This is a genomic window from Micromonospora sp. KLBMP9576 (assembly GCF_050941805.1).
Classification (GTDB): Bacteria; Actinomycetota; Actinomycetes; order Mycobacteriales; family Micromonosporaceae; genus Micromonospora.
Genome location: NZ_CP194567.1, coordinates 225353 through 1148098, shown reverse-complemented (window position 1 = coordinate 1148098; position 922746 = coordinate 225353). Strand labels below are relative to the sequence as shown.

Below are 922746 nucleotides of genomic sequence, written 5' to 3'. Positions count from 1 at the left end.
TCGCGTGCGAAGAAGACCGCGGCTTTTTTCAAGATCTCTTTTTCCAGCTCCAGCTGGGCGACCTGCCGCCGCAAGCGGAGCAGCTCGGCCCGCTCGTCAGCGGCCAGGTCGCTGGGCCGGCCGCCGTCGCGTTCCTGCCGCATCCGGTCGACCCAGTTGCGCAGCGTCTCGTGATTGACGCCCAACTCCCGGCCCACGTCCCGCAGCGTGCGACCGGAGTCGAGCACCAACGCCGCGGCCTGGCGCCGGAACTCCTCGGGGTACTTGCTCTGTCGAGCCACAGCGGTTTCCTCCTCCTCGGCAGGATGCCAAGTCAGGAGGTGTCCGGTCTCAGGGGGTCACTTCAGCTGGCCCGCCTTGATGAGCTGGACAATCTCTTGGCCGCGACTCTCGACGTTGACGACCACATCGATTTCCGGCGTCTGCGAAAGTCCGCCCAGCACCCTCCGTTCAATCCCGGCACCCTCGGCACGCCCCTGCCGCCGCCCGACTGGCGGCAGTTCGAGCCCTCCGCACCGACCGGTCTGGGCAAGGTGTTCGGCGGCCAGGCGAAGTACCAGCAGCAGCTCGCCGCTGCCCAGCAGGCATTCGCCCAGGCCCAAGCGCAGCATGCCGCAGCCGAGGCCGACCGGCAGCGGCGTTTGTCCGCGGCCCACCAGCGGTATCAGGAGAAATGTGCCCAGGTCGACACACAGATCCGCGCGCACAATGCCGAGGTCGACCGGTTCGAGACCGCCTTCGCGGCCTCCGAGCCGGCCGCCGTGATCGAATACTTCGGCATGGTGCTTGGCAACTCCGTTTACCCCGACGACTTCCCACAGCACTACCGACTCGCCTACGTGCCGGAGTCCCGGCAACTGGTGGTCGAATACCACCTGCCGACGCTGGAAGTGATCCCCGCCGTGCGGGAGTACCGCTACATCAAGGCACGTGACGAGATCAGCACCGCCGCGCGACCCGCAAAGGATATCAAGGAGCGGTACGCCAACCTCGTCGCACAGGTCACGCTGCGGACCGTGCACGAACTGTTCGAGGCGGACCGGTCGAAGCTCGTGGACACGGTGGTCTTCAACGGCATCGTCGATACCACTGACCCTCGGACCGGCGTGTCCGTGCAGCCGTGCCTGGTCACGTTACGGACGACCCGTGATGTATTCGCCGGGCTCAACCTTCGCCTGGTGGAGCCGCTCGCCTGCCTGGCGCACCTCAACGCGTCAGTGTCGAAGCGGCCCGCTGAACTGGCGCCGGTCCGACCCGTCCTGGAGTTCGACATGGTCGACAAGCGGTTCGTCGATGAGGTTGACGTCCTCGCCGACCTCGACCAACGGCCCAATCTCCTCAAACTCAGTCCGACCGAATTCGAGAGCCTGATTCAAAATCTCTTCGCCAAGATGGGCTTGGACACTAAACAGACGCGCCCGTCCCGGGACGGCGGGGTCGATTGCGTCGCCTTCGATCCGCGGCCGGTCTTCGGCGGCAAGGTCGTCATTCAAGCCAAGCGCTACCGCAACACGGTCGACGTCTCTGCCGTGCGCGACCTGTTCGGCACGCTTCAGAACGAGGGGGCGTCCAAAGGAATCCTTGTCACCACCAGCGGCTACGGGCCGGCCTCGTACGAGTTCGCCTCCGGCAAGCCGATGGAGCTGATCGACGGATCCAATTTGCTGTACCTGCTCGCCGAGCACGCAAAGGTACAGGCCCGGATCGACCCGGGCGAACTGGACTGAGATGGTCGCGCAGGGTCCACCCGAGCAAGCATCGATCATGCACTTCACCCACATCGACAATCTGCCGGCGATCCTGACGGCCGGGCGGCTTACCGCGGACAACCTGGTGCGGGGACGCCTGGTGACGGACGTGGGTTCGGCAGCCATCAAGGCAAGCCGTCGCACCAGGCGGGTGACCTGCCCGCCCGGCGGGGTCGTCGCCGACTACGTGCCCTTCTACTTCGCGCCCCGCTCGCCGATGATGTACCGCATCGCCAAGGAACACGAAAACGGCAGGGCCGGTTGCTATCCCGGAGGGGACGACCCGCTGGTCTACCTCGTCAGTTCGATAGACCGCGTGCACGACGCAGGTCTCCTGTGGGTGGCCAGTGACGGCAACTGCGCGGCTTCCCTCACCTGCTTCTCCCGGGATCTGGGTGACCTGGCCCACCTGGTGGACTGGCCGTTGATGCGGGAGCGAGTCTGGAAGGACGTGCCGGAAGACCAGGACCGGATGCGGCGGCGCATGGCCGAACTGCTCGTGCACCAGGAGTTTCCGCTGGGCCTGGTCGCCTACTACGCCGTTCGGACGCCAGCGCGGGAGACGCAGCTGAGGCATGTTCTGCGGTCTGCTGGCATCATCGACGCGTACGTTGTTGTCAGGGACAACTGGTACTACGGGTTCACCAGGAGGGAGGTGCGCGAATGATCGTCATCAGCCACGGCAACCTGCTTACCGCCGACGCGGAGGCCTTGGTCAACACGGTCAACACGGTAGGTGTGATGGGTAAGGGCATCGCCCTCCAGTTCAAGCGCGCCTACCCCGCCAACTACACGGCCTACCGAGTCGCCTGCGCGGCCAAAGAGGTCGAGCTGGGCCGCATGTTCGTATTCGATTCCGGTCTGATCGGCTGCCGCCGCTACGTGATCAACTTTCCGACCAAGGGCCACTGGCGGGCAGACTCGAAGTTGGCCGACATCCGTGCGGGCCTCACCGATCTCGTCCGGGTCGTCCGTGAACGGCACATCGGGTCGGTCGCGATGCCGGCCCTCGGCTGCGGTAACGGCGGACTCGGCTGGGACGAGGTCCGGCCAGTGATCGAGCAGGCTTTCGCCGATCTGCCCGAAGTCCAGGTGCTGCTGTTCCCGCCGGAAGGCGCCCCCGAGCCGTCGGAAATGCCTGTCGGTACGCGGAAGCCCGCACTGACGCCCGGGCGGGCCACCTTGCTGCGTGCCGTCGAACGATATCTGGAACAAGCCCGGGAACTGGAGCCGCGGGACGGCATCACGACCCTGGAGATCCAGAAAATCGCCTACTTCCTCCAGGTGTTCGGCGAGCCCCTAAGGCTTTCGTTCACCCGGGGGCGATACGGGCCTTATGCCGACAATCTGAACCACGTTCTTGATCGCCTTGAGGGTCACTACCTGGTTGGTTTCGGCGACCGGTCCTCACGCGTCGAGGAGTTGCGCCCCATCCATCTGACCTCCGGCACGAGCGAGGCGGTCTCTGCCTGGTTCGATTCCCCTGGTCGGAGGAATCCCGACGCACTGGTGCGGCTCGCTGAACTGGTTGACGGGTTCGAGGCTCCGTACAGCCTCGAGCTGCTCGCCACCGTGCACTACGCCGCGCAGACGCAACCGCCAACGAGCGATATCGACGAGTTGACCAAGCGCGTCCAGGCATGGAGCGGACGCAAGGCCCGGCTCTTCACCACGGCTCACATCACGACGGCGTACGAGCGATTGCAATCCGCCGGCCTGCTGCCCAACCTGGTGACGACATCGGGTTGAGCAGCCCGCCTCGGGCTGGTCGACAAACCGGCAGGGCTGACCGCTCGTTGCTGGGTCGGCGTGTGGCGTAGGAGCGTCACGGCATCTCGGCTATCGCTCGGCAGTGGGCGCGCAGCGCGGCGGTGCCCGACCGGCCCGCTGCGCGGACCGGCGGGCGCAGTGCCTCGCCGCGCCAGCTCGCATAGCGCACGGCCGTCGCCTTGACCCGGACGCGAAGCTGCTCGTCGACCCAGATCAGGCCACGGTCGAAAAGGTTGTGCACGTCGGCCTAGAGCAGCAGACCGTTGCTCACCCGGTTGGCGGCGGGTCCGTCGTACGGCGAAATGTGGGATGGCCGCCCGCCAACGGGCGATGCACGACGATCCCCGGCCTTGGGCTCTAATCCACCCGGCGAACCTGAACTTGGGCTACGGATGAGAGCTGGCCTACGCGGCTGGCCAGATCTCAACTACAGCCGGCTGCTTCAACGCTGAAGCGTCCGCCCCAACCGTCCGAGGGGCGACAGAACCATGGATAGCGGGGACAACATCATGCCGGCAGCCGCGATGATCAGGGCGGTGCGTATCGACCAATGCCCGGCGAGGAGGCCACCGGTCAACGCGCCGAGGGGAGTCAGCCCCATGCCGGCGAACGTGATCGTCGCAGCGACGCGGCCCTGCATGAAATCGGGGGTGGCGGCCTGCCGGACGGCCATGATGGTGACGTTGACCAACTGGCCGCACGCGCCGAACACGAAATTGGCCACCATCAGCGCGCAGACGGTGATCAGGGAGTTGCCGCGAAGCGCGGACAGGCCCAGCAACATGCTGTTACCGACTGTCGCCGCCGCGACAAGCACAGGGCCGTAGCCGAGGCGGCGTGGTAGGCGCCCAGCGAGCAGCGCACCCACGAGCGCGCCCGGTCCCGTGGCAGCAAGCGCCAGTCCGATGACAGCGCCGGACAGGTGCAGCTCCCGCGGCAGAAACAGCAGGTAGGCAGTCATCAATGCGGCGAAGAAGAATTGAAACGCCGCCGAAGCGAGGCACACCGCACGGAGAACAGGGTCGCCCCCCACGAACCGCACTCCGTCGTGGATTCGCCGCCACATCCGCTGAGCACCGCCCAGCTGCTGAGGAATCGACTCATTGCGGCGAATCCCAGAGATGGCCAGGAAAGACACCACGAACAAAAAGACGCCGGACGCGACAGCGAGCGGCGCAGCCAGCAGAGAACTCATCGTCCCGGCAAGGGCAGGTCCGCCCATCTCGGCCGCGGACCGGCTTGCCTCGATCGCGCTGTTGCCCTGCAGCAGCTGGTCGCGCTTGACCAGGCGTACCAAAGACGCTTGGTAGGCCACGTCGAAGAACACCGACAGCGCCCCGACAGCGAACACGACGACCATGAGCATCCACACGCTGAGACCGCCCCTGAGGGCGACCACGGCCAACACACCCAGCACCAGCGCCCGGCCGGCATCGGACAAAACCATGACGGTACGGGTACGCCACCTGTCCACCCACACGCCGACCAGCAGCGCGAGCAGCAGTTGTGGCGCCTGCCCCACCGCGCGCAGGACCCCCAGTTGCTCAGCGTCGATGTGCAGAGTCAAGACGGCGATCAGCGGGAGGAGCACCAGACTGGTCTGCTCACCCAATTGCGAGGCAGTCTGACCTATCCAAAGGCTGCGGAAGTCGGGATTACGCCACAGGCCAGGCGTAACGGATTGAGCGGAACCGGTGGAAGACAAACTGGACGACACAGAGTTTCCTTGGATTGCTGCGGACGAGGACCAGGACCACCTGACAAAAACGCCAGACGGTGTCGGTGGGGACATCTCGCTGTGCCGCAATTCAAGGGCAGCACGCGATGACAGGCCAACTACGGCCTAAGACGGTCAACGCGCGCTCGAGCGACCGGTCATCTCGACCCCTTGTGGGTCACTCGCCGTGTCGCACGACAGCCGATGGCGGACGTCCGGAGAGTAGTCAGCTCATCACGACACCGCCAGCGGATTTGGCGTCGATGACGTGGGTGAGCAGTCACCGGACGACGTGGCCGTAGCGCTCCTCGGCCCGGTCCGGGCGCTGCTGAGGGCGGGGAGCAACGGTCAGACGACCGGCAGCACGCCTCGGTCAGCAACTCGGAATTGTGGACGGGTCCAGGCCCAGGCCGGCGTCGCGCGGTGGGCCGAGCCAGACCAGCTCGCCGGGGCGTACGTCGTGGACGAGGCTGTGGGCGACGGCACCGGCGGCGATGGCGCGGACGTGCAGCTCGACGGTGCCGTCGGGGCGCGGGGCGTTGGCCGGGGAGAGCCAACGCCAGCGGCCGGGCCGGCGTGGCGTGCTGACCGGGACCGCCTGGCCGGGCCGGTGGGGCAGGCGCTGCCGGGGGCGTACGGTCAGGATCGCGATCGTGTCGCACGGCCGGTCATGCGCGATCACCTCGGCGGGCCACCAGGCCGGCCCGTCCCCGGCGCAGGCGGTGGCGCGCCGCACGGCCTCGGCGGCGCGGCGGCCGGCGCGCTCCCAGGCGTCGGTGAGCTGCGACGTCCACATTGGACGGGCGTACCGGGCGACGGCGGCGAGCAGCGCGTCACCGATCGTGTCGGCGTGCGTCAGCAGGCCAAGCTGGCGGTACGCGCAGCCGAGCACCGCCAGCAGCGCCGCCCGCCCGGCCGGGTCGTCGCCGCCGACCGTGAGGCGGCCGAGCGCGGCGAAGAGCAGCGGCGCGACCCGCTCGGGAAGCAGGCCGGGACGGCGGTCCTCCAGCGTGCACCAGAAGTCGTCCGTGCCCTTCTCGACGGCCTTGTCGACGGCCGCCTCCCAGGCGGCGACGATGCTCACGCGCCCACCTCGCCGGCGAAGGTCCGGCGGGCGCGGACGATCCGGTCGTCGGGCACGTCGAGCGCCCAGAGCACCCCCGCCAGGTAGTCGACGATGCGCCGGTGCTGCTCCTCCGACAGGCCGAACCCGCGCCACGGGTCGGTCACCGGCTGGCCTTCGACGGCCGCGGCGAGGACCGCCGTCAGGTGCGCGGCGAGGCGTTCCAGGTCGACCCCGATGAGGTACGGCGACAGCTCCGCGTCCGCCACCACGAGGCGCAGCCACTGGCCGACCGCCTCCTGCGCGGTCACGCCCAGCCGCCCTGCTCGGCTCGGGCTTCGGCTTCCTCTGCGGTGGTGATGGTCAGGACCGGGATGGCGTCGATCAGGGTGGTCACGTTCTTCTGCCCCCTCGCGTTACGGCTGGTGGAGTGGCGCCGGGGCGGGCGGGAGCGGAGCTGCGTCGTTCGGGGATCGACGCAGTTCCGGAGCCAGCACCCGCCCCGGGCCATGCGTCGACCTTCGGCTCGGGCCGGGACTCCCGGTATGCCCCGATGATCGTGATGGCGATGCACGCTGTGTATCCGGTCGACCACTCCCTGCCTGAGGCTTCGGGTCGCTTGCCTCCTACGCGTTCGGCCCTGTCGAGCTGCCCCGTCCATGAGGGCATGTTCTTTGCCGAGCGACGAGCGGCGTGGATGACCGCGCGAATATGCGCGCTGCGTATACCGAGCCTGCACGGAGTGGCTTGAATGGATAGGCTCGACGAGGCGAGATGGACGGAGCCACCTGCGCATGGCGAGGTTGCCGGTGACACACGCGAACTGCCCCCGGTGCGGCGGACGACTGGCCCGCGACAATGACAGCGGGCGCTGCGCGCCGTGCCAGGCCGCCGAGCGGGACAGGCTGAGCGCGCCGCCGATGGTGCCGGCGAGCTTCTGGGAGCACGAGCCGGTGCGGCGGGCGCTGGCGGAGCGGCACCTCGGGCGGGTGATCCGGGCGTACCGGTGCCACCCGTACCACGGGCGGGCCGCGCTGCCGCAAACCGTGGTGGCTGGGTGGCTGGGAATCACGCAGGCGCAACTGAGCCGGGTGGAGAACGGCCCGCCGCTGGTGCACCTGGACCGGCTCATCCACTGGTCGCAGATGCTCCGGATCCCGCCCCGCTTCCTGTGGTTCAGCCTCCCCGCCCAGTTGACCAAGGTTGCGAAGCACCAGCCCGAACCCGTCAGAGAAGCCGGACCGACAGAGGCGCCGGCACGGACTGATGCCTACCTCGCGGCATCGAGCCAAGGAGGTGGCACTACGGACCGCCGACAGTTCCATGCGCTCGCCGCACTCGCGGGCATTGCCGCGACCGGCTCCCTCGACTTGCTCGCCGCACCCCACGACGCGGCCCGAAGCATCAGCATGGAGCAAGTCCGTGCCGTCGGATCGCTGGTGGACGAACTTCGCCGCACTGACGCGGCGGTCGGTGCCAACCAGCTCTGCGGCCTCGCTGTCCGGGTGCACGCCCAGTTGTCGGAGTGGGCGGCGAAGGCCACCTACAGCCGGGACGTCGGCGAAGCCCTCCAGGCCACCCTCGCCGACCTGGCCATCGAGACCGCCTGGCTCACCATCGACGCGAATCGCCGCCCGGAAGCCAGGGCCTACCTGAACGAAGCGATTACCAGAGCCCGCTTCTCCGACGATCCCAGGATGGAGGTACGCGCATTCGCCTACCTCGCGCTGCTGACCCGCGAGGACCGCCCTGGTGAGTCGCTGCACGCCGTCGAAGCGGCACTCCGTTCCTCCGCCGGGTGGGGAACCCCACGACTGGCCACGCTGCTCCACTTACGCGCCGCGAGAACCTGCGCCACCCTGAACGACATGAGCGGCTTCCACCGTTCGATGTGCAGGGCTCAACGCGAGTTCGAACGCGGCACCAGTGAGGAAGACATGCCGTTCCTCCACTTCGTCACCGCGCAGGAAATCAAGGGCATCGAGGGACTCGCCTACCTTGCCCTGGACAGGCCCGAACGCGCCGCCGGTGCCTTCCGAACCATCACGGAAAACCCCTCCCCCGTTCTTCGGCGCAACCACATCTACTACTCGGTCCAACTCGCCGACGCCGCCTATCGGCAGGGCAACCTCGACGAGGCGGCGTACACGGCGATGAACCTGCTGCCCGAGGTCGGTCAGGTGAGTTCGGGACGGGTGAGTCTTCACCTCGCGCAGCTCCGGGCCAGCCTGGGGCAGCCTCAGCGGGCGACCGCCGCGACGCGGAAGTTCGTTGAGGCGTACGACCAGGCGGTGCACCCATGATCGAGGGTTTGGAGCTGCGGCACCACACCGCCGAACAGGCCGCCGGGCTCATCGACCGGCTCGTCGAGCTCTACCTGACGGTGTACGCGGACGGCGGCGAGTTCCACAGCGAGGACCGGTACCGCCGCCAGCTGGCCGGCCACATGCAGCGCGACGGCTGGGACCTCGTCACCGCCACGATCGACGGCGAGCTGGTCGGATACATCTACGGGTTCCCGCTGCCAGCCGGGACCAGATGGTGGGGTGGCATCCACGAGCCCATCCCGGCCGGCTTCACCGATGAGGACGGCAAGCGGACGTTCGCCATCAGCGAGCTGTTGGTGGCCCCTGACTGGCGCCGTAGAGGAATCGCCAAGTCGCTGTACGACGGGCTACTCGCGGGGCGCACGGAGGAACGGGCCACGCTCCTGGCTGAGCCGGACAACGCCTCCGCCCAGGCCGCGTATCGAAGCTGGGGCTGGCAAAAGATCACCGCGCTCCGTCCTGGTTGGGAGCACGCACCTACGTATGACGTCATGGTGAAGCAGATTTCGCCGAACCGTTGGCCATCCGCTTGCGTATGACGAGGAGCCGGAAGACACACGCGGACTGCCTCCGGTGTAGCGGAGACCGGGCCGGGCCGGTGGCAGTGGACGCTGCGCGCTGTGCCAGGCGCCGAACGGGACAGGCTGAGCGCACCGACGGCGGTGCCGGCAAGCTTCTGGAGCACCAGCCCAGTCCGGCGGATGTTGGCGAAGGCGAAGCGGCACCTCAGAAGCTTCCAAGACGCAATGGCTCGTTCAGCTCTCGAGTTTCCTCGAAAGTAGAGATCCTAGCTGCTGAGAGCGAATTCGGCGCGACCCCAAATCGGACGAGTTCCGGATGCCCGACATATAAAATTCAATGGCTTTGTCGACTTCCCCTGGCGCCATTTTCAGAACCGCCGCAAGAAATGCATTGAGATTGGCACTCTCACCGTTCTCGCCGTTTCGCTTCCTGGCCGAGACCGCACGCTGGAACAGGTCCAGAATATCTCGGATTTGCTCCACCTGAACCGGGTCGGCATTGCCGAGCTTATTCCGCAGGCCCCAAGAAACTTAGGGACCGAATTTTTGCTGGTCAGCCAGACGTAGCGCGATGCAGCGTCTACCAATGACACCGGCCTCCCATCACGTCGAGGAAGGCCGAAATTGTCATGGATCCGACACCGCTTAGGGACAGGCACAGCTACCTTGCTGAGGTGACGGATCTTGAGCGGGGCATTTACGAGCACCTCATCACCCGTGAGCTGGCCACCCGCCTTCAACGCGTCGATCCCGCACTCATCCAGCACCACAAGCTCGACCCAGCCGACGCCCCCGATGCCCTTGCCCGTCACATCGCCGCCCTGGCCCACCGCGCCCTGCACGCCGTCCCCAACGGCGATGACAAGCTCCACCGCCAGATCGAACTCGCCAACCGCATCGCCGACGCCATCGCCGCCGAGAGCCCGCAGGCGTCAACGCCACACGACCAGGTCACCGACGCCAGGCACCTCCTGCACGCCATCGCCGCCCCACCCACCCCGCCCGCGCAACCAGCCTTCCCACAGCGCCCCACCACCCCGCTCTCCACCGGCGCCCTGCTGGTCAACGGCCGCCACCAGCCCCGCATCGGCCACGAGGTCACCCACGAGATGGCGTCGGCGGAGCAGGTCGACCTGCTCTGCGCGTTCATCAAGTGGTACGGCCTGCGCATCGTCGAGCCGGCCATCCGCGAGCTGATCGCCCGGGGCGGCAAGCTGCGCGTCATCACCACGACCTACCTGGGCGCGACGGATCAGCGGGCCCTCGACCGGCTCGCCGAGCTGGGCGCCGAGATCAAGGTGTCCTACGAGACGAGGACCACCCGGCTGCACGCCAAGGCGTGGCTGTTCCGCCGCCACAACGGCATGAGCACCGCGTACGTCGGATCGTCGAACCTGTCGAAGACCGCGCTGATCGACGGCGTGGAGTGGAACGTGCGCGTCTCCAACGTCGAGCAGCCGCATGTCATCGACACGTTCACCGCCACGTTCGAGGACTACTGGAACGACCCGGCTTTCGAGGACTACGACGTCAGCAGGGACGCCGAGCGGCTGCGGAACGCCCTCGGCGGGGAGCGGCGCGAGGACTCGCCGACGCAGATCGCCAACCTGGACGTGCGGCCGTACCCGTACCAGGCGGAGATCCTCGCTGACCTGGACGCCGAGCGGCAGGTGCACGGCCGGCACCGGAACCTGGTGGTGATGGCGACCGGCACCGGCAAGACGGTCGTCGCGGCGCTGGACTTCCGGCGCCTGCACCGCAACGGCCAGGTCGACTCGCTGCTCTTCGTCGCCCACCAGGAGCAGATCCTCACCCAGAGCCTGGCGACGTTCCGGCAGGTGATGCTCGACGGCGGCTTCGGCGAAACCCTGGTCGGGGGCAGAACCCCGACCGGGTGGCGGCACGTCTTCGCCTCCATCCAGTCGCTGTCCCGGCGGGAGATCGACCCCGAGGCGTACGACATGGTGATCGTCGACGAGTTCCACCACGCGGAGGCACCGACGTACGCCGGTCTGTTGGAGCGGCTTCGGCCGCGCGTACTGCTGGGGCTGACGGCGACCCCCGACCGGGCCGACGGTCGCGACGTGCGGCGGTGGTTCGACGGCCGCGTGGCGGTGGAGCTGCACCTGTGGGAGGCGTTGGAGCGGCAGTTGCTCGCGCCGTTCCAGTATTTCGGGCTGCACGACGACGTGGACCTGTCACGGCTGCGCTGGAAGCGCGGGCAGGGGTACGACCTCGGCGAGCTTGACGGCCTCTACACCGGCAACGACGCGCGGGCGCGGCTGGTGCTGAAGGCGGTACGCGACACGGTCGACTCCCAGCGGATGCGGGCGCTGGGCTTCTGCGTGAGCATCGCCCACGCCCGCTTCATGGCGGAGTGGTTCACCCGGCACGGCGTGCCGTCGGCGGCGGTGACCTCCCAGGTCGACCGGCCCGTGCAGCATGACCTACTGCGGGAGTTCAAGGCCGGCAAGCTGCGGGTGCTCTTCACCGTGGCCTGTTCAACGAGGGCGTCGACCTGCCGATGGTCGACACGATCCTGATGCTGCGGCCCACCGAGAGCGCCACGATCTTCCTTCAGCAGCTCGGCCGCGGGCTGCGCCTGGACGACGACAAGCCCTGCCTGACGGTGCTCGACTTCATCGGCGGGCAGCACGCCAACTTCCGCTTCGACCTGCGCTGGCGCGCCCTGACCGGCGTCAGCCGACGGGAGATCAAAGAGGCCGTCGAGCAGGGCTTCCCGTCGCTGCCCAGCGGTTGCCACATCCAGCTCGACCCGATTGCCCGCCGGGTGGTGCTCGACAACCTGCGCACCGTCATGCCGACGTCGAAGAACGGCCTGCTGGCGGAGCTGCGGCACCTCGGGGATGTCACCCTCGCCACGTTCCTGCGGGAGACCGGCGTGGAAGTCGAGGACGTGTACCGGTCGGCGAGCTTCGGCGGGTGGACGGGGCTGCGCCGGCTCGCCGGGCTGGAAGCCCCGACGCCGGGGCCGGACGACCGGGAGTTGGGCCGGGCCATCGGGCGAATGCTGCACCTCGACGACCCGGACCGCCTGGACCTGCTGGCCCGGGTGGCGGCGGGCGGGCGGCCGGACGCCGGGCGGCTGTGGGACATGCTGCACTTCGACCTGTGGGGGCCGAACGCGCCGCTGGCCTCCCGCGACGAGCGGCTGGCGCGGCTCTGGGCGGAACCGGCCCGCTGCGCCGAGCTGCGGCAGGTGGCCGAGGTGCTGCGGGAACGCATTCACCGGGTCACGCCGCAGCCGCTGTCGGCGGCGGTGCCGCTGCGGGTGCACGCCCGCTACAGCCGCAACGAGGCGTGCGCCGCCTTCGGCATGTCGAACCCCGGTTCGCTGCGCGAGGGCGTGAAGTGGCTGCCCGACGCCCAGGCCGACCTCTTCTTCGTCACCCTGGTCAAGTCGGAGCAGCACTACTCCCCCACCACCATGTACGCCGACCGGGCCATCACCGACCGCCTGTTCCAGTGGGAGTCACAGAGCACCACGTCGTCGATCTCGGCGACCGGCCAGCGCTACATCCACCACGCCTCGCGCGGCTCGACCGTGCACCTGTTCGTGCGGGAGACCCGGGTCGCGGACCGGGACCTGGGCGCGCCGGCCTACCTCTACGCCGGCCCGATGACCTACCAGGAGCACACCGGCGACCGGCCCATGCGCATCATCTGGCGACTCGCGCACGCCCTCCCCGCCGACGTGTACGCCACCGCCCGAACCATCGCCGCCTAACGTGTCGCCTCCGATCGATAGCATCGCGCGATGCAACCGACCTATGTGACCTTCGCCGGGAAGCCGGCGACCGAGAACGCCGTCCTGCGCATCGACCGCGGCACCAGGGCCGGGGGGCATCTCGCGCTCGACGCCGACGGCTGCGTGGAGGTGACCTTCGACGTTCCGGCGGCGGACGCCGGCGGGGAGGCCACCCTGGGGATCGTGGCGCTCGTGTCCAGGTTGGGCGGTGCCCCCGGGTTAGCGCCACTCGACATCACCGTCAACGACCGGTGCCTGGTGCACGGCTGGCGCATCCCCGGCGGCGGCGACCTCTTCCAGCAGATGGACTTCGTCGTGCCCGCCGGCTGGCTGCGGCCGGGCGCCAACAGGCTCCGGCTCGCCACTGCCGTCGACGCCCGCAGCACGCTCCGGCTCAACCGGATCACCATCGACGCGGTGTTCGACCGGGGCCGGTCCGCGCGGGCCATGGACCAGCGCGAGGCCGAGGAACCGGTGCTCCGGTACTCGACCCGACTCCTGCCGGCCAAGGGCCGCCGGTGGCAGCCCGGCCCGGACATCACCGTGTACGTGGACCGGGGCGAGCAGAGCCTGCTGGCCGACCTCGCCTGGGCGGACGCCTCCGGCGCGGAGTACGCGGTCACCCTCACCTCCGAGCTGGACGGCTTCTACGGCTGGTGCCGACCGGCTGGCGGTGAGTCTCCGCGTGAGATCCGGGGCTCGCTGACCGGGCGGTGGCGCGCCGATCACCCCGACGCCGCCGTGGCGAGGCGCTCGTTCGAGACGGAGGAGGGGTGGGGCGGCGGCTGGCACCGCTCGAGCGAGATCACCTTCGCGGTCGGCGCCGACTCGTTGCCGCTGACCAGGGCCAGTTGGCGGGACAAGCGCGGCAACACCGGAACCGTCGCGTTCACCGGCCCCGGCGACGCCTTCGTCGGCACGTACCAGCGGGTGGGCGAGGGTGCCATCGGCTACCGTGGCCGCTCGCCCCAGGTGACCAAGGGCGAATAGCGCCACGTCTCCTCCCGAGCCGTCCGCCCCGGGCACATGTTCGTGGTCGCGCCTCGCCGGCACTGAAGATCACCTGACCTGCCCGGCTGACAGTGCCTTTCTCGGCGAGCACCCCCGGTGGACGGGGGTGGCCGTGAAAGTGCGTGGCGGGCCATGGGCCGTGCGACGCTTTCGAGCTGAGTCGTTTGTGACATCAGGGCCACCGGGGCCGTTGAATCGTCTACGACATCAGCTCGAAAGCGTGGCCCCAGAGCACCCGCAGGGCGATGGCGGCGGTCCGGGGTGCGGGTCCCTCCATCGGCCACCAGGGGGCGGTCCTCCGCCTGCACTCCGCCTGCACTCCGCCCGCGCACGTCGGGTGCGCCCGCTGCTACCGGGCCGGAATCCCGGAAACGGTCGCGGCCTGGGCGAGCGCCCGCTCAAGGTAGGTGTCGACGTCCGTCGCGTGGTAGACCCGCTCGCTGGCCTCGATGCCGTCGAGGATCATCGCGTACACCGCGGCCAGCCGCAGCGACGCGACCGGCCGCAGCAGCGCCACGGCCCGTTCCGGGTCGCACCCGGGCGCCTCGGCCCGCCACCGCGCGCCCCACTCGGCGAGCACCGGGGCGACGGCGGCATCAGGGAGCCCTTCGACCAGCCGCAGCACGTCGAACGCCGGGTGCCCCACGAACGCGTCCCCCCAGTCGATCACCACGTGCCGGCCGGCGTCGGCGCGCACGTTGCCGGGGTGCAGGTCGCCATGCACGATCGTGTCCGGCAGCCCGCACCCGCGCACCTCGTCGAGCCGCGCCGCCAGGCCCGCCAGTAGCGGCTCCACCGGGGCGGTGTCGTAGCCGGCCAGCCGGGCGCGCATCCAGCCCGGCAGGGCGTCAGCGCGCAGGTCGGGCACGCCGGCCGCGACCAGTTCCGCCACGTCCGCGACGGAGCGCACCTGCACCGGGTGGTAGTCGGCAGCCATCGCCAGCCGCTCCTCGACGGGCGCGCCGTAGCGGTCCTCCCCTGGCACGTGGTCGATCAGCATCCGGCCGTCGCCGTCCTCGGCGAGCAGCGTCGGCGTCCCTTCCGGCGCGGCCCGGCCGAGCCAGCGCAGCACGGCGGCCTCGTGCCGGAAGAACGCCGGTACCTGCTTCAGCCAGGCCGTGCCGCCCGGACCGTCGAGCCGCCAGATCGCCGACAGGTTCCAGGTGCGCTGCTGGGTGACGGTCCGCGCCGGGCGGTCGAGCCGCCGCAGTTCCCCGGTCGCCCAGGTGAGGCTGCGCGCCGGCCCACCGGGTTCTGCGTAGGGGGCGCGCAGCGGGTCCGCCGACAGGTCGACCCGCGCCGGGAGGAGCGGCGTGCTGGGCGGCTCGTCGACCTGCCCGAGGTACGTGACCGCGCCGCCCATCGGCTGCGGAGCGTCGCCGGTCAGCAGGCGGAGCACGGTCACCTCGACGCCGTACCGCCGGCGGGCCTCGGCCACGATCGGGGCGACCTCCTGCCACCAGGGCGACGGCAGGTCGAACGGCGGCAGCGCGCCCAGCGGCGTGCCGGCGGCATCGACGAGGGCGAGGGTCACGGCACGGGACACGCCGGTACGCTACCGCCGCCCTGCCGGCCCCGGCGAGGGGTTATCCGCCGCCCGGCAGGCCGCACCGGCGGGGCGATCGCCGACCGCCGGCGCGGCCGTCAGGACCGACGGCTGCGGGCCAGGGTGCCGACCACCACAAGGGACCCGACAGCCGCGCCCACCACCACCACGGCCATCGGGACGGCACTGCCCTCGCCGCCCAGCCCGACCAGCGGCGCGGCCATCGCGCCCACAAGCGACTGGACGGTGCCGAGCAGGGCGGCGGCCGTGCCGGCGTGGGCGGGGTGCCGGTCCAGGGCGAGCGCGGTGCCGTTGGGCATCACCATGCCGAGCGAGCCGACGAAGACGAACAGCGCCACGGCCACCAGCGGCAGGCTGCCGAGCAGCGCGCCCGCGAGCACGACGGCGGCGGCCAGCACCCCGATGCCCAGCGGCCACAGCAGCAGTCGGCGGGGCTCGAAGCGGTCCAGCAGGCGGGCGTTGAGCTGGCCGGCGGCGACCAGGGCGAGCGCGTTGACGCCGAAGATGAGGCTGAACGTGCCGGCAGAGACGTCGAAGACGTCCTGGAAGACGAAGGACGATCCGGAGATGTAGGCGAACAGGGCGGCGAAGGCGAGGCCCTGCGCCAGCGCGTACCCGAGGAAGATCCGGTCGGTGAGGAGCGAGCGGCCGGCGGCGGCCGTGGCGGCGAGGCCGCCGGTGCTGCGCCGTGCGGCGGGCAGCGTCTCCGGCAGCCGCCACGCGGCGGCGGCGGCGAGCAGCGCGCCGATCACCGCGAGGGCGACGAAGACGGTACGCCAGTCGCCGAAGCGCAGCACGAGGCTGCCGAAGGCGGGCGCGGCCATCGGGGCGATGCCGAAGACGAGGGTGAGCCGGGAGAAGTACTTCGCGGCCTCGCGGCCCGAGTAGAGGTCACGCACGACGGCGCGGGCGACGACCACCCCCATGCCGCCGGCGAAGCCCTGCGCGAGCCGCGCGGCGGCCAGGGTCTCCGCCGACGGCACGGCCGCGCAGAGCAACGACAGCAGGGTGTACGCGCACACGCCCACCAGCACGGGCCGTCGCCGGCCGAACCGGTCGCTGAGTGGGCCGGTGACGAACTGACCGAGGGCCATGCCGATCAGGCAGGTGGTGAGCGAGAGCTGGATCTGCGCCTGGCTGGCGGAGAGGTCGCGGGTCATCTCCGGGAACGCCGGCAGGTAGGTGTCCAGGGAGAGCGGCCCGAACGCGGTGAGCGTGCCGAGCAGCGCCAGCAGCACGAGAGCGGCCCGCCCCGTGGGCGCGGCGACGCGGTCGTCCGGTCGGACGGGCGGCGCGGTGGCGTGCGGCATGGCGGTCCCCTCGATGGCGGCTGAGCCCGCATACGATAGCTCTGACAACAGAGCTGTTGAAGTGTGAAGGGCATGGTTGTGACGGACGAGACGGTCGAGCAGCTCAGCGGCGCGCTCGGCGACCTGCACCGGGTGCTGCGCCGCGCCGCCAGCCAGCGGGCCGCCCGCACCGCCCTGCCCGACGCCCAGGTGGAGGTGCTGCGGCTCGTGCGGCGGTGGCCCGGCATCGGCGTACGCGAGGCAGCCGAACGGCTCGGCACCGCACCCAACACGGTCAGCACCCTCGTCGGCGAGCTGACCGCCGCCGGGCTGCTGCACCGGGAACGGGACCAGGCCGACCGGCGCACCGTCCGGCTGGAGCTGACCGACGCGGCGCGGGAGCGGATGGCCGCGTACGGGCGGCACCGGCGCGACCTGCTCGCCGCCGCCCTGGCCGAACTGGACGACCCCGACCGCGCGGCGCTGCTCGCCGCCGCCCCGGCGCTGCGCCGCCTCACCGACCGGATGACGGGGCAGCCCTGAGTACGGCGACGCTGCAACGGATCGGCTCTGGAGGCCGCCCCACGTCTGGGAGACCGCCTGGCGACGCCCGCATCGCCCAGCTCGGGCAGCGCCGGGTCAGGCGACCGCGCGACGGGGGTACGCGTCGGCCTCCCGCGCCCACTGCCGGGCCGCCGCGGCGAGGGCGTCGGCGGAGACGGCGAGCGTCAGCGGGTAGACCGCGTTCAGCGGTCGGCGCGGCAGCCACGGAGGCAGCGACCCGGACGAGAACTCGACTGTCAACGCCAGCCGGCGCCGGCGCAGCAGCCGGGCGCGGAAGGCCAGGTTGGGTTCGGTGAAGCGCACCACCGCCTCGGGTTCCGCCGGGCCGGCCGTCCCGGCCCACCCGCGCAGCCAGCCGGCCAGCGCGTACGCCTCGACCACCGTCAGGCAGGGGTCGAGATGCGACCAGGCCTGCCCGTCGGCGGTACGGGCGTCGGTCTCGACGAGCAGCCAGTCGTCCCACTCCGCCGCGTCGTCCGGGTCGTCGGGCGGCCCGACCCCGGGCTGGTAGCCCACCGGGCGGATCCTCACCCGGGCACCGTCGTCGGAGCGGATCTCCATGCCCTCATCATGGCCGTACTGTGCGCGCGGGCGGGCGGAAAATCCCGCAGCCCGGGGGCGACCCCGGTCAGCGCACCGGGTCGTGGGTGCCGCGCGGCACGTCCGGTCGGCAGCGGCGCAGCCGGTCGGCGGCCAGCCGTCCGCCGACGGCCAGCCCGTGCCGCTCCACGGCGGCCAGCCCGTACGCGCTGCACGTCGGGGTGTAGCGGCACTGCCCGGGCCAGCGGTGCGACAGCCAGCGCCGGTAGCCGAGGATCGCGGCCCGCCCGGCCCGGTCCACCAGCGGAGCCCGCCCGGCGGCGGCACTCAGCGGCGTCGACGCCCGGCTGGTGCGGCGGTGGCTGCGACCGCCGGTGCGACCGGGCGCCACGAGCCGGGCGAGCAGCGCGCCGAGAGTGAGCAGCGCCGAAAAGAGCCCCAGGTCGCAGCAGGGCACGTCGCAGTTGCACGCGTCGCAGTTGTCGAAGCGGCTCTTCTTCTTGCGACGGCGGTCGCCCCTCAGATTGATCACGGGAGACATCATGCGACAGCCGCGCCACCCCCGACGGCCCGGGAAGCGGTGGTGCCTGGCGTGCGGCACGGACCAGGCCCGTGGCCGCCGCGAGCCCGCCGCCGGCGGGTCAGCCCCAGACGGTGCGGCGCACCCCGTCGTGCGCCGCGCAGGCGTCCCGCCGCCCGCCGGTCAGGCTCACGGAGCCGTCGCGGCACTGCACCAGGTGGCCCCGGCCGGCCCAGAACCCGGGCGCGCAGTCGAACCAGTCGCAGACCTCCGCGACCGGCCTGCGGATGCGTTCCCCGCCGCAGAAGTCGTACCCCAGGGGGTTCGCGGGCGCGCCGCAGAGCCCCCCGCCGGTGGGCGTCGGCGCGGCCGGGCGGGGCTTCGACGCGATCGGCTCCGCCCGCGCCGGCCCGGCCGGGAGGGCGGCCGGCGCGGGACCCGGCGCACCGGGGGCGGGGGTGGCGGCGACGGCGACCTCGGAACCGGTGCGGTCGGTCGGATCGGTGTCCAGCAGCGCGGCGGGCACCAGCAGGGCGATGCCGGCGGCGACGGCCACGGTGCGCCGGCCGCCGGGCACGGACGCGAAGCGCCGGGCCTGGGCCGGGGTGACGATCTGCGGCCGGAACGGCTTGAGCTGCGCGTGTTCGGCGATCGCCTCGTCGAGCTGGTCGAGCACCGCGTCGCGCTGCTCGATGGCGTCGGCGAAGGCGAGGGTCAGCTTGAACCGGAAGTCGGCGGCGACGTCGGCGGGAAGCATCAGCCCGCAGGTGCCCCGCCGGTCCAGCACCTGCATCAGGGTGACCGGCGCGTGCGGGTCGTGGGCCAGGCCGGTCATCCTCCCGTACGACCAGTCGCGCCGGCCGCCGCCGCCGAGCAGCACCAACCGGCGGTTGGTGATCACGGCGACGCCGGCGTCGGCGACCCGGACGCCGTCGGGCCGGCGGGGCCGCAGCGGCGCGGCCGTCAGGGTCACCGTCAGGTCGGGCGCCGGGAGCACGGCGGTGTGCCGGACCTGCACCAGTTGCGCGGCCGGCAACACCCAGAACGCCACCTCGCCGGGGGCGAGTTCCAGGGGCAGGCCGGCGCCCGCCGCCGCCGAGCCGTGGAACATCTCGGCGAGGGTACGCAGGCGGCGCAGTTCGTCGTCGCGCCGCCGCCATGCCTGTTCGGCGCCGCGGAACTCCCGCCGCTGCCGTTCGTTCTGCCGGTGCACCCACCGGTACCGCCACGTGGAACCCGTCGAATCAGTCCTTGCCACGCCGACTCCTCCGCCGCGCAGGCCACCAACCGGGGTGTCACCGGGGTCAACTGCGGCGGCGCGTGGTGGGACACGTCGGAGCGGGCAAATAGCCGATCGACGGACCAATTCGGACTAAAAGTGGATTTCATCCGGGTCGGTCAGCGTCCCCGGGGCCCTCCCCCACCCGGTAGGTGCGCAGGTTGGGGTCGGCCTCGATCTGCGCCTCCGTGTACTTGATCGTGTCCCAGCCCTTGCCGGAGTAGAGCCGGGTCTGGTCGCCGTACCAGGGCGAGTTCGGGTTGGCCGACTGCGAATAGGTGAGGATCTGCCGCCCCGACGGACCCGTGCGACCCAACTCCACCGCCATCACGAAGGACGAGCCGTGCACGACCTTCCGATAGCCGTCGCCGGGCGTCAACGGGTTGACGATCATGTTGAACACGCCGGCCTCGGCCCGCCCGCCGTGGATCGGGACACGCCGGTCACCGCGCGGCTCGGTCTGGACGTCACCCAGCCGCGCGTCGAGCGGGATGCCGGCGAGCCCGCGCACCGCGTCGGCGAGCGCGGTGAGCACGCGCGGGTCGGCGGTGTCCAGCCGACTCGGGGTGCGCACCGGATCGGCCGCGTCGAACGCGTCGGCGAACCGGATCCCGCCGGCCAGGACGAACTCGGTGAACAGGTGCGCGCCCCGGCTGCCCACGTCGACGCGCAGGTCCCAACCCCGCAGCGCCCGGCAGGCGGGGCGCAGGTCGACGGTGGACCCGTCCGAGGCCGTCGCGGTGGGATTCGCCACGCAGAGCGCGACCAGGTCGTCGCGGAACAGCTCGCCACCGTACGCGCGGTTGCCGAAGACCGTCTGCCACAACCGGGACGCGGTGTAGCCCCGCCCGGGCAGCCCGTCGGTGCCGGCGAGCCGCTGCCGCACCTGCTCCACGCCCAGGCGCGTACGCAGGCTGCGCTCGGTGCGCTCCGGGCCGATGATGCGCGGGTAGCCCTCGAGCGGGGCCTGCGGGTTGGCCAGCCAGTGGCTGTCGTTGGAATTGGTCACGTAGTCCGCCCGGAACCGGATCGGCAGGTTGGCCGGGCCGAGGATGCCGGGCACCACCGCGTCCGGGTCCCGCCCCAGCGCGCAGGCCGACCGGGAACCGTCGAGAACCGCCTGCCCACTGGCCGCGTAGAGCGGCCGGAACGGCGCGGGAATGCAGGCGGCGGCCAGTTCGTCGGTCACCCGGGGCACCACCGAGTGGTCGGCGTAGAGCGCCTCACCGCGCGAGTCGGCGGCGATCACGTTCACCCACGGCAGGAACTGGTGCCGGTCGAGCACCCGCTTCAGCTCGCGGACCGTCTTCGCCCGGCCCATCTCGAGCCAGCCGTCGAAGGCGCGGTTGTTGCCCGCGTTGACGTCGGTGATCGCGTACGCGGCGGTGTCGCTCCAGTCGAAGGTGCCGGGGACGACGACCACCGGGCCGAAGTGGGTGTCGTGGAAGGTGCGGCTGACCGGCACGGTGCCGCCGCCCGGGGCGGGCACCCGCACGCTCACCGTGCGGGTGGTCATCTTCCGTGCCCGGCCGTCCAGGTAGTAGGAGGTGGGGTCGCCGGGAACCAGCGCGAGGCGGTGCCAGACGAAGCGGCGGGCCGTCGACACGGTGTGGCTCCAGGCCACCTTGCCGTTGTGCCCGATCTCGATGATCGGGTCGCCGATCAGCGCCGCGCCCTCCACGTCGTAGCGGCCGGGGACCTTCAGGTGCATCCGGTAGAAGCGGTCCTCCCCCTCCCACGGGAAGTGCGGGTTGGCCAGCACCATCCCGCCGCCGTGCGTGGTGGCCCGCGCACCCAGCCCGTACGCGTTGCTGCCGACGCCCGCGGGCGCGCCGTCGCTCGCGGCGACGACCGCCGCGGCGCCGGGCGCGTCCAGCACGGCCGCCGGGCCGGTGGCCGTGGGCGGGGCGGCGGCGACGATCCCGTCGAGCACCGCCCTCGATCCGGCCCGCACCATGCTGTCCCAGCTCATCCGCCACATGTCCAGCTCGGTCAGCGGGCGCACCCACGGCTTGCCCCGGCAGGCCGGGTCGGTGAGGTTCGCGGCGCCGGTGCGGCGCAGGTAGTGGTTGTAGCCGGCCACGAAGCCACGGATCTGGTCGCGTACCTCGTTCGAGGGGGAGCGCACACCGTCGCGGGGCCCGCGCAGCAGCCGCTGGGCGGTGCCGTCGTCGATGGCCTTGCGGAAGAACAGGTCGCTGCGCACGTTCGGGTCCGTCGGGCCCGCCGCCCCGAAGTGCCGGGACCGTTCCGCGTTGACCGTGACGGCCCGCTCCGCGATGACGCAGATGTTGTCCTCGGCCTGGACGTGGCCGACGCCGAAGCCGAGGCTGGCGAAGGAACGCGCGGTGATGTGCGGAACGCCGTACGACGCCCGGCGGATCTCCGCCGAGTAGCCGCCGTCGCGGTGCCGCGCGGTAGCCGACGGTACGCCGACGGCCAGTGTGGAGACGGCGGTGGCGAGGGCGGTGAGCAACGCGCAGACCGGCTTCGGCCTCATCGTGACTTCCTCCCGGTCGGGGGACCTGTGGGACGTTCACATCGACGGCCATTCTCGCCGTCGCGGGCTCGCGGAGGAAGACCCGAGCGGGAAACGGGTTGTTCCCCCTACGGGCCGCCCGGACGCTGGGTAACGTCGGCGGCACCCGAGGCCAGCGAGGGGGTGGACCGGTGGGCGATCCGCTGCGCCCGGTGGTGATCGGCGTCGACATCGGCACCACCAGTACCAAGGCCGTCGCGTACGACGTGGACGGTGCCCAGCTCGCCCACCACGCGGTCGGCTACCCGCTGGACGAGCCCCACCCCGGCTACGCCGAACAGGACGCCCGGCACATCCACGCGGCGGTGCTGGAGTCGGTCCGCACCGTCGTCGCGGAGCTGAACCGGCCGGTGGCCGGCCTCTCCTTCGCCTCGGCGATGCACAGCCTGATCGGGTTGGACTCCGACGGCACGCCGCTCACCCCGTCGCTGACCTGGGCGGATTCGCGGGCCAGCCGGCAGGCGGAACGGCTGCGGGCCGTCCCGTCCGGGCTCGCGCTGCACCGCCGCACCGGCACCCCGGTGCACCCGATGGCGCCGCTGGCCAAGCTGCTCTGGTACGCCGAGCAGGAGCCGGTGCTGTTCGGGCGGGTCGCGTACTGGGTGGGCATCAAGGACTGGGTGCTGCTGCGGTTGTGCGACGCGCTGGTGATCGACCACTCGGTCGCCTCCGCCACGGGGCTGATGGATCTCGCCCAGCTCTCCTGGGACGCCGAGGCCCTCGGCCTCGCCGGGATCACCGCCGAGCAGTTGCCGCAGTTGGTGCCGACCACCACCGTGCTGCCCGGCCTCACCGCCGAGGCCGCCACGGCGACGGGGTTGCCCCAGGAGACGAGGGTGGTCGTCGGCGCCGGGGACGGCCCGCTGGCCAACCTGGGGCTCGGCGCGGTCGCCCCCGGCGTGATGGCCTGCTCCGTCGGCACCAGCGGCGCGATGCGGGTGGTGGTGGAACGTCCCGGCGTCGACCCGCTCGGCGGGGTGTTCTGCTACGCGCTGACCGAGCACCGCTGGGTGGTCGGCGGGGCGATCAACAACGGCGGCATCGTGCTGGACTGGGCCGGCGAGGCGCTCGCCCCGGAGCTGGGCGAGGACGCGGAGGAGGAGTTGCTGGCGCTGGCCGCCCGGGCGCCGGTCGGATCGGGCGGTCTGATCATGCTGCCGTACCTGCTCAGCGAGCGCGCCCCGCACTGGAGCGCGCTGCCGCGCGGCGCGTACGTGGGGCTGACCCACCAGCACCGCCGCGCGCACCTGGTGCGGGCCGCCATGGAGGGCGTCTGCCAGCAGTTGGCGCTGGTGCTGGCCTCGGTGCGGGCCGCCGGCAACGAGGTCCGGGAGATCCGCGCCGGCGGCGGCTTCTCCCGCAGCCCGCTGTGGCGGCAGATGCTCGCCGACGTGCTGGGCACGCCGGTGCGCTTCCCCGCCGGGCACGAGGGTTCCGCTTTCGGCGCGGCGCTGCTCGGCATGCAGGCGTTGGGGCTGGTGCCCTCCGTCGACGTCGCCGCCGACCTGGTGCGTATCGCGCAGACGGCCCGCCCCGACCCGGCCGCCGCCGCCACGTACGCCGCCCTGCTGCCGCTCTTCGCCGGGCTGTACGACGCGCTGGTCCCCACGTTCGCCGCCCTGCGCCGCCTCGCCCCGGCCCTGCCGCCCGGATGACCCCCGCCATCCGGGCGGTCGACGCGGCGCGGGACGGGCGGCGGGCGCTCAGGCGCGGGTGATCGCGTTGGCGTGGATGGCCTCGCTCAGGTACGCGGCCAGCCCCGGCCTGATCTTCTCGTAGTACGCGGTGAACCGCTCGTCCGCCACGTACATGTCGGCGAGCCCGGTGTGGATCTCATACGTGCACTCGTAGAACCAGCGGCTGATCAGTTGCCGGTGTTCCTCGGCCAGGTCCATGGCCGCCGGGCTGTCCGCCGGCACGCCGGAGGACATCACCTCGGCGAGCCGCCGCCCCCAGTCCTCGTTCTCCGTCCTGTTCCGCAGCCAGTCGTCCCTGCCGTAGCGCGACGTGCGCCGGTTCGACTCCCGGTATGCCTCGCTGCCGCCCCAGCGCTGCTCGGCCTCGTCGGCGTGCGCGTCCGGATCGAAGTCGCCGAAGACCTCGAACCGCTCCCGTGGCGTGAGTGGAATGTTCAACTTGCTCGCCTCCATTGCGAACTCGATAGCCGTGACCATCTCCTGGAGCCTCCTGACACGGACCGTCAGCAGTTCGTGCTGGCGGCGCAGGTGCGCCACCGGGTCACTCGCCGGGTCGTCGAGGATCGCGGCGATCTCCTCGAGCGGGAACCCCAACTCCCGGTAGTAGCGGATGTATTGCAGCCGCTCCAGGTCCGTGTCGTCGTAGCGCCGGTAGCCGGCGCTGCTGCGACCACCGGGCGAGAGCAGGCCGATCTCGTCGTAGTGATGCAGCGTCCGCACTGTCACTCCGGCCGCCTTCGCCACCTGCCCCACCGTGTAGGCCATGGTCCCTCCCTGTCGAAGACCAGGCTGCCCCCTGCCGTTACGTGAGGGTCAAGCCCGGTCCGGCCGCTCCGGTACGGCCTCCACCACGGTCCACCCGCCGGCCTTCACTCGGAGTAACTCCGCTCGACCGTCACGTAGCGTCACTTGGCGCGGGGCGTCTCACGTCCGCCCGCCTCCCTTTGCTCTGCATCCCCCACCGCACCACCGCTCTGGCCTGCCATTGTCCGCCGCGGAGGCCCATCGTCACACTTACGCAGCGTGCCTGGTGCGTCGATGGATGCAGAGCAAAGGGGGAAACGGATCAGTTCCGGCAGCGAAGGAACATCACCCGGCGTAGCAAGGAAGGGCCGCCACGCGTGGCGGCCGAGACGGTGTCGGTTCGGCACCGGCGTTCCGCGTGGACAGGCGACCGGCACCCACCAAAGCCGTGTGGGCCGCCCGACCGGGCGGCCCACACGGGCACTGCTCAGATCGCCGCTCTCACCAGCGGCGGATGCTGTCCGGCCACGAGTCGTACGGCACGGCCGACAGGATCGGGTCCCACCCGGTGCTGGTGCCGGCCGTCGGCACGTAGGCACTCACGTCGGTGCCGCTGCCGTTGAACGGGCTCAGGTCCAGATAGCCGGTGAGCCCACCGGCGGCGTCCAGCCGGTAGTAGTGGCCTCCGCCCGGGGTGACGAGCGACTTCATGTCGCTCCAGCCGGTGGCCGCCAGGTCCGTCCGGTGCCACACGTTGTCGGCGTCGACGTCGTACGCCACCAACTTGCTGCCGGCGGTGGCGATCAGTCGGTTCCTGCCGGTGGCGCCCAGCGTCGGCAGGCTGAATCCGGTGGCCGGGTCGCCGTTGCCGTCGTAGACCGGCCAGGCGGGGAAGTCGCCGTTGCCCGGCTTGGCCTTGGTCAGCCTGTAGCGGCGCAGGAAGCCGGCGGCCGTGCCGTAGAGGCCGCCGTTGCCGTCGTAGACCAGCCGCTCGTGGGTCCACCCGCTGGTGGCGATCGGCGCGGACACGGTGAAGGCCAACGGCTCGTGGCTGGTGATGTCCACCCGGTAGAGGTGCGCGTTGGTGCCGGTCATCACGATGGTGTCCGAGTTGAGGGTGGCCATCGCCCTCGGGGTGAAGCCGAGCGTCTGCGTCGAGACGGTGCTGACCGTCTTCGTCCCCGTCACCGGATCGAGCGCCGTGTAGGACAGGCGGCCGTCGGCCCTGGTGCCGAAGACCGGGACGAGCCCGGCCCAGGGGCGGGCGGAGAGCAGCGTCTGGCTCCAGCCGGACGTGCTGACCGGGTCGGCGGGGAAGCTCTGGATGTCGGTGCCGCTGCCGTCGACGGGGTTGGCGTCGCGATAGCGGTCCAGCCTGCCGGTGGAACTGCGGGCGTAGTAGTGCCCACCGCCGGGCGAGACGAGGTGCGTCGGACCGGCCCAGCCCGTGGCGGCCAGGGTGCTGACCGCCCACCCACCCGGGCCGTCGCCGTAGATGCGGTAGGAGAGCAGCCGGCCGTCGGGGTGCGTGCCGAGGATGCGCCCGGGAGCCGGCGAGGTGATCGTCTTCTGGCCGAAGCCCGTGGAGACCGCAACCAACCCGGTGAGGTCGCTGATGCCCGGCTTGGCGCGGGTGATCGTGCGCCGGTAGAGCTGGTTGGTGACCCCGTTGATGTAGTAGAGCGAGCCGTAACCGTCGTAGGTAAGCCGGTCGTACGCCGACCAACCGGTGCCGAGGTTCGCCTTGGTGAAGGTCAGCGGGTCGTGCCCGGTGACGTCCACCCGGTACAGGGTGCCGCCGGTGTCGGTGATCAGGATCGTGTTCTCGTTAAGCGTCGCCATCGCCTTGGGCGTGAAGCCGAGGGTCGCGGTCGACTGCCGGTTGGCCCGCAGGTCGCCCGTGGCGGAGTCGATGGCGCTGTAGGTGAGCTGCCCACCGGCGAGGACGCCGAAGATCTGCACGTCGGCGAGCTGCTCGCGGACCCAGGCGCCGAGGTCGTCGACGCGGGTGGCGGTGGCGCCCTCGCGGGTCTCGCTCTCGCCCAGGCAGCCCTTCTGCCAGGACGTGCCGGCGATCGCCACCAGCTCGACGGCGCCCGCGCCGACGCGGAACGCGGGGGCGCCGGCGTCGCCCTTGCAGAGGGTGGCGCCGGCCGATGCCCCGGCCAACCCGACGGACCCGGCGGTCACGTCCTGGACGGTGAAGGAGCCCTGGTGCAACCTGTTCGGCACCCACTCCGTGGCCGTGCGGCCGTAGCCGGTGACCAGCAGGGTCTCGGTCGCCGCCGGCGCGGCGGCGGCGAGCGCGACCGTGGGCACGCCGGTCGCCGGGGCGGAGAGCCGCGCCAGGGCCAGGTTGCGGTCCGGGTGGGGCACGATGTGGGTGACGCGGCGCTGAACGCCGGCCGCGGTCGTGAGATCGGTGCGGCCGACGAGCGCGGTGGTCGTCTCGGCGGGCGCGCCGGTGGCTGCGGCGGCGGCGCCGTCGGCGAAGCAGGACTTCGCCGTCACCACCCAGTTCGGGTCGATGAGCGCGCCGGAACAGGCGCGGACGTCACCGAAGGTGATTTTCGCGTTGAAGAGGTATGTGCCGTCCGGGACCGGCTCGGCGGCGGCGAGCGCCGAAGCGGAGCCGCCGCCCAGCAGCCCGGCCGCGAGAGTGGCGCCCAGCAGGGCGGCGCCCCACCGGCGTGCGCGACGAATTGACAATGCTGCCCCCGTGTCTCGTGGTGTCGCCAGGGCCGGATCAAGGGCCCTGGTGACGAATGCTATCGACCCGGGTGCATGGATAGCGGTCCCCGATCGCAAAGCTTCCACGGCGGGACAACCACCTTCAATCAGCAGTTGTCGGGGCCAGTCCGAACGTATCAGCCTCAGGACCATTCCTCGGTCGGGCCGCCGTCCGGACCCGGCTCGGCCGGGCCGGGCGCGTCGGCCGGTGCGGCGGAAACCGGCGGTCCGCCATGGGTCCACGGCGTCTCCTCGGCGGCCGGGAAGGAGCCCGCCGGCATGAACCCGTCCGACAGGGTGGTGTAGCAGAGCCGCTCCCCCACCTCGGGCACGCTGCCCGGCGGCGCGGTCAGCCCCCGGCCCATCGCGCCCGACAGCTCCAGCACCACCTCGGTCTTGCCGTCCGCCACCGGGGTCACGAAGACCACCCGGGCCTTCTGCGCCGGGCGGGTCGGCGAGTACAGCGTCGCGCCGAGCGGCATCGGCACCGCCTCGGTGGTGACGACCTGGACGCGGGGGCGCAGCACCGGCCGCTTGCCGGTGTCGTCGACCCGCTTCGGGTCCGCCAGGGTCACCTCGCCGACGAACGCCTCCCCGCTGAGCCGGTGCTCCGCCATCACCAGCGGGTCGTCGTAGGCGCGCTGCACCGCGTAGGAGGTCAGGGCCCGTTCCAGCCGGTGCAGCCGCTGGGCGGCGGCCACCGCACCGTCCCGGCGCGGCTGGGGCGCGCCCCCCGCGTCGACGTGTTCGGCGTAGCCGGTGAAGGCGTCCTTGTCGCCGTCCCACCGGCCCGCCACCCGGGCGCCCGGGGGCAGGCCGCGCAGCAGCCCCACGCCGCGCCACATCAGCTCCCAGGTGGGCGCGAGCTGGTCGCGCAGCAGCCGCTCCAGCTCCGCGTACGCCCCGGCGCGCGCCACCGGGTCGCCCTCGGCGTCGGTGTACGCGGCGATGGCCGGGGCGAGCCGCTGGTTGTCGAATTCGGGATCCGTGGCCGGGCCGGCGGGCGGGCAGACCGCCGGGTCCTCCGCCCGGGCCGCCGCCTCGGCGCCGGTGAGCCCGGCCGGCGGGTCGATCCAGCCGAGCAGCGCCGGCAGGTGCAGGTCCTCCACCATGCTCTGCCCGGTGGCCCAGTGCAGGGCCAGCGCGTCGGTCATCGCCAGCAGCGCCGACGACCCCGGGTGCTCGGCCCGCTCGGCGAAGAAGGTCAGCCAGCGCCCGAGCACCGGCACCGCCGGGTGCACGGGGTAGTCGCCGTCGGGGCGGCGGAAGCGGGTGGAGCGGCCCAGCAGCCGCAGGAAGGTGATCCCGGCCGGGTTCGGCACCAGTAGCTGCGGGGCGTCGACGTAGCGGTACCGCACGTCCCGTCCCCGGTCCACCGGCACCGCCTCGGCGACGCCCCGGAACCCGTCCAGATAGGGCAGCACGATGCCGGCCAGCTCGGCGGCGAACGCGAACCGCTGGTCGCGGTTGCGGGGCTGCGGGACGATCAGCAGCCGCGCCGCGTCGGGGGCGTCACCGACCAGTGCCGCCAGTGGCGCGTTCGCCTCGCCGGCCATCGCCAGCGGCACCAGCACCAACGGCCGCCCGGCCAGGTGCAGGTGCCGGACCGTCGCCACCGGCTGGGCCACCCCGGCGGCGAGCGCCTGGGCCCGGGCGAGCGCGCGCAGCGTACTCATGCGGGGTTTCCGGCGAGGGCGTCGGCGCGCAGCCGGGCGGCGGCCCGCAGCAGCGCGGCGGCCTCCTCCTGCCCCGGCTCCGGCGTGCGCTCGCCGGCCGCCAGCGCCAGCGCCTCGTCGACCGCCGCGACCCCGCCGAGCGCCTCGCGGACCGGCCGGCCCAGCGCCCCGGTGTCGCCGCGCGCCTCGTGCCGGCAGAAGTACGACAGCTCGCAGGTCGCCAGGCAGTCGGGCGCGTACCGGGCCGGCACCGTCGACAACGTGGCGAGCAGGGTCGCGGGGTCGGTGGTCAGGTCGGCGGTGAAGTCCGCCGGCACGGCGGCCAGCAGCGTGTCGAGCCGGGCCATCCGGTCGAGTTGGCGGCGCAGCACCAGTAGCTGCTTGCGCACGTCGACCAGGCTGGCCACCGGCTGGTTGGCGAAGTCGCGCGGGCAGACCAGCACCGCGTCGTGCGACACCAGCTCCGGGTCGTGGCCGGCGGCGGCCAGCAGCTCGCGCAGGGCCAGCACGTAGACGGCGGCCTGGATCGCGGCGGCGGACACCTTCGCCGGGTCGGCCTGACCGTCGACCACCGGGAAAGACTTGATCTCCACGACGTGGAACCGGCCGGCGAGCCGGGCCGCGACCAGATCCGGCTCCAGGTGCACCCGGCGGCCGGCGACGTCCAGGCCCAGCAGCGGGTGGTCGAAGAGCGCGGCGGTGTCCGGCGTCCCGTCCGGCACGGCACCCGTCAGCAGCTCGGCGGAGCGACGGCGCCGGGCCGCCAGGTCGTCCTGCGCGCCGTCGCCGAGATCCGTCCAGCTCGCCGCCGCGGGCACCGCTACGCCCAACCGCTCGGCGACCAGTCGCAGCAACTCCGCCCCGCCGTCGGCCTTGACCTGCGCCTCGAACACGTTGCCCCGGGTGATGGCGAACCGGGACTGCCCGAAGCGGGCGGGAAACCCGATCCGCTCGGCCAGCTTCGGCTTGTCCACGCCGGCGCCGTCCAGCACGGCCCGCCGCGTGCAGCCCGGGTTGCCGGTCAGGGCGGCGATGGTGCGGGCGTTGTGCCGCCTGGGCGGTACGCCGCCGCGGATCGCGGCCAGTCGCTCCTCGGTGCTCGTCACGATCCGCCACGATATGCGGTCACCGCCGCCCCCGCCGGGCGCCGCCCCGACCGGCGGGGTTTCCGCCACGTCCCGCCGGCCGGGGGGACCGGGCCCGGCGGGACCCGGTCAGAGCAGGCCGAAGAGACCGCAGCAGACCAGCAGGAACACGGCGAGCACGATCAGACTCATGCTGTAGTTCGACCACAGCCCGAACTTCGTCACGTCGGTGCCCTGCCCGTCGTGCACGCGGTTGCGCCAGCCACCGAAGCGGAACGACAGGTGCTGCGCCGTGCCGGGGTGGATGACGAGCGTGGTGGTGATCAGTGGGACGCCCATGAAGTCGGTGTAGCGGACGTCGTGCTGCCCCGGTGGGACGGCCAGGTGCCAGGTGCCCTCGCCGGGGATGGCCACCGGCTGCCCGGCGACCTTGAATCTGCTGCTCACCGGGGCGGGTATGAGGTATGGGCCACGGTTCACCGTGACGACGAGCACCGCGTAGCCCGGCGGGGGGGTGATCGGGTGGGGGTAGGCGATCAGCGGGTGCACCGGACCGGGCATCGGCGGGTACGACGCGTAAGGGGGGTACGTCACCGCCACATCCTGGCACGGCCCGGCGAGCCGACGGACCCCTGGCGCATCGGGGGCCGTCAACGCCCGGCGGAGCGGTTCCAGGGCGAGCGGGGCAGGGCGGTGCCCGCCAGCGGCCGGCGGTCGCGGCGCCGGCGGCGACGCCCGGGGGTGCAGGGCGGCCGGGGCGCGGTGTGCAGGGGCGCGGGAGGCGGCAGCTCGGGCTGCCGGCCGATCAGCCAGCAGAGGAAACGGGCCATCGGGGGCTCAGCCGGCGGGGAGGCGCTCGGCCTCGGCCCGCGAGATGTCGTACTGGGCTCCGCAGAAGGTGCACTGCTGCACGTAGCGGGTGCGGATCGGGATGATCGGTACGAAGAACAGGCTGAACTTCGTCGCCCGGCGCGTGATCACCTGTGCGGCGTGGTTGTGGCAGTTGCGGCAGACCTGCTGCACCACGCCGGACTGGCTGACCTTGGTGCGGAGCCCGAAGATGAAGAACATCGCCCGTCAGTACCCACCCGGAGCCCGACTATCACCTCGACTTCCTCGCTCCTTCGCGGTGACGAGGCCCGCGAGTGGACGGACCGGGGCGTCAGCCCGTCGCCTGCGCGGACTCGGGTGCCAGGCCCGGCACGTCGGCGGGGAGCCAGATGGGATGCCAGTCCTTCATCTCGTGGAAGCGGCGCAGCTCGAACAGCCCGGAGACCGACCCGGCCCAGGCCCCGTACGGCGGGTTCTGCTCGTCGAAGCCGGACTGCACGAAGATCAGCTTCGTCTTCCCCTGCGACTCGGCCAGTTCCCAGGTGCTGACGCCCGTCGGCCCCCAGTCCACCGACAGCTTCCGGTCGGGCTCCAGGTCGACGATCTTGGCCGCGTAGCCGGACTCGAAGCCGCCCATGGCGTAGCGACCGCCGACCCACGGCTCGATGCCGATCGGGTAGCCGAACCAGGCGCTGGCCTGCGCGGAGTCGGTCAGCGACTCGAACACCTTCGCCACCGGCGCGTCGATCAGCAGCTCGCCGCGCAGCTCGGCGGAGGTGAAGTCGACCTTCGGCAGCAACGGCTGCCCTTCCAGGTGGGCGGCCAGGTTGGCCAGCGACAGGCTCCAGAACGTCTGGAGCACGCCCCGGATGGTGCTGCCGCTCATCGCCTCGGCGAAGTCGAAGTGGCTCTGGGTCAGCGTCAGCACGGTCGTGTCGGGGGCCTCGGCGCGCAGCGCGAACTCGGTCGTGGTCTCCACCCCGTCGAGCAGCCAGGTGAAGCGCAGCGTGTCGTCGTCGGCGTGCAGCAGCCGCTGGTGCGGAGCGTCGCCCTCGGGGGTGTGCCGCCCCCAGAACTCGTAGCGTCGCGGTAGCTCGACCTCGGCGTGCTCGGCGAGCCAGAGGCGCAGCTCGGCCGGGTCGGTCAGGGCCCGGCGGACAGCTTCGGCCGGCGCGGCGAGACGGACGGGCAACCTCATCGGTTCAGTCACGTTCTTTTCCCTTCGGATAGCAGGCCACGGCGAGCTTGAAGGCGTCTCCCTCGGCACCCCCGTAGCGCGTGAACAGGTCCTGCAGAGCGGTCTGCAGGTCGTGCAGGAACTGCGGGCGAAGCTCCGCCGGCACCCGGATCTCGCCGGCGACCCCGATCGAGGGGAGTTCGGGGGCGGCGCGGTCCAGCGCGGCGACGTCCGCCTGCACCTCCTCCATCAGGTCCAGCAGGTGGCCGAGGCTCAGCTCGTCGCGGGCCCGGCGCAGGCCGATGCGGCCGACCAGCCGCGGCGAGAGCCAGTAGGACCGGGCGGCGGCCTGGTAGCTGCCCTCCGTGATGCCCCGGACCTTGCGTTCGCTGACCAGCTCCACCAGCCCGGCGGTGACGAGCTGCTTGACGTGGTAATAGACGCGCTGCGGCGTCTGCTCCAGCCGGGTGGCGACCTCGGTGCAGGTGCGCGGTTCGGCCAGTTGCCGCAGCACGGCGACGCGGTGCGGCTTGAGCAGGATCTCGGCCTGCTCGATCTGTTCCAGGTACAGGACGTCTCTCATGGCAAAATCAGTTTGTACGTACAAAATTTGTTTGTCAACGGATTCGGCGACAGCCGCGCCGATCGGGCGGCGCGGCTGTCGGACGCGGATCAGGGCAGCCAGTCGGGGCGCAGCGGGAAGCCACTCGCCCCGTCCGGGCCGTTGCGGGTGGCCAGCACCTGGTGCAGTTGGATGCCGTTGCGCTCGAACGCCAACCGCGACCCGGCCATGTAGAGGCCCCACACCCGGGCCGTGCCCGCACCCACCTCGGCCACGCAGGCGTCCCAGTGCTCCGCGAGGTTGCGGCACCAGGCGGCCAGGGTCAGCGCGTAGTGCCGGCGCAGGTTCTCCTCGTGCTGCACCTCCAGCCCCACGTCGTGGATCTCGCCGATCACCCGACCCGGGCCGGCCAGCTCACCGTCGGGGAAGACGTACCTGTCGATGAACGCGCCCGAGCGGTGCGGCGCGCGGTTGTCGGCCCGCGTGATGCAGTGGTTGAACAGCCGGCCGCCCGGCCGCAGCCGGTCGGACAGGGCGCCGAAGTAGGCCGGGTAGTTGCGCACCCCGATGTGCTCGGTCAGGCCGATGGACGAGACCGCGTCGAACTGCTCGCGCGGCGCGTCCCGGTAGTCGAGGTGGCGGACCTCGGCCAGCCCGGCCAGCCCCTCCCGCTCGATCGCCGCCCGCGCCCAGTCGGCCTGCTCCTTCGACAGGGTCACCCCGAGCGCCCGCACGCCGTACTCGCGGGCCGCGTGCCGGACCATCCCGCCCCACCCGCAGCCCACGTCGAGCAGCCGCATCCCCGCCGTGAGCGCCAGCTTCCGCGCCACCAGGTCGTACTTGGCCGCCTGCGCCTGCTCCAGCGTGTCGTCGGGCGAGCGGAAGAGCGCGCAGGTGTACGTCATCGACGGGCCGAGCACCCTCTCGTAGAAGGCGTTCGAGACGTCGTAGTGGTGCGAGATCGCGGTGCTGTCCCGGTTGCGGGAGTGCCGCAGCCCGTTGACCACGCGTTTCCAGCGCGGCAGCGCCTCCTGCGGCGGGGGCGTCGGCGGCACCAGCCGCTCCCAGCCCAGCCCGCGGGCCAGGGCCAGCCCCTCGGTCAGCGACGGCGTACGCAGCCGCAGCTCGTCCTTGAGCAGCCGCAACGCCTCGTACGGGTCGCCCGGGTGCACCCCCTGCAACGCCAGGTCACCGCCGACGTACGCCCGGGCCAGGCCCAGGTCTCCCGGCGCGGTGAGCAGGTAGGTCAGCCCCCGCTCGGAACGGATCGACAGGGTGATCCCCGCGTCGGCGGGGCCGACCGCGCTGCCGTCGTACCCGGTCACCCGCACCGGGAGGGGCCCGGCGGTCAACGCGCGGACGACGTCCACCACTGTCGGACCCGGGCGCCGGCTTCCCCTCGGCGGGCTGGTGGGAGCGCTCGCCGCCCCCTGGTCTCGCTCGGTCAGGCTCATGCGCGTGCCACCGCCTTCTCGTACAGTCCGGTGAGCCGATGCTCCGGGTCGTAGCGGTCCCGCACCGCGCGCCACGTCACTCCGCCGTAGAGCCGGTCGAAGGATTCCCGGTCGTAGTACGCGTCGGAGTAGAGCGACTTGTGGCCGCCCAACTCCGACACCGTGCGCTCGATCGCCCGGTTGACGTCGCCGTCGGCGGCGCCCGCCGCGACCGGCACGCTGCCCCAGAACCCGATGTTCACATAGTCCTGCCCGGCCCGGAGCGGATACAGCGGCCAGGCCCGACCCGATCCGGGGCCGGACGGCTCGCGCAGCCGCAGCGGGCAGAGCCAGACGGGGGCCATCCCGACGGCGCCGGCGAACCAGCGCAGGAACTCCGCCGTCCGCTCCAGCGGAACCTCCACGTCCTGCACGACGCGTTCGCGGGCCGGCTGGCCGCGCAGCCGGTCGATGCGGGCCGCCACGCCGTGCCGGTGCTCGAACCGGACCAGCCGGTGGTAGACGTCGCTGCGCCGCCACCGCGCCGGCCAGACCCGCCGGATGACCGGATGCTGCACCCCGAACGCCGCCGAACACCAGAACCAGTCGGTGTCCCAGCGCCAGAGATAGTCGTACGCGGTGAGGGCGTCGTGGGTGCGCCGGCGCAACGACCGGTAGTAGATGTCGCGGCCCGTGTAGTCGCTGACCGGCGGCGCGTCGTCCGTGAAGGTGCCGAGCACCAGGTATGCCTCGCCGGGGCTGAACATCACCCCGTCCATGGCGTCCACCGCCGTGCCGGCCCACGAGCGGGTCGCGGTGACCTCGGCGAGCGCGTCGGCGAGGGCCTCCAGGCGGGTGAACCGGACGTTGCGCAGGGCCACGAACCGGCGTACCGGCGCCAGTTCGATGCGCAGCCGGGTGGCGTAGCCGAGGCTGCCCAGCGAGTTGGGGAACGCCGCGAACAGGTCGGCGTGCTCCCCCTCCGGCCGGGCGGTGACGATCTCGCCCGCCCCGGTGAGCACGTCCATCTCGAGCACCGACTCGTGCGGCAGGCCGTTGCGGAACGACGTGGACTCGATGCCCAGCCCGGTGACCGCCCCACCGAGGGTGATGGTGCGCAACTGCGGCACGACCAGCGGCATCAGCCCGTGCGGCAGGGTCGCGTCAACCAGGTCCTCGTAGGCGCACATGCCCTGCACGTCGGCCGTGCGGGCCGCCGGGTCCACGGCGAGCACCCCGGTCAGCCCCCTGACGTCCAGGCCCGGCGCGCGGGGGGCCGACCGGGGACGGAACAGGTTGGAGGTGCGTTTGGCGAGCCGCACCGGCGCGTGCGCGGGCACCGCCGCGTACGACCGTCGCAGCCGGGCCACCGCGTCGTCGTGGTCGACCGGATGGTGATCCACACGGACCGCACACATGCGGTCACTGTACGCGTCGCAGTGCCCACAACGTGGGACGTCCACGCTCCCGGGTGCGCCCCCGCCCGGGCGACTGGCTGCCGCCCAGCGGGCGGCATAACGTGGGAGCCATGCCGAAAGCCGTCTGGAACGACCTGGTCGTGGCCGAGAGCGACGACACCGTGCTGGTCGAGGGAAACCACTACTTCCCGCGCGCCGCCCTGCGCGACGACCTGATTCGCGACTCCGACACGCACACCGTCTGCCCGTGGAAGGGCACCGCGTCCTACTACACGCTGGAACACGACGGCCGCACCAGCGCCGACGCGGTCTGGTACTACCCGCAGCCGAAGTCGGAGGCCGCGATGGTCCGCGACCGGGTCGCCTTCTGGAAGGACGTCCGGGTCGTCGACTGACGCGCCCACGCCGCACCCCATGGGCGCCCACCTCAGCCGGCGCGCAGCGTCCGCAGCTGGGCCAGGTGCTTCGGCAGGTGGACGCGGGCGTGCAGGTCGAGGGTGCGCCCCCAGGGCAACGGCTCGTCGACGATCAGGTCGAAACCCTCCCGTAGGTGGGTCTCGACCGGGGTCTGCGCCGCCGCACTGAGCCCGTCGACCAGCCCACAGAGCCGCTCACTGGTGCCCCGCAGCAGGGTGGTCAGCCCGGCCAGCCCACCGTACTCGGCGACCAGCGCGTCCACCTGCGGGCGGTGGACCGCCTCCAGGTCGTAGTACGCGAACGGGGAACCGGCGACGACCGCCTCGGTCGCCTCGATCATCAACTCGTCGTTGACGGCGAGGTGGGCGACGATCTGCTCGGCGCTGAGCCGCCCGGCCGGCGGCGCCCCGAACCCACCCGCGTCGACCTCCGCGAGCACCTCCGCGTACGCCCTGCGCAACGCCCCGCCGTCCATGCCCCCCAGTGAATCCCGGCGCCCGCCGCCGGACCGGGCGTTCCCCCGCCCGGTTCACCCGGAAGGGGCGGGGCGCAACGCGCGGGGCCACCGGCAGCCGGCGTCGCCGATCGGCGAGGTCAGCGCCGGCGGGGCTGCCGGGTGCGGAGGTAGTCGGAGACCACGTACTCGCCGAGGTCCTCCAGGTCGGGGGTGAACATGCGGCCCTTCGAGCGGCGGGCCACCGCGTCGACGAAGCGACGCAGGCCGGGATCGTCACCGAGCATGAACAGGTTGAGGGTGGCGCCGTGGCGGGTGAGGCGGTCCACCTCGCGTACCGTCGCGTCGATCGTCTCCGGCAGCGGCGGCCAGTGGAACAGCGCCTCGCCGTCGTCCGGGTCCAGGTGGGCGGTCGGCTCCCCGTCGGTGACCACCAGCACCACCGGCTCGGCGTCCGGATGCCGCCGCAGATGCCGGGCCGCCAGCCGCAGCGCGTGCTGGAGGTTCGTGCCCTGCCGCAGGTCGGGCTCGGCGGCGGCCAGCTCCCGCTGGGTCAGCGGCAGCGCCTCCAGGCCAAAACCGACGATCTGCAACGCGTCCTGGGGAAACCGGGTGGCCATCAGGTGCGCCAACGCCAACGCCGTCTGCTTCATCGGGCCCCACCGGCCCTGCGAGATCATCGAGTAGGAGAGGTCGACGCAGAGCGCCACCGCCGCCGAGGCCCGCCGCTCGGTCTCCACCACCTCGAAGTCCTCGACGGCCAGCCGCACCGGCACGCCCGACCCGGCGCGGCGGACGGCCCGGGTCAGCGTCCGCACCACGTCGAGGGGTTGCTCGTCGCCGTACTCCCACCGCCGGGAGCCGCCGCTGACCTCGCCGGCGGCCCCCGCCGAACGCAGGTCGTGCGCGCCGCGCGGCCCGGCGGTCAGGTCGGCGAAGACCTGCCGCAGCGCCGTGCCGCCGAGCCGGCGCAGCGCCTTCGGGCTCAACGTCAACCCCTCGGCGTCGCGGCTCACCCAGCCCTGCCGGCGCAGCTCCCGCTCCAGCTCCCGCAGCCGGCGTACGTCGTCGGCGGCGTCGCGGCCCAGCGTCCGGGCCACCGCGTCGACGTCCACGTCGTCCAGGGTGGCGCCCGGATGTTCCTGGTCGAGCTGGTCCAGCAGGTCGTCCAGCTCGGCGATCTCGCCGAGCGCGCCGGCGGCCTCGCCGTAGCCGAGCGACCGCTCGCCGCGCACCCGCTCACCCGGCCCGCGGTGCAGGTCGGGACGGAGCCCGCGAAGGTTGGCGTCCAACGCGGACAGCTCGCCCGCGAGCCGCTCGCCGAGCGACTGCCGCATCAGGTCGGCCAGTTCGTCGCGCTGCCGGTCGGAGAGCGACCGCATCAGCCGCTCACCGGCGGCCGACCGGCGGGCCAGCACGTCGATCAGCTCGTCGACGTCGGCCGGCTGCTCCGGGAAGAACTCGCCGTGCCGGCGCATGAACTCCGCGAAGGCGTCCGTGGTGTCCTCGGACCGGGCATGCCGGCCGAGCAGGTCGTTCAGGTCCCGCATCATCTCGGCCAGCCGCTGCTGCGCGCCCGGGTCCGCCGAGGCGCGTACCGCCTCGCGCAGCCCGGCGAAGCGCTGGCCGAGCACGTCGTCGCGCAGCCCGTCGAGGATCCGCTGGTACGTCCGGCGGGCCTCGTCGCTGCTCCACCGGTAACCGGCCAGTTCCTCCACCGCCCGGGCGGTCGAGCGGGGCAGGTTGTCCAGCACCGCCTCGGCGAACCGCGCGTCGTCGTCGGCGCGCCCGCGCAACTCGTCCCGCTCGGCGGCGAGCGTCTGGTCGAGCAGGGCCCGGGCCCGGGTGAGCGCCCCGTCCAGGTCGCCCCGGCGCAACGCCTCGCGGCGCAGCCGCCTGGCCCGGGCGGCGAGGTCGTCCAGGCCGCCGCGCCCCCGGGGGCCCTGCCGCAGCAGGTCCCGCAGCGCCTCCCGGAGGCTGCCGCCGGCGAGCACCTCGGCACCGACGGCGTCCACGGCCGCCCGCACGTCGTACGGGGGCGCGAGCGGGTCGGGGCCGCCGCGCCACTGCCCGTACCGGAACCGGTTGCCGGCCATGCTCAGGCCCGGCCGCCGTAGCGGGTCCGGCCGGAGTCGGTGACGTCCTTGCCGAGCCGGCGGGTCAGGTGCAGCCCCTCCAGGACGAACTCCACGCCGGCTGCGGCCTGCCCGGGGCTGGGAGCGTCGCCCAGCCCGAGCCGGTCCAGCGCCTTGGCCAGCCCGGGGACGGTGCCCACCTGGCGCAGCAGCTCGGCGGAGCCGACCAGCTCCCCCGTCTCGACCACCGCGTCGGCGTCCACCAGGGCGGTGAAGCCGGACAGGTCCAGCCCGGACAGCCGGGACCGGAACGTCTCGGCGGTCGCGGTCCGCAGGAGGTGACCGAGGATCTCGGCCTCCCGCCCCTCCTCCCCGCTCTCGAACTCCACCTTCCCGCGCAGCGTCGAGGTCACCGACACCGCGTCCCCCACCCGCGCCACCGGTGCCTCCGGGGTCGGGACGGGCGCCCGCCCGTCGCCCTGCGGCGTGGCGGGCGCGCTCCCGCCGGCGAGCAGGCCGGCGCGGCGCAGCGCGGCGGCGGCGACCGTCTCGGCGGCGGCGATGGCGAAGCGGGCCGAGACCCCGGAGCGCTGGTCCACCGACGGCGAGTCGCGCACGGCCCGGGCGAACCGGGCGAGCACCTCCAGCACGTGTTCCGGCACCTCGGCGACCAGGTCGGCCTCCTGCCGGATCAGGGCCAGCTCCAGGTCGAGGTCGACCGGGTAGTGGGTGCGGACCTCGGCGCCGAACCGGTCCTTGAGCGGGGAGATGATCCGACCCCGGTTGGTGTAGTCCTCCGGGTTGGCGCTGGCCACCAGGAAGAGGTCCAGCGGCAGCCGAAGCTGGTAGCCGCGGACCTGGATGTCCCGCTCCTCCAGCACGTTGAGCAGCGCCACCTGGATCCGCTCGGCCAGGTCGGGCAGCTCGTTCACGGCGAAGATGCCCCGGTTGGTGCGCGGGACGAGGCCGAAGTGGATGGTCTCCGGGTCGCCGAGGGTGCGCCCCTGGGCGATCCGGATCGGGTCGACGTCGCCGATCAGGTCGCCGACGCTCGTGTCGGGGGTGGCCAGCTTCTCGCCGTACCGCATCGAGCGGTGCAGCCACGCCACCGGCAGCGCGTCGCCGACCTCGGCGACCAGCGCCCGCGAGCCCGGGGTGAGCGGGTGCAGCGGGTGCTCGTTGAGCACGGAACCGGCGATCACCGGGGTCCACTCGTCGAGCAGGCCCACGAGCGAGCGGATGAGCCGGGTCTTGCCCTGCCCCCGCTCACCGAGCAGCACCATGTCGTGCCCGGCGAGCAGGGCCCGCTCGACCTCGGGCAGCACCGTGTCGTCGTAGCCGACGATGCCGGGGAAGCGGTCGGCGCCGGACCGCATCCGGGCCAGGAGGTTCTCGCGGAGTTCCTGCTTGACCGTGCGGTACGCGTAACCGGCCGACCGCAGCTCGCCGAGCGTGCCGGGCAGGTCGGCCGGAGGGTCCGGGGTAACCGGGGAAGGCGCAGTCACCCGACCCACGCTAGCTCACGGAAGCGGGGGCGCCCGGTCCGTCGACCGGGCACCCCCGCCGGGGTACGGGTCAGCCGCGCCCGCAACGCCGGCAGGCGCCCCGGCGGCGCAGGTGGTACGCGTACGTGGCGGCGCCGAGCGCGACGCCCCAGACCGGCCAGAGCAGCATCGGCGCGGTGGCCAGGCTGAGCCCGTCGGAGAAGTCCCAGAAGCCGGGGGCGGAGAGCAGGCCGAGGCTCGCCGCGGTGACCGCCACCGCGACCAGCGTCGCCGGGACGACGGCCAGCCGGACCGGCACCGGCCGCCCGGCCAGGCCCACCATCCAGCGCGGGAACCGTTCCCCCCACCGCTGCACCAGCCCGAGGGTGAGGACGGCGCCCACCAGGGCGAAGCCGCCCAGCCCGGCGCCCGCCCAGACCAGCCCGGACTCGCGCATCTCGTCGAGGAACGACCGGTCGATGCCGAGCGGGACGCCGACCGCCCAGGCGAGCCGGGTGACCGCGTACAGGGCGGGGATGGTGGCCGCCGTCCAGGCCGCCACGCGCCCCCAGCGGGCCGCCGAGGCGGGCGTGGTCCGGCCGTGGTCGGTGCCGTCGCGCCCGCACGCCGGGCAGGCGTCGGCGGTGCGCCGCTGCCAACGCAGCACCGCCCCGGCCAGCAGCACCCCGCCGACCACGGCCGCGAACCGGGCGAACAGCGCCCAGGTGAACACGTCGGCGTGGTCCACCGGCGGCCAGCCGAACGGCGCGCCGACGATCAGGATCGGGGTGTAGCCGAGGATGGTCAGCACCTCCACGTCCGGCACGACGACGCCGAGCAGGAAGGCGACCGTCCAGGCGTACGCCAGCAGCAGGCTGCGCAGCGGCCGGGCCGGGCGGCGGGCCGGCCCGGTCATGGCGAGCGCGGCCACCGCGGCGCCGAGCAGCAGCGCGGCGAACAGGGGTGGTCCGACGTCGGTCGGGACCAGCCGGAGCAGGTTGGCCTCGCCGCCGCGCGGATCGTTCGTCCCGAACGGGTAGCCGGCGCCGGTGCCGGCGCAGAGCAGGGCGAGCAGGCCCCAGAGGCCGAGCCAGCCGGCGGCCAGCGGGGCGAGCCGGTCCGGCCGGCCCGGGGCCGTGCGGTGGGTGGGAGCGGTGGTAGTCGTCATGCTTCCCAGCCTCGGTCGACGGGCCGCGTACGCCCTCCCGTGCGGCGGTGAACCGGCTCCCCCGCGGGAGGGAACGTTCAGCCCGACGGGGTGACGAACCCCGACTCGTACGCCGCGATCACCGCCTGGGTGCGGTCGCGGACGCCGAGCTTGGCCAGTACGTTGCCGACGTGGGTCTTCACGGTCTCCACCCCGACCACGAGGTGCGCGGCGATCTCCGGGTTGGACAGTCCGGTGGTCATCAGCCGGAGCACCTCGGCCTCCCGGTCGGTGAGCCGGGCGGCCACCAGCCGGTCGGCGCCCCGCCCCCCGTACGCCCCGGCGAGGCGGCGGATGGCGGCGGGGAAGAGCAGCGACTCGCCCCGCGCGACCACCCGGACCGCCTCCACCACCTCGGCGGGCCGGGCCCGTTTGAGCAGGAATCCGCTGGCCCCGGCGCGGAGCGCGTCGTAGACGTACTCGTCGTTCTCGAAGGTGGTGACCACCAGCACCCGGGGCGGGTCGGCGGAGGTGGCGAGCAGCCGCCGGGTGGCCTGGATGCCGTCGATGCGGGGCATCCGCACGTCCATCAGCACCACGCGGGGGCGCAGCCGGGCGACCAGCGGCGGCACCTCCGCGCCGTCGGTGGCCTCGCCGAGCACCCGCAGGTCGGGCTGGGCGTCGAGGATGGCCCGCAGCCCGATCCGGATCAGCTCGTCGTCGTCGACGATCAGCACCCCCGTCGTCGTCGCGGTGCCTGTCGTCATGGGGTCCTCCCGAACGGCAGTCGCACCCGGATACACCAGCGGTCACCGGCCGGCCCGACGGTCAGCCGGCCGCCGAGCAGCAGCACCCGCTCCCGCATCCCGTCGAGGCCCCGGCCGCCCCGTCCCGGGTCGGCGCGGCGGCGCCGGCCCACCGCGTTCACCAGTTCCAGCTCCAGCGCGTCGGCGTGCACGTCGAGGCGCAGCGTGACCGGTCCCCGGCCGTACCGGGTCGCGTTGGTCAGCCCCTCCTGGACGATCCGGTAGCCCTCCCGGGAGACCGCCGCCGGCAGGTCGGCCGGGTCGCCGGTGCGCCGGGCGTCGACCGGCAGGCCGGCCGCGCGGGTGTCGGCCACCAGCCGGTCCAGGTCGGCGAGCGTACGCTGCGGCGCCGGCGCGGCCCGCCGGGCGTCGGGCTCGCGGAGCAGGCCCAGCACGTGGTCCAGGTCATCCATCGCGGTCCGCCCGGCCTCCTCGATCGCGCCCAGCGCGCGCCGGACGAACTCCGGGTCCCGGTCGAGCAGCTCGCGGGCGGCCCCGGCCTGGAGGGTGGCGACGGTGAGGGCGTGACCCACCGAGTCGTGCAGCTCCCGGGCCAGCCGGTTGCGTGCGGCGAGCCGGGTGGTGCGCGCCTCCAGGGCCGCGATCCGTTCCGCCTGGGCCGGGCCGAGCAGCACCGGGGCCATCGACACCGCCAGCGCACCCAGCCCGGCCACGGCGTAGCCGAGTGCCACCAGCACGACGACGCCGGCGAGGGTCAGCCAGCCGGTGTCCCGCCCGTCGAATGGCCCGCGCCGGTCGCCGCCGGTCATTCCGGTGTCGAGGCCGAACTGCTGCCCGATGAGGGCCAGCGCCATCGGCACGGCGCTGAACAGGGCGGCCACCACCAGTCCGCCGCTGACCAGGTGCAGCCCGATCCAGAGCGCCGAGCGCAGCCGGGTCTCCCGGTCGACGGCGTGCCCGGGCGCCGGGTCCGGCAGGTCGACGCCGAGCAGAGCCCGCGCGGCGGCGATCTCCAACGCGCGGGGGCCGTCGAGGAAGATCGGTGCCGCCGCGATGGTCGCCGCGACGCCGAGCAGGGCCAGCACCAGTGGCCGGGGCACCGCCGACCGGGTCAGCATCTGGGCGAAGGCCACCGCCAGCAGCACGTACGGCAGCACGAGCACCCCGCCGAGCAGCAGGAACACGCCGCGCCGCCAGGTGCTGCCGGCCACCAGCGGCGCGAGGACCGTGCGGGGCTTCACCCGTCCATTCTGTCCCGGTCACACCCCGCGCCGACTCCCCCGCGTCGGGGAGATCGGCGCCTCCGCCGGAGTGCCGCGACGACGCCCGGTGCCCGGCGTCCGGCTCGGCGGTGGCGCGGCTCCCCCGCCGCCGCTCAGGTCAGCTCCGGACCCGGGCCCGGAGCAGCCGGGGCGCCGCCGCGAGCCCCGTGATCGGGCGGAACTCCCGGGCCGCGCCGGCGAGCGCGGCGTACTCGTCGTCGGTGAGGTCGATGTCGGCCGCCGCCGCGTTGCGTTCGACCTGCTCCACGCCGGAGGCACCGGGGATGGCCAGCACGTTCGGGTGGCGCAGCAGGTAGGCCAGCGCGATCTGGCTGCAGGTGGCGTCGTGCGCGTCGGCCACCTGCCGCAGCGTCTCGATGAGCGCCGCGCCGCGTTCCAGGTTCTCCGGCAGGAAGTACGGGTTGGCCCGGCGTACCGCCCCGCTCGGCGGGTTCTTCGCGTCGTATCGCCCGGAGAGGAAGCCCTGGGCGAGCGGGCTGTACGCGATGACAACCCGACCGGTCTGCTTCGCGTACGGCAGCAGGTCGTGTTCGGGCCCACGGTCGATCATGCTGTAGCGGACCTGGTTGCTCAGCACCCGCCGGCCGAGCGCCGCCTCGGCGACCTGCCAGCGGCGCAGGCTGTAGTTGCTGACGCCGACCTCGCCGACCAGCCCGACGTCCTGCAACGCGCGCATGCCGCGCATGGTGGTGTGGTCGGCGACCAGCGGGTTGGCCTGGTGCACCTGGTAGAGGTCGAGGTGGCCGACGCCGAGCCGGACGGCCGAGGCGACCGCCCGCTGCTGCACCACCGGGGCGATCGGCAGGATCGGGAGGATCTTCGTGGCGAGCACGACCTTCTGCCGGTCGCCGCCGAGCGCCTCGCCGAGGATGCGCTCGCTGCGGCCGAAGCCGTACAGCTCGGCGGTGTCGAAGACGGTGATGCCCAGGTCGACGGCGCGCCGGACGATGTCGGCGGCCCGGTGCTCGTACTCGGGGCCGTAGCCCCACTCCTTGGAGCCGAACTGCCAGGTGCCGAGGCCGATCTTGGACAGGGGCTTGGGGGTGTCGATCGGGACGAAACGCATCCCCCGAAACTACCCCGGTGCCCGTCGCGCCAGACCCGTTCGCGCCGGGACGCCGAGGAGCGACCCGGCCCGCCGCCACGCGCGCACCGGGCGCGGCCGGCGCGGCGCCGCTGGCGGTTGCTCCTACCGCGGCCGGCGCAGCTCGTCGGCCAACTCCGCCGCCACCTGCCCCGGCTCGGCCAGGGCACGCCAGGCCGGTACCCGACGGACAGGCTGGAGGCCGCCGACGACGTCGAGATGCGCGAGCACCTTGCGCAGCCGCCGGCCGTCGGGATCGCCCGCCGGGTCGTCGACGACGACGGCCAGCTCGACGTCCGCGTGCCGCACCACCATGTCGGCCCGCCGGCCGGCCAGGGCGACGTCACGCCGGACGGTGAGGCCGGCGTTCCGTAGGGCGCGGTGCAGCCGGTCGGCCGGCCCGGCAGCGGTCGCCGTCCCGGCGGCGGTGCCGCCGGGGCCGCGGGCCAGGGCGGTGAGCAGCCCGCGCTGACCCGACCACCACGAACGGTCGCCGACCACGACGAGCTGGGACCGGGCCCGGGTGATGGCGACGTTCCACAGGTTGGTCTGGTGCACGAGCCAACCCCGGGTGCGGTCCGGGATCCCGTGCGCGCCGACCGGCGAGACGACCATGATGTCCCGCTCGCTGCCCTGGAACCTGTGGATGGTGGCGCAGAGCAGATTCTCGGTGAGCCCGGCGGCGCGCAGGGCCGCGGCGAGGCGCCGCTGGTGCGCGGCGAGCGGCGTGACCACCCCGATGGACGCGTCGGGATGCGCCGCCCGCAGGTGCGCCACCTCGGCGACGACCTCGGCGGCCTCGACGTCGTTGCGGCCGGAACCGGTCTCCCCCGGGTCGAACCTGCCGGGTACGTCACGCCACCGCACCGCCGCCTCGGCCGGGGCGGCCAGCCGGGCCGGGTCCGTCAGCACGGTGAGCCGGCTCTGGTACACCTCCCGGTTCGGCACCTCGACGATGTCGGGGTGGCACCGGTAGTGCTCGTCGAGGAGGTGCGCCGCGCCGGCGGCGGCGGCGAACGCGTCGTACGCGGAGTGGCCCGTGTAGGTCAGCCGCCGGGTGGTCAGCCATCCGGTGCCCAGTTCGGCCCGGGCCCGCTCGGTGACGTCGTCGGCCTCGGGCAGGTCCACGACCGGCGCGAGCTGGCGCGGATCACCGATGATCAGCGCCCGCTTGGCCCGGTAGAGCATGGGCAGGATCGCGGGAATGGTGCACTGCGCCGCCTCGTCGATGACCACGAGGTCGTACAGCGCGGGGCTGCTGCGCAGCCGCCGGGCGGAGAGCGCGGTCACCGCCCAGCCCGGCAGCACCCGCAGCAGCTCGGGAAAGTAGGACCAGCTGTCCGCCTGCGGCTTCGCCATCTCGTCGGCCCGGTCCTGCAGGAGTCTCGCTCCCACCGCCACCCGGCGGGCGATCTGCGCCCGCAACAACTCGGCGCTGCGGGCGGGTCGCTCGGTGCCGATCAGGTCGACCAGCCGCCGCCAGCAGGTGTCGGCGTCGGGCAGGGCGGCGAGGCGCTGTCGTCGTTCCCGCCAGCGCAGTTCGAGTACGGCCCGCTCGGCGAGCGTCTCGACGGCCGCGCGGTCCACGACCCCGTACGACCGCAGCCGCCACCGGTACCACCACCCGAACCACGTGCTGCCGAGCGCCCGGTCGGTGAGGTGGACGAGCTGCGCGAGGGCCGTGTCGTCGGCCGGCAGCGGCGTCGCCCCGGCCTCCGGCTGGTCGTCGCGCGTGGCGGCCAGGTCGGCGAGGTCGCGTTCGAGCAGCCGCCGCTCGTCCAGCGCCGCCCGGAGTTGGGCGGCCTCCTCGGCCAGCAGCCGTAGCTCGTGCAGCGGGGTCCGGTCGTCCGGCGTCGTGGCGTGCCCGGTGGGCGGATAGGCGGCGAGGATGTCGGCGACGTGCTTCGGCTCCTGCAGCCGGTGTTCCTTGTTGCCCGTACGCACCAGCAGGCCCGGACCGATCAGGTCGGCGACCCGGTCGAGTACCGAGTCGACGGCCTGGTTGCTGGTGGAGCCGATCAGCACGCTCTGGCCGGCGGCGGTGGCGGTGGACAGCAGGGCGGTGACCAGTTGGCTCTTGCCGGTGCCCGGCGGCCCCTGGGCGACGGTCAACGGCTGCGACATCGCCGCCTGGATGATCTCCTCCTGCGCCTCGTTCGCCGCGCTCAGCGCCACCGTCACGACCGACGCCGGACCCGCCTCGTCGGGGCGCAGCGCCAGCGCGCCGAGGGCCGTGCGCTCGATGAGCCTCGGATTCCTGGCCATGCCCCGCAGGTCGTCGACGAGTTGCCGCTGCGGTGAGTCGCCCGCGTCGACGGTGTAGAGGACGGCCGCGTTCTGCACCCCGTTCACAGGTCCCGGCCGGATGGTGCCGACCAGCGCCGCCGGGTCGAGTTCGACGACCGGGTCGAGCCCGAGCGTCTTCATGAGCACGTCGACGGTGGCGACCAGGGCGGCGGGGTCACCGGGTGCGAAGGCCTGCTCGACGCGCTGCGCCAGTTCGTCGCCTTCGACCTGCGAGAGCTGGAACAGGTCGACGAGCGCGGGGCTGGGGCGCGGCGGGAAGGAGGCGTGCGGGACGTCGTCCGCGCCGACGGTGACGTCGCAGACCAGCAGCGGGGCGAGCCGCAGGGGCTGCTGCCGACCGGGCCGCACGGCGACGACCGGGTAGCCGTACTGCATCTCCCTGCCGTCGGCGCGCGCCCGCGCGGCGAGTCTCGCGGCCACCCCGTGCAGCCGGCCGGGCCGCTGCGCGGTGAAGACCGGCTCGGCGCCGGCCGACGCCGCGACGTACGTGCCGCCGGCGCGGGGATCGATGAGGGACTGCAGCGTCGTGGAGCGCCGCATGCAGTTGACGTAGTAGGTGATCAGGCGGCGCCACTGGTCGGCGTCGAAGGGCGCCTCGTCGGAGGGACCCGTCCGGACGGGCGCGACCTGACCGGCGGCGGCGGCCGCGGCGGAGCCCGGCACCGTCGCCAGCCGGATCGGCTCGGTGACCCCCTCACTGGACTCGACGGGATTGTGCTGACGGCGACGGGCCATCTCGGTCAGCACGTACCGGGAGAGGTCGTTGGTGGTGATCCAGCCGTCGTCGGCCGTCCCCTCGGCCGCGCCCCGCAGGCCGGCGAGGAGCACCTCCGTGAAGATCGACGGCTGGTCCGCGCCCTGCGCCTTCGAGGCCTTCATGTGGGTGCTGGAGGTCAGGATGAAGGTGCCGCGCTCACGCCTGGTGCGGCGCGGCTCCTCGCGCACCCCGCCACGGAAGCGGTGCCGGGCCGTGAACGCGCCGGAGAAGCAGCAGTCGAGGAGCACCACCTTCTGGCTGGCCTTGGTGTTGTTGAGCAGGTGACGCAGCGTGCCGTCGGTGTCGAAGGCGGTCGCGTGGAGCTGGCCGCAGACCGTGTCGGTGGTGGCCAGGAACAGCGACTGCCCGTCGTCGTGCAGCACCCCGTGGCCGGAGTAGTAGAGCAACGCCAGGTCGCCGTTGCGCCGGGCACCGTAGAACTCCTCGACCGTCTGCCGCAGGCGGGCCGCCGGCAGGTCCGGCTCCGCGCGTACGGAGTCGAACTCGCCCGCGCCGTCGAGCAGCGCCTTGAGCTGCGCCACGTCCTGTCGTACCGAGGGCAGGGGCTGAAGCTGGGGGTCGGCGTCACAGGTGGCCGTACCGAGCAGCAGGGCGTGCCGACCCATCAGTGGCGGGACCGTTCGACCGCGGCCTGCACCGTTCTGATCAGCTCGTCGGTCTGGCTGCGGGTGGGCCGGTCGATGGTCAGCTCGATGTCGCCGACCCGCAGGTGCACCCGCCGCCCGTTGTGGCGTTGCAGGAAGGCCAGCACCACGTCGACCAGGGCCTGCACGTGGCCGGGATCGGTGCCCGCCAGCACGGTCACCGCGCCGAGCACCAGCTCGCCGACGCCCTTGGCGACCGGGTCCGTGGCGGGACGTGCGACGCGCTCGACCTCGCCGACCTCGCGCAGGTCGTCCGCCAGGTCGTCGGTGAGCTGGCCGAGAACGAACTCGTCGTCGTCGTCGAGCGGCGTGACGTCGATCCGGATGTGGACGTGGGCCACCCGACCTCCTCGGTTTGCGGTGCTGACGAGGCTACGGAGGCGGCAGGGTGCGCGCCCATCTCTGTCGGCTTTCCGATCGCTCATCCAAAGAGGACTCGTGGCACCGAACGACGCCCGGAACGGGCCGGTCGTCGCGCGCTGGCGGGAACCTGTCGCGGGGGCCCCGCGCCGGCACCGTGTGGTGAGCAGCGGCCGATTCCTGGCAGCACGCGCTACGGGACCGGACCGATCGCAGCCCCGAGCCGCCACGCACGCGGCAGATCCGGACACCCGGTCAGAACCAACGAGGTGCGCCGAACCGGCCACCGGTCGACGGCGACTGCTCGGGTGTCAGACGGACAGGCTGCGGGTAGGACGAGCCGAGATGGAGCAGGCAACCTCGGAGAGATCGTGACCATGGCCCGAACCGCAGTCGTTACCGGCGCCGGCAACGGATTGGGGCGCGAGATTGCGCTTGGCCTCGCCGAAGCCGGTTACGCCATCGTCGTATCCGATACCGATGAGCGGGCCGCCGAGGAGTGTGGCCGCGCGATCGAGGCGAGCGGAATGCCGGCACGGGCCGTAGGTGGCGACGTACGAGAGCCGGCTGCCATGAACCGCATCCTGACGGCCGCACAAGCCCTCGGTGGACCCAGTGTGCTCATCAACAACGCTGGTGGCTGGACTCCGCACAGACAGTATCCGCAGGCCGAGCCCGCCGAGTGGGCCGCGACGATCAGTCTTAACCTGACCGCCCCGATGCTGCTCAGTCAGCTCGTTCTGGAGCCCATGCGGGAACAGGGCGGTGGTGCCATCATCAATATCGCATCCAGCGGTGGCATCGGGTTCGAGCCCTACGGCTCGCCGGAGTACGGGGCCGCGAAGGCTGGTCTGATCCGCTTCACCGCCAGTCTGGCAGGGTTGGCGAGCAGCCATGGGGTGCGGATGATGTGCGTAGCTCCAGACTGGATCGGTCTGAAACGAGCAGAGGCGCAGTGGGCGCGCATGAGCGCTGGCGAACGTGCAGCGTCCCGCCCGCTGATCCCGCCGGCCGAGGTCGTCGCCGTCGTCATGGACCTCATCCGGGAGGGAGCCGGCGGGTCGGTGGTGGAAATGTGGGGAGGCGATCAGCCCGTCGTGCATGCGCCGGGCACCACTGGGCCGCAGTCGTAGGCGCACGCGACGAGTTGTGCCCGGTCGCGGGCCGACAGTTTGACCAGCAACCGGCTCACATGGGTCTTCACGGTGTGGAGGCTAACGACGAAGTGATCAGCAATCTCCGCGTTCGACTATCCGCCGCAGCCCGCTCGGCCGTACGGTGATCTTCGCACCGCTCGGACGCCCGATCGCAAGCCGGATCAGAGCGACGTTCCGGTCCGACTTCGACCTTCTGAGTGTGCCGCGCTGCCTGGCTGTCGCCCTCCTCGTACTGCTGGAGGTGTTCATGGCCTGGCGCATCGGGCAGCAGGTCTTCGCCGGGCTGGACCCGAACTTCGTCCGCAACGCGTGGGGCGGTCCGTCATACCTCGGTGCGATGTTCTGCCACCACCTCGACGGGGCCCTGCTCTACCCGATCTGCCACGTCCTGCTCCGATGGATCACCGTTCCCGTCACGCCAGGACCGCCGCCGGCTGGTCGGATGGGGCTGACCTCGGCCTTTCACGAGCGAGCCCTTGCCAAGCCGATCGTGCAGCTCAGTGCGGGTGCGGCACCCTTCGGCATGACAGCCGTCACACAACCGGTCGGGCCGGGCCAGTAGGCCCCGTTCCGGTCGAACGGGGGGTCAAATGATCAAGGGCCTGCCCGCCACTAACGGCGGACAGGCCCTTGACCTGCTACTTCAGGGTGGAGCCGAGGGGACTCGAACCCCTGACCCCCACACTGCCAGTGTGGTGCGCTACCAGCTGCGCCACGGCCCCCTGCTGTCGTCCCCGGTCTCCCGGGCACGGAGAGAACTATACACAGCGCTCGCGGCATGGTCATCTCGCGGGGGTCCCGCCGCCAGCCGGCTCAGTTGAGCGCCACGTCCGGCGGAAAGTGCGCGACCGCCGCCATCATCCCGCCCTGACGGCGCAGCACCATCGGCCACAGGTCGTCCGGCCGGTCGACGAAGGCGTCGCCGGGCAGCGCGTCCAGCAGGAACCAGGAGCCGTCCTCGATCTCCTGCTCCAACTGCCCGGTGCCCCACCCCGAATAGCCGGCGAAGACCCGAATGCCGGTGATGCCCTCCCGCATCCGCCCCGGGTCGACGGAGAGGTCGAGGGTGCCGACCGCCCCGGAGACCTGGTGGAACCCTCTGATCCGCTGCACCGGGTGGCGCATCCGGGCCAGGCAGATCGCCGAGTCGGGCTGCACGGGCCCACCCTCGAAGAGCACGGCCGGGTCGCGGGCCAGGTCGCTCCAGTCGCCGAGCACGTCGGCGACCGGCACCTCGGTGGCCCGGTTCAGCACCACGCCGAGGGCGCCGCCGGGCTCGTGGGCCACCAGCAGCACCACCGTGCGGTCGAAGTTCGGGTCCTTCAGCGCCGGCGTCGCGACCAGCAGCCGTCCGGCCATCGACTCCGTCGCCCGCCCGCCGATCGCCCGCCCCTCTCCCTGCATGCCGGACACCCCGTCAGACCAACCGGATCGGGACGGCCTGGGACGTCGGGGTCATCCGCGCTGTCAACGCCATGCCTGGCACCATAGCCTGCCCCCCGGGCGGTGGCTAAGGTCTGACGGGCGGTTGATCGACGGACACGAGGGAGGATCGATGGGTCCCACGGCGGAACTCGCGGTGATCGGTGGCTCGGGGCTCTACGCGCTGCTGGACGGCGCCACCGAACACGAGGTGGAGACGCCGTACGGGCCGCCCTCCGACGCCGTCACCATCGCCGAGGTGGACGGCCGGCGGGTGGCGTTCCTGCCCCGCCACGGCCGCGACCACCGCCACCCGCCGCACCTGATCCCCTACCGGGCCAACCTCTGGGCGCTGCGTTCCCTCGGCGTACGCCAGGTGCTCGCCCCGTGCGCCGTGGGCGGCCTGCGGCCGGAGCTGGGTCCGGGCACCTTCGTGGTGCCGGACCAGCTGATCGACCGCACCAGCGGGCGGGCGCAGACCTACTACGACCGGGGCGCGGTGCACGTCTCCTTCGCCGACCCGTACTGCCCCGCCGGCCGGCGTACGCTGCTCGCCGCCGCGGCCCGCCGGGACGTGCCGGCGGTGGACGGCGGGACCATGGTGGTGGTCGAGGGCCCGCGCTTCTCCACCCGGGCCGAGTCACGCTGGTACGCCTCGATCGGCGGCACGGTGGTCAACATGACGGGTCATCCGGAGGCGGTGCTCGCCCGCGAGCTGGCCCTCTGCTATTCCTCGATCGCGCTGGTCACCGACCTGGACGCGGGCGTGGAGGGCGGCGAGGCGGTGACGCACGAGGAGGTGTTCCGGGTCTTCGGGGAGAACACCGACCGGCTGCGGGGCCTGCTGCTGGCGGCGGTCGCCGCGCTGCCGACCGAGCGGGACTGCCCCTGTGTACGCGCACTGGACGGCATCGCCCTGCCCTTCACCCTTCCCTGAGGCGCGAGGAGGGGCGCTCCCATCGCCCGGGGTGACGGAAGGGGCCCCGCCCCACTCGGGCGGCGCAAAAGGCCCGAGATGCCCGAGCCGCCCCGATAGGTTGGGAGCTGATGGCAACGGTCCGCGACACCACGTACGACCTGCTCCGTGCCCTCGGCCTGACCACCGTCTTCGGCAACCCGGGCTCCACCGAGGAGCCGTTCCTGCGGGACTTCCCGGACGACTTCCACTACGTGCTCGCCCTGCACGAGGCGTCGGCCGTCGGCATGGCGGACGGCTACGCGCAGGCCACGGGCCGGCCGGCGCACGTCAACCTGCACACCGCCCCCGGCACGGGAAACGGGATGGGCAACCTGGTCACCGCGTGGCACAACCGGACCCCGCTGATCGTCACGGCCGGTCAGCAGACCCGGGAGATGCTGCTGATGGAGCCCCGGCTGACCAGCCGGCGGGCCACCGAACTGCCCCAGCCGTACGTGAAGTGGAGCCACGAGCCGGTCCGCGCGCAGGACGTCCCGGCGGCGCTGATGCGGGCGTACGCGACGGCGGTCCAGCCCCCCGCCGGGCCGGTCTTCCTCTCCCTGCCCCTCGACGACTGGGCGCAGCCCGCCGACCCGCCGCCGCCGGTGCGGACGGTGGCCACCCGGTTCGCGCCCGACCCGGCCCGGCTACGCGAGTTCGCCGCCGTGCTGGCCGCCAGCCGCGCGCCCGCGCTGGTGCTCGGCGCGGCCGTGGACCGGGCCGACGGCTGGCCTGCGGCGGTGGCGTTGGCGCAGCGGCTCGCCGCGCCGGTCTGGTCGGCCCCCGCGCCCGAACGGGCCGTCTTCCCGGAGGACCACGCGCACTTCCGGGGGGTGCTCCCCTTCGCCATCGGGCCGCTCGCGGAGGCGCTGACCGGGCACGACACCGTGCTGGTCGTCGGGGCGCCGGTGTTCCGCTACTACCCGCACGTGCCGGGCGAGCACCTGCCCGCCGGCACCCGCCTGCTGCACGTCACCGACGACCCGGACGAGGCGGCCCGCGCTCCGGTGGGCGACAGCCTGCTCGGCGATGCTGGGCTGACCCTGGCCGCCCTCGTCGACCTGCTGCCGGCGGCGGACCGGCCGGCGCCACCGGCCCGCCCCGAGCCGCCGGCGCCGGCGGAGGGGCTGCCGCTGGCCCCGGACGCGCTCTTCGCGGCCCTGGCGCGGCACTGGCCCACCGACGGGATCCTGGTGCAGGAGTCGCCGTCCAACCTGCCGGCGCTACGCCGCCGGCTGCGCGCCACCCGCCCCGGCTCCTACTTCACGATGGCCAGCGGCGGTCTCGGGTACGGCCTGCCGGCGGCCGTCGGCATCGCGCTCGCGCAGCGCGACACCGGCCGCGGTCGGCCCGTGGTCGCGGTGATCGGGGACGGCTCGTTCCACTACTCGGTGCAGGCGCTGTGGACCGCCGCGCGGCTGCGCCTGCCGCTGGTCGTCGTGGTGCCGGTCAACCAGCAGTACGCAATCCTGAAGGCCTTCGCCGAGTTCAAGGAGACGCCGGGGGTGCCCGGGCTGGACCTGCCCGGGCTGGACATCACCGCCATCGCCCGCGGTTACGGCTGCGCCGCCACCGTCGCGCGGACCCCCGAGGAGTTCGGTGCTGCCCTGACCGCCGGGCTGCGCGCGGACGGCCCGACCGTGCTGCCGGTGCCGGTCAGCACCGAGGTGCCCCGCCTCCTCTGAGCCGCCGCCCGGTCAGCGCGCCGCGAGCCGCAGCGGCGCGCCGGTGAGCACGTCGAGGACCGGCCGGTCGCCCAGCGGCGCCTGCAGCGTGGCGCTGACCGGTTCGAGTTTCAGCATCGCGTTGCAGACGCCGGTGGCGGTGAGCACGCTGCCGCCGACCACCACCACATCGGCGAACTCCCGCACCAGCGGGGTGATGGCGGTGTCGCAGCTGCCCACGCCGAGCCGCCAGGTCAGCTCGGTGCCGTTCACGGACTGGACGTCCTGCGCGCCGACCATGCCCTCGGGCGCCGGGCCGGCCGGGGGCGTCGGCTCGGGCAGGTCGGTGACGGACTGCGGTGCCACGGCGATCCGAGCCACCGGCGCGGAGAGTTCCTCGACGGTGAACAGCCACGCCGGCACCGGGACCTCGCCCCGGCTGGTGCGCACCGGCGCGGTGCCCAGCTTCGCGGCCGTGACCGTCAGCGCGACGCAGGTGCTCTGCGGGGTGCTGCTCACCGGGCCGTCAGGCCCCGGCGCGATGGTGGGGCCACCGCCCGGCTTGGGACGGCCGGTGGGTCCCGGCAGGGCGGGGCCCGGCGGCCGGCCGGCGCAGGGCGGCGGGTCGCCCTGGTCGAGCTGCCCGTACGCGTCGGCGGCGCTGACCAGCGCGACGGTGAGCCGCGTACCGTCCGGGAACCGGATCGTGCCGTTGGCGGGTTTCGTGGCGGGCAGCTCGACCTGGTCGCGGTACCAGCCGCTGCGGAAGGCGGTCTCGGTCTCCCCGGTGAAACCCGGATTACCGAGGAGCACCGTGGCGTCCTGCAGCGGCACGTAGCCGGTGTTCCAGGTGGGCGCCGGAAGCCACGCCTCGGCCACCTCGGTGGCCCGCTGGGCGAAGGCGGCGTCGCGCGGGTCGGCGTTGCCCGGGCCGACGGCCGGGTCGCACCCCACGACGATCATCAACAGCGGAAGGCCCAGCAGGGCGGCGGTGCGGCGCATGCCGGTTGGACGCCAGCGCCCCCACGCCGGTTCCCGCGCTCAGGTCCTGCGCCCCGGATCCGTCTCGTGCTCCGGAGACGACGATGCGCCCCGGTCCGGTGGACCGGGGCGCATCGTCTGGTGGTGGAGGTGCCGGGAATCGAACCCGGGTCCTTCGCCGGTTTGTCAGGGCTTCTCCGAGCGCAGCTCGCTATGCCTCTACTCGGCCCCACCGCTCACGCGAGCAAGTTGGTGTGACGGGCCCAGTCGCTGATTAATCTCACCGCACGGACCCCGCGACCGGGTCCGGTTGGCCAGCCTTCTAACTGATGCCGGCTATTGGGACGAAGGCGTTCCCAGGCCGACAGACTCAGCTACTCGCCTCAGGCGGCGAGAGCGAAGTCAGCGCGATTGTTCTTGGCGCTTATAAGTTTCCGACGACCGATTCTCGAGACGACGTCGGCTTCCTCGGCTCGCTTCCCCTGTCGCTGCGTACGAAGTCGAAACCAGTCACCCCCTCGACAGGCCGCCGATGTGGCGGCACTGACAAGACTAACGCCTGCCGCAACGGGTTTCATCCCGAGGCCCGAGTCGGATGCGCCGACCCGGACATAAGCGGCATTTCAGTCATCCATCCCCTTGCCGCGCCGGCCGTGGGCCCGGGCGATCTCCCGGTCCGCGTCCCGCTTGGCGAGGTCCTGCCGCTTGTCGTACGACTTCTTGCCCTTGGCCAGGGCGATCTCCACCTTCGCCCAGCCGTCGGAGAAGTAGACCTGCAACGGCACCATGGTCAGGCCACCCTCGCGGGTCTTGCCGAGCAGCCGGTCGATCTCCGCCCGGTTGAGCAGCAGCTTGCGGGTCCGCCGGGGCTCGTGGTTGGTCCACGTGCCCTGCGTGTATTCCGGGATGTGCATCCCGTGCAGGTAGAGCTCGCCGCTGCGCTCCTGCGCGAACGCGTCGACAAGCGACGCGCGGCCGGCCCGCAACGACTTGACCTCGGTGCCGGTCAACGCCATGCCCGCCTCGTAGGTGTCGAGGATCGCGTAGTCGTGCCGGGCCTTCTTGTTGGAGGCGACGACCTTGCGTCCCTTTTCCCGTGGCATCGGCGCCACCCCCTTTCCGGTGATCCGCCCCCGACCGTCACCGGCCGTGGGCGGGGATCATGCTACCCGAACGACAAGGACCCTCCCGCACCGTTTGTTCCCGGCGCGGAAGGGCCCTGTCGTCGTCGCGTACGGGCGTCAGACCCGCAGGTAGAAACGGAGCGTGACCCAGGCGGTGGCGGCGCTGACCAGGCCACCGATGCCGGCCATCAGCGGGAACACCACCATGATGTCGCCCCAGCTGATCGGCGAGAGCAGACCCTGCAACGCCTGGAGCGACCCGTCGAACAGCAGGTACTTCGCCGCGACCAGGGCCACCAGGCCGAGCAGCGAGCCGATCAGGCCGGCGACCACGGCCTCCAGCACGAACGGCGCCTGGATGAACCAGTTCGAGGCGCCGACCAGCTTCATGACCGCGACCTCACGCCGCTTGCTGTACGCGGCCACCTGGATCGTGTTGGCGACCAGCAGCAGCGCCGCGATGGCCATCACGACGGCGGCGGCCAGGGCGATGTTCTGGATCGAGGTGAGGATGTCGAAGATCTTGTCGAGCAACCGGCTCTGGTCGACGATCTCGTCGACGCCCTCGACGTCCTTGTACTGGTCGTAGATGTTCTTGTACTGCTCCGGGTTGTTCAGCGTCAGCCGGAACGACTCGGGCAGGCTGTCCGCCTTGACCGCGCTGAGCAGGTCGGGGGCGTCCTGGAACATCTCCTGGAAGCGCTTGTACGCCTCCTCCTTGTCGACGTAGACGACCTCCTTGACCAGCGGGTCGCCCTCCAGCTGGGCGTTCAGGCCCTCACGCTGCGCCGGGGCGACCTCCTGGGTGAGGAAGATCGAAACCTCGATGTTCTTGTAGTAGAGGTCCTTCATGTCGTCGACCTGGCGGTACATGAGACCGCTGGCGCCGAGCATGGTCAGCGAGACCGCCATCGTGATGATCATCGCGATGGTCATGGTCACGTTGCGCCACAGTCCGACCAGTACCTCGGACAGGACGTATTTCACGCGCATCGGGATTTCCTCCGGATCTCCGGCATGAGGTGTTCGTCGTCAGGCTGCGCAGGGGTGGCGTCGGCTCAGCCGTAGACGCCGCGGGCCTGGTCGCGCACGATGCGACCGCTCTCGATCTCGATGACCCGACGGCGCATCTGGTTCACGATGTTGGAGTCGTGCGTGACCATCACGACGGTCGTGCCGGTGCGGTTGATCCGGTCCAGTAGGCGCATGATCTCGATCGAGGTGTCCGGGTCCAGGTTTCCGGTCGGCTCGTCCGCCAGCAGGATCAGCGGGCGATTCACGAACGCCCGGGCGACGGCGACCCGCTGCTGCTCACCACCGGAGAGCTCGTGCGGGTAGCGGTGCTCCTTGCCACCGAGCCCCACCAGCTCCAGAACCTCCGGCACGACCCGGCGGGCGACCGCCTTGGTCTTGCCGATCACCTCGAGGGCGAACGCGACGTTCTCGTAGGCGGTGCGGTTCGGCAGCAGCCGGAAGTCCTGGAACACGCAGCCGATGGAACGCCGGAAGTGGGGTCGCTTCCAGGAACGCATCGACGTGACGTCCTTGCTGTTCACGACGACCCGCCCCTTGTTGGGGGCGACCTCGTGCAGCAGCAACTTGATGATGGTGGACTTGCCGGAGCCGGATGGACCGATGAAGAAGACGAACTCGCCCTTCTCGATCGAGACGGACACGTTGTCGAGCGAAGGCCGGGACGCCTTCGGGTACGTCTTCGTCACTTGCTCAAGCTGAATCACGGGTGGTGAGTCTACGCGGTGTAACGGGGGAGCCAAGCCCCACGCCCCACCGTTGCGAGGCGAGTCATCGAAATCGGGCGTACCGGAAGATCGATGAAGCGCTCCGACCACAATCGATCACGCAGCGTCGCCGGCAAGCTGGCGCTGCTTGCGCCACCGGATACCCGCCTGGAGGAACTTGTCCAGGTCCCCATCGAAGACCGCCGTCGGGTTGCCCGTCTCCTGCTCGGTCCGAAGGTCCTTCACCATCTGGTACGGGTGCAGCACGTACGAGCGCATCTGGTCGCCCCACGAGCCGGCGGCGTCCGTCTTGAGGCCCTGCATCTTGGCCTGCTCCTCCTGCCGCTTGCGCTCCAGCAGCCGGGCCTGGAGCACCCGCAGGGCGGACGCCTTGTTCTGCAACTGCGACTTCTCGTTCTGGCAGGTCACCACGATGCCCGTCGGGATGTGCGTGAGCCGCACGGCCGAGTCGGTGGTGTTGACGCTCTGCCCACCCGGACCCGACGAGCGGTAGACGTCGACCCGCATCTCGTTCTCGGGGATCTCGATGCTGTCGGTCTGCTCCACCACCGGCAGGACCTCGACGCCGGCGAAGCTGGTCTGCCGCCGACCCTGGTTGTCGAAGGGGCTGATCCGGACCAGCCGGTGCGTGCCCGACTCGACACTGAGCGTGCCGTACGCGTAGGGCACCTTGACCGTGAAGGTCGCCGACTTGAGGCCCGCCTCCTCGGCGTAGGAGGTCTCGTAGACCTCCGTCGGGTAGCCGTGCCGCTCCGCCCACCGCAGGTACATCCGCAGCAGCATCTCGGCGAAGTCCGCCGCGTCCACACCGCCGGCGCCGGCCCGGATGGCGACAAGCGCCTCCCGGGAGTCGTACTCGCCGGAGAGCAGGGTGCGGACCTCCATCTCCTCGATGGCCTTGCCCAGACCGGCGATCTCCGTCTCGACCTCGGCGAGCACCCCCGGGTCGGACTCGGCCTCCGCCAGCTCCAGCAGCACCTTGGCGTCGTCGAGCCCCGAGCGGAGGCTGCCGAGCTTGCTGATCTCCCCGTTGACGTACGACAACTGCGAGGTCACCTGCTGCGCCTTCGCCTGGTCGTCCCACAGGTCGGGCGCGGAGGCCTCCTGCTCCAGGCGGTCCTTGTCCGCGTGCAGCCGGTCGATGTCGAGCACCGCCTCGATGTTGCGCAGGGTGGTGTCAAGGGCCTTGAGCTGTTCGGCGTAATCGGCAGCGGTCACGACAGACAAGGGTACTGCTCGTCCGGGACATGAGCTTGCGAGCCCCGCAGTCACGAGCCGAAAAGATGCCGCCCGCGCGAGGAGGGGGCGTCGCCGCCACGCGCGCAGCGGACGTGCGAGCGCCCCGAAGCCGGTACGGGGACGTGCCGACGGGCCCGCTGCCGACCGGCGGGAGGGCCCCGCTGAGCGGGCAGGGCAGCGCGCGGCGGGAGGGCAGCGTCAGGCGGGGAGGTCGGCGCTCAGCCGACCGGGGCGCTCTTCAGCCAGGACAGGGCGGCCTTGTGGTAGGCGACGGCGAACTCCAGCGCGCTGGCGTCGTACGTCTCGCCTTCCTTCTTGGCGTTCTTGACCTGCTCGCGGACCTTGGCCAGGGCCTCCGTGTGGTATTCGTTGGCGGAGGCCTGCAGGTTCTTGAGCTGGCTGGCCGAGTGCAGCTCGCCGAAGGCGATCCGCAGGGCGATCGGGTTACGGATGGTGTCCCGCCCCGGATCCTCCGCCAGCCAGCGCGAGAATGTCCGTTTTCCCGCCGCCGTGAGTGCGTACGGCTGACTGGAGCGCGGCCCGGGCTTGCCCATCCGGACGAAACCGCGCTCGGCCAGCACCGGTAGCTCCCGGTAGACCTGACTGCGGGTCATCGACCAGTACGGCGCCAGTCGGCGCTCGGCGGCGGCCATCAACTGGCCACCTGTCATGGGACCCTCGTGGAGCAGCCCGAGCAGGGCCGCCGCCGTGGGGTTCACTCCGGATTCCGCCATGCCCCTTACGCTGCCACTTTGCCGACCCGGCGTCCAGGATTTGGCGTTTTCGCCACCCGGTCGGCTTCCTATGTGCACTGTCGGCGCGAGACAGTGCGGCGCCGGACGGTCCGCCGAGGAGTCCCGACGGCCGGCGCGGCGGCCCGACCCCGACCGGAGGGGCCGCCCGATTCCGGCCGGCGCGGCTGCCCGCCCCCCGGCCGGCGCGGGCACGGGGAAGGGCCCCCGCCCATCGCCTTCGCCACGGGAAGAGGCCCTTCTCAGCGCTCAGCCCATGTGCGGGTAGGTGTGGTCGGTGGGCGGGACGAAGGTTTCCTTGATCGTCCGGGGCGACGTCCACCGGACGAGGTTGTGCCAGGAGCCCGCCTTGTCGTTGGTGCCGCTGGCCCGGGCGCCGCCGAAGGGCTGCTGCCCGACCACCGCACCGGTCGGCTTGTCGTTGATGTAGAAGTTGCCGGCGGCGTAGCGCATCCGCTCGGCCACCGCCTCGACCACCCGGCGGTCCGTCGCGAAGATCGCCCCGGTCAGGGCGTACGGCGCGATCGACTCGGCCTGGCCGACCACGTCGTCGAAGCGGCCGTCGTCGAAGACGTGCACGCCGAGGATCGGGCCGAAGTACTCCGTGGTGAACGTCTCGTGCGCCGCGTCGGTGCACTCGAAGAGCGTCGGCCGGACGAAGTACCCGACGGAGTCGTCGGCGGTGCCGCCCGCGAGGACCCGGCAGGTGTCGTCGCCGGCGATCAGCTCCAGCGCGGCCGTGTGCCGGTCGAACGCCCTGGCGTCGATGACCGCGCCGCCGAAGTTGCCGAAGTCGGTGACGTCGCCGTAGGTGAGGGACTCCGCGGTGGCGGCCAGCCGGTCGCGCAGCCCGCCATCCCAGAGCGAACGCGGGACGTACGCCCGGGACGCCGCCGAGCACTTCTGGCCCTGGTATTCGTAGGCACCACGGATCAGCGCGGTGTGCAGGGCGTCCACGTCGGCGCTGGGGTGCGCGACGACGAAGTCCTTACCGCCGGTCTCGCCGACCAGCCGGGGATATCCCCGGTAACGGGAGATGTTCTCGCCGACGGTGCGCCAGAGCTGCTGGAAGACCTTGGTGGAGCCGGTGAAGTGGATGCCGGCGAGGTCCGCGTCGGCGAGCACCACGTCGGAGACCTCCTCGCCCCGGCCGGTGACCATGTTGATCACACCGGGGGGCAGGCCGGCCGCCTCGAACAGGCGCATCGTGAAGTGCGCGGCGAACTGCTGGGTCGGCCCCGGCTTCCAGACCACGGTGTTGCCGAGCAGGGCCGGCGCCGAGGGCAGGTTGCCGGCGATGGCCGTGAAGTTGAACGGGGTGACCGCGTAGACGAAGCCCTCCAGCGGGCGGTGGTCGAGGCGGTTCCACACCCCGGGCGACGAGATCGGCTGCTCCTGCAGCAGGTTCCGTGCGAAGTGCACGTTGAACCGGAGGAAGTCAATGAACTCGCAGGCCGCGTCGATCTCGGCCTGGATCGCGGTCTTCGACTGGCCCAGCATGGTGGCGGCGTTCAGCGTGTCCCGCCAGGGGCCGGCGAGCAGTTCGGCGGCGCGCAGGAAGATCGCGGCCCGCTCCTCGAACGGCAGCGCCCGCCACATCGGAGCGGCGTCCTTGGCGGCCTTCACGGCGGCGCGGGCGTCGTCGTGGGTGGCGTGCGCCGTGACGCCGAGCACGTGCGCGTGCCGGTGCGGCTGCACCACGTCGATCGACTCGCCGCCGGCCATCCGCCGCTCGCCGGCAATGGTCATCGGCAGGTCGATCCGCTCGGCGGCCAACTCGGTCAGCCGCCGCTGGAGCCGATCCCGGTCGGCGCTACCCGGCTCGTAGTTGCGCACCGGCTCGTTGCGCGGCTCGGGTACGGAGAACACGGCGTCCATGAGGGCTCCTGGGCGATCTCGTCGGCGGTGGCGAAACCGGACCCGCAGGCACCAGCCGGACGACCGGACGCCGGACGCCACGCTGGGTTGACCGGTCGCGGCGGCGGGACCTGCCCCGATTCTTCCACGCCCCACCTGCGCCCACGCCGGCCCACACCCTCCCTCCGGACGAGACTCCCCGTCGGCCCGCTGGCTGCGCCGGTGCTGCCAGGCCGGCTGCGCCCGTGCTGCCGAGCCGACTTCGTCGGCCGAACCGCGCTCGGTGTGACCGGCGCGGCTCCCAGCCCGCACGGAAGCAGCACGGAAGCAGGCCCGTTGGCCGACAGGCCGGAGGGGTCGAAGTGCGCGGGGCAGGTAGCGGGGGTTCAGGTGACGGGGGGCCGGGTGGCGGACGCGTACCCTGGGTGGCCGGTGAACTGCCCGCCCACCGGGGCCGGGCGTCCCTCGGAGGGAAGACGATGACCAAGCAGCCCGGCAGCTCCGCAGCCGCCGAGTCGGACCGGTCGGCACCGGCCGCTGACGCGATCGCCGCCCGGGGGCAGGGCCCGGGTGGCGACACCGGTGCCGGGGCCGCGCACGCGGCCGGCCACCACGGGGCCACTCCGACACTCGCACCAGGGACGCAGGCGGCCACGAACGAGACCGACACGGCCTCGCACGAAACCGACACCGTCGCGGACGGGACCGACACCGTCGCGGACGAAATCGACACGGCCACTGACGGGACCGGCACCGTCGCGCCGGGGGCCTCGATGATCGCGCCCGGGACGCCGGTGCTCGCGTTCCTGGCGCTCGGGTGGCTGGTCGCGATGCTCTGGTCGACCCGCGAGGCGATCAGCTCGGCGGCGGCTGGGCTCACCGCCATCAGCCTCTCCGCGTTCGCCCTGCCGGGGGTGATCTCGGCCGCGCTGGTCGCTGGCGCCGCCTTCGCCCTCTTCGGCGTCGACCTGCTGGCCCGAGGGGGCAGCGAACGCCTCACCCTGCGCTTCGTGGCGGCGATCGGCAGCGGGCTGCTGATCGGGCTTGCCGCCGCCTTCGCGATCAATCTGACGTACGCCGACAACGCGACCACGAACGTGATCGCCGGCACCACCGCCGCCGCCGCGACGATCGGCGGGGCCATCGCCGGGGCCAGGCGGGGACCCGTGGTCGGGGCCGTGCTGGCCGCCGCCCTCGGCACGCTGATCTTCGTGGTGGCCTTCAGCCTGGCCCGCGACCCGCTCTTCGACCTGTTCGGCGGCGACGGTACGCAGGAGTCGCTGCTCAGCGCGGCGAAGTGGGTGTCGCGCACCGAGTCGCTGCTCGCCGGGCTGCTGGCCGGGCTACTCGCCTTCGGGTACCTGACCCTGGCCCGCCGTCGGGCCGTCCGGCAGGACGCGGCGGCGGCCACCCCGCGCTGGCCCGCCTACCTGCTGGCCGGGGCCGGGCCCGGCCTGCTGTTGCTGCTCGCCGAGGTGATCATCCGGGTCGGCGGGCGGTCCCTGCTCGACCTGGCCGGGGCACTGAGCGAGGCGGACGCGGTGGCACAGACGTCGCTGGGCACCTCGCGCATCGACAACGGCATCTGGGTGCTCTTCGTCGGCGCGCTGACCGCGATGATCGCCTTCGGCCGCACCCTGGGACCGGCCCACGCCGACGGCGGCGTCGAACCGGACGAGGTGGTCGCCGCCCGCTGACCCCGACCCGGGCCGGATCGCGGAAGCCGGGTCAGGAGGTGGCGCGCAGCAGCAGGTCCAGCTCGGTGGCGTCGTACCACTCCAGTTCGTGGTCCTCGGCACCGTCGACCGTGAACTGGGCGTCCGGGTCGCCGGCCAGCGCCTCGGTGACCACCCGCACGGCGGCGGCGACGTCGTCGACCGCGTCGGCGCCGTCGACGTGGACCGCCGCGACGGCCCCGATCGGAACGGGGTCGCTCAGCTCGACCACGGTGGAGCCCAGTTCCCCGTCGCCCCGGCCCACCGCCGAGGCGGGCAGGTCCACCGACACGACGACCCGGCGGCGGGGCGCGTCGGGGTCGGCCTCAAGCAGTTGCAACGCGTCCTGGGCGGCCCGGGTGAAGGCGACGTACTCGAGTTCCTCCTCGTCGCCCTCGGCGTACCACTCGCGCAGCGTAGGGGTCACCGCGTGGGCGGCGGCCACCGGCAGCCCGGGACCGCGCAGCAGGGTCAGCATCGGGACGGTCGCCGGCACGTACACCCGGACAGGCTCCTCGGTCACCGGTCGTCTCCCCCGCTCAGCTCCTGTGCCGGCCGACGCCGGTCCCGCAGATCATGCCCTACGTCGTGTTCGTACTGCCCCGCGCACCGGGTGGGGAGGGCGGGTTCCGCCGGGTGTTCCCCGGGCGGAAGGTTCCCGGGCGTGCTGCGGCGCCTGGGCGATGTCGGCGGTCGGTGGCAAACTAAGCCAAACGACGCCAACCCCGGGGGTTTTCGTGGAGCCGAGGTTCCTGCTGCTCTCCGACGTGGCCACCGAGCTGAACGTGTCGGATTCGCAGGTCTACCACATGGTACGCAGCGGCGAACTGCCCGCGATCAAGATCGGTGGACGCGGTCAGTGGCGCGTGGAGCGCGCCCGGCTGGAGGAGTACATCGCGCTCAAGTACGCCGAAACGGCCGAGTGGGTGCGGGGCAACCCGCTGGCCGACCGCGACCCGGAGTGACCGCACCGATCCGCACGGGCATTGACCGCGGGCTCTGTCGTCCCCAAGAATGGAGCAGTCGCAGGCAAACGAAAGCAAACGCAAGATCATGGGAGGTTCCCCGGATGACCGACCCCCGCCGCCCAGGGCCGGCTCGGCCTCCCGTCCGGCTGCGTCCCGCCCCCTCGTTCGAGCCGCCGTTCTCCGACGACGACGCCGCCCACTGGCCGGCCGCCGGCCACGCCCAACTCGTCCTGAACCTGTTCGAGCCGGCCCGGCGCGAGCCCGATCGCCCGCCCGCCCGACGGCAGCGACAGGCGTCGACCGGCCCCCGCCGTCGCCCCGCCGCCCCACTGCCCCCGGACGCGCTGGTGACGGCCACCCCCGAGGCGAGCAGAGCCGCGCACCGCTTCGTCTGCACCTGCCTGGAGGTGCTCAACGGCTACCGCCCGCCCGGGCAGCTCCGGCCGCTGCTCGACCCGCCCCGGGCGGCCGGGCTGCTACCCGAGCTGGCCCGCGCCACCGCCCGCTGCGCACCGGCCCGCCGCCGGTCACCCCGGCCGGTCGTACGGCTGCTCCGGCTGCGGGTCTGCGAGCCGCGCGCCGCCGCCGTCGAGGCGGCTGCCGTGCTGACCGGCGCGGGCGGGCGGACGTGGGCGATGGCGCTGCGCCTGGAACACCGCCGGGGCGGTTGGCTCTGCACCGCCCTCCAGGTGCTCTGAAACGGCAGCGAGCCGCGGTCGGTGAGGACCGCGGCTCGACTGCTCCGGCGGGCGGGCGCCCGCTCAACCACCTGTCACGCGTCGCCGTTGGGCGAGCCGTGACACCGCTTGTACTTCCGGCCGGACCCGCACGGGCACGGCGCGTTGCGGGACGGGCCGTTGCCGGCCTCCCCCTGGCCCTGCGGCGACCGCCGGGCGGTGCCGGCCGGGACGGTCGGGCCGCGCGAGCCCGTCGCCGGGCGCTGCGGTGACGCCGGGGCGGTCGTTCCCGGCGCGGCCGGGGCCGCCGGCGCGGGACGGCCGATGCCGAGCGCCGGCGCCTGCTCCTCGACGCGCTCGACGGCCACCGCGCCGGCACCCGCCTCACCGTCGATCGTCGGCGCGGAATATTGCAGCCCCTGCTGCTGTGGTGCCCGGCCCAGGCCCTTGGCCCTGATCTCGACCGGCTTGTCGAGCAGCTGAACCTCCTCGGCCTCGGGCTCCGGCTCGTTGACCTGAACCTCGAGGTTGAAGAGGAAGCCGACCGTCTCCTCCTTGATGCCGTCCATCATGGTGGCGAACATGTCGAAGCCCTCGCGCTGGTATTCCACCACCGGGTCGCGCTGGGCGTACGCCCGCAGGCTGATGCCCTCCTGGAGGTAGTCCATCTCGTAGAGGTGCTCGCGCCACTTGCGGTCGATGACCTGGAGCAGCACCATCCGCTCGAGCTGGCGGGTGCCCTCCTCGCCGAGCTGCTCCTCGCGCCGGTCGTACGCGGCGTTCGCGTCCTCCTTGAGACGGGAGAGCAGGAAGTCCGCGTCCATGCCGGAGCGGGAGCCGCCGGCCTCCTCCTCCAGCTCCTCGATGGTCACGCTCACCGGGAAGAGCTGCTTGAGGTTGGTCCAGAGCTGCTCCAGCTCCCAGTCCTCGCCGTAGCCGTCGGCCGTGGCACCCCGCACGTACGCCTCGACGACGTCGTCGATCATGTTGCGGACCTGGTCGGAGAGGTCCTCGCCGTTGAGCACCCGCAGGCGCTCGGCGTAGATCACCTGGCGCTGCTTGTTGAGCACCTCGTCGTACTTCAGGACGTTCTTACGGATCTCGGCGTTCTGGCCCTCGATCTGGGCCTGTGCGCCCTTGATCTGCCGGGTGACCATCTTCGACTCGATGGGCACGTCCTCCGGGATGTTGAAGCGGTCCATGACCGCCTCGACCGCGCCGGAGCGGAAACGCTTCATCAACTCGTCCTGCAGGGAGAGGTAGAAGCGGGACTCGCCCGGGTCACCCTGCCGGCCCGACCGACCGCGTAGCTGGTTGTCGATGCGGCGCGACTCGTGCCGCTCGGTGCCCAGCACGTAGAGGCCGCCGGCCTCGGCGACCTCCTCCGCCTCGGCGTCGCAGGCCTGCTTCCACTGGGGCAGGACCTCCTCCATCGCCTTGGCGTACTCTTCCTCGTTCTCGATCGGGTCGAGGCCGCGCTGCCGCAGCTCGTTGGCGGCGAGGAACTCGGGGTTTCCGCCGAGCAGGATGTCGGTGCCACGGCCGGCCATGTTGGTGGCGACGGTGACGGCGCCCTTGCGCCCGGCCTGGGCGACGATCTCTGCCTCGCGGGCGTGGAACTTGGCGTTCAGCACGGAGTGCGGGATGCCGCGCCGCCGCAGCAACTGGGAGATGATCTCGGAATTCTCCACCGAGACCGTGCCGACGAGCACCGGCTGGCCCAGCGCGTGCCGCTCGGCGATATCCTCCACCACGGCGTTGAACTTGGCCTTCTCGGTCTTGTAGATCACGTCCGGCCGGTCCTGCCGCACCATCGGGCGGTGGGTCGGGATGGTCACCACGCCGACCTTGTAGACCTTGTTGAACTCGCCCGCCTCGGTCTGGGCCGTGCCGGTCATGCCGGAGAGCTTCTCGTAGAGGCGGAAGTAGTTCTGCAGGGTGATGGTGGCCAGGGTCTGGTTCTCCTGCTTGATCTCCACCCCCTCCTTGGCCTCGATCGCCTGGTGCATGCCCTCGTTGTAGCGGCGGCCGTGCAGGATGCGGCCGGTGAACTCGTCGACGATGAGGACCTCGCCGTCACTGACGATGTAGTCCTTGTCGCGCTTGTAGAGCTCCTTGGCCTTGATGGCGTTGTTGAGGTAACCCACCAGCGGGGTGTTGACCGACTCGTAGAGGTTGTCGATGCCGAGCCGGTCCTCGACCTTGGCCACGCCGCGCTCGGTCACCGCGATGGTGCGCTTGGCGTAGTCGACCTCGTAGTCGCCCTCGCCGTCCTTGCCGGGCTGGAGCCGGGCCACCACGCCCGCGAACTCGCCGTACCAGCGGGCGGAGTGCTCGGCCGGGCCGGAGATGATCAGCGGCGTGCGGGCCTCGTCGATCAGGATCGAGTCGACCTCGTCGACCACGGCGAAGTTGTGGCCGCGCTGCACCAGCTCGTCCTTCGACCAGGCCATGTTGTCGCGCAGGTAGTCGAAGCCGAACTCGTTGTTGGTGCCGTAGGTGATGTCGCACTCGTAGGCCGCGCGGTGCTCGCTGGCCGGCCGGTTGGGCAGCACCACGCCGACGGTGAGGCCGAGGAAGTTGTGCACCTGGCCCATCCAGGCGGCGTCGCGCGGGGCCAGGTAGTCGTTGACCGTGATGACGTGCACGCCCTTGCCGGAGAGCGCGTTGAGATAGACCGGCATGACCGAGGTCAGGGTCTTGCCCTCACCGGTCTTCATCTCGGCGATGTTGCCGAAGTGCAGCGCCGCGCCGCCCATCACCTGCACGTCGTAGGGGCGCTGGCCGAGCACCCGGGCGGACGCCTCCCGGCACACCGCGAAGGCCTCCGGCAGCAGGTCGTCGAGGGTCTCCCCGTCGGCGAGCCGCTCCTTGAACTGGTCGGTCATCCCACGCAGCTCGTCGTCGGTGAGGTTGACGTAGTCGTCCTCGATCGAGTTGACGGCGGCCGCGATGGCCTTGAGCCGGCGCACCATACGGCCCTCGCCCGCGCGAAGGACCTTTTCCAGAATCGACACGGATCAACGCTCCCCTAGACAGTCTGGAACCATCGTAGGCGCTCCATCGGCGCGATGGTCACTGGTGGCGGCCCCCCGAGCCGGCGAAACCGACATAACGCGCTCGACTTGCTCCGCCGCGCCGAAATCCGGTTACGCCGTGCGCGAACGGTCCGGCACGATGGCTCGGGTGGAACCTGTGGAGATCAACGAGGACGGCCTGCTGCTACGGCCCTGGCGGGCGACCGACGCCGACGCGGTGCACCGGGCCTGCCAGGACCCGGACATCCAGCGCTGGACCACCGTACCGCGCCCGTACCTGGCCGAACACGCGCACCGCTTCGTCACCGCGACCGCCCCGGCCGACTGGGCGACGGGCGCCGGGACGCCCTTCGCCGTCTGTGACGCCGCCACGGGCGAGCTGCTCGGCTCCTGCGGGCTCGTCTCGATCGACGCGGGGCTGCGCTCCGGCGAGATCGGCTACTGGACCGCACCCTGGGCCCGGGGCGCGGGCGTGGCCGTCCGGGCCACCCGGGCCGTCGCACGCTGGGCGTTCGACGCGCTGGAGCTGCGCCGGCTGATCTGGCAGGCCGAGGTCGGCAACCACGCCTCCCGCCTGGTGGCGCTCCGGGCGGGCTTCCGCGTCGAGGGGCGGCTGCGCCTCGCCGACCCCGCCCCGGGCGGCAGCGCCGACGGCTGGATCGGCTCGCTGCTCCCCGGCGAGGTGCCCGACCCCGGGGCGGACGGGCCGGCCGGTCCGGGCACCCTGGAGGCGCTGCGCGCCGCCGTCTTCGGCCGCCCCCAACCCGTCCTCTTCGCCACCGCCGGCGCCACCGAGCTACGGCTGCGCCCGATGGAGGAGCGCGACCTCGACGCGATCGTCGACACCTGCCGGGAGGCGGAGACCATCCGCTGGACCACCGTGCCCGACCCGTACGAGCGCACGGACGCCGAGTCGTACCTGGACTACACCCGGGGCAACTGGGCCGGCGGCACCGCCGCCTGCTTCGTGATCGCCGACGCCGACGACCGGTACGTCGGGACGGTCGACCTGCGGCTCTGCGCCGCCGACCCGCTCCTCGGCGACGTGGGCTTCATGACCGCCCCGCACGCCCGGGGGCGCGGCTTCATGCCGGCCGCGCTGGCCGCGCTCAGCGCCTGGGGCTTCACGACGCTGGGCCTGGCCCGGGTCGAGTGGAAGGCCAACGCCGGCAACACCGCGTCCCGCCGGGTCGCCGAGAAGGCCGGCTTCACGGTCGAGGGCACCGCCCGGGGCGGGCTCACCCACCGGGGCGAGCGGGTGGACGTCTGGATCGGCGCGCTGCTCCCCGGGGACCTGGCGTGACGCCCGAGGTGATCGAGGCCCACGGGGTGCGGCTGCGGCAGGTCGCGCCCACCGACGTCGCGGACCTCACCGCCGGCTGCGGCGACCCGGTCAACCTGCGGTTCAACCCCGGCATGCCACAGCCGTACACCGAGGCCGACGCCCGCTGGTGGATCACCGAGGGCTCCCCGGCGGCCTGGGCTGCCGGCGGGGCCGCGTACACCATCGCCGACCCGACCACCGACCGGCTGATCGGCGGCGCGGGCATCGGCCAGGTCGTGGCCGCGCGCCGGCAGGCGGAGATGGGCTACTGGGTCGCGCCGTGGGCGCGGCGGCGCGGGGTCGCCACCGCCGCCCTGCGGGCCCTGGCCGACTCCGCGCTGCGCAACGGGATCCACCGGCTGGAACTGATGACCCACGCCGAGAACCCGGCCAGCCAGCGGGTGGCGCTCGCCGCCGGCTTCCGCCACGAGGGGGTACGCCGGCAGGCTGGCCAGCTCCGCGGCGGCGGCCGGGCCGACCTGCTGGCCTGGGTACGCCTCGCCGACGACCCGCCCGGCCCCGCTCCCCGGCTCCTGCCCGACCTGCCCGACGGCGGGCTCACCGACGGTGTGGTGACCCTGCGCCGGCTCGGCCCGGACGACGCCGAGGTGATGTACCGCCTGCACAGCCGGCCGGAGGTGGTGGCGAACCAGGCCCCGCCGGTGCCGCCGGCCCGGGCGGGCGTCGAAGAGCGCTGCCTGCTGGCGGAGAGCGCATGGCTGACCGGCACCATCGCCCGCCTGCTGATCCTCGACGCGGTCACCGGCGAGCCGGCGGGCAGCTGCGGGCTGAGCATCTCCGACGCGGCGGCCGGCGAGGGGTCGATCGGCTACGCGCTCCTGCCGCACCAGCGGGGACGCGGCCTGGCCACCCGGGCGGTACGGCTCCTCGCCGGCTGGGCGTTCGGCCCGGCCGGGCTCGCCCGGCTGGCCGCCGGCACCGTGCCCGCCAACACCGCCTCGCACGGGGTGCTGGAGCGGGTGGGCTTCCGCCGGGAGGGCCTGCTGCGGGGTCGGCTGCCGGGGCTGGCCGACGCCCGGCTCGACGACCTGGTCTTCGGGCTGCTCCCCGACGAACTCCGCTGACGGGGGCCGTGGTGGCGGGGTGGGCCGCCACCACGGCCCCGGCGGATCAGACGGCGAGGGAGATGATTCCGTAGTCGTAGGCGTGCCGCCGGTAGACGACGCTGGGGCGGCCGGACTCCTTGTCCTGGAACAGGTAGAAGTCGTGGCCGACGAGCTCCATCTGGAACAGTGCGTCGTCGACGGTCATCGGCGCGGCGGGGTGCACCTTCTCCCGCGCGATGTGCCAGGGCTGGTCGCTCTCCTCCTCCTCGACCCGCTCGGCGACGGCGGTGGCCGTGCCGGAGCGGGCACCGGCGGGGGACCCGCCCAGCGGCCCGTCGAGGTCGGCGACCGGCAGGCCGGCGGTGGCGGCGGCGACGGAGATCGGCGCGTGCCGGCCCCGGTGGACGCGGCGGCGGTCGGCCGCCCGGCGCAACCGGGTGTCCAGCTTGGCGATGGCCGCGTCGAGCGCGCTGTAGAAGTCGTTCGTGCATGCCTCCGCCCGGATCACCGGGCCCCGCGAGACGCAGGTGATCTCGACGCGCTGGCAGTGCTCCGCCTGGCGCGGATTGCGCTCGTGAAAAAGCTCTACATCGACACGGATAAGTTTATGGTCGTAGCGTTCGATCTTCGCGAGTTTGTCCGCCACGTGCGCCCGGTAATGATCCGGCACTTCGACGTTACGGCCCTTGACCACGATGTCCATGTGACCTCCCTAGTTCGGATGGTCGTTCGTTCCGGCATCCGGTCGCACCCCTGGGGAAGGTCCCGCTCGGCGTCGACCGGTCGATAAACGGCTACGCCTCCTCTCACCGCCGGGGGTGGGTGGGAAAGCTCCTACCCCCGACACCAAAACGCTAACTCCTGTGCGCACGACAGTCACCCCCGGCCGGCGGGACGGGCGACAATTTTTCACCGCCGACACCTGAACGGGTGACCCGGAAACACGAACCCGTTACCGGACGTGCCGTTTCTCCGTCGCGGCGAGCACCGCGGCGACCGCCGGTGGCAGCCCGCCCACGGTCAGTGCCCGGCCCACCGCCGAAAGCGTGGCCCCGGTGGTGAGGATGTCGTCGAGCACCACCACCGCCGTCGCCGGGTCGGGCGGGCCCGCGAGCCGCGGGCGGATCCGGAAGGCGGACTCGGCCGCCGCCGCCCGACCGGCGCTGTCCAGCGTCACCGAATCGGGGCGGGGCAGGGCCCGCAGCGGCCGACGGACCCGCACCTGCCAACCCGCCCGGCGCAGCCGGTCCGCGCAGTGCCGGGTCAGCCGGCCCAGATGGTCGCCGTAGCGGGCACGGGCCGCCGCCGCGGTGTCCGGCACCGGCACCAGCGTCACCGGACGGACCCCGCCCACCGCCGCCGCCACCACCTCGGCGAGCAGCGCCCCCAGCGGCCGGGCCAGGCCGTGCCGACCGTGGTCCTTGTACGCCAGCAGCGCCTCCCGCAACGGGCCGGCGTACGGGCCCAGTGCGACGCAGGGCGGCAGGCCGGGCGGGGCGGGAGTGGGGCGTACCGCCCGGGGCCGCAGCCCGCCCAGCGCCGCCACGCACTCCGGGCAGACGCCGTGCCGCAAACCCGGCCGCCGTTCCCGGCAGCCGGCACAGTCCACGGGCAGCACCAGGTCGGTGAGGTCCGCCCAGAGCCCGCCGAGGTCGCGCACGGGAATCAGTAGAGGAAGAACGGTGCGGTCGGGTTGCCGGCGCCGCCCCCGGCCGGCGGCGGGTTGACCTCCTGCACCCGTTCGGGCTGGATCCGCTCGAACGGGCCGCTGCGGTACGCCACCCCGTTCGCCTCGTACATCGCGGCGCCGAGGTGCCCCACCGCGTTCGCCGGGTACGCCACGAGGTGGGTCACCCGGGCGCCGATCTTGTCTTCCAGCCGGCTCTCCCGGGCGCCGTCCACGCTGACCTCGTAGACCGCCGGCCGGCCGGCAACGCCCGCGAGGATCAGCGTGTTCTCGCCGTACCAGTCGACGGCCGACAGGCTGGTCAGCCGGGTGTGCAGCCGCCGGGCCGGGCCGAGGGTGACCCCCGCGCCGTCGGGGCTGAGCGCCGCTACGTAGAGCGCGGCCCCGGCGATGACGGCGATCCGGTGGCCGTCCAGGGAGGCCGCCACCGCGGTCACCGCGCCCGGCACACCCAGCGACACCGGGGAGAGCTGCGCCTGGGCGTCGAAGCGGTACAGGCCCCCGTCGGCGACCACCAGCCCGGCCGGCTGCCCCCGGTACGTCGAGCGCAGCCAGACGGGCCGGCCGACGGCGGCGTAGCTCTTGGCGCTGCGGGTGAACACGCTCACCGGATCGGTGCCGGTGCCGACCGACAGCCGCTGGCGGCCGGCGTCGGTGACCACCAGCGCCGCCAGGATCTGCTGGTCGGCGCGACTGATGCCGGCGGACACGACGTTGCGGTTCATCTTGGCGTCGACGGGTGCCGGGCCGCTCGGCTCGCCAGCGTAGGCCAGCGGGTGGACGCTGCCCTCGTAGACGCAGAACCGCTGGAAGTTCTCCGGGATCTGGTGCACCGGGCTGTCCTGGCGGCGCCGGTTGAGGTCGGGGATGAACTCCTGGGACTGGTTGCGGATCTTGATGTCGAGAGGGCCGTCGAGATCCGACAGCGACCAGGCGAGCTGGGTGCCGAACTGCTCCAGCCGGGCCCTGTCCTCCGGCATCTCCAGGTCGACCTCCCAGCGGCCGTCCGTCCGGGTGGCGTTGTTGATCAGCCGGGTGCTGTCCGGCAGCAGGCTGACCCCGGGGCGCAGCCAGGCCGAGGGACCGGCGGTCAGCCACTTGACCACCTCGCTGACGCGCCGCTCGTCCGGCACGGCGAGGGGCAGGTAGCGCTGGTCGGGGACGAGCCTGGTCCGGTCGTTGTTCCAGAAGTAGATCGTCCGGCTCTGGTAGTACGTCTCCAGCGCCTCGACGCTGAGCAGCAGCGCCGTCGGCGGGCTGACCACGTACAGCCCGTCGTCCCGGCGGCCCTCCTGCCCGGGCTGGCTGCTCAGCTCGAAGGTGTACGTCGTCGTGCTCGTCTCCGGCGGGGCCAGCGTGCCGTCGGTGCGCAACTGCCCGACCTGCTGCACGTTGAGCGTGACCACCGTCCGGTCGGGGGCGTCCACGATCACCGGGTCCTCGGTGAGCCGGACGACGGCCAGCGTGACCTCGCTGCCCTGCTTCACCTGGAGGCGGTCGCGGTCGCCCGGCGCGATGAACTGCCGGACCCGGTGGTAGGCCCGGTCCGGCTCGCCGGCCGCGGCGGAGAGGAAGTTCCTGACGAACTGCTCGGCGTCGGCGTCGCCCGCCGTCCGGCTCGGCGGCTCGCCCCGGCTGCCGCTGGTCGAGCCGCCCTCCGCCGCCGGCCCCGGCCCCTCCACCCGGACCTCGGTGTTCTCCGGGATGCCGCAACCGGCCGCGCCGGCCAGCAGCAGCGCGCCGCCGAGCAGGCCGGAGATGAGCCGACGCCTCACGAGGTCACCTCCGGGTGCCCTCCGGCGCGCGGTCCCACCGCCACCGCGCCGTCGGCTCCCGGGCCGATCGCGAGCGCGCCCCCGCTGCCGGGGCCGATCGCGAGCAGCCCGCCGGCCCGGGGGCCGCCGAAGGGCAGCGCCGCGTCCGCCGGCACCAGCCGCAGCGGCGAGGTGGTCAGCCGGTCGCCGGACCGTGACGGCAGGGTGAGCCGGAACTGGGCGCCCTGCCCGGGGGCGCCCCACGCCTCCAGCCAACCGCCGTGCAGCCGGGCGTCCTCCAGGCTGATCGACAGCCCGAGCCCGGTGCCGCCGGTCTGCCGGGCCCGCGACGGGTCGGCCCGCCAGAAGCGGTTGAACACCAGTCTCTCCTCGCCCGGTTTGAGGCCCACCCCGTGGTCGCGCACGGTGATCGCCACCGCCGTGTCGTCCGCCCCGAGGGTGATCAGCACCGGCTTGGCCTCGCCGTGCTCGACGGCGTTGCCGACCAGGTTGCGCAGCACCCGCTCGACCCGCCGGGGATCCACCTCGGCGATCACCGGGGAGCCGGGGACGTCCAGCTCGATGGCCACCCCGACGCGCTCGGCCAGGCCGGCCAGCCGGTCGGCCACCCGGTGCACGACCGGCACCAGGTCGGTCGGCTCGGAGTCCAGCATGGCGAAGCCGGCGTCGAAGCGGCTGATCTCCAGCAGGTCGGTCAGCAGTTCCTCGAAGCGGTCCAGCTCGGCCTGGAGCAGCTCCGCGCTGCGCGCCACCGCCGGCTCGAACTCGTCGCGTTCGGCGAAGATCAGGTCGGCGGCCATCCGGACCGTGGTCAGCGGGGTGCGCAGCTCGTGGGAGACGTCGGAGGTGAAGCGGCGTTGCAGCCGGGACATCTCCTCCAACCGCAGGATCTGCCGCTGCAGGTTGGTCGCCATCTGGTTGAACGACGCGGCGAGCAGGGCGAGATCATCCTCGCCGTCGACCACCATCCGCTGGTCGAGCAGCCCGGCGGAGAGCCGTTGGGCGGTGCGGGCGGCCACCCGCACCGGGGTCACCACCAGCCGGGTGACCAGGCCGGCGAGCAGGGCGAGCAGCAGCACCAGGGCGGCCCCGGTGGCCGCCACGGTGGCCCGGGCGTCGGCGGCCGTGGCGTCCTGCCGGGTCAGCGGCACGAGATAATAGAGCTCCACCTGGCCGAAGCCGGTGGGCACGGGTGAGCCGTAGACGAGGTACTTGGTGCGTTCCTCGCCGAGCCGCCCGGTGCGGATCTGGCTCGCGACCCGGCCCCCGGCAACCGTGTCGCGCAGCTCCCCGCTGATCAGCGGCCGGACGTTGACCGCGGGCGAGGACCGGGGCTGGATGTCCCCGGTGTGGTTGTCGGCCGTGAGCGCCACGATCACGCCGGTGATCTGCTGCGGGTCGCCGCCGGCCAGATAGTTGACCGTGCCGTCGATGGTCTCCTGGAGCTGCGTCGCCTGCGGCTGGTTGTAGAGGGCGAACTGCTTCGTCGCGTATGCCACGCCGCTGTCCAGCCGCACCCGCACGTCGGTCTCGGCGTTGTCCACCAGGATGCCGGTGATCTTGTCGGCGATCAGGTAGGCGAAGCCGCCCACCAACAGGCTGGACGCGACCAGCGTGATGGTCACCACCCGGAGCTGGAGGGACCGCCGCCAGGTCTGACGCGCCCCGGCGAACAGGCGCGCGGCCCGGCCGCTCGCGCCACGCCACAGCTCCCGCACGGCGACGCCCCGGTGCGGAGCTGCCGGCGCGGGATCCGGTGTCGGGGAGGTGGCCACAGTGTGCCCAGGCTATCCGGTGCCCGCCTTGTAGCCCACGCCCCGCACGGTGAGGATGATTTCCGGCCGCTCCGGATCCGGCTCGATCTTGGCCCGCAGCCGCTGCACGTGCACGTTGACCAGCCGGGTGTCCGCCGCGTGCCGGTAGCCCCAGACCTGTTCCAGCAGCACCTCGCGGGTGAACACCTGCCGCGGCTTGCGGGCGAGGGCGACCAGCAGGTCGAACTCCAGCGGCGTCAGCTTCACCTCCTCGCCGTCGCGGCTGACGGTGTGCGCCGGCACGTCGATGGTGATCTGGTTGCCGGGCGGCCCGATGGTCAACATCTCGGGCGCGACGTCCTCGCCGCGGCGCAGCCGCGCCCGCATCCGGGCGACCAGCTCCTTGGGCTTGAACGGCTTGACCACGTAGTCGTCGGCCCCGGACTCCAGGCCAAGGACCACGTCGACGGTGTCGCTCTTGGCGGTCAGCATGACGATCGGCACGCCCGACTCGGTCCGGATCGACCGCGCCACGTCGATGCCGCTCATGCCGGGAAGCATGAGGTCGAGCAGGACTATGTCGGGACGGTTCTCACGGAACGCCGCCAGCGCCCGCTCCCCGTCCGCGACGAAGGAGGGTAGGAACCCCTCGCTGCGCAGGACGATGCCGAGCATCTCGGCGAGCGCAGGGTCGTCGTCGACAACCAGTACCCGGGCTCTCATGGAGTTAATGTTCCCATCCCCTTCAGTTCGGTGGGAACCGCGTCACCCGGCACGGTACTGCCGTGGGACGTCGCCGCCCAGCAACCGGTGCCCGGCGTCGCCCCCCACGTGCGGGTCCACCCGACCGGAGCGGGCGTGTCACCATGATCCCCGCGCGCGCCGTCCCGCGCCACCGCCGCCCGCCCCAGGAGTACGCGTGCCCGACGCCGGCCCGATCGCCGTGCTCCCGCGCCGCCCCCTGACGGTCGGCGAGCTGCTGGACTCCGCGGTCCTGCTGCTCCGCGGCCAGGCCCGGGTGCTGGTGCCGGTCGCCCTCGTGCTGGCCGTGGGCGAACAACTCCTGCTCTACCCGCTGCGCCTCGCCGCCTCGGCGGGGCCACCCGCCTGGCTGCCGGAGTTCGGGCGGTTCGGGGCGTACTGGCTGCTGCTGGCCGTGGGCGCGGCGACCGAGGCGATGATCATCCTGCTGCTCGGCAATCCGGCCGCCCGGGCCGCGGGGGCGGCGCTGTTCGGCCGCACGGCCGGCCCCCGGGAGGTGCTCCGCCCGGCCGGTGCCCGCTGGGGCGCCACCGCCCTGCTCGCCGTCCTGGTCGGCGTGACGATGTGCGGGTTCGCGCTGCTCGGGGCGGTGTGGTTCCTCGGCTTCGTGCTGCTCGGCGCCGTGGCGCCGGCACTGGTCGTCGACCGGGTGCACCCGATGCGCGCCCCGCTGCGTGCCGCCGCCGTGGCGCTGCGTGGCGTCGGCAGGGCCGGTGGGATCCGGCTCCTCGGCTACCTGGTCTGGTGGGTCGTCCGCCTCGGCATCGGCATCGGCGTCTATTTCGGCCTCGACTCGCTGGACCTGGTCCACGCCGCCTGGGCCGGCTGGTTGTCGCTGGCCGTGTGGGCGGGCGTGAACAGCGTCGCCTATCCGGCCCTGGCCTGCCTGGACGCGGTGCTGCACCTGGAGACCCGGATACGCACCGAGGGACTGGACATCCGGCTCTCCCGGGCGCGGCCGGGCACGCCGGAGAGCACCCTGCTGGCGGCCGCCCGATGACCTTCAGCCGGTGGTGGACCGAGACGACGGCGGCGCTCGGCGACCTGGTGCCGCTGCCCCTGCTCGCGCTGCTGCTGGTGCTCGGCGCGGTGCTCGTCGCCGCCGGCTGGTACACCTTCCCGGCCTGGGTTCCCCGGCGGCTGCCCCGGTTGCCCCGACGCCGCGGCGGCCCGGCGCGCGAGCGCACGCCGCCGCGCGTACCCGCCCCCCGCGCCCCGGAGCCGGAGCTGCCGGCCGCCGCGTACGTCTCCCTCGCGGACCGGTTCGCCGCCGAGGGCCGGTACGCCGAGGCTGTCCGGGAGCGGCTGCGCGCGATGGTCCGGGAGCTGACCGCCCGGAGGGTCGTACGGCCCGAGCCCGGCATGACGGTCGCCGAGCTGGTACGGGCCGCCACGGACGCCCGACCGCAGGTCGGCGCCCCGCTGGAGGCAGCCGGCGAGATCTTCTCCGAGCTCTGGTACGGCCAGCGCCCCGCCGCCGTGGAGCACGACCGCCGGATGCGCGAGCACGCCGCCGACCTGGACCGGGTGCTGACCGACCGACCCGAGGACGGGCCACGCCCATGAGCGCAGAGGCCACCGCCGTCCACCCGGCTCGCGGGGCGGACCCCGGCCCCCGGCGACGCCGTCGCCGCCACCGGCTGCTGATCCCGCTGGGCGTGGCCGCGCTGCTGCTGACCACCACCCTGGTCACCCACGCTCTCGACCAGCCCGACCCCGACGACGAAGGGTTCCTCTCGCCGGTGGCGACCGGTGACGACGGCGGCAGCCGGCTGGCCGACGCGTTGCGCGAGCGGGGCGTCACCGTACGGCGGGAGACGGACGCGCGGCGCGCGCTGCGGACCGCCCGCGCCGAGGCGGTCACCCTCTTCGTGCCCGCGCCGGCGCTGCTGCACCCGGCCACGGCCGGCGCGTTGCGTTCGCTGCCCTCGACCTCCCGGCTGGTGCTGGTGGACCCGCCCCGGCCGGTGCTGGAGGCCGTCCCGCTGCGCGTGGAGCCGGCCGGCCGCCGGTGGGCCGCGCAGGCGGTCGGGCCCGACGCGCAGGGCCTGCCCTGCCCGGTGCCCGAGCTGCGTCAGCTCGGGCGGGCGGCGGTCGGGCTGCAACGCTACGCGGTCGCCCCGGGTGACACGGCTTCCGTGCAGGTCTGTTTCGACGGCGGGCTCGTCCGGCTGCTCCGGGTCCCCGAGAGCGTGGTGGTGGTCGGGGCCAGCGACCCGTTCCGCAACGACCGGATCGACGAGTGGGACAACCGGGCGTTCGCCACGGCGCTGCTCGGCGGGTCCGGCCCGGTGGTCTGGCTCGACCTGGTGGGCCCCGAACCCCCGCCGGAGTCCGGTGGCAGCGGCGGCCCGGCCCGCCCGACCTGGCCGGGCGGCTCCACCGGTCCCGGCGACGGTGACGGCAGCGACGGTGACGACGACGGGGGGCCCGGCGACGGCACCGACGGGCGCCCCGCCGGACCGGGCGGCAGTCCCGGCGGCGACAGCCAGGGCGAACGCGACCGCGGGTCCGACCCACCGAATCCGCTCTGGTCGGCCTTCCCCGGCTGGCTGTGGGCGCTACTGGCCCAGCTCGCGGTGGCCGCCCTGCTGGCCGCCCTCTGGCGGGCCCGCCGGCTCGGCCCGCCGGCGCCGGAACCGCTGCCGGTCACGGTCCGCTCGGCCGAGACGGTGCTCGGCCGGGCCCGGCTCTACGAGAGGGCCGGCGCCCGGGACGCGGCGGCGCAGACGCTGCGGGCCGCCGCCCTGAACCGCCTGACGCCCCGGCTGCACCTGCCGCCGAGCGCGCCGACGGCCGACGTGGCCGCCGCCGTGGCCGCCCGCACCGGCGACGATCCCGGGTGGGCCGACGAGGTGCTGCACGGCCCCGCGCCGGAGACCGACCGGGACCTGCTGGACCTGGCCCGCGCGCTGGACCGGCTGACCCGCACGGTCGCCCCGCACCCCACCGACGAGCCACCGCCCGCTGGCGCACCACCGCCCACCGCACCGCAGCACACCGACGCGCCGCCGCCCGCCGGCGGGCCGCACCCGTACCAAGCCGAAGGAGACCCCCGGTGACCCGACCCGCCGGCACCGCCGAGCCGCCGACCATCGATCCCGTCGACCCGCGCGCCGCGCTGCACCGGCTGCGCGCCGAGGTCGCCAAGGCGGTCGTCGGGCAGGACGCGATCGTCACCGGCCTGGTGATCGCCCTGCTCTGTCGCGGGCACGTGCTGCTGGAGGGCGTGCCGGGGGTGGCCAAGACCCTGCTGGTCCGCACCGTGGCGGCCGCCCTCGACCTGGGATCCAAGCGGGTGCAGTTCACCCCGGACCTGATGCCGGGCGACGTCACCGGATCGCTGATCTTCGACCCGCACACCGCCGCCTTCACCTTCCGCGAAGGCCCGGTCTTCACCAACCTGCTGCTCGCCGACGAGATCAACCGGACTCCGCCGAAGACCCAGTCGGCGCTGCTGGAGGTGATGGAGGAGCGGCAGATCTCCGTGGAGGGCGAGCGGCGTCCGCTGCCCGACCCGTTCATCGTCGCGGCCACCCAGAACCCCATCGAGTACGAGGGCACCTACCCGCTGCCGGAGGCCCAGCTCGACCGGTTCCTGCTCAAGCTCACCGTGCCGCTGCCCAACCGGGACGAGGAACTGGGCGTGCTGCGCGCGCACCACGCCGGCTTCGACCCGCGCGACCTGGTCGCCGCGGGCGTACGGCCGGTGGCCAGCGCGGCCGACCTGGCGGCGGCCCGGGCGGCGGTCGGCCGGGTGCACGTGGCCGAGCCGCTCTTCGGCTACATCGTGGACCTCTGCCGGGCCACCCGCAACACCCCGGCGTTGGAGCTGGGCGCCTCGCCCCGGGGCGCCACCGCGCTGCTCAACACGGCCAAGGCGTGGGCCTGGCTGGCCGGTCGCGACCACGTCGTACCGGACGACGTGAAGGCCGTCGCCCGGCCGACGCTGCGGCACCGGCTGCGGCTGCGCCCCGAGGTGGAACTGGAGGGCGTCGGCGTCGAAGCGGTGCTGGACACGGTGCTCGCCACCGTGCCGACGCCGCGATGACCTGGCGGGCGGCGCTCCTGCTGGCGGTCGGCGCGCTGACCCTGCCGGCGTGGCCGTCGCCGTTCGCCGGCCTGCTGGTGATGACCGGGGCGGTGCTGCTGCTGGTGCTGCTCGACCGGGCGCTGGCCGCGCCGCCGGGCGCGCTCACCGCCGCCCGGCGGGGGGACCGCACGGTCCGGCTCGGGGGCACCGCGACCGTCACGCTGCTGCTGCACAACCCCTCCGGTCGTACGCTGCGCGCCCGGGTCCGCGACGCCTGGGTGCCCTCCGCCGGTGCCCGCCCCGACGTGCCCCCGTCCCGGCCGGTACGCGTCGAGCCGGGCGAAACCGTGGCGCTGCCCAGCCGGCTCACCCCACTGCGGCGGGGCGACCGGCCGGCGGTGGCGCTGACCGTACGCTCGTTCGGGCCGTTGGGTCTCGGGTTCCGGCAGCGCGCCGGCCGGCCGGCCACCCCAGGGTGGACCATGCGCGTGCTGCCCCGCTTCGACTCCCGCCGGCACCTGCCGGAGAAGCTGTCCCGGTTGCGGGTCATCGACGGCACCCAGGTCAGCCGGGGGCGGGGCCAGGGCACCGAGTTCGACACCCTCCGCGAGTACGTGGTCGGCGACGACGTGCGCTCGATCGACTGGCGGGCCAGCGCACGCCGGGCCGACGTGCTGGTGCGTACGTGGCGGCCGGAGCGGGACCGGCGGCTGATCTGCGTGCTGGACACCGGCCGCACGTCGGCGGTGCGGGTCGGCGACGAATCCCGGCTGGACACCGCGATCGACGCCGCACTGCTGCTCACCGCCCTCGCCACCCGCGCCGGTGACCGGGTCGACCTGCTCGCCGCCGACACGGCCGTCCGGGCCTCGGTCACCGGCACCGCCGGGCCGACCCTGCTGTCCCGGGTGGTGCACGCCCTCGCGCCGCTTGAGCCCACCCTCGTGGAGACGGACTTCGACCTGCTCGTCGGCGAACTGCTGCGCCGGCAACGCCAGCGCAGCCTGGTGGTGCTCTTCACCGCGTTGGAGGCCGGCGCCCTCGGCGAAGGACTGCTGCCGGTGCTCCCCCGGCTGACCGCCCGGCACCGGGTGGTGATCGCGGCCAGCCACGATCCGGTGCTGACCGCCCTCACGACCACCGTCGCCCAGCACCCGCGGGACGCCTACGCGGCGGCGGCGGCCTGGCGGACGATCGCCGAGCGCGACCGGGTCCGCGCAGTCCTGGCCCGCCAGGCGGTGACAGTGGTCGACGCCCCACCGGGCCGCCTGGCCCCCGCCCTGGCCGACACCTACCTACGCCTAAAGGCCCTCGGCCACCTCTAACCCCACCCCACCCCCACCCCCACCCGCACCCGCCAGCCCCGTTGATCATGAAGTTGTTGCCCGCCCGCCCGGCGTGTCATGGCAACAACTTCATGATCGACGAGGGTCGGAGCGGGTTGCACGGCGGCCCAGGACGAGCACGTAGGCCAGGAAGGCGAGCCAGGCGGTGGCGCCCACGGCTATGCGGAGCGGAATCGGCACGGGTGCGGGGGTCACGAACGCCTCGATGACGGCGGAGACCGCGAAGAGCACCACCAGCCCGAGCGCGACCAGGACACCGTCGCGTCCCGCCCGGGCCACCGCCTGGCCCCGGGTGAGCTGCGTGGGGGGCGCGATCCAGGCCCACCCCACGCGCAGGCCCACCCCGGCGGCCACGAACACGCCGGTAAGCTCCAACAGCCCGTGCGGGGTGATCAGGCCGAAGAAGACGTCCGCCCGACCGTACGCGACCATCACCCCGCCGACCACGCCGACGTTGAGCGCGTTCTGCCAGAGCAGGTAGAACACCGGCACGATCAGCACCCCGGCGGCGAGGCACTGGGCGGCGACCCAGGCGTTGTGCGTCCACAGGTGGAAGGCGAACGTCGGCGCGGCGAACTCGGTGTAGTAGCCCGCGAAACCGGAGTCGACCAGTTCGCCGGCCGCCTCGTCGCCGATGAAGGCAGCCGCCGTCTGCGGATTGTGCGCGACGAACCAGATCAGAAAGAGGCTGAGCACGCTGAACCCGGTCGCCACGCCGCACCACCAGGGCCAGGCGCGGTAGACGGCGGCCGGGAAGCCCGCCACGAAGAACCGCCCGACGGCCGCCCACGACGCGCGCGGGCGGCCGGTGAGCCGGGCCCGGGCGTGCAGCACCAACTGGGAGAGTTGGCTGATCAGCGCCGGGTCGGGCGCGCGGCTACGCAGCACCGACAGGTGGGTGGTGGTCCGCTGGTAGAGGGCGACCAGCTCGTCGACCTCGGCGGCGTCCAGCCGGCCGCGACGGGAGAGCTCCTCCAGCCGTCGCCACTTACCGCCGTGTTCCGCGACGTACGCGTCGAGATCCACCGTCACCCCCGTCCGGGGATCATAGTGTTCACTGTCGGGGTGAGCGCACAACCACGACCGCCGGACCGACCCGCCCCGTGGGGTGACGCCGGTCTGGTCAGCGGGGAGGCCGTGGAACTGGACGTCCGCGCCGCCCGGATCGGTTCCCGGGTCCTCGCGCTGCTGTTCGACGTCCTGGCCCAGGTGACACTCATGGTGGCGCTCTCCATCAGCGTCGGTCTCGCGCTGCTCGGCATGCCGGAGACGATGGTCGACGGCGCCCTGACGGGCGGGCTCACGACGGTGGGCCTGATCCTGGTGCTGGTCGGCTACCCGGTGCTGTGCGAGCGGTTCAACCACGGTCGCACGCTGGGCAAGGTGGTCGTCGGGTTGCGGGTCGTCAGTGCCGACGGCGCTCCGGTCGCGGCCCGGCAGTCGCTGATCCGGGCGCTGGTCGGCGTCGCGGTGGAGTGGCCCGGCCTCGTACTGCCGCTGTTGAGCTGGGTGGCCGGGGTGACGGTGATGGCGACCGATCGGCGTGGACGCCGACTGGGCGACCTCGTGGCGGGCACGATGGTGGTGCACACCCGGACGGCGAGCGGGTGGCGGCCGGTCCCCACCTCGGTGCCCGCGCTGGCCGGTTGGGCCAGCACGCTGGACCTGAGCCGGCTGGACGACGCCCTGGCGTTGGCCGCCCGGCAGTACCTCGGCCGGGTGCACCAGCTGGTGGAGCCCGCGCGCGGGCGGCTGGGGCACGGCCTGTGGACCGAGATCTCCGCGGCGATCGCGCCGCCCCCGCCGCCGGGCATGCCCGACTCGGTCTACCTGGCCGCGGTCGTCGGTGAGCGACACCGGCGGGCGAGGCACCGCCTGTGGCTCGGCCGGACGGCCGCCGCGACGCTCTGGCCCGAGCTGCCGGTCCCACCCGCGATCCCACCGGCCCCGGCCGCGATCCCACCGGTCCCGCCCGTCCCACCCGGGCCGACGGCCGTTATCCCGGCGATTCGCACGTCGGTGCCGACGGGTGACACGTCGGCTCAGGCGCACGGCAGCGCGACGCTCGCGGTGGTGGACGAGGCATCCCGGCCGCCGATGGCGCTCGAAGGTCGGCGGCCGTGAGGGCGTTCGTGCCCTGGCTGGCCGTCCTCGCCGTGGTGCTGCTGCTCGACGCGCTGCGGCTGCGGGCGCTGGCGGCCCTGGTCTCCGTGGCCTGGCTCGCCTGGTGCGTGTGGAGCTGGATCCGCCCCGCCCGCCGCCGCCCCTACCGGGACTGACCGCACCGCGACCACGGCCGCCGTCCCCCACCCGGATCGACCGCACGGCGACCACGGCCGCCGTCCCCCACCCGGATCGACCGCACGGCGACCAAGGCCGCCGTGCCCGCCGTCGCCCGACGATCCGCCCCGCGACGCCGACCGGGCCGGCCGCTCGAAAGGAGCGGCCGGCCCGGTCGGTGCGGGCGGGGGTCAGTACCGGTAGTGCTCCGGCTTGAACGGGCCCTCCACGGAGATGCCGAGGTAGTCGGCCTGCTCCTTGGTGAGCTTGCTCAGCTTGGCGCCGAGCGCTCCCAGGTGCAGCCGGGCGACCTTCTCGTCGAGGTGCTTGGGTAGCACGTAGACGCCGATCGGGTATTCCTCGGTCTTGGTGAACAGCTCGATCTGGGCGATCGTCTGGTTGGCGAACGAGTTCGACATCACGAAGCTCGGGTGGCCGGTGGCGTTGCCCAGGTTGAGCAGGCGGCCCTCCGACAGCACGATGATCGCGTGCCCGTCGGCGAACTTCCAGAGGTCGACCTGCGGCTTGATGTTGACCCGCTCGACGTCGGAGCGCTTCGCCAGGCCGGCCATGTCGATCTCGTTGTCGAAGTGGCCGATGTTGCCGACGATGGCCTGGTGTTTCATCCGGGCCATGTGCTCGTTGGTGATGACGTCGAAGCAGCCGGTGGCGGTGACGAAGATGTCCGCCTGCCCGACCACGTCGTCCAGGGTCGCGACCTGGTAGCCGTCCATCGCCGCCTGGAGCGCGCAGATCGGGTCGACCTCGGTCACCACGACCCGGGCGCCCTGGCCGCGCAGCGACTCGGCGCAGCCCTTGCCGACGTCGCCGTAGCCGAGCACGACCGCCATCTTGCCGCCGATCAGCACGTCGGTGGCGCGGTTGATGCCGTCGATCAGGGAGTGCCGGCAGCCGTACTTGTTGTCGAACTTGCTCTTCGTCACCGAGTCGTTGACGTTGATGGCGGGGAAGAGCAGGGTGCCGTTGCGGTGCATCTCGTAGAGCCGGTGCACGCCGGTGGTGGTCTCCTCGGTGACGCCCCTGATGTCGGCGGCGACCCGGGTCCAGCGCTGGCCGTCCTCGGCGAGCGTGCGGTGCAGCAGGCCGAGGATGACCGCGTACTCCTCGGATTCGGCGGACTCGACCGGCGGGACGACCCCGGCCTTCTCGAACTCGACGCCCCTGTGTACGAGCAGGGTGGCGTCACCGCCGTCGTCGAGGATCATGTTCGGGCCGGACCCGCCGGGCCAGGTCAGGGCCTGCTCGGTGCACCACCAGTATTCCTGGAGGCTCTCGCCCTTCCAGGCGTAGACCGGGACGCCGGCCGGGGCCTCGGGCGTGCCGTCGGGGCCGACCACCATCGCGGCGGCGGCGTGGTCCTGGGTGGAGAAGATGTTGCAGGACGCCCAGCGGACCTGCGCGCCGAGCGCGACGAGGGTCTCGATCAGGACGGCCGTCTGGATGGTCATGTGCAGCGACCCGGTGATCCGGGCGCCGGCGAGCGGCTGGGCCTCGGCGAACTCACGACGGATCGCCATCAGGCCGGGCATCTCGTGCTCGGCGAGCTGGATCTCCTTGCGCCCGAACTCGGCGAGCGACAGATCCGCCACCTTGTAGTCGCCCTCGGCGAGGGTGCCAGGCCGGGCCTCGGACGGGGTGCCGCCGGCGGACGCCGGGAGGGTGCTGGTCATGAAGTCTCCTGTCGGACGATGTGCTGCGCGACAATCCACCTTACGCTCGCGTGCCACCGTGGCGCGGACCGGCCGGTGGAGCGGGTGCGCGGACACATCAACGGACAGCGCACGGGGCGGTCGGTGGTGAACGGTTTCCCGTCCATCGGCCGCCCGCCCCGCGCATCCCCCCGGTTTGGTTTCCCCCGCGCGTTCTCGGACCGTCGTCGCGATAACGCTACGTACCAATAGCGTCACACTGCGCTAGCGCTGAGTCAAGCTAATCCGGGAAAGTCGGACTTGTGCCGCCCCGCGCCGGTCAGCTCAGGCCGCAGCTCGCGACGTACGCCTCGCCCGTACCGACCAGGCGCAGCGGCCCGCCGACGGCGCTGCCGACGGCGGCGCGCCCCGACTCCAGCGTCACCGCACCCGCCCCGTCGTCGACCGAGACCTGCCCGCCGCAACAGAGCACCACCCGGGGCCCGGGCACCACGAGCGTCACCTCCGGCCGCGCCGCGCCCACCGTCACCCGGTGCAGCGCGAAGTCCTCCACCGGCACCGGCCAGGTGACCACGCCCGGGGCGACCTCCAGCGGCGGCACCACCGGGTCGCGCAACACCTCGAAGCGCAGCACCCGCAGCAACTCCTCGACGTCCACCCGCTTGGGCGTCAGCCCGCCGCGCAGCACGTTGTCGCTGGCCGCCATGATCTCCACGCCGGTGCCGCGCAGGTAGGCGTGCAGGTTGCCGGCCGGCATCCAGATCGCCTCCCCGGGCAGCAACCGCACCCGGTTGAGCAGCATCGCCACCAGCACCCCCGGGTCGCCCGGGTAGGCGGCGGCCAGGTCCCGGGCAAGCTGCCCGTCGGGACCCGCCGCCGGACCCGACGCCACGGCCGCCACCAGCGCGTCGCGCCCGTCGGCGGGCCAGGTCAGCAGCAGTCGTACGGCCTCGCGGAGCCCCTGCGGGCCGGTACGCAACGCCGCCAGCACCGGCGCCAGCGCGGGTACGCCGAACCCGGCCAACGCCGTCGCCGAGGCGACCGGGTCCCGGAACCCGCAGAGCGCCTCCATCGGCGAGAGCGCGACCAGCAGTTCCGGCTTGTGGTACGGGTCGACGTAGTTGCGCTGCCCCTCGGGGCGGGCGGCGTCGGCGGCGTGCCCGGCACGGGCCTGCTCGGCGTCCGGGTGCGCCTGGAGACTGAGCGGGGCTTCCGCCGCGAGCACCTTGAGCAGGAACGGCAGCCGGATGCCGAACCGGCCGACGAGCCGCTCGCCGAGCCAGTGGTCCGGCTCGGCGAGCAGCAGTTCGGTCAGGCTCAGCCGGTCACCCTCGCGGTCGACCGCGGCCGGGCCGCCCGGGTGGGCGCCCAGCCACAGTTCGGCCTCCGGGCCGTCGCTCGGCGCCGGTCGCCCCTGCAACTCGGCGATGGCCGAGCGGGACCCCCACGCGTAGTCGCGGATCAGTCCGTGCAGCAGTTCCACAGGTCAGCTCCCGGGCCGCCCGACGCCCTCACGCGGCGCGGCTCCCGCCCCGGCGACGGACGACGCCGGCTCGGCCGTGGACGACGCCGCCCCGGTGCCCGCCCGCTCGGCGCTGACGCTGTAGATGTCCGGCTCAAGGTAGATCACCCGCGCGGTCGGCACGGCCGCCCGGATCCGGGCCTCGACGGCGTTGATGCCCCGGGCCAGGTCCTCGGCGCTCTCGCAGGCCGGCACGCCGACCTTCGCGGCCACCATCAGCTCCTCGGGACCGAGGTAGAGCGTCTTCATGTGGATGATCCGCTCGAACTCGGGGCCGTCGGCGACCGCCTTCTCGATCGCGGCGACCTCGTGCGACTCGGCGCCCTCACCCAGCAGCAGGCTCTTCGTCTCGATGGCGAGGATGATCGCGATGGCCACCAGCAGCACGCCGATCATCGCGGTGCCGAGGGCGTCCCACCGGCCGTTGCCGGTGATCAGGGTCATGCCGACCCCGAAGAGCGCGAACACCAGACCGACGAGCGCGCCCAGGTCCTCCAGCAGCACCACCGGCAGCTCGGGCGCCTTGGCCCGGCGGACGAACTTCACCCAGGACTGCTTGCCCCGGACGAGGTTGGACTCCTTGATGGCGGTACGGAAGGAGAACGTCTCCATGACGATCGCCGCGACCAGCACGACGACCGGCACCCAGTGCCACGAGGTGATGCCCTCCTTGTGCGACCACTTGTGGTACGCCTCGTAGAGAGCGAACAGGCCACCGACGCTGAACAGCACGATGGACACGATGAACGCGTAGATGTAGCGCTCCCGGCCGTAGCCGAAGGGGTGCTGCGGGGTGGCCGCCCGCTTGGCCCGCCGCCCGCCGAGCAGCAGCAGCGCCTGGTTGCCGGAGTCGGCGACCGAGTGGATCGACTCGGCCAGCATCGACGACGAGGCGGTCAGCAGGAACGCGATGAACTTGGTGACGGCGATGCCCGCGTTGGCCAGCAGGGCGGCGACGATCGCCTTCGTACCGCCGTTGGCGCTCACGCCGCCGCTCCGTCGCGTCGTACGGCACCACAGGGCAGCGACGCAACGCGCCGTACAACCCGTTCCCTGCTCTCGTTCACTGGTTTGCCAGCTCCTTCATCTCGGTGATGGCCGGCACGGCCATCGGGTCCAGTCCGTGGGCGAGCGCGAGGTAGATCGAGGCGAAGTCCGGCACGGCGATCAGCGAGGCGAGCCGCTCCAGCGCGGAGCCGCCCTCGGCGGTCACCACGTCGCAGCGCACGCCCCGCCGCTCGGCGAGGGTCTGCACGGCGTCCGCGCGGCGCTCCTCCACGTCCAGCGGCTCGTCGGAGTCGTCCTCCGGGTTGAGCCCGCCGTCGCGCAGCAGCACCAGCCGCAACCGGGTGCCCGTGGGCGCCTCGTCGTCGGTGTCGGCGAAGATGTCCCGCTGCCCCTCGGCCAGCCCACCGAAGACCCCGTCGAGCAGACCGACCCGCCCGCGTCCCGCCTCACCGAGCGCCCCGCTGACCACCGGGTAGCGGGCGTTGGCGGACAGGGTGTCGCCGAACCGGCGGGCCGCGACGGTGGCCAGCGGCGACGAACCCCAGACGATCGGCACCGAGCCGGCCAGGCCCAGCGCCAGCGACTTCGCCGGGTTGACGAAGGACTCGGCCGTGGCGCGACAGCGGTCGGCGTCCGCGTCCAGCCGGGCCGCGGTCTCCGCCAGGTCCGCCTCGTTGACCTTCACGAGGCCGAGCGTACGGGCGGCGAGCAGAACCGGCACGGTGAGCGCCCAGAGGCTGGCCCGGGCCGGGGCACGCCGGGGCACCGGGATGAACGGCGCCCGGGCCCGCTCGGCCACGGACTGCAACTGCGAGTCGGGTGCGCCGACGGCAACCAGCCGGGCACCGCGCCGGTGCGCGGCCTCGGCGGCGCCCAGCGCCTCGGGGCTACGACCGGAGGCGCTGACGGCGATGACCACGTCGGCGGAGCCCACCCAACCGGGCACCCCGGAGCTGCGGTGCGCGATGACCGGCACCGGGCAGCGCGGCCCGGCGACCGTGGCCAGCACGTCCCCCGTACGCCCGGCGGTGCCGATGCCGGCGATGACGACCGCCCGGGGGCGGCCCTCGTCGGCGAGCACCTGGAGGTTGGCCTCGGCGGCCAGGGCGGCCGTCTCGCGGACCTGCGCCCCGGCGGAGGCGGTGTGCCGCAGCATGCCGCCCGGGTCCTGCTCGCCGAGCGCGGCCGGGTCGTCGAGGAGGGCCTCGTCGGCCTCGCGGCGGCCGCTGACCCCGGCCGTGCCGTCGATCATGACTGCTCCGAAGGGCCGCCGCGCGCCTCGTCCAGCAGCAGTACCGGCACGTCGTCGCGGACCTCGAAGACCCGCCCGCACTCGGTGCAGGTCAGCGTCTGCGCCTGCGCGTCGTAGTCGAGCGGGGCGTGATGCGTGTCCGGGCAGGCGAGGATTTCCAGCAACTGCGGGTCCAGGGCCACGGTGCGGCTCCTTCCACGTATGCGGTCTCACCGATCGGCGGTGCCGACCGGCGCAGGCGATCCTATCGGCGAACCCGGTCGAGCACCTCGTCGCGGAGGGCCGCCATCCGCTCCCGCGTCGGGGCCTCCACGTTGAGCCGCAGCAACGGCTCCGTGTTGGAGGCGCGCAGATTGAACCACGCGCCGTCCGGGAAGCGCAGGGTGAGCCCGTCCAGCTCGTCGGTGTCCGCCTGCGGGTACGCGGCCCGCACCTCCGCCACCTTGGCGGCCTGGTCGGCCACCGTCGAGTTGATCTCGCCGGAGGCGGCGTACCGCTCGTACTCCCCGGCCAGCACGGACAGCGGCAGCGACTGCTCGCCCAGGGCGGCCAGGGTGTGCATGGCGGCGAGCATTCCCGTGTCGGCGAACCAGAAGTCGCGGAAGTAGTAGTGGGCGGAGTGCTCGCCGCCGAAGATCGCGTTCGTCCGGGCCATCTCCGCCTTGATGAACGAGTGCCCGACGCGCGCGACGACCGGTTCGCCACCCCGCTCGCGGATGATCTCCGGTACGGCGTTGGACGTGATCAGGTTGTGGATCACGATCGAGCCGGGGTGCTTGGCCAGCTCACGGGCCGCCACCAGGGCGGTGATCGCCGACGGCGAGACGGGCTCGCCGCGCTCGTCGATCACGAAGCAACGGTCGGCGTCGCCGTCGAACGCCAGCCCGATGTCGGCACCGTGCTCCAGCACCGCCCGCTGCAGGTCGACGAGGTTCGCCGGGTCCAGCGGGTTGGCCTCGTGGTTGGGGAAGGTGCCGTCGAGTTCGAAGTAGAGCGGCACGATCTCCAGCGGCAGCGCCGGCAGGGCGGCGTCGCCGAGCACGGTCGGGACGGTGTGACCGCCCATGCCGTTGCCCGCGTCGACGACCACCTTCAGCGGGCGGATGCCGGAGAGGTCCACCAACCGCCGCAGGTACGCCGCGTAGTCGACCAGCAGGTCACGGCGCTCGGCGGGCGCGGCCGGCTCACCCGCCGCGAGGGCCTCGCCCTTGTCCAGCAGGGCCTGGGCCCGCTCGCGGATCTCGGCCAGCCCGCTGTCCTGCCCGATGGGGCGGGCGCCGGAGCGGCACATCTTGATGCCGTTGTACTGCGCCGGGTTGTGGCTGGCGGTGAACATCGCGCCGGGCATCGCCAACGAGCCGGAGGCGTAGTAGAGCATGTCGGTCGAGGCGAGCCCCAGCTCGATCACCGCGCGCCCCTCCGCGCGGACACCGGCGGCGAAGGCGGCGGCCAGCCCCGGGCCGGTGGCGCGCATGTCGTGCGCGACGAGCACGGCGCCGTCATCCTCGCCGTAGCCGCGCAGCACCTGCGCGAAGGCGGCACCGAGGGCCTCGGCCGCGCGCTCGTCCCACTGGTCCGGCACCGTCCCACGGACGTCGTAGGCCTTCACGATCTGGGACAGATCAGACACCGGTCTCGCTCCTCGCGCCGCAGGTCGTCAACGGCCTGAGCGTATCGGAGGGACGCGGCGTGGCCCGGCTCAGCCGGGCAGCCGGGGCATCAGCGCGGCGTGGTCGCCGCCGGGGGCGGGCCACCGGGCCCGTCGGGGCCGGGCGGCGCGTGCTGCCCCGGCACCGGCGGGGCCGGCGGGGACGACACGGGCGGGAAGGCGGTCGCGTCGGGCACCGCCCGGCCGGCCTCCGGGGCCGCGCCCGGGCGGCTGCCGTACACGCTGCCGGTGGGACGCGGGGTGGACGGGCTGCCGGTGGGACGCGGGGTGGACGGGCTGCCGTAAACGCCGGGAGTGGGAGGCTGCTGCCCGAACGCCGGGCCGGGGCCGGGGATGGCCGGACCCTGCCCGGAGCGGTAGGTGGTGCCCCCAGGGTTGCGGGGCAGCGGGACGTGGGCCGGATCGGCGGCCTTCGGCTCCTTGTCGGCCCGTGAGCGACGGAACAGCAGGATGATGAGCAGGATCCCGACGACCACCATGCCGATGCCGAAGAACATGATCGTCGAACCGCCGGAGGACTCCTGCTCGGCGGCGGCGTTGCCGGCGGCCCCCTGGCCGCCGACGGGGACCAGACCCGGCGCCGCACCCGCAGCCCGCACCTCCGCGGCGACCGCGACGGGGGTGGGCGACGGCTCCTTCGAGGGCTTCGGTGTCGGCGAGGCCGTGGCCCGACCGCCCACCACCCGCGCCGCCGCGGCGTCCCGGCCCAGGGCCTTGCCCCGGGCACTGCTGGCCGCGCCGCTGATGGTCACCCTGCCGTTCGGTGCCCCCGCCTCGAACGCCACCCGGTAGCGCACGGTGACGCTCTTGCCCTCGCAGAGCCTCGGGTTCAGCGGCGAGGTGGCCGAGGTGGTGGCGCTGCCCTGGCCCCCGGTGACCGACACGGGGAACCAGGTCCCGCCGATGCCCACCCGCACGTCGACCTGATCGGCGCGCAGGCCGCCCAGGCGCAGCCCCAACGCCGTACGCAGCAGCACACAGCCGTCGCTGCGCTTGCGCACCACGATCGAGACACCCTCGGCGGAGCCACCGGCGGTGAAGCTGCCGGCCGAACGCACCCTCACCGAGTCGCCGTCGGCGAACGCCGGCGTCGCGCCGAACGCCACCAGGCCGCCCAGCAACGCGCAGACCGTCGCCAGCCGCGCCGCGTGCCGACGTACCGCCATGATCACCTCGCTGTCCTCCCCCGACGGGGGTACGCCGGTCAGGCTACTACCGCTGCCCGACAGGCCCCGGTCATTGAACGCTCCGGATGTGTGCCGGATTACCCCCGTGGCCAGCCCGGGCGCACCTGGTCGACGGCGCAACCGGCGCCTTCCCGGTCGTTCCGGGCGGCCGGCCCGGCGGCGGCCAGGGCTTCCCGGCAGAGCCGATCGGCCGTACGGGTCGTCTCCGGCAGCCGGTAGCGCGGCGTCAACGCCAACACCCGGGCGGTCGCGTTGTCGAGACCCATCCGGTGGCCGACGCTGACGAAGACCGGCTTCACGCCGTCCCGGGTACGCAGCACCCGACCCACGATCTCGTCCCCGTCGCGCAACGGCGTCCACGCCCCCCGCCGGTAGACCGGCGGCACCCACTGCCCGAGCAGCGGCGTCTTACCCACCCCGATCGCCGGCAGGCCAGTCAGCACGCCCAGATGACAGGCGAGCCCGAACCGGCGCGGGTGAGCCAGCCCGTGCCCGTCACAGACCAGCAACTCCGGGCGTACGGTCAGCCGATCGAGCGCGTCGAGCAGCGCGGGCAACTCGCGGAACGCGAACAGCCCCGGGACGTACGGGAACGCCGGCCGACCCACGCTCACCGCGGAGTCGACCACCGCGAGGGTCCGGGCGTCGAGCACGGTCACGGCCGCCGCCAGCCGGTCACCACTCTCGGCGTACGCCACGTCCAGCCCCGCCACCGTCGCCGGCCCGGCCGGCCCCGGCCCGACCAGGTCGGCCAGCGGCCGCAACCGCTCCTGGACAGCCAGCGCCTCCGCCACGTCGCCCGGCACGTCCATCGGGGTACGCGGTCCGTCGGACAGCCCGGCTTGCGGGATCTTCCGTTCAGAAGTCACGACGACCTGCCGATGTGCAGACCGTCGACGTCCTGTCGGGCAGCGGCCCGCTCCTCGATGCCCTGCCGCCCGACGGTCTCCGGGCCGGCCCCCTGCTGGGCATTCCACGCGTCGCCGGCCGGCCCGTTGTAGTCACGGGCCAACCCCCGGCACGGGACCGTCCACTGTCGGAGCCGGACGGCTTCCCATGAACGTCCGAGTCAGCCATCTCCCCATCGTATTGGGGTGCGCGCGGAGCGGCTCCTGGTCGCAGGCCGGGCGGGAGCGCGCCCCAGCCCGGCGGCTGACCGCCTGCAGGAATTCTCCCACCGCCAGGTAGGCATCAGGTGTCGCTTTCCTCAATCCCTAACGAAGGATCGGCGGCAGGATCCCCCGCCTCCTGAAGTTGCGTCTCGAAGAGGACGAAGGTCTTTCTGCGGATCCCGTCGACCAACGCCCCCTCGGTCGGGGTGAGCTGCCGCCGCTCCCTGTCCGCCTGCTCCACGATCGCGTCAACCGTTTCGTACAGGGCGAAGATGGGCCCGGTGCCCCGCAGGTACCGCGCCCGGTCTTGCTCGGTGTGCCCAATGAACTCTTCGCGGGTCAATTCCTCGATTTCGTCCCCGCCGACAAAGAGAATCTTCCGGACGACATCGTCAGCCCTCCTCCAGCCGCCAGTTTCCTTCGAAAGGCGCCATCCAGCAATATTTCCCGCCTCGTCGGCCACAAGCTTGACCGGCGTCTCGTAGTAGTTGAAGAATGCCGGAAGCGCCCCCGGAGCCCGAGAAGTCACCGATCCACCCCCACCGCACAGCCCTCCAAGGCCACCCGAAACGCCTCTTGCCCTCTGACGACGAGGCCGTCCCTGATCGCCAACTCCCTTGGCGTCAAGGAGCGTCCTTGCGATTCCGCCATGGCCTCAAGATCCCTCCGTACCTCGTAGAGCGCATGCTCCCACTCCGCGACCTCGTCCAAGGCAATGAGCTGCAGGCGAAGTTCCGCGACATGACCGTTCGACATTCGCAGACTCAATAGCACGTCCCGGTAGCCGCTCAACTGCGGCCTGAGGAAGCGGTCTTTCTTTGCGAGAACTTCAACGCCAGGATTATGACCAATTGCCGCCAGACACCCATACAGGTCGTCGAGACGATCGAATTGTATTCGAGCCCCGGCGAGGTCCTTTAGCGAAGACACATCATTTTCGTATTCGCTTATCTTGTCGAGCACCCGCTGATAGCCTTTGGGCTCCTTACGCCAACTCGCCGTGCCGCGACCATCTGCTAGCCGACCCGCCAGTTCGTTTAACTCCAACTGCGCCACCGATGCTTCCAGATGCAGATTATCAAGATAGGCCATCCGATAATCTTGGTCATCCTTCCGGGAATAATCGAAACCCGGCTGATAAACCTTATCACTTCTGACGCTGACCGATTCACTGATCGCCCTCAGTGTGCTGTTCAGAGACCCCTCAGGTGGCGAGACCTCCACGACAGCCGCCGCTGGACCACGCCTTTCGATGTCGTCGAGGACGGAGCCGAGGACATCGATGGCCTGCTGCTCGCTGGCGAGATGGTGCAGCGTCACGGGCCGCGCGGTCAGCGAGTCGGCCAACTCGGACGTAGCGATGATCATCCGCGCCAGGTCCGGTTGCTGCGACAACTGCCGGACGAGGGTCTCAGCGAGCATCGGCTCGCCCTTGGGCGGCGTCCGCCACGTCTCGTTCAGCATCCGCTGTACGCGTGGATCCGCGAACAGTCGCGCCACGTCGCCAGCGGCCGACTCCTCGAGCTGCGGCACGAGTCGCCGGAGTGTCGGCGGATCGAGCCCGGCCGCCGCCTCGACGGGGGTCACTCCGGCCGCGAACACCCGTTCCAGGTCAGGCTCGGCGGACAGGATCGCGCCGACGGGGATGCCGTTCGCCGCCCGCTCAGTCTGCGCGCGTTCTCGCTCCGCCCGCAGGTCCCCGGCGGGGGTATCGCTCTGTTCGGAAGTCGGCCCCGCCGCGCCGGGCGGTGGCGAGGACCCTACCGACGTCGGTCCGCCAGTTGGAGCCGGCCCCGGGCCGTCGAGCAGGTGCAGGCGGTTGAGGTGCGGTTCGTCGCCGTGCCCCTGGTCGGTCTCGACGGGCGGGTACTGCGGCAGGTCTGGTCGCGCGCTGAAGTTCCCGCGCGGCAACCCGCCCAGTGGCATCGGCCTACCTGCCGGATCGAGCACCAGGACCTCGGTGTCCACGGCGTTGTACGGGTGCGGGGTGCCCCCGTGCCGGTACAGGGGTGCGTCCGAGACGGCCCCCGTCTGCGGGTCTACGTAGAGGATCGTGCCGTTCTGGTTGAGGGCGACCCAGATGTGGGAACCGCCCTGTTCCCACGTGTTGACGACGAAGGCGAGACTGCCGTGCCCCCCGAGCCGCAGTTGGTGGTGCAGGTTGCGGTATCCGGTGTCGATGGCCCACCGCCGCTCGGCGCCCTGCACGTCCTCGGTCGGCTGGCAGAGCCGCTGGAAGCGGCCCCCGGTGACGTCCTCCACCCGCCCCGTGCCGTTCAACTCACCGTTGACAGGACGCGTGACGTCGCCGGCCAGGTAGGCGTCGAAGGTGCGCGGAGCGGCCACCCGGGGTCGCCCGTGCATCCAGGTGTCGAACAGCGACAGGGTGCAGTCGATGCAGTTGATGCCGCGGGTCGGGTCGGCCTGCGGTCCGCCGTCGTTGACCAATCCGAACCAGCCGCCGACCCGTGGATCGGCGTTTCGCTGGACGCTCCCGTCGGGCGCGCGGGGCACCTGCCGTTCGATGTCGGTCTGGTGCAGCGCCAACGGCGGGCGCAGGCCGCCGGGCAGCCCGTAGTTGCGTGACCGGTCGATCGGGGGCGGATAGTCGTCGCCCGTCAGCGCAGACCGGTCGGAGGTCTCCACCGCCCCGTACGAGAGGTCGCCGACATCGTCGTTGATCCGGCGGAAGTCGGCGGGATCGGCGACGGACACCACCGATGGCGCGACACCACCGGCAAGTACGGCTTCCGCGTAGTCCAGGCAATGCCCGTACGCCCGCATCTCGTCGTTTGCCGCCCACTGCCACCGGTCAGCCTGACGCGGCTGACCGCTCTGGTGCAGGTAGAGGGCATGGGCGGCGAAGTCACGAGCCGTCTGGTGGTGCTCGTCCGCACGGACCCTGAGTCGCACAGCCTCATCAGAGCGGCGCTTGTCCTCGAACCATGCCCGCTGCGCCTCGTAGTAGCCGCGGTAACGGCGTCTCTCGAAGGCATCACGATCGAGGGCCCACTTGGCCGCGTACCACTCAGGCGTCCTGAACCGGGGCTCTGCCGAATCATCCCCACCGGCCACCGCCGAGGTGTCCGCGTGGGCTCGTTGGTTCCTCCCGGTCTCCGGGGCGTCAGACGAGGACGGCGGCGTCGGCGGCGCCGGCTGCGGTGGTGTCGTGCCGGTGACGCCTCGTGCGGCGGCGGGATCGGGACTGACAGCAGGCGGGGTGTGACCCGGAACGGGGACGGAGGCCACCGTTCGCGGCTCGGGCAACGAGGCGAGGGGTGGCGCGGCCGTCGTGCTGACCGCTCCGGTGCCGAATCCGGCCGCCGAGGCTGCTGCTGGCGCATTCGACGGGCCGGCGGGGCTCGCGACGTTGACGGGACCGGCGCCACCCGGGACGTTTCCGGCCGCGATCGGCTGGGCGTCCAGACCGGTCGAGACACCCGTGAGGGCGGGCGCTGTCGCCGTGACCGACGAGAGAGTCGGACTGGGTGTCGAGTCCGGAGTCGGGGACGTGGCGACGCTGGTGCCGCTCGCTACTACCCCGGCGTCCGTCGGTGTGGTCGCGTCAGCGCCCCGGGGCGCGGGCGTCTCTGCAGAGCCGGTCGAATCTGTGCGGGTTTGCTGCGATGGCTGGTCCACCGACACCGTCTCGGTGCCGATCGTCACTCGTTGGCCTTTGTCTAGGGTCCCTGCCGGTTCCCCGGGCTCGGCGGTCGAGGGCTCCGCTCCTGTGCCGGACACAGCAACTGTCGACGCCGAGCCCTCGCCGGACGCAGCGGCGGAAGGCCCGGTTTCCGCGCCGGGCGCAGCGGCCGGAGGCCCCTCCGGCGTCGGCATTCCGGGAGGTGTCGAAAGTCCGCCAGCCTCCCTAGCCGGCATCGGCATTCCGGCCAGCGCGCTCATCTGGCCGTTGAGCCGTGCCTGCAAGGCCGCGTCGGCCTGGGCGGTGGCGGAGCCACGGACACCGGAGGCCGCCGCGCGGGCCGCATCCTCCACGGAGGTCAGCCCCTGGCCGGTGGCCAGGCTCGCGGCCTGGTCGGCCATCACCTCGCCGGCCATCTCGCGGCCGAGATGTTCTCCCATGCGGGCGCCCCGGCCGGTGGCGTGCCTGCCGAGACCGGCCAGCGGCGCCACCATCCCGCCGGCCATGCCACCGAGTGCCGTGGCACCCAACTCCGTCACGTCCAGGCCATGACGGCGGCCGGTCGAGTTCTGGTAGGCCTGGGTGGCGAGGTTGATGCCGCTCTCCTCCGCGGCCTCGGCGGCGCCGCTGAGCGCCGCCCGGCGGCTGAACCCCCGCACGCCGCCCTTGGTGACCTCCTTGGCCGCCCGCTCGCCGGCCTCCTTGAGCCCCTGCTTGAGCGACTTGCGGGCCAACTGCGCAATCAACCGTTTGAAGATCTGCTGCACGATCAGCCTGGTGGCCGTGATCGCCGCCCCGGCGGCGGGCGAGGCCGCGCCGGCGGTGAGTACGGTCGCGACGGCCAGCGACAGCAACTCGACCACCAGGATGCCCAGCTCGATCCAGACCTCGAGCTTGGCCCCCTCGATGTCGCAGCCGCACTCCTCCACCAGCCGCCCCAGCTCGGTGCTGACGGCGAACAGCACGGGCAGCGGCGCCTCGTCGCCCTCCGCCACGCGCCGCCAGGCGGTGTCGAAGGCGGCAGCCACCGCACCCACGCCGCCGTACCCGGCGCGCACCTCTCCGGCGGCGGCCACGGCGTCGGCCTGCGGCCCGCCGAGCGCGGTGGCCACCGCGTACCACTGGTCGGCGAGTTCCCAGACCGCGCGTTCGTTTCCCTCCGGCCACTCCACGCCGACGACCCAGTCGAGAGCCTCGTAAACCCAGCCCGGTAGCTGCCAGGGCGAGTAGTCGAGCGGATGCGGGATGGGACTCGGCAACAGACTCATCCGGGGCTCCTCAGCGGATCAGCGCTGCTGATGCCGGTCGTCGACACGGCCGAGCCGGCCCGCACTCGCGGCGTCCGCGCGCACGTTCGCGTCCACCGAACGGACCACGTCGGCGCCGAGGCCCTCCAGGTGCCGGCCCACGCCCTCCCACGCACGCAGGACCAGCTCCTCGAAACCGCGGTACTTCTGCTCGAAGGCGGCCCCGATGTCGTCCTTGCCCCAGGGTGACGGCGCGCTCGCCGCCGCGATCGCGCCGCCCACCTCGCGGCGGCGGGCCGTGATCGCCTCGCCGGACAGCGAGAGGTCGGTGCCCCCGCGCCGGGCGCGCTGCGGGTCCAGAAAGAGCTGACCGTCCATCACTCGCTCCGGCGCAGGACGGCGTCGGCCCGACCCAACAAGGAGTCGAAGTCGCCCGTGCGCAGGAAATCAGCCGTACCGGAGCCGGCGGGCAGGTAGCCGGCCACGAGTTCCTGGGTGGCGGCGACCGCCGCCGCGGCGGCCCGGTGGACCGTAGCGGTGATCTTCCGGCCCAACGCTCTCGCGTCCCGGTCACCGAAGACGGAGGGATGCAACTCCACCGAGGTCACCTCGCCCCGCGCGCCGGCCGTGACCGTCACCTGGCCGTCGTCGGATCGCTCGACCACCCGCAGCTCGACGAGCCGGCCGCGCAGCTCGTCCAGACCGGACCTCAGCCGCTGATAGTCCCCGTACACCTCGTCGAACCGCGCCCGCAGCGCCTGATTCGCGTCGCGGTCCACACTTCCGGCCAACGTCACCCTCCCCCGGTCACCGTCGGTAGGGCGAACCATACCGGCTGCCATCGATTCGCGGGGTCCGGTACTTTCACACCGTGATCGATCGCCAACAGGCCGAACAACTCGCCACCGTCTGGGCCCGCCGCGAGTCACAGCGCCTGGGACACGAATGCCGCCCGACGGTCGACGAGTTCGACCTCGGCTACGTCATCACCTCTGCCGTCCCCGTCGAGGCCAGCACGGTCCCCGGCGACCTGCCGACCACAGTCGTCGACAAACTCAGCGGGGAGGTCACCACCTGGCCGCGCGTGCCCGTCGACGTCGTGACACAGATGTACCGTCGCAGCCGGCCCCCGGGCCCACCCGTCCCTCGCACCGTCGACCCGGCGGGCCAGCTCCTCCGCGAACTGCACCGGCTGCCGACCCCCGACACGGCGGCACACCTCACCGTCGACGGACGGCTGTTTCGCGCACACGGGGCCAAGGGCGACATCGCACTGCACCACCACCCCCTCGTGCGCACCTTCCTCGACGAACTGCCGCCCGGACACCTCGTACGCGGTGGCGACAGACACGCCGAACTCATCGTCGTCTCCGACGTCCTGCACCACTACGACCACCGCCGCGCCGTCGAGGGGATCGCACCGCTCGGCATGGCCGACGCGAAGGACATCCTGCAGACCTGCCGATTCGAGGCCTACCGGGTGCGTGAGCCGGGCGATCCGAATGCCGGGCTCTCCGACCGGCCCTGCGACTCGTGTGTCGACATCCTCGTGGAGTTCAATGTCCTGCCCTGGTCCGACCGGGCCTTCACGATCCCGTGGTACCCGGACCCCCAGCCTGACCCCGCCCCGGGACGGTTTCCGCCGGACGTCGCCCAGGCCCTCGTCGCGGCTGGCTGGCGGATCCACTTCGGCAACGAGATCGTGGCCCTCTCGGCCATCAGGGACGTCAGCGCCGTCAAGGGTGCGATGTCCGCCCATGCGGACTTTCCGGCGGTCCTGTCGACTCTCACCGCCTATCCGAGCCTGGTGGGCGCTAGGCGCGGCCCGGGCGAACAGGTGTGGATTTCCCGCTTCGACATCCGCCCCCGGCAGGTCGCACACACCGCGGACACGCTGGCCGACTTCGCCGCGGTGCTCGGCGTACGGCTCTTTCCCATCGGCACCGAACGGCAGGAGAGCATCCTCGCCGTCGACGAGCGGGGTCGGGTCTTCGCGTTGGACCAGGCCGGTGAGTGGTTTCTCGGCGAGGACATCGACGCCGCGCTGACCACCCTGCTACTCGGCCGGGCCCCCGCCCGCGTCCACGACGACGGCACCTGGTGAGCACCGTGGGCCATGTCGGACGGTCACTGCGGCCGGCGGGCTTCCCGGCGGGCCCGTAGGGTGCCGGCCAGCACCAGCAGCAGCGCCGCCGCGAACATCGCGGTGCCGATGACGTTGACCTGCGGCGGAATGCCCCGCTGGGCGGCGCCCCAGACATACATGGGGAACGTGACGGTGGTGCCGGCGTTGAAGTTCGTGACGATGAAGTCGTCGAAGGACAGCGAGAACGCGAGCAGCGCGGCGGCCACGATGCCGGGCATCGCCAGCGGCAGGGTGATCCGCCGGAAGGTCTGCCACTCGCTCGCGTAGAGGTCCATCGCCGCCTCCTCCAGCCGGGGGTCCATCCCGGCCAGCCGCGCCCTGACGGTCACCACCACGAACGACACGCAGAACATCACGTGCGCGACGACGATGGTCCAGAAGCCCTGCGGCACCCCGGCGGAGACGAAGAGGGCGAGCAGCGAGGTGCCCAGCACCAGTTCGGGGGTGGCGATCGGCAGGAAGATCAGCACCTGGGCTCCGGCCCGGCCACGGAAGCGGTGCCGTGCCAGCGCGAACGCCATCAGGGTGCCGATCACCGTGGCGACCACGGTGGCGATGAAGCCGATCTGGACGCTGCGCACCACCGCGTCGCACATGTCCGAGGTGGCGCACGGGTTGCGCCAGTTGTCGAGGGTGAACTCGTCGAAGTCGTACGACAGGCGGTTGGCGGGGCGGTTGAACGACAGCGCGGCCACCACGCCGACCGGTAGGAGGAGGTAGCCGAGCACCAGCAGCGCCACACCCGTCACCCAGCGGTCGGCCAGCCAGCGCGCGATCCGTGCGGTCACGACGGCCCCGCGACCGGGACCGCGAGGTCGTGCCCCGCCGTCCCGCGCGCGCTCACCGGAGCACCTCCGCACTGCCGCTTCGGCGCAGGTAGCCGAAGACCACCGCGAGGATCGCCGCCATCAGCAGGAACGACAGTGCCGCACCCTGCGGGTAGTCCAGCCGGACCAGGAACGCCGAGTCGATGACGTTGCCGATCATGTATTCGTTGGGGGTGCCGAGCAGTTCGGCGTTGATGTAGTCGCCGCTGGCGGGGATGAAGAACAGCAGCGTGCCGGCGACCAGGCCGGGCGTCGACAGGGGCAGCGTGACCCGCCGGAACGCCCGCAGCGGGCTGGCGTAGAGGTCACCGGCCGCTTCCAGCAGCCGGGGGTCCAGCCGCTCCAGGCTCGCGTACAGGGGCAGCACCAGGAAGGGCAGGAAGTGGTACGTGAGGCCGAGCACCACCGCGACGGGGGTGGCCAGCAGCCGGCCGTCGGGGGCGAGCAGGTGCACGTCGCGCAGCAGCCCGACCAGCCAGCCGGTGTCCGACAGGATCGTCTTCCAGGCCAGCGTGCGCACCAGGAAGCTGGTGAACATCGGCGCGACCACGCAGACCAGCAGCAGGTTCTTCCACCGGCCGGCCTTGCGGGCGATGACGTACGCCAGCGGGTAGCCGGCCAGCAGCGCCAGCACCAGCGCGGTGCCCGCGTAGCCGAAGGACCGCACGAACTGCGGCCAGTACGCGGCGAGCGCGTCGGGGTAGTTGCCGAACGCCCAGCTCATCGTGTATCCGGTGGCGAGCGAGCCGGCGGGGTCGTAGAGGCTGACGGCGGCGAGTTGGAGCAGCGGCACCGCGAAGAAGAGGAGCAGCCAGGCCACCGCGGGCAGCAGCAGCAGGTACGGCAGGAGCCGGTGCCGCCCATTCACGACGTCGCGCGCGGCGGCTCGGCGCGTACCGGTGTGGTGCGGTCCGCTTCGGCGGGTTCGCGGGGCAGCAGGAAGGCGTGTCGCGGCTCCCAGTACGCCACCGCCGACGCGCCCACCGGCAGTGGCCCGCTCGCGCCGTTGTTGGCCACGAAGGCCGACAGTTCGCCGCCCCAGTCGGTGCGCAGCAGGTACTGGGTGCTCACCCCCACGTAGGAGGTGTCGGTGACGCTCGCCGTGACGTGCTGGCACCCGGCGGGCACCTGGTCGACGGAGTCGACCAGGTGCAGCTTCTCGGGGCGTACGCCCAGGTGGACGGGCCCCCGCTCGGCCCGGGACCGGCCGGCGGGCACCGAGAAACGACGGCCGTACGCGGTCACCGCCACCTCGTTGCCGCCCGTGCCGTGGGCTTCGGCGGCGAGCAGGTTGGACTGGCCGAGGAAGTTCGCCACGAACGCCGTCGCCGGATACTCGTAGAGGTCGGCGGGTGCGCCGAGTTGCTCGATGCGGCCGGCGTTCAGCACCGCGACGGTGTCGGCCATCGTCATGGCCTCCTCCTGGTCGTGGGTGACGTGCACGAAGGTGATGCCGACCTCGGTCTGGATGCGTTTGAGTTCGACCTGCATCCGGCGGCGCAGCGTCAGGTCCAGCGCGCCGAGCGGTTCGTCGAGCAGCAGCACCTGCGGGCGGTTGACCAGGGCACGGGCGAGGGCGACCCGCTGCTGTTGCCCGCCGGAGAGCTGGGCGGGTCGGCGGCGGCCGTAGCCGTCGAGCTGCACCAGCGCGAGCATTCCCGCGACCTCGTCGGCGACGGAGCGGATGCCGCGCCGGCGCAGGCCGAACGCCACGTTCTCGAAGACGTCCAGGTGCGGGAAGAGCGCGTAGCTCTGGAAGACGGTGTTGACCGGCCGCTGGTGCGGGCGCAGCCGGGTGACGTCCCGGTCGCCGAGCAGCACCCGCCCGCCGGTCGGCTCCTCGAGGCCGGCGATCATGCGCAGTGTGGTGGTCTTGCCGCAGCCGGACGCCCCGAGCAGGGCGAAGAAGGATCCCTGCGGGACGGTCAGGCTGATCTCGTGCACCGCGGTGACGCTGCCGAAGCGCTTGCTGAGGGCGACCAGCCGCAGGTCGCCGGCTGGTTCCGCGCGTACCGCGGTCGTCCCGCGCACTCCGTTCACGCCCCGATGACCTGCTGGAACTTGCCTTCGTACTCGCGTTCCTGCTTCTCGTCGAGCGTCATGAAGACAGTGGTCCTGGCGAGCAGGGCGTCGTCGGGAAAGATCAGCGGGTGGGCGGCCAGCGCCGGGTCGATCTTCTCCATCTCGGCTCTGGCGCCCTGTACGGGGCAGATGTAGTTGACGTAGGCGGCGAGCCGGGCGGCGACCGCCGGCTCGTAGTAGTAGTTGACGAGCTGCTCGGCGTTGCCCTTGTGGGTCGCCGCGTTCGGCACCACCACGTTGTCCGACCAGATCATGGCCCCGGATTCGGGCACCACAAATTTGATCTTGTCGTCGGAGAAGTCGAGCTGGATGGCGTCACCGGACCAGCCGATGCACGCGGCGATGTCGCCCCTGGCTAGCTCGGGTGCGTAGTCGTTGCCGGTGAACCTGCGGATCTGACCGGAGTCGACGGCCTTCCTCAGCTTGGCGAGGGCGTCGTCGAACTGGGCGGCCGTGAAGTTCGCCGGGTCATGGCCGTTGGACTGGAGCAGCAGGCCCATCGTGTCCCGCAGTTCGGCCAGGGCGGTCACCCGGCCCCTGAGGTCGGGGCGGGTCAGCAGCTCGTCGACGGTCCGGATCTCCCTGGTCACCCGGCCGTTGTAGGCGAGGCCGGCCAGGCCGGACTGCCACGGGATGGCGAGTTCGTTCGCCGGATCGAAGGAGCGCCGGCGCAGCGCGGGCAGCAGGTTGGCCTCGACGTGGGGCAGCTTGGCGGCGTCCAGTTGCTGGACCCAGCCGAGCCGGATCAACCGGGCCGACATCCAGTCGGAGAGGACCATGATGTCCCGTCCCGTCGACTGGCACTGCCGGAGCTGGTGCTGGACCTTGCCGAAGAACTCGTTGTTGTCGTTGATGTCCTCGGTGTAGGTGACCCGGATGCCGCTCCTGGCGACGAACGCGTCGAGCGTCGGCCGCTTGGCGGAGTCGGATTCGGCCACGTCCAGGTACTGCGGCCAGTTGGAGAACGTCAGCGTCTTCTCGGTGCCGGACAGGTCCTCGCTGACGCAGTCGCCCGCCGGGCGGGTGGCGGCAGGCGTGCCGCAGCCGGCCAGCGCGCCACCGGCGGCGAGCAGGGTGGCCGAGCCGAGGGCGCCGGTGAGCAGCCCGCGCCGGGTGAGGGGCCGTAGGGGAGCCCGCATGGGGACGACTCCTTCGGGCTCATCGTCGGCGGGCGGGCGGGGGTGGGCACGCCGACGGAAGATCAGGTATGGAGAACGCCTGATCCTGACATGAGCAGTTCATCCCGACAAGCCAGGGAAACCCGCCGCCGGAGCGGTGCAATCAGACCCACACCCCTGGGTACGGCCTCAGCCGGCGCTCCCGGGTCGACCGACCGACCCGACGAACGCCCGCCAGGCGTCCGGGCCGAAGGCGAGCGTGCCACCGACGCGGTCCTTGCTGTCCCGGACGAGCACCCGGCCGGGCAGGTTGTCGGCCACCTCGACGCAGTCGCCGCCGTTGTTGCTGCTGCGGGTCGCGGTGCGCCAGCGGGCGTCGGTCATGTCCATGTCGTCGCCACTTCCCTGATCAGCTCGATCGACCGGCGTCGCGGCAGCGCCTCGCCGGCGACGCTCTCCCATCTCGCGCCCAGGATAGCAATGTCGACACTCTCGGTCACCACCTGACCGCGAAGCTGGTTGTCCACATAGGCCGTCTCGGCGCCGTCGGGCAGCCGGACCAGGACGAACGGCCCGGCGAGCCCGGTGTGCCACGGCGTCTCGGCGGGGATCACCCGGACCTGCACGTGCTCCTGCGCGGTGACGGCAACCAGGTGGGACAACTGCCCGGCCATCACCGCCCGGTCACCGACCAGCCGGCGCAGCACCGCCTCGTCGATCACGGCGACGAGCTGCGGCGGGGCCTCCCGCGCCAGGATCGCCTGCCGGGCCAGCCGGCCGCGCACGATCTCGTCGACCTCGGCCGCCGGGAGCAGGCCGCCGGTGGCCAGCACCGCGCGGGCGTACCCTCGGTCTGGAGCAGGCCCGGCACGAGCAGCGGCTGGTACGACCGGATGGCGACGGCGTCCTGTTCCAGCTCGGCCCAGGGGCGGAACCACGGCAGGTCGCGTCGGCGGTACGGCTCGGGCCACAGCTCGGCGGCGTCCCGACCGAGCACCTCGGCGACCGCGAGCCGGGTCCGGCAGTGCGGGATGCGACCGCCGCTGAGCCAGCGGCCCGCCGTCTTCGGGTCGACGCCGACCTTCTCCGCCAGCGACTCGGCGGTCTCCCCCCGTTCGGCCATCGACACCCGCAGCACCTCGTTCACCGTCGGCCTCCTTCGTCCGCGCTCACGCTGCGGCGGACGATAGCCACGCTTCGTGCTCGCGTCTGCCGTTTGTCGGCGTGTCGGGGCCGGACCTGTTCGGGCATCTCAGGTGCGCCGAAAGGGCCCGAGGATGTCCCGCCTCCCCGCCCGCCCGGCTTGCGGGAGGCGGCGCGGCTCCGGAGCACCGCCGCCGACGCGCCCGGGGCGGTGACAGCACCGCCGGCTTCCGCGCGCCGGACCGGGGCCGCCCGGCAGCGCCGCCGACCTCGCAGGTCGACGGCGGGCGGGGCGCAGGGGGTCAGTGGTGGGGCGGGATGACGCGCAGGTGGCCCCGGCGGCCCGGCTGGGGGGCCTGGTTCAGCTTCGCGTCGCCGTCCGGCGGGCGGGGGGCCACCGGGCGGGCGGCCTCGCGGACCGCCTCGGCGAGGGCCACCAGGTCGTCGGTGGTGGGCGGCGGCGGCTCGAACTCGCCCTCGTGCCGGACCACGTCCCAGCCGCGCGGCGCCGTCAGGCTCCGGGCATGCGGCTCGCAGAGGTCGTACGTGTGCGGCTCGGCGAACGCCGCCAACGGGCCGACCACCGCTGTCGACTCGTTGTAGACATAGGTCAACGTGGCGACCGCTTGCCGGGGGCAGGCGTTACGGGAGCAGCGCCGTGGGGACCTCACGGCGGCAGGGTATCCCCATTACCGGGTCCGGCGCACTTCTTCGCGTTGCGACACGCCCGTCGCGGAGATCACAGTTCGGTCGGCGTGGCCGCGCCGCGCCGGATCGGTGGCGCTGCCGCAGGCCAGGTCGGTACGGGCGCTAACCTTTCCCTCATGACGAGCCCGGAACACCGCCGCCCCGGCCCCGGCCGGCGCGCGCACCGCGACAGGCACGGGCGCGGGCTGCGCGGGCGGCTGGTTCCGGCGACGGTGCCGTTGGCGCGTACGAAGGCGGAGGTCTTCGACGACCTGGTGCTGGACACGGTGGAGGCCCTCGAACGGCGGTTCGCCAAGGAGTTGGCCGGGGTCGAGTTCGCGGTGGAGGACGTCCCGCCGGACCTCAACGTCTACGACTCCGACGTGCTGGAGGACGGCGAGGTGCCGCTCGCCCGGCTGCTGCCCGGCCGGCCGGGCCGGCAGGAGGTGCCGCCGCGGATCGTGCTCTACCGCCGGCCGCTGGAGTTCCGTGCGATGGACCGCGAGGACCTCGCGGATCTCGTGCACGATGTGATCATCGAACAGGTGGCCAACCTGCTCGGGGTGGACCCCGACGAGTTGGCCTGAGCCGGGCGGCCCCCACCGCCCCGGCCCGGGACCGCTCAGGCGGCCCGCCGCTTGAGCTTGCGCCGTTCCCGCTCCGAGAGCCCACCCCAGATTCCGAACCGCTCGTCGTGGCCGAGAGCGTATTCGAGGCACTCCGTCTTCACCTCGCAGCGCGAGCAGATCCGCTTCGCCTCGCGGGTCGAGCCGCCCTTCTCGGGAAAGAACGCCTCCGGGTCGGTCTGGGAGCAGAGCGCCTGCTCCTGCCACTCCGGCGCGTTTCCGAGCAGGTCGGCCACCTCAAGCTGGCCGTCCATCAGATGCCTCCTTGTCGCGCACCGGCGTCACCGCCGCTGCAACCCCCCACGCGGAAGGCGTGCTTGTCCGTACGGTCCCGATTTGCTGCTTTCCGTGCGAACAACCCCATTCAAATTACACGCGTGTAATACGTGCGCCGTCAAGCCGGACTTGATAATGGAGTCGCCCTCCCGACAACACTCCGGACGGTCCTGCGACCACCCGGCCCTCGCAACCTGCCCTATCGATTCAGACCCCGGCCGAGTAACGCCCTCCCCGGCGAGTTGCCCGAGTTTTCTGCCGTGGCGCTCCCCGGCCGGCCGGCCGGGGAAGGCCGCCGGACGACCCCCGGCCCACACCCACCGAACCCGTTGATCTTGGTGGGCCACAGGGTAACGCGAGTCGGCGCGCACCGCCCGTCGAGCCGGAGACAGCGACGGATCTCTGTCCACGATGTGGATTGCGGGTGGCGAAGCGGCGGCGGCCCCGGCTCGTGCGACGGCGCCGCAACGCCGTTCACCGGCGCGAACCACGCCACCGCTCCGGTACGGACAAAACCCGCCGCGCGCCGCTCCACCGTCCCATCAGGCGGTACGCGGGACGGCGCCCGGGGCGGCCCGACCCGGCCGACCCGGGCCGGCATCCGGTGTGGAGACTCTGCACACGCGTCGATTCCCGCCCGGCCGCCCCGACCGGCGTCAGGCCCGACGCGACAGGCCGCAGATCCGAGCCGGGTCGCGGCCGGACCCGGCCTGGTTCAGTGCCGCGACGCCCGCGCCTCGGCGCGGTTCCGGGCAGCAGCGGCCCAGGACCTGATGATCGCGTGGGGGACGGCGCCGTCGGCGAGTTCAGGTTGACAGAGGACGCTCCGCCGGGAACCAGGCCGCGCCCTCACCCGCCCGCAGGCCGGCGATCGCGCGGCTCACCGGCGCATGGGCCGTGGTGTCGAGGTGTCGATCGCCCACCAGGGCGAGTCGGTGACGGAACTCATCCATCGATGATAGGCGCGCCGGGCGGTTGCGGGCTGCCGTACGCGGTCGTGCGCCTGCGGGCCGGTCGTCCGGCGGCCGACGCGATGGAGATCAACTGCTCCTCCGTACGCGCCGAGCCGTTGCCGGAACCGGCCATCCGGGAGATCGTCTCCTCCATCAGTGTGCCGCCCAGGTCGTTGCAGCCGCCCCGCAGCATCGCCGCCGTGCCCTCGTCGCCGAGCTTCACCCACGAGCACTGGATGTTGTCGATCCGGCCGTGCAGCAGCAGGCGGGCCATCGCGTGCACGACCCGGTTCTCCCGCCACGTCGGCCCCGGACGGGCGATGCCGGCCAGGTAGATCGGCGCGTTGGTGTGCACGAACGGCAGCGCCACGAACTCGGTGAACCCGCCGGTGCGGTCCTGCACCCCGGCCAGCACCCGGAAGTGCCCGAGCCACTGCCCCGGATGGTCCACGTGGCCGTACATCATTGTGGAGCTGGAGCGGATGCCCAGCTCGTGGGCCGTGGCGACCACGTCGACCCAGGCGGCGGCCGGCAGCTTGCCCTTCGTGAGCACCCAGCGCACGTCGTCGTCGAGGATCTCGGCGGCGGTGCCCGGGATGGTGTCCAGCCCGGCCTCGCGCAGCCCGGTCAGCCACTCCCGCACGGACACCCCGGCCTTCGCGGCGGCGGTGACGATCTCCATCGGAGAGAACGCGTGCACGTGCATCCCCGGCACCCGCGCCTTGATGCCCCGGACCAGGTCGGCGTAGACGGTCACCGGCAGGTTCGGGTCGATCCCGCCCTGGAGGCAGACCTCGCTGGCCCCGGCCGCCCACGCCTCCTCGGCCCGGTCGGCGACCTGCTCCACCGAGAGCCGGTACGCGTCGGCGTCGCGCTCCCGCTGGGCGAACGCGCAGAACCGGCAGCCGACATAGCAGACGTTACTGAAGTTGATGTTGCGGTTGACGACGTACGTCACGTCGTCGCCGACCGCCGCCCGGCGGACGTCGTCGGCGAGGCGGCACAACTCGTCCAGCGCCGGCCCGTCGGCGGCGAACAGCGCCAGCGCCGCCGCCTCGTGCCGCGCGTCGAGCAGCGCCGCCGGGTCGTCGGCCGCCAGCCGCAGCCCGGCCCGCAGGTCGGCGTCCGTGCCCGCGCCGCCGCCGGCGGTCACCTTGTCGGCCACCTCCGACCAGTCGCCGTAGACGTGGTCGAAGTCGCCGCGCCGGTCGCCGGTGCGCCCGACGGTGTCGATGGTGGCGTGCAGGTCGGTCCGGCCGCCGTACGCCTCGTCCGGCTCCTGCCAGGGGCGGCCCACCGGGCGGGCCTCCTCGACGGCCAGTCCCGTGGCCGGATCGGCCAGCGCGCCGACGTGCGGCAGCAGGCGCGGGTCCAGCCACGGGTCGCCGGCCCGCACGTACTCGGGGTAGATCGTCAGCCGCTCCCGCAGGGTGAAGCCGGACTTCTCCGTGTGCCGGGCCAACTCGTCGATCTGCGGCCAGGGGCGCTCGGGGTTGACGTGGTCCGGGGTCAGCGGGGAGACGCCGCCCCAGTCGTCGATGCCGGCGCGCAGCAACAGGTCGTACTCGCCGGCGATGAGGTTCGGCGGGGCCTGGATCCGGGCCTTCGGCCCGAGCAGCACCCGGGCCACCGCCACCGTGGCGGCCAGGTCGTGCAGCTCGGCGTCGGGCATCCCGCGCATCGCCGTGTCCGGCTTCGCGCGGAAGTTCTGCACGATCACCTCCTGGAGGTGGCCGTACTCGCGGTGCGCGCGGCGGATCGCGAAGATCGCGTCGACCCGCTCGGCGGGGGTCTCGCCGATGCCGATCAGGATGCCGGTGGTGAACGGCACGCCGACCCGGCCCGCGTCGTCGAGCACCCGCAGCCGGACCGCCGGCTCCTTGTCCGGGGAGCCGAAGTGCGGGCCGCCCGGCTCCGACCAGAGCCGCGTCGCCGTGGTCTCCAGCATCATCCCCATGCTGGGCGCGACCGGCTTGAGCCGCTGCAACTCCGACCAGGAGAGCACGCCCGGGTTGAGGTGCGGCAGCAGCCCGGTCTCCTCCAGCACCGCCACCGCGCAGGCGCGCAGGTAGTCCAGGGTGGAGTCGTAGCCGCGCTCGTCCAGCCACCGCCGGGCCGCCGGCCAGCGTTCCTCCGGCCGGTCGCCGAGGGTGAACAGCGCCTCCTTGCAGCCCTGGGCCGCCCCCGCCCGGGCGATGGCGAGGACCTCGTCCCGGTCGAGGAAGGCCGCCGGCAGCCGGTGCGGCACCGTGGCGAAGGTGCAGTAGTGGCACCGGTCCCGGCACAGCCGGGTCAGCGGGATGAAGACCTTCTTCGAGTACGTGACCACGCCCGGCCGCCCCGCCTCGCGCAGCCCGGCGTCGCGGACGGCACCCGCCACGTCGAGCAGCCCGTCCAGCGCGTCGCCCCGGGCGGCCAGCAGCGCGCCGGCCTCGTCGACGTCGAGTGCCCGTCCCGTCGCGGCCCGGTGCAGTGCCCGCCGCACGCTCGCGTCGCTGGGGCCGGGCACGGTGCGATCAACCATCCGCCCAGCCTAGGCGCTCAGCCGGCCGCGCCCACCCGCCCGGTCCACGCCGTGCACAACCGCACCCACCCGGCCACCCCCGTCCACCCGTGCGGTCGCGTGTTCAAGAGGTGTTGTTCCCCGTCGACCGGGCCCGCCGCCTACCGCGACGACGGCCGGGTGGGCGGGACAAGGCGAGCGCCCCGCACGGGGTGCGGGGCGCTCGGTGGATCGACGCGCGGTCAGCGCGGGGACCGGTGCGCGGTCAGCGCGGGGACCGGTGCGCGGTCAGCGCGGGGTGTCCGGGGTGTCGCCGAAGTTGATCCGCTGCGTGCGGTCGGTCTCGTCGGCGGCGGGGCCCGGGATCGCCTGGGTGGGGCCCGTGGGCTCCACCGGCTGACGCGGGATCGCCTGGGTGGGGTCGGCCGACGCCGGCTGGCCGAACGGCGGCGCGGACTGCGGCTGGCCGAACTGCGGCGCGGCGCCCGCCGGGGGCGCGGACTGCGGGGCCGGCGGCGCGGACTCCGGGGCCGGCGGTGCCGACTGCGGGGCCGGGGCCGGGGGCGCGGACTGCGGTGCCGGGCTGAACGGGGAACCCGCCTGCGGGCCGCCGGGGAACGGCGCGGCCTGCTGGCCGTACGGGGCGCCGTAGGGGCCCGGCGCCTGCCAGCCGCCCCCCTGGCCCGGGGCCTGCTGACCCTGGGTGGGCGCCTGCCAGCCGCCCTGCTGGCCGGGAACCTGCTGGCCCGGCGCGGGGTAGCCGCCCGGCTGCTGGGGCCAACCCGGCTGCGGCTGGCCGTACATGCCGGGCTGCGGCTTCGGCTTCGGCACGTGGTAGAGGGTGCGCCAGATCTTGAACACGACGTACGCGGCGACCGCGAACAACGCCAGCCAGGCCACCCGGCTGAGCAGGCCGAGGAAGGCGTCCAGGAACTCGCCCTCGGCCAGCCGGTCGACGGTCCAGAAGAGGAAGGTCAGCCCGCCGAACAGCAGGCTGACCGCGTACTCGCCCAGGGCGACCTGGGTGATCAGCTTCGCCTTCGGCGCCGGGGGGCGCACGTGCGTGGCGAGCAGGACGGCCAGCAGCGGCAGGAACACCGCCTCGATTCCGACGAACGCGAAGAAGGCGCTGCCCGCCCGCCCCCCGATCGTGGTGTACTCGGCCGGAGTCACCAGCCTGATCAGGCCGACGAAGAGGAACACGGCGTTCGCGCCGAGCAGCGCGAACGCGGCGAGTTCACGCAGCGGCTTGGTCAGCTGGCTGGCCTGCGTCGCGTCGTGGGACGCGGGCTCGGCGGGGCTGGTCACGGGTTCCCCCTCGGGGCGAATGCGGACGGTTGCCGACGTGAGCCTAGTCTCCCCGCCCACCGGCGGACCGGAGGCGGCCCGTGCGCGAGGATGGTCGACATGCGCATCGTGGTTCTGACGGGCGGCATCGGGGGCGCTCGCTTCCTGGTCGGCGTCCGGGCGTACGCCCGCGAGGTCGGCGCCGAGGTGACCGCCGTGGTCAACGTCGGTGACGATCTGCTCCTGCACGGGCTCAAGGTCTGCCCCGACCTGGACAGCGTGATGTACACGCTGGGTGGCGGAGCCGATCCCGAACGTGGCTGGGGGCGCACCGGCGAAAGCTGGGTGGTCAAGCAGGAACTGGCCGCGTACGGCGCCGAGCCGACCTGGTTCGGGCTCGGCGACAAGGACATCGCGACCCACCTCGTACGGACCACGATGGTCAACGCCGGCTACCCCCTGCACGCGGTCACCGAGGCGCTCGCCGCCCGCTGGCAGCCCGGCGTACGCCTGCTGCCGGCGACCGACGACCGGCTGGAGACCCACGTGGTGGTGAGCGGGCCGGCGGTCGCGGACGGCCCCGGCACCGACGGCGCGCAGCGGGCGATCCACTTCCAGGAGTGGTGGGTACGCCACCGCGGCGACATCCCCACCCACCGCTTCGTCTTCGTCGGCGCGGACACCGCCCGGCCGGCCCCCGGCGTGCTGGCGGCGATCGCCGGGGCCGACGTGGTGCTCGTCGCGCCGAGCAACCCGGTGGTGAGCATCGCCCCGATCCTGGCCGTGCCGGGGCTGCGCGAGGCGGTCGCCGGCGGTCCCGCCCCCGTGGTCGGCGTGGCCCCGATCATCGGCGGCGCCCCGGTTCGCGGCATGGCGGACCGCTGCCTGGACGTGCTGGGGGTGGAGTGCAGTGCGGCCGGGGTGGGCCGGATGTACGGCGGCCGGTCGGCCGGCGGGCTCCTCGACGGCTGGCTGGTCGCCGAGGAGGACGCCGACGCCGTGGTGCCGGGCGTGACGGTACGGGCGGCGCCGCTGCGGATGACCGACGAGGCGGCGACGGCGGCCATGGTCCGCGCCGCGCTGGAGCTGACATGAGACTGGAGATCCTGCCGGTGCCGGGCATCGGCCACGTGTCCGAGGGCGACGACCTGGCGGCCCTGATCGCCGGCGCCGCGCCCTGGCTGCGCGACGGCGACGTGCTGGTGGTGACCAGCAAGATCGTCTCGAAGGCGGAGGGTCGGCTGGTCGACGTCCCGGCCGACGGGCCGGAACGCCTCGCCGCGCGCGACGAGGTGCTGGCCGCCGAGACCGCGCGGGTGGTGGCGAGCCGCGGCGCGACCCGGATCGTGCAGACCCACCACGGCTTCGTGATGGCCTCGGCGGGCATCGACGCCTCGAACGTCGACAAGACCCGGCTCGTGCTGCTCCCCGAGGACCCGGACGCCTCCGCCCGGGCGCTGCGGGCCGCCCTGCGCGAACGCCACGGCGTGGACGTCGCGGTGATCGTCAGCGACACGATGGGCCGGCCCTGGCGCAACGGGCTCACCGACGTGGCGCTCGGCGTCGCCGGCATGGACGCGATCCGCGACCACCGGGGCGAGATCGACCCGTACGGCAACGAGCTCCAGCTCACCGAGATGGCGGTCGTGGACGAGCTGGCCGGCGCCGGTGAGCTGATCAAGGGCAAGTGCGACCAAGTGCCGGTCGCGGTGGTGCGCGGCTACCTCACCGCGCCCCGACCGGACGACGGCGTCGGCGCGGCGGCGCTGGTCCGCGACGCCACCATGGACCTCTTCTCGCTGGGCACCGCCGAGGCGAAGGCCGCCGGGCTGGCCGCCGCCGCCACCCTGCCGGACGGCCCCAACCCGAGCCCACCCGCCCCGGAGGCCGTACGCCGAGCGATCGGCACCGTCGCGGACGTGGTCGCTCCCGGCACGCTGTTCACCCTGGTCTGCGACGAGGAGGCGCGCGCCGGGCTGATGGCCCGGGTGCCGGGCTGGCCGGCGCGGGCGACGACGCTGCTGCTCGGCGCACCGGCCACCCCGGCCGGCCCGGCCGACCTGGTCCGCTTCGGTGCCGACCTGCAACGCCTCCGGACCGCCCTGGCGGCCGAGGGCGTCGCCTCCGTGCTGCTTCCCCCGCCCCCCGGCACCGCCGCGAGCGCCGCCCTGGCGCTGTGACGGCGGCGCTCAGGGGTTGAGCATCGCCCGCCCCAACGGGGTCAGGGTGTGCAGGACGGTGTTGCGGTCGCGCTGGCTGACCAGCAGGCCGGCGTTGCGCAGCACGGTGGTGTGCTGGCTCGCGGCGGCGGCCGAGATGTTCAACCGGCGGGCCACCTCGCCGGTGGTGCAGCCGTCGTCGCTGCTCGCCAGCACGGCGGCCCGGGTGCGGCCGACCAGCGCGGCCAGCGCCGCCCGCCCGGGATCCGGCGCGTCGGCGTCGCTGCGCTCGCCCGGGGACGGCAGCAGGCCGCCGAGCCGGTCCACCGGGTAGACCAGGACCGGGGGCAGCTCCGGGTCGAGCAGGGCCACGGGGTTGGGCGCGCAGAAGAACGACGGCACCAGCAGCAGCCCGCGCCCGCCCAGGTGCAGCTCCCGGCTGTGCGGGTAGTCGCGGATCTCCAGCACCCCGGAGTCCCACCGCATGGCGGGCCGCAGGCCGGCCATGAGCCCCTCCACCCCGCCGTCGAGCAGGGCCCGGGCGCGCAGGGCCCGGTCGGCCGTCACCGCCGCCTGGATCCGGGCCCAGTACGGGTCGATCGCCAGGCCGCGGTAACGCCTCATCGCGTCGGTCAGGCCGCGCAGCGCGTCCGACTCGCCCCGGGCCAGCGGCCGGGCGGCGGCGGGCAGGGCGCCGTCGGCGGCGAGCAGCACCAGGTCACGTTGCAGCCGCGTCAGGGAGGTGCTGCGGACCGCCTCCAGGCCCGACTCGAACCCCGACACGCTCTCGTAGGGGGTGAGGAAGTCGGGAAAGTAGCCACGGGGCGGGTTGAGCGCCAGCAGCAGCCGCAGCCCCGCCGAGTCCCGGCCCTCGCGCAGTCCCCGCGTCACGCTGCGCCGCCAGCCCGACAGCAGCGGGTCCCGGCCGCGGCCGGGCAGCAGGTGCAGGCTGAGAACCAGCTCCCACATGGGATCCGCCGCCGGCGCCACCCTGGTCCGGAGGATGTCCTCGGCGGAAAAGTAGATCTTCAGCATGGACGGCTCCCGCGTCGCCGGACAGCGGGGACACCCGGCGACCGTTCGCACTGTACCCGGCCGGCACTTATCTTCGTCTTTAAGCCTGAGCTGAAAGACCTCGACATCCCCGGGCCGCGCCCGGCATGCTTCCAGGGCCCGCGCACGGGTGGGCGCGTCACCGACGCGCCCGACCCGGGCGGTGAGGACCACGACCGGACGACACCACGAGGGTCCGCGGCCACGTTCCGTGGAGGTGTCGTCCGGTCGTCGGGCCGTCGACGTGCGGCGGGCACCCCGGCGCGTGCGGCGGCTCGTACCCTGTCCAGATGGCCGACTCCCCCACCGCCGCCCCCCGGCCGTCGCCGGACGCCGACGCGTACGCCACACTGCACGCCGACACCGTCGCGACGCTGCACCGGTGGGTGCCGACCAGCCCCGCCGCCGCCGAGGCCCGGGACCGCACCGTGGCGCTGCTCGCCGCCGGACCCGTGGCGATGAGCCGGACGCACCGCGGCGGGCACGTCACGGCGAGCGCACTGGTGCTCGACGCCACCGGGTCGCGGGCACTGCTCTGCCTGCACGGCAAGTTCCGGCGGTGGGTGCAGCTCGGTGGGCACTGCGAGCCGGCCGACCCGACCCTCGCCGCCGCCGCCCTGCGCGAGGCCGGCGAGGAGTCCGGCATCACCGGCCTGCGCATCGACCCGGTGCCGATCGACGTCGACATCCACCCGGTGGGCTGCCAGGGCGGCTCGCTGCACCACGACGTGCGCTTCGCGGTCCTCGCGCCGCCCGGCGCGGTCGCACAGGTCAGCGAGGAATCCGAGGCACTGGGCTGGTTCCCGCCGGACCAGCTGCCGGAGCCGCTGGCCGGCGGGACGGCACGCCTGCTCGCCCCGGCCCTGGCCGCGCTCAGACGAGCCCCTCTTCGCCCCGTTCCTTGAGCTCGTCGACGACCTTCTTGACCTCCTGCGCCCGGCTCCGGGGGCAGATCAGCAGCGCGTCCGGGGTGTCGACGATGATCAGATCGTGTACGCCGACGGCGGCCACCAGCCGCCCGGAGTGCGGCACCACCACCAGCCCGCCGCTGTCGCGCAGCAACACGCCCGGCTTCGCGTCGGTGCCGAGCACCACGTTGCCGTCCGCGTCGGCGGGCAGCACCTCACCGAGGGTGTGGAAGTCGCCGATGTCGTTCCACCCGAAGTCGCCCGGCACCGTCGCCACCCGGCCGGCGGTCGCCGCGCCCTCCATCACCGCATAGTCGACGGAGATCTTCGGCAGCGTGGGCCAGACCGTGCCGAGCACGTCGTCCTGGTCCTCCGTGCCCCACGCCCCGGCGATCGCGCTGATCCCGGCGTGCAGGGCGGGCTGCTGGCGGGCCAGCTCGGCGAGGAACACGTCGACCCGCCAGACGAACATGCTGGCGTTCCAGAGGTGCCGCCCGGAACGCAGGTACGCCTCGGCCACCTCCGCGCTGGGCTTCTCCTTGAACTCGGCCACCGGGCGCAGCGGCCCCCCGTCGACCGGGTCGCCGGTCTCCAGGTAGCCGTAGCCGGTCTCGGCCCGGGTCGGGGTGATGCCGACAGTCATCAGCAGGCCCCGCTCGGCGCCGCGTACCGCCTCCCGGACGACCTCCCGCCACCGCTGCGGGTCACCGATCAGGTGGTCGGCGGCGAAGGAGCCCATCACCGCCTCCGGGTCGCGCCGCGCGATGACCGCGGCGGCCAGGGCGATCGCCGCACACGAGTCCCGGGGCGAGGGCTCGACCAGGATGTTCTCCTCCGGCAGCCCGGTGAGCTGGCGCGCGACCGCCGTCACGTGGGCGGTCCCCGTGACCACGAGGGTGCGCTCGGCGGTGGCCAACGGGCCCAGCCGGTCCACCGTCGCCTGGAGCAGCGAGGCGGCGGAGCCGGTCAGCGGATGGAGGAACTTGGGGTGGCCGGCACGGGACAGCGGCCACAACCTCGTGCCACTGCCACCCGCCGGGATGACGGCGTAGATCACCCGCACATCATGCCCGATCCGGGCGAGCGGGGACGCACTCTCGGACCGCGCGGCGGGGCGGTCAGGACCGCACCCGGCTCCAGGCCGCGATGTGCACCTCGGCGCTGGACTCCCAGGTGAACTCCTTGGCCCGGTCGAAACCGGCCTTGGCCAGTGCCAGCCGCCGGGGCTCGTCGTCGAGCAGCGCGGCCAGGTCGGTGGCGATCTGGTCGGGTGCCTCGCTGGTGTACGCGACCGCGTCGCCGCCCACCTCGGGCAGCGACAGCCGGGGCGTGGTGAGCACCGGGGCGGCGCACGCCATCGCCTCCAGGATCGGCAGGCCGAAGCCCTCCCCGTAGGACGGATAGGCGGCCACCAGCGCCCCGCCGAGGAAACCGGGCAGGTCCGCGTAGCGGAGATAGCCGGGGCGCAGCAGCCGCAGGTGCGACGGGACCTCCGCCACCGCGCGGTCGATGTCGTCGTCGTGCCCCTGGCCGCCGGCGATCACCAGGGCCGGCGGATCCGCCCGCTCGGCCACCGCGCGGGCCCAGCCACGGATCAGGTTCGGCACGTTCTTGCGCGGCTCCTTGGCGCCCAGGAAGGCCACGTAGTTGGTGCCCCCGAGCCCCAGCCGGGCCCGCACGCGGGCCTTCTCCTCGTCGCTGGGCGCGTGGAAGGCGGAGTGGTCGACACCGTGGTAGGCGACGTCGATCCGGGTGGGGTCGGCGTCGAGAAGCCGGATCAGCTCGTCCCGGGTGGCCTTGCTCGGCACGATCACCCGGCTGGCGCGGCGCAGCGAGGTCTTGATCGCGCTGCGGAAGAAGGTGCGCCGCGACTTGTCGTAGTGCTCCGGCTCGGTGAAGAACGTCGCGTCGTGCACGGTCACCGTGACCGGACAGCCGGCGCGCAGCGGGCAGGTGTAGAAGGGCGAGTGCAGCACCTGCGCGCCCACCTGCTGGGCGAGCAGCGGCAGGCCGGTCTGTTCCCAGGCGAGCCGGGCGGGGCGGTGCGCGACGGCGGCCGGCGCGGGAATGATCTCCGCCCCGGGCAGCATCCGGGTGTAGCGCTCCAGGTCGGTACGGAGGCTGACGACGGCCAGATCCACCCCCGACCCGCACACCTTGCCGAGGGCACCGAGCAGGCCGTCGACGTATCGACCGACGCCGCCGCGGTCGACGGGGACGCTGGTGGCGTCGATGAGCACGCGGGGCGGGCGACCGGCGGTCACGGGGCGACTCCTTGCACTGACGGGCCTGTGGGGAACAACACTCCGGCAAGCCTACGCCGGAGCCCGGCGCCGACGCTGACTGCGACCCGACGGTACGCGGACTTGTCGCCGTCGTCGGGTCCGGCCACCGGGGCGTATCGTTCGCCCCGATGGCCGACAACATTGCCCGGGTCTTCGCCGACGTGATCGCGACCGACCCGACCCGACCGCTGCTGACCTGGTACGACGACGCCACGGGCGAACGGACCGAGCTTTCCGGCGCGACGCTGGCGAACTGGGTCGCCAAGACCGCCAACCTGCTCGTCGACGAGGTGGCCCTGGCCCCCGGTGACGTCGCCGGGGTGGCGCTGCCCCCACACTGGCAGACCGCCGCGGTGCTGCTCGGCTGCTGGTCGGCCGGGCTGACCGTGGCCGACACGCCGGGCGACGTGGACGTGCTCTTCGCCGCCGCCGCGCGGCTCGGCGAGGCGGACGCCTGGTCGGCGGGCGAGCGGTACGTCCTCGCGCTGGACCCGTTCGCCCTGCCGATGCGCGAGGTCCCGCCCGGCTACGCCGACTTCGTGTCGCACGTACGCACGCACGGCGACCACTTCGGCCCGTCCGGGCGGGGCGGCCCGGGCGACGCGGAGCTGCTGGCCCGCACGCGCGCCCGTGCGGCGGAGCTGGGCATCTCGCCCGGCGGCCGGGTCCTGGTCGACACGGCCGCGTACCCCGACCCGGTCGACTGGCTGCTCGCCCCGCTGACGGCGGGCGCGAGCGCGGTCCTCTGCGCCAACCTGGACCCGTCGGCGCTGCCCGCCCGCGCGAGCACGGAGAAGGTCACCCGCACCCTGCCCTGATCCGCCCCCGCGCACCGGCGGGCGGGGTGCCGTCAGCCGGGGGTGGGTCCGGTGTGGGGGGCGCGGCGGCGGGCGAGGGTGGCGAAGGCCGTGAGGGACTCCGGGTTGGCCAGGGCGCCCCGGGCCGCCGCCGAGTCCACCGGGGTGCCCGTGAGGATCTTCTTCACCGGCACCTCCAGCTTCTTCGCCGACAGGGTGCGCGGCACGGCCCGCACCTGGTGGATCTCGTCCGGTACGTGCCGGGGCGACAGCGCGGTACGCAGCTCGCGGCAGATCGTCCCGCGCATCGCGTCGTCCAGCTCCAGCCCCTCGGCGAGCACCACGAACAGCAGCAGTTCCCCCGCGCCGCCCTCGTCGTCCTCCAGGTGCACGACCACCGAGTCGACGACCTCGTCGAGCCCCTCGACCACCGAGTAGAACTCGGCGGTGCCGAGCCGCACCCCGCCCCGGTTGAGGGTGGCGTCGGAGCGGCCCGTGATCACGCAGCCGCCCCGGTCGTTGACGGTGATCCAGTCGCCGTGCCGCCAGACGCCCGGATACAGGTCGAAGTACGCCTCCCGGTAGCGGGTGCCGTCCGCGTCGTTCCAGAAACCCACCGGCATGCTCGGCATCGGCTCGGTGATCACCAGCTCGCCCAGCTCGCCGATGACGGGGGTGCCGTCGGCCGAACGGGCCTCCACCTTCGCGCCGAGCGCCCGGCAGGCGATCTCCCCGGCGTGCACCGGCAGCAGCGGGACCCCGCCGACGAAGCCGGTGCAGACGTCCGTGCCGCCGGAGAGCGACTGGAGCTGGAGGTCGTCGCCGACCGTCTCGTACACCCAGGTGTAGCCCTCGGCGGGCAGCGGCGCTCCGGTCGAGCCGACCCCGCGCAGCGCGGAGAGGTCGGCGACGTCCTTCGGCACCAGCCCCGCCTTGCGGCAGGCCAGCAGGAACGGCGCGGACGTGCCGAGGTAGGTCGTGCCGGTCTCCTCGGCCAGCCGCCACAGCGCCCCCAGGTCGGGGTGGGCCGGGTTGCCGTCGAAGAGCACGATCGCCGCGCCCACCGCCGGCCCGGAGACCAGGAAGTTCCACATCATCCAGCCGGTGGTGGTGAACCAGAAGAACCGGTCCGCCGGGCCCAGGTCGTGGTGCAGGGCCAGCATCTTCAGGTGTTCCAGCAGGATGCCGCCGTGGCCGTGCACGATGGGCTTGGGCAGGCCCGTGGTGCCGGAGGAGTAGAGCACGTACAGCGGGTGGTCGAAGGCGACCGGGGTGAAGGTCAGCGGCTCGTCGGTGGGCGCCGCCAGCTCCGACCAGGGCAGCGCGGCCATCGTCCGGTCCGCCGCGCCGCCGGGCGGCGCGGCGGCCGGACCGGGGCCGTCGGGGCCGGCCGGGTCCAGGTAGGCGATGGTGACGACGTGCTCCAGCGACGGCAGGGCGGCGGCGATCGCGGCCACCTCGCCGCGCCGGTCCACCGGCTTCTCGCCGTAGCGGTAGCCGTCCACCGCGACCAGGACCTTCGGCTCGATCTGCTGCCACCGGTCGGTGACGCTGCGGGTGCCGAACTCCGGCGCGCAGGAGGAGAAGATGGCACCCAGGCTGCTGGTGGCCAGCAGCAGCACGTACGTCTCGGGGATGTTCGGGGCGTAGGCGGCCACCCGGTCGCCGGCGGCGACGCCGAGCCGGCGCAACCCGGCCGCCACCCGACGGACCTGCTCGCGCAGCCCGGCGGCGGTGAGGGTGACCGGCGCGCGGGTCTGGCCGTGCGCGATCACCACCGGGTCGCCGTCGGCCCGGCCCGGCATCCGCAGCACGTTCTCCGCGTAGTTCAGGGTGGCCCCGGGGAACCAGCGGGCGCCGGGCATGCCCCGGTCGGTCAGGGTGGCGGTCGGCGGGGTGTGCGCGACGACCTCGAAGTGGTCCCAGATCGAGCGCCAGAACGCGTCGAGGTCCGAGACCGACCAGCGCCACAGCTCGTCGTAGTCGGCGAAGTCCAGCCCCCGGTGCTCCCGCAGCCAGCGCAGGTAGCTCCCGATCCGGGACCGCTCGCGTACGTCCGCCGGCGGCGTCCACAGCACGTCACCCACCGCTTCACCCTCCCCTGGCCCCGCACGACACTGTGCACCGGGCCGTCGCGCCATCTTCCCTCACCGCACGCCGCGGGCCGAGTGCAGGGAAGGGCACATTCCTCACCTGCCCGGCGCTCAGCCGGCGCGGTGGGCCTGGATGGCGCGCCGGCGGGCCAACCGGTGGGCGCGACGGATCTCCGCCTCCCGGTAGCGGCGCTCGTCCTGCGGGCTCTCCGGCAGCACCTGCCGGACCGGCCGCGGCGCGCCGCCGAGGTCGACGCCCACGAAGACGAGGTACGCGGTCGCCACCCGCACCGGCTCGTCCTCGGCCGAGTCCCACCGCTCGGCCACCACCCGCACGCCGACCTCCATCGACGTCTGCCCGGTCCAGTTCACCTGCGCGTGCGCGTGCAGCAGGTCCCCGACCCGGACCGCCTCCGTGAAGACGATCTCGTCGATGGCGGCGGTCACCGCCGTGCCGCCGCTGTGCCGGGCGGCGGCGGCCCCCGCCACGTCGTCGATGAACTTCATCAGCACCCCGCCGTGCACGGTGCCGTAGAGGTTGACGTCGACCGCGGTCATGATCCGGCTCAGGGTCACCCGGGAGTATGAGGTCGGCTTGCCGTTCGGCGCGGTGGTGGACTGCTCGGTCATGCCGAAAACGGTACGGTGCGCGGATGCGACATCTCTGGAGCTTCCTCGCGGGGTTGGTGGTGGCGCCCGTCACGTGGGTGCTGGTCACCCTCGGGCAGCACGGGTCGGCGGGCACCGTCGACCGCTGGGTCGAGATCGGCACGTTCAACTCGGCCAACCTCATCGAGCCCGCCGTCTACCTCGCCGTCGGCGGGGTCCTGCTCGGCCTGCTCGGCACGCTGCGCACCTCACCGCTCGGTCCCCTCGTGGCGGGGCTGCTGCTCGCCACCCCGTACGTGGCGATGTTCGCCGCGCCCTTCCAGGTCCGGGACCGCATCCCGGACGGCTGGAAGGTCTTCGGCGATCCCCTGCCGCTGCACGTTCCGGTGGAGAACGGCACGCTCTTCCTGATCGGCCTGCTGCTGGTCATGGCCACCTTCAGCGGGCAGCGGTGGCGACGGTGGCCGTGCCCGGTGGCCGCGCCCGCGCCAGCGCAGGCCGAGGGGCCGGAGCGCACCGACTACACGCTGACCGACTGGCCGCCGGCCGACCAGGCCGAGCGGGACACCCCGCCGGCGAGCCTCGGCTACCCGGATCCGACACCGACCGATCCGCTGCCCCGCCGCGGCGGCGGGGAGTCACCGTGGTCGGCGCCGCCCCGGGGCACCAGCCGGCCCGAGGAGACCACCACCGACCTCCGACAGGACCGGTCCTGACCAGGGGCCCCGGTTCCCCGGCCGAGACCGGGGAACCGGGGCCCACCCCCCGTACGGCCGCCCGCGCGCCCCGGGACGAATCGGGGCGCACGAGGCTGACCTACTGATCGGCGGGTCGGCCCAGGTCGCCCGACCCCGCCGTCAGCAGTGGCTGAATTTGCCGTTGTAGTACTTCGGCCAGGTCATCGCGGCCCGGGTGTTCGGCCCGTAGGTACCGTCCACGGTGATCCTGCGGAGCGTCTGCACGTACCGCACCGCCTTCTCGGTAGCCGCACCGAAATCGCCGTCCTGCGTGAGGTTCCGGCCATAGCAGCGGTTCAGCGCGTTCTGGAGCTTGTAGACGCCGTCGTTCTTGTGTCCCCGCACCAGGGTGCAGTTCGCCTCACCGCCGTCGCGGGTGATGCTGGGGATGGGGACGGTGTACCCGGTGCCGGTCACGAAGTCCGTCCAGCTCTGGCAGACGGCGGCGGCGGCCCCGACACCGCCGCCCTCGGCCGCGCCGGGCTGCGGGGCGACCGGCTCGGGGGCGGTCCGCTCGGCGGCCGGTCCGGCGTACGCCGCCGACGGGGCGAGCAGGGCGGCGAGGCCGGTGGTCGCCCCGGCCAGGGCGAGCAGGGTCCGGCGGCGGGAGTGTGGGTGCATGGTGGGGCTCCGATCTGTTGGCGGCTGGTGCCGGCTATGGGTGGTGCGGTGTTGCCGGTGAAACGGTCACGAATCCGGAGCGCCGGGTTCGTCCCGGTAGACGGCGCAGAGGTGCTGGTCCCAGTGGCGGCCCGCGTAGTAGTCGTGGTCGCGCAGCACGCCCTCCACCCGGAAGAACCGGTCCCGCCCGCTGCTCACCTGTGACCAGTTGAAGCCGGGGATCTCGAAATAGATCTTGTGCAGCGGGAACGTGTGGAAGAGGTAGCGCACGAACCGCTCGACCGACCGGGCGGCCAGCCCGACGCCCGCGTACCTCGGGTGGAAGACGGCGCCGACGTAGAGGTGCCGCATGGCCGGGTCGGCGGCGTAGGCGACCACCTGACCGATCGGCTGGCCGTCTGCGGCCCGGCGTACGACGAACTGCACGAGCACCTGCCGCCACAGGTCCTCCATGAACCGCTCGAACGACGGCGGCGCGCCCCGGTAACGCCAGCGGAAGCAGGTCTCCGGCATCGTCGCCAGCGAGTAGAGGAAGTCGATGTCGTCGGGTTCGACGGCGGCCAGCCGGACGGCCCGGTCAGCGAGCACCGGCACCAGCGGGTCGGCCACCGGCTGCGGGCGGGGCGGGCCGGGCGCGGTCACGCCGACGGCGTCGCCCGGCTGTCCGGTGACGACCTGGATCGACAGGCCGGGAAAGCCGGTGGCCCGCTCGGCCAGGCTGAGCACGTCCGCCACGCTGGCCGGCGGGTGCGCCGCGTCCAGTGCCACGCCGTGTTCGTCGAGCCACGCCAGCAGGCTCATCATGGCCAGGCTGTCGAGGTGCAGCTGGTCTGCCAGTCGGGCGCCGTCGGTGAGTTCCGCGACGTCGCGGGCGAGCAGTTCGGCGAGTTGCTCGCGGTACGCCTCCCGGCGGCTGGTGCCCAGGGTGTCGACCGTCATCCGGGTGTCCCTTCTCTCGACGTCCACCGCAACGTTGGTTCCCGTCGGTCATCGCCGCCTCAGCGCGGCGTCAGAGCCGGTTCTGATCCGCCTCTGACCGGTGGCGCGCAGCGTGCGGGGCATGAGGACTGTGGTCGACGCGATCCTGGACCGCCCCGGCGACGGTGCCCTGACCGTGCTCACCGGGAGCGGGGAGACGACGCGGGGCACCTGGGCGGAGGTGGACCTGCTCGCCCGCCGGATCGCCGGGGTGCTGCGTCGGGACGGGCTGGGTCCGGGCTGCCGGGTGGGGCTGCTCGCGGACACCGGGGTGGAGCTGATCGCCACGCTCCAGGGGGTCTGGCTGGTTGGCGGTGCGGTCACCGTCCTGCCGGTGCCGCCCCGCCGGGGCGGGGTCGACCGGCACGAGCTGACCCGCGCCGTGGCGGCGGACGCGGGGTTCCACCTCGTGGTGGCCGCCGATGAGGTGCCGGCGGGCGCCGTCCCGCCCGGTACGCCGCTGGTGTCGCTGGCGGCGCTGGTCCGCCGGGCGGCCGGCTCGACGCCGACGGTGGTGACCCGTCCGGACCCCACAGATCTGGCCGTGCTCCAGTACACGAGCGGGTCCACCCGGCGACCGCGCGGCGTCCCGGTCAGCCACGCGCACCTGGCGGCCAACCTGAGGGCCATCCGGGACGCCACGGACCACGAGCGGGACCATCCGGGGCCCCTGCTGAGCTGGTTGCCGCTCTATCACGACATGGGGTTGGTCGGCGCGTTGACGTTGACGATGACGTGCGGCTGCGCCGCGGTGCTGGTCTCGCCGGCGGCGTTCGTCCGCCAGCCGGCGGTGTGGTTGGCGGCTGTGCGGACCTACCGGCCGACCTGGTCCGGGGGACCGAACTTCGCGTTCGCGCTGCTGACGCGGCTGCTGCGCCGGTCACCGGAGGCGGATCTCAGCTCACTGCGGCACCTGGTGTCGGGAGGTGAGCCGGTCGACGCGTCGACCATGGCCGGCTTCCTCGACGAGGCCGCGCGCCACGGGCTCGATCCGCGCGTGTTCACACCGGCGTACGGGTTGGCCGAGTCCACCCTCGCCGTGACCTGTCCGCCCCGGGGGCGAGGGCTGCGGGTGGACCGGGTCGATCCGGACGTGCTGGCGGCGCGGGGGATCGCGATGCCCGCCACCGAGGGCGGCCGGCAGCGGGCGCTGGTACGCCTCGGCCGCCCGGTGCCGGGGGCATCGGTGCGGATCGTGGACCAGCACACGGGGGTCGCGCTCGGCGACCGGCGGGTGGGTCACATCGAGGTGGGCGGGCCGTCGGTGGTCGGACGGTACTGGGGCGAGCCGGCGGGGCCGCCCGCCGGTTGGCTGCGTACCGGCGATCTGGGCTACGTCGTCGACGGCGAGTTGGTGGTCTGCGGCCGGGAGAAGGATCTGGTCATCGTGGGGGGACGCAACGTCCATCCCGCCGACGTGGAGGCCGCGGCGGCGGTGGTACCGGGGGTCCGGGCCGGCGGGGTGGTGGCGTTCGGCGTGCCCTCTCCGGACGGCGAACGCCTGGTCGTGGCGGTGGAGACCACGGACATCCGGCCCGAGGTGGTCCGCCGCGCGGTGCGGGCCGCCGTCGTCGACCGCATCGGCGTCGCGCCGGCGGAGGTGCGCACGGTGCCGCCACGTCAGCTGCCGAAGACCACCTCGGGCAAGCTACGCCGCGCCGAGGCGCGGCGGCGTTACCAGCGCGGGGAGTGGGGTCGGACGACGGGGTGAGCCCGGAGCGCTAGTCTCCGGCGTCGGTGCCGGGGGTGTGATCGAGCACCGGGTCGCCGCGCAGGATGGCCCGTTCGAGCTGACGCAGTTGTGGTCCGAGGTCGAGCCCCAGCTCGCGCGCCAGTGTCGACCTGGCTCGGCGGTAGGTGGTCAGCGCCTCCGCCGTGAGCCCGGCACGGTGCTGGGCGATCATCAGTTGCGCCACGAAGCGCTGTCGGTACGGGTGCCGGGCGACCAGTTCCAGCAGCCCGCCCAACACCTGGATGTGCCGGCCCGCGTGCAGTTCCGCGTCCACGCGTTCCTCCTCGGCGGTCAGCCGTTCCTCGGTCAGCCCACGGATCAGCCCGTCGCGACTGCCCGGCGGCCCCGCTCCGGCCAACGCGGGCCCCCGCCACAGGGACAGGGCCCGGCGCAGGAGTTGGGCCCGGGTCTCGCCGCGCGGGGTGGCGTGTGCCTGCCGCACGAGGGACCGGAACAGGTGGGCGTCGACGTGGTGCGGATGCGTGGCGAGCAGGTACCCGTCCGCACGGCTCAGCACCTCGACCGAGCCGCCGGCCGGGGCCGCGCGCAGTGCCGCGCGTAGTCGGGAGACGCTCACCTGCACCGCGTGCCGGGCGGTTCGCGGTGGCCCGGCGGGCCAGGTGAGGTCGATCAACCGGTCCGTCGGGACCAGACGGTTCGCCTCGAGGGCGAGCACCGCCAGCAGGAATCGCTGTTGGCGTGGCCCGAGTTCGAGCCGGACGTCGCCGCACCGCACCTCCACGGGGCCGAGCAGCCGGATCTCCACCTGCGCCTCCGCTCACCGGGGATGAGTTCGTGTCATATCGACGATAATCGCTGACAGCAGTTCGCGTCAATGTGACGATTTCTTGTTAGGCTGCACCCATGGCAGCCGCCGGCCCGGACACCACCCACCGCGCCAACCGCCGTCGCGCGACCCTCCAGGTCACCGTCGATCTGGTGATCATGACCATCCGCGACGATGCCCTGCACGTCCTGCTGGTAGAGCGCGGCAACACACCGCACCAGGGCCGACTGGCGCTACCCGGCGGCTTCCTCCGCGACCGGGAGAGCCTGCCCGACGCGGCACGACGGGAGCTGATGGAGGAGACCAGCCTGGACGCGGGCCGCCTCCACCTCGAACAGCTCGGCACCTACAGCGAGCCGGACCGGGACCCGCGCGGTCGGGTGGTGACGGTCGCCTACCTGGCCATCGCGCCCAGCCTGCCGGCGCCGGTGGCCGGCACCGACGCCCGGCACGCCCGGTGGGAACCGGTCGACCTCGTCACGGCCACGCCAGCACAGCTCGCCTTCGACCACGACGAGATCCTCCGGGCCGGGCTCGAACGCGTACGCGGCAAGCTGGAGTACACGACCCTGGCCACGGCCCTGTGCGGGGAGACGTTCACCGTCGGCGAGCTGAGGCGGGTCTACGAGACGGTGTGGGCCACGACGCTCGACCCGCGCAACTTCAACCGGAAGGTCACCGGGACCGAGGGGTTCGTCGTACCGACCGGCCAGAAACGACAACCGGCGACAGGGCGGCCGGCGGCGGTGTACCGGCGGGGCCCGGCGACGGTCCTCTACCCTCCGATGCTGCGGACGAGGATCACCACGGGCAGCGACTAGCTTGTATCTTCGGGGTCATGCTGCCGCGCCCAGAAACTCCGCACGGGCACGGCGTGGACGTGGTGTTCCTCGTGGCTCTCGGTCTCGAACACGACGCGGTCCGCACCCACCTGACCGGCGCCCGGCCACACGTCGACTCCGCCGGCACGCACTACGTCCTCGGCGGGCTGCCCGCCCTGGACAGCCACCCGCCAGGCGCGATCGCGGCCCTCGCCCTGATCGGTGAGGGCAACCTGGCCGCGGCCACCCTCACCGGCCGGGCCATCCAAGAGTTCCGCCCGCGCGCACTCCTGCTCGTCGGCGTCGCCGGTGGGCTCACCGACGAGCCGGCACTCGGCGACGTGGTCGTCGCGACCCGGATCTACGCGTACCAGGGCGGCCGTGCGGAGACCGGGCGGTTCCGCCCCCGACCGCGGGGCTGGCCGACCGCACACGGCCTGGAGCAACTCGCCCGCGCCGTCGCCCGGGACGGCGGCTGGACCGGCAGCCGGCCCGTGCCCCGGGTGCACTTCAAGCCGATCGTCTCCGGCGACGTCGTGCTCGACTCACGGGATGCCCCGGTCGCCCGGCTGATCGCCCGGCACTACAGCGACGCGGCCGCCATCGACATGGAGAGCGCTGGCGTGGCCGAGGCCGCCCACCGCTCCGACTTTCACCAGGTCATCACGATCCGGGGCATCAGCGACGCCGCCGACGGCGGCAAGCGTCGCGCCGACACGGCGGGCTGGCAGCGCCGGGCCGCCGCACTCGCCGCCGACTTCGCCGTGGCACTGGGCCGGGCGGTCGGCGGTACGCCCCGAGGCGCCGACGGAGACCGGGACACGCCGACCGCCCCGCCGGCGTTTACCGCCCCGGCAATCACCACCCCGGCCCTGGCCACCGCCACGACCCCGCCCCCTGAGCCGACCCCGACCCCTGAGCCGGTCCCCGGTGGCGCGCGCACGGCCGCCACCCGGCTGGCAGTGCGCACCCGCCGACTCCCGCGGTCACTCTCCGCCACCGCCATGATCGCAGTGGGGGCCCTGCTCTACGCGGGCATCGACCTCGCGCTGCACCACGACGACAGGCCCGGCAGGCCCGACGACGCCACCACCGACACGTGGACGGAGGCCCACAGCGTGAGCGATATCGCGCTACCGGACTGGCGCACCCTCGACCTGGAGACCGGCGACACCGGCGACTACGACATCGACGACGTCGGCAACCTGCCGGGCATGGACATCGCCCTCTCCCATGACGCCAGCCGCCTGATCACGCTCGGTCCGGCCCGGGTGGCGGTGCTCGACACGACCGGCGACGCCACCGTCGACCGCTGCCTCGCGGCCGAGACGTATGTCGACGGCCTCTACAGCAACCTGCGAGAGCTACTCGATCAGGGCCGTGACGTGTGCGTACGCACCCAGGAGGGGAACCTGGCGATGCTCACCGTGCGGCGGCCCCCGTCAGCCGCCTCGGCCCGGGTCGAGTTCCGCTACACGCTGTGGCGGCTCCGCTAGGCCAGGCCCTTCAGGAGCTGCCGGGCCATCACAATGCGCTGCACCTGGTTGGTGCCCTCGTAGATCTGGGTGATCTTGGCGTCCCGCATCATCCGCTCGACCGGGTAGTCCCGGGTGTAGCCGTAGCCGCCGAGCAGCTGCACCGCGTCGGTCGTGATCTCCATGGCCGCGTCCGAGGCGAAGCACTTGGCCGCCGCGCCGAAGTACGTCAGGTCGGCGTCGCCGCGCTCGGACCTGCCGGCCGCGGCGTACGTCAACTGCCGGGCCGCCTCCAGCTTCATGCCCATGTCGGCGAGCATGAACTGCACGCCCTGGAACTCGGCGACCGCCTTGCCGAACTGCTTGCGCTCCTGGACGTACCCCTTGGCGTAGTCGAGCGCGCCCTGGGCGATGCCGACGGCCTGCGCGGCGATCGTGACCCGGGTGTGGTCCAGGGTCTGCATCGCGGTGCCGAAGCCGGTGCCCTCGGCGCCGATCATCCGGTCGGCCGGGATGCGCACGTTGTCCAGGTAGACCTCGCGGGTCGGCGAGCCCTTGATGCCCAGCTTCTTCTCCGGGGCGCCGAAGCTGACGCCCGCGTCGGACTTCTCGACCACGAAGGCGGAAATGCCCCGCGACCGGGCGGACGGGTCGGTGACCGCGAAGACGGTGTAGAACTGCGAGACCCCGGCGTTGGTGATCCAACGCTTCACGCCGTTGAGCACCCAGTGATCGCCGTCACGCACCGCGCGGGTGGTCATCGACGCGGCGTCGCTACCGGCCTCCGGCTCGGAGAGGCAGTACGAGAACATTCCCTCGCCCGCCGCCACCGGGGTCAGGTAGCGCCGCTTGAGCTCCTCGGAGCCGGCCAGCAGCAGCGGCATCGTGCCCAGCTTGTTGACCGCCGGGATCAGCGAGGACGAGGCGCAGGCCCGCGCCACCTCCTCGATCACGATGGCCGTGGCCAGGGCGTCCGCGCCCGCGCCGCCGTACTCCACGGGGATGTGCGGCGCGTGGAAGTCGGCGGCCCGCAGCGCGTCGTAGGACGCCTTCGGGAACTCGGCGGTCTCGTCCGCCTCGGCGGCGTGCGGCGCCACCTTCGCCGCACAGACCTCCCGTACCGCCTCCCGGATCGCCTCGTGCTCCTCGGGCAACCGGTAGACGTCAAACGACTGCTCTGCGGCCATGTCGGCCCCTCCCCTTCACCGCTATCATGCGCAGTCTGTGAGGTCACGTGACCGTCGACGGCGCAGACTGAAGGATAGCGACCCGGCTCAGCTGATGTTACTGCCGCGTAGCCTCGGACGTGGCGGAGCGCGACGCCGCCCGGCGATGATGGAACAGGCGGACGTTAGAGTCCCTCCCGGTGCCCGCCCAGGCGCCGCAGCAGAACGCGACGCGACGACGCGACGCCAGCGCGAGCGGAGAAGACAGGCGTGACGATCCCGTACCCGAACATCCAGCCGATGCCCGCCATCGCTGCGGTGACGCCCCCCTCCGGCGCGCAGCGCCCCCGGGTGACCTTCCTGGGCACCGGCTACCTCGGTGCGACCTACGCCATCTGCTACGCCGAGCTCGGCTACGAGGTGCTCGGCTACGACGTCGACACCGACAAGATCGCCATGCTCAACGACGGCGAGGTGCCGATCCACGAGCCCGGCCTGGACGAGCTGCTCAAGCGCAACCTGGCGGCCGGCCGGCTGCGGTTCAGCACCGACATCGCCGAGGTCGCCGAGTTCGGCGACGTGCACTTCATCTGCGTCGGCACGCCGCAGCGCGCCGACGGGATGGGCGCCGACCTGTCGTACGTCGAGGCGTCGGTCACCAGCCTGGCGCAGCAGTTGAGCCGCAAGGCCCTGATCGTCGGCAAGTCGACCGTACCGGTGGGCACCGCCGAGTGGGTGGAACAACTGGTCAGCAAGCACACCCCCGCCGACCTGGGGATCGAGGTGGCGTGGAGCCCCGAGTTCCTCCAGGAGGGCTTCGCCGTCGACGACGTGCTGCGCCCCAACCGGATCGTCGTCGGCGTCAAGAGCGAGTGGGCCAACGGCATGCTCTACGCCGCCCACAAGGGCGTCTTCGACCTGGCCGCCACGGAGGACCGCGAGGTGCCCCTGGTGGTCACCGACTTCGCCACCGCCGAACTGGTCAAGGTCGCCGCGAACGCCTTCCTCGCCACCAAGATCTCCTTCATCAACGCGATGGCCGAGGTCTGCGAGGCCTCCGGCGGTGACGTCACCCACCTCGCCCGGGCCATCGGCTTCGACCCGCGCATCGGCAACCGGTTCCTCCAGGCCGGGCTCGGCTTCGGCGGCGCCTGCCTGCCGAAGGACATCCGCGCGTTCCAGGCCCGCGCCCAGGAGCTGGGCGCCGGGGAGGCGCTGCGTTTCCTGCACGAGGTCGACCTGATCAACCTGCGCCGCCGCACCCGGGTGGTCCAGCTCGCCGCCGAACTGCTCGGCCGCCGGTCGGGACCCGCCGGGCCGGACCTCTCCGGCACCCGCGTCGCCGTGCTGGGCGCCACGTTCAAACCCAACACCGACGACGTACGCGACGCCCCGGCGCTCTCCGTCGCCTCGCTGCTGCGCAAGGCCGGCGCGGACGTGCACGTCTACGACCCGCAGGGCATGGAGCGGGCCCGCGCGGTGGCACCCGAACTGGTCTACGAGCCCGGCATCAACGAGGCCGTGACCGGCGCGGACCTGGTCTGCGTACTCACCGAGTGGGCCGACTTCCGCAACGCCGACCCGATGGCCCTCGGCGAGCTGGCCGCCGGCCGCAAGGTCGTCGACGGCCGCAACTGCCTCGATTCGGCACTGTGGACGCAGGCCGGCTGGGAGTACCGCGGCATGGGCCGCCCCTGACGATCGACAGCCGACGGCCGGTCACGGAGCACGCTCCGCGACCGGCCGTTTGCCGTCCGCTCCGACGATCTTTGCCCCGGACCCGCCGACAACTGTCGAAATCCGCGACCATATTGGGCATGCTGCCAAGGTGGAAGTCCACAGTGCGGGCGGAGGGGTGACGTGGCGACCTTTCAGTGCTCCTCGTGCGGCCGGGAGATCCAACCGGCCGCCAACTGCCCGCACTGCGGCGCGCACCAGCCACAGTGGGTCGAGCACCTGGCGGAGATCGAGCGGTCCATCGCGGAGATGAAGGCCCGCGAGGCAGCCATCGCCAGCGAGCAGCGGCAGATCGCGGCCAAGATGCAGGCCGCCCTCTTCCAGCGGGACATCCTCGCCCACGCCGGTGAGGAACGTCTCAAGCAGGCCACCCGCCCCCGCCGGGTGCTGCGCCGCAGGGCCGGTCGCCGCCCGCCCACGGCCGCCACCGGCGCCCCGCCCCGGGTGCCGCGGCAGGGCAGCCCGACCGGCCCGGACGACCTGCCGCCCCCGCCGCCGTCGAACGCCACCTGGCTCGACGCCGACAACCCGGAGCACCCGCCGGAGGCGTCCTCCCGGGAGGTGCAGAACATCCCCCTCGGGCTCGGCGCGCTGCTGCTCGGGGTCGCCGCCGTGGTCTTCGCCGCCGTGGCCACCAGCTCGATGGACGCGCTGGCCCGGCTCGGCGTCCTGCTGCTCGCGACAGTGCTGATGCTGCTCGCCCCGCCCGTGCTGGCCCGGCGCGGCCTCACCTCGACCGCCGAGACCATCGCCGCTGTCGGCCTGCTGCTCATGCCACTCGCCGGCTACGCGCTGTGGGCGGTCGACCGGATCGGCAACGGCGGCGCCTCGGGCGCGGTCTTCGCCGCGGTCATCTTCGCCGCCACCGCCGCCGTCTCCTTCGGCTACGCGGGCTGGACGGGGCTGCGCGCACCCCGCTTCGCCACCGTACTGGCCGCCCAGCCGGTGCTGCCGCTGCTGGCGTACGAGCGGATCACCGGCCCGGGAGGCTGGGCGCTGGTCCTGACCGCGGTGGCCGTGCTCGACCTCTGGCTGGCGCGTTCCGTGGTCACCGTGGAACGGCCGGTCCGCCGGGACCTGCCCGCGCCACCCGCCACGGAGACCCCGGCTCCGGGACCGGCCGCACCCCGGCAGCGCCGCGCCGACGGTCGGCCGGAGGGGGCACCGGAGGAGGCCGGCGAGGTGCTCGACGGCGGGCTGCCGGCACCCGACGGATCTGCGTCCACCCGCCCGGTGCCGTGGCTGCGTGAGCTGACCTGGCTGCTGCACGGCGTGGCGGTCGCCCTCGCCCTCGCGTACGCCGTGTCGGCACTGCTGCGCGCGGGCACCGTGCCGGCCGCGACCGGGGCGGGGCTGGCGCTGCTGCTGGCCGCCGCGGTGGCGCTGGCCGGGACGCTGGTGCTGCGCCGGCCGCCGCTGCCGGACCTCGGCGCCGGGATCTTCACCCTCGCCGTGATCGGCGCGCTGAGCCGGATCGCCTCGGTGGCGTTCCCGGGGCGGGCGCTGCTGCTGATCGCGGTGGTCATCACACTCACCGGGCTGGCCGTGCGGGCGGTGCCGGAGCGGGCACGACGCGGGCCGCAGTTCGCCTCGGCGGTGGCCCTCACGGTCAGCGGCGTGGTGGTCGCCGGTGGTGCCCTGCGCGCCGGGGTCGCCCCCGTCCAGGCCGCGCTGCCGGCCTGGGGCGCCGACCTGGGCCGCTACCCGGTCGAGCTGTCGGCCGCCGTGGGTCCGGCCGCCGGGCAGCTCGCCGCGAGCGCCTTCCTGCTGACCGTCGCCGCGGTGCTGGCCCTGCCGACCGAGATCCGCCGGGAGTTCGCGGTGGTCGGCGCGGCGATGACCGCGCTCGCCGTACCGGCGTCGTTCGGTCTCGGGTGGGCGGTGGCGCCGTGGCCGATGGTGCTGACGGCGGTCGGCATCGGGGTGGCAGGGCTCTCCGCGCGCACCGAACGCGCGGCCGTGGCGCACGCGGCGGCCGCCGCCGGCGTCGGCCTGTTCGGGGCGGGTGCCGCCCTGGCGCGCCCGGCGTTGACCGCCGCGGTCCTGCTCACCCTGTTCGCCGCCGGGGTGCTGGTCGCCGTGGCGCCCCGGATGCGGCTGGCCCCGGCCGCGGCCGACATCGTCTCGGCCTGGGCCGCCGGGGGCGCGGCGTTCGCGCTGCCGGGCGCGGTGGCCGCCTTCGTGGCCGCGACCGTGCCGGCCGGCCCGACGCTCACCCCCGCGAGCCTGCGCGAGGTCACCGTTCCGGTCCTCGCGGCCAGCTTCCTGGCGGTCTGCGTCACCCTCGGGTACGCCGCCGTCGTGCAGGTCTCCCAGCGGCGCATCCCGACGCCGCTGGCGGCCGGCACCGCCCTCGGCGCGCTCACCGTCACCGCCGCCGCCTTCGGGGCCCCGGGCGCCACGGCCGCCGACTCCTGGGTGGGCGGCCTGCTGCTCGTCGCCGCCGCGCTGGTGGTCTTCGCCGGTTCCATCGACGCCGGCCGGCGCTCCGACCTCACCCTGGACGGCTCCGATCTGGCCGCCGCGGCGGTGACCGTCGCCCTGATCGCCACCCTGGTCCGGATCGCGGCCGTGCTCGCTCCCGGCGGGCAGCTCGCCGTCGCCGCCGCGCTGGTGCTGGTGGTGGCCGTGGCCGCCCGGGCGATGCCGGAGGAGTGGCGACGCGGGCCGGTCGTCGGCATCGCCGTCGGCGGCATGCTGATCGGGCTGCTGGCCGGCTGGAGCGCGCTGCGGGGCGGGTTCGGGGTGCTCGCGACCCCCGGCCCGATCTGGGCCGGGGACCTCACCGGCTGGCCGGCCGGGCCGACCGGCGGGTCGACGTGGCAGGCCCCCGTCGCGCTGGCCCTGCTCGGTGTCGCCGCCGCGGTCCTGCTGCCACCGCCGTGGAAGTACGACGTTTCGGGCGCGGCTGCCGTGCTCGCCACGATCGGCGCCCCGGCCGCGTTCGACCTGGCGTGGTGGTCCCCCGTCCTGGTCGGCTGCATGGTCGCCGCCGTCTTCGGGACCGCCGCCGCGGCGGCCGTCGACCCCCGCGCCGGCCAGTCCCGGGCGGTGGTGGCCGGTGTCGTCGCCCTGCACGCCGCCGGGGCGGGCCTGGTCCGGCCGTGGACCACCGCGCTGGCACTGGGCAGCATCGCGCTGATCGGCGTCGTGGTGGCGGCGCTGGCCCGGTCGCTGGCCGCGCCGATGGTCAACGACATCGAGGCCGAGGGGATGCCGCCGCACCTGGCCCAGATCGGGGGTGCCGCGGCCGGTGCCGCCCTGCTCGCGTTCCCCGGTGCCGTCGCCGCGCTGGCGGCCGAGTACGAGCACTCACCGCAGGTGGTGCTCACCGCCGCGTTGGCGGCGTCGAGCCTGGGCCTGGCGGCGGTGGCCGCCGCCCGGCGGCGGATCCCGCAGTACCTGCCGTGGGCGAGCGCGGCGGTGGTGGGCGGTGCCACGGTGAGCGCCCTGGCCGCCGTGCCCGCCGGCCTGCCCGTCGGGGTCTTCGCCGCCGCCGCGGCCCTGCTGGGGGTGCTCGCCGAGCTGGTGCGCGCCGCGACCGAGCCGCCGGTCGGCGCGGCCCAGCCGGTACGGCGCTGGGCGGTGCTGCTCGACGGCGCGCTGCGGCGGCTCCCCGACGACGGGACGCAACGTCGCTGGCGGGTCAGCCCGGCCGCCGGCGCTCTCGCCGCCGCCGCGGCGCCCACCCTCCTGGCGCTGGTGTCGATCGCGCCGCCCCTGATCGTCGCCCTCGTCGACCCGCACCGCAGCCTCGGCCGGGTCTGGCAGGGGCCGCCACCGGAGCTGCTCGTCCCACCACCCGACGCGGTCGACCGGACCCACGTGCTGACCGCGCTGCTGCTCACCGCGACCGCCGCGCTCGCCGCCACCGGCTTCAGCGGCGGGCGGCGCTCCCGGGCGGTGCCGGTGGTGCTGCCCGGTGCCGCCGTCACCCTCCTGATCACGCCGGTGGCGCTCGGCAACGGCTGGCCGGCCAGCTCCCTGGCGGCGCTGGCGGTGTTCACCATCTCCATGCTGGGCCTGGCGCTCACGCCACCCCCCGCGCTGGCCGAGCAGGCCCGCTCGCTGCGGCTGGCCCGGGTGCTCGTCTTCGTCATCGGGCTGGTTGCCGGGAGCGCCGGCCTGGTGGGTGGCCTGGCGACCCGGGAGCTGACCCTGTTCACCCTCGGCGGCGCGGTCGGCGTCGGCACCGTGGCCGCGCTCTTCGGCGTCACCCAGCGGGCGCGCATCCTCGGTTGGCTCTTCGCCTCGCTGACGGCGCAGCTCTTCGTGCTCGCCGCCGGCCTGGTGGCCGGCCTCGCGGCCGTCTGGTCCGCGTTCGGCGTGCTGGCGGTCGGCGCGGCCCTACAGGTGTTCGCCGCGACCCTGCCGCGGCTGCGCCGCCCGGAGGCCCAGCGGGAGGCGGCCACGGTCGAGTGGAGCGGGTACGCCGCCGCCCTCATCGCCCTGGCGCTCGCCTTCGACTCGCCCCGGCACATCGCGGCGTTGCTGGCAGCCTGGGGCGCGGTCCTCGGCGTGGCGGCGACCCGGCCGGGCCGCCGGCCGGTGGAGCGGCGCATCCTGTTCTGGGCGGTGGTTCTCTGCGAGATCACCGCCTGGTGGATCCTGATGCGCTTCGCCGACGTGGCACTGCCGGAGGCCTACACGCTGCCCTTCGCGACCCTGGCCCTGCTGGTCGGGGTGCTGGAGCTGCGGCAGCGGGCCGATCTGAGCAGCTGGGTCGCGTACGGTCCCGCGCTGGTCGCCGCCTTCGTACCGACCCTGGCGATCGTCCTGGCCACCGAGTCCAGCACGCTGCGCCAGGTGCTGCTGCTGCTCGGCGCCGTCGTCGTGCTCGTCTTCGGCTCGATGAGCCAGCAGCAGGCACCGGTCATCGTGGGCGCCGCCGTCACCGCGATCACAGCGGTGCACGCCCTGTTCAGCCTGGGGCCGTGGCTGGCCCTGATCCCTGTCGGCGTACTGCTGCTGGTGCTCGGTGCCAGCAACGAGCGCCGACGCCGCGCGCAGGAACGCCTCCAGACGGCCCTACGCGGCATGCGGTGAACCCGGCGGTCTGCCCCCGCACCGCGCCCCGGCAAGGCCCGGAGGCAGCCCGAGGGCGGTCAGGCTGGCCAGGGCCCGGGGCCGGCCAGGCCGGCGCGGCCAGGGCTGCGGGCGGCCAGGGCTGCGGGCGGCCAGGGCTGCGGGCGGCCAGGGCTGCGGGCGGCCAGGCCGTGCCGATGCGAACATCGAGTCAACCGCAGACATCACGGAGGGTGACTGACCCGGGCGGACGACCACCACGACCTAGGCCCCCTTTGCTCTGCACCCACCCACGCACCAGTGACTGTATGTCACGCCCCGCCGCGACCCCGTCCATCAAGGTGAGCGGAAAACCCCAGCTCAACCGCCTGGTGCGTGGAGGGCAGCAGAGCAAAGGGGCCACCAGGGCGTCCCCTGCAACCGCCGACGCCATCACCCTGAGCGACATCGGCACCCATCACCGACAGTGACGAACTCTGGCATGTCGGCCAGGCGAAGGAGGGCCGGGGCGGGCGGAGGCAGGCGGGCGAGGGCCGGGGCGGGCGGAGGCAGGCGGGCGAGGGCCGGGCCGCGGTCAGGCGAGGGAGGCGCGCAGGGCGGCGTCCTTCTCCGCGACCTGCTGCTCCAGGTCGGCCTGGTAGGCCGACATGCGGTCGAGCAGGATCCGGTCCGCGGCGCCCAGAATCCGCACGGCGAGCAGGCCGGCGTTGCGGGCGTTGCCGATCGACACGGTGGCGACCGGCACGCCGGCCGGCATCTGCACGATGGACAGCAACGAGTCGATCCCGTCGAGGTGCTTCAGCGGCACCGGAACGCCGATCACGGGCAGCGGGGTGACCGAGGCGATCATGCCGGGCAGTGCGGCGGCGCCACCCGCCCCGGCAATGATGACCTTGAGGCCCCGGTCGGCTGCGGCGCGGCCGTAGTCGATCATCTTGATCGGGGTACGGTGCGCCGAGACGACCTCGACCTCGTACGGCACCTCGAACTCGGCCAGCACCTCGGCGGCGGCCTTCATCGTCGGCCAGTCCGAGTCGCTGCCCATGATCAGCCCGACGACGCTCACTGCGGTGTGCCTTTCGTCAGTGGCGGCGGGACTGGTCAGCCCGCTCACTCGTGTCCCTCGCGCAGCCAGCGGGCGGCCCGCGCGGCCCGCGCCCGTACGTCGTCCAGGTCGTCGCCGAGCACCGTCACGTGCCCGATCTTGCGGCCGGGTCGCACCTGCTTGCCGTAGAGGTGCACCCTGGCACCCGGCTCTGCCGCGAAGAGGTGGTGCAGCCGCTCGTCGATCGACATGCCGCCCGGCTCGCCACCGAGCACGTTCGCCATCACCACGACGGGAGCGGTCAGTGAGGCGTCCCCCATCGGATAGTCGAGCACCGCGCGCAGGTGCTGCTCGAACTGCGACGTGCGCGCGCCCTCGATGGTCCAGTGCCCGGAGTTGTGCGGTCGCATCGCCAGTTCGTTGACCACGAGCCGGCCGCCGCCGGGCGCGGCCGGGTCGGCGACCTCGAACAGCTCCACGGCGAGCAGGCCGACCACGCCGAGCGCGGTGGCCAGGTCGATGGCGAGCTGCTGGGCCGCGACCGCCAGCTCCTCCGGCAGGCCCGGGGCGGGGGCGAGCACCTCGACGCAGATGCCGTCGCGCTGCACCGTCTCGACCACCGGGTACGCGGCGACCTGACCGAACGGCGAACGGGCCACCTGCACCGCGAGTTCCCGGCGCAGCGGCACCCGCTCCTCGACGATCAGCCGGGTGCCGCCCGCCAGCAGCGTCACCGCCAGCTCGTGGGCCTGCGCCGCGTCGTCGACCAGCCAGACGCCCCGGCCGTCGTACCCGCCGCGGGCCGCCTTGAGCACCACCGGCCAGCCGGTCCCGTCGCCGAAGGCCACCAGGTCGGCGGGTTCGGCCACGGGCCGCCACGCCGGGTTCGGTGCGCCCAGCTCACCGAGCCGCTCCCGCATGACCCGCTTGTCCTGGGCGTGCAGCAGCGCATCCGCCGGCGGAAAGAGCTTCACCCCCTCGGCGGCGAGGGTCCGGATGTGCTCGGTCGGCACGTGCTCGTGGTCGAAGGTGACCACGTCGCAGGCCTTGGCGAAGGCGCGCAGGGCGGCGAGGTCGGTGTGGTCGCCGTACTGGACGTCGGCGGCGACCAGCGCGGCGCCGTCGTCGGGAGCGAGCGCCAACACGCGCAGCGACTGGCCGAGGGCGATCGCGGACTGGTGGGTCATCCGGGCGAGCTGGCCGCCGCCCACCATGCCGACAACGGGTAGTCCGGTACGGGAGTCCATAGCGGCGCCAGCCTACCGGGGCAGCCCGCCGGCCGCGCCGCCGGCGGGTGCGTCAGCGCCGGGCGAGCTGGGCGACCAGGTCGTCCACCGTCGTCACCGGGCGTTCGCAGACGAAACCCCGGCAGACGTACGCGGTGGGCCGCCCGTCGACCAGCGGTCGGTCGGCGAGCAGCGGCACCCCGGGCTGACCGGGGCGGCCCGCCACGATCACCGCACCGGGCGGGGCGTGCCGGTGTGCCGCCGCGACCAGCGGATCCGAGGTGGGGTCGTCGCTGACCACCGCGATCTCGTACGGCCCGGAGAGCAGCGCCTCCCCGACGGTCGCCGCATAGCCAGTGAACCGGGCGTGCCGGCCGACGATCGGCGCCACGGTCGACAGGGCCGCCTCAGCGGCCTCCCGGTAGCGGGTCTCACCGGTCAGCGCCGCGTACGCGACCAGCGCCGCGACGATCGCCGAACGCCCGGACGGGGTGGCGTTGTCGGTGGGGTCGGCGGGGCGGGTGACCAGCCGCTCGGCGTCGTCGGCGGTGTCGTAGAACCCGCCGCCGGGAGCGGCGAACCGGGCCAACGCGGTGTCCAGCAGTTGGCCGGCCAGCTCCAGCCAGCGGCCCTCGCCGGTGATCTGGTGCATGGCGCAGAACGCCTCGGCGACGCAGCCGTAGTCCTCCAGCACACCCGCGGGATCGCCGACCACCCCGTCGCGGGAGACGCGGCGCAGCCGGCCGTCGACGATGTGCACGTCCGCCAGGTACCTGGCGGCGTCCCGCATCGCGCCGTAGCTGCCGTCGGCGACGCTTTCCAGCGTCTGCGATTCGTCGTCCGGGCCGGCCGGGCCGAACGCGTCGGCCACCCGGTTGAACTCGGCGATGGCGGTGATCGCCAGCCCGTTCCAGGCGGCCACCACCTTGTCGTCCAGGGCCGGCTGCGGCCGTTCCCGGCGGGCCACCAGCAGCCGGCCGACGACGTCCTGCCAGCGCTGCCGCACCGCCGGGTCGGCGTCGTCCACGTCCCGGGCGAGCCGCAGCACGCTGCTGCCGTGTTCGAAGCTGCCGGCCTCGGTGACGGCGAAGAGGTCGGCGGCCCAGCGCCCGTCCTCCTCCCCCAGCGCCTCGACCAGCTGGGTCGGCGTCCAGACGTACGTGGACCCCTCCACGCCTTCGGTGTCGGCGTCCAGCGCCGAGGCGAACCCCCCGGACGGGGTACACAGCTCGTCGGCGAGGAACCAGGCGGTGTCCTGCGCGACCCGGCGGGCCAGCGGGTCCCCGGTCAACCGCCAGAGCTGGGTGTACGTCCGCAGCAGCAGGGCGTTGTCGTAGAGCATCTTCTCGAAGTGCGGCACCGTCCAGTGCCCGTCGACCGAGTAGCGGGCGAAGCCGCCGGCGAGCTGGTCGTAGATGCCGCCCCGGGCCATCGCCTCGCAGGTGTGCCGGGCGATCTCCAGGCTGCGCGGTGAGCCGGTGCGCTGGTGGTGGCGCAGCAGGAAGAGCAGGTTCATGTGCGGCGGGAACTTCGGGGCGCCGCCGAACCCGCCGTTCGCGGCGTCGTACTCCTTGGCGAGCTGGTCGGCCGCGGCGTCGAGCAGCGCGGCGTCCAGCGGCGCGGTGGGGCCGCCCACGGCCTGCGCGCCGCCGATCGCCTCGACCACGGCGGCGCCCTGGCTGATGACGGCGTCGCGCTGGTCCCGCCAGGCGGTGGCGACCGACTCGAGCAGCCGGACGAAGTTCTCCCGGGGAAAGTACGTGCCGCAGAAGAACGGGGTGCCGTCGGGCGTGGCGAAGACCGTCATCGGCCAGCCGCCCTGCCCGGTCATCGCCTGCGTGGCGGTCATGTAGACGGCGTCGACGTCGGGTCGCTCCTCGCGGTCCACCTTGATGGCGACGAAGTCGTCGTTGAGCAGGGCGCCGACCTGCTCGTGCTCGAACGACTCGTGGGCCATCACGTGGCACCAGTGGCAGGCCGCGTAGCCGACCGAGATGAGCACCGGCACGTCCCGGCGCTTCGCCTCGGCGAACGCCTCCCCACACCACGGCCACCAGTCGACCGGGTTGTCGGCGTGCTGGAGCAGGTACGGGCTCGTGGCGTCAGCGAGTCGGTTCACCCGACGACCATAACCACCCGCCGGCGCACCCGCCGGGCGGTCAGGAAGCGCCGTCGGCGCGCAGCGGCAGGACGTTGGGCCGGGCCTCGTCGAGCAGGGTGCCGAGCACCGCGCCGATCTTGTCGGCCGGCATCGGTTTGAAGAAGTGGTAGCCCTGGGCGGCCGTGCAGCCCAGCTCCGCCAGGGCCAGGCGCTGCTCGGCGGTCTCCACGCCCTCGGCGACCACCCGCAGCCCCAACTCGTGGGCGAGCCCGACGGTGGTCCGTACGATCGCCGCCGCCTCCGGGGAGTCGGCCATCCGGATCACGAAGGAACGGTCCACCTTCAGCTCGTCCACGGCGATGCGGGTGAGGAACGTCAGCGAGGAGAAGCCCGTGCCGAAGTCGTCGACCGCGAGCTGCACGCCCATCGACCGTAGCGTGGCGAGCACCTCGTCGATGACCTCCAGCTCGCTCATCACGACCGTCTCGGTGATCTCCAGGACCAGCCGGTCGGGCGGCACCTGGTGGCGGCGCAGGGCCTCGCCGATCTCGGCGGGCAGGCGGGGGTCGAGCAGGCTGCGTGCCGACAGGTTGACGGAGATCGGCACGTCGAGCCCGTCGCGGGCCCAGCCGGCGGCGACGGCGAGCGCCTTGTCCAGCACGTAGCGGGTGAAGGCGCCGAGCTGTTCGCTGTTCTCGACGGGGCGGATGAAGTCGTGCGGCCCGAGCCAGCCCCGGCGCGGGTGCCGCCAGCGGATCAGCGCCTCCACCCCGGTAGGTGCGCCGGTGGCCAGGTCGACCGCCGGCTGCAACGCCAGCACGAGCTGGTCGTCGGTCTTCAGCGCCTCGCGCAGCTCGGCCAGCAGGGCCAGTTGGTCGGTGCTCGCGGCGTCCCGGGCGGAGTCGTACGCGGCGACGCTGCCGCCGCCCTCCTTGGCCTGGTACATGGCGATGTCGGCCCGGCGCAGCAGCTCGGTCAGGTCGGCGGTGCCCGCGTCGGCGACCACCACCCCCACGGAGACCTCGACGGACATCCGCACCCCCGCCACCTCGGTCGGCACGGCGAGCCGCTCGGCGATCTCGCGCCCCTGGCGCAGCGCGTACGCCATCGGCACGGCCCGGTCGCCGATGACCGGGACCGACGTCAGCAGCAGCGCGAACTCGTCACCGCCGAGCCGGGCGAGCAGGTCACCGGGGCGGGCGAGGGTGCCGAGCCGGTTGGCGGTCAACCGCAGTAGCTGGTCACCGGCGGCGTGCCCGAGGGTGTCGTTGACCTCCTTGAACTGGTCGATGTCGAGCAGCAGCAGCGCGACCGGGTGGTCGTGGGCGAGTTGGCGCAGCGCCTGGTCGCCCTTGCCGAGCAGGGCCGCCCGGTTCACCAGCCCGGTGAGCTGGTCGTGCACGGCGTCGTACGACGAGCGGGCGGTGACCAGCCGCAGCTCCCGGTGGGTCGCGGCGTCGTGCAGTGCGGCGGCGAGCGCGTCGCCGAACGCGGCCACGGCGTCGCGTTCCCGGGCGTTCGGCGGCGCGCAGCGCGGGAAGCGGACCCGCAGCTCGCCCACCCGGGTGGCGCCCACGGTGAGGGTGCGTACCAGCTCGTGTTCCTCCGGCTCGCCCCGGCCGGGCGGGGCCAGCTCCCGGTCGACCAGTTGGCCGCTCGGGTCGCCCCGGTAGCGCCGCCACCGGCCGTCGCCCCGGGCCACGTCGACGTCGACGAGTTCGGCGCTGAAGAGGGTCAGTGCGCCGCTCACCGCGGCCGTGGCGACGCCCCGCTCGTCGAGTTGGTTGAGCGCGGCGGTCGCCTCGGCGAAGGCCCGCCAGGTGCGGCGTTCCTGGTCGGCGCGGAGCCGGTGCCGGTAGGTCTGCTGCAACAGCCAGAGCGGCGGCGGGAGCAGCAGCAACCAGCGCGCGTCGAGTTCCAGCAGGGCCACCACGAGCAGGCCGACGGCCACGTTCCCGACGAACATCAGCAGCTTGCCCCGCAGCGCGGCGAGCAGCGGGGACGTGACGGGGATGCCGTGGCGCAGTGCCAGGGTGGCGCTGCCGAGCCACGCGGTGGCGAGCAGGTAGGTGGCCGCCCCCACGAGCACGGCCAGGGCGAGCGCCGGGGTCGGCGTGGCCAGCAGCGGCTCGCCGAGCGCCGTGGTGACCGCGGCGGCCAGGGCGGTGGCGGCGGTCAGCGAGGCCGTGATCCGGACGACCTCCAGCAGCGGCTTCTGGTCGCCGAAGAGCGACATGGCCGACCAGGCGAGGGCGGTACCGAAGAGCGCGGCGGAGGGGATCCAGCCGGTGGGCGTCAGGTAGAGGCAGATGATCAGCGCCGCCTCGCCCCAGGTGATGCTCACCATTCCGGCGGCGGTGCGGAACCGCAGCCGGGCAAGTTGGGCAGCGGCGAACACGACGACGGCGAGACCGAACCGGGCGGGCCCGCCGACCGGGTCGTCGACGGGCAGGTGTGCCGGCGCGGTCCACCCCAGCCCGGCGGCGACCAGTGCGGTGAGCGCGACGGCGGCGGTGAGCAGGCGCAGCCGCGCGGGAGTGTCGCGCACTTCGAGCCGGTCGCTGGCCTGGCCGGCCCCGCCGGAGGTCACCGATCCGCTCCGGGCGCGGGTCGTCCGCCGGCCCGGCGGGCGAGCGCTGGTGTGGTGGTCATCGGCGCCCCCTCCCGCGCACGGCTCGGGAACTCTTGGTCCCCCGGCGAGAGGCTAAGGCAAACCCGGTGGTCGCAACAGGGGGCGATGGCCGGGTTCGACGTGAATCATGCGCGGACTAGCCGTTACGACGCTGCTGACGCCCGTTCGGAGCGGTGGAGGATGAATCCTGCCCGTGCGCGTCTTCTGTCGGATCGACGACTGTCGCCTCCGCCCGCTCGGCGGTCGACGCCGGGCCCTGCTGGGGGAACCGGTCGGGCAGCCGGCGCAGCCGGGAGTTCATGTTGCGGATCAGCAGGATGGTGGCGGCGGCCAGAACGAGGATGAGGAAGAGGCCCATCGGCCCCGCCAGGCCACCCGTGCGGGTGTCCCCGAAGTTGTTCTGGGCGAGCACCTGTGCGGCGGTCAGCATGGTGTTCCTCCGGTGTGCGGTTGGTGACCAGGGTAGCCCTCGGCCGGATCAGCGGGTGTGGACCGTCTCGCGCACCCCGGCGAAGAGGTCCGACTCGGGCAGCGGGCTGTCGACCAGCGAACGGGCCAGCTCGAAATCCTCCGTCGGCCACGCCTGCTTCTGCAGCTCCATCGGCACCTGGAACCAGAACCCGTCCGGGTCGATCTGGGTGGCGTGGGCGCGCAGCGCGTCGTCGCGGACCGGGAAGTAGTCGGCGCACTCGACCCGGGTCGTGATCCGGGGACCCTTGTCGGGGCGCTCCTCCCAGCGCTTGATCCAGTCGTCGTAGGGCGACGTCAGGCCGGCGGCGAGCAGCGTCTCGTGCAGCGCCATGATCTTGCCCTTGGAGAAGCCGATGTCGTAGTAGAGCTTGAGCGGCTGCCACGGCTCGCCCAGTTCCGGGTGGCGCTCCGGGTCGCCGGCGGCCTCGAACGCGGCCAGGCTGACCCGGTGGGTCATGATGTGGTCGGGGTGCGGGTAGCCGCCCTCCTCGTCGTACGTGGTGACGACGTGCGGTCGGAACTCGCGCATCAGGCGAACCAGCGGGCCGGCCGCCACCTCGACGTCCTGGAGGGCGAAGCAGCCCTCGGGCAGCGGTGGGAGCGGATCGCCCTCGGGCAGGCCCGAGTCGACGAAGCCGAGCCACGCCTGCTCGACGCCGAGGATCGCCCGTGCGGCGTCCATCTCGGCCCGCCGGACGTCACCGATGTTGGCCCAGACATCCGGGCGGTCCATCTTCGGGTTGAGCACGCTGCCGCGCTCGCCGCCGGTGCACGTGACCACCAGGACGTCCACGCCCTCGGCGACGTACTTCGCCATGGTCGCGGCACCCTTGCTCGACTCGTCGTCGGGATGCGCGTGGACGGCCATCAGTCGCAGTCGCTCTGCCAACGTCGGCGCTCCTCGTCTCTGTCCACCGGCGAACCCCCCGCGGGACCACCTGGCTGACCTGCCGGAATCCTCCACCCATGCCGGTACCGGCCGGCGCCGACCTGTCATATTTGATGACGGGACGGGCTGGGAAGATGGACTCTGCCATTCTTGCCGATGCCACCGACAACGACGCCAGGAGATACCCGCCGGTGACCGAGACGCACGCCACACTTCCGACGGGAGCGCCCGCCTTCCCGCCGGGCCGGTACGGGCGACGCCGAGCGGGCGGACGCCGCCGCCCGCTGCTGGTGGCGCTGCTGGTGATCGCCCTGACCGTGGTCATGACCCTGGTCGCGGTCCGGCTCTACCGGCAGTACGGGGACCCGAACTACGACGCCGAGGTGATCACCTACACCGGGATCACCGACAGTCAGGTGCTGCTCGACTTCCGGGTCAACGTGCCGACGGGCGGCTCGGCGGTCTGCCTGGTACGCGCCCGGGACCGCGCCGGGGCCGAGGTGGGCCGGGAAGAGGTGACGGTGACCGCCGGTCCCGGGCAGCGGCAGGCGAGCACGCAGCACCGGCTGGCCACCACTGCCCGGCCCTTCGTCGGCGAGGTGCTGCGCTGCCGGCCCCCGGCCTGAGCAGCCACGACACCGGCCGGCCGCACCGGCGCGACCGGCGGCGCAGCGACCGGCGGCGGGGACACCGCAGGTGTTCGAGCCCACCCGGTGTCGTACCGCACTGGTAGCTTTGAAGTTCACCTGTCAGCCAGCACGCACAAACGAGGAGACCGCCTGTGTCCACTGGCAACGAGGCGCCCGCCACCTGGCTGTCCCAGGACGCACACGACCGGCTCCAGGCCGAGCTCGACGAGCTGATCGCCAACCGGACGGTCATCGCCGCCGAGATCAACGCCCGGCGCGAGGAGGGCGACCTGCGGGAGAATGGTGGCTACCACGCCGCTCGCGAGGAGCAGGGCAAGGCCGAGGGGCGCATCCTCTACCTCAAGGAGCTGCTGCGCACCGCCAAGGTGGGCGGCACGCCGACCACCTCGGACGTGGTCTCGCCCGGCATGGTCGTGACGATCTACTTCGACGACGACAAGGACGACACCGAGACCTTCCTGCTCGGTTCCCGGGAGATCGCGTCCACCACCGAGCTGACGGTCTACAGCCCGGAGTCGGCGCTGGGCAAGTCGATCCTCGGTGGCCGCCCCGGCCAGACCTGCACCTACACGGCCCCCAGCGGGGCCGACATCAAGGTGACCGTGGTCAGCTTCGAGCCGTTCTCCGGCTGATCCCCCGGCCGGCCTGGGCTCCGGCGGGCGGCACGGCCGCTCGGGCACCGACCCGACCGGCGACGACGTACGACGCGGCGAGGCGTGACACCGGTCCCGGTGTCACGCCTCGCCCGCGAAGACCACCTGGTAGCCGCTGCCCCGCAGCGCGTTGATCAGGGTGTCGGAGTGCTCGACGCCGCGCGTCTCGACCGACAGGGCCACCTCCACCTCGCCGAGGCGCAGGTGCGGATTGGCCCGCTGGTGCTCCACGTCCACCACGTTCGCCCGGTGCCCGGCGATCTCGGCGAGCAGCGACGCGAGCTGCCCCGGCCGGTCCGAGCAGCGCACGGTCACCCGCAGGTAGCGCCCGGCGGCGGCCAGGCCGTGCTCGATCACCCGGAGCATCAGCAGCGGGTCGATGTTGCCCCCGGAGAGCACCGCCACGACCGGCGCCTCCACCTCCACGACGCCCGCCAGCAGTGCGGCCACGCCCACCGCACCGGCCGGCTCGACCACCTGCTTGCCGCGCTCCAGCAGCATCAGCAACGCCCGGGAGATGTCCTCCTCGGAGACCGTGACGATCTCGTCCACCAGCTTGCGGACGTGCGCGAAGGTCAGTTCCCCCGGCCGGCCGACGGCGATGCCGTCGGCGATCGTGCCGAACGCCGGGAGGCGTACCGGCTCGCCGGCCGCCAGGGAGAGCGGGAAGGCGGCGGCGCCGGCGGCCTGCACGCCGACGACCCGCACGTCGGGCCGCAATTCCTTCACCACCACCGCCAGGCCGGAGATCAGGCCGCCGCCGCCGACCCCCGTGATGATCGTCTTGACCTCGGGGCACTGTTCCAGGATCTCCAGGGCCACCGTGCCCTGACCGGCGATCACGTCCCGGTGGTCGAACGGGTGGATCAGCGTCGCCCCGGTCCGCTCGGCGAAGCCCTGCGCCGCGACCAGGGACTCGTCGACGGTGTTGCCGACCAGCTCGATCTGGGCGCCGTACCCCTTCGTGGCCGCCACCTTCGGCAGCGGCGCGTTCACCGGCATGAAGACTGTGGCGTGGGTACCGACGAGACCCGCCGCGAGGGCCACCCCCTGGGCGTGGTTGCCGGCGCTCGCCGCGACCACGCCGGCGGCCCGCTCCGCCTCCGACAGCCGGGAGATCCGCACGTACGCGCCGCGCACCTTGTACGAGCCGGCGCGTTGCAGGTTCTCGCACTTGAGCCACGTCGGCCCGCCGAGCGCCGCGCTGAGGGGCCGGGACGGCTCCATCGGGGTGGTGCGGACGACGCCGGCGAGCAGTTCCCGCGCGGCCCGTACGTCGGCGAGACCGACCAGTTCCGTCATGCCCTGATCGTGCCACCCGCCGCCCGCGCCGGCGCGGGCACGCCGCCGTTCACCGGGGGACGGGATCGCCGCCGCTCACCGGAGGGCGGGATCGCCGCCGCTCACCGGGGGGCGGGAACGCCGCCGCTCACCGGGGGGCGGGAACGCGCGGGTAGCCGGGGGCGTGGCGGGACCAGGGGGCCTGCATCTCGAACTGGCCGGCGACGCCGAGCAGCAGCAGTTCGGAGCCGGGCGGGCCGATCAGCTGCGCGGCGACCGGCAGGCCGTCCGGCCGGCGACCGACCGGCACCACGAGCGCGGGCAGGCCGGCGATGTTCCACGGTGCGGCGAACGGGGCGTACCGGACGCTGGTCAGCATGTTGGCCCGCCAGGACCGTCCCGACCAGCCCTCCGCCGCCGGGGGCGCGCTGGCCAGGGCCGGCGTGAGCAGCAGGTCGATCGAGTGGTCGGCGAAGAAACCGATCGAACGCTCGCGCCAGGCGGCCCGGTCCGCCTCCCGGACGTACCCGCGCCGTTGCGCCCACTCGCCGAGGGCGACGTGCCGGCGGCTGCGCCGTTGCAGGCGACGCCGGTCCAGCCCCGCGGCGCGCACGTCGGCGGCCGCCGCGGCGAACCAGGTGGCGATGCCCTGTAGGCCGAGGGCCGTCGGGTAGACCGGGTCGGCCGGCACGGTGTCGTGGCCGGCGCCCGCGAGCAGCCGGCCGGCGGCGGCGACGGCGTCCCGGTTGGGCGCGTCGGCGTGCACGCCCCGCACCGGCGAGCGGAGCGAGACACCCACCCGCAGCCGCTGCGGCGGCACCAGCTTCTCCGGCCGGCGACCGGCCAGCACCGAGAAGCCGACGGCCGCGTCGGCCACCGTGCTGGTCAGCATCCCGTGTTCGGTGAGGCCGAACCAGTCGTCCGCCCCGAGCTGGCACGGGACCACGCCCCGGCCGGGCTTGAGCCCGACCAGGCCGCAGCAGGCCGCCGGGATGCGGATCGAGCCGAGGCCGTCGTTGCCGTGGGCGATCGGCACCAGACCGGCGGCGACGGCAGCGGCCGCGCCACCGGAGGAGCCACCGGGGGTACGCCGGGTGTCCCACGGGTTGCGGGTGACCGCCGTCTCGTCGTCGGTGATGCCCCAGAGGCCGAGTTCCGGCATCCGGGTCGACCCGAGGATCACCGCGCCGGCGCCGCGCAGCCGGCGGACGACCTCGTGGTCGGCCTCGGCCACGCCGGTACGCACCGCGGCCGACCCGTTCCAGGTGGGCAGCCCGGCGACGGCGGTGTTCTCCTTGACCGCCACCGGCACCCCCGCCAGCGGCAGGTTCGCCAGGTCCTCCTGCTCGTCGACCTTCTCCGCCTCGGTGATCGCCTCACCGCCGCGTACCGTGCGGAACGCGGCGAGGTCGGCGTCGACCCGGGCGATGTGGTCCAGGTGGTCGGCGACGACCTGGGTGGCCGTGACGTCACCCCGGCGTACGCCCCGGGCGATCTGCTTGGCGGTCGTCCCCACCCAGGTCGGCATGATGTCCTGCACGGCCACCCTCCCTCACCAGCGGTCAGCCCAGCGCCTGCTCCAGATCGGCGAGCAGGTCGTCGACCGTCTCGATGCCGACAGACAGTCGCACGAGATCGCCGGGAACTTCAAGCGGCGAGCCGGCAGCACTTGCGTGTGTCATCCGGCCCGGGTGCTCGATCAGGGATTCCACGCCGCCGAGCGACTCGGCGAGGATGAAGAGCTTGCTCCGGTTGCAGATCTCGACGGCGTGTTCCTCGCCACCGGCGGCGCGGAACGAGATCATCCCGCCGTAGCGGCGCATCTGCTTCGCGGCGACCTCGTGACCCGGGTGCGTGGGCAGTCCCGGGTAGATGACCTGCCCGACCTTGGCGTGCGCGTCCAGGTAGGCCGCGATCCGCTCGGCGTTGTCGCAGTGCCGGTCCATGCGTACGCCCAGGGTCTTGATGCCACGCAGGGTGAGCCACGCGTCGAAGGGGCCGTTGATCGCGCCCATGGCGTTCTGGTGGTAGCGCAGTTCCTCGCCGAGCCCGGCGTCGGCGGCGACCAGCGCGCCACCGACCACGTCGGAGTGCCCGCCGATGTACTTGGTGGTGGAGTGCACCACCACGTCCGCGCCGTACGCGATCGGCTGCTGCAGGTAGGGCGAGGCGAACGTGTTGTCGACGACCAGCAGGGCGCCCGCGTCGTGTGCGACGCCGGCCAGCGCCGCGATGTCGGCGATGCCGAGCAGCGGGTTGGTGGGCGTCTCCACCCAGACGATCCGGGTGCGCCCCGGTACGACGGCGGCCCGGATCGCGTCGGGGTCGGAGACCTTCGCCGGCGTGAAGTCCAGGCCCCAGCGCTCCGCCACCCGGGCGAAGAGCCGGTACGTGCCGCCGTACGCGTCGTCGGGGATCACCACGTGGTCGCCCGGCTTGCAGACCGCACGCAGCAGGGTGTCCTCGGCGGCCAGCCCGCTGGCGAAGGCGAGACCGACCGGCCCACCCTCCAGCGCGGCGAGGCACTCCTGGAGGGCGTCGCGGGTCGGGTTTCCGGAGCGGCTGTACTCGTAGCCCAGCCGGGGTGCGCCGACGGCGTCCTGGGCGTACGTGCTGGTCTGGTAGATCGGTGGGATCACCGCGCCGGTGCGGGCCTCGGGGTCCTGGCCGGCGTGGATGGCGAGCGTCTCGAAGCCGTGACTCATCCCGTGAGGTTAATCCCCCGTCCCGGACGCTGGAACGCAAAGGTCCCGTACCCGCCGCGCCGGTGGCCGGGTCCCCCGCCGGAAGCCGCCGGCATAGCCTGGGCGGATGAGCGCGTGCGTGTTCTGCGGGATCGTGGCGGGCGGGGTTCCCGCCTTCCGCGTCGCCGACGGGCCCGACGGGGTGGCGTTCCTGGACACCCGTCCGGTCTTCAAGGGGCACGTGCTGGTGGTGCCGCGCACCCACCTGGTCACCCTGACCGACCTGCCCGCCGAGGCCCTGGCCGGCTACTTCGGCCTGGTGCGCCGGCTCGCGGCGGCCGTGGAGTCCGGTCTGGGGGCCGGTGGGACGTTCGTGGCGATGAACAACCGGGTGTCGCAGTCCGTCCCCCACCTGCACACGCACGTGGTGCCCCGGACCCGGGGCGACGGCCTGCGCGGCTTCTTCTGGCCCCGCACCCGCTACGTCGACGACGCCGAGGCCGAGGCCCACGCCGCCCGCATCACCGCGGCCCTCTGACCCGCCCACCCGGACCCGCCCACCCGGACCCGCCCACCCGGGCCCAGCCAAGGCGTCGCGGGGCGCCGTCACGGTCCGTGGCGACAGCAGTGCGGCGACGTTGGGTGACGGCTTCCGCCGACGCCGGCGATGCCCTCCCCGCGCTTTGCTCTGCATCCTTATCCGCACCACGGCGTTGACCAGGCCCGACGCGGAGCGGCAGCCGGCGACCGCCGCAACCATTCGTCACCCACCGTAATCGGTGCGGATATGGGTGCAGAGCAAAGGGGCCGGAGGCCCGCACCTGCGGACGGTGCGAACATCACGGAGAGTGCCCAGGCAGGTGACCGCAGAGTCACCCTCCCCCCGCTGGGCGGTCGGATCCGCCTGAGTGCGGGCGGAGCGGGTAAGGAAGGCGGATCCGGCGGTGTTGCACGCTGGGAGAGGTACGAGAGGAGTCCCACCGTGTTCCTGCGCCGTATGAAGCCCGAGCTGCCCACCCCCGACCAGGCCCTGCCGGGTCGCCTGATCGCGATGCCGATCGCGGACCGGCACGAGGTGCTGGGCACCCCGCTCAAGGGCCCCTTCCCGGCCGACTCCCAGGTGGCCGTGTTCGGCATGGGCTGTTTCTGGGGCGCCGAGCGGCTGTTCTGGGCGCTGCCGGGCGTGATCACCACGTCCGCCGGCTACGCGGGCGGCATCACGCCGAACCCGATGTACGACGAGGTGTGCTCGGGCATGACCGGGCACGCCGAGGTGGTCCAGGTGGTCTACGACCCCGCCAGGATCAGCTACGAGGACCTGCTGAAGGTCTTCTGGGAGAACCACGACCCGACCCAGGGCATGCGCCAGGGCAACGACGTGGGCACCCAGTACCGGTCGGTGATCTACGTGACCACGGACGAGCAGCTCGCCACCGCTCAGGCGTCGCGGGACGCGTTCGCGCCGATCGTGGCGCGGGCCGGCAAGGGCGAGATCACCACCCAGATCGAGCGACTCGGCGAGTACTACTTCGCCGAGGACCTCCACCAGCAGTACCTGGCGCCCACGAAAAACCCTGACGGATGGTGTGGTATTGGCCCGAACGGTATGACGTGCCCCGTGGGGGTTGCCCGCATGGGCGGCTGAGCAGCGAAAACACACCCCCGGTCGCCGCTGCGGGGAGCGGGCGGCCGGGGGTCACTCGGTCACGTAGACGCCGGACCCCGGCACCCCGACGACCAGGCCACGAGCCTTGAGCGCGTCCACCGCACGGGCGACGGTCCGGCGGGCACTGCCATATTCCTCGGCCAACGCGTCGTACGTCGGCAGGCGCGAGCCGGGTCGGAACTCTCCGGCCCCGATCCGCCGCGTTAGGTCGGCCTCGATCTCTCGGGCGGTGTGAGGGATCGGCACGCGCACAGGGTCGCGCGTTCCCACGCATGCCCTACTTACACCACTGGCACTGCTTGCCCTGATCGCATTGGTGGCACTAGATTGCCAGGTGGAGGCGCGATCAGCGGTAGCCGTGACGGCGGCGCGGGTCGCTGCACGCACGAGGGGCGTCCCGTCGCTTGGCAAGCGGCGGGGCGTCCCGTTCCGTTTCTGGAGGGGTGCCGATGCTGTCCGAAGAGAAACCGCTACGGGTGCCGGTCGACATCAACGGGTGGCGGTGGCCGTTGTGGGTCGGGCGGGTGGAGTGCGGCGAGTGCGGCAAGGCGGTCGCGGCCGAGCGATGTACGGCGCTCTCCGAACTGGCCGAGGCGATCGAGCTGCACGCGTCGAGGTGCCAGCGGGCCTGAAACGACGAAACCCCCGGTACCCATGTGGGCGCCGGGGATTTCGTGTGTCTGCGGTCAAGCAGACAGGAAGAGGCACGGCGTGAGGGCGGCGGCGTCCTGCGTCGGCTCGGCGGTGTCGCGGCGGCCGGGCCTCGTGACGGCGGTGCTCATGATCTCGTTCTTTCCTGGTCCGCAGGTCATCAGAGCTGCTCGTGGCCCCATGTACGGAGGCGACGGGGCTTCCTCAATACCCGTCAACTGCGCACATGGGTACGCCGGTCGCCTACCGTGGTCTACGACCGTCACCCTCGCGTCTCGGCCGTGCCGGTCGCTACCGGGGGCCAAGCGGGGCGAGCCATCACGGCGAGCGAGGCGGCCGGGCCGACGGGGTAGCGCGCTCAACTCCGCCATGAGCGCGCATCGCGGCAAATGAGGATGCCGTCGGGCCTGATGGCGACCTCCGCACCACGCTGGAAGACCCACGGCCGACTCATGTCTCGTAGGCGAGCGCCTTCTGGAGGTGGAAGTCCGCAACGTCGAGCATCCACTCCCGGTTCGGGAAGTCACCCTCGGCGATACGGAGCGGGCCGCCGACCAGATCTAGATGCATGACGTACTGGTAGTACTTGACACGCTGCGGGTCGAGGTCTGGGTTGCGGAGCGCCTCGTAGTGCGGGCCGAAGCGCATCCGCATCCAGCAGTGCTCTACTTCGATGTCGGTGTACATCAGGCCCTCGATGTCGATGATGACGGGCTCCCCGTCCGGCCCGACGAGCGTGTGTTCCGCGCAGAGTTCGCCGTGGACCACGCCGTGTTCTGCGCGCGGGCCGAGTGCGGCGTGCAGGGTGCGGAGTTTCCCCTCCAGCATTGCCTCACCTTCAGCCGCGCGGGCATCGCGGGGCACGGCGGTGGCAATGTTCACCAGCGCGCGTTCCAGGTAGGCCTGCTCGCAGGTCTTGTCCGGCGCTGCTCCTCCGCTGTCGATCCACGCGACCCGTCCGAACGCCGGCGCGCGGTAGGCATGCATGCGCCGAAGCATGTCCGAGAGCTGCGCGAGCGTTTGCCGGCCTGCGTCCGGGTCGCGTTCCAGCAGCGCCTCCAGCGTTCCGCCGCGGACGTCCTCAGCGACGGCGATGTCGGCCGGGTAGAAGTCCTTGCTGCGGTCGGCTAGCAACAGCCGCGGCGACCGAACTCCGACCGATTCCAGTCGACGGGTGGCACCCTCGAAGAAGTCGATACCCGAGGCGTGAGCGAACGGGTTCGACGGGTCGTCGTGGCCATCCGGGAGAAGCCCGTCCCAGTAGTCCTCGTCGGCGTTCCAGACGTAGACGATCACGCTCGTGGCGTCGTCCAGCATGATGCGGTAGACACCCTTCTTGGTGCCATTGAGTAGGCGTTCGACGGCGGCGATGCGGCGGTCAGTGCCGAAGACCTCCCGCATCACTGGGGTCAGGGTTTCGGCGTCGGCGAATTTTCGTTCAGCGGTCATTTCCGGTCCCCGTCTGGAGCGCCTGTATCGATCCTCCGCCAGTGGTCCTAGCCTCCGCAGATTCACCCGCCGGTTGAGCCAAGCCCATTAGCTGACGATCTCCAAATCGCCCAGCTTAAGGCATCGCGCGCGTGGATGCCTCTCACGGGTATGGTGACGCGCACTGATCTCGGCAGATGAGTGCATGGTCCGCCGGGCCTAGCAGACCGGCCGTGGTCCGGCCTCGGCACGCGGCAGAATGCATAGTGCCCGGCGTCGTCAGGGTCGACCGCGCCACCCTCGCACGCGCGCGCCAGCGGTGTACGTCTCCGGGACCCGGGCCAGCCCGGCGGCCGGCAGCGCGCGAATGGCGGTCATCATCTCGGCCACGATGGCGGGGCGCGGCGGTGCGCGCGTGACGGCGGGACGGTCGACGGATTCCGTTGACCGTGCGGGGCGGGTCGGCGGGCGCCTTCCTAGCTCGGCCGGGCGCCGCCGTGCCGAATGCGGGCTTGCCGGGCGGGCAGCCGGCGGCATGTCTTGCAGAGCGGTGCCATCCGTCCGCCGTGCGTCCGTCGCGGCCGAACGCGGCCGGCGGCAGCGTCCGATCACAGCCGGGGCAATGCCAGGCGACCGGCGTCGGGGCGGTCACTTGACCGGTCCAATCGGGCTGGGCCGATCTCGTGGGCGGGATCGTCCGGGCGGCTCATGCGGCGCGGTCCCGGCGGCTCAGGTTGCGCTTGATGGTGGTGTGGATGCGCCGATTCTCCGCGCGGCACGACCGGCACAGCCGGCGGAAGCCGTCGAGGGTGCGCCGGTCGGTGCCGAACGCCGACAGCGGCCGGGCGGTGTTGCACTGTGGGCAGTGCCTAGTGTCCACGCAGGGCCTTCCGTCGGTTGGGCGCGGCGCATCTCCACGGCTCGGGCAACAGTGGATGGGTTGCACGACGCTTGCCAGGCGACCGACCGGGCGGTCATTTCCTCGCGTAGCTCGCGCTCGGCAATTGCGGCCAATTTCTCGGGATCGTCACCATAATAGGCGGGCGGCCGGGCATAATGAGGCGGTGCGGACGATCAATCATGTGGTTGATGTCTTTATGGCTGCCAATCTTGGCGCTTTCTACAGCCCCCTGCCCCCATTCCACGGCGACCGAAGTGTTGCTCAGCGCGCTTATATCGAGCGTCGAAAGTTCCGCAGCATTACTCGGCCATTGACCAATTCGGCACCAATATTGGCCGGCGCCGGTGATGTGGCGCATTGCCAATCGAGAGCGGCGGCCGGCGAGCTGGGCGAGTCGGGTTGCGGTCGCGGGGGCGATGTGGCCCGGTTTTGAGCCTCCACGGTTATTCGCATTCACGCACATTCCTTTCAGGAGAATGATTTTTGGGTTTTTGGTAATGCCAGATGGATTCGGGCTAACAGCGACGCGCCATGCCTACCGGGAGAGCGCGAGGCGGGGGCGGGGAAGGCACCCCCCACCCCCTGCGCTGACCTGCGAGCGGTGCGGCGAACACACGCGCACGATTCCACAACGGAACAGTGCATTGCGTTCGCTCGCACATTCGTCAATCAACTAATTGCAACTCATCATCACTATCACACTTCATGCCAGAAAGCAGCGCACATCGGCTCGCCTATTGGAATAGGTCTGCGTCGACAGCGTAGACATAAACGCGTGCGTGTGTGTGCCTGTTCGTGGGCGACAGACACACGCGCGCTTGCGTCACTCATTCACTCTTCATTGTCCGGCGACACGGGGGGCAGACCGGCCAACCGTCGCGCCAATTCCGGGGGTGTTCCGGCAGCTACCTCGGCCCGGTAGAAATCCTCGTCGGACATGCCGGGCCGGCGGCCGGTACGGGATCGGCCGGACCGCTCTACGACGTAGAAGAAATTCGCCATTGCGTCATTCAGATTCATGCAATCCCCTCCCAGGGGGTCGAAACGGCGGGGGCCGGGGGATTCACTTGTCGGCCAGCAGGGTCCGATGCGGGCGGTCGCGGGTCGCTCCCTGCACGCGCGGCACCGTCGAGCGGGCGGCGGTGCGGCAGGCGTGCGAGCAGTAGCGCCACTGGCCCTCTCCCTGCACCGGGAACGGCTCGCCACAGTGGCGACAGTCCCGCGTGGGGGTTGCCGGCTGCGGCGCGGGCGTCGGGTCGGGCGCGGGGGACGGCTGCGGCTCGTCGGCCACCGGGACGCCAGCGGCGCGCGCGCACGCTCGCGGATGTGGAACTCTTCGTCATGCTCGGCGGCCAGCGTCGCGGCCTCCACACGGGCCAGCAGGGCAGCCGCGCGGGCGTCCTTGGCGTCGCGGCGGCGGTGGGCGGCGGCACGGCCTCGGGTCGGCGAACCCTCGCGGTTGGCCTTCTGCCAGCCGATGTCGTGGCGTTGCTGGCTCAACAGAACGGGCCTCGGATTCTCTTGGCGATGTCTTCGATGTGCTCGGGCGTCTGGCGCTCGTAACCCTTGATCTGGCGGGCGATACGGCCGATGTCCTCGGCGGACCGGCCCGCCGGGGGCTGCTCCTCGGCGGGCTGCTCGGCGGCCTCACGCTCGGCCCGAATGGCGGCGGTGGTCGCGGTCACCTCGGCATCCCAGGCGGCGGCCTCGGCGTCGGTCATCGGGTTGTTGTTGGCGTCGTATCGCTGGGTCACTTGAGCCGCCCCGTCGTGCGCACCGCTTCGCGGGCGGCGGCCGGACGCAGGTTGGTCGGGTCCATCGCGCGGGTCAGGATCTCGAACGCATCGACCACCCGTCCGAGGCGGACCGGGCCGGAATAAACAACCTCGTTCGGGCCTACCCACGGCGCACGCTCGGCCTGCGGGACAAGCGAGTTACGCAGGTTCGACACGGTGCCGTACCGGGAGAACGCCGCGCGGGCAGCGTCCAATGCAGACTCAAGCTGCGCGTAGGCGTCCATCGCCTGCTGCGCCAGCAGGTCGGCCAGGTGGTCGGCGTGCTCAGCGATGGCGAGGCCGTACGCGATGCGGGCTTCGCGCAGGCGGCCTTCGGCGGCCTTCCTCGCCGCGTGCGCTTCCTCAAGCTGCACCTCGTGCGTGATCGCGTCGAACGTCGGCGGCTTCTTGCCGGCCCGGATCGCGGCGCGCACCTCGGCCTTGTGCTCGGCCGGGAGCATGTCCACGTCGAGGTAGGTGTCTTCGGCGGCCCGGTAAGCCTGCTCGGCGGCGTCGACATCGGCCAGCGCGGCGACCAGGGCCGGCACGGCGGCCACGATGTCGGCCGGCAGCGGCAGATCGGCAAGCTTCTTCGCGTTGCGGCGCGAGGCGAGAACGGCGGGATCGGTGATGATCGGGGTGGTCACTGTTACTCCAGTGGTTGACCGACTGCCATCCAGCAGGCGGCGTGAGGGATGCCGGGGAGACCGCCCCGGCGGCGGGGGTATGGGGGGCGGCGCTGCGCCCCCGGTCGCATTCAGGAGTTACGACCGGGGGGCGCGCCATGTCCGCGCGCTACCTTCCTCAAGAGCGCGCGGGGGGTCTATCAGCGACGGCCGGGGTGCTAGCCGGCCACCCCGAGCGGAGCGTTGGGCGGGGTGGCGCAGACGCCACACGCGGTGCCGATCTCGCCGGTCGACAGGATCGCTACGTACGCGGCCCGGTGCCCGCATCCGTTGGCCTCACAGCGGAAGTCGGACGCCATCAGCAGCTCGTGTCGGCGCTCGGGCGAGACGTGAATGGCGGTCAGCGGGTTAGGCATCCGGGAGACTCCAAGCGGGTGTAGAGCGGCGCTCATCGGGGGCCGTCCACGTCTGCGGCGTCGAGCGGCCGAGCGGCGACGGTGCTACGCACGCGGCGGCCAGGCGGGCGAGCGTGTGCATGAGCCGCTGCATCACAGCCGCTCCCACAGCGGACGATCGCCGGGCCGGGTGTACGTGCGGTCGCGCATGATCAGGCGCTCGCGGCGGGTGTGGTCGGTGTAGAGCGGGGTACCGCGCCAGAGATGCACACCCATCCATCCACGCTTCCCGTGGACAACGGCGGACATCAAGTAGTCACGGGCGACGGCGGCGAACGTCTTGCGGCCGGCGGGCATGATCTCGCCTACGGCAGGGCCGCGCTTGACGGCCACGCGAGCGCCGATCATCTGCGTCTCGGCGAACATGCCGCCGGGAGCACCGGTCATCAGCACGGGATCGGCGTCGTAGTCGAGCGCGTCCAGGGTGGATAGGTAGGCGTCAAACAACGCCGGGCCGTCCGTGAACCGGCCGACCAGCCAGCGGGCCGTTTCAATGTCGGTAAGCCAGGTTTCGATGGCCCAGGCAGCGGAGCGCGCGGCCGGCGACATGTCGTCGCCGTAGCGGTATGCGTCCACGGGATCACCTCCAATCGGTTTGTGGGCAACGAAAAACGCCCCGGCGGCTGTGAGAGATGCGACCTCCCACAGCGCCGGGGCGCTGGTCTTTCGGTGTTGCTGTCCGCGCCGTGTGTGTCGCATACACGCGGTGCGAGGGCTGTCCTACCGGGACAGGCGGGCGGCGCGGCGCGCCAGGTAGTCGGACACGATCGCGCGGAACGCGGTGGTGGCTTCGTCAGTCAGCGGGCGGGGGCGGGTCGCGGTTGGGCGGCGGGTGATCGTCGGGGCGGTCATGGTTCCTCCACTCTGGCAGTGGCAGACGGCGAAACCGCCCGGACATGGGTGGGCCGATCTCCTGGCGGCAACCAAGATCGGCTCACCCATGACCGGGCGGGTCGGGGTGCGCGCGACGGGCTGCCGGTCGTCGCAATGCGCGGGGGTCCGCCCGTCTCGGGCGGTGGTCGTGCGGGGGGGGCTTCTACTGAGTACGTCCTACAGAGGTAAAACGCCATGGTCAGAGCCTTGCGGTGCTGCCGGGCGGGCCGGGGCGGCGGGCCGCACTTCTCCCGCACTATGTATGTCCCCGTCGGGGGGAAACCAGCGGCGGACTACCTCTGTTGTCACTCAATACGTCCTACAAGGGGGGAAACCTGATCTTGACGGGGGCGGGCGCAGCGGGGGCGGCCCGACTACCTGCCAGGTGGTAAGTCCTCAGCGATGTAAGGGCGGCGGGGGTCGGACGCGGGCGCAGCGGGGCGGCCCAAGAATTACCCCCCGGATGGCGCACCCGGGGCCGGCGAGTGTCGGCACCCTGCCGTCACTTACCCCCCTGATAACGCACCCATCACCGGGCGCGGGCGCAGCAGGGGATGCCCAGGGACTACAGAGAGCCCTATAAGTAACTACAGTTAGTTATAGTAGAGGGTTACAAGGGGGAGGAAATAGGACAGATTGAATGGGGAAGGAAAGCGGGCGAGGAAGCAACGAGAGCCCGAACTCCATTACCCCCCGAATGGCGCACCCGCGTCGGCACCCCCTCGGCGGCGCTGCCGACCAGCGGGCGGGGGCTGCGGCGGGATGGCATCGGAAGCGGGCTGTACGCCACGCTGCCGGCCGTGCGGGCTGTCCGGGGGCATCGGACGGCGGACGCACAGCGGCCCGCTACGGGGCACGTAGCGGGCCACTTGTTGACACCGGGCGGGACGGGGCGTGCGACCTATGTAGTGCCGGCCCAATCCAGCGTTACGCGGGCGTTCACGGTGCCCCATGGGTCGGCCTTGGTCGGGCGGCCACCCTTGCGGGTCGCTCGGCGGACCGTGATCCGGTCAACGAACAGGGTCACGAAGTCGCGGCGCTCCCCCACCGTGGCGGCGTCCCACCATGTCCGCTCGTCGCCGTACGCGCTCGATGTCCAGAGGTCAAGCGGCAGCTTGGCGGTGGCCTGCTCGTCCAGCTCGGCCAGCCGGGCGGTAAGGGCATCGACGCGCGCACCGGTCACCGTGACGGCGCGGGTAAGCGCTGCGGCGGCGGCACCCGAGGCGGTACCCAGGGCCTCGGACTGCTGATCGAGGGCGGCGGATGCGTCGGCCAGCTCGGCGGCCACTGCGGCGCGTTGTACGGCGGTCTCCGGGGTTGCCGTCGCTGCGCCGTAGCGGCGGGTCGCCTCGGCCAGGATCGACGCGGTGGTCTGGTCCTCGTCGGCCGGATCGATGGAGTTGAGCAGGCGGTCGATTCGCATGCGGACCCAGCCATCGAGCGCGGTCAAGCTGATGGTGTTAGAGTGCCGGCCCGCCGGGGCGGTGCACATGTAGGCGTCGCGATTCGCCAGGGTGGCGTTTGCGACGAATCGACGCGCCTTCATCCGGTACCCGCACTCGCACCACAGGATGCCCAGACCGGAGAGTAGGGCCGGCTCGTCGGCGGACTGGATCGACCGGGCGGTGCCGGTGAGGATGGCTTGCAGACGCCAGAACTCATCGGTGGTGATGATCGGCTGTTCCGGGGGCGGCAGCACGCGGGCGTCTTCCAGGTCGTACGCGGTGCGGTAGCCGGTGATGTTGCCCCGGTCATCGAGCACGGCGACGGCCGGCAGGCCAGCGATGCGGGGGTCTCGCAGCCGCTTGTTTAGGTTCCGGTCCGACCAGGCACCCGACGCGCGAGAGCGGCCGACCGTTGCGCCGCGCGTACGGATGCCCCGGCGGTCAAAGTAGCGGGCCACGGCGTGCACGGCGTGACCGAACAGCACGGCGCGGGCGGCCACCCGCAGCGCGCGGGCCTCGGTCGGCTCGATGACCAGGACGCGGATGGCGACCGGCTCGCCTGCGGGGGTCTGCGCCATGCGCTCGACGGTGCGGAATCCGAACGGCGGGTTTCCGAGATGTCCCCCGGCGGCGTGCGCAAGGGCCTTTGCGGCTTTGATCGCGGCCGACTTGTTTTTGCTTTCGTTGTGCGCCGCATCCATTCGCAAAAGAAGGTGGATCAGATCCATCGTGTTATCCGGGCCGAATGTGCCTTCGGTGATGCTGACGATGGTCAGGCCACCGGCGAGCAGCGGCAGCCATTCGGCAAGGGCGATACGCGGATCTTGGCGGGTGAGGCGGGAGACGTAGAAGACATAGAGGTGCGTGATTTCACCGGCCTTGATCGCCGCCACCATCTGGTCGTACGCCTCACGGACCACGCCGACCTGATAGCCGGATCGGTCGATGTCCTCGAACATGCGGACGGTTGCGCCGGGGTGGTCGTGGTTGGCGCGCTCGGTGGTGGCGATGCGCTGCGTTGCCGGGGATGCCTCGGACTTGTTCGCACGGGCGGACGACTGCCGCACGTAGGCGGCGGGGCGAGCGGTAATCATGGCTCCATAGTAGTGCACGGTCCGTCAGGTTCCAAGAACCCGAACGGATACTGCAACCACGGCCCGAACGGGCTGAGCTGCCCCGTCGGCGTGGCCCGCACCTCCGGCTGAGCCGGCCGGGATCCGCGGCCGAGACGCGCGCCCCTCGCCGGCCCGCCGAGGGGCGGGCGGCGGCGGACCGGGTCTGCGGTGTTTGTCACACCGCAGGCCCGGTTCTGATCCGGTCACCGGGTCAGGAGGGGCGGAAACCCGCTGCGGCCCGCCCGCAGGCGTGGGAGAGCGCGCATGATAGCAACACACAACCCCTGCCGGAATCAGCTCAACGGGCGGACCCCGCCCGCCTCTGGCAGCATTGCCACGCATGTGCGGACTTGCGGGAGAGTTCCGTCGTGACGGCTCGCGCGCCGACGTGGCGGCGGTGGAGCGCATGGCGGCCACCATGAACGACCGGGGGCCTGACGACAGCGGCGTCTGGGCGCAGGGGCCGACGGCCCTCGGGCATCGGCGGCTGAAGATCATCGACCTCTCCGCCGCAAGCGGGCAGCCGCTGGTCGACCCCGGCGCGGGACTGACCGGCGTCTTCAACGGGTGCGTCTACAACTATCGCGAGCTGCGCGAGGAACTCCAGGCCAAGGGCCACCGGTTCTTCTCCTCCGGCGACAGCGAGGTCGTGCTCAAGGCGTACGCCGAGTGGGGTCTCGACTTCGTCGACCACCTGGTCGGCATGTTCGCCGTGGCGATCAGCGAGCGCGACACCGGCCGGCTGGTGCTGGCCCGCGACCGGCTCGGCGTCAAGCCCCTCTACCTGGCCGAGTCGCCCGGCGTGGTGCGTTTCGCCAGCACCCTGCCCGCCCTGCTGGCCGGCGGCGGCGTCGACACGAACATCGACCCGGTCGCCCTGGCCCACTACCTGAGCTTCCACAGCATCGTGCCGCCACCGCGCACGATCCTGCGCGGCGTCACCAAGCTGCCCCCGGCGACCGTACGGGTCTACGAGGCGGACGGCCGCACCTCCGAGCGGGTCTACTGGGACCCGGCCTTCACCCGCCGCACCGAGCGGGCCGGCTGGTCCGAGAAGGACTGGCAGGACGCCCTGCTGGAGTCGCTCACCACCGCCGTACGGCGACGGATGGTCGCCGACGTTCCGGTCGGCGTGCTGCTCTCCGGCGGCCTGGACTCCAGCCTGGTGGTCGCCCTGCTGGCCGGGGAGGGCCAGCGCGGGCTCTCCACCTTCTCCATCGGCTTCGACGCCGTCGGCGGCCGGGAGGGCGACGAGTTCCGCTACTCCGACCTCGTCGCGAAGAGGTTCGGCACCGACCACCACCAGATCCGGGTGGCCGCCGCCGACCTGGTGTCGCCCCTGGAGTCGGCCGTCGCCGCGATGTCCGAACCGATGGTCAGCCACGACTGTGTGGCGTTCTACCTGCTCAGCGAGGTGGTGTCGCAGCACGTCAAGGTCGTCCAGTCCGGCCAGGGCGCCGACGAGATCCTCGGCGGTTACCACTGGTACCCGCCGCTCGCCCGCATCGGCCGCGACCAGGCGCTCGACACGTACGCCGGGGCCTTCTTCGACCGGGACGCGGCCGGGCTGGCCCGGGTGCTGAACCCGGCCTGGCTGACCGACGGCGACCCGGCGCGGGAGTTCGTGGCCGCGCACCTGGGCCGTGCCGGCGCCGAGACCGCCGTCGACGCCGGCCTGCGCATCGACACCCAGGTGATGCTGACCGACGACCCGGTCAAGCGGGTGGACAACATGACGATGGCGCACGGGCTGGAGGCCCGGGTGCCGTTCCTCGACCACGAGTTCGTCGAACTCGCCGCGAGCTGCCCGCCGGAACTCAAGCTGGCGCAGGGCGGCAAGGGGGTGCTCAAGGAGATCGGCCGCCGGGTGCTGCCGCACGAGGTCATCGACCGACCGAAGGGCTACTTCCCCGTGCCGGGCCTCACCCACCTGGAGGGCAAGCTCCTCGACCGGGTACGCGACGCGCTCAGCGCCCCCGAGGCCCGCCGCCGCGACCTGTTCCGCGCCGACTACGTCGACACGCTGCTCGCCGACCCGAACGCCGAACTGACCCCGTTGAACGGAAACAAGCTGTGGCAACTCGGACTCCTGGAAATGTGGCTCCAGAGCCACGGAATCGACTGACCGTGACCGACACCCTGGCGACCGGCGCGGCCCGGCCCGACCGGTTCCGTGGCGGCCGGCGACGGGAGCGCGTCGGCCCCGGCGGTGACCCGATCGCGTCGGAACCGGCGGAGGCCCCGACCCGTGAGGGCGACACCGACGTGGTGCTGGACTGCGGCTGGGGGCGTCTCGTCTTCGGGCAGACCTTCGTCGACCAGGCCGCCGTCGCCGACGTGCTGCGTTCCGAGGCCGCCGGTTCCCGGGACATCTGCATCTACCTGCGCGACCCGCACGTGCTGGTATCCCGGCTGCCCGACGAGCTGTTCATCGACCCGTCGCTGACCTACCGGCTGCCGCTCGACGACGGCCGGCCGGGCGACGACGACGTGCCGGGGCTGACCATCCGCCCACTGGCCGACGCCGCCGACGCGGAAGCGGTCAACCGCATCTACGCCTGCAACGGCATGGTCACCGCCGGAGTCGACGTGCTGGTCGCCAACGCGCGTACCGACCGGTTCCTGCACCTCGTCGCCGAGGACGCCACCGGCGAGATCGTCGGCACCATCACCGGCGTCGACCACGTCGCGGTCTTCGACGACCCGGACAACGGGGCCAGCCTGTGGTGCCTCACGGTCGACTTCAACACCGCGCCGCCCGGCACCGGCCAGGCGCTGATCACCGCGCTGGCCGCCCGCCTGGTCGAGCGGGGTCGCGCGTACGTGGACCTGTCGGTGCTCGCCGAGAACGCCGGTGCGATCCGGCTCTACGAGCGGCTCGGCTTCTACCGGACGTCGACGCTCTGCGTGAAGCGGAAGAACCCGATCAACGAGCGGCTCTTCCTGCCCGCCACGCCCGAGGGGTACGACCGGCTCAACCCGTACGCGCGGATCGTCGCCGACGAGGCGATGCGGCGCGGCATCCGGGTGGAGGTCACCGACCCCGACTGGGGCGAGCTGCGGCTGAGCAGCGGCGGGCGGACGATCCTGACCCGCGAGTCGCTGTCGGAGCTGACCTCGGCGGTGGCGATGAGCCGCTGCGACGACAAGCGGGTCACCCGCCGGATCCTCACCGAGGCGGGGCTGTCGGTGCCGCACGGGCGCACCGCCACCGGTGACGACGGCGACGCCGCCTTCCTCGCCGACGCCGGCCGGGTGGTGGTCAAGCCGGCGCGGGGCGAGCAGGGCAACGGGATCACGGTGGGCGTACGCACCCCGGAGGCGCTGGCCGCGGCCGTCGAGGTGGCCGCCCGGTTCTGTCCCGACGTGCTGATCGAACGGATGTGCGCCGGCGAGGACCTGCGGGTCATCGTCATCGACCACGAGGTGGTGGCCGCCGCCGTCCGGCGTCCTGCCTCGATCACCGGGGACGGGGTGCACGACATCGCGGAGCTGATCGAGCGGCAGAGCCGCCGCCGGGCCGCCGCCACCGGGGGCGAGTCGCGGATCCCGCTCGACGACATGACCCGCGACGTGCTCGCCGAGGCCGGTCACGAGCTGCACGACGTGCTGCCCGAGGGGCAGGTGCTGGCCGTACGCCGGACCGCGAACCTGCACACCGGCGGCACCATCCACGACGTCACGGGGGAACTGCACCCGGCGATCGCGGAGGCGTGCGTGGCGGCCAGCCGCGCCCTGGACATCCCGGTCACCGGGCTGGACCTGCTGGTCGACGCCCCGGACCGCCCCGGGCACGTCTTCATCGAGGCCAACGAGCGGCCCGGCCTGGCCAACCACGAGCCGCAGCCCACCGCCGAGCGCTTCGTGGACCTCCTCTTCCCGGGCACCCGCGCGCCCCGGCGGCTCTGGACCCCGGCCGGGCCGGGAGGTGCCGCGTGAGCCCGAGGCCCCTGGAGATCGACCTGGAGTATCTGCGCCAGGTGCTGCTGGAGCTGCTGGAGATCCCGAGCCCGTCGGGGCGTACGGACCACGTGCAGCAGTACGTCGGCGAGCGCCTCTCCGCGCTCGGTATCGGCTCCACCCTGACCCGGCGCGGCGCGTTGAGCGCCCACCTGCCCGGCCCCCGTGCCACCGGCGCGGACCGGGCGATCGTGGTGCACACCGACACCATCGGCACCATGGTGAAGCGGCTCAAGGAGAACGGCCGGCTGGAGCTGAAGACGATCGGTACGCACAGCGCCCGGTTCGCCGAGGGCGCGCACGTGCGGATCTTCACCGACGACCTGGAGCGGGTGATCACCGGTCAGGTGCTGCCGCTGAAGGCCAGCGGCCACCGCTACAACGACGACGTGGACCTCCAGGGCGTCGGCTGGCAGCACGTCGAGGTGCGGGTCGACGAGCCGGTCTCCGACGTCGCCGGGCTGCGCGCGCTCGGCATCGACGTGGGCGACTTCGTGGCGTTCCTGCCCAACCCGACGATCACCCCGTCGGGCTACGTCAAGTCCCGGCACCTGGACGACAAGGCCGGCGTGGCGGCCGTCCTCACCGCCCTCAAGGCGATGGTCGACGCCGGCGTACGCCCGGCGGTCACCGCGCATCTGCTGGTCACCGTGACCGAGGAGATCGGGCACGGGGCGTCGCACGGGCTCGACCCGGACGTGGCGGAGATCGTCTCGGTGGACGCGGCGGTGGTGGCGCCCGGCCAGCAGTCCCGCGAGGACGCGGCCACGCTGGCGATGGGCGACGGGGTCGGGCCGTTCGACTACCACCTGACCCGCAACCTGTCCTCGATCGCCACCGAGCACGGGGTGGGCCTGGTCCGGGACGTCTTCGAGTACTACCGCTCGGACGTGGCGGCGGCCGTGGAGGCCGGCGCGCACGCCCGGGTGGCGCTGCTCGGTTTCGGCGTGGACGCCACCCACGGGCACGAGCGCACCCACCTCGAGGGCCTGCGCCAGCTCACCCAACTGCTCTGCCTCTATCTCCAGAGCGACCTGGTCTTCCCCGAGTGGGACGCCGAGCCGGAGGGCGACCTGGCGGACTTCCCGTCGCTGGCCGTGCAGCCGGCCAGCCCGGAGGGCCCCCGCGAGGGGCCGATCGGCATCGCCGAGACCGCCTGACGGCGACGAGGATATTCCCCGGCGCCCTGTGATCGAAATCCGTTGCCCGGCCCGCGCCGGCTGGATAGCGTGGCGGTACACGGGAAAGGAGGTGGTCCAGACTTGTATAGCAATCGGACTCGTGAGGTGGCTGTCCGCTAGCCGCTGTCCTCGACAGTAGATCGCCCGCCGCGAGGCGGGCACAGGCACCATCGTCGAGACCGTGTGGCAGCGGTGCGGCGAATCCACGACAGCCACCCGACCCCCGGGGTGCCGGCCCAGTCCAGCCGGTCCGCGCCAGCGCGGAAGCCCCGGGGGTCGACCCTTTCCGCAGCAGGCCGGGTGGTCCAGGCAGCCGGGAGTCACCGTGTCGATGCGCGAACTGGTGGTGCTCGGGACCGCCAGCCAGGCCCCGACCCGGCGGCGCAACCACAACGGGTACGTGCTGCGCTGGGACGACGAGGTGATCCTCTTCGACCCGGGCGAGGGCAGCCAGCGGCAGCTCCTGCACACCACTGTCACCGCCTCGGACCTGACCCGGATCTGCGTCACCCACTTCCACGGCGACCACTGCCTCGGCCTGCCCGGCACCATCCAGCGGCTCTCCCTGGACCGGGTGCCGCACCCGGTGGCGGTGCACTTCCCGGCCGGCGGCGCGGAATACTTCGCGCGCCTGCGGCACGCCACCAGCTTCCACGAGACCGCCGAGCTGCGCGTCGAGCCGATCGAGGCCGACGGGCAGCGGATCGCCCTGGCGACCGGCACGCTGGAGGCCCGCCGGCTGCGCCACCCCATCGAGACGTACGGCTACCGGCTCGTCGAGCCGGACGGCTGCCGGATGCTGCCGGGGAGGCTGGCCGCGTACGGCATCGCCGGCCCGGCCGTCGGGGAGCTGCTCCGCGTCGGGCACCTCGACGTCGGCGGGCGCCGCGTGACCCGCGACGAGGTGAGCGTCCCCCGGCCCGGGCAGCGCTTCGCGTTCGTGATGGACACGGGCCTCTGCGACGGCGTGTACGCCCTCGCCGAGCACGCCGACCTGCTGGTCATCGAGTCGACGTTCCTCGACTCGGAGGCCGCGCTCGCCGCCGAGGTCGGCCACCTCACGGCGGGCCAGGCCGCGCGGGTGGCGGCCGAGTCGGGCGTACGCCGGCTCGTGCTCACCCACTTCTCCCAGCGCTACGCCGACCCGTCCCGCTTCGCCGACGAGGCCCGCGCGCACTTCGACGGTGACCTGGTGATCGCCGAGGATCTGACGACCGTGCAGGTCCCACCCCGGCGGGTAGCCTCGGCCGGGTGATGATCACCCTGCGCCCCGCCACCGACGCCGACCTGATGGCGGTGGGCGGGCTGCACCAGCGTTCGCGGGTCGCCGCCTACTCGGCCTTCCTGCCGGCCCGGGCGCTGGCCGACCCGACGCCCGAGGCGATGGGCGCCTACTGGGTCGAGCGCTGGACGTGGGAGCGCGACGAGCACCGGATGACCGTGGCCGAGCGCGGCGGTCGGCTGGTCGGTTTCAGCTACCTGGGCCCCGACGACGAGGGCGACCCGGCGACCGCCCTGCTCAACGCCATCCACCTCGAACCCGCCGAGCGCGGCCGGGGCACCGGCCGGGCCCTGATCCTCGACGCGCTGGACGCCATGCGGGCGCGCGGCGCCTCCCGCGCGGTGCTCTGGGTGCTGCGGGACAACGCGCACGCGCGCCGCTTCTACGAGCACGGCGGCTGGGCCCCCACCGGCACCGAACGCGACGAGCACATCGGCGCGACGGTCGTGCCCCAGCTCCGGTACGCCCGCCGCCTCTGAGCGCCGGCGTGCCCGCCGTCCGGCGCGGGCGCGTCGGCGACACGGGCCGGTGCACGTCGGCGAGCCGGATACGGCGAGGGCCCTTCCCCCGGCCGGGGGAAGGGCCCTCGCGCGGACGTCGTGCCTGTCAGCGGGCGCCGAGGTGGGCCAGCAGGTCCTGCCGGGTGAGGACGCCCTTCGGCTTGCCGTCGACCAGCACCAGGGCGGCGTCGGACTTCTCCAGCAGGCCGACCGCCTCGCTCACCGGCTGCCCGCCACCGATCATCGGCAGCGGCTCGGCCATGTGCCGCTCGATGGTGTCGTGCAGGTGCGCCTGCCCGGTGAAGAGCGCGTCGAGCAGGTCCTTCTCGGCGATCGAGCCGGCCACCTCGCCGGTGACCACCGGAGGCTCGGCCTTGAGCACCGGGAGCTGCGAGACGCCGTACTCGCGCATGTAGTCGATCGCGTCGCGGACCGTCTCGGTCGGGTGCACGTGCACCAGCTCGGGCAGGGCGCCCGGCTTGCTGGCGAGCGCGTCGGCGACCGTCGGCTCGGTGCCGGAGTTGTCCAGGAAGCCGTACCGGGCCATCCAGGTGTCGTTGAAGATCTTGGACAGGTAGCCCTTGCCGCTGTCGGGCAGCAGCACCACGACCACGTCGTCCGGGCCGGCCCTGCGGGCCACCTCCAGGGCGGCCACCACGGCCATCCCGCAGGAGCCGCCGACCAGCAGCCCCTCCTCGCGGGCCAGGCGTCGGGTCATCTCGAAGGACGCCTTGTCGGAGACCTCGATGATCTCGTCGGCGACACCCCGGTCGTAGGTCTCCGGCCAGAAGTCCTCGCCGACGCCCTCGACGAGGTAGGGCCGGCCGGTGCCGCCGGAGTAGACCGAGCCCTCGGGGTCGGCGCCGACGATCCGGACCCGTCCCTCCGACGCCTCCTTGAGGTAGCGCCCGATGCCGGAGATGGTGCCGCCGGTGCCGACGCCCGTCACGAAGTGGGTCAGCTCGCCCCCGGTCTGCTCCCACAGCTCGGGGCCGGTGGTCTCGTAGTGCGAGCGCGGGTTGGCCGGGTTGCTGTACTGGTTGGGCTTCCAGGCGCCGGGGATCTCCCGGGCCAGCCGGTCGGAGACGTTGTAGTAGGAGCGCGGGTCCTCCGGGGCCACGGCGGTCGGACAGACCACCACCTCCGCGCCGTACGCCCGCAGCACGTCCTGCTTGTCCTGGCTGACCTTGTCGGGGCAGACGAAGACGCACCGGTAGCCGCGCAACTGCGCCACCAGCGCCAGGCCGACGCCGGTGTTGCCGCTGGTCGGCTCGACGATCGTGCCGCCGGGCTGGAGGATGCCGGCCTTCTCCGCGTCCTCCACCATCCGCAGCGCGATCCGGTCCTTCACGGAACCGCCCGGGTTGAGGTACTCCACCTTCGCCAGCACGGTGGCCTGGATGCCGGCCGTGACGTTGCGCAGCCGTACCAGCGGGGTGTTGCCGATCAACTCGACGACGTTGTCGTAGTACCGCACCTGGTTGTGCCTCTCTCCTGCGGCGCCGCCGGCGGCGGCCGGGCAGACGGTGTTCTCGACGCCCCAGGGTACGTGGGTTCAGGGGGCCACGTGCCCGGGGATCACCGAGCTGCGTCGTGCCTCCCACTCCAGGAACCGCTCGGTCTCGGCCAGCACGCTGCCGGCCAGCCAGGTCACCATCACCGCGTCGTCGGCCAGCCCGAACACCGCCAGCGGGATCTCCGGCAGCAGGTCGACCGGCGAGACGATGTACGCCGTCGCCGCGGTCATCAGGGCCAGCCGCAGGCCGCCGTCGTACTCCCCGCGGGTGGTGGCCCGGATCATCCGGGGCAGCGCGGCGAGCCGCGCCCCGAGTGACGGCCCGCCCCGCGACCCGGCCGTGAGCGCCCGGGCCAGCGCGCTGAACGCCGCGCCACGCTTCAATGTCTTAGCCATGTCCGACCCCTCTCCACGTGTCAGGGTGACGCGCCCGCGCAAACCGTCTCCCCGTCACCCGGACAGATACCCAGGAACGTCGGCTTCCAGGCACCCGCCGGCCGACACGACGACAGCGGCGTGTCGTGCCGGCGCGATAATGTCGCTGTATGGGGGTCGTTGGTTCCGTCGTCCCGGTTGGCCCGCGCTGGCAGCGCGCCCGCCAGCTAGCCCGCCTCGCGGCCATCGGCACTGGTGCCGCCGCCACGGCGGCGGTGGCGACCGGCGGCGTGCTCCTGGGGCAGGCCCGGCAGGCCCGGCGCACGATCCCGATGGCCGAGGCGCCGCCGCCGCGCTGCGACGGGATCTACGGCGCGAAGCTGCCCGGCCCACCCGTCACCGTGGTCGTGCTGGGTGACTCGACGGCAGCCGGCTACGGCGTGCACCGTCGCCGGGAGACGCCCGGCGCCCTGCTGGCCACCGGCCTGTCCCGTCGCCTGCAACGCCCCGTCCGGCTGCACCGCTTCGCCGTGGTCGGCGCGATCTCGGCCGTGCTGGGTCACCAGGTGGAGGCCGCGCTGGAGTTCCACCCCGACGTCGCGGTGATCCTCATCGGCGGCAACGACGTGACCAACCGCGCGCCGTTCGCCCTGGCCGTGCGCCACCTGGTCGACGCGGTCCGGACGCTGCGCGCCGCCGGCTGCGAGGTGGTCGTCGGCACCTGCCCGGACCTGGGCGCGATCCAGCCGATCCAGCCGCCGCTGCGGTGGCTGGCCCGGCGGTGGAGCCGGCAGCTCGCCGCCGCCCAGACGGTGGCCGTGGTCGAGGCCGACGGCTGGACGGTCTCCCTCGCCGATCTCCTCGGGCCCCGGTTCACGGCCGAGCCGACCCGGATGTTCGCCTGGGACCGGTTCCACCCCTCGGCCGAGGGTTACGCGATGGCCGCCGCCGCGCTGCTGCCGACCGTGCTCTCCGCGCTCGGCGCGGGGCAGGACCGGCGGCCGGCCCTCGGCCGGGGTGCGGGCGTACGGTCGTTGCCGCGGGCCGCCCAGGAGGCGGCCCGCCACGCGGGCACCGAGGTCAGCGGCACCCGCGTACGGGGGCGCGAGCGCGGCCCCGCCGGCCGGTGGGCGCAACTGCGCCGACGGGCCTTCTTCGGTGTCGGCACGACGGGGCAACCAGGCCCCGTCACCGACTCACCCACACTGGAGGGACTGGCATGAGCGAGCGGTTCACCCCCTCGGGGCTCGCCAACCGGCTGGGCCGGGCTGCGACGCTCAGTCTCGTCGCCGGCACGGTCGGCGGCGCCGCCGTCCTGGCCGGTCAGGCCTTCGCCGCCCGGCACCGCCGGTACGCCCAGCCCGAGCTGGCGCTCGCCCTGCGCGCCACGATCGGGCGCGCCGGTGCCCCGCCGCTGCGGCTGGTGCTGCTCGGCGACTCGTCCGCCCTCGGCGTCGGGGTCGCCCGCCTCGACGAGACCATCGGCGGGCAACTGGCCAACCTGCTCGCCGAGGGCCCGACCGGCCGCCGGGTGCACCTGTCCAGCGTCGGCGTCTCCGGTTCCCGGTCGACGGACCTGGCCACCCAGGTGGCCCGGGCGCTGCTCGGCGAGCGGCCCGACGTGGCGGTGATCCTGATCGGGGCCAATGACGCGACCACCCTGCGCCGCCCGGTCGACGCCGCCGCGTACCTGGGCGCGGCCGTGCACCGGCTCCACGAGGCCGGCGTGGAGGTCGTCGTCGGCACCTGCCCCGACCTGGGCGCCGTACGTGCGATCGCGCCGCCGCTGCGGCACCTGGTCGGCTGGTCGGGGCGGCGGGTCGCCCGCGCCCAGACGGCGGCGGTGCTCGACGCCGGCGGCACGGTGGTCGAGCTGGGCGCCGAGACCGGCCCGGTGTTCCGGGCCGACGCCGGGACGCTCTGCCACGACGGCTACCACCCCTCCGCCGACGGTTACCGGGTCTGGGCGCACGCCCTGCTCCCGGCCGTCGCCGCCGCGGCGGCGGTCGCCACCCGGCGCTGACCGCCCGGCGCGGGCGTGACATTTCCCGGGCGGCGGGCAGCTTCCGCCTGAAGTTACCGACGGGTTAACGTTGGTTCATGCCGACCGAGTCGTCCCGCGACGCCGTCATCGTCGCCACCACCCGCTCCCCCATCGGCCGGGCGCACAAGGGGTCCCTGCGCGACGTCCGCCCGGACGACCTCGCCGCGACCATCGTGCGGGCCGCCCTGGACAAGGTCCCCCAACTCGACCCGACCGAGATCGACGACCTCTACCTGGGGTGCGGTCTGCCCGGCGGCGAGCAGGGCTTCAACATGGCCCGGGTGGTCGCCACCCTCATGGGCCTGGACACCCTGCCCGGCGCGACCCTGACCCGCTACTGCGCGTCCTCGTTGCAGACCACCCGGATGGCGATGCACGCGATCCGGGCCGGCGAGGGCGACGTGTTCGTCTCCGCCGGCGTCGAGACCGTCTCCCGGTACGCCCGCGGCAGCTCGGACGGGCTGCCGAAGGAGGCGCAGGCGCTGGTCGGCGGCGGCTGGGAGAACCCGCGCTTCGCCGCCGCCGCCGAACGGTCGACGGCCCGCGCGCAGGGCGGGGCTCCGGTCTGGACCGACCCGCGCGAGGCCGGCGAGCTGCCGGACATCTACCTCAGCATGGGTCAGACCGCCGAGAACCTGGCCCAGGTGTACGACGTGTCCCGCGCCGACATGGACGAGTTCGGCGTACGCAGCCAGAACCTCGCCGAGAAGGCGATCACCGACGGCTTCTGGGCCCGGGAGATCACCCCGGTCAACACGCCGGACGGCACGCTCGTGGGCACCGACGACGGCCCGCGCGCCGGGGTCACCCTGGAGGCGGTCTCCGGGCTGAAGCCGGTGTTCCGCCCGGACGGCCGGATCACCGCCGGCAACTGCTGCCCCCTCAACGACGGCGCCGCCGCCGTGGTGATCATGAGCGCCCAGCGGGCCAGGGACCTTGGGATCACCCCACTGGCCCGGATCGTCTCCACCGGCGTGACCGCCCTCTCGCCGGAGATCATGGGTCTCGGCCCGGTCGAGGCGACCCGGCAGGCGCTCGATCGGGCCGGGATGACCATCGACGACGTCGACCTGGTGGAGATGAACGAGGCGTTCGCCGCGCAGGTGATCCCCTCCTACCGCCAGCTCGGCATCCCGCTGGAGAAGCTCAACGTGATGGGCGGCTCGATCGCCATCGGGCACCCGTTCGGCATGACCGGCGCCCGGATCACCGGCACCCTGCTCAACGCCCTGGACTGGCACGACAAGACGATCGGCCTGGAGACCATGTGCGTCGGCGGCGGCCAGGGCATGGCCATGGTCGTCGAACGCCTGAGCTGAGCGGCCCGGCCCGAGGGGCGCGGTCCGAGCGGGTCTCGCCGCCGGGGCGGAGTTCCGGCGGCCCGCGCGGGCGGATTGCGCTAGAGGGTCTCGCGGGTCGCCGTCACCTCGGCGGCGGCCCGCGCCAGCACCTCCGGGGGCGGGGCCGCGGCGACCAGGTCGGCGGCCACCACCCGGAGCTGGTCGGGCAGCGCCAGGTCGTTGCCGAGCCGGGGCACGGCCCTTCGCGGCCCGCCCTCCGCGTCGGCGGCGAGGTTGGCGATCTCCTGCACCAACCGGTGGACGAGGTCGGCGCGGGAGACGTTCCCCCCGGCGGCCGTGGCCGCCCAGCGCGGCTGCTGCCAGTGCCTGACCTGACGGACCAGCAACTCCACCGTCCGCCCCAACTCCACCACGCTCACCCCGCGAGTCTACGGACCACCCACCCCGGACGCCCTCACCCGGCGCCCCGCCGGAGGGGCTGGACGCGACGGCGCCCGCCCCCGCAGAGCGGGGGCGGGCGCCGTCGCGAACGGGGACGACGGGTCAGTCGTCGCCCTGGAAGTAGCTCAGCAGGCGCAGGATCTCGATGTAGAGCCAGACCAGGCTGACCAGGATGCCGAAAGCGGCCACCCAGGAGTAGCGCCGGGGCAGGCCCATCCGGACGCCGTCCTCGACCTCCTTGAAGCTGAGCACGAAGCTCAGCGAGGCCACCACGATGCAGACCAGGCTGAAGCCGATCGCCAGCGGGCTGCCGTCACGCAGGCCGGTGTTGACGTTGAACAGCGCCAGCACCAAGTTGATCAGCATGACGGCGAAGAGGCCCGCCATCACCGCGATCATGCCCTTGACGAACTTCGGGGTCGCCCGGATGACCTTCGCCTTGTAGAGCATGGCCATCACGAAGAAGACACCGAAGGTGGCGGTCACCGCCTGGAGCACGATGCCGTCGTAGAGCGACTCGAAGAACTTGCTGACCATGCCGACGAAGACGCCCTCGACGACGGCGTACGCGACGACCAGCGCCGGGTTCGCCATCCGGGAGAACGAGATGACCAGGCCGAGGACCAGACCGACCACCGCCGCGCCGATCCAGGCCGCGCCGAGCAGGGAGTCGGGTACGAGCACCCAGGCCGCCCCGGCGGAGATGCCGAGGATGCCGAGGAGCGTGACGGTCTTGACCACCACGTCGTCGATCGACATGGTGTCGACGGCCGGCGGGGCCACCGGGTAGCCGGCCTCCGTCGGGTACTGCTGCGGGTAGCCGGGCTGTCCGTACGGCCCGGTCGGGGCGTACCCGGCGGAGCGCTCCCGCTCGGCCGCCTGGCCGAGCCGGGCGAGCACCGGGTTCGAAGTCTTCACTGTCAGGCCTCCCTCAGGGGGTCGTTGCACGTGAACGTGCACCCTCAAGAGTAAACGCCCGCGCAGTTTCGTGGAGATCGCCGAGCTGAGCGGTAGCTGAGAGTGCGGCGTGCCCGGGGCGGGGCTCGAACCCGCACGCCTTGCGGCAGCCGCTTTTAAGGCGGCCGTGTCTGCCGTTCCACCACCCGGGCGGGTGACACCCACGCGGCTCGGAACACGAGGTGCAGTGTCACGGTAGCGGGTCGGCGGCGACCGGGCGTACCCCCGCGCCCGGGTCGCACTAGGGTCGAGGCCGTGAGCAGCGCAGCCCCCACGGCCCCCAACGCCGCCCCTGAGCAGGCTGTCCACGTCGCCGACCGGCCGCCGGGCCGGCTCCGGCCGGCGCGCCTGCTGACCGCCGTCCGCCGCCGCCGGACGGATGTCGCCGTCACCCTGCTCTTCGTGGCCCTGGCCGGTTGGCTCACCCACGGGCTCTGGCCCGATCCGGCGGCCCGCGTCCTGGCACTCAACCCGGCGGACCAGGCCCTCTACGAGTGGTTCCTCGCCGTCGACTCGCGGGCGCTGCTCGGCGACTTCGGCCTGCTCACCGGGCGGCTCAACGCGCCGGACGGGGTCAACCTGATGGCCAACACCACGGTCATCGCGCTCGGGGTGCTCCTCGCCCCGGTCAGCCTGCTCTTCGGTGCCCCGGTCACCTTCGCCCTGCTGGCGGCGGCGAACCTGGCCGGCACCGCCATCGCCTGGTACCTGCTCTTCACCCGGGTGCTGCGCGCCCGCCCGCTCGCCGCCACGCTGGGGGCGGCGCTCTGCGGCTTCGGCCCCGGCATGGTCTCGCAGACCAACAGCCACCTGCACATGACCGCGCAGTGGCTGGTCCCGGTGATCGTCTGGCTGGTGGTCCGCCTGCTGCGGGCGGCCGACCCGGCGGGCACCGCCGGTGGTCCGGACCGCCGGCGGGTGGTCAGCTCGGCCGTCGGCCTGGCGGCGGCGGTCACGGCGCAGGTCTTCATCGGCGAGGAGGTGCTCTTCCTCTGCGCGGTCACGCTGCTGGTGATGGCGGTCACCTACGCGGTGGCCGACCGCGACCTGGCCCGCCGCGCCCTGCCCGGCTTCGCCGCCGGGATGGCCCTCGCCACCGTGCTGGCCCTCGCCGTGCTGGCCTGGCCGCTCCGCTTCCAGTTCGCCGGTCCGCAGGGCGTCGCCGACGGCATGTTCAGCCCGCACTACTTCTCGGCGGACCTGCGCAGCTGGTGGACGCTCTCACCGCTGTCGGTCGCGGGCGGCGACGGGGCGGCCAGGCTGACCACCGGGCCCGCCGAATACAACACCTTCCTCGGCCTGCCGCTGCTGCTGGTCGCCGCCGCCTGCGCGTTCTGGCTGGGCCGTCGCCCGCTGGTCGTCGCGTGCGTGGCCGGCACGCTCGTCACGGGCGCGCTGTCACTCGGCCCCCGGGTGGTCGTCGACGGCGTACGCACCGGCGTGCCCGGCCCGTACACCCTGCTCTCGGGGTTGCCCGTGGTGGACGGCGCGCTGCCGATGCGGTTCGCCCTCGCGGTGCTCCCGCTGATCGCCACGCTGCTGGTGCTCGCGGTCGACCGGGCGCTGCGCGGCACCGGGCGCGCCCGCCGCCTGGCACCGGCGGCGGTCGCTCTGGCGCTGCTACCGCTGCTGCCGACCCCGCTGCCCACCGCCGAACGCCCACCGCTGCCCGAGTTCATCACCGGCGGGCACTGGCGCCAGTGCGTCGAGCCGGGCGGGGTGCTGGTGCCGGTGCCGTTGGCCACGCCCAGGGAACCCTGGCCGATGCGCTGGGCGACGGCCGCCGACGCCGCGTTCGGGATGCCGGAGGGCTTCTTCATCGGGCCGTACGGTCGCGGCGGCACGGCGGCGATGGGCACCTTCCAGCAGCCCACCTCGGCCCTGCTGACCGAGGTCGGCCGGACCGGCGGGCAACCGGTCGTCGACGACGCCCAGCGCCGGCAGGCCGCTGAGGACGCCGACTTCTGGGGTGCCTCGTGCGTGGCGCTGGCCGTCGACACCCCGCACGCCGACAGCCTGCGCGGCACGCTGGAGCAGCTCTACGGCCCCGCCACCCGCGTCGCCGACGCCTGGACCTGGCGGGTCTGACCCGCGCAACGGCGAACGCCCCCGCGCCCAGAGGCGCGGGGGCGTTCGCGAGCGCTCGGGTCAGGCGGCCCGGCCGGCGCCGACCGGCTGGGACGCCTCGACGAACTCCTCACGCGGGTCGTGCAGCTGCCCCAGGGCGACCACCTCGCGCTTGAGGACGAACGCCAGCGTCCAGTCGACCACGACCCGGACCTTGCGGTTGAACGACGGGATCCGGCTCATGTGGTACGTCCGGTGCATGAACCAGGCCGGCCAGCCCGTCATCTTGAACCCGTACACCTGGGCCACGCCCTTGTGCAGGCCGAGGCTGGCGACGCTGCCGGAGTGCTTGTGCTTGTAGTCCACCGGCTCCCGGCCGCGCACCACGTTGGCGATGTTGTCGGCCATCCGGGCGGCCTGCCGGACCGCGTGCTGGGCGCTCGGCGAGCAGTAGTTGCCGGGCTCCTTCGTCAGGTCCGGCACCGCCGCGCAGTCCCCGGCGCTCCAGGCGCCCTCGACCACCCGGTCGCCGTCGACGACCTGCAACGTCGGCAGGCAGGTGACCCGCCGGCGCTCGTCGCGGGGGAAGTCCGTCGCGTCCAGCATCGGCGACGGCTTCACGCCGGCCGTCCAGACGATGGTGTCGGAGCTGAAGCTGTCACCGTCGGAGAGCTTCACGACCCCGTCGACGCAGGACTCCAGGCGGGTGTCCAGCCGGATGTCCATGTTCCGCTTCAGCAACTGCTGCACCGTGTAGGCGCCCATGTCCCGATCCACCTCGGGAAGCACCCGCTGGGTCGCCTCGACCAGCACCCAGCGCATCTCCTCCGGCTTGAGCTCCGGGTAGTACTTCAGGGCGTCGCGGGCCATGTCCTCCATCTCGGCGAGCGCCTCGATGCCGGCGTAACCGCCACCCACGAAGGTGAAGGTCAACGCCGAGCGGCGCACCGCCGGATCCGGCGTCACGGCGGCCACGTCGAGCCGGTCCAGCACGTGGTTGCGCAGGTAGATGGCCTCACCGATGGTCTTGAAGCCGATGCCGTGCTCGTGCAGGCCGGGGATCGGCAGCGTGCGGGAGACCGAACCCGGGGCGACGATGACGTGATCGTACGAAATCTCCCGGGTCGGGCCGCTGATCGGCTGCACCACGGCGGTCTTGCGGTGGTGGTCGATCCGGGTCACGGCGCCCGCGACCACCTTGCACCGGCGCAACTCCCGTCGCAGCGGCACCACGGAGTGCCGCGGCGAGATGTTGCCGGCCGCCGCCTCCGGCAGGAAGGGCTGGTAGGTCATGTGGGGCTGAGGGTCCACCACGACGACCTCGGCCTCACGGGAGCTGAGCTTCTTCGACAGGCGCAGGGCGGCATAGAGACCGACGTGCCCGGCACCCACCACAAGGATCCGCTTCGGATTCACATCATCTATCTTTCCCCGCGCGCTGCGGCTAATCCCGTCCGCGCCCCTTCTCTGTGACGGAGCACAAGCGTGTGACCTGCACAACGTCGCACCCCCGCCGCGTCACCTGCGCCGCAGCAGCCACCCCAGCAACGCCGCCACCGCCACCGCCCCGAGCAGGCCGAGCACCGTGGCCGCCTGGTGCCCGGCCGCGTCACCGAGCCCCGCGAGCTCCACCAGCAGCACCCCCAGCACGAAGCTGGCCAGCAGCACCGCGCCCGCCCGGGTCAGCCACCGCACGATCAGATCCGGGTCGACCACGGCGTCGTACGGCAACACGGCGGCGAGCGCGCAGAGGGTGTGCGCGAGATAGAGCGCCGCCGCCACGGCGAGCAGCCGCCACAGGGCGCTCGGCCGGCCGTACCCGTCGGTGGCGACCAGCCAACCGCCGACCGTGACCAGCGCCGCGAAGGTCGGCCAGACCCGGCGTGGCCCCACCGCGGGCAGCACCGCCACCACCACCAGGGCCAGCAGCGGCCGGCCGAGGAGCACCTCCGACGGGTACGCCAGCACGAGGCCGACCAGCACGGTGAGGAAGATGCCGGCGCGCACCAGCAGGGGCGTCAGGCTGATCCGGGCGACGGCGTACCGCAGCCCCCGCACCCTCTCGGTGACGGCGTTCACCGGTGCCGCCCTTCGTTCGCGACCGCGGGACCCCGCCGCGCCGCATTCCTCGCGTTCACCTGTTGTTCACCCTCGGGGCGGTCGCCATCCGGGCCACGTCCCGCAACACCTCATCGAGGCTGCCCGCACCGGCCCAGCGCACCACCGGCACGCCGTGCTCCCGCAACTGCCCGATCATCGTCTCCCGGTCCAGCCGCCACAGCCGGTACGCCACCTCGGCCCAGCCCCGGTCCTTCGGCGGGGCCAGGTCGGCCGGCAGGGTGTCCACCGCGACCACGAACCGCCCGGAGCGGGCCAGTCGGGCCAGCATCTGCGCCGACCGCTCGTCGAGCAGCGGGGTCAGGACCACCACCAGCGCGTCCGCCGACAGCAACTGCGGGCCGAACACCTGGTCGTACGGCTCGTGCGGGGAGGACTCCGCCCGCACCTCCAGCAGCCACTCCAGGACGGTCAGGTACTGCCGCCGGCCGGCGGCCGGGCGCAGCCGACGGGCGGCGGGGCCGTATTCGAGCATCGACACCCGGTCGCCGCGGTGCAGGTAGTGCTCGGCGATCGCGGCGGCAGCCCGCACCGTGGTGTCCAGCACGGAGGCCGCCCCGGACACGCCCCCCGACCGGCCCGCCTCGGCGAGCACGTCCAGCAGCACCACCACCTCGGCGTCCCGGTCGGAGAGGGTGGCCGCCACGTGCAGTTGCCGGGCGCGCAGCGACACCCGCCAGTCGATCCGGCGCAGCCGGTCCCCCGGGGCGAAGACCCGTACGCCGGCCAGTTCGCCGCCCTCGCCGGGCCGGCGCGAGTGGTGGGCGCCGACCAGGCCGGCGGCCCGGGGCATCGCCTCGACCGCGTCGAACGGCTCGGTCCGCGGGTAGACCCGCAACTGGAACGGCTCGGTGACCACCGCACGGGAGAGCAGCAGGCCCTGCGCGGCGGCGACCCGGGCGCCGGCCGGCCCGATCTGGTGCCGGCCCCAGCGCAGCGCGGTGCCGGTCAGCTCCAGATCCACGGCCTCGCCCGTCGGGACGGCGGTCACGAACGGCCGCTCGGCGACGGACGGGGCGACGCCCGAACCCGCCCCGGACGCGGTGGTCGCCCCGGCGATCGTCACCCGCTCCACCCGCAGCCACGGTGAGACCCGGCTACGGACCGCCGCCACGTCGTAGTCGACCAGGTCGGGGTTGCCGACGGTGACGGTGCCGGTCAGTCCGCTCCCCTCAACCAGGCGACCCTCGTCGGCGGAGATCCAGACCTGCGGCAGGGCGGTCGGCCGACGGCGCAGCGCGTACGCGGTGCCGAGCGCGAACGGGACGGCCAGCACGATCAGGTCGACCCGGCCGAGCAGCACCCCGGCGATCAGCAGCAGGCCGGTGAGCAGCACCGCCCGGCCGAGCGCCCAGGTGGGCACCCAACCGGTCGACGGCCCCGGCGGCGGGGTCGGCGCGGCGGCGGTCATCAGTGCCCGGGCCGGCCGGCGGCGTAGCTGGGCAGCGCGCCGCTGGCGGGCGCGGGGGTCGCCTCCAGCACCTCGCCGACCACGAAGGACGGGTCGACGCGGCGCAGCCACATCTCCGGGCGCAGCGTGATCCGGTGGGCCAGGGCGGGCGCCGCGACCTCCTTGACGTCCTCCGGCACCACGTAGTCGCGGCCGGCCATGACGGCCCGTACGCGCGACAGCAACAGCAGCGCCAGCGAGCCGCGCGGGGACGCACCCACCAGCACCGACGGGTGTTCCCGGGTGGCGGCGGTCAACGCCACGATGTAGCGGCCGACGGAGTCCTCCACGACCACGTGCTCCAGCGCGGCCTGCATGGCGCGCAGGGTCTCGGCGTCGACCACCGGCTTGATCTCGGCCTCCTCGCGGCGACGGGCCATCCGCCGGCGCAGCACCTCCCACTCCTCCTCCTGCTCGGGGTAGCCGAACGAGACCCGCAGCAGGAACCGGTCGAGCTGCGCCTCCGGCAGCGGGTAGGTCCCCTCGTACTCGATGGGGTTGGCGGTGGCCAGCACGTGGAACGGTTCGTCCAGCTTGTAGGTGACGCCCTCCACCGAGACCTGCTTCTCCTGCATCGCCTCCAGCAGGGCCGACTGGGTCTTCGGCGGGGTCCGGTTGATCTCGTCGGCGAGCAGCAGGTTGGTGAAGACCGGCCCGGCCCGGAACGCGAACTCGCCGCTGCGCTGGTCGTACAGGAACGAGCCGGTCACGTCGGCCGGCAGCAGGTCGGGGGTGAACTGGAGCCGACGGAAGTCCAGCCCGAGCGCCTGCGCGAAGCAGCGCGCGGTCAGCGTCTTGCCGAGCCCCGGCAGGTCCTCGAGCAGCACGTGCCCGCCGGCCAGGATCCCGGCGAGGACCAGCTCCAACGCGTCCCGCTTGCCGACCACGACCTGACCGACCGCCTCCAGCACCGACCGGGCGAGGCGGCCGACCTCGGCGGCGGGCATGCTGCGGTCCACGTCGTTCATATCTTCTCCAGTTCGGCGACGATCGCCGCGAGGTCGCGCGGCGACGGGGTGCGGCGGGGCCGGCTCTCCAGGAACGTCCACAGCCGGTCACTGAGCAGGGCGCGGGCCCGGGCCGGATCCGACTCGCGGGTCACGCCGTGCCGCTGACGCAGCCGCTCGTCGGCCAGCTCACCGAGCCGGGGCAGGATCACCTTGGTGAAGCGTTCGGGCCGGGTGGCCGACCAGTCCAACGGCGCTTCCCAGCCGTTGACCGCGGTCCGCAGCGCGTCGCGGGCACCCCAGTTCCAGGTGCCGTCGTCGTCACCGGCCGAAGCCCGGCCGCCGGAGTTGGGCGGGGGCGGGGGCGTGAGGGCGGCGACGACCCGGCGTACCAGGAACAGCGCGACCACCCCGACGACGAGGACCGGCAGGGAAACCCGCAGGCCCACCACGCGCAGGCCGGCGACCAGCACGACCACGACGGCCGCGAGGGCCGCGAGGGCGCGGATCACCTGGCCGGCCCGCCCGCCCCGGGTCCGCGCGGCGGGCGCCGGCCGCGCCTCCTCGAAGGTCAGCAGGTCGTCGATGCTGGTGCTGCTCACCGCGGCACCCCGCCACGTCGGGCGGGGCACCGCGGCACCCCGGTCACGCCGGCACCTCGGAGTCCGCGGCGGTCAACTCGCCGCGCAGCCGGCGTAGCGCCGCACGGGCCTGGTCGCGGGTGCGTTCGTCGACCGGCCGGGTGGCGTACCGGGCCTCGCGGTAGACGTGGGCGAACTCGGCCAGCACGTCGCCGCTGGCGATCGCCGGCACCCCCGCCGCCGGGTCGCCCCGCAACAGCCGGGTGACCAGGTCGGTGGGGGTGTCGCCGGCCAGCCGGGGCACGCCGGCCCCGGCCGCGGTCTCCTCCAGCCGCACCCAGCAGGCGATGACCGCCGTGCGGGGGTCGGTGTCCTGGTCGTCCAGTTCCTCCAGGCCGGCGTCGAGGGCGGCGGCCACCTCGCGGGCCGTGCCCGCGGCCGTCCGGCGGGCCCGCTGGGGCGGCAGCGCCCTCGTGGTCCGGCGCAGGGCACCCTGGACCAGCGTCCAGACGAGGTAGGCGATCGCGGCCAGCAGGGCCAACCCGAGCAGTACGACGACGGCCACGCCGACCCACCGCGGGATCCGCGCCTGGGTGGCCTCGCCGGCGTCCCGCGGCTCGACGGGGATCGAGGCGGCCGGCTCGGCGCTCGGATACTCCGGGACGTAGGGGATGTTCTCCGCGGTGGGCGGGACCCGGCTGGCGCCGATCGACGAGTGGGCGGACGCCAGCGCGGCGACGGCGAGCAGGAGCACCACCGCCGCCATCGGCCACCACCTGCGCAGGACGCTGAGTTCCATCGAGGGCTACCTCCGGGCCACCCGGTCGGGTCGCACGGGTCGGCGCGTGCCATCCGTCATCGCCACCGCCCCGCGCCTCAGTCCACCCCGGCCAGCTTCTTCGCCCGGGCGAACACATCGTCCAGCATCTCTGGTGTCAGCCGTCCCGTGAAGGTGTTCTGCTGACTTACGTGGTAACAGCCGAGCAGTTCCGGCGCGCCCGTGCCGCAACAGTGTGCCCCATGACCGAAGGCCGGTCGCGGGCTGGGCGGGCGCAGGCCGTACACCTGACGCCGCACCGGCCACCACGAGGCCCAGGCGAACGCGCCCAGCGCGACCACGACGCGCAGGGTGGGCCGGATCAGCGCCACCTCGCGGTGCAGCCAGGGCGCGCAGGTGTCCCGCTCGCCGGGGGTGGGCTTGTTGTCCGGGGGCGCGCAGCGCACGGCGGAGAAGACCCGCACGTCGCGCAGGGTCAACCCGTCGTCGGCGGCGACGCTGGTCGGCTGGTTGGCGAGGCCGGCCCGGTGCAGCGCGGCGAACAGGACGTCGCCGGAACGGTCGCCGGTGAAGATCCGGCCGGTACGGTTGCCGCCGTGCGCCGCGGGCGCCAGGCCGAGGATGGCGATGCGCGCGTCGGGGGCGCCGAAGCCGGGCACCGGCCGGCCCCGGTACTCCTGGTCCCGGAAGGCCGCCCGGCGCGTGCGGGCCACCTCCTCCCGCCAGCGCACCAGCCGGGGGCAGGCGAAGCAGTCGGTGACGGCGGCGTCGAGGTCGGCGAGGTCGGTCGCCCGCGCGGCGCGGGCGACCACCTCCTCGGGCGTACGGGTCTCAGCCAAGCTTGGCCCGGAAGAGTTCGAGGGTGCGGGCCCAGGCGGTGGCGGCGGCGCGCTGGTCGAAGTGTTCCGGCCGGTCCTCGTTGAAGAAGGCGTGCGAGGTGCCGGGGTAGTCGTAGGGCTGGCAGGTGCCGCCGGAGGTCTCGATGGCGCGGCAGACGGTCCGCACGCCCTCGGCGGCGGAGGTGCCGTCCTCTTCGGAGCAGTGGATGAGCGCCGCCTTGCCCGCGTAGTCGGGCCACTCGGGGCGCATCCCGTCCCAGGGAAGCTGGGGGTAGAAGGCGGCGGTGGCGACGATGCGCTCGGAGCGGGTCGCCGCCCAGAGGGCCAGGCTCGCGCCCGCGCAGAAGCCCGCGCAGCCCACCTTGCCGGTGACCTCGGGCCGCCCCGCGAGGTAGTCCGCCGCGCCGGCGATGTCGGCCGCCGCCTCGTCCATCTGCGGGCTGTTCAGCATCTGGCGGGGCTCGCTGGGCTTGCTGGCCGGGCCACCGTGCCGGAAGTCCGGGGCGAGGGCGACGAAGCCGGCCTCGGCGAAGCGGTCCACCACCGCCCGCACGTGCGGCACGAGGCCCCACCAGTCCTGGATCACGATGACCGCGGGGCTGGTCGCACCGCCGGAGGGTATCGCGAGATACCCCTCGCCCGTCCCCCCGTTGCCGCGGTAGCTCACCATTTCGCCCATCGGCTCTCTCCTAGCGGTCAGTCATTGTTGGCTGGTCGCCCAGTGGTCCTACCTGCCGGTAGCCTGCCACGCGGTGAGCGCCCCGGGGAAGACGGCGACGCAGTGGCATTCACCTCTGTCCGCCGGCCTCACGAGCGGACGCCGACGGCGGCCCGGACGATGTCCGGGCCGCCGTCGGCGTCCGCGTCCCGCTCGGGGTCAGGCCTTCTTGGTGAGGCAGAGCAGGTAGCCGGTCTTGCCCGGCTCGATGCTGGAGAAGACGTAGCCGTCCTGGTCCGCCTTGAGGTACTGCGCGCACGCCTCGCCGGAGCGGGCCTGCTCCGCGGTCTGCCCCTCGACGCGGCCGACGACGTTGTAGACGGCGTCGGTCGAGGTGCACTCGACGACCTTCGCCCCGTCGACCTTCTTCTGCTCGGTGCCGATCGCCTCGGGCAGCTCGGCGATGCAGTCGCCGACCTTGGCCTCGGCCGTCTCGTCCTTGTTGAAGAAGTTGCCGATCGCCGAGCCGATGCCGAACTTGAGGCCCGCGACCACCAGGAACACGACGACGGCGCCCACGATGCCGAGCAACTTCTTGGAGCCGGACTTCTGCGCCTCGGGCTTGGCCGGAGGCGGCGCCTGGACGGCCGCCGGGGGTGGCCCCTGCGCGGCCGGCGTCGACTGTGCGGCGTCCGGGACGGGGGGCGGTGCGACCTGCTCTGACACGCGTTTTCCTTCCGGGGGTGGATGAGCAGACGACACCGTAGCGGCCGGTGGTCGGCAGCCGCTGTCCCGTGCGCCTCCACCGTTCAGCTATTTCCCAGCCTCACGGCATGATTCGCTTCACGTCCGGCTCGGGACCGGCGTGCCCGACGGCGCGGGCACCGTGCTCGGGGTGCCGCCCGGGGCGGGCGTGGGCTCGGCCGGCACGCTCGGCGCCGCGGGCGTGGGCAGCGGCGGCACGCCCGTCGACGGCACGGCACCGCCCGGCGCCCGCGGCGCGAACGGCGCCTGCCGGGGGCAGTACGGGTACGTGCGCAGCAACGGGTTGGCGGGCTCGTCCGGCAACCGCAGGTCGAGGCAGTCCGGATGGCCGAGGCGGATCGGGTCGCCGTTCTGGTCGAAGAGCCGGGCGTTCTCCACCAGCCGGCCCTCCCGGTCGTAGACGAAGACGTCCCGGATGTGGTCGTACCGGTCGTCGATCGAGATCTGCTCGTAGCCGAAGTCACCGTTGCCCACCCGGCCGTTCATGTCCGCCAGGCCGATCATCCCGAAGATCACCAGCACCGCGGTGCCGACGTGCAGCATCCGCCGCTTGGGCCGGGTCAGGCCCGGTGTGTGGTGGCCGAGCCAGATCGAGGCGAGCACCGTGCCGGCGAGCAGCACCAGCCCGGCCGGCGTGCTGCCGTTGAGCTCGGGCAGCACACCGAACGCCTCCCCGGTGGTGACCACCGTGACGAGCATGGCGGCCAGGTAGCCGCGCAGCACCCACCAGGCCGGCCGGAGCAGCCGGAGGAACTCGCTCGCGGAGGCGTACCCGAGGGGTGGCCCGAGCTGGACGTCCCAGCGGTGCGCCCGCGCGCGGAGCCGGTCCACGGCGACGCCGACACGGCGGTGGCCCAGGCGACGACGGCCGCCGTCGGCCGTGCCGACTCCGGCGGCGGCGCGCAGCTCGGCCGCGTACGCCTCGGGCTCGCCGAGCCGCTCGACCAGCGTGCCGCCGGCCTCGGCGGCGACCTCGGCGAGGTGTTCCGGCAGGTCCTCGGTCAACTCGTCGCGGTGCGCCGGCGGCAGGTCGGCCAGCGCGGCCCGCACCCGTGCGGCGTAGTCCGCGATTTCCTGCTCCGTGACGGTCATGCCGCCATCCCCCGATCCTCGAGCAGTGCGTCCATGGTGGTGGCGAACGAGCGCCAGAGCTTGCCGGAGCGGGTGAGCTGGTCCCGGCCTGCGGCGTTGAGTGAGTAGTACTTGCGGTGTGGGCCGGCCTCGCTCGGCACGACGTAGGTGGTCAGCAGGCCGGCGGCGTAGAGCCGGCGCAGCGTGCCGTAGACCGAGGCGTCGCCCACCTCCTGCAACCCGGCGTCGCGCAGCCGGCGCAGGATGTCGTAGCCGTAGCCGTCCTCCTCGCGGAGCACGGCGAGGACGGCGAGATCCAGCACGCCCTTCAACAACTGTGTGGTGTCCACGCAATGCACACTAGTGCGCATTGCGTAATACCGTCAACGCCCCGCGCCCGCCGCCCACCCCTCGCCTCGCGGCGAGCCGGGAAACATCACCGTTCGCGACGAGCGTCTGGGTCACGCAGGGTAATGAAGCGCGCGGATGGCGGATCCCCCGCGTCGCCCCTTTGCTCTGCAGCCATCGGCGCACCAGGCGAATGAGCTGGCAGTTCTTGTGGACCTTGGCGTCTCGGCCGGCAGGCGGCCGGAACGCACGGTGACCGGTGCGTCGGTGGCTGCAGAGCAAAGGGAGGCTGCGGGGTGGCGGTCGCGGCAGCAATTCGTTACTCCCCGTTGCCCCTACGGCCGCGCCCCCGGGCACCAGCGGACCAGCGCCGCCACCCGCCGCCTCCTGACCAACTGTCGACACTGGTCCTGTCGCGGTAGGTGGCGCGAAGGCACCCGACCGCCCGGTCCCGGCCCCGGCCCCGGTCCCGCCGCACCGGCCTCACGACCGGCGCGACCCGCTGAAGCTGGCCGGCCGTGAGCGACAATCGGGCCATGCGTTTCTGCGTCCTGGGCCCGACCCAGGTGCTGCTGGCCGACGGGCGCGAGATCCCCGTGGGCGGTCCGCGGCTGCGCGCCCTGCTGGCGCTACTCCTGCTCGACGCGGGCCGCGTGGTGTCCCCGGATCGGTTGATCGACGGCCTGTACGGCGAGCACCCGCCCCGCGCCGCCGCCAACGCACTCCAGTCCCAGGTGTCCCGGCTGCGGCAGGCCCTACCTGCGGAACACACGGTCGAGTTCCACCCGGCCGGCTACCGCCTCGCCGTGGATCCGGCTGACGTCGACGCCTACCGGTTCGAGGCGCTCGCCGAGGCGGGACGCCACGCCCTCGCCAGCGGCGACTGGCCCCGCGCCACGGCCCTGCTGCGGGAGGCGCTGGCCCTGTGGCGCGGTCCGGCCCTGGCCGACGTCATCGACGTGGCCGGTACGCCCGCGCAGGCGGCCCGGCTGGACGAGGTGCGGCTGGCCGCCGCCGAAGACCGCATCGAGGCGGAGCTGGCGCTGGGTGGGCATGCCGCCCTGGTCGCGGAGCTGCGGGAGCTGGTCACCGCGCATCCGTTTCGGGAGCGCCCACGGGGCCAGCTCATGCTCGCCCTCGCCGCCGCCGGCCGGCCCGCCGAGGCGCTCGCCGAGTTCGAGGACGCCCGGCGCACGCTGGCCGAGCAACTCGGCGCCGACCCGTCGGCCGCGCTGGCCGCGATCCACGTGGGCGTACTGCGCGGCGAGGAACGCCCCGCCCCGCCCGAGGACCCCGGACCCGGACTGCCGGGCCAGCTCACCACCTTCGTCGGGCGCGACGAGGAGCTCGAGCGCGTGGGCGAGTTGCTCGACGAGCGAAGGCTGGTCACTCTCGTCGGCCCCGGGGGAGCGGGCAAGACCCGGCTGGCGATCGAGGCCGCGAGCCGCCTCGACAGCCAGGTCCGTCTCGTCGAGCTGGCCTGGTTGACCCACGGTTCGGACGTACCACAGGCGGTGCTGAGCGCGCTCGGCCTGCGCGACGCGGGCCTGCGGACCCCGGCCGAGCCCAGCCGGGACTCGACCGACCGGCTGGTCACGGCACTGGCCGAGCGGCGGCTACTGCTCGTGCTCGACAACTGCGAGCACGTCATCGCCGAGGCGGCCCGGTTGGTCGCCCGGCTGCTGAGCGCCTGTCCGTCGCTGCGCGTCCTGGCCACGAGCCGCGAGCCACTCGGACTGGCCGGCGAGGCGTTGTGCCCGGTGTCCGGGCTCACCCTGCCGCCGCCCGACGCGTCGGCGCTGGCGGCCTGCGACTACCCCGCGGTCAGGCTGTTCACCCAGCGGGCCACCGACGTCGCGCCCGACTTCACCGTCACGTCGGCCAACGTCCAGACGGTGCTGCGGATCTGCCATACCCTCGACGGCCTGCCGCTGGCGATCGAACTGGCCGCCGCGCGGCTGCGGGCGCTGCCCGTCGCCGAGGTGGCCGCCCGGCTCGACGACCGGTTCCGGCTGCTGTCGATGAGCAGCCGGACGGCGACGCCACGGCACCGGACGCTCCGCGCGGTGGTCGAGTGGAGCTGGGACCTGCTCGATGACGCCGAACGGAAGCTGGCCCGCCGACTGACCGTGTTCGTCGGTGGCACCACGTTGGAGGCGGCCGAGCGGATCTGTGGCCTGCCTCGCGCCGAGTTAGTCGACGTGCTGACCGGCCTGGCCGACAAGTCCCTCGTGGAGTTGGGTGCCGGCCGGTACCGGATGCTGGAGACCGTGCGCACCTTCTGCGCGGAGCGACTCGCCGAAGCCGGTGAGGTCGACGAGCTGCACCGCGCGCACGCCGCGTACTTCCTGGAGTTCGCCTGGACCGCCGACGTCCACCTCCGCCGGGCGGAGCAGCTGGAATGGCTGCTACGGCTCGACGCCGAGCGGGAGAACCTGCACTCGGCGCTGCACCGCGCCGCCGGATCCGGTGACGCGCCTGGCGCGGCCGGGCTGGTCGCGGCCCTGTCGTTCTACTGGTGGCTGCGCGGCATGCGCGGCGAAGGGGCCAGGCTGGCCGGCGAGGTCCTCGACCTGCTCGGCACCGCGGCGCCACCCGACCTGCGCGAGGAGTTCGCCCTGTGCGTCTACCACGCCTCGCTCGGTGGTTCCGGCCGCCTGCCGTCCCTCGGGACGCAGCGCTCCCTGATCCGCAGCCTCGACCGGCCGCCCCGACAGCCCTTCCTGCTGTATCTGTCGGGAATCTCGACCGGACCGCCGGCCGGGGACGTGGAGGACGTCGACGAATTGACGCGCGAGCTGCACCGGATGGTCGGCCCCGACGTGTGGATCAATGCCCTCGGCGCGATGGGCAACGGCTCGGCGCGGATGTGGAGTGGCGAGTGGGACCGGGCGAAGACCGCGCTGGTCACCGCGCTCGACGGGTTCCAGAGCATCGGCGACCGATGGGGTTCGATGATCACGCTGGGCGCGCTGGCCGAACTCGCCGCCTGGCAGGGTGACCCGGAAGCGGCGAGCACGGCCATGGAGCGGGCCATGGGATTGGCCGAAGAACTCGGCTCCGCCGTCGACCAGGCCGACATGCTGCGTACCCGGGGCGAGATAAGGCTGCGCGCCGGTGACCTCGCCGCGGCCCAGGACGACTTCGCCCGCGCACTGCTCCTCGCCCAGCGCGGCGGCGCGCCGGAGTTCGTGTCCGGCGCCCGCCTCGGCCTCGCCCAGACAGCGCGGCTGCGTGGGGATCTCGCCGAGGCCAGGCGGATGTGCGAGGCGGCGTTGGCCGGCGGGCTCACCGGCTGGTACGTCGGCGAGGCGACGCGTACGGAGATCATCCTCGCCCTCGATCAGATCACCGAGGCGGAGCAGGCCAGGGACCGGGCCGCACCGTGCGGCGCGCCGCCGTCAGCCGCCGGTGCGTGAGCCGTCAGCGCCCGCGCGCACCGTGGGGGCATGACGACATTCGAGGTGATCGCGGAGGGACTGGGCAAGCGGTACGGCCCGACCCGCGCGCTCGACGACTTTCACCTGGCCGTGCCGACCGGCACGGTGTACGGGCTGCTGGGACCGAACGGCGCCGGGAAGACCACAGCCGTGCGGATCCTCGCCACGCTGCTGCGCTTCGACGCCGGCCGGGCCACCGTGGCCGGCTTCGACGTGGCGCGTCAGCCCGACGAGGTGCGGGCCCGCATCGGGCTGACCGGGCAGTACGCCGCGGTCGACGAGACCCTCAGCGGCCGGCAGAACCTGGAGATGTTCGGCCGGCTGTGGAAACTCGGCCGCCGGGCGGCCCGCCAGCGCGCCGGTGAACTGCTGGAACGGTTCGGGCTCGACGAGGCGGCGAGCCGCTCCGCGGGTGAGTACTCCGGTGGGATGCGCCGCCGGCTGGACCTCGCCGCCAGCCTCATCCGCCCGCCGCGCGTGCTCTTCCTCGACGAGCCGACCACCGGCCTGGACCCGCGCAGCCGCAACCAGGTGTGGGACATCGTCCGCACGCTGGTGGCGGACGGGGCCACGGTGCTGCTCACCACGCAGTACCTGGAGGAGGCCGATCAGCTCGCCGGCCGGATCTCGGTGATCGACGCCGGTCGGGTGGCCGCCGAGGGCACCCCGGACGAGCTGAAGTCGATGACCGGCGGCGACCGGATCGAGGTGGTCGTGCGCGACGCGGCCGACCTGACCCGGGCCGGCGGGATCGTCGCCCGGATCTGCGCCGCGGAACCCGAGCGCGATCCGGAGTTCCGGCGACTCAGCGCACCGGTGACCGACCGGGTCGCCGGGTTGGTCGACGTGGTGCGGGCGCTCGACGACGCGGGGATCGCGGTCGAGGACATCGGTCTGCGCCGCGCGACGCTGGACGAGGCGTTCCTGCACCTGACCGGGCGACGTCCCGACGAGGCCGGCGAGACCGTCGGCGCCGGACGAAAGGCGGCGGCATGACGAGCGCAACCCGATCCCGTCAGGCGACGACCGTCCCCGCTCCCCCGGTGTCCACGCGGACACCGCTGGCGCGGTGGCGCTCCGCGATCGCCGACGCCTCGACGATGACCAGGCGGAACATGACCCACGTGGTCCGTGCGCCGGAGGAACTGATCCTCTACTTCTCGCTGCCGATCATGTTCGTGCTGGTCTTCGGGTACGTGTTCGGCAGCGGCATGCAGGTGCCGGATGGCGGCAACTACCGCGAGTTCCTGCTGCCCGGAATCTTCGTGATGACGATGCTGAACGGCCTCGGCGCCACCGCGACCGGAGTGGCGCTCGACCTCAGCAGGGGTGTCGTCGACCGGTTCAGGTCGATGCCGATGGCGCGTTCCGCCCTGCTGACCGGCCGCAGCGCCGCGGATCTGCTTCGCGCCCTGCTGGAGATGTCCACCCTGCTGCTCTGTGGCCTGCTTGTCGGCTGGCAGTGGCGCGACGGCGTGGGCCGGGCGTTGCTCGCCGTCGGGCTGCTCCTGCTGCTGCGGGTCGCGATCACCTGGATGGGGATCTACCTGGCGCTGCTCGTCCGCAACCCGGACATGGTCGGCGTGATCGTCTTCCCGGCGGTGTTCCCGCTCACCGCGGTCTCCAACGTCTTCGTGTCGCCCGAGCTGATGCCGCCGTGGATCGGTGCGATCTCGCAGTGGAACCCGCTCTCCGCGACCGTCGCCGCGATCCGTCACCTGTTCGGCAATCCGGGCGTGGGTGGCGACTCGTGGCCGGCAGAGCACGCGGTGCTGTTGGCGGTGGCGTGGCCGGTGCTCCTGATCGCGACGTTCGCTCCGCTGGCGGTCCGCCGCTACCAGCGGCTGAGTCGCTGACTGCGGTCTCCGGTGGCCTCGACGGCCACCGGAGACCGGCTACAGAACGCTGTAGGCGATGCCGTCGAGGATGTCGTGCTCGGAGGCGACCACCGAGTCCATCCCCGCCCGCTCCATGATCACTCGAAGCACCAGAGCGCCCGCGCCGATGACGTCGGCCCGGCCCGGGTGCATCGCCGGGATCGCCAGCCGCTGCTCCCGGCTCTTGCCGAGCAGGTCGGCGGTCACGTCGGCCACCGCGTCCCGGGACACCCGGGCGTGGTGGATGCGGTCCGGGTCGTACTCCGTCAGGCCCCGGGCGATCGCGACCACTGTGGTGACCGACCCGGCGAGCCCGACCAGCGTGGCGGCCTGCCGGCCCGGCACCGCCGCCAGCGCCCGGTCCACCGCGACCGCGATGTCGGCCTGCGCGGCGGCGATTTCGTCCAGCCCCGGCGGGTCGCCGTGCAGGTGCCGCTCGGTCATCCGGACGCAGCCGATGTCCATCGAGATGGCCGCCTCGACGCCGCCCGCGCGGGTGCCGACGACGAACTCCGTCGAGCCGCCGCCGATGTCGACGACCAGGTACGGCTCGCGCGCGTCGGCCGGCAGCCCACGCACCGCGCCGATGAAGGAGAGCCGGGCCTCCTCGTCGCCGGTCACCACCTCGGGCGCGACCCCGAGGGTCCGCTCGACCATCTCGCGGAACTCGGCGGCGTTGGAGGCGTCCCGGGACGCCGACGTGGCGCACATCCGGACCCGGTCCACGCCCAGCTTCTCGATCTCGGCGGCGTACGAGGCCAGCGCGACCCGGGTGCGTTCGATCGCCTCCGGGGCCAGCCGACCCGTCCGGTCGACACCCTGGCCGAGGCGGACGATCTCCATCCGCCGGCTCAGGTCGGTCAGCGGCGCCTGCGGACCCGCGGAGGCGTCGGGCAGGTCCGCTACCAGCAGTCGGAGCGAGTTCGTCCCGCAGTCGATGGCGGCCACACGCGTCGTCACGGCAGCAACCCTACGTCAGGCGCGGCCGTCGAGGACTACAGGCGCAGCAGCATCCGGGTGTTGCCGAGGGTGTTGGGCTTGACCCGTTCCAGGTCGAGGAACTCGGCGACACCCTCGTCGTAGGAGCGCAGCAGCTGCTCGTAGACCACCTGCGGCACGGGCGCGCCGTCGATCTCGGTGAACCCGAACGAGCCGAAGAACCGGGTCTCGAAGGTGAGCACGAAGATCCGGGACACCCCCAGCTCGCGGGCGCCGTCGATCAGCTCCGTGACGATCCGGTGGCCGAGCTTGCGTCCCCGGCAGGACGGGTCGACCGCCACCGTCCGGATCTCGGCCAGGTCCTCCCACATCACGTGCAGCGCACCACAGCCGACGACCGCGCCGTCGCCGGCACGGACCGCGACCCGGAACTCCTGCACGTGTTCGTAGAGGGTGACGGTGGCCTTGCTGAGCAGCCGCCGGTCGTCGGTGTAGGTGTCGATCAGCCGCCGGATGCCACGCACGTCCGAGGTGCGGGCGGGCCGTACCACGACCTCGTCGGCCCCCGCCACGTCGCCGCCCGCGCCCGCCATGCTCAGTCCCCCGCCGGCACGTCCACGCAGGGCCCGGCCGCCCACCACTTCTCCACCAGCTCCAGCGTCTCGTCGCCGAACGGGTTCACCCCCGGCCCGGCCCCGAGCGCGTGCCCGAGGTGCACGTGCAGGCACTTGACCCGGCCGGGCATCCCGCCGGCCGAGATGCCGGCGATCTCCGGCACGTCGCCGATCGCGGCCCGGCGGGCCAGGTAGTCCTCGTGCGCGGCGCGGTAGCGCGCGGCCAGCTCCGGGTCGGCGGCCAGCCGGTCGGCCATCTCCTTCATCAGCCCGGCCGACTCCAGCCGGCTGCAGGCCGCCGTCGCCCGTGGGCAGGTCAGGTAGAACAACGTCGGGAAGGGGGTGCCGTCGGCCAGGCGCGGGGTCGTCTCCACGACGTCCGGCAGGCCGCACGGGCACCGGTGGGCGACGGCCTGGGTGCCCCGGGGCGGGCGTCCGAGCTGCGCGGCCACCGCGGCCAGGTCGGCCGCCGTGGCCGGTTCCCGCCGGGGCGGGGGTACGGAGTCCGCCGCCGGCTCCTGCGGTGGTACGACAGTCACGGTGCCCAGCTCTCGTTCGACGTTCGGGGGTCGCTCACTTGTCGGCGTGCTCGCCGTTGGCGGCCCGCACGCTCGACCAGAGGGTGTCATACCAGGAATCGGGCGTGGGGGGCGTCGACGGGGCCGCCGACGAACCGGCGTCACGGGCGGCGCCCTGCGGGTCGGAGAGCACCACCAGCAGCGTCTCGCCCGGCGGGCCCATGAAGAACCGCTCCCTGGCCTGGATCTTGATGTATTCCGGGTCCTGCCACTTGGCCGCCCGCTCGGAGAGCTCCTCGATAGCCTGCCGCTGCGCGGCCTGGGCGGCCTCCATCCGTTCGATGTCGGCCTGCTGGTCGAGGTAGACCCGTACCGGGTAGGTGTAGGCGAGGGCGAGGGCGATCAGCACCGCGAAGAGCACGGTGGCCCGCCCGGTGAGGCCCCGGGAGTGGGGTGCGGAGAGCCGCTTGACGGTGCCGGCGGCCGTACGCCGGGCCGCGGCGGGCCGGTTCGCGGACCGTACGCCCTCCGAGCCCCGGCCACCACCCGGGGCACGACCGGCGCTCGCCCGCGACTCGGCGCGGACGCCGCCCTCGCGGACCGACGCCCGGGCGCCCCGGGCCCCGCCCGGCCGGCCGGTGGGCCGGCGGGCGGGACGCTGACCGCCCGGTGTGCGGCGCTGCTGCATCCTCACACCCCTCCCCCGAGACCTCGCGCTTCTCAGGCGGAACGGTAACGCGGGAAGGCGCCCGCACCGGCGTACCGCGCCGCGTCGGCCAACTCCTCCTCGATCCGCAGGAGCTGGTTGTACTTCGCGACCCGGTCCGAGCGGGCCGGGGCGCCGGTCTTGATCTGCCCGCAGCCCGTGGCCACGGCCAGGTCGGCGATGGTGGTGTCCTCGGTCTCGCCGGAACGGTGGCTCATCATGCACTTGAAGCCGGCCCGGTGGGCCAGGTCGACCGCGTCCAGGGTCTCGGTCAGCGAACCGATCTGGTTGACCTTGACGAGCACCGCGTTGGCGGCCTTCTCGGCGATGCCCCGGGCGATGCGCTGCGGGTTGGTCACGAACAGGTCGTCGCCGACGATCTGGACGCGGTCCCCGAGCGAGGCCGTGAGCGTCTGCCAGCCGGTCCAGTCGTCCTCGGCCAGCGGGTCCTCGATCGACACGATCGGGTAGTCGCCGGCGAGCTTGGTGTAGTAGCTGCTCATCTCCTCGGCGGTCTTCGCGGCGCCCTCGAAGGTGTAGGTGCCGTTGTCGAAGAACTCCGTGGCCGCCACGTCGAGCGCCAGGACGATGTCGGTGCCGAGCCGGTAGCCGGCCTTCTGCACCGCCTCCGCGATCAGGTCCAGGGCGGCGGCGTTGGTCGGCAGGTTGGGCGCGAAGCCGCCCTCGTCGCCGAGGCCCGTGGAGAGGCCCTTCTTCTTCAGCACCGACTTCAGCGCGTGGTAGACCTCCGCGCCGGAGCGCAGCGCCTCCCGGAAGCTGGGGGCGCCGATCGGCGCGATCATGAATTCCTGGACGTCGACGTTCGAGTCCGCGTGCGCGCCACCGTTGAGGATGTTCATCATCGGCACGGGCAGCAGGTGCGCGTTCGGGCCGCCCAGGTAGCGGAAGAGGCTCAGCTCGGCGCTGCCGGCCGCCGCCTTCGCCACCGCCAGGGAGACGCCGAGGATCGCGTTCGCGCCCAGCTCGGACTTGCTGTCGGTGCCGTCGACGTCGAGCATCTTCTGGTCGATCAGCCGCTGCTCGCTGGCCTCGTACCCGATCAGCTCGTCGACGATCTTGTCCTCGATGTTCGAGACCGCCTTCTCGACGCCCTTGCCCTGGTAGCGGTCGGCGTCACCGTCACGCAGTTCGATCGCCTCGAAGGCGCCCGTGGAGGCGCCGGAGGGCACCGCCGCCCGGGCGATCGTGCCGTCGTCGAGCCCGACCTCGACCTCGACGGTCGGGTTGCCCCGCGAGTCCAGGATCTCGCGCGCGACGATTCCCTCGATGGTTGCCACTGAGTCGCTCCTCGTATGTGTGTCCGGTGCGGTATGGGCCGCGACGGTGCGGCTGAGGCAGGTGTTGAACGCAGCGTATCGGGCGGCGCTCGGGCCCGGGCGGCGCGGGCGCACGCCGGCCGCTTCCGAAACCTCCCCCGGGCGGACACTCCATCCGGACATTCCCGGATTCTCGGGCCCCAACCGGCAACGGGTTTGCGCGCGGTCGACCCGATCGGCCACGCTGGTCGTCATGCCCGCCGCCTCGACCACCCTTCGCATGCTCGCCGTGTCGGTCATCGCGTCGCTCACCGTGACCGGCTGTCAGACCCTCGACGACGCCGGCCGGACCATCGGGCGGGCCGACCTGGTGAACGACCTGGCCACCCGGCTCGACGGAGCCCTGGAGCTGACCTACTCCGCCGACTACCAGCTCCCCGGCGGGCAGACCGCCACCATCGTCCAGGCGCAGGATCCGGCCCGCTCCGCGTACACCTGGCCCGGCGGCAAGCTCACCGTCACCCCGGAGGCGACGAGCCGCTGCGAGACCCCCGCCGGCCGCGCGACCTGCACCCTGGAGGCCCCGCCCGCGCCCAACGCGAAGCCCACGGTGGCCCTGTTCGCCGAGGCCAGGCAGCGGGGCCTGATCACACCGCCGATCGTCGTGGGGCTGCTCACCGCCGCCGCGCTGGACCCGGACGCGGTGGTCGCGCAGAGCGACACCACCCTCGCCGGACACCACGCCACCTGCGTCGACGTGGACCAGTCCGGCGGCGACTTCACCGCGTGCGTGACCACCCAGGGGGTGCTGGGCAGCTTCACCGGGCAGCTCGACGGCGAGCAGGTCGAGGTGGCGCTGACCGGTTACCGCGACACGGTCGACGGCGCGGCCTTCGACCTTCCGCCCGGCGCCGGCGTCGTGGACCGCCGCCCGGCCGGTTCGTGACCGCTCCCGGGCCCCCGCCCGGTGCCGGCGGATCCGTGCCCGGTGCCGGCGGATCCGCGCCCGGTGCCGGCGGATCCGTGCCCGCTGCCAGCGGATTCGTGCCCGGTGCCGGCTCCGGCGTCGCCCCGGCGCCCGGCGACCTCGCGCTCCCGGTGACCGGGAACCGGCTCCTGACCGGAGACGACGGCACGGTGCTGCGGGTCGCCGACCTGCCCGCCGACACCGGATGGGTGCCGCTGGGCACCCTCGACGGCGTACCCGCCTGGGCCGCCGAGCCGGCCGGTGTCCCTGACCTGCCGGGCCGCTGGCGCGGCTGGGCGTCGCTCGCCGCCGAGGTGGCCGAACCGCTCGCCACCCTGGCCGGCCGCGCCCTGACCGTCGTCACCTGGCGGCGTACCCACCGCTGGTGCGGGGCCTGCCGCACGGAACTGGCCGACGTGCCCGGGGAGTCGGCCCGCCGCTGTCCCGGCTGCGAGCTGTACGTGCCGCTGCGGCTCTCCGCCGCCGTGCTGGTGGCGATCATCCGCCCGAGCCCGGCCGGCCGGGCCGACGAGCTGCTGCTGGTGCGGCACTCCTACGGGCCGACGGGACTGTGGGCGCTGGTCGCCGGCTTCGTCGAGGGCGGCGAGACGCTGGAGGCCGCCGCCCGCCGCGAGGTCGGCGAGGAGGTCGGGCTCGCCCTCGACCGGCTGACCTACTTCGGCAGCCAGCCCTGGGCGCTCTCCGGCCCCGGCGTCCTGCTCACCGGCTTCACGGCCACCGCCGCCGACCCCGGCGCCGAACCGGTGGTGGACGGGCGGGAGCTGACCGAGGCCCGCTGGTTTCCGCTCGACGGGCTGCCGGCGGAGCTGCCGCCCGCGTACTCCCTCTCGCGCTGGCTGATCGAAGCGTCGCGGGCGCGCCGACCGGCCAGCGGTGGTGCTACGAGCTGAGCGTGTCGCCCGACATCCGGTGACCCTCGCTCGTCACACCCCGAGCAGGGTGCGCAGGTGGCGCGGGGGCGGGCAGTCGTGGGCGAGCATCGCGTCGTGCCAGTCGCGCACCGACACCCCGGCCGGACGGGCGGCGGCGATCGCGGCCACCTCGCTGTAGCCGACGAAGTACGTCGAGAGCTGCGTCGAGGTGAGCAGCGAGCGCCGCCACTTGCCGGCCGCCTCCCCCTCCTCCTGGAAGCCCCGCCCCGTCATCAGCGCCAGCGCCTCGGCCTCCGGCAGCTCCTCGCAGTGCACGAGCTGGTCGAGCAGGGCGTTGATGGTCATCCGGAGCTGCATCTTGAGCTGCTGCAACCGCACCGGCAGGCCGCCGAAGCCGAGGCCCGCCATCAGCTCCTCCGTGTAGACCGCCCAGCCCTCGATGAAGGGCCCCGACTCCGTCAGCGCCCGGACCCGGGTGGAGCCGACGTGCCGGCGGGCGTGCGCGAGCTGGAGGAAGTGCCCCGGCATCGCCTCGTGCACCGTCAGGTTGCGGATCATGTGGTCGTTGTACTCCCGGTAGAACGACTCGACGCGGTGCGCGGGCCAGTCCGCCGGGGTGGGCGCGATGCAGTAGAAGGTCGGCACGTCCGCCGTCTCCAGCGGGCCGGGCGAGTCGCAGTAGGCGACCGCCACCCCCCGGGCGAACTGGGGCATCTCCTGGATCACGCACGGGTCGTCGACGAGGGTCACCAGGTCGTGGGCGCGCACGAAGTCACTCGCCTCGTCCAGGGTCACCGAGGCCAGCTCCACGATGGTGTGGTCGTCGGGGTGCTCGGCGGCCAGCAGGTCCAGCGCCCGGCGTACCGTCTCGTCGTCGGCCGGGCCACCGACCAGCTCGACGGCCGCCGCGCGGATCTCCTCGCCGACCCGGTCCAGGTTGGCCCAGGCACGGCGCTGGATCTCGGCGGCGCCCAGCTCCGTGTCGAGGGTGTGCCAGAGCCGCGCCTCCCAGCGGCGGCGACCCAGCCTCGGGTCCCGCCCCGGGCCGGCGTCGGCGGCCAGACCCCGGCGCAGCCACGCGACGAACTCCTCCAGCGCCGCGATCGCCGCCGTGGCGGCCGGCTCCACCCGGTCGAACAGCGCGGGGGCCTGCGCGAGCAGCGCCGGCACCTCGTCGCGGATCAGCGCCGCCGCGCCGGTGAACTGCCCCACCGCCGTCTCGGCATGGACCCGCGGCATGTCTCGCAGCGTCGCGCGCGCGGTCGCCAACGCGTCCGGTACGGCGGCGAGCCGACCCGCCAGGCTGGTCAGCCGGACCTCGACCGGGGCGTACGGGCGGGCGACCAGCGCGTGCAGCAGCGGCCCCGGGTTGTGCCGCAGCGGGTCCCACTCCTGCGCCCGGATCTCGTCGGCCTCGAACAACTCCCGGTCCACCAGCGCGCTGAGCAGCGCGTGGTCGACCTGGTCGGCGGTGTCGAGGGCGTCCGGGTCCAGCTCGGAGAGCGCGTCGGCTGCCTCCCGGAGCATCACCCGGTCGGCGGCGACGGCGTCGGCCGACAGGTCCGGCAACCGGTCGTCGCACCGGTGGTCGCCCGCCGTCGAGGCGAGCCCGGGGCGGCTCTCCAGCAGGGCGTCGACGATCCGCTCCGCGAGCGGCACAAACGATTCCACCCGCCGACCCTACCGGCCCGCCCGCCTCCGCCCCGCCCCGCCGATCCCGGCCGGACCTCGTCCGCTGCCGGGAACTCCGTTCCGCCCTCCGGGCCGGTGCGGGAGCCTGCCGGGAACATGGCCCCTGAACGGGCCCCTCCCCACCACTGTCGCCCCTGCGCTCAGGCGGAAGTCGCGGGGCGTTCGGCGGCGCGGACGGCCTCCGCGTAGGCGAGGGCGGCACGGCGCAGGGCCGCCTCCGGGTCCAGGCCCGCCTCGCGGGCCGCCGCGACAGTGGCGAGCAGGCCCGCACCGAGCCGGGCCTCCGGATCCACCTGCGACTGCGCGAGCGGCGGCGGCACGGCCAGGCCGACCCGGCCGGCGCGCTCCAGGATCTTGGCGGCCAGGGCGAGGGCGGGCTGGCTCAGCGCGATGCCGTCCAGCACCGAGTCACGCGCCTTCTCGGCCCGCTTGATCCGCTCCCAGCTGGCCTCGATCTCCTCGATGCTGCCCACCTCGGCGCCGGCGAAGACGTGGGGGTTGCGCCGGACCATCTTGTCGACCAACCCACCGGCCACGTCGTCGACGCTCCACCGTTGGCCCTCCGGCAGTTCCTCGGCGAGGCGGGCGTGCAGCACCACCTGGAGCAGCACGTCGCCCAGCTCCTCGCGCAGCGCGTCGGTGTCCCCGGCGCTGATCGCGTCGTACGCCTCGTAGCACTCCTCCAGCAGGAAGCCGGCGAGGCTGCGGTGGGTCTGCGCCCGCTTCCACGGGTCGCCGCCCGGGGAGACCAGCCGGTCCAGCACCGCCACCGCGTCGAGCAGCCGGGCGCCCGGCGGATCCCAGGAGCCGTACATCAGCTCCAGCTCGGCGAGGCCGGGCTCGCGGGCCAGCCGCAGGCCCAACTGCCGGGCCAGCGACTCGTCGCCGGCCGGGCCGGCCAGCCACACCACGACACCGTGCGCCGCCACCGCGTCGAGCAGCGCCTGGGTCGCCGGGCCGGCGACCACCGTGACCTCGCCGCCCGCCACCCGGATCGCCGTCGTCAGCTCGCTCTCGGCGCCCGCCAGCACCGGATGCCCGCGTACGACATCCCAGGCGGCGGCGGTCAGCAGCCCGGCCGGCAGCCGGGGCGAGGTGACGAGCAGGACGATCCGCGCCGACATGCTCAGCTGTCGGTCCCGCCCGCCGCCGGCGAGGCGCTGGGCAGCGGGTCCGGCGTGGAGACGTCGGTGACCGCGTCGGAGCCGGCCTCGCCCAGCGGCACGCTGACCGCCGGCGCGTTGCCCGCGAAGCTCAGCACCGGGAACTGCAGCGGACGGTAGCGGGGGTTGACCGTCACGTCGTACGCGGCGACCGCCTCCGCCAGCGACTTGCGGGTGGCCAGCGCCATGCGCAGTTGCTCGCCGTCGAGCTGGCCGGCGGCGGCCTCGTCGGTCACGTCGGCCGGGATGGCACCCGCCGCACGGCCCGCCGCCACCACGTCCTTCAGATCCTGGGCGCTCGGCTCGGCCGGCGTACCGGCCGGCACCCCGGACAGGCAACCGTAGAGAGCCGCCGCCTCGCGCACGTATTCGGTGTCGGGCGACAGGCCGAGCTGCTGGGCCACCTGCTCCGGACGCACCTGCGCGGACGACTGGTAGTTCCGCTCGGCGGAGACCCGCTCGCAGACCTCGGCCAGCACCAGCACGCTCACGACCTCGCCGCGGCCGGGAAGCTGCGCCGGCTGCGCCGGGGGCTGCCCCTCGGCGGGCGCCGCGGGCTGCCCCGTCGGCGTCGGGTTCTTGGCCCGGAGGTCGTCGACGAGGGCGGTGACGGCGTCCTCGGTGATCCGCTGGTCGCCGACGTAGGCGGCGACACCGGGCTCGGCACGGCAACCGGAGAGGGCGACGAGGCCGAGCACCACGCTGGCGACGGCGGCAAGACGGCGAGCACGCATGTCGGTCACTCTCTCATGCCGCCCACCACGCCGATGACGCCGCCCACCGGTGCCCCCGCTCACCGGGCCACGGCTTCCGCCAGGGCCGGCTCACCCAACACGTCCTTCAGCAGTTGGGCGCACCACTGGAGCAGGGCCTGGTCGCGCAGCGGCTCGCCACCCATCCGGCGGGTGCTCGGGCGCGGCACGCTGACCTGGTCGAGGGCCTGCTTGTAGACCGAGTCCGGGTGGTAGCGCTTGAGCCGTAGCTGCTTCGAGTCGGGCAGCGGCAACGGGCCGAAGCGGATGTGCTTGCCCTGCATGGAGACGTCCGTCAGGCCGTAGCGGCGGGCCAGCAACCGGAACCGGGCCACCGCGACCAGGTTCTGCACCGGGGCGGGCGGCTCGCCGTAGCGGTCGGTCATCTCGGCGACCACCTCGTCGAGCCGCTCCACGTCGCGCACCTCGGCCAGCTTGCGGTACATCTCCAGACGCAGCCGCTCCACGCCGACGTAGTCGTGCGGCAGGTGCGCGTCGATCGGCAGATCGACCTTGACCTCGGTCTCCTCCTCCGGACGCTCGCCCTTGAACGCGGAGACCGCCTCGCCGACCATCCGCACGTACAGGTCGAAGCCGACGCCCTCGATGTGCCCGGACTGCTCGCCGCCGAGCAGGTTGCCGGCGCCCCGGATCTCCAGGTCCTTCATCGCCACGTACATGCCGGCACCCAGCTCGGTGTGCTGGGCGATGGTGGCCAACCGCTCGTGGGCGTGCTCGGTGAGCGGCTTCTCCGGCGGATAGAGGAAGTAGGCGTACGCCCGCTCCCGGCCCCGGCCCACCCGGCCGCGGATCTGGTGCAGCTGGGCCAGGCCCAGCAGGTCGGCCCGCTCCACGATCAGGGTGTTGGCGTTGGGGATGTCGATGCCGGACTCCACGATCGTGGTGCAGACCAGCACGTCGAACTCCTTCTCCCAGAAGCCGACCATGACCTTCTCCAGGGCCTCCTCGCCCAGCTGGCCGTGCGCCACCGCGACCCGGGCCTCGGGCACCAGCTCACGCAGCCTGCGGGCCGTCCGGTCGATCGACTCGACCCGGTTGTGCAGGTAGAAGACCTGCCCGTCGCGCAGCAGCTCCCGGTGGATGGACGCGGCCACCTGCCGCTCGTCGTACGCGCCGACGAAGGTGAGCACCGGGTGGCGCTCCTCCGGCGGGGTGGCGATGGTGGACATCTCCCGGATGCCGGTGATCGCCATCTCCAGGGTCCGCGGGATCGGGGTGGCCGACATGCTCAGCACGTCGACCGAGGCGCGCATCGACTTCAGGTGCTCCTTGTGCTCGACGCCGAAGCGCTGCTCCTCGTCGACGATGACCAGCCCGAGCGACTTGAACCGGGTGGCCGCCTGGAGCAGCCGGTGGGTGCCGATGACGATGTCGGCGCTGCCCCCGGCGGCCATCTCCAGGGTGCGCTCGGCCTCCTTCGGCGTCTGGAAGCGGGAGAGCTGCCGGATGGTCACCGGGAACTGGCTCATCCGCTCGGCGAACGTGTTGTAGTGCTGCTGCACGAGCAGCGTGGTGGGGACCAGCACCACGACCTGCTTACCGTCCTGCACCGCCTTGAACGCCGCCCGGACCGCGATCTCCGTCTTGCCGTAGCCGACGTCGCCGCAGATCAGCCGGTCCATCGGGACGGTCTGCTCCATGTCCCGCTTGACCTCCTCGATCGCGGCGAGCTGGTCCGGCGTCTCCTGCCAGGGGAACGCGTCCTCCAGCTCCCGCTGCCACGGGGTGTCGGGGCCGAAGTTGTGCCCCTTGGAGGCCTTGCGGGCGGCGTAGAGCTGGATGAGCTGGGCGGCGATCTCCTTGACCGCCTTGCGGGCGCGGGCCTTGGACTTCTGCCAGTCCGAGCCGCCCATCTTGTGCAGGGTGGGCTGCTCGCCGCCCACGTAGCGGGAGAGCTGGTCGAGCTGGTCGGTCGGCACGAAGAGCCGGTCGCCGGGCTGGCCGCGCTTGCTAGGGGCGTACTCGATGACCAGGTATTCCCGGGACGCGCCGTTCACGGTGCGCTGCACCAGCTCGACGTAGCGGCCGATGCCGTGCTGCTCGTGCACGACGTGGTCGCCGGCCTTCAGCTCCAGCGGGTCGATGGTGTTGCGCCGTCGGCTCGGCATCTTGCGCATGTCGCGGGTCGAGCTGCCCCGCCCACCGGTGACGTCGTTGCCGGTGAGCAGCACGAACCGGGACGCCTCGTCGACGAAGCCGCCGGTGAGGCTGCCGCAGGAGACCAGCACCTCGCCGGGGACGGGCGCCGTCGGGATCTCCTCGGTCAGCCGGGCGCCGAGGCCGGCGTCGCGGAGCACCTCGACGGCCCGCTGGGCGGGGCCGTGCCCCTCGAAGACCAGCGCCACCGACCAACCCTCGCCCGCCCAGCGCTTGAGGTCGTCGACCACCCGGGTGGTCTCGCCGTGGTAGAGCGGGGCCGGCTGCGCGGCCAGGGTCACCGCGATCGCGTCGTCGGGGGTGACGTCGTACGCCTCCGGCCCGTCCTCCCAGGGCTGCCGGGCCGGGGCGGCGTCCGCCTCCACCAGGCCGAACGGCGACAGCGTCCACCAGGGCTGACGCAGCTTCGCGGCGACGGCGCGTACGTCGGCCAGGGTCCGGAAGGCGGCGGCGCCGAGGTCGACGGGGGCCTGGCCGCCGACGCCCGCCGCCGCCCAGCTCGCCTGGAGGAACTCGTCGGAGGTACGCACCAGGTCGTGCGCCCGGGTGCGGATGCGCTCCGGGTCGCACAACAGCACGTGGGTGCCGGCCGGCATGGCGTCCAGCAGCAGCTCCATCGAGTCGGCACCGATGAGCGCCGGTGCGAGGGACTCCATCCCCTCCACCGGGATGCCCTCCGCCAACTTGTCGAGGATCTCCACCAGCTCCGGGTGCTCCTCGGCGAGGGCAGCGGCCCGCTTGCGCACCGACGGGGTGAGCAGCAGCTCCCGGCAGGGTGGCGCCCACAGCCGCGGCACCTGCTCGATGGTGCGCTGGTCGGCGACGGCGAAGGTGCGGATCTCCTCCACCTCGTCACCCCAGAACTCGACCCGCGACGGGTGCTCGTCGGTGGGCGGGAAGATGTCGAGGATGCCGCCGCGCACGGCGAACTCGCCCCGCTTGGTGACCAGGTCGACCCGCGCGTACGCCATGTCGGTCAGCCGGCGGGCGACGTCCTCCAGGTCGGCCTCCTGCCGGGTGGCGAGCTGCACCGGCTCCAGGTCACCGAGCCCCTTGAGCTGCGGTTGCAGCAGCGACCGGACGGGCGCCACGACCACCCGCAGCGGACCGGTGCGACCGTGCGCGTCGGCGGCGGCGGGGTGCGCCAGCCGGCGCAGCACGGCCAGCCGCCGGCCGACGGTGTCGGAGCGGGGCGACAGCCGCTCGTGCGGCAGCGTCTCCCAGGACGGGAAGACCGTCACCTGCTCGGGCGGGAGGAGGCTGCCCAGCGCGGCGGCCAGGTCGTCGGCCTCCCGGGTGGTGGCGGTCACGGCGAGCACCGGGCGCCCCGCGCCGCCGGCCGGCCCGCCGTCGCCGGCGGGGTCGGCCGCGACGGCGGCGACCGCGAACGGACGCAGCGCGGCCGGCGCGGTGACATCCAGGCCGTCGACCTGCGCGGCACCGGAGCGGGCCAGGTCACGCGCCCGGGCCAGCCCGGGGTCGGCCAGGGCGGCGGAGAACAGACCGGTGAGCATGTCAATCACTTCCCGTGGAGTCGCCGGCCCGGCACCTGGCAGCGCCGCAGCACGACAGAAGCCCCGCGTCCGTTGGGACGGGGGGTGCACGCCCGCCAGCCTATCTCGCGGCGGGGACAATCTGGTCGCGGAGCCGCCGACGGCGCCGGCAGGACGGATCTTGACCGGGGCGGCGGTGGCGTGATCGGCTTCGACCATGGGCGAACAGTGGCGGGCACAGTTCGACGCGGAGGTCACCTTCGCCAACAGCGGCGGGCTACGCACGGACGGGTTCCGGCTGGACGTTCCCGACCGGGACATCACCGACGACGAGTTGGCGGCGCTGTTCGTCCGGCACCTCGGGCTGCTGATGGTGGCCGACGTGCGGATCAGCGGCCGGACGATGGTCGAGGAACCGCACAGGGGCGGCCGCGGCGTGACCCCCGCCGCCGGCTCTGGTGGCTCAGACGGGTCGGACAACTCGGGTCAGTCAGGCGGATCGGGCGGGTCGGGCGGCCGACGGCTGGTCGAGCTGAGCCACGTGGTCACCGACGGCATGACGACCCTGCCTGGCTGGCCGGCGCCGCGGATCACACAGTGGCTGACCCGGGAGGCGTCCCGGGCAAGCTACGCCCCCGGCACCGAGTTCCAGGTGGGGCGGATCGACATGATCGCCAACACCGGCACGTACGTGGACACGCCCGCCCACCGTTTCGCCGAGGGCGCCGACCTCGCCGCCACCCCGCTGGACCGCCTCGCCGACCTGCCCGGCGTCGTGGTCCGGGTGCCGGCCGGCACGCGCGCGGTGGACCGGCTGCTGCTGGCGCCGTACGACGTGGCCGGGCGCGCGGTGCTGCTGCACACCGGCTGGTCGGCGCACTTCGGCACGGACCGGTACGGCGCGCCGGAGGCGCCGTACCTCACCGGGGACGGCGCCCGGGCCCTGATCGACGCGGGCGCCGCACTGGTAGGCATCGACTCGATCAACATCGACGACATGAGTCCCGCCTCGGCCGGCGAGCGACCGGCGCACAGCACGCTACTGGCGCACGGCGTACCGGTCGTGGAACACCTGACCGGGCTCGACGCACTGCCCCCGACGGGCTTCCGGTTCACGGCCGCCCCGCCGATGGTGGCCGGCATGGGCACTTTCCCGGTCCGGGCCTTCGCGGTACTCGACGCCGCCTGACCGGTCGCCGGCGGCCGCCAGCAGCCGACTCCCGGACGGTGCGGTTCCCCAGCGACCGGCCCTAGAAGGTGCGATTCCCCAGCGACCACCATGCCGCGACCACGGGAGTCGCCGCGAGTTTCGGGGCAGCGGGGAAGCCGCCCGTGACGGCAAGCTGTCGGAATGTCACGGGCACCACGCATCCCCAGCGGGCTGGCGTTCCTCCCGTTCTCCGGCAGTCGGGCCGTCGCCGCCGGCCTGCTCACCTGGCGGATGCTGCGGGGTCCGTCCTGGTGCCGGCTGCTGCCCGACATCTACGTCCACATCGACGGTTACCGCGAGGACGACCACCGGATGTGGTGCGACGCCGCGGCCCTTACCCTGCCGGCGGGAGCCGCCATCAGCGGTCTCAGCGCGGCGTTCCTCTGGGGCGTGGACCTCCTGCCACGCGCGAGTCCGGTCTCCGTCGCGCTTCCGTCGGCGGCCCGCCGACGCTCCACCCAACGGGTGTCGGTCAACCAACTGTCGCTCTCCGCCCGGGAGATCACCCGGTTCGCCGGCCTGCCGGTAACCACCGGCGTCCGCACGGCCTTCGACCTCGGGCGGCAGTTGTCCCGGACGGACGCGCTGGTGGCGGTGGACGCGTTGCTGCATCGGCGGGTGGTCAAACCACCCGCGTTGAGCGGCTACCTGGACACGCACAACGGTTGGCCCGGCACCGCCCAACTGCGCGAGGTGCTGGCGCTGGCCGAGCCGCTGAGCGAGTCGCCGATGGAGACCCGGGTCCGGCTCGTCCTGCACGACGCCGGCCTGCCACCCCTCACCGCGCAGCACGACGTGCACGGCATCCGTCCGCAGCCAGGACGCGTCCTCCTCGGCCGCGTCGACCTCGCCTATCCCCGGTGGCGGATCGCCATCGAGTACGAGGGTGACCACCACCGGGAACGCAGCCACTTCCAGCGGGATGTGGCTCGCCTGAACGCGCTACGCGCGGCGGGCTGGTTGGTGCTGCGCTTCACGGCGGACGACGTACTGCGACACCCCGACCGAATTGTCCGCCTGGTCGTGGACGCGATCCACGAACGCAGCAACTGATCGCGGCCCAGCCAATGCTGATCAGGACGCCCATGGACCCTAAACCCGCCGAATAACGCCCATGGCGTCCTGATCACCGGGGCGCTCACGCGAGCGCACTTCCACGCGGCGGCAAGGCCCGCCGCGTGGGAGCGCCAGCGGGGGGTCGGCGTGGAGCGCCCGGGTCGTGGGGTACTCCACCGGCTTCAGGTCGAGTTCCTCGCGCGAACTATCCCCAAAGCCACGTCCGGGAGACCGGGTCGCGGTCGTCTCACCCTCCGCCGGCCTGCCGGCCCTCTTCCCCACGTGTACGAGCTGGGGGTGCGCCGGCGGCGACGTCATGACCGGACGCCACCGGCCGGCGGACCGGGTTTCTCCGGTCGCCGACCCGCCGCCGCGCCGGCCCAGCCGGCGGGCTGACGGGCTGGCGGGCTGACGGGCTGACGGGCTGGCGGGCTGGCGGGCTGACGGGCTGGCGGGCTGGCGGGCTGTTCCTAGGCTGGGGCTCCCGAGGTTGTTCGAGAACCTGGAGTCCTCATGACCACCCCGGCCCAACCCTCGTCGCGGCCCGCCGACGGCGGCCCGCCGCCCGGCCACCCCGGGGGAGCGCCGGTGATCAGGCGGATCCCCGAGGACCAGCCCTACGTGGTACGCCCCCACCTCGCGAAGCGCGCGCTGGCGTCCGTGGGGATCCTGCTCGTCGTCGTCCTTCCGTTCGCCTTCGTCTACCTCAGGGTGGTCAGCGCGGCGGGCCCGGAGATGCGCTACGAGGATGCCCTCTACCTGTTCGACGTGGTGGCCTACCCGCTGGTCCTGGTCGGCACACCGCTGGGGTGCCAGCTCTGGCTGGTCCGCTCCGTCGGCCCGGTGCTGGCGCTCGGGCCAGCCGGGCTCTGGGTCCGCACCCGGCCGACCTGGGGCCAGGCGGTCTGGCTGCCGTGGGAAGGTGTCGCACGCGTCTCCCGCCGCCGCCGGTGGAGCCGGGGGAAGATGCTGGTGGTCACGCCGCACGACACAGAGGTGCTCCACCGGTTCGGGGTGTCCACCCGGGTGGACGGCGAGGCACTCAGGTCCCTCCGGGACTTCGAGCTGACCGCCACGCTCGACTTCGCCGACCGGCCGGAATCGGAGATCATGGCGGCGGTCGCCCGCTACAGCAAGGGCCGCTGCCAGCTCGGCTGACCGGCACGGCCGCCAGCTCGGCTGACCGGCACGGCCGCCAGCTCGGCTGACCGGCACGGCCGCCAGCTCAGCGGACCGGCACGGCGCGGCCCCCGCCAGCTCGGCGGACCGGCGCGGGTCCGGGCGCCGGCGCCCCCGCCACGGGCCGAGAAAGACCACATTCCGGACACAGCGCACCCTAGGCTGGCGGCGTGGACCAGGAGATGCGCGACAGGCTCCCGCGGACGGCCGCGCTGCTGCTCGGCACCCTGGTGCTCGCCACCGCGTTCATCACCGCGTACGTCGGCGCGCTGCACCGGCCCACGCCCCGCGACGTGCCGGTCGGGGTGGTACGCGGGGATCAGAAGGCGCAGGCCCTCCTCACGGCCGTACGGAACCAGACCGACCTCCTCGAAGCGGTGGAGTACGACGACCCGACCGCCGCCGGGGAGGGCCTGCTCACCCGCGAGGTGTACGGGGTGCTCGCCACCACCGCCGAGGGCGGGTTGGGGCTCACCATCGCCAGCGCCGCCGCGCCGGCCGCGACCGACGTCGTCGTCCAGGTGCTCGGCACCGCCGCCCAGCAGGCGGAACTGCCGCTGCGGGTCACCGACGAGGTGCCGGTGGCGTCGACCGACCCGCGCGGGCTCGTACCGTTCTACCTGGCCGTCGGGTACGTGCTGGGCGGATACCTGGCCGCCACCGTCCTCGGCCTGGGCACCGGCACGGCCCCGCGCGGTCTCCGCCGCGCCTGGCTGCGGATGGCCGCGCTCGCCGTATACAGCCTGGCGCTCGGCGTCACCGGCGCGGTCGTGGTCGGGCCCCTCCTGAACGTCTGGGACCACGACCTGGTGGGTGTCGCCGCGGCGGGGGCGCTGGCGGTCCTCGCGGCAGCCATGATCGCCTCGGCGGTGCAGGCCTGGCTGGGGCTGTTCGGCACCGGGTTGGTGATACTGCTGCTGGTGGTGCTCGGCAACCCCGGTTCCGGCGGGATCTACGCCCCCGAGTTCCTGCCCACCTGGCTGCGCGGCATGCACCTGTGGAACGTGCCGGGGCTCGCCACCGACCTGCTCGAATCCGTCGTCTACTTCGACCGCCGGTCGACCGGCTGGCCCATCACCGGGCTCACCATCTGGACGGCGCTGGGCGTGGCGGGTGTGCTCAGCGCCACGCTGTTCCACGCCCGCCGCCGCGGGTTCCGCCGCCGCGCACCGGCCCCCACCAGCGCAGACGCGCCCACCGACGGCTGAGGTGTCGGAGGGGACCCCGTTTCCGTGGGGCAGGCGATCGCAAGGGTCACCTGCTCACCGGCGGGGGACGCGGATACGATCCAGGGAAGTCGGACAGCGCTGTCCTTCGTACTCACGTAAGGAGCGCACAGTGACCGACCACGACGGCCCCGACGCCGCCCTGCGGGCCGACATCCGCCGCCTCGGCACCCTCCTCGGGCAGACCCTCGCCCGCCAGGAGGGCCGGCCGCTGCTCGACCTGGTCGAGGAGATCAGGGCGCAGGTCCGCTCCGACGCCCCCGCCGCCGCGCAGCGCCTCGCCGGCCTGGACGTCACGACCGGCACCAAGCTGGCCCGCGCCTTCTCCACCTACTTCCACCTGGCCAACATCACCGAGCAGGTGCACCGGGGCCGCGAGCTGCGGCGCCGGCGAGCCGTCCAGGGCGGCTGGCTGGACCAGGCCGCCAAGATGATCGCCGAGCGGGGGGTGCCGGCCGAGGAGATCGCCGCGGCGGCCCGGCGGCTGGCGGTACGGCCCGTCTTCACCGCCCACCCGACCGAGGCGGCCCGCCGCTCGATCCTGTCCAAGCTGCGCGCCATCGCCGACGAACTGGACACCGAGACCGCCAACGCGATCCTCTACGGCGCCAGCGACGAGGGCCCCGCCAACCGCCGCCTCGCCGAGCTGCTCGACCTGATGTGGCAGACCGACGAGCTGCGGCTGGACCGGCCGGACCCGACCGACGAGGCCCGCAACGCCATCTACTACCTGCGCGACCTCTACGCCGAGGCCGCCCCGCAGGTCCTCGACGATCTCGCCGACACGCTGCGCGCCCTCGGCGTGGAGACGTCCCCGACCGCCCGGCCGTTGTCCTTCGGCACCTGGATCGGCGGTGACCGGGACGGCAACCCGTTCGTCACCCCGGCCGTGACCCGCGAGGTGCTGACCATCCAGCACGAGCACGGCATCGCGGCCACCGAGAAGGCCATGGACCACCTGATCAACGAGGTGTCGGTGTCCCGGCGGCTGCGGGGGGTGTCGCTCGACCTCTCCGCCAGCCTCGCCGCCGACCTGGACGCCCTGCCCGAGGTGGCGGCCCGGTTCCGCCGGGTCAACGCCGAGGAGCCCTACCGGCTCAAGGCCCGCTGCGTGAAGGCGAAACTCGCCAACACCCGGCAGCGGCTGCGCCAGGGCACCGCGCACGTGCCCGGCCGCGACTACCTGGGCTCCGCCGGCCTGGTCGCCGACCTGGAGCTGCTGCGCGCCTCGCTGGCCCGCAACTCCGGCCAGCTCACGGCCGTGGGCCGGCTCGCCTCGACCATCCGCACGGTCTCCGCGTTCGGGCTGCACCTGGCGACGATGGACGTGCGGGAGCACGCCGAGGCGCACCACGCGGTGCTCGCCCAGCTCTACTCGGCCGTCGGCGAGACCTCCGACTACCCGTCGCTGACCCGGGCGGAGCGGACGAAGCTGCTCGCCGAGGAGCTGACCGGTCGCCGGCCACTCTCCACGCTCGACACCCCGCTGACCGAGCCGGCCCGCAAGACGTTCGACGTCTTCGGCACCATCCGGGAGGCGCAGGACCGGTTCGGCAACGAGGTCATCGAGTCGTACATCGTGTCGATGACGCTCGGGGTGGACGACGTGCTCGCCGCCGTGGTGCTGGCCCGCGAGGCCGGCCTGTGCGACGTGCACACCGGCCGGTCGCGCATCGGCTTCGTGCCGCTGCTGGAGACCCCGGCCGAGCTGAACGCGGGCGGCGAGCTGCTCGACGAGTTGCTCTCGCTGCCGGCGTACCGGGCGCTCGTGGCGGCGCGGGGCGACGTGCAGGAGGTGATGCTGGGCTACTCGGACTCCAACAAGGAGGCCGGCATCACCACCAGCCAGTGGTCGATCCACCGGGCGCAGCGCGCGCTGCGCGACGTGGCGGCCCGGCACGGCGTGCACCTGCGGCTCTTCCACGGACGGGGCGGCACGGTGGGACGCGGCGGCGGGCCGACGCACGAGGCGATCCTCGCCCAGCCGTACGGCACGCTGGACGGCGCGATCAAGGTGACCGAACAGGGTGAGGTCATCTCCGACAAGTACTCGTTGCCGTCGCTGGCCCGGGAGAACCTGGAACTGACCCTGGCGGCGGTGCTCCAGGCGACCCTGCTGCACACCACGCCCCGGCAACCCGCCGAGCTGCTGGAACGCTGGGACGCGACGATGGAGCTGGTCTCCGGCTCGGCCTTCCGGTCGTACCGGTCCCTGGTCGAGGACCCGGACCTGCCCGCGTACTTCTGGGCGTCGACGCCGACGGAGCTGCTCGGGGCGCTCAACATCGGTTCCCGGCCGGCGAAGCGGCCGAACACCGGGGCCGGGCTCGCCGGGCTGCGCGCCATCCCGTGGGTGTTCGGCTGGACCCAGACCCGGCAGATCGTGCCCGGCTGGTTCGGCGTCGGCACCGGCCTGGCCGCCGCCCGGGAGGCGGGGCTGGCGGACGTGCTCGCGGAGATGCACCGCAACTGGCACTTCTTCCGCACGTTCCTGTCGAACGTGGAGATGATGCTCACCAAGACCGACCTCAGCATCGCCCGCCGCTACGTCGAGACGCTGGTGCCGAAGAAGCTGCACCCGATCTTCCACACGATCGAGCAGGAGTACGAGCTGACCAGGCGGGAGGTGCTGGCGGTGACCTCCTCGCCGGCCCTGCTGGAGGGCTCCCCGGTGCTCCAACGCACCCTGGCCGTCCGCGACACCTACCTGGAGCCGCTGCACCATCTCCAGGTGGCCCTGCTGCGCCAGTACCGGGAGTCCGGGGCGGCGGGCCGGGCGGTGGCCACCGCGCCGGGCGGCCGGCGGGCGCCCAGCGACGGTACGGCGCTGGAGCGGGCGCTGCTGACCACGGTCAACGGCATCGCCGCCGGCATGCGCAACACGGGCTGAGACGCCGAAAAGGGCACCTTCCTGGCGTTTTCACCCAGGTAGGTGCCCTTTTCCGACCCGGCAACCGCCGGGTCGGGCCGGCGGCGCCCCGCACCGGTCACGCCCGAGGTCGGCCTCACCAGTCACCCCCGCCGAAGTCGCCGCCCCCGAAGTCACCACCACCGAAGCCACCGCCCCCGAAGTCACCACCGCCGGCTTCGCCACCACCGAAGTCACCGCCCTGCTCGCCGTAGCCGGTGGCGTCCCCGAAGCCCTCCTGGCCGGCGGCCTCGTAGCCGTAGCCCGGGTCGGCGAAGGCGGGCGAGAAGAGCGCGTCGGCGATCAGCATGCCGCCGAGGACACCCGCGCCGGCGCCCAGCGCGGTCTTCCACCACGGGGTGGAGTACCAGCCCGCCGGCACCGGCCGGCCCTGGTAACGCCCACCCGGGTAGTAGTAGGGGGTGTCCCGGCCGGGCTGTGGGCCCGCCCTGAAGGTCTGCCCCTGCACGTCGACCTGGCGCTCCCGGGTGAGCTGCCCCGCGCCCTGGGCCGCGGCCAGCGGGGGCAGCTCCGGGCCGGGGTCGATGCCCAGCGCCACCCGGGCCGCCCGCGCGTAGGTCAGCCCCTCCAGCGCGGTCTCCCGGGCGAGGCGGTACTGCTCGACGCTGCGGGCCTGCTCCAGCTGGCTGCCGGCGGCGTTGTAGCGCTCCCCGGCGTCGACCAGCGCCTGGCGCACCGCCGGCTGGTCGCCGTGCAGGTTCATCACCTGGCCACCGAGCCGCTCGTACCAGCGCTGCGCGTCGGCCCGCACGTCGGCGAGGCGACGGGCCTCCCGGGCGACGCTCTCCCGACGCCACCAGAGGAACGCACCCACAAGCAGCACGACCAGGACCGCCACCAGCAGAAGTTCCATGTTCCGACGGTACCCCCGCCGGGCGGGTCGTAAGCTTCCGCCGGCCCCTGCACCCGCGGCATCCGACCTGGCTCCCTGCGGCGGCGCGACCTGGTCGGGCAGCGGCGCGGAAGCGCCCGGCCACCCGGCGCGACGGCGCGCGCCGTACCCGTCTGGCAAGCTCGGGGGGTGGACTTCTCGACGCTGGCCGTGGTGATCGTCTGCCTCACCGCCGGGGGTGCGGCGGGCTGGTACGCCGCCCACGCCCGCTCGGCGGCCGCGATCGCCCGGCTGGAGGCGACGCTCGCCGCCACCCGGGAGGGCGAGGGGCGGCTGGAGCAGTCCATGCGGGCGCTGAGCTACGAGGCCACCGCGCAGTCCCAGGAGGCGGTGGCCCGCGCCGTCGCCCCGCTGCACGACACCCTGCGCCGCTACGAGCAGCGGGTCACCGAGCTGGAGCACGACCGCGTCGACGCGTACGCCGAGCTGCGGGAGCAGGTCCGCGCCATGAACATGGTCTCGGGCGAGCTGCGCACGGAGACGAAGCAGCTGGTGGCGGCCCTGCGGGCACCCCAGGTGCGGGGCCGCTGGGGTGAGCACCAGTTGCGCCGGGTCGTGGAGGCCGCCGGCATGCTGGAGCACTGCGACTTCTCCGAGCAGGTCACCGCCGCCACCGAACACCAGGGGGTACGCCCCGACCTGGTGGTCCGGCTGCACGGGGGCCGTTCGGTGGTGGTGGACGCCAAGGCGCCGTTCGACGCGTACCTGACGGCGATGGAGGCCCGCGACGAGCGGGGCCGCGACACGCACCTCGACGCGCACGCGAGGCACCTGCGGGCGCACGTGGACGCGCTGGCCGCCAAGACCTACTGGGCCGCGTTCGACAACACCCCGGAGTTCGTGGTGCTCTTCGTGCCGGCCGACCCGTTCCTCGACGTGGCGTTGCAGCGCGACCCGACGCTGCTGGAGCACGCGTTCGCCCGCAACGTGGTGCTGGCCACCCCGGCCACCCTGGTCGCGCTGCTACGCACTGTCGCGTACTCGTGGCGGCAGGAGGCGCTGGCGCGCAACGCGGTGGCGGTGCACTCGCTGGCCCGGGAGCTCTACGGGCGACTGTCGACGCTGGGCGACCACGTCGGCAAGCTCGGATCGTCCCTCGGCGCGGCGGTCACCGCGTACAACCGGGCCGTGGGGTCGCTGGAGGCGCGCGTGCTGGTCAGCGCCCGCAAGCTCGCCGAGCTGGGGGTCTCCGACCAGGAGTTGGCCGCGCCGGCGCAGGTCGAGCTGGCGCCCCGTCAGCCGCAGGCCCCGGAGCTGCTCGAAACCGTCGACGGCGGAGCACCGACCGGCCGGTCGACACTGGACTGACGACCGATACCCGTCCTCGCCGATGTGACAACGGACATCCACCGACGTCACGAAGTGGTCACAACGAACTCGCCGGTAGTGACAGTGCCCGGCAACAGCGCGAAGGATTCGCTCACGCGCGCCCTGCATCTGAGGGCCCTGTTCTCTGGAGGAAAGAGAACGTGAGCAAACCCCGAAACCTGGGCCGGCGGACATCCGCCGCGCTCTTCGCGTCGGTCATGGCGGCCAGCGCCGTGACCGTGACGGGCGGTGCCGCCACGGCGAGCGCCGCCCCCGCCCCCGCACCGGACATGTCCCAGGCCACCGCGGTGGACGCGCTGGGCTCGCACGACGCCAAGCTGCTCGGCGAGGCGGAGGCCCGCAAGGCCCCGACCGTCACGCTGATCGTGGCCACCGAGAAGGGCGAGGCGAAGGACGTCGCCGCCGACCTCAAGAATCTGGGCGCGACCGTCACCGAGCGCTACGACAGCATCGGCTACGTCCTGGCCAAGGTCCCCACCGCCAAGGTGGTCAAGGCGGCCACGCTGCCCGGCGTCTCCGCCGTGGACCTGGACGAGACCATCCAGCTGCCCGACCCGACGCCCGAGGTCACCCCCTCCGGCAAGCGGACGGCGAAGCAGGCCGCCACGCTGCCCGGCCCCGGGGCCGGCACCCGGGCCGACAACCCCTACATGCCGACGAACGAGATCGGCGCCGTCGACTTCGTGGCGGACAACCCCCGGTGGGACGGCCGCGGCGTCACGATCGGCATCATGGACTCCGGTGTGGACCTCGGTCACCCGGCGCTGCAGAAGACCACCACCGGCGAGCGGAAGATCGTCGACTGGGTCACCGCCACGGACCCGTTCGAGGACGCCACCTGGCGCCCGATGCTGACCGAGGTGACCGGCCCGACGTTCACCTCCGGCGGCGCGACCTGGACCGCCCCGGCCGGCACCTACCGGTTCAACCGGTTCAGCGAGTCGATCACGGCGGCCAGCGACCCGGCCGGTGACGTCAACCGCGACGGCGACCGGACCGACACGTTCGGCATCCTCTACGACCCGGCCACCCACAACGTCTGGGTCGACGCCAACCAGAACAACAACTTCACCGACGACGCCGTGATGCGGCCGTACAAGGAGAAGTTCGACGTCGGGCACTTCGGCACCGACAACCCGGCCACCCCGGTGATCGAGCGGATCCCGTTCGTGGTCGAGTACCGCGAGGACGTGGACACCGCGCCCATCGGCGGTCCCGGCCTGGTGGACTACGTCAACATCGGCATCGTCGAGAGCACCCACGGCACCCACGTCGCCGGCATCACCGCCGCCAACGACATGCTCGGCAACGGCGCCTTCGACGGTGCCGCGCCCGGCGCCAAGCTGGTCTCCGCCCGCGCCTGCTCGTGGGGTGGTGGCTGCACCGCCGCCGCCCTCACCACCGGCATGGCCGACCTGGTGATCAACCGCAAGGTCGACGTGGTCAACATGTCGATCGGTGGCCTGCCGGCGCTCAACGACGGCAACAACGCCCGCGCCGAGCTCTACAACAACCTGATCACCACCTACGGCGTGCAGATGTTCATCTCGGCCGGCAACTCCGGCCCGGGCCTGAACACCATCGGCGACCCGTCGGTGGCCGCCAACGTGGTCAGCGTCGCGGCGAGCATCAGCAAGGACACCTGGCTGGCCAACTACGGCTCCGCGGTGAAGAAGAAGAACGCGCTGTTCAACTTCTCCTCCCGTGGCCCGCGTGAGGACGGCGGTTTCAAGCCGAACATCGCCGCCCCCGGCTCGGCCATCTCCACCGCGCCGACCTGGCAGCCCGGCAACCCGGCCCCCGAGGCCGGCTACCCGCTGCCGCCGGGCTACGCGATGCTGAACGGCACCTCGATGGCCTCCCCGCAGGCCGCCGGCGCCGCCGCGCTGCTGCTGTCGGCCGCCAAGGCGACCGACAAGGGCGTCACCCCGGCCGCGCTGCGCCGGGCGATCTACACGTCCGCGAAGGCGATCAAGGACGTTCCGACGTACGCGCAGGGCTACGGCATGTTCAACGTGCCGGGCGCGTGGAAGCTGCTGCGCAAGGGCGTCGAGACCCGCTCCTACACCTCCGACGCTCCCGTCTGCACCGTCCTGTCCGGCCAGCTTGGTACCCCGAACCGGGGCACCGGCCTCTACAACCGTTGCGCCGCCACCGACGGTGGGCAGCGGGTCGGCCAGTCGAAGAGCTACCAGGTCAAGCTCACCCGCACCAGCGGGCCGGCCGGCACCGTGAAGCACAACGTGGGCCTGCGCGGCAACGACGGCACCTTCAAGGCGCCGAAGACCGTCTCGCTCCCGCTGAACAGGACCGTCACCGTCTCGGTCACCGCCAAGGCGACCACCGCCGGTGCGCACGGCGCGATCATGACGATCGACGACCCGGCCACCTCGGTGGTCGACTTCGAGGTCGCCACCGTGGTCGTGGCCTCGAACGAGGTGAAGAAGCCCAACTTCTCCTTCTCGGCCGAGGGCTCGGTCGACCGGAACGGCTTCACCTCGTACTTCGTGACGGTGCCGCCGGGCACGGGCGCGCTCCAGGTGAACCTCGCCGGCATCGCCACCGGTTCGCAGACCCGGTTCATCGCCTTCAACCCGTACGGCGTCCCGGTGGAGAGCACCTCCAGCCTCGCCTGCTACACCAACTTCTCCGACATCAACGCCTGCAAGCCGCAGGAGCGCGACTACCAGAACCCGATCGCCGGGGTCTGGGAGATCGAGGTGGAGTCCCGGCGGACCTCGCCGTCGCTGAACAACCCGTTCCAGCTCACGGCGCGGGTGCAGGGCGTCGCGGTCGAGCCGGCCGTGGTCGAGCTGCCGGCGGTCGAGGCCGGCGCGGCGACCCCGGTGACCTGGTCGCTCGCCAACACCTTCGGCCCGGTCGCGGTGACCGGCCAGGGTGGCCCGCTCTCCAGCGTCCACGCCGAGCGGCCCACCATCGCCGAGGGCGCGTCGCAGGAATACACCGTGGAGGTGCCTGCGGGCGCGACCCGCTTCACCGCCCGGATCGGCAACACGGCCAGCGCCGCGGCCGACCTCGACCTCTTCGTCTTCCGTGGCGCCACGGAGGTCGGTCGGGCCGCCGACGGCGACTCGGAAGAGGCCGTGACCATCAACAACCCGCCGGCGGGCACCTACCGGGTGGTCGTCGAGGGCTACTCGGTGGACGGGGCCGGTGGCAGCACCGCCTACGACTACCGGGACTCGTTCTCCGCGGCGGCGCTGGGCAACCTCTCGGCGTCCGCCACCCCGCTCAACCTGGCCCACGGCGCCACCGCCAGCCTCACCGGCACGGTGACCGCCCAGTCCACCCCGGGCGCCGGTCGTGCGCTCTACGGTGAGCTCTCCGTGGTGACCACCGAGGGCGCGGTCGTCGGCCGCGGTGCCGTCTCCATCGGCGCCGTGAACTGACCTGTCCCGCACCGGAACACCGGAGCCCGCCCCCGACCGGGGGCGGGCTCCACCCGTTGACACGGGCTCTCTCGCGGGGGCGGCGTCCGCGACGCCGGGCGGTCTCGACCGTTTGCGCGGGCTCTCTCGCCCGGGGCGGGGTCAGCGACGCCGGGCGGTCTCGACCAGGAAGGGCGTTCCCTGCTGGCAGGTCGTGAGCAGGTCGCGCTGGACCCGGCCGGTGACCGTGACCTTCGCGCCCGGCGTCAGCACGTCACGCGGGCCGCCGACCAGCAGGTAGTTGTCCAACAGCAGGCAGTTTGGTTCCACCCCGGCCGTGACCGTCCCGGTGAGCGTGGTGCCGCCGGCCGGCGGCGACGCACTCGGCGCACCGGGGCTCTTCGGGGGCGGGGGCAGCACCGGGCCGGTCGGGTCGGCGGGGTCGGTGGGGGTCGGCGGGATGCTCGGATCCGGGCTGGGCGGGCTGGTCACCGGCTGCGCTCCCGTCGGGGTCGGGGTGGGGGTGTCGCCGCCGGCACCCTCCTGGCCGCCGCAGGCGCTCAGCGCCACGCAGACGGCCAGCGCGCTGACGGCGAGCCGAAGGGTCCTCATATCCGTGTTCGACGCAGCGGGGCCGCGCGCCGTTCCCGCCGGTCAGCCACGAACCGCCGCGGCGGCCTTCATGTCCCGCTTGAGCTCCTGCGGCAGCGAGAAGGTCAGCCGCTCGTTGGCGGTCACCACCTCGTCGACGTCGGTGAAGCCGCGGGCGGCGAGATGGGCGAGCACCTCCTGGACGAGTTCGTCGGGGACGCTGGCGCCCGAGGTCAAACCGACGGTGCGCGCTCCGGCCAGCCACGCGTCGTCGATCTCGTGCGCGAAGTCGACGAGGTGACCGGCGCGCGCCCCGGCGTCCAGGGCGACCTCGACGAGGCGTACGGAGTTGGAGGAGTTGGTCGATCCCACGACGATCATCACGTCGCACTCGGGTGCGATCTCCTTGACCACGTGCTGGCGGTTGGAGGTGGCGTAGCAGATGTCGTCGCTGGGCGGCGACTGGAGCATCGGCAGCCGCTTCTTGAGCCGGGCCACCGTCTCCAGCGTCTCGTCGACCGAGAGGGTGGTCTGGGAGAGCCAGACGACCTTCTCGGGGTCGCGGACGACGATGTTGTCGGCGTCCTCGGGGCCGTCCACGAGCTGGATGTGCTCGGGGGCCTCGCCGGAGGTGCCGACGACCTCCTCGTGCCCCTCGTGGCCGATCAGCAGGATGTCGTAGTCCTCGGCGGCGAACCGCTTCGCCTCCTGGTGCACCTTGGTGACCAGCGGGCAGGTCGCGTCGATCGCCCGCAGCGAGCGGGTGCGGGCCTGCTCGTAGACCTCCGGGGCCACCCCGTGCGCGGAGAAGACGACTGTGGCGCCCTCCGGCACCTCCTCGTTCTCCTCCACGAAGACTGCGCCCTGGGCCTCCAGGGTCTGCACGACGTGCTTGTTGTGCACGATCTGCTTGCGGACGTAGATCGGGGCACCGTAGAGCTTGAGCGCCTCCTCCACGGTCTGCACCGCGCGGTCCACGCCCGCGCAGTAGCCGCGGGGCTTGGCCAGGATCACGCGCTTGCCGGTCCGGGACGTCGCTTCAGCCTGAGTCACCCCCCCATCGTACGTCCCGCCCTCCGCCCCACCACCCCACGGCGCCCCCGCCCGGGGCGAGTTGATCATGAAGTTGTTGCCCGCGACACGCCGTCGGCGGCACAACAACTTCATGATCGACCCAGTGGGGGCGGGGGGTCGTAGGGTGGGCGGGTGAGTGTGGGTGAGGTGGGGCGGAGCACCGCTGAGGAACCGTGGCCGGTCCGGGTGGTCAGCCAGAAGGTGAGCGCCTGGATCGCCCGGCTGGGCTGGGTGTGGGTGGACGGGCAGGTGGCGCAGATCAGCCGGCGGCCGGGTGCCAGCACGGTCTTCCTCACCCTGCGGGACCCGTCGGCCGACCTGAGCCTGACCGTCACGACCAACCGCGACGTCCTCGACGCCGGCGCCCCCGAACTACGCGAGGGCGCCCGGGTGGTGCTGCACGCCAAGCCGGAGTTCTACGCCGCCCGGGGCACGTTGAGCCTGCGCGCCGACGAGGTCCGGCAGGTCGGCCTCGGCGAGCTGCTGGCCCGACTCGAGAAGCTCAAGAAGCTGCTCGCGGCCGAGGGCCTGTTCGACCGGGCCCGCAAGCGCCGGCCGCCGTTCCTGCCCAACCGGGTCGGGTTGATCACCGGCCGCGCCTCGGCCGCCGAGCGGGACGTGCTTACCAACGCGCGCCGGCGCTGGCCGGCGGTGGAGTTCCGCACGGTCAACGTGGCCGTGCAGGGGGCCGGCGCGGTCACGCAGATCGTCGACGCGCTCAAGGTGCTGGACGCCGACCCGACCATCGACGTGATCATCATCGCCCGGGGCGGCGGCGGCATCGAGGACCTGCTGCCCTTCTCCGACGAGGCCCTCTGCCGGGCCGTCTTCGCCTGCCGCACGCCGGTGGTCAGCGCGATCGGCCACGAGACCGACACGCCGCTGATCGACTACGTCGCCGACCTGCGGGCCTCCACGCCGACCGACGCGGCCAAGCGGGTGGTTCCGGACCTCACCGAGGAGGTGCGCCTCATCCGGCAGTCGCGGCACCGCCTCGAACGCGCGGTACGCAACCTGGTGGACCGCGAATCGCACCGGCTCGACGGGTTGCGCTCCCGCCCGGTGCTGGCCCGCCCGCGGGTGATGGTCGAGCAGCGGGCCGCCGACCTGACCGGGCTGCGGCAGCGCGCCGGCCGCTGCCTGGACCACCGGCTCGCCGCCGCCGACGACGACCTGCGGCACACCCTGGCCCGGCTGCGCGCCCTCTCCCCCGCCGCCACCCTCGACCGGGGTTACGCGATCGTCCAGCGCGCCGACGGCCATGTCGTGCGCGCCGCGTCCGAGGTCGGTGGGGGCGACCCGCTGCGGGTACGCCTGGCCGACGGCGAGCTGACCGCCACGGTCGACGGCTGAGCGGGGCACAGATCACGATGTGGTGGGATGGCAGCGATGACTGACGAGAAGAAGGACGAGCGGCCCAGCTACGAGCAGGCCCGCGCCGAGCTGGCGTCGGTGGTCGAGCGGTTGGAGGCCGGCGGCACCACGCTGGAGGAGTCGCTGGCGTTGTGGGAGCGCGGCGAGAGGCTCGCCGAGATCTGCCAGCACTGGCTCGACGGCGCCCGCGCCCGCATCGACGCCGCCCGCCAGGAGCCCGCCACCTGACCCGCGCGTCCACCACCGCTCGCGCCGATCATGCGGTCGTGCCAGGGCGGACAGGGCGTTTTCACGCCCGTTGTCGGCCCGGCACGACCGCATGGTCGGCGCGGCGGGAGCGGGCTCAGTTGAACAGGTTGTAGAGCTCGGCCGGCGCCTCGACCACCTGGTCCGCCGTCGGCTTCTGGGCGGCGGTGGCGGTGCCGTAGTCCGAGTAGGTGATCCGGATCTCCTGCGCCTTCGCCTGAGCGACGGCGGGGATCTGGAGGACCATCTCGCTCAGCCGGCCCTGCGGGTCGAGCTTCGCGGTGAACGGCACCGACTTCGCCTGCGCCCCGAGGGCGGTGATGATCGTCGGGTCGAGCGAACCCGCCTCCGCCGCCTTCGACACGTCGATGGTGCCGGCGTACGCGCCCTCGCCCGTCTGCCGCACCTCCGTGATGCCCTGCGTCAGCACCTCACTGCCGGCGGGGTCGACCTTCTCGAAGTCGAAGCCGAGGTTCCGGTTGCCCTTGATCCGGGTCTGGTCCAGGTGCTGGTACTTGCCGAGGTTGAGCTTCTGCACGCCCGGCACGCTCTTGGCGGTCGTGCCGCCCAGCTCGAGCTTCACCCAGCTGTCCGGCTTGTAGTGGACGACGTCGAGCTTCATGAACAGGTCGTCGGTCGGCTTGCCGATCGTCGCCCGGATCTCCGCGCTCTGGGTGGGTTCGTGCACCCGGCCCTCGGCCGTCGAGCCGACGCCGGACATGGTGAACCGGAAGTTGCCGTTGCTGATCTCACGGGTGGAGGCCAGCAACGCCTGCTTGGCGTCACCGGCAGCCGGGGCCGCGCTGCCGGAGGCCGCGGGCGTGCCGGAGGCCGAGACGCTCGGGGAGGCGGACGAGCCCGCCGTCGGGGTCCCGTCGGCGTTGCAGGCGGCCAGACCGGGGGTGAACAGGGCGGCGGCCACCAGGCCGGCGCTCAACCGTCGAACAGTCATTCGTGTCTCCCGAGTGGGTCACCCGACGCGCCTGGCGGCGGCCGGAAACCGGGCGGCGCACCCCGTCCGGCTGCGCCGCGCGAACCCGGGGGCCGGTTGCCGCAGCGCCCGGCCGGGTCCGCTACGACTCCTGTTCCCTGTCGCCACGTCCCACAATCACTGTGATGTCCGGTTGCCCCGCTCGGGTGACGCCACGACGCGAGAACGGGGCGGCCGAAGCCGCCCCGTCCCGTGTGCCGATGGTCAGCCCTTGAACATCTCGTAGATGTCGTCGGACGCCTCGATCACCTTGCCGGCGGCCGGCTTCTGGGCGGCGGTCGCCTTGCCGTAGTCCGCGTACGAGATCTTGATGTCGTGCGCCTTCGTCTCACCGGCGGCCGGCACCGAGACGACCAGGTCGGTCAGCCGGCCCTCCGCGTCCAGCTTGGCGGTGAAGGGCAGCGCCTTGGCCTGCGCGCCGAGGGCCTTGACGGTCTCCTCGTCCAGGGCCGAGGAGTCGTTCGCCACGGAGGCGTCGATCTTGCCGGTGTAGCTGCCCTCGGCGGTCTTCTGCACGTCGGTGACGCCCTTGAGCAGTTCCGCGCTGCCGGCCGGGTCGACGTCCTCCATGTAGCGGCCGAGCTCACCGGCGTCCTTGACCTTGGACTGGTCGAGGTGCTGGTACTTGCCCTTCCACTTGGCCGCGCCCGGGATCATGGCGGACAGCTCGCCCAGGTCGAGCATGACCCAGCTGTCCGGCTTGATGAAGATCAACTCCATGCCCATGGCCATGCCGGAGCCGTCGTCGATCTTCATGGACATCTGGGCGCTGTCGCTGGGCTTGTGCACCAGGCCCGTGCCGCTGATCCCGTCACCGGCCAGCGTGAAGGTGAAGTTGCCCTTCTCGAGCTCCTTCGTGGAGGCGAGCAGGGCCTCCTTGGGGTCGGCGGGAACGGCCGCCGCCGGGGCCTTGCCGTCGGCCGGCTCGGCGGCGTCCGACTTGCATGCGGTCAGGCCCGGAACCAGCAGCGTGGCGGCGAGCACACCGACGGTCCACCGTCGAATGTTCACAGTTGTCTCTCTTCGCGAAGCGGGAGGCACCCGGCCGACCGTGTCGGTGGGCACTGAGCCGGGGCAGCGTAGCCGATCCGACCGACACCCGGGGGGCGGCGAACAGCCCGGCTAGCGGATCGATCCGGCCAGGTGGCGCAGCTCGTTGTCCCCGGCGTCGCCGATCACGATGAGGGTCCGGTCCGGTTCGAGCAGGACCAGCGCCTGCTCGTTGCCCCGGGCGGAATACCGCTGCCAGGTGCGTCCGCCCAGGTCGACCTGGCCCTGCGGCTGCCCCTCGGCGGTCAGCTCGCCCGGCAGCAGCCGCTCCGGCGGCACACTGCTCTGCACGAGCTGGGCGCCCCGCCCCTCCGGGGTGAGATATCCCAGCCGAAGGTTCGATCCGCCCTCCACCGTCTGGAACTTGGCGCTGACCGTGCGCCACCCGTCGCCCAGCTCCGCCGGCTCGCTCACCGGGAAGACGTTGGCGGCCCGCGCCGACTCGAGGGCGGGCGCGGCGTCGACGACCGTGGGCTGCTCGCCGCCGAGGAACCCCCGGTAGAAGGCGAGCAGCAGGGCGATCGGGACCAGCAGCACCAGCAGCGAGATCGCCATGTCCTTCGGCGACCGTTCCGACTTGCGGGTGTCGACCGGCGGCCCGGGCGGCCCGCCCCGCTCCGCCGCAGCCGTGGGCGGGGCCGCCCCGGGGGTGTCGGCGGCTTCGACAAGCGCCGGCTCCCCTCCGGGTGCGGCGGCCGGCCGGGTCGGGGCGACCGGCGGCTGGCCGTCCGGCGGCGTCGGGTCGGCGGGTACGCGATCGGCTTCCACCCCGCCATTCTCGCAGCTTCCCGACCGGCCGTATCCCGGCCATCACCGCCCCGCCCCCGCACCGGGTGCGCCATCGTGTGAGGATCAGCGACAAAGCCGGCAGCGGCGACGCCGCACCCTGCCGCCCCGCAACGTCGCGAGGAGGAGCAGTCATGACGAACACCAGGACGCGCATCCCGCAGGATCTCGACCGCAACCTCGCCCTGGACCTCGTCCGGGTCACCGAGGCCGCCGCGATGGCCGCCGGCCGCTGGGTCGGCCGGGGCGACAAGGAGGGCGGCGACGGCGCCGCTGTCGACGCCATGCGCAAGCTGATCAACTCGATCCAGATGCGCGGCGTCGTGGTGATCGGCGAGGGCGAGAAGGACAACGCCCCGATGCTCTTCAACGGCGAGCACGTCGGCGACGGCACCGGCCCGGCGGTGGACGTCGCCGTCGACCCCGTCGACGGCACCACGCTGATGAGCAAGGGCATGCCGAACGCGGTGGCGGTGCTCGCCGTCGCCGAGCGGGGTGCCATGTTCGACCCGAGCGCGGTCTTCTACATGGAGAAGCTCGCCGTCGGGCCGGCGTACGCCGACGTGGTGGACATCGACGCCGGGGTCGCCGAGAACCTGTGCCGGATCGCCAAGGTCAAGGGCACGGACGTCTCCGGGGTGACGGTCTGCGTGCTGGACCGCAGCCGCCACGAGGACCTGGTCGCCCAGATCCGCCGGGCCGGGGCCGGCATCCGGTTCATCTCTGACGGCGACATCGCGGGCTCCATCGCCGCGGCCCGGGGAGAGTCGGACGTCGACGTGCTGATGGGCATCGGCGGCACCCCCGAGGGCATCATCTCCGCCTGCGCCCTGAAGTGCATGGGCGGGGCGATGCAGGCCAAGCTCTGGCCGCGCGACGCCGCCGAGCGGGAGAAGGCGCTCGCCGCCGGGCACGACCTGGACCGGGTGCTGGGCACCGACGACCTGGTCACCGGCGACAACTGCTTCTTCGTGGCCACCGGCGTCACCTCCGGCGACCTGCTGAAGGGCGTCAGCTACCGGGCCGGCGGCGCGTACACGCAGTCGATCGTCATGCGCTCGAAGAGCGGGACGATCCGCGTCATCGACTCCTACCACCGGCTGGAGAAGCTCGCCCTCTACTCGGCGATCGACTTCGACGGCCGCCCCCTGGCCGAACAGGGGTGAGCCACACCGGGACGCTGGCCCCGCCGACCCCGCCCGCGACCCGCCGGATCGCCGGCGTGGGGCTCGCGACCGCCTCCGGGGTCGCCGTGGCCGTGCAGTCCCGGATCAACGGCGAGTTGGGCGTACGCCTGGCCGACGGGATCGCCGCGGCGGTCGTCTCGTTCGGGCTGGGTCTGCTGGTGTTGCTGGTGCTCGTCCCCGCGACCCGGGGCGGGCGGCGCGGGCTGGCCGCCCTGCGCGGCGCGCTCACGGACGGCACGTTGCGACCGTGGCAGTGCCTCGGCGGCGTGTGCGGTGCGTTCCTGGTCGCCGCGCAGGGACTGACCATCGGCACCCTGGGGGTGGCGGTCTTCACGGTCGCGGTGGTCGCCGGCCAGTCCGGCAGCAGCCTGGCCGTCGACCGGGCCGGGATCGGGCCCAGCGGCCCGCAGGCGGTCACCGGCCAACGGCTCGCCGGCGCGGCGCTGACCGTACTGGCGGTGCTGCTGGCCGTCGGCGACCGGCTCGGCGACCCGGGGACCCTCGGGTTGGCCCTGCTGCCCTTGCTCGCCGGGGTGGGCATCGCCTGGCAGCAGGCGGTAAACGGCCGGGTACGGATGGCCGCTGGCAGCGCGCTGACGGCCACGCTCGTCAACTTCACGGTCGGCACGGTGGCCCTGCTGGTCGCCTTCGCCGTCGACGTCGCGGTGCGGGGGTGGCCGGCGGGCGGCCCGCCGACCGAGCCCTGGCTCTACCTGGGCGGGCCGATCGGGATCGTGTTCATCGCGATCGCCGCCGCGATCGTCCGGTTCACCGGCGTACTGCTGCTCGGCCTGGCGACCATCGCCGGGCAGATCGTCGGCGCCGTGCTGCTGGACCTGCTGCTGCCCACGGCGGCCTCCCACCCCGGGCCCGTCACCCTGCTCGGCGCGGCGCTGACCCTGGCCGCGGTCCTCGTCGCCGCCCTCGCCCCGCCGCCGCGGCCCGGCCGCTGACCGCCCGACGCCCGGACGGCTCACGCCCCGGGAACGGGATCAACGGGGCGGCCGGGCAGCGGGCGGGAACGTCCGGCTGGCGCCTCCACCAACCTGGCCGCCCGCCAGCCGAGCAGCAGCCCCGGCAGCGTGGCCGCCACGGCGAGCAGCACCGCCGTGAGGGCGTACGCGGGCCGACCGTAGAGCCAGCCGACGAGCGGCAGTGCGGTCAACGCCAGGGTCAGGGCGGCGGCCAGCAGCACCTCCAGGGTCCACCGCCAGCGCACTGCGCGCAGCCCGTCCGGCGTCAGGCTGGACAGCAGCAGGGCAAGCAGGGTCGCGGCCAACCCGACGGACGCCACCTCGCCGACCAGCATGTCCGACCAGGCCATGGCCAGCAGTGTCCAGGCGGCGGCCCCGAAGACCACCAGGGGGACGGGCCACCGGCGGCCGTCGCCGCGCCGCCTCACCCGCGCGGCGGACGCGGCGAGGACCGACACGGCCAGCGTGAGCCACAGGGCCGTGGCCAGGAGCGGATCGTCCTGCCGGTCCGCCGGGCTGCTGTGGCCGAAGGCCGGCGGCCGGTCGTCGGGCGAGAAGCCGTCCCGCCCCACGGTGCCGATGAAGCCGAGGCGTTCCCAGGTCCCGTCGGGCCGGCGGATCGCGAACCCGTCGCGGCCGTTGGCCACCAGCACCACGTGCCGGCCGTCGCCGGTGTCCCGCACGGCAAGTTCCTGCGTGGCGATCCGCTCGCCACGTGCCGAATCCGGGTACTGCCGGCGCAGGATGGCCCGCTGTTCCTCGGTCGCGCCCCAGCTCCGGCGCCAGCTCCGACCCGAGTCGTCGCTCTGCTCGACGCCGAGTCGACCGGGGAGGGGCCGGTAACAGCGGGTCGGCGTGGCGGTCGCACAGCTACGGCTGCCGGGGCCGGCGGCCAGCCCCTTCGCACCGGCCAACGCCGCTTCCTCGTCCGGCGTCGGCGCGCGCCACGTCACCCCGGCGTCGTCGCTCATCAGCCAGGAGCGTGCGGTGCCGACGACGCGGGTGCCGTGGCCGTCGGCGGTGCCGGCCGCCAACCGTTCGCCGAGAACCACCGCCCGGACCGCGTCGCCGTAGTTGACCGGGCCGGTGGCCGCCACCGCCAGCGTCGCCGCCGGTAGCAGCACCACCAGCCGGACCAGCCGCGCCGGGTGCCCCCGCACCGGTTCGCGCCGCGCCCGGGACCAGGCCCACCAGGCGAGGGCCAGCGCCGGCAGGGTGAGCAGGTCGGTGCGGTCCGCCCGGATCAGCGACGGCCCGCTGACCACGCTCCAGGCCGCGGAGGCCACCGCGGCGGCGGACCCGCCGGACTTGACGAGGGTGAAGCCGACGCCGACGAGCGCGAGGCCGGTCGCGGCGGCGGCGCGGGCCGGCAGCCGCGGCGCCACCAGCGTGAGCAGCACGGCGACCAGCGGCGGCGCGAGGACCAGCCCGGCGACGTCGCTGAGCTTGCCGGTCACCACGCCGGGGACCGCCGCCTTGAGCAGGTGGTCGTTGATCACGAGCAGGACGAGGGCGGCGACCGTCGCGGGATGACCGAGCCAGGCCAGGGTCGCCGGGGCGCCGTCGCGGTGCCGGGGTGGGGTGCTCATCGGCCCACGGTCACAGCGATCGATATCGGTTCGGCCACGGCCGGGACAGCATCCGGTACCGGTGCGTCAGGTGCCGTCGGACGAGTGCCCGGGGAAGAGGTGCGCGCTCGGGTCGATGGCCACCGCCGCGTTGTTGACCGCCGTGGCGGCCTCGCCGAAGCCGGTCGCGATCAGCCGCACCTTGCCCGGGTACTCGGTGATGTCGCCGGCCGCGAATACCCGGGGCAGGTTCGTGGCCATCGCGCTGTCGACCACGATGTGCCGGCGGTCCAGCCGCAGCCCCCATGCGGTGAGCGGGCCGAGGTCGGCGGTGAAGCCGAGGGCGGCCACCACCGTGTCCACCGGCAGCAGCTCCGCCGCCCCGCCGCGTACGGTGATCTCGGCGCCGGTGACCGCGCCGTCGCCGTACAGCCCGGTCACCTCGGCGTTGACGATCACCCGCACCGGCAGGTCCAGCACCCGGGCGACGGTGGCGGCGTGCGCCCGGAACTTCTCCCGCCGGTGCACCATCGTCACGGAGCGGGCCAGCGGCTGGAGCGTCGAGGCCCAGTCGAAGGCGGAGTCGCCGCCCCCGACGATCAGCACGTCCCGGTCGGCCAGCTCCGTCGGCTGCGGCACGAAGTAGACGATGCCGGTGCCGACGAACTGCTGCGCCACCGGCAGCGGGCGGGGTGTGAAGCTGCCCAGCCCGCCGGTGACGACCACCGCCCCGCAGCGCAGCTGGTGCGAGTCGCCGGTCAGGCCGAGCACCGGCCGCCCGTCGGCGTACGAGAGCCGCTCCGCGCGGGTGCCGAGCAGGTAGCACGGGTCGAAGGGGGCGGCCTGGGCGACGAGGTTGGCGACCAGGTCCCGCCCCTTGACCGCCGGGAAACCGGCCACGTCGTGGATCAGCTTCTCCGGGTACATGGCGGTGATCTGGCCACCGGGCTCGGGCAGCGCGTCGACGACCGCGACGGAGAGCCCGCGGAATCCCGCGTAGTACGCCGCGAAGAGCCCGGCCGGGCCGGCCCCGATCACCGCCACATCGACCTCGCGCATGGGCGTACCGTCGCTTTCGCTCACGGATCAACGCGTGCTGATCCCGACGGTAGGCCCGGCGGTGCGCCCGGGCAAGGGTGTCCCACCCGGGATCGCCGGACGCGGCGACGCTCAGGGCATGGTGAGCGTGGACTCCGAGCGGTACGGCCCGCCGAGGTCGTCGCGGCGGCGCCGGAAGATGATCGCGGCGACCACCCCGCCGAGCAGCCCGAAGAGGTGCCCCTGCCAGGAGATCTGCTCGTCGGTCGGCAGGATGCCGACGAGCTGCCAGCCGTAGAGCAGGCCGACGAGCAGGAAGACCGCGAAGTTCCACCAGCTCCGCTCGACGATGCCCCGGGTCAGCAGAATGCCCAGGTAGCCGAAGATCACCCCGCTCGCGCCGACGACCACCGAGGTCGAGGAGCCGGTGAACCACACCCCGAGCCCGCTGACCAGGATGATGACGAGCGTCGACCAGAGGAACCGGCGGGCGCCGGCGGCGAGCACGAAGGTGCCGAGCAGGATCAGCGGGATGCTGTTGCTGTAGAGGTGGTCGAAGCCGTGGTGCAGGAACGGCGAGAAGAAGACCCCGTCGAGCCCGTCGATGCGCTTCGGGATGATCCCGGCGGTGGCGTCGAAGCCGGCGGCGAGCCCCTGGTCGAGGGCCTCGATGAGGAAGAGGAACGGCACCACCGCGCACATGGCGACGAAGGCCCGGCCGAGCGCGGCGTAGAACGCCTCGGTGCCGAACCGGTGCGGGTCGCCGCTGGCGGGGTGCAGAGTCACCCGTCAAGAGCTATCAGGTGAGGGGCCCGGCCGCCACTTCTGCGGCGATCCGTGACCGGAACGACGGGGGCGGGGCGGGTGGAGAACCACCCGCCCCGCCCTAGACCGTCGGTCAGTACCAGCCCACGTCCTGGGAGTGCGCCCAGGCCTTGCAGGGCGAACCGTAGCGGCCCTCGATGTAGCCGAGGCCCCACTTGATCTGGGTCGCCGGGTTGGTCTGCCAGTCGTCGGCGACGGAGCCCATCTTGCTGCCGGGCAGCGCCTGCGGGATGCCGTACGCCCCCGACGAGGAGTTGCGGGCCTTGTGGTTCCAGCCGCTCTCCTTGTTCCAGAGCTTGTTCAGGCAGGGGAACTGGTCCATCCCGAAGCCCGCCTGCACCATGAGCGCGCAGCCGGTCTTGCGGTTGCCGCTGAACTCGGCGCAGGAGGCCGGGACCGGCCCGTCGTACGGCTTGCTCGCGGCGGCCTTCTCGGCCGCCTTCTCGGCGGCCTCGCGGGCCTCGCGGGCCTTACGGGACGCGGCGGCGGCCTTGGCCTTGGCCGCGCGTGCGGCGGCCTCCTTGGCCGCCGCGGCGGCCTGCAGCTTCGCCTGGTAGTCGACGGTTCGCTGCTTCGCGGAGTGCACCTGCTGGGCGGCCTGCCGCTCGCGCCGGTGCTCGGTCTCCGCCTGCTCGGCAGCGGCGCCGACCTGAGCGGTCGGGCCCTGCTGCTGGGTCTGTCGGTCTTCGCCCAGGTAGACACCGCCGGCGACGCCCAAGGAGAGCAGCGCGACAGCGGCCGTACGGGCGCCTAACCGGCTCCACAGCCGACTCACGAAGTGGTCCCTTCGTCGGGTGCAAGGACGCGGCGCGGGGCGGCACCCCGGGTGGGATGCGGCCACGCCGCGAGCGCCCCGACCCGGTGCCGGTCGCAGCCGACGCACCTCGTGGGATGCTGGTCGCGTCCTGTGACGAACGATCACCAACGATCTTTTCGGTGCGTGGGCGCTCGTGGGACACGATCGCGCACAGTGTGACCAATGGGAAACCACCGCCCCGAATTGTGATCTGTGACACACTCAGAATGGGGACGAAAACCCGCATAACGGACGTCACTGCGGGATGTCCTCCAGCAGATCCGTCACCATGGCGGCGATCGGCGAACGCTCCGAACGGCTGAGGGTGACGTGGGCGAAGAGCGGATGACCCTTGAGCGCCTCGATCACCGCGGTCACCCCGTCGTGCCGACCGACGCGCAGGTTGTCCCGCTGGGCCACGTCGTGGGTGAGCACCACCCGCGAGCCCTGGCCGATGCGGGAGAGCACCGTCAGCAACACGCCGCGCTCCAACGACTGCGCCTCGTCCACGATCACGAAGGCGTCGTGCAGGCTGCGACCGCGGATGTGGGTCAGCGGCAGCACCTCCAACAGCCCCCGCGAGGTGACCTCCTCCAGCACGTTCTCGTGCACCACCGCGCCGAGGGTGTCGAAGACCGCCTGCGCCCAGGGCGACATCTTCTCCGACTCCGAGCCGGGGAGATAGCCCAGCTCCTGGCCCCCGACGGCGTAGAGCGGGCGGAACACGACCACCTTGCGGTGCCGACGGCGCTCCATCACGGCCTCCAGCCCGGCGCACAGGGCCAGCGCCGACTTGCCGGTGCCGGCCCGCCCGCCCAGCGAGACGATGCCCACCGACTCGTCCAGCAGCAGGTCCAGCGCGATCCGCTGCTCGGCCGAGCGGCCGTGCAGCCCGAACGCCTCCCGGTCGCCGCGGACCAGCCGCACGGTCTTGTCGGGTGACACCCGGCCCAGCGCCGAGCCCCGGGCCGAGTGCAGCACCAGACCGGTGTGGCAGGGCAGCGCGGCGGCGGCGTCCAGGTCGAGCGACTCACCGGCGTAGAGCTGGCCGATCTGCTCCTCGGCCAACTCCAGCTCGGCCATCCCGGTCCAGGTGGGGTCGCTGGCCTGGCCGTGCCGGTACTCGTCCGCCCGCAGACCCACCGAGGCGGCCTTGACCCGCAGCGGCATGTCCTTGCTGATGAGGGTCACCTCGCGACCCTCGGCGGCGAGGTTCAGCGCGACGGAGAGGATCCGGGCGTCGTTGGAGTCGGTGCGGAACCCCGGCGGCAGCACGCCGCCATCGGAGTGGTTCAGCTCCACCCGCAGCGTGCCGCCGGTGTCGTTGGCCGGCACCGGATGGTCCAGTCGCCCGTAGCGGACCCGCAGTTCGTCCAGCATGCGCAGCGACTGCCGCGCGAACCAGCCGAGTTCCGGGTGGTGCCGCTTGCCCTCCAACTCGGTGATGACCACGAGGGGAAGGACCACCTCGTGCTCGGCGAAGCGGTGGAAGGCCGCCGGGTCGGACAGCAGCACGGAGGTGTCCAGGACGAACGCCTGGCCTGCTGGTCCGGGCTCCTCGGTGCCGACCGGAGCGGCCGACGCGCCGCGGCGGCTCCGGGTGGCGCGGCGGGTCGTGGCAGTCGCGGCCGGGGTCTGGTCGGTCCCGGCGGGCTTACGGCGAGTCGTCACAGGCCTGCTCCGACGGATGGGCATCCGCCACCCGTGTTCCGCCTCCTCCGGTGCCCGGGGACACGGGGTCGGATGCGGTGCCCCGTGCGCGAGGTCGCAGATCCGGGCGGGCCGGCCGGCCCGGGAGAACCCCGCGCCATGCCTAGACGCTAGCCGCGTCGGACCCCGTGGGCTAGAGGGGATCTCCGCGCCCGGCGGGTGGCCGAGGTCGGCGGCGGGACCGGCCGGGATGCATGCCCCCTGCGCGCATCCCGGCCGGCGGGACCACCGTCACCGGTCTGAGGTGGTCCCGGCGGTGCGTGTCCGCCGCGGACGACGCACCACGCCTGGGTGCCGGCCGGTGGGGCCTCGGGCTCCCCGCCGGCCGGGGTTCAACCGGTCCGCCGGACCAGGGTGCCGGTCGTGTGCCGCCCGCCGACCGGGGCGGGCGGCGCCGAGAACGACGAGCCGGTGTACGTGGTGCCGGGCCGGCCCACAGTGGCGGTGACCCGGTCGGCGGCGGGCGACGGGCCGGCCAGGGCGGACGCGATGGCCGCCTGGGCGTCGCGGCGGCGCCGGTTCCAGGCGCCCCGGTCGCCGTCGAAGTAGCCCTGCCGGTAGCCGAAGCGGTAGCCGATCCGATAGCTGAGTTGACCGTGCAGCCGCCCGGCCGCGTAGCTCGTGGCACCGAGGACGAGGACGAGGACGATGGCGACGAAGGGGCTCATGCGGCGGCCCCGGTCCGCCTCGGCTGCCGGGTCATCGCTCCTCCGGCTCGGTCGGCACGGGCCCGTCGACCACCGGCGGGGCCTCGTCGACCAGCGGCGCGGGCCCGTCGACCACCGGCGTGGGTTCGGCGACGAGGAGCCGGTCCAGGTCGTCGGTGCTCACCTCCTCGAGCAGTTCGACGCTGATGCGGCAGCCGTCCAGGACGACCTCGGCCACGGACGAGCGGCGGATCTCCCCGCCGGCGTCGTACACCCGGACTGCGAGTTCGGGGCAGCCGAGGTGGGTCCGCCAGGCGTCCCACTCGGTGCGGTCGCCGACGCTCAGCGACAGGTGACGGCAGCCGCGGGCGAGGTAGAGCCGCCAGGGCGCGCTCAGGCCCGTGGCGACCCCCTCGGCGATCAGGCCGAAGGCCTGGGCACGGGTGGCCAGTTCGGTCACCACACCCTCCTCGCACCGGCGGCGTGACGCGAGTGAGCACCGATCGTCTCATGCACGTGACACACCGTAGAATGTCCCATGGGCGTGACAGTATCAGCTTTTCGTCTGCTTACCGCCGCCCCGAGGACACCCGGCACGAACAGGAAACTTACCCTCGAAAGAGGCGGTGGCCCGGTCGCCGGCACACGGATATTCACGTCACGTCCGCGTGACAAGAGCGTGCCAGGGCACGCGCCGAAGGCCCGGTGGTCGTACCGTCACCGGGTGACCGAGACGGCCAACGCGCGGAAGATCGCCTTCGCCACCTTCATCCGCAGGGCACTCGACGAGGCCCGCGCCACCCGGGCGTGGAGCGGCACCGAGGTGTCCCGGCGCACCGGCGTCTCCCGGCAGACCATCAACCGCTGGGTGCGGGGCGACTGGGCGAGCGACCCGGAGGCCGAGCGCGTGGTCGCGTTCTGCGAAGGCCTCGGCCTCAACCCCGCCACCGCCTTCGCCGCCCTGGGCTGGGAGCGGACGAACACCCCGCACGACGCCCCGACCGCGCCGCCGATGGACCCGGACGTGGCGGCGCTGCTACGCCGGCTCGTCGCCCCCGACGTCTCCGACGCGGAGAAGTTCCACATTAGGGAAACCATCAGATACCTCGCGTATCGCCCGACCCTGCCGGTCGATGTCCGAAATCGAGGGCAACAGGCCGGCTAGTTCCTCAGATGGCGAAAGAACGCCAGGTCAGACTCTTTCGTTTCGCTTCGGGGCCGGAACGGGCACGCTAGCGTCCGTATCCGTACTGCTTGGGCTCGTCGTCGGCGGGGGGACGGGACAAGGCCGAACCCAGCCCTGCGGGACAGAAGGAGGGGTCTGTCCATGACCCTGAAGTGGATGGCAGTCGTGATCGCCACCGTGTCGCTGACACTGGGCGTGACCGGAAACGTGGTGACCCTGGCGGTCAACGGCGGGCAGCTTCCCATGCTCGTCAACCTCCTCGCGCTCACCTGCGCCGGCACCGCGGTCGTCCTGGCCGTGGTCGCCGAGCTGCACGACCGGCTCGACAACCGGGTCAGCGCCCTGACCGACTTCCTCGTCGGCCGGTTGAAGGAGATCGAGGACCGCGCCGGTGACCGCAACAGCGGATTCGTCGAGGGCTACCTGCTCAACCACGGCCAGGAGGCGGCCGTCGTGCCGTTCGGCCGGCGGGGACGGGGAGCCGCCGAACGCTGACCGCCCGGCCCGCCGCACACCCGACCGGCACCCCCGTTGCGCCGGCCGGACGGCACCTGTCGACCGGGGAATGAGCGGCCCCGCCCGGGGTACGCTGACGCGCGTGCCGCCGTTGAATCTGGGAAGCCACCAGCCGAGGACCCCGTTGGACACCGACCGGGCCTGGCGGACAACCGCCGGCAGGTCGGCCGGGACCGTGCTCTTCTTCGACTTCGACGGCACCCTGGCGCCGGTCGACGACGATCCCACCGCCGTCGTCCTCGCTCCCAAGGTGCTGACCGCGATCGAGGCGCTCGCCCCGGTCGTCCGGCGGATCGCGATCGTCTCCGCCCGCCCGGTCGATTTCCTCCGCGCCCATCTCGGCGGCCTAGCCGGCGTCGACCTCTACGGCCTCTACGGCCTGGAGCACAGCCACTCCGGCGGCGAGACCGTGACGGAGCCGGCGGCCCTGCCCTGGGTGCCCACCATGGCCGAGCTGGCCGAGCTGGCCCGGGCCGAGCTCGCCGAGGGCGCGCTCGTGGAATACAAGCGGCTCTCCGTGGCCCTGCACTGGCGCACCGCGCCGCAGCTCGGCCCGAGCGTGGAGCGGTGGGGCCGGGCCCAGGCCGAACGGCTCGGGCTCCGGGTCCAGGCCGGGCGGATGGTGCTGGAACTCAAGCCCCCGGTCGACCGCGACAAGGGCATGGTCATCGACGAGATCGTCCGCGACGCCGAGGGCGCCTGGTACTTCGGCGACGACGTCTCCGACATCAAGGCGTTCGCCGCGCTGCGGGCCCGCGCCGCCGCCGATCCGCACTTCTTCGGCGTCTGCGTGGCCGTCGCCAACCCGGAGACGGGCCACGAGGTGGCGGAGGCCGCCGATCTCACCCTGGACTCCCCGGCCGCCCTCGGCGACTTCCTCACCGGAGCCACCCGCCACCTGACCTGAGCGCGGCCGTCAGGCCGCAACGGTCAGGCGCCGTAGCGGCGTTGGCGGTTGGCGTACGAGCGCAGGGCGCGCAGAAAGTCGATGTGCCGGAAATCCGGCCAGTTGAGTTCGCAGAAGTAGAACTCCGAGTGCGCCGACTGCCACAGCATGAAGCCGGAGAGGCGCTGCTCGCCGCTGGTCCGGATGACCAGGTCCGGGTCGGGCTGGCCCCGCGTGTAGAGGTGCTCGGCGATGTGCTCGACGTCGAGCACCTCGGCCAGTTCCTCCAGGGTGCCACCGGTGGCGGCGTACTCCAGCAGGAGCGAACGCACCGCGTCGGTGATCTCCCGCCGGCCGCCGTAGCCGACCGCGATGTTGACCTCGGCCCCGCCGCTGCGATCCCGGGTGCGTTCCTCGGCGGCCTTGAGCGCGGTGGCGGTCGAGGCCGGCAGCAGGTCGAGCGCACCGACCATCCGCAGCCGCCAGGGGTTGCCCTCCTCGGCCAGTTCGACCACCAGGTCCTCGATGATCTGGAGCAGCGGGTCGAGTTCCTTGGCCGGCCTGCGCAGGTTGTCGGTGGCCAGGAGATAGAGCGTGACGTGCCCGACGCCGGCCTGGTTGCACCAGCCGAGCATGTGCTTGATCTTGACGGCGCCCATCCGGTGCCCGTCGTTCGGGTCGACGTAGCCCATCTCCCGGGCCCACCTGCGGTTGCCGTCGCACATCACGCCCACGTGCCGGGGCACCGGCTTGCCCGCGAGCTTCGCCCTGAGGCGACGCTCGTACACGGAGTAGATCAGGTCCCGCAGAGTCATCACCTTGCAGCGTAGCGACCTGCGCGGCGGATCATCGCCTCGGACTGCGCTCCCACGCCGGCAGACCGATGCCGATCATGCCCAGCGTGCGGACGTCGAGCCGCCCGTCGCCCAGCCCCAGCTCCACCACCGTCCGGTATACCCGCTCGTCGCGGCGGGCCGCCCGGACCGCCGCGTCGACCACCCACCGGCGGCGGGCCAGCAACGCCGCGAACGAACTGTGCCGCAGGTGGGTGCCGAGGCGGCGGCCCAGCGTCGCCGCGTACCGCCGGGCGGCCTGCTCGGGCGAGCCGGCCGCCGCCGCGCCCGCGAGCGCGCCGGAGCGCAGCGCGTAGAAGATGCCCTCGCCGGTGAACGGATTGATCAGGGAGAGCGCGTCCCCGGCGAGCACCAGGCGTCCCCGCCCGGCGCGCGGGCGGTGCGTCGACAGCGGCAGGTGGTGGGCCCGCAGCCCGGTGACCGTGCCCGGGTCCGTGCCGGGCAGCAGCGCGCCGAGCCGGTCGACCAGGTGCGCCCTGGTCAGCGGCTCACCACGCAACACCTCCCCGTACCCGACGTTCGCCCGGCCGTCGCCGATCGGAAACGACCAGGCGTACGCCGGCCAGCGCGGCGCCGACGTGACGATGAGCTGCTCGGGCGGGCCGGGCAGCGCCGGGGCGTACCCGCGGATGGCGAGCGCCAGGTGACGGTCGGGATTCGGTCGGTGCCCGAGCGCCCGCCGCACGACGGACCCGGCGCCGTCCGCGCCGACCACCGCGCGTGCCGCCAGCGCGCCGTCGAGCAGCACCCGGTCGGCCAGGACCTCGACGTGGCGCACCGTGTGCCGGCGTAGCTGCGCGCCGGCCGCGACCGCCGCCGTCACCAGCCGGGCGTCGAAGACCCGCCGGGGCACGGTGTACGCCGGCCGGGGCAGTGCCCGGGCCACGCTGCCGCCGGCCGGGCCGACCAGGCGCAGCGCCGGCACCGGCGGATAGCCGGCCACCGCGTCGGGCACCCCCAGCTCGTCGAGCACGTCCAGCGCGTGCGCCGCGATGCCGTCCCCGCACGGCTTGTCCCGGGGGAAGTCGGACCGGTCCAGCAGCAGCACGCTCGCCCCCGCCCGCCGGGCCGCCAGCGCGGCGGCCGAGCCGGCCGGGCCGGCCCCGACCACCACCACGTCGAAGTCCTCGCTCACCGCGTCGCCTCCCACCGCCGGTCCGGCTCCTGGGGCCATCCTGCCGCCGGACGGGCCCGCCGCGCCGAAACCCGCCCGGCACGGCGGCCGGGTCGTCCCGGCGTCTCCACCCCGCACGCCCGCGCGGGGTGGAGACGCCGGCGACCCACCCCGCACTCCCTGAGGGCCGAGACGCCCGGCGACCTACGCCGCCGCGGCGGCGCGTTCGACGCGGGTCGCGCGCCACAGGCCGTAGAGCGTCAGGCCGGCGGCGGCCACCAGCGGCCCACCGTCGCGGATCAGGCCGTCGGCGCCCAGCAGCCACCAGCACAGCGGCAGGTCGACGGCGAGCACGGCCGCGGTGACCCCCACCAGCAGACCGCGCGCCCAGCCCTTGCCGCGCATGAGGAAGGCGGTGCAGAAGAGCACCGCGTAACTGGTCACGATCCCGGCGACGAACCAGAACAGCACGGCCGGCACGGCCGCCAGCCGGTCGTCGAGCACCGCTCCGCCGGCGACCAGCGCCGGGACCAGCATGAGCGGGCTGTAGGTGAACGCCGCGACCCGGCTGGTGAGCAGCCAACCGCTGACCTCCGGCCGGCGGGGCGGGGTCTCCCGCCAGAAGATGCCGCCGCGTTCGACGACCAGCCGGGGCCGGTGCCGGATCAGGTGCCCGGACACCGCGGGCGAGCGGTAGAGCAGCCAGAGCACGGCGGCGCAGAGCGCGGTGAGCAGGGCGAACCCGAGCAGCCCCGGCAGCGGCGGCACCCCCGCGCGGGGCACGATCAGCCGGCCGACCGCGAAGACCGTCGTTACCGTCAGGATCAGCCCGAACGGCCGGGCCGCCGTCCGGCCCCTGCGCACGTGCCCGATCAACAGCAGGAAGCCGAGCGACCGGAGCATCGCCCAGCCCGTCCGCACCGCCAGCCCGAAGCCCTGCTCCGGGGCGTACCACCAGTTGAGCAGCTCCACCACGACGGTGGCCGCCGCGGTCAGCGCGAGCAGCGTGGTCAGTGCCCGGACGGCGGACGGCCGCCGGACCTCGGTCGCGGCGGCCGTCCTCATGGGATCAGATCATGCCCGGTACGGGCCCCGATCACACCTGTCGTCAGCGCTGCGGCGCCGCGTCGAGCCGGGCACGCAGCGCGTCCAGCTCCGCCCAGAGCACGCCCGGCAGCTTGTCGCCGAACTTCTCGAACCACTCGGTGACCAGCGGAAGCTCCTTGCGCCACTCCTCCGGGTCGACCTTGAGCGCGATCCGGACGTCCTCCGGGGTCATGTCCAGGCCCTCGATGTCGAGCGCGTCCTGGGCCGGCACCATGCCGATCGGCGTCTCCACCGCCTCGGCGCGCCCCTCGATGCGCTCGACGACCCACTTGAGCACCCGGGAGTTCTCGCCGAAGCCCGGCCAGAGGAAGCTGCCCTCCGGGTCCTTGCGGAACCAGTTGACGTAGTAGATCTTCGGCAGCTTGGACTCGTCGCCGTCGCTGCCCTTGCCCATCTCGATCCAGTGCCGGAAGTAGTCGCCGGCGTGGTAGCCGATGAACGGCAGCATCGCCATCGGGTCGCGGCGCACGACGCCGACCGCGCCGGAGGCGGCGGCGGTGGTCTCCGAGGAGAGCGTCGCACCCATGTAGACGCCGTGCACCCAGTCGCGGGCCTCGGTCACCAGCGGGATGGTGTCCCGGCGGCGGCCGCCGAAGAGGATCGCGTCGATCGGCACCCCGTTGGGGTCGTAGTAGTCCTCCGAGAGGATCGGGCACTGGGTGATCGGGGTGCAGAACCGGCTGTTGGCGTGCGAGGAGAGGTTGTCGCTCTCCGGCGTCCAGTCGTTGCCCTTCCAGTCGATGAGGTGCGCCGGCGGCTCGCCCATGCCCTCCCACCAGATGTCACCGTCGTCGGTCAGGGCCACGTTGGTGAAGACGGAGTTGCCGCGGTCCAGCGTCCGCATGGCGTTGGCGTTGGTCTTCCAGTCGGTGCCGGGCGCGACGCCGAAGAGGCCGTACTCCGGGTTGACCGCGTAGAGGCGGCCGTCCGCACCGAAGCGCATCCAGGCGATGTCGTCGCCGATGGTCTCGACCTTCCAGCCCGGGATGGTCGGCTCCAGCATGGCCAGGTTGGTCTTGCCGCAGGCCGACGGGAAGGCGCCGGCGATGTGGTAGACCTTCCCCTCCGGGGAGGTGATCTTGAGGATCAGCATGTGCTCGGCGAGCCAGCCCTCGTCGCGGCCCATCACGCTGGCGATCCGCAGCGAGTAGCACTTCTTGCCGAGCAGCGAGTTGCCGCCGTAACCCGAGCCGAAGGACCAGATCTCCCGGGTCTCCGGGAAGTGCGAGATGTACTTCGTCTCGTTGCACGGCCACGCCACGTCCTGCTGGCCGGGGGCGAGCGGGGCGCCGATGGAGTGCAGCGCGTGCACGAAGTCCGCGTCGTCGCCCAGCGCCTCCAGGACCTTCGCACCCATCCGGGTCATGATGCGCATGGAGGCGACCACGTACGGGCTGTCGGTGATCTCGACGCCGAACATGGGGCTCTCGGCCTCGACGGGGCCCATGCAGAACGGAATGACGTACATGGTGCGCCCGCGCATGCAACCGCGGTACAGCTCCGTCATCGTCCGCTTCATCTCGGCCGGCGCCATCCAGTTGTTGGTGGGGCCGGCGTCCGCCTCGTCCACGGAGCAGATGTAGGTGCGCTCCTCGACCCGGGCGACGTCCGTCGGGTCGGTACGCGCGTAGAACGAGTTGGGCTTCTTCTCGGGGTTGAGCCGGATCAGGGTGCCGGCCTCGACCAGCTCGTCCGTGAGGCGGCGCCATTCCTCGTCGGACCCGTCCACCCAGACGACACGGTCGGGGGTGGTCAGTTCAGCGACCTCACGGACCCAGGCGAGCAGTTTGGGGTGGGACGTCGGGGCCTGATCGATACCCCGAACGGTAGCCGGAGCAACCATGACACATCTCCTTGTGGTCGACGCTGACCGATCTGTGGGATGCACGAGTCTTGACGGCGCCATACGTCGTCTTCGTGGAAACCTGGGATTGGCCTCAGCGTAAACCGGGTGCGGTCGCCAGTCAGTGGGACTGGTTGTGAAGAACTGCACAAGGTCCGGTCACGCTGCGGCATCACGAGCTAATACCCGCTTTCGCGCGCAGTTTCACGCAAATCCTGTGAGGAACCCACATGGGCCGTCGGCCCGCGTCGCCGGCACGAACCCGCGGAACCGGTCCGGCGTGCCACCGGACCCCGTTACCCTGTGTCCACCTGGCGCACACGCGGCGGGTGGTCCGTCGTTGCAACCCGTGCCGGGTGTCCGCAGCCGGTAGGCTCGCGTCGTGTCCGCGACGATGGCCGGGGAGCAAGGCTCCCGGCAGGCCCGCCCAGGTGTGGTCCGCTCGCTCGTGGACCGTTTCGGCCACCTCGTCCGCGAGCTGAGCAAGTTCGCCACCGTCGGCGGGATCGCCTTCCTGATCGACTTCGCGCTCTTCAACTACCTGACGAGCGTGCGGGGCGTCGAGCAGGTCACCGCGAAGACCATCTCGACGGTGATCGCGGCGACCGTCGCGTTCGTCGGCAACCGGTTCTGGACGTGGCGGCACCGCCGGGGCTCCAACCCGGCCCGCGAGTACGCGCTGTTCTTCCTCTTCAACGGCGTCGGCCTGGGGATCGCCGTGGCCTGCCTGGCGGTCAGCCGCTACGGCCTGGGCAGCATCTGGCCGCAGGTGTTCCAGACCCCGCTGGCCGACAACATCGCCAGCTTCATCGTCGGGACCGGGCTCGGGACGCTGTTCCGGTTCTGGTCCTACCGACGGTTCGTCTTCGTCGAAGCGGGAACTCCGGCTGTTCCGGAAGAGAAGCACGACCGAGACCGGGCGTGACCTGCCGCCCCATCCGTCCCGGCCGGAGCCTACCGGCCCCGCCCACTGCCCTAAGGTGTTCCGCATGCGTCTTGTCCGTCTGCTACCCGAGCGCTGGCAGAAGTTCATCCACGAGGCGGCCAAGTTCGGAATCGTCGGCGGCGTCAACACCGTAATCAATTACGCCGTGTTCAATGCCCTCGCACTGACCGTTTTCGTCGACGGGCAGCTCAAGGCGACGGCCATCGCGACCATTGTGGCGACCATCACGTCATATCTGATGAATCGTCACTGGACGTACCGGGACAGACCGAAATCGGCCATGCAGCGGGAATACGTCCTGTTTTTCCTTTTCAACGGTGCCGGCCTGCTCATCGAGCTGGGCGTCCTGGCCGCCGCCAAGTACGGACTGGGCCTGACCAGCCTGCTCGCCCTCAACGTGGCCAAGACCGGCGGCGTCCTGCTCGCGACGCTGTTCCGCTTCTGGTCCTACCGGACGTTCGTCTTCCAACCCGCGCCGGCACACGCCGCCGAGACGTGGCACGACATCCCACGCGACGAGTGGGACACCATGGCCGGGATGGACCCGGTGGCCGAGCTGGCCGAGTCGGTCTCCGAGTTGGAGGAGTCCGAGCGCCCACCGGGCGCCGCGCGACGCGCGACCGACCCCGGGCCGCCCGCGGCCCCGGCCCAGGGACGCCCCACCCCGCTCGGCGCGGCGCTCGACGGCGCCCTCGACCGGGAGCTGGAGACGGAACTCGCCGCCGAGCTGCACGTCACCAGCCGCCGCCCGCGGCGCCGCTGATCCCCGCGGCACACGCCCACCCCAGCTCCGCCCGACCCAGCCTGCGCCGGGCCGGTTCCGACCGGTCCGGCTCAGGCGGTGGGGTCCCGCAGCGACTTGCCCTCGTGCAGGTCCGCCAGGATGTCGCGCATCTCGGTGTCGCCGAGCGAGTGCTTGTCGTGGTGGGCCTCCACCAGCTCGTACAGCTTGGTCTGTACCTGACCGACCCTCGGCACGTCGGGCAGGACGGACTGACCGCGTTCGCCGGCGGACTCGATGGTCAGGGTGCCGCAGCCCAGCAGGCGCTCCACGAACCGCTGGTTCATCGCGTGGTCGTTGATCCGGGCCAGCGGGATGTCCCGCCGGTCTCGGGAGAGCACGCCCTGCTGGAGCAGCACCCGCTCGTCGGTGAAGAGGTAGTGGGTGCTCCGCCAGACCAGGAACGGCCAGAGCGTCAGCCACAGCACCACCAGCAGCGCCAGGCCGCCGATGACGGCGAGCGCGATGGAGCCGCCCCCGCCGGACGGCAACAGGACCACGCCGGCCACCACCGCCGCGACCGCGAGCACGAGCACCGCGACCGGCCGGATCAGCGCCTTCCAGTGCGGATGCAGGTGCAGTACGACGTGCTCGTCCTCGGTGAGCACGTCATCGGGGAACGCCACAGGAACCTCCTCGCAGAAACGGACGCGCTGACCGTAACCGCTCGCCAATCCCCTGGGGATCAGCCGCGCGGTGCCGTCTGCGCGATCTTGCCCTTACCGCGAGGGCCGGCGCGGGAACGTCAGCGGAGGTGGAGCACGTCGCCGGCCGCCAGGGCGCGGCTGCCGACGGCGGTGTCGACCAGGAGCTGGCCGTCGGCGTCCACGCCGGTCGCGGTGCCGGTCAGCTCCTCGCCGCCGGGCAGCAGCACGCGTACCTGCCGGCCGACCGTCGCGCAGGCCGCCAGGTAGGCGTCGCGCAGGCCGCTGGCGACCGCGTCCCCGCCGGCCGCGCGCCACTCGCCGTACCAGTCGGCGATCCCGCGCAGCAGCGCCCGCAGCAGCGGGTCCCGGTCGGTGGCCGCCGCGCCGGCCAGTTGCAGCGAGGTCGCCGGCAACCCCGTCGGGTTCACCGGCAACTCGTCGGCACGCAGCGTGACGTTCAGACCGATACCGAGCACGATCGCGGGCGGCCGGGCCGGCTCGGGCCCTGGCACCGCCTCGGCGAGGATCCCGGCGCACTTCGCGTCGCCGACGAGCAGGTCGTTGGGCCACTTCAGGCCCGCGTCCAGCTCCGCCAGCCGGGTCACCGTCTCGACCAGGGCCACCCCGGCCAGCAGCGGCAGCCAGCCGTACCCCGCCTGCGGCGCCGGCGGCCACCCGCGCTCGGCGACGGCCTCCCCCGGGCGCAGCAGCACGCTGGCGGCAATGCCCGCCCGGGCCGGCGACTGCCAGGCCCGGCCGCGCCGGCCACGCCCGGCGTGCTGCCGTTCCGCGACCACCACCAGGCCCTCCGGCTCGCCCGCCCGGGCCGCCTCGGCCACGTCGGCGTTGGTCGAGCCGGTCTCGACGCGCAGCTCCAGCCGGGACCAGGGCCCGGCCGGGGCGACCAGCGCCCGCCGCAGCCGCGCCGCCGACAGCGGCGGGCGGTCCAGATCGGTGTACGGCGAACCCGGCATCCCGCCAGCCTACGGCCAGCCCGTCCGGGCAGCCGGGGGCGGCGCCGGCCGGGCTGAGGCGAACTGCACAACGGCGGTGGCCTGAACCATCGTTATATTCCCAGGGTGACTACCGAGACCGGGACCAACATCCACAGCACCGCCGGCAAGCTGGCCGACCTGGAGCGACGGGTCGACGAGGCGGTGCACGCCGGGTCCGCCCGCGCGGTCGAGAAGCAGCACACCAGGGGCAAGAAGACCGCCCGGGAGCGGATCGGCATGCTGCTCGACGAGGGGTCCTTCGTCGAGCTGGACGAGCTGGCCCGGCACCGGTCCACCAACTTCGGCCTCGCGAGCACCCGCCCGTACGGCGACGGCGTCATCACCGGCTACGGCACCATCGACGGCCGGCAGGTCTGCGTCTTCGCCCAGGACTTCACCGTCTTCGGCGGCTCCCTCGGCGAGGTCTTCGGCGAGAAGATCGTCAAGGTCATGGACCTGGCCATGAAGATCGGTTGCCCGGTCATCGGCATCAACGACTCCGGGGGCGCCCGCATCCAGGAGGGCGTCGCCTCGCTCGGCCTCTACGGCGAGATCTTCTTCCGCAACGTGCGGGCCAGCGGCGTCATCCCGCAGATCTCGCTGATCATGGGTCCGTGCGCCGGCGGCGCGGTCTACTCCCCGGCGGTCACCGACTTCACGGTGATGGTCGACCAGACCTCGCACATGTTCATCACCGGCCCGGACGTCATCAAGACGGTCACCGGCGAGGACGTGGGCATGGAGGAGCTGGGCGGCGCCCGCACGCACAACGCGCGCAGCGGCAACGCCCACTACCTCGCCACCGACGAGCAGGACGCCGTCGACTACGTCAAGGCGCTGCTGTCGTACCTGCCGTCGAACAACCTGGACGAGCCGCTGGTCTTCGACGCCCCGGCCGACCTCGACGTGAGCGGGGAGGACCGGGAGCTGGACACGCTGATCCCCGACTCCGCGAACCAGCCGTACGACATGCACCGGGTGATCGAGCACGTCCTCGACGACGGCGAGTTCCTGGAGGTCCAGCCCCTCTACGCGCAGAACATCGTCGTCGGCTACGGGCGGGTCGAGGGCCGGCCCGTCGGTGTGGTCGCCAACCAGCCGATGCACTTCGCCGGCACCCTGGACATCGCCGCCTCCGAGAAGGCCGCCCGGTTCGTGCGCACCTGCGACGCGTTCAACATCCCGGTGCTGACCTTCGTGGACGTTCCCGGTTTCCTGCCCGGCACCGGCCAGGAGTGGGACGGCATCATCCGCCGGGGCGCGAAGCTCATCTACGCGTACGCCGAGGCCACCGTCCCGAAGGTCACCGTGATCACCCGCAAGGCGTACGGCGGGGCGTACGACGTGATGGGCTCCAAGCACCTCGGCGCGGACCTGAACTTCGCCTGGCCGACCGCGCAGATCGCGGTGATGGGCGCGCAGGGCGCGGTGAACATCCTCTACCGCGCGGACCTGGCCGGCGCCGAGGACCCGGCCGCCGTGCGGGCCGAGAAGATCGCCGAGTACGAGGACACCTTCGCCAACCCGTACATCGCGGCCGAGCGCGGCTACGTGGACAGCGTCATCCCGCCGCACGAGACGCGCACCCAGATCGTCCGGGCGCTGCGGGTGCTGCGCACCAAGCGGGAGACCCTGCCCCCGAAGAAGCACGGCAACATCCCGCTGTAGGGCCTCCACCCGGATCCCCCGCGTTCCTGGCGACGCGGGGGATCTCCGCTCAGCAGCCGGGGTTCGACGCGACGCACATCCGGCGTGCCGCGGTCCGGCCGAGCGTTTCCAGGTAGGCGTTGCTGAGGCTTTGTCCGGGGCGGGCGTCGACCGTGTCCGCGACGGTGTCCGGGCCGGTCGCGACCACGGTGACCAGGTCGCCGACCCGCACCACCACGGTGACCTCCACCGACGGATTCGCGGCCACCGCCGGCCCGCCGACCGACCCGCGTGGCGTCAGCGACACGTGACGCAGCATCACGGACTCGTCCCCGGCGAAGCCGCTCACCGGTGCCTCCCAGCGATGCGTGTCGACGGTCCGCACGGGACGACCGTCCACGAGCGCGGACCCGGTGAGCTGCCACTGCGCGCAGGCGTTGAGCAGCATCCCGACGAAGCCGAAGACGAGCCTGCCCTGGCCCGGGTCGACCCGGTAGACGTCCTGGGTCAGCGCCGGGCGGCGCACCGCCGGATCCACCGACGCGCGCAGCAGGGTCCGGGACCGCGAGTAGCGGGACGTGGGCACCACCGACGGCACGCCCCGCTCGTGGCCGCAGGACTCCAGCAGGGGGTCGATCCGCACCGGCTCCGCCAGCCCCGTCTCACCGAGTTGCACGCCGGTCCGCAGGGGCACGTCCCCGGGGGCGAGCAGGGCCTCCTGCGGGATCTCGCTCGGCACGACGTGCGCCGGAGACACCGAGGCGGCAACGACGAGGGGCGCCGGAGACTCCGAGGCGGCGGTGATCAGGGGCGACGACGACCCCGACCGTCCGGCCGCCGCGTACGCGGAGCCCGACAGCACGGCCAGCGTCGCGACCGCCGCCGTCAGCGCCGTGCACCTGCTGCGCCGCCGGGCCCGGGCGCGGATCTCCGCCGGCTCCGGCCAGCGCACGTCGCGCAGGTCCCGGCGCACCTGTTCGACAAGCGTCACGTCGTCACGCATCGGCGGCCTCCTCCAGGTCCGAGACGGCGAGCAGCCCGGCCAGCGCGGCACGCCCCCGGAAGAGGCGGGCCTTGACGGTGCCCACCGGGGCGGCCGTCTGCCGGGCCACCTCGGCGACCGGCATGCCGACCAGGTAGTAGAGGGCGATGGCGGTGCGCTGTTCCTCGGGGAGCCGGCGCAGGGCGGTGACCACCTCGACGGTGACGGTGTCCGGCCCGGGCACACTGTCGTTGGCGCCGTGCCGCAGGTAGGCGCGGGCCCGGCTGCGCAGGCTGCGCCACCGGCTGACGGCGATGCGGCTGGCCACCACCCGCACCCACGCCTCCGGCTCCTCGTACGCGCTCACCGTCGCCCAGCGCTGCCAGGCCCGGATGTACGCCTCCTGCACGGCGTCCTGCGCCTCGGCGAGATCACCTGTGAGTGCGTAGACGAACCCGAGCAGCCGCTGCCGGCTGCCCCGGTAGAAATCGTCGAACCCGTCGACGTCCGGCACCCGCTACCTCCCCGTGACGCTCGCAGGGGACACGCGCCCGGTGGTGCCGCCGGTTGCCCGGCCGACCGATCATTCTCGCCGCCGGCCGGCGGGGTGTTGGACGACCGGGCCGGTACGCGGCCCGACTCAGGGCGTCAGGCCGGCCCCCGTCAGCATCGGGCCGGCGAGCAGCAGCGCACCGCCACCGAGGGCGACCAGGTTGACCAGGGCGAAGAGGGTGACCCAGAAGAACGCGGGCAGCGGGGTGAGGCCGGCGAGCTGGTCGGCGTCGGAGGCGGGCATCCGCCCCCGCGAACGCAGCCGTTGCAGTTCCACCACCGGGCGCACCCCGCCGAGCAGCAGGAACCACACCCCGGCGTACGCGAAGGCCGCCTGCACCTGTGGCGTGGCGTACCAGGAGACGGCGAGCACCACCCCGCCGGTGACCAGCAACGAAAGCACGCCGAAGACGTTGCGGATCATGACCAGCATGGCCAGCAGCAGCACCACGGCCACCCAGAGCAGCAGGGTGATCCGGTTGCCGCCGAGCAGCCACGCGCCGGCCAGCCCCACCAGCGGCGGCGCGACGTAGCCGGCGAGCAGGGTGAGGATCATCCCCGGCCCGGTGGGCCGGCCGGCGGAGAGGGTGAGCCCCGAGGTGTCCGAGTGCAGCCGGATGCCGTGCAGCCGGCGGCCGGTGAGCAGGGCGACCAGCGCGTGCCCGCCCTCGTGGGCGATGGTGATGGCGTTGCGGGCGATCCGCCAGGGCACCCGGGTGGAGACCACCACCAGTGCGACGGCGGCGGTCAGCAGCACCAGCAGGGGTGGCGGGTCCGGCTGCGCCGCGAACAGCTTGTCCCAGAGACCGCCGAGCCCGTCGATCGACACCATGGGGCGCGAGCCTACCGGCCCCGACCTGTGTCGCCGCGCCCCGCACGCGGCCGGGCACCTTCGGCGCCGCTTCCGGGTGTCGCGCCCCGAGGGTCAGGTAACCCTCCGAGGCGCTGGCGCCACGTCGACGGCGCGGGCGTCAGGCCTGCCGTCGGACAGCCACGGGCACCGCCTCTTCACGGGCGAGCGCGCTGCGTCGGGCGAACCGCCGGGCACCCACCACGGCGAGGGTGACGCTCACGACACTGAGCAGTGCGAACAGCACCGGCAGGCCGGCGGCGGCGAGCAGTAGGACGATGTCGCCGAGGGCCACGAGCATCCACAGTGCCACTCGGGGCCGGGCGTCCCTCCGTCGGTAACCCATGTCGTACCCTCCCTTCCGTCGTCGTGGAATGTGGATACCCCGTACGACGCAAGGTCATGCGAGTCGATCTCGCATGGGTACGAATCCCGCCGGTCAGTCCTGGCGGTCGGGCTTGAAGCCCTTGGCGATCCGGTCGAAGTTCGCCAGGTTGGCCTGCCAGTCCTTCGCGGCGACCTCCCAGCGCAGGGCGTAACCGCGATTCTTGGCCGTCACGAAGCCCCGGTTACGGACGTGGATCCGGGTGCCGTCACGGGTCTCCAGCCACTCCCAGTCCGCGCAGGTCTTCCAGTAGTCGCAGCGCTTGATGTCCAGGTACTGGTAGTTGTTGACGAACTTCCTGCGGTCCGGCTCGATCCGCTTCCAGTCGGCGTACGCGTCCGACTTCGGCGTCGAGGTCCACTGCACCAGCAGCTCACCCACCCCGCCGGGCTCCTGGAAGATGACGGTGTTCGCCCCGCTGCTGCTGCGCCTCCAGGTCGCCGGCAGCGGCAACGCGAAGCCGGCCGGGTCCTTGTGCAGCTTCCAGCCCGCCGGCAGCGCGTTCGGGTCCACCGACGGGCTGGCCGACGGTGTCGGGCTCGGCGCGGCGCTCGTCGGCGGGGCCGGTGCGGCGGACTGCGACTGCGTGGGCGCGGCACCGGTCGGTTCGGCCTGCGGGGCCCCGTCGTCGTCCCCGCCGTCGCCGCCCGTCAGCATCGGCACGACCAACACCAGGCCCAGCAGCAGCAACGCGACCAGCACACCGATCAACACGCTGCGCCGGGTGTTGTTCGGCTTCGTGCCGCCGGACGCGACGACCGTCGCCCTGCCGGACGGCGGGCTCACCGGCGCGGGCATCGTCGACGTGGGATGCGCCGGCCGTCGGCGCGCCGCGTCCACCGGCTCGGCCTTCGTGTCGTCCAGCGCCGGACGCGACGCGTCGACCTTCGCCGTCACCACCGCGTCCGAACCCGACGAGTCGACCTTGGCCGTCGGGGTGAGGTCCGCGGCGAGCGCCGCGGTCGCGTCCTCGACACCGGCGGCCTGCGCGGCCCGGGGCGCGGGCGGGCTGACCGGCTGGTCGGAGCGTCCCTCGGCGGGGCGCGGCGCCGGCACCACCGGCGGGCGCGGCTCACGCGGACCGTTCGGCCCCGGCCGGCGTACGCCGTCGAGCAGCGGGATGGTGCGGGTCCGCTTGCCGGCGGCGCGGCGCAGCAGCCGCTCCGCCACGTCGGCGTTGATCCGCTCGTTCGGGTCCTTGCGCAGCAGCCCGTTGAGCACCGGCTTGAGCGGCCCGGCGTTCTTCGGCGGCGGCATCGGCTCGGTGGCGAGCGCCGCCAGGGTGGCGATCGCCGACGGCCGGGCGTACGGCGACTTGCCCTCGACCGCCGCGTAGAGGGTGGCGCCCAGCGACCAGAGGTCGGCCTCCGGCCCGGCGGTGCCCTCGCGGGCCCGCTCCGGCGAGATGTACGCGGGCGAGCCGAGCACCATGCCGGTGCGGGTCACGTTCGGGTCGCCGGGAATCGTGGCGAGGCCGAAATCGGTCAACACCACCCGACCGTCGTCACCGAGCAGCACGTTGCCGGGCTTGACGTCGCGGTGCATCACCCCGGCCTTGTGCGCCGACTTCAGCGCGGCCAGCACACCCAGGCCGATCTCCACGGCACGCGCCGGCGTCACCGGGCCGTCCTGGGCGAGCGTGTCCTGCAACGACTTCGACGCCACGTACTCCATGACGATCCACGGGTCGCCGTCGGTGCGCAGCACGTCGAAGATGCGCACCACATTGATGTGGTTGAGCCGGGCGATGGCGCGGGCCTCGCGCAGCGAGCGCTCCCGCATCTCCCGGCGTTCCTCGTCGGTGAGGCTGGGCGGCGGGACGAGTTCCTTGATGGCCACGTCCCGGTGCAGCACCTCGTCGCGCGCCTTCCACACCCGACCCATGCCACCCTGACCGAGCGGCGAGAGAAGCCGGTATCGGTCAGCGACGAGTTGGGGCAGCGCGTTCGACATCGCCCAGACGGTACCCGGAGCCGGCGACGCTCACACCGCCGGCACGCCACTGCGTGACCCGACTCGGCCTCCCCCGCGCGTAGGCTGGCGCCATGTCTGCCGAAGAGCCGCTGTTCCGGGTCGTGCGCGGGGTTCCCACCGCCGAGGAACTGGCCGCGCTGGTGGGTGCGATCGTCGTCCGGTCCCGCCCGGTCGCGACCACCCCCGCGGCCTCCGTGTCCGCCTGGGCGCGCTCCGGCCGGCCCACCGCGGCAGCGCCCACCGGCCCCGGCGCGTGGCGCACCTCCGGCCTGCCCCGCTGACCTCTTCGGGCACCGCTCACCGCAGCTCGGTGCCGGCGCCTACCCCCGGGATGGCCGACGTGTGCCGGAGCGGGGCTGCCGGCAGGCCCAGGACCCATTAACCTCACTGAGGGAAATGACGCAGTGACGCGCAGGGAGGGCCATTGATCCCCGAGGAGGACCGTCCGGCGTCCTGGCTCCGCGGCTACGGCGGCATCGAGGCGGACATCCGCCAGCTCCGCGAGTTCGCCGACAAGCTCCAGGCCGAGGTCGAACGCAACTACGCCCCGAACCTGTCCTACATAGCCGAGGACATGAAGGTGCCGGTGCCGAACCCAGCCGACGCCTTCATCGAGCTGGTCAGCTTCCTACGCGCCCACCACGAGACCCAGCAGGCGACCGCCGACATGGTCTGGGGCGTCCGCGACGCCACCGGCCACCTCGCCGCCGCCGCCGGCACCGTCGCCAAGCGCTACTCCGAGGCCGACGCCTTCGCCTCCGCGAGGGTGACCGACGTCGAGCGGGCGCTCGCCAGCCCGGCCGCCACGCGGGGCGCGCCCCCGGCGCTACACGACCCCACCGGCCCCGAACCGACGCCGGGGCGGGGACCGGTGGTGCTGCCATGATCGAGCGGGGCACCGGCGGTCGCACGTCCGCCCTCACCGACTGGCGGCTGATGGACGTCGCCAGCATGTGGGCCTGCCTGCAGGACCACGACACCACCAACCACTGGAGACAGGTCACCGGCTGGCACAAGGTCTGCGACCTCGCCCGGGAGCACCTGGGCCGGCTCCAGCAGTACCGCCGAGGGCTGGCGGAGGCATGGCCACCGGAAACCAACCAGGCCGCCCGCGCGTACGTCCGCGAGCTGGACGAGCTGATCGACAAGGTGCAGCGCACCCACGACGCCGCCAGCGCCAACATCTCCGCGCTCTCCGCCGCCACGCGCGCCATCGGCGCCACCCGCGCCCAGCTCAAGACGATCTACGAGACGTACGCCACCAAGGTCCAGGAGAAGCGGACGTACGACGCGACGCTCGCCGACCCGAAAGCCGCCATGGGCAGCCGGGTCCCCGATCGCCCGGTGACCGACGCCGACCTGGAACGGCTCAACGTCCAGGCACGCGGCATCATGTACGGACTCAGCGGCGAACTCCAACATGCCCAAGCAATGCTCCGCCAGCCACCAGCGGCTAGACCGGCTAGGGACCCAGGAAGTTCAGACGCCTATGGAGGGTCGACTTCCGCTCCGGTAATACCGCCGATCCTTCCGATCCCGGTTGGGACGTCTACCGGCGCACCATCGGTTAGTCGGCCGTCAGGTTCCGCTCGACCGCCTCAAACCCCTCTTCCGCCGAACACCGGTCCGGTCTTGGGCGGGGCTGGCAGCGGATTGGCCCCGGCACCAATCCATCCGGGGCCGGCAGCCAACATGCCCCCGGCATCAGCCAATCCACCTCCGTCTGCCGGAATCACACCAGCGTTACCACCAGGACCGAGTCGAATGGGCGCTTCCGGGCCACTTGGTCGGCCCATCGCTGGGGCCGTCGGCAACGGCAGCCCAACGCACTCACCGCCGCCTGCTACCGGCCGGCCCATGGCACCTGGTGGGTTGATCGGAGGGAGTCCTGGAATGGGACTTGGTCAGCCTGCCACGAACAACAACCAGCCACGACGGGTAAATCCGATCGGAGGAGTAATAGGCGGGGGTGCAGGCACCGCGCCGGCAGGCGGCGCAGGATCTCGTCCCGGCGGCGCCCGCAGCAGCGGAGTGCACGGCGTACCTGCCATCGGAGGCGCTCCGCCTGCCGGCCGTGCAGCGCCGGGCATGAATGGAATGGCCCCCCAGTTCGGACAACGCGAGCGGAATACTGAAGACTCACGGCACTGGGACCCAGATCACCCTTGGCAGACAGATCAAGGCGTCGCTCCCATAGTTCGTCCACCAGACGAAGAAGGGCCTCTCGATCCGGGGCCAGCCATCGGAATAAATAGGTGAAGCTTCAAGCCGTCCGCAGCCTGCTGGCGCTTATAGTTGCCCCACTGGCGACTTTGCCACCCGCCCATTTCGGCATTGCGGAGGCAACTCCCACACGGGCTCTGCAACCCAATGAAGTCAATCGAATACGAGACGATCAGTGGCACCTACGCCAATTGAAAGTCAAAGAAGCCCACGAGATTACACAGGGAGAAGGGGTTACCGTCGCAATTCCGGATACCGGCGTTAGCCCACATCCTGACCTGCGTAAGAATCTTCTCACGGGCATCGATATCATTCCTGGCGGCGGTGGAAGTGGGCAGCAAGATCGAGACAGTCATGGCACCGGCATGGCAGGCCTGGTGGCCGCCCATGGCCAAAGTAAGAGGACTGGCGCACTCGGAATTGCCCCGAAGGCTAAGATCCTCCCCCTCTACGACACTCCCGCAGGGGGCGATGGCCATCCCGACAACCTGGCACAAAGTATCGAGTACGCAATAGATAACGGAGCCGACATAATCAGCATATCCAGTGTCGGCAGCACCAGCTCTCGCCTTAAACAAGCAGTCCTCACGGCTTTGGCTAGCAATATCGTCATTGTGGCGGCGGCCGGAAATAGGCCAGAGGACAGTCGCGTCGGCTACCCAGCGTCAGAGGAAGGCGTAATTGCAGTTGGCGGGATCGATCGCCTCAACCAACGCGCGTCAGTGTCAGTCGCGGGCCCTGAAATTGATGTAGTCGCACCGGCAGTTGAGATCTACAGCACCAGCATCGATGGCTTATATCGCAAAGGCACCGGCACGTCGAACTCGACCGCAATCGTTGCTGGGGCCGTAGCGCTCATCAGGTCCAAGTACCCCGACCTGCCAGCCTCCGAGGTGGCGCACAGGCTTACAGCTACCGCGATCGACAAGGGCCCGCCGGGGCGGGACGACGAGTACGGCTATGGGGTCATCGACCTGGTGGCGGCGCTGACGGCAGACGTACCCCCGCTGGGTTTCGGTTCGGCGACGGCGAGCGCCCCGACCCAGGCCGCCTCGACCACGGCGGCGGCAGCGGAGCCCGTAGGCGACGGGGACGACGGCTCGACGGCCCGTGGGCTGGCCACCCTCGGGGTGATCGTGGCCGCTGGCGGAGCCTGGGCGGTCATCGCCCGTCGGCGACGCCGTGGCGGCGATCCGCCTCCGCGCGTCAGTCGGTGATGACGGGGCGGGCTGCCGGAGACGCTTTCATTCCGGTGAGCCGGTAACGTCGGCGACGTGCCGAAGTCCATGCCGCTCCGCCTCGTGCTCGCCTCGGCGAGCCCCGCTCGTCGCAAGATTCTCCGGGCCGCCGGGATCGACCCCGACGTGCTGGTCAGTGGCGTCGATGAGTCACTTGTGGTCACGGAGCGCGCCGAGGAGCTCTGCCTGGAGCTGGCCCGGATGAAGGCACAGGCCGTTCTCACCCGGCTGCGCCCGGCCGACGACCAGCGGACGCTGGTGATCGGCTGTGATTCGGTGCTGGCCTTCGACGGGGAGATCCTCGGCAAGCCGGCTGACGCGGCGGACGCCACCCGGCGGTGGCAGCAGATGCGTGGGCGCAGCGGTGTGCTGCACAGCGGGCACTGCCTGATCGACGTCGTGGCGGGGCGGCGGGCCGAGGCGGTCGCCTCCACCGCCGTGCATTTCGCCGACATCAGCGACGACGAGATCGCCACGTACGTGGGCACGGGTGAGCCGTTGGCCGTGGCGGGGGCTTTCACGATCGACGGGCTCGGTGGGCCGTTCGTGGAGCGGATCGAGGGCGATCCGAGCACGGTCATCGGGCTTTCGCTGCCGGTGCTGCGCCGTCTCCTCGGCGAGCTCGACCTGCGGATCGCCGATTTGTGGACGAAGGTCGCGCCTGGCGATCAGATGGTCGAGCCGCTCAGCTAGCGTCCGTTCATGACCACCAAGTCGATTCCGCTCACCGCCGAGTTGCACGCGTACCTCGTCGCCCATGGTGCCCCGCCGGACGAGCTCATGCGGGACCTGGCCGAGGAGACCCGCGCGGCCCTGCCACGCGACGCGCAGATGCAGGTCGCGCCGGAGCAGGCGGCCTTCCTGACCTTTCTCACCCGGCTGCTCGGGGTGCGACAGGCCGTCGAGGTGGGCACCTTCACCGGCCTCTCGTCGCTGGCGATCGCCCGAGGGCTGGCCGAGGGCGGGCGGCTGACCTGCTTCGACATCTCGGAGGAGTTCACGGGCATCGCCCGGCGGTACTGGGCGCGGGCCGGCGTGGACGACCGGGTCGAGCTGCGTATCGGCCCGGCCGGCGACACCCTGCGGGAGTTGCCCCACGAGCGGTACCTGGACTTCGCGTTCATCGACGCCGACAAGGTCGGATATCCGGTCTACTGGGCGGAGCTGGTGCCCCGGATGCGTCCCGGCGGGGTGATCGCGGTCGACAACGTGCTGCGCGGCGGTCGGGTGATCGCCCCGCAGGGTGCCGACGACCGGGCCATCGCCGCGTTCAACGACGAGGTGCTCGCCGACGTCCGGGTGGACGCGGTGATGCTTCCGATCGCCGACGGCCTGACCCTGGCCCGGGTCCTCTGACCTCACCCGCACGCGTTTCAAGATCCGGCCGGCGGGGCGCCGCGCTTCCGGTCGCGGTCAGGCGTTGGCCATCGTGGGGGTGGCTGTCGGGCGCAGGGCACGGCCCAGCCGGGCGGCGAGCAGCGCCGCCACCGCGATGAAGCCCGGCAGCAGCAGGAACGCCAGGTGCGCGCCCACCCCGTCGGCCACCCAGCCGAGCGCGACGGGCGCGATCCCGAAGCCCACACCCATCGAGTACGACGCCCAGCCGGCCGCCCGGTCCGCAGCCGGCCCGGCGACGGCGAGCGCGATCGAGATGGCCAGCGGGTAGTGCAGGGCGTTGCCGAGGCCGAGGACGACCAGGCCGGTGACGGCGAGCCACCCGACCGGGGCGAGCCAGAAGATCGTGAACCCGGCCAGCGACACGCCCAGCGCGGTCAGCAGCAGCGGCACGGGCCGGTACCGCAGGGCGAACCGGCCGCCGACGAGGCGGCCCACGAACATGCCGCAGACGATCGCGGCGACGGCGGCCGAGGCGGTGCCGGCCGCCATTGCGGCGTGTGAACGCAGCACGTCGGCGGTCCAGAGCGACAGGCAGACCTCGATCGAGCCGGTGACCGCCATCAGCACCCACGCGATCCAGTACGCCGACGGCAGGCGTCCGGCCCGGCGGCCACCGGCTGTCGCACCGGCGTCGACAGTTGGGCCGGCACCGGCAGCCGGGCCGACACCGGCAGGCGCACCGACGTCGGCCCGGCTGCCGGCCGGCGACCCGCCGGGAGCCGCCCTGGCGGGGGCGGGCCGCGGCAGGCGTACGCGGAAGATCAGGGCGGCGAGCGCGACCAGGGCGATCAGGCCGACCTCGACGGCCAGCGCCGGTCGCCAACCCCAACCCGCGTCCACGCTCGCGCCGATGACCAGCGGGGCGAGGATGCCGGCGCCGGCGCAGACGGCGTTGGCCTCGATCAGCGCCGCCGGGGCGGTGCTGCCGTGCCGGTCGGTGAGCACCACGGACACGCCGCTGATCACCAGCATGCCGAAGGTGGCGATCACCGCGACGGCGGTGAGCGTGGCGGGCAGGGCGTGGACGACGCCCAGGGCGGTGACGCCCGCCGCCACGCCGCCCAGCCCGGTCCAGATCGCCCCGCCGCGGCCGAGCCGACGGGCCAGGGGTGCGAAGAGCGCCCCGCCGGCCAGCGCGCCGACGGCGATGCCGGTGCTGTGCAGGCCGGCCACGGCGGCCGAGGTGCCCTGCTCGTCGCGGAGCAGCGGCACGACCGGCCCGAAGCCGTAGAGGAAGAAGCCCCACAGCCCGAGCTGGGCGTAGGTCAGCCAGGTGATCCGGTCACGGGTTAGGCGGGGCACCGGCCCACGCTACAAGCGTGGGCCGATACCCCACCCGGGGTGAGAGCCAGCTCTCCCGAGGTGCCGGAAAGGCCCCCGACAGGGACCCGTTCCGACGGCTCAGCGGACGCTGCGGGCAAACTGGCGGGCGGCCCAGAAGACGGCGGCGGCGGCGAGGACCGCGATGATGCCCAGCCCCTGCCAGACCTTGTCGTTGCCGAGGTCGCCGACGAAGAGGGCGCGGGTGCCGTCGACCGCCCAGGCGAACGGGTTCCACCGGGCGACGCCCTGCAACCAGCCGGGGGCGAAGGTCAGCGGCAGCAGGATGCCGGAGAGCAACAGCACGGGCTGGGCCACGGTGTTCATGAGCGGGGCCAGCGCGTCCTCGCTCTTGACCTTGAGCGCGATGCCGTAGGAGACGGCCGACGTCATCAGCGCGATGAGGGCGAGCATGAGATACGCCAGCAGCAGGTGGACGAGGGAGACGCGCAGGTCGAACAGGAGCGCGAGCAGGGTGATGATGACCGCCTGCACGAGCAGCGACACCACGTCGCGCAGGGTGCGGCCGAGCAGCAGGGCGAGCCGGCTGACCGGGGTCACCCGGGAACGTTCGATGATCCCGGCACGGAGTTCCGCGATGAGGCCGAAGCCCTGGAACAGGCCGCCGAAGATGGCCAGCAGCACCAGCAGGCCCGGCACGAATATCTTGTAGGCCTCCGCCTGGGTGGGCGCGTTCAGCGCGGGCTTGAGCAGCGGGGCGAAGAGCAGCAGGTACATCACCGGCTGGAAGACGCCGACGAAGACCCAGACGGGGTTGCGCAACAGCAGGTGGAGCTGGCGCTGGAAGACCAGCCAGGTGTCACGGGCGAGTTTCATGGGGTCTCTCTCCGGTTGGATCAGGATTCGCGCAGCGAGCGGCCGGTCTTGGTGAGGAAGACGTCGTCGAGGCTCGGCCGGTGCAACTCGATGGAGTTGAGGCCGAGGCCGGCGGTGTCGACGCGACGCAGGATCTGCGGGATGGCGGTGGCGCCCTCGTCGACGTAGAGCCGCAGCCCGCCCTCGTCGACGGTCTCCAGCTTGTTGACGTACGGCTCGCCGTCGAGCAGTTGCGCGGCCTGCGGAGTGGCCCCGGCGGGAAGCCCGACGAGCACGACGTCGCCGGAGATCTCGCGCTTCAGTTCCGTCGGGGTGCCCTCCACGACCACCTCACCGTGGTCGGTGATGGCGATGCGGTCGCAGAGCGCGTCGGCCTCCTCCAGGTAGTGGGTGGTGATGAAGACGGTCATGCCGTCGGCGCGCAGCCGGCGGATCTCGTCCCACATGTGTGCCCGGCTCTGCGGGTCGAGGCCGGTCGTCGGCTCGTCGAGGAAGACGATCCGCGGCTCGTGGATGATGCCGAGGGCGATCTCCACGCGCCGGCGCTGACCGCCGGAGTAGGTCTTGCACTTGCGGTCGGCGTACTCGGTGAGTTGGAAGGCGTCGAGGGCGCGGGCGGCCCGCCGGTTGGCCTCGGCCTTGCCGATGCCGTACATCCGGGCGTGCAGCACGAGCTCCTCCCGGGCGGTGGACTCGTTCCAGGTGCTGCCACCCTGGGCGACGTAACCGATGCGGCGGCGCACCTCGGCCGGGTCCTTGCGCAGGTCGGCCCCCGCGACGGTGGCCTCGCCACCGTCCGGCTCGATGAGGGTGGCCAGCATCCGCAGGGTGGTGGTCTTACCGGCGCCGTTGGGGCCGAGGAAGCCGAAGATCTCCCCCTCGGCGACCTTCAGGTCGATGCCGCGTACCGCCTCGACGATCTTCGTCTGGCGCCCCTCCCGGGAGCGGTAGGACTTGCGCAGCCCTCTGGTCTCGATCATGTAGTGCTCCTGGTCGTCCGGGCCGGTGCCACCGGCCACCTGTCTGGCCCTCGGAGACGACGCCGGACGGCATTGCTCCCCCGTGGCGTCCCGGGCAGGCTAACGCGGCATCGCGGGCAGGAAGGAGAACGCCGCCGTGAACAAATCCGGTGGCTCGTGCAGCCGCCACCACGGGCCGCGCGGCAGCGACTCGAACTCCTCCTCGCCGCTCGGGGTCACCAGGGCGGCTGGCGGCAGTGCGGCATCCCACACTGAGCGATCGTCAGGGCCGCCGGGAGCGGCCGATACACTCCCGAGCAGTGACCCTCCGGGAGGAGCCAGCAAGGTGCGCAAGGTACTCATCGCCAACCGTGGCGAGATCGCCGTCCGCGTCATCCGCGCCTGCCGCGACGCCGGCCTCGGCAGCGTCGCCGTCTATGCCGACTCCGACCGCGACGCCCTGCACGCCACGCTGGCCGACGAGGCGTACGCGCTCGACGGGGACACCGCCACCGAGACGTACCTGCGCATCGACAAGCTGCTGGAGGTCGCCGCGAAGGCCGACGCCGACGCGGTCCACCCCGGCTACGGCTTCCTCGCCGAGAACGCCGACTTCGCCCAGGCCGTCATCGACGCCGGGCTGGTCTGGATCGGCCCCACCCCGCAGGCGATCCGGGACCTCGGCGACAAGGTCACCGCCCGGCACATCGCCCAACGCGCCGGCGCTCCCCTGGTGCCCGGCACCCCCGACCCGGTGGCCGGCCCCGACGAGGTGACGGCGTTCGCCGCCGCACACGGCCTGCCGGTCGCCATCAAGGCCGCGTTCGGCGGTGGCGGGCGCGGGCTCAAGGTGGCCCGCACGATGGAGGAGATCCCGCACCTGTTCGAGTCGGCCACCCGCGAGGCGGTCGCCGCGTTCGGCCGGGGCGAGTGCTTCGTCGAGCGCTACCTGGACAAGCCCCGGCACGTCGAGGCGCAGGTGCTGGCCGACCAGCACGGCAACGTCATCGTGGTCGGCACCCGTGACTGCTCGTTGCAGCGCCGGCACCAGAAGCTGGTCGAGGAGGCCCCCGCGCCGTTCCTCACCGCCGCGCAGCGCGCCCAGATCCACGACAGCGCCAAGGCGATCTGCCGGGAGGCGGGCTACCACGGCGCCGGCACTGTCGAATACCTGGTCGGCGCCGACGGCACCATCTCGTTCCTGGAGGTCAACACCCGCCTGCAGGTCGAGCACCCGGTCACCGAGGAGACCGCCGGCATCGACCTGGTCCGCGAGCAGTTCCGCATCGCCGACGGCGAGAAGCTGCGGTTCACCGCGGACCCGACGCCACGCGGGCACTCCATCGAGTTCCGCATCAACGGCGAGGACCCGGGCCGCAACTTCCTGCCCGCCCCCGGCACGGTCACCGCGCTGCGGCTCCCCACCGGCCCCGGCGTCCGGGTGGACGCCGGCATCAGCGCCGGCGACGTGATCGGCGGCAACTTCGACTCGCTGCTGGCCAAGGTGATCATCACGGGCGAAACGCGTACCGAGGCGCTGGAGCGGGCCCGCCGCGCCCTGGACGAGATGGTCGTCGAGGGCATGGCCACCGCGCTGCCGTTCCACCGGATGGTCGTCCGGGACGAGGCGTTCACCGCCGAGCCGTTCACCGTGCACACCCGGTGGATCGAGACCGAGTTCGACAACACCGTCGCGCCGTTCACCGCCATCGCCGGCCCCGCCGACGCGCCGGCCGAACGCGAGACCGTCGTGGTCGAGGTCGGCGGCAAGCGGATCGAGGTCCGCCTCCCCGCCAACCTCGCCGGGGGTACGACCGCAGCCGCGCCCGCCGCACGACGGCCGGCCCGCCGGGGCGGTGGGGCCAAGGCCGGCGTCGCGGTCAGCGGCGACGCCCTCGCCTCCCCGATGCAGGGCACCATCGTCAAGATCGCGGTGGCCGACGGCGACACCGTCGCCGAGGGTGACCTGGTCGTGGTGCTGGAGGCGATGAAGATGGAACAGCCGCTGCACGCCCACAAGGCGGGCACGGTCAGCGGCCTCGCGGCCGAGGTCGGCGCCGTCATCACCGCCGGCGCGGCGATCTGCACCATCGCCTGAGGCCGAGGCCCCATGGTCGGCTCGGCTGTCGCCGGCTTCTCCCTCACCATCGCGCTGATCGCCGCCATCGGCGCGCAGAACGCCTTCGTCCTGCGGCAGGGCCTGCGCCGGGAGCACGTCGTGCCGGTGGTCGCCATCTGCGCCGCCTCCGACGCGCTGCTCATCTCGCTCGGCATCGCCGGCATGGGCGCCGCCACGGCGGAGCACCCCGCCGCCATCACCGCCGTCCGTTGGCTCGGCGCCGCGTTCCTGCTCGGGTACGGCGCGCTGGCCGCCCGCCGCGCCCTGCGGCCCGCCGCGCTCTCCCCCGCCGACCGGCCACCGGCCACGCTCGGGGCGACGCTGATGGCCTGCCTCGCCTTCACCTACCTCAATCCGCACGTGTACCTCGACACCGTCGTCCTGCTCGGTGGGTTGGCCCGCCAGCACCCGCACCACTGGGTCTTCGGCGCGGGCGCCGCGTTCGCCAGCGCGCTCTGGTTCACCGTCCTGGGTTTCGCCGCCCACCGGCTCGCGCCCGTGCTGGCCCGCCCGGCGGCCTGGCGGCTCGTCGACGGCGTGGTCGCCGTCGTCATGGTGACGGTCGCGGTGACCCTGCTGCTGGGCTGACCGGGCCGGCTCCCAGGCGTGGCCGGAGTGTTTTCGGCTACCACCGGACGCGCCGGGGGCCACGGGCGGGAATGATGGCGACGTGCGCTTCCTTCACGGCGCGGTTCCCGCGCACGACCTGACCTACAACGACGTCTTCATGGCGCCCGCCCGCTCCGAGGTGGGTTCGCGGCTCGACGTCGACCTGTCCACCACCGACGGCACGGGCACCACCATTCCGCTGGTGGTGTCGAACATGACGGCGGTGTCGGGCCGCCGGATGGCCGAGACGGTCGCCCGGCGCGGCGGCATCGCGGTCATCCCGCAGGACATCCCGATCGAGGTGGTGGCCAACGTCGTCAGTTGGGTCAAGCGACGGCACCTCGTGCACGACACGGCGATCACGCTGGGTCCGACCGACACCGTGGGCGACGCCATCCACCTGCTGCCGAAGCGGTCACACGGCGCCGTGGTGGTGATCGACGAGGAGAGCCGGCCGCTGGGAGTGGTGACCGAGGCCGACACGGTCAGCGTGGACCGCTTCGCCCAGCTCCGGCACGTGATGTCCACCGAGTTGCACACCGTGCCGGCGGACGCGGACCCGCGTACCGGCTTCGACCGCCTCTCGGCCGGCCGCCGGCGGCTCGCCCCGGTCGTCGACGCCGAGGGCCGGCTGGTCGGGGTGCTGACCCGGCAGGGCGCGCTGCGGGCCACCCTCTACCGACCGGCGGTCGACGACCGGAACCGGCTGCGGATCGCCGCCGCCGTGGGCATCAACGGCGACGTGACCGGCAAGGCGGCGGCGCTGCTGGAGGCCGGGGTCGACACCCTGGTGGTGGACACCGCGCACGGTCACCAGGAACGGATGTTCACCGCGCTGCGCGCGGTCCGCTCGTTGGACCCGGGCGTCCCGGTCGCGGCCGGCAACGTGGTGACCGCCGAGGGCGTACGCGACCTCGTGGCGGCGGGCGCCGACATCGTCAAGGTCGGTGTCGGTCCGGGCGCGATGTGCACCACCCGGATGATGACCGGGGTGGGTCGGCCGCAGTTCTCCGCCGTGCTGGACTGCGCGGCGGCGGCCCGCCAGTTCGACCGGCACGTCTGGGCCGACGGCGGCGTACGCCACCCACGCGACGTGGCGCTGGCGTTGGCCGCCGGAGCCTCGAACGTGATGATCGGCTCCTGGTTCGCCGGCACCTACGAGTCGCCCGGTGACCTCTACACCGACGCCGACGGGCGGCGCTACAAGGAGAGCTTCGGCATGGCCTCGGCCCGGGCGGTCAGCGCGCGTACGGCCGACGACAGCGCCTACGACCGCGCCCGCAAGGCGGTCTTCGAGGAGGGCATCTCCTCGGCCCGGATGTACCTGGACCCGGTCCGTCCCGGCGTCGAGGACCTGATCGACGAGATCATCGCGGGGGTGCGGAGCGCCTTCACCTACGCGGGCGCGCGGGACCTCGCCGAGTTCCACGAGCGGGCCCTGGTCGGCGTGCAGAGCGCGGCCGGCTACACCGAGGGGATGCCGCTACCCACGAGTTGGTGACACCCGGGCTGGGCGATCCGAACACGTGCGGCCGGGCCTACTACCGCGCGGGTCCTTTCGAGCTGATGTCGTAAACGATTCAGCTCGAAAGGACCCCTGCGCGACGGCAGTGCCCCCAGGCCGCGCCCACTAGCTGGCCAGCGGGATCGGCGATCAGTGGGGCGGCCAGGCTGCGGCCAGCGGGTCTCGGGCTCCCGGTATTTCGTTTGGGCCCTGATGGTCAGGGAGCTAATGTGTCGCCATGCACCTTCTGACCCTACGGGACGTGCCGATCGGGCGACTGCTCGTGGTCGCCGGCCACGTCAACGGCCAGCGGTGGAACCGCTACCTCGCCGAGGCGCACGGCCTCACGCAGGCCGGGATGGTGACCCTGATGACCCTCGCCGAGCACGGCGAGCTGCCGCACCGCACGGTTGCCGAGCACTGCTTCGTCCGGCCGGCCACCCTGACCGGCATCGTCGACACCCTCGCACGCGACGGCCTCGTCGAGCGGCAACGCGACCAGGCCGACCGGCGCAGCGTCCGGATCGCGATCACGGCGGCCGGTCGGGCCCGGGTCGAGGCGCTGACCGCCGCGATCAGTTCCGGCGCCCCGCTCACCTCGGTCGACGCCGACCCGGCGAAGGCCGCGGTGATCCGCGAGTTCCTCCTCGAAGTCATCGGCAACGGCGGCGACCACTGCGCCCCGCAGGGAGAACCCACATGCTGACCCGGCTGCTGCGCACCCACCTGCGCCCGTACCACCGGCCGCTGGCCGCGGTGGTGTTGCTCCAGTTCGTCGGCACGATGGCGTCGCTCTACCTGCCCAGCCTCAACGCCGACATCATCGACCAGGGCGTGGCCGTGGGCGACACCGCCTACATCCTGCGTACCGGCGGGTGGATGCTCGCGGTGAGCCTGGTCCAGATCGCCTGCTCGATCGTGGCCGTCTACCTCGGCGCGCGGACGGCGATGGCCTTCGGCCGGGACGTCCGGTCGGCGCTCTTCGGGCACGTCAACCGCTTCTCCGCCCGCGAGGTCGGCCGCTTCGGCGCGCCCTCGCTGATCACCCGCAACACCAACGACGTGCAGCAGGTGCAGATGCTCGTGCTGCTGAGCTGCACGATGCTCGTCGCCGCGCCGATCATGTGTGTCGGCGGGGTGGTGATGGCGCTACGCGAGGACGTCGGGCTCTCCTGGCTGATGCTGGTCAGCGTGCCCGTCCTCGCCGTCGCCCTGTGGCTGATCATCCGGCGGATGGTGCCGGGCTTCCGGCTCATGCAGGCCCGCATCGACACGGTCAACCGGGTGCTGCGTGAGCAGATCACCGGCATCCGGGTGGTGCGGGCGTTCGTGCGGGAGCCGTACGAGACGCGACGCTTCGCCGTGGCGAACGCTGACCTCACGGCCACCGCCCTGCGCACCGGCCGCCTGATGGCGTTGATCTTCCCGGTGGTGATGCTGGTGCTCAACGTCTCCAGCGTCGCCGCGCTCTGGTTCGGCGCCCAGCGGGTCGACGACGGGGCGATCCAGATCGGCGCGCTCACCGCCTTCCTGCAGTACCTGATGCAGATCCTGATGGCCGTCATGATGGCCACCTTCATGCTGATGATGGTGCCGCGCGCGGCGGTCTGCGCCGAACGGATCGTCGAGGTGCTCGACACCGACTCCTCCGTGGTGCCCGCCACCGACCCGGTGACCGAGGTGACCAGCCGCGGCGAGTTGGAGCTACGCGACGTCGGGTTCCAGTATCCGGGTGCGGCCGAACCGGTGCTGCGCGACATGTCGTTCCGGGTGACGCCGGGAACGACGACGGCGATCATCGGCAGCACCGGCGCGGGCAAGACCACCCTGCTGTCGCTCGTCCCCCGCCTGGTCGACGTGACGGCCGGCGCGGTGCTGGTCGACGGCGTCGACGTGCGGGACCTGGCGCCGGACGAGCTGTGGCGCCGCATCGGGCTGGTGCCTCAGCGGCCGTACCTGTTCACCGGGACCGTGGCGAGCAACCTGCGCTACGGCAACCCGGACGCCACCGACGCCGAACTCTGGGATGCGCTGGAGATCGCCCAGGCCCGGGACTTCGTCGAGGCGATGCCCGACGGGCTGGAGTCACCGATCGCGCAGGGCGGCACGAACGTCTCCGGCGGGCAACGGCAGCGGCTGGCCATCGCGCGGGCCCTGGTCCGGCGGCCGGAGATCTACCTCTTCGACGACTCGTTCTCCGCGCTCGACCTCGGCACCGACGCGCGGCTGCGGGCGGCCCTGCGGCCGGTCACCTCTGACGCCGCCGTGGTGATCGTGGCGCAACGGGTCAGCACGATCATCGGCGCCGACCAGATCGTCGTACTGGAGAGCGGGGGCGTGGTGGGGATCGGCCGACACGACGAACTACTGAAGACCTGCCCAACGTACGCCGAGATCGTGGCGTCGCAGAACACGGCGGGGGTGGCCGCGTGAGCGCCGTACCGCAGCAGAAGCCGGCCGCCGACGCGCGCACGCCGAAGCGGTTGCCGTCCGGCGGGCACCGTGGCGGCCCGCACGGGGGTGTCGGGATGCCCGCCGAACGGTCGATGAACTTCGGTCCCTCGGCCCGGCGGCTGCTGGGCCGGCTGCGTCCGCAGCGCCCCCAGCTCGTCGCCGTGATCGCGCTGGCGGTGCTCAGCGTCGGGCTCAGTGTGGTCGGGCCGAAGGTGCTCGGCTGGGCCACAGACGTGATCTTCACGGGGGTGATCGGTCGGCAACTGCCGGCGGGCACCACCACCGACCAGGCGGTCGACGCCGCGCGGGCGGCCGGCAACGACAACTTCGCCGCCATGCTCGCCCGGATGGACGTGGTGCCCGGCGTGGGCATCGACTTCGCCGCGCTGGCGCGGGTGCTGCTGCTGGCGCTCGGCCTCTACGTGGCGTCCAGCCTGCTGATGTGGTGGCAGGGCTGGCTGCTCAACGGGGTGGTGCAGCGCACCGTGCTGCGGCTGCGCGCCGACGTGGAGGAGAAGCTCAACCGGCTGCCGCTGCCCTACTTCGACCGGCAACCCCGTGGCGAGCTGCTCAGCCGCGTCACCAACGACATCGACAACATCTCCACCAGCCTCCAACACACGCTGAGCCAGATGCTCACCTCGCTGCTCACAGTGGTCGGCGTGCTGGCCATGATGTTCTGGGTCTCGCCGCTGCTCGCCCTCGTGGCCCTGGTCGCGGTCCCGATCTCGGTGGTCGTCACCACCGCCATCGCCAAGCGGTCGCAGCGGCAGTTCATCGCCCAGTGGGCGCACACCGGCGAGCTGAACGGCCAGATCGAGGAGGCGTTCACGGGCCACGAGCTGGTCAAGGTCTTCGGCCGGCAGCGCGAGGTGGAGGCCGCGTTCGCCGCCAAGAACGACGAGCTGTTCCGGGCGAGCTTCGGCGCCCAGTTCATCTCCGGGATCATCATGCCGGCGATGATGTTCGTCGGGAACCTCAGCTATGTGGCGATCGCCGTGGTCGGCGGCCTCCGGGTGGCCTCGGGCTCGATGAGCCTCGGCGACGTGCAGGCGTTCATCCAGTACTCCCGGCAGTTCACCCAGCCGCTCACCCAGGTCGCCTCGATGGCGAACATGCTCCAGTCCGGGGTGGCCTCCGCCGAGCGGGTCTTCGCCGTGCTCGACGCCGAGGAGCAGAGCCCCGACCCGGCCGAACCGGCCCGCGTACGCGACCCGCACGGCCGGGTCGAGTTCGCCCACGCCTCCTTCCGGTACACCCCGGACAAGCCCCTGATCGAGGACCTCTCCCTGGTCGCCGAGCCGGGGCACACGGTGGCCATCGTCGGGCCGACCGGCGCCGGCAAGACCACGCTGGTCAACCTGGTCATGCGCTTCTACGAGCTGGACGCCGGCCGGATCACGCTCGACGGGGTGGATGTCACCACGATGCGCCGCGACGACCTGCGCGGCCGGATCGGCATGGTCCTGCAGGACACCTGGCTCTTCGGCGGCACCATCCGCGACAACATCGCGTACGGCCGGCCCGGGGCGAGCGAGGAGGAGATCGTGGCGGCGGCCCGCGCGACGTTCGTGGACCGCTTCGTGCGCAGCCTGCCCGACGGCTACGACACGGTGATCGACGAGGAGGCCAGCAACGTCAGCGCCGGAGAGAAGCAGCTCATCACGATCGCCCGCGCCTTCCTCGCCGAGCCGTCGCTGCTGATCCTCGACGAGGCGACCAGCTCGGTGGACACCCGCACCGAGGTGCTGCTCCAACGCGCGATGGCGGCGCTGCGGTCGGACCGGACGAGCTTCGTCATCGCGCACCGGCTCTCCACCATCCGCGACGCCGACCTGATCCTGATGATGGAGGACGGCCGGATCGTGGAGCAGGGCACGCACGACGAGTTGCTCGCCGCGCAGGGCGCGTACCACCGCCTCTACCGCTCGCAGTTCACCGCCGCCCTCCAGGCCGACCCCGAGCCCGCGCCGCTGGAGGGGTCGACCCGGTGACGAGGAGGTCGCCGGTGACGCCGGGCGGGCGGGCGCCGGGGTCGGGTGCGGGCTCAGCCGGCCGGCAGCAGGGCCGGGCTGCGCTCGGCCACCACCGCGCCGATCAGCCGCAGGGCGTCGGCTGCGGGCATCGGGTCCAGGGCCCGGCCGCCGCGCAACCGCAGCGAGACCGCGTCCTCGGCCGCCTCCCGGGGGCCGACGACGGCGGCGTACGGCACCCGGGCGCGGGCCGCGTCGCGGATGCGGGCGCCGAGCGAGCCGGCGCCGTCGACCTCGACGCGCAGCCCCTCGGCCAGCGCGTCGCGGGCGAGCCGGGCCGCCGCGTCGGCCTGCTCGTCCCCGACCGGCAGCACCACGAGCTGCACCGGGGCGTACCAGGCCGGGAAGGCGCCCTCGTGCACCTCGATCAGGTACGCGAAGAGCCGCTCCATGCTGCCGACGAGGCTGCGGTGCACCATCACCGGCCGACGCCGCGCCCCGGACGCGTCGGTGTAGGACAGGTCGAAGCGCTCCGGTTTGTCGAAGTCGAGCTGGACGGTGGAGAGGGTGAGCTCCCGCCCGGCGGCGTCCAGCACCTGGATGTCGATCTTCGGCCCGTAGAACGCGGCCTCTCCGGGGGCCTCGGTGAACGCCACCCCGTCGAGCGCGGCACGGAGCAGTTCCTCGGCCCGCGCCCACTGGTCGTCGTCCCCCACATACTTCTCCCCCGGCCCGCGCAGGGACAGCCGCAACCCCGCCGGCCGTACGCCGAGCGCGGCGTGCGCCTCGCGGATCAGCCGGAGGATCTCGACGACCTCCTCGCCCACCTGTTGCGGTGCACAGAAGTTGTGCGCGTCGTTGAGCGAGATGGCCCGCACCCGGGACAGCCCGCCGAGCACTCCCGAGCGTTCGGCCCGGTACATGCCGCCCAGCTCGGCGATCCGCAGCGGCAGTTCGCGGTAGGAGCGGCCCCGCGCCCGGAACACCAGGGCGTGGTGCGGGCAGAGCGCCGGGCGCAGCACCAACTCGTCGTCGGCACCGAGCGCCATCGGCGGGAACATGTCGTCGGCGAAGTAGCCGAGGTGCCCGGAGAGTTCGAAGAGTTCCCGCCTGCCCAGCGGTGGGGTGCACACGTGCCGGTAGCCGGCCCGGCGTTCCAGCTCACGGACGTACTCCTCGACGGCGTGCCGGGCGGCGGCGCCGGCCGGCAGCCAGAGCGGCAGCCCGGCGCCGGCCAGCGGGTCGGAGCCGAACAGTTCCAGTTCCCGGCCGAGCCTGCGGTGGTCGATCATGTCGCGCTCCTTGATCGGGTACGACCCGGAGGCGACCCCGTCACCGGACGCCACGAGGCCCCGGGGCGGATCGCCCCGGGGCCTCGTCGACGGTCAGGTCAGTGCGGCGCGCCGGGGTCTCCCGGCGTCGTGGTGGATACCGCACTGCGCATGCGGGCGACGGTACGCCCCGGCACCCGGGGGTCGCAGTCGGTTTTCCGGGCGGCCCGGTGCCCGGGTGGCGCGGGCGCGGACCGGGGTCGACCCGCCGTGCGGCGCGGGTGCGGGCCGCCGGCACGGGACCTGCCGGCGGCCCGCGGCGGCCGAGTCGTCGGGAACGGGGGACCCGACGGTCGTCAGCCGCGCGCCGCCAACGGTACGCCGGGCCACCCCGATCCGCCGACCCCCGGCCGCCCAGCGGGCCGTCACCTGCGTGCGGCTCCGTTCGTTGTCTCCGGTGGCCCGGCAGTGTCGATGGTCACCACTACCCAGGGTCGTGCCAGGTGACGCCGGATGACCCGGCAGGCTCGGTAGACCCAATCGGCCCCGTCCGGCGAGGTGGCAGTCGTGCCCGAACTACTCACTCACATCGCGTCGCCGGCCCTGGTGTACCTGGTGCTGCTCGCGCTGCTCGTCGCGGACGCCTTCGTGCCGGTGATCCCCACCCAGGTCGTGATGATCACGGGCGGCGCCCTCACCGTGTACGGCGGGCTGAGCCTGCCGGTGACCATCGCCGTCGGCGCGCTGGGCGTCTTCGTCGGGGACCTGGCCTGCTACCTGCTGGGGCGGGGCGCACCGGACCGGCGCAGGCCCCAGGCAGTGCCGGGACGGGCCCGGCAGGTCGCCAACCGGGTCACCCGGGGCCTGCGCAAGCCGGGGCCGATGGTGATCCTGCTCTGCCGTTTCGTGCCGGGTGGCCGGATGGCGGCGTGCTTCTCCGCCGGACGCAGCCGCTACCCGTACCGGCTGTTCCTGTTCTACGACGCCCTGGCGGCGCTGGGCTGGGCGACGTACGGCGGGTTGATCGGGCACCTCGGCGGGACGGCGCTCACCAGGTCGACGTGGCTGCTGGCGCTGGTCGCCGGCGGCGCGGCGGCCGGTTTCGCGGCGGCGGGCTGGGCCATGACCGCCGTCGGGGCGCGGCGGGCCGCGGGGGCGGCGCCGGTGGTCGGGGCCAGGGCGGAAGCGCCGGTGGCGGAGTGACCGGCCGCGCCGCCTAGGGGTGGTCCCGGGCATCGATCCGGGTGAGCTGCCCGGATCCGCCTGGGGTCCCTTCCGGGACAGGCTGAGCCATGCGTGAGAACCGGAACAGTGCACTGCTGGCCCTGGGCGGGATCGTCCTCGCGCCGCTGCTCGCCGTGGTCGGCCACGTCGAGGTGAACGAGAACCTCAACCCGTGGGAGCTGACCGTCAGCGACTACGCCGTCTCCGCCGGGGTGGCGTGATCGACGTCGCAATGGTGGTGCTCGCGGCGGCCAGCGCCGTGCTCCTGCCCGCCCTGTGGCACGCCCACCGCCCGGCCGCCGCCCGCCCGGGGCGGCTGGCGGAGGTGCTGCTGGCGACCTGGGTCGGCGGGCTGGTGCTCGCCGCGGTGGTCCCGACGAACGCGCCCGGCCTGCCCATGGACGCCGCCGCCTACGTCCACCGGTACGCCTCGGTGGTCGCCTTCCTGGCGTTGCCCGTCGCCGGCTGGCTGCTCGCCCGCCGGCTGCCGGCGGTCGCCGGCCGCCGGGTACGCGGTCTCGCCGTGGCCAGCGTGGCCCTGGCGGCGGCGATGGTCTGGTCGGCCTACCCCGGCGACCGGCTGCTGCTCGGCCTGGTCGAGCGGCTGCTGATCCTCACCGAGGTCGCCATGCTCGCCGTCGTCGCGGTCGCTCTGCTCCGCCGGATGGTCACTCCAGTTCGTGCAGCATGAGCTGCCGGGCGGCCTCGGTGATGGAACCGGAGAGACTCGGGTAGATCGTGATCGTCTGGGCCAGCTCGTTGACCGTGAGGTTGTTCTCCACCGCCATGGTGATGGGCAGGATCAGCTCGCTCGCCTTCGGCGCCACCACCACGCCGCCGATCACCTGCCCGCTGGCCGGGCGGCAGAAGAGCTTGACGAAGCCGTCGACGAGGTCGTCCATCTTGGCGCGGGCGTTGCCGTCCAGCGGCAGCATGACCTGCCGGGCCGGCACCTTGCCCGCATCGACCTCGTCCTGGGAGACGCCGACGGTGGCCAGCTCCGGGTCGGTGAACACGTTCGCCGCGACGGTACGCAGCCGCAGCGGTCGGACGGCCTCGCCGAGCGCGTGCCACATCGCGATCCGGCCCTGCATGGCGGCGACGCTGGCCAGCGGCAGCACGCCGGTGCAGTCGCCGGCGGCGTAGACGCCCGGCACGCTCGTGCGCGACACCCGGTCGACGGTGACGTAACCACCCCGGGCCAGCGCCACGCCGTACTCGGCGAGGCCCAGGTCGGCGGTGTTGGGAATGGAGCCGACCGCGATCAGCGCGTGCGACCCGGTCACCCGGCGGCCGTCGGAGAGCGCGACCTCCACCCCGTCGGCGGTGCGCTGGACCGTGTCCGCCCGGGAGTTGTTGAGGATGTTCATGCCCCGGTTGCGGAAGACCCGCTCGATGGCCATGGCCGCGTCGGCGTCCTCGTGCGGCATCACCCGGTCGCGGCTGGACACCAGCGTCACCTGCACGCCCATCGCCAGGTAGGCGCTGGCGAACTCCGCGCCGGTGACGCCGGAGCCGACCACGATCAGGTGCTCGGGCAGCTCCGGCAGGTCGTACACCTGACGCCAGGTCAGGATGCGCTCGCCGTCCGGCACTGCGGTGGGCAGTTGGCGCGGGGTGGCGCCGGTGGCGACCAGCACTGTCGACGCGGCGATCGACTGTTCCCCGCCGCCGTCGGTGGGGGTGACGAGCACGCGGTGGGTGTGGCCGAGGGTGTCCTCGCCGAGCCGGGCGGTGCCCGACACGAAGGTCACCCCGGCCTTGACGAGCTTGGCGTGGATGTCGGCGGACTGGGCGAGCGCGAGGCGCTTGACCCGCGAGTGCACCGCGCTGGCGTCGACCGTGACGGCCTCCAGCCCGTCGGAGTGCACCCCGAAGCCCTCGGTGTCCCGGTAGCCGGTGACCACCTCGGAGCTGGCGATGAAGGTCTTCGACGGTACGCAGTCGGACAGCACGCACGCCCCGCCGGCACCCTCGGCCTCCACGACGGTGACCTCGGCGTCCAGCTGCGCGGCGACCAGGGCCGCCTCGTAACCGGCCGGTCCACCGCCGATGATCACGATCCGGCTCACAACGCTCGCCCTTCGTCAGTGCTCACAGTGACTTTCTTCTCCCGAACGCGTCCGACACGCACTGTCGTATTCTCCCCCACCCGGCGGGCGGGCTATCGTCATCGCCGTGCGTCATCACGCCGCCTACGGCTCAAATCTCGATCCCGCCCGCATGCGCGCCTACTGCCCGCATTCCCCGATGGTCGGCACCGGCTGGCTGGAAGGCTGGCGGCTCACCTTCGCGGGCGAGGACGTGATCGGCTGGGAGGGTGCCGTCAGCACCGTCGTCGAGTCCCCCGGCGACCGGGTGTTCGTGGCGATCTACGACATCCACCCCTACGACGCCGCCCAGCTCGACGAGCTGGAGGGGGTGAGCGCCGGCACGTACCGCAAGCTGCACGTGCGCGTCTCCACCCTCGACGGGGACGTGACCGCGTGGATCTACGTCTTCGACGGGTACGAGGGCGGGCTGCCCACCGCGTGGTACCTCTCGGAGATCGCGAACGCCGCGGAGAAGGCGGGCGCACCGGACGACTACGTCACCGAACTGCGGTCCCGCCCCACCGGCACCGCGTCGGCCTAGCGCCTCTCGTCGGCCCAGCGCGTATCCCACGGCCCCCAGTCTGCTCCGGTGCCGGGGGGAGCCGGCAGCCGGCCCCGCCCGGCGTCGTCAATCACACACCGGCGGCACGACCCGGCGCGTAGCGGTCGGCCCGCTCGTCACCCCGGGCCGGACAGGTGGGCCCTGGTCGCGGTGAGCAGCTCCACCAGCTCGGTGCCGTCCGCCGGGCCGAGCGCCGCGAACGCCGGCGCGGCCAGCCGGTCGGTCACCGCCTCGGCCCAGAGCCGCCGCCGGACCAGCGGCCCGACCGGCGGGTACGGCGGCGTCCAGCCGCAGGCCACGGCGCCCGCCTCCCCCTCCGGCCCGGCGAGCACCGCCTCCAGCGGGGTCATTCCGGCGGCCCGGACCGCGATCAGGTGCGCGCCGGTGAAGTATTCCCGCAGCAGGCGCAGGCCGACGGCCGCCCGGGCACCGGCCGTGCGGACCGGCACCGGCATGGTCCGCCAGGCGGCGAAGAGCGGCATGCCGCTGGCGTCCGCGGCCTCGACCGCCCGGCCGAGCAGGGCGGCGAGCCGGCTCACCCCGGTGAGGGTGTCGAGCCGCTCCTCGCCCCAGCGGCAGCACTCGACGAGGGTCGCGGCGGCCACCTCGACCGGCGCGACGACCCGCCGGGCCGCGTCCCAGCCGTCGGCGACCGCGTCGGGGTCCAGGAAGCCGAGGGCCGCCGCGACGGTCTCGGCGCGTACGTCACCGAGGGCGCCGGCCCGGCCTGTCACGTAGAAGGCCCAGGCGGGGACGCCGAGCAGCCGTGCCCGACGCAGGGTGGTCGGGCAGCGGGTGAAGACGTCGCCGAGTTCCAACGCGGTCGGTTTGCTGGCCGCGGCGACCTGTTCCGGCGTCATCCGCCCGCTCCCCGGTCGACCCGTCCGTCCACAGCGGTCAGTCTGCCCCGCCGGCGGCCGGCTCGGCATCCCCCGCTCCGGTGTCGGGCGTCCCGGCCGCCGCCCCGGCCCGGTACGGCCTCCGGTCCGCCGCCGCGGCGGGCCGGCGTCGGCCCCGGGCGTCGGTCACCCTGCGGCGGCCGGGACGACCCGCTCGTACATGTCGGTCCAGCGCACCTCACGCAGCCCCACCGACCGGTAGAGCGTCACCGGGGCCGTCGGGTTCGCCAGGTCCACGCCCAGCCCGGCGCTCTGCCGGCCCTTGGCGGCGTAGCGGTGCAGCGCCCGCCACAGCAGTGCCGCGCCCACCCCGCGCCGCCGGTACGCGGGCAGCACCGACAGGGCGCGCACGAAGCCCTCGTTCTGCTCCAGCGCCTGGTCGGAGGATTGGAGCGCGCCGACCGGCACCCCGTCGACCTCGGCGACGAACCACTCGTCCCAGGTGGTGCCATGCTGGGTGAGGCGCTGCCGCCACAGGTCGAAGTCGACCGGCTCGTGGTCCGCGGTGTCCCGGAACGCCAGGTCGTAGATCCGGTGGAACTCCCGCAGGTCGGCCGCGTCGTCGGCGCGCAGCGGGCGGACGGTCACCCCGGCGGGGGGCGGCGGCTCGGCGGGCAGCCCGGCCAACGACCGGCTCATCCGCACGTACCGCTTGGCGCGGGTGAACCCGGCCTCGGCCAGCTCGGCCGCCCAGCGCGTCTCGGGGGCGAATACGGCGGTGCGGACGGTCAGCGCCGGCACGCCCCGCTCGCGCGCCCGTTCGGCGACCCGGTCGAGCTGGCGGGCGAGCAGCGGCGCGCGCAGTCCGTCGCCGCGCTCCGGGTCGACGTAGACCTCGACGAACTCGCGCCCCGTCCCGGTCGGGTTGTCCAGTGCCGCCCAGGCCACGATCGTGCCCTCGGGGTCGGTGACCACCCAGGAGTCGCGCGCCGGGTCGAAGAACGGCGCGGTCAGCGCCGCCGTGACGTCCTCGGCGGCGAAGTCGGGGTGGCCGACGGCGAAGGTGTCGGCGGCGTGCACCACGGCCAGGATCGCCGGTATGTCGTCCAGGGTGGGGCGGCGGGCGTGCCACCCGGCGGGGAGAGTCACGGGGGCGAGCATGGCAGGCGGGTCCGGTGGGGCGCCGCCGGTTTTCGCCGCCGGTCACCGCCCCGACGCCCACCTGCGGGTCGACCCGCCGCTGCGCAGCGAGGGCGGCGGTGAAGGCGTCCCGGTGGGGGTCAGTCCGTCCCGCCGTCCGGCTCGGCATCCCCCTCCTCGGCGTCGACCGCCTCCATCGCCGCCTCGACCTCGCCGGCGCGGCGGCGGGCGGCGGTCACCGTCCGTTCCACGCCGCGCCGCGCCAGCTTCGCCCGGCTCAGGTCCTGCTCGGCGACGGCCCGCCGTCGCTCCAGCTCGGCCAGCTCCGTCTCGATCGCGTCGAGGGCGGCGGCGCCGTCGCGCTCGGCCGCCGTCGCGTCGGCCAGTTCCGCCTCGGCCCGGTCCTGGTCGGTACGCGCCTTCGCCAGTTCCTTCTCCAGCGCCCGTCGGCGGCGGGCCCGCTCCGCGCGGGCGGCCCGTTGCGCCTGTTCGGCGCGGAGGGCGGCCCGGTCGGTACCGCCCGGTCTTCCTCCGGCGGGCCCGGGCCGGGGCGCCGTTCGCGGCTCATCCTCGCCGGTCACCAGGCGGAGCTGCGGGCGGGGCACCTCGCCGAAACCGGCGTAGGTGGCGGCCCGCAGCAGCCGGCCGGAGCGGACCTGTGCGGCGACGTCGGGGTCGGCGAGCGCGGCGTTGAGGGTGGACTCCACCTCGGCCAGCGGCAGCTTCCCGGCCGACGGGGCCCCCTCGGCTCCGGCCGCCAGCTCGCGTACCTCGGCGACGAGCGCGCCGAGGACCGCCCGCCGCTGGGCGGAGAGTTCCCGCAGCCGGGGCCCGCGCAGCTCGCGTTGGGCGGTGCGCAGCGCCTCCGCGAGCTGGGTCAGGTCGGCGACCAGTTCGGGGCGGCGGATGGCGAGCAGGTTGACCAACCAGGCGGCCACTGTGGGCCGGCGCAGCCGGGCGATCTCCCGGGCGGTCTTCGGGTCGCCGGTGCGGCGGGCCTCGGCGACGGCCTCGTCGCGGATCGCGACGAACCGGTCGGGCGCGGTGGTGTAGAGCCGGTGCAGCAGCTCTCGGGACGGGCCGGGCATCGGGCGTCAGGCGTCGATTCGGGTGCCCGGTTCGAGCCGGCGGTAGTCCACGTCGGACAGCCGGGTGAAGTTGGCGTCGAGCACGCCGAGCCCGTTGTCGTTGAGCAGCCCGTCGTGCAGCGCGTACGCGCGGCGCGGGGCGACCGCCCGGAGGAAGTCCAGCGACTCGGAGAACTTAGCCCAGGGCGCGTGGATCGGCAGGAAGAGCGTGTCGACCTGGATGCCCTCGGGGACGACGAGGCTGTCCCCCGGGTGGTAGACCACGTCGTTGAGCAGGTACGCCAGGTTGTCGATCACGGGGATGTCCGGGTGGATCACCGCGTGCCGGCCACCGTGGGCGCTGACCGGGACGCCGGCGGCCGTGAAGGACTGCCCGGGCCGGACCGGCTGGAGCGCCTCGGCGGCGTCGCCCAGGGCGGCGGCGAGCGAGGCCGGGCCGTGGATGACGAGGCGGCGCCGGTCGAGCTGCCGGGTGAGCGCCTCGACGTCCAGGTGGTCGGGGTGCTCGTGCGTGATCAGCACCGCGTCCGCCCCGTCGAGGGCGGTCGCCGTCTCGCTGAACACGCCCGGGTCGATGACCAGCACTGCCCCGTCGTGCTCCACCCGGAGGCAGGAGTGGGCGTACTTGGTGAGTTGCATCGTGACTCCAAGAATATCGAATCGTGATGTCCTGCGCGCAGTCTGCCGGAACCGACGTGGTCCCGCGCCGCGTCTGAGGTATCGCCCCACACGGGGGCTCGGACGATGGAGGCGGGATGGACGGACGGAAACGACGGGGCCGGCACGGACGGCTGACGGCCGTCGCGCTGGTCGCGCTGCTCGCGCTGGCGGGTTGCGGCAGTGACGCGGGCGACGAGTCCGCCAGCGCGCCTGCGGAGCGGGACCAGGCGGGCGGCGCGGCGCAGAGGGCGGACGGGGCACAGGGGGCGGACGGGGCACAGGGGGCGGAGCGGGGCGGGGCAGCCGAACAGGGCGGCGGTGCCGGCGCGCCTGATCTGCGGGTCGACCAGCGGTCCATCATCTACACCGGCACGATGCGCGTGCAGGTGGACGACGTGGACGATGCGGCCCGCAGCGCGATCGCCGCGGTCACGGCGGCCGGCGGTTTCGTCGGCGGCGATCAGCGGCGCAGCGTCGACGCGGACGCGCGGGCCGAGCTGGAACTGCGGGTGCCGGCGGCGAAGTTCCACGGCGTCGTGGAGGAGCTGGCGAAGCTGGGCCGGCAGCAACGGCGGGAGATCCGCACCGAGGACGTCACCGAGCAGGTGGTCGACCTGGACGCGCGGATCACCAGCCAGCGGGCCCGGGTGGAGAGCGCCCGCCGGCTGCTGGCGCGGGCCAGCTCGATCAGCGACCTGGTGTCGCTGGAGAACGAGCTGTCCCGCCGGGAGGCCGACCTCGCCTCGCTGGAGGCGAAGAAGGAGCGGCTGGCGGATCTGACGAGCCTGTCGACGATCACCGTGTCGCTGGTCGGTCCGGACGCGAGCACCGCCGACGAGGGGACGCGGACCGGTTTCCTGGTGGGGCTCAAGGGCGGCTGGCAGGTCTTCCTGACCTCGGTGAGCGTCCTGTTGACGGTGCTCGGCGCGGTACTGCCGTGGCTGCTGGTGTTCGGCGTACCGCTGACGGTGCTGCTGGTGGTGCTGCGCCGGCGGCGACGCACGGCCCCGACGCCGGTGCCGCCGGCCACGCCGCGACCGGCTACCGCGCCGCCGCCAGTGCCCGCAGCGCGGTCAGGACCATAAGCCGTACGCCGACCGGGATGGCCCGTTCGTCCACGTCGAACGAGGCCCGGTGCAGGTCCACGTTCGGGCCGGAGCGGCCGACACCGAGCCGGGCGAGCGCGCCGGGGACGTACTCCAGGTACCAGGAGAAGTCCTCGCCACCCATGCTCTGCGGGGTCTCGGCGACGCCCTCCGGCCCGAGCGCGGCGGTGGTGGCGGCGGTCAGGACCCCGATGGCCTGGGAGTCGTTGCACACCGGCGGGCGGCCCCGCAGGTATTCCAAATCGACAGTGGCGCCGGTCGGGGCGACGACGTCGCGGATCACCTGAGTAACGATCTTGGGGGCCAGCTCCCAGGTGTCGCGGTCCATCACCCGCAGGGTGCCCGACGCGTACGCCTCGGAGGGGATGACGTTGTTACGGGTGCCGGCCGTGGCGTGGCCGAACACCAGCAGCAGCCCGCTGTTGGCCGGCACCCGGCGGCTGACGAGCGACGGCACCTCGGTGATCAGGCGGCCCAGGGCGCCGACCAGGTCGACGGTCAGGTGCGGGCGGGCGGTGTGCCCGCCGGGGCCGGAGAGCCGGACGGTGACGTTGTCGGCCGCCGCGGTGATCGGGCCGACGCGCAGGCCGATCCGCCCGACCGGCAGGTTGGGGTCGCAGTGCAGGGCGAAGATCTGCACCACGTCGTCCAGGCCGCCGGCCTCGATGACCTCCAGCGAGCCGCAGGGCAGGATCTCCTCGGCCGGTTGGAAGATCAGCCGGACCCGCCCGGGCAGCTCACCGAGGCTGGCGAGCTGAGCCAGCAACGTGCCGACGCCGAGCATGACAGTCGTGTGCACGTCGTGACCGCAGGCGTGGCAGACGCCGTCCACGGTGGAGCGGTACGGCACGTCCTTCGAGTCGGTCAGCGGCAGGGCGTCGATGTCGGCGCGCAACGCGATCACCGGACCGTCGGGGCGGCCGTCGATGTCGCAGATGACCCCGTTGCCCTTCGGCAGCAGTCGCGGCCGCAGCCCGGCGGCGGTGAGTTCCCGGACGATCATGGCGGCCGTCTCGAACTCCTCGCCGGAGAGTTCCGGGTGCTGGTGGAGGCGGCGGCGGGTGGCGATCAGGTCGGGCAGCCGGTCGGCGAGCAGCCGGTCCAGTTCGAACGGCAGCGGCTGGGCGGGCCCGGACGGCGTCTCCGGCCAGGGGGCCGCCAGCAGGTTGCCGGTGGGCAGCGTCAACGCACTCGTCACGTCGAATTCTCGTTCGCTAGAGATGGATGGATCATGAGGAACCGCAGACAGCCTAGACCTCCGACGGTGACGCTGCGCAACCTCGTTCCGGTAGCGATCGGACCGCGTAGCGTCACGAATGTCCTGCTCGGAGCGCTCATAGAACTGCGGGACAGCAGGTAGATCGCGGTCGGACGCCGTCATCTGACCCACCTCTCCTACACCGCGTAACCGGCCCGGTGGGCTGCGGCACCGCTCGCCCCCCATAGCCGTCGTTTCGGAATTGTCGCATTAGTCGGTCAGGCCGACGGTCACTCCGACAATTACCCGACCGTCGTCCGTTCGGGGGCCCGAAGACGGTCACACACCCGGGCCGACGCCGACCGCACAGGGTGTGCGTCCACGTCCCCCCGGTCGGTTTACCCCCGAACCCGCCCGGCACACGCCACGGCCGGGCAGCCCACGCGCCGACGCCCGCCGGCGCGGCCGGGTCACCCGCGTTCCACGGCCCCGCGGCGGCGACCGCCCGTTCGGCGACCTGCGACAGCGCCGCCCCGACTGTAGCGTCCCCGCCGGACCCCTCACGGCCGACCGGAATGCACCGTGGGCCGGCCGTTACCGGCGCGTGGCCCGACCCGGCACGGCGCGGGCCGGGCCGGCGTGATCAGAACCGGTCGGTCGGGCGGTACGTCCCCCACACCTGGCGCAGGGTGCCGCAGACCTCGCCGACGGTGGCGCGGGCCCGCAGCGCCTCCCGCATCGGATAGAGCACGTTCCCGGTGCCCTCCGCGGCGGCGCGCAGCTCGGCCAGCCCCCGCTCGACCGCACCGGCGTCGCGTTCGGCGCGCAGCCGGGCCAGCCGCTCAGCCTGCGCCGCCTCGATCGTCGGGTCGACCCGCAGCGGCTCGTACGGCTCCTCCTCGTCGACAGTGAACCGGTTGAGGCCCACCACGACCCGCTCGCCGGCGTCGATCTCCTGCGCGATCAGGTACGCGGACTGCTCGATCTCCCGCTTCTGGAAGCCCGCCTCGATGGCGTCGACCGCCGAGCCGTGGTCGAAGACCCGGTCCATCAGCTCGTTCGTCGCCGCCTCGATCTCGGCGGTCATCGCCTCCACCACGTACGAGCCGGCGAACGGGTCGACGGTGGCGGTCAGGTCCGTCTCGTACGCCAGCACCTGCTGGGTGCGCAACGCCAGCCGGGCCGCCTTCTCGGTGGGCAGCGCGATCGCCTCGTCGAAGCTGTTGGTGTGCAGCGACTGGGTGCCACCGAGCACCGCGCCGAGCCCCTGCACCGCCACCCGGACCAGGTTGACCTCGGGCTGCTGCGCGGTGAGCTGCACGCCGGCGGTCTGGGTGTGGAACCGCAGCATCATCGACTTCGGGTTCTTGGCGCCGAAGTCGTCGCGCATCACCCGGGCCCAGATGCGGCGGGCGGCGCGGAACTTCGCGACCTCCTCCAGCAGGGTGGTGCGGGCGACGAAGAAGAACGACAGCCGGGGCGCGAAGTCGTCCACGGCCAGCCCGGCCGCCAGCGCCGCCCGCACATACTCGATGCCGTTGGCCAGGGTGAACGCGATCTCCTGCGCGGGCGACGCGCCGGCCTCGGCCATGTGGTAGCCGGAGATGGAGATGGTGTTCCACTTTGGCACCTCCTCGCGGCAGTAGCCGAAGGTGTCGGCGACCAGCCGCAGCGAGGGCTTCGGCGGGAAGATGTACGTCCCCCGGGCGATGTACTCCTTGAGGATGTCGTTCTGGATCGTGCCGTTGAGGGCCGAGCCGGCGACGCCGTTCTCCTCGGCGACGAGCTGGTAGAGCAGGAGCAGCACCGAGCCGGGCGCGTTGATCGTCATCGAGGTCGAGACCTTGTCGAGCGGGATGCCGTCGAAGAGCAGCCGCATGTCGTCGATCGAGTCGATGGCCACCCCGACCTTGCCCACCTCGCCGTGCGCGATCGGGTCGTCCGAGTCGTAGCCCATCTGCGTCGGCAGGTCGAAGGCGACGGAGAGACCCATGGTGCCGGCCCGCAACAGCTGGTGGTAGCGCGCGTTGGACTCGGTGGCGGTGCCGAAGCCGGCGTACTGGCGCATCGTCCAGGGGCGGGAGGTGTACATGGTGGGGTAGACGCCGCGCGCGTACGGGAACTCGCCCGGTCCGCCGAGCCGGGAGTCCAGATCCTCCGGAAGGTCCGCCGCCGTGTAGACGCCCTTGATCGGAAAACCGGACTCGCTTGACCGCGGTTCGCTCATTAGCGGATGGTAGGACGCGCGGCTGCGCCGACGGGAGTGGGATGCCGACACCGCTGGCGGTCATGACAAAAAGTGAGCATTCGCGTACGTACTGTCGAGTTTGGTAAAACGTCCGCCGCGTCGGGTTTCGCATCGGGCGTCGGAACCAGCAAGATAGGGGGGTTGTGTCCCAGCCCCCCTCGAAATCCCCCGGTGGCTTTTCTGTGACTCAGATCCCGACGTGGAGCGGCGGACAAGTCAGTCCCCCCAACGGACGCGCGACCCCCGGCACGACCATCGGTGGTCGTTACTCGCTGCGTTCGGCGGTGGGCAACGGCGGCATGGGCACGGTGTGGCGTGCCACGGACACCCTCCTGCGGCGGGACGTGGCCGTGAAGGAGGTCGTCCTGCCGCCGGGCCTCGCCCCGAGCGACCGCGACTCCATGTACGAACGCACCCTGCGGGAGGCCCGCGCCGCCGCCGCGATCCAGCACCCCGCCGTCGTCCAGGTCTACGACGTGGTGACCGACAGCGGCCGGCCGTGGATCGTGATGGAGCTGCTCGACGCCCGCAGCCTCGCCGACATGGTGATCGAGGACGGGCCGGTCGCGCAGCGGGTGGTCGCCAAGATCGGCATCGCGCTGCTCGGCGCGCTGGAGGTGGCGCACGCGATCGGCGTGCTGCACCGCGACGTCAAGCCGGCAAACGTGCTGATCTGCGCCGACGGCCGCTGCGTGCTGACCGACTTCGGCGTGGCCCGGATGCCCACCGACGTGCAGCTCACCACCCCCGGGATGGTGCTCGGCTCGCCGCACTTCATCTCCCCCGAGCGGGCGATGGGCCAGGAGTTCGGCCCCCCGAGCGACCTCTTCTCGCTCGGCGTCACGCTCTACACGGCGGTGGAGGGGCGGCCCCCGTTCGACAAGGGCGACCCGATCGAGACCATGCACGCCGTGGTCGAGGACCCGCCCGCCCCGCCGCAGCGCAGCGGGCCGCTGGCCCGGGTGCTGATGGGCCTGCTGGAGAAGGACCCGGCCCGCCGCCTCGACGTGCACACCGCCCGGGCCATGCTCCGCGAGCTGCTCGCCGGCCCGCTGACCAGCAACTCCGCCGCGGTGAACTCGGTGACCGATCCCTACTCGGTGGTTCCGGTCCAGCGGCCCGTGCCGGCCCCGCCGGCCGCCCAGCCGCAGGAGCCGAAGCCGAGCGGGCAGATCGGCGGGCGGGCGATGCTCAACCCCGGCGAGTCGCTGACCGACCGGCTGGCGGCGCTGCGCAGGGGCGAGCGTCCCGGGCAGGCCGCCCTGCCGGCCGGCACCGACGCGATGGAGGACACCAGCGCCGACGCGCTGTCCGGGCCGCTGCACACGCCCACCGGTGCGATGCCGGCGCCGAGCGCGCCGACGCCGGCCGGCCGCACCTACGGGGGCGCGGAGGCGACCCAGCGGGTGACGCCCGGCGGCAACGACGCCACCCAGCAGATGCGGACCAACGCCGCCGGACTTGTCGGTTTCAGCGGCCCCACGGAGATGACCCAGCGGGTGGGGGCGGCCAAGCCGACCTTCGGCGTCCCGGCCGAGACCACCCAGCGGATGAGCGCCGGAACTCCCGTCTTCGGCGGGCCGGCCCCGGAGGCGACCCAGCAGCTCGGCGGCACCTACGGCGGCGGCCAGTGGTCGGTGGCGGGCACCGGGCAGCCCTGGGCGACGCCGGCCACCGCGCCGGCCGCGAGCGGCTCGGGTGGCGGGTTCGCCGGCCGGGTGGGCGCCGCCGGCGGCCAACTCGTCGGCACGGTCAGGGGCTGGCCCCGCAAGGTGCAGCTCGCCGCCGCCGGCGGACTGGCCGTGGTGTTGCTGATCGCGGCGGTCGCCCTGTTCAGCGGCGGCGACGACGCGCCGCCGACCGCCCCGCAGGCCGCCCCGGCGGCGCCGGCACCGGCCGAGGGCGTGCCGGAGATGAAGGAACACTCGGGCAAGGGCGTACGGATCATGGTGCCGCAGGGCTGGGAGCTGAAGAGCGCCGGCAACTGGGTGGACTACGTCGACCCGCAGGACGAGGGCCGCAAGGTCCGGATCCTGGTGGAAGACTTCCGCACCACCTCGATGCGCTGGGCGGAGGTCGCCACCGACGGCCTCAAGAACCGCTCCAAGTCCTGCGCCAAGCCCTACGCCCAGCTCGCCATGGACGAGGTGCAGTGGGTCGGCAAGGCCGCGGCCCAGTTCGAATACACCTGCGGCGAGGGCGAGGCCAAGCGGCACGGGGTGTGGCGCGGCGTGGTGCACGAGGGCAAGAGCTACTCGTTCTACCTCACCTCGAACGACGCGAAGTTCGCCGAGAGCAAGCCGATCTTCGACGAGATGGTGCGGTCCTTCCAGCTCACCGAGGCCGGCTGAGCCCGGGTGAGGCGCGGTGGTGATCCGCCGGCGTGCTATCAAGAGACATGCCGGCGGAACCCACTGACATCGACGACATTCGCGAGCGAGCCCGGCGCTGGCTCGACGACGACCCCGACCCCGCCAGCCGGGACGAGCTGCGGGCGGTCCTCGACCGCCTGCCGGCGAGCGCCCCGGAGCTGGCCGACCGGTTCGCCGGCCCGCTGACCTTCGGCACCGCCGGGCTGCGTGGCCCGCTGCGCGCCGGCCCGAACGGGATGAACCTCGCGGTGGTCACCCAGGCCGCCGCCGGGCTGGTGGGCTGGCTCGCCGCCCAGGGCGGCTCCGGTCCGCTGGTGATCGGGTACGACGCCCGCTACGGCTCCCGCGAGTTCGCCCAGCGCACCGCCCAGGTCGCCACCGGCGCGGGGCGCCCGGCGTTGCTGCTGCCCCGCCCGCTGCCCACCCCCGTGCTCGCCTACGCGGTGCGCCACCTCGGAGCGGTCGCCGGGGTGATGGTGACCGCCAGCCACAACCCGCCGCAGGACAACGGCTACAAGGTCTACCTCGGCGCGGAACTGGGCGGAACGCTCGGCGCGGGCGCCCAGATCGTGCCGCCGGCCGACGCCGGCATCGAGGCCGCGATCCGCTCGGTCGGGCCGCTGGCCGAGGTGCCGCTCGGCGCGGACGGGCAGGTCCTCGGCGACGACCTGGTCTCCTCCTACGTGCAGCAGGCCACCGCCGTGATCGCCCCGGACGGGCCGCGCGACCTGCGGGTGGCGTACACGCCGTTGCACGGGGTCGGTGCGGCGGTGCTCACCGCGGTCTTCGCCCGGGCGGGCTTCCCCGTGCCCGGCGTGGTGCCCGAGCAGGCCGAGCCGGACCCGGCGTTCCCGACCGTCTCCTTTCCCAACCCGGAGGAGCCGGGGGCGGTGGACCGGCTGGTCGCCCTGGCCGAGTCGACCGGCGCGGACCTCGCCATCGCCAACGACCCGGACGCGGACCGCTGCGCGGTGGCCGTCCGCGACACCGGTCGGGCGGCGAGCGCGGACGGCGAGGTCGCCGGTCCGAGCCGGCCCGACGGGAACCCGCCCGGCTGGCGGATGCTGCGCGGCGACGAGGTGGGTGTGCTGCTGGCCGACCATCTCATGCGGCGCGGCGTCACCGGCCTGTACGGCACCACCATCGTGTCGTCGTCCCTGCTGGGGGCGATGTGCGCCGCCCGGGGCCTGCCGTACGACGAGACGCTCACCGGGTTCAAGTGGATCGTGCGGGCCGGCGGCGGGGCCGCGCCGCTGGTCTTCGGCTACGAGGAGGCGCTCGGCTACTGCGTCGCCCCGGAACACGTACGCGACAAGGACGGCATCACCGCCGCCCTGACCGTGGCCGAGCTGGCCGCCGGGCTCAAGGCGCAGGGCCGCACCCTGACCGACCGGTTGGACGAGCTGGCCGCCGAGTTCGGTGTGCACCACACCGACCAGCTCTCCGTACGGGTGGACGACCTGCGGGTGATCGCGGACGCGATGGCCCGGATCCGGGCCGCCACCCCGACCGCCCTGCTCGGAGCGCCGGTCACCGAGGCGCGGGACCTGCTCCCCGAGGCCGATGTGGTGATCCTGCGCACCGACACCGCCCGGGTGGTGATCCGCCCCTCCGGCACCGAACCGAAGCTCAAGGCGTACCTGGAGGTGGTGGAGCCGGTGACGGATGGCGACGTGGCCGCAGCCCGCACCCGCGCCGCCGCCGCGATCACCACCCTCCGCACCGACCTCTCCCAAACCCTAGGCCTCTAACCCCACCCCCCACCCCGCCCCGCCCCACCACCCACCCCCGCCCCGTTGATCATGAAGTTGTTGCCAGCGGAAAACGCTCTCCCGAGCAATAACTTCATGATCAACGGGGCGGGGGGCAGAGGGTGGGGGGTGGGGCGGGGGTGGGGTGGGGTTAGGGGCGGGGGCCCAGGGCGGCGTTTACCGCGGTGGCGAGGGCGGCCACGACCAGGCCGACCGAGGGGCGGACGACGGAGTCGTCGAGGCTGACGGTGCCGGAGAAGCCGGCGCCGCCGGCGATCTCCTCCAGGCGGCGGCGGGCGTCCCGGGCCGCGTCGCCGCTCAGGCCGAGCGCCGGCTCCATCCGCAGCACCGCGACCAGCGTGGCCAGGGCGGCGGTCCGCTCGTCGGGGAGTTGCCCGCTGGCCAGCGCCTCCGCGAGCCGGCGGCGGACGTCCGTCTCGACGGCGGGGTCCACCGTCGGGTAGCGGTGCACGTGGATGAAGCCCAGTTCGGTCTCGTCGACGTCGCGCACCACGCCCAGGGCGCACAGTTCGCCGAGGATCCTGTCGCGCAGGCCGTGGCGCAGCCGCTGCACCCAGGACGACGGGCTGTGCGGTGTGTCAGCGGCGATGCGGGCGAGCACCCCGTCGACGAGCGGCTCGCCGGTGGGCGTCGGGTCGGTCACCACCAGGGAGCCGTCGGAATACCCGATCCGCCCGGCCAGGGCCAGCTCGACCAGCACCGCGGCGGCCATCCCCAGGTCGAGGCTGATCCGGGGCATGGTCGCCTTGCCCGTCTCGTCGTCGTACGCGAGGAGCAGCAGTTCCTCGGCGAGCGCAACACCAGTCATGGCCCGGAACGGTAGCGGCTGCGCGCATCCCGCGCACGCACTCGCGCGTGCCTCGGCGCGCAGCCGCCCTCGATGCGCCCTCAGAAACGGGGCATGCCGCCGAACTGCCGGTCGCCGGCGTCGCCGAGCCCCGGCACGATGAACATCTTGTCGTTGAGCCCCTCGTCGATGGAGGCGGTGACGAGGCGCACCGGCAGGCCGGAGCGTTCGAGCCGCGCGATGCCGACGGGCGCGGCGAGCACGCAGAGCACCGTGATGTCGGTGCAGCCCCGGTCGGCCAGCAGCCGGCAGCAGTGCTCCAGCGAGCCGCCGGTGGCGACCATCGGGTCGAGCAGCAGCACCGGCAGGCCGCTGAGGTCCCTCGGCAGCGACTCCATGTAGGCGCGCGGCTCGTAGGTCTCCTCGTCGCGGGCCAGGCCGACGAAGCCCATCGAGGACTCCGGCAGGAGGCCGAGCGCGGCGTCCGCCATGCCCAGGCCGGCCCGCAGGACCGGCACCAGCAGCGGCGGGTTGGCCAGCCGGGTGCCCTCGGCGCCGGTGACGGGGGTCTGCACCGGGTAGTTCTCGACGGGGAACGACCGCGCGGCCTCGTACACCAGCATGGTGGTGATCTCGTGCAGCGCCGCCCGGAACGAGGAGGAGTCGGTGCGCGCGTCCCGCATGGCGGTCAGCCGCGACTGGGCAAGCGGATGGTCAATGACGTGTACGTCCACGATCGCTCAACCTACCGGTCCGCCCGTTGCCGCATCGCCGGGTGCGGCCGGACCAGCGACGTCGCTCACCACCGGAGCGCGTCCGGGCCGTCGTGGGAGCTGTCGGCGGGGCCGTGATCAAGATCACTCGCCCGGCGGATGCGTAGACTTCGCGGCATGACGGCGACAGCGACGTCGGCCCGGTCGGAGCTCTCCGAGTTGGGACGATCCGAGACCGCTCTGCGGACCTTCCTGCACGGCCTGCCCGGCGTGGACCAGGTCGGCGTGGAGCAGCGGGCGGCCCAGCTCGGCACCCGCTCCATCAAGACCACGGCCAAGGCCCAGGCCATCGACCTGGCGATCCGGATGGTCGATCTGACCACCCTCGAAGGGGCGGACACCCCGGGCAAGGTGCGCGCCCTCGCGGCCAAGGCCCTGCGCCCCGATCCGGCCGACCCGACCTGCCCGCACGTCGGCGCGGTCTGCGTCTACCCGGCGATGGTGGGGCACGTGGCCGAGGTGCTGCGCGGCAGCGGCGTGCACCTGGCCAGCGTGGCGACCGCCTTCCCGTCGGGCCAGGCGCCGCTGGAGATCAAGCTCGCCGACACCCGGGCCGCCGTGGCGGCCGGCGCCGACGAGATCGACATGGTGATCAACCGGGGTGCCTTCCTGGCCGGCCGCTACCGCGAGGTCCACGACGAGATCGTGGCCACCAAGGAAGCCGCCGGGGACGCCCATCTCAAGGTCATCCTGGAGACCGGGGAGCTGGCCACCTACGACAACGTGCGGCGCGCCTCCTGGCTGGCAATGCTGGCCGGCGGCGACTTCATCAAGACCTCCACCGGCAAGGTGCCGGTCGCGGCAACGCTGCCGGTGACCCTGGTGATGCTGGAGGCGGTCCGCGACTTCCGGGCCGCCACCGGCCGGCAGGTCGGTGTGAAGCCGGCCGGCGGCATCAAGAACACCAAGGACGCGATCAAGTACCTGGTGATGGTCAACGAGACCGTCGGCGCGGACTGGCTCGACCCGGACTGGTTCCGCTTCGGCGCCTCCAGCCTCCTCAACGACCTGCTCATGCAGCGCACCAAGCTGACGACCGGCACCTACTCCGGTCCCGACTACTTCACCCTGGACTGAGAGCCGATGCTGTTCGAATACGCACCCGCCCCCGAGTCCCGCTCGGTGGTGGACCTCAAGGCCTCCTACGGGCTGTTCGTCGACGGGGAGTTCGTCGACCCGGCCGAGGGCGGCACGTTCAAGACGGTCAACCCCGCGTCGGAGGAGGTGCTGGCCGAGGTCGCCGAGGCCGGCGCGCAGGACGTGGAGCGGGCCGTCCGCGCCGCCCGGCAGGCGTACGAGAAGGTCTGGGGCCCGATGCCGGGCCGGGACCGGGCGAAGTACCTGTTCCGGATCGCCCGGATCATCCAGGAGCGCTCCCGCGAGCTGGCCGTGCTGGAGTCCCTGGACAACGGCAAGCCGATCAGGGAGTCCCGCGACGTCGACCTGCCCCTGGTCGCCGCGCACTTCTTCTACTACGCCGGCTGGGCCGACAAGCTCCCGTACGCCGGCTTCGGCCCCGATCCGAGGCCGCTGGGCGTGGCCGCGCAGGTCATCCCGTGGAACTTCCCGCTGCTGATGCTGGCGTGGAAGATCGCCCCGGCGCTGGCCGCCGGCAACACCGTGGTCCTGAAGCCGGCCGAGACGACCCCGCTGACCGCGCTGCTCTTCGCCGAGATCTGCCAGCAGGCCGACCTGCCCGCCGGCGTGGTCAACATCGTCACCGGCGCCGGCGACACCGGCCGGGCGCTGGTCGAGCACCCCGGCGTCGACAAGGTCGCCTTCACCGGCTCGACCGAGGTGGGCCGGGCCATCGCCCGCTCGGTCGCCGGCACCCGCAAGACGCTCACCCTGGAGCTGGGCGGCAAGGCCGCCAACATCGTCTTCGACGACGCCCCGATCGACCAGGCCGTCGAGGGCATCGTGAACGGCATCTTCTTCAACCAGGGGCACGTCTGCTGTGCCGGCTCCCGCCTGCTGGTGCAGGAGAACGTCGCCGAGGAGGTGCTCGGGTCGCTCAAGCGGCGGATGGCCCAGCTCCGGGTCGGGGACCCGCTGGACAAGAACACCGACGTCGGCGCGATCAACTCGGCCGCGCAGCTGGCGCGGATCCGCGAGCTGTCCGACGCCGGGTCCGCCGAGGGCGCGCAGCGCTGGTCGCCGCCGTGCGAGCTGCCGGAGCGCGGCTTCTGGTTCGCGCCGACGATCTTCACCGGGGTCACCCAGGCGCACCGGATCGCCCGCGAGGAGATCTTCGGCCCGGTGCTGTCGGTGCTGACGTTCCGCACCCCGGCCGAGGCCGTCGAGAAGGCCAACAACACGCCGTACGGGCTGTCGGCGGGAATCTGGTCCGACAAGGGCTCCCGGATCCTCTGGACGGCCGACCGGCTGCGTGCCGGCGTGGTCTGGGCCAACACGTTCAACAAGTTCGACCCCACCTCGCCGTTCGGTGGTTACAAGGAGTCGGGCTACGGTCGCGAGGGCGGCCGGCACGGGCTGGAGGGCTACCTCAATGGCTGAGCGGGTCGCGGTACGCAAGACGTACAAGCTCTTCGTCGGCGGGAAGTTCCCGCGCAGCGAGTCGGGACGGTCGTATCTCGTGCAGGACGCGAATGTCTCCCTGGCCTCCCGCAAGGACGCGCGGGACGCGGTCGTCGCCGCCCGGGCCGCCGTGAAGGGCTGGGCCGGGGCCACGGCGTACAACCGGGGCCAGATCCTCTACCGGGTCGCCGAGATGCTGGAGGGCCGGCGCGAGCAGTTCGTCGCCCTGGGCGTGCCCGGCGACGAGGTGGACGCGGCCGTGGACCGCTGGGTCTGGTACGCCGGCTGGTCCGACAAGCTGCCCCAGGTCTACGGCGGCGCCAACCCGGTGGCCGGGCCGTACTTCAACCTGTCGGCGCCCGAGCCGACCGGCGTGGTGGCCGTGGTGGCCCCCGAGTTGCCCGCGCTGCTCGGCCTGGTCAGCGTGATCGCCCCGGCGATCGTCACCGGCAACACCGTGGTGGTGGCGGCCTCGCCGACGCAGCCCCTGGCGGCGGTCACCCTGGCGGAGGTGCTTGCCACCTCCGACCTGCCCGGCGGAGTGGTCAACCTGCTCACCGGCCCGATCACCGAGACCGCGCCGACGCTGGCGGCCCACCTGGACGTCAACGCCATCGACCTGACCGGGGTGGCGGACGCCGACCTGGCGACGGACCTGGAGATCAGGGCGGCGCAGAACCTCAAGCGGGTGCTCCGGCCCGCCCCGGCCGGCCACGACTGGTCCGCCGATCCGGGCGTCACCCGGATGACCGTGCTGCTGGAGACGAAGACCGTCTGGCACCCCAAGGGCATGTGACGGCGGGTGCCGCCCCGGGCGGGAGTTCTACTACCAGGAGTAGGATTGCGGCGTGACTCGGCTTGGTGATCTTGAACGCGCGGTGATGGACGTGCTGTGGGACTCGGTCCCCGGCACGTCGGACGGGATCACCGTGCGGGAGGTGGCCGACGCGCTGAACGGCCGCGAGCTGGCGTACACGACGGTGATGACGGTGCTGGACCGGCTCGCCGGCAAGGGCATGGTGCAACGCGAGCGGGAGGGGCGCGCCTGGCGTTACCGCGCCGCCGCCAGCCGCGAGCAGTACATCGCCCAGCTCATGCTCGAGGCCCTCGACCTCGGTGGCAGCCGGGACGCCGCGCTGGTGCGCTTCGCCCGCTCGGTGACCGGCACCGAGGCCGAGGTGCTGCGCGCCGCCCTCGGGGCCGAGGCCGACGAGGCGGGCCCCGGCGGGGAGACGCTGACCGACCGGGTGGAGGCCCCGCCGGCCGGCGGGAACGGCCGACCGGACCGGGCCGAGAACGCAGCGGACCGGTAGGGCGGGCCCGTGGCGTACGCCCTGCACTTCGCCGCGTCGATGCTGGCCTGCTGGCTGACCGCGCAGGTGCTGGCCCGCTCCACCTGGACGTGGCGCAGCCCCCGGGTCGCGATCGTCTGCTGGCAGGCCGTCGGCCTGGCCCTCGGGCTCTCGGCCATGGGTGTGCCGATCGCGTTGGGCCTGACCGCCTACGACCGCCCGACCGGCAGCGCGCTGGTGGCCCTCGCCACCGACCTGGGCCACGGCACCCTGCCCGCCGGGCTCGGCGCGGCGCACCTGGGCGCCGTCGGGGTGGGCTTCGGCATCGGCGCGGTCCTGCTCGGCACGACCGCCCGCAGCGTCCACGGCACCGTACGCGCCCAGCGCCGGCACCGGGACCTGCTCGCCCTGGTCGCCCGCCGGGACCCGACGGTGCCCGGCGCGCTGGTGCTGGACCATCCGAGTGCGGCGGCGTACTGCCTGCCCGGGATGAAGCCCCGCGTGGTGGTCAGCGCGGGCACCCTCGACCTGCTGGACCGCGCCGAACTGGCGGCCGTGCTGGCCCACGAGCGGGCGCACGCCCAGGAACGGCACGACCTGGTGCTGCTGCCGTTCACCGCGCTCAGCCGGGCACTGCCCTGGTTCGCCTGGGTCCGCGAGGCGCACGACCGGGTCGCACTGCTGGTCGAGATGCGCGCCGACGACAAGGCCCGCGAGTCGCACGCGGACGCCCCGCTGGCCGGTGCGCTGCGCCGCTTCGCCGCGGCCGGCAGCCGGATCTCCCCGGCCGGCACCCTCGGCCTGGGCGATCGTGACCTCGACGTCCGGGTGCAGCGCCTCCTGGTCGCCGGCCGGCCGCCCCGGCTGCGCGGGGCAGTCGCGCTGGCCGTGGCGACCACCGTCGCCGCCCTGCCGGTCTCCCTCTTCCTGAGCTGACCGGACCGCCCGCCGCCTGAGGCGGCCCCTTTCCCCGGTGCCGCGCGCCCGCGTGCTCGCCCTCCGCGTCGACGCCGGAATTCCGCGTCTTTCGGGAGTTACCGGTGCGTGGAGCCCGGTGCGCCAGGCTTGGGCGGGCCGGCCACGGCCTCCCGGTGTGTCGATCCGCCCCCACGACTACTACAAGTCGTCGTAGCATTCCTCGCGACGGGCGACGCGGGTGATGCGTAGGCAATCTACGTGTAGGCTGCCTACCGTAGTGAGCCAACCGTTTGGAGAGCCGGCCATGGACACCCTGCTCCTCGCCCGCCTGCAGTTCGCCACCACCACCTCGATCCACTTCCTCTTCGTGGCGGTCACCCTGGGCCTGGTGACCCTGCTCGTCGGCCTCCAGACCGCCTGGGTGATCAGCGACAAGCCGGTCTACGAGCGGCTCACCCGCTTCTGGGGCCAGCTCTACGTGATCAACTACGTGCTCGGCATCGCCACCGGCATCGTGATGGAGTTCCAGTTCGGGCTCAACTGGAGCGGGCTGTCGCGCTACGTCGGCAACGTCTTCGGCGCACCGCTGGCCATCGAGACGCTTGTCGCCTTCTTCCTGGAGTCGACGTTCCTCGGCATGTGGATCTTCGGCTGGCACCGGCTGCGCCGGGGCGTGCACCTCGCCCTGCTCTGGGGCGTCGCGATCACCGCGTACGCCTCCGCGTTCTGGATCATGGTGGCCAACTCCTGGCTGCAGAACCCGGTCGGCTACGAGGTCCGCGACGGCGTGGCGCACCTCACCGACTTCTCCGCCCTGCTCGACAACCCCACCCTCCGGATGGCGCTCGGGCACGTCGTCACGGCGGCGCTGCTGGTGGGCGGGATGCTGATGGCGGCGGTCAGCGCGTGGCACCTGATCCGGCGCACCCCCGACTTCGCCCTGCACCGCAAGGGGCTGCGGATCGGCCTGATCACCTCGGCGGTGGCGATCTTCTTCGTGCAGGGCTTCGGCTTCGCCCAGTTCTTCGCCATCGGGGACGTGCAGCCCACCAAGTTCGGCGACGACCCCGCCGCCGAGGCGCTGATCGCCGACTGGACCGGGCGGTTCGGCCCCGGCGACTACACCCCGCCGGTCCTCGCCGACGTCGGCCTCGGCTTCATGATCCTGATCGGCTTCACCCTCGGCCTGCTCTGGCTGCTGCTCCCGCTGCTCTGGCGGGACTGGCTGATCCGGCTGCGCTTCCCGCTGTGGCTGCTCCTGCTCGGCCTGCCGCTGCCGTTCGTGGCGGTGATCCTCGGCTGGATCACCCGCGAGGTGGGCCGCCAGCCCTGGGCCGCGTACGGGCTGCTGCCCGTGCAGCAGGCGGTGTCGCCGGTCAGCCCCTGGCTGATGCTCGCCTCGCTGATCGGTTTCAGCCTGCTGCTCGGCGCCCTGGCCGTCGCCAACTGGGTGCTGCTGGCCCGGCACGCCGCCCGGGGCGCGCACGACCCGGCCCTGGGCCGCCGCCCGGACCAGCCGCCGGCCGACCCGCACCCCGAGCCCGCCTTCGCCTGAGGAGACGACCGTGGAACTCGCCTGGTACGCCCTGCTCGGGCTCTTCTTCGCCACCTACCTCGTGCTCGGCGGCTACGACTACGGCGTCGGCCTGCTGCTCGCCCGGGACACCCGACCCGCCCACCGCCGCGCCGCGCTCAACGCCGTCGGCCCGTTCTTCCTCGGCAACGAGGTCTGGCTGGTGGCCGCCGTCGGCATCCTGTTCGGCGCCTTCCCCCTGCTGGAGGGCGAGCTGCTCGCCGGCCTCTACCCGGCCTTCTTCGGCGCGGTGACCGGGGTGATCCTGGTGACCGCCGGCGTGCAACTGCGCAGCCGCCCCGACGGGCAGCGGGCCCGCGCCCGGTGGGACCGGGTCGTGCTCGTCGGCAGCGTGCTCGCCGCGCTCGGCTGGGGCGCCGTGCTGGCCGGGATGCTCCAGGGCGTACCGCTGCGTGCCGACGGGCACGTCGCCGGGGTGACCCACCTCCTCACCCCGTTCGTGGCCGCCGCCGGGCTCGCCCTCGTCGCGTTGGTCGCGCTGCACGGTGCGACATTCCTCACGCTGCGGCTGCCCGCGGCCGAGGCGGCGCCGCTCGGGCGGCTGGCCGCCCGGCTCGTCCCGGTGGCGCTCACCGCCGTCGGCGCCGCCACCGCCCTCGGCCTGCTCTCCGCCGACGTACGCGCCGGCGCGCGGCAGCCCCTGGTGGGCGTACTGCTGCTGGCGCTGCTGGTCGCGGCGCTGCTGGCGGCCCGCGCGGCGCTCGCGCGGCGGCGTCCGGGGCTGGCCTTCGCCGCCACCTGCGCGGCCCTGGCGCTGCCGGTGGCGCTGGTCGGCGCGACAAGATGGCCCTACGCGCTGATCTCCACGATCGAACCGGGCGCCTCACTGACCGTGGCCGACGCGGCGGCTAGCACCCCCACGTTACGGCTGCTCAACTGGCTCGTGCTGCCACTCCTGCCGGCCCTACTAGGCTTTCAGGCAATGTGCTGGTGGGTGTTCCGGGGACGGACCGACGGCAGGGCACCGGTGTACTGGTGAACCGCCGTCCCTTCGACCCGCGTCTGCTGCGCCGGGTCCCGGGGGCCCGGCGCGACCTCGCCGTGCTCGCACTGCTCGGCGTGCTGGCGGCGGCGCTGGTCGTCGCGCAGGCCACCACCCTGGCCGCGCTGCTGGCGACGGCGTTCGACGGGCGGCTCGACCGGCCCGCGCTGGCCGGCTTCGCCGCCGCGGTGGCCGCCCGCTCGCTGCTGGTCTGGGCGCAGGGCACGGTATCGGCACGGGCCGCGGCAACGGTCAAGGCGGCGCTGCGCGCGGACCTGCTCGGCGCGGTCGGCCGGCACGGCCCGAGCTGGGTCGCCGGCCAGCGCGCCGGGCAGCTCGCCACGCTGACCGGGCGCGGGCTCGACGCCCTGGACGCCTACTTCACCGGCTACCTGCCGCAGCTGGTGCTCAGCGTCACCGTGCCGGTCGCCGTGCTGGCCCGGATCTTCGTCGCCGACTGGGGCTCCGCGCTGATCATCGCGGCCACCCTGCCGCTCATCCCGATCTTCGGCGCGCTGCTCGGCTGGCAGGCGCAGGCCGCCACCGAGCGACAGTGGCGGCGGCTCTCCCTGCTCGGCGGGCACTTCCTCGACATGATCGCCGGGCTGCCCACACTGCGTGCGTTCGGTCGGGCCCGGAGCCAGACCGACGTGGTCCACCGGATGGCCGACGGCCACCGGGTGGCCACCATGAAGACGTTGCGCATCGCCTTCCTCTCCGCCCTGGTGCTGGAACTGGTCGCCACCCTCTCCGTGGCGCTGGTCGCCGTGCCGGTGGGCATCCGGCTGCTCGGCGGCGGGCTGACCCTGCAGACCGCGCTGCTGATCCTGCTGCTCACCCCGGAGGCCTACCTCCCGCTGCGGGCGGCCGGCGCCCGGTTCCACGCCAGCATGGAGGGGCTCACCGCACTGGACGAGGCGCTCAACCTGTCGGCGGGCGCCCCCGCCCCGCCGGCGCGCGGCGCGGCCCCGGCCACCCCCGACGGCCACGGCGAGATCCGGTTCGAGGCGGTGACCGTGGCGTACGAGCGGACCACCGCCCTGCGCGACGTCACGCTGACCATCCGGCCCGGCGAGCGCGTCGCCGTGATCGGGCCGAGCGGCGCCGGCAAGAGCACCCTGCTCGGCCTGCTGCTCGGCTTCGTCGCCCCCACCGCCGGCCGGGTCACCGTGGGCGGGGTGGACCTCGCCGACGCCGACGCCGACGGCTGGCGCCAGCAGGTCGCCTGGGTGCCGCAGCGGGCCCACCTCTTCGCCGCCACGCTGGCCGACAACATCCGGCTCGGCACCCCCGACACCCCGGACACCGCGCTCGCCACGGCGGTGCGCGACGCCGCCCTGGACGACGTCGTCGCCGGGCTGCCCGACGGGCTCGCCACGGTGCTCGGCGAACGCGGACACGGCCTGTCCAGCGGGCAACGGCAGCGGGTCGCGTTGGCCCGCGCGTTCCTGCGCGACGCCCCCGTCGTGCTGCTCGACGAGCCGACCGCCCGACTGGACACCGCCGCCGAGGCGGTCGTCCTCGACGCCACCCGCCGGCTGGTGGCCGGGCGGACGGCGCTGCTGGTGGCCCACCGGCCGGCGCTGCTCGCGGACGCGGACCGGATCCTGCGGATCGAGGACGGCCGGGTCACGGAGCTGACCCCGGCGGCCGGGGAGGTGCCCCGGTGACCGACCAGCCCACACCCCCCGCCACCCGGCCCGGGAAGGGCTTCGCCGGCTACCCCGAGCGGACCGTGCTGCGGCTGGCCCGGCCGTACCTGAACCGGCTGCTCGGCGCGGGGCTGCTCGCCGCCGCCACCGAGTTCGCCGCCCTCGCCCTGATGGCCACCGCCACCTGGCTGCTGATGAGCGCCGCCGGCCAACCCCCGCTCGACCGCCTCACCGTGGCGATCGTGGCGGTCCGGGCGCTGGCGATCAGCCGCGGCGTACTGCGCTACACCGAACGGCTCGCCGGACACGACGCCGTGCTGCGCCTCGTCACCGACGTGCGCGCCCGGGTCTTCGGCGCCCTCGCCGCGCAGCCGACCGCCCGGCAACGCTCCGGGGACGCGCTGAGCCGGCTCGTCTCCGACGTGGAGGCGGTCCAGGACCTGCTGCTGCGGGTGCTCGTGCCGGCCTCGGCCGCGGCCCTGGTCGGCGTGGTCGCGGTCGGCGCGGCAGCCCTCATGTCGCCGGCCGCCGCCGGGGTGCTCGCCATCGGGCTGCTGCTCGCCGGGGTCGCGCTGCCCGCGCTGGCCACCGTGCTGACCCGCCGTGCCGCCGCCGAGCTGGCACCGCTGCGCGGCGCCCTCGCCACGGACGCGGTCGACCTCACCCACGGCGCCGCCGACCTGGCCGCTTTCGGCGCCACCGGGCAGGCGCTGGAGGCGGCCGGTGCACGGGCCCGGCGGTTGGCCCGGTTGGAGCGGCGGCTCGCCGCCACCGGCTTCGCGGTCGACGCGGCCGGGGTCCTGGTGGCCGGGCTGACCGCCGGCGCGGTGGTGCTCGCCGCGCTCGCCGACGGCGTGGACGGCGTGCTGGTTGGAGTCCTCGCCGTCGGCACCCTCGCCGCCGTGGAGATCACGCTGGCGCTGGTCGGGGCCGCCCGGCAGTGGACCCAGCTACGCACCGGCCTGACCCGCGTCGCCGCGCTGCTCGACGCCCCCACCGGCCCGGCCTGCGCCGACGGCGCACCGGTCGGCCCCGGGCCACACGACGTGCGGTTCGAGCGGGTGACCGTCCGTTACCGGGAGGGTGCCCCGCCCGCCCTAGACGGGTTCGACCTGGCCCTGCCGCCCGGTCGCCGGGTGGCGGTGGTCGGGCCCAGCGGCGCCGGCAAGAGCACCCTGGCCGCCGTCCTCACCGGCGCGGTGCGCCCGGCATCCGGGCGGATCCTGCTCGACGGGCGGGAGCTGTCGGCGTACCGGGCCGACGAGCTGCCCCGCGCCGTCGGCGGGCTGCTCGCCGAGGCGTACGTCTTCCACGCCACCGTGCGGGAGAACCTGCTGCTCGGGCGGCCCGACGCCGGCGAGGACGAGCTGTCGGCGGCGACCGCCGCGGCCGGCCTGCTGGACTGGGTACGCGAGCAGCCGGACGGCTGGGACACCGTGGTCGGCGAGGAGGGCGGCCAGCTCTCCGGCGGCCAGCGGCAACGCCTCGCGCTGGCCCGGGCACTGCTCGCCGCGCCGGGGGTGCTGGTGCTCGACGAGCCCACCGAGGGGCTCGATCCCGCCGCCGCCGACGCGGTGCTCGCCTCCGCGCTGGCCGCCACCCCGGCCGGGCACAGCGTGCTGCTGATCAGCCACCGGCTCAGCGGGCTCGCCGAACTGGACGAGATCGTGGTCCTGGACGCCGGCCGGGTGGCCCAGCGCGGCCGGCACGCCGACCTGGTCGCCGCCCCCGGCTGGTACCGGGACCAGTGGCTGATCCAGGAGGCGGCCGAACGCGGCTACCTGGCGCTGCGCCCCTGACCGCGCCACCGCCGGGCTCCGGGTCGGGCCGGGGTTTGTCCCCGACGACACCCGCCCGCAGCCGTGACAGGGTGGGCCCATGCGGGGCGAGAACGACGCGGCGACGGTGGAGGAGCGCCTGCGCGAGCTGGACGCGCGCCTGCGCGGGCCGCGCCGGCTGAAGTCCGACCTGCTGACCGAGGCACGGCACGGGCTGCTCGACGCCGTCGACGCGTACCGGGAGGACGGGTTGTCGGCGCCGGAGGCGCAGCGCCGGGCGGTGGCCGAGTTCGGCTCGCCGACGCAGCTCGCCCCGGCCTACCAGGCGGAACTGGCGGCGGGTGCGCTGCGGGGACTGTCGCTGCGGGTCATCGCGGTCGCCGCTGTCGCGTCCGCCGCCGGCGACCTCACCTGGCGGGGGTCGAGCTGGGGCGGTTCCCGGCCGCCGGCCGCGTACCAGCTCCTGTCCGCGTCGGTGGGCTGGATCTGGGCGGCGGCGTTCGCGCTGGCCGCGGCCGGGCTGCTGGCGGCGGGCCGGTCGGCGGTGCGCGGTGGCACGGGCGACCGGGCGCTGGGGACGGCCCTGACCGGCGTCCTCGCCCTCGGGGTGCTGGCCTGCGCGGGCCTCTTCGGATGGTCGATCGGACTCTGGAGCGCCGCCCTCACCTGGCCGCCCATGATGATCGGCATGGGGGTGGCCGCCGCCGGCTGGCTCTGGCTCGGCCGGGCCGCCCGCACCTGGTTGCTGGCCACCCGCTGACCTGCGGTGTCCCGTCAGGCCGGCGCGGCCTCGGGCGGTCCCGCCAGGGCAATCGGCGGGCCTCGGGCGGTTGCCGTCAGGCCGGCGCGGTCGGCGGGGCCTCGGGGTCGAGGAACCGGCCGACGGTCCAGCGGAACTCGTGCCACCCGGACCGCTCACCGGCCAGCGCCCGCCGGCCCTCGTCGGTGAGCTGGTAGGTGCGCCGTTCCCGCCCGTTGACCGTGTTCCAGGCGCTGGCCACGTGCCCGGCCCGTTCCAGCCGCCGCAGCGCCGGGTAGACGGTGCCGGTCGGCAGGTCGAGCTGGCCGTCGCTGCGGTCGCGCAGCGCCTCGATGATCGCGTAGCCGTGCAGGGAGCCCCGCTCGAGCACCGCGAGCAGCAGCGCATCGAGGTGTCCGTGCAGCGCCTGGGCCTTCATACGTAGCAACGCTACTTGTCAGCGGACCGCCCCGCCACCGGGGTGCGGACACCGGCCTCCCGGAGCCGCCCACTAGGGTATGTGCCCAGAGTCACTCGTCGGCGGCGCACGCCGGCGGGTGGGCAACCCGAAGCACACGGAGGTCAGCGTGGCCCGCCAGTCGCCCCAACGGCCCGACGCCGACGAGCCCGAACTCGACGACGCCGCCGCCCCGGCCGAGTCCGACACCGACGACTCGGTCGAGTCCGACACCGCAACCGCCTCGGCCGAGGCCGCCCGCGCCCTCTGGGAAGAGCTGCGGATCGACCCGGTGGAGATCGCGTTGCCCGCCGGCACCGGCTACACGCTGCGCGCGTACCGGACGGCACGGGAGCTCACGCCCACCGACGTGACCGAGCGCGACCTGGACGACCCGTTCCTGGCCCGCCGCCAGGTCGCCCAGGACGACGAGGACGAGGACGACGAGGCCGTCGTCATCCTCGACGAAGACGTCGCGCAGGACTTTGCCGAGAGCGACGAGGACGAGGCCAAGGCCCGCCGCGACGCGACCGACGACGAGACGGACGACGAGCCCGACGAGGACGAGGCGGGCGACGAGGAGGTGCCGGTCTTCCTCAGTCACCGCGGGAAGCTGCTGCTCTTCAAGACGCCTGAGTCGCTGGTCAGTTTCGTCCGTTCCGGTGCGCCGAACGACCTTTCCCAACTGGACAGCTGGAATGAACTGTCCGAACGGGTGGAGCCGGCCGACATCGCGCCGCTCGACGAGGACGTCTACGAGCTCGACCTGGTGGTGGAGAACCTCCGCGGCGGGCACGACAGCTGGGACCCGACGCTGCTCATCGAGGCCGGCGAGGTGGCCCGCGACCTGGCGTACGCCCTGCGCCTGCCCGCCGTGCTGGACATGCTCTCCGCCGGTTCCAGCCTCGATGACCTGGACGAATCCCTGCGGGCCACGGTCAACGGCGGCGTCGGCGGGTTCTTCGGTCGACGCCGGCTGAGGAAAATCGGGGCGCAGACCGCGAGTTTGGGTTGGCGCACCATTGTCGGCAAGATCTCTGCGGTCGTGGACTGGCGCGACTGACCCTTTGCGGGGAGCATCAGTCTCTGGCAGTGAAAGCCCAGTGTCCCGGGAGGAGGACGACGCCGTGGCGCTCGTGCGCGTTTACTGCGGTCTGGCCTCGGTGGATTCGGCCGACCGGCCGGCCTCGGCCGGTTCGACGCTGACGTCCGCTGTGGTCGACGACGCAGGCCGTCTGCTGCATGTCTGCGAGATCGGCGACGACCCCGCCGGGTACGCCCAGCTCGTCGCGCTGCTCGTGGAGCGCTCCGGCGGGCCGAGTGGTGCGGCCATCGCCGCCGACAGCGACGACCACACGGTCACCTCACTGCTCAGCGCCGCCGGTCGGCCACTGGCGATCGCCGACGACGACTCCGTCGACGACTTCGCGGAGCGGTTCGCCGACGACGACTCCCTGGAGGAGATGCAGTCTCCCCCGGCCGAGCGACGCGCCGTCGGCCTGGCCCGCGCCCTGCAGGCCGGCGCGCTCTCCGCCGTCACCCTGCCCACCCCCCGGGACCTCGCCGGCTACAAGCAGGTCCTCGCCGCGCACGCCGCCCTCGCCAGCGGTCGGCACTCTGCCGCCGTCACGCTGCGCGAGGTGCTGCGTGAGCTCTATCCGGCGGCGTTGCGCGCGTACCCGGACCCGGCCGAGCCGGTCTCGCTCGCCGTGCTGGACGCGCTGCCCGAGCCCGGCATGCTGAGCGGCCACCTGGGTCACGGCGGCGAGGTCGAGGCGTCCGCCGAGGCGGTCGCGGCGCGGCTCGCCGCCGACGGGGTCGCCGACGGCGACGAGCTCACCGACGCGGTGACCGCCCTGCGGGTGGCCATCAGCGAGACGCCCCGACGGGCCACCGTCAACCGTGCCCTCACCGCCGCCGTGGCCGAGACCGTGCGGCAGGCTGTCGCCTCGGTGCGGGCCTGCGACACCGGCTGCCAGGCCCTGGTCGCCGCGCTCCACGACCGCGTCGGCACGCCCGCCACCGCAGCCCCGGGGCGCCGCGCCGCCAACCGACACGGTGAGGCGCCCGGCGACCTGCCCGGCCGCACCCCCGCCGCCCCCGCCGCCCCCGCCGGCGGTCTGCTTGGCAGCGCCGACGACCTGCCCGGTCGCGCGCCCACCGGCGTACGCGCCCTGCGGCCCGCCGAGCCCGAGCCCGCCCCATCCGTCGGCCGTCGGAGCCGGCCCGAGCCCGCCTCGGGTGCGATGCCGCCCCCGACCCCCCGGCCGCTCGGCCCGCCGCCGGTCGCGCCGGCCCCCGTGACCCCGCCCCCCGTCGCGCCGGCACCGGTGACGCCGGCCGCGGTCGCCCGCCCCCCGATCTCCGCACCCGGGTCACTGCCGAACCGGGGCGACGACCCGGCCGGCCGCCCGGCGTCCGCGCCGCCGCCCACGGGCATCAACCCTGTCCCCCCGGCGCAGCGGGGCGCCGTGCCGCCGGCCGAGGCGGGCGAGCCGTTCCGCCCCACCCTGACCACGGCGGCGATCCAGAGCGCCCGCGCCGAGCGCCAGCGCACCGTGATCCCGCCCCGTCCACAGACCAAGGGCGAGTCGGCCACGCCCACGGGCGGCTTCAGCGTCACCGACCTCAGCGTTCCCGTGCCCATGCCGCGCCCCGGCCAGGAGCCGGCCGCCCGGGCGGAGCCCGCGCCGCCCGGTTCCCGGGCCAACTGGCCGCTGGTCAACAACCCGGAGGACCCGGCCGAGAGTTCCGCGAACAACCCGGTCGTCGGCGCCTACGGCGGTCGGGGCGTCGACGCCCCGACCGACCCGGGGGCTGAGCGCCGGGTCACCCCGCCCTGGCTGGCCGACGACCTGCCCCAGGAGCCCCCGGCGCTGCGTCTGGTCGAGCCGCCGCCACTGGCCGACCGGGCGTTGCGCGACGGGACGGGCCCGGGTGCCGGGGCGCACCCCGAGACGACGCCCCCGCTGCGGCTGGTCGATCGCGAGGAGGCCGCGCGCGCGGCCCGGCCCGGCCCGACCAGCGAGCTGCCGAGCCGACGCGACGAACTGCCGGGCCGACGCGACGAACGACCGGCCCTGCGCGACGAACTGCCCAGCCGACCCGCCCTGCGCGACGAACTGCCCAGCCGACGCGACGAGCGACCCGCCCTGCGCGACGAACTGCCCAGCCGACGCGACGAACGACCGGCTCTGCGCGACGAGGTTCCGGTGGCCGATTACCGGCCCGCCCCGCCGATGGAGCGCCGGCCCCCGCCCGTGTCCGACGAGGGCGACGGCGACCTGCTGATCTTCGCCCAGGCCAAGTCCGCCTGGTTCGTGGGCGACGACAGCGAATCCGACCTGGACTGGTCCAGCACGGCGGACACCGGCTGGCAGGCCGCCGAGCAGGCGGCCCGCCCGGCGGTCGGCGCCGAGACCACGGCCGGGCTGCCCAAGCGGGTCCCCCAGGCCAACCTCGTCCCCGGCTCCCCCCTGCGCGAGGAGCGTCCTCTGCGGATCGTCCGCGACGCGGCCAGCCTCGCCGAGAACACCACCGGCTACTTCCGGGGCTGGCGCCGGGGGCAGGAGATCGGTGGGTTCGCGGTCGGTGGCCGGCCCGGCCGGGAGGCCGCCGGCGGCTGGGACTTCACCCGCGACACCGGGGACCGCGACGACGACGACCGCGAATACGAGTACCGCTCCGCCGGCTACCGCTCCTGACCGCCCGGAAACCGCCTCCCACCTGCGTGTTCCTGCCCACACCCGGATAATTTGACGCCGGGTCGCGGCGGCCGGAAACATACCGGCGGAACAGCCGGCGGCAGGGGCCGCCGGGTGGGAAGGCGACTCATGGCGACATCGGCAACCGGCCCCTCCGCGTACACCCGCCGTGGCCTGCTGGCCGCGGCGGCGGGCACGCTCCTGCTCAGCGCCTGCGGGCGCGGCGAGGAGGGCGAGGAGGCTCCCGCCGGGACGGTCACGCCGGCCGGTCAGGACCTGCTGATCGGGGTCAGCCTCGAACTGACCGGCCCCGGGGCCGCGCTCGGCGTGCTCCAGCAGCGGGCACTGGAGATCAGCCTCGAATCGCTCGGCACCACGGGCGTGCCGGTCGGCAACCTCCGCCGCTCCGTGCGGCTGGCCGTCCGGGACAACGCCGGCGATCCCGCGCTGGCCGCCCGGCAGGCCACCGAACTCGCCCGCGACGCCGGCGTGCACGCCCTGGTCGGCGGCACCCTCACCGAGACCTCGATGGCGCTGGTCGGGGTCGCGCAGAAGGAACGGGTGCCGTTCCTCTCCCTCGCCTACGGCGACGGGATCGTGCTGCCGCTGGCAGAGCGGACATACGTCTTCAAGATGACTCCCGACGCCGGCGACGTGGCCCGGCGGCTCGCCCGGCTCATCGCCTCGCAGCGGCTGTCCCGGGTGGCGCTGCTGGCCGAGGGCGGGCTGCACGGCGACTCCGGCGTACGGGCGATGACAGGCGCCCTGCGTACGGCCGGAGTGCGGCTGGCCTCCACGAACCGGCTGCCGGACACCGGCCAGGAACCCCGGCGGGCGGCCCGGTCGGCGACGGACGCCCGCCCGGACGCGGTGGTGGTGTGGGCGACCGCCCCGGACTCGGCCGCCGCCGTCGGGGCGCTACGGCGGTCCGGCTACGACGGGCCGGTGTTCCTCGACGCGGGCGCGGTCGCCGAACAGACCCTGGAGGGGTCGAACGCGGGCCTCCTGGAGGGCGCGTACGCCGTGCACCCGACCTCGCTGGGTGGGGCGATGCTCGCCAACACCACCATGTCGGGGCTGGAGCGCAAGGAGTTCGTCTACCGCTACGTCCAGCTGCACGGCGGGTTCAGCGGCTTCGCCCCGTACGCGTCCGACGCGGTGCGGCTGGTCGCCGACGGGGCGCGGCTGGGCAACAGCCTCGACCGTGGGCGGATCCGCGCGTTCCTGCAGAACCACGTCACCGAGGGAATGGCGGGAATGTACTCCTTCACCCCGATGCGACACGGCGGCATGGACCAGGGCTCGCTCGGCAACTACACGGTCAGCGCGGGCGCCTGGACGCGGATCTCCTGACCGTGCCCCCGGCCGGGGGCGCCACCACCGCGACGGCGCGACAGGCGCGGGCGAACGCGGACAGCGACGAGCGCCCGGTGGCGGCCAAGGCCGCCACCGGGCGCGATCGCGTCGATCAGGCCGGCGCCACGGCGCGCGAGCGCCGCATGGTCAGCACGTACTCGACCAGCGAGATCAGCACGTGCTTCGTCGACTCACGGTTGCGGGCGTCGCAGGCCACCACCGGCACGTCACCGGAGATCGCGAGCGCGTCGCGAACGTCCTGCGGGTCGTGGTACTGCATCCCGTCGAAGCAGTTGATGGCCACCAGGTACGGCAGCCGCCGGTGCTCGAAGAAGTCGATCGCCGCGAAGCAGTCGGCGAGCCGGCGGGTGTCCACCAGCACGACCGCGCCGATCGCACCACGGACCAACTCGTCCCACATGAACCAGAACCGGGTCTGACCCGGCGTACCGAACAGGTACAGGATCAGGTCACGGTCGATCGAGATGCGGCCGAAGTCCATCGCCACCGTGGTCGTCGTCTTGCCCGGCACCTGCCGGGTGTCGTCGACGCCCACGCCGGCGGACGTCATGATGGCCTCGGTCGTCAGCGGCGTGATCTCCGAGACCGAACCGACCAGCGTCGTCTTGCCGACGCCGAATCCACCGGCGATAACGATCTTCGCCGACGTCACGCGCCCACTCGGGGTCGGCGGCCGGTGCGACATGTCAGAGCCTGCGAAGTCCACTCAGCACCCTCTCCAGCAGTTCAGTGCCCACCGCGTCGTCCGAATCGTCCAAAATGGTCGGCTCGTGAACCGCGACCAGGCCGTCCGTCGCCATGTCGGCGATGAGCACCCGGGCCACGCCGAGCGGAAGCTGCATCCGCGCCGCGATCTCGGCGAGCGACTGCACACGTCCATCACACAGCGCGGCGATGTACTGGTGTTCGCGGCCCTGGCCGCCGTTGCCATTGGCAGCGGCGCGACCGCGCACCGTTGTCTCGACGAGCGCCTCCAGGGCGATGTCGAGGCGGGGACGGGTACGACCACGGGTCACGGCGTACGGACGGACCAACGCTCCGGTTGGTTCGTCACGATCGGACATGTCGCCGCTCACCTCCCTCGTACCCGGCACCGGCTCCGGCTGGAGCCCGTCGTTGTCGTTGTCGCCCCGCAGCACTCACGGGTCAACTGGTCGTCAGCCCAGCATGCCCGCAGCCGCACGCGGCTGCGGGGTCAACGCGTCGCCCACCCGGTCGACCAGCAGGGCCATCTCGTAGCCGACCTGTCCCACGTCGCTGCTGCGGGCAGCGAGCACCGCGAACGACGAACCGTCCGAGATGGACATGAGGAACAGGAAGCCATTGTCCATCTCCACCACTGTCTGCAGCACCGCGCCTCCCTCGAAGCAGCGGGCCGCACCCTGGGTGAGGCTGACCAGACCGGACGCGATCGCGGCCAGTTGATCGGCCCGGTCCCGCGGGAGGTCCCGTGACGACGCGAGGAGCAGTCCGTCCGCGGAGACGGCGACCGCGTGTGCGACACCGGGTACCCGGTCGGCGAAGTTGGCCAGCAGCCAACCGAGATCCTGCGTAGTTGTCATCGTTCTTGCTCCTTCTGCCCGCTCCCGGCCACCGGGCCTGAGCCAGACTGCGAGGATTGCTGCCCTCCCGGAGTCGCCTCCGGGTTGGTCGGGTTGCTGTCCGACGGGTTCGTACGCCCCCGTTGCACGCCCCGATGGTAGGCCGAAAGTAGGCCCCGGACAGCCTCCGGCGTCCGCTTCTGCACCGAGGTGGTGGGCTTCTCCACCGCACCGGGCACCAGCTGCGCCATCGGCGTGCGTTTGGGCAGCCCCGTCGAGGTGGTCGCCGCGACGGGCACCTCGGTCGCCGCCGAGGCGGCGCGCCATCCGTCGTCGGCCGCGGTCTGCCAGCCGTTGGTCTGCTGCTGTGACGGCCGCCGGTGACCGAAGCTGTCGGCGAAGGCGGGGCGGTTACCCCCGTTGACCGTCGGTCCGTTCCCGCGCGCGGTGTGCCGCCGGCCGCCGGTGTGTCTGCCATCGGTGCGCTACCTGTCGTCCCGGGTGGTGTCTGCTGCACGGCCCGACCGCCGGCGTCGGCCCGGGCGAACTGCTGGGTCGGCGCGTCGGTGGGCGTGTTCGCGGCGTCCGCCGCTTCCTCCGGCGCCGGACGGCGGGTACGGAACCAGGCCGACTCGAGCTCCCGGAAGATCGGTAGTTCCATCGTCTCGTCCGCGTACCGCTGCCGACCCTGCGCCGGCGGCGCGGCCGGCTGCGGTGCCGGTGCCGGGCTCTGGGCGGCCGGGGCCGGCGCGCCGGAGCGCGGCACCCGCGGCAGTTCGGTGGTCATGTCCAGCGCGGCGGCCAGCCGCTCGGGCACCGGCGGGGTGGCGGCGTCGCGGTCCGTACCGGCGACGGGCGGCCAGGCCGGCGGGGCCGGCGTGCTCGGGGCCGGCGTGCCGGGTGCCTGGCGCTGGGGCAGCGGGCCGGTCGGCGGCGCCGAGACCGGCGCACCGGAGTACGGGTGACCGGAGACGGGGGCACCGGGATACGGCGCGGCCGAGACCGGCGCACCGGGATACGGGTGACCCGAGACGGGGGACGCGGAAACCGGCAGGCCGGAGACCGGGGCCGCCGAGACCGGCAGACCGGAGACCGGCGGGGCGGAGTACGGCCGGGCTTCGGGGCTGCTCGGCAACTGCCGCGGGATCGCCGGCTGCCGACCCGTGGCGTCCTGGTCGTCGGCGGAGCGCCGCTGCGGCAGGGAGTCGGTCGGCTGGCCGGCCGACGGGCGCGGCCGGAAGGCCTCGCCGCCGTTGAACCCGCTGGCGCCGGTCAGGTCGGACCAGGCCGGCATGGACCGCGCCGCGCCCGCCGGGGCCGGCGTGCCGGCCCCGTTGCGCGGCGCCGGGTCGAACGGCCGGCCACCAAGGGTGACCTGGTTGCCGGACTCGCCGGAGCGCTGCGGGGGCTTCGGGCTGGCCGGGCGGTTGCCGAGGGCCGGCAGCGCGCCGAAGGCCGGCGGGCCGGACTGCTGAGGGCCGGGCGACTGCGGGCCGGGCGACGGCAGCGCGAACTGCTGCGAGCGCCCGGAGAGCCCCCGGGGTGCGAGCACCGAGGTCGGCATGACCACCTCGGCGACGGTCCCCCGGTCGGTGCCGGGACGCAGCTCGACCCGGACGCCGTGCCGGGACGCCAGCCGGGCGACCACGACCAGACCCATCATCCGCGAGACGGCCACGTCGACCTGCGGCGGCGTGGCGAGCCGCTGGTTGAGTTCGTGAAGCTGCTCGGCGCTGATCCCGATGCCCCGGTCCTCCACGTAGAGCGAGGCCCGATCACCGACGCGCCGGGCCTCCACCATGACGTGCGAGTCCGGCGGGGAGAACGCGGTGGCGTTGTCGAACAGCTCGGCGATCAGGTGGACCATGTCGTTGACGGCGTGCGCCGCCACCTCGATGTCCCGGTCGATCACGCCGAACTCGATGCGGGTGTAGTGCTCGACCTCGGACTGGGCCGCCCGGAGCACGTCGATCAGGGCGGCCGGCTCCCGCTGCACACGTGTCGAGTCGGCACCGGCGAGCACGAGGAGGTTCTCGTCGTTGCGGCGCATCCGGGTCGCCAGGTGGTCGAGCTGGAACAGCTCGGCCAGCCGGTCCGGATCCTCCTCGCCGCGCTCCAGCCGGTCGAGGTGACCGATCAGGCGGTCGACCAGGATCTGCGAGCGGCGGGCCAGGTTGACGAACATCGTCGCGACGGACGCGCGCAGCGCGGCCTGCTCGGCGGCCGTGCGGACGGCCTCCAGGTGGACCAGGTTGAACGCCTCGGTCACCTGGCCGAACTCGTCCTTGCTGCGCACCGGCAGCAGCTCGGCGATCTGGTTGGCGAGCTGTCCCGGGGAGTGCTGCCCGGTGAGCTTGGGATCGCGCAACCGGGCCACGGCCTCGGGCAGGCCGCGGTTGGCGATGTGGAGCGCGCCCATGCGGAGGTCACGCAGGGACCGGGCCATCGAGCGGGCGACCAGGTAGGCGAAGAGGATCGCCAGGAGCAGCATGCCGAGCAGCAGGCCGGTCTCCAGGAAGACCTGGCGCTGCACGTCCGAGCGCAGCTTCTCGGCGAGCGTGACGATGTCCCGGTCGATCTTCGTCTCGACCGTGCGGATCAGCTCGGCGTTGGCCACCATGGCCGCGTCCCACTCGTCGGCGTCGAACGGGGCGCCGGTGAGGGTGTCGGCGGTGGTGATGCCGTTGATCCAGCTGTTGTAGATGTTCGCTTCCCGCAGGTCGGGGCCGGCGACCACCTGGGAGTAGTACTCCCGCTCGGGCTGGCTGGCCACCACCTGGAAGCTCTGCAGCCACTGGCTGGAGCCGGTGCTGGTGGCGATGTACTCGTTACGCAGGCTCGGGGTGAGCCGCTGCTGGATGAACGCCCGGTGCACCACGTCCCGCCGCCGCGACAGGAACTCCTTGTTGCGGGCGGTGGCTGTCGACGCGCGCATCTTGTCGCTGAGCTCGTTGTCGCCGGCGAGCTGGGTGCTGGAGTCGCGCAGGCCGATCAGGCCGTCGATCAGGCCGTCGTACGCCTGCATGACCGGGACGAGCCCGAGCTTGCCGTTGATGACCTGGCTGCGGGTGCCGGGAAGCTCGGTCAGCGTCTTGTCGATCTCGCCCAGCAGGGTCTCGAAGTTGGCCGGGAGGTCCTCGACCTCGCTGCGTTGCCGCGAGTATGGGCCCTTGGCCTCGTCGACGCTCGCGTAGGCCTTCTCGTACGCCTGCTTGTAGCGGGCGTTGTCCTGGTTGCGCGGCACGCCCAGCAGGCGCAGCGCGTTGGTCCGCTCGTCCTGGAGGCTGTCGACCAGGTCACCCGAGTAGCCGGCGAGGTTGGCGAGGTCGCCGGCCCGGTTGGCGTTGTCGAGAGTGTCCAGGTGGTCGACCAGGCCGCTGGTCCCCACGACGACCGTGGCGATGGTCGGCACCACCATGATGAGACCGAGCTTGGACCAGATCGGCATGTCGCGGAGCCGACCGGCAGGCCGACGCAGACGCGACAGGAAGGAGCCCTCCGCCTTCGGCCGTTTGCTCACGTCACCGCCCTCGCGTTTTCCGGACTGCGCTGCCCCTTGGACAACGCCCAGCGGCCGACCCTACGGGCCGGACCATTCGAGATTCCACCACGCCACCCCCTGAAAGAGAAAGCCCAGGTTGGCCCCAGCGGGCGGTGTGATGAGATGTTGATGCAATTTGATAGCAATCCGTCTGGCCGGAGTCACTGAAGGTAATGAAGCATCCTCACCGCGTTGTCCTGCTCGCCGGCCCTTCCGGCTCCGGGAAGTCGTACATAGCCCATCGAACCGGCCTTCCGGTGCTCTGCTTGGACGATTTCTACAAGGAGGGCGATGACCCTACGTTGCCGCAGCAAAACGGCATGGTCGACTGGGACTCGCCCGGCTCCTGGGACGCCGCCGCAGCGGTGGCGACGATTGTCCGGTTGGCCAGGGAGGGTCGGGCCGATGTGCCGGTTTATGCCATCGGCGAGGATCGTCGAGTGGCCACCCGAACATTCGAGGTCGCCGATTCGCCACTTTTCGTGGCCGAAGGGATCTTCGCGGCCGAGATCGTCGAGGAGTGCCGCCGCCTCGGGGTCCTCGCCGGGGCGTACGCGCTGCGGCGGCCCCGGGGCGCGACCTTCGTCCGTCGGCTGGGCCGCGACCTCGCCGAACAGCGCAAGGCGCCCCGGGTGCTGGTGCGCCGCGGCCTGGCGCTGCTGCGCGCCGAGCCGGCGGTGCTGCGCCGGCAGACCGGCCTGGGCGCCGAGGCGGCCCGGGCGGGTGAGGTGCTGCGCGCGGTGGCCGGCCTGATCGCCGGCCACCCGCACCGCTCCTGACCACGGCGAGCCGCCGGGCGAGGGGTCAGCCCAGCAGCTTGCCGTACGCGGGCTTGATGACCTCGTCGATGATCTTCAGCCGCTCGTCGAACGGGATGAAGGCGCTCTTCATGGCGTTGACGGTGAACCACTGGAGTTCCTTCCAGCCGTAGCCGAAGGCGTCCACCAGCAGGGCCATCTCCCGTGACATCGACGTGCCGCTCATCAGCCGGTTGTCGGTGTTGACCGTCACCCGGAAGCGCAGGTCCCGCAGCAGCCCGATCGGGTGGTCGGCGATCGAGGCGACCGCCCCGGTCTGCACGTTCGAGGACGGGCACAGCTCCAGCGGGATCCGCTTGTCCCGCACGTACGCGGCCAGCCGGCCGAGCACCGGCTCCGGACCGGTCGCGATGTCGTCCACGATCCGCACCCCGTGGCCGAGCCGGTCCGCCCCGCACCACTGGATCGCCTGCCAGATCGACGGCAGGCCGAACGCCTCGCCGGCGTGGATGGTGAAGTGGAAGTTCTCCCGCTGGAGGTATTCGAAGGCGTCCAGGTGCCGGGTGGGCGGGAAGCCCGCCTCGGCGCCGGCGATGTCGAAGCCGACCACCCCGGCGTCCCGGTGCCGGACGGCCAGCTCGGCGATCTCCTGCGAGCGGGCGGCGTGCCGCATCGCGGTGAGCAGGGTGCCGACCCGGATCGGCCGGCCGGCCCCGGCGGCCGACGCGCTGCCCTCGGCGAAGCCGGCCAGCACCGCCTCGACCACCTCGTCCAGGGTGAGGTCCCGCTCCAGGTGCTGCTCGGGAGCGAACCGCACCTCCGCGTAGACCACCCCGTCGGCGGCCAGGTCCTCGGCGCACTCCCGGGCCACCCGCCGCAGCGCCGGCGCGGTCTGCATGACGGCGACGGTGTGCGCGAACGTCTCCAGGTAGCGTTCCAGGGAGCCGGAGTCGGCCGCCTCGACGAACCACCGGCCCAGCGCGTCCGGGTCGGTGGTGGGCAGCTCGTGACCCACCTCGGTCGCCAGCTCGACGATCGTCGCCGGGCGCAGGCCGCCATCCAGGTGATCATGCAGCAGCGCCTTCGGCACCTTGACGATGTCCTCGTAACGAATTGTCGCGACCATGCTCAGACCCTAATCGAGTGATTCCTGGGCGGTTGCGTCGTCCCCGGAACAGCGCTCGGGTGCGGCCCCACACCCCTGGGCGGCCGGCATGGCGACCGCCCGGGGCGGGAATCAGCGCAGGCCTTCCTCCTGGTGCTCGGTCAGAAGCTGGGGCTCGGTCTGGTCGGTGGGCGTAATCATGATCTTGCTGGTCTTGCCCTTCTCCTTCGATTTGGCGTAACACACCTGGCTGAGTTCCTTGCCGACCGGCACGACCGCCATCTCCGGCAGCTCCTCGCACCGGAGATTCGTCCAGCCGTCCCCGCCGAACCGGCCGTGCACCAGCGCGAGCAGCCCTTCCCTGGTCACCACCGTCTCCGTGGCCTTGCCGTCCCACTCGAAGCTGCGCTTGCCAGTGGGCCGGGTCGAGACCGTGTAGACGACGTCACGGCCGTCGTACGTGACCGTGCAGGTCAACGTCGCCGCCTGCCTGCCGGTGAAGCCCGGCTGGTCACACTTGCTGGTCATCGGCCGCACGGCTTTTGCGGAGGCGAGCACCCAGCTTTCCAACTGGTGCCGGATCTCCAACACCGGCTGCGGATTCACAAACTCGTTGTCCGGCTCCCATGAGGGCGTCGGCGAGGCGGCAAGCGTGTTCGCCGGGACCGGTTCGCCCAGGCCCTCCCAGTCGTCCTGGTTGAGGACGTTGGTGATCAGCTGACCGACGCCGCAGACGCCGGCACAGAGCACGACCACCACCACGATGGTGATGAGGATCCCGCGCTTCCCACGCTTCCGCGGGGATGCCGGTGTCTGATGTCCCTGGACCGGCTGGCCGGGAGGTGGTGGACCCGCTGCGGACGCGTCTGAGCGCGGCTGGTGGCCTTCCATGTGGTGCTCCCCGTTTTGATGGATCGATGAATCGAGGAGCTTAGGAGGAGAGACCGTCGGCTTCCACCCCGCCGGTCTTCAGCGAGCTGGCCGACGGGACGCTCTGGTCCGCAGCCGACCCCCGACCGCGCCCCGGACGCAGCAGCGTGGCCTGGTCACCCGGGAGGAGTGCGCGACGGACGGGCGGAGCGCTCCGGCCGGCATCCGGCAGCGGCTCGCCGTCTCCGACGGACGGGGCGCGGATCACCTCGCCGGCGGGTGGGCCTACGGTGGTTGCGTGGAGCTGCCGTGCGCGTCGTGATCGCCGAGGACCTGGACGCCTGACGTGGACCCCCGCATCGTCGACCGGCTCCGCTGCCCGGTCTGCGCCGAGCCGCTGGCCCAGGTCGCCACCGGCGGCGCCGGCGCACTGCGCTGCCCACGCCAGCACAGCTTCGACGTGGCCCGGCAGGGTTACGTGAACCTGCTCGCCGGTCGCGCCCCGCACGCCGGCGACACCGCCGAGATGGTGGCCGCCCGTGCCGACTTCCTGTCCGCCGGCCACTACGACCTGATCTCGACCGCCCTCGCCGCCGCCGCGACGCGGGCCGTACGGCACGCCACCGCGGCGCACGTGGCCGGGAAGCACGCCGTCGGGGCGTACCCCCTGGTGGTGGACGCCGGGGCGGGGACGGGCCGGCACCTCGCGGCGGTGCTGACGGCGCTCCCGGACGCCGCCGGCCTGGCGTTGGACGTGTCGAAGCCGGCGCTGCGCCGGGCCGCGCGGGCGCACCCGCGCGCGGCGGCGGCGCTCGCCGACACCTGGCAGCGGCTGCCGCTGGCCGACGCCAGCACCGCCGTGCTGCTGAACGTCTTCGCCCCCCGCAACGGCGCGGAGTTCCACCGGGTCCTCGACCCCGACGGGTCGCTGCTGGTGGTGACGCCCGCCGAGGACCACCTCGCCGAGCTCGTCGGCGCGCTCGGCCTGCTGCGCGTGGACCCGGCCAAGGCGGACCGGGTCGCGGACAGCCTCGGCGGGCACTTCGCGCCGGTCGCGGCCACCCTGCACCGGCGGGAGCTGGCGCTGACCGGCGTGGAGGTCGCGACGCTGGTCGGGATGGGCCCCAGCGCCTGGCACACCGACCCGGCGGGGCTCGCCGCCCGGGTCACCGCGATGCCCGAGCCGGTCCGGGTCACCGTCGCGGTCCGGCTGACCGTCTGGCGCCCGACGCCGCGCCAGGTGTCAGGAAGGGCGCCTTCCTGACACCTGAGCCGTTAGGAAGGTGCCCTTCCTGACGGCTCAGGAGTGGGTCAGGTGGAGAGGTCCACCTCTTCCCAGCCGGGGGGCTCGTCGTGGTACGGCCCGCGCAGGACCACCGCCCACTCCAGGGCCCACCGGCGCTGCCCGATCGCGTTCGCGTCCACCAGCCCGGGCGGCGTCCGGCCGGCCCGCTCCGTCTCCAGATACGCCCAGTCCAGGCAGTAGTGCAGGTCGAGCAGGGCCGCCGTGTCGGCGGGATGCTGCGGGGCGGTGAGGATCCGGGCCCGCCACTGGCCGAACGTCTCCCCGTCGGGGATCTGCGGCATCCGCTCCACCAGGCGCTCGTCGACCGGCAGCGTCGGGTCGAGCTGCTTGGTCAGGCCCAGCACCCAGGCCAGCGCGAAGAGCGCGTCGTGGTGCAGCACGAACGAGCGGTGGTCACCCTTGCCGCCGGTCACGAAGTCGAACTCCGGCGGCGTGACCATGTCGACCAGGTGCGAGGCGAGCAGCCAGCTCATCGCCCCCTGCGGGGGCATCCCGAAGCAGCGGGCCAGGATCAGGTGCAGCACCGCGATGCGGGCCTCGATCTCCACCGTGGGGCGCAGCTCGATGTGGTCGCCGGGCTCCCACACGAGCGGGAACTGGGCCGGCGGCAGCGGGAGACGCAGCCGGGACAACTCGTCCAGGCTCGCCTCACGCACCTCCCGCGGGTCAGGGGCAGGTACGGTCACGGCGGAAGATCCTGTCTGCTCGCGACGACTCGGCGCCGATTTCCCCCTGGCCAGGGAGGATAGCGCTCCGCGCGGGCCGGCACCATGCCGCCCCGCCCCGCCCGCCGCGCTCAGCCGATCCGCTCGATGACCAACGGCGTCGTGGCGGGCGCGGTCGGCGAGATCCGCACCGCCCGGGCGGCGTCGACCCGGGCCGCCGGGATCCGGGCGGCGTCGTCCGCGCGCAGTTCGTAGAGCGGATCGCCCGCCCGCACCGCCTCGCCCGGGCGCCGGTGCAGCACGACCCCCGCCGGCACGCTGACCTCGTCCTCCTTGCGGGCCCGCCCGGCGCCGAGCCGCCACGCCGCCAAGCCCATGGCGTACGCGTCGACCTGCGCGACGAAGCCGTCCTCGTCCGCGCGGACCACCTCGATCTCGTTCGCCGTCGGCATCGGGGCGTCCGGGTCACCGCCCTGGGCGCGGATCATCGCCCGCCACGAGTCCATCGCCCGGCCGTCGCGCAGGGCGGCCTCCGGGTCGGCGTCCGGCAGCCCGGCGGCGTCGAGCATCTCGCGGGCCAGCGCCAGGGTCAGCTCGACCACGTCGGCGGGGCCGCCACCGGCGAGCACCTCGACCGACTCGGTCACCTCGACGGAGTTGCCGATGGCCAGGCCGAGGGGGGTGGACATGTCGGTGAGCAGGGCGACGGTACGCACGCCGTGCGCGCCACCCAGCTCGACCATCGTCCGGGCCAGCTCGCGGGCCTGCTCGACGGACTTCATGAACGCGCCGGAGCCGACCTTCACGTCGAGCACCAGCGCGCCGGTGCCCTCGGCGATCTTCTTGCTCATGATGGAGCTGGCGATCAGCGGGATGGCCTCGACGGTCCCGGTCACGTCGCGCAGCGCGTACAGCTTGCGGTCGGCGGGCGCGAGGCCCGCGCCGGCGGCGCAGATCACCGCGCCGACGTCGCGGAGCTGGTCGGTGAACTCGTCGTTGCTCAGCGCCGCCCGCCAGCCGGGGATCGACTCCAGCTTGTCCAGGGTGCCGCCGGTGTGCCCGAGGCCCCGGCCGCTGAGCTGCGGCACGGCGGCGCCGCAGGCGGCGACCAGCGGGGTGAGCGGCAGGGTGATCTTGTCACCGACGCCGCCCGTGGAGTGCTTGTCGACGGTCGGCCGGGTGACCGTGGAGAGGTCGAGGCGCTCCCCGCTGGCGATCATCGCGGCGGTCCACCGGGCGATCTCCGGCCCGGTCATGCCGCGCAGCAGGATCGCCATGGCCAGCGCCGACATCTGCTCGTCGGCGATCACCCCCCGGGTGTACGCGTCCACCACCCAGTCGATCTGCGCGTCGGAGAGCACTCCCCCGTCCCGCTTCACCCGAATGACATCAACCGCCGCAAAACCACTCATCACAAAAGATCTTCCTCGTCGTCATGGCGATACCGGTTCGCGGACCGCGCCCACCGACCCCCAAAGCTCAACCCCAGCGGACCGGGATCTCCATCGGCGGCTCACCCTCGCCGGCCCAGAAAATCGCCCCCGAGGCGTCCACGACCACCACCCGGGGCGACCGGGCCAGTCCCCAGGCGATCGCCTCCGCCGGTTCGGCCCAACTCGGGCCCTCCTCCAGCACGCCCGTCTCGGCGTCCTCGCTGTCGCCCGCGGACCGCTCCCAGTACGCCGTCCAGACCTGCTGGCCGGCGGAGAGGTCGGGGTGCACGAAGACCGTGCCACGACCGCGCCACGCGGCGAGCCGGTCCGGGACCACGGGCAGCCGGTTCTCCCCGGTCACGGCCTCGATGTCGGTCACGTCGAAGGCGTGCGGCAGCAGCTCGGCCATCCGCAGCGGCCCGCCCCGGGCCTCGACGAGGCACTCCGGCCCGCCCTGTTCCCAGAGCAGCTGGCGGCACCGGCCGCACGGCATCAACGGCTCGCCGGTGGCGTCGACGCAGGACAGGGCCACGATCCGGCCGCCGCCGGTGGCGTGCAGCGAGGAGACCACCCCGCACTCGGCGCAGAGCACCACGCCGTACGCGGCGTTCTCCACGTTGCAGCCGACCACCACCCGGCCGTCGTCGACCAGGGCGGCGGCCCCGACCGGAAACTTCGAGTACGGCACGTACGCGTGCCGCATCACCTCGGTGGCGGCGGCCCGCAGCCGCTCCCAGTCGATCTCCACGGTGCTCCCCACTCAGCCCTTGACGTACGGCTTGCCGCTGGCGGCCGGCGCCCGGACCCGCCCGACCAGCCCCGCCACCGCCAGGATCGTCGCCAGGTAGGGCAGCATGGCCAGGAACTGGCTCGGGATCACACTGTTGATCGCGCCGAGGTAGGTGGCGAGCTGGTCGGCGAAGCCGAAGAAGAGCGCCGCGAGCAGCGCCCCCGTCGGGCTCCACCGGCCGAAGATCAGCGCGGCCAGGGCGATGAAGCCCTTGCCGCCGATCATGTTCTTGGTGAACGAGTAGAGCGCCAGCGTGTAGGAGGCTCCGCCGATGCCGGCGACCACCCCGGCGAGCAGCACGTTGCGGTAGCGCACCCGCAGCACCTTGACGCCCAGGGTGTCGGCGGCGGTGGGGTGCTCGCCGACCGAGCGGGTCCGCAGGCCCCACCGGGTGCGGAACAGCGCGATGTGCAGCACCAGCACCAGCACCAGGCCGAGGTAGAGGAAGATGTTGCCCCGGAACAGCGCCGGGCCGAGCAGCGGGATGTCCGACAGCAGCGGGATCTCCCAGTTGCTGAACCGGGGTGCGTTGTTGTATTTCTGCGCGTTGGTCTGCATCAGCCGCTCGTAGAGGAAGCCGGTGATGCCGACGGCCAGCAGGTTGAGCACGATGCCCATGACCACCTGGTCGACCAGGTAGCGGATGGAGAAGACGGCCAGCAGCAGCGAGATGAAGGCCCCGCCGATGGCGGCGGCGACCAGGCCCACCCAGACGCTGCCGGAGAGGCTGCCGAAGAGCGCGCCGCTGAAGGCGCCCATCAGCAACTGCCCCTCGATGGCCACGTTCACCACGCCGGAGCGCTCGCAGAGCACGCCGGCTAGGGCGCCGAAGACCAGCGGCAGGGCCAGGATGAACGTGCCGCGGAGGACGTTGACCAGCGGCATGAAGTTCTGCCCGGCCGGCGCGGCGGAGACCTGCCAGCAGAGGAACGACAGCACGAAGCCGACCAGACCGACGCCGAGCACGACGGTGAACCAGCGCTTCGGCAGCCCGGCGAGCATGGCGACGCCGGCGGCGATCGCGACGAGGCCGAATCCGATCGCGCCGATCGTGCCGTCGATCTTCAGCGCGGCGCCGGCGGCGTCCTCGCTGAGGGTGAAGCGGGCCTGCTCACCGGTGGCGAGCGCCCCGAACAGCACCGTCGCGAGCAGGCCGAGCGCGAGCAGCACGGCGCCGACCTTGCGGGTACGGGTCCAGAAGCCCTGATCGACTCCGGCGACAGCGACGTCTGCGACAGCCATGGTGGACATGAGTTACCAGCCCTTCGACAGGCTCGTCTGCAACCGGGCGGCGCGGGCGGCCCGGAGCTGGAAGATCGCCTTCACCAGGGCCGGCGCGGCGATGAAGATCACGATCAGCGCCTGGAGCACGGTGACCAGCTCCAGGGAGATCCCCGAGTACGACTGCATCCGGTTGCCGCCGGCCTGGAGTGCGCCGAAGAGCAGCGCCGCCATCGCGACGCCCCACGGCTTCACCCGGCCGAGCAGCGCCACCAGGATGCCGTCGAAGCCGATCTGCGCGACCACCAGCGGGGTCAGCGCGCTCGCGGTGGTGCCGAGCACCATGTTGGAGCCGCCGAGGCCGGCCAGGACCCCCGCGAAGACCATGATCAGGACGTACGTCCGGGTGACGCTGATGCCCGCGGTCCGCGCGGCGTCCGGGTTGGCGCCGACGGCGCGCAGCTCGAAGCCGAGCGTGGACCGGTTGAGCAGCCACCAGACCGCCCAGGTGGCCAGGACCGCCAGGATGATGCCGGCGTGCACCCGCAGCCCGTCGCCGAGCAGTCGGGGTAGCTGGGCCGAGCCGTTGACCGGCCGGCTGATGGCGTCCGAGCGGTTCGGGTCCTGGACGCCGTTCTGCACGATGATCCAGGTCAGGAAGTACGTGGCGATGTAGTTGAGCATGATCGTGTTGATCACCTCGTGGGCGCCGGTGCGCGCCTTCAGGATGCCCGGGATGAAGCCCCAGATCGCACCGCCGAGCGCGCCCGCGAGCACCGCGACGAGCAGGTGCAGGCCGGGCGGCAGCGGCAGCAGGAAGCCGGCCAGCGCGGCCAGCACCACGCCCATGATGGCCTGGCCCTGGGCGCCGATGTTGAACAGGCCGCCCCGGAAGGCCAACGCCACCGACAGGCCGGTGAAGACCAGCGGCGCGGTGTAGGTGAGCGTCTCCGAGATCGGACTCATCACCGCCTGGAAGCCGACCGCCTCGGGGTCGAAGATCGCGCCCTTGAACAGGTTGCCGTACGCCTCGCTGACCAGCGTCCAGCTCGCGTCGAGCGCGTCGGTCGGCCGGGCGGTGATGTAGCTGAAGGTGGCCAGCACGTCGGGGTCGGAGATGATCATCAGCAGCGCGCCGACGACCATCGCCAGCACCAGCGACAGCAGGGTCACCGTGAAGGTGTTGGCGGCCCAGAGGTTCTCCAGGAACAGCCGCCCCAGCGAGGGCTTCGGCTCCGGGGCCGGGGCCTTCGGGGTGGTGGCCGGCTCGGCGCGCTCGGTGTTCTCCAGCGCGGTCTCCGCCGCCTGCGCCTCGGTCGCCGGGTCCTTGTCGGGGGAGCCCGAGCCGGGGTTCGGGTTGGTCATGACTCTTCCTCGCTACCAGGGCCCTCGGCGGCCGGGGCCGCCGTGCCGTCGGCCGCCGCGCCGCCCGTGCTCGTGCCGGCGGCGGGGGCCGCGTCGGGGGTGATGCCGGCCATCAACAGGCCGATCTCCTCGCGCGGGGTGTCCGGGCCGACGATGCCGATGATCCGGCCGCGGTACATCACCGCGATCCGGTCGGCCAGGCCGATCACCTCGTCGAGTTCGCTGGAGACCACCATGACGGCGGTGCCGACGTCCCGCTCCCGGATGACCCGGCTGTGGATGAACTCGATGGACCCGACGTCGACGCCGCGGGTCGGCTGGGCGGCGATGAAGAGCTTCAGCGGCCGGGACAGCTCCCGGGCCACGATGACCTTCTGCTGGTTGCCGCCGGAGAGGGTGCCGACCGGCGCGTCGGCCGAGGAGGTACGGACGTCGAACTGCGCGATCCGTTCCTTCGCCGACTTGTCGATGGCCTCCGGCTTGAGCGCCAGTCCCCTGCCGAACGGCGGCCGGTCGTAGATGTCGAGCACCAGGTTCTCCGCGACGGAGAACTCCTTGACCAGGCCGTCGACGCTGCGGTCCTCGGGCACGTAGCCGACGCCGGCGCGCAGCACCTTCTTGGTCGACCAGCCGTGGACCGGCTGGCCGTCGAGCGCGACAGTGCCGGCGAGCGTCGGGCGCAGCCCCATGATCGCCTCGATCAGCTCGGTCTGGCCGTTGCCCTGCACGCCCGCGACCCCGAGCACCTCGCCCGCGTGCACGGTCAGGTCGACCCCGTCGACCGCCCGGATCTGCCGGTCGTCGTCGACGACCAGACCGGCGACCTCCAGGATCGGCTTGCCGGGGGTGGCGGGCCCCTTCTCCACGGTGAGCCGGACGTTACGGCCGACCATGAGCGCGGCCAGCTCGTCCCGGCTCGCCTCGGGGGAGGCGGTGCCGACCGTCCTGCCGCGCCGGATCACGGTGATCCGGTCGGCGATGGCCTTGACCTCGCCCAGCTTGTGGGTGATGAAGACGATCGACTTGCCGGCGGCCTTGAGCGACCGCATCACGGCGAGCAGTTCCTCGGTCTCCTGCGGGGTGAGCACCGCCGTCGGCTCGTCGAGGATCAGCAGGTCGACGTCGCGGGTGAGGGCCTTGACGATCTCCACCCGCTGCTGGATGCCGACCGGCAGGTCCTCGATCACCGCGTCCGGGTCGACCCGCAGGTTGTACCGCTCGGAGACCGCGGCCACCTCGCGCCGGGCCTTGCGGCGGTCCAGGAAGCCGGCGATGCCGCCGCGTACCTGCTCGGCGCCGAGCATGACGTTCTCGGTGACGGTGAAGACGGGCACCAGCATGAAGTGCTGGTGCACCATGCCGATCCCGGCCGCGATCGCGTCGGACGGGCCCCGCAGCCTCAGCGGCGCGCCGTCGACCAGGATCTCGCCCTCGTCGGGCTGGTAGAGCCCGTAGAGCACGTTCATCAGGGTCGACTTGCCCGCGCCGTTCTCGCCGAGCAGGGCGTGAATCTCTCCAGGCTCCACCGTCAGGTCGATGTGGTCGTTGGCGACCAGATCACCGAACCGCTTGGTGATGCCGCGCAGTTCGAGTCTCAGCGCAACCTCCTGGAGTGCGAAGCGATGGTGCAGCGTAGCTGCCGGGGGACCGCGCACGGCGTAGGGCCGTCGTCGGGGGGAGCGGATCGGCCGCCCCGCCGCCGCGGGGTCTTCCGCGACGGCGGGACGGCCGATCTTCGTGCTGCACCGCCCGCCGGCCTACCCGGGTGATCGTCTCACCGTGGACGGCCGGCGGTGCCTCACTTCGGCTGGGCCGCGGAGGTGACGGGGACGGTGCCGGCGGCGATGTCCGCCTTCAGCTTGTCGATCTCGGCCTTCAGCTCGGCCGGGACCTTGCTGTCGAACTCGTGGTACGGGGCGAGGCCGACACCGTTGTTGGAGAGGTTGCCGAGGTAGCCCGGGGTCGGGGACAGCTTCTCGCCGTTGGACGCCTTGACGACGGCCTCCTTGACGGCGTCCGGGATGTTCTTCTCGACGGTGGTGAGGATCGCCGAGCAGTCCGAGGTGCTCTCGCAGCCGTCGACGTCGACCCAGATGGCGCTGTACTTGCCGCCCGAGGCCTTGGCCGCGGCGGTGGTGCCGAGGCCGGCGCCGCCGGCGACCGGCATGATGATGTCGGCGTTCTGGGCGACCAGGGTGTCGCTGACCTTCTTGCCCTCGTCCTGCTTCTCGAACGAGTTGGTGAAGGAGCCCTTCTGGGTGGCCTTGTCCCAGCCGATGGCCTTCACCGTCTTGCCCTTGGTCTTGTTGAAGTGCGCGACGCCGTCGGTGTAGCCGTCCATGAAGATGGTCACCGGCGGGATCGGCAGGGCGCCGTAGGTGCCCACCGTGCCGGTCTTCGTCATGCCCGCCGCCAGGTATCCGGCGAGGAAGCCGGCCTGGGCGGTGTCGAACTGCATCGGGTAGACGTTGGACTCCGCGGTCTTCGCGTCGACGATGCCGAACTGCTGGTTCGGGTTCGCCTTGGCGATCTTGGAGGTGGCGTCACCCATCAGGCCGCCGACGGCCAGGATGAAGTCGCACTTCTGGTTGACGTACTGGGTCAGGTTGACCTCGTAGTCCGCCTCGGCCTTCGACGCGACGTACTTGATGTCGATCTTGCCGTTGGCCTTCTTCGCCTCCTCCAGGCCCTTCCAGGCGGAGGTGTTGAACGACTTGTCGTCGATGCCGCCGACGTCGGTCACCATGCAGGCGCTGTACTTCTTGTCGCCGCTGCCGGCGCTGTTGTCGTCCTCGGGGGCCTCGCCACACGCGGCGGCGCTCAGCACGAGCCCACCCACCGCGAGGACCGAGGCGATCCGCATCCCACGCACAGAGCGCAAGACGTCTCCTTCCCATTGCACACCGCGTCCTGCACGGTGGCAGCCCTTGAGCCGGCCTGCGCTGCGCCGCCGGCGTCCCACGTTACGGACGGGAGCGTACGCCCGCACCCACCCACCGGCCGCCAATCGTGCACGACTGTTGGGTGCCCGTTACCCCTACGTAACCTCTGGGTGGGGCAGATCACTTTCCGTGCCGAAAACTGTGCGGTGAGGCGATGCGAAACGTCCCGTTTCCGCGCGTCGCTCCCGCCTGCGGCGTTACCGCCAGAAAACCGCTACCGCCGCGTTGACCAGGGTCAGGCCGACGATGGCGAGGAAATGCCCGCGATTGACCGCATCGCGCTTGCGGGAGAAGAAAACCATGACGAAGATCAGTACGGCGAGCACCAACTTGGTAACAAGTTTCGCGGGGTCCGGCTCGTTGCCGTCGCGCAGGGGCGCGGAGAGGCCGATCCCGGTCACCAGCATGATCACGGACCCCCAGAGCATGGCCGGGTTGATCCGCAGCTTGCCGCTGACGTACTGCACGATCGCCCCGCCGAGCAGCAGGGCGAAACCGATCAGATGGACGTAGCGAAGTATGAGTCTCAGGGCTTCCACCCCACCATCCTCCCCCATCAACGACGGATCGTAGTAGCGGCCCGGGTCAGCGCGTGTTCGGTGGCCGTCCGGCACGTCGGTGACAGCGCCGGCGGCGGGGCGACGCCAGCACCAGCGCGAGGGCCGACAAGCGTTCCCGGCCACGCCCCCGCCACCCACCTGGCGGCGTCCGCGCCCTCCTCCTCCGCCGCTGACCCAGCCACCCGCGCCCCGCGAGCCCGTCCCCGCGCTTCACGAGCCCGTCCCCGCGCTTCACCGCCCGGTTCCCGCGGGCAGGCAGTGCGGGGTCGCGGGGTGGAGGGCTAGGTCAGACGCCAGGCCTGGAAGGTGGGGCCGTCCGCCGGCAGGGTGATCGTGCCGGTCGCGTCCGGGTGGAGGGCGGGGGCCCCGCCGTGGATGTTCTCGCCGGCCGGCAGCCCGCCCAGACGCACCGGCGCACCGGCGGCGCGGCGGGCCAGCACCAGCACGCTCCCGGTCGGGGCCTCGCGCAGGAAGACCAGCGTGTCCGCGTCGGCGTGCAACCAGCGCAGGCCGCCGTGGCGCAGCGCCGGCTCCGCCCGCCGCAGCGCGATGAGCGACCGGTACGTGGCGAACGTCGAGGCGTCCCAGCTCTCCGGCCGGTGCCACGGCATCGGGGTACGCGAACCCTCGCCGTTGGCGCCGGTCAGCCCCAACTCGTCGCCCGCGAAGATCATCGGGGTGCCGGGCATCGTGGCGAGCAGCCCGGCGGCGACCTCCTGGCGGGCGGCGTCGCCGACCACGGTGCGGATCCGCGCGGAGTCGTGCGAGCCGAGCAGCTGCCACGAGTGGGTGTACGACCGCCAGGAGATCAGCGACCGGTACGCGTTCATGGTGGCGAGCACCGCGTCCGCGTCCCGCCGCACCACGCCGCCCGGGGTGCCGAGGAAGTTCGGCACGCTCTGCTCGCCGTGCCGCAGCCACGACCAGACCGGGTCGGTGAACCCGACGTAGTTCATGGTGCCGTGCCAGCCGTCGCGGTCCAGGTCACCCGTGTGGTCGTGGCCGTGCTCGGCCATCAGCAGCCCGTCGGCGCGGGTCCCGACGACCACCTCGCGCAGCAGCGCCGCCACCTCGTGGGTGTACGCGTCGGCCCCCCGCCGCCCGGTCATGTTCGCCACGTCCACCCGCCAGCCGTCCAGCCCGTACGGGGGCCGCAGCCAGCGGCGCAGCAGCGAGTCGTCGGCGGTGGCGAAGCGCCGGCGCAGCTCCGCACTGCCCCAGTTGAGCTTCGGCAGCGACCTGACCCCGTTCCACGACTCGTACGACAGCTCCGGGTCGCGGCCGGTCGCCTCGCCGAAGTAGTACAGCTCCCGCTCGGGCGCCGACCCGTCGGCGGCGGCCCGCGTGAACCACTCGTGCGCGTCGCCGGTGTGGTTGCTGGTGATGTCGCCGAGCAGCCGCCAGCCCCGGGCGCGTACGGCGTCGGCGAGGCGGGCCAGGGCGGCGTCCCCGCCGAGCAGCGGGTCGACGGTGTCGAAGCTGGCCGCGTCGTAGCGGTGGTTGGAGCGGGCCGGGAAGATCGGCGTCAGGTAGACGGTGTTCACGCCGAGGCGGTCCAGGTGGTCCAGCCGCCCGGTGACGCCGTCCAGGTCGCCGCCGTAGAACTGGTGCGGGGTCTGCGGGCCGCGCCCGATCACGGGGGTGTCCCAGTCGCACGGGATCGCCCAGTCCGGCAGCTCCCGGCCGTCGGCGGCGGCGGAGCGGGCGAACCGGTCCGGGAAGATCTGATAGATCACCGCGTCGCGCGCCCAGGCGGGCGGCGGGGCGTGGGTGACCAGCTTGAAGTCGCCGTTGTCGGGCACGTCGTGGGACACCACGCCAGCGGCGTTGAGCCAGCGGTGGCCGCGCCGGCCGGTGAGCATGAACCGGTAGTTGCTGACCGGGTTGCGGGCCTCGACGGGGACCCGCCACCAGACGCCGCCCGCATCGGTGCGGTCGACGACCGCCTCGGCGAAGTGCGGCTCGCCGTCGCCCGTGGTGCGTACGTGCACCTGCCGGACGTCGGCGCCGGCCGGCACCCGGACGAAGACGTCGACGGTGTCGCCGAGCGCGGGTTCCTGCTCGGGGACGTACAGGGCGGATCCGTCGTGGTGCGGCAACAGGGACATGGTGGTGCCTTTCGCGGCGGTCGGACGGGAGAAAAAGGGGTCGACCGCCGCGCCCGGTTGCCCGGCCGCGGCGGTCGATCCGTGACTGCTCCGGTACGTCGGACGCCGACGCCCCTCCGCATCAGCCCTTGACGGCCCCGGAGGTGAGACCGGAGACGATGTAGCGCTGTAGCAGTTGGAAGACCAGCACCGTGGGGATCGCGGTGAGCAGGGTGCCCGCCGCGAAGATCCCGAAGTTGTTGTTGCGCTCCCCCGCCACCAGGCCGAACATGCCGACCGCGAGGGTCTTCGACTCGGTGTCGGTGAGGAACACGTTGGCGATGATGAACTCGTTGATCGAGCCGATGAAGGCGAGCAGGCCGGTCACCGCCAGGATCGGTGCCACCAGCGGCAGCATGATCTTGAAGAAGACCTGGGCGTGCGAGGCGCCGTCCATGGTCGCCGACTCGTCCAGCTCCTTCGGCAGCGTGTCGAAGAAGCCCTTCATCAGCCAGGTGTTCGCCCCCAGCGCGGCACCCATGTAGAGCAGGAACAGGCCCCACGGGGTGTTGAAGCCGATCGCCGGCCACAGGTCGGTGACCGTGGTGAAGATCAGGAAGATCGCCACGATCGCGAGGAACTGCGGGAACATCTGGATCAGCAGCAGCGAGAGCAGGCCGACCCGCCGCCCGGCGAACCGCATCCGGGAGAAGGCGTACGCCGCCAGCGCCGAGAGGAAGATCGACGCGAACGTCGCCACCCCGGCGAGCAGCAGCGAGTTCAGGAACCAGTGCCCGAACGCCGTCTCGGAGAACAGGTTGGCGAAGTTGTCGAGCGACGCCCCGGTCGGCACCAACTCCGTCGAGGAGAGGGTGCCCAGCGGGTTGAACGCCGCCGAGACGACGAACAGGATCGGGAAGAGGCTGAACGCCACGGCCAGCACCCCGACCAGGTGCCGCCAGCCGACCTGCCTCAACCAGCGGCCCCTGCGCCGGCCCGTCGGTGTGCGGGCGGCGTCGGGCGCGTCGGTGCGGGTGCTCACGAGTACACCTCCTCCTGTCTGCGGGTACGCGCGAAGCTGACCGCGGACACGACCGCCACGATCGCGAAGATGAAGACCGAGACGGTGGCCGCCAGGCCGTACTCGGCGCCCTGTGCGCCGAAGGCCAGCCGGTACGTGTACGTGATCAGCAGGTCGGTGGCGCCGCTGCGCGGGTTGTCCGGCTCGAACGGCCCGCCCTCGGAGGTCATCCAGATCGCGTTGATGTTGTTGAAGTTGAACGCGAACGACGAGATCAGCAGCGGGGAGAGCGCGACCAGCAGCAGCGGCAGGGTGACCGAGCGGAACGACTGCCACGGTGACGCGCCGTCGACCGAGGTCGCCTCGGTCAGTTCCTTGGGAATGGCCTGGAGCGCGCCCGTGGCCACCAGGAACATGTACGGGTACCCGAGCCAGAGCTGCACCAGGATCACCGCCACCCGGGCCGACCACTCCTGGCCGAACCAGTCCACCCCGAGCCCGAACAGGTTGTTGATCAGCCCGAAGTCGGTGTTGAACATGTCCCGCCAGATCAGCAGCATCGCGAAGGACGGCATGGCGTACGGCAGGATCAACAGGATCCGGTAGAGGTTGGTGCCCCGCATCCGGGGCGAGTGCAGCGCCAGGGCGATCAACATGCCCAGCAGGAACGTGCCGCCGGTGGAGCCGATGGCGAAGGCGAAGTTCCACAGCAGCGTGCCGAAGAAGGGCCCGGAGATGGCCGGGTCGGTGAGCACCCGGGCGAAGTTCTTCAGCCCGACGTTGACCTGCCAGCCCTGGGCCAGTTGTTCGCCGTCGGGGGCGACGAAGGCGCCGATCTCCTCGTCGGCCGTCCAGGTCCTGCCGGTCTCGGTGTCCCGGACGCAGTCGCAGCCGGCGTCGTACGCCCGGATCGCCTTGCCCTCGTAGGCGCGGGACAGGCCGGCGGAGCGCAGCGCGCCGTCGGACGTCGGCACCACCAGGCCGGTGATGTCCTGGCTGCGGGAGCTGGCCTGGCCGAAGTTGAGGATGGTGTAGCCGTCGGCGGCGGTGACCTTGCCGCCCGGGGCCACTGTGACGTCGGCGGGGTCGAGCTGGCGCAGCCCTCCGGTGTCGCCGGCCGAGACCACGCCGGTGGCCGGGTCGCTGACCAGGAAGACGAGCGGGCCGGTGGCCGGGTCGCCCTCGGTCGCGACCGACAGGGCGTACTCGGCGGAGCCGGGCACCTGCTTGACCGAGCCGGTCTGGATGGCGACGACCGCGTCGTCCTTGGAGCCGCGGTGGCCGTCGCCGAAGTTCGTGAAGGCGGTGCTCGCCGTGTAGAGCACCGGGACCACCTGGAAGGCGATCAGGAAGAGCGTGCCCGGGACCAGGTACTTCGCCGGGATGTGCCGGCGGGTCAGGTAGAGGTAGAACAAGCCGGCGGTGGTGGCGGCCAGGATCGCCAGCCCGAGCCACATCTGCGCCTCGACGAGCGGGAACGCCGCCCAGATCGCGATCGCGGCGGTGAGGCCGAGCAGGATCACCTTGACGAGCAGACCGCTCACGCTGGTCAGCGCGTGGTGCCGCGCGGCGCGGGACTTGCCCGGGAGCCCGGTGGGCTCCCGGCCCGGGTCCTGTGTGACAGGACCCGGGCCGGACAGCGGCGTACTCATTACTTGATCTGGCCGGAGATGGTCTTGCCGGCCGCGGTGATCGTCGTGGTCGGGTCGGCACCGCCGATGACGGCGGCCTCGGCCTTACCGAACGGGTCCCAGATGGCGGCCATGGCGGGGATCGCCGGGAGCACCTGGCCGTTCTTGCCGGCCTCCTGGAACTTCGCCAGGTCCGGGTCACCGCCCTTGACCTGGTCGAGGGCTGCGGTCAGCGCCGGCGGGCGGGCCTCGGCGTTGTAGAGCGCCACGGCCAGCTCGGGGGTGGTGACGTGGTTGGCCACGAACTCCTGGGCCAGGGCCTTGTTCTGGCCCTTCGACGCCACGTAGAACGCCTGGACGCCCACGAACGGCTGGGCCTCCTTGCCACCGGCGAAGCCGGGGACCGGGGAGATGTCGTAGGAGATGTTGGCCTTCTTGGCGTCCGCGACGGCCCACGGGCCGGAGACCAGGAACGCGCACTTCTTGCTGGTGAAGGTGGCGATCGAGTTCTCGGGGGTGATGGAACGCTTCAGCGCGCCGTCGCCCTTCTCACCGAGCTTGCCGATCTTCTTGAACGCCTCGATCGACTCCGGCTTGCCCACGCCCAGGTCCTTCGGGTCGTAGTCGCCGTTGGGGGCGGTGCCGAAGAGGTAGCCGCCGGCCGAGCTGTAGAACGGGTAGATGTGGTACGCGTCGCCGTTCTGACCCGACTGGAGGCAGAGGATCTCGCTGGCCTTCTTCTCGGCCTTGAGCTTCTTGCCGGTGGCGACCAGTTCCTCGATCGTCTTCGGCGCCTGGGGTGCCAGCTCGGTGTTGCGGATCAGCGCCAGGTTCTCCATGGCGTAGGGAACGCCGTAGAGCTGGCCGTTGAAGGTGACGGCCTTGACGGCGGTCTCGTTGAAGCCGCTCTTCTGCTCGGCCGCGAGCTGGACCGGGTCGATGGCGCCGTTCTGGACGAGGTTGCCGATCCAGTCGTGCGCGCCGACCACGATGTCCGGGCCGCTGCCCTGCTGCGAGGCGGTCACGAAGTTGGTCTGGAGGTCCTTGGAGACGGCCTGGACCTCGACGGTGACGCCGTTCTCCTGGCCGAACTTCTCGGCGAACGGCTTGAGGGCGGCGGTGCGCTTGTCGTCGGCCCAGATCACCAGCTTGCCGCCGGTGGCGGCTCCGGTGGATTCCTTGGCGGCCGGCTCGTCGTTGCTGTCGCTGCCACAACCGGAGGCGGCGAGCGCCAGGCCGAGGACGGCGACCACACCCGCGGTACGGATGCGCATCGGTACTCCTGTCGTCATGGCGGCCCGCGGGGGAAGGCGGCCCGCCAGTGGGAACCTCTGAAATTCTTGCGAACCGGCGCCCGGCGTGCTGCGCCGCTGCTCTCGCGTGTTGCGGGGACGTTAGCAAGAGGTTGCAGAGGATGGAAGGGCTTGCAATAGTGTACGCAAGAACTTGCCGGTGGGCTAAAGTGCGCCCATGCGCGCTCGACTGTCCGACATCGCCCAGCAGGCCGAAGTCAGCGAGGCCACGGTGTCGCGGGTGCTCAACGACCGCCCGGGAGTGGCCCCCGAGACCCGGCAGGCGGTGCTGACCGCCCTCGACGTGCTCGGCTACGAGCGCCCGGCCCGCCTGCGCAAACGCAGCGCCGGCCTGGTGGGTCTGGTGGTCCCCGAGCTCGACAACCCGATCTTCCCCGCCTTCGCCCAGGTGATCGAGTCGACACTGGCGCAGAGCGGATTCACCCCCGTGCTGTGCACCCAGACCGCCGGCGGCGTCACCGAGGACGAGTACGTCGAGATGCTGCTGGACCGGCAGGTCTCCGGCATCGTCTTCGTCTCCGGCCTGCACGCCGACACCGCCGCCAACCACGACCGCTACCGGGCCCTGCTCGCCCGCCCGCTGCCGGTCGTGATGATCAACGGGTACGCGCCCGGTATCCAGGCGCCCTTCGTCTCCTGCGACGACGGCGAGGCCACCGAGCTGGCCGTGGCCCACCTGGTCGCGCTCGGACACCGTCGCATCGGCCTGATCACCGGCCCGGACCGGTTCGTACCGGTGCAGCGCCGGGTGGCCGGCTTCCGCGCCGCGATGGGTCGCCTCGTCGGCGTCGACGAGGCCGGCCTCGACGACCTGGCCGAGCTCTCCCTGTTCGGCGTGGAGGGCGGCGAGGCCGCCGCCGCCCGGTTGCTGGAGCGCGGCGTCACCGGCGTCGTCTGCGGCTCCGACCTGATGGCGCTCGGCGCGATCCGGGCGGCCCGGCAGCGCGGCCTGTCCGTCCCGGGGCAGGTCTCGGTGGTCGGCTACGACGACTCCCCGCTGATGGCCTTCACCGACCCGCCGCTGACCACCCTGCGGCAGCCGGTGGCCGCGATGGCGGTCGCCGCCGTCCGGGCCCTGGTCGACGAGATTAACGGGCATGCCGCCCCGCACTCGGAGTACGTGTTCCGGCCGGAACTGGTGGTGCGCGGCTCCTCCGCGGTCGCCCCCACCCGCCCCACCCCGGAGACCCCCACCCGCCCCACCCGGGAGACCCCCACCCGGCAACGCCCCGCGCCCCCCGCCACCATGGCCGTCCCGGCCTGACCCGCCCCGCCTGACCCGCCTCGCCTGACCCGCCCAGCCGGGCACGCCCCGCCGGGCACGCCCGATCCTGCGCCATCCCGCACGCCGCGTTACACCCAGCCTGGACGGCAGGCGACTCGCTGCCCTCGGCTCTGGGCCAGGGCCCAGGGGGCCGGGGTTCAGGGGCCTCGGCCGGTCAGCGGGCTTCGGGCCGGCGATCCGGATTGACAGGCCTTTACTACTCTGAGCAACCCTCCCCCCTGTCACGCAGAGTCACTGCGCTCGGGGGCACCGCACGCTACCCGCCGGCCCTTTGCTCTGCAGCCCTCACCGCACCACAGCCCTGAACTGCTGATTTGCGCCTCACCAGCACAGCACCCCGCTCACGCAACGTGTCCGGTGCGTCCATGGGTGCAGAGCAAAGGCACGGAGGACCAGCCCTGGCAGGCCAGAGGCAGCCACCCTTAGTGACGAATCGTGACGCCAGCGGAAGCCCCCAGGGACCAGGGACCAGGGACCGAGAACCGGGGGTTGAGGGCCGGGGGCCGGGGGTTGAGGGCCGAGGCCGGGGGCCGGGGGCCGGGGGCCGGGGGCCGGGGGCCGGGGGCCGGGGAAGCTGCGGGAGGTGTAGAGGTGGCGCGGCGAGGGCGGGGTAACGCAGGCGTGGGGCCGGTGGACCGCACTGGAGCAGAGCCGTTCCCTCACCTGGGCACGCTGCCCGGCGGCGCGGCCGGCGGCCGGGTCATCACGCCCGACAGCTCCAACGCCACCTCGACACATACCCCCGCCGCTCAGGTCAGAGGCGCGAGATCGCCGACGCCCGTGCGTGATCGATGTCATTCCTTGCGCAAGGAATGCTTGACTCTTGCAGCGCGAGGGCGGCATTCTGCTCAGATACCGCACTCGCCCCGCAGCGGGTGCCGCCGTCGCGCGCCACAGAACGGGGAAACGCCTCCGATGACCGCCAGCAACCCCACGCCGCCGGGCACCGACGACTGGTGGCGCTCCGCAGTCGTCTACCAGGTCTACGTACGCAGCTTCGCCGACTCCAACGGCGACGGGGTCGGTGACCTCCAGGGCATCCGTGAGCGCCTGCCGTACCTGCGTGACCTCGGGGTGGACGCGCTCTGGCTGACCCCCTTCTACACCTCACCGATGGTCGACGGCGGGTACGACGTCGCCGACTACCGCGACGTCGACCGGATGTTCGGCACCCTCGCCGACTTCGACGCGATGATCACCGACGCCCACGCCTTCGGCCTGCGGATCATCGTCGACCTGGTGCCGAACCACACCTCCGACCGGCACCCGTGGTTCCGGGCCGCGCTGGCCGCCGGGCCCGGCTCCGCCGAGCGCGAGCGCTACCTCTTCGCCGAGGGCCGCGGCGAGCAGGGCGAGGAGCCCCCGAACGACTGGGAGAGCATCTTCGGCGGCCCCGCCTGGACGCGGATCGACGACGGCCAGTGGTATCTGCACCTGTTCGACCCGGCCCAGCCGGACCTGAACTGGCGCCACCGGGAGGTGCGCGCCGAGTTCGAGGGCGTGCTGCGCTTCTGGCTCGACCGGGGCGTGGACGGCTTCCGCATCGACGTGGCGCACGGCATGATCAAGGCCGAAGGGTTCCCGGACGTCGGGTTCAGCACCATGACCACCGGCCAGCGCCAGTCGGAGATGCTCGGCAAGGGCCGGCTGCCCTACTTCGACCAGGACGAGGTGCACGACATCTACCGCGCCTGGCGGCCGATCCTGGACAGCTACCCCGGCGGCCGGATGGCGGTCGCCGAGGCGTGGGCCGAGACCCCGCAACGCCTCGCCCGCTACATCGGCCCGGACGAGCTGCACCAGGCGTTCAGCTTCGACTTCCTCGACGCCACCTGGTCGGCTGACTCCTTCCGCAAGGTCATCGACACCGCGCTCGCCGAGTCGACAATCGTGGGCGCCCCCACCACCTGGGTGCTCTCCAACCACGACAAGCAGCGACACGTCACCCGCTACGGCGACGGCGCCGAGGGGCTGCGCCGGGCCCGGGCGGCCACCCTGCTGATGCTCGCCCTGCCCGGCTGCGTCTACCTCTACCAGGGCGAGGAACTGGGCCTGCCGGAGGTGCTGGACCTGCCCGACGAACTGCGCCAGGACCCCGCGTTCCTGCGTACCGGCGAGAGCCGGGACGGTTGCCGGGTGCCGATCCCGTGGAGCGGCGAGCTGGCCCCGTACGGCTTCGGGCCGACCGGCAGCGAGCTGAGCTGGCTGCCGGCCCCGGCCACCTGGCGCGGCCTCTCGGTCGCCGCCCAGACCGGCGACCCCGGCTCCACGCTGGAGCACTACCGCACCGCGCTGCGGATCCGCCGGGAGCACCCGGCGCTGGCCGCCGACGCGGGCGCGGTCACCTGGCTGGAGGCCGGGCCGGGCCTGCTCGCCTTCAGCCGCACCGCCGGCGACACCGTGCTGACCTGCGTGGTCAACATCAGCGGTGCGCCGGCCCTGATCGACGGGTACGGCACCCCGATCGCCGCCAGCGAGCCGCTCACCGGGCAGGGCTCCGGCCACCTGCTCGGAGTCGACGCGGCTGCCTGGTTCGAACGGCGCTGAGCGGGTAACCCGTCATCGACCTGGTCGTCCGTTGTGCCCCGCGCCGACGGGCGACTGGGCTACCGACCCCTTGTGGTGGGGGGTGAGGTGGCGCCGGCGCCACCCGGAGTCCGCTCCGGTGGCGCCGGCGTCCATCGGGCAGGTGTCGCCCGCCACCCGTGCGGGTACGACGGGCCCATGGTGGTTCGTGTCGCGCAGTACACCCTCGACGTGGCCGATCTCGACCTGATGGCCGGCTTCTGGGCGGCGGCGCTCGGCTACACCGTCGACGCCGGTGGCGACGGCAGCGCGAAGCTCCGCCCCCCGCACGACCGGGCCGGGGCCCCCACCGTCTGGTTGCAGGGCTCCCGCACGCCGAAGCACGGAAAGAACCGGCTGCACCTGGACGTGGTGGCCGACGGCGACCCGGCGGACGAGGTGCATCGGTTGATCGGGCTCGGCGCCCGGCCCGCCGACGTGGGGCAGCGCGGCGACGAGGGCCTCACGGTGCTGGCCGACCCCGAGGGCAACGAGTTCTGCGTGCTGCACCTGTCGCCGCACCGCCCCTGACCGTCCGGGCCGCACGGGCCGCATCTGACTCATGGGCCGCGTGGCCAGGCCCCACCCGGACGGGCTCAGCCGCCACCGGTGAGCTTCGCGGCGATGCGCCCGAAGCCGGCCCGCAGCTCGGCCTCGCTGGGCGGGGCCAGCGGCTCGGCGTCGTCGGCCGCCGCGGCGGCCTCCAGCTCCTCGTCGATGGTGTCCTCGAAGTCACCGTAGAGGTCGGCCCCCTCGACCCGCGTCGTCTCGTCCTCGGCGGCGATCTGCGCGGCGGCGATCTCGCCCCGGATCTCCTCCGCCGACACCGCCGGCAGCAGCGGCTCGACCACCGCCATCAGCTGTTCCTCCGCGACGATCGCCTCGGCGAGCGCGAGCGCGTGCGGTCGCTCGTAGGGGCCGCAGACCACCGGCTCCCACTCGTCGGCGTCGCCGAGCGGGCCGAAGGTGATGATCCACGGCAGGCCCAACATCGGCGAGCCGTCCGGCAGGTCCAGCGTCACGAGTGCGCCCACGCGCTCATCATCGTCCGTCGCACCGCGAACGCGGGCGACATTCACCTAATCCGGCGTCGTCGCGTCCAGCGCCGCGCGGACCAGGGCCAGCGCCGTCGCCAGCGGCACGCCCAACCGGGCGGCCTCGGCGGCGTAGTCGGCCGCCGCCCGCTGCAACCTGTCGGCCGCGTCGTCGCGCCCGGGGGCGACGAAGGTGCCGTGCCGGCCCCGGGTCTCCAGCAGACCGGCCGCCTCCAACTCCCGGTAGGCCCGGGCCACCGTGTTGACCGCCAGCCCCAGGTCGGCCGCGAACCGTCGGACGGTGGGCAGCCGGGTGCCGACCGCCAGCCGCCCCGTCCCGATCTGCTCCGCGAGCTGCCCGCGCACCTGCTCGTACGGCGGCACCGCCGAGCCCTGGTCGATCGAGAGCCGCACGCCCGCTGCCTGACTCATCCGGCCCCGCCCGGGGTGCCGGGATCCGTGTCCGCGTCCAGGTCCGCCGGGGCCGGGGACTCCGCCAGGTCCACCACCCGGCCGCGCGGGCTGGTCGCGGCCAGCGCCGCACCGAAGAGCACCAACTGGTTGAGCAGGTAGAGGTAGAGCAGCAGCCCCACCGCGCCCGCCACCACCGTGTACGCCGGGTTCCGCTCGGTGCGCACCACGTAGTAGCGCCCCACGGTGTTCAGCAGCGTGATGCCGACCGCCACCAGCAGCACCACCGGGCGCAGCCGGGACCGGCTCATCCGCAGCCTCGGCACCGCCACCAGCAGCAGGGTCGCCAGCACCGCGTTGACCACGACGCTGAGCACGGCGCTGACCGTGGTCAGGCCGACCGAACCGGTGCTGCGCAGCAGGAAGCGCAGCAGCGACTCCAGGGCGTCCACCGCCGCCACCGAGACGCCGAGCAGCACGAAGATGACCACCAGCACACCGAGGTCGACCAGGCGGCGGACGACCAGGTTGCCGGGCTGCTGGTTGAGCCCGTGGACGAGCCGCTGGGACGACCGGATCGCCTCCACCCAGCCGATCCCGGTGAAGACCAGGATGATCAGGCCGACCACCCCGACCGTGCCGCTGCTCTCGGCGATCTGCACCGGATCGATGAACGGCAGGTTCTCCCGGAGGAACCCGGCCGCGGCGGCGCTGACCTCGTCGTTGCCCTCCAGGATCGCCCCGAAGATCGAGTATCCGACCAGTGCCAGCGCGAAGACCGCGAAGAACCCGTAGTAGGCGATGGCGGCGGCCAGCCGCCCGGCCAGCACGTCGTTGTAGCGCACGCCGGCCCGCCACAGGTGGTCGGCGGCGCCCCAACGGCGGCGCGCGGCGCTGATCCCACGGTCGATGCCCGCCTCGATGCGCCCCAGCACGTTCACGCCGTCATCCTCGCCGATCTTCGGCCCCCGTGGGGCGGTCGGGCGGCAGCCCACCCCGGGCGGGCCTCGGCCACCGGGCCGCCACCAGACGGCCGTGGCGCGACCGGGTGATCGCTCAGCCGCCGAGCTGGAAGTCCCGGCGCGGCTGCCACCGGGTCTGCCCGCTGTGCGAGAAGAGGGTGAACGCCTCGACCTCGAACATGGCGGAGAAGTCGGCCAGGTCCTCGTACGCCCGGTCCAGCGCCTCCGGCGCGACCTCCTGCGCCACCGTGACGTGCGGGTGGTAGGGGAAGCGGGTCTCCCGGTGCAGCTCGGGGGCGGCCCTGATCGCGGCGGCGAGCAGCTCGCACTCGCTGATCCCGGCCGCCACCGCCACGAAGACGACCTGGGTCACCGGCCGGAACGTGCCGGTGCCCCGCAGGTGCAGGGTGAACGGCAGGTGGGCGGCGGCGACCTCGCCGAGATGCCGCTCCACCGAGGGCAGCGTCGCCATCGGGATCTCGGTCGGCCCGAGCAGGGTCACGTGCGCGGGCACGACCCGCGGGTCGCCGGCCTCGACGCGGCGCCGGGTGAGCATGCCGCCCCACGGCTCCGGGATGTCGACCGCGATGCCGATCTCGATGGTCTCACCGGCGTCCGGCGCCCCGTCCCTGCGATCCACGCTGTGCGCCATCCCTCCGGCCGCCAACCCGTCCACCCTCACCCGCCGCGCCGGGGCGCTACTCGCCGCGCACCGGCGGGAAGAAGCCCACCCGCTCGTACACGCTGCGCAGCGTCGCGCCGGCGAGCACCCGGGCCTTCTCCGCACCGGTGGCGAGCAGCTTGTCGAGCTGCGCCGGGTCGTCGAGGTAGGTCCGGGTGCGCTCCTGGATCGGGCCGACGAACTCCCGCACCACCTCCGCGAGGTCCTTCTTGAGGTCGCCGTAGCCCTTGCCGGCGTACGCAGCGACCAGGTCGTCGATGCCCCGCCCGCTCAGGGCCGAGTAGATCGTCAGCAGGTTGGAGATGCCGGGCTTGGCCTGGGCGTCGAAGACGATCTCCCGCCCGGTGTCGGTGACCGCGGAGCGGATCTTCTTGGCCGAGCGGGCCGGGTCGTCCAGCAGGTTGACGATGCCGGCCGGCGACGAGGACGACTTCGACATCTTCGCCGTCGGGTCCTGCAGGTCCGTGATCTTCGCGGTGTCCTTGACGATGTGCGCGGCGGGCACCGTGAGGGTCTGCCCGAACAGCGAGTTGAACCGCTGGGCCAGGTCGCGCGACAGCTCCAGGTGCTGGCGCTGGTCCTCGCCCACCGGCACGGCGTTCGCCTGGTAGAGCAGGATGTCGGCGGCCTGCAGGACCGGGTAGGTGAACAGGCCGACACTGGCCCGGTCGCCACCCTGCTTCTGCGACTTGTCCTTGAACTGCGTCATCCGGCTCGCCTCGCCGAACCCGGTGATGCAGCCCAACACCCAGGCGAGCTGCGCGTGCTCGGGCACCTGCGACTGCACGAAGAGCGTGCTGCGCTCCTGGTCGAGGCCCACGGCGAAGAGCTGCGCCGCGGCCATCCGGGACCGCTGGGCCAGCGTCTTCGGGTCGTGCCCCGCCGTGATCGCGTGCAGGTCGACCACGCAGTAGTAGGCCTCGTGGGTGTCCTGCAACGCCACCCAGTGCCGCACGGCGCCCAGGTAGTTGCCGAGGTGGAACGAGTCGGCCGTCGGCTGGATGCCGGAGAAGACGCGGGGGCGGGCGGGAACGTCGGACATGCCGGCAATTCTGTCAGCAAGACCGGGCGCGCGTCATGACGGGCCGGCGGGTCGGCTCCGCCCCACCGGTGTCGGGGCGGCTGCCTCGCGTCGCGGTTCCGGCACGCGCCCGGCGGAGACCGTGAGCCGGGCCACCCGGCGCCCCTCGAGCGTGAGCACCCGCAGCAGCCAGCCGCCGGGCGGGTCGCCGGGTTCCGCGCCGCCGTCGCCGGCCGGGCCGGCGGTCACCGGCACCTCGTCGCCGGCGACCGGGAGGCGGCCCAGCGCCGCCATCACGAAACCGCCGACCGTCTCGTACGGGCCCGGCGGCAGGTGCACTCCGGTGTACTCGGCGAAGTCGGCGAGGTTGAGCCGGCCGTCCACCACGGCGGGCAGGCCCGCGTGCACCGGGTCGGGGGCGGTGTCGTACTCGTCGTGGATCTCCCCGATCAGCTCCTCGATCAGGTCCTCCAGGGTGACGATGCCGGCGGTGCCGCCGTACTCGTCGACGACCACGGCGAGGTGGTGGCGTTCCCGGCGCATCTCGCTGAGCGCGGCGAGCACCCGTTTGCTGCCAGGGAGCCGCTTCACCTCACGGGTCAGTTCGCCGACCGTGGTGCAGGGGTCGAGGTCGGGGCGGAGCAGCACGTCGCGCAGGTGCACGAAGCCGACCACGTCGTCGTGGGTGCCGTCGATCACCGGGTAACGGGTGTGCGTCTCGGCCCGGACCATCCGCGCCGCCTCGGCGAGGGGGAGCCGGGTGGAGAGGAAGACGACCTCGGTGCGCGGCATCATCACCTCGCGGACCAGGCTCGCGCCCGCCACCAGCACCTCGTCGATGATCCGCCGCTCGACCGGGTCGAGCCGGGTGTTGGCGGCGACCAGGTCACGCAGCTCCGCCTCGCTGATTTGTTCGCGGCCGGCGGCCGGGCTGGCGCCGAGCAGGGCCGTCACCGCCCGGGTGGCGCCGTCGGCGGCGCGGACCACCAGCCGGGCGACGGCCCGGGGCAACGGCCCCGGCTCGTGGCGTGGCCGGCTCGGGGCGCGTCGCCGCGGCCCGGGACCACCCGCTTCCCGCATGACAGTGATGGTAGACAGCACCGGGCCGGCCGGCTGCCTTTGTTCCACTCCGTGCGAAGTTGTGGCGGCACGCGCGACGCAAGGTGGCCGACGGTCGGCGGCCACCGGACGACCGGCCGTAGGGTGATCACGAGACGGGCCGCGACCGGGCGGCCCGGCGGGAGGAGACCGACGTGAAACTGCTAGTCACCGGCGGCGCCGGCTTCATCGGCAGCGTGGTGACCCGGATGCTGCTCGACGCCGGCCACGAGGTCGTGGTGCTCGACGACCTGCGCACCGGCCACCGGGAGGCGCTCGCCCCCGACGCGGCGTACGTCGACGCGCCCCTCCACGACGTCGCGCGGGTGCTCACCCCGGGCGCGGGCTTCGACGGGGTGCTGCACTTCGCCGCGCTGATCGCCGCCGGCGAGTCGATGATCAGGCCCGAGCTCTACTGGCACAACAACACGATCGGCTCGATCGCCCTGATCGACGCGGTCCGGGCCGCCGGGGTGCCCCGCCTGGTCTTCTCCTCCACCGCCGCGGTCTACGGCAACCCCACCGAGCTGCCGATCCCGGAGACCGCGGCGAAGGCCCCCACCAACACGTACGGCGCCAGCAAGCTCGCCGTCGACATGGTCCTCACCTCGGAGGCGGTCGCGCACGGTCTGGCCGCCGTCTCGCTGCGCTACTTCAACGTGGCCGGCGCGTACCTCGACGGCGACGTCGCGCTCGGCGAGCGGCACGACCCCGAGACCCACCTGATCCCGATCGCGCTGGAGGTCGCCGCCGGCCGGCGGGAGAAGCTCCAGCTCTTCGGCGACGACTACCCGACCGTCGACGGCACCTGCGTACGCGACTACATCCACGTCGCCGACCTGGCCCGCGCCCACCTGCTGGCGCTCGACGCCGCGACCGCCGGCCAGCACCGGATCTACAACCTGGGCAACGGCAACGGCTTCAGCAACCGGCAGGTGGTCGACGTGGTCCGCGAGGTCACCGGGCACCGGGTGCCGGTCGAGGTGGCGCCGCGGCGCGAGGGCGATCCCGCCGAGCTGGTCGCGTCGTCGGCGCTGGCCCGCGACGAGTTGGGCTGGGTGCCGCGGAAGCCGACCCTGCCCGACATCGTCGCCGACGCCTGGGCCTTCTACCGCACCCACGTCGCGGGGCCGCGGTGACCGAGGACGTCGCGGCCCGCGCCACCGCCGGCTTCCGCCAGGCGTACGGGCAGCCGCCCGCCGGCCGCTGGGCGGCTCCCGGCCGGGCGAACCTGATCGGCGAGCACACCGACTACAACGACGGTTTCGTGCTTCCCTTCGCCCTGCCGCTGCGCACGGTGGTGGCAGCCGCCCCGCAGCCCGGCGACGCCTGGACGGTCTGCTCCGAGCTCACCGGCGAGACGGTCGCCTTCGGCGCCGACGAGGTGGCCGCCCCCGGCGGGGTCACCGGCTGGGGCGCGTACGTGGCCGGGGTCGTCTGGGCGCTGCGCGAGGCCGGGCACGCGGTGCCCGGCGCGCGGCTGGCGATCGCCTCCGACGTGCCGCTGGGTGCGGGCCTGTCCTCGTCGGCCGCGCTGGAGGCCGCCGTGCTGGCCGCCCTGGTCGACCTGGGCGGGCTGGACCTGCCCGCCGAGCGGTGGCCCCGGCTGGCCCAGCGCGCGGAGAACGACTACGTGGGCGCGCCGACCGGGATCATGGACCAGTCGGCGGTGATCCGCTGCCGCGCCGGGCACGCGCTCTTCCTGGACTGCCGCGACGAGTCCGTCGAGCAGGTGCCGTTCGACCTGGCCGCCGCCGGCCTCGCCGTGCTGGTCGTCGACAGCCGGGCCCCGCACCGGCACGCCGACGGCGAGTACGCGGCCCGGCGCGCGGCCTGCGAACGGGCGGCCCGGCTGCTCGGCGTCGCGGCGCTGCGGGACATCCCGGTCGACGGGCTGGCCGACGCCCTGGCCCGGCTCGACGACGACGAGACCCGCCGCCGGGTGCGGCACGTCGTCACGGAGAACCAGCGGGTGCTCGACACCGTCGCGCTGCTGCGCGCCGGGCGGACGCCCGAGATCGGCCCGGTGCTGACCGCCTCGCACGTCTCCATGCGCGACGACTTCGAGATCACCGTCCCGGAGGTCGACACGGCCGTCGAGGCGGCCCTGGCCGCCGGGGCGCTCGGCGCCCGGATGACCGGCGGCGGCTTCGGCGGCTGCGTCCTCGCCCTGGTCGAGGCCCGGCGGGCCGACGCGGTCGCCGCCGCCGTCACGGCCGCGTACGCCGAGCGGGGTTTCGTCGCGCCCGGCCACGTCACCGTCCTGCCCGGCCCCGGGGCCACCCGGCTCGATTGACCCGGTGCACCGCCGGGCCGGCCGAACACAGAAGATCGTGGCAGAAAACGCCCCTCGAAGGGCACTTTCGCGCCGCCAGCCGGACGCAGAGGCCGCGACCACCCGACCGCCGGTGCGCGTTACTGCGCCTCGACGATCATCCCCGCGCCGACCGTCCGGTTGGTGGCCTCGTCGATGATCACAAAGCCCCCGGTGGTGCGGTTGCGGCGGTACTCGTCGGCGAGCAGCGGCACCGTGGTCCGCAGCCGCACCCGGCCGATCTCGTTGAGCCCCAGCTCGCCCGCCGCCTCGTCGCGGTGCAGCGAGTTGATGTCCAGCCGGTAGTGCAGCCCGCGCACGATGGCCCGGGCGGAACGGGTGGTGTGCTTGATGGCGTACCGGCCGCCGACCCGCAGCGGTCGGGTCTCGTCCATCCAGCACACCATCGCCTCGATGTCCTGGGACACCGCCGGGGAGTTGTTCGGGCGGCAGATCATGTCGCCCCGCGAGATGTCGATCTCGTCTTCGAGTCGTACGGTCACCGACATCGGCGGGAACGCCTCGGTGACCGGCCCGTCGGCGGTCTCCACGGCGGTGATCCGGCTGGTGAACCCGGACGGCAGCACCATCACCTCGTCGCCCGGCTTGAGCACGCCGGAGGCGACCTGACCGGCGTAGCCCCGGTAGTCGGTGACCGTGGTCGACTGCGGGCGGATCACGTACTGCACCGGGAACCGGACGTCGACCAGGTTGCGGTCGCTGGCGATGTGCACCCGCTCCAGGTGGTGCAGCAGCGACGGGCCCTCGTACCAGGGCATGCTCTCCGAGCGGCTGACGATGTTGTCGCCGCGCAGCGCGGAGACCGGCACCACCGTCAGGTCGGGCACGTCGAGCTTCGCCGCGAACGCGGTGAACTCGTCGGCGATCCGCTCGAAGACCTCCTGCGAGTAGTCCACCAGATCCATCTTGTTGACGCAGAGGACCAGGTGCGGCACCCGCAGCAGCGAGCAGAGGAACGCGTGCCGGCGGGACTGCTCGACCAGGCCCTTACGGGCGTCCACCAGGATCAGCGCCAGGTCGGCCGTCGACGCCCCGGTGACCATGTTGCGGGTGTACTGCAGGTGGCCGGGGGTGTCGGCGATGATGAACTTGCGCCGGGGCGTGGCGAAGTAGCGGTAAGCCACGTCGATGGTGATGCCCTGCTCGCGCTCGGCGCGCAGGCCGTCGGTGAGCAGCGCCAGGTTCGTGTACTCGTCGCCCCGCGCGGCACTGACCGCCTCGACGGCGGCGAGCTGGTCGGTGAAGAGCGACTTCGTGTCGTAGAGCAGCCGGCCGATCAGGGTCGACTTGCCGTCGTCGACGCTGCCGGCCGTGGCGAAGCGCAGCAGGTCCATCGGCCGGGCCTCGGCGTCGGCCCGGCCCGGCGTCGTGTTCGTGGTGGTGGTGCTCATCAGAAGTAGCCCTCCCGCTTGCGGTCCTCCATCGCGCCTCGCTGACCCGGTCATCGCCGCGGGTCGCGCCGCGCTCGGTGATCCGGGTCGCGGCGACCTCCTCGATGACCTTCTCGACCGTGTCGGCGTCGGAACGGACCGCCGCCGTGCAGGACGCGTCGCCCACCGTCCGGTAGCGCACCCGCGCCTTGACGCGTTCCTCGCCGGCGCGGGGCCGGAAGAACTCGTTGACCGCGTAGAGCATGCCGTCGCGCTCGACGACCTCGCGCTCGTGCGCGTAGTAGATCGACGGCAGCGCGATGCGTTCGCGGGCGATGTAGTGCCACACGTCCAGCTCGGTCCAGTTGGACAGCGGGAAGACCCGGATCGACTCGCCCGGGTGGTGGCGACCGTTGTAGAGCGCCCACAGCTCCGGACGCTGGTTCTTCGGGTCCCACTGGCCGAACTCGTCGCGGAAGCTGAACATCCGCTCCTTGGCGCGGGCCTTCTCCTCGTCGCGGCGGGCGCCGCCGAAGAGCGCGTCGAACCGGTGCTTCTCCACCGCGTCCAGCAGCACCGGCGTCTGGATCCGGTTGCGTGTCCCGTCGCCCGGCTCGCGTACCAACCCGCTGGCCAGCGCCTCCGGCACGCTCGCCACGACCAGTTGCAGCCCCAGCTCGGCGACCCGCTGGTCCCGGTATTCCAGGACCTCCGGGAAGTTGTGCCCGGTGTCCACGTGCATGACCGGGAACGGGACGTTGGCCGGGGCGAACGCCTTCTGGGCCAGCCGGAGCATCACGATCGAGTCCTTGCCGCCGGAGAAGAGCAGCACCGGCCGCTCCATCTCCGCGACCACCTCGCGCATCACGAAGATGCTCTCGGCCTCCAGCGCGTCGAGGTGCGACACCCGGTAGGCGGCGGGGGCGGTCATGACACGGGCTCGCATCGCTCGAATCCGCTCATCGCAATTCCAGACCTTTCCGGTCGGACATACCAAGAAGTGCCGCTCAGGCTACCCGGAATGACGCCGCAACGCTGCCAGCAACCGACTGGCGAGATCCTTGCGGCAGACCAGCAGATCGGGTAGGCGCGGATCCGCCTCGTTGTAGCTCAGCGGGGAACCGTCGATCCGGGAGGCGTGCAGCCCGGTGGCCGTCGCCACCGCCACCGGCGCCGCCGAGTCCCACTCGTACTGGCCGCCCGCGTGGATGTAGGCGTCCACCTCACCGGTGACCACCGCGGCGATCTTCGCACCGGCCGAGCCCATCGGCACCAGGTGCGCGCCGACGTCCTCGGCCAGGTCGGTCAGGAACACCGGCGGTCGGCTCCGGCTCGCCGCCAGGCGGATCGCCCGCTCCCCCGGCCCCGGCCGCCTCCACCGGCGGACGGGCCGGCGGCGAGTCGGTGCCCAGCAGCCGGTTCTGCGCCGGCAGCCCGACCGCGCCCGCGACCAGGCCGTGCGGCGTCGACGCGGTACGCGCCCAGAGCGCCACGTGCACCGCCCAGTCCGAACGACCCTCCTCGGCGAACTCCCGGGTGCCGTCCAGCGGGTCGATGATCCACACCCGCTCGGCGGTCAGCCGGGACACCGCCCCGGCGTTCACCTCCGCCGTCCAGGCCAGCCGCGAACCCTCGTCCTCCTCGGAGAGGACCGCGTCACCCGGGCGCCACCTCGCCAGCTCGGTGCGGAGCACGTCATGGGAGACCTTGTCGCCCGCCGACCGCAACGCCCCCGCGTCGTCGAAACCCATCTCGGCGCGCAGGCCGACCAGCGCCACACCGGCCCGCGCCGCCAGCCACCGGGCAAAAGCGCCGTCGTCCGTCGGAGGACTGCCCATAACTTCCGCTCCCGTCGCCTCGCTACGCGCCCGGCACGCCGCCGACGATCCGCGTGAACCGTCGGGTGCGCCCGGGAGCCGAAGAGTATCGGCCGTCGGCGCACGGCCCGCCGCTCACACCCCGTGATAGAGGTTCTGCGTCGGCTCCACGCCCCTGGTGATCACCGACTCCACCACATCCGCGGCCCGATCCACCAGGAACTCCAGCTCCTTGCGCTCGGCCGCGCCGAAATCCGACAGTACGTAGTCCGCCGGGTCCTGCCGCCCCGGCGGCCGGCCGATGCCGAACCGCACCCGGACGTACTCCTTCGTGCCGAGCGACTTCGACATCGACCGCAGGCCGTTGTGCCCGCCCTCGCCGCCGCCGCACTTCACCCGCACCTGGCCGTACTCGATGTCCAGCTCGTCGTGCACCGCGATCACCTGGCCGGGCGGCACCTTGTGGAACTGGGCCAGGCCGGCCACCGGACCGCCGGAGAGGTTCATGTACGTCAGCGGCTTGACCAGCACCAGCTTCGGTCCACCGAAGCCGAGCCGCCCCTCGGCAACCTCCGCCACCGCCCGCTTGTGCCGGCCGAAGCGCGCGCCGAGCCGGCCCGCCAGCAGGTCGGCCACCAGGAAGCCCACGTTGTGCCGGTTACCCGCGTACTCCCGGCCCGGGTTGCCCAGGCCGACCACCAGCCACGGCCCCGTCTCGTCCGTCACGCCCCGCCCCTCCCGCTGCTCGCCGGCACCCACCGGCCCCGGCACCGATACGCCGACAGGCGCCCCCGACCGCGCGGGGACGCCTGTCGCAACGATGCGAACCGATCAGGCCTGGGTCTTCGCCTCGGCGGTCTCGTCGCCCTCGGCGGCCGGCGCCTCGGCGGTCTCGTCGCCGACCTCGGCCTCGGCCTCGGCGGCGGTCTCCTCGACCTCGGGGAGGGTGGCCTCGAGCTGCTCGGCGGTCGGCGCGGCGGTCACCGAGGCGACCGTCTGGTCCGCGTCCGCGGCCAGCTCGACGCCGGCCGGCAACTGCACGTCGCTGGCGGTGACCTGGCTGCCGGCCTCCATGCCCTCGATCGAGGCCTCCAGGTGGTCCGGCACCTTGGTGGCGTCGGCGGTCACCGTCAGCGTGTCGTGGTCGTGCACGATCAGGGTGTCGCGCGCGGCGTCGCCGGTGAGCTGGACCGGGACCTCCACGGTGACCTTCTCGCCCCGGCGGACCAGCAGCAGGTCCACGTGCTCGAAGGAGTCCCTGATCGGGTCGCGCTGGATCGCCTTCGGCAGCGCCAGCACCTGGGTGCCGTCGCTCACGTCGATCGTGAAGAGCTGGTTGGCGCCGCCCTTACGGATCGCGGCCGCGAACTCGCGGGCCGGCAGCGCGATGTGCTTGGGCTTCTCGCCGTGGCCGTACAGCACGGCGGGCACCATGCCGGCCCGGCGGGTACGACGGGCACCACCCTTGCCGAACTCGGTACGGGGCTCGGCGCTGATCTTTACCTCGGACACGGGAAAACTCCTGATGCTTTCGCTGCGGCGGCTTTGTCGTCTAACGGTGCTGGGCGAGGGGCTCGCTGGGGCTCATGCGTCGAGAACGACTGCCCGGAGCACCGCGTCGATGACGGTGCCTCCGTGCGGCGCTTCTCAGCGGCCCGCCGGGCACCCTCGCCGTGGCAACCGCACCAGTCTACCCGAGCTGATTCCGTGGTTTCCGGCAGTACCCATATCACCGTTCCCACGCACCCGCAGGCGGTTTCGGAGCGGCTGAGCAGGGCCGCCGCCGGGTGGCGCCGCCGCCCCCGACGGCCGACGCCGGGTCCTGGCGGGGACGGACCCCGACCCGGACCCGGCGTCGGTCGGTCAGCTCAGGCCACCGAAGAGGGTGGTCACCGACCCGTCGTCGAAGACCTCGCGGATCGCCCGCGCCAGCAGCGGCGCGATCGACAGCACGGTGATCTTGTCGAGCTGCTTCTCCGGCGGCAGGGGCAGCGTGTTGGTCACCACGACCTCGCTGATCGGGGCGTTCTTCAACCGCTCGGTGGCGGGGTCGGAGAGCAGCGCGTGGGTCGAGGCGACGATCACGTCGGCCGCGCCGGCCTCGCGGAGGATGTCCGCCGCCCCGCAGATCGTGCCGCCCGTGTCGATCATGTCGTCGACGATCAGGCAGACCCGCCCCTCCACCTCGCCGACCACCCGGTTCGCCACCACCTGGTTCGGCTTCAGCGGGTCGCGGGTCTTGTGGATGAAGGCCAGCGGGCAGCCGCCCAGCCGGTCGGTCCACCGCTCGGCCACCCGCACCCGGCCCGAGTCCGGCGCGACCACTGTCATCGGGCGGCCGGCGTACTTGTGCTCGACGTACTCGGCGAGGATGTCCATCGCGAACAGGTGGTCCACGGGACCGTCGAAGAAGCCCTGGATCTGCGCGGTGTGCAGGTCGACCGTGAGGATCCGGTTGGCACCGGCGGTCTTGAGCAGGTCCGCCACCAGCCGGGCCGAGATCGGCTCCCGGCCCCGGTGCTTCTTGTCCTGCCGGGCGTACGGGTAGAACGGCAGGACCACGGTGATCCGCTTGGCCGAACCGCGCTTCAGCGCGTCGATCATGATGAGGGTCTCCATGACCCACGTGTTGACCCCGTGCGTGACGGACTGCACCACGAAGGCGTCCGAACCACGCACCGAGTCCTTGAACCGTACGAAGATCTCACCGTTGGCGAACTCGTACGCGTCGGCCGGCGTCGGCGCGACGCCGAGCACCTCACCGATCTCCTTGGCCAACTCCGGAAAACCACGTCCGGAGAAAAGCATCAGGCTCTTGCGGTTTTCGGCGACGATGCTGCCCATGGGCCCGTCTGCTCCCGTTGGTCGGTGATGCCCGGCGGCGGTGGTGGGCCGGGGACTATTCGGTTGCAGTATCCCCCGTGCCGGAGGCCGACCGGACTGGCTCGGCGTCCCCGTGGATTGCCTCACCTTCGGTTGCCGCGGGCCCCGGCTCCGACGCACCCTTCACCGCCGCGACCGCCCGCGCCGCGGCCTCGGCGGATGCCGTGCCGGCCCGCCTGCGGGCCACCCAGCCGTCCACGTTGCGCTGCGGCGCACGGGTCACCCCGAGCGCACCCGGCGGCACGTCCTGGGTGATCGCGCTGCCCGCCGCCACGTACGCCCCGGCACCCACCTCGACGGGCGCGATGAGGCTGCTGTCGCAGCCGACGAACGCGGCCTCGCCGACCGTGGTGCGGTGCTTGCTTGTTGACCCCGTCGTAGTTCACGAAGATCGTCGCCGCGCCGATGTTCGCCTTCGCGCCGATCGTCGCGTCACCCACGTACGTCAGGTGCGGCACCTTCGCGCCCGCACCCACCTCCGAGTTCTTCACCTCGACGAACGTGCCGACCTTGGCCCGCTCGGCCAGCCGGGCGGCCGGGCGCAGGTACGCGTACGGCCCGACGCTGGCGCCCGGGCCGACCTCCGCGCCCACGGCGTGGCTGCGCAGCACCGTGGCGCCCGGTCCGACGACGGTGTCGATCAGCGTCACGTCCGGCCCGATCACCGCGCCGGTGCCGACCACCGTCCCGCCGCGCAGCTGGGTGTTCTGGTCGATCACGGCGTCCCGGTCCAGCGCGACCGTCACGTCGATCCAGGTCGTGTCGGGGTCGAGCAGGCTGACCCCGGTGCGCATCCACGCCTCGTTGACCCGGTCGCGCAGCAGCCGGCGCAGCGCGGCCAGCTCGACGCGGTCGTTGCAGCCCAGCGTCTCCACGTGGTCCGCCGCGACGTGCACCGCCACCGGCTCACCGGCCGAACCCAGCAGTGCGAAGACGTCGGTCAGGTACTCCTCGCCCTGGTCGTTGTCGGTGGACAGCTTGCCGAGCGCGGCGCGCAGCCGGGCGACGTCGAACGCGTAGATGCCGGCGTTGATCTCCCGGATCGCCCGCTGTGCGGCGGTAGCGTCGCGCTCCTCGACGATCTGCTCCAGTCGCCCGTCGGCGTCGCGCACGATCCGGCCCAGGCCCGTCGGGTCGGGCACCTCGGCGGCGAGCACGGTCGCCGCCGCGCCCGCGCCCTCGTGCGCCCGCACCAGCGCGCCCACCGTCTCCGGGCGCAGCAGCGGGACGTCGCCGTTGATGACGATCACGGTGCCGGTGGCGTCCGGCACGGCGTCCAGGGCGATCCGCACGGCGTGCCCGGTGCCGAGCTGCTCGGCCTGGAGCACGGGGGTGGCCTCGGGGGCGATCTCCGCGAGGTGCGCGCGGACCTGGTCGGCGCCGTGCCCCACCACGACCACCGTGCGGTCCGCGGCCAGCGGCGCGGCGGCGGTGAGGACGTGGCCGACGAGGGTGCGGCCGAGCAGCGGGTGCAGCACCTTGGGCAGCGCCGACTTCATCCGCTTGCCCTCACCGGCGGCGAGCACGACAACGGTGCGGAGGTGGGGCTGGGACACGACAAGGGCTCCCGTCGGTACAGCGGACAGTCTCGCGGCCATGCTAACCAGACGACGAGCCGCCGTTCGGCATGGCCACACGAATGCGCTGTGAGCTGGGGTGCCTGGATTCGAACCAGGAGCTCAAGGCACCAAAGGCCCGTGGGTTGCCGTTACCCCACACCCCATCAACTGTCAAGCGTCGCGCGCCTTCGGCTGGCGTCGCCGACCGCCTGGAACAGCTCGGCGATCATACCTTCGATCCGCCGGCGGAGCAGGCGCTGCCCGGCACAGTGATCACCAGGCAGCCACGGTAGCCGCCCCACCGGTACGTCGCACCGTGACCGCACGGTGTTTCCTGCGATTGGCGCACTGTCCCCTGCGCGTCCCGGAAACCTAAGTTACGGTGACGTAGGCGTAACTTCGTGATCTTTCCGAGCGCTGCGAGGTGCCATGCCCGCCACGTCCCTCGATCCGTCGGCCGGCCCCAGACCACTCACCCAGGGCACCCAGTCACGGGGCATCCTCATCGCCCTCTGGGCGTTCGTGGTGATTCCCCTCCTGGCCCTCGTCGCCGCCGTGCCCGTCGCCTGGGGCGGCTGGTTGAGCTGGACCGACGTGACCGTCGCGGGGTTCTGGTACGTGCTCTCCGGGCTGGGCATCACGGTGGGCTACCACCGGTACTTCACGCACGGCTCGTTCAAGGCGAAGCGGTGGCTGCGGGTCGCGCTGGCGGTGTCCGGCTCGCTGGCGGTGCAGGGCGAGATCATCCAGTGGGTGGCCGATCACCGCCGCCACCACGCCTTCTCCGACCTGGAGGGTGACCCGCACTCCCCGTGGCGCTTCGGGGAGAGCGTCCGGGGCCTGACGAAGGGCCTGTTCCACGCGCACGTCGGCTGGCTCTTTCGCCGGGAGCTGTCCAACCGGCAGCGGTTCGCCCCGGACCTGCTCGCCGACCGGGACATGAGCCGGGTGGACCGGCTGTTCCCGCTGCTGGTGGTGGTCTCGTTGGTCGGTCCCGCGCTGCTGGGCGGCATGCTCACCTCGTCGTGGCGGGGGGCGCTCTCCGCGCTCTTCTGGGCCGGCCTCGTACGCATCGCGCTCCTGCACCACGTGACCTGGTCCATCAACTCGGTCTGCCACGTCTACGGGGAGCGGCCGTTCGCGATGCGCCAGGGCGACCGGGCGTCGAACTTCTGGCCGCTGGCGATCCTGTCGTTCGGCGAGAGCTGGCACAACCTGCACCACGCCGACCCGACCAGCGCCCGGCACGGCGTGCTGCGTGGGCAGGTGGACATCTCGGCCCGGGTGATCTGGCTGTTCGAGAAGGCCGGCGCGGCCTGGGACGTGCGGTGGCCGAAGCCGGAACGCATCGCCGCGAAGCTCGTCGAGCCGGCCGTCGAGCGGTAACGCGGGCGGTGCCCGCCGCCCTCGCCTGGCAGGATGGCCGGGTGACCGAGCGAAGCGGGTGCGGCGCCGGGCGGTCCGGCGGCACGGGGGCGAAGGCCGACGCGGATACGGTGGCCGGGGGCGGCGGCGCCACCCGACCGACGACGGGCGAGGGTTCGACGTGACCCCGGCCCGGCGGCGGCCCCATCGGACGACCGGGCGTCACCGAGCGCCGGCGGAGTGACGAGAACATGGCGAATGTCCCTGGCACCGACGGCACGGGCGGCCGGCGGCGGGCGGTTCCCGCCGCGGCCCCCAAGCCCTCCGCACGGGTACGCATGTCGGCCGCGCAACGTCGGGAGCAGTTGATCTCGACCGCCCGGCAGATCTTCGCCGAGCGCGGCTTCGACGCCACCTCCATCGAGGAGGTGGCGGCCCCGCGCGAAGGTCTCCAAGCCGGTGGTCTACGAGCACTTCGGCGGCAAGGAGGGGCTCTACGCGGTGGTGGTGGACCGGGAGGTCCGCGCCCTGCTGGAGCGGATCACCACGGCCCTGACCGCCGGCCATCCGCGCGAGCTGCTGGAGCAGGCGGCGCTGGCCCTGCTGACCTACATCGAGGAGGAGACCAGCGGCTTCCGGGTGCTGGTACGGGAGTCGCCGGTGTTGTCGGCGGCGGGCAACTTCAGCAGTGTGATGAACGACGTGGCGCACCAGGTGGAGCACATCCTGGGCGCCGAGTTCTCCAGCCGGGGCTACGACCCGAAGCTGGCCGAGCTCTACTCGCAGGCGTTGGTCGGGATGGTCGCCCTGACCGGTCGCTGGTGGCTGGAGGTGCGCAAGCCACGCAAGGAGACGGTGGCGGCCCACCTGGTCAACCTGGCCTGGAGCGGGCTGTCGCACCTGGAGGCGAAGCCGGGCCTGATCACGGTGCGGGGGCGCTGAACCCGGCGGGGGTCACCGGCTGTGCGCCTCCGAGACCGGGTGGTGGCGGCGCCGGCGCTCCTCCTCGGCGTGCTCGTCGCTGCCGACCTTGTCGTACAGGCCGGTGCCGAGCAGCAGGAGGCCGAAGAGCATCGACACGATGACCGTGGACATCGAGAAGTTGAGGAAGTTGGCCTCGGTCTGCAGCACGGCCATCATGAGGACGCTGGTGACCAGGAAGACGATCCCGGCGGTCAGGTTCATGTAGTGCCCGAGGTTGCCGCGCCGCGAGGCCCCGAAGACGAGCACGATGCCGAAGACCACGGAGGCCAGCGAGAAGGCCAGGTTGGTGCGGAGCCCGAGGGCCCAGTTGTCGCCCCGGTCGAAGAGCGGGTCGCCCCACGTCAGGACCACGCCCCAGAGCCCGAAGAGCAGGATGTAGAGCCCCACCACCCCGGCCAGGACCCGGTAGACGGGCCGCGCCGGATGGTTCACGGGAAAGTGCGGCATGACCCCCCTCCACCCCGAGTAGGACATTCACCCCGATTGTCCTACGACAGGACCGGCCTGTCCGCCGAACCGTCCGAAGGCACACCGACAACGGGCGGAACGAAGAAGGTCCCGCCCCACCGGGCCGCAACGGCCGGGTCGGAGCGGGACCACGTCGGTTGTCGCCGGAGCCCGGCCGCGCGCAGGGTTCGAACCCGACCGCCCGGAGCAGGTCGGCCCCGGCGACAACCCACCCGAGACCTCAGAGCACGAGCCGGGCCTTCTGCCAGGCCTCCTGCTCCTCGTTCGTGCCGACCTTGCCGTACATGCCGACCATCAGCAGGACCAGGCCGGCCACCATCAGCGCGATGACGGTAAAGATGCTGAAGTTGAAGATGTTGGCCTCGGTCTGGATGAAGGCGAGGCCGGCCAGGCTGATCGCCATCAGGGCGTACGCCAGCCACTGGTTGATCATCACGTCGATGTTGCGGCCGATCGCGGTGCCGGCCAGCACCACGATCCCCAGCAGGACGCTGACCACCGAGAAACCGAGGTTGGTGCCCTGGCCGAGGACCTGGGTGTCATCCTGGGCGAAGACCTCGTTGCCGGCGCTCGCGATGATGCCGATCGCGCCGAAGGCCACGAGGTACAGACCGGTCAGCCCGCCGATCGCCCGGTAGACCGGCCGCGCGGGGTGGTTGACGGGGGTGTGGGCCATGTCTGAGTCTCCAACGCCGTTCGGGTGAGGGTCGCAGATGATTGTCCCGCACGCCGACGTGTGACGCCGCACACGGGGGCCACCCGCGCGGCGCCGCGCGCACCACGGCTCAGCTCGCGGGGACCTCGTCCGCCAGCGCCAGCCAGGACTCCTCGGTCCGTTCCCGCTCCGCCCGCAACTCCTTGAGCTGCGCGTCGAGTTCGGCGACCTTGGCGTAGTCAGTGGCGTGCGTGGCGAGCCGGTCGAGCAGCGCCGCCTCCTTCTGTTCCAGCTTCGTGACCTGCCGTTCCAGCCGGGCCAGTTCCTTGCGGCCTGCCGCGCCTCGGCCGCGGACATGCCGGTCGCGGTGGAGGTGTCGGAGCCGGTCCGTGGGGAGGACGCCGCCGGCACGACCGGAGCGTCCTGCCCGGCGGCCCGGGCGAGGTACTCGTCGACGCCGCCGGGCAGGTGCACCAGCCGCCCGTCACCGAACATCCCGTACGCGACCTCGGTGACCCGCTCGATGAGATACCGGTCGTGGCTGGCCACGATGATGGTGCCGGGCCAGGAGTCGAGCAGGTCCTCCAGCGCGGCGAGGGTGTCGGTGTCCAGGTCGTTGGTGGGCTCGTCGAACAGGAGCACGTTCGGCTCCCCGGCGAGCAGCCGGAGCATCTGCAACCGGCGGCGCTCGCCACCGGAGAGGTCGCTGACCGGTGTCCAGAGCCGCCGGTCGTCGAAGCCGAAGACCTCGGCGAGTTGCGCCGCGGAGACCTCCCGGTCGCCGAGCTGCACCCGCCGGGCCACCTCCTCCACCGCTTCGAGCACCCGCAGGTGCCCCGGCAGCTCGGCCAGCTCCTGCGAGAGGAACGCCGGACGGACGGTCGAGCCGGTGGCGAAGCGCCCGCCGTCGGGGCGGGTGAGGCCGGCCAGCATCCGCAGCAGGGTGGTCTTGCCCGCCCCGTTGCGGCCGAGGATGGCAATCCGGTCGCCGGGGCCGACCTGCCAGGTGGTGTCGCGCAGGATCTCCTTCGGGCCGGCGTGCAGGGTGACCTGCGCCAGGTCGTACACCTGCTTGCCGAGCCGGGCGGTGGCGAGCCGTTGCAGCGACATGGTGTCGCGCGCCGGCGGCACGTCGGCGATCAGCGCGTTCGCGGCGTCGATGCGGAACTGCGGCTTGGAGGTCCGGGCGGGCGGGCCACGCCGCAACCAGGCGATCTCCTTGCGGAGCAGGTTCTGCCGGCGGGCCTCGGTGGCCGCGGCGACCCGGTCCCGCTCGACCCGGGCCAGCGTCCAGGCGGCGAAGCCGCCCTCGTACGCCCGGACGGTCTGGTCGGCGACCTCCCAGGTGTTGGTGCAGACGGCGTCGAGGAACCACCGGTCGTGGGTGACCACGACGAGCGCGCCCCTGCGGCCGACGAGGTGCTTCGCCAGCCAGTCGACGCCGCCGACGTCGAGGTGGTTGGTGGGCTCGTCGAGGATCAGCAGGTCGGACTCGCGGACCAGCAGCGCGGCCAGCGCCACCCGCCGCCGCTCGCCACCGGACATCGGGCCGACCGGCTGGTCGAGACCGAGGTGGGGCATGCCGAGGCCGTCGAGGATGGCCCTGACCCCGGCGTCGCCGGCCCACTCGTGCTCGGCGCCCATGCTCTCGCCGAGCCAGGCGGTGCCGAGCACCACGTCCCGGACGGTGGCCTCGGGGGCGAGCTGGAGGTTCTGCGGCAGCCAGGCGACCCGCAGGTCACGGCGGTGGGTCACCCGCCCGTCGTCCGGTTCCTCGATCCGGGTGAGCAGCCGCAGCAGGGTGGACTTGCCGGCGCCGTTGAGGCCCACCACGCCGATGCGGTCGGCGTCGTCCAGGCCGAGCGAGACGTCGGTGAGCAGCGGCCCGGCGGCCCCGTAGCCCTTGGACACCCGGTCCAGGTTGACGATGTTGGCCACGACCCCACCCTCCAGAATCAAGGCGTCCCGGTGCCGGCCGGCACCTGGAACGCCTGAGCCTCCCAGCGTACGCGGACCGCCCCGCACGGCCCTCCCGGGCGACCACCCCGCGCGTCCCGGAGGCCTGGGCGCACATCCCCACCAGGGGCCCCGCCCCGTCGACCGCCGGTCAGGTGACGCGGGCGCCGGGCATCGGGCCGCGGGCGGTGCGTGCCTCGCGGCACACGTCGGCGGACGCCAGTTCCGTGGCGATCCGCTCGGCGTCGGCGGCGTCCGAGGCGAGGAAGACGCAGGTCGGCCCCGAACCGGAGACGATGCCGGCCAGAGCGCCGGCCGCCTCCCCCGCCTTCAGCGTCTCCGCCAGCGACGGGCGCATGGCCAGGGCGGCGGCCTGCAGGTCGTTGCCGAGAGCCGCGGCGAGCACCCGCGGGTCCCGCTGGCGCAGCGCGGCGAAGAGCGCGTCGGTGCTGCCCAGCGGCTCACCGGCGGCGCCAGCCTCGCGCAGCCGGTCCAGTTCCCGGTAGGCGGCCGGGGTGGAGAGGCCGCCGTCGGCGACGGCGACCACCCAGTGCCAGGTGGTGGGGCGGGCCAGCACGGGGCTGACCGTCTCGCCCCGGCCGGTGCCCAGCGCGGTGCCCCCGTGGATCAGGAACGGCACGTCGGAGCCGAGGTCGGCGGCGAGGCCGGCCAACTCGTCGCGAGACAGCCCGGTCCCCCAGAGCGCGTCGCAGGCGACCAGCGCCGCAGCCGCGTCGGCGCTGCCCCCGGCGAGCCCGCCGGCCAGCGGAATCTGCTTGCGCAGGTGCAGCCGGGCGTGGGGTGGCACCCCGGCGTGGCCGGCGAGGGCGCGGGCCGCCCGGATGGCCAGGTTGGTGTCGTCCAGGGCCAGCTCACCGGTGCCCTCGCCCTCCATGGTGAGGGTGAGCGTGTCGCCCCGGCGGGCGGTCAGCTCGTCGTGGATGGAGATCGCGTGGTAGACGGTGTTCAGCTCGTGGTAGCCGTCGCGGCGCAGCGGTCCCACCCCGAGGTGCAGGTTGACCTTGGCGGGCACCCGGACCCGCACCGGCCCGCTGGCTCCGCGCCGCCGCTGCTCGTCCTCGTCGTCCGGTCCCCAGGCCTCCGTCACGGGCGTCAGCCTACTGGGCGGCGGGTGGGGTGGCCGGGGCCGACGCGGCGATGGCGGCGAACTGCGCGACGGTCAGCGCCTCGCCGCGCGCGCCGGGGTCGACGCCCGCCGCGACGAGCACGGCGGCGGCCCGGTCCGCGCCGCCGGCCCAGCCGGCCAGCGCGGCGCGCAGGGTCTTGCGGCGCTGCGCGAAGGCCGCGTCCACCACGGCGAAGACCCGCTGTCGGGGTACGTCGACGCGGGGCGGCTCGCGGCGGGTGAAGGCGACCAGCCCCGAGTCGACGTTCGGCACCGGCCAGAAGACGTTCGGCGGCACCTTCCCCGCGGCGCGGGCCGAGGCGTACCAGGCGAGCTTCACCGAGGGCACCCCGTACACCTTGGAGCCGGGGCCGGCGACGAGCCGGTCCGCGACCTCCTTCTGCACCATCACCAGCCCGTGTCGCAGGCTGGGCAGCTCGGCGAGCAGGTGCAGCACCACCGGCACCGCCACGTTGTAGGGCAGGTTCGCCACCAGCGCGGTCGGCGCCGGATCGGCCAGGTCACCGGCGCGTACGCGCAGCGCGTCGGCGTGGTGCACGGTCAGCCGGGCGGCGACGGGCCCGACGTGCCGGGCGGCGGTGGCCGGCAGCGCGCCGGCCAGCGTCGGGTCCAGTTCCACGGCGTGCACGTGCGCGGCGACCGGCAGCAGGGCCAGGGTGAGCGAGCCGAGACCGGGCCCGACCTCCAGCGCCACGTCGTCCGGGGTCAGCGCGGCGGCGGTGACGATGCGCCGGACGGTGTTGGGGTCGTGCACGAAGTTCTGGCCGAGCCTCTTGGTGGGGGTGACGCCCAACCGGGCGGCCAGTTCCCGGATCTCCGCCGGGCCGAGGAGACCAGTCACGCCCCGTACCCTATGCCGCCGCCCGTTGCGGGGCGGCGGGGACCCTTCCTGCTCACCACGGGCCGAAGGCGCGCTCGCCGTTGGCGGAGATGGCGGCGCAGAGCCCGTCGACGTCCGTCCCCGTCGTCGCGGCCAGCGACCGTACGGTCAGCGGGATCAGGTACGAGGCGTTCGGCCGGCCCCGGTGCGGCATCGGGGTCAGGTAGGGCGCGTCCGTCTCCACGAGGAGTTGCTCGACGGGGGTCAGCGCGGCGGCCTCCCGGAGCCCGGCGGCGCTGCCGAAGGTGACAGTGCCGGCGAAGCTGAGCAGGTAGCCCCGGCGGGCGCACTCGCGGGCGAAGTCGGCGTCGCCGGAGAAGCAGTGCAGCACCACGGTCTCCGGCGCGCCCTCGTCGTCGAGGATCCGCAGCACGTCGGCATGCGCGTCCCGGTCGTGGACGACCAGCGCCTTGCCGTACCGCTTGGCGATGGCGATGTGTGCCCGGAAGCTCTCCTCCTGTACGGCACGTCCCTCCTCGCCGGTGCGGAAGAAGTCCATCCCGGTCTCGCCGATCCCGCGTACCCGGTCCCGGGCGGCGAGCGTCTCGATCTCCCGCAGCGCCTCGTCCAGGTCGCCCAGGCGGGGAGCCTCGTTCGGGTGCAACGCCACGGTGGCCAGGACGGCGGTATGGGTGTCGGCGACGTCGGCGCCCCAACGGGAGGAGGCGACGTCCACCCCGACCTGCACCAACCGGTCCACGCCCACCGAGGCGGCGACGGCCACGGCCACGGCGACCGGGTCGTCGCCCGGCCCGCCGGCCGGAGCACCGTCCGCTCGTGGGGGCACGCCGGCCTCGCTCACGGTGATGTCGAGGTGCGTGTGGCTGTCCAGCACGGGACGGGGCAGCGGCTCGGGCACGGGCGGGAACTCGCCGGCCCGGCGGGCGGCGCGCTGCTTGCGGGTTTCGGTGGGCTCGCTCATCGCGGCCAGCATCACACACCGACGATGGCCCGTGCTCCGGGACCGCCACCGCCATGCCGCCGTGGTGCGGGTGCGGGTCATGAGGCGCGAATAGGCGGGCGGCGGGGGTGGTGGCTCGCGGCGGCCGGCGGTGACGGTGGTGGTGGTGGTGGTGGCGGTGGTGGTGGCGGTGGTGGCGGAAGGCGAGCCTCGGCGGCTGTCGGCGCTTTCGGAACCACCGCCGCCGTCAGCCGGGAACGCACCTACTGCGGCGAACGCCCTTTGGAGCTGATGTCATAAACGACTCACGTCCAACCTCCAGACCGAACGGCCCCCACCGAGCCACCCCTACCGGCCTACCCGCCGGGCCAGACCATCAGGCCGGGCCAGACCATCAGGCGGCAGGCCGGCCACCACGCCGTCCAAGCCGGCCGGGCCGCCGGGCCACCACGCCGCCCGGCCCAGGCCGCCAAGCCGCAACACCGCCGGGCACCCGGACCCCCAGGCCGCCGGACCCCCAGGCCGCCGGACCCCCAGGCCGCCGGACCCCCAGGCCGCCGGACCCCCGGCCACGAGTCCGCCACGTCACCGGGCAAACGGGCAAACCGGCCCGCCGGGCCACCGGGGGCCACCGGTCAGGTCACCGTCGCCGGGCCACCCGCACCTGCCACCCGCCCGATACCGGACTAAGGGGCATGCCGCCTACCGACGAGGGCCGAGGGCGGCGTGAATCGTTTACGACATCAGCTCCATAGGACGCCAGCGACCTGTCCGTGCTGCCGGGTTGGTGCCCACGTCCGTCGGGGTGTGTGGCCAGTGGCACCGCGAACGGGGAGATGAGGGCTGGCGGCGCGGGTGGGCGGGGCATGACCGCGTGCGGGCCGGGAAGGCGGGTACGTCCGACCGTCGACGTGACTGGGGAGACGCCCATGCCTTTCATCACCGTGGGGACGGAGAACTCCGCCCCCGTCGACCTGTACTACGAGGATCACGGCCGAGGTCAGCCGATCGTGCTGATCCATGGTTTCCCGTTCAACGGGGCGACCTGGGAGAAGATAAGCGGGCCGCTGCTGGCGGCGGGCTACCGGGTGATCACGTACGACCGGCGGGGCTTCGGCAACTCGGCGCAGCCCAGCTTCGGCTACGACTACAACACGTTCACCGGGGACCTCGACCTGCTGATGACCGAGTTGGATCTGCACGACGCGATCCTCGTCGGCCACTCGATGGGCACCGGCGAGGTGACCCGCTACCTGGGCGCGTACGGCTCGCAGCGGGTCGACCGGGCCGTGTTGCTGGCCCCGCTCGCGCCGTTCCTGCTGAAGACTCCCGACAATCCGGAGGGGGTCGACAAGAGCCTCTTCGACGGTTTCCAGCAGGCGATCCTCGACGACCGGTTCGCCTACCTCACCACCTTCTGCGAGGCCTTCTTCAACTACCAGGAGAACAAGGGCAGGCTGGTCAGCGAGGAGGCGTTCCGGGCGCACTGGGAGATCGGCGCCCGAGCCTCGGCGAAGGGCACCCACGACAGCGTGGACGCCTGGCAGACCGACTTCCGGGCCGACCTGCCCCGGATCGACGTGCCGGTGCTGATCGTGCAGGGCGACGCCGACGCGGTGTTGCCGTACCCGAAGACCGGTCAGCGACTCGCGGCCATGCTGCCCGGCAGCCGGCTGGTCACCCTGGAGGGCGCACCGCACGGCATCCCGTGGACGAACGCGACCGAGGTGAACCGCAGCATCATGGACTTCATCGGCGCACCGGCGGCGGCCCTGGCCTGACCTGCCACCGTGGCCCACGGCGACGGCGGGCGCGACCCTGTCGGGTCGCGCCCGCCGGCACGGGGTGGGCGGTCAGCCCGCCAGGCGGGCCAGTTCCTCGTCGACGATCGACGGGTCGAGCTTGCGGAAGACGGGCTTCGGCGCGGCCAGCGGCCGACCGGCCTCAAGTGGGACGGACTCCCAGCGCGCCCCGACGGTGTAGTCGCCGGTCAGCACCGGGTACGCCGGCCCGCCGTCGAGGTCCTCGACCTCCTCGACGACCGGCATCGGAGCGTGCACGCCGGTGCCCCCGAGCTGCTCGTGGACCTTCTGCGCGGAGTGCGGCAGGAACGGGGTGAGCAGCGTGTTGGCGTCGCTGACCACCTGGAGGGCCACGTGCAGGACGGTGCCCATCCGCGGCTTGTCGTCCTCGCCCTTGAGCTTCCAGGGCGCCTGCTCGGAGAGGTACCGGTTGGCTTCGGCGACCACCTTCATGGCCTCGCCGATGGCCTGCTTCTGGCGGTGCCGGGCGATCAGGTCACCGACCGTGGTGAAGCCGGCCCGGGCGACCGCGAGCAGTGCCTCGTCGGCCTCGGTGAGCCCGGCCGGGTCGACCGGCGGGATCGCGCCGAAGTTCTTCGCCGCCATGGAGACGGACCGGTTGACCAGGTTGCCCCAGCCGGCGACCAGCTCGTCGTTGTTGCGGCGGAGGAACTCGGCCCAGGTGAAGTCGGTGTCATTGCTCTCCGGGCCGGCGGCGGCGATGAAGTAGCGCAGCGCGTCGGCGTCGTAGCGCTCCAGGAAGTCCCGCACGTAGATGACGACCCGCCGGGACGAGGAGAACTTCTTCCCCTCCATGGTCAGGTATTCGCTGGAGACCACCTCGGTGGGCAGGTTGAGCCGGCCCAGCCGGCCCGGCTCGCCGTCCCGGCTGCCCTCGCCGGAGTAGCCGGAGAGCAGCGCCGGCCAGATCACCGAGTGGAAGACGATGTTGTCCTTGCCCATGAAGTAGTAGCCGCGGGCGTCCCTGCCCTCCCCGTCGGCGGACCAGTACTTCCGCCAGGCCTCGGGGTCCCCCGAGCGGCGGGCCCACTCGATGGAGGCGGACAGGTAGCCGATCACGGCGTCGAACCAGACGTAGATGCGCTTGTCGGGGCGTTCCCGCCAGCCGTCGAGCGGGATCGGCACCCCCCACTCCAGGTCGCGGGTGATGGCCCGGGGCTGGAGGTCGTCGAGCAGGTTCCTGGAGAAGCGCAGCACGTTGGTCCGCCAGCCCTCGCGGGTGTCGAGCCACTGTCGCAGCACGTCGGCCAGGGCGGGCAGGTCCAGGAAGAAGTGTTCGGTCTCGACGAACTTCGGGGTCTCCCCGTTGATCCGCGACTTCGGGTCGATCAGGTCGATCGGGTCGAGCTGGTTGCCGCAGTTGTCGCACTGGTCGCCGCGGGCGCTGTCGTAGCCGCAGATGGGGCAGGTGCCCTCGATGTAGCGGTCGGGCAGCGTCCGGCCGGTGGACGGCGAGATCGCCCCCATGGTGGTCTTCGGGACGATGTAGCCGTTGCGGTACATCCCCTCGAAGAGTTCCTGCACCACGGCGTAGTGGTTGCGGGTGGTGGTGCGGGTGAACAGGTCGTAGGAGAGGCCGAGGCCGTGCAGGTCCTCCACGATCACCCGGTTGTAGCGGTCGGCCAGCTCACGCGCGGTGACCCCGTCGGCGTCCGCCTGCACCTGGATGGGGGTGCCGTGCTCGTCGGTGCCCGACACCATGAGCACGTCGTGCCCGGCCATGCGCATGTACCGGCTGAAGACGTCGGAGGGAACGCCGAAACCGGAGACGTGGCCGATGTGGCGCGGGCCGTTGGCGTACGGCCAGGCGACTGCCGCGAGAACGTGACTCATGACCACCAAGCCTAGTGACCCGCCCGTGGTGACCGCGAACCAACTGCGGTGCGCGGGTCCCCGGCCCGACGACGCGCCGCTATTTGCCCGATTTGCGGCCGACACGCGGCCTGGGCTGCCACTCGGTGCCCCGGTAGCGGGGTGCAATGGACGTCGTGACTGGCAGACGAGCGGCCCAGGATCGTGACGACCACCCGTCCGGCGCCCCGGACGTCCCGGGTGGCGGCACGCGCGTCCCGGGTGGCGGCGTCGCGCCGCATCCCCGCGTCGTCCCGGCCGCCGCGCCGCCGGAGGCGCCCACCGCTGAGCCCGTCGCGCCCGCCGTCGAGGTGGAGGCCACGACCGGGGCGCCGGTCGACGCGCTGCCGCGCCGGGTCCCGGTCCGCCGGGGACGTCTCCCCACCGGGGGTACGCCGGGCGGCGGCACTCCGGAGGACGACGGGGGCGCGTGCTGGCTGCCGATCGAGGAGGTGCACTGGGACGGCACCCCGATCCGGGAGGAGCCGAAGCGGCGCCGGCCGCCCCGGCCCGGCGTTGACCGGCGTACCCCGCACCCGCCCGACCCGCTGCCGGGGCTGGCCGTGCTGCTGTCGTTGAGCCTGGTGGCGACCTTCTTCGCCTGGGTGAGCGCGGGGCCTTTCTGGTTGGCGGTGGGGCACGCCACGCGGGGCACGGCGGTGATCGTCGACTGCACCGGGGCGGGACTCGCCCAACGCTGCCAGGGCACCTTCACGCCCGCCGACCGTTCGTGGGTCGCGCCCGGCGTACGCGTCAGCGGGGTGGCGGCCGAGGACGCCGCGACCGGCACGAGGCTGCCGGCCCGGATGACGGGCCCGGACAGCGGCACCGCGTACACGGACACCGGCGCGACCGCGCACCTGCGCTGGCTGCTCGGGCTGCTGGTGGTGCTCGGCTGTGGGGTCGGGATCGCCCGGTGGACCGGGGCGACGCGGCTCGCCGACCCGGGCAACCGCCGGTGGGCGGTGGCCGGCGCGGTGGCCGGCCCGCTGGTGATCACCCTGGGTTTCCTCGTCGCCGCCTGGTGACCGCCCGGCTCGTCGTCCGCCCCGGGAACCGCCGCCGTGGTTCCGCCCGGCTCGTCCGCCCCGGGAACCGCCGAAGGCTGCCGCCCGTCAGGCGTGCACGACCGTGTAGACGTCGCGTCGGCGCAGGCCGTACCCGGTGGCGACCTCGGTGATCGCGTCCCGGCGGGACAGACCGGCGGCCTCCCGGTCGGCGACGGCGGCCCGCAGCGTGTCATCGTCGGGTCGCTCCGGCGCCGACTCGGGGGCGCCGGCCACCACCAGGGTGATCTCGCCGCGCGGCTCCTTCTCGGCCGCCCAGTCGGCCAGCTCGCCGAGGGGGCGGCGGACGACCTCCTCGTAGGTTTTGGTCAGCTCACGGCACAGCGCGGCGGGCCGGTCGGGGCCGAACGCGGCGGCCAGGTCGACGAGTGCGGCGGCGATCCGGTGCGGCGCCTCGAAGAGGACCAGCGTCCGTGGTTCGGTCGCCAGCGCCCGCAGGCGGGAGCGGCGGGTGCCGGGGCTGCGCGGCAGGAACCCCTCGAAGCAGAACCGGTCGCAGGGCAGGCCGGACAGGGCCAGGGCGGTGGTGACGGCGCTGGGGCCGGGCGCGGCGGTGACCGGCACGCCGGCGTCCAGGGCGGCGGTGACGAGCCGGTAGCCCGGGTCGGAGACGCTCGGCATGCCGCCGTCGGTGACCAGGGCCACCAGGTAGCCGGCGGTCAGCACGTCGACCAGCTCGGGGGTGCGCCGCTCCTCGTTGCCCTCGAAGTAGGAGACGATCCGGCCGCCGACGGTGACGTCGAGGTCCCGGGCCAGCCGGGTGAGCCGGCGGGTGTCCTCGGCGGCCACCACGTCCGCGGCGGCGAGGACCTCGCGGAACCGGGCGGAGGCGTCGGCGGGGTTGCCGAGCGGCGCGCCGAGCAGGACCAGGCGCCCGGTGTCGGACATTTCACCCACGAGATGCAACTCCTTCGTCGACGGCGGCACCGGTATCGGAGGCGACGGGCGCCACCGGGCACCTTCGCAGCCTACGATCGCCGGGTGACGAGTGCGTCGACAGCACAGAGCGCGGAGCAGGCGGGAGCGGATCCCACGCACGGGAGCCCGCCCGTGGGGGCGGATCCCCGGCACGGGGTCCCGCCCACGGACGAAGGCCCGCCCTCGGCCGGCGGCGGGGTGCCCGGCGTGGTCCGGCGGCGGCTGGCCACCGTCGAGGCCCGGGTGGACGGCCGCTCCTGGCTGGCCACGGGCGTGATCGTGGCGATCGCGGCGATCCTCCGGTTCGTCGGCCTGAGCCACCCGCCGGGCAAGATCTTCGACGAGACCTACTACGCCCGGGACGCCTGGGCGCTGGTCGACAAGGGCGTCGAGTGGAACTTCAAGGACAACGGCCCGTCGTACGTGGTCCATCCGCCGCTGGGAAAGTGGCTGATCGGGCTGGGTGAGTGGGCCTTCGGCTACTCCGACGCCGAACACGGCATCTCGGTGCCGGGGCATTTGATGACGACCGCCCCGGAGTTCGGCTGGCGGTTCTCGGCGGCGGTCGTCGGCACCCTGTCGGTGCTGCTGCTCGTGCGCGTCGGGCGGCGGATGTTCCACTCGACCGTGCTCGGTTGCGCCGCCGGCCTGCTGCTCGCGCTGGACGGCTTCCACCTGGTGCTGTCCCGCACCGCGCTGCTCGACATCTTCCTGCTCTTCTTCGTGCTGGCCACGTTCGGGGCCCTGGTGCTCGACCGGGACGCCCGGCGCCGCCGGTGGGCCCGCGCGCTGGACGCCGGCCTGGACCCGAGCCGGCCGGGCCGGGCCGGGCGACCGGCGGGCGGCTGGCGGAACTGGCCGTGGTGGCGGCTCGCCGCCGGGGTCCTGTTCGGCTGCGCCTGCGCGGTGAAGTGGAACGCGCTCTACTTCCTGCCCGCCTTCGCGCTGCTGGTGGTCCTCTGGGAGGTGCGGCTCCGCCGTTCCGTCGGCGTACGCCGGCCGTGGCGCGACACCCTCCTCGACGAGATGCCGTGGTTGGTGCTGGCCGGGGTGCTGATGTTGCTCACCTACGTCGGCACCTGGTCCGGTTGGCTGCTCGGCGACGACGGCTACTACCGGCTCGCCGAGAACTACCCGAACGCCCCGCTGAGCGACACCCCGGTGATCGGCGCGCTGAACAACCTCATCGAATACCACAAGGCCGCGTACGGCTTCCACCGGACGCTGGACGAGCCGCACAAATACCAGTCGTGGCCGTGGCAGTGGCTGCTGCTCGGCCGGCCGGTCGCCTTCTACTACGTCGGCGAGGGGTCCTGCGGGGCGCCGAGCTGCGCCTCGGAGGTCCTGCTGCTGGGCACGCCGCTGCTCTGGTGGTCGTTCCTGCCGGCCCTGGTGGCGCTGGCCTGGCTGGGCCTGGCCCGGCGGGACTGGCGGGCGGGGGCGATCCTGCTGGTCGTGGCGGCCGGCCTGCTGCCCTGGTTCTTCTTCGCGCTCGACGGCCGGACGATGTTCTCCTTCTACACCGCCCCGGCCCTGCCGTTCCTGGTCCTGGCGGTGGTCTACGTGCTCGGCGCGATCGTCACACCGGCCGGTCCACCGGGGGCGACCGCCGGGTCGTCCGGCGGCACCGGTCCGTCCACGCAGGGCGGGGAGGTCGACGAGGCCCGGGAACGCCGGCTGGTCGGCGGCATCATCGCGGCGGCGTACGTGCTGCTGGTCGCGCTCTGCTTCGCATACTTCCACCCGATCTTCGTCGGGAAGGTGCTGCCGTACGCGGAGTGGTCGGCGCGGATGTGGCTGGACGGCCGCTGGATCTGACGGACGCGGCACCCGCCGCTCGCCCGGCGAGCGGGGCGGCGGGTGCACGGATACGGGCCCGCACGCGGTGGCGTGCGGGCCCGTACGACGAAGGTGCGCGCCCCGATCGCCTGCCACGGGGGAAGCGGGCGATTGGGGCGCGCATCAAGAGCTTAACCACCCCGTACCACCGGCACAATGGGTCGACTTCGGTCAGATTTCCGACTATGCCCCATAGAACAGATGGTTCACATCCGACATCTTACGGATCGTCATACGGCACAAACGGTACGGATTGCTGGCGCCTCCGGTTTCACAGTCCGCGGCCGGATCGTCACCGTGCGGCGCGCGTCGGCTCGCCACGGCCGGTGCGACGCCCCCGCCCGGAAAGCGGCCCGCTCTTCGGGGGACGGTCCCGCCGGCGCAGTTGCGCTACGTTCACCAACCATGGCCGTCGCGACGCTCACCGGGGACCGGATGCCGACCCCACCATCCCGGCAGCGCCGCCGCCGGGCGGCAACCGGGACGGGCCGGCGCCTGCCGCACCACCGGGCGGGCGCGTGGCCGCACCCGCGGGGAGGCCGCGATGCGTGACCTGCTGCCGCCGGCCGTGGCGGTGGCCGTGGCCGGGACGGCGGACTGGACGGGTGAGCTGCTGCCGGCCGAGCGGGCCTGCCTGAGCGAGCGCGCCGTCCAGAGCCGCCGCCGCGACTTCACCGCCGGGCGGGTCTGCGCCCGCCGGGCGCTGGCCTCGCTGGGCGTACCCCCGGTCGCGGTGCCCTCGGCGGCGGACCGGTCGCCGGTCTGGCCGGCGGGCGTGGTGGGCGCCATCACCCACACGCAGGGCTACTGCGCGGCCGTCGCGGCGCGCACCGACGAGATCCGGTCGGTCGGCGTCGACGCCGAGGGGCACCGGGAGCTCGACGCGGGCGTACGCCGGCTGATCTGCCTGCCCGAGGAGAACGAGCGGTTCGCGCGCCTGCCGGCGGGGGTCTCCTGGCCGGCGGTGGTGTTCAGCGCCAAGGAGACCGTCTACAAGGTGTGGCACCCGGTCGTCGGCACCTGGCTCGACTTCCACGACGCCCGGGTCGAGCTGGACCCGGACGCCGGCCTGTTCACGGCCCGGATCAACGCCGTCCGGTTGGACACGTCCCCGGTGCCCGACCCGCCCGCGACGATCAGCGGACGGTTCAGTGTCGACGCCGGCCTGATCCGCACCGCCGCCGTACTGCTGCCCCGCTGAGCAGTCCCTCGACGCCCGCACCGCGCTCCCGCCCGACGATCTGCGCGGGGTGCCCGGCTGCGCAAACCGGTCCGCCGCCGCCCCTTCGCCCCGGAGAAGGGATCCGAACAGGGGACAGCGCGGCGTCGCCCGACACGCAAGGATGGTCCGTTGTCCGCGCACGGTAGCGTCAGCCGCGTTTGCCGTCGTCGCCACGTGCCTAGGAGTCCGGTGAGTCACCCCCAGCCCCCGTACGGGCCGCAGGATCCGAACCAGCCGAACCCGGAGCCGCAGCCCTACCCGCCGGCCCCGATGCCGCAGTTCCCCGCCGAGCAGGGCGGCTACCCGTCGTCGGCGTCCGGCAACCCGCAGTCCGCGGGGGATCCGTGGGCCCCGCTCCCGCCCGTGCCGCCGCAGCCGCCGTCCGGTGATCCGTGGGCCGCCCCGCAGCCGCCGTCCGGTGACCCGTGGGCCGCCCCGCAGCCGCCGGTCTCCGGGGTCCCGCAGCCCCCGGTGTCGGGCGCGTCCGGCGAGGGGTGGGCGCAGCCGCCGGTCTCCGGGGGTCCGTGGTCCGCCCCGCACCAGCCGACCTCGGGCGTGCCGCAGCCGCCGGTGTCCGGCACGCCGTATCCGCCGGTGTCCGGCACGCCGTATCCGCCGGTGTCCGGCACGCCGTATCCGCCGGTGTCCGGGACGCCCGGCTACCCGCCCGCCGGGCCCGGTTACTCGTTCGGGCCGCCGCAGCCGGTCGCCCCGCAGAAGAAGAGCAACAAGACCGTCCTGATCATCGTGGCGGTGGTGGCCGTCCTGGCCCTGCTCTGCTGCGTCGGCGGCGTCATCGCGCTCGTCGCCGGGGCCAACAGGGCGGCCGACGACCTGGAGAAGGCCATCCCCGCCCCGGCGACCACCAACGTGGCGCCGCGTGGCTCCTCCGCGCCGGCCCGGGACGGCGAGACCTTCAACCTGAAGCCCGGCGCCACCCTGGTCGTCTCCGACGACGAGGGGACCATCGAGATCACGGTCACCCGGTTCACCACCGAGACCAAGGGCTGCCGGACGTACGCCCCGGACCCGGACAAGGGCATGTACCTGATCGCCCACGTCACCGCGACGGTGACCAAGGGCACGAGTTCCATCAACCCGTTCTACTTCCAGTGGGTGGCCGCCAACGGCACCACGGCCAACGGCCTGGCCAGCGCCCTCTCGGGCTGCGGCGACACACTGAACTCCGGCAACGACCTGCGCGAGGGCAGCAAGCGGGCCGGCACCGTGGTGTTCAACGTGGCCGACAAGAACGGCGCGCTGGAATACCAGCACAGGTTCAAGACGGCCGGCTCCTGGAAGCCGTGACCCGAGCCCGGTGACGGGAGGCCGGTCCCTGAGGGGGCCGGCCTCCCGTCTTTCCTCCCGGTGGTCACCGGCCGTCCCGGCTCGTCGTCACCGGCCCTGTTCGAGCAGGTCCGCGACCGTGCTCAGCGGCGTCACCAGGGACCACACCAGGGCGGGATCGTCCAGCCGGCCAGGCCGGTAGGTGATCAGTTCCGAGCCGCGCACGCTCCACGCCGGCACCGCCGCCGCCAGGTGCGCGGCGACCAGGGCCGGCCCGACCAGCGCCTGCTGCCCGGGGGTCGCCGCGCCCACCTTCCACTGCCGGTCGAACTCGGGGTTGCCGGTGGCGTAGGCGTCGCTGCCGAACAGCGCGCGGCCGAGCCGCGAGAACGCGCGGCGCGGCCCGACCGCGAGAGCCGGCAACGACCGCCGCAGCCACACGAAGGAGACGACGTACGTGTGGGTCTGCGAGTGAGTCGTCTGGTTGCCGTCCGCACCGGTCGAGGTGTGCGTCTCGGTGTACGCGTATTCGGCCACGCCGACCGGCCGTCCGTGCATCGTCCCGGTCAGCGCGAACCGCACGCCCCGACGGCTACGTCCCGGCACCCGGTCGATCCAGCCCACCTGCGGGTTCTCGGTGAAGGTCCACCCGTGTTGGGCGGCCCACCGGCGCCAGGAGTCACGCCGCTCACGCTCCCGGCGGTGGGCGAGCACCACCAGCGCGATCAGTCCCGCCCCGAGCAGGAGGGCGAGGCCGGCGCAGCCGCCCAGCCAGAACACGGTCGTCGCACGGTCCACGGGCGGCAGCGTAGCGACCGTCCACACCCGACCGGGCAGGTCCGCCCCGCCGCTTCGACGGGGCTGCCGGCGGCGGCGAGGACCCGAGCCGGGCACGCGGGGCGAGGTCGCGGGGTCGGGGTGGTGGTCGTACGCGGTGGGCGCCGAGCAGAGGCGCCCACGTCCCCGTCCGGCCCTGTCCGCATACTTGGCCGGCACCTCGGAGAACCTCCCGGCAAGAAGGCGACACACATGACGAAGCAGCGCAGGCTGTCGGTTCCGATCACCGCACTCGTCGCGGTGCTGGCCACCCCGGTCGCGTCCTGGTGGCTGGTCGGCGACCTGACCGACGACAGCATCGTCGCCGGGGAGACCGGCGTGAGTCACGTGATCCGGCCGGTGAGCCTCGGCCCGGTGGGCGATCCGCTCGTCGGCGTCCTGGCCTGCGTCGCCGTCGTCGTCGGCCTCGCCTGGCTGGTCCGGGCCACCTCGAAGCGCCGGCTGGACGCCCGCTGGTGGTGGGTGTTGGCGCCGCTTGTCGCGGCCGGCGTGCTCGTCGGTCTCGCCGGGCGGGTGCTGACCGCCGGGGTGGTGGACGCGAACATCGGCGCCGGCCTGGCGCTCATCGTCGGCGGCCCGGTGCTGCTCGTCCTGCTGACCGTGGCCGCGGCTGCCGCGCTGCACCTGCGCCGGAGCCGAGCCAGGCACGATCACAGCGGGACCGCCTGAGCCGGCGGTCCGCGCGGCTGAAGGCGCCAGCCGGCGTGTGCGGCCGGTGCCCGAGCCGGCGTACGTGCTCGGGCCGGCCCTGCCCCCGCGATGGACGTGGCGAGACATGTCGGTGCGTGCCGCCACACTGTGAGGCATGAGTTCACGTCTGGGCACGGTCGTCGTCACCGGCGCGGCAGGTCGGATCGGGTCGGTGGTCCGTCAACGGTTGCGCGCCGAGGTGCGCCAACTCGTGCTGGTCGACCGGCTTCCGTTGCGTCCGCAGTCGTCGGTGGAGCGGGCGGTCCGCCTCGACGTGGCAGATCTGGACGCGATGGTCGCCGCGTGCGAGGGTGCGGACGCCGTGGTGCATCTGGCGGGGCTGCCGGACGAGGCGCCCCTGGCAGACCTGCTCGACAGGAACGTGCTGGGCACCTACCACGTGCTGGAGGCTGCGCGCCGGCAGCATGTGGGACGAGTCGTACTGGCCAGCAGCAACCGGGTCACCGGCTGCTATCCGGTCGGGCAGGTCGTCGCGCCGGACGCGCCGGTCCGGCCCGACGGCTTCTACGGGGTCGGCAAGGTCGCCGTCGAGGCGCTCGGACGCCTGTACGCGGACAAGTTCGGGTTGTCGGTGGTGTGCCTGCGCATCGGCAGCTTCGAGGACGAACCAACCGAGCCCCGGCACCTCGCGACGTGGCTGAGCCCGCGTGACTGCGTCGGCTTCGTCCGCGCGGCCATCGTCGCCGCCGATGTCCGCTTCGTGACCGCCTATGCCGTCTCGGCCAACACCCGCAGGTTCTGGGACACCGCCGCCGGGGCTCAGCTCGGCTACCTGCCGGTGGACGACGCGGAGAGTTACGCCGGTCGGATGCCCGGTTCAGCCGTCCCGCACGACCCCGCCGCCTTGCAGGGCGGCGTCTACGCCAGCCCGGCATACTCCCTGCGACACGTCGTGGCGCCTCCTCCGGCCCTGCTGAAGGACGGCGGCACCGGCAGTGCGACACCCGCTTGAGCGTTTTGGCGGGGCTGCCGTGGGCTGGTGCCTCACGGGATCGGGAAAGGCCGTCCCCGACGAACGGAAACGGCCTTGAACTGGGTGGAGTTGAGGGGATTCGAACCCCTGACCCCCTCGATGCGAACGAGGTGCGCTACCAGACTGCGCCACAACCCCTCCGCCGGCGTACCGGCATCGGTCCCACCCGGCTTTCACCGGGCGGGCCGGCGCCAAGGTTAACAGGTGCGCCGGCCTCGCCGCGAATCCACCCCCGCGCGGCGAGATCTTGGCACGAATCGGCCCCTCCGGGGGCCGAAAATCACCAAGATCTCGCCAAACAAGATCCACAGCGCCGTCGGAGAAGATCCACGGCCGGGATCGGAGTCAGGGCGAGTGGGAGGTACGACCGGACTGGTAGGGGCGACCGCGCAGGCCGCCGGAGCGCCGGTAGGAGACCGAGCCGCCGTTGACCGCCGCCGGCAGGTCGGCCGGACGGTCCAGGCCCATCGCCGCGCGGCGTACCACCTCGCGCTGGGCCGCCAGGCGGCGCTGCGCGTCCCGGCGGGCCGCCTGACGGCGGGCCTGTTCCCGCCGCACCTCGGCCTGCCGGGCGGCCAGCCACGCCGCCTCGCGGGCGCGCGACCGACGCCGCCGGCGGTCCGCCACCGCCAGCCGCCGCAGGTGTACCACGTACGCGGCCAACAGGGCGGCGGTGACTCCGAAGCTGATCCAGAATCCGGGGCTGACCACGATCACGCCGATCAGTTCGACGAAGTTGAGCAGCAGCAGCGCGGCGAGCACCCGGCGGCGGCGATAGACGGCGGGGGTGTGCTGCCGGCGGGGCGGCGGGCGGCGACGCCCCTTCCTGGGGGCCGGCGGCACGGCGCGCAGCCGCTTCGAGCGGCGGGCGGCGGGGGGCGCGGAGACCGGCGCGGAGAGACCGCCCGTGTCCGCGTTCTCGCTCAACGTGATCACGAGGGTGCGGGGCGGATGCACCGGCTGCCGACCCGGCACAGTGCGGCGACGCCGGCGGCGCTGGAGTACCCGCGCCGTCGACTGCGCCCGCTCCGCCACCAGCCGCTCGGTGGCGTCGTACCGGCGGACCAGCGCCGGGGCGAGGGCGAGCAGGCCGGCGGCGGCGAGGACGGCGAGGAGCACCGAGGTCGGCACCCTCACCCCTCCCGTCACCGAATTCGGAGCAACCGCCATCCGGCCGCATGATCTTCCACCGGTGGTGGACGGGAACGCGGATCGTACGGATGGAGCAGCGCTTGCCACAGCTTGCAGTTACTTGAGGTTACGGGCCGCGGACGCGGATGCTGACACGCCGCGCCGATCCCGTGCGTGGGACGGCTCACCCGGCGGTGGTGCGGATCCGCCGCCAGCGGGCCAGCAGCCCACCCTCGGCGGCGGCCTCCTCGCTGGTCATCGCGTATCCGATGTGGTCCCGCCACGCACCGTCAATGTGCATGTACCGCACGTGGTACGCCTCCTCGCGGAAGCCCAGCTTCTCCACCACCCGGCGGGACGGCCGGTTCTCGGGGCGGATGTTCACCTCGACCCGGTGCAGCCCGGCCACGTCGAAGGCGTGGTCGACGGCGAGCGCCAGCGCGGTGGGCATGACGCCGCGACCGGCCACCCGGGAATCCACCCAGTACCCCACGTACCCGGAGCAGAACGCCCGCCGCACGATGTTGCCGACGTTGAGATGGCCGACCAGCCGCTCCCGGCCACCCTCGCGCAGGCAGACGGCGAACGGCAGCCCTTCGCCGGCACGCGCCGAGCGGCGCTGGTCGCGGTGCACCCAACGGAACGCGGCCGGCGAGTTCAGCTCGTGCCAGCCGCCCGGCACCGACGACTCCCACGGCGCCAACCACTCCCGGTTGGCCCGGCGCACCTCCGACCAGGCGGCGGCATCCGAACGCCGGTAGGGACGCAACAGCACCGGCCCGTCGACCAGCTCCGCCGGCCATCCCGGGACGTTTTCCGGATTGAACAGGCTCAACACGACGTCCGTTCCCCCCGCCTCGCGCTCACCGGCGCCGGTCCAGCAGGAGGACGTCGACCGTGGACCCGGCCGCCGCGCTGGTCACCCGCTCGCCGAGCACCATCAGCCCGTTCGCCTCGGCCAGCCCGGAAAGGGTGTACGGGCCACCGTTGAGCGGCTGCACAGTGTAGCCCCCGCCGCGCCGCTCGGCGACGTGCGCGGGGCGGAACTCGCGCAGCCCCGCCGGGGAGGAGATCGTCTCCAGCAGGTGCGCGCGGACGCTGGGCCGGAACACCGGCTCCGCCCCGGCCAGCAGGTTGATCGCCGGGCGGGCCAACACCTCGAAGCCGATCAGGGCCGAGCCCGTGTCACCGGGCAGGCAGACCACCGGCACCTCCTCCGCGCCGACCGTGCCGAAGCCGAGCGAGGTGCCGGGATAGAGCGCGACCTCGGTGAAGGTGACCGGGCCGGCCCGGCCGCCCTCCCGCCGGGAGAGGACCCGACGCACCATGTCCCCCGGGCCGGTGCCGGTGCCACCGGTGGTGATGATCAGATCGGCCCGCAGCGTCTGGTCCTCCAGCAGCCCGCGCAGCCCGTCCGGGTCGTCGTCGCAGATGCCCACCCGGTATGCCAGGGCCCCCACCTCGGCCGCGGCGGCGGTCAGCGCGTGCGAGTTGGCGTCGACCGTCTGGCCCGGCTGGCTGCCCCTGCCCACGTCGACCAGCTCGTCGCCGGTGGCCACGATGACCACCCGGGGGCTGGGCCGGACCACGACGTGCCCGATGCCGGTCGCGGCGAAGACCGCGACCAGCGCCGGCGACACGTAGGTGCCGGCCCGGGCCAGCAGGGTGCCGGCCGGCAGTTCCTCGCCGGCACGGCGCACCCCGTACCCCCGTTTGGGGACGCTGAAGATCTCCACCGCGGCCATGCCCTGGTCGGTCCACTCGACCGGGACGACCACGTCCGCGGTGAGCGGCAGCGGCGCACCGGCGGCGACGGAGAAGCACGCCCCGGGGGTGAGCCGGACGGGCCGCCAGCTCGCCGCGCCGAGGTCACCGACGACGTTGAGCCGCACGATGCGCCCGCCCGGCCCGCCGGACTGCGTCGGCACGTAGCCCATGCTGCGCCCGCCGCCGGAAATGTCCTCCCAGCGTGCCGCGTAGCCGTCCACGGCCGCCTGGTCGAAGGCCGGGAAGGAGTGCGGCGCGACGACGTCCTCGGCGAGGACGTTGCCGTGCGCCTGGGTGAGGTCGAGGTCGAGCGGAGGCAGCGCGCGTAACCTGCGCAGCACGCTGCCCAGGTAGTCGGCGAGCGGCGTCAACTCGTTCGCGGCCGCCTCGGCGTCGGCCGACGCCGTCATGTACCAGTCACGCCCGACGCGTCGGAGTTGACGAATCCGGTCAGCCAGGCGCGGAACTCGGCGCCGAGGTCGTCGCGCTCGACGGCGATCTGCACCACCGTCTGGAGGTAGCCCAGCGGCATGCCGGTGTCGTAGCGGGTGCCCCGGTAGACGATCGCGTGCACCGGGGTGCCCTCGCTGCGCAGCAGCTCCATCGCGTCGGTGAGCTGGATCTCTCCCCCGCTGCCGGGCTTCGTCCGCCGGATCGCGTCGAAGATGCTGGCCGGCAGCACGTAGCGGCCCAGCACCGCGAGGTTGCTCGGCGCGTCCTCCGGCTTGGGCTTCTCCACCATGCCGGTGACCCGCACCACCTCGCCGATGTCGGTCAGCTCGGACTCCGCCGGCTCCACCGAGGCGATGCCGTAGCGCTTCGTCTCGGCCGGGTCGACCTCGAAGAAGGCCAGGACCACACCGCCGGTGCGCGCCTGGAGCTCCAACATGGCCGGCAGCAGCGGCTCGGACTCCTTGACGAACTCGTCGCCCAGCAGGACCGCGAACGGCTGGTCACCGACGTGCGACTCGGCGTAGCCGACGGCGTGGCCCAGGCCGAGCTGCTCGGGCTGGCGGCAGGTGTAGATCTCGGCCAGCTCGCTGGGGGCGCGTACCGCGGCCAGCCGCTCGGCGTCGCCCTTCGCCTCCAGCCGCGCCTCCAGGTCGGGGCGGCGGTCGAAGTGGTCCACCATCGACGTCTTGCCCCGTCCGGTGATCAGCAGGACGTCACCGATGCCGGCCTGGGTGGCCTCCTCGACGATGTACTGCAACACCGGCCGGTCGACCACGGGGAGCAGCTCCTTGGGCACCGCCTTCGTGGCCGGGAGGAACCGGGTGGCCAGTCCGGCCGCCGGAATGACGGCCTTGACCGCGCGGGAGCGACCGGTTGCGGCGGTCGCCGTTGAGGGGTTCGCTGAGTGCTCCGACATGTCGCGAGACTATCGGCCACGGCTCTGCCGTGGCGGGTGAGGACCGGAAGACGCGCCGCCACAGGGACCTGGCCCCACCGGGCCGGGGCCGGTGGGCGCGCCCCCGGGGTCGGCGTCGGCCGGATCCACCGCTTCGGTACGGGCCCGCACCGGCTGGCGGGGCGCGCCGGCGCGCGGCATGCCGTCCTCGGGTGTGCTGGCCGAGGCGGGTACGGGAATCTCCCGCGCCGGCGTCTCGGCCCGCGCCCCGGCGAGGCGCCAGGTGTCACGACCCGCGGCCTTGGCGGCGTAGAGCGCGTCGTCGGCGGCATCCAGCACCTGCTGCCCGGTGCCGCCGTGATCGGGATGCACGGCGATGCCGATGGAGACGGTCACCGCGATGGCCACCGCGGCACCGCCGTGCCCGTCGGCGGTGATGGGGTTCTCCCGGATCGCCGCGCCGAGCCGCTCGGCGACGATCGCCGCCCCTCGGGCGTCGGTCTCCGGCAGCAGTAGCACGAACTCCTCCCCACCCTGCCGGAAGGCGAGGTCGACCTCGCGGATCTCGCCGCGCACCCGGCGCGCGAACTCGGCCAGCACGGCGTCGCCGGCCGTGTGCCCGTGCGTGTCGTTGACGTCCTTGAACCGGTCCAGGTCGAGGGCGAGGACGCTGAGCATCCGGCCGAACCGGCTCGCCCGCTCGACCTCCCGGCGGATCGACTCACGCAGGTAGCGGTAGTTCCACAGCCCGGTGAGCGGGTCCGTCAGCGAGAGCCGCTGCGCCTCCTCGTGCACCCGCACGTTGTCCACCGCCACCGCGGCGTGCCCGGCGAAGGTGCGCAGGGTGACCAGGTCGTCGTCGTCGAACTCGTCCGCGCCGAGGCGGTCGTAGAGGACCAGCACGCCGAGCGCACCGACCGGTTTGGCCGGCTCCGACCAGGGGCGGGCACCCGGCCCGTCCCCGTGGGGACCCGCCCCGTCGGTGCGGGCGGCCTCGGGCGGGCCGGCCGTGCCGGGGGCCGCGAACGGCACCGCGATGTACGTCCGGCAGTGCGGCTCCCCCGGCGGCCCGGTGGCGGGCTCCACCCGGCCCCGGCAGGGCTCGCCGGTCACCACGACGGCGCCCACCACGCCCCCGGCCAGCGGCACCTGTGGCGGCCCCGCCCGCTCGTCGGTCCCGGCGGGATCGGCCAGTCCCTCGGTGCACTGCGCGACGAGCACCCCGCCGTCGTCCACCAGCAGCACCGCCCCCGCGCGGGCGCCCGTCGCCGCGATCGCGCTGTGCAGGATCACCCGCATGATGCGTTGCAGGTCGTGCGTGCTGGCCAGGGTGTCCCCCAGCACCGCGAGGTGCCCGCGTAGCTGGTCGCGGCTGCTGGTCAGCGCCGCCACGTAGGTGCCCGTCTCTCGGGTCATCCGATTGAACGCGCCGGCCAGCCGGCCGATCTCGTCGCGGCTGCGCACCGGCACCCGGGCGGTCAGGTCACCGCGGGCCACCCGGTCCGCCGCGCCCGCCAGCTCGCCCAACGGCCGGGTGGTGACCCGGGCCAGCCGCCAGGCGGCCACCACGGCCAGCAGGGCCGCCACCAGCACCGCCGAGGCCAGGGCGGCGTAGAGCCCCGGCGGTCGTTCGCTGGGCACCGACAGCACCAGCGACAGGGGCTGCCCGCTGGACGGGCCGACCAGGCGGACGTACCGGCCACCGGGGGTCTCGGTGACCCGCTCGCCGTCGAGGGTGCCGGCGGCGGCGAGCACCGCGTCGCGTGCGGCGGTCGGCTCGGTGCTGTGGGCGAACCGGGTGGGCGCCCCGACATCGACGACGAGGGTGACCGCCACCCCCGTCACGGCCGCGAGGCGGGCCACGAAGGCCGGGTCGACCGGCTGCGCGGCGGTGATCGCGCCCAGCGGCCCGCCGGCCTGGTCACGCAGGTCGGCGCGGGCCGCGAGCGCCCACACCGGCCCGGGCGCCGGCGGGTCGGCGCAGTCCCGCCAGGGCGCCGGCGGGCCGCCGGGCGTGGCGTAGGTGACCCGCTCGTCGACGTCGGTGACCCGCACGGCGGCCGCCAGACCACGGCGGACCACCTGACTCGCGACGGCGGGCCGGTCCCCGGTGAGGGCGACCGCGTCTGCGGCGGCCCGCAACTGCTGGCAGAGGGCGTCGACGGAGGTGCGTACGGCTGCGGCGGCCACCGCGAGCCGCTCCGTCGACCGGCTCGCGTCGACCGCCGCCACGGTCGCCCCGACGAACATCACCGCGAGCACCACCGGGCCGAGCGCCACCGCCAGGAAGGCTGTGGTCAACCGCCCGCGTAGCGTCACTCGGTCCCCCCGGAAGTTCCGCCGCCGTTGCTTGCGATGCTGACACAGAGCCACCAGGTGACGAACGTTGCGTCAGGAGTGTTGCGTGCCCGATTTTTCTCATGGAGCGGAAGAAGCGAAACGGGCGGCGCGCGCCGCCGTCCTCGCCCGCCGTCGGGCGTTGGACGCGTCGCGGCGGGCCGACGCCGCCGGGCGCGTGCAGGCCGGGCTGGTGGCTCTCGTACGGCGGCTGCGCCCGCTCCGGATGACCGCGTACGTGCCGGTCGGCTCCGAACCGGGCGGGCCCGACCTGCCGGCGGTGCTGCACGCGGCGCTGCCGCCGGGCGGGGAGTTGCTGTTGCCGGTGCTTTGCGACGACCTCGACCTGGACTGGGCCGCCTGGAGCGGGCCCGCCGGACTGGTGGCTGCCGGACGGGGTATGCGCGAGCCGGCCGGGCCGCGACTGGGCCGCTCGGCGGTCGCCGGCGTGCCGCTGGTGGTGCTGCCGGCGCTGGCGGTGGACCGTCAGGGCCGACGGCTGGGCCGGGGCGGCGGCTCCTACGACCGGGCGCTGGCGCGGGTACCGGCGAGCACGCTGACCGTGGTGCCGCTGCACGACGGCGAGTTGGTGGAGGCCCTTCCCGCCGAGCCCCACGACCGGCCGGTACGCGCGGTCGTCACACCCGCCGACGGCCTGCGTACGCTGGACGACGCCTCGGGTGTCGCGCCACACACTTCCGCTGGACGAATCCGGGGGCGATGACGCACCATTGGCACTCGAATACGTCGAGTGCCAACCGGCCGTGCCAGATCCGGAGGAGAACGTGCCCACCTACCAGTACGCCTGCACCGCGTGCGGTCACCAACTCGAGGCGGTGCAGTCCTTCTCCGACGCGCCGCTGAGCGAGTGCCCCGCCTGTGAGGGGCGGCTGCGGAAGGTCTTCAACTCCGTCGGCGTCGTGTTCAAGGGTTCGGGCTTCTATCGCACCGACTCGCGCTCGTCCGCCTCCGAGGCCGCGAAGAGCGGTGGCGCCGCCAAGCCGGCCAAGTCCGACTCGTCCTCCGGCGGCGACTCCGGTTCGTCCGCCGCGTCCTCGGCCTCGTCGTCGGGGTCTTCGGGATCCTCCGGCTCCTCGTCGAGCACGGGGGGCTCCTCCTCCGGCAGCGGCGGGGGCAAGGCCCCGGCCGCCAGCACCACCGGCCCCTCCTGACCCACACCGCATCGGCCCGGGGCCGGGCTCAGCTCCGCCCCGGGACCGTGCGGGCAGCCAGCCCAGCCTCAACCTGCCCCTGCACGACGCCCCGGCTCCGCACCGGCCTTGATCCCGCCCGGCGGTTATCGCTCACTCCCAGTGCGGGGGACGCTCCGCGAGCAGCCAGTCGTCGTTGCCGCCTGGGCGCTCGCCCCAACCCCGATCCGTGTCGTCGGCCGTCTGCTCCGGCAGCACCACGAAGTCGTCGCTCAGGTCGACCGTGCGATCGTCGGCGTCGCGTACCGCCGCCAGGCCCGGATCCTCGCTGATACTCACGAGCGGCAACACTAGCGCAGCCGCGACCCGCTCAGCGGCCTCGGAACGGCAGGAGAGCAGGGCTCACTCGCACAGCACCCCGCGGCGCGGGGTCCACCGCGCAAGCCGCGAGAGTCCCGAGTGCGCTTTCACTGCGCTTTGGAGCTGATGTCGTAACCGACTCACGCACACTCGCCGTCGCGAGAGACGAATGACGTACCGCGCACCGCCCAGCGCATGATCGTGCACCGGTAGCAAGGCATCGAACGGGCGATGGCCCGCCGCCGCGAGCCGGCGGAAGCCTGACCCCGAGAAGGACGCCCCATGGTTGGTGTCGGAGCCCGGTCCCGGTGACCACGCGGTGAACGGCGGCCGGTTGGGCAGCCGCTGTCGTGAAAGTGCGTGGAACCGCGTCGCGTTGCGGTTCGACCGGGGCAGCAGCCGGCAGGCAACGACGACATCGGCGCCGGAGGGCCTGCGAGCAGCACGACGACAGGGCCTCCCAGCAGCATGGCGACCGGCGCACGACGACCGGTGGTGACGGTGGCGACAGGGCCGGAGCCCGAACCGTCGACCCGACGCGGCCCGGCAACCCACCCGCCGCGTCCAGCCGGCCGGCCGGCTTGCGCGTTGGTAGCGTCGGACGGCGTGACGACCCCCACCTCCGGCGGTTCCCCGGACGAGTACTGGCGGCGGCCCGACACCTCGCCCGAGCGGCCCGCCGCCGGGCCGGCGCCGGTCCCGGCTCGTGGAAGCGGCTATCCGGGTCCGCCCCCGAGCACCCCACCGCCGGCCGGTTGGCGTCCGCCCGTATACCTGCGGCCACCGCCGCCGCGCCGGCTACCGCCGCAGGACATGGCGGAACTCGACGTCGCGGAGCAGCGGGCGCAGCGACTCACGTACGGCGTGGGCACGCTCGCCGGGGTGGTGCTGGTGATCCTCGTCTGCGTGCTCTGTTCCCGGCTCCTGTTCTGACCGCCGAGAGTAGGAGGCCGGACGTCAGAGAGTGTTACCCCAGACGGTCTCGGCCCCGGAATGCCCGGTGAGGTAGACGTAGAGGAGGCTGACGACGCCGAGCGCCACCACCACGACGGAGAGCACCGGGGTCACCCAGGACGGCAGCTTCGGCACCCGTGGGTGCCCGCTGGTCGCCACGAGCAGCAGCAGCGCCGCCACGGCCAGCGGCAGCACCCAGCGGAACAGGATGTCGCCGTAGCGCGAGTGCGTCAGGATCTGCTCCAGGATCGGGCCCTGCATGCCCCGGGCCACGAAGGCGTCGTTCAGCTCCTCACCCGACTGGACCGCGACGAAGGCCGAGGCGGGCGCGACCACAGCGAGGATCGCCACCGCCCAGTCCAGCCGCGACCGGAACCGGGGCAGCGCCACGTACGCGGCGGAGAGCAGGGCCAGCAGCGGCACGAGCACCACGACCGCGTGCACCACCAGCACGTGGGCCGGCAGGCCCAGGATCTCCTTGAACATCGAACCTCCGGCGGTACGCGGTCGGGGGGATGCCAGCGTACGGCGCACCGGCCGCCGCGCCCAGCGCGTACCGCTCGGCCAGCGGCCCGGCAACCAGGCCCCGGAGGCCGGCCGGGTGGCCCCCTGTGTCCGGCGCCACCCCGGCCCGGAGGCCGGTTGTCGGTCCCCGGCCCGCGTGCTGTCATTGGCGCATGCCCGGTGGCGAGGAACTGCTGCGGTCGAGGGGCCTGCGGGTCACCCGGCCGCGCCTCGCCGTACTCGACGTGCTGGCCGGCGGCGGCCACCTTGAGGTCGACGAGATCACCCGCCGGGTCCGCGAGCGCCTCGACTCGGTCTCCACCCAGGCGGTCTACGACGTGTTGGGCGCGCTGTCGCTGGCCGGGTTGTCCCGGCGGATAGAGCCGGCCGGCAGTCCCGCCCGGTACGAGGCCCGGGCCGGGGACAACCACCACCACGTGGTCTGCCGGGGCTGTGGCGAGATCGCCGACATCGACTGCGCGGTCGGTAGCGCGCCCTGCCTGGACCCGGACGTCGCCCACGGCTTCGAGGTCGACGAGGCGGAAGTCACCTTCTGGGGCCGCTGCCCCGCCTGCCGGGCCCGCTGACGGCTGACAGCCTGCGGGAACCAGACCCCGCGCGGCTCACTGCCGGCACGCCGCGCCGGGCCGTGGCACGCTTGGTCGGTGGACTCCGATGACCTCGGTCTCTTCGGTCCGGGTTCGGTCACGTGGAAGGTGCACGAGGAGCCAATCCTGATCGTCGCCGGCCTGCGTTCGCTCTACCTTCAGTCGCTGCATCCCCGGGCCATGGCCGGGGTCGCCCAGAACAGCAACTACCGCTCCGACGCCTGGGGCCGCCTGGTACGCACCGCCACCTACGTGGGCACCACCATCCACGGCACCACGGCCGAGGCGGAGGCCGCCGGGCTGCGGGTGCGCCGCCGGCACGCCCGCCTGCGGGCCACCGACCTGTTCACCGGCGAGGAGTTCCGCGTCGACGACCCCGGGTTGCTGCGCTGGGTGCACGTCACCGAGGTCGAGTCGTTCCTCGACACGGCCCGCCGGGCCGGCCTGCCACTGACCCCCGCCGAGATCGACGGCTACTACACCGAGCAGCGGCGCTCCGCCGCCCTGGTCGGCCTCGACCCGGAGACGGTGCCCGGCACGGCCGCCGAGGTGGCCGACTACTACCGGCGGATCCGCCCGGAGCTGCGGATGACCCGCGAGGCCGCCGAGACGGCGGTATTCCTCACCGCGCCGCCGATCCCGTGGAAGCTCAGCATGCCCGCCCGGATCGGGCTCAACCTCGGGCCACCCCGATGGGCGTACTTCGGCATCGCCGCCACCGCCCTCGCCCTGCTACCAGCCTGGGCCCGACGGATGTACGGCGGACTGGGCCTGCCCACCACCGCCCTCTCCGCCGACCTGAGCGTGCGGGCGCTGCGGCTCACCCTCGCCACGGTGCCTCGCCGATGGCTGGAGGGACCGTTGCAGCAGGCCGCCAAGGAACGCGCCGCCCGCCTCACCGGCACCGCCGCCTGACCGCCCCGCCACGGGCCGGAGGGCCGCCGGCGGCCGTGCCACCCCGCCGGCGGAAGGCCTCGACGCGTTTCCGGGGAGGCGCCGGCAAGGCGGCCGGCACCGGGTCGACGATGCGGTCAGCCCTGGCCGGGCACCGGGTCGACGGCGCGTTCGACGGCCGCCCACGGCTCCTTGCCCGGCACCTGCGCCCCCGCCGGGCAGACGCGCCGGTAGTCGCACCAGCCGCAGCGCGGGCCCGGCGTGGTCGGGAACGCCTCGTCGGGGTCGCCCCCGTCGGCGACCGTCCGCTCGGCGGCCATGATGTCGCGGGCCGTCTCCTCCGCACGGCCGAGCTGCCGGGCCAACGACTCCACGGTGTGTTCGTGGGCGGCCACCGTGCCGGTCGGCAGGTGGTGCAGCTCCACCCGCCGGCAGGGCAGTCGGAACACCCGCTCGGCGGCGTACGCGTAGAGCGCCAGCGCCTGCGAGCCGCGCGCGTCGTCGGCGTCCGACCCGCTGCGGCCCGTCTTGTAGTCGACGATCACCAGCTCGCGACCGTCGGGCCCTGTGCGGGAGTCGATCCGGTCGGTCCGGCCGTTGAAGGCCAGCACGGCGGTCTTGACCGCCACCACCCGCTCCACGCCGAGCGGGTCGGACCCGGGCTCCAGGGTCTCGACGTAGGACTCCAGCCAGCCCAGAGCCCGCCGGTAGGCCGCCCGTTCCTGCTCGTCGTCGCGGTAGCCCTCGCGCACCCAGGTGCCCTTGAGCAACGCGGCGAGGGCCTCCGGCCGGCGCCGCTCGGGGCTCAGGGCGTACCAGTTCTTCAAGGCGGTGTGCACGCTCGCACCGAGCGAGTTGTGCGCCCACGGCGGGCCCTTCTGCGGGGCCGGACGATCGACGTAGGAGTAACGGTAGCGCCGGGGGCAGTCGGCGTAGGCGCCGAGCTTGCTGGGGGTGCACACGAAGAGCCGCTCCGGCATGCCGTCGAAGCCGAGCTGCTCGGGCTGGCCGCCCCGGGGCCGTGGCGCCCGGCCGCCGCCGGTGGAGGATCGTCCCGCTGAAGAGGCTCGTCGCACCCCTCGATCCTGCCATCCGCCCCCGACAGAACCGGCCGCGGTCAGGCCATGTCGACGTACTGCCGCACGAACGCGGCGACCGCGTCCGCGATGAGCTGCACCGCGATCGCGGCCAGCAGCAGCCCGGCGATGCGGGTCAGCACCTCGATCCCGCCGGGGCGCAGGATCTTGACGATCCCGCCGGAGAACCGCAGCACGACCCAGACGGTGGCCATCACCGCGATGATCGCGGCGGCGATGGCCGTGACGTCCGCCCCGCCGTCGGCCTGCTGGACGAAGAGCATGGTGGCCACGATCGCGCCGGGGCCGGCGAGCAGCGGCGTGCCCAGCGGCACCAGGGCGATGTTCGAGGTGGTCTGCTGGCTCGGGTCGTCGGCCTTGCCGGTCAGCAGCTCCAACGCCACCAGCACCAGCAGCAGGCCGCCGGCGGCCTGCAACGCCGGCAGGTCCACGTGCAGGTAGTCGAGCAGCGTCTGCCCCGCCACCGCGAAGATCACGATCACGCCCAGCGCCAGGGCGACGGCCTGCCAGGCCGCCCGGTGGCGGTCCCGCGCCGGCAGCGGCCCGGTCAACGCCAGGAAGATGGGCATCATGCCCGGCGGGTCGACGATCACCAGCAGGGTCACGAAGACCTCGCCGAACAGCTTGGCATCCACGTGATCAACGTAGTCGGGCCGCTGGCAGCGGAAACGCGGATCAGCCGGAAGCGACCCCCGTCACGCCGCGCGCCTCTGCGACGATCCGCTCGTACGCCTCCGGGGCGGTGGTGAACGCCCCGAGCCGGACGCTCTTGTGGGTGCCGTGGAAGTCCGACGACCCGGTCACCAGCAGCCCCAGCTCGCCGGCCAGGGCGTGTACGTGCGCCCGCTCGGCCGGGGAGTGGTCCTCGTGGTCGGCCTCCAGCCCCGCCAGTCCGATCGCGGCCAGCTCGGCGATCAGCTCGTCGGGGGCGACCCGGCCCCGACGGCTGGCCAGGGGGTGGGCGAGGACCGGCACGCCGCCCGCCGCGCGGACGAGCCGGACCGCGCGGAAGACGTCGATGTCCTCCTTCGGCAGCCGGTAACGCTCGCCCAGCCAGGCCGCCCCGAACGCCTCCGCGGTGGTGGTCACCAGGCCGGCCCGGATGAGCGCCTGCGCGATGTGCGGACGGCCCACGGTTCCGCCGGCCGCGCCGGTCAGGATCTGCGGCCAGCTCACGTCGATCCCGTCGGCGCGCAGCAGCGCCACGATCCGTTCGCCCCGCTCCTCCCGGGCGGCGCGCACCCGGGCCAGTTCCGCCACGAGTTCCGGGGCCTCCGGGTCGAACAGGTACGCGAGCAGGTGCAGCGACAGCGTCGACCGCTCGCCGTACCAGCGGCAGGAGAGTTCCGCGCCCCGGACCAGGCTGAGCCCGGTCGGCAGGGCCCGCAGGGCCGGCGCCCAGCCCGCGGTGGTGTCGTGGTCGGTGATCGCCACGACGTCCAGTCCCGACTCCGCCGCCGCCCGTACCAGCTCGGCCGGGCTCAGGGTGCCGTCGCTGGCGGTGGAGTGGGCGTGCAGGTCGATCCGCGGTGCCGCGCTCATCGGCCCGACGCTACCGGGCGGCCCACCCGGGCGCGCGGGCGCGGTCAGGGACGGTGGCCGTCGACGACCGGCACCGGGCGGTCCCCGGGAGGCAGGCCGGCCACGGGTGCGGGCAGGGCCGCCTCGCCGCCGAGCACCCGGCTCACCTCGACCCGCACCAGGGCGCCGGCGCCGTCGGAATAGTGGGCCGTCCCCCGCGGCGTCCAGGCCACCGGCCCGGCCACGGGCGGGCCGGCCGGGCGGCCCGTCGGCGTGGAGGCGAGCCGGTCCAGGTCGACAAGCAACGCCCGGTGCTTCCCGCCCGCCGTCCCGTTCGCCAGGAGCCACCGCCCGTCGACGGAGATCCCGCCGGGACCGTTCCCGTCCAGCCTCGGCCCGCAGCCCGTGCGCACCGGCGCGAGGTTGCGGGCCGGGTCGAGCAGGGCGACGCAGGGCCGGCGGGGGGTGCCGGCGGAAACCAGCGCGACAGCCAACCCGTCGGGGCGGGTGCCGTAGACGTGCAGGGCCTGGTCGTCCGCGTCCCGCGGCGGGCCGAGCGCCGGACGCCACAGGGCATGGCCGGGCCGGGCCGGATCGGGCCGGACCAGGACGGCGTCGCCGACGAAACCGACAGGCACCGCGCCGGGAGCAACCGGGGTGCGGGTCGCGGCGACCACCTGCGTGCCGACGACGCCCGCGAGGACCAGCTCCGTCCCCTCCCGCCAGGACACCTGCCGCCCGTCCGGGCTGAGGACGATGTCCCGGGCCCCGGCCAGGAGCAGGTTCTCCGCCCCGTACGGCAGCACGATCCACAGCGAGCGGCCGGCCGTCGTCGGCGCGCCCACCACCGCCCAGCCGGCCCCGCCGGGGAGCCGCTGGGCGCGCTCGGCGGCGGGGGCCACGTCGGGCAGCGCCAGCCGCCGCCCGTCGGCCGTCACCAGCGCGTCGTCGAGGATGAGATCCACCTCGCTCCGCCCCGGTCCGGGCCCCGGGCCGGCCGACAGCCGACCGGTCGGCCCCGGCAGCGGCGAGGCGTACGGGTCGCCGAGCACCACGGTGGGGGGGCCGGCCCGGCGGCCCGGCTGCCCCAGCTGCATCATCCCGGCGCTGACCGTCACGGTGGCCACGGCGGCGAGCGCCACCCCGACCAGCGCCCGCTGGCGCCGGGACCGGTCGGCCCGCCGGATCGCCAGTCCGGCCGGATCGGCGACGAGCGGACGGGCGAGGGCGACCCGGCGGGCGAACGTCTCCCGTACGGCCTGCTCCAGTTCGTCCTCGGTCACGGCGAGTGGACGCCTCGGGCCGTCCGTCCGGTTGTCAGCAGGGCCGGCCGGAGGGTTCACCGCTGCTCCCCGGCGCCGGTGCCGGCCGGTACGCCCGGGTAGGCGGCCTGCCGGCCGCGCCGCTCGTCGGGGTCGGCGCGTGGCGTCCCGCGCCCGGCCCGCGCCCCGGAGGCCGCGGACACCGGCTCTCGCGCCGGCTCGACGGCCGGTTCGACGCCGGCAGGGGCGGCCGGGGCGGCGGTCGGCTCGGCGGTGGGCGCGTAACGCCCGGCGGCCGGCGTGGCAGGTGCCCCGTCCGCCACGGGCGCTGGCTGTGCCCCGTCCGGCGACGGCGCCGGCCGTGCCGCGTTCGCCGCCGGCGCCGGCCGTGCCGCGTTCGCCGCCGGCGCCGGCCGTGCCGCGTTCGCCGCCGCGACCACGGCCGCCGCGTCCGCGCCCACCACCATCGTCGGTGCCCCGTAGGCGGCCGGCGACCGGGCCGGCGTGCCGCCGGGGGCCGAGGCGGGCCGGGCGCCGCCGCCGGGCCGGCCGCCGCCGTCGCCGCGCCGCGGGGTCGGGTCGGCCGGGGTGGGAGCCGAGCCGAGCCGAGCCGGCAGGCCGGGGGCGGCCTCGGCGCCCATCCGGCGGCGCAGGGTGCCGAGGGCGCGCGAGGTCTGGCTCTTGACCGTGCCGGGCGAGATGTTGAGCAGGGCTGCGGTCTGCGCCTCGGACATGTCCTCGTAGAAGCGCAGCACGAGCACCGCCCGCTGCCGGCTGGGCAGCGCGCTCAGGTGTCGCCAGAGCAGGTCGCGGTCGAGTTGCCGCTCGATCTCGTCGACCCCGGCCCGCTCCGGCAGCACCTCCGTGGGGCGTTCACCGTGCCAACGCCGCCGCCACCAACTGGTCGAGGTATTGATCATGACCCGGCGGGCGTACGGCTCGATCGCCTCGATCCCGCCGAGCCGCTTCCAGGCCAGGTACGTCTTGGTCAGCGCGGTCTGCAGCAGGTCCTCGGCGGTGGCCCAGTCCCCGCTGAGCAGGTAGGCGGTGCGCAGCAGGACGCTGGAGCGGGCCGCGACGAAGTCGCGGAACTCCTCCTCCAGGGGGTCCCTGTTCACCACCGGCCACCTCCACGCCCTGTCCCCTGGCAGGTTGCCACGCCCGCAGCGGTCAGGTCGACGGCGAACGGTATCCAGTTGCTCGATGTTCGGACGAGAAGACCCGGGCACCGTTCGGACGAGAGGACTCAGGCACCGTCGTCGGCCTTGGCCTCGTCGGCCTCCTTGCCCAGCCGCGCCTCGACCGCCTGCGGCTCGTACATCTCCTCGACGACGCGCAGGTAGAGCTCGTTCGGGTTGGGCAGGTTCTTGACCTCGCGCAGCGCCTGTTCCTGGCCGGCGGACTCGAGCACGAACGTGCCGTAGTTGAGCGCCCGCCCGGTGGGCGTCTGCTCGTACTTCATGTCGGTGACCCGGACCAGCGGCATCATCGCGACCCGCCGGGTGATGATGCCGTTGACCACCATCACCCGCTTGTTGGTCAGGATGAAACGGTCGTACCACCAGTCGGCGACCTTCCAGGCCACCCATCCCATCACGGCGAACCAGAGCAGCACCGCGATCGTGGTCAGCGCGCCGACGTCCTGCCCGGCGAGGAAGCCGGCGAGGTAGCCGAGCACGAAGGTCGCCGCGACGCCGACCAGCAGTGGGGTGGTGAGGTGGATCCAGTGCCGCTTCCACTCGCCCCGGTAGCGCTCGGTGGGGAAGAGGTAGCGCGCCACCAGCGAGCTGGGCTCGTCCTCCAGGGGCAGCACCCGGCGGGGCGCCATGCCGGCGGAGTCGGCCCGCAGGCCGGCCAGCTCGTCCTCGGAGATCTGCGGCGGCTGGTAGCCGGCCTCCGGGTCACGGACCCAGGACCGCCCGGAGCGCCCCTCCCCCGCGTACGCCGGACCGTCGCCGAAGCCGGCGTCGTCCGAAAAGGAGGGGCCGTTGGAGAGGCCCGGACCGGTGCCGTAGCCCGGCCCGTCGTCGGGCCCGACCCGAGGGATCGGTTCCGTGTCCCGATCCCGGCGCTCCCGATCGGGATCGTCGGGATCGAAGGGTGGACCGGCGGGGTTTCCCATCGGCGGTTAGGCGACGAGACTCGTGAAGAAGTCGCCGAACCCCTGGGCGATGTCCATGATCCCTCCGCCCAGCGACTTGAACACGTCCGCCGCAGAGTTCGGCCGGTAGGCGACGAAAAAGATCAAGAATGCGATTCCGACCCAGGTGAGGACCTTCTTGACCATGGCGGGCCATCCTCTCGCGCGGCGCCGGGTCCCATTACCGCAGCGGCACCCAGAGTATCAGTGTGGTGTCGTACAGTGAATATCTGCGTCCGTTCTCCGACATTCCGGGACGCTTGTCAAGCACCGGAGCCCTGCGAGCTCCCGAACTGGTCAAGCCTTCCCGTGCAAATACGGACACGGTGCGCCGTACACGAGCTCGGGCGGAGTCCACTCGGTGAGGTCGCACAACGCGACGTCCTCCGCGAGCAGGTGACCCGCACTCGCCGGCCAGGCTATCGCATGAAGCCACAATCCCCGAGCCTCGCCGGCGTACGCGCTTCGATCCGTCGGCGAGTTAACAAGCCACAGTGGAGTCGGATGGCCGGCCACCCTGATCCTGGCCTGCCCGACGTGCTCCGGGTGCCCCGGTCCCGGGTCGGTCAGGGCCCGGGCGAGTTCGGGGCCCGGATCCGGCCCGGCCAGCCCCCCGAAGCGGGTGCCGAGGCCGACGCCCGGCTCCTCGGCCACGAAGATCAGGTCAGCGGGACCACCGCCGAGCGGCTCCGGCCCGGCGCAGGCGACCGCAGTGGCACGCACCCCGGTGCGGTCGTCGCCCGCGTACGCCACGCCGGTCATGGTCCAGCCCGGCGGCAGCGGCCACGGGCACCACAGCGGCGGGGCCGGCCGGTGCGGCGGCTCGGCGGCGGCCCTGATCAGCTCCACCACGCTGGCCACGATCTCGGCTCCGACGTGCTCGGGCACGTGCAGCGGGAAGACCGGCCCACAGTCGAGGCAACGCGACTCGGTGTGCATCAGGTCCGGCGCCCGCACCGGCCCACCACATTTTGGGCAACTCACCGCGACACTCACCTCCCCACCGTCGTCCCGTGCACCGCCGGCGTCAAGCGAAGCGCCGGTTTCGGTGGGCCGGGCGACTCAGTCGGGCGGCGGGCCGGCGTGCGTACGGATCCAGGCGTGCATGGCGATGCCGCTGGCCACCCCGGCGTTGATCGACCGGGTCGAGCCGTACTGGGCGATGGAGCAGAGCTGGTCGCAGGCCGCCCGCGCCGGGTCGGACAACCCCGGGCCCTCCTGCCCGAACAGCAGGACGCAGCGCCGGGGCAGGGTGGTGACCTCCAGCGGCCGCGATCCGGGCAGGTTGTCGATGCCGATGACCGGCAGCTTTCGGTCGGCCGCCCAGGCGACGAACTCCTCGATGGTCTCGTGGTGCCGGACGTGCTGGTAGCGGTCGGTCACCATGGCGCCGCGCCGGTTCCATCTGCGGCGGCCGACGACGTGCACCTCGGCGGCGAGGAAGGCGTTGGCGTTGCGGACCACCGTGCCGATGTTGAAGTCGTGCTGCCAGTTCTCGATCGCCACGTGGAAGTCGTGCCGGCGCCGGTCCAGGTCGGCGACCACGGCCTCGCGACGCCAGTAGCGGTACCGGTCGACGACGTTGCGCCGATCCCCCTCCGCGAGCAGCTCGGGGTCGTAGCGCGGATCGTCCGGCGGGTCCCCTGGCCACGGTCCCACACCGACGTCGAGCTGGTCACCGGTCACGGTCACGCAGGGTACGGCCCGCCGGCCGGCGCCGGGCCGCGACCCCGGCACCGACCCGCCGGATCCCCACCCCGCAGCGGCGCGGGGAGGATCGGCAGGGCGACGCGGGCGGGACGGCAGACGCCGCGGGCCGGGGTGGCATGGCCGACCGGCGAGGCAAGGCACGCAGCGGGACGGCGGGGCCGGGTCAGCGAAGCCCCAGCGCGCCGCCGAGCCGGTCGAGGAGGTGCCGGTCGGCGGGGGCCGGCGGCAGCCCCGCGGGGCCGGCCGTCGCGGCAGCGCAGACCCGGGCCGCGACCGACTGCACCCACTGCCGGTACGCGGCCGAGTCGGCGGGATCGGCGCGCCGGTGCAGCACCCGGGTCGCGGCCCGGCAGGCGGCGAGCAGGTCCATCACATCGGTACGGCGGTCGCCCGGGTCGGCCGCCTCGTCGTGGCGCGCGTAGATGGTGGCGACCACGGCGCGTACGAGATCGCTGTCGAAGGCCCGGCCGGCCGCCACCGCGTCCAGTCCGGCGAGGCCGGCAGCGACCCCCGGTGCGGGCCGACCCGGGGCGGGCGCGGCAGCGGCCACGATCACCCGCCCGGGCAGGCCGGTCAGCAGGTCCCACTCGGCGGCCGAGTAGACGGCGGTGGTCAGCGGCGCGGCGCGGCGGCCGGCAGAGGACGGCTCTCCGGCGACGGAGTGGCTCATGGGAACCTCCGGCGCCAGCATATGTCCCGAATCCGGGGAAAGGGCCCCTACCACCCGGAACGCGGATGAGAAGGGCCCCGCCGGTCAGCGCGGCTCGGGGAAGCTGGGCCGTTCCGGGTCGACTCCCTCGGGCACCGCCGTCGCCGCGTACTCCTTCTTCGGGACCATCACCCGGCGGCGGAAGACGCACACCATCGTGCCGTCCTGGTTGTAGCCCCGGGTCTCGACGGAGACCACCCCCCGGTCGGGCTTGGAGGACGACTCGCGCTTGTCGAGCACCGTGGTCTCGCCGTAGATCGTGTCGCCGTGGAAGGTCGGCGCCACGTGCCGCAGGGACTCGACCTCGAGGTTGGCGATGGCCTTACCGCTGACGTCGGGCACCGACATGCCCAGCAGCAGGGAGTAGATGTAGTTGCCGACCACCACGTTGCGCTTGAACTGGCTCGCCGTCGCGGCGTAGTGCGCGTCCATGTGCAGCGGATGGTGGTTCATGGTGAGCAGGCAGAAGAGGTGGTCGTCGTACTCGGTCACCGTCTTGCCCGGCCAGTGCCGGTAGACCGCGCCGACCTCGAACTCCTCGTAGTAGCGGCCGAACTGCATCCTTGTCCCCTTCGACGGGCGGCGATGGAGTTCGACACAGCATGCCTTATCGAGTGTTAAGGCGAGGTGCGGGACCCGGGGCGTGCGGAAATGTCACACACGCCACAACCGGGGGGAGACGCAATGAGCGGCGGGGCCCTCCCCGGCACCCGCCGCCCACGCTCTGATGGGGAAGATTCTGCCGCACGAGAAGGCGAACCGAACAGAGACCCACGTCACATTTACCTTTTTGTAACACTACCCTGAGTGACGGTCCGACCGGACCTCCGCGATCTCCGCACACCGAATCACCGCCTGTCAAGCCCTTGATTGCCCTTTCGCTCCACCCGATCGTGTCGATCTTGGTGGTAGCGCTCCCATCACGACCGGTCACGCAAATGCGTCATGCACTTGCGGACCGCAACGGCGGCCCGAAACCACGTCGATCGATGGCTTCGCGGCCCGCCCGAGGGCCTGACGAGCACGTTTCGGCGGCGGCGGGCCGGGAATTCCCCGTGGTACGCCCCGGTTCCACCAGACGTAGCTATTCCGCGCGCCGATCGGAGACTTCTCATGGCAACCGTAGAGCTGACCACGGCAAACTTCGACGAGGTGACCGGCAGCGACGGCATCGTGCTGGTCGACTTCTGGGCCGAATGGTGCGGCCCGTGCAAGCAGTTCGCCCCCGTCTACGAGCGGTCCTCCGCCAAGCACTCCGAGATCGTGTTCGGCAAGGTCGACACCGAGGCCCAGCAGGAGCTGGCCGCCAAGTTCGACATCCGCTCGATCCCGACGATCATGGCGATCCGCGACGGCGTCATCGTCTTCGCCCAGCCCGGCGCCCTGCCCGAGTCCGCCCTGGAGAACCTGATCGAACAGGTCGAGGGCCTCGACATGGAGGACGTCCGCCAGAAGATGGCCGGGCACAAGCACTGACCCGCGGTGCGTCACGAACGGCCGGGCCCGCACCGGGCCCGGCCGTCGTCGCGTCACGGGTGCACCCTGGCCCGCCGGGCAGCCGGCGGTGCCCGACGGAGGGAACCGGGGCAGGCAGGACATCCCGTATCGTCACGACGCGATGGAAACCTTGACCAGCCGCGGTCGCGCCGCCCGGCTCGCCGTCACCGCCGTCGGTCTGGCCGTCCTGCTGGCCGGCACGGCGTGGGGCACCGACGACCACTTCCCGTTCGGCCCCTTCCGGATGTACTCGACGTCCAACCCGCCGGACTCCCCCGCCCCGGACACCCGCGTCGAGGGCGTCGACAGCACCGGCGCCGTCGTCGACCTGGCCGAGGGCGCCACCGGCATCCGGCGGGCCGAGATCGAGGGCCAGCAGAGCCGGTACGCCGCCGACCCCGCGCTGCTCGCCGAGGTCGCCGACGCGTACGCCGATCGGCACCCTGACGCGGCGGAGCTGGTCGAGGTCCGCATCGTCATCCGCTGGCACGGCATCCGCGACGGGCGGCCCACCGGCGGCTGGACCGACGAGACCGTGGTCGCCTGGCAGGCCGTCCGATGAGCCGCTGGCTGGCACCGATCACCCGCTGGCTGACCGAGCCGGTGCCCCTCGGCCGGGTGGCCGCCTTCCGCACGCTCATCTACCTCTTCGTCGCCGCGGACCTGGTCGTCTTCACGCCCTGGGTACGCAGCCGGGTGGCGGTGCCCGGCGAGCTGTACCAGCCGCTGCTGATCGGCCGCCTGCTGCCGCTGCCCACGCCGACCCCGACCCTGGTCGCCGTGCTCTTCTGGGCCCTGCTGCTGCTCGCCCTGCTCGCCGCGGCCGGCCGCGCGCCGCGGCTGCTCGGCTGGACGGTCTTCGCGCTCTACTTCCAGTGGATGATCATCGCGATGAGCTACGGCAAGGTCGACCACGACCGGTTCGGGCTGCTCGTCGCGCTGGCCGTCCTGCCCACCGTGGGGCGGGCCCGGCACGGCGACGCCACCCGCACCGAGGCGGGCGGCTGGGCGCTACGGGTCACCCAGATCGCCGTGATCTGCACGTACTTCCTGGCCGCCTGGGCCAAGCTGCGCTTCGGCGGACTGGACTGGCTGACCGGCTCGGTGCTGGCCAGGGCCATCCTGCGGCGCGGCACCGAACTGGCCGACCTGGTCGCCTCGGTGCCGTACCTGCTGATCGTCGCCCAGTTCGGCATCGTCGCGTTCGAGCTGCTCTGCCCGGTGGTCTTCCTGGTCAGGGAGCGTTGGCGGATGGCGACGGTGGGCTTCTTCTACTCGTTCCACCTGGTCACCTTCGCGACCATCACGATCTCGTTCGCCCCGCACCTGGCCGCGATGGCCGCCTTCCTGCCGCTGGAGCGGGTCCGCCCGGTGCTCTGGGCGCGCCGACTGCTCACCCGGCGGGGGCGGGACGACCGACCGCCCGCCGGCACCGCGCCGGCGCTCGCCGGTCAGGCGTCCGGCGCCGGGCGCCCGGCCGGTCCGTAGAGACGCTCCCGCGCCTCCTGGGGCAGGGCGCAGGCGGCCGTGCCGCCGGGCAGCCGGTGCCGGTTGCGGGCCACCCAGCGGTACGCGGGCCAGGCGGCGGCGCGTACCGGGGGGAACCTGAGGCCGGCACCCGCGACCCGCCAGAGCGGACCGCTGTCGCCGAGGAGCCGCGCGATGGCGTCAGGGCCGGCCGCGCGGGAGCCGTCGGCGCCCACCCACTGCACCGCGTCCTCGCACTCGGCCTCGCTGAGGCCCAGCGCGCCGAGGTCGGCGAACTGCCACGGCACCACCCGGACGCCGGTGGGGATGCGCCGGTCGATGAACTCGGCGCAGCGGGTGCAGAACGCGCAGTCCCCGTCGTAGACGAACGTCGAGCTCTCCATTGCTCCATCCTCCACCCGCCGACCCCCGCGCGGGCCAGCGAGGTGCTCCGGAACACGGCGGGCCGCTTGCGACTCGCTCGTACGTGTGTTCGAATAGGGGCCATGCGCTGGGACAACCTCTCCGCTCCCCCGGACGAGGGAGTCTCCGGACGGGCAGCGCCGGCGACACCACCCCTGCCGCTGGCGCTGCCCGGCGCGGTCGCCCGCACCTTCGACACGCCGGGCTTCGCCGGTATGACGTTCTACGAGGTGCAGGCCAAATCGATCATCAACAAGGTGCCCGGCACCTCGCGGGTCCCGTTCGAGTGGACGATCAACCCCTACCGTGGCTGCAGTCATGCGTGCAAATACTGCTTCGCACGTAACACGCACACCTACCTCGACCTTGACGCCGGGGCGGACTTCGACCAGAAGGTCATTGTCAAGGTCAACGCCGGTGAGCTGGTCCGGCGGGAGCTGGCCGCGCCGCGCTGGCGGGGCGCGCACGTCGCGATGGGCACCAACGTCGACTGCTACCAGCGGGCCGAGGGGCGCTACCAGCTCATGCCGCAGATCATCGCGGCGCTGCGCGACTTCGCCAACCCGTTCTCGATCCTCACCAAGGGCACGCTGATCCTGCGTGACCTGCCGTTGCTGCGCCAGGCCGCCGAGGTCACCCGGGTCGGCGTGTCGTACTCGGTGGGCTTCGTCGACGAGCGGCTCTGGCGCGCGGTCGAGCCGGGCACCCCCAGCCCGAGGCGGCGGCTCGACGCCGTACGGGCGCTCGCCGACGCCGGCTTCGACGTCGACGTGCTGATGGCGCCGATCCTGCCCGGGCTCAGCGACGACGACGCCTCGATCGACGCGACGGTGGCAGCGATCGCCGCCGCCGGGGCGACCAGCGCCACGCCGCTGGCGCTGCACCTGCGGCCGGGAGCCCGGGAGTGGTACGCCCGCTGGCTCGGCCGCGAGTTCCCGCACCTGGTCCCCCGCTACCGCGAGCTCTACCGTTCCGGCGCGTACGCCCCCCAGTCCTACCAGCGGGAGCTGACAGCGCGGGTGCGGATCGCCGCGCGCCGGCACGGGCTGCACCAGGGCGGGCGCGGCGACGACCGCCGCCCGACCGAACCGGCCCCCGCGCCGCCGGCCACCGAGCAGCTCACTCTTCTGTAGACGGCCACCGATACGCTGCCGTCGTGCGAGAGACGATTGATGGGGCCGTGCGCCGGCAGCGCGTGGCGGTGGCGGTCGCGGTGGTCGTCGGGCTGCTCTGGGGCGCCGTGGCCGCATCGGCGCGCACCAGCGGTCCGGTCGCCCTGCTCACGCTGGTGCCGATAGCGGTGCTGTTGTGGGCGACGTTCCGCGTTTTCAGCCGGCACGGGGCCGGCGAGCTGCGGGCCGACGAGCCGGAGCGCGCCTTCTTCGCCCCACCCCCGAACCGGGCGAGTTACCTCTGGCTCCTGCTCTCCTTCCTCACCTACACGACGGCCTACCAGCTCATGGTGGAGCGGGAGGGCATGTGGTGGCTCTACCCCGTCCTCAGCGGTCCGTGCGCCCTGGTGCTGTCGATCGCTCTCTGGCGCCGCGTGTCGACAGTCGCGCTGACCCCGGACGGGATCGCCGCCGAGGGGCCGCTGCGGCAGCTCTGGGTGCCGTGGGAGGCCCTGGACCCGGCGGTGGCGGGCGCTTCCTACCGGCACTCCGGCCAGCTCCGGCTGCCGGTGCGGAAATGGGACCTGGTCCGGCTGCGGGGCATCGCCCCGCGCCGCAGCGCCATCGTCGAGACCGCTGAGCTGGACGTCACGCCGGGGCTGCTCGCGGGGGCGGTCGCGCACTACGCCGCGCACCCCGAGCACCGCGCGGCGATCGGCACGCCGCAGGAGTACGCCCGGCTGGGGCAGGCGCTCGCGGGCGAGGGCTGAGCGGCGGGGTTAGAGTCGGCGGGTGCGCTCCCCTGAGCAGATCCTCGCCGACTCCGCCGTGATCGCCGTCGTGGGCGCGTCCCGCGACCCGCGCAAGGCCGCGCACGGCGTGCCGGCGCAGATGCAGCGGTACGGCTGGCGGATCATCCCGGTCAACCCGACGGCCGACGAACTCTTCGGCGAGCGGGTCTACCGGTCCCTGGCCGACATCCCGCACCCGGTGGACCTGGTCGACGTGTTCCGGCCCGCCCACGACGCCGTCGACGTGGTGCGCGAGGCGGTGGCGATCGGCGCGCCGGCGGTCTGGTTGCAGCTCGGCATCGTCTCGGCCGAGGCGCGGCGGATCGCCACGGAGGCGGGCCTGGACTACGTCGAGGACCGCTGCCTGATCGTCGAGCGCGCCGCCGCCGGCCTCACCCGGCTGGGCTGACGACCCGCCCCGCGCCGGACCACCGCTGCCACCGGCCGGCGCTCTCCGGCATCGATCTCGGCGACCCCGACCGGTACCGGCGAGCCGCACCGACGGGCCCACCTGCCTCCCCGTCCGTTGCCGCCGTGGGATGGGTCGGTCGTCTCCTTTCGAGCTGATGTCGCAGACGACTCAGGCGCCCGCGCGTGATGTCGCAAACGGTTCAGCTCCGAAGGCGATGCGGGGCGACGTCCACCCGTCGCTGCCACCGGTCCCGTCAGAGCTTGTACTCCTTGAGCAGGCCCCGGGAGATGATCGTCTTCTGGATCTCCGAGGTGCCCTCGCCGATGAGCAGGAACGGGGCCTCGCGCATCAGGCGCTCGATCTCGTACTCCTTGGAGTAGCCGTAGCCACCGTGGATGCGGAAGGCCTCCTGGACGACCTCGGCGCAGTACTCCGAGGCCAGCAGCTTGGCCATGCCGGCCTCGACGTCGTTGCGCTGGCCGGCGTCCTTGAGCCGGGCGGCGTTGACCATGAGTGCGTGGGCGGCCTCGATCTTGGTGCCCATCTCGGCGAGCTTGAAGGCGATGGCCTGGTGCTTCGCCAGCGGCTGACCGAAGGTGCGGCGCTGCTGGGCGTACGCGACGGCGAGTTCGAAGGCGCGTAGCGAGATGCCGCAGGCGCGGGCGGCCACGTTGACCCGGCCGACCTCGATGCCGTCCATCATCTGGTAGAAACCGCGGCCGACCTGCTCCGCGCCGCCGAGGACGGCGGAGTCGGGGACGGTCACCCCGTCGAGCACCATCTCGGTCGTCTCGACGCCCTTGTAGCCCATCTTGTCGATCTTGCCGGGGATGGTCAGGCCGGGGGCGGTCTCGCCGAAGCCGGGCTCCTTCTCCAGCAGGAAGGTGCTCATGTTGCCGTAGACGGAGTCGGCGCCGGTGTCGGTGCGGACCAGAGTGGCCACCACGGAGGAGTACGCCCCGTTGGTCAGCCACATCTTCTGACCGTTGAGCACGTACCGGTCGCCGTCGCGGACGGCCTTCGACTTGATCGCGGAGACGTCGGAGCCGCACTCGGGCTCGGACATGGAGAAAGCGCCGCGCACCTCGCCGGTCGCCATCTTCGGCAGCAGCCGGGCCTGCTGCTCGGCGGAGCCGTGCTGGGAGATCAGATAGGCCACGATGAAGTGGGTGTTGACGATGCCGGAGATCGACATCCAGCCCCGCGACAGCTCCTCGACCACCAGCGCATAGGTGAGCAGGGACTCACCGAGACCGCCGTGCTCCTCGGCGATGGTGAGACCGAAGAGGCCCATCTCGCGCATCCCGGCGAGGATGTCGCTCGGGTACTCGTCGGCGTGCTCCAGCCGCTGCGCGTGCGGAATGATCTCCTTGTCGGCGAACTCCCGGACGGTCTCCAGGATCGACCGCTGCACATCGGTCAGGCCGGGTGTCTGGGCGAGTCGGGCCATCTCAGCCTCCGGTGGTCGGCGCCTTACTGATGGGTAACTGAACGCCTGGTCAGTATTGGCCGCGCGAGCGCCGAGGCCAAGGTGACCAGTCCACACAACCGCTGTGAAAAGGTTCACCGCTGCGGGTAGCGTCCGGCAAGAGGGACGCGATCCGCCAGCGGCAGGAGGAGATTGTGAGCCAGCCACCGTCGTCGGGCCCACCCGATCCGGACCGGCCGCCCTCGCCCTGGGAGCCCCCGTCGGGACACGACCCGTCGAGGCACGAGCCGTCCGCCCCCGAACCGCCGTCCTACGGTCACGAACCGCCGCCACCCGACCAGCCCGGCTACGACCAGCCGCCGTACGACCAGCCGCCGTACGACCAGCCCGGTCACAGCCAGCCCGGTTACGACCAGCCGGCGTACGACCAGCCGGCGTACGAGCGCCCCGGCGAGCCGACGCAGGGCCAGCAGTGGGGCCAGCAGCCCCCGTACACCCCGCAGGTGCCCTACGGGCAGTACGGCCCGCCGTCGGGTCAGCGGCCGGGCGGGACGAACGTGCTGGCCATCCTCTCGCTGGTCTTCGCATTCGTCTTCTCCCCGGCCGGCATCGTCCTCGGGCACCTGGCCAAGCGGCAGATCCGTCGCACGGGCGAGGAGGGCGACCAGCTCGCCACCTGGGGGCTGATCCTCAGCTACGTCTTCACCGGGATCGGCCTGCTCGCCTGCTGCGGATGGATCGCGCTGATCGCCATCGGCAGCAACAGCGGCACCAGCTACTGACCGCCCGGATCAGCGGAACTGGGCCTCCCGGACGCTGTTGCCGCCGTCCACCACCAGCATCTGCCCCGTGATGTACGAGGCGGCCGGCGCGCAGAGGAAGGTGATCGCCGCGGCCACCTCGTCGGGGGTGCCGGGGCGACCGACCGGGGTGCCCAGCCCCTGCCTGATCTCCGCCACCGTGGAGGCCGCCGTGTGGATGGTGCCCGGCGCGACCGCGTTGACTGTCACCCCGTCGGCGATCATCTCCATCGCCAGCGCCCGGGTGAGCCCGACCACGCCCGCCTTGGCCGCCGCGTAGGCCGCCTCGGTCGGCAGGGCGTTGACCGGCCCGGCGGTGGCCGCCAGGTTGACGATCCGGCCCCAGCCCCGCTCGGCCATGCCACCGATGAAGGCCCGGCTGCACAGGAACACGGTGCTCAGGTTGCGGTCGATCTCGCCGCGCCACTCGTTGTAGCTGAGCTGGGCGACGGGGCGCAGCACCTCGGGGCTGGCCCGGCTGGCGAGCCCGGCGTTGTTGACCAGCACCTCCACGTCGCCGAGTTGCTCGGCGACCGCGTCGGCGAGGGCACCCACCTCCGACTCGTCGGTGAGGTCCGCGACGAAGCCGGTCACGCCCAGCTCCTCGGCCCGCTCGTGGATGCGTCGGGTGGTGGAGACGATGGCGACCCGGGCGCCCAGGTCGGTCAGCCGCCGGGCCGTCGCGTACCCGATGCCGTCGGGGCTGCCCGCCCCGGTGACCAGGGCGACCCTCCCGTCGAGCCGCATGGTCACCGGGTCCGGCAGCGGCGCGGGCTCGTCGATTCCGGCGGCGCCCGCCGGACTGGCGGCGCGGGTGCGCCGGGCCAGGCCGGGGCGGCTCGCGTCCCGCCTGGGTCTGCTGCCGGAGCGGTCCGCGGCTCGCGCGTCAATCACCATGCCAGGATCCTGCCCGCTTCCCGGTGCCCGGGCAACGCGGCACACCCGGCGGCGAGGCCCCGGCATGTGTGCGGAGCTGACTACCCTGACGGGCGCACCCCGCACCCTACGGAGCTGACGAATGACATATCCCCCGCCCTACGACCCCAACCTCCCGGTGAGCGGTCAGCCCATCCCCGCCCAGCCCACCGGTGCCGACCCCTACGCCCCGGCCGACCCCTACGCGGGCGGTGACCCGTACGCCGGAACGCAGCATGCCTCCGGCCAGCCGGCGCCTGCCGCCTACCCGCCGCCCTACCCGGCCTACGGCTACGCCCCACCGCCGAGGACCAACGGCCTCGCCATCGCGGCCCTGGTGCTCGCCCTGGTCGGTATCACGTCCTGCATCACGGCGCCGGTCGGCGCGATCCTCGGGCACGTCGCGCAGAAGCAGATCCGGGAGACCGGCGAGGGCGGCGACGGCATGGCGAAGGCGGCCATCATCGTCGGCTGGATCGTCACCGGCCTGTTCGTGCTGGGGATCATCCTCTACGCGGCGCTCATCGCGTTCGTGATCAGCCAGTCCGGTCCGAGCAGCACCAGCTACTGACCGACGCGTGCCGCCCCGGCGAACGGGCCGGGGCGGCACGGGCGCGGGGCTACTCCCCCGGCGGGGTGAAGGACGAGGTGCGGGTCAGCCCCGCGGCCCGGCCCTTCGCCGCGACCACGAGGGCCATCTTGCGGGACGCCTCGTCGATCATCTCGTCGCCGAGCATCACCGCGCCGAGCCGCCCGCCCGCCTCCGACGTGTAGTGCTCGTACGCGTCGAGGATCAGCTCGGCGTGGTCGTAGTCGGCCTGGGCCGGCGAGTAGACCTCGTTCGCGGCGTCGAGCTGACCCGGGTGCAGCACCCACTTGCCGTCGAAGCCGAGCGCCGCCGAGCGCTTCGCCACCTCCCGGAACCCGTCCACGTCGCGGATCTGCAGGAACGGGCCGTCGATGGCCTGCTTGTCGTGCATCCGGGCGGCCATCAGGATGCGCATGAGGATGTAGTGGTAGGGGTCGCCCGGATAGTCGGGGATGAGGGCTCCCACCGCGAGGGACCTCATGTTGATCGACGCCATGAAGTCGGCCGGACCGAAGATGATGGTCTCGACGCGGGGCGAGGCGGCGGCGATGGCGTCGACGTTGACCAGCCCGGCGGCGTTCTCGATCTGCGCCTCGATGCCGATCCGGCCGACCTGGAGGCCGAGCGTCTTCTCCAGCTGGGTCAGCGTCATGTCGAGCCACTGCACCTGGGCCGCGTTCTGCACCTTCGGCAGCATGACGCAGTCGAGGTTGGCGCCGGCCCCCTCCACCACGTCGATGACGTCGCGGTAGGTCCACGGCGTGGTCAGGTCGTTGACCCGCACGACGCGGGCCTTGCCCGACCAGTCGCCCTCGTTGAGCGCCGCGACGATGTTCTTGCGGGCGTCGGGCTTGGCCAGCGGGGCGACCGCGTCCTCCAGGTCGAGGAAGACCTGGTCGGCCGGGAGGCCCTGGGCCTTGCCGAGCATCTTGACGCTGGAGCCGGGTACCGCGAGGCAGGACCGGCGGGGGCGACCGACTGCGGCCATGGATGCGCTCCTTCCAGCGTGCGCCGGGCACGCCGACGTCACCTGACGAGAACTTAACGATCCCAAAGGTCTTTGTGACGCCACGGTAACCTCGTGCCGTGACCGGGGTGAATGAACCTGTGGAAGATCTCACTGGACGCCGACTCGTGGTGGTGACCGGGGCCAGTTCGGGCATCGGCCTGGCCGCCGCCGTCGAGCTGGCGTGCCGCGGCGACCAGGTGGTGCTGGTCGGCCGGGACCCCGCCCGGCTCCAGGCCGCGGCGCAACAGGTCCGCGAGGCGTCCGGCGAACGGCCGGAGCTGTTCCGCGCCGACTTCGCGGCACTGGACGACGTACGCCGCCTGGCCGGCCAGCTTCGCGACGCGTACGACCGGATCGACGTGCTCGCCAACAACGCCGGGGCGATCGTGCTCCAGCCGCTCACCACGGTCGACGGATTCGAGCTGTCGATCCAGGCCAACCACCTGGCCCCGTTCCTGCTCAGCAACCTGCTGCGGGACCGGATCGGCCGGATGGTGGTCACCGCCTCCGGCGCGCACCGCAGTGGCGTGCTCGACCCGGCCGACCTGAACGCCCCGCTGCGCCGCTACCGGCCCGTGCAGGCGTACGGCACCAGCAAGCAGGCGAACATCCTGTTCACGGCCGAGGCGGCCCGGCGCTGGCCGGAGATTCCCGCGTACTCCTTCCACCCGGGGGTGGTGCGCAGCCGGTTCGGCAACGACAACCGGCTGGTCGCCCTCGGCATGCGGATCCTGCCGTTGCGCAGCCCCGAGAAGGGCGCCGAGACGCTGGTCTGGCTGGCCAACCAGGACCCGGCGCGGCTGGTGTCGGGCGGCTACCACGCCGACCGGCGACCGCGCCGCCCGCTGCCCCGGGCGGCCGACCCGCAGCTCGCCGCCCGGCTCTGGACAGCCAGCGCCGAGGCCGTCGGCATCGCCGGTTAGCGGGGTCGTCCGTCAGCGTCCGCCCGTTACGGGCGGACCGGTCGCCGCCGGCCTGCGCCACAGGACCAGGACGCCGGCGGCGATCAGGCCGAGGGCCGCGGTGGACGCGGCGCACAGCAGCAGCGTCTCGCGGGCACCGATGGTGGCCACCAGGGGGCCGCCGAGCATGGTGCCCAGTGGCACCGCCAGCACGGTGACGGCCCCGTTGGCCGCCAGGACCTGCGGGAGTGTCGTGATGGTGGTGCCGCGCTGGAACAGCGCCATCGTGGTCGACATGTACGGCGCCCAGATCAGGCCCGCGAGTGCGAATGCCGGCAACGACAGGCCGATGGGTGCGCCCAGGCCCAGTGGCAGCATGGCGGCGCCGAAACCGACGACGATGCCGACGATGGTGGGCCACAGCGGCAGGCGGTGCAGGTAGCCGGCGGCCAGTCCGCCGATGAGGCCGCCGACACCGAACGCCGTGTAGTAGATCCCGAGCAGCGTCGCCGAGCCGTGCAGATCCTCGGCCACGCGGATCGGCATGGCCACGTACACCGGGCCGAAGAGGAAGAAGAACACGAAGCTCAGTGTCAGCAGGCCGGACAGGGTCCGGTCGTGGCGGATGACGCTGAAGCCGGCGGAGCGGGGGGCTTCGCCCGCCTCGCGCGTCTCTCTGGCAGTCGGGCGAGATGATCACCGACAGGTTCCCCGAGAGGGGTTTGTTCACAGTGGACTTACTGATACCGTCGATGCGTTCCAGCGATCATCACCGATTAGTGAGGGAGACCCACATGACCGAGCAGGTTGAGGCCTTCGAGCCCGTGGCGTCCGACGACTACGACCAGGAACTGACCTGCCTGGAGCCCCCGGTCGAAGCCTGATCAATCATGCGCGCCCGTGTGTCGCGGCTGGTCGTCTTCCTGTGGCGGGATGGTCAGCTCGTCTGCGACGATCCGCTGCGGCACCGGCAGTTCGCGTTGACCGTCGAGGCGGAGAGGCTGCTGCGCGACCACGCCGACTGGGCCGAGCCCACCGGCCGGCTCGCGCAGCAGCTCCTCGACGCCCACGTCCTCGTCGCCGAGGGTTCGCCGGAACACGCCCAGGAGGAACGCCTCGGCGCCTGGCGCGACCTGGGGCCGGCGGCCACCTACTACCACCTGGCCAGCCGCACGCTCGGCAGCGACGTCTTCCGCTCCGCCGTCGAGGACGCCGCCGTGCTGCGCGCCAAGACCGCCCAGCCGGACCCGGTCAAGGAGCACGAGGGGCCGCGCATCGCCCTGCCCCTCGCCGACCCGCCCGCCGTCGACTTCACCCGGGTCCTCGACGCCCGCCGCTCGACGCGATGGTTCGACCCGGACGCCCCGGTGCCGCTGTCGGCGTTCGCCGCCCTCCTGCGCTGGACCGCCGGGGTGCGCCGCGAGGTCGATGTCGCGGGCGTCGGAACGGCGCTGCTCAAGACCGTGCCGTCCGGCGGTTCCCGCCATCCCGTCGAGGTCTATCCGGTGGTCCGTGACGTGGCGGGGCTGGAGCCCGGCGTCTACCACTATTCGGTGCGCCGCCACGAGTTGGTGCGACTCGCCGACGCGAGCGGCGAGGACCGGCTACGCGAGTGGTGCGGCGGGCAGCCGCACGCCGCCCAGGCCGGTTTCCTGCTGATGTACGCGGCGGTGCTCGACCGGACCGTGTGGAAATATCCGGCCGCGCGCGCGTACCGGGCGCTCCTGCTCGACGTCGGCCACCTCAGCCAGACCGTCTACCTCACCGCGACCGCGCTCGGTCTCGGCACGTTCTTCACCGCCGCCACCCGCGACGAGCCCGTCGAGGACGCCCTCGGGCTGTCCTGGCCGGACGAGGTCTTCCTCGGGGTGTCCGGCGTCGGCGTGCCGCATCCCACCGAGCGGGACCGCCAGGCGGCCATGCTCGCCGGCGGTGAGGCGGCGTTCTCCTTCCCTCCGGACGCCTGGCACGGGCGCGGCGAATGACGCCGAGGATCACCGTCGACCTGACCAGGCTGGACGCGAACATCGCGCGGTACGGCAAGGCCACGGCCGAGGCCGGTGTCGCGCTGCGCGCGCACGTCAAGGGACACCGGACGCCCGAGATCGCCGCCCGGCAGGTCGCCGCGGGCGCGGTGGGCGTCGCCGTCCACTCCGCCGCCGAGGCCGAGGCCTACCTGGCGGTGGGCGTGACGGACGTGGCGGTGGCGTGGCCGTGGCGCGACCCGTGGCGGTGGGCCAGGTTCGCCCGGCTCGCCCGGCGCTGCGCGGTGACCGTGCACGTGGACCACCCGGACGCGGTTACCGGCCTCGGCGCGGCGGCCGTGGCGCACGGCGTCGCCCTCGACGTACGGATCGAGATCGACACCGGCCTGCACCGGGTCGGCGTCCACCCCGACGCCGCCGGGGAGCTGGCCGCGTCGGTGGCGCGGACCGAGGGACTACGCCTGGCGGGTGTGACCGGGTACGTGGGGATCACCGACCCCGCCACCGCCCGCGACCGCGTCGATGCCGGCCGCCGCCAGGCGCACCTGCTGGTGTCGGTCGCGCAGCGCATCCGGGCCACCGGGGTGCCCTGCCCGACGGTGAGCGTCGGCGGCACACCCAGCCTCCTCGGCGCGCTGGGTGTCGCCGGCGTGACCGAGGTCTGCGCCGGCGCGTACGCCCTGCTCGACGGCGGGCTGGCCCGGCTGGGCGAGTGCGAGCCCGAGGCGGTCGCGATCGCCGTCACCACGACCGTCACCGGCATCGACGGGCAGGTGCCGCGCACCGACGCCGACGCGCTGCTCGCGGGCGCCGACCAGACCTGGATGAGCGGGGTCGTGATGACGGGCCTCGACGGCACGCCCCTCGACGCGGGCTCGGTGTCCGTGGGTGACGAGCTGCGGGTGCTGCCCGGGCACGTCTGCCCGGTGGTGGCCCGCCAGCCGCTGCTGCACGTGTTCGACTGCGGTGAGCCGGTCACGCGGTGGCAGGCGCTGGTCCGCCCGGACCGGGTATGACCGGCACGGTCACAGCCGTGGATCGTCCGGCGGATCCGCTGCGCGAGCGCCGGTTCGTCCTGTTCGCCACCGCCAGGACGGTCTCCGTCTTCGGCAACGCGATGGGTCCGCTCGCGCTGACCTTCGCCGTGCTCGACCTGCCCGACGGGTCGGCTCCGGCGCTGTCGCTCGTGCTCGCCGCGATCTCGGTGCCCAGGATCGCGCTGATGCTGCTCGGCGGCGTCATCGGCGACCGGCTGCCGCGCCACCGCGTCCTCGTGTGCGCGGAGCTGATGTGCGGCACGGCCTACGGCGCGATGACCGTCCTCGTCCTGACCGGGCGGGCGGGCGTCGCCACCCTCGCCGTCTGCGCGGCCGTCGCCGGCACCGCCTCCGCGCTGCTGCTGCCCTCGCTCAACGGGTTGACCGCCGAGCTGGTCGCGCCCGAGTCGCGGCAACGCGGCAACGCCGTGCTGCGGCTGGGCACGAACACCGCCACGGTGGCGGGCTTCGCCGCCGGCGGCACGCTGATCGCCTGGCTGGGGCCGGGCTGGGCGCTGGCCCTCGACACCGCGACGTTCGTCGTCGCCGCCGGACTCATCGCGCGGCTCCGCCTCGACCGGGCCCACCGGACGACCGGGCGGAACCTGCCGGCGCAGCTTCGCGACGGGTGGCGCGAGTTCGTCCGGCGGCGCTGGCTGTGGCAGATCGTGCTCGCCGCGGCCGTGGTCAACGCCGCCGTCGGGGTCACCCTCGGGCTCGCGGGGCCGCTGCTCGCCCGGACCCACCTCGGTGGCGCGGGCGCATGGTCCACGATCCTCGCCGGGTACGCGGTGGGCATGTTCGCCGGGGTGCTGGTCGCGATGCGGGTCCGCACGACCCGGCCGCTGCGCGTGGCCGTCCTCGCCGTGTCGATGCTGGGACTGCCGGCCCTGCTGCTCGGCTCCGGCGCCGCGCTGCCGTACGTGGTGCTGGCCGCCGTGCTGGCCGGGGTCGCGTTCGACGTCTTCGGGGTGCTGTGGGAGACGACCGTCCAGTCCGAGGTGCCGGCGGAGGCGATGTCCCGCGTGAGCGCGTACGAGTGGCTGGGGGCGGTGGGTCTCGGGCCACCGGTCATGATCGCCGCCGGCTTCGTCGTACCCGAGATCGGCGTCCGGCCGGCCCTGCTCTGCCTGGCCGCGGTGATTTTCGTCGCCGCGCTCGCCCCGTTGGCCAGTTCCTCCGTCCGGCACTACGAAAGGCAACTCGATGGCCGAGTACGTTGACGCCTTCGCCACGGCGTACGACCGCTTCTGGGCGCCGTACCCGCAACGGATGGGCGAGGCGTGGTTGCGCCTGCACGAGCGGGTGGCCCCCGGCGCCGAACGGAGCCTGCTCGACGTCGGCTGCGGCACCGGCATCGTGGCCGCCCGATTCGCCGCCGCCGGTTACCGGATCGTCGGCGTCGACATCTCGGCGGCGATGATCGCCCGCGCCCGCGAGCGGCTGGCCGGCACCGACGCGGTGCTGCTGACCGCGGACGCCACGGACTTCGAGGTGCCGCGCCCCTGCGCGTTCGCGCTCTCCACCTACGACATCGTCAACCACGTCGGCGAAATCGACCGGGTCCGGGCCTACCTGCGTCGCGTCCACGCGGCGGTCGCGCCGGGTGGCTGGTTCGGCTTCGACATGTCCACGCTGCGGGGACTGCGCGCCGACGTCCCCCCGGTCACCCGGGAGGACGGCGCAGCCTCCGTCGTGGCGGCCCGTGGCCCGCTCGACGGCGACCGCCGCCCGCTGCACATCACCGGCGAGCTGCGCACCGACGACGGCGAGGCGACCCCGTTCACCACGACGATCACCAACACCGCCCACCGGGTCGCCGACGTGCTCGCCGCCCTGGCGGACGCCGGCTGGGTGACCAGCCACGTCGCCGCCATCGACGACCTGCTCACCGGCGTACCGGACCCGGAGGCGCTGCCCCGGGTGGCGGTGGTCGCCCGGCGCGACTGACGGGCCGGCCGCGGGTGCACCGGGACCCACCGCTCACGCAGCCGCGCCTACCGCCGAGCCGGCCGCGCGGGCCCGCCTCGCGTCGGCGCGGCTGCCGGAGCCGCCCGCCGCCCGGCGCCGAGCACCACCACCGCGACGCCCGCGAGCAGCAGCGCCAGCCCGAGCAGGGTCGCCAGCCCCGGCAGTTGGCCCAGCCAGGCCCAGCCGAGCAGGGCCGCCCCCGGGGCCTCCAGCAGCACCAGCACGCTGACCGTGGTCGCCGAGACCCTCCGCAGCGCGTAGTTGAACATCGAGTGCCCGAGCAGTTGGGCGCCGGCCACCAGGGCCAGCACGACCAGCCAGGTGTCGATGTCGAAGCCGGTCAGCGGCACCCGACCGACCAGGCAGACCACGAGCAGGAGCAGCGCGCAGACGCCGTAGCAGATGGTGGTGTAGGTGGTCGTGCTGATCGTCGTGCGGGCCCGCTCGCCGAGCGCGGTGTAGACCGCCGCGAACACGCCGCCCGCCACCGCGAGCAGGTCCCCGGCCACGGCCCGGCCGGAGACGGCGAAGTCGGCACCGGTCGCCACGCCCGCCCCGGCGACCGCCACCGCGATGCCGACCCACACCACGCCCGGCAGGCGGTGGCCCTGGGCGCGGGCGATCAGCCCCTGCCAGACCGGCTGGGTGGCGCAGAGCGCGGTCGCCGCGGCGACCGAGGTGAGTCTGGTGCTGGGCATCCAGGTGGCGAAGTGCGCGGCGAGCGCCACGCCGGACAGGACGCAGTAGCGGCCCCCGCGCCGCCCTGCGCCGACCGTCAGCGACCGGAACTCGGCACGTCGCCGGGCCACCGCGAACGGGCCCAGCGCGGCGACCGAGAGCAGGTTGCGCCAGAACGCGACGGCCAGCGCGGGCGCCGCCGCGAAGGCCACCAGCGGCGCGGACGACGACACGGCGACGACGGCCAGGGCGAGCGCCCCGGTGGTCACGGGATCGAGCGGCGGGCGGTGCGGTGCGGTGGACACGGGGTGAAATCCTCACACGTCACGGGGCATCACGTACCGTCAACACCCCGTTACGATCATGGCTGTCCGCGCCGGCGATTCCCCTACCGCCCGGAGGCGCTCCTCCATGCCCACCTACCAGGCGGTGCTGTTCGACTTCTTCGGCACGCTTACCCGTTCCGTGCAGCGGGGCGCCGCCCACCGGTCGACCGCCGAGCTGCTCGGCTGCCCGCCGGGCGCGCTCGTCGACGTGCTCGACCGCACCTTCTACGAGCGCGCCTGCGGGCGGCTCGGCAACGCCGAGGCGACCCTGCGCTGGGTGTGCGAGCAGGCCGGCGTACGCCCCTCGGACGTCGCGATCCGCTCGGCGGTCGCCTCCCGCCACCGGGCCATCCGCGCCGACACCCGGCTGCGGGAGGAGGCGGTGCCCACGCTGGCCGCGCTGCGCCGACTCGGCCTGCGCACCGGCGTCATCAGCGACTGCACGCACGAGCTGCCGGCCTTCCTGCCGCAGCTGCCGATCGCTCCGCTGCTCGACGTGCGGGTCTTCTCCGTGCAGGTGGGGCGCTGCAAGCCCGATCCGGCGCTCTACCAGGCGGCGTGCCGACTGCTCGGCCTGGCGCCGGCGGACTGCCTCTACGTCGGCGACGGCGGCAGCCAGGAGCTGACCGGGGCGGAACGGGCCGGGATGACCGCCGTGCGGCTGGCCGCGCCGGACCTGGCCGGCCACATGGTGTTCAACGCCGACGCCACCTGGAGCGGGCCGGTGCTGCGCTCGCTGGACGAGGTGGTCGACCTGGTGCGGGCGGCGACGGTGCCGCCGGGAGCCGCGCTGTGGGCCGCCTCCTGCGGCCCCCGCTGATCCCGGCCCGCCCCCCGCTCAGCGGCGGCGGACCCGGTGCAGGCGGAACGGCTTGCGGGTCGCCCGGACCGCGGGCGTCTCCCGGGGCACCTCGGCGAGCGAGCCCGCGGGCAGCCCCGCGCCGGCGACCGGGTCGCCGGCCGGGGCCAGCCGGGTCACCGCGCAGCCGTCGGCCGCCCAGCGTGCCACCAGATCGGCGGTGGTCCCGGGTGCGTTCAGCCGCTTCGCGGCCACCAGCGGCGCGCTGGACTCCCACTGCTCGGTGCCCGGCACCAGGCGGCTCACCCGGGCCGGCCACGTCACGATCCGCCCGCCGTGGTCACCGCGCAGCGTGACCTGCGCCTCGGCGGCGTCGGCCAGCCCCGGCGCGGACTGCTCCCCCGGGCCGCTGACCACGAGGAGCGCCCCTTCCAGGGATACGCACCACAGCGCGAGCGCCGGCCCCCCGGCCACGCTCACCCAGGCCACGGCGGCCTTCTTCATCGCCTCGTCGACCAGTGGGGTGCTGGTCCGCTCCGCTTCGGTCACCCCCGCATCCTCCCGTACCGGGCGCTTCCCGTCAGCGCCACCCGCCGCCGCGCCGGCACCAACGGCCCCGGCCCTCGTCGTCAGCCGACGAACGGGGGAACGGCGATCTCCCCCCGGGCCACCGGCATCACCTGGCCGGCCACGGTGGCGCCCAGCACCTGACCACCGGCGGCGGTCACCGTGCAGGCCAGCAGCGACGGGCGGTTGATCTCGATGCCCTGGTGGACGGTGTACTCGGCCCGCCCGTCGGCGGGCAGCAGGCCGGTGGCGACCAGCCACACCCCGAGGCCCAGGGCGGCCGAGCCGGTGGCCGGGTCCTCCGGCACGCCGATCCCCGGGACGAAGACCCGGGCGTGCGCGGTCCGGGCGGCGGCGTCCCAGGAGAAGACGCTGACGTGTTCCACTCCGTACCGCTGTGCCGCCGCCACGTCGACCCGGGCGCGGGCCACCGCGTCCGGGCGGACGGGAAGGTACGGGAACTCCAGCCCGCAGCCGGCCACCCGGGGCGCCGGGCCGACGTGGTCGGCGGCGCTGAGCCCCGCCATCTCCAGCAGCGGCTCCGGGTCCAGCTCGGGGCCGAGGGTGGGTGCGCCGCCCGTCAGCGTCGCCCCGGCGGCCGTCACCTCGACCGACAGCACGCCCGCGCCGCACTCCTGGGTGACGTGCCCCACACCGAACATGCCGCGCCGGCTGGCGGTCACCGCCGCGCCCACGCTGGGATGCCCGGCGAAGGGCAACTCCTCGACGGGGGTGAAGATGCGGGCCCGGTAGGTGACGCCGACCTGGGTCGGGGGGAGCACGAACACCGTCTCGGAGAGGTTGAACTCCGACGCGAGTGCCTGCATCTGCTGGGTGGCCAGCCCTTCCGCACCGAACACCACCGCCAGCGGATTGCCGGCGAACGGACGGTCGGTGAAGACGTCCACGATCTCGTAGGCCAGGGTCGACATGTTGCTAGACACTAGGCGCTTAGGCTGGTGCCCGTGAGCACGCCGACCCGGGTCTACCTCGCCCGGCTCGCCGGAGTCGCCGTCTTCGATCCCAACGGCGACCAGGTGGGCCGGGTCCGCGACGCCGTGGCCCGGCTACGACCGACACAGCGCCCGCCCGAGGTGGTCGGCCTGGTCGCCGAGATGCCGATGCGCCGACGCATCTTCCTGTCGCTGAACCGGATCACCTCCATCGACGCCGACGCGGTCGTGCTCGGCAGCGGCACGCTCAACCTGCGGCGCTTCGAGAAGCGCCCGAACGAGTTGCTCGTGCTCCAGGAGCTGCTGGACCGGCGGGTGCAGGTCCAGCCCGGCGGGCAGGCCGGCAACGTGGTCGACGTGGCGATGGACTGCAGCCGGGGCGGCGAGTGGTCGCTGGCCCGCGTCGCCGTACGCGAGCAGACCGGCCGACTCAGCCGCCGGGGCCACCTGCACCAGGTCGAGTGGGAGCGCGTGCGCGGGCTCAGCGGCATCGCCGACAGCCGGGGCACGGCCAACCTGCTCGCGGTGCTGGAGGACATGCGCGCCGCCGACCTCGCCAACGCCCTGCAGGACCTCCCCGACGCCCGGCGCAACGAGATCGCCGCCGCCCTCGACGACGAGCGCCTGGCGGATGTCCTGGGTGAGCTGCCCGAACGCGACCAGGTGGAGATCCTGGCCGCGCTGGACCGGGAACGGGCCGCCGACGTGCTGGAGGAGATGGACCCGGACGACGCGGCCGACCTGCTCAGCGAGCTGCCGCCGCCCGAGCAGGACGTGCTGCTGGACCTGATGCAGCCGGACGAGGCCGACCCGGTGCGGCAGCTACTCAAGTACACGCCGGGCACGGCGGGCAGCGTGATGACCTCCGAGCCGGTCATCCTGCCGCCGGACGCCACCGTCGCCGAGGCGCTGGCCCGGATCCGGGAACCGCAGCTCTCCCCCGCGATCGCCGCGCAGGTCTTCGTGTCCCGGGCGCCGATGACCACGCCGACGGGCCGCTACCTCGGCATGGTGCACTTCCAGCGACTGCTGCGGGAACCGCCGGCCGACCTGCTCGGCGGGGTGGTGGTCAACGACATCGACCCGCTGCGGGCGACCACCCCGCTGCCGGAGATCACCCGCCGGATGGCCACGTACGACCTGGTCGCCATGCCGGTGATCGACCGCAGCAACCGGCTGGTCGGCGCGGTCACGGTCGACGACGTGCTGGATCATCTCCTGCCCCGTGACTGGCGGGACCGCGACGCCGTCGCCGCGGCCCCGGCCGCCACCGAGCCGGCCGCCACCGAGCCGGACGACGCCGAGCCGGACGACGCCGAGCCGGACGACGCCGAGCCGGACGACGCCGAGCCGGACGACGCCGAGCAGGACGACGAGAATGGCTGAACGGCGACGGGCGCAGCGGCTCGACCAGCCGCGCGAGCCCCGGGGCGTCAAGCTGCCCCGATTCGATCCGGAGGCCTTCGGCCGGTGGTCCGAGGGGATCGCCCGGGGAATGGGCACCGCCAACTTCATCGTCTACATGACGATCGTGATCGCGCTCTGGTTCGGCTGGAACACGCTGGCCCCGGCGCACCTGCGCTTCGACCCGTACACCTTCACGTTCCTGACCCTGGTGCTGTCCCTGCAGGCCAGCTACGCGGCCCCGCTGATCCTGCTGGCGCAGAACCGGCAGGCCGACCGGGACCGGGTCACCCAGGAGGAGGACCGCCGGCGGGCGACCATGCAGAAGGCCGACACGGAGTACCTGGCCCGGGAGATCGCCGCGTTGCGCAACGCGATGGGCGAGGTGGCGACCCGCGACTTCCTCCGCTCCGAGCTGGCCCGGCTGGCCGAGGAGCTGGACGAGGCGGGGCGGCGCCGGCAGCGGCTGGAGCGCCGGCAGCAGGGGCGGGTCGCGCAGTACGGGGACGGGCTGGACGAACCCCGCGACGACCTGGACGGCGACCCGGCCCACGGTGGCCTGCCGGGCGGCCGGGAACCGGCGGCCTGAGCGGCCAACCGCCCATCGACTCGCTCACACCGGCCCCGCTGCCCACGGCGGGGCACCGCCGCCGACGTAACATTGCCGGCATGTCAGCACCCGTCAGCACCGTCTCCGACGCGATCCAGGCCGCGCTGGCCACCGTCAACGACCCGGAGATCCGCCGGCCCATCACCGAACTGGGCATGGTCCGCTCCGCCGAGGTCGGCGACAACGGCGTCGTACGGGTCGAGCTGCTGCTCACCGTCGCCGGCTGCCCGCTGAAGGACAAGCTGCGCTCCGACATCACCGCCGCCGTCAGCGCGGTGCCCGGTGTGACCGGCGTGGAGATCGAGTTCGGCGTGATGAGCCCGGAGCAGCGCCAGGAGCTCCAGTCGAAGCTGCGTGGGGGCGGCGGCGCCTCCCAGGAGCCGGTCATCCCGTTCGCCCAGCCGGGCTCGCGCACCCGCGTGTACGCGGTCGCCAGCGGCAAGGGCGGCGTCGGCAAGTCCAGCGTGACGGTCAACCTGGCCGCCGCGCTGGCCGCCCGTGGGCTCTCCGTCGGCGTGGTCGACGCCGACATCTACGGCCACTCGGTGCCCCGGATGCTCGGCGCGGACGGGCGCCCGACCCGCGTCGAGGACATGATCATGCCGCCGCAGTCGCACGGCGTGAAGGTCATCTCCATCGGCATGTTCACCGCCGGCAACGCCGCCGTGGTGTGGCGCGGCCCGATGCTGCACCGGGCGTTGCAGCAGTTCCTCGCCGACGTCTACTGGGGTGAGCTGGACGTGCTCCTGCTCGACCTGCCCCCGGGCACCGGCGACGTGGCCATCTCCCTGGCCCAGCTGCTGCCCAACTCCGAGATCCTCATCGTGACCACCCCGCAGGCCGCCGCCGCCGAGGTGGCGGAGCGGGCCGGCGCGATCGCGTTGCAGACCCACCAGCGGGTCGTCGGCGTCATCGAGAACATGTCCTGGCTGGAACTGCCGGACGGCTCCCGGATGGAGGTCTTCGGCACCGGCGGCGGTCAGGCGGTGGCCGAGTCGCTGACGAAGACCATCGGTGCGCAGGTGCCGCTGCTCGGGCAGATCCCCCTCGACACCCGGGTCCGCGAGGCCGGCGACGTGGGCGTCCCGATCGTGCTGGCCGAGCCGCAGTCACCGGCCGCGAAGGCGCTGGGCCAGGTCGCCGACCGGCTCGCCGTGCGGCGGGAGTCGCTGCTGGGCAAGCCGCTGGGCCTCAAGCCCGCCGGCCGCTGACCGACCGCCGCCGACCTCACACCGCGCCACCGCACCGCACCGCGCCGGCCAATCTCCGCACCGCGCTGCACCGCACCGCACGCACCGCACGCACCGCACGCACCGCAGCACCGCAGCACCGCACGCACCGCAGCACCGCAGCACCGCAGCACCGCAGCACCGCAGCACCGCAGCACCGCAGCACCGCAGCACCGCAGCACCGCAGCACCGCAGCACCGCAGCACCGCAGCACCGCAGCACCGCAGCACCGCAGCACCGGCCAGTCTCCGCACAGCTCCACGGCCACGATCGTCTGACGGAAAACCGGCCGGATCCATCCCCCACTCCGGTTACCCGTCAACCAATCATGGTGACGATTGAACGGCAGCGGGAGCCGGCAACAGCACGAGCCGGAACCGGCAGCGGCAGCGGGCAGCGGCAGCGGGCAGCGGCCCGAGGGGCGGGCTCGCTGTCGCGACAGGCGGGCTCGGGTCGAGTCGGCCTGGCGGCGGGGGTCAGGTCGCGTCGTCGTAGCTGGCGCGGGGAGCCGGAGCCGGAGCGGGAGCGGTGACCGTGGAGCGGCTGCCGTTCGCGCGCGGGTCGACGGCGGCGGCGACGTCCTTCAGCTCGTCGTGCACGCCGGCGACGTCCGCCCGCAGGTTGTCGTAGACGCCCTGCAGGGGCTTCCGGATCGCCTGCTCCTCCTCTTCGCTGAGCAGGTGCTTGCGGATGAACGCCTTCGGGTGCAGGTCTTCCAGCTTGATGTCGGTGCCCAGCTCGCGGCTCAGGTCGGTGGTGGCGTTGCTGGCCATGGTGCGCAGGTTGCGCACCATGCGCAGGCCGTCGCCGATCACCGTGGGCAGCCGGTCACCGAAGATCAACAGTGCCAGCAGCAGCAGCGCTGCGATCTCCCACCAGTTCAGGTTCTCGAACACCGCACGAGCCTCCTCCGCCGTCGACAGCAAGACTACGCACGCCGGACGCTCTGCGGGGAGGGGGTGAACCACCCCTACTTGGCGTCGGCGGCCAGCCGCACCGAGGCGTTCTGCCGGTTCGTGCCCCGGCGGTACTCGACGGTCACCACCGCACCTGGCGCGAACTTCCGGACCAGCGCGATCAGGTCGGTCGGTTCCGTCATCGGTCGCCCGTCCAGCTTGAGGACCACGTCGCCGGTCCTCAGCCCCGCGCCGGCCGCCGGCCCGGACGGCTCCACGGCCGCCAGGCGCACGCCGGCGCCGCCGGTGCCCGAGGCGGTCCCGCCGACCGTGGCGCCGATCACCGTACGCCGGGCCTTCCCGGTGCCGATGATGTCCTGGGTGATCCGCTTGGCCTGGTTGATGGGGATCGCGAAGGCGAGACCGATGTTGCCCGCCTCCTGCCCCTCAGAGACCAGCGACTTGATGGTCGAGTTGACGCCGATGACCCGGCCCGCCCCGTCGACCAGTGGCCCACCCGAGTTGCCGTGGTTGACGGCCGCGTCGGTCTGGATCGCCGCGTAGTAGCGCGTGGGGCCGCCGGGCTCGCCGGCCCGCATCGTCCGGTCCAGGGCGCTGACGATGCCGGCCGTGACCGTGTTGGCCAGCGACAGCGGCGAGCCCATGGCCAGGACCGGGTCGCCGACGGCCAGCGCGTCGGAGTCGCCGAACTCGACCGGCCGCAGCCCCGACCGGGAGACCTTGATCACCGCGATGTCGGACTCCGGGTCCTGCCCGATGACCGTCGCCGGGGCCGAACTGCCGTCGTTGAAGACCACCGACGCCTTGCCGGTCGCCCCCGCCAGCACGTGATCGTTGGTGATCACGTGCCCGTCGGCGCTGGCGACGAAGCCGGAGCCCTCACTTGTGCCGCCGAGGCCGGCCACCCGTACGGTCACCACGCTGGGCAGCACCCGCTCGGCGACGCCGGCGAGCGACTCGGGCCGGCGCTGGGCCAGGCCGGGCGCCTGCGGGTCCGCGCCGAGCACAGTGCCCGCGGCACCCCCGCGCACCGCGAAGGCGTACCCGAGCGCGCCGCCGAGGCTGCCCGCGAGCAACGCGGTGATCAACGGGATGAGCAGCAGGTGGCGCAGTGTCGGCCGGCCCGGGGCGTCCGGGTCGCTGACCGGTTCCGGTTCGCTGCCCGGGCCGGGGGCGGCCGGCAGCACCACCGCGGCGGGCGCGCCCGGGTCGCGCCACGGGTCGGCCAGGGCGTCGGACCACCAGGGCGAAGTCGTGCCGCCCCCGCCGCCCTGAGGCGTCGGCGGCGACCCCACCGGTGGGTGTCCGGGCCCCGGCGGTCGCGCCGGTGCCGGAGTTCCCCCGGGCTGGCGCCAGTCCCAGCCGTCGGTCACGTCGGTGCCCTCCCAGTCCATCCCCGCGTCCCGCGATCCACCGACCCGGCGACAGGGTCGCCCACTCGCCCTCGACGGAACACCGCTTCCAGGATTACACGGATGCCGGACACACAGTCACCGGTTGCCGGCCGTGATCGTCGGGTGGCGGACGCCCGGCTGCGCCCGTTCGACGTCGCCTCTAGGCTCACAGTGCCCACTCGCCCCCGCACCACACGAGCCGCCCGGAGGTGTCCCATCGCCACGGTCGCCGGTTCCGGCACTTCGACGGCCCAGACCCTGCACTTCGCCGAGTCGTACGTGACCGAGGACCTCGTCCTGCGTACCGCCCGCAGCCTGGCCCACGAGGTCGGCCTCGACGCCGTGACCCCCGGTGCGGGGGCCGCGTTGCGGCTGCTCGCCGCCGCCGGCAGCGCCCGGGCGGTGGTGGAGATCGGCACCGGCACGGGAGTCAGCGGGGTCTGGCTGCTGCGCGGCATGCGCCCCGACGGCGTGCTGACCACCATCGACGTCGAGGTGGAGCACCAGCGGATCGCCCGACGCATCTTCACCCAGGCGGGCTTCGCCGCCGGCCGGACCCGGATCATCACCGGCCGCGCGCTGGACGTCCTCCCCCGGCTCGCCGACGGCGCGTACGACCTGGTCTTCGTGGACGCGCAGGCGACGAGCTTCGCCGCGTGCGTGGACGCTGCGCTGCGGCTGCTGCGGCCGGGCGGGGTGGTCGCGCTCAACGGCACGTTGGCCGGCGGCCGGATCGGCGACCCCGCCGCCCGCGACGTGGAGACGGTGACCGTCCGCGAGGCGCTCAAGGCGATCCGGGAGTCGGAGCACTGGATCCCGGCGCTGCTGCCGGTCGGCCAGGGGCTGCTCGCCGCCGTCAAGTGCTGACCCGCCGCCGCTGACCGGGCCCCCGCCGGGGACGGGCGCCGTCCGGCGGTCACCCCAACGAGCCAAGCCAGCGCAGCAGCGAGCGTACGCCCCAGCCGGTCGCGCCCCGGGTCAGCTCGGCGTCGTCGCCCTCGGCCCACGACGGCGCGGACATGTCCACGTGCAGCCACCGGTCGCGCAGCCCGCCGGTGAACTCGCGCAGGTAGAGCGCGGCCAGCACCGAACCGGCGCCCCGGTTCGGTGAGCTGTGCAGGTCGGCCAGTTCGCTGCCGAGGTGCTCGGTGTAGTCGGCGGGCAGCGGCATCCGCCAGGCGGCCTCCCCGGCGGTGGCGATCGCGGCCAGCATGTCCGCGGCGAGCTGCTCGTTGTCGCTGTAGAGGGCGCCGGTGCGCTTGCCCAGCGCGACCGCGTTCGCCCCGGTGAGGGTGGCCAGGTCGACCAGCAGGTCGGGTTCGAACTCGGCGACGGCGTACGCGAGCGCGTCGGCCAGCACCAGCCGGCCCTCCGCGTCGGAGTTGGTGGTCTCGCTGGTCGTGCCACCGTAGTGGCGCACGATGTCGCCGGGGCGGAACGCCGACCCGCTGAGCATGTTCTCCGCCAGCGGCGCGAGCGTGGTGACCCGCACCGGCAGGCCCAGGGCCGCCGCGCCGAGGGTCGCCGCGACCACCGCCGCCGCGCCGGCCATGTCCTTGCGCATCAGCTTCATCGACGCGACCGGCTTGATCGAGAGGCCGCCGGTGTCGAACGTGATCCCCTTGCCGACCAGCACCACGTGCACACGCGCGTCGGCCGGCCGCCAGTCCAGCTCGACCAGGCGCGGGCCGCTGGCCGAGCCGCCCCCGACGGCGAGGATCCCGCCGAAGCCCTCGGCAGCCAGCTCCTCCGGGCCGCGTACGCGCAGGTGCAGGTCCGGCACGCCGTCGGCGTGGGCGGCGACCTGGTCGGCGAACCACTGCGGGTTCTTGACCGATGACGGGGTGTTGGTGAGGTCGCGGGCGAACCGGGTCATCCGGGCCGTCGTACGGGCCGCCACCAGGGTCTCGGCGTGCGCGTCCGGGTCGGTCACCACGACGTCGACCCCGGCCAGGGCGGGCGCGGCGCCCGCGTCGGTCATCCGGAACCGGTACGACGCCAGCAGCAGCCCCTCGACCAGTCCGCGCACGGCCGCCGGGGCGACCTGCGCCGGCATGATCAACGTGACGTGTATCTCATCTTTCGCGGCCCGCGCCAGGGCCGCGCCGGCCGTCCGCCAGGCCGCCTCGTCGCCGTCGCCGATGCCGAGCAGCAGCAGCCGCCCGGGATCGCGCCCGGGCCGCAGGTGCGCGTGGACCTCGCCCGGCCGTCCGGCGAGCCGGGCCGCCGGCGTCAGGGCGGCGGCCTCCTCCCCCACGCCGTCGGGCAGCACCGCACCGGTCGGGGCCGGCCGGGCGGCACCGTCGTCACCCGGGACCGGCCGGACGGGCAGAACGAGGGTGTCGAGCCGGTCCGGCTCGGCGAGCAGACGGATGGCGAGCACGCGGAGCCGTACCTCCAGGAAAGCTCGCGGAGCGGGGCTCCGCGGGAGTTGAAGACCCTGAGCCACCGGCGGGGCCGGTGGCTCAGGGTGTGACGGAAGGGCCCACGCGGGCGCGGGGGCCGTTCCTTCGGTCAGCCGGCGGCTGCCTTCAGTGCGTCACCGAGTGCGTTGGCCTCGTCGGGAGTCATCTCGACGACAAGCCGGCCACCACCCTCCAGCGGGACGCGCATGACGATGCCCCGGCCCTCCTTGGTGACTTCCAGCGGACCGTCGCCCGTCCGCGGCTTCATCGCCGCCATGTTGTCTCCCCTCAGACCTACACCAGGGTCGGTGGGTTGCCCCACAGCCACTTCGTCTTGACCACCGCAACCTATGCGGAGGTGTCGACCAACGATTTTCCCTGATGAACACCGCCGGACCCAAACCGAAGCAGCATTGATGTAACAGTATCTAGCATATCCTGAGAAGGCCTGTCACAATGTGCGGTCATGCAGGCACGGTCGGCACTCTTCGACCTGTACGGCGACCACCTCCGGGCGAGGGGTGGCCGGGCACCCGTCGCCGCCCTGGTCAGGCTGCTCGCGCCGCTCGGGATCGCCCCGCCCGCCGTACGTACGGCGGTCTCCCGCATGGTCCGCCAGGGGTGGCTCGACCCGTGCCGGCTCACCCTGGGGCCGGGATATTCGATCACACCGAAGGCGGCCCGCCGATTGGACGAGGCGGCGGCCCGGATCTACCGGACCGGTCGGATCACCTGGGACGGACGGTTCGACCTCCTGGTGCTGGAGGCCCCCCTGTCCCGGCGGGACCGCCAGCGACTCGCCGCCAACCTGACCTTCCTCGGCTACGGCGCCCTGGGCGACTGCACCTGGGTCGCCACCCGGGCAGGCGAGGACGTGGACGTGCTGCTGCACGAGGCGGGCGTGCACTACGAGCGGTTCACCGCGGCGCACACCGCCGGCACCCCCGGCGCGATGGGGGTGGTCCGCCGGGCCTGGGACCTGGCCGAGATCGGCCAGGCGTACGAGCAGTTCGTCGCCGCGCAGCGCCCGCTGCTGTCCGGGGTCACCGTGCGCAGCGCCGACGAGGAGGCGTACGCTGCCCGGTTCCGGCTCGTGCACGCCTGGCGTACCTTCCTGTTCCGGGACCCGCAGCTACCGCCGGCGCTGCTCCCCGAGCGCTGGCCGGGCACCGCCGCGGCCAGCTTCTTCGACCGGCACGCGGCCCGGCTGCGGCCCGCCGCCGACCGGTACGTCGAGCAGTGCCTCGACGCCGGCAACCGCATCGCCCGACAGAAGGGTCCTGAGAAGTGACCGAGCCCCTGCTCGTCGACCGCACCGACGCCGTCGTCACCCTGACGCTGAACCGCCCCACGGCGATGAACGCGCTCGACGTGGCGCTCAAGGAGGCGCTGCGGGACACCCTCGCCGAGCTGGAGACCGACCGGTCCTGCCGGGCGGTGGTGCTCGCGGGCGCGGGTGGTGCGTTCAGTGCCGGCCAGGACCTGCGCGAGCACGTACGGGTCCTGGAGTCCACCGACAGCAACGCCCTGGACACCGTCCGGGCGCACTACAACCCGATCGCCGCCCGGCTGGCCAACCTGCCCAAGCCGGTCGTCGCGGCGGTGCGGGGGATGGCCGCCGGGGCGGGCGCGTCGCTGGCCTTCCTGGCCGACATCCGCATCGGCGGGCCGTCCACCAGCTTCCTGATGGCGTTCGCCAAGGTCGGGCTCGCCGCGGACACCGGCGCCTCCTGGACGCTGCCCCGGCTGGTCGGTCACGCCAAGGCCATCGAGCTGCTGCTGCTGGCCGAGCCGGTACGCGCCCAGGACGCCTGCCAGCTCGGGCTACTCAACCGCCTGATGCCGGACGACGAGCAGGTGCTGCCGGCCGCGCAGGAGCTGGCCGCCCGGCTGGCCGCCGGCCCGACCGTCGCGTACGGGGCGATCAAGCGGCAGCTCTCGATCGCCGACGCGGGCACGCTGGCCGACGCCCTGGCCGCCGAGGCCCAGGCACAGACGATCTGCGGTGGCACCGCCGACCACCGGGCCGCGACGGCGGCCTTCGTCAACAAGCAGAAGCCGGTCTTCGAGGGCCGCTGACGGTGGACCCCCGCCCGCCGGGCAGCCTGTCGTCGGGACGGCCGCCGCGAGGATCGCCGGTACCGACGCTCCTCCGGGTGTCGCCGCCGGGTCGGTCAGTCGTCCTCCTCCGGGTCCTGGTTGGCCTCCGCGCCGAGCACGAAGGCCTGCATGGCCAGCTCGTCGCCGAAGGGCGAGACGAAGGCGGGCAGCTCGCGGGGACCCAACTCCTGCACGTAGGCCCAGAACAGGCGGACCGCCTCGGCCGACGACGCGGCCTCGATCGGCAGGTCGAGGCTGACCAGCCAGGAGCGCCGCCGCGGCGGCGGGCCGAGCCGCTCCGCCAGCGCCGAGAAGGCCGCCGGGTCCAGCGCGGTCACCGGCCCGTCGAGCGTCAGCGTGTCGGCCGGCACCGGCTCGTCGAAGGCCCGCCGGGTGTACGCCACCACCAGCGGCGCCTGGGACCACCCGGACTGCGGATCGTCCGGGTCCTCCCGCTCCTGCCCGCCGGGCGCGGCGACCCGGCCCAGCGCCACCATCCGTGGCGGCGCGTCGACAAGCACGGCGACCCGGTCGCCGGGGCGGGGACGCGCGGCGTCGGTCAGGTCGGTCAGCTCGAGGGTGTCGTGGTGGACGAGTCGCTCGGCCTCGTAGCGCCCGGCGGGCAGCAGCAACGCCCAGGTGCCCGGGCCGTCGGCGGGGCGCGCGCCGTCCACCCGGTGCGCGGTGTCGGTCGTCATGGTCTCCATCCCATCACGCCGCCCGCCCCGCCACGACGTGGCAGCCCGCAAGGTGGTCGTCGACCATCCCGGTGGCCTGCATCAGCGCGTAGGCCGTGGTCGGACCGACGAAACGGAAACCCCGCTTCTTGAGCGCCTTGGCCATCGCGGTGGACTCCGGGGTCAACGCCGGCACCTGCGCGGCCGACGCGGGCCGGGCCACCCGGGGCGGCGGGGCGAAGGACCAGAGCAACGCGGAGATGCCCTCGGGCAGCTCCAGCGCCGCCCGGGCGTTGGCGATCGCCGCCTCGATCTTCGCCCGGTTGCGGACGATGCCGGCGTCGGCGAGCAGCCGGGCGACGTCCGAGTCGTCGTAGCCGGCCACGGTCTCGATGCGGAACTCGTCGAAGGCCAGCCGGAACGCGACACGTTTGCGCAGGATGGTCAGCCAGGACAGCCCCGATTGAAACGCCTCGAGCGTGAGCCGTTCGTAGAGCGCGTCGTCGCCGCGCAGGGGCCGACCCCACTCGGTGTCGTGGTAGGCGGCGTAGTCGGGGGTGCTCTGCCCCCAGCCGCATCGCGGCAGCCCGTCGGCGCCGATCACCAGGTCAGTCACGCGTCCACGCTAGGGCACCGCTCCGCCGAGGTCGGGGCCGCCGCATCGCACGACGCCCCGGCCGCCGCCGCCCGGTCCGCCCGGTGTCGACGACATCGGGTCGTCCCGGTCATGCGGTCGACCCGATGTCCGGGACGTCGAGTCGATCATGTGCGGCGCGGCTCAGGGCAGCCGGCCCTGCTCCACCAGCCGGCCGAACTTCCGCAGCGCCTGCGTCAGGCTGAACTTCGACCCCGGCCAGAGCACCGGCCAGGCCACCCGACCGGCGGGGCCGCCCGGCAGGTGGAACCACTCGTGCCAGACCACCTGGGTGCGGTTGCGCTCCAGCGGCGTGCAGCGCAGCACGCCGGGGCCGCGCAGCAGCTTCCCGCAGTGCACGACGCCCACCTCGTAGGGCGCGTCCACCCGGACCACCCGCATCTCGTCGCGCAGCACCGCGGGACCGAGCGTGGTGACCGCCTCGACCAGGCTGCCCTCGCCGCCGTCGCCCTCGACCACCCGGACGGTGGTGAAGGGGATCCAGTCCGACTGCCGTTCCCAGGCGGTGAGCGCCGCGAAGACCCGCTCCGCCGGCGCGTCGACGATCACCGTGGCGGTGACCTCGCCCGCGCCGGGTTGCGCCACCTCGCGCAGGACCTCGCCGTTGTCCGGGCCGCTCACTTGGGCTCCGACCAGGCCACCGGGCCGGGACCGCTCGCGTCGCCCGCCGGACGCGTCGCGGCGCCGGGCCGGTCCGCGACGCCGTCACCGCCCGCCGGGCCCGTGGCGTCGCCGGCCGGGCCCGTGGCGTCGCCCGCCGGGCCCGTGGCGTCGCCCGCCGGGCCCGTGGCGTCGCCCGCCGGGCCCGTGGCGTCGTCGGTGCTGCGGTGGACGACGATGTCGGGGCCGCGGTCCACGGCGCCGCCGGTGGGTGCGTCCGCCCCGCCGGCGGCGACCTGGACCGTCCCCCGGGCCGGCGGCGACGGCTCGGGGCCCGTCCGTTCCGCCTGCTCCCGGGCCTGACGCAGGGCGTCGGCGTCCGCCGTGCGCCCCGCACGCAGGGCGGCGACCTCCGCCTCCAGCACGCCGATCAGCTCGGACTTGTAGCCGATGTCGTAGGCCGCCCGGCGCAGCGCCTGGTCGACCTGGGTCATCCGGTAGCCCCGCAGCGCCGTGTCGAACCGGACCTCGCCCACGTCCGACTCGCGCAGCGGGCGGGCCCCCGGCAACGGCACCGCCCGTCCGTCCGGCTCGGCCGGCACCAGGCCGGGATCCCGGCCGGAGACCAGCACCGTCACCCCGAACACGACCGCCGCAACCGTCAACGCCACGACCAGCGGAAGCAGAACCTGACCCATACACAGATCGTGGCATGTCGAACGGTCCGGAGCGACCCCACCACCCGCCCGCGTTCCGATCCGTTCCGCCGGCACACCCGCGCACCCACCCCGCCGGCGGGGGCGGGGCCGGCGCGACCCCGGTGAACGGGGCCGGACCGGCAGGCGCCCGGTCCCGGCGGACCGGCTAGCGTCGTGAGCGGTCGGCGGCGGGACGCCGGCCGGCGGCGCGGACCCTAAGGAGGCGGCATGGCCGGGGCGCTTCGGCTCGGTGGGCGCACGTTCGGCCCGGACGAGCTGGTGGTGATGGCGATCGTCAACCGCACCCCGGACTCGTTCTTCGACCGGGGTGCCACCTTCGCCCACGACAGCGCGCTGCGCGCCGTGGAGCGGGCGGTCGGCGAGGGCGCCGAGATCATCGACATCGGCGGGGTCAAGGCCGGTCCGGGGGCCGAGGTGGACGTGGCCGAGGAGATCGGCCGCACGGTGGAGACCATCGCCGCCGTCCGGGCCGCCTTCCCCGAAGTGGTGATCTCGATCGACACCTGGCGGGCAGAGGTCGCCGTCGAGGCCGTCGCGGCGGGCGCGGACCTGCTCAACGACACCTGGTCGGGCGCCGACCCGGCGCTGGCCCGGGTGGCGGCCCAGACCGGTGCCGGCCTGGTCTGCTCGCACGCCGGCGGCCTGCCGCCCCGCACCCGGCCACACCGCGCGGCGTTCGCCGACGTGGTCGCCGACGTGGTCACGACGGTGACCGGGCTCGCCGAACGCGCGGTCTCGCTGGGCGTACGCGCCGACGGGATCCTGATCGACCCGGCGCACGACTTCGGCAAGAACACCCGCCACTCCCTGGAGCTGACCCGCCGCCTCGGCGAGCTCGCCGGCACCGGCTGGCCCCTGCTGGTCGCCCTGTCGAACAAGGACTTCATCGGCGAGACACTGGACCTGCCGGTCGCCGAGCGGCTGGAGGGCACGCTCGCCACCACCGCGGTCTCGGCCTGGCTGGGCGCCCGGGTGTTCCGCGCGCACCAGGTCCGCCCGACCCGCCGGGTGCTCGACATGGTCGCCTCGATCCGGGGCGACCGGCCGCCGACGCTGACCCGGCGCGGACTCGCCTGAGGGGTACGGGCTGCTCGTCGCCGCCCCGGCCGACCGGCGGGCGGTCAGGACCAGCGCAGGATGTTCTTCCGCCAGGCGTAGAGGATGCCGAGCGCCAGCACCGAGACGAAGACCGCCATCTCCACGACCGTGACCATGCCGAAGCCGGGCCGGTCGAAGACCACCGCCCAGGGGAAGAGGAACACCGACTCCACGGCGAACAACACGTAGAGGTACGCGTACACGTAGTAACGGATCTGCATCTGCGCCCAGTCGGCGCCGACCGGGTCGAGGCCGCACTCGTAGGTGGCGCGCTTGCCGAAGGGGTCCGCCGGGCGGGCGGGACGCAGCACCCGGTTGGCCGAGAACGCCACGACGAAGAAGAGGACGCCGGCGAGCAGCAGCAGCCCGAGCGTCGCGTACGAGCCCAGGTAACCGGTCACGGTCGCTGAGCCTACCGTCCCGACCCCGCGCCCCGCCCGGGTCGAACCTGTTACGGATTTGGTCCCCTGCGGGACTAGTGCCTCCGGGCAAGTGTTGTCGAATATGGGAATCTCACTCATCGTCACCGGAGGACAGATGGCCCGCGTGGACGTACGGCCCGACGGGCGGGCGCGTGACCGCCGCGCCGTGCCCCTACTGGCGATCTGCCTCGCGGTCGGGCTGACCGTCGTCGCCGTGCCGGTGCGGGCCACCGCCGCACCGGCGGCGACCCGGGTCGCCGCGACCGAACCGGCCGCCGAGCCCGGCGGGGACACCCCGACGGCGGAACCCACGGACGCCGGCCCGGTGCCCACCGAGGCGCCGCCGACCACGGCGCCACCGCCGCAGACGACGCCGCCGGCCGCGCCGACCGAACCGGCCGCGACGACCGCGGCCCCGCCGGAGACGGCCCCGACCACCGCCGCGCCCACCACCGCCGCGCCGCCGCCGGTCCGGCCGCCCGCGCCCGCCCCCGACCCACCGGCGTCCCCCGCCGGGGTCCGCGTCACCACCGACGACATCACCCTGACCCCCGCCTACTGGAACGCGCCCAGCACCGTGAGCACGCTGCGGGTGACGATCACGAACACCGGCACGACGCCCGCCCGGATCCGGCTGGCCTACACGCTGCCGGCGGGGCTGACCGACGCCGGCACCCGGGGCTGCGCCGCCGCCGGTGGCGACGGGGAGCACCGCTGCGGCGAGTGGGCCAGCGCCCCCGGCGCCCGGTTCAGCGCCCTGCTGCGCGTCCGCGTCGCCGGCGACGCGTGGCGACGGATGCCGCTCGGCGGCTCCGTGCGGGTCACCGCGAACGCACCCGGCGCGAACGCACCCGTGGGCGACGACGAGGGGTTCGCGGTGCTCTTCCCGCCCGGCCCGCCGGTGCCGGGGATCAGGGTGGACGCCGGCGAGGTCTCCTTCGACATCGGCGGCGTGGCGAGCGGCCTCGACGTAAGCCTGGACAACACCGGCCGGGTGGACGCCGACGGCCGGATCGAGGTGATCCTGCCGGCCGGCGTGACCGTGCCGGCGCCCCCGGCCGGCTGCGTTCCGGTCACCCCCGACCGTACGCGCTGCGAGCTGGGCACCGTCGCCGCCGGCCGGGGCGCGCGGCTACGGCTGCCGGTCTCCGCGACGCCGGAGGCCCAGCGGCGGGCCCCGCTGGCCGGCGCGGTGCTCGGGCAGCTCGACCCGCCCAGCGGCCGGACCAGGCAGGTGCAGATGAGCTTCCGGATCACCGCCGCCGCCGCGCTGGCGACGCCGGTGGCCGCACCGCCCGCGCCGACCGGGTCGCAGGGTGTGCTGGCGGCCGACGCCCCGGCGGGCGGCGCCGACGGCGGGGACGGCTCGGTGCGGCGCACCGCGGTCCTCCTGATCGTGATCTCCACCCTGTTGGTGGTGTTCGCCCTCGCGCTGGCGATCGCCTCGCTGCGGCGGCGGCTGGCCGCCCCCGGCGGCGGGCCGACCACGGCGCCGACGGAGTGAACGGGACCGTCCCGGGGGTCCGGCCGGGCCGGCCCGGCGTCCCGTCCGGTGATCTGGATTACGGCGGGCGGTCGGAAACGCCTCAAACCGGGGTGGAACATCGCTGGACCGCCTCCCACCAAGCGGTCTCCGAGGCGGTTGGGGCGGCGATTCGACGTAGGCTCTCAGGTGAGGTAACTACAGCGGACCGGGCCCGCCTCCGCGGGTCTGGCGCAGCGGTGCGTCAAGGAGGTCACGTGGCCGGGCAAGGCGAGGTCACCATCGTGTTCAGCCGCCCGCGCGACCGCGCCCAGCGAAGCGAGGTGCAGGCGTGACCAAGCAGATCCGTCAACTGGACCGGGTGATCATCCGGTTCGCCGGGGACTCCGGCGACGGCATGCAGCTCACCGGCGACCGGTTCACCTCGGAGACCGCGCAACTGGGCAACGACATCTCCACCCTGCCGAACTTCCCGGCGGAGATCCGGGCCCCCGCCGGCACCCTGCCCGGCGTGTCGAGCTTCCAGGTGCACTTCGCCGACTACGACATCCTCACCCCCGGCGACTCGCCGAACGTGCTGGTGGCGATGAACCCCGCGGCGCTCAAGGCGAACCTCGCCGATCTGCCGCGCGGGGCGGACATCATCGTCAACACCGACGAGTTCACCAAGCGCAACCTGGCCAAGGTCGGCTACCAGTCGAACCCGATCGAGGACGACTCCCTCGCCGGCTACGTGGTGCACCCGGTGGCGCTGACGTCGATGACGGTCGGTGCGCTCGCCGACCAGGCCGTATCCAAGAAGGACGCCGAACGGGCCAAGAACATGTTCGCCCTCGGCCTGCTCTCCTGGATGTACAGCCGGCCGTACGCCTCGACGCTGCGCTTCCTGGAGCGCAAGTTCGCCAAGCGCCCCGAGCTGGTCGCGGCGAACATCGCCGCGTTCCGGGCCGGCTGGAACTTCGGCGAGACGACCGAGGACTTCGCGGTGCGCTACGAGGTCAAGCCGGCGAAGATGCAGCCGGGCACCTACCGCAACATCACCGGTAACGCGGCGCTCTCGCTCGGCCTGGTGGCCGCCGGCGTCCGCTCCGGGCTGCCGGTCTTCCTGGGCGCCTACCCGATCACCCCGGCCTCGGACATCCTGCACGAGCTGAGCAAGCACAAGCGGCTCGGCGTGCTCACCATGCAGGCCGAGGACGAGATCGCGGCGGTCGGCGCGGCGCTGGGTGCGTCGTACGGCGGCTCGCTGGGCGTCACCACCACCAGCGGTCCCGGCGTGGCGCTCAAGAGCGAGACGATCTCCCTGGCGGTGGCGTTGGAGCTGCCGCTGGTCATCGTCGACGTGCAGCGGGCCGGCCCCTCCACGGGCATGCCCACGAAGACCGAACAGGCCGACCTCAACATGGCGCTGCACGGGCGCCACGGCGAGGCCCCGGTCGCGGTGATCGCGCCGAAGTCGCCGTCGGACTGCTTCCACGCGGCCATCGAGGCGGCCCGCATCGCGCTGACCTACCGCACCCCGGTCATCCTGCTCTCCGACAACTACGTCGCGAACGGCTCCGAGCCGTGGCTGCTGCCCGACGTCGAGTCGCTGCCCGACCTGCGCGTCGAGTTCGCCACGAAGCCCAACGACGTCGACGGCACCACCTTCCTGCCGTACCTGCGCGACCCGGAGACGCTGGCCCGGCCGTGGGCCGTACCGGGCACCGCCGGGCTGGAGCACCGCATCGGCGGGCTGGAGAAGGCCGACAAGACCGGCGACATCTCGTACGACCCGGCGAACCACGACTTCATGGTGCGTACCCGGGCCGCCCGGATCGAGACGATCCCCGTGCCGGACGTCGAGGTCGAGGACCCGGACGGCGACGCCCGGGTGCTTGTGCTCGGCTGGGGCTCCACGTACGGGCCGATCGGCGCGGCGTGCCGGGGCCTGCGCCAGCGCGGTCACGCTGTCGCGCAGGCGCACCTGCGGCACCTCGCCCCGATGCCCGCCAACCTCGGTGAGGTGCTGCGCGCCTACGACCGGGTGGTCATTCCCGAGATGAACCTCGGCCAGCTCGCCCACGTGCTCCGGGCGAAGTACCTGGTCGACGCTATCGGCTACAACCAGGTCCGCGGCCTGCCGTTCACGGCCAACGAGCTGGAGACGATGCTGGAAGAGGTCCTGAAGAATGTCTGAGCCCGTCGCCCTCAAGCTCACCACCAAGGACTTCAAGTCCGACCAGGAGGTGCGCTGGTGCCCCGGCTGCGGCGACTACGCGATCCTCGCCGCGATCCAGCAGTTCATGCCGGAGCTGAACATCCCGCGGGAGCGGATCGTCTTCGTCTCCGGCATCGGCTGCTCGTCCCGCTTCCCGTACTACATGAACACGTACGGGATGCACTCGATCCACGGCCGCGCCCCGGCGATCGCCACCGGCCTGTCGGTCAGCCGGCCCGACCTGTCGGTCTGGGTGGTCACGGGTGACGGTGACGCCCTCTCCATCGGCGGCAACCACCTGATCCACGCGCTGCGCCGCAACGTCAACCTGAAGATCCTGCTGTTCAACAACCGGATCTACGGCCTGACCAAGGGCCAGTATTCTCCGACCTCCGAGGTCGGGAAGGTCACGAAGTCGACGCCGGCCGGCTCGGCCGACGCGCCGTTCAACCCCCTGTCGCTGGCCCTCGGGGCCGAGGCCACCTTCGTGGGCCGCACCATCGACTCCGACCGCAAGCACCTCCAGTCGGTGCTGCGGGCCGCCGCGGAGCACCAGGGCTCGGCGTTCGTGGAGATCTACCAGAACTGCAACATCTTCAACGACGGCGCGTTCGAACAGCTCAAGGAGCCGGCCACCCGCGACGACTTCCTGATCCGGCTGGAGCACGGGCAGCCGATCACGTTCGGCCGGGACGGGCAGTTCTGCGTCGTGCACCCGCCGGGCGGTTTCGGCCTGGAGGTGCGGGAGACCACCTCGGTCGCCCCGGGGGAGATCGTCGTGCACGACGCGACGGTCAGCGACCCGGCGTACGCCTTCGCGCTGTCCCGGCTGCCCGGCCTGGACCTGCGCAACACCCCGATCGGTGTGTTCCGGTCGGTGGACCGGCCGTCGTACGACAGCGTGGTGCAGGCGCAGCTCGCCGCCGCGAAGGAGCAGGTCACCGAGACCCCCGAGCAGCAGCTCGCCGGCCTGCTCGCCAGCGGGGACACCTGGACGATCAGCTGACCGGTCCCCGCGGGGCGTACCGCCGGCGCGGGGCCGACCACCGGTGCTGCCAGGTCGGCTGACGAACGCGGCGGCCGCCGGCGGCCCGCGAGACACCCGAGACGCGAACAGGGCCCGTCACCGACCGGTGACGGGCCCTGTCGCGCAGGGTCAGAGCGCGCTGGTGGCCTGGGGACGGTCGTCGCGCACGTGCACCAGCATGTCGCCCGTCTCGATGACCGCGCCGGCCCGATCGGCCAGCGTGACCACCTTGCCCCGCCGCACCAGGGCGATGACCAGGGCATCCAGCTCCCGGGGGGAACGGCCCACCTCGGCGCGCTCGGCGGAACGCATCGCCAGCGCCATGCCCTGCCCGGGGGTGAGCAGATCCTCCACCACGTCGATCAGCGGCGGGGCCGAGGTGGAGAGGCCCAGCAGCCGGCCGGCGGTGGCCGACGAGACGATCACGTGGTGGGCGCCGCTCTGCTTGAGCAGCGGGGCGTTCTCGGCCTCCCGGGCGGCGGCGATGATCCGCACCTGCCCGGCGGTGAGCTGCCGCACGGTCAGCGCCACCAGGACGGAGGCGTCGTCGCTGTCGGTCGCGATGATCACCGCCTTGGCGTTGCGGACGTGCGCCTCGTTGAGCACCGACGAGCGGGTCGCCGAGCCCTCGATCGCCACCAGGCCGGCCGAGGTGGCCTGGCGCAGCGCCGCGCTGCTGCGCTCCACCACCACGATGCGGGACTTGTCGAGCCCGTTCTCCAGAAGGGCGGAAACCGCGCTGCGGCCCTTCGTGCCGTAGCCGCAGATGATGACGTGGTCCTTCACGGCTCTCCTCCACCGCGACAGGCGACGCCCGGTGCGGTACTGCTCGGTCAGCACTTCCAGGGTCGTGCCGACCAGGATGATCAGGAACAGCACCCGGGCCGGCGTGATGTAGATGACGTTGATCAGCCGGGCGCTCTGGCTGATCGGGGTGATGTCGCCGTAGCCGGTGGTCGAAAGGGTGACCACCGTGTAGTAGAAGCAGTCCAGGAGGGTCAGCGTGTCGTCGTTGACGTCGCGGTAGCCGTCCCGGTCGAGGTAGACCACGGCGACCGTGGCGAAGACCAGGCCGATGGCGGCGGCCAGCCGAAGACTCAACGCGCTGAGTGGGCCCCGGCGCTGCGCGGGAAAATGAATCACCTGTCGACCTGCCCCGACTCCGTCACCTGCACGTCCACAACATAGCGGCCTGGATAAATCTCGCACGGCGGGGTCGCCGACCCGGGGCCGGTGCGCCGGCGACGCGCACCCGGACGGGCAGACCACGCGCCCGGCAGGGGGCATGATGGAGGCTGTTCCCGGACGACGAGCCCGAGAGTGAGGCCGCATGTCGTTGCTGCGACGAGTCATCGGCGGGGTGCTGCGCCGGTTGCGGCTGCGGCAGGGCCGCACGCTGCGCGAGGTGGCCGAGGCCGCCGGGGTGTCGGTGCCCTACCTCTCCGAGGTCGAACGCGGCCGCAAGGAGGCCTCCTCGGAGGTGCTCGCGGCCATCTGCCGAGCCCTCGGCATCCACCTTTCCGACCTGCTGGAGGAGGCCCGCGACGACCTGCGCCGCGTGGAGCCGCGCATCCCCGCCGCGCCCCGGGCCGGCCTGGTCCGCCAGGACAGGGCGGGCATCACCCACCCCGACACCGCCAGCCCGACCGCCCGGGTCGGCCCCCGCACCGGCGGCCCCCTGCTGCACCTGGGGCCGCGGGCCGGCGGCCCGACCCTCCGCGTCGGGCGGCCCACCGCCCCAGCGCCTGCCCTGGCGCGTCGGGCCGCACCCGCTGCCCGACCGGGGCGCTTCGCGCCGGGCGCTCGCCCCGGCTTGCGTACCCGGGTCGCTCTCGGCTGCGCGCGGGCGCGGGCGGGCGCGCGACCGCTGACCGTCGGCTAGGCCGGCCGGTTCTGCTGTCGGCCGATCTGCCGCCGGCAGAATCGTTGGCGTCGCGTCCGCCGCCGCACGCAGGCTGGAGGCGCCGGTTCCCGGGCGCCCTTCGGCACCCGCCGGCACGGTCGGAAAGGCGGGCACGATGATCGGTATCGACGTGCGGATGTTGGACGGTGGGCAGCCGTCCTTCGGCGACCAGGTGTTCGAGCGGCTGCTGAGGGAGCGGATCATCTTCCTCGGCACCGAGGTCACCGACGCCTCGGCCAACCAGATCTGCGCCCAGATGCTCCTGCTCGCCGCCGAGGACCCGGAACGCGACATCGTGCTCTACATCAACTCGCCCGGCGGCTCGGTGAGCGCCGGCATGGCCGTCTACGACACGATGCGCTTCGTCCGCAACGACGTGGCCACGGTGGCGCTCGGCTTCGCCGGGTCGATGGGGCAGTTCCTGCTCTGCGCGGGCACGGCCGGCAAGCGTTACGCCCTGCCCCACTCACGGATCATGATGCACCAGCCGTCCGGCGGAATGGGCGGCACCGCCGCCGACATCAGGATCCAGGCGGAGAACATGCTGCACGTGAAGCGGACCATGCAGGAACTCATCGCGCGGCACAGCGGGCGCAGCCTGGCGGAGATCCAGCGGGACTGGGACCGCGACCGGTGGTTCACCGCCGAGGAGGCCCGCGAGTACGGCCTGATCGACCGGGTGGTCACCAGGGCCGAGCAGCTCCCGGCGAGCTGACGGCCCGGGACGGCACCCTGCGCTTCGAGGTGGATGCCGCCCGACGCCTCCCCCGCTCGTACCGACCTCGGCGGCCGCCGACCGCCCGCCACCGTCCCCGTCGACGGCCGTGCTTGCCCCGCCGGTCCGAGGGCCGATACAGTCGCGCGGGTGGACAGGGCACAGGTCCGGCAGGCGTACGCCGCCGTCGCAGACCTCTACATCGGGCTGTTCGGCACCCGGCAGCAGGTACACCCCGACGACCTCGCCTTCATCGGACGGCATCTGGCGGGCCGACCTGGCGCGGTGCTCGATCTGGGCTGCGGGCCCGGCCACCTCACCGACCACCTCCGGTCGCTCGGCGTCGACGCGACCGGAATCGACATGGTCCCCGAGTTCATCGCCCACGCGCAGGCGGCCCACCCGGGCGGAAGCTACCAGCTCGGCTCGTTTCAGGACCTCGCCGTCGCCAGCCACTCCATCGCCGGCATCCTGGCCTGGTTCTCGCTGATCCACCTGCCGCCGCAGGATCTCGACGGCGTGCTCGCCGGGTTCCGGCGAGCGATGGCCCCGGCCGGAAAGCTCGTGCTCGGCTTCTTCGACGGTGACGACGTCGCGGCCTTCGACCACAAGGTCGTGACCGCCTACCGCTGGCCCGTCGACGAGTTCTCCGAGCGGCTGACGGGGGCCGGCTTCGCGGAAGTGGAGCGCCTGCGGCCGCCGAGCGACGGCACCCATCGGCCCTACGCCGCGATCGCGGCAGTCGCGACCGGAGGAGGATGAGCTCAGGCGGCGAGCCGGGCACCCCCACCCTCGGCGGGTTCGTGCGTCCGGACGCGGCACGGCCTGTCGCCCGATTCCGGGCACACAAGGCCGTGCCGCGAGTGCGGTGGCGCGTCAGCACCAGCCGTTCACCTGGCTGGCCGCTCCGGTGTAGTGGTAGGCGTCGGGGATCCAGGTGCCGTCGGTGAGCCGGTTCCACAGGGCTGTGGTGCCCCAGCGGCCGGTGTGGGTGGTGCCGTTCGCCGAGCAGGCCACGGCCGCCGTGGCGCCGTCCGCGATCGAGCCGACGACGCCGTACCCGGTGCCGGGCCCGGACCGTCGGCTGATCGATGTGCCGCCGTTGCTGTCGACGATCCCCTCGGTGAGGCCGAGCGCGCCGTAGTTGTAGAGCGTCCCGCGGACGTTGACGCGGGTCGAGCCGTGCAGCGCGTAGCCCTCGTAGGCCGTGCTGCCCTCTCTCGGCACCCACTTGCCCAGGCTGTGGGTGGCGATCTTCACGTACGCGCTGTTCTGCCGCAACCCCAGGTGTACGTGCCGGCTGCTGGCGGAGCCGCCGCAGGTGATGTCGGTGCCGGTGTCGCCGAGGTAGGTGCCCGCCGAGACGGACGCGCCGTCGACGTTGATGTTGTTCCAGAGGTGGTAGTAGTCCGTGGCGTAGCCCCGGTCGTGGACCACCCGGATCCAGCCCTTGCACATCGTGTACGCGGTGCCGGCGCGCACGGCCAGCACCCGCTGGTCGCCGCCGAACAGGTCGATCGAGCTGTAGGGTCGCGGGGAGCCGGACCAGCCGTGTGGACCGCCCCTGAGGGTCCAGGACTGGCCGAGGGCGAACGGCAGGCGCATGCCGGTGCGGAAGTCCCCGTCGGCGGCCAGCGTGGTGGGTGCGGTGAAGGCGGCCCTTTCCCCTTCGGCGACGACGGAGGCGGGCGCGGCCAGGGCCAGCTCGGCGAAGGTTGCCTCGCCCTCGAAGGCGACCTGCCAGTCGTCGCGCTGCTGGCGGGCCACGAAGATCCAGCCGGACGGGAAGAGCCCCTCCGCCCTCGGGGCGACGAGCACGGCGGTGCCGAAGGCCCAGGCCCGGCCGTCCCGGCGGGTGACGGTCACCCGGGTGTCCGCCGCACCGGCGGCGCGGATTCCCGGGTCCGCCGCGACCGCGGCCTCCCCGAGTAGTTTGTGCTGCACGGCGGCGGTGACGTCGGTGGCCGGCGCGGCGTGGGCGCCGCTCGATGCGGTGCCGGTCAAGGTGATGCCGAGCAGGATCGCTGTGGCGGCACCGAGCCGGCGTCGAGTAATGATCATGTCCTACCCGGAGGGTCGAGGGGCTGACGCATACCCGAAGGACGATAGACCTTTAATTTACATACGTCTATTAGTGCCGACTGGACTCCCCCCAGGCGATTGGAGATTCGTTTCGTGACCACGATTATTGAGACGACGGGGCTTGTTCTCGTCGTCGCGGTCTCACTGATCCTCCTGGTGCTCATGGTGATCCACCTGCTGAAGCCACGAGCCTCCCGGCCCGACGACGATGCCGGCGATTACCCGCTTCACCCTCCACCAGACGGAGGCGCAGGCGGCGGGGACTAGTTCAAGCGGCTCGCGGGCCGTACCGTCGGTTCCGAAGATCGGTAGCGGGTGTGCTGGTCGACCCGGATCGCCTGGTCGACCGGGCAGCCGTCAGGCCCGATCATGACCGCTGCCGCGCCGGGGACACGGCTACCCGCAGGTGGCAGGCACGGCTGTCCGGCGGCGTACGACTCACCGCACCAGGCCTCGGGGCCGGGACGGCCTGCCGTGCCGCCGGCTTTCGTGGGACCGGGCTCGATGCCCGACGGCAAGCCGCGAAGCGGCGGGCCGACCGCCCGTCCGCGACCGGCTTGCGAAATCGAAGGCACTACACCCTGCGAAACTCGCTGAGCCACCCGCGCACCTGCGCATCGTCATGCAGGTACGGCTCATCCGGCCCATGGCGTAGGTCGATGCCGGCGAGGATCCCGAGTGCCCACCACACCGCCTCGTCAACCTCGACGCCTTCCAGGTCGAGCATGGTCCGGGTAGCCCAGCGGTCCACCTCGTCACGCGGCTGGCGGCCGGTGAGGATGGCGACGAACCGCGTCTCCAGGTCGGCGCGGCTGGGAGGGATCGGCTGCGGGATCATCACCGCGATCCTGTCAGACCGGCCCCCATACAACTCATCCAAGATCAGTCCGTGGATAGTCCGTGACGATTCGGGCCAACGTTGCTGGGCGGCGAACATGTGACCAGCGCGGTGGTCGACGTGGACGCGGTTTCACCCGCTGACCAGCGTCAGGCGCGGGCGGTGCGCCACTATCGCCGTGCTTGGCCTCAACCATTGTGGCGACGGGAGGCGTCTTACCTGACGAGGGGGTTGGCATGACCGAGACGTTCCACGAGTTCGTGGCGCACCGCTCACCAGCGTTGTCCCGGACGGCCTATCTGCTCACCGGCGATCACCATCTCGCCGAGGATCTGCTGCAGAGCGCGCTGGCGAAGACGTACCAGCACTGGCGGCGCATCCGCGGCGACCCGGATGCCTACGTACGGCGGGTGATGTACCACCATCAGGTCTCCTGGTGGCGGCGCCGCCGCCTCGCCGAACGGCTGGACCCGGAGCCCACCGACCGACCCGGCGACGACCACTCCGACGCGACCGCCCTGCGGCTCACCCTGGCGGCCGCGCTGCGCCAACTCACCCCGCGCCAACGCGCCGTGGTCGTGCTGCGGTTCTACGAGGACCTGACCGAGACGCAGGTCGCCGAGGTGCTGGGCTGCTCCGTCGGCACGGTGAAGCGGCACGGCCACGACGCGGTACGCCGGCTGCGCGCCATCGCCCCCGACCTGGTCGACCCCGCGGCGGAAAGGATCCCGCGATGACCGCCCGACTACGCGAGTCGCTGCACACTGCGGCGGCTGACGTCCCCGCGTACCCGGTCTACGAACGGGCGCTCGCCACCGCCCGCCGCTCCCGCCGCCGTACCGCAGTCGCGGCCGCGGCGGCGCTGGTGCTGGTCGCGCTGGCCGGGGCGGTGCTGCCGCCGGCGGGTACCCCCGCCGTCGACCCGGCAGCCGGTGCTAAGGCCGCGCTGCCCGACCGGGTCGGTGTACCGCCCCTCGGCAGCCTGCACGCCACCGATCGACCGCGCCTCGGTCCCGCCTCGGTGATCTTCACCGGTCAGGCCCCGCGCCTGACATACGGCGACGAGGGCAGCATCATCGCGGTCGTCGGTGCGGACGCCGACCGCTACCGGATCATCAAAGGTGAGATCGAGGCACAAGCCGGCGAGGAGACGGTACTGTCTCCCGACGGTCGCCTGATCGCCAGCAGATCAGCCGGCTACACGAATCCCGGAGTGAAGATCGTCGACCTGGTGACCGGGCGCAGCCGTACCGTGGCCAGCGGGGTCTTCGGCACCGTCATGGTCGAACCGGCGGGCTGGTCGCCGGACGGACGGGCGCTGGTCGTCCGAGACACTGTGCCGGCCAACCCGCAGCGCAGCGCCTACCGGCAGGTGCTCAGCATCGTCCGGATGGACGGCGACCGCCGGACCCGGCTGGCCGACGATCACGAGGGGAACAGGTCCCCGGTCGCATTCGCCCCGGACGGTGCACGGCTGGCCTTCCAAACCGGACGGACGGTCTCTGTCGCCGCCCTCGACGGCCAGCGGCTCTCCTCGTTCACCCTCGCGCCCGAGACGGAACTGGCTGGCAAGGGCGCCTGGAGCACAGACGGACGGGCGCTGACGGTAACCCGGCGGGACGGCGGCAGCTGGAGCCTGCGGCGGATCGACCCGGCCACGGGCAGGGACCTCGGCGCGATGGACACGCCGGCCGTCTCCGGGGTGACCGCCATTCGGCTGCTGGGGTGGGCGTTGGACGGGACGGCGCGCGTCGTCGCTTACCAACCAGCACCCCACGCTCCGGCCGCGTTCGACGCGCCCCTCGAGATGGATCAGCGACTGGCGTACGGCAACGTCGGCACTGTGCGGGTGCTGGCCCTCGGTCGTGGCGCGGATGCTCCCACCACCCTGCTCACCGCCCCAAAAGATGTCGTCGCGATCGACGTTTCCGACGACGTGGTCCGCAGCGGTCGCACCCGTGAGGCAAGCCCGCCCCACGGAGTGGGCCCCCGATTCTGGTTCTGGACCATCCTCATCATCGTCCTGGTGACCGGCATCGCGGCATACCGCTGCCGCGAAGGGATAGCGCTCTGGCTCGACGACCGGCGTGTCAGGCGTGCGCGCGGGCGAGGTGGGTGCTCCTGATCGCAGAGGTTGGAAGACTGGGTAGCGCTCGGCGGGTCTTCACCTGAGCAGGAAGACTGCTCACGGATGGACGACCCCGTGGGAGAAAGTGACCTGACGTAGCGTGGCGGCGATTCGCTGGGTCTCCGTGGACCCATGGGACGGCTACTACCGGGTCTCCCTACACACGGCACAAGACCCCGATGACGAGAACTTTCAGGACCTGCCAACCTGCGGCCCGTGAATCCAGCAGAAGAGGAGTACGTCGGAGAGGGGCGAGAGTTAGCACGCGTCGCCAACGAGGCAGCGGCCATCGAGCAAGCCGGGAGACCTACCGGCGCGAGTTCCGATCGCTGGGTGAACTCCGGCGTCGCGGATGAGGAGTACGCAGACCTTGTCCGTTCCCGACGCCCTCACAGCTAGGCGCGGCGCCGTCAGTTTGGAAGATCGTTCTCGACTGACCTGATCTGCCCGGATCGCCCGGTCAGCGGCGGTGCGCTGCCGGCATAGCTCGTCCTTTTCCCTGCCGTCTGCCTGGTCTGCGGCAAGCCGGGGCGGGTTGGCCCCGCGGTTGTTACTTCACATCGGTGCGAGCAGACGAGAGGATGCAGCATGCAGAAGAGCTGGCAGACTGTCGTTGGTGCGCTGTCGGGTGTCATCGGAGTGGTGGCCTGGGCGTTAGCCACAGCGATCTATCAGCCGTTCATGCAACCCGGTGGCACCTGGACCGACAGCAGCACCGGGCAGGTCTTTCCAGAGGTGGCGGGCAACAACACCTACTGGCCTCGGGACATCCGCCAGTTGGCGATCTTGCTGGCCTTCGGTGGAGTGATCCTGATCTGTCGCGCGAACGTTCGGGGCGTCGTGGCCGGCGCGATCGCCATGACCGGCTGGCTGGGCGTGGACATTTGGTTCGACCGGATCGACGTCGCCGGGGCCTCTGCCGTGCCTTGGCTCGCGGTCGGTGGTATCGCCATGTTCTCGGCAACCGCCGCCGTCGCTGTCCGGGTTTCGGCGGGTCAAGGTGGACCGCCTATCGCCCGGCATGTGTCCGCTGGCGTCATCGTGGTACTCGCGGCTGCCACGTTGCTGGTCACGACCCCCTGGGACGAGCCGGTCACCAACCCAGACCAGGTGCAGGTCGAGAACGCACTTTCGATGCTCAAGGCAGGACTGGTCGCGATGTTCATCGCTACGGCGATCGGCCTTGTCGCGGTTCAGCTCACCCGTGGCGGCACCCGCCGGGTGGCGGCTTTCATTGGCGTCGCCGCACTGGCCTCCTGGTTCGCTACGGCCAGTCCCGGGCCGCTCATGCCCTTCGGCCTGATCGGCATGCTCGTCGCAGCAATGCTCGCCGTGGTCGCAGCCCGAGAGGTCAACCCGATCCGGCTGCTTTCGGTCGCGATCGCCTGCTGTCTGGCTCAACTTCCGGCGATGATCGTCCTCTACATCGCCGGATCGGCGGTCGGCGGCGCAATGACCTCCCTGGCCGACAATCCACCGGTCAACGGGGCCGACACCGACCTTCCGATAGCCTTCACCGGCCTGGTCCTCGGCCTGCTGCTGGCCTCGATCAGTCACCTGATGACCCGGTCGGCAACTAGGCAGGCCAGCTCAAACCACGATTCCGACCTCTCGAGGAACCGCGCGTGAGCAGTCACTGACGACAAGCCGACGAAGCGCAGGGCCGTCAAGGGCACGAAGAGCGCGCGGCCGACACGTGAAACGGCCTCCCGGCTACCGCCCTGCCGCGAGAGACCGGAACTGCGGCTCGGCCTGACGCCAGATGCTGATGAACTCCAAGCGTGTAACGCTCAACCGCATCCGGCGGCAGCAGGTGCCCCGGCACCGGATGGCCCGCGACCACGAGCGCGTCGGCCACGGGTAGGCCGAGTCCAGCGGCGAGCGACTCTAGCTGCGGCGCGTCGTAGCCCCGGCCGTTGTGCAGGATATCGCGCAGAACCTCGGTCCGTGTCATGGCGATCACCGTACGACACTTCATCGCCACCGCTCTCCACAGTGTGGAACCGATTCACTTACAGCCTTGCCTCTGTTTACAAGTGCGTAGTCGCGGCGGCGGCCTCATCAGGCGGATCTTGGCGAGAACAGCCTGCCTGAGCTGGGAAAACGCCATCAAGATCAATCCGTGAAGTCCGTGGACAGCGACAAACGGCGACTCCGGGCGGCACACCACTGCACAGGTCAACCGATCGACGCGGACGCGCATCCGCAGGTCAGATGACGTTTCGGCTGATCTTCGAGGTGCCCCCGGCAGGATTCAGCGGCGACCTTGATCATTCCGCGCTTGTTCCGGATCTTGTCGCCAAGACTGCGGACCACGTCAGTCTCAAACTCTCCGGCCTCATGGCTCGGCCACGCTCGCGATGTAAATCACGGGACACCACCGCACTGGGAGCGGATGGTAGGCGGTGTGGAACTCACACTCCCCTGTCCGTGTTGCGGCTACCGGACGATGCAAGGAATGCCGGGCAGTTGCGACATCTGCCCGGTCTGCTGGTGGGAAGACGACATCCTCCAGCTACGTTGGCCACAGCTCGCCAGCGGTGCCAACAAGGTCTCACTCATCGAGGGCCAGCGGAACTTCGAACATACCGGTGCCTGCACCGAATTGCCGCTGGGCGTTGAGCTTGCCGACCCGGACGACTATGATCGCGAACCGCACTGGCGCCCGATCGACCTCGGTCGCGACACCTTCGAACCGACCCTCTGTCAACTCGCACCGTGGCCGGACGACCGGACCGTCTTGTACTGGTGGCGCTACCGTGACGCCGCCGCCTGGCGTAGGCGGTAACCAAAGCCCACGCCACGCCCCTTAGCCACTGTCGGAACGGCAGATACGAGCCGATGACCCCTTGACCCCCAGGCAACCAGCACCGCCACGTGAGCTGCTGTTCTTTGGCACTTGACCTGGAAACGCGGTCCGCCATCGTCCATGCTCGTCCGTTGGCGTCCGCTGCTCGCTTACGGCGGCCTTCGCATCGGCGAGGCTCTGCCGCTGCGCCGCCGTCACATCGATCTCACCAACGGCAGAGTGGTCATCACCGATGCAGTCAGCGAGCTGCCGGGCGGCCCTGTCATCGACACCCCGAAGAACCATCAGCGGCGGACACTGCTGGTGCCCGCGTTCGTCGCCGAGCTGGTCGGGGAACACCTCGCTACCCTCCCGGACGACCCCGACGCCTTCGCATTCCCTGGTCGGCAGACGCACACACCGCCCACCGGCAGCAGAGCTACTACGGCTTCCGACGTCGTTTCATTCAAGCCGTGGCCGCCGCCGGGCTCGCCGACGTCACTCCGCACGACCTACGCGCCACCCACGCAAGCTGGGTAGCTGACTCTCACGGCGTGCTCGTCGCCGCCCGACGGCTCGGACACGCCAACGCCAACGTCACCACCCGTCACTACGCCCGCGCCATCGACTCCCGCGACGCCGAGGTGGCTGCCCACCTGGACAACCTCGGTCGGACCGGATCGGGCACGCAACGGGCACGGAAGCGCCGAGAGGAAGAAAAATGATCGTTGATCAAGGGTCTGACCTGGTGCCCCCGGCAGGATTCGAACCTGCGACACGGTTTAGGAAGGCAGTTGCGCTGCAAGCTGCAATGGCACTCTGAGCAGCGGAAGCGTTGGTTGCCCGTCACCTACCATCCTTGATCGTTCCGCGCATAGTCCGGATCTTGGTCCGCTATCGCTGTGACGGGCCAGTGCGGTGCTCAGGGCCGGCGCTATCGTGACCCGATGACGACCGACAGGTGGGCACAGTGGCTGTTGACGCGCCGAGACGGCGGAAGCGCCACCCTGCGCGCCCGGCACGCCTCAGACCTGGCGTGGTTCCGCGACGGCGTCCTCGACCGAGCCGATCTGAAACCCGATGACGTTCTCCTCGACGTCGGATGCGGAACCGGCTTAATTGGGTTTGGTGCGCTCGACCGTCTCGGCCCGGACGGCCGTGTCATCTTCAGTGACGTGTCGCAGGACCTGCTTGACCAGTGCCGGCGGATCGCCGACGGCGATGAGCGGTGCAGCTTCGTACAGGCGCCGGCCGAGGACCTTGCCGGCGTTGCTGATGCCTCCGTCGACGTCGTCACCACCCGGTCGGTGCTCATCTACTCCGACCGCAAAGCCACGGCGTTCGCAGAGTTCTTACGAGTGCTGCGGCCAGGCGGAAGGCTCTCCCTCTTCGAGCCCATCAACCGCTTCGCGCGGCAGCACCGCCCCGACGACCTGTTCGGCTTGGGCGGCTCCCCGGTCGACGACCTGGTGGCCAAGGTCCGCAACGTGTACCGGGGACGCACAGAAGCGGCCGAGCAGCCGATGGTCGACTTCGACGAGCGCGACCTGATGACCTGGGCAGAGAGGTCGGGTTTCGAGGCGGTGGAGCTGGACTACCGCGCCCAGCTCGACGTACCCGCCGAGCCGATCAGCGACTGGGACGCGCTCAAGCGGGTCGCCCCCAACCCCCTGGTCCCGACGTATGGCGAAGCCATCGCCGCCGCACTGACCAACGACGAGCGCGAGCGCCTCGACGCGCACATGGCTGCCCTGACAGCGGCCAGGACGCCTACCCGCCGCACTACAGCCATAGCGTTCCTACGCGCGCTGCGGCCCTGAGGTCCAAGTCCGGGACTGTCCGCTCTTGCTCGCCGGTTTGGATGCCTGTCTGGCTGCTCGGGGAGCCCGGACGCCTCGTTTACAAGGCGCTTCCGGCAAGCGTCCCCGTGTCCGCTGACGGCCACTACGTCCGAGCTGAAGGGGAAATTCGTGCGAGCGCGTCCGGCCACGGCCTGGTCGCGTTCTTCGCCTGCCTGTACTTCGCCGCGCTCCGTCCGGCAGAGGCGTTGGCGCTGCGAGAGCAGGACTGCGACCTTCCCGAGACGGGATGGGGCCGGCTGACGCTGGCCAAGAGTCGACCCCAGGCGGGCAAGCGGTGGACCGACAGCGGCCAGGTCCATGACGACCGGGGGCTGAAGCACCGTGCCGAGGACGAGCCGCGCGGCGTGCCAATCCCACCCGCGCTCGTGGCGATCCTGCGCGCCCACATCGGACGGTTTGGCGTCGCCAAGGATGGCCGGCTATTCCAAAGTGAGCGGGGCAACGTCGTTGCGGCCTCAACGTACTCACGCGTGTGGGAAGAGGCACGTCGGCTAGCTTTGACGCCGCGCCAGGTCGACTCTCCGCTCGCTGGTCGGCCGTACGACCTGCGGCACGCCGCCGTGTCGCTGTGGCTCAACGCTGGCGTGCCGGCAACCGAGGTAGCCGACCGGGCCGGACACTCCGTGGACGTACTGCTGAAGGTCTACGCCAAGTGCATCGACGGCGCGGAGGCCACCGTCAACGACAGGATCTCTGAGGCTCTGACCAGGGTGGCGTGGCCCGTGTGATGGTCGCTGTTCCGGATCTTGCCTCGGTTGTGTCGGCTGACCTGGTCGGATGCCTTCAAGGTCATTCCACGCCCGTTCCGCGACCTACGACAAACGGCGGCTTCCGGTGGCCTACGGCTGCACATGTGTTCCAATTGAACGGCGTTTATATGGGCAGCTCAGGTGGCGTTTCGACCGCGTATTGAGGTGCCCCCGGCAGGATTCGAACCTGCGACACACGGTTTAGGAAGGCGACTGCGGCGGGTTGGCGAGCATGCCCTTGACCTGGACGTCCGCGTCGGTCATGCGCCGGACGAGTCAAGATCATTGCACGTACTCTGCACGGCCCCCGGTCCGGCGCCTTCGACTCCTGGGTCCGCCCGACCTGCCGTACCTGGATCCGTGAGCCAGCGATGGTCGTACCCGAGGTGGTCCCATCGGGAACGCATCCACTGCTGCTTCCGGGCAGAGGAGGTACGCCATAGGTACCTCAAGTTGTCGCTCAGCAGGTGCCGTCGCTCCGGAGCGACACAACCGGGTAACCCATGGCACAGGTCGGCGAGTTCGTTGATCTGCTTACGCCGCTTCAGCAAGGTCTCCAGCGACTCGTCGTCCACCGGAGCCGTGCAGAAGCGGATCTCCAGGAAGGCCAAGTGCAGGAGCTGCAAGACGGCCTGCTCTGTAACTACCTGCGGCGGCTCGACGATCGTCACTGGACGATTCTCTCCCGGGCTGCTGACGAGTCGACACGCGTGCAGTCGTCTTTCGGCAACCGCAGTTTGGAAGATCGTTTCCGGCTGACCTGATCTGTCCGGAACGCCTGGCCAGCGGTGTTGTCGTGCTGCCCGATCATGACCGCTACAGACCGTCTGGGACACCGGCTACTGGCACGTGGCTGGCACGGCGGCGCGGTGAGCGCGCGGCTGTCCGGCGGCGTACGGCTTACCGCCCCCGGCCTCTCGGGCCGGGGGCGGCTTGCCGTGTCGCCGGCTCGCCGCGCGCCTGGACCCAGGCATCCGATGGCAAGCCGCGTAGCGGCGCGGCAGCCGATCGCCCCACCCTCGACGGCGGCCGATCACCCCGCGATCGTCAAGGCCCTGTCGCTCTGCCACTTGGAAGGTCGGCGGATCAGCATGGCCCCGGCTATCCCTGCCACGGGCATGACCTGTCGTGGGAGGCGCATGCCTTGGTAGCGTGCCGGCCGTGCTGGACGAGCGTGTGCGGATCTACCGGTTCGAGCCCTACGCCGACCACCTGGCCGTCGTGCTCTCCGACGCAGAGGCGACCGAGGGTGTGTTTGACGGGGACACCTGGGACAAGGCCGATGAGGCGTGGCGGATTGCCGTAGAGCGTCACTGCGTCGTGATCGGCACAGCTCGCTATGACTACGTGCCGGTGAGGCTGGACATCTGGAGCGCCCCTCCTGTTTTCGATCCACTCGACGCCTATGACCATGTCGCGGAAGCCGACGTCGAGTTCCCGTCCGGGAAGCTGGCAGTCACGGGTGCTACGCAGCTTCCGGAGGAGGTGGAACCGATCCCTGTCCCGGCAGGGCGATACCGGGTGCGCGTGGGGTATGTCCCGACCGGGCAACGGCCGTCGAAGTTCTCTGAGACAGACCCGGGCGATCATCTGGAGTACCGGGTCACCATGTGGCCAACGGTTGAGGAGCGCGGGGTCCGGATTCTCAAGCAGGGCCAGTCGCCATGGGCCTACTGAGCGTCTGAACGGGGGAGGCCGGCGCGCCGGCCGATGCCGGCCGGAGGCCGCCAGCAGGCCGAGCGCGACCGGCCGCGCCGCGCTTGCGCGGCGCCTTGATCCTAAAGAGAGCGTTTCGGCAGCGTCACCGCCTTGGAGGCTGTCGTGTCCCGGGACATGCTTGACAGTCGCGTCCCACCAGATGCTTGACATGATCAAGAGCTGGCTTCTTCATCGCGTGGTGTTTGCGGGCATCACCGTGGTGGGAGGCCGGAATTGGCGCTGGTGGAGTTGTCGATCGTCGAACAGAGGTATCGGGCGGTGTTGGCGGTGCAGGCCGGTGATCCGGTGGTGGAGGTGGCAGCCCGTATGGGGGTGTCTCGCCAGACCGTTCATTCCTGGCTGGCCCGCTATGCCGAGGCGGGACTTGCTGGTCTGGAGGACCGGTCCCGTCGGCCGCAGAGGTGTGCTCATCAGGCGTCGCCGGAGGTGGAGGCGTTGGTGTGTGAACTGCGTCGGCATCATCCGCGGTGGGGTGCCCGGCGGATCGCCTTCGAGGTAGGCCGGCACGGGTGCCCGGAGCCGGTGCCGTCGCGGATGACGGTGTATCGGATCCTGGTCCGCCACGGGCTGATCGAGCCGGTCCCTCGCCGTCGGGGCCGGAAGGACTACCGGCGGTGGCAGCGGGCTCGACCGATGGAGTTGTGGCAGATGGACATCGTCGGCGGAGTGTTCCTCGCTGACGGGACGGAGGCGAAGGTCGTCACCGGAGTGGATGACCATTCCCGGTTCTGCGTCATCGCCCAAGTCGTGCGCAGGGCGACCGGCCGGGCGGTCTGTCTAGCCTTCGCCGACGGGCTGCGGCGCTTCGGGGTGCCCGAGGAAGTCCTGACCGACAACGGCAAGCAGTTCACCGACCGGTTCGGCAAGGGCGGGGAGGTGATGTTCGACCGGATCTGCCGGGAGAACGGCATCATCCACCGGCTGACCCAGCCGGCGTCGCCGACCACCACCGGGAAGGTGGAACGGTTCCACCAGACCCTACGCCGGGAGTTGTTGGACGGCGTGCCCGTGTGGCCGGACCTGGACACCGCCCAAGCCGCGATCGACGTGTTCCGCGACGAGTACAACACTGACCGACCCCACCAGTCTCTGGACATGGCCTTCCCCGCCGACCGGTTCACACCCGCCCTGACGGCGGAGCAGGTGGTGCCGGTGAAGCTACCGGCCAGACTCACCCAGCCGGTCGACCAGGCCCTCGTCTCACCGCCCCCGCCCGTCCCGGTTCCGGTGCAGGCAGTGCCGGGGGCGGTGGAGTTCGAGCGGGTCGTTCCCGCCTCGGGGAACATGCAGATCTGCGGGAAGCAGTTCTGGCTCGGCCCCGCCCGGTCCGGAGTGACGGTGACGTTCTGGGCCGACACCGACGTCATCCACCTCATGATCGCTGGCACCCGGATCAAGTCCGCGCGGTCACACCTGTCGGTCAACGACCTGGCCGCCCTGCACCGTGCCGGCGGCCGACCCGCCGGACCACCACCCCTGCCACCGGCACCAGCAGGGCGGCCCTCCGGGCCGGTGGAGGTCGACCGGACCGTGGGCGCCAACGGCTGCGTGTCACTGGGACAGCACCTGGTCCTGGCCGCCGAGATCCTTGCCGGCCGCCGCGTCGGGGTCCGCGTAGAGGAACACACCCTGGCCTTCTTCGACCTGGACACCCGCGAACTGCTGCGCACCCGCCCCAACCCACTGACCCCCGCCGAGGTGGCCCGACTGCGAAGCGCCCGTCCCGCCGGCCCACCACCACAACCGGCCACCGGACCGGTCCGGGTGCAGCGGCGGGCCTCCAACAGCGGCATGGTCATGGTCGTCGGCCAGAAGATCGCCCTCGGCCGTGTCCATGCCCACAAGACCCTCACCATCGACGTCACCGACACCGACCTGGCGATCCACTGCGACGACGGCACCCGCACCATCCGCCGCACCACCAACCAGCCGGTCCGCAACCTGAAAGCCAGCCGACCCCGGAAGATCGACTCCCACCACAGAACAGGCATGATGCACCCATGAGTAGCGGCTACGAGACCGGCAGATTCACCAACATCCGCCCCGACGAGGTCAACCACGTCACCACCCACACCGACGCCGCCGAGATCGTCGGCCGGATGCTCACCGACCTGCGCGCCCACCCCACCGAGTGGGAGAACCACACCCTCGAACGTTTCCTGGCAGCACTCCAGTCCTCGCTCAAAGCCCTCCCCGGCCTCTACCGCAACCGTGGAGACCACTTCCCCGACCCGCCAACCTGGAAGGAGTTCACCGAGGCCCTCATCATGGCCACCGGCCGCGAGTAGCCCCCACTCGAAGCAAGAGTCCTAGACCAACCGTCAAGCAACAGCTGGGACGGATCCGTCAAGCATCGGGTGGGACTAGACACACCGCCTTGGAGGCTGTCAGCCGACGGCTCCCGTGCTGGCTGAGTCCGTGAGGGACCCCAGCAGGGGATCCGGACACAAACTGTCGGTCGCTGGCGACCGGTCGCGACTCCCCTCGATGAGCAGGGCAAGCCTCATCAGTTGGCGTTCCGGACCGACCCAATCGAGGCTTCCGCTGCTCCTTGAGGCATAGCTGTCGGATGTCTCGCATACAAGTTCTGGGCGCTTATCCGGCGGAGTCCATCGGCGTCACTGGCCTCGAAGCACCATCCGGCATTGTTCACTACCGGGTAGCTCCGTCCGCACCGGCTGCTGTCACCGTTGCTGTCGACAGCCTCGCCCTGGGCAGGGTCAGTCCGGGCTGGTCGCGTCCACACTGCTGCCGTCGTCGAACCGTGATGGCGCGGTGTAGATGTCGGCAACCTGAGCTATGGTCACTGTGCTCGATCTCGTCACTTGGTCCGAGGCGTGCGGGCTACCTGATTGCGATCCTCGCTCAGATCGCTACGCTTCGGTTATGACCCTGCCGCGTGTGCCCTTGGGCCAGGCTCCCACCAGCAGCAGGCAACCGCGACAAGACGTCATCGCGCGCGCCTTGGCCGCCGTACGGGGCCCTTACATTGCCGTTGCGCTATACGGTAGCCAGGCGCGCGGCACGCAACGCATTGACAGTGATATCGACGTTCTGCAAGTAGTGCAAACGAGCCCCGGCAAGTACTCAGACGGAGACGTCAATGTAACCGCCTACAACGTCAACACGCTGAGGAAGATGTCGGCCCAGGGCAGCCTATTTATGCTTCACTTGCGCACCGACGGCTGCATTATTAGCGACCCTGAAGGCACGCTTGCGGATATTTTCGCCGGTTACCAACATCCCCCAAACTTCCAAAAGGCAATCTCGGAACTGGCTGCTGCCGCCAGGGCACTCACGGTTGAGGACGCCTCGCTCCATCAAGATGGGCTCCGGAAGCTCGGGATCTATGTTGCTCGGACCGCCTGTTACGCCGTCCTAGCCGAACGCGGCGAACCTGAGTTTGATCCAGATATTGTTGCGACGAAGCTGGGAATCCCTTCAGTAACGCGGGCACTCCGGATGCGTCTTGTGCCATCGCGCGCTGATGACCTAAGTGCCCTTTACCGGGCGATCAGTGACCTGTTAGGAGAGGTGCCTCCTGCAGAGACCACGCTCGACTCGCTGGCGGTCGCGCTCTTTCCCAATTTCCCCTATGCCTCGACGCTTATGGCGCAGGTGCTTGCCGGCCCGAATGAAGGGTTTGAATACACTGCCTTGGCTGCGCCGCCGATATGAGCTGGCCAGTCATGATTATCGGCGATGTGCACGGGTCGTACGACCAACTCGCAAGACTACTCGACTCGCAGTTCCCGCTCGGACGACATGTTGTCTTCATCGGAGATCTCATCGATCGCGGCCCCCGCAGCTCCAATGTTCTTGACCTCGTGATCCAGTTCGCCAGTGAGTGGCCTCAGGGCGCTTCAGTGCTTCGCGGCAATCACGAGCAGGCGCTTCTGGACTTCGTAGAGACTGGCGATGCGGCTAGGTTTTTGCGAAATGGAGGGGTATCGACCATTGCTAGCTATTACGTGCGTGTGCCGTCAAACGTAATTCAAGATTTCCGTGAGAACTTCCCAGAAGAACACCTTTCGTTGCTCAGAACGTCAATTACGCATCTTGAAACGAATGAAGTCCTGATCAGTCACATGGGATATGACCCTCAGCGACCGGACTCCAGAGACCTTCGGGCAATGGTGCTTGAACCCCACTATGAGCTATTTCGACATCCTGTGCCACCTCCGGTGCCGCTAACGGTATGTGGGCACTATGTTCAGACAGATGGGCGAGTCTTCGAGTCAGGCTCTCTTATCTGTGTCGATACGGGGTGTGGCGTCATCGAAGGTGCGCCCCTGAGCGCTGTTCTCCTTCCCGAGCGATTAATCGTGCAGTCGGACACCAAAGGCAGGGTCGAATGACAGAACCAGCGAAGCTACGGGAACTGCGAGGTGCCGTTCAGGCTGGGCGGGAGGTCATCTCCGTCCACTATGCCTGCGAGAGTTTGGCCGACGCCACGGATCACCCTGCAGCGATATCATGCATTGGTGTTGCGAGCTTGAATAACGGCACCCGCGAAGCCTTTTCTCTAGCCGACTTGCCGGCCACGATGGAACAGGTGGAACGGGAGATCGCGCTCCTCGACCGCTTCTACGATTACCTCATCGAGCATCGCGAGTCAGTGATAGTGCACTGGAATATGAATAGCTCCGTCTTCGGTTTCCCGGCACTTAATAAGCGCTACTGCTTCATTACCGGCAAGGATCATCCTCGGCATAAGCCATCCGAACATCTACTCTACGATCTTGACGACATTGTCGGGGAAATGTATGGCGATCAGTATGTGAAGCATCCCAAATTCTACAACCTCGCCTCGCTCAACCAGATCGGGCTTTTCTCCTACCTCTCGGGCAAGGATGAGGCAAGTCGTTTCAAGACTGGCGATTTCGGTGCCATCAGTAGTTCCGCTACCACAAAGGCTCGCGCCAATCTAGATATTCTACGTGCTCTTCTCTCGGGGCAGCTACGAACGCAAAAGAGTGCGGGTAGTATTGAATTTGCAGGGCAGCAAATAGATGCTGTTGACGCGGTTCTTGCGATTGGGCAGCGGATGCGTAACGCCGAGCGAGAACTCACGCGTAGGTATGGGACCCGAGAAACCCTTAGAATCGCAGATGAGTACGACGTTCAAGACCTTCTAAAGACTCTGTTCGCCCTCTTCTTCGATGACGTACGCCCGGAATCTTGGTCGCCGAACTATGCTGGCGGAGCGGCGCGTATAGACTTTCTCATTCCTGCATTTGAGCTGGCTATCGAGGTGAAGCGAGCGCGACCGAGTATGTCGGCGCGGGATCTTGCTGATGAGCTGATCGTGGATCGTGATCGCTATAAGGAGGAGCAACGCGCTAAGCATCTAATCTGCCTAGTCTTTGACTACGAGGGGCTTCTGTCCGGTCCCCGGGGGCTAGAAGCTGATCTCACGAGGGAATCTACGGTTGAAGGTCTGGCAGTAACGGTAAGGATCTTCGACCGGTGAGCCCATCCCGAGCTCTCATGGATTGTCAAGCTGGCACCTAATGGCAGGCAACCAGCTCGGGGTCGACTCGATCAACGCCATCCTTGCATGAGGAGGCGATCCCATCGCCGTCCACCGTTGTCCGTCCGAGTGCACCCCTTATCGGCACTCAGCCGTTCAGCCGTAAGCGCGGCCCTAGGCGGTGGCTGACAACCAGACCTCGCTGAGAGATCGAAGCGCAGGGCTGCTTGCTGTCGCCGAGGGGCGCAAACCCGAGAACCCTGATCTTCACCAAGAGTGGACCCAACGTACAGGCGCCACCCTGGCCATGCCGAGGAACTTGCGTATCGAGTAGCCTACGTTCGTGGATGTCGACTGGGGCGTTGAACAGCTGGAGCGATTCACTCAACTAATTAGCCTCCTTGATGATCTTCGTTTGGATTGGGCGAAAGTCCCTAGAAACTCTATCCAAGAAGTCAGTATTGAAAAGACCTTCAAGGAGACGCAGGAAATACTCCAAATGATGGACAGTGGCATCCGTGTCATCATTGCGGCCGCCGGGGAGTCATCCAACTATAACGTTGCAGTAAACCAAATTATTGAAAAAAATGGCTGGGAAGCGGCAAAGCGTCACGCCCTAATGGCTACCGGGCTGCTTACCCTCGGCGCTGAGGCGCGACGGCGGATGAAGCCAGACGCCCCCGAGTTAGCTGCCGATAATCTGCACCCCTGGGTTTGGGAGGCGGCACGCCCACTTTGGGAGTCGGGCAGTCAGAAAGAGGCAGTGAACGTTGCGTGTCGCTCCGTCAATGCGCGCTTACAGCAAAAGCTCGGTCGATCAAATTTGGGAGAAACCGCTCTTGTTCGAGAAGCCCTTACGCGCAACCCAGCCGAGCCTGGCAAGCCGCGGTTGCGCTTCCCGGGTGACCGCGATAGCGATACATGGAAGAGTCGACAAGACGGTTCCCGCGATTTCGGCGCTGGATGCTTTCTCGCGATCCGGAATCCTGTCGTTCACGATCACGGTGTAGAGCTAAGCGAACAGGAGGCTCTTGAGCAACTTGCCGCACTGAGCCTCCTCTCTCGTTGGATTGATATCTGCACTGTTGAATCAGCCGACGAGTCGGTTGAGAACGCCGCGCCCTAGCTACTTTCCTCACTTTCTGCCATCGACCCGCTCTTCTAGGGAGCGGACTGCCGGCCCGGCCCTCACGTCAAGCGTGCCTTGACTGCACGTATGCACGCTGGCGGGTCGGTCGGTGGCCTGCTCGGCTTATCGGCGACGATGGCAGGCGGACGGCCTACCGCAGTCACGCACGAACCGTGATCCGGCGGCGGAGGCGTCGGCCATCTTGGAGCCGGAGCGCCCGCCGGAGGCGCACTAGCCGCAACCCCGCGACCGCCGCCCGTTCGCCGACGAGGCCGGTGTCCGCTCTCCGTCACCGCGGCCCGGTAGGCTGCCAGCCCACCAGATCACCCATCACTGGCTGTCGTTCTGCGGCGGCCTATCGGACTTTCCGCTCTCCGCGTCAGCCGCCGGGCGTGTTGCGTGGCCCGCACTGGAGCGGCAGCGGAGTGTAGGTCACGCACCTAGGCGGCGGCGGGTGCGGCCCGTTTAGGGCCGCCTTGAAGACGTACAGAAGGTGTGGATCAGTTGATGGCAGTGCCGTGTTCTGCGTAGGCAGCGCTGTGCAGACTTCGTGCCGCCATAGCCGTACGAACGCGGCGTACGAGTCGCTGCGGGCCGTGATCTTCAAGCGCGTCAGCGGATACGTAGCGCCATTCTTGTAGCTCCCCGTCTAAAAACCGGATCGCCCTTTCCTGTTCGCGCGTAAGAGTGCCCGCATCGAAGACGAAGAGCAGCTTGTCGCCCTCGTTCTCGGCCGGCGCCCAGTCGACAACCAGCATGGGCCCGACATTGATGGCGAGACCGAGTTCTTCCTTGATCTCGCGTACGCACGCTGCACGCGGTGACTCGCCTGGTTCGACGTAGCCGCCGGGAATGTCCCAGTGCTTCTTGTAGGTCGGGCGTACAAGGAGCACGTGGCCTTCGTCGTTGAAGAAGAGGGCGCCTGCGGCGACGCGTGGGGTTGCCATGGGTGGCATCTCGTTGGCCGTCACCAGGGCAGCCTAGATGGGCTTGGTTCAGTCGAGCACCTTGAGTCGCCGGGCCAGTCCGACCAGTTCGGCGGAGGGCTTGCCGCGCTGTCGGCGGATCCAGGTGAGGGCGAGCTGGCGGCTAAGGAAGTGGTGGCGGACCTGCTCGGGTGCCATCTGTTCGGCGTCGAGCAGCACGGCCTGGGCGTCGTCAAGGCGGTTCCACGAGCTGTAGGCGCGGGCGACTTCGAGGGCGTGCCGTACCCGTCGTTCCATCGGTAGGCCGGCGGTGTCGACGCGTGGCCCGAGGTCGATGGCGACTTGCAGGTCGCCCAGCTCGGCGGCGGTGGCGACGCGGTGGATGGCGACGTTGGTCGGGCCGAACGCGGTCCAGAGGTGGTTGGCGTCGGGCCCGAGCTGGCCGGCGGCCTGGTCAGCGGCGGCGAGGAAGGCGCGGGTGGTGCCAGCGTCGTTGGACCGGGCTGCGGCCATCGAGCCAGACAGGAACAGGGTTCCGTAGACGGAGAGCAGCGCTGGTGTGGCCTGCTTGAGGTGGGGCTCAAGGTAGCCGGCGGCGTCCTCGGTGAGGCGTACGGCTTCGGCGTAACGGCCGGTCGCGTGCAGGGCGTGGCCGACGGAGCGGAACAGGGAACCGGTGACGAGGGGATCGCCAGTGGGTCGGACGGCGGCCAAGCCGCGGTCGGCGGCGATCCAGGCGAGGTCGCTTTCCCCAAGCTTGGTGAGCTGGGTCGCGGCGAGCTGGTACGCCAGACCGAGTAGCCGGCGGGCCTGGTCCTGGTCGTCGCCGTCGTGGTGGTCGGCGGCGGCCTGGGCGCGGTGGAGCAGGTCGGGCAGGCGGCCTGTGACGTACCCGAATCGTGAGTCCTGGTAGGCGTCCCAGAGAGCGCCGACCTCCTTCCTGAGCACGGCGACGCTCGGCGGCTCCGCGCCCGTGCCGCCGCCGAACGGACCGAGGGCGCGGTAGTTCATCAGTGCGGCGCGCAGCGTGGGCACGGTTTCGGTGCCGCTGTCGCCGGTCCAGTCGAGCAGCGAGGGTTCGCCGAGTAAGTCGCCGAGAGAGATGTCCAGGGTTTCGGCGAGTGACTTGATGACGGAGAGGCGGTCCAGCTCGATCCGGTTGTTCTCGATCTTGCCGAGCCAGTCGGCGGTGCGTCCGATGAGTCCGGCTAGGACTTCCTGGGACAGGCCGCGTCGTCTGCGGTACCAGGCGACGCGTTCGCCGATGGTCAGGGTGTTGGTAGTCCCGCGCACCGGTTCACTGTCTCCCCTCGGTCGGCTGCGACCCCGGAAGGATTTTCCGGGTCGCTGGGCGGTATGTGCCACAACCTGTCTGCATGACGGGGCTGAACGTATCGAGCAACTGCCAATCCTGCTCGGGCGCGGGATGGAAGTACACCCTTGCCCGCACCGCCATCCGGGGGATGGGGCGGGGGTCGGAGCGGACTCGCGCCATGGCCCGGCGGTCCTGCCTGGACTGCGCGGGTTCCGGTCGCTCGGCGACCTGCTGAGGCTGGCCCGGGGTGGGTGCCGGCGTGGGACCGCAACCCGAACGACGGCCCGTGAATGGCCCGCCCACCCCGGCGCCTCGCAAGCCCGCGCCGCCCCGGCCGGGCGTCCCGGCGCCGGGTGACCTGGTGCTGATCGACGGTCGGGGGTCGGTGCAGTTCGGCGGTGATCGCGCGTTGTGGCTACGGGTGACGTCGGTGTGCGACAAGCCGACCTACTACGGCTGGGTGTGGCTGACCGGCTACGCCATCGACTTGGCCACCGGTAAGGCGTTGGCGCGGCGTGAGGTCTTCGCGCAGATCGCCGGCCTTCAGATCCAGAGACGCACTACCGACAACGCGCCGCCTCGCAACGTGGCGCCGGTGATGAGGAGGCGCGGTGTTTGACGTTCGGGTACGACTCGGCGCGGTGCTGACGATCGATGCAGCAGATCGTCGCCTGCCGTCGGACGGGCCGGTGACGTTGTGGGTGACCGGGGTTCGGCTGGTGGCCAACCGTCCGCCGCAGGATGAGTGGATCTGGGTCGAGGGATTCAGGCTCGGTCCGTCCGGCCGGCATGGTCGGCAGGCGCAGATCCTGGTGCGCGCGAGCAAGCTCCCGCCGGATGGGGCGGCCCGGTGAGTACCTACCTGTCCAGGGCGGTGCGCGACCAGCTCCGGGCGGCACAGGCGCAGCTTGACCAGCACACCCCGTCGAGTGCGGACGGGCGCTGCGCCACCTGTGGGGAGGAGGGTCCGTGTCCGCAGCGTCAGGCAGCGTTGCGGGTGTTCGGCCGGTACGGCTGCCTGCCGCGTCGGTGGCCGGGTGCGACTCGTCCGGAGTCGGTGGGAGCGACGTCGTCGTGGTCGGGATGGTTGGCCGCAGCGGTGGAGCATGTGACGCCGAACGGCTGACCTTGCTTGTCCTGTCATGCAAACAACTCATAAGCTGCTGAGATTCATGCAGCGTTCCTAGGTGGGGTGGCCCGCGATGGCGTACGAGATTCCGACGCCGAAATACCTGCGCGTGTTGAACACGCTGCGGAAGCGCATCGAGGACGGCGACTACGCCCCCGGTGCGGCACTGCCGTCGGAGAACCAACTCTGTACGGAGTTCGGCGTCTCCCGCCCGACGGTGCTCAAGGCGCTGGGCATCCTCAAGCAGGACGGCTGGATCGAGTCGCAGCAGGGCAAGGGCAGCTTCGTACGCGGCCGGCCCGCCTCCGGCCGCACCTCTCCCGACTACGCCCGCGACGCGGTCGAGCTGGACGAGACCGGGGAGACGGAGATCCTGCATGTCGGCCCGGTGCTCGCCTCTCCGCGGATCGCGGCGGAGTTAAAGATCCCGGAGGGCACGCCGGTCTACGAGCGGCGCCGCCGGACCGTCTCGGAGGCGGGTCCGGTGGACCTGGTCGCCACGTTCGTGCCGGTGGATATCGCGGTCGGTACCGACATCACCAGGCCGGACCCGATCGCGGGTGGCCTGCTAGACCTCATCGCCCGTCACAAGGGCCTGCGACCCGACTACGCCACCGAGCGAATGACCGCCCGCCGGGTGAGCGACGTCGAGGCTGAGGCCCTGGAGGTGCCGGCCGACGAGTCGGTGATGAGCGTCGTCATCACCGTCCACCAGGCATCCGGCAACCCGATCATGACGTCGGTGCTGGTGATGCCTGGCAGCCGCCATGAGATCGAGGACACCTACGCGCTGTCCTGATTCGCCTGCGTCAACCTCGCTGGCGGCTCAGCGGCACATCTCGCCGGCAGTCCGCGTGACTCGCCCGTCTCCCCGATCGACGCACAGTTCGCTTGTCGTGCGGTCGATCCAGTAGGTCTGCCCGCGTCCGATGAGCACTGGCTGGTCCAGGTGGAACCATCGGCCAACGGTGTCCACCAGCATCAGGCGCTCGGCTGTCTCCCGCTGCGGCATCACGTCCTCCTCCTGCTGGTCCTGGCACCCCGGGGGCCGGCTCTTTACATTGTGCAATCGGTTCGCCTTCGACCTTGCTTGTACTTACAAGCTGACGTAGCTTGTTAGCTCAACCGGTTGTCAGGAAGACGACTGGTGAGGCTAGGAGGCTGCCGAAGTGGTTCCGATGACGTTGAAGGTGCCGGTCCCGTCCGAGTACGTGTTCCCTGCCGGGGCGTTGTGCCTCGGTGTGTCGCCGCAGATCGACTTTGAGCGGCGTGGTGAGGCGGATAACCAGGCGCGGGACAAGGAGACCGGGGAGCGGGTCTGGGTGGTGCGGGTGATGGACCTGGACCCCGAGGCCGGGAAGTTCGGTCGGTCGACCGAGGTGAAGGTGAAGGTGGTCGCAGCACAGCAGCCGGTGCCGCCGCCGTCGACGGTGCCGGGGTATCCGCCGGCGGTGGAGTTCGAGGGCTTGACCCTGACTCCGTACGTGGATTCGCAGCGGTGCAAGCCGGGACGCTCGTCGGGTGACTGCCGCTCCCGCATGGCGTACTCGCTGCGCGCTACCGCGATCCGTCCGGCCTCGGCCGTGCCCGGCTCGGTGGCGGCCTGACCGGTCGTAGTTGTGGCGCGCGGGGCGGGTCGTTTCCCCGCCAAGAGTCCCGGCCCGTCCCGCGCTCTCCCATCCCTCACGCGTGAAGGAGGGCGTGATGCCCACCGTAGTTCCCCCTGCCCTGAACTGCTCTGAGGGCCGCTGCTCGTCGGGGTGGTGGTCCTGATGTCTCGTACCCGTCTGATCGGCCTGCGCCACGCCTACCGGGAGGTGGAGGCGGTGGTCCGGTCCGTGCTGCGGTTGCCGCCGGCTTCGGCGCGGGTGTGCGCGATCCGCTGCCCCCGCTGCGAGCAGTGGGTGAAGCCGCGCCGGTTCGACCTGCGTCGTATGTCGTGCCGCTCGTGCATCGCCACCCTGGCCCGTCCTGATCGGGGTGGTGACCTGTGCCTCTGATCAACATCATTCCGGGCGAGAAGATCCCGGTGGCGCCGATGAACGTGCGCCTTCCGGCGTGGCGGGTTCCGGGTTGGCTGCTGGTGTTCTGGTGGCTGGCCCGGGGCCTGTTCCGCCTCACCGTGCTGGCGGTGCGGTACTGGTGGCTAACCGCCCCGACCGTGGCCGTTCTGTGGGTGCGGGCCGAGTATGGCGGCCGGGTCTTGGCCGGCGTCGTCCTGGCGGTCGCCGTCGGGTGTGCGGCCTGGTGGCGGTGGCATCCGTCGTCGTGGCTGCGCTTCGGCTGGTACCCGATCGTCAGCCGCATCCGCGCCCTAGTGATGTATCGGCGGCGGTGGACGTCAGTCATGGCCACCTGTGGGCTGGCGACCGCGTTTGCCGGTGACCGGTACGTGCCGCAACTGCTGCGGTTGCGCTGCGACCGCTACGGCGATGAGCTGACCGTCCGGATGCTGCCGGGGCAGATCCCGGACGACTGGGGGCAGGCTGCGGAACGCCTCGCCTACGCCTTCCGCCTGCGCACCGGCCAAGCCCGCTCCACCAACCGCCCGGATCAGGTAGTAATCCGGTTCCTACGCCGTGACCCCTTGGCCGACACGGTGGCGCCGTTGCCAATAACCGAGGTGCCGGACTTCGACGGGCTCACGCTCGGGGTGCGTGAGGACGGGCAGCCCTACCGGCTGCGGCTGACCGGCTCGCACCTGCTGATCGCGGGGGCCACGGGGTCGGGCAAGGGCTCGGTGCTGTGGTCGCTCATCCGCTCTCTGGCCGGCGGTGTGCGGTCGGGGTTGGTGGAGTTGTGGGCGTTCGACCCGAAGGGCGGGATGGAGTTGGCGGCCGGGGTGCCGCTGTTCGCCCGGTTCTCCTACGACGACCCTGACGGCATGGCTGGCGTCCTGGAAGAGGCCGTCAAACGAATGCGGCTGCGGGCGGCCCGACTGCGCGGCGTGGCCCGCCAGCACACGCCCACGCCTGAGGAACCGCTCCTCGTCCTGGTGGTCGACGAGCTGGCGGCGCTGACGGCCTACATCACTGACCGGAAGGTCCGCGACCGGATCAAGGAAGCCCTCGGCCTCCTCCTCAGCCAGGGGCGCGCGGTCGGGGTACACGTGGTCGCCGCACTCCAAGATCCGCGCAAGGACGTGCTGCCGTTCCGGGACCTGTTCCCGACCCGCATCGGGCTGCGGCTGACCGAGCCGGAGCAGGTGGACATGGTCCTCGGTGACAGTGCTCGTGACCGGGGAGCGCTGTGCGATCGCGTCCCCGAATCCGCCCCCGGCGTGGGGTTTGTCGTCCTCGACGGCGTCCGCGAGCCCGTCCGGGTCCGCTTCGCCTACCTCACCGACGACGACATCCGCCAACTCGGCCGCGAGTACCGCCGGCTTTGCGACGACACCAACGACGAGCAGGAGGTGACCAAGTGAAGGCCAACGCGAACGCGGACCGGGTGGAGGGCGTCGTCCTGGTCCTCATCGTCCTCACGGTTGGCGGGCTGGCTGGGGCGGCGTCGTTCACCCACGTGCACGACTGGACCATGGCCAATTCGCCCGCCGGTACGGGGGACTGGTTCGGCTGGGCCAACGCCGCCATCTCCGAACTGCTTCCCTTGGCGGCGTTGCTGACGATCCGGCGGCGGCGCCGCACCGGCGGGTCGGTCGGGTACCCGATGTTCCTGCTCGTCTGCGCCGTCGCCCTGTCCCTGTCGGCGCAACTCGCCGTGGCCAAGCCGGGCGTGTCCGGGTGGCTGCTGTCCGCCGTGCCCGCCCTGGCGTTCCTCGGCCTGTCCAAGCTCGTCTTCTCCACCACCCCCGCCCCGGCGGCGGTGCCCGTCGACAAGCCGGCAGACACCGACGGTTGGGGCGACGTCCCGCCCGGGTACAACCCGGTCGACGACCGGCCGCCCTTCGACGTCGTGGACGAGGGCCAGGCGGTGAACGTCGCCGTCGTCGACGAGCAGTCTCGCCCGGCGGCTCTCCGCCCGGTCCCCGTGATGCCGGTGGAGCGGCGGCCGGGACTGGTGCCCGTACCAGCGGCGGCGTTCGCGCCCCGCAACGGCAGCATCGTCGGCGGGGAGCGTGACCGGTGAGCCAACTTGAACTCGTCCCCACGGCTCCCGTCGAGCAGCCCCGACCGGGGTCGCGCGCGGACCGGATGCGCAAGCCCCTGGCCAAGGACGCGCTCAAGCAACTCGCCGAACAGAACGGCGTCTGCGTCCGGCCTCTCGCCCTGCGCCGGACCGACACCGCCACCGGCCTGACCGAGGTGGTGGAGGTGCCCTGCGGGGCGACCCTCGCCGTCAAGTGCAAGCCCTGCGCGGAGCGGGGCCGGCGGCTGCGCATCCAACAGATCCGCGAGGGCTGGCACCTCGTCGACGAACCCGCCGTCCGCCCCGACCAACCCGGGGAAGACGTCCTCGCCCTCGTCCGAGTCCGCGCACACCTGGAATTCGAACGCGAAGCGGCGCAGTACCAGCCGATGACCCCCGACGAGCGGGCCGCGCACCTCGCCGAAATCGGCGCCGCAATAGGCGAACTGGACGAAGCCCTCGCCGAAACCAGCCTGCGCGGCCACCTCACCCCGAAGGAACGCGACGAGCGGCCCCGACGCAAGCGGTCGACCAGGCGGCGGCAGGACTCCCCAGACCTCCCCCGCCTTCCCGTCGACCCACGCACCGTCGGCCGCGCCTACTCTGGAAAGGCAGGCAAGACACACCGGCCGTCAATGCTCATCACGCTCACCCTGGGCTCGCACGGGCCGGTGCACTCCCACCTGCGGCGCGGCGCCTACGTCGCCCCGTGCGAGTGCGGCCAACGGCACGGCCCGTATGACGACGTGCTCGGCACCCCCGTCGACCCGACCAGCTACGACTACCGGCGGGCGGCCCTGGATGCGATCCACTTCGCGCGGGTCCTCGACCGGTGGTGGCAGAACGTCCGCCGCGCCGCCGGCTGGAACGTCCAGTACGCGGGCGCGGTGGAGCTGCAACGCCGGCTCGCTCCGCACGCGCACTTCGCCATCCGCGGCACCCTGCCCCGCCGGCTGCTCAAGCAGATCGCGGCGGCCACCTACCACCAGGTGTGGTGGCCGCCCTTCGACGAGCTGACGTACCCGGTCGACAAGCCACCGGTCTGGGACGTCGATCGACAGGCATACGTCGACCCCAAGACGCGCGAGCCGCTGCCCACCTGGGGTGAAGCCCTCGACGCCCTGGAGGAGCCCGGCAGCCGGCCCGCGTACGTCGCCCGCCTCGGCCGGATCGACGCCCGAGGCATCGAGCAGGGCACCAAGGACGCCGAACGGTCCATCCGCTACGTGACCAAGTACGTCACCAAGGACCTGACCGACCAGGCTAAGCCGCGCTCCGACGCGCAGAAGGCACACTTCGACCGCCTCCACGCCGAACTGGCCGTCCTGCCGTGCTCGCCCACCTGCGCGAACTGGCTGCTGTACGGCGTCCAGCCGGACGGGGTCAAGGCGGGCTTGACCCCCGGCCGCTGCACGGGGAAGGTCCACCAGCGCTCCACCCTCGGCTTCACCGGCCGACGCGTCCTCGTCTCCCGCCAGTGGTCCGGCAAGACCCTCGCCGACCACCGCGCCGACAACCGGTCCTGGGTTCGGGCAATTTTGGCCGGCGGCATGGCCGACACCGACGAGCAGGACCAGGCCGCCGACGAGGCGGACGGGTCGAAGAGGTACCGGTTCGAACTCGCCCGCCCAGAAGACCCGGACGTGCCGCCCCTGGAACACCGCCTCCTGCGCGCGATATCCGCCCGCATCCGCTGGCGCGCTGACCTCGACACCGCCCGGATACGAACAGCCGCCGCCGTTTCGGCAACCGCTGCTCGCCTCTCCTCTGCTGCTTGATCCGAAGGAAAGAACCCCTCATGGAAAGTGAGCTGTTGACCGTTCCAGAAGTCCTCGCCGTGCTCAACGGTGTGTCACGGCGGACCTTCTACCGCTGGCGTGAGTTGGGCATCGCCCCGGAGTGCATCAAGCTGCCCAACGGTGAGCTGCGCATCGAACGGCGCGACCTGCGGTCGTGGCTGGAGCAGCACCGGGAGGCGGCGTGAAGTCCCGCGAGGTGCGGATACGCGGCATTCAGGTCAACGCCCTGGGTGGTCGCAAGAAGTCGTACACCGTCCGCTGGGTGGTGGGCAGAGGGCCGAAGTCTCGGACGTTCGGCACCCGGGCGCTGGCGGACAACTTCCGGTCGGACCTGATGCAGGCGGCGAACCGGGGTGAGGCGTTCGACGGCGACTCCGGGCTGCCTGAGTCGTTGATGGCGCCGGTGGAGTCGGTGAGCTGGCTCGGCTTCGTCCGCCGGTACGTCGACATGAAGTGGCCGGGTGCGGCAGCCAAGTCCCGGGAGAGCACGACGGACGCGCTGGCGACCGTGACGGCTGCGCTGGTGCATGACTTGGCCGGGCGGCCGAATCCGGCGTTGCTGCGGCGGGCGTTGCGGGAGTGGGAGTTTCCGCCCGCCTCTCGGCAACTCGACCGGCCGGCGGAGATCGCTGCGGCACTGCGGTGGCTCGGCAAGGCGTCCCTGCCGTTGTCGGCGCTGGCGGAAGCCGCGGTGGTGCGTCCGGCGCTGGAAACCCTGGGGCTGACGATGGACGGGCGGCCGGCGGCGGCGTCGACGACCAGGCGGCGGCGCTCGGTCTTCTACAACGTCCTTCAGTACGCCGTCGAGCTGGAGCTGTTGGACTTCAACCCGGTCGACAAGCTGCGGGTTCGGTCGTCCCGGCGGAAGGTGGCTGGCGAGGTGGACCGCCGTGTCGTGGTCAACATCCGTCAGGCGCGCGAGCTGCTGACCGGGGTGACGTACGTCGGCCAGCGCGGGAAGAACGGCCGGCGCGGTGAACGCCTGGTCGCCTTCTACGCCTGCCTCTACTTCGCTGCGCTGCGGCCGAGTGAGGCGCTGGGCCTGCGGGAGCGGGACTGCCATCTTCCGGCAACCGGGTGGGGTCTGCTGACGGTGGAGAAGTCACGGCCGGCGGCCGGGAAGCGCTACACCGACAGCGGCGAGGTGCACGACGATCGGGGACTCAAGCACCGGGGCGACACGGAAGCGCGGGAGGTGCCGATCCCGCCGGAGCTGGTGGCGATCCTGGGGGCGCACATCGACCGGTTCGGCGTCGGCGTCGACGGGCGGCTGTTCCGCAGCGACCGGGGCAATGTGGTCTCGTCGTCGACGTACTCCCGGGTCTGGGAAGAGGCGCGGACGCTGAGCCTGACCCCGGACCGGGTCGCGTCTCCCTTGGCCGGACGGCCCTACGACCTGCGGCACGCCGGGGTGTCGCTCTGGCTCAACGCCGGGCTGCCGGCGCCCGAGGTCGCGCAACGCGCCGGGCACTCGGTCGACGTGCTGCTCAAGGTGTACGCGAAGTGCCTCGACGGGGACCGTAGCCGGATGAACGAGCGGATTGAGGCGGCGCTGAGCCGATGATGATCACTAGTGGGTTGCGAGGGGCCGTGGCGACGCTGCGGCCCCTCCGCGTTGTAGCGGCTCTGAGCTGGGGAAACAGGGTCGCTCAACCGCCCAAGATCATTGCACGTATTTTGCACGGAGGGCTGCAAACGGCGGCTTCGGATGGCATCTGACTGCACAGGACGACCGATCGACGCGGAGGCGTATCCGCTGCTCAGATGGTGTTTTTGCTGATCTTCGAGGTGCCCCCGGCAGGATTCGAACCTGCGACACACGGTTTAGGAAACCGATGCTCTATCCCCTGAGCTACGAGGGCGCGAGGGCCTAGTCTAGCGACCTGCGGGTTCACCTGGGGTGGCAGGGAGTGGCCTACGTTCACCCACGTCACCCGAACCGTCGTTCGCCCAGCCCAGGACCACCCCTGGAGCACACGAACCCCGGTTTGCGACCGGCGGTCGGCCGCGGTGACCCGCGTTGGCACCGGTTCACCCGGGTCGGCATCCGCTGGAGAGCACACACCGCGCACATCATCGAAGATCATGTGGGCGGCCCGCTCCCCCGGCTGGGCGCCGCCTCCCACGGGGGATTCCGGCCAGGTCGCGATCAGCCGCGCGGCGGCCGGGTCGGCGTTGTCGCGAGTCAGGTCCGTCGGGTCGAGGAAGACGACGTCGACGTCGCCCACGGACGGCGGGTCGAAGCCGCGTCGTTCGTCAGCGGGTCACCCGCGCTCGGCTGGTTCATTGAGTGATGATGAGGTCGTCTATGCCGTAGTGGCTCCACCAGGTAGGCCGGTGTCTGCGGAGTTCGCCCGCGGTGCGGGTCAGCAGGAGCCAGTTGCCGTTCTGGACCAGCGCCGCGTCCTCCTGCCGGGCCGCCAACACCCGGGCCACGGCCTGCATCATGCTCGGGATCCCCTTGTCGACCAGGCCGTCTGCCCGCATGGAGAAGTCGATGTCGACGTACGTCTCCGGCTCCCACTCCCAGCGGGCACCGTCGTCGGCCTCGGCATCGAAATAGCCCTGGCTGCCTGAGGAGACGGTCAGCGCGTACCCGCGGGTGTCGTAGAGGCGGGCACTGAGCAGCCGTGGGCTGGTGCCGCTCGGCCTCGGCTTCTCGGCGGGTTCGGCTGCCACGAGATCAGCCATGTGATCCAGGGGCAGGTCACCCGCGAGGGTCAACCTGAACTCGACAGCCATCTCCGCGCCTCTCCTCAGTCTCGACGGACGATCTGCACGATCGCGCCGCTCGGCGTTACCGCGACGAGTTCTTTCAGCCTCTCGACGGGCCAGGTGTCAAACTGTGTTCGCAGGGCCGCGAGGTCTCCCTGCCAGTCGTGCAGGTTCAGCACCACGCGTTGGGTCTGTTCCTTGTCGACCTTGGCGCGGACCTCGCTCCAGACGCCCCGTACCGGCTTGCCGAGAGTGGGCGAATAGCAGTCGAACACGTGACCCTCGATCAGGTAGTCCGGGTCTTTGTTCGGGTTGCCGGAGTCGCCGGTACGGAGCCGGGCGTCGGCGATCTCCTGCCTGGTGGGGTTCTGGTGGACCCGGTAGCTCTTGCTGGCGACTATATCGGCGCATTCGTTCTCAAGCTCCAACGGACGCCGCCCGTCGTCGTCCAACCGGGGCGGAATCCTGGTTCTCGGACCGGTCGGCGTCCCGCCCGGGACACCGGTTGGCTGTCTGGTCCAGGGCGTACCGTGGCCGTGGTCAGCTGATGGGGTGTCGCCGGCGGCATGAGGTGTCGGCGGCGGGTCACCGCGCTCGGAAGGGGTAGGGCTGGCCGGTGGATGACCGCCAGCCCCTGCCAATTTCCCGACGACCCCAACTGCCGGGCCTGCGCGATCGCCGCTTCGATCGCCTGCCGGGCAGGGAGTGGCCCGCGTTCGCCCACGTCATCCGGACCCCTGTTCTCCCAGCCCAGGACCACACCCGGAGCACACGGACCCCAGGCTGCGACCGGCGGTCGGTCGCGGTGACCCCCGCTGGCAGCGGTCCACCCGGGTTGGCATCCGCCAGAGAGCACGCACCGCACACCTGATCCAAGATCATGCTGGCTGCCCGCTCCCCGCCGCCCGCCCCTGCGCGTCGACGAGCGTCATCGTCGGGCGGCGGTTCGAGACGCCGTGCGACGGTATGGCGCAGGAGCCGTGGAGGCCGGCTGGGGTGTCGCGGAGACCCCGAGCGGCCCGTTCGTCGACACACCGCCCCGGAAGGCGGCGGCCGAGTCTCAGCGAAGTGCCGCGGCGGCTTGAGTAACCAGCCAGTGTTCCGACTGCTCGTACGTCCAGCCGTTGTCATCGAGCAGAGTGAAATAGCCGGAGTATCCGAAGTAGAACCAGAGGATGTCGGTCGCCTCCGCGAGGGTCGTCCCCTCTCGCAGGCCGCCGACGTCCCGGAGCCGGGCGGCGACAGTTTCGAGTGCGTCGCGGTAGCGCTTCGTGGCCAGGCGGAGGCCCTCAGCCACCTCCGCGTGGTGTGGCGCGGTGGTCAGCATCAGCCGCATGATGTCGCCGTACGTCTCGCGCATTGACCGAGTCGCGGCTGCGGTGTCCCGCAGGATCTCGTCCGGGTCGGTGAGGGTCTCCTGCCGGGAGAGGGTCTGCGCCACGATCGGCGCTTGGCTCCACAGGTCGACCAGCGTCCGGATCAGCCCCTGCTTGCCGCCGGTCACCGCGTACACAGTGGCTGGTGCGACGCGGGCCTCCACGGCGATGTCCTCGATCTTTGTCGCGAAGTATCCCTTACGGGCGAAGAGCACGCGCGCCGCCTCGATTATGGCGGCGCGGGTGGCGGCGGCGTACTCGGCCCGGCGGCTCTTCGGTGGTCCGGTCATGGTCGCCCGAGTATAGCCCGCGCCACTCGTCAGAGTTGGACTCCAGCGAATAGACGAGTACTCTGGCGCCATGGGTGACACGCTGACGTCCGGCACTGAGTACGAAGCAGCTCGGACCATCTGGAACGGTGCGGTGACCAGCCGTCCGCTCGCCGTTCTTCGATGCGCCACCACGGCCGATGTCCAGGCCGGGATTCGGACCGCCCAGGAGAGAGGCATTCCGCTGTCGGTGCGCGGCGGCGGGCACGACTGGGCCGGCCGCGCGCTGGCCGACGGCGGCCTGACGCTCGACCTGAGCCCGATGCGGCAGGTGAGCGTCGACCCGGCCACCGCGATCGCCACCGTGGCCGGCGGTGCCACCTCGGCCGACGTGGCCGCGGCCGCGCAGCGGGCCGGTCTGGTCGCGGTGACCGGAACGGCCGGTTCGGTCGGCATGGCCGGCTTGACGCTCGGCGGTGGTTACGGTCCGCTGAGCGGCCGGTTCGGTCTCGCCGCCGACAACCTGCTGTCGGCCGACGTGGTGCTCGCCGACGGCACGCTGGTCACGGCCGACGAGGAGCGCGACCCCGGGTTGCTCTGGGCGCTGCGCGGTGGTGGCGGCAATTTCGGCGTGGTCACCACGATGCGGATCCGGCTGCACGCGGTGCCGGCGATCCTGGCCGGGATGATCATGTTCAGGTTCGACGTTCTGCCGGAGTTGGAGGAGTCGCTGCTGCGGGGGCCGGACGAGCTGACCGTGCAGGCGGGCTTCATCACCGCCCCGACCGGTGAGCCGGCGCTCTTCGCCGCACCGACCTGGTGCGGTGACCCCGAGGCCGGGACCCGGGTGCTGCAACAGCTCACCGAACTCGGTGAGCCGCTGTCGGCGCAGGTCGGCCCGACCACGATGACCGACCAGCTCGCACAGATCGACGCGATGTTCCCCGCCGGCCGCCACGTCCAGATCGGGACGCGCACAGTCACCGGACTCGACCGTACGGTCCAGGAAACCCTGACCGACGCCGCGGGCGCCATGACCTCGCCGCTCTCCGCGATCTCGCTGCACAGCCTTCATGGGGCAGCCGCTCGCGTCCCCGCCGACGCCAGCGCGTTCCGCAACCGGACGCCGCACCTGATGGTCGAGACCATCGCGGTCTGGGAACCGGGAGATCCCGCTGAAGATCAGCACCGGGCCTGGGTGCGGGGAACCGACCGGCTTCCCGGCGGTTATCCCAACCTGCTCGGTCCGGGGGACACCGAGCGCACGGCCGCCGTCTTCGGGCCGAATGCCGAGCGCCTGCTCGCCGCCAAGAAGCGGTACGACCCGGACCTCGTGTTCCGCGCCCCGGGCGGGCTCTGACGGCGACATCGGCGGCATGGTGGCGGCCCGCCACCGCACTCCGGAACGGGCGTTGCGGGAGCTGGCTGGGCCATGCCGCCCCGACGTGGTCTCCACCGGACCGGGGCGGCGCCAGGGCGCCGAGGAACAGCCGTCGAAAGGAGGTACGCAATGGGGTGGAGCACTCGGGAGATCGCCCAACTCGCCGGCACCACCCTGCGAGCGGTGCGCCACTACCACGACATCGGCCTGCTGGCGGAACCGCACCGGCATGCCAACGGCTACAAGCAGTACGGGGTGGATCACCTCGTCCGGATCCTGCGCATCAGACGCTTGACGGACCTGGGGTTCTCGCTGTCCCAGATCGCGACGATGGATGACACCGACGACCATCCGGAGGAGGCGCTGCGCGCCCTCGACGCCGAACTCGCGGCCACCATCGAGCGCCTGCAACGCGCCCGCATCGAACTCGGCGTCATCCTGCGGCAGCCCACACCGGCGGAACTACCACCCGGCTTCGCCGCAGCCGACGCCGTGGCGGAAATGCCGCAGGCCGACCGTTCGTTCGTCGTCGTACTGACCCGGGTCCTGGGCGTCGAAACCATGCGGGCCTGGGCGGACATGCTGCGCAAGCCCGTCACCGACCCGGTCGCCGAGCGGTTCAACACGCTTCCCCCCGACGCCGACGAGCAGACCCGCGCCGCCGTGGCCCGGGACCTGGCCCCCTACGTACGCGCCCTGGGCGCGGAGCACCCCGGAGCGAAGATCACGAACGCCGGCACCCGGTACAGCGGGCGCTACGTCCAGCAGGCCGTCGGCAAGGCCCTCGCGGAGCTCTACAACCCCGCACAGCTGGACGTCCTCCGGCGCACCAACCGGCTGCTCACCGATCCGCACCACTGATCGTCCGGGCCGCTGGTGGCGGGTGACCTCGCCCGGCACCGGGAGGTTCACCGGTCGCCCGACACCTGGTCGTGCTGCTGACTGCGGTCACGGGCGAAGCGTTGCAGGATCCGGACGTACAGCATGGCCATGCAGCCGCTGAGAGTGGCGATGACGATCGCCGCCGGGGCACGTCCGGCGGCGACGATGTCCGCCACGACGAGCATCGACGCCATGAACGCGACGACGCCGAGCGCGGCGTAGACCCTGTCCTGCACCGCCGTCCAGCGTCGCATCGCGCCGCCGGCGGCCTGTCGGTCGGTGCCGCGGATATCGATGAACAGTGCGATCAACAGGACGGGAACCACCTGCATCGCCATCTCGTAGAGGGCCATTCATGCCTTTCCAGCTCGTTGGTCGGCGCGCCAGGCGACGCACCGGTGCCGCCGAGGGTGGGCGCCGTTGGGCGGGCATCCCGTCATGGGTTGGTCCGGATGAGGCGTCCCGTGCTGCGGCGGAAGGCCCACACGATGACCAGCGCGGCCAGCACGGTGAGCGGGGTGCCCATGACGACCCGGGCGATGCCCAACCCGCCGGTGCTGTCCGTCAGATATAGCCACTGCTGGATCGCGAACCGCGATCCGAACACCGACGCCGCGGCGAGGGTCGCGACGTCGTGCGCCACCCGGACGGCGGGGTCGGACCGCCACGCGTGCGTTCCACCGTGCAGGGCGTTCCAGACGACACCGGTCAGCGGCCGACGGGCCAGCACCGATGCGAGCGTGACGACGAAGCCGGCCAGCGACGCCCAGATGCCGATCACGAAGAAGTCCCGCGCGGAGCCGGTCCAGGCGACGATCCCGGCGGCCACTGCCACCCCGAGCAGGCTCCCGATCGCGGCAACGAAGCGCTCTCCCCGCAGCAGCCGGAAGGTGAACAACGCGAGCCCGGTCGCGACGGCGACGCCGATGGCGGCAGGGAGCGGCAGGAACGCGTTCGCCGTCACGAACACGATCACCGGAACAGTCGAGTAGGCGAACCCGGCGACGCCGCCCGTCCGGCTCAGGATGGTGGAACTGGTGGAACTGGTGGCCTGTTCAGCGGCGTCAGGGCGGGCGGACCCGCGATGGCGCCCCGGCGTCGCGCTCGGTTCTTCCTCGTCGGTAAGCATCGGGACAATTAGCAGGCATGCCCCAGCGGCACACTCAAGCCCGCACGGCAGGGGTGTGGTCGACCTCACGGGCCACGAGCCGGTCGCCTCGTGGCCGGGCAGGTTCACTCGGCGAAATCGTCCCGGTCGAGGATGACGTTGGCGCGCTGCAGGACATCGATCTGCGCGGGGTTGTACAGCTCAACGACCGCGTGGAGGAAGACCGACCAACTGCGTGGCTCCTGGCCCGCCGCACCCTGCTCCGCCAACTCCCGCAGCCGTGGATGTTTCTGCTGCTCGCGGTCGATTTCGGGGGCGAGCCGCTCGGCCAGGCCCTGCCGGGCCTGCTCGCTCGCGTCCTCGGTGAGGGCATGGAGATCCTTCTCGGCCGCGGTGGGGGTCGAGGTGCACGTCTCCCGCAGGGTCGCCAGCACCGACGGCTCGATGACCCGCGAGCAGACGAGCAGGAACGCCCGTTCGTCCTCGGCGAGGTCGCCGGCGAGGTCGCCGAAACCCGGCGGCAGGTCGGCGCGGCCGGGATGCTCCAGGATCCCGGCCAGCTCCTCGCGGATCCGCTGCTGGCGCTCGATGCTGGCCGCCAGCTCGGCGTCGAGGGCGCGGAACGTCCGTTCCGCGCCCTCGACCGAGTTGTCCATGGCGGCGATGTCGGCCAGGGGCACGCCCAGGTCCACCAGGCGTCGGATCCGCAGCAGTCGGACGAGATGCCGGATCCGGTACTGCTTGTAGCCGTTGGCCGCCCGCTGGGGCTCCTCCAGCAACCCGATCCGGTGGTAGTGCCGCACGGTCCTCAGCGTGGTCCCGGCGATCTCGGCCAGCTCACGCGTGCTCCAGCCGCCCCTGTTCCGCATGCCCCCATCGCACACCGTGCCCCTGGGGCACAGTCAACGTCAGCCGCGCCGGCAGGTCCGGTCGCCGGCCGGCATCTTGCCGTCGACCAGGTACGACGTGGTGAGGTTCAGCGCACAGGCGTTACCGCCGAGGACGTAGACGCCGTGTCCGCTCTCGTTGACGGTGACCAGCCGGGAGCGCTTCTCGAACTTCTTCCGCAGCAGCTTGCCACCGGCGAGCGGGGTGACCGGGTCGTGCCGGTTCTGCAGGATCAGCACGTTGCGCGGCCCCTTGTCGTTCACCGCGACGGGCGGCTCGGCCGGCTCGTGCATCCAGAAGGCGCAGGGCGTGATGTTGGCGCTGGCCGCGCCGAACAGGGGGAACCGCTCGCGGTCCTGCGCGACCGCCCGCCGGTAGGTGTCCACGTCCTCGGGCCACTGCACGTCGTTGCAGGTGACGGCGAGGAACACGGTAAGGGCGTTGTCCTGCGGATTGGGTGCGGCCGCCGCCTTCGCCCGCGGCGCCTCGCCGGGGTTCAGGCAGGTCTGCCAGATCTGCGCGAGGCTCGGATACTGGATCTCGTTGTAGAGGAAGCCGAAGGTGATCTGCCGGAAGAGGGGGCCGGTGAGCCCGTCGGGGGTGGGCGTCCTGTCGAGCCGTTCGGCGAGGGCGAGGTAGGTCCGGCGCACCTGCTGCGGGGTGCGGCCCAGACCGTAGGACTCGTGCCGCGCCGCCGCCCACTCCGCGAAGTCGGGGAACGTCTGCTCCATGCCGAGCGCGAACCGGCGCAGTCCGGCCTGGTCGAGGTGGGTGTCGCCGACGATGCTGTCCAGCACGACCCGGTCGGTGGTCGCCGGGAACATCGAGGTGTACGCGGCACCCAGTGCCGAGCCGTAGGACGCCCCGTAGTAGTTACCCTTCTTCTCGCCGAGCGCGGCACGGATCCGGTCCAGGTCACGGGCCATGTTGGCGGTGCTCAGGTGGCGCAGCCGCCCCTCGGTGTCGTTGGCCGCGCACCGCTCGGCGATGTCCTTGGCGATCTCCGCCTGCCGGATGACGGCCGCGTCGTCCGGCGCGTACGGCGGGATGTTGGCCCAGTAGGCGTCGTCGGCGGTGAAACCACAGCTCACCGGCGTCGAGTGCCCGACGCCCCGGGTGTCCATGCCGATCAGGTCGTAGGCGTCCGTGACGCCGGTCGGCAGCCCCTTCGAGACCAGGAACCCCGGCTGGTCCAGCCCGGTGCCGCCCGGTCCGCCCGGGTTGAGCATCAGCACGCCGCGTCGCTTCTCCGGTTTCGTGCTGGCGATCCGCGACACCATGATCTCGATCTGGGCGCCGTCCGGGTCGTCGTAGTCCAACGGAACCGGCACCTTCGCGCACTGCACCGGCAACTGCACCGTCGGCGGCACCACCACGTCCTCCGGGCACGCCGCCCAGGTCAGCCCTGCCGCCGATTCCCCGGCCGTCGCCGGGATCACCGCGACCAGGGTGCCGACCAGTCCCAGCGTCCCCACCAGGGCCATTCCAGTTCTTCGCAACATTCCCGCCTCCTGTCCGACCCGCCCTCTCAGCGGGCTCGCCCCATGTGAACCTGTGCCCCAGGGGCACAGTCAAATGGGGCGCGGACAGGTCTTTCGCGGGCGATCCCGGAATTGCCGTTCGCCGTCGACAGACGTCCCGGGCGTAGTCGCGGACCATTCCGGAATTCAACGACTAGATCACACCCCCACGGAGTTGAGTGTGCCGCTACGGCCGGGTGTCTCGTGGAACGCGCACTGTGTTGACCGAATCGATCTCGGAGGCTCCCATGGCCTTGTTCGACCCCGGTCCGCCCGCGGACCGGTCCAGCCCACCTGCCAATCGGCGCGCCACCCGTCGCATCGGCGCCGCCGCCGCGGCGACGGCGGTGCTCGCGTTGGCGGCGGCCTGCACCAGCACCCCGACCTCGGCGGAATCCGGGCCGCAGCCGTCCCCTGCCGGGCTGGAGGCCTACTACGGGCAGAAGCTGTCGTTCGGCTCGTGCGCGGGCTACGCCGCCACGCCCGGACAGAAGAAGCTCTACGTCGAGCCCTTCGAGTGCGCCCGGTTGAAGGTGCCGCTGGACTACCAGGACCCGAAGGGCAGGACCATTCAGGTCGCGGTGCTCCGGCTCGCCGCGCAGGGGAACCCCGGGCAGCGCATCGGGTCGCTGGTGCTCAACCCGGGCGGCCCGGGCGGCTCGGGCATGACCCAGGCCACGAGCTTCAGTGCCGCGCATGCGAAGAGCCCGCTGCTGCAACGCTTCGACGTGGTGGGGTTCGACCCGCGCGGGGTCGGATCGTCGACGCCCGCGATCAACTGTTTCACCGACGCCGAGCGCGATCGTGGCGAGGACCAGACCACGCTGCTGGCGTCGTCGGGGCAGTGGAGCGAGGACGACACCCGGCGGCTGGCGGAGCGCTGCGCGAAGGGCTCGGGCGGGACGGAGATCCTGTCCGCGGTCGGCACCCGCAACGCCGCCCGGGACCTCGACGTCCTGCGCTCGGCCCTCGGTGACGAGAAGTTGACCTTCGCGGGGCAGAGCTACGGCACCCGACTCGGCGCGGTCTACGCCGAGATGTTCGGCAAGAACGTCCGGGCGCTGGCGCTGGACGGGGTGACGGACCCGACCCTGAAGAACCCGCAGCGGCGGCTCACCCAGCAGGCCGGCTTCCAGCAGAACTTCGAGAAGCTGGCGGCCTCCTGCGCCGCCAGCAAGGACTGCCCGCTGGGCACCGACCCGGCCCAGGCCACGGCGGTCTTCCAGAAGCTGGTCCGGCCGCTGATCGACAAGCCCGTCCCCGCAGGCAAGGGGCGCACGCTGAACTTCACCCAGGCCGTCGGCGGCATCACCGCCGGCCTCTACCAACCCGAGGTCTGGCCCGTGCTCATCAAGGGCCTCACCGAGCTCAAGCAGGGCGACGGATCGCAGATCCTGAAGGTCGGCGACCTCTTCGGCGGCCGGGAGCCCTCCGGCGTGTGGAGCAACTTCCTCGAGGCCAATCTCGCCGTCAACTGCAACGACGAGGTACGCCGCACCCCGGAGGAGGAAGCCCGACTGCGCGCCGACATCAACACGACCAGCCCGTACGTGGCAAGCGGCGAGAAGGTCGACGGAGTCACCCGGGACGCCTGCGAAGCCTGGCCCGGCGAGCCCAGCCTCGGCATCCCCTACGCCCAGGACGTCAAGGGCCTGCCCGAAACCCTGATCATCTCCATCACCGGCGACCCGGCCACCCCCTACGCCGCCGGCAAGGTCCTGGCCGACGAGATCGGCGGCACCGTGCTCACCGTCGAGGGTGCACGGCACACCGTCGCACAGGATGGGGTCAACCCCTGCGTCAACGCCGCCTTCACCGCCTACCTCATCGATCTGAAGATCCCCGCGGAAGACCAGCACTGTCGGCTCTGATCAGGACCGGACCGATTCCCGGCACCGCCGGTCTGCTCCCGGCCGGCGGTTGCCCCCGCCGCGCCGTTGATGCCCGGTCGGCATGAATCGCGCGACTTCTGTCTTCGACCGCATACCGGATCACTGTCAGGGTCGAGTCCTGTCCGACCGGCACTGTCCGGTGCCTGGCCCACATACCGACAAGGAGTGATCATGGCCTTTCCGACACGCCGCTTGGTGGCCACGGCGGCATTGCTGTCCCTGACTGCCTGTAGTCCCGCCGGGGCCGCCGAACAGCCGAAGCGGGACAGCGCGGTGACGGCCCCCACGTCGTCCGCACCCGACCGGCGGCACGAGTTCCGGCAACTGGAGGAGAAGTTCGACGCGCGGCTGGGGGTCTACGCGATCGACACCGGCACCGGCCGCACCGTGCGGTACCGGCCCGACGAGCGGTTCGCGTACGCCTCGACCTTCAAGGCGTTGGCCGCCGCCGAGATCCTCGACGAGACCACGGACGCCGAGCTGGACCGGGTGGTGCGCTACTCGGCCGACGACCTGGTGAGCTACTCGCCGATCACGGAGCAGCACGTGGCCGAGGGCATGACACTGCGGGCCATCGCGGACGCGGCGGTGCGGTACAGCGACAACACCGCCGCCAACCTGATGTTGCGGCACCTCGGCGGACCGGAGCGGTTCGAGAAGGAGCTACGCAAGATCGGCGACAAGGTCACCGATCCGGCGCGTTACGAGACCGAGCTCAACGAGGGCACGCCGGGTGACCGGCGGGACACCAGCACCCCGCGGGCCATGGCCGGGTCCCTGCGGGCGTACACCGTCGGTGACGCCCTCGAACCCTCGGACCGCGACACCCTCAACGGTTGGCTGCGGGGGAACACCACCGGCGGTGCGCTGATCCGCGCCGGCGTTCCCGACGGTTGGGTCGTCGGGGACAAGACCGGGTCCGGCGGGTACGGCACCCGTAACGACATCGCGGTGATCTGGCCGCCGAACCGTGCGCCGATCGTCCTCGCGGTGCTGTCCAGCCGCGACGAGAAGGACGCCGACTATGACGACGCGCTCATCGCCGAGGCGACGAAGGTGGTGATGGCCAGCTGGTGACCGGTTGACCGGCACCCACTCGTGGCCGAGCGCCGTACGGACGTGTGGGAACCCGCAGGGCGGCAGCGATGGGAGGACCCGACCGGGGCGCGAAACGCCGGTCGGTGGCCCGCTGCCGCCCTGCACCCTGTGAATGGAGGTGACCTGGATGTGGAAACGTGACCGCAATGTCCATGCCGGCGCCGCATCGCTGCTGACCTGCGGCCTGCTGGCCGGTGTGGTGATCGCGGCAGCGGCCTTCCCCGCGGTGGCGCTGTCCGGCCTGGCGGCGAAGGCCGGCGCCGAGACGTTCGGCGCGCTGCCCAGCGAGCTGACGGTGGCCCGCGCGCCGCAGATCAGCTACCTGCTCGCCTCGGACGGCAAGACGCCGCTGGCGACGATGTACGACGAGAACCGGCGGGACGTGAAGCTCGCCAACGTGGCACCGTTGATGCAGAAGGCGATCGTCGCCGCCGAGGACCACGACTTCTACCGGCACAACGGGGTCGACCTCACCGGCGTCGTTCGGGCCTTCGTCAACAACCAGTCCGGCGGCGCCAACGGCCGGCAGGGCGCCTCGACGCTGACCATGCAGTACGTCCGGCTCGCCATCGCGTACTCGGCCACCCACCCGGCGGACGTGGTCGCCGCGACCGAGGACACCAGCGCCCGCAAGCTGCGCGAGATGCGCTACGCGCTGCAGATCGACAAGGAGTTCTCCAAGGACGAGATCCTGGAGCGCTACCTCAACATCGCCGCCTTCGGCAACGGCGCGTACGGCATCTTCGCCGCCAGCCAGGTCTACTTCGGCAAGCCGCCGAGCAAGCTCAAGCTGGAGGAGGCCGCGCTGCTGGCCGGCATGGTCAAGGCGCCGACCACCAACGACCCGACCACCCGCAGCGGCAGGGGCCTCGCCTTCGACCGGCGCAACTACGTCCTACAGAGCATGGTCACCATCGGGGCGATCAACCAGCAGCAGGCCGACGCGGCCAAGGCCACCAAGATGGTCGTGATGGACAGGCGCCCGGCGAACGGTTGCGTCTCCGCCGGCGAGAAGGGCTGGGGCTTCTTCTGCGACTACTTCTACCGCTGGTGGATGTCGCAGGAGGAGTTCGGCGCCACCGCCTACGACCGGGAGCGGCGGCTCAAGGGCGGCGGTTACCGGGTCGTCACGACCCTCGACGCCCAGGCGCAGCGCGGCGCCGACCGGGCGGTCCGCAAGGCCAAGGGCGAGACTGCGGAGGAGGCCGCCATGGTCGCCGTGGTGGAACCCGGCACCGGCCGCGTCCGGGCACTGGCCGTGAACCGCACCTTCGCGCTCGACGACCCGAGGGACCCGGTCAACGGGCCCCACAGCGACCCGGAGCAGCGATCAAAGGGAAGGCCGGGCAGCTATCCCCGCACCGTCAACCCGTTGCTCACCGGCGGGGACGGCATCACCGGTTACCAGGCCGGCTCGACCTTCAAGATCTTCACCGTGGTCGCAGCCCTGGAGAAGGGCATCCCGCTCAGCCACGCCATCGACGCGCCACAACGGTTCCGGTCGGAGTACGTCATCGACCGCGCCAGCCCCACCGCGTGTCCGGGAACCAATCTCTACTGCCCCACGAACTCGGACAAGAAGGCCGGTGGCGTGTTGAACATGTGGAGCGCGTTCGCCCGGTCGACCAACACCTACTTCGTGCCGCTGCAACAGCAGATCGGCGCGGAGAACGTGGTCGACGTGGCCAAGCGGCTCGGCATCCGGTTCCGGGTCGACCGGGAGGGCCGGTGGGCCGACGACCGGGAGGCCGCCCACGACTGGGGCGCGTTCACCCTGGGCGTCTCCGCCACGACCCCGCTGGAGCTGGCCAACGCGTACGCGACCCTGGCAGCGGACGGCACGTACTGTGTGCCGACTCCCGTGCAGGAGATCCGCGGCCCGGACGGCGCGACCTTGGACATCGCGCAGCCCCACTGCGAGAAGCGGGTGAGCACCGACGTGGCCCGCGCCGCCGTCGACGTCGCCCGCTGCCCCGTCGGCGACGACTCCGCCACCAGCCGGTGCGGCGGCAGCCGCACGGCCACGCAGGTGAAGGCCGCCGTGGACGCTCCGGTCGCCGGCAAGACCGGCACCACCGACGCGGAGAACTACGCCTCCATGGTCGCGATGACGAAGCAGTACGCCGTGGCCGGCATCCTGACCGACCCGGATTGGCCGCAGACCACCGTGAAGATGCGGCACCAGCAGCGCGACGGCATCAACCCGCCGGTCTACGAGAGCCTGGCGGCGGCGATGCGGGGCAAGCCACGCATCGATTTCGCACCGGCACCGACGAAACTGACCCGTTGAGCCACGCGACGCGTACGTCGGGGTGCGGCGGTGACGGGGGTGTCACTGCGCGAGCGGCGGGCCGGGCCACGAGCGCCGGCTAACCCCACCAGGGCAGGGTCCCCGTCCGCAGGTAGTCGTGCAGGCTCCGGGCGACCTGGGCCATCGTCGCCTCGCTGCCGGGCTGGGCGGCGGCGGGCACCCGGGAGGCGGTGAGCGCGGCGACGGCGTACGACTGCCCGTCGGCGTGGTCCACCACGCCCACCTCGTGGCGCAGGTGCAGCAGGGTGCCGGTCTTGGACGACCAGCGGGAGGCGTCGGAGGTGAAGTCGGGGGCGAGCCGCTGCCGGTGCAGGTTGTCGCCCATCAGGACGCGTACCCGCTCGGCGGTGGCCGCCAGGATCGCCGAGGGCCGCCAGAGAGCCTGCATCAGGTCGACGAAGGCCCGGGCCGATCCGGCGTTGGCGCGGGTGACGTCGAGCTGGACGACGGGGTGGCCCTGCCCGGGGGTCACCGCGCCGATGGCGAGGGAGTGGGCCAGGTGCACGTCGTCGGAGCCGAGACGTTCCGCCGGCGTGTCGGCAAGCTCGCCGACCCGGTGCCGCACGGCGATGCCGTCGACGCGCAGTCGCTGCAGCTCGGCGGCGACCGCGACCGGCGGGGTGAGGTCGAACAGGGCGTCGGAGGCGACCCCGTCGCTGACGGCGGTGCTCAGGTAGAGCAGATCGTCCACGGCGATCCGCGCCGGATGGCGGAAGCGGCTCAGCCCGGTCGGGCCCGGTGTGGTGATCCGACCGGGCCGGACGTCTACCGGCGCCGCCGGATCGAGTTCCCCGCGCGCGACCCGTTCCAGCACGGCGACCGCCAGCGGCACCTTCACCAGCGACGCCGCCGGGTACGGGGTCTCCGTGTCGAAGCCGATCTCCGCGCCGGTGTCGAGGTTGCGGACGAGGAAGGCGCCGTGCAGCCCCGCCTCGTCGAGCAGGTCCTGGGCGTTGCGTACGACCGCGGTGGCGCTCACGTCGGATCTCCGGTCGAAGGGTTGCCGGGTGGGGAACCCTCGGTCGGCCCCGAGTGGCCGTCGGAGGTGCCCAGGCATCGTGCGATGTCCGCGTACAGGACGGTGCTGAGCCGATCGAGATCCTCGCGTACGCCGGCGACGACGTCGTAGCCTCGCAGGAGCCGTGGGCCGCTGACGGGTCGCCAGTGCAGGTCGAAGTCCTCGGCCTGTTGACGGGAGCAGAGCAGCAGGTCGGGGGAGCCGAGGGCCGCTGCCGCGGCGTCGACCAGGGACGGCGCGACCGTCACCTGGGCCGGTGCCAGGCCGGCCGACTGGCCGGCCCGGGCCAGTGGGTCCCGCAGGTGCGCGACGTCGTCCTCGGGTTGGATCAGGATCCGCCGGCGCGCCTGCGTGCGGGCCCGGCCACTGCGCAGCGTCTCCAGGAACACCGTCGGCGCCGGAAACGGGGTCCGGGCGGCCAGCCCGAGCGGCACCCGCCAGGACGCCGCCGCATCCGGAACCGCCACGATCCCGGCACCGACCTCCAGGGTCTGGCAGAGCCGGGCGCGCTCCCCCGGGCCGGCCGGCCGTACCTCCAGGTGGATCCGCTGCCGTCGCGCCGCGACCACCAGATCGGCGAGGCGGCGCGGCGGGCAGATCTCGGGCACGGCGACCCGCAGCGGACGTAACCGGGCCCGCGCGGCGTCGTCGACCATGGCGTCGGTGAGGTCGACCAGGCGCCGAGCCGCCGGCAGCATGTCCTGCCCGAACGACGTCAACCGGACCGCCCGGGACGACCGGTCGAACAGCCGGGCTCCGAAGTGTTCCTCCAGGGCGGCGATGCGGCGACTGGCGACGGACTGGGGAATGCCCGCGGCGGCGGCGCCGGAGGTGAAACTGCCGTGGCCGCTGACCGCGACGAAGGCACGACAGGCGGCGACCACATCCACCCGACGAACCTATACCGGGGCACATGGGCGAACCGGCGCGGCACCTGTCCAGCATCAGTCCGGGTCGGCCTGAGACGAGCGCGATGCCCAGGCGACGCGGGGCGGTGACGCGGCGAGATCGAGGCGGGGCCGCCTGGACCGAACACCGGGCCGCCGGCCTCCGAGACGAGGATCACGCGGACGCCGGCTTGAGTATGCCGCTACGGCCGGGTGTCTCATCCAAGGCGCAACTTGTAGGACAAATCGATTCCGGGGTGTTCCGTCGCCCTGTCGGACGCCGTCCCGCGCGACCGCACCGGGGCCGAGCACTCTGAGCACTGAAGCGGCCCAACCGATCGACATATCGACGCAGAGGACAACATGCCCCACTCCCAAGGACATCCGGTCGTGCGCCCGCTGGGGGCGTTCGAGCACATCATCGACCTCTACATCAGCCGCAACCCCGTACAGTTCTCACTCGTCATCGAACTCGTCTCGGTCGTCTCGGCGCAGCAGCTGGAACGCGCGCTCGCGCACCTGCAGCAGACGCACCCGCTGCTCGCCGTCGCCATCGACCGCAACGGCGACCGCCCGGCCTTCCACGAGTCGACCGAACCCATCCCGGTCCGACAGGTCCGCGGGGACGACTGGCGCGAAGCGGCGGCGCAGGAGCAGACGCGTCCCGTCGATGCCGACGGGAGCCCGCTGGCGCGCGCGACGCTCGTAAGCGACGAATCCGGTGATCGGGGAAGGGTCGTCCTCCTGACGTTCTCCCACCAGATCACCGACGGACGCGGCGCGCTCCGCGCGGCACACGACCTCCTCGCGATCCTCGACGGGCAGACGCTTTCGGCCCGACCGGCACCCGTCGACCAGGAGAGCCTGCTCGCGGGCCTACCCCAGGCGGAACGGCCGGCCGATCAAGCCCCGGTTCCTTCTCCGGAGCCGGCGGTGGCCACGATACGTCCGTTCGACGCCACCGCACCCCACATCGAGATCGCCGAACTCGACCGGGCGACGACCGAACACCTTCGCTCCACCGCCCGTGCCCACGGGTCGACCGTCCAGGCTGCGCTCTGCGCCGCCGCCGCCCAGGCACTCTCCGCGCTCACCGGGGGCGAGAGCATCCGCATCAACGTTCCCATCGACCTCCGCTCTGCGCTGGGTCTCGAGGACGACGTCGTGAACCGCTTCACAGCGACGACCGTGGTGCTGCAGGCACCTGCGCAGAGCACGCTGTGGTCGCTTGCGCAGGACGCGACGGCGCAACTGCGAGCAGCACGGGACGGCGCCCGCGACGCGGCCCTGATGCTGGCTTCGCTCAAACCCGCCGATGCCGCGGTGGCAGAGGCGGCGATGCTCGCGGCCACCACCGCCGACCTGGAGATCACCAATCTGGGGACGTCCGAGCCCGGCACGTCGTCCGCGGTCGCGATCTGGGGACCGACGATGACGACGCAGGTCCGCGGCGAACGGATTCTCGGCGTCGTCACGCACGCCGGGTCACTCCGAATGGTATTGACGACGCACAGCGATACGACGGGTCTTCCCGCTGACATTGCCAGCCGCCTCACGCGCCTGCGAGGTTGAGGATCCGAGGAGCAGGCCCTGCCGCAGTCGTAACGGGCGCGCGCCGGCCGGGCCGATGGCTGCGGCCGAGTGCGGAGCCCTGGCGTGCGGCGTGGGATACCAGTCCAGGCAGCTCTGAACCGACGGTGGCGCGCCGTCCTGGGCCCGGCCCCTCGGTGACGGGTCGTTACGCCGATGCGTGGGGCGCATCAGAGCTCAGGCCGCTCGGCCCGGTGCTGCCGGTCGTGCCGGCCTCGACGGACATGCGGAGCGTGTCGGTCTCGAAACCGAGTCGCGGGGCGTTGGTCGGGAGTGCGCGCTCGGCGAACAGGCCGTTGACGACGGTAGTGATGCGGTGGTCGAAGACGGGAGATGCTCGGATGGCATTCAAAGGATTGCGCAACGGTCTCGCGGCACGGCGCGTGCGCCCGGGCAATGGTGAGCCGCTGCCGCGCTTCCGCTGGTGGCAGCTGCTGAGCAGGTCCGTGCGCACGCTGACACTTCGCGCACCGGACGGCACCACGTCCACCTACGCGGTCGACGTCCGCCAGTTGGGCGATCGCGACGACGGAGCGGTACGCGCGCGGCTCTACCTCGACGGTGCGCTCCATTCGCTCTCCACGATGCCGGCCCGCTTCCCCGTGCCGGGCGGTCACATCGAGGTCGCCGTCAACGTCTACGGACTGGGCCGCTGCCACTACGTGCGGGCCGACGGCACCGAATCACAGTTGACACCCCATCCCGCTTCCGCCGAGGGTCGACGCGCCCACCTTGACCGCACCCGCCCGAGATTGAGCCGCTTCGTCGGCGTCGTCTCGACACTGCTCGTGCTCATCGGGATCTGCGTGGTCCTGCCACAACTCGTCGAGACGATCTCGCACGTTCCGCCGGTGGCGGATTCCCTGGGCACGTTCGACCTTCCCGTGCGCGTCCCGCACGTGGTGAACCTCGCCGCCGGTGTCGCAGCGGTCGCGGGTAGCGCCGAGCGTGCACTGCGACTGCGTTCGAACTGGCTCGACGCTCTCGCGAGTTGACCACGAGGAGGGACGCCATGACGAACGCCCCCGGGCGTAGCTTCTGCGAGCCGACGAGCCCGCACGTCCGCACCGCCCCTGAGCTACGAGGGCGCGAGGGCCTGGAGCACACACCGCGCACATCGCGATGTGCCGCCCGCTCCACCGACCGGGGAGTCGCCGGCCGACAGGAGCGCGCCTGAGCGGCGTCCCGCCACGGGCTTCGAACGTCGGCTCAGGTCACGACGCGGACGCCGGCCCAGCGTTCGGTGGGGCGGTGGCGGGCGAGTCGCTGCCGGGAGATCTCCGGGCTGACCCTGCCCGGGTTGCACCGCCAGACGCCGTCGAGCAGGTCATCGAGGCCGTGCGGCGCGCACACCCTGATCTGGTCGTGCGCGTCGAGGCGGACCGCCACCGCGGTGGCGTACTCGGGCCAGGTGCCGACCGCCTCGGCGATGGTGCGCAACGGGGCCACCGGGCCGCCACCGAACTTCGCCGGATACCAGGTGTGCACGGCGGCCTGGTTCTTCGCCTCCCACAGCGGCTCCGGCCAGGCCGCGACCAGCCGCCGCGTGGCCCGGTCGTCGTTGTCGCGGCTCAGGTCCGCCGCATCGAGGAAGACGACATCGACGTCACGCACCGATGACGGGTCGAAGCCGTCGCCGTACCGCACGCCCCAGACCAGGTCCCGGACGGCGCCCGCACCGATCCAGGCGTCCGGCAGGCCGGAGTCCCGGACGACGCCCAGCGCCCGCACCAGCCACGGGCTGCGCCGGACCAGGCCCCGTAGTTCGTCCTCCCGCATGTGCCCACCATAGGCCCACCCGCCGGCGCGGCGGCGCCTCGTCGTTTGCGGGTCACCGTGCACCGGGTGCGTCTCCGGAGCCCGGGTGACGGATGCGTCGGGAGGTTAGGGCGTGCCGGTAGGCAGGTCGTCATTACGCCCGGTCAGGGGCAGCGCGGCGCTGGTGGCGATGCGGAGGATGGCCTCCTCCATCGACGTGACCTCGGGCAGGACGACTTCGTCGTCGTAGCCGAGGACGTCGTCAGGGGCGTACCAGTCACGCATGTTGTCCGCCGTGAACTCCGTCGCCTGCGGGCGCGTCCCGTGCCGACGCAGGGTCTCGGGCAGGGACACGTCGAGGTAGACGAACAGCGTCCGGCCGCGGTGGGCGTCGCGGAGTGACGTGAGCATCTGCCGGTACCGGGCGGTGTGCATGATCCCTTCGAGGATCACGTGGTAGCCGTGGTCGAGGGCGATGCGGACCGTCTGTTCGATGAGGGCGGGTGCGAGCCCGCCGGGCTTGTCCCGTTCCCGCAGGAGGACGCGTCGTAGGTAGTCCTGCTCGACGAGGGCGCAGCCGCGGCCGTGCCGCAGACGCAACTGTCGGGCGATGCTGCTCTTGCCTGCCCCGGAGCTTCCGCGGATGCAGATCAGGATCGTGTCAGGCTGGCCGGTAGGGATCACATCGTTCATGACGGCGGCCCTCCCAAGCGGTGATGGCCGGTCAGCGTCCAGGATCGCGTCGGATTCCGCAATCGCAGGCGTAGTGTCGCTGTTGCGAGACAGCTCATCGGACGGCTCTTCGGCTTCGTCGAGGCGTCGAGTCCGACTATGGTCTGCTCAACCTGGCCGCGACCGCATGTTAGGGGCATGGGTCGATGTTTGCGTCTGTCTCGTCCATGAGCCAGAGGCGTGCCTTGGGCGGCCGGCAGTCGACCTTGACAGACTAGCGCCCGAGCCTGATCGATCCACGGGAAGAACGCGGGGCAGTACTCAGCTGGCTCCACACCGATGGGCCAGCCTCTTGCCGATCAGACGATTTTCGCGATGCCACGGTAAGCGCGTGAGACGCCGAACGGCGGCCCGCTGAACCAGTCGGGCCGCCGTTCACAGAATGTGGATCAGAGCGGGCGGATGTTCTCCGCCTGAGGGCCCTTCTGGCCCTGGGTGATGTCGAACTCCACCTTCTGATTCTCGTCGAGGCTGCGGAAGCCGCTCGCCGAGATCGCCGAGAAGTGGGCGAAGACGTCGGCGCCGCCGTCGTCCGGGCTGATGAAGCCGAAGCCCTTGTCGGCGTTGAACCACTTCACGGTGCCTGTAGTCATGTCTGCTCCTTCGCAGGCTGTCAGAGACCGCACTGTGCGGACCCTTACGCCGCCGCGTTGATCACCCGCGTCGAAACGACACGAAAAACGAAAGGCGCCTGGATGGGTTTCAGATGCCCCATCAGGCGCCAGAAAACGTCTACGGAAATCAAAACTGCAACTCGGTTACCGTAGCACATGATCCGTCATCGATCCCATCGCGGTGAGTGGATCTGGCCACTGAGCTTGCTTCCCTCCGGAGGCCCACCCGGATCCACGCCGCGCTCGGCGACCCGGTGCCTGGGGATCGTGGACGCGCTCACCCTGGATGGTGTTTCAGACCCGTACCCCTGGGTTCCGACGCATGAGCGCCGGGGCCTCGACGTGGAGGTGACATAGGCCAAGATGGCGATGACATGTTCGGCGGCGAGGATTTCCCGCCTACACGATCGGTCGGGCCGCGGAGATCGTCGGTACCAGCAGGAGTTCCTACGCATGCTGGACGAGGCGAAGCTGATCGATCCATACCGCTCGCCCGGCGGGCACCGCCGTTTCTCCCGCTATCAACCGCGGCTGGCAGCGAGGGCCCGGAACATGGTGGACCAAGGTACGGCGCTGGAGGCCGCATGCCGGATCCTCATTCCCGAGGACCAGCTCGAGGAGGCCCTGCGGCAGAGTCAGCATCGCCAGCGCAAGTCACCGCCTCGCGCTCGTGGTGAGCTGTCGAGAGCCGAGGCGGACCCGCCGCCGTCTCAGGAGAGGACGAGGCCCCTCTCCCCAGCGCGGGTACGCCTCGGTCCGGTCTCACGGGTGGAGAAGGGCGCTCGCCCAGCGGGGATCGGCGCCGGCCCTGGTGGAACGGTCGTCGCCGTGGTCGCCGTGCCAGTCGAGGACGAGCATGCAGGCGTCGTCGGGCAGGGTCGAACCGACGACGTCGAGGATTGCGTCGCCGAGTACGCGGACGACCTCCCTGGGGTGCAAGTCACTGAGGCCCGGCAGCCGCGCGGGCAGGTCGAGGCGGGTCGCGCCGCGTTCCAGCATGCCGTCGGTGAGCAGGACCAGCCGATCACCCGGCCGTAGCGCGACGTCCGTCGTGCGGTAGCTGCCCTGGCGCAGGACACCGAACGGTGGGTCGACCGGTAGGGCGAGGGGTTGGACGTTTCCTTCGCGCACCAGCAGCGGGGTCGGGTGCCCGGCGTTGACCATCGCTAGCACCCCGGTACGTAGATCGAGACGGCCGAGAAGTCCGGTGGCGAAGGTGAACCCGCCTGGCGGGTTCTCGATCAGCGCGGAGTTCGCGGCCTGGGCCTGTTCCAGCAACGTGTGACCCCGGCGGCGGGTGTGGCGCAGGCTCCCGACGCAGAGCGTCGCGGTCAGGGCACTGTCGATGCCGTGGCCCACCGCGTCGGTGATGCTCAGGTGCAGCAGGTTGCGCGCGAGACTGTAGTCGAAGGTATCTCCGCCGATGCTGGCCGCCGGCTCCAGCCACGCCGAGAGGGTGAACGAGCCGGCTTCGCAGGTGAACGAGGAGGGCAGGAGCCGGCGCTGGATCTCCGCGGCCAGACTGAACGGAGTCGTCCGCTGTCCCCACTCGAACAGGTCGGTGTGCCGGCGAGCGGCAATCACCACGAACGCCAGCGCGTGCGCGGCCCGGGAGATCTCGGCCACCGCCGTGGCGTCGGGCGCGAACGGCAGGGAAACCTCCAACAGCCCGATGGCCTCGCCGCGCTGCGTGACGGGAGCCATCACGATGTGCTCGTCTCCGCTCGAACGGACCTGCACGCGCTGGGATCGCAGGGCCTGTTCCTGTGGTCCGCCGTCGAACGGCAACACGGTGGCGACGTCCTCGTCCTGCCGGCGTCGGTCAGGCCGGTCCGCGAAGGGAACGTCGTGGGTCAGCCGGACGAGAGCCCGGCCGCTCATGTCCGCGACGAGGAACGACACCCAATGCGCCCCGACGTCGACGCCGACGCCGCGGGCCACCGCCTCCACCGCGTCGACCGGGGCGGCATCCTCGACGGCGCGCAGCACCCTACCCAGGTCCACGCCGATCCACCGCTTCTCATTCACGCGCCGAAGCATAGGCCCGGCAACCCGACTGGTCGTTGAGCACGGCTTTCCCGGCTCCCACACCGTAGGGGTTCCTGGTGCCGGGAAACGCGGTCATCTGCGGCCGGACCCCCACCCGGCTCCACGACGTCGCACTGCTGGAGCATGACGAAACGCCCACCTTGCTGATCTTCAGCAAGCGATCGCAGCAACGCTGCTCGACCGCGCCCCCGGCGAGCCGATCCGCCGCTACGAGCACGACCGGCCCGGCGCGATGCTGCACGTCGACGTCAAGAAGTACGGCAGCATCCCCGACGGCGGGGGTTGGCGCTACGTCGGCCGAGCCCGGGGCGAGCGCCACCGGCGGGCCACCGGCCGACGCGCCAACGCCCGCAACACCCGCTACGACCCCGCATCGGCACGGACCACTGAGCGTAGGGTGCGGCAGCGTCCAGACTTGTCGCGCCAGCCCTGGCCGCAGTCGGTTGGCCTACCCAGAAAGCGGGGCAGACGTAGGAAGGTATCGCCAACCGATCTAGGTGCCGCGAGCGTAGGCGTAGTCGATGAGCGTCCGGCCGTAGGGTTCGGGCACCTGCGGCGCCAGTTCGGTGAGCGTGTTCAGGTCAGCGACCGATCCCGTCGAGCGGGCGCGGTACGCGGCGGCGGCCGCCCGCACCGTGACGTCGTCCGGCTCGAGTTCCTCGCCGCGAGTGGCCAGCGCAGCGGCCTCGGCGAAGTCGCCTTCCTCGGCGGCCAGATCGGCCAGGTCGAGGTGCAGCGACCAGTTGGCCGGATCGAGGGCCAGGGCGCGCCGGAAGGCCGCTGCCGTCTCGGCACGGTTGCCGATGTGGCGCCAGGTGCCCGCGCGGACGACCTCGGTAAACGGGACACGCCGCACGGCGTCGGCCTGGTCGCACAGGGCGAACGACGCGTCGGTGCGGCCGCACACGCGCAGCAAGATTGCCATGCGGGCCATCGCGTCAGGGTCCGCATGCCGGTCGCAGACCGCCTCGATCGCCTGGAACCACGGGGCCAGGCACTCGCGGACGGCGTCGGTGTCGAGGTCGCGGTCGTAGTCGTTGATGCGCATCGTGGCCTCGGCGACGGCGGCCGGGGTCACGGCACCGAGGAATCGCTCGTCGCCGAACCACGGTGCGGCCGCCCACGGTACGTCCGGCTGGTAGCCGGTGACCGCGCCGAGCGACATCGCGGCCTCGTCCATGTCGCCGTCGACGAAGGACAGGTAGGCGCGGGCCAGCATCGGTCCGATCGTGTTCGCCGCCGCGACGACGGCCGTGACCTCAGCGGGCAGCTCACGCCGCAGGTGCTCCAGCGCCGAGTACGGCTCCGGGTCACGCGGATCGGCGGCGACCGCTCGCGCGATGAAGCTCGTCGCCGCGGCGGGCGAGCCGCCGCAGTGGGCCATCACCTGGGCGAAGGCGAGCGCTCCTGTCGTCGACACGATCGACACTTTAGCGCCGGCCGGCAGCCCGGAGTCCCGAATGTGCTTCTCGGCCCACCCGACTCGTCCCGGCGACCGACGGAGTCGTGAGCGGTTGGCGGCGGGTGCCCCTGCCCGGCTGCTTGACCAAGGGCACCCCCCGGATCACCCCGGCAACGGCCCGAGCGGTGATCTACGTGCTGCATATCCGCAGCCGGGCTGTATCGCCATGGGAGAGGGCGGCGCACTACGCCTGCCGCGAAGGTGATGCGTATCGTGGATAGAACGTGGTCGCCCGGAGTACAGGGCGGAGGGGGGACATGACAGCTGGCACGGTCTACTCGGGCTCGCACTGGCAGCGCTACGCCACCGGCAACGCCGATGAGGCGCACGCCTACATCCGGCGAGCCTTCTTCGACGTCAAGGTGCGGTTCTCCGGCGTAGGCCGCGACGGAGCCGGCCTCTCCACCGTCTCCACCGGGCTCGCCGACATCGGCGTTACCCGCCTGCACTATTCGGCGCGTACCCAGCTGCAGACGGCCCCGGACGGGGACCTGAACATCACGCACATGATGAGCGGCCGCTTCACCATCGCCAGGGACAGGGACGAATACCGGCTACGGCCCGGCGACGTGGCGCTGATGCTGCCGGACCAGCCCGAGGATGCCGACTTCGACGACATCGACGCGTTCATCACCCGCCTTCCCCGCACCCTGCTCGAGGAGGTCGCCCACGCGCGGACCGGCATCAGCGGCGCAAGCCTGCGCTTCGACAGCTCCCGGCCGATCTCGGCGGCGCTCGGCCGTCACTGGACCCAGACCGTCTCCCACCTGACCCGCAGCGTGCTGTCAGATCCAGCTCTCCTGACCAACCCACTGATCATCGGGAACACCCGGCACCTGCTCGCGGCGACGGCCCTGGCCGTGTTCCCCAACACCGCCCACGACCTGGCCCTGGGGGCCGCCGGCGAGGTCACTCCGCGGGCGCTACGCCGAGCCGTGGCCTACGTCGACGACCACGCCGACCAGCCGATCACCGTCGATGAGATCGCCGCCGCGGCCGGTGTGCGTCCCCGAGCCCTGCAACTCGCGTTCCGCCGCCACCGCGGCACGACACCGACTCGGTACGTCCGCCAGGTCCGCCTCGAACGGGCGCACCGCGACCTACAGGCCGCGGACCCCGCCACGGGTGTGACCGTCACCTTGATCGCGAGGCGCTGGGGCTTCACCCACCTCGGACGGTTCAGCACCGACTACCGCGCCGCCTACGGCTGCAGTCCCAGCCACACCCTGCGCACCTGACGCAGCCGCAACGATCCGAGGGTGTTTCCGCGGGTGTGTTGGTCGAAGACGCGCCAGTGCGCGGCCCCGCCGCTACTCAGCCCTCCACTCCCGTGGCGGAGTGCGCGGCGCCGACCGGCTTGGACTGCGAGGACCCGCGCTGCCGGAGATAGATGGCCAGGACCACCATCGACGTCACGGCCAGCAGCTCGGACTGCCAGTTCTGCAGGGTGCGGTTCCAGAAGTCGGGTTGCCGCAGGTACTGACCCCAGGAGACCGGGTCCTGGAGGTTGCCGAGTTGTTCCTCGTTGTAGGCGGCGACCCCGGTGATGGACTGGGCCAGCCAGGACAGTAGGAAGATCGTTCCCATGACGAGGCCCAGCGAGTGCGAGAACAGGGCCTGGCGCGGACCGCCGACGCGGGCCCAGGCCGGGGACGTGTCGGTGGCGTGCGGGCCGACCATCTGGTCGGCGTCCGATTCGCGGCCGGCCTTGTCGAGTTCCTTCGACTCGGGTGAGCCCTTCTGCAGCAGCCAGACGGTGAGGAAGATGTAGAGGAAGAACTGCAGGTACTCCGACTGCCAGTTTTCGGTGACGTCGACGGCGAAGCTCGCCGACGTGACGTACCGGCCGAGCGAGACCGCGGGCAGGCCCTCGCTGAGTTGCCGCTGGTTGAAGTCGGCGTGCCCGGCGAACGCCTGCCCGACCAGCGAGAGGAGGAACAGCAGACCGAAGACCAGGCCGAGGGAGTTTTCGCGCAGGAATCTCTTCACCTGTGCAGCACCCCCAACGCGGTGAAGTAGACGAGGCCGGCGGCCACCACGAGCAGCAGCAGGACGAACTGGAATCGCACGGCTCAACCTCCCTGCAGCACGCAGTCGTAGGGCTTGTCCCCCCGGGCGGTGCAGCCGGCGGCGACCACGCGCCAGCCACCGGGGAAGACGGCGAGAAAGACGGTGTCGCCGCTGAGCCGCACCTGTGCCCGCTGCCCGAACACGTCGGTGGCGACGACCGGGCCGGGTTCGGGCAGGTCCTCGGCGAGGATCGCCTCCGCGCACGGTCTGTCGGCGGACTGTTCCAGCTCCGCGACGGTGTCGGGTGCCAGCAGGGCACAGGCGGCAGTTCCGTCGCGCCCCGCGACGGCGTTCAGCATCTGGGCGGTGACGGCCGCCGCAGCGTCACCCCGGTCGGTGACCGCCCCGCAGCCGGCCATGGCCGTCGCGGCCAGGGCTGCGCCAACCGCCGCACCTGGAAACCTCATGCGACGCTGCTTTCCCCTGTCCGGCGCTCCCCAACCGCGATCGGATCACCGCTTCGCTGCGCCGGCGCTGCCAGGTTGATCCGGGTGCCGGTTGCCGCCAGCAGGTGGGTGACGCACGGGGCGGCATCGCGCAGGATCAGCGCAACCCCGGCACACGCGGCGGCACGTCGCGTACGCAGCAGGGCGCTGATGCCGTGAGCGCTGAAGAAGGTCACCCGGGAGAGATCGAGTATCAACCGTACGGGGCGCCGGGCGATCACGTGTTCGGCCAGCTCGTCGATGAGGTGCGCGCTACTCATGTCGACCTCGCCCCGGACGGTGATGGATGGTTGCGGCCCTTCACCGTGCAGGGCCACCGTCATGATCGGCTTGTCGACCCGGGCATCGTGTCGGGTCGGTCGTTCGAGGATGGACATGGCGCCTCCCGATCTGGTGCATCGGTGAGTCGGATCCTCCCGCGGCGTCGAGGCGCGGGCGGCGGACCTGGGCACATGTCTTGACCCGCAGACCACCCTACCCACGATGACCGCCCTCGACACCGGCCCGGCCGTCGACGTCCTTCGATCCGTTGTCACGAGCGGGCAGTGGCAGGCGACCACCGACGAGCGGCAGTCGGAGAGAGGCGATGAACCCGATCAGATGCCGGCCGTCCGATTCGGCGTGCCGGCTCGGGGTACGGCCCATGCTGTGAGGGGCGAGGCGAGGAGGCGGCGGTGACGGACGTGACGGTGTCGGACCTGGTGGTGTCCCGGCTCGCGGACTGGGGCGTGGACCGGGTCTTCGGCTACTCCGGGGACGGCATCGACGGGGTGATGGGCGCCCTGCGTCGCGCGGGCCGGCCGGAGTTCGTGCAGGCCCGGCACGAGGAGACGGCCGCGTTCATGGCCTGCGGCCACGCGAAGTACACCGGTGGGCTGGGGGTGTGCCTGTCCACCCAGGGGCCGGGTGCGGTGCATCTGCTCAACGGCCTCTACGACGCACGGCTCGACTCCCAGCCGGTGCTCGCGATCGTCGGCCAACAGGTCACGTCGGTGCTGGGCAGCGGCTACCAGCAGGAGATCGACCTGGTGCGCCTCTACGGCGACGTGTGCGCCCAGTTCGTGCAGACCGCGTACACCCCGGAGCAGTTGCCGATGCTGCTCGACCGGGCGATCCGCACGGCCCTGGCCACGCGCAGCCCCACCTGCGTGATCCTGCCGCACGACGTGCAGACCGCCCCGGCCCCCGACCTCGGCGCCCACGAGCACGGGATCATGGTGACCAACCCCGGGCTGCCGGTGCCGGAGTTGCGGCCCCGCGCCGACGACCTGCGGGCCGCCGCGGAGCTGCTCGACGCCGGCCGGCGGGTGGCGGTCCTGGTCGGGCAGGGCGCCCGCGCCGCCGCGCCGGAGGTGGTCGAACTGGCTGAGGCGCTCGGTGCCGGGATCACCGCGTCGCTGCTGGGCAAGCCGGTGCTGGACGAGGCGCTGCCGTTCCACACCGGCGTGATGGGACACCTGGGCAGCACCGCCAGCAGCACGCTGATGAGCGAGTGCGACACGCTGCTGATCGTCGGCAGCAACGACCCCTGGTCGGAGTTCTACCCGGCACCGGGGCAGGCCCGGGCGGTGCAGATCGACATCGACGGCCGGCGCCTGGGCATGCGCTACCCGGTGGAGGTGCCGCTGCTCGGCGACGCCGCCGAGACCATCCGGGCGCTGCTGCCCCTGCTCACACCGAGGTCGGAACGGAGCTGGCGGGAGCGGATCGAGGGCGAGGTGACGCGCTGGCGGGACATCGCCCGGCGACGGGCCACCGCCGAGGCCGAGCCGCTCAACCCGCAGTACGTGCTGCACGCCCTCACCGACCGGCTGCCCGGCGACGCGCAGGTGGCGGTGGACGTCGGATCGGTGACCTACTGGTACGCGCGGCACCTGCGGCTGCCCGTCGGCGTCGACGCACACCTGTCCAGCACCCTGGCCTCCATGGGCTCGGCGATGCCGTACGGCCTTGCCGCGAAACTCGCCACCCCGCACCGCCCGGTGGTCGCCCTCGCCGGCGACGGGGCGATGCAGATGAACGGCCTGGCCGAACTGCTCACCGTCGCCCACCGCTGGCGGGACTGGGCCGACCCGAGGTTCGTGGTGCTGGTGCTGCACAACCGCGACCTGGCGGAGGTGAGCTGGGAGCAGCGGGAGATGGAGGGCGACCCCCGTTTCGTCGACTCCCAGCGCCTGCCCGACGCCCCGTACGCCCGCTGGGCGGAGCTGCTGGGCCTGCACGGCGTGCGGGTCACCAACCCGGCCGAGGTCGACGCCGCCTGGGACCAGGCCCTGTCGGCGGACCGGCCGACCCTGATCGAGGCGATCGTGGACCCGGCGATCCCGCTGCTGCCGCCTGCCCAGCCGTACGAGAAGGTCGCCACCATGTACGCCGCGCTCGGCCGGGAGGACACCGACCTGGGCCGGCGGGCGCTGGCGCACCTGCGCCGGGAACGGGCGACCGAGGGCTTCGACGATCCGCGGTGACGGCGGTCGCGGCCGGAAAAGCCTCATCGCCATCAGCGCCCGCTCGGCCGCCTCGGGCAGCCCCGGTGCGATCAGCGAGCCGCCGAGCACCTCGTGGTCGTGCGGGTGCCAGTATCCACGCTCGGCCTCCGCCAGCGTCCCGTACAACCGTTCCGAGACGATGCACTCGACGCCGATGAGGTTCGCCTCGGCAGTGTTGCCGTCGAACAGCACGCACTGCAGGAAGTCGTCGTTGACCTGGCGACAGTAGTGATGCGCCTCCATCTGCATCGACGGCTCGTCGCTCGCCGGATGGAACCCGACGACGTACGCGGCGAAGCCTTTCAGCGGCGTCGTCTCCTGCAACGCCTTGGACCCGGCCGACAGCCCCTGGTGCCACAGGCTCGTCGACTCTCCCGGCATCCGCGTTTCCGGCCGCCGCCCCGCGTTCGGGTGTCTACCCCTCCCGGGGTGGGCAGGCACAGAAGCGGCACCGACGGCCGCCGCACCTACCCCACGGTGGCGGCGGCGCGGGCGACCAGGTCGGCGAGGATCCCCGTGTCGTCGGCGTCGGCGACGGGGAAGCCCGCACCGGGTTCGCCCTCCCGGTGCATCGTGATGCCCGGGTCGTGGACCTGGTACCCGTCGGCCAGGAACAGGTGCGGGCTGCCCTGCACGTCGTCGCGGTTCCGCTGGTAGTCGCGCATCAGCCTGCCCGGCGGAACCGTACGAGCCCGAGCCGGACGTTTCCCCGGGCATCACTGGGTTACCTCTTGGACGGGACGAGGAACATCAGCCGACCGTTAAGGGGACCCGTCATGGCCCGACCCAGGATCGTCATCGTCGGCGCGGGGTTCGCCGGCTTCTACGCCGCCCGCCGCCTGGCCCGGGTGTCCCGCGGTGCCGCCGACGTGGTGTTGGTGAACCCGACCGACTACTTCCTCTACCTGCCGCTGCTGCCGGAGGTCTCCGGCGGGGTGCTCGACCCGCGTCGGGTCACGGTGCCGCTGGCCGACACCCTGCCGGGGGTGCAGGTGGTGCTCGGTGAGGTCGACGGCATCGACACCGACGCCCGGACGGTGTCCTACCTGGACCCCGAAGGACGCCCCGGTCGGCTGCCCTACCACCGCCTGGTCCTCGCCGCCGGCAGCGTCAACAAGCTCCTGCCGATCCCCGGTGTCGCCGACCACGCCCACGGCTTCCGCGGCATCCCAGAGGCGCTGCACCTGCGGGAACGACTGATCCAGCAGATCGAGATGGCCGACGCCGCCGACGACCCGGCCGAACGGGAGGCGCGCTGCACGTTCGTCGTCGTCGGCGCCGGCTACACCGGCACCGAGGTCGCCGCACAGGGGCAACTGTTCACCGACGAGATCGTCCGCCACCATCCGAGGCTCCACGGGATCCGCCCGCGCTGGCTGCTGCTGGACACCGCCGACCGGGTCCTGCCCGGCCTCGGCGACCGCATGTCCCGGGTGGCCGAGCGGGTGCTGCGCGAACGAGGAATCGAGGTGTGCCTGGGCACTTCCGTCGCCGAAGCCACCGCCGACGGGGTCCACCTCTCCGACGGCCGGGCCGTGCCGTCGCGCACCCTGGTGTGGTGCGTCGGCGTCCGGCCCGATCCGCTCGTCGAGGCGACCGGGCTGCCCACCACCAGGGGGCGGGTCACAGTCGACGAGTACCTGACCGTGCCCGGCCATCCGGAGATCCTCGCCTGCGGCGACGCCGCGGCCGTGCCGGATCCGGCCCGGCCCGGCGAGATCACCCCGATGACCGCCCAGCACGCCGTCCGGCAGGGCCGGCTGGCGGCCGACAACATCGCTGCCTCCTACGGCGTCGGCAGGCGTCGCCGCTACCGGCACCGTGACCTGGGGTTCGTGGTGGACCTGGGCGGGTGGCAGGCCACCGCGAACCCGCTGCACGTGCCGCTGTCGGACCACCGGCCCGCGTCGTGGCCCGCGGCTACCACCTGCTGTCGTTGCCCGCCAACCGCGCCCGTACCGTCGCCGACTGGCTCTTCGCGGCAGTCGGCTCCCGGCCGAGCGTGCAACTCGGCCTCGTGCCGGGTGCCGCCGTGCCACTGGACACCGCCGCCCCGGAACTCATCCACCGCTGATTGCTCCGTTGCCGAAGGCCACCGTCCGAGCCCTGAGCTGCCTGCCCGGCTGCCGCTGACCCGCCAGGCCAACTTCGGGCTCGCGACGGGGTCATCCCGCGATGCCGACCGGAGACCGCGCAGGGGCCCGACGGGGTACGCCGGCGACTCGGCCCGCGTCTGCGCATGAGCCCCGGCAGCAGCGGACCGGATCCGATCCAGGCGCGGTCGCCACGGGAATTCGTGCTTCTCCCGCGGCAGCTCGAGGAGCCGGCTCGCCGCCCGCCCCAACTGGTCGGCCAGCGACATGGTCGACCGTCTCGCCGACGAGGACCCCGGCGGAGATCCGTCATCGACGCCGGGGAGCCGGCGTGCAGAAGACGCTGCCGGTCGGCCCGTCGTCCGGCAGCGTCGCCAGCCACACCGGCGTCTCCGACTCGAACGGGTGGCCAGCGCCGCGACCGCCAGCCGGGACGCGACCGGTCGAGCCCGGGCAGCAGGCGTTCACCAGGATGCCGTGCGGCGCGAGCTCATCGGCGAGTTCCCGGGTCAGCGCGCTGACCGCGCGGCGCGAGACGCGGTGCGCCGGCCCGTCCTGACCACTCGACATGGTGACCACCCGCCCGTAGCGTGCCCGGCGCATCAGCGGCGCGACCGCCTGGGTCAGCAGCCGGACACCCCGCACGTTGGTCTCCAGCGCGGCCCGTACGGCGGAAAGGTCCGTCGCGGTGACGTCCCACCCGCGGGGAACCGATGTGGCCGCGGTGCTGACGAGCACGTCGCAGCGGCCGAGACGCTCCTCCATCCAGGTCGTCAGCCGTTCGACGCTCGCCGGGTCGAGCACGTCGAGTTGGCGCACCGCCACGCGGTCGGCGAGACCGCCCAGCAGGTCGAGGGCGGCCCGCCCGCGCTCCGGCGACCGGCTGCCCATCACCACCCGCATGCCGAGGCCGGCCAGGCGTTCCACCACGCGCAGGCCGAGGCCGCGGCTGCCGCCGCTGACGAGGGCGACCCGGCCGTCGCGCGGTGGCGGGGAGACACGGGCCGGGGGAGGGACGCCGGTGCGCAGCCGCACGACGACCTCGCGGCCGGTCTCTCCCCCGCCGGTCATTCCGCTCCCCTCGCCCGCCGAGGAACGGACGGACAGTCGATGGTCGAGTGCGCTCGCGTCGCCGTCTCGTGGCCCTGCCCTGCGGTGCAGCGACCGGCCCCGCCGCCCGCGCTCCCGATGGGGGTGACCGAGCATCCGTGACGCGTTGCGGATGACGTCCCGGAAGCACCGGACGCATTCCGCAATGAGTATGGACCAACACCGTGCTCGATGGGTTTGCCCTTACTCGCCGGACCCGCGTCGACTCTTCTCACTTTAGCGGGCAGGACGACGTGGCGGTGTAAGGGTTGGGGCCGGCTCTTCTTCGGGAATCGTCACGCCGCCGGCAAAGGATGGCCGCGGCAATGAATCGCGGCAGCCTGCGGGTGCGGCCCCGGGCCAGGACGTCCCGGCGACGAATCGCCTCGGGGGCACGAGAACGGACACCCGCTGGCGAATCCTGCGGGTGAGCGGGCACACACAGCCCGCGACACGGAAGCGGGTGCGGCGGCAGAACACAACCCCTATGACTTCCGCAACCCCGATAACCAGCCCCTACGTGCCCACCGCGGCACCACCCGCCTGACCTGCGGATTCCTTAACCCGGCGCAACTTCGGGGCCGACGCACGTCCCGCGAAGGAGGGACCCGTCTCGGCGACACCGCCGTTGTTAACTTCTCGAAGAACCGTAACTGATCAATTCGTCGCGGTGGTGGCGAGACACTGGAGAGTGCACGTGATTCGGACCGATCTCGTGGTGAGTTCGCCCATCTTCCTGCTCGGTCTCCTCACCATACTTGACAATGCCGGCGTCAGAGTCGTGGCAGTACGCGATTCTGCCGAGGAAGAACCCTCCTGGCTCGCCGACGTCGTCCTGCTCGACGTCGACGCGATGACGCAGGACGAACGCGTCAACGAGATCGGCCGGGCCGCCCGCAGCACCGCCGTACTGGTTCTCACCCACGACGACAAGGACGCCACCGCCTACCTGAGGGCCGGCGCCGCCGGCGTGGTCAGCAAGCGGGAGAGCGCGGAGCGACTCGTGGAGACCATCCGGTCGGTCACCGCCGGCGGCCACGCCTGCTACACCGAGCCCTCGCCCACCCCGGTCGCCGAGCGCCCCGAGGCGCCCGTCCAGCAACTCTCCGAGCGGGAGGAGCAGGTGCTGCGGCAGATCGCCCGCGGGCTGACCCACGGGCAGATCGCCACCCGCCTCGGCATCAGCCCGCACACCGTCGACACGTACGTCAAACGCATCCGGGCGAAGCTCGGCGTGGGCAACAAGGCCGAGCTGACGCGGGCCGCCCTGCTGGGCCACATGCTGCACGACCGTCCGTCCGGGCCGGCCGGCGGCCCACGCGGCCGGGTCGAGCCCGCGGCCTGAGCCGCGGGCCCGCACGGGCCGTCAGGCCGTCGCCGGCCGGCTCCGGTCGATCACCCCGGCCAGGTCCTCCACCACGCTGTTCTCGAACACCGCCTGCGGCGGCAGGCTCGCCCCGAGGTCACGCTGGATCCGCATGCGTCCCCGGGCGGCGAGCAGCGAGTGACCGCCCAGCCCGAAGAAGTCGTCGTGCACGCTGATGCCCTCGACCCGGAGCAACTCCTCCCAGAGCTGCACCAGGTAGTGCTCGGTGTCGGTGCGGGGCGGCTCGAACCGGCGGCGCCGGCCGGCCCGCTCGGCGGCGACGTCCCGCAGTTGCGCCCAGTCCCGCTTGCCGTGCGCGTCCAGGGGCATCGCCTCGAGCACGATGAACTCGGCCGGGACGTACGGCTCGGGCAGGCGCTCGGCCAGGAAGGACCGCAGCTTGGTGGGTGCGAGCCCCTCACCGGCCGGGATGACGAAGGCGACCAGCCGGAGCTCGCCCGCCTCGCCCAGCGAGGTCACCGCGACCTCGCTGACCTCCGGGTGGTCGTAGAGGGCGCGCTCCACCTCGGCCGGCTCGACCCGGTGGCCGGAGATCTTCACCTGGTTGTCGACGCGTCCGAGGTATTCCAGCACCCCGTCGTCGCCGACGCGGACCTTGTCGCCCGTCGCGTACATCCGGCTGCCGTCGCCCGCGAACGGATCGGCGACGAACCGCGCGGCGGTCAGGCCCGGCTGGTCCAGGTAGCCGCGGCCGACACCGGCGCCGCCGACGTAGAGCTCGCCCGTGCGCGCCGGGGACAGGCGGTCGTCGAGCACGTGCAGCCTGGCCGTCGCCACACGACGGCCGATCGGTACGCGGACACAGTCGTCGGGCAGGTCGCGGATCTCGTGACCGGAACAGGCCACAGTGGTCTCGGTCGGGCCGTACAGATTGCGCAGCTCCCCGGCGAAGCCCCCGGCCCGCAACTCCCGGCAGGTCTCGGCGAGCAGCACGTCACCGCCGGAGCACAACACCCGAAGCGACGCGAACGCCTCCCGGTCGTGCCGGGCCAGGTGGTTGAGCGCGATCGCCGGCGCCAGCATCGCCGTGATGCGGCTGCGGCGTAGCTGCCGCATGAGATCGGCGCCGATGAGGTCCGCCATGGCGGGCATCACGACCAGCTGCGCGCCCCCGGCGATGGTGCGCAGCAGCTCGAAGGTGAAGGTGTCGAACGACAGGCTCGACGCCTGCGCCATCCGGTCGCCGGGGCCGACCGCCGGAATCGCCGGGTCGAGCGCGAAGGCGGCCAGCTGGCGGTGTTCGAGCACGACGCCCTTGGGTTCACCGGTCGAGCCGGAGGTGAACAGCACGCAGGCCGCGTCCGCCGGCGCGATCGTGACGGGCGGTGCGGTGGCCGGTTCCGGCAGGTCGCGCCAGTCGAGCGTGGCGACCCGCACCGACAGGTGGGCGAGGCGGGTCTCCCAGCCGGGCTCGGTGAGCACCAGCCGCAGCCGGCCCGCGTTCACCATCTGGTCCCGCCGCCGCTTCGGGTAGCTCGTGTCGAGTGGCACGTACGCCGCGCCCGCCCGGAGCACGCCGAGGATCGTCACCACCGCCCCGACGCCCCGGCGCAGGTGCACACCGATCCGGTCCTCGGCCCGCACCCCCAGGGTGAGCAGCGCGGCGGCCATCGCGTCGACGCGCCCGGAGAGCTCCGCGTAGTCGAGCCGGGTCTGGTCGTCGGCCACCGCCGGCAGCTCCGGGTGGGCGCCGACGGTCCGGGCGAGCAGCTCCGCGAGGGTCGCCGGCGGGGTCGCGGGATCGGTCACAAGAATCCCCTTCTGTGGATCTCGTCAGTCAGAACTCGAAGTCGTCCTCGATGATCCGGCGCACGCCCGGCGGAGCCGCCAGGAACGTGAGTGGATCGCCGGGCAACAGGTAGGTCTGCGTCCTGCCGTACTCCGACCACTGCGCCAGGTCGTCGCCGTCGACGTCGACGTCACCGGCCCAGCCGATCGCGCTGATCGCGACGTCGACCGGCCGGGGTGGCGGGCGGTAGCCGAGGCACATCCCGACGTCGGCGCGCAGCACCCGGGTCGACAGCGACAGGAGTTCGGGCGGCAGGTCGCCGTCGCCGAGGTCGTGCGCGACCCGCTGGAGTTCCCCCGCGATGCGGCGGTCGGACATCCAGGGGTGGTAGAGGCCGTAGAACCCCCGGTACGGCACGAGCGAGGCGGACACGAACAGCCGGCGCGGCGGCGGCGCCCCCGAGTCCTCGGTGCGGGCGGCGAAGGCGTGCGCGAGCAGGGCGCCCATGCAGTGGCCGGCGACCGCGTACGGGCGGTCGAGATAGGGGTCCAGCGCCGCCACGGCCTCGCGCGCGAACCGGTCGAAATCCCGGTAGGGCTCCTCGCGGATGCGGTTCTCCCGGCCGGGTAGCTGCACCGGCTGCACCTCGACGTCACCGATCCGGCTGGGCCAGCGGCGCAGGGACGAGGCGCCGGCCCCGCCGTACGGGAAGACGAACAGCAACGGGCCGTCCCCGGGCGACGGCTCACGCAACAGCCAGTTCGTTGACGGTGGGGACACCTATCCTCCCGAGGTCGCGCCCGTGGCTTGGCGTGACCGTAGGCGGCCGGGGTTAGCCGGCGGTTACGCGTGCGGGGGCGTAACCGGGCGCTAACCGCCGTACGCGAGAGTTGAGGCCGTGCATGTGACCCGGCTGCCCCTCGTCGATCCCGCAGAGCTGGACGCCCTGGACCTGACCGCGCCCGCGGTCCACGCGGAGCGTGACCTCTCGGCCGTGTGGCGGCACCTGCGCTCGGAGCAGCCGCTGTACCGGCATCCCCCGGTCGACGGCGGGCCCCGGTTCTGGGTCGTCAGCCGGCACGCCGACGCGACAGCGGTCTTCCGGGACAACCGCTTCACCTCGACCTCCGGCAACGTGCTGGAGACGTTGCTGGTCGGCAGCGACTCGGCGGCCGGGAAGATGCTCGCGGTGACCGACGGGACGCGGCACACCGAGGTGCGGCGCGTCATCACCGGCGCACTGACCCCGGCGATGCTGAACCGGCTGGCCGCGCACATCCGGTCGCAGATCCGCGATCTCGTCGAGCGGGCGGTGGCGCGTGTCGACGGCGACTTCGGCCGGGACGTCGCGGCCGAGGTCCCCCTCACGACGATCTGCGACATGCTGGCCGTGCCGGACGCGGACCGCCCCTACGTGCACCGGCTCGGCTCGTCGGCGGTCAGCTCGCACGACCCGGAGCACGACAGCCTCGGCGCGTGGACCTCCAAGAACGAGCTGCTCGCCTACTTCCTCGACCTGGTCGAGCAGCGGCGCGCGGCACCCGGCGACGACCTCGTCAGTGTGCTCGCGACCGCGCGGATCAGGGGCCGGCTGCTGAGCACCGACGAGATCGTCTTCAACTGCTACAGCCTGATCCTGGGCGGTGACGAGACGACCCGGCTGGCGATGACGGGCGGCGTCCAGGCGCTGGCCGCCAACCCGCGACAGTGGCGGGCGTTGCGCGCGGGCGAGGTCGGCATCGACAGCGCGGTCGAGGAGGTGCTGCGCTGGACGACGCCGTCGCGGCACCTGGGCCGGCTCGCGGTCGAGCCCGTCGAGCTGGCCGGCGGCCGGATCGAGGCGGGCGACATCGTCACCGTCTGGCTGGCGTCGGCCAACTTCGACGAGCGCGAGTTCGCCGAACCGGACGAGTTCCGCCTGGACCGCACCCCCAACCGGCACCTGACGTTCGCCTACGGGCCGCACTTCTGCGTCGGCGCGCGACTCGCCCGCATCCAGCTTGAGGCGACCTTGACGGCGCTGCGCGACCTGGTGGCCGACATCGAGGTCACGGGCACGCCGCAGCGGGTCTACTCCAACTTCATCGGCGGCACGTTCACGCTCCCCGTCCGCCTGACGGCGGCCTGAGGGGCCGGCTCAGCGCGCCGCCAGCTCGTCCAGGTAGGCGGCGAAGCCGCGCAGCACCGGGTGGCGGAACACCGCGACCATCGGGATCGGCCGGCCGGCCGTGCGTCGCAGCCGCGCCACCAACCGGATCGCGAGCAGCGACTGCCCGCCGAGCGCGAAGAAGTCGTCCTGGGCGCCGACCCGGTCGAGACCGAGCACCTCGCACCACACGGCGGCCACCGCGTGTTCGGTCTCCGTCCGCAACTCGGCGTCCGCGCCGCGGCCGGCCTCGGGGCGGGCCGGCGCGGGCAGGGCGGCGCGGTCGACCTTGCCGTTGGCGGTCAGCGGCAGGCTGGCCAGCGGCACCAGCTCGCACGGCACCATGTACTCCGGCAGCCGGGCTGCCGCCGCACGCCGGACCGCGGCGGCGTCGAAGGCCGTGCCCGCCTCGGTGCGGCAGTACGCGACGAGACCGGCGCCGCCGGGCAGGTCGTCGCGCAGCAGCACCACCGCCTGCGCGACCCCGTCGCAGTGGTCGAGCACCGCCTCGATCTCGCCCAGCTCGATCCGGTATCCGCGCAGCTTCACCTGGTGGTCGAGGCGGCCGAGATACTCCAGCCGCCCGTGCGCCCCGACGCGCGCCCGGTCCCCGGTGCGGTACATCCGGCTCCCGTCGCCGGCGAAGGGGTCGGCCACGAAGCGCTGCGCGGTCAGGGCCGGCCGGCCGAGATAGCCACGGGAGACCCCGCCGCCGGCCACGTACAGCTCGCCCTCGACACCGGCGGGCACCGGGCGCAGCGCCTCGTCGAGCAGGTGCACGCGGGCGCCGGGCAGCGGGCCGCCGAGGTGCGGGCCGCCGGAGTCGACCGGGGTGTACGTCGTGTCGACGGTGCACTCCGTCGGGCCGTACAGGTTGAACGGCTCCAGCGTGCCCTCGTCGCGCAGCCGGACGAGGCGGCTCCACAGCCCGGGCGCGATGGCCTCGCCGCCGATCAGCAGCCGTAGCGGCCGGCCGGCGCGCTCGGGCAGGTGGTCCAGCAGCGCCACCAGGTGCGACGGGGTGATGTCCAGCTCGTCCAGGTGCTCGGACGCGACGAGCGCGGCCAGGGCCTGCGGGTCGACGCGGACCTTCTCGCCGACGAGGACCAGCGTGTCGCCGCGGCACAGTCGCAGCCACTGCTGCACGGAGGCGTCGAACGAGGGGCTGGCGTTCCAGCCGACCCGCGCCGGCACCGGGGCGGCCACCCGCTCCAGCCCGGCCAGCAGCGCGACGAGCGAGGCGTGCGTGACCTGGACGGCCTTGGGCTCACCCGTCGACCCGGAGGTGAAGATCGCGTACGCGGACTGGCCCGGCCGGATCTCCGCGCGCCGCAGGCCGGGCCGCGCCGTACGCGCGCAGGTGTCGACGGTCAGGACGCGGCGGGCGCGGGCGGGCTCCAGGCGGCGGCGGTTGGCGGCGTCGGAGAGCAGCAGCACCGGGGCGGCCTGCTCGCACATCCAGGCCAGCCGGTCCGCCGGCAGCGCCGGATCGAGCGGCAGGTACGCGGCGCCCGCGCGCAGGGTGCCGAGCAGGCCGGCGACCAGGTCGACCCCGCGCGGCAGCAGCAGGCCGACGATCGTCTCCGGGCCGGCGCCGCGACCCGCCAGCCCGGCGGCGATCGCGGCGGTGCGCTCCTCCAGCTCGCGGTAGCTGAGCACGAGCCCGTCGCAGACGAGCGCCGGCCGGTCCGGGTACGCCGCGGCGACCCGCTCGAACGCGTCGGCCACCGAGGCCACGGCCGGCACTGGCTGCGCGGCTGCGATCACCGTCATCGTGTGCTGTCCTCCGCCGTCAGAAGCTGAACCGGGCCGGCGCGACGTCCAGCTCGGCGATCTCGGCGCCGAAGCGCCGCTCCAGCGCCGCCAGGCCGGCCGGGTCCGTGCCGCTGTTGCGGGTGCCGATGATCTGCTGGGTGGTGCGCAGCAGGCGCATCAGCTCGGGCACGGACACCCCCTTGCCCTCCAGGTAGGGCAGCGACCAGAAGTCGAAGTCGTAGAGCGGCAGCCACACCGACTCCGTCACGCGCTCGAACATCTCGTCGGTCAGGGCGGCGGCCTCCCTCGACGACATGCTGAAGTGCGACCAGGTGTACCCCTCGCCCTCGATGCCGAGCAGTTCCTTCTGCTGGTAGACCGGCGAGCGGGGGTTGGCCCACCACGCCTGCGCGCGCCACAGGTCGGGTGCCGTCTCGTTGAGGAAGTCGACGGTGTTGCTCACCGTCTTCTCGGTCTCGCCGGGGAAACCGACGATCATCGAGGCGAACGTGGTGATGCCGCGCTCCTTGAGCCGGGCGATCCCGCTGCGGTACTGGCTGTCCTGCGCGAGCTTGTGCATGTTGGCCAGCACGTCGCTGTCACCGGACTCGATGCCGAGGAAGACGCCGGCGCATCCGCTGCGCGCCGCCAGGTCGAACGACTCCTCGTCGCGCGCGTTCGAGCAGCGGAAGTAGGAGTACCACGACAGGCCGAGGTCCTCCTCGATCATCATCCGGCACAGTTCCTTGAACCGCTTGGGCGGAACGTTGAACGTGTCGTCCACGAAGACCACGTTGCGCACGCCGAGTTCGGCCAGGGCACGCAACTCGCCGCGCACCGTGTCGACCGAGGCCGACGTGAGTGCCCCGGCGCGCGTCGGGTAGTCGCAGAAGCTGCACTTGAAGGCGCAGCTACGCGCCGTACGCACCTGGGCCGTCGTGCCGACGAGGTCGAGGCTGAAGCCGGACCAGTCGATGGAGCACGCGTCCAGGTCGTTGCTCTCCGGCCGGCGCCGGGTGCGGGTCCAGGTCCCCTCCGGGCAGTGGATCAGGTTGTCGACCGCCGAGAGGTCGCCGCCGTCGCGGAGCACCTGGCAGAGCTGGCCCAGGCTGCGCTCGCCCTGTGACTCCTGGATGTAGGAGTCGGCGCCCATCGCGTAGAAGAAGTCCTCCACGGCGGGGGTGAGGCCGGACAGCAGCAGGTTGTCGACCAGGGGGCCGCCGACCACGATGTGGCTCGACGGCGACAGCTCCCGGACCAGCTCGACGATCGGGCCGACCGGCAGGATGTTGACGTAGAACGTGGTGGTGATGGCGACGACGGCCGGCCGCTCGGCCAACAGCGCCTCGAGCCGGGCCCGCTCGCCGCTGAACAGCGAGATCGGCTCGGCCCGCAGGCCGGCGCGGCGCAGGTAGCTCGTCAGGTAGATCGCGGCGAGGTTGAAGACCTCGCCGACGTGGTAGCGATCGGTGCGGCCGGTGCCGCGGTTGCGTAACCGGCTGAAGGCGTCCAGCCACGGCATCGCGCGGTCGTCGACCACCAGGTGCTCGGAGCGCATGATCTGGTACTCGGGCGTGCCTGGGCCCGCCCGCTCACACATGGCCTGGTAGTCGCCGAAGTCGCCCTCGTTGTAGCCGATCACCACGCAGTCGAGACGATTCATAGAGTCGGCCTCCCGGGGCGTGTCACGGCGGAAGCAGAAGCTAGCCCGGCCGGGTTGGTTTCCGGTTACGTGCGAGCCCAGCGGCCCTATCCCTCCTTCCGGTGACATCACCGCCGCACCGGTGTCCCGGTAGGTTCGAGCTGCGAAGAGGAAGGTGCTAGGGACGGCGGCCACTGTGGATGGAACATCGGCGATCTCGGTCCGCACGTTGGGCGCCTTCGAGCTCTGCTTCCACGACCGACCGGTGGAACGGTGGAAGGCCGGCAAGTCCCGCAGCCTGCTCCAGTTCCTGCTGCTGCGGCCGGGCCGGATCGTGCCCCGTGGCGTCCTCTACGAGGCGTTGTGGCCCGACGCGCCCTGGTCGAAGAACTCCAGCTCCCTCAAGGTGGCGGCGCACATGCTGCGCAACGTCCTCGAGGAGAGCCGGCGCGAGTGGGGCGTCGAACCCGGGCTGCGACTGCTGACCCGCGAGTCGGGCTACCTGCTCGAGGCCGACGGGGTGGTGGTCGACTTCGAGGACTTCGTGCGGCTCGCCGACCGGGCACACGTGGCGCAGCTACGCGGCGACCGGGCCGAGGCCGCCGGGCTCTACCGCCAGGCCGTGGGCCTCTACCAGGGTGACTACCTGCCCGACGTCGGCTACGACTGGGCCGGCGTCGAACGGGAGTGGCTGCGCAGCCGCCTGCTGTGCGCGCTGGCGTTCCTGGTCGAGACGGACATCGCAAGCGGCGACCACGTCGGCGTGATCCGGTGGTGCCGGCGCGTCCTGGACGCCGAGCCGCTGCACGAGGAGACGTACCGGGCCCTGATCCTGGTGCACGCGCACCTCGGCCAGCTCAACCAGGCGCAGCGCTGGTACCGCCTCTGCGCCGGGCTCCTGCGCGACCGGTTGCAGACCGGCCCCGACCTGGCCACCCAGCGGCTGTACGCGCGGGCCGTGAGCGGCGAGTTCACCGGCCGGCGGATGGACCCGCGCTCGTGGCAGCACCCGGGCGCGGTCGGCTCGGCGGCCCCGCTGCGTACCCCCGCCTGAGCCGCCGGCCGCACAGCGGCGGCGACTCAGGCGACCGACGGGCCCTCAGGCCAGCTCGACCGGCAGGTGCTTGATGCCGAGCATGAAGTTCGACGCCAGCCGCTCGACCGGGCCGGCGAGCCGGAACCGCAGCCCCCGGGCGAGCAGCTCCTCCATCAGCAGGGTGATCTCCAGGCGGGCGGCCGACATGCCGACGCACCGGTGGTTGGCCACGCCGAACGCCACGTGGTGGTTCGGGGTGCGGCCCAGATCGAGCCGGTCGGCGTGCGGGAACGCCTCGGCGTCACGGTTCGCCGACGCGTTCCAGAGCGTCAGCGTCTCCCCCGCCGGGATCGGCACGCCGCGGATCGTCACGTCCCGGGTCGTGGTGCGGCAGACGTACGCGTTGGTGGAGGTCCACCGGAACAGCTCGTCGACGGCGGTGCCCAGCAGGCCCGGGTCCGCGTGCAGCCGGCTTTCCTGCCCGGGGTCGCCGATCAGCGTCTCGACGATCGCCGACGCGGTGAACGGCGTGGTCTCGTTCCCGCCCACCGCCACGTTCAGGGCGTTGTAGAGGATCTGGCTCTCGTTCAGCGCGCGCCCGTTGGTCCGCGCGGCGACCAGCATGCTGACCAGGTCGTCGCCCGGTTCCTGCCGGCGCCGGTCGAGCAGGTCGGCGAGCAGGTCGAAGATCTCCACCTGGGCGGCGACGAGCGCCATCGAGCTGGTGTTCGCGCCGACGTACTCGCCGTCGCGGTAGCCGATCATGGTGCGGGTTAGCCCGAGCAGCCGCATCGCGTCGTCGCGGCCGATGCCGAACATCGCGGCGAGCAGGCCGGCCGGCAGCAGCGGCGCGATGTCGACGGCGAAGTCGCCACCGCCGTCCGCGACGAGCCGGTCCAGCGCCGCACCCAGGTACCGCCGGACGAAACCGCCGGCCCGCTCCATCATCGGTGCCCCGAACGCCTTGTGCACGTGCTGGCGAAGCAGCCGGTGCTCGGGCGGGTCGGAGCAGATGAGCATCTGCCCGGACGCGGTGTCGGTCGCGCTGCGGTACGAGCCGCCGAGCACGGTGCCGTTCCTCGACGAGTAACTCGACGGGTCCCGGTAGACCTCGACCACGTCCTCGTACCTGGTCAGCGCCCAGTACCCGCCGCCGCCGGAGGTGGCGTTCCAGTAGACCGGGGCGTTCTCCCTCAGCCACGTCCAGGCGGCGTACGGGTCGCCTGAGACGAACAGGTCGAGGTCGTCCAGATCGATGACGGTTGTCGGCATCGCGCCACCCTTCCGCGGAGACGGCCTGACCGGAGGGTAGAGCGACCGGCCGGTCCGGGTCGTGTCACATGAACCGGTGCCAGGAGCCGGCACCCGCCGGTCGATAGCGTCGCCACCGGCGGGCCCACGCGCACAGTCACACTCACGTCGGGGACGGAGTTGCCACCATGAGCGACCTGCAGAGCCGGATCGCGGCACTCAGCCCCGAGCAGCGGGCGCGACTCGAGTCGCGCGTCGCCGGGCTGACCGACGGCCGCCCCGCCCGCGCGGACGGCATCCCACCCCGCGACCGGAGCCGTCCCACACCGCTCTCCTACGCGCAGCAGCGCGAGTGGGCCGTCGAACAGTTCCGGCCCTCCAACAACGTCACCGCCGCCCTGCGGCTTGACGGCAGGGTCGACCTCGACCTGCTCAGCCGGGTCCTCACCGCCGTCACCGAGCGGCACGAGGCGTTGCGCTCGACGGTCGAGATCGTCGACCGGCAGCCGGTGCAGGTGGTCCAGCCGGTCGAGCCGCTGCCGATCGCCGTCGTCGACCTCGGTCACCTCGACGCCGAGGGCCGCGAGGCGGCGATCCGCGAGCACTGCGACGCCGAGGTGACCAGGACCTTCCCCGCGAACCAGGTGCATCGGCTGCGGGCCACCGCGCTGCGGCTCGAGCAAGACGCGTACGTCATGGTGGTGACCCTCGACCACGCCGCCGCCGACGCCTGGTCCATGGCGATCCTGCTGCGCGAGGTGACGGCCCTCTACCCGGCCCTGCGCGGCGGCCTGCCCGCCGACCTGCCGCCGCTGCCGATCCAGTACGGCGACTTCGCCGTCTGGGAACGCGACTGGCTCGACGAGCGGCGGATGGCCGAGGAGCTGGCGCACTGGCGGCGGACCCTCGCCGACATCCCGCCCCGGCTCGCGCTGCCGACCGACCGCTCGCCGGCCGTCCGCCGCACCTTCGCCGGCGACCACCACACGCACGTGATGGGGCGCGAGCAGACCGAGGCGCTGCAACGGTTCGCCGAACGCGAGGGCGTGTCGCTGTCGATGGTCATGCTGGCTGCCTGTTCGGTGCTGCTGCACCGCTACACGCACCAGGACGACCTGGTCTTCGGTTCGGCCGTCGGTGGCCGGCTGCGGCCCGAGACCGAGCAGCTCATCGGCTGTTTCGCCAACGCCCTTCCGCTGCGGATGCGGCTGGCCGGGATCCGCACGCTGCGCGAGGCGCTGACCCAGGCGCGCGAGGTGGTGTCGACCGCGTTCGACCACCAGGGCGTGCCGTTCGACCGCCTCATCGAGGAACTCGCGCCGGCGGAGGCGGCCCAGACGCCGCTCATCCAGATGCTGATCAACGTGCTCTCGACGCCCGGCGCGATGCTGCACCCGGACCGCGCCCTGGAGCTGCCGGAGCTGCGGATCGGTCACGTGCCGATGGATCCGGGGCCGATCACCATCGACCTCATCCTGGTCGTGCAGGCTGCGCCGGACGCGCTGCACTTCGACTGGCACTACAGCACCGAACTGTTCGACCGCGGCACCGTCGAGCGGCTGGCCGCCCAGGTCCCGCACGTCCTGGCGCAGTTCGTCGCCGACCCGGACCGGCGCATCGGCGACGTGCGGCTGCTCGGCGCCACGCCCGCCCGGCCGCCGGCCGTGCGCGGCGCGGCCACGGCCACCGGCGTCGTCGAGCTGTTCGAGCGGCAGGCCGCCCGCTTCCCGGACGCCCCCGCCGTGGTCCGCGACCGCGTCGCCATGAGCTACGACCAGCTCAACCGGGAGGCCAACCGGCTCGCCCACCACCTGCGCGGCCTCGGCGTCGGGCCGGAGACGCCAGTGGGCGTGCTCGTCGAACGCTCCCCCGCGCTCGCCGTCGCCGTGCTCGGCGTCCTCAAGGCCGGCGGCGCGTTCCTGCCGATCGACCCGGCCTACCCGGCCGACCGGATCGCCTACCTGCTCGACGACGCCGAGGCGCCGGTGCTGGTGGCGACCGGCGCCCCCGACACGCTCACCGGCGTCACGGACGGCCGCAAGACCGTGCTGCTGGACGGCCCCGACCGGCTCGACGGCGGCCCCGAGCACGACCCGGCCGACGCGCCCCGGCCCGACTCGGCCGCGTACGTCATCTACACCTCGGGCTCGACCGGCCGCCCCAAGGGCGTGGTGATCCAGCACGACTCGCTGGTCACGTTCGCCCGCGAGGTGGCCGAGCACCTCCAGCTCGGCGCCGGGGACCGGTTCCTCCAGTTCGCCTCCCCCGGCTTCGACGTCATCATCGAGGAACTCTTCCCCATCTGGTACGCCGGCGGCGCCGTCGTCCTGCCACCCGAGCGGATGGCCGGCGCCGCGCTGGACCTCGTGGCGCTGACCGAGCAGGACCGGATCAGCGTGATGGAGCTGCCGGCGGCGTACTGGCACGAGTGGGTACGCGAACTCGACCGTGGTGTCGGCGTCGGCCGGCTCGGCTCGCTGCGCCTGGTGATCGTCGGCGCCGAGCGGGTGCTGCCCGAGCGCCTGGCGACCTGGCAGAAGTTCGGCGTCCCGCTGATGCACGTCTACGGCATCACCGAGACGACGGTCAGCTCGACGTTCTTCCGGCTGCCGGCCAACGCGCCGGAGGCCGACCTGCGGCACCTGCCGATCGGCACCGCCCTACCCTCGGCCGAGCTGCACATCCTCGACCCCGAGCTGCGGCCGGTGCCGGCGGGCGGCGTCGGCGAGCTGTACATCGGCGGGATCAGCGTGGGCCGCGGCTACCTGCGCCGGCCCGGCCTGACCGCCGAGCGCTTCGTCGCCTCGCCCGACCCCGACCGGCCCGGTGAACGCGTCTACCGCACCGGCGACCTCGTCCGCGTGCGCGCCGACGGCAACCTCGAGTTCCTGTCCCGGGTGGACACCCAGATCAAGATCCGCGGCTACCGGGTGGAGCCCGCCGAGATCGAGTCGGCGATCTGCCGGCACCCGCAGATCGCGCAGGCCGTGGTGACGGTCCACGAGCCGGCCCCGGACGACCGGCGGCTGGTGGCGCACGTGGTCACCCGCGACGGCGACGCGCCGAACATCACGGACCTGCGCCGCTTCCTCGCCCGTGAGCTGCCGCCGTACCTGGTGCCGGCCGCGTTCGTGCCGGTCGCCGAGATCCCGCTGACCGCCAACGGCAAGATCGACGTGACGCGGCTGCCGCAGCCCGGCGGTGAGCGGCCCAACCTGGCCGAGGAACTGGTCGAGCCGCAGTCACCGTTGCAGCGGCGGCTCGCGGAGATCGTCGCGGCCGTGCTCGGCGTCGACTCGGTCGGGGTCAACGACGACTTCTTCGAGCTCGGCGGCGACTCGATCCTGGCCATCATGGCCGTCTCGCGGGCGCAGGAGGAGGGCATCGGCCTCTCCCCGCTGGACATCTTCGAGCACCGTACGATCGCGGCCCTGGCCGGTACGGTCACGGTCGCCGAGCAGCCCCGGGTCATCGGCCGGCGCGGCACCGACGCCGCGCCGGTGCTCTCGTTCGACCAGGAACGACTCTGGCTCGAGGACCAGTTCGTGCACGGACCGGCCTACAACGTCGGCTGGCAGCAGCGGCTGCGCGGCCCGCTCGACCTCGGCCTGGTCGAGCGGTGCGTCCGGACGATCCTGGCCCGCCACGAGTCGCTGCGCTCGCGGTTCCCGACCGTCGACGGCCGCCCGATCCAGGTGGTGGACGAGATCGACGAGGAGTGGCGCCTGCGGGTCGAGGACCTCAGCGCCGTCGACGACCGCGAGGCCGTCGCGCGACGCCTCACCGGCGACGAGGTGAGCTGGACCTTCGACCTCGCCGCCGGCCCGCTCATCCGGTGCCTGGTGGTGCGGCTCGGCGAGACCGACCACCTGATCAGCATGATCTCGCACCACATCGTCGCGGACGTGGTGTCGGTCGGCCTGTTCGTCCGCGAGCTCGGCATGCTCTACCAGGCCGGCGGCGACCTGGCGGCGAGCGGCCTGCCCGAGCTGCCCGTGCAGTACCTCGACTACGCGGTCTGGCAGCGCGAGCGGCTGGCCGGCGAGGAGCTGGACCGGCAGGTCGACTACTGGCGCGACCACCTCGCCGGTGCGCCGCGTGCACTCACCATGCCGACCATCCAGCACACCCCCGCCGAGCAGGCACGCGGCGCCCGGGTCACCGACCGGCTGTCCGCGAAGGACACCGCCGCGCTGCACGAGCTGTGCCGCACCCGGGACGTGACGCCGTTCATGGTGGTGCTGTCGACGCTGACCACCGTCCTGGGCCGCTGGGCCGGCCAGCGCGACGTGGTGGTCGGGGTGTCGTTCAGCAGCCGCACCGAGTCCGGCACGGAGAGCCTGATCGGCTCGTTCATCAACACCCTGCCGATGCGGGTGGACCTCTCGGGCGAGCCGACCTTCGCCGAGCTGCTCCGGCGCGTACGCGACGTGGCGCTGGGCGGTTACGCACACGCCGACGCGCCGCTGGACGTCATCATGAAGCGGCTGAAGGTGACGCGCGACCCGCGCCGCACCCCGCTGTTCCAGGTCATGCTGAACGTGGTCGACGTGCCACCGATCCGGCGCTTCGGCGACATCGTCGTCGACGAGGTGGAGGCGCCCTCGCTGCCGCCGAGCTTCGACCTCGTGCTCACCACGAACGAGGTCGAGGGCGAGCTGACCTACACCCTCGAGTACGACGCCACCCGATTCCCCGCCGACCTGATGCGCGCACTCGCCGGGCACTTCGGCGGCTTCCTCGCCGCCGCCGTCGCCGACCCCCGCCGTGGTCTCCTCGACTACGTGCTGGACGGGGCGGTGAGCACCGCACCGGCCGCGCCCGCGCCGGACGCCGCGCCGCAGCGGGCCCTCGCGTGGCGTGCCGCGCACGCGGACGCGGTGGCGGTCTCCGACGGCAGCGGTTCGTGGACGTACCGCCGGCTCGCCGGCCCGGCCGAGCGGATCACCGAGCTGCTCGCCGGGCGGCCCGCCGGTCCCGTGGCCGTCGTCCGCCGTCCCAGCGCGGGATTCGTGGCGGCCGTGCTGGGCGTGCGGGGCGCCGGGCGTCCGCTGACGGTCATCGAGCCGGGTTCCGACCCGGGCGCGGCGGCGACGGTCCTGGACCCCGAGCAGGCCGACGTGCGCGAGCTGGTCGCCCGGCCCAGCGGGGTGACCGCCGCCCCGCCGCAGCGGCCGGGCACCGACTGGGCTGTCGAGCGGTTCGGTTTCGGCCCCGCCGACCGGTTCGCCGTGCTGTCCGCCCTGCCGGGTCACACGATGGCGGCGCTGTCGGCCGCGCTGCACGCCGGCGGGCGGCTGGTGCTGGCGGACCGCTCGCAGACCGCCGACGTCGAGGCGATCGCGGCCTGGCTGCGGATCGAACGGGTCAGCGTGCTGCACGCCGGGCCGCCGCTGCTGCGCGCCATCGCCGCGCGGGGCGAGCTGCCGGCCATCCGCCACGTGTTCGTCGAGAACACCGGGAGCCTGACCGGCCACGACGTGGCGGCGATCCGGGCGATCTCGCCGGGTTGCCAGGTGGTGGCCACCTACCGCACCATGCCCGACGGGCGGCCGGCCACCGCCTGTCTCCTGCCGCCGCACTGGCGGCCGGAGACCGCGCCGCTGCGGGTGCCGCTCGGCGTCGAGCTGCCCGGCCGGCCGGTCGTGCTGCGCCACCCCGGCGGGCAGCCGGCGGCGGTCGGGGAGGTGGCCGAGATCTGCCACGACGGGGACCGCACCGGGGACCTGGGTCGCCGGTGGCCCGACGGCACGCTGGAGTTCGTAGGCAAGGCGAGCGATCGCTCACGAGAGAATCGAGGATGACATGGTGAGCCGTGCCGACGAGGGCCGCGGCGCGGCCCCGGATCCCGTGGAGACCGTCGCCGCGCTTCGTGACATCCCGGAGGTCCGCGACGCGCTCGTCGTCGACCGGGCCGGCCCGGACGGCGTGCCGGTGGCCGTCGGCTACGTCACCGGCCCCGACCCGTCGCTCGGCACCGGCCGGCTCCGTCAGCAACTGCTCAGCCAGCTTCCCCGGGACATGGTGCCGCGACACTTCGTGGTGCTCGACGAGTTCCCGCTGACCCCGGCCGGCGAGTACGACCTGGCGGCCCTGCCCGACCCGGACCCGCAGACCGCACCGGTCCTCGGGCACGTCGAGCCGAGCAAGCCCATGGAGATCAAGCTGGCCGGCTGGTTCCGGCAGGTCCTGGGCGTCGACCGGGTGGGCATCCACGACAGCTTCTTCGCACTCGGCGGGTCGTCGCTCCAGGCGACCGTGCTGACCAGCCGCATCTTCGACGAGTTCGACATCAACCTGTCGTTGCAGGACATGTTCGCCAACGCGACGGTGGCCGAGCTGTCCGACATCGTCATCAGGACGCTCGGCGAGCGGACCAGCACCGAGAAGATCAAGGCCCGGCGGCGCAGCCTGAAGGGGATGGGCCTGGCGATCCACGGCAAGCTGCCGTTGCCGCTGCGCCGCGTGATCCCGCCGGGCGTGCCGTGCGGCGGATCCCCCGGCGACGGCAAGCGGCGGGCTCCCGCCGACCAGGGTCCGTCGGACTCCGCATCGAAGTGAGAGGCATCCACGCATGACGGACACGACCGATCAGGCGGTACCCGGCCCGCCCCCGGCCGCGGACGAGGTGACCACGCTCCTCGGCGCGCTCGAACGGCAGCGTGCGACCTTCGCCTGGAAGTGCGCCGGCCTGGACGACGCGGGCCTGCGGGCGGTCGTCGGCGCGTCGGCCGTGACGCTGGGCGGCCTCCTCAAGCACCTGGCCTTCGTCGAGGACTACAAGTTCGGCACCATGCTGCGCGGCAAGGACCTGCCCGCCCCGTGGGACACCGTCGACTGGGAACGGACCCCGGACCACCCGTGGTCCTCGGCCGCCGACGACTCCGCCGGGACGCTCTACGCGCTGTGGCACCAGGCCGTCCTGCGCTCGCGCGAGAGCGTGGCCGAGGCCCTGGCCGAGAAGGGGCTCGACGCCCGCACCGTCTACGGCCACGGCGACGACCCCGAAGACGCGTTGAGCCTGCGGCGGCTGCTGACCGACATCGTCGAGGAGTACGCGCGGCACAACGGGCACGCGGACCTCATCCGCGAGTCGGTCGACGGCCTCGTCGGCGAGGACCCGCCGGCGGCGGTCTTCCCCTACGAGAAGCCGGCCGCGCGGGAGTAGGGACCACGTGCGCCTCAACGACCGGGTGGTCGCGACGACCGACTCGCCGATCAGCACCGCCTACGACCTGCTCGACCTGCTGCCCGACGGCGGCGGCCTGCTCGACCTGGCGCAGGCCGCCCCCCGGTACCCGGCCGCGCCGGAGGTCGTCGCGCACGTCGCACGGGTCGCCCGGGACGCGCTCGGCGGCACGTACACCGACGTGCCCGGCCTGCCGAAACTGCGCGAGGCCTTCGCGGCGGAACTCTCCCGGGATTACGCCGGCACCCTCGGGCCGGCGAACGTGGTGGTGACGGCGGGCTGCAACCAGGCGTTCGCCCTCGCCGTCTCAGCCGTCGCCGGCCCGGGCGACGAGGTGATCGTCGGGTTGCCGTACTACTTCGACCACGACATGTGGCTGCGGGCCAACGGCATCGTCCCGGTCTACCTCGAACCCGGACCCGGCCTGGTGCCGCGCGCCGAGGACGCCGCCGCGCTCGTGACCGCCCGGACGCGCGCCATCACGCTTGTGACGCCGGGCAACCCCACCGGCGTGACCGTCGACCCGGCCGGCATCGCCGCGTTCGCCGAGGTCGCCCGCCGCCACGACGTCGCGCTGCTGCTCGACGAGACGTACCGGTCGTTCCGCGACACCACCGGGCCGGCCCACGACCTCTTCGCCGACCCCGCGTGGCAGGGGACGGTGGTGAGCCTGCACTCGTTCTCGAAGAGCCTCGCGATCCCCGGCTACCGCGTCGGCGCGCTCGTCGCCTCGCCCGAGTTCAACCGCCAGGTGTGCAAGCTGCTCGACTGCGTCGCGGTCTGCGCGCCGCGCATCGGGCAGGAGGCGGCCTGGGCGGGTCTGACCCGCGCCGACGCCTGGCGTACCGCCCGGGCGGGCGAACTCGCCCAGCAGCGCCGCTGGCTGGCCGAGGCCATGGCCGACCGGCCCGGCGGCTTCGAACTGCTCTCCGTCGGCGGGTTCTTCGCCTGGCTGCGGCACCCGTTCGCGCGGCCCACGGAGGACGTCGTGCGCGACCTCGTGGTCGAGCAGCGCCTGCTGCTGCTGCCGGGCACGGCGTTCGAGCCGGCCGACCGGGGCACGCTACGGGTCAGCGTCAGCAACGCCGACCGCGCGGCGATCGCCGCCCTCGCCGAGCGGTTGGGCCGCGCCGGTGGGCGCTCGACTCAGTAGATGATCCGGTTGTCCGGCGCCGGGCGCCACGCGCGTGACCCCCGCAGGTTCCGGGTGACGTTCAGCCGCTTGAGCCAGCGGTCGCTGCCGTCGTAGCGGGCGCGGAACGACCGGCGGCCGTGCACCGCCCGGAAGTTGTCGATGAAGACGCAGTCGCCCGGTTCCAGGCTGACGTCCTTCATCTTCGCCTCGATCTGGTCGCACAGGCCCGCGAACGCCTTCAGCGAGCGCTCCGGCCAGCCGTCCATCTTCATGTGGTACGGGTCGAGCGCCAGGTAGGGCGAGGTCCTGTCGCCGAAGAGCACCGGCCGCCTGACCGGGTCGTCGTTCCACGACTGGATCAGCGCGAAGCTGCGGGCGCGCAGCCGGTCGACGGTCGGGTCGCCGGTCGACTCCGAGGCGTTCTCCGGCCGGTGCGAGTTGTCCGGCATCTGGGTGAACACCGGCTCGAACAGCGCCTCGACGTCCAGGACGGACCAGTCGAGGTCGGCCGCGTCGCAGACCGTCGTCGCCACCTGGTCGGGGTTCTTCAGGCACATCAGTGCCACATAGTCGCCCCGGCACGGGTGGAACGCGTCCTCGGTGTGCCAGGACAGGTGTTGCAGGCTGTTCGAGCCGAGCTCGTAGTGCTCGTGCCCCCGGATCGGCAGGACGTCGTGCATGAGCCGGCCGTCCTGCTGGGTCGCCCAGCCGAAGACGTCGCCGAGCACCGAAGCGCAGAGCAGGAAGAAGATCTCCTGGTGGAACGCCGGCGAGTCGTGCTGGCTGTCCCGCCAGTGCGGCGGCGTCGGTCCGAGCGCCGCCTCGTCGACGGCGAGCCCGGAGACGCGGCACAGCGCCGACGGCTCGCCGAGGCGGTACTCCTCGAGGAACTCCAGTAGCCGCGGCGGCAGCGACCGGGCCAGCACCGGCGCCCGCCGGATCAGGCGGGGGTCCTCGATCGAGGCATGTTCCTTGGCGAGATCGGTCAGCAGAGGGCCGATCCCGGCGTTGTCCTCCGGCGTCAGCGCCAGGTGATGGATCACGTTTTCTCTCCCCTGCACACGAGCTGACGTCCGGCTCAGCCGGCCCGCCATGCGCAGTCTAGGAGCCGGTGAACAGGCTTTCGGTCCCCGTTAGAGGGGACAGGTAGGCCGGGGCGGGAGCGCCATAGTGTGGCACCGACCAGTGCTGTTCCCAGATCGCCGCGCGAGCGCGCCACCGGTTTGACGACGTAGGCGGACGACATGAGCGAGCTTGCCAACCTGACCACCATGGAAGTCGATGCCCTCACCGACGTCGAGGGCGGGCTCAACCTGACCGACGGGCACGCCCGGCTGGACCTCACCCCGCAGCAGAGCGCCGTGGTGGCGAGGATCCCCGAGATGTTCGTCGAGGCGACCAGGCGCCCCTTCCCCAGCATCGAACTCGCGGCACACACCGCGTTCCTGCGCGCCATCGGGCAGCACACCGCGCCGATCGGCACGGGACGCATCCTGAGCTGCTACTCCTCGACGCTGGCCACCGACATCGTGGCCCGGGCGTTGCCGGTCGGCACCACGGTGGCCGTCCTGCACCCGACGTTCGACAACATCGCCGACCTCTTCGTCACCCGCGGCCTGAAGCTGGTGCCGCTGTCGGAGGAGGCCCTGCTGGCGCAGGACTGGCCGGGCCCGCCGGTCGGCGCGATCGTCATCACCCACCCGAACAATCCGACCGGGCTGGTGACGCCGGAGGGACACCTGCGCTCGCTGGCCGAGCACGCCACCCGGCACGGGCAGATCGTCATCATCGACGCCAGCTTCCGGGGCCAGGTGCCGGACGCGCAGTACGACACGTACGCCGTCCTCGACGCCGCCGGGACGGACTGGATCACGATCGAGGACACCGGGAAGCTGTGGCCGACGCACGAGCTGAAGATCGGCCTGCTGGCGTACAGCGAGCGGACCCGGTTGCCGATCGAGCGGGCCTTCTCCGAGTCCCTGCTGGCCGCCTCGCCGGTGGTCCTCCAGCTCGTCGAGGCGCTCGCGCTCGACTGGGTCGACGGGGGCCGGGAACGGGCCAGCGCGCTGGTGGAACGTAACCGGGCGGTGGTGCGTGCCGCACTCGACACCGTCGGGCTGCGCCTGGCCGACCCGCACTCGCAGATCAGCGTGGCGCGGGTGGCCCTGCCCGAGGACGGTCCCGACTCCTCGCTGCTCTACAAGGAGCTGCTCGCACGCGGCGTCCACGTGCTCCCGTGCGCGCCGTTCCACTGGGCCGATCCGCAGAGCGGCCTGCGGTTCATCCGCATCTCGCTGGCCCGGCCGTACGCGACGGTCGAGGCCGCCGCCCGCACGCTCGCGGCGGCGTACCGCGAGCTGTCCCCGGCCGCCTGACGGTTCCACGACGACGCGTCGCGCGGCAGGTGCTGTTCCCGGCACCTGCCGCGCGACACCCGTCGACCGACCGCCGCCACACGGGCGCCGCTCGACCTCGTGCTGCCTGGCCTTGTGTCCTTCCGACCGACGCCGGTGGGACGCCCCCACGCGCGGTCGCGTTGCGGGCGTCCCGCCGGCGGTCACCGCCGCGGCTGTCGTTCCTCGCGCAGCAGGTGCTCCAGCCGGGACAGCCCGGCCGTCAGCTCGGCGGTAGTGCCGCCGTAGCCGAGGCGGGCATGACTCGCGTAGGCGTCGCCGAAGCAGTAGCCCGGCACGAGCAGGACGCGGTGCTCCTCGGCGAGACGCCGGCACATCCCGACCACGTCCGGCTGGCCCGGGAACTCGACGAACGCGGTCACCCCGCCGGCCGGCTGCGCGAACCGCACCAGCTCGGGCGCGCTGTCGGCCCACTGCCGCAGCAGCCGCAGGTTGCCGGCCGCGTGCTCGCGTTGCAACGCCACGATCCGGTCGGCGTGCCGTACCGCCTGCTCGGCGAAGAACTCGAGCACGGGCGACACGTAGAGAGCGATGTAGTCGCGCAGCAGGGCCATCCGTGCCTGCAACTCGGGCGGCGCCATGCACCAGCCCACCCGCAGGCCGGCGAGCCCGTAGCTCTTGGAAAAGGTGCCGAACGCGATGCTCCTGTCGTACCAGGTGGGCAGCGGCAGCGGCTCGGCGCCGTGGGTCAGCTCACCGAACGCGTGGTCCCAGACCAGCCAGGCGCCCGCCTCCGCGGCGATCTCGACGAGTTCCCGCTGCTCGGCGGGGGTGATCGACACGCCGGTGGGGTTGTGCGGGAAATTGACCACGATCATCCGCGGTCGGGAGGCCGCCAGCTCGCGCAGCCGGTCGAGGTCCACGGCGAACCCGTTGCTCGCGTCCAGGGGCCACCGGGTGACCCGGCAGCCCCGCCAGGCGGCGATGTCGTGCAACTGCTGGTAGGCCGGGTCGACCACGACGATCTCGTCGCCCGGCTCCACGGCCAGGTGCATCACCAGGTAGATCGCCTCGCTGGAACCGTGCGTGACCATGATGCGGTCGACGTCCCCGCCGGTCCAGCGGTCCGCGAGCGCGGCACGCAGCCGGGCGCCGCCGAAGCTCTCGCTGTCGTGGAAGATCATCGGATCCAGCTCGGCGAGGTCGAACCCGCACAGCCCCCGGAACTCGGCCATCGTGAGGTCCCGTACGCCGCTGCTGCCGATGTCGTGGTCGACCTCGTGGTAGTAGTCGCGCATCCACGCCTCGAGCCGGGCGGTGGTGATGTCCATGTCGCCTGCCCATCCCGTCGGTCGACCCACTCGCGCCAACGGTAGGTGGCCCCCCGCAGCGGCAAGCGTCCTGAGTTCATGTGACAGCAGGCACGACGCCGCCTTCGCTACCTTGCCGCAAGGAGCGGTCTCGGCCGCGGCTGATCTCTCCCGAAGGGCCAGGCATGCCCGGCAAAGCCCAACGACGCAACCCGTGGTTGCCCCATCCGCCGTCGGCCACGGCCACCGGCCGGATCTTCCTGATCCCGTACTCCGGGTGCGGTGCCAGCATGTACCGGCGCTGGCCCCGCCGCATCGACGGGGTCGAGTTCCTGCCGATTGAGCTGCCCGGGCACGAGAGACGCTTCGCCGAGCCGCACTTCGGGACGTACCAGGCGTTGGCCCGCGAGCTGGCCCGCGGGCTCGCGCCCCACCTCGACGTGCCGTTCGCCTTCTTCGGCCACTGCGCTTCCGCGCTGGCCGCCTACGAGGTGTCCGCCGAGCTGGTGCGCTCCGGGCTGCCGCACCCCACGAACCTGTACGTCTCCTCGCAGATCGCGCCGCAGGACGGCCCCGGCGGCCGGTTCCTCACGATGGACGACGCCGCCCTCGGCGCCGAGCTGTCCAGGCTGGTCACCGCGATGGGTGGGGTGCCGGACCCGGAGCTGATCGAGCTGCACCTGGAGGTGATGCGCGCCGACGTGGACGCCAACAAGCGTTACGTGCTGCCCGACCCGCCGCGCCTGCCGGGCCCGATCACGGTGATCGGTTGGAGCGACGACGTCGACATCCCGGCCCCGACGATGGCCGGCTGGAGCGTCTGCGGCGACACCACCTCCGTGCTGCTCCCGGGCGACCACCACCGCTTCACCGAGGGTCCCACCGAGCTGCTGGACCTGCTGCGCGCGGGCGTCGCCGGCAGGGCGCCCGCGGGCGCGCGGAAGCCCTGACCAGGACATGGATGGTCGGCCCCCGGTTCCGGTGACAGGACGTCCGCGCCGCCCGCCCATAGATTCGGCCCAGCCGCACTCGTCTTCCAAGGGACGGTCATGACTAGTGGCGACAACCCCTCGGCCATCCGCTGGTTCGTACCGCCACCCGCGCCGGACGGTCGGATCGTCTTCTGTTTCCCGTACGCCGGCGTCGGCGCCTCCTCCTACCGGCAGTGGCCGAGGAGGATCGACGACGTCCAGGTCTGCGGCCTGCAACCGCCCGGCCGGGAGAACCGGACGCGCGAGCAGCCACACCGCAGCCACGCCCGCTGGGCCGCCGACCTGGTCGACGCGTTGACCCCGCACCTCGACCGGGACTACTACTTCGCGGGGCACTGCGGCGCGATCCCGTACGCCCTGGACACCATCGCCGAGATCGAGCGGCGCGGCCTGCGGCTGCCCGTCCGGCTGATCGCGTCGTCCTGGGGCGCCCCCCAACGCGGCCTGTACGGGCCGCTGAACTTCGTCGACCTCGACGGCGTCGACCTGGTGGCCGAGACGATGGCCCTCTTCGGCCGGGCCGGCGCACCCATGCGACGGGACTTCGCCGAACTGGCCGCCGCCGTGCTCCGCACCGACCTGGAGGTGCAGCGCGGCTACCGGTTCGCACCCGGGCGTCGCGTGCCCTGCCCGGTCACCGTCGTCGCGTGGAGCCGCGACGACGTGGTGCCGCCCGAGCGGGTGACCCCCGGCTGGGACGAGTGCGCCGACGTGACCTTCGAGCTGCTCGACGGCGAACACCTCGATTTCCTGCACTGTCCCGACGTGCTGCGCGACGCGATGCGCCGATGGTTGTCCGCCACGGGCGAGGAACGGACCGGGGTACCGAGCGACCTGACGATGCGAGTAGGCGGTGATCGGTTTGTCTGAGAGCGCGGTCCGGTCGATGCGGCAGGACACCATCCACGCCCTGGTCCGGCAATGGAGCCGGAGCCAACCCGAGGCGCCGGCCATCGCCACCGGCACGACGACCCTGAGCTACGGCGAACTCGACGCCCGCGCCGAACGGCTGGCCGCCGTCCTGCGCGAGCGCGGGGTCGGCGTCGAGACCCGCGTCGCAGTGGCCCTGCCGCGGGGCGCGGCGATGATCGTGGCGTTCCTCGGCGTCCTGCGGGCCGGCGGGACCTACGTGCCGCTCGACCCGGCCTATCCCCGGCAACGGCGCGCGTTCATCCTCGACGACGCCGGGGTGCGGCTGGTGCTCACCGACGAGGCGGGGCGCGCCGGCCTGGACGGCCAACCGGTCGACGTCGTCACCCTCGACGAGGCGGAGGCCGCCGCGGGCCACGAACGGACCGCCCCGCCGGCCGAGGCCGGGGCGGCGAACGCGGCGTACGTCGTCTACACGTCCGGCTCGACCGGTACGCCGAAGGGCGTCGTCGTCGACCACGCCAGCGTGCTCCGCCTGATCGGGGACGACCCGCGTATCGCGGTGCTGCCCGGCCAGACGGTCGCGCACCTCGCGCCCGCCGCGTTCGACGCCTCGATCTTCGAGATCTGGGGCGCGCTGTGCCGGGGCGCCCGGGTGGTCGTGCTCGACCCGCAGGTCACCATCGCCCAGCTGGGCGGCGAACTGCGCCACTGGTCGCCGGACTGGCTGTTCCTGACCACCGGCCTGTTCCACCTGCTGGCGCAGCACGACCTGGCCGCGCTCGACTCGGTGGGCTGCCTGCTCACCGGTGGTGACGTGCTGTCGCCGGCGTACGTGCGGGCCGCGGCGGGGACGCGCTGCCGGGTCCACGCCGCGTACGGGCCGACCGAGACGACCGTCTTCGCCTCCCTGCACCGGATCACACCCCCGGTGGACGACGGCGCGGCGAAGCTGCCCCCGGTGCCGATCGGCACCGCGCTGACCGGCATGGCGCTGTACGTCCTCGGTCCCGACCTGCGCCCGTTGCCGGCCGGGCAGGTCGGCGAGATCTACGTGGGCGGTCACGGCGTCGCCCGCGGCTACCACCGGCGGGCCACGCTGACGGCCGAACGGTTCGTGGCCGACCCGTTCAGCGCCGCGCCGGGCCGGCGGATGTACCGCACCGGCGACCTGGGCTGCCTCGCCCCCGACGGCAGCGTGGACTTCCGTGGCCGCGTCGACCGGCAGGTCAAGGTCCGGGGCTTCCGCATCGAGCTGGGCGAGATCGAGAGCACGCTGCTCGGCCACCCGCACGTCGGCGGCGCGGCCGTGCTGGCGCTCGGCGAGGCCGGCCACGACAAGCGGCTCGTCGCCTACGTCGTGCCCGCACCCGGGCGGGTGCTCACCGTCGCCGCCATCCGCGACTGGCTCGACGAACGGCTGCCCGGCCACATGGTCCCGGCCACCTTCGTCGTCCTCGACAGCCTGCCGCTGGACCCCAACGGCAAACCGGACCGAGGGCTGCTGCCGAACCCCTTCCTGGCCCGCGCGGAACTCACCTTCCTCCCCCCGCTGGCGCCGCCGACGACCGAGACCGAACAGATCCTCGCCGCCGCCTGGGTCGACGTGCTCGAACTCGACGTGGTCGGGGTCGACGACGACTTCTTCCTGCTCGGCGGCGACTCGCTGCGCAGCGTGTCCATGCTGGAGCAGCTACGCCGCGCCGGCATCCACCTGGAGGCCGGGCAGTTCTTCGCCCACCCCACCATCCGGGAGCTGGCCGCGGCGGTCGACGCCGAGCTGCTGCCGATCCGGGTGGGCTGACGACGTGCAGCTCGACGCCGTACCGCCCGACGTGCTCGTGGACCTCGCCGACATCGACCTCTACGATCCGGCGACCTTCCGCACCGCCGACCAGCACCCGACGTGGCGCACACTGCGGGTGCAGGCGCCCGTGTGGTGGCACGCCGAGGGCGGCGGCACCGGCTTCTGGTGCGTCAGCCGATACGCCGACTGTGAGCGCGTGGTGAAGGACCACCGCACGTTCAGCTCGGAGGAGGGCACGATCCTGGCCTCCGTCGGGGTGGGCGACGCGGCCGGCGGCCAGACGATCACGCTGACCGACCCGCCGGAGCACGCGCTGATCCGGGTGCCGGCCATGCGTACGCTCGGTCACGCGATCGTGCAGCAGCGGTCGCAGGCGATCCGCGACCGGGTGGTCGAGCTGATCCGGCCGTGCGCCGACGGCGAGGTCGACTTCGCGGTGCTCATGCGGCGCCTGCCGATGGTGCTGGCCGGGGAGTTCATGGGCATCCCCGAGCGGTACTGGGACGACATCGCGCTCTGGGCTGGCGCCTGCATCGCGCCGGACGACCCGGCGTACGCCCTCGGCCGGACCCCGGCGCAGACCCTGCGGCTGGCCCACCACGAGTTGTTCGCCTGTTTCCGCGAGCTGGTCCGCCACCGCCGCGCCCACCCGGGCGACGACCTGATCTCCGTGCTGATCGGCGTCACCGACAACCTGTCGGGTCAGGGCCGCCCGCTCGACGACTGGCGCATCCTGCTCAACTGCTACAGCTTCATCCTCGGCGCGAACACCACCACGCCCAACGTGGCGAGCCACACGCTGCTGGCGCTCATCGAGCGGCCGGAGATCTGGGCGGGACTGGCCGCGCCGGGTGCGACGGCCGGCCTCGTCGAGGAGGGCATCCGCTGGACCTCGCCGACGCACCACCTCGTACGCCGGGCGAGCGCCGACACCGAACTCGGCGGCGTCCGGATCGCCAAGGGCGACTGGGTCGCGGCCTGGGTCGCGTCGGCCAACCGGGACGAGGCTGTCTTCGACGACCCGTTCACCTTCGACATCACGCGCAGCCCCAACAAGCACCTCGGCTTCGGCGGTGGCCCGCACTACTGCGTCGGGGCGCCCGTGTCGCGCCTGGCGCTCTCGGTGCTCTTCGAGGAGCTGACCGGCCGGTTCGCGGGGTTCGAGTCGACCGGACCCCTGGTGCACCTGCAATCGAACTGGATCAACGGGCTGGTGTCGATGCCGGTGCGGGGCACCCCGCGCCGGCAGCCGGCGCCCGGAAGGAGCGGGTCATGAGGATGACAGGTCCCCCCGACGACGAGCACGCCGACCCGCTCTCCGGCATCGACCTCGGCGATCCCGACCGGTACGCCTCGGGGGCCCAGCACGGCGCCTGGCACCGCCTGCGACGGGACGCGCCCCTCTGGCGGCAGGAGACCGGGGACGGCTTCCCGTTCTGGTCGGTCACCCGCTACCGGGACGTGGCGGCGGTGCTGATGGACGACAAGAGCTTCAGCTCGGCCCACGGCACGATCCTGGCCGTGGCCGGCGGGGACAGCGCCGGCGGCCGCACGATCAACCTCATGGACCAGCCGCGGCACGCCGACGTCCGGCTGCCGACCATGCGGCTGATGTCGACCCACGCCTCGCGGCAGCGCACGGGCCAGGTGCGGGCGAACGTCCGCCGGCTGGTGGCCGCGACGTTCGACGCCGGCGGCGTCGTCGACATCGCCCGGCTGATGCTGAACCTGCCGATGACGGCGGTCGGCGAGACCATCGGACTGCCCGTCGAGGTGTGGGACGAGGTGCCGCGCTGGGCGATGGCCGGCGTGGCGCCGGACGACCCGCACTACGCCGACGGCCCGGCGGCGGAGACACTGAAGAAGGCGCACCACCGCCTCATCGCGATCTTCTCCGACCTGATCCGGCAGAAGCAGGCCACACCCGGCGACGACGTCGTCTCGGTGCTGCTGAAGCTGGACTTCGGCGGGCGGCCGATGGACCACCGTGAGGTCCTGCTGAACTGCTACAGCTTCGCGATGGGTGCGGTCACCACCACCGCGCACGTCGCGTCGCACCTGGTCCTCGCGCTCGCCGAGCGCCCGGACGTCTGGCGGGACCTGCGGGAGAACCCGGACCTGGTGGCGGGCCTCGTCGAGGAGGGGCTCCGCTGGGCCTCGCCGACCAACCACCTGCTGCGCCGGGTGGTCAAGCCCGTCGACGTCGCCGGGACCCGCCTCGAGCCGGGCGAACTCGTCGCCGCCTGGGTCGCGTCGGCCAACCGCGACGACGCCGTGTTCGCCCGGCCCTACGAGTTCGACCCGCGCCGGTCGCCGAACCCGCACCTCGCCTTCGGGGTCGGCGCGCACCGCTGCATCGGCGGCCCGCCCGCGCAGGTGGTCCTGGGCGTGCTGATCGAGGAGATGATCGCGCGGCTGGAGAGCTTCGAGGTCGCCGGCCCGGTCACCCACCTGCGGTCGAACTTCATCAACGGCATCACGAGCCTGCCGATGGAGCTGCGCCCCGTGCCGGCCCGCCGACCGGCGGCGATCGCGTGAGCGCGCCGTCACCGGAGGTCGTCCCGCGTGCGGAGAAGGACCTCTCCTGCGACTACCGCGCCCCCAGCACCGAGGTGGAGCACACGCTCGTGCGGATGTGGCGCCAGCACCTGAACGTGGAACCGATCGGCGTGGACGACGACTTCTTCGAACTCGGCGGCCACTCGCTGCTCGCCGCCGACCTGCTGGTCGCGACGGAGGACGCGGTCGGCGTGCGGGTGCCCGCCCGCACGCTCTACCTCCAACCGACGATCGCGGAGCTGGCCGAGGCCATCGACCGCCTCCGCGGGCAGGCGGCGCCGGCGTGAGACTCCAGCCGCCCGGGGCGACCCCGGCCGACCTCGCGGCGGACCTGACCGACCCGCACCTGTACGCCGAGGGCGAACCCCACCTCATCTGGCACCATCTGCGCCTCACCGACCCGGTCTCCTGGCGCAGCACGGCGGCCGGGCAGGGTTACTGGTCGATCGCCCGTCACGCCGACGTCGACCGCGTACTGCGCGACCCCACGACCTTCACCTCGTCGCGCGGCACCTTCCTCAACGTCCTCGGGAAGGTGGACCCGGCCGCCGGCAGACAGCTCGCCACCACCGACCCGCCGCAGCACACCGTCATGCGCCGCTCGCTGCAACGTCCGCTCTCCATCCGCTCGGCGGCCGACCAGGAGGCGATGATCCGGCAGCTGGTCCGCGCCGCGCTCGGCCCCGCCCTGGCGACCGGTTCGACGGACCTCGCCAGCACGCTGGCCGGGCTCCCGGTGGCGACCCTCGGCACGATGATGGGGGTGCCCGAGGGGGACTGGCCGGAGCTGACCGAACTCTCCCTGCGGGCCGTGGCCCCCGACGAGTGGCCGCTGCCGCAGGGCCCGAAGGCCACGCTCCAGCGCGCCCACCGCGCCCTGTTCGCCTACTTCCAGGACCTGGCCGAGGAGCGCCGGCACCGACCCGGCACCGACCTGATGAGCGCGCTGCTGAGCATGCACTCCGGCGGCGGGCGCGACACCGGTTCCGTGGTGTCCAACTGCTACAGCCTCATGGTCGGCGCGGCGACCTGGTCGCACGCCCCCACCGGGGCGCTCGTCGAACTGGCCGCCAGCGGTCGCTACCGCGAGTGGGCACGGCAGCCGGAGCTGCTGGACCCGCTGGTCGAGGAGGCCGTGCGCTGGACCTCGCCGGCCAACCACTTCCTGCGCCACACCACGACCGAGACCGAGCTGGGCGGGCGGACGCTCCCGGCCGGCGCGCCCGTGGTGGTGTGGCTCGGTTCCGCCAACCGGGACGCGACGGTCTTCACCGACCCGTACACGTTCGACCCGACCCGACGCTCGAACAGCCACCTGGGGTTCGGCAGCGGCCCGCACAACTGCCTCGGCGCCGCACTGGCACGCCGGATGATCCGCATCGTGTTCGAGGAGCTGTTCGCCGCCGTCGACGACATCGCCCTGGCCGGCGAGGTCCGGCACATCGCCTCGAACTTCGTGGCGGGCTACCGCTCGGCTCCGCTGGACCTGCGGGTCCGCGAGGTTCCCCACCCGACAGGAGGTACGCCATGAGCAGGGTGACGGTGACCGTCGACGCGCAGCGGTGCGTCGGATCGGCGACGTGTTGCGTGGTCGCGCCCGGCAGCTTCGCCCTCGACGAGCACGACCGCTCCGCACCGACCACACCGGTGACCGCGCAGGTGGCAGCCGTCGAGGAGGCCGCGCGGCTCTGCCCCACCGGCGCCATCCTGGTCGCCCCGGTCGACGCACCGTGACCGCGGGGCGAGTTGTCGTACGTTCACGTGACACCCGGCCGTTCCCGGCGGCCGGTAGCTTCAGCCACATCACGGCCCGGGAGCCGTCCCGGCGTGCGCAGGTCAAGGAGGAGGCGGCATGAATCCCTTCGACGATCCCGAGGGAACCTTCGTGGTGCTCGTCAACGACGAGGACCAGCACTCGCTCTGGCCGGAGACCATCGACCTCCCGGCCGGTTGGCGCGTCGTGCACGAGCCGGACACCCGGGCAGCCTGCCTGGAGTACGTCGAGGAGAACTGGACGGACCTGCGCCCCCGCAGCGCGCGCGAGACCGTTCCCGGCTCCTGACCCGAGCGCGAGGAGAGCACTCATGCAGCGGTCGCTCGGTGTGGCCGGCGGCGCGGCGGGCTGCCCGATGGGTCCGGGCCGCGGCCTGGGCGAACCGGAACTCTACCGGGACCTCGGGTTCCGCTCGGTCTGGTCCCGCCTGCGCGCGGAGGAGCAACTCGCCTGGACCCCGGTCGGGAAGAGCGGTTTCTGGTCGGCGGTCCGGTACGCCGACGTCGACCGGGTGCTACGCGACTGCCGGACGTTCACGTCCGAGCGGGGTACGTTGCTCAACCTGCTCGGCACCGAGGACGCGGCCGGGGGCCGGCAGATCGCCGCCACCGACCCGCCCCGGCACACCGAGATGCGCGCCCGCCTGCAGAAGGCGCTCGGGATCAAGGCGATCGAACGGCGACAGGACACCATCACCGGGCTCGTCCGGGAGGCGCTCGCCCCGCTCGCCGACGGTGGGCCCTTCGACTTCGCGGCGGCGATGCTGGCCCTACCCGTGGCGGTCGCCGGCGAGGCGATGGGCCTGCCGCGCGCCGACTGGGACTGGCTGGGCCGGACGCTCACCACCGCCATCGCGGCGGAGGACCCGGAGTACCGCACCACCCGGCCCCCGCGACAGACGCTGAACCGCGCGCACCGGGAACTGTTCGCCTACTTCCAGGACGTCTGCGAGGAACGGCGGGGCGCCCTCGGCGACGACCTGGTCAGCGTGCTCATCACCAGCGAGGTCGACGGCCGGGCCATGTCGCCCGGCGAGGTGGTGTCCAACTGCTACAGCCTCCTGCTCGGCGCCGTGGTCACCACGGCGCACCCGCCGAACTACGTGCTGGCCGAGCACATCGGCGACGGCCTGCTCGACGCGTGGGCGGCCGACCTGGGCGGTACGCCGACCGCCGTGGAGGAGGTGTTGCGCCTCGCCTCGCCCGCCAATCACTTCATGCGGTACGCGGTGACCGACACCGAGATCCACGGCACCCGGATCGAGGCGGGTCAGGCGGTCATCGCCTGGATCGGGGCGGCCAACCGCGACGGCACGGTCTTCGCCGACCCGGACCGCTTCGATCCGCGCCGCAAGCCCAACAAGCACCTGGCGTTCGGTGTCGGCCCGCACTACTGCGTCGGCCACAGCGTCGCCCGGGTGACGCTGCGGATCGTCTTCGACGAACTGCTGTCCCGCTTCACCGCGTTCGAGCCCGCCGGGGAGCCCGTGCGACTGCAGTCGAACGTCATCTCCGGTTACAAGCACGTGCCGATCACCGCGAAACCGCGCCGAGTCGGATGAGCACCCACCAGGAGCTGGTCGATGTGAAGGCCTCGCCCGCCTATGACCCGTTCGACTACGACCTGCACGAGGATCCCTATCCGACGTACGCGTGGATGCGCGAGCACGCGCCGCTCTACCGCAACGAGGAGCGCGACTTCTGGGCGCTGTCGCGCCACGCCGACGTGCTCGCGGCCCTGCGTGCCCCCGCGACGTTCTCCAACCGCAACGGCATCTCGCTGGAACCGGACCTGTGGGGGCCCGACGCGGTCAAGACCAGCTCGTTCCTCGCCATGGACCCACCCGAGCACGGGGCGATGCGCAGGCTCACCGCGCCCGTCTTCAAGCCCGGCTGGGTCGCCTCGATGGAGCCGACCGTACGCCGCCTGGCCCGGGAGCGGCTCGCCCCGCTGCGCGACGGCGCGGACTTCGACTTCGCCGCCGACTTCGCCGCCGCGCTGCCCAACGACGTCATGTGCGAGGTGGTCGGCATCCCGGCGGCCGACCGCGACCTGATCCGCGCGGACAACGACCTGCTCAACGAGTGCGAGGACGGCACGCCGGAGCGGTCGGACGCGACCACCGGCGCGGGCCGCCGGCTCGCGTACTACTACGTCACGCTGATCAGCGACCGGCGCAAGCGACCGCGCGACGACCTCACGTCGGTGCTGGTGCAGGCGCGGATCGACGGGCGACCGCTGACCGACCAGCAGCTCGTCGCGTACCTGTTCCTGCTGGTCAGCGCCACCAACGAGTCGACCGGCAAGCTGATCGGCAATGCCCTCTACCACGGCTGGCGGCTGCCCGGGCTGCAGCGGGCGGGCCTCGACGGGCGGGCCGCGGACTGGGGCCGGGAGTCGCTGCGTTACGACTCCCCGAGCCAGATGATGGCCCGCACGCTCACCGCGGACACGGTCATCCACGGCACCGAGGTGCCCGCGGGCGCGCGGATCGCCCTGCTGCCCGCCTCGGGGAACCGCGACGAGCGGGTCTTCGCCGACCCGGACGTCTTCGACCTCGACCGGGACACCAGCGGGGAACTCAGCTTCGGGCACGGGCCGCACTTCTGCCAGGGCGCGCCACTCGCCCGCCTGGAGATCACGGTGGCGCTCGAGGAGCTGGGCGCGGTGGTGCACGCGTACGAGGTGGACACCTCCCGCGCCCGCCGCATCCACTCCCCGCATCAGCGCGGCTTCGCCTCGTTGCCGTGTTCGGTCTCGCTGCGCGGGCGGGTGACGCGATGACGGATCCGGTGTACGACCCGTTCGACTTCGCGGTCCAGGAGGACCCGCACCCGGTGTACGCGTGGATGCGCGAGCACGCCCCGCTCTACCGCAACGACGAGCGTGACTTCTGGGCGCTGTCGCGGTACGCGGACGTGTCGGCGGCGCTGCGCGACCCCTACCGGTATTCCAGCAGCAACGGCATCTCCCTCGAACCGGAGCTGTGGGGGCCGGACGCCAAGAAGACCAACTTCTTCCTCGCGATGGATCCGCCCGAGCACGGCGCCTACCGCAGCCTCGTGTCGTCCGCCTTCACCCCGCGCCGGGTGGCGGCCATGGAGCCGCGGATCCGGGAGCTCACCCGGGCCCGGCTGGCCGCCGTACGCGAGCGGGACACGTTCGACTTCGCCCACGACTACGCGGCGGCGCTGCCCAACGACGTGCTCTGCGAACTGCTCGGCATCCCCGCCGCCGACTGGGACCGGGTGCGCGCCGACGTCGACGGGCTCGTCCTGCGCGACGACGGCTCGGACGGACGCGGCCAGGTGGCGCTCGCCGCGATGCTCCGGCTCGCCGCGTTCCTCCTCGACCTCGTCGGCACCCTGCGCCGGCGTCCGGGCGAGGATCTGACCTCGGGGCTGATCCGGGCCGAGATCGACGGCCAGCGGCTCACCGACCGGCAGATCGTCGGCTTCCTGTTCATCATGCTCGGCGGGGGGAACGAGTCGACCGGCAAGACCATCGGCAACGCCTGGCACCGCGGGCATCTCGAGCGCGACGTGCAGCGGGCCGGGCTGAACGGGCGGGCGGCGGACTGGGCGTCCGAGGCGCTGCGGCACGAGTCGGCCAGCCAGATGGTGGCGCGGATCCTCACCGAGACCACGGTCCTGCACGGCACGCGGGTGCCGGCCGGCGCCCGGATCGCGCTGCTGCCCGCGTCGGCGAACCGGGACGAGCGCGTCTTCGCGGACCCCCACCGGTTCGACCTGGACCGCGACACCGGCAGGCTGATCAGCTTCGGCCTCGGACCGCACCACTGCCTCGGTGCCGCGCTGGCCCGGCTTGAGATGCGCGTCGTGCTGGAGGAGGTGGGGGCGCTGGTGGCCGAGTACGACGTGGACCTGGACAACAGCCGCCGCTGCCACTCGCCGCACCAGCACGGCTTCCTCAGCCTGCCGACGACTGTGCGCTGGCGGGACTGAGGCTCAGTTCGCGACGAGGCGGCGCAGCTCGCCGAGGTGGGGCAGCGAGGCGAGCACGTCGTCGGTTGGTACGCCGAAGTCGATCAGGCAGGCGAGTTCGTCGACGCCGAGGCGCTCGAACCGGCGGACCGTCTCGGCGGTCTCCGCCGGGGTGCCGAAGAGCGTGCTGGTGCGCACGTAGCGGTCGGCGGCCCGGCCGATCAGCATGTCCAGGTGGCGCTCCGGCAGCTCCTTGAGGTCGAGGCCGGGCGGGAACAGGCCGGGGGTCCGCGCGATCAGGTCCATGGAGCTACGCAGGTAGCGCCGGAACGGGTCCCGTACGACCCGCAGCACCTCGTCGCGGTCCTCGCCCAGCATCGTGTGGATCATGACGACGACCTGCCCGCGCGCGTCCTCGCCGTGCGCCGCCGCGAACTCCTCGCGGTAGGCGGCGATGTTGCCCGCGAGCGCCTCGTCGTCCTGCCCGATCAGGTACGTCAGCAGGCCGGCGCCGAGCCGACCGGCCAGCCTGCACGACTCGGGCGAGCCGGAGCTGGTGATCCAGACCGGCAGCTCGGCCTGCACGGGGGCCGGGAAGATGCGGACCGCGCGCTTCTCGCCCGCGCCGTCGGGAAACTCGACCTCCTCGCCACGCCAGAGCCGCCGGACCGTCTGCACGGCGTCGACCATCAGGTTCCTGCGGTCCGCGTAGTTCTCGGGCCGGATGACGTAGTCGCCCGCGTGCCAGCCGGAGGCGAACGAGACGCCGGCCCGGCCGCGCGAGATGTTGTCCACCACCGACCATTCCTCGGCGACGCGCACCGGGTGGTGCAGCGGACCGACGACGCTGCCGGCGCGCACCGCCACGCGTTCGGTCACCGCGGCGATGGCGGCGCCGGTCACCGCCGGGTTCGGGTACCGGCCGCCGAACGGGTGGAAGTGGCGCTCCGGGGTCCACACCGCGGCGAAGCCCTCGGCGTCGGCGAACCGCGCGCTCTCCAGCATCAGTCGATAGCCGTCGTCGGCGACGCCGCTGTCGTCGGCGAAGAAGAACAGGCTGAGCTCCATTGCCGCTCCCTCGCGCGACCGGCCGGTACGCGGTGCGCCCGGATCTACCGCACCACGGTAGGGGGCGCGACCCGGCGGCCGATGTCGTCATTTCACGTGACAGCGCCCTCCGTACGGCGTTGATAGCTTGCCAGAAGGTCGGCCCTGGCCATGGCCGCCGGCCCGACCGGCGACGCCACCATCGGCCAAGACCATCGTGCACAGAGCGGTGAAGGAGCCGAGGCGATGACGGACGCACTTCCGGACCAGGGCGCTCAGCGACAGGAGGCCGGTCCGGCCGCCTCCGGCTTTCGCACCTGGTCGATCATCCTGCTGGGGCAGTTCGCCTCGATGCTCGGATCGAACTTCACGAGCTTCGCGCTCGCGGTCCACGTCTACCGGACGACCGACTCGGCCACGGCGCTCGGCGTCATCCTCGCCCTCGGCCTGCTCCCCGCCGCGATCGCCTCGCCGTTCGCGGGTTCGCTCGTCGACCGGTGGGGTTCCAAGCGCACCCTGCTGATCAGCAGCGTCGGCAGCATGGTGGTGATGCTGGCGATGGCGCCGCTGCTCACCGGCGACGGCTTCCAGGTGTGGCAGGTCTACGTCATCGTGATCCTCACCTCGGCGCTGACCTCGCTCCAGATCCCGGCGCTCGGGGCGGTCACCCCGCTGCTGGTGCCGAAGAAGCACCTCGGCCGCGCCAACGGCCTGCGGATGGTCGCGATCGCGGTGAGCCAGGTGCTGGCACCGGTCAGCGCCGGCCTCCTGCTGACCGCCATCGACCTGCGCGGCATCATCATCCTGGACATCGTCTCGTACGGCCTCGCCATCGTGACGATCTCCCTGGTGCGGGTGCCGCGGTTGCGGCGCGTGCCGGCCGCGCCCGGCACCCGGTCGAACCTGCTCTCCGAGTTCGCCGAGGGCTGGCGCTACGTGGCCGCCCGCGGCGGGCTGCTGACGCTGCTGTTCTTCCTCGCCTCCATCAACTTCAGCGCCGGCTTCATGGAGCTGCTGATCAACCCTCTGGTGCTGTCGTTCGCGTCGACCGAGGCGCTCGGCGTCGTGCTGTCGGTCGGTGGCGTCGGCATGGTCGTCGCCGGTGCCGCGGTCAGCATCTGGGGCGGCCCGAAGCGGAAGATCCGCGGTGTCCTGCTGTTCGCGCTCGTCCTGGCCGTCTCGATCATCGTGGGTTCGACGCGGCCCAACGTCGCCCTGATCGCGGTGTCCGCCTTCGTCTTCCTCGGGGCGCTGGTCGCCCTCGCCACCGCCCACCAGGTGATCTGGCAGACCAAGGTCGAGCCGCACCTCCTGGGCCGTGTCATGGCGCTGATCACGATGGTCGGCCTGATCCCCCAGCTCTTCGCCAACCTCTTCGCCGGGCTGGCCGTCGACCATGTCTTCGAGCCGCTGGTCGGGCGGGACTCGGTCAGCTCGCCGGCGATCGCCGCGCTGGTCGGCGACGGTCCCGGGCGCGGTATCGCGCTGTGCATGATGCTCGTCGGCGTGCTGGTCGCGGTGTCGACGGCGATCGCGGCGCTGAGCCCGCGCCTGCGCCGCCTCGAGGACGACCTGCCGGACGTGATCGCCAAGACCGAGGACACCGACGACGACGCGGCCGTTGAGCCCGAGGCCGAGCGGGTCGTCGAGGAGGCATATCCCAGTAATCGGTGACGGTCGCCGGGCGGTGCCGCCGCTTAGCGTCGGCGCATGGCGCGTCCTTCAGATCCCGAGGTGCAGTTCCAGGATTCGGCGCTCGGCGGCACCCGCCACCCGACCGCCCCCGAGACGGCCGACCGGCAGCTCGCCCCACCATCCCCGCCGCGGACGCCGTACGAGGAGGTGGTCCACGGGATCTGGGGGGACGTGCTCGGCGACCTGCTGGAGCCGTCGAGGAGCTTCGGGGTGCACGACGACTTCTTCGAGCTGGGCGGCCACTCGCTGCTCGCTCCCAAGATCGTCGCCCGGATCCGCAGGACGCTCGGCGTGCAGATCCCCGTGCGGGAACTCTTCGGCTGCCGCACCGTGGCGGCCCTCGCCGCGGTGGCCGCCGCGCAGGCCTCGGGAGCGGCGCCGGCCGGGATCATCGAGCGGCAACCGCCTGGTACGCCGTCGGTGCTCTCGTTCGACCAGCAGCGGTTGTGGTTGGAGAACCAGCTACTGCCCAGCCTCGCCTACAACGTGCACGGACGACAGAAACTACGCGGCCCCCTCAACACCACCACACTCGAAACCAGCATCCGCGCCATCCTCCACCGACACGAATCACTACGCACCCGCTTCCCCACCATCAACGGCCAACCCATGCAGGTCGTCGACGACCCCGACCCCCACTGGACACTCGACGTCCACGACGTCAGCACCCACCCCGACCCCACCACCACCGCCCACCACCTCGCCGACACCCAAGCCACCACCCCCTTCAACCTCGCCACCGACAACCTCATCCGCTGCCAACTCATCAAAACCAACCACAACGAACACATCCTCACCCTCACCGCACACCACATCGTCTGCGACGACTGGTCCATCGGACTCTTCACCCGCGAACTCACCGCCCTCTACACCGCCAACGGCGACCCCCACCACGCAGGACTCGACCCCCTCCCCATCCAGTACCGCGACTACGCCACCTGGCAACGCCACCACCTCACCGGCCAACAACGCCAAAAAACCATCGACTACTGGCGCACCCACCTCACCGGAGCACCGCCCGTGCTGACCATGCCGGTCGCGCACCGGGGGGACGGCAAGCGGGTCAGCGGCCGGTGGGCGCGCGGCCGGTTGTCCGAGGAGGAGACGGCCGCGCTACGCGTGCTCTGCCGTACGCGCGGGGTCTCGCCGTTCATGGTGATGATGACGGCCCTGTCGGTCGTGCTGGCCCGCTGGTCCGGCCAGCGTGACCTGGTGATCGGGGTCCCGACGGCGGGACGTACGGAGGCCGGCACCGACACGCTCATCGGTTTCCTGGTGAACACGCTGCCGATCCGGGTCGACCTGAGCGGCGAGCCGACCTTCGCCGAACTGCTCACCCGGGTGCGCCAGGTCTGCCTCGACGGGTACGCGCACTCCGACGCGCCCCTGGACGTGCTCGTCCAGGAGGTGGAGCTGAGCCGGGACACGCGACACACGCCGCTGTTCCAGGTGGTGCTGAGCATGCTGAACACCGCGGGCGCGACGCCGCAGCTGCCGGGGATCGAGGTCGAGCAGGTGGACGGCGCGACCGAGCTGCCGGCCAAGCTGGACCTGACGGTCAACGTGCACGAGCAGGACCGTCGCTTCCACCTCCAGCTCGACTACAACCCGCGGCGCTACGACCCGGCCATGGTGGACGCCCTCGTGGGGCACCTGGAGACACTGCTGCGCACCGCGATCACCGACCCGGAACGCGGCATCCTCGACTACGAACTCGGCCCCACACCCACCACCGACACCCCACCCACACCGGACGTCACGACCCCCGAACCCCACCAGACGGCGATCGTCACCCCCACCGGCAGCACCACCTACGCCGAACTGACCGCACCCACCCTGCCCACCAACACCCACCTCGGCATCACCCGCGAAACCAGCACCACCTTCGTCACCACGGTCCTCACCGCCCTCACCACCGACACCCCCTTCACCATCCTCGACCCCCACGACACCCTCGACCCCGCCCTCCTCGGCGTCACCACCGTGCTCGACACCACCGAACCCGGCACCGAACCCCCACACCTCGACCGGCTCCGCCCCTGGATCGACGGCCTCACCCCCGGCGACCGCGTCGGCGTACTCACCCACGACCCGGACCTGCTGGTCGCCGCGATCACCAACACCTTCGCCGCCGGCGCCACCCTGTTCCTGGCCCCCGGTGCCGTCAACACCCTCTTCCTGAGCCCGCCCCAGCTGCGTGCCCTCACCGCCCCGCTGCCGGAACTCACCCACGCCTACCTCGGCAACACCCCCGACCTGCTCCCCCACGACATCGACCACCTGCGGCGACTCGCGCCGAACGCCACCATCACGACCCTGCACACCGCCGGTGCCCACCGGGCGGCCTGGACCGTCCCCGCCACCTGGACCCTCGCCGACGCACCCCCACGCGTACCCCTCGGCGTCGTCCCCGGGCACACCGCCGCCGTCGGCGAGGTCACCACACTCGGCAGCACCGGCGAGCCCGTCCGGCTCTGGGCCGACGGCGTCCTGCACCCCGCCACCGACCAGGTCGTCGACCCGGCCGAGACGGCGGGCGCGCTGCGCGACCTGCCGGACGTCAGGGACGCGGTGGTGCTGGAGAGCGCGGGGCCGGACGGCGAACCCTTCCTGGTCGCGTACGTCAGTGGCGCGGCGCTGACCCGGCGCGGCTCCGAGATCCGGCAGGAACTGGTCCTGCGGCTGCCCGACTACCTGACTCCGCAGCGGTTGTTCGTCCTCGACGAGCTGCCCCGGACCGCGTACGGCGACTACGACCTCGACGCGTTCCCGCAGGCGCTCGAGGGCACGTCGGCGGGCAAGGTCCCCCCGCGTACGCCGCACGAGGAGATCGTCCACGGCATCTGGTGCGACGTGCTGGGCGTGTCCGGCTTCGGGGTGCACGACGACTTCTTCGAGCTGGGCGGCCACTCGCTGCTCGTGCCGCGCATCGTGGGCAGGATCCGCGAGACGCTCGGCGTGCAGATCCCGGTGGGGGACTTCTTCGGCAGCCGCACCGTGGCGGCCCTCGCCTCCGTGGCGGCCGGGCAGTCCGTGGCGGCGGCGACGGTCATCGAACGCGGGCCGCGGGAGGCCGCGTCGGCGTTGTCGTTCGGCCAGCAGCGGTTGTGGTTGGAGAACCAGCTACTGCCCAGCCTCGCCTACAACGTGCACGGACGACAGAAACTACGCGGCCCCCTCAACACCACCACACTCGAAACCAGCATCCGCGCCATCCTCCACCGACACGAATCACTACGCACCCGCTTCCCCACCATCAACGGCCAACCCATGCAGGTCGTCGACGACCCCGACCCCCACTGGACACTCGACGTCCACGACGTCAGCACCCACCCCGACCCCACCACCACCGCCCACCACCTCGCCGACACCCAAGCCACCACCCCCTTCAACCTCGCCACCGACAACCTCATCCGCTGCCAACTCATCAAAACCAACCACAACGAACACATCCTCACCCTCACCGCACACCACATCGTCTGCGACGACTGGTCCATCGGACTCTTCACCCGCGAACTCACCGCCCTCTACACCGCCAACGGCGACCCCCACCACGCAGGACTCGACCCCCTCCCCATCCAGTACCGCGACTACGCCACCTGGCAACGCCACCACCTCACCGGCCAACAACGCCAAAAAACCATCGACTACTGGCGCACCCACCTCACCGGAGCACCGCCGGCGCTGGCGCTGCCGGTCGCCCGCGAGCGGGGGGCGGCACGCGAGGCGGGCGACCGGGTGCGGAGCTTCTTCGGCCCCGACGAGACGACCGCGCTGCTGGAGTTCTGCCGCGCGCGGGGCGTCTCGCCCTTCATGCTGGTGGCGGCGGCGCTGTCGACCGTGCTGGCCCGCTGGTCCGGCCAGCGCGACCTGGTGATCGGCGTTCCGGTCGCCGGCCGTACCGAGCCGGGGACCGACGCGCTCATCGGTTTCCTGCTCAACACGCTGCCGATCCGGATCGACCTGAGCGGCGAGCCGACCTTCGCCGAACTGCTCACCCGGGTGCGCCAGGTCTGCCTCGACGGGTACGCGCACTCCGACGCGCCCCTGGACGTGCTCGTCCAGGAGGTCGACGTGGTGCGTGACCCCCGGCGTACGCCGCTGTTCCAGGTCGTGCTGAACGTGGTCGGCGACGCCGTGCCGACGCAGCTCGCGGGCGTCACGGTCGAGCCGATGGAGACGTTGGGGAGCCTGCCGACGAAGTTCGACCTGAGCCTCAACGTCCAGCAGTCCGAGAGCCGGACGTACCTCCAGCTCGACTACGACCCGCGGCGCTACGACCCGGCCATGGTGGACGCCCTCGTGGGGCACCTGGAGACACTGCTGCGCACCGCGATCACCGACCCGGAACGCGGCATCCTCGACTACGAACTCGGCCCCACACCCACCACCGACACCCCACCCACACCCGCCGTCACGACCCCCGAACCCCACCAGACGGCGATCGTCACCCCCACCGGCAGCACCACCTACGCCGAACTGACCGCACCCACCCTGCCCACCAACACCCACCTCGGCATCACCCGCGAAACCAGCACCACCTTCGTCACCACGGTCCTCACCGCCCTCACCACCGACACCCCCTTCACCATCCTCGACCCCCACGACACCCTCGACCCCGCCCTCCTCGGCGTCACCACCGTGCTCGACACCACCGAACCCGGCACCGAACCCCCACACCTCGACCGGCTCCGCCCCTGGATCGACGGCCTCACCCCCGGCGACCGCGTCGGCGTACTCACCCACGACCCGGACCTGCTGGTCGCCGCGATCGTGCACACCCTGGCCGCCGGCGCGACCCTCGACCTCGCGGGCACCGACGTCACCGCCGTCTTCCTGAGCCCACCCCAGCTGCGCGCCCTCGACACGCCGCTGCCCCACCTCACCCGCGTCTACGTCGACAACACCCCCGACCTGCTCCCCCACGACATCGCCCACCTGCGCGGGCTGGCCCCCGGCGCCACCATCACCGCCGTCCACACCGCCGGCACCCACCGGGCCACCTGGACCGTCCCCGCCACCTGGACCCTCGCCGACGCACCCCCACGCGTACCCCTCGGCGTCGTCCCCGGGCACACCGCCGCCGTCGGCGAGGTCACCACACTCGGCGACACCGGCCGGCCCGCCCGGCTCTGGGCCGACGGCGTCCTGCACCGCGCGACCGGTCACACCGTCGACCCGGCCGAGACGGCGGGCGCGCTGCGCGACCTGCCGGACGTCACGGACGCGCTCGTCGTGCGCCGGACCGGCCCGGACGGCGAGGCCGTCTTCGTCGCCCACGTGGCCGGCCCCGAACCGGACGAGGACACCGGGATCGCGCTGCGCCAGAGCCTCGTTCCCCGCCTGCCGGAGTTCCTGGTCCCCGCCCACGTCTTCGTCCTCGACCGGCTTCCCCGGACGCCGCTCGGCGACTACGACCTCGACGCGCTGCCCCAGTGGGACCCCGACGGGGACGACGACGGCTACGTCGCCCCGCGCACCCCGCTCGAGCGCCGTCTCGTCGAGATCTTCGAGGAGGTGCTGGAGCTGGAGCGCATCGGCGTACACGACTCGTTCTTCGAGTTGAACGGGTTCTCCCTGCTGGCGACGCAGATGACCTCGCGGATCCGGGAGACGTTCGAGGTCGAGCTGCCGCTGCGCGAGGTGTTCGGCGCGCCGACGGTGCAGGGCCTGGCCCAGCTCATCCTCTGGAAGCAGAGCGAACGCTCGGACGCCGCGCAGCTCGAGGCGATCCTGGCCGGGATCGAGGCGCAGTGACCGGCGGGCGGCTGGCCGATCACCTCGCGCGCCGGCTCGACACGGACCGCGACGCGCCCGCCGTGACCGGGGAGACCACCCTGACGTACGGCGAACTGGCCGAGCACGTCGACACGGTGGCCACCTCCGTCGCGCCGTTCGTGTCGCCCGGCGACGTGGTCGCGCTCGAGGTGCGCTCGCCGGCCCTCGGCCTGATCGCGGCGCTGGCGGCCGACCGGCTCGGCGTGGCGTACCTGCCGCTCGACGTGTCCGCACCGCCGCCGCGCCGGCAGTGGGTGCTCGAGAGCTCGGCCGCCACCGCGCTGCTGCGGGAGACCGGCCCGCTGCGGCTGGCGGCGCAGCCGCTGGGCGCCGGGCGGCCCGTGGTCGCGCTGACCGACCCGGGGTACGTCATCTACACCTCCGGCACGACGGGACGACCCAAGGGCGTCCACGTGCCGAAGCGGTCGCTCGTCGAGCGCCTGGCGGGGTTGCTGGCGGTGCCGGGCTTCCCGCCCGGCGGCTCGTTGCTCGCGATGAGCGCGCTCTCGTTCGACATGTCGATCGTCGAGACGCTGCTGCCGCTGGTCGCCGGCGGGTCGATGGTCACACTCGACCTGGCGGCGCGCCGGGACGCGGAGGTCTTCGGCCGTGCGGTGCGGCGGTTCCGCCCCGGCGTCGTCCAGGCGACACCGTCGTTCTTCCGCCTGATGCTCGCCTCCGGCTGGGCGGGCGGCAGCGACCTGACCGTCTGGTGCGGCGGGGAGGCGATGACCCCGGAGGTGGCCGCCGCGCTGCACGGGTGCTGCCGCGAGGTGTGGAACCTCTACGGCCCGACCGAGGCGTGCGTCTGGGCCTCGGCCTGGCGGTTCGAGCCGGGGCGGCCGATCTCGCTCGGCACCGAACTGCCCGGCACCACGGTCGAGCTGGTCGGCGCGGGCGGCGCGGTGCTGACCGGCGTCGGCGCCGAGGGCGAGATCCGGATCAGCGGCGCCGGCATCGCGGACGGCTACCTGGCCGCCCCGCCCGGCGAGGACGACCGGTTCCGCAGCACGCCGGGGACGCGCAGCTATCTGACCGGGGACCGGGCCCGCCGCGGCCCCGACGGCTCCCTGACGTTCCTGGGCCGCAACGACAACCAGGTGAAGGTGCGCGGCCACCGGGTCGAACTCGGCGAGATCGAGTCGGCCCTGGAGTGCCACCCGGCGGTCACCGAGGCGATCGCCGTCCTGGTCGGCCGCGACGACCCGGAGACCGCCCGGCTGGCCGCCGTGGTGGTCTCGCGCCGCCGCGTCGCCGCGCGCGACCTGCGACGCTGGCTGGCCGACCGGTTGCCCGCGCCGATGATCCCGCAGAGCATCGAGATCGCGCCCGCGCTTCCCCGCACGTCGACCGGGAAGCTGGACCGGGTGCGTGTCCAGCAGGTGCTGGACGCCGGTCGCCTGCCGACCTGACGCCCGTCAGCGGCGTGCGGCCAGCGCGGAACGGTCGACCTTGCCCGAGGGGGTAAGCGGGATCGCCGGCAGGACGGTGTAGGTGGCCGGCAGCATGTGCGGCGGCAGGGTCCGCTCGCATCCGGCGCGGGCCCGGCCGACGACGTCGGTCGCGCCCTCCTCCGCCACCAGGTACGCCGCCAGGTAGTCGCCGACCTCCCGCCCCGACACCACCTCGACGGCCGCGTCGCGCACCCCGTCGCAGCGGCGCAGCGCGCCCTCGATCTCGGCCAGCTCGATGCGGAACCCGCGCAGCTTGACCTGCCGGTCGGCGCGGCCGAGGAACTCCAGGTCGCCGCCGGGCAGGCGTCGCGCCAGGTCGCCGGTGCGGTAGTGCCGCACGCCGTCCGAGGTCACGAACCGCTCGGCCGTCAGGTCGTCGCGACGCAGGTAGCCGCCGCACACCCCGGCACCGGAGATCCACATCTCGCCCGCCTCGCCGGCCGGCACCTCGACGCCGTCGGCGTCGCGCAGCGTGATGGAGAGGTGCCCCAGGGCGTGGCCGATCGGGGACCTGTTGGTCCGGCCGCTGAGCGCCTCCTCGTCGAGCAACTTGAAGGTCGCGTAGACGGTGGTCTCCGTCGGGCCGTACATGTTGACCAGCCGCACGTCCCCCGGCTGCCCCGCCACGAACGCGGCGGCCGTCTCCAGGTCCACGGCCTCGCCCGCGAAGACCACGTACCGCAGGGCGTGCCGGGGCCGGCCGGCCTCGACGTGCGCCTCGGCGACCAGGCGGAACACGGCCGGCACCTGCAACAGCACCGTCACCCGCCGGTCGAGCAGGAGGTCGAGGAAGAGCTCCGGGTCGTACGCCGCGTCGGCGTCCACGACGACGACGGTCCCCCCGGTCACGAGCGGCCCCCACATCTCCCACACCGAGACGTCGAAGTTGATCGAGTGGAACTGCGTCCACCGGTCGTCCGGACCGACGTCGAACAGCGGGAGCGCCGCCCGCAGCAGGCTCAGCACGTTGTGGTGGGTGACGACGCACCCCTTGGGCCGGCCACTCGAACCGGACGTGTAGATGACGTACGCCCGGTCGGACGCGGCCACCCGGGGCAGCACGGCGTCCGGGGCGGCGGGGTGGCCACGGGCCGGCACGTCCTCGCCGACCACCAGGCCGATGCCCGCCTCGTCGACGATGAAGCGCAGCCGCTCCGCCGGATACCCCGGGTCGAGCGGAACGTAGGCGGCGCCGGCCAGCATGATGCCGAGGATCGCGACGGGCACGTCGATCGAGCGGGCCACCCGCACGCCGACGAGGTCACCGGGAGCGACGCCACGGCGGAGCAGCTCGGCGGCCAGCGCCCGCGCCTCGGCGGCCAGGCCGGCGTACGTCAGGCTCTCCTCGCGGCACACGACGGCGGTCCGCTCCGGCTGCCGGGCGCACGTCTCGAGGAACCAGTCGGTCAGACAGTCCTGCACGGGCCGATCATCGCCGACGTGCCGGCCCCGGCGGCGTCCCCGCTTCCCGGGACGGCTCAGAAGTCGACGCGCACGACCGCGCGGCGGTTCGAGGGCCGGGAGACCTCCCGGAAGCCGGCCGCGACGAATGTGCTCGCCAGCCCGACGTGCAGCTCGTCGGCGACGGCACCCCCCGTCGTCAGCGGATAGCCCTCGACGGCCCGGGCACCGCGCTCACGGGCGTACCGGACGGCGGCGACGGTCAGCGCGCGGCTGATGCCCCGCCTGCGGAAACCGGGTCGGGTGAAGAAGCAGGTCACCGCCCAGACGCTGTCGTCGTGGCGGTCCTCCTGGCGGCCCGTCCAGGCGACCCGGCCGCCGCGCACCAGACCGACGTACGACGTGCGGGGCTCGACCGCGCACCAGCCGACCGGCTCGTCGTCGAGGTATGCCACCAGGCCCGTCGTCGACTCCGCGTCGGCGTGTCCCGGTTCCGTCTGCGTACGGAACCGGTCGGCCCGCACGTCGCTCGACAGCGAGACGACGCACTCCTTCGGCAGCAGCTTGTAGCGCTGGCACTGGCAGTGCGCCGGGGCGGTGGAACTGAGGACCGTGCGCAGGTCTGCCCAGCTCACCTCGTTGGCGGGCCGGATGGTGAGCGTGGCGTCCTCGAGTTGCCGGGTCCTGCCGGGCATGTCGCGCCACCGTCCTGTCCGGTCTCCGGTGTCTGAGGCACCGGGAATCGTATCGCGCGGCCACCCCGGTGCGGGTGGGCCGCTGTCACGGGAAAACCTGACAGGCGACGGCCCCGGCGGTGCGGTCCGATGAAGGTCACCGCCTCGGGGAGAGAACAGTCGTGGCCACACATGCCGGAACGGTCGGGGAACTGCTGCGGACCCGCGCGAAGGACCAGCCGGACCGGCTCGGCTACGCCTTCCTCGCGGACGGCGAACAGGAGCGGCTGCCCCTGACGTACGGCGGGGCCGACGAACGCGCCTCGGCGGTCGCGGCCGGCCTGCGCGCCGCCGGGTGTCTTCCCGGCAGCCGGGTGATCCTGGTCCTGCCACCCGGGCTGGACTACCTCACCGCCTTCTTCGGTTGCCTCTACGCCGGCGTCGTCGCGGTGCCGGTCTATCCGCCCGACCCGTTCCAGCTGGAACGCAGCCTCCCCCGCCTGCTGGCGATCGTCCGCGACGCCGGCCCGGTGGTGGCGCTGACCACCGCCCCGCTGCTCGGCTTCCTCGACGAGGTGACCCGTCTCGCCCCCGAACTCGGCGCGATGCGCTGGCTCGCCGTCGACGAGATGCCCGCCGCCGCCGACGGCGAGGGCGAGCCCGAGCCGCTGCGGCCCGACAGCACCGCGCTACTCCAGTACACCTCGGGATCGACCTCGTCGCCCCGGGGCGTGGTGCTGTCGCACCGGAACCTGCTGCACAACTCGTCCGTCATCCAGCGGCTCTTCCGCACCACGCCGGAGAGCCGGGGGCTGGTCTGGCTGCCGCCCTACCACGACATGGGCCTGATCGGCGGCCTGCTCCAACCCCTGTACGGCGGTCTGCCCGTCACGCTGATGTCCCCGCTGCACTTCCTCGAAGAACCGATGCGCTGGCTGCGGGCCATCCACCGGAACGGTGCCACGGTCAGCGGTGGGCCGAACTTCGCGTACGACCTGTGCGCCCGCCGGTTCGACCCGGAGCGCGACCCGGATCTCGACCTCAGCTCGTGGGAGGTGGCCTTCGACGGCGCCGAGCCGATCCGGCCGGCGACGCTGCGCCGCTTCGCCGAGACCTTCGCGCCGTTCGGGTTCCGGCCCGGGGCGTTCCTGCCCTGCTACGGGCTCGCCGAGGCGACGCTCATGGTGACCGGCACCGGCGGCATCGAGCCCGGACAACCGGCGGCAGCGCTGCCCGAACCCGTCGCGGTGGACCGCGACGCGCTCGAACGGCACGTCGCCGCGCCGCCCGGGGACGGGCCGGTCGCCCAGCTCACGAGCTGCGGCCGGAGCGTGCCGGAGCAGATCGTCGCGATCGTCGACCCGGCCACCGCCACGCGGTGCGGGCCGGGGCGGGTGGGTGAGATCTGGGTCGCCGGCCCGAGCGTCGCGTCCGGCTACTGGGGTCGCCCCGACGAGAGCGCCGAGGTGTTCGGCGCCCGGCTCGCCGGCCGTGACGAATCGTTCCTGCGGACCGGCGACCTCGGGTTCCTCCGGGACGGGCAGCTCGTCATCACCGGCCGCTCGAAGGACCTGATCATCGTCCGTGGGCGCAACCACTACCCGCAGGACATCGAGTTCACCGCCGAGCGTGCCGATCCGGTGCTGCGGCCCGGCTGCACGGCCGCGTTCCTGGCCGGCGACGACCGGCTGGTCCTCGTCCACGAGGCGCGGCGGCAGGCCGGGAGCGTCGACGTGGCCGCTGTGACGGCCCGGGTACGCGAGGCGGTCGCGCGCGAACACGGCCTCCAGGCGCACACCGTCGTGCTGATCCGGGCCGGCGGCCTGCCGAAGACGTCCAGCGGCAAGGTGCAGCGCCGGCTCTGCCGCAGCCTGCTGAGCGACGGCGCGCTGCCCGAAATCGGCCGGGACACCTCGACCGTCGCGCCCGACGCCGACCGGGTGCCCACCGCGTCGGCCGCGCCCGACCTGGCCGCCGACCGGGTGCGCGCCGCCGCGCCGGACGACCGGCCCGCGGCGCTGGAGAGCTACCTGCGCAGCCGCGTCGCCCCGCTCACCGGCACCGCGCCGGCCGACCTCGACCCGGCTGAGCCGCTGCTCGCGGCCGGCCTGGACTCCCTCGCCGTCGTGCAGCTCAAGAACGTGGTGGAGGCCGAGCTGGGGCTGCGGCTCCCGCTGCCCGACGTGCTCGGCGGCGCCACCCTGGGTGCGGTCGCGGCCGGGCTCGCCGACCAGCTCGCCGCCGCGCCGGACGGTGCGGCGGTGCCGCCGGCGCCCGACCGGGACGTCCCGGCGGCCGGGACGGTGGCACCGCTGTCGCACCAGCAGCGCCGCATGTGGATCCTGCACCGGCTCGCGCCGGAGAACACGGCGTACACGATCTCGGTCGCGCTGCGGCTGCCGGAGCCGGTCGACCGGGACGCGCTACGGCGCGCGTTCGACGCCCTGGTGGCCCGCCACGCCGCACTGCGCACCACGTTCCCGGTACGCGACGGTGAGCCGGTCCAGCTCGTCGCGCCCGACGGGCGGGCGGCGTACCAGGAGCACGACGCGCGCACGCTGGACGACCGGACGCTGACGCACTGGCTCACCCGGTCCGCGCGGCGGCCCTTCGACCTGGAGGCGGGGCCGTTGCTGCGGCTCGACCTCTACCGGGGCGCGGGCGGCGAGGTGCTGCTGCTCGCCGTGCACCACATCATCGCCGACTTCTGGTCGCTGTCGGTGCTGGGCCGCGACCTCGGGCTGCTCTACGACGGGTGCGCCGGCGGCCGGGAGGTGACGCTCCCGCCGCCCGCCGCCACGTTCGCCGACTTCGCCGCCTGGCAGCGGTCGCTGCTCGCGGATCCGGCGCAGGAGCGACGGCTCGGCACGTACTGGGACAGCGTGGTCGGTGACGGCGTGCCGCCGCTGTCCCTGCCGCCGCTCGGCGACCACCCGCCCGCGCGCGGCGGCAGCCGGTACTTCGCGCTGCCCGCCGACCTCGCCGCCCGGCTACCCGAACACGCCGCGGCGCAACGGGTGACCCGCTACGTGCTGATGCTCGCCGCCTTCCAGGCCGTGCTGCACGAGCTCACCGGCCGGCCGGACCTGGTCGTCGCCGCCAACGCGGCGGCGCGCAGCAGGGCCGAGTTCGCGCAGGTCGTCGGCTGCTTCCTCAACCCGCTGGTCATCCGCAGCGCACACACCCCCGGCGAGCCGTTCCGAGCGCTGCTGTCGCGCACGCGGGACGCGGTCATCGGCGCGCTGGAGCATCAGGACTATCCGATGACGATGGCGGCCGAGCGGCACGGCATCCAGCGCGTGCCGATGGCGGAGGCGCTGTTCTCGTTGAACCGCTCGCTGGAGCACGGCGACGACCTCGCGGCGGTGGGTTTCGTGGGGCGGCCCGGCGTACGCCGGTCGCTGGGCTCGCTGGCGATCGAGCGGTTCCCGCTGCCCGCCGCGGAGACCGGCCTCGCCGTCGAGATGGTGCTGGCCGAGATCGACTCGGTGCCGCACGGGGTGCTGCGCTACCGGGGCGACGCGCTCGACGCGGACGGCGCCGACCGGCTGGTGGCCCGGTTCGTGCGGAAGCTACGGGACGTGGTGACGGAGCCGGACGCCGTCAGCCCGCGCTGACGGTCGCCAGCGCCGCCTCGACGTGCCGGGCCAGCGCCGACGCGCCGTCACCCTCGAGCGCCCAGTGCCCGGCCGCAAGCTCGGCGGTGATCAGCTTCTGCGTGCTCTGTTCCTGCCACACGCGCAGGTCGGAGGCGTCGACGTTGCCGTCGTCCGCGCCCCGCACGGCCAGGATCGGCACGGGCAGCCGGGGCGCGGGGCGGTGGGTGTAGCCGTCGTACATCTCCCAGTCCGCGCGCAGCGGGCGCTCCAGCATGGCGACGAAGTCCGGGTCGGCGATCAGGCTCTCGTCGGTGCCGCCCATCGACATCGTCTGCGCGAGCAGCTCCCTGGTCGGCAGCCGGCCCATGCCGGTGTCGAAGACCACCCGCGGCGGCAGGCAGCCGCAGACGACCAGCAGGCGGGGGTTCCGGCACGGTGCGTGCACCAGCAGGCGGGCCGTCTCGTACGCGACGAGCGCGCCCGAGCAGTGGCCGAACAACGCGTAGTCCCCCTGGAACGCCGCGAAGCCGTCGCTGCGGGCCGCCGCCTCGAAGTCGGCGATCAGCGGCTCCATCCGGCGGTACGGCCGCTCCCGCAGCCGCCGGCCGTGCCCGGGCAGCACCGCGGCCGAGAGCGAGACGCCGCCGGGGCGCAGCTCCTCCCGCAGCTCGTTGAAGACGGTGGACGCGGCACCGGCGTGGGGGAAGGCGAAGAGCTCCAGCACCCCGCCCTCGCGGCGGTACGGGAACCAGTTGTCCACCGACGACATGGGTACGCCCCTCCTGCCTGATCTGCTACACCAGTCAAGCGGAGGACGGTGGGTGCTTCCTGTCCTGTGTATCGGCGACAGGGCCGTGCGCACCCGGTTCCTTAGCCTTCCGGTATGGCACATCCTGCCCGGGCCGAGGCCACGACCGGATCGGCCGACGGTGCCGCGAGCGGCACGATCAGCCGCCGGTCGGCGCCGCTCGTGCCACCGCGCACGCCCCACGAAGAGTCCATGGTCGCTATCTGGCGTGACGTCCTCGATCGGCCGGACATCGGCGTGCTCGACGACTTCTTCGACCTCGACGGCAACTCCATGCACGCGATCCGGGTGATCACCCAGATCCGGGAGACCTACGGGGTCAGCGTCCGGGCGATCGACTTCTTCGAGTCGCCGACCGTGGAGACCCTGGCGGCCTTCGTGGCCGCGCAGACGGCGCCGGAACGTCCCGTGGTCGGCCCCCGCCCGCCCGACGCCGAGCCGGTGCTCTCCCTCGACCAGCACCGGCTGTGGCTGGCCGACCAGCTCGTGCCGGGCGGCGCGTACAACGTGCACGGCCGCCGCCGGCTGCTCGGCCCGCTCGACGTCGGCGTCCTGGAGGCCAGCATCCGGGCGATCCGGGACCGCCACGAGACGCTGCGTACCCGGTTCCCGGACATCGACGGCGAGCCGCTGCAGATCGTCGACGACCCCGACCCCGGGTGGCGGCTGCGGATCGCCGACGTGTCCGACGCCGCCGATCCGCTCGCCGCCGCCGTCCGGGTGCTCGACGAGGACGCGATGACCTCGCTGAACCTGGCCGAGGGGCCGCTGTTCCTGAGCCTGCTGGTGAAGCTGAGCGACTCCGACCACGTGCTGGGCATCACCGCGCACCACACGGTCTGCGACAACGGGTCGGTCGCGCTCTTCGTCAAGGAGCTGTCGGCGCTGTACCGGGCCGGCGGCGACCCGGCGCGGGCGGAGCTGGCGCCGCTGACCATCCAGTACCGGGACTTCGCGGTGTGGCAGCGCCAGTGGCTGGCCGGCGACGCGATCAACCGGGAACTCGACTACTGGCGGGAGCACCTGGCCGGCGCGCCGAAGGAACTGACGCTGCCGGCGGCGGCACCACCTGCGGTCGGCTCGGCGGCGCGGGGCGGTCGCCTGCGTGCGGCGTTGCCCGTCGACGAGACAGCCGCCCTGCACGAGCTGGGCCGCACCCACGACGTCACCGTCTTCATGACGCTGCTGGCGCTGTTCACCTCGGTGCTGGCCCGCTGGTCGGGTCAGCGTGACGTGGTCGTCGGCGTGCCCATGACCGGCCGCACCGACGCCGGCACCCGCGGCCTCATCGGCCTGTTCTTCAACACCCTGCCCATCCGGGTACGCCTCGACGGGGACCCCACCGTCGCCGAGGTGCTCGGCCGGGCGCGCGAGGCGGCACTCGGCGGGTACGCCCACCCGGACGTGCCCCTCGACGTCATCGTCCGGCACGTCAGCCGTACCCGGGTGCGCGACCGCACGCCGCTGTTCCAGGTGATGCTCAACGTCGTCGACGTCAACCGGGGCGACACCGGCCTCGGCGACGTCGTGGACGAGCCGATGGACTCGCCGGTGCTGCCCAGCAAGCTCGACTTCCTGTTGACGGTCAGGGAGATGGACGGGTCCGTCCATCTCGAACTCGAGTTCGACGCCGACCGCTACGACGAGGCGCGGGCGCGAGACCTGGTCGAAGAGATGCGGACCCTGCTCCGCGCGGCGTGCGCGGACCCCGGCACCGCCGTGTTCGACGAGCGGACGGCGGCTCCCACCGCTTCAGCTCCACCCGCACCGAAGGAGACGCGGCCATGAACGAGCATGTCGAACCGATCGCCATCATCGGGTTGGGCGCGCGGCTGCCCGGCGCCCGCGACGTCGGCGAGTTCTGGTCGAACCTGCGCGCCGGCCGGGAGTCGATCTCCTACCTGAGCGACGCGGAGCTGCTCGAGAACGGCGTCACGCCGGCCGAGCTGGCCAACCCCGACTACGTCAAGGCCGTGCCGCTGGTGCCGGACGTCAAGCTCTTCGACGCCGAACTGTTCGGGATGACGGCCCGCGAGGCGGAGATCTGCGATCCGGCGCTGCGGCTCTTCCTGGAGGTGGCGCACGCCGCCATCGAGAACGCCGGCTACGACGTCAGCAAGGTGGGGGCCGGTTTCGGCGTCTTCTCCGCGTCCGGCCCGTGCGACTACCAGGATCTCTACCTGCGCCAGAGCATCAAGTACCGGTCGGCGGACATCTTCCAGATGTCGACGCTGAACAACACCGACTACTCGGCGACGCTCACGGCGTACAAGCTCAACCTGCGTGGCCCGGCGATGACGATCGTGACGGCGTGTTCGAGTTCGCTGGTCTCGCTGCACGTCGCCTGCCAGTCGCTGCGCTCCGGCGAGTGCGACGCGGCCGTCGTCGGCGGCGCCAACGTGGAGGCCCCGTACGGTCAGGGGCACATGTGGGTGCCCGGCGCGGTCCGCTCGGCCGACGGGCACTGCCGCCCCTTCGACGCGCACGCCACCGGGACGATGTTCGGCAACGGCAGCGCGGCCGTGGTCCTCAAGCGGCTCTCCGACGCCCAGCGCGACAACGACAACATCCGCGCGGTCGTCCGCGGCAGCGCGATCAACAACGACGGCTCCGACAAGGTCAGCTTCAGCGCGCCGAGCATCAACGGACAGTCCGCGGTGATCATGGAAGCGATGGCCATGGCCGGCTGCGATCCGCGGGACATCTCGTACGTCGAGGCGCACGGCACCGCCACCGCCCTCGGCGACCCGATCGAGGTGGCGGCGCTGGCCGACGCGTACCGCAGGCTCGCCGGCACCGACCTGCCGCGCGACTCCATCGGCATGGGGTCGGTGAAGTCGAACATCGGGCACCTCGTCTGGGCCGCCGGCATGTCCGAGGTGGTCAAGGTCGCGCTCTCGCTGGAGCACGAGGAGATCCCACCCACCGTCAACTTCACCGAGCCGAACCCGAAGCTCGAGCTCGAGCGGACGCCGCTGTTCGTCAACGACACGCTGCGGCCCTGGCCCCGCACCGACGGCCGGCCGCGCCGCGCCGGGGTCAGCTCTCTCGGCATCGGCGGCACCAACGCCCACGCCGTGCTGGAGGAGGCGCCGGCCCGCACCGTGGCCCCCGAGCCCGAGCGGCCGCGCATCGTGGTCTGGTCCGGCCGCAGCACGACGGCCGTGGACGACGGCAAGGCCCGGCTCATCGACTACTTCGAGGCCGACGACGCGGACACGTTCCCCGGCTCGGTGGCCACCCTGCAACGCGGCCGTACCACGCACAAGATCCGCGCGGCGGCGGTCGGGCGCACCCCGGCCGACGCCGCGGCCGCTCTGCGCTCGGGCCGCTTCGTCAGCGGCGGCGACTCCGGCACCGCGCCGCGCCCGCTCGCCTTCCTCCTGCCCGGCCAGGGTTCGCAGCGAGCCCGCATGGCGATGGCCCTGTACGAGCAGGAGCCGCACTTCGCGAAGCTCGTCGACCGCTGCCTGAGCGGCTTCGCCGAATTCGACCTGCGGCTGCGCGAACCGTGGGAGTCGGCCGATCCCGACGCGCTGACCGACACGCGCCTCGCCCAGCCGATGCTCTTCACCGTCGGATACGCCCTCGCCGAGACCCTGCGGCACTGGGGGCTGCGGCCGGACACGCTGGTCGGGCACAGCGTCGGCGAACTCACCGCGGCGGCCCTGGCCGGGGTCTTCTCCCTCGACGACGCCATCCGGCTGGTGGCCGCCCGCGCCCACGCGATGGCCGACGCGCCGCCCGGCGCCATGCTCGCCGTGCCCGCGCCGGCCGACGAGGTGGCCGCCTGGCTGTCCGGCTCGCTGGTCGTCAGCGTCCGCAACGCCCCGGACCGCGCGGTCGTCGGCGGGCCGTCCGACGAGGTGGCCGCGCTGGAGCGCGAGCTTTCCGCGAAGGGGCTGAACGTACGCCGGCTCGTCACGTCGCACGCCTTCCACAGCCCGATGATGGCGGAGGCGGCAGGCGCCTTCCTGGAGACGATGCGGACCGTCGAGCTGCGTCCCCCGCGCATCCCGGTCATCTCCGCCGCGACCGGCGCGCCGGTCGCCGACGACCAGGCCACCGACCCCGTGTTCTGGGCCGGCCAGGTCGCCGAACCCGTCAGGTTCGACCTCGCCCTGGACGCGCTGCTCGGCGAGCCGCGCACGCTGCTGGAGGTCGGCCCCGGGCACGTGCTCACCGGCCTGGCCCGGCGGCACCCCGCCGCGGGCGCGGCGGGCAGCGCGGTGCTGGCGTCGCTCGGCGTGCCCGAGGCCGACGGCCCCGACGACCTCGAGCGCGTCCTGGACGCCGTCGGTCGCCTCTGGGTCGCCGGACACGACGTGGACTGGGACGTCCTGGACGGAAACCGGCCCTGGCAGCGCCGGGCCGTGCCGGGCTACCCCTACCAGCGCAAGCTCCACTGGGTCACGCCCACGAGCGGCCCGGCCGCGCCGAAGCGGGCGGACGAGCCCGAGGCGGGCGAGGCCGACGCCGCGCTCTCCCCGGAGTCGCCGGCCGCCGTGGCTGCCGAGCCGGGGTCGCCGTTCTCGACCCTGACCTGGGTCGAGGCGACGGCCCGCCCCGAGGCGCGGACCGAATCGGAGGCGCTGGCGCTGGCGTTCCTGCCGGCCGACCGCGACGAGGCGCTGACAGTGCTCGGCCCGCTGCTGCAGACGGGCGCCCGGGTCGTCCGGGTCCGGCCGGGCCCGGCGTTCTCCGCCTCCGCCGACGAGTTCCGGATCCGGCCGGGTGAGCCCGCCGACGTGGAGCAGGTCTTCGCGCGGCTGGCCGCGGACGGGCGTCAACCCGAGCTGCTGCTGCACGCGTGGGGCGTGCCGCAGTGGTCCGCGCCGACCGCGCGCACCGTGGACGAGCAGCTCGACCTGGCCTTCACCAGCCTCCTCGGGCTGGTGCAGCACGGCACGCGGCACGCCGTGAAGGGCCGGTTCCCGCGGGTCGTGGTGCTGGCCGCCCGGATGGTGGACGTCTCCGGCGTGGAGCCGCTCGATCCGATCAAGGCGGCCCTGGTCGGTCTCACCCGCACGCTGGCGCGCGAGGCTCCCGGCGTCTCCTGCAAGGTCGTCGACGTCGGGCCGGGCACGACCGAGCAGGCGCTCGCCGCCGAGCTCCGTGCCGCCGACGGCCACGAACTGGTCGCCCTGCGGGGTCATCGCCGCTGGGTGCCGGACGAGCAGCCCCTCGACCTCGACGGCGTCCCCGGCTCCCCCGGCGCGGTGCGACCGGAGGGCGTCTACCTGATCACCGGCGGTCTGGGCGGGCTCGGGCTGGCCATGGGCAAGGCGCTGGCGCGCTCCGGTCTCCGGCCCCGGCTGGTGCTCGCCGGCCGCACGGCACTGCCCGACGACCCCGCGACGATCGCGCCGAACGACGAGCGGCTGCGGCACGCGCTCGCCGAGATCGAGGAGATGACCGAACTCGGCGCCCAGGTGCGGACGATGGCCTGCGACGTCGGCGACGCACGGCAGGTCAACCGGCTGCTGGACGTGGTGGGCGCGCAGTTCGGCCCGGTGCGGGGCGTCCTGCACCTGGCCGGCGTCGCCGGCGACGGCATGCTCCAGTTCCGATCGCCGGCCGACACCCGCGCCGTGCTGCACCCCAAGGTGCGCGGGACCGTGGTGCTCGAGGAGGCGCTGCGCGACCGGCCGCCGCTCGACTTCTTCGTCTCGTTCTCCAGCCGGGCCGCGCTGCGCGGGCTCGTCGGCAGCGGCGACTACGCGGCCGCCAACGCCGTCCTCGACGCGCTCGCCGTCTCCGGCCGCGACGGCCGTCGCCGGTTGAGCATCAACTGGCCGGCCTGGACGACCGTCGGCATGGCCGCCGAGCACCTGGGGCCGCCGCCGGGGACGCACGAGGTGCGCGGCACGCTCGACCCGGAGCGCGACTGGGTGCTCGACGAGCACCGGCTCGACGGGCGTGCGGTGCTGCCCGGCACGGGCCACCTCGATCTGGTCATGAACCAGTTCCGCGGCCTGGAACTGATCAGTCCCGACGACGCGATCCAGCTCGAGGACGCGGTGTTCCAGAACGCGCTCGTCGTCGACTCGCCCCGCGAGACGCTGGTGACCTTCACACCCGACGGCGACCAGTGGCGCTTCCAGGTCCGTTCCCGCGCGGCGGCCGGCCCCGCCGGCGACTGGACCACCCACGTCGACGGCCGGATCTCCGGTCGTGCCCGCAAGGACAGCGTGGTGCCGCCCGGCGAGATGTACGAGGCCCTGCCCGAGGTCGAGCCGCCGTCGTTGAAGCCCGGGCCGGGACGTCTCTTCACGCTCGGCGGCCGGTGGCAGAACATCGACCGTATGTGGCGCGACGAGTCGGGCCGGGAGCGGGTCGTGCAGCTGGTCCTGCCCGCGCAGTTCGCGGGCGACGTCGAGTCGCACCAGGCCCATCCGGCGCTGCTCGACGGCGCGACGGCGGCCGTCCGCGACGACGCCGACGACATCCACCTGCCCTTCATGTACCGGCGCGCGGTGTTCCACCGGCCGTTCCCGCCGATCATGTTCAGCCAGATCATGCGGGACCCGGACCGGCCCGGCGTCCTCTCCGCGGACATCACGGTGGTGGCGCCGGACGGCACGCTGCTGGCCGAGATCGAGGGCTTCACGATGCGCCACACCGGCCGCCAGGTGCACTTCCTGGAGGACGCTCCGCCGAGGGACGCACCCGCCGCGTCGCCGGCCCCGGCCGGCACCGACGGCATCGACCCGGACGAGGGCGGTCGCCTGCTGACCCTGCTGCTCGCCGCGCCGACGCCGAGCCAGGTGCTGATCCGGCCGTACGCGAACGGCAGCCCCGTGCCGATTCCGGCGCGCGCGCTCGCCCTGCCCGACCCGGCCGCCGCCGAGTCCCTCGCCGCGCCGGCGCAGCTCCCGTCCGCGCCGGCGCAGACCGCGCCGGCCGAGGGCGACGGCCAGGTGGACGCCGTGCAGGCGGCGATGTTCGAGATGTGGCAGGAGGCGCTGGGCGTCGAGACGCTCGGCCCGGACGACGAGTTCTTCGAGCTCGGCGGCGACTCGCTCAGCGCGGTGCAGCTCATGCGCCGGCTGCGGGAGCGGTTCGGGGTCCAGCTCAGCATCGGCGTCCTCTTCGACTGTCCGACGGTCCGCGCGCTCTCCGCCGAGGTCAGCCGGCAGGTCGCGGCAGCCTGACGCGTGAGCCGCGCGGGCCCTCGCCCGCGCGGCTCACGCGTCTTCCCGCCACGAGGCCGGCGGGGTCGGCCGGGGGTCCACGGCGACGAGGCGCAGCTCCGAGGTGTACGACCCGTCGGGCAGCCGCAGCCAGAGCTCGGACGGCGCCGGCAGCATCTCGCTCAGCTCCACCTCGCGTCCCGCGACGCCGTCGTCCCCGGCGGCGCGCCGGACCGCCCGGCACAGATTGTCGGCGAGCAGCGGGGCGGCCAGGTCCACGTAGAACGGCTTCGGGTCGCCCGGCACCCGGGCGAACGTGTGCCGCGGCACGCCGAGGTCGCCGATCAGGCCGCGGATCACCGTCTGGTCCGGGTCCCGGTCGCGCCCGGGCGTCGCGGCGAGCCGCTCCAGCGGCACCCGCCAGCTCTCCCGGCACACCGTCATCGCGCCGATCGTGACGCGGGGCGCGTGCTGCGCCGCCGGCCGCAACTTGAACAGGTTGACCGCGACGGAGCTCAGGTGCTCCCCGAAGCACTCCAGCACCGGCGCCGCCCAGCCCTCCGAGGGGCAGGTGGCGGTGAGCACGCCGGCCCGCTCGACAACTGTGATCGCCGTCGCCGGGGTGCCGCGCACCCCGGACGGATGCCCGTCGTCCGAGCCGAACGAGACGTACCGGTAGTGGCCGGGCGGGTCGAGCGAGAGCGGCGGGTAGCTGCGTGAACTCACGTCCCGCGCCGTGCTCGGATAGAGCGGCACGACCCGGCCGGGCGCCATGTCCGCGGCCATCGCCGCGACCAGCTCGGCCGGGTCGTCCGCCTGCTCGCTGAAGAACCGGCTCTCCAGCGTGTTGAGCGCCACGTGCAGCTCGCCCAGCACCCAGGACAGCGAGCCGTCCGGCCCGCGCCGCAACAGCACGTCCGGGCTGTGCGACCGCGCCGCCGCCCAGAGCCGTCGGGGTGCGGGGAACAACCCGTCGGACAGCCGCCGCGCGAGCGCCACGTCCACCTCGACGGGGCCGGCGCCGCCGGTGCCGATGATCTCCGCCCAGCGGAACTGGAAGTCCGCGACCACCTCCGCGAAGGCGGAGTTGCCCGGCTGCAGCAGGTCGGCGACCGCCATGTACAGGTCGGCCAGGGTCACCTCGGGCCGGGTGGCCGACAACCGCCGGAAGGCGTCGGCGAGGTGCTCCTCCGCGAGGTCGGCGACCTGGCCGCAGAGCCAGCGCGCGCTGTCCAGCAGCACGCCGAGGGGACGGCTCAGGTCGTCGAGCGCGGCGTCGCCGACGGTCGCGTCCAGGTCGCGCCGGCAGTCGAGGTAGTAGGGCGTACGGCCGCCGACGGCATGGGCGGGCCGCCGCACCGGTGCACCGGCCGCCTCGTCCAGAGTGGCGGTCGCCGCGACGAGCGCGGCGCGCAGCTCGCCCGGCCCGGCCGCCGCCTCGACCCGTCGGCAGGCGTCGCGGACCAGGTCCAGGCGCGCGGCCAGCTCGCCGCGCAGCGGCTCGTCCGGCACGCCGGCGAGCTGCGCCTCGAGCCCGTCCAGCGGATGGCTGGAGATCGGCACCCGGAAACCGACCTGCACCACACCGGCGGTACGCAGCCGCTCCAGCGTCGCGGTCGCACCCGGGAACGCGCCGGTGCGGTCGGCGCCCCGGGCGAGCCCGCGCAGCACGTCGGCCTCGTCGTCGGCGAGCACGTACGGCCGGCGGTAGGGCCGCAGCACGCAGCCGCCCCGTACCGCGCAGGAGGGATCGAGCCGGACGGGCAGGTGCTCGCCCAGCCGGGGGTCGACGTTCCACCCCGCCGCGATCGCCTGCACCGCCCACACCTCGACGTACACGGTGGCCCGCCGCACGCCGCCGGTGCCCTCCCAACCGGTCTCGGCGGCGCCGAACCTCGCCCACGCCACCGGTCCGAAGAAGCCGATGGTGTCGTTCTTCGTGCTGTACCGCTGCGCGTAGCGCGCGACGACGGCCAGGCGGTGCCCGAACCGGCTGCCCCGCACGTGCGGGGTGTCCCCGGCCCGCAGCGCCGCCGCGTGCGCGGCGGCCCAGGTGTCGACCGCCTCCGGGTTCTGCCAGGTCAGCGCGGCGAGGAAGACGTCGTCGGCGAGCAGCGCGTCGAAGGCGTCGCGGTGGGCGCGGCGGCGGTCCCCGTCGGCGTCTGCCGCGAAGACCTCCAGCCGCTCGATCGGCAGCCCGGCGGAGCGCAACGCGGCGAGCCGCCAGAGCGCCCAGCCGCGGTCCAGGCCGACCAGGTGCTCGCCGCTGGCGGCGCTACCGTCGTTCATCAGGGGGTTCCTTCCGGCTGGTCGCACGGGTGCCCGTCGTGCTGCGCCGCGGCGCCGATCAGGATCGTCCGCAGCCGTTGCTCCGTGCAGCCGCGCCGGGTCTTCGCGCCCAGGCCGCCGAGGCCGTAGTCGATGGACTCGATCCCCCGGCTCGCGGCCCGGCCGACCGGTTCGTAGAACAGCAGGTTGAAGTAGAGGAAGCTCCCGCCCGCCGTCGCGTAGTCGCAGCCCCACGCCTTCAGGATCCAGCGGTTGCCGCAGGCCAGCAGCAGCGAGCACGCGACGGGCTCGCCGTCGGCGTAGGCGACCAGCGCCGTGAAGTCCTCCCGGAGCCCCATCGCCAGCAGGGTGTAGTGGAACTCGACCTGCTGGACGTCGAGGTCGTTGCCGTGCCGCCGCTCGGTCTGCACGAGCAGCGGGGCGATCCGGCCCACGACCTCGGTCATCCGCTCCTCGCGCACCACCAGACCGGCGTCCAGGAACTCGCGTCGTTCCCGGCGCACCGACGTGCGCAGCCCCTGCGAGGGCAGCCAGGAGACGTACTCGTCGAAGGAGTCCCAGAGGATGGGCAGGACGGCCTTCGCCCGGGTGTCGGCGGCGAGCGCCCGGTAGCCGTGGGAGTCGAGCCAACCGGCCTGCGTCCCGTCCAGGTACGGCAGCAGGACGTGGCCGGAACCCTCCGCGCGGGCCATCGCCCGCGCCTCGTCGACCAGCGCGGCGGCGACGGTCGCGGCCCGGGCGGGGGGCACGTCGGCGGCGACGGTGAGGAAGTTGGCGTAGACGCCGTACGACCCGGCGAGGAAGAGGCGCTCCCCGCCCAGCGGCACGGCCGGCTCGAAGATCACGCCGGGGTCCACGGTGGGATGCCAGGGCGGCACGGCCGAGTACACCGGCGTCATGCCCAGCACCGTGCCGTCCGCCTCCCGGGCGACGAGGTAGCCGGTCGTGCCGTGACCGCGCTGGGCGAGCTGGATGCGTTCCAGCTCGGCGCCGTAGAACCGGGTCGAGGCGACGCCGAGCCGGTCGAGCAGGGCGTCGTCGAGCCGGTTCAACCGTTCCACCCTCATGCCTGTCTCCCGCTCACTGCGGCCCGGACGCGGACTCCTGGATCCACGTCCGCACCTGGCGACGGCTGGCGCGCATCCGGGCCAGCCGGTCCGACCGGTCGGCCACGGACACCGCCGCGCCGTCGGGGGCGGCCGGCGCCGCCTCGGGCGGGCCGAACAGGAACGTGCCCAGCGCCCGCAGGTTCGGATGGTGGAACAGGCTGACGGCGTCCACCGGGCGGCCGAGCAGGTCGCCCAGCTCGGCGCTCATCCGCAGCAGCGACACCGACGTGAAGCCCGCGTCGAAGAAGTTCGCCGCCGGGTCGAACGGCCGGCCGAGCACCGACTCGGCGAGCTGCCGCAGTCGCGCGTCGGTCGCCACCGGGCCCGCGCCGGCGGGGGCCGCCGGCTCGAACCGCGGCGCCTCGGGTTTGAGCGTCTCGCCGAGGTCCAGGCGGTCCACGACGACGACCCGGGCCGGCACGGTGCCGGGCGGCAGCATCGCGGCCAGGTGGGCGCGCAGGTCGTCGGCGACGACCACGGCCTCCGCGGACCGCTGCACCCAGACCCGGACGGCCTGCCCCCGGTCGTCGCCGACGACCTCGGCGACCGCGTCGGTGACCCCGGCGAAGCCGCGCGCCACCGACTCCAGTTCCTCCAGCATCACCCGGTAGCCGTTGACCAGCACCTGCCGGTCGGTGCGGCCGGCCAGGTGCAGCAGACCAGCCGCGTCGCGGCGGGCCAGGTCGCCGGTACGCAACCAGCGCCGGCCCTCGGCGTCGGTCACGAACCGGTCGATGGCGGCCCGGCCGACGTAGCCGTCCGCGAGGTGCGGCCCGGCGACCCACAGCTCGCCGAGGTGGCCGGCGTCGCAGCGCCGGCCGTCCGTGGCCCGCACCTCGACGTGCCGTCCGGGCAGCGGGACGCCGATCGGCACCTCGGCGGTCGGCGGCAGCGGCCCACCCGGCGCGATGGCGTGCGCGACCACGAGCTGCGGCGTCTCCGTGCAGCCGTAGCCGTTGAGGAGCGTGGCACCGGGCGCGCAGGCCCGCACGAGCGCGGCGGTGGTCGCGGACAGCGGCGACCCACCGCAGATCACCGCCCGCAGGTCGGGCATCGGCCTCGGGTCGGCGCCGAGGACGAGCGCGAGCAGCGCGGGCGTCGCGCTGAGCACCGTCACCCGCTCGGCGCGCAGCCAGGCGGCGACCCGGGCCGGGTGGCCGGCGACGCCGGGCGGGGGCACGCAGACCGTGGCGCCGAAGCGCAGCGCGAGGCCGAGGTCGCGCAGCACCGGGTCGTGCGCCGGCCCGCTGAGCATCGACACCCGGTCTCCGGCGTCCACGCCGAGCAGGGCGGCGAGGTCGTCGACGGCGGCCTCGGTGACCGGGGTGGGCACGCGCACCGGCAGCGGCTCGCCGGTGGTGCCGGAGGTGAACAGGACGTGCGCGGGACCGTCACCACGCGCGGCGGTCGCGGCGGGCACCGGTTCGGCCGGGCCGTCGGACGACCACGGGTAGGCCCAGGTCACGCCCGCCACCGCGAAGGCGCCGTCGCGGCGGCGGACCGGCCAGTCGGCGTCGACCGGCACGGCCGTCACCCCGGCCTGGCGACAACCGAGCAGACGTACGACGAACTGGCTGTCCCGCCGGGCGGGAAGCGCCACGACGGCACCCGGTCCGGCCTGTGCCCGCAGGTGCTCGGCCTCCCGGCGGACCAGGTCGTGCAACGCCCGGTAACCGAGCACCGTCGTCCCGTCGGTCAGCGCCACGGCGTCCGGCCGTTCCCCGGCCGTGCGCCGCAACCGCTCCGGCGTGGACTCCTCGGCGACCGGCGCCACCGGTGTGCCGGTGCCGCCCGGTGGGGCTTCGAGCAGGTCGCCGAGGGCGCGCTGCGGGTCGTCGGCCGCGGCGTGGGCGGTACGCACGACCTGGTCGAGCAGCGCGGCGGTGTCGGCCGGTGCCAGCAGCCCTCGGGGGCTCACCAGGTGCAGGCGGTAGCCGTCGGGGCCGCGCCGCAGGTACAGGCCCAGGTCGAAGAGCGACCACGCGGGCGGCAGGTCGTACTCGGTCACCTCGGCGGCACCGAACGTGGGCGGGGCGACGGCCTGCGTCAGGTCGCTGAACCACAGGCGGATCAGCGGGCTGAGCGACGTGCGGGGCAGGCGCAGCCGCTCGACGATCTCGTCGAACGGGGGCAGCGCGTGGTCGGTGGCGTCGGCGTACGCGTCGCGCACCATCGCGTACGCCCGCAGGAAGCTGCCCGCCCGGTCCGGCTCGATCGGCAGCGGGAGCGTGTCCAGCAGGAAACCGACGAGTCGCTCGTCCTCCGGCCGGCTGACCCGCACGCTGGGCAGGCCGACCACCTCGGCGCGGCCCGGGCCGGCCCAGGCGGAGAGCACCGCACCGGCGACGGTCAGGAAGAACAGCGCCGGGGTGAGCCGCCGGGTCCGCAGCGCCTCGTCCAGCGCCGCCGACCGGTCCCGGGGCAGCGCGACGCTGTGTGTCGAGGCGGCGTGCACGGTCTCGTCCCGCTCGGCGGCGGCCAGCGGCAGCGGCGCGGCGTTGCCCGCCCCCGCGAGCCGCCGCGACCACCAGTCCAGGTCGTCACGCCAGCGCGGGGTGCCGGCGAGCGCGGACTCGTGCCGCAGGTGGGCGAGCAGGCTCGGCGCGGCGGTGGCGAAGGCCGGGGCGGCGCCCGCGAGACGCTGCCGGTACGCCTCGGCCAGCTCGGCCAGGACGATGTCGGTCGAGCGCATGTCCGAGATGAGGTGGTGCATGACCAGGATCAGGTACGTCCGGTCGAGCGCCGGGACGTAGACGACCCCGACCCGCCACAGCGGTGCCGCGGCCATCGGGAACGGCTTGTCGGCCAGCCGGTGCAGGGCCTCGTCGACGGCCTGCTCCGCGTCGCCGCCCCCGGCCCGGAGCACCTCGACGGCCACGGGCACGCTCACCCGGTCGGCGACGACGATCTCGCAGCGGTCCGGTCGTGGCTCGGCCACCGAGCAGCGCAGCGCCTCGTGCCGTTCGCTGAGGTCGCCGAGCGCGGCCCGCAGCGCGGCCGGCTGCACCCGGCCGGCGACGGCCAGCACCCGCACCACGTTGTAGGCCGGCGACCCGGGGTGCAGCCGGTGCCAGGTCCAGATGCGCCGCAGGGTCGGGGCGAGCGGCGCGGAGACGACGGTCCTCGCCTCCGGTGCGGGCGCGACGGGTGTCGCGGGCGCGGGCGCGGGGGCCGGCTGCGCGCCGGCGCGGTCGGTCACCATCGTGACCAGCTGGGCCAGCGTCGGGTCGTCGCGCAGGATCGCCGACATCGGCACGTCGACCGCGACGTCGCCGCGCAACCGGGCGATCAGCCGCGCCGCGGCCAGCGAGTGGCCCCCGGCCGAGAGGAAGGCCTGGTCCTCGGGGACCGTGCCGTCGGGCCGCTGCCCGACGATCTCGGCCCACGCGAGCCGTACCCGGGCGGCAACCGACGTGGTGCCGTTGCCCTCGTCCACCTCGTGGGCGCGCATCAGGCACCGCCTCCCTGTGAGTGCGTGGCCCCCCGGGCAAGGGCCGTCTGCGCCAGCGCGGCCCGGTCCACCTTGCCGTTCGGCGTGAGCGGTAGCTCGTCGAGCAGGCACAGCCGGCTCGGCACCATGTATTCCGGAAGCCTGTCGACCAGCGCCGCCTGGACCAGCTCGACCGGCGCGCCCGGCGGCCGGCACGTGTAGAAGGCCGCCAGCGACCGCGCCCCGGCGAGGTCGACCGTCACCACGGCGGCCTCGCGCACCGAGCCGACCGCCGTGATGACCGACTCGATCTCGCCGAGTTCGACCCGGTAGCCGCGGATCTTGACCTGGTGGTCGACGCGGCCGAGGAACTGCAACTCGCCGTCGGGCCGCCAACGGCCACGGTCGCCGCACGCGTACATGCGCTCGCCCGGCACGAACGGGTCGGGCACGAAGCGCTGGGCGGTCTGCGCCGGGTCGCCGTGGTAGCCCAGCGCGAGGCAGTCGCCTGCGGCGTACAGCTCGCCCGGCACGTCGACGGGTGTCGGCTCGCGGTTCTCGTCGAGGACGTAGTAGCGCGCGTTCTGCATGGGCCGGCCGTACGGGATGCTCGCCCAGCCGGGATCCACCCGCTCGATGACGTGGTACGTCGACCAGACGGTCGTCTCGGTGGCGCCGCCGTAGTTGACGATCGAAACGTTCGGGAAGATCGTCTTGATCTCGTCGGGCATGGACAGCGCGACCCAGTCGCCGGCCAGGAACATCAGCCGCATCGACGTGCGGCCCGGCCCCTCGGTGCGGGCCGTCGACAGGAACGGCAGCACCCAGGCGAACAGCGGGGGCGCGGAGTTCCAGAAGGTGATGGGCTCGGAGAGCAGCAGGTGCGCGAGGCGGGCCGGCTCGGCCAGGTCCTCGTCGGTGGCCAGCCGGATCGAGCCTCCCGCCGAGAGCAGCCCGAAGATGTCGTAGATGGACAGGTCGAAGCAGAACGAGGTGACCTGGAGCATGCGGTCCGCCGGGCTCACCCCGAACGTCCTGGTCACCCATTCGAGCATGTTGACCAGCGCGGTGTTCGAGACGCTCACGCCCTTGGGCCGTCCGGTCGAGCCGGACGTGTAGATCACGTAGGCGACGTCGCCGGGCCGGGCCCGCAGCGGCCGGTCCTCGCCGGGCTGCCGGGCGACGTGCCAGCCGGTGGACACCCGGGGGCCGCCGTTGGCGCCCCCGATGATCGTCGCCGGCTCCTCGGCCCGGTGCAGGACCAGGTCGTAGCGCCGCGCCAGGTCGGCGGGCAACCCGTCGGCGTCGGCACGCGAGCGCACCTCCACCCGCGACCAGACGCCACCGCGCAGCGTCTCGGGAAACTCCGCGGGCAGCACCAGCAGCCCCGGGGCCGGTGCGACGCCGGGCGGCAGGAGGTCGGTGAGCACGACGCGACCGCCGGGCCGGACGACCTCGGCGAGCCGGTCGAGCACCACCCGCAGGTGGTACAGCCCGGGGAGGTGCCCGACGACGCCGGACACCAGCGCGGTGTCGAACGAGCCGGGCAGCAGGTCGGCGACCTCGTGCGCGTGGCCACGCACCAGGTCGACGAAGAGCCCCTCGTCCTCGGCCCAGGCCGAGGCGTCGCGCACGGCGCGGTCCGCCGGGTCGAGGCCGGCGTAGAGGTCGACGTGCGGGGCGACCTGCCGCAGCACCGCCCCGGAGCCGATGCCGATCTGGAGCACCGACGAGGGACGGTCGGCGAGCACGAGGCCGCTCACGTGCCGCGCGTACGCCGCCAGGTCCTCCCCGGTGGGCTGGTCGGGCCCGGCGGCGTCCCACCGGCGGGCCACCTCCTCGGCGTCGGGGAGCAGCGCCGGTTCCTCCTCGGCCACGTCGAGCAGCACGAGATCGGTCAGTCCCGGGGTGCCGTCGACCCGGGCCAGGTCGGCGGCGTTGCCGACGAGGCAGCGGGCGCCGGCGGAACCGAGCACGTACCCGAGGCGGTTGTCCGGCCAGTCGGGGTGGCAGGGCACGAAGGCGGCGCCGCTGAGGGCGACGCCGAGCAGGGCGACCACCGTGTCGGGCCGGTGCCGGCCCACCACGCCCACGTGGTCCCCCGGCCCCACGCCCCGCTCCTCGAGCAGGCGGGCCAGCCGGTTGGCCGCGGTCAGCAGCTCACCGTACGTGTATGCCGTGCCCTGCGCGGTCAGCACCGCCGGGGCGTCCGGGGCCCGGCGCGCGGCCTCGACGACGAGCCGGGCCGGCACGATGTCCCGCCGGTACGGGTACGCGGTCCGGTTCCAGGCCTCCGGCGGATAGTCGGTGAGCTGACTCACGGAACACCTTCCTCAGAGTACGGACGTGCTCGGCGTACGCCGGGCGGGCGGGCGCGGGGCGCTGCCGTCGCCGGTCGGGCCGAGCACGTGCTCCAGTGCCATGCCGACCGTCCGGCCGAACTCCTGTTCGCGCTCGTGCACGACCAGGTGGCCGCCCGCGACCCGCAGTTGCAGCGGCGGGCGCAGGAACAGCTCGTCCCAGGCGCGCAGCGCGGGCTCCGGCACGAGCCAGTCGCTGCCCATGCCGATGATCGCCGCCGGCACCTCCAGCGGCGCCCGCCGCGGATGGACCGGGAACCTCTCCACCATGGACAGGTCGGCCTGCAGGGGGCCGGCACACCAGTCCGCGAGCTCGGGCATCTCGATCATCTCGCGGGCCGCGAGGCCCATGGCGACGGCGGCGTGCAGGAACGAGCCGCCCTCGGTGAGATGCGCGATCGGCGGGTGACCGGCGCCCGTCTGCGGCGCACGGGTACCGCAGATCACGATGCCCTCGCAGGGAGCACCGGCCTCGGCGAGCCGCGCGGCCAGCTCGTACGCGATGGAGCCGCCGAGGCTGTAGCCGAAGATCACGAGCCGCCGCGACGGAAGCGACGGCAGCGCCTCGACGATGGCGTCCACGACCGCGTCGGCGTCGCGCAGGCACGGGCGCCCCATCCGTGCGCCGTGCCCGGGCAGGTCGACAAGCGCGAAGCCGCAGCCCTCCGGCAGGTGGTGGCGGAGCGACTGGAGCGCGCGGCCGGACCCGCCGGCATACGGCAGCGCCAGGACGAGCGGCCCCGGCCCGGGCTGCTCCAGCACGGTGATGGAACACGGGCTCTCGACCCTCGCCGGACGGCCATGGTGCGCCGTCGCCGCGACGAGCGGTCGCACCGGCTCCGGTGGCCCGGCGGAGACCGACGGGTAGGGGTAGGCCGGCAGGTCGATCCGGCGGCGCAGCGGCGCCTGCCCGACCGTCTCCCAGTCGATGTCGTGGCCCTCGGCCCAGAGCCGGGCCGCCGCGGCCAGCAGCGGCGCGCCGTCCGCCGGCACGCTGGCCTCGGCGGTCGGGAGCGTCCACGCGGGACCGGCCTCCACCAGCAGGCAGCCGGCGGGCAGGGCGCGCACCGCCGCCGCCAGGCGATCCGGCGCGGCCGGCACGGGCGTGCCGAGGTCGGGGCCGCCCGTCCCGGCCGCGGGGGCCGTGCCGTGCACCGGGAACGCGGGCGTCGCCGCGACCGGTCCGGCCGGCGCGGGCAGGTCGAGCACCCACGCGCGCACCAGGGCGGCGGCGTCGGCCGGGCGGAGCATGCCGGCGGTCGCGGCGGCGGCGAGCACACCGATCCCGTCGCCGAGCACGGCGGCCGGCCGTACCCCGGCCGCGACCCACAGCTCGGCGAGCGCGGCCTCCACCGCGAACAGCACGGCCGGGTCGTCGGCGCCGTCCCGCCAGCGCCGCCACACCGGCAGGTCCGGGGCGTCGAGCCGCCCGAGCCAGCCGTCGAGGGCGCGGGCGAACGCGGGCAGGTCGCGGTAGAGGCGGGAGGCGGCACGCGGCGACCCCGTGCCGGGGAAGAACAGCACGACCGGCCGGGGTCCGCCGGTCGGCCGGGTCGCGGTCAGCACGCGGGCGCCGTCCACCCGACCGAGCGCCGCGACGGCGTCCAGCGAGCCGGTGCAGACGGCGGCGGCGCGGACCGGGTGCCGGGCGCGGCCGTGCTGGAGCGTCGCCACCGCGTCGGCGAACACCTCCTCGCCGCGCCAGACGAAGTACTGGGCGAGCCTGTCGCGGACGAGGCGTTCGTCGGCGGCGTCGTGCGCGGACCAGAGCAGCACCCGGGGCTGCCCGTCGTGCGACACGGATGCCCGCGGCGGCGCCTCCGCCAGCACGACGTGCGCGGACGTGCCGCCGCCCGACGAGTTGACCGCCGCGACCCGGGTCCGTCCCGGTTCGCGCGGCCACGCCGCCACCCGGTCCTGCGGCAGGAACGGCGCGGCGTCGGCGAACGCGTCGGTCGCGCCGTCCGCCGGCAGTTGCTCGTGGTCGAGGGCCAGCACCACCTTCACCAGTGCGACGAGTCCGGTGAGCGGCCCGAGGTCGCCGACGGCGTCCCCGACGGAGCCGATGCCGCAGCCGCCGGCGGCCGGCGGGCGACCGGCGAGCCGGGTGTACGCCTCCGTCAGCGCCGCCACCTCGACGGCGTCCCCGGCGCACACCTCGACGTACGAGAGGTCGCCGGGCAGCGCCCCGGCCGTGGCCATCGCCTCGAGCACCGCGCCGGTCAGGGCCGCCCGGCCCGCGCCGTACCGGGCCGCGCCGTCGCTGGTCACCGCGAGGCCGCGGATCACCGCGCGGATCCGGTCCCGGTCGGTGACGGCATCGGCCAGGCGCTTGACCACCACCGCGCAGGCGGCGCCGGCCGGGAGGAAGACCCCACCGACGATCGCCACGTCGCAGTCCCCCACCCGCAACGACTGGCAGGCCGCCTGCAACGCGACCAGGGCGCCGGGGCCGGAGCTGAGCACGCTCAGGCTCGGGCCGTGCAGGTCCAGGTGGCGGGCGGCGTCCTCGGCGACCGGCAGGTCGCTCCCGGTCGCCGCGTAGACCGCGGCGCCGGGACCGATCGTCGCCGGGTCGTACCCCGCGTTCTCGACGGCGGCGTGCGCGACCTCCGGGAACAGCCGGCCGTCCTGCTGATCGGCCGGACGCCGGGCCGGGTCCGCACGGTGGCCGCGGATCAGGTTGAGCCAGAATTGGTCGACGGTGGCGGCACCGGGGACGCGGGCGGCGAGCCCGACGACCGCGATGGCGTCGTCCGAGTCCAGCACGTGTCCCCCTGGTCCGTGGCGTCGGGCCGCAGCACGGATCACGGCAAGCGCCGTCCCGGGCCGCCCTGCATGTGTCAGCGACGCTACGGGCGGGCCGGCGACAGGTCCTGTCGCCGGAACCGGCGACGCCCGGCCGGCGGCAACGGGCGCCGGCACGGCGTTCCCCGGCACCCGGTCGTCGCCGTGCTGGCGGCGTCACCCGCCCCGACCGCCGGTTCTGGTGCTAGCGTCCTCGAACGCGGGGCGGTGCCCACGGGACGAACTACGGGGGACTCGTGCTGAGAGCTGACATTCTCATCGCTTCGCCGATCTTCCTGGTCGGCCTGGTGCACACCCTGACGGAAGCGGGGATCACGGTCGTCGGGGCGCGCACCTCGGCCGCCGGCGAGCCGTCCTGGCTGGCGGACGTCCTGCTGCTCGACTCGGACGCGCTGCGCTCGCCGGACGACGTCGCCTCGGCGGTACGGACCTCCGGCCACACGCCGGTGCTCGTGCTGACCAGCGAGCGGGGCACCGGCGGCGACGACTACCTGCGGGCCGGCGCGGCCGGGGTGGTCAGCAGGTACGAGTCCGGCGAGCGGGTCGTGCAGGCGGTGCGGGCCGTCACGGCCGGTTCCCGGTCGCGCCCCGGCGACGCCGAGCCGCCGCCGGCCGGTGAGCAGACGGCTGCGGGCTGCCACCTCTCGGAGCGGGAGCAGCAGGTGCTGCGGCAGATCGCCCGCGGGCTGACCCACGGGCAGATCGCCACCCGCCTCGGCATCAGCCGGCACACCGTCGACACGTACGTCAAACGCATCCGGGCCAAGCTCGGCCCGGGCAACAAGGCCGAGCTGACCCGGGCCGCCCTGCTGGGCCGGATGCTCGACGCCCCGCCGCCGACGGTGGACCCGGCGGCCTGAGCGCCCGCCCGCGCGGCGCGGTGTCCCGGGAAGCGGGGAATCCCGCATCCCGGGCCGGTCTCCGACCATCGACAGGGTCGGTACTCCAGACGGGACGGCGGTCGCAGATGAGTCAGCTCCAGGCCGAACACGGGGTCGCCGAGCCGGCGCCGGGCGTGACCAGGGCGCCGGGGCACCGCCGCGCCGCCCTCGCCGCGCTGGTCCTGCTGTTGCTGGTCGGCGTGGCGTCCGCGCTCCAGCTACGCGCGCCCGCGCCCGTGCCGTCGTCCGCGCCCGCCGGCGAGTTCTCCGCCGACCGCGCCGTGGCGCTGCTCGACGGCATCGCGTCGGTGCCGCACCCGACCGGCTCCGCCGCGTCGGCGACCGTCCGCGCCTACCTGGTCGGCGAGCTGCGCGGGCTCGGCCTCGAACCGCGGACGGAGACCCGGGTGGCCACCCGGGCGTCCGGGTCGGGCCGTGCCACGGTCGGCACCGTCACCAACATCCACGCCGTGCTGCCCGGCTCGCGGCCCGGCGGCGGGCGGGTCCTGCTGGTCACGCACTACGACTCGGTGCCGACGGGCCCGGGTGCCGCCGACAGCGGCTCGAACGTCGCCACCGTCATCGAGGTGGCCCGTGCGCTGCTGGCCGGGCCGAGGCCCGCCAACGACGTCGAGGTGCTCTTCACCGACGGCGAGGAGCAGGGGCTGCTCGGTGCGCAGGCGTTCGTCGACTCCGGCGTGGCCGGGGATCCGCGACGCGTCGTCGCGCTCAACCTCGAAGCGCGCGGCAACTCCGGACCGGCCGTGATGTTCCAGGTCACCGGCGAGGGCCTGGCACCTGCGGTCCGGGCGGCCGGTGCGGTCACGACCTCGCTCGCCGATGCCGTCTACCAGGTGCTGCCCAACGACACCGATTTGACGGCGCTGCGGGCGGGCGGCATCCGGGGGCTCAACTTCGCCTTCATCGGGGGCGCCGCGAGCTACCACACGCCGCACGACGACATCGCGCACCTCGACCACCGCAGCGTGCAGTCGATGGGCGACGCCGTGCTGGCCGCCGCCCGCCACCTGGCCGCCGCAGAGATCCCGCAGCGCGCGCCCGAGGCCACGTACTTCTCGCTGTTCGGCGCGGTTGTCGCCTACCCGCAGTGGCTGACGCTTCCGCTGGCGGCCCTGGCCGTGGCGGGCTACGTGCTGCTCCTGTGGGTCGGCCGCCGGCGCGGGCTGCGACCGGGCGGAGCCGGACGCGCCGCCGCGGGGCTGGCGGTGGTCGTCCCCGGCGCGGCGATCGCCGGTTTCGGCGGCTGGTGGCTGCTGACCGTGGCCCGGCCGGACTTCCTGGTCGCGCTGGCCGGCATCCACCGTCCCGGCCGGTACGCCCTCGCGGAGGCGCTGCTCCTGCTCGTCCTGCTCGTCGCCTGGTATCGCTGGGCGCGGCGCAGGGCGACAGCCGCCGAGGTCGCCCTCGCCGTGCTCGGCTGGTTCGTCGTGCTCGGTCTCGTGCTCGCCCTGCTGCTGCCCGGCGGCGCCTACCTGTTCACCTGGCCGGCCCTGATCGGGGTGGCCGCCCACCTCGCGGCCCTGCGCTTCGCCGCCCCCGGTTCCCCCGTCCGGACGCTGGCGCCGTTCGCCGGCGCACTGCCGGCCGTGGCGCTGATGACGCCTGTCGGCCTGCTCCTGCTGCCGGCGCTCGGCCCCGGGCTGACCGTGGTGCCGCTGCTGCTCGGGGCGTTGCTGGCCGCCCTGCTGATTCCGGCGATCGAGCCGCTGCCGCGCCGCCGCACGCTCACCACCGCGATGGCGGTGCTCGCCGTGGCCTGCGTCGCGATCGCCGGTGCGGGGGTGGCGACCGACAGCTACGACCGGACCCGGCCGCAACCGGTGAGCCTCGCCTACGTCCTGGAGACCGACACCGGCACCGCCACCTGGGTGAGCGCCGGCGGGCCGGGGCAACCGGGGATCGGCCGGCTGGTCACGGCCGGTCCGGTCCGGCTCGACGAGCGGGTGCCGCCGTTCCTCGGCTGGTCGCTGCACGCCGGGCCGGCCCCGGTCGTGGCCAACCTGGCCCGGCCCGAGGTGACCGGGTCGCCCTCGGCGGAGAGCGGGGTCCGCACGCTGCGGGTGACGGCGCCGGCCGGCGCCTACCGCGTCGACGTGTACGCCGACACCTCGGCCCACGAGATCCTCGGCGCGACGGTGGACGGCGCCACCATCGCCGGTGGGCTGACCGTGCCGGCCGAGGCCGCGCCGTGGCGCTGGGGCTTCCGCTACACCGCGCCGCCCGCGGACGGCATCGACCTCACGCTGCGGGTACGCGGGGCCGGGCCGCTGCCCGTCCGGGTGGTGTCCACCTCGGCGACCCTGCCCGCCGCCGCCGGCGCGCCCGCCCTCCCGCCGGAGGCGAGCTGGTCGGGCTGGCCGGTGCTGGCCGGGGAGACGCTCGTCGTGCGCACCTTCCGGCTGTGACGACCGGGTCAGCCGTCGTCGCGGCAGAGGCAGAAGGGGTGCCCGACGGGGTCGAACAGGACGCGGACGTTCTCCTGCGGTTGGTATTCGGCGAGCGTCGCGCCGAGCGCGAGCGCCTCGGCCTGCGCGTCGTCGAGGTCGCCGACCTGGAAGTCGAGATGCATCATCGGACGTTGGTCGCCGGCGGCGGGCGGCCAGACCGGTGACCGGTAGTCGTCCGCCTGCTCGAAGACGAGGAACGCGTTGCCCGGCGTGCCGAGCACCGTCGTGCCCGGTTCCTCGTGCGTTATCGGCCAGCCCAGCAGCGAGGAGTAGAAGCGGGCGAGGGCCCCCGGGTCCGGGGCCTCGATCGCGGTACCCCACCACATTCCAGTCACTCGTGATCGCATACCGGACAGCATGCCAGCAACGCCCGCGCCACCACCGGTCCCGGCGGGGCCGATCGACGGGCCCCGCGCGGGTGGGCGGCTGGTCCACCGCGGCCGGCAACCGTCGGCGACACACCCATTTGGCCTGGCCGGTGCGCCTCGATGTGACGTCGACCAGCCTCGACGAGGGAGAGACGGGGCAAAATGCCAACCATTGCGGAACCCTCCGATCAGTCATCGCCGCGTCCGGGTGCGGGGTCGACCCCGCACTGGAACCCTCAGCGGCCCAGCCCCATGCGGTACGCCCGCTACCAGCCGGCGGACGAACGGATCGAGATTCCGCTGCGTGGACGCACCTGGCCGGACCGCCGGCTCGTACGGGCCCCGCTCTGGGCCTCGGTGGACCTGCGCGACGGCAACCAGGCGTTGGCCGAGCCGATGGATCCCGTACGCAAGCGGCGCATGTTCGACACGCTGCTCCGGATCGGATTCAAGGAGATCGAGGTCGGCTACCCGTCGGCCAGCCTGGCCGACTTCGAGTTCGCGCGTCATCTTGCCGACGAGGCCGCCATCCCCGACGACGTCACCCCTGTCGTCTTCACCCCGGGCCGCCGTGACCTGGTCGAGCGGACCTTCGAGGCCGTCGCCGGCTATCCCCGGGCGGTGATCCATCTCTGCGTGGCGACCGCGCCCGTCTGGCGGGAGGTCGTCCTCAGGGGAACCCGCGCCGAGGTGTTGAAGCTGATCGTCTCGGCCGGCGAGGACGTGCTGCGCTGCGCCGCGCGGTATCCGGGGGTGGACCTGCACTTCCAGTTCTCGCCGGAGGTCTTCAACCTGACCGAGCCGGACTACGTGCTGGAGGTCTGCGACGCGCTGACCGCGCTCTGGGACGCGTGCCCGCAGCGCCCCGTCCGGCTGAACCTGCCGACGACGGTGGAGACGACCACACCCAACCTCTTCGCCGACCAGATCGAGTACATGTCGCGCCAGCTCGCCCGCCGCGACGGCGTCATCCTCTCCGTGCATCCGCACAACGACCGGGGCACCGGGGTCGCCGCCGCGGAGTTGGCGTTGCTCGCCGGTGCCGAGCGGGTGGAGGGCTGCCTGTTCGGCAACGGGGAGCGGACCGGCAACGTCGACCTGGTCACCCTGGCGCTCAACCTGCACTCGCAGGGTGTCGACCCCATGCTGGACCTGAGCGACATCGACGAGGTGCGCCGTACCGCCGAGTACTGCAACCGGATGGTGGTGCCGGAGCGGCACCCCTACGGTGGCGACCTCGTCTACACGGCCTTCTCCGGCACCCACCAGGACGCGATCAGCAAGGGACTGGCCCGCCACCGTCGACGGGCCGAGGAGCTCGGGGTGCCGGCGCACGAGGTGCCCTGGGAGGTGCCGTACCTGCCGATCGACCCGTCGGACGTCGGCCGCGACTACGCGGCGGTGGTGCGCATCAACAGCCAGTCCGGCAAGGGCGGCATCGCCCATCTGCTGCACCAGACGCGGGGGCTGCGGCTGCCCCGGCGGTTGCAGATCGAGTTCTCCCGGTTCGTGCAGGACGTCAGCGACGCCAGCGGGGCGGAGGTCACCGCCAAGCAGCTCTGGGACCTCTTCCGGGGCCGTTACCTGGACCCGGACGGCCCGGTCACGGTCGACGACTGGCGGGTCGCCGGCGCGGCGGTGGAGGGCTACCGGTTCGTCGGCACCTTCACCTCGGCCGGCGGGAGCGGCGAACGGGTCGGCGTGGGACGCACTCCGTCGGCGGCGCTCGCCGCCGCGCTGGCCGGCGCGGGGCTCCCCGTCGAACTGCTCGAACAGCAGGAACAGCCACTCGCCGACGGCCAGGGTGGCGTCGCGGCCTACGTCGAGTGCCGGATCCGGGACCGCACGCTGTGGGGGGTCGGTGTGGACGACTCGTCGGCGGGTGCGCAGGTGCGTGCCGTCCTCTCCGCCTGCAACCGGTCCACCGCCGGCTGACCGGCGGGCGCCGACGCCGCGCGGTGTCGAACGGCCCGCCCGTCGGGGGCGGGTACGACGAACGGTCCCCCCTGCCGAGGGAGGACCGTAGGGCGACGGGACGGGAACCGGCCGCCTGCCGTCAGGTCTGGCGGTTCCGGTTGTGCCGGAGGGCCTCTTCGAGCTGGTCTTCGAGGATGATGATCCGGCAGGCGGCTTCCAGGGCGGTGCCCTGGTCGACCATCTCCCGGGCCCGCGCGGCGAGGCGCAACTGGTAACGGGAGTAGCGGCGGTGGCCGCCGGCCGATCGGAACGGGGTGATCAGTTTCGCCTCGTCGAGGCGACGCAGGAAGTCCTGCGAGGCTCCGGTGATCTCCGCGGCGCGGCCCATCGTGTAGGCGGGGTAGTCGTCGTCACCGAACATGTCGTCGGGTTGGGCCATGCACACACCTCTCCGTGACGAGGGCCCCGGCGCTGTTCGCGCCGGGGCCCAGGGTTACGGGTCAAAACACCATCTACCGACACTCTCGTCGGATTGTCGTATCCGCACCTGCCGCCAGCGGCGGGCTGGGGTGCGAGGATCGCATAAGCGTGACCGGAGACCACCTCTCGTTCGATGGAAACTGCGGTGTCCAGCTCCAGGGTCGAACTGCGTCCTGGAGACGGGCGATCCAACGGTGCTCGGCCCTCCCTTTCCTCTGCTTCCGGTTTCCTTGCCTGTCGTGCTGCCCGCCGGTGTCGGAGCCCCACGCGACTTCATGGCCCCGTCCACGTGCGACGGATTGTCCTGCCAGGCGAGCCCTGAACCAGCACTGGCCCACCCGCGTGCCCTGACCTGGAATTACGCCAGGGTCTTACGTGCCACTTCCACGTGCCTTTCCTTGCTGCGTGCGGTGGTCGACACTCCCCACCGCCGCGCCGAGCGGGCCACGACATGTTTCCGGGGCCCTGCGTATCGCTCGGTCTTGTCGTCTGCGTCCTTGACGATCTCTCTTGGCTACGACAGGAACACTAGCCGGGTGTGGAGAGAATGTCTAGCGGTTTGGACCCAGATTTTCTCGGCGGTCGCCCCCGCTTTCCTTCCCGCGCCGACGCCTGGCGGCAGGGCCGCCTCGTGGCTGATGGCAGGGCGTCCCGTGGCTGGCGGCAGGGCCGCCCCGTGGCTGATGGCACGGCCCGCCCGCGGCTGGGCGCCCGGCCCGCGCGCGGCGCTGGGGTGCCCGGCGCCGACGGGCCGCCGGGGCGTGTGGTGCGCCCCGGCGGCCCGCGCCTGTCAGCCGCTGGTCAGCCGTTGTCGATCAGGCTGGCGATCTCGTTGTAGATCAGGTGCGCCTTCGCGCCCTGGTTCGACGGGCAGCCGCCGAGGTGGTGCAGGGCGATCACCCGGTGGCTGGCGTTCAGCACCGGCGAACCCGAGTTACCGCCGGAGGTGTCGCAGCTGTAGCTGATGTTCCAGCTGTTGTAGTTCGAGTTCTTGACCGTGCACGTCGCGCCGTTCTGGGTGTCCTCGAAGATCGACAGCCGCTTCGGGCTGCCGTCGCCGTGCCCCGGGATGTACATCCGCGTGCCGGTGGTGGTGGCCGTCGTCGCCAGGTAGAGCGTGCCGAAGGTCTGGATGTTGGCGAAGTTGTTCACCGAGAACAGGGTGTAGTCCAGCTGGTTTGAGCCGCCGCTGCTCACCTTGTAGAGGGTGGCGCCGCTGACCTTGGTGCCGGCGCCGGGGTTCGCGCCGCCGCAGGTGGCGCACTGGTAGTTGAACTGCATCTCGCTGCCGGTGACGGCGGACTGGGTCGAGAAGCAGTGCTTGTTGGTCAGCATCCGGTTGGTGTCGCCGACCCGCCAGGTGGTGCACATCCCGCCGCCGCTGATCAGCAGCCGCGCGACCGCCCTGCCGCGGGCGTACTCGTTGGGGTGGCTGCTCTGGTAGCAGACCGCGTCGCGGCGGGCGTCGGTGCTGCAGACGGACTGCGTGGAGAAGTTGTGCTGGGCGATCTCCGCGCGGTCGTAGCCGCGCCAGAACCGGTCGATGGTCGCGACGTTGCCACGGGAGGAACGGCTGCCGTGCAGCGTCACCACCGCGGTGTCGCCCTCCACCGACATCGCCCAGAAGCCCGGCTGCCCGTCGGTGGTGTAGTCCGAGCCGGTCGCCCGGTTCAGGTAGCGGTCGTAGCGGTGGCTCTCCCGGCCGTCGGGGCTCGCCACCGTCACGTAGTCGCCGTGGGCCAGTCGCAGCGCACTGAAGTGCACCTTCACGTACGAGGCGCCGGGGTGGCTGATGACCTGCGTCCCGCCGTCGCTGGCGGCGGTCAGCGCGCCGTCGACGGTGCGCAGCTCGCCGACCGTCGTGACGCCCTCGGCCGAGAACTGCTCCGATTCGGGTGCCCGCTGGGACTGCGGTGCGAGAGGTCGGGCCGAGGACGCCTCGGCGGCCGGCACCGACAGCAGGCTCAGCCCGAGTGTGCAGGCACCGAGCGAGACCGCTGCCGTCCGTAGGCGGCGCAGGGCATGTTTCATCGTCGCTCCTCCCAGAAGCAAGCACCCAGAAGTGCTTTCCGCCTTCATACACGAGGACCGGCAACACATGCAAATATGTCGATGCCTGCCGTGAGGGTGGACGCGCCGGCCCCGGCGGGTCGGTTCAGGAGCGGTCGACGCTGATCCGGTCCAGGTGGGCCGCGAGCTCGTCGGTGATCAGCAGGTCCCGGCGGATCTCGTCGTGCGGGTAGCCGGCCCGCCCCACCATGTGCGCCGCGACGGGCGCGGTGGCGAGCTGGAAGGCGCCGACGAGCACGAGGGTCGTGATGTCCACGCCGGTACGCAGGCGCAGCGCGCAGCCGAGCATGACGAGCAGCAGGCCGAGCACCTGGGGCTTGGCCGCCGCGTGCATCCGGGTGAGCAGGTCGGGGAAGCGCACCAGGGCCGCACCGGCGGCCACGCAGAGCAGCGCGCCGGCGATCAGGCAGACCGCGGCGATGATGTCGAGGACGGCGTCGAGCGTCACTTGTCGGTCTTCCGGGCAGCGAACCGGGCGACGCTGACGGAGCCCACGAACCCGAGGATCGCGAGCACGACCAGCACGGGCAGCGCGGTCGCGTCGCGGCTGTAGGCGACCTCGGTGGCGATGGCGGCGACGACCACGGCGAGCAGGACGTCGGTGGCCACGGCACGGTCGAGGATGGACGGCCCGCGGATGATGCGGACGAGGGTGAGTCCGACGGCCAGGGCGAGCAGCGCGGCGACGGTCACGGCGACGACTGTCATCTGGATGCCCCTTCCGGTTGGGCCGGCTCCGACGGGCCGACGGGGTCAGGTTGGGTCACGAGGCGCAGTTCCTCGGTCGAGCCGACGGCGGCGACGATCCGCGCCTCGAGGTCCAGCACGCCCTGCCGGAACCGCTCGACCTCGTCGCGACTGCGGACGCCGATGACGTGCACGTAGAGGGTCCCGGTCGCCCGGTCGGCCTCGATGATGAGGCTGCCGGGCACCAGGGACAGGGCCTCGGCGGTCAGGGTGAGGTTGAGGTCGGTGTTGACCCGCAGCGGCACGGCGATGATCGCGCTGAGCGGGGGGTGCCCGAACCGCACCGCCAGCCGGGCGATCTGGACGGAGGCGACCACGAGGTCGCGCAGGAAACGCACCCAGAACCGCGCGAGCGGCACGGGGCGGATCCGCCCGGCGAAGGTCACCGGCGGCAGCGGGAACACCGCCAGCAGCCCCACGGAGATCACCAGCCCACCGATCAGGTTGGCCCAGGAGAACGTGCCCCACAGCAGCATCCAGACGATGGTCAGCCCGGTCACCGCGACGATCTTGTTGCGCCGGCGCGCCTGCCGGGTCAGCGCCGGGGCCGGCGGGCCGGCGGGGCTCGTCGGGGCCGGCGGGCCGGCGGGGCTCGTCGGGTTCGTCGGTTCGCTCGTCACGGGGCACCGTCCGGAAACACGGCCTCGACGTACGGGGTCCGGCGGAGCAGGTCGTCGGCGGCGTCGGTGCTGATGTCGAACAACGGCCCGGCCACCACCGTCAGCACCAGCCCGAGCACCACCAGGGCGGCGGTCGACCCGATCATCAGCCGGGGCAGCACGGCCCCCGACGGCTCGGACGACGTGTCCCGGTGCGGTTGTTCGGCACCGTCGGTGCGCGCGGCCCGGACGGTGTCGCCGGCATCGGGCATGTCCGGATGCGGGGCACGCCAGAAGGCCAGGTTCCACACGCGGGCGATGGCGTAGAGGGTGAGCAGGCTGGTGAGCAGCCCGCCGGCGACCAGCGTCCAGGCCAACGGGCTGCCGTCGGCCACGCCGGCCTGGACGAGACCGAGCTTGCCGAGGAAACCGGAGAACGGTGGGATGCCGGCGAGGTTGAGCGCCGGCAGGAAGAACAGCACGGCCAGCACCGGCGAGAGCCGGGCCAGCCCGCCGAGCCGGTCCAGCGCGGTGCTGCCGCCACGGCGTTCGACCAGGCCGGCGGCGAGGAACAGGGTCGTCTGGATGGTGATGTGGTGCACCACGTAGAAGATCGCCGCGGACAGCCCGAGGGAGGTGCTCAGGCCGACGCCGAAGAGCATGTAACCGATGTGGCTGATGAGGGTGAACGACAGCAGCCGTTTGACGTCGGACTGGGCGACCGCGCCGAGGATGCCCACCACCATGGTCAACGCCGCCACCACCAGCAGCAGGTCGGCGGTGCGACCGCCGGGGAACAGCAGCGTCTCGGTCCGGATGATCGCATACACGCCGACCTTGGTGAGCAGGCCGGCGAAGACCGCCGTCACCGGTGCCGGGGCCGTCGGATAGCTGTCCGGCAGCCAGGCCGACAGCGGGAACACCGCCGCCTTGATGCCGAAGGCGAGCAGGAGCATGCCCTGCAGCACCAACCGCAGGTCGTCCGGCAGCGCGTCGAGCCGGTCCACGAGCTGGGCCAGGTTGAGCGTGCCGGTGGCCGCGTAGACCAGGCCGATCGCGACCAGGAAGATCAGCGACGACAGCAGGCTGACCACGACGTACGTGGTGCCGGCCCGGATCCGGTTCTCCGTGCTGCCCAGGGTCAGCAGCACGTAGCTCGCCACCAGCAGGATCTCGAAGCCCACGTAGAGGTTGAACAGGTCGCCGGAGAGGAACGCGTTGCACACGCCCGCGGTGAGCACGAGGTAGGTCGGGTGGTAGACCGACAGCGGGGTCTCCTCGTTGCCGTCGGCCGTGCCCTGCCCGATCGAGTAGACCAGCACGCAGAGGGTGACGGCGGCGGAGACGACGAGCATCAGCGCGGCGAGCTGGTCGGCGACCAGGACGATGCCCAGCGGCGCGACCCAGCCGCCGACCTCGACGACCAGCGGCCCGTCGAGGGAGGAACGGACCAGCAGCGTGGCCGCGACGGCGACGGTGGCGGTGAGGACGGTGAGGCTGACCCAGCGCTGGGCGCGGGGCCGGGCGACGAGCAGCAGCGTCAGGGCCGCGCCGAGCAGCGGCATCACCACCGGCAGGGGTACGAGCCAGGTCACCGGCCGCTCCCCGCGTCGTCGCCGGCGGGGCTCGCCGACCGGTTGCCGGTGGCCACCGTGACGGGCCTGCCGTCGGTGGCCGGCTCACCGTCACCGGTGTCGGCGGTGCCCGGGCCCTCGTCCCGGTCGGCCAGCACCATGATGCGGCGGTCCTCGACGTCGTCCTGCACCTCGTCGTGCCCGTTGAGGTGCCAGCTGCGGTACGCGAGGGCGAGCAGGAACGCGGTCATGCCGAGGGTGATGACGATGGCGGTCAGCACCATGGCCTGGGGCAGCGGGTCGCTCATGTCCTCCGCGGCGGTGGTGCCGACGATCGGCGGGCCGCCGGCCCGGCCGCCGGTGAGCAGCAGGAGGTTGGCGCCGTTGCCGAGCAGGATCACGCCCATCAGCACCCGGGTGAGGCTGCGTTCCAGCAGCAGCGTCACCCCGGCGGCGAAGAGCACGCCGACCACGAGGACGTAGGTCAGGTTCGGGGTCACACCAGCTCCTTCGTCCGGACGTCGGTCAGTTCGCTCTCCTGCTGGTCCGTCTCCTGCTGGCGGTCCATCTCCGCGCCGAGGCTGCGCAGAATGTCCAGGACCAGGCCGACCACGATGAGATAGACGCCGACGTCGAAGAAGACCGACGTGACGAAGTGGACGTGCCCGAGGACCGGCACGTGGAAGTCCAACAGGGCGCTCTGGAGGAACTCGCCGCCCAGCAGCATCGCGGCGACACCCGTGCCGACCGCGACGAACAGCCCGGCGCCGAGCACCACGCCGGCGTCGACCGGGGCGGCCCCGTTCAGCTCGGTGCGCCCGCCCGCCAGGTAGCGCACGGCCAATGCGAGCCCGGCGACCAGCCCGGCGGCGAAACCGCCGCCGGGGGCGTTGTGCCCGGAGAAGAGCAGGTAGATCGAGAAGAGCACGATGGCGTGGAAGAGCAGCCGGGTGACGACCTGCAGGATGACCGACTGCTGGCGGGTGGTCGCGCCGGTGGTGAGCCAGCGTGGCCGTGCCGACTCGGTGCGACCGGCGCCGGGGATGCCCCCGCGCAGGTCGAGATGCCGGGACTGGCGGAAGATGAGGCTGGCCACGCCAGTGGCGGCCACCACCAGGACGGCGATCTCGCCCATGGTGTCCCAGGCGCGGATGTCCACCAGGGTCACGTTCACGATGTTCTTGCCGCCGCCGTAGGAGACGGCCTCGTCGGGGAAGCCGACGGAGATCGGGGTGGCCAGCCGCGCCCCCGCCGAGACGTACGCCATGCCGGCGGTGACCACGCCCACGGCGATGCCGAGCGCGACGCGACCCCGCCGGCTGGACCGGATGGGCCGCGCGGAGAACTTGGCCGGCAGGTGCCGCAGCACCAGCACGAACATGACGATCGTGACGGTCTCCACCAGGAACTGGGTCAGGGCCAGGTCCGGGGCGCCGTGCAGGATGAACAGCAGCGCGGTGCCGTAGCCGGCGACGCCGACGAGGATCATCGCGGTCAGGCGGCGCAGGGCGCGGGCGGCGGCCACGGCGGCCACGATCACCACCGCGGCGGCGACGGCCTGCAACGGGGTGTCCCACAGTTGGAATCGCCGCGGCCAGGGGAACCCGGTCAGCAGGGCCCCGCCCGGCAAGGCGATCATCACCAGCAGGATGACGCCGAGGTAGAACGGGAGCGAGCCACGCTGGGTGGCCCCGGTCAGCTCCACCGCCAGCCGGTCCACCCCGCCGATGAGCCGGTCGTAGACGGCGGCGCCGTCGAAGGGCAGGCGGAGCGTCGGACCCAGCCGTCCCCGGTGGCGCAGGAGGAACAGCCCGACGCCGGCGGCGACCGCCAGCACCGACAGGCCCAGCGCCAGGCTCGGCCCGTGCCACAGCGCGAGGTGGTAGCCGGGCTCGGCGCTGGGGTAGAGGTCCGCGTAAGGGGCGAGGACCTTGTCCACGGCGGGCGCGAGGAGCCCCACCGCCAGGCCGGCGACCGCGAGCACGCCGGCCGGCGCGAGGAAGGGCCACCGCACCGGCCCGCTGGAGACGGCGGGCACGTCGGGCTTGGCGGCGAACGCGCCCCAGAAGAAGCGCAACGTGTACGCCACGGTCAGCGTCGAGCCGAGCAGCACGCCGGCGAGCACCGCCAGGTCGGCGGCGCCGCCGCCCAGCAACGCCTCGACCGCCGCCTCCTTGGCGACGAACCCGGCCAGCGGCGGGAGGCCGGCCATGGAGGCCGCCGCGAGGCCGGCCACCACCGCGAGCGCCGGCGCCCGCCGACCCAGGCCGCTGAGTTCACGCAGGTCGCGGGTGCCGGCGACGTGGTCGACGATCCCCACGACGAGGAACAGGGTGGACTTGAACAGCGCGTGTGCCAGCACCATCGCCACGCCGGCCAGCGCGGTGTCGCGGGTGCCGGCGCCGAGGATCACCATCAGCAGGCCGAGCTGGCTGACGGTGCCGTAGGCCAGCAGCAGCTTCAGGTCGTCCTGGCGCAGCGCCGCCCACCCGCCGAGGAGCATGGTGAGCAGGCCGCCGACGAGCAGCACCGGCCGCCACGGCGTGACACCGACCACGGCCGGCCCCATCAGCGCGACGAGGAACACGCCGGCCTTGACCATCGCGGCGGCGTGCAGGTACGCGCTGACCGGGGTGGGCGCGGCCATCGCGCCGGGCAGCCAGAAGCTGAACGGGAAGATCGCCGACTTGCTCAGCGCGCCGAGCAGGATCAGCACCAGCGCGACGGCCAGGTAGCCGCCGCCCGGCAGGTCGGTGGCGATCTCGGACCAGCGGTAGGTGCCGGCGTGCTGCCCGAGCATGACGAACCCGGCGAGCATCGCCAGGCCGCCCAGGGTGGTGACCAGCAGCGCCTGCATGGCGGCCCGCCGGCTGGCCCGTCGGGTCGGGTCGCTGCCGATGAGCAGGTAGGAGAGGACGGTCGTCAGCTCCCAGAACACGTACAGCAGCAGCAGGTCGTCGGAGACCACCAGGCCGAGCATCGCACCGGCGAACGCGACGAAGACCGCCGCGAAGCGGCCCAGGCCGGGGTCGTCGGAGCGGAAGTAGCGGGCGCTGTAGGCGAGGACCAGCGCACCGACGCCGCCGACGAGCAGCACCATCAGCCAGGCCAAGGTGCCCATCCGCAGGGCGATCTCCAGGTCGAGCTGCGGCACCCAGGTGACCGTCTCGACGACGGGGGTGCCGCTGCGGACCGTCCCCGTCCGGGTCAGCGCCCAGACGAGGGTCGCCGCGGGGGCCAGGGCCACCAGGTAGAGGGCGCGCCGCCCCCAGATACGGATCAGTCCCGGGGCGATCACGGCTGCGAGCGCATGGATCGCCACCAGAACCAGCACATACCCTCCCCAGATTTTGGACGGCCGGTTACCACGTTCTGGACGGCCGGTTAGCAAATCCTAACCGGTAAGGACCGCATACGCCTATCGCGCGATACCGGCCGGGCGGTGGGCCAGCCCACCGGACCCGCACGACGAGACGTCGCCGGCCGGCCACGAACAGGCTCCGCGGCGACCGACGCGACGACCGCCCGCGCACCTACTGCCTATCATGATCAGCGGGTGATCGCCCACCGCCCGGTTACCCTTGACGCCGCTGGCGAGCAGGGTGGGGCACACGCCCCGGCAACGCGGGAATCGAAGCCGATGGATGGGTGGGCGATGCGGACAGGGGCACTGGTGTCGGCCCGGACGGCCCTCGCCGGGGCGACGGGCAACGCCGTCGTGATGGGCGTGGCCGAGGTGAGCACGCCGCTGGGCTGGGTGCTCCTGCCGGGGCTGCTCGGCGTGTCCACCCGCCCCCGGGTGGCCGCGCTGATCTCCGCCTGGGCGGCCACCCTGCTGGCGGCGTCCGTGGTCGTACCAGTCGTGCCCGGGCACCGGGCCGACCCGTGGGCGCTCGGCGTCTCCGCGGCGAGCCTGGCCGTCGTACCCCTGCTCGCCTGGGCCCGGCGACGCCGCGAGGAGCGCGCGATCGCCCGCGTGCCCGCGCCGCGCGACGTCGCCCTGTTCACCATGCCCGCCGGCACGGGACGCGCCGCGCTGGCCCTCTGCCGCGCGCCCGGTGAGGTCGCGGCGGCCGTGCCGCTACGACGGGGCGGCCTGTGCGTCCTGCTCGGCGTGACGCACGGCGCCACCCTGGCCCGCCCCGAGCACACCAGGGCGCTGGAGTCGGCCTTCCGCGGCGAGGCCCTGCGCGGTGCCGGACGTCCACTGCCGGAGATCGCCGGCACACTCGACCGCCTCGTGCGGGACATCGCCCCGGGCGGCTACCTCGCCGCCACCCTGGTGCGGGTCTCCGCAGCCGGGCACGTCACGATGCTGCGCTGCGGCGGCCCGGACGTCGCCGTGCACACCGGGGACCGGACCCGCGCCGGCGAACTGCCCGACGCGGGCCCGCTCGGCCTGGCCCGGACGGTGCCGGCAGCGACGCCGGCACCCGCCGACGCCCGGCGGCTGGCCGTCCCCCCGGCCGGCGAAGGGCCCGCCCGCGCCGCCGGGTCGCGCCCGCCGGCCGGCCCGGCACCGCACGTCGCGGGCACCGAGCAGGCCGTGCTGGCACTCACCCGGCGCCCGGCCGGCGGCCGCCGGGCCGGCCCGGCGCTGGTGGTCGACCTGCCGCCCGGCCGACCCCGCTGACCGCCGGGTCGGATCAGCGCTGCCAGCGCACGACCCCGCCGACCACGGTGAGCCCCACCGTGAGGTCACGCAGGCCCGCCGGCTCGACCTGGTACGGGTCGGTGGGCAGCGCGATGAAGTCCGCGAGCATGCCGGGGGTCAGCCGCCCCTTCAGGTGCTCCTCGTAGGAGGCGTACGCGCCGGCCTCGGTGAAGCAGCGCAGCGCCGTGTCCAGGTCCACCCGCTCGTGCGGGTCCACGCCGCCGGGCGGGGTGCCGTCGGGCTGCTGCCGGGTCACCGCGGCATGGATGCCGAAGAACGGATCCGGGTCCTCCACCGGGGCGTCCGAACCGAACGCCACGGTCGCGCCGGCGTCCAGCAGGCTGCGCCAGGCGTACGAGGCGAGGTCCCGACCGGCGAGCATCCCGCGGGTCAGCGGGATGTCGCTGGTGCAGTGGGTGGGCTGCATCGAGGCGGTCACGCCGAGGCGGGCGAGCAGCGACACGTCCGCCGGCCGCAGGTGCTGGGTGTGTTCGATCCGGTGCCGCAGCCGCCGTACCGCGCTCGGGCTGGTGCGCGCCGACTCCTGCCAGCGGGCATATGCCCGCAGCACCATCTGGTTCGCCGCGTCACCGATGGCGTGCGCCGCGACGGCGATGCCGGCACCGGCCGCCTTCGCCACCAACCGCTCGAACTCCTCCGCCGGGGTGACCGCGATGCCGTGGTTGCCCGGCTCGCCGTCGTACGGCTCGGTCATCAGGCAGGTGTGCGAGCCGAGCGCCCCGTCGGTGAAGATCTTGACCGGGCCGGTGCTGAGCCAGCGGTCCCCGTCGCCGGTCGCCCAGCCCCTGTCGATCGCCTCGTCCAGCGCGGTCGCCGGGATCGTCTTGTGCACCCGTAGCGGCAGCTCGCCCCGCGCGTACAGGGTCTCGTAGGCGGCCCGGCAGTCCTGTCCGTCGAGGTCGTGGATGCTGGTGAGCCCGACGGAGAGCAGCCGGGGCAGGTGGGTGCGCAACTGCGCGACCAGGTCACCGGCCTGCGGGGAGCGCAGCATGTCGTAGGCCGCGTCCCCGGCCGCCTCGCGCAGGATGCCGGTCGGTTCGCCACGCTCGTCGCGGACGATCTGCCCGCCGACGGGGTCGGGGGTGCCGGCGTCGATGCCGAGCCGGCGGAGGGCGGCGCTGTTGACCCAGGTGGTGTGCCCGTCGATGCTGGGCAGCACGGCGGGCCGGTCGGGGCAGACGCGGTCCAGGTCCGCCCGGGTGGGCTGCACGGGCCGGGTCCACTTGTGGCTGTCCCAGCGCCCGCCGAAGAGCCAGGCGTCGGGTGCCAGCGTGGCGGCGTGCCCGCCGATGCGCGCCAGCGCCTCGTCGAGGCTGGTCGTGCCGCGCAGGTCCACCTGTTGCAGGCCACGCACGTAGAGCGCGGAGTGCAGGTGGCTGTCGATCAGCCCGGGCAGCACGGTCATCCCGTCGAGGTCGACCCGGCGCGCCCCGGCGCCGGCCCGGTCGCGGCACTCGTCGAGACCTCCGACGGCGACGATGCGCTCGCCGCGCACCAGCATGGCCTCGGCGTGCGGGCGGGCGGGGTCGAGGGTGTGGATCCGGGCGTTCTCGAAAACCGTACCGGTCATGGGCTGCCTGCTTCGACGTTCGGGTGGGGGGCAACCATGCTAGACAGGCCCGGCGGCGGGCGCGGTGGACACCCGGGCGGCGTGGTGTCGGGAGTGGGCGGCCAGTGGATAGACAACGGTAAGCTACCGGCCAATTACTACTACGACCTGTCGTGGTTGCCGCCGGTTCCGCCCGCGACGGCCCGGGGCGGAGGTTCCGGATGGCTGACGACGACGCGGAGTTGACCGCGTGGGCGCTGGCCGCCGGCCGTGGCGACCGGGCCGCCGCCGCCGCGCTGGTCCGGGCGACGCAGCGGCAGATCCGGCGCTTCCTCGCCGCGTTGGTCTCGCCCCGCGAGGCGGACGACCTGGCCCAGGAGACCTTCCTGCGGGCGGTGCGGTCGTTGCCGTCGTACGCCGGGCGTTCCTCGGCCCGGACGTGGCTGCTCGCCATCGCCCGCCGGGTCGCGACGGACCACGTCCGCATCGTGTCGTCACGGCCGCGGACGGTGCCGATGCCGGACAGGTACGACACCCCGGACCCGGCGCACAGCGACTTCGACCGGCAGGTGGTGCTCGAACACCTCATCGCGGCGTTGCCGACGGACCGGCGGGAGGCGTTCGTCGCCACCCAGATCCTCGGCCTGTCCTACGCCGAGACCGCGCTGGTGTGCGGCTGCCCGGTGGGCACCGTGCGGTCCCGGGTGGCCCGCGCCCGACAGGAGCTGGTCGCCGCGGCGGGCGGCACGCGGCGCGGCGGCGCGGCCACCGGCTGATCCGCACCCCCGCTGAGCTGCGCGAAGACGATGATCGACGTAACCGCCGGCTCGCCGGGGCGGCGGCCGCTCCCGTCGCCGCAGCCCGGCTCCGCGCGCGTCCGCGACCGCCTGCGGCCTGACCGGGCTATCCCGGCGGCAGGTCGACTACCCGGGTCGCCCAACGCGTCATCAGCGCCGGGTCGTGGGTGATGAGCAGGACCCCGGCGGCGTGCTGCCGCTGGTAGTCGGTGATGACGCCCGCGAGGTGTGCCTGGGTGGAGGCGTCGAGCATGGCGGTGGCCTCGTCGCAGAGCAGGTAGTCCGGCCGGTGCACCAGCGCGCGGGCCAGGCAGGCGCGTTGCAGCTGGCCGTCGCTGACCGCGTGCGGGCGGCGGGCGAGCAGGTCGGGCGTGAGGCCGACGAGGTCGGCCAGCTCCGCCGCCCGGGCCCGCGCCGGCGCCTCGGGTGTGCCGGTGGCGCGCAGCGGTTCGGCGATGATGTCGGCGAGACCCAGCCGGGGATCGGTGGCGGCGCGGGGGCTCTGGAACAGGATCGCGACGCGGGTACGCAGGGCGGCGGGCAGCCGGTGCCGGGCGCCCGCCACCCGCTGGCCGTCGAGGGTGACGTGCCCGGCCTCGGGGGCGTGCAGCAGTGCCAGGACCCGGGCGAGGGTGGACTTGCCGCTGCCCGAGGGGCCGCGCAGCCCGACCGTCTCCCCGGGGGCGACGCGCAGGTCGACGCCGTCGAGGACACGTCGGCCACCGTAGGAGACGGCGACCTGGTGGGCGGCGAGCGCGGTGCTGGTCATGCCGGCTCTCCGGTGGTCAGCGGGTGGTGGCAGGCGACCCGGCCCGGGGGTGCGGGCGGGGTGCGGCAGACGTCGGTGGCGCGCGGGCAGCGCGGCGCGAAGGCGCAGCCGGCGGGCAGGTCGGTGAGCATCGGCGGGTGGCCGGGGACCGGCCGGAAGGCCCGTTCGGGCAGGGCGTCGAGCAGGCCGGCGGTGTAGGGGTGCGCGGGTGCGGCGAACAGCTCGCCGGTGGGCCGTCGTTCGACGATCCGGCTGGCGTACATGACGGCGACCGTGTCGGCCACCCGGCGGGCGGCGGCCAGGTCGTGGGTGATCAGCAGGACGGCACCGCCGGCGTCGCAGCGGCGGCGCAGCAGGTCGAGGGTGTGGTCCACCAGCGGCCGGTCCAGGCCGGTGGTGGGTTCGTCGGCGAGCAGCAGCGGCGGGTCGGGCGCGAGGGCGAGGGCGGTGGCGAGGCGTTGGGCCATGCCGCCGGACAGTTCGTGGGGGTAGCGGTCGAGGTCGGCGGGGTCGAGGCCGACGTCGGCGGCGACCCGCTCGGCCGCCGCGGGCGCCGCGCGCCGGGGGTGCCCGTGCGCGCGCAGGGTCTCCTCCAGCAGCCGCCGGCCCGTGCGCACCGGCGTCAGCGCGGTGGCGGGGCTCTGCGGCACCAGCCCGACGGCGCGTCCGCGTACGGCGCGGGCGAGGTGCCGCTCGGGGGCGCCGACCAGGTCGACGCCCGCCCCGGCGGCCGGGCGCAGCAGGGCGCGGCCCGTGACGGTGGCGTTGCCGGGCAGCAGCCCGAGCAGGGCGTGGGCGAGCACCGACTTGCCGCAGCCGGACTCCCCCACCACCGCCACCAGTTCGCCCGGGTGGACGGTCAGGTGCAGGTCCGTGACGGCCCGCACCACGGCGTCGCGGAGCTGGAAGCGGACGGTCAGCCCGTCGACCTCCAGCAGTGCGGGCCGACCATCGGCGCCGGCCCCGGCCGTACCGGCGGTGCCGCTCGTCGCGGCGGTGGCGGTGGCGTCGGCCGGTACGGCGGCGGGCTCGCGGGTGGTGGTCACAGGTGCAGCTCCGCTCGTACGCGCGGGTCGAGGCGGTCGCGCCACCGACCGGTGAGTACGGCCAGGGCCAGCGTGACGACGACCAGGAGCAGACCCGGCACGATGCTGGCCCACCAGGCGCCGGTGAGCAGCGAACGCTGCCCATCGTTGATCATGTTGCCGACGGAGGCCAGGTGCGGGGGCAGGCCGAGGCCGAGAAAGGACAACGCGGTCTCGTGCCAGACGGCGTGCGGCACCATCAGCGTGGTGGCCAGCGCCAGCCGGGGCAGCACGTGCGGCAGCAGGTGCCGGGTGATCACCCGGACCCGGCCGGCGCCGCCGGAGATCGCGGCGTCGACGAACGGGCGGTTGCGCAGGCTGAGCAGCTCGGAGCGGACGATGCGGGCGGTGGAGAGCCAGTGCGTCAGCCCGATGGAGAGGATCACCGCGCCCAGGCTCGGGCGCAGCATCGCGACGATGAAGATGCCCAGCAGCAGGTGCGGCAGCGCCGCGATGGTGTCGACCACCCGCATCAGCACCCGGTCGACCCAGCCGCCGAGGGTGCCGGCCACCGCGCCGACGAGGCCGCCGATCACGGTGGCGACGAGCGCGGCGACCGCGCCGACGAGCAGCGAGACCCGCAGCCCGTAGAGGCTGCGGTGGGCGACGTCGCGGCCCAGGTCGTCGGTGCCGGCCGGGTGTGCCCAGGAGGGCGCGAGCCGGGTGCGGGCCAGGTCCACCGCGCTCTCGTCGAGCGGCCAGAGGACGGGGGCGAGCAGGCAGGCCAGGCCCGCGCCGATCAGCACGCTCCAGGCGACGGCGGCCCCGAACCGGCCCGTACGCGGCTTCGGCCGCCCGATCCGGGCGGGCAGGGTGAGGTCAGTCATCGAGGCGTACCCGGGGATCGGCGGCGGCGTAGGCGAGGTCGGTGCCCAGGTTCGCGGCCAGCACCACGACGGTGGTGGCCAGGGTCGTGGCCGCCAGCAGCGGGAAGTCGCTGCCCAGCGCGGCCTGGACGGTGACCGCACCGAGGCCGGGCAGGGAGAACACGGTCTCCACCAGGACGGCCCCGCCGATCAGCTCGGGCAGGTGGGTGCCGACGAGGGTGAGGAACGGCAGCAGCGCGGTACGCAGGGCGTGGCCGAACAGGACGGTCCGGCCGGGCAGCCCCCGGGCCCGGGCGGCGAGGACGTGGTCGTCGCGGAGGCTGTCGGCGACGGCGTCCCGGATGAACAGCACGAACCACGGCGCCTGGGAGATCGCCAGCACGCCCACCGGCAGGATCAGGTGCCGGGCCACGTCGGCGGGGTCGGTGCCGGTGGCGGTGATGTCGGTGAGCCCGCCCGCCGGCAGCCACCCCAGGGTGAGGGCGAACACGGCGATCGCGGCCAGCCCGATCCAGAACACCGGCATCGACTGCACGGCGTACGCGGTGGCGCGCAGCGCCCGGTCGAACCAGCCGCCGCGCCGGTACGCGGCCAGCGTGCCCAGCAGCAGGCTCGCCACGAGGACGGCGGCGAGGGCGACGCCCACGAGCAGCAGGGTCCAGCCGGCGCGGGCGGCCAGCACGGAGGTGACGGGTTCGTGGCGGCTGGTGGACCAGCCCAGGTCGCCCTGGAGCAGGTTGCCCACCCAGCGCAGGTACTGCACCGGCAGCGGGTCGTCGACACCCCAGTTGGCGCGGATCTGCGCCAGGTTCTCCTCGCTGGCGGTGAAGGCCGCCGCGCCCGCGTACTGCTGGGCGGGGTCGATGGGCGAGGCCGCGCCGAGGGCGAACATGCCGGCGCTGGTGACGGCGAGGATGGGCACGGCCACCAGCAGCCGGCGGCGGATCACCGTGCCGGCTCCCGCCATCCGGCGCGTCCGACGCCGGGGGGTGGTCTTCGCCGGGGCCGGCGCGGCTGTCGGGGCGGGGGCCGTCACGACTTCCTCGTCCAGGTGTGGATGTTCCACCAGAGGCTGTTGGCGACGTCGTGCTCGTGCGGCTCGACCCGGGGGGTCACCCCCGCGACGCCGTCCTTCACCACGTAGGTGTGCTGCAGGTAGGTGAGGAAGATCCACGGCAGGTCGACGGCGAGCTGCTTCTGGAACGTGGCGTACGCGGCCCTGCGGGTGCCCGGGTCGGCGTTGGCCCGACCGTCCCGCAACGCCTCGTCGACCACGGCGGAGCGGTAGAAACCGGGGTTGAAGAAGCCCTGGCCGGCGAAGGCGGAGCCGAACAGCTTGTAGGAGACGAAGTCCGGGTCGTACGGGGTGCCGTAGCCCATGACCACCGCGTCGCTCTTCATCCGTGGGGTGATCGCGTCCCAGTTCAGGCCCTCGGGGGTGATCCTGATGCCGACCTTCTTCGCGTCGGCGGTCACCGCGAGGGCGAGTTCCTTGCGCAGGCTGTCGGCGGCCGGGTACATGAGCGCGAACTCCGCCTGCCGGCCGTCGCGCACGCGGATGCCGTCCGGGCCGGGTTTCCAGCCGGCGGCGTCGAGGGCGGCGGTCGCGGCGGCCGGGTCGGCGGCGGGCCTGCCGACGATCGACGGCTCGGCGTACTCCGAGGTGGGCGGGACCGGCCCGTACGCCGGCTCGCCCGCCCCGCCGAGCAGGCCGGTGACCATCGCCGCGCGGTCCACCGCCGCGTTCAGCGCGCGCCGCACCGCGGGGTCGGCGGTGACGGGGTTGCCGGCCGGCAGCATCACGCCCCGGTAGTCGGCGGTGGGCACCCGCTGCACCCGGTAGCCGGCCTGCCCGTCGAAGCCGGTGGCGAGCCTCGGTGCCAGCTCCGCGGCGTCGAACTCCCCCGTCCGCATCCGCTGCGCGCGCACGTTGTCGTCGGCGACGAACGCGACCACCACGCCGCTGTTGGCGGGCCTGCCGCCCCAGTGCTTCTCGTTGGCCGCGAGCACGAGCCGGTCGCCCGGGGTCCACGACGTCACCCGGTACGGGCCGGTGCCCACCGGCCTGCGGTTGAACTCGGCCTTGTTGATGTCCTGCCCGGCCAGGGCCTTAGCCGGCACGATGCCGAGGGCCAGGCGCTGCGGGAAGGGCGCGTAGGCGTACTTGAGGGTGAAGACCACCGTCGACGGGTCGGGCGCGGTGACCGAGGCGAGCATGTCCAGGTCGGAGCGGAGCGTGGAGTCGACCTTCGGGTCCAGCACCGCCTGGTAGGTGAAGACCACGTCCTGGGCGGTGAACGGGGTGCCGTCGTGGAACAGCACGCCGTCGCGCAGCTTCGCGGTGACCGTCCGGCCGTCCGCCGAGACGGTCGGCAGCTCCCGCGCCAGCGCCGGCACCAGTTGGTTGCCCGCGTCGCGGGCGACGAGCCCGTCGAAGATCAGGGAGCCGCCGTCGACACCGTAGTTGAGCACCGGGTTCAGCGCGTCCGGCTCGCCCGCGGTCGCCACGACGAGGGTGTCGGCGCCGCCCGCGCCCGTCGAGGTGCCCGCCGGCGACGAGCAGCCGGCGAGGACGAGGACGCCGGCGACGGCCAGCGCCGTCGCGCGCGTGCACACGTGCGTACCCATCACATGCTCCCGGGTCTGTTCATCGCACGACCGGTGGGCGCACGCCGGGTCGGCGTCCCGCGGTGACCGGTCGCGCCGCTGCGGTCACGGTCACGAGCGGGCGGACACCCGGAGATGGTCCGGAACATCACCACGGCAGCCAGCCACTAATAGCAGCATTACGCAGTTGCCATGCTTTTGCAACAAGCGCCCCGGCGTCCCGAGGCGACGGTCCGGCGCAGGCCCGACCGTTGATCGCCCGCGAGACGGTACGGGCCGACGCGGCACCCCCACCACACACTGTGGAGGCCATGTCGCCCACGTCACGTCCCGGCACCCCTCCTCCGGCCGGGGCGACCGCACGCCCCCGACCCCACCCGAACGCCCGGCGGGGCGGGCCCGCCGGGCGTTCCTGTCGTCGGGTCAGCCCACGGGAAGGGCGGTCAGCCAGTCCTGCCAGGCCCGCTCGGCCCGGGCCGGATCCGGCCCGGCGGCGAAGACGTGGTGGCCGAGGACCAGGGCGTCGCCCCGCTCCGCGCCCGAGTAGAGAAACCGGTAGAGCGCGTCGGCGGTGCGCACGCCGACGTAGGTCGGGAGGCCGGCCAGGTCGACGACGCCCTCGATCGGCGGCAGGCCGTCGACGGTGAACCGGACCCGGTCCCCCACGGCGATCGGCCCGCGCGCGCCGAAGGCGTCGGCCACGGCCGCCCACACCCGGTCCGCGCCGCCGGCGCCCGGGCGGAAGGCCGAGACCGGGGTCGCGGTCCGACCGGGGAAGTGCGCGAGGTACGCGGCCAGCGTCCCGAGGTACATGTCCCAACCGACCGCCATCGCCTCGTACTCGGCCTCCCAGTCGTCGCCGAGGACGCCGCTCTGGACGAGCCGCAGGGTCGTGGCGCCCCGATCGCGGCCCTCGATGAGGTATTCCATGGCCATGAAGGTGCCGTCCGGGGCCGGCTCGGTGCGGTCGGCGAACCGCTTGCCGGGCTCCCAGGCGGTGACGGTGGCCTCCTCGACGTGGCCGGCCATCGTCAGGCGGGTCCGGCCGCCCTCGCCCGGCTCGACCTCGCTGCGGCCCATGAACCAGGAGTCGATGCCCGGGCCGGTGGTGATGGCCTCCCACACCTGCTCGGGCGTGGCGTTCAGCTCGACGTCCTTGCGCAACTCGAAGTGGTGTCCCATGTCAGTGCTCCTCGCTCGGGTTGCTGTCGTCGGGGTCGGCGGCGGGGTGCAGGGCGACCACCAACCGGTGCTCGCGGCCGCCGGGGGCGTTCTCGTCGTGGTACCTGCCGACCAGGGCGCTGACGGTGGCCGCCAGTTCCTCGGCGAAGGCCGCCCGGTCGCGCGCCGAGGCGAAGCGGACGGTGCCGTCGACGGCGAACGTCGCCACCCGCCGCTTCGCCCGCTCCGAGCCGGTGATGAGCGCGCCGACGTCCTGCACGAGCCGGGCGGCGAGCGCCAGCAGCCAGCGCGCCGACAGCCGGTCCGGCGACACCGACGGATCGGGTCGTACGGCGGCGTGGGCCGCTGGCGAGATCACGTACGACGCCGCGGTGGCACGCATGACCCGCTCGGTGACGTTGCCCTTGCGGCGCTCCTGCACCAGCTCGACCAGGCCGTGCTGCTCCAGCGCCCGGAGGTGGTAGTTGACCTTCTGCCGGGGCAGCCCCACGCGGGCGGCGAGCATCGTCGCCGACGCCGGCTCGGCGAGCGCGGCCAGCAGCCGGGCCCGCATGGGGTCCAGCGACGCCTCGGCCGCCGCCGGATCCTCGATCACTGCGATCTCGAACATGGCCACAGCGTCCCACCGACAATTTTTATTGTCAAGACAATTCGTTTGTTCGGTGGAGTGCCGGACGGTCAGCGCCCGCCCGGCACTCCACCCTGCGCCGGGCTGCTCACCGCGCCGGACTCCGCGCCGCTCTGCTCCTGCGCCGGACGCAGGCGCACCCGGCGCAGGAGCTGGGCGTTGAGCGCCACCACGATCGTCGAGGCCGACATGAGAATCGCCCCGACCGCCGGGCTGAGCGTCACCCCGGCCCAGGCCAGCACCCCCGCGGCCAACGGCAGGGCCACCACGTTGTAGCCGGCGGCCCAGGCCAGGTTCTGGATCATCTTGCGGTACGACGCCCGGGAGAGCCGGATCACGCCGGTCACGCCGCGCGGGTCGGAGGAGGCGAGCACCACCCCGGCCGACTCGATCGCCACGTCGGTGCCGGCACCGATGGCGATGCCCACGTCGGCGCGGGCCAGGGCGGGGGCGTCGTTCACCCCGTCGCCGACCATCGCCACCCGCAGCCCGCGCCGTTGCAGGCCGGCCACCGCGTCGTCCTTGTCGGCCGGCAGCACCTCGGCGAAGACCTCGTCGACGCCGGGCCGGAAGCCGAGGTCGGCGGCGACCGCCTCGGCCACCGACCGGGCGTCCCCGGTGATCATCACGATCTTGCCGACGCCCTGCCGCCGCAGCTCGGCGATCGCCTCCCGGGCCTCGGGGCGCACCTGGTCCTCAAGCGCGAGCGCGCCGAGCACGGTGGCCGCGTCACCGTCGAGGCGCAGCAGGTGCAGCACCGCCGCGCCCCGGCGCGACCAGTCCTCCTGCCGCTCGACCAGCTCGCCCGGCACCTCGGCGCGCAGCTCGCGAAGCAGGGCGGGCCCACCGACGGCGTACGCCGTGCCGTCGACCTCGGCGCGGACGCCGCGCCCGGTCAGCGAGCGGAACCCCGTCGCCCGCCGGGCCACGCCGCGTTCCGCCCCGGCGGCCACGATGGCCCGCGCGAGGGGATGCTCGCTGTCCGCCTCCACCGCCGCCGCCAGGGCGAGCACGTCGTCCTCGCCGCCTCCCCCGGCGGCGACCACCCCGGACACCACGTGCTCGCCGCGGGTCAGGGTGCCGGTCTTGTCGAACAGCACCGCGTCGACAGTGCGCATCCGCTCCAGCGCCAGCCGGTCCTTGACCAGGATCCCGCCCCTGGCCGCCACGGCGGTGGACAGCGCGATCACCAAGGGGATGGCCAGGCCCAACGCGTGCGGGCAGGCGATCACCAGCACGGTGACGGTGCGCACCACGGCCTCGCCCGGGTCGCCCAGCAGGGCCCACGTCACCAGGGTCGCCAGGGCCACCGCGGTCGCGACGTAGAACAGCCAGGCGGCGAACCGGTCGGCGAGCACCTGCGCGCGACCGCTCGACTGTTGCGCCTGGGCCACCAGGCGCTGGATGCCGGCCAGCGCGGTGTCCGCGCCGACCGCCTCGACGCGCACCCGGATCGCCGCATCGGTGGCCACCGTGCCGGCGACCACCCGGTCCCCGACGCCGCGCGAGACCGGCCGCGACTCCCCGGTGACCATGGACTCGTCCAGCTCGGCGTCGCCCTCGGTGATCCGGCCGTCGGCCGGCACCCGGGCGCCGGGGCGGACCAGCACCAGGTCCTCGACCCGCAGGTCCGCCACGGAGACCCGTTCGACCCCACCGTCGGCGGTCACCCGTTCGGCGTCGTCGGGCAGCAGCGCCGCCAGGGCGGACAGGGCGCCCTGCGCCTGGCCGATGGCCTTCATCTCCTGCCAGTGCCCGAGCAGCATGATCGTGACCAGGGCCGCCAGCTCCCACCAGAAGTCCAGGTCGAAGGCACCGAGCGCGGTCGCCGCCGAGGCGACGTAGGCCACCGTGATGGCCATCGCGATCAGCAGCATCATGCCGGGCGCCCGGTCGCGCACCTCCCGCACCGCGCCCACCAGGAACGGCCAGCCGCCGTAGAGGAAGACGACCGTGCCGAGGACCGGGCCGACCCACGCCCTGCCCGGAAACTCCAGGTCGTAGCCGAACCAGTCCATCACCATGTGGCTGGTCAGCACGATCGGCACGCTCAGCGCCAGGCTGAGCCAGAACTTGCGGCGGAACATCTCCGGGTCGTGCCCGGCGTGCTTGTCGTGGCCGCCGTGCCCGCTCCCGTGTGCGTGGTCCTCGGCGGGCGGCGGCGCTTCACCGGTGGCTGGCGCGGGGGGCCGGTGGTCGTCGTGCGGGTGGTGCGGGTGCTGGGACATCGCTGTGCCTCCTCGCCACCACCATATACCCCCTCGGGGTATCCGCAAGGCCGGTCCTCGAAGGCGGGCAGCCCGGGCCGGCAGGCTCCCGACCGGCGCGGGCGGCCCGGTGGAGCGATCGGCTGACCGCGCCGAGGCCGGCTGCCCAGGTCGTGCCGGGGGTCGCGCGGGCGGCCGGGCCGGCGGCACGCCGGTTGCGGCGTTGACCGATGATCGGCCCCATGTTCCGACGCATCCGAGAACGCGCCCGCGAGAACCGCAGGCAACAGGACGCCTTCGCGAAGAGTTCTAGGTCGAAGAACCCGGACGGCTGCTGCGACTGTTGCGGCGCCGTCGGCCTGTTCGGCGCCCTGCTGACGATCGCCTCGGCGACCGCCGCCGCCACCCGCGCGCCGGCGCTCGACCGGGCCGGGCTGGCGGCGATCCGGGGCTACCGCCGGTGGCTCTCGCCGCGCTGGCCGGGGCGGTGCCGGTTCACCCCGACGTGCGGGGCGTACGGGTTGGTGGCGGTGCAGCGGTACGGCATGGCGGCGGGTGGCCGGATGGCCGCCGAGCGGGTGCGCCGCTGCCGACCCGGAACCCCCCGCGGCGGCCACGACCCGGTGCGCTGACCCGCCCGCCCCGGTATGAGCCGGCGGGAGATCGGGTATCACGAGACCATGGGCCAGCTGAGCAGTTCCCCACCGCCGCCGCAGGCCACCGAGCTGCGGCGATGGACGTTGTCCGAGGCGGCGGACCTGCGCGCCCTGCGGGCCTCCCTGCACGAGGAACTGACCGGCGACGTGCTCGGCCCGGACGAGGCCCTGGAGGCGGTCCCCGAGCTGATGGCGCTGATCGCCACCGAGCTCGCCACGAACGCCCTGCGCCACGGCATCCCGCCGACCCTCGTCCGGCTGCTCGCCACCGAGGACCACCTCGTCCTCGACGTCGCCGACCACGACCTGGGCTCCCTGCCGGAGCTGGCCGATCCCCGAGGCGACAGCGACAGCGACGGCGGGCGCGGCATGGAGCTGGCCCGCGCGCTCTCGCTCGACGTCGGCTGGTACGCCACGGGCAGCACCAAGAACATCTGGGCGTCCTTCCCCCGCACCACCCGACTGAGCGGGACACACCGCGCCTGACCGGTGACGCCCGGGCGCGACCGACGGAAGACCACCTCCCGCCGGCCGCCTACAATCGTCCACGTGAGGCACCCGGGTGTGGTCGACGGAGCACGGCGCAGCGTGCCGCCCGGCCACCTGTGCTGGTCGTACGACCACGTCGAGTCCCTCGCCGACCAGGCGGAACGCCACCTGGTCGCCAGCCTCGCCGCCGGCGAACGCTTCTGGTACATCACCCCGCGACCCGCCGACCCGGTCGCCGACCGACTGCGGGCCCTGCCCGACTTCGCCGCCGCCGCGCGCCGGGGCGCGGCGGCCGTGATCCCCCTCTTCTCGACCTACTCGCACGGCCAGATCGTCGACCCGGCGACGCAGGTCGCCGCCTACGCGGCCGCCACCGACGAGGCGCTCGGCGACGGCCACAGCGGGCTGCGCGTCGTCGCGGAGGCCACCGAGCTGGTCCGCAGCCCGGCCCAGCTCGACGCCTTCACCCGCTACGAGCACCAGATCGACCACTACATGCGCGCCCGACCGTTCTCCGCCATGTGCGCCTACCACCGGCCCACCCTGGGCGCGGCGGCGATCACGGAGCTGGCCTGCATGCACCCGGAGAGCAACGTCGAGGGCCTGCTGTTCCGGTTGTACGCCCCGGCGCCCGGCGACGGGCACGCCGCGCTCGCCGGCGAACTGGACATGTCGAACCACGAGCTGTTCCGCACCGCCCTGGCGCGCGCCGACCTGCGGCCCACCGGCGGCGAGCTGGTGCTGTCGGCGCCCGAGCTGCGGTTCCTCGACCACCGCGCCCTCGCCCACCTGGCCGAGTACGCGCACCGCCGCGGCGCGACGGCCGTGCTGCGCACCCCCCGCTCGGCGGCGGCCCGCCTGGTGGACCTGCTGGAGCTGCCCGGCGTCCGGGTGGAGATCGTGCCATGAGGACCGGCGCGGCCGCCGGCCACCGGGGCTACTTCCACGAGGCGGTCTCCTACGACCACGACGACGAGTTGCTGGCCGTGGCGGTGCCGTTCCTGCTCGGCGGCGTCGACGCGGGCGAGCCCACGTTCGTGGCCCTGGGCGAGCGCACCGGCGGGCTGGTCCGCGCGGCGCTGCCGGCCGACTGCGGGGTCGAGTACCTGGCCGGCGGCGACGTCTACGCCCGGCCCGCCGCCGCCATCCGGTCCTACCGTCAGCTCCTCGCCGAGCGGGTCGCCGCCGGCGCCACCCAGATCCGGATCATCGGCGAGGTGCCCGCCACCGAGTTCGGCGCGACCTGGGACTGGTGGGCCCGCTACGAGTCGGCGATAAACCACGCGTACGACGACTTCCCGCTGTGGAGCATGTGCGCGTACGACACCCGGATCACCCCGCCGTCGGTCATGGCGGACGTGGCCCGCACGCATCCCCGCTTCGCCACCGCAGACGGGCGGCACGTGCCCAGCCCGGCCTGGACCACGCCGGCGGAATACCTGCGGGAGAACCGGCCGATCGTGCCCGACCCCGTCCAGGCGCAGCCACCGGCCGTCGAGCTGGTCGACCCGACGGCGGCCGAGGCCCGCGCCGCGGTACACAAGGCCGACCACGGTCAGCTCCCGGTCGACGACGTGGAGGATCTCGTCGTCGCGGTGAGCGAGATCGTCACCAACGCCCTGCGCCACGGCCAGCCACCGGTGCGGTTGTGCGTCTGGGCCGGCGACGACCGCATCGTGGCGGCGGTCAGCGATCGCGGCCAGGGGCCGGGCGACCCGTTCTGCGGGCTGCTTCCCGCGTCCGGCTCCGCGCCGGGCGGGCTCGGGGTCTGGATCACCTACCAGTCGTGCAACCACGTGACCTGGCAGCGCGACGGCGACGGCTTCACGCTGCGGCTGACGGCCGGGCGGGCACACTCCGGCTGACGGCGATCCGCCCGGTCGCGCCTGCCACGGGCGGGCCGACGCCCGCGGCGGACACCGCCCGGCGCGGCCGGCGCCGGTGGTACCAGGCGGCGAAGAGGGCGGCGGCGAGCAGCAGTTCGGCGACGTCCCCGCCGTAGTACATGAGCCGGGCAGCCGCCCGCAGCGCCTCGACGTCCCGGTCCGGCAGCCCGGGCGGCAGCGTGTCGGCGTGCGCGTAGAGGTACTTGGCCAGCACGGCGTGCCCCGCTCCCGAGCCGAGCAGCGCAGCCGCCCGCACCACCAGGCCGGGCCGTCGCGGGGCCGGGTCGGGACCGGCCACCGCCCAGGCGAAGAGGTAACCGGCCGCGACGTAGTGCACGTGCAGGGCGTGGTGCAGCAACGGGTTCCGCTCGGCCGCCGCGTAGAGGCCGGTGAGCAGCACCAGCGCCAGCCCGCCGGTGCTGAGCAGCACCGCAGTCACCGGATGGGCCAGCAGGTGCACCGGCCGGGCCCGCAGGAAGCGGCCCACCCGGCGGCCGACCGGCGGCGGGACGACCCGCAGCAGCAGGGTCACCGGCGCGCCGAGGGCCAGCGCGAGCGGCGCGAACATACCGAGCAGCAGGTGCTGGGCCATGTGGGCGCGCGGGTCGCCCGGCCCGCCCGCCAGCGGGCCGAGGGCGACCGCCAGCACCGCGCAGCCGGTCAGCCAGGCCGCCGTACGCCGACGCCGCCAGCCGCGTCGGTCCCGCGACACCGCCAGCAGGTAGCCGGCGGCGAGCGACGCGACGACCGCGAGCGGCAGCGGATCGACCCCGCCGGCCGCGGGGCCGGCGTGGGCGAGCGCCGTCACCGGGTGGCGCGGCCGGAGCGGGACCGTGCCCGCCAGGTCAGCCACGCGCCGAGCAGCAGCAGCACGACCGCGGAGACGTTCCACACCACGTCGTACGGCAGCAGGTGCACCCCGTAGCGGATCTGGTGCAGCCGCAGCACCTTGTGGTCGACGATCCCGTCGAAGAGCTGGAACGCCCCGGCGCCGAGCAGGACCCCGCCCCAGGCGGCCAGCGGGACCAGGGCACCCCGGCGGCGCAGGTCGGCGTACCAGAAGAAGCCACCGACCAGGGCGATCAGCTCGGCCGAGTGCAGCAGCCCGTCGGAGAGCAGCCCGACGGCGGGGGTGGACCGGTCGTAGAAGTGGTGCCAGCCGAGGATCTGGTGGAAGACGATCTCGTCGACGGCCGCCATCACCGCCACCCCGATCACGGCGGCGGCGAGGACCGACCGGCGGAGATCAGGCACGCCGGCGGCGACGTTTCGGGACAATGAACTCACCATCGCACCTCGCATCGTGTGCCGTCGCACCACGAACTACCCCGGGTCGGGCCGAATCATGCGCGCGGCTCGGCGGGGTGCCGGTGGCACGGGTCACGCCCGGCGACCGGCGCGGCGGGGCCGGGGGTACCTTCGGCAGGTTGGCGACGATCGTTTCCCGGGTGCGGGAGAAGCAGACCCCAGGAGGAACGGCCGTGCCGGACGCCGAGGAACTGATCAGCGACGCCCTGGCGGCGGTGCGCGGCACCGACGTACGCCTCGCGGAGCGGCAGCTCGACCGGCTGATGATCGGGACGGGCGCCGCGGCCGGCGCGGCGGACGTGGACGCCGCGCTCCTGCGCCGCCTGGCCGGGGGCGTCGGGCGGTCGGCGCAGCGCGGCTGGCAGCCGGTGGACCTTGCCCGGCTCGCCACCCGCCGGCTCGCTCCCCCGTCGGCCGGGCTGGTCACCGACGCGCTCGCCGCGCACCGCCGCGACCTGACCGGGCCGGTGCCGCAGTGGTGGGACGACCAGCTCCGCGACCTGGGCGCGGGGGTGTGGTGGGACACCGACGAGGCACACCTGACCGCCTGGTCGGCCCGCGTCGGGTGCGACCGTTTCACCGCGCTGCGGGCGGCGGTCGACGCGTTGGCCCTGGTCGAGGGGCTTCCGCCCATCGCCGTGCTGCGCCCGCCGCCCGGCTCGTCCGGTGCGGGCGTCACGTCCGGCGGGTCGGGCGGCGGCTCCCGGATGCTGGGCCGGGTGCGGGCCCTGCTGGCCAAGGCGGAGTCGACCACCTATCCGGCCGAGGCGGAGGCACTGACCGGCAAGGCCCAGGAGCTGATCGCCCGGCACAGCATCGACCAGGCGCTGCTGGCCGGCGTGGCCGAGCACGGTGACCGGCCCGGCGGGGTGCGCCTCGGCACCGAGCCCCCGTACGCCGGCGCGAAGGCGCTGCTGGCACAGGAGGTGGCGGCGGCGAACCGCTGCGAGGCCGTGTGGTCCGACGACCTCGGTTTCACCACGGTGCTGGGCTGGCCGGCCGACCTGGAGGCCGTCGAGCTGCTCCACACCTCGCTGCTGGTGCAGGCCACCGCCGCGATGCTGCGCGGCCGGGGCGAGCGGCGGGCCAAGGGCGCCGGCCGGCGGACCCGGGACTACGACGAGTCCTTCCTCAACGCCTTCGCACTGCGGATCGGCGAGCGGTTGCGCTCCGCCACCGAGGAGGCGGACCGGGAGGCGGCGACGCAGGCGGGGCCCGAGCGGCTGCTGCCGGTGCTCGCCAGCCGCGCCGAGGCGGTGCGCGAACGCCTCGACACGCTCTTCCCCGGCGTCACCCGGGGTCGGCTCACCGTCCGCGACGCCGACGGCTGGTCGTCCGGCACCTCCGCCGCCGACCGCGCCTCGCTGGGCACCGCCGCCGCCCCGAAGCGTCAGGTGCGCGGCCGGCGCTGAGGCTCGCCCCGCGCCGGCCGGCTCCCCACGTCAGACCCCGGGCTCCGCGACGGCCGGGCAGCTGCTGCCGTCGGCGGGCACGTCGAGCGAGATCAGGTAGCTGTCGATCGCCGCGCCCATGCACGGGCTCCGGAGGTAGCTGCCGTGCCCGGCGCCCTCGTAGGTGAGCAGCACGCCGGAGCGGCCGAGCTGCCGCGACACGTTCGTCGCCCAGTTGTGGCCGCTCACCGGGTCGTACCGGCTGTTGGCGACCAGCAGCGGCATGTCGGTGCGGACCCGGAGCCGGTGCTGCGGGTTGGCGACCGGGGCCGGCGTGCCGAGGCAGGTCGCGATCGCCAGCACCGTCTGCGGGTAGCGCAGGTCGGGCGCGATCCGGGCCGTCCGGCGCAGGTGGGCCGCGTACTCGCGGTGGCTGCGCACGGGCAGGTGCCAGTCGGCGCAGAAGACCGCGAAGGGGTACGGCACGACGGTCTCCTGGCCGGCCGCGGCACGGGGCCCGGCGGCGGCGGGCGGGCTCGCCCGCATGGTGACGATGTGCCGGGCCAGGCCGGCCCGGTCGGGGCCCTTCAGCTTGTGCTGGGCGAACCGGCTCAGGTCGTACGGGGTGAGTGTCCTGCCGGGCTCCTCCGGATCGACCAGGTCGCCCCGCTGCGCCCGGGGGAACAGGCCGGCCCAGACGGCGCGCACGTCCTCGCCGTGCAGGGCGCAGCTCGGCGTACGGGCGCACCAGGCGACGAACTCGTCGAAGGAGCCCTGGGCGGCGGCGGCCTGGGTGTCGAGGAACGCCCGGGTGCCGAGGCTGTGGTCGACGGCGCTCTCCAGCACCGCCGCCCGCACCCGGTGCGGAAACTCCTCTGCGTACTGCGCGCCGAGCAGGGTGCCGTAGGAGCTGCCGTGGAAGGTGAGCCGGGACTCGCCGAGCGCCGCCCGGACGGCGTCCAGGTCCCGTACGGTGCTGCGGGTGTCGACGTGGTCGTAGAGCGGCCCGGTCCGCGCCCGGCAGTCGGCCCGCAGCAGCTCGTTGTCTGCCAGCAGGGCGTCGAACCGGGCCTGGTCGGCGATGATCCGGGGTTGCCGGCCGAGCAGTTCCGCCGAGCAGCGCACCGGGTTGCTGCGGCCGATGCCGCGCGGGTCGAAGCTGACGATGTCGAACCGGCGGCGCAGCTCCTCGCTGAACCTGTCGTTCGCGATGATCCGATCGACCCCGGAGTCCCCCGGTCCGCCCGGGCCGAAGATCAGCGAGCCGATCCGGGCCGGGTCGGTGGTGACGCGGCGGGCCAGGTGGAGCGTGAACCGGTGCCCGCTCGGCCGGTCCCAGTCCACGGGGAGCGAGAGGGTGCCGCACTGCGCGTCGCGGTCGTCGGCGCAGGCCTGCCAGGCGATACCCGGCAGTGCGGCGGCCGGGGCGGCCGAGACCGGCGCGGGCGACGGCATCCCGCTCGCCAGGACCGCGACGGCCGCGGCGACCGCCAGCCCCCGCAGACGGGCGGGGCGTCGGCGCGGGCCCACCCCGTCGGCGTCCTGCCGAGCCGGGTCGTCCGTGGCACCGGGGCCAGGGGGATGGTCGCCGTGGTGGGCGGCGGAGGTGCGTAGGTGGGGCACGGGACGTGTCCTCTCCGTCGAGAAAACGGTGCGGTGGGGCCGCCCTCGGGCGCGGTGACGCCGCCCCCCGCCGGTCCCCCGAGTCGGGGCTCGGCGGCCGGGGCCGGCTGCGTCGGGACTCGTCGCCGCCGGCCGGCGGATCGAGGGCCATGAGCGGCAGTCGCCCTCGGACGGAAGTTAGCGGGCCGGCGTTCGTGGGGTCACCAGTAGACGGACGATCTCAGGGACACGTGGGGGAGCCCCCCGACGCGTCCCGGAGCGGCTCGGACGGCGGCCCGGGGCCAACCGGTTCCGGCGGCCCGGGGCGCGACTGCCGGCGGGTGGCGCGGCAGCGGCGGGCCGGCAGCAGCGGCGGGCCGGCAGCGGGCCGGGGCGCGGCAGTAGCGGGCCGGGGGCGGCGGCGGGCCGGCAGCGGGCCGGGGCGCGGCAGTAGCGGGCCGGGGGCGGCAGTAGCGGGGTCAGGCGCGGCAGTGGCGGGTCAGCTCCGGGGGGATGGTGCTGAAGGTGGAGTCCACCCAGGCGGCGGGCCGGGGCGCCCGGGAGCCGGCGGCGATCCGGTCGGCGGTCTCCTCGATGAGGGCGCGGATCTGCGGGTCGGCGGCGCGGCGGGCCTGCGCGCGTACGTCGTCGGCCAGCTCCGCGAGGTCGCGTCGGAGCTGGTCGGCGGCCTGGTCCCCGGCGCGGTCGCGGGGGACGGCGACCGGGTGGGTGGCGATCTTGCGGCCGGCCGCGAGGATGACCTGGTCGGCCTGACGGCAGACCTCGACGGTGTTGGCGGCTGTCGCGGCGACCGGGGCCAGGGTGGCGTTCGCCGGGGGTGCCGGGCTCGGCTGGGTCGCGGCGGTACGGGCGGCCTGCTCCTGCGCGGCTTCCTGGCACCCGACGGCCAGCACCCCGAGCGCCACCGCGGCGGCGGCGCGCCGGGCGTAGAGGACGGACCGGGACACGGGACCTCCCGTTCGGGGTCTCCACCGTCCTGCGGGACGGCGCGGGTGCGGCCGATGTCGACGGCGGCGTTCGTCCTGTCAACGGGTGGCGTCACCCGCGGGACACGCCGGGCCGTTCACGCCCTCCGCCGGGTCGGCCCCAGGGGGCCGACCCGGCGGTGGCGACGCGTACGCGGGTCAGCTCTTGAAGGCGTCCTTGATCTTCTCGCCGGCCTGCTTGAGCTTGGCGCCGGCCTGGTCGTTGCGCCCCTCGGCCTCGAGCCGCTCGTTGTCGGTGGCCCGGCCGGCGCCTTCCTTCAGCTTGCCGGCCGCGTCCTCGGTCGTGTTGTTGATCTTATCGTCGAAACCCATGTCAACCTCCCGATTGGCGGTGCCGGTACGCCACCTGATGTACCCCGCTCCGCCGCCGCCCAACCATCCGGCCACGGCCGCCGGCTCGTAGCGGACATCCCGGCCGGAATCAGGCGACCGGGCGGAACCCGCGCAGCCGGAGGCTGTTGGCGACCACGAAGACCGAGGAGAAGGCCATCGCGGCACCGGCGATCATCGGGTTCAGCAGGCCGGCGGCGGCCAGCGGCAGGGCCGCCACGTTGTAGGCGAAGGCCCAGAACAGGTTGCCCTTGATGATGCCGAGGGTGCGCCGGGCGAGCCGGATCGCGTCCACGGCTGCCATCAGGTCGCCCCGGACCAGGGTGAGGTCGGACGCCTCGATCGCCACGTCCGTGCCCGTGCCCATGGCGAGACCGAGATCGGCCTGGGCCAGCGCGGCGGCGTCGTTGACCCCGTCGCCGACCATCGCCACCGCCCGCCCCTCGTCCTGGAGCCGCCGCACGACGTCGACCTTGTCGGCGGGCAGCACCTCGGCGATCACCTCGTCGATGCCCAGCTCGGCGGCCACCGCCTGGGCGACGGGGGTGTTGTCGCCGGTCAGCAGCACCGGCGTCAGGCCCAGCGCGCGGAGCTGCCCGATCGCCGCCCGGCTCGTCGGCCGGACCACGTCGGCGACCGCGAGGACCCCGCGGGCCCGGCCGTCCCAGCCGGCCAGCACCGCCGTCCGCCCCTCGGCCTCCGCCCCGGCCGCCGCCCGCGCGACCTCCTCCGGCACGTCGAGGCCGTGCTCGCGCAGCAGTCGGGGCCGGCCGATCAGCAGTTCCCGGCCGTCGACCGTCCCGCGCACGCCCATGCCCTCGGTGTTGGCGAAGCCGGTCACCGGCGGCAGCGCGCCCGCCTCGGCCGCCCCGGCGGCGATCGCCCGGGCGATCGGATGCTCCGACGCGGACTCCAGCGCCCCGGCGAGCCGGAGCAGCTCGGTCCGGTCCTCGCCGGCCGCCGGGAGGACGTCCACCAGGGTCATCCGGCCGGTGGTGACGGTGCCGGTCTTGTCCAGCACCACGGTGTCCACCCGCTTCGTGGACTCCAGCACCTCCGGCCCCTTGATCAGGACGCCGAGCTGCGCGCCCCGGCCGGTGCCGACCAGCAGGGCGGTCGGCGTGGCCAGCCCGAGGGCGCACGGGCAGGCGATGATCAGCACCGCCACGGCGGCGGTGAAGGCGGCGGTGGCGCCCGACCCGGTGCCGAACCACCAGCCGAGGGTGCCCACCGCGAGGGCGATCACGATCGGCACGAAGACGCCGGAGATCCGGTCCGCCAGGCGCTGCACCGCCGCCTTGCCGGACTGTGCCTGCTCGACCAGCCGGGCCATCTGGGCGAGCTGGGTGTCGCCGCCGATCCGGGTGGCGGTGACCACCAGCCGCCCGCCCGCGTTGACGGTCGCGCCGACCACGGCGTCGCCCGGACCGACCTCGACCGGGACGGACTCGCCGGTGAGCATGCTGGCGTCGACCGCCGACGTGCCCTCGTCGACGACCCCGTCCGTGGCGATCTTCTCGCCGGGCCGGACCACGAACCGGTCCCCCACGACGAGTTGGTCCACGGGGATCCGGGTCTCCGTGCCGCCGCGCAGCACCGCGACGTCCCTGGCGCCCAGCTCCAGCAGGGCGCGCAGGGCCGCGCCGGCGGTCCGCTTCGCCCGCGCCTCGAAGTAGCGGCCGGCGAGGATGAACACCGTCACCCCGGCCGCCGCCTCCAGGTAGATGTTGCCGGCGCCGTCCGTGCGGTCGATGGCGAGCGTGAACGGGTGGGTCATTCCCGGTGTCCCGGCGGTGCCGAGGAAGAGCGCCCACACCGACCAGCCGAACGCGGCCAGGGTGCCGAGCGAGACCAGGGTGTCCATGGTCGCCGCGCCGTGCCGCAGGTTGATCCAGGCGGCCCGGTGGAAGGGCAGCCCGCCGTAGACCACGACCGGGGCGGCCAGGGTCAGCGACAGCCACTGCCAGAAGTCGAACTGCCAGGCGGGCACCATCGCCAGCACGATCACCGGCACGGTGAGCACGGCCGAGACCCAGAGCCGGGTACGCAGGCCGCGCAGCTCGTCCACCGGCTCGGCGGCCGGTGCGCCGCCCGCGGGCGTGGGCGGGGGCGGCAGGGCCGCCGTGTAGCCGGTCTTCTCGACCGTGGAGATCAGCTCGTCCGGGGTGACCTCGTCGGCGTACCGGACGGTGGCCTTCTCCGTGGCGTAGTTGACGGTGGCGGTCACCCCGTCCAGCCGGTTCAGTTTCTTCTCGATCCGGGCGGCGCAGGAGGCGCAGGTCATTCCGCCGATCACCAGCTCTATCTGGTTCGGCGCGTACGGCAGGGGCTTGCTGGTCGTCATCACGGTCCCGTCAGTCGTGCCCGTGACCGGGGACGCCATGGCTGGCGTCGGCGGTCGGGGAGTTCGTGGCGGCGGGCGTGCCCGCCGCCGGGGCGGTCGGCGCGGCCGGGCCGCCCGCGACGACTGTGAACTCGGCGGTACGCACGACGCCGCCGTGCTTGAAGTCGAGATAAAGCCGGTAGGCGCCGGCCGACGGCACCTCGGCCGAGAAGCTCACGTCGGGGCCGGGGGCCGTGCGCCCGTCACCGGGCTCGCCGTTCGGGTGCACGTGCAGGTACGCCAGGTCGCCCTGGCGCAGCGCCACCAGGTGGCCGTACGCCCCCAGGTAGGGCTCCAGGTCGGTGACCGGCTGGCCGTCGCGGCGCACGGTCAGGTTCAGCTCGGCGGTGCGGCCGGGCTCGGGTGCGCCGGCGAGCGTGACCGTGTAGCCGTCGACCGTGGTGCTGGTCGCCGGGGCGGGCAGGGGCCGCCCGGTCAGCGCGCCGGGGACGGTCACGTCGACGCCGAGGGTCAGGGCCTCGGCACCGGTGGGGGTGAAGTCGGCGAACGCCCGCCAGACGCCGGGCCCGGCGAGCGGCGAGTCGACCCGCCAGGTGCCGTCCGGCGCCATCTCCGGGTGCACGTGCCGGAAGCCGGAGAGGTCGCGGCGGGCCACGATCAGGTGCATGCGCTTGTCGTGCGCCACGTCGTACGCGGTGACGGCCCGGCCGTCGGAACCGGTGACCTGGAAGGTGAACTGTCCGGCGGGTGCGTCGAGGAGCCGCAGGGTGTAGCCGCGGTCGGAGACGAGCAGGCCGCCGGGCAGGCGCTCCGTCGCGCCGTTGTCGCCCCCGTGTCCGGCCTCGCCGTCGGTCCCGTGGCCCCCGGTGGCGTCGTGCGGTGCTTCGACGGGCGGCGCCACGGGGTCGGCCACCCGGCCGACCCCGTACGTCGCGCCGAACACCACCGCGAGGCCGAGGGCGAAACCGCTCAGCTTCGTCGCCGTGTTCATTGTGTGCCTCGTTTCCCCGTGCCCGCCGTCAGGCGCCGACGAGGTCGTAGCCGGCCTCGTCGACGGCGGCGCGCACGGTGTCGGTGTCCAACGGGCCGTCGCTGGTGACGTCGACCCGACCGGCGGCGACGTCGACCTGGACGTCGCTGACGCCCGGGATCGCGCCGACCTCGGTGCTTACGGCGTTGGCGCAGTGCCCGCAGGTCATGCCCTGCACCTGGTACGTCGTGGTGACCATGGAATCTCTCCTCTCGACGTCGCCATCCTATACCCCCCTGGGGTAAATCGGAGGCGATCGGGCTCCCGCCCTCGGTACCGGTACCCGGTGGGGGTATCCCGGCCAGGGAGGAACCTACCATACCCCCGAGGGGTACGCTATCCTCGACCCCATGACCACACCGACGCCCGCCCCGACCAGGGGCTACACCGCCAGCAAGGATCAGCTGCTCGCGCGGCTGCGCCGCGTCGAGGGGCAGGTCCGTGGCATCGAGAAGATGGTCGACGACGACCGCTACTGCATCGACGTACTCACCCAGATCTCCGCGATCCAGGCCGCGCTGGACAAGGTCGCGCTCGGGCTGCTCGACGGGCACACCCGGCACTGCATGCACGAGGGCGCGGCCGACGGCCGGGCCGACGAGATGGCCACCGAGATGATGGCCGCGGTCGGCCGCCTGATGAAGCGCGGCTGACCGCCGGCCGAGCCCGCTCGCGTCGTCCCGGCGCCCCCACGGGGGGCGCCGGGACGACCGGTCACAAGCGGCCCAGCACCTCCCGCATCTGGTCGATCTCGACCTGCTGGCTGCTGACGATCTGCCCGGCCAGGGCCTTGGCCTCCCCGTTCACGCCCCGGGCCTGCTCGTCGCGGGCCATCGTGACCGCGCCCTCGTGGTGGGCGATCATCATGGTCAGGAACTGCCTGTCGAACTCCCGGCCGGAGGCCGCCGCCAGCTTCTTCATGTCGGCGTCGGACATCATGCCGGGCATGTCGTGATCCATGTGCGGCATTCCGGCTCCCGGCGACGGCACCGGCCGCCCCCACGCCGCCAACCAGCCGCTCATGGTCGCGATCTCGGGCGCCTGGGCCGCCTTGATCTCCGTGGCGAGCCGCTTGACCTCCGGGTCAGCCGCGCGGGTCGCGGCCAGGTCCGCCATCTCCACCGCCTGCCGGTGGTGCGGGATCATCATCTGGGCGAACATCGCGTCGGCGTCGCCGAACGCGGCCGCCCCGGTGGCCGTGGCGGCCGGCCCCCCGGTGCCGGGCGCGCCGTGGCCCGGTTCCGGGGACGAGTGGTCGTCGCCGCCGCAGGCGGTCATCGCGAGGGCGGCGGTCAGGGCGGCGCCGGCCAGGGCGGCACGGCGCGCAAGGATACGAGTGGTCACGTCTGAGGCCTTTCGGTGTCGGAACGCAGGCGGCACGACGAGGACGCGGAGCGGCGTGGAGCCGGACCGCGTCGGGGGGTCCTACGTGCGCAGCACCGAGACCGTGGCGAGCCGCAGACCGACCGCCCGGGGCGGCGGGGCCCGGGTCGACGGGATGGCGCCGACCGTGCGACGCCCCGGCGGGCCGACGGCGCGTACGCCCGCCGAGAGCAGCGCGGCGATCAGCAGGGTGACCGCGAAGGCACCCAGCACGGCCAGGCAGACACCCCAGCCGGGCAGTTCCCCGCCCGGGCCGCCGAACGGCAGCAGCCGCTCGGCCGCGCAGCCGCCGGAGCAGCCCGCCACGTCCCGAAGAGCCACCCCGACGGCGTACGGGACGGTGCCGCCGTGCCGGGGCGCGTCCGCGTGCGGGGCGGGCCCGGCGGGCGCGTTGGCGTGCGGGGCGGGCGCGTTGGCGTGCGGGGCGGGCGCGTTGGCGTGGGCGGCCGGATGCCCCGTCGGGTGCGAGTCGTGGCCGATGGTGTGCATCGCGGCCAGCCCGAGCAGCGTGCAGGCGAGCAGCAGGAGCCTCGCTCCCCACGCCGCCGGCACCGTCGTCCGCACACCCGACACGCTAGCGCGTCGGCCCGCCCGCCCGGGCGGCCACCACGCGGGGCGGCACCCGCCCGGGCGGGCGCCGACGGCGGGGCAGCCGGTGGCCCACGCCCCGACACCACGCGCACGACCTGCGCCCGGATACCGGGGTGGCTACCATTCGCCGGTGGCCCTCCGGATCCCGCACCGCCCGCCCCGCCCGCCCGCACGGGCAGCGGAACCGCCCACCCACCTCCGGGTGGGGACGCCGGCCGGCGCGTAACCCACCCCGGATTCGTTGGGAGGCACTCGATGGGCGCCGAGCACACCCACCCCACCCGATCCGCCCCACCGCGGGTGCGGCGGATCCTCGCCGCGACGGTGGTGCCCCTCTTCGTCGCCACGCTGATCGCGGCTCTGGTGCTGTGGCCCGGCGACACGTCGGATCCGGCGGCCGGTGCCGACTCCCCCCGCTACCACGGCACGGTGACGCGGGTGGTGACCGAGCCGTGCCCGCCGGCGCCGGAGATCCCGGAGGGGAGTCCCGACGGCCCGCCGGGCCCCTGCGGCACGGTCACGGCCCGGGTAGACGACGGTCCCGACGCCGGCCAGGAGGTACGCACACCGGTGCCGGCCGGCCCCGGGGCGCCGACCGTCGCCGTGGGCGACGAGGTCATCCTGGTCGTCCTCACCGACCCCGCCGACCCGACGACCAGCACCTACAACATCGCCGAGCACCAGCGCGGCACGCCGTTGATCTGGCTCGTGGCGCTCTTCGCCGCCGCGATCGTCGCCTTCGGCCGGTGGCGCGGGCTGGCGGCGCTGGCCGGCCTGGCGGCGAGCTTCGCCATCCTGCTGACGTTCGTGCTGCCCGGCATCGGCGCCGGAAGTCCGCCGCTGCTGGTCGCGATCGTCGGCGCCGCCCTGATCATGTTCGTGGTGCTCTACCTGACCCACGGGGTGACCGCGCAGACCTCGGTCGCCGTGCTCGGCACGCTGGGCAGCCTGGTGCTGACCGGGGTCCTCGGCACGATCGCCACCGCCGCGACCCACCTGACCGGGTTCGGCAGCGAGGACGCCACCACGTTGTCGATGCTCCAGGCCGACGTCGACCTGCACGGCCTGCTGCTGGCCGGGATCATCATCGGTTCCCTCGGCGTGCTCGACGACGTCACCGTCACACAGGCCGCCACGGTCACCGAGCTGGCGCACGCCAACCCCGGGCTGTCGCGTACGCAGCTCTACCGGGCGGCGACCCGGGTCGGCCGGGCGCACATCGCCTCGACGGTGAACACCATCGTGCTGGCGTACGCCGGCGCCTCGCTGCCGGTGCTGCTCCTGCTCACGGCCGACTCGCGGGCGGTGACCCAGATCCTGACCAGCGAGTTCCTGGCCCAGGAGATCGTCCGCAGCGCGGTCGCCACCCTCGGCCTGATCGCCGCCGTACCACTGACCACGGGGCTGGCGGCCCTGGTGACCACGGCCGGCCGGCGCGGCACGGGCACCGCCGGGGGCGACGCGACAGCGCACCGGCCGGCGGCCGACCGGTCCGAGGCCCTGGCGGCGCTCGCCGGGTCGCGCGCCGGGGAAGCGCCGACCGCCACCGGACGGCCGGGACGGGACGGAACCACGGACACCGCATGGTGACATCGCGCAGCGTGACCATTCGGGACGTCCGTCCTGATAATCGCGTCACTGGTCACCATGCGCTGTTACGAAATAACGCATTTAGTCGGCTTAGGGACGTAGATCCTCAGGCCCGCTCTCGGGTAACCTCGCTGCCGGTCACCGCCGAAGGCGCGCAGCGGCGCCTGCGGTGCCGCCGCCCAATCGCCGCCAGGCGAGCCGGGGACCCAGGCACGTGGGGTGAATCCGCGACAGCGGTAGGGGCCACTTCCGCCCCGAACCCGTCAGCTAACCCGGTCGGCGGTCGATGGAAGGGAAAACTGTGACGGCACCCCTACGCCGCTGGCTGACGCCCGTGGTGGCCGTGTTCGCCGCCCTCGCGGTCCTCGCCGGGCCGCTCCCGGCGGCGGCCGCACCCACCCCGCCCCAGCCCTCCGGGCACGGCGACGACGAGCCCAAGCTGCTCGACGACCTGATCGAGGCCCGGAACCGGGCTTACGTGCAGTCCCAGGCCAAGCTGAAGAAGTCGGAGAAGCGCCAGCGCGAGCTGGCCCTGGAGGTCGGCCGCGCACAGGCGGAGCTGGCGCTCCTGGCCCCACAGGTCAACGAGATCGCCGCCCAGTCCTACCGGACCGGGCGGATCGGCGCGGTGTCGATGCTGCTGGACACCGCCAACCCCGACTCGTTCGTCCGGCGTGCCGCCGCCCTCGACGAACTCAATCTGGTCAACTCGAAGAAGCTCGCCGAGGTGAACGCGGTCAAGGCCCGCGCCGAGCAGGCCAAGCTGGCGGCCGACGCCGAGGTCCGCGAGCAGCAGAAGCTGAGGAACGAGCTGGCCCGCGGCAAGCGCGAGGCGGAGAAGGCGCTCGCGCTGGTCGGCGGCAGGGGCCTCACCGGGGGCAAGGTCGTCGCCGAGTCACCGGTGGCCCGGCAGGCACCGGGCCGGACCGCCGACGGCGACTGGAAGCCGCAGGGCTGCACCGAGAGCGACCCCACCACCGCCGGCTGCGTCACCGCCCGCACCCTGCACATGTACAAGGAGGTCAAGCGGGCGGGCTTCGACCGGTTCGTCGGCTGCCACCGCACCGGCGGGCCGTACGAGCATCCGAAGGGCCGGGCCTGCGACTGGTCGCTGCAGAACCGAGGCTTCGCCCCCTGGCACAACGACGACACCTACCGGTACGGCAACGACCTGACCGCGTTCCTGGTCCGCAACGCCGAACTGCTCGGCATCTACTACGTGATCTGGAACCGGCAGATCTGGTTCCCCGCGACCGGCTGGAAGTCCTACAGCGGTCCCTCGAACCACACGGACCACGTCCACGTGTCACTGCTCTAGCCACGCCCCGCGCGAAAGGGCCGCCCCGCCGACGCGGGGGCGGCCCTTTCGCGTCGTGTTGGACGCGCGCCCGGCAGCGGTGTGCCGTGGACCGTCCGCAGGGCCGCGCCGGACGGCAGGCGGGCAGCCGGCTCGGGTCGTCGGCCCGAGAGCCGCGAGGGCGGCGGTCGGTCAGGCGAGCGCGGCGCTGGCGGGCTCCGCCGGCGCGGGTGCGCGGGCGGGCTCCGCGGCCACCGTCCGCGCCTCGCCGGCCGCCAGCCGGTACGACATGCCGACCACGCCGCAGCGACCGGCGGCCACCTCGGCCGCGAGCACGGCGGACCGGCCCAGCATCGCCTCGACGGTGTACGCGATGTGGATGTCGACGATCCGGTCGATGTCGTCCACACCCTCGGCGGCGGCCCGGCGCAGACTGGGCACCACGGCGTCCACCACGGCGCACAGGTGCCCGACCGGGCGGGTGCCCGTGGCAGCCGCCGTACGGGCCGCCTGGACGGCCCCGCAGGAGTCGTGCCCGAGCACCACCACCAGCGGCGTGCCCAGGACCGTCACGGCGTACTCCACGCTGCCCAGCACCTCGGGGCCGATGGTGTGGCCCGCGGTGCGCACCACGAACAGGTCACCGAGGCCCCGGTCGAAGATGATCTCGGCGGCGAGCCGGGAGTCGGAGCAGCCGACGATCACCGCGAAGGGGTGCTGGCCGTCGGCGACCGCCGCGCGGTGTCCGGCGTCCTGGTTGGGGTGGCGCGGGGCACCGGTCACGAACCGCCGGTTGCCGGCCTGCAACTCGGCGAGCGCCTGCCCCGGGTCGGTGGGGGCGGCCGGCGGCGTGCCGACGGGGACCGGGGCGCCACCCTCGGTCGGCGCCGGGAGCGCGCGCTCCGGGCCCGGTTGGGTGCCTGGTGCTCCGGGACGACTCATTGCCCACCCGCTTCCACACGTGTACGGCCTGGTCACCCGGGCCGACGGCGGACGCGGGCTGCCACCACCGTCACACGCAGCGCAAGGTACGTCAAGATATGCGTGATATGGATTTCATGTGTTTCCGGTCCCTGGCGGCGGTACGGCCCACCCCGCGGGGCCCGCGCCGGCACGAGGGCGTGCAGCGAACTCGCGGCGAGGGCCATACGATGACGGACATGGCGACGACAGGGGAGACCGGGAGCACCCGCAACTGGACCTTCCTCACCAACCACGGGCACGTGCTGCTCGCCATCGCCCGCAACCCCACCGCCCGGCTGCGCGACGTCGCCGACGAGGTGGGCGTCACCGAGCGGGCCGCCCAGGCGATCGTCGCCGACCTGGAGGCCGGCGGCTACCTGAACCGCACCCGGGTGGGCCGGCGCAACGAATACACGCTCAACCACGCCGGGCGGTTCCGGCACCCCGCCGAAGCCGACCGGCAGGTCGGTGACCTGCTCGCCCTCTTCGCCGACGAGCCGGAGCAGGCGGTCACCGAGCGTTCCTGACGGCGGTGCCAGTTGGCCAAACCCGGTCGAGTTCCCGGTCGCGGCTCCGGCCGGAGGCGGCGGCGCGCGCCCCCGGCCCTCGCGGCGGTAATCTCACCGCGTGCGCGAGAGTTTCCGACCGGGCGGGACCGAGCCGACCCGCCGATCCGGACGCGGGGTTCAGGCCGTCCTCAGTGGAGCCGCCGCGATCCTGCTCGGCGCCGCCGTCGTTCCCCCGTCACCCGCCGCGGCGGCAGCCCCCAACTGCGGCCCCCCGGGCAACCCCGCCCCCGCCGACATGCCATGGCCGCTGCGCAGACTCGAACCCTCGTCGGCCTGGCCCGTCTCCCGGGGCGCCGGCGTCACCGTGGCGGTCATCGACTCCGGCGTCTCCGCCAACCACCCCGTCCTGAAGGGACAGGTGCGGGTGGGGCGCGACTTCAACGGCCTGCCGCAGCAGGAGGGGCGCTGCGACCTCGCCGGACACGGCACCATCGTCGCCGGCATCATCGCCGGGAAGGAGGGCAACGGCGCGTCGTTCAGTGGCATCGCGCCGCAGGCCAGGATCCTTCCGGTACGTGTCCTGCCCGACACCAAGACCACAAGCGACGAGGGGCTGCCGGGCGAGATCGCCGCCGCGATCCGCTGGTCGGTGCAGAACGGCGCCGACGTGATCAACCTGTCCCTGGTGACCCAGGACCGCCAGGAGTTGGCCGACGCCGTCCGGTACGCCCTCGACGAGGGGGTGGTCGTGGTGGCCGCCGCCGGTAACCGGCAGGAGAACCAGCAGGACCGGCCCGCGTTCCCGGCCGCCTACCCGGGGGTGATCGCGGTCGCCGGGGTGGACGAGGAGGGCGGCCACGTGGGCAGCTCGGTGAGCGGCAACTACGTTGACCTGGCGGCGCCCGGGCTGAACATCCTCGGCCCGGCCCCCGGCGGCGACGGCTATCTCGCCGAGCCCCAGGGCGGCACCAGCTTCGCCGCCGCGTACGTCTCCGGGGTGGCCGCCCTGGTCCGGGCCGCCCACCCCGACCTCGACCCGGAGCAGGTCGCCGACCGGCTGGTCCGGACGGCGGACAGCCCACCCGAGGGGAAGAACGCCGAGGTCGGCTACGGGGTGGTCAGCCCCTACCGGGCGGTGACGGGGCTGCTCGGCACCCGCACCGACCCGCCGGCCGGCCGGCTGCCGCCGCCGCCCCCCACCACGGATCCGCTGGCCTGGCAGGGCACCGTCGCGGTCTGGGTCGCCGCCGTCGGCGCGATCGTCGCCGGTCTGTTGTTGTCCGTCAAGCCGATCCTGGTCCGCGGCCGGCGCCGGGGCTGGCGCCCGGGCCGCCGCCCGTCCGGCGCGGACGCCACGACCGGCTGACGCCCGCCCGCACCGTCCTGCGGAGCATCGGACGCGTGTCGGGCGGCCTGCCCGGCACCGGTGGGCCGGCGGCGTGTCAGGCGCGTGTCGGGCGGCCCGGCACCGGTGGGCCGGCCGCGTGTCGCGCCCCCGCAGCGCACCGGGCGCCGCCCACCGTGCGGTGGACGGCGCCCGGTCGGCGTCGTCAGCGCAGGATGCCGGGCGTACCGCCGCCGTCCGCGCCCCAGACGTCCTCGTCCTCTTCCAGCCAGGTGTTGCGGGCGCCCTCGTCCTCGCCGTAACCGGCGCCGCCACCCATGCCGGCCATGCCGCCGACGCCCCGGCCACCCGCGCCGGCGCCCTTGGCGCCCGCGCTGGCGGCGCCCGCGCGACCACCGCCCCCCCGACCGGCCCCGCCGGCCGCACCGCCCATCATCGGCGACATCCCGCCCGCGCCGAGCTTGCCGCCGGCACCGAGCTTGCCGCCGCCCCGGCCGCCGTTGCGGCCGGCGCCGGCCGCGCCCCCGCCGCCCATCATCGGGCCCATGTTGGGGCTCACGGGCCGGCCAAGTGAACCGCCGCCGGGAATGACCCCGCCGCCGATCCCGCCACCACCGGCACCCAGCCCGCCGCCACCAGCGCCGAGACCACTGGTGGCGGGCAGGCCGCCACCACCGCCGCCGAGGCCGGGACCGGTCGGGACGCCCGCACCGGCCAGACCGCTGCCGTAGTCGTCGGCGAGGCTGCCGGTGCTCGGCGAGTAACCACCGGGCGGGTCGTATTTCGGGCCGCCCAGGGCGGGGTGCGCACCGGAGCCCTCCCCGGCATTGCCGAGACCGGGGTTGCCGAACTCGGGGGTGCCGGCCCCGCTCAGCGACGGCGTCCCACCGCCCGGCAGGCCGCCGGTCGAGGGCGTACCGCCCATGCTCGGCGCGCCGCCGAGGCTGCCCGCGCCGGGACCACCGGTGAGGTCCGGTTTCTTCATGTCCGGCTGCTGCGTGGTGGCCGGGGTGGTCTGGCCGGGTGTTTCCGAGTCGATCACGGTGTATTCGCCGCTGACCCGGCTGTATACCTTCGCCGCATCGTCGGACTTGTCGTTGATCCAGTCGGCGAGCGAGGTGAGCGGGTCGAGCAGGCCCAGGAAGTCTGGCTTCACCTTCATCTCGAACAGGCCGGTGTCGATCACGAGGCGGCCGTTGCGCGCCTCGAGCACGTCGTTGACGCAGCTCGCCGGGATGGGGAAGTCGGCCTGGGCGGCGCTCAACTTGTCGGCCGCGCTCTTGAGCGACTGGACGATTCCGTTCTGGTTACCGTCGCCCTCGGCGTCCTCGACGATCCGGCCCGTGGCCGTGGCGATCTGCTTGACGTGGTTCTTGAAGGACTCGTACGCCGGGCCCTTCCAGACCTCACCGAGGTCGGTGACGTTCTTCTCCAGGCTCTCCTTCACGGAGTTCAGGTTCTTCAGCAGTTGCTCCCAGCCCAGGGCGGCACTGGTCACGTCACCCGGCCTGCCCGCGACCACGATCTGCTGGCACATCTCTTCCCAGCTCGGCATCTGTCACCCCTCCGTTCAGCCGTTGGATCCGCTGGAGGCCTGGCTGAAGGCGCGCTCCATCTCTTGTGCCGACATGGCGTTGGCCTTCTCTGCCGTTTCGTAGTTTTCCTTGACCTCACGCAGCGCCTTGGCGGCCGCGTAGAGGTCTTCGGCGAGCTTGCGCACGTTCTGCTGCGTGCTGGTGAAGAGACTGCCGTGCTTGCGGGCCAGGTCGCCCGCGCGGTCGAACGCGCCCAGTGGGCTCGACGCCCCGCCCGCGGCGTTCATGCCGCTCGCCGCCGCGGTGCCGCCCATCCGATCCTGGATCTCGACCATCGTGTACGACTGCTTGTTGACAAACGAGGCGTGCGACTCCAGCCACTCGATGGCGCTGTCCAGGCTGGACGCGTCCCACTCCGTGTTGTCGCCGCTCTCACCCGCACCCGGCACCAGGCCGGACGGGGTCTGCGCCCGCTGCACGTTGTCCATCGTGATGCCGCTGATGTGCACGCTGGGTGCCACCGGGCTGATGGGCATGTATGGAGTGTCCACCCGGATCTCCTCCGGCTGGTCCGTCCTGTCCACCTGTGGGCTCGTCCGGTCGTCCGTCATCGGTTCCTCCCCGTCGCCGATCGACAATCTGGCTTACTGCTGGTGTCCGCCGGGAGCCGGCGGGGGTGGGGGTGCCGCCGGCGCGGCGCCCGGCGGCCGTGCGGGGCCGGGCTGCGGTGCCGGCGGAACACCGTACGAGTGGGGTGCGCCGGTGGTCGGTGGACCGTAGCCGGGCGGCGCCTGCTGCGGCAGGCCTGCGGGCCTACCGCCAGATGGCGGATAGCCGGGGGCGCCGAACTGCGGGCTGCCCGGTGGCGGGTAACCGGGTGGCGGCGGGTAACCGGGTGGCGCAGGGTGACCGGGCGCAGGGTAGCCGGGCGGGCCACCGGGCGGCGGGGGCCCGAACGGGCCAGCCCCCGGGCCACCGGGCGAGGAGCTACCGGGCGGGCCGGCGGGCGTCCTACGCCGGGACCGGCGGACCAGCACGATCACGAGGATCAGCAGCGCGAGCGGCACCAGCAGGCAGAGCGCCCCCTGGACCAGCGCACCGGTGCCCTTCTTCATGCTGATCGACACCGCCGGCCCGTCGTCCTCGGAGGGTTTCGCCGCGCCCGCGGACGGGCCGCCGCCGCTGCTGGCACCGGCCAGCAACGGGTGCGCGTCCACCGCCGGCACGGAGCGGGTCAGCGCGGCGAGCGGATCGAGCGCACCGAAGCCGTACTGGTTGTCGCGGCCGGCCGGGCCCTCGTCGCGGGCGGTGCGGATCAGCCGGTTCACCACGTTGGCCGCGTCGAGGTCCGGATACTTCGCGCGGACCAGCGCCGCCACACCGGAGGTGATGGCGGCGGCGTCGCTGGTGCCGCTGGCGAGGCCGTAGCCGTTTGACGAGACCGACTTCGGCCGGGGGGAGATGATGTCCTCCATCGGCGAGGCGAGCACGGCCTCGCGGCCGTCGACGCTCCCGGCGAAGAACGCGCCCTTCTTCGTCAGGCCGGTCACCGCGATCACGCCGGGAATGTTCGCCGGGCTGCCGATCACCCGCTGGCCCTGCTCCCGGTTGCCGGCCGAGGAGATCAGCACGACGTCCTTGTCGAGGGCGTACCGGACGGCCGCGACCTCAGCCGGGGTGGGCTGCGCGTCGGAACCAACCGACAGGTTGATCACGTCGGCGCCCGCGTCGGCCGCCCACCGGATGCCCTGCGCCACGTCCGCCGAGTCGAAGGGCGTACCGAGCGCGACCGGAAGCACCCGGGCCTCCGGTGCGATGCCCAGGTGCCGCATCACGCCGCCGCCCCGGGACACGATGATCCCCGCCATGGCCGTGCCGTGTGCCAGCTTCTTGTCGTCGTCGCGCCGGCCGTCGGCGGCCGTGCCGGAGCTGACGCCCTTGCCCGGCAGGATCTGGCCCCGCAGGTCGGGCAGCGTCGCGTCGACGCCGCTGTCAATGACCGCGACGGTGACGCCCTTGCCCTTGGTCACCTTGTGGGCCTGCGGGATCTTCAGCGTGTCGAGGTACCACTGGAGACCACGGACCGTGTCGGCGTGTGCCGGAGCCGGCGCGGCCAGCGGGCCGGCGCCGACGCCGACGAACACCGCCAACGCGGCGACGGCCGCCCTGAGTTTGGGCCGCGAGGGCTTGCTCGCACGCATGATTCTCCCGGTACCTATCGGCGTACAACGCGACGCGGCTCCGGCCCGGTCGAACCGGACCGGAGCCGCGTCGGCGATTGTGTCAGTTCCAGGCCTTGGCGTTGCTCATCTCGGTGCTGACGTAGTTTTCCCGGGCGATGCCCACGGCGCCACCGATCTCGTTCAGGATCTTGTTGATGTCCCGAACGGCGGCGTCCCACTGCGCCTGGTGCTGCTCGTACGCGGCACGGTCCTCGCCGTCCCACTGGAGCTTCGCCAGCATCGAACGCAGCGTGTCCAGCTTCTCGTCGATGGTCCGCGAGATGGCCATCATCTGCTGGTTGCTGTTCTCGAGGACCGCGTAATCGACCTTGATGCTCATTAGTTCCTCCCCTGCTCGTGTCGGCGGATCACGGGTTGAGTGCAGAGTGGAACTTGTCCAGCATCTGCTGCTGCTCTTCGTCGTTGACCTGGTGCGTGGTACCCGACTTGTCGAGCAGGTCGGCGATGTTGTCCATCGCCGTCAGCAGCTTGCCCGTGTCTTCGTTCCAGCGCTGCATGAGCGACTGGAAGCCGGTGGACGCCTGCCCCTTCCAGGCCATGGCCAGGTCGTCGACCACGTTCCAGAGCTTCTTCAGCTCGCCGTCGACATCGCTGCGCGTGGAGCGCACGTCACCGGCGGCGGTATGGAGAGTCGCTGCTTCGACCTCGAACGCCATGCTTCACACCCTTCCGTCATCTTGTGGCGGCGCTGTCGCCGCGCCTCCCCCGTCGCAAGGCAATCACCCCACCGACGGACACTCAGTGACGACCGTAGCGGACGCCGTCCACTTCGCGCAGCCCTCGAACAGGGGGTGGAAACCGCCCCGCCGACCGGCGATCTAGGACGGGCGCGAGTAGGAGCGGACGTGCATGACCAGGCCGCCGACGAAGATGACAGCCAGTAACGAGGCCAGCGTCCACTGCAACGCGTCGTCCGCGAGAGAGCCCAGCGCCACCGCGAACGCCGCCGCGCAACTGAGCAGCACGATCTCCGCCGCCCTCCTGATCGGCCGCGAGCGGGTCAGCTGCGCGACCACCCCGAGCACGACGAAGACCGGCATGGCGACCAGTGCGTACACCATCGCGGCCGTCTGCCACGCCATGGCGCCACCCCTTCCGATCGGACCGATCAGGCCGCGTAGAACCCCGAGTCCTGGACCCAGTCGATTTTGATGTCCTTGATGTCGGGATCGGGGCCCGTGGCGAAACCGGGCTTCGACTCGGTCGTGAACTGGTGCGCGTCCGCGCCCCGGAACGAGCTGGCGATGGTGGAGAGCACCGAGCCGACGTCCTGGAACACGAGCGCGACGATCGCCATGCTGGCGGTCAGGCCAGCCACCCCGATCGCGTTCGCCAACGGGATGGTGGCCGGGAACGCCTGGAGCGCCACGGCCGCGATCACCGCGATCAGGATCGTCGTCAACACCGCGACCAACGCGTCGATCACCGCGTTGTAGTGGTCCTGGAGGCCCTGCAGGGCGTCCTTGTTGGCGTTGAGCGCCTCGGCGAGGGCGGCGACCTCCATGCCGAGCTGCTGCACGAACTTGTCGAACGCCTCGCGGTCCTCGAAGTTCCACTCCGTGGCCGAGGGGGGCACGCTCTCCATCGCCTTGCCGAACTGGTCCCCACCGAGGTAGGCGGCCGCGTCACCCCAGTTCTTGACGGCCTTCGAGATCTCCTCGTTGTCGAAGGACTCGAGGTGGAGAACCGCGGCGGTCAGGATGCCCGCGCCGGCCAACCACATCCAGTTGGCCCGCGCCGCACCCGCCAGCGCGCGCACCGGCGCGGTCCGCGCCGCGACGCTGTGCGTCCCCACCACCGAACCCGAGGAGTTGGCGATCAGAATCTCCGGCATCAGCTTCCTCCTGCGTCGTGCGCCAGCGAGCTCACTTGACCACCCAGGGCTGGTCCGACTTCTCCCAGTTGGCAGCGGTCTTCTCGAGGTTGTCGGCGGCCTTCTGCAGGTGCTCGATGCCCGTGCGCAGGTTGTCGACGTGCTCGTCGATCACCGCGTTGTGCCGGCTCACCGCCGAGATGCCCAGGACGGTCATGGACAGCCCGGAGAGCTGGACCTCGTCCAGCTTCTCCTTCGCGTTGCGCAGGAACGCCTTCGGGCCATCCTCGGCGGCCAGCTTCTTCGCGGCGCCCCGGATGGCGCCGACGTCGACCGTGTTCGCCACTGCCCTCCCCCTCCCTCGTCAGCCGCGCAGCCGGCGCAGCGGGTCGTCGATGTCCACCCCGAAGTGGCGGAACCAGTCCTGCGGGGTCACCTTCCCCGCCTCGGCCTGCCGGATGAGCTCCGGGCCGCCGACCATCTCCTCCACCAGCTCACGCTGTCGCTCGGCGTGCGCGTCGTACGCGGCGTCGATGGCCGCCTGGAGGGACTCGGCCAGGCCGAAGCTGTCGAGCCGCATGGCCCGGGCGTTGATCTCGATGTCGCCGACCTTCAGGTCACCGTCGACGGTGACCTGGACCAGGCCGTCCGGGCTCTCCCCGGTGGCCCGCAGCTCGGCGCGTTGCCGCTGGAAGTCCGCAAGCCGGCGCTGCTGTTCCTGCGCCTGCTGCAGCAGGCCCTGCAGGCCGGCCGTTCCCGCGCCGCCGGGCGTCCACGATGTGCTCAACACGGTCCTCTCATCGGCTGCGACGCTCGTGCCGCAGGTTACCGGATGCCGTCACGCCGGTCCGCCCCGTCGACCGGAGCGGACCGCCGATCGTCCCCTCAGGCCGGCTCCGACCAGGCCGTCTGGATGAGCTGCTGACCGTCGCGCCGGCGCACCAGGGTGCCCCGACCCGGCGGCTGGGGGCTCGGTCGCAACGTGCCGAAGACCGCGCCCTCCTCCCGGTTGCCGGACATCAGCAGGCCGGGCTGGTCCAGCTCGCGCAGGCGTTGCAGGACGGGCTCGTACAGCGCCCGGGCCACGCCACCCACCCGCCGGGTGATGATCAAATGCAGACCGATGTCGCGGGCCTGGGGCAGCAGCTCGTGCAGGGCGCTGAGCGGGTTGCTCCCGCCCGAGGCGACCAGGTCGTAGTCGTCGACCAGGACGTAGAGGTCCGGCCCCTTCCACCAGCTCCGGTCGCGGAGCTGGGCGGTGGTGACGTCCGGGCCGGGCAACCGGTTGGACAGGGCGCTGCGGATCGAGGCGAGCCCCTGCGCGAACACCTGGTTCGACGGCGCGTAGTCGAGCAGGTGGTCCCCCTCGACCGTGCCGAGCAGGCCGCGCCGGTAGTCGGCGATGACCAGCCGGGCCTGCGCCGGGGTGTACCGCTCCGTGATGCCCCGCGCGATCAGCCGCAACACGTTGGTCTTGCCGCACTCGGCGTCGCCGAAGATCGTCAGGTGCGGCTCGTTGGCGAGGTCGAGGTAGACCGGGGCCAGCGCCGACTCGTTGACGCCGATCGGCAGGCCCGGCGCCGACCGGTCGGCCACCCGGACCAGCTCGCTGACCGGCAGCAGGCGCGGCAGCAGGCGAACCTTCGGGGCCGGCTCGCCCTTCCACGCCTGCGCGACGTGCCGGGACAGCGCGATGGACGCCTCGGTGAGGTCGTCGATGTCGCGCCGGCCGTCGATCCGGGAGATGGCCGTGAGGAAGTGCAGCTTGTCGCGGGTCAGGCCACGCCCGGGCGAGCCGTTCGGGACGTTCGCCGCCGCCCGCCTGTCGATCTCCGACTCGTTGGGGTCGCCGAGCCGCAGCTCGAGCTTCGTGCCGAGCAGGTCCCGCATGTTGATCCGGATCTCCGCCCACCGCACGGCGGTCAGCACCACGTGCACGCCGAAGCCCAGGCCCCGGTTGGCCAGGGTGGTGATGGTCTGCTCCAGCTCCTCGTACTCCTGGCGCAGCGTGTTCCAGCCGTCGACGACGAGGAAGACGTCGCCGAACGGGTCGTCGGCGAACTCGCCGGCCGCCCGGCGGCGCCGGTAGCTCGCCACCGAGTCGATGCCGTGCTGGGCGAACCGGTTCTCGCGGTCGTCCAGCACGGCCACCACCTCGGCCACCGTGCGGCGTACCGCCTCGGTGTTCCGCCGCCCGGCCACGCCGGCCGTGTGCGGCAGCCCCTCCAGGCTGCGCAGCGCGCCACCGCCGAAGTCCAGGCAGAAGAACTGCGCCTCGCGCGGGGTGTGGGTGAGCGCGAGCGAGGCGAGCATGGAACGCAGCATCGTGCTCTTGCCGCTGAGCGAGGCGCCCACGATCACCACGTTGCCACCGGCGCCGGAGAGATCCACCAGCATCGGGTCGCGGCGCTGCTCGTACGGCCGGTCGACGACGCCGACCGGCGCGGCCAACCGCCCGCGACCGCCCCAGGAGGCGGTGCAGAGGCCCAGCTTGGGGTCGACGGTCAACGGCGGCAGCAGCTCACCCAGGCCCGGCGGCTCCGCCAGCGGCGGCAGCCAGACCTGGTGCGCCGGTCGGCCCCGCCCCTTCAGCCGGTCGATGAGCACGTCCAGCATCGCCACGGCCTTGCCGTCGGCGGGCTGCTCCGGCTCGGACGCGTCGGGCACCGCCAGGGTCGGGTTCTGCACCGGCACGAAGTCCACCCCGTACCGGACGATCCGGCGCTGCACCAGCGACCGCGACGCGGCGGCGGCCTGGCCCGGGGCCCGGTACGGCCCGGACACGTACGCGGCCCGGAACCGCAGCATCGTGCTGGTGTCGGTCTTCAGGTAGCCGTGGCCGGGGGCGCTGGGCAGTTCGTACGCGTCCGGCACACCCAGCACGATCCGGCTCTCCACCGCCGAGAAGGTACGCAGACCGATCCGGTACGACAGGTGGGTGTCCAGGCCCCGCAGCTTGCCCTCCTCCAGCCGCTGGCTGGCCAGCAGCAGGTGCACGCCGAGCGACCGGCCGAGCCGACCGATCATCACGAAGAGGTCGATGAAGTCGGGTTTCGCGGCGAGCAGCTCGCTGAACTCGTCACAGATGATCAGCAGGCTGGGCATCGGGTCCAGCGGCTCGCCGGCCGCCCGGGCCTTGTCGTAGTCGTAGCGGGAGACGTAGTTGCCGGCGGCCCGCAGCACCTCCTGGCGGCGGTTCATCTCGCCGGCCAGCGCGTCCTTCATGCGGTCGACGAGCGTCAGCTCGTCGGCCAGGTTGGTGATCACCGCGCTGGTGTGCGGCAGCGCGTCCAGCGAGGCGAAGGTGGCGCCGCCCTTGAAGTCGACCAGGACGAAGTTGAGTTCTTCCGAGGAGTGCGTCACCGCCAGCGCGCCGACGATCGTGCGCAGCAGCTCGCTCTTGCCGGAGCCGGTCGCGCCGATGATCAGGCCGTGCGGGCCCATGCCCTCGTGCGCGGACTCCTTGAAGTCCAGCTCGACGACGTTGCCGTCCGGCCCGAGCCCCACCGGGATGCGCAGCCGGTCGCGGTGGTTGCGCGGGCGCCAGGTCTGCTGCACGTCGACGGCCGCGGCGTCGCCGACCCCCAGCAGGTCCGGCAGTTCCATGCTCTTCGACAGCGGCTCGTCCGACGTGGTCTGCTGCTGCGACAGCCGGTACGGGGCGATCTGGCGGGCCAGCCCCTCGGCGGCGGCCGCCGTCAGCCGGTCCGGCCGGCCGAGCCGGGACGAGGACGTGCCACGGACCAGTTCGAGGGAGCTGCCGTCGCCCACGTCGAGGCAGAGCAGCCAGCGGCCGGCGTCGCGGGGCACGGTGCCGGAAAGGTCGATCACCGTCGCGCCGAGCAGCCCCGGGCCCATCAGCTGGCAGGTCGCCGAGACCTCACCGCCGTCGACCACCACCACGAGGTGCGCCGCCGTGGTCAGCGGCTTCGCCTCCGGCGCGAACCGGGGCCGGCCGGCCAGCTCGCCGGCCAGCGCCTCCTCGGCCTCCGCGAGGCTCGCGAAGACCATCCGGCGCGCGCCCGCCGCGTCGGTACGGGCGCTGTGGTGGTTGTGCGGCAGCCACTTCACCCAGTCCCAGGCCGCCTGCCGGTCGGGCGCGGCGACGACCACGACGACCATGTCGTCCGGGGCGTGGAAGGTGGCGAGCTGCCCGAGCGTGGCCCGGGTCAGGTCGAGCACCGGTTCCCGGTCGCCGCGCAGCGCCACCCGGCTGAACGCCCGGACCGAGAGCGCGGTCGGCAGGTCCGGCACCGTCGAGTGGGCGCGGACGAAGCGACGCAGCGCGATGGCGCTCATCGGCTCCAGGTCCTCGACCGGTTTGGTCTCCGGCGGGACGATCTCCACGGCCAGGCGCTGCGGGCCGGTGGCGATCCGGGTCTCGCCGAAGTCGTCCTCGGTGATCCGCCGCTCCCAGAGCCGACGGGAGGCCGCGATCGACCAGAGCGCGTCCGGTTCCGGGTGCCGCCACGCCATCGCCGCGCGCTGCTGCTCGGCGGCGCGCCGGGTGCGCTTGCGCATCTGGGCCAGGTAGCGCATGTAGTCGCGCCGGTCGGCGTTCAGCTCGGCCTTGTCGTTGTTGCCGTTGCTCAGCGACCCGATCGCCATGCCCAGCATGGAGACGCCGAAGAGGCCACCGGCGATGTAGGTCATCGTGCCGCCGCCCCGACCGGCGTAGAGGAACGCCATGGCGCCCACCCCGCACATCATGGGCAGGATCATCAGCAGCTGCCCCATCCCGCGGGGGGTCGGCTCGGGCAGCTCCGGAGGCGATTCCAGCACCACCTCGCCTCGCGGCAGCGCAGGTCCCGGCTGACGCGGGAGCCGGCGGAACACCACCGTGCTCACGGCTGTCTCCTCCCAGAAGTGGCCCTGATGAAGTTCGGCGAGCGGCCGGAGTAGTCGGGTGGGCATCGTACGTGCCCGCCATCGTAGGTAATCTCCCGTGGGCGTCAGGACCCCGTGCGTCGGCGTCGTCGGCCAGGGGTGATCGTAGAGACCGCGAGGAGGCCACTGTGGCGACGAAGACGGCGACCGGCGGCCTGAGCCGGATCACCATCGTGGCACCGCGCACCAGGATGGATCTCGCGCTGCCGTCGGACGTACCGCTCGCCGACCTGCTGCCGACCCTGCTCCGCTACGCGGGCGAGGACCTGGCCGACGAGGGGGTGCGGCACGGCGGTTGGAGTCTGGCCCGGCTCGGCGGCCAGCCGCTGGACGGCGGCCGGACGGCCACGCAGCTCGGCGTCCGCGACGGCGAGGTGCTCTACTTCAACCCCCGGTCCGCGACCGCGCCGGAGGTCGTCTTCGACGACGTGGTCGACGCCGTGGCCACCGCCACCAACCAGCGCCCGGGCGCCTGGCAGGTCGGCACCACCCGATCCTTCGCGGTGCTCTTCGCCGCCGCGGCGCTCGGCGCCGGCGCGGTGGCGGCGCTGTTCACCGGGCCGCCGCACCTGCCCGGCGCGCTGGCCGCGCTCGTCGTCGCGGTCGCCCTGGTGGTCACGGCCGCCGTGCTGTCCCGGGCCGCCGCCGACAGCGCGACCGGGTCGGTGCTGGGGGCCGTCGGCCTGGCGTACGCGGGGGTCGGCGGCCTGCTGCTGCTCGCCGGCGACCGCGCGTTGACCGAACTGGGCGCCCCGCACGTGCTCATCGGCGCCACGGCGGTGGTGCTCTGCGCGGCGGTGGCCGCGCTGGCCGTCGGCGACCGGATCCCACTCTTCTTCGGCGCGGTCGGCCTCGGCGCCGTCACCGGCCTCGGCGCGGTGGTCAGCCTGGCCTTCGACACCGACGCGCCGGCCGCCGCCGCGGTCGTCGCCGCGGTCGCGTTCGGCGCGGTGCCGGCACTGCCGATGGCGGCGTACCGCCTGGCCCGGCTGCCCGTGCCGTCCATCCCGACCGGTCCCGACGACCTGAAGAGCGACACCGAGTCGGTGGACGGCCGGCGGGTGCTCCAGCTCAGCGAGCGGGCGGACGAGTTCCTGACGGCTCTGCTCTGGACGGTGTCGCTGCTGGTGCTCGGCGCCCAGGTGGTGCTCGCGCTGCACGGCAGCCTGCCGGCGGTGCTGCTCTGCCTCGTGCTGGCCCTGCTGTCGCTGCTGCGGGCCCGGCCGGTCCTGGGCCGCGCCCAGCGCACCCCGGTGCTGTTCGCCGGCAGCGCGGGGCTCGGCCTGACCGCCGCGGCCACGTTCGGCAACAGCTCGACGGCGGTACGCCTCGGCCTGGTCCTCGGCGGCCTGGTGTTCGCCGCCGTGGTGAGCCTGATCTACGGGCTCACCACGGCCGGTAAGCGGATCTCCCCGGTCTGGGGCCGGCTGCTCGACATCGTCGAGATCATGCTGATCATCGCGCTGGTGCCGCTGGCCTTCTGGGTGGTGGGCCTCTACGGCTGGATCGTCAACCTCCGCCCCTGAGCCACCCGCCCGGCCCGCGCTGTCAGTCGGTCGGGCGCAGGGTCGTCACGGTGGTGGCGACCGGGGCGGTGGCGTACACCCCCGGCCCGTGCTGGCCGTCCACCGGGCGGGCCGGGGAACCGGACCGCCGGGCCACCTCCCGCACCGCCTTGACCAGCGCCTCCACGTGGTCGTCGAGCGCCGCCACCCGAAGCATCGGCGGGGCGACCCGCCCGCCCGGCAGGACCACGGCGGCCAGCGTGTGCGACGGGGCGGACGTCGCGGTCACCGCGTCCACCAGCGGGCCGAACGGCGCCTCGGCCCGGGGCCGCAGGACCAGGCAGCGCTGGGTCCAGCCGCCGCCACGCAGTCCCGTCCAGGTCTCCGCCGGAGGTGCCGGCGCCAGGTCCAGCCCGGCCGCCGAGACCACGGCCGCGCGCAGCTCGTCGCGGCCGAGCGGGCGGTGGGCGAGCCCGGCCGCCGTCAGCGCCTTGCCCAGCCGGCCGACGCCGGCGCTGAGGGTGCGGTGCACGCCGGGCAGGCCGCCGCCCCGGCTGACCGTCTCGGCGCGTGCGTCGCGCACGGAGAGCCGCAGCGCCAGCCAGACCGTCCGGTGGGCCGCGGGCGGCGCGCCCGGCGCCGGATACCAGACCAGGGTGTGCGAGACCACCTGGGTGCGGGTGACCGGCCCGGTGAAGTCGGCGAGCACCCGCAGGGCCCGGTCCATCACCGACGCCTCGACCGAGCCCGCCGGGGCCCCGGGACGGCCCTGCAACGCCACCGCCGCGAACCAGCCGTGCGCGTCCTGCCCGATGCCGAGCCGGGTGCCACGGTCGGTCAGCTCGGTGACGGTGAGCTCCGGCGCCAGGGCGGCCAGCCGCGGGTCCGCCCCGCCGTCCGCCGCGACGACGCCCCTGGCCCCCTCCCGCCGCCGCAGTCGCAGCCGCCGGCGCAGCAGCAGGTCCTCGTACCACCAGCGGCCGCCCCGGCGGGCGAAGACGGCGGCCACCACCGCCAGCGACAGCGTCCCGACGACGGCGGCCGCCCAGACCGGCCCGCCCAGCGCCGCCCAGACGGCCAGGGCGCAGAGTTCCAGCACCACGAGCTGTCCCACGGCCACCGGCCCGATCCGACCCCCCTCGCGCCGGTCGGCCGGGACGACCGGCCGCTGAGCTGCGCCGGACGGCTGCGGTGCCGGACGAGCGGGTGGCGCCTGAACCTGCGTCATCGCTGACAGTCCTCTCTGGACGGCGGGGCCGCCACGGCATCTCCCCGGGCGCTGGTCCCGGTGCCCCGTTGACGGCCCCTTATCGTAGGGAAGCCCGCGACACGACTCGGACCTGCTCGTCGCGGACCCACCCCCCGCCGGAGGTAAGTCATGCGGACCCGCCGCGACCAGGTGCAGGCGTACCGCTTCGTCACCCGCCGGATCGTCTCGGCGCTGCTGTCGGGCGACCCGGAGACCAGCAACCTGCCGATGCGGCGGCTCGGCATGGCGTTCTTCGGCAGCGTCATCGCCGCGGCCGTGGTGCTCGGCGGCGTCGGCGCGTACGGGCAGTTCACCGGCAACACGGCGCCGCTGGAGCCGAACACCCTGGTGATCGAGCGGGAGACCGGGGCAACCTACGTCTTCGTCGACGGGCAGTTGCATCCCACCCTCAACTACGCCTCGGCACGTCTGATCATCAACGAGCCCGCCCCGCCGGTGCGCACGATGTCCCAGGCGTCGATCCGGGACCGGCCCCGGGGACGCACCGTCGGCATCGTCGGCGCCCCGGACGCGCTGCCGGACCGCAAGTCGCTGACGGGCCTGCCCTGGTCCGTCTGCGACGTCCCGGACCCGGCCGACCCGCGCCGTTCCGGCACCCGGCTGGTGATCGACCGCCCGCTGCCCGGCGGGGTACCGCTGGGCGACCGGGCCGTGCTGGTCGAGGTCGACGGTCAGCGGCACCTGCTCACCGGCAACCACCGGTTGCAGGTGACCGGGGGCGACTCCGCGCTGGCCGCGCTGCGGATGGCGAACGCGCCACGCCTGCCGGTCGGGCAGCAGCTGCTCAACGCCGTGCCGTCCGGGCCGGTCCTGCGCGCGCCGGCCGTGGCCGGCGCGGACGAGGCCAGCACCCTGACCGAGCGCCCGGCCAGGGTCGGCCAGGTCTTCCGGGCGGCGGGCCAGCACTACGTGCTCACCCGGGACGGGCTCTCCGCGATCGGCGAGATGAGCGCCCTGCTGCTGCTGCGCGAGGGCGGCCAGGTCACCGACATCACCCCGGCGCAGGCCGGCAAGCTGCTGACCGACCGGCGGGCGGAGGAGGCCGGGATCCCGCAGACCCTGCCCGTGCTGCACCCGGTCGCCACCGGCCGGCCGGCGCTCTGCGCGACCTACCGGGCCGGCGCCGACGGCGGGCCGCCCACCACCACGCTGGAGGTCTTCGACCGCGTGCCGACGGAGCTGGCCGCGTCCGACGCCGTGCCGGTGCGGCAGGGCGCGCGCGACGGGGTGCGTACCGCCGAGGGCGTGCTGCTGCCCGGCGGCAAGGGCGTGCTCGTGCAGGCGACGCCCGGGACCGGCGGGAGCGGCGCGGCCGCCCCCGGGGCCACCGTCTACCTGATCAGCGCCCAGGGGGTCCGCTATCCGCTGGGTGTGGGTGCCGTGGCCGCGCTGGGCTACGAGGGGGTCGCCCCGCTGGCCGTGCCGGCGTCGCTGCTCGCCCTCGTGCCGACGGGGCCGACGCTGTCGCGCGACGACGCGCTCGACCACTTCGCGCCCGGTCCCGCGCCGTCGGCGGGCGCCCCGGCGAAGCCCTCGGGCAGCCCTTCCCCGGTGAAGCCGTCGGGCAGTCCTTCCCCGGCGCGTTCCGGCACCCCCGCGACGCCCTCCGGCGGGCCCTCCTCGGGGGCGCCGGCCTCGTCCGGCGGGTCGTCGTCGGCCCCGTCGGCGGACGGCTGAAGACGCGTCTGGCGCTTCGCCGCTCGCAGCGGGTCGCCCGAGTCGCACGGGTCGACTAGCCTGTGCCCAGCCAACGGTTATCGACGATGATGTACGGGGATGCTGCCATGACCGGGCGCACGACGATCGACCTCATGTCCCTGGAGGACTTCCAGCAGAAGTTGGCCGACCGGCTGACCGAGGCGGAGAAGGCGTTGCGGAAGCTGAGCACCGAGATGCAGTGCCGGCCCCCGGCGCTGGGCTCGTTCACCGACGCCACCCAGAACGCCCGCCGCTACTCCGAGATCCACCAGTCCTACGTGGATCAGGTCGGCCGGCTGCGTGCCGCGGTGGAGGCCGCGCGCGGTGCCACCGCGACGATCCTGTCCAACTACCAGACCACCGAGGAGCGCAACGCGGCCAACGCCGCCGACATCGCCGCCGTGCTGCACGGGGTGGACGACGCGTTGACGCGAAAGGATGAGCCGCGTGTCTGAATACACCCACCGCTACCAGCACGTCGGCCACCAGCAGCTCTACGACGGTGTGATGGCCGGCCAGCCCGGCCAGATCGAGGGCGTCGCCGCCCAGTGGACGGCCCTCAAGGGCATGCTCGACGGGCTGTCCCGAGCGCTCAGCGGCGACCTCGACAAGCTCGCCAACACCTGGACGGGCTCGGCCTCGCAGGAGTTCCAGCGCCGGTTGACGTTCGTCACCGACTACGCCGACAAGCTCGGCGAGGGCATGGCCGACGTGAGCCGGGGCCTGAACCTGATGGCCGGCGAGCTGCGCACCGCCCGCGCGCAGGCCGAGAGCCCGGCCGAGACCGACGACCACGACCAGACGGTCTCCGGCGCGGCCAAGGGCGCCGTGTTCGGCCTGCCGGGCGTGGTGATCGGTGGGCTGCTGGGCCACCAGCAGGACAAGGCCGAGCAGGAGAAGGCGCACAAGCGGATGGTCAAGGTGGTGTCCGAGCTGGCCGCCGGTTACGACCTCTCCGCGTACGGCCGGCTCGTCGCGCCGCCCCCGCCGCACCCCGAGACCCCCGGCCTGAACCGGCCCGATTCCTCGACGACCCCGCGCGGCGGCCCGGTCTCCAAGACGCCGACCGCCGCGCCGACCCTGACCGGCCTCGCCGGGCAGTCGGGCGGCGCCACCGTCGCGACCCCCGGCACGCCGGGTTCTGGGCCGGGCGGCGGGCACCCCGGCACGTTCACCCCGGGCGTCGGCGGCGGCGGGCACCCGGGCGGCGGCACGGGCGGCCCGCCCGGTGGCATCGGGGCCGGCACCTCCCTCGCCGGGGCCACGCTGCTGACCGGTGCGACCGGCGTGCGGGCGCCGGGCGCGCCGGGCGGGCCGGGCGGCACCTCGACGGCCTCGGCCGGCGGGCCGGGCCTCCAGTTCGGCGCGCAGAACAGCAACCCCGGCGTGCTCGGCACCGGGGCCCTCGCGGGGTCGGGTGGCAAGGCGCCGACCACGGTGGTCCGTTCCCCCGGCGGCAGTCCGCTGGCGGACAACCGGGCCGCGACCGGGATGGGCCGCCGCTTCGACAGCGCGCGACAGGGCACCGCCGGCGCCGGTGACCGGGCGGCCACCGGGACGGGTCGGCCGGGTGGCGCGCGTGGGGCGACCGGCGGGGCCAACCGTGCCGGTGTCCTCGGGGGCGCCGGCCAGGGAGCCCACGACGACGACACCGACGGTCGAATGACCTGGTTGACGGAGGACGACATGGTCTGGGGGGACGGCTCGGCCGCCGCTCCGCCCGTGCTCGGCAGCGACGACTGACACGCTCCCCGCACCTCGACGGCCCACCCGGCGGACACACCACCGGGTGGGCCGCCGCACGTCCCGCGTCGTGCCGCCGCACGTCCCGCACCGCGCCGGGCTGATCCACTTCGGACATCGTGGTAGCGGTCACCCGATCGCCGGCCGTCGCCGCCCTGCACGAACGGGTTCCGGGCGATAGGTTGGACGGGTGCCGTCCGTAGCGTCAGTCGACCCGTTCTGGTCGGTCACGCTGCGCTGGCTGCGTGAGCTGACCCGGCTGACGGTCGCCGCGCTGGTGCTCACCGTTGGCCTCGGCGGCGTGAGCGCCGCGTCCGCCCCGACGCCGTCCGCCGCCGCCGTTCCGAGCGTCGTCGCGACGGGCGCCGGAATCGGCCAGCCGCCGCGCCGCGAGCCCCCGGTCGAGCAGGTCGACGACGTCGCCCCGTCGGCGGCCCGTCCCGCCGACGCCCCCGCCGACACCTCAGCGGGTCCGGCCGTCCGCCCCGACGGCCCCGCCCGCGACCCCGGCCGGGGCGTCCCCGGCCGGCGCGGCCCGCCTCCCGCCTGACCCGTCGGCCACCGGCTGCGCCCGCGGGCACGCCGACACCGATCCCCGTCACGCGACGGCGATCCGCCCGGCCCGCCCCGACAGCACCGGCGTCCGCCCGTCGGCCTGCCGCACCGGCACCGTCCGCTGCCGCAGCGCTCACCGCCGCGGTACGCCCGCACACGCCAACGACACCCACCCGCCCGTACGCCGGGCACAGACCCTGTCGACGCCCCCGATCGACCGCGAGGTGCTGACCATGCAAACCCTCCTCTCCTCCGTCCTACTGGACGTGCCCCGGGCCGCAGCGATCTGGCTGGGCCTGCTCGGCGTCATCGTCGTCACCGTGGCGGGCCTGCTGTTGCGGCCCGGTCGGCTCCGGGTCGACGCCGACTCCCGGATCCGGCGGGCCGCGATGCCCAGCGAGCTGGAACGCACCGAGGAGGCGCGCGAGCGGTCCCGCTACGCCGAGGAGGTCTCGATCGCCGCCGAGCGGGCCGCCGCCACCGCCGCGCGACTCCGGGCCGAGTGGCTGACCGCGCAGGAGGAGGTCGAGGGGGCCTGGCAGGCGTACGAGGCCGCCGAGGCGGACGTCAAGCGGTTGGCGGTCGCCGAGGCGATGCCCCTGCCGCGTACCGTCCGGACACCCGCCGAGTACGCGGAGCGCGAACGCTTCCTGCACCGGGCCGCCCTCGACGCGTACTGGCGTAAGGAACTGTCGGTGGAGCAGCTCAGCGACATCTTCGCGTACCGCAACGGCTGGGACCCCCGGCTGCACCCGGTCGAGCAGGAACTGGTGCTGCGCCGGGCGGTACGTGACCACCTGCTCGCCCGGCAGCAGGCGGCCCGGGAGCGCGAGCAGGCCGCGTGGCGGGCCGCCGAGACCGCCGCCGAAGCGTCGCGCAGCCTCCGCGACGAGGCGTTCGCCGCGCTCAACCGCCGCCCCGAGGAGGCACCGGAGTTGCTGCCGCTGATGGAGGCCGCCGGTGGCACGGAGCAGACCCGCGAATTCCCGGCGGTGACCAGCCGGGAGACGCCGACGGTGGCCCGGGGGCGCGCGGCGGTTCCGGCGTACTGACCCGGCGGAGGAGGCGACGGACCCGGCGTACCGGCCAGCGGGGCCGCGCGCGACGGGTCTCGCTGGGCTAGCGTGGCGGTATGTCCAACGAGGCGTGGATCGTCGTCGGCATCATCGCGGTCGTGACGCTGGCCGGCGCGGTGTTCCTCGCCGTCCGCGTGATCCGCACCCGCCGGCTGCTTGGCACGCTCGGGGTCAGCGGCAAGGTGGCCTTCTACGGTGCGTTGGTCTACACCGTCCTGCCGGTGGACCTGCTTCCCGACCCCATCTACCTGGACGACATGGCGGTGCTGACCGGCGCGCTGCTCTACCTCGGGCGGCTGGTCCGGCAGCGCCGCGCCGCCAGCCCCCGGCTGCCCGCCGCGCCGTCCGACGCCGACCGGACCCCCCACGCGCCCTGACCGACGCCGCCCGCCCAGACAGGTGACGGCTGCCCGGTGACCACCGACGGAACGCGCGGACGACGGGCCGCTCGCGTTATGCCGGGACGGCCGGCTGCCCGCTGCCGGCTGCCCGGCTGCCCGGCTGCCCGCTTCCCGCTGCCCGGCTGCCCGCTGCCCGGCTGCCGGCGAACGGGGACGGCGGCGCTGCCCGCGACGATGGCTGCCTGCGGCGACGACGTGGCTGCCCGACGGCGGTAACACCGTGTCGGTGCGCGTCGTGCTGGTCAAGCCGCTCGGGGTCCGGCAACAACGTAGCTGCCGGCGGCGGTTACACCACCGACAACACGACCCCGATCAGGCAACCGCGGTAACGCCCCGCCCGGCCGCGCGCGGGGCCTCGGTGATCAGGACGCCATGGACGTTATCCGGCTGTTTTAAGGTCCATGGCGTCCTGATCACCATTCGCCGGACCGGCACGCACCCGGGCACGCACCCCCCGGACCGGCACTCATGGCACGCAACCCCCGGGACCGGCACGCACCCCCGCCCGACCGGCACGGCACCCCGCCCGACCGGCACGGCACCGCCGGACCGGCACGGCACCCCGCCGGACCGGCACAGCACCGCCGGACCGGCACAGCACCGGCACGGCACCCGCGCCGACCACTCTGGCGCGGACGGACACCGGGTGTCGTACCGGTGGGTCTCCCTCGGTGGGCGCGGCCCGGGTGACCACGGCAGCGCGGCCGGCAAGGCGCGGGCAGTCGCCGCCGGCCCCCCGGGGCGCCCGGTGACCGTCCGCCACCTCACCCGGGGCGCCGCCGGCGCGCCTTCGAGACCGCGCCGTTCGCGGGTCGGCCGGCTCGCGCTCGCCGGTGCCGAGCGCCGGTACGCCGAGGGTGGCCGCGCGCCCAGGGTGCGCCGCTCCGCCAGCTGCCGCCCGAGCGCCGAGCCAGCGCATCGAGATGGCGTCCACCGCCTGCCGAACCGTCTGCGACGTCTGACCGTTTTGCCCGAGAGTGAAGCAACCTGACGAGGGCTTGGGCCATCCGCGTCCCGCCGTCCCGACCCGTCCCGCAGGGGCGCCGGCGGCATGTCGGCCGCCCCGGAATGCCCGGCGGAGCAGGGCGGTTGCATCCCTGCGTACGGCCGCGAGCCGCGGGTCGTCGAGTCCCGAGCCGAGCGCCTCTCCCGGTGCTGCGCGCCCCCGTTCCCCCGGCGGGCGTCACCCCCCGATTGGAGCCCGACCCATGAATTCGATTGTGCAGAAGAGCGGCCTCTCCGTGGCGTGCCTGCTGGTGGCCGGTGGCTGCCTCACGGGCCCGGCGGCGAGCGCCCAGGCGGCACCGGCGGCCACCATGGCCGGCGCGGCGCAGGTCGACAGCGATGGTCGCGCCGAGCGGCGGGCCGAGCGCGTGGTGGGCATCGAGTACCAGGCGCAGCCCAATTTCTACTACTGCGGCCCGGCCGCGACCCGGATCGCCCTGTCCGCGCTGGGCAAGGCGCTGCCCCAGGACGAGGTCGCGAGGAAGCTGGGCACCACCGAGGCCGGCACCGACTCGGCCCTGGACACCACGCGGGTACTCAACGAGCTGACCGGCGGCCGGTACCGGACCACGGAGATTCCGGACCCGGTGGCCAAGCCGGAGCAGGTCGACCGGCTGCGCTCCGACGTGCTCGCCGCGCTGGACGAGGGCCGGCCGGTGGTGGCCAACATCAGGGGCACGGCCGTCGACACCGCCGGCAGCCCGCACTCGTACGAGGGTGGGCACTACCTGACCCTGGTGGGCTACCGGGACGGCGGTGACCTGTTCCGGGTCGCCGACCCGGCGGCCCCGCAGGCCGAGTACTGGATGACCCTGGAGAAGGTCGCCAACTGGATCGCCGAGCGCGGCTACTCGTCCTGATCTGACGCAAGCCCGAGGGCCGGCCTCCCACACGGGAGGTCGGCCCTCACGCCTCCGCCCGCCCTTTCCGAACGGGGGAAGAGCCTGGGTTCGGCCGGTCGATCGCGGGTACCAGGGCCGCAACCGAGGTTCCGCAACCGGCAAGGGGCAGACATGACCGAGACACCGAACGCCGGTCAGGACGTCGTCAACGTCCTCACCGCTGACCACCGCGAGATCGAGGCGCTCTTCGTGGAGTTGGAGAGCCGGCAGGGCACCCCCGAGCACCGCCGCCATCTGGCGGACGTGATGATCGCCGAGTTGGTCCGCCACGCGGTCGCGGAGGAGATGTACGTCTACCCGGCCGCCCGCCGGGCGCTGCCGGACGGCGACCAGGTAGCCGACCACGAGATCTCCGAGCACGCCGACGCCGAGCGCACCCTGAAGGAGCTGGAGTCGCTCGACCCGTCGGAGTCGCGTTTCGACGAGGTGCTGGCCCACCTGACCCGGACCATCCGGCACCACGTCGAGGACGAGGAGTCGGACCTCTTCCCCCGGTTGCGGGCGGCGGTCGCCCACGAGGAACTGGTCGAGCTGGCCGGGAAGGTGGAGGCGGCCAAGAAGTCGGCTCCGACCCGACCGCACCCGGCCGCCCCGGACCGTCCGCCGGCGAACAAGCTGCTCGGCCCGGGGGCCGGCCTGGTGGACCGGATGCGCGATGCGCTCAGCGGCCGGCCCACCTCGATGGCGGAGCTGCGCGAGAAGCGGGACTGACCCCGCCGCGTGGGCTCACGGCTCCGGCGCGATGCGGCGCGGGCCGTCCGACTCGGACACGACGATCGCCTCCACGGGGCAGGAGTCGGCGGCGTCCACCAGCGTGTCGTCGGGCGCCACCCGCTCGGCCAGCGGGTGCGACAGCCCGTCGCGCAGCACGAAGTGCGCCGGGGCGGTGCCCGCGCAGATCCCCGACCCGATGCACCTGGTGCGGTCGACCTGCACCCGCCACCGCTCGCCCGTCGCGCTCATCGGCTCACCAGCTCACCGGCAGGGCCAGCAGCCCTCGGACCAGCAGGCCGCTCTTCCAGGCCAGCTCGGATTCCGGTACGGCCAGCCGCAGGCCGGGGGTGCGGGCGATCAGGGTCTCCAGGACGACCTGGAGTTCCATCCGGGCGAGCTGCGCGCCGACGCAGTGGTGCACGCCGTGCCCGAAGCCGAGGTGGGGGTTGGCCTGCCGGGTCAGGTCGAGTCGGTCCGGCTCGACGAAGACCGTCTCGTCCCGGTTGGCCGAGGAGATCGACACCAGCACCGGCTCACCGGCCCGCACCAGCACGCCGCCGAGTTCGACGTCCTCGAGGGCGTAGCGGGCGAAGGCCGAGGACGCGCCGAGGGGCACGAACCGCATCAGCTCCTCGACGGCGTCCGGCACCAGCTCCGGCCGCGCCCGCAGCCGGTCCCACTCGTCGGGGTGGGTGAGCAGCGCGTACACGAAGTTGGGGATCTGGGTCACCGTCGTCTCGTGCCCGGCCGCCAGCAGCCCGGCGGCCAGCCGGACCACCTCGTCCTCCGCGAGCCGGTCGTCGGCGTCGCGGGCCCGGACCATCGCGCCGATCAGGTCGTCGGTGGGTTGCTCCCGTCGCCGCGCGATCAGCTCCCCCATGTACGCGAAGAGGTTGTCGATGTAGTCCTGGACCCGTTCGGGGCTGAGCGAGGTGGTCGACACGATCGCCTCGGACCAGGTGTGGAAGAGGTCCTGGTCGGTCACGGGGACGCCGAGCAGGTCGCAGATGACCCGGATCGGCAGTGGGGTGGCCAGGTGGTGCACCAGGTCGGCCGGCGCACCGGCGGCGAGCATGCCGTCGACCAGCTCGGCGGTGACCTGCCTCGTCCGGGGGCGCAGTTCCTCGACCCGCCGCGCGGTGAACGCCTTAGCCACGAGCCGGCGCAGCCGGGTGTGCTCCGGCGGGTCCATGGCCAGGATCCCGCCCTCCTGCTGTCGTGGCGTGTTGCGGGGCTCGTCGCGGCCGACCGAGGCGGCCCGGCTGAACCGGGGGTCGCCGAGCACGGTGCGGACGTCGGCGTGCCGGGTGGCGAGCCAGGCCGGCTCGCCGAACGGCATCCGGATCCGGGTGAGCGGTTCCTCGCGGCGCAGCCGGGCGTAGTGCGGGTCGAGGTTGAGCCGGTCGGGGTCACCGAACGGGTAGCGCCGGACGGTCGTCTCGGGGGCCTCGGTCACCAGATGACTTCCTCTCGTCGCGGCACCCCGGGGTCGGGTGCCGGTCCGGTCGGGACAACTCCACACTGAGTCATTCTCCGACTGCGGATAGTAGCGAAAGGGGCCGATCCCTGACTAGTGGTGTGCGTCGATACGCAGACAAGGAAGCGCCCCGGGCCGCGGACTCGCGACCCGGGGCGGCTCGGACGACTCAGCGCGCCTGGTCGCCCTCACCGGTGCGCGCCTGGGCCTGGTCGACGCCCTTGTCGATCTGCTCGTCGTACTTGCCGCCCGTGCGCCGGTCGGCCATGTCGCCGCCCTTCTCCAGGCCCTGGTCGACCTGCTTGTCGTGCTTGTCGGCGAAGTCCTTGGCCTTGTCCATGAAGTCGCTCATCGGGGCCCTCCTCGAATCCGGGGTGTGACCTTCTGCGTTCCCCGAGGTCGGGACCACAAACGAAGATCATCCAAGCTCCGCCGGCGACCGGGTGACGCCGGGCGGCCCCCGGCTCCGGCGCGCCCATCTAGCGTGAAAGCGGACGAGGGTGTCGCGGCGGCGCCCAACGGGTACCGACTCGCCGGAGATCGAGGAGGACCGACGTGGTCGCAGACGATGGCGGGCGTACGCCCGAGAGGACGACGGGCCGCGGCGTGGGTCCCCGACAGACCTGGGCAGCGCTCCCCTGGCTGCTCCGCTCGGCCGTGGTGGGCAGCGCCTGCCTGGTGGTGATCGTCGCCGGGCTCTACCTGCTGGGGAAGATCGCGGTGCTGCTCGCGCCGCTGGCCATCGCGCTGGCCGTCACCGTGTTCCTCACGGCGCTGCTCGACCCGGTGCAGCTCGCGCTGCGCCGGCTCCGGCTGCCCGGCGCGTTGGCGGCGCTGCTCACCGTACTGCTGCTGCTCGGCATCCTGTTCGGCGCCGGAGCGCTGGTGTGGAGCCTCACCGCGGGCCAGTTCGACGAGCTGAGCCAGGAGCTGGGGCAGGGCCTGCAACGGACCCGGGACTTCGTGACCTCCACGTTGCCGGTCACCGACCAGCAGCTCGACCGGCTGGTCGACCAGGCCCGCCAGGGCCTCGGGCAGAGCTCGGTCGACCCGGTGTCCAGCGCCCGGACGGTCACGGAGGTGCTCGGCTCGACGCTGCTCGCGCTCGTCCTGCTGTTCTTCCTGCTCAAGGACGGCCGGCCGATGTGGCACTGGACGCTGTCCCGGATGACCGGGCCGAACCGGACGGTGACCACCGAGGCGGGCCGGGCGGGCTGGCGGACGCTCGGCGCCTACAGCCGGGGCACGATGTTGATCGCCGCGATCGACGCGATCGGCATCGGCGTGGCGCTTGTGGTGCTGCGGGTGCCGCTGGCCTTTCCACTCGCCCTCATCACCTTCCTGGGCGGCTTCGTCCCGATCATCGGGGCGACGGTGGCCGGTGCCGTGGCGGTGCTGGTCGCGCTCGCGGCGAAGGGTCCGGTGATCGCGCTGCTCGTCCTGGCCGCCGTGATCACCGTGCAGCAGGTCGAGGGCAACCTGCTGGAACCCCTGGTCATGAAGCGTCAGGTGCGCCTGCACCCGGCGGTGATCCTGGTGGCGGTCACCGCCGGCACCCTGATCGCCGGCGTCGCCGGGGCCTTCGTCTCGGTGCCGATCACCGCCGTCGTCTGGCGGGTCGTCGACACCGTCCAGCAGCACCGCCAGCGCCGCACGCCCGCGCCTCCCGCCTGAGGCGGCCCGCCCGGGGCGGGCCTAGCGCGGATCGGGCAGGTGCGCGGTGAACCAGTCGGCGGCGCAGTGGGCGACCTGGTCCAGGGTGCCGGGCTCCTCGAACAGGTGGGTCGCCCCGGGGATGACCGTCAGCTCGGCCGTCCCCGGCAGGGCGTCCTGCGCCTGCTCGTTGAGCGTGATCACCTGCTCGTCGAGGCCGCCGACCAGCAGCAGGGTGGGCGCGCGCACCTGGCCGAGGGCCGGACCGGCCAGGTCGGGCCGGCCGCCCCGCGACACCACCGCACCGACGAGTTCCGGTCGGGCCGCCGCCGCGACCAGGGCGGCGGCGGCCCCGGTGCTGGCCCCGAAGAGCCCGATCGGCACCGCGCCGAAGGGCCGCTCGGCCGCCAACCAGTCCACGACCGCCGCCAGCCGACCGGCCAGCAGGCCGATGTCGAAGCGCAGTTCGGCCGTGCGGGAGTCCACCTGGTCCTCCGCCGGGGTCAGCAGGTCGACCAGCACGGTGCCGAGGGCGGCCCGGTTGAGCACGTGCGCCACGGCCGTGTTGCGCGGGCTGTGCCGGGAACTGCCGCTGCCGTGTGCGAAGAGCACCACGCCGGCCGGCCGCGCCGGGATCAGCAGGTCGGCCGGGAGTTCCACGCCCCCCGCCGGGATCGTCGTCACACTGCCGCGCACGTCCATCTCGCCTCCGTACGTCCCTGGCCGTCGCCCCCCTCCGGCCGCATACCCGCCCGTGGTGCCGCCAAGCGGCCCGGCGTTTGTCGCCGGGGGGCCCGGGTAGGCGGCGGTGACGGCAGACCGTACCGGCGCGACCGCGCCCCGACGGATCGCGAGGAACGCCATGGCGCAGCAGCAGCGACAGTCCCGCCAGCAGACCGCCGAGGACGACCGGCGGGAACAGGACACCGAACGCGACCGGGACTGGGCGGACGACGCGGCCCAGGCGCGCACGGCCGACGACCCGCGGGCGATGGCGCCCCGGGACGCGGCCGGCCGCCCGTCCCAGGGCAAGCCCGTCTGACCGCTCCATCCGTCGCCGATCGGGGGTTCGCGGCCGGGGGAGAGCGTGCTCCCGGGACGCGAACCCCCCGGCCACCGGGCCCGGGCGCAAGCCGAAGGTGGTGTCCACCGCCTCGGCCGGCCACCTCGCCGGGTCTACAGCTCGTTCTCGGGTAGGCGGAGCAGGGGGGCACGGCCCGGGGCCTGCTCCGGGGGCGGCCCGGACACCTCAGCCGGGGGGATCGGCATCGTCACCGGCTCCGCGCAGGTGACCCGTACCAGCTCGCCGTGGTGACGCAGCTCCAGCACGTCGCCCGGGTCGCCGTGGCGCAGCGCGTACGTGGTCTGCTCCGGCCGGACGTCCACCCGCAGCCGCAGGCCGCGCCACCGCAGTGAGAACTCCAGCCGGCCGAGCCGGCTCGACAGCCGGGGCGCGAAGGACAGGTTGCCGTCGTGGTCGCGTAGCCCGCCGAACCCGGCCACCAGGGCGATCCACGCCCCGGCGAGCGAGGCCATGTGCACGCCGTCGCGGGTGTTCTCGTTGAGGTCGTGCAGGTCCATCAGCGCGGCCTCGCGCAGGTAGACGTGCGCCAGCTCCGGGTGTCCCACCTCGGCCGCCAGCACCGCCTGGGTGCAGGCCGACAGCGACGAGTCGCGTACCGTCCGCCGCTCGTAGTAGAGGAAGTTGCGCAGCTTCTGCTCCGGCGTGAAGGCGTCGCCCCGCCAGTGCATGGCCAGGACCAGGTCCGCCTGCTTCACGACCTGCTTGCGGTAGAGATCGAAGTACGGGTAGTGCAGCAGCAGCGGGTACTTCTCCGGTGGCGTGCCCTCGAAGTCCCACTCCTGGAGCCGGGTGAAGCCCTCCACCTGCTCGTGGACGTCGATCTCCTCGTCGTACGGGATGTGCATGGACGCCGCCGCGTCCCGCCAGGCGGCGGCCTCCTCGTCGGTCACCCCGAGGTGGACGGCCTCGTCCCGGAAGCGCAGCACCGCGTCGGCGGCGGTGACCAGGTTCCGCTGCGCCATCAGGTTGGTGTAGATGTTGTCGTTCTTCACCGCCGTGTACTCGTCGGGGCCGGTGACCCCGTCGATGTGGAACTGCCCGTGCCGGTCGTGGTGCCCCAGCGACCGCCACAACCGGGCGGTCTCCACCAGCAGCTCCAGCCCGCCCTCGCGGATCAGCTCGACGTCGCCGGTGACCTGCACGTAGCGCCGCAGCGCGTCGGCGATGTCGGCCGCGATGTGGAAGGCGGCGGTGCCCGCCGGCCAGTACGCCGACGACTCCGGGCCTTCGATGGTGCGCCAGGGGAAGGCCGCCCCCTCCAGGTTGAGCGTCTGGGCCCGCTCCTGGGCGGCGGCCAGCGTGCTGTGCCGCCACTGCAACGCGTCCCGCACGGCCGTCGGGTGGGTGTAGGTGAGCACCGGCAGGACGAACATCTCGGTGTCCCAGAAGGCGTGCCCGTCGTACCCGGGGCCGGTCAGGCCCTTCGCGGAGATCGGCCGCCGTTCCGCCCGCGCACCGGCCTGGAGCACGTGGAACATGCCGAACCGGACGGCCTGCTGGATCTCCGGGTCGCCCTCCACCACCACGTCGGCGGTGTCCCAGAACTCGTCGAGGTACTGCCGTTGCTCGCGGCGCAGCCCGTCCCAGCCGTCCAGCCGCGCCCCGGCCAGGGCCGCGCCGACCTGGTCGCGCAGCGCCGGCAGGGAGCGCCGGCTCGACCAGCCGTAGCTGAGGTACTTGACCACCCGCAACGTCTCGCCGGGCTTGAGCACGCAGGCGATGGTGGTACGGACCCAGTCCTCGTACCCCTCCGACTCGATGGTCTTGCGCGCCGGGGCGTACACCTCGTGCTCCATCGCGGCGGCGGCCCGCAGCCCGGAGACCTTGGTCCGGTGGATCAGCAGCCCACCGTCGTCGGTGGTGAGTTCCTCCTCGGCCTGCAACGGCGACTCCAGCACGGCGGCGACCCGGGGGTCGCGGCTCTGCGCGGGCAGCGTCTCGTTCGCCACCAGTTCCGACTGGATGATCAGCCGCAGCGGGCCGTCCACCGCCTCCACCTCGTAGTTGATCGCGGCGACGGAGCGCTGGGTGAACGAGACCAGCCGGGTGCTGCGGACCTTGACCTCGCGGCCGGCCGGGGAGCGCCAGTGCAGCTCCCGGTGCAGGGTGCCGGCGCGCAGGTCGAGGACCCGCTCGTGGGCGAGCAGCTCGCCGTAGCGGACGTCGAGCGGCTCGTCGTCGACCAGCAGCCGGATCAGCTTGCCGTTGGTCACGTTGACGAGCGTCTGGCCCGACTCGGGAAAGCCGAAGCCCGCCTCCGCGTACGGCAGCGGGCGCAGCTCGTAGAAGGAGTTGAGGTACGTGCCCGGCAGCCCGTGCGGTTCCCCCTCGTCCAGGTTGCCGCGCAACCCGACGTGCCCGTTGGAGAGGGCGAAGACCGACTCGGCCTGGGCCAGGACATCCACGTCCAGCCGCGTCTCCCGGACGTGCCAGGGCTCGACCGGATAGGCCCGTTCCCGGATCACCCGCGCCTCGCCGGGTCGAGCAGGTCCGCGAGGTCCGTCACCACGACGTCGGCGCCGTGGGCCCGCAGCTCGTCGGCCTGGCCGACCCGGTCCACCCCGACCACGTACCCGAACCCACCAGCCCGGCCCGCGGCGACCCCGGCGAGGGCGTCCTCGAAGACGGCCGCGTCGCCCGGGTCGACCCCGAGCAGCGCCGCGCCCGCCAGGAAGGTGTCCGGGTGCGGCTTGCCGCGCAGCCCCTCGGCGCGGGCGACGAGCCCGTCCACCCGGGCCTCCAGCAGGGGTTCCAGCCCGGCGGCGGCGACCACCTCCCGGCCGTTCGCGCTGGCCGTCACGACCGCGCGGCGCAGCCCGGCGGCCACGGCGGCCTCAAGGTAGGCGACCGAGCCGGGATAGACGTCCACGCCGTGTACGCGCAGCCGCTCCAGCAGCAGCACGTTCTTGCTGTTGCCGACCCCGTGGACGGTGTCGGCGTCCGGCGGGTCGTCGGGTGCCCCCTCGGGCAGCACGATCCCGCGCGAGGCGAGGAACGTACGCACCCCGTCGGCACGCGGCCGGCCGTCGACGAAGCGGTTGTAGTCCGGCCCCGGATCGAAGGGGCGGAACGCCTCGCCGGTGGCGGCGGCGCGGCGGCGCAGGAAGGCGTCGAACGTCTCGGCCCAGGCGGCGTTGTGCACCCGGGCGGTCTGCGTCAGCACACCATCCAGGTCGAAGAGGCAGGCGGTCACGTTCGCAGGAAGGCCCAACACGGTACGAATCTATCCACCGGTCACACCCGGCAAACCGGATTCACCCCAACAACGCCCGGCGCGCCGCGACGACGGCGCGACCAGCGCCCCGGCGGGGACGGCGGCGCGGCTGGGACGGCGGCGCGGCTGGGACGGCGGCGCGGCTGGGACGGCGGCGCGGCTGGGACGGTGGCACGGCCGTTCCGTCGGCGGCGCGGCCCCGAACCCGGCCGTTCCGTCGGCGGCGCGGCCCCGAACCCGGCCGTTCCGTCGGCGGCGCGGCCCCGAACGACGCGCACCGTCAGCGGTGCGGGCGTAGCGTCCAGATCACGGTCATCGTCGAGGTCGGCGTGCCGTCCTCGGTGCTGATCTCGACCTCGACGGGGAACTCGGGCCGCCGGCCGGCGGCCAGCTCGGCGATCACCTCGGGCGCGGCCCGACCGAGCCGTGCGGTGGCCCGCACCGGCCCCATCGCCAGCTTCCGGAAAGTGATCTCCGCGCGCACGGCCAGCGGCACCGCGCGGTCGAGGAGTTGGCCGAACGCGGCCAGCACCGCCGCGCCGGAGGCGGTCTCACCGAGGGCGAACATCGCCCCGGCGTGCGGACCGCCGACGTGGTTGTGGGTGGCCGGCGAGTCGGGCAGCCGGACCACGGCACGCACGCCGCCCTCCGCCTCGGGGGCCACCTCGACGAATTCGACGCCGAGGGTGCGCGCGAAGGGCACGGCTTCCAGCATGCCGGCGGCCACCTGACGGGAGTCCATGCTCATGCCCGAACATTACTCTCGGGTAACTTACGCCGGCAAGGCGTGCCGGCGGGAACCCGACGCCGCTCGAGCCGACTCCCACGGAACCTGCCGCTGTCGCCTTGGCGGCACGGACGGGCAGTTGAGTCCCGGGCAGGCACCGGCTTTGCGCCGAGGGCGCTTGGGGACGAGGCGGAATCCGGGCCGACAGCAGCAGCCGCCGACCCGGGGCACGCGCCGACTGCGGCGAGGCCCGGGACGGGCCGAAATCCGGGCCGGGAGGGCAGCCCTGGGGCGGCACCACCGCGGGGCCGAAATCCGGGCCGGGAGCGGCAGCCGCCGGGGCGGCACCACCGCGGCGGGCTGATTGCCGCCGCCCTCGGCGGCCGGTCGACGCACTGCGACGTGCCACCCGACCAACCAGCACGCACGCAAACCCGCGAACGCCGGTCCAGCCAATGGTGATCAGGACGCCATGGACGTTAAACCGGCCGAATAACGTCCATGGCGTCCTGATCACCAAGCGCCCTCCGCGTACGACAAGGGCGAGCGCCTCCGCTTACGGCACCCGGGCGCCCTCCGCGTACCGACACACCGGGCGCCTCCGCGTACGAGACACCGGGCGCCTCCGCGTATGACGCGCCAGGTGCCTCCGCGTATGACCACCAGGCGCCTCCGTATACGACACGCAGGCGGGCAAGTGGGATGCGGTTGGCGTCAAGCGGCGGTCGTCCCTTCGACGAAGTGGTGCTCGCCGTCGCACTCCGGCTCGTCTCCGTCGAGACGCCGCGCATGCTCGGTCGGCGTGCGGTGGATGCCCCACGCCTACGACGCCACGGCGTCAGCGCCAGCCGACGTCGATCCGGTCGCCGCGCTCGTCGAAGAAGTGCAGCGCGTCCATGCGTACGGCGACGGCCAGGGGGTGACCGGCGGAGACCCCGGGGTACGGGGCGAGGCGGACCGCGAGTTCGGCGGGGCGGCGGTGGTGCCGGCCCGGGTCGTTGAGGATGCTGGTCCGGGTGCCGGTGGCCGGCGCCGGGGCCGCCTCCTGCGCGGCACGGCCGGTCAGCCGCTGCACGGCGTGACCGAGACGGCGCAGGCCCCGCTGGGTGGTGGGCGGTTCGGCCGGGCCCCCCGCCTCGTCGAGCACGATCGCGGTGGCCCCGATGTGGAGGAAGGCCAGCGACTCGTGCCCGTGGTGTTCCAGGTAGCGGATGCGGCCACGCAGCACGGCGCCCGGGGTGTCCAGCGCGACGGGGGTAAGGCCGGAGATCTCCGCGCGTAGTTCGGCGCGCAGCCCGCTGTCGAGGTTGGACAGCGGCTCGTCCATCAGGAACAGGCCGGGGCGGCGGACGATCGCCCGGCCCATGGCGACCCGTTGGCGCTGCCCGCCGGAGAGTTGGCTGGGCCGGCGGCCGAGCACGTCGCCGATGCCGAGCGCCCCGGCCACGTCGGTGACCCGTTCGCCGCGCGGCTCGGGCTGCATCCCGGCCAGCCGGAGCGGAAAGGCGATGTTGTCGCCGACGGTCATGTGCGGGTAGAGCGCGAAGTCCTGGAAGACCATGGCGATCCGCCGGTCGCGCGGTGGCAGGTCGTTGGCCAACTCGCCGTCGAGCAGCACCGCGCCCGACGTCGGGTCCTCCAGCCCGGCGACCATCCTGAGCACCGTGGACTTGCCGCAGCCCGAGGGGCCGAGCAGCACCATGAACTCGCCGTCGTCGATGTCGAGGCTGACGTTGTCGACGGCGAGGGTGCCGTCCCTGAAGACCTTCGTGACGTCCCTGAGCGCGACGGTTGTCACCGTGCCCTCCCCCCACCTCGTCGGCCGGACACCGAATGACTGTGACGAGGATCATTCGATTGGAACATCGGGTAAACGTGCGATGTTCGGCCCGTGACGGCCCCGGTGCGGCCCGCCGGGTGGGAACCACCGCCGCGACCCGGCCGGCGTCAGCGGCCGGGTCGGGTCGGCTCCGGCTGTTCGCCGAGGAGTACCCGGCGGACCACGCGCTCGGCGGCGTGGCCGTCGTCGAGCGCGCAGAACCTGGCCCGGAACCGCTGCCGGGCCGCGCGGGCCGCCGCGGAGTCGGCCTCGCCGGCGCGGAACACCTCGAGCAGGCCGGCGAAGCTGGTGGCGACCGCGCCCGGCGGCTCGGCGGTCACGTCGAAGTGGTAGTACTCGCGCAGCAGGGCGTCCCGGGTCAGCAGGGCCGCCCGTCGGGCGCGGGGCGCGACCAGCCGCCGGGTGGCGCGGGCGGCGTCGCGCGCCCGGTGGGCGGTGCGCAGCGCGCTGAACGTACGCCAGCGGCCGGCGGCGACCAGTCGGTGCTTGAGTCCCTCGACGCCGGCCGGTCCGGGACAGTCGCCGGGGGGCCGCCAGCGGGCGTGATCGGCGGTGATCCGGGCGAAGAAGGCCGGCCGCAGCGCGGGGTCGATGCGCTCCCCGTTGCCGAGCACGGTGAGGTAGTGCCAGATCATCCGCTCGAAGATCGCGGGGCGCAGTTCGTCGGCCTCGGGGCCCCGGGCGTCCATCAGCCGGAACACCCGGTGCCACTGGTGGAAGACCTCGAAGTGCCGCTCGCCCCTGGTCCGGGTGATCGCCCCGGTCCGGCGCTGCCGGTAGTTGAGGCAGACCCGGTCCAGCACGCCGATCCGTTCGGCGGCCATCAGCACGGGGTAGCTGAAGGAGACGTCCTCGTACCAGCCGGGCGCGAAGCGCAGCCCCGCCTCGATCAGGAACCGCCGGCGGACCAGCCGGTTCCAGGCGGTGTGCAGCAGCCGCAGCGTCTCGGGCCGGTCGCGCAGCCGGAAGGTGGTCGCGCCGGGCGGTTGCGGGAACACCTCCGCCATGGCGCTGCGGCTGGTGGTGTCGTTCCAGTGCGCCCGGACGTGGTCGACCAGGAGCACGTCGGGGCGGGTGGCGCGCAGGCGCTCGGCCACCTCGGTGAGGCAGTCGGGGGTGAGCCAGTCGTCGCCGTCGACGAACCAGACGTACTCGCCGGTGGCCCGGTCCAGCCCGATGTTGCGGGCCGGACCGAGCCCCACGTTCTCGGTGAGCCGGACGGCGTGCACCCGCCGGTCGCGGGCCGCGTACTCGGCGAGGATGTCGCCGCTGCCGTCCGGCGAGCAGTCGTCGACGCCGATCACCTCGATGTCGGCGACCGGCTGCCCGAGGATGGAGTCCAGGCATTCACGCAGGTAGCCCTGCACCCGGTAGGCCGGCACGACGAAGCTGATCAAGGTCATCGGCCGGCCCCCGTCGTCAGCCCGGCGAGCGACCTCCCGCGCCGGTCAGGCCCGCCGACGCCCGCGCGGCGCGGGCGGGCAGGACGACCCAGGCGAGGACGACACTCCCCACGAAAAGCACGAGAAGGTACGTACCGAGTGTAGCCATCCCTATCCCCGCAAAACCGACGATCGCCGCCAGGGCCAGCAGCGCCGAGCGCCCCTCCCAGCCCAGCGTGGCGCCGTGCAGCGGCGGGGCGTCCTGCCGCTTCTCCAGCCGCGCCGTCAGGTCGTAGTGGTGCAGGGTCAGCACGAAGACGTACCCGAAGATCAGCCAGGCCGGCACCCCGCCGGCCACCCCGACCGCGATGGCGAACAGGAACTCGCCCGCCCGCAGCGCCGCCGGGACCAGCCAGTCCAGCGGACCGTCGTGCGCCGCGGGCGCCCCGCCGCCGGCGAGCAGCAGCCCCGCCAGCGCCAACAGCAGCGTCCACCGGGGCGCCGGGGCGGCATCGCCCGCACGCAGCGCGACGAGCAGCAGGATCGCCGTCGGCAGCACGGCCAGGACCGCCAACGTCAGCGGCCCGGGACGGCGCGCCAGCGGGAACCGGGCGGCCAGCGGCCCGTCGTCGCGGTACAGGGTGGCGTCGACCGTGCCCAGCACCGGCACCCGCATCCAGCGGGCCCGCAGCGTACGCAACGCACCCGTGTACGCGAAGGCCAGCACCCCCCAGGCCAGCACCGCGTACAGGCTGACCAGCGGGCCGAACAGCGCGGCGGTGATCGCGATCAGCGCCCACCGCTCCCCGATCGGGAAGACCACCGTCCGCTTCAGCCAGTACGACACCGAACCCGTGTCGGCCTGCACCCGGTTGGAGGCGGCGTTCAGCTTGTCGCCGATGCCCCCACCGGCGGTGCCGGCAGCCTTCGGCCGGCGGGCCGCCTCGTCGTGCAGCACCCCGTACCAGGTGTCCGTCATGTGCCGGACGGTCTGCAGGGTGATCGCGGCGATCGCCAGCGCCCACCCGTACCGGAACCCGGCCTGGGTCGCCCCGTAGCCGAGGCCGGCGTACACGACGTACTCCTTGGCCCGGTCGGCCATGGTGTCCAGCCAGCCGCCCCAGGCGCTGAAGTGCCGGGTGTAGCGGGCGAGCTGACCGTCCACGCAGTCCAGCACGAAACCGAGGTAGAGCAGCACCGCCCCGGCGATCAACGCCGCCCGCCCGCCCGTGCCGAAGAGCACGGCGGCGGCCACCGCGAAGGCCACCGAGATCATCGTGACGGCGGTCGGACCGAGCCCCAGCTTCGCCGACGCCTTCGTCACGTACGGCGACCAGGTGCTGACGAAGAACGTGGTGAAGAAGTCGTCGCGCTCCTTCACCGAGAGCTTCAGCTCGGCCCGGTCCTCGTCGACGGCGGCCACGGCCGCCTCCGCGGCGGCCAGCCCCGCCGCATCGCTCACCCGGTGCGCGACGAGCAGGCGTACGCGCTGGGCGAAGATCAAAACGCCGTGCCCGGCGAGGCCGGCGAAGAGCCGGTCCACGGCGGGCCCGGCCACCGGCGGCCCGGCCGCCGACCACGGCCCGGCAGCCTGCGGCCCGACGCCCTGCGGCATGACGCCCTGCGTCCCGACGCCCTGCGGCGCGCCGACGGGTGCCACCCCGGCGGTCGCCCGCGCGGCCGCGGCGAGCGCCGGCAGGTCGCCGACGCCGACGCGCAGCGCGCCACCGAAGACGCCGGTGGCCCCGCCGTCGAGCGTCTCCGGCGATCCCGCCCCGACCACCTGGCCGCGCTCCTCCCGCACGGCCGTGCGGCCGTGCCCGGGCGGGTCGGTCAGCACCAACGCCACCGTCGGCCCGACGGGGCTGGTGGCCAGGTGCCGCAGGACGGCGGTGTGCGCGACCAGGTCGGCACCGGTGACGAGCACCGGGCCGGTGGCCGCGTCGACGAGGGCGGCCAGCTCGGCCAGGTCGGCGGCGTGGCGCACCTCGCCCGCCCCGGCGCGGCGTAGCTGACCCGCCAGCCGGTCGGCGAGGGACTCGCCCGAGCGGGTGGGCAGGCTCGCGGCCGGGTCGTCGGCGGCGAGCACGATCGCGAGGGTCACCGTGCGACCGCGTCGTGGTAGGCGTGCAGCGCCTCGGCGATCGTGCCGTCGACGCTCAGCCGGCCCGCGTCGAGGTAGAGCCCCCGACGGCAGAACCGGGTCAGATCCTTTTCGTTGTGTGACACCAGCACCAGAGTGCGCCCCTCCCCGAGCAGACGGTCGATCGTCGCATAACACTTCTTGCGGAACTCGTCGTCCCCGACCGCGGTCACCTCGTCCATGAGCAGGATCGGGTGCGGCAGGTGCGAGATGATGGCGAAGCCGAGCCGGACCTTCATGCCCGACGAGTAGTGCCGCACCGAGGTGTCGACGGCCCGTTCGACCTGCTCGCCGGCGAACGAGACGATGTCGTCGAAGTGCCGCCGCAGGTAGCCCGACGAGAGCCCGTGCAGGCCGCCGACCAGGTAGAGGTTCTCCCGCCCGGTCAGGTCGTTGGAGAACCCGGCGGAGAGCTCCAGCAGCGGCGCGACGTCCCCGCGTACCCGGATCCGGCCCTCGTCGGGGATCAGCACGCCGGCGATCAGCCGCAGCAGGGTGCTCTTGCCGGTGCCGTTGCGGCCGACGACGCCGAGGGTGTCCCCGGCTCGCAGCGCGAACGACACGTCCCGCAGCGGCCAGAACCGGCCGTCGGCCTCGCCGCGCCGCCCCCGGTGGATGAACAGCTCCCGCAGCCGCAACTGCCGCCGCCGGTTGCGGACGAACCGGATGCCGAGCCCCTCCGCCTCGATGATCGCCTCGGCCATCCCTACAGTTCCTTCAGCACGGCGGGCTCGAGCCGGCGGAACGACCACCAGCCGGCGACCAGCACCAGCAGGCTGACGCCGACGGTGCTGGCCAGCAGCCGGGCGTCCGGGAACTCGTCCGGGTACCAGACCGCGTGGTGCAACTGGAAGATGCCGACCAGCGGGTTCAGCTCGTAGGCGACCCCCAGCCAGCCGGGCAGGCCCGCGTCGCGCACGAGGCTGAGCGGATAGATGATCGGAGTGGCGTAGAAGAGCACCCGGATGACCAGCCGCATGAGGCGCTCGACGTCGCGCATCAGCACGTTCGCCGCCGAGAGCAGCAACGCCGACCCGATCAGCAGGACGGCCTGCACCGCCACCGCCAGCGGCAGGGCCAGCAGCGACCAGCCCGGGTGGATCCGGCCGTACGCGGCGTACCCGACGGCCACGGCGGCCAGGATCGGCAGGCCGGCGGCGTACTCGGCGAAGCGGCCGGCGATCCGGCCGATCGGGAAGACCTGCCGCGGCAGGTTCATCGTGGTGATCAACCGGGCCTGGCCGGTCAGCGCGTTGGTGGCCTCGCTCAGGGCCGAGCTGGTCCACATCCAGGCGAAGATCCCGGTCAGCAGGAACAGCGGGTACGACTCGGCCGCCGCGCCGAGGTGACGGTTGGTGTCCCGGGAGTAGAGGACCCCGAAGACGAACCAGTAGATCGCCCCCATGCCGAGCGGCTCGATCAGCGACCAGAGATAGCCGAGCACGGACTGCTGGTACTTCACGGCGAGGTCGCGGCGCACGAGGATGCGCAGTGCGGTGCGGTGCGACCACAACGCCGCGATGCCAGAGGTCACCGCCGCCTCCCGCCTCACCGGACGGACGACAGGCTAGCAGCCGGTGAACGAACGCCCCCTCAGCACTCGATCACGTTGACGGCCAGTCCGCCGCGCGCCGTCTCCTTGTATTTCACCTTCATGTCCGCGCCTGTCTCGCGCATCGTCTTGATGACCTTGTCCAGCGAGACGTGGTGCACCCCGTCGCCGCGCAACGCCAGCCGGGCAGCCGTGATCGCCTTGATGCTAGCCACCGCGTTCCGCTCGATGCAGGGGATCTGCACCAGACCACCGACCGGGTCGCAGGTCAGCCCCAGGTTGTGCTCCATGCCGATCTCGGCGGCGTTCTCCACCTGCTCCGGGGTGCCGCCCATCGCCTCGGCCAGCCCGGCGGCGGCCATCGAGCAGGCCGAGCCCACCTCGCCCTGGCAGCCCACCTCCGCGCCGGAGATGGAGGCGTTCTCCTTGAACAGCACGCCGATCGCCCCGGCCGCCAGCAGGAACCGCACCACCCCATCCTCGGAGGCACCCGGCACGAACCGGGTGTAGTAGTGCAGCACCGCCGGGATGATCCCGGCCGCCCCGTTGGTCGGCGCGGTGACGACCCGACCGCCGGCCGCGTTCTCCTCGTTGACGGCGAGCGCGAAGAGCGTCACCCAGTCCATCACCCGCAGCGGGTCGGTGGGGTCGGCCTCCGTCTCCAGGCCGCGGCGCAGCTCGGCGGCGCGCCGGCGCACCTTCAGCCCACCGGGCAGCACCCCGTCGCGCGAGCAGCCCCGCTCGACGCACTCGCGCATCACCCGCCAGATCTCCGCCAGGGCGGCGCGCACCTCGCCCTCGCTGCGCCAGGACAGCTCGTTGGCGAGCATCACCTCACCTATCGACAACCCCGTCGACGCGGTCACGTCGAGCAGCTCCGCCCCACTGCGGAACGGGTGCCGCACCCGGGTGGCGTCGGGCTTGATCCGGTCGGCCCCGGCCGCCGCCTCGTCCACCACGAACCCGCCGCCGACGGAGTAGTACGTCCGGGCCCGCAGCTCGGCGCCCCCGTCGTCGTACGCGGCGAAGGTCATCCCGTTCGGGTGGTACGGAAGCGACCGGCGACGGTGCAGCACCAGGTCCCGGCCCGGGTCGAAGTCGATCTCGTGCGCGTCCAGCAGGCTCAGCCGGCCCGCCGCCCGGATCCGGGCGACCCGGGCCCCGACCGTGTCGGTGTCCACCGTCTCCGGGGACTCGCCGGCCAGCCCGAGCAGCACCGCCCGGTCGCTGCCGTGGCCGTGCCCGGTGGCGCCCAGCGAGCCGAAGAGCTCCGCCTGCACCCGTGCCGTGCCGGCCAGCAGCCCGTCGGCCTTCAGCCCCGCGGCGAAGGTGCGGGCGGCGCGCATCGGCCCCACCGTGTGCGAGCTGGACGGCCCGATGCCGACGCTGAACAGGTCGAAAACGCTGATCATGGCTGCACTTCCTCGCCGTCGTACCCTCGTGGGGTTCCGGCCCGGTCATGGCCGACCCGGTGCGGGCGGCCGTCCGGCACCCGGGGGTGATGGGTGCCCGACCGGCGAGCCTACCCGCCCAGCTCGGCGGTTGCCCCTCGTCGGGAGGCGTCGCGGGCCGACTCCCGGGTAACCACCTACGGGTACGGGCAGCGCCGGTCCTCCTCGCGACCGAGGGCGCGGTGGCCGCCCCTTCCTATCGTTGAGGGCAGACGCGGCGAATGCCGCAGAGTGGGAGTACGACGATGAGTCGCAAACTGGTCCGCCCCCGTCAAGGACGCATGATCGCCGGTGTCTGCGCCGGCCTGGCCCAGCGTTTCGGCAGGTCGGCCGGCTTCATCCGGCTGCTGTTCCTGCTGTCGCTGCTGCTGCCCGGCACCCAGGTGGTCGTCTACCTGGTCCTGTGGGTGCTGATGCCGAACGAGGACCGCCACGGATCGCGCTACTGACCCCGGCCCGTCCCCGCCACCGGGGCGCGCGCGACGGTGAGCACGCGGCGCCCGCCTCGACCGGTCGAGGCGGGCGCCGCCGCGTCTGCCGTCGCCGTCCGCCCGGTCGACGCCGCCGGCCGGGTCAGGGGGCGGTGTAGGTGACGGTGACCTTCTCGTAGCCGAGGGACCGCAGCAGGCCCTCCAGCATCTTGCGGGTGTTCTCCTCGGCCCGCTGGGTCAGGCCGCTGTCGCGGGCGGCGCCGGTGATCCGCTCCTCGGCGAGCTGGTAGACCTGCTGCTGCCGGTTGGGGTCGCCCTTCACCAGCTCGCCGACCCGGTTGAGCAGCCCGCGCTCCTCCGCGAAGACGTAGCTCTTCTCCAGGTCGAGGTTGGTCTTGGCGAGTTGCGGCGCCGGCAGCCTGATCTCCACCGACTTGCCGTCGGCCGACTCGACCACCGCGCCCTCGGAGATCTTGGCGAAGTCGACGTACGCCTCGACGCTGCCCGCCCCGACGAAGAGCGTGCGCTGGCTCAGCAGCCAGTCGGGCACGTTGCGCCGGTCGTTCTGGAGATCGACGACCACCTGGAAGTTGCCCTCGGCCGCGACGTAGCGGCTCAGGTCCTGGATCGACTTGAGCAGCGGCGGCTGGCTGCGGTCGGTCTGCTCCTTGGTGAACGGGTTGCGGAAGTCCGGCAGCAGACCGGTGGCCTGCACGCCGAGCAGCACCACCACCGCCATCGCCGCCGCGCCGAGCACCCAGAGCAGCCCGCGCGCGGGACCACCGGCCGCCGGCGGTGGCGCGCCCTGCTCCGGCTCGGTTGTGACAGCCGACCGGTCCTTGAGCGTCTCGCCGGTCGGGTAACCGGGGAACTCCCTCGTGGGCTCGTTGATGTCACCGTCGCCGGCCATGGCCCTCACCGTCCTTGTCAGACACGTCGCCTGGGCATGACGGTACGGCTACTGTGCGACAGCCGCTCGCTGAGCGACCCGACCGGGCCACCCGGCCAGGCCGATTCGGCGAAATCGCAGGTCAGTACGGGTCGGACGGTCGGCGGACCACGCTCACTCGATCGGCCCGGAGAGCACGAGCACCCGGGCGTGGATCTGGTTGCGCTGCTGCAGCGCCGCCCGCAGGGCGCGGTGCAGCCCGTCCTCCAGGTAGAGCCCGCCGTTCCACTGCACCACGTGCGGGAAGAGGTCGCCGTAGAAGGTGGAATCCTCGGCGAGGAGCTTGTCCAGCGCCAACTCGCGCTTGGTGGTGATCAACTGGTCCAGGCGCAGCGGTCGCGGCGGAATCTCCGCCCACTGCTTGAGCGTCAGGTTGTGCTCCGGATAGGGACGCCCGTCCCGGACCGCTCTGAAGATCACGACGGCACGCTCCCCTCCCCCTGGCCGGGCCGACCCGCGACACCGGGTCGGGTCGCACCGCGACCCACGGCACCGATGATCGTGCCAGCGTAGCCGGCTGCGCCACACCGCGTTCCGCTCCCCGATGTCGGGTTCACTACCCGCCGTCCGCTCCGCCAACCGGCGAACCCGCCGACGCCGGAGGGCTCCACCGCCCCCACCGGACCACCTCGTCCACCGGGCGGCGCCCCCGACGCAAGGACGACGACCGGTGATCGGACGCCCGGTAACCCACCGTCACGGCCCCGACGGGCTCGTACTCCACCGGCACCCCGAACGCCTCCCGGTACGCGTCGAGGCGCTGCGGCGCGATACCGAAGAAGCACGCCCCCAGCCCCTCGTCCACGGCCGTCAGCAGCATCAGCAGGGCCGCGAAGCCGGTGTCCACGTACCAGTAGGGCACCGGCCAGCGTTCCGTCGAGCGGTCCGCCCAGCCCTTGTCCGGTTCCGCGTACCGCTCCAGGTAGGCCGAGCGGTTGGCGTGCGGAACCACGATCAGCGGCGCCCGGCGCATCCCGGCCAGCCACCGCTGCCGGCCACCGCCGCCCGGCGTGGTCGCCGCCCAGAACCGCTCCCGGTCCGCCGCCGCCTCCAACACCAGGAAACCCCAGCCCTGGGCGAAACCGGCCGACGGCGCGCGCACCGCGTGGTCGAGCAACCGCCGCACCACGTCGGGCGGGACCTGACGCTCCGGGTCGTAGTTGCGCACCATCCGGCGCCGCCGGACCACCTCGCTGAACTCCATGCGATCCCCCCGCTCAGGCCACCGGCCGTACGCCCCAGACACCCCGCCAGGTCACGCCCGGCTCCAGGGTGATCACGTCCCGGCCCGAGCGGAACGCGTCCGGCGGGCAGGTCATCGGCTCCACCGCCACGGAGCGGCGCCGCCGCTCGCCCGGCAGGGCGTCGCCGGTAAACACCTGCCACCAGCCGAACTCCCGATCCGCCCAGATCCGGACGCCCGCCGCGCCGTCCGGGCCGACCAGGCTCACCACCGAGCCGCCGTCGTCATCGGGGATCACGTCGCCGAAGGTGAGGTCGAGGCGGGCGTCGCCGATGCGGCGGGGGCTCGTCCAGTCGTACTCGGTGCCGGCGACCGGGGTGCCCCCCACCGGCAGCAGCCGCCCGTCCACCTGCAACCGGGTGCGGGCCGGCAGCCGCAACGACAGGTCGTCCACCGCCACCCCGGGCACCCGCAGGTAGGGGTGCACGGCGAGACCGAACGGCGCGGCCCCGGTGCCGAGGTTCGTCGCCTCGTGCTCCGCGCGCAGCCCGTCCGGGCCGACGCTCCAGCGGGTGCGCAGCCGCAGCGGCCACGGGTAGCCCGGCTGCGGGGGCAGGTCGTAGCCGACTGTCACCGCGTCGGGCGAGGAGTCGACCAACCGCCACGGCACCCAGTTGACCAGCCCGTGGATGGCCACGCCCCGCTCCGGCTCGCTGAGCGTGAGCTGCAACGACTGGTCGCCGAAGGTGTACTGGCCGTCGCGGATCCGGTTCGGCCAGGGGGCCAGCACCTGCCCCGCGCAGCCGGGGCAGAGCTCGTCGGCGTCGTACCCGTCGAGCCGGTCGGTCCCGTCGACCCGGTACGTCCGGATCCCGCCGCCCACCTCCACGATGACGGCCTCGTGGCCGGCGGCGGAAATGGTCCACTGCGTGCCCGAGGGGGGACGCTGGTCGGGGATGTCCATGCGGGCGACCCTAACGGGTGCCCCCGCCGTCGCTCACCCCGATCGGGCCCGTCACGCCCGGTCACCACCGGCGGAGGTCGCCGCCGCCCGGTAGCGCAGCAGCACCGGGAACGCCACCGCGAGCAGCACCGCGAGCGCCGCCGAGAGCAGCCCGCCGCCGACCCAGGCGACGCCGCCGCCGAATCCGGCCGCCACCGCGCCGGCCCGCAGGTCGCCCAGGCGCGGCCCGCCGGCGATGACCACCGTGTTGACGCCCATCAACCGCCCGCGCATCCGGTCGGGCGCGTAGACCAGCAGCATCGACTGCCGCAGCACCGCGCTGACCAGGTCCGCCGCCCCGGCCACCGCCAGCAGCAGCACCATCAGCCAGAGCTGACCGGCCAACCCGGCCGCCGCCACCGCCAGCCCCCAGCCGACCACCGCCACCACCAGCACCAGGCCCTGCCGGCGCAGCCGGCCGATCCAGCCGGAGGTCAGCCCGCCGAGCATCGCGCCCGCCGCGATCGCGCTGTAGAGCCAGCCGACCGCCGCACCGCCGCCGAACCGTTGCTCCGCGATCTCGGGAAAGAGCGCCCGGGGCATCGCCAGCACCATCGCGATCAGGTCGATGACGAAGGAGAGCAGCAGCACCGGCGTGGTCGTCAGGTAGCGCAGCCCGTCGACGATGCTGCCCAGTCCGGCCCGCCGCGGGGCGCCCGCCCCGTCCGGGTCCGGCTCCGGCGGCATGGCCGGCAGCTTCGCGGTCGCCCAGACGGCGACCGTGAAGAGCACCGCGTCGGCCGCGTACGCGATCGGCAGGCCGACGTCGGTGCCCCACCAGGCGAAGATCAGGCCGGCGACCAGCGGGCCGAAGACCGAGGCGGCGGTGTGGGTGGTGAAGTTCAGCGTGCTCGCCGCCGGCACCAGCTCCGCCGGCACCAGCCGGGGCAGGATCGCGTTGCGGGTGGGCGAGCTGATCGCGAAGGCGATCGACTGCACCGCCACCAGCACGAGCAGCAGCACCGGGCTGCCGATCCCGAGCGCCGCCTGCACCGCCAGGCCGGCCGTGGCGACCCAGAGCACCGCCGCCGTCGCCAGCAGCACCTTGCGCCGGTCGTGCGCGTCGGCCACCGCGCCGCCCCACAACCCGAAGACCAGCAGCGGCAGGAACGCCGCGATCCCGATCAGGCCGACCCAGAGCGAGCTCTCCGTCAGCGCGTACATCTCCACCGGCACGGCGACCGCGGTGAGCTGGATGCCGAACATCGCGATGCCGTTGCCCAGCCACATCCGCCGGTACGCGGGCGCCGCCAGCGGGCTCAGGTCGATCGCGAACCGGCGCAGCCGCGACGCCCGGGCGTTCTCGATCCGGGTCACGGCGCCAACCGCTCCACGGCCCACCGCCCGGCCCCGGTGAGCCGGAACCGCAGCCGGTCGTGCAGCCGGCTGGTCCGGCCCTGCCAGAACTCCACCGACTCCGGCCGCACCCGCAGCCCGCCCCAGTGCGGCGGGGCGGGGATCGGGTCGGTCCCGGCGAACCGCCGCGCCACCGCCCCGTACGCCTCGTCCAGCACGGCCCGGTCCGGAATGACGCGGGACTGCGCGCTGGCCCAGGCGCCGAGCTGGGAGCCGCGCGGCCGGCTGGCGAAGTACGCCTCCGTCTCCGCCCGGTCGACCCGCTCCACCCGACCGGCCACCACCACCTGCCGGTGCATCGGGAACCAGGGGAAGACGAGGCTCGCGTACGGGTTGGCGGACGCGTCGGCGCCCTTACGGGACCCGTAGTTGGTGAAGAGCACGAAGCCCTCGGCGTCGTACCCCTTCAGCAGCACGGTCCGCGCGCTCGGGCGGCCCGCGGCGTCGGCGGTGCCGAACACCATCGCGTTCGGTTCGGGCAGCCGCGCGGCGACCGCGTCGGCGAACCACCGGGCGAACTGCTCGTGCCAGTCGGCCGCCAGGTCCGTCTCGGAAAGGCCCAGCTCGGGGGCGTACTCGTTACGCATCCCCGCCGGCCGGACTGTGTCCCCCGTCACTTTCCCTCTCCTCCTCGCCCGCCCGGCGCACCCCCTGCGGCGCAGGCCAGCCCGTAGCGCACAGTTTCACCGACGCCGCCCGGACGCGAGTGGGCGGGGATGTCGCGTGCGGCACAGTCGCTCTGGGTCGCAAATTCGGTTACCCAGCAGGCAAGATGTCACGAACACATCCCTGAGGGTCGCCTAAGGCGCTCGCCCGGCCGGGGCCGGGACCGAAGCCCCGGGCGGGCGCACGAGCAGATCCAGGAGAGCGACATGGCCGATTTCAAACCCGGACTCGAGGGCGTCGTGGCCTTCGAGACCGAGATCGCCGAACCCGACCGTGCGGGCGGGGCGCTGCGCTATCGCGGTGTCGACATCGAGGATCTGATCGGCCAGGTGTCCTTCGGCAACGTGTGGGCGCTGCTGGTCGACGGGCGGTTCGGCCCGGGTCTGCCGCCGGCGGAGCCGTTCCCGGTGCCGGTGCACTCCGGCGACATCCGGGTCGACGTGCAGTCGGCCGTGGCGATGCTGGCCCCGTACTGGGGTCTCGACCAGCTGCTGGACATCTCCGACGAGCAGGCCCGCGAGGACCTCGCCCGGGTGTCGGTCACCGCGCTGTCGTTCGTCGCCCAGTCGGCGCGCGGCCTGGGCCTGCCGGCGGTGCCGCAGAAGGAGATCGACAAGGCCTCCACCATCGTCGAGCGCTTCATGAAGCGCTGGCGGGGCGAGCCGGACCCGCGGCACGTCAAGGCCGTCGACGCATACTTCATCTCGGCCGCCGAGCACGGCCTGAACGCCTCCACCTTCACCGCCCGGATCGTCGCCTCCACCGGTGCCGACGCCGCGGCCTGCATCTCCTCCGGCATCGGCGCCCTCTCGGGGCCGCTGCACGGCGGCGCACCGTCGCGCGTGCTGAGCATGCTGGAGGCCGTCGAGCGCAGCGGCGACGCCGAGGGATACGTCAAGGGCGTCCTCGACCGCGGCGAGCGGCTGATGGGCTTCGGCCACCGCGTCTACCGGGCCGAGGACCCGCGCGCCCGGGTGCTCCGTCGCACCGCCAAGGAGCTGGGCGCGCCGCGCTTCGAGATCGCCGAGGCGCTGGAGCGCGCCGCCCTGGCCGAGCTCCAGGCCCGCCGGCCGGACCGGGTTCTCGCCACAAACGTCGAGTTCTGGTCGGCCGTGGTGCTGGACTTCGCCGAGGTGCCGGCGCACATGTTCACGTCCATGTTCACCTGCGCCCGGATGGGCGGCTGGAGCGCGCACATTCTGGAGCAGAAGAAGCTCCAGCGGCTGGTCCGCCCGTCGGCCCACTACATGGGCCCGGGCACCCGCAAGCCCAGCGACGTCGAGGGCTGGACGGCCATCCCCCACGGCGTCTGAGGACGTACGCCCGCACCGCGATCCCCCGCCCGGTCCGCCGGGCGGGGGATCGCGTGTCTGCGGCCCGCCGCAACCGCCCGCCACGCGGCCATCGATCCGCGTCGTGGGCGGCACGCCGTGTGGTGGACGCCTCACCACCGGGCGTGGGACCAGCGGCCGGGGCGGCCGGCCCGGGTGCGAGGATGAGGGCCGGCAGTGTCGCCGGACCGGGCCCGGGTCCCGGCCACGTCGTGCGCCTCGGCGCGCGTCCGCCGTCGATCCGCGCCCGCCTGAACACCGGGCCCGTTCTCGCCCCTGCGGAAGGATCTCGACAACCGTGGCTGACGCACCGACCATCCGGATTCCCGACGACCTCAAGCCCGCCGACGGAAGGTTCGGCTGCGGGCCGTCCAAGGTCCGTCCGGCGGCGGTCTCCGCCCTCGCCGAGGTGGCGACCAGCTACCTGGGCACCTCGCACCGGCAGCGCACCGTCCGCGACCAGGTCGCCCGGCTGCGCCGCGGCATGGCCGACTTCTTCTCCCTTCCCGAGGGCTACGAGGTGGTGCTGGGCAACGGCGGCACCACGGCGTTCTGGGAGGTCGCGACGTTCGGCCTGGTCCGGGACCGGGCCCAGTTCGCCAGCTTCGGCGAGTTCGGCGCGAAGTTCGCGAAGTCCGTCAGGGACGCCCCGTTCCTCGGTGAGCCGACCATCCGCAAGTCGGCGGCCGGTAGCGCCCCCACCCTGGTCGCGGAGGCCGGGGTGGACGTCTACGCCACCCCGCACAACGAGACCTCGACGGGTGTCGCGGTGCCGATCAGCCGGGTGCCCGGCACCGACCCCGGCTCGCTGCTGCTGGTCGACGCCACCTCGGGCGCCGGCGGCCTCGACGTCAACGTCGGCGACACCGACGTCTACTACTTCGCCCCGCAGAAGTGCTTCGGCTCCGACGGCGGCCTGTGGCTGGCCCTGATGTCCCCGGCGGCCCTGGAGCGCGCCGGCGAGATCAAGGCGTCCGGCCGCTACATCCCGGCCTTCCTCGACCTGGTCACGGCGATCGACAACTCGCGGCTCGAGCAGACCTACAACACCCCGGCCCTGGCCACCATCTTCCTGGCCGCCGAGCAGACCGACTGGATGAACTCCCAGGGCGGGCTGGCCTGGGCGGCCAAGCGGACGGCCGAGAGCGCCGCGACCGTGTACGGCTGGGCGGAGCGCTCCGACGTGGCGACGCCGTTCGTCACCGACCCGGCGCTGCGCTCCAACGTGGTCGCCACCATCGACTTCGCCGATTCCGTCGACGCCGCCGCGATCGCCGGGGTGCTGCGCGCGAACGGCATCGTGGACACCGAGCCGTACCGGAAGCTGGGCCGCAACCAGCTTCGCGTCGCGCTCTTCCCGGCCGTCGAGCCGGCGGATGTCGAGGCCCTGACCGCGTCGATCGACTACGTGGTCGAGCGGCTCTGATCGCCGTCACGGTCGGTGGCCGGTGGGCGCGTCCCCGGCCACCGACCGTGATCATCGCCGCAGCTCAGTCGCGACTTGCGGGTGTCGCATCCCCCACCTGTGGGCAGATACGCGTACGGTGGTGCGAGGACGCCCGGGTGGCCGGCTCGTGGCGTGACGGCCAGCGAAGCGGGACGGAGGCAACGCATGCGCCCAGTACGCTTCGTCGCCCTCTCGGAGGACGGCCAGGCGATGGTCCTCGCCGACGAGGTCGGGCGACTGCTCGCCCTGCCCATCGACGAGCGCATCGCCGGCGCGTTGCATGCCGAGCCCGGCGCCCCGCCGCTCGCGGTGGCCCCCGGTGCCGGCGTCGACCCGGTGCCCTCACTCTCCCCTCGGGACATCCAGGCCAAGATCCGCTCCGGCGAGTCCGCTGAGGACGTCGCCCGGATCGCCGGCGTGCCGGTCGACCGGGTGCTGCGTTACGCCGGCCCGGTGCTCCAGGAGCGGGCCATGCTCGCCCAGCACGCCCGGCGCACCCGGCTGAAGGGCGCGGAGAAGCCCACCCCGCTCGCCGAGGTGGTCAACGGCCGGCTGGCCCAGCACGGCATCGACACCGAGAAGATCTCCTGGGACGCGTGGCGCCGCGACGACGGCACCTGGCGGATCGTGGCGACCTGGCCCTCGGGCAAGGCGACCGCGCAGGCCATCTGGAATCTCGACAAGACCCGCCAGGCGGTCGCCCCGCACGACGACATGGCGCAATACCTCTGCGCCGAACGCCCCACCCCGATCCTCGGCCAGGAGCCACCGGAGCGGGGCGGCCACGCGCTGCCCGGCCCCTCGCGCGGCGAGCCGAGCCGGGGCGGGCACGGCCTGCCGGCGGCGGCGGAGCACGGCCGGCCCGGCCGCGATCCGATCCGGGCCGGGCGGGACGCCCTGCTCGCCTCCCTCGACCGTCCACTCGGCTCGACGTCGGGTCGCGGGCTGGAACCGCGCACCCCGGCGGCCCTCGCCGGGCCGGACGCGCCACGCCAGCGGCCGGTCGGCGGCGGGGCGGCGGCGCTGCTCGGTGGCGGTCAGGGTTCCGCGTTCGACGACGATTCGGACGCGCCCAAGGAGGTGCCGGCCGTGCCGTCACTGGCGGTGCTCCGGCCCCGGCGCACGGGCGCGCCGGCGGCAGCGTCCGGCGAGTCGACCGACGCCAACGGCAAGCCGCGCAAACGCCTGCCGAGCTGGGACGACGTGCTCTTCGGCAGCGGGCCGGCAGCCCGCGAGTCCTCCTGACCGCTCGACCCCGACGGCCAACCGTCGTCGGGGTCGATGCCGGGCGCACGCGGTGCCGCCGTGGCAGGGTGACCTGATGGACTACACGAACCTCGGCCGCACCGGCCTGTCCGTCAGCCGCCTCTGCCTGGGCACGATGAACTTCGGGCCGCAGACCACCGAGCCGGACAGCTTCGCGATCATGGACCGGGCCCTCGAACACGGGATCAACTTCTTCGACACCGCCGACGTCTACGGCTGGCAGACCGGCGAGGGGATCACCGAGCAGATCATCGGACGCTGGTTCGCCCAGGGCGGCGGCCGGCGGGAGAAGGTCGTGCTGGCCACGAAGGTCTACGGCAAGATGGGCGACTGGCCCAACGAGCAGGGCCTCTCCGCCCGCCACATCGTCCGGGCCTGCGAGGCCTCGCTGCGCCGCCTGCGGACCGACACCATCGACCTGTACCAGATGCACCACGTCTCCCGGGCCACGCCGTGGGAGGAGATCTGGCAGGCCATGGAGACCCTGGTCGCCCAGGGCAAGGTCCTCTACGTCGGGTCGTCCAACTTCGCCGGCTGGCACCTGTCGGTGGCGCAGGAGGCGGCGGGGAGGCGCCACTTCCTCGGCCTCGTCTCCGAGCAGTGCATCTACAACCTGATGACCCGGTATGTCGAGTTGGAGGTGGTACCGGCCGCGCAGCACCACGGGCTGGGCATCATCCCCTGGTCGCCGCTGCACGGCGGGCTGCTCGCCGGCGTGCTGCGCAAGATGGCCGAGGGCGGGGCCGCGCGCGGGGCCAGCGGCCGTTCCGCCGACGCGCTCGCCGAGCACCGGCCGACCATCGAGGCGTACGAGAAACTCTGCGGGGACCTCGGTCACGACCCGGCGGACGTGGCCCTCGGCTGGCTGCTGTCCCGGCCGGGGGTGACCGCCCCGATCATCGGGCCGCGCACCACCGAGCAGCTCGACCGTTCCCTGGGCGCCCTCACCGTCGCCTTCGACGAGAGCACCCTCGCTCGCCTGGACGAACTCTTCCCACCCGTCGGCAACGGCGGTCCGGGTCCGGAGGCGTGGGCCTGGTAGGCCGCGCCGGTCAGAGGGGCCAGGCGGCCAGGCGGTCGTGGCTGCGGCGGGGCCCGGTCCGGCTGCGTACGAGCACCAGCTCGGCGGCCGGCCACCGCGGGCCCTCGTAGTCGTCGAGGGCGGCCACGTCGGCCGCCACGTCGGGCGGGGACATCCGGTCGCCGGGGCGGGCGATGGTCAGGTGCGCACGGAACGGCTTCTCGTCGTACGGCAGGCGGGCGTGGCGCAGCCGGGATCGGATCAGCCCGGCCAACGCCAGGAGGGGCTCCACCTCGCCCCGCAGGTCGACCCAGAGCACCGTGCACCGGCCCCGCCCGAACCGTCCGCCGCCGGCCAGCCGGAGCAGGGGCGCCGCCGCCCGGCCGGCCCGGAACGATTCGGCGGCGAGCCCGAGCGCGCTCTCCACGGCGACCAGCCGGTCCGCCTCGACGTCGCCGAGGAAGGCGAGTGTGACGTGGGCGTCGGCCGGGTCGGCGAGCCGGACGTCGATCCCGGCGGCGGCCGCCGCGCCGGTACGCAGCCGGGCCACCCGGGCGCCGAGGTGCGCGACCGCCCCGGGCGGCGGATACACCGCGACGAAGAGCCGCATCCCCCGCCCCCTCAGCGGTGACGCTGGCGGTGCTCGGCCCGCGCGGCCGGCAGGGTCAGCCCGGCGGCGTGCAGCAGGCCCTCCACCCGGATCCGTTCCAGCGCCAGGTCGACTCCCACCAGCTCGGTCAGGTGTTCGGTGATCCCGAGGGCCCGGCAGGCCAGCCGGAGCCGGTCGTCGTACGCCTGGAGGACCATGCCGTGCCAGACGGGCTGGCGTGCCTCGGCCCCGACCCGCTGGCCGCGCAGGCGGCGCAGGTCGGCGGCGAGTTCCTCCAGCGGGCGCCGGTCGGGCCGGTCGAGGGCGGTGAGGTCGATGTCGCGGGTGAGCACGTCGGCCTCGACGGCCCGGTCCAGCCGGGCGATGGTGCGCCGTTCCCGCCGGCGTTCACGCCACTCGGCATACCGGCAGGCCACCCGGTCGATGATCTCGTCGGCACAGAACACCACAGCGATGGCCGCCGGCAGGCTGGCCACGGCGACGAAGGCCAGGATCAGCAGTAGCGCGCGTCCGAGCTCCACGTATCGACGCTAAGCCACCTCCCGCCGGGTCGCCACCGCTTTCGTGGCATCCCCGGCGGCGCGGTCGGGACCGACCGGACGTTTCCGGGACGGCGGGAACGTTCAGCAGTCCGGGGAGACCACGTAGAAGCGCGGCATGGGCAGCACGCGGAAACGCAACCGGGCGCCGGAGCGGCGTAGCTGCCAGGCGAGCGCGATCAGGGCGGTGGCCAGCGAGAGCAGGCCGCCGATCCAGATGCTGGCGCCGGCGCCGTAGGTTTCGGCGACCCAGCCGATGAGCGGCGCCCCGACCGGGTTGGTGCCGAGGAAGACCAGCACCCACAGGGCCATCACCCGGCCGCGGAAGGCGGCGTCCGTGCCGAGCTGGACCCGCTGGTTGGCCGCCTGGGCGAAGAACACCATGAAGAAGCCGGTGGGCAGCAGCAGCGTCACCACCATCCAGTACGCGGGGGCGAGCCCCACCAGCGTGCCGAAGCCGGCGCAGCCGACCGCCGCGCCGAGCACCAGCCAGACCGACGGGCGGCTGCGCCGCCCGGTACCGGCGAGCGCCCCGACGAGCGCCCCGACGGCCAGCGCGGTGCTGAACAGTCCGAACGAGGCCGCCCCGGTCTTGAACACGGTCTTGGCCAGCGCGGCGAGGGTGAGCTGGAAGTTGAACAGCGACATACCGATCACCGACATGATCGCCATGGGCAGCAGCAGGTCGGGCCGGCGCCAGACGTAGCGCAGCCCGTCGATCACCTTGGCCGAGGCCCGCTCGTCGCGCGGTGGCAGTGCTTCCCGGTAGAGGTCGGCGGGGCGCATGCGGATCACGGTGACCAGTGGGGCGATGGAGCTGACCGCGGTGAACAGGAAGACCGGGCCGACGTCGAAGGCGGCGATGGCCAGGCCGGCGACGGCGGGGCCGACGATCCGGGCGGAGTTGAACACCGCCGCGTTCAGCGACAGGGCGTTCGGCAGCAGCGACGTGCCGACCAGCTCGGAGACGAACGCCTGCCGGACGGGGGTCTCCACGGCGTTGGCGACGCCGAGCAGGGCGGCGAAGGTGAAGACGTGCCAGAGCTGCACCATGCCGGTGATGACGAGCAGGCTCATGCCGAGCGCGAGCACCGTCCAGAACGCGTTCGCGACGAAGAGCAGCATCCGCTTGTCGTAGCGGTCCGCGAGTCGCCCGGAGAGCAGGGTGAGCAGCAGCACCGGGGTGAACTGGAGCGCGGTCACCACCCCGAGGGCGGTGGCGGAGTTGTCGGTGAGCTCGAGGACCAGCCAGTCCTGGGCGATGAACATCATCCAGACGCCGATCAGCTTGATCAGCTGCCCGGATGCGAAGAGCCGGTAGTTGCGGACCTGTAGGGACTGGAACATCGTGCTCAGCTTCGCCTGCACTCTTCGTGTGCCTCCTCGCGGTCGTACGCGTCATCGACGTCGGACGGCGCGGGCACGACGCGCGGGTCAGGCGCGGGCGACCTGCTGAAGGATCTCGGCCGCCTGCCGCAGGGTGTCCCGCTCGGCTTCGGTCAGCTCGGTCAGTCGGCGGGCCAGCCACTCGTCACGGACCCGCTCGAACTGGTCGAGCACCGCCCGTCCACCCTCGGTCGCCGCCAGGATGACCTGCCGGCCGTCGGTCGGATGGGGGGTCCGCTGCACGAGGCCGCGCTCCTCCAACTTCGCGACGATCTTGGTCATCGTCGGTGGCTGCACCCGCTCCGCGTCGGCCAGTTCCCGGGGCGTCAGCGCGCCCGCCAGCCGGAGGCTGGTGAGCGCGGAGAGCTGGGTGACCGTGAGGTCGCCGACCGGTCGGGCCTGGCGGACCCGCCGGTTGAGTCGGGTTATCGCATCCCGCAGCTGGGGTGCCAACTGCGCCGGTGGCACGCGTTTCGCCGTCACCGTCCGCTCCGTCACGATAGTTAGCCTAACTAATTAGCCTGGCGTAGGAGGTGCGGTATGACCATGCTCACGAGAAGTTCGTCCCGCTCCGGGCCGGGTACCCGACCTGCCGGCCCGGCCCGGAGCGGGGCGTGATCACAGCACCACGGACTCGATCGGCCCGCGCAGGAAGTAGAGCACGAACAGGGCGGCCACCCCGTACAGCAGCGGGTGGATCTCCCGGGCCTTGCCCTTGGCGAGCTTCACCACCACGTACGAGATGAGGCCGGCGCCGATGCCGTTCGAGATCGAGTACGTGAAGGGCATCAGCACGATCGTGAGGAACGCCGGGAGCGCGATCTCGTAGTCCGACCAGTCGATCGTGCGCACCGCGGTCATCATCAGGAAGCCCACCACCACCAGCGCGGTGGACGCCGCCTCGAACGGCACCACGAGCACCAGCGGCGCCACGAACATCGCCAGCAGGAACATCGCGCCGGTGACCAGGCTGGCCACACCCGTACGGGCGCCCTCCGCCACACCGGCGGCGCTCTCGGTGTACGACGTGTTGCTCGACGTGCTCGCCATGCCGCCGGCCGCCGCCGCGATCGAGTCGACCAGCAGGATCTCCTTCGCCCGCGGCGGCGTGCCCCGCTCGTCGAGCATGTTCCCCTCCTGGCCGACCGCGACCATCGTGCCCATGGTGTCGAAGAAGTCCGTGATCAACAGGGTGAACACGAACATCAGGACGACGACCCAGCCGGCCCGGCCCCACGAGTCGAACACGTTGAACTTGCCGAGCAGCGACAGGTCCGGCAGGTCCACCCAGCTCTTGGGCAGCTCGGGCACGTTCAGCGCCCAGCCCTTCGGGTTCGGCTTCCCGTCGACGACGGACGGCCCGATGTTCGCCACCGCCTCCACGACGATCGCCAGCACCGTGGAGGCGAGGATGCCGATCAGGATCGCGCCCCGGACCTTGCGCACCAGCAGCACCACGGTGAGCAGCAGGCCCACCACGAAGACCAGCATGGGCCAGCTACCCACGCTGCCGTCGATGCCCAGCCCGACGGGAACCGTGGTGTTGTCCGAGTCCGGCACCCGCCGGACGAAACCGGCGTCGACCAGGCCGATGATGGTCAGGAAGAGGCCGATGCCGACGCCGATCGCCGTCTTGAGCTGCGTCGGCACCGAACGGAACACCGCCGTACGCAGGCCCGTCAGCACCAGCACCGCGATGATCACACCCTCGATCACCACGAGGCCCATGGCGTCCGCCCAGGTCATCTCCGGGGCGATCTCGTACGCGACGAGCGCGTTGACGCCGAGGCCCGCGGCCAGCGCCAGCGGGAACCGGCCGACCACGCCCATCAGGATGGTCATCAGGCCGGCGACCAGGGCGGTGGCGGCGGCGAGCGCGGGGATGGGGAGCCGCTGGTCGTCGCCGTCGAGGGCACTGCCGAGGATGAGCGGGTTGAGCACCACGATGTACGCCATCGTGAAGAAGGTCGCCAGACCGCCGCGTACCTCGCGGCTCACCGTCGAGCCTCGGGCGGAGATCTCGAAGTACCTGTCGAAACCGTTGCGGGGGTAGGCGGAATCGGGCGGAGTGCCGTTCTCGGGTGACGCTGCTTTCATCGGGTCCTCGCAGGTGATCTTCCGTTTGTCGCGCGCATCGTCGCAGATCAGCGGCCAGCAGGAAAAGTTGATCGCGTACGCTTGCCGCGTGCCGAAGCAGCAGCCACCGCGGCCCGACCCGCTCGACCCGCCGATGGTGCCGTTCGCACTCGCCGGGATGGCCGCCTGGGCGCTCGCCGGGCTGGTGCTGCTCGTCTTCCGCGACTGGCTGACCGCGCACGATCACCAGGACTGGCTGTGGACCTGCCTGGCCGGTTTCCTGTGGGGGTTCCCCGGTCTGGCCGTGATGATGCGGCACGATGCCAACCGGCGCCGCCGCCGCGCCCACCACTGACCCGCGTCGACGCCGGCCCGCCAGGGCAGCGCCCCACCGGGCGCGCCAGGGGTGGACGTGCGGCTGCGTGCGTCAGGGATGGACGTACGGCTCCACCGGCTCGGCGGCCTCGACGGAACCCGACGCCCCGCTGACCGCCACGGGCTCGACCGCACTGTCGTCGTAGATCGTCGGCAACTCGTCGACCTGGCTCTCGGCCGCCTCGATCATGGTCTCCGAATGTGCCCCGCAGCCGTGGTCGGCGCTGACCACCCGGCCGTCGTCGGGGGCGTAGAAGTTGCCACAGGCGCCGAAGGCCTGCCGCAGGGCACCCGCGAGCGGAAGGTAGAAGCCGCAGGTCCCGCAGCGGGCGGCGGTGGGGGCGGCGGTCGAGATCGGGGCGGACGGGCCGTGGTCGCCGTCGTACCAGCGTTGCGCGGCGTCGGCGCGCCCCTCCCGGGAGAGCACCCGGGGCCGGCCCAGACCGAGCTCCCAGGCGGTCTCCTCGACCGCCGGGTCGTCGGAGAGCAGGTAACCGGGCTGGAGCCGGTCGTCGTCCGGTGCGGTGGGCAGCAGGTCGCCGGGGCCGAGGTCGCCCGGCTGGAGCCGCTCCTGCCACGGCAGCCACCCGGGCGCGAGCATCGCGTCGGGGCCGGGCAGCAGCACCGTCTCGCAGATGGTGACCTGCCGGCTGCGCGGCACCCGGGTCACGGTGACCGCCCACCGCCAGCCCCGGTAGCCGGCGAGCCGACACTCGAAGTAGTGGGTGACGAGCCGGTCGCCCTCCGCCACGGCCTGCAGGTGATCGCCGATGTCCGAGGCCTCGACCTCGGTGATGGCGTCACGTGCCACCTCGACGGCGGCGGCGCAGACCTGGTCGAGACGAGCGGCGCGGGCGGAGACGGGCCTGGTCACCAGACCATTGTTCCCCATGGGTACCGCCGACCGACAGGCACCCGCCGAGACGTTCTGAGACAGTGGTGCGGCGAGGACGTCGCGAATGGGTCAGGATGGTGGGCATGCCGCTGTTTTCCCGCCCCGAGCGGTCCCTGCTCGGGCGGACCGTCGGCACCGGCGTCAAGGCCGTCCGCCTGCTGTTCCGTGGCTCGGTCAGCGGTGGGCGCTGGATGACCCGCCGCGCGGGCCGGGCCCGCACGAAGGGCGCCGGGGGCGAGGTCGGCATGATCCGCCTCTTCGATCTGCACGCGGTCTCCTGCGCCGGCGACACGCTGATCGCCATCGGCCTGGCCGGGACGATCTTCTTCAACGTCCCGCTCGGCGAGGCCCGCAGCAAGGTCGCCCTCTACCTGCTGGTGACCATGGTGCCGTTCGCCATGCTCGCCCCGGTGGTGGGCCCGCTGCTCGACCACTTCCGCCACGGCCGCCGGTACGCGTTGGCCGCCACCATGCTCGGCCGGGCCTTCCTGGCCTGGCTGATCTCCGACTACATCCACGGTTTCGGCCTCTACCCGGCGGCCTTCGGCGTGCTCGCGCTCTCCCGCGCGTACGGGGTGGCCCGCTCGGCGGCCGTGCCACGGCTGCTACCGGAAGGGCTCGGGCTCTCCCAGGTGGGCGCCCGGGCCAGCGTCTACGGCACGGTGGCCGGCGCCCTGGTCGCCCCGATCGGGCTGGCCGCCTTCTGGTTCGGGCCGCAGTGGCCGTTGCGGGTCGCGTCGGTCATCTTCCTGGTCGGCATGGTGATCTCCCTGCGGCTGCCGCCGAAGGCCGACTCCGAGCCGCCGGAGCGGGTGCCCCGACCCCTGCGGGCGTTCGGCCGGCGCACCGGCGACCGCCCGTTGGGCCGGGGCCGACCGGCCGGGCGGCTCGTCATCGCCACCCTGATCGGCGCCGCGACGCTACGCGCGGTGTACGGCTTCCTGCTGCTCTTCCTGGCCTTCGCGATCAAGGCCGGCGACCTGACCACCGTCGTCTTCGGCCGGGACCTGGGCGACGAGGGGGCGCTGGGCCTCGTCGGCGCGGCGCTGGCGGTGGGCACCTTCCTCGCCACCGCGATCGGCACCCGGCTGCGCATCCACCGACCCGTCGCCATCCAGTCCAGCGGCATGATCATCGTCGGTGGGGTGGGTGTCCTCGCCGCGTTGCTGTTCTCGCTGCCGATGGTCGCCCTGCTCTGCCTGGTGGCGGCCCTGGGCAGCGGCGTCGCCAAGCTGACAGTGGACGCCTCGATCCAGGAACGCATCCCGGAACGGCTGCGGGCCAGTTCCTTCGCCCACTCGGAGACGGCGCTGATGCTCGCGTTCGTCGCCGGGGGCGGGCTGGGGCTCGTACCCTTCGACGGCCGGGTCGGCATCGCCGTCGTCGCCGGGGCGGGCACGTTGGCCGCCGTCCGGGGCGTGGTGGTGGCGGGCCGCCTGCGCGCCGAGCGTCTGGCCGGGCGCCCGCTCGGCGACGACGAACTGGCCGACGAGACGGCCGCCCCCGACCCGGAGCCCGCCGGCCGCACGGTCGGCCCCGAGGCGAGCCTCGCCGCCGAGGTCAGCCCCGAGACCGGGGTGGCGCCCGTATCGCCGGCCCCGGCGCAGGGCAGCTCCCCGCTGGACGACCCGACCCTGGCCCCGCCCGGCTACCACGTCTACCGGCCCTCGTCGTCCGTCGGCGGGCCCAGCGGCGCGGACGACGAGACCCGGCGGGAATCGAAGGGGCCCTTGTCGTGACGGGTCTGTTGGTACTCACGGCGGTGCCCGCCGAGGCCGAGGCGGTCCGCGCGGGCCTCACTGACCCGTCGAGGACCACGGTGCTGCCGGTGGGCGTCGGGCCGGCCGTGGCCGCCGCCGCGACCGCCCGGCTGCTGGTGCTCGCCGAGGCGGCCGGGCGCCCGTACCGAGGTGTGGTCAGCGCCGGCGTCGCGGGCGGCTTCGCCGGCCGGGCGGAGGTCGGCGCGACGGTGCTGGGCTCCGTGTCCGTCGCCGCCGACCTGGGTGCCGACTCACCGGAGGGTTTCCTACCGGTGGACGAGCTGGGCATGCCCCCGCAGTGGCTCGGCGGCGGCATCGCCCTCGCCGCCGACCCGGGGCTGCTGGCCGGACTACGGGCGGCGTTGCCGGCGGCAACCGTGGGCGCGGTGCTGACCGTCAGCACGGTGACCGGCACCGCCGCCGGCACCCAGGCCCTGCGCCGGCGGCACCCCGACGCGGTCGCCGAGGCCATGGAGGGGTACGGCGTGGCCGTCGCCGCCGCGCAGGCCGGCGTCCCGTTCGCCGAACTGCGTACCATCTCCAACCCGGTCGGCCCCCGCGACCGCGACGCCTGGCGCATGCGCGAGGCGCTCGCCGCCCTGGCCACCGCCGCTGCCGCCCTGACCTGACCCGGCCTGGCCCGGCCTGACCCGGCGGCCCGGCCCGGCCTCCAGGCCTCCTCCCCGCCGGGTCCGACGATCACCCGGTGCGCTCCGGCCGGCGGTCGAGCCGAAGCGCCCACGGACGGCTCGCCTCCAGCCGGTATCCGCAGGCGAGCACCAGATCGACCCCACCGGACTCGGCGATCGCGTGGGCGGTGCTGATGCCCGCGCGGTCCATCTCGTCCGCGAGCAGTTCGACCAGCCGGCGACCGATGCCGAGCCGTCGACACCTCCCGGCGACGAGGACACCGTCGATGACGACCTCGCGCTCCTCACTCGGGTCGTCGCCGTACGTCAGGTGAGGGCTGCGCTCGTGGGCCTCGCCCGGCGACGCAGGGCCCGCAGAATCGCGCCAAGGTCAACGGCATCCGTCGGCTCCGCCACGAGAACCATGTTCCCGGCGTCGCGCCGCGCTCTCAACAACCATCCGCCACCTGTGGATAAACCTGTGGACAACACCGGATGAGGGACGCCGTCGGCGACGTCCCGGACCTTCGCCCCGGCTCGTCGGACGGCGGAAACCGCCCGGCCGGGAGCGAGAGGAGACCTCTTCAGGACGCTTTGGAGCTGAATCGTCTACGACATCAGTCGCTCGAGCCGGCACGCGCCCACCGGGACGTCCAAGGCCACCACCGTGACCCCCACGGTCTTCGCTTTCCGGTCCTGGCCGGCAGTGGGGCAGCGGGTAAGGAGGATCGGCTGTGGCTGGCGGGCACCACGCCACCTGAATCGTTTACGACATCAGCTCGAAAGCGTCTGCCGGGTAGGTCCGTCCGGCAGCGCGGGCGGGCCTCGCCCTGCCGGGCGGGGGTCCGTGGCGCAGGGGCAGACGAGTGGACGGGCGGGCGGGCGGACAGGCGGGCGGCGGGCGGGCGGGACGGCTCGGCGGGACGGCTCCAGGTCACACCGAGGCTGGTGTGGTCGGGCGACCCGAACAGCGCGGGGATACGGTGGGGGCGTGGCGCTCTCGCTGGCGATCTCGCCCTGCCCCAACGACACGTTCGTCTTCCACGCCCTGGTGCACGGCCTCGTGTCCGGCGCCCCGCCGGTCGACGTCACGTACGCCGACGTGGACGTCACCAACACGGCCGCCGAGCGGGGGGCGTTCGACCTGGTCAAGGTCAGCTACGCGGCGCTGCCATGGTTGCTGGACGACTATCACCTGCTGCCCTGCGGTGGGGCGCTCGGCCGTGGCTGCGGCCCGCTGGTGCTGACCCGGGGCGGCGACGACCCCGACCGGGCCACGGAGGTCGGCCGGGGCACAGGCGTCGGCCCGGGCACAGGCGTCGGCCCCGGCACAGGCGTCGGCCGCGCCCTCGGCGCCGACCTGAGTGGTGCCACCGTGGCGGTGCCGGGCGACCGGACCACGGCCTACCTGCTCTTCCGGCTCTGGGCGGCCGAACGACCCCCGGCGCGGATCGAGGTCGTGCCGTTCCACGAGATCATGCCGGGGGTCGCGGCCGGCCGGTACGACGCCGGGCTGGTCATCCACGAGGCCCGGTTCACCTATCGCCGGCACGGCCTGACCGCCCTCGTCGACCTCGGCGAGTGGTGGGAGGGCGACACCGGGCTGCCCATCCCCCTCGGCGCCATCCTGGCCCGGCGCGGCACGGTCGACCCGGAGGCCGCCGCCGGGTGGATCCGCGAGTCGGTCCGGCAGGCCTGGGCCGACCCGGCCGCCAGCCGGAAGTACGTGCTGGCGCACGCGCAGGAGATGGAGCCCGACGTGGTGGACCGGCACATCGGCCTCTACGTCAACGAGTTCACCGCCGACCTGGGGGACGCGGGGTTCGCCGCCGTGAAGGCGCTGCTCGGCCGGGCCGCCGACGCCGGGCTGCTGCCTCAGACCTCCAGCTCGCTGGCGACCGCGTGGACGAGCTGAGCGACCTTCTGCGCCGTCTTGCGGTCCGGGAAGCGGCCCCGGCGCAGGTCCGGCTGGATCTTCGCCTCCAGCACCTTGATCATGTCTTCGACCAGGCCGTGCAGCTCCTCCGCCGGCCGACGCCGCAACTCCGCCATCGACGGTGGCGCGTCGAGCAGCTTGACCCCCATCGCCTGCGCGCCCCGGCGGCTGTCCACCACGCTGAAGTCGACCCGTTGGCCGCCCTTGAGCTCCGTGACGCCCGCCGGTAGCGCGCCCTTGGGCAGGAACACGTCGCCGCCCTCGTCGCTGGTGACGAATCCGTATCCCTTGGCCGTGTCAAACCACTTCACTCGACCCGTCGGCACCTGAGAACCCCTGCTTCGCTTGAGCTTTGAGACGTCTACCGTCCCAAGGCTAGCCGGGTCAGGCCGGCCAGTGCCTCCGGGAATCCGGTGAGATCGTCCAGCACCACCGCCGCGCCGGCCGCCCGCAACTCCTCGGCGGTGCACGGGCCGGTGGCGACAGCGATGCCGGGCACCTCCGCCGCGCCCGCCGCCACCATGTCGGCCACATGATCGCCGACGTAGTGGGTCGCCCCGTGTTGCCGCAGGGCGGTCGCCTTCTCCGCCGCGAACAGGTCGCCGGCCACCTCGTCAACCACCAGACCGAGATGATCCAGGTGCAGCCGGGCCAGGCGCCCCAACTTGGCGGTTACCACCAGCACCCGGCCGCCGCCTTCGCGGACCGCGTCGATCGCGGCGGCGGCCCCGGGCAGCGCGACGGCAGGCGTGATCGCGTACGCCGGATACAGCTCGCGGTACGTCCGGACGGCCGCGTCGACCTGCTCCGGCGGGAACCAACGGGCGATCTCGGTGCGCAGCGGCGGACCGAGCCGCGCCACGGCGGCCTCCGCGTCCACGTGTACCCCCGTCTCAGCCGTCAACGCGCGGAACGCCGCCGCGATGCCGGGACGCGAGTCGACCAGGGTCATGTCGAGGTCGAAGCCGACCGTGAGCGCTGCCATGCGGGAGAACCTACCCGCCGCCCCCGGTTCAGCCGGACGTCCGAGGGGCGGGAGGCCCCCCGATCGGGCTAGCGTGGAACGACGATGACCACCTCACTCGCCGATCACCTGCGGTCGCTGCCCGACGAGTCGCTCGCCGCCCTGCTCCAGCTGCGGCCGGACCTCGTCGTGCCGGTGCCGGCCGACGTCTCCGCGCTGGCCACCCGGGCCCAGTCCCGGGTCTCGGTGGCCCGCGCGCTCGACACGCTGGACCAGTTCACCCTGCTGATGCTGGACGCCGCCCGGCTGACCCGGGACCCGGCCGACGCCACCACCTCGGTCGACGTGGTGCTCGCCATGGCCACCGCCGGCCCGCACCCGCCCGCACCCACCACCGTCCGCGCCGCGATCGACCGGCTGCGCGCGCTCTTCCTGCTCCACGGCCCCGAGCACGCCCTGCGCGTGGTGGCCAGCGTCGACGAGGTCTCCCCGTACCCGGCGGGGCTGGGGCGACCGGCGGCGGAGCTGGACCCACGGGCGGCGCAACTCTGCGCGGACCCGGCGCGACTGCGGCGGACGCTGCTCGCGGCGCCGCCCTCGGCCCGGGCGATCCTGGACCGGTTGGCCGCCGGGCCACCGGTCGGCAGCGTGCCGCCGGGCGCGTTGCAGGCGCCCCCGGTCGGCGGCGAGGACGAACTCCCCCCGGATCCGACCAACGGCGGGGCACCCACCGGCTCGCCGGTGCGCTGGCTCGTCGACCATCACCTGCTGGTGCCGGTCACCGGCGTCCGGGCCGGCGCCACGGGCACCGTCGAGCTGCCCCGGGAGGTGGGCCTGCTGCTGCGCCGCGACACCGGCCCGCTGGGCCCGCTGCGCAGCAGCCCGCCGCCGGTGGTCACCCCGCCGCGCGAACCGAAGGCCGCCGACTCGGCCGGGGCCGGGCAGACCATGGAGGCGGTACGCCGCGCCGAGGCACTGCTGGAGCAGCTCGCCGCCGACCCGGCGCCGGTGCTCCGCTCGGGTGGCCTGGGCGTGCGCGACCTGCGCCGGCTGGCCCGGGTCGTCGGCGTGGACGAGCCGACGGCGGCCCTGCTGCTGGAGACGGCGTACGCGGGCGGGCTGATCGGCGAGGTCGACCTGTCCGGGGCCACCACCACCCGCTACGGCGCGGATCAGCAGGTCATGCCCACCGCCGGGTACGAGGTGTGGCGGGTCGGGACGCTCGCGCAACGCTGGGAGCAGCTCGCCCGGGCGTGGCTGGGCATGACCCGGCAGGCCGGCCTGGTCGGGCAGCGCGACGACCGGGACCGGCCGATCACGGTGCTCTCGGCCGAGGCGGAACGGGCCGGGGCGCCGGCCACCCGACGGGCCGTGCTCGAGGTGCTCGCCGACCTGGAACCGGCCACCGGTCCCACCGCCGACGAGGTGCTCGCCCTGCTCGACTGGCGGGCGCCGCGGCGCAGCCGGGGGCGGGAGACGGCGCACCGCGAGGTGCTGGCCGAGGCGGCCACGCTGGGCGTGACGGGGCTGGGGGCGCTCACCTCGTACGGGCGGCTGCTCCTCGCCGACGTGGCCGCCGCCGACGAGCGGGGCGGGGACGACCCGTTGGGGCTGCGGACGGACACCGCCGGCGGCGACGCGGCCGGCGCCGTACGCGCACTGGACGCGCTGCTGCCCGCCCCGGTCGACCACTTCCTCGTGCAGGCCGACCTGAGCGTCGTGGTGCCCGGCCCACCCGATCAGGCGCTCGCCGCCGAGTTGGAGGTGGTGGCGGAGCACGAGTCGGCCGGTGGGGCGAGTGTGCACCGGGTCACCCCGGCCAGCGTGCGCCGGGCGCTGGACGCCGGCTACTCGGCCGACGACCTGCACGCCCTGTTCCGGCGGCGCTCGCGTACCCCGGTGCCGCAGGGGTTGACGTACCTGGTGGACGACGTGGCCCGCAAGCACGGGGGGCTGCGGGTCGGCTCCGCCGGGGCGTACGTGCGCAGCGACGACGAGGCGTTGCTGACGGAGGTGCTCGCCGACCGGCGGTTGGCGTCGCTGGCGCTGCGCCGGCTCGCGCCCACGGTGCTGTCGACGCCGTACCAGGTTGGCCGGATGCTGACGGAGCTGCGCGACGCGGGGTACGCGCCGGTGCCGGAGGACGCGAGCGGGACGACTGTGCTCGCCCGTACGAAGACCCGGCGTGCCCCGGCCCGGGTGCCGGTGACCACCCGGGCGGTCGACCCGCTGGGCACCCCGAAGCTCTCCATGCCGCGGCTGCTCGGGGTGGTGGAGCAGATCCGGCGTGGCGACGCGGCGGCGCGGGTGGCCCGGCGGGCGTCGGACGTGCTGCGGGGTGGGGCGGGGCGTGCCGGTCCGGCGCCGGTGACGCCGCACAGTGACGCCCTGGCCGTGCTCCAGCAGGCGGTGCGGGACCGGGCGCGGGTCTGGGTGGGGTACGTCGACGCGCACGGGGCGACCGCGTCGCGGCTGGTGCGGCCGGTGTCGATCGGGGCGGGTTACCTGCGTGCCGAGGACGAACGGACGGAGATGCTGCACACCTTCGCCCTGCACCGGGTCACGGCGGCGGTGCTGGAGGACTGAGCGGCCCGGTCAGCGCCGGCTGCGGCGTACGGTCCCGACGACGGAGACGACCAGCAGGAGGGCGAACCCGGTGCCGGCCGCCTCGCCGATCGAAGCGACGAAGCCCTGCTGGAGCACCAGCCAACCGAAGAGGAACCAGCCGAAGAGCATGGCCGCCACCAGCGCGTACGCGATCACGGTGGCGGTGGAGACCTCCTCGGTGGGCGACCGGTTGAACTCGGGACTGTGCTCCGTGATCGCTTCACGGTCGACCGTCATCTCCAGCCTCCCCGTCCGGTTCGACGCCTGGCCGTCCAGCGTGTCATCCCGCAGCCGAAGGTGACAGGGGAGAAAACCCGGATTCGGACGGGATGTGCGACACCCTCCGGGTCAGGTGCCGGGGCGGCGGCCGACGAGCACCACCTTGCTGCCCACCTTGCCCAGTTCCCAGTAGCGCACGGCGTCGCGGGGCAGCAGGTTGACGCAGCCGTGTGAGCCGATCGACTTCTCGTGCAGGTAGGTGGTGGTCTGGTGGAAGCCCATCCCCTGGGTGAAGTGCTGCCAGTACGGCAGCCACACCTCGTACGGGTCGGACCATTCCTTCACGTTGCGATAGTTGATCTTGAACGTGCCGGCGGGCGTCCGGTAGCCGGGCATGCCCGTGCGGGTCACGGTGGGCTTGACGAGCACCTTGCCGTTGCGCATGACCCAGGTGGTCTGCCGGGTCAGGTCGATGCAGAAGGTGGTGCCGGAACCGGCCCGGCAGCGCGCCGTGTCGGTGGTGGCGAGCCGCTTCGCCACGTCGTGGGTGGTGGGCCCGGCGCGGCCGTGGGCGGGACGGATGTCGTACCGCTGCTGGAACCTCTTGATGGCGGCGCAGTCGGCGGCGGACTGGCGGCCGTCGACGGTCACCGCCCCGTACCCGCCCAGCCGGGCGAGGAACGCCTCCACCTCGCGCTGGTGCTCGCCCCGGGGGCAGCCGGCGGCCCTCGGTGCAGCGGTGGGCTTCGCCGCGGGGCTCGTCGGCTTCGCCGTGCCCGGTGTCGGCTCCGCCGTGTTCCGCGCCGGCTTCGTCGGCCGGGCCTTCGGCTTCGCCTTCGTCGTGCCGGGCTGCGCCCGCCGGCCCGGCCCGGGCGTGCCGCTCGCCCCCGTTGCCCGTTCCGCAGCCCCGGCCGCGGCGGGTCCCCCGCCGCCACCACCGCCGGCCTGCGGATCGAACGTGCACGCACCGGCGCCGACCAGTGTGACCACCGCCAGGGCGACGAACCGGGTGGTGATCCGGGCCTGTTTCATGGCGCCTCCCTGGCAGGTGTCCTCTTTGCTAGACGTTGCGAGTGCCGCTCCGGTTGCTCCTGGTGACCAATTTTCCTGCGGCGCCCTGCCCGCGTGCAACACTTGTGGGTCGGCCCGGGGCGGGCGGTCGCCTGCCGGACAGCCGACGACCCGAGGCGGAGGAGAGGCACTGGCGTGAGCGGTGGACCCCTGATCGTGCAGTCGGACAAGACCCTGCTGCTGGAGATCGACCACCCCGATTCCCAGGCATGCCGGATGGCCATCGCGCCCTTCGCCGAGCTGGAACGCTCCCCGGAACACATCCACACCTACCGGCTGACCCCGCTGGGGCTGTGGAACGCGCGGGCCGCCGGCCACGACGCCGAGGCCGTGGTCGACTCGCTGATCAAATACTCCCGCTACCCGGTGCCGCACGCGCTGCTGGTGGACGTGGCGGAGACGATGGACCGCTACGGCCGGCTCCAGCTCGCCAACGACCCCGCTCACGGCCTGGTGCTGCGGGCGCTCGACCGGCTGGTGCTGATCGAGGTCGCCAAGAGCAAGAAGCTCGCCGGGATGCTCGGCGCGAAACTCGACGACGACACGATCGCGGTGCACCCGTCGGAGCGGGGCAGACTCAAGCAGGCGCTGCTCAAGCTGGGCTGGCCGGCCGAGGACCTGGCCGGCTACGTGGACGGCGAGGCGCACCAGATCGAGCTGGCGGAGGCCGGCAAGGACGGCCGGAAGCCGTGGACGCTGCGGTCGTACCAGCGGGAGGCCGTGGAGGCGTTCTGGGCCGGCGGCTCGGGCGTCGTGGTGCTGCCCTGCGGCGCCGGCAAGACGCTGGTCGGGGCGGCGGCGATGGCCGAGGCGAAGGCGACCACCCTGATCCTCGTCACCAACACCGTCGCCGGCCGGCAGTGGAAGCGGGAGCTGATCGCCCGCACCTCGCTGACGGAGGAGGAGATCGGCGAGTACTCGGGCGAGCGCAAGGAGATCCGCCCGGTCACCATCGCCACGTACCAGGTGCTCACCTCGCGGCGCGGCGGCGCGTTCACCCACCTGGACCTCTTCGGGGCCCGCGACTGGGGCCTGGTCGTCTACGACGAGGTGCACCTGCTGCCCGCGCCGATCTTCCGTTTCACCGCGGACCTCCAGGCCCGCCGCCGGCTGGGCCTGACCGCCACCCTGGTCCGCGAGGACGGCCGGGAGGGCGACGTGTTCAGCCTGATCGGCCCGAAGCGGTACGACGCGCCGTGGAAGGACATCGAGTCGCAGGGCTGGATCGCCCCGGCCGAGTGCACCGAGGTACGCGTGACGCTCACCGACGCGGAGCGGATGTCGTACGCGACGGCGGAGGCGGAGGAGCGTTACCGGATGGCGGCGACCGCCCGCACGAAGCTGCCCGTGGTCCGCGCGCTCGTGGACCGCCACCCCGACGACCAGGTGCTCGTCATCGGCGGCTACATCGACCAGCTCCACCAGATCGGCGAATACCTGGACGCCCCGATCGTGCAGGGCTCCACCACCAACAAGGAGCGGGAGCGGCTCTTCGACGCGTTCCGCTCCGGGGAGGTGCGGACTCTGGTGATCTCGAAGGTCGGCAACTTCTCCATCGACCTGCCCGAGGCGGCCGTGGCGATCCAGGTGTCGGGCACGTTCGGGTCGCGACAGGAGGAGGCGCAGCGGCTCGGCCGGGTGCTGCGGCCGAAGGCCGACGGCCGGCAGGCGCACTTCTACACGGTCGTCTCCCGCGACACCATCGACACCGAGTACGCCGCCCACCGGCAGCGTTTCCTGGCCGAGCAGGGCTACGCGTACACGATCGTCGACGCCGACGACGTCCTCGGCCCGAAGCTGCCCACCGTCGACTGACCTCCCGGGAGGGGGCGGCCGATGTCCCTCGCGCTCGCTGTAGAGCTGATGTCGTAAACGACTCAGCCGTAAGTGCCTACGGCTGGACCTAGTCGTCGTGTACTGGCCGGAGGTGCTCCGTCTGTGAGTCGTAGCAGACAAGTCCGTGCCTGTCGGCCAGCCGGGCGGCCTCGGCCGACAACTTCCCAGCCAGCCCGTACGGCATGGTCAGGTAGATCATCGGGCCGGAGGCGTCATTGAGCAGCGACCCCCCGCCGGAGGATCTGCCTTCGGTCATGAAGGTCCGACGCTCAGCCAGCGCTTCGGCATAGGCAAGGGTGCTCGCTGTCGGGGCGCGCTCCTCACCCTCCATGTACTCCTCATAGAGCCTTTCGTAGACAACGCCACCCTCCCCGTCGTCGGCAGGCTGCACGCCCTCCCACATCGCCAGTCGTAGCTCATTTCGGCGGTCTGTCAGCCACGCGGCAGAAAGGCGACCGGTCAGGCGGCGCAGAGCTTCCGCATGACGTGCTGGGAGGCTCATGCCGTCCTCGGCGGCCTCATTGGCGAGTTCCCGAAAGCCATATGCTCCGTCCCTGGGCCTTGCGCATGTCTGCGCACCTTGGCGCTGGGCCGAGGCCGGCGGGCGGGCGAGCCGCGTACGGCTGGCCGCTACGGAGACCGCCCCCTCCACAACCGCGACCCCGACGAAGGGCGGTCACCCGTGCGCAACCTGATCCGTAGGCTGACGAGCCGACGCGAGCGACGACGTCCGGCGGACGTCGTCCGTCCGCCACGCGGGCTACGGCCGTGGCAGATCCGCGACCGGTGCTTCAACGTCCGCCGGCGCGGCCTCGATCCCGTCGAGATCCGCGCCTTCCTGCACCAGGTGGCCGACGAACTCGCCGTCGCGCAGACCGCCCTGGTCGCGGTGCAGGAGGAGAACGTACGGATCAAGAACGTGCTGCGTGCCTGGCAGAGCGCCCAGTCGGCGAACCACCGCTACCGATGACCGAACGCTGGGTAATCCACCTGCCGGCCACCGCGCCCGACCCTGCTCCGGGCCCGGATCCTCGCCCGGACCGCAGCCCGGGTGCTGGCCCGGCTCAGCGCCCGCGTCGAGCCCGGCGGGGTCACCGTGTCGGCCGAGGACCAGCAGGGCGTACGCCACTGGGTCTTCTGCGACCGGCCACTGCCCGGCGGCGCGCGGTGTGCGCTGCCCACCGACCACCTGTCGCCCTGCGCGAGGCGGGTACCCGACCGTCCGTGACTCGCCGATCAGGCCTTCCACGTGCCTGCGCAACTCGGCCCGGGGCCGAGGCCAGGCCGGCAGGCCGTGGAGTCGCCGCGTGCGGCTGGACCGTAAAACAGCAACCACGTTGCTGCGATCACCGTCAGAACCAGAGCGAGACCGGCGACGACCTCCGTCACGACAGCCCAGGCCGGGAACGGGCCACCGTCGTTCGGGACGCTCACGAGAAAGGCGCCATATGCCGATCGGACGAGGATCGGAACGATCCACACCTGAAGCAGGGCACGGCCGGGCCTGAGACGATGACGAACCAGCAGCCCGCCGGCGGCGATCAGAACGGCCGCGCTGGTCATTGAGGTGACCACCAACATCAGCGGCAGGGCGACGTCCATTCCGCCGCCGTACATCGCCTCCGCGTCGAGCGCGTCACGCAGGACGATGCGGGCTCCGCTTGCTGATTGTGCGAGACCCAACGCGCCACCGGCGAACAGCAGGAGGGAAGGACGCACGGGGCACGGTACCAAGCTGGACGGGGGACGAGTCGCGTCCGTGGTGGACGGGAAATTCCGGCTCAACGGCTCAGGACGGTCTCCCGTTCCATGTGGGACAGCTTCTCGGGATTGCGTACGGCGTAGATCCCGGTGATGAGGCCGCCGTCGATGCGCACGGCCAGGACCGTGTCCAGTTCGCCCTCGAGTTGGACGATCAGCGCCGGGTGACCGTTGACCTGCGCCGGTCGCCACGACGTGCTGCCGGCGACCCTGCCCCACCCGCCGGCCAGCAGGCGGGCCACCTTGTCGGCGCCGAGGATGGGCCGCGGGACCGCCTGCCTGACGCCGCCGCCGTCGCCGAGGAGGACCACGTCCGGCGCGAGGATGTCGAGCAGGCTCTGCAGGTCGCCGGTCTGGACCGCCCGTTGGAACGCGTCGAGCGCGTACCGGGTCTCGGTCGCGGAGACGGCCCGGCGGGGCCGGCGCGCCGCGACGTGCGCCCGTGCCCGGTGGGCGATCTGGCGGACGGCGGCGGGGCTCTTGTCGACAGCCTCGGCGATCTCGTCGTAACCGAGGTCGAACACCTCGCGCAGCACGAACACCGCCCGTTCGGTCGGTGCCAGCGTCTCCAGCACCAGCAGCATCGCCATCGAGACGCTGTCGGCCAACGCGACGTCCTCGGCGACGTCCGGAGCGGTGAGCAGCGGCTCGGGCAGCCAGGGGCCGACGTAGGACTCCCTGCGGCGGCTGAGCGTGCGCAACCGGATGAGCGCCTGACGGGTGGCGATGCGGACCAGGTAGGCGCGGCGGTCCCGGACCGTGCCCAGATCGACGCCCGCCCACCGCAGCCAGGTCTCCTGCAGGACGTCCTCCGCGTCGACGGCCGAACCGAGCAGTTCGTACGCGACGGTGAAGAGCAGATTGCGGTGGGCGAGGAACGCCCCGGTCGCCGGGTCCGGGCGGTCGTCGGCGGCGGTCTGCGGCGTACCCACCATGGGTGGCTCCTGTTCCCTCTCGACTGCGTCACCCATCAGATGCCGGACCCGGCCGTTCTGTGACACCTCCGGCTGTGGCAGTCGTCACCCGGCCCCACCGTCACAGGGCGCCGCCCGCCGGCATCTCGTGTTCGACCCACCGGACACCACGATGAAGGACGGAAGCATGGACACCCGATTCGACATGTTCGACAACGAGATCGCCGTGAGGTTCGCCAAGCGGTTCGCAAACGCCGGCCTGGTGATCCAGCAGTCACCGCTGCCCAGGACCACGCAGGAACTGGTGTCGCTGCGGGCCAGCCAGATCAACGGCTGCGGCTGGTGCATCGACATGCACACCAAGGAGGCCCTGGCGGACGGCGAGGGCGCGGTCCGGCTCAACCTGGTCGCCGCCTGGCGCGAGTCCACCGTCTTCACCGAGGCCGAGCAGGCCGCCCTGGCGCTCGCCGAGGAGGGCACCCGGCTCGCCGACGCCCACCAGGGTGTGTCCGACGAGACGTGGGCCCGGGTGCGCAGGCACTACGACGACGACCAGATCGCCGCGCTGGTCGCGCTGGTGGCCCTGATCAACGCGGCCAATCGGCTCGCCGTGATCGTGCACCAGCGGGGCGGTTCCTACCAGCCGGGCATGTTCGCCGCCGCGTTCGGCTGAGTCGGGCTACGGCCCGGCCTCGGGATCAGCCGGTGCCGGGCCGACGGTGGCGGCCGGCCGGCGACCGGCCGCCACCTGCGGCACCGCGTCAGCCGGCGCCGCCGGCCCGGAACGCCACCCAGGCGTCGCTCATCCGGTCCGCCTGCCCCGGCGTGAACATGTTCATGCAGGAGTCCTGCGTGTAGTCCATGAAGTTGTGGATCGGGTCCAGCCCGGGTGCGGTGCAGGTGTCCGCGCCGACCGGGCAGTTGAACTGCGGTTCGGCCTCCCGCGGGGTGTCCGCGACGAAGTCGCCGGACGCGGAGCAGCCGTGCGCGAAGGTGTGCTCCAGCATCAGCCAGTGCCCGACCTCGTGCGTCAGGGTGTCACCGAGGGCGTACTTGCCCGCCGTGCCGCCCGGCATCGACTCGTCGAGCATCACCACGCCGTCGATGTAGTCCCGGCCGTTGTTGTAACCCTTCGGGAAGTAGGCCCAGCCGAGCAGGCCGCCGCCGATGTTCGCCGCGTACACGTTGAGCGTCTCGGAGTCGCCGGTGTGCAGCGCCTTCTTCATGTCGCGCTCGTTCTTGCCCGGCACCACCGTGTACCAGTTGCTGTTCACCGTCCACGTGGTGTCGACGAGCGAGAACCGGAACGGCGTGTTGGCGGCGTCCGTGGCGGTGCCGCCCGCGAACGAGTCGTTGAGCACCCCCATCTGCGCCGCGATCAGGGTGTTCCACCTGGTCGTCTCGGCCGCCGTGAGCGGGTGGTCGGAGATCATGTGGAAGACCGTCGGCACGGTGACGCTGCCGTCGGGCAGGCGCGGGGCGTCCTTGATCACCCCGTAGGCCCTGGCCTCGTTCTTCGCGTACAGCGCGGGCTCCTGCGCGACGGCGCCCTCGGCGACGCGGGCCGCGCTGTGCCCGTCGGCGCCCGGCCCGCACTCGGCGGCCCCCGGGGAGACGGTCACGGGCGCAGCCGCTGCCGCGCCGTAGGTGCCACCGGACGCCAGCAACGTCGCGGCGGTGGCGGTGAGGACTGCGAGTCGGAAGATCGGTCTCCTGTGCATCGGTGCACCTTTCGGGGAAACGGAGGCGGTGCGGGATCGGCACGCGTTGCCTCGACCAGGTCGATGACGTCGTCTCCGGGTATGAGACCACGTCGATGCCACCGGCAACAGACCCGCGAAGGGAGCCGGGGTCGCCTGTAACGGCATAGGCCCGGCGAGCGCTGCTTTGCGGCGCTCTGGTCCTCGGCGGCCACGCCGAGCCTCCTCGGCACGTACCCCGTCCCGCGCCGTTACGGCCGGCGGACCCGGTGGTGGAGGTGGTCGAGGTGGTCGGAGCCGCTCCCGTCCGGGCCGGCGAGGTGGCCGTCCGGCGACGTGCACACTTCGGTGTGGAACCCGCCCGTCAGAGCACCCGGGTGATCTGCTCGGCCGCGATCCGGGCGTCGAGCCGCGCCGGGTCGAGGTTGGCGCAGAGCACCACCGACGCGCCGACGGCCAGCGGGGCCAGCAGCCAGTACACGGGCTGCTCGTGTTCGGCGACGTCCACCAGCAACCGGTCGCCGGCGCGCAGGTCGAGCCGTTCCGCCACGCCCAGCGCGACGGTGCCCCACTCGCGGTAGCTGGTGCCGTCCGGGCTGGCCGCGTCGGCGCTCGTCAGCGGGGCGGACGTGGGCAGGGCGTCGGTGTGCCGGCCCACCTCGGCCAGCCAGTCCAGGTAGCCCAGGGGCACCTCCCGGCGCGGGGTGGCGCCGAGGGAGAGCACGTAACGGTGCGTGGCCTCGGGTACGTCCTCCAGCCAGTCGTCGAGCCGTTCCGCGCTGACGAAGAGCGCGTCGAACGGCCCGGCGGACCCTGGCCCGACCTGCGGCAGCCCCGCCGTCGCCCGGGGGCGGAACGACACCGCCACCCCGGCCGACCAGGCACCCAGCAGCACGGCGGCGCTCTGCCAGTGTGCCGGGAGCAGCACCGCCGCCCGGTCGCCGACACCCAGCCCGCAGCCCTCGCGCAGCAGCCCGGCGGCCCGCGCCGCCCAGCCGCCCAGCTCCCTCGCGCTCAGGTCGACCCGCTCGCCGGTCGCGTCGTCGAGCCAGGTCAGCAGCGGCCGGTCCACCTCCGCCGCCCGACCACCGGTCAGCGGTTCGCGGACGAGGGCCTCGGTCGTGTTCATGTCGTACTCCTCGGGCCGGCTCCGATCACCCTACTCAACGGCCACCGGCCCGTCAGGGCACCCGCCGTCGCACCCGCGGCCCAGCTACGACGCCCACCCCGCGTCACCCGGCCGCCACCGCCTGCCGACGCGCCGACTCCCCGGTGTGGACGCTGCGCACCGGCCCGCTGACGCCGGCGCAGGACGGTGACGCGCGAGCGCCGGGGACAGGCGCGCGCCACCGTCGCCGGTCACGACGCGGACCCGACCGTCCGTCAGGGAGCTGGCAGTTCGGGGCCGGCGTCGAGCAACGGGGCCAGCAGGTCGCCGTGCTTCTCTACCCGCCGCAACACCTCCCCCGCCGGGTACGGCTTCGCCGACGGCCGCTTCCCCGCCGCACCCGCCTCGACCTCGTCCCAGGTCAGCGGGGTGGACACCGACGGCACGGACTGCGCCCGCAGCGAGTACGGCGACACGGTCGTCTTCGCGGCGCTGTTCTGGCTCCAGTCGATGAAGACCTTGCCGGGCCGCAGGTTCTTCGCCATCTTCGACACGATCAGCTTCGGGTGCGCCTGCTCCAACTCCCGCGCGATCCCCTTGGCGTAGTCGGAGACCACCTCGGCGGACTGCGTGCCGGCGACAGGGCAGCAGAGCTGCATGCCCTTCTTCCCCGAGGTCTTCGGATAGGAGTCGATCCCGTCGTCGGCGAGCCGGTCGCGCATCAGCAGCGCCACCTGGCAGCACTGGCGCAGCGCCGCCGGCGAACCGGGATCGAGGTCGACGACCATCAGGTCGGGGTGCTCGCCGACCTTCCACTGCGGTGTGTGCAGCTCCAGCGCGGCGAGGTTCGCCAGCCAGACCAGGGTGGGCAGGTCGTCGGCGACCACGTAGTCGATGGTCTCCCGGCCCTTGCTGGAGCCCGGCGCGGGCAGCGTCTCGGTGCGTACCCAGCCGGGGGTGGCGGCGGGGGCGTTCTTCTCGAAGAACGAGCCGCCGCTGACCCCGTTGGGAAAGCGGATGCGGGTCAGCGGGCGGTCGCGCAGGTGCGGCAGGAGCACCGGGGCGACCCGGGTGTAGTAGTCGATCACCTCGCCCTTGGTGAACCCGGCGTCCGGATAGAGCACCTTGTCGAGGTTCGACAGCTCCAGCGCGCGCCCCTCGACGTCCACCTTGAACCGCTCAGCCGGCATCGTCGACCTCCTCGGCGGGCTTGTCGGGCCGCAGCCGCAGCACCCGGGGAAACCGCAGCCGGCCGTCCGGGGTGCGCTGGCCGTACTTCACCTCCACCACGACCCGGGGTGTTACCCAGATCGCGCCCCGGGCATCCTCGCGCGGCACGTCGTCCGCGAACGGCGACACGCCGGTGCGCAGCGGCTCCAGCTCACGCAGCAGTTCCCGTTCGAGGGCCGCGCCGATGCCGCCGCCGACGCGCCCCCGGTAGGTGAGCCGCCCGTCCGGGCCCGGCACCCCGACCAGCAGACCGCCGACCTTGCGCACCCCGGGCCGCCAGCCCCCGATCACGAAGTCGCCGGTGACCTCGAGTTTGACCTTCACCCAGTCCGGTGAGCGCACTCCCGGCCGGTAGACCGAGCCGAGCCGCTTCGCCATCACCCCCTCCAGGCCGTGCTCGCCGGCCGCCTCGTAGGTGGCCGGGCCGTCGGCGAAGACCGGCGGCACCGCCCACCGGGCGCCGCCGAGTGCCAGGCCGTCCAGGGCCTCCCGCCGGTGGGCGTACGACCGGCCGGTGAGGTCCTCGCCGTCGAGGCGGAGCAGGTCGAAGATCATGTACGTGACGGGTGCGGCCGCCGCCAGCCGGGCCGCCCTGTGCCGGTCACGCACGTGCATCCGCTCGGCCAGGGCCGTGAACGAAGGCTGGCCGCTCGCGCCGAGCAGCACCACCTCGCCGTCGAGCAGCGCGTCACCCACCTGCTCGTGCAGGGCGCCCAGCTCGGGGTACGCGAGGGTGATCTCCACGCCGCTGCGGGCGTACAGGTGCTGCCGGCCGCCGGTGATGTCGGCCAGGGCGCGCACGCCGTCCCACTTGAACTCGTACGCCCAGCCGGCAGCCGCCGGGAGCTGCCCGGTGATCGCGAGCATCGGCTTGAGCGGCGCGCCGGGCACCTTCCGACTGTACTTGCGCACCGAAGCGCTCGCGTGGCCTTCGATCTTTTGCGATCCTGAGCAGTACCGGCGAGAGGAGCACGGGGATGCGGACCATCTGGAAGGGGGCCGTCTCGTTCGGGCTGGTCTCCATCGGGGTCAAGCTCTACTCGGCCACCGAGGAGAAGGACATCCGCTTCCACCAGGTGCACCGGGAGGACGGCGGGCGCATCCGTTACAAGCGCACCTGCCAGATCTGCGGCGAAGAGGTCACCTACGACGACATCGCCAAGGGCTACGACATCGGCGGCGGCGAGATGGTGATCCTCACCGACGAGGACTTCGCGGACCTGCCGCTGTCCAGCTCCCACACCATCGACGTGCTGGAGTTCGTGCCCGCCGAGCAGGTCGACCCGATCCTCTACAACAAGGCGTACTTCCTGGAGCCGGAGGGCACCGCCACCAAACCCTACGTGCTGCTGCGCGACGCGCTCACCGACTCGGAACGGGTGGCGATCGTCAAGGTGGCGATCCGCCAACGCGAACAGCTCGCCACGCTGCGGGTCCGCGAGGGCGTGCTGCTGCTCAACACCATGCTCTGGCCGGACGAGATCCGGAAGCCCGACTTCGGCTTCCTGGACGAGGACCTGAAGGTCCGGCCGCCGGAGCTGGCGATGGCCAGCTCGCTGATCGACTCGATGGCCGGCGAGTTCGACCCGGACGCTTTCACCGACGACTACCGGGCGGCCCTGCAGGAGGTCATCGACGCCAAGGTGGAGGGCCGCGAGGTCGTCCAGCCGGAGGAGGTCGAGGAGGCCCCCGCCGCGGCGGTGGACCTGATGGCGGCGTTGAAGGCGTCGGTGGAGCGGGCCAAGGCCGCGCGCGGTGAGGCCCCGGCGGGCGGGGGCGGGGCACCGACCCCGATCTCGTCGGCCCGCTCGGCGCAGAAGAAGGCCGCCGAGAAGAAGGCGGCGAAGGCCCCGGCCGGCAAGGCCGCCGAGAAGAAGGCGGCCCCGAAGAAGACGGCCGCCAAGAAGGCCGCCCCGAAGAAGGCCGCCGAGGGCGAGAAGAAGCCCGCCGCCAAGAAGGCCGCCCCGAAGAAGGCCGCCCGCAGGTCCGCCTGATCCCGTCGGGTCGCGTCCGCCGGCCGGGGCCGGGTCGTGGCGGTGGTCGAGATGCTCGCCGGCCGTCACGCTCAGGCAGATGCTCCGGCTCCGCGCGCCGAGGTTGCCTTGACGCCGGTGACAAGGTCTAGCGTCGGTCGGGCCGGACTAGGGAGGTCGGATGCTGATCGGCGAGCTGGCGCAGCGCGCCGGCACGAGCACCCGGGCCCTGCGCTACTACGAGACGCACGGCCTGCTCCGGGCGGCCCGCTCGGCCAACGGATACCGGGTCTACGACGAGGCGGAGCTGCCCGTCGTACGCGAGATCCGGGCGCTGCTCGCGGTGGGCTTCGGCCTGGACGACATCCGGCCGTTCGTCGCCTGCCTGCGCGCCGGCAACGCCTCAGGTCACGTCTGCCCCGACTCGGTGGCCGTGCTGCGGCGCAAGCTGGCCGAGGTCGACGCCGGCATCGACCGGCTGCACACGGTCCGCCGGGAACTGCGCGACCAACTCACCCAAGCCATCGCCCACCGGGAGGAAACATGCTCGAGACTGCGCCGGACGGCTCGCTGACCGTCGTCACCGACGACACCTTCGCCGCCGTGGTGCTCGCCGCCGACCAACCAGTGGTGGTCGACTTCTGGGCGGACTGGTGCCCGCCGTGCCGGGCCATCTCCCGCAGCCTCGCCGAACTCGCCGCGGAGTTCGCCGGGCGGCTGGTCGTCGCCACCGTCGACACCGACGCCAACCCCACGACAACCCGCGCCTACGGCGTGATGTCCCTACCCACCCTCCTGGTCTTCCGCCGCGGCGAGGTGGTCGGCTCGATCGTCGGATCCCGCCCGAAGCACCACCTGCGCCAGGCCCTGGCACGGCACCTCGACGGCTGAGCCGCCGGTCGGGGCGGTGCGGTCTCGCCCGACGGGGGCCGCCGCGGGTACGCTCCGCCGGCCCCCGCCGCGAGAGGAACCCCATGCCGTACACCCCCGACCTGCACCGGCTGCTGACACCTGGCGCCCGCTTCGCCGACCAGCACGCCACGTACGTCATGGAGGCGCACCCCGTGGGCGACGTCGTGCTGCCGACCGGGCAGGTGGTGGGCTGCGACCCGGTGGCCTGCCCCGAGGACGAACCGTTCACGGTCGGGGTGGCTCCCGGGCGCTATCCGGCGCGGGCGTGGGTCGCGGTGGTGCGGGGCGAGGACGCCGACGCGGACCGGCGGGTGGCCGCCCTCGAACTGGTCGTCCACGACGAGCCGACGGTCCGCTGGGAGATGGCGCTGGTCGGCGACCAGGACGTCTCGGACCTCAAGGCCGACGGTTGGTTCGGCTACGGGGTGGACACCGGCATCGGGACGCTCGCCGACCCGACCGCGCTGGCCGCCCTGGAGACCTGGGACGAGGACGCGGTGACGGACGTCTTCGTCGCGGACGGCCCCGGGGACGGGCCGGTGCCGGGGTACGTCGCCGCGGTGCTCGACGAGGCGACCGGGGCCAACGTGGTGACGGTCTGGTCGGGCTGGGGCGACGGCTGCTACGGCACCTGGATCGGGCGTGCCGCCGACGGCCGGGTCACCTCGTTCGTGACGGACTTCATGGTGGTGCCGGGGCCGCAGTGACAGGTGCGACCACGGCGACGACAGTCGAGGGGGCACGGCGGCCGGCCGGGCGGGTACCGTGTGCGTCGGCTTTCCCCCCGGCACTCCGTTGCCGGCCACCACCTTCGCAGCAGGGAGTCGACGCCGTGAGCGAGCGTACGCAGAACCGGTCTCAGAAGTCGGAGCGGCGGCTGGCCGCCCAGTTGGCGGAGCGCAAGGCCGCCGAGGCGAAGCGCCGCCGGCAGGCCTGGGCCGGCGGTCTCGCCGGCGTGGCCGTGGTCGCGGTGCTGATCACCGTCTTCGTGACGATCGGGCGCAACGCCGACGGCGACAAGGACCAGACGGCCGGTGCCCCGTCGGCGGGTGCGTCCGCCGGTGCCCCGTCGGCGCCCGCCCCGGGCGCCCCGCAGCTCCCGGAGGGTGCGGACCCGGCGCTGGGCAGCAAGCCGACGGTCGCCCCCGGCACCGGCGAGCTGAAGAAGCTCAGCGTCACCCCGCTGATCAAGGGCACCGGCCCGGCGGTGAAGGCCGGGCAGACGGTCACCGCCAACTACGTCGGCGTCTTCTTCAAGGACGGCAAGGAGTTCGACTCGTCGTGGAAGAACGGCGAGCCGGTGCCCTTCCCCATCGGCGTCGGCCAGGTCATCCCGGGCTGGGACCAGGGCCTGGTCGGGGTGACCGTCGGCAGCCGCGTGCAGCTCGACATCCCGACCGAGCTGGCGTACGGCGAGAACCCCGGCGGCGGCCGGCCGGCCGGCCCGCTGCGCTTCGTGGTGGACGTGCTCGCGGCACAGTGACCGGGTCCACCGGCCGGTTGACCCGCGATACCGGCCCGGTTCGCCCGGGTTGTCGTCCGCCGTGGATGCAGTACCCCACAGAGGGCTTCCGGCCGCTCACCCCCCGGCAGTAGGTTCAGCGTCACCCCGGACGGTCCGGCCGTCCGGGGTGCTGGCCGCACGGCCGCAGCGGACGTGGAGGTGCACGTGACGGCGCTGGACGACGCGGGGCGGACCGCCCGGGTGTTGTGGACGCACTTCGAACCGCTGCATGCGGTCACCTACTTCCATCCCCGGGCCCGGGCCGCCTTCGAGGCGGTCGGGCTGCGGGGCTTCTGGCGCGGCTACTTCGCCGGCCGGGCCGCGCCGCTCGGGCCCGCCGAGGCGGCGCCGGTGATCGCGGCGTTCTTCAACTTCGCCCCGCACATGGTGACGCGGGCGCTGCCGGCGGTCTGGCGGCTGGCCACTCCGCAGGAGGCGTTGCGCGCGCGGCTCACCGGCGCGGTGCAGGCGCTCGCCGAGCTGACCTATGAGCTGCCCGAGTCGCACCTCGTCGAGGCGGCCGAGTTGCTGGAGGCCGCCGCCGCCGAGGCGGAGCCCGCCGGCCGGGTGCTCGGTGCCGCCAACGCCGCCCTGCCGCGTGGGGAGTACCCGCTGGCCCGGCTCTGGCAGGCCGCCACGACGCTGCGGGAGCAGCGCGGCGACGGGCACGTGGCGGCGCTCGTCGCGGCCGACCTCGACCCGGTGGAGACGCTGGCCTGGCGGGTCGCGGACGGCATGTCCCCGCTGAACCTGCTCGGGCGGGGCTGGGCCGAACAGCAGTGGGCCGCCGCCCGCGCCCGGCTGGCCGGGCGCGGCTGGCTGACCCCGGACGGGGAGCCGACCGAGGACGGCCTGGCCCGGTTCCGGGCCGTCGAGGACGCCACCGACGCCGCCGCGGCCCGCCCGTGGCGGGTGTTGGGTCCGCGGCGCAGCGAGCGGCTGCGGGAACTGCTGGAACCGATCGCCCGCGCCGGCCACACGGTGATCCCGGCGGGCAACCCGATCGGCCTGCCCGCGCTGCGGAACTGACCACCCGGCGCGGCCATCGGCTCCGCCGCTCCCGCACCCGGCGCGCCAGCCACCGCCGCCGAGCGGCGGGGGCCGTCCCGGTGGGGCAGGATGGGTTCGTGGCGGATGCGGTGATCTTCGACCTGGACGGCGTGATCGTGGACTCCGAGCCGGTGTGGGAGGAGGTCCGGCGGGCGTACGTGGCGGCGCACGGCGGGACCTGGCAGCCCGACACCCAGCGCCGGCTGATGGGCATGAGCACCGGCGAGTGGGCGCGGTACCTCAGCGGGGAGCTGGGCGTCGACCGGAGCCCCACGCAGGTCGCCGCCGAGGTGGTCGAGGAGATGACCCGGCGGTACGCGGCGCGCGTACCGCTGATCGACGGGGCCGACGCGGTGGTGCGCCGGCTCGCCGGGCGGTGGCCGCTGGGGCTGGCCAGCTCGTCGCCGACGCGGTTGATCGCGGCGGCGCTGGCCGCGACGCGGCTGACCGACGCGTTCGCCGCCACCCTGTCGACGGAGGAGACCGAGCGGGGCAAGCCGGCCCCGGACGTCTACCTGGCGGTCGCGGAGCGGCTCGGCGTCGACCCGGCCCGCTGTGTCGCCGTGGAGGATTCGTCAAACGGCGTCCGGTCCGCCGCCGCAGCCGGGATGACGGTGGTGGCGGTGCCGCACGGCGCGTACCCGCTCGATCCGGACGCCGAGCGGCTCGCGGCCGTGCTGCTGCCGGCGGTGGGCGACCTGACCCCTGGGGTCGTCGCAGACGCGGCGGCTACTGGGTGTTGACGATCAGCCCGATGTGGGTGAAGTAGTTCAACGCGCCGAAGAGCAGGAACGCGAGCCCGGCGAGGCCCCAGGCCCAGCCCGCGACCAGCAGCAGGCCGCGCTGCAGGCGGCGCAGCCCGAACGGGAAGAGCACGGCGCCGATCCCGACCAGCACGTAGAGCCCGGAGATGAAGCTCGCCTCCAGCAGCGGGTAGTCGGCGAACTCGCCGGAGATCGGTTCCTCCGGAGGCGCCGCGAAGAGGGTGTACGTCCAGCCGGCGGCGGCGATGGCGAAGCAGGCGAGGCCGAGCCCGAAGACGAACACCGACATCGGCCCGAGGAGCCCGCGCGCGTACCGCAGCCGTGCGTCGCCGGCCGCCTCGTCGTCCGGGGCCGCCGACGCGAAGAGCGGTGCCCGGCGCCACAGCACGAAGCCGACCGCCACCATCAGGACGCCGAAGGCGAGCGCGGGTTCCCCGAAGATGATGTTGTCGAAGGCGAAGCCGCCGCTGGCCAGCGGCCAGGTGAGGGTCATGTGCAGACCGGTCGCGGCGAGGATGGCGCCGGGGACGATGAAGGCCATCGACCAGCCCTCGGGGGAGAGGTCCCGGCGCTGGAGCAGTTGCCGGCCGAAGCCGACGATCAGCAGCAGGCCGGCGCCGGCGGCGAGCGCCATGATCGTGTTGTAGGTGGGCATCTCCACCCAATTGATCTTCAGTCCGTCGTCCTGAGCGAGCAGCTCCGTCGCCATGCCGCCTCCAGTGCCGTCGATGTCCCACCGCTCGGAAGGGCGGTACTGGCCTCTCCCCGCCCTGCCGCGCGGGAAACCTCTGCACACGAAGTCGGCGCAGGTCACGGGGCATTTCACGGTGGGCCGGCGGGCGTAGCGGATTGATCGGGTCCCACCGGGGTAGGGCGCAACGCACGTCCCGACGTGAGGAGACGACCATGAGGGCGATCGTGTACGAGCGCACCGGCGACGCCTCGGTGCTGCGGCTGGTCGACCGGCCGGTCCCGGAGCCCGGCCCCGGTGAGGTGCTGGTGCGGGTAGCCGTGTCGGGGGTGAACCCGACGGACTGGAAGTCGCGCCAGCAGGGGCCGCTGCCGGCGGGCTGGCAGACGCCCGGGCAGGACGGCGCGGGGGTCATCGAGGCGGTCGGCGCGGGTGTCGACGACGGGCTGATCGGCGAGCGGGTCTGGCTGTGGGAGGCCGCGTGGCAGCGCCCGTGGGGCACCGCCGCCGATTACACGGTGGTGCCGGTGCGCCAGGCGGTGCCGCTGGGCGACGCCTCCTTCGAGCTGGGCGCCTGCCTCGGCATCCCCTTCCTCACCGCGCACCGCTGCCTGACGGCCGGCGAGTACACGCCGGACCGGCTGCACGCCGGCTCCCTCAGCGACCACACGGTGCTCGTGCAGGGCGGGGCGGGGGCGGTGGGCAACGCGGCCATCCAGCTCGCCCGGTGGGCGGACGCCTGCGTGGTCGCCACGGTCAGCAGCCCGGAGAAGGCGCGGCTCGCGGCGGCGGCCGGCGCGTCGTTCGTGGTCGACTACCGGACCCAGGACGTGGTCGAGGAGGTCCGCAAGATCGCACCCGACGGGGTGCACACCGTCGTCGAGGTCTCCGCGGCGCGCAACGCCGCCACCGACGTGCGGCTGCTCCGGCACGGCGGCGCGGTCTGCGTCTACGCCGACGACGGCGGGGACGAGCTGACCGTGCCGATCCGCCCGCTGATGGCGCCGAACGCGCGGTTCCAGTTCGTGCTCGTCTACACCGAACCGAAGGCGGCCAAGGCCCAGGCGGTGGTGGACGTGGCCGCCGCGGCGGCGCAGGGCGGCATCCGGGTGGGCGAGGACGCGGGGCTGCCGCTGCACCACCACCCGCTCTCGGCCGCCGCCGCGGCGCACCGCGCGGTCGAGAACTCGGTCGTCGGCAAGGTGCTCATCACCACCGGCGGGGAGGCGTGACGGCAGGTGGCGGGCCCGATCCGGGCGGGGCGCGCCGACCAGGAAACCGCCGCTGAGCTGGGCCGATTTCGCCGTCACCGGGACAGAGGCGAACAAATTTCGCAACAATGGCGGTGCGGGTTACCCCGCATGGAGCGGGCGGCCCCGGCGCGGTGCGAACGCCGGGGCCGCCCCTGGGGAGGGAGTTAGGAGTTGTCCCTACCCCAACAGGCGACGGTGCGCCTGAGAACGTTACGGGACGTGTAGCTCCCGCACACTGAGTTCGCCCCCGGCGTAGCGGGAACGGACGACCTTCTTGTCGAACTTGCCGACGCTGGTCTTCGGCACCGCGTCGATCACGGCCCAGCGCTCCGGCAACTGCCAACGGGCCACCGCCCCCGCCAGGAACTCCCGCAGCTCCTCGACCGTCGCCGACGCCCCCGCACGCAACACCACAGTGGCCAACGGGCGCTCACCCCACCGCTCGTCGGGCACCCCCACCACGCATGCCTCCAGCACCCCCGGGTGGCCCATCAGGGCGTTCTCCAGCTCGACCGAGGAGATCCACTCGCCGCCGGACTTGATGACGTCCTTGGCCCGGTCGGTGAGCGTGATGTAGCCGTCCGGGGACAGCGTGCCGACGTCCCCCGTACGCAGCCAGCCGTCGCGGAACTTCTCCTCGTCCGGCGCGTCGTCACCGACGTACCGGGCGGTCACCCACGGCCCGCGGACCTCCAGCTCACCGACCGACGTGCCGTCGGCGGGCAGCGGCTCGCCCAGCGGCCCGACGATCCGGGCCTCGACGCCGGCCGGCACCCGGCCCTGCGTGTAGCGGTAGCGCCAGGCCTCGTCGCCGTCCGCCCCGGCCGGCGGACGGGACACGGAGCCCAGCGGCGACATCTCCGTCATTCCCCAGGCGTGGATGACGTCGATCCCGTGCCGCTCGCCGAACGTGTGCATCAGCGCCGGCGGGCAGGCCGACCCGCCGACGATCACCTCCCGGAGCGAGGAGCTGTCGACGTCGTGCGCGTCGAGGTGGGCGAGCAGGTCGGTCCAGATGGTCGGCACCGCGCCGGCCAGGGTGGGCCGCTCGGCGGCGATCATCTCGGCGATCGGGGCAGCCTGGAGGAAGCGGTCCGGCATGATCAGCGACGCCCCGGAGAGGAAGGCCGCGTACGGCAGACCCCAGGACATCGCGTGGAACATCGGCACGATGGCCAGCTCCCGGTCGGTCGGCCGCAGGCCGAACCCCTCCGGCATGCAGACCTGCAGTGAGTGCAGATAGATCGAGCGGTGCGAGTATGCCACGCCCTTCGGCTCGCCGGTGGTCCCGGAGGTGTAGCAGAGGGCGGCGGCGTCGCGCTCGTCGACCACCGGCCAGTCGTAGGCGTCCGGGCGGTCGGCCAGCAGCGCGTCCCAGCGGTGCACCCGGATGCGGTCGCCCGCCGCCGCCGTCAGCGGGGCCGCGTCCCCGCCGCCGACCACCACCACGTGCCGCACGGTGGTCAGCTCCCCGATCACCCGGGCCAGCAGCGGGACGAGCGTCGAGTCGACCAGCACCACCCGGTCCTCGGCGTGGTTGACGACGTAGGCGAGCTGGTCGGGGAAGAGCCGGATGTTGAGGGTGTGCAGCACCGCGCCCATGCTGGGCACCGCGAAGTAGGCCACCAGGTGCTCGGCGTTGTTCCACATGAAGGTGGCGACCCGCTCGTCGCCGGCGACACCGCACTCGTCGCGCAGCGCGTGGGCCAGCCGGGCCGCCGCCCGCCCCACCTCCGCGTACGTCATCCGGCGCGGCTCGCCACCCGTCCAGGTGACCACCTCCGCCGCGCCGTGCACGGTGGCGCCGTGCCCGAGGATCCGGGCGATCTGGAGGGGCGCGTCCATCATGGTGCTACGCATGGGTAACAAGCTAGTGTCGCCGGTCACAGGTTGGGAACCCTGGAAATCCGGTCGGTCCCGGAACGGGCCCGTAAATTGTCCGGGTGAGTATCTCGTGGGCCGATTCGTACGTGGGAAAGTTGCGCGCCCTCGCCGGTGACCGCACGCTGATGTTCGTCGGAGCCCGCGCCGTCGTCCGCGACACCGCCGGACGCCTGCTGCTGATCCAGCGCTCCGACAACGGGCAGTGGGCCATGCCCGCCGGCGCGATGGAGCTGGGCGAGTCGATCGCCGACTGCGCCGTCCGCGAGGTACGCGAGGAGACGGGGCTGCGCGCGCTGCGGGTCAGCGCCTTCGCCCTCTACACCGGACCGGACCGCACCCACACCAACATGTACGGCCACACGTACCAGATCTTCACGACCGCGTTCCGCATCGACGAGTGGGACGGCCGGCTGGAGCGGATCACCGACGAGACGACCGACGCCGGCTTCTTCCACCGCGGGCAGCTCCCGGCCCCGCTCTCCCCGAGCGTCCCCGAGACCCTCGCCGACCTGGACGTCTTCGAGCAGACCAACCGGCTGATCCTCAAGTAGGCGGACCGCCCGCTCAGAACATCGTCTGGCTCTTCGCCTCCATCTCGGCGGCGGCCTCCTCCTTCGACTCCCTGTCCAGCGGCTTGCCGCCGGGCGCCGGGCCCTGACCGCCGAGGCCGTCCGTGCCACCGCCGGCGCCCTGCGGGCCCGCCCCGCGCAGCTCCTCGTTCGGCAGCACCAGGGTGACCAGCACCGCCACGATCGCGATCAGGCCGGCGGTCAGGAAGACCAGGTGCAGCGACTCGACGAACGCCACCTGCACGGCCGCGCGCACCGGGGCGGGCAGCGTCAGGATGGCGGCCGGATCGTTGACCGAGACGTCCGCCGCGCCGCCCGCCGCCACCACCGCCCGCTGCTGCGGCGGAAGCTGGGCGATCGCGCCCGGCAGCCGCCCGGCGAGTTCCGAGGTGAGCCGCGACGACAGCACCGCGCCGAGGACCGCGACGCCGAACGCACCCCCCAGCGACCGGAAGAACGTCGCCGAGGAGGTGCCCGCGCCCAGGTCCCGCATCGAGACGGAGTTCTGCACGGCCAGGATCAGCGACTGCATGCAGAGCCCCATGCCGACGCCGATCACGACCATGAAACCGAAGGCCGCCCAGAGCGAGGTGTCCACCTGTAGCCGGGTGAACAGCAGCATGCCGACCACCAGCATCGCCGCCCCGGCGACGGGGAACCACTTGTAGCGGCCGAGCCGGCTCATCGCCCGGCCGGTCAGCACCGAGGTCACGATGACGCCGGCCATCATCGGCAGCATCAGCAGGCCGCTGCGGGTCGGCGAGGCGCCCCGCACGATCTGCAGGTAGAGCGGGATGAAGATGATCGAGCCGAACATGACCAGGCCGAGCACGAAGCCGGCCGAGTTGGCCAACGCGAACGTGGCGCTGCGGAACAGCCGCAGCGGCAGGATCGGTTCCGCGACCCGGGCCTCCTGGAGCACGAAGAGCACCCCGAGCAGCACGCCCGCGACGAAGAGCCCGACGATCACGCCGGAGCCCCAGGCGTACTCGTTGCCGCCCCAGCTCAGCGCGAGCAGCAGGCAGCTCACCCCGGTGACCAGCAGCGCCGCGCCCACCCAGTCGATCGAGTGGTCGCGGCGGGTGAACGGGATCAACCGCAGCACCCGGGAGCAGACGGCGAGCGCCAGGATCCCCAGCGGCACGTTGACGTAGAAGATCCACCGCCAGTCGGTCTCGGCGAAGTAGCCGCCGACGAGCGGGCCGGCGACCGAGGAGACGCCGAAGACCGCCCCGAAGAGCCCCTGGTAGCGACCGCGCTCCCGAGGTGACACCACGTCCGAGATGATGGTGAACGCGAGGGTCATCAGGCCACCGGCGCCCAGACCCTGCACCCCCCGGGTGACGATGAGCTGGGTCATGTCCTGCGACAGGCCGGCCAGCAGCGAACCGAGCAGGAACATGCCGATGGAGAAGAGGAAGACGGGGCGGCGCCCGTACAGGTCGGCCATCTTGCCGTAGAGCGGTGTCGAGGCCGTGGAGGCGAGCAGGTACGCGGTCACCACCCACGAGTAGTGGTTGATCCCGCCCAGCTCGCCCACGATGGTCGGCAGGGCGGTGCCGACGATGGTCTGGTCGAGCGCGGCCAGCAGCATGCCGGTCATCAGGCCGAACATGAGCAGTCGGAGCTGCCGGCCGCCGAGCGCCGGGGCTTGCGTGGTCATCGCGCCCGCTTTCCCCGCCCACCCGAAACATGCCTGCCGTCCGGGTGCTTCTCGTCGCCGCCCGGTCGGGCCGTCAGCGCGACACGGTCAGCACGACCTTGCCCAGCGCCCGGCGTTCCTCCAGGTCGGCGTGCGCCGAGGCGGCGTCGGCCAGCGGGTAGGTCGAGACCAGGGGCCGCCACCAGCCCCGACCGGCCAGCTCCAGCGACCGGCCGGCCAGCGCCGGTATGCCGCCGGGCAGGGACCGCATCCGCTGACCCAGCCAGCCCACGGTCAGGCCCCGCCCGACGACGTCGCGGGTGTCGAACCGGGTCGCCTCGCCCGCCGACCAGCCGAACATCATGAACCGGCCGCCCGGCCCCGTCAGCTCCAGGGCGGCCCGGCCCACCGCGCCGCCCACCCCGTCGTACACCAGGCTGAGGGCGCCCGCGTGCTCGCGTACCCGGTCGGCCCAGTCCGGGCGGCCGTAGTCCACCACGAGGTCCGCGCCCAGCTCGCCCACCTTTGCGGTCCGCTCGGCCCCGCGGGCCGCGGCCACCACGGTGGCGCCGGTCGTCCGCGCGGCCTGCACGAGCAGCCAGCCGAGCCCGCCGGCGGCCGACGGCACGAAGACGACGTCGTCCGCCCCCGGCGGCTCCAGGTCGAAGATCCCGAGGGCGGTCCGGCCGGTGCCGACCGCGGCCACCGCCTCGGCGTCGGTCAGCTCCGGCGGTACGGCGTACAGGGCGTCGACGGCCGCGACCGCCTGCTCGGCGTACCCGCCCGGCACCATGCCCAGGTGCGCCACGACCCGCCGGCCGCGCCACGACCCGTCCACGCCGTCACCCAGCTCGTCCACGACGCCGGCGACCTCCCGGCCCGGGATGGTGGGCAGGTCGGGCAGCGGGAGCGGGCCGCCGGCCTCGCCCCGGCGCAGGGTCGTGTCGAGCAGGTGTACGCCGCTGGCCGACACGGCGATCCGCACCTGGCCGGGGCCGGGTGTCAGGTCGGGCAGGTCGTCGAGCCGCAGGTTGGCGGGGGAACCGAACTCGTGGAGCTGGATCGCGCGCATGCCCCCATCCGACTACCTCAACCACCCTTGAGGTCAATGCCCTCGCGGAGTCAGACGGTCGGCACCACCATCGGGGTGCCGGTGACCGGGTTCGGCAGCACCAGGCACGGCAGGCCGAAGACCTCCCGCATGAGGTCCGCGTCCACCACGTCGGCCGGCGGCCCCTGCGCGACGACCCGGCCACCCTTCATCGCCACCAGGTGGTCGGCGAAGCGGCACGCCTGGTTGATGTCGTGCAGCACCGCGACGATGGTGCGGCCCTCGTCGCGCAGCTTCGCGAAGAGCGCCAGCAGCTCGTACTGGTGGGTGATGTCGAGGAACGTGGTGGGCTCGTCGAGCAGCAGGTACGGCGTCTCCTGCGCCAGCACCATCGCGATCCACACCCGTTGCCGCTGTCCCCCGGACAGCTCCTCGACCCGGCGCTCGGCCAGGTCCGCCACGCCGGCCACCGCCATGGCCGAGCCAACCGCCTCGGAGTCGGCGGCCGACCCCGTGCCCAGCAGGGACTGGTGCGGGTAGCGCCCCCGGGCGACGAGCCGCCGCACGACGATGTCCTCCGGCGCGACCAGTCCCTGCGGCAGGAACCCGACCTCGCGGGCGAACCGCTTCGGACGGTGGTCGGCGACGTCGCGCCCGTCGAGACGGACCACCCCGGACGACGGCGTGAGCAGCCGGACGAGCGACTTCAGCAACGTCGACTTCCCGCACGCGTTGGGCCCGACGATCGCCGTGAAGGCGCCATCCGGCACGGCCAGGCTCACCCGCTCCGACACCACCCGCTCGCCGTAGCCGAGCGTCACGTCGTGCGCGGTCAGGCGGCTGCTCACCGTCGTTTCACCTCCATGCTCAACAACCAGATGAGATAGCAGCCGCCGATGGCCGTGGTGACCACCCCGACGGGCAGCGCGACCGGCGCCAGCAGCAGTTGCGCGACGAGGTCGGCGGCCAGCAGCAGCACCGCGCCGGTCAGCGCCGCCGGCACCAGGGGCACCCCCGCGGCCCGCGCCAGCCGCCGGCCGATCTGGGGCGCGGCGAGGGCGATGAACACGACCGGCCCGGCGACGGCCGTCACCGTGGCGGTGCAGCCCACGCCGGCCAGGACCATCAGCAGCCGGAGCCGACCCAGGCGTACGCCGCTGGTGCGGGCCATGTCGTCGCCCAGTGCCGCCTGGTGCATGGCGTGGGAGATCGCGAGGAGCAGCAGCACGAACAGGCCGATGACGGCTAACGGCAACCGCACCTCGGCCCAGTCCACCCCGTTGAGCGAGCCGGCGCTCCATCCGGTGGCGGCCATCGCCACGTCGAGTTCGGCCCGCAGCACGATCCAGGAGTTGAGCGCGGTGAGCATCGCGTTGACGGCGATGCCGACGACGACCAGCCGCAGGCCGCTGAGCCCGGAGTCCAGCGACAGCAGGTAGATGACCGCGGCGGCCAGCAGCCCGCCCGCCACCGAGCCCGCCGCGAGCTGCCCGGCGGTGCCGTTCAGCACCGTGATCGCCACCAGCGCACCCGTGTACGCGCCCGCGTCGAGGCCGATGACGTCCGGGCTGCCGAGCGCGTTGCGCGTCAGGTTCTGGAAGATCGCCCCGGCGAGCCCCAGTGCGGCGCCGAAGACCAGCGCGGCCGTGACCCGGGGCAACCGCCATTCCCTGATCACGAAGGCCGACCCGTCTGCCCCGGCCAGGGCGGTGAACACCTCCGCCGGGGTGGCCCAGTCCTGCCCCTGGCAGAGGCCCAGCACGGCGAGGCCCGCCGCGAGGACCACCAGCACCGACGACACGACGGCCGTCCGCCGCTCGACCTCGACCTCGACCGGTCCCGCCCGCAGCGTCAGTGTGCTCACAGCGCCGCCGTCCCGTAACGACGCACGGCCCAGATCAGCACCGGGCCGCCCAGGAACGCCGTGACGATCGACACCGGGACCTCGCCGGTGGGCAGCAGGACCCGCGAGCCGATGTCGGCGACGATCAGCAGGATCGGCCCGAGCAGCATCGAGTACGCCATGATCCACGGAATCGAGTCGGTCGCCAGCCGCCGTGCCAGGTGCGGCACCATGAGGCCGACGAACGCGATCGGGCCGGCGACCGCGGTCGCGACACCGGCGAGCACGGTGACGAGCACCAGGACGGTGATCCGGATCCGCGTCACGCGGGCGCCGAGCGTGTGGGCGACGTCCTCGCCGAGGGCCAGCGCGTTCAGCGGCCCGGTCGTGGCGAGCGCGGCGGCCAGGGCGAGCACGGTCACCAGCACGGGCACGGCCAGCGGGGTCTGCTCGGTGCCGGCCAGCGTTCCCACCGACCAGAACCGGTACCGGTCGAAGACGTCGGGGAAGCTGAGCCGCAGGCCGAGCGAGACGCCCATCAGGACCCAGCTCAGCGCGACGCCGGCCAGGATCAGCCGTAGCGGCGAGACCCGGCCGACGGCGTGGACCACGACCGCGGCGACGGCGGCACCGGCCACCGCGAGCCCGAGCTGCCCGGCCTGCGATCCGGCGATGCCCGCCAGGACACCCACGTTGATCGCGAAGCCCGCCCCGGCGGTCACGCCGAGGATGCCCGGCTCGGCCAGCGGGTTGCGGGTGAGCGTCTGGATCAGCACCCCGGCCACGCCCAGGGCGGCGCCGACGCAGCCGCCGACGATCGTGCGGGGCAGCCGGATGTCGCGTACGACGAGGTGGTCGGTGGTGCCGGCGAAGTCGGTGAGGGCCCGCCAGACCTCGACCAGCGCGACGGGCCGGGTGCCCACCGCCAGGCTCGCGCCCGCCGCGACGACGAGCAGCGCGGCGGACCCGAGCAGAAACGGCACCCGGCGGGACAGGTCGGTCCTCCGGTGGGACAGGTCAGTCTTCAAGCCCGGCGATCCCGCGTTTCCAGTAGCCGGTGACCAGCGCGTCGTCGCGCTCCGGACGCCAGGAGCGCAGCGCCCTGACGTCGGTCGCCTCGCCGGCGGCGAAGAGGAACGTCCGTCCGGCGGGCAGGCGCAGCGCCCGCACCGCCTCCGCCAGCGTCGACCGGTCGCCCTCGCGGACCAGCCAGGTCACGGCCACCGAGTCGCGCGACGCCAGCGGGTAGTCCCGTTCGGCGGCGTCGCCGACCTCGGCCACCACGTGCGCCGACACGTCGGCCGGCGCGTCCTCGAGCCACCGGCCCACCGCCGGCAGGGCGGTTTCGTCGACCGCGAAGACGTAGTGGTCGTAGTGGTGGGGGAACGCCTTCGCCCCGGGCGGGCCGGCGATCGTCACGTCGTCGCCGACCGCCGCCGACGCCGCCCAGGTGGAGGCGACGCCGCCGTCGTGCAGCACGAAGTCCAGGTCGATCTCGTGCGCGGCGGCGTCGTAGCGGCGCACCGTGTACTTGCGGGTGGTGGGCAGCGGACGCGGCCACCGCAGCATGTCCCGCGCGCCCGGGACAGGGTCGCGCCGGGTGCCGTCCGGATCGGGAAAGACGATCTTGACGTGGTCGTCGGCCTGGTAGGTGTGGAAGCCGTCGAGGCCCGGGCCGCCGAGGGTCAGCCGCAGCATGCGCGGGGTCAGCTGCCGCCGGGCGACGACCCGGACGCGGCGCACCCCGATCGGATACCCGATCCGGGCCGTGCCGCTGCCGGCACGGTGGTGCGCGGCGACCCGGGCAGCCGGGTCGTGCCGGTCCACGGTCATCGGGTGAGCAGCGGCGCGAACGCCTTGTCGACGGAGTCGAGGGTCATGAGGGCCGACTCGTACGTCGCCGCCTCCGTGTACCGCAGCGGGAACACCCGACCCGCCTGCACCGCGGGCAGGTTCTTCCACAGCGCGGAGTCGAGCACCTGCTTCACCGCCTCGGCCGGGGTGCCGTCGGGCTGGACCGTGTAGGTGATGGCGTCGGCCGCACCGAAGCTCTCCGGCAGTTCCTCGAGCGCGGGGTACTCGCTCACGTCGCGCCCACCGCCGGCCTTCTCCTTGACCTCGCCGTAGTAGGTGACGCCGGCGTCCTGGGCGATGTTCGTGCCCCACGCCTTGGCGAACTCACGCTGGAAGGTGCCCTTCGAGATGTCGCCGTAGGAGCCCAGGTGCCCGAACTTGAGGCCGGCGAGCGCGGTGCCGTACCTGGCCTTCAGCTCCCCCGCCTTCTTGTCGTACGCCTCCTTGGCGGCCTGGAAGTTGGCGGTGCGACCGGCGGCGTCGGACTGGCGGCGGGACAGCTCGCGCCAGGCGTCGGGCACGGTGGGGCCGATCGCCACGACGGGCGCGATGCTCTCGAGCCGCTTCAGGTCGATGTCGCCGAGGACGGGCTTCGGCACGCCGATCACGATGAGGTCCGGCTTGGCGGCGGCGATGGCCTCGTAGTTCGTCTCGGCGGCCGACTCGCCGGCGACCTTGGACAGCCGGTCGTAGGTGACGCGGTCCTGCTCGGTCATCATCGCCAGGCCGCGCTTCCAGGTCGAGATCCCCACCAGTGCGGCGTCGGCCTCGATGAGGACCGGGACCGCGTAGCCGGTGGCGACGACGCGCTTCGGGTCGACGGGGATGCGGATCTCGCCGTTGTCGGCGGCGAAGACGCGGGTCTCGGAGCCGCCGCCGGACGTCGCGGCTGATTCGTCGCCGTCCGACCCGCAGCCGCTCAGCACGGCGAGGGCCAGGACTGCGGCAACGGTCAGCCGCCGGTGCTGTCGTACGGACATCTACCAGTTCCTTCGAGGGGCGTGAGAGGGTGGCAACCCCGCTGGGCTGCGCAGGTTAGGTTAGCCTTACTTTCGGGTGTGGGATGTCGACGAGAGGTCAACCGATGTCGGGGAGAGGTCAGAGCGTGACGGTGACGGGCCCGACCACGGCGGATCCCGCCAGCTGCGACGAGTTCGGCTACGGCCTCGGCCACCCCGACGGCATCCTCGTCCTGCGGTACCGGTCGGTGACCCGCCTGGCCTTCGGCGAGAACCGGCAGGACTTCCTGCACCAGCTCTACTGGTCGCCCGACGGCCTGCTCTCGGCCCGCCACGGCCGGCACAGCACCTTCGTCGGCCCCGACGAGGTCTTCTGGGTCCACCGGGCGGTGACCCACGAGGTGCACGCGGCCGACCGGCAGTCCGTCTACCGCATCTGCCTGCGGGAGGTGCCGACCGCCCTGGCCGGGCTGCGTGCCGGCGCCGCCACCATCGACGCCGACGCGGCCCGGCTCGTCCTCGCGCTCACCGAGCGGGGGTACGACGAACGCGACGCACCCCACGCCCGCAGCCGCATCATGGCCGGGCTCACCCCCCTGGCCCGGCCGGCCGACGACCGGCCGGCCGGCGGACCGGGCGTCGCGGTGGCGGTCGCCACCGCGCTGGCCCACGACCCCGGCGACGCCACCGGCCTCGCCGAATGGGCCGAACGCCTGCACGTCAGCGTCAAGACGCTGCAACGCGACTTCGACCGCGAGTTCGGCATGTCGTACTCGCAGTGGCGCACGAGGTTACGCCTGCGCGCGTCGCTGGCGCTGCTGGAGACCCGACCGGTCGGCGAGGTCGCCCGACGCATCGGGTACGCCAGCCCGTCCGCCTTCATCTCCGCCTTCGCCCGCGAGTACGGCTGCACGCCCGGTCGCGCCGCCGCGCTGCGGCGCACCGACCTGTCCCCGCCGTCGCGCCCCCTGCCGGCGGCCACCCGTCCGTAGCCGCCCGGCCGGGCACCCGCTCAAGGACGGGCGGAAGCAACGAGGGGCCGGTGCCCCCGGCACCGGCCCCTCGCCTGCTGTCAGCGGTCAACGCGCCGGGTGGGCGCCCTCGGCGAACTCCTCGACGAGCTTGGCGCAGAAGGCGGGCAGGTCGTCCGGCTTCCGGCTGCTGACCAGGCCGTTGTCCGTCACGACCTGCTCGTCGACCCAGTCCGCGCCGGCGTTGGTCAGGTCGGTGCGCAGGCTCGGCCAGGAGGTCATCCGGCGTCCCCGCACCACGTCCGCCTCGATCAGCGTCCACGGGCCGTGACAGATCACCCCGACCGGCTTGCCGGCGTCGAAGAACGCCCTGACGAACCGCACCGCGTCCGCGTCGGTCCGCAGGAAGTCCGGGTTCGCCACCCCGCCGGGCAGCACCAACGCGTCGTAGCCGCCGGCGTCCGCGTCGGCCGCCGTCACGTCCACGTCGTACGTCTTGGACTGGTCCAGGTGGTTGAAGGACTGGATGCTGCCGGGCTTCAGCGAGACCAGCTCCACCGTGGCGCCGGCCCGCTCCACCGCCTCGCGGGGCTGGACGTACTCGACCTCCTCGACGCCGTCGGCGGCCAGGAACGCGATCCGCTTGCCCTGAAGTGTCGTCGCTGCCATCGTGGTGTCTCTCCTCTCGGGGGTACCCTCCGTCCCTTCCCGGCGGCAGGTGCCCGAAACCCCCGCCCGACGGCGTCACCCGCCCCGGAACCCCTGCCCGGGCGGCGTCAGGTTTGGCCCGGACCCCCCGGGGGACCCGGCACGCATGGCAGGAGGAGCAGCGGAACAGCGCCGGCTCGCCGCGGTGGTGGAGGGCTGGCTCGGGCGTCCCGTCCTGGTGATCGGCGACGCCATGCTCGACGACTGGCGGTTCGCCGAGTCCGACCGGCTCTGCCGGGAGGCGCCCGCCCCCGTCCTCACCCTGCGCCGGCGGATCTCCGCGGCCGGCGGGGCGGCGAACACCGCCGTCAACGTCGCCGCGCTCGGGGGCCGGGCGGCGCTCGTGGCGCCCGTCGGCGCGGACGTCGCCGGCGACGAACTGCACGACTGCCTGGACCGGGCGGGCGTCTGGGACCGCACGGTCAACCAGCCCGGCCGGCCCACGCCCGTGAAGCGGCGCATGCTGGCGGGCAACCAGATCCTGCTGCGGGAGGACTCCGGCGACGCCGACGACGCGCTCGACGACGACGGGGTGACCCGGCTGCTCACGGCGCTGGACTGCGCCACCGAGGAGCTGTGCGCCGCCGGCGGAGAACCCCCCACCCTGGTGGTCTGCGACTACGGTCTGGGTGCGCTGTCCGCGCCGGTACGCGCCTGGCTGGTCACCCACCGGCAGCGGTACGCCACCGTCGCGCTGGACGCCCACGACCTGGCCGACTGGCGGGGGCTGGCCCCGACCGTGGTGACCCCCAGCTTCGCCGAGGCGACCCGGCTGCTGGCCCGGGCCGCCGGCACCCGCCCGACGCCGGGGGGCGAACTGCACCTCGACCATCCGGACGGCGATCCGGCCGACGGCCCCTCCGAACTCACGGTCGGCGTCGCCCCCGGCGGCACCGGGCCCGGGATGACCGGCGAGCCGACCCCCGGCGAGGGGCGGGTGGCGATGACCGGGGACGGGCTCACCGTGACCGGCACCGGCGTCACCGTCAACGCCACCGTCGGCGAGGGGGTCGACAGGGCCGTGCTGGCCGAGTCCCGCCTCGCCGAGCTGCGCGCCCACACCGGCGCGGACGTGGTGGCCGTGACCCTGGACACCGACGGCGCGGTGGTCGGCGGGGCGGACGGCGAGCCCCGGCGCAGCCACAGCACCCCGGTGCCGGCCAGCCACGCCGTGGGGGCGGGCGACGCCTACCTGGCGGCGATGACGCTGGCGCTGGCCGCCGACGCGCCGCTGCCCACCGCCGCGCAACTGGCCCAGCTCGCCGCGACCATCACCGTCTCGGACACCGGCACCTGCGTGTGCACCCGGGAGGACCTGCTCGTCGCCCTGGACGCCCCGGTCGACGGGGCGGGGCACCGGGCGCTCGTCGGCACCGGCGAGCTGGCCGCCCTCGTCGCGGAGCACCGCCGGGCGGGCCGCGCGATCGTCTTCACCAACGGCTGCTTCGACGTGCTGCACCGTGGCCACGTGCGCTACCTGCAACAGGCCCGCGCGCTCGGCGACCTGCTGGTGGTGGCGGTCAACTCCGACGGCAGCGTACGGCGGCTGAAGGGCCCCGACCGGCCGGTGAACCCGGTCGAGGACCGCATCGCCCTGCTCGCCGCGCTGGCCTGCGTCGACCACGTGGTGGTCTTCGAGGAGGACTCCCCGGCCGGGCTGATCGAGACCGTCCGCCCCGACGTCTACGTCAAGGGCGGCGACTACCCGCCGGAGATGGTGCCGGAGGCGCCGCTGGTACGCCGCCTCGGCGGGCAGGTCCGCACCCTCGGGTACGTGCCGGACCGGTCCACCTCGGCGATCATCGACCGGATCCGGGCGCACGGCCAGGAACCCCAGGAGGACACCTCCCTGACGAGCAAGCCGTCGTGAACCGCCCGCTCGACCTCGGCACGGCCGGGCAGTTCCGCGCGGGGCGGCTGCTCGACGTGCTGATCCCGACCCGCAACCGCCCCGCCGAGCTGGCGGTCACCCTCGCCGGGCTGGCCGCCCAGGAGGGCGTTCCCGGTTTCGGCGTGGTGGTCAGCGACCAGTCCGACGGCGACGCCGCGTACCGGCATCCGGCGGCGGCCACCCTGGTCCGGGCGCTGCGCCACCGGGGGCACCCGGTGCTGCTGACCCGCCGGCTGCCCCGGCGCGGGCTGGCCGAACACCGGGCGTACCTGCTGGCCGCGTCCGCCGCCCGGTACGTGCTCTGCCTCGACGACGACGTCTGGCTGGAGCCGGGCACCCTGCACCGGCTGGTCACCGCCATCGGGGAGCTGGGCTGCGGCTTCGTCGGCAACGCGGTGCACGGGCTGTCGTACGCCGAGGACGTCCGGCCGGAGACGCACCGGCACTACGAGGAGTGGACGGGCCCACCCGCCCCGGAACGGATCCGCCCGGGCACCCCCGAGTGGGAGCGGGCGACGATCCACTCGGCGGCGAACCTGCTGCACGTCACCCGGCGGCTCGACCTGCCGGCCGGGGCCTGGCGCGCGTACCGGGTGTCCTGGGTGGGCGGTTGCGTGCTCTACGACCGGGCGAAGCTGCTCGACTCCGGCGGGTTCGACTTCTGGCGGCGGGTGCACGAGAAGCACCAGGGCGAGGACGTCGCCGCCCAGCTCGCCGTGCTGGCGCGGTTCGGCGGCGCCGGCGTCCTGCCCAGCGGCGCGTACCACCTGGAGTCGCCGACCACGGTCACGGACCGGGAGGTGGAGGCGTGGGAGGTCGTGCTCGCCGACGACGACGCGGCCCAGCGGGTCTGAGGCGGCGGCCACCGCGCTGTCGACCGGGTACCGCTGACCGCCGCCTTTCACGGCTTGGGCCCGGCAGCGGCGCGGCCGGGCCGCTCAGGGTGCGCCGGGCTCGGGGCGGAGCAGTTCCCGGGCGGCCTCCACGACCTCGACCACCGGCACGTCGGTGACGAAGGAGTCCCGGTGCGGGCACTCGCCGTCGCCGGGGCGGTGCGGATAGATGCCGGGGGTGCAGTCCACCGCGCAGACCGGGCAGCGCACCGTCCACGAGCTGATCGGCCGGTGCCGCCCGCGCAGCGGGTTCGCCACCGTGATCAGGTTGCCGACCCAGTAGATGCCGACGGTCGCGGTGCCCACGGCGGCGGCCAGGTGCAGCGGCCCGGTGTCGTTGGAGACCACCAGCTCACAGCCGGCGTAGCAGCCGGCCAGCCCGCCGAGGCCGAGCGTGCCCACCTGGGGGCGCACCGGCACCCCGGCCGCGGCGACCACCGCGTCCACCACCTCCCGTTCGGCGGGGGTGCCGGTGACCAGCACCTCGTACCCGTCGCCGACCAGCTCGCGGGCCACCTCGGCGAAGCGTTCGGCGGGCCAGCGCCGGCGGGTGTCCGTGGCCCCGGGATGCAGCGCCACCCTCGGCCGCGCCGCCGGCCCGAGCACCCCGGCCGCCTCGGCCCGGTCGGCGTCGGTCACGGCCAGCGCCGGCACGATCGTGGTGGCGCCCGCCCCGACCAGCCCGGCCACCTCCAGGTAGCGGATCACCTCGTGCTGGTAGTAGACGTACCGGATCCAACGGTCCAGCGGCGGCGCGTCCTCGGCGCGCAGCCCGGCGGTGACCCGCGCGCCGAGGGCACCGACGAACGGGTTGGAGTTGGCGCCCCCGCCGTGCAGCTGCAACGCCAGGTCGAAGCGTTCCGCGCGGGCGGCGGCGAGGAAGGCGTGCGGCGTGGACTCCGCCTCGCCCGGCTCCGGGTGCCGGATCCCCGGCGCGGGCGGCACCACCAGCACGCGGTCCACCGGGCCGGGCCGGTCGCGCCAGAGCTTCGCGTGCCACGGCGCACCGAGCAGCACGATCTCCGCCTCCGGGTACGCGGCCCGCAACGCCTCCAGCGCCGGCAGGACGAAGATGAAGTCGCCGAGCGCGTTGGCCCGCAGCACGGCGATCCGCGCGACGTCGGGCACGCGCCCGGCGACCGGCCCGAGCAGTTCCGGGATGATCACGCGGGCCCTACGGCCGGCCGGTCTCGCCGCCGGCGATGTCCGGGTGGTGCATCTCCCGGTCCGCGGCCGGGTCGACGGCGCTCGGCGTACCCCCGACGGGGCCGGCGGGGCGGGGGCCGGTGCGGCCGACGGTGATGGTGCGCGGCGCGGGCCGGGTGGCCCGGGGCAGCCGCACCCGCAGCAGGCCGTGGTCCATGACCGCGTCGATGGTGTCGGGATCCACCCGGGACGGCAGGTCGACCCGGTATTCGAAGCCCCGGGTCTCGAAGCCGCCGGGGATGCCGTGGTCGGCGTTGACCTCGGCCTCGGAGCGGGCCCGGACGCAGAGCTCCCGGTCGTCCAGCTCGACGGCCACCTCCTCCGGCGCAACCCCGGGCAGCCGCACGACGACCTCCCAGCCGTCGGCGATCTCGGCCAGTTCGACGTCCGGTGGCCCGGCCCGGCCGCCGACCAGCCGGCGCAGCTCCGTACGCAGGGACTGGAGTTCGCCCATCGGGTCCCAGCCCTGCTGCCGGCCGCGCCAGCCCCGGCCGGTCCCGCCGCTCTGCTCGCTCATGCCGCCCCTCCGCTCATGACCCGTGCGCTCACGCCGGCCCCCTGCCGACCGCTCGCTCACGCCGATCCTCTGCTGACCGCTCACCCACGCCGGCCCCTGCCGACCGCTCGCTCACGCCGATCCTCTGCTGACCGGTCACCCACGCCGATCCCTGCCGACCGCTCGCTCATGCCGGCCCGTCGAGGGTCGGCGGGGCACTGCCGTGCCGGAGCCGCTGGCCCGCCCGCTCACGCCGGGCCGCCGACCCGCTGGGTGGCCGCCGGGGGCCGCAGGGAGCTGGGCGCGTCCAGGCCGGCGTCGCGGTCCACGCCGACGCCGAGCCGGTCGACGAGTTCCCCGCCCAACCAGGCGCTGACGCCGAGGATGGCCAGCGCGACCACCTCGATGGCGATCAGTGCGCCGCCGGCGGCGCGGGAGTCGGCGTTGAGCCGGACCACCCAGATCGCGGCGAAGAGCAGGATCACCGCCACGTTGGCGGCGGCGTGGGTCAGCGCCACCCGCTTCGCGCGGGTGCCCGACGGAATGGCCAGCAGGTCGAACGTCCCGGCCGCCGCGGCCAGCAGGCCGCCGATCAGGCCGACGGTGATGTTCCAGTACGCGACCTCGCCGAGGAAGTCCGGCCCGCCGACGGTGTCCACCAGGTCGAACAGGACGGCGGTGACCAGCAGGCCGACGGGAAACATGACCAGCATGGGGTGGACGGGATGGCCCAGCACCTTGAGTCGGCTCTCCATCGGGCCTCCACTGCTCGGTCTTCCCGGGCGGTCGGGTGAGGCGGTACCCCCGCCCTCTTGGGACAAACCTCGTGCCGTCGTCCTCCGTAGGCTGGCGGAGGGTGGCACGCCGCCACCGGGGTTCAACGCGCGAGGGAGGATCACGTGACGGTGGAGATCACCTCACCGGAGGAGTTACGGGAGCTGCTGGGGCCCCCGATGCCACGGGCGGTGACCAAGGAGCGGCCCGTCCTGCACGCCCGGGACCGGGACTGGCTGGCCGCCTCGCCGTTCTGCCTGGTGGCGACGGCGGGCGCGGACGGCACCTGCGACGTCTCGCCGAAGGGCGACCCGCCCGGTCTCACGCTGGTGCTGGACGAGCAGACCATCGCGATCCCGGAGCGGCCGGGCAACAGGCGTGCCGACGGCTACCGCAACATCCTGGAGAACCCGCACGTCGGGCTGATCTTCCTGATCCCCGGGCGCACCGACACGCTGCGGATCAACGGCCGGGCCCGGCTGGTCCGCGACGCGCCGTGGTTCGACGACCTGGTGGTCGAGGGGCACCGACCGGTCCTCGCCGTGGTGGTGGAGATCGAGCAGATCTTCTACCACTGCGCCAAGGCGTTCCTGCGCTCCCGGCTCTGGCAGCCGGAGAGCTGGCAGCCGGACGCGCTGCCGTCCCGGGCCCGGCTCATCAAGGAGGTCGAGAGCCCGGCGCAGAGCCTGGCGGAGCTGGAGCGCCACTACGGCCCCGACTACGCCGCCACCATCTACGCCTGACATTCCCCGCCCGACCCCACGTGCCCCTCCCGCGGTCGCCGTGGTGATCAGGACGCCATGGGCGTCAAACCCACCGGTTGACGTCCATGGCGTCCTGATCACCTTTGGCGGCCCCTCCCGGTGGTCGCCACCCCGCAGCCCTCATTGCTAAAGGTGTCTTTATAAAGATAGCTTTAGGGTATGCCGCTGCCCGAGGTGAAGCTCTCCGACCCCAAGGCCCTGCGCGGCTACGCGCACCCGCTGCGGATGGCCCTGATCGGGCTGCTGCGCCAGCAGGGCCCGATGACCGCCACCCAGGCCGCCGAGCGGCTCGGCGAGACCGTACCCAACTGCTCGTTCCACCTCCGCCAGCTCGCCAAGTACGGGCTCGCCGAGCGGGCACCCGGCGCCGACGCCCGCGAGCGACCCTGGCGGGCCACCGCCCTCAACACCTCCTGGGACGACGCCTCGGACGACCCGCAGACCCGGGCGGCCGTCGACCAACTGGGCGCCGCCCAGCTCGCCCTCTACGTCCGCAAGGCCGAGGATTTCCTGGCCCGGCGTGCCGACGAGCCGACGGCCTGGCGGGCGGTCACCGGGTTCGGCGACCGGCAGGTGTACGTCACCGCCGACGAGATGGCCGAGCTGAGGGCGCGCATCGACGGCCTGCTCGCCGAGTACGACGACCGGATCGTCGACCCGACGAAGCGCCCGGCCGGCAGCCGGAAGGTAAGCCTCATCCGCCTGGCCGTCCCCGCCGACCCGCCGCCCGCCGCAGCCACCGGAACCGCCAGCACCACCGCCGGAAACGCCGTCGCCGCCGAAGCCGTCGGCGACGACGTGGGTCCCCGGTCGGCTGCCGGCCGACCGCACCGGACGGACGGCCCACGATGAGCGGCGAGGCGACCACCGCCCCGGCCCCGCCTGCCGGCCCGGCCCGACGCGGCCCGCTGCCCCGGCTGCTGCGCGAGCGGACGTTCCGCCGGTACTGGTCCGCGCAGACGGTGTCGTTCTTCGGCGACGACATCTCCACCCTGGCCCTGCCGCTGCTGGCCGTGCTGGTGTTCGACGCGACGCCGGCCGAGATGGGCTACCTGACCGCCGCCGTGCTCGCCCCGAACCTGCTCTTCTCGCTGCTCGCCGGCGCCTGGGTGGACCGGTACCGGCACAAGCGCCGGCTCATGATGCTCACCGACCTCGGCCGGGCGCTGCTGCTCACCGCCGTGCCGGCCGCCTACCTGCTGGACGTGCTCACAATGGCACAGCTCTACGTGGTCGCCTTCGCGGTCGGCACGCTCGCCGTGCTCTTCGAGGTCGCCCGGGGGCCACTCTTCGTGTCCATCGTGGCCCGTTCCGACTACGTCGAGGCGAACGTGCTGGTCAACGGCAGCCGGTCGCTGTCGCTGGTGGCCGGAAAGAGCATCGGCGGCGTCCTCGTGCAGTTGCTCACCGCCCCGTTCGCCCTGGTCGCCGGCACTCTGTCGTACCTGGTGTCCGCGTACTTCCTGGGGCGGATCCGGCCGACGGAGCCGGCGCCCGCCCGCGGCGGCGGGCTGGCCCTCGGCGCCGGGCTGGGCTTCATCGCGCGGACGCCGATGATGCGCGCGATCCTGCTCGGCACCACCACCGTCAACCTGTTCAACTACATGTTCGTCGCGCTCTTCGTGCTCTACGCCACGCAGCAACTCGGCCTCGCCCCCGGCCTGCTGGGCGTCGTGCTGGGCGCCGGCGCCGTGGGTGGCCTGATCGGCGCGGCGCTCACCGGCCGGCTGGTCCGCCGCTTCGGCGTCGGCCCGACGCTGCTGGCCGGGTTCGTCCTCTTCCCCGCCCCACTGCTGCTCATCCCGCTCGCCGGCGGGCCGACACCGCTGGTCGTCGGGATGCTCCTCGCCGCGGAGTTCCTCTCCGCCGTCGGGGTGATGTTGCTCGACATCTCGACCGGCTCGGTGCAGACCGCGCTCACCCCGCAGGCGCTGCTGGCCCGCGCGGCGGGGGCGCGGCGCACCGTCAGCTACGGCATCCGGCCGGTCGGGGCGCTGCTCGGCGGCGCGCTCGGCAGCGCCCTCGGCGTGCGGCCGGCGCTCTGGATCGCGACGACGGGGGCGCTCGCCGGGGTGCTGTGGGTGGCCTGCACGCCGCTGCGCCGCCTGCACGGGCTCCCCGAGCAGGCGAGCTGAGCGGGTGTGTGAGCGGGTGTGTGAGCGGGTGTCCCGTGTGGTGCACGGGGCCGAGCGGCGGTTGAGCTTCCCTGTCAGGGGTAGGAGTTGGTTGACGAGGACAGCTCTGACACGAGGAGAGCGGTTCGACCTGACGAGGAGGATTGCCCATGACCACGAAGGTCGAGAAGTCCATCGAAGTGCGGGTTCCCATCAGCACCGCCTACAACCAGTGGACGCAGTTCGAGGAGTTTCCCCGCTTCATGGGGGGCGTGCGTGAGGTCCGCCAGCTCGACGACATGCGCATGCACTGGGTGGCCGAGATAGCCGGCGTGCAACGCGAGTGGGACGCCCGGGTCCTGGAGCAGGTGCCCGACCAGAAGGTCGCCTGGGCCGCCACCGAGGGCGTGACCAACGCCGGGGCCGTCTATTTCCAGCCCGTCGACGCCGACCGCACCATGGTCCGGCTGCACCTCGAGTACGAGCCCGAGGGCCTGCTCGAGAAGGCCGGCGACAAGCTCAACATCATCGAGCGGCAGGCCGAATCCGACCTGCGGAAGTTCAAGTCGTACATCGAGGAGCGGGGCGTGGAGACCGGAGCCTGGCGCGGCACGGTCGACAGCGGCGTCGACGTCGGCACGCCGGGCGTCGAGGACGCCGCCGGCACCCTCGGCGACAGTGGCAACGCCGGCGTGTCCGGCAAGGCAGTGGCGGGCGCCGCGGTGGCGGGCACCGCCGTGGCCGGTGCGGCGGCCGGAGCCGCGGCAGCCGCCAGGAACAGCTCCGACGCGCACGCCCGACCGGTCGCCCCGACGGCCGACCCCGGTCACGTGGTCACCGACGTCGAGGACGTCCCCGCGACCGGCTACCCGCACCGCGACCTCTGATCGCTTCCCCTACCCACCCGGTCAGCGGACGGCCCCGGTCATCGCGACCCGGGCCGTCCGCTCAGTGCGGTGCCACCTGCACCGCCCAGAGGTGACCGTCCGGGTCGGCGAAGGTGCCGGTGTAGCCCCACGGCTGCTGGCCCGGCTCGACGACGACCTCCGCACCCGCCGCCCGCGCCCGCCCGACCACCTCGTCCACCTCGGCCGGCGTCTCGGCGGGCAGGTTGAGGACGCACTCGCTCTGCCCGCGCGGGGCCACCTCGCGGCCCCCGATGGCCCAACCGAAACCGCCCGTCGGCACCAGCATGAGGTGAAGGCCGTCGTTGAGCGCGAACTGAAGCGGCTCGGGGACGCCGTCCTCAGCCAGCTCGCCGAGGGCTTTCAGGCCCAGCGCCGCCGAGTAGAAACGGTACGAGGTCGGGCGGTCGGCGATCGGCAGGGCGACGACGACGGGTGTGTGCCGCATGGGCATGCCTCCTGGGAGTTCGGGCTTGGCGGGTCGTCCTTCCCGCCCAACGTTCGATGCGGGATTCAGAAGCTCCAGCCGGCCGGGTTGGTGCAGGACTCCCGGGAGATGCCGGAGCCGGTCTCCGGCCAGCCGCCGAACCGCTCCTCGTGCAGGTTGGCGAAGAAGTAGCACATGCCCTCACACTCGCCGTCGGGCACGGCCATGGCGGGATCGGCGCGCACCGCCTCGTAGAACTCGCGCCCGAGCGCGACGACGTGCCCCCGGCAGTAGAGGAACCCGTCGTCGGAGCCGTCGGTCACCGCCTGCACGTCGGCCCGGTCGATGTCGTACAGCTTGCGCTCGAGCACCCTGTCCAGGTCGGTCAGCTCCGGGCTGGACAGGCCGGCGGTGAGCTGGCGGAGACTGTCGAGGAACCGGTCGAGCCACGCGTCGATGGCGTAGACGTCCCCGCCGTTGGCCCCGGGGGCCCGGGTCAGGAGGGCCCGCCGGTGTGCCGCCGGCTCGTCGCCGAGCCGCTGCCACGCCGACTCGACGAGGGCCCAGAACCTCGCCTCGGCCTCGCCGCTCGGCATCCTCGCATCACCCGCAGGCCCGGTCATGGCGGGAGCGTAGCGACCACCACCGACATCGACGCCTGCCGCCGGCCCCCGGGGCGCGACGCCTGCGTCAACCGGCCTGCTCGCGGCCCGCCGACGGCAGCCGCCGGCGGGACCTCGCCCGCACCACGATCATGAGCACCGCGAGCGCGACGAACAGCGCCGCCGATCCGGCCACCAGGGGGTTGACGAGACCCGGCACCAGGTCCGGGCCGCACGTGGTGTCCCGCAGCGGCCACATCCGCAACGAGCCGTCCTCCGGGCCGCGGTGGTCGTAGCCGTAGAGGTCCGGTCGCGCGAACCCGCACCGGTCGCCGGGATCGGTGACCGCCCCGAAAGTCGTCGTCCTGAGCCCGTAGCCGTAACCGGCCGACGACGCCAGCGCCGCCGCGCCGGCCAGCAGCCATCCGGCCCGCGTCCGCGAGCCGGGCCGCCCGGCCCGACCGTCCCTGAGGGTGAGCGCCGCCAGGCTCGCGAGCACGGCAGCGCCCACGGCGACCAACGGCCAGGCAAGCGCCAACAGCAGCAGCGCGAGGAACACGAGGGCCATGGGAGGGCAACGTACCCGGGTCACCGGCCTGCCCGTGCCCCGGCCGCGGAAGAAACCGATTGTGGATACGGTGCGGCTCTGCTGAGGTACTGGCACACCTCCGACAGTGGATGGAGTCAGACATGCTCGCTGGCAATCTCGTTGGACTACGGCCGATGGAGCCGGACGACGCAGCAGCCCTCTGGCGGTGGCACAGCGACCCCGACGTGATGCGCTGGCTCGACGACGGGTACCCGGAGTCCCTGGCCCAGGTCACCGCCCGGTACGAGCAGCGTGAGCGGAACTCCTACGAACACGTCCTCTTCGGCATCGAGACGCTGGCGGAGAAGCGACTGATCGGCCTCGTCAAGCTGGGCGACGCGGCGCCCGAGACGGGCGACGCGGAGCTGGACATCTACATCGGCGAGAAGGAGTGCTGGGGGCGCGGCTACGGCACCGAGGCCACTCGCCTGATCTGCCGGTACGGATTCGACAAGATGCGCCTGCACCGCATCACGCTGTGGGTCGCGGACGAGAACGCCGCCGCGATCCACGTCTACCAGAAGGTCGGCTTCGTCGAGGAGGGCCGGGCCCGCGAGGCGTTCCGCCGTGACGGCCGGTGGCACGACATGATCATGATGGGGCTGCTGGAGGGCGAGCTCCGCCACTGAGTCCCGCCGGCCCCGCTGCGGGCAGGACCGCACGTGTCGCTCGTCGGGCCGGGAGCGCTACGCCAACGCGGCCCGGCGGGGTGACGACCGGTCGAGTCGTGAGGCGTGGCGGTGAGCGCGTCCGAAAACACAGCCGCACGGTTCCACCGGTCCTCGACGGCCCGATACTCGTCCGAGACGCCGTCGGCCTGGAAGTCCGCCATGGCGGCCGAGACGTCGGCGCCGCGCTGGGAGATCACGGCCTCCAGCCGGGCCACGATGCCCGCCAGGTCGCCCTGGACCTGCTGTGACGTGCCCGTGTCGAAACTGCGTCGGTCTGTGCTCATGACTGTCACTCCCTCCCGGGTCAACGGCCGCTCGAGAACCTGGCCGCGTCGAAGTTGGCGGTGCCCGCCGTCGACGAGGCGTTGTCGGCCATCTCGGTGTCGCCCTGACCGAACGCGGAGTCCATTCCGCTCTGGCCCCCCAGGATCGCCCCGAGTGCGGAGTTGAGGGCGGCGGTGATCGAGTCGGCGTTCGCCTTGAACGAGTCGAATGCCACCCGCCCCGCGCCGTTGAAGTTTCCCTGCAACGGCTCAGCCGCAGCGATCAACTGCTTGATCAGCGCCCCGAGATCATCCGACGAACCCTACGTGCCCTTGGTCAGGTTGGTGAGCGTCTGCGCTCCCATGTCAGACTTCATTACGTCCTCCCGCACGTGGCTAAGCCAACGTTCGACCTCAATGCCACGAGTCACCCGCAAGCCCGATACGCATCAACCTCAGCAAATAGACCAAGTATCACTCGCTGGTTCTTCGGACATCCTGCTCCTACGGGACCGGGCAGCGAACGGCGCAGTTTCCGATCAAGGCCAAGAACCCGTCGACGGATGCTCTGATCAATACCATCGCGGACGGGTGCGCGTCGTCGGCGGACGGAAATCCGACCGTCCACCCGCCATTTGCGGACCAGACGCGGACCCCGGGCCCCCGGGCGTCGCCGCCGGAGTTGCGGCTGGAGACCCGTGGACGACACAGGCATCATCGGTGGATGGAACCGGCAGCCTGGCGGGCGGTGGAACGGGCCATCCCAGGCCCGCTGGGAGTGGCGGCATGGATCGCGGCGACCCTGCCGGCCCCGTTGATGTTCTTCGAGGCCACCCACCGCTGGGAGGAACGCCAGGACGTGTCGGCGGCGCTCTGGTGGGTCCTGGGAGCGCTGCCCGTGCTCTCCGCCACGGTGGCCGCGAGGTGGACCTGGCACACCGGCCAGCGGCGTACCCTTCCGGCCTTTCTCACGGCCGTCGGCGCGGCGACGCTGATCGGTGCGGTCTTCCTGGTGGCCACCCTGGCCGCCTACCGGTGGGTCGTCCCGTTACAGGGCGCGGTCGACTGGCCGGACACCCTGCTCGGCGGCGTCCTGCTGGCGGTCGCCGGCGGGGCGGTCGGCCACCTCGTCGGACTGGGCAAGGTGCGCCGCGGGCGACTGGCCCATCGCCACGGTCACCTCGTCGGCGGGATCGTCGCCGTGCTGGGCGCTCTGCTCGCCCAGACGACTGTGCAGCTGGGCGCCGAGGGCAGCACGAGCCGTTACGACGTACTCGGCTACGGCGATGTAGGGCCGTACGCCGCGACAGCCACCGGGCCGGGGATGGTGGCCCTGCCAGCGGCAGGCCGGTACGCGATCCTGGCGGTGGGCTTCGCGCCGCAGAACCCTGACTGCCGGGTCACCGGCGGCGCGGTGGCCGGTCAGCCGGCGGAGTTGGTCACGATCGCACCCGGTGGCTACGGCACCGACGCCGCCTCGTACGCCTGGGTCGCCTCGTTCGACGTGCCCGGCCCCGGCACCTACTCGCTGGCCTGCCGCTCCTCCGATGAGGAGGCGTCCTACGTCGTCTGGGAGACGCCCGATGTCCGCGGCGTGGTCGGCGCAATGATCCACTGGCCGTTGGCGGCGATCTGGCTGCTCGGGGCGTTGCCCGGGCTGCTGGTCATCGCCAAGACCGCCGCCAGGCGACGCGCCGGACGACAGGAGACCCCCGCGTCCGCATGATCCGACCGCCAGGACCGGCGAGGCGGCGGCGCTGCGGGCGACCGGCGGCGCTGCGGGCGACCTCGGAAACGGCGAAGCCCAGGCCGATGACCTGGGCTTGCGTGCCGAGCCGCCTGACGGAATCGAACCGTCAACCTACGCTTACCGAATGTCACGGTCCGGAGTATGTCATTGATCATCAAAATCTACCGCTGACCTGCGCAGGCGAGGTCGTTGACCTATCAACGCCTGTCACTAATAGTTGACCCTTGGCAGGGATTTTCGGGGGGTAAACGGGGGCCATCGGGCGGGAAACCGAGACAACAGCCGCCGCGGGCATGGGCGACCGGTCCACCCACCGGCACCGCAGCCGGGCCAATCGAACGTCGAGCCCCTCATCACTGAACAGAACCAAGGGGCTTCCAATTAAGGGAGGCCTGGCTCGTTGGAAGGTTCATCAACCGACGGCGGGTACCTGAGGGACGCGAACGGTGGTCCACCGGAGGAGGACGTGGCAGATCGGGTACAGCAGGGCGCCGTCGAGGTAGTGGCAGAACATCGCCCCGAGGTAGGACGGACCGCCCCATGCGTTGCGGGTGAAGTTGGGGTCCAGCCCGGCGAAGACCTGTTCTCCGATGCGCCATGCCATGTACACCTCGAGCAGGACGAGGAAGGCGACGGCCAGGTAGCGCAGCGGGCTCAGAACGTCGAAGCGGGACCGGAATGTCGCCGTGACCCGGGCCGCGATCGGGCGGCCGAGCGGCGCGAATATCACTTTCCAGCCGAGCGGGCTCCGGCGGGATGCCACCACGAACCAGATTGCCACGACGGCGAGGACGGCCAGATGTGGAAGCCACGCCTCGGTACCTGGCACCTGCTGTTCGAGCTGTTCGGAGCGGTTGAGATACACCACGACGCCGCTGACCAGTCCGGCAAGGGCGAAAACGGTCGCGGTGATGACGGCGGGACGGGACAACTGCAGCCGGTGGTTTGTCATGGCCCTTACGCTCCGCCGGCCCTCCCGGTCCGGGCGTCATGCTCCCGCATGATCCGAAACGTCACTCGGAGGTCGCCTCCTCATTCTGGAGCATGACGCCGTGATCGATACGCCTCGCTAACGTGATCCACATGCGATTGCGCCGGACCGATCTGCCATCGCCCGACCTGCTCGACATCGCTCTCGCGCTCGGATCGTTCGGGCTGTTAACGCTGCCGGTGCTGATCCGCGGGTCCGGACATGGCCCAACGGCGGCGATCGTGGTGCTCGGTGCTGCTGCGGCCGTACCGTTGTCAGTGCGCCGGGTGGCCCCGGTGCCGGTACTCGTCACGGTGTCGCTGGTCCTCGTGGTGGCGGCGCTGACCGATGTCGGTTTCACTGTGTTCCAGAGCAACGCCGGCCCGGCGCTCGGCATTGCGGTGCTGACCGTGGCCGACCGGCTCCCGCGCGCCATGTCGCTGCGAGTCGCCGCGGCCGCGGTCGGGCTGGTCACCGTGGCCGAAGTGACCGCGATGCAGTTGCATCCGGCCACCGGACAGAACGCGATCCAACTGATGCTCGCGGTTCCCGCCTGGTTGATCGGATACGCATTCGGTACCCGCCGGCAGGCGGAACGCCGGCTGCGTATCGAGGCCGAAGAGCGGACGCGGGAGGCCGAGCGTCGGGTCCGCGCCGAGGAACGAGTGCGGGTGTCGGCCGACGTCCACGACATCGTGTCGCACACGCTGAGCATGATCGCGGTGCGGTCCGGTGTGGCCCGGATGGTGCTCAAGCAGCGGCCGGACGAGGCGCTGGTCGCCCTGTCGGCGATCGAGACCGCCAGCCGGAGCGCTCTGGACGAGCTGCGCGCGGTGCTGCACTCCTTGCGGGACGGTCCCGGCGAGCCGGTGGGCGCGGGCCATCCGCTGACAGCCGGCCCGGCCGTCGAGCGACCGACCCTCGCCCACATCCGGTCGTTGGTCGACGATCTGCGCTGCGCCGGTTATCCGATCTCGCTTGCGCTGGCCGAGGACGCCGGTGCACCGCCACCGGTGGCAGAGTCGGCCTATCGCGTCGTGCGGGAGGCGCTGACGAACGTGGTACGCCACGCAGGCCGGGTGCCGACATCCGTCGAAGTCGAACGCGGGCCGCAGGGGTTGACCATCTCGGTGCTCAACGACGTTCCGATCGCCGGTGTGCCCCCGGCCGGGCCGGGTGCCGGGCACGGCCTGGCCGGGATGCGGAACCGTGTCGCGTTGTACGAGGGCACCGTGGCGGCGGGGCCGCGTCCGGACGGCGGTTTTGCCGTCTGTGTTTCTTTCCCGCTGCCGCCGAAGGACGGCACGGAGCACGCTGACCAGAGCGGGGTGCGGCGCCGTGGCTGAGACCGGTGGCGGGCCTGCACCGATCCGGGTTCTGGTGGTGGACGACGAAGCGCTGGTACGAGCCGGATTCCGGGTGCTTCTGGAAACCGTGCCGGGGCTCACGGTCGTCGGCGAGGCCGCCGACGGTGCCACGGCGGTCCGGCAGTGCCGCACGCTGCAGCCGGACGTCCTGCTCATGGATATCCGCATGCCGGTCATGGACGGCCTCGAAGCCACCCGGCACATCGCAGACGACGACAGCATCGACGCCCGCGTACTGATGGTCACGACGTTCGGGGAGGACGAGCACGTCTTCGCGGCGCTGCGCGCCGGAGCGAGCGGTTTCGTCCTCAAGGACACACCACCGGAGGACCTGCTCAGCGCCATCCGGATCGTCGCTGGCGGAGAGGCGCTGCTGACCCCACGGGTGACCACCCGGCTGGTCGCGGAGTTCGTGCGAGGCAACTCCGGCCGGAACATGTCGGTGACCGCGCCGGACGGGCTCGACGAACTGACCGAGCGCGAACGTGAGGTGCTGGTCCAAGTCGCGGCGGGCCAGTCGAATGCGGAAATCGCCGATCACTTCATGGTCAGCCTCAACACGGTGAAGACCCACGTGAGCCGGCTGCTGTTCAAGCTGGCGGCACGCGACCGAGCTCAACTCGTCGTGTACGCCTATGAGTGCGGTTTGGTGATACCCGGGAGGTGACCTTGTTGGGTCTCGACCGCAAGGTGAAGGAGGCAGCGACAGCACGCTAAGCGGCGTATGGATCATCTGCGGCACCGATCCGCACCATGCCGACGACGATGCGCTTAGCCGCGGCCGTGGCGCTGACGTTGGCGTCCTCGCTCGGAGCGAGCCTGCCCCGACCAGCTCTTCGTAGAGCGGCCAAATTGGTCCGAACCGGGGGAGCTTTCGGGAGGTGACTGAAATCTTCATCAATGAAAATGAGGCCCTGACCTGCGTCTCCGCTGGTCAGGGCATCACTCTGAGCCGCCTGACGGAATCGAACCGTCGACCTACGCACTCGAACCCTGTGATCTTGGCGTGCGCGGCGGGCGGCGGCCGGCAGATCCTCAGCCCCTCCGACTGGGACGAGTGAGAAGCCGGCCCCACCGGATGGCCCTGTTCGCTGTCGACACCCCGCAAACGGGCGGCCTTCGACAATGACAGAGGGTACCGTCGATGGTGGCGGCCCGCCGAGGTAGAGGCCGGCGGGCGCCACTACTTGTCATTGGCGGTCAGAATCAACCCTTGAGCTGCTGATACCAGCCTTCGGTCGCCACGTCAGTAACTGACGTGGACTCTTTACAGTGGCTGGCGAGGGGTGAATGGGGAACTGATCCTGCTGGCAGGTCCGGACAATCCACCACGGCCCACGGGGACACGCCCACCACCAGTTGTCCCGCAACCGGGCTTGATGGAGACGTCGAAACCTGGGAAAAACGACAGCGATGCCGGCATGCGGAAGCGCAACGATGAGCGAAATTTATCGGGAGCCAGTGAGGTGTCAGCCAGCTCCTCGACTTCCAAGCGGGGGTTGACTATGATCGTTCCCTGATCTAGCTTGCCATCGATGAGTACTTCAAACGATCATGCTCGCGCCTGGCAGGACAGTTGGGATCGGCAGCAAGAGTCCTTTATGCCCGACCGCGAGCAACGCATCGCCCGAGTGCTCGACGCCGTCGAGGCGGCGGTGGAATCGGCGGAGCCTCGACTACTCGATCTGGCGGGTGGCACCGGCACAATCAGCCTGCGGGCGCTGGCGCGGCTTCCGCACGCTCGGGTGACTCTGCTGGACCTCGATCCCGTTCTGCTGGCCCTGGCGACTGCTTCACTCGGCGAACGCGCGGCCATCGTCTCGGCGGATCTCAACGAGCGCGAATGGCGGGCCACATTGCCGCACCAGGAATACGACGCCGTCCTCAGCAGCACAGCGCTGCATTGGCTCAGCGAAGGTCGTCTCGCTGAGGTGTACGCCGAAATCCGGGAAATCCTCCGGCCGGGCGGCCTCTTCGTCAACGTGGACTACATGCCCGATCCTGCTCTGCCGCGACTCTCCGAGAAGATGGAAAACAGGGCGGAGGCGGTGAGGGCAGCGTGGTACGCAACCGGCGCGGCGTTGTCGTGGCGCGAATGGTGGTCACGGGTCGGCGAGGATCCGGATCTCGCACCCCTGGCCGAAAAGCGCAAGGAAATCTATCCCGACGGCCACAGTCCTGAGTGGGCGCCGCCGGTGACCTGGCACCTCAAGGCTCTGCGCGATGCGGGCTTCCAGGAGGCCGGCACCGTCTGGCGAGGCGGCTCCGATGCCGCCGTGGCGGCGGTCAAGTAAGGCACAGAAACTCACTCGCAGGGCGAAGCGAATGTACGGGGGAAAGAATGCTGCACTCAAGGATTCCGCATGCCATGGCGAACCGCCGGGGAGAGGAACCCGAAGCGGAGGGCGCGCAGATGTCGCGGCCCGCACCCGCAACGAATCTTGTGGAGACGATCAACGGAACACCCAGCGTGCTCCTGGGCCGGACACCACGACCGGGTGACGCCCGCATGGTGGCCAAGCTGGAGTCGGTCAACCCCGGCGGAAGCCTCAAGGACCGTTCGGCATGGCATATCGTCAGGGAAGCCGAGCGAACCGGAGCGCTCCGACGCGGCGGGACACTGATCGAGTCGTCTTCCGGCAATTTCGGCGTCGCCCTGGCCATGATCGGCGCGAACCGGGGCTATCGGGTGATCGCGGTCGTCGACCCCAAGATCACAGAGACGAACCTCGGGCTCCTGCAGGCATATGGCGCGGAAGTCATCGTGGTTCATGAGCGCGACGACTCCGGGTCTTACCACAAAACACGCATCGCTCTCGCGAATGATCTGCACCGGGGGATCTCGAACTCGTTCCGCCCGGACCAGTGCTTCAACCTCAAGAACGGCGAGGCGCACTATCTGACGACCGGACCCGAACTCCTCGGTCAGGCCGGCGATAATCTGGCGGCGATCGTCTGCACGGTCAGCACCGGAGGCCAACTGGGCGGCATCTCCCGGTATGTCAAGCAGGTCGCGCCGGAGGTGGAAGTCGTCGGCGTCGACATCGCTGGCTCCACCGTCTTTGGCGGAGAACCGCATGCCTACCTGACGCCCGGCGTCGGTCTGAGTTGGACCCCGGCGAACCTCGACGACCTCGGCCGGATCGACAAGGTCTACATGGTGCAGGACGAAGACACCTTCGTCGGTTGCCGAGTGCTCGCGCGCAACGAAGGAATCCTAGCGGGACCGTCCACGGGTGCGGCCTACCTGGTGGCGACGAACATCGCCATGAGCCTGCCCGCCACCTCGCGCGTCGCCTTTCTCGCCAGTGACCGAGGCGAACGCTATCTGCACACGGCCTTCAGCGACGAATGGATGAAGTCCAAGGCCTTCAGCACCGTGACCAGCCTCGAAGCGTGGCGTGAGCGTGCACAGAAGGCAACCCCGCTGTCCGCCGACCCCGCTCGCGACTGTGCCAACTACGACGAGAAGCTGGCCGAGAAACTGGGCTCACCGAGCGCTGGACCTACTGTTCACCGGCACCTCAAGGAAGTCGAGCTGTGACGAACCGACCCCTCATCATTCTCCTGGGCAACGACTACGACGAGACGGACCACGCCGTCCTCTTCCCGGAAGTGCGCCGCCGCGGCGCCGATATCGAGCGGGTGCATCCAGACGAACTCGTCACGGAACTCACCGAGGACGGCGCGCGGTTCTTCTTCAAGGGTGAGGAAATCTCTCCCGACCTCGTCGTGGGCTGGGTTTACGAGGACATCCTCTACCGGGGTATGTACCAACTCGAGGCGTTCGAGCGTATGGGCGTCCCCGTCCTCAACACCGCGCGAACCCTGTTCTGCGGCCAGAACAAGTACCTCAACAGCGTGATGCTGCACGCCGCCGGTGTACCGCACCTGCGGGTGTTGAGTGGCCGGGACGGCGAAACGCTGCTGACGTGGGCGCGGAGCCAGAGTTTCCCGCTGGTGCTGAAGCCGATCGTTGGTTTCGGCGGCAACGGCTTGCAGAAGATCGAGTCCATGGAGCAACTCGCCAAGGTTGCTCCATCCCTGGCACCCGACGAGCACTACTACATCGTGCCGTTCGTCGACAATCCCGGCCGCGACATCCGCGTGTACTGCCTCAACTACGAGCCGGTCTACGCGCACTACCGCTACGCGCCCGAAGGACAGTGGATCACGAACTTCAGCGCCGGTGGCTCCATGGCTCCGTGCAACTTGACCCCGGAGCTCATGGAGATCGCCGCCCGGGCGTCCCGTTCCGTCGGTGCGCGCATGTCTGGCGTCGACGTGGTCGAGGACCAGGCGACGGGAACGCTTCGGATCTTCGAGGTGAACACGTGCCCGAGTAACGAGCCTCCGGTTCTGCCCGACTTCGCGCAGTTCCTCGTCGAGGCGGCCACCGACTACACCCGTACCTTGGACAGTTGGAAGCCCGAGCATGTGCTGTACGAGCCCAAGCCGACCGACAAGCTCTTCCACGACTATGCGTGAGACGGGCGGCGACGTGGCGGGCCGGGTTCTCGCCCTGAACTACGACGGCGACAACGACTACGCGTCGATGCTTCCGGAGCTGGCCGGCCAGATCGTGGTGCTCTCCCAGGAGCCGCTGGCCAATGTCGTCGGGCTGGCCCACTACGAGCAGATCGACGACCTGGAGAAGCTGCCGCTCGGCGCGGAGCGGGCCCACGCTCTGCACGCCGAGCAGCCCTTCTCCGCCGTGATCACGGATAACGAGTACGAGATCGTACGGTGCGGGCAACTGCGCGACGAGTGGGGCATCCGCGGCCAGTCAGCCGCGTCGGCCCTGGCTTTTCGGGACAAAGTCGCCATGAAGGATGCCGCGCGACTCGCCGTCGAGGTCCCGGCGTATGCACGAGCGGCGTCGCGGGCGGACGTGGAGAGCTTTGCTGACAAGTACGGCTTCCCGCTCATCCTGAAGCCGGTGGACCAGGGCGGTTCTCGCGGCATCCAGGTGCTCCGACGGCCGCAGGACTTGACCACGGTGTCCGCGCAGGCGTGGGCGTACGAAATGGAGATCGAGCAGTTCGTCGAGGGCGACATCTACCACGTCGATGCCTTGGTGACACCCGACATCGAGTTCGTCTCCGCAGCGCGCTACAGCTTGCCACCGTTGCAGTTCCTGCACGGGTCGCCGCTGGCGCACGTCCTGATCGAGCCGGACGCACCCATCACCCGGCGGTTGGGCGGCTTCCTTCGCGCGCTGCTCGACGTCATGCCCGCGCCGGAGTCCGCGGCCTACCACCTGGAAGTGGTGCGCACGCCGGACGACCGACTGGTGTTCTGCGAGATCGCCTGCCGGGTCGGCGGGGCGCAGATTCCGGAGCTCGTCCAGCGGACCTACGGCTTCGATCTCGTCGCCGCCTCCTTCCGGGCGTCCTGCGGTCTGTCCCTGCCACAGCGCCCAGAGTTCGCCGGCAGGGTCTATTCGTCCCTGATCGTGCCGTCGCCGGGCGGGTTCCTGCGGGACGCGCCGGCAGAGCTGCCCTTCGACTGGGTGGACAGGTACACCTTCCGGCGGGCCGTCGGGAAGGCGATCCCCGCGAGCCGCCACTCGAATGATCACGTCGTGTGCGTGGTGTTCCATGCCGAGGAACACGCGTCAGCTCTGCTGCGGCTCCAGGAACTGGAGGCGTTCCTCCTGCCCCGCATGATCTGGGCTCCGGTGGACGATGGCACGTAACCTGCTCGCCGCGGATTGGGCCGTGTTCCCGCTGAGGCTCAAGACGCTGCTGGTGGCCGTGTTCCTCACCGGCGTGACGACCTTCATGTTCATGCCGTTCCTGGCCGTGTCACTGACTCGCTCGGGTCTCAGCGTCGGTCAGGCCGGCATTTGCGTCGCGGTGCTTCTCTGCGGGCAGCAAGGGCTCGGCCACCTGGCCGGGGTCCTGGTCGACCGGTTCGGCACTCAATATGTGCTCACCGGCGGCCTCCTCGTGCGGGTAGCTGCGTTCGCCGGGCTGGCCACGCTGGACGGCTTCGTCGGCCTGCTCACGGTGTGCGCCATGATCGGCGTCGGTGGTTGCCTGGTGACCCTGCCAATCCGGGTGGAGTTCATCGGGCAGGATCCCGCGATCCGTCAGCGCAGCCTCGCCCTGCGGGGAGCCGCGGTCAACGGGGCGGCCATCCTGGGCCCTCCCTTCGGTACGTTGCTCCTCGCGGCGGACTTCCGATGGGTATGCCTCGCCGCCATGGCAACCCAGATTGGCGTGTTGCTTTTGCTGTCGCGTCGGTCGTTCCGCGCCGGCGCGCGTACGACGCGGCTACCCCGCGATCCCAGGGTGACCGAGGCTCCCCAGCCGTCGGCCTTCCTCCTCCTGAAGGATCGGCGCACCATCACGCTGCTCCTCGCCGCATTCACGTTCTGGTTCGGGTATTCGCAGCTGAACACCACGGTCGCCTTGGCCATCGTCCATGACACCGGCACCGAGGCGGTCCTCTCGGCGCTGTTCGTCGCCAATGCCGTCATCGTGCTCGCCCTCGAGTACCCGGTCATCCGAGGGCTGTCCTCCCGGCGTTCCTCCTCATACCTTGTCAAGCTGGGAATGGTCTCGATGAGCGCTGCCTTCGCGGTGCTCGCGATGGGCGTCTCGGTCTGGGTCTTGGCCGTCTTCATCGTCCTGTTCTCCACGGCTGAGATCTTCTACAGCAGCTCGGTGGACGACGTCATCGGCAGGATTTCACCACCGCAGGGCGGCGGGCGGTACGTCGGCCTGCTCAGCCTTGGTGACGCGGCGGGGAGCGTGTCGGGGAGTGCGCTCGGATCCACCCTGTTCGCCCTGGCCGGCTCCCACGATCTCACTCACACCTACTGGTGGGGGGTCGCCGCACTGATCGCCGCCGCCACCACCCTGTTCGTCCTTGGCCAGCGCCACGGTACGCCCGATCGGATTGCCGAGGCCCGCTCATGAATCCCCGTCCCGTCGTTGCGCTCATCGAGCCTCGCCCGACCGTCATCGAAGCGCTTCGGGCCCTCGCGGTGCGGTGCGTCGCCATCCGCTCCGAAACCGTCGAGCAGGACGCTCATGCGGAGACGCTGCACGTGCCCTGGGACGACCCCGCAGCATTCGAGGCCACGACGACCGCCTTGGCGCAGTGGGAGCCCTCGGTCGTGCTCGGTTTCGGGGAGACGTCGGTGGCCGTCGCAGCCGCCCTGGCTCAGCGCTTGGGCATCAGCGGGCCAGCACCGGAGCAGGTTCGCCTCACCACGGACAAGGTGCTCTTCCGGCGTCGGCTGGCAGCTTCGCGCCTGCCCGTCGTGGAGCAGCGGGTCTGCGCCGACGAAGCGGACCTGCTGAATGCCGCCGCCGCCCTAGGCATGCCGTTCATCGTCAAGCCGCGCTCCGGCGTGGGCAGCGAAGGTGTGCACCTTCTGACGGATCTCGACCACGTGCAGCATGGGGCCAGCCGGCTGGACTACGGCACGGGACTGGTTGCCGAGGAGTTCGTAGAGGGCCCCGAGTTCAGCGTCGAGTCGATCAGCCGGGAAGGCCGGCATGAAATCCTGGGCGTCACCCGCAAGTCGACCACCGGTGCTCCCGGTTTCGTGGAGACGGCACACGTCCACCCTGCACCGGGTGGTCCGCACAAAGAGTTGCGCGAAGCCGCTGCCGATGTCCTGGACGCCATCGGGATGAGGACCGGGCTCGCCCACACCGAATTCATCCTCGGGACCGACGGACCACGCGTCATCGAGAGCCACGCCCGGCCCGGCGGCGACCGGATCACCGACCTGTTCCGGCTCGCGACGGGGCGAGACATGTTCCTCGAAGTGGTGGCGGCGCACCTGGGAATCGCCGTCGAACCCGCGCGGCACTTCGGTAGGTACGCGGCGATCAAGTTCCTGGAAGTCCCGCCCGGGAAGATCGAGACCATCACCGGCCTCGCCGAGATCGCCGAACAAGAATGGGTGCATGAGGTCTCCTTCGACCTCGCGGTGGGCGATACGGTGCCACCGGTCGTGAGCTCCTCCACCAGGCCCGGATTCGTCGTGATCACCGGTGACACCCCGGCGGATATCGACGAACGCTTCCGGCAGGTCGAAGCGCTCGTGACTGTCACGGTGGCCTGACGATTGGCGCCGGTTGCCGCAACGCTCCGGATCATCGCCAGCGGCGGGGCCGTGATCTACCTGGGAGGCACGTCGGCGTCCGGGGTGGCGCGGTCAGCACCAAGGACTGACGTCGGGGCCGCTGACCGTCACCCGAGCCCGCCGCGGTTGCGAGGAAGCGGCGACTCACGCCGCCCAGCTCTGGCCGCCGGGTGGCCTGCGACCAAAAAACAGAATGACCCTGGTCAGACTTAGCGACCAGGGTCATTCGCCCACCGAGCCGCCTGACGGAATCGAACCGTCGACCTCAAGGGCAAGGGCTTCTTCCGACAGGACCAAGACCGACGCCGGTTTCCGATCGGTCGTCCTGCCTCGGTTCGCGGTCGGGATGCTGATGGGTCGCAAACTCAACGCCGCCGACAACCCTTACGACGCGATCTTCGCCTCCCGGCGCGGCACCTGGCTGTCACCGCAGAACGTGCGCCGCCAGTGGAGGCAAGCCCGCGCCGCCGCGCAGCTTGGGCACGCCACCGAGCAGGTCACCAACAAGCACTGCATCGTCAAGCCCGCCCTCGCCCCGGACAGCTCCGACATCCTCGAACAGCTTGGGGCAAGTCCAGAGACGGGCTCTGAGCCTCAAGATCGTAGGCTAAGCGCCGGGCCAAGTAGCCCCTGCACCCCCGCTGGTAGGTGCGCTGAACCTGATCGCGGGTAGGCGTTTGTGGGGGTTTTCGGGGGGCGATTCGAAACTGTATCGATGAAAACGAGGCCCTGACCAGCGCTGATGCTGGTCAGGGCCTCACCCTGAGCCGCCTGACGGAATCGAACCGTCGACCTACGCATTACGAGTGCGTCGCTCTAGCCGACTGAGCTAAGGCGGCAACGATCGTAAAGTGTACGGCACGACCCGCCCCGCGGCCGAACGGGATCACCCCCCGGCCCCGAGGACCGGACATCCACCCCCGAACCGTCGACTCCCGGACAGCGATCGCCGCCGGTCGGGACTACGCTGCCGCGGGTGAGCGACGATCGGGCCCCCCACCTGGATCCGCAGGACGGCGCCGCGGCAGGCCCGCACGGAAGCGAGGCGGCCGGCGGTCGGTCGGCACGCCGGCCACGCAGCCTCGATCCCCGGGAACTGGGCTTCACCCCGCGCAAGCCCGTGCCGTGGCTCGCGCCGTTCCTGCTGATCAGCACGGGCATCCGTACGCTGCTGGCGATGCTCTTCGGGGCGTACCTCGACAAGCGGGAGCTGCAGAACTCCCTCGACGGGGGCATCGCGCGGCAGGTCGGGCCGGACGGCGGCCTCTGGTTGGACTACGTGGCCGACCTGGGCGACGGTTTCAACGCCACCTACTCCGTCGCGTACCTGCTCGCCCAGCCCGAGCTGGAGGTCGACGGCCACCGGCTGCCCCGGGCGCAGACCCTGGTGATGGGCGGCGACCAGGTCTACCCGTCGGCGGCCTTCGAGGCGTACGAGGACCGGTGCAAGGGGCCCTACCAGGCCGCGCTGCCGGTCACCCCGCCCGAGCGGCCCACGCTCTTCGCGGTCCCCGGCAACCACGACTGGTACGACGGGCTGACGGCCTTCCTGCGGCTCTTCGTCCGCTCCCGCGACCGGCACTTCGGCGGCTGGGAGACGGGGCAGTCCCGCTCGTACTTCGCGGCCGAGTTGCCGGCCGGCTGGTGGCTGCTGGGCCTCGACGACCAGTCCGGTTCATACCTGGACGATCCCCAGCTCACCTACTTCGACCGGGTGGCCGAGCGGCTCGGCCCGCAGAGCCGGGTGATCCTGGCCGTGCCGGCCCCGACGTGGGTCAAGGCCGTCGACCATCCCACGGCGTACGACTCGGTGGACTACTTCATCCGTACGATCGTCGCGCCCACCGGGGCGCAGGTGCGGCTGCTCATCTCCGGCGACCTGCACCACTACGCCCGCTACGCCGGCCCGGACCGACAGTTGATCACCTGTGGGGGCGGCGGCGCGTACCTCTACCCGACGCACCATCTACCCGAACGGATCGAGGTCCCGCCGCGCGACACCCTCGCCCGGCGGGCCAGCGCCTCCCACCCGTACGAGTTGGCGGGCCGCTACCCGGACGCCGCCCGTTCCCGACGGTACGGCTGGGGGATCTTCCCCCGCCTGCCGCTGCGCAACCCGGGCTTCGCCACCCTGCTGGGCACCCTGCACACGCTGCTGATGCTGTCGATGGCCGGCGTCGCCAGCAACCCGGAGGGCACCGATCAGCGGCTGTTCAGCGTGCCGCTGGTGGCGATGCTGATCGTCACGATGCTCGGGGCCGGGTTCTTCGCCAAGCCACCCAGCTCCGGCGGCAAGCGGCACGCCCGGCACTGGATCCTCGGCGTGGGCCACGGGCTGGCCCAGATCGGGCTGGCCGCCGCCGGCACCTGGGCCTGGCTGGCCCTGCCCTTCTACGACTGGCCGTGGCCGCTGCCGGCCGTCGCCGCGGCGGTGCTCTACGGCCCGGCGAGCGGGCTGGTGGCGAGCCAGCTGGTGGCCGCGTACCTGCTGGTGGCCGGCGCCTTCGGGGTTAATGTCAACGAGCTCTTCGCCGGCCAGGGCATCGAGGACGCCAAGTCGTTCCTACGGCTGCGCATCGACCCCGACGGCACCCTGACGATCTACCCGATCGCCGTCGACCGGACAGCCCGTGACTGGCAGATCAACCCCGACCGGTCCCCCGCCTCCTCCTGGCTGACCCCGAAACACCCGCTGCGCCCCCGCCTGGCCGAACCCCCCACGACCCTCACCTAACGACAGTCCCGGTTGATCATGAAGTTATTGCCCGACACGCCGGCAGAAATTGGCAATAACTTCATGATCAACCGCGCGGTGGGGTTAGGGGTTGTAGTGGCGGTCGTGGGATTGGCGGGGGGCGCAGACCGAGGCGCGGGAGCAGGAGCAGCGGGAGCCGTCGGCGTCCAGCCGCACCGTGACGGCGTCCCTCGGGACGCTGTGGCCGACCACCCGGCCGTCGCCCTCCGGCGTCGACACCCGGGCGCCGACCGCCGGGGCCGACTCCTGGAACCGCTGGTAGAGCGGGTGCTCGTATTTGAGGCAGCACATCAACCGGCCGCAGGCGCCGGAGATGCGCAGCGGGTTGAGCGGCAGGTCCTGGTCCTTCGCCATCCGGATGGTGACCGGCTCGAAGTCGTTGAGGAAGGTGGCGCAGCAGAGGTCCCGGCCGCAGGAGCCGATGCCGCCCTGCACCCGCGCCGAGTCCCGGGCGGAGAGCTGACGCAGCTCCACCCGGCAGTGCAGGGTGGCGCCGAGGTCCCGGACCAGCGCGCGGAAGTCCACCCGGTGCGGTGCGGTGAAGTAGATGGTGCTCCGTTCCCCGCCGCCCTCGGCGGCGACGAGCACGTGGTCGATGGCGACCACCTTCATCGGCAGGCCGTGCTCCCGGATGAGCCGCTTCGCCGCGACCTTGGCCTCCGCCTTGCGGCGGCGCAGCCCTTCGTCGCGGCGCAGGTCCTCGTCGCCCGCCAGGCCGGCGACCCGGGGGAAGCCCTCCGTCTCCTCGGTGACCCACTGGGCCGCCCAGACGCACTCGGCCACCTCGGGGCCGTCGTCGGTCGGCACCAGCACCTTGTCGCCGACCTGGGGGCGCAGCTCGCCCGGATCCAGGTAGTAGAGGCGCCCGTACCGCTGGAAGCTGACCGCGCAGAGCATGCCCATGCCTCACACCCTACGACGCGCGGCGCGGCGCCGTAGTCGCCGTCCGGCTACGGTACGCAGCCATCGACATCTGTGCCTCACCAGCCGACCCTGGTGGGGGTGTCGTAGCGGGGGCGTTCGGCCGCCGGCGCCCGCCAGCGGGACTCGGCGAGGCTCGGCGCCCACTGTCGCAGCAGGGTCTCGGCTCCGTCGTACGCGACGCTGAGCACTGCCAGCACCCGGGCGGCGATCTCGGCGGCCTCGGTCGCGCCCGGCCCCGCGGCCTCCCCGTGCCCCCGCCCGCCGCCGGGCGCGGCCATCGCGGCGACCACGCGCACCGCCTCGGCGGAACGGACGACGTCGGCCAGGGCCCGGGCCAGCGCGAGCCGGCTGCCCTCCACCCAGTCGGCGAGCGCGTCGGCGTATCCGGCCGTCGACTCGAGCCGGCCGACCAGGCTGTCCGGCCCCTCGTCGAGGTGGCGCAGCAGCACCGCCCGGGCCTGCCCGTACGACGACGCGGCCGGGCCGGACCAGAGCACCGGGTCGGTGAGCGCGGCGCAGACGTCGTCGTAGCCCGGCATCAGGCGGCGCGTGGCGCGGCCGGCGGCGGCCAGCGGTGCCGGATGCAGGTCGAGGAAGTGCCGGACGGCCTCGCCGGGAAGCACCCGCATCCGGCGCAGCAGCGGCCAGACGCGGTGGCCCTCCGGGGCGCCTGCGGCGAGCAGCGTGTCGACCCGGCGGAGCAGGTCGAGGCCGGGCTCGGCGAGCCGGTCCAACGCGTCCATCACGCCCCCCCGGTGAGCCGGTGGCGCGCGGCGCGGTCGACGTCGGCGTAGTGGTCGGCGGCGGCCCGCAGCGCCGCCGCCGTGGCGGCCAGCCGCTGGGCGGCGCCGTGCGCCTCCCGGGCGCGGTCCCCGGTGGCGGTGGTCCACTGCCGGTGCAGAGCCCGCCCGATCTCACCGGGCCGGCCGGGGGCCTCGACGCCGAACGCGGCCTGCGCCGGGTCGCCGGCGGTGGCCGTGCGGGCCACGACGGTCATGGTCTCGCTCGCCTCGTCGAGCCGGGCGGCGAGGGCGCGCAGGCTCTCCATCTCAGGCTCCCGCCAGGGGCCGGTAGGCGGCGAAGGTCTCGTTGTGCAGCTTCTCCCGGGCCCACTCGGCGGCGTCGGCCGCCGCGGTGACCGCCGCCCGCACCGAGCTGGCGACGTCACGGGGACTGCGGGCGTGCAGCGGGCCGAGGAACCGGACGTCGGTGATCCGCCCGCCGGCGGTGACCACCACCTCGACCAGCCCGTCGGGCGAGCGGACGGTGACCTCGACGGTCGACACCGCCTGGTCGAACTCGGCCTGGAGGGACTCGATCCGGCGGTAGCCCCGCACCGCCTCCTCGATCCAGGCCTCGTCGATCTCCCCCCGCGGCATCGGCGGACTCCTCCCGACACAGGAAATCACTGCGCGTGCCGCCACCGTCACCACGGCACACCGGACCGTACCGCACAGCAATTGCACGTGTCGATGCCTGTGGACGGCCGGTCCGGCCGACGGGACCGGCCGGCGGGCTCAGCCCTTCCAGAGCGAGAGCATCATCGCCTCGACGGCGATGCGGGGCTTGACGTTCGCCTCGATCGCCGCCCGGCACTCCAGCACCGCCTCCAGCCGGCGCAGCGAACCCTCGGCGTCCCACTTCTGCGCGCCCGCCCCGGCCAGCGCTGCGGTGTCGGTGTGCACCGGCGCCACGGGGGCGCGCAGCGCCATGGTGAGCGCGTCACGGTAGAAGCCCGCCAGGTCGACGAGCGCCCGGTCCAGCGCGTCGCGCTGCGCCCGGGTGGCCCGGGACTTCTGCCGCTTCTCCAGGTCCTTGAGCTGCCCGGCGGCGCCCCGGATGGCGCCGGTCGCCCCCCGCCCGGTGCCGCCCGCGCCGAGCGCGGTCTCCAGCGACGACCGCTCGGCCGCGTCGGTCTCCGCGACCGCGGCGTCGGCCTCCGCCTCGGCCGCCTCGATCAGGGCCGACGCCGCGTCGAACGCGGCGCCCACACCGGTCAGCCGGCGCGGCACCGCGAGCACGGCCTCCCGACGCCTACGCGCCTCCGGGTCACGGGCCAGCCGCCGGGCCCGCCCCACGTGCCCCTGCGCGGCCGCCGCCGCCCACCGCGCCAGGTCGGGCGCGCAGCCGTCGCGGCGTACCAGCATCTCGGCCACCGCGTCCGGCGCGGGCTGCCGCAGCGGTACGACGCGGCAGCGCGACCGGATGGTCACCGAGATGTCGTCCGGGTGGGTGGACGGGGCGCAGAGCAGGAAGACCGTACGCGGGGGCGGTTCCTCGATGGCCTTGAGCAGCGCGTTGCCGGCCGCCTCGGTGAGCCGGTCCGCATCCTCGATGACCACCACCTGCCAGCGCCCGCCGGCCGGGGTGCTGGCGGCGCGCAGTACCAGCGCCCGCATCTCGTTGACGCCGATGGAGAGCCCGTCGGGCACCACCATCCGGACGTCCGCGTGGGTGCCGCCCATCGTGGTGTGGCAGCCGGGGCACCCGCCACAGCCGGTGCCGTACGCGCACTGCAGGGCGGCGGCGAAGGCCCGCGCCGCCACCGACCGGCCCGACCCGGGCGGCCCGGTGAAGATCCAGGCGTGGGTCATCCCCGCCCCCGCGTTGACGGCGGCCGTCGGTTGACCGTCGTCGGACTCCTCGGCGGGCGCGTCGAGCCCGTCCCCGACGGCGTCGGTCGTGGGCGGGACGGCGGCGGCACGCAGCACGGCGGCCGCCGCGGCGGCGGCGCGACGCAGCGTGCCGACCGCCTCGTCCTGCCCGACCAGGTCGGCGAAGACGTCGGGCATCAGGTTCGATGCTCCATCGGTACCAGCTCCGATTCGGATAACTCCGGCTGCACCGAGGTGTCAGGCCCCTGGGCGGGACGCGGGTGCACGATGCCGCCGGGGCTGCCGAACATCTCCTCGACCCGGCGGGCCACCTGCCCGGCGATCTCCTCGACCGGGCGGGACGCGTCGAGCACCAGGTAGCGCTTCGGGTCGGCGGCGGCGAGGTCGAGGAAGGCGTACCGGACCCGCTCGTGGAAGCTGACCGACTCGGCCTCCAGGTGGTCCGCCGCCCCGGCGCGGGCCGCCACCCGGGACAGGCCGGTGCCCGGGTCGACGTCCAGCAGCACCACCAGGTCGGGCTTGAGCCCGCCGGTGGCCCAGGACGACAGCCAGGAGACCTCGTCGACGGGGAGCGTCCGCCCCGCCCCCTGGTACGCCAGGGACGAGTCGACGTACCGGTCGCTGATCACCGCCGCGCCCCGCACGAGCGCCGGCCGGACGACGGTGGCCACGTGGTGCGCCCGGTCGGCGGCGTAGAGCAGCGCCTCGGCGCGCGGTGACGGCACCTCGGAGCCGGGCGCGCCGAGCAGCAGCGACCGGATCCGTTCGCCGACGACGGTGGCCCCCGGCTCCCGGGTCACCACCACGTCGCGTCCCTGCCCGCGCAGCCGCTCGGCGAGCGCGGCGAGCTGGGTGGACTTGCCGGCGCCCTCGCCGCCCTCGAAGACCACGAAGAGGCCGGCGGAGACGAACGGCTCGGCCGGCATCAGCGGGCGCCCCCGGATCGAGCCCCAGAGGTCGGCCAGGACGGGCACGCCCTTCTTGTCGTCCATCTGCCCGAAAGCGCTGATCCCGGCGAAGATGCCGGCGGCACCGGCCGCGAGCAGCAGCAGTCGGGTGGACGAGATCGAGACGCCCAGGTCGGCGAGTTCCAGCCGGCGCGAGCCGCCGACGCCGGCGAGCAGGCTGCTCAGGCCGATCGCGAGGATCAGCACCAGCCGGGTGCCGATCTGCACCACGGCGAAGACCCGGCCGCGTACCTCGTCGGCGATCTCCCCGCCGAGCAGGGTGGTGCCGGAGAGGAAGGCCATGCCGGCGCCCGCGCCGACCAGGATCGCGCCGGCCATCGCCATGGAGAGGTGGATGGCGAAGGCCAGGGCCATCACCGAGGCGCTGGCCAGCACGATGCTCATGCCGAACCAGCGCCGCCGGGACATGTCCTTGACGATCAGCGGGCCGAGCCCGATGCCGAGCGCGAGGCCGACGAAGATCGCGCCGAAGAGGAGGTAGAAGGCGGCGTCGCCGGCGCCGAGCGAGGTGGCGAAGAACTTGGCGGTGCCGATCACGATGCCGCCGCCGGCGAACGCGCCGAAGATGCCGAGCACCAGGCCCCGCACCAACGGGGTCTGGCCGATGAAGCGCCAGCCCTCCTTGAACTGGCGCAGCATGCTCTGCTCGCCGGCGGCACCCCGCTCGGCGGCCTGCCCCTGGCTGATCTCCTTGATGCCGTACGCCACCACCAGCGCGGTGGCCAGCCGGGAGAACGCGTTGAACCAGAGCGCCAGTTGGGCCGGCTCGGCCCAGTCCGGCGTCGTGCCCCCGGTGGCCGCCCGTACGACGGCGTCGAGCGCGGCGAGGATCAGCGCGGCGAGGACGGGGGTGAGGCCGTACGTGGTGATGAGCGTGAGCTGGTTGGCGGCCTCCAGCCGGGCGCGCGGGATCAGGTTGGGGACCGCCGCCTCCTTGGCCGGGATCCACAGCAGGGTCAGCGACTCGATCAGGAAGGTGGCGATCGCCGCCCAGCCGACCACGACGCCGCCGGGGGCGCCGAGCAGCGCGACCAGCGGGATCGAGGCGAAGAGCAGGAAGCGCAGCACGTCGCAGATGACCATCGTCCAGCGCCTGTCGAACCGGTCGGCGAAGACGCCGGCGATCGGCCCGAGCACCAGCGCCGGCAGCAGCCGGATGGCGATTACGCCACCGAAGGCTGCGCCCTTGGCGGTGCTCCCCTCGACCTGCGCGGCGGCGAAGACCGACGTGGCGAGCAGGCCGAACCAGTCGCCGAACGACGCCGCGCCGAGCACGATCCAGAGGCGGCGGAACGGGGTGATCCGCAGCACGGATCGAATGCCCGCGTAACCGGACGGATCGGCCCCGGGCTGGTCGGCGGTGCCGGCGGGTTTGGACGAGGACGGCGACTCGCCGGGCGACTCGCCGTTGAACTGGCTTTCGATGGCCGTACCTCCACGTGCCGGCCCATCGCTGGGCAGTCCCGGTGGAACACTCTAGACCCGGCGGGGACCTGCCCCGCCGCGACATTCTCCTGTTCGCCGAGCCTAGGCCGCCGGCACCACCGCCCGCAGCCCGGACAGACGCGAGGGTATTTCGCATTGCCTCCCAGACAGTTAGCGTGCACACGTGGCCATCGAAAGCGACAAACTTCGTGATCGCCTCGACCGGGCGACCGCGCACCTCGACCCGCCGTACGCCGTCGTCGACCTCGCGGCCTTCGACGCCAACGCCGCCGCGCTGGTCGACCGGGCCGGCGGCAAGCCGCTGCGGATCGCCAGCAAGTCGGTCCGCGCCCGGGACCTGCTCGGCCGGGCGCTGGCCCGACCCGGCTGGCGGGGCGTGATGGCCTTCACCCTGGCCGAGGCGATCTGGCTGGTTCGCGCCGGCGTGACCGACGACGCCCTGGTGGCGTACCCCACGGTCGACCGGGCGGCGCTCGCCGAACTCGCCGCCGACCCGGCGCTCGCCGCGGCCGTCACGCTGATGGTCGACGGCACCGCGCAGCTCGACCTCGTCGACGCCGGGTGCCCGCCCGGCCGCCGCGCCGAGTTGCGGGTCTGCCTCGACCTGGACGCCTCCTGGCGACCGCTGGGCGGCCGGGTGCACGTCGGGGTGCGCCGCTCACCGCTGCACAGCGCCAGCGCGGCCGGTGCGCTCGCCGCCACAGTCGCCGGCCGGGCCGGCTTCCGGCTGGTCGGGCTGATGGCCTACGAGGCGCAGATCGCCGGCCTCGGCGACGCCCCGCCCGGGCGGGCGGTGCTCGGCTCCGCGATCCGACTGGCCCAGCGCCGGTCGTACCGCGAGCTGCTGGCCCGCCGGGGCGCGGCGGTGGCCGCCGTACGCGAACACGCCGACCTGGAGTTCGTCAACGGCGGCGGCACCGGCAGCGTGGCCGCCACCAGCGCCGATCCCGCGGTCACCGAGGTCACCGCGGGATCGGGCCTGTACGGGCCGACGCTGTTCGACGCCTACCGCGCCTGGCGTCCCACCCCGGCGGCGTCCTTCGCCTGCGCGGTGGTCCGCCGCCCGGCCCCCGGCCTGGCCACCGTGCTCGGCGGCGGCTGGGTGGCCTCCGGCCCGGCCGAGGACAGCCGGCTGCCCCGGCCGTGGCTGCCGGCCGGCCTGAAGCTGATCGGCACCGAGGGCGCCGGCGAGGTGCAGACCCCGCTGGCCGGCCCGGCGGCGGACAAGCTGCGGGTCGGCGACCGGGTCTGGTTCCGCCACGCCAAGGCCGGTGAGCTCTGCGAACACGTCAACGAGCTGCACCTGGTCGAGGGGGAGGCGGTCGTGGCCACCGTGCCCACCTACCGGGGGGAGGGCCACGCCTTCCTCTGACCTGCCGGCCCGGCCCGGCGTCAGCCGGGGCGGTTGGCCTCGGCCGAGCCGTCGACCTGGCGGTGCAGGTACTCCCGGATCAGCGCCTTGGCCTCGGCCAGCACCCGGTCGTCGCCCTCGGGTAGCTGGCGGAACGCCAACTTGATCAGCGCGTCGGCCACCTCCACGGCGATCTCCAGGTGGAACCGGAGGTCGGGGACGTCGGTCAGCCCGAAACGCTCGGCGAGCACGCGGGCCAACTGCTCCGCGATGACCCCGTTGTTGTCCCGCTGCTCGTCGAGCAGATGCAGATCGACCACGTCGCCGAAGTGCAGGGTACGGAATCCCGGGACGGTGCGGTGCATCGTGATGTACTCGTCGATGCCCGCGTCGACCCCGTCCCACCAGTGGGTCATGTCGTCCGAGGCGAACCGCTCGTCGAGTCGCTGGAGGTAGGACTCCATGGTGCGCAGCGTCAGCGCCTGCACGATGGCCCGTTTGTCCGGGAAGAACTGGTAGACCGACCCGATCGCCACCTCGGCCCGCTCGGCGAGCAGGGTGGTGGTCAGCCCCTCGTACCCCACCTCGTCGACGAGTTCGGCGCAGGCGTCCAGCATTCGCTGGACTCGCGCGACACTTCGACCCTGCACCGGTACCCGGCGCAGCGGCCCGGCTGTGGCGGCTGGTGTGGACACTCGCCACCCCCCTTCGACGGATGAACATATCTGCACGTCACGGGTTCGTGACTACCGGTACAACGAGCAACCCTCGATTGCGGTATTTACCTGCGACAACGTTCCTGATATGAAGACACTTCACGTATCAGATCGAGGAGGGCGCATGGCCGCCGGTACCGCCCCGCCGACGCAGGCCGCCTGGTCCAACTGGGCCGGCAACCAACGCGCCACCGCCACCGCCATCCTGCGTCCCACCTCTCTCACCGACGTCGCCGAGGCCGTACGCGCCGCCGCGTCGACCGGGGACCGGATCAGAGCCGTGGGCAGCGGCCACTCCTTCACCGCCGTCGCGGTCACCGACGGGCAACGGATGGAACTCGACCGCCTCGACACCGGCGTACGCGTCGACGTCGATCGCCGACTGGTCACCGTACCGGCCGGAACCACCCTGCGCGCGCTCAACGACCTACTCGCGACACACGGCCTGGCGCTGCCCAATCTGGGCGACATCGACGCCCAGACGATCGCCGGCGCGATCTCCACCGGCACCCACGGCACCGGCGCCGCCTACGGCTGCCTGTCGACGTTCGTCGAGGCGCTCACCCTCGTCACCGGCACCGGCGAGGTGCTGCGCTGCTCCGCCGACGAGCACCCCGACGTCTTCACCGCCGCCCGGGTGTCACTGGGCGCGCTCGGCGTGCTCGTCGAGGTGACCCTGCGCTGCGTGGACGCCTTCGTGCTCCGCGCCCACGAACGGCCCGCCCCACTGGAAGCCGTACTCGACGACCTGCCCGCCCTCGTCGCGGGACACGACCACGCCGAGTTCTACTGGTTCCCGTACACCGACCGGGTGCAGGTCAAGACCAACGACCGGGTGCCCGCCGACGACCGGCCGCTGCCCCGGTGGCGCGGCTGGCTGGACGACGAGTTCCTGTCCAACACCGTCTTCGCCGGCGCCTGCCGGCTCGGCCGCGCCGTGCCGGCCCTCGCCCCGGGCATCAGCGCCGTCTCCGCCCGCGCCCTCACCGAGCGCCGCTACACCGGCCGCTCCGACCAGGTCTTCTGCACCCCGCGCCGGGTCCGCTTCGTGGAGATGGAGTACGCGCTGCCGCGCGACGCCCTGCGCGAGGCGCTCGACGCACTGCGCCGGATCGTCGACGGGCTGCCGTTCAAGGTGCTCTTCCCGGTCGAGGTGCGCTTCACCGCCGCCGACGACATCTGGCTCTCCCACGGCTACGGGCGCGAGTCCGCGTACGTGGCGATCCACCAGTACGTCGGCATGCCTTACGAGCCGTACTTCCGCGCCTTCGAGCAGGTCGCCGCAGGACTCGGCGGCCGGCCCCACTGGGGCAAGCTGCACTGGCGCGACGCGGCGTCACTCGCGGCGGCCTACCCCCGCTTCGCGGACTTCCAGGCGCTACGCGCCCGCCTGGACCCGCACCACATCTTCACCACCCCCCACCTGACCCGAATCCTCGGCTGACCCCTCCCCCGTTCCCGGGCTCGGCCCGGCGCTCGGCGGGATCTTGGAACGGGTCCCACCAACCGGCGTGGGTGGAGGGCGGGCGTGGGGTCAGTCGGTGGCGGGGGTGGTGGCCTTCCTGGGGGCCGCCTTCTTCGGGGCCGCCTTCTTGGCCGTGGTGGTCTTGGCCGTGGTGGTCTTCTTCGCGGCCGTCGACCTGGTCGCCGCAGCCGTCTTCTTCGCCGCCGTGGTCGTCTTCTTCGCCGCCGTGGCCTTCTTCGCGGGCGCCTTCTTCGCGGCGGCCTTCTTCTTCGGCGCCGGCCCCTTCGCCCGCTTCTCGGCGAGCATCTCGGAGGCCTCCTCGATGGTCAGCGACTCCGGGCTCTGGGCCCGCCGCAGCGACGCGTTCGTCTCGCCGTCGGTCACGTACGGGCCGAACCGGCCGTCCTTGATGACCAGCGGCAGCTCGGTCAGCGGGTCGACGCCCATCTCCCGCAGCGGCGGCGCGGCGGCCCGACGCTGGCGGGATTTCGGCGTGGCCAGCAGGGCCAGCGCCTCGTCCAGCGTGACGGTGAACATCTTCTCTTCGGAGTCCAGCGAACGGAACTCCTCGCCCTGCTTGACGTAGGGGCCGAAGCGGCCGTTGGCGGCGAGGACCTCGGTGCCGTCGGGGGCCACGCCGACCACCCGGGGCAGGGTGAGCAGCTTGAGGGCGTCGTCGAGGGTGAGCGAGTCCGGCGACTGCGAGCGCAGCAGCGACGACTTGCGCTCGCCGCTGGCCACGTACGGGCCGAAGCGTCCCGACTTGAGCAGGATCGGCTCCCCGGTGGACGGGTCGTCGCCGAGCTTGCGCTCGCCCCCGCCGCCGAGGAACAGCTCGTGCACCTTCTCCGGGGTCAGCTCGTCCGGCGCCACCCCCTCGGGGATGGGTGCGGTCGGCGCCCGGTCGGCCTGGCCACCGCCCTCCTCGCCCTCGGTCTTCGGGGCCGGCTGCTCGCCGGGCAGCGTCCGTTGCAGGTAGGGCCCGTACTTGCCCACCCGGACGACGACCTCGCGGCCCTCCTCGTCGGTGAAGAGCGGGATCGAGTTGACGCTACGCGCGTCGATGTCGCTGAGGTTCTCGGTGACCAGCTTCTTGAGCCCGCCCGAGCGGGCGATGTCCCGGTCGCCGGCGCCGTTGGCGGTGCCGAAGTAGAACCCGGTGAGGAAGTCGACGGCGGCGTGGTCGCCACCGGCGATCTCGTCCAGCTCGTTCTCCATGCTGGCCGTGAAGTCGTAGTCGATCAGGCGCGGGTAGTGCTGCTCCATCAGGCCGATCACCGCGAACGCCAGGAAGGTCGGGATCATCGCCTGGCCGCGCTTGACCACGTAACCGCGGTCCTGGATGGTCTGCATGATCGACGCGTACGTCGAGGGGCGGCCGATGCCCAGTTCCTCCAGGGACTTGACCAGCGACGCCTCCGTGTAGCGCGACGGGGGCTGGGTGTGGTGACCCTGCGCGGCCAACTCGTCGGCGGTGAGCGGCTGGTCCTTGACCAGGGTGGGCAGCCGGCGTTCGGCGTCCTCGGCCTCGGCGTTCTCGTCGTCGCTGGACTCCACGTACGCCCGCAGGAAGCCCGGGTCGGTGATCGTCTTGCCGGTCGCGCCGAAGTCGGCCTCCTCCTGGGCGGAGGAGACGGCGCGGATGCGCACCGAGACGCTGGAGCCGACGGCGTCGGTCATCTGGGAGGCGATCGTGCGTCGCCAGATCAACTCGTAGAGTCGGTATTCCTCGGTCGACAGCTCACCGCGCACCTCGCCCGGGGTGCGGAAGTTGTCGCCCGCCGGGCGGATCGCCTCGTGCGCCTCCTGCGCGTTCTTCACCTTGCCGGTGTAGCGGCGCGGCTCCGGCGGCACGCTGCGCTCGCCGTACAGCTCGACGATCTGCCGGCGGGCCGCCGCGATGGCGGTCTCCGACAGGTTGACCGAGTCGGTACGCATGTAGGTGATGTAGCCGTTCTCGTAGAGGCGCTGCGCCGTGCGCATCGTCTGCTGCGACGAGAACCGCATCTTGCGGGCCGCCTCCTGCTGGAGGGTGGAGGTGATGAACGGCGCGTACGGGCGGCGGCGGTAGGGCTTCTCCTCCACCCGGGTGACGGTGAACGGGCGCCCCGCCAGGCGGGCCGCGAGCCCCCCGGCGCCACCGGAGTCGAGGTGGACCACGCCGGCGCCGGGCCTGACCCGGCCGGTGGTCGGCTCGAAGTCCTTGCCGGTGGCGATCCGGTCGCCGTTCAGCGCGACCAGGGTGGCGTTGAAGGTGCGCGGGCCCTCGCCGGCGTTCCCCACGGCCAGGGTCGCCAGGATGTCCCAGTATTCCGCCGTGCGGAAGGCCATCCGCTGCCGCTCGCGCTCGACCACGATCCGGGTCGCCACGGACTGCACCCGGCCCGCCGAGAGCTTCGGCATGACCTTCTTCCACAGCACCGGCGAGACCTCGTAGCCGTAGAGGCGGTCGAGGATGCGCCGGGCCTCCTGGGCGTCGACCAGGTCCCGGTCGATCTCGCGGGGGTTGGCCACCGCCGCCTGGATGGCCGGCTTGGTGATCTCGTGGAAGACCATCCGCTTGACCGGCACCTTGGGCTTGAGCGTCTCCACCAGGTGCCAGGCGATGGCCTCGCCCTCGCGGTCCTCGTCCGTCGCCAGGAAGATCTCGTCGACCTCCTTGGCCAGCTTCACCAGCTTGCTGATCTGCTGGCGGCGGTCGGCGGAGACCACGTAGAGGGCGTGGAAGCCGTTGTCGACGTCGACCCCGAGGCGGGCCCACGGCTCGCCCTTGTACTTCGCCGGCACGTCGGCGGCGTTGCGCGGGAGGTCCCGGACGTGGCCGAAGCTGGCCTCCACGACGTACCCCGGGCCGAGGTAGCCCGAGATCGTCTTGGCCTTCGCCGGTGACTCGACGATGACCAGACGGGTGGTTCCAGCTTTGCTCGGCACGTCTCTCTCCGACCTCACTCCTGCTCGTTGCCATCGGCGCCTGGCAAGGGCCGCTTCGGCCCGCCGACCCCCGACGGTCCGGACGTCCAACGTAACGCGCCGCCCTCGGTTCGGGTTTCACGGGCGGCAAACCGACCGGCGGGGCGGCCTTTTTCCGGCGGTGGCCGGGCTTGCCGGACGGCGCCACCGTACACCGTGCGTGTGCCGTCAGGCGGACACTGTGACGATGGCGGGCCTTCCGCCGGGGCCCCTGCCGGCCACTTTCCGCGAAATTGCGCACCTGCTGTCCCGCATCGGACAGCCACCCGGCGGGTCGGAAACGCACCGGAGCGAACGCTCGGCGCGCCAGGCACCCGACGGTCCAGGCACGCGGCGCGCAAGGCACCCCGACGGGGTCAGGCACACGGCGCGTCAGGTGCGCGGCGGCCAGGCGGACGCGGGGGCGGCGGTCGGCGGATCGCCGACCAGCTCGGCCAGGCGGACGAGCCGCCGGCGGCCGGTGATCAGGTAGGCGGGTCCGCCCTCGCCGGGCCCGAGCAGCGCCCCGGACAGGCCGATGGCGTCGAGCGCCCGGCCGACCGGCTCCCCGCACGCCTCGTCGGCGACGCCCAGCCGGAGCAGGAAGCCGGACGCCTCGGCGGCCCCCGCCGAGGCGAGCCAGAGCCGCAGCCGCCGGCCGTTGAGGTGGAAGCCGGCGGGTGGCCGCTTGTCGGGGCCGCGCGACCAGGCCGCCGCGAGCGGCTCCAGCGTGCGGGCGTACGAGGTGCGCACCGCGTGCCGCCCGTCGGCGGTGGCCTGCCAGGTGGCCGCCACCCCGCGCTGCGCCAGCTCGACGACGAGCACGTGCACCCGCCAGGCGGCGTCGACGACGACCGACAGCCGGGCGGTGCCACCCATCCGCACCGCCTCGGCCGGTCCGGCCAGCAGCCCGGCGAGGTCGGCGACGGACGGGTCGGCCGCCTCGGCGGCGAAGAAGGTGAGCTGCCGGGCGGCTGCCTCGGCGTCCGCAGGCGGGGTGGTGGCGGGGCGCCGGGCGGCCGGCGGGGTGGTGGCGGAACGCCGGTCGGCCGGCGGGGTGGTGGCGGAACGCCGGTCGGCCGGCGGGGTGGTGGCGGAACGCCGGTCGGCCGGCCCGACCCGGTCCGTGGGGGCCGGGAAGAGGACCGGCGGCTCGTCGCCGACGGGCGGGTCGCCGGTATCGCTCAGCGACACTCCGGCACCTCGTCGAAGGCGCGTTTCAACTCCTCGGAGCTGAGCCGGCTGGTGTCGAGCGCGCCGGCGTCGTACTCCTTGTTGAGGGTGTCGACGGCGGCCCGGACGCCGTCGTAGAAGACGGTGGGCCGCCCGACGCTCAGCCCGTCGACGGTGTCGCGCGCCCGGCCGTACGCGTCGCGCACCTTCGCCAGCGAGTCGCGGAAGCCGGCGGAGACCTCCGCGCCGTGCTCGGCCTTCGGGATGCCGGCCTCCTCGACCCTGCGCCGGGCGGTCTCGCTGGCCTGCTCCGCCCCGCTGAAGAGCCGCACCAGGTTCTCCTTCGCCTGCGCCGGGGTGGTCCGGGCGGTCATCTGCTCGCCGGTGCTGCCGGTCAGCTTGCTGATCTCGGCACGCCACGGTGTGAGCGCCGAGCAGACCGACGCCGCCCACGCCTGGGGGCTGGGGCCACCGCCGCATCCGGCGGCCAGGGGTACGAGCGTGGCCAGGAGCACCGCGAACCTTCCGGCGGTCGACACCCGGCGCATAGGCATGCGTTGCAGCGTACGGCCTCCGTCGAGCCCGGGCACCGGACAGGTTCACCGGTGGCGCGGGCGGTCCCCGGTCAGCCGTGCGGGCCGACCGGGGACCGGGACACCTGACGCGTCAGGCGCTGACCGTCTCCGGCCGCTGGCCGGGGCTGCCCGCGCCCGTGCCGGAACCGGAGTCGCCGTCGGACATCGCCACGCCCTTGCGCTTGCTGAACACCACCGCCGCGACGATGATCAGCGTCGCCGCCACGGCGATGCCCAACCGCAGGGGCGTGTTCCGCTCGTCGCCGACGCTCCAGGCCACCACGGCCGGGGCGATCAGCAGCGAGACCAGGTTCATCACCTTGATCAGCGGGTTGATCGCCGGACCGGCGGTGTCCTTGAACGGGTCGCCGACGGTGTCGCCGATGACCGTCGCCGCGTGCGACTCGGAGCCCTTGCCGCCGTACGCGCCGTCCTCGACGAGCTTCTTGGCGTTGTCCCAGGCGCCACCGGAGTTGGACAGGAAGACCGCCATCAGCGTGCCCGCCCCGATCGCCCCGGCCAGGTACGCGGCCAGCGCGCCCGGCCCGAGGCCGAAGCCCACCGCGATCGGCGCGAGGATGGCGAGCAGGCCGGGGGTCACCAGCTCGCGCTGCGCGTCGCGGGTGCAGATGTCGACGACCTTGCCGTACTCGGGGCGCTGGGTGCCGTCCATGATGCCGGGCAGTTCGCGGAACTGCCGGCGTACCTCCATCACGACCGCGCCCGCCGAGCGGGAGACCGCGTTGATGGCCAGGCCGGAGAAGAGGAAGACGACGGCCGCGCCGATGATCAGGCCGACCAGGTTGCGCGGGTTCGCCACGTTCAGCGAGTTGAGGATCTCGTTGCCGACGTCGCCCACCCCGGCGTCGGAGTACGCGGTGCTCAGCGTGTCGGTGTACGAGCCGAACAGCGCCGTCGCGGCGAGCACCGCCGTGGCGATCGCGATGCCCTTGGTGATCGCCTTGGTGGTGTTGCCCACCGCGTCCAGCTCGGTGAGCGTCCGGGCGCCGTGCTCGTCGATGTCCCCGGACATCTCCGCGATGCCCTGGGCGTTGTCGGAGATCGGCCCGAAGGTGTCCATCGCGACGATCACACCGACGGTGGTGAGCAGGCCGGTGCCGGCCAGCGCCACGGCGAACAGCGAGAGCGTGATGGAGCTGCCGCCGAGCAGGAACGCGCCGAACACGCCGGCACCGATCAGCAGCGCCGAGTAGACCGCCGACTCCAGGCCGATGCTGATGCCGGCGAGGATGACGGTGGCGGCGCCGGTCTGTGAACTCTTGCCGATGTCCTGCACCGGGCGCCGGTTGGTCTCGGTGAAGTAGCCGGTCAGCGCCTGGATCGCCGCCGCCAGCACGATGCCGATGACCACCGCGCCGATGGCTACCGTCCGCGGGTTCTCGCTGACGTCGGTCAGCCCGCCCTCCAGCTCGGCGAAGGTCGCCGGCAGGTACGCGTACGTGGCGATCGCCACCAGCACCGCGGAGAGCACCGCCGAGATGTAGAAGGCCCGGTTGATGGCGGTCAGGCCGCTGCGGTCGGAGGCGCGCAGCCGGGTGATGAAGACACCGATGATCGCGACGAGCACCCCGATGGTGGAGATGATCAGCGGGAAGACCAGGCCCTGCTCGCCGAAGGCGGCACGGCCGAGGATCAGCGCGGCGACCAGGGTCACCGCGTACGACTCGAAGAGGTCGGCGGCCATGCCGGCGCAGTCACCGACGTTGTCGCCCACGTTGTCGGCGATGGTGGCGGCGTTGCGGGGGTCGTCCTCGGGGATGCCCTGCTCGACCTTGCCGACCAGGTCGGCGCCGACGTCGGCGGCCTTGGTGAAGATGCCGCCGCCGACCCGCATGAACATGGCGAGCAGTGCGGCGCCGAAGCCGAAGCCCTCCAGCACGGTCGGCGCGTCGGCCCGGTAGAAGAGCACGACCAGCGCGGCGCCGAAGAGGCCGAGGCCGACGGTGAGGAAGCCGACCACGCCGCCGGTGCGGAAGGCGATCTTCATGGCGGCCTCCCGGCCGCCCTCGCGCTCCCGGGCGGCGGCGGCGACCCGCAGGTTGGCCCGGGTGGCCAGCCACATGCCGGCGCCGCCGATGAACGCGCTGAACAGCGCGCCGATGACGAAGAAGACGGAGCGGCCCAGCTTCACCGCCAGCTCGTTGCCGTCGGTGTCGTGCACCGGCAGCAGGAAGAGCAGCACCACGGCGATGACCACGAAGATCGCCAGGGTCCGGAACTGCCGGAGCAGGTAGGCCGAGGCGCCCTCCTGGACCGCGCCGGAAATCTCCTGCATTTTGTTGGTGCCCTTGCCGGCGGCCAGGACGGCCTTCGTCAGCGCGCCCGCGAAGGCGAGTGCCACCAGCGCGACGACCGCGGCGATGATGACGTACGTGACGTTGTTTCCGGTGAGGGAGATCCCGCCGCCCTCGGCGGCGAAGGTGTCGGACATCTGTGTCCTCCTGTACCGAACGCTCGCGCCGGCCGGTGGAGACGCACCGGCCCGGCGCCTGGATGCGGAGTCGCAAGCGCGCGCCGTCCCACCCCCGGCGGACCAGCGACAACCACCGTTCCCGATGGTTGCGGGATGCGATCACTTGCTGACAACCCGCGTACTGTAGCCCTCCGCAGTGTTGGAGGTCACACCCAGGGGGCACCGCGCCGAGATGATCTCCGTCGCTGTGTTATGAGCAGATTTCTGATATAGGGACCCGTCCATGGAAAGAGGCCGCGCCCCGGCGGGACACGGCCTCTCACGGCGTACGACGCCCCGCCGCGAGGACGGGGCGAGATCACTCAGCGGCCCACGGGCCACACCATCCGCACCTCGGTGCCGACACCCTCGTCGACCGGGCGGACCTGCAGATCCTCGACGAAACCGGCCAGCAGCGCGAAGCCGACGCCGGTCGTCAGGTCGTCCTCGTCGAGCGACTCGTTGGCGAGCTGGTTGGCGTCCAGCGCGGCCAGGCCCAGACCCGCCTCGATCGGCGCACGGTCCACGACCCGCACCGCGTACGCCCCCGTGTCGGACATCTCGACGAGCACGGGCTCGGGCACGCCGTACTGGCGGTGCAGGGCCACCGCGCGCGTGCACGCCTCGCCGATGGCCAGCCGTACCTCGTCCAGCAACTCCTCGCGGACCCCGGCCCGGCGGGCGACCGCCACGCCGACCAGACGCGCGGTGCGCACGTGCACCGGGGCCGGGGAGAAGGAGAGCTTGACCGTGGCCATCAGACGTCAGCGCCGGCCTGGTCGGCGCCGGTCGCCGCGTCGACCGTGGGATACAGCGGGAAGACCTGGTCGAGCGCGGTGATCCGGAAGATCTTGAGCAGCGGCTCCTTGCCGCAGACCAGCGCGAAGGAACCCTCCGCCGCCCGCAGCCGCTTGAGTGCGCCGACCAGCACACCCAGCCCGGTGGAGTCGAGGAAGTCCACCCGCCCCAGGTCGACCACGACGTGACGGGCCCCTCCGTCGATCAGCTCGAGGAGCCGCTCCCGCAGCCGGGGGGCGGTGTAGACATCCACCTCACCGCCGACCTCGAGCACCGTGTGCTCGCCCACGGTGCGGGTCGCCAGCGACAGCTCCATCAGTCCTCCCTCACCAGAGCCGTAAACTTCCCTGGGCATCTAACCATCCCCGCCAGATACCGGCTCTGTTCGGCGGCGAGGGCCTCCCCTTACCCCGGGGCCCGACTTTTCATCTCCGAACACCAGTGCGAGAGTGCAGGCCGTGACCTCCGACGACCTCAGTTCGGCGCGTCTGTCGCCGCGCGACGACCTGAAGCCGTCACCCGACAGCTTCAGCTCCGCGCGGCGCTCGGACCCCGACGAGCTGGAGCCGTCGTCCGGCGGTGTCGGCAGCGGGCGCGCACCGGCCGACCTGCTGGGCCGGCTGCGTGCCCGCACCGGCACCGACCCGGTCACCCACGTCGAGCGGGTGCCGGCGCGGGCCGGCGAGCCCGCACCCTGGCCGGACTGGGCGCCGGCGGAACTGCGCGCGGCGTTCGCCCGCCGCGGCGTGCTCACGCCCTGGCGGCACCAGGCAGAGGCGGCCACCCTGGCGTACGAGGGCCGGCACGTGGTGGTGGCCACCGGCACCGCGTCCGGCAAGTCCCTGGCGTACCAGCTTCCCGCCCTGGCCACCCTGCTCGCCGACCCCCGCGCCACCGTGCTCTACCTGGCGCCCACGAAGGCGCTCGCCGCCGACCAGTTGCGCGCCGTCGCCGCGCTGGAACTGGAGGGCGTACGCCCCGCCTGCTACGACGGGGACACCCCGCGCGCCGAGCGGGAGTGGATCCGGAAACACTCCCGGTTCGTGCTGACCAACCCGGACATGCTGCACCACGGCATCCTGCCCGGGCACGCCCAGTGGTCCGGTTTCCTGCGCCGGCTCACGTACGTGGTCATCGACGAGTGCCACACCTACCGGGGCGTCTTCGGCTCACACGTCGCGCACGTGCTGCGCCGGCTGCGCAGACTCAGCGGGCCACCGGGCCGGCCCACCTCCGCCGCGCTCCCCGGCTCGCGCGGGGCGCCGGTGTTCGTGCTGGCCTCGGCCACCTCCGGCGACCCGGCGACCACCGCCGGTCGGCTCACCGGGCTCCCCGTGACCGCCGTCACCGAGGACACCTCGCCGCGCGGCGGGGTCACGTTCGCGCTCTGGGAACCACCGCTGCTGCCGCGGGACGCCGCCGCCGACCCGCAGGACGACCTCACCCAGGTCCGCCGCTCGGCGCTGCGGGAGACGGCCGACCTGCTCGCCGACACGGTCGCCGAGGGGGTACGCACGCTCGCCTTCGTACGCTCCCGGCGCGGCGCCGAGGTGGTCGCCGCGAACGCCCGCCGCGCCCTCGACGAGGCGGCGCCGGGGCTCGGCGACCGGGTGGCCGCCTACCGGGCCGGCTACCTGCGCGAGGAACGACGCGAGCTGGAACGCGCCCTGTTGCACGGCGACCTGCTCGGGCTGGCCTCGACCAACGCGCTGGAGCTGGGCGTCGACCTGGTCGGCCTCGACGCGGTGCTGATCTGCGGCTACCCCGGCACCCGGGCCTCCGTGTGGCAGCAGGCCGGCCGGGCGGGACGCTCCGGGCAGGAGGCGCTCGCCGTGCTGGTCGCCCGGGACGACCCGCTCGACACCTACCTCGTGCACCACCCCGAGGCCCTGTTCGGGCGGCCGGTCGAGGCGACCGTGCTCGACCCGGCCAACCCGTACGTGCTGGCGCCGCAGCTCGCCTGCGCGGCGGTCGAGGCGCCGCTGACCCCCGCCGACCTGACCCTCTTCGGCGCCGGGACGAAGGAGGCGGTGGACCAACTGGTGGCGGCGGGGGCCCTGCGCGCCCGGCCGACCGGCTGGTACTGGCGGCACCGGGAACGCCCCGAGGTGGACCTGCGCGGCGAGGGCGGCGCACCGGTCTGCGTGGTGGAGGCGGCGACCGGGCGGCTGCTCGGCACCGTCGACGGCGGCTCGTCGCACTTCCTGCTCCACTCCGGCGCGGTCTACCTGCACCAGGGCGTCTCGTACGTGGTCGACTCGCTCGACCTGGCCGACGGGTGCGCGCTGGTGCACCCCGAGGAGCCGGACTGGTCCACCCACGCCCGCGACGTCACCTCGCTGTCGGTGGTGTCGGTCCGCTCGTACGTCGACGCCGGCCCCGTCGGGCTCTTCCTCGGCGAGGTCGACGTGACCAGCCAGGTGGTGTCGTACCAGCGGCGGCGCATCGCCACCGGCGAGGTCATCGACACCCGCCCGCTGGACCTGCCGGCCCGGGAACTGCGTACGGTCGCGGTCTGGTTCACCCTGTCGCCGCAGTCGCTGACGACCGCCGGCGTGGAGCCCGCCGACGTGCCGGGCGCGCTGCACGCCGCTGAGCACGCCGCGATCGGTCTGCTGCCGCTCACCGCCACCTGCGACCGCTGGGACATCGGCGGGCTCTCCACGGCTGTGCACGCGGACACCGAGGCCCCGACGGTCTTCGTCTACGACGGGCACCCGGGCGGGGCGGGTTTCGCCGAGCGCGCGTACTCGACGGCGACGGCCTGGCTGCGGGCCACCCGGGACGCGATCGCGGAGTGCGGTTGCGAGGCCGGCTGCCCGTCCTGCGTGCAGTCCCCGAAGTGCGGCAACGGCAACAACCCGCTCTCCAAGCCGGACGCGGTCCGGGTGCTGGACGTGGTGCTCGCCAACCTGCCCGACGGCATACCGGCCCCCCGCACGCCCGCCGACGCGGACCCGCCATCCCGGCACCCGGCCCGGTGACCCCGCCCCGGGCGACGGCCCCGTCCCGGGCGACGGCCCCGTCCCGGGCGACGGCCCCGTCCCGGGCGACGGCCCCGTCCCGGGCGACGGGAACAAGGCATAGAAGGCCTTCTTTCGGGGAAAGTCATCGGTGGGAGCGCTTCCATGCATGCTCCGACCCGACAGCCGCCCTTCCCGTGAAGGAGGAGCCGTGGCCGACACCATCGCCGAGACCGTCGACCTGCTCTACGCGATCGACCAGGAGAGCCTCACCCCCGACCAACAGATAGCCCTGGGCTGCGCGCTGGCCAGCCTGGCCCAGGCCGAACGCCTGGAGCAGATCAACGAGCGACTGCGGAGCATCCACCAGGTCCTCAACGCGTGGGCGCTCAAGGCCACCGTCGACGGGGGCCGGTGAACCGGTCGGCGCGTGGCGACAGGCTCGCGGACCAGCGGAACGGGACGGCGTCGTCGGTCTGCCCGCAAACCGCCACCGCCGGCTGGAAGCGCCTCGGCTGCGTCGAGGGGCGCCCGACCGCCGGTGGTCCGCACGACCGGGCGGGGGGCGGGTAGCGTGTCGGCTCGGAAGCGCCCCCGACCATGGTGGGCGGGGCCGTGTGCCTACGGGGAAGAGTCGCACGGCCTGTCGGCGGCGCGGTCGAGCTGTGCGACACTCCGGCACCCCCTCGAAGGAGACCTCCATGCACCCCGACAACTTGCAGGCCCAGCAGCAGTTCCACATCCGGCAGCGGATCCGGATGATGGTCAACCAGTACGAGGTCCACGCCGTCGCGCCGGACGGCTCCGAGGCCGGGCTGCTGGCCTTCGCGCAGCAGAAGCGGCTCGCCTTCAAGGAGCAGGTGACGCTCTACACCGACGACTCGAAGCAGCAGCCGTTGCTCGGGTTCAAGGCCCGCCAGCGTCTTGACCTCGGCGCCACGTACGACGTGACCGACCACGCCGGCAACCCGATCGGCCTGTTCCGCAAGGACTTCGCCCAGTCCCTGCTGCGCTCCACCTGGCACGTCGAGCAGCCCGGCCTGCCGCAGGTCACCGGCCAGGAGCGCAGCATGCCGGTCGCGTTGCTGCGCCGGTTCGTCGACTCGCTCTCCTGGCTGCCCTACCACTTCGACTTCGTCGCGGGCGGCCAGCCGGTCTTCTCCGTCATCAAGAAGTGGGGCCTGCGCGACCGGTACGTCGTGGAGATCCAGCACCCGCAGGTCGACCGCCGCCTCGTGATCGCGATGGCCATCGCCCTCGACGCCCTCCAGGGACGCTGATCCGCCCGGGTCGGGGTGTCGCTCCCGCCGCCCCGACCCGGTCCGCCACACCCAACGCCTCACGGCTGGACGGTCTTGCGCCAGGCACTGACTGTTCATCCGCAAACGCGCTCGCCACCTTAGGCTGCCCGCATGTCAGATCCGGCGCCCCACACGCGTTCGGCTCGTCAGCCGGAGTGGGCCTCCGACGACGCGACCGGCGGCAGCACGCAAGAGGTGCAGCCGCCGCCAAGCCTGCCGGACCCAAACCCGTTCACGACAGCGGTAAGGGCCTTCCTTCTGACCTGGCCGCCGACCCTCGTCGTGCTGGTGGCCGCGACAGTCGCCGTGCCCTCGGCGACCGACGACGCTGGCCCCGGTGCGGCAGCGATGTGGGCGCTGGATTTCGCCCTGCTGATCGCGATCGCGGCGTCGGTCAGCACGCTCCGGCACCGCGACCGCAAGCCCGGCGCAGACGGCACGGCCCGGCCAATTCAGCGGGTTCTGCTGCGCGTGGCGGCCCAGGTGGTCTGTGCCTGGCTGGTGCTGGCGCTGCACGGGCTCTCTGTCAGCCAGATCGCCTCGTTGGTGGTCGCGCTCATTGTCGTGCTGAACCTGCTGCACGTGACCGCCGCCCGGCTGTTGCATCGGCGTCGCGGGCGTAGCGGGACGCCGCCCACCCGGGCCTGAACCACTTGCCGCCTTGCTACGCGCCCTCGGCGCCGGCGATCCGGGCCGCCTCTTCGCGCGCCCGGTTCACGATCACCTCCGCCTCCCGCCGCGCGGTGTTGACGAGCTCCTCGGGTTCGCACCGCGCCGCGTCGCAGAGGTCGTCGGCCTGCTTCCCGGCGAGCCTGAGGACCTGTTCCACCCGGGTGCCGAGACCACTGAGCGTGGGACGCGGTCCTCCTCCAGCGCTGGATCAGGCCCTGAGCTTCCGATCCCGGCATGGCGACCTGGCCAACAAGGCCACAGCAGAGGTTCAGCCACGCACCGGGCCGGCGCGGGCGCTGGCCGTCGCCACCCGCGCCACCCTCGGCAGCGGGTTGACGGCAACCTCGACGGTCACCAGGACATCGAGGCCGTCGAGCCGACAGGCGAGCAGCCGGCCACCGTTGGCGGCGGCGATGTCGGCCGCCCGCCCGCAGGCGGCCGCCTCGCCCCACAACCCGCGGCCGGCGCCGGCCAGCGCGCCGAGATCCGCCGCCACCCGGGCCTGTTGCCGGGCGACCCGGGCCGCGCCGACGGCGGCACCGAACGACCCGACCACGACGAACACCAGCCCCACCGCCAGCAGACAGACGGTCGCCCCACCACGCTCCCCCGCGCTGCCGCCCGAGCCTCGGGGCGACCGGTCACCGAAACACCGGCGCCCGCTCACCGTCCACCCGCCGGAGCGCCCGGGACCGGTGTGGCAGCGCCCGCGACCCCGGGTTCGAGGGCCGCGACGGCCGTCGCGGTCACGACGATCCGGGGCAGCCGGGAACCAAGCGCGCGTACGGGTGCCCGAACGGTGGCGACGACGCGCTGACCGTCGAAGTTGACGGTCACCTCGGCACCCACCGGGGCCGCGTCGCCGGCAGCGGGCACCCCGTCGGCGCCCCGGGAGGCGGCGAGCGCCGCCTCCCGGGCCGCGTGCAGGCAGCCCGCTTTCGTGCCGACGGCGTTGACCGCCGACAACCCGGCGAACAGGAGCAGCAGGAGCGCCGGCAGGCCGGCCGCCAGTTCGGCTGTGAAGGAACCACGGTCACGGCCGGCCGACCGGCGCCGGGTCACTTGAGTGCCCGGTCGATGACGGCGGTCAAGGCGGACTGCACGTTGCCCGACGTCAGCACCTTCAGCAGGATTCCGGCGAAGGCGACGGCGGCGAGCGTGCCGACGGCGTACTCGGCGGTGTTCATTCCGGCGTCCCCGCGCAGGCGGGCGAGCAGTTTGCGCACGTTCCTGTCCTTTCCTCAAGGGTTGGTCAGAGCACGTCGCCGAGGACGGCGACGATCACCGGCACCAGGCCGGCGAGAATGAAGGCCGGCAGGAAACAGAGCCCCAGCGGCAGGACGATGAGCACGCCGGCGCGGCGGGCGGCGGCCTCGGCGGCCGTGGACCGGTCGGCGCGCAGGTCGTCGGCGAGCCGGGTCAGCGCGCCGGCCAGCGCGGCTCCGCTGTTCGCGCTGCGCAGCACGGCGGATGTCAGCCGCTCGGCCCCCGGGACCGCCGCGAGCGGGGCCCACGCCTCGGCGGGGCCGCCGCCGAGCCGAAGCAACCGGCCGACCCGGGCGAGCCGCTCGGCGAGCGGCCCGTCGAGCGCCTCCGCCACGGCCTGGATCGACCTGTCCACCGGCGCTCCCGCCCGCATCGCCGCCGCCAGCAGGTCGGCGGCCAGTGGGAGATCGGCCGCCTCCCGCAACCGCCGGTTACGCGCCGCCGGCGGCTCGATCCGGCGCAGCAGCCGGTCGAGCAGCAGCGCCGTCGGCGGGGCCGCCACCGCGCCGGGCCAACCGCCGACGACGACGGCCACCGCGACGCCACCCAGACCCGCCGCGACGCGGATGACGTCGGGCCGCCGCCGGGACCGCCCGGCGTCCGTCGCGCCGTCTTCGGCACCGCCTGGAGCGGTCGGGGCCGCCGGGTGTGCGCCGACCGGTGCCCTCCGCAGCGCACGCAGCCGGCGCAGGGGCCGCCGGCCCGCCGCCACCATCGCGGCGAGCAGGACCGCCACCACCACCAGGCCCGCGGCCAGCGCTGCCCGAGGCATCAGTTCACCCGTCCCGGCGTCGCGCCGAGCCGCTCGGCCCAGAACAGTCCCGTGACCTGGAGGGCGACGGCGACGAGCGCGCACACACCACCGACGGGGGTGTGCAGCAGCACCGCCACCGGATCGACGCCGATGCCGTATCCGAGCCCGATGCCGCCGAGTGGCAGGGCGGCGAGCAGCAGGGCGGTGGCCCGCGCCCCGGCTGCCTGGGCGTCCGCCGCAGCCAGCCCTCGGTCGCTGGACCGGGCGTCCGCCTCGATCCGTTCCAGCAATTCCGCCAACGGCGCGCCCGTCCGATCGGCGAGACGTACGGCCGCGCGGGCGAGTAGATCCAGTCGCCCGGTCCCGCCGTGCTCGTCGTCGGCCGCCGTGTCGTCGCCGGAGGACCCACCGGTTCGCGGCGGCCCGGGGGTGAGCCGCTCGGCGGCGACCGGCACCGGCAGCCCGGCCCGAAGGTCCGCCGCCAGACCGCAGAGCTGGTCCAGCCGGTGCCGCCGGGCCCGCACGGCGTACCGGCCGGCGTGCCGTCGCAGCAGCGCACGAGCGGCCAGCGTGCCGTAGGTGCCGACGGCCACCGCCGAGACCGGGCCGGCCAGCAGCAGTCCGGCGCCGGCACCGATCGACGCGGCGAGCAGCAGGGTGCGTCTGGGCGAGCGCGCGAGCGCGTCCGAGCGCGTCCACCCCGGTCGTCGGTCCCCGTGCACCGGGCCGGTCGACGCGCCGGGGCGTCGGGGTGGGGCAGCCGTTCCGCCGGGGCGTCGGCCGTCCCGCCGTGAGGGGGGCCGCAGCCGAGCGGGATCTGCGCCCTCGGGTCGCCCCGGCCCCGCCGCGCCACGGTGCCCGCCGGCCGGCCAGGCCGACCGGTCCGCCGTGTCCCGGAACGCCCACCCGTCCGCGCCGCCCGGCCCGCGCCCACTTGAGACGGCGTCGCCGACCGGTGCCGACGGTTTCTGCCGGTCCCGGAACTCGTCGGGTGCGCGGTCGCCGAACGGCGGACCCAGCGGTTCCGCCCGGCCCGGGTGGGGCCGGCCCAGGGCACCGTGACCGGGGATCCGGCGCAGCTCGGCGATCCACTCGACGAGCGGGTCCTCCGCACCGGTAACGCCGGCGGCCAGCACGCCCCGCCGGATCCGGCCACCGCGCAGCACCCCGACCGCCAGCACGGCCGCCAGGGCCACAAGCAGCGTCATCAGCGCGTACGGGGTGCTCACTTCGGCCCCGCCGACCCGGGCCACGGTTCGGTCAGCACCGGCGGCACCGGTACGGCCCGTTCCCGCAGCAGTGCGGCGAGCGCCCGCGCGGCGACGTCCGGGCCGTGCCCGCGTACCCACGCGGGAACCGCGGCGACCAACCGGTCCGGGCCCTCCGGCAGGAGCAGGCAGACCGACTCCAGCACCCGCCCATCGGTGCCCCGGCGCACCTGGAGCAGCACCTGCAACGCGGCGGCCACCTGTGCGTGCAGCGCGGGGCGGGGCAACCCGCCGAGCATGCCGAGGGCCTCCAGCCGCGCCGGCACGTCCGACGGGGCGTTGGCGTGCAGGGTGCCGGCGCCCCCGTCGTGGCCGGTGTTCAGGGCGGCCAGCAGGTCGACCACCTCCCCGCCCCGGCACTCGCCGACCACCAGCCGGTCGGGCCGCATCCGCAGGGCCTGCCGCACCAGGTCGGCCAGCCGTACCGCGCCGGAGCCCTCCACGTTGGCCGTCCTGGCCTGCAACCCGACGACGTGCGGATGCCGGGGCCGTAGCTCGGCCGCGTCCTCCACCAGCACAATCCGCTCGGTGGCCGGCACCAGCCCGAGCAGCGTGTTCAACAACGTCGTCTTGCCCGAGCCGGTGCCGCCGGTGACCAGGTATGCCAGCCGGGCCGCCACCACGGCGGAGAGCACCGGCGCCACCGGCCGGGGAATCGTCCCCTGACTCACCAACTCGTCGAGGGTGAAGGGGCGCTGCCGGAAGGTCCGCAGGGACAGGTAGGGCCCGTCGGTCGCCACCGGCGGCAGCACCGCGTGCAGCCGGGTGCCGTCGGGCAACCGGGCGTCCGCGTACGGCGAGCCGTCGTCGAGCCGCCGGCCCACGGCGGCGGTGAGCCGCTGCGCGAGCCGGCGTACGTCGTCCACGGTGCCGAGCGGCACCGCGACCTGGTGCAGGCCCTGCCCCCGGTCCACCCAGACCCGCACGCCGTTGACCAGCACGTCGGTGACCTCCGGGTCGGCCAGCAGCGGGGCGAGCGGACCGGCTCCCACCAGGTCGTCGTGCACCTGGTCGGCCATCCGCAGCACGGCGGTGTCACCGAGGACGGCCGCGGCGGGCTCCGCTCGTACGGCCGACACGATGGCGGCGGGGGTGACCGGGGCCGCCGCCGCCGCGATGCGCTGGCGCACCCGGGCGGCCAGGCTGTCGCCCTCGGACGGCCCCGTCATGCCGCACCCGCCACCGGTGTGCCGGTCAGCTCCGCGACGAGCCGCTGGCAGAGCGCGGCCAGCGGTCCCCGGCCGTGGGCGGCCGGGGCCTCGCCCCGCTCCAGCCCACGGGCCAGCGCCGGTTCCGGACGAAGCGTGCCGGTGAGCGGCAGTCCCAGGGCCCGCGCCACCTCCGCCGCACCCAACCGGCCCGGAGCCGGACCACGCACGATCACCGACATCGCGGCGCAGTGCGGGGCAGCCATCGCCACCACCCGCGCCGCCGCGGCGGTGGCCCGCAGCTCGGCCGGGACCACCACGTAGACCTGGTCGGCCGCCTGGAGTGCGGTGACGGCCGCGTCGTCCAACTGCCGGGGCAGGTCCACCACCACGAAATCCCGGCCCCGCCGGGCGGCGTCGACAGTTGCCGCCATCGCCTGCGCGGGCAGGGCGAGCAGGTCGCCCCGGTCCCACGAGAGCACCACCAGGTCGCCCCGGCTCGGCAGGGCACGCACCAGCGCTGGCGGGTCCACCCGGCCGTCGGCACCGGTCAGCGCCGGCCAGCGCAGCCCCTCCAACTGCTCCCAGCCGAGCACCAGGTCGAGCCCGCCGCCGAGCGGATCGGCGTCGACGAGCAGCGTGCGCAGCCGGGCCCGGGCGGCCGTGACGGCCAGCCCGCCGGCCAGGATGCTCGCCCCGGCACCGCCGCGCCCGCCCAGCACGGCGACGATCCGGGCGTCACCGCCCCCGGCGCCCTCCGGCCCGCACTCGGCGAACCGGTCGACCAGCCACGGCTCGGCTGCCGGCAGCGTCGCCACGTGCTCCGCGCCGATCAGCTCCGCGACCTGCCAGCCGGGGTCGAGCTCGCCGCAACGACCGACCAGCACCACCCGTGGCCGCTGCGGCAGCCGCGCCCGCAGGCAGGGCTGGGCCTGGTCGGCGCCGAGAAGCACCAGCGGGGCGGGCAGCCAGCGGGTGCGGGCCGCGGCGGGGTCGGCGGCGAGTTCCACCTCGACGCCGCCCGCCGCGGCGAGTCGGAGCAGGTCGTCGAGCAGGTCGCCGTCCGAGGTGACGAGCAGCGGCAGGCGTCGGTGTGGCGGGACGGAGGTACGGGGTGCCATCGAGGCCTCCAGCGGTCGGGCTCGGGGTTGCTGACCGAGACCCTGCTCGGGCACCGCCCTCGAACACCGCCCCGCCGGCAGCGCCTGTGGACAACCGGGTGCCCTGTGGACAACGCCCGCCGGGCGAGTCGATCTGCTATGCGGCGGGTACGGACGGTTCCCGCCGCCGCTGGCCCGCTCGATCCGATCGGCCGGTGACGCCCGTACCGAGCCCGCTTCGGGAGTTGGCACAGCGCCCGACGGACGCGCCGGCCGGCGCTTGACCTGAACCTCGGTTGACATCCGAGGATCGGGGCATGGTACGACGACAAGCGGAAGCTCCGATGACACAGCGCAGAATCCTGGTTACCGGCGCGTCGGGGAAGGTGGGCGGCGCGGTCGTGACCCAGCTGCACGCGGCGGGCGTGCCCGTGCGGGCGCTGGTGAGACGGGAGGCGCACTTCCCGGCGGGGGTGCGGGCGGTACGCGGCGATCTCGGTGCCCCCGCATCGCTGGACACGGCTCTGGAGGGCGTCGATACGGTCTTCCTGGTCTGGCCGTTCCTGAGCGCCGAGGGCGCGTCGGACGTGCTCGACACGATCGGGAAGCACGCCCGACGGGTGGTGTACCTGTCATCCCAAGGGGTCGGGAGCAAGGACCAGGAGCCGGGCGACGCGATCACCAGTTTCCACGCGGAGCTGGAGCGGCTGACCGAGGCATCGGGCTTGGAGTGGTCGGCGCTGCGGCCCACCGGGTTCGCGAGCAACACGCTGGGCTGGGCGGAGGACATCCGCACCACCGGTGTGGTGCGGGCGCCGCTGGCCAGGCTGGCCCGCCCGCTGATCCATGAGGCGGACATAGCCGCAGTCGCCGTACGGGCACTGACGACCGACGACCTGCTCGGCGCCCGCCCGCTGATCACCGGCCCCGAACTGATCACCCAGGAGCGGCAGGTGGCGCTGATCAGCGAGGCGATCGGGCGGCCGGTGCGGTTCGAGGAGATCGCGCTGGACGAGGCCATCGAGCAGATGACGGCCGCGGGCTACCCGGCGGAGCTGGTGGAGGCCGTGTTGCCGGCGCAGGCGAAGATGATCGACAGTCCGGAGCCGGTCAACGATGAGGTGCAGCGCATCACGGGCACCCCGGCCAGATCCTTCCGGGAGTGGGCGGCAGATCACGCGGCGGACTTCCGCTGAGGGGACGTCGACAACGCGAGGACGCGCAGAAAGGGGACGACCCCCGTCGGGGGGATGACGGGGGTCGCCGGAGGTCCGGCTCCGGGGGGGTCGAGCCGAACCCACTCGGCGGTCACGGGGGGTGCGACCGCCGAGGGTCTGCCTGTTGAACGAGAGGTGAACGCTCGTCGCGTCGACAAGTCTGCCTGAGCGGACCTGCATACGTCGAGTGGCGGCGTCTCCACTCTGTGCGAAATCAGATTCACAGAGTGTGACGCTCGTCACGATGTGTAGGGGTGAGGGGATCGGCCCGTGGCTCCTAGGGGTTGTCGGGCCCCGGGCACCCGCCGACCATAGACCATCCGGCTAGACTTTCGCGCCGTGGGCCGAAGCGCCGCTTTCTTCGATCTGGACAAGACCGTCATCGCCAAGTCGAGCGCCCTGGCGTTCGGTCGGCCGTTCTACCGGGACGGCCTGATCACCCGGCGTGACGTGGTCAAGTCGGCGTACGCGCAGCTGATGTTCCGGCTGGGCGGCACCGACGAGCAGACCATGGCCAGGACCCGGGACTACCTGGCCGCGCTCTGCAAGGGCTGGCCGGTGGAACAGGTCCGCCAGATCGTCGCGGAGACGCTGCACGAGCTGATCAACCCCTACGTGTACGCCGAGGCCGCCATCCTGATCGAGGAGCACCAGGCGGCCGGCCGGGACGTCGTCCTGGTCTCCGCGTCCGGCGAGGAGATGGTCCGGCCGATCGGCGTGCTGCTCGGGGTCACCGACGTGATCGCCACCCGGATGGGCGTGGTGGACGGCCGCTACAGCGGCGAGGTCGAGTTCTACGCGGCCGGCCCGAGCAAGGTCGACGCCGTCGGCGAGCTGGCCGCCGAGCGCGGCTACGACCTGGCCGACTCGTACGCCTACTCCGACTCGTACAGCGATCGACCGCTGTTGGAGTGCGTGGGGCACCCCTCGGTGGTCAATCCGGACCGGCAGCTACGCAGGCTCGCGATCGAGAACTCCTGGCCGGTGCTGGAGTTCCGGCACCCGATCCCCCTGGGCCGGCGGCTGCGGGAGCGCCCGGCGGTCCCGGTCGCCGCCGCGGCGCTGGGAGTGGGCGTCGGCGTCGCCATCGGCATCGCCTGGTACGGCCGCCACCGCCGCACCCGCACCGCCCCCGCGCCCGCCTGAGCCGCGGGTAGGGCGGCCCCGCCCCGACGCCCGCCCCGCGAAGCCCGGCAGGGCAGCCGGACGGACCAGACCGCCGCACAGGCCGGGGAGCCGGACGGACCAGGCCGCCGCACGGGCCGGGCAGCCAGGACCAGGATGCCGGGGGGCCGACGGGTCAGGCCGCCGCGAGGACCTCGTCGCCGATGGTGCCGAGCTGGTCGGCGCCGACCTCGACCGCCGCCATGTAGTGGCGCAGCCAGGAACGCAGGCCGTCCGGGGTGCCGGTGGCGAACGCGCCCGCCGCGCCCACGTACTCGGGCTCGCGCTCCTGGTGGCCGACGTCCACGGCGAGCAGGCCGCGCGGGTCGAGCCCGCTGGCGAGCAGCACCAGCCGGGCGGCGCCCCGGGCCACCAGGCCGGAGGGGCCGGCGAAGGGGCGCAGGTTCAGCAGTTCGCCGTGCACGACAGCGGCGAGCACCAGCGGCGGGACCCTGGTGCCGCCGGCGACGAGCCCGGCCAGGGCGTCCAGCCGGGCGGTGACGACCGGGTCGGCCACCGGCCGCCCCAGCTCGGCCTCGCCGACGATGTCGCGGGCGGCGAGCACGTGCAGCCGGGCCAGCGCCTGGCGGGGGGCCTTCGGCCACAGCTCGGACAGCCCGGGCAGCGCCCCGGCGACCCGCAGCGCGCCCTGCACCACCGGTTCGGTCACCGTGCCGGCGCGCACGGCCTCGCGCTCGCGGGCGTACCCCTCCAGGGCCGCGCTGGCCACCGCGGACCGGAGGCTGACCTCGGCCGCGACCTGGCCGCCGTGCCGGCGCAGCGCGCGGTGGCCGAGTGCCTGGTCGAACCGCTCGCGGGCCCGCTCGGCGGCGGGGGCGACATCGGCGAGCGCGAGCAGCGGGGCGAGCGGGTCTGCGGTCACCCCGTCACGCTATCGACTGCCCGGGGCGATCCGCCGACGAGCCGCCCGGAAGCGACCGTCGACACCTCGCGGCTCGCGTCGGCGGGGCCCTTCGGTCGGCAGATCGCGTCGCCACGGTGTGCCGGCCTGCGCGGTCGGTGCCGTCCGGCGCGCGACCGGGGCCGCTCGGCGCGCACCGCAGGGACCAGCGGTCGCCCGTGCCGGCCGCCCGGACTAACCTCGTGCCCTAGAGAGACGCAGGTCACCGAGGGACGAGGGAGCACGGCATGAGCGAGGCATTGGCCAACTTGCTGAACGAGACGCGCCAGTTCCCCCCGCCGGCCGGGCTCGCCGCGAACGCCAACGTCACCGCCGACGCGTACGCGGAGGCCGACGCCGACCGGCTGGCGTTCTGGGAGCGGCAGGCGGGCCGGCTGACCTGGGCGCGGCAGTGGGACGAGGTGCTCGACTGGTCGAGGCCGCCGTTCGCGAAGTGGTTCGTCGGCGGGCAGTTGAACGTGGCGTACAACTGCCTGGACCGGCACGTCGAAGCCGGGCTGGGCGACCGGGTGGCCATCCACTGGGAGGGCGAGCCGGGCGACACCCGCACCGTCACGTACGCCGACCTGCACCGGCTGACCTGTCAGGCGGCGAACGCGCTGACCGACCTGGGCGTCACCGCCGGCGACCGGGTGGCGATCTACCTGCCGATGGTCCCGGAGGCGGTGGTCGCGATGCTGGCCTGCGCCCGGATCGGCGCCACGCACAGCGTGGTGTTCGGCGGTTTCTCCGCCGACGCCCTGTCCAACCGGATCCAGGACGCCAGCGCGAAGGTGGTGATCACCGCCGACGGCGGTTACCGCCGGGGCAAGCCGTCGGCGTTGAAGCCGACCGTGGACGCGGCGGTGGCGAGCTGCCCGTCGATCGAGCACGTGCTGGTGGTGCGCCGCACCGGCGAGGACGTCGCCTGGACGGGCAGGGACCGCTGGTGGCACGAGACGGTGGAGACCGCGCCGACCGAGCACACCGCGCAGCCGTTCGACGCCGAGCACCCGCTGTTCATCCTCTACACCAGCGGCACGACGGCCCGCCCGAAGGGCATCCTGCACACCACCGGCGGCTACCTGACCCAGACGGCGTACACGACGCACGCGGTCTTCGACCTGAAGCCGGAGTCCGACGTCTACTGGTGCACCGCCGACATCGGCTGGGTGACCGGGCATTCCTACATCGTGTACGGCCCGCTCGCCAGCGGCGCCACCCAGGTGATGTACGAGGGCACCCCGGACACCCCCCACCAGGGCCGGTTCTGGGAGATCGTCGACAAATACAAGGTGAGCATCCTCTACACCGCACCGACCCTGATCCGCACGATGATGAAGTGGGGCGAGGACATCCCCGCCGGCTACGACCTGTCGTCGCTGCGGCTGCTCGGCAGCGTCGGTGAGCCGATCAACCCCGAGGCGTGGATGTGGTACCGGCAGCACGTCGGCGGGGGCGAGCTGCCCATCGTGGACACCTGGTGGCAGACCGAGACCGGGGCGATGATGATCGCGCCGCTGCCCGGCGTGACGGCGACGAAGCCCGGTTCCGCGATGACGCCGCTGCCCGGCATCGTCGCCGACGTGGTCGATGACCAGGGCCAGTCGGTTCCCAACGGCGGTGGCGGCTACCTGGTGCTGCGTGAGCCGTGGCCGTCGATGCTGCGCACCATCTGGGGCGACGACGACCGGTTCATCGACACGTACTGGTCGCGGTTCGAGGGCATGTACTTCGCCGGGGACGGGGCGAAGAAGGACGACGACGGGCACATCTGGCTGCTCGGTCGCGTCGACGACGTGATGCTGGTGTCCGGGCACAACATCTCCACCACGGAGGTGGAGTCCGCGCTGGTCTCCCACCCGTCGGTGGCCGAGGCGGCGGTGGTCGGCGCGACCGACCCGACCACCGGGCAGGCCATCGTCGCGTTCGCCATCCCGCGCGGCACCACTGACATCGTCGGCGAGGCCGGCGAGAAGCTGATCGCCGACCTTCGCGACCACGTGTCGAAGACGCTCGGCCCGATCGCCAAGCCCCGGCAGATCATGCTGGTGCCGGAGCTGCCGAAGACCCGCTCGGGCAAGATCATGCGCCGGTTGCTGCGGGACGTCGCGGAGCACCGCTCGCTCGGCGACGTCACCACGCTGCAGGACTCCTCGGTGATGGACCTGATCTCCTCCGGCATGGGCGGCGGCAAGTCCGACGAGGACTGACGGCAGGCGTACGACCCGATGGGTGACGGTCCCGCGCGGGCCGTCACCCATCGCCGTTTCTTACTGACGGGCGACGGACCGGGTACGTGCTGTCACATCGGTCGGTCGGGTGAGCCGCGAGAAGCTGAACGGTCACAGGCGGGCGTCGGCCCTGTCGTTCGCCGCCTTTCTGTTTTAGGTTCACGCACGTCGGGTCGGTTCGATGGCCGTCACTGTCATGCGGGCCGGCGCGGCGTCCTCCTCCCATGCCCGAGAAACGGAGCGGCATGAACAGAAAACCGCAGTCCGGGTCGCGTCGACGCCTGTTCGTCGCGCTGCCCGCCATCGCTCTCGCCGCGGCGTCGCTGACCGTGCCGGGCGGCGCGGTGGCGGCGGAGCCCGGCCCCACCCGAGCCACGATCGGGGCGGACGAGCACTACATCAACTACGCGGAGCCCGCCGTCCAGCCGGACAGCAGCGGTCGCGAGGTCAAGGGCAAGGGCGGCGTCTACGCCCCGGCGGCCGACGAGGCGCGCGCCTACGACCGCAAGCACGCGCGCGGCAACCCGGTCGCGGCCGAGCAGCTCGCCAGGCACGAGGCCAAGTCGATCATGACGGGCAAGAGCCCGCGGCAGATCAAGAAGGCCCCGAGCACCCAGACCGCCACGCTGCTGACCCTGCTGGTGGAGTTCAACGACCAGGCCAACGACGACTTCACCGGCGTCATGGTTCCCAGGACGGTCTTCGAGGACCGGACCTGCGTCCCCGGCACCGTGCAGAACGGGCCGAAGCACAACAAGATCCCGAACCCGGCGAACCTGCCGCACGAGGACAACAACTCGATGTGGGTGCCGGACTTCTCGCCCACCCACTACGACAAGATGCTCTATTCGAAGAAGGGCATCACCGAGCGGGTCCGCAAGGACCTGAAGGGCCCCGACGGCAGGCGGGGCGTCGACCTGACCGGCCGCACGATGCACAACATGTACCTGGAGATGTCCAAGGGCGCGTACACGGTCGACGGGCAGGCCAGCCCGTGGGTCACCGTGCCGCACTCCGAGGGCTGGTACGCGGCCTCGCGCTGCTTCCAGGACGAGAACGGCAACTGGGTCCCCGGCCGCCAGCAGTCGATGAACGGCCACCCGGACAACCCGCAGGGCGCGGGCCGGCTCGCCACCGACGCGATCGGCGCCCTCGCGCAGGCGGACCCGAACTTCCCGTGGGCCGACTACGACATCGAGGACCAGGGCGACCGCGACGGCGACGGCAACCTCTTCGAGCCGGACGGCGTGATCGACCACCTGGTGCTGGTGCACGCCGGGCAGGGCAAGTCCCGCGGCGGCGGCGCCGAGGGCACGTACGCCGTCTGGGCGCACTCGTCGACGGTCACCGGCGGCTACACCATCCCCGGCACCAACCTCCAGGTCTCGAACTACATCGTGCAGCCGGAGGACGCCGGCGTCGGCGTCTTCGCCCACGAGTTCGGCCACGACCTGGGCCTGCCGGACCTCTACGACACCTCCGGCAACGCCGACTCCGACGTCGACTTCTGGGACCTGATGGCCTCGGGCTCGCACTCGGGTGAGATCTTCCAGGCGCTGCCGACGCACATGGGCCTGTGGGACAAGTGGGTGCTCGGCTGGGCCGACCCGCTGACCTTCGCGCCCGGCTCGAAGCCGCGTGCCGTCCAGCTCGGCCAGACCTCGCGGACCCCGCGCGGCACCGAGGACGGCATCAAGGTCGACCTGCCGGACAAGGTGATCACGCTGGCGACGCCGCACAGCGGCGCGAACATGTGGTACTCGGGCGCCGACCAGGACTGGGCGGACGTCAAGATCACCCGTCAGGTGGCCGTGCCGGCGGCGGCCGACGCGAAGTTCTGGATGTGGAACAACTACGTCATCGAGGCCGACTGGGACTTCGGCTTCGTCGAGCTCTCCACCGACGGCGGCGCCACCTGGACCGAGCAGAAGGTCTACGACGCGGCCGGCAACCTCGTCACCACGAACGACGGCTACGCCGACCCGAACGGCCGGATGGTGGACTTCGGCAACAAGAAGTACGGCCTGACCGGTGACACGCACGGCTGGCGGCACGACTACGTCGACCTGTCGGCACACGCCGGGCAGACCGTGCAGGTCCGGCTCCGCTACGCCACGGACGAGGCGTTCGCGGAGCGCGGCTGGTTCGCCGACGACTTCTCGGTGACCGGCGGCGGCGCCACCACGTGGAGCGACGACGTCGAGGGCGGGGCCAACGGCTGGACGGCGACCGGCGGCAGCTTCGTCGACACCACCGGCCAGGGCTGGCACATCGACACCGGCACCTCGACCCAGGCGCACTACTACCTGGCCGAGTGGCGCAACTTCGACGGCTTCGACAAGGGCCTCAAGTACACCTACGACACGATCTACTCGCGCGACGCGTGGAAGGTCGACCGGGTCTCCTACAACGCCCCGGGCATGCTGGTCTGGTACCGGGACACGGAGCGGGGCGACGTCAACCACACCACGGCGCAGATGACCGCGCTGCCCAGCTACGGCGCCAAGGGCGGTCTGCTGATCGTCGACTCGCACTTCGACCCGTACCGCCGCAAGGGCGAGGCGGCCGTGAAGGACCCGTCGGTGCTGGACAACCTGCCCAGCCGCCCGCAGTCCGCGAACGCGGCCTTCTCGCTGAAGCCCACGTACCCCTTCAAGGAGTGCCTGGAGGCGGCGGACGAGCCGTACAGCGAGTACTGCACCAGCTTCGGTCCGCAGGCGCCCGTGAAGGGCTTCACCGACGCGAAGACCTGGTACCCGGGCATCGAGATGCGTGACGGCTCGCCGTACGCGCGGGACAACGACGCCTCCGTGGTCATCCCGTCGAAGGGCAACGCGCCGTACACGACCCGGGTCACCAACCCGGACGGTACGCCGGCGACGTCCTACTACGGGGTCAGCCTGGGCAGCGGCATCGTGCTGGGCACCGGGAACCCCGGCGACCAGGGTGTGTCCTACGGCGTCACCATCACCATCAAGCGCGCCGCCCGGGACAACTCGTACGCCACGGTGTACGTCACCCCCGCGAGGAACTGACCCCAGGGTCGGCCGAACGGAAAACGGGCGGGGCCCGTCCGGAGAGCGGTCCGCTCTCCGGACGGGCCCCACCCTCCGCACAGTTCACCAAATCCCGTGTAAGAGCGCGTTTCACATTGCTGTCAGTCGGGCGTGTTGAAGGTACGGCGTTGTTGGCGGGTGGCGGCTTCGCCTCGGGTGAGGCGGCGGAGCATGCCGCCGAGGGCGGCCCATCGGATCATGGCCTCGGACGTTGCGCGGTGGGTTTCGTAGTCGCGGGCTAGGCGGCGGTGGGCGGTGATCCAGGCCAGGGTCCGCTCCACGACCCAGCGGCGGGGGTGCACGACGAACCCTTTCTGGTCGGCGGGTTTGCGGACGATCTCGACGGTGGTGCGTAGCAGGTCGCGGGCCCAGTCGACGAGGCGGCCGGCGAAGCCGGAGTCGGCGAATACGTGCCGGATCGGGGTCGCTGCGTAGGTGGCGAGCAGGGCGCCTTTGGCGCCGTCGCGGTCCTGCCAGGACGCGGCCAGGACCCAGACAGTGACCAGCAAGCCGAGGGTGTCGGTGACGATGAACCGCTTCCGGCCGTTGATCTTCTTCCCGGCGTCGTAGCCGCGGGAGTCGCGGGGCACAGTGTCGGCGCCTTTCACGCTCTGGGAGTCGATGATCCCGGCCGTCGGTTCGGGCTTGCGGCCGTGAGCCACCCGGATCTGCTCGCGTAGTTCGGTCAGGATCCGCTCGGTCACACCCCGGTTGTTCAGCCGGTTGAAGTGCGCGTACACGGTCTGCCACGGCGGGAAGTCGACCGGCAGGTACCGCCACGCGCAGCCGGTGCGCACCACGTACAAGATGGCGTCGATGATGGCCCGGCGGGGATGTTTTTCTGGTCTGCCCATCCACTGCGGGGACGGCAGCATCGGCTCGATGATCTCCCACTCGGCGTCGGTCAGGTCAGACGGGTACCGCCGCACTCGATCCATGCCTGTCTACCGACCGAGCTACGTCCATCGACCGGACCCACTGTGCGACACGCCCGGCCGACCCACAAACCAAACGCGCTCTTACGCAGGAAGGAGACGAACCATCGCTCAATCGCCCGAGACGAATTGGTCCGTAAAAAATGTGATGCGCGCAATTCGCACTCGAGGGTGGGAGTCTGCTGAGTTGCCGCGCGAGCAGTCGGGGGCCTGCCGCCGGATGTAGGGCAGCGATAGACAAGAGTTCATGCTGGCCGAAGCGACGCGACCTCCAGCGCCGACTACGGGCAGCGCAGTGAGGAGCGGGTCATACCCGCAATGACGCTGTTACATGGGCATGGGCCCCTCGCCGTGCGCCCGCCTCGTCAACATCCTGTCCAGACCAGCGCGAAACCATCAATCCTATCCCACTCCGATCGCCGTTTAACATCAGCCCGAATCCCGGGACCGCCGTCTCCTGCAGTACCAGCGCGGACCTGACCGGCACGGGCGGCGCCGACCAACGGTTCCGGGCGGGCGCAGTTCCAAGCGACACCCAGGTGCAGAGCCCGATCGACGCGAGGACACGTCGAGCTTGGATCCGTTAAACGTGACATAGGGCTGCTCTCGGCGCTGACGTCACCGCGCCCAGTTATGGATCGCCGTCTACGGAACCCTCAACCGCCGCGCGAGGCGGCACCAGAGCGCCACTGCACAAACCCCACGGCACCTGCCGATTCGTCCATATGGGACAAGTTACCTATATCGGGGCATCTCACACCACCGAGATACCCGGATAACGCAAGTCTGACCAGTAACGACATCCGCGTGCGCGGCAAGTCAGGCTGACACTTCGAGATCCATCCTTGACGCATCTGACATCACTTTGATCGATGCGCATCGTTCCGATCCCTCGCGGCGTTCGCGCTGCTAGCGGCGTCGATGCTCGCTGCGATGTGACGGCCAGAGCGCACTTCGGCAAGACTTTGCAACAAATCGACGCACGCATCTTCCCACCGGTCACACGAGTGTCTATGTTCACCATTGGTCCCACTAGTGGGATCGGTAGCACCGGCCCGTACCCCCGTTGGGCCGGTTCCCTCAAACCGGAGGTACCACGTGCGCAAAGTCGCAGTGGGTCTGCTCGGGCTTTCGCTGACGGCGACGGGACTGGCGTTCGGTTCGTCCGCCACCGCCGCGCCGCAGCCGAAGTTGCCGACGGCCGCTCCGTCGGTCGCCGAGCCAGCCCATGTCGACCACGACCTGCCGAACCCGCTGGAGGACAAGCGTCGCGCCCTGCGCCAGGAGGGCCTGAGCGACGTCCTCTCCGGCCGGGCCAAGCCGCAGAAGGTCAACGGCAGCACGGTCGTCAAGGTCGGCAAGACCCAGGCCGAGGGGGCTGCCGCCCGCTCGACCCGGGCCAACGCCGCCACCCAGACCGAGGACCAGTACGTCGAGCTCTCCCGGGAGAAGACGGACCGGATCTTCGTCATCCTCGCCGAGTTCGGCAACGAGCGGCACCCGAGCTACCCGGACCAGGACACCGACCCGGACACCGCGGGTCCGACCCGGTTCGACGGGCCGCTGCACAACGAGATCCCCCAGCCCAACCGGGCGGTGGACAACTCCACGGTGTGGCAGGCGGACTACAACGCCGACTACTACCGCAAGCTCTACTTCGGCACCAACCCCGGTGACGAGTCGGTGAAGCAGTACTACGAGGCCCAGTCCTCGGGTCGCTACAGCGTCGACGGCACCGTCACCGACTGGGTGAAGGTGAAGTACAACGAGGCTCGCTACGGCCGCTCCGGCGGCTACCCGTGCGCCTCGAACGTCTGCACCAACACCTGGGCGCTGGTCCGCGACGCCGCCAACCAGTGGGTCGCCGACCAGAAGGCCGCCGGCCGCACCGACGCCCAGATCACCGCCGACCTCAAGGCGATGGACCAGTGGGACCGGTACGACCACGACGGCGACGCCAACTTCAACGAGCCGGACGGCTACATCGACCACTTCCAGATCGTCCACTCCGGTGGCGACGAGGCCGACGGTGACCCGCACCAGGGCGAGGACGCCATCTGGAGCCACCGCTGGTACGCCTTCGCGTCCGACCAGAACTCGACCGGCCCGGTCGGCAACCTGGCCGGCGGCACCCAGATCGGCAACACCGGCATCTGGATCGGCGACTACACCATCCAGCCGGAGAACGGCGGCCGGAGCGTCTTCTACCACGAGTACGCGCACGACCTCGGTCTGCCGGACGACTACAACGTCACCAGTGGTGGGGACAACAACAACGAGCACTGGACCCTGATGGCCCAGAGCCGGCTCGGCGCCAAGACCGACGCCGGCATCGGTGACCGTGGCGGCGACCTCGGCGCGTGGAACAAGCTCCAGCTCGGCTGGCTCGACTACGAGGTGGTCGTCGCGGGGCAGAAGCGGACCATGACCCTCGGCCCGCAGGAGTACAACAGCGACGAGGCGCAGGCCGTCGTCGTGGTGCTCCCGAAGCGTGACTACACGTTCGAGCACGGCGCGCCCTTCGAGGGCAGCAAGCAGTTCTTCTCCGGCAACGCGGACGACCTCAACAGCACGATGACCCGGACCCTGGACTTCACCGGGAAGTCGTCGGCCGCACTGTCGATGAAGGGCCGCTACAACATCGAGGCCGACTACGACTACCTGTTCTTCGAGGCGTCGCTGGACGGCGGCCAGTCCTGGGTGACCCTGCCCGGCACGGCCAACGGCCAGCCGCTCAAGGAGATCTCCGCCGGTCGCTACGCGCTGGACGGCAGCAGCGGCGGCGAGTGGGTCGACGTCAACATCCCCATGGACGTGGCGGCGGGCAAGGTCGCGCAGTTCCGGCTGCGCTACCAGACCGACGGCGGCGTCTCCGAGGGTGGCTTCTACGGTGACGCGATCACCGTGACGGCCGACGGTCAGACCGTCCTCTCCGACGGCGCCGAGACCGGTGCCGCGGGCTGGACGCTCGCTGGTGGCTTCGAGACCGCCGAGAAGAGCTACACCAAGGCGTACGACAACTACTACATCGCGGGCACCCGGCAGTACATCTCGTACGACAAGTACCTGAAGACCGGCCCGTACTTCTTCGGCTACTCGAACACCCGCCCGGACTACGTGGACCACTACGCGTACCAGGAGGGTCTGCTGATCTCCTACTGGAACACCCGCTGGGCGGACAACGACACGTTCGCGCACCCGGGTGAGGGTCGCAACCTGATCATCGACGCGCACCCGCGGCCGATCTACAACCTGACCGGCCAGCCCTGGCGGTCCCGCGTCCAGGTCTACGACGCGCCGTTCAGCCTGAAGAAGGCCGACTCGTTCACGCTGCACCTCAACAGCCAGCCGCAGTACATCCGTGGCCAGGCGGCGCAGCCGCTGTTCGACGACACCCAGCAGTACTGGTTCCCGGAGCTGCCGAACCACGGCGTCAAGCTCCCGGCCACCGGCACCAAGATCAAGGTCCTGGAGAAGGACGGCAACAACACCAAGATCCGCATCTCCTGATCGCTGATCCCGCACCACCAGCACCACGCGATGCCCGGGCAGGTCACCTGCCCGGGCATCGCCCTTTCCGCCACCCACCGACCCGACGGCCAGGCGGCACGGTGGCCCCAGCGCCGCCAGCCGGGGCGGGGAGTCCCGCGAGCGATCCCGACCACGACGTGGGTCGGCGTCGGGGGTGACCGGCACCGGGGTCCTAGGCTGTCTGCCATGACCGAGCAGCGCGGCGGGCCCGTCGACGAGTCCTGCGTCCTCACCGAGGGGCCGTGGACGCACCGGTTCGTCGGCGCCAACGGCAGTCGCTTCCACGTCGTGGAGGCCGGCACCGGCCCGATGGTGCTCTTCCTGCACGGCTTCCCCGAGCACTGGTGGGCCTGGCACGAGATGCTGCCGGCCGTCGCCGACGCCGGCTTCCGGGCCGTCGCGGTCGACCTGCGCGGCTACGGCGCCAGCGACAAGCCGCCACGTGGGTACGACGGCTACACCCTCGCGGCCGACGTCGCCGGGCTGATCCGGGCCCTCGGCGAGCGCTCCGCCACCGTGGTGGGCACCGGCGTCGGCGGCATGATCGCGTGGACGGTGGCCTCGTTCCACCCGTCGTTGGTCCGCCGGCTGGTGGTGCTCGGCGCCCCCCACCCGCTGCGGCTGCGGGCCGCGATCTTCGCCGACCCGCGCGGACAGTTCGCCGCCGCCACGCCCACCCTGAAGTTCCAGCTGCCCCGCTACGAGCACGTGCTGACCCGCGACGACGCGGCGGCCGTCGAGGAGATGCTGCGCCGCTGGGGCGGGCCACGCTGGGTCGAGGGGCCGGGCTTCGAGGCGTACGCCCAGCGGTGCCGGGAGGCCATGCGCATCCCGCAGGCCGCGTTCTGCGCCCTGGAGGGCTACCGCTGGGCGTTCCGCTCGGTGCTCCGCCTGCACGGCTACCGCTTCGTCCGGCTGATGCAGAAGCCGCTGATCACGCCGACCCTCCAGCTGCACGGCGCGCTCGACGAGGCTTCCCTGCCGCGTACCGCCCAGGGGTCCGGCCGGTACGTGGTGGCGCCCTACGAGTGGCGGCTCCTGGACGACATCGGGCACTTCCCGCACGTGGAGGCCGGCGACCTGGTGCTGGGCGAGGTCCTGCGCTGGGCGAAGTCCTGAGTCAGACCCGCTGCTCGCGCAGGTCGGCGACCTCCGCGGCGGGCGCCCAACCCTGGTAGACGCCGAAGTCGAAGACCTCCAGCCCCATCGCCCGGGCCACCGGCCAGCGTCCGCCCGTGTACTCCACCCGCAGCCAGCCGTCGTGCTCACCGAGGACGATGAACGGCTGCCCCTGCCAGGTGCAGGTGGTCCGCACGTACGCCAGGTCGGCTATCTCGGTCGCCGGCAGCACCCGCACGTACCGGCCGGGGCGGATCTCCTCGAAGCCGTCGCCCGGCTCCGGCTGGTAGAGCCGGACGTCGTCGCCGTCGGGGCTCGCCAGGTATTCCCGGCCCTGCCAGCGGGCCACGTAACCGTCGCGGGTCACCGCTCACCGACCTGTCGCCAGCGCAGCGCGTCCGTGTCGAGGATGGCGACCACCCGCTCGGTGCCGTCCGCGCCGATCCGCCACAGTTGCGCCCCGTGCGGCAGGCGCGCGCTGTCCACCTTGAACTCCGCCACCACGTCACTGCTCTCGCCGGGCGCGAAGCCGTTGCCCCGGAACGGCGGGCGCTCGATGACCCAGCCCTCCATGGCCCGCATGGCGGGCTCGTTCTGCCCGCCGTACGGGATCCGGTAGAGGCTGGGCCGGTGCGCCGGCCAGCGCAGCACGTAGATCTCCGCGGCGTCGCGCGCGAAGGGGGATTCCGGGTAGCCCAGGCCCAGCGCGTCGTGCAGCTCAGCCGGGGTGCTGAGGTGGGCCAGCTCGCCGGCCCGGTGCACGAACCCGGAGACCCGGTCGTAGCCGCGCTCCAGGTAGTACGCGAGCTGGCTGGGGGCGACCGCCTTCTGCATCACGATGGGTCGGGTCGGGTCGGGCGCGGACGGGGCGTAGCGGGAGCGGCTGACCGGTTCCTCGGCGACCGGCGGCTCGGCCTCGACGTCGTCGCCGAGCCCCACCTCGGCCGCCCAGTTGGCCAGCCCGACGATCTGCTCACCGGGCAGCTTCGCCCCGACCGGGGTGCCCGGGTTGACGGCGAACGACCAGGACTCGTCCGGCCAGCGGCGGATCAGCCGGACGAACCTGACCTCGATGGTGTCGACCGGCGCGTCGGTGTGGTCGGCGAGCCGCTGCGGGGAGGTGTGCACCACCACGAACGTCTCGCCGTCCAGCTCCTGCGTACGCCAGACGAAGCCGGGCTCGCCGGGCTGGCTGCCCGGCGCCGAGTCGGCCGCCACCGGCAGCAGCACACGGGCCAGCAGCAGGGTGGACAGGAACGTGTCGGTGCTGCCGGCACCGGCGGCGTCGAGCAGGTTCTCCTCGACCTCGTTGGCGGGCTGGAAGTCGACCGGCCCGGCATCCGCCGGCACGTCCCCGCCGGCACGCCCGTCCCCGGCCGACGGCTCGGCGTCGCCCGGCGGCCCATGGTCCTCGCCGGTGGCGACCGGGCCGGGATCGGGGACGCCGGCAGCGGCCAGGGCGGCGGCACCGTCGGGCGTGGCGGCCGGCTCCCCCTGGGCGGCCGGGACGCCGGGCTCCACCAGCGGGCCGGGCCACGGGGCATCGCCGGGCGTAGCCGGCGCTCCGGCCCCGGTCGGCGCTGCGAACCCGGTCGACGCTGCGGCCGGTGCTGCGAACCCGGTCGACGCTGCGGGCCCGGTCGACGCTGCGGGCCCGGTCGACGCTGCGGGCCCGGTCGACGCTGCGGCCGGTAGTGCGGGCCCGGTCGGCGCTGCGGGTCCCGCCGAGGTGGCGGCCGCCGACACGCCGGGCCCGGTCGGCGCGGTGTCGGCCGGGTCGACGGACGCGGCCACCGGCGCCCGCTGACGCCGTACCGGCTCGAACAGCGAGACGGTGTCGTCGTCCGTCGGGGTGGGCTCGACGGCCGGCGACGCGGTCAGGTCCCGCGACTCGATGACGGTGCCCTCTATGACGATCGGCGTGAATCCGCGGCGGGAGACGGGCGGCCCGGACACCGGCTCCGCGTCCGAGGCCCGCGCCGCCGGCTCGGGCCCGAGGGGTTCGGTCGTGGGCCGCCCGCGGGGCAGCGCCTGGGTGACGTCCCCGGCCGGCTCCGGCCGGCGCCCGCCGTACGGCGGGGGTGGCCCGGGCTCGGGGGCGGGGGCCCGGAGGTCGCGGGTGGCGTCCTCGTGGGGACCGCGCGGCGGCAACACCTGGGTGGCCTCCGCGCCGGTCATCGGAAAGGCCCGGGTCGCCTCCTCGGCAGACACCGGGAAGGCCCGGGTCGCGTCCTCGACGGGCGTCACGAAGGCCCGGGTCGCCTCCTCGGCGGCAGGGCGCGGGATCGGCCGGGTCGGTTCCTCCGGCAGCGGCTCCGACAGTGGCCGGCGGCGAGGAAACGGCTGGCTGCCGGCCGCGAGCCGGGACGGCGGGGTGGCCCGCTCGCCGGAGCGCAGCGCCTCCTGGCGGTAGGCCGCCGACCGGCCGGACGAGGGCTCGAAGAACGACCGGTTCGGCCGCTCCGGGGCTTCCCCGCCCGGGCGGCCGTTGGCGGGCGGCGCGGGGTGGGCGTCGGGTGTCGGCAGGCCCCTCGGGCGCTCGGTGAGCGGGGCGGGGCGGGACGGAACGAGCCGGTCGGGGGCCGCCACGGTGTCGCCGGGCGGCGGGTTGCCGCGTCGCGGGTCGAGGTGCTCCGCCGGGAACGCCGTCGGGGCGGGCACGCGGGGTGGCTCGGCCGGCGGGGCCTGCCGGCCGGGTGCGGGAACGCGGCCGGCGGACGCGGGCCGCAGCGTGCCGTCGGGCCGGGTCAGGCCGGTGGTCGGCGGGTCCTGCCCGACGGTGTGGGCTCGGGCCCGGGCGGCCGTCTCCACCCGTTCCAGCCGCGCCCGCGCCCCCATGGTGCGGCCGGGCAGCCGGACGTCGCCCCGGGAGAGCTGCGCGACGAACCAGGCCGGCAGGTAGCCCTCGATGGGCAGGCCGGGGTTCACCGCCAGCCACCACTCGTGGTTGGGCCAGCCGTCGGCCAGGTCGGCGTACGCGACGCTGCGGACGGCACTGCCGTTCTCCCCGAGGCAGGCGCGCACGGCCGCGCCGGAGGTGAACGCCAGCACGTGGGTGCGGCCACCGGTGCTCCAGGTGCCCCACCCGATCGGCGCGGTCCCGGCGAGCGCCTCGGCGGAGACCGGCAGCAGCAGCTCGGTCCGGGCCAGGACACGGAAGTAGAGCTGTTGATCGTTGGCGCGCAGCGCGTCCCGCATCGCCGCTTCGACGTCGGTGGCCGGTTCCCACTCGGTCACGGCCACCTCTCCTCCCGCGAACAGGCCATAGGTATCGCGTACAACCTACAAGGTCAAAGCAAGATCACAATCGCTGGCCGGCGGCGGTGCGCCCGGTGCCGCCGCAGGCGCTAACATCCCGTTCCGGAGTCGACACGATACGGAGGCGGTCGATGTCCCGGTCCCCCGCGCACCCGATCCTCACCGTCCTGACGACGGCGTTACTCACCGCCGCGCCGGCCGTCCCCGCGGTCGCCGACCGCCCGGTGGCGGTCGCCGACCGCCCGGTGGCCGCCGCCGGTGGCCCGGTGCCCGCCGGCCGGTCGGCGTCCCTGCCGGCTGCCGCACGCGCGGCGCCCGACTGCGCCTCGCCCCTCGCCCCGGCCCGCCCGGTGTCCGCGCCGCCCTGGCCCCAGCAGCGGTACGCCCCGCAACGGTTGGCGCCCCTGGCCACCGGGTCCGGGGTGACCGTCGCGGTGATCGACTCGGGGGTGGACCGGGGGCACCCGCAACTGGCCGGTCGGGTGCTCGACGGCACCGACCTGCTCGATGCGGGCGGCGACGGCAGCCGCGACTGCGCCGGCCACGGCACCGGTGTGGCGAGCATCATCGCCGCCCTCCCCCGCGACGGGGTGGCGTTCCGAGGGTTGGCTCCCGGCGCCCGGATCCTGCCGGTACGCGTCAGCGAGCAGCAGGTGGTCGACGGGCGGGAGTCGGGGCGCACGGTCAGCGCCGGGGACTTCGCCCGGGCCATCCGCTGGGCGGTCGACCACGACGCCGACGTGCTCAACCTCTCAGTCGTCCTGTACGCCGACGCCCCGGCGGTGCGGGCCGCGATCGGCTACGCGGTCGACCGGGACGTCGTCGTGGTGGCCGCCGCCGGGAACCTGCACGACGCCGGGGATCCCCGGCCCTACCCGGCCGCGTACGACGGGGTGCTCGGGGTGGGCGCGATCGGGGCGGACGGGGTCCGCGCCCCGTTCTCCCAGACCGGCTCCCACGTGGATCTGGTCGCCCCGGGCAGCGACGTGCTGATGGCCGCCCCCGGCCAGGGCCACCACCGGGCCGAGGGCACCAGCTACGCGGCGCCCTTCGTGGCGGCCACCGCCGCGCTGCTGCGCGAATACCGACCGGAGTTGACTGCGGGGCAGGTGGCGCAGCGGATCGTGGCGACCGCCGATCCGGCACCGGGCGTCGGCCGGGGCGGCGGGTACGGCGCGGGGGTGCTGAACCCGTACCGGGCGGTCACCGAGACCGGGCAGGGCATTCCCGAGCGGGCGCGGCAGGTCGCCGCCCTCGCCGACGAGCGGGCCGATCCGGCGCTGGTGGCGCAGCGGGCCCGCCGGGCGGCGGCCCGGGACCGGGCGCTGCTGGTGGCGGGGGTCAGCGCGGCGGTGGTGGCCCTGGCGGCGCTGGCGGCGCTCGTGGCGCCGCGCGGCGCCCGCCGCCGCTGGCGGCCGGCCGGACCCGGATGACGCGGCCCGGGCGGGGGCCGATGGTGGCGCCGACCGGGTCAGGTCGACGCCACCGACGGGCGGGCGCTCACTGGAACAGGCCGACGTTCTTCTTTTCCGTGTCGAGATAGTCGGCGGCGGAGTCGTCCACCGCGAGCTTGATGTCGCGCAGCATGGCCTGGAGGTCCTGCGAGGCCGAACGCCAGCGGCCCTGCCGCTGCTCGTATGCCTGGCGGGCCTCGCCGGACCAGCTCGCCACGAGCGGGGCGGCGTCCCGCTCGAGCTGCCCGAGCTGCGATTCGAGCGCGTTCAGCGCCCGCTGGATGTCGGCGCTCGCCTGTTGCAGGGCGGCGAAGTTGACGACCAGTAGACCGTCCATCGGATTCTTCCTCCCCCGGGGTCGGGTCAGAGCGGCAGCTGGATGCCGCCGCGGTTGGTGGTGGACACGCGGCTGGCCGCCTCGGCGTCCGAGACGTCGTACTGCTGGCCGGCCGTGCGGATGGCGCCGGAGGTCTCCCGCAGCGCCCGCTGCAACGCCGCCTGGTCCTGCGCCCACTGCTGCTTGACCTGCTCGAACGAGCGCCCACCGGCGCCGCGCCAGGCCTGTTGCAACACCTCCAGCTCGGTCATCAGGCTGCTCAACATGGACTGCAGGGACTGGTCGACCTGCTCGAACTTCGCGGCGGTCTGCGTCATCACCGCTGCTTCTGCCTGGGTCTGGGACACCCGGGAAGTCACCTCGTCTCCTCGTCGTGGCTGGCCGCCGGCGCACCCGCTCACCGGGGCGCCGCTCGCGCCGCCCGGCCGTCGAACACCGCGGGCGCGGGGTCAGCGAACTCGTCGCTGACGGTAGCGGCCTGATTGCGGTTCTGCTACCCCGTGGCGATCCCCTGTGGACGACCACGGTCCCCGCCGCGTCGGAGGAAGCCCTTACGATGGGCGGCGTCGATGTCGCGGCGAGTGACCGGTCAAGGAGGCGCGGTGACGGTGACCACCGGCGCGGGACCGCACCGGCGGCCGGCCCCGGGCCCGACCGCCTCGGTCCCCGCGCCGCCCCCACCGGGCCCGCCCCACCCCGCCGACCAGCCGGGTCCGCCCGGCCCCGAGGCGAGCGAGTCGGCGTCCCGGCCCGCCCCGCAGCGGCTGCCGGCCGTCCGGCGGGGCGGCGCCGCGGTCCGGGCCGGTCAGGTCGTCGCCACGCAGGTGGCGGTGGCCGCCATGGTCGCTGCCACCGACGGCGGCCTGCCGGCCACGCTGGCCGCCGTGGCGGTGGCCGCGCTGCTGCTGCCCCTGGCGTGGGTGCGCCTGCGGGGGCGTTGGCTCTTCGAGTGGCTCACGACCGGCCTGGGCTACGCGACCCGCCGCCGCGCCCTCCCACCGGCCGCCGACCCGGCCGCCCTGCTGGACCTGGTCGCTCCGGGCGCGGTCGTCCGCCCCGCCGAGCTGGCCGGCACGCCGGCCGCCGTGCTGGACGACGCCGCGGGGATGGTGGCCCTGCTCGAGGTCGGCGACCCGGCCGAACTGCTCGGCGATGCCCCCCGTGCGCTGCCGGTCCCCGCGTCGCTGCTGTCGGCCGCCGCACCGGACGGCCCACCGGTGCGCCTCCAACTCCTGCTGACGGGCTCGCCGGCGCCGACGGTCGGCGCGGGTGGCGGCGCCGTCGCCACCTCCTACCGCCAGCTCACCGACGGGCGGCTCGCCGGCCGGGAACGGGTGGTGCTCGCCGTCCGGGTGCTCCGCGTCGAGGGCTGGACGGGGGAGGAGCTGCGGCGGGCGCTCTCCGGCACGGTGCGCCGGATCGTCCGCCGGATCAGGCCCGTCACCGCCCGCCCTCTCGGCGAGCACGCGACGCTGCGGGTGCTGGCGGAGCTGGCCCACCACGACGACCGGCCCGCCCGGGAGTCCTGGCAGGCGGTCCGGGCGGGCGGCCTGCTCCAGACCTCCTTCCGGCTGCGCCGCTGGCCCGAGGCGCGTACCGACGCCGGTCGGCGGCTGGTGGCCCGGCTGCTGGCGCTGCCCGCGACGGCGACCACGGTCTCGCTCGGCGCCGGTCCGTGGGCCGGCGCCGGCCCCGCGGCGGCGCCGACCGAGCTGGTCGTACGCCTGGCCGCCGGCACCGCGGCGGAGCTCTCCGTCGCGGCGCAGGCGTTGCGCCGGCTGGTGGGCGAGGCGGGCGGCGAGGTGCACCGGCTCGACGGCGCCCAGCTCGACGGGCTGGCCGGCACGCTGCCGCTGGCGACGGCGGGCGCGGCGGGTCCGGGCCCCGCGCCCGAGGGCCTGGAGCTGCCCCTCGGCGAAGCGGGGCTCATGGTCGGCACCAACCGGCACGGCGGCGCGGTGACGGTCCGGCTGTTCCGGCCGGAGAGCACCCGCGTGATGCTGATCGGCGGGTTGCGCGCGGCGCAGCTGCTGGCGATGCGGGCCATGGCGGTCGGTGCGCGGGTGGTGGTGCAGACGGCCCGCCCGCGCGGGTGGGAGCCGTTCGTCCGGGGGGTCGGCATCCCCGGCGCGGGGATCCTGGTGCTGCCGCCCGGCCGCCCGACGGACGAGCCCGCCTCGCCGCTGCGCCCCCTGCTGGTCGTGGTCGACGCCGGCCCGACTCCCGCCGACACCGAGCCGGGTTCCCCGTGGCGGACGACACTGCTGGTCCGCGACGAGCTGACCCCCGCCGACGCCGACGCGCTGGGCCGCGCCGACCTGGCCCTGCTCCAACCGCTCGACCCGACCGAGGCCGCCGTGGCGGGCGCCGCGCTGGGTCTCGGCGGGTCGGCGGAGTGGCTGACCCGGATCCGGGACGACATGGTCGCGGTGGTCAACCGCCGGGCGCTGCGCTGGGCGCTGCTCACCCCCACCCCGATCGAGTCGCAGCTGGTCGGCCGCCCGTCCCGCCGCTGAGCACAGGCGACGGTCGCGCGCCTTCCGCACGTTGTCCGTCCGTGGCACGATCCCCGCCATGGGTTTCCTCAAAGGGCTGCTGATCCGGCTGGGCAGCACGGCGCTCGCCTTCTGGCTGGCCACGCTGCTCATCCCGGGCATCACGCTGGACTCGGCGTCCGCCGGCGAGGCGGTCGTCACGCTGGTCCTCGTCGCGGTGATCTTCGGCGTGGTCAACGCGGTGCTCCAGCCGATCGTCAAGACCGTCGGCTGCGGCTTCTACCTGCTGACCCTCGGGTTGATCGCGCTGGTGGTCAACGGGCTGCTGTTCCTGCTCACGAGCTGGATCGCCGACCAGGCCGGGCTGCCCTTCCACGTCGACGGCTTCTGGCCGGAGGCGGTGCTCGGCGCGCTCCTCGTCGGCATCGTCACCTGGATCCTCGGCGCCGCCCTGGACCGGGACTGACCCGGACCCACCATCGGGCGGGCCGCGACCAGAGTGCGGGAATTGGCCGCTGATCGGGGCGGGTGGCCGGGTTAGCGTCGCGGTCATGTTCACCCTGACCCGCGACGACGGCTACCTGCTCAGCACCGACCCCGCCCGGATCGACCTGGGTCTGGTGCACCACTGGCTCTCCACGGACGCGTACTGGGCGATGGGGCGGGAGCGGGAGACGGTGGCGAGGGCGTTCGCCGGGTCGGTGCCGTTCGGCGTCTACCGACCCGGGGACGGCCGGCAGGTCGCCGTGGCCCGGGCGGTCACCGACCGGGCCACCTTCGCCTGGCTCTGCGACGTCTACGTCGACCCCGCCGAACGCGGTCACGGGCTGGGTACCTGGTTGGCCGGGACCGCCCGCGACCACCTCACCGGCCTGGGCGTACCCCGGATCCTGCTGGCCACCCACGACGCGCACCCGGTGTACGCGACGGTCGGCTTCGCCCCGCTGCCCCACCCGGGGCAGTGGATGCAGATCGACCTGCGGGACCAGCCGGTGAACCGGGTCACCGGCAAGGATCCGGCCGGCCATCCGCCCCTTACGGTTCAGGGGTGACGCCACTTCGCCTCGGCTATCTGTACGGCATCGCCGCGTACCTGCTCTGGGGGTTCTTCCCGCTCTATCTGAAGCTGCTGCGCCCGGCCGGTGCGCTGGAGATCCTGGCGCACCGGATCGTCTGGTCGGTGGTGTTCGTCGCCCTGCTGCTGGCCACGGTGCGCAACGTCGGCTTCCTCCGGGCGCTGCTGCGCCGGCCCCGGGCGCTGGCCGGCATGGGCGTGGCCGCCGCGCTGATCGCGGTGAACTGGGGTGTCTACATCTACGGCGTGACCAGCGAACGGGTGGTGGAGACCGCCCTCGGCTACTTCATCAACCCGCTGGTGGTGGTGCTGCTGGGTGTCACGGTGCTGCACGAGCGGCTGCGGCGCGCCCAGTGGGCGGCGCTCGGCGTCGGCGGGCTGGCCGTGGCCGTGCTGGCCGTCGACTACGGCCGGCCGCCGTACCTGGCACTGGTCCTGGCGGTGAGTTTCGGCGGGTACGGCCTGGTCAAGAAGCAGCTCGCGCTGCCCGCCGCGGAGGGGCTCTTCGTCGAGTCCGCGGTGCTGGCGCTGCCCGCGCTGGCGTACCTGGGGTGGCTGACCGCCGCCGGCGACGTCGCGTTCGGGCGGGTGTCGGTCGGGCACACCCTGCTGCTGGTGTCGGCCGGGGCCGCGACCGCGATCCCGCTGCTGCTCTTCGCCGGGGCGGCGAACCGGCTGCCGCTCACCGGTCTCGGCATGATCCAGTACATCGCGCCGATCCTCCAGCTCGGCTGCGGGGTGCTGATCTTCCATGAGCCGATGCCGCCGGCCCGCCTCGCCGGCTTCGCCCTGGTCTGGGCCGCGCTGATCGTCTTCACCGTCGACGCCGTGCGCCACTCCCGCCGTAACCGCCGCGCGGGCACCCCCGCCCGTGCGGTGGCCCCGGCCCACCACTGAGCCGTCCCGCTCCGGCCGGGCCGGGGACGCCGGAAGGCGTGCCGTGGACCGCTCAGCTGTCGGCGGCCAGGTTGTCGGCGATCGTCCGGGCCACCGCGAGCAGCTTCGCCCGGACCACCCGGGCGGAGGTCATCATCTCGCCAGCCGGCAGCACGCAGCCCAACACGACCCGGCGCTCCATGTCCTTGTCCGGGCTGACCAGCACCGCGGCGCAGGCCACGCCCTGCCGGAACTGCCCCAGCTCAAGCTGCATGCCCCGCCGCTCGCCGGCGGCCAGGTCGACCTCGAACGCCTCGGGGGTGCCCAGGGTCGCGGAGGTGAACGCGCGCATGCCGTAGTCGCGCAGGTAGCGGGAGCGCTGCTCGGCGGTGAGCGTGGCGAGCAGCGCCTTGCCGAGGGCGGTCGCGTGCGCCCCCTCGTCGAAACCGGGCACCAGTTCCTCCAGGTGCGGCGAGCGGGGCCCCTCGGCCACCGCCGTGACCGCCACCTGACCGCCCACGAACCGGCCGAGATAGTGGCTGTAGCCGGTGTCCAGCGCGGCGCGGCGCAGGTTCTCCCCGACCGCCGGCGGCCCCCGGAAAGCCGTCACCAACTCGCGGTAGCGGTCGGCCACCTCCAGGCCCACGATGTACGTGCCGTCCTCGCGCCGGATCACGTAGCCCTCGTAGGCGAGGGTGCGGACCAGGTGGTACGTCGTGGCCACGGTCAGCTCGCAGCGCCGGGCGATCTGCTTGACGGTCAACCCCTTCGGGGCGCGACCGACCGACTCGAGCACTCGTAGCGCGCGGGACACACTCCGGATGAGGTCCGAAGGTTCCGCCAAGGGGTCGCGCACAACCACCTCCGACGCCGGGGGCTTACACCATATGAAAAACAGGCCCGGTGCGAAATGCCTGTTCGGGTGGAGGATGCCAGACCGCCGACAGCGGGGCGTACTCCGACAGGCACGTTGCGTCACATAATCGCTGCTCGCGTAGGTTTGCCGGACCATGACCGACACCGCGCTCCGCCCCCCACCCGGCGGCGTCGCCCCCCGGCCGGTCCGGGCCGCCGCCGGGGCCGTCGCCGTCACCATCGCCTGCGTCCTGCCGGTCTTCCTGCTCGGCGGCCTCGCCGTGCAGATCGGCGACGACCTGGGCTTCTCCCCCGCCGGCCTGGGCCTGGCCGTGGCTGTCTACTTCGGGGTCAGCGCGCTCGCCTCGCTGCCCTCCGGTGCGCTCACCGAGCGGTACGGGTCGGCCCCGGTGGCCCGCGCCGGCATCCTGCTCTCCGCCGCCTGCCTGCTGGCCGTGGCGGCGCTCGCCCGCTCCTACCCGGTCCTGCTCGGGCTGCTCGCGCTCGCCGGCACCGCCAACGCCCTCGGCCAGCTCGCCAGCAACGCCGCCCTCGCCCGCCACGTGCCGGCCCGCCGGCAAGGGCTGTCGTTCGGGGTGAAGCAGGCCGCCATCCCCGTCGCCACCCTGCTGGCCGGCGCGGCGGTGCCGACCGTGGCGCTCACGGCCGGCTGGCGCTGGGCGTTCGTGGCCGCCGCCGGGGCGGCCCTGGCGACGCTGCCGGCCGCACCCGGGCGGGAGCCGCGTCCCGCCCGGACGCCCGCGCCCGCCCGCGCCGGCCGCGCCACGGCGGCCCTCGCGGTGGTGGGGGCCGGCGCGACCTTCGCCGCAGCCGCCGCGAACGCGCTCGGCACCTTCGTGGTCGACTCCGCCGCCGGCCGGGGACTGTCACCCGGGCTGGCCGGGCTCACCCTGACCCTGGGCAGCGCCGTCTGCATCGCCGCCCGGGTCGGCGCCGGCTGGCTCGCGGACCGCCGCGCCACCGGGCACGTCGCCCTCGTCGCCGGCATGCTCGTCGTCGGCGCGGCCGGGCTGGGCCTGCTCGCGGTTGCCGGGCCGGTGCCGCTGGTGGCGGGCGTGCTGCTCGGCTTCGGCCTGGGCTGGGCATGGCCGGGCCTGATGACCTTCGCGGTGGTCCGGCTGCATCCGCGGGCCCCGGCCGCCGCCACCTCGATCACCCAGACCGGGGTGTACGCGGGCGGCTGCCTCGGCCCGCTCGGGCTGGGTGCCGTGGCCGCCCACGCCGGCTACCCGGCAATGTGGATCGTGGCCGCCTGTTCGATGCTGCTGGCCGCCGCCCTGATGCTCACCGGCAGTCGGCTGCTCGCCCGCCGCTGAGCGGGCCGGCGGCACCCGCCACGGCTCCGGGGGCCACCGTCGGCGCGCCGAGCCGGGCGGTCAGCTCGTGCGGTCGGCGATGTAGTCGCAGAGCGACTCGAGAGCGCGGCGGGCCGGGCCCTCCGGCAGCGGGGTGAGCTGGTCCCGGGCCTCCTCGGCGTAGCTGCGGACCGTCTCCCGGGCCCGCTTCAGCGCCGGGCTCTCGCGGAGCAGGCCGAGCGCCTCGGCGTGCAGGTCGTCGTCGGTCAGCGGGCCGGTCGCCAGGATCTCCCGCAGCCGCACCGAGGCGGCGTCGGCGTCGTCCGAGCCGAGCGCGTAGAGCACCGGCAGGGTCGGCACGCCCTCGCGCAGGTCGGTGCCGGGCGTCTTGCCCGACTCCACCGACTCGGAGGCGATGTCGAGCAGGTCGTCGGAGAGCTGGAAGGCGATGCCGATGGTCTCGCCGTAGCCGGCCAGCGCCTCGACGCGTTCCGGGGTGGCACCGCCGAACATGCCGCCGAATCGGGCCGAGGTGGCGATCAGCGAGCCGGTCTTGCCCGCGATCACGTCGAGGTAGTGGGCCACCGGGTCGTCACCGGGGCGGGGGCCGACGGTCTCGGCGATCTGGCCGTGCACCAGCCGGGCGAACGTGCGCGCCTGGAGGCGTACGGCCTCGATGCCGAGGTCCGCGGCGATGTCGGCGGCGCGGGCGAAGAGGTAGTCGCCGACGAGGATGGCGACGGAGTTGGTCCACCGGGAGTTGGCGCTCGGCGCCCCCCGCCGCACGGCGGCCTCGTCCATCACGTCGTCGTGGTAGAGCGTCGCCAGATGGGTGAGCTCCATCACCACGGCGGCCGGTACGATCTGCGCGCCGGTCGGGTCGCCGAACTGTGCGCCCAGCGCCACCAGCAGCGGCCGGAACCGCTTGCCGCCGGCCTCGACGAGGTGCCGGGCGGCCTCCGTGACGAACGGGTCGGCACTGGCCACGCTCGCCCGCAGTTCGGCCTCGACGCCGTCGAGCAGGCCCAGCACAGAAGCCTCGACGCCCGGGTCGGCGAGGTAGAGGCCGAGCGAGCCGAACCGACTCGTGCTCACCCTGGTCCGACGGCCGCCGGAACCGGGGGCATCTGAACGCTGGCCAGCCGGATTCACCACGCCATCAACCATGCCACACCCCTGCGACCTGCCCTGGAGGGGGGATACGGCGCGGGGGCCGGTACGCCATGGCGTACCGGCCCCCGCGGGCGACGAGCGTCGATCATCTGACGAAGTCGGCGGCGCCCGTGGCGAGGTCGAGCAGCGGCGCCGGTGCGACACCGAGCACCAGCGTGGCGAGCACGCCGATCATCAGCGCCGCCGAGGTCAGCCCGCCGGGCACGGCGACGGTCGGCGTCGACTCGCCCGGCTCGGAGAGCCACATCATCACCACGACCCGCAGGTACGGGAAGGCCAGCACCATGCTGGTCAGCACGCCGGCGATCACCAGCCACACCTGCCCGCCCTCGAGCGCCGGGCCGAAGACCGCGAACTTGCTGGTGAAGCCGCTGGTCAGCGGGATGCCGGCGAACGCCAGCAGGATGAAGGTGAACAGCCCGGCGTAGAACGGCGAGCGCCGCCCCAGCCCCGCCCAGCGGGACAGGTGGGTGGCCTCCCCGTCGGCGTCGCGCACCAGGGTCACCACCGCGAACGCGGCCAGCACCGAGAACCCGTACGCGACCAGGTAGAACATCGTCCCGGAGATGCCGGCGGAACCGGGTGCCAGCACGCCGACCAGCAGGTAGCCGGCGTTGGCGATCGAGGAGTAGGCCAACAGCCGCTTGATGTCGGTCTGGGTGACCGCCAGCACCGCGCCGACCAGCATGGTCAGCACCGCGACCGCGCCGAGCACGGGGGTGAAGTCCCACCGGGCCCCGTCGAAGGCGACGTGGAACACCCGCAGCAGGGCACCGAACGCGGCGACCTTGGTGCAGGCGGCCATGAGCCCGGTGACCGGGGTGGGCGCGCCCTGGTAGACGTCCGGCGTCCAGACGTGGAAGGGGGCGGCAGCCGCCTTGAAGAGCAGGCCGATGGCGAGCAGCGCCATGCCGGCGAAGAGCAGCACCGGGCTGGCCGGGGAGTCCGCGACGGCGGCGTCGATGGTGGCGAAGTCGACGCCCGCCGGCCGGCCGGGGATGCCCGCCGTGAAGCCGTAGATCAGGGCCACACCGAACAGGAAGAACGCCGAGGCGTACGCGCCGAGCATGAAGTACTTCAGCGCGGCCTCCTGGCTCAGCAGCCGCCGGCGACGGGCCAGCGCGCAGAGCAGGTACAGCGGCAGGGAGAAGACCTCGAGCGCGATGAACATCGTCAGCAGGTCGTTGGCCGCCACGAAGATCAGCATGCCGCCGATGGCGAACGTGGTCAGCGGGTAGACCTCGGTGAGGCCGTTGCTGCCCTGGGCCTGCCGCCGGTCGTCGGCCGACTCGGCGGTGACCGCGGCCTGGGCGACGAACGCCCCGCCCCGCTCCACCGAGCGCTCGCCGATGAGCAGCAGCGCCATCGCGGCGAGGACCAGGATCGCGCCCTGGAGGAAGAGCGTCGGCCCGTCCACCGCGATCGCCCCGCCGATGGTGATCTTCCGCTCGTCGGCGGCCAGCACCACCATGGTCAGCGCGGCGAGCACCGCCAGCAGGGCCATCGTGAGCTGGACCACGTGCCGGAGCCGGCGGGGCACGAAGGCCTCGACCAGCACTCCGAGCAGCGCGGCACCCAACATGATCAGGGTCGGAGCGAGCGCCGCGTAGTCGATCGAGGGGAGTTGCAACTCGCTCACTGGGTCAGCCTTTCGTTCGCGGCTGCGAGGCTCGCAAGCTCACTCCTCGCGCTCACTTTGCCGCCTCCTGGACGGTGCCGCCCGAGGTCGGGGCGGGGTCGGTTCGGCCGACGTCCTGCATCGTCGCCTGCACGGCCGGGTTGATCACGTCGATGACCGGCTTCGGGTAGAAGCCGAGCAGCAGGATCAGCGCGACCAGCGGGGCGACCACGAACTTCTCGCGCAGGTTCAGGTCACGTTTCATGCCGTCGATCTGGGTCAGGGCCGGGTTGAGCGTGCCCTGGGTGGTGCGCTGCACCATCCACAGCACGTACGCGGCGGCCAGGATGATGCCGAGCGTGGCGATCACCGCGACCGGCTTGTTCACCGTGAACGTGCCGATCAGCACCAGGAACTCGGAGACGAACGGCGCGGTGCCGGGCAGCGCGAGCGAGGCCAGACCGGCGAAGAAGAGCACCCCGGCCAGGAGCGGCACCAGCTTGCCGGCACCGCCGAAGTCGCTGATCAGGGCCGAGCCGCGGCGCGAGATGAGCATGCCCACCACCAGGAAGAGCAGGCCGGTGGCGAGGCCGTGGTTGACCATGTAGAGCACCGCGCCGGTGCCGGCCTGGGTGGTGAAGGCGAAGATGCCGACCCCGATGAAGCCGAAGTGCGCGATCGAGGTGTAAGACACCAGCCGCTTCAGGTCGTTCTGGCCGACCGCGAGCAGCGCGGCGTAGATGATCCCGATCACCCCCAGCGCCAGCGCCCACGGGGCGAACCACTTGGCGGCGTCCGGGAACAGCGGCAGGCAGTAGCGCAGGATGCCGAAGGTGCCGACCTTGTCGAGCACGCCGACCAGCAGCGCCGCCGCGCCCGCCGGGGCCGCACCACCGGCGTCCGGCAGCCAGGTGTGGAACGGGAAGAACGGTGCCTTGATCGCGAACGCGAGGAAGAAGCCGAGGAACAGCCAGCGCTCCGTGCCGGTGGAGATGTCCACCTGGGACAGCGCCTGCCAGTCGAAGGTCTTACCGCCGACCACCCACAGGCCGATCACCGCGGCGAGCATGAACAGGCCGCCGACCAGCGAGTACAGGAAGAACTTCACGGCCGCGTACTGCCGCTGGTGGCCGCCGTAGCTGCCGATGAGGAAGTACATCGGCACCAGCATGACCTCGAAGAACACGTAGAACAGGAAGACGTCGGCGGCGGCGAAGACGCCGATCATCGTGCACTCGAGGACGAGCAGCAGGGCGAAGTAGACCGGCACCGACCGCTTGGACGACTCGGCGTCGTGCCACGACGCCAGGATCACCAGCGGCACGAGCACCGCGATCAGCATCAGCATCACCAACGCGATGCCGTCGGCGGCGAAGGTGAAGCTGACGCCCCAGTTCGGGATCCACGCGTAGGACTCGCGGAACTGGAAGCGGTCGCCGCCGACCTTGAAGGTCACCCACATGACCACCGACAGCACCAGCACCAGCAGCGACCAGCCGAGCGCCACCTGCTTGGCCAGTTCGGGCCGGCTGCGTGGCAGGAAGGCCACCACCAGGGCGCCGACCAGCGGTGCCACGGTGAGCACCGAGAGGAACGGGAAGTCGGACATTATGCGGCCTTACCTCCGTCGTCACTGCGCGGTCCGCCGGTGACGGCCGCCTGGAAGAGGTCGATCACGCCAGCCACCCCGCCTCGACGGCGAGGAACGCCGCCAGGACCAGCAGCGCGCCGGTCAGGATCGAGGTGGCGTACGACCGGACGAAGCCCGTCTGGAGCCGCCGGAGCCGCCCGGAGCCGCCGCCGATGCCTGCGGCGAGGCCGTTGACCAGCCCGTCGATGCCCCGGTTGTCCAGGTAGACCAACGCCCGGGTCAGGAAGATGCCGGGCTTCTCGAAGACCGCCTCGTTGACCGCGTCCGTGTAGAGGTTGCGTCGGGCGGCGGTGACCAGCACCCCGGCCGGCTGCGGCGCGATCGCCGTGCCGCCGCGGAACAGGAACCAGGCCAGCCCGGCACCGAGCACGGTCACCAGGATCGACAAGATGTTGATCACGGCGTGCGGGAGGACCGAGTGGTGCTCGCCCTCCTGGCCGCCGAGCCCCGCGGTGGCCGCGAGCCAGTCCGGCACGGAGGTGGCGAGCAGCCAGCCCGCACCGACCGAGCCGACCGCCAGCAGGATCAGCGGGATGGTCATCAGCTTGGGCGACTCGTGCGGGTGCTCGATGTCGTCGGTCCAGCGCTTCGGCCCGTGGAAGGTGAGCACGAAGAGCCGGGTCATGTAGAACGCCGTCAACCCGGCGCCGAACAGGGCGGCGCCACCGAAGAGCCAGGCCGTCCAGTCGTCCCGCTCGAAGGCGGCCACGATGATCGGCTCCTTCGAGAAGTAGCCGGACAGCGGCGGGATGCCGATGATGGCGAGCCACCCCGCCATGAAGGTGAGCCAGGTGATCTTCATGTATTTCGCCAGCCCACCGAACCGGCGGATGTCGACCTGGTCCTTCATGCCGTGCATGACCGAGCCGGCACCGAGGAACATGTTGGCCTTGAAGAACCCGTGCGCCAGCAGGTGGATGATGGCCAGCGCGTACGCGCCGCCGCCGAGTCCGACGCCGACGAACATGTAGCCGATCTGGCTCACCGTCGACCAGGCCAGCACCCGCTTGATGTCGTCCTTGGCCGCGCCGATGATGCAGCCGATCAGCAGCGTCAGCGCGCCGACGCTCACCACCACGAGTTGGAGCGTGGAGTTGGCCGAGAAGATCGGGTTCGACCGGGCGATCAGGTAGACGCCGGCGGTGACCATCGTGGCGGCGTGGATGAGCGCCGACACCGGGGTCGGGCCCTCCATGGCGTCCGGCAACCACGCCTGGAGCGGGAACTGGCCGGACTTGCCGGTCGCGCCGAGCAGCAGCAGCAGGCCGAGCACCAGCACCGTGGTCGCGCCCAGCGCGCCGACGGAGTTGAAGACCTCGTCGTACTGGGTGGTGCCGAGGGTGGCGAACATGATGAAGATGCCGATCGCCAGGCCGGCGTCGCCGACCCGGTTCATCAGGAACGCCTTCTTGCCGGCGGTGGCGGCGCTGGGCCGCTCGTACCAGAAGGAGATCAGCAGGTACGACGCGACACCGACGCCCTCCCAGCCGAAGTAGAGCATCACGTAGTTGTTGCCGAGCACCAGCAGCAGCATGGCGGCGACGAACAGGTTGAAGTAGGCGAAGAAGCGCCGGCGTCCCGGGTCGTGCGCCATGTACTCGACCGCGTAGAGGTGGATCAGGAAGCCCACCCCGGTGATCAGCAGCACGAAGACCGCGGCCAGCGGGTCGAAGAGCAGGCCGAAGTCGACGCGCAGGTCACCGACCGTGATGAAGTCCCACAGGCTCAGCTCGACCGACTTGTTCTCCAGGCCACGAAGCTGGAAGAAGTAGGTGAGGCCCAGCACGAACGCGGCGCCGACGGCGCCCACCCCGAGCCAGTGCCCCCAGCGGTCAGCCCGCCGGCCGAGCAGCAGCAGGATCGCCGCGCTGACCAGCGGGATCGCCACCAGCAGCCAGACGCTGCCCAGCAGCCCGTCCGCCGTCGCGTAGGCGACGGCGCCCACCGGCTCAGCCGGGGCGTTCGTCAGAATCGTTCCCACCGCAGGACCCCTCAGTACTTCAGCAGGTTGGCGTCGTCGACACTCGCGGAGCGTCGGGTCCGGAAGATCGCCGTGATGATCGCGAGCCCGACCACGACCTCGGCCGCCGCCACCACCATCACGAAGAACGCCATGATCTGGCCGTTGAGGTCACCGTTGATCCGGCTGAAGGTGACCAGCGTCAGGTTGGCCGCGTTGAGCATCAGCTCGATGCACATGAACAGCACGATGGCGTTACGCCGGATGAGCACACCGACCGCGCCGATGGTGAAGAGCACCGCGGCCAGCACCAGGTAGTAGTCGGGCGTCATCGCTGCGCCAGCCTTTCGTTCGCGACTGCGGGGCTCGCAAGCTCACTCCTCGCGCTCACCGGTGCCAGCCTTTCGTTCGCGACTGCGGGGCTCGCAAGCTCACTCCTCGCGCTCACCGGTGCCAGCCTTTCGTTCGCGACTGCGGGGCTCGCAAGCTCACTCCTCGCGCTCACTTTTCCGTCCCCTTCAGGGTGGTCTCCCGGTCGGTCAGCTCGCGCACCGGCAGGATGGCCGGGGTGCTCCGCTCGGTCAGCCGACCGTCGGGCAGGCGGGCCGGGGTGGCCACGGAGGAGGAGGTCGCGAAGACACCCGGGCCGGGCTTCGGGCCCGGGTAGTTGCCCGGGGCGAAGCGCGCCCGCATCGTCTTCGGCTGGTCCATCTTGTCTTCCTTGCGCCGCTCAAGGTGGGCCAGCACCATCGCGCCGACCGCCGCCGTGATGAGCAGCGCCGAGGTGAGTTCGAAGGCGAAGACGTACTTGGTGAAGAGGAGCCGGGCGATGCCCTGCACGTTGCCCTCGGCGTTGGCCTGCTCCAGGCCGACCGCCGTGGTGCCCTCCATCGCGCGCCACAGCCCGCCGCCGGCCAGGCCGGCGAAGCCGAGACCGAGCACCACCGCCGCGACCCGCTGGCCCCGCAGCGTCTCGATCAACGAGTCCGAGGCGTCGCGGCCCACAAGCATCAGCACGAACAGGAACAGCATCATGATCGCGCCGGTGTAGACGATGATCTGCACCATGCCGATGAACGGCCCGGCCTGGAGCACGTAGAACACGCCCAGGCAGAGCATGGTCAGCACCAGCCAGAGGGCCGAGTGCACGGCGTTGCGCGCCACGACCATCCCGAGCGCGCCGATCAGCGCCAGCGGGGCCAGGATCCAGAACGTCACCTGCTCCCCACCGGAGACCCCGCCCGCCGCGGCGAGCACCGTCTGCGTGGTCATGCTCCGTCCCCCTTGGCTGCCGCTGCCCGCTGGGCCTGCTGCTCGGCGCCGGGGAAGGTCACACCGGGGTGCTCCTCCACCTGGTACCGGCCCGGGTTGTCGGCGGAGTGCTCCGCGCCGGCCGAGGTGCCCGGGTTGGTCAGCGCGCCGATGTAGTAGTCCTTCTCGCTGTCGCCCAGCCGCATCGGGTGCGGCGGCTGCTCCATGCCCGGCAGCAGCGGCGCGAGCAACTGCTCCTTCGTGAAGATCAGATCCTGCCGGTTGTCCCGGGCCAGTTCGTACTCGTTGCTCATGGTGAGCGAACGGGTCGGGCAGGCCTCGATGCAGAGCCCGCAGAAGATGCAGCGGGCGTAGTTGATCTGGTAGGTGCTGGCGTACCGCTCACCCGGCGAGAAGCGCTGCTCGTCGGTGTTGTCGCCGCCCTCGACGTAGATCGCGTCCGCCGGGCAGGCCCAGGCGCACAGCTCGCAGCCGATGCACTTCTCCAGCCCGTCCGGGTGCCGGTTGAGGATGTGCCGCCCGTGGTAGCGCGGCGCCGAGACCGGCGGCTTGAACGGGTAGTCGGTGGTGACGACCTTCTTGAACATGTGCGAGAAGGTGACACCGAAGCCCTTGAACGTTCCGGTGATCGCGCCCACGTCACACCTCCCTGGAGTCCGGGCCGGCGGCGATGTTGGCCGGTTCCCGCTCGGCGACCACGCGCCTCGTGCGCGGGCTCGGTGGTACCTGCAGATCCATCGGCGGCAGCGGGAAGCTGCCGTACGGCCGGTTGTTGACCTGCTCCTGGACCGTCGGCGTCGGCTGCCGCTTGCGGCTCGGCCAGAGCAGCGTGCCGAGCAGCAGGATGCCGGCGGGGATGCCGACGGCGATCAGCTTGCCGCGCGAGTCCCAGTCCTCGATGGAGCGCAGACCGGCCAGGACCAGGATCCAGGCCAGGTTGATCGGCAGCAGGACCTTCCAGCCGAGTCGCATGAACTGGTCGTAGCGCAGCCGGGGCAGCGTGCCCCGCAGCCAGACGAAGACGAAGACCAGCATGATGACCTTGGCGAAGAACCACAGCATCGGCCACCAGCCGGAGTTGGCGCCGGCCCAGAAGGTGGTGATCGGTGCCGGGGCCCGCCAGCCGCCCAGGAAGAGCGTCGTGGTGACCGCGGACATGGTGACCATGGCGACGTACTCGCTGAGCATGTAGAGCGCGAACCTCAGCGAGCTGTATTCGGTCATGTAGCCCGCGACCAGCTCGGACTCCGCCTCGGGCAGGTCGAACGGCGCGCGGTTGGTCTCGCCGACAGTGGAGATGAAGAAGATGATGAAGCTGGGCAGCAGCAGGAGCGCGTACCAGCCGGGGGCCGGCACTTCGAGACCCGCGATGCTCAGCCGGGTGCCGTCCCCCTGGGCGGCGACGATCCCGCTGGTCGACATCGTGCCGGCCGTCATGAAGACCGCCACGATGCTCAGGCCCATGGCGACCTCGTACGAGATCATCTGGGCGGTGGAGCGCAGGCCGCCGAGCAGCGGGTAGGTCGAGCCGGAGGCCCAACCGCCGAGCACGATGCCGTAGACGCCCATCGACGAGCAGGCGAGCAGCACCAGCACCGCCACCGGAACGTCGGTGACCTGCAACGGCGTCCAGTGGCCGAAGATGCTGACCATCGGGCCGAACGGGACCACCGACAGCGCGGTGACCGCGCAGATCACCGAGATGGTCGGCGCGAAGAAGAAGACGATCTTGTCGGACGCCTTCGGGAGGATGTCCTCCTTGAAGGCCATCTTCAGGCCGTCGGCGAGGGTCTGCAGCAGACCGAACGGGCCGGCCTGGTTGGGCCCGGGCCGCACCGCCATCCGGCCCACGACCCGCCGCTCGAACCAGACGCCGAGCAGCGTGGCGACCACGGCGACGGCGAAGGCGAAGACGACCTTGATGAGGACCAACCACCACGGGTCCCGGCCGAAGTCGGCCAGCGTCGGGTCCTGAGCCAGGTAGACCGCGTTCACTGGGTGACACCCCCTGAGTTGAGGAGCGGGCCCGGGCGGTCGGCCGCGTCGGCGGCGACCGCGGCGGCGGAGACCCGCACGACCGCTCCGGACGTCGCGCCGAGGCTGCGCCGCACGGTCGAGCCGGGCGAGTTCGTCGGCAGCCAGACCACGCCGTCCGGCATCTCGGTGATCGCCGCCGGCAGGGTCAGCGCCCCCCGGTCGGTGCCCACCGTCACCGCGTCGCCGTCGGCCACGCCGAGCGCCTCCGCGGTGCCCTTGCCCAACCGGACAACCGGCGGGCGGGCGGTGCCCGCGAGGTGCTCGTCGCCGTCGACGAGGCTGCCGAGGTCGATGAGCTGGTGCCAGGTGGCGAGGACCGCCTCACCGGCCGCCGGCTCCCGCACCGCGACCGGCTCCACCGACGGTGCGGCGGGGCGGTCGGTGCGGGTACGCGGCAACCCGCCCAGCTCGCGGCGCACGCTGAGCACGTCGCCGGTGCCGAGCTGCACGTCGAGCTGCGCGGCGAGCGCGTCCAACACCCGGCCGTCGGTCATCGCCGCGGTGGTCAGGACCGCCTCGAAGGTGCGCAGCCGGCCCTCCCAGTCCAGGAAGCTGCCGGCCTTCTCGGCCACCGGGGCCACCGGGAAGACCACGTCGGCCCGCCGGGCCACCGCGCTCATCCGCAGCTCCAGGCTGACCAGGAACGGCACCTCCGCCAGGGCCGCCTCGGCCAGCCGCGGGTCGGCCAGGTCGGCCGGGTCGACCCCGGCCACCACCAGCGCGCCGAGCTGGCCACCGGCGGCGGCGGCGAGGATGCCGTCGGTGTCCCGGCCGGCCTGGCTCGGGATCACCCCGGCCGCGATGTCCCACGCCTCGCCCAGCTCCGCCCGGGCGGCCGGCTCGTTGACGAGACGACCACCGGGCAGCAGGTTGGGCAGGCAGCCCGCGTCGACCGCGCCGCGGTCACCCGCGCGCCGTGGCACCCACGCCAGCTTCGCGCCGGTACGCCGGGCCACCTCGGCCGCCGCCGAGAGGCCACCCGGCACGCTGGCCAGCCGCTCGCCCACGATCAGGATCGCGCCCTCGGCGCTGAGCGCCTCGGCGACCGTGGCGTGCTCGGCGAGCACCGTCGCCTCCTCGCCCGGCACCACCCGGGCCAGCTTGGCGCCGAGCTTCTCCAGGCCACGGGTGGCGAACGGCGCGATCGCGTACACCGTCAGCTTCTTCTTCAGGTACGCCTTGCGCAGCCGCAGGAAGAGGATCGGGCACTCCTCCTCCGGCTCCAGCCCGACCAGCACCACGGCCGGCGCCTTCTCCACGTCGGCGTACGTGACGTCGGTGACCCCGGCCACCGAGCTGGCCAGGAAGTCGGTCTCCTCGCGGGAGACCGGCCGGGCCCGGAAGTCGATGTCGTTGGTGTTGAGCGCGACCCGGGCGAACTTCGCGTACGCGTAGGCGTCCTCGACGGTCAACCGACCGCCGGTCAGCACCGCCGTGCCCCGCCCGCCGTCACGCGCGGCGCGCAGCCCCTCGGCCGCGACGGCCAGCGCCTCGCTCCACGCCGCCGCACGCAGCTCGCCGGTCTGCTCGTCGCGGACCAGCGGCGTCGTGAGCCGGTCGAAGGCGCGGGTGTACTGGAAGCCCCACCGCCCCTTGTCGCAGTTCCACTCCTCGTTCACCGCCGGGTCGTCGCCGGCCAGCCGGCGCAGCACCTTGCCCCGCCGCCAGTCGGTGCGCTGGGCGCAGCCGGCCGAGCAGTGCTCGCAGACGCTCGGGCTGGAGACCAGGTCGAACGGGCGGGCCCGGAAGCGGTACTGGCTGCCGGTCAGCGCGCCGACCGGGCAGATCTGCACCGTGTTGCCGGAGAAGTACGAGTTGAAGGGCACGTCACCGGAGTCGCCCTCCGCGCCGTACGCCTCGTCCCGGTAGATGTTGATCTCCTCGGCGGACGAGCGGCCCATCAGGTCGATGAACTTGTCGCCGGCGATCTCCTCGGAGAACCGGGTGCAGCGCTGGCAGAGCACGCAACGCTCGCGGTCGAGCAGCACCTGCGTGCTGATCGGCAGCGGCTTCGGGTACTCCCGCTTGTGTTCGTGGAACCGCGAGTCCGTGCGCCCGGTGGACATCGCCTGGTTCTGTAGCGGGCACTCGCCGCCCTTGTCGCACATCGGGCAGTCGAGCGGGTGGTTCATGAGCAGCAGCTCCATCACCCCCTCCTGCGCCTTCTTGGCGACCGGGGAGGTGAGCTGGGTGCGGACCACCATGCCCTCGGCGACGGTCTGGGTGCAGGAGGCGACCGGCTTGCGCTGCCCCTCCACCTCGACCAGGCACTGCCGGCACGCGCCGGCCGGGGCCAGCAGCGGGTGGTCGCAGAACCGGGGGATCTCGGTGCCCAACTGCTCGGCGACCCGGATCAGCAGCGCACCCTTGGGGGCGGTGACCTCGACGCCGTCGATGGTGAGCGTGACGGTCTCGGTCTGCTTGACGACGTCAGTCATTAGTGCGCTCCAACCAGCTGCTTGTCCGACAGCCTCGGCGCGGTACGTCCCTCGATGTAGTCGAGGTAGTCCTGCTTGAAGTACTTGAGCGAGGAGGTCACCGAGCTGGTCGCGCCGTCACCCAGGCCGCAGAACGAGCGGCCGAGGATGTTGTCGCAGGTGTCCAGCAGGGTGTCCAGGTCCTCGTGGGTGCCCTGGCCGGCGAGGATCCGCCGGTAGACCCGGACCATCCAGTAGTTGCCCTCGCGGCACGGGGTGCACTTGCCGCACGACTCGTGGTGGTAGAACTCCAGCCACCGGTAGGTCGCGTAGACCGGGCAGTCCTGGTCGGAGAAGATCTGCGTGGCCGTGGTGCCGAGGATCGAGCCGGCCGCCGCCACCCCCTCGAAGTCCAGTGGCACGTCCAGGTGCTCGGCGGTGAGCAGCGGCGTCGACGAGCCGCCCGGCGTCCAGAACCTCAGCTCGTGGCCGGGGCGCATGCCGCCGGCCAGCTCGATCAGCTCCCGCAGGGTGACGCCCATGCCGCACTCGTACTGGCCCGGGTTGGCGATCCGGCCGGAGAGCGAGTAGATCATCGGACCGGACGACTTCTCCGTGCCCATGCTCTTCCACCAGTCGGCACCGCCCAGCACGACGTACGGGACGCTGGCGATGGTGCCGACGTTGTTGACCACTGTCGGGCTCGCGTACAGGCCGTGGGTGGCCGGGAACGGCGGGCGCAGCCGGGGCTGGCCCCGGAAGCCCTCCAGCGAGTCCAGCAGCGCGGTCTCCTCGCCGCAGATGTACGCCCCGGCACCCGAGTGCACCACCAGCTCCAGGTCGAACCCGGAGCCGAGGATGTTACGGCCGAGGTAGCCCTTGGCCGTGGCCTCCCGCACGGCGTTGCGCAGCCGCCGCGCGGCGTGCACCGCCTCGCCCCGGATGTAGATGTAGGCGCGGCTGGCCCGGATCGCGTACGACGCGATGATCACGCCCTCGACGAGGGCGTGCGGGTCGTGCGTCATCAACGGGAGGTCCTTGCAGGTGCCCGGCTCCCCCTCGTCGGCGTTGACCACGAGATAGTGCGGCTTGCCGTCGCCCTGCGGGATGAACCCCCACTTGAGACCGGTCGGGAAGCCCGCGCCGCCGCGACCGCGCAGGCCGGAGTCCTTGATGAGCTGGATGAGGTCGTCGGGGTGGGCCTTGAGCGCCTTGCGCAGCGCCGCGTAGCCGTCGAGCCTCTCGTAGGTGCCGATCCGCCAGGCGTCCGGCGACAGCCAGCGCTTGGTGAGCACCGGCGTCAGCTTGGCCAGGGTCTCCGGCCGGGGAGCGGTCACTTCTGGACCCCTGTCTCGCTCGCGGCGGCGGAGCCCGCGCCACCGGCGCCCGCCCTCGCCTCGGCTTCCTTGAGGTTGCGCTGTTGCGCACCGGCCTCGTCGCCGGCGGGCTTGCCGTCGCCGGCGGGCGGGTTGGCCGCCGTACCGGCGGCCGCCGCCTCCCGCGCGTCGCGGGGGGCCGGCGGCGTGGTGTCCACCGGAACCTTGGTGCCGGGTGCGTCCGGCACGGCGGTCGCCGCGTCGGGCTGCCGGGTCTCGGCGGCCCGCACCTCGGGCGACTTGTCGTCCGGGGCCGGCACGTCCCGGGTGGTGCTGCCGGCCGCCTCGGCGGCGGGCACCGGCTCGCCGGTGCCCGCGTTGCCGGCCGTGACCGTGGCGGGCCGGACGCCGTTGCCGCCCGCGACGGGGACCGGCTTCGCGGCGGCCTCGGCCTTCGCCTTCTCGGCCGCCTGCGCCTCGGCCTTCGCCTTCGCCTCGGCGGCGGCCCTGTCGGCCTCGGCCTTGCTCCGGATCGGGGTGTTCGGGTCGAAGCCCGGCACCGAGACGCCGTGCTCCTGCGCCAGCCGCAGCCCCCGCAGGGTGGGCTCCCCCGGCCCGCCGTCGGCGACCGCGCCCTCCCGCTCGTCGGCGAAGCCGGCGAGCTGGACCGCCATCTCCTTCAGCGTGCAGAGCCGGGCGCCCCGGGTCGGCATCGGCCGGCCACCGGCGCGCAGCTCGTCGACCACCCCGACCGCGGCCTGCGGGTCCACGCCGTCGAAGAAGTCGTAGTTGACTGTCATCACCGGGCCGTAGTCGCAGGCCGCCAGGCACTCGGCGTGCTCCAGGGTGATCTTCCCGTCGGCGGTGGTCTCGTCGTGCCCCACGCCGAGGTGCTCGGCGAGGGTGTCGTAGACCTGCTGCCCACCGAGCACGTCGCACATCGTGTTGGTGCAGACGCTGACCAGGAAGTCGCCGGTCGGCCGGCGCTTGTACATGGTGTAGAAGGTCGCGACCGCCCCGACCTGTGCCTTGTTCAGGCCCAGGACCTCGGCGCAGAACGCCACGCCGGCCGGGGAGACGTAGCCCTCCTCGGACTGCACGAGGTGCAGCAGCGGCAGCAGCGCCGACCGCGACCGGTCGGCCGGGTAGCGGGCGATGATCTCCCGCGCCCGCTCGCGGGTCTCGTCAGTGAAAGTCGTCATCGGTCACAACCACCCATCACGGGGTCCAGCGAAGCCCCACCGGCGATCACGTCGGCGATCAGGCCGCCCTCGGCCATCGCCGGGAGGGCCTGGAGGTTGACGAAACTCGGCTCCCGGTAGTGCACCCGGTACGGACGGGTGCCTCCGTCGGAGACGGCGTGCACGCCCAGCTCGCCGCGGGGCGACTCGATGCCGACGTAGACCTGGCCCGGCGGCACCCGGAAGCCCTCGGTGACGAGCTTGAAGTGGTGGATCAGCGACTCCATCGACTGACCCATGATCTTCGCGACGTGCTCCAGGGAGTTGCCCATGCCGTCCACGCCGATGGCGAGCTGCGCCGGCCAGGCGATCTTCTTGTCGGCCACCATCACCGGTCCCGGCTTCAGCCGGTCCAGCGCCTGCTCGACGAGCTTGAGCGACTCCCGGATCTCGGCGAGCCGGACCAGGTAGCGGCCCCACACGTCGCCGTCGGTGTGCGTCGGCACGTCGAACTCGTACGTCTCGTAGCCGCAGTACGGCATGGTCTTGCGCAGGTCCCAGGCCAGGCCGGCGGAGCGCAGCACCGGGCCCGTCACGCCGAGCGCGACGCAGCCCGTCACGTCCAGCACCCCGACGTTCTTCGTCCGCTCCAGCCAGATCGGCTGCTCGGAGAGGATGCTCTCGTATTCCTTGAGCTTCTTCGGCATCAGCTTCAGGAACTCGCGGATCTTGACGATCGCCTCGTCCGGCACGTCCTGGGCGACGCCGCCCGGCCGGACGTACGCGTGGTTCATCCGCAGGCCGGTGATGATCTCGAAGATCTCCAGGACGTACTCCCGCTCGCGGAAGCCGTAGAGCATGACGTTGATCGCGCCCAGCTCCATGCCGGTGGTGGCCACCCAGACCAGGTGCGACGAGATCCGGTTCAGCTCCATCATCAGGACCCGGATGGTGTTCGCCCGCTCGGTGATCTGCTCGGAGACGCCGAGCAGCTTCTCCACCGCCAGCGCGTACCCCGTCTCGTTGAAGATCGGGGCGAGGTAGTCCATGCGGGTCACGAAGGTGCTGCCCTGGACCCAGTTGCGGTATTCGAGGTTCTTCTCGATGCCGGTGTGCAGGTAGCCGACGACCGAGCGGGCCTCGCGGACCGTCTCGCCCTCGAGCTCCAGGATCAGCCGCAGCACACCGTGCGTCGACGGGTGCTGCGGACCCATGTTGACGACGATCCGCTCGTCGTTGAGCGGGTCGGTCCCCGAGACGATGCTGTCCCAGTCACCACCGGTGACGGTGAAGACCTTGCCCTCGGTGGTGTCGCGCTCGGCGGCGTAGTTCGACGTGGTCACTGGTACGACCTCCTCCGGTCCGGTGGCGGGATCACAGCGCCCTTGTACTCGACGGGCACGCCACCGAGCGGGTAGTCCTTGCGCTGCGGGTGCCCCTCCCAGTCGTCCGGCATGAGGATCCGGGTCAGGTTGGGGTGGCCGTCGAAGACGATGCCGAACATGTCGTACGCCTCGCGCTCCTGCCAGTCCGCCGTCGGGTAGACCGACGTGACGCTCGGCAGGTGCGGCTCCTCGACGGAGACCGCCGCCTCCAGCCGCACCGTGCGGCGGTAGGTCATCGAGGTGAGCTGGTAGACGACGTGCAGGCGGCGGGCGTCGGCGCCGAGGTAGTCCACCCCGGACACCGAGGAGCAGAGTTCGAAGCGCAGCGCCATGTCGTCGCGCATGACCTGGCAGACCTCGGCGATCCGCTCCGGGCGGATGTGCAGGGTCAGCTCGCCCCGGTCGACCACGACCTTCTCGACGGCGTCGGCGAAGTGCGGGTAGGCCTCCTCCAGCGCGTCGCGGACCTCGTCGAAGTAGCCCCCGTACGGGCGGGGGGCGTCCTCGATGGTCTGCCGCTGGCGGACGAGGCCGCCGAAACCGGAGACGTCACCGGAGCCCTGGTTGCCGAACATGCCCCGGCCCGCCGGGCTGGCCGGGGGGTACTCGGCGGGCGCGGTGGTGCTGGCGCCGGCCGGCGTGACCGGTACGGGCACGCCCCCGTCGTCTTTCCTGTCCTGCGGCGCGGTCACTTCTGGACACCCCCGTGCTGGTGCAGGTGGTTCTGGGCCTTCATCCAGTTCTCGATCCGCAACTGCTCCTCGCGGCCCTCACGGACCGCCTTGGTCCACTCGGCCCGCCGGGCCTTGTCGCTGCGGTACGACGACGGCATCGCGCCGTAGGGGACGATCGGGACGTCGCCGCGGGCCTGCCGCGCCTCGAGCATCTTGCGGCCGTTCGGGCCGAGCGGCTCATGCCCGATCTTCTCGCGCAGCTTGAGGACCGCGTCGATGAGCATCTCGGGGCGGGGCGGGCAGCCGGGCAGGTACATGTCGACCGGGACGATGTGGTCGACGCCCTGGACGATGGCGTAGTTGTTGAACATGCCGCCGCTGCTGGCGCAGACGCCCATCGAGATGACCCAGCGGGGCTCGGCCATCTGGTCGTAGATCTGGCGCAGCACCGGGGCCATCTTCTGGCTCACCCGGCCGGCCACGATCATCAGGTCGGCCTGCCGGGGCGAGGCCCGGAAGACCTCCATGCCCCAACGGCCCATGTCGTAGTGCGGTCCACCGGCGGCCATCATCTCGATCGCGCAGCACGCCAGGCCGAAGGTGGCGCCCCAGACGGACGTCTTGCGCGTCCAGTTGACCAGCTTCTCCACCGAGGTGAGCAGGACACCGGCGGGAAGCTTCTCCTCGATACCCATGTTGAGGTTCCTCCCTCAGTCCCAGTCCAGGCCGCCACGCCGCCAGACGTAGGCGTACGCAACGAAGACCGCGACGATGAACAGGACCATCTCCACGAAGCCGAAGATCGGCAGGGCGTCGAACGAGACCGCCCAGGGGTAGAGGAAGATGATCTCGATGTCGAAGACGATGAAGAGCATCGCCGTCAGGTAGAACTTGATCGGGAACCGGCCGCCGCCGACCGGCTGCGGGCTGGGCTCGATGCCGCACTCGTATGCCTCGAGCTTGGCCCTGTTGTAGCGCCGGGGGCCGACGAAGCGGGCGGCGGTCACAGAGAACAGCGCGAATCCCGCAGCGAGGGCGAACAACCCGATGATCGGTGCGTAAGGCGAGAGCGTCATCGTCTTCTCCTGCTCGTCCTTCCCTGCCCCTGGTCTTGACAAAAATCACACTATTCACGTCCCGCGCGACGGTCGTCAGCGGGGGTCGATCCGCCCTGGCCCGGGGCCGTTTCCGGCCCCGCACCCGGTCGTCACACGGCCGGCGCCACCTTCGTCATCGCGTTGATGACCCGGTCCATCGCGTCCCCGTCGCGGGGGTCGGTCAGGTTCGCCAGCAGCTTGAGCACGAAGCGCATCAGCATCGGGTGCGGCATGCCGTGCTTCGTGGCCATCCGCATGATCTCGGGACGGCCGATGAGCTTCACGAAGATGCCGCCGAGCCGGTAGTAGCCGCCGAAGCGGGCCTTCAGCTCCGTCGAGTACGCGGCCAGGGCCCGCTCCCGGTCCGCGCCGGCCGGCCGGGCGAGCGCCTGCACGATGACCTCCGCGGCCAGCTCGCCGGACTCCATCGCGTAGGCGATGCCCTCGCCGTTGAACGGGTTGACCATGCCGCCGGAGTCGCCGACCAGCAGCACGCCGCGGGTGTAGTGCGGCACCCGGTTGAACCCCATGGGCAGGGCGGCGCCGAGGATCGGCCCCTCCGCGTTGGTCTCGTCGGTCATGCCCCAGTCGGCGGGCGTGTTGGCCAGCCAGTCGGTGAGCAGCCGACGGTAGTTGGTCTTGCCGAACGCGGACGAGGAGTTGAGCACGCCGAGGCCCACGTTGACCCGGCCGTCGCCGAGCCCGAAGATCCAGCCGTACCCGGGCAGCAGGTTGTCGCCGCTGTCCTTGCTGCGCAGCTCCAGCCAGGACTCGAGGTAGTTGTCGTCGTGCTTGGCCGGCGAGCGGTAGTAGCGCCGGACGGCCACGCCGATCGGCCGGTCCTCGCGCTTGGCCAGCCCGAGGGCGAGCGGGAAGCGGCCGGAGACCCCGTCGGCCGCGACGACCAGCGGCGCGTGGAAGGTCGCGGGCCGCTTGTCGGGGCCGACCTCCGCCTCGACGCCGGTCACCCGGCCGTCCGGGCCCAGCACCGGGCCGACGACGTTCACGCCGGTGCGCAGGTCGGCGCCGGCCTCGACGGCCCGCCGGGCGAGCAGGTCGTCGAAGTCGAGCCGGGTGCGCACCAGGCCGTAGTTGGGGAAGCTCGCCAGGTCGGGCCAGTCCAGCTCCAGTCGGACGCCGCCGCCGATGACCCGCAGACCCCGGTTGTGCAGCCAGCCCGCCTCGGGCGAGGTGTCCACGCCCATCCGGATCAACTGGCGCACCGCGCGCGGGGTCAGCCCGTCGCCGCAGACCTTCTCCCGAGGAAACTCGGTCTTCTCCAGCAGCAGCACCCGTACGCCGTGCTGCGCCAGGTGGTACGCGGTCGCCGACCCACCGGGGCCGGCGCCCACGACGATCACGTCGGCGTCGTGCTCCACCGTGGTCATCCGCGCCTCCTCCCGAACGCTCGTGAAATGCTTCACAAGCCAGACGGTGGAAGTCTATGACCGACGCCCTGACCGGGCCGGCGCAGGGGTACCTAACTCGCCGGAGACCCCGGTGCCGGGGCGGCCGGGCGAGCCCTGGGCGGGGCCGGCAGGGCCGGCGCGGGGCCGGGTGGCGGGCGTCAGTGCCGGGCGGTGGCGGCGTCCAGGCCGGCGTCGTGGCGGATCGCCTCCGGCAGGTGGTCGCGCAGCGCGCCGCCGGCGGCGCGGTCCAGGGCGGCCAGCACCTCGGCCACCACCTGGCGGACGTCGGCGGGATCCGCGCCGGCCAGCTCCCTGAGCTGGGCGATGAGTTCGGCCGCGTCGTCGTCGGCGGTCCCCGCGCCGGCCGCCTGGTCTGCTCCGCTCATGGGGGGAGCTTACGGAACAAAGTGGAGCTAAAACGGATATTAGCGGAAGAAGGTCAGGCGGTGTCGACGCGGACCGCGCGGTGCAGCGCCGCGACCCCGCCCGTCAGGTTGCGCCAGGCCACCCCGCCCCAGCCCGCCGCGCCGATGCGCGCGGCCAGGGCCGGCTGGTCGGGCCAGGCCCGGATCGACTCGGCCAGGTAGACGTACGCGTCGGGGTTGCTGGACACCGCGCGCGCCACGCCCGGCAGCGAGCGCATCAGGTACGACAGGTAGACGGTCCGGAACGCCGGGTTGACCGGCGTGCTGAACTCGCACACCACCAGCCGGCCGCCCGGCCGGGTGACCCGGGCGAGCTCCCGCAGGGCGGCATCGGTGTCGTTCACGTTGCGCAGCGCAAACGAGATCGTCACCGCGTCGAAGCTCGCATCCGCGAAGGGCAGCCGCAACGCGTCCCCGGCCAGCAGCGGCACCCCGGGACGGGACCGCTTGCCGACCCGCAGCATCCCCAGCGAGAGGTCCGCGCCCACCGCGTACGCGCCGGACTGGGCCAGTTCCTCGGTGGAGACGCCGGTGCCGGCGCCCACGTCGAGCACCCGGTCGCCCGGCCGCAGGTCGAGCGCGGCCCGGGTGGCCCGCCGCCAGAACCGGTCCTGCCCGAAGGAGAGGACGGTGTTGGTCAGGTCGTAGCGAGCCGCCACGCCGTCGAACATCGCGGCGACCTCGTGCGGCTGCTTGTCCAGGCTGGCGCGCCGGCCCTGCGGGATGCTCACCCCTCCACTCTGCCAGCTCCGCCCCGGCTCGTGGCCGCAGGGTCGCCGCCCGCCGGGCACACCACCCGGCCGACGGGCGCGGGGCGGGTGCCGCCCGGGGCCGGGTACGACGCAGGGGCGGGATGGTCGCCCACCCCGCCCCTGCCCGACCGCACGTCAGTCGGTCGACTTCTCGTCCCCGGGGGCCACGAGGACGACCCGGCGCCGCCGCGAGAGCACCAGCAGCGCGCCGCCGGCCAGCAGCACGACCGCGCCGATGCCGACGATCAGCCCGACCTGCACACCGGTCACCGGCAGGCCGCCACCGGCACCGCCGCCACCGGTGCCCGGGGTCGAGGTCGGGGCCGACGTGGCCCCGCCGCTCGGAGTCGGAGTCGGAGTCGGCACCACGGTCGGGGTCGGGGTCGGGGTCGGCTGCGCCGACAGGTCGACGAAGGCCTCGAAGATGGTGTGGTTGTCCAGCTCGTCGGTCTCGCCGAAGGCCTTGCGCTGCGCCCGGTCGGCCGCCCGCGGCTGCGCCTCGGGCTCGCCCTCCGCGGCGTCCAGCCCGTACGCGAAGAGGTCGCCCTCGCGCAGCACCGGCTCGGTCACGCCGTCGCCGACCCGCACCGTGACGTCGGCGGTGTAGTACTGGCCCCGGCGGACGGTCACGCCGGCGTCCTCGCAGAACGCCTGCTCCTTGCCGAGGAACACCTGCTGGACGCAGCCAGGCGGCAACGTCACGAAGGTCACACCCGCGGGAAGCGTGATGCCGTAGAAGACGCCGGTCGCGGGCCGGCTGCCGTCGTTGTAGACCGCCCAGTCCAGCGGGACGGTCTCCCCCCGGCGCACCGGCCTCAGGTCCGGCTCGTCGGCCACCGCGCCGTTGACCACGACGTTGGCCTGGACGTCCTGCACCCAGGCGGTGAGGTCGTAGCCGGGCCTGGTCACGGCGACCGGCACCTCGACGATCTCGTCCTCGTCGTCGTGCTGGGGGGTCGTGGTGGCGACGCCGACGACCAGCGTGCCACCGTCGCCCCTGCCGCCCGTGCTGAACAGCGGCACCCCGAAGTCCTTGCTGGTGCCGGCGGGCAGGTCACCCAGGGAGCACTGGTAGAGGTGGCTCTCGATGAGGGTGCAGCCCTCGGGCACCACGAAGCCGACCCGCTTCTTCCTGAGTTCCCGGGTGCTCACCCGGTAGGAGACACCTTCCGCCGTGGCCGTGCCGACGTTGGTGACCGTGAACTTGAACGGCTTGCTCCGGGCCGCGTCGACGCCCTTCGCGAGCTGGGTGCTGATCGGGACGAGGGCGAGATCCGGCCCGGCCGCGGCGTGGGCGGGCACGGCGCCGGCGGTCAGGCCGCCCGCCGCGAGCAGGGCCACGGCGCCGGCGCGGGCCAGGGCCGAGCGGTGGAACAGGGTCATCGGTCCCCCGGGGGGTCAGAGAAAGAAGCGGATGATTGCGCAACCGGCCGGACGCTATCGAAGGCGGATGCGACACGCCAACGGGCGGAACGCGTGTCAGCCGTCCGGCCGATCGGTTCGCGCGGACGGCCCGACACACAGCGGGGGCGGAATGGTCACCCATTCCGCCCCCGCTGCCGTGCGTTATGTGAACGACCCTCGCGGGCCGGTGGAGGACGACCGTCAGACGGCCGACTTCTCGTCGCCCGGGGTCACCAGGACGACCCGGCGCCGCCGCGCCACCATGAACATGGCCGCGCCCGCGACCAGCACGGCGCCGCCGATCCCGACGACCAGGCCGGTCTGCGCGCCGGTCACCGGCAGACCGCCACCGTTGTCGTCACCGCCGCCCGCGCCGCCCTTGGCCGCCACGATGACCGCGTAGCCATCGGAGTTGTCGCTGTTGTCCACGTCCTTGGCCTGCATGCCGGTGACGTTCGCCGGCAGGGTGACGGCCGCGGTACGCATCCCCTTCATGGACGCGGTACCGATCGGCTCGACGCTGACCAGGCCGCCCTTGAGGGTGCCCGGCTTCACGTCCGCCGCCACGTCGAACACGTGGTAGAAGCCGTAGGCCGAGTAGAGCTGGTCATCCGGGTTGGTGTCCTCGTCCTGCGGGATCAGCCCGAAGTTCTCGTACGTGCAGGTGAAGGCGGACTTGTCGGCGGCGTACTCGCAGCCCTTCTCCACCTCGATCGGCGTCACGCCCTTGGGCAGCTTGACGGTGATCTTGAGGCCGGCGGCGGCCTGGTCACCCTGGTTGCTGATGAAGTAGGTCAGCGCCGACCGGCCACCGGCGTACAGGTCGCCGGAGTAGGTCGGGTTGCCGTCGGTGATCTTCACGGCCTGCTTGACGTCCTCGGCGACGACCGAGAGGTCAGGGCCGCTCTGGTCCGAGAACTCCGCGGTCGCGTTCTTGGTGTTGTTGTCCGGGTTCGTGTCGTCCTTCGAGACGAGCTTGAAGGAGATCGGGGCCTTGTAGGTGCCCTTGGCCTCGAACCTGAACAGGACGAGCGGCAGGTCGATGGTCTCGCCCGCGCCCGGCAGGGCGTCCTTGGCGGCGTAGCAGACGAAGGCGGTGGGCTTGCTGTCGCTGCCCTCCACCTCGCAGCCGTCGTCGACGGCCGGCACGACGGCGACCTTGTCGAAGTCGACCTTGGAGACGTCGACCCGGACGGCCAGCTCGCTCGGGGTGTTCTTGCCGTTATTGGTGACCTTGGCGAAGGCGATCTTGCCCTGCGCGTTGGCCGCGACCCGCGTCCCGGCCACCTCGATCGCCAGGTCCGTCTCCGTGCCCGAGGCCTGGGCCGGGCTACCAAAGGCGGTCAACGCAGCGGAGGCGAGCAGCGCGCCAGCGCCGATACGCGCCAGCGAACGGTTACGGAAGATCATGGAAGAGGTCCCCCCCGTTGGGGTAGAGGAAAAGGTACGGCCCGGGACGTTAGCGGTAAGCGATCACCCTCGCCACCCCGGAATCGAGGGCCTTGAACAGCGCGGCTAAGAAACGCTTAAGGAATGCCCGAATTGATATCTATTGCTGCCCTGTTCCGCTCTGCCACCAATCTCGGACGGTAACCTAATCGAGATCAATGGCTGATCTACCCTCACCCGATCGGCCAGCCGGCGGGGCCGCCAGAGGTTACGCTGCGTCGATCGGGCCGCGACGCAACCGCCTCCACACGAAGGCACCCCACCGCCTCGGAGGCGGTGGGGTGCCTTCGCGCAGGACGATCGCCCTGCGCGGCGCGGAGGTGTCGTTCAGCGGGCCTCGACCAGCGGCAGGGACCTGCCGGCGCCGCCGCCCGGCATGGCGATCGAGGAGAAGTGCGAGACCACCCGCTCGTCGGTCGGGTCGTCGGCCGGGGTGTGGTGCACCGCCAGCCGGCGGTAGAGGGTGTCCCGCTGGGCCGGGATCCGGTCCGCCGAGCGGATCATGCCGATCAGCTCGTGCAGGTTGGAGCGGTGCCGCGCGCCGGCCGAGGAGATGACGTTCTCCTCCAGCATGATCGAACCGAGGTCGTCCACGCCCATGTGCAGGGAGAGCTGACCGACGTCCTTGCCGGTGGTCAGCCAGGACGCCTGCAGGTGCGGCACCGTCTCGAAGAAGAGCCGGGACACCGCGACCAGCCGCAGGTATTCCAGGGTGGTGGCCTGCGTGCGGCCCTTGAGGTGGTTGTTCTCCGGCTGGTACGTCCACGGGATGAACGCCCGGAAGCCCTTCGTGCGGTCCTGCACGTCGCGGATCATCCGCAGGTGCTCGATCCGCTCGGCGGCGGTCTCACCGGTGCCCATCATCATGGTGGCGGTCGACTCGAGGCCCTGCCGGTGCGCCAGCTCCATGACCTCGAGCCAGCGCTCGCCCGACTCCTTGAGCGGCGCGATCGCCTTGCGGGGGCGCGCGGGCAGCATCTCCGCGCCGGCGCCGGCGATCGAGTCCAGCCCGGCGGTCTTAATCCGCGAGATGGCCTCGTCGAGGCTGACGCCCGAGACCTTGGCCATGTGCAGGATCTCGCTGGGGCCGATCGAGTGGATGACCAGCTGGGGATAGGCCTTCTTGACCGAGGAGAACAGCTCCTCGTAGTACTCCACGCCGTAGTCGGGGTGGTGCCCGCCCTGGAGCATGACCTGGGTGGCGCCCAGCTCGACCGCCTCGCCGCAGCGGCGCAGGATCTCCTCGGTCGGGTGGGTCCAGCCCTCCCGGTGCTTGGGCGCCCGGTAGAACGCGCAGAACTTGCACGCCGTCACGCAGACGTTCGTGTAGTTGATGTTGCGGTCGATCAGGTACGTGACGACGTTGTCCGGGTAGCGTCGCCGGCGCACCGCGTCGGCGGCCTCGCCCAGGGCGTGCAACGGCGCCTCGGTGTAGAGCAGCAGGGCCTCCTCGGGCGTGATCCGCCCGCCGTCCGCGCCGCGCTGCAGGATGTCGTCGATCTCCCGGCTCACAGTCACCCCCCGAGCCTACGTCGCCCGCCCGGACGGCCGGCCGATGGCCGCCGGACAACCCGCCCGGCGGCCACACCTGTGACCTCGTTCACGCCCGCCGGCGGTACGGCGTCGCCCGTCGGACGACGCCGCACGAACCGGTCAGAAGACGCGCGGGATGCTGCCGAGCGTCCAGGCGTTGCCCACCTTGCTGGCGCTGGTGGCGTAGAGCTTGAAGTCGGCGCTCAGGTCCCCGGTCGCCCGGAAGCCGTACAGGTCGCCGTTGGCGTCCTGGCTGATCAGGTCGGCGCGCCCGTCGCCGGTCAGGTCCCCGACGAAGACGCGCGGCCGGTTCGTCGTGCCCCAGTTGGTGCCGACGTACGGGTACGGCCCCGGGAACAGGAGCCCGTCACCGGTCATCGCCCCCGACGACCGGTACGCCCGCAGCCGCCCGTCCGCGAGCTGGGCCACCAGGTCGGTGGTGCCGTCACCGTCGATGTCGGCCGGCAGCACCCTCGGCATCGAGGAGCTCCGCCAACCGGTGCCGACCACCTTCGCGTCGGCGGTCGCCGGGAAGAGCGCCTGGTCGCGGGAGAGGATGCCGCTGGACGGGTATCCCTTCATGGTGCCGTCGGCGTACTGGGCGATCAGGTCGGTCCGCCCGTCGCCGTTGAAGTCGCCGGTCAGGATGCGCGGCACGGCCGTGGTGGTGAAGCCGGTGCCGACATTCACCGTCAGCCCGGCGAACATCCGGGCGTCAGCGGAGAGGTCGCCCGTGGACGTCCAGACCCGCAGCGTGCCGTCGAGCAGTTGACCGAGCAGGTCGGTGCGGCCGTCGCCGTTGAAGTCACCGGGGATGAGTCGCGGGATCGAGCCGCTGGTGAAGGCGGTGCCGACGATCGCGGTCGCTCCGGAGAAGAGCCGGTAGTCGGCGGACAGGTCGCCGGTCGACTCCCAGGCGGTCAGGGTGCCGTTGCCGCTCTGCCCGATGATGTCCGTCCGGCCGTCCCCGGTGAAGTCACCGGTGAGCACCCGTGGCCGGTTGCCGTCGCCCCAGTTCGTCCCGACGTACGGGTAGGGCGCCGGGAAGAGCGGCGCCGTACCCGAGATGTCGCCGCTCGACGGGTAGACCCGCAGCCGGCCGTCGGCGAGCTGGGCGAGCACGTCGGTGCGGCAGTCGCCGGTCCAGTCGCCCAGGATCCCCACGCCCGCCTGCTCGGCCGGGCCGTGGCTCGCGCCACCGGCACCGCAGTTGGCGGGGGTGTTCTGGCGGATCCAGCCGGCCAGGTCGTCGGTGCGGGTCTCGACGGCGCCCCGCCGGGTCTCCGTCTCGGCGAGACAGCCGCCCTGCCAGGAGGTGTCGTGCACGGCGACCAGTTCGGGACGGCCGTCCACCACCCGCACCGCCGGTCCTCCGGCGTCGCCCTTGCAGGTGGTGGCCCCACCCTCCTCGTTGCTGATCGCGACCGAGGTCGCCGAGACCGTGCCGACCGTGACGGACGCGCCGTGCAGCTTGTCGGGCACCCACTCGGTGGCGGTGCGGCCGAAGCCGAGCGCCTGCAACGTCTCGCCCGGCACGGGTGCCCCGGTGGCGAGCGGGACCGGGGTGACGCCGACCACCGGCAGCGTGAGCCGGAGCAGCGCGAGGTTCCGGTTCGGGTGCTGCACCACGCGGTTGGCGCGCTGCACCCGGCCGTCGTTCGTGGTCAGATCCAGCCGGCCCACGGTGACCGTGGTGGGCAGCGTGGGCGCGCCCCCGGTCGAGCGCGGGTCCGGGACGGGGGGAAGGCAGGAACGGGCCGTCAACACCCACTGGGGCGCGACCAGGGCCCCGGAGCAGGCACCCGCCTCACCGAAGGTGACCTTCGCCGCGAAGGCGTACGCGCTGTCGGTGACCGGGCTGCCCCCGCTGACCGCCCGGGCCGGCGCAGCCGCGACGGCGCCTGCCGTCAGCGTGGCGGCGATACCGATGACGAGGGCTCTTCGCCGTCGTCGTACGAGTTGATCCATCAAGCTCTCCCGTTCCCCGGACCCGACAGCCGGTCGCTCGGCGCTCCCGGGCCGTCCTCGTCGACCCGCCGACCCGTGTCGAGGCACACCGGCCGGCGGCGTCACCTCCCGGTGACGGGTAGGAATATAGATGCCGACGTGCTGTCACACCGTCCCGCTCGAGCGCCCCCCGGCAGACCCATCGATCGATTAGCATTTCTGGATGACGTTGACGACGGGCCGCGCGGCGCACGCGGACACGACGCCCCCGGCACCGGAGTGCCCCGCCGCCCCGACGGCCGCCTGATGGCGACGATCCCCTGGCTCGCCGACGTGCTGCGCGCCGCCGGCGTCACGGTGGTCGAGCACGGCAACTGGCTCGGCCGGACCGCCGGCAGCTCGTTCGCGCCGATCGGGGTGCTGTGGCACCACACCGCCGCCACCTCCAGCGCCGCCAACCCGCACCCCGCCCTGAACATCTGCGTCAACGGCCGTGCGGATCTGCCCGGCCCGCTCTGCCAGGCCCTGGTCGACTACCACGGCGTTTTCCACGTGATCTCCGGCGGGCGGGCCAACCACGCCGGCGTCAGCCGGGGCAGCGGTCCCATCCCGGCCGGCGACGGCAACACCCTCATGGTCGGTTGGGAGATCGACTACAACGGGGTCGGCCAGGGGATGACCGGTGCCCAGTACAGCGCCTCGGTGCTGGCCACCGCCGCCGTGCTGCGCCGGCTCGGCCGCGACGCCAGCCACGCCCGGGGCCACCGCGAGACCAGCACCAGCGGCAAGATCGACCCGTCGTTCATCGACCTCGACTCCATGCGCGCCGACGTGGCCCGCCAGCTCACCGGCAACCCACCCCTCGACCTCACGGAGAACGACATGAAGTTGATCCAGTCACCCGGTCGCGGCATCGCCCTGGTCGGCGCCGGCTACTTCCGGCAGCTCAGCAACAACGAGGAGGTGCACGCCGCCGTCGCGCTCGTCGGCCAACCCCTGGTCGGCAACGACCGCCAGTTCGACCTGTGGCGCAGCATCGCGTACGACGGCCAGGTCAAGGCCCCGAGCTGACCGCCGGGGCCGGGGTCGACGCCACGCCCGGCCGCAGACCCCGCCCGCCCCTCAGGCGTCGTAGTCGACGGTGAGGGTGTCGGTGGTCGGGCTGGACTGGCAGGTCAGGACGTACCCGGCGGCGATCTCGTCCGGCTCCAGCGCATAGTTGCGGGCCATCGTCACCGCGCCGTCGACCACCCTGGCCCTGCAGGTCGAGCAGACCCCGCCCTTGCACGCGTAGGGCAGCTCGCCGCGGACCTTGAGCGCCGCGTCCAGCACCCGCTCGTCACGCCGCATCGTGAAGCGCGACGACCGGCCGTCCAGCAGGATCGTCACCTCGGCGCCACCCCCCGGCCCGTCGGCCGGCCGCCGCGGCGGGGCCGGGGCCTCGGCGACGTGGAACAGCTCCGTGTGCACCGCCGGCTCCGGCACGCCGCGCGCGCCGAGCACCTCCCGGGCGTCCACCACCATGTCGTACGGGCCGCAGAGGAACCACTCGTCGACGGCGTCGCCGGGAACGACGGTCTCCAGCAGCCGGCCCAGCCGGTCGGCGTCGATCCGACCGGAGAGCAACGGGGACTCGCCCTGCTCGCGGGAGAGCACGTGCACCAGGTGCAGCCGGGTCGGCCAGCGGTCCTTCAGGTCGGCCAGCTCCTCGGCGAACATCACCGTGTTGGCCGTGCGGTTGCCGTACACCAGCGTGAACGTGCTGGCCGGCTCGACGGCCAGCGCCGTCGCGACCAGCGCGAGCACCGGGGTGATGCCCGAGCCCGCGACCACCGCGCCGTAGTGGCGGACCCGGTCCGGGGCGAAGGCGGTGGTGAAGTTTCCGAGCGGCGGCAGCACCTCGATGGTGTCGCCGCCGCGCAACGCGCCGCAGGCGAACGCGGAGAAGGCGCCGCCGGGAATCTCCCGCACGCCGATCCGCAGCCGGCCGCGCCGGGCCAGGTCGTCGGGCGTGGAGCAGATGGAGTATGACCGCCGCACGTCCTCGCCGGCGGCACCGGGGCGCCGGACCGTGAGGTGCTGGCCGGCGGAGAACGCGAACGTCTCCCGCAGCTCCTCGGGCACGGCGAAGGTGACCGCCACGGCGTCGTCGGTGAGCCGGTCGACGGCGGCGACGGCAAGCGGATGGAAGACCGGCCGCCGGCGGACCGGGCGGGTGATCGTGACAGTCACAGCGCCTTCAGGTGGTCGAAGGGTTCACGGCAGGAGCGGCACCGCCAGAGTGCCTTGCACGCGGTCGAGCCGAAGCGGCTGACCTGCTCGGTCTCCGGGGAGCCGCAGCGCGGGCAGCGCACGGCGAGGGTCAGCGGCACCGCGGCGCCCGCGCGGACGGGCGACGGCGGGGCGATGCCGGCGGCGGCGAGGCTGGCCCGCCCCCGCTCGGAGATCCAGTCGGTGCTCCACGGCGGGCTCAGCACGGTGCGCACGTCCGCGTCGGGATACCCGGCGCCGGCCAGCGCCCGCCGGATGTCGGCCCGGATCACGTCCATCGCCGGACAGCCCGTGTAGGTGGGGGTGATGGTCACGACCACCCGACCGGTGGCCGGATCCTCGTCGACCGCCCGCAGGATGCCGAGGTCCTCGATGGTGACGACGCGGATCTCCGGATCCACCACCGCCGCCACGGCCGCCCGCGCGCTCACCGCAGCCGCCACCTCGGCGCTCACCAGTGCGCGCCGGGGTGGGCGCGGTGCAGCACCTGCATCTCGGCGAGCAGGTAGGACAGGTGCTCGGTGTGCCCGCCGGTCCGGCCGCCGTCCGGCACCCAACCGGACTCCGGCCGGCTCAGCGTGGCCTCGTCGAGCACGGCGGTGACGCTGGCCTCGAAGTCGGACCGCAGGGTGGCCGGGTCGACCGGCGCCGCCGGGTCGGGGGCGAACAGCTCGTGCGCGTACGGCCAGACCTGGTCGAGCGCCGCCTGCATGCGCCGGTGCGACTCCTCGGTGCCGTCGCCGAGCCGCCGCACCCAGAGCGAGGCGTGGTCGAGGTGGTAGGCCGACTCCTTGCGGGCCTTCGCCCCGATCGCGGCCAGCCGCTGGTCGGCGCACCCGGCCAGCGCGGTGTAGAGCGGGAGCTGGTAGGCCGCGAGGAGGAACAACTTGGCCATGGTGACCGCGAAGTCGCCGTTGGGCAGCTCCACCAGCAGGCAGTTGCGGAACTCCCGGTCGTCGCGGAGGAACGCCAGCGCGTCGGCGTCACGGCCGGCGCCCTCCAGCTCGCCCGCGTACGCCAGCAGGAGCCGGGCCGCGCCGAGCTGGTCGAGGGCGATGTTGGCCAGCGCGATGTCCTCCTCCATCTCCGGCGCGCGGGTGGTCCACTCGGCCAGCCGCTGGGCCGCGACGAGCGCGTCGTCGCCGAGGGCGAGGGCGAAGTCGAAGGGGCCGTTCACAGGTGCGCCACCCCGTCCGGCACCTCGTAGAAGGTGGGGTGGCGGTAGACCTTGTCGGCCGCCGGGTCGAAGAACGCGTCCTTCTCGTCGGGGCTGGACGCGGTGATCGCCGCCGCCGGCACCACCCAGATGGAGACGCCCTCCTGGCGGCGGGTGTAGAGGTCCCGCGCGTTGCGCAGGGCCAGCTCCGCGTCGGGGGCGTGCAGGCTGCCGACGTGGGTGTGCGACAGCCCGCGCCGCGCCCGCACGAAGACCTCCCACAGGGGTGAGAGCCCGCTCCCGCCGGGCTGCTCCGTTCGCTCGCTGCTCACGCGGCCACCCTCTCCTTGTCACCGGCCCGCTTGGCGGCGTACGCCGCGGCGGCCTCGCGCACCCAGGCGCCGTCGTCGTGGGCGCGGCGCCGGTGTGCCATCCGCTGCCGGTTGCACGGACCGTTTCCCTTGATCACCCGCATCAGCTCGTCGTAGTCGGGCTGGGTGAAGTCGTATGCCTGCCGGGCCTCGTTCCAGCGCAGGTCGGGGTCCGGGATCCGCAGACCGAGGATCTCGGCCTGCTGCACGCACATGTCCACGAAGCGCTGCCGCAGCTCGTCGTTCGAGAACCGCTTGATCTTCCAGGCCATGGACTGGGCCGAGTGGGTGGAGTCGGTGTCGGGCGGGCCGAACATCGCCAGCGACGGGTACCACCAGCGGTCGAGGGAGTCCTGCGCCATCGCCTTCTGCTCGGCGGTGCCGTGCGCCAGGGTGTGCAGGATCTCGTATCCCTGCCGCTGGTGGAACGACTCCTCCTTGCAGACCCGGATCATGGCCCGGGCGTACGGGCCGTAGGAGCAGCGGCACAGCGGGACCTGGTTGACGATGGCGGCGCCGTCGACCAGCCAGCCGATCGCGCCCACGTCGGCCCAGGTCAGGGTGGGGTAGTTGAAGATCGAGCTGTATTTCTGCCGGCCGTCGAGCAGCAGCTCGACCAGCTCGTCCCGGCTGATCCCGAGGGTCTCGGCGGCGGCGTAGAGATAGAGGCCGTGGCCGGCCTCGTCCTGGACCTTGGCCAGCAGGATCGCCTTGCGCTTGAGCGAGGGGGCGCGGCTGATCCAGTTGCCCTCCGGCTGCATGCCGATGATCTCGGAGTGCGCGTGCTGCGCGATCTGCCGGATCAGCGTCTTCCGGTAGGCCTCGGGCATCCAGTCGCGCGGCTCGATCTTCTGGTCGGCGGCGATGACCTCGGCGAAGTATGCCTCGAGGTCCTCGCCGGGGGCGGGGGCGTCGGCGTGGCGGCCCTTCTCGGCGGCCGCCCGGAGGGCCGCCTCCGCCGCTTCGACCTCGCCGAGCAGGCCGCCGCCGGGTGCGTCCTCGGCGGAGAAGTCGTTGCCATACATGGGGTCAAGTGTTACAGCTCGCCTTTTCCGGCACCAGAGGGTGTAACAGGTTTCCGGAGTCGGTTTCGGAACGGGCGCCCGGGCCGGTCGGCCTTTCGAAACATGACATGGGTCACGAAGATAAAGTGAATCCCCCCAAGGGCCGCAAAGCGGATTGATATCCCGCCACCACGGCGGGCCGCCGGGCGTCGGGTCCTGGCGTGTCGTCGATCCGCACGTAGACTTCCCCCGTCACACCGATCGGCTGCCGACGATCGCCCCGAGAAGCACGCCGGGGCGCATCCCCCGACCCTCGGCGACCCACCGATCCGTCCGACACCCAGCCGGTCCCCCGGCCCTGACCTCTGGAGTTCATCCACTCATGCGATCCCGCGTGACCCTGGTGCTCGCCGTCGTGGCGATCCTCCTCGGAGGCGGCCTGCTCGTCCCCACCGCGTACGCCCGGTTCGCCGGCGACGATGCCGCGAGCGGCGGAAGCGGCGGTGGGAGCGTCGCGGCCCCCACGCCGGCCCCGCCCCCACCCCCGACCCTGGCGGCCGGCGACGTGTCCGTGAACTTCAAGGGCGAGTTCTTCTCGTGGGCGCTGCTGGACCGGGAGACCGCCGAGATCTCCGGGTCGAAGAACCTGGCCTCGACCAGCTCCACCGAGTCGATGATCAAGGCCTGGTTCGCGGCGGACTACCTCCGCCAGCTCGGCGACAAGCCGGTGCCGGCCGACCGGAAGAAGCAGATCACCACCGCCATCCGGGACAGCAACGACGACGCCGCCAACGCCCTCTACAACGCGGTGGGCCGCGCCGCGACGATCAAGCGGATGACCAGCACCTGCAAGCTCACCGACACCAGGCCGGGCACCGTGCCGGGCTACGTGGGCTGGTGGAGCTTCACCCGGATGTCGCCGCGCGACGCCGTCCGGCTCGGCGACTGCATCGCCGACGGCACGGCCGCCGGCCAGAAGCACACCGGGTACCTGCTGACAGAGATGAGCAAGGTCAGGGGCAGCACGGCCGCCAAGGACCAGAAGGCCCGCTCCGGCGGCGGGCGCTGGGGCATCGTCGACGGCCTCCCCCAGTCGATCCTCAGCCAGGGCCCGGTCAGCATGAAGAACGGCTGGACCCCGCTCAACTACGACGGTAACTGGCACGTGAACTGCCTGGCGGTCACCGACAGGTGGAGCCTCGCGGTGATGCTGCGCTACCCGCAGAAGAGCGGCCTGGACTACGGCGCGCAGGTCTGCGCCTCGGTCGCCAGCCAGCTCGTCACCCCGCAGCCGGGCGCCGCGCTCAAGGTGCCGCAGCAGCTCACCGGGAAGCTCTGATGGCGCGAGAGCAGCGTCGGGCCGACGAGCCCGACGCCTCCCCCGTCAGGCTGATCGCGATCGCGGCGATCCTCATCGGCCTGGTCCTCGTGTCCCTGCGGCTGCTGCCGGGCTCGCCGTTCGAGTCGAAGGCCGCCGCGCAGTGGGGCGCCCCCGCCAGCCCGGCCCAGCGGGACGCGGCCGCCCCGAGCGACCGCAGCTCGCGGCCCTCGCCGACGCCGAGCCCCGCACCGGAGCCGCTGCCGTTCGAGGCGAAGGACCTCGACCTCGACATCGAGGGCTGGTACTCCTGGAGCGTCCTCGACCGCCGCAGCGGCGAGATCATCGGCTCGGACAACATGGACGAGACCAGCACCACCGCGTCGCTGATCAAGGCCTGGATCGTCGCCGACTACCTCCGGCGCGCCGACGACGCCGGCCAGCGGCCCAGCGACGCCAGGCTCGCCGACGCCACGAAGATCATCCGGGACAGCGACAACACCCGGGCCGAGCAGTTCTACGACACGGTCGGCCGGGCCGCCTCGATCAAGCGGCTGATCTCCCTGTGTGACCTGACCGACAGCAAGGTCGCCCCGGACGGCGGCTGGAGCCGCACCGCGCTCTCCCCCCGGGACACCGCCCGGATGGGCGCCTGCATCGCCGACGGCCGCGCCGCCGGACCCGAGTGGACCAAATGGCTCGTCGACGAGATGCGGTTGGTCCGGGGCGGCGGCGACTTCGGCATCCGCAAGGCGTTCCCGGCCGCGGAGCGCAAGACCATCGCCATCAAGAACGGCTGGATCGACCGCACGCGCGAGCAGGAGATGCACATCAACTGCCTGGCCATCGGCGACACCTGGACGATGGGCGTGATGGTCCGCTACCCGATCGGCAAGGGCTACGAGTACGGCATGAAGAACTGCCAGAAGATCACCGAAGCCCTCCTGCGCCCCACCACCTGAGGCCGGCCCGGGTCAGCCGGTGAAGAAGGCCGGGCCGCCCTCCGGGAGGGCGGGCGCCGCGCCCAGGGCGGCGGCACGACCGGCGAACTCGCGCAGGCCGGCGACCTGACGCTCGCCGAGGGAGAAGTCCAGCGCCCGGAAGTACGTCGCCAGCGTCGCGGCGTCGAACGGCTCCCAGCGCGCGGCAGCCTCGGCCACCTGGTCCAGCTCAGCCAGGCAGAGGTCCCGGGAGCGCAGGAACGCCTCGTGCACCTCCTTCACCAGGCCCGGGTGGGCGGCGGCGAAGTCGCGGCGTACCGCCCACACGGCGAAGACCATCGGCAGGCCGGTCCACTCCCGCCACGCCTGCCCGAGGTCGGTGACCTCCAACCCGCGCTTCGGCGCCTCGTAGAGGGCGCGCAGCGCCACGTCGCCGATGAGCACCCCGGCGTCGGCCTCCAGCAGCATCTGGGTCAGGTCCGGCGGGCAGCGGAAGTACTCGGGGTTCACCCCGTACCGCTCGCCGAGCAGGAGCTGGGCCAGCAGCACGCCGGTCCGCGACGTCGAGCCCAGCGCCACCTTTCCGTGGTCCAACTCGGTCAGCGGCCGGGTGGAGACGATGTTGACCGACAGCACCGGGCCGTCGCTGCCGACCGCCAGGTCGGGCAGGAGCAGCAGTTCGTCGGCATGGCGCAGGTATTCCACGTGGGAGATCGGGCCGATGTCCAGGTCGCCGGCGACCAGGGCGGCGCTGAGCCGGTCCGGGGAGTCCTTGTGCAGGTCGACGTCGATAAGCGCGCCGGAACGCATCAGCCCCCAGTAGATCGGCAGGCAGTTCAGAAACTGGATGTGACCGACCCGGGGCCGTGCGACGTGCTCAACCATGCCCCGACCGTATCCCCGTCGTCGCTCGTGGGCTCAGCGGGCCGGGGTGGGAGTGGCCAACCCCGCATCCGCCACCGGGACGCCGACCGCCCGCGCCCGCCGGTTCAGGCGGCAGCGGCCGGGCGCCGGCACCACTGTCGAAAACCGATGGAGCGTCACCCGCCCGGCGCGTACGCTGTCAGGTCGCTGACGGCCAGGGTGAGGTGACCACCGCATCGGACGTCCCGCGCCGGGGGCCGGCCCATCCGCCCGCCGGACACGCGAGCGACCGGCAGCTGACCCCGACGGGAATCACCGTGACCGACCTCGACCTCGATCTCGACGCCGAACGCGAGCACCTCGCCATCTCCCGGGCGGCACTGGCCCGGATGCGGGAACGCGCCCGGGCCCTCTTCAGCACCGGTGACCAGGTGGCCGGCGACGCGTACGCGGCCGAGACGCTCGGGCGCACCCTGGCCCGCCGGGTCGCCGAACTCGCCGACGACCCCGGTACGCCGCTCTTCTTCGGGCGCCTCGACTTCGGCGCGGCGACCGGGACCCCGCCCGGCGGGGAACGACCCGGCGACGAACCGGGCGGTTGGCACCCGGACCACGCCGGGCGCCGCTACCACGTCGGGCGGCGGCACGTCACCGACGACCGGGGCGAGCCGCTGGTGCTGGACTGGCGGGCCCCGGTCTCCCGGTCCTTCTACCGGGCCAGCGCACGTGACCCGCAGGGTGTGGCCGTGCGGCGCCGCTTCGGGTTCAGCGGCGGGACGCTGACCAGCTTCGAGGACGAGCGCCTCGACCGGGGCGAGGAACTCGGCACGACCAGCCGGATCCTGACCGCCGAGATCGAGCGGCCCCGTGTCGGGCCGATGCGCGACATCGTCGCCACGATCCAGCCGGAGCAGGACGAGCTGGTCCGGGCCGACCTGGCCGACTCGATCTGCGTGCAGGGCGCCCCCGGCACCGGCAAGACGGCCGTCGGCCTGCACCGGGCCGCGTACCTGCTCTACCTGCACCGGGAGCGGCTGCGCCGCTCGGGCGTGCTGATCGTGGGGCCGAACCGGACCTTCCTGTCATACATCGCTGCGGTGCTGCCGGCGCTCGGCGAGGTCGAGGTCGAGCAGGCGACGGTGGAGGACCTGGTCGGCGGCGGGGTGCCGGTGCGGGCGGTCGACGACCCGGCGGTCGCCCTGGTCAAGCACGACGCCCGGATGGCCGAGGTGCTGCGCCGGGCCGTCGACGCGTACATCGGCGAGCCGACCGAGCCGATCACGGTCTCGGACGGCTCCTTCCGCTGGCGGATCGGGCTGGACCCGCTGCACCGGCTGGTCGAGGAGGCCCGGCGGGAGCGGCTGCCGTACGCCACGGGGCGCGAGCGCGTCCGGGCCCGGGTGGTGTCGCTGCTGCAACGGCAGGCCGAGGCGCGGCGTGCCGAGTCACCGAGCGACGCCTGGCTGCGTCGGATGGGCCGGGCCACGCCGGTCACCGCCTTCCTCGACGCGGTCTGGCCGGCGCTCACCCCGCAGGGGCTGGTGCACGCCCTGCTCGCCGATCCGCAGCGGCTCGCCGCGGCGGCCGACGGGCTGCTCAGCGCCGAGGAGCAGGCGCGGCTGCGCGGCCTCGCCGACCCGGCCCAGTCGGCGGACGCCCCGCCCCCCGCGCGCCCTCGGGCGGCCGGCACGAAGCTCGGCCGGACGCCGAAGGCCACGAAGTGGACGGCGGCCGACGCGGTGCTGATCGACGAGGCGGCCGGGCTGATCGAGCGGCCGGGCGGCTTCGGGCACGTCGTCGTCGACGAGGCGCAGGACCTGTCGCCGATGCAGTGCCGGGTGATCGCCCGGCGCAGCGAACACGGCTCGATCACCCTCCTCGGCGACCTTGCCCAGGGCACCGCCCCGTGGGCGAGCGTCGACTGGCGGGAGTCCCTGCGCCACCTCGGCAAGCCGGACGCCGTCGTGGTGCCGCTCACGATCGGCTTCCGGGTGCCCGCCGTCGTGGTCGCGTTCGCCAACCGGCTGCTGCCGGCGCTCGCCGTCGACGTGCCCCCGGCCGAGTCGCTGCGCCGCGACGGCGCGCTCGACGTGCGTACCGTCGAGGACCTGACCGCCGCGACGGTGGCCGAGGTGCGCGCGGCGCTGGCCCACGACGGGTCGATCGGCGTGATCGTCCCGGACGCCGCGGTGGACGGGCTGCGCTCGGCGCTCGCCGACGCCGGCGTGAGCACCGCGACCGCCGACGACGTCGACGCCGCCGCCCGGGTCACCGTGGTGCCCGCCACCATGGTCAAGGGCCTGGAGTACGACCACGTGGTGGTCGTCGAGCCGGCCGCGATCGTGGCGGCCGAGCCGCGCGGCCTGCACCGGCTCTACGTGGTGCTGACCCGGGCCGTCTCCCGCCTGTCGGTGCTGCACCGGGAGCCGCTGCCGCCGCTGCTGGCCGACTGACCGGCGCGCCCGGCGCCGGCCCGCTCAGCGACGCGCCCGGCGCCGGTGGCGACCTGCTCAGCGGGACAGGGCGGCGGCGACCTCGCGCAGCGGCCGGCCCGACTCGGCGATCGGCACGGTGAAGGCCAGCCACGACCCGTCGGTGAAGTCGACGCGCAGCCGCTTCGGATTCAGCCGGTGCCAGCCCACCCGGGCAGCCGCCACCTCGGTGCGGGCCGCCGCGAACACGACCCGCGTCCCAGCCAGGGACCGCTCGTCGTCGGCCCGCCAGGCGAACAGCTTCACCGCACCGGTGAGGCAGACCAGCAGCCGCTGGTCGGTGGCCGCGATCAGCGTGTCCCGCACGGTCCCGGGCGACCGGGGCGGATGGAGTGCCCGGTGCAGGCGGGCGGCGACCGAGCCGGCGGCGCCGCGACCGGCGACCCCCCAGCAGACCCGGTCCACCAGCCGGTCGCCGGGCCCGAAGGTGACCACGGGGGCCAGCAGGTTGAGCAGCACCCCGCCGGCGGTCACCCGGACGGAGCCCTGCGGTGCCGTCGCGTCGGGCGCAGCCGCCGGCTGCGCGCCGTGCGCGGCCTCGGCCTTCGCGTACGCGAGCAGCCGCTCGCCGGGCTCGACGAGCTGGCCGAGCCGGTCCCGGTAGCCACTGTCCTGCATTGATCCAGTATCGGGCGTCGACGCCGTCACCGTCGGCCCGCGCCCGCCCCCGTGCCGCCCGCGGTGGGCGAACCGGCGCGACGACTGTCGACGGTTCAGCTGACGTTTCGCCCGATCCGCCACCCGGTGCGGCGGGTCGGTGCCACGATTCCGGCAGGGGCGTGCCACGTGGCCGTCCCCCGCCGAGAGGGGTCGACGTGAGCACCGTCCCGCCGGGCACACCCTGCTGGGCCGACCTCGCCACCCCGGGCCTCGCCGACGCGCGGCGGTTCTACCCTGAGCTGTTCGGCTGGACCGGCCGGGTCGACCCGGAGCCCGAGGCCGGCGGCTACACCGTCTTCCTGCTCGACGGGCGGGCGGTGGCGGGCGCGGGCCCCCCGGCCATCCCCGACCAGGTGCCGATCTGGTCGACGTACGTGGCGACCGACGACGCCGACCTGGTGGCGGGCCGGGTCGAACGGGCGGGCGGGCAGGTGGTGGTGCCCCCGTTCGAGGTCTTCGACAGGGGACGGATGGCGGTCTTCGCCGACCCCGCCGGGGCGGCGTTCAGCGTCTGGCAGCCGATGGCGATGCCCGGTGCCGAGGTCTTCGACACCCCGGGGGCGCTGACCTGGACGGAGCTCGTCACCCCCGACCCGGAGGGCGCGAAGGTCTTCTACGAGCTGGTCTTCGGCTGGCACCCGGACGACCAGCAGGTCGGCCCGGTCACCTACACGGGCTGGCGGATGGGCACCCGGATCGTGGCCGGCATGGTGCCGCCACTCGGCGACGGGTTCCCCACGGACACGCCCGCGTACTGGTCGGTGTACTTCGCGGTGGCCGACACCGACGCGGCCGCCGCCCGCGCCGCCGAACTCGGCGGCACCATCCTGGTTCCGCCGCAGACCGCCCCGGCGGGCCGCTTCGCCGCCCTCCGCGACCCACACGGCGCCCTCTTCAACGTCCTGGCCCGCCCCTGACCGGCGGGAACCGGGGTCAGGTGCGGGGACGCACGGGGACCACCAGCGGGCCGTGGTCGCCGGGGATGACGCGGACGGTGGCGCGGTACCAGGTGGCGAGGAGCTGCTCGGTCAGCACCTCGTGGGGGGTGCCGGCGGCCACCACCCGGCCGTCGGCGAGCAGCACCATGCGGTCGGCGTACTCGCCGGCGATGCAGAGGTCGTGCATGGTCGCGAGCACGGTCAGGCCGTGCTCACGGCGCAGCCGGTCGACCAGCTCCAGCACCTCCTGCTGGTGGCCGATGTCCAGGGCGCTGGTCGGCTCGTCCAGCAGCAGCAGGGTCGCGCCCTGGGCCAGCGCGCGGGCCAGGAAGACCCGCTGCCGCTCCCCGCCGGACAGGGTGGCCAGCTCCCGGCCGTGGAACCCGGCCAGATCCAGCCCGTCGAGCACCTCGTGCGCGGCGGCCAGGTCGGCGGCGGACTCCCGGCCCAGCGACGGGATGTAGGGGGTGCGGCCCAGCAGCACGTAGTCGAACACCGACATGCCGGCCGGCACGACCGGGGACTGGCCCACGGTGGCGACCACCCGGGCCCGGTCGCGGCGGCGCAGCGCCCCGCTCGGCGTACCGAAGAGGGAGACGGCGCCCGACGCGGGCAGCAGGCCGCCGACGGCCCGCAGCAGGGTCGACTTCCCGGCGCCGTTCGGGCCGATCACGGTGACCCACTCGCCCGGGGCGACGGTCAGGTCGACGCCGGCCAGGATCGGCGTGCCGTCCAGCCGCACGTGCAGGTCACGCACCTCGACGGCGGGGACCGCCGGGCGCGCCGCCCGGCCGTCGGCCGCCGCGGCCGGCAGGCGTGCCGCGCTCACCCGAGCATCCGGCGGGAGGTACGCAGGACCAGCACGAAGAACGGCCCGCCGAGCAGCGCGGTGACCACGCCGATCGGGATCTCCGACGGGGCGGCTGCGGTGCGGGCCACCACGTCGGTCAGGGCCAGGAAGGCCCCACCGAAGAGCAGTGAGAGCGGCAGGATCACCCGGTAGCTCGATCCGGCGAGCAGCCGGACGGTGTGCGGCACGATGATCCCGACGAAACCGATCAGGCCGGACGCGGAGACGGCGGCGGCGGTGCCGAGCGAGGCGGCGGCGATGAGCAGGTAGCGCGACCGCTGGGGGTGCAGCCCGAGGCTGGTGGCCTCCTCGTCGCCGACGGAGAGCACGTCGAGCTCCCGCCGGTGCAGCAGCACCACCAGGGCGGTGACCAGGAAGTACGGCAACACCAGCCGCACGTCGTGCCAGCCGGCGGTGGCGAGCCGCCCGAGCAGCCAGGAGTAGACCTGCTGGATGTTGTCGGACTCGCGTTGCAGCAGGTAGGTCTGCCCGGCCGAGAGGAACGCGGAGACGGCCACCCCGGCGAGGATCAGCGTGGCGGTGGAGCGGCCACGCCCGCCGGACGCACCGAGCAGGTACGTCATCGCCACCGCGCCGATCGAGCCGACGAACGCGGCCAGCGGGATGGTCAGCGGCAGCCCGGTCAGTGCCCCGCCCGCCCCGGCGCCGAGGGTGATCACCGCCGTGACCGCGAGCCCGGCACCGGCCGCCACGCCGAGCAGGTACGGGTCGGCCAGCGGGTTGCGGAACACCCCCTGGTAGCAGCCGCCGGCGAGGGCGAGCAGGCCGCCGACCAGCAGGCCGAGCACCACCCGGGGCAGCCGCAGCTCGGTGACGATGGCGATCTCGCGTTCGGTCAGCCCGCTGTCGAGGCTCACGCCGGGGACGAGGTTGAGCAGTTCGGCCGCGACGCTTCCCGGGGGCAGGCTGACCGGGCCGAGGGACACCCCGGCGACCAGGGCGACCAGCACGGCGGCGACGCCGGCGACCAGCCAGCGGGGCCGCAGCCCGGCGGGCCGGGACGCGGTGAGCGTCCCGGCCGGCCGGGCGGGCGGGGCCGGCGTGGAGTGGACCTTCATCGACCGGTGCGGGTCACGCGGGAACCTTGGCAATCGCGTCGACGATCACGCGGAGCAGGTCCACCACGCGGGGTCCCCAGCGGGAGGCCACATCGTCGTCGAGCGCGACGACCTGGTTGTTCTTGACGGCGGTGAGGCCGCCCCAGCCGCCGCGCGCCCCGACCGTCGCCCCGCTCTGCTGGCAGCACTTCGTGTCGGCGAGGAAGACGAAGTCCGGGTCGGCCTTGATGATGATCTCCGGGGAGAGCTGCGGGTAGCCGCCCTGCTTGCCGTCGGCGTCGGACGCGTCGGCGATGTTCTCGAGGCCGGCCAGCGCGTAGATCGAGCCGATGAAGGTCTTGCTGGTGGCGGTGTAGAGCTCCGGGCCCAGCTCGTGGAAGTAGGTCAGCTTCTCGGCCCGCTTCGGCAGGTCGGCGACCAACTTGGCGATGTCGTCCTTCATCCGCCCGGTCACGTCGGCGGCCTCGGTGACGTGACCGGTGAGGGTGCCCAGCTCGGTGAGCTGCCGGTAGGTGTCGTCGAGGGTGGTCGCCGCCGGGGTGCGGTAGACCGGGATCTTGAGCGCGCCGAGCTGCTCGACGATCTTGTTGCGGTCGTCGGAGAGCACCACCAGGTCGGGGTTCCTGCCGGCGATGGCCTCGGCGTTCGGCGAGAAGCTGGACAGGTCGCTCTTCGGCACGTCGGCCGGATGGTTCGACTGGTCGTCCACGGCGGTGACCTGCTTGCCGGCGCCGATGGCGAAGAGCATCTCGGTGGCCGCCGGTGAGAGCGAGACGATCTTCTCGGGCCGCTTCTGGAGCGTGAGCGGGCCGACGGTCGCCGGGAAGGCGACGCCCGCCGAGCTCGCGCCGGTGGCAGGGGTGTCGTCGGAGCTCTTCTCGGCGCACGCGCCGAGGGCGAGCGCGGCCACCACGAGGGTCGCCGCGAAGAGCCGGGGGGTACGTCTGAACATCGGTCCTCCTGTCGGTCGAGGAGCGTGGTGCTTCGCCGACAGGGTGCCCAGGCGCCCGTGGGCGAGGCGCCCTTCCTCGAGAGCGCGTGTCGCGACCACGGACGCAGGCGACCTGGCTCGTCCCCGCCGCCCCGGCGCTCGGCCGGAGGTGGTGGGGCATCACAGTTGCGGGACAGCGCCGGTTTCGCACCGACTTCGCTGCGCGTGGTCGGTAGAACCGTAGCGCACGCCCCGGACGTGCCTCGTCGATCCAGGGGGTATCGCCGCCCGTTGATGATCAACGGCAGCGACACGCCCTGGATCGACGCCTGCTGGCGGGTGGTGGGGCCCCGCCGGGGGTGGAACGGGGCCCCACCGGCTCAGGAACTGGTGATGGTGACGTTGTCCACAGCCGCCTCGACGAGGCTCGCGCCGGAGGCGTCCGCCGCCTCGACGAGGATCCGCACCGACTGACCGGCGTACGGGGTGAGGTTGGCGTTCGACACCGCCCACGCGCCGTTGCGGTTGCTGGCCGCCCCGGACTGGGTGAACAGGGCCGTGGTGCCGCCGCTGTGCACCACGCTCACCCGCAGGTAGTCGGCCGACGAGGCGTTCGAGCCGTGGGCCAGGTACCAGGCCAGCGAGAGGGTCAGCGTGCCGCTCGACGGCAGGGTCACCGCCGGCGACCGGGCGCTGGTGGTGCCGCCGTCCAGGTCGTGGTCGCCGGCCGCCGTGCCGGCGAGCCGGCCGGTGACCAGGTCGTTGGCGCCGGCGTACGGGGTGAGCTGCTTCGCCCCGCTGGAGTTGGTCGCCTGGGCGGCGCCCCGCTCCCACACCCCGAGGGTCGCGGTGTCGGTGCCGTTCGGGTTGATCGTCCAGCCGGTGGCCGTCTCGAAGGTGTCCGACCAGACCGTGGTGCCGCTGCCACCGCCGCAGTACTGCGTCTGCTTGCCGATGACCCGGTACGGGCAGTCGGCGTACTCGCTGATCAGCAGGACCGCCTCCCGGTTGCGGGAGGTCTGCGCGGGGATCACCTCGTCGGGCGGGTAGAAGCCGCCGCCGGAGGCCGAGCCGGGATACATCTCGAACGTGTACGCCCAGATGCCGTGCTGGCCCCACATCCAGTCGATGCTGTCCCCGTCGGTGATGTAGAGGTCGCTGGACTGCTGCGGGGTGTACCCGTTGGTGTTCGCCATCTGCTGGCCGAGCGTGGCGAAGGTGCTGTACTGGTCGGCGCTCATCCCCGTGCCGGTGTTGTTGTACGTGTAGCCGAACGGCCAGAGCACGAGCTGCGAGTACGTGTGGAAGTCGATGTTGGCCTTGATCTGCTGGGTGCCGCCGACCACCCGGCTGTTGACGAAGTTCCGCAGCGCCTGGGTCTCCGGCGCGGAGAACGCCGACGGGCCCCGGTAGGTCTCCGACGAGGTCGAGCCGGACGAGCCTCCGCAGCAACCCCACTGGTAGGACCAGTTGCGGTTCAGGTCGGTGCCGACGGCCGTCGAGCCGCTGTTGGGCTGCCGGTTCTTGCGCCAGGACCGGTAGGAGCCGGTCGCGATGTCGTACTCGCTGCCGTCGGGGTTGACGGTGGGCACGATCCAGATCTCCCGGGTGTTCACGATGCCGCTGATCCGGGAGTCCGTGCCGTAGCTGTCGGTGAAGAGGTTGAGCAGGTAGATCGCCATCTCGACGGTCAGGTGCTCGCGGGCGTGCTGCTGCGAGTTGAACAGGATCTCCGGTTCGTTCTCGTCGGTGGCGACGTTGTCGGAGATCTTCACCGCCATCAGGTCGCGGCCCTCGTACGAGGAACCGATGCTGATCTTGCGGGCGATCGACGGGTGGTCGGCGACCACCTTGTTGACCACCGCGGTCAGTTCGGCGTAGTCGTGGTAGTTGGAGTCGGCCGGCGGGAACGCGGCGGTGCCGACGTCGCCCTCGGCGTGACTGTGCCCGTCGGCGGGCGCGGCGGGGACCGCCTCCAGCCGGAAGCCGAGCCGGGTGATCGCCGCCGCCTCGGCCGGGGTGGCCGAGACGTTCAGCACACCGTGCTCGACGAGGTCGATGGCGGCCCCGGTGCCGGCGACGGCGGTGCGGTCGGCGACCGTGCGCGGGCCGAGCACCCGGTAGGACGCCGCCGCGGGTTCGGCGGCGCGGTCCGGGGCCGGTCGGGCGGCGGCCGGCGCGGCGGCGACCGTCAACAGGCCGAACCCGATGGCGACGGCGAGCGCCAGGCGACGGCGGAAGGCGGGCTTGCGGAGGGCCATGGACAACCTCCTCGGAGGGCGGGGAAGATCCCGCTCGGTGGAGGACACTCCACCATCCGTCACATGGTCATATCAACATTCGTCGCTGCCCAGTTGCATGTCATCCGGATCCTCACACCGGCAATGATTTTCCGGCTCCCGACCTCTGGCGAAAGTTCCTTCCGGACGGGACACTGACCGGCAAACGACGTCAGTCCCTGCGGAGGACCCATGGCCCAGACACGCCTGCGTACGGCCGCCCTCGCGGCCGCCACCGCGTTCACCCTGCTCGGCACCGCGGCCCCCGCCGTAGCCGCGCCCGCCGCGGCCCCGGCCGCCAACCGACAGGTGGTCCACGACGAGCAGATCACCTTCCAGGACTGGTCCCGCTACCCCGACTGGCGGCGCGGCACCCACGCCGGCACGCGGGCCGTCCCCGGCCGCCAGCCGGGCGTGACGCTGGACCGGCCGCTCGGCACCACGGACTACACCGACCCGCACACGGGCACGACCCGGAGCTGGGAGTACGCGACCTGGACCTCCCCGGTCACCCGGATCGGCTTCGACGCCACCGAGCTGATCGCCTCCTGGAACGCCGAGACCCCGGCCGGCACCTGGATCCAGGTCGAGATGCAGGGCACCTACAACACCGGCACCCAGACCAAGTGGTACGTGATGGGCCGCTGGGCCTCCGGTGACGCGGACATCAAGCGCACCAGCGTCGACAGGCAGGGCGACCCCTGGTCGACCATCTGGACCGACACGTTCAGCATCGACGACGCCTCCGCCGGCGTGCTGCTGCGCGACTACCAGCTCCGGCTCACCCTCTACCGGGCGCCGGGCCAGCGGGCCGCACCGGTCGTGCACACGGTGGGCGCGATGAGCTCGAACGTGCCCGACCGGTTCACCGTCACCCCGAGTGCCGGCCGCATCGCCTGGGGCAAGGAACTCGCCGTGCCCCGCTACTCCCAGAACGTCCACGCCGGCCACTACCCCGAGTACGACGGTGGCGGCCAGGCCTGGTGCTCCCCCACCTCCAGCACGATGGTGATCGAGTACTGGGGCCGGAAGGCGTCCGAGGAGGACACCTCCTGGGTCGACCCGACCTACCCGGACCCGACGGTCAACCACGCCGCCCGGATGACCTACGACTACCAGTACGACGGCGCCGGCAACTGGCCCTTCAACACCGCGTACGCGGCCAGCTACCCCGGCCTGGAGGCGCGGGTCACCCGGCTGCACTCGCTGGACGAGGTGGAGCGCTTCATCGCCGCCGGCATTCCGGTGGTGACCAGCCAGTCCTTCATGGCCAGCGAGCTGGACGGGGCGGGCTACGGCACCTCGGGGCACCTGTTCGTGGTGGTCGGCTTCACCGCCGACGGCGACGTGATCGTCAACGACCCGGCCTCGTCGAGCAACGACGCGGTGCGCAACGTCTACAAGCGCGAGCAGTTCGAGCAGATCTGGCTGCGGACCAAGCGGACCAACGCCAGCGGCGGGGTGTCCGGCGCGTCCGGCGGCGTCGTCTACCTGATCAAGCCCGACAAGCTCCCGTGGCCGAAGGTCTCCGGCTCCACCAACTGGTGACCTGACACCGACCAGAACGACCGGGGGTCCGCGTCGCCGGCTGAGCCGGGCGACGCGGACCCCCGGTCGGTTCAGGCCACCGGGCCCGGGCCGCCGGGCACTCGGTCGACGCTGCGGGCGCTGGCCGCCCGGCCCCCGGTCAGCGGCGCGGGCCGCCCGGCCCTCGGGTCACTTCGGCGCGTCGGGCGCCTGCGGGTCCTGGTCCTCGCCGGCGAGGGCGGAGCGCAGGCGCTCCTTCTCGCCGCGACGGCGCTCGGCGGCGGTGGCCATCTCCTCGGCCATCTCGTCCCGCCAGCCCTTGAGCAGGAAGAACGACAGGGCGGCCGAGAAGGCCAGCGCCACCATCAGCTTGATGAAGATGTTCAGCTCGACCAGCCAGAGGGCCGCCAGTACGGCGACGAACAACCCGAGCCGGCCCAGCGTGTACTTGACCGCCGCGCTCACGTTCCGCACTCCGTTCTCCGCCGCCGGACTCCCGGCGACAGGTTCAGCCCGTCCGGCGGGCCAGCCAGTGGACGCCGTGGAACCAGATCACCGCGTACCCGACGGTGAACGTCGCCGCGCCCAGCCCGCCGGAGACCAGCGGCGGCAGCCCGGCGGCGAGGCCCGCCACCACCAACCCGGCGAGCACGCCCACCGCGCCGGCCGCCAGCGCCGTCACCACCCGGGCCGCGCCGAACTCCCAGGCGCGGAAGTCGTCCCAGAACAGCCAGGCCGGCAGGATGATGGCCAGCCAGCCGTTGGCCTGCCCGAAGTCACCGCTGCCGATGAGCGCGAACGCCCAGTCGAACAACGCCACCGCCAGCACGCCGATGACCAGGCCGGCCAGGCTCACCCCGAGCAGGTCGCCCAGGGTGAGGATGCGCCCCTCGGCGTCCCGGCGGGGAAACCCGCCCTGCTGCTCGGTCATGGGCTTCGAGGATACGGGGCGGCTCAGGCCCAGACCTGCTGCGGCTCGGCCCGGCGCTCGGCCAGGGCCGGCGGGGCGTCGTACTCCCGGACCACCTCGTAGCGGGTGTTCCGCTCGACCGGCCGGAAACCGGCGTCCCAGATCAGGTGCAGCAGGTCGTCCCGGTGCATCGTGTTCGGGGTGCCGTACGAGTCGGCGTCGTGGGTGATCTTGTATTCGACGACGGAGCCGTCCAGGTCGTCCACGCCGAAGTTGAGCGAGAGCTGGGCCACCGAGAGCCCGTGCATCACCCAGAAGTTCTTCACGTGCGGGATGTTGTCGAAGAGCAGCCGGGAGACCGCGAAGGTCTTCAGCGACTCCGCCGGGGAGGCCATCGTGGTGCGGGCCTGGATCCGGTTACGGATCTTGCCGTCCGCCGAGTCGACGAAGTCGTGCTGGTAGCGCAGCGGAATGAAGACCGCGAAGCCGTTGGTCTCGTCCTGGAGCTCACGCAGCCGCAGCACGTGGTCGACCCGGTGCCGGGGCTCCTCGATGTGGCCGTAGAGCATCGTCGCCGGGGTCTTCATGCCCTTGCGGTGCGCCAGCGCGTGGATGCGCGACCAGTCCTCCCAGTGGCAGGCGTGGTCGACGATGTGCTGGCGGACCTCCCAGTCGAAGATCTCCGCGCCACCGCCCGTCAGCGACTCGAGGCCGGCGTCCATCAGCTCGTCGAGGATCTCGTCGGCGCTCAGCCCGCTGATCTTCTCGAACCACTGCACCTCGGTCGCGGTGAAGCACTTGAGCTTGACGTTCGGCAGCGCGGCCTTCAGCTCGCGCAGCACCTTCGGGTAGTAGCGCCACGGCAGGGTCGGGTGCAGGCCGTTGACGATGTGCAACTCGGTGAGCTGCTCGTCCTCCATCTCCTTGGCCTTGCGGACCGCCTCGTCGATGCGCATCGTGTAGGCGTCCTTCTCACCCGGCTTGCGCTGGAACGAGCAGTACGCGCACGAGGCGGAGCAGACGTTGGTCAGGTTGAGGTGCCGGTTGACGTTGAACATCACCCGGTCGCCGTTGAGCTCGGTGCGTCGGTGGTGCGCCAGCCGGCCCAGCCACGCGAGGTCGTCGCTGTCGTAGAGGGCGATCCCGTCCTCGCGGGTCAGCCGCTCGCCGGCGTACACCTTCGCTTCGAGCTCACGCTTGAGTCCGGCGTCCATCGAAAGCCACGTCCCTTCCACCTGCGGGTAGGAATCGAGCGTACGTCGGCCCGCCGACGCCGCCGCAGCACGGTCGGTCCCCGTGCGCGGGCTCACCGAACTCACAGCCTCCTGTTACCCGCCGACGCATCGACATCGCTGCCTGTATGCGGTAAGACAGGGTGGGACGTTCGCCACACGCTGGTAGCGTCCCACTGCCGCGCCCACCCGGCGCGGCGAGTCACGCCGGACGGGGAGCGGAATGGTCGACAGCGGGCGCGGGCCACATCAGCGACGACGGCACCCGGTGATCTCGCCGGTGCTCCGCCCGGCGCTCTGGTCGGCCCTCCTCGGTGCGATCGCCGCCACGGTGCTCGCCAACCCGGTCCAGGCCGACCCGTCGCTGCCCACGACCATTCCCGACACGGGGTCCCGCCCGGCCTACACCGGCCAGCTCCAGATCCCCGGCCAGCCCGGCACGGTCCCCGGCGTCCCCGGCACGGTGCCCGGCCTCCCGGGCACGGTGCCCGGCGTCCCCGGCCTCCCCGGGACGGTGCCCGGCGTGCCGGGGACGGTTCCCGGCCTGCCGGCCGGCAACGTCGGCACCGGCCCACTCGCGGCCCAGGTCTACGCCGCCGAGGCCCGGGTCGGGCAGCTCCGCGACCAGCAGCTCCTGCTGGAGCAGCAGCGCACCGAGGCCGAGGCCCAGCGCGCCACCGCCGAGCGCGACCTCGCCGCCGCGCGCGAGTCGCTGGCCCGCGCCCAGGACGGCGCCGACGCCGCCGCCGCGGGGGCGTTCAAGGCCGCCGCCGCGCTTCCGCCGGGCGAGTTCGCCAACGACCTGCACGAGCTGAGCCGGCTCTCCCGGCTCATCCGGGGAGAGAAGGCCGAGGGCGCCACCACCGCCGCCGAGGGCGGCCTGTCCCGGGCCCGTGCCGGCGAGCAGGCGGCCAGCCAGGCGCTGGCCTCGGCCGACGCCCGCCGCAACGGGGCGAGGGCGGCGTACACCGCCGGCGAGAAGGTGCTCCGCGAGGCCGAGAAGCAGCTCGACAAGCTGCGGCGGGACAACGCCGCGCAGCTCGTCCTGATCGAACGCCAGCAGGAGGCCGCCGAGCAGCGCCTCGGCGCCAGCTACCTCGGCAACGAGACCGCCAACGGCCTGGCCGCCCACCCCACGGCGCTGAAGGCCGTCGCGTACGCGAAGGCGCAGCTCGGCGACCGCTACCTCTGGGCCGCCGAGGGGCCGCACCGGTTCGACTGCTCCGGCCTCATCTACGCCGCCTACCGGTCGGCGGGCCACTACGGGCTGCCCCGAGTCTCCCGGGACCAGTACCGCGCCACCCGCTCGCGCTCCGTGCCCCGCACGGCGCTGCTCCCCGGTGACCTGCTCTTCTTCGCCTCCGGCAGCAGTTGGACCACGATCCACCACATCGGCATGTACGTCGGCGGCGGCAAGATGATCCACTCGCCCAACGCCCGCGACGTGGTCAAGATCTCCACCGTGCGCTGGTCCCGCCTCTACGCCGCCACCCGCGTCGTCGGTGCGGTGCCTGCGCCGGCCACCACGCCGACCGTGCCACCCGCCAGCCCCAAGCCACCCGCCAGCCCCAAGCCGCCGGCTAGCCCGAAGCCACCCGCCAGCCCCAAGCCGCCGGCCAGCCCCAAGCCGCCGGCGAGCCCGAAGCCCCCGGCCAGCCCGAAGCCGCCCGCCAGCCCCAGCCCCACCTCCCCGAGCCCGTCGACCTCGCCATCGCCCACCGGCTCCGCCACGGCCACGCCGACCACGCCGGCCACCACGTCCCCGGGCACCTCGACCGGCGGTGTGGCGCCGACCACGGCGACGAGCAGGTCCGCCCCGGCGGGCAGCGCCCCGGCGAACGCCGGTAGCTGACCGGGTCGCCAGGTCGTTCCCGGTGCCGCTGACCGGGTGACGCCGGAACCGGCCCCGGCGGGCCGGTCGAACATCCCGCGGTGACGCCGCCCGGAACGCACTCCGGCTGTGCCGCCGGGCCGGAATGTGGCACGGTGACAGTCAGGCACGCCCGGTCCGACGACTCGGACGCGGGCGCGAGCGTGCGCGGAGGGCGAGCATGGCCGAGCAAGAGGTTCCGGCAGAGCCGGTCGACCACGGATCCGCGCCCGACCGGAGCGGTGCCGAGGCACCGCATACCGCGACAGCCGTCGGCGGCCCGACGGGGACCGCCCCAGACGGCGGGGCGACGAAGGGGGCCGACTCCCCGGGTGCCCCGACGCCCGACGCCGACGTACGCCGACAGCCCGCCGCACCGGCCCGGGGCCGGGTCTCCGTGGCTTCCGCCGCCGCGCCCGGCGAGGGCGATGCCGCACCGCCGGCCGGCCCGGGAGCCAGCACCACCTACCGGGCGGCTGGCACGGCCACCCCGGCGGCGTCGCCCACCCCGGTCGCCGCCGCGGTTCCCGGCCAGCGGGGCGCGGCGGGGGCGCGGGCCAGTGCCGCCGTGCCCGGGATGAGGCGGATGTCGGCCGACGAGGCCGGGTCCGTCCGCTCCCGCACGGGCGAGGCCAGGATCTACCGGGCGGCGCCGGTCGACCCGGAGCCCACCCCGCCACCGACCCCGTCGGTCCCGGAGCCCGAGCCAGCCCCGGCCCCGGTGCCACCGGCCCCGGAGCCTGAACCCGTCCCGGTGCCCGGCCCGTACCCGCCGGTGCCGACGCCGCCCGGGCCCAGGCCGCCGGCACCGGTCCCGCCCATGCCCGGTCCGCCCGCGCCGCCACCCGGGCCACCGGTGCCCGCACCGCCACCCCCGCCCGGCCCGCCGCCGGCACCGCCGTTCCCGCCGCCACCCCTCACGGCCACCCGGGCCACCGACCCGGTGCCGACCCCGGTCACGAGCGCGCCGCCGTTCTCCGCACCGCCGGCCCCCGCACCGCCGGCCCCCGCACCGCCGGCCCCCGCACCGCCGGCTTCCATACCGCCGTTCCCGACAACGCCGGCCTCCGCACCTCCGGTCTCGGCGCCGGTCGTGCCCGCTCCCGCGCTGCCGGCCTGGCCGGCACCGGCCACCCCGGCCGACCGCCGGTCCGGCGGCGCCGGGCCGGCCGGCCGCTCCTACGGCACGGGTTCCGCCGCCGGAAACACCGGCGGCGGCACCCCGCGCGCCGGGAAGGCCGAGGGCAGCCGCGCGGGCCGCCCCGGCGGCAGGGGCGACCTCGGCACGATCTACGGCGCGGGCACCGGCAGCCCGGGCTTCAACACGATCTCGTTCCCCAGCGACCCGGTGGAGAACTCCGGGTCGCTGACCGGGCACATCCTGGCCCAGGGCTGGACGGAGACCCCCACCGAACGGCGGTCCAGCACGACCAAGGTGGTGGTCGTGCTGGCCGCCGCGCTGGGGGTGCTGGTGGCGATCGGCGTGCTGGTCGTCCTGCTCGCGAACGACACGTTGGGCGAAGTGATCGGCGGTGCGCTGAACACGTGAGTCGGGTGATTCGACGGTGAGCCCGCCCACTACCCGTCGATGGCCCGGTGGCGGGTTCGGCCAATCGCCGTACACTGGTGCAGATCACTGACCCGGCGCGCCCTGCGCGCCCATGGGCGATCTTGCGGGCGATTCGGCGGCGTTCAGCTGCGGCAGGCCATCGCGAAGATGCGCCCCGCTCGAAAGGCATTTCTTGACGACCTTCGCTGAACCCAGCACGTTCCCGTCCGCCCACGACACCGCCGACGCGCAGACCGCCGCCGAGCGGGACGTCACCCCGCAGGACCCGGCCACCCCGGCCACGCCCGAGGCCATCGACTTCGCCGCGCTGGGCGTGCCCCAGCCGCTGGTCCAGGCGCTCGCCCGGCAGGGCATCACCGCCCCGTTCGAGATCCAACGCGCCACCATGCCGGACGCGCTCGCCGGCCGGGACGTCCTGGGTCGGGGCCAGACCGGCTCCGGCAAGACCCTGGCCTTCGGCCTGCCCCTGCTGGCCCTGGTGGCCGGCCGCAACCGGGCCCGGCCGCTGCACCCCCGGGCGCTGATCCTGGTGCCCACCCGGGAACTCGCGATGCAGGTCAACGACGCGCTGGTGCCGCTCGGCAAGGCCGTCGGCGTGTTCCTGAAGACCGCCGTCGGCGGCGTGCCCTACGACCGGCAGATCGACGCCCTGCGGCGCGGCGTGGAGATCATCGTCGCCACGCCGGGCCGGCTGGGAGACCTCATCGCCCGTGGCGTCTGCCGCCTGGACGACGTCGAGGTCACCGTGCTCGACGAGGCCGACCAGATGGCCGACATGGGCTTCCTGCCCGAGGTCACCGAGCTGCTGTCGAAGACGCCGGCCGGCACCCAGCGGCTGCTCTTCTCGGCCACCCTGGACGGCGACGTCGACGCGCTGGTCAAGCGGTTCATGACCGACCCGGTGACGCACTCCACCGCGCCGTCCACGGCCTCGGTGTCCACCATGGACCACCACATGCTGCTGATCCCGCCGCACGAGAAGTTCCCGGTCACGGCGTCCATCGCGGCCCGCGACGGGCGGACGATGGTCTTCGCCCGGACCCAGCTCGGCGTCGACCGGCTGGTCGAGCAGCTGGCCGCCGTCGGTGTGCGGGCGGGTGGGCTGCACGGCGGCAAGACCCAGCGGATGCGTACCCGCACGTTGGCCGAGTTCCGCGAGGGCCGGATGAACGTGCTGGTCGCCACGGACGTGGCGGCGCGGGGCATCCACGTCGACGGCGTCTCGTTGGTGCTGCACGTCGACCCGCCGAAGGACCCGAAGGACTACCTGCACCGCGCGGGGCGTACCGCCCGGGCCGGCGAGTCGGGCGCGGTGGCCACGCTGGTGCTGCCGAAGCAGCGGCGGACCACCCTCGCCATGCTGGAGAAGGCCGGCGTGGCGCCGGCCGAGACCCGGGTCCGCCTCGGCGATCCGGCGCTCGCCGAGCTGATCGGCGCCCGCGAGCCCAGCGGCGTCCCGGTCCGCCTCGAGCCCGAGGAGCCGCGCCGCAACGACCGGGCGGGCGGCCCGCGCCGCTACGGCGACCGGCCGCAGGGCGACCGCGGCTACGGCGGCCGGCCCAGCGAGAGCCGCGGCTACGGCGGCCGACCCACCGAGGGACGCAGCTACGGCGACCGGCCGCAGGGCGACCGCAGCTACGGCGGCCGACCCACCGAGGGACGCAGCTACGGCGACCGGCCGCAGGGCGACCGCAGCTACGGCGGCCGACCCACCGAGGGACGCGGCTACGGCGACCGGCCCGCCGAGGGACGCGGCTACGGCGAGCGGACCAGCGAGGCACGTGGCTACGGGGACCGGCCGCAGGGCGAGCGCCGCTACGGTGACCGGCCGGCCGAGGGCCGTGGCACCGGCGAGCGGGGCGGTTTCCGGTCCGACGACCGGGGACGCGACGAGCGGCGTGGCTTCGGCGGGCGTCCGCCGGCGCGTACCCACTGATCATTCAGCGTCACCTCCGAACGCCGTCGCGGGCCACGTCCCGCGGCGGCGTTCCGGCATCCGCTGCCGGCGCCCGCCGGGTCGCGTAACGTCCGGCTCATGCCGATGCCGAAGTCGCTCTTCTGGGCCCGGACCGACACCCCGGGCGCGGAACACGCCCTGCTCGACGACGCCCGGGGGCTGACCGCGCGGGGAACGGTGACGGCGGTCGACCCGATTCCCCACACCTGCCGCTACCAGCTCGCCACCGACCCCGGCTGGGCAACCACGCGGGTCGAGGTGGAGGCGGAGGGCGCCGGCTGGCTGCGGAGCGTACGCCTGGAGCGGTTGACCGACGGATGGCGGGTGAGTACGGCCGAGCAGGGTGACCTGGACGCGGCCCTGCGGGCGGCCGGGCATCCGCCGGTCGGGTTGCCCGGCACCGACGACCCGGACCGGCTGGCCGGGGCGCTGGACGTCGACCTCGGCGGCGCGGCGCTGTTCAACGCCCTGCCGGTGCGCCGGCTCGGGCTGGCCGGCGCTGCCGCCGACATGCCGCACCGGATCGACGTGGCCTGGGTGCTGGTGCCCAGCCTCGTGGTGGTGGCCGCCGAGCAGGTCTACACGCCGCGCGGCCCCGGCCGGGTCCGGTTCTCCAGCGACACCTTCACCGCCGACATCGACCTCGACGGCGACGGCTACGTGGTGCGCTACCCGGGTCTGGCCGAGCGCGTCGGCCCGCGCTGACCGGGCCCGGCCGCCGGCTCGGGCCGGGCCACGCTCAGGCCGGCCAGGCGCCGGTGGCGAGGAAACGCTCGATCGTCGCCAGGTGCGGGGCCAGGTCGAGCCCCTGGGCGGCCACCCAGTCGTCGGAGTAGTAGGTGTCGGCGTAGCGGTCACCGGCGTCGCAGATCAGGGTGACCACCGAGCCGGTGCGGCCCTCCGCGAGCAGCTCCGCGATCAGCCCGAAGGCGCCCCACAGGTTGGTGCCGGTCGAGCCGCCCACCTGGCGGCCGAGCACGGCCGAACCGGCGCGCATGGCGGCCAGCGACGCGGCGTCGGGCACCTGGACCATCCGGTCGACGACCGAGGGCAGGAACGACGCCTCCACGCTCGGCCGGCCGATCCCCTCGATGCGGGAGCCCCGGCCGGTGCGCACCGACCAGTCGGCGGCCAGCCAGGCGGGATAGAACGCGGAGTTCTCCGGGTCGACGACGCACAGCTTGGTGGGCAGCCGCTGGTAGCGGGCGTACCGGCCGATGGTGGCGCTGGTGCCGCCCGTGCCCGCGCCCACCACGACCCACACCGGCACCGGATGCCGTTCCAGGGCGAGCTGGGCGTAGATCGACTCGGCGATGTTGTTGTTGCCCCGCCAGTCGGTGGCCCGCTCGGCGTAGGTGAACTGGTCCATGAAGTGGCCGCCGGAGTCCTCCGCCAGCCAGCGGGCCTCGACGACCACCTTGGCCGGGTCGTCCACCAGGTGGCAGCGGGCGCCCTGGAACTCGATCTGGGCGATCTTCTCCGGCGAGGTGGAGGCGGGCATCACCGCGATGAACGGCAGCCCCAGCATCCGCGCGAAGTATGCCTCGGAGACCGCCGTCGACCCGGAGGACGCCTCCACGACCGTGGTGTCCGGGCCGATCCAGCCGTTGCAGAGCCCGTAGAGGAAGAGCGAGCGGGCGAGGCGGTGCTTCAGCGAGCCGGTCGGGTGCACCGACTCGTCCTTGAGATAGAGATCGATCCCCCAGGCCCGGGGCAGCGGGAACGGCAGCAGGTGGGTGTCGGCGGAGCGGTTGGCGTCCGCCTCGACCGCGGCGATCGCCTCGGTCACCCAGCGCCGGCTGGCCTCGTCGCACCGCTCGAGATGAGTCACGTCCGCAACCTAGCAAGCCCGCTCATCGCGGCTCGGCCCCCGTCCGCCGGCGCTGGCGGCGCTGACCGGCCCGGCCGGCGGCGAGGATCATTGGGGCGAGCCGCACCGCGACGCCGGGCAGCGCGTCGAGGAGCCGGACCTGCGCGCCGCGCCAGCGGGGGATGCTGACCACCGGGCGGGGCCGTCGGGCCAGCCGCGCGGCCCGGCGGGCCACCCGCTGCGGGGTCAGCAGCGTCCCCGTGAAGGACACCGCGGCGCCCGGCTCGTCGAGCCGGTCGTGCAGCATCGGCGTCCAGATCCCGTCCGGGCACAGGCACGACACGTGTACGCCCCGGTGCCCGGCCAGCCGCAGGTCGGCGAGGGTGCCGACGCTGAAGGCGAGCAGGGCGTGCTTGCTGGCCGCGTAGACGGTCTCGCCGGGCGCGGCCACCAGGCCGGCGAGCGACACGACGTTGAGCACGTGCCCGTGCCCCTGGGCCCGCATCACGGCCAGCGCGGCGAGGGTGCCGTTCATCGCGCCGTGGGAGTTGACCTCGAGCACCCGGCGGCGGGTCGCCGCGTCCTGCTCCCACGAGGGGCCGGTGACGAGGATCCCGGCGTTGTTCACCCAGAGGCCGAGCCCGCCCCGGGCGGCGGCCTCGGCGGCGACGGCCGCGCAGGCGTCCTCGTCGCGTACGTCGAGCTGGCGGGACCAGCCGCCCAGCGGCCCGGCGGCCCGGGCCGCCGCCGGGGCGTCGTGGTCGGTGAGCAGCACCGGCCAGCCGTCGGCGTGCAGGGCGGCGGCGATGGCCCGACCGAGGCCGCCGGCCGCGCCGGTGACCACCGCCGTTCCCGGTGCTGGCTTCGTCATCGGCGCACGCTATCGCCGCCGGACGACCGAGCGCCAGGGCCGCCGGCACGCGGATCACCGGCGGCCCGGCGGCCACCCCCGCGGCCGGGGCCGACGACGGCGGGTCACGCGGTCGGCGGCACCGGGGCCTGCGGCCGGTTCTCCCACTTGGTGGAGAGGGCGATGCCGGTGCGGGTGGAGGCGACGCCCGGGGTGCGGTTCAGTCGCACGATGAGCTGTTCCAACTCCGCGATGGTGCCGACCCGCGCCTTGAGCGTGAACGACTCGACGCCGGCCATGAAGTAGCAGGACTCGATCTCGGGCATCTGCCGGAACGCCTCCAACACGTCGTCGGTGTCCCCGCCGGAATCCTCGACGATCCCGATGAGCGCGGTGACGGCGAAGCCGATCGCCTCTGGCTCCACCTCCGCCCGGTAGGCCCGGATCACCCCGCTGGACTCCAGCTTGCCGACCCGCTCGTGCACGGCCGGCGGGGAGAGGCCGACCTGTCGGGCCAACTCGGCGTAGGAGAGGCGGGCGTTGCCGCGCAGCAGCTCCACGAGGCGCAGGTCGATGGCGTCCACGGAGTGTGACCCTAGCGGGCCGGACGTAACGTCGGGCACCGGGCGGGCGTTGAACATGACAGCGGGTAGTCGTTGACAAACCCCCGGTCAAGGGAGCCGTACGCAGGTAATATTTCCTAACTTCCCACTCAGTGCGTTTTTCGCGTTTGGCGGACAGCCCAGGTCGCTGGTGCTGTAATTGCCATACGTCCCTCATGACGGCTCTGGGCTCGCACCGGCCGGGGGCAGTGTGTTCAGCCGAGGGCTTCGTCGACGCGAGGAGGGGGCTGTGGACACTGGAGATCGCCTGCTGACACCGGGTGAAGTCGCCGCGCTGTTTCGGGTTGACCCGAAGACGGTGACGCGCTGGGCAGCGGCGGGCCGGATAGGCAGTATCCGGACTCCAGGCGGGCATCGCCGATTTCGGGAATCCGAGGTGCGGGCCCTGCTTGAGGGGGAGGGCATGTTGGACGAGGCGGAAGACGTCGGCAAGCCGCGCAACGCGGGGCCGGCCGCCTCGACCGGGCCGGGCCCGGCCAACGCGGGCATGTACTGATTGGTGCGGATCATCGCGCGGGCCGGACGCCAGCTCCGGTCCGCGTTCCGGTGGGCCGGACCGGGTCAGTCCCGCGCCGCGCCCAGCTCACCGGACCAGCGACGGAACAGCGTGTGCGCCACGCCGAGGGCGTCCAGCACCTTGCCGGCCACGAAGTCGACGAGCTGCGCGGCGGAGGCCGCCGCTCCCGCACCGTAGAAGCCGGGGCTGGCCGGCAGCACCACCGCCCCCGCGTCGTGCAGCGCGATGAGGTGCTCCAAGTGGCTGCGGGTCACCGGCGTCTCCCGGGGCACCACCACCACCGGCCGGCGCTCCTTGAGGTTCACCTCGGCGGCCCGTTGCAGCAGGTCCTTGGAGAGCCCGATCGCGATGCCGGCGCAGGCCGCCGTGCTCGCCGGCACCACCGCCATTCCACGTACCCGGTACGAGCCGCTGCTCGGGCCGGCCGCCAGGTCGCCGGCGGGCCAGTGCCGCACGTCGGCGTCGGCGAGGTCGCGGCCCAACCAGGCGGCGAGGTCGTCGGCCCAGTGCCCGTCCCGGAACGGGTGCCCCGTCTCGTCCAGGACGGTCAGCCGGGCGGCCCGGGACACGATCAGGTCCACCGGTTCGCCCGCGTCGAGCAGCGCCCGCACGACGGCCGCCGCGTACGGCGTGCCGGACGCCCCGGAGACTCCGATCACCCATGGTTCGCGCATGCCACCAGCCTGCCTGGTCGGGGCGCGCGCCGTGCCGCGACCCCCGCCCGTGCGCGTCGTCCCGGCCCACGGGGGACATCACCGGCACCCGATTTCTGACATGCTCGGACCGGAGGATCACCGCTGGGCAGCGACCGGAGGGGCGGTACGACCGATGACGGCGGCGGCAGCCCGCACCCTACGTGCCGAGTGTCCCCTCCCCGCCCGGTGTTCCCCGCACGCCCAGGCGACCCAGGAGTGGCTGGCCGGCTGGGTCCGCCGCTTCGACCTGCCGCTGGACGACCTCGCCCTGCGCCGGCTGGACGCCGGTCGGGTCGCCTGGTACACCGGCCGGCTCTACCCAGACGCCAGCGCCGCCGACCTGCGTACGGTCGCCGCCCTCTGGACCTGGTTCTTCCTGCTCGACGACGCCTGCGACGGGCCGCACGGCGCCAGCGGCGCGGAGGTCGCCGCGTTGCGGGCCGGGGTGCTGCGGGTGCTGCGTCACGGCCCCAGTGCCCGGCCGGCGGGGTTCCGGGGGCCGCTGCGCCGGATGCTCACGGACGCCTGGCAGGCGCCGCAGGCCCGGATGCCGCCGGCGTGGCAGCGGCGTTTCGTCGACGCCGTCGCCCACCACCTGGCGGGCAACCGGGTGGAGGCGGAGAACAAGTCCCGGGGTCACGCTCCCGGCGTCACCGAGTACGTCGCGCTGCGCCGGGCCACCTCGGCGGCGTACGTGTCGTACACGATGATCGAGTTCGTCACCGGTCAGGCGCTGCCGGACCCGGTCTACCACCACCCGGCGCTACGGGCACTGGCGGCCACCGGCAACGACCTGCTCTCCTGGTTCAACGACCTGGTGTCGCTGGAGACGGACCGGGCCACCTCGGGCGGGCACAACCTGGTGCTCGCCGTCGCCCGGGAGCAGCGCCTGTCGGACGAGGAGGCCGTGGCGGCGGTGGTGGCCCGCTGGCGCACGGCGATGCGGCGGTTCATGGAGTTGCGGGCCACGGTCCCGTCGTTCGGCCCGGAGCTGGACCCGGCGGTGGCCGCCCACGTGGAGGGGATCGGCCGCTCGGTGCGCGCGACGATCGACTGGTCACTGGAGAGCGACAGGTATCCGGCGTTCCGGAGCTGAACGCCGCGACGTCCAGCGCCGCGGGGCGCTAGGCGCGCAGCCCCAGCCGCACCACCAGGTCGAGCAGGGCGAAGGCGAACAGCGCGATGCCGACGAACCCGTTCGAGGTGAAGAACGCCCGGTTGACCTTGCTCAGGTCGGTCGGGCTGACCACCAGGTGCTGGTAGCCGAAGGCGAGCGCGGTCACCGCCAGCCCGATCCACCAGAGCCAGCCGAAGCCGACAAGCGCCCCGAACCAGACGAACAGCGCGAACGTCACCAAGTGCGCGACGGTGGAGGCGTGCAGCGCGAAGCGCAGCCCGTAGCGGGCCGGCACGCTGTGCACGCCGATCTCCCGGTCGACCTCCGCGTCCTGGCAGGCGTAGATGAGGTCGAAGCCGCCGATCCAGAGGCCCACGGCCACGCCGAGCAGCCAGGCCGGCCAGGAGCCGTCGAACGTGCCGGTGACCCCCAGCCAGGCGCCGACCGGGCCCACGGCCTGGGCGAGGGCGAGGATGGCGTGCGGCCAGTTGGTGAACCGCTTGCCGTACGGGTAGACGACCAGCGGCACCACGGCGAGCGGTGCGAGCACCAGGCAGAGCGGGTTGAGCAGGGCCGCGGCGGCGAGGAAGACCACGAGCGCGACGGCCGCGCCGGTCCAGGCCGTCCGGACGCTGACCGCCCCGGTCACCAGCTCCCGGGCGGCGGTACGCGGGTTGCGCGCGTCGATGCGCCGGTCCAGGATCCGGTTCGCGGCCATCGCGAACGTCCGCGCCCCGACCATCGCCACGGTGATCAGCAGCAGGTCCCCCCACCGCACCCGCCCCCCGTGTACCTGCATCGCGGTCAACGCCGACAGGTAGGCGAACGGCAGCGCGAACACGGAGTGCTCGATCGCCACCAGCTTGAGGAACGACTTGACCCGGCCCGGCCGTTGCACCGGTTCGACGGCGGTGGCCATCAGATTCCGTACTCCTTCCAGCGCTTGTCGACCAGGGAGACGACCTCGGGGGCCATGGTCATCGCCTCCGGCCAGCCCCGGGTGTAGCCCTCGGTCGGCAGCTTGCGGGTCGCGTCCACGCCCGCCTTGCCGCCCCAGAACTGCTGGTAGGACGCGTGGTCGAGGTGGTCTACCGGGCCCTCGGTGAGCAGCAGGTCGCGGGCGTAGTCGACGTTGCCGAAGGCGCGGAACGCCACCTCGTTGTAGTCGTGCACGTCGCAGTCCTCGTCGACGATCACGATCAGCTTGGTCAGCGACATCATGTGCGCCCCCCAGATCGCGTTCATCACCTTCTGCGCGTGCTTCGGGTAGCGCTTGCGGATCGACACGATCGCGCAGTTGTGGAAGACCCCGGCGGCGGGCAGGTCGTAGTCGACGATGTCCGGGATCAGGAAGCGCAGCAGCGGCGCGAAGATGCGTTCGGTGGCCTTGCCGAGGCCGTGGTCCTCCTGCGGCGGCTGCGACGTGACGATCGAGTGGTAGACCGGGTCGCGCTGCGTGGTCATGCACTCGATGTGCATCACCGGGAAGGGCTCCACCGGGGTGTAGAAGCCGGTGTGGTCGCCGAAGGGGCCCTCCGGGAGCCGCTCGCCCGGCTCGATGTAGCCCTCCAGGATGATCTGCGCGTGGGCCGGCACCTGCAACGGAACCGTCAGGCAGTCGACCATCTCGACCCGCTCACCGCTCAGGAACCCGGCGAACAGGTATTCGTCGATGTCGGCGGGCAGTGGCGCGCTGGCCGAGTAGGCGACCGCGGGGTCGGTGCCGATGGCGATCGCCACCGGCAACCGCTGCCCGAGCCGCTCGGCGACCGCGTGGTGCGCCGTGGAGTTCTTGTGGATCTGCCAGTGCATGCCGATGGTGTTCGGCGAGTGCTGCTGCAACCGGTAGAGCCCCAGGTTGCGTTTGCCGGTCTCCGGGTGCTTGGTGTGCGTCAGCCCGAAGTTGTGGAAGATCCCGCCGTCGCCCGGCCAGACCTGCAACCCCGGCAGCCGGTTGAGGTCGACGTCGTCGCCGCGGTAGACCACCTGCTGGCAGGGGGCGGTCTTGACCTTCTTCGGCGGCATCGACGTGAGCTGCCGGACCTTGCCGAGCCCGTCCATCATCCCGGAGAGACCCATCGGCAGTTCCGGCTTGAGCATGTTGCCGATGCGCGCGCCGATCTCGTCGAGGTTCTCGACGCCGAGCGCCATGGCCATCCGCTTCTCGGTGCCGAAGAGGTTGATCGCCACCGGCATCTCGCCCCGGGTCGGTCGTTCGAAGAGCAACGCCGGGCCGCCGGCGCGGACCGTCCGGGTGACGATCTCGCTCATCTCCAGGGTCGGGTCGACCGGCGCGCTCACCCGCCGCAGCTCGCCCGCGCGCTCCAGCGCCGCGAGGAAGTCCTTGAGGTCGGTGTAAGGGAAGCCACGGGCAGCCATGCCTGCCAGTCTCCCGCACCGACCTGGGCGGCGGCCACGCCGGGTGGTGTGACACCGGCGATCCACCGGCACGGAAGCGCCCGTTCGCTTCGGACGGCGGCGTCGCGCGCCGTCGCGACGGCGCTTCGACGGGCCGGCCGGGACGGCCGGCGATCACTAGGATCGATCCAGTCGACCGGGCCGGCGGTGATGCCCCGCCGTGGGTTTCCGGCCGACCAGAACCACGAGGGAGATCGATGACTTCTGTGCGCATTACGCGCAGCGGGGCGCTTCGCGCCCTGACCGTGCTGGCCGTGGTCGCGGCGGGCACCGGCGCGGCGGCCGGCCCGGCCGCCGCGCGGACCGACCCCGGCTGGGTCAGCGGGTGGTTCAACGACGTCACCGTCGGCGCGGCCGGCGCTCCCGGCCGGACGGCGCCGCTGGAGCTGAGCAGCAGCGGCGCGACCGCCCCCCGGGTCACCGTCGACCTGAGCGCGCTGGCCGGCGTCGCCACGGCCAGCTTCCCCGACTGGTGCGTCACCGCGGGCACCTCGGTGACCTGCCCGATGCCGCCGGGGGCGACCCCGGACGAGTACGGCACCGTCAACGGCACGGTGCCGGTGGTGTTCCGTGCCGCGCCCGGCGCCGCCGACGGCGCGACGGCGGTCCTGGACTACACGCTCGACGCCGAGGGGTTGGCGCCGTCCACCCAGCAGGCCACCGTCAGCGTGCGCTCCGGTCCCGACCTGCTCGACCTGGTAGACGAGTACGTCTCGGGCACCGAGGTCGGCGACGTCCGCAAGGTGCCCGTGGCCGTGGTCAACGCCGGTGACCAGCCCGCCGGGGACCTCCGGCTGACCGTCCGCTTTCCGGTGGGTCTGCAACCCGCCAGCTATCGGAACTGCCGGTACGGCACCGACACCGTGCTCGCCACGGTGGTGGTCTGCACCGTGCGGGGCACGTTCGCGCCCGGGATCCGGCACGAACTGCGCAACGGCTTCGCCACGACCATCGGTCCGGCCACCCTCGGCGACAAGCGCATCACCCAGTTCGTGGAGCCGCTGGCCACCGCCGGGCCGCTGCCCGGCGGCGTGTCGCTGACCCGCCGGGAGGCCGACCGCGCGCTCCGGCTGCGGCCGGTGGGCGAGCCGCTCGACCCGATCGCCGCCGGCAGCGCCTACGGCAGCACCTACCTGCGCGACATCCACGGCGCCTTCGACATAGCCGCCGTGGGCGCCACCGTCACCGGCGCCGTCGGTGACACCGTGCGGGTGACCGTGGGGGTCCGCAACGACGGTCCGGGGGTGCCGGACGGCACCGTCTCCGGTGGCGACGCGGGCGGGTTCCTCTTCACCCCGCCGGCCGGGGTGACCGTGCTGGCCGACCCGCCCGGCTGCGGGCCGACCAACGACGACGGGGGCGGCGCTCCGACGTCCTGGGTCTGCTGGCGGGGGGCGGTGTTCCCCGCCGGGCAGAGCTTCACGGTCCCGTTCGACCTGCGGATCGACGGGCCCGCGGGCGCCCCCGGCGTCGTCCGGCTGCAGGGCGACTACCCGCGTCCGGACGACGATCCGGCCAACGACTCCGCCCCGGTCACGCTCGGCTGACCGCATCCGGCCCCTCCCCGACCGGGGTGGGGCCGACGAGGAGGGCCGGCCCCGGGCGTACCGTGGCCGGCCCTCCCGGCCTCGGCGGTCCGGGCCGACCCGCCGCCGGGGTGCGGGCCGGATGCCGCACCCGCCCATGTTCGTCAGCGGGCGGCCGGCTCCCACGCGTACGCGGCCAGGGGCGGGTCGAGCGGGGCGCCGGTGAGCCGGTTGGCCAGGGTGGAGATGGTGTACGTGCCGACGCCGAGCACCACGTCCAGGGCGTGCCGGGGCTGGTAGCCGGCCGACAGGAAGGCGGTGAGCTGCGCCTCGGGCACCGCGCCCCGGTGGTCGAGCACGGCGACGGTGAAGCGCCGCAGCGCCTCCAGCCGGTCGTCGGGCAGGGGCGTGCCGGCGCGCAGCGCGCCGATCAGCTCCGGCGCGGCGTCCTGCCGGGTCAGGGTGGCGGTGTGCATGGCGACGCAGAGGTGGCACTCGTTGCGGGTGGCGACGGTCAGCACGACGACCTCCCGTTCGACGGGGCCGAGGGCGCAGGTGTCGAAGATGCCGTTGACGGTGAGGAACCCGGTGAGCAGTTCCGGGGACTCGGCCATCAGGCCGACGGCGGCGGGCAGGTGGCCGAGCCTGCGGCGCACCGCCTCGATGGTCGCCCGCGCGGCGGCGGGGGCGGTGTCGGCGGTGTGCGTGGTGAACGGGGGCACGGTGCACCTGCTCTCGGGGTCGGGAGGAGCGGCGCGGCCCGTTGGGCGTTGCGCCGCACACGGACGTAGGATCGTCAATGTGGTTGTCGAAACAGTAAACCAGGTTGTCGAACGTGGCAACGGCTGAACCCGACCGGCCCGGCTTCCTGCTGCCCCTGCTGCTGCTGGCCGGCTTCCGTACGCTCATCGACGACCTGCACGCCGAACTGGCCCGGCAGGGGCACCCGGAGCTTCGGCCGCTGCACGGCTTCGTCCTCCAGGCCGTCGGCGCCGAGGGCACCACCGCCACCGAGCTGGGCCAACGACTCGGCGTCTCCAAGCAGGCGGCCGGAAAGACCGTGGACCGGCTGGTCGCCCTCGGCTACCTCGAACGCGCCGACGACCCGCGCGACGCCCGACGCAAGCTGGTCCGGGTGACCCCGCACGGCCGGGACGGCCTGCGCCGCTCGGCGGCCGTCTTCGACCAACTCCGGCAGCGGTGGGCCACCACCCTCGGTCCCGACCGGGTCGCCGCCCTGGAGGACGACCTGCGCACCGTCACCCCGGCCAACCCGTTCCGCCTCGACGTGCCCGGCTGGTTCGGCGGCTGACCGCCCGGAGGCGACCGCCCGCGACAAATGTCACCCGGCCCTGGCGGCGGCCGCCGCAGGAGGGCAGGGTCGGACCATGTCGGACGCCTACGTCGTCGGCGACCCGGACGGGCTGTCGCCGCTACTGACCGAGCTGCGGGACACGGTCGCCCGCGAGTTGCACGCCCAGTACGCGCTGCGCGGCGAACGGATCGAGCTGGCCGACCTGCCGGAAGTCGCCCACCAGGTCACCCTCCGGGTGGACGAGATGCTCCGCCGACTCCGGTAGGGGCGGTGCGCGGGGCCGGCAGCCCCGCGACGACGAACGGGCGGTTCCCTCGTTAACCAGCCGTGTCCCGGCTGACGAACTGGTTCCGGACCGCCTGGGGTCGCCTGCACAGCGGTTGGCAACTGCTGGCGGAGGTGACCCTGGGGGCGACCGCGTCCTGGTTGGTCGCCAGCCGCCTCATCGGAGGCCCGCACGGCGGTGACGACAGTGCGGCGTTCTACGCACCGGCCGCCGCGCTCATCGTCCTGGCGCAGGCCCGGGGCGCACGACTCGGGCAGGCGATCCGGGTCCTGATCGGGATCGCGGTCGGGGTGCTGCTCGGCGAGGCCGCCATCTGGCTGCTCGGCGCCCGCTCCACCGCCGCCATCTTCGTCGTCATCCTCGTCGCGGCCGGGCTGTCGATCGCCGCCGGCGCCCCGGGCGTCGTCCGCAACCAGTTGACGACGTCCGCGCTCTTCCTGGTCGCCGTGGTCCCACCGGACAAGGAACTGGAACCGACCCGCCTCTACGACGCGCTGATCGGCGGCACCATCGCGTTGCTGATCACCCAGGTCGCCGGCGCACGCTCGCCGCTGGAGCCGCTCGACACCGAGGGCCGGCGGGCCTTCACCGAGCTGTCCGGGGTCCTGGACGGCATCCGCCAGGCACTGCGGCGACACGACGAGGAGGCCGCCCAGGCCGTGCTCGACCGGGCCCGGCAGTTGGACTCGCGCAGCGCCGCGCTCCGCAGAGCCGTGCTGGTGGCCGACGAGAACCTGCACCTCGCGATCTGGGCACGACACAGTCGCCCGCGCGTCGAGGCCGCGCGGGCCGCCGTGGACCAGGTCGACCACGCCGTGCGCAACATCCGGGCGCTGGCCCGCTCGGCAGTGGTGCTCACCCGGCTGCCGGACCCGCCGCCCCCACAGCTCGGCACCGCGCTTGCCTCGCTGAACCGGCTGACCGACTGTGCCGCGGCGGTGCTCGCCGCGGTCGTCTCCGGCGACGACGACCTGGCCGAACGGCACACCGACCAGGCGGGAAGGATCGCGATCGCCACCGCCCGGGCCGTGACGCCGCTGCTCCAGCACGAGCAGTCGTTGCCGGTCAGCACGATCCTCGGCCACATCCGGATGCTGATCATCGACCTGCTGCGCAGCGCCCGCGCGGACAGGCCGGCGGTGCTCGACGCCGTCGACCAGGCGCTCGACCTGCCTCCCGTCTGGCCGCGACGCTGACCGACGCGCTGCCGCCAAGACCCCCGATCAGAATTCCCGAACAACCGGCCGGACGCCCCCCACCAGGCCGTGAACGTGAATCTGGCTCTTCGCAGTTGAGAGGCAACCGCTGGCTGGATGTCGGCCGGCGCGTCGAGCCTCCGGCAGCGATGCGCAGACGCAGCCGGAGGCACGAACGTGTGTCACCGTTCGCAGTGGACTTCCTCGCGTATCGGCTGAGGTCGGTCAACGGCGCACCCGATAGCGCAGGTGAAGCACCCGGTTGCCCTGAATCACCACGTCAGGGTCCTCCAACAGGTGCTGCGCGTGGACCGACCCGAAGTAGCGCTTGCCGGACCCGAACACGACGGGTACGACGTCCATGCGTACCTCGTCGACCAGGCCTGCGGCAAGCACCTGGCCGCCGACCTCGCCAGCGGCGACCTCGACCGTGCGGTCACCCGCAAGCTCCTGCGCCTTGGCCACGGCTGCCTCGACGCCGTCGACGAAGTGGAACGGCGCCTCGGGGTCCCAGCCCGCGGGCTCCGGCCGGTGTGTCACGACGACCACGTGGTCGACCCCGCCCGGAGGCTTCCCGTCCCAGCCGTCCGTCATGTCGAAGACGTGGCGGCCGACGATTGTCGCCCCGATCTGATCCCAGTACGGCCGGGTGTAGTCGTAGGACGTCTGCGACACCTTCAAACCGCCGCTCTCCTCCAACGGCACGTCACCGCTGGACAACCAGTCGAACAGCGGTCCGGGCTGGTCATTCTCGTCCGCGACGAAGCCGTCCACCGACACCGAGCTGTACATGACTACCTTGCCCATGTGGCGCTCCTCTGCTCTGGGATGCCCCCATATTGGTGTGTCGCGGGCTGTTGCTCTTGTAGGAAATCAATCGGCCGGCAGCGGCCAGCTGTCCAGCACGTGGCCGGGATGCTCGCGCAGGAACTGCCGCCGGACTTCGACGTACCGGGTCGGCGTGAGCCCGGTGAACGCGCGGAACTCGTGGCCGAAATGGGCCTGTCGAAGTAGCCTGCGCGACCGGCGAGGTCGCTCCAGTCGATCGGTTCGGCGGGGTTGATCGAGAACACGGTGGCGGCGAAGCGGTAGGTGCGGGCCAGCCGCTTCGGCGTGACGCCGACGAGTTCCTTGAACCGCCGCGCCAGATGGGTGCTGCTGACACCGGCCGCCACGCTGAGGCCGCCGATCGCCACCGCCCCGCTGGTCGCCGCGATGACACTGCTCGTACGGCGGACCAGTCCCAGGCCGGCGCGGATGCGAAACGGCGCCCCGAGGTTGACGATGAGCAACGCCGCCGGCATCGGCGGCAGCGTCAGCCGGGCGTACGGCGACGCACCCTCCAGGTAGTAGAGGTCGTCGATCAGCCCGTCCAGCGGCGGCTGCGGCACTCTGGACACGTACTCCACGCCCGGAGTATCGCCGGTATCGCTCTCGGCTTCCGGCAACCTCACCCACGGCATCGCCAGGAACTGCTCGAAACCGGCGGGCCAGGCGCAGAACGCCGGAGCCGGCTGCTACGCACGGGCCTGCCCGGAGGCGGTCAGTCCAGCCCGCCGTACGAGTGCAGGCCCTCGAAGAAGATGTTCACGCCGAACAGGTTCATCAGCATGGTGAGGAAGCCGACGATGGCGAGCCAGGTCGCCACGTTGCGCTTCACGCTCGGGGTGGCCCGGGCGTGCAGGTAGCCGGCGTAGATCACCCAGGAGATGAACGACCAGGTCTCCTTCGGGTCCCAGCCCCAGGGCCGCCCCCAGGCCGCCTCCGCCCAGATCGCCCCGGCGATCACCGCGAAGGTGAAGACCGGGAACGCGAACGCGTGCAGCACGAAGGTCAGCCGCTCCAGCGCCGCCGCCGTCGGCAGCCGCTTCGCCAACGTGTACGGGAAGCTCCGCCGGCCCTGCTCGTGGCCGGAGCGCATCAGGAACGCCACCGCCGGCACCGCGCCCAGCAGGAAGATGCCGGAGGCGAACACGATCGTCGAGACGTGGATGACGAACCAGTACGAGTTGAGCGCCGGCACCAGCGGCACGATCGGGGTGTAGAGCACCAGTTCGGCGGTCGCCACCAGCAGCACCATCACCAGCGACAGGAACAGCCCGAGGCCGCGCAGCTGCGGGCGCTTCCAGAGCACCACCAGCCAGGCGACGACACCGATCCACGAGCCCGTGAGCACGAACTCGTACATGTTGCCCCAGGGCATCCGGTCGGCGGCGAAGCCGCGCGTCACCAGCGCCCCCAGGTGCAGCAGCGCCCCGAGCGCGGTGGCCGCGACGGCCGCCAGGCCCGCGAGCCGGGCCCGCCGGGCCGTACGCTCGGCCGCCGTCGTGCCGGTCTCGGCGGGCGGCTGCGCGACGACCCCGCCGGGGCCGCCGACCCCCGCGCCGACCAACTCGCGCGCGGGCGCCGCGACCCGGGCCCGGGAGTTGCCGAGCGCGTACTCGACGGCGTGGCAGATCATCGCGACCAGGTACGCCAGGATCGCGAACGACACCAGTTGGTCGGAGAATGCGGACATCACTCGGCTCCTTCTCGCGCTCCGGCCCGATCGTCGTCGACACCGGCCTTCTCGTCCGGTCGCCCGTCGCCGCCGATCGCGGCCACGAGCTGCGCGAACTCGTCGGCGAACCCGGGATGGTCGGTGCGCGGCAGGCCACCGGCCTCGACCAAGCTACTACCGCTCGTCGGAGATCCACTCGTGGGGTCGGCCGACGACACCCGGAAGAAGACGCGGCGGCGCCGGCCGAACAGCGAGCCCATCAGCCCGACCAGCAGCACGCCGGAGCTGACCAGCAGCACCGTCGAGCCGGGATCGTGCCGGACCGTCAGGGTCACGTACGGCTTGGTGCCGAGGAACTCGACTGTGGTGCCGTCGTCCAGCCGCCACGTCTCGCCCTTGCGGAGCAGCTTCGTGCCGATCTCCTTGACCTTGCCGGCCTGCACCTGCCGTTGGTCCAGCTCGTAGACCGAACCGGGGATGCCGGCGTCCATGCCCAGGTTGCCCTGGTAGGCGACCAGGTTCAGCACGGGGTTGCGTTCCGTCGGGTGCTCGGAGCGGACGAACGGCGCGGTGGCCGGGGCCGTCGGCAGGTAGAGCCCGGAGAAGGCCACCTGGAGGTCCGGGGCCCGCTCGCCGGTGGCCGGGTCGACGTTGACGTCCGGGAAGGCCGCCAGCCCCTCGCTGGTCATCCCGACGTCGCCGGTGGTGAGGAACGGGAAGTTGCTGGTCTGGCTCTTGCCGAAGCGGTCGGTGTAGCGGATCACGGGGGCGTAGCCGTGGCCGAGCAGGTGGACGTTCGCGCCGTCGAGACGCAGCGGGGCGTTCACCGAGAAGTCGGCCGGCCGGCGCTCCCCGTCGGCTCCGTCCACGGTCACCGTGGCGTTGAAGAACTCCGGCTGCCCGGACTCCAGGAACCGGGCCTGGAAGTCGTCGAGCCGGACGCAGAAGCCGGGCAGGTCGGCGCTGCCCACCCGGGGGCCGATCTTGCTTTCGGCGTACTGCTGGCGGGTGTTGCAGAAGGCGTTCTCCTCGCCGGCCACCAGCAGCTTGTTGCCGCTCCAGCCGTACCAGGAGCCGACCGCGACCCCGATCAGCACGGCCACCAGCGAGCTGTGGAAGAACAGGTTGCCGGTCTCCTTGAGGTAGCCCTTCTCGGCGGAGACCTCGTCGCCGCGCACCGCCACCCGCCAGTGCCGCCGCCGCAGCGTCGCCGCGATCGCCGCCGCGCCGCCCTCCGGCCCGGCCAGCACCGCGTGCTGCGGCAGCCGGTCCAGCCGCTTCGGCGCGGCCGGCGGCTTCGACCGCAGCGCCCGCGCGTGGTCACGCAGCCGGGGCAGGATGCAGCCGATCAGTGAGGTGAAGAGCAGCAGGTAGATCGCGGAGAACCAGACCGAGTTGAACGCCTCGAAGGCGCCGATCCGGTCCAGCAGCGGGGCCAGGTCGGGGTGCGCGGTGAAGTAGTCCCGCACGTCCTCCGGGTTGACCCCGCGCTGCGGCAGCACCGAACCGGGAATGGCGGCCACCGCGAGCAGGAAGAGCAACACCAGGGCCGTACGCATGCTGGTGAGCTGCCGCCACGAGTTGCGCAGCAGGGCCACCAGCCGCCGGGGCCGGCGTCGGGGGGCCGCGGCCGGCGGTGCGGGGCGCTCGTCGACGACGCTCATCAGATGCTCACCTCGCCCACTCCCACGGTGGTCTGCAACCAGATCACGACGTTCGTCCAGCCGCCGGTGACCAGCGCGAGGCCGATCACGATCAGCAGCGCCCCGCCCACCCGGGTGACCCAGCGGCTGTTGCGCCGCACGGCCCGGAACACCCCGAGCAGGCGCTCGAAGCCCAGCCCGAAGACGACGAACGGAATCCCCAACCCGAGGCAGTACGCCACGGCGAGCACCACCGCCCGGTCGGTCTGCCCACCGACGGCGGCCATGCCGATCACCGCCCCGAGGGTCGGCCCGACGCACGGCACCCAACTGAGCGCGAAGACCGCGCCGAAGACCGGCGCCCCGAGCAGCCCGGCGGCGGGCAGCCGCTGGATCCGGAACTCCCGCTGCAACCCCGGGACCAGCCCGACGTAGCTCAACCCGAGTACGACGATCAGCGCGCCGATGACGATCTCCAGCGCCCGCTCGTACTCGAAGAAGACCCGGCCGACGCTCGCGAAGAGGATCGCGGTGGCGGTGAAGACGACGGTGAACCCGGCGATGAACAGCAGCGTGCCGGCGAGCACCCGGCCCTTGACCGCGCCCCTGGGCTGCTCGGTGCGCTCCCGCACCGCCACCGCACCGCCGCTGCCGACGACGCCGCCCGACGACGCGGCGACCTCCGTCGCCCCCGCCCGGCGGGTTTCCAGGTCGGCGCCGGCGAGGCCGGTGACGTACGACAGGTAGCCCGGCACCAGCGGGAGCACGCACGGCGAGAGGAAGCTGACCAGCCCGGCGAGCGCCGCCGCCCCGATGGCGAGCAGCAGCGGACCCGACTGGGCGAGTTCCCGGAACGTCTCGCCCATCAGCGCGAACCGGCGGGTGGCGGCTGCTCGGCCGCGATCCGCTCGACGATCGGCTGCAGGCCCTCCTGCTTGACCGCCGCCCGGATCACCACGGCGACCCGGCCGTCCCGGTCCAGCACGATGGTCGCCGGGATGGTGTTCGGCGCGATGTCCAGCGCGAGCGCCAGGCGGCTCGGCGGGTCGAACAGGCTCGGATAGGTGACCTTGAAGCTCTCCTCGAAGGCGAGCGCCTTGTCCCGCTGGTCCTGGATGTTGATGCCCAGGAAGGCGACCCCGGAGCCCTTCGTCGCCTGGTAGGTGTTCTCCAGGTCGTCCGCCTCGGCCCGGCACGGCGCGCACCACGAGCCCCAGAAGTTGACCACCACGACCTGGCCCCGGTCCTGCGCCACGTCGTGACTGCCGCCGGTGAGCAGCTCGCCGGCCAGCTTGGGGGCGGACGAACGCTGGTCGGGGGCGCACTCGATGATGCCGTCGCGGTTGCCGCACGCGTCCTCCCGGTCACGCGACGAGCAGCCGGCCAGCGTCACCGTCACGATGGCGGCGAGCAGGCCTGCGGTCCACCTCCGGACGTTCATCAGGCCCCCTTGGCCGTCCTGGCTGTCGACGACATGGCGATCAGGTGGGCGGCCGGCTCCGAGTAGCCGATGCCGGCCACCTTGGCGCCGTCGAAGTGGAAGGTGGTGAGGCTGGCGAGCCCGCACTGGCGCCGGCGCGGATCGTGCCAGAGCCGCTTCCGCTCGGCGTACCGGCGCAGCGTCCAGATCGGGAGCTGGTGCGAGACCAGCACGGCCTCACGCCCCTCGGCGGCCACCCGGGCGGCGTGCACGGCGGCGAACATCCGCTCCGCGATGGCCTGGTAGGCCTCCCCCCAGGAGGGGGTGACCGGGTCCCGCAGCACCCACCAGTTGCGCGGGTCACGGAACGAGCCGTCGCCGGGCGAGACCTTCTTGCCCTCGAACCAGTTGGCGCTCTCGATGAGCCGCTCGTCGACGCCGACCGGCAGGCCGAACTGCGCGGCGATCGGCTCGGCCGTCTGCTGGGCGCGCTCCAGCGGGCTGGCCACGACGTGCACGACGTCGCGGTCGGCCAGCCCCTGCGCGGCGGCCTTGGCCATCTGCACGCCGAGTTCGGAGAGCCGGAAGCCCGGCAGCCGGCCGTAGAGGATGCCGTCCGGGTTGTACACCTCGCCGTGCCGCAGCACGTGGACCACCGTCTTGCTCACCGCTGCGCCCCCTTCGTTCGCGACTGCGGGGCTCGCAAACCCGGCTCACTCCTCGCGCTCACCGCTACGCCCCCTTCGTTCGCGACTGCGGGGCTCGCAAACCCGGCTCACTCCTCGCGCTCACCGCTGCGCCCCCTTCGTTCGCGACTGCGGGGCTCGCAAACCCGGCTCACTCCTCGCGCTCACCGCTACCCCCCGTGACCCGCCGCTGCCGCCGCGTTGGCCGCCACCGGCAGTGCGGTGGCGATCTGCTCCAGAGCGGCGTCATCCAGCGCCGCCGACACGAACCACGCCTCGAACGCGCTCGGCGGGAGGTAGACGCCGCCGGCGAGCATCGCGTGGAAGAACGCCTTGAACGCCGGCACCCGCTGGGCGCGGGCGCTGTCGTAGTCGACCACGTCGGCGTCGGTGAAGAAGATCGAGAACATGTTGCCCGCGTACGACAGGCGGTGCGGGACCCCGGCGGCGGTGAGCGCGTCGGTGGCGAGCCGGCCCACGACGGCGGCCATCTCGTCGAGCCTGCGGTAGAGCGCGTCGTCGGCCAGCCGGAGGGTGGCCAGGCCGGCGGCGCAGGCCAACGGGTTACCGGAGAGGGTGCCGGCCTGGTAGACCGGGCCGGCGGGGGCCAGCCGCTGCATGATCTCCGCGCGCCCGCCGAACGCCGCGGCCGGCAGCCCACCCCCCATGACCTTGCCGTACGTCCACAGGTCCGCATCGGAGGGGTCGAGGCCGTGCCAACCGGCGCGGGAGACCCGGAACCCGGTCATCACCTCGTCGACGATGAGCAGGGCGCCGTGCGCGTGCGCGATCCGGGCGAGCTGCGCGTTGAAGCCGTCACGCGGGGCCACCACGCCCATGTTGCCGGCGGCGGCCTCGGTGATGATCGCCGCGATGTGCTGGCCCTCGGCGGCGAACGCCTGCTCAACGGCGGCGACGTCGTTGTACGGCAGCACGATCGTGTCGCCCGCCGCCGCGCCGGTGACCCCGGGCGAGTCGGGCAGGCCGAGGGTCGCCACCCCGGAGCCGGCGGCGGCCAGCAGGGCGTCGGAGTGCCCGTGGTAGCAGCCGGAGAACTTCACGATCCGGGGACGGCCGGTGAACCCGCGCGCCAGCCGGATCGCCGACATGGTGGCCTCGGTGCCGGAGTTGACCAGCCGGACCTGCTCGACCGGGGTGCGGTCGACGATCTCGGCGGCCAGCTCGACCTCACCCGGGGTGGGGGTGCCGAAGCTGGTGCCCCGGGTCGCGGCCGACCTGATGGCCGCCACGACCTCCGGGTGCGCGTGGCCGAGAATCAGCGGCCCCCAGGAGGAGACCAGGTCGACGTAGCGTCGGTCGTCGGCGTCGTGGAGCCAGGGCCCCTCCCCCCGGACCATGAAGCGCGGCGTGCCGCCGACGGCACGGAACGCGCGCACGGGGGAGTTCACCCCGCCGGGCACGATGGCCTTGGCGCGGTGGAACAGGGCCTCGGAGGCCGGTGCGTCGGCCGGGTAGCGGCCGGATCCGGCGGGCAACATATCGGTCACGATGCCGCCATTGTGTCAGCGTCGGGCGGCGAATCGGCAGGCACCCCGCGCCGGGGTTACCAGGCTCACGCGGGCCCGCCCCTCCCCGCCCTCCCGGCGCGCTCACCACGCGCCGCGTGCCCGGGGTCGCCGCCCTCGGCGGGAGCGGTCCGTCGCGCCCGGCGCGGACCCGGTCGACTTCCGCTCGACGCGCCGGGCCGCCCGGATCGCGCTAGGCTGACCGGGTGGATCGTGCCGAGCTGTCCATCACGCTACACCGGACGGGTGACGAAGCCGTGCTTCGCCTGGTCGGTGAGATCGACATGCTCTCGGCCGCCCAACTCTCGACCGTCGTCAACGAGGTCCTCGCCGAGCCGCCGCCGCGGATCATCCTCGATCTGGGCGGCGTCACCTTCTGCGACTCGCAGGGCCTGGGCACCCTGGTCGTACTCAGCCGCAAGGCCAGCCACGCGCAGAGCCTGCTGATGCTGGCCAACGTCGGCGACTTCCTGCTCCGCGTCCTCGACATCACCGGCCTGCGCAGCGCCCTGATGATCCGCAACGACCAGCCCACGGGCTGATCCCGCGGGTCAGGGGGTGTTGCCCCAGCGGGCCTGTTCCAGAAGCTGGACGGCGCGGTCGCGGGCGTCCCGGGCATCCGTGCGCAGCATCGCGGTGGCCTCGTCGACCGCGTCGGTCAGCACCCGCCACTGGACGTCGCGCTCCCGCACCAGATCCGACTGGGCCGCGAGCTGCCGGGTCTTCACCCACAGCTCCACGAAGACCGACACCTTGGCCCGCAGCACCCACGGGTCGAACGGCTTGGTCAGGTAGTCGACCGCGCCGACCGCGTAACCGCGCAGCGCGAGTTGGGCGTCCCGGTCGGCGGCGGTGAGGAAGATGATCGGTACGTGCCGCGTCCGCTCGCGCCGCTTGATGTGGCTGGCCGTCTCGAAGCCGTCCATGTTCGGCATCTGGGCGTCCAGCAGGATCACCGCGAAGTCGTCGACCAGCAGCTGCTTCAGGGCCGCCTCGCCGCTCTCGACGGCGACGGACTGGACCGGCAGGCCCTGGAGGATCGCCTCCAGGGCCATCAGGTTCTCCCGGCGGTCGTCGACCAGCAGCGCCTTCGCGATCTGGGTCACGAACTCTCCTCGGTTCGGCCGCCGCTGATCCAGGACGACATGAGTTCGATCAACTCGTCCAGGTCGACGGGCTTGGTGATGTAGTCACTTCCCCCGGCCGCCAGCGCCGACTCGCGGTCCCCGGGCATGGCCTTCGCGGTCAGGAAGACGATCGGCAGGTCGGCGAAGCGGTGGTTGCGCCGCATCTGCCGGGTCGTCTCGTACCCGTCCTGGTCGGGCATCATCGCATCCATCAGGACGATGTCCACCTCCGGATGCTCGGCCAGCAGCCGGACGCCGTCCGCCCCGTTGTCCGAGTAGAGCACGGTCAGCCCGTGCAGCTCCAACGCGCTGGTCAGCGCGAAGACGTTCCGGACGTCGTCGTCGACGATGAGCACGGTGCTCCCGTCCAGCCGCCGGGTGGCCGGGGTGGAGGTCAACTCCGGCAGCTCCGGCGGCGGCATCAGCAGCGACGGCGGCAGCCCCGCCCGCGCCGGTGACGGCGGCAGGGGCGTGATCACCGCGTCGGGGGCCAGCACCTCCGGCACGAAGAGGGTGAACGTCGAACCCTGGCCGGGCGCCGACGCCACCACGATGCTGCCGCCCAGCAGCCCGGCCAGGTCCCGGCTGATCGACAACCCCAGCCCCGTGCCGCCGTAGCGGCGGCTGGTGGTGCCGTCGGCCTGCTGGAACGCCTCGAAGATCAGCGACAGCTTGTCGTCGGAGATGCCGATGCCGGTGTCGACCACAGTGAACGCGATGACCTGCCGCGCGTTGGTCAGGGCCGGCAGGTCGAAGACCACGTTCTCGGGCGCCGGCGCGATCCGCAGCGTCACCGCACCGTTGTCGGTGAACTTGACGGCATTGGAGAGCAGGTTGCGCAGGATCTGCTGGAGCCGCTGGGCGTCGGTGACCAGCGCCTCCGGCAGGTCCCTGCTGATGCGCACCTGGAAGTCCAGGCCCTTCTCCTCGGCCTGCGGCGCGAACGCCTGCTCCACGTAGCCGCGGATCTCGTCGAACCGGACCTCGGTGGGCTCGACGTCCATCCGCCCCGCCTCGATCTTGGACAGGTCCAGGATGTCGTCGATCAGTGACAGCAGGTCGGAGCCGGCGCCGTGGATCGTGCGGGCGAACTCGATCTGCTTCGGCGTGAGGTTCTGCTCCGAGTTCTCGGCCAGCAGCCGGGCCAGCAGCAGCAGCGAGTTCAACGGCGTACGCAGCTCGTGGCTCATGTTGGCCAGGAACTCCGACTTGTATGCCGACGCCCTGGTGAGCTGCTGCGCCTTCTCCTCCAGGCCGAGCCGGGCCAGCTCGATCTCCCGGTTCTTCGTCTCGATGTTGCCCTTCTGCTCCGACAGCAGCTGCGCCTTGTCCTCCAGCTCCGCGTTGGTGCGCTGGAGTTCCGCCGACTGCTCCTGCAACTCGTGGGCGAGCCGCTGGGACTGCGCGAGCAGTTCCTCCGTACGCCGGTTGGCCTGGATGGTGTTGACCGCGATGCCGGTGGTGAGCACGAGCCGCTCAAGGAACGACAGGTGCAGCTCGGAGAAGGCCGCCACGCTGGCGAACTCGATGACCCCGAGCAGCTCGCCCTCGAAGAGCACCGGCAGCACGACCAGGTCGGCCGGCGGGGTCTCCGCGAGCCCGGAGCGGAGCATCAGCTTGCCGTCCGGTGCCCCGCTCATCCGGATCGTGCGGCGGGACAGGGCGGCCTGGCCGACCAGCCCCTCGCCGGGGCCGAAGGTGACCTCGTGCCCCCGGGCGACGTAGCCGTACGAGGCGGTCAACCGCAGCCGCATCACGCCCTCGGAGGTGTCGGCCAGGAAGAACGCGCCGAGCTGCGCGTCGACCAGCGGGGTCACCTCCATCATGATCATGCGGCAGACCTCGCCCAGGTCCCGCTGCCCCTGGAGCAGACCCCCGATCCGGGCCAGGTTGGAGTCGAGCCAGCCCTGCTCGGCGTTCTTCTTGGTCGTCTCCCGGAGGGTGACGATCATCTGGTTGATGTTGTCCTTCAGCTCGGCGACCTCGCCCTGCGCCTTGACCGCGATCCGCTGGGTCAGGTCGCCCCGGGTGACCGAGGTGGAGACCTGCGCGATGGCGCGTAGCTGGGTGGTGAGGGTCGAGGCGAGCTGGTTGACGTTCTCGGTGAGGTCTCGCCAGGTGCCGGAGACGCCCTTGACCTGGGCCTGACCGCCCAGCTTGCCCTCGCTGCCCACCTCCCGGGCCACCCGGGTGACCTCGTCGGCGAACGACGAGAGCTGGTCCACCATCGTGTTGACCGTCGACTTCAGCTCCAGGATCTCGCCCTGCGCGTCGACGGTGATCTTCTGCGACAGGTCGCCCTTCGCCACGGCCGTGGTGACCGAGGCGATGTTACGCACCTGCGACGTCAGGTTCGACGCCATCGAGTTGACGTTGTCGGTCAGGTCCCGCCACGTACCCGAGACGCCCTTCACCTGCGCCTGGCCGCCCAGCTTGCCCTCCGTGCCCACCTCGCGCGCGACGCGGGTCACCTCGTCGGCGAACGACGACAACTGGTCCACCATCGTGTTGACCGTCGACTTCAACTCCAGGATCTCGCCCCGGGCATCCACCGTGATCTTCTGCGACAGGTCACCCTTCGCCACCGCCGTGGAGACCTGGGCGATGTTGCGCACCTGGGCGGTCAGGTTCGACGCCATCGAGTTGACGTTGTCGGTCAGGTCCCGCCAGGTGCCGGCGACGCCGCGCACCTGGGCCTGGCCGCCCAGCTTGCCCTCCGTGCCCACCTCACGGGCCACCCGGGTCACCTCGTCGGCGAACGACGACAACTGGTCCACCATCGTGTTGACCGTCGACTTCAACTCCAGGATCTCGCCCCGGGCATCCACCGTGATCTTCTGCGACAGGTCGCCCTTCGCCACCGCCGTGGTGACCGAGGCGATGTTACGCACCTGCGACGTCAGGTTCGACGCCATGGAGTTGACGTTGTCGGTCAGGTCCCGCCACGTACCCGAGACGCCCTTGACCTGCGCCTGACCGCCGAGCTTGCCCTCCGTGCCCACCTCGCGCGCGACGCGGGTCACCTCGTCGGCGAACGACGACAGCTGATCCACCATCGTGTTGACGGTGTTCTTCAGCTCCAGGATCTCGCCCTGCGCGTCGACGGTGATCTTCTGCGACAGGTCGCCCTTGGCGACCGCCGTGGAGACCTGGGAGATGTTGCGGACCTGGCTGGTCAGGTTGCCGGCGAGCTGGTTGACGTTCTCGGTCAGGTCCCGCCAGGTGCCGGAGACGCCGCGCACCTGGGCCTGGCCGCCGAGCTTGCCCTCGATGCCCACCTCCCGCGCGACGCGGGTCACCTCGTCGGCGAACGACGAGAGCTGATCCACCATCGTGTTGACGGTGTCCTTCAGCTCCAGGATCTCGCCCTGCGCCGCCACGGTGATCTTCTGCGACAGGTCGCCCCGCGCCACCGCCGTGGAGACCTGGGCGATGTTGCGCACCTGGGCCGTCAGGTTCGACGCCATCGAGTTGACGCTGTCGGTGAGGTCCTTCCAGGTGCCCGCCACGTTCGGCACCTCGGCCTGCCCGCCGAGCTTGCCCTCGGTGCCCACCTCCCGGGCCACCCGGGTCACCTGCTCGGCGAAGAGCCGCAGGGTGTCGGTCAGGTAGTTCATGGTGTCGGCCAGCTCGGCGACCTCGCCCCGCGCGCCGACAGTGATCTTCTGCGACAGGTCGCCCTTCGCCACCGCCGTCGCCACCTGTGAGATCGACCTCACCTGGCCGGTCAGGTTCGACGCCATGGTGTTCACCGAGTCGGTGAGGTCCTTCCAGGTCCCCGCGACGCCCCGCACGTCGGCCTGACCGCCCAGCTTGCCCTCGGTGCCCACCTCGCGGGCCACCCGGGTGACCTCGTTGGAGAAGGACGAGAGCTGGTCGACCATCGTGTTGACCGTGCGACCGATCCGCAGGTACTCGCCGCGCAACGGCCGGCCGTCGATCTCCAGCGCCATGTGCTGGGTGAGGTCGCCGTCGGCCACCGCGACGATGACCCGGGCGATCTCGGTGGTGGGTCGGCCCAGGTCGTCGATCAGCGAGTTGACCGCCCGCTGCCCCTCCGCCCAGGAGCCGTCCAGGCCCTCGTCGTCGAGGCGCTCGGTGAGCCGGCCGTCACGGCCCACGATCCGGCTGATCCGCCGCAGGTCGAGGTACTGCCGCTCCTGCAGCGACACCACCTCGTTGAAGGCGTCCGCGACCTCACCGGCCTGGCCCGCCCGGCGGGGCAGCCGCACCTTCAGGTCACCCCGACCGATCCGCCGCAGCGCCTCGGTCAGCTCGCCGAGGAGCGCCTCGTGGTCGGGCGCGGACGCGTCCACGGCCGCCGACTGTCTCGTGGTCATCATTCCTCGCTCAGCTCGGGACCACCGGCTCCTGCCGACACCGGCCATCCCATCATTGTGCCCGTGGCCTCGCCCGCGCCATGCCTACGCGCCCGGCAGCCGGGGCCGGGATCACCCGGTACGTGCGGTTTCGGGGCGGCGTCGGCCACCCGTCCGGGCATCGGCTTGGCACCCGCACCGGCGGCGGTGGAGGATACGGGGATGTCAGCGGAGACGAGGCCCGCGACGATCGGGGGCCGAGACGAGCACGTCCGACGTGTCCGGCTCCCCGCAGACCGTCGCACGCCCGCCGCGGCGCGCGCCCTGGTGCGCTCGGTGCTGACCGAGGCCCACCTGGACGAGCTGGCCAACGAGGCCATGCTGCTGACCACCGAGCTCTCCACCAACGCGGTCGAGCACGCCCGCACGGAGCTGGACATCGAGGTGGTCGCCGACCCGGTCGGCCTCACCGTCACCGTGTCCGACTTCGCGGCCGGCCCGGTGGAGGAGCTGACCGTCGGGGTCCGCAACGACACCTGCGACATCGACGAGGTCGCCGAGCGCGGCCGGGGCCTGCTGCTGGTAGACCACTTCGCCAGCCGCTGGGGCACCACCTACCTGCCCACGGGCAAGGGCATCTGGTTCCGGCTGGACCTGCCGGGGCAGCCCGCGGGCGACGACGCGGGGACGACCCGCTGGCCGGGGCCCGTCGCGGCGACCGCCGGGGGCGGCTCGTCGGCGGCCCCGGAGAACTCCGCGCCGAGCGCCGCGGCGATGAGCGAACTGATGCAGACCACACCCGACCCGTACGCCGAGGATCCGCTGCCCGACTTCGCGGCCGGCCTGCTGACCCGGGTCGCGGAGATGGTCGGCGCGGCCGGCGGGGTCGTCCGGCTCGACCGGGGGGACGGGCAGGGCACCCAGGCGCTGGCCCGGTACGGCCGCCAGTCCCGCCCCGGCAACGAGCTGCTCCGGGTGCCGCTGGCAGTGCACCGGCCGTACGCCGGCGAGCTGGAACTGGACGCCGCCCCGTCGGCGTACGCGCGCCCGCTGGCCGTGCTGATGGCCGAGCGGCTCTCGCTGCACCTGGAGAACGACCGGCTGCGCCGGGCGGACGTCCGCCGGCAGGCCTGGCTGACGTTCCTCGCCGAAGCCAGCGAACTGCTCGCGCAGTCCCTGGACGTCGAGCTGACCATGGCGCTCGTCCCGCAGCTCGTGGTGCCCCGGCTCGGGCAGTGGTGCGCGGTGCACACGACCGACGAGTGGGGCCGGCTGCGTCTCGCGGCGACCAGCCACGCCGACGAGTCGGTGCTGCCCCAGCTGCACCAGGTGCTGGAGGAGACCGGCCCGGACTCGGTCCAGGCCCGGCTGCGCGAGGCCTCCCGCAACGGCACCCAGATGCCGATCGGCGCTCCCATGGAGGGCTTCGCCGTGCCGCTGATCGCCCGGGGGCAGCGGCTGGGCACCCTGGCCGTCGGCCGGCACCAGCGGCACCGGCACGACCCGGACGAGGTCGCCGTGCTGGAGGACGTCGCCCGGCGGGCGGCGCTGGCGATCGAGAACGCCCGGATCCACGCCGAGCGCCGCCGGATCGCGCACACGCTCCAGCAGTCGCTGCTGCCGCCGGTGCTGCCCGTCGTCGAGGGCATCGGCTTCGCCGCCGAGTACGTCCCGACCGGCGGCGACGTCGACGTCGGCGGGGACTTCTACGACGTGGTGCCCCTGCCCGACGGGCGCTGGCTGGTGGTGATCGGCGACGTCTCCGGCAAGGGGGTGCAGGCGGCGACGGTCACCGGCCTGGTCCGCGACGTCATCCGGGTGCTGGTGGGCGACGGCAAGCCGCTGCCGGAGGCGCTGGCCCGGGTCAACGAGACGCTGCTGGAGCGCGGTGGCGGGCGCTACTGCACGCTGGCCCTGGCGGCGGTGGGCCCGGGGGACGGCGACCAACTCGACGTTTCCCTGCATCTCGCCGGCCACGACCGGCCGGTGCTGCTGCCCGCCGGCGGCGGGGCGCGCTTCGTCGGCACCGGGGGCACCGCGCTGGGCCTGCTCGACTCGATCGCCTCGCCCACGGCCGAGGTGTCGCTCGACCCGGGCGACTCGTTGATCTTCTATACCGACGGGGTCACCGAGCGGCGGCGCGGCCGGGACCTGTTCGGCACCGAGCGGTTACGCGACGCCGCCGCCCCGCTGGCCGGTTACTCGGCCAACGTGATCGCGGCCCGGCTCCGCTCGACGGCGCTCGGCTTCTCGGCCGAGGCGCCCCGCGACGACATCGCCATCCTGGTGCTGCGCAACGACGCCACCTGAGCCCTGCCTGGAGCGGGCCCCGTCGGGTGTGGAGCACGAACTCGGACGGTGGGGTCGTGGCGGTCGGCGGGCCGGTGTGCGGCAAAGGCTCACCCGACGCGGTCGAGCCGGCGCTCGGGACACACCTGAAGCCCGAGCCGGGCGGCTTTGAATCGTCTACGACATCAGCTCCAAAGCGTCCTGCGGATCGCCCCGCCGCCCGGCGGGGCGCTGAAGACCGCCCACGAGGGCTGGAGGCCGCCCCGCCCACGAGGCCGCTGGAGACCGCCGCCCACAGGGCCGCTAGAGGCCGCCCGGCAGGCGGCCCGGGGCGAGGCGGTGGTGCGGGTCGAAGTGCTCCTTGGCCGCGCGCAGCCGGGCCAGCCCGCCCAGCTCGCCCCACAGGTCGACGGCCCGCCGGACGGCCGGCGGCGCGGAGACCACCACGCACCGGCCCTGGCGGGCGAGGAGCACGGCGCGGACGGCCGCCAGGATCGACGCCACCCGGTCGGGGGGCATCGCGGCGGGCAGGGCGGCGTGCACCACGCCGAGGCCGGCGGAGCCACGCACCGGGACGGGGCCACCGGCGGCGTCGCGCAGCGCGTAGACGGCGGCGTGCAGGTCGGCGATCGGCACCTCGATACGCAGCGCCGTGTCGCCCGGGCCGAACGGGTAGCGCCGCCACCACTGGGGCGGGGCGTGGCTGGCGGTCGCGCCGCCGTCGAGGAGCGCGAGCAGCCGGTCCGCCCGCTCGGCGACGTCGGCGGGACCGCCCTCCAGCAGCACCACCAGTCGCCCGGCGGCGGCCGGGCGGGCCCCCGTGCGCCCCGTCATGGCCGGGTGGCGGGCCATCGCCTCGGCCCGGGGGCCCTGACGCGGCCGGGATCCCGACCCGGCCGGCAGGTCCAGCTCGACCGCCGCCGGGTCGAGGCGCGCGGCGAGCACGCTACGGATCAGGTCGTGCACCTCCAGCGGGGTCCAGACCGGCCGGCTGACCCAGATCCGGCCGGCCGGCACTGCCTGCACCCGCAGGGTCGCGGAGACCAGCACGCCGAGCGCCCCCTGCGAGCCGCAGAGCAGCCGGGCCAGCTCCAGCCCGGCCGCGCCGCCCCCGGCGTCGACGAGCTCGCCGTCGGCGTCGAGGTAACGCACCCGGACGAGCTGATCGCAGGGGCTGCCGTGGCGGTGCCGCAGCGGCCCCGACTCACCGGCGGCGAGCACTCCACCGAGGGTGGCGCCGGGCGACGGGGCGTCGAGGGCCAGGCGCTGCCCGGTGCGGTCGAGCGTGGCCTGCACGGCGCGCAGCGGCGTGCCCGCCCCGACCTCGGCGGTGGGCGCCCCCGCCCACGCGTGCCCGATGCCGGCCAGCCGGCCGGTGTCGAGCATGATGTCGACCCGATCGGGGGCGGCACCCCAATCGATCTTCGTGCCGGCGCCGCGCGGCACCACCGAAAGGTCGTGCCGGGCCGCCAGCCGCAGCACCTCGGCCGCGGCGGGTGCGCCGCCCGGAACGGCGACCCAGCGGGCCGGTCGGCCGGCCACCTCGTCGGCGGGGCCGGCGAAGCGGGCGAACGGCGGGCCGCAGATCTCCGTGAGCCGCCGGGTGATGTCGAGGGCGCCGGGCCGATCGGTGGAACTCGTTGCAGCCGCCATGCCGGCCATCGTACACATGTTCGAAAGATGCGGCGGCGGGTCGTTGTCGAGGCCGCGCGACGGGCCGCGCCCGGCCGGTAACGTGGCGCCGTGACCACCGAGACCCCCGTGCCCGCGGCGAAGCGGGTGCCCCACGAGCGCACCCACCACGGCGACACCGTCGTCGACGAGTACGCCTGGCTCACCGTCAAGGACGACCCGGAGACGATCGCCCACCTGACCGCCGAGAACGCCTACACCACGGCCCGGACGGCGCATCTGGAAGGGCTGCGCGCCGACCTGTTCGAGGAGATCCGCCGGCGCACCCAGGAGACCGACCTGTCGGTGCCCGGCCGCAAGGGCGGCCACTGGTACTACACCCGCACCGTCGAGGGCCAGCAGTACGGCGTGCAGTGCCGCCGGGCGGTCCGCGACGGCGAGACCGAACCCCCGGTCAGCCTCGACGGCGCGCCGCTCGACGGCGAGGAGGTGCTGCTCGACGGCAACCTGCTCGCCGAGGGGCACGACTTCTTCTCGCTGGGCGCGTTCGACGTCAGCCCCGACGGGCGGTGGCTGGCCTACTCCACGGACTTCTCCGGCGACGAACGGTTCACGCTGCGGGTCAAGGACCTCGCCACCGGCGAACTGCTGCCCGACGAGGTGCCCGACACCTTCTACGGCACCGCCTGGTCCGCCGACGCCTCCGTGCTGTTCTACGTCACGGTCGACGAGACGTGGCGGCCCAACCGGGTCTGGCGGCACACCCTCGGCACGCCGGCCGCCGAGGACGTGGTGGCCTACCAGGAGGACGACGAGCGGTTCTGGGTCGGCGTCGAGCTGACCCGCTCGGAGCGGTTCATCCTCATCGACGTGCACAGCAAGCTCACCAGCGAGGTGCTGGTGATCCCGGCCGGCAACCCGACCGGCGCGCCGGCGTCCGTGGCGCCCCGGCGGCAGGGCGTGGAATACGCCGTGGAGCACCACGGGCACCGCTTCCTGATCCTGCACAACGACGGCGCGGAGGACTTCGCGCTGGCGTACACCTCGGCGGACGCGCCCGGCGACTGGGTGCCGCTGATCGAGCACTCGCCCGGCACCCGGCTGGAGGCGGTCGACGCCTTCGCCGACCACCTGGTCGTCTCGCTGCGCACCAACGGGCTGACCGGGCTGCGGGTGCTGCCCGTCGGCGGCGGCGACGCGTACGACATCGACTTTCCGGAGCCGCTCTACAGTGTCGGCCTGCGGGGCAACCCGGAATACCACACCGGGCAGATCCGGCTGGGCTACACCTCGCTGGTCACGCCCGACTCGGTCTACGACTTCGACCTGGTGACCCGGCAGCTGGTGCTGCGCCGGCGCAAGCCCGTGCTGCCCGCGCCGGACGGGCGGGCGTACGACCCGGCCGACTACGAGCAGCACCGCGACTGGGCGCTCGCCGACGACGGCACCCGGGTGCCGATCTCGCTGGTCTGCCGCAGGGACGTCCCGCGAGACGGCTCCGCGCCCTGCGTCATCTACGGCTACGGCTCGTACGAGGCGAGCATGGACCCGTGGTTCTCCGTCGCCCGGCTCTCCCTGCTGGACCGGGGTGTCGTCTTCGCCGTCGCGCACATCCGCGGCGGTGGCGAGCTGGGCCGCCGCTGGTACGACGAAGGCAAGCTGCTGGCCAAGAAGAACACCTTCACCGACTTCGTCGCCTGCGCCCGGCACCTGGTCAAGGCGGGCTGGACGACCAGCGACCGGCTCGTCGCCCGGGGTGCCTCGGCCGGTGGGCTGCTGATGGGCGCGGTCGCCAACCTCGCCCCCGAGGCGTTCACCGGCATCGTCGCGCAGGTGCCCTTCGTGGACGCGCTCACCTCGATCCTCGACCCGTCGCTGCCGCTGACCGTCACCGAGTGGGAGGAGTGGGGCAACCCGCTGGCCGACCCGGAGGTCTACGCGTACATGAAGTCCTACACCCCGTACGAGAACGTGCGGGCGGTGGACTATCCGGCGATCCTGGCGGTGACCAGCCTCAACGACACCCGGGTGCTCTACCACGAGCCGGCGAAGTGGGTCGCCCGCCTGCGGGCGGTGGCCCCGGGCGGCGACTACCTGCTGAAGACCGAGATGGGCGCCGGCCACGGCGGTCCCAGCGGCCGGTACGACTCCTGGCGGGAGGAGGCGTTCGTCAACGCCTGGATCCTGGACCGCGTCGGCCTCGCCTGAGCGGGAACGGGAAGGGCGCCCCCGTCGGGGGGGTGCCCTTCCGGACGCGTTCAGCGCAGCACGCCCGCCAGCACCGCCGGGTCGACGTTGCCGCCGGTGACCACGGCGACCGTACGACCGGGTGGCAGCTCGGTGGCGCGGAACAGCCGGGCGGCCACGGCCACCGCGCCGCTCGGCTCCACGACCAGCCGGGCGTCGCGGACGAGCCGCCCCATCGCGGCGCGGATCTCGTCCTCGGTCACCGTGACGATGCGGTCGAGCCGGGCCCGCAGGTGGGCGAGGGTCAGCTCGGACGGCGGCAGGCGCAGCCCGTCGGCCATCGTGCGGTAGGTGCGCTCCTCGCCCCACGCCACCACCGACCCGGCCGCCAGCGACTCCCGCGCGTCGGCGGCGAGTTCCGGCTCGACGCCGATCACCGCCGCCGCCGGACGCACCGCCGCGACGGCGGTCGCGACGCCGGAGGAGAGCCCGCCGCCGCCCACGGGCACCAGCACCACGTCGACGTCGGGCAGGTCTTCGACGATCTCCAGCCCGACGGTGCCCTGCCCGGCGATGATCCGCCGGTCGTCGAAGGGCGGCACCAGCACCGCGCCCGTGGTCGCCGCGATGCGCTCCGCCTCCGGGCCGCGCTGCGGGGGCGGCACCAGCAGCACCTCGACACCGAGCGCCCGGATCCGGTCCACCTTCACCGCGGGGGCACCCTCGGGCACCACGATGCGGCACGGCACGCCGGCCGCCCGGGCCGCGTACGCCAGGGCCAGGCCGTGGTTGCCCGAGGAGTGGGTGACCACGCCGCGCGCCCGCTCCTCGGCCGTCAGCCGGGCTACCGCGTGGGTCGCCCCGCGCAGCTTGAAGGACCCCACCGGTTGCAGGCTCTCCGGCTTGAGCCAGAGCTGCGCGTCCCAGCCGGTCGGCAGCAGCGGGGTACGCAGCACGGTGCCCGCGATGTCGGCGGCGGCGGCCCGGATGTCCGTCATCGATACCAGATCCATCGATCCATCCTGCCCGAACCGGGGGCGCGGTAGTTCAGTCGAGGCAGAACTCGTTGCCCTCGGGATCGGCCATCACGAGGTGGCCGCTGCCGAGCGGGGGATCCGGCTCGTGGCGGCTGAGCCGGGTGGCGCCGTGGGAGACGAGCCGCCCGGCCTCCGCCTCCAGGGCCGCCATCCGGGCCTCGCCCTCGACGCCGGGGGCGGCCCGCACATCGAGGTGCACGCGGTTCTTGGCCTGCTTGCCCTCCGGCACCCGCTGGAAGAACAACCGCGGCCGGGTGCCCTCGGGGTCGACCAGCCCCGAGGCGTCGTTGCGCCGCTCGGGCGGTACGCCCATCGCCGCCAGCGCCTCGTCCCACGACGGGAAGCCCCCGGGCGGGGCCTGCACCTGGTAGCCGAGGGCCTCGGCCCAGAAGGCCGCCAGCCCGGCCGGGTCGGCGCAGTCGAAGGTGATCTGGACGTCGCGGGCCATCTCAGCTCGCCTCCTGTCGGGTGTGCAGGTGAAGGTCGCGCAGCAGGCACACCTCGGCGAGGTGGTGGACCAGCTCGCGGTTGATGTGCAGCACCAGCGTCGCCAGGGGAAGCTCCGCGTACGGGCCCTCCGTCTCACCGCACCGTCGGGCGAGACCGGTCTCGCCGAGGGACTCGACCCCGGCCTGCCACAGGGCGTACTCCGTGTCGAGCTGGGCCAGCGCCTCGGCCGCTGTCGCGGCGTACTCGAACGACTGGTAGTCGGTGGGCGCGCGACCGAAGTGCGCGGCGTTGCGCACCGCGAGCACGCCGACGATCACGTGCCCGAGCCGCCAGGCGATCGTCGTGAACGGCTCCGGCTCGGGCGGCGGCATCGCGAAGTCGATGGTCATCGCGCCGGCCCCGCCCTGCATGGGTGCGGTGCCGGTGCCGCGCGGGCGCACGTTCCAGCAGCCCGGCGTCGGCTCCCAGAAGTACTCGTCGTCGGTGAGTCCGTCGAGGCGCTCGCGTAGCTGGTGGGTCCAGTGCCAGTCGATCTGTTGGCGGAGCAGGGGGTTCCAGTTCTGGTCGGTCATGACCCCAGCCTCTCGCGGATAGCGGACAGGATCGTTCCGTGATCGGTGCGACTATTGACGCGTGACCGTCGAGGCAACGATCGAGCGGGTGTTGCGGTTGCTGGCACTTTTGCAGCGGCGCGCCTCCTGGACCGCCGCCCAACTCGCCACCGAGCTGGGCGTCACCGACCGTTCGGTGCGCCGCGACGTGGAGCGGCTGCGCGCGGTCGGCTACCCGGTGCACGCCACGGCGGGCGTCGGCGGCGGCTACCAGCTCGGCGCGGGCACCCGGCTGCCGCCGCTGCTCCTCGACGACGAGGAGGCCATCGCGACGGCGGTCTCCCTGCGGCTGGCGTCGGGCGGCACCGTCGCCGGTGCGGGCGAGGCGGCACTGCGGGCACTCACGAAGCTCGACCAGGTGATGCCGGCCCGGCTGCGCGCCGAGGTGCGGGCGGTGCACGGCGCCACCGCGACCCTCGTCGACCCGGGCGTCGAGATCGACGCGGAACTGCTGGTGACGCTCGCGCGGGCCTGCCGCGACGCGGTGCGGGTGCGGTTCCGCTACGCCCGGCGCGACGGCGGCGAGCGCGAGCGCACCGTCGAGCCGGTACGGATGGTCACGACGGGCCGCCGCTGGTACCTGATGGCCTGGGACGTCGACCGCGACGACTGGCGCACCTTCCGGCTGGACCGGATGCGCGAGGCGGTCGCCACGACGTGGCGCTTCCGGGCCCGGGACCATCCGGACCCCGTCGCCCACGTGCAGCGGTCCGTGGCCGAGTCGCCGTACCGGTATCTCGCCCGGGTGCGGTTGCGCGCCCGGCCCGAACAGGTGCGGGAGCTGGTGCCGCCCCAGGTGGGGCGCGTCGAGGACGATCACGACGGGTGGTGCGTGCTCCTCGTCGGCGGGGACGACCTGGACTGGCTCGCCGCACACACGGCCCGGCTGGGCTTCGAGGCAGAGGTGCTGGGGCCGCCGGAGCTGCGACAGGCCGTCGTCCTGCTCGCCCGCCGCCTCACCGCCATGGTCGGGAAGGTCCCACCCCCGGCACCTAGACTGCCGGGGTGACCGGGGCCGACGAGGTGGACGACGAGCCGGCCGAGCGCGTACCAGCCTCGGGCTGGCGGGCGGCGGCGCGCGACCGGCGCGTCTGGGCGATCCTCGCGGTGGTCGCCTTCCTGCTGGTGTGCTGCTGCTCCGCAGCCGTCGGGACGCTGCTCGCGCTCTCCGCCGGCCTGCTGTCCGGCTGAGCCACCCGGCCGGGTGGTGCTCAGGCGACCGGGGACCAGCCCGGATCGCGGCCGGTACGGCAGAGCAGCAGCTCGAACTCCGTCAGGTCGGCGCCGGAGGTCACCGGCTCGGCGAAGACACCCATCCGCTGACCCTGCGGACCGAGCCGCTCCACCAGCGCCCGCAGCGGCTCCAGCACCTCGGGCGCGGGACGGTAGGGCTGGCCCGTGGCGACCGCCAGGTCCCAGCCGTGCACCGCCAGATCCAGGAGCACCATGTCACCGACGACGGTCTGCGGCATGCCCATCGTCTCCGAGACGCCCTCCAGGCTGGACGGGTCGGACCAGGCCCGCACCAGTCGCCGCGTCTCGGTGGCGAACCGGTCCCGCCAGCCGTCGGTGAGCAGGTCGGGTCCGTCCGCCCATTGGACGGCCTGCCGCGCCGCCAGGGCCTGGAAGTTGACCACCACCTGGAACAGGTGGTTCGTCAGATCGCGTACGGCGTACTCGCCGCAGGGCGTCGGCAGGTCGAGCTGGTCGTCGGCGATGCCATGGACCACCGCCACGGTGGGCGGGGCGGCCATCGTCAGCAGATCACTGGTACGGGTCGTCATCCGGTCAGCGTACGAGGGGGGACCCACACCTCAGTTGCGACGCAGGGCGACCACGGCGACGTCGTCGTGGATCTCCTGCGGGGCCAGCTCGACCAGGAGCCGCTCGCAGAACCGGTCCAGGTCGTCGTCGACCCGGGCGGCGGCCAACGCCAGGGCGGCCAGCCCGTCGTCGATCGTGGTGTCCCGCCGCTCGATGAGCCCGTCGGTGTAGAACACCAGCGTCGCCCCGGCCGGCAGCACGAACTCCAGGTCGACCGGCCGGGGCGCGCGGACGCCCAGCAGCGGGGCCGAATGCTGCACGAACTCCACCTTGCCGTGCAGGCTCAGCGCGGGCGGCAGATGACCGGCGCTGGCCAGCCGGACCCGACCGGTGGGCGGATGCAACAGCAGCACGCAGATCGTGGCCAACTCGTTCGGGAGCAGCGTGCACATGAGTTCGTTGACCCGCTCCAGGATCTCGCCCGGCTGGTGCCCCTCCACCGCGTACGCGCGCACCGCGTGCCGCAGCTCGGCCATCACCGTGGCGGCGTGCAACGAGTGGCCGGCCACGTCACCGATCGCCAACAGCAGGTGGCCGTCGAGCATCACCAGCTCGTAGAAGTCGCCGCCCACCTCGGTCTGTGCGCTCGCCGGCTCGTACCGGACCGCCAGGTCCAGCCCGTTGACCTCCGGTATCCGGCGCGGCAGCAGACTGCGCTGGAGGGTCACCGCGATGCGGTGCTCCTCGTCGAAGGAACGCTGGGCCTCCACCGCCGCCGCCACCGCCTGGGCGAGCTGCCGCAGCACGGGGGTGCGGTCGGTCTGCGTCGCGGTGGGCACGACGACGTAGAGCGGGGCGCGGTCCTCGCGCAGCCGGGCGGCGGCCACCGTGACCTTGTCGCCCGCCGGCCAGTCGACCAGGCCCCAGGCGGCCGGCTCGTCCACCCGCACCGTCGTCCCGGTCGGCACCCCGGTGTCGTCGACGATCCAACCGACGATCGTGCCCGTGGCGTCGGGGCCGCCCGCGATGCCGGCGAGGCAGTCACCGTCGAACGTCTCGGCGATCACCGCGGCGGGACTCTTGAAGATCTGTGCGGCGCCGGTCGCCGCCGCCTCCAGCAGCCGGGCGAAGTTCGGGGCCGCGTGCACCGCCACGGTCGTGTCGGCCAACCCGAGCAGCCGCTCGGCGAGCAGTTCCGCGTGCCGCCGGGCCCGGTAGTAGCGCAGCACCGCGTGGGAGGTGGCGACCAGTTCCTCGGGCTCGATCGGCTCCGCCAGGTAGGCGTCCGCGCCCCGGGTCAGCCCCTGCGCCCGGTCCACCACGTCCACGGCGTGCGCGGACACGTGGATCACCGGCGTCGCGGGGTGGGCGGCCTTGATCCGCTCGCAGACCTCGAACCCGCTCATGTCGGGCAGCCGCACGTCGAGCACCACGAGGTCGATCAGGTCCACCCCGATGCGGGCCAGGGCCTCGCCGCCGTTCTCCGCCTCCAGCACCTTGAAGCCGGCCCGGGAAAGCCAGCTCACGAGCAGGTAACGCTTGGTGCGACTGTCGTCGACCACCAGTACGGTCGCCGGGCGGTCCTCCACCGTCACGCTCCGCCAATGGGCAGGGTCACCGTGAACGTGCTGCCCCGCCCCGGTTCGCTGGACAGCTCCAGCGCGCCGCCGAGCAGGGTCACCAGCCGCCGCGCGTACGGCAGGCCGAGGCCGGTGCCACCGACCCGGGTCGCGCCGGGCACCTGGTAGAACTCCTCGAAGATCCGGTCGTGCAGCTCCTGGGCGATGCCCGCGCCGGTGTCGGAAACCGACAGCGACCAGACGTCCCCGTGCAGTTCCGCCCGCAACCGGACCTCGCCTCGCTCGGTGAACTTGAGCCCGTTGTGCAGCAGGTTGCGCAGCACCTGGGCGAGCAGCACCTCGTCGGTGCGCAACGTGGCCGGCACCGGCGGCTCCTCCACCACCAGCTCCACGTCGGCCCGGGTCGCCAGGGCCCGCAGCGTGCCGCGCAACTGCCCGAACACGGGCCGCAGGTCGACCTCGGCCCAGTCGGGCTCGATCCGGCCCGACTCGGCCTTGGCCAGGTCGAGCAGCTCGTTGACGAGCGTGAGCAGGTCGCTGGCCGAGGAGCGGATCAGCTCCACCTGGCGGGCCTGCTCGGCGGTGAGCGGATCGGAGGCCGAATCGTCCAGCAGGCGGCCCAGCCCCATGATCGCGGTGACCGGCGCCCGCAGCTCGTGGCTGACGTTCGCCAGGAACCGGCTCTTCGACTCGCTCGCCGCACGGAGCTGGGCGGACTTCTCGTCCAGCTCCGCGTAGAGGGCCACCACGCCCCGGTTCGTCTCCTCCAGCTCCTCGGTGAGCTGGTTGTAGAGCGCCATCACGCCCCGGTTGGTCTCGGCCAGCTCCTCGTTGAGGACGGCCAGCTCGTCGCGCTGGGTGCGTACCTCGTCGAGGGCGGAGATCAGTTGCGCGTTCTGGGCGGTCAACTCGTCCAGGGCGCTGGCCGGGGCGTTCCGATCGAGGTCGGAGCGCAGCTCGGCGAGCCGCTCGGGGGTCAACGCCGCTGCGGCGGCCGGCACACGTCGGGACATCCTCACGACCGTATCGCCTCCACCGGTCACCACGCCCAACTTGTCGACCAACCGCGCCACCGCGCCGGACTGCGGCTCGTACCGCCCGCCGGGCAGCGGACGCACCGGCACGAGGTCCACCCGCAGGTGCCGCCTACCGTCGACGACATCGTCGACGAGGGTGAATGTCACGTCCGCCCCGCCGACGGCACGCAGCAGATCCCGGGCGACCTCGCTGAGCGCCGTGGCGATGCGTACCTGGTCCTGGTGTTCCAATCCCACCCCGGCGGCGACCTCGCGGCCCCGCTGCCGGACCACGAAGATGTCGTGTTCGACCCGCAGCGCCATCTGTAGCAGCGGGGTCGTCCCGCCGGGCCCCGTCACGCCCCGGCCCGGGCGACCAGGACGCACGCGTCGTCGCGACGGGTGCCGGCGTCACGCAGCACCGTCGCGGCCACCACCAGGGGCGACCTGTCGACGAGACCGGGATAGTCGTCGAGCTGCCAGCGGTCCACCACCCCGTCACTGTGCATCACGAGCAGGGCGCCGTCGTCGAAGGGGTAGTCGTACTCGCGGATCGGGGGGCGCTGGTGCCCGGCGATGCCGGGCAACGAGACCATGCCCCGCCGCTTGCCGTCGACGCCGATCACGGCGGCGGAGATGTTGCCCAGCCCGGAGTAGCGCAGGGTCCCGGTCGACGGGACCGGCTCGGCGACGGCCAGCGCGGCGCCCCGCGTGTGTGACATCGAGCGGTGCAGGTGCCCGACGACCACCGCCGGTGGCCCCGCCGGCGCCTTGCGGAAGGCGGCGAGCGCGGCATCGGTGGCGGCGGCGGCGAGCGGGCCGTGCCCCAGGCCGTCGCAGACCAGCACCTGACGCCGGCCCTCCACGACCCGCCAGGCGTATCCGTCGCCGCTGACCGACTCTCCGGTCAGCGGTCTGGCGAGCGCACCCACCCAGGGGTGTTCGCGCTCGACCTGACCCCCGGGCCAGACCTGGACGGCGAGGACGGTGCCCCGCTCCGGCCGGGAGTAGCCGTCGAACCAGCTCGCCTGCCGCAGGATCGCGCCGAGGCCGATGCCGAGCGTGCCGGCCGTGGAGTGCCCGTCCTGCGAGGAGACCGTCAGGTCGGCCATTCCGGGGCCGGCGTCGACGGCGATCAGCTCCACCCCGGCCTCCCCGCCCCGGCGTACCGGGCGCAGCAGCAGGACGCCGTCGTCGGCGTGCTTGACCAGGTTGCTGGTCAGCTCGGCGGCGACGATGGCCAGGTCGGCGGTGCGGGCGTCGCCGAGGTCGAGTTGGATGCCGAGCCGCTCGGCGGCCCGCCGTACCGCGCTGGCCGCGCTGCCACTCTCGATCCGGAACCAGATTCCGCGGTCGGGGACGGGGTCATGGATCACCGGGACCACTTGGTGACCGTGATCCGGGTTCCCTCGCCCGCGGCGGTCTGGATGTCGAACTCGTCGACCAGCCGGCGTGCGCCGCTCAGGCCGAGGCCGAGCCCACCGCCGGTGGTGTAGCCGTCGGTGAGCGCCAGGTCGAGGTCGACGATGCCCGGACCGGAGTCGGCGAAGACGATCCGCACGCCACGCCGCCGGCCGTTGTCCACCGTGCTGACCTCGACCGCGCCGCCGCCGCCGTAGACCAGGGTGTTGCGGGCCAGCTCGCTCGCCGCGGTGACGACCTTGGTCTGGTCGACCAGCGAGAGCTTGACGGCGACCGCGACCGTACGCACCAACTGCCGGACGCGCACCACATCCTCGTCGCTGCGGATCGCCTGTGCCTGCGGCTGGCCCAGGTCGACTCCCGCGGTCACGACGACGCCGTCGTCTCGGCGTCCGGTTCGTCGTCGGACACGAAGTCGTGTTCGTCGGCGCGGGCCGCCGCGATCAGTTCCATGCCGCGCTCGACGTTGAGCGCCGTACGGATGCCGTTGAGCGACAGGCCCAGCTCGACCAGGGTGATGGCGACGGCGGGACGCATCCCGACCACGACCGTCTCCGCGTCGAGCACCTTGGAGATCGACGCGATGGTCGACAGCATCCGCCCCACGAAGGAGTCGACGATGTCCAGGGCGGTGATGTCGATGATCACGCCGTGGCAGCCGGTGGCGACGATCCGCTCCGCGAGGTCGTCCTGGAGCTGGATCGCCGTCTGGTCGGACATGTCGAGCTGGATGGAGACCAGCAGGATGTCGCCGATCTTGAGGATCGGCACCCGCTCCATCAGGCCTCCCGGCGCTGGCGGCGGCCGGTCTCGACGCCGGCGAGCCGCAGCACGTGGCGCAGGGCGTCGGCGAGGCTGGCCTTGGTGGCGATGTCACCGAACTCGATGCCCAGGGCCACGACGGTCTGCGCGATCTGCGGCCGGATGCCGGAGATGATGCACTCGGCGCCCATCAGCCGGGCGGCCACCACGGTCTTGAGGATGTGCTGGGCGACCTGGGTGTCCACCGCCGGCACGCCGGTGATGTCGATGATCGCGTAGGGCGAGCTGGTGTCGACCAGGGTCTGGAGCAGCCGCTCCATCACCACCTGGGCCCGGGCCGAGTCGAGGGTGCCGACCAGCGGCACGGCGACCACGCCCTCCCAGAGCTTGACCACCGGCGTGGAGAGCTCCAGCAGTTGCTCCGCCTGGTCGGCGATGAGGCTCTCGCGGGTGCGCACGAAGCTCTCGAAGGTGAACAGGCCCATCTGGTCGATGAGCCCGCAGAAGGCGACGTAGTCGCGGAGCGTGTCGGGGCCGCCCCGGGCCTCCAGCTCCTCCAGCAGCGCCTGCTTGAGCGCGAACACGCTGACGGCGGTCTCGGAGGCGGAGAAGCCCTGCCGGGCGCGCCCACGGGACAGCTCCGCGAGCACGGCACGCAGCTCGGTGGCGGCCTCGGAGTCGACGTCCAGGACCCCCTGCTCGCTGGCGACGACCATGCTCGCGTGCAGCTCATGCACCTGCCGGCGCAGCTCCCCCTGGCTGAGTCGCCCGCGCAGTGACGCAGCGGCGATCTCCGTCCAGCGCTGCATGATCCGCTCGGCCCCACCGGTCAGCAGACCCGCCAACCGGTTGCTCTCCTCGGCGCTCAGCGCCATGGCAAACCCCTCTCGACCTGGACCGGCGGACTGTATCACCGGAGGCCGACACACTACTTGCCGCAGGGCAAACGAATGATGACGGCCACCGGATACTGGATCCCGTTCTGCGTCACACCCCCATCGTGGGATACCGTTTCCCCGAAACCAGGAGGTCTGTCGAATGTCCCTGACGGTGCACACGGAACAGCGCGGCGACGTGGTAGTCGTGTCGGTCGCGGGCGAGCTGGACATGGCGACCGCACCGCAGTTGCAGGACCAGATCACGGACCTGCTCGACAAGGGCCGCAGCCGCCTCGTCTTCGACCTGGCGAACGTCTCGTTCTGCGACTCCACCGGCCTGTCGGTGTTCGTCCGGGCCAAGAACAGCTGCGACGAGGCCGGCGGCGTGGTGCGGCTGGCCGCTCCGCAGCGCGGCGTGCTCCGCATTCTCGAGGTCAGCGGTCTCGTCGAGGTGCTGCACACCTACCCGACGGTCGACCAGGCCGTGGCCGGCGACCCCGCCCCGGCCTCCTCCTGACGGTCGGGCCTCACGCCTCGTCCTCGATGTACCGGGGGCGGGCGATCACCATGCCCGCGCCGGTCTGCACGGCCAGGGCCACCAGCAGGAACCCGATCGGCACGGTCCATCCCCCGGTCGCCTCGTAGAGGATGCCTACGAGCAGCGGCCCCAGCGCGGCGATGACGTAGCCGGTGCTCTGCGCGAAGGCCGACAGCGCGACGGTTCCCTCCGCGGTCCTGGCGCGCAGGCCGATCACCGTCAGGATCAACGGAAACGCGCCCTGCCCGATCGCCAGCAGGGCCACCCAGAGCAGCGACGGGCCGGACGGGGCCAGGGCGAGCCCCAGGTAGGCCAGGGTCGACGCGGTGCTCAGCGCGAGCACCAGCGGGCGCAGCGTCCGCAGCCGGCCGGCCAGCGTCGGCATCAGCAGGGCCACGGGCACGCCGAGCGCGGTCACCCCGGCGAGCAGCAGCCCGGCCGTCTCCGGGCGGTAGCCGGCGTCCCGGAAGAGCTGCGCCAGCCAACCCATGATCGCGTACCCGCTGAGCGACTGCGCGCCGAAGTACACGGCCATCGCCCAGCCGAGCCGGGTGCGGCCGGGGCGGATCCGGATGCGCGGCGGCGCGGCGGCCGTCGTGGTCACCCGCCGCGCGGCGGCGCGGGCCCGCAACGCCAGCGGCACCCACGGCAGTACGGCCAACGCGGCCAGCCCGGCCCACACCCCCAGCCCGGCCCGCCACGAGCCGAAGGCGTGCGCCACCGGCACCGCTGACGCGGCGGCCACCGTCGTGCCCACGGTCAGCGCCATCGTGTACGCCCCGGTGACCAGCCCCGTACGGCCCGGGAAGTGCTGCTTGACCAGCATCGGCAGCAGGATGTTCGCCACCGCGATGCCGGCCAGCGCCAGCGCGCTGGTCAGCACGAAGACCAGCGCGGAGTCGGTGACCACCCGCAGCACCTGACCGGCGGCGAGCGCGAGCATCGCGACGACCAGCACCCGGGCCGGCGCGAACCGGCGGACCAGCCAGGGGGTGAGCGCCCCGACCCCCGCGAAGGCGATGGTGGGCAGGGTGGTGACGAGCCCGGCCATCGCCCCGGAGAGCCCCAGGCCGTCGCGTACCTCGTCGAGCAGCGCACCGAGGCTGGTCACGGCGGCCCGCAGGTTCACCGCGACCAGCAGCATCCCGACCAGGACCAGCGCGCCCCCGGTGGCCGGGTGCACGGGCCGGGCCGGCCGCGCCGGGGGGATGGCCGGGGCGGCGGTGGTCGTCGGCGTGCCGGCCGGCGTCGGGGGTGGCGGGGTCATGGGTCAGAACCTACAATCATGGGATGAATTCCAGGCGGGTGGTGTAACCAGTGCCACCGTCGGTTGATTCCCCCGCGACGCCGCCCCGCGGACACCGGGTGCGGCAGACCATCGCGCAGCTGAGGGAGCGGATCCTCGGCGGCGAGTGGCCCGTCGGCGGGCGGATCCCCACCGAGCCGCAACTGGTGGCGGCGCTCGGCGTGGGGCGCAACACGGTCCGCGAGGCGGTGCGGGCGCTGGTGCACGCCGGGGTGCTGGAGTGCCGGCAGGGTTCCGGGACGTACGTGGTGTCGACCGACGAGCTGGCCCCGGTGGTGGCCCGGATCAGCGTCGACCGGATGACCGAGGTGGTCGAGGTGCGGCGCGCCTTCGAGGTGGAGGCCGCCCGGCTCGCCGCGCTGCGGCGTACGGCCGAGGACCTGGCGGCCCTGGACGGCGCGCTCGCCGCCCGCGAGGCCGCCTGGCGCGGCGGCCGGGTCGACGAGTTCGTGGAGGCCGACGCGGCGCTGCACGTCGCCGTGGTCGCGGCGGCACACAACGGCATGCTCGCCGAGCTGTACGCCTCGGTCGGCACCGCGCTGCGCAGCACTGTCGCCCAGTCGATGGGCGGCGCGCTGGAGCCGGAGCGCCACGTCGACCACTCCCGGCTGGTCGAGGCGATCCGGGCCGGCGACCCGGGCCGGGCGGCGACCGAGGCCGGCGCTTTTCTGGAGCCCCCGCCCGGGGCATAGGTTGTGCCGGACGGAAGACCGGACACCTCGGGAGTACGGATGCTCAAGGGCTTCAAAGACTTCATCATGCGCGGAAACGTCGTCGACCTGGCGGTCGGTGTCGTCATCGGCGCCGCGTTCACGGGCGTGGTCACCCAGCTCACCAAGTCGTTCCTGGAACCGGTGGTGCGGGTGTTCATCGCCCTGCTCACCGGCAGCAAGGACGGGCTCGCCGGCTCTACGCCGAAGTTCCGGGGCATCCCGTTCGACTGGGTGGCCTTCGTCAACGCGCTGATCACCTTCCTGCTCACGGCGGCGGCGCTCTACTTCCTGGTCGTCTACCCGATGAACAGGCTCGCGGAGCGGCGCAGGCGGGGCGAGGAGCCCCCGCCGAAGTCGCCGAGCGAGGAGGTCAAGCTGCTCACCGAGATCCGGGACGCCCTGGTCGCCGCCGGCCACACCACCCCCGGGCAGCAGCGCGGCGCGCTCGACGACGTGCTCGGCCGCCGGGAGGAACCGCCCAGCCCGCGCTGAACCCGGCGCACGCACATCGGCCCCTGCGGGATTCCCGCAGGGGCCGCACTTTTTCGTACGCATGTTCGATAGAGTCGCCGCCATGGAGCAGCGGAAGCACTGGTGGAACGGGAAATGGGGCCGGCTGGCCCGGCGCGACGTCTTCCTCCGGGTGGACGCTGACCGGTGGCACGTCGAGCAGCGCGCCGGCGGCTCCGAGGGCGTCTCCCGCTTCTACGAGCACGGCACCGCCGAGGAGGCCGAGGAGACGGTCCGGGCGCTGCTCCAGGGCACCGACACGTGGCGTGAACTCTCCCCCCGCCCGCCGGGCGCCTGGTCCCCGCAGCTCTGAGGAACCCGCCACCACGAGGATCTTGGACAGTTGCCGTTCGGCCCGACCGACAACTGTCCAAGATCTCGACGATGGTTTAGCCGGAGCGGAGGCCGGGAACCGCGCCAGGATGGAGCGACAGGGCACCGAGCGGCAGGCGACAGTTTCCGGGATCACCACGGGCATGCGGGTGATCGACGTCGACGGCACCGAGGTGGGCACGGTCGACCTCGTCCAGCGGGGCGACCCGAACGCGGTGACCGTGCAGGCGCCGACCGCCGACCCGGGCAGCAGCCTGGACGAGCTGATCGAGTCGACGGCGGCCGAGGAGCCCGACGTGCCGGCCGACCTGGCGGCCCGGCTGCTGCACAGCGGCTACCTCAAGGTCTCCACCGACCAGGCCCGCACCGGCGCGGTCTACGTGCTCGCCGAGCAGATCACCGCCGTCACCGACGGCCAGGTACGCCTCGACGTCCCCGCCCGCGACCTGCCGCCGGAGGAGTGACCGCCGCCCACCCACCAGGCCGCCCGGGCATGAACCCGCACCCCGCCCGCTGCCACAGGTTGAACCCACGCATCTCGGACCCCACTCGCCGCCACAGGTAGCGCCCGCCACACGCACGGCTGCCGGCCCTGAACAGCTTGCCCCGGGCGGGCCCCCGCCAGCGCCTGAACGTGCTGCCGGCCCTCGGGCTGCTGCCGCCGCTGGCCGAGCGGCGGCCAGCGACGCCGCCCCGGGAGCCCTCCGGCCGCGACGACCAGCCGGACGACAACGGGACCGGCATCGCGGCCGGGTCGCCGACACGCGCAACCGTGATGTCGTAAACGACTCAGCTCCAAAGCATGTGGGAGGTCAGTCGCCAACCGCCGGAACGCTTGAGGCGGTGGCGGCCGGAGACGCGGCGGCGGCCGGAGACGCGGTGGCGGCCGGAGAGGCAGGAGAGGCGGTGGAGGCGGCCGGGGTGGCGGGGGTCGCGGGGCGGTGGCGGAAGAGCATGAGCATCAGCCCGCCGGCGACCAGGCCCCAGAACGCGCCGCCCACGCCGGCCAGGGTCACGCCGGAGGCGGTGACGATGAAGGTGACCACCGCGGCCTCCCGGGCCGCTGGCTCCGCCAGCGCCGAGGTGAGCGCGGTGGCGAGCGCGCCGAGCAGCGCCAGCCCGGCGACTGCCTCGATCAGCACCGGCGGGGCGAGCGCGACCAGCGCGGTGGCGGCCCCGGCACCCAGCCCCAGCAGGGCCAGCCCGATTCCGGCGGTGACGGAGGCGATCCAGCGGCGGTCCGGGTCCGGGTGGGCGTCCGGGCCGGCGGCCAGGGCGGCGGTGATGGCGGCGAGGTTGACCGCGTGCCCGCCGGCGGGGGCGGCAGCCAGGGTGGTCAGACCGGTGGCCCGCAGCGCGGCGCCGAAGGGTGGCCGGTAGCCGTAGCCGACCAGCACCGCCATTCCCGGGACGTTCTGCGCGGCCATGGTGACCAGGAAGAGCGGCAACGCCAGGCCGATCAGGGCCGCGACGTTCCAGGCCGGGGCGGTCAGCTCGACCACCGGCAGCAGCCGCGTGCCGCCGAGGCCGGCGACCGGGGTGGTCACCGCGATCGCCACCACCGCCACGACCAGCGCACCCGGCACGGCCCAGCGCCGGGCGAAGCGGTGCAGCAGCAGCCAGACCGACACCACGGGTACGGCCAGTCGGGGCACCTCGACCAGCGCGCGGACGGGGGCCGTGCAGAGCGGCAACAGAACCCCGGCGAGCATCGCGCCCGCGATCGGTCGGGGAATCGCCGCGACGGCCCGCCCGAGCGCGGGGAACAGGCCGGCGGCCACGATCAGCGCGCCCGAGACGAGGAACGCCCCGACGGCGACTGGCCACCCGCCGGGCACCGCCCCGGTGGCGACGAGCAGCGCCGCGCCGGGGGTGGACCAGGCGATGCTGATCGGGATGCGGTGCCGCACGCCCAGCCAGACGGCGGAGATCCCGGCGGCGACGCACACCGCGAGCAGCCCGGAGGCGGCCTGCGCGTCGGAGGCGCCGACGGCCCGCAGGCCGGCCAGCACCACGGTGAACGAGCTGGCGAACCCGACGAGCGCGGTCACCACGCCCGCCAACACCGGCTGCGATCGCCCCGCCATCCTCGCCCCCGTCCATCCGTTCCATTTATGGAACGCCAGCGTGTAGCACGATAGCGGGGTGCCGCAGACGTCACCAATCCACCAAACGGCCCACGACCCGGGCGCCGAGGCCGTCGGTCGCCGGGTACGTGCCCTGCGCGAGAAGCGGGGAATGTCGCTGTCCACCCTCGCCCGGCTCGCCCGGGTGGGGAAGGCGACCCTCTCCGGCCTGGAGAACGGCACCCGCAATCCGACCCTGGAGACGCTCTACGCGATCACCGCGCAGCTCGGCGTACCGCTGACGGCCGTGTTCTCCACCCCGGCCACCGGGCTGACCGTTCGTGGGGCCGCGGTCAGCGCCACCCTGCTGGAGGCCTTCGAGGACACCGACGCCACCTACGAGCTGTACCGGATGCTCGTCGCGCCCGGCCCGGAGCAGCTCTCCCCCGCGCACCAGCGGGGCGTCACCGAGCACGTCACGGTCTTCGCGGGCGTGCTGCGCGCCGGCCCGGCCGACGCGCCGCTGACCGCCGCCGAGGGCGGACACCTACGCTGGGCGTCCGACGTGCCGCACGTCTACGCCGCCGTCGGCGACGAGCAGGTCGCCGCCAGCCTCCTGCTCCGCTACCCCCGCGCCTGACCCACCGACGCGGGCCGGCGGCAGATCCAGCCGACTCGTGTCCCGACCCGTGAGAACGCGGGCCGCCGGGAGGTGACCACGGTGGACCCACGCGCGGTCGAATTCGGCAGGCTCACCGGCACGCCCGACCAGGGACACCGGCATCATTGCCCAACCCCACCCAGCAGTGCGTAGAGACGGCGGGAGGGTGTTCTTGGCAAGCTTGACCCCATGACGCTGATCTTCCGCTCGGCCATCCTCAACGACATCGGTCTGGTCCGCACCAACAACGAGGACTCCGCCCTTGCCGGCGACCGCCTCACCGCGGTCGCGGACGGCATGGGTGGCCTGCCCGCGGGCGAGGTGGCGAGCGAGATCGTCATCCGCATCCTGGACGAGCTGAGCCCGCCGACCGACCCCGACGAGGCGGCCGACGCACTGCGGGCCGTCGTGAGCACCGCCAACCGGCGCATCCACGCCGCCATCACCGTCGACCCGGCGCGCGACGGCATGGGTACGACGCTGACCGCCGCCCTGCTCGCCGGGGACGCGCTGGTGCTGGCCCAGGTGGGTGACTCCCGCTGCTACCTGCTGCGCAACGGCATGCTGGCCCAGCTCACCCGGGACGACACCTTCGTGCAGGCGCTGGTCGACCAGGGGACCCTCCGGCCCGAGCAGGCGCGGCACCACCCGCAGCGGTCCCTGGTGACCCGGGCGGTGCAGGGCTCGGACACGCCCCCGGCGGTCGGGATGCTCACGGTGGTCGCCGGCGACCGGCTGCTGCTGTGCAGCGACGGGCTCTCCGACTATGTCGAGGACGAGACCATCGCCGCCGCGTTGAACACGTACGGTGACCGACACCAGTGCGGCGAGCAGCTCGTGAAGCTCGCCCACCAGGCCGGCGCGCCGGACAACGTGACAGTGGTGGTTTCCGACATCGTCGCCGTGTGAAACGTCCTACCGGCCCGGTAACCGGCGATTGCGGTTGCGGGGACCGCCGGGCCGGGATGGGATGGGTGCATGACCATCCGCCGCGTGAACGCCGAGGAACGACTGACCACCAGCTTTCCGCTCCAGGCGTACGCGTTCGAGACGTCGCCGCGCAGCGTCGCCCGGGCGGAGGAGTTCCGCGGCTACCTGCCCTACAACGAGGGCAACCGGACGCTCGTCGTCGAGGAGAACGGCGTCACGCTGGCCGCCGCGTCGGCGATCCCGATGCGGCAGAACCTGCGCGGCGAGGTGCTGCCGATGGCCGGCGTCGCCGGGGTCGCCACCCACCCGCTGGCCCGCCGGCAGGGGCACGTGCGCGCCCTGCTGCACCAGTTGCTCGACGAGATGCGCGACGAGGGGCACCAGCTCAGCGCCCTCTACCCGTTCCGACCGTCGTTCTACGCCCGGTTCGGCTACGTGGGCCTGCCGGCGCCGCGTACCGTCACGTTCTCGCCGGCCGACCTGGGCGGGCTGCTCCGCGTCGACCTGCCGGGCGAGGTGCGCTGGGAACGGGTCGGCGAGGGCTACCAGGACTGGCGGACGTTCACCGAGCGGTGCCTGGACGAGCGGCACGGCTTCGCGATCTTCCCCGGTTACCGGGACGTGGGGGTCCGCGACCGCGACGAGCACTGGCTGCTGACGGCCCGCTCCGGCGGCACCGTCACCGGCGCGGTGATCTACCGGATCGACGACCACGGCGGCACGCTGGCCGCGGGCGACCTGCTCGCCGCCGACCCGGTCGCCCGCATGCTGCTGTTGCAGTTCTTCGCCCGGCACGTCGACCAGGTGGAGCGGGTGCGCGTCCAGGTGCCCGTGGACGAGGTGCCGGAGCTGTGGCTGACCGACCTGGCGGTGCACGTCGAGGCACGGGTGGCCCGGCCGGCCTCCTCCGCGCCGATGGCCCGGCTGCTGTCGATCGACGCGTTGGACGGGCTGGCCGTCGGGCCGGGCCGGGTGCGGGTGGAGCTGACCGGTGACCGGTGGCTGGCCGGGTCGCACCTGCTGGACGGCACGACGGGCGCGTTGGAGGTGGTCACCGGCGCCGCCGTGACCGCCGCGCAGCCGCCGGCCGTCACGCTGACCGCCGCCGGGCTCTCCGCCCTGGCGTACGGGGTGCTGGACCCGGTGGAGATCGGCCTGCGGGGGCTGGGCGAGGTCCCGGCAGAGGCCCTGCCGGAACTCCGTACCCTCTTCCCCCGCCGGAACCCGTACCTCTTCTCCGACTTCTGACCGGGGGCCGGGCGAAGCGGGCCGGCGGTTCAGTAGGGGTTGCCGTGGCCGGCCCGGCGGCCCCGCAGCAGGGCGGCCGGGCGGCCGGGGCGGTCGGCCTCCGCCGTCATCGGCGGGCTGGTGGTGTGCGCCCCGTCGGCCATCCCGGCGAAGAGTTCCCGCAGCGCGCTGAGCGCGTCGTGGCGCGGGTGCCAGCCCAGTTCCGTCTCGGCGCGTTCGCTCGACATCAGCGGCGCGTGCAGCGCCAGTTCGACCCAGCCGGCGTCGACCGGTTGCAGCCGCGCCCGCCAGGTCAGCGCGGCGGCGGCGCGCAGCACCGGGGCGGCCACGGGCACCGTCCAGCCGTGGAAGTGCCGGGCCACCAGTTCCGGGGTCAGCACCGGGTCGGCGGCGACGTTGAACGCGCCGCGCGCGTCACCCAGGACCGCCCGGGCGTACGCGTCGGCGACGTCGTCGGTGTGCACCGCCTGCATCCGCAGCCGGGGATTCGTCGGCACCAGCGGGATCCGGCCGAAGCGCAGCAGCCGCACGGGCGCGAACGGGCCGAGGAAGTAGCGGGTGATCTCGGTCGCCGCCGCCCGCTGGAAGTTCAGCCCGGGGCGCAGCCGCACCACCCGCAGCCCGGGATGTTCCCGCTCGGCCCGGTCGAGCAGCGTCTCCACCTCGGCCTTGTCCCGGCTGTACGACGACCCGGGCACCCCCGTCGCCGGCCAGCGCTCGGAGATCGGGTGGTCCTTCGGGCCGGGCGCGTAGACGCCGACCGACGACGCGTACACCAGCGCCGGCACGCCCGCGCGGACGGTCGCCTCGACGACGGCCGCGCTGCCGCCGACGTTGGTGCGGTGCAGGACCCGCTGGTCGTGGCTGGGTTGGATCTGCCAGGCCAGGTGCACCACCGCGTCGGCCCCGGCGAAGACCTCGGTGAGCTGGCCGACCGCACCGGGCAGCCCGATGTCGCAGGAGTGCCACTCCACCTGGTCGTACGGTTCGCCGCAGTCCGGCCCGGGCAGCCGGCGGACCACCCCGGCGAGATCCACCGCGGGTTCCCGGCGCAGCCGGCGCAGCAGTGCGGTGCCCGCGTTGCCCGTCGCCCCCACCACCACGATGCGCATGTGCGGTCCCTACCCGGTCAGCGCCGAGTCATTCACGTGCCGGGCGGGCCGTCAGGGCCGGGGCGCGTGGCGGACCCAGTTCCTGTTGCCGTCGCGGCGTCGGCCCTCCGAGGCGGCCAGGCAGCGTGGGCAGATCCGCCCGACCGCATCCGTCCCGGTGAGCACGTCCGTCGAGGTGTACTCGAACCGCACGTGCGGGAAGCGGCGCAGCCTGGTGCGGCTGAGCGGGAGCCCGCAGACGGTCTGGTTCTGCCCCGGCAGCCAGGCGTGCACCTCGCCGGCCGGTTCCCGTACGCCGTCCGGGCCGGTCTCCTCGCCGGAGGCCGCCACGGCCGGTCTGCTGCTCATCCTCATCCGGCCACGGTTCCCCGCGCCGGCCCGCCCATGCCTGCCGGCCCGCGACTGACCCGGCCCGGGGCGGCGGTCAGCCGCGTGAGGTCGCCAGGGCGGCGATCAGGCAGGCGAACGCGGCCACCGACGAGAGCGTGCGGACGAGGTTCCCGCGTACCCAGGCCGCCTCGAAGAAGCCCCGCACGGCGGCCGGGTCGGCGATCCGGTCCACCGGTCCGGCCGCCTCCAACCGGTCGTTCAGCGGCACGTTGTGTCCCAGGGTGACCCCCACGGTGACCAGGTGGCAGGCCAGTGCGGCGGCGGTCCAGGCGAGGGTCGGGCCGCCCCGGCCCAGGTGCGTGGCGGCGGCCACGACGAGCAGCGGTACCGCGCCGAGGAAGGCGCCCAGGAACCAGCCGTTGAGGATCTTCCGGTTGATCGACTGCATGGTGCCGATCAGGGTCCGGTCGTCGGTCGCGGCCAGCCCGGGCATGACCGAGCAGGTGTACGCGAAGAACAGCCCCGCCGTCAGCCCGGTGGTCAGGGTCGCCCCGGCCAGGGCGGCGGTGCGGATCGACTCGTTCATGGTGGTCCTCCCCGTTGGTGCCCACCAGTCAACAGGCCGTTGCTCCTGCCGCCCATGGCCGAGCCGCTCGCTGCCATGCGCGGCCGTCCACCTCGGCAGGGGCGGCCCTACTCCGGGCGTTCCCAGAACGGGTCGTCGCCGTCGGCGGTGATCCGGGCCCGGGCCGCCAGCGCCTGCCGGTGCGCGCGGCGGCGGGCCACGCTCCCGGCCACCGCGCGGACCGGACGCGGCAGCAGGTACGCCAGCAGCACCAGGACGGCCAGCGTCACCCCGACCCAGGTCAGCACCCGGCTCAGCGTCTCCATGCCACTGGCCGGGTTCCTGGCCGCGGCCTGTACGCCCACGCCGTCGGGCAGCGGCGTCGTGACCGCGGCGACCGGGCTGACCAGCCCTTCGGCGGTCGTGCTCCGCACCTGCCTGGTCACCTCGGCGGCGTGCAGCTTGGGGTGGGCCGAGCGGACCAGGGCGACGGTGCCGGCCACGAACGCGGCGGCGTACTCGGCGCCGCTGCCGGAGCGGCCGATGGTCGCCACGTCGACGCCGGGGGCCAGCAGGTCCACCGAGCCGCCGGGGTAGTCCTGGACGGGCCTTCGGTCGGCCCCCACCACACCGACCCGGAGCAGCCCGTCCATCGGGGCGGTCGAGGCCGTCACCGGCACCACCACCACGACGTCCTGGCCGATCACGTCGCTGACCGCGGCGCGGATCGCCGGGTCGGCGGAGTCGACGTCGGCGCCGATGAGGACGACACGGGCGCCGGACTCCGCCGCGACGTGGATGGCGGTGGCCGCGCTGCGGGTCGCGGTGCCCGACCGGACGGGCACGATCCGCGCCTTCGGCGCCACCCCGAACTTCTTGCCGCCGGCACCGTCGTCGCCGGCGACGATTCCCGCCAGGGCCGTGCCGGCGCCCTCGCAGTCGGTGTCGCCGCGACCGGTGCCGGCGGCCACGTCGGCGCCGGTGGCGACCCGGTCGGCCAGTTCGGGGGCGGAACCGTCCACCCCGGAACCGATCACCGCGACCTTGACGCCCGAGCCGTCCGCCTCGGGCCAGGCCCGGTCGGGCGTCAGCAGGGCCTGGCCCCACGCGGCCGAGGCCGGAACGGACGCGTCGCGGGCACAGTCCGACGCTTCGCCCGCGCGCACCGGGGGCGGGCCGTACTGCAACTCGGCGCCCACCGCGTCCCACGGCAGCACCAGGTGCCAGCCGGCGCGCAGCCGGCTCGGGTCCGTGAGGCGCCGGCCGTCCGGCTGGACGCGGCCGGCGTTGAGGTCGAGGATCTCGCCGGCCCGGCCCGCGTCGCCGAGGAAGCGGGCCGAGATCTCCCAGAGGTTCTCCGCCGCCCCCTGGTAGGAGGGGGTCACCGTGTAGTAGAAGTGGTTCGCGGCGGTGCCGGGCGGCGGGGCCGCCACGGCCGGGACCGCGGTCACGCCGGCCGCCGCGACCGCCAGCACCGCCGTCAGTACGGCTCGTCGGAGCATCATCGTCGTCCGCACCTCACCAGTCGGATTTCTTGACGAGCGCCCACTCGTGGTTGTCCTTGGAACTGCAGTGGAAGAGCGTCAGGGGGGCCTTCGGGCTGACGTTGGTCCCGCCGGGCACGTCGAGGCAGAGCCCGGAGGCGACCGTGTTGCGCAGCCAGTAGTACTTCAGCCCGCCGGAGGTGGCCTTCAGCTCCAGCCGGAAATACTGGTTGTCGCCGTCGAGGCACACGAACTCCTGCAACTGGGTGTTCGCCTCGATCTTCCCCTGGCCGGGCACGTCCATGCAAAGACCGTCGTCGATGTTGCGGATCCAGTAGAGCTGGTTGCCGGAATCGTCGGTGCCCCGCGGCTCGAACGTCCATTCCTGGTTGTCGTCGCCGGTCTTCGTGCACGCGAAGAAGCCCACCCGGCCTTCCTCCGTGCCCGGCCCGTAGTCGGGCAGGTCGGCGCAGACCTGCTCGCGCCGGTTGACGATGAAGTACGGCCCGTAGCTGTCGCCCGACCCGTCGCCGTCGGCCGCCTTCACCGGTGGCTGGTCGCCCCGCTCGGGGGCCCTCGTGCCGGCCGGGCGCTCCGGCTTCGCCGTGGGGGCCGCCGGCGGCGGCGACGCGGCGGCGAGGGCCTTCGGCGCCTGCAGGCGGGTGTCCCTGGCGTACTCCGCCTGCGTCTTCGTCACGGTCTCGGCCAGCGGCGTGGCCCGCTCCCGGTCGCCGGTGAAGGTGGCCAGGGCCGCCGCGTACTGGCCGCCGGACTTCTCGACCAGCGTGCACATCGTGCGGCCGAGCGCGGGGATCGCCACCGACGGGTCCCACGGCGACCGCTTCGCGGCCGACTTCCCGGTGGTCGTCCAGACCCGGGGCAGGAACTGCGCGATGCCCTGCTCGCCGGCGGGACCGAGCTTGTTCGGGTCGAAGGCGGACGTCGCCATGATCTGTGCCGCGATCCGGGCGGGCGGCATCTCGGGGCACACCTTCCCGGCGGCGGCGACGGCGGCCAGGTACGCCTCGGGCACCGGGACCACCGCGCCGGCGGCCGGGGCGACGGCGGCCGGGGCCGGTGACGCCGGGGCGCCGCCGAACGCGGGCTGCAGGGCGTACCAGGCGGCGTACCGGTCGGCGGTGTCCACGTACTCGCGGGCGCCGGCCGGGATGCCGCCGGCCGCGATGACCTGGTCCACGCCGAGCCGGTGCGCCGCCAGCGCGACCCGCCACGGATCCTCGTCGATCTTCAGGGTCCGGGCCTGACCGACCAGTTGGCACATGCCGTGCGCGAGGGCGGTGACGGCGGCCTCGCGGTCGGTCGGGTCGGCGCCGGGCCATGGCGCGTACCTGCGCCACTGCTCGGGGGTCAGCGCGGCGACTCCGGTGGCGCCCCCCGTCCGCATCCCGTCCACCGGCTCGTCGCGGAAGTTCGAGGCGACCATGACCTGCCCGGCCAGCCGGGCCGGGGTGAGCGCCGGGCAGGACGCCGCCGCGCTCACGAGGATCCGCACGTCCGACGCGGTGACCCGGTTGCCCGCCAGGGGCTCGGCGGCGTTGGCCGCCTGCCGTGCCACGAAGGCGCCGACCCCGAGCAGCACGACCAGTGCCAGGGCGACGCCCAGGACCACCGGCCGACGCAACCTCAGCATCCCGAACATCAGTACCGCTTTCTTGTGTAGGGATCGGGACGTCAGTCGGCCGGCAGGGCGGCGAGCAACTCGTCCTCGGTCGGCACGGCGACCTCGTCAGCCCAGCGCAGCGTGCTGACGACCATGTCGAACAGCAGGACGATGGCCTGCACCGCTTCGGCCTCGACGTCCCCGTCGGTCAGCACGGTGAAGGTCAGCACGCCCCAGACGCCGGGCGCGTCGGGGGCCGCCACGAAGTAACCGACCCGCACCGAGGGCGCCTTGCGGTTGAGTGTCCTGCTGTCGATGACCTGGCTGACCCGGACGGCCGGGCAGCCGTCGATCTCCAACGCCGTACCGTCCGCGCCGGCGTCGGCCCGGATCGAGTCCAGCACCAGCTTCGGATCCTGTTTGTTCTCGCCGTCGTCGATCACCGACAGCAGCAGCGTGCCGGGCAGCCGCATGCCGTGCATCTCCTGGATGGGCAGCACCACCGCGCGGGCGCCCTGCCGCTGCGCCTCGTCGGTCGCCTCGGTGAGGTCCTTTCGCAGGATGCGCCGCCACGGTCCGGCCTTGTCCCGGGGCAGCGTGTCGGGCAGGGCCTGCCTGACGATCGCGTCGATGGTGCGTTCCCGGACCCGGCCGAGTTCGGGCGTGGTGGGGATGTGCGCCCAGCCCTCCGGGACGATGAGCTCGAAGTCGATCACTGAAGGTCCGTCCCGACGGCGGGTGCCGCGTCGGCCGGCACGAACCGCAGCGGCGCCCCGCCGTCCCCCGGCCGGGCCGCGAACTGGGCGGCGATCAGATGCATCACCGCTTCCACGCCGGGACCGATCACCGCCAGTTGCTCCATGTCGCTGACCCGCGTCGTGAGCAGCACGTCGATCTCCTGGTCCGGCCCTTCGAGGCGCAGGGCGGCGTTGACCCGGCCGTGCAGCCCCTCGGCCTCGGTGCGGGCCAGCGCCAGCACCCGGATGCCGTCGCCGTGGTCCGTGGAAACGTACTCGACGTGCGGTGGTCGCACGTCGTCGGGCAGGCCCTCAGCGCCGACCAGGGACATCAGGTAGGCCGGGTCGCCCGGTCCCGCCTCCCGGAACTCGGCCAGGACGAGCAGCGGCAGCCAGCGCACCCGGTCGTCGACGAACCCGGCACCCCAGACGAGGCGGCAGTTGCGGGGCAGCCCGTCGGCGCGCTCCAGCAGGTCGCGGGCCACCGCCGAGCCCACCTCGCCGGGGCGGAACGGGAACTCCTCGGCGGAGTCGTCGGGCCATGCCTCCCGGGCCGCCTCCACCTGCTCGCTCACCCACCCGTCGAGCAGTCGCGCCATGTGATCGATCCAGGGGAGCCGGTCGGCTTCGTCGGCCGGCACCCAGTCCCAGGCCCAGGAGACCTCGATCGGCATGGTGTCCGCCGTCATCAGGCGCCTTCGACCGAGGGGTGCTTGGTCGCCTGCAGGCCCGCCGCGACCAGGCCCGCGCCGAAGGCGAACGCCTGGTTGAGGCCGCCCCAGGTGGCGAACACCGCCTGCAACCTGGTGCCGGTCGTGTTGAAGAGGCCACCGAAGAGGGGCACGTTCTTCAGAGCGCCCAGGTTCTTCAGGGTGCCGATGCCGGCGAAGGCGTTCCACCACGTCTTCATCAGGCCGCCGAACCCGTTGCCGAACAGCTTGGCGTTGGTGCTGGCCAGGAAGTTGAAGAAGCCGGGCTTGGCGGCGTTGATGGCGAAGGGCTTGGCGAAGTTGGACATCTCGATGACCAGGCCGTTCGGCTTGAAGACCGTGTGCAGCTTGAAGTTCGCCGCCGGCTTGGAGAGCTTGCTGATCGCCGTGATCGACTTGCCGAAGGCGCCGAAGGCGGCTGCCAGCCCGCCGAACGCCACGCCGACCGCGCCGAGCACGACGGCGAGCACGCTGCCGTCGCCGCCGCCCAGCAGCACGCTGTCGGCTATCAGTGTGATGGCGCCGGCGACCACGCCGGCGAGCGCGAGCCAGCCCAGGCCCGGAATCAGGATGGCCAGCGCCGTCAGGATCATGGCGATGATCCCGAAGATCTCACTGATCTTCTTGAAGACGTTCATGATCCGCCAGCTGATCTTGTCAGTCAGGCCGTCGTCGTAGTTCTTGCAGTTCACCGCGTCGCCCAGCCGCTTGCCGGCCACGTCCAGCGCGTCGAGGGCGCCGGTGAGCCGGCTCTTCGCCGAGGAGAGCTGGGCGTCCGCGTCGTCCTGGGCACGCCGCTTGTCCTCGCCCTTCTGCTGCTCCTCCGGCGGAATGTTGCCGTCGGCGTCCCGCTGCGGGTCGGGCATCGCGGTCGCCCGGTTGAGCGAGGCGCTCGCGTCCGCCTCGTCACGCTCGGCCGCGTTCACGTCGGTGATCGCGCGCTCGAGCTCCGGCTCGTACTTCTTGATCTCCGAGGCGACATCGTGGTAGCGCACCGCGGCCTTGCCGAGGCTCTCCTTGAGGGAGCTGGCGTCCTTCTTGACTCCGTCCACCCACTTGCCCCGGAGGGCGTTCTCACCGGCATCGACGATCTTCTGCAGCTTGCTGACCGTGTCGTCGATGGTGTCGGAGATGAGCTGATAGCGCTTCTGCGCGGCCTCGATGTCGGCCGGGTTGGCCCTGCGGAGTCGTTCGAGGCGCTTGTCGCTCATTTGCCACCACTCTCAAGGCTCTTCAGCATCTCCAGGTCCGCGTCGGTCCAGGCCTGGTCGGCGCCCTCGATCGCCTTACGGAACTTCTTCATGGCCTCGACCATCTTGTCGCGGCTGCCGGTCCAGTTGTCGGCGAAGTCGCCCATCGACAGGTTGGCGTTGTGCTGTCCCCACTCCTTGTCGTACTCGTTCTCGAAGTCCAGCGCGCCCTCGAACTGGCTGATCAGCTCACTGAGGTTCCGAGCCAGGTCGGCCAGTCCCTTGACCACGATGTCGGCCATCACATCACCGTTTCCACAGTCGTCGTGTTCACCCGCCGGCCCCGGCCGGCTCCAGGAGCGGAATCTGAACGGTCTGGAGATCCCCGTCGCCCAGGTGCACCCGGGCGACGCCGGGCACCACCTTGTCGGCCAGGGCGGCCCGGGTCAGCCGGACCCCCACCAGATCACCGGCGCCCAGGGTGGGCGGGGAGAGCAGCGCGCCCCGCCGGTTCTTCTTGACCTCCACCTGCCAGCCGGAGAAGCCCATCGCCACCGAGGAGATCTCGCCGGCGATGACGACGGCCCGGCGCCTGCCGGACGCGGTACGGATCAGTTGGCGCAGGTAGTCCCGGCACGGGATGTCCCGCCACGCCTCGGCGTCGTCGACTAGCAGCGCGACCGGCTCGTCGCCGGTGTCGAGCAGGGCGGCGAAATCCTCCTCGGTGGGGCTCTCCCCGGTCACGGCGCCACGCACCCCGGGACGGCCCACGAGGTCGAGCAGCGGCGTACGCATGGGTGCGCCGACGACCAGTTGGACGCCCGATCGCAGCAGCGACTCCGCCATCACCCGCAACGCCGTGCTGCGGCCCGAGCGGGACGGCCCGGCGATCAGGAAGGTCGGTGCCTCGTCGAGCAGGTTCGTGCCGATGGGCGCCAACTCGTCACCGCCGACGCCGACCAGCGCCCAGCCCGGTCGCACCGTGCCGACGGACTCCCACGCCTGCTCGAAGGTGAGCTGGGTGGGCATAGCGGCGATCGTCCCGGGTCGCTGCGCACGGGGTACGTGTGCCTCGCGCTCGGTCAGCCGGGTCGCCAGGTTGTGCATCGCGGCCACCTGCGCCGGACCGCTCGGGTCGGCCGCCACCAGGGCGACCTGCACCTCGATCGCGCTGATCGCCCGGTAGCCCCGGCCGGCCGGCATGTTCTCCGGGATCTTCCGCGGGTTCAGCCCGGCCAGCGTGGCGTCACTGCGGTCGGAGAGCCGCAGCACCAGCTTCTCGTCGCAGAGCCCGGCCATCCGGCCGCTCAGCAGGCTGTGGTCGCCCGTCACGATCAGGTGCACGCCGGCGCTCGCGCCCTCACGCATCAGGATGTGCACGAGGTCGGTCAGCGCACCGTTGTCGTGCTCGCTGAGGGTGCCCACGAACCCCTCCCAGCGGTCGAGCAGCAGCAGGATGTGCGGCAGTCGCTCGGCGGCCGGGGCCGCCGCCCGCTGCTCCGTCAGGTCGGCGAACCCGCCCTGGCCGAGGATCCGCTGCCTGCGCTGCACCTCCTCGTGCAGGCGGCGCAGCAGGCGGTCGGCCCGCTCCACGTCCGTACGCTGCGCGACCGCCCCGCAGTGCGGGAACCGGGTGATCGGCAGGAGGGCCCCGTTGCCGCAGTCCAACCCGTACAGGTGAAGGTCGCTGACGCTCGCGGCGCTGGCCGCGGCGGTGGCGATGGTCCGCAGCGCCTGCGAACGCCCCGACCGGGGAGCCCCGACGATGTGCAGGTGGCCGAAGGTCGACAGGTCGATCGTCATCGGCGCCTGCTGCTGCCGCCGCGGCAGGTCCTGGATCGCCCAGGCGAACGACGGCTCGCCCCGCTCGTCGCAGGACGGCCCGGCCGGCAGGTCCACCACCGAGGCCGTCGGCAGCGCCGGCAGCCAGGGACGGCGCTGTGCCGGCACGCCCAGCAGGTCGTTGGCCTGCCGGATCGCCGACACCAGCACCGACAGGTCGGTGGCCTCGTCGACCTCGACCGCCGCGCGTGGCCGCTGCGGCACGGGCCGGCCCAGGTCGAGCCAGCCCACCGGGTGCAGGAACGGCGCGGCCACGGCCTCGGTCACGTTCTGCTGCGGGCGACGGCCACCGACCCGGCCGGTCTGGAAGGGGATGAGCGAGCTGTGGCCGAGCCGGGCGTACGCGCGGCCCGGGTTCGCGGCGGAGATGCTGGCCGCCTCCCGGGCGTCGATCACGTCCGCGCTCTCCCCGGCGTCGGTGACCCGCAGCGCGACCCGCAGGTTGGTGTTGGCCCGGATCTCGGCGGAGACCACGCCGTTCGGGCGCTGGGTGGCGAGGATCAGGTGGATGCCGAGCGACCGGCCCCGCTGCGCGATGTTGACCAGGCCGGTGACGAAGTCCGGCAGCTCACGCGCCATCGAGGCGAACTCGTCGATGACGATCAGCAGCCGCGGGATCGGCGCCGGCACGGGCCGCCGGGTCGCGTAGTCGACGTAGTCCTCGAGGTCCTTGGCGCCCACCGCGGCGAGCAGGTGCTCCCGGTGGGTCAGCTCCGCCCCGAGCGAGGTGAGGGCACGCTCGACCAGGTGGGTGTCGAGGTCGGTGACCATGCCGACGGTGTGTGGCAGGTCGACGCAGTCCTTGAACGCGGCCCCGCCCTTGTAGTCGACGAGCACGAAGTTCATCGCGTCCGGACGGTTCGCCAGGGCCAGCGAGGCCACCACCGTCTGCAGGAACTCCGACTTGCCGGAACCGGTGGTGCCCGCGACCAGGCCGTGCGGACCGTGCTGGACCAGGTCGAGCGCGAACGGGCCGTCGAGGCTGTAGCCGACGATGGCCCGGGTGCTGCGGGGCGAGGCGTTCCAGCGGGCCGAGATCGCGGCGACCGCCGGATCCTCCATCCCCAGCACCTCGAGCAGGCGCGCGGACGCCGGTAGCGCGGCGTCGCCGTGGGTGTCGCTGACGTCGCGGACCGGCGCCAGCCGCCGCCCGGTGGCCGGGAACCAGTCGTCGATCACCTCGTCGACCCGGATGCCGTCGACCTGCGCGGCCCGCTGCTGGCGCAGCGTCGTGGGCAGGCCGTCGCCCCCGGCCACCACTGTCGTGCACTCCTCCGGCAGGGTGCGTTCGTCGTTGTCGACGCAGATGAAGTAGACGCCGACGGCCGGACCGCCGAGCAGGATGGAGACGACACCGGGCAGGGCGCGCAGCCGCCGGGCGCCGTCCAGGACGACGACCACGTCCGGATCGGCGAACGCCGCGCCCGACCCGGCGTTGAGGCGGGCCTGCCGGCGGGCCTCGATCAGCTCGATCAGCTCGGCGATCCGGCGGGCGATGGTCTCGGTGTCCGTGCCCAGCAGGGTCAGGGTCTGCTGCCCCAGCAGGGGGCGGGTGTGCGGCAGCCAGGCGGCCCACTCCCACAGCGTGCTGCCACCCGGGTCGGTCAGCACGTAGAGCTGCAGGTCGCGCGGGCTCTGCGCGACGGCGAGCTGGCCGGTCATCCAGCGCGCCAGGCGGCGCGGCCAGTCGCCGCGGCCGGCCACGCCGACCACGCCCGCCTGCACCACCGAGAAGGAGACCGGCACGTCGTACAGGTGCCGGTCGGTCTGCCGGTCCTGGCCGGCCGCCTCGACGGTGATCTTGCTGGGCAGGTCGGCGATGCCGACCCGGACCACCAGGTGGTCCGGATCGGTGCGGCGCCGCTCCCACAGCCGGGCCCGCGGCCCGGTCGCGACGATCAGCAGCTCGGCCGGGTCGGGCGCGGCGACCCGGCGGTCGTGCCGCTCCAGGACCAGCGCCTCGGCGATGTCCGCCTCGATGGCGGCCACGCGCGCCTCGTGCTCGGCGATCTGCGTACGGTGGCTGGTCTTGCCCTGCCGGCGCCCGGTCCACCAGTTGGCCATCACCATGATCGGCGACATCGCGGCGAACATCAGGTACATCGGGTTGCGCAGCACCGTGGCCATGACGGCACCGAAGGCGGCGGGCAGCGCGGCGGCCAGCCACGGCAGGGCGTTCGGGGCCGGCGCCTTGGGCTCGGCCGGGATCTTGAACTTGTCCGGCCGGACCGGCGGGAGCAGCCGCGGCGGACGGTTGTAGTCGAGGTACTCGCTCTCCGGCGACGGCTCGACGACCGCGTCCGGGCAGCGGACCGGATGCGCCTCCAGCGTGGTGCCGCCCACCGTCAACTGCGTCGTCTCCCGCCACCGCACCTCGGTGCGGGGCAGCCCCTCGCGGTCCAGCAGCAGGTCGCCTTCGAGGCCGCGCACGTGCACCTCGGCGTCGAAGGTGACCCGGATGACGGCGGCCACCGGGGGCACCCCGTCCAGGCGCACCGGGCTGCCCTCGGCCGAACCGATCCGGTGCTCGCCCGGCCCGAACGACCAGATCCGGCCGGCGCCGGCGCCGGTCACCGCCCGGATGGTGACGAGGCCGCCGGCCGGGACGTACGGGGCCGGCCCCGGCCCACCGACCCACAACACCGAACCGTCGTGCACCCCGCTGGCGGACAGCGGAAGATCGAGGTCGAGTGGCCGGTGGTCGAGGAAGACCCGGTTGGATCCTGGGAACTGACCGTGCGCGATGGAGGACGGGTCGAGACTGTCCAACAGGTTCTTGACGATGTCCCGTACCGGAGTGGCGGGATCAGCCTCCACGACCACGTCCGTCGACCACGCCTGCGGCGACGCGAGGGTGATCAGCATGCGCACGGTGTGTCCCCGGTTACTTGTTCAGCGAACCGGCGAGCTGGGTGTCCATGTCGCGCAGCCCGGTAACGGCCTTGTCGAGCCACTCGGAGAGCAGGTCGAGGTTCTCCATCAGCTCGTTCGCGCTGGTCACGAACTCGGTGTGCACCTCGTCGAACTTGCCGGACGCCTGGTCGGTGACGAACCCGGAGGTGGTCAGGTTGTCCACGATCGACTTGCACTCGGTCAGCCGGGCGTCGATCTCGTTCTTGTTGTTGCGCATCCGGGTCGCGCTGTCCGACATCTCCGTGTAGGTGATGTTGAGGTTCGCCATCGGGTTGTCCCTTCAGTGGTGCGAGCCCGCGCTGCTCGCCCGGCCCGCGCTTGGCAGCGTGCATGATCATAGGAAGCGGGCCCGGCAGGGTCCAGTTCGGAATGGCCGCTGGGCCCACGGGCCCAGGTCCCTCGTTGACAGCCGCCCCCGCGCCAACGACGATGCCAGGGCCCGAGGACGAGGAGTGGACGATGAACAGGCTGGGCCGCCCCCCCGGGGACCTCCGCTCGCCGGAGCCGGGCGCCCACGAGCGGTCCGGCGCCTGGACCATAGACCGGGCCGTACGCACCCTCGCCACCGGCTGCGCCGAGTGGCAGCGCCCCGTGCCCGCGGTCGGCGCCGTGCTCCTGGCCCCCGAGTCCGTGGTGTTGCGGCTGACCAGCCCCGACGAGACGCCACCGCCCGGCTGGACGGTGGAGGACCACGGCCGCACCTGGCGGGCGTCCCTGCGGTGGCTGACGACCACGGCGGTGGACGGCCGCCTGCCGGTCCCGTTCCCGCTGCTGGTCTCACTCGGCGTCACCGACGGCGGCCGGCTGCTGCTCAATCTCGCCTGGGCGGGCGGGCTCATCGGCGTCGGGGGTGACCTCGAACTAGCCCGGGGCCTGGTCCGGTCGTGGTCGCGGCGGCTCACCACCGGCCCGTGGTCGACCGGTACGCGCGTGGTCCGGGTGGGCTTCGAGCCCGACCGCGACTTCGCCGGCCTGCACGTGGCGCGGCTGGTCGAGGCGACGCCGGTGCTGAACGACCCGGAGGGCGGCGTCCTGCTCTTCGCCGATCCACCGGCGGGCCACGACGCCTACCTGCTCGACCAACTGCTCGCCGATCCGGTGCCGCGCTGGGCGGTGGTGGCCGTCGGCGTCGAGCACGCGACCTGGCGGTTCACCGTGGGCATGGACGGCACCATCGACGCCAACATCCTGCCGGATCCGGTGCGGCTGCGCCCGTAGCGGGCCGGCTGAAGTCGGACGTGAAGGAATCGTGAAGCCGGCTACGCCAGACCGATCGTCATGATCACGATTCCTGCGCCGGGGGCGCCGGTGGTCAGCCGCGGCTCCCCGGGCGGCGCTTCCCCGGGCCGCGGCTCCCCCGGCGGCCCTTCCCCGCGCGGCGCTTCCCCGGCCCGACGGCCACGGGCGCTCCCGCGCAGAGGGCCAGCACGGCGAAGGCGGCCCGCCGCATGGGTGGGCCGACGTCGATCTCCTCGCCGTCGACGTACGCGCGCAGCGGCCCCAGCCCCTCGACGCTCAGCCGGCCGTCACTCACCGCGGACCACTCCGCCCAGGCCCGCCATCGTCGCTGCCAACAGGCACTCCTCGCGGTCGACGCCCGGTCGATCCCGATCCGTCCCGCGCCGCGCCGGTGTGGGACGAACCGCGGCGGTAACGTCGTACCGCCTTTCCCGGGCGGAGATACGGTTCCCGAGCCGGCGTACGCCGACTCGCGGACCGCGCCGTCCGCCGCCCTCGGGAAGGGTCGACGTGGTGTGGTTCGATGGCGCCCATGCTTCGACAACGGGTCCTCGCCGTGCTCCTGTTGCTGATCGCGTTCCTGACGCTGGCGCTCTCGCACACCTTTCCGTTCCTTGACGATCTCTCCGAACTGGCGGAGACGGCGATCGTGATCGTGGGCGTGGCGTGCGCGCTCGCGGGGGTCTCGCTGTGGTTGCGCGGGGCGCCGGAACGGCCATCGCCGCACGCCGCCGACGACGGCGACGGCCACTGACCGGCGTCGCATCGGCCGGCCGTGTTCGGGGAGGTCACCGAACCCGGCAGGACGCCTCGGGCCGGCCGTCCCCGCAGCCGGGCGCAAGCCGACCCGGGGGCGAACGATCGGGTAGCCTGATTGCCCGACGGGCCGCTAGCTCAATGGCAGAGCTGAGGACTTTTAATCCTTAGGTTCAGGGTTCGAGTCCCTGGCGGCCCACCATTTACCGCCTCTGAGCTGCGGAAACGCCGGGAATAGATCTTCGGGCACAACCAGGGCACAAACTAGCGGCGATCTTGGCTTCCGGGGATGCCGGGCTGGTTGGCGGCAGCCTGGCGTAGGAGCTGCCCGACGACGCCGCGCGGGCGATCCTTCTTCGGCAGCCAGTGGACGTAGGTCTCCAGCGTGATCCGTAGGTTCGCGTGCCGCGCTCTCGTGTCTCGCAGCTGCTCTCAACCGGTGTCCGGCCAGAGCGTGCGTTCCTTGGCGCGGGCAAGCTGACGGTCGCGATCGGCGGCAAGCAGGAAGCGAACCGGCACGATCCCGGCGAGGTGGTGTCGGTCGAGTCCTTCACCGCGTACGAGATGCTTGCCGAGCTGGCCCGCACCGTTGGTCTGGAGTCGGCCTACGAGGTGGTGCCACCGCCAGGGCATGTGCACCTGAACCGGTCGAACCTGATCGTGCTGACGAACCCACGGCTGCTGCCGTTCCTGGCGCAGGTCATGAAGGCGGACCCCGCTGCGCAGGGGCTGATCGTGGTCCTGGACGGTGCCACTGCGCGCACGGACACCGGTTGTGTCCACGGGGTGGCCTGGTACGCGGCGAAGCTGGGATCCACGATCACTGGCCTGGCTGCCGATGGTGATCGCAAGCTTGGTGACGTCCTGACCGATGCCATCGGGATCACCGCGAGGATGCACCCGGAGTGCGACCTTCACCATCCCGGCACCCCGTCGGCGACCACCGCCTTGATCCGGCTGACCGAGGACTCGTTGCAGTACCTCGTGCTGGGCGACACGACCGTAGTGGTCGACACCAGCGACGGCATCGAGGTCTTCAACGACGACCGGGTCGATACCACGGCGCAGGCAGAAAGAGCTGAGGCGAACCGCTACCCGTTCGGGTCCACGCAGAAGCAGGCAGCGCTGCTGCGGATGAAGCACGCTGAGTTGGCGTTGCGGAACCAGCCGGGAGGGTTCTGGGTGGCCGCTGCCGATCCCACGGTCGTCACGCATGCCATCAGCGGCCAGATCCCGCTCACAGCGGTCAAGCGGGTAGCGGTGCTGACCGATGGCGCCGCACGGCTGGTCACGATGTTCGACCTCCTCGACTGGCAAGGAGTGCTCGACGTCCTGGACCAACACGGCCCGACCGAGCTGATCCGCCGAGTCCGCGCCATCGAGGCAGCCGACCCGAACGGCACCAAATGGCCCCGCAACAAGGGCAGCGACGACGCCACGGCGGTCTACGCCAACTGACCGGCCGGCCGTCGGCGATGTCGGGTCTCAGGACCCGCGTGACAGATCAGTCTCGGGACGTTGGTGACACGTCCGGCTAGACAATCATCGGCCCCGCCCTGCCAGCTCCGTCAAAGCGTCGCTGGCTTCCAACCGAACGGACGCCTCTGGGTGGTTGAGGTACGGCGTGATGATTGGTCGGGCGGCAGGGTCGTGCGTCAGGCCGAGGATGAGCAGTACATACTCGGTGAGCTCGGCCGACAGGTCAGGCAACAGCGGCATCAGCGGCTCGAATAGCGCCAGCGGCAGCACATAGGCGGTGGCCGCGTCGGCGCACGCACTCAAGGCTGAGCTCCGCATCCGCTCATCAGTCTCGGCGACCGTCAGCGCGACCAGCCGTGTCACGGCGACCTCGGTGTTGTCCTGGTTACCGGCGTAGCGTCGGAAGCAATCGCCGACCTCAGCGGCACCGTGCTCACGGACCCGTGGGTCAGGCTCGCTGAGCAGAGCCAGTGCCCTCGTCAGCGCATCACGCCCGGCGTCCCGGTCCTCATACTCGTACGGCATCATCTCATGATCCTCGGCAGGGCAGGCCCCGCGACCGCCCAATCGCTCGGTGGAGTGTCAGGCAGGTCCTGAGACCGATGTGTTACGCAGGTCCTGAGACCGGACAGCCGGCTGCCGGTGATGTCCGGCTCCACTTGATGCGTGACGGATCGGTGTCAGATGTTGGGTGACACGTGGGGCTAGATGACCTTGTCGGGCTCTCACAACCGGGCGGCCGTCAGGTTCCACCGGTGAGCTGTCGGATGAGGGAGCGAAGCCATGTCTGGGCCAGGGTGGGCTCGCGGTTGATCGCGGATGCCAGGGCGCGGCGACCATGGGTGCTGCGGCCGTACGTCACCACGGCGACTGCCTCGGCGAGTGCTGCTGGTCAGTGGCATTGGACAGTGACGGGTCGCTTCGGCTCGCTCCCCGGCCTCGGCTTCGGCAGGGATTCTGGACGGATCAGTGCTCCGAAGAACCTGCCGCCCTCGCGGAGTACGAACAGGGCCGAGCCGCCCTTGCGGACCCGGCGGCAGACTGACCAGGTCGCCGGACGTCAACGCCAAGATCGGTTCCTCGGATCTACCGAGACGCGCGGTGTCGCGATCATGTAAAGCATCAGCTGAGGCCTCAGTGCCAACCATCAACCGGGGCAGGAGATCCGGCTTGAGCGGGGTGTGGCGCTCCTATTTCTGTCAACTCCCGGCCGGACCGGCGGGCATTTGACGTAGCGGTAGAGTCGGGCCGTGGCTGGGCCGACGGTGAGGGCGTGTGAGGCGGGCGGACAGGTTTGGGATGATCCGTCCGAGACGACGCTCTACGACGCTCTCGCGGACCTGAACCTGAGGTGGCGGTTTCTTATCGTCGAAAGGCTTGACCTGGAGCCGGCGGGGCAGCACTACATGCAGGTCTTCCTCAATGACGACTTGAGCTACCAGGTGGAATACCGCGAGGGCAGCGAGGACAACCACTTTCAGGCACATGTGCTGAAGCAGCCGGTGGTGATCGGGATCGATCCCATCGCGAAAGTCCTGGCGGACTGGACTTTCGGCCGACCAGGCTGGCGAGAGGCGCTGCCGTGGGAGGCTTGGCGGTAGAGCGCCGGCGGCGTTCACCACCCAGCTGTCAACGTTCTTCCCTGCTTTGCTCCGGCCTGTAGCCATGGTGGCGTCGGCCCGCTGAGACGGCTGAAGGCTTCGCGGGCGACGTAGCGCTTGAGGCACCGCATGATCTCGGGCTTGGACTTGCCCTCGGCGGTGCGCCGCGCGACGTAGTCCTTAGTGGGTGGTGGCATCGCATGCGGACCAGGATGATCCGCCACAGGGCACTGTTGGCGTCACGGTCTCCGCCGCGGTGGAGGCGGTGGCGGTCGGTCCGTCCTTAGCTGGCGGGGATGGGGGCGACGCCGCAGAGTCCGCCATCGGATGGGCGACCCGCCGGGCCGCGTCGGCGTACACCCGGGCTTGTCGAGCGGCCGGTGGAGGACCGCACGGGAACCTCGGGGGTATGCCTGGCCCTACCCCCGTTCGGGCGTCTGGTGGTAGTGCCTCGGGCCCTCGTCGGGTGATGTGCTGGCTGCTCCGCTATCACCCGACAGGAGCGAATGATGCGTGTTGCGCCGCTGCTATCCGTTGCAGCCGTTATGGCCGTTGCCGGCTGCGCCGACCTCCGGTCCATCAACGAGGCCCGCGACGACCGGCGGGAGTTCAGCCTCTCCGGAGACCGGCTGGTCATCGACAACGACGGCGTTGACTTGCGTCTGGTCGCCGGGGCCGGCGCCGCCGTCGAGGTGCAGCGGTCGCTGACCGGCAAGGCCACCGCCGACGACAACGCCTCCTGGGCCCTGGACGGCGGCACCCTGCGGCTGACCGTCACGTGCAGCGGCCTGGTGCCGGACTGCGGCGGCCGGCACGTCGTGCACGTGCCGGCCGGCGTCGCGGTCGAGGTGACCAGCGACGCCCCGGTTAGGGCCGTCGGGCTCGACGTCGACTTCTCCGCGACGGTGACCGACGCCTGGCTGCGGGTCGAGGATCCGACCGGCCCCCTGCGGCTGCACGCCGAGGAGGGCGTCGAGGTCACCGGGGCGCGTTCCGCCACCGTCAGCGCGACGTCGACCGGCCGGGGCGTCGACCTGGGCTTCACCAGCGCGCCCACCCGGGTCGAGGCGCGGGCCGGCGGATCGGTCGCGGTCACCCTGCCCGGCGGGCCGGAGACCTACCGCGTCACCGCGGCACCCGGCCGCCCCGGCCTGACCAGCGATCCCACCAGCGAGCGGACCGTCACCGCCACCGCCGGCGAGGGCCTCACCGCCACGGTACGGAAGGCGAGCTGATGTTCGAACTGATCGACGTGACGAAGGTCTACAGGGGGCGGAAGCTGGCCGTCGACGGGGTGACGATGCGCCTCGGCTTCGGTGTGGTGGGTCTGCTCGGCCCCAACGGCGCGGGCAAGTCGTCGCTGATGCGGATCGCCGCCACGGTCACCAGGCCCACGGGCGGACGGCTGCTGCTCGACGGGACCGACGTCGTCGCGAAGCCGAACGAGCTGCGCCGGCAGCTCGGCTACCTGCCGCAGGACTTCGGTGTCTACCCCAACCTGAGCGCCCGGGAGTTCCTGTCGTATCTGGCGGCCGTCAAGGGACTGTCGGCCCGCTCCGCCCGGGCCCGCATCGGCGAACTGCTGGAGCTGGTCAACCTGACCGAGGCGGCCAACCGCCCGATGGGCGGGTACTCGGGCGGCATGCTGCGCCGCGTCGGCATCGCGCAGACGCTGCTGGCCGACCCGCGGGTGCTCATCGTCGACGAGCCCACCGCCGGCCTGGACCCGCAGGAACGGGTGCGGTTCCGCAACCTGCTCAGCGACCTGGCCGCCGACCGGCTCGTGATGCTCTCCACCCACATCGTCTCGGACATCGAATCGGTGGCCGGGGACATCGCCATCGTGGCCCAGGGCCGGCTGCTGCGCCGCGGCACCCCGGAGGAGTTGCTGCGCACCGTGGCGGGGCACGTGTGGGAGACGGTCGTCGCCCCGGACGAGGTAGCCGCGGCGCAGGCCCGGCACATGGTCAGCCGGATGGTCCGCACCGCGGACGGCGTACGCCTGCGGTTGCTCTCGACGACACGGCCCGGTCCGGACGCGACGCAGGTCCCGCCCGACCTGGAGGACGCCTACCTCGGCGTGGTCGGCGGCGTCCGGGAGCTGACGCGATGAGGCCCCGCGTGCTGGGCGCGCTCGCCGTCGCGGACTTCCGCGAACGGGTACGCCGGCCGGGGTACCTGGTGGTCCTGCTGGCCGCCGTCGGCCTGGGTTACCTGGCCGCGCCGGCCGCCGGCGCACACTGGACGATCGTCAACGCGGGGATGCACCGGGGCGTCTACAACAGCGCCTACGTCGGCACGGTGACCGCGCTCGCCGGAGCGCTGTGGCTCTCCCTCGGTGGTTTCTACGTCGTCCGGACGGCGATCGCGCGGGACGAGCGGAGCGGCGTCGGGCAGCTCCTCGCCGCGACCCCGCTGCGGATGTCCGGTTACCTGGTCGGCAAGTTCCTCAGCAACCTGCTGGTGCTGGGATCGATGGCGGTGGCGCTGGCCGGTACGGCGGTGGTGATGCAGTTGGCCCGCGGCGAGTCGTACGCCGTCGACCCGGTCGCCATCCTCCTGCCGTTCGCGCTGTACACGGTGCCGGTGCTGGCGGTCACCGCGACCGCCGCGGTGCTGTTCGAGACCCTCCCGGTGCTCCGCGGCGGCTTCGGAAACGTGGTCTGGTTCTTCGTGGCGATGTTCGCCGTGTTGGCCGGGCAGTCGCCCGACGCCCCGCTGGGCGGCCTCGGCGTGCACGTGTTCGCCGAGTCCCTGCGCGACGCGTTCGCCGCCCAGGGGATCACGCTCACCGAGATCGCGTTGGGCCTGATGTACCTCGACGTCGCACCCCGCGCCGTCGTGTGGACGGGCGTGGACTTCACGGCGGGTTTCGTCGGCGACCGGATCCTCCTCGTGGTGCTGGCGACCGCCGTCGCGGTGCTGCCGGCCCTCTGGTTCGGCCGCTTCGACCCGGCCCGCTCGGTCCGGTCCGCCGGACCCGCGCCGGTCGTGCCGGTCGCCACCGCCCCGACGACGGCCCTCCCGGACCGCCCGGTGCTGCCGTCTCCGCAGACCATGCCGCGCCGCGGTCGCGCCTTCGGCCGCCTGCTCGTCGGCGAACTGCGCATCCTCACCCAGGGCGTCCCCTGGTGGTGGTGGCTCGGCGCTGCCGCGCTGATCGCCGTCGGCGCGGCGGTGCCCGCGAGCGCCTCCGGAACGACGCTGATCGTGACGTCGATCTGGCCGGTGCTCATCTGGTCACGGCTCGGCACCCAGTCCCACGAGTTCGGCGTCGAGGCGCTGCTCGGCGCCTGCCCCGCACCCGTACGCCGCGCGCTCACCCAGTGGCTGGCCGGGGTCGCGCTCACCGTGCTGGTCGGGCTGGCCCCCGGCGTACGGATGGCGATCGCGGGTGACCTGGCGGACTGGCTGGCCGGTGCGGCCTTCGTCCCCGCCCTCGCGCTGGCCCTGGGCGTGCTGACCCGCACGGCCCGGCTCTTCCAGGTCGGCTACCTGCTGCTGTGGTACGCCGTCCTCAACGGAGTGGCCGGTCTCGACTACCTGGGCGCGTTGGACGGTGGCCCGTCACCGGTCCTGGTGGGCGCCGCCACGGCGCTGCTGCTGGCGGCGGCCCTCTGCGTCGTCGCCGCCCGCCACGCGCGCCGGTAGGTGGCGCGGGGCCGGGCTGCGCCCGATCCGGCGGCGCACGCGGCCTGGTTTTCGCCAACCGATCGGCGCGCGTCCACAGCCACCACCACGACGGGCGGTAGCGGGTCGTCAGTGGCCGACGTTGAGCCGGCCGGCGAGGGTGTCGTGGATACGGGCGCTGGGCTGGTTCAGCCCGACGATCTCCACGGTCTTGCCGCGGGTCGCGTACTTCGTGGTGACGGCGTCGAGGGCGGCGACCGAGGAGGCGTCCCAGACGTGGGCGTGCCTCATGTCGATGACCACGTTGTCGGGGTCGTTGGCGTAGTCGAACCGGCCCACCAGGTCGTTGCTGGAGGCGAAGAAGAGCTCGCCGTGCACCGAGTAGACCCGCGTCGTCCCGTCGGGGTCGAGGACGCCGGTCACCTCCACCAGGTGGGCGACGCGGCGGGCGAAGATGACCATCGCGGTGAGCACGCCGACGACCACGCCGACGGCGAGGTTCCCGGTGGCCAGGGTGGTGACGACGGTGGCCAGCATGACGACGGTCTCGCCGTACGGCATCCGCCTGAGGGTGGCCGGGGCGACCGAGTGCCAGTCGAAGGTCGACACCGCGACGATGACCATCACGGCGACCAGGGCGGCCATCGGGATCACGGCCACCACGTCGCCGAGCGCCACCACCAGGATCAGCAGGAAGACGCCGGCCAGGAACGTCGACAGCCGGGTACGGGCGCCGGACGCCTTCACGTTGATCATCGTCTGGCCGATCATGGCGCAGCCACCCATGCCGCCGAAGAACCCGGTGACGATGTTCGCCACGCCCTGCCCCCACGACTCCCGGGTCTTGCTGGACGGGGTGTCGGTGATGTCGTCGACCAGCTTCGCGGTCATCAGCGACTCCAGCAGCCCGACCAGGGCGATGCCCAGGGCGTACGGGGCGATCAGGGTCAGGGTGTCCACGGTCCACGGGATCTGCGGCAGGCCGAGCGTGGGCAGGCTGTCCGGCAGCGCCCCCTCGTCGCCGACGGTCGGCACCGCCGCGTGGGTGGTCACCGTGACCACGGTCAGCACCACGATCGCGACCAGCGGCGCCGGTACGGCCCGGGTGAGCCGGGGCAGCCACACCATGATCGCCAGTGCCACCGCCACGAGCGGGTAGACCAGCCACGGCACACCGAGCAGGTGCGGCACCTGGGCGACGAAGATCAGGATGGCCAGGGCGTTGACGAACCCGACCATCACGCTGCGCGGGATGAACCGCATCAGCTTCGCCACCCCGAGCACCGCCAGCAGGATCTGGATCGCGCCGCCGAGGATCACCGCGGCGATCAGGTGATCGAGGCCGTACTCCTTGGCGAGCGGCGCCACGACCAGGGCGACCGCGCCGGTGGCCGCGGAGATCATCGCCGGCCGGCCGCCGCAGAACGCGATGGTCACCGCCATGGTGAACGAGGCGAAGATCCCCACCCGGGGGTCGACCCCGGCCAGGATCGAGAAGGAGATCGCCTCCGGGATCAACGCGAGGGCGACGACCAGACCCGCGAGGACCTCGGTGCGCAACACCTTCGGCGACAACCAGGACGGGCGGGGCAGACGCGGACGGGAGACCGCGGACAGCACAGACGACATACGGCCATTTCCACTCGGCAGCACGCCGACGGGCGCGTACGCCGCTCGGCGGGGTTGTTCGGTCGGGGAGGCCGCGACCACCCGGTCGTCCGGGCGTCGTTGCCCGATCGACGCGGACCTCGGTCGCGCGGCCCGGCGGACGCTACCCTCCCCGCGCCGGCGTCTCCCCATGGGCGTGGTGATCGTCACGGCCGGGGGGCCGGGCCGTCGGGCGGGGGAGGAAAAGGTGACCACTTCGCCACCTGTCGGGCCGCCCGGGCAGCTGGTTACCTGGTGCGTGGCCGGGCTCGGCCCGTTCACCGGCCGACCGCACGGGGTGTCGCCGGTCGCGTCACCCCGGCGGCGACCATGCCGCCGACAATGCGAAGGAACGTGATCGGTATGAAGGCACTGGCGCGTAGGGCGTCGGGTGTGGCAGAGGCGGCGGGGGCCCTCACGGTCGCACCGCCCCGCCCGCCCACGGCCACCGACCACACCACGAGCACCGTCGACGCGTGCGGCAGCGGGGGCGGTCGCCCCGGTTCCCACCTCCGCCGCGACGGAGCCGACCAGGAGTCGCGGTGCCGGGCCCACCGGTACCACGACGACGACTGACCGGCGGCAGGAGGCAGCGGCCCGGCGGGCGGGAAGGGGGGCGCCCGCCGGGCCGGCCTGTTCCGGCAGGTGATCGTCCGCACAATGGCCCCGACCGGCCGCTCGGTCATAATGAGCCGCCATGGTCCACTCAGCGCAGCAAGCGGCCGGCCGACCCGGGGAGTCCGTCCCCGGCGCGGGGCTGGACCTCGGCGTGGCCGGTTGCACCGACGCCGTCGAGATCGGGCGGGGCGGCTTCGGGGTGGTCTACCGGGCCTGGCAGCCCGACTTCTCCCGGCAGGTGGCCGTCAAGGTGCTCGCCGCCGACTGGCACGGCCCGTCCCGGGCCCGCTTCGAGCGGGAACTGAGCGTGCTGGGCCGGCTCTCCGACCATCCGCACATCGTGACCCTGCACCAGGCCGGGCGGACCACCACCGGCAACCCGTACCTGCTGATGGCGTACGAAGAGGGTGGCTCGCTGGCCGCCCGGCCGACCGCCGGCCGGGACGGCGGGTCGGCGGCGCGACGCTGGATCGGTGCGGTGGCCGACGGGATCGCCGTGGCGGGCGCGCTGGAGACCGCGCACTCGGCCGGCGTGCTGCACCGCGACGTGAAACCGGAGAACATCCTGGTCTCCCGGTACGGCGAGCCGAAGCTCGCCGACTTCGGGCTGGCCCGGCCCCGCTCGGCGGAACCCGGCCCCGGCCGGCGCCGGGTGACCACCAGCGTGCTGCACGCCGCGCCGGAGATCCTGCGGGGCGAGCCGGCCTCGGTGGCCTCGGACGTCTACGCGCTCGCCTCGACCGTGCTGCGCTGCATCCGCGGCACAGCCGCCTTCGCCGAGGACCCGTCGACCGCCGACGACGCGGGCCGCCCGTCCGGTGCGGGCGACGACACCGCTCGCCTGCTCCGCCGGATCGCCACCGAGCCGGTGCCCGACCTGCGACCCGCCGGTGTGCCGGCGGCGGTGTGCGCGGTCCTGGAACGGGCGATGGCGAAGGACCCGGCGCTGCGGCACCCGACGGCCGCGGCGTTCGCCGAGGACCTCCAGCGGGCGCAACGGGCCGCCGGCCAGCCGGTCACCCCGTTCGTGCTGGGCGGCGGGGACGGCGGCGGCTCCACCCCGTGGCCGGCCGCCGCACCCACCGACCGTCCCCGGCCCCGGTTCTCGCTCAGCGCCCACCGCCGCGCCGCCCTCGGGCTGGGCCTGACCGCCACCGTGCGGCGGGCGACCGGGACCCGGTGGGGACCGGCGGTGCGGGCCGCCGGGCTGCTCGGCGTGGCGGTTTCGGTGCTGGCCACCGGCGGGTCGGCGCCCCTTCCCGCCGGCACCCCGATCGCCGTGCCGGCGCAGCTCGCCTTCGGCGACCACGAGGTCAACGCGGAGTCGGCCGAGCAGTCGGTGGCCGTGCGCAACGTCAGCTCCCGGGAGGTACGCCTGACCGGCGTGACGACGACCGGCCCGCACGGCGACGACCTGCGGGTGATCAGCGAGGAGTGCACCACCCGCAGGCTGGCCCCCGGCCAGCGGTGCGAGGTGCGGCTGGTCTTCACGCCCCGCGCGCCCGGCCCGCGCCGGCCCGAGCTGGTGATGCACCTCGCCGACCGGGCCACCCCGGTCACCGTCACGGCCGTCGGCGCCGGGCAGCCGCGCCGGGCCAGCCGGGACTCCGCCCCACCCGGCCGCTGCTACGACGACGCCTACCAGGTCGGCCCGTCCGCCTACGGGTACGCCGGCGGGCTACGCGCGCTCTCCGTGAAGCAGTACTGGTCACCGAGCTGCCGGGCGACCATGGCGTACACCTGGGTCTGGAAGCAGTACCGCGACAACGCCGCACTCGACGGCGGCACCTGGGTCATCGACCTGGCGGTCCGGGACGCGACCGGCCCGGCCGGGCCCCGGCAGCGCGCCACCGGGCAACCGTTCGAGCTGTGGACCGAACCGTTCCCGCTCGCCGCGGGCTGCACCGTCGCCACCGCCACCGTCACCGGCGTGCGGGCCGGGGCGACGACCAGCGCGACGACCGAGCCGCACTGTGACCGCTGAGCCCGGGGGGAAGGCACCGTCGTGGACGGATACTTCGAGGTCTACGCCGGCGGCGGCGTCCGCCTGGTGCCGCTGACCGCCGACGCGCTGACCATCGGCCGGGCGCCCGCCAACGACCTGCCGATCGACAGCAAGCTGGTCTCCCGGCTGCACGCCCTGGTCGAGCGCTACCCCTCCGGCTGGTCCATCCGCGACCTGGGCAGCACCAACGGCACCTCGGTCAACGGCAGCCCGGTGCGGCAGGCGCAGATCCTCCGCGACGGGGACCGGGTCGAGATCGGCCCGACCCGGCTGCTCTTCCACGCCCCGGCGCAGCATCCCGGCACCCGGACCCTGCCGGTCGAGCCGCCGCCCCCGCCCCCCGCGCTGACCGCACGCGAGCAGGAGGTGATCACGCTGCTCTGCCGCCCGTTCGGCGAGGCGGGAGTGCCGTTCCCCGAACCGCTGTCGGTACGGGCCATCGCCACCACCCTGCGCATCAGCGAGAGCGCCGTGAAGAAGCACCTGTCCCGCCTGTACGACAAGTTCGGCCTCACCACCAACGAGGACCGGCGCCGCGCCCGGCTGGCCGGCGAGGCCATCCGCCGCGGCACGGGCGGCCCGCCGCCTCGTTGATCCGGTTGACACCGCCCCGCCGCCCGGGGGCGCCGACCGTGCAGGAGGTACGCCGATGTCCCGTCAGCGCGAGACCGTGGAGGTCGACCCGGTCCTGTTCCGTGCCGTCTACGACTCGCCCGCATCGCTGCCCGGCGCGCACCGGTGGACGACGCCCGAGTCGGACGTGCGGCGGATCGAGAAGCTGCTCGGCATGCCACTGCGCAGCATCGGCGCCCCGCTCTGGGTCAGCGGCGACGAGCCGGACTGCCCGAAGTGCGGCCGGCGGGTCAACTGGTACGACATCGTCTCCTCCGCCCTTTCCGGCGTACACGACCGTTTGATGATCGCAACGGTCATCCTCGGCGACCGCCGGTACGTCAACACCGAGGTCCCCGACGCGATCGCCGGGGTGCGCTGCACCGACTGCCGCACCCCCATCGAGGGGCTGCGCAGCTTCAAGTGCCACAACTGGGCGTACGCCTTCGAGGCGCTGGAGGCCGTCCGGCAGCGGATGTCCGGCGCGTCAGTCGTCGGCCGCGAGCTCTCGGACGAACCGCAACCCGGGGCGCCCGTCGAGTGACACCCCCGCCGACCGGCGTGAACCCGGTGCGCCGGAGCACCGCCCGCGAGCCCGCGTTGTCCATCGTGGTCCGGGCGGTCAGCCGGCGCAGCCCGTACGCCTGGCGGGCGAGTGCCACGACGCGGCGGACGCCGTCGGTCGCCACCCCGCGCCCGACGGCCCGCTCGGCCACCCGGTAGCCCAGCTCGGCCTCGCCGTCGGCGACGTCGACCAGGTTGAACCGGCCCAGCACCGCCCCGTCGGACACCGCGCCACCTACCCAGGCGCCCCCGCACTCCTCAGCGTTCGCCGGCGGAGCGGCGGGTGGGGCGGCGGCCGGGCGGGGAGGGCGGTTCCGGGCCGGGGTCGGGCACCTCGGGCATCGGCCGGGTCACCGGGGCGGCCCCGGTGACGCGCAGCGGCTCGCCGTGGTGCCACAGCTCGACGCCGGTCCCCGGGTCGGCGTCCGGCAGCTCGTAGCGGGCCTCGTCGCGGGTCAGGGTGACCCGCAGGAGGTGGCCGTGCCAGCGCAGGCCGAAGTCGAGCCGGTCGATCGCCGCCGGCAGCCGGGGGTCGAAGGAGAGCACCCCCCGGTCGTCGCGCAGCCCGCCGAAGCCCTGCACCAGCGCCAGCCACGCCCCGCCCAGCGACGCCAGGTGCAGCCCGTCGCCGGTCTTGTCGCCCAGGTCCGCCAGGTCCTGGAGCACCGACTCGGCGAACAGGTCGTACGCCAGGTCGAGGTGCCCGACCTCGGCGGCGAGCACGGCCTGCGGGGACGCCGACAGCGACGAGTCCCGGACGGTGCGTGCCTCGTAGTAGGCGAAGTTGCGGGCCTTCTCGTCGGCCGTGAACTCCCCCGGGCAGCGCTGCATGGCGAGCACCAGGTCGGCCTGCTTGACCACCTGCCTGCGGTACAGCTCCAGGTAGGGAAAGTGCAGCAGCAGCGGGTAGTCGTCGTCGGAGGTGTGCGCGAAGTCCCACTCCGGCTGCTCGGTGAAGCCCGCCGCCTGCTGGTGCACCCCGCGCTTGCGGTCGTACGGGACGAAGACCGCGTCGGCCGCGGCCCGCCACGCCGACACCTCGGCCGGCTCGACCCCGAGCCGGGCCGCCGCCTCGGGGTGCCGCTCGGCGGCGTCGGCGGCGCCGCGCAGGTTGCGCCGGGCCATCAGGTTGGTGAAGACGTTGTCGTCGACAAGCGCGGCGTACTCGTCGGGGCCGGTCACGCCGGGCAGGTGGAAGGTGCCCGCGTCGGAGAAGTGGCCGAAGCCGTGCCAGAGCCGGGCGGTCTCGACAAGCAGTTCCAGCCCGGCCGCCGTCAGGAACTCCTCGTCGCCGGTGGCGGCGACGTAGCGCAGCACGGCGTCGGCGACGTCGGCGTTGACGTGCAGGGCGGCGGTGCCGGCCGGCCAGTAGCCGGAGCACTCCCGCCCGCCGATGGTGCGCCACGGGAAGGTCGCCCCGGTCAGCCGCAGCTCGGCCGCGCGCTCACGCGCCTGCGGCAGGTGGGCGTGCCGCCAGCGCAGTGCCGAGCGGGCCAGCGGCGGGTCAAGGTAGGTCAGCACGGGCAGCACGTAGCCCTCGGTGTCCCAGAGCACGTGCCCGTCGTAGCCGTTGCCGGTCAGTCCCTTGGCGGGAATGGTCCGGTCGCCGTCCGCCCGGCCCGCCTGGAGCAGGTGGAACACCGAGAACCGGATGGCCTGCTGGAGTTCGGCGTCGCCGTCGAGCCGCACGTCGGCGGTCCGCCAGGCGGCGTCGAGCGCCGCGCGTTGGCCGGCGAGCAGGGCCTCGAAGCCCTCCGCGCGGGCCGCGTCGGCCTCCGCGACGACGAGGCGGGCCAACTCGTCGGGGGGTGTGCCGTCCACAGGTGCGCACTCGTACGCGGCGAACTTGGCGAGCCGGAGCCGTTCGCCGGCGCGCAGCGTCCCGGTCAGCGTGAGGCGCAGCCGGTCCGGGGCGCAGTCGACGCCGGAGGCGAAGCCGTCCGGGGCCTGGACGTCGTGCGCGACGGCGACGGCGACCCGCTGCCCGCTCTGCGCGGTGCGGTGCACGAGGACGCCGTCGTGCCCGTCGGAGTGCCGGTGCTCGGCGGTCAGCGGATCGGTGATCACGGAGGCGGCGCGGGGGTCGTCGGCGCGCTCGGGCACCCGCTCGTTGGCGAGCAGGTCGGCGCTGACCCGCACCTCGACCGGCCCGTCCAGCGGCTCGACGGACCACCGGACGGCGGCCACCGCCCGCCGGGGCAGGGAGACCAGCCGGGTGCTGCGCACGCGTACGCCGTGCCCGCCCGGGGACGTCCACTCGGTGTGCCGCTCGACCACCCCGGCGCGCAGGTCGAGCACCCGCTCGTGGGTGCGCAGGGTGCCGGTGCGCACGTCCAGCGGCTCGCCGTCGACCCAGAGGCGGATCAGGGCGGCGTTCGGCGCGCTGATCACGGTGTCGCTGAACTGCGGGAAGGCGTACCCGTCCTCGGGGTGGTCGAGCTCGCGCCGCTCGTGGAAGCCGTTGAGGTAGCTGCCGGGCATGCCGTAGGGCGTGCCCTCGTCGAGCGTGCCGCGCCAGCCGACCCAGCCGTTGCCCAATGCGAAGATCGACTCGGTCTCGGCGAGGCGATCCAGGTCCGCCTCCGTCCGCCGGACCCGCCATGCCTCGGCATTCCCCGTGGCCTGTGCGGTGGGCGGTCGGTCGGCGGTGGGGGTGTCGTGCACGGCGCCTCCATGAACTGATACGTACCGGGTCAAGCCAAGCAGATCGGGCTGAGAGGTCGCTGAGACGAAAGTCGGGGTCGCCGCACGACCAATGCACACTGCGCCGGCCTTCCAGGTGTTCCAGGGTTGGCGGCGAGGTAAACGAGGTATGAACGATGGGTGAGGTGAATCATGATTGATGCGAACACGCCGGGCGTCCCGGAACTCAGCGTCGAGTGGTACCAGGACATCGTCGATTTTGCCGCGGACACCCCGGAGCCGGTGCAGTGGTTCGCCGGGCACTTCACCGAGGCGTCGATCCTGCTGCTCGGCGCGCTGTGGCTGATCGCGGCCGTGTCCCGGCTGCGCGGCGGGCCGCGCGACCGGGCGTACGTGCTGGTGTCGCCGGTGCCGGTGGTGCTCGCGTACGGGTGCAGTGAGCTGTGGAAGACGGTGGTGGACCAGGAACGCCCCTGCCGGGCGCTCGCCACCGAACTGGCGATCATCGCCAACGAGTGCCCCCCGACGGGCGACTGGTCGTTCCCCAGCAACCACTCGACGATCGCGGGCGGCCTGGCGGTGGCGATCCTGCTGCTGTCGCGCCGGCTCGGGCTGGTGGCGGTGCCGCTGGCGGCGCTGGCCGCGTTCTCCCGCACCTTCGTCGGCGTGCACTACCCGCACGACGTCCTCGCCGGCGTCCTGCTCGGCGCCCTGTTCGCGGCGGTGCTCACGCCGCTGTTCGCCCGCCCCGTCGCCGGCCTGCTGCGCCGCCGCGCCCGGCAGGCCGAGCGGCCCGTCCCCGACCACACCCCCGCCTCCCGCCGCTGACCGTGTCGGCGCCCGTCGCCGCCCTCGCCCGAGGTGCGGTGGTGACCGGCGGCGTCGAGCGGTCTCGCCGGGGACGCGGAGCAAACAGGGTCAGGGCAGGAGGAGGGCGCCGAGGACGCCGAGGACGAGGAACGGCCCGAAGGGGAGGTGGCTGCGCCAACCCACGCGGCGGGTGGCCAGCAGCGCTGCGCTGACCAGCCCCGAGAGCACCAGGGCGAGCAGCAGCCCGCACACCGCGACGGCCCAGCCGTGCCAGCCCAGCAGCGCGCCGACGCCGAGCGCCAACTTGGCGTCGCCGAGGCCGAAGCCACGCGGGCCGAGCAGCAGCGTGGTGGCGGCGAAGAAGGAACCCAGCGCGACGCCGGCGGCGGTGGCGCGCAGCCAGGGCGCCGGGCCGGCTCCGGCGAGGGCGGCCAGCCCGAGCAGCAGCCAGGTCCCGGCCGCCGCGGGCCAGGTGAGCCGGTCCGGCAGCCGGTGCACGGCCACGTCGACGAAGACCAGCGGGATGGCCCAGCCCAGCCACCAGGCGGTGGCCGCCAGCACCGCCGGCCCGCCCCCGGCCCACCCGCCGCCGGCACCGCCGCCCGCACCGCCGGCGAGGCCGAGCAGCACCAGCACCCCGAGTGCCGCCGCGACGGCCAACTCCACCGCGCCGGGCGCCGGGCCGACGCGCGCCCCGCACCGCCCGCAGCGCGCCGTCGGACCCAGCACCGGCCAGGGCCGACCCAGCCCGATCGGGGCCTCGCACGCCTCGCACGCGGCCCGGCTCGCCACCCCCGCCGGTACGGCGTGCCGGATCACGGCGAGCCGGAGCACCGGGGCGAGCCCGACCACGCAGGGTAGTGCCAGCCGCGCACGCCGGTGACCGGCGGACGGGCCGGCGACCCTCGCACCGAGAGCGCGGTACCGCGTATTCGAATGGCGCCCCCGAATAGACGGGAATCCCATTCTCAAGAAATGGCGATGCGCCGAACCGGGGGACGGATCCGACCAGATCCGGCGTCGTCCCCCCGCATCGACCGCCGCTTCGGCATCCCCGCCGCCAGGCTCGCCCACCGCGCCAACAGCCGCCCGGCGAACCCGCCGATCTTCGCCGGGTCGCCGGCCCCCGCCCACCGCGACCACCCGCCACCACCACCTGTCATCACTCACAGTGTTCGCGTGAATTGCCCCTGTTGCATCGGCGATCGTAAGCCTATGCTCGCCCCTTGGGTGCGGTGCAACCCCGCACCGGAAAGACGGGGCGACACAGCGCAACGCAATTTTTAAGATCCGCTCCGGTAAATGCGGTGAAGCTTTCCGGCAGGCCCGGACGACGCGCCACCGCATGCCCGAAGGCCGTGACGCCGGCCCGGGTGGCCACCGAGGAGGCACGACGTGCGCGGACGGCGGTTCGGCCGATGGACCACCACCTGCCTGCTCGCCATGGCGGCGATCGGCGCGACCCCGGCCTGCGGCGCCGACGAACCGGCGACCACCCGGGCGGCGACCGCCGACGACCCGCCCTCCCCCACCCGCGGCGCCGTCGACGAGCAGGCCGCACGGAAGGCGGCGCTGACCGCGTACGCCGGGTATCTCGCCGCCTCCCGCACGGCGAGCGGACGCAGCGACCCCCACCACCCGCAACTCTCCCGGTTCCTCGCCGACCCGCTGCTGACCCGGGTTCGGCTCTCCATCCGCGAGGCGAAGGAGCACGGCGCGATGCGTACCGGCACGTTGGTCTCAGATCCCACCGTGACCTCGGTGAGCCTGGACTCGAGCCCACCCACGGTGGAGATCCAGGACTGCCTGGACGCCACCGGCTACCGGCTGGTCTACGCCAAGGACAGGCGGGTCGTGCCCGGCAGCGGCGGAACACGGCACCTGGCCACCGCCACGGCCACCCGCTACCCGGACGGCCGCTGGCTGATCAACGCCGGCGCCGCCCACGAGGACCTGCCGTGCTGACCCGCCGGGAGCCCGGCGACCCGCCCGGGGCGGCCGGCCGGCACACCGCCGCGACGCCACGCACCCCCACCGGCGACGACGCCCGCGCCGCCGGCGGCGGGGTGACCCGGTGGTCGCTCGCCGGCGCCGGCCTGGCCCTGCTGCTGGCGCTCGGGGCGGCCATGCCCGCGGTGGCCGCCGGGCGCGCGGACCCCGGCGGGCAATGCCCGCCGGGGCAGAGCGACTGCAGCGTCTGGGACGACGACCCCGGCACGCCCGGCGACCCGGGCGGCGGTGGAAACGACGGCGGGGGTGGCGACTCCGGCGGCGGGGGTGGCGGCGGCAAGTGCCAGTGGAACGGCCGCACCGTCAAGTGCTACGACAACGTGCTCGGCTGGTTCAACAACGGCGACGGCTGCTACTACAAGCTCGCCGAGCCACAGCAGGAGGCCCCCGAGGGCAAGCAGTGGTATACGCGCACCTGCAACGGCGGGGACCTCGGCACCCAGACCCAGGTCCTGCGCGACGCCCCGCCGCCCGGTTTCGGCGCGCCGCCCGACCCGGAGGAACTCGCCCGGCGGGCGCTGGCCAAGATCACTATCGCGGCGCCCCGGATCGCGGTCGCCCCCCGCCGCGCCAACGGCCCCGGGCTGGTCGGGCTGCCGGTGTGGATGTGGGGCAGGAGCGACGATCCGAAGTACTTCGGGCCGACCCGGCAGGCGTCGGAGACCGACCGGGGGCTGACCGTGAGCATCACGGCGACGTTCGACCGGATCCTCTGGGACATGGGCAACGGCGACACGGTCCCCTGCGCCGGGGCCGGCACCCCGTACGAGGCCGGCGGCAGGCTCGCCGGGCGGCACTCCCCCGACTGCGGCTACCGCAGCGGCTACCCCGAGGCCGGCGACTACCGGGTACGGGCCACGACGTACTGGACGGTGACCTGGGAGGGCGGCGGCCAGAGCGGCGTCATCCCCCTCACCCGGACCACGGGGACGGTCCCGGTCCGGATCAACGAACTACAGGTGGTTGCCCAGTGAGCAGCCACGAAACGGAGGTCGGCCGGTGAGTGTCGTGACCCGCAACGGGACCGGGCCGGTCGACGCGCCGGTCGCCCCGCCCAGGGTGCTCCGGCAGCGCCGGATGCGACCCGGGCTGCTCGGCCTGGCCGTGCTGCTGATCGCCCTCGGCGGGCTGGGCTCGGCCTTCGCGGTCACCTCGGTACGCGCCGCCGGCAGCTACCTGGCCGTGGCCCGGCCCGTCGAGGTCGGCCGGCAGGTCAGCGCCGACGACCTGGCCCCGGTGCGGGTGGCCGGCGGGCAGGGGTTGTCCCCGGTGCCCGCCGGGCGGCTCGACGAGGTGGTCGGCAAGCGGGCCGCCGTGGCGCTGACCCCCGGCACGCTGCTGACCATGGCCCAGCTCACCGACGATCCGCTGCTCGGGCCCGGCCAGCAGCAGCTCGCACTGGGCCTGGGCCCCGCCGAGGTGCCCGCCCGCAGGCTGCACCCCGGCGACAAGGTCCTGCTGGTGAGCACACCGGGCGGCAACGACGACCGGCCGGCGGGCGCCGCCACCCGGTTCGAGGCGACGGTCGTCGACACCGTCACCACGGAGAACAACAACGAGGTGGTGGTCTACCTGGCGATCGCGGTGCGGGACGTCCCGGCCGTCGTCGCGTTGTCCCGCCAGGAGCGGATCGCCGTGGTACTGACCGAGGCGGCCTGACCATGGCGATCATCGCGCTGGTGTCGGCGAAGGGCTCCCCGGGCGTCACCACCGCCGCCCTGGCTTGCGCCCTGACCTGGCACCGGCGGCTGGTGCTGGCCGAGTGCGACCCGGCGGGCGGGTCGATCCTCGCCGGCTACCTGGGCGGTGCGCTGGACGGCCCCCGGGGCATCGGCGAGCTGGCCGTCGGCGAGTTGCGCGACGGCAACCTGGAGTCGGCGTTCTGGTCCCAACTGGTCGACCTGGACGCGCCGAAACGGGAACGGCTGCTGCTGCCCGGCGTGGTCGACCCCGCCCAGGCCGGCAGCGTCACCCCGCTCTGGCAGCGCTTCACCGACTTCTTCGGCACCCTGGGGGACGGCGACCCGCCGTACGACGTGGTGGTGGACTGCGGGCGGCTGCACGTCGTCGGCGCACCGTGGCCGATCCTGCGCGCCGCCTCGGTGGTGCTGCTGGTCAGCCGGGCCCGGCTGCCCGACCTCTCCGGCGCACGGGCCATGGCGAAGGCCATCGCGCGGGACTTCACCGAGCATCGGGTACCGCCGGGCACCCTGCGCCTGCTGCTGGTGGGCGACGGGCACGGCAACGGCGAGGTAAGCAAGGCGCTACGGCTGCCGGTGATCGCCCGGTTGCCGCACGACCCGCGTACGGCGGAGGTGCTCGGCCTCGGCGGCACCGTGCGGGCCGGGCGGCCCCTGATGCGCGCGGCCGGTGCCCTGGAGGTGCCCGTCGGGGCGCTGCTGGAGCGCCGGCACGCCCGGCTGGCCTGGCCCGTGTCGCAGGGGGTGCCGGATGCGGTTTGAACCCGTCTCCGGCGACCCCCGCCGGCCGCCGCCCGGCGCCACCTCGACCGCGCCGCCGCTGACCCCGCTCAACGGCCGGCACCACCAGCCCCTGCCGGCGGCGCCGTCGGTCACCGAGCCGACGCCACCGCCGGAGCCGCCACCCCGGCCCCGGGTCGACTTCCAGGTGGTACGCGAGCTGCGCCGGGAGCTCAGCGAGCGGCTCGCCCTGTGGCAGCGCGGCCGGGAGTTCACCGTCGACGAGGAGGACACCGAACGGGCCCGGCTCGCCGTGACGGTGGTGGCCGAGTACGCCGACGCGGTGCGCCGGGCCGGCACCCCGATGGTGGCCGGCGAGGAGCGGCTCCTGCTCGACCAGGTGACCGCCGAGCTGGCCGGGCTCGGCCGGCTCCAGACGCTGCTGGTCGACGACACCATCGAGGAGGTGCACATCCTCGGCTGCGACCAGGTGCGCGTCACCCGGCACGGCGGCGGCGTCGACTGGCGGGAGCCGATCGCCGACAGCGACGACGAGCTGGTGGAGATCCTCCAGGCTGCGGCCCGCCGGGCCGGGGCCACCGAGCGTTCGCTGTCGACCTCCAAGCCCACCCTCGACCTGCAACTGCCCGACGGCAGCCGGCTGGCGGCGGTGTTCCTGGTCAGCCACCGCCCGTACGCGGTGATCCGCAAGCACAACACGCTGGACGTCAGCCTCGACGACATCGCCGGGGCCCGGGGCGACCTGGACGAGATGATCGACCCGCTGGTGCGCGACTTCCTCCGCGCGTCCATGCGCGCCGGGCTGAACATCATGGTGGCCGGTCTCGCCGGGGCCGGGAAGAGCACCGTCATCCGGGCACTGATGGACGAGATCCCGGCCGACGAGCCGTACGTGCTGCTGGAGGAGAGCCGGGAGCTGCTGCCGGCCCGCCGCCGGCTCAAGCACCGCGCGGTGATGAGCTTCGAGGCCCGGGAGGGGCACGGCGAGCGCGGGGCGGACGGCCGCCCGGCCGGCGAGGTGAGCATCGCCGACCTGATCCCGGTCTCGCTGCGGATGGGCGTGCTGCGGATCATCGTCGGCGAGGTCCGGTCCCGGGAGATCGTCCCGATGTTGCAGGCCATGACGACCAGCCGCGGCTCGATGTGCACCATCCACGCGCGTACGCCCGCCGGGGTCAGCGAGCGGATCATCGAGCTGGCGCTCGCGCACGGCCGGGAGATGACCGTCGACCAGGCCCGCCGGATGGCCGGCAACGCGCTCGACCTGATCGTCTACGTCACGATCGAGGACGAGACCGCCATCGGCGGGCGCAAGCACCGCTTCGTCTCGCACGTCGAGGAGGTGATCGGCGTCGGCGACGGCAACCGGATCGTCACCACCCAGGTGTTCGGTCCGGGGCCGGACGGGCGGGCCGTACCCCGGCACCTGCCCGAGCGGATCCGCGCCCAACTCCTGCGGGTCGGCTACGACGCGCGGCTGCTCAGCCGGTGGATCGAGGCCGGCACCGGCGCGTGGCGGCGACCCCGGCAGACCCGGCTCGGGCGGCGGTGACGCCGGTGCTGGACAGCGTCGAACTCGTCGCGGTGGTCTCCGGGGCGGCCTGCGTGGCGGGGCTGCTGCTGGTGGTCGTCGCGGTGGTCGGCACCCGCCGGCCGCCCGGCAGGCCGGGCGTGGGCCGGTCACCCGCCCACCTGTGGAACGGCCGGGGCGCCACCCCGCGCGAACAGCGGACCCACCGGGCCATGCTGGGCGGCGCCCTGGTCGCGGGCGCGCTGGCGTTCCTGGTCACCGGCCTGCCGGTGGTGGGCCTGCTGGTGGCGGTGGCTGTCCCGGGCACCCCGTGGTTGTTCTCCGTCGGCAAGGCCGAGCAGCGGGCCATCGCCCGCATCGAGGCGGTCGGCGAGTGGACCCGCCGGCTCAAGGACGTCTCCGCCACCGGCCAGGGTCTCCAGCAGACGATCGTCGGCACCGTCGGCACCGCGCCCGACGAGATCCAGGAGGAGGTACGGCTGCTCGCCGCCCGCCTCCAGGCCGGCTGGCTGGCCCGTACCGCGCTGCTCGCCTTCGCCGACGAGATCGGCGACCCGGTCTGCGACCAGGTCGTCGCGGCGCTGATCCTGCACGTGACCGACCGGGGCGAGCGCCTCGGCGACGTGCTCGGCTCGATCGCGCAGGCGGCGGCCGCCGAGGTGGCGACCCGCCGGGAGATCGAGGCGAAGCGCACCCAGCCCCGCTTCGCGGTCCGCTTCCTCACCGGGATGACCCTGGCCACCGTCGCGTACGGGCTGCTCAACACCGAGTACGTCCGCCCGTACGGCACGCCCTTCGGGCAGCTCGTGATGGCGGCGCTCGGCGCGGCCTTCGTCGGCCTGCTGGCCTGGGTGCGGTCGATGAGCCAGCCCCGCCGCCCGGCGCGGTTCCTGCCCTCCCCGGACCCGCAGGAGGTGTTGCCGTGAGAGCGAGGAGTGAGCTTGCGAGCCCCGCAGTCGCGAACGAAAGGCCGGTCCCGTGAGCGCGAGGAGTGAGCTTGCGAGCCCCGCAGTCGCGAACGAAAGGCCGGTCCCGTGAGCGCGAGGAGTGAGCTTGCGAGCCCCGCAGTCGCGAACGAAAGGCCGGTCCCGTGATCCTCAACTGGCAGCTCGCGGTCGGGGTCGGTGGTGGGGCGGCGGTGGGGTTGGGCGCGTTCCTGGTGGTACGCGAGCTGGTGCCGGCCACTCCCGCGCTCGGGCCCGCGCTGCGCCGGCTGCACCAGCCGCCGGGCGGCGGGCAGCTCGCGGCTCCCGCCGACAGGCGGTTGGAGTGGCTCACCGGGGCGTCGCGCTGGCTGCGTCCGCCGCACCGGCAGCTCGCCCTGATCGACCGCAGCCCCGAGCAGTACGCCCTGTCGATGCTGCTCTCGGCGCTGATCGGGCTCGCCGCGCCGACGCTGCTCGGGGCCGCACTGTTCGCGGTCGGCGTCCGGTTGCCGGTGGTCGTGCCCGTGGTCGGCAGCCTCGGGCTGGCGCTGCTCTGTGCCCTGGTCGCGCACCGTTCGGTGCTGGACCGGGCGGACAAGGCGCGCGACGAGTTCCGCCAGGCGGTCTGCACCTACCTCGATCTGGTCGCCCTGCAACTCTCCGCCGCGCACGGGCCGGTGCAGTCGCTGGAGCGGGCGGCGGCGGTCTGCGACGGCTGGGTCTTCGACCGCGTCTCGGAGTCCCTGCGGATCGCCCAGATGCAGATGCACTCGCCGTGGGACGAGCTGCGCGATCTCGCGGAGCGCATCGGCATCCCGGAGCTGGGCGACGTGGGCGCGATCATGAGCTCCTCCGGGAGCGAGGGCGCGCAGGTGCACGAGACCCTGCGCAGCCGCGCCGACTCGCTGCGCGACCAGATCCGCACCGACAACCTGGCCCGTGCCGAGGGGGTGACCAGCCGGCTCGACATCCCCGGCTCGCTGCTCGTCTTCGTCCTGCTCGGCTTCGCCATCTATCCGTTCATCGCCCGCCTGTGATCCGCCGAGAGAAGGAGTACGTCGTGTCCGTAATCGTCTATCTGCATGTCGCGCTGAGGGCCCGCCTGGCCGAACTGCGTCACGACGGCGAGCGGGGCGACAGTCCGGTCCCCACCGCCGTGATCATCTTCGGTCTGGTCACCGTCGCGTTGGCGGTCACCGCCGCCGCCCTCGCCGCCGCCAACAACTGGATGGGCCGGATCCCGGGCCCTGCGGCCCCCTGATCCGTGGGCCGGGACGACTACGCGCCGGAGCGCCGGGCGGCCACCGTCGCCCGGCCCGCCGGCCTGGTCGCCGCCAGGCGGCTTACGGCCGGTGGGCTCGACCGGGGCGCCAACCCGGTCGAGCTGGCGGTGTTGCTGCCGGTGATCCTGGTGCTGCTCTTCGCCTCGATCCAGACCGCTGCCTGGTTCGTGGCCCGCGCCAGCGCGCTCAACGCCGCGCAGAGCGCGGTCAACGCGCAGCGGCTGCACCAGGCGCCCCCGGGGGCCGGGGAGGCCCGTGCCACCCGGTTCCTGCGGGCCGCCGGCGGCTGGCTCGTCGGCTGGGAGGACCCCGGCCCGAGCTGCCAGACCACCACGACCGAGGTGACCTGCACGGTGGGCGGGCGTTCGTTGTCGGTCGTGCCCGGCGTCAGCTTCCCGGTGCGTCAGACCGCCCACGGGACTGTGGAACGGTGGACCACCCCGTGAGCGCCGAGCGGGGCTCTGTCTCGATCGAGGTGGCGGTGCTCGCCCCGGCCTTCGTCGCGCTGATCGTGCTGGCCGGCGTCGCCGGCCGTACCGCCGTCGCGGCCGAGGCGATCGACACCGCCGCCCACGACGCCGCCCGGGCGGCCTCGATCTCCCGCGACGCCCGCACCGCCCGGGTGCAGGCCCGGGACGCGGCCCGCCGGCAGCTCGACTGGCGTGGCCTGGACTGCGCCGGCACCCCGCAGGTCACCTTCAGCGGCACGGTGGGCGGCACCCCGACCAGCTTCGACGCCGCGTTCCGCAGCCCGGCGGGGCAGGACGCCTCGGTGACCGTCGGGATCGCCTGCACCGTGTCCTTCCGCGACCTGCGCCTGGCCGTCCTGCCGGGAATGCCCGCCGGCAAGCGGGTGTCGGCGAGCTTCACGTCACCGCTGGACCGCTACCGCAGCAGAGCCCTCGGCCCCGGCACCACCCCGGCGGGTCCGGCGGCGCACCCGGGTGCGGGAGGTGGGTGATGGACGTGTCGACCGGGCCGGGTGCAGGAACCCACGCTCGAACACCACGGCGCCCCGGCGGGGGCCGCCGCGACCAGGGCCGGGTCAGCATCTTCCTCGCGGTGGCGATGGTCGGCGTCCTCGCCGTCATCGGCCTGGCCTTCGACGGTGCGGGTCAGTTGCGCACGTTGCAGCGGGCCGACAACCTCGCGGCCGAGGCCGCCCGCGCCGGCGGCCAGGCCATCGACCGGGCCACCGCCATCGAGGGCGGGCCGACCCGGATCGACCGCCCCCAGGCCCGCCGGGCCGTCGCCGGCTACCTCGCCGCCGCCGGGGCCGCCGGCCACACCGTCCGCTTCCCCGTCGTCGACGGGGAGACCCGGATCCGGGTACGCGTCACCGTCGCCTACCGCAGATCCATGCTCGGCCTGTTCGGCTTCGACGAGACCGTCACCGTCTCCGGCGAGGCGACCGCTCGACCGCTCACCGGGGCACCGTAGGAAGGGAAGGCAGCCATGGCCGCATCGGGGCGGTCCGCCGTACGGCGGACCGGACGTATCCTGGCCGGGTTCGGGGCGCTCGTCGTGCTCTGCGCGGTGCTGTTCGGCGCCCCGGTGGCGCTGCTCGCCCTCGCCGGCAACCCGTTACCCGATCACCTGCCGACCCTCACCGAGGTCGGCTCGACGCTGACCAGCCGCGACGACGGTCGGCTGTTCCTGCGGGCGCTGGCCCTGGCTGGCTGGTTCGGCTGGGCCACGTTCGCCTTCTCCGTGCTGGTCGAGCTGGGCGCGCAGGCGCTGCGCCGGCCGGCGCCCCGGCTGCCGGGGATGAGCCGCCAGCAGCGGGCCGCCGCCGCGCTGGTGGGTTCCGTCGCGCTGATCCTGACGGTCAGTCCGGCGGCCAGCGCGGCGGCGTACGCCGGCCCGTACGCCCAGGCGGCGACCGCGTCGAGAGGCCTGGAGACCACCCGGCCGGCACCGCTCGCGTACTCCGTGCCGGCGGTGACCGGCTCGGCCGCCACGGACGGCCCGGACGACGGCGTGGCGGTCTACCGGGTGGCCCGGGGCGACCACCTGGGCACCGTCGCCGAACGCTACCTGGACGAGTTCGCCGACTACCGGGAGCTGGCCGAGCTGAACCGGCTCGGCGACCCGGACCGGATCCATCCGGGCCAGTTGCTGAGGCTTCCCGGGGAGGCCGAGGACGGGGGCGCCCGTCGGCACGCCACCGGCCGCCTCGTCGCCCGCCCGGCCCCGCCCGCGTCCGACCGGCCGGCCCCGCAACCGGCACCCGGGCGGGCCGCGCCGCAGCCGCCCGGCGAGCCGGCCGGGGTCCCGGCCCCACCGCCGTCGGACGCGAACGCCGGTGAGGTCCCGACGGTGACGGTGGGAGCCGCCCGGGCCGGGGAACCCGACCGGATCAACCGGCCGCTCGCGGTCTCCGCCGTCCTGGCGGTCGCGAGCATCGTCGGCGCGCAGATCGGGGCGATCCTGGGCCGGCGTCGTCGCCCGGTCCCCGTACCGGCCGGATCGGGCCGGAGCACGGCCGCTGCCCGCCGCGGCACCACGGCGACCGGCGGCACGGGAAACGGGAGGGCCGCCGGCACCGCGCGGGCCCACGCCGTCGCGACGGGCCGGGACAGCGCGGACGCCGACCACCCGACCGGCCGCCACCGCCGCCCCTGACCGCCCACCGGAACCAGCCGGCCCCACGACCCGACCCGCCGTGCCCGCCCCGGTGACCGGGGGTCCGGTGGGTCCAGGAGATCCTGGCCTCGCGGTCGGCAGCGGGACCGGGGGCGCCGGGCGGGTCAGGGCAGGCGGGTCTCCAGGAC

At 73.1% G+C, this 922746-nt stretch carries 824 protein-coding genes, 7 tRNA genes, 1 other RNA gene, 25 pseudogenes and 2 riboswitches (2 of these 859 only partly in view); of the genes and pseudogenes, 358 read left to right on the top strand and 499 right to left on the bottom strand.

Translation table 11 applies throughout. The features are described 5' to 3' along the window. Positions 1-281 carry the 5' portion of a transposase gene (locus ACQ452_RS05380; protein WP_433390437.1) on the bottom strand. The gene continues 13 nt to the left of window position 1, outside the view, so only the first 281 of its 294 coding nucleotides appear in the window; the start codon lies at positions 279-281; its stop codon lies off the left edge, out of view. Positions 282-305: 24 nt separating this feature from the next. Between ACQ452_RS05380 and ACQ452_RS05375 the strand changes: the two genes are divergently transcribed. From ACQ452_RS05375 to darG, 3 genes are read left to right on the top strand one after another with little or no spacing between them, the layout of a single operon-like run. Next, positions 306-1727 (top strand): restriction endonuclease, encoded by a 1422-nt coding sequence (locus ACQ452_RS05375; RefSeq protein WP_433390435.1) that lies wholly within the window; start codon positions 306-308, stop codon positions 1725-1727. Positions 1728-1764: 37 nt separating this feature from the next. Further along, complete coding sequence (gene darT, locus ACQ452_RS05370; RefSeq protein WP_433390433.1) at positions 1765-2415, top strand: type II toxin-antitoxin system toxin DNA ADP-ribosyl transferase DarT; 651 nt, start codon at positions 1765-1767, stop codon at positions 2413-2415. After that, positions 2412-3497 carry a type II toxin-antitoxin system antitoxin DNA ADP-ribosyl glycohydrolase DarG gene (gene darG / locus ACQ452_RS05365; RefSeq protein ID WP_433390430.1) on the top strand — a complete coding sequence of 362 codons (1086 nt, stop codon included), beginning with the start codon at positions 2412-2414 and terminating at the stop codon, positions 3495-3497. Before darT ends, darG begins: the two co-directional genes overlap by 4 nt. A gap of 76 nt (positions 3498-3573) precedes the next feature. Here the strand turns inward: darG and ACQ452_RS05360 are convergent, their stop codons facing one another. From ACQ452_RS05360 to ACQ452_RS05345, 4 genes are all read right to left on the bottom strand, one after another. Then, entirely contained in the window at positions 3574-3759 is a 186-nt protein-coding gene (locus ACQ452_RS05360; RefSeq protein ID WP_433390428.1) for a hypothetical protein, read from the bottom strand. A 201-nt stretch (positions 3760-3960) separates the two neighbouring features. After that, positions 3961-5130: an MFS transporter gene (locus tag ACQ452_RS05355; RefSeq protein WP_433390425.1), complete on the bottom strand. Its 1170-nt coding sequence runs from the start codon at positions 5128-5130 to the stop codon at positions 3961-3963. 478 nt (positions 5131-5608) lie between these two features. Next, positions 5609-6319, bottom strand: coding sequence for an FAD-binding oxidoreductase (locus tag ACQ452_RS05350; RefSeq protein ID WP_433390422.1), 711 nt, complete (start codon positions 6317-6319; stop codon positions 5609-5611). Continuing rightward, positions 6316-6609 (bottom strand): hypothetical protein, encoded by a 294-nt coding sequence (locus ACQ452_RS05345; protein ID WP_433390419.1) that lies wholly within the window; start codon positions 6607-6609, stop codon positions 6316-6318. The genes ACQ452_RS05350 and ACQ452_RS05345 overlap by 4 nt, the downstream gene beginning before the upstream one ends. A gap of 498 nt (positions 6610-7107) precedes the next feature. On the opposite strand from ACQ452_RS05345, the gene ACQ452_RS05340 reads away from it, so the two are divergent. The 4 genes and pseudogenes from ACQ452_RS05340 (at position 7108) to ACQ452_RS05325 (ending at position 13905) form a co-directional block, all read left to right on the top strand. Next, positions 7108-8601, top strand: a complete 1494-nt coding sequence (locus ACQ452_RS05340; protein ID WP_433390416.1) for a hypothetical protein — start codon at positions 7108-7110, stop codon at positions 8599-8601. Next, complete coding sequence (locus ACQ452_RS05335) at positions 8598-9164, top strand: N-acetyltransferase family protein (RefSeq protein WP_433390413.1); 567 nt, start codon at positions 8598-8600, stop codon at positions 9162-9164. Before ACQ452_RS05340 ends, ACQ452_RS05335 begins: the two co-directional genes overlap by 4 nt. A gap of 611 nt (positions 9165-9775) precedes the next feature. Then, positions 9776-12894 (top strand): annotated as a pseudogene (locus ACQ452_RS05330) (DUF3427 domain-containing protein). A 30-nt stretch (positions 12895-12924) separates the two neighbouring features. After that, complete coding sequence (locus ACQ452_RS05325) at positions 12925-13905, top strand: hypothetical protein (RefSeq protein ID WP_433390410.1); 981 nt, start codon at positions 12925-12927, stop codon at positions 13903-13905. Positions 13906-14275: 370 nt separating this feature from the next. Here ACQ452_RS05325 and ACQ452_RS05320 read toward each other — a convergent pair whose 3' ends face one another. After that, positions 14276-15472, bottom strand: a complete 1197-nt coding sequence (locus ACQ452_RS05320) for an aminoglycoside phosphotransferase family protein (RefSeq protein WP_433390407.1) — start codon at positions 15470-15472, stop codon at positions 14276-14278. Positions 15473-15570: 98 nt separating this feature from the next. Continuing rightward, the gene (locus tag ACQ452_RS05315; protein WP_433390404.1) at positions 15571-16803 is read right to left on the bottom strand and encodes a multidrug effflux MFS transporter; all 1233 of its coding nucleotides are present in this window, start codon (positions 16801-16803) and stop codon (positions 15571-15573) included. A gap of 72 nt (positions 16804-16875) precedes the next feature. Here ACQ452_RS05315 and ACQ452_RS05310 point away from each other — a divergent pair, with 72 nt between their 5' ends. Beyond that, entirely contained in the window at positions 16876-17325 is a 450-nt protein-coding gene (locus ACQ452_RS05310; RefSeq protein WP_433390402.1) for a MarR family winged helix-turn-helix transcriptional regulator, read from the top strand. A gap of 96 nt (positions 17326-17421) precedes the next feature. Here the strand turns inward: ACQ452_RS05310 and ACQ452_RS05305 are convergent, their stop codons facing one another. The 4 genes from ACQ452_RS05305 to ACQ452_RS05290 form a co-directional block, all read right to left on the bottom strand. Then, positions 17422-17907 (bottom strand): WapI family immunity protein, encoded by a 486-nt coding sequence (locus ACQ452_RS05305; RefSeq protein ID WP_433390399.1) that lies wholly within the window; start codon positions 17905-17907, stop codon positions 17422-17424. A 67-nt stretch (positions 17908-17974) separates the two neighbouring features. After that, on the bottom strand, positions 17975-18427 hold the full coding sequence (gene yidD, locus ACQ452_RS05300; protein ID WP_433393992.1) for a membrane protein insertion efficiency factor YidD: 453 nt from the start codon (positions 18425-18427) through the stop codon (positions 17975-17977). 100 nt (positions 18428-18527) lie between these two features. After that, positions 18528-19664, bottom strand: a complete 1137-nt coding sequence (locus ACQ452_RS05295) for a hypothetical protein (RefSeq protein WP_433390396.1) — start codon at positions 19662-19664, stop codon at positions 18528-18530. Between the two features lie 127 nt (positions 19665-19791). Then, complete coding sequence (locus ACQ452_RS05290; protein WP_433390394.1) at positions 19792-22185, bottom strand: acylase; 2394 nt, start codon at positions 22183-22185, stop codon at positions 19792-19794. Positions 22186-22355: 170 nt separating this feature from the next. Here ACQ452_RS05290 and ACQ452_RS05285 point away from each other — a divergent pair, with 170 nt between their 5' ends. Beyond that, a complete protein-coding gene (locus ACQ452_RS05285; protein ID WP_433390392.1) occupies positions 22356-23879 on the top strand; it encodes a gluconokinase in 1524 nt (507 codons plus the stop codon). 48 nt (positions 23880-23927) lie between these two features. Here ACQ452_RS05285 and ACQ452_RS05280 read toward each other — a convergent pair whose 3' ends face one another. From ACQ452_RS05280 to ACQ452_RS05230, 11 genes are all read right to left on the bottom strand, one after another. After that, complete coding sequence (locus ACQ452_RS05280) at positions 23928-24686, bottom strand: MerR family transcriptional regulator (RefSeq protein WP_433390390.1); 759 nt, start codon at positions 24684-24686, stop codon at positions 23928-23930. Positions 24687-25166: 480 nt separating this feature from the next. Next, positions 25167-27374 (bottom strand): trypsin-like serine protease, encoded by a 2208-nt coding sequence (locus ACQ452_RS05275; protein WP_433390387.1) that lies wholly within the window; start codon positions 27372-27374, stop codon positions 25167-25169. 164 nt (positions 27375-27538) lie between these two features. Further along, positions 27539-29071, bottom strand: a complete 1533-nt coding sequence (locus tag ACQ452_RS05270; protein ID WP_433390384.1) for a hypothetical protein — start codon at positions 29069-29071, stop codon at positions 27539-27541. Continuing rightward, a complete protein-coding gene (locus tag ACQ452_RS05265; RefSeq protein WP_433390382.1) occupies positions 29068-30177 on the bottom strand; it encodes a hypothetical protein in 1110 nt (369 codons plus the stop codon). Before ACQ452_RS05265 ends, ACQ452_RS05270 begins: the two co-directional genes overlap by 4 nt. A 108-nt stretch (positions 30178-30285) precedes the next feature. After that, complete coding sequence (locus tag ACQ452_RS05260; protein WP_433390380.1) at positions 30286-30750, bottom strand: hypothetical protein; 465 nt, start codon at positions 30748-30750, stop codon at positions 30286-30288. 56 nt (positions 30751-30806) lie between these two features. Next, on the bottom strand, positions 30807-30986 hold the full coding sequence (locus ACQ452_RS05255; protein ID WP_433390378.1) for a hypothetical protein: 180 nt from the start codon (positions 30984-30986) through the stop codon (positions 30807-30809). 7 nt (positions 30987-30993) lie between these two features. Then, entirely contained in the window at positions 30994-31227 is a 234-nt protein-coding gene (locus ACQ452_RS05250) for a zinc-ribbon domain-containing protein (RefSeq protein WP_433390375.1), read from the bottom strand. 91 nt (positions 31228-31318) lie between these two features. Continuing rightward, positions 31319-32197 (bottom strand): SRPBCC family protein, encoded by an 879-nt coding sequence (locus ACQ452_RS05245; protein WP_433390372.1) that lies wholly within the window; start codon positions 32195-32197, stop codon positions 31319-31321. Beyond that, the gene (locus ACQ452_RS05240; RefSeq protein WP_433390369.1) at positions 32190-32747 is read right to left on the bottom strand and encodes a helix-turn-helix domain-containing protein; all 558 of its coding nucleotides are present in this window, start codon (positions 32745-32747) and stop codon (positions 32190-32192) included. The genes ACQ452_RS05245 and ACQ452_RS05240 overlap by 8 nt, the downstream gene beginning before the upstream one ends. A gap of 89 nt (positions 32748-32836) precedes the next feature. Continuing rightward, entirely contained in the window at positions 32837-34180 is a 1344-nt protein-coding gene (locus ACQ452_RS05235; protein ID WP_433390367.1) for a class I SAM-dependent methyltransferase, read from the bottom strand. After that, complete coding sequence (locus ACQ452_RS05230; RefSeq protein ID WP_433390365.1) at positions 34177-35577, bottom strand: FAD-binding oxidoreductase; 1401 nt, start codon at positions 35575-35577, stop codon at positions 34177-34179. Before ACQ452_RS05230 ends, ACQ452_RS05235 begins: the two co-directional genes overlap by 4 nt. A gap of 110 nt (positions 35578-35687) precedes the next feature. Between ACQ452_RS05230 and ACQ452_RS05225 the strand changes: the two genes are divergently transcribed. Continuing rightward, positions 35688-35972: a DUF427 domain-containing protein gene (locus ACQ452_RS05225; RefSeq protein ID WP_433390364.1), complete on the top strand. Its 285-nt coding sequence runs from the start codon at positions 35688-35690 to the stop codon at positions 35970-35972. A gap of 32 nt (positions 35973-36004) precedes the next feature. On the opposite strand, the gene ACQ452_RS05220 is transcribed toward ACQ452_RS05225, so the two are convergent. The 9 genes from ACQ452_RS05220 to ACQ452_RS05180 form a co-directional block, all read right to left on the bottom strand. Beyond that, positions 36005-36469 (bottom strand): hypothetical protein, encoded by a 465-nt coding sequence (locus tag ACQ452_RS05220; RefSeq protein ID WP_433390362.1) that lies wholly within the window; start codon positions 36467-36469, stop codon positions 36005-36007. Positions 36470-36588: 119 nt separating this feature from the next. Continuing rightward, on the bottom strand, positions 36589-38544 hold the full coding sequence (locus tag ACQ452_RS05215) for a VWA domain-containing protein (protein ID WP_433390360.1): 1956 nt from the start codon (positions 38542-38544) through the stop codon (positions 36589-36591). Between the two features lie 2 nt (positions 38545-38546). After that, on the bottom strand, positions 38547-40037 hold the full coding sequence (locus ACQ452_RS05210) for a magnesium chelatase (protein WP_433390358.1): 1491 nt from the start codon (positions 40035-40037) through the stop codon (positions 38547-38549). Between the two features lie 61 nt (positions 40038-40098). Continuing rightward, entirely contained in the window at positions 40099-41175 is a 1077-nt protein-coding gene (locus tag ACQ452_RS05205; RefSeq protein ID WP_433390357.1) for a hypothetical protein, read from the bottom strand. A 77-nt stretch (positions 41176-41252) separates the two neighbouring features. Continuing rightward, on the bottom strand, positions 41253-41921 hold the full coding sequence (locus tag ACQ452_RS05200) for a response regulator transcription factor (protein WP_433390355.1): 669 nt from the start codon (positions 41919-41921) through the stop codon (positions 41253-41255). Beyond that, entirely contained in the window at positions 41918-43162 is a 1245-nt protein-coding gene (locus tag ACQ452_RS05195) for a sensor histidine kinase (protein ID WP_433390352.1), read from the bottom strand. The genes ACQ452_RS05200 and ACQ452_RS05195 overlap by 4 nt, the downstream gene beginning before the upstream one ends. A gap of 139 nt (positions 43163-43301) precedes the next feature. Next, complete coding sequence (locus ACQ452_RS05190) at positions 43302-44270, bottom strand: aldo/keto reductase (protein WP_433390350.1); 969 nt, start codon at positions 44268-44270, stop codon at positions 43302-43304. Between the two features lie 123 nt (positions 44271-44393). Continuing rightward, complete coding sequence (locus ACQ452_RS05185; protein WP_433390348.1) at positions 44394-47978, bottom strand: caspase, EACC1-associated type; 3585 nt, start codon at positions 47976-47978, stop codon at positions 44394-44396. Then, the gene (locus ACQ452_RS05180; protein ID WP_433390346.1) at positions 47978-48358 is read right to left on the bottom strand and encodes a hypothetical protein; all 381 of its coding nucleotides are present in this window, start codon (positions 48356-48358) and stop codon (positions 47978-47980) included. The genes ACQ452_RS05185 and ACQ452_RS05180 overlap by 1 nt, the downstream gene beginning before the upstream one ends. Before the next feature lie 396 nt (positions 48359-48754). On the opposite strand from ACQ452_RS05180, the gene ACQ452_RS05175 reads away from it, so the two are divergent. Further along, on the top strand, positions 48755-49510 hold the full coding sequence (locus tag ACQ452_RS05175) for an SDR family NAD(P)-dependent oxidoreductase (RefSeq protein ID WP_433393990.1): 756 nt from the start codon (positions 48755-48757) through the stop codon (positions 49508-49510). Here ACQ452_RS05175 and ACQ452_RS05170 read toward each other — a convergent pair. Beyond that, on the bottom strand, positions 49465-49581 hold the full coding sequence (locus ACQ452_RS05170; RefSeq protein ID WP_433390345.1) for a hypothetical protein: 117 nt from the start codon (positions 49579-49581) through the stop codon (positions 49465-49467). The two genes, ACQ452_RS05175 and ACQ452_RS05170, sit on opposite strands and share 46 nt — an antisense overlap. Positions 49582-49733: 152 nt before the next feature. Between ACQ452_RS05170 and ACQ452_RS05165 the strand changes: the two genes are divergently transcribed. Continuing rightward, positions 49734-50096: a hypothetical protein gene (locus tag ACQ452_RS05165; RefSeq protein WP_433390342.1), complete on the top strand. Its 363-nt coding sequence runs from the start codon at positions 49734-49736 to the stop codon at positions 50094-50096. An 87-nt stretch (positions 50097-50183) separates the two neighbouring features. Here the strand turns inward: ACQ452_RS05165 and ACQ452_RS05160 are convergent. Both ACQ452_RS05160 and ACQ452_RS05155 read right to left on the bottom strand, forming a co-directional pair. Continuing rightward, positions 50184-50256 (bottom strand) — tRNA-Ala (locus tag ACQ452_RS05160). A gap of 91 nt (positions 50257-50347) precedes the next feature. Beyond that, positions 50348-50938 carry a YqgE/AlgH family protein gene (locus tag ACQ452_RS05155; protein ID WP_433390339.1) on the bottom strand — a complete coding sequence of 197 codons (591 nt, stop codon included), beginning with the start codon at positions 50936-50938 and terminating at the stop codon, positions 50348-50350. Positions 50939-51089: 151 nt separating this feature from the next. On the opposite strand from ACQ452_RS05155, the gene ACQ452_RS05150 reads away from it, so the two are divergent. Both ACQ452_RS05150 and mdlC read left to right on the top strand, forming a co-directional pair. Continuing rightward, positions 51090-51893 carry an S-methyl-5'-thioadenosine phosphorylase gene (locus ACQ452_RS05150; protein ID WP_433390338.1) on the top strand — a complete coding sequence of 268 codons (804 nt, stop codon included), beginning with the start codon at positions 51090-51092 and terminating at the stop codon, positions 51891-51893. Between the two features lie 110 nt (positions 51894-52003). After that, positions 52004-53599 carry a benzoylformate decarboxylase gene (gene mdlC / locus ACQ452_RS05145; RefSeq protein ID WP_433390336.1) on the top strand — a complete coding sequence of 532 codons (1596 nt, stop codon included), beginning with the start codon at positions 52004-52006 and terminating at the stop codon, positions 53597-53599. Between the two features lie 12 nt (positions 53600-53611). On the opposite strand, the gene ACQ452_RS05140 is transcribed toward mdlC, so the two are convergent. The 8 genes from ACQ452_RS05140 to pruA all read right to left on the bottom strand — a co-directional run bounded on the left by ACQ452_RS05140 (position 53612) and on the right by pruA (position 61312). Next, positions 53612-54580, bottom strand: a complete 969-nt coding sequence (locus ACQ452_RS05140) for a hypothetical protein (RefSeq protein ID WP_433390334.1) — start codon at positions 54578-54580, stop codon at positions 53612-53614. Positions 54581-54701: 121 nt separating this feature from the next. Continuing rightward, positions 54702-55077: a transfer-messenger RNA gene (gene ssrA, locus ACQ452_RS05135) on the bottom strand. Positions 55078-55182: 105 nt separating this feature from the next. Further along, a complete protein-coding gene (gene smpB / locus ACQ452_RS05130; protein ID WP_433390331.1) occupies positions 55183-55662 on the bottom strand; it encodes an SsrA-binding protein SmpB in 480 nt (159 codons plus the stop codon). A 138-nt stretch (positions 55663-55800) separates the two neighbouring features. Then, positions 55801-56676, bottom strand: coding sequence for a permease-like cell division protein FtsX (gene ftsX / locus ACQ452_RS05125; protein WP_433390329.1), 876 nt, complete (start codon positions 56674-56676; stop codon positions 55801-55803). 65 nt (positions 56677-56741) lie between these two features. After that, complete coding sequence (gene ftsE, locus ACQ452_RS05120; protein WP_091622236.1) at positions 56742-57422, bottom strand: cell division ATP-binding protein FtsE; 681 nt, start codon at positions 57420-57422, stop codon at positions 56742-56744. A 117-nt stretch (positions 57423-57539) separates the two neighbouring features. Beyond that, on the bottom strand, positions 57540-58661 hold the full coding sequence (prfB, locus tag ACQ452_RS05115; RefSeq protein ID WP_433390326.1) for a peptide chain release factor 2: 1122 nt from the start codon (positions 58659-58661) through the stop codon (positions 57540-57542). A 239-nt stretch (positions 58662-58900) separates the two neighbouring features. Next, entirely contained in the window at positions 58901-59416 is a 516-nt protein-coding gene (locus tag ACQ452_RS05110) for a PadR family transcriptional regulator (protein ID WP_433390324.1), read from the bottom strand. A gap of 267 nt (positions 59417-59683) precedes the next feature. Then, the gene (pruA, locus tag ACQ452_RS05105) at positions 59684-61312 is read right to left on the bottom strand and encodes an L-glutamate gamma-semialdehyde dehydrogenase (RefSeq protein WP_433390322.1); all 1629 of its coding nucleotides are present in this window, start codon (positions 61310-61312) and stop codon (positions 59684-59686) included. 458 nt (positions 61313-61770) lie between these two features. On the opposite strand from pruA, the gene ACQ452_RS05100 reads away from it, so the two are divergent. Beyond that, positions 61771-62988: a hypothetical protein gene (locus tag ACQ452_RS05100; RefSeq protein WP_433390320.1), complete on the top strand. Its 1218-nt coding sequence runs from the start codon at positions 61771-61773 to the stop codon at positions 62986-62988. Positions 62989-63019: 31 nt separating this feature from the next. Here the strand turns inward: ACQ452_RS05100 and ACQ452_RS05095 are convergent, their stop codons facing one another. Continuing rightward, complete coding sequence (locus tag ACQ452_RS05095) at positions 63020-63529, bottom strand: DUF6912 family protein (protein WP_433390319.1); 510 nt, start codon at positions 63527-63529, stop codon at positions 63020-63022. 214 nt (positions 63530-63743) lie between these two features. On the opposite strand from ACQ452_RS05095, the gene ACQ452_RS05090 reads away from it, so the two are divergent. After that, positions 63744-63971, top strand: coding sequence for a helix-turn-helix domain-containing protein (locus ACQ452_RS05090; protein WP_433390316.1), 228 nt, complete (start codon positions 63744-63746; stop codon positions 63969-63971). A gap of 104 nt (positions 63972-64075) precedes the next feature. Beyond that, positions 64076-64672, top strand: coding sequence for an Rv3235 family protein (locus tag ACQ452_RS05085; RefSeq protein ID WP_433390314.1), 597 nt, complete (start codon positions 64076-64078; stop codon positions 64670-64672). A 74-nt stretch (positions 64673-64746) separates the two neighbouring features. On the opposite strand, the gene secA is transcribed toward ACQ452_RS05085, so the two are convergent. After that, complete coding sequence (secA, locus tag ACQ452_RS05080; RefSeq protein WP_433390311.1) at positions 64747-67668, bottom strand: preprotein translocase subunit SecA; 2922 nt, start codon at positions 67666-67668, stop codon at positions 64747-64749. Between the two features lie 160 nt (positions 67669-67828). On the opposite strand from secA, the gene ACQ452_RS05075 reads away from it, so the two are divergent. Together ACQ452_RS05075 and ACQ452_RS05070 are read left to right on the top strand one after the other, a co-directional pair. Continuing rightward, positions 67829-68992, top strand: a complete 1164-nt coding sequence (locus ACQ452_RS05075; protein ID WP_433390308.1) for a GNAT family N-acetyltransferase — start codon at positions 67829-67831, stop codon at positions 68990-68992. Next, positions 68989-70098, top strand: coding sequence for a GNAT family N-acetyltransferase (locus tag ACQ452_RS05070; RefSeq protein ID WP_433390305.1), 1110 nt, complete (start codon positions 68989-68991; stop codon positions 70096-70098). Before ACQ452_RS05075 ends, ACQ452_RS05070 begins: the two co-directional genes overlap by 4 nt. A gap of 46 nt (positions 70099-70144) precedes the next feature. Here the strand turns inward: ACQ452_RS05070 and hpf are convergent, their stop codons facing one another. From hpf to mtrA, 5 genes are all read right to left on the bottom strand, one after another. Next, the gene (gene hpf / locus ACQ452_RS05065; protein ID WP_433390302.1) at positions 70145-70783 is read right to left on the bottom strand and encodes a ribosome hibernation-promoting factor, HPF/YfiA family; all 639 of its coding nucleotides are present in this window, start codon (positions 70781-70783) and stop codon (positions 70145-70147) included. Between the two features lie 249 nt (positions 70784-71032). Continuing rightward, a complete protein-coding gene (locus tag ACQ452_RS05060; RefSeq protein WP_433393989.1) occupies positions 71033-71698 on the bottom strand; it encodes a ComF family protein in 666 nt (221 codons plus the stop codon). A 47-nt stretch (positions 71699-71745) separates the two neighbouring features. Continuing rightward, positions 71746-73542 carry an LpqB family beta-propeller domain-containing protein gene (locus ACQ452_RS05055; protein WP_433390300.1) on the bottom strand — a complete coding sequence of 599 codons (1797 nt, stop codon included), beginning with the start codon at positions 73540-73542 and terminating at the stop codon, positions 71746-71748. Then, a complete protein-coding gene (mtrB, locus tag ACQ452_RS05050) occupies positions 73539-75317 on the bottom strand; it encodes an MtrAB system histidine kinase MtrB (protein WP_433390297.1) in 1779 nt (592 codons plus the stop codon). Before mtrB ends, ACQ452_RS05055 begins: the two co-directional genes overlap by 4 nt. Before the next feature lie 12 nt (positions 75318-75329). Next, positions 75330-76019 (bottom strand): MtrAB system response regulator MtrA, encoded by a 690-nt coding sequence (gene mtrA, locus ACQ452_RS05045; protein WP_433390295.1) that lies wholly within the window; start codon positions 76017-76019, stop codon positions 75330-75332. Between the two features lie 196 nt (positions 76020-76215). Between mtrA and ACQ452_RS05040 the strand changes: the two genes are divergently transcribed. The 5 genes from ACQ452_RS05040 to ACQ452_RS05020 are packed head-to-tail and all read left to right on the top strand — an operon-like array spanning position 76216 to position 81416. Continuing rightward, on the top strand, positions 76216-77058 hold the full coding sequence (locus ACQ452_RS05040; protein WP_433390292.1) for a hypothetical protein: 843 nt from the start codon (positions 76216-76218) through the stop codon (positions 77056-77058). After that, positions 77055-77624: a DUF4129 domain-containing protein gene (locus ACQ452_RS05035; RefSeq protein ID WP_433390289.1), complete on the top strand. Its 570-nt coding sequence runs from the start codon at positions 77055-77057 to the stop codon at positions 77622-77624. Before ACQ452_RS05040 ends, ACQ452_RS05035 begins: the two co-directional genes overlap by 4 nt. After that, positions 77621-79120 (top strand): DUF4350 domain-containing protein, encoded by a 1500-nt coding sequence (locus ACQ452_RS05030; RefSeq protein WP_433390286.1) that lies wholly within the window; start codon positions 77621-77623, stop codon positions 79118-79120. Before ACQ452_RS05035 ends, ACQ452_RS05030 begins: the two co-directional genes overlap by 4 nt. Further along, complete coding sequence (locus ACQ452_RS05025; protein WP_433390283.1) at positions 79117-80109, top strand: AAA family ATPase; 993 nt, start codon at positions 79117-79119, stop codon at positions 80107-80109. Before ACQ452_RS05030 ends, ACQ452_RS05025 begins: the two co-directional genes overlap by 4 nt. Next, on the top strand, positions 80106-81416 hold the full coding sequence (locus ACQ452_RS05020) for a DUF58 domain-containing protein (RefSeq protein ID WP_433390282.1): 1311 nt from the start codon (positions 80106-80108) through the stop codon (positions 81414-81416). Before ACQ452_RS05025 ends, ACQ452_RS05020 begins: the two co-directional genes overlap by 4 nt. A 90-nt stretch (positions 81417-81506) precedes the next feature. Here ACQ452_RS05020 and ACQ452_RS05015 read toward each other — a convergent pair whose 3' ends face one another. Continuing rightward, positions 81507-82463: a stage II sporulation protein M gene (locus ACQ452_RS05015; protein ID WP_433390279.1), complete on the bottom strand. Its 957-nt coding sequence runs from the start codon at positions 82461-82463 to the stop codon at positions 81507-81509. Between the two features lie 39 nt (positions 82464-82502). Between ACQ452_RS05015 and ACQ452_RS05010 the strand changes: the two genes are divergently transcribed. Both ACQ452_RS05010 and ACQ452_RS05005 read left to right on the top strand, forming a co-directional pair. Further along, entirely contained in the window at positions 82503-83561 is a 1059-nt protein-coding gene (locus tag ACQ452_RS05010) for an RDD family protein (RefSeq protein ID WP_433390277.1), read from the top strand. Then, the gene (locus ACQ452_RS05005) at positions 83558-83716 is read left to right on the top strand and encodes a hypothetical protein (protein ID WP_433390274.1); all 159 of its coding nucleotides are present in this window, start codon (positions 83558-83560) and stop codon (positions 83714-83716) included. Before ACQ452_RS05010 ends, ACQ452_RS05005 begins: the two co-directional genes overlap by 4 nt. Before the next feature lie 192 nt (positions 83717-83908). Here the strand turns inward: ACQ452_RS05005 and ahcY are convergent, their stop codons facing one another. The 13 genes from ahcY to ACQ452_RS04940 all read right to left on the bottom strand — a co-directional run bounded on the left by ahcY (position 83909) and on the right by ACQ452_RS04940 (position 98824). Continuing rightward, positions 83909-85408, bottom strand: a complete 1500-nt coding sequence (gene ahcY, locus ACQ452_RS05000; protein WP_433390271.1) for an adenosylhomocysteinase — start codon at positions 85406-85408, stop codon at positions 83909-83911. Between the two features lie 298 nt (positions 85409-85706). Then, a complete protein-coding gene (manA, locus tag ACQ452_RS04995; RefSeq protein ID WP_433390268.1) occupies positions 85707-86870 on the bottom strand; it encodes a mannose-6-phosphate isomerase, class I in 1164 nt (387 codons plus the stop codon). A gap of 3 nt (positions 86871-86873) precedes the next feature. Further along, positions 86874-87896: a cation diffusion facilitator family transporter gene (locus tag ACQ452_RS04990; RefSeq protein ID WP_433390265.1), complete on the bottom strand. Its 1023-nt coding sequence runs from the start codon at positions 87894-87896 to the stop codon at positions 86874-86876. 76 nt (positions 87897-87972) lie between these two features. Further along, a complete protein-coding gene (locus ACQ452_RS04985) occupies positions 87973-89169 on the bottom strand; it encodes an SIS domain-containing protein (RefSeq protein ID WP_433390263.1) in 1197 nt (398 codons plus the stop codon). After that, positions 89166-89351, bottom strand: a complete 186-nt coding sequence (locus tag ACQ452_RS04980; RefSeq protein ID WP_433390261.1) for a Trm112 family protein — start codon at positions 89349-89351, stop codon at positions 89166-89168. Before ACQ452_RS04980 ends, ACQ452_RS04985 begins: the two co-directional genes overlap by 4 nt. 62 nt (positions 89352-89413) lie before the next feature. Beyond that, complete coding sequence (locus ACQ452_RS04975) at positions 89414-90799, bottom strand: phosphomannomutase/phosphoglucomutase (protein ID WP_433390258.1); 1386 nt, start codon at positions 90797-90799, stop codon at positions 89414-89416. An 89-nt stretch (positions 90800-90888) separates the two neighbouring features. Further along, positions 90889-92004, bottom strand: coding sequence for a hypothetical protein (locus ACQ452_RS04970; RefSeq protein WP_433390256.1), 1116 nt, complete (start codon positions 92002-92004; stop codon positions 90889-90891). Between the two features lie 98 nt (positions 92005-92102). Continuing rightward, entirely contained in the window at positions 92103-92837 is a 735-nt protein-coding gene (locus tag ACQ452_RS04965) for an endonuclease V (RefSeq protein ID WP_433393987.1), read from the bottom strand. Positions 92838-92890: 53 nt separating this feature from the next. Continuing rightward, a complete protein-coding gene (locus ACQ452_RS04960; RefSeq protein WP_433390253.1) occupies positions 92891-93037 on the bottom strand; it encodes a hypothetical protein in 147 nt (48 codons plus the stop codon). Positions 93038-93216: 179 nt separating this feature from the next. Beyond that, on the bottom strand, positions 93217-93666 hold the full coding sequence (locus ACQ452_RS04955) for a hypothetical protein (protein WP_433390251.1): 450 nt from the start codon (positions 93664-93666) through the stop codon (positions 93217-93219). Next, entirely contained in the window at positions 93663-98048 is a 4386-nt protein-coding gene (locus ACQ452_RS04950) for a toxin glutamine deamidase domain-containing protein (protein WP_433390248.1), read from the bottom strand. The genes ACQ452_RS04955 and ACQ452_RS04950 overlap by 4 nt, the downstream gene beginning before the upstream one ends. 18 nt (positions 98049-98066) lie before the next feature. Beyond that, positions 98067-98405, bottom strand: coding sequence for a hypothetical protein (locus tag ACQ452_RS04945; RefSeq protein WP_433390246.1), 339 nt, complete (start codon positions 98403-98405; stop codon positions 98067-98069). Beyond that, positions 98405-98824, bottom strand: a complete 420-nt coding sequence (locus tag ACQ452_RS04940) for a YbaB/EbfC family nucleoid-associated protein (RefSeq protein WP_433390244.1) — start codon at positions 98822-98824, stop codon at positions 98405-98407. The genes ACQ452_RS04945 and ACQ452_RS04940 overlap by 1 nt, the downstream gene beginning before the upstream one ends. Positions 98825-98898: 74 nt before the next feature. Between ACQ452_RS04940 and ACQ452_RS04935 the strand changes: the two genes are divergently transcribed. Further along, complete coding sequence (locus ACQ452_RS04935; protein WP_433390242.1) at positions 98899-100131, top strand: SUKH-3 domain-containing protein; 1233 nt, start codon at positions 98899-98901, stop codon at positions 100129-100131. Between the two features lie 23 nt (positions 100132-100154). Here the strand turns inward: ACQ452_RS04935 and ACQ452_RS04930 are convergent, their stop codons facing one another. The 7 genes and pseudogenes from ACQ452_RS04930 to ACQ452_RS04900 form a co-directional block, all read right to left on the bottom strand. After that, positions 100155-100961 (bottom strand): ABC transporter permease, encoded by an 807-nt coding sequence (locus ACQ452_RS04930; RefSeq protein WP_433390240.1) that lies wholly within the window; start codon positions 100959-100961, stop codon positions 100155-100157. Between the two features lie 52 nt (positions 100962-101013). Then, on the bottom strand, positions 101014-101868 hold the full coding sequence (locus ACQ452_RS04925) for an ABC transporter permease (RefSeq protein ID WP_433390237.1): 855 nt from the start codon (positions 101866-101868) through the stop codon (positions 101014-101016). Next, complete coding sequence (locus ACQ452_RS04920; RefSeq protein ID WP_433393986.1) at positions 101865-103031, bottom strand: ABC transporter ATP-binding protein; 1167 nt, start codon at positions 103029-103031, stop codon at positions 101865-101867. The genes ACQ452_RS04925 and ACQ452_RS04920 overlap by 4 nt, the downstream gene beginning before the upstream one ends. Positions 103032-103036: 5 nt before the next feature. Beyond that, positions 103037-104221, bottom strand: coding sequence for a polyamine ABC transporter substrate-binding protein (locus tag ACQ452_RS04915; protein WP_433390235.1), 1185 nt, complete (start codon positions 104219-104221; stop codon positions 103037-103039). Between the two features lie 168 nt (positions 104222-104389). Beyond that, positions 104390-104590: a DUF397 domain-containing protein gene (locus tag ACQ452_RS04910; protein ID WP_433390232.1), complete on the bottom strand. Its 201-nt coding sequence runs from the start codon at positions 104588-104590 to the stop codon at positions 104390-104392. Beyond that, a pseudogene (locus tag ACQ452_RS04905) lies at positions 104581-105323 on the bottom strand (helix-turn-helix domain-containing protein). Before ACQ452_RS04905 ends, ACQ452_RS04910 begins: the two are co-directional and overlap by 10 nt. A 322-nt stretch (positions 105324-105645) precedes the next feature. Next, complete coding sequence (locus tag ACQ452_RS04900; RefSeq protein WP_433390230.1) at positions 105646-106014, bottom strand: DUF3499 domain-containing protein; 369 nt, start codon at positions 106012-106014, stop codon at positions 105646-105648. Positions 106015-106167: 153 nt separating this feature from the next. On the opposite strand from ACQ452_RS04900, the gene ACQ452_RS04895 reads away from it, so the two are divergent. Then, positions 106168-106617, top strand: a complete 450-nt coding sequence (locus tag ACQ452_RS04895; protein ID WP_433390228.1) for a metallopeptidase family protein — start codon at positions 106168-106170, stop codon at positions 106615-106617. A gap of 35 nt (positions 106618-106652) precedes the next feature. On the opposite strand, the gene ACQ452_RS04890 is transcribed toward ACQ452_RS04895, so the two are convergent. The 3 genes from ACQ452_RS04890 to ACQ452_RS04880 form a co-directional block, all read right to left on the bottom strand. After that, positions 106653-106910 carry a WhiB family transcriptional regulator gene (locus ACQ452_RS04890; RefSeq protein ID WP_007074725.1) on the bottom strand — a complete coding sequence of 86 codons (258 nt, stop codon included), beginning with the start codon at positions 106908-106910 and terminating at the stop codon, positions 106653-106655. A gap of 967 nt (positions 106911-107877) precedes the next feature. Next, positions 107878-110409 carry a bifunctional FO biosynthesis protein CofGH gene (locus tag ACQ452_RS04885; RefSeq protein ID WP_433390225.1) on the bottom strand — a complete coding sequence of 844 codons (2532 nt, stop codon included), beginning with the start codon at positions 110407-110409 and terminating at the stop codon, positions 107878-107880. A 267-nt stretch (positions 110410-110676) separates the two neighbouring features. Then, the gene (locus ACQ452_RS04880) at positions 110677-111696 is read right to left on the bottom strand and encodes a hypothetical protein (RefSeq protein ID WP_433390222.1); all 1020 of its coding nucleotides are present in this window, start codon (positions 111694-111696) and stop codon (positions 110677-110679) included. Positions 111697-111795: 99 nt separating this feature from the next. On the opposite strand from ACQ452_RS04880, the gene cofD reads away from it, so the two are divergent. Both cofD and ACQ452_RS04870 read left to right on the top strand, forming a co-directional pair. Further along, the gene (cofD, locus tag ACQ452_RS04875; RefSeq protein ID WP_433390220.1) at positions 111796-112770 is read left to right on the top strand and encodes a 2-phospho-L-lactate transferase; all 975 of its coding nucleotides are present in this window, start codon (positions 111796-111798) and stop codon (positions 112768-112770) included. Continuing rightward, positions 112767-113855, top strand: coding sequence for a coenzyme F420-0:L-glutamate ligase (locus ACQ452_RS04870; protein WP_433390217.1), 1089 nt, complete (start codon positions 112767-112769; stop codon positions 113853-113855). Before cofD ends, ACQ452_RS04870 begins: the two co-directional genes overlap by 4 nt. Before the next feature lie 9 nt (positions 113856-113864). On the opposite strand, the gene ACQ452_RS04865 is transcribed toward ACQ452_RS04870, so the two are convergent. After that, the gene (locus tag ACQ452_RS04865) at positions 113865-114869 is read right to left on the bottom strand and encodes an ArsR/SmtB family transcription factor (RefSeq protein WP_433390215.1); all 1005 of its coding nucleotides are present in this window, start codon (positions 114867-114869) and stop codon (positions 113865-113867) included. Between the two features lie 308 nt (positions 114870-115177). Between ACQ452_RS04865 and ACQ452_RS04860 the strand changes: the two genes are divergently transcribed. Continuing rightward, positions 115178-115792, top strand: coding sequence for an NUDIX hydrolase (locus ACQ452_RS04860; protein WP_433390212.1), 615 nt, complete (start codon positions 115178-115180; stop codon positions 115790-115792). Here the strand turns inward: ACQ452_RS04860 and ACQ452_RS04855 are convergent. Together ACQ452_RS04855 and ACQ452_RS04850 are read right to left on the bottom strand one after the other, a co-directional pair. After that, positions 115761-116852: a mannose-1-phosphate guanylyltransferase gene (locus tag ACQ452_RS04855; protein WP_433390210.1), complete on the bottom strand. Its 1092-nt coding sequence runs from the start codon at positions 116850-116852 to the stop codon at positions 115761-115763. The genes ACQ452_RS04860 and ACQ452_RS04855 overlap by 32 nt on opposite strands. A gap of 61 nt (positions 116853-116913) precedes the next feature. Beyond that, the gene (locus ACQ452_RS04850; protein WP_433390208.1) at positions 116914-118059 is read right to left on the bottom strand and encodes a glycosyltransferase family 4 protein; all 1146 of its coding nucleotides are present in this window, start codon (positions 118057-118059) and stop codon (positions 116914-116916) included. Between the two features lie 149 nt (positions 118060-118208). Here ACQ452_RS04850 and ACQ452_RS04845 point away from each other — a divergent pair, with 149 nt between their 5' ends. Next, positions 118209-118898, top strand: a complete 690-nt coding sequence (locus ACQ452_RS04845) for a TIGR03089 family protein (RefSeq protein ID WP_433390206.1) — start codon at positions 118209-118211, stop codon at positions 118896-118898. A gap of 32 nt (positions 118899-118930) precedes the next feature. Here ACQ452_RS04845 and ACQ452_RS04840 read toward each other — a convergent pair whose 3' ends face one another. Together ACQ452_RS04840 and ACQ452_RS04835 are read right to left on the bottom strand one after the other, a co-directional pair. Then, positions 118931-120964: an acetoacetate--CoA ligase gene (locus ACQ452_RS04840; RefSeq protein WP_433390204.1), complete on the bottom strand. Its 2034-nt coding sequence runs from the start codon at positions 120962-120964 to the stop codon at positions 118931-118933. A 117-nt stretch (positions 120965-121081) separates the two neighbouring features. Further along, a complete protein-coding gene (locus ACQ452_RS04835; RefSeq protein ID WP_433390202.1) occupies positions 121082-121600 on the bottom strand; it encodes an acyl-CoA thioesterase in 519 nt (172 codons plus the stop codon). A 23-nt stretch (positions 121601-121623) separates the two neighbouring features. On the opposite strand from ACQ452_RS04835, the gene ACQ452_RS04830 reads away from it, so the two are divergent. Continuing rightward, positions 121624-122295, top strand: coding sequence for a hypothetical protein (locus ACQ452_RS04830; protein WP_433390200.1), 672 nt, complete (start codon positions 121624-121626; stop codon positions 122293-122295). A 141-nt stretch (positions 122296-122436) separates the two neighbouring features. On the opposite strand, the gene ACQ452_RS04825 is transcribed toward ACQ452_RS04830, so the two are convergent. After that, on the bottom strand, positions 122437-122937 hold the full coding sequence (locus ACQ452_RS04825; RefSeq protein ID WP_433390197.1) for a peptidoglycan-binding domain-containing protein: 501 nt from the start codon (positions 122935-122937) through the stop codon (positions 122437-122439). Between the two features lie 66 nt (positions 122938-123003). Then, positions 123004-123876 (bottom strand): GNAT family N-acetyltransferase, encoded by an 873-nt coding sequence (locus tag ACQ452_RS04820; RefSeq protein WP_433390194.1) that lies wholly within the window; start codon positions 123874-123876, stop codon positions 123004-123006. Between the two features lie 121 nt (positions 123877-123997). Between ACQ452_RS04820 and ACQ452_RS04815 the strand changes: the two genes are divergently transcribed. Continuing rightward, positions 123998-125626 (top strand): AMP-binding protein, encoded by a 1629-nt coding sequence (locus tag ACQ452_RS04815; RefSeq protein WP_433390191.1) that lies wholly within the window; start codon positions 123998-124000, stop codon positions 125624-125626. Between the two features lie 10 nt (positions 125627-125636). On the opposite strand, the gene ACQ452_RS04810 is transcribed toward ACQ452_RS04815, so the two are convergent. Then, positions 125637-126413: an AfsR/SARP family transcriptional regulator gene (locus ACQ452_RS04810; RefSeq protein WP_433390189.1), complete on the bottom strand. Its 777-nt coding sequence runs from the start codon at positions 126411-126413 to the stop codon at positions 125637-125639. Positions 126414-126511: 98 nt separating this feature from the next. On the opposite strand from ACQ452_RS04810, the gene ACQ452_RS04805 reads away from it, so the two are divergent. Both ACQ452_RS04805 and ACQ452_RS04800 read left to right on the top strand, forming a co-directional pair. Beyond that, positions 126512-127255, top strand: coding sequence for an NUDIX hydrolase (locus ACQ452_RS04805; RefSeq protein WP_433390186.1), 744 nt, complete (start codon positions 126512-126514; stop codon positions 127253-127255). A gap of 53 nt (positions 127256-127308) precedes the next feature. Then, positions 127309-128751 carry a hypothetical protein gene (locus tag ACQ452_RS04800; protein ID WP_433390183.1) on the top strand — a complete coding sequence of 481 codons (1443 nt, stop codon included), beginning with the start codon at positions 127309-127311 and terminating at the stop codon, positions 128749-128751. Here the strand turns inward: ACQ452_RS04800 and ACQ452_RS04795 are convergent. After that, the gene (locus tag ACQ452_RS04795) at positions 128748-129917 is read right to left on the bottom strand and encodes an acyl-CoA dehydrogenase family protein (protein WP_433390180.1); all 1170 of its coding nucleotides are present in this window, start codon (positions 129915-129917) and stop codon (positions 128748-128750) included. The genes ACQ452_RS04800 and ACQ452_RS04795 overlap by 4 nt on opposite strands. 249 nt (positions 129918-130166) lie before the next feature. On the opposite strand from ACQ452_RS04795, the gene ACQ452_RS04790 reads away from it, so the two are divergent. Together ACQ452_RS04790 and ACQ452_RS04785 are read left to right on the top strand one after the other, a co-directional pair. Continuing rightward, positions 130167-131594 carry a UDP-glucose dehydrogenase family protein gene (locus tag ACQ452_RS04790; RefSeq protein WP_433390178.1) on the top strand — a complete coding sequence of 476 codons (1428 nt, stop codon included), beginning with the start codon at positions 130167-130169 and terminating at the stop codon, positions 131592-131594. Positions 131595-131756: 162 nt separating this feature from the next. Continuing rightward, on the top strand, positions 131757-136679 hold the full coding sequence (locus ACQ452_RS04785) for an SCO7613 C-terminal domain-containing membrane protein (RefSeq protein ID WP_433390175.1): 4923 nt from the start codon (positions 131757-131759) through the stop codon (positions 136677-136679). Between the two features lie 553 nt (positions 136680-137232). On the opposite strand, the gene purE is transcribed toward ACQ452_RS04785, so the two are convergent. The 7 genes and pseudogenes from purE to mca all read right to left on the bottom strand — a co-directional run bounded on the left by purE (position 137233) and on the right by mca (position 145022). Then, a complete protein-coding gene (purE, locus tag ACQ452_RS04780) occupies positions 137233-137724 on the bottom strand; it encodes a 5-(carboxyamino)imidazole ribonucleotide mutase (RefSeq protein ID WP_433390172.1) in 492 nt (163 codons plus the stop codon). 44 nt (positions 137725-137768) lie between these two features. Further along, positions 137769-138950 (bottom strand): 5-(carboxyamino)imidazole ribonucleotide synthase, encoded by a 1182-nt coding sequence (locus ACQ452_RS04775; RefSeq protein WP_433390169.1) that lies wholly within the window; start codon positions 138948-138950, stop codon positions 137769-137771. Between the two features lie 52 nt (positions 138951-139002). Beyond that, positions 139003-139728 (bottom strand): annotated as a pseudogene (locus ACQ452_RS04770) (hypothetical protein); the annotation flags it as partial. Between the two features lie 68 nt (positions 139729-139796). Further along, positions 139797-141048 (bottom strand): annotated as a pseudogene (locus ACQ452_RS04765) (thioredoxin domain-containing protein); the annotation flags it as partial. A gap of 40 nt (positions 141049-141088) precedes the next feature. Then, on the bottom strand, positions 141089-143578 hold the full coding sequence (locus tag ACQ452_RS04760; RefSeq protein ID WP_433393984.1) for a putative bifunctional diguanylate cyclase/phosphodiesterase: 2490 nt from the start codon (positions 143576-143578) through the stop codon (positions 141089-141091). Between the two features lie 220 nt (positions 143579-143798). Beyond that, positions 143799-144092: a hypothetical protein gene (locus tag ACQ452_RS04755; RefSeq protein ID WP_433390166.1), complete on the bottom strand. Its 294-nt coding sequence runs from the start codon at positions 144090-144092 to the stop codon at positions 143799-143801. Between the two features lie 48 nt (positions 144093-144140). Next, positions 144141-145022 (bottom strand): mycothiol conjugate amidase Mca, encoded by an 882-nt coding sequence (mca, locus tag ACQ452_RS04750; protein ID WP_433390164.1) that lies wholly within the window; start codon positions 145020-145022, stop codon positions 144141-144143. Between the two features lie 191 nt (positions 145023-145213). Here mca and ACQ452_RS04745 point away from each other — a divergent pair, with 191 nt between their 5' ends. Together ACQ452_RS04745 and greA are read left to right on the top strand one after the other, a co-directional pair. Next, positions 145214-145648 (top strand): DUF4307 domain-containing protein, encoded by a 435-nt coding sequence (locus ACQ452_RS04745; RefSeq protein ID WP_433393982.1) that lies wholly within the window; start codon positions 145214-145216, stop codon positions 145646-145648. 155 nt (positions 145649-145803) lie between these two features. Then, complete coding sequence (gene greA / locus ACQ452_RS04740; RefSeq protein ID WP_433390161.1) at positions 145804-146304, top strand: transcription elongation factor GreA; 501 nt, start codon at positions 145804-145806, stop codon at positions 146302-146304. 102 nt (positions 146305-146406) lie between these two features. Here greA and ilvA read toward each other — a convergent pair whose 3' ends face one another. The 3 genes from ilvA to ACQ452_RS04725 form a co-directional block, all read right to left on the bottom strand. Next, a complete protein-coding gene (ilvA, locus tag ACQ452_RS04735) occupies positions 146407-147627 on the bottom strand; it encodes a threonine ammonia-lyase (protein ID WP_433390158.1) in 1221 nt (406 codons plus the stop codon). 127 nt (positions 147628-147754) lie between these two features. Further along, positions 147755-149152 carry an amidase gene (locus tag ACQ452_RS04730; protein ID WP_433390156.1) on the bottom strand — a complete coding sequence of 466 codons (1398 nt, stop codon included), beginning with the start codon at positions 149150-149152 and terminating at the stop codon, positions 147755-147757. 16 nt (positions 149153-149168) lie between these two features. Next, positions 149169-150311, bottom strand: a complete 1143-nt coding sequence (locus ACQ452_RS04725) for a cystathionine gamma-synthase (protein WP_433390154.1) — start codon at positions 150309-150311, stop codon at positions 149169-149171. 106 nt (positions 150312-150417) lie between these two features. Between ACQ452_RS04725 and ACQ452_RS04720 the strand changes: the two genes are divergently transcribed. Continuing rightward, positions 150418-150828: an HIT family protein gene (locus ACQ452_RS04720; protein ID WP_433390152.1), complete on the top strand. Its 411-nt coding sequence runs from the start codon at positions 150418-150420 to the stop codon at positions 150826-150828. Positions 150829-151272: 444 nt separating this feature from the next. Beyond that, a complete protein-coding gene (gene msrA / locus ACQ452_RS04715) occupies positions 151273-151935 on the top strand; it encodes a peptide-methionine (S)-S-oxide reductase MsrA (protein WP_433390150.1) in 663 nt (220 codons plus the stop codon). Positions 151936-151986: 51 nt separating this feature from the next. Here the strand turns inward: msrA and ACQ452_RS04710 are convergent, their stop codons facing one another. Next, positions 151987-152202 (bottom strand): winged helix-turn-helix domain-containing protein, encoded by a 216-nt coding sequence (locus ACQ452_RS04710; protein ID WP_433390148.1) that lies wholly within the window; start codon positions 152200-152202, stop codon positions 151987-151989. Between the two features lie 203 nt (positions 152203-152405). Between ACQ452_RS04710 and ACQ452_RS04705 the strand changes: the two genes are divergently transcribed. After that, positions 152406-152588, top strand: coding sequence for a hypothetical protein (locus ACQ452_RS04705; RefSeq protein ID WP_433390145.1), 183 nt, complete (start codon positions 152406-152408; stop codon positions 152586-152588). 469 nt (positions 152589-153057) lie between these two features. On the opposite strand, the gene ACQ452_RS04700 is transcribed toward ACQ452_RS04705, so the two are convergent. From ACQ452_RS04700 to ACQ452_RS04650, 11 genes are all read right to left on the bottom strand, one after another. After that, positions 153058-154056, bottom strand: a complete 999-nt coding sequence (locus ACQ452_RS04700) for a phosphotransferase (RefSeq protein WP_210822062.1) — start codon at positions 154054-154056, stop codon at positions 153058-153060. Positions 154057-154741: 685 nt separating this feature from the next. Beyond that, positions 154742-154915, bottom strand: coding sequence for a hypothetical protein (locus ACQ452_RS04695; protein WP_433390142.1), 174 nt, complete (start codon positions 154913-154915; stop codon positions 154742-154744). A gap of 94 nt (positions 154916-155009) precedes the next feature. Further along, positions 155010-155393, bottom strand: a complete 384-nt coding sequence (locus ACQ452_RS04690; protein WP_433390140.1) for a hypothetical protein — start codon at positions 155391-155393, stop codon at positions 155010-155012. Between the two features lie 374 nt (positions 155394-155767). After that, positions 155768-155956 (bottom strand): hypothetical protein, encoded by a 189-nt coding sequence (locus tag ACQ452_RS04685; RefSeq protein WP_433390137.1) that lies wholly within the window; start codon positions 155954-155956, stop codon positions 155768-155770. Between the two features lie 43 nt (positions 155957-155999). Beyond that, positions 156000-156125, bottom strand: coding sequence for a hypothetical protein (locus ACQ452_RS04680; protein ID WP_433390135.1), 126 nt, complete (start codon positions 156123-156125; stop codon positions 156000-156002). Positions 156126-156432: 307 nt separating this feature from the next. Beyond that, positions 156433-156690 (bottom strand): hypothetical protein, encoded by a 258-nt coding sequence (locus tag ACQ452_RS04675; RefSeq protein ID WP_433390133.1) that lies wholly within the window; start codon positions 156688-156690, stop codon positions 156433-156435. After that, entirely contained in the window at positions 156687-157358 is a 672-nt protein-coding gene (locus ACQ452_RS04670; RefSeq protein ID WP_433390131.1) for a hypothetical protein, read from the bottom strand. The genes ACQ452_RS04675 and ACQ452_RS04670 overlap by 4 nt, the downstream gene beginning before the upstream one ends. Before the next feature lie 197 nt (positions 157359-157555). Further along, positions 157556-157753, bottom strand: coding sequence for a hypothetical protein (locus ACQ452_RS04665; RefSeq protein WP_433390129.1), 198 nt, complete (start codon positions 157751-157753; stop codon positions 157556-157558). A gap of 132 nt (positions 157754-157885) precedes the next feature. Next, a complete protein-coding gene (locus ACQ452_RS04660; protein ID WP_433390126.1) occupies positions 157886-158368 on the bottom strand; it encodes a hypothetical protein in 483 nt (160 codons plus the stop codon). Positions 158369-158512: 144 nt separating this feature from the next. Beyond that, positions 158513-158644, bottom strand: coding sequence for a hypothetical protein (locus ACQ452_RS04655; protein WP_433390124.1), 132 nt, complete (start codon positions 158642-158644; stop codon positions 158513-158515). 922 nt (positions 158645-159566) lie between these two features. Then, positions 159567-161204, bottom strand: coding sequence for a recombinase family protein (locus ACQ452_RS04650; RefSeq protein WP_433390122.1), 1638 nt, complete (start codon positions 161202-161204; stop codon positions 159567-159569). Positions 161205-161234: 30 nt separating this feature from the next. On the opposite strand from ACQ452_RS04650, the pseudogene ACQ452_RS04645 reads away from it, so the two are divergent. The 6 genes and pseudogenes from ACQ452_RS04645 to ACQ452_RS04620 all read left to right on the top strand — a co-directional run. Then, positions 161235-161315: pseudogene (locus tag ACQ452_RS04645) on the top strand (peptide-methionine (S)-S-oxide reductase MsrA); the annotation flags it as partial. 250 nt (positions 161316-161565) lie between these two features. Then, complete coding sequence (locus ACQ452_RS04640) at positions 161566-163350, top strand: N-acetylglutaminylglutamine amidotransferase (protein WP_433390120.1); 1785 nt, start codon at positions 161566-161568, stop codon at positions 163348-163350. A 2-nt stretch (positions 163351-163352) separates the two neighbouring features. Next, positions 163353-165164: an N-acetylglutaminylglutamine synthetase gene (gene ngg / locus ACQ452_RS04635; RefSeq protein WP_433390117.1), complete on the top strand. Its 1812-nt coding sequence runs from the start codon at positions 163353-163355 to the stop codon at positions 165162-165164. Further along, positions 165161-166345, top strand: coding sequence for an osmoprotectant NAGGN system M42 family peptidase (locus ACQ452_RS04630; RefSeq protein WP_433390115.1), 1185 nt, complete (start codon positions 165161-165163; stop codon positions 166343-166345). The genes ngg and ACQ452_RS04630 overlap by 4 nt, the downstream gene beginning before the upstream one ends. Before the next feature lie 346 nt (positions 166346-166691). Then, the gene (locus ACQ452_RS04625; RefSeq protein ID WP_433390113.1) at positions 166692-167621 is read left to right on the top strand and encodes a ribonuclease Z; all 930 of its coding nucleotides are present in this window, start codon (positions 166692-166694) and stop codon (positions 167619-167621) included. After that, positions 167618-168127: an N-acetyltransferase family protein gene (locus tag ACQ452_RS04620; RefSeq protein WP_433390110.1), complete on the top strand. Its 510-nt coding sequence runs from the start codon at positions 167618-167620 to the stop codon at positions 168125-168127. The genes ACQ452_RS04625 and ACQ452_RS04620 overlap by 4 nt, the downstream gene beginning before the upstream one ends. A gap of 127 nt (positions 168128-168254) precedes the next feature. On the opposite strand, the gene ACQ452_RS04615 is transcribed toward ACQ452_RS04620, so the two are convergent. Both ACQ452_RS04615 and ACQ452_RS04610 read right to left on the bottom strand, forming a co-directional pair. Continuing rightward, positions 168255-169625, bottom strand: coding sequence for a cystathionine beta-synthase (locus ACQ452_RS04615; protein WP_433390108.1), 1371 nt, complete (start codon positions 169623-169625; stop codon positions 168255-168257). Positions 169626-169703: 78 nt separating this feature from the next. After that, on the bottom strand, positions 169704-170060 hold the full coding sequence (locus tag ACQ452_RS04610; RefSeq protein ID WP_433390106.1) for a YkvA family protein: 357 nt from the start codon (positions 170058-170060) through the stop codon (positions 169704-169706). A 149-nt stretch (positions 170061-170209) separates the two neighbouring features. Here ACQ452_RS04610 and ACQ452_RS04605 point away from each other — a divergent pair. From ACQ452_RS04605 to ACQ452_RS04595, 3 genes and pseudogenes are all read left to right on the top strand, one after another. Further along, positions 170210-171285, top strand: a pseudogene (locus ACQ452_RS04605) (SGNH/GDSL hydrolase family protein); the annotation flags it as partial. After that, a complete protein-coding gene (locus ACQ452_RS04600) occupies positions 171259-172062 on the top strand; it encodes an SGNH/GDSL hydrolase family protein (protein ID WP_433393981.1) in 804 nt (267 codons plus the stop codon). The pseudogene ACQ452_RS04605 and the gene ACQ452_RS04600, both read left to right, overlap by 27 nt. A gap of 77 nt (positions 172063-172139) precedes the next feature. After that, positions 172140-173402 (top strand): acetyl-CoA C-acetyltransferase, encoded by a 1263-nt coding sequence (locus ACQ452_RS04595; RefSeq protein WP_433390103.1) that lies wholly within the window; start codon positions 172140-172142, stop codon positions 173400-173402. Between the two features lie 80 nt (positions 173403-173482). Here ACQ452_RS04595 and ACQ452_RS04590 read toward each other — a convergent pair whose 3' ends face one another. From ACQ452_RS04590 to ACQ452_RS04580, 3 genes are all read right to left on the bottom strand, one after another. Next, positions 173483-173803 carry a hypothetical protein gene (locus ACQ452_RS04590; protein ID WP_433390101.1) on the bottom strand — a complete coding sequence of 107 codons (321 nt, stop codon included), beginning with the start codon at positions 173801-173803 and terminating at the stop codon, positions 173483-173485. A 124-nt stretch (positions 173804-173927) separates the two neighbouring features. After that, positions 173928-174743, bottom strand: a complete 816-nt coding sequence (locus ACQ452_RS04585; protein WP_433390099.1) for a Bax inhibitor-1/YccA family protein — start codon at positions 174741-174743, stop codon at positions 173928-173930. 110 nt (positions 174744-174853) lie between these two features. Continuing rightward, a tRNA-Leu gene (locus ACQ452_RS04580) sits at positions 174854-174934 on the bottom strand. A 103-nt stretch (positions 174935-175037) separates the two neighbouring features. Between ACQ452_RS04580 and ACQ452_RS04575 the strand changes: the two genes are divergently transcribed. Continuing rightward, complete coding sequence (locus ACQ452_RS04575) at positions 175038-176870, top strand: hypothetical protein (RefSeq protein WP_433390096.1); 1833 nt, start codon at positions 175038-175040, stop codon at positions 176868-176870. A 60-nt stretch (positions 176871-176930) separates the two neighbouring features. Here ACQ452_RS04575 and ACQ452_RS04570 read toward each other — a convergent pair whose 3' ends face one another. The 11 genes from ACQ452_RS04570 to ACQ452_RS04520 all read right to left on the bottom strand — a co-directional run bounded on the left by ACQ452_RS04570 (position 176931) and on the right by ACQ452_RS04520 (position 186406). Next, positions 176931-178265: an NAD(P)/FAD-dependent oxidoreductase gene (locus ACQ452_RS04570; RefSeq protein ID WP_433390093.1), complete on the bottom strand. Its 1335-nt coding sequence runs from the start codon at positions 178263-178265 to the stop codon at positions 176931-176933. Positions 178266-178367: 102 nt separating this feature from the next. Beyond that, positions 178368-178928 carry a hypothetical protein gene (locus tag ACQ452_RS04565; protein ID WP_433390091.1) on the bottom strand — a complete coding sequence of 187 codons (561 nt, stop codon included), beginning with the start codon at positions 178926-178928 and terminating at the stop codon, positions 178368-178370. A gap of 55 nt (positions 178929-178983) precedes the next feature. After that, positions 178984-180378 carry a DUF58 domain-containing protein gene (locus tag ACQ452_RS04560; RefSeq protein WP_433390089.1) on the bottom strand — a complete coding sequence of 465 codons (1395 nt, stop codon included), beginning with the start codon at positions 180376-180378 and terminating at the stop codon, positions 178984-178986. Further along, entirely contained in the window at positions 180378-181385 is a 1008-nt protein-coding gene (locus tag ACQ452_RS04555; protein WP_433390086.1) for an AAA family ATPase, read from the bottom strand. The genes ACQ452_RS04560 and ACQ452_RS04555 overlap by 1 nt, the downstream gene beginning before the upstream one ends. After that, entirely contained in the window at positions 181382-181966 is a 585-nt protein-coding gene (locus tag ACQ452_RS04550; protein ID WP_433390083.1) for a hypothetical protein, read from the bottom strand. Before ACQ452_RS04550 ends, ACQ452_RS04555 begins: the two co-directional genes overlap by 4 nt. A gap of 43 nt (positions 181967-182009) precedes the next feature. Then, complete coding sequence (locus tag ACQ452_RS04545; protein WP_433390081.1) at positions 182010-182744, bottom strand: DUF4129 domain-containing protein; 735 nt, start codon at positions 182742-182744, stop codon at positions 182010-182012. 77 nt (positions 182745-182821) lie between these two features. Beyond that, positions 182822-183535, bottom strand: coding sequence for a uracil-DNA glycosylase (locus tag ACQ452_RS04540; protein ID WP_433393979.1), 714 nt, complete (start codon positions 183533-183535; stop codon positions 182822-182824). A 19-nt stretch (positions 183536-183554) separates the two neighbouring features. Continuing rightward, positions 183555-184241 carry a dienelactone hydrolase family protein gene (locus tag ACQ452_RS04535; protein WP_433390078.1) on the bottom strand — a complete coding sequence of 229 codons (687 nt, stop codon included), beginning with the start codon at positions 184239-184241 and terminating at the stop codon, positions 183555-183557. 198 nt (positions 184242-184439) lie between these two features. After that, positions 184440-184946 carry an LppU/SCO3897 family protein gene (locus ACQ452_RS04530; RefSeq protein WP_433390075.1) on the bottom strand — a complete coding sequence of 169 codons (507 nt, stop codon included), beginning with the start codon at positions 184944-184946 and terminating at the stop codon, positions 184440-184442. A gap of 117 nt (positions 184947-185063) precedes the next feature. Next, entirely contained in the window at positions 185064-186077 is a 1014-nt protein-coding gene (locus ACQ452_RS04525; RefSeq protein ID WP_433390072.1) for an HAAS signaling domain-containing protein, read from the bottom strand. Beyond that, entirely contained in the window at positions 186074-186406 is a 333-nt protein-coding gene (locus ACQ452_RS04520; protein WP_433390070.1) for a PadR family transcriptional regulator, read from the bottom strand. The genes ACQ452_RS04525 and ACQ452_RS04520 overlap by 4 nt, the downstream gene beginning before the upstream one ends. Positions 186407-186922: 516 nt before the next feature. Here ACQ452_RS04520 and ACQ452_RS04515 point away from each other — a divergent pair. From ACQ452_RS04515 to ACQ452_RS04505, 3 genes are all read left to right on the top strand, one after another. Further along, positions 186923-189823 carry a BTAD domain-containing putative transcriptional regulator gene (locus ACQ452_RS04515; RefSeq protein ID WP_433390067.1) on the top strand — a complete coding sequence of 967 codons (2901 nt, stop codon included), beginning with the start codon at positions 186923-186925 and terminating at the stop codon, positions 189821-189823. Between the two features lie 30 nt (positions 189824-189853). Next, on the top strand, positions 189854-190840 hold the full coding sequence (locus tag ACQ452_RS04510; RefSeq protein WP_433390064.1) for an ATP-binding cassette domain-containing protein: 987 nt from the start codon (positions 189854-189856) through the stop codon (positions 190838-190840). A 104-nt stretch (positions 190841-190944) separates the two neighbouring features. Continuing rightward, entirely contained in the window at positions 190945-191700 is a 756-nt protein-coding gene (locus ACQ452_RS04505) for an ABC transporter permease (RefSeq protein WP_433393977.1), read from the top strand. Positions 191701-191739: 39 nt separating this feature from the next. On the opposite strand, the gene ACQ452_RS04500 is transcribed toward ACQ452_RS04505, so the two are convergent. From ACQ452_RS04500 to eno, 5 genes are read right to left on the bottom strand one after another with little or no spacing between them, the layout of a single operon-like run. Further along, on the bottom strand, positions 191740-192669 hold the full coding sequence (locus ACQ452_RS04500) for an exopolyphosphatase (RefSeq protein ID WP_433393976.1): 930 nt from the start codon (positions 192667-192669) through the stop codon (positions 191740-191742). Positions 192670-192716: 47 nt separating this feature from the next. Continuing rightward, positions 192717-193253 (bottom strand): amino-acid N-acetyltransferase, encoded by a 537-nt coding sequence (locus tag ACQ452_RS04495; protein ID WP_433390062.1) that lies wholly within the window; start codon positions 193251-193253, stop codon positions 192717-192719. A 2-nt stretch (positions 193254-193255) separates the two neighbouring features. Continuing rightward, positions 193256-193813 (bottom strand): DUF501 domain-containing protein, encoded by a 558-nt coding sequence (locus tag ACQ452_RS04490; protein WP_433390059.1) that lies wholly within the window; start codon positions 193811-193813, stop codon positions 193256-193258. A gap of 34 nt (positions 193814-193847) precedes the next feature. Beyond that, complete coding sequence (locus tag ACQ452_RS04485; RefSeq protein ID WP_433390056.1) at positions 193848-194480, bottom strand: FtsB family cell division protein; 633 nt, start codon at positions 194478-194480, stop codon at positions 193848-193850. 32 nt (positions 194481-194512) lie between these two features. Further along, positions 194513-195796 (bottom strand): phosphopyruvate hydratase, encoded by a 1284-nt coding sequence (gene eno, locus ACQ452_RS04480; RefSeq protein ID WP_433390053.1) that lies wholly within the window; start codon positions 195794-195796, stop codon positions 194513-194515. A 232-nt stretch (positions 195797-196028) separates the two neighbouring features. Between eno and ACQ452_RS04475 the strand changes: the two genes are divergently transcribed. Continuing rightward, entirely contained in the window at positions 196029-196721 is a 693-nt protein-coding gene (locus tag ACQ452_RS04475; RefSeq protein WP_433390052.1) for a hypothetical protein, read from the top strand. Positions 196722-196798: 77 nt separating this feature from the next. Continuing rightward, positions 196799-197653, top strand: coding sequence for an NAD(+) diphosphatase (locus tag ACQ452_RS04470; RefSeq protein WP_433390050.1), 855 nt, complete (start codon positions 196799-196801; stop codon positions 197651-197653). A gap of 33 nt (positions 197654-197686) precedes the next feature. Here the strand turns inward: ACQ452_RS04470 and ACQ452_RS04465 are convergent, their stop codons facing one another. The 4 genes from ACQ452_RS04465 to mfd form a co-directional block, all read right to left on the bottom strand. Next, positions 197687-199306 carry a DUF885 domain-containing protein gene (locus ACQ452_RS04465; protein WP_433390049.1) on the bottom strand — a complete coding sequence of 540 codons (1620 nt, stop codon included), beginning with the start codon at positions 199304-199306 and terminating at the stop codon, positions 197687-197689. Between the two features lie 161 nt (positions 199307-199467). After that, the gene (locus ACQ452_RS04460; RefSeq protein WP_433390048.1) at positions 199468-200451 is read right to left on the bottom strand and encodes a nucleoside triphosphate pyrophosphohydrolase; all 984 of its coding nucleotides are present in this window, start codon (positions 200449-200451) and stop codon (positions 199468-199470) included. Between the two features lie 2 nt (positions 200452-200453). After that, the gene (locus ACQ452_RS04455; protein ID WP_433390045.1) at positions 200454-201224 is read right to left on the bottom strand and encodes a hypothetical protein; all 771 of its coding nucleotides are present in this window, start codon (positions 201222-201224) and stop codon (positions 200454-200456) included. Between the two features lie 59 nt (positions 201225-201283). Then, positions 201284-204934 (bottom strand): transcription-repair coupling factor, encoded by a 3651-nt coding sequence (gene mfd / locus ACQ452_RS04450; protein WP_433390043.1) that lies wholly within the window; start codon positions 204932-204934, stop codon positions 201284-201286. Positions 204935-205130: 196 nt separating this feature from the next. Between mfd and ACQ452_RS04445 the strand changes: the two genes are divergently transcribed. The 5 genes from ACQ452_RS04445 (at position 205131) to ppc (ending at position 212474) form a co-directional block, all read left to right on the top strand. Then, positions 205131-206102, top strand: a complete 972-nt coding sequence (locus tag ACQ452_RS04445; protein ID WP_433390041.1) for a cyclase family protein — start codon at positions 205131-205133, stop codon at positions 206100-206102. Between the two features lie 162 nt (positions 206103-206264). After that, on the top strand, positions 206265-207176 hold the full coding sequence (locus tag ACQ452_RS04440; protein WP_433390039.1) for a DUF559 domain-containing protein: 912 nt from the start codon (positions 206265-206267) through the stop codon (positions 207174-207176). Positions 207177-207692: 516 nt separating this feature from the next. Continuing rightward, positions 207693-208337, top strand: a complete 645-nt coding sequence (locus ACQ452_RS04435) for a hypothetical protein (protein WP_433390038.1) — start codon at positions 207693-207695, stop codon at positions 208335-208337. Between the two features lie 191 nt (positions 208338-208528). Continuing rightward, a complete protein-coding gene (locus ACQ452_RS04430) occupies positions 208529-209566 on the top strand; it encodes a hypothetical protein (protein WP_433390037.1) in 1038 nt (345 codons plus the stop codon). A 130-nt stretch (positions 209567-209696) separates the two neighbouring features. After that, positions 209697-212474 (top strand): phosphoenolpyruvate carboxylase, encoded by a 2778-nt coding sequence (gene ppc, locus ACQ452_RS04425; protein WP_433390035.1) that lies wholly within the window; start codon positions 209697-209699, stop codon positions 212472-212474. Between the two features lie 115 nt (positions 212475-212589). Here ppc and ACQ452_RS04420 read toward each other — a convergent pair whose 3' ends face one another. Then, the gene (locus ACQ452_RS04420; RefSeq protein WP_433390034.1) at positions 212590-213366 is read right to left on the bottom strand and encodes a hypothetical protein; all 777 of its coding nucleotides are present in this window, start codon (positions 213364-213366) and stop codon (positions 212590-212592) included. A gap of 168 nt (positions 213367-213534) precedes the next feature. On the opposite strand from ACQ452_RS04420, the gene ACQ452_RS04415 reads away from it, so the two are divergent. Then, positions 213535-214713 carry a DNA recombination protein RmuC gene (locus ACQ452_RS04415; protein WP_433390032.1) on the top strand — a complete coding sequence of 393 codons (1179 nt, stop codon included), beginning with the start codon at positions 213535-213537 and terminating at the stop codon, positions 214711-214713. A 161-nt stretch (positions 214714-214874) separates the two neighbouring features. Beyond that, positions 214875-218144 carry a S8 family serine peptidase gene (locus ACQ452_RS04410; RefSeq protein WP_433390029.1) on the top strand — a complete coding sequence of 1090 codons (3270 nt, stop codon included), beginning with the start codon at positions 214875-214877 and terminating at the stop codon, positions 218142-218144. 141 nt (positions 218145-218285) lie between these two features. On the opposite strand, the gene ACQ452_RS04405 is transcribed toward ACQ452_RS04410, so the two are convergent. Beyond that, the gene (locus tag ACQ452_RS04405) at positions 218286-218735 is read right to left on the bottom strand and encodes a hypothetical protein (RefSeq protein WP_433390027.1); all 450 of its coding nucleotides are present in this window, start codon (positions 218733-218735) and stop codon (positions 218286-218288) included. A gap of 42 nt (positions 218736-218777) precedes the next feature. Next, positions 218778-219767, bottom strand: a complete 990-nt coding sequence (locus ACQ452_RS04400; RefSeq protein ID WP_433390024.1) for a 4-hydroxy-3-methylbut-2-enyl diphosphate reductase — start codon at positions 219765-219767, stop codon at positions 218778-218780. 153 nt (positions 219768-219920) lie between these two features. Between ACQ452_RS04400 and xseA the strand changes: the two genes are divergently transcribed. Then, positions 219921-221141 carry an exodeoxyribonuclease VII large subunit gene (gene xseA / locus ACQ452_RS04395; RefSeq protein WP_433390021.1) on the top strand — a complete coding sequence of 407 codons (1221 nt, stop codon included), beginning with the start codon at positions 219921-219923 and terminating at the stop codon, positions 221139-221141. 36 nt (positions 221142-221177) lie between these two features. Then, a complete protein-coding gene (locus tag ACQ452_RS04390) occupies positions 221178-221390 on the top strand; it encodes an exodeoxyribonuclease VII small subunit (protein WP_433390019.1) in 213 nt (70 codons plus the stop codon). 115 nt (positions 221391-221505) lie between these two features. On the opposite strand, the gene ACQ452_RS04385 is transcribed toward ACQ452_RS04390, so the two are convergent. The 3 genes from ACQ452_RS04385 to ACQ452_RS04375 all read right to left on the bottom strand — a co-directional run bounded on the left by ACQ452_RS04385 (position 221506) and on the right by ACQ452_RS04375 (position 224217). Next, entirely contained in the window at positions 221506-222360 is an 855-nt protein-coding gene (locus ACQ452_RS04385) for a hypothetical protein (protein ID WP_433390017.1), read from the bottom strand. 243 nt (positions 222361-222603) lie between these two features. Then, entirely contained in the window at positions 222604-223410 is an 807-nt protein-coding gene (locus ACQ452_RS04380; protein ID WP_433390016.1) for a hypothetical protein, read from the bottom strand. 111 nt (positions 223411-223521) lie between these two features. After that, a complete protein-coding gene (locus ACQ452_RS04375) occupies positions 223522-224217 on the bottom strand; it encodes a DUF4245 domain-containing protein (RefSeq protein WP_433390013.1) in 696 nt (231 codons plus the stop codon). Between the two features lie 152 nt (positions 224218-224369). On the opposite strand from ACQ452_RS04375, the gene glpX reads away from it, so the two are divergent. Together glpX and ACQ452_RS04365 are read left to right on the top strand one after the other, a co-directional pair. Next, positions 224370-225401, top strand: coding sequence for a class II fructose-bisphosphatase (gene glpX / locus ACQ452_RS04370; RefSeq protein ID WP_433390011.1), 1032 nt, complete (start codon positions 224370-224372; stop codon positions 225399-225401). Further along, complete coding sequence (locus tag ACQ452_RS04365; RefSeq protein ID WP_433390008.1) at positions 225398-226375, top strand: DMT family transporter; 978 nt, start codon at positions 225398-225400, stop codon at positions 226373-226375. Before glpX ends, ACQ452_RS04365 begins: the two co-directional genes overlap by 4 nt. A gap of 20 nt (positions 226376-226395) precedes the next feature. Here ACQ452_RS04365 and ACQ452_RS04360 read toward each other — a convergent pair whose 3' ends face one another. The 7 genes and pseudogenes from ACQ452_RS04360 to ACQ452_RS04330 all read right to left on the bottom strand — a co-directional run. After that, complete coding sequence (locus ACQ452_RS04360) at positions 226396-227985, bottom strand: hypothetical protein (protein WP_433390005.1); 1590 nt, start codon at positions 227983-227985, stop codon at positions 226396-226398. Between the two features lie 66 nt (positions 227986-228051). Further along, on the bottom strand, positions 228052-229023 hold the full coding sequence (locus ACQ452_RS04355; protein WP_433390002.1) for an NAD(P)/FAD-dependent oxidoreductase: 972 nt from the start codon (positions 229021-229023) through the stop codon (positions 228052-228054). A 111-nt stretch (positions 229024-229134) separates the two neighbouring features. Then, the gene (locus ACQ452_RS04350) at positions 229135-229788 is read right to left on the bottom strand and encodes a rhomboid family intramembrane serine protease (protein ID WP_433390000.1); all 654 of its coding nucleotides are present in this window, start codon (positions 229786-229788) and stop codon (positions 229135-229137) included. Positions 229789-229900: 112 nt separating this feature from the next. Beyond that, on the bottom strand, positions 229901-230602 hold the full coding sequence (locus ACQ452_RS04345; protein ID WP_433389999.1) for a lytic transglycosylase domain-containing protein: 702 nt from the start codon (positions 230600-230602) through the stop codon (positions 229901-229903). Positions 230603-230878: 276 nt separating this feature from the next. Beyond that, positions 230879-232294 carry a PhoH family protein gene (locus tag ACQ452_RS04340; protein WP_433389996.1) on the bottom strand — a complete coding sequence of 472 codons (1416 nt, stop codon included), beginning with the start codon at positions 232292-232294 and terminating at the stop codon, positions 230879-230881. 371 nt (positions 232295-232665) lie between these two features. Beyond that, a complete protein-coding gene (locus tag ACQ452_RS04335; RefSeq protein WP_433389993.1) occupies positions 232666-233001 on the bottom strand; it encodes a hypothetical protein in 336 nt (111 codons plus the stop codon). Between the two features lie 112 nt (positions 233002-233113). Next, positions 233114-233440 (bottom strand): annotated as a pseudogene (locus ACQ452_RS04330) (hypothetical protein); the annotation flags it as partial. Positions 233441-233704: 264 nt separating this feature from the next. On the opposite strand from ACQ452_RS04330, the gene ACQ452_RS04325 reads away from it, so the two are divergent. From ACQ452_RS04325 to otsB, 3 genes are all read left to right on the top strand, one after another. Beyond that, the gene (locus ACQ452_RS04325) at positions 233705-234145 is read left to right on the top strand and encodes a helix-turn-helix domain-containing protein (protein ID WP_433389990.1); all 441 of its coding nucleotides are present in this window, start codon (positions 233705-233707) and stop codon (positions 234143-234145) included. A 162-nt stretch (positions 234146-234307) separates the two neighbouring features. After that, positions 234308-234661, top strand: a complete 354-nt coding sequence (locus tag ACQ452_RS04320; RefSeq protein WP_433389987.1) for a hypothetical protein — start codon at positions 234308-234310, stop codon at positions 234659-234661. A 103-nt stretch (positions 234662-234764) separates the two neighbouring features. Beyond that, on the top strand, positions 234765-235589 hold the full coding sequence (otsB, locus tag ACQ452_RS04315) for a trehalose-phosphatase (RefSeq protein ID WP_433389984.1): 825 nt from the start codon (positions 234765-234767) through the stop codon (positions 235587-235589). Between the two features lie 23 nt (positions 235590-235612). Here the strand turns inward: otsB and ACQ452_RS04310 are convergent, their stop codons facing one another. From ACQ452_RS04310 to ACQ452_RS04295, 4 genes are all read right to left on the bottom strand, one after another. Next, positions 235613-236383, bottom strand: coding sequence for an isoprenyl transferase (locus ACQ452_RS04310; RefSeq protein ID WP_433389981.1), 771 nt, complete (start codon positions 236381-236383; stop codon positions 235613-235615). A gap of 31 nt (positions 236384-236414) precedes the next feature. Further along, positions 236415-237596, bottom strand: coding sequence for a geranylgeranyl reductase family protein (locus ACQ452_RS04305; RefSeq protein WP_433389978.1), 1182 nt, complete (start codon positions 237594-237596; stop codon positions 236415-236417). 144 nt (positions 237597-237740) lie between these two features. Next, complete coding sequence (locus ACQ452_RS04300; RefSeq protein WP_433389975.1) at positions 237741-238601, bottom strand: hypothetical protein; 861 nt, start codon at positions 238599-238601, stop codon at positions 237741-237743. A gap of 43 nt (positions 238602-238644) precedes the next feature. Further along, a complete protein-coding gene (locus ACQ452_RS04295) occupies positions 238645-240486 on the bottom strand; it encodes a phosphoenolpyruvate carboxykinase (GTP) (RefSeq protein WP_433389973.1) in 1842 nt (613 codons plus the stop codon). A gap of 394 nt (positions 240487-240880) precedes the next feature. On the opposite strand from ACQ452_RS04295, the gene ACQ452_RS04290 reads away from it, so the two are divergent. Together ACQ452_RS04290 and ACQ452_RS04285 are read left to right on the top strand one after the other, a co-directional pair. Continuing rightward, positions 240881-241411, top strand: a complete 531-nt coding sequence (locus tag ACQ452_RS04290) for a GtrA family protein (RefSeq protein WP_433393974.1) — start codon at positions 240881-240883, stop codon at positions 241409-241411. A gap of 64 nt (positions 241412-241475) precedes the next feature. After that, on the top strand, positions 241476-242195 hold the full coding sequence (locus ACQ452_RS04285) for a GtrA family protein (protein ID WP_433389970.1): 720 nt from the start codon (positions 241476-241478) through the stop codon (positions 242193-242195). A 71-nt stretch (positions 242196-242266) separates the two neighbouring features. Here the strand turns inward: ACQ452_RS04285 and ACQ452_RS04280 are convergent, their stop codons facing one another. Both ACQ452_RS04280 and ACQ452_RS04275 read right to left on the bottom strand, forming a co-directional pair. Continuing rightward, positions 242267-242839, bottom strand: coding sequence for a PH domain-containing protein (locus ACQ452_RS04280; RefSeq protein ID WP_433389968.1), 573 nt, complete (start codon positions 242837-242839; stop codon positions 242267-242269). A 119-nt stretch (positions 242840-242958) separates the two neighbouring features. Beyond that, on the bottom strand, positions 242959-243834 hold the full coding sequence (locus ACQ452_RS04275; RefSeq protein WP_433389965.1) for a biotin--[acetyl-CoA-carboxylase] ligase: 876 nt from the start codon (positions 243832-243834) through the stop codon (positions 242959-242961). A gap of 105 nt (positions 243835-243939) precedes the next feature. On the opposite strand from ACQ452_RS04275, the gene ACQ452_RS04270 reads away from it, so the two are divergent. Further along, the gene (locus ACQ452_RS04270) at positions 243940-245523 is read left to right on the top strand and encodes an acyl-CoA carboxylase subunit beta (RefSeq protein WP_433389962.1); all 1584 of its coding nucleotides are present in this window, start codon (positions 243940-243942) and stop codon (positions 245521-245523) included. A gap of 49 nt (positions 245524-245572) precedes the next feature. Here ACQ452_RS04270 and ACQ452_RS04265 read toward each other — a convergent pair whose 3' ends face one another. From ACQ452_RS04265 to ACQ452_RS04245, 5 genes are all read right to left on the bottom strand, one after another. Next, complete coding sequence (locus ACQ452_RS04265) at positions 245573-246505, bottom strand: hypothetical protein (RefSeq protein WP_433389959.1); 933 nt, start codon at positions 246503-246505, stop codon at positions 245573-245575. Beyond that, on the bottom strand, positions 246498-246998 hold the full coding sequence (locus ACQ452_RS04260; protein ID WP_433389956.1) for an RNA polymerase sigma factor: 501 nt from the start codon (positions 246996-246998) through the stop codon (positions 246498-246500). Before ACQ452_RS04260 ends, ACQ452_RS04265 begins: the two co-directional genes overlap by 8 nt. Positions 246999-247124: 126 nt before the next feature. Continuing rightward, positions 247125-247868: a M50 family metallopeptidase gene (locus ACQ452_RS04255; RefSeq protein ID WP_433389954.1), complete on the bottom strand. Its 744-nt coding sequence runs from the start codon at positions 247866-247868 to the stop codon at positions 247125-247127. Positions 247869-248007: 139 nt separating this feature from the next. Next, positions 248008-248232, bottom strand: coding sequence for a hypothetical protein (locus ACQ452_RS04250; RefSeq protein ID WP_433389951.1), 225 nt, complete (start codon positions 248230-248232; stop codon positions 248008-248010). A 93-nt stretch (positions 248233-248325) separates the two neighbouring features. Then, entirely contained in the window at positions 248326-250224 is a 1899-nt protein-coding gene (locus ACQ452_RS04245; protein ID WP_433389948.1) for a serine/threonine-protein kinase, read from the bottom strand. Between the two features lie 92 nt (positions 250225-250316). Here ACQ452_RS04245 and ACQ452_RS04240 point away from each other — a divergent pair, with 92 nt between their 5' ends. The 5 genes from ACQ452_RS04240 (at position 250317) to ACQ452_RS04220 (ending at position 255062) form a co-directional block, all read left to right on the top strand. After that, complete coding sequence (locus ACQ452_RS04240) at positions 250317-250526, top strand: acyl-CoA carboxylase subunit epsilon (protein WP_433389945.1); 210 nt, start codon at positions 250317-250319, stop codon at positions 250524-250526. 143 nt (positions 250527-250669) lie between these two features. Next, positions 250670-251131, top strand: a complete 462-nt coding sequence (locus ACQ452_RS04235; protein WP_433389943.1) for a hypothetical protein — start codon at positions 250670-250672, stop codon at positions 251129-251131. Positions 251132-252500: 1369 nt separating this feature from the next. Beyond that, on the top strand, positions 252501-253685 hold the full coding sequence (locus ACQ452_RS04230; RefSeq protein ID WP_433389942.1) for a S8 family serine peptidase: 1185 nt from the start codon (positions 252501-252503) through the stop codon (positions 253683-253685). Between the two features lie 57 nt (positions 253686-253742). Then, positions 253743-254399 (top strand): Maf family protein, encoded by a 657-nt coding sequence (locus ACQ452_RS04225; RefSeq protein ID WP_433389939.1) that lies wholly within the window; start codon positions 253743-253745, stop codon positions 254397-254399. A gap of 9 nt (positions 254400-254408) precedes the next feature. Further along, positions 254409-255062, top strand: coding sequence for an O-methyltransferase (locus ACQ452_RS04220; RefSeq protein ID WP_433389936.1), 654 nt, complete (start codon positions 254409-254411; stop codon positions 255060-255062). 57 nt (positions 255063-255119) lie between these two features. Here ACQ452_RS04220 and ACQ452_RS04215 read toward each other — a convergent pair whose 3' ends face one another. The 4 genes from ACQ452_RS04215 to ACQ452_RS04200 all read right to left on the bottom strand — a co-directional run bounded on the left by ACQ452_RS04215 (position 255120) and on the right by ACQ452_RS04200 (position 258493). Continuing rightward, positions 255120-256406: an MFS transporter gene (locus ACQ452_RS04215; RefSeq protein ID WP_433389933.1), complete on the bottom strand. Its 1287-nt coding sequence runs from the start codon at positions 256404-256406 to the stop codon at positions 255120-255122. 99 nt (positions 256407-256505) lie between these two features. After that, a complete protein-coding gene (locus ACQ452_RS04210) occupies positions 256506-257261 on the bottom strand; it encodes an ABC transporter permease (protein ID WP_433389930.1) in 756 nt (251 codons plus the stop codon). Positions 257262-257281: 20 nt separating this feature from the next. After that, the gene (locus tag ACQ452_RS04205; RefSeq protein ID WP_433389927.1) at positions 257282-258241 is read right to left on the bottom strand and encodes an ATP-binding cassette domain-containing protein; all 960 of its coding nucleotides are present in this window, start codon (positions 258239-258241) and stop codon (positions 257282-257284) included. Positions 258242-258340: 99 nt separating this feature from the next. Further along, positions 258341-258493 carry a hypothetical protein gene (locus ACQ452_RS04200; RefSeq protein WP_433389925.1) on the bottom strand — a complete coding sequence of 51 codons (153 nt, stop codon included), beginning with the start codon at positions 258491-258493 and terminating at the stop codon, positions 258341-258343. A 73-nt stretch (positions 258494-258566) separates the two neighbouring features. Here ACQ452_RS04200 and ACQ452_RS04195 point away from each other — a divergent pair, with 73 nt between their 5' ends. The 6 genes from ACQ452_RS04195 to ACQ452_RS04170 all read left to right on the top strand — a co-directional run bounded on the left by ACQ452_RS04195 (position 258567) and on the right by ACQ452_RS04170 (position 266900). Next, a complete protein-coding gene (locus ACQ452_RS04195; protein ID WP_433389922.1) occupies positions 258567-260318 on the top strand; it encodes an acetyl/propionyl/methylcrotonyl-CoA carboxylase subunit alpha in 1752 nt (583 codons plus the stop codon). Positions 260319-260330: 12 nt separating this feature from the next. Continuing rightward, positions 260331-260927, top strand: coding sequence for a LysE/ArgO family amino acid transporter (locus ACQ452_RS04190; RefSeq protein WP_433389919.1), 597 nt, complete (start codon positions 260331-260333; stop codon positions 260925-260927). Between the two features lie 82 nt (positions 260928-261009). After that, positions 261010-262449 (top strand): GuaB1 family IMP dehydrogenase-related protein, encoded by a 1440-nt coding sequence (locus ACQ452_RS04185; RefSeq protein WP_433389917.1) that lies wholly within the window; start codon positions 261010-261012, stop codon positions 262447-262449. A gap of 241 nt (positions 262450-262690) precedes the next feature. Then, the gene (locus ACQ452_RS04180) at positions 262691-263158 is read left to right on the top strand and encodes a MarR family winged helix-turn-helix transcriptional regulator (protein ID WP_433389914.1); all 468 of its coding nucleotides are present in this window, start codon (positions 262691-262693) and stop codon (positions 263156-263158) included. Beyond that, positions 263152-264885: an ABC transporter ATP-binding protein gene (locus ACQ452_RS04175; RefSeq protein WP_433389912.1), complete on the top strand. Its 1734-nt coding sequence runs from the start codon at positions 263152-263154 to the stop codon at positions 264883-264885. The genes ACQ452_RS04180 and ACQ452_RS04175 overlap by 7 nt, the downstream gene beginning before the upstream one ends. Next, positions 264882-266900: an ABC transporter ATP-binding protein gene (locus ACQ452_RS04170; protein WP_433389909.1), complete on the top strand. Its 2019-nt coding sequence runs from the start codon at positions 264882-264884 to the stop codon at positions 266898-266900. The genes ACQ452_RS04175 and ACQ452_RS04170 overlap by 4 nt, the downstream gene beginning before the upstream one ends. Before the next feature lie 53 nt (positions 266901-266953). Here ACQ452_RS04170 and thrS read toward each other — a convergent pair whose 3' ends face one another. Further along, positions 266954-268171: a threonine--tRNA ligase gene (gene thrS / locus ACQ452_RS04165; protein ID WP_433389906.1), complete on the bottom strand. Its 1218-nt coding sequence runs from the start codon at positions 268169-268171 to the stop codon at positions 266954-266956. Between the two features lie 546 nt (positions 268172-268717). Here thrS and ACQ452_RS04160 point away from each other — a divergent pair. From ACQ452_RS04160 to ACQ452_RS04150, 3 genes are all read left to right on the top strand, one after another. Next, entirely contained in the window at positions 268718-269353 is a 636-nt protein-coding gene (locus tag ACQ452_RS04160; RefSeq protein ID WP_433389904.1) for a DedA family protein, read from the top strand. Between the two features lie 89 nt (positions 269354-269442). After that, positions 269443-269595: a hypothetical protein gene (locus ACQ452_RS04155; RefSeq protein WP_433389901.1), complete on the top strand. Its 153-nt coding sequence runs from the start codon at positions 269443-269445 to the stop codon at positions 269593-269595. Continuing rightward, positions 269592-270065, top strand: a complete 474-nt coding sequence (locus ACQ452_RS04150) for a DUF998 domain-containing protein (protein WP_433389898.1) — start codon at positions 269592-269594, stop codon at positions 270063-270065. The genes ACQ452_RS04155 and ACQ452_RS04150 overlap by 4 nt, the downstream gene beginning before the upstream one ends. Here ACQ452_RS04150 and ACQ452_RS04145 read toward each other — a convergent pair. After that, positions 270043-271446: an NAD(P)H-quinone dehydrogenase gene (locus tag ACQ452_RS04145; protein WP_433389896.1), complete on the bottom strand. Its 1404-nt coding sequence runs from the start codon at positions 271444-271446 to the stop codon at positions 270043-270045. The two genes, ACQ452_RS04150 and ACQ452_RS04145, sit on opposite strands and share 23 nt — an antisense overlap. A gap of 106 nt (positions 271447-271552) precedes the next feature. Between ACQ452_RS04145 and ACQ452_RS04140 the strand changes: the two genes are divergently transcribed. Further along, a complete protein-coding gene (locus ACQ452_RS04140; protein ID WP_433389893.1) occupies positions 271553-272008 on the top strand; it encodes a gamma-glutamylcyclotransferase in 456 nt (151 codons plus the stop codon). A gap of 137 nt (positions 272009-272145) precedes the next feature. Here ACQ452_RS04140 and ACQ452_RS04135 read toward each other — a convergent pair whose 3' ends face one another. The 4 genes from ACQ452_RS04135 to ACQ452_RS04120 all read right to left on the bottom strand — a co-directional run bounded on the left by ACQ452_RS04135 (position 272146) and on the right by ACQ452_RS04120 (position 275735). Then, positions 272146-272889: an SCO6745 family protein gene (locus ACQ452_RS04135; RefSeq protein WP_433389890.1), complete on the bottom strand. Its 744-nt coding sequence runs from the start codon at positions 272887-272889 to the stop codon at positions 272146-272148. Positions 272890-273054: 165 nt separating this feature from the next. Next, entirely contained in the window at positions 273055-274017 is a 963-nt protein-coding gene (locus tag ACQ452_RS04130; protein ID WP_433389888.1) for a GNAT family N-acetyltransferase, read from the bottom strand. Between the two features lie 131 nt (positions 274018-274148). Next, on the bottom strand, positions 274149-275096 hold the full coding sequence (locus ACQ452_RS04125) for a hypothetical protein (protein ID WP_433389885.1): 948 nt from the start codon (positions 275094-275096) through the stop codon (positions 274149-274151). Positions 275097-275102: 6 nt separating this feature from the next. Next, on the bottom strand, positions 275103-275735 hold the full coding sequence (locus ACQ452_RS04120; protein WP_433389882.1) for an MBL fold metallo-hydrolase: 633 nt from the start codon (positions 275733-275735) through the stop codon (positions 275103-275105). A 116-nt stretch (positions 275736-275851) separates the two neighbouring features. Between ACQ452_RS04120 and ACQ452_RS04115 the strand changes: the two genes are divergently transcribed. After that, on the top strand, positions 275852-276841 hold the full coding sequence (locus ACQ452_RS04115) for a DUF4349 domain-containing protein (protein WP_433389879.1): 990 nt from the start codon (positions 275852-275854) through the stop codon (positions 276839-276841). Here ACQ452_RS04115 and ACQ452_RS04110 read toward each other — a convergent pair. Both ACQ452_RS04110 and ACQ452_RS04105 read right to left on the bottom strand, forming a co-directional pair. Continuing rightward, positions 276798-278060 carry an amidohydrolase gene (locus ACQ452_RS04110; protein WP_433389876.1) on the bottom strand — a complete coding sequence of 421 codons (1263 nt, stop codon included), beginning with the start codon at positions 278058-278060 and terminating at the stop codon, positions 276798-276800. The genes ACQ452_RS04115 and ACQ452_RS04110 overlap by 44 nt on opposite strands. Before the next feature lie 643 nt (positions 278061-278703). Then, positions 278704-280287 (bottom strand): acyl-CoA mutase large subunit family protein, encoded by a 1584-nt coding sequence (locus tag ACQ452_RS04105; RefSeq protein WP_433389874.1) that lies wholly within the window; start codon positions 280285-280287, stop codon positions 278704-278706. A 203-nt stretch (positions 280288-280490) separates the two neighbouring features. Here ACQ452_RS04105 and ACQ452_RS04100 point away from each other — a divergent pair, with 203 nt between their 5' ends. Together ACQ452_RS04100 and ACQ452_RS04095 are read left to right on the top strand one after the other, a co-directional pair. Continuing rightward, positions 280491-282659 carry a serine/threonine-protein kinase gene (locus ACQ452_RS04100; protein ID WP_433389871.1) on the top strand — a complete coding sequence of 723 codons (2169 nt, stop codon included), beginning with the start codon at positions 280491-280493 and terminating at the stop codon, positions 282657-282659. 47 nt (positions 282660-282706) lie between these two features. Then, on the top strand, positions 282707-284431 hold the full coding sequence (locus ACQ452_RS04095) for a phospho-sugar mutase (protein WP_433389869.1): 1725 nt from the start codon (positions 282707-282709) through the stop codon (positions 284429-284431). A gap of 151 nt (positions 284432-284582) precedes the next feature. On the opposite strand, the gene ACQ452_RS04090 is transcribed toward ACQ452_RS04095, so the two are convergent. Together ACQ452_RS04090 and upp are read right to left on the bottom strand one after the other, a co-directional pair. Then, positions 284583-285260, bottom strand: coding sequence for a GOLPH3/VPS74 family protein (locus ACQ452_RS04090; RefSeq protein ID WP_433389867.1), 678 nt, complete (start codon positions 285258-285260; stop codon positions 284583-284585). Positions 285261-285340: 80 nt separating this feature from the next. Continuing rightward, positions 285341-285973, bottom strand: a complete 633-nt coding sequence (upp, locus tag ACQ452_RS04085; protein ID WP_433389864.1) for a uracil phosphoribosyltransferase — start codon at positions 285971-285973, stop codon at positions 285341-285343. Positions 285974-286129: 156 nt separating this feature from the next. Between upp and deoC the strand changes: the two genes are divergently transcribed. The 10 genes from deoC (at position 286130) to ACQ452_RS04035 (ending at position 297526) form a co-directional block, all read left to right on the top strand. After that, the gene (deoC, locus tag ACQ452_RS04080) at positions 286130-287089 is read left to right on the top strand and encodes a deoxyribose-phosphate aldolase (RefSeq protein ID WP_433389861.1); all 960 of its coding nucleotides are present in this window, start codon (positions 286130-286132) and stop codon (positions 287087-287089) included. A gap of 9 nt (positions 287090-287098) precedes the next feature. After that, entirely contained in the window at positions 287099-288529 is a 1431-nt protein-coding gene (locus tag ACQ452_RS04075) for an aldehyde dehydrogenase family protein (RefSeq protein ID WP_433393972.1), read from the top strand. Further along, a complete protein-coding gene (locus tag ACQ452_RS04070; RefSeq protein ID WP_433389859.1) occupies positions 288522-289346 on the top strand; it encodes an aldehyde dehydrogenase family protein in 825 nt (274 codons plus the stop codon). The genes ACQ452_RS04075 and ACQ452_RS04070 overlap by 8 nt, the downstream gene beginning before the upstream one ends. Positions 289347-289398: 52 nt before the next feature. Continuing rightward, entirely contained in the window at positions 289399-289863 is a 465-nt protein-coding gene (locus tag ACQ452_RS04065; protein ID WP_433389856.1) for a BlaI/MecI/CopY family transcriptional regulator, read from the top strand. Between the two features lie 9 nt (positions 289864-289872). After that, complete coding sequence (locus tag ACQ452_RS04060; protein ID WP_433389853.1) at positions 289873-290778, top strand: M56 family metallopeptidase; 906 nt, start codon at positions 289873-289875, stop codon at positions 290776-290778. A 286-nt stretch (positions 290779-291064) separates the two neighbouring features. Continuing rightward, positions 291065-292315, top strand: a complete 1251-nt coding sequence (locus ACQ452_RS04055; RefSeq protein WP_433389850.1) for a cytochrome ubiquinol oxidase subunit I — start codon at positions 291065-291067, stop codon at positions 292313-292315. Positions 292316-292325: 10 nt separating this feature from the next. Next, positions 292326-293333 (top strand): cytochrome d ubiquinol oxidase subunit II, encoded by a 1008-nt coding sequence (locus tag ACQ452_RS04050; RefSeq protein WP_433389848.1) that lies wholly within the window; start codon positions 292326-292328, stop codon positions 293331-293333. Beyond that, positions 293330-295006: a thiol reductant ABC exporter subunit CydD gene (gene cydD / locus ACQ452_RS04045; protein ID WP_433389846.1), complete on the top strand. Its 1677-nt coding sequence runs from the start codon at positions 293330-293332 to the stop codon at positions 295004-295006. Before ACQ452_RS04050 ends, cydD begins: the two co-directional genes overlap by 4 nt. Then, positions 295003-296787, top strand: coding sequence for a thiol reductant ABC exporter subunit CydC (gene cydC, locus ACQ452_RS04040; protein ID WP_433389844.1), 1785 nt, complete (start codon positions 295003-295005; stop codon positions 296785-296787). Before cydD ends, cydC begins: the two co-directional genes overlap by 4 nt. A gap of 79 nt (positions 296788-296866) precedes the next feature. Continuing rightward, complete coding sequence (locus ACQ452_RS04035) at positions 296867-297526, top strand: permease prefix domain 1-containing protein (RefSeq protein ID WP_433389842.1); 660 nt, start codon at positions 296867-296869, stop codon at positions 297524-297526. A gap of 76 nt (positions 297527-297602) precedes the next feature. Here ACQ452_RS04035 and ACQ452_RS04030 read toward each other — a convergent pair whose 3' ends face one another. Beyond that, the gene (locus ACQ452_RS04030; protein ID WP_433389839.1) at positions 297603-297944 is read right to left on the bottom strand and encodes a PadR family transcriptional regulator; all 342 of its coding nucleotides are present in this window, start codon (positions 297942-297944) and stop codon (positions 297603-297605) included. A 118-nt stretch (positions 297945-298062) separates the two neighbouring features. Between ACQ452_RS04030 and ACQ452_RS04025 the strand changes: the two genes are divergently transcribed. The 3 genes from ACQ452_RS04025 to ACQ452_RS04015 all read left to right on the top strand — a co-directional run bounded on the left by ACQ452_RS04025 (position 298063) and on the right by ACQ452_RS04015 (position 303019). Further along, positions 298063-299025, top strand: coding sequence for a DNA primase (locus tag ACQ452_RS04025; RefSeq protein WP_433389836.1), 963 nt, complete (start codon positions 298063-298065; stop codon positions 299023-299025). 40 nt (positions 299026-299065) lie between these two features. Beyond that, on the top strand, positions 299066-301666 hold the full coding sequence (locus ACQ452_RS04020) for a transposase (protein ID WP_433389833.1): 2601 nt from the start codon (positions 299066-299068) through the stop codon (positions 301664-301666). 129 nt (positions 301667-301795) lie between these two features. Further along, positions 301796-303019: an ABC transporter substrate-binding protein gene (locus tag ACQ452_RS04015; protein ID WP_433389831.1), complete on the top strand. Its 1224-nt coding sequence runs from the start codon at positions 301796-301798 to the stop codon at positions 303017-303019. A 115-nt stretch (positions 303020-303134) separates the two neighbouring features. Here ACQ452_RS04015 and ACQ452_RS04010 read toward each other — a convergent pair whose 3' ends face one another. The 4 genes and pseudogenes from ACQ452_RS04010 to ACQ452_RS03995 form a co-directional block, all read right to left on the bottom strand. Next, entirely contained in the window at positions 303135-303728 is a 594-nt protein-coding gene (locus ACQ452_RS04010; RefSeq protein ID WP_089002065.1) for a GTP-binding protein, read from the bottom strand. Between the two features lies 1 nt (position 303729). Continuing rightward, positions 303730-304107 (bottom strand): DUF742 domain-containing protein, encoded by a 378-nt coding sequence (locus tag ACQ452_RS04005; RefSeq protein WP_433389828.1) that lies wholly within the window; start codon positions 304105-304107, stop codon positions 303730-303732. A 93-nt stretch (positions 304108-304200) separates the two neighbouring features. Beyond that, entirely contained in the window at positions 304201-304605 is a 405-nt protein-coding gene (locus ACQ452_RS04000) for a roadblock/LC7 domain-containing protein (RefSeq protein WP_007455462.1), read from the bottom strand. Further along, positions 304602-308104: pseudogene (locus ACQ452_RS03995) on the bottom strand (nitrate- and nitrite sensing domain-containing protein). Before ACQ452_RS03995 ends, ACQ452_RS04000 begins: the two are co-directional and overlap by 4 nt. Before the next feature lie 461 nt (positions 308105-308565). Between ACQ452_RS03995 and ACQ452_RS03990 the strand changes: the two are divergent. Then, entirely contained in the window at positions 308566-308904 is a 339-nt protein-coding gene (locus ACQ452_RS03990; RefSeq protein WP_433389825.1) for a hypothetical protein, read from the top strand. A 25-nt stretch (positions 308905-308929) separates the two neighbouring features. Here ACQ452_RS03990 and ACQ452_RS03985 read toward each other — a convergent pair whose 3' ends face one another. After that, on the bottom strand, positions 308930-310009 hold the full coding sequence (locus tag ACQ452_RS03985; RefSeq protein ID WP_433389822.1) for an adenosine deaminase: 1080 nt from the start codon (positions 310007-310009) through the stop codon (positions 308930-308932). A gap of 111 nt (positions 310010-310120) precedes the next feature. Beyond that, a complete protein-coding gene (locus tag ACQ452_RS03980; RefSeq protein ID WP_433389820.1) occupies positions 310121-310750 on the bottom strand; it encodes a hypothetical protein in 630 nt (209 codons plus the stop codon). A 454-nt stretch (positions 310751-311204) separates the two neighbouring features. On the opposite strand from ACQ452_RS03980, the gene ACQ452_RS03975 reads away from it, so the two are divergent. Next, the gene (locus ACQ452_RS03975) at positions 311205-312122 is read left to right on the top strand and encodes a putative RNA methyltransferase (RefSeq protein ID WP_433389818.1); all 918 of its coding nucleotides are present in this window, start codon (positions 311205-311207) and stop codon (positions 312120-312122) included. A gap of 47 nt (positions 312123-312169) precedes the next feature. Here ACQ452_RS03975 and ACQ452_RS03970 read toward each other — a convergent pair whose 3' ends face one another. The 12 genes from ACQ452_RS03970 to ACQ452_RS03915 form a co-directional block, all read right to left on the bottom strand. Continuing rightward, positions 312170-312850 (bottom strand): DUF4272 domain-containing protein, encoded by a 681-nt coding sequence (locus ACQ452_RS03970; RefSeq protein WP_433389816.1) that lies wholly within the window; start codon positions 312848-312850, stop codon positions 312170-312172. Between the two features lie 110 nt (positions 312851-312960). Then, entirely contained in the window at positions 312961-314241 is a 1281-nt protein-coding gene (locus ACQ452_RS03965) for a thymidine phosphorylase (protein ID WP_433389814.1), read from the bottom strand. A 67-nt stretch (positions 314242-314308) separates the two neighbouring features. Then, positions 314309-315010, bottom strand: coding sequence for a cytidine deaminase (locus ACQ452_RS03960; RefSeq protein ID WP_433389811.1), 702 nt, complete (start codon positions 315008-315010; stop codon positions 314309-314311). A 12-nt stretch (positions 315011-315022) separates the two neighbouring features. Further along, entirely contained in the window at positions 315023-316303 is a 1281-nt protein-coding gene (locus ACQ452_RS03955; RefSeq protein WP_433389808.1) for an ABC transporter permease, read from the bottom strand. 3 nt (positions 316304-316306) lie between these two features. Further along, a complete protein-coding gene (locus ACQ452_RS03950; protein ID WP_433389805.1) occupies positions 316307-317638 on the bottom strand; it encodes an ABC transporter permease in 1332 nt (443 codons plus the stop codon). Further along, positions 317635-319293: an ABC transporter ATP-binding protein gene (locus ACQ452_RS03945; protein WP_433389802.1), complete on the bottom strand. Its 1659-nt coding sequence runs from the start codon at positions 319291-319293 to the stop codon at positions 317635-317637. The genes ACQ452_RS03950 and ACQ452_RS03945 overlap by 4 nt, the downstream gene beginning before the upstream one ends. A gap of 143 nt (positions 319294-319436) precedes the next feature. After that, positions 319437-320501, bottom strand: coding sequence for a BMP family lipoprotein (locus ACQ452_RS03940; RefSeq protein WP_433393970.1), 1065 nt, complete (start codon positions 320499-320501; stop codon positions 319437-319439). 276 nt (positions 320502-320777) lie between these two features. Beyond that, entirely contained in the window at positions 320778-321119 is a 342-nt protein-coding gene (locus ACQ452_RS03935; protein WP_433389799.1) for a hypothetical protein, read from the bottom strand. Between the two features lie 302 nt (positions 321120-321421). After that, positions 321422-323248, bottom strand: a complete 1827-nt coding sequence (locus ACQ452_RS03930; RefSeq protein ID WP_433389797.1) for a glycoside hydrolase family 13 protein — start codon at positions 323246-323248, stop codon at positions 321422-321424. A 121-nt stretch (positions 323249-323369) separates the two neighbouring features. Continuing rightward, on the bottom strand, positions 323370-324269 hold the full coding sequence (locus ACQ452_RS03925; protein ID WP_433389794.1) for a sugar ABC transporter permease: 900 nt from the start codon (positions 324267-324269) through the stop codon (positions 323370-323372). Further along, positions 324266-325900 (bottom strand): ABC transporter permease subunit, encoded by a 1635-nt coding sequence (locus ACQ452_RS03920; RefSeq protein WP_433389791.1) that lies wholly within the window; start codon positions 325898-325900, stop codon positions 324266-324268. The genes ACQ452_RS03925 and ACQ452_RS03920 overlap by 4 nt, the downstream gene beginning before the upstream one ends. Further along, on the bottom strand, positions 325900-327153 hold the full coding sequence (locus ACQ452_RS03915) for a sugar ABC transporter substrate-binding protein (protein WP_433389789.1): 1254 nt from the start codon (positions 327151-327153) through the stop codon (positions 325900-325902). Before ACQ452_RS03915 ends, ACQ452_RS03920 begins: the two co-directional genes overlap by 1 nt. A 196-nt stretch (positions 327154-327349) precedes the next feature. On the opposite strand from ACQ452_RS03915, the gene ACQ452_RS03910 reads away from it, so the two are divergent. The 3 genes from ACQ452_RS03910 to ACQ452_RS03900 all read left to right on the top strand — a co-directional run bounded on the left by ACQ452_RS03910 (position 327350) and on the right by ACQ452_RS03900 (position 331573). After that, positions 327350-328456, top strand: coding sequence for a LacI family DNA-binding transcriptional regulator (locus ACQ452_RS03910; RefSeq protein ID WP_433389786.1), 1107 nt, complete (start codon positions 327350-327352; stop codon positions 328454-328456). Positions 328457-329392: 936 nt separating this feature from the next. After that, positions 329393-331024 carry a glycoside hydrolase family 13 protein gene (locus ACQ452_RS03905; RefSeq protein ID WP_433389783.1) on the top strand — a complete coding sequence of 544 codons (1632 nt, stop codon included), beginning with the start codon at positions 329393-329395 and terminating at the stop codon, positions 331022-331024. 177 nt (positions 331025-331201) lie between these two features. Continuing rightward, positions 331202-331573: a VOC family protein gene (locus tag ACQ452_RS03900; RefSeq protein ID WP_433389781.1), complete on the top strand. Its 372-nt coding sequence runs from the start codon at positions 331202-331204 to the stop codon at positions 331571-331573. A gap of 65 nt (positions 331574-331638) precedes the next feature. Here the strand turns inward: ACQ452_RS03900 and ACQ452_RS03895 are convergent, their stop codons facing one another. The 6 genes from ACQ452_RS03895 to ACQ452_RS03870 all read right to left on the bottom strand — a co-directional run bounded on the left by ACQ452_RS03895 (position 331639) and on the right by ACQ452_RS03870 (position 336232). Beyond that, positions 331639-332076: a hypothetical protein gene (locus tag ACQ452_RS03895; RefSeq protein ID WP_433389778.1), complete on the bottom strand. Its 438-nt coding sequence runs from the start codon at positions 332074-332076 to the stop codon at positions 331639-331641. 45 nt (positions 332077-332121) lie between these two features. Further along, complete coding sequence (locus ACQ452_RS03890) at positions 332122-332508, bottom strand: GntR family transcriptional regulator (RefSeq protein WP_433389776.1); 387 nt, start codon at positions 332506-332508, stop codon at positions 332122-332124. Beyond that, positions 332505-333428 carry a YihY/virulence factor BrkB family protein gene (locus ACQ452_RS03885; RefSeq protein WP_433389773.1) on the bottom strand — a complete coding sequence of 308 codons (924 nt, stop codon included), beginning with the start codon at positions 333426-333428 and terminating at the stop codon, positions 332505-332507. Before ACQ452_RS03885 ends, ACQ452_RS03890 begins: the two co-directional genes overlap by 4 nt. Positions 333429-333543: 115 nt before the next feature. Next, on the bottom strand, positions 333544-334101 hold the full coding sequence (locus ACQ452_RS03880) for a 2'-5' RNA ligase family protein (protein ID WP_433389770.1): 558 nt from the start codon (positions 334099-334101) through the stop codon (positions 333544-333546). Between the two features lie 46 nt (positions 334102-334147). Beyond that, complete coding sequence (gene trpS, locus ACQ452_RS03875) at positions 334148-335173, bottom strand: tryptophan--tRNA ligase (protein WP_433389768.1); 1026 nt, start codon at positions 335171-335173, stop codon at positions 334148-334150. Positions 335174-335206: 33 nt separating this feature from the next. Next, positions 335207-336232: a hemolysin family protein gene (locus ACQ452_RS03870; protein WP_433389765.1), complete on the bottom strand. Its 1026-nt coding sequence runs from the start codon at positions 336230-336232 to the stop codon at positions 335207-335209. A 173-nt stretch (positions 336233-336405) separates the two neighbouring features. On the opposite strand from ACQ452_RS03870, the gene galE reads away from it, so the two are divergent. Both galE and galK read left to right on the top strand, forming a co-directional pair. Next, positions 336406-337389, top strand: a complete 984-nt coding sequence (gene galE / locus ACQ452_RS03865; protein ID WP_433389763.1) for a UDP-glucose 4-epimerase GalE — start codon at positions 336406-336408, stop codon at positions 337387-337389. Next, positions 337386-338546 carry a galactokinase gene (galK, locus tag ACQ452_RS03860; RefSeq protein WP_433389761.1) on the top strand — a complete coding sequence of 387 codons (1161 nt, stop codon included), beginning with the start codon at positions 337386-337388 and terminating at the stop codon, positions 338544-338546. Before galE ends, galK begins: the two co-directional genes overlap by 4 nt. 119 nt (positions 338547-338665) lie before the next feature. Here galK and ACQ452_RS03855 read toward each other — a convergent pair whose 3' ends face one another. From ACQ452_RS03855 to ACQ452_RS03820, 8 genes and pseudogenes are all read right to left on the bottom strand, one after another. Then, complete coding sequence (locus ACQ452_RS03855) at positions 338666-339976, bottom strand: sulfate adenylyltransferase subunit 1 (RefSeq protein WP_433389758.1); 1311 nt, start codon at positions 339974-339976, stop codon at positions 338666-338668. Further along, positions 339976-340886, bottom strand: a pseudogene (gene cysD / locus ACQ452_RS03850) (sulfate adenylyltransferase subunit CysD). Before cysD ends, ACQ452_RS03855 begins: the two are co-directional and overlap by 1 nt. Positions 340887-340967: 81 nt before the next feature. Next, positions 340968-341793: pseudogene (locus ACQ452_RS03845) on the bottom strand (inositol monophosphatase family protein). Between the two features lie 114 nt (positions 341794-341907). Beyond that, a complete protein-coding gene (gene pth / locus ACQ452_RS03840) occupies positions 341908-342498 on the bottom strand; it encodes an aminoacyl-tRNA hydrolase (RefSeq protein ID WP_433389756.1) in 591 nt (196 codons plus the stop codon). A 105-nt stretch (positions 342499-342603) separates the two neighbouring features. Further along, positions 342604-343284 carry a 50S ribosomal protein L25/general stress protein Ctc gene (locus tag ACQ452_RS03835; RefSeq protein ID WP_433389753.1) on the bottom strand — a complete coding sequence of 227 codons (681 nt, stop codon included), beginning with the start codon at positions 343282-343284 and terminating at the stop codon, positions 342604-342606. Positions 343285-343635: 351 nt separating this feature from the next. Further along, the gene (locus tag ACQ452_RS03830; protein ID WP_433389751.1) at positions 343636-344616 is read right to left on the bottom strand and encodes a ribose-phosphate diphosphokinase; all 981 of its coding nucleotides are present in this window, start codon (positions 344614-344616) and stop codon (positions 343636-343638) included. A gap of 55 nt (positions 344617-344671) precedes the next feature. Next, positions 344672-346253 (bottom strand): annotated as a pseudogene (gene glmU / locus ACQ452_RS03825) (bifunctional UDP-N-acetylglucosamine diphosphorylase/glucosamine-1-phosphate N-acetyltransferase GlmU). 53 nt (positions 346254-346306) lie between these two features. Continuing rightward, positions 346307-346378 (bottom strand) — tRNA-Gln (locus tag ACQ452_RS03820). Positions 346379-346643: 265 nt separating this feature from the next. Here ACQ452_RS03820 and ACQ452_RS03815 point away from each other — a divergent pair. Together ACQ452_RS03815 and ACQ452_RS03810 are read left to right on the top strand one after the other, a co-directional pair. Then, positions 346644-347600 (top strand): acyl-CoA desaturase, encoded by a 957-nt coding sequence (locus ACQ452_RS03815; RefSeq protein ID WP_433389749.1) that lies wholly within the window; start codon positions 346644-346646, stop codon positions 347598-347600. A 230-nt stretch (positions 347601-347830) separates the two neighbouring features. Then, a pseudogene (locus ACQ452_RS03810) lies at positions 347831-348521 on the top strand (TetR family transcriptional regulator). Positions 348522-348533: 12 nt separating this feature from the next. On the opposite strand, the gene ACQ452_RS03805 reads toward ACQ452_RS03810, so the two are convergent. The 6 genes and pseudogenes from ACQ452_RS03805 to ACQ452_RS03780 form a co-directional block, all read right to left on the bottom strand. Next, complete coding sequence (locus tag ACQ452_RS03805) at positions 348534-349010, bottom strand: DUF4383 domain-containing protein (RefSeq protein ID WP_433389747.1); 477 nt, start codon at positions 349008-349010, stop codon at positions 348534-348536. A gap of 241 nt (positions 349011-349251) precedes the next feature. After that, a complete protein-coding gene (locus ACQ452_RS03800) occupies positions 349252-349707 on the bottom strand; it encodes a DUF4383 domain-containing protein (protein WP_433389744.1) in 456 nt (151 codons plus the stop codon). Between the two features lie 109 nt (positions 349708-349816). After that, positions 349817-351624, bottom strand: a pseudogene (locus ACQ452_RS03795) (ABC-F family ATP-binding cassette domain-containing protein). 169 nt (positions 351625-351793) lie between these two features. Then, on the bottom strand, positions 351794-352750 hold the full coding sequence (locus tag ACQ452_RS03790; protein WP_433389741.1) for a 4-(cytidine 5'-diphospho)-2-C-methyl-D-erythritol kinase: 957 nt from the start codon (positions 352748-352750) through the stop codon (positions 351794-351796). Positions 352751-352760: 10 nt separating this feature from the next. Further along, entirely contained in the window at positions 352761-353630 is an 870-nt protein-coding gene (gene rsmA, locus ACQ452_RS03785; protein ID WP_433389738.1) for a 16S rRNA (adenine(1518)-N(6)/adenine(1519)-N(6))-dimethyltransferase RsmA, read from the bottom strand. Positions 353631-353682: 52 nt separating this feature from the next. Further along, entirely contained in the window at positions 353683-354603 is a 921-nt protein-coding gene (locus ACQ452_RS03780; RefSeq protein ID WP_433393968.1) for a TatD family hydrolase, read from the bottom strand. 896 nt (positions 354604-355499) lie between these two features. On the opposite strand from ACQ452_RS03780, the gene ACQ452_RS03775 reads away from it, so the two are divergent. Further along, positions 355500-356351 carry an alpha/beta fold hydrolase gene (locus ACQ452_RS03775; protein WP_433389736.1) on the top strand — a complete coding sequence of 284 codons (852 nt, stop codon included), beginning with the start codon at positions 355500-355502 and terminating at the stop codon, positions 356349-356351. 72 nt (positions 356352-356423) lie between these two features. Here ACQ452_RS03775 and metG read toward each other — a convergent pair whose 3' ends face one another. Further along, positions 356424-358226 (bottom strand): methionine--tRNA ligase, encoded by a 1803-nt coding sequence (metG, locus tag ACQ452_RS03770; protein ID WP_433389733.1) that lies wholly within the window; start codon positions 358224-358226, stop codon positions 356424-356426. A gap of 146 nt (positions 358227-358372) precedes the next feature. On the opposite strand from metG, the gene ACQ452_RS03765 reads away from it, so the two are divergent. Continuing rightward, positions 358373-359272 carry a hypothetical protein gene (locus ACQ452_RS03765; protein ID WP_433389730.1) on the top strand — a complete coding sequence of 300 codons (900 nt, stop codon included), beginning with the start codon at positions 358373-358375 and terminating at the stop codon, positions 359270-359272. An 87-nt stretch (positions 359273-359359) separates the two neighbouring features. Here ACQ452_RS03765 and rsmI read toward each other — a convergent pair whose 3' ends face one another. Beyond that, a complete protein-coding gene (rsmI, locus tag ACQ452_RS03760) occupies positions 359360-360199 on the bottom strand; it encodes a 16S rRNA (cytidine(1402)-2'-O)-methyltransferase (protein WP_433393966.1) in 840 nt (279 codons plus the stop codon). A gap of 93 nt (positions 360200-360292) precedes the next feature. On the opposite strand from rsmI, the gene ACQ452_RS03755 reads away from it, so the two are divergent. The 3 genes from ACQ452_RS03755 (at position 360293) to ACQ452_RS03745 (ending at position 364598) form a co-directional block, all read left to right on the top strand. After that, positions 360293-362047 (top strand): dolichyl-phosphate-mannose--protein mannosyltransferase, encoded by a 1755-nt coding sequence (locus tag ACQ452_RS03755; RefSeq protein ID WP_433389727.1) that lies wholly within the window; start codon positions 360293-360295, stop codon positions 362045-362047. Positions 362048-362612: 565 nt separating this feature from the next. Next, the gene (locus ACQ452_RS03750) at positions 362613-363269 is read left to right on the top strand and encodes a 4'-phosphopantetheinyl transferase family protein (protein WP_433389724.1); all 657 of its coding nucleotides are present in this window, start codon (positions 362613-362615) and stop codon (positions 363267-363269) included. Between the two features lie 210 nt (positions 363270-363479). After that, positions 363480-364598, top strand: a complete 1119-nt coding sequence (locus ACQ452_RS03745; protein WP_433389722.1) for a hypothetical protein — start codon at positions 363480-363482, stop codon at positions 364596-364598. An 87-nt stretch (positions 364599-364685) separates the two neighbouring features. Here the strand turns inward: ACQ452_RS03745 and ACQ452_RS03740 are convergent, their stop codons facing one another. Next, positions 364686-365375: a hypothetical protein gene (locus ACQ452_RS03740; RefSeq protein ID WP_433389719.1), complete on the bottom strand. Its 690-nt coding sequence runs from the start codon at positions 365373-365375 to the stop codon at positions 364686-364688. A 231-nt stretch (positions 365376-365606) separates the two neighbouring features. Between ACQ452_RS03740 and ACQ452_RS03735 the strand changes: the two genes are divergently transcribed. Then, positions 365607-366083 carry a hypothetical protein gene (locus ACQ452_RS03735; RefSeq protein WP_433389717.1) on the top strand — a complete coding sequence of 159 codons (477 nt, stop codon included), beginning with the start codon at positions 365607-365609 and terminating at the stop codon, positions 366081-366083. Positions 366084-366219: 136 nt separating this feature from the next. Beyond that, positions 366220-367077, top strand: coding sequence for an NAD-dependent epimerase/dehydratase family protein (locus tag ACQ452_RS03730; RefSeq protein WP_433389714.1), 858 nt, complete (start codon positions 366220-366222; stop codon positions 367075-367077). 85 nt (positions 367078-367162) lie between these two features. Here ACQ452_RS03730 and ACQ452_RS03725 read toward each other — a convergent pair. The 6 genes from ACQ452_RS03725 to ACQ452_RS03700 all read right to left on the bottom strand — a co-directional run bounded on the left by ACQ452_RS03725 (position 367163) and on the right by ACQ452_RS03700 (position 373663). After that, positions 367163-367236: transfer RNA gene (locus ACQ452_RS03725), tRNA-Ala, on the bottom strand. A 207-nt stretch (positions 367237-367443) separates the two neighbouring features. Continuing rightward, entirely contained in the window at positions 367444-368235 is a 792-nt protein-coding gene (gene sepX / locus ACQ452_RS03720; RefSeq protein WP_433389711.1) for a divisome protein SepX/GlpR, read from the bottom strand. 178 nt (positions 368236-368413) lie between these two features. Then, positions 368414-369058: a GNAT family N-acetyltransferase gene (locus ACQ452_RS03715; RefSeq protein WP_433393964.1), complete on the bottom strand. Its 645-nt coding sequence runs from the start codon at positions 369056-369058 to the stop codon at positions 368414-368416. A gap of 34 nt (positions 369059-369092) precedes the next feature. Continuing rightward, positions 369093-370406 (bottom strand): molybdopterin molybdotransferase MoeA, encoded by a 1314-nt coding sequence (locus tag ACQ452_RS03710; protein WP_433389708.1) that lies wholly within the window; start codon positions 370404-370406, stop codon positions 369093-369095. Beyond that, positions 370403-371365: a UTP--glucose-1-phosphate uridylyltransferase gene (locus ACQ452_RS03705; protein WP_433389705.1), complete on the bottom strand. Its 963-nt coding sequence runs from the start codon at positions 371363-371365 to the stop codon at positions 370403-370405. The genes ACQ452_RS03710 and ACQ452_RS03705 overlap by 4 nt, the downstream gene beginning before the upstream one ends. 9 nt (positions 371366-371374) lie before the next feature. Next, the gene (locus ACQ452_RS03700) at positions 371375-373663 is read right to left on the bottom strand and encodes a diguanylate cyclase (protein WP_433389702.1); all 2289 of its coding nucleotides are present in this window, start codon (positions 373661-373663) and stop codon (positions 371375-371377) included. Positions 373664-373748: 85 nt separating this feature from the next. Between ACQ452_RS03700 and ACQ452_RS03695 the strand changes: the two genes are divergently transcribed. Together ACQ452_RS03695 and ACQ452_RS03690 are read left to right on the top strand one after the other, a co-directional pair. Further along, positions 373749-374405: a 5-formyltetrahydrofolate cyclo-ligase gene (locus ACQ452_RS03695; protein WP_433389699.1), complete on the top strand. Its 657-nt coding sequence runs from the start codon at positions 373749-373751 to the stop codon at positions 374403-374405. 40 nt (positions 374406-374445) lie between these two features. Then, the gene (locus tag ACQ452_RS03690) at positions 374446-374853 is read left to right on the top strand and encodes an FmdB family zinc ribbon protein (protein WP_433389696.1); all 408 of its coding nucleotides are present in this window, start codon (positions 374446-374448) and stop codon (positions 374851-374853) included. Positions 374854-374985: 132 nt separating this feature from the next. Here the strand turns inward: ACQ452_RS03690 and ACQ452_RS03685 are convergent, their stop codons facing one another. Continuing rightward, positions 374986-375180, bottom strand: a complete 195-nt coding sequence (locus tag ACQ452_RS03685) for a hypothetical protein (protein ID WP_433389694.1) — start codon at positions 375178-375180, stop codon at positions 374986-374988. Between the two features lie 618 nt (positions 375181-375798). On the opposite strand from ACQ452_RS03685, the gene ACQ452_RS03680 reads away from it, so the two are divergent. Beyond that, positions 375799-376125: a hypothetical protein gene (locus ACQ452_RS03680; protein WP_433389692.1), complete on the top strand. Its 327-nt coding sequence runs from the start codon at positions 375799-375801 to the stop codon at positions 376123-376125. A gap of 24 nt (positions 376126-376149) precedes the next feature. On the opposite strand, the gene ACQ452_RS03675 is transcribed toward ACQ452_RS03680, so the two are convergent. Beyond that, positions 376150-376632 (bottom strand): DUF2231 domain-containing protein, encoded by a 483-nt coding sequence (locus ACQ452_RS03675; protein WP_433389689.1) that lies wholly within the window; start codon positions 376630-376632, stop codon positions 376150-376152. 191 nt (positions 376633-376823) lie between these two features. On the opposite strand from ACQ452_RS03675, the gene ACQ452_RS03670 reads away from it, so the two are divergent. Both ACQ452_RS03670 and ACQ452_RS03665 read left to right on the top strand, forming a co-directional pair. Further along, positions 376824-377237 carry a Fur family transcriptional regulator gene (locus ACQ452_RS03670; RefSeq protein ID WP_433389687.1) on the top strand — a complete coding sequence of 138 codons (414 nt, stop codon included), beginning with the start codon at positions 376824-376826 and terminating at the stop codon, positions 377235-377237. Between the two features lie 78 nt (positions 377238-377315). Next, positions 377316-378173: an oxygenase MpaB family protein gene (locus ACQ452_RS03665; RefSeq protein ID WP_433389684.1), complete on the top strand. Its 858-nt coding sequence runs from the start codon at positions 377316-377318 to the stop codon at positions 378171-378173. 116 nt (positions 378174-378289) lie between these two features. Here ACQ452_RS03665 and ACQ452_RS03660 read toward each other — a convergent pair whose 3' ends face one another. The 11 genes from ACQ452_RS03660 to ACQ452_RS03610 all read right to left on the bottom strand — a co-directional run bounded on the left by ACQ452_RS03660 (position 378290) and on the right by ACQ452_RS03610 (position 387152). After that, on the bottom strand, positions 378290-379132 hold the full coding sequence (locus ACQ452_RS03660; RefSeq protein WP_433393962.1) for a RecB family exonuclease: 843 nt from the start codon (positions 379130-379132) through the stop codon (positions 378290-378292). Positions 379133-379269: 137 nt separating this feature from the next. Further along, on the bottom strand, positions 379270-379884 hold the full coding sequence (locus tag ACQ452_RS03655; RefSeq protein ID WP_433389682.1) for a MarC family protein: 615 nt from the start codon (positions 379882-379884) through the stop codon (positions 379270-379272). Between the two features lie 40 nt (positions 379885-379924). Beyond that, positions 379925-380791 carry a PHP domain-containing protein gene (locus tag ACQ452_RS03650; protein ID WP_433389680.1) on the bottom strand — a complete coding sequence of 289 codons (867 nt, stop codon included), beginning with the start codon at positions 380789-380791 and terminating at the stop codon, positions 379925-379927. 44 nt (positions 380792-380835) lie between these two features. Then, entirely contained in the window at positions 380836-382053 is a 1218-nt protein-coding gene (locus tag ACQ452_RS03645) for a hypothetical protein (RefSeq protein ID WP_433389678.1), read from the bottom strand. A 56-nt stretch (positions 382054-382109) separates the two neighbouring features. Continuing rightward, complete coding sequence (locus ACQ452_RS03640) at positions 382110-383150, bottom strand: SigE family RNA polymerase sigma factor (protein ID WP_433389675.1); 1041 nt, start codon at positions 383148-383150, stop codon at positions 382110-382112. Between the two features lie 128 nt (positions 383151-383278). After that, positions 383279-384154 (bottom strand): PH domain-containing protein, encoded by an 876-nt coding sequence (locus ACQ452_RS03635; RefSeq protein ID WP_433389672.1) that lies wholly within the window; start codon positions 384152-384154, stop codon positions 383279-383281. 6 nt (positions 384155-384160) lie between these two features. Next, positions 384161-384319, bottom strand: coding sequence for a hypothetical protein (locus tag ACQ452_RS03630; protein WP_433389669.1), 159 nt, complete (start codon positions 384317-384319; stop codon positions 384161-384163). A gap of 150 nt (positions 384320-384469) precedes the next feature. After that, positions 384470-385156, bottom strand: coding sequence for a DUF6758 family protein (locus ACQ452_RS03625; RefSeq protein ID WP_433389666.1), 687 nt, complete (start codon positions 385154-385156; stop codon positions 384470-384472). 78 nt (positions 385157-385234) lie between these two features. Further along, the gene (locus ACQ452_RS03620; RefSeq protein WP_433389663.1) at positions 385235-385858 is read right to left on the bottom strand and encodes a TrmH family RNA methyltransferase; all 624 of its coding nucleotides are present in this window, start codon (positions 385856-385858) and stop codon (positions 385235-385237) included. A 187-nt stretch (positions 385859-386045) separates the two neighbouring features. Beyond that, on the bottom strand, positions 386046-386552 hold the full coding sequence (locus ACQ452_RS03615; protein ID WP_433389661.1) for a hypothetical protein: 507 nt from the start codon (positions 386550-386552) through the stop codon (positions 386046-386048). A gap of 84 nt (positions 386553-386636) precedes the next feature. Continuing rightward, positions 386637-387152 (bottom strand): MaoC family dehydratase, encoded by a 516-nt coding sequence (locus tag ACQ452_RS03610; protein WP_425690636.1) that lies wholly within the window; start codon positions 387150-387152, stop codon positions 386637-386639. Between the two features lie 552 nt (positions 387153-387704). Between ACQ452_RS03610 and trxA (ACQ452_RS03605) the strand changes: the two genes are divergently transcribed. The 3 genes from trxA (ACQ452_RS03605) (at position 387705) to ACQ452_RS03595 (ending at position 389576) form a co-directional block, all read left to right on the top strand. After that, entirely contained in the window at positions 387705-388067 is a 363-nt protein-coding gene (gene trxA, locus ACQ452_RS03605) for a thioredoxin (protein ID WP_433389659.1), read from the top strand. A 142-nt stretch (positions 388068-388209) separates the two neighbouring features. Beyond that, positions 388210-388650 carry a hypothetical protein gene (locus ACQ452_RS03600; protein ID WP_433389657.1) on the top strand — a complete coding sequence of 147 codons (441 nt, stop codon included), beginning with the start codon at positions 388210-388212 and terminating at the stop codon, positions 388648-388650. Continuing rightward, positions 388647-389576 carry an MFS transporter permease gene (locus ACQ452_RS03595; RefSeq protein ID WP_433389655.1) on the top strand — a complete coding sequence of 310 codons (930 nt, stop codon included), beginning with the start codon at positions 388647-388649 and terminating at the stop codon, positions 389574-389576. The genes ACQ452_RS03600 and ACQ452_RS03595 overlap by 4 nt, the downstream gene beginning before the upstream one ends. Here the strand turns inward: ACQ452_RS03595 and ACQ452_RS03590 are convergent. Beyond that, positions 389540-389959, bottom strand: a complete 420-nt coding sequence (locus ACQ452_RS03590) for a thiol-disulfide oxidoreductase DCC family protein (protein ID WP_433389653.1) — start codon at positions 389957-389959, stop codon at positions 389540-389542. The two genes, ACQ452_RS03595 and ACQ452_RS03590, sit on opposite strands and share 37 nt — an antisense overlap. Before the next feature lie 102 nt (positions 389960-390061). On the opposite strand from ACQ452_RS03590, the gene ACQ452_RS03585 reads away from it, so the two are divergent. Genes ACQ452_RS03585 through ACQ452_RS03575 form a run of 3 tightly spaced genes read left to right on the top strand, consistent with a single transcriptional unit; the run spans position 390062 to position 392290 of the window. Continuing rightward, the gene (locus tag ACQ452_RS03585) at positions 390062-391111 is read left to right on the top strand and encodes an Rv2578c family radical SAM protein (protein WP_433389651.1); all 1050 of its coding nucleotides are present in this window, start codon (positions 390062-390064) and stop codon (positions 391109-391111) included. Between the two features lie 23 nt (positions 391112-391134). Next, positions 391135-391860 carry a hypothetical protein gene (locus tag ACQ452_RS03580; RefSeq protein ID WP_433389650.1) on the top strand — a complete coding sequence of 242 codons (726 nt, stop codon included), beginning with the start codon at positions 391135-391137 and terminating at the stop codon, positions 391858-391860. Positions 391861-391882: 22 nt separating this feature from the next. Continuing rightward, complete coding sequence (locus ACQ452_RS03575) at positions 391883-392290, top strand: CoA-binding protein (protein WP_433389648.1); 408 nt, start codon at positions 391883-391885, stop codon at positions 392288-392290. Between the two features lie 256 nt (positions 392291-392546). Here the strand turns inward: ACQ452_RS03575 and ACQ452_RS03570 are convergent, their stop codons facing one another. After that, positions 392547-393743 (bottom strand): acyl-CoA dehydrogenase family protein, encoded by a 1197-nt coding sequence (locus ACQ452_RS03570; RefSeq protein ID WP_433389647.1) that lies wholly within the window; start codon positions 393741-393743, stop codon positions 392547-392549. Between the two features lie 173 nt (positions 393744-393916). Between ACQ452_RS03570 and ACQ452_RS03565 the strand changes: the two genes are divergently transcribed. Continuing rightward, entirely contained in the window at positions 393917-394504 is a 588-nt protein-coding gene (locus ACQ452_RS03565) for a DUF4190 domain-containing protein (protein ID WP_433389646.1), read from the top strand. 9 nt (positions 394505-394513) lie between these two features. On the opposite strand, the gene ACQ452_RS03560 is transcribed toward ACQ452_RS03565, so the two are convergent. Then, positions 394514-395419 carry an SDR family NAD(P)-dependent oxidoreductase gene (locus ACQ452_RS03560; RefSeq protein WP_433389644.1) on the bottom strand — a complete coding sequence of 302 codons (906 nt, stop codon included), beginning with the start codon at positions 395417-395419 and terminating at the stop codon, positions 394514-394516. Positions 395420-395540: 121 nt separating this feature from the next. Here ACQ452_RS03560 and ACQ452_RS03555 point away from each other — a divergent pair, with 121 nt between their 5' ends. Continuing rightward, a complete protein-coding gene (locus ACQ452_RS03555) occupies positions 395541-396008 on the top strand; it encodes a DUF4190 domain-containing protein (protein ID WP_433389643.1) in 468 nt (155 codons plus the stop codon). A 49-nt stretch (positions 396009-396057) separates the two neighbouring features. Here ACQ452_RS03555 and ACQ452_RS03550 read toward each other — a convergent pair whose 3' ends face one another. Beyond that, positions 396058-397014, bottom strand: a complete 957-nt coding sequence (locus ACQ452_RS03550) for an HpcH/HpaI aldolase/citrate lyase family protein (RefSeq protein WP_433389640.1) — start codon at positions 397012-397014, stop codon at positions 396058-396060. 119 nt (positions 397015-397133) lie between these two features. Here ACQ452_RS03550 and ACQ452_RS03545 point away from each other — a divergent pair, with 119 nt between their 5' ends. Then, positions 397134-397958, top strand: coding sequence for an SDR family NAD(P)-dependent oxidoreductase (locus ACQ452_RS03545; RefSeq protein WP_433389638.1), 825 nt, complete (start codon positions 397134-397136; stop codon positions 397956-397958). Between the two features lie 12 nt (positions 397959-397970). Here the strand turns inward: ACQ452_RS03545 and ACQ452_RS03540 are convergent, their stop codons facing one another. Continuing rightward, positions 397971-398564 (bottom strand): MFS transporter, encoded by a 594-nt coding sequence (locus ACQ452_RS03540; protein WP_433393960.1) that lies wholly within the window; start codon positions 398562-398564, stop codon positions 397971-397973. Between the two features lie 263 nt (positions 398565-398827). Between ACQ452_RS03540 and ACQ452_RS03535 the strand changes: the two genes are divergently transcribed. Genes ACQ452_RS03535 through ACQ452_RS03520 form a run of 4 tightly spaced genes read left to right on the top strand, consistent with a single transcriptional unit; the run spans position 398828 to position 402909 of the window. Next, positions 398828-399922: a SagB/ThcOx family dehydrogenase gene (locus ACQ452_RS03535; RefSeq protein WP_433389636.1), complete on the top strand. Its 1095-nt coding sequence runs from the start codon at positions 398828-398830 to the stop codon at positions 399920-399922. After that, positions 399919-400938 (top strand): alanine racemase, encoded by a 1020-nt coding sequence (locus tag ACQ452_RS03530; protein WP_433389634.1) that lies wholly within the window; start codon positions 399919-399921, stop codon positions 400936-400938. The genes ACQ452_RS03535 and ACQ452_RS03530 overlap by 4 nt, the downstream gene beginning before the upstream one ends. Before the next feature lie 17 nt (positions 400939-400955). Then, on the top strand, positions 400956-402182 hold the full coding sequence (locus ACQ452_RS03525; RefSeq protein WP_433389632.1) for an MFS transporter: 1227 nt from the start codon (positions 400956-400958) through the stop codon (positions 402180-402182). After that, entirely contained in the window at positions 402166-402909 is a 744-nt protein-coding gene (locus ACQ452_RS03520; RefSeq protein ID WP_433389630.1) for a class I SAM-dependent DNA methyltransferase, read from the top strand. The genes ACQ452_RS03525 and ACQ452_RS03520 overlap by 17 nt, the downstream gene beginning before the upstream one ends. Before the next feature lie 47 nt (positions 402910-402956). Here the strand turns inward: ACQ452_RS03520 and ACQ452_RS03515 are convergent, their stop codons facing one another. After that, positions 402957-403913, bottom strand: a complete 957-nt coding sequence (locus tag ACQ452_RS03515; protein ID WP_433389628.1) for a DMT family transporter — start codon at positions 403911-403913, stop codon at positions 402957-402959. A gap of 106 nt (positions 403914-404019) precedes the next feature. Here ACQ452_RS03515 and ACQ452_RS03510 point away from each other — a divergent pair, with 106 nt between their 5' ends. Continuing rightward, entirely contained in the window at positions 404020-404754 is a 735-nt protein-coding gene (locus ACQ452_RS03510) for an HAD family hydrolase (RefSeq protein WP_433389626.1), read from the top strand. An 18-nt stretch (positions 404755-404772) separates the two neighbouring features. Here the strand turns inward: ACQ452_RS03510 and ACQ452_RS03505 are convergent, their stop codons facing one another. Beyond that, positions 404773-405237, bottom strand: a complete 465-nt coding sequence (locus ACQ452_RS03505) for a hypothetical protein (RefSeq protein ID WP_433393958.1) — start codon at positions 405235-405237, stop codon at positions 404773-404775. A 125-nt stretch (positions 405238-405362) separates the two neighbouring features. Beyond that, positions 405363-406232: a PhzF family phenazine biosynthesis protein gene (locus tag ACQ452_RS03500; protein ID WP_433389625.1), complete on the bottom strand. Its 870-nt coding sequence runs from the start codon at positions 406230-406232 to the stop codon at positions 405363-405365. A 33-nt stretch (positions 406233-406265) separates the two neighbouring features. On the opposite strand from ACQ452_RS03500, the pseudogene ACQ452_RS03495 reads away from it, so the two are divergent. From ACQ452_RS03495 to ACQ452_RS03485, 3 genes and pseudogenes are all read left to right on the top strand, one after another. Further along, positions 406266-407549, top strand: a pseudogene (locus ACQ452_RS03495) (magnesium transporter MgtE N-terminal domain-containing protein); the annotation flags it as partial. A gap of 82 nt (positions 407550-407631) precedes the next feature. After that, the gene (locus tag ACQ452_RS03490) at positions 407632-408246 is read left to right on the top strand and encodes a DUF1003 domain-containing protein (RefSeq protein ID WP_433389624.1); all 615 of its coding nucleotides are present in this window, start codon (positions 407632-407634) and stop codon (positions 408244-408246) included. Positions 408247-408326: 80 nt separating this feature from the next. Continuing rightward, complete coding sequence (locus ACQ452_RS03485; protein ID WP_433389622.1) at positions 408327-409478, top strand: Mrp/NBP35 family ATP-binding protein; 1152 nt, start codon at positions 408327-408329, stop codon at positions 409476-409478. A 494-nt stretch (positions 409479-409972) separates the two neighbouring features. Here ACQ452_RS03485 and ACQ452_RS03480 read toward each other — a convergent pair whose 3' ends face one another. After that, the gene (locus tag ACQ452_RS03480; protein WP_433389621.1) at positions 409973-410392 is read right to left on the bottom strand and encodes a preprotein translocase subunit TatB; all 420 of its coding nucleotides are present in this window, start codon (positions 410390-410392) and stop codon (positions 409973-409975) included. Positions 410393-410466: 74 nt separating this feature from the next. Beyond that, complete coding sequence (locus ACQ452_RS03475) at positions 410467-411807, bottom strand: S1C family serine protease (protein WP_433389619.1); 1341 nt, start codon at positions 411805-411807, stop codon at positions 410467-410469. A 279-nt stretch (positions 411808-412086) separates the two neighbouring features. Here ACQ452_RS03475 and ACQ452_RS03470 point away from each other — a divergent pair, with 279 nt between their 5' ends. Continuing rightward, positions 412087-412674 carry an O-methyltransferase gene (locus tag ACQ452_RS03470; protein WP_433389618.1) on the top strand — a complete coding sequence of 196 codons (588 nt, stop codon included), beginning with the start codon at positions 412087-412089 and terminating at the stop codon, positions 412672-412674. Positions 412675-412723: 49 nt separating this feature from the next. Here ACQ452_RS03470 and ACQ452_RS03465 read toward each other — a convergent pair whose 3' ends face one another. Further along, positions 412724-414190 (bottom strand): leucyl aminopeptidase family protein, encoded by a 1467-nt coding sequence (locus tag ACQ452_RS03465; RefSeq protein ID WP_433389616.1) that lies wholly within the window; start codon positions 414188-414190, stop codon positions 412724-412726. Positions 414191-414321: 131 nt separating this feature from the next. Next, a complete protein-coding gene (locus ACQ452_RS03460) occupies positions 414322-414489 on the bottom strand; it encodes a DUF3117 domain-containing protein (RefSeq protein WP_007455245.1) in 168 nt (55 codons plus the stop codon). A 189-nt stretch (positions 414490-414678) separates the two neighbouring features. On the opposite strand from ACQ452_RS03460, the gene ACQ452_RS03455 reads away from it, so the two are divergent. Together ACQ452_RS03455 and ACQ452_RS03450 are read left to right on the top strand one after the other, a co-directional pair. Next, the gene (locus ACQ452_RS03455) at positions 414679-415503 is read left to right on the top strand and encodes a PaaX family transcriptional regulator (RefSeq protein WP_433389615.1); all 825 of its coding nucleotides are present in this window, start codon (positions 414679-414681) and stop codon (positions 415501-415503) included. Continuing rightward, positions 415500-416291 carry an enoyl-CoA hydratase-related protein gene (locus ACQ452_RS03450; protein WP_433389613.1) on the top strand — a complete coding sequence of 264 codons (792 nt, stop codon included), beginning with the start codon at positions 415500-415502 and terminating at the stop codon, positions 416289-416291. Before ACQ452_RS03455 ends, ACQ452_RS03450 begins: the two co-directional genes overlap by 4 nt. 95 nt (positions 416292-416386) lie before the next feature. Here the strand turns inward: ACQ452_RS03450 and ACQ452_RS03445 are convergent, their stop codons facing one another. From ACQ452_RS03445 to ACQ452_RS03430, 4 genes are all read right to left on the bottom strand, one after another. After that, complete coding sequence (locus ACQ452_RS03445) at positions 416387-417010, bottom strand: hypothetical protein (RefSeq protein WP_433389612.1); 624 nt, start codon at positions 417008-417010, stop codon at positions 416387-416389. 13 nt (positions 417011-417023) lie between these two features. Beyond that, complete coding sequence (locus ACQ452_RS03440; RefSeq protein ID WP_433389610.1) at positions 417024-417605, bottom strand: DNA-3-methyladenine glycosylase I; 582 nt, start codon at positions 417603-417605, stop codon at positions 417024-417026. A 162-nt stretch (positions 417606-417767) separates the two neighbouring features. Next, positions 417768-418265: an SRPBCC family protein gene (locus tag ACQ452_RS03435; RefSeq protein ID WP_433389608.1), complete on the bottom strand. Its 498-nt coding sequence runs from the start codon at positions 418263-418265 to the stop codon at positions 417768-417770. After that, positions 418262-418942, bottom strand: coding sequence for a DivIVA domain-containing protein (locus tag ACQ452_RS03430; RefSeq protein WP_433389606.1), 681 nt, complete (start codon positions 418940-418942; stop codon positions 418262-418264). Before ACQ452_RS03430 ends, ACQ452_RS03435 begins: the two co-directional genes overlap by 4 nt. 228 nt (positions 418943-419170) lie before the next feature. Between ACQ452_RS03430 and folP the strand changes: the two genes are divergently transcribed. Continuing rightward, on the top strand, positions 419171-420040 hold the full coding sequence (gene folP, locus ACQ452_RS03425) for a dihydropteroate synthase (protein ID WP_433389604.1): 870 nt from the start codon (positions 419171-419173) through the stop codon (positions 420038-420040). Between the two features lie 44 nt (positions 420041-420084). On the opposite strand, the gene ndhC is transcribed toward folP, so the two are convergent. After that, a complete protein-coding gene (gene ndhC, locus ACQ452_RS03420) occupies positions 420085-420462 on the bottom strand; it encodes an NADH-quinone oxidoreductase subunit A (protein ID WP_433389603.1) in 378 nt (125 codons plus the stop codon). A gap of 136 nt (positions 420463-420598) precedes the next feature. Here ndhC and ACQ452_RS03415 point away from each other — a divergent pair, with 136 nt between their 5' ends. The 3 genes from ACQ452_RS03415 (at position 420599) to ACQ452_RS03405 (ending at position 425172) form a co-directional block, all read left to right on the top strand. Then, positions 420599-421987: a hypothetical protein gene (locus ACQ452_RS03415; RefSeq protein ID WP_433389601.1), complete on the top strand. Its 1389-nt coding sequence runs from the start codon at positions 420599-420601 to the stop codon at positions 421985-421987. Positions 421988-422297: 310 nt separating this feature from the next. Beyond that, positions 422298-424145 carry a 2-oxoacid:acceptor oxidoreductase subunit alpha gene (locus ACQ452_RS03410; RefSeq protein WP_433389599.1) on the top strand — a complete coding sequence of 616 codons (1848 nt, stop codon included), beginning with the start codon at positions 422298-422300 and terminating at the stop codon, positions 424143-424145. Next, positions 424138-425172 (top strand): 2-oxoacid:ferredoxin oxidoreductase subunit beta, encoded by a 1035-nt coding sequence (locus ACQ452_RS03405; RefSeq protein ID WP_433389597.1) that lies wholly within the window; start codon positions 424138-424140, stop codon positions 425170-425172. Before ACQ452_RS03410 ends, ACQ452_RS03405 begins: the two co-directional genes overlap by 8 nt. Positions 425173-425322: 150 nt before the next feature. On the opposite strand, the gene ACQ452_RS03400 is transcribed toward ACQ452_RS03405, so the two are convergent. Beyond that, on the bottom strand, positions 425323-426336 hold the full coding sequence (locus ACQ452_RS03400; RefSeq protein WP_433389595.1) for a potassium channel family protein: 1014 nt from the start codon (positions 426334-426336) through the stop codon (positions 425323-425325). Positions 426337-426523: 187 nt separating this feature from the next. Between ACQ452_RS03400 and ACQ452_RS03395 the strand changes: the two genes are divergently transcribed. The 3 genes from ACQ452_RS03395 (at position 426524) to ACQ452_RS03385 (ending at position 428573) form a co-directional block, all read left to right on the top strand. Then, a complete protein-coding gene (locus ACQ452_RS03395; RefSeq protein WP_433389593.1) occupies positions 426524-427075 on the top strand; it encodes a helix-turn-helix domain-containing protein in 552 nt (183 codons plus the stop codon). Between the two features lie 136 nt (positions 427076-427211). Then, positions 427212-427811 carry a ClpP family protease gene (locus tag ACQ452_RS03390; protein ID WP_433389592.1) on the top strand — a complete coding sequence of 200 codons (600 nt, stop codon included), beginning with the start codon at positions 427212-427214 and terminating at the stop codon, positions 427809-427811. Between the two features lie 150 nt (positions 427812-427961). Then, positions 427962-428573 (top strand): class I SAM-dependent methyltransferase, encoded by a 612-nt coding sequence (locus ACQ452_RS03385; protein ID WP_433389590.1) that lies wholly within the window; start codon positions 427962-427964, stop codon positions 428571-428573. Between the two features lie 114 nt (positions 428574-428687). Here the strand turns inward: ACQ452_RS03385 and ACQ452_RS03380 are convergent, their stop codons facing one another. Both ACQ452_RS03380 and ACQ452_RS03375 read right to left on the bottom strand, forming a co-directional pair. Further along, positions 428688-429872: a peptidase M23 gene (locus ACQ452_RS03380; protein WP_433389588.1), complete on the bottom strand. Its 1185-nt coding sequence runs from the start codon at positions 429870-429872 to the stop codon at positions 428688-428690. Positions 429873-430467: 595 nt separating this feature from the next. Beyond that, positions 430468-430731 (bottom strand): hypothetical protein, encoded by a 264-nt coding sequence (locus ACQ452_RS03375; RefSeq protein ID WP_433389587.1) that lies wholly within the window; start codon positions 430729-430731, stop codon positions 430468-430470. 236 nt (positions 430732-430967) lie between these two features. On the opposite strand from ACQ452_RS03375, the gene ACQ452_RS03370 reads away from it, so the two are divergent. The 16 genes from ACQ452_RS03370 (at position 430968) to ACQ452_RS03295 (ending at position 446576) form a co-directional block, all read left to right on the top strand. Next, the gene (locus ACQ452_RS03370) at positions 430968-431468 is read left to right on the top strand and encodes a SigE family RNA polymerase sigma factor (RefSeq protein WP_433389585.1); all 501 of its coding nucleotides are present in this window, start codon (positions 430968-430970) and stop codon (positions 431466-431468) included. Beyond that, on the top strand, positions 431465-432856 hold the full coding sequence (locus tag ACQ452_RS03365; protein ID WP_433389583.1) for a TolB family protein: 1392 nt from the start codon (positions 431465-431467) through the stop codon (positions 432854-432856). The genes ACQ452_RS03370 and ACQ452_RS03365 overlap by 4 nt, the downstream gene beginning before the upstream one ends. Before the next feature lie 591 nt (positions 432857-433447). Continuing rightward, the gene (locus ACQ452_RS03360; RefSeq protein WP_433389581.1) at positions 433448-434488 is read left to right on the top strand and encodes a hypothetical protein; all 1041 of its coding nucleotides are present in this window, start codon (positions 433448-433450) and stop codon (positions 434486-434488) included. Between the two features lie 778 nt (positions 434489-435266). After that, entirely contained in the window at positions 435267-435647 is a 381-nt protein-coding gene (locus ACQ452_RS03355) for a CPCC family cysteine-rich protein (RefSeq protein WP_433389579.1), read from the top strand. A gap of 111 nt (positions 435648-435758) precedes the next feature. Next, positions 435759-436187: a hypothetical protein gene (locus ACQ452_RS03350; RefSeq protein ID WP_433394500.1), complete on the top strand. Its 429-nt coding sequence runs from the start codon at positions 435759-435761 to the stop codon at positions 436185-436187. Next, positions 436121-436372: a hypothetical protein gene (locus ACQ452_RS03345; RefSeq protein ID WP_433389577.1), complete on the top strand. Its 252-nt coding sequence runs from the start codon at positions 436121-436123 to the stop codon at positions 436370-436372. Before ACQ452_RS03350 ends, ACQ452_RS03345 begins: the two co-directional genes overlap by 67 nt. A 222-nt stretch (positions 436373-436594) precedes the next feature. After that, on the top strand, positions 436595-437467 hold the full coding sequence (locus tag ACQ452_RS03340) for a class I SAM-dependent methyltransferase (RefSeq protein WP_433389576.1): 873 nt from the start codon (positions 436595-436597) through the stop codon (positions 437465-437467). 41 nt (positions 437468-437508) lie between these two features. Next, a complete protein-coding gene (locus tag ACQ452_RS03335; protein ID WP_433389574.1) occupies positions 437509-438237 on the top strand; it encodes a tyrosine-type recombinase/integrase in 729 nt (242 codons plus the stop codon). A 524-nt stretch (positions 438238-438761) separates the two neighbouring features. Next, positions 438762-439022, top strand: a complete 261-nt coding sequence (locus ACQ452_RS03330; protein WP_433389572.1) for a hypothetical protein — start codon at positions 438762-438764, stop codon at positions 439020-439022. Positions 439023-439419: 397 nt separating this feature from the next. Then, entirely contained in the window at positions 439420-439935 is a 516-nt protein-coding gene (locus ACQ452_RS03325) for a hypothetical protein (protein ID WP_433389570.1), read from the top strand. Positions 439936-440205: 270 nt separating this feature from the next. Further along, positions 440206-441981, top strand: coding sequence for an IS481 family transposase (locus ACQ452_RS03320; protein ID WP_433393956.1), 1776 nt, complete (start codon positions 440206-440208; stop codon positions 441979-441981). Then, on the top strand, positions 441978-442265 hold the full coding sequence (locus ACQ452_RS03315) for a DUF7660 family protein (protein WP_433389568.1): 288 nt from the start codon (positions 441978-441980) through the stop codon (positions 442263-442265). Before ACQ452_RS03320 ends, ACQ452_RS03315 begins: the two co-directional genes overlap by 4 nt. A 598-nt stretch (positions 442266-442863) precedes the next feature. Then, the gene (locus ACQ452_RS03310; protein WP_433389566.1) at positions 442864-443655 is read left to right on the top strand and encodes a nucleotidyltransferase domain-containing protein; all 792 of its coding nucleotides are present in this window, start codon (positions 442864-442866) and stop codon (positions 443653-443655) included. Between the two features lie 11 nt (positions 443656-443666). Further along, positions 443667-444335, top strand: a complete 669-nt coding sequence (locus tag ACQ452_RS03305; protein ID WP_433389564.1) for a metallophosphoesterase — start codon at positions 443667-443669, stop codon at positions 444333-444335. Further along, complete coding sequence (locus ACQ452_RS03300) at positions 444332-445450, top strand: hypothetical protein (RefSeq protein ID WP_433389562.1); 1119 nt, start codon at positions 444332-444334, stop codon at positions 445448-445450. The genes ACQ452_RS03305 and ACQ452_RS03300 overlap by 4 nt, the downstream gene beginning before the upstream one ends. A gap of 343 nt (positions 445451-445793) precedes the next feature. Beyond that, positions 445794-446576: a TIGR02391 family protein gene (locus ACQ452_RS03295; RefSeq protein WP_433389560.1), complete on the top strand. Its 783-nt coding sequence runs from the start codon at positions 445794-445796 to the stop codon at positions 446574-446576. Between the two features lie 503 nt (positions 446577-447079). Here ACQ452_RS03295 and ACQ452_RS03290 read toward each other — a convergent pair. Next, positions 447080-447550 (bottom strand): NUDIX domain-containing protein, encoded by a 471-nt coding sequence (locus ACQ452_RS03290; protein ID WP_433389558.1) that lies wholly within the window; start codon positions 447548-447550, stop codon positions 447080-447082. A 24-nt stretch (positions 447551-447574) separates the two neighbouring features. Then, the gene (locus ACQ452_RS03285; RefSeq protein ID WP_433389557.1) at positions 447575-448798 is read right to left on the bottom strand and encodes a helix-turn-helix domain-containing protein; all 1224 of its coding nucleotides are present in this window, start codon (positions 448796-448798) and stop codon (positions 447575-447577) included. Between the two features lie 383 nt (positions 448799-449181). Here ACQ452_RS03285 and ACQ452_RS03280 point away from each other — a divergent pair, with 383 nt between their 5' ends. The 3 genes from ACQ452_RS03280 to ACQ452_RS03270 all read left to right on the top strand — a co-directional run bounded on the left by ACQ452_RS03280 (position 449182) and on the right by ACQ452_RS03270 (position 450748). Further along, positions 449182-449439, top strand: coding sequence for a hypothetical protein (locus ACQ452_RS03280; protein ID WP_433389555.1), 258 nt, complete (start codon positions 449182-449184; stop codon positions 449437-449439). Further along, positions 449432-449674 (top strand): hypothetical protein, encoded by a 243-nt coding sequence (locus ACQ452_RS03275; protein ID WP_433389553.1) that lies wholly within the window; start codon positions 449432-449434, stop codon positions 449672-449674. The genes ACQ452_RS03280 and ACQ452_RS03275 overlap by 8 nt, the downstream gene beginning before the upstream one ends. Before the next feature lie 348 nt (positions 449675-450022). Continuing rightward, a complete protein-coding gene (locus ACQ452_RS03270; RefSeq protein ID WP_433389552.1) occupies positions 450023-450748 on the top strand; it encodes a GntR family transcriptional regulator in 726 nt (241 codons plus the stop codon). Between the two features lie 27 nt (positions 450749-450775). Here ACQ452_RS03270 and ACQ452_RS03265 read toward each other — a convergent pair whose 3' ends face one another. Then, the gene (locus ACQ452_RS03265; protein WP_433389550.1) at positions 450776-450961 is read right to left on the bottom strand and encodes a hypothetical protein; all 186 of its coding nucleotides are present in this window, start codon (positions 450959-450961) and stop codon (positions 450776-450778) included. Between the two features lie 166 nt (positions 450962-451127). Between ACQ452_RS03265 and ACQ452_RS03260 the strand changes: the two genes are divergently transcribed. The 7 genes from ACQ452_RS03260 (at position 451128) to ACQ452_RS03230 (ending at position 457398) form a co-directional block, all read left to right on the top strand. Beyond that, entirely contained in the window at positions 451128-451556 is a 429-nt protein-coding gene (locus ACQ452_RS03260; RefSeq protein WP_350683664.1) for a hypothetical protein, read from the top strand. A gap of 165 nt (positions 451557-451721) precedes the next feature. Then, positions 451722-451949 (top strand): hypothetical protein, encoded by a 228-nt coding sequence (locus ACQ452_RS03255; protein ID WP_433389548.1) that lies wholly within the window; start codon positions 451722-451724, stop codon positions 451947-451949. After that, positions 451940-453373 (top strand): FtsK/SpoIIIE domain-containing protein, encoded by a 1434-nt coding sequence (locus tag ACQ452_RS03250; protein WP_433389546.1) that lies wholly within the window; start codon positions 451940-451942, stop codon positions 453371-453373. The genes ACQ452_RS03255 and ACQ452_RS03250 overlap by 10 nt, the downstream gene beginning before the upstream one ends. Further along, complete coding sequence (locus ACQ452_RS03245; protein WP_433389544.1) at positions 453370-454035, top strand: DUF2637 domain-containing protein; 666 nt, start codon at positions 453370-453372, stop codon at positions 454033-454035. The genes ACQ452_RS03250 and ACQ452_RS03245 overlap by 4 nt, the downstream gene beginning before the upstream one ends. Next, entirely contained in the window at positions 454032-455813 is a 1782-nt protein-coding gene (locus tag ACQ452_RS03240) for a replication initiator (RefSeq protein ID WP_433389542.1), read from the top strand. Before ACQ452_RS03245 ends, ACQ452_RS03240 begins: the two co-directional genes overlap by 4 nt. 20 nt (positions 455814-455833) lie before the next feature. Beyond that, a complete protein-coding gene (locus ACQ452_RS03235) occupies positions 455834-456019 on the top strand; it encodes a helix-turn-helix transcriptional regulator (RefSeq protein ID WP_334604778.1) in 186 nt (61 codons plus the stop codon). Then, positions 456016-457398 (top strand): tyrosine-type recombinase/integrase, encoded by a 1383-nt coding sequence (locus ACQ452_RS03230; RefSeq protein WP_433389539.1) that lies wholly within the window; start codon positions 456016-456018, stop codon positions 457396-457398. The genes ACQ452_RS03235 and ACQ452_RS03230 overlap by 4 nt, the downstream gene beginning before the upstream one ends. Positions 457399-457623: 225 nt before the next feature. Here ACQ452_RS03230 and ACQ452_RS03225 read toward each other — a convergent pair. The 4 genes from ACQ452_RS03225 to ACQ452_RS03210 all read right to left on the bottom strand — a co-directional run bounded on the left by ACQ452_RS03225 (position 457624) and on the right by ACQ452_RS03210 (position 460215). After that, positions 457624-457696, bottom strand: a tRNA-Arg gene (locus ACQ452_RS03225). Positions 457697-458117: 421 nt separating this feature from the next. Then, positions 458118-458576: a SitI3 family protein gene (locus ACQ452_RS03220; RefSeq protein WP_433389538.1), complete on the bottom strand. Its 459-nt coding sequence runs from the start codon at positions 458574-458576 to the stop codon at positions 458118-458120. Positions 458577-458590: 14 nt separating this feature from the next. Then, positions 458591-459001 carry a hypothetical protein gene (locus tag ACQ452_RS03215; protein WP_433389536.1) on the bottom strand — a complete coding sequence of 137 codons (411 nt, stop codon included), beginning with the start codon at positions 458999-459001 and terminating at the stop codon, positions 458591-458593. Positions 459002-459609: 608 nt separating this feature from the next. Then, complete coding sequence (locus ACQ452_RS03210) at positions 459610-460215, bottom strand: TetR/AcrR family transcriptional regulator (protein WP_433389535.1); 606 nt, start codon at positions 460213-460215, stop codon at positions 459610-459612. Between the two features lie 70 nt (positions 460216-460285). Between ACQ452_RS03210 and ACQ452_RS03205 the strand changes: the two genes are divergently transcribed. Together ACQ452_RS03205 and ACQ452_RS03200 are read left to right on the top strand one after the other, a co-directional pair. Further along, the gene (locus ACQ452_RS03205) at positions 460286-461554 is read left to right on the top strand and encodes an FAD-binding protein (RefSeq protein WP_433389534.1); all 1269 of its coding nucleotides are present in this window, start codon (positions 460286-460288) and stop codon (positions 461552-461554) included. A 150-nt stretch (positions 461555-461704) separates the two neighbouring features. Then, a complete protein-coding gene (locus ACQ452_RS03200; protein WP_433389532.1) occupies positions 461705-462436 on the top strand; it encodes a MerR family transcriptional regulator in 732 nt (243 codons plus the stop codon). A gap of 47 nt (positions 462437-462483) precedes the next feature. Here the strand turns inward: ACQ452_RS03200 and ACQ452_RS03195 are convergent, their stop codons facing one another. The 4 genes from ACQ452_RS03195 to ACQ452_RS03180 all read right to left on the bottom strand — a co-directional run bounded on the left by ACQ452_RS03195 (position 462484) and on the right by ACQ452_RS03180 (position 465955). After that, the gene (locus tag ACQ452_RS03195) at positions 462484-462810 is read right to left on the bottom strand and encodes a hypothetical protein (RefSeq protein WP_433389531.1); all 327 of its coding nucleotides are present in this window, start codon (positions 462808-462810) and stop codon (positions 462484-462486) included. A gap of 83 nt (positions 462811-462893) precedes the next feature. After that, a complete protein-coding gene (locus ACQ452_RS03190) occupies positions 462894-463694 on the bottom strand; it encodes a DUF3159 domain-containing protein (RefSeq protein ID WP_433389529.1) in 801 nt (266 codons plus the stop codon). Then, complete coding sequence (locus ACQ452_RS03185) at positions 463691-464434, bottom strand: MerR family transcriptional regulator (protein ID WP_433389527.1); 744 nt, start codon at positions 464432-464434, stop codon at positions 463691-463693. The genes ACQ452_RS03190 and ACQ452_RS03185 overlap by 4 nt, the downstream gene beginning before the upstream one ends. 39 nt (positions 464435-464473) lie before the next feature. Further along, positions 464474-465955: an alpha/beta hydrolase gene (locus tag ACQ452_RS03180; protein ID WP_433389525.1), complete on the bottom strand. Its 1482-nt coding sequence runs from the start codon at positions 465953-465955 to the stop codon at positions 464474-464476. A 266-nt stretch (positions 465956-466221) separates the two neighbouring features. Here ACQ452_RS03180 and ACQ452_RS03175 point away from each other — a divergent pair, with 266 nt between their 5' ends. The 3 genes and pseudogenes from ACQ452_RS03175 to ACQ452_RS03165 form a co-directional block, all read left to right on the top strand. Continuing rightward, positions 466222-467844 (top strand): alpha/beta fold hydrolase, encoded by a 1623-nt coding sequence (locus tag ACQ452_RS03175; protein ID WP_433389524.1) that lies wholly within the window; start codon positions 466222-466224, stop codon positions 467842-467844. Positions 467845-468033: 189 nt separating this feature from the next. After that, entirely contained in the window at positions 468034-468942 is a 909-nt protein-coding gene (gene bla / locus ACQ452_RS03170; RefSeq protein ID WP_433393955.1) for a class A beta-lactamase, read from the top strand. A gap of 148 nt (positions 468943-469090) precedes the next feature. Then, a pseudogene (locus ACQ452_RS03165) lies at positions 469091-471244 on the top strand (transglycosylase domain-containing protein); the annotation flags it as partial. 88 nt (positions 471245-471332) lie between these two features. Here ACQ452_RS03165 and ACQ452_RS03160 read toward each other — a convergent pair. Both ACQ452_RS03160 and ACQ452_RS03155 read right to left on the bottom strand, forming a co-directional pair. Further along, positions 471333-472253 carry a serine hydrolase gene (locus ACQ452_RS03160; protein ID WP_433389523.1) on the bottom strand — a complete coding sequence of 307 codons (921 nt, stop codon included), beginning with the start codon at positions 472251-472253 and terminating at the stop codon, positions 471333-471335. Then, positions 472250-473182 (bottom strand): LysR family transcriptional regulator, encoded by a 933-nt coding sequence (locus ACQ452_RS03155; RefSeq protein ID WP_433389522.1) that lies wholly within the window; start codon positions 473180-473182, stop codon positions 472250-472252. The genes ACQ452_RS03160 and ACQ452_RS03155 overlap by 4 nt, the downstream gene beginning before the upstream one ends. Positions 473183-473569: 387 nt before the next feature. On the opposite strand from ACQ452_RS03155, the gene ACQ452_RS03150 reads away from it, so the two are divergent. Both ACQ452_RS03150 and ACQ452_RS03145 read left to right on the top strand, forming a co-directional pair. Continuing rightward, complete coding sequence (locus tag ACQ452_RS03150; protein WP_433389521.1) at positions 473570-474751, top strand: phthiocerol/phthiodiolone dimycocerosyl transferase family protein; 1182 nt, start codon at positions 473570-473572, stop codon at positions 474749-474751. 314 nt (positions 474752-475065) lie between these two features. After that, positions 475066-475764 carry a hypothetical protein gene (locus tag ACQ452_RS03145; protein WP_433389520.1) on the top strand — a complete coding sequence of 233 codons (699 nt, stop codon included), beginning with the start codon at positions 475066-475068 and terminating at the stop codon, positions 475762-475764. Between the two features lie 214 nt (positions 475765-475978). On the opposite strand, the gene ACQ452_RS03140 is transcribed toward ACQ452_RS03145, so the two are convergent. The 3 genes from ACQ452_RS03140 to cspE form a co-directional block, all read right to left on the bottom strand. Continuing rightward, complete coding sequence (locus tag ACQ452_RS03140; protein WP_433389519.1) at positions 475979-476548, bottom strand: nucleotidyltransferase family protein; 570 nt, start codon at positions 476546-476548, stop codon at positions 475979-475981. Between the two features lie 105 nt (positions 476549-476653). Next, positions 476654-477220, bottom strand: coding sequence for a kinase (locus tag ACQ452_RS03135; protein WP_433389518.1), 567 nt, complete (start codon positions 477218-477220; stop codon positions 476654-476656). A 428-nt stretch (positions 477221-477648) separates the two neighbouring features. Then, the gene (gene cspE / locus ACQ452_RS03130) at positions 477649-477852 is read right to left on the bottom strand and encodes a transcription antiterminator/RNA stability regulator CspE (RefSeq protein ID WP_013283833.1); all 204 of its coding nucleotides are present in this window, start codon (positions 477850-477852) and stop codon (positions 477649-477651) included. Positions 477853-478247: 395 nt separating this feature from the next. On the opposite strand from cspE, the pseudogene ACQ452_RS03125 reads away from it, so the two are divergent. After that, positions 478248-478524, top strand: a pseudogene (locus ACQ452_RS03125) (MerR family transcriptional regulator); the annotation flags it as partial. A gap of 111 nt (positions 478525-478635) precedes the next feature. Here the strand turns inward: ACQ452_RS03125 and ACQ452_RS03120 are convergent. Then, positions 478636-479901, bottom strand: coding sequence for a PP2C family protein-serine/threonine phosphatase (locus ACQ452_RS03120; RefSeq protein WP_433389517.1), 1266 nt, complete (start codon positions 479899-479901; stop codon positions 478636-478638). A 196-nt stretch (positions 479902-480097) separates the two neighbouring features. On the opposite strand from ACQ452_RS03120, the pseudogene ACQ452_RS03115 reads away from it, so the two are divergent. Then, positions 480098-480253: pseudogene (locus tag ACQ452_RS03115) on the top strand (IS481 family transposase); the annotation flags it as partial. A gap of 162 nt (positions 480254-480415) precedes the next feature. Here ACQ452_RS03115 and ACQ452_RS03110 read toward each other — a convergent pair. After that, entirely contained in the window at positions 480416-481342 is a 927-nt protein-coding gene (locus tag ACQ452_RS03110; RefSeq protein ID WP_433389516.1) for a tetratricopeptide repeat protein, read from the bottom strand. Positions 481343-481641: 299 nt separating this feature from the next. Between ACQ452_RS03110 and ACQ452_RS03105 the strand changes: the two genes are divergently transcribed. Beyond that, complete coding sequence (locus tag ACQ452_RS03105; RefSeq protein WP_433389515.1) at positions 481642-482622, top strand: AraC family transcriptional regulator; 981 nt, start codon at positions 481642-481644, stop codon at positions 482620-482622. A gap of 76 nt (positions 482623-482698) precedes the next feature. Here the strand turns inward: ACQ452_RS03105 and ACQ452_RS03100 are convergent, their stop codons facing one another. The 3 genes from ACQ452_RS03100 to ACQ452_RS03090 form a co-directional block, all read right to left on the bottom strand. Next, positions 482699-483373, bottom strand: a complete 675-nt coding sequence (locus tag ACQ452_RS03100; protein ID WP_433389514.1) for a DUF6766 family protein — start codon at positions 483371-483373, stop codon at positions 482699-482701. Between the two features lie 83 nt (positions 483374-483456). Continuing rightward, a complete protein-coding gene (locus ACQ452_RS03095; RefSeq protein ID WP_433389513.1) occupies positions 483457-483861 on the bottom strand; it encodes a hypothetical protein in 405 nt (134 codons plus the stop codon). Next, positions 483858-484277: an STAS domain-containing protein gene (locus ACQ452_RS03090; protein ID WP_433389512.1), complete on the bottom strand. Its 420-nt coding sequence runs from the start codon at positions 484275-484277 to the stop codon at positions 483858-483860. The genes ACQ452_RS03095 and ACQ452_RS03090 overlap by 4 nt, the downstream gene beginning before the upstream one ends. A gap of 297 nt (positions 484278-484574) precedes the next feature. Between ACQ452_RS03090 and ACQ452_RS03085 the strand changes: the two genes are divergently transcribed. Further along, the gene (locus tag ACQ452_RS03085) at positions 484575-486368 is read left to right on the top strand and encodes a thiamine pyrophosphate-requiring protein (RefSeq protein WP_433389511.1); all 1794 of its coding nucleotides are present in this window, start codon (positions 484575-484577) and stop codon (positions 486366-486368) included. A gap of 87 nt (positions 486369-486455) precedes the next feature. Here ACQ452_RS03085 and ACQ452_RS03080 read toward each other — a convergent pair. Continuing rightward, a pseudogene (locus ACQ452_RS03080) lies at positions 486456-486770 on the bottom strand (DUF1264 domain-containing protein); the annotation flags it as partial. Between the two features lie 86 nt (positions 486771-486856). Continuing rightward, complete coding sequence (locus ACQ452_RS03075) at positions 486857-487054, bottom strand: hypothetical protein (protein WP_433389510.1); 198 nt, start codon at positions 487052-487054, stop codon at positions 486857-486859. Between the two features lie 111 nt (positions 487055-487165). On the opposite strand from ACQ452_RS03075, the pseudogene ACQ452_RS03070 reads away from it, so the two are divergent. Further along, positions 487166-488463: pseudogene (locus tag ACQ452_RS03070) on the top strand (NAD(P)/FAD-dependent oxidoreductase). Between the two features lie 328 nt (positions 488464-488791). Here the strand turns inward: ACQ452_RS03070 and ACQ452_RS03065 are convergent. Continuing rightward, positions 488792-489553, bottom strand: coding sequence for an SDR family NAD(P)-dependent oxidoreductase (locus ACQ452_RS03065; protein WP_433389509.1), 762 nt, complete (start codon positions 489551-489553; stop codon positions 488792-488794). Positions 489554-490352: 799 nt separating this feature from the next. Here ACQ452_RS03065 and ACQ452_RS03060 point away from each other — a divergent pair. Then, entirely contained in the window at positions 490353-490916 is a 564-nt protein-coding gene (locus tag ACQ452_RS03060) for a response regulator transcription factor (protein WP_433389508.1), read from the top strand. Between the two features lie 21 nt (positions 490917-490937). Here the strand turns inward: ACQ452_RS03060 and ACQ452_RS03055 are convergent, their stop codons facing one another. Both ACQ452_RS03055 and ACQ452_RS03050 read right to left on the bottom strand, forming a co-directional pair. Continuing rightward, on the bottom strand, positions 490938-492707 hold the full coding sequence (locus ACQ452_RS03055) for a non-ribosomal peptide synthetase (RefSeq protein ID WP_433389507.1): 1770 nt from the start codon (positions 492705-492707) through the stop codon (positions 490938-490940). A gap of 28 nt (positions 492708-492735) precedes the next feature. Then, complete coding sequence (locus ACQ452_RS03050) at positions 492736-493467, bottom strand: thioesterase II family protein (RefSeq protein ID WP_433389506.1); 732 nt, start codon at positions 493465-493467, stop codon at positions 492736-492738. A gap of 118 nt (positions 493468-493585) precedes the next feature. On the opposite strand from ACQ452_RS03050, the gene ACQ452_RS03045 reads away from it, so the two are divergent. After that, positions 493586-494815, top strand: a complete 1230-nt coding sequence (locus ACQ452_RS03045) for a cytochrome P450 (protein ID WP_433389505.1) — start codon at positions 493586-493588, stop codon at positions 494813-494815. A gap of 9 nt (positions 494816-494824) precedes the next feature. Here ACQ452_RS03045 and ACQ452_RS03040 read toward each other — a convergent pair whose 3' ends face one another. After that, complete coding sequence (locus ACQ452_RS03040) at positions 494825-496606, bottom strand: non-ribosomal peptide synthetase (protein ID WP_433389504.1); 1782 nt, start codon at positions 496604-496606, stop codon at positions 494825-494827. Positions 496607-496625: 19 nt separating this feature from the next. Continuing rightward, positions 496626-498251, bottom strand: coding sequence for a PhpK family radical SAM P-methyltransferase (locus ACQ452_RS03035; RefSeq protein ID WP_433389503.1), 1626 nt, complete (start codon positions 498249-498251; stop codon positions 496626-496628). A 175-nt stretch (positions 498252-498426) separates the two neighbouring features. Here ACQ452_RS03035 and ACQ452_RS03030 point away from each other — a divergent pair, with 175 nt between their 5' ends. After that, positions 498427-499284: an AfsR/SARP family transcriptional regulator gene (locus ACQ452_RS03030; RefSeq protein ID WP_433389502.1), complete on the top strand. Its 858-nt coding sequence runs from the start codon at positions 498427-498429 to the stop codon at positions 499282-499284. Positions 499285-499329: 45 nt separating this feature from the next. On the opposite strand, the gene ACQ452_RS03025 is transcribed toward ACQ452_RS03030, so the two are convergent. Then, positions 499330-500538, bottom strand: coding sequence for a cytochrome P450 (locus tag ACQ452_RS03025; RefSeq protein WP_433389501.1), 1209 nt, complete (start codon positions 500536-500538; stop codon positions 499330-499332). Positions 500539-500705: 167 nt separating this feature from the next. Here ACQ452_RS03025 and ACQ452_RS03020 point away from each other — a divergent pair, with 167 nt between their 5' ends. The 4 genes from ACQ452_RS03020 to ACQ452_RS03005 are packed head-to-tail and all read left to right on the top strand — an operon-like array spanning position 500706 to position 508859. Further along, complete coding sequence (locus ACQ452_RS03020; RefSeq protein WP_433389500.1) at positions 500706-506321, top strand: amino acid adenylation domain-containing protein; 5616 nt, start codon at positions 500706-500708, stop codon at positions 506319-506321. A 4-nt stretch (positions 506322-506325) separates the two neighbouring features. Beyond that, positions 506326-507078: a phosphopantetheine-binding protein gene (locus ACQ452_RS03015; RefSeq protein ID WP_433389499.1), complete on the top strand. Its 753-nt coding sequence runs from the start codon at positions 506326-506328 to the stop codon at positions 507076-507078. Positions 507079-507091: 13 nt separating this feature from the next. Then, complete coding sequence (locus tag ACQ452_RS03010; RefSeq protein WP_433389498.1) at positions 507092-507685, top strand: DinB family protein; 594 nt, start codon at positions 507092-507094, stop codon at positions 507683-507685. A gap of 7 nt (positions 507686-507692) precedes the next feature. Continuing rightward, complete coding sequence (locus ACQ452_RS03005; protein WP_433389497.1) at positions 507693-508859, top strand: aminotransferase; 1167 nt, start codon at positions 507693-507695, stop codon at positions 508857-508859. Here the strand turns inward: ACQ452_RS03005 and vioC are convergent. Beyond that, entirely contained in the window at positions 508853-509884 is a 1032-nt protein-coding gene (gene vioC, locus ACQ452_RS03000) for an arginine beta-hydroxylase, Fe(II)/alpha-ketoglutarate-dependent (protein ID WP_433389496.1), read from the bottom strand. The genes ACQ452_RS03005 and vioC overlap by 7 nt on opposite strands. Before the next feature lie 201 nt (positions 509885-510085). On the opposite strand from vioC, the gene ACQ452_RS02995 reads away from it, so the two are divergent. Then, positions 510086-511216 (top strand): aminotransferase class I/II-fold pyridoxal phosphate-dependent enzyme, encoded by a 1131-nt coding sequence (locus ACQ452_RS02995; protein WP_433389495.1) that lies wholly within the window; start codon positions 510086-510088, stop codon positions 511214-511216. A 182-nt stretch (positions 511217-511398) separates the two neighbouring features. Here ACQ452_RS02995 and vioD read toward each other — a convergent pair whose 3' ends face one another. Then, positions 511399-512526: a capreomycidine synthase gene (gene vioD, locus ACQ452_RS02990; protein ID WP_433389494.1), complete on the bottom strand. Its 1128-nt coding sequence runs from the start codon at positions 512524-512526 to the stop codon at positions 511399-511401. Between the two features lie 164 nt (positions 512527-512690). On the opposite strand from vioD, the gene ACQ452_RS02985 reads away from it, so the two are divergent. The 12 genes from ACQ452_RS02985 (at position 512691) to ACQ452_RS02930 (ending at position 524472) form a co-directional block, all read left to right on the top strand. Continuing rightward, the gene (locus ACQ452_RS02985; protein ID WP_433389493.1) at positions 512691-513455 is read left to right on the top strand and encodes a thioesterase II family protein; all 765 of its coding nucleotides are present in this window, start codon (positions 512691-512693) and stop codon (positions 513453-513455) included. Between the two features lie 99 nt (positions 513456-513554). Next, on the top strand, positions 513555-514367 hold the full coding sequence (locus ACQ452_RS02980; protein ID WP_433389492.1) for a thioesterase II family protein: 813 nt from the start codon (positions 513555-513557) through the stop codon (positions 514365-514367). Further along, positions 514351-516171, top strand: coding sequence for an amino acid adenylation domain-containing protein (locus ACQ452_RS02975; RefSeq protein ID WP_433389491.1), 1821 nt, complete (start codon positions 514351-514353; stop codon positions 516169-516171). Before ACQ452_RS02980 ends, ACQ452_RS02975 begins: the two co-directional genes overlap by 17 nt. A gap of 4 nt (positions 516172-516175) precedes the next feature. Beyond that, positions 516176-517450, top strand: coding sequence for a cytochrome P450 (locus tag ACQ452_RS02970; protein WP_433389490.1), 1275 nt, complete (start codon positions 516176-516178; stop codon positions 517448-517450). Next, entirely contained in the window at positions 517447-518712 is a 1266-nt protein-coding gene (locus ACQ452_RS02965) for a cytochrome P450 (RefSeq protein ID WP_433389489.1), read from the top strand. Before ACQ452_RS02970 ends, ACQ452_RS02965 begins: the two co-directional genes overlap by 4 nt. After that, the gene (locus ACQ452_RS02960) at positions 518709-519020 is read left to right on the top strand and encodes a phosphopantetheine-binding protein (RefSeq protein ID WP_433389488.1); all 312 of its coding nucleotides are present in this window, start codon (positions 518709-518711) and stop codon (positions 519018-519020) included. The genes ACQ452_RS02965 and ACQ452_RS02960 overlap by 4 nt, the downstream gene beginning before the upstream one ends. Next, on the top strand, positions 519017-520264 hold the full coding sequence (locus ACQ452_RS02955; RefSeq protein WP_433389487.1) for a cytochrome P450: 1248 nt from the start codon (positions 519017-519019) through the stop codon (positions 520262-520264). Before ACQ452_RS02960 ends, ACQ452_RS02955 begins: the two co-directional genes overlap by 4 nt. Beyond that, entirely contained in the window at positions 520261-520467 is a 207-nt protein-coding gene (locus ACQ452_RS02950) for a ferredoxin (protein ID WP_433389486.1), read from the top strand. The genes ACQ452_RS02955 and ACQ452_RS02950 overlap by 4 nt, the downstream gene beginning before the upstream one ends. Before the next feature lie 118 nt (positions 520468-520585). Then, positions 520586-520795 carry an MbtH family protein gene (locus ACQ452_RS02945; RefSeq protein ID WP_433389485.1) on the top strand — a complete coding sequence of 70 codons (210 nt, stop codon included), beginning with the start codon at positions 520586-520588 and terminating at the stop codon, positions 520793-520795. Positions 520796-520817: 22 nt separating this feature from the next. Beyond that, positions 520818-522068 carry a cytochrome P450 gene (locus ACQ452_RS02940; protein ID WP_433389484.1) on the top strand — a complete coding sequence of 417 codons (1251 nt, stop codon included), beginning with the start codon at positions 520818-520820 and terminating at the stop codon, positions 522066-522068. Continuing rightward, complete coding sequence (locus ACQ452_RS02935; RefSeq protein WP_433389483.1) at positions 522065-523291, top strand: cytochrome P450; 1227 nt, start codon at positions 522065-522067, stop codon at positions 523289-523291. Before ACQ452_RS02940 ends, ACQ452_RS02935 begins: the two co-directional genes overlap by 4 nt. Further along, positions 523288-524472, top strand: coding sequence for a cytochrome P450 (locus tag ACQ452_RS02930; RefSeq protein WP_433389482.1), 1185 nt, complete (start codon positions 523288-523290; stop codon positions 524470-524472). The genes ACQ452_RS02935 and ACQ452_RS02930 overlap by 4 nt, the downstream gene beginning before the upstream one ends. A gap of 3 nt (positions 524473-524475) precedes the next feature. On the opposite strand, the gene ACQ452_RS02925 is transcribed toward ACQ452_RS02930, so the two are convergent. Beyond that, positions 524476-525519 (bottom strand): MupA/Atu3671 family FMN-dependent luciferase-like monooxygenase, encoded by a 1044-nt coding sequence (locus ACQ452_RS02925; RefSeq protein ID WP_433389481.1) that lies wholly within the window; start codon positions 525517-525519, stop codon positions 524476-524478. 225 nt (positions 525520-525744) lie between these two features. Here ACQ452_RS02925 and ACQ452_RS02920 point away from each other — a divergent pair, with 225 nt between their 5' ends. Genes ACQ452_RS02920 through ACQ452_RS02910 form a run of 3 tightly spaced genes read left to right on the top strand, consistent with a single transcriptional unit; the run spans position 525745 to position 534383 of the window. Further along, positions 525745-527172, top strand: a complete 1428-nt coding sequence (locus ACQ452_RS02920; RefSeq protein WP_433389480.1) for an MFS transporter — start codon at positions 525745-525747, stop codon at positions 527170-527172. 36 nt (positions 527173-527208) lie between these two features. Continuing rightward, positions 527209-532950 (top strand): condensation domain-containing protein, encoded by a 5742-nt coding sequence (locus ACQ452_RS02915; RefSeq protein WP_433389479.1) that lies wholly within the window; start codon positions 527209-527211, stop codon positions 532948-532950. Beyond that, positions 532947-534383, top strand: a complete 1437-nt coding sequence (locus ACQ452_RS02910; protein WP_433389478.1) for an amino acid adenylation domain-containing protein — start codon at positions 532947-532949, stop codon at positions 534381-534383. The genes ACQ452_RS02915 and ACQ452_RS02910 overlap by 4 nt, the downstream gene beginning before the upstream one ends. A gap of 6 nt (positions 534384-534389) precedes the next feature. Here ACQ452_RS02910 and ACQ452_RS02905 read toward each other — a convergent pair whose 3' ends face one another. Next, on the bottom strand, positions 534390-535847 hold the full coding sequence (locus ACQ452_RS02905) for an amino acid adenylation domain-containing protein (RefSeq protein ID WP_433389477.1): 1458 nt from the start codon (positions 535845-535847) through the stop codon (positions 534390-534392). Positions 535848-535903: 56 nt separating this feature from the next. Next, positions 535904-536521 carry an N-acetyltransferase family protein gene (locus ACQ452_RS02900; protein WP_433389476.1) on the bottom strand — a complete coding sequence of 206 codons (618 nt, stop codon included), beginning with the start codon at positions 536519-536521 and terminating at the stop codon, positions 535904-535906. 161 nt (positions 536522-536682) lie between these two features. Between ACQ452_RS02900 and ACQ452_RS02895 the strand changes: the two genes are divergently transcribed. Further along, complete coding sequence (locus ACQ452_RS02895) at positions 536683-540117, top strand: AMP-binding protein (RefSeq protein ID WP_433389475.1); 3435 nt, start codon at positions 536683-536685, stop codon at positions 540115-540117. Here the strand turns inward: ACQ452_RS02895 and ACQ452_RS02890 are convergent. Continuing rightward, the gene (locus ACQ452_RS02890) at positions 540104-540868 is read right to left on the bottom strand and encodes a thioesterase II family protein (RefSeq protein WP_433389474.1); all 765 of its coding nucleotides are present in this window, start codon (positions 540866-540868) and stop codon (positions 540104-540106) included. The genes ACQ452_RS02895 and ACQ452_RS02890 overlap by 14 nt on opposite strands. Positions 540869-540982: 114 nt before the next feature. On the opposite strand from ACQ452_RS02890, the gene ACQ452_RS02885 reads away from it, so the two are divergent. Both ACQ452_RS02885 and ACQ452_RS02880 read left to right on the top strand, forming a co-directional pair. Next, a complete protein-coding gene (locus ACQ452_RS02885) occupies positions 540983-542695 on the top strand; it encodes a condensation domain-containing protein (protein WP_433389473.1) in 1713 nt (570 codons plus the stop codon). Further along, positions 542692-548061: an SDR family NAD(P)-dependent oxidoreductase gene (locus tag ACQ452_RS02880; protein ID WP_433389472.1), complete on the top strand. Its 5370-nt coding sequence runs from the start codon at positions 542692-542694 to the stop codon at positions 548059-548061. Before ACQ452_RS02885 ends, ACQ452_RS02880 begins: the two co-directional genes overlap by 4 nt. 33 nt (positions 548062-548094) lie before the next feature. Here ACQ452_RS02880 and ACQ452_RS02875 read toward each other — a convergent pair whose 3' ends face one another. From ACQ452_RS02875 to ACQ452_RS02855, 5 genes are read right to left on the bottom strand one after another with little or no spacing between them, the layout of a single operon-like run. Next, positions 548095-550329: a lantibiotic dehydratase gene (locus ACQ452_RS02875; RefSeq protein ID WP_433389471.1), complete on the bottom strand. Its 2235-nt coding sequence runs from the start codon at positions 550327-550329 to the stop codon at positions 548095-548097. Further along, positions 550329-551396, bottom strand: a complete 1068-nt coding sequence (locus tag ACQ452_RS02870; RefSeq protein WP_433389470.1) for a GNAT family N-acetyltransferase — start codon at positions 551394-551396, stop codon at positions 550329-550331. The genes ACQ452_RS02875 and ACQ452_RS02870 overlap by 1 nt, the downstream gene beginning before the upstream one ends. Positions 551397-551409: 13 nt before the next feature. Continuing rightward, positions 551410-554889 (bottom strand): AMP-binding protein, encoded by a 3480-nt coding sequence (locus ACQ452_RS02865; RefSeq protein ID WP_433389469.1) that lies wholly within the window; start codon positions 554887-554889, stop codon positions 551410-551412. After that, positions 554889-557189 carry an amino acid adenylation domain-containing protein gene (locus ACQ452_RS02860; protein WP_433389468.1) on the bottom strand — a complete coding sequence of 767 codons (2301 nt, stop codon included), beginning with the start codon at positions 557187-557189 and terminating at the stop codon, positions 554889-554891. Before ACQ452_RS02860 ends, ACQ452_RS02865 begins: the two co-directional genes overlap by 1 nt. Positions 557190-557201: 12 nt before the next feature. Continuing rightward, positions 557202-559997 (bottom strand): thioesterase domain-containing protein, encoded by a 2796-nt coding sequence (locus ACQ452_RS02855; protein WP_433389467.1) that lies wholly within the window; start codon positions 559995-559997, stop codon positions 557202-557204. Between the two features lie 275 nt (positions 559998-560272). Here ACQ452_RS02855 and ACQ452_RS02850 point away from each other — a divergent pair, with 275 nt between their 5' ends. Together ACQ452_RS02850 and ACQ452_RS02845 are read left to right on the top strand one after the other, a co-directional pair. Continuing rightward, positions 560273-560896 carry a LuxR C-terminal-related transcriptional regulator gene (locus tag ACQ452_RS02850; RefSeq protein ID WP_433389466.1) on the top strand — a complete coding sequence of 208 codons (624 nt, stop codon included), beginning with the start codon at positions 560273-560275 and terminating at the stop codon, positions 560894-560896. Positions 560897-561003: 107 nt separating this feature from the next. Then, positions 561004-563343 carry a M20/M25/M40 family metallo-hydrolase gene (locus tag ACQ452_RS02845; protein ID WP_433389465.1) on the top strand — a complete coding sequence of 780 codons (2340 nt, stop codon included), beginning with the start codon at positions 561004-561006 and terminating at the stop codon, positions 563341-563343. A gap of 8 nt (positions 563344-563351) precedes the next feature. Here ACQ452_RS02845 and ACQ452_RS02840 read toward each other — a convergent pair whose 3' ends face one another. Beyond that, positions 563352-563711 (bottom strand): VOC family protein, encoded by a 360-nt coding sequence (locus tag ACQ452_RS02840; protein ID WP_433389464.1) that lies wholly within the window; start codon positions 563709-563711, stop codon positions 563352-563354. A 204-nt stretch (positions 563712-563915) separates the two neighbouring features. Here ACQ452_RS02840 and ACQ452_RS02835 point away from each other — a divergent pair, with 204 nt between their 5' ends. Beyond that, a complete protein-coding gene (locus ACQ452_RS02835; protein ID WP_433389463.1) occupies positions 563916-565688 on the top strand; it encodes a 2-isopropylmalate synthase in 1773 nt (590 codons plus the stop codon). 121 nt (positions 565689-565809) lie between these two features. Here ACQ452_RS02835 and ACQ452_RS02830 read toward each other — a convergent pair whose 3' ends face one another. From ACQ452_RS02830 to ACQ452_RS02795, 8 genes are all read right to left on the bottom strand, one after another. Next, the gene (locus ACQ452_RS02830) at positions 565810-566109 is read right to left on the bottom strand and encodes a MerR family transcriptional regulator (protein WP_433389462.1); all 300 of its coding nucleotides are present in this window, start codon (positions 566107-566109) and stop codon (positions 565810-565812) included. An 842-nt stretch (positions 566110-566951) separates the two neighbouring features. Next, complete coding sequence (locus tag ACQ452_RS02825) at positions 566952-568181, bottom strand: trypsin-like serine peptidase (protein ID WP_433389461.1); 1230 nt, start codon at positions 568179-568181, stop codon at positions 566952-566954. Positions 568182-568305: 124 nt separating this feature from the next. Then, positions 568306-568668 carry a monovalent cation/H(+) antiporter subunit G gene (gene mnhG / locus ACQ452_RS02820; RefSeq protein ID WP_433389460.1) on the bottom strand — a complete coding sequence of 121 codons (363 nt, stop codon included), beginning with the start codon at positions 568666-568668 and terminating at the stop codon, positions 568306-568308. Continuing rightward, on the bottom strand, positions 568665-568928 hold the full coding sequence (locus tag ACQ452_RS02815) for a monovalent cation/H+ antiporter complex subunit F (protein ID WP_433389459.1): 264 nt from the start codon (positions 568926-568928) through the stop codon (positions 568665-568667). Before ACQ452_RS02815 ends, mnhG begins: the two co-directional genes overlap by 4 nt. Continuing rightward, complete coding sequence (locus tag ACQ452_RS02810; protein WP_433393953.1) at positions 568925-569506, bottom strand: Na+/H+ antiporter subunit E; 582 nt, start codon at positions 569504-569506, stop codon at positions 568925-568927. The genes ACQ452_RS02815 and ACQ452_RS02810 overlap by 4 nt, the downstream gene beginning before the upstream one ends. 77 nt (positions 569507-569583) lie before the next feature. After that, positions 569584-571161 carry a Na+/H+ antiporter subunit D gene (locus ACQ452_RS02805; RefSeq protein ID WP_433389458.1) on the bottom strand — a complete coding sequence of 526 codons (1578 nt, stop codon included), beginning with the start codon at positions 571159-571161 and terminating at the stop codon, positions 569584-569586. Further along, the gene (locus ACQ452_RS02800) at positions 571158-571640 is read right to left on the bottom strand and encodes a Na(+)/H(+) antiporter subunit C (RefSeq protein WP_433389457.1); all 483 of its coding nucleotides are present in this window, start codon (positions 571638-571640) and stop codon (positions 571158-571160) included. The genes ACQ452_RS02805 and ACQ452_RS02800 overlap by 4 nt, the downstream gene beginning before the upstream one ends. Then, positions 571637-574474: a Na+/H+ antiporter subunit A gene (locus ACQ452_RS02795; RefSeq protein ID WP_433389456.1), complete on the bottom strand. Its 2838-nt coding sequence runs from the start codon at positions 574472-574474 to the stop codon at positions 571637-571639. The genes ACQ452_RS02800 and ACQ452_RS02795 overlap by 4 nt, the downstream gene beginning before the upstream one ends. 321 nt (positions 574475-574795) lie before the next feature. Between ACQ452_RS02795 and ACQ452_RS02790 the strand changes: the two genes are divergently transcribed. Further along, the gene (locus ACQ452_RS02790) at positions 574796-575773 is read left to right on the top strand and encodes a hypothetical protein (protein ID WP_433389455.1); all 978 of its coding nucleotides are present in this window, start codon (positions 574796-574798) and stop codon (positions 575771-575773) included. 13 nt (positions 575774-575786) lie between these two features. Here ACQ452_RS02790 and ACQ452_RS02785 read toward each other — a convergent pair whose 3' ends face one another. Further along, on the bottom strand, positions 575787-577385 hold the full coding sequence (locus ACQ452_RS02785) for an amidohydrolase (protein WP_433389454.1): 1599 nt from the start codon (positions 577383-577385) through the stop codon (positions 575787-575789). 200 nt (positions 577386-577585) lie between these two features. Between ACQ452_RS02785 and ACQ452_RS02780 the strand changes: the two genes are divergently transcribed. Further along, positions 577586-578140, top strand: coding sequence for a sigma-70 family RNA polymerase sigma factor (locus ACQ452_RS02780; RefSeq protein ID WP_433389453.1), 555 nt, complete (start codon positions 577586-577588; stop codon positions 578138-578140). A gap of 127 nt (positions 578141-578267) precedes the next feature. Here the strand turns inward: ACQ452_RS02780 and ACQ452_RS02775 are convergent, their stop codons facing one another. The 8 genes from ACQ452_RS02775 to ACQ452_RS02740 form a co-directional block, all read right to left on the bottom strand. Further along, the gene (locus ACQ452_RS02775; RefSeq protein WP_433389452.1) at positions 578268-578930 is read right to left on the bottom strand and encodes an ABC transporter ATP-binding protein; all 663 of its coding nucleotides are present in this window, start codon (positions 578928-578930) and stop codon (positions 578268-578270) included. After that, complete coding sequence (locus ACQ452_RS02770) at positions 578927-579976, bottom strand: ABC transporter ATP-binding protein (RefSeq protein ID WP_433389451.1); 1050 nt, start codon at positions 579974-579976, stop codon at positions 578927-578929. The genes ACQ452_RS02775 and ACQ452_RS02770 overlap by 4 nt, the downstream gene beginning before the upstream one ends. Continuing rightward, complete coding sequence (locus tag ACQ452_RS02765) at positions 579973-580842, bottom strand: ABC transporter permease (protein WP_433389450.1); 870 nt, start codon at positions 580840-580842, stop codon at positions 579973-579975. Before ACQ452_RS02765 ends, ACQ452_RS02770 begins: the two co-directional genes overlap by 4 nt. Beyond that, entirely contained in the window at positions 580835-581908 is a 1074-nt protein-coding gene (locus tag ACQ452_RS02760) for an ABC transporter permease (RefSeq protein ID WP_433389449.1), read from the bottom strand. The genes ACQ452_RS02765 and ACQ452_RS02760 overlap by 8 nt, the downstream gene beginning before the upstream one ends. Next, positions 581875-583470: an ABC transporter substrate-binding protein gene (locus tag ACQ452_RS02755; RefSeq protein ID WP_433389448.1), complete on the bottom strand. Its 1596-nt coding sequence runs from the start codon at positions 583468-583470 to the stop codon at positions 581875-581877. Before ACQ452_RS02755 ends, ACQ452_RS02760 begins: the two co-directional genes overlap by 34 nt. Positions 583471-583872: 402 nt before the next feature. Beyond that, on the bottom strand, positions 583873-584631 hold the full coding sequence (locus tag ACQ452_RS02750) for an SRPBCC family protein (RefSeq protein WP_433389447.1): 759 nt from the start codon (positions 584629-584631) through the stop codon (positions 583873-583875). Between the two features lies 1 nt (position 584632). Beyond that, positions 584633-585241, bottom strand: coding sequence for an ArsR/SmtB family transcription factor (locus tag ACQ452_RS02745; protein ID WP_433389446.1), 609 nt, complete (start codon positions 585239-585241; stop codon positions 584633-584635). Between the two features lie 68 nt (positions 585242-585309). Further along, entirely contained in the window at positions 585310-587487 is a 2178-nt protein-coding gene (locus ACQ452_RS02740; RefSeq protein ID WP_433389445.1) for a heavy metal translocating P-type ATPase, read from the bottom strand. 221 nt (positions 587488-587708) lie between these two features. On the opposite strand from ACQ452_RS02740, the gene yidD (ACQ452_RS02735) reads away from it, so the two are divergent. The 4 genes from yidD (ACQ452_RS02735) to ACQ452_RS02720 all read left to right on the top strand — a co-directional run bounded on the left by yidD (ACQ452_RS02735) (position 587709) and on the right by ACQ452_RS02720 (position 590476). Then, positions 587709-588098: a membrane protein insertion efficiency factor YidD gene (yidD, locus tag ACQ452_RS02735; protein WP_433389444.1), complete on the top strand. Its 390-nt coding sequence runs from the start codon at positions 587709-587711 to the stop codon at positions 588096-588098. 48 nt (positions 588099-588146) lie between these two features. After that, the gene (locus ACQ452_RS02730; protein WP_433389443.1) at positions 588147-588608 is read left to right on the top strand and encodes an ATP-binding protein; all 462 of its coding nucleotides are present in this window, start codon (positions 588147-588149) and stop codon (positions 588606-588608) included. Between the two features lie 63 nt (positions 588609-588671). Beyond that, a complete protein-coding gene (locus tag ACQ452_RS02725) occupies positions 588672-589520 on the top strand; it encodes an MEDS domain-containing protein (protein ID WP_433389442.1) in 849 nt (282 codons plus the stop codon). After that, positions 589517-590476, top strand: coding sequence for an anti-sigma factor RsbA family regulatory protein (locus ACQ452_RS02720; RefSeq protein WP_433389441.1), 960 nt, complete (start codon positions 589517-589519; stop codon positions 590474-590476). Before ACQ452_RS02725 ends, ACQ452_RS02720 begins: the two co-directional genes overlap by 4 nt. Here ACQ452_RS02720 and ACQ452_RS02715 read toward each other — a convergent pair. Both ACQ452_RS02715 and ACQ452_RS02710 read right to left on the bottom strand, forming a co-directional pair. Further along, a complete protein-coding gene (locus tag ACQ452_RS02715; RefSeq protein ID WP_433389440.1) occupies positions 590436-591350 on the bottom strand; it encodes a cytochrome c oxidase assembly protein in 915 nt (304 codons plus the stop codon). The two genes, ACQ452_RS02720 and ACQ452_RS02715, sit on opposite strands and share 41 nt — an antisense overlap. After that, positions 591302-591751 carry a DUF2243 domain-containing protein gene (locus ACQ452_RS02710; RefSeq protein ID WP_433389439.1) on the bottom strand — a complete coding sequence of 150 codons (450 nt, stop codon included), beginning with the start codon at positions 591749-591751 and terminating at the stop codon, positions 591302-591304. The genes ACQ452_RS02715 and ACQ452_RS02710 overlap by 49 nt, the downstream gene beginning before the upstream one ends. Before the next feature lie 173 nt (positions 591752-591924). Between ACQ452_RS02710 and ACQ452_RS02705 the strand changes: the two genes are divergently transcribed. After that, positions 591925-593217, top strand: coding sequence for a DUF2786 domain-containing protein (locus ACQ452_RS02705; RefSeq protein WP_433389438.1), 1293 nt, complete (start codon positions 591925-591927; stop codon positions 593215-593217). 30 nt (positions 593218-593247) lie between these two features. On the opposite strand, the gene ACQ452_RS02700 is transcribed toward ACQ452_RS02705, so the two are convergent. From ACQ452_RS02700 to ACQ452_RS02675, 6 genes are all read right to left on the bottom strand, one after another. Then, on the bottom strand, positions 593248-594819 hold the full coding sequence (locus tag ACQ452_RS02700; protein WP_433389437.1) for an alpha/beta hydrolase: 1572 nt from the start codon (positions 594817-594819) through the stop codon (positions 593248-593250). A gap of 458 nt (positions 594820-595277) precedes the next feature. Further along, complete coding sequence (locus tag ACQ452_RS02695; protein WP_433389436.1) at positions 595278-595766, bottom strand: hypothetical protein; 489 nt, start codon at positions 595764-595766, stop codon at positions 595278-595280. Positions 595767-595943: 177 nt separating this feature from the next. Beyond that, positions 595944-596117: a CsbD family protein gene (locus ACQ452_RS02690; RefSeq protein WP_210833190.1), complete on the bottom strand. Its 174-nt coding sequence runs from the start codon at positions 596115-596117 to the stop codon at positions 595944-595946. A 109-nt stretch (positions 596118-596226) separates the two neighbouring features. Continuing rightward, entirely contained in the window at positions 596227-598479 is a 2253-nt protein-coding gene (locus ACQ452_RS02685) for a heavy metal translocating P-type ATPase (protein WP_433389435.1), read from the bottom strand. A gap of 10 nt (positions 598480-598489) precedes the next feature. After that, on the bottom strand, positions 598490-599470 hold the full coding sequence (locus ACQ452_RS02680) for a hypothetical protein (protein ID WP_433389434.1): 981 nt from the start codon (positions 599468-599470) through the stop codon (positions 598490-598492). Positions 599471-599498: 28 nt separating this feature from the next. Continuing rightward, positions 599499-599708, bottom strand: a complete 210-nt coding sequence (locus ACQ452_RS02675) for a heavy-metal-associated domain-containing protein (RefSeq protein ID WP_433389433.1) — start codon at positions 599706-599708, stop codon at positions 599499-599501. A 151-nt stretch (positions 599709-599859) separates the two neighbouring features. On the opposite strand from ACQ452_RS02675, the gene ACQ452_RS02670 reads away from it, so the two are divergent. Continuing rightward, positions 599860-600162: a metal-sensitive transcriptional regulator gene (locus ACQ452_RS02670; protein WP_433389432.1), complete on the top strand. Its 303-nt coding sequence runs from the start codon at positions 599860-599862 to the stop codon at positions 600160-600162. Between the two features lie 61 nt (positions 600163-600223). On the opposite strand, the gene ACQ452_RS02665 is transcribed toward ACQ452_RS02670, so the two are convergent. Together ACQ452_RS02665 and ACQ452_RS02660 are read right to left on the bottom strand one after the other, a co-directional pair. Beyond that, positions 600224-600787: a DUF305 domain-containing protein gene (locus ACQ452_RS02665; protein ID WP_433393951.1), complete on the bottom strand. Its 564-nt coding sequence runs from the start codon at positions 600785-600787 to the stop codon at positions 600224-600226. Between the two features lie 147 nt (positions 600788-600934). Continuing rightward, a complete protein-coding gene (locus ACQ452_RS02660; RefSeq protein ID WP_433389431.1) occupies positions 600935-601456 on the bottom strand; it encodes a hypothetical protein in 522 nt (173 codons plus the stop codon). Between the two features lie 282 nt (positions 601457-601738). Here ACQ452_RS02660 and ACQ452_RS02655 point away from each other — a divergent pair, with 282 nt between their 5' ends. Together ACQ452_RS02655 and ACQ452_RS02650 are read left to right on the top strand one after the other, a co-directional pair. Next, entirely contained in the window at positions 601739-603073 is a 1335-nt protein-coding gene (locus tag ACQ452_RS02655; RefSeq protein ID WP_433389430.1) for a YibE/F family protein, read from the top strand. 166 nt (positions 603074-603239) lie between these two features. Continuing rightward, a riboswitch (cyclic di-AMP (ydaO/yuaA leader) is annotated at positions 603240-603371 on the top strand. Positions 603372-603374: 3 nt separating this feature from the next. Next, a complete protein-coding gene (locus ACQ452_RS02650; protein ID WP_433389429.1) occupies positions 603375-604391 on the top strand; it encodes a coiled-coil domain-containing protein in 1017 nt (338 codons plus the stop codon). 171 nt (positions 604392-604562) lie between these two features. Here ACQ452_RS02650 and ACQ452_RS02645 read toward each other — a convergent pair whose 3' ends face one another. Continuing rightward, on the bottom strand, positions 604563-605312 hold the full coding sequence (locus ACQ452_RS02645) for a carbonic anhydrase (RefSeq protein WP_433389428.1): 750 nt from the start codon (positions 605310-605312) through the stop codon (positions 604563-604565). A 209-nt stretch (positions 605313-605521) separates the two neighbouring features. Here ACQ452_RS02645 and ACQ452_RS02640 point away from each other — a divergent pair, with 209 nt between their 5' ends. Beyond that, positions 605522-605860, top strand: coding sequence for a helix-turn-helix transcriptional regulator (locus ACQ452_RS02640; RefSeq protein ID WP_433389427.1), 339 nt, complete (start codon positions 605522-605524; stop codon positions 605858-605860). A 100-nt stretch (positions 605861-605960) separates the two neighbouring features. Continuing rightward, on the top strand, positions 605961-607208 hold the full coding sequence (gene mycP, locus ACQ452_RS02635; RefSeq protein WP_433389426.1) for a type VII secretion-associated serine protease mycosin: 1248 nt from the start codon (positions 605961-605963) through the stop codon (positions 607206-607208). A gap of 184 nt (positions 607209-607392) precedes the next feature. On the opposite strand, the gene ACQ452_RS02630 is transcribed toward mycP (ACQ452_RS02635), so the two are convergent. The 10 genes from ACQ452_RS02630 to eccCa all read right to left on the bottom strand — a co-directional run bounded on the left by ACQ452_RS02630 (position 607393) and on the right by eccCa (position 617626). After that, positions 607393-608742: a WXG100 family type VII secretion target gene (locus tag ACQ452_RS02630; RefSeq protein WP_433389425.1), complete on the bottom strand. Its 1350-nt coding sequence runs from the start codon at positions 608740-608742 to the stop codon at positions 607393-607395. Between the two features lie 15 nt (positions 608743-608757). Further along, positions 608758-609273, bottom strand: a complete 516-nt coding sequence (locus tag ACQ452_RS02625) for a hypothetical protein (protein WP_433389424.1) — start codon at positions 609271-609273, stop codon at positions 608758-608760. A gap of 93 nt (positions 609274-609366) precedes the next feature. Beyond that, entirely contained in the window at positions 609367-610923 is a 1557-nt protein-coding gene (locus ACQ452_RS02620) for a S8 family serine peptidase (RefSeq protein WP_433389423.1), read from the bottom strand. A gap of 82 nt (positions 610924-611005) precedes the next feature. Next, positions 611006-611284, bottom strand: coding sequence for a WXG100 family type VII secretion target (locus tag ACQ452_RS02615; protein WP_433389422.1), 279 nt, complete (start codon positions 611282-611284; stop codon positions 611006-611008). Between the two features lie 28 nt (positions 611285-611312). Further along, positions 611313-611621: a WXG100 family type VII secretion target gene (locus tag ACQ452_RS02610; RefSeq protein ID WP_350920445.1), complete on the bottom strand. Its 309-nt coding sequence runs from the start codon at positions 611619-611621 to the stop codon at positions 611313-611315. Between the two features lie 162 nt (positions 611622-611783). Beyond that, positions 611784-612047, bottom strand: a complete 264-nt coding sequence (locus ACQ452_RS02605) for a hypothetical protein (protein WP_433389421.1) — start codon at positions 612045-612047, stop codon at positions 611784-611786. 26 nt (positions 612048-612073) lie between these two features. Then, positions 612074-612799, bottom strand: a complete 726-nt coding sequence (locus ACQ452_RS02600; protein WP_433389420.1) for a hypothetical protein — start codon at positions 612797-612799, stop codon at positions 612074-612076. Between the two features lie 31 nt (positions 612800-612830). Further along, positions 612831-613124: a hypothetical protein gene (locus tag ACQ452_RS02595; protein ID WP_433389419.1), complete on the bottom strand. Its 294-nt coding sequence runs from the start codon at positions 613122-613124 to the stop codon at positions 612831-612833. Positions 613125-613142: 18 nt separating this feature from the next. Then, positions 613143-613568 carry a YbaB/EbfC family nucleoid-associated protein gene (locus ACQ452_RS02590; protein ID WP_433389418.1) on the bottom strand — a complete coding sequence of 142 codons (426 nt, stop codon included), beginning with the start codon at positions 613566-613568 and terminating at the stop codon, positions 613143-613145. Positions 613569-613663: 95 nt separating this feature from the next. Beyond that, the gene (gene eccCa / locus ACQ452_RS02585; protein WP_433389417.1) at positions 613664-617626 is read right to left on the bottom strand and encodes a type VII secretion protein EccCa; all 3963 of its coding nucleotides are present in this window, start codon (positions 617624-617626) and stop codon (positions 613664-613666) included. A 167-nt stretch (positions 617627-617793) separates the two neighbouring features. Between eccCa and eccD the strand changes: the two genes are divergently transcribed. Next, positions 617794-619191: a type VII secretion integral membrane protein EccD gene (eccD, locus tag ACQ452_RS02580; RefSeq protein WP_433389416.1), complete on the top strand. Its 1398-nt coding sequence runs from the start codon at positions 617794-617796 to the stop codon at positions 619189-619191. A gap of 22 nt (positions 619192-619213) precedes the next feature. On the opposite strand, the gene ACQ452_RS02575 is transcribed toward eccD, so the two are convergent. Beyond that, entirely contained in the window at positions 619214-620290 is a 1077-nt protein-coding gene (locus ACQ452_RS02575) for a type VII secretion protein EccE (RefSeq protein ID WP_433389415.1), read from the bottom strand. A 258-nt stretch (positions 620291-620548) separates the two neighbouring features. Here ACQ452_RS02575 and eccB point away from each other — a divergent pair, with 258 nt between their 5' ends. The 8 genes from eccB to ACQ452_RS02535 all read left to right on the top strand — a co-directional run bounded on the left by eccB (position 620549) and on the right by ACQ452_RS02535 (position 628531). Beyond that, positions 620549-622117: a type VII secretion protein EccB gene (eccB, locus tag ACQ452_RS02570; RefSeq protein WP_433389414.1), complete on the top strand. Its 1569-nt coding sequence runs from the start codon at positions 620549-620551 to the stop codon at positions 622115-622117. Between the two features lie 107 nt (positions 622118-622224). Then, positions 622225-622593 carry a hypothetical protein gene (locus ACQ452_RS02565; RefSeq protein WP_433389413.1) on the top strand — a complete coding sequence of 123 codons (369 nt, stop codon included), beginning with the start codon at positions 622225-622227 and terminating at the stop codon, positions 622591-622593. After that, the gene (locus tag ACQ452_RS02560) at positions 622586-623881 is read left to right on the top strand and encodes a WXG100 family type VII secretion target (RefSeq protein ID WP_433389412.1); all 1296 of its coding nucleotides are present in this window, start codon (positions 622586-622588) and stop codon (positions 623879-623881) included. The genes ACQ452_RS02565 and ACQ452_RS02560 overlap by 8 nt, the downstream gene beginning before the upstream one ends. 190 nt (positions 623882-624071) lie before the next feature. Beyond that, the gene (locus tag ACQ452_RS02555) at positions 624072-624431 is read left to right on the top strand and encodes a hypothetical protein (protein ID WP_433389411.1); all 360 of its coding nucleotides are present in this window, start codon (positions 624072-624074) and stop codon (positions 624429-624431) included. Positions 624432-624669: 238 nt separating this feature from the next. Further along, positions 624670-625488 carry a hypothetical protein gene (locus ACQ452_RS02550; protein WP_433389410.1) on the top strand — a complete coding sequence of 273 codons (819 nt, stop codon included), beginning with the start codon at positions 624670-624672 and terminating at the stop codon, positions 625486-625488. Positions 625489-625568: 80 nt separating this feature from the next. Further along, positions 625569-625889 carry a DUF1232 domain-containing protein gene (locus ACQ452_RS02545; protein WP_433389409.1) on the top strand — a complete coding sequence of 107 codons (321 nt, stop codon included), beginning with the start codon at positions 625569-625571 and terminating at the stop codon, positions 625887-625889. Positions 625890-627121: 1232 nt separating this feature from the next. After that, the gene (locus ACQ452_RS02540) at positions 627122-627778 is read left to right on the top strand and encodes a C39 family peptidase (protein WP_433389408.1); all 657 of its coding nucleotides are present in this window, start codon (positions 627122-627124) and stop codon (positions 627776-627778) included. A gap of 153 nt (positions 627779-627931) precedes the next feature. Then, complete coding sequence (locus ACQ452_RS02535) at positions 627932-628531, top strand: hemerythrin domain-containing protein (protein WP_433389407.1); 600 nt, start codon at positions 627932-627934, stop codon at positions 628529-628531. A 15-nt stretch (positions 628532-628546) separates the two neighbouring features. Here ACQ452_RS02535 and ACQ452_RS02530 read toward each other — a convergent pair whose 3' ends face one another. From ACQ452_RS02530 to ACQ452_RS02520, 3 genes are all read right to left on the bottom strand, one after another. Next, positions 628547-628783: a ferredoxin gene (locus tag ACQ452_RS02530; RefSeq protein WP_433389406.1), complete on the bottom strand. Its 237-nt coding sequence runs from the start codon at positions 628781-628783 to the stop codon at positions 628547-628549. A gap of 4 nt (positions 628784-628787) precedes the next feature. Beyond that, positions 628788-629990: a cytochrome P450 gene (locus ACQ452_RS02525; RefSeq protein WP_433389405.1), complete on the bottom strand. Its 1203-nt coding sequence runs from the start codon at positions 629988-629990 to the stop codon at positions 628788-628790. Between the two features lie 190 nt (positions 629991-630180). Further along, positions 630181-630363, bottom strand: a complete 183-nt coding sequence (locus ACQ452_RS02520) for an antitoxin (RefSeq protein ID WP_433389404.1) — start codon at positions 630361-630363, stop codon at positions 630181-630183. Positions 630364-630566: 203 nt separating this feature from the next. Between ACQ452_RS02520 and ACQ452_RS02515 the strand changes: the two genes are divergently transcribed. Beyond that, positions 630567-631685 carry an AI-2E family transporter gene (locus ACQ452_RS02515; RefSeq protein WP_433389403.1) on the top strand — a complete coding sequence of 373 codons (1119 nt, stop codon included), beginning with the start codon at positions 630567-630569 and terminating at the stop codon, positions 631683-631685. A 21-nt stretch (positions 631686-631706) separates the two neighbouring features. On the opposite strand, the gene ACQ452_RS02510 is transcribed toward ACQ452_RS02515, so the two are convergent. Beyond that, positions 631707-632366 (bottom strand): dienelactone hydrolase family protein, encoded by a 660-nt coding sequence (locus ACQ452_RS02510; protein ID WP_433389402.1) that lies wholly within the window; start codon positions 632364-632366, stop codon positions 631707-631709. Positions 632367-632526: 160 nt separating this feature from the next. Here ACQ452_RS02510 and ACQ452_RS02505 point away from each other — a divergent pair, with 160 nt between their 5' ends. Next, complete coding sequence (locus ACQ452_RS02505) at positions 632527-632706, top strand: hypothetical protein (RefSeq protein ID WP_433389401.1); 180 nt, start codon at positions 632527-632529, stop codon at positions 632704-632706. 134 nt (positions 632707-632840) lie between these two features. Here ACQ452_RS02505 and ACQ452_RS02500 read toward each other — a convergent pair whose 3' ends face one another. The 10 genes and pseudogenes from ACQ452_RS02500 to ACQ452_RS02455 all read right to left on the bottom strand — a co-directional run bounded on the left by ACQ452_RS02500 (position 632841) and on the right by ACQ452_RS02455 (position 645018). Then, positions 632841-635213 (bottom strand): glycoside hydrolase family 65 protein, encoded by a 2373-nt coding sequence (locus ACQ452_RS02500; protein WP_433389400.1) that lies wholly within the window; start codon positions 635211-635213, stop codon positions 632841-632843. Next, positions 635210-635962, bottom strand: a complete 753-nt coding sequence (locus ACQ452_RS02495; protein WP_433389399.1) for an HAD-IA family hydrolase — start codon at positions 635960-635962, stop codon at positions 635210-635212. The genes ACQ452_RS02500 and ACQ452_RS02495 overlap by 4 nt, the downstream gene beginning before the upstream one ends. A 280-nt stretch (positions 635963-636242) precedes the next feature. Further along, complete coding sequence (locus ACQ452_RS02490; protein ID WP_433389398.1) at positions 636243-636710, bottom strand: DUF4442 domain-containing protein; 468 nt, start codon at positions 636708-636710, stop codon at positions 636243-636245. 817 nt (positions 636711-637527) lie between these two features. Next, entirely contained in the window at positions 637528-638487 is a 960-nt protein-coding gene (locus ACQ452_RS02485) for an ABC transporter ATP-binding protein (protein WP_433389397.1), read from the bottom strand. A 149-nt stretch (positions 638488-638636) separates the two neighbouring features. Next, on the bottom strand, positions 638637-638795 hold the full coding sequence (locus ACQ452_RS02480) for a CDP-glycerol glycerophosphotransferase family protein (protein WP_433393949.1): 159 nt from the start codon (positions 638793-638795) through the stop codon (positions 638637-638639). A gap of 51 nt (positions 638796-638846) precedes the next feature. Next, positions 638847-639932: pseudogene (locus ACQ452_RS02475) on the bottom strand (glycosyltransferase family 2 protein); the annotation flags it as partial. A gap of 16 nt (positions 639933-639948) precedes the next feature. Beyond that, a complete protein-coding gene (locus ACQ452_RS02470) occupies positions 639949-642015 on the bottom strand; it encodes a DUF5941 domain-containing protein (RefSeq protein ID WP_433389396.1) in 2067 nt (688 codons plus the stop codon). Beyond that, complete coding sequence (locus ACQ452_RS02465; protein ID WP_433389395.1) at positions 642012-642758, bottom strand: ABC transporter ATP-binding protein; 747 nt, start codon at positions 642756-642758, stop codon at positions 642012-642014. The genes ACQ452_RS02470 and ACQ452_RS02465 overlap by 4 nt, the downstream gene beginning before the upstream one ends. Positions 642759-642760: 2 nt before the next feature. Further along, entirely contained in the window at positions 642761-643588 is an 828-nt protein-coding gene (locus tag ACQ452_RS02460) for an ABC transporter permease (RefSeq protein WP_433389394.1), read from the bottom strand. A gap of 59 nt (positions 643589-643647) precedes the next feature. Further along, entirely contained in the window at positions 643648-645018 is a 1371-nt protein-coding gene (locus tag ACQ452_RS02455) for an L-serine ammonia-lyase (protein ID WP_433389393.1), read from the bottom strand. Between the two features lie 284 nt (positions 645019-645302). Here ACQ452_RS02455 and ACQ452_RS02450 point away from each other — a divergent pair, with 284 nt between their 5' ends. Further along, positions 645303-645506, top strand: a complete 204-nt coding sequence (locus ACQ452_RS02450) for a PspC domain-containing protein (protein ID WP_433389392.1) — start codon at positions 645303-645305, stop codon at positions 645504-645506. Between the two features lie 124 nt (positions 645507-645630). Here ACQ452_RS02450 and ACQ452_RS02445 read toward each other — a convergent pair whose 3' ends face one another. The 6 genes from ACQ452_RS02445 to pdxH all read right to left on the bottom strand — a co-directional run bounded on the left by ACQ452_RS02445 (position 645631) and on the right by pdxH (position 650566). Further along, positions 645631-646398 carry a DUF4230 domain-containing protein gene (locus ACQ452_RS02445; protein WP_433389391.1) on the bottom strand — a complete coding sequence of 256 codons (768 nt, stop codon included), beginning with the start codon at positions 646396-646398 and terminating at the stop codon, positions 645631-645633. 153 nt (positions 646399-646551) lie between these two features. Beyond that, the gene (locus tag ACQ452_RS02440; RefSeq protein ID WP_089002310.1) at positions 646552-646857 is read right to left on the bottom strand and encodes a type II toxin-antitoxin system VapB family antitoxin; all 306 of its coding nucleotides are present in this window, start codon (positions 646855-646857) and stop codon (positions 646552-646554) included. 136 nt (positions 646858-646993) lie between these two features. Next, positions 646994-647641 carry a nitroreductase family protein gene (locus ACQ452_RS02435; protein ID WP_433389390.1) on the bottom strand — a complete coding sequence of 216 codons (648 nt, stop codon included), beginning with the start codon at positions 647639-647641 and terminating at the stop codon, positions 646994-646996. A 13-nt stretch (positions 647642-647654) separates the two neighbouring features. Beyond that, a complete protein-coding gene (locus ACQ452_RS02430; RefSeq protein ID WP_433389389.1) occupies positions 647655-648584 on the bottom strand; it encodes an aldose 1-epimerase family protein in 930 nt (309 codons plus the stop codon). 51 nt (positions 648585-648635) lie between these two features. Further along, on the bottom strand, positions 648636-649931 hold the full coding sequence (locus tag ACQ452_RS02425) for an MFS transporter (RefSeq protein WP_433393947.1): 1296 nt from the start codon (positions 649929-649931) through the stop codon (positions 648636-648638). 5 nt (positions 649932-649936) lie between these two features. Continuing rightward, positions 649937-650566, bottom strand: coding sequence for a pyridoxamine 5'-phosphate oxidase (pdxH, locus tag ACQ452_RS02420; RefSeq protein WP_433393945.1), 630 nt, complete (start codon positions 650564-650566; stop codon positions 649937-649939). Between the two features lie 285 nt (positions 650567-650851). Here pdxH and ACQ452_RS02415 point away from each other — a divergent pair, with 285 nt between their 5' ends. The 4 genes from ACQ452_RS02415 (at position 650852) to ACQ452_RS02400 (ending at position 655731) form a co-directional block, all read left to right on the top strand. Continuing rightward, positions 650852-651958 carry a citrate synthase 2 gene (locus ACQ452_RS02415; protein ID WP_433389388.1) on the top strand — a complete coding sequence of 369 codons (1107 nt, stop codon included), beginning with the start codon at positions 650852-650854 and terminating at the stop codon, positions 651956-651958. A gap of 316 nt (positions 651959-652274) precedes the next feature. Further along, the gene (gene serC / locus ACQ452_RS02410) at positions 652275-653402 is read left to right on the top strand and encodes a phosphoserine transaminase (protein WP_433389387.1); all 1128 of its coding nucleotides are present in this window, start codon (positions 652275-652277) and stop codon (positions 653400-653402) included. A 186-nt stretch (positions 653403-653588) separates the two neighbouring features. Beyond that, the gene (sepH, locus tag ACQ452_RS02405) at positions 653589-654668 is read left to right on the top strand and encodes a septation protein SepH (RefSeq protein ID WP_433389386.1); all 1080 of its coding nucleotides are present in this window, start codon (positions 653589-653591) and stop codon (positions 654666-654668) included. A 76-nt stretch (positions 654669-654744) separates the two neighbouring features. Further along, positions 654745-655731 carry an aldo/keto reductase gene (locus ACQ452_RS02400; RefSeq protein WP_433389385.1) on the top strand — a complete coding sequence of 329 codons (987 nt, stop codon included), beginning with the start codon at positions 654745-654747 and terminating at the stop codon, positions 655729-655731. 10 nt (positions 655732-655741) lie between these two features. On the opposite strand, the gene thpR is transcribed toward ACQ452_RS02400, so the two are convergent. The 5 genes from thpR to ACQ452_RS02375 all read right to left on the bottom strand — a co-directional run bounded on the left by thpR (position 655742) and on the right by ACQ452_RS02375 (position 660342). Continuing rightward, complete coding sequence (thpR, locus tag ACQ452_RS02395) at positions 655742-656320, bottom strand: RNA 2',3'-cyclic phosphodiesterase (RefSeq protein ID WP_433389384.1); 579 nt, start codon at positions 656318-656320, stop codon at positions 655742-655744. 11 nt (positions 656321-656331) lie between these two features. Further along, positions 656332-656841: a hypothetical protein gene (locus ACQ452_RS02390; RefSeq protein WP_433389383.1), complete on the bottom strand. Its 510-nt coding sequence runs from the start codon at positions 656839-656841 to the stop codon at positions 656332-656334. Between the two features lie 102 nt (positions 656842-656943). Continuing rightward, positions 656944-658227: an MFS transporter gene (locus ACQ452_RS02385; protein ID WP_433389382.1), complete on the bottom strand. Its 1284-nt coding sequence runs from the start codon at positions 658225-658227 to the stop codon at positions 656944-656946. Positions 658228-658293: 66 nt separating this feature from the next. Further along, a complete protein-coding gene (locus tag ACQ452_RS02380; protein WP_433389381.1) occupies positions 658294-658743 on the bottom strand; it encodes a MarR family winged helix-turn-helix transcriptional regulator in 450 nt (149 codons plus the stop codon). Between the two features lie 120 nt (positions 658744-658863). Continuing rightward, positions 658864-660342: an NCS2 family permease gene (locus tag ACQ452_RS02375; RefSeq protein ID WP_433389380.1), complete on the bottom strand. Its 1479-nt coding sequence runs from the start codon at positions 660340-660342 to the stop codon at positions 658864-658866. An 88-nt stretch (positions 660343-660430) separates the two neighbouring features. Between ACQ452_RS02375 and ACQ452_RS02370 the strand changes: the two genes are divergently transcribed. Beyond that, complete coding sequence (locus tag ACQ452_RS02370) at positions 660431-660676, top strand: DUF2530 domain-containing protein (RefSeq protein ID WP_433389379.1); 246 nt, start codon at positions 660431-660433, stop codon at positions 660674-660676. A 72-nt stretch (positions 660677-660748) separates the two neighbouring features. Here ACQ452_RS02370 and ACQ452_RS02365 read toward each other — a convergent pair whose 3' ends face one another. Beyond that, on the bottom strand, positions 660749-661588 hold the full coding sequence (locus ACQ452_RS02365) for a DUF3027 domain-containing protein (RefSeq protein WP_433389378.1): 840 nt from the start codon (positions 661586-661588) through the stop codon (positions 660749-660751). An 86-nt stretch (positions 661589-661674) separates the two neighbouring features. Between ACQ452_RS02365 and ACQ452_RS02360 the strand changes: the two genes are divergently transcribed. Then, the gene (locus ACQ452_RS02360; protein ID WP_433389377.1) at positions 661675-663330 is read left to right on the top strand and encodes an MFS transporter; all 1656 of its coding nucleotides are present in this window, start codon (positions 661675-661677) and stop codon (positions 663328-663330) included. Then, a complete protein-coding gene (locus ACQ452_RS02355) occupies positions 663327-663980 on the top strand; it encodes a futalosine hydrolase (RefSeq protein ID WP_433389376.1) in 654 nt (217 codons plus the stop codon). The genes ACQ452_RS02360 and ACQ452_RS02355 overlap by 4 nt, the downstream gene beginning before the upstream one ends. Positions 663981-664050: 70 nt before the next feature. On the opposite strand, the gene ACQ452_RS02350 is transcribed toward ACQ452_RS02355, so the two are convergent. Next, entirely contained in the window at positions 664051-664191 is a 141-nt protein-coding gene (locus ACQ452_RS02350) for a hypothetical protein (protein ID WP_433389375.1), read from the bottom strand. Between the two features lie 780 nt (positions 664192-664971). Between ACQ452_RS02350 and ACQ452_RS02345 the strand changes: the two genes are divergently transcribed. After that, positions 664972-665895 (top strand): 1,4-dihydroxy-6-naphthoate synthase, encoded by a 924-nt coding sequence (locus tag ACQ452_RS02345; protein ID WP_433389374.1) that lies wholly within the window; start codon positions 664972-664974, stop codon positions 665893-665895. Here ACQ452_RS02345 and ACQ452_RS02340 read toward each other — a convergent pair. After that, positions 665856-666242, bottom strand: coding sequence for a cold-shock protein (locus tag ACQ452_RS02340; protein ID WP_433389373.1), 387 nt, complete (start codon positions 666240-666242; stop codon positions 665856-665858). The two genes, ACQ452_RS02345 and ACQ452_RS02340, sit on opposite strands and share 40 nt — an antisense overlap. A gap of 35 nt (positions 666243-666277) precedes the next feature. After that, entirely contained in the window at positions 666278-666901 is a 624-nt protein-coding gene (locus ACQ452_RS02335; RefSeq protein WP_433389372.1) for an HAD family hydrolase, read from the bottom strand. An 84-nt stretch (positions 666902-666985) separates the two neighbouring features. On the opposite strand from ACQ452_RS02335, the gene ACQ452_RS02330 reads away from it, so the two are divergent. Continuing rightward, positions 666986-669466: a helicase-associated domain-containing protein gene (locus ACQ452_RS02330; protein ID WP_433389371.1), complete on the top strand. Its 2481-nt coding sequence runs from the start codon at positions 666986-666988 to the stop codon at positions 669464-669466. Positions 669467-669475: 9 nt separating this feature from the next. Here the strand turns inward: ACQ452_RS02330 and ACQ452_RS02325 are convergent, their stop codons facing one another. Next, complete coding sequence (locus ACQ452_RS02325; protein ID WP_433389370.1) at positions 669476-669724, bottom strand: hypothetical protein; 249 nt, start codon at positions 669722-669724, stop codon at positions 669476-669478. Between the two features lie 111 nt (positions 669725-669835). After that, positions 669836-670738 (bottom strand): L,D-transpeptidase family protein, encoded by a 903-nt coding sequence (locus tag ACQ452_RS02320; RefSeq protein WP_433389369.1) that lies wholly within the window; start codon positions 670736-670738, stop codon positions 669836-669838. A gap of 174 nt (positions 670739-670912) precedes the next feature. On the opposite strand from ACQ452_RS02320, the gene ACQ452_RS02315 reads away from it, so the two are divergent. Further along, positions 670913-672592, top strand: coding sequence for a DNA repair helicase XPB (locus tag ACQ452_RS02315; protein ID WP_433389368.1), 1680 nt, complete (start codon positions 670913-670915; stop codon positions 672590-672592). A gap of 88 nt (positions 672593-672680) precedes the next feature. Here ACQ452_RS02315 and ACQ452_RS02310 read toward each other — a convergent pair whose 3' ends face one another. After that, positions 672681-673004: a hypothetical protein gene (locus tag ACQ452_RS02310; protein WP_433389367.1), complete on the bottom strand. Its 324-nt coding sequence runs from the start codon at positions 673002-673004 to the stop codon at positions 672681-672683. Between the two features lie 303 nt (positions 673005-673307). Between ACQ452_RS02310 and ACQ452_RS02305 the strand changes: the two genes are divergently transcribed. Then, positions 673308-673583 carry a DivIVA domain-containing protein gene (locus tag ACQ452_RS02305; protein WP_433393943.1) on the top strand — a complete coding sequence of 92 codons (276 nt, stop codon included), beginning with the start codon at positions 673308-673310 and terminating at the stop codon, positions 673581-673583. Next, positions 673580-673841 (top strand): annotated as a pseudogene (locus ACQ452_RS02300) (hypothetical protein). The gene ACQ452_RS02305 and the pseudogene ACQ452_RS02300 overlap by 4 nt, the downstream one beginning before the upstream one ends. Positions 673842-673849: 8 nt before the next feature. Here ACQ452_RS02300 and ACQ452_RS02295 read toward each other — a convergent pair. Next, positions 673850-674332: a hypothetical protein gene (locus ACQ452_RS02295; protein ID WP_433389366.1), complete on the bottom strand. Its 483-nt coding sequence runs from the start codon at positions 674330-674332 to the stop codon at positions 673850-673852. Positions 674333-674394: 62 nt separating this feature from the next. Next, positions 674395-675309, bottom strand: a complete 915-nt coding sequence (locus ACQ452_RS02290; RefSeq protein WP_433389365.1) for an RNA polymerase sigma-70 factor — start codon at positions 675307-675309, stop codon at positions 674395-674397. 166 nt (positions 675310-675475) lie between these two features. Here ACQ452_RS02290 and ACQ452_RS02285 point away from each other — a divergent pair, with 166 nt between their 5' ends. Beyond that, positions 675476-675961 carry a carboxymuconolactone decarboxylase family protein gene (locus ACQ452_RS02285; RefSeq protein WP_433389364.1) on the top strand — a complete coding sequence of 162 codons (486 nt, stop codon included), beginning with the start codon at positions 675476-675478 and terminating at the stop codon, positions 675959-675961. Between the two features lie 88 nt (positions 675962-676049). Here ACQ452_RS02285 and ACQ452_RS02280 read toward each other — a convergent pair whose 3' ends face one another. From ACQ452_RS02280 to ligD (ACQ452_RS02265), 4 genes are all read right to left on the bottom strand, one after another. Further along, complete coding sequence (locus ACQ452_RS02280; protein WP_433389363.1) at positions 676050-677009, bottom strand: zinc metalloprotease; 960 nt, start codon at positions 677007-677009, stop codon at positions 676050-676052. A gap of 343 nt (positions 677010-677352) precedes the next feature. After that, the gene (locus tag ACQ452_RS02275; RefSeq protein ID WP_433389362.1) at positions 677353-678117 is read right to left on the bottom strand and encodes a TIGR03089 family protein; all 765 of its coding nucleotides are present in this window, start codon (positions 678115-678117) and stop codon (positions 677353-677355) included. Positions 678118-678371: 254 nt separating this feature from the next. Further along, the gene (ligD, locus tag ACQ452_RS02270) at positions 678372-679286 is read right to left on the bottom strand and encodes a non-homologous end-joining DNA ligase (RefSeq protein ID WP_433389361.1); all 915 of its coding nucleotides are present in this window, start codon (positions 679284-679286) and stop codon (positions 678372-678374) included. Then, the gene (ligD, locus tag ACQ452_RS02265) at positions 679276-680217 is read right to left on the bottom strand and encodes a non-homologous end-joining DNA ligase (RefSeq protein WP_433389360.1); all 942 of its coding nucleotides are present in this window, start codon (positions 680215-680217) and stop codon (positions 679276-679278) included. Before ligD (ACQ452_RS02265) ends, ligD (ACQ452_RS02270) begins: the two co-directional genes overlap by 11 nt. Before the next feature lie 86 nt (positions 680218-680303). Here ligD (ACQ452_RS02265) and ACQ452_RS02260 point away from each other — a divergent pair, with 86 nt between their 5' ends. The 7 genes from ACQ452_RS02260 (at position 680304) to ACQ452_RS02230 (ending at position 685508) form a co-directional block, all read left to right on the top strand. After that, entirely contained in the window at positions 680304-681320 is a 1017-nt protein-coding gene (locus tag ACQ452_RS02260) for a Ku protein (RefSeq protein WP_433389359.1), read from the top strand. Between the two features lie 160 nt (positions 681321-681480). Beyond that, complete coding sequence (locus ACQ452_RS02255) at positions 681481-681873, top strand: MerR family transcriptional regulator (RefSeq protein WP_433389358.1); 393 nt, start codon at positions 681481-681483, stop codon at positions 681871-681873. Then, positions 681843-682190: a thioredoxin gene (gene trxA, locus ACQ452_RS02250; RefSeq protein ID WP_433389357.1), complete on the top strand. Its 348-nt coding sequence runs from the start codon at positions 681843-681845 to the stop codon at positions 682188-682190. Before ACQ452_RS02255 ends, trxA (ACQ452_RS02250) begins: the two co-directional genes overlap by 31 nt. An 83-nt stretch (positions 682191-682273) precedes the next feature. Then, complete coding sequence (locus tag ACQ452_RS02245) at positions 682274-682918, top strand: DUF4241 domain-containing protein (RefSeq protein ID WP_433389356.1); 645 nt, start codon at positions 682274-682276, stop codon at positions 682916-682918. 125 nt (positions 682919-683043) lie between these two features. Next, positions 683044-683694, top strand: a complete 651-nt coding sequence (locus tag ACQ452_RS02240) for an FKBP-type peptidyl-prolyl cis-trans isomerase (protein WP_433389355.1) — start codon at positions 683044-683046, stop codon at positions 683692-683694. 195 nt (positions 683695-683889) lie between these two features. Further along, positions 683890-684744 (top strand): SCO6745 family protein, encoded by an 855-nt coding sequence (locus ACQ452_RS02235; protein ID WP_433393941.1) that lies wholly within the window; start codon positions 683890-683892, stop codon positions 684742-684744. A 98-nt stretch (positions 684745-684842) separates the two neighbouring features. Further along, positions 684843-685508 (top strand): HAD family hydrolase, encoded by a 666-nt coding sequence (locus tag ACQ452_RS02230; RefSeq protein WP_433389354.1) that lies wholly within the window; start codon positions 684843-684845, stop codon positions 685506-685508. Here ACQ452_RS02230 and ACQ452_RS02225 read toward each other — a convergent pair. Next, complete coding sequence (locus tag ACQ452_RS02225; protein ID WP_433389353.1) at positions 685495-686238, bottom strand: DUF981 family protein; 744 nt, start codon at positions 686236-686238, stop codon at positions 685495-685497. The two genes, ACQ452_RS02230 and ACQ452_RS02225, sit on opposite strands and share 14 nt — an antisense overlap. 197 nt (positions 686239-686435) lie before the next feature. Between ACQ452_RS02225 and ACQ452_RS02220 the strand changes: the two genes are divergently transcribed. Continuing rightward, positions 686436-687452 carry an NADPH:quinone reductase gene (locus ACQ452_RS02220; RefSeq protein WP_433389352.1) on the top strand — a complete coding sequence of 339 codons (1017 nt, stop codon included), beginning with the start codon at positions 686436-686438 and terminating at the stop codon, positions 687450-687452. 231 nt (positions 687453-687683) lie between these two features. Here the strand turns inward: ACQ452_RS02220 and ACQ452_RS02215 are convergent, their stop codons facing one another. Next, positions 687684-689333 (bottom strand): fatty acid--CoA ligase, encoded by a 1650-nt coding sequence (locus ACQ452_RS02215; RefSeq protein WP_433389351.1) that lies wholly within the window; start codon positions 689331-689333, stop codon positions 687684-687686. An 83-nt stretch (positions 689334-689416) separates the two neighbouring features. Here ACQ452_RS02215 and ACQ452_RS02210 point away from each other — a divergent pair, with 83 nt between their 5' ends. Beyond that, positions 689417-689908: an NUDIX domain-containing protein gene (locus ACQ452_RS02210; RefSeq protein ID WP_433389350.1), complete on the top strand. Its 492-nt coding sequence runs from the start codon at positions 689417-689419 to the stop codon at positions 689906-689908. Positions 689909-689921: 13 nt separating this feature from the next. On the opposite strand, the gene ACQ452_RS02205 is transcribed toward ACQ452_RS02210, so the two are convergent. The 7 genes from ACQ452_RS02205 to ACQ452_RS02175 all read right to left on the bottom strand — a co-directional run bounded on the left by ACQ452_RS02205 (position 689922) and on the right by ACQ452_RS02175 (position 697296). After that, entirely contained in the window at positions 689922-691589 is a 1668-nt protein-coding gene (locus tag ACQ452_RS02205) for an MDR family MFS transporter (RefSeq protein WP_433389349.1), read from the bottom strand. Between the two features lie 73 nt (positions 691590-691662). After that, entirely contained in the window at positions 691663-692640 is a 978-nt protein-coding gene (locus ACQ452_RS02200) for a zinc-binding dehydrogenase (protein WP_433389348.1), read from the bottom strand. Positions 692641-692690: 50 nt separating this feature from the next. Continuing rightward, complete coding sequence (locus tag ACQ452_RS02195; RefSeq protein WP_433389347.1) at positions 692691-693467, bottom strand: ABC transporter ATP-binding protein; 777 nt, start codon at positions 693465-693467, stop codon at positions 692691-692693. Further along, a complete protein-coding gene (locus ACQ452_RS02190) occupies positions 693464-694483 on the bottom strand; it encodes a FecCD family ABC transporter permease (RefSeq protein WP_433389346.1) in 1020 nt (339 codons plus the stop codon). The genes ACQ452_RS02195 and ACQ452_RS02190 overlap by 4 nt, the downstream gene beginning before the upstream one ends. After that, positions 694480-695490, bottom strand: a complete 1011-nt coding sequence (locus ACQ452_RS02185) for a FecCD family ABC transporter permease (protein ID WP_433389345.1) — start codon at positions 695488-695490, stop codon at positions 694480-694482. Before ACQ452_RS02185 ends, ACQ452_RS02190 begins: the two co-directional genes overlap by 4 nt. Continuing rightward, complete coding sequence (locus ACQ452_RS02180) at positions 695480-696295, bottom strand: siderophore-interacting protein (protein WP_433389344.1); 816 nt, start codon at positions 696293-696295, stop codon at positions 695480-695482. Before ACQ452_RS02180 ends, ACQ452_RS02185 begins: the two co-directional genes overlap by 11 nt. Further along, positions 696292-697296, bottom strand: coding sequence for an ABC transporter substrate-binding protein (locus ACQ452_RS02175; RefSeq protein WP_433389343.1), 1005 nt, complete (start codon positions 697294-697296; stop codon positions 696292-696294). The genes ACQ452_RS02180 and ACQ452_RS02175 overlap by 4 nt, the downstream gene beginning before the upstream one ends. 125 nt (positions 697297-697421) lie before the next feature. On the opposite strand from ACQ452_RS02175, the gene ACQ452_RS02170 reads away from it, so the two are divergent. Then, positions 697422-698267: a helix-turn-helix domain-containing protein gene (locus ACQ452_RS02170; RefSeq protein WP_433389342.1), complete on the top strand. Its 846-nt coding sequence runs from the start codon at positions 697422-697424 to the stop codon at positions 698265-698267. An 87-nt stretch (positions 698268-698354) separates the two neighbouring features. Here the strand turns inward: ACQ452_RS02170 and ACQ452_RS02165 are convergent, their stop codons facing one another. Then, complete coding sequence (locus ACQ452_RS02165) at positions 698355-698915, bottom strand: type 1 glutamine amidotransferase domain-containing protein (RefSeq protein ID WP_433389341.1); 561 nt, start codon at positions 698913-698915, stop codon at positions 698355-698357. A gap of 145 nt (positions 698916-699060) precedes the next feature. On the opposite strand from ACQ452_RS02165, the gene rfaE2 reads away from it, so the two are divergent. Further along, positions 699061-700824, top strand: coding sequence for a D-glycero-beta-D-manno-heptose 1-phosphate adenylyltransferase (rfaE2, locus tag ACQ452_RS02160; RefSeq protein ID WP_433389340.1), 1764 nt, complete (start codon positions 699061-699063; stop codon positions 700822-700824). Continuing rightward, positions 700821-701699, top strand: coding sequence for a glycosyltransferase family 2 protein (locus ACQ452_RS02155; RefSeq protein ID WP_433389339.1), 879 nt, complete (start codon positions 700821-700823; stop codon positions 701697-701699). The genes rfaE2 and ACQ452_RS02155 overlap by 4 nt, the downstream gene beginning before the upstream one ends. Before the next feature lie 84 nt (positions 701700-701783). Here the strand turns inward: ACQ452_RS02155 and ACQ452_RS02150 are convergent, their stop codons facing one another. The 3 genes from ACQ452_RS02150 to ACQ452_RS02140 form a co-directional block, all read right to left on the bottom strand. After that, a complete protein-coding gene (locus ACQ452_RS02150) occupies positions 701784-702905 on the bottom strand; it encodes a glycosyltransferase family 9 protein (protein ID WP_433389338.1) in 1122 nt (373 codons plus the stop codon). Positions 702906-702912: 7 nt separating this feature from the next. Further along, positions 702913-703461, bottom strand: a complete 549-nt coding sequence (locus ACQ452_RS02145; RefSeq protein WP_433389337.1) for an Hsp20/alpha crystallin family protein — start codon at positions 703459-703461, stop codon at positions 702913-702915. 227 nt (positions 703462-703688) lie between these two features. Then, positions 703689-704195: a DUF2231 domain-containing protein gene (locus tag ACQ452_RS02140; protein WP_433389336.1), complete on the bottom strand. Its 507-nt coding sequence runs from the start codon at positions 704193-704195 to the stop codon at positions 703689-703691. Between the two features lie 144 nt (positions 704196-704339). Here ACQ452_RS02140 and ACQ452_RS02135 point away from each other — a divergent pair, with 144 nt between their 5' ends. From ACQ452_RS02135 to ACQ452_RS02120, 4 genes and pseudogenes are all read left to right on the top strand, one after another. Then, on the top strand, positions 704340-704957 hold the full coding sequence (locus ACQ452_RS02135) for a pyridoxamine 5'-phosphate oxidase family protein (protein WP_433389335.1): 618 nt from the start codon (positions 704340-704342) through the stop codon (positions 704955-704957). A 180-nt stretch (positions 704958-705137) separates the two neighbouring features. Next, the gene (locus ACQ452_RS02130; RefSeq protein ID WP_433389334.1) at positions 705138-705830 is read left to right on the top strand and encodes a winged helix-turn-helix domain-containing protein; all 693 of its coding nucleotides are present in this window, start codon (positions 705138-705140) and stop codon (positions 705828-705830) included. Continuing rightward, positions 705827-707113: an MFS transporter gene (locus ACQ452_RS02125; protein ID WP_433389333.1), complete on the top strand. Its 1287-nt coding sequence runs from the start codon at positions 705827-705829 to the stop codon at positions 707111-707113. Before ACQ452_RS02130 ends, ACQ452_RS02125 begins: the two co-directional genes overlap by 4 nt. 149 nt (positions 707114-707262) lie before the next feature. Then, a pseudogene (locus ACQ452_RS02120) lies at positions 707263-707712 on the top strand (SRPBCC family protein); the annotation flags it as partial. 328 nt (positions 707713-708040) lie between these two features. On the opposite strand, the gene ACQ452_RS02115 reads toward ACQ452_RS02120, so the two are convergent. The 3 genes from ACQ452_RS02115 to ACQ452_RS02105 all read right to left on the bottom strand — a co-directional run bounded on the left by ACQ452_RS02115 (position 708041) and on the right by ACQ452_RS02105 (position 709594). Beyond that, positions 708041-708445, bottom strand: coding sequence for a VOC family protein (locus tag ACQ452_RS02115; RefSeq protein ID WP_433389332.1), 405 nt, complete (start codon positions 708443-708445; stop codon positions 708041-708043). Positions 708446-708510: 65 nt separating this feature from the next. After that, entirely contained in the window at positions 708511-709047 is a 537-nt protein-coding gene (locus ACQ452_RS02110; RefSeq protein ID WP_433389331.1) for a DUF4240 domain-containing protein, read from the bottom strand. Positions 709048-709114: 67 nt separating this feature from the next. Further along, positions 709115-709594 (bottom strand): hypothetical protein, encoded by a 480-nt coding sequence (locus ACQ452_RS02105; RefSeq protein ID WP_433389330.1) that lies wholly within the window; start codon positions 709592-709594, stop codon positions 709115-709117. A gap of 122 nt (positions 709595-709716) precedes the next feature. Here ACQ452_RS02105 and ACQ452_RS02100 point away from each other — a divergent pair, with 122 nt between their 5' ends. Then, complete coding sequence (locus ACQ452_RS02100) at positions 709717-710244, top strand: GNAT family N-acetyltransferase (protein ID WP_433389329.1); 528 nt, start codon at positions 709717-709719, stop codon at positions 710242-710244. A 346-nt stretch (positions 710245-710590) separates the two neighbouring features. Here the strand turns inward: ACQ452_RS02100 and ACQ452_RS02095 are convergent, their stop codons facing one another. After that, a complete protein-coding gene (locus ACQ452_RS02095; RefSeq protein ID WP_433389328.1) occupies positions 710591-710836 on the bottom strand; it encodes a hypothetical protein in 246 nt (81 codons plus the stop codon). A gap of 437 nt (positions 710837-711273) precedes the next feature. On the opposite strand from ACQ452_RS02095, the gene ACQ452_RS02090 reads away from it, so the two are divergent. After that, the gene (locus tag ACQ452_RS02090) at positions 711274-712275 is read left to right on the top strand and encodes a hypothetical protein (protein ID WP_433389327.1); all 1002 of its coding nucleotides are present in this window, start codon (positions 711274-711276) and stop codon (positions 712273-712275) included. Positions 712276-712711: 436 nt separating this feature from the next. Here the strand turns inward: ACQ452_RS02090 and ACQ452_RS02085 are convergent, their stop codons facing one another. Then, positions 712712-713251, bottom strand: a complete 540-nt coding sequence (locus ACQ452_RS02085) for a hypothetical protein (RefSeq protein WP_433389326.1) — start codon at positions 713249-713251, stop codon at positions 712712-712714. A gap of 131 nt (positions 713252-713382) precedes the next feature. Between ACQ452_RS02085 and ACQ452_RS02080 the strand changes: the two genes are divergently transcribed. The 10 genes and pseudogenes from ACQ452_RS02080 to ACQ452_RS02035 form a co-directional block, all read left to right on the top strand. Beyond that, a complete protein-coding gene (locus ACQ452_RS02080; protein ID WP_433389325.1) occupies positions 713383-714615 on the top strand; it encodes a sensor histidine kinase in 1233 nt (410 codons plus the stop codon). Further along, positions 714608-715303 carry a response regulator gene (locus tag ACQ452_RS02075; RefSeq protein ID WP_433389324.1) on the top strand — a complete coding sequence of 232 codons (696 nt, stop codon included), beginning with the start codon at positions 714608-714610 and terminating at the stop codon, positions 715301-715303. The genes ACQ452_RS02080 and ACQ452_RS02075 overlap by 8 nt, the downstream gene beginning before the upstream one ends. A gap of 214 nt (positions 715304-715517) precedes the next feature. Beyond that, positions 715518-715697, top strand: coding sequence for a hypothetical protein (locus ACQ452_RS02070; RefSeq protein ID WP_433389323.1), 180 nt, complete (start codon positions 715518-715520; stop codon positions 715695-715697). Between the two features lie 474 nt (positions 715698-716171). Continuing rightward, positions 716172-716930, top strand: a complete 759-nt coding sequence (locus ACQ452_RS02065) for a class I SAM-dependent methyltransferase (protein ID WP_433389322.1) — start codon at positions 716172-716174, stop codon at positions 716928-716930. Positions 716931-717004: 74 nt separating this feature from the next. Then, on the top strand, positions 717005-718180 hold the full coding sequence (locus ACQ452_RS02060) for a PLP-dependent cysteine synthase family protein (RefSeq protein ID WP_433389321.1): 1176 nt from the start codon (positions 717005-717007) through the stop codon (positions 718178-718180). Further along, entirely contained in the window at positions 718177-719124 is a 948-nt protein-coding gene (locus ACQ452_RS02055; protein WP_433389320.1) for an ATP-grasp domain-containing protein, read from the top strand. Before ACQ452_RS02060 ends, ACQ452_RS02055 begins: the two co-directional genes overlap by 4 nt. After that, complete coding sequence (locus ACQ452_RS02050; protein ID WP_433389319.1) at positions 719117-720334, top strand: ATP-grasp domain-containing protein; 1218 nt, start codon at positions 719117-719119, stop codon at positions 720332-720334. Before ACQ452_RS02055 ends, ACQ452_RS02050 begins: the two co-directional genes overlap by 8 nt. Beyond that, a complete protein-coding gene (locus ACQ452_RS02045; protein ID WP_433389318.1) occupies positions 720324-721562 on the top strand; it encodes an MFS transporter in 1239 nt (412 codons plus the stop codon). Before ACQ452_RS02050 ends, ACQ452_RS02045 begins: the two co-directional genes overlap by 11 nt. Continuing rightward, positions 721559-722722 (top strand): ATP-grasp domain-containing protein, encoded by a 1164-nt coding sequence (locus ACQ452_RS02040; RefSeq protein ID WP_433389317.1) that lies wholly within the window; start codon positions 721559-721561, stop codon positions 722720-722722. Before ACQ452_RS02045 ends, ACQ452_RS02040 begins: the two co-directional genes overlap by 4 nt. Before the next feature lie 285 nt (positions 722723-723007). Continuing rightward, positions 723008-723416 (top strand): annotated as a pseudogene (locus ACQ452_RS02035) (hypothetical protein); the annotation flags it as partial. Positions 723417-723508: 92 nt separating this feature from the next. On the opposite strand, the gene ACQ452_RS02030 reads toward ACQ452_RS02035, so the two are convergent. Beyond that, positions 723509-723582 (bottom strand) — tRNA-Thr (locus tag ACQ452_RS02030). A gap of 137 nt (positions 723583-723719) precedes the next feature. Between ACQ452_RS02030 and ACQ452_RS02025 the strand changes: the two genes are divergently transcribed. Further along, entirely contained in the window at positions 723720-725477 is a 1758-nt protein-coding gene (locus ACQ452_RS02025) for a metallophosphoesterase family protein (protein WP_433389316.1), read from the top strand. 84 nt (positions 725478-725561) lie between these two features. Here the strand turns inward: ACQ452_RS02025 and ACQ452_RS02020 are convergent, their stop codons facing one another. The 6 genes from ACQ452_RS02020 to tmk all read right to left on the bottom strand — a co-directional run bounded on the left by ACQ452_RS02020 (position 725562) and on the right by tmk (position 731280). Next, positions 725562-726401: a PSP1 domain-containing protein gene (locus ACQ452_RS02020; protein ID WP_433389315.1), complete on the bottom strand. Its 840-nt coding sequence runs from the start codon at positions 726399-726401 to the stop codon at positions 725562-725564. Positions 726402-726478: 77 nt separating this feature from the next. Then, positions 726479-727165, bottom strand: a complete 687-nt coding sequence (locus ACQ452_RS02015; RefSeq protein ID WP_433389314.1) for a hypothetical protein — start codon at positions 727163-727165, stop codon at positions 726479-726481. After that, a complete protein-coding gene (locus ACQ452_RS02010) occupies positions 727165-727470 on the bottom strand; it encodes a hypothetical protein (RefSeq protein ID WP_433389313.1) in 306 nt (101 codons plus the stop codon). The genes ACQ452_RS02015 and ACQ452_RS02010 overlap by 1 nt, the downstream gene beginning before the upstream one ends. 1 nt (position 727471) lies before the next feature. Beyond that, positions 727472-727801, bottom strand: coding sequence for a YbaB/EbfC family nucleoid-associated protein (locus tag ACQ452_RS02005; RefSeq protein WP_433389312.1), 330 nt, complete (start codon positions 727799-727801; stop codon positions 727472-727474). 138 nt (positions 727802-727939) lie between these two features. Next, positions 727940-729214: a DNA polymerase III subunit delta' gene (locus ACQ452_RS02000; protein ID WP_433389311.1), complete on the bottom strand. Its 1275-nt coding sequence runs from the start codon at positions 729212-729214 to the stop codon at positions 727940-727942. Next, positions 729214-731280 carry a dTMP kinase gene (gene tmk, locus ACQ452_RS01995; RefSeq protein WP_433393939.1) on the bottom strand — a complete coding sequence of 689 codons (2067 nt, stop codon included), beginning with the start codon at positions 731278-731280 and terminating at the stop codon, positions 729214-729216. The genes ACQ452_RS02000 and tmk overlap by 1 nt, the downstream gene beginning before the upstream one ends. Positions 731281-731614: 334 nt before the next feature. On the opposite strand from tmk, the gene ACQ452_RS01990 reads away from it, so the two are divergent. Continuing rightward, the gene (locus ACQ452_RS01990) at positions 731615-732823 is read left to right on the top strand and encodes an alanine racemase (protein WP_433389310.1); all 1209 of its coding nucleotides are present in this window, start codon (positions 731615-731617) and stop codon (positions 732821-732823) included. A 20-nt stretch (positions 732824-732843) separates the two neighbouring features. Here the strand turns inward: ACQ452_RS01990 and ACQ452_RS01985 are convergent, their stop codons facing one another. After that, entirely contained in the window at positions 732844-733419 is a 576-nt protein-coding gene (locus tag ACQ452_RS01985; protein WP_433389309.1) for a TetR family transcriptional regulator, read from the bottom strand. 223 nt (positions 733420-733642) lie between these two features. Here ACQ452_RS01985 and ACQ452_RS01980 point away from each other — a divergent pair, with 223 nt between their 5' ends. Then, the gene (locus ACQ452_RS01980) at positions 733643-734962 is read left to right on the top strand and encodes a D-arabinono-1,4-lactone oxidase (protein WP_433389308.1); all 1320 of its coding nucleotides are present in this window, start codon (positions 733643-733645) and stop codon (positions 734960-734962) included. 90 nt (positions 734963-735052) lie between these two features. On the opposite strand, the gene topA is transcribed toward ACQ452_RS01980, so the two are convergent. From topA to ACQ452_RS01950, 6 genes are all read right to left on the bottom strand, one after another. After that, positions 735053-737914 carry a type I DNA topoisomerase gene (gene topA, locus ACQ452_RS01975; protein ID WP_433389307.1) on the bottom strand — a complete coding sequence of 954 codons (2862 nt, stop codon included), beginning with the start codon at positions 737912-737914 and terminating at the stop codon, positions 735053-735055. A 411-nt stretch (positions 737915-738325) separates the two neighbouring features. Continuing rightward, on the bottom strand, positions 738326-739126 hold the full coding sequence (locus ACQ452_RS01970) for a hypothetical protein (RefSeq protein ID WP_433389306.1): 801 nt from the start codon (positions 739124-739126) through the stop codon (positions 738326-738328). Next, positions 739117-739659, bottom strand: coding sequence for a hypothetical protein (locus ACQ452_RS01965; RefSeq protein ID WP_433389305.1), 543 nt, complete (start codon positions 739657-739659; stop codon positions 739117-739119). The genes ACQ452_RS01970 and ACQ452_RS01965 overlap by 10 nt, the downstream gene beginning before the upstream one ends. A 112-nt stretch (positions 739660-739771) precedes the next feature. Continuing rightward, entirely contained in the window at positions 739772-742132 is a 2361-nt protein-coding gene (locus ACQ452_RS01960) for a sodium-translocating pyrophosphatase (RefSeq protein ID WP_433389304.1), read from the bottom strand. Positions 742133-742476: 344 nt separating this feature from the next. Continuing rightward, positions 742477-742911, bottom strand: a complete 435-nt coding sequence (locus ACQ452_RS01955) for an ATP-binding protein (RefSeq protein WP_433389303.1) — start codon at positions 742909-742911, stop codon at positions 742477-742479. Further along, a complete protein-coding gene (locus ACQ452_RS01950) occupies positions 742911-743267 on the bottom strand; it encodes an STAS domain-containing protein (protein WP_433389302.1) in 357 nt (118 codons plus the stop codon). Before ACQ452_RS01950 ends, ACQ452_RS01955 begins: the two co-directional genes overlap by 1 nt. Before the next feature lie 142 nt (positions 743268-743409). Here ACQ452_RS01950 and ACQ452_RS01945 point away from each other — a divergent pair, with 142 nt between their 5' ends. From ACQ452_RS01945 to ACQ452_RS01930, 4 genes are all read left to right on the top strand, one after another. After that, positions 743410-745935 carry a DEAD/DEAH box helicase gene (locus ACQ452_RS01945; RefSeq protein ID WP_433389301.1) on the top strand — a complete coding sequence of 842 codons (2526 nt, stop codon included), beginning with the start codon at positions 743410-743412 and terminating at the stop codon, positions 745933-745935. 190 nt (positions 745936-746125) lie between these two features. Next, entirely contained in the window at positions 746126-746332 is a 207-nt protein-coding gene (locus ACQ452_RS01940) for a hypothetical protein (protein ID WP_433389300.1), read from the top strand. Positions 746333-746615: 283 nt separating this feature from the next. After that, positions 746616-747194, top strand: a complete 579-nt coding sequence (locus ACQ452_RS01935) for a hypothetical protein (RefSeq protein WP_433389299.1) — start codon at positions 746616-746618, stop codon at positions 747192-747194. A 132-nt stretch (positions 747195-747326) separates the two neighbouring features. Then, positions 747327-747863 (top strand): hypothetical protein, encoded by a 537-nt coding sequence (locus ACQ452_RS01930; protein ID WP_433389298.1) that lies wholly within the window; start codon positions 747327-747329, stop codon positions 747861-747863. A 16-nt stretch (positions 747864-747879) separates the two neighbouring features. Here ACQ452_RS01930 and ACQ452_RS01925 read toward each other — a convergent pair whose 3' ends face one another. From ACQ452_RS01925 to ssd, 8 genes are all read right to left on the bottom strand, one after another. After that, positions 747880-748044: a hypothetical protein gene (locus ACQ452_RS01925; protein WP_433389297.1), complete on the bottom strand. Its 165-nt coding sequence runs from the start codon at positions 748042-748044 to the stop codon at positions 747880-747882. Positions 748045-748155: 111 nt separating this feature from the next. Then, a complete protein-coding gene (locus tag ACQ452_RS01920; protein WP_433389296.1) occupies positions 748156-748554 on the bottom strand; it encodes an Rv3654c family TadE-like protein in 399 nt (132 codons plus the stop codon). Then, on the bottom strand, positions 748551-748949 hold the full coding sequence (locus ACQ452_RS01915; RefSeq protein ID WP_433389295.1) for a TadE family type IV pilus minor pilin: 399 nt from the start codon (positions 748947-748949) through the stop codon (positions 748551-748553). Before ACQ452_RS01915 ends, ACQ452_RS01920 begins: the two co-directional genes overlap by 4 nt. Beyond that, positions 748946-749074 carry a DUF4244 domain-containing protein gene (locus tag ACQ452_RS01910; RefSeq protein WP_208418639.1) on the bottom strand — a complete coding sequence of 43 codons (129 nt, stop codon included), beginning with the start codon at positions 749072-749074 and terminating at the stop codon, positions 748946-748948. The genes ACQ452_RS01915 and ACQ452_RS01910 overlap by 4 nt, the downstream gene beginning before the upstream one ends. Positions 749075-749139: 65 nt before the next feature. After that, complete coding sequence (locus ACQ452_RS01905) at positions 749140-749925, bottom strand: type II secretion system F family protein (protein ID WP_433389294.1); 786 nt, start codon at positions 749923-749925, stop codon at positions 749140-749142. Beyond that, positions 749925-751115, bottom strand: coding sequence for a hypothetical protein (locus ACQ452_RS01900; RefSeq protein ID WP_433393937.1), 1191 nt, complete (start codon positions 751113-751115; stop codon positions 749925-749927). Before ACQ452_RS01900 ends, ACQ452_RS01905 begins: the two co-directional genes overlap by 1 nt. A 17-nt stretch (positions 751116-751132) precedes the next feature. Then, entirely contained in the window at positions 751133-752344 is a 1212-nt protein-coding gene (locus ACQ452_RS01895) for a TadA family conjugal transfer-associated ATPase (RefSeq protein ID WP_433389293.1), read from the bottom strand. Beyond that, positions 752341-753444: a septum site-determining protein Ssd gene (ssd, locus tag ACQ452_RS01890; RefSeq protein WP_433389292.1), complete on the bottom strand. Its 1104-nt coding sequence runs from the start codon at positions 753442-753444 to the stop codon at positions 752341-752343. Before ssd ends, ACQ452_RS01895 begins: the two co-directional genes overlap by 4 nt. A gap of 323 nt (positions 753445-753767) precedes the next feature. Between ssd and ACQ452_RS01885 the strand changes: the two genes are divergently transcribed. Beyond that, the gene (locus ACQ452_RS01885; RefSeq protein ID WP_433389291.1) at positions 753768-754619 is read left to right on the top strand and encodes an NAD(P)H-binding protein; all 852 of its coding nucleotides are present in this window, start codon (positions 753768-753770) and stop codon (positions 754617-754619) included. A gap of 360 nt (positions 754620-754979) precedes the next feature. Then, positions 754980-755786 carry an HAD family hydrolase gene (locus ACQ452_RS01880; protein ID WP_433389290.1) on the top strand — a complete coding sequence of 269 codons (807 nt, stop codon included), beginning with the start codon at positions 754980-754982 and terminating at the stop codon, positions 755784-755786. 154 nt (positions 755787-755940) lie between these two features. Here ACQ452_RS01880 and ACQ452_RS01875 read toward each other — a convergent pair whose 3' ends face one another. Then, positions 755941-756687, bottom strand: coding sequence for an oxidoreductase (locus ACQ452_RS01875; protein WP_433389289.1), 747 nt, complete (start codon positions 756685-756687; stop codon positions 755941-755943). Between the two features lie 266 nt (positions 756688-756953). On the opposite strand from ACQ452_RS01875, the gene acs reads away from it, so the two are divergent. Beyond that, the gene (acs, locus tag ACQ452_RS01870) at positions 756954-758918 is read left to right on the top strand and encodes an acetate--CoA ligase (protein ID WP_433389288.1); all 1965 of its coding nucleotides are present in this window, start codon (positions 756954-756956) and stop codon (positions 758916-758918) included. A 266-nt stretch (positions 758919-759184) separates the two neighbouring features. Further along, a complete protein-coding gene (locus tag ACQ452_RS01865) occupies positions 759185-761974 on the top strand; it encodes an immune inhibitor A domain-containing protein (protein WP_433389287.1) in 2790 nt (929 codons plus the stop codon). Between the two features lie 122 nt (positions 761975-762096). Here the strand turns inward: ACQ452_RS01865 and ACQ452_RS01860 are convergent, their stop codons facing one another. Beyond that, positions 762097-762933 (bottom strand): IS5 family transposase, encoded by an 837-nt coding sequence (locus ACQ452_RS01860; protein WP_433389286.1) that lies wholly within the window; start codon positions 762931-762933, stop codon positions 762097-762099. Positions 762934-764043: 1110 nt separating this feature from the next. Here ACQ452_RS01860 and ACQ452_RS01855 point away from each other — a divergent pair. Beyond that, a complete protein-coding gene (locus tag ACQ452_RS01855) occupies positions 764044-766440 on the top strand; it encodes an immune inhibitor A domain-containing protein (protein WP_151454934.1) in 2397 nt (798 codons plus the stop codon). A 207-nt stretch (positions 766441-766647) separates the two neighbouring features. Then, positions 766648-767580 (top strand): alpha/beta fold hydrolase, encoded by a 933-nt coding sequence (locus ACQ452_RS01850; protein ID WP_132232074.1) that lies wholly within the window; start codon positions 766648-766650, stop codon positions 767578-767580. 1 nt (position 767581) lies between these two features. Here the strand turns inward: ACQ452_RS01850 and ACQ452_RS01845 are convergent, their stop codons facing one another. Then, positions 767582-767947, bottom strand: a complete 366-nt coding sequence (locus ACQ452_RS01845) for a hypothetical protein (protein ID WP_433389285.1) — start codon at positions 767945-767947, stop codon at positions 767582-767584. Next, positions 767944-770817, bottom strand: a complete 2874-nt coding sequence (locus ACQ452_RS01840) for an SseB family protein (protein ID WP_433389284.1) — start codon at positions 770815-770817, stop codon at positions 767944-767946. The genes ACQ452_RS01845 and ACQ452_RS01840 overlap by 4 nt, the downstream gene beginning before the upstream one ends. 152 nt (positions 770818-770969) lie before the next feature. Between ACQ452_RS01840 and mycP (ACQ452_RS01835) the strand changes: the two genes are divergently transcribed. Then, entirely contained in the window at positions 770970-772271 is a 1302-nt protein-coding gene (mycP, locus tag ACQ452_RS01835; RefSeq protein WP_433389283.1) for a type VII secretion-associated serine protease mycosin, read from the top strand. A 67-nt stretch (positions 772272-772338) separates the two neighbouring features. On the opposite strand, the gene ACQ452_RS01830 is transcribed toward mycP (ACQ452_RS01835), so the two are convergent. After that, the gene (locus tag ACQ452_RS01830) at positions 772339-772629 is read right to left on the bottom strand and encodes a WXG100 family type VII secretion target (protein ID WP_433389282.1); all 291 of its coding nucleotides are present in this window, start codon (positions 772627-772629) and stop codon (positions 772339-772341) included. A gap of 26 nt (positions 772630-772655) precedes the next feature. Beyond that, positions 772656-772976, bottom strand: coding sequence for a WXG100 family type VII secretion target (locus ACQ452_RS01825; protein WP_433393935.1), 321 nt, complete (start codon positions 772974-772976; stop codon positions 772656-772658). 255 nt (positions 772977-773231) lie between these two features. On the opposite strand from ACQ452_RS01825, the gene eccE reads away from it, so the two are divergent. The 4 genes from eccE to rarD all read left to right on the top strand — a co-directional run bounded on the left by eccE (position 773232) and on the right by rarD (position 777096). Then, complete coding sequence (gene eccE, locus ACQ452_RS01820) at positions 773232-775145, top strand: type VII secretion protein EccE (protein ID WP_433389281.1); 1914 nt, start codon at positions 773232-773234, stop codon at positions 775143-775145. 58 nt (positions 775146-775203) lie between these two features. Then, entirely contained in the window at positions 775204-775590 is a 387-nt protein-coding gene (locus tag ACQ452_RS01815; RefSeq protein WP_433389280.1) for a phage holin family protein, read from the top strand. Positions 775591-775675: 85 nt separating this feature from the next. Further along, a complete protein-coding gene (locus ACQ452_RS01810) occupies positions 775676-776176 on the top strand; it encodes a GNAT family N-acetyltransferase (RefSeq protein ID WP_433389279.1) in 501 nt (166 codons plus the stop codon). Continuing rightward, a complete protein-coding gene (gene rarD / locus ACQ452_RS01805; RefSeq protein ID WP_433389278.1) occupies positions 776173-777096 on the top strand; it encodes an EamA family transporter RarD in 924 nt (307 codons plus the stop codon). Before ACQ452_RS01810 ends, rarD begins: the two co-directional genes overlap by 4 nt. A gap of 52 nt (positions 777097-777148) precedes the next feature. Here rarD and ACQ452_RS01800 read toward each other — a convergent pair whose 3' ends face one another. Then, a complete protein-coding gene (locus ACQ452_RS01800; RefSeq protein WP_433389277.1) occupies positions 777149-777931 on the bottom strand; it encodes an IclR family transcriptional regulator in 783 nt (260 codons plus the stop codon). A 154-nt stretch (positions 777932-778085) separates the two neighbouring features. Here ACQ452_RS01800 and ACQ452_RS01795 point away from each other — a divergent pair, with 154 nt between their 5' ends. Further along, entirely contained in the window at positions 778086-779267 is a 1182-nt protein-coding gene (locus ACQ452_RS01795) for an MFS transporter (protein WP_433389276.1), read from the top strand. Positions 779268-779327: 60 nt separating this feature from the next. On the opposite strand, the gene ACQ452_RS01790 is transcribed toward ACQ452_RS01795, so the two are convergent. From ACQ452_RS01790 to ACQ452_RS01685, 22 genes are all read right to left on the bottom strand, one after another. Continuing rightward, positions 779328-780413 carry a polyprenyl synthetase family protein gene (locus ACQ452_RS01790; protein ID WP_433389275.1) on the bottom strand — a complete coding sequence of 362 codons (1086 nt, stop codon included), beginning with the start codon at positions 780411-780413 and terminating at the stop codon, positions 779328-779330. A gap of 91 nt (positions 780414-780504) precedes the next feature. Continuing rightward, positions 780505-782058, bottom strand: a complete 1554-nt coding sequence (gene nuoN / locus ACQ452_RS01785) for an NADH-quinone oxidoreductase subunit NuoN (protein ID WP_433389274.1) — start codon at positions 782056-782058, stop codon at positions 780505-780507. 52 nt (positions 782059-782110) lie between these two features. Continuing rightward, positions 782111-783646: an NADH-quinone oxidoreductase subunit M gene (locus ACQ452_RS01780; RefSeq protein ID WP_433389273.1), complete on the bottom strand. Its 1536-nt coding sequence runs from the start codon at positions 783644-783646 to the stop codon at positions 782111-782113. 64 nt (positions 783647-783710) lie between these two features. After that, positions 783711-785669, bottom strand: a complete 1959-nt coding sequence (gene nuoL, locus ACQ452_RS01775) for an NADH-quinone oxidoreductase subunit L (RefSeq protein ID WP_433389272.1) — start codon at positions 785667-785669, stop codon at positions 783711-783713. Between the two features lie 11 nt (positions 785670-785680). Further along, complete coding sequence (nuoK, locus tag ACQ452_RS01770) at positions 785681-785980, bottom strand: NADH-quinone oxidoreductase subunit NuoK (RefSeq protein WP_433389271.1); 300 nt, start codon at positions 785978-785980, stop codon at positions 785681-785683. A 169-nt stretch (positions 785981-786149) separates the two neighbouring features. Then, positions 786150-786920, bottom strand: coding sequence for an NADH-quinone oxidoreductase subunit J (locus tag ACQ452_RS01765; protein ID WP_433389270.1), 771 nt, complete (start codon positions 786918-786920; stop codon positions 786150-786152). Beyond that, positions 786917-787558 (bottom strand): NADH-quinone oxidoreductase subunit NuoI, encoded by a 642-nt coding sequence (gene nuoI / locus ACQ452_RS01760; RefSeq protein ID WP_433389269.1) that lies wholly within the window; start codon positions 787556-787558, stop codon positions 786917-786919. Before nuoI ends, ACQ452_RS01765 begins: the two co-directional genes overlap by 4 nt. A gap of 1 nt (position 787559) precedes the next feature. Continuing rightward, a complete protein-coding gene (nuoH, locus tag ACQ452_RS01755) occupies positions 787560-788915 on the bottom strand; it encodes an NADH-quinone oxidoreductase subunit NuoH (RefSeq protein WP_433389268.1) in 1356 nt (451 codons plus the stop codon). Continuing rightward, complete coding sequence (locus tag ACQ452_RS01750) at positions 788912-791395, bottom strand: NADH-quinone oxidoreductase subunit G (protein ID WP_433389267.1); 2484 nt, start codon at positions 791393-791395, stop codon at positions 788912-788914. The genes nuoH and ACQ452_RS01750 overlap by 4 nt, the downstream gene beginning before the upstream one ends. Further along, positions 791395-792711: an NADH-quinone oxidoreductase subunit NuoF gene (gene nuoF, locus ACQ452_RS01745; RefSeq protein ID WP_433389266.1), complete on the bottom strand. Its 1317-nt coding sequence runs from the start codon at positions 792709-792711 to the stop codon at positions 791395-791397. The genes ACQ452_RS01750 and nuoF overlap by 1 nt, the downstream gene beginning before the upstream one ends. Beyond that, complete coding sequence (gene nuoE, locus ACQ452_RS01740) at positions 792708-793892, bottom strand: NADH-quinone oxidoreductase subunit NuoE (protein WP_433389265.1); 1185 nt, start codon at positions 793890-793892, stop codon at positions 792708-792710. Before nuoE ends, nuoF begins: the two co-directional genes overlap by 4 nt. After that, entirely contained in the window at positions 793889-795214 is a 1326-nt protein-coding gene (locus tag ACQ452_RS01735) for an NADH-quinone oxidoreductase subunit D (protein ID WP_433389264.1), read from the bottom strand. The genes nuoE and ACQ452_RS01735 overlap by 4 nt, the downstream gene beginning before the upstream one ends. Beyond that, the gene (locus ACQ452_RS01730; RefSeq protein ID WP_433389263.1) at positions 795211-795948 is read right to left on the bottom strand and encodes an NADH-quinone oxidoreductase subunit C; all 738 of its coding nucleotides are present in this window, start codon (positions 795946-795948) and stop codon (positions 795211-795213) included. The genes ACQ452_RS01735 and ACQ452_RS01730 overlap by 4 nt, the downstream gene beginning before the upstream one ends. After that, positions 795945-796625, bottom strand: coding sequence for a NuoB/complex I 20 kDa subunit family protein (locus ACQ452_RS01725; protein ID WP_433389262.1), 681 nt, complete (start codon positions 796623-796625; stop codon positions 795945-795947). Before ACQ452_RS01725 ends, ACQ452_RS01730 begins: the two co-directional genes overlap by 4 nt. Before the next feature lie 15 nt (positions 796626-796640). Continuing rightward, positions 796641-797006, bottom strand: a complete 366-nt coding sequence (locus ACQ452_RS01720; RefSeq protein WP_433389261.1) for an NADH-quinone oxidoreductase subunit A — start codon at positions 797004-797006, stop codon at positions 796641-796643. A gap of 131 nt (positions 797007-797137) precedes the next feature. Beyond that, on the bottom strand, positions 797138-798415 hold the full coding sequence (locus ACQ452_RS01715) for a geranylgeranyl reductase family protein (RefSeq protein WP_433389260.1): 1278 nt from the start codon (positions 798413-798415) through the stop codon (positions 797138-797140). A gap of 179 nt (positions 798416-798594) precedes the next feature. After that, the gene (locus ACQ452_RS01710; RefSeq protein WP_433389259.1) at positions 798595-798822 is read right to left on the bottom strand and encodes a hypothetical protein; all 228 of its coding nucleotides are present in this window, start codon (positions 798820-798822) and stop codon (positions 798595-798597) included. Between the two features lie 53 nt (positions 798823-798875). Next, positions 798876-799592 carry a demethylmenaquinone methyltransferase gene (locus tag ACQ452_RS01705; RefSeq protein WP_433389258.1) on the bottom strand — a complete coding sequence of 239 codons (717 nt, stop codon included), beginning with the start codon at positions 799590-799592 and terminating at the stop codon, positions 798876-798878. Between the two features lie 156 nt (positions 799593-799748). After that, positions 799749-800996: an LPXTG cell wall anchor domain-containing protein gene (locus ACQ452_RS01700; RefSeq protein ID WP_433389257.1), complete on the bottom strand. Its 1248-nt coding sequence runs from the start codon at positions 800994-800996 to the stop codon at positions 799749-799751. Between the two features lie 222 nt (positions 800997-801218). Further along, positions 801219-802427 (bottom strand): LPXTG cell wall anchor domain-containing protein, encoded by a 1209-nt coding sequence (locus tag ACQ452_RS01695; RefSeq protein ID WP_433389256.1) that lies wholly within the window; start codon positions 802425-802427, stop codon positions 801219-801221. 366 nt (positions 802428-802793) lie between these two features. Further along, positions 802794-803984 (bottom strand): cyclic dehypoxanthinyl futalosine synthase, encoded by a 1191-nt coding sequence (mqnC, locus tag ACQ452_RS01690; protein WP_433389255.1) that lies wholly within the window; start codon positions 803982-803984, stop codon positions 802794-802796. A 135-nt stretch (positions 803985-804119) separates the two neighbouring features. After that, positions 804120-805967, bottom strand: coding sequence for an FG-GAP-like repeat-containing protein (locus tag ACQ452_RS01685; protein ID WP_433389254.1), 1848 nt, complete (start codon positions 805965-805967; stop codon positions 804120-804122). A gap of 285 nt (positions 805968-806252) precedes the next feature. On the opposite strand from ACQ452_RS01685, the gene ACQ452_RS01680 reads away from it, so the two are divergent. Beyond that, positions 806253-807017, top strand: coding sequence for a peptidoglycan recognition protein family protein (locus ACQ452_RS01680; RefSeq protein ID WP_433389253.1), 765 nt, complete (start codon positions 806253-806255; stop codon positions 807015-807017). A gap of 51 nt (positions 807018-807068) precedes the next feature. On the opposite strand, the gene paaE is transcribed toward ACQ452_RS01680, so the two are convergent. Genes paaE through paaA form a run of 5 tightly spaced genes read right to left on the bottom strand, consistent with a single transcriptional unit; the run spans position 807069 to position 810769 of the window. Continuing rightward, positions 807069-808178: a 1,2-phenylacetyl-CoA epoxidase subunit PaaE gene (paaE, locus tag ACQ452_RS01675; RefSeq protein WP_433389252.1), complete on the bottom strand. Its 1110-nt coding sequence runs from the start codon at positions 808176-808178 to the stop codon at positions 807069-807071. Further along, positions 808175-808648 carry a 1,2-phenylacetyl-CoA epoxidase subunit PaaD gene (paaD, locus tag ACQ452_RS01670; protein ID WP_433389251.1) on the bottom strand — a complete coding sequence of 158 codons (474 nt, stop codon included), beginning with the start codon at positions 808646-808648 and terminating at the stop codon, positions 808175-808177. The genes paaE and paaD overlap by 4 nt, the downstream gene beginning before the upstream one ends. Positions 808649-808668: 20 nt before the next feature. Beyond that, a complete protein-coding gene (gene paaC, locus ACQ452_RS01665) occupies positions 808669-809394 on the bottom strand; it encodes a 1,2-phenylacetyl-CoA epoxidase subunit PaaC (protein WP_433389250.1) in 726 nt (241 codons plus the stop codon). After that, positions 809391-809705, bottom strand: coding sequence for a 1,2-phenylacetyl-CoA epoxidase subunit PaaB (paaB, locus tag ACQ452_RS01660; protein WP_433389249.1), 315 nt, complete (start codon positions 809703-809705; stop codon positions 809391-809393). The genes paaC and paaB overlap by 4 nt, the downstream gene beginning before the upstream one ends. Next, positions 809702-810769 (bottom strand): 1,2-phenylacetyl-CoA epoxidase subunit PaaA, encoded by a 1068-nt coding sequence (paaA, locus tag ACQ452_RS01655; protein WP_433389248.1) that lies wholly within the window; start codon positions 810767-810769, stop codon positions 809702-809704. Before paaA ends, paaB begins: the two co-directional genes overlap by 4 nt. Before the next feature lie 361 nt (positions 810770-811130). Here paaA and ACQ452_RS01650 point away from each other — a divergent pair, with 361 nt between their 5' ends. Both ACQ452_RS01650 and ACQ452_RS01645 read left to right on the top strand, forming a co-directional pair. Continuing rightward, complete coding sequence (locus ACQ452_RS01650) at positions 811131-812087, top strand: hypothetical protein (protein ID WP_433389247.1); 957 nt, start codon at positions 811131-811133, stop codon at positions 812085-812087. Further along, positions 812087-813028 (top strand): hypothetical protein, encoded by a 942-nt coding sequence (locus tag ACQ452_RS01645; RefSeq protein ID WP_433389246.1) that lies wholly within the window; start codon positions 812087-812089, stop codon positions 813026-813028. Before ACQ452_RS01650 ends, ACQ452_RS01645 begins: the two co-directional genes overlap by 1 nt. A gap of 12 nt (positions 813029-813040) precedes the next feature. On the opposite strand, the gene ACQ452_RS01640 is transcribed toward ACQ452_RS01645, so the two are convergent. After that, positions 813041-813892 (bottom strand): menaquinone biosynthetic enzyme MqnA/MqnD family protein, encoded by an 852-nt coding sequence (locus ACQ452_RS01640; RefSeq protein WP_433389245.1) that lies wholly within the window; start codon positions 813890-813892, stop codon positions 813041-813043. A gap of 290 nt (positions 813893-814182) precedes the next feature. Here ACQ452_RS01640 and ACQ452_RS01635 point away from each other — a divergent pair, with 290 nt between their 5' ends. Further along, positions 814183-816324, top strand: a complete 2142-nt coding sequence (locus ACQ452_RS01635; RefSeq protein WP_433393933.1) for a HelD family protein — start codon at positions 814183-814185, stop codon at positions 816322-816324. Positions 816325-816381: 57 nt separating this feature from the next. On the opposite strand, the gene ACQ452_RS01630 is transcribed toward ACQ452_RS01635, so the two are convergent. Continuing rightward, on the bottom strand, positions 816382-816981 hold the full coding sequence (locus ACQ452_RS01630) for a hypothetical protein (RefSeq protein WP_433389244.1): 600 nt from the start codon (positions 816979-816981) through the stop codon (positions 816382-816384). A 197-nt stretch (positions 816982-817178) separates the two neighbouring features. On the opposite strand from ACQ452_RS01630, the gene ACQ452_RS01625 reads away from it, so the two are divergent. After that, on the top strand, positions 817179-817940 hold the full coding sequence (locus ACQ452_RS01625) for a VOC family protein (RefSeq protein WP_433389243.1): 762 nt from the start codon (positions 817179-817181) through the stop codon (positions 817938-817940). 16 nt (positions 817941-817956) lie between these two features. Here the strand turns inward: ACQ452_RS01625 and ACQ452_RS01620 are convergent, their stop codons facing one another. From ACQ452_RS01620 to ACQ452_RS01605, 4 genes are all read right to left on the bottom strand, one after another. Continuing rightward, on the bottom strand, positions 817957-818775 hold the full coding sequence (locus ACQ452_RS01620) for an ABC transporter ATP-binding protein (protein ID WP_433393932.1): 819 nt from the start codon (positions 818773-818775) through the stop codon (positions 817957-817959). 11 nt (positions 818776-818786) lie between these two features. Beyond that, complete coding sequence (locus ACQ452_RS01615; RefSeq protein WP_433389242.1) at positions 818787-819890, bottom strand: FecCD family ABC transporter permease; 1104 nt, start codon at positions 819888-819890, stop codon at positions 818787-818789. A gap of 13 nt (positions 819891-819903) precedes the next feature. Further along, positions 819904-820842, bottom strand: a complete 939-nt coding sequence (locus ACQ452_RS01610) for an ABC transporter substrate-binding protein (protein ID WP_433389241.1) — start codon at positions 820840-820842, stop codon at positions 819904-819906. Between the two features lie 111 nt (positions 820843-820953). After that, positions 820954-821036, bottom strand: a riboswitch (cobalamin riboswitch). Positions 821037-821201: 165 nt separating this feature from the next. Beyond that, complete coding sequence (locus tag ACQ452_RS01605) at positions 821202-823082, bottom strand: M14 family zinc carboxypeptidase (protein ID WP_433389240.1); 1881 nt, start codon at positions 823080-823082, stop codon at positions 821202-821204. A gap of 210 nt (positions 823083-823292) precedes the next feature. Here ACQ452_RS01605 and ACQ452_RS01600 point away from each other — a divergent pair, with 210 nt between their 5' ends. Further along, on the top strand, positions 823293-824648 hold the full coding sequence (locus ACQ452_RS01600; protein ID WP_433389239.1) for a C39 family peptidase: 1356 nt from the start codon (positions 823293-823295) through the stop codon (positions 824646-824648). 168 nt (positions 824649-824816) lie between these two features. Here ACQ452_RS01600 and ACQ452_RS01595 read toward each other — a convergent pair whose 3' ends face one another. From ACQ452_RS01595 to mqnE, 3 genes are read right to left on the bottom strand one after another with little or no spacing between them, the layout of a single operon-like run. Beyond that, the gene (locus ACQ452_RS01595; protein WP_433389238.1) at positions 824817-825092 is read right to left on the bottom strand and encodes a DUF4229 domain-containing protein; all 276 of its coding nucleotides are present in this window, start codon (positions 825090-825092) and stop codon (positions 824817-824819) included. A 43-nt stretch (positions 825093-825135) separates the two neighbouring features. Continuing rightward, positions 825136-825558 (bottom strand): hypothetical protein, encoded by a 423-nt coding sequence (locus tag ACQ452_RS01590; RefSeq protein ID WP_433389237.1) that lies wholly within the window; start codon positions 825556-825558, stop codon positions 825136-825138. 23 nt (positions 825559-825581) lie between these two features. Then, positions 825582-826751 (bottom strand): aminofutalosine synthase MqnE, encoded by a 1170-nt coding sequence (mqnE, locus tag ACQ452_RS01585; RefSeq protein ID WP_433389236.1) that lies wholly within the window; start codon positions 826749-826751, stop codon positions 825582-825584. A 241-nt stretch (positions 826752-826992) separates the two neighbouring features. Here mqnE and ACQ452_RS01580 point away from each other — a divergent pair, with 241 nt between their 5' ends. Then, on the top strand, positions 826993-828621 hold the full coding sequence (locus ACQ452_RS01580) for an NlpC/P60 family protein (RefSeq protein ID WP_433389235.1): 1629 nt from the start codon (positions 826993-826995) through the stop codon (positions 828619-828621). 483 nt (positions 828622-829104) lie between these two features. Here ACQ452_RS01580 and ACQ452_RS01575 read toward each other — a convergent pair whose 3' ends face one another. After that, positions 829105-829263: a hypothetical protein gene (locus ACQ452_RS01575; RefSeq protein ID WP_433389234.1), complete on the bottom strand. Its 159-nt coding sequence runs from the start codon at positions 829261-829263 to the stop codon at positions 829105-829107. A 469-nt stretch (positions 829264-829732) separates the two neighbouring features. Between ACQ452_RS01575 and ACQ452_RS01570 the strand changes: the two genes are divergently transcribed. The 3 genes from ACQ452_RS01570 (at position 829733) to ACQ452_RS01560 (ending at position 832871) form a co-directional block, all read left to right on the top strand. Next, positions 829733-830188, top strand: coding sequence for a hypothetical protein (locus ACQ452_RS01570; protein WP_433389233.1), 456 nt, complete (start codon positions 829733-829735; stop codon positions 830186-830188). Between the two features lie 193 nt (positions 830189-830381). Continuing rightward, positions 830382-832145, top strand: a complete 1764-nt coding sequence (locus ACQ452_RS01565) for a DEAD/DEAH box helicase (RefSeq protein WP_433389232.1) — start codon at positions 830382-830384, stop codon at positions 832143-832145. Positions 832146-832250: 105 nt separating this feature from the next. Continuing rightward, on the top strand, positions 832251-832871 hold the full coding sequence (locus ACQ452_RS01560; protein ID WP_433393931.1) for a putative glycolipid-binding domain-containing protein: 621 nt from the start codon (positions 832251-832253) through the stop codon (positions 832869-832871). A gap of 34 nt (positions 832872-832905) precedes the next feature. Here ACQ452_RS01560 and ACQ452_RS01555 read toward each other — a convergent pair whose 3' ends face one another. The 3 genes from ACQ452_RS01555 to ACQ452_RS01545 form a co-directional block, all read right to left on the bottom strand. Further along, positions 832906-833997 carry a PLP-dependent cysteine synthase family protein gene (locus ACQ452_RS01555; RefSeq protein ID WP_433389231.1) on the bottom strand — a complete coding sequence of 364 codons (1092 nt, stop codon included), beginning with the start codon at positions 833995-833997 and terminating at the stop codon, positions 832906-832908. 22 nt (positions 833998-834019) lie between these two features. Further along, positions 834020-834847: an SDR family NAD(P)-dependent oxidoreductase gene (locus tag ACQ452_RS01550; RefSeq protein ID WP_433389230.1), complete on the bottom strand. Its 828-nt coding sequence runs from the start codon at positions 834845-834847 to the stop codon at positions 834020-834022. Positions 834848-834951: 104 nt separating this feature from the next. Next, positions 834952-835410: an Lrp/AsnC family transcriptional regulator gene (locus ACQ452_RS01545; protein ID WP_433389229.1), complete on the bottom strand. Its 459-nt coding sequence runs from the start codon at positions 835408-835410 to the stop codon at positions 834952-834954. Positions 835411-835678: 268 nt separating this feature from the next. On the opposite strand from ACQ452_RS01545, the gene ACQ452_RS01540 reads away from it, so the two are divergent. Beyond that, on the top strand, positions 835679-835945 hold the full coding sequence (locus tag ACQ452_RS01540; RefSeq protein WP_089002465.1) for a BldC family transcriptional regulator: 267 nt from the start codon (positions 835679-835681) through the stop codon (positions 835943-835945). A gap of 65 nt (positions 835946-836010) precedes the next feature. On the opposite strand, the gene ACQ452_RS01535 is transcribed toward ACQ452_RS01540, so the two are convergent. Beyond that, positions 836011-836640, bottom strand: a complete 630-nt coding sequence (locus tag ACQ452_RS01535; protein WP_433389228.1) for a UbiX family flavin prenyltransferase — start codon at positions 836638-836640, stop codon at positions 836011-836013. Positions 836641-836794: 154 nt separating this feature from the next. Between ACQ452_RS01535 and ACQ452_RS01530 the strand changes: the two genes are divergently transcribed. Continuing rightward, the gene (locus ACQ452_RS01530) at positions 836795-837757 is read left to right on the top strand and encodes a terpene synthase family protein (RefSeq protein ID WP_433389227.1); all 963 of its coding nucleotides are present in this window, start codon (positions 836795-836797) and stop codon (positions 837755-837757) included. Positions 837758-837785: 28 nt separating this feature from the next. On the opposite strand, the gene mqnP is transcribed toward ACQ452_RS01530, so the two are convergent. Then, a complete protein-coding gene (mqnP, locus tag ACQ452_RS01525) occupies positions 837786-838697 on the bottom strand; it encodes a menaquinone biosynthesis prenyltransferase MqnP (RefSeq protein ID WP_433389226.1) in 912 nt (303 codons plus the stop codon). Next, positions 838697-840157, bottom strand: coding sequence for a menaquinone biosynthesis decarboxylase (locus ACQ452_RS01520; RefSeq protein ID WP_433389225.1), 1461 nt, complete (start codon positions 840155-840157; stop codon positions 838697-838699). Before ACQ452_RS01520 ends, mqnP begins: the two co-directional genes overlap by 1 nt. Before the next feature lie 236 nt (positions 840158-840393). Here ACQ452_RS01520 and ACQ452_RS01515 point away from each other — a divergent pair, with 236 nt between their 5' ends. Then, on the top strand, positions 840394-841743 hold the full coding sequence (locus ACQ452_RS01515) for a hypothetical protein (protein WP_433389224.1): 1350 nt from the start codon (positions 840394-840396) through the stop codon (positions 841741-841743). Between the two features lie 143 nt (positions 841744-841886). Here ACQ452_RS01515 and ACQ452_RS01510 read toward each other — a convergent pair whose 3' ends face one another. After that, positions 841887-842444: a carboxymuconolactone decarboxylase family protein gene (locus tag ACQ452_RS01510; RefSeq protein ID WP_433389223.1), complete on the bottom strand. Its 558-nt coding sequence runs from the start codon at positions 842442-842444 to the stop codon at positions 841887-841889. Between the two features lie 113 nt (positions 842445-842557). Here ACQ452_RS01510 and ACQ452_RS01505 point away from each other — a divergent pair, with 113 nt between their 5' ends. From ACQ452_RS01505 to ACQ452_RS01495, 3 genes are all read left to right on the top strand, one after another. After that, positions 842558-843034 (top strand): MarR family winged helix-turn-helix transcriptional regulator, encoded by a 477-nt coding sequence (locus ACQ452_RS01505; RefSeq protein WP_433389222.1) that lies wholly within the window; start codon positions 842558-842560, stop codon positions 843032-843034. 76 nt (positions 843035-843110) lie between these two features. Next, entirely contained in the window at positions 843111-843302 is a 192-nt protein-coding gene (locus ACQ452_RS01500) for a hypothetical protein (RefSeq protein ID WP_433389221.1), read from the top strand. 62 nt (positions 843303-843364) lie between these two features. After that, a complete protein-coding gene (locus ACQ452_RS01495; RefSeq protein ID WP_433389220.1) occupies positions 843365-844519 on the top strand; it encodes an FUSC family protein in 1155 nt (384 codons plus the stop codon). 225 nt (positions 844520-844744) lie between these two features. On the opposite strand, the gene ACQ452_RS01490 is transcribed toward ACQ452_RS01495, so the two are convergent. The 8 genes from ACQ452_RS01490 to hemL form a co-directional block, all read right to left on the bottom strand. Next, positions 844745-845326: a dihydrofolate reductase family protein gene (locus ACQ452_RS01490; RefSeq protein WP_433389219.1), complete on the bottom strand. Its 582-nt coding sequence runs from the start codon at positions 845324-845326 to the stop codon at positions 844745-844747. Further along, positions 845314-845928: a hypothetical protein gene (locus ACQ452_RS01485; RefSeq protein WP_433389218.1), complete on the bottom strand. Its 615-nt coding sequence runs from the start codon at positions 845926-845928 to the stop codon at positions 845314-845316. The genes ACQ452_RS01490 and ACQ452_RS01485 overlap by 13 nt, the downstream gene beginning before the upstream one ends. A 134-nt stretch (positions 845929-846062) precedes the next feature. Further along, on the bottom strand, positions 846063-847037 hold the full coding sequence (gene ccsB, locus ACQ452_RS01480; protein WP_433389217.1) for a c-type cytochrome biogenesis protein CcsB: 975 nt from the start codon (positions 847035-847037) through the stop codon (positions 846063-846065). After that, on the bottom strand, positions 847037-848683 hold the full coding sequence (gene resB, locus ACQ452_RS01475) for a cytochrome c biogenesis protein ResB (RefSeq protein WP_433389216.1): 1647 nt from the start codon (positions 848681-848683) through the stop codon (positions 847037-847039). The genes ccsB and resB overlap by 1 nt, the downstream gene beginning before the upstream one ends. Further along, entirely contained in the window at positions 848683-849528 is an 846-nt protein-coding gene (locus ACQ452_RS01470) for a cytochrome c biogenesis CcdA family protein (RefSeq protein ID WP_433389215.1), read from the bottom strand. The genes resB and ACQ452_RS01470 overlap by 1 nt, the downstream gene beginning before the upstream one ends. After that, a complete protein-coding gene (locus ACQ452_RS01465) occupies positions 849528-850103 on the bottom strand; it encodes a TlpA family protein disulfide reductase (protein ID WP_433389214.1) in 576 nt (191 codons plus the stop codon). Before ACQ452_RS01465 ends, ACQ452_RS01470 begins: the two co-directional genes overlap by 1 nt. Continuing rightward, positions 850103-850750, bottom strand: coding sequence for a histidine phosphatase family protein (locus ACQ452_RS01460; protein ID WP_433389213.1), 648 nt, complete (start codon positions 850748-850750; stop codon positions 850103-850105). Before ACQ452_RS01460 ends, ACQ452_RS01465 begins: the two co-directional genes overlap by 1 nt. A 188-nt stretch (positions 850751-850938) precedes the next feature. Further along, positions 850939-852276, bottom strand: coding sequence for a glutamate-1-semialdehyde 2,1-aminomutase (hemL, locus tag ACQ452_RS01455; protein WP_433389212.1), 1338 nt, complete (start codon positions 852274-852276; stop codon positions 850939-850941). A 224-nt stretch (positions 852277-852500) separates the two neighbouring features. Here hemL and ACQ452_RS01450 point away from each other — a divergent pair, with 224 nt between their 5' ends. Continuing rightward, on the top strand, positions 852501-852836 hold the full coding sequence (locus ACQ452_RS01450) for an STAS domain-containing protein (RefSeq protein WP_433389211.1): 336 nt from the start codon (positions 852501-852503) through the stop codon (positions 852834-852836). A gap of 9 nt (positions 852837-852845) precedes the next feature. On the opposite strand, the gene ACQ452_RS01445 is transcribed toward ACQ452_RS01450, so the two are convergent. Next, positions 852846-853400 carry a response regulator gene (locus ACQ452_RS01445; RefSeq protein WP_433389210.1) on the bottom strand — a complete coding sequence of 185 codons (555 nt, stop codon included), beginning with the start codon at positions 853398-853400 and terminating at the stop codon, positions 852846-852848. Next, the gene (locus tag ACQ452_RS01440) at positions 853397-857761 is read right to left on the bottom strand and encodes a HAMP domain-containing protein (protein WP_433389209.1); all 4365 of its coding nucleotides are present in this window, start codon (positions 857759-857761) and stop codon (positions 853397-853399) included. The genes ACQ452_RS01445 and ACQ452_RS01440 overlap by 4 nt, the downstream gene beginning before the upstream one ends. 201 nt (positions 857762-857962) lie before the next feature. On the opposite strand from ACQ452_RS01440, the gene ACQ452_RS01435 reads away from it, so the two are divergent. After that, positions 857963-860050 (top strand): SpoIIE family protein phosphatase, encoded by a 2088-nt coding sequence (locus ACQ452_RS01435; RefSeq protein ID WP_433389208.1) that lies wholly within the window; start codon positions 857963-857965, stop codon positions 860048-860050. A gap of 282 nt (positions 860051-860332) precedes the next feature. Here the strand turns inward: ACQ452_RS01435 and ACQ452_RS01430 are convergent, their stop codons facing one another. Further along, positions 860333-861682: an FAD-binding oxidoreductase gene (locus ACQ452_RS01430; protein ID WP_433389207.1), complete on the bottom strand. Its 1350-nt coding sequence runs from the start codon at positions 861680-861682 to the stop codon at positions 860333-860335. 90 nt (positions 861683-861772) lie between these two features. On the opposite strand from ACQ452_RS01430, the gene ACQ452_RS01425 reads away from it, so the two are divergent. Continuing rightward, positions 861773-863869, top strand: a complete 2097-nt coding sequence (locus ACQ452_RS01425; RefSeq protein WP_433389206.1) for a S9 family peptidase — start codon at positions 861773-861775, stop codon at positions 863867-863869. 50 nt (positions 863870-863919) lie between these two features. Here the strand turns inward: ACQ452_RS01425 and ACQ452_RS01420 are convergent, their stop codons facing one another. The 3 genes from ACQ452_RS01420 to ACQ452_RS01410 are packed head-to-tail and all read right to left on the bottom strand — an operon-like array spanning position 863920 to position 865907. After that, positions 863920-864861, bottom strand: coding sequence for a threonine ammonia-lyase (locus ACQ452_RS01420; RefSeq protein ID WP_433389205.1), 942 nt, complete (start codon positions 864859-864861; stop codon positions 863920-863922). A 34-nt stretch (positions 864862-864895) separates the two neighbouring features. Next, positions 864896-865333, bottom strand: a complete 438-nt coding sequence (locus tag ACQ452_RS01415; protein WP_433389204.1) for a VOC family protein — start codon at positions 865331-865333, stop codon at positions 864896-864898. 1 nt (position 865334) lies between these two features. After that, the gene (locus tag ACQ452_RS01410; RefSeq protein WP_433389203.1) at positions 865335-865907 is read right to left on the bottom strand and encodes a DinB family protein; all 573 of its coding nucleotides are present in this window, start codon (positions 865905-865907) and stop codon (positions 865335-865337) included. A 61-nt stretch (positions 865908-865968) separates the two neighbouring features. On the opposite strand from ACQ452_RS01410, the gene ACQ452_RS01405 reads away from it, so the two are divergent. Both ACQ452_RS01405 and ACQ452_RS01400 read left to right on the top strand, forming a co-directional pair. After that, the gene (locus ACQ452_RS01405) at positions 865969-866955 is read left to right on the top strand and encodes a helix-turn-helix transcriptional regulator (RefSeq protein ID WP_433389202.1); all 987 of its coding nucleotides are present in this window, start codon (positions 865969-865971) and stop codon (positions 866953-866955) included. Then, positions 866952-867137, top strand: a complete 186-nt coding sequence (locus ACQ452_RS01400; protein ID WP_433389201.1) for a hypothetical protein — start codon at positions 866952-866954, stop codon at positions 867135-867137. Before ACQ452_RS01405 ends, ACQ452_RS01400 begins: the two co-directional genes overlap by 4 nt. A gap of 20 nt (positions 867138-867157) precedes the next feature. Here the strand turns inward: ACQ452_RS01400 and ACQ452_RS01395 are convergent, their stop codons facing one another. The 7 genes from ACQ452_RS01395 to ACQ452_RS01365 are packed head-to-tail and all read right to left on the bottom strand — an operon-like array spanning position 867158 to position 873365. Next, positions 867158-867730 (bottom strand): TIGR03086 family metal-binding protein, encoded by a 573-nt coding sequence (locus ACQ452_RS01395; protein ID WP_433389200.1) that lies wholly within the window; start codon positions 867728-867730, stop codon positions 867158-867160. A 30-nt stretch (positions 867731-867760) separates the two neighbouring features. Continuing rightward, complete coding sequence (locus ACQ452_RS01390; protein WP_433389199.1) at positions 867761-869305, bottom strand: SpoIIE family protein phosphatase; 1545 nt, start codon at positions 869303-869305, stop codon at positions 867761-867763. After that, complete coding sequence (locus tag ACQ452_RS01385; protein ID WP_433389198.1) at positions 869302-870630, bottom strand: sensor histidine kinase; 1329 nt, start codon at positions 870628-870630, stop codon at positions 869302-869304. The genes ACQ452_RS01390 and ACQ452_RS01385 overlap by 4 nt, the downstream gene beginning before the upstream one ends. A gap of 32 nt (positions 870631-870662) precedes the next feature. Continuing rightward, complete coding sequence (locus ACQ452_RS01380) at positions 870663-871682, bottom strand: SpoIIE family protein phosphatase (RefSeq protein WP_433389197.1); 1020 nt, start codon at positions 871680-871682, stop codon at positions 870663-870665. After that, entirely contained in the window at positions 871679-872098 is a 420-nt protein-coding gene (locus tag ACQ452_RS01375) for an ATP-binding protein (RefSeq protein WP_433389196.1), read from the bottom strand. Before ACQ452_RS01375 ends, ACQ452_RS01380 begins: the two co-directional genes overlap by 4 nt. Beyond that, complete coding sequence (locus ACQ452_RS01370; protein ID WP_433389195.1) at positions 872095-872508, bottom strand: STAS domain-containing protein; 414 nt, start codon at positions 872506-872508, stop codon at positions 872095-872097. The genes ACQ452_RS01375 and ACQ452_RS01370 overlap by 4 nt, the downstream gene beginning before the upstream one ends. Further along, complete coding sequence (locus ACQ452_RS01365) at positions 872508-873365, bottom strand: STAS domain-containing protein (RefSeq protein ID WP_433389194.1); 858 nt, start codon at positions 873363-873365, stop codon at positions 872508-872510. The genes ACQ452_RS01370 and ACQ452_RS01365 overlap by 1 nt, the downstream gene beginning before the upstream one ends. Before the next feature lie 163 nt (positions 873366-873528). Here ACQ452_RS01365 and ACQ452_RS01360 point away from each other — a divergent pair, with 163 nt between their 5' ends. Next, positions 873529-873885, top strand: a complete 357-nt coding sequence (locus ACQ452_RS01360) for an STAS domain-containing protein (protein WP_433389193.1) — start codon at positions 873529-873531, stop codon at positions 873883-873885. A gap of 10 nt (positions 873886-873895) precedes the next feature. On the opposite strand, the gene ACQ452_RS01355 is transcribed toward ACQ452_RS01360, so the two are convergent. Further along, the gene (locus tag ACQ452_RS01355; RefSeq protein ID WP_433389192.1) at positions 873896-875173 is read right to left on the bottom strand and encodes an MFS transporter; all 1278 of its coding nucleotides are present in this window, start codon (positions 875171-875173) and stop codon (positions 873896-873898) included. Positions 875174-875223: 50 nt separating this feature from the next. Here ACQ452_RS01355 and ACQ452_RS01350 point away from each other — a divergent pair, with 50 nt between their 5' ends. The 4 genes from ACQ452_RS01350 to ACQ452_RS01335 all read left to right on the top strand — a co-directional run bounded on the left by ACQ452_RS01350 (position 875224) and on the right by ACQ452_RS01335 (position 877232). Then, the gene (locus ACQ452_RS01350) at positions 875224-875904 is read left to right on the top strand and encodes a FadR/GntR family transcriptional regulator (protein WP_433389191.1); all 681 of its coding nucleotides are present in this window, start codon (positions 875224-875226) and stop codon (positions 875902-875904) included. A gap of 39 nt (positions 875905-875943) precedes the next feature. Continuing rightward, positions 875944-876417, top strand: a complete 474-nt coding sequence (mscL, locus tag ACQ452_RS01345; protein ID WP_433389190.1) for a large conductance mechanosensitive channel protein MscL — start codon at positions 875944-875946, stop codon at positions 876415-876417. A gap of 82 nt (positions 876418-876499) precedes the next feature. After that, positions 876500-876748 carry a hypothetical protein gene (locus tag ACQ452_RS01340; protein ID WP_433389189.1) on the top strand — a complete coding sequence of 83 codons (249 nt, stop codon included), beginning with the start codon at positions 876500-876502 and terminating at the stop codon, positions 876746-876748. A gap of 109 nt (positions 876749-876857) precedes the next feature. Beyond that, positions 876858-877232 (top strand): hypothetical protein, encoded by a 375-nt coding sequence (locus ACQ452_RS01335; protein ID WP_433389188.1) that lies wholly within the window; start codon positions 876858-876860, stop codon positions 877230-877232. Between the two features lie 348 nt (positions 877233-877580). Here the strand turns inward: ACQ452_RS01335 and ACQ452_RS01330 are convergent, their stop codons facing one another. Beyond that, positions 877581-878855 carry a benzoate/H(+) symporter BenE family transporter gene (locus ACQ452_RS01330; protein ID WP_433389187.1) on the bottom strand — a complete coding sequence of 425 codons (1275 nt, stop codon included), beginning with the start codon at positions 878853-878855 and terminating at the stop codon, positions 877581-877583. Positions 878856-879006: 151 nt separating this feature from the next. On the opposite strand from ACQ452_RS01330, the gene ACQ452_RS01325 reads away from it, so the two are divergent. The 3 genes from ACQ452_RS01325 (at position 879007) to ACQ452_RS01315 (ending at position 881673) form a co-directional block, all read left to right on the top strand. Next, a complete protein-coding gene (locus ACQ452_RS01325) occupies positions 879007-879474 on the top strand; it encodes a helix-turn-helix domain-containing protein (RefSeq protein ID WP_433389186.1) in 468 nt (155 codons plus the stop codon). Between the two features lie 210 nt (positions 879475-879684). Further along, positions 879685-880404, top strand: a complete 720-nt coding sequence (locus ACQ452_RS01320) for a PP2C family protein-serine/threonine phosphatase (protein ID WP_433389185.1) — start codon at positions 879685-879687, stop codon at positions 880402-880404. Positions 880405-880473: 69 nt separating this feature from the next. Continuing rightward, the gene (locus tag ACQ452_RS01315) at positions 880474-881673 is read left to right on the top strand and encodes a GNAT family N-acetyltransferase (protein WP_433389184.1); all 1200 of its coding nucleotides are present in this window, start codon (positions 880474-880476) and stop codon (positions 881671-881673) included. A gap of 29 nt (positions 881674-881702) precedes the next feature. Here the strand turns inward: ACQ452_RS01315 and ACQ452_RS01310 are convergent, their stop codons facing one another. From ACQ452_RS01310 to ACQ452_RS01260, 11 genes are all read right to left on the bottom strand, one after another. Further along, a complete protein-coding gene (locus tag ACQ452_RS01310) occupies positions 881703-882785 on the bottom strand; it encodes an NAD-dependent epimerase/dehydratase family protein (protein WP_433389183.1) in 1083 nt (360 codons plus the stop codon). A gap of 51 nt (positions 882786-882836) precedes the next feature. Continuing rightward, entirely contained in the window at positions 882837-883133 is a 297-nt protein-coding gene (locus ACQ452_RS01305) for a hypothetical protein (protein WP_433389182.1), read from the bottom strand. Positions 883134-883209: 76 nt separating this feature from the next. Continuing rightward, the gene (locus ACQ452_RS01300) at positions 883210-883701 is read right to left on the bottom strand and encodes a DUF1772 domain-containing protein (protein WP_433389181.1); all 492 of its coding nucleotides are present in this window, start codon (positions 883699-883701) and stop codon (positions 883210-883212) included. A gap of 107 nt (positions 883702-883808) precedes the next feature. Beyond that, on the bottom strand, positions 883809-885185 hold the full coding sequence (locus ACQ452_RS01295; protein WP_433389180.1) for a S8 family serine peptidase: 1377 nt from the start codon (positions 885183-885185) through the stop codon (positions 883809-883811). 13 nt (positions 885186-885198) lie between these two features. Then, positions 885199-886824 (bottom strand): RICIN domain-containing protein, encoded by a 1626-nt coding sequence (locus ACQ452_RS01290; protein WP_433389179.1) that lies wholly within the window; start codon positions 886822-886824, stop codon positions 885199-885201. A 32-nt stretch (positions 886825-886856) separates the two neighbouring features. Next, a complete protein-coding gene (locus tag ACQ452_RS01285; RefSeq protein WP_433389178.1) occupies positions 886857-887501 on the bottom strand; it encodes a hypothetical protein in 645 nt (214 codons plus the stop codon). Then, positions 887498-888211 carry a hypothetical protein gene (locus tag ACQ452_RS01280; RefSeq protein ID WP_433389177.1) on the bottom strand — a complete coding sequence of 238 codons (714 nt, stop codon included), beginning with the start codon at positions 888209-888211 and terminating at the stop codon, positions 887498-887500. The genes ACQ452_RS01285 and ACQ452_RS01280 overlap by 4 nt, the downstream gene beginning before the upstream one ends. Next, the gene (locus ACQ452_RS01275) at positions 888211-889443 is read right to left on the bottom strand and encodes a hypothetical protein (RefSeq protein WP_433389176.1); all 1233 of its coding nucleotides are present in this window, start codon (positions 889441-889443) and stop codon (positions 888211-888213) included. Before ACQ452_RS01275 ends, ACQ452_RS01280 begins: the two co-directional genes overlap by 1 nt. Further along, positions 889440-889724 carry a hypothetical protein gene (locus ACQ452_RS01270; protein ID WP_433389175.1) on the bottom strand — a complete coding sequence of 95 codons (285 nt, stop codon included), beginning with the start codon at positions 889722-889724 and terminating at the stop codon, positions 889440-889442. The genes ACQ452_RS01275 and ACQ452_RS01270 overlap by 4 nt, the downstream gene beginning before the upstream one ends. Before the next feature lie 28 nt (positions 889725-889752). Further along, positions 889753-894129, bottom strand: coding sequence for an FtsK/SpoIIIE domain-containing protein (locus tag ACQ452_RS01265; RefSeq protein ID WP_433389174.1), 4377 nt, complete (start codon positions 894127-894129; stop codon positions 889753-889755). A 19-nt stretch (positions 894130-894148) separates the two neighbouring features. Continuing rightward, positions 894149-894445 carry a WXG100 family type VII secretion target gene (locus ACQ452_RS01260; RefSeq protein WP_433389173.1) on the bottom strand — a complete coding sequence of 99 codons (297 nt, stop codon included), beginning with the start codon at positions 894443-894445 and terminating at the stop codon, positions 894149-894151. A 191-nt stretch (positions 894446-894636) separates the two neighbouring features. Here ACQ452_RS01260 and ACQ452_RS01255 point away from each other — a divergent pair, with 191 nt between their 5' ends. Continuing rightward, positions 894637-895395: a hypothetical protein gene (locus tag ACQ452_RS01255; protein WP_433389172.1), complete on the top strand. Its 759-nt coding sequence runs from the start codon at positions 894637-894639 to the stop codon at positions 895393-895395. 94 nt (positions 895396-895489) lie between these two features. On the opposite strand, the gene ACQ452_RS01250 is transcribed toward ACQ452_RS01255, so the two are convergent. Further along, positions 895490-895711: a hypothetical protein gene (locus tag ACQ452_RS01250; protein WP_433389171.1), complete on the bottom strand. Its 222-nt coding sequence runs from the start codon at positions 895709-895711 to the stop codon at positions 895490-895492. 237 nt (positions 895712-895948) lie between these two features. Here ACQ452_RS01250 and ACQ452_RS01245 point away from each other — a divergent pair, with 237 nt between their 5' ends. The 3 genes from ACQ452_RS01245 (at position 895949) to ACQ452_RS01235 (ending at position 897630) form a co-directional block, all read left to right on the top strand. Continuing rightward, positions 895949-896170 (top strand): hypothetical protein, encoded by a 222-nt coding sequence (locus tag ACQ452_RS01245; protein ID WP_433389170.1) that lies wholly within the window; start codon positions 895949-895951, stop codon positions 896168-896170. A 129-nt stretch (positions 896171-896299) separates the two neighbouring features. After that, a tRNA-Lys gene (locus ACQ452_RS01240) sits at positions 896300-896374 on the top strand. Between the two features lie 200 nt (positions 896375-896574). Continuing rightward, positions 896575-897630 carry a hypothetical protein gene (locus tag ACQ452_RS01235; RefSeq protein ID WP_433389169.1) on the top strand — a complete coding sequence of 352 codons (1056 nt, stop codon included), beginning with the start codon at positions 896575-896577 and terminating at the stop codon, positions 897628-897630. 84 nt (positions 897631-897714) lie between these two features. On the opposite strand, the gene ACQ452_RS01230 is transcribed toward ACQ452_RS01235, so the two are convergent. Next, entirely contained in the window at positions 897715-898179 is a 465-nt protein-coding gene (locus ACQ452_RS01230) for a HEAT repeat domain-containing protein (RefSeq protein ID WP_433389168.1), read from the bottom strand. A gap of 722 nt (positions 898180-898901) precedes the next feature. Between ACQ452_RS01230 and ACQ452_RS01225 the strand changes: the two genes are divergently transcribed. Then, positions 898902-899252 (top strand): hypothetical protein, encoded by a 351-nt coding sequence (locus ACQ452_RS01225; RefSeq protein WP_433389167.1) that lies wholly within the window; start codon positions 898902-898904, stop codon positions 899250-899252. 14 nt (positions 899253-899266) lie between these two features. Here the strand turns inward: ACQ452_RS01225 and ACQ452_RS01220 are convergent. Continuing rightward, a pseudogene (locus ACQ452_RS01220) lies at positions 899267-899568 on the bottom strand (transposase); the annotation flags it as partial. Positions 899569-899797: 229 nt separating this feature from the next. Between ACQ452_RS01220 and ACQ452_RS01215 the strand changes: the two are divergent. Genes ACQ452_RS01215 through ACQ452_RS01205 form a run of 3 tightly spaced genes read left to right on the top strand, consistent with a single transcriptional unit; the run spans position 899798 to position 902903 of the window. Continuing rightward, on the top strand, positions 899798-900487 hold the full coding sequence (locus ACQ452_RS01215) for a hypothetical protein (RefSeq protein WP_433389166.1): 690 nt from the start codon (positions 899798-899800) through the stop codon (positions 900485-900487). Beyond that, positions 900487-901365 (top strand): ABC transporter ATP-binding protein, encoded by an 879-nt coding sequence (locus ACQ452_RS01210; RefSeq protein ID WP_433389165.1) that lies wholly within the window; start codon positions 900487-900489, stop codon positions 901363-901365. Before ACQ452_RS01215 ends, ACQ452_RS01210 begins: the two co-directional genes overlap by 1 nt. Further along, entirely contained in the window at positions 901362-902903 is a 1542-nt protein-coding gene (locus tag ACQ452_RS01205; RefSeq protein ID WP_433389164.1) for an ABC transporter permease, read from the top strand. Before ACQ452_RS01210 ends, ACQ452_RS01205 begins: the two co-directional genes overlap by 4 nt. Before the next feature lie 108 nt (positions 902904-903011). Here ACQ452_RS01205 and ACQ452_RS01200 read toward each other — a convergent pair whose 3' ends face one another. Beyond that, entirely contained in the window at positions 903012-904511 is a 1500-nt protein-coding gene (locus ACQ452_RS01200) for a SulP family inorganic anion transporter (RefSeq protein WP_433389163.1), read from the bottom strand. 715 nt (positions 904512-905226) lie between these two features. On the opposite strand from ACQ452_RS01200, the gene ACQ452_RS01195 reads away from it, so the two are divergent. From ACQ452_RS01195 to ACQ452_RS01185, 3 genes are read left to right on the top strand one after another with little or no spacing between them, the layout of a single operon-like run. After that, positions 905227-907131: a protein kinase domain-containing protein gene (locus ACQ452_RS01195; RefSeq protein ID WP_433389162.1), complete on the top strand. Its 1905-nt coding sequence runs from the start codon at positions 905227-905229 to the stop codon at positions 907129-907131. 21 nt (positions 907132-907152) lie between these two features. Beyond that, positions 907153-907746, top strand: a complete 594-nt coding sequence (locus ACQ452_RS01190) for an FHA domain-containing protein (protein ID WP_433389161.1) — start codon at positions 907153-907155, stop codon at positions 907744-907746. A gap of 55 nt (positions 907747-907801) precedes the next feature. After that, positions 907802-908308: a hypothetical protein gene (locus ACQ452_RS01185; protein WP_433389160.1), complete on the top strand. Its 507-nt coding sequence runs from the start codon at positions 907802-907804 to the stop codon at positions 908306-908308. Positions 908309-908384: 76 nt separating this feature from the next. Here the strand turns inward: ACQ452_RS01185 and ACQ452_RS01180 are convergent. Together ACQ452_RS01180 and ACQ452_RS01175 are read right to left on the bottom strand one after the other, a co-directional pair. Beyond that, a pseudogene (locus tag ACQ452_RS01180) lies at positions 908385-908540 on the bottom strand (GNAT family N-acetyltransferase); the annotation flags it as partial. 46 nt (positions 908541-908586) lie between these two features. Beyond that, entirely contained in the window at positions 908587-910992 is a 2406-nt protein-coding gene (locus ACQ452_RS01175; RefSeq protein WP_433389159.1) for a glycoside hydrolase family 65 protein, read from the bottom strand. Between the two features lie 171 nt (positions 910993-911163). Between ACQ452_RS01175 and ACQ452_RS01170 the strand changes: the two genes are divergently transcribed. Further along, the gene (locus ACQ452_RS01170; protein ID WP_433389158.1) at positions 911164-911799 is read left to right on the top strand and encodes a phosphatase PAP2 family protein; all 636 of its coding nucleotides are present in this window, start codon (positions 911164-911166) and stop codon (positions 911797-911799) included. 90 nt (positions 911800-911889) lie between these two features. Here the strand turns inward: ACQ452_RS01170 and ACQ452_RS01165 are convergent, their stop codons facing one another. Next, positions 911890-912633 (bottom strand): prepilin peptidase, encoded by a 744-nt coding sequence (locus ACQ452_RS01165; protein ID WP_433389157.1) that lies wholly within the window; start codon positions 912631-912633, stop codon positions 911890-911892. A gap of 591 nt (positions 912634-913224) precedes the next feature. Between ACQ452_RS01165 and ACQ452_RS01160 the strand changes: the two genes are divergently transcribed. From ACQ452_RS01160 to ACQ452_RS01105, 12 genes are all read left to right on the top strand, one after another. Further along, positions 913225-913746: a hypothetical protein gene (locus ACQ452_RS01160; RefSeq protein WP_433393929.1), complete on the top strand. Its 522-nt coding sequence runs from the start codon at positions 913225-913227 to the stop codon at positions 913744-913746. Positions 913747-913907: 161 nt separating this feature from the next. Next, the gene (locus ACQ452_RS01155) at positions 913908-914765 is read left to right on the top strand and encodes a hypothetical protein (RefSeq protein WP_433393928.1); all 858 of its coding nucleotides are present in this window, start codon (positions 913908-913910) and stop codon (positions 914763-914765) included. A 25-nt stretch (positions 914766-914790) separates the two neighbouring features. Beyond that, complete coding sequence (locus tag ACQ452_RS01150; protein ID WP_433389156.1) at positions 914791-915450, top strand: SAF domain-containing protein; 660 nt, start codon at positions 914791-914793, stop codon at positions 915448-915450. Between the two features lie 2 nt (positions 915451-915452). After that, on the top strand, positions 915453-916253 hold the full coding sequence (locus ACQ452_RS01145) for a ParA family protein (RefSeq protein ID WP_433389155.1): 801 nt from the start codon (positions 915453-915455) through the stop codon (positions 916251-916253). Then, a complete protein-coding gene (locus ACQ452_RS01140) occupies positions 916243-917784 on the top strand; it encodes a CpaF family protein (RefSeq protein ID WP_433389154.1) in 1542 nt (513 codons plus the stop codon). Before ACQ452_RS01145 ends, ACQ452_RS01140 begins: the two co-directional genes overlap by 11 nt. Further along, a complete protein-coding gene (locus tag ACQ452_RS01135) occupies positions 917745-918689 on the top strand; it encodes a type II secretion system F family protein (protein WP_433389153.1) in 945 nt (314 codons plus the stop codon). The genes ACQ452_RS01140 and ACQ452_RS01135 overlap by 40 nt, the downstream gene beginning before the upstream one ends. Before the next feature lie 167 nt (positions 918690-918856). Continuing rightward, on the top strand, positions 918857-919726 hold the full coding sequence (locus ACQ452_RS01130) for a type II secretion system F family protein (RefSeq protein WP_433393926.1): 870 nt from the start codon (positions 918857-918859) through the stop codon (positions 919724-919726). 23 nt (positions 919727-919749) lie between these two features. Beyond that, positions 919750-919950 (top strand): hypothetical protein, encoded by a 201-nt coding sequence (locus ACQ452_RS01125; RefSeq protein ID WP_433389152.1) that lies wholly within the window; start codon positions 919750-919752, stop codon positions 919948-919950. 63 nt (positions 919951-920013) lie between these two features. Further along, positions 920014-920418 (top strand): TadE/TadG family type IV pilus assembly protein, encoded by a 405-nt coding sequence (locus tag ACQ452_RS01120; RefSeq protein ID WP_433393924.1) that lies wholly within the window; start codon positions 920014-920016, stop codon positions 920416-920418. Continuing rightward, entirely contained in the window at positions 920403-920933 is a 531-nt protein-coding gene (locus tag ACQ452_RS01115) for a TadE/TadG family type IV pilus assembly protein (RefSeq protein WP_433389151.1), read from the top strand. Before ACQ452_RS01120 ends, ACQ452_RS01115 begins: the two co-directional genes overlap by 16 nt. A gap of 107 nt (positions 920934-921040) precedes the next feature. Next, positions 921041-921412, top strand: coding sequence for a hypothetical protein (locus ACQ452_RS01110; protein ID WP_433393922.1), 372 nt, complete (start codon positions 921041-921043; stop codon positions 921410-921412). A 15-nt stretch (positions 921413-921427) separates the two neighbouring features. Continuing rightward, positions 921428-922597 carry a LysM peptidoglycan-binding domain-containing protein gene (locus tag ACQ452_RS01105; RefSeq protein WP_433389150.1) on the top strand — a complete coding sequence of 390 codons (1170 nt, stop codon included), beginning with the start codon at positions 921428-921430 and terminating at the stop codon, positions 922595-922597. Between the two features lie 125 nt (positions 922598-922722). Here the strand turns inward: ACQ452_RS01105 and ACQ452_RS01100 are convergent, their stop codons facing one another. Then, a protein-coding gene (locus tag ACQ452_RS01100) for a Rieske 2Fe-2S domain-containing protein (protein ID WP_433389149.1) crosses the window boundary here: on the bottom strand, positions 922723-922746 show its end. 828 nt of this gene lie beyond the right edge of the window; 24 of the gene's 852 nt are visible here — the last part of the coding sequence; its start codon lies beyond the right edge, outside the window; the stop codon is at positions 922723-922725.

What these genes read in the sequence shown, in the direction of transcription:
- ACQ452_RS05375 (WP_433390435.1), top strand. Translation starts at nt 306, where the DNA reads ATGCCAAGTCAGGAGGTGTCCGGTCTCAGGGGGTCACTTCAGCTGGCC.
- darT (WP_433390433.1), top strand. Translation starts at nt 1,765, where the DNA reads ATGCACTTCACCCACATCGACAATCTGCCGGCGATCCTGACGGCCGGG.
- darG (WP_433390430.1), top strand. Translation starts at nt 2,412, where the DNA reads ATGATCGTCATCAGCCACGGCAACCTGCTTACCGCCGACGCGGAGGCC.
- ACQ452_RS05335 (WP_433390413.1), top strand. Translation starts at nt 8,598, where the DNA reads ATGATCGAGGGTTTGGAGCTGCGGCACCACACCGCCGAACAGGCCGCC.
- ACQ452_RS05325 (WP_433390410.1), top strand. Translation starts at nt 12,925, where the DNA reads ATGCAACCGACCTATGTGACCTTCGCCGGGAAGCCGGCGACCGAGAAC.
- ACQ452_RS05315 (WP_433390404.1), bottom strand. Translation starts at nt 16,803, where the DNA reads ATGCCGCACGCCACCGCGCCGCCCGTCCGACCGGACGACCGCGTCGCC.
- ACQ452_RS05310 (WP_433390402.1), top strand. Translation starts at nt 16,876, where the DNA reads ATGGTTGTGACGGACGAGACGGTCGAGCAGCTCAGCGGCGCGCTCGGC.
- ACQ452_RS05305 (WP_433390399.1), bottom strand. Translation starts at nt 17,907, where the DNA reads ATGGAGATCCGCTCCGACGACGGTGCCCGGGTGAGGATCCGCCCGGTG.
- yidD (WP_433393992.1), bottom strand. Translation starts at nt 18,427, where the DNA reads ATGTCTCCCGTGATCAATCTGAGGGGCGACCGCCGTCGCAAGAAGAAG.
- ACQ452_RS05290 (WP_433390394.1), bottom strand. Translation starts at nt 22,185, where the DNA reads ATGAGGCCGAAGCCGGTCTGCGCGTTGCTCACCGCCCTCGCCACCGCC.
- ACQ452_RS05280 (WP_433390390.1), bottom strand. Translation starts at nt 24,686, where the DNA reads ATGGCCTACACGGTGGGGCAGGTGGCGAAGGCGGCCGGAGTGACAGTG.
- ACQ452_RS05270 (WP_433390384.1), bottom strand. Translation starts at nt 29,071, where the DNA reads ATGAGTACGCTGCGCGCGCTCGCCCGGGCCCAGGCGCTCGCCGCCGGG.
- ACQ452_RS05255 (WP_433390378.1), bottom strand. Translation starts at nt 30,986, where the DNA reads ATGGCCCGTTTCCTCTGCTGGCTGATCGGCCGGCAGCCCGAGCTGCCG.
- ACQ452_RS05250 (WP_433390375.1), bottom strand. Translation starts at nt 31,227, where the DNA reads ATGTTCTTCATCTTCGGGCTCCGCACCAAGGTCAGCCAGTCCGGCGTG.
- ACQ452_RS05240 (WP_433390369.1), bottom strand. Translation starts at nt 32,747, where the DNA reads ATGAGAGACGTCCTGTACCTGGAACAGATCGAGCAGGCCGAGATCCTG.
- ACQ452_RS05235 (WP_433390367.1), bottom strand. Translation starts at nt 34,180, where the DNA reads ATGAGCCTGACCGAGCGAGACCAGGGGGCGGCGAGCGCTCCCACCAGC.
- ACQ452_RS05230 (WP_433390365.1), bottom strand. Translation starts at nt 35,577, where the DNA reads ATGTGTGCGGTCCGTGTGGATCACCATCCGGTCGACCACGACGACGCG.
- ACQ452_RS05225 (WP_433390364.1), top strand. Translation starts at nt 35,688, where the DNA reads ATGCCGAAAGCCGTCTGGAACGACCTGGTCGTGGCCGAGAGCGACGAC.
- ACQ452_RS05220 (WP_433390362.1), bottom strand. Translation starts at nt 36,469, where the DNA reads ATGGACGGCGGGGCGTTGCGCAGGGCGTACGCGGAGGTGCTCGCGGAG.
- ACQ452_RS05215 (WP_433390360.1), bottom strand. Translation starts at nt 38,544, where the DNA reads ATGGCCGGCAACCGGTTCCGGTACGGGCAGTGGCGCGGCGGCCCCGAC.
- ACQ452_RS05205 (WP_433390357.1), bottom strand. Translation starts at nt 41,175, where the DNA reads ATGACGACTACCACCGCTCCCACCCACCGCACGGCCCCGGGCCGGCCG.
- ACQ452_RS05200 (WP_433390355.1), bottom strand. Translation starts at nt 41,921, where the DNA reads ATGACGACAGGCACCGCGACGACGACGGGGGTGCTGATCGTCGACGAC.
- ACQ452_RS05190 (WP_433390350.1), bottom strand. Translation starts at nt 44,270, where the DNA reads ATGCGTTTCGTCCCGATCGACACCCCCAAGCCCCTGTCCAAGATCGGC.
- ACQ452_RS05185 (WP_433390348.1), bottom strand. Translation starts at nt 47,978, where the DNA reads ATGGGTCGGCACGCCCTGCTGCTCGGTACGGCCACCTGTGACGCCGAC.
- ACQ452_RS05175 (WP_433393990.1), top strand. Translation starts at nt 48,755, where the DNA reads ATGGCCCGAACCGCAGTCGTTACCGGCGCCGGCAACGGATTGGGGCGC.
- ACQ452_RS05155 (WP_433390339.1), bottom strand. Translation starts at nt 50,938, where the DNA reads ATGCAGGGAGAGGGGCGGGCGATCGGCGGGCGGGCGACGGAGTCGATG.
- ACQ452_RS05150 (WP_433390338.1), top strand. Translation starts at nt 51,090, where the DNA reads ATGGGTCCCACGGCGGAACTCGCGGTGATCGGTGGCTCGGGGCTCTAC.
- mdlC (WP_433390336.1), top strand. Translation starts at nt 52,004, where the DNA reads ATGGCAACGGTCCGCGACACCACGTACGACCTGCTCCGTGCCCTCGGC.
- ACQ452_RS05140 (WP_433390334.1), bottom strand. Translation starts at nt 54,580, where the DNA reads ATGCGCCGCACCGCCGCCCTGCTGGGCCTTCCGCTGTTGATGATCGTC.
- smpB (WP_433390331.1), bottom strand. Translation starts at nt 55,662, where the DNA reads ATGCCACGGGAAAAGGGACGCAAGGTCGTCGCCTCCAACAAGAAGGCC.
- ftsX (WP_433390329.1), bottom strand. Translation starts at nt 56,676, where the DNA reads ATGCGCGTGAAATACGTCCTGTCCGAGGTACTGGTCGGACTGTGGCGC.
- ACQ452_RS05110 (WP_433390324.1), bottom strand. Translation starts at nt 59,416, where the DNA reads ATGGCGGAATCCGGAGTGAACCCCACGGCGGCGGCCCTGCTCGGGCTG.
- pruA (WP_433390322.1), bottom strand. Translation starts at nt 61,312, where the DNA reads ATGGACGCCGTGTTCTCCGTACCCGAGCCGCGCAACGAGCCGGTGCGC.
- ACQ452_RS05100 (WP_433390320.1), top strand. Translation starts at nt 61,771, where the DNA reads ATGACCAAGCAGCCCGGCAGCTCCGCAGCCGCCGAGTCGGACCGGTCG.
- ACQ452_RS05085 (WP_433390314.1), top strand. Translation starts at nt 64,076, where the DNA reads ATGACCGACCCCCGCCGCCCAGGGCCGGCTCGGCCTCCCGTCCGGCTG.
- ACQ452_RS05075 (WP_433390308.1), top strand. Translation starts at nt 67,829, where the DNA reads ATGGCTCGGGTGGAACCTGTGGAGATCAACGAGGACGGCCTGCTGCTA.
- hpf (WP_433390302.1), bottom strand. Translation starts at nt 70,783, where the DNA reads ATGGACATCGTGGTCAAGGGCCGTAACGTCGAAGTGCCGGATCATTAC.
- mtrA (WP_433390295.1), bottom strand. Translation starts at nt 76,019, where the DNA reads ATGAGAGCCCGGGTACTGGTTGTCGACGACGACCCTGCGCTCGCCGAG.
- ACQ452_RS05035 (WP_433390289.1), top strand. Translation starts at nt 77,055, where the DNA reads ATGACCTTCAGCCGGTGGTGGACCGAGACGACGGCGGCGCTCGGCGAC.
- ACQ452_RS05030 (WP_433390286.1), top strand. Translation starts at nt 77,621, where the DNA reads ATGAGCGCAGAGGCCACCGCCGTCCACCCGGCTCGCGGGGCGGACCCC.
- ACQ452_RS05020 (WP_433390282.1), top strand. Translation starts at nt 80,106, where the DNA reads ATGACCTGGCGGGCGGCGCTCCTGCTGGCGGTCGGCGCGCTGACCCTG.
- ahcY (WP_433390271.1), bottom strand. Translation starts at nt 85,408, where the DNA reads ATGACCAGCACCCTCCCGGCGTCCGCCGGCGGCACCCCGTCCGAGGCC.
- ACQ452_RS04985 (WP_433390263.1), bottom strand. Translation starts at nt 89,169, where the DNA reads ATGATCGACGGCACGGCCGGGGTCAGCGGCCGCCGCGAGGCCGACGAG.
- ACQ452_RS04970 (WP_433390256.1), bottom strand. Translation starts at nt 92,004, where the DNA reads ATGGCGGTACGTCGGCACGCGGCGCGGCTGGCGACGGTCTGCGCGTTG.
- ACQ452_RS04965 (WP_433393987.1), bottom strand. Translation starts at nt 92,837, where the DNA reads ATGGACGTGCCGGGCGACGTGGCGGAGGCGCTGGCTGTCCAGGAGCGG.
- ACQ452_RS04950 (WP_433390248.1), bottom strand. Translation starts at nt 98,048, where the DNA reads ATGAGTCTGTTGCCGAGTCCCATCCCGCATCCGCTCGACTACTCGCCC.
- ACQ452_RS04945 (WP_433390246.1), bottom strand. Translation starts at nt 98,405, where the DNA reads ATGGACGGTCAGCTCTTTCTGGACCCGCAGCGCGCCCGGCGCGGGGGC.
- ACQ452_RS04915 (WP_433390235.1), bottom strand. Translation starts at nt 104,221, where the DNA reads ATGCGGGCTCCCCTACGGCCCCTCACCCGGCGCGGGCTGCTCACCGGC.
- ACQ452_RS04910 (WP_433390232.1), bottom strand. Translation starts at nt 104,590, where the DNA reads ATGGACATGACCGACGCCCGCTGGCGCACCGCGACCCGCAGCAGCAAC.
- ACQ452_RS04895 (WP_433390228.1), top strand. Translation starts at nt 106,168, where the DNA reads ATGACGAGCCCGGAACACCGCCGCCCCGGCCCCGGCCGGCGCGCGCAC.
- ACQ452_RS04890 (WP_007074725.1), bottom strand. Translation starts at nt 106,910, where the DNA reads ATGGACGGCCAGCTTGAGGTGGCCGACCTGCTCGGAAACGCGCCGGAG.
- ACQ452_RS04885 (WP_433390225.1), bottom strand. Translation starts at nt 110,409, where the DNA reads ATGGTTGATCGCACCGTGCCCGGCCCCAGCGACGCGAGCGTGCGGCGG.
- cofD (WP_433390220.1), top strand. Translation starts at nt 111,796, where the DNA reads ATGCGCATCGTGGTTCTGACGGGCGGCATCGGGGGCGCTCGCTTCCTG.
- ACQ452_RS04870 (WP_433390217.1), top strand. Translation starts at nt 112,767, where the DNA reads ATGAGACTGGAGATCCTGCCGGTGCCGGGCATCGGCCACGTGTCCGAG.
- ACQ452_RS04865 (WP_433390215.1), bottom strand. Translation starts at nt 114,869, where the DNA reads ATGCTGAAGATCTACTTTTCCGCCGAGGACATCCTCCGGACCAGGGTG.
- ACQ452_RS04860 (WP_433390212.1), top strand. Translation starts at nt 115,178, where the DNA reads ATGGCCGACTCCCCCACCGCCGCCCCCCGGCCGTCGCCGGACGCCGAC.
- ACQ452_RS04845 (WP_433390206.1), top strand. Translation starts at nt 118,209, where the DNA reads ATGGCCGACAACATTGCCCGGGTCTTCGCCGACGTGATCGCGACCGAC.
- ACQ452_RS04835 (WP_433390202.1), bottom strand. Translation starts at nt 121,600, where the DNA reads ATGACCGAGCAGTCCACCACCGCGCCGAACGGCAAGCCGACCTCATAC.
- ACQ452_RS04830 (WP_433390200.1), top strand. Translation starts at nt 121,624, where the DNA reads ATGCGACATCTCTGGAGCTTCCTCGCGGGGTTGGTGGTGGCGCCCGTC.
- ACQ452_RS04825 (WP_433390197.1), bottom strand. Translation starts at nt 122,937, where the DNA reads ATGCACCCACACTCCCGCCGCCGGACCCTGCTCGCCCTGGCCGGGGCG.
- ACQ452_RS04820 (WP_433390194.1), bottom strand. Translation starts at nt 123,876, where the DNA reads ATGACGGTCGACACCCTGGGCACCAGCCGCCGGGAGGCGTACCGCGAG.
- ACQ452_RS04815 (WP_433390191.1), top strand. Translation starts at nt 123,998, where the DNA reads ATGAGGACTGTGGTCGACGCGATCCTGGACCGCCCCGGCGACGGTGCC.
- ACQ452_RS04805 (WP_433390186.1), top strand. Translation starts at nt 126,512, where the DNA reads ATGGCAGCCGCCGGCCCGGACACCACCCACCGCGCCAACCGCCGTCGC.
- ACQ452_RS04795 (WP_433390180.1), bottom strand. Translation starts at nt 129,917, where the DNA reads ATGGCCGCAGAGCAGTCGTTTGACGTCTACCGGTTGCCCGAGGAGCAC.
- ACQ452_RS04775 (WP_433390169.1), bottom strand. Translation starts at nt 138,950, where the DNA reads ATGGACTCCCGTACCGGACTACCCGTTGTCGGCATGGTGGGCGGCGGC.
- ACQ452_RS04755 (WP_433390166.1), bottom strand. Translation starts at nt 144,092, where the DNA reads ATGCTGACCGCCGCACAGGTGCTCGCCCAGAACAACTTCGGGGACACC.
- ilvA (WP_433390158.1), bottom strand. Translation starts at nt 147,627, where the DNA reads ATGACGGAACTGGTCGGTCTCGCCGACGTACGGGCCGCGCGGGAACTG.
- ACQ452_RS04725 (WP_433390154.1), bottom strand. Translation starts at nt 150,311, where the DNA reads ATGAGTCACGGCTTCGAGACGCTCGCCATCCACGCCGGCCAGGACCCC.
- ACQ452_RS04720 (WP_433390152.1), top strand. Translation starts at nt 150,418, where the DNA reads ATGAGCGCGTGCGTGTTCTGCGGGATCGTGGCGGGCGGGGTTCCCGCC.
- ACQ452_RS04705 (WP_433390145.1), top strand. Translation starts at nt 152,406, where the DNA reads ATGCTGTCCGAAGAGAAACCGCTACGGGTGCCGGTCGACATCAACGGG.
- ACQ452_RS04700 (WP_210822062.1), bottom strand. Translation starts at nt 154,056, where the DNA reads ATGACCGCTGAACGAAAATTCGCCGACGCCGAAACCCTGACCCCAGTG.
- ACQ452_RS04685 (WP_433390137.1), bottom strand. Translation starts at nt 155,956, where the DNA reads ATGAATCTGAATGACGCAATGGCGAATTTCTTCTACGTCGTAGAGCGG.
- ACQ452_RS04665 (WP_433390129.1), bottom strand. Translation starts at nt 157,753, where the DNA reads ATGCCTAACCCGCTGACCGCCATTCACGTCTCGCCCGAGCGCCGACAC.
- ACQ452_RS04655 (WP_433390124.1), bottom strand. Translation starts at nt 158,644, where the DNA reads ATGACCGCCCCGACGATCACCCGCCGCCCAACCGCGACCCGCCCCCGC.
- ACQ452_RS04650 (WP_433390122.1), bottom strand. Translation starts at nt 161,204, where the DNA reads ATGATTACCGCTCGCCCCGCCGCCTACGTGCGGCAGTCGTCCGCCCGT.
- ACQ452_RS04640 (WP_433390120.1), top strand. Translation starts at nt 161,566, where the DNA reads ATGTGCGGACTTGCGGGAGAGTTCCGTCGTGACGGCTCGCGCGCCGAC.
- ACQ452_RS04610 (WP_433390106.1), bottom strand. Translation starts at nt 170,060, where the DNA reads ATGGCTAAGACATTGAAGCGTGGCGCGGCGTTCAGCGCGCTGGCCCGG.
- ACQ452_RS04600 (WP_433393981.1), top strand. Translation starts at nt 171,259, where the DNA reads ATGAGCGAGCGGTTCACCCCCTCGGGGCTCGCCAACCGGCTGGGCCGG.
- ACQ452_RS04595 (WP_433390103.1), top strand. Translation starts at nt 172,140, where the DNA reads ATGCCGACCGAGTCGTCCCGCGACGCCGTCATCGTCGCCACCACCCGC.
- ACQ452_RS04560 (WP_433390089.1), bottom strand. Translation starts at nt 180,378, where the DNA reads ATGACCGCCGCCGCGCCGACCCCGCCGCCGGGGCCGTCGACCGGTTGG.
- ACQ452_RS04555 (WP_433390086.1), bottom strand. Translation starts at nt 181,385, where the DNA reads ATGAACGACGTGGACCGCAGCATGCCCGCCGCCGAGGTCGGCCGCCTC.
- ACQ452_RS04545 (WP_433390081.1), bottom strand. Translation starts at nt 182,744, where the DNA reads ATGGAACTCAGCGTCCTGCGCAGGTGGTGGCCGATGGCGGCGGTGGTG.
- ACQ452_RS04535 (WP_433390078.1), bottom strand. Translation starts at nt 184,241, where the DNA reads ATGGGCGAAATGGTGAGCTACCGCGGCAACGGGGGGACGGGCGAGGGG.
- ACQ452_RS04525 (WP_433390072.1), bottom strand. Translation starts at nt 186,077, where the DNA reads ATGACCGTCACGGAGCAGGAAATCGCGGACTACGCCGCACGGGTGCGG.
- ACQ452_RS04510 (WP_433390064.1), top strand. Translation starts at nt 189,854, where the DNA reads ATGACGACATTCGAGGTGATCGCGGAGGGACTGGGCAAGCGGTACGGC.
- ACQ452_RS04505 (WP_433393977.1), top strand. Translation starts at nt 190,945, where the DNA reads ATGACCAGGCGGAACATGACCCACGTGGTCCGTGCGCCGGAGGAACTG.
- ACQ452_RS04495 (WP_433390062.1), bottom strand. Translation starts at nt 193,253, where the DNA reads ATGGCGGGCGCGGGCGGCGACGTGGCGGGGGCCGACGAGGTCGTGGTA.
- ACQ452_RS04485 (WP_433390056.1), bottom strand. Translation starts at nt 194,480, where the DNA reads ATGCAGCAGCGCCGCACACCGGGCGGTCAGCGTCCCGCCCGCCGGCCC.
- ACQ452_RS04475 (WP_433390052.1), top strand. Translation starts at nt 196,029, where the DNA reads ATGCCCGCCGCCTCGACCACCCTTCGCATGCTCGCCGTGTCGGTCATC.
- ACQ452_RS04460 (WP_433390048.1), bottom strand. Translation starts at nt 200,451, where the DNA reads ATGTCGGCGCGGATCGTCCTGCTCGTCACCTCGCCCCGGCTGCCGGCC.
- ACQ452_RS04455 (WP_433390045.1), bottom strand. Translation starts at nt 201,224, where the DNA reads ATGCGTGCTCGCCGTCTTGCCGCCGTCGCCAGCGTGGTGCTCGGCCTC.
- mfd (WP_433390043.1), bottom strand. Translation starts at nt 204,934, where the DNA reads ATGCTCACCGGTCTGTTCTCCGCCGCCCTGGCCGACCCCGGGCTGGCC.
- ACQ452_RS04445 (WP_433390041.1), top strand. Translation starts at nt 205,131, where the DNA reads ATGGGCGAACAGTGGCGGGCACAGTTCGACGCGGAGGTCACCTTCGCC.
- ACQ452_RS04440 (WP_433390039.1), top strand. Translation starts at nt 206,265, where the DNA reads ATGTCACGGGCACCACGCATCCCCAGCGGGCTGGCGTTCCTCCCGTTC.
- ACQ452_RS04435 (WP_433390038.1), top strand. Translation starts at nt 207,693, where the DNA reads ATGACCACCCCGGCCCAACCCTCGTCGCGGCCCGCCGACGGCGGCCCG.
- ACQ452_RS04420 (WP_433390034.1), bottom strand. Translation starts at nt 213,366, where the DNA reads ATGGAACTTCTGCTGGTGGCGGTCCTGGTCGTGCTGCTTGTGGGTGCG.
- ACQ452_RS04405 (WP_433390027.1), bottom strand. Translation starts at nt 218,735, where the DNA reads ATGAGGACCCTTCGGCTCGCCGTCAGCGCGCTGGCCGTCTGCGTGGCG.
- ACQ452_RS04390 (WP_433390019.1), top strand. Translation starts at nt 221,178, where the DNA reads ATGACTGACGAGAAGAAGGACGAGCGGCCCAGCTACGAGCAGGCCCGC.
- ACQ452_RS04385 (WP_433390017.1), bottom strand. Translation starts at nt 222,360, where the DNA reads ATGACTGTTCGACGGTTGAGCGCCGGCCTGGTGGCCGCCGCCCTGTTC.
- glpX (WP_433390011.1), top strand. Translation starts at nt 224,370, where the DNA reads ATGACGAACACCAGGACGCGCATCCCGCAGGATCTCGACCGCAACCTC.
- ACQ452_RS04360 (WP_433390005.1), bottom strand. Translation starts at nt 227,985, where the DNA reads ATGAGCACCCCACCCCGGCACCGCGACGGCGCCCCGGCGACCCTGGCC.
- ACQ452_RS04355 (WP_433390002.1), bottom strand. Translation starts at nt 229,023, where the DNA reads ATGCGCGAGGTCGATGTGGCGGTGATCGGGGCCGGCCCGGCCGGGCTC.
- ACQ452_RS04335 (WP_433389993.1), bottom strand. Translation starts at nt 233,001, where the DNA reads ATGAGCCCCTTCGTCGCCATCGTCCTCGTCCTCGTCCTCGGTGCCACG.
- ACQ452_RS04320 (WP_433389987.1), top strand. Translation starts at nt 234,308, where the DNA reads ATGACCCTGAAGTGGATGGCAGTCGTGATCGCCACCGTGTCGCTGACA.
- ACQ452_RS04310 (WP_433389981.1), bottom strand. Translation starts at nt 236,383, where the DNA reads ATGACTCTGCGGGACCTGATCTACTCCGTGTACGAGCGTCGCCTCAGG.
- ACQ452_RS04305 (WP_433389978.1), bottom strand. Translation starts at nt 237,596, where the DNA reads ATGGCCCCAGGAGCCGGACCGGCGGTGGGAGGCGACGCGGTGAGCGAG.
- ACQ452_RS04300 (WP_433389975.1), bottom strand. Translation starts at nt 238,601, where the DNA reads ATGAGGACGGCCGCCGCGACCGAGGTCCGGCGGCCGTCCGCCGTCCGG.
- ACQ452_RS04295 (WP_433389973.1), bottom strand. Translation starts at nt 240,486, where the DNA reads ATGGTTGCTCCGGCTACCGTTCGGGGTATCGATCAGGCCCCGACGTCC.
- ACQ452_RS04290 (WP_433393974.1), top strand. Translation starts at nt 240,881, where the DNA reads ATGGCCGGGGAGCAAGGCTCCCGGCAGGCCCGCCCAGGTGTGGTCCGC.
- ACQ452_RS04285 (WP_433389970.1), top strand. Translation starts at nt 241,476, where the DNA reads ATGCGTCTTGTCCGTCTGCTACCCGAGCGCTGGCAGAAGTTCATCCAC.
- ACQ452_RS04275 (WP_433389965.1), bottom strand. Translation starts at nt 243,834, where the DNA reads ATGCCGGGTTCGCCGTACACCGATCTGGACCGCCCGCCGCTGTCGGCG.
- ACQ452_RS04265 (WP_433389959.1), bottom strand. Translation starts at nt 246,505, where the DNA reads ATGCGTGACGACGTGACGCTTGTCGAACAGGTGCGCCGGGACCTGCGC.
- ACQ452_RS04255 (WP_433389954.1), bottom strand. Translation starts at nt 247,868, where the DNA reads ATGGTGTCGATCGACGGGCTCGGCGGTCTCTGGGACAAGCTGTTCGCG.
- ACQ452_RS04250 (WP_433389951.1), bottom strand. Translation starts at nt 248,232, where the DNA reads ATGGGTTACCGACGGAGGGACGCCCGGCCCCGAGTGGCACTGTGGATG.
- ACQ452_RS04245 (WP_433389948.1), bottom strand. Translation starts at nt 250,224, where the DNA reads ATGTCGAACGCGCTGCCCCAACTCGTCGCTGACCGATACCGGCTTCTC.
- ACQ452_RS04240 (WP_433389945.1), top strand. Translation starts at nt 250,317, where the DNA reads ATGTCTGCCGAAGAGCCGCTGTTCCGGGTCGTGCGCGGGGTTCCCACC.
- ACQ452_RS04220 (WP_433389936.1), top strand. Translation starts at nt 254,409, where the DNA reads ATGACCACCAAGTCGATTCCGCTCACCGCCGAGTTGCACGCGTACCTC.
- ACQ452_RS04210 (WP_433389930.1), bottom strand. Translation starts at nt 257,261, where the DNA reads ATGAAACTCGCCCGTGACACCTGGCTGGTCTTCCAGCGCCAGCTCCAC.
- ACQ452_RS04205 (WP_433389927.1), bottom strand. Translation starts at nt 258,241, where the DNA reads ATGATCGAGACCAGAGGGCTGCGCAAGTCCTACCGCTCCCGGGAGGGG.
- ACQ452_RS04190 (WP_433389919.1), top strand. Translation starts at nt 260,331, where the DNA reads ATGGTCGGCTCGGCTGTCGCCGGCTTCTCCCTCACCATCGCGCTGATC.
- ACQ452_RS04180 (WP_433389914.1), top strand. Translation starts at nt 262,691, where the DNA reads ATGCACCTTCTGACCCTACGGGACGTGCCGATCGGGCGACTGCTCGTG.
- ACQ452_RS04175 (WP_433389912.1), top strand. Translation starts at nt 263,152, where the DNA reads ATGCTGACCCGGCTGCTGCGCACCCACCTGCGCCCGTACCACCGGCCG.
- thrS (WP_433389906.1), bottom strand. Translation starts at nt 268,171, where the DNA reads ATGATCGACCACCGCAGGCTCGGCCGGGAACTGGAACTGTTCGGCTCC.
- ACQ452_RS04155 (WP_433389901.1), top strand. Translation starts at nt 269,443, where the DNA reads ATGCGTGAGAACCGGAACAGTGCACTGCTGGCCCTGGGCGGGATCGTC.
- ACQ452_RS04135 (WP_433389890.1), bottom strand. Translation starts at nt 272,889, where the DNA reads ATGACGCCGGAACAGGTCGCCGCGGCCAGCAAACCGACCGCGTTGGAA.
- ACQ452_RS04125 (WP_433389885.1), bottom strand. Translation starts at nt 275,096, where the DNA reads ATGCCCGGCCCGTCCCGAGAGCTGCTGCACCGGCTCTACACCACCGCG.
- ACQ452_RS04120 (WP_433389882.1), bottom strand. Translation starts at nt 275,735, where the DNA reads ATGCAACTCACCAAGTACGCCCACTCCTGCCTCCGGGTGGAGCACGAC.
- ACQ452_RS04115 (WP_433389879.1), top strand. Translation starts at nt 275,852, where the DNA reads ATGGACGGACGGAAACGACGGGGCCGGCACGGACGGCTGACGGCCGTC.
- ACQ452_RS04105 (WP_433389874.1), bottom strand. Translation starts at nt 280,287, where the DNA reads ATGAGCGAACCGCGGTCAAGCGAGTCCGGTTTTCCGATCAAGGGCGTC.
- ACQ452_RS04095 (WP_433389869.1), top strand. Translation starts at nt 282,707, where the DNA reads ATGCCGGCGGAACCCACTGACATCGACGACATTCGCGAGCGAGCCCGG.
- ACQ452_RS04090 (WP_433389867.1), bottom strand. Translation starts at nt 285,260, where the DNA reads ATGACTGGTGTTGCGCTCGCCGAGGAACTGCTGCTCCTCGCGTACGAC.
- deoC (WP_433389861.1), top strand. Translation starts at nt 286,130, where the DNA reads ATGACGGCGACAGCGACGTCGGCCCGGTCGGAGCTCTCCGAGTTGGGA.
- ACQ452_RS04070 (WP_433389859.1), top strand. Translation starts at nt 288,522, where the DNA reads ATGGCTGAGCGGGTCGCGGTACGCAAGACGTACAAGCTCTTCGTCGGC.
- ACQ452_RS04055 (WP_433389850.1), top strand. Translation starts at nt 291,065, where the DNA reads ATGGACACCCTGCTCCTCGCCCGCCTGCAGTTCGCCACCACCACCTCG.
- ACQ452_RS04035 (WP_433389842.1), top strand. Translation starts at nt 296,867, where the DNA reads ATGCGGGGCGAGAACGACGCGGCGACGGTGGAGGAGCGCCTGCGCGAG.
- ACQ452_RS04030 (WP_433389839.1), bottom strand. Translation starts at nt 297,944, where the DNA reads ATGAAGGCCCAGGCGCTGCACGGACACCTCGATGCGCTGCTGCTCGCG.
- ACQ452_RS04015 (WP_433389831.1), top strand. Translation starts at nt 301,796, where the DNA reads ATGGCGACATCGGCAACCGGCCCCTCCGCGTACACCCGCCGTGGCCTG.
- ACQ452_RS04010 (WP_089002065.1), bottom strand. Translation starts at nt 303,728, where the DNA reads ATGTCGCACCGGCCGCCGACCCCGAGTGGGCGCGTGACGTCGGCGAAG.
- ACQ452_RS04005 (WP_433389828.1), bottom strand. Translation starts at nt 304,107, where the DNA reads ATGTCCGATCGTGACGAACCAACCGGAGCGTTGGTCCGTCCGTACGCC.
- ACQ452_RS04000 (WP_007455462.1), bottom strand. Translation starts at nt 304,605, where the DNA reads ATGACAACTACGCAGGATCTCGGTTGGCTGCTGGCCAACTTCGCCGAC.
- ACQ452_RS03985 (WP_433389822.1), bottom strand. Translation starts at nt 310,009, where the DNA reads ATGGTCGCGACAATTCGTTACGAGGACATCGTCAAGGTGCCGAAGGCG.
- ACQ452_RS03965 (WP_433389814.1), bottom strand. Translation starts at nt 314,241, where the DNA reads ATGAGTGGTTTTGCGGCGGTTGATGTCATTCGGGTGAAGCGGGACGGG.
- ACQ452_RS03955 (WP_433389808.1), bottom strand. Translation starts at nt 316,303, where the DNA reads ATGTCCACCATGGCTGTCGCAGACGTCGCTGTCGCCGGAGTCGATCAG.
- ACQ452_RS03950 (WP_433389805.1), bottom strand. Translation starts at nt 317,638, where the DNA reads ATGACCAACCCGAACCCCGGCTCGGGCTCCCCCGACAAGGACCCGGCG.
- ACQ452_RS03940 (WP_433393970.1), bottom strand. Translation starts at nt 320,501, where the DNA reads ATGCGGATCGCCTCGGTCCTCGCGGTGGGTGGGCTCGTGCTGAGCGCC.
- ACQ452_RS03930 (WP_433389797.1), bottom strand. Translation starts at nt 323,248, where the DNA reads ATGTCCCTGTTGCCGCACCACGACGGATCCGCCCTGTACGTCCCCGAG.
- ACQ452_RS03920 (WP_433389791.1), bottom strand. Translation starts at nt 325,900, where the DNA reads ATGAGTACGCCGCTGTCCGGCCCGGGTCCTGTCACACAGGACCCGGGC.
- ACQ452_RS03915 (WP_433389789.1), bottom strand. Translation starts at nt 327,153, where the DNA reads ATGCGCATCCGTACCGCGGGTGTGGTCGCCGTCCTCGGCCTGGCGCTC.
- ACQ452_RS03910 (WP_433389786.1), top strand. Translation starts at nt 327,350, where the DNA reads ATGCGCGCTCGACTGTCCGACATCGCCCAGCAGGCCGAAGTCAGCGAG.
- ACQ452_RS03905 (WP_433389783.1), top strand. Translation starts at nt 329,393, where the DNA reads ATGACCGCCAGCAACCCCACGCCGCCGGGCACCGACGACTGGTGGCGC.
- ACQ452_RS03900 (WP_433389781.1), top strand. Translation starts at nt 331,202, where the DNA reads ATGGTGGTTCGTGTCGCGCAGTACACCCTCGACGTGGCCGATCTCGAC.
- ACQ452_RS03890 (WP_433389776.1), bottom strand. Translation starts at nt 332,508, where the DNA reads ATGAGTCAGGCAGCGGGCGTGCGGCTCTCGATCGACCAGGGCTCGGCG.
- ACQ452_RS03880 (WP_433389770.1), bottom strand. Translation starts at nt 334,101, where the DNA reads ATGGCGCACAGCGTGGATCGCAGGGACGGGGCGCCGGACGCCGGTGAG.
- trpS (WP_433389768.1), bottom strand. Translation starts at nt 335,173, where the DNA reads ATGTCCGACGTTCCCGCCCGCCCCCGCGTCTTCTCCGGCATCCAGCCG.
- ACQ452_RS03870 (WP_433389765.1), bottom strand. Translation starts at nt 336,232, where the DNA reads ATGCGGGAAGCGGGTGGTCCCGGGCCGCGGCGACGCGCCCCGAGCCGG.
- ACQ452_RS03855 (WP_433389758.1), bottom strand. Translation starts at nt 339,976, where the DNA reads ATGAGCACCACCACCACGAACACGACGCCGGGCCGGGCCGACGCCGAG.
- ACQ452_RS03830 (WP_433389751.1), bottom strand. Translation starts at nt 344,616, where the DNA reads ATGGGCAGCATCGTCGCCGAAAACCGCAAGAGCCTGATGCTTTTCTCC.
- ACQ452_RS03815 (WP_433389749.1), top strand. Translation starts at nt 346,644, where the DNA reads ATGCCCGCCACGTCCCTCGATCCGTCGGCCGGCCCCAGACCACTCACC.
- ACQ452_RS03805 (WP_433389747.1), bottom strand. Translation starts at nt 349,010, where the DNA reads ATGCCGCACTTTCCCGTGAACCATCCGGCGCGGCCCGTCTACCGGGTC.
- ACQ452_RS03800 (WP_433389744.1), bottom strand. Translation starts at nt 349,707, where the DNA reads ATGGCCCACACCCCCGTCAACCACCCCGCGCGGCCGGTCTACCGGGCG.
- ACQ452_RS03780 (WP_433393968.1), bottom strand. Translation starts at nt 354,603, where the DNA reads ATGCTGGCCGCGATGAGCGAGCCCACCGAAACCCGCAAGCAGCGCGCC.
- ACQ452_RS03775 (WP_433389736.1), top strand. Translation starts at nt 355,500, where the DNA reads ATGCCTTTCATCACCGTGGGGACGGAGAACTCCGCCCCCGTCGACCTG.
- metG (WP_433389733.1), bottom strand. Translation starts at nt 358,226, where the DNA reads ATGAGTCACGTTCTCGCGGCAGTCGCCTGGCCGTACGCCAACGGCCCG.
- ACQ452_RS03765 (WP_433389730.1), top strand. Translation starts at nt 358,373, where the DNA reads ATGGACGTCGTGACTGGCAGACGAGCGGCCCAGGATCGTGACGACCAC.
- rsmI (WP_433393966.1), bottom strand. Translation starts at nt 360,199, where the DNA reads ATGTCCGACACCGGGCGCCTGGTCCTGCTCGGCGCGCCGCTCGGCAAC.
- ACQ452_RS03750 (WP_433389724.1), top strand. Translation starts at nt 362,613, where the DNA reads ATGCGTGACCTGCTGCCGCCGGCCGTGGCGGTGGCCGTGGCCGGGACG.
- ACQ452_RS03735 (WP_433389717.1), top strand. Translation starts at nt 365,607, where the DNA reads ATGACGAAGCAGCGCAGGCTGTCGGTTCCGATCACCGCACTCGTCGCG.
- ACQ452_RS03730 (WP_433389714.1), top strand. Translation starts at nt 366,220, where the DNA reads ATGAGTTCACGTCTGGGCACGGTCGTCGTCACCGGCGCGGCAGGTCGG.
- ACQ452_RS03710 (WP_433389708.1), bottom strand. Translation starts at nt 370,406, where the DNA reads ATGACGGCGTCGGCCGACGCCGAGGCGGCCGCGAACGAGTTGACGCCG.
- ACQ452_RS03705 (WP_433389705.1), bottom strand. Translation starts at nt 371,365, where the DNA reads ATGTCGGAGCACTCAGCGAACCCCTCAACGGCGACCGCCGCAACCGGT.
- ACQ452_RS03675 (WP_433389689.1), bottom strand. Translation starts at nt 376,632, where the DNA reads ATGTTCAAGGAGATCCTGGGCCTGCCGGCCCACGTGCTGGTGGTGCAC.
- ACQ452_RS03670 (WP_433389687.1), top strand. Translation starts at nt 376,824, where the DNA reads ATGCCCGGTGGCGAGGAACTGCTGCGGTCGAGGGGCCTGCGGGTCACC.
- ACQ452_RS03660 (WP_433393962.1), bottom strand. Translation starts at nt 379,132, where the DNA reads ATGCCGGAGCGGCTCTTCGTGTGCACCCCCAGCAAGCTCGGCGCCTAC.
- ACQ452_RS03650 (WP_433389680.1), bottom strand. Translation starts at nt 380,791, where the DNA reads ATGAGCGCGGCACCGCGGATCGACCTGCACGCCCACTCCACCGCCAGC.
- ACQ452_RS03635 (WP_433389672.1), bottom strand. Translation starts at nt 384,154, where the DNA reads ATGGGAAACCCCGCCGGTCCACCCTTCGATCCCGACGATCCCGATCGG.
- ACQ452_RS03630 (WP_433389669.1), bottom strand. Translation starts at nt 384,319, where the DNA reads ATGGTCAAGAAGGTCCTCACCTGGGTCGGAATCGCATTCTTGATCTTT.
- ACQ452_RS03615 (WP_433389661.1), bottom strand. Translation starts at nt 386,552, where the DNA reads ATGAGCCACTCCGTCGCCGGAGAGCCGTCCTCTGCCGGCCGCCGCGCC.
- ACQ452_RS03610 (WP_425690636.1), bottom strand. Translation starts at nt 387,152, where the DNA reads ATGCAGTTCGGCCGCTACTACGAGGAGTTCGAGGTCGGCGCGGTCTAC.
- trxA (WP_433389659.1), top strand. Translation starts at nt 387,705, where the DNA reads ATGGCAACCGTAGAGCTGACCACGGCAAACTTCGACGAGGTGACCGGC.
- ACQ452_RS03600 (WP_433389657.1), top strand. Translation starts at nt 388,210, where the DNA reads ATGGAAACCTTGACCAGCCGCGGTCGCGCCGCCCGGCTCGCCGTCACC.
- ACQ452_RS03595 (WP_433389655.1), top strand. Translation starts at nt 388,647, where the DNA reads ATGAGCCGCTGGCTGGCACCGATCACCCGCTGGCTGACCGAGCCGGTG.
- ACQ452_RS03590 (WP_433389653.1), bottom strand. Translation starts at nt 389,959, where the DNA reads ATGGAGAGCTCGACGTTCGTCTACGACGGGGACTGCGCGTTCTGCACC.
- ACQ452_RS03585 (WP_433389651.1), top strand. Translation starts at nt 390,062, where the DNA reads ATGCGCTGGGACAACCTCTCCGCTCCCCCGGACGAGGGAGTCTCCGGA.
- ACQ452_RS03570 (WP_433389647.1), bottom strand. Translation starts at nt 393,743, where the DNA reads ATGGCCCGACTCGCCCAGACACCCGGCCTGACCGATGTGCAGCGGTCG.
- ACQ452_RS03560 (WP_433389644.1), bottom strand. Translation starts at nt 395,419, where the DNA reads ATGGTGATTGACGCGCGAGCCGCGGACCGCTCCGGCAGCAGACCCAGG.
- ACQ452_RS03555 (WP_433389643.1), top strand. Translation starts at nt 395,541, where the DNA reads ATGACATATCCCCCGCCCTACGACCCCAACCTCCCGGTGAGCGGTCAG.
- ACQ452_RS03550 (WP_433389640.1), bottom strand. Translation starts at nt 397,014, where the DNA reads ATGGCCGCAGTCGGTCGCCCCCGCCGGTCCTGCCTCGCGGTACCCGGC.
- ACQ452_RS03535 (WP_433389636.1), top strand. Translation starts at nt 398,828, where the DNA reads ATGCGCGCCCGTGTGTCGCGGCTGGTCGTCTTCCTGTGGCGGGATGGT.
- ACQ452_RS03530 (WP_433389634.1), top strand. Translation starts at nt 399,919, where the DNA reads ATGACGCCGAGGATCACCGTCGACCTGACCAGGCTGGACGCGAACATC.
- ACQ452_RS03520 (WP_433389630.1), top strand. Translation starts at nt 402,166, where the DNA reads ATGGCCGAGTACGTTGACGCCTTCGCCACGGCGTACGACCGCTTCTGG.
- ACQ452_RS03510 (WP_433389626.1), top strand. Translation starts at nt 404,020, where the DNA reads ATGCCCACCTACCAGGCGGTGCTGTTCGACTTCTTCGGCACGCTTACC.
- ACQ452_RS03505 (WP_433393958.1), bottom strand. Translation starts at nt 405,237, where the DNA reads ATGAAGAAGGCCGCCGTGGCCTGGGTGAGCGTGGCCGGGGGGCCGGCG.
- ACQ452_RS03500 (WP_433389625.1), bottom strand. Translation starts at nt 406,232, where the DNA reads ATGTCGACCCTGGCCTACGAGATCGTGGACGTCTTCACCGACCGTCCG.
- ACQ452_RS03490 (WP_433389624.1), top strand. Translation starts at nt 407,632, where the DNA reads ATGGCTGAACGGCGACGGGCGCAGCGGCTCGACCAGCCGCGCGAGCCC.
- ACQ452_RS03485 (WP_433389622.1), top strand. Translation starts at nt 408,327, where the DNA reads ATGTCAGCACCCGTCAGCACCGTCTCCGACGCGATCCAGGCCGCGCTG.
- ACQ452_RS03475 (WP_433389619.1), bottom strand. Translation starts at nt 411,807, where the DNA reads ATGGACTGGGAGGGCACCGACGTGACCGACGGCTGGGACTGGCGCCAG.
- ACQ452_RS03460 (WP_007455245.1), bottom strand. Translation starts at nt 414,489, where the DNA reads ATGGCGGCGATGAAGCCGCGGACGGGCGACGGTCCGCTGGAAGTCACC.
- ACQ452_RS03455 (WP_433389615.1), top strand. Translation starts at nt 414,679, where the DNA reads ATGCAGGCACGGTCGGCACTCTTCGACCTGTACGGCGACCACCTCCGG.
- ACQ452_RS03445 (WP_433389612.1), bottom strand. Translation starts at nt 417,010, where the DNA reads ATGACGACCGACACCGCGCACCGGGTGGACGGCGCGCGCCCCGCCGAC.
- ACQ452_RS03430 (WP_433389606.1), bottom strand. Translation starts at nt 418,942, where the DNA reads ATGGGTCAGGTTCTGCTTCCGCTGGTCGTGGCGTTGACGGTTGCGGCG.
- folP (WP_433389604.1), top strand. Translation starts at nt 419,171, where the DNA reads ATGGCCGGGGCGCTTCGGCTCGGTGGGCGCACGTTCGGCCCGGACGAG.
- ACQ452_RS03415 (WP_433389601.1), top strand. Translation starts at nt 420,599, where the DNA reads ATGGCCCGCGTGGACGTACGGCCCGACGGGCGGGCGCGTGACCGCCGC.
- ACQ452_RS03405 (WP_433389597.1), top strand. Translation starts at nt 424,138, where the DNA reads ATGTCTGAGCCCGTCGCCCTCAAGCTCACCACCAAGGACTTCAAGTCC.
- ACQ452_RS03395 (WP_433389593.1), top strand. Translation starts at nt 426,524, where the DNA reads ATGTCGTTGCTGCGACGAGTCATCGGCGGGGTGCTGCGCCGGTTGCGG.
- ACQ452_RS03390 (WP_433389592.1), top strand. Translation starts at nt 427,212, where the DNA reads ATGATCGGTATCGACGTGCGGATGTTGGACGGTGGGCAGCCGTCCTTC.
- ACQ452_RS03380 (WP_433389588.1), bottom strand. Translation starts at nt 429,872, where the DNA reads ATGATCATTACTCGACGCCGGCTCGGTGCCGCCACAGCGATCCTGCTC.
- ACQ452_RS03375 (WP_433389587.1), bottom strand. Translation starts at nt 430,731, where the DNA reads ATGATCCCGCAGCCGATCCCTCCCAGCCGCGCCGACCTGGAGACGCGG.
- ACQ452_RS03370 (WP_433389585.1), top strand. Translation starts at nt 430,968, where the DNA reads ATGACCGAGACGTTCCACGAGTTCGTGGCGCACCGCTCACCAGCGTTG.
- ACQ452_RS03365 (WP_433389583.1), top strand. Translation starts at nt 431,465, where the DNA reads ATGACCGCCCGACTACGCGAGTCGCTGCACACTGCGGCGGCTGACGTC.
- ACQ452_RS03360 (WP_433389581.1), top strand. Translation starts at nt 433,448, where the DNA reads ATGCAGAAGAGCTGGCAGACTGTCGTTGGTGCGCTGTCGGGTGTCATC.
- ACQ452_RS03340 (WP_433389576.1), top strand. Translation starts at nt 436,595, where the DNA reads ATGACGACCGACAGGTGGGCACAGTGGCTGTTGACGCGCCGAGACGGC.
- ACQ452_RS03335 (WP_433389574.1), top strand. Translation starts at nt 437,509, where the DNA reads ATGCCTGTCTGGCTGCTCGGGGAGCCCGGACGCCTCGTTTACAAGGCG.
- ACQ452_RS03330 (WP_433389572.1), top strand. Translation starts at nt 438,762, where the DNA reads ATGGCACAGGTCGGCGAGTTCGTTGATCTGCTTACGCCGCTTCAGCAA.
- ACQ452_RS03315 (WP_433389568.1), top strand. Translation starts at nt 441,978, where the DNA reads ATGAGTAGCGGCTACGAGACCGGCAGATTCACCAACATCCGCCCCGAC.
- ACQ452_RS03310 (WP_433389566.1), top strand. Translation starts at nt 442,864, where the DNA reads ATGACCCTGCCGCGTGTGCCCTTGGGCCAGGCTCCCACCAGCAGCAGG.
- ACQ452_RS03305 (WP_433389564.1), top strand. Translation starts at nt 443,667, where the DNA reads ATGATTATCGGCGATGTGCACGGGTCGTACGACCAACTCGCAAGACTA.
- ACQ452_RS03300 (WP_433389562.1), top strand. Translation starts at nt 444,332, where the DNA reads ATGACAGAACCAGCGAAGCTACGGGAACTGCGAGGTGCCGTTCAGGCT.
- ACQ452_RS03270 (WP_433389552.1), top strand. Translation starts at nt 450,023, where the DNA reads ATGGCGTACGAGATTCCGACGCCGAAATACCTGCGCGTGTTGAACACG.
- ACQ452_RS03265 (WP_433389550.1), bottom strand. Translation starts at nt 450,961, where the DNA reads ATGCCGCAGCGGGAGACAGCCGAGCGCCTGATGCTGGTGGACACCGTT.
- ACQ452_RS03260 (WP_350683664.1), top strand. Translation starts at nt 451,128, where the DNA reads ATGACGTTGAAGGTGCCGGTCCCGTCCGAGTACGTGTTCCCTGCCGGG.
- ACQ452_RS03255 (WP_433389548.1), top strand. Translation starts at nt 451,722, where the DNA reads ATGTCTCGTACCCGTCTGATCGGCCTGCGCCACGCCTACCGGGAGGTG.
- ACQ452_RS03235 (WP_334604778.1), top strand. Translation starts at nt 455,834, where the DNA reads ATGGAAAGTGAGCTGTTGACCGTTCCAGAAGTCCTCGCCGTGCTCAAC.
- ACQ452_RS03220 (WP_433389538.1), bottom strand. Translation starts at nt 458,576, where the DNA reads ATGGCTGTCGAGTTCAGGTTGACCCTCGCGGGTGACCTGCCCCTGGAT.
- ACQ452_RS03210 (WP_433389535.1), bottom strand. Translation starts at nt 460,215, where the DNA reads ATGACCGGACCACCGAAGAGCCGCCGGGCCGAGTACGCCGCCGCCACC.
- ACQ452_RS03205 (WP_433389534.1), top strand. Translation starts at nt 460,286, where the DNA reads ATGGGTGACACGCTGACGTCCGGCACTGAGTACGAAGCAGCTCGGACC.
- ACQ452_RS03200 (WP_433389532.1), top strand. Translation starts at nt 461,705, where the DNA reads ATGGGGTGGAGCACTCGGGAGATCGCCCAACTCGCCGGCACCACCCTG.
- ACQ452_RS03195 (WP_433389531.1), bottom strand. Translation starts at nt 462,810, where the DNA reads ATGGCCCTCTACGAGATGGCGATGCAGGTGGTTCCCGTCCTGTTGATC.
- ACQ452_RS03185 (WP_433389527.1), bottom strand. Translation starts at nt 464,434, where the DNA reads ATGCGGAACAGGGGCGGCTGGAGCACGCGTGAGCTGGCCGAGATCGCC.
- ACQ452_RS03180 (WP_433389525.1), bottom strand. Translation starts at nt 465,955, where the DNA reads ATGTTGCGAAGAACTGGAATGGCCCTGGTGGGGACGCTGGGACTGGTC.
- ACQ452_RS03175 (WP_433389524.1), top strand. Translation starts at nt 466,222, where the DNA reads ATGGCCTTGTTCGACCCCGGTCCGCCCGCGGACCGGTCCAGCCCACCT.
- ACQ452_RS03140 (WP_433389519.1), bottom strand. Translation starts at nt 476,548, where the DNA reads ATGCGGGAGGACGAACTACGGGGCCTGGTCCGGCGCAGCCCGTGGCTG.
- ACQ452_RS03135 (WP_433389518.1), bottom strand. Translation starts at nt 477,220, where the DNA reads ATGAACGATGTGATCCCTACCGGCCAGCCTGACACGATCCTGATCTGC.
- cspE (WP_013283833.1), bottom strand. Translation starts at nt 477,852, where the DNA reads ATGACTACAGGCACCGTGAAGTGGTTCAACGCCGACAAGGGCTTCGGC.
- ACQ452_RS03105 (WP_433389515.1), top strand. Translation starts at nt 481,642, where the DNA reads ATGACAGCTGGCACGGTCTACTCGGGCTCGCACTGGCAGCGCTACGCC.
- ACQ452_RS03095 (WP_433389513.1), bottom strand. Translation starts at nt 483,861, where the DNA reads ATGAGGTTTCCAGGTGCGGCGGTTGGCGCAGCCCTGGCCGCGACGGCC.
- ACQ452_RS03090 (WP_433389512.1), bottom strand. Translation starts at nt 484,277, where the DNA reads ATGTCCATCCTCGAACGACCGACCCGACACGATGCCCGGGTCGACAAG.
- ACQ452_RS03075 (WP_433389510.1), bottom strand. Translation starts at nt 487,054, where the DNA reads ATGCGCGACTACCAGCGGAACCGCGACGACGTGCAGGGCAGCCCGCAC.
- ACQ452_RS03065 (WP_433389509.1), bottom strand. Translation starts at nt 489,553, where the DNA reads ATGACCGGCGGGGGAGAGACCGGCCGCGAGGTCGTCGTGCGGCTGCGC.
- ACQ452_RS03040 (WP_433389504.1), bottom strand. Translation starts at nt 496,606, where the DNA reads ATGACGGTGATCGCAGCCGCGCAGCCAGTGCCGGCCGTGGCCTCGGTG.
- ACQ452_RS03035 (WP_433389503.1), bottom strand. Translation starts at nt 498,251, where the DNA reads ATGAATCGTCTCGACTGCGTGGTGATCGGCTACAACGAGGGCGACTTC.
- ACQ452_RS03025 (WP_433389501.1), bottom strand. Translation starts at nt 500,538, where the DNA reads ATGCCGACAACCGTCATCGATCTGGACGACCTCGACCTGTTCGTCTCA.
- ACQ452_RS03020 (WP_433389500.1), top strand. Translation starts at nt 500,706, where the DNA reads ATGAGCGACCTGCAGAGCCGGATCGCGGCACTCAGCCCCGAGCAGCGG.
- ACQ452_RS03010 (WP_433389498.1), top strand. Translation starts at nt 507,092, where the DNA reads ATGACGGACACGACCGATCAGGCGGTACCCGGCCCGCCCCCGGCCGCG.
- ACQ452_RS02995 (WP_433389495.1), top strand. Translation starts at nt 510,086, where the DNA reads ATGAGCGAGCTTGCCAACCTGACCACCATGGAAGTCGATGCCCTCACC.
- vioD (WP_433389494.1), bottom strand. Translation starts at nt 512,526, where the DNA reads ATGGACATCACCACCGCCCGGCTCGAGGCGTGGATGCGCGACTACTAC.
- ACQ452_RS02985 (WP_433389493.1), top strand. Translation starts at nt 512,691, where the DNA reads ATGCCCGGCAAAGCCCAACGACGCAACCCGTGGTTGCCCCATCCGCCG.
- ACQ452_RS02980 (WP_433389492.1), top strand. Translation starts at nt 513,555, where the DNA reads ATGACTAGTGGCGACAACCCCTCGGCCATCCGCTGGTTCGTACCGCCA.
- ACQ452_RS02965 (WP_433389489.1), top strand. Translation starts at nt 517,447, where the DNA reads ATGAGGATGACAGGTCCCCCCGACGACGAGCACGCCGACCCGCTCTCC.
- ACQ452_RS02950 (WP_433389486.1), top strand. Translation starts at nt 520,261, where the DNA reads ATGAGCAGGGTGACGGTGACCGTCGACGCGCAGCGGTGCGTCGGATCG.
- ACQ452_RS02945 (WP_433389485.1), top strand. Translation starts at nt 520,586, where the DNA reads ATGAATCCCTTCGACGATCCCGAGGGAACCTTCGTGGTGCTCGTCAAC.
- ACQ452_RS02940 (WP_433389484.1), top strand. Translation starts at nt 520,818, where the DNA reads ATGCAGCGGTCGCTCGGTGTGGCCGGCGGCGCGGCGGGCTGCCCGATG.
- ACQ452_RS02935 (WP_433389483.1), top strand. Translation starts at nt 522,065, where the DNA reads ATGAGCACCCACCAGGAGCTGGTCGATGTGAAGGCCTCGCCCGCCTAT.
- ACQ452_RS02930 (WP_433389482.1), top strand. Translation starts at nt 523,288, where the DNA reads ATGACGGATCCGGTGTACGACCCGTTCGACTTCGCGGTCCAGGAGGAC.
- ACQ452_RS02925 (WP_433389481.1), bottom strand. Translation starts at nt 525,519, where the DNA reads ATGGAGCTCAGCCTGTTCTTCTTCGCCGACGACAGCGGCGTCGCCGAC.
- ACQ452_RS02920 (WP_433389480.1), top strand. Translation starts at nt 525,745, where the DNA reads ATGACGGACGCACTTCCGGACCAGGGCGCTCAGCGACAGGAGGCCGGT.
- ACQ452_RS02915 (WP_433389479.1), top strand. Translation starts at nt 527,209, where the DNA reads ATGGCGCGTCCTTCAGATCCCGAGGTGCAGTTCCAGGATTCGGCGCTC.
- ACQ452_RS02900 (WP_433389476.1), bottom strand. Translation starts at nt 536,521, where the DNA reads ATGCCCGGCAGGACCCGGCAACTCGAGGACGCCACGCTCACCATCCGG.
- ACQ452_RS02890 (WP_433389474.1), bottom strand. Translation starts at nt 540,868, where the DNA reads ATGTCGTCGGTGGACAACTGGTTCCCGTACCGCCGCGAGGGCGGGGTG.
- ACQ452_RS02885 (WP_433389473.1), top strand. Translation starts at nt 540,983, where the DNA reads ATGGCACATCCTGCCCGGGCCGAGGCCACGACCGGATCGGCCGACGGT.
- ACQ452_RS02880 (WP_433389472.1), top strand. Translation starts at nt 542,692, where the DNA reads ATGAACGAGCATGTCGAACCGATCGCCATCATCGGGTTGGGCGCGCGG.
- ACQ452_RS02875 (WP_433389471.1), bottom strand. Translation starts at nt 550,329, where the DNA reads ATGAACGACGGTAGCGCCGCCAGCGGCGAGCACCTGGTCGGCCTGGAC.
- ACQ452_RS02870 (WP_433389470.1), bottom strand. Translation starts at nt 551,396, where the DNA reads ATGAGGGTGGAACGGTTGAACCGGCTCGACGACGCCCTGCTCGACCGG.
- ACQ452_RS02865 (WP_433389469.1), bottom strand. Translation starts at nt 554,889, where the DNA reads ATGCGCGCCCACGAGGTGGACGAGGGCAACGGCACCACGTCGGTTGCC.
- ACQ452_RS02845 (WP_433389465.1), top strand. Translation starts at nt 561,004, where the DNA reads ATGAGTCAGCTCCAGGCCGAACACGGGGTCGCCGAGCCGGCGCCGGGC.
- ACQ452_RS02840 (WP_433389464.1), bottom strand. Translation starts at nt 563,711, where the DNA reads ATGTGGTGGGGTACCGCGATCGAGGCCCCGGACCCGGGGGCCCTCGCC.
- ACQ452_RS02835 (WP_433389463.1), top strand. Translation starts at nt 563,916, where the DNA reads ATGCCAACCATTGCGGAACCCTCCGATCAGTCATCGCCGCGTCCGGGT.
- ACQ452_RS02830 (WP_433389462.1), bottom strand. Translation starts at nt 566,109, where the DNA reads ATGGCCCAACCCGACGACATGTTCGGTGACGACGACTACCCCGCCTAC.
- ACQ452_RS02825 (WP_433389461.1), bottom strand. Translation starts at nt 568,181, where the DNA reads ATGAAACATGCCCTGCGCCGCCTACGGACGGCAGCGGTCTCGCTCGGT.
- ACQ452_RS02815 (WP_433389459.1), bottom strand. Translation starts at nt 568,928, where the DNA reads ATGACAGTCGTCGCCGTGACCGTCGCCGCGCTGCTCGCCCTGGCCGTC.
- ACQ452_RS02790 (WP_433389455.1), top strand. Translation starts at nt 574,796, where the DNA reads ATGCGGACAGGGGCACTGGTGTCGGCCCGGACGGCCCTCGCCGGGGCG.
- ACQ452_RS02785 (WP_433389454.1), bottom strand. Translation starts at nt 577,385, where the DNA reads ATGACCGGTACGGTTTTCGAGAACGCCCGGATCCACACCCTCGACCCC.
- ACQ452_RS02780 (WP_433389453.1), top strand. Translation starts at nt 577,586, where the DNA reads ATGGCTGACGACGACGCGGAGTTGACCGCGTGGGCGCTGGCCGCCGGC.
- ACQ452_RS02775 (WP_433389452.1), bottom strand. Translation starts at nt 578,930, where the DNA reads ATGACCAGCACCGCGCTCGCCGCCCACCAGGTCGCCGTCTCCTACGGT.
- ACQ452_RS02765 (WP_433389450.1), bottom strand. Translation starts at nt 580,842, where the DNA reads ATGACTGACCTCACCCTGCCCGCCCGGATCGGGCGGCCGAAGCCGCGT.
- ACQ452_RS02755 (WP_433389448.1), bottom strand. Translation starts at nt 583,470, where the DNA reads ATGGGTACGCACGTGTGCACGCGCGCGACGGCGCTGGCCGTCGCCGGC.
- ACQ452_RS02750 (WP_433389447.1), bottom strand. Translation starts at nt 584,631, where the DNA reads ATGGGACACCACTTCGAGTTGCGCAAGGACGTCGAGCTGAACGCCACG.
- ACQ452_RS02745 (WP_433389446.1), bottom strand. Translation starts at nt 585,241, where the DNA reads ATGTTCGAGATCGCAGTGATCGAGGATCCGGCGGCGGCCGAGGCGTCG.
- ACQ452_RS02740 (WP_433389445.1), bottom strand. Translation starts at nt 587,487, where the DNA reads ATGTCCCAGCACCCGCACCACCCGCACGACGACCACCGGCCCCCCGCG.
- yidD (WP_433389444.1), top strand. Translation starts at nt 587,709, where the DNA reads ATGTTCCGACGCATCCGAGAACGCGCCCGCGAGAACCGCAGGCAACAG.
- ACQ452_RS02730 (WP_433389443.1), top strand. Translation starts at nt 588,147, where the DNA reads ATGGGCCAGCTGAGCAGTTCCCCACCGCCGCCGCAGGCCACCGAGCTG.
- ACQ452_RS02720 (WP_433389441.1), top strand. Translation starts at nt 589,517, where the DNA reads ATGAGGACCGGCGCGGCCGCCGGCCACCGGGGCTACTTCCACGAGGCG.
- ACQ452_RS02690 (WP_210833190.1), bottom strand. Translation starts at nt 596,117, where the DNA reads ATGGGTTTCGACGATAAGATCAACAACACGACCGAGGACGCGGCCGGC.
- ACQ452_RS02685 (WP_433389435.1), bottom strand. Translation starts at nt 598,479, where the DNA reads ATGACGACCAGCAAGCCCCTGCCGTACGCGCCGAACCAGATAGAGCTG.
- ACQ452_RS02680 (WP_433389434.1), bottom strand. Translation starts at nt 599,470, where the DNA reads ATGAACACGGCGACGAAGCTGAGCGGTTTCGCCCTCGGCCTCGCGGTG.
- ACQ452_RS02675 (WP_433389433.1), bottom strand. Translation starts at nt 599,708, where the DNA reads ATGGTCACCACGACGTACCAGGTGCAGGGCATGACCTGCGGGCACTGC.
- ACQ452_RS02670 (WP_433389432.1), top strand. Translation starts at nt 599,860, where the DNA reads ATGACCACACCGACGCCCGCCCCGACCAGGGGCTACACCGCCAGCAAG.
- ACQ452_RS02665 (WP_433393951.1), bottom strand. Translation starts at nt 600,787, where the DNA reads ATGACCGCCTGCGGCGGCGACGACCACTCGTCCCCGGAACCGGGCCAC.
- ACQ452_RS02655 (WP_433389430.1), top strand. Translation starts at nt 601,739, where the DNA reads ATGGGCGCCGAGCACACCCACCCCACCCGATCCGCCCCACCGCGGGTG.
- ACQ452_RS02645 (WP_433389428.1), bottom strand. Translation starts at nt 605,312, where the DNA reads ATGAGTCGTCCCGGAGCACCAGGCACCCAACCGGGCCCGGAGCGCGCG.
- ACQ452_RS02640 (WP_433389427.1), top strand. Translation starts at nt 605,522, where the DNA reads ATGACGGACATGGCGACGACAGGGGAGACCGGGAGCACCCGCAACTGG.
- ACQ452_RS02630 (WP_433389425.1), bottom strand. Translation starts at nt 608,742, where the DNA reads ATGCCGAGCTGGGAAGAGATGTGCCAGCAGATCGTGGTCGCGGGCAGG.
- ACQ452_RS02620 (WP_433389423.1), bottom strand. Translation starts at nt 610,923, where the DNA reads ATGCGTGCGAGCAAGCCCTCGCGGCCCAAACTCAGGGCGGCCGTCGCC.
- ACQ452_RS02615 (WP_433389422.1), bottom strand. Translation starts at nt 611,284, where the DNA reads ATGAGCATCAAGGTCGATTACGCGGTCCTCGAGAACAGCAACCAGCAG.
- ACQ452_RS02610 (WP_350920445.1), bottom strand. Translation starts at nt 611,621, where the DNA reads ATGGCGTTCGAGGTCGAAGCAGCGACTCTCCATACCGCCGCCGGTGAC.
- ACQ452_RS02605 (WP_433389421.1), bottom strand. Translation starts at nt 612,047, where the DNA reads ATGGCGTGGCAGACGGCCGCGATGGTGTACGCACTGGTCGCCATGCCG.
- ACQ452_RS02600 (WP_433389420.1), bottom strand. Translation starts at nt 612,799, where the DNA reads ATGCCGGAGATTCTGATCGCCAACTCCTCGGGTTCGGTGGTGGGGACG.
- eccB (WP_433389414.1), top strand. Translation starts at nt 620,549, where the DNA reads ATGCGGACCCGCCGCGACCAGGTGCAGGCGTACCGCTTCGTCACCCGC.
- ACQ452_RS02565 (WP_433389413.1), top strand. Translation starts at nt 622,225, where the DNA reads ATGACCGGGCGCACGACGATCGACCTCATGTCCCTGGAGGACTTCCAG.
- ACQ452_RS02550 (WP_433389410.1), top strand. Translation starts at nt 624,670, where the DNA reads ATGCAAACCCTCCTCTCCTCCGTCCTACTGGACGTGCCCCGGGCCGCA.
- ACQ452_RS02545 (WP_433389409.1), top strand. Translation starts at nt 625,569, where the DNA reads ATGTCCAACGAGGCGTGGATCGTCGTCGGCATCATCGCGGTCGTGACG.
- ACQ452_RS02540 (WP_433389408.1), top strand. Translation starts at nt 627,122, where the DNA reads ATGAATTCGATTGTGCAGAAGAGCGGCCTCTCCGTGGCGTGCCTGCTG.
- ACQ452_RS02535 (WP_433389407.1), top strand. Translation starts at nt 627,932, where the DNA reads ATGACCGAGACACCGAACGCCGGTCAGGACGTCGTCAACGTCCTCACC.
- ACQ452_RS02530 (WP_433389406.1), bottom strand. Translation starts at nt 628,783, where the DNA reads ATGAGCGCGACGGGCGAGCGGTGGCGGGTGCAGGTCGACCGCACCAGG.
- ACQ452_RS02520 (WP_433389404.1), bottom strand. Translation starts at nt 630,363, where the DNA reads ATGAGCGACTTCATGGACAAGGCCAAGGACTTCGCCGACAAGCACGAC.
- ACQ452_RS02510 (WP_433389402.1), bottom strand. Translation starts at nt 632,366, where the DNA reads ATGGACGTGCGCGGCAGTGTGACGACGATCCCGGCGGGGGGCGTGGAA.
- ACQ452_RS02505 (WP_433389401.1), top strand. Translation starts at nt 632,527, where the DNA reads ATGGCGCAGCAGCAGCGACAGTCCCGCCAGCAGACCGCCGAGGACGAC.
- ACQ452_RS02490 (WP_433389398.1), bottom strand. Translation starts at nt 636,710, where the DNA reads ATGAGCATGGACTCCCGTCAGGTGGCCGCCGGCATGCTGGAAGCCGTG.
- ACQ452_RS02465 (WP_433389395.1), bottom strand. Translation starts at nt 642,758, where the DNA reads ATGGCCGAGGCGATCATCGAGGCGGAGGGGCTCGGCATCCGGTTCGTC.
- ACQ452_RS02455 (WP_433389393.1), bottom strand. Translation starts at nt 645,018, where the DNA reads ATGATCAGCGTTTTCGACCTGTTCAGCGTCGGCATCGGGCCGTCCAGC.
- ACQ452_RS02450 (WP_433389392.1), top strand. Translation starts at nt 645,303, where the DNA reads ATGAGTCGCAAACTGGTCCGCCCCCGTCAAGGACGCATGATCGCCGGT.
- ACQ452_RS02445 (WP_433389391.1), bottom strand. Translation starts at nt 646,398, where the DNA reads ATGGCCGGCGACGGTGACATCAACGAGCCCACGAGGGAGTTCCCCGGT.
- ACQ452_RS02435 (WP_433389390.1), bottom strand. Translation starts at nt 647,641, where the DNA reads ATGGAGTTCAGCGAGGTGGTCCGGCGGCGCCGGATGGTGCGCAACTAC.
- ACQ452_RS02430 (WP_433389389.1), bottom strand. Translation starts at nt 648,584, where the DNA reads ATGGACATCCCCGACCAGCGTCCCCCCTCGGGCACGCAGTGGACCATT.
- pdxH (WP_433393945.1), bottom strand. Translation starts at nt 650,566, where the DNA reads ATGCGTAACGAGTACGCCCCCGAGCTGGGCCTTTCCGAGACGGACCTG.
- ACQ452_RS02415 (WP_433389388.1), top strand. Translation starts at nt 650,852, where the DNA reads ATGGCCGATTTCAAACCCGGACTCGAGGGCGTCGTGGCCTTCGAGACC.
- sepH (WP_433389386.1), top strand. Translation starts at nt 653,589, where the DNA reads ATGCGCCCAGTACGCTTCGTCGCCCTCTCGGAGGACGGCCAGGCGATG.
- ACQ452_RS02400 (WP_433389385.1), top strand. Translation starts at nt 654,745, where the DNA reads ATGGACTACACGAACCTCGGCCGCACCGGCCTGTCCGTCAGCCGCCTC.
- thpR (WP_433389384.1), bottom strand. Translation starts at nt 656,320, where the DNA reads ATGCGGCTCTTCGTCGCGGTGTATCCGCCGCCCGGGGCGGTCGCGCAC.
- ACQ452_RS02375 (WP_433389380.1), bottom strand. Translation starts at nt 660,342, where the DNA reads ATGAAAGCAGCGTCACCCGAGAACGGCACTCCGCCCGATTCCGCCTAC.
- ACQ452_RS02365 (WP_433389378.1), bottom strand. Translation starts at nt 661,588, where the DNA reads ATGGGGAACAATGGTCTGGTGACCAGGCCCGTCTCCGCCCGCGCCGCT.
- ACQ452_RS02360 (WP_433389377.1), top strand. Translation starts at nt 661,675, where the DNA reads ATGCCGCTGTTTTCCCGCCCCGAGCGGTCCCTGCTCGGGCGGACCGTC.
- ACQ452_RS02350 (WP_433389375.1), bottom strand. Translation starts at nt 664,191, where the DNA reads ATGGACCGCGCGGGCATCAGCACCGCCCACGCGATCGCCGAGTCCGGT.
- ACQ452_RS02335 (WP_433389372.1), bottom strand. Translation starts at nt 666,901, where the DNA reads ATGGCAGCGCTCACGGTCGGCTTCGACCTCGACATGACCCTGGTCGAC.
- ACQ452_RS02330 (WP_433389371.1), top strand. Translation starts at nt 666,986, where the DNA reads ATGACCACCTCACTCGCCGATCACCTGCGGTCGCTGCCCGACGAGTCG.
- ACQ452_RS02325 (WP_433389370.1), bottom strand. Translation starts at nt 669,724, where the DNA reads ATGACGGTCGACCGTGAAGCGATCACGGAGCACAGTCCCGAGTTCAAC.
- ACQ452_RS02320 (WP_433389369.1), bottom strand. Translation starts at nt 670,738, where the DNA reads ATGAAACAGGCCCGGATCACCACCCGGTTCGTCGCCCTGGCGGTGGTC.
- ACQ452_RS02290 (WP_433389365.1), bottom strand. Translation starts at nt 675,309, where the DNA reads ATGGTGGGTACGCCGCAGACCGCCGCCGACGACCGCCCGGACCCGGCG.
- ACQ452_RS02285 (WP_433389364.1), top strand. Translation starts at nt 675,476, where the DNA reads ATGGACACCCGATTCGACATGTTCGACAACGAGATCGCCGTGAGGTTC.
- ACQ452_RS02280 (WP_433389363.1), bottom strand. Translation starts at nt 677,009, where the DNA reads ATGCACAGGAGACCGATCTTCCGACTCGCAGTCCTCACCGCCACCGCC.
- ACQ452_RS02275 (WP_433389362.1), bottom strand. Translation starts at nt 678,117, where the DNA reads ATGAACACGACCGAGGCCCTCGTCCGCGAACCGCTGACCGGTGGTCGG.
- ligD (WP_433389361.1), bottom strand. Translation starts at nt 679,286, where the DNA reads ATGCCGGCTGAGCGGTTCAAGGTGGACGTCGAGGGGCGCGCGCTGGAG.
- ACQ452_RS02260 (WP_433389359.1), top strand. Translation starts at nt 680,304, where the DNA reads ATGCGGACCATCTGGAAGGGGGCCGTCTCGTTCGGGCTGGTCTCCATC.
- ACQ452_RS02255 (WP_433389358.1), top strand. Translation starts at nt 681,481, where the DNA reads ATGCTGATCGGCGAGCTGGCGCAGCGCGCCGGCACGAGCACCCGGGCC.
- trxA (WP_433389357.1), top strand. Translation starts at nt 681,843, where the DNA reads ATGCTCGAGACTGCGCCGGACGGCTCGCTGACCGTCGTCACCGACGAC.
- ACQ452_RS02245 (WP_433389356.1), top strand. Translation starts at nt 682,274, where the DNA reads ATGCCGTACACCCCCGACCTGCACCGGCTGCTGACACCTGGCGCCCGC.
- ACQ452_RS02225 (WP_433389353.1), bottom strand. Translation starts at nt 686,238, where the DNA reads ATGGCGACGGAGCTGCTCGCTCAGGACGACGGACTGAAGATCAATTGG.
- ACQ452_RS02220 (WP_433389352.1), top strand. Translation starts at nt 686,436, where the DNA reads ATGAGGGCGATCGTGTACGAGCGCACCGGCGACGCCTCGGTGCTGCGG.
- ACQ452_RS02215 (WP_433389351.1), bottom strand. Translation starts at nt 689,333, where the DNA reads ATGCGTAGCACCATGATGGACGCGCCCCTCCAGATCGCCCGGATCCTC.
- ACQ452_RS02205 (WP_433389349.1), bottom strand. Translation starts at nt 691,589, where the DNA reads ATGACCACGCAAGCCCCGGCGCTCGGCGGCCGGCAGCTCCGACTGCTC.
- ACQ452_RS02200 (WP_433389348.1), bottom strand. Translation starts at nt 692,640, where the DNA reads ATGCGCGCGATCCAGCTCCACGAGTTCGGTTCCCCCGCCAACCTGCGG.
- ACQ452_RS02180 (WP_433389344.1), bottom strand. Translation starts at nt 696,295, where the DNA reads ATGACCGTGGACCGGCACGACCCGGCTGCCCGGGTCGCCGCGCACCAC.
- ACQ452_RS02175 (WP_433389343.1), bottom strand. Translation starts at nt 697,296, where the DNA reads ATGTCCGTACGACAGCACCGGCGGCTGACCGTTGCCGCAGTCCTGGCC.
- ACQ452_RS02165 (WP_433389341.1), bottom strand. Translation starts at nt 698,915, where the DNA reads ATGGCAGCGACGACACTTCAGGGCAAGCGGATCGCGTTCCTGGCCGCC.
- rfaE2 (WP_433389340.1), top strand. Translation starts at nt 699,061, where the DNA reads ATGGCAGGAGGAGCAGCGGAACAGCGCCGGCTCGCCGCGGTGGTGGAG.
- ACQ452_RS02145 (WP_433389337.1), bottom strand. Translation starts at nt 703,461, where the DNA reads ATGAGCGAGCAGAGCGGCGGGACCGGCCGGGGCTGGCGCGGCCGGCAG.
- ACQ452_RS02140 (WP_433389336.1), bottom strand. Translation starts at nt 704,195, where the DNA reads ATGGAGAGCCGACTCAAGGTGCTGGGCCATCCCGTCCACCCCATGCTG.
- ACQ452_RS02130 (WP_433389334.1), top strand. Translation starts at nt 705,138, where the DNA reads ATGCCGCTGCCCGAGGTGAAGCTCTCCGACCCCAAGGCCCTGCGCGGC.
- ACQ452_RS02125 (WP_433389333.1), top strand. Translation starts at nt 705,827, where the DNA reads ATGAGCGGCGAGGCGACCACCGCCCCGGCCCCGCCTGCCGGCCCGGCC.
- ACQ452_RS02115 (WP_433389332.1), bottom strand. Translation starts at nt 708,445, where the DNA reads ATGCGGCACACACCCGTCGTCGTCGCCCTGCCGATCGCCGACCGCCCG.
- ACQ452_RS02110 (WP_433389331.1), bottom strand. Translation starts at nt 709,047, where the DNA reads ATGACCGGGCCTGCGGGTGATGCGAGGATGCCGAGCGGCGAGGCCGAG.
- ACQ452_RS02105 (WP_433389330.1), bottom strand. Translation starts at nt 709,594, where the DNA reads ATGGCCCTCGTGTTCCTCGCGCTGCTGCTGTTGGCGCTTGCCTGGCCG.
- ACQ452_RS02100 (WP_433389329.1), top strand. Translation starts at nt 709,717, where the DNA reads ATGCTCGCTGGCAATCTCGTTGGACTACGGCCGATGGAGCCGGACGAC.
- ACQ452_RS02090 (WP_433389327.1), top strand. Translation starts at nt 711,274, where the DNA reads ATGGAACCGGCAGCCTGGCGGGCGGTGGAACGGGCCATCCCAGGCCCG.
- ACQ452_RS02085 (WP_433389326.1), bottom strand. Translation starts at nt 713,251, where the DNA reads ATGACAAACCACCGGCTGCAGTTGTCCCGTCCCGCCGTCATCACCGCG.
- ACQ452_RS02080 (WP_433389325.1), top strand. Translation starts at nt 713,383, where the DNA reads ATGCGATTGCGCCGGACCGATCTGCCATCGCCCGACCTGCTCGACATC.
- ACQ452_RS02065 (WP_433389322.1), top strand. Translation starts at nt 716,172, where the DNA reads ATGAGTACTTCAAACGATCATGCTCGCGCCTGGCAGGACAGTTGGGAT.
- ACQ452_RS02060 (WP_433389321.1), top strand. Translation starts at nt 717,005, where the DNA reads ATGGCGAACCGCCGGGGAGAGGAACCCGAAGCGGAGGGCGCGCAGATG.
- ACQ452_RS02050 (WP_433389319.1), top strand. Translation starts at nt 719,117, where the DNA reads ATGCGTGAGACGGGCGGCGACGTGGCGGGCCGGGTTCTCGCCCTGAAC.
- ACQ452_RS02045 (WP_433389318.1), top strand. Translation starts at nt 720,324, where the DNA reads ATGGCACGTAACCTGCTCGCCGCGGATTGGGCCGTGTTCCCGCTGAGG.
- ACQ452_RS02040 (WP_433389317.1), top strand. Translation starts at nt 721,559, where the DNA reads ATGAATCCCCGTCCCGTCGTTGCGCTCATCGAGCCTCGCCCGACCGTC.
- ACQ452_RS02020 (WP_433389315.1), bottom strand. Translation starts at nt 726,401, where the DNA reads ATGGGCATGCTCTGCGCGGTCAGCTTCCAGCGGTACGGGCGCCTCTAC.
- ACQ452_RS02015 (WP_433389314.1), bottom strand. Translation starts at nt 727,165, where the DNA reads ATGGACGCGTTGGACCGGCTCGCCGAGCCCGGCCTCGACCTGCTCCGC.
- ACQ452_RS02010 (WP_433389313.1), bottom strand. Translation starts at nt 727,470, where the DNA reads ATGGAGAGCCTGCGCGCCCTCGCCGCCCGGCTCGACGAGGCGAGCGAG.
- ACQ452_RS02005 (WP_433389312.1), bottom strand. Translation starts at nt 727,801, where the DNA reads ATGCCGCGGGGGGAGATCGACGAGGCCTGGATCGAGGAGGCGGTGCGG.
- ACQ452_RS02000 (WP_433389311.1), bottom strand. Translation starts at nt 729,214, where the DNA reads ATGCCCGACGTCTTCGCCGACCTGGTCGGGCAGGACGAGGCGGTCGGC.
- ACQ452_RS01985 (WP_433389309.1), bottom strand. Translation starts at nt 733,419, where the DNA reads ATGCTGGACGCCTGCGCCGAACTCGTCGACGAGGTGGGGTACGAGGGG.
- ACQ452_RS01980 (WP_433389308.1), top strand. Translation starts at nt 733,643, where the DNA reads ATGGCCGCCGGTACCGCCCCGCCGACGCAGGCCGCCTGGTCCAACTGG.
- ACQ452_RS01965 (WP_433389305.1), bottom strand. Translation starts at nt 739,659, where the DNA reads ATGCCTATGCGCCGGGTGTCGACCGCCGGAAGGTTCGCGGTGCTCCTG.
- ACQ452_RS01960 (WP_433389304.1), bottom strand. Translation starts at nt 742,132, where the DNA reads ATGTCCGACACCTTCGCCGCCGAGGGCGGCGGGATCTCCCTCACCGGA.
- ACQ452_RS01955 (WP_433389303.1), bottom strand. Translation starts at nt 742,911, where the DNA reads ATGGCCACGGTCAAGCTCTCCTTCTCCCCGGCCCCGGTGCACGTGCGC.
- ACQ452_RS01950 (WP_433389302.1), bottom strand. Translation starts at nt 743,267, where the DNA reads ATGGAGCTGTCGCTGGCGACCCGCACCGTGGGCGAGCACACGGTGCTC.
- ACQ452_RS01935 (WP_433389299.1), top strand. Translation starts at nt 746,616, where the DNA reads ATGCACCCCGACAACTTGCAGGCCCAGCAGCAGTTCCACATCCGGCAG.
- ACQ452_RS01930 (WP_433389298.1), top strand. Translation starts at nt 747,327, where the DNA reads ATGTCAGATCCGGCGCCCCACACGCGTTCGGCTCGTCAGCCGGAGTGG.
- ACQ452_RS01910 (WP_208418639.1), bottom strand. Translation starts at nt 749,074, where the DNA reads ATGAACACCGCCGAGTACGCCGTCGGCACGCTCGCCGCCGTCGCCTTC.
- ACQ452_RS01905 (WP_433389294.1), bottom strand. Translation starts at nt 749,925, where the DNA reads ATGCCTCGGGCAGCGCTGGCCGCGGGCCTGGTGGTGGTGGCGGTCCTG.
- ACQ452_RS01900 (WP_433393937.1), bottom strand. Translation starts at nt 751,115, where the DNA reads ATGACGCTGCTTGTGGCCCTGGCGGCCGTGCTGGCGGTCGGGGTGCTG.
- ACQ452_RS01895 (WP_433389293.1), bottom strand. Translation starts at nt 752,344, where the DNA reads ATGACGGGGCCGTCCGAGGGCGACAGCCTGGCCGCCCGGGTGCGCCAG.
- ssd (WP_433389292.1), bottom strand. Translation starts at nt 753,444, where the DNA reads ATGGCACCCCGTACCTCCGTCCCGCCACACCGACGCCTGCCGCTGCTC.
- ACQ452_RS01885 (WP_433389291.1), top strand. Translation starts at nt 753,768, where the DNA reads ATGACACAGCGCAGAATCCTGGTTACCGGCGCGTCGGGGAAGGTGGGC.
- acs (WP_433389288.1), top strand. Translation starts at nt 756,954, where the DNA reads ATGAGCGAGGCATTGGCCAACTTGCTGAACGAGACGCGCCAGTTCCCC.
- ACQ452_RS01865 (WP_433389287.1), top strand. Translation starts at nt 759,185, where the DNA reads ATGAACAGAAAACCGCAGTCCGGGTCGCGTCGACGCCTGTTCGTCGCG.
- ACQ452_RS01860 (WP_433389286.1), bottom strand. Translation starts at nt 762,933, where the DNA reads ATGGATCGAGTGCGGCGGTACCCGTCTGACCTGACCGACGCCGAGTGG.
- ACQ452_RS01850 (WP_132232074.1), top strand. Translation starts at nt 766,648, where the DNA reads ATGACCGAGCAGCGCGGCGGGCCCGTCGACGAGTCCTGCGTCCTCACC.
- mycP (WP_433389283.1), top strand. Translation starts at nt 770,970, where the DNA reads ATGTCCCGGTCCCCCGCGCACCCGATCCTCACCGTCCTGACGACGGCG.
- ACQ452_RS01830 (WP_433389282.1), bottom strand. Translation starts at nt 772,629, where the DNA reads ATGGACGGTCTACTGGTCGTCAACTTCGCCGCCCTGCAACAGGCGAGC.
- ACQ452_RS01815 (WP_433389280.1), top strand. Translation starts at nt 775,204, where the DNA reads ATGGGTTTCCTCAAAGGGCTGCTGATCCGGCTGGGCAGCACGGCGCTC.
- ACQ452_RS01810 (WP_433389279.1), top strand. Translation starts at nt 775,676, where the DNA reads ATGTTCACCCTGACCCGCGACGACGGCTACCTGCTCAGCACCGACCCC.
- ACQ452_RS01795 (WP_433389276.1), top strand. Translation starts at nt 778,086, where the DNA reads ATGACCGACACCGCGCTCCGCCCCCCACCCGGCGGCGTCGCCCCCCGG.
- ACQ452_RS01790 (WP_433389275.1), bottom strand. Translation starts at nt 780,413, where the DNA reads ATGGTTGATGGCGTGGTGAATCCGGCTGGCCAGCGTTCAGATGCCCCC.
- ACQ452_RS01780 (WP_433389273.1), bottom strand. Translation starts at nt 783,646, where the DNA reads ATGTCCGACTTCCCGTTCCTCTCGGTGCTCACCGTGGCACCGCTGGTC.
- nuoK (WP_433389271.1), bottom strand. Translation starts at nt 785,980, where the DNA reads ATGACGCCCGACTACTACCTGGTGCTGGCCGCGGTGCTCTTCACCATC.
- ACQ452_RS01765 (WP_433389270.1), bottom strand. Translation starts at nt 786,920, where the DNA reads ATGACCACGCAGACGGTGCTCGCCGCGGCGGGCGGGGTCTCCGGTGGG.
- ACQ452_RS01750 (WP_433389267.1), bottom strand. Translation starts at nt 791,395, where the DNA reads ATGACTGACGTCGTCAAGCAGACCGAGACCGTCACGCTCACCATCGAC.
- nuoE (WP_433389265.1), bottom strand. Translation starts at nt 793,892, where the DNA reads ATGACGACTTTCACTGACGAGACCCGCGAGCGGGCGCGGGAGATCATC.
- ACQ452_RS01725 (WP_433389262.1), bottom strand. Translation starts at nt 796,625, where the DNA reads ATGGGTATCGAGGAGAAGCTTCCCGCCGGTGTCCTGCTCACCTCGGTG.
- ACQ452_RS01720 (WP_433389261.1), bottom strand. Translation starts at nt 797,006, where the DNA reads ATGACGCTCTCGCCTTACGCACCGATCATCGGGTTGTTCGCCCTCGCT.
- ACQ452_RS01715 (WP_433389260.1), bottom strand. Translation starts at nt 798,415, where the DNA reads ATGACCACGGTGGAGCACGACGCCGACGTGATCGTCGTGGGCGCCGGC.
- ACQ452_RS01710 (WP_433389259.1), bottom strand. Translation starts at nt 798,822, where the DNA reads ATGAGCGGAGCAGACCAGGCGGCCGGCGCGGGGACCGCCGACGACGAC.
- ACQ452_RS01700 (WP_433389257.1), bottom strand. Translation starts at nt 800,996, where the DNA reads ATGACCCTGTTCCACCGCTCGGCCCTGGCCCGCGCCGGCGCCGTGGCC.
- ACQ452_RS01695 (WP_433389256.1), bottom strand. Translation starts at nt 802,427, where the DNA reads ATGATCTTCCGTAACCGTTCGCTGGCGCGTATCGGCGCTGGCGCGCTG.
- ACQ452_RS01685 (WP_433389254.1), bottom strand. Translation starts at nt 805,967, where the DNA reads ATGGATCAACTCGTACGACGACGGCGAAGAGCCCTCGTCATCGGTATC.
- ACQ452_RS01680 (WP_433389253.1), top strand. Translation starts at nt 806,253, where the DNA reads ATGGCGACGATCCCCTGGCTCGCCGACGTGCTGCGCGCCGCCGGCGTC.
- paaA (WP_433389248.1), bottom strand. Translation starts at nt 810,769, where the DNA reads ATGTATGGCAACGACTTCTCCGCCGAGGACGCACCCGGCGGCGGCCTG.
- ACQ452_RS01650 (WP_433389247.1), top strand. Translation starts at nt 811,131, where the DNA reads ATGCGATCCCGCGTGACCCTGGTGCTCGCCGTCGTGGCGATCCTCCTC.
- ACQ452_RS01645 (WP_433389246.1), top strand. Translation starts at nt 812,087, where the DNA reads ATGGCGCGAGAGCAGCGTCGGGCCGACGAGCCCGACGCCTCCCCCGTC.
- ACQ452_RS01640 (WP_433389245.1), bottom strand. Translation starts at nt 813,892, where the DNA reads ATGGTTGAGCACGTCGCACGGCCCCGGGTCGGTCACATCCAGTTTCTG.
- ACQ452_RS01630 (WP_433389244.1), bottom strand. Translation starts at nt 816,981, where the DNA reads ATGCAGGACAGTGGCTACCGGGACCGGCTCGGCCAGCTCGTCGAGCCC.
- ACQ452_RS01615 (WP_433389242.1), bottom strand. Translation starts at nt 819,890, where the DNA reads ATGAAGGTCCACTCCACGCCGGCCCCGCCCGCCCGGCCGGCCGGGACG.
- ACQ452_RS01610 (WP_433389241.1), bottom strand. Translation starts at nt 820,842, where the DNA reads ATGTTCAGACGTACCCCCCGGCTCTTCGCGGCGACCCTCGTGGTGGCC.
- ACQ452_RS01605 (WP_433389240.1), bottom strand. Translation starts at nt 823,082, where the DNA reads ATGGCCCTCCGCAAGCCCGCCTTCCGCCGTCGCCTGGCGCTCGCCGTC.
- ACQ452_RS01600 (WP_433389239.1), top strand. Translation starts at nt 823,293, where the DNA reads ATGGCCCAGACACGCCTGCGTACGGCCGCCCTCGCGGCCGCCACCGCG.
- ACQ452_RS01590 (WP_433389237.1), bottom strand. Translation starts at nt 825,558, where the DNA reads ATGACCGAGCAGCAGGGCGGGTTTCCCCGCCGGGACGCCGAGGGGCGC.
- mqnE (WP_433389236.1), bottom strand. Translation starts at nt 826,751, where the DNA reads ATGGACGCCGGACTCAAGCGTGAGCTCGAAGCGAAGGTGTACGCCGGC.
- ACQ452_RS01580 (WP_433389235.1), top strand. Translation starts at nt 826,993, where the DNA reads ATGGTCGACAGCGGGCGCGGGCCACATCAGCGACGACGGCACCCGGTG.
- ACQ452_RS01560 (WP_433393931.1), top strand. Translation starts at nt 832,251, where the DNA reads ATGCCGAAGTCGCTCTTCTGGGCCCGGACCGACACCCCGGGCGCGGAA.
- ACQ452_RS01550 (WP_433389230.1), bottom strand. Translation starts at nt 834,847, where the DNA reads ATGACGAAGCCAGCACCGGGAACGGCGGTGGTCACCGGCGCGGCCGGC.
- ACQ452_RS01535 (WP_433389228.1), bottom strand. Translation starts at nt 836,640, where the DNA reads ATGCGCGAACCATGGGTGATCGGAGTCTCCGGGGCGTCCGGCACGCCG.
- ACQ452_RS01530 (WP_433389227.1), top strand. Translation starts at nt 836,795, where the DNA reads ATGACGGCGGCGGCAGCCCGCACCCTACGTGCCGAGTGTCCCCTCCCC.
- mqnP (WP_433389226.1), bottom strand. Translation starts at nt 838,697, where the DNA reads ATGGCCACCGCCGTCGAACCGGTGCAACGGCCGGGCCGGGTCAAGTCG.
- ACQ452_RS01520 (WP_433389225.1), bottom strand. Translation starts at nt 840,157, where the DNA reads ATGGCTGCCCGTGGCTTCCCTTACACCGACCTCAAGGACTTCCTCGCG.
- ACQ452_RS01515 (WP_433389224.1), top strand. Translation starts at nt 840,394, where the DNA reads ATGACTTCTGTGCGCATTACGCGCAGCGGGGCGCTTCGCGCCCTGACC.
- ACQ452_RS01500 (WP_433389221.1), top strand. Translation starts at nt 843,111, where the DNA reads ATGTCGGACGCCTACGTCGTCGGCGACCCGGACGGGCTGTCGCCGCTA.
- ACQ452_RS01490 (WP_433389219.1), bottom strand. Translation starts at nt 845,326, where the DNA reads ATGGGCAAGGTAGTCATGTACAGCTCGGTGTCGGTGGACGGCTTCGTC.
- ccsB (WP_433389217.1), bottom strand. Translation starts at nt 847,037, where the DNA reads ATGTCCGCATTCTCCGACCAACTGGTGTCGTTCGCGATCCTGGCGTAC.
- resB (WP_433389216.1), bottom strand. Translation starts at nt 848,683, where the DNA reads ATGAGCGTCGTCGACGAGCGCCCCGCACCGCCGGCCGCGGCCCCCCGA.
- ACQ452_RS01470 (WP_433389215.1), bottom strand. Translation starts at nt 849,528, where the DNA reads ATGGGCGAGACGTTCCGGGAACTCGCCCAGTCGGGTCCGCTGCTGCTC.
- ACQ452_RS01465 (WP_433389214.1), bottom strand. Translation starts at nt 850,103, where the DNA reads ATGAACGTCCGGAGGTGGACCGCAGGCCTGCTCGCCGCCATCGTGACG.
- ACQ452_RS01440 (WP_433389209.1), bottom strand. Translation starts at nt 857,761, where the DNA reads ATGACCACGAGACAGTCGGCGGCCGTGGACGCGTCCGCGCCCGACCAC.
- ACQ452_RS01435 (WP_433389208.1), top strand. Translation starts at nt 857,963, where the DNA reads ATGTCAGCGGAGACGAGGCCCGCGACGATCGGGGGCCGAGACGAGCAC.
- ACQ452_RS01430 (WP_433389207.1), bottom strand. Translation starts at nt 861,682, where the DNA reads ATGGCGGCTGCAACGAGTTCCACCGATCGGCCCGGCGCCCTCGACATC.
- ACQ452_RS01420 (WP_433389205.1), bottom strand. Translation starts at nt 864,861, where the DNA reads ATGGATCTGGTATCGATGACGGACATCCGGGCCGCCGCCGCCGACATC.
- ACQ452_RS01415 (WP_433389204.1), bottom strand. Translation starts at nt 865,333, where the DNA reads ATGGCCCGCGACGTCCAGATCACCTTCGACTGCGCCGACCCGGCCGGG.
- ACQ452_RS01410 (WP_433389203.1), bottom strand. Translation starts at nt 865,907, where the DNA reads ATGACCGACCAGAACTGGAACCCCCTGCTCCGCCAACAGATCGACTGG.
- ACQ452_RS01395 (WP_433389200.1), bottom strand. Translation starts at nt 867,730, where the DNA reads ATGACGACCCGTACCAGTGATCTGCTGACGATGGCCGCCCCGCCCACC.
- ACQ452_RS01385 (WP_433389198.1), bottom strand. Translation starts at nt 870,630, where the DNA reads ATGGCGCTGCGGGTCGAACACGACATCTTCGTGGTCCGGCAGCGGGGC.
- ACQ452_RS01370 (WP_433389195.1), bottom strand. Translation starts at nt 872,508, where the DNA reads ATGGAGCGGGTGCCGATCCTCAAGATCGGCGACATCCTGCTGGTCTCC.
- ACQ452_RS01365 (WP_433389194.1), bottom strand. Translation starts at nt 873,365, where the DNA reads ATGGCGCTGAGCGCCGAGGAGAGCAACCGGTTGGCGGGTCTGCTGACC.
- ACQ452_RS01360 (WP_433389193.1), top strand. Translation starts at nt 873,529, where the DNA reads ATGTCCCTGACGGTGCACACGGAACAGCGCGGCGACGTGGTAGTCGTG.
- ACQ452_RS01355 (WP_433389192.1), bottom strand. Translation starts at nt 875,173, where the DNA reads ATGACCCCGCCACCCCCGACGCCGGCCGGCACGCCGACGACCACCGCC.
- mscL (WP_433389190.1), top strand. Translation starts at nt 875,944, where the DNA reads ATGCTCAAGGGCTTCAAAGACTTCATCATGCGCGGAAACGTCGTCGAC.
- ACQ452_RS01340 (WP_433389189.1), top strand. Translation starts at nt 876,500, where the DNA reads ATGGAGCAGCGGAAGCACTGGTGGAACGGGAAATGGGGCCGGCTGGCC.
- ACQ452_RS01335 (WP_433389188.1), top strand. Translation starts at nt 876,858, where the DNA reads ATGGAGCGACAGGGCACCGAGCGGCAGGCGACAGTTTCCGGGATCACC.
- ACQ452_RS01330 (WP_433389187.1), bottom strand. Translation starts at nt 878,855, where the DNA reads ATGGCGGGGCGATCGCAGCCGGTGTTGGCGGGCGTGGTGACCGCGCTC.
- ACQ452_RS01325 (WP_433389186.1), top strand. Translation starts at nt 879,007, where the DNA reads ATGTCGCTGTCCACCCTCGCCCGGCTCGCCCGGGTGGGGAAGGCGACC.
- ACQ452_RS01320 (WP_433389185.1), top strand. Translation starts at nt 879,685, where the DNA reads ATGACGCTGATCTTCCGCTCGGCCATCCTCAACGACATCGGTCTGGTC.
- ACQ452_RS01315 (WP_433389184.1), top strand. Translation starts at nt 880,474, where the DNA reads ATGACCATCCGCCGCGTGAACGCCGAGGAACGACTGACCACCAGCTTT.
- ACQ452_RS01310 (WP_433389183.1), bottom strand. Translation starts at nt 882,785, where the DNA reads ATGCGCATCGTGGTGGTGGGGGCGACGGGCAACGCGGGCACCGCACTG.
- ACQ452_RS01305 (WP_433389182.1), bottom strand. Translation starts at nt 883,133, where the DNA reads ATGAGCAGCAGACCGGCCGTGGCGGCCTCCGGCGAGGAGACCGGCCCG.
- ACQ452_RS01300 (WP_433389181.1), bottom strand. Translation starts at nt 883,701, where the DNA reads ATGAACGAGTCGATCCGCACCGCCGCCCTGGCCGGGGCGACCCTGACC.
- ACQ452_RS01295 (WP_433389180.1), bottom strand. Translation starts at nt 885,185, where the DNA reads ATGATGCTCCGACGAGCCGTACTGACGGCGGTGCTGGCGGTCGCGGCG.
- ACQ452_RS01290 (WP_433389179.1), bottom strand. Translation starts at nt 886,824, where the DNA reads ATGTTCGGGATGCTGAGGTTGCGTCGGCCGGTGGTCCTGGGCGTCGCC.
- ACQ452_RS01280 (WP_433389177.1), bottom strand. Translation starts at nt 888,211, where the DNA reads ATGACGGCGGACACCATGCCGATCGAGGTCTCCTGGGCCTGGGACTGG.
- ACQ452_RS01275 (WP_433389176.1), bottom strand. Translation starts at nt 889,443, where the DNA reads ATGAGCGACAAGCGCCTCGAACGACTCCGCAGGGCCAACCCGGCCGAC.
- ACQ452_RS01270 (WP_433389175.1), bottom strand. Translation starts at nt 889,724, where the DNA reads ATGGCCGACATCGTGGTCAAGGGACTGGCCGACCTGGCTCGGAACCTC.
- ACQ452_RS01265 (WP_433389174.1), bottom strand. Translation starts at nt 894,129, where the DNA reads ATGCTGATCACCCTCGCGTCGCCGCAGGCGTGGTCGACGGACGTGGTC.
- ACQ452_RS01260 (WP_433389173.1), bottom strand. Translation starts at nt 894,445, where the DNA reads ATGGCGAACCTCAACATCACCTACACGGAGATGTCGGACAGCGCGACC.
- ACQ452_RS01255 (WP_433389172.1), top strand. Translation starts at nt 894,637, where the DNA reads ATGAACAGGCTGGGCCGCCCCCCCGGGGACCTCCGCTCGCCGGAGCCG.
- ACQ452_RS01245 (WP_433389170.1), top strand. Translation starts at nt 895,949, where the DNA reads ATGCTTCGACAACGGGTCCTCGCCGTGCTCCTGTTGCTGATCGCGTTC.
- ACQ452_RS01230 (WP_433389168.1), bottom strand. Translation starts at nt 898,179, where the DNA reads ATGATGCCGTACGAGTATGAGGACCGGGACGCCGGGCGTGATGCGCTG.
- ACQ452_RS01215 (WP_433389166.1), top strand. Translation starts at nt 899,798, where the DNA reads ATGGCCGTTGCCGGCTGCGCCGACCTCCGGTCCATCAACGAGGCCCGC.
- ACQ452_RS01210 (WP_433389165.1), top strand. Translation starts at nt 900,487, where the DNA reads ATGTTCGAACTGATCGACGTGACGAAGGTCTACAGGGGGCGGAAGCTG.
- ACQ452_RS01205 (WP_433389164.1), top strand. Translation starts at nt 901,362, where the DNA reads ATGAGGCCCCGCGTGCTGGGCGCGCTCGCCGTCGCGGACTTCCGCGAA.
- ACQ452_RS01200 (WP_433389163.1), bottom strand. Translation starts at nt 904,511, where the DNA reads ATGTCGTCTGTGCTGTCCGCGGTCTCCCGTCCGCGTCTGCCCCGCCCG.
- ACQ452_RS01195 (WP_433389162.1), top strand. Translation starts at nt 905,227, where the DNA reads ATGGTCCACTCAGCGCAGCAAGCGGCCGGCCGACCCGGGGAGTCCGTC.
- ACQ452_RS01185 (WP_433389160.1), top strand. Translation starts at nt 907,802, where the DNA reads ATGTCCCGTCAGCGCGAGACCGTGGAGGTCGACCCGGTCCTGTTCCGT.
- ACQ452_RS01170 (WP_433389158.1), top strand. Translation starts at nt 911,164, where the DNA reads ATGATTGATGCGAACACGCCGGGCGTCCCGGAACTCAGCGTCGAGTGG.
- ACQ452_RS01160 (WP_433393929.1), top strand. Translation starts at nt 913,225, where the DNA reads ATGGCGGCGATCGGCGCGACCCCGGCCTGCGGCGCCGACGAACCGGCG.
- ACQ452_RS01155 (WP_433393928.1), top strand. Translation starts at nt 913,908, where the DNA reads ATGCCCGCGGTGGCCGCCGGGCGCGCGGACCCCGGCGGGCAATGCCCG.
- ACQ452_RS01145 (WP_433389155.1), top strand. Translation starts at nt 915,453, where the DNA reads ATGGCGATCATCGCGCTGGTGTCGGCGAAGGGCTCCCCGGGCGTCACC.
- ACQ452_RS01140 (WP_433389154.1), top strand. Translation starts at nt 916,243, where the DNA reads ATGCGGTTTGAACCCGTCTCCGGCGACCCCCGCCGGCCGCCGCCCGGC.
- ACQ452_RS01110 (WP_433393922.1), top strand. Translation starts at nt 921,041, where the DNA reads ATGGTCGGCGTCCTCGCCGTCATCGGCCTGGCCTTCGACGGTGCGGGT.
- ACQ452_RS01105 (WP_433389150.1), top strand. Translation starts at nt 921,428, where the DNA reads ATGGCCGCATCGGGGCGGTCCGCCGTACGGCGGACCGGACGTATCCTG.